Annotated in this window: 714 protein-coding genes, 8 tRNA genes and 4 pseudogenes (1 of these 726 running past the window's edge); 363 read left to right on the plus strand and 363 right to left on the minus strand. The window is 60.0% G+C overall.

Annotated features, from left to right (window positions below; translation table 11 throughout):
* The 3 genes from LF252_RS07635 to LF252_RS07645 form a co-directional block, all read left to right on the plus strand.
* Positions 1–272 carry the 3' portion of a hypothetical protein gene (locus tag LF252_RS07635; protein WP_226268987.1) on the plus strand. Its footprint begins 85 nt before the window's first position, so 272 of the gene's 357 nt are visible here — the last part of the coding sequence; the start codon falls outside the window, past its left edge; the stop codon is at positions 270–272.
* Entirely contained in the window at positions 238–543 is a 306-nt protein-coding gene (locus LF252_RS07640; RefSeq protein ID WP_226268988.1) for a hypothetical protein, read from the plus strand. Before LF252_RS07635 ends, LF252_RS07640 begins: the two co-directional genes overlap by 35 nt.
* 177 nt (positions 544–720) lie before the next feature.
* A complete protein-coding gene (locus LF252_RS07645) occupies positions 721–1,011 on the plus strand; it encodes a hypothetical protein (protein WP_226268989.1) in 291 nt (96 codons plus the stop codon).
* Between the two features lie 23 nt (positions 1,012–1,034).
* Here the strand turns inward: LF252_RS07645 and LF252_RS07650 are convergent, their stop codons facing one another.
* The 3 genes from LF252_RS07650 to LF252_RS07660 are packed head-to-tail and all read right to left on the minus strand — an operon-like array spanning position 1,035 to position 1,940.
* Positions 1,035–1,349 carry a hypothetical protein gene (locus tag LF252_RS07650; protein ID WP_226268990.1) on the minus strand — a complete coding sequence of 105 codons (315 nt, stop codon included), beginning with the start codon at positions 1,347–1,349 and terminating at the stop codon, positions 1,035–1,037.
* Between the two features lie 11 nt (positions 1,350–1,360).
* Entirely contained in the window at positions 1,361–1,651 is a 291-nt protein-coding gene (locus LF252_RS07655; RefSeq protein WP_226268991.1) for a hypothetical protein, read from the minus strand.
* Between the two features lie 31 nt (positions 1,652–1,682).
* Positions 1,683–1,940, minus strand: a complete 258-nt coding sequence (locus LF252_RS07660) for a hypothetical protein (protein WP_226268992.1) — start codon at positions 1,938–1,940, stop codon at positions 1,683–1,685.
* A 51-nt stretch (positions 1,941–1,991) separates the two neighbouring features.
* Between LF252_RS07660 and LF252_RS07665 the strand changes: the two genes are divergently transcribed.
* The 6 genes from LF252_RS07665 (at position 1,992) to LF252_RS07690 (ending at position 6,280) form a co-directional block, all read left to right on the plus strand.
* The gene (locus LF252_RS07665) at positions 1,992–2,267 is read left to right on the plus strand and encodes a hypothetical protein (RefSeq protein ID WP_226268993.1); all 276 of its coding nucleotides are present in this window, start codon (positions 1,992–1,994) and stop codon (positions 2,265–2,267) included.
* A gap of 454 nt (positions 2,268–2,721) precedes the next feature.
* On the plus strand, positions 2,722–3,135 hold the full coding sequence (locus LF252_RS07670) for a hypothetical protein (RefSeq protein WP_226268994.1): 414 nt from the start codon (positions 2,722–2,724) through the stop codon (positions 3,133–3,135).
* Entirely contained in the window at positions 3,135–3,536 is a 402-nt protein-coding gene (locus LF252_RS07675) for a hypothetical protein (protein WP_226268995.1), read from the plus strand. The genes LF252_RS07670 and LF252_RS07675 overlap by 1 nt, the downstream gene beginning before the upstream one ends.
* A gap of 387 nt (positions 3,537–3,923) precedes the next feature.
* Positions 3,924–4,931 (plus strand): potassium channel family protein, encoded by a 1,008-nt coding sequence (locus LF252_RS07680; protein WP_226268996.1) that lies wholly within the window; start codon positions 3,924–3,926, stop codon positions 4,929–4,931.
* Between the two features lie 13 nt (positions 4,932–4,944).
* Positions 4,945–5,205 carry a hypothetical protein gene (locus LF252_RS07685; protein ID WP_226268997.1) on the plus strand — a complete coding sequence of 87 codons (261 nt, stop codon included), beginning with the start codon at positions 4,945–4,947 and terminating at the stop codon, positions 5,203–5,205.
* Positions 5,206–5,905: 700 nt separating this feature from the next.
* Positions 5,906–6,280, plus strand: a complete 375-nt coding sequence (locus tag LF252_RS07690; RefSeq protein ID WP_226268998.1) for a hypothetical protein — start codon at positions 5,906–5,908, stop codon at positions 6,278–6,280.
* Here the strand turns inward: LF252_RS07690 and LF252_RS07695 are convergent.
* Complete coding sequence (locus tag LF252_RS07695) at positions 6,277–6,711, minus strand: very short patch repair endonuclease (protein ID WP_226268999.1); 435 nt, start codon at positions 6,709–6,711, stop codon at positions 6,277–6,279. The genes LF252_RS07690 and LF252_RS07695 overlap by 4 nt on opposite strands.
* A 66-nt stretch (positions 6,712–6,777) precedes the next feature.
* On the opposite strand from LF252_RS07695, the gene LF252_RS07700 reads away from it, so the two are divergent.
* The 3 genes from LF252_RS07700 to LF252_RS07710 are packed head-to-tail and all read left to right on the plus strand — an operon-like array spanning position 6,778 to position 10,586.
* Positions 6,778–8,283 (plus strand): ATP-binding protein, encoded by a 1,506-nt coding sequence (locus LF252_RS07700; protein ID WP_226269000.1) that lies wholly within the window; start codon positions 6,778–6,780, stop codon positions 8,281–8,283.
* A 1-nt stretch (position 8,284) separates the two neighbouring features.
* A complete protein-coding gene (locus LF252_RS07705) occupies positions 8,285–9,298 on the plus strand; it encodes an O-methyltransferase (RefSeq protein ID WP_226269001.1) in 1,014 nt (337 codons plus the stop codon).
* 4 nt (positions 9,299–9,302) lie between these two features.
* Positions 9,303–10,586, plus strand: a complete 1,284-nt coding sequence (locus LF252_RS07710; RefSeq protein WP_226269002.1) for a DNA cytosine methyltransferase — start codon at positions 9,303–9,305, stop codon at positions 10,584–10,586.
* 26 nt (positions 10,587–10,612) lie between these two features.
* On the opposite strand, the gene LF252_RS07715 is transcribed toward LF252_RS07710, so the two are convergent.
* Together LF252_RS07715 and LF252_RS07720 are read right to left on the minus strand one after the other, a co-directional pair.
* A complete protein-coding gene (locus tag LF252_RS07715) occupies positions 10,613–11,911 on the minus strand; it encodes a Y-family DNA polymerase (protein ID WP_226269003.1) in 1,299 nt (432 codons plus the stop codon).
* Positions 11,911–12,336, minus strand: a complete 426-nt coding sequence (locus LF252_RS07720) for a LexA family protein (protein ID WP_226269004.1) — start codon at positions 12,334–12,336, stop codon at positions 11,911–11,913. Before LF252_RS07720 ends, LF252_RS07715 begins: the two co-directional genes overlap by 1 nt.
* A gap of 216 nt (positions 12,337–12,552) precedes the next feature.
* On the opposite strand from LF252_RS07720, the gene LF252_RS07725 reads away from it, so the two are divergent.
* Both LF252_RS07725 and LF252_RS07730 read left to right on the plus strand, forming a co-directional pair.
* Complete coding sequence (locus LF252_RS07725) at positions 12,553–13,887, plus strand: phage integrase SAM-like domain-containing protein (protein WP_226269005.1); 1,335 nt, start codon at positions 12,553–12,555, stop codon at positions 13,885–13,887.
* A 700-nt stretch (positions 13,888–14,587) separates the two neighbouring features.
* The gene (locus tag LF252_RS07730; protein WP_226269006.1) at positions 14,588–15,400 is read left to right on the plus strand and encodes a hypothetical protein; all 813 of its coding nucleotides are present in this window, start codon (positions 14,588–14,590) and stop codon (positions 15,398–15,400) included.
* On the opposite strand, the gene LF252_RS07735 is transcribed toward LF252_RS07730, so the two are convergent.
* From LF252_RS07735 to LF252_RS07995, 53 genes are all read right to left on the minus strand, one after another.
* Positions 15,390–15,995, minus strand: a complete 606-nt coding sequence (locus tag LF252_RS07735; RefSeq protein WP_226269007.1) for a recombinase family protein — start codon at positions 15,993–15,995, stop codon at positions 15,390–15,392. The two genes, LF252_RS07730 and LF252_RS07735, sit on opposite strands and share 11 nt — an antisense overlap.
* On the minus strand, positions 15,992–16,729 hold the full coding sequence (locus tag LF252_RS07740) for a hypothetical protein (RefSeq protein WP_226269008.1): 738 nt from the start codon (positions 16,727–16,729) through the stop codon (positions 15,992–15,994). The genes LF252_RS07735 and LF252_RS07740 overlap by 4 nt, the downstream gene beginning before the upstream one ends.
* A 156-nt stretch (positions 16,730–16,885) precedes the next feature.
* The gene (locus LF252_RS07745) at positions 16,886–20,473 is read right to left on the minus strand and encodes a phage tail tape measure protein (protein ID WP_226269009.1); all 3,588 of its coding nucleotides are present in this window, start codon (positions 20,471–20,473) and stop codon (positions 16,886–16,888) included.
* A 10-nt stretch (positions 20,474–20,483) separates the two neighbouring features.
* On the minus strand, positions 20,484–20,933 hold the full coding sequence (locus LF252_RS07750) for a hypothetical protein (protein ID WP_226269010.1): 450 nt from the start codon (positions 20,931–20,933) through the stop codon (positions 20,484–20,486).
* Positions 20,930–22,405 (minus strand): hypothetical protein, encoded by a 1,476-nt coding sequence (locus tag LF252_RS07755; protein WP_226269011.1) that lies wholly within the window; start codon positions 22,403–22,405, stop codon positions 20,930–20,932. Before LF252_RS07755 ends, LF252_RS07750 begins: the two co-directional genes overlap by 4 nt.
* Complete coding sequence (locus tag LF252_RS07760; RefSeq protein ID WP_226269012.1) at positions 22,402–24,531, minus strand: SprB repeat-containing protein; 2,130 nt, start codon at positions 24,529–24,531, stop codon at positions 22,402–22,404. Before LF252_RS07760 ends, LF252_RS07755 begins: the two co-directional genes overlap by 4 nt.
* Position 24,532: 1 nt before the next feature.
* Positions 24,533–25,075, minus strand: a complete 543-nt coding sequence (locus LF252_RS07765) for a hypothetical protein (protein ID WP_226269013.1) — start codon at positions 25,073–25,075, stop codon at positions 24,533–24,535.
* Complete coding sequence (locus LF252_RS07770) at positions 25,075–25,878, minus strand: hypothetical protein (protein ID WP_226269014.1); 804 nt, start codon at positions 25,876–25,878, stop codon at positions 25,075–25,077. Before LF252_RS07770 ends, LF252_RS07765 begins: the two co-directional genes overlap by 1 nt.
* 192 nt (positions 25,879–26,070) lie before the next feature.
* Positions 26,071–26,304, minus strand: a complete 234-nt coding sequence (locus LF252_RS07775) for a hypothetical protein (RefSeq protein ID WP_226269015.1) — start codon at positions 26,302–26,304, stop codon at positions 26,071–26,073.
* Between the two features lies 1 nt (position 26,305).
* A complete protein-coding gene (locus LF252_RS07780; RefSeq protein WP_226269016.1) occupies positions 26,306–27,289 on the minus strand; it encodes an amidoligase family protein in 984 nt (327 codons plus the stop codon).
* A 196-nt stretch (positions 27,290–27,485) separates the two neighbouring features.
* Positions 27,486–27,635, minus strand: coding sequence for a hypothetical protein (locus LF252_RS07785; protein WP_226269017.1), 150 nt, complete (start codon positions 27,633–27,635; stop codon positions 27,486–27,488).
* A gap of 233 nt (positions 27,636–27,868) precedes the next feature.
* Positions 27,869–28,177 carry a hypothetical protein gene (locus LF252_RS07790; protein ID WP_226269018.1) on the minus strand — a complete coding sequence of 103 codons (309 nt, stop codon included), beginning with the start codon at positions 28,175–28,177 and terminating at the stop codon, positions 27,869–27,871.
* Between the two features lie 203 nt (positions 28,178–28,380).
* Complete coding sequence (locus tag LF252_RS07795; protein WP_226269019.1) at positions 28,381–28,785, minus strand: hypothetical protein; 405 nt, start codon at positions 28,783–28,785, stop codon at positions 28,381–28,383.
* Positions 28,782–29,342 (minus strand): glycoside hydrolase family 19 protein, encoded by a 561-nt coding sequence (locus LF252_RS07800; RefSeq protein WP_226269020.1) that lies wholly within the window; start codon positions 29,340–29,342, stop codon positions 28,782–28,784. The genes LF252_RS07795 and LF252_RS07800 overlap by 4 nt, the downstream gene beginning before the upstream one ends.
* A gap of 10 nt (positions 29,343–29,352) precedes the next feature.
* Complete coding sequence (locus LF252_RS07805) at positions 29,353–29,883, minus strand: phage holin family protein (RefSeq protein ID WP_226269021.1); 531 nt, start codon at positions 29,881–29,883, stop codon at positions 29,353–29,355.
* Positions 29,883–30,899 carry a DUF6712 family protein gene (locus tag LF252_RS07810; protein ID WP_226269022.1) on the minus strand — a complete coding sequence of 339 codons (1,017 nt, stop codon included), beginning with the start codon at positions 30,897–30,899 and terminating at the stop codon, positions 29,883–29,885. Before LF252_RS07810 ends, LF252_RS07805 begins: the two co-directional genes overlap by 1 nt.
* Positions 30,877–32,292: a hypothetical protein gene (locus LF252_RS07815; protein ID WP_226269023.1), complete on the minus strand. Its 1,416-nt coding sequence runs from the start codon at positions 32,290–32,292 to the stop codon at positions 30,877–30,879. Before LF252_RS07815 ends, LF252_RS07810 begins: the two co-directional genes overlap by 23 nt.
* Entirely contained in the window at positions 32,292–32,639 is a 348-nt protein-coding gene (locus LF252_RS07820; RefSeq protein ID WP_226269024.1) for a hypothetical protein, read from the minus strand. Before LF252_RS07820 ends, LF252_RS07815 begins: the two co-directional genes overlap by 1 nt.
* A gap of 334 nt (positions 32,640–32,973) precedes the next feature.
* Entirely contained in the window at positions 32,974–34,647 is a 1,674-nt protein-coding gene (locus tag LF252_RS07825; RefSeq protein WP_226269025.1) for a hypothetical protein, read from the minus strand.
* Positions 34,634–35,323 (minus strand): hypothetical protein, encoded by a 690-nt coding sequence (locus LF252_RS07830; RefSeq protein WP_226269026.1) that lies wholly within the window; start codon positions 35,321–35,323, stop codon positions 34,634–34,636. Before LF252_RS07830 ends, LF252_RS07825 begins: the two co-directional genes overlap by 14 nt.
* Positions 35,301–36,587: a DNA modification methylase gene (locus tag LF252_RS22990; RefSeq protein ID WP_226269027.1), complete on the minus strand. Its 1,287-nt coding sequence runs from the start codon at positions 36,585–36,587 to the stop codon at positions 35,301–35,303. Before LF252_RS22990 ends, LF252_RS07830 begins: the two co-directional genes overlap by 23 nt.
* A complete protein-coding gene (locus tag LF252_RS07840) occupies positions 36,580–37,236 on the minus strand; it encodes a hypothetical protein (protein ID WP_226269028.1) in 657 nt (218 codons plus the stop codon). Before LF252_RS07840 ends, LF252_RS22990 begins: the two co-directional genes overlap by 8 nt.
* The gene (locus LF252_RS07845; RefSeq protein ID WP_226269029.1) at positions 37,233–37,385 is read right to left on the minus strand and encodes a hypothetical protein; all 153 of its coding nucleotides are present in this window, start codon (positions 37,383–37,385) and stop codon (positions 37,233–37,235) included. Before LF252_RS07845 ends, LF252_RS07840 begins: the two co-directional genes overlap by 4 nt.
* Positions 37,386–37,701: 316 nt before the next feature.
* Positions 37,702–37,929, minus strand: a complete 228-nt coding sequence (locus LF252_RS07850; protein WP_226269030.1) for a hypothetical protein — start codon at positions 37,927–37,929, stop codon at positions 37,702–37,704.
* Positions 37,929–38,477: a hypothetical protein gene (locus tag LF252_RS07855; RefSeq protein WP_226269031.1), complete on the minus strand. Its 549-nt coding sequence runs from the start codon at positions 38,475–38,477 to the stop codon at positions 37,929–37,931. Before LF252_RS07855 ends, LF252_RS07850 begins: the two co-directional genes overlap by 1 nt.
* A gap of 51 nt (positions 38,478–38,528) precedes the next feature.
* A complete protein-coding gene (locus LF252_RS07860) occupies positions 38,529–38,870 on the minus strand; it encodes a hypothetical protein (protein WP_226269032.1) in 342 nt (113 codons plus the stop codon).
* Between the two features lie 93 nt (positions 38,871–38,963).
* Positions 38,964–39,923 carry a hypothetical protein gene (locus tag LF252_RS07865; RefSeq protein WP_226269033.1) on the minus strand — a complete coding sequence of 320 codons (960 nt, stop codon included), beginning with the start codon at positions 39,921–39,923 and terminating at the stop codon, positions 38,964–38,966.
* A gap of 51 nt (positions 39,924–39,974) precedes the next feature.
* Positions 39,975–41,318, minus strand: coding sequence for a S49 family peptidase (locus LF252_RS07870; RefSeq protein ID WP_226269034.1), 1,344 nt, complete (start codon positions 41,316–41,318; stop codon positions 39,975–39,977).
* A gap of 158 nt (positions 41,319–41,476) precedes the next feature.
* Positions 41,477–42,160, minus strand: coding sequence for a hypothetical protein (locus LF252_RS07875; RefSeq protein WP_226269035.1), 684 nt, complete (start codon positions 42,158–42,160; stop codon positions 41,477–41,479).
* Complete coding sequence (locus tag LF252_RS07880; RefSeq protein ID WP_226269036.1) at positions 42,161–43,981, minus strand: hypothetical protein; 1,821 nt, start codon at positions 43,979–43,981, stop codon at positions 42,161–42,163. It lies immediately after the preceding gene.
* Positions 43,981–44,634, minus strand: coding sequence for a hypothetical protein (locus LF252_RS07885; RefSeq protein ID WP_226269037.1), 654 nt, complete (start codon positions 44,632–44,634; stop codon positions 43,981–43,983). The genes LF252_RS07880 and LF252_RS07885 overlap by 1 nt, the downstream gene beginning before the upstream one ends.
* Entirely contained in the window at positions 44,615–45,250 is a 636-nt protein-coding gene (locus LF252_RS07890; RefSeq protein ID WP_226269038.1) for a hypothetical protein, read from the minus strand. Before LF252_RS07890 ends, LF252_RS07885 begins: the two co-directional genes overlap by 20 nt.
* A gap of 212 nt (positions 45,251–45,462) precedes the next feature.
* Positions 45,463–45,735: a hypothetical protein gene (locus tag LF252_RS07895; RefSeq protein ID WP_226269039.1), complete on the minus strand. Its 273-nt coding sequence runs from the start codon at positions 45,733–45,735 to the stop codon at positions 45,463–45,465.
* Between the two features lie 331 nt (positions 45,736–46,066).
* Positions 46,067–46,279 (minus strand): hypothetical protein, encoded by a 213-nt coding sequence (locus tag LF252_RS07900; protein WP_226269040.1) that lies wholly within the window; start codon positions 46,277–46,279, stop codon positions 46,067–46,069.
* A gap of 181 nt (positions 46,280–46,460) precedes the next feature.
* Positions 46,461–46,868, minus strand: a complete 408-nt coding sequence (locus tag LF252_RS07905) for a hypothetical protein (protein WP_226269041.1) — start codon at positions 46,866–46,868, stop codon at positions 46,461–46,463.
* A complete protein-coding gene (locus LF252_RS07910; RefSeq protein ID WP_226269042.1) occupies positions 46,865–47,092 on the minus strand; it encodes a hypothetical protein in 228 nt (75 codons plus the stop codon). Before LF252_RS07910 ends, LF252_RS07905 begins: the two co-directional genes overlap by 4 nt.
* The gene (locus tag LF252_RS07915) at positions 47,092–48,360 is read right to left on the minus strand and encodes a toprim domain-containing protein (protein WP_226269043.1); all 1,269 of its coding nucleotides are present in this window, start codon (positions 48,358–48,360) and stop codon (positions 47,092–47,094) included. The genes LF252_RS07910 and LF252_RS07915 overlap by 1 nt, the downstream gene beginning before the upstream one ends.
* 226 nt (positions 48,361–48,586) lie before the next feature.
* Positions 48,587–49,165, minus strand: coding sequence for a hypothetical protein (locus LF252_RS07920; RefSeq protein WP_226269044.1), 579 nt, complete (start codon positions 49,163–49,165; stop codon positions 48,587–48,589).
* A 196-nt stretch (positions 49,166–49,361) separates the two neighbouring features.
* A complete protein-coding gene (locus tag LF252_RS07925) occupies positions 49,362–49,580 on the minus strand; it encodes a hypothetical protein (RefSeq protein WP_226269045.1) in 219 nt (72 codons plus the stop codon).
* 254 nt (positions 49,581–49,834) lie between these two features.
* A complete protein-coding gene (locus tag LF252_RS07930; RefSeq protein ID WP_226269046.1) occupies positions 49,835–50,044 on the minus strand; it encodes a hypothetical protein in 210 nt (69 codons plus the stop codon).
* A 4-nt stretch (positions 50,045–50,048) separates the two neighbouring features.
* A complete protein-coding gene (locus LF252_RS07935; RefSeq protein WP_226269047.1) occupies positions 50,049–50,186 on the minus strand; it encodes a hypothetical protein in 138 nt (45 codons plus the stop codon).
* The gene (locus LF252_RS07940) at positions 50,183–50,593 is read right to left on the minus strand and encodes a hypothetical protein (RefSeq protein WP_226269048.1); all 411 of its coding nucleotides are present in this window, start codon (positions 50,591–50,593) and stop codon (positions 50,183–50,185) included. The genes LF252_RS07935 and LF252_RS07940 overlap by 4 nt, the downstream gene beginning before the upstream one ends.
* The gene (locus LF252_RS07945; protein ID WP_226269049.1) at positions 50,586–51,005 is read right to left on the minus strand and encodes a GNAT family N-acetyltransferase; all 420 of its coding nucleotides are present in this window, start codon (positions 51,003–51,005) and stop codon (positions 50,586–50,588) included. Before LF252_RS07945 ends, LF252_RS07940 begins: the two co-directional genes overlap by 8 nt.
* A gap of 22 nt (positions 51,006–51,027) precedes the next feature.
* Positions 51,028–51,246 carry a hypothetical protein gene (locus tag LF252_RS07950; RefSeq protein ID WP_226269050.1) on the minus strand — a complete coding sequence of 73 codons (219 nt, stop codon included), beginning with the start codon at positions 51,244–51,246 and terminating at the stop codon, positions 51,028–51,030.
* 4 nt (positions 51,247–51,250) lie between these two features.
* Positions 51,251–52,033 carry a hypothetical protein gene (locus LF252_RS07955; RefSeq protein WP_226269051.1) on the minus strand — a complete coding sequence of 261 codons (783 nt, stop codon included), beginning with the start codon at positions 52,031–52,033 and terminating at the stop codon, positions 51,251–51,253.
* Between the two features lie 195 nt (positions 52,034–52,228).
* Positions 52,229–52,891: a hypothetical protein gene (locus tag LF252_RS07960; protein ID WP_226269052.1), complete on the minus strand. Its 663-nt coding sequence runs from the start codon at positions 52,889–52,891 to the stop codon at positions 52,229–52,231.
* Positions 52,888–53,214 carry a hypothetical protein gene (locus LF252_RS07965; protein ID WP_226269053.1) on the minus strand — a complete coding sequence of 109 codons (327 nt, stop codon included), beginning with the start codon at positions 53,212–53,214 and terminating at the stop codon, positions 52,888–52,890. The genes LF252_RS07960 and LF252_RS07965 overlap by 4 nt, the downstream gene beginning before the upstream one ends.
* Complete coding sequence (locus LF252_RS07970; RefSeq protein ID WP_226269054.1) at positions 53,211–53,474, minus strand: hypothetical protein; 264 nt, start codon at positions 53,472–53,474, stop codon at positions 53,211–53,213. The genes LF252_RS07965 and LF252_RS07970 overlap by 4 nt, the downstream gene beginning before the upstream one ends.
* 38 nt (positions 53,475–53,512) lie before the next feature.
* The gene (locus tag LF252_RS07975; protein WP_226269055.1) at positions 53,513–53,896 is read right to left on the minus strand and encodes a helix-turn-helix domain-containing protein; all 384 of its coding nucleotides are present in this window, start codon (positions 53,894–53,896) and stop codon (positions 53,513–53,515) included.
* Positions 53,897–53,901: 5 nt separating this feature from the next.
* Complete coding sequence (locus LF252_RS07980; protein ID WP_226269056.1) at positions 53,902–54,180, minus strand: hypothetical protein; 279 nt, start codon at positions 54,178–54,180, stop codon at positions 53,902–53,904.
* Positions 54,181–54,184: 4 nt separating this feature from the next.
* Positions 54,185–54,406, minus strand: coding sequence for a hypothetical protein (locus LF252_RS07985; protein ID WP_226269057.1), 222 nt, complete (start codon positions 54,404–54,406; stop codon positions 54,185–54,187).
* Positions 54,406–54,750, minus strand: a complete 345-nt coding sequence (locus LF252_RS07990) for a hypothetical protein (RefSeq protein WP_226269058.1) — start codon at positions 54,748–54,750, stop codon at positions 54,406–54,408. Before LF252_RS07990 ends, LF252_RS07985 begins: the two co-directional genes overlap by 1 nt.
* A gap of 29 nt (positions 54,751–54,779) precedes the next feature.
* Positions 54,780–55,004, minus strand: a complete 225-nt coding sequence (locus LF252_RS07995) for a hypothetical protein (RefSeq protein WP_226269059.1) — start codon at positions 55,002–55,004, stop codon at positions 54,780–54,782.
* An 89-nt stretch (positions 55,005–55,093) separates the two neighbouring features.
* Between LF252_RS07995 and LF252_RS08000 the strand changes: the two genes are divergently transcribed.
* The 5 genes from LF252_RS08000 (at position 55,094) to LF252_RS08020 (ending at position 59,288) form a co-directional block, all read left to right on the plus strand.
* Positions 55,094–55,615 carry a helix-turn-helix domain-containing protein gene (locus tag LF252_RS08000; protein ID WP_226269060.1) on the plus strand — a complete coding sequence of 174 codons (522 nt, stop codon included), beginning with the start codon at positions 55,094–55,096 and terminating at the stop codon, positions 55,613–55,615.
* A gap of 24 nt (positions 55,616–55,639) precedes the next feature.
* Positions 55,640–56,569: a DUF2806 domain-containing protein gene (locus tag LF252_RS08005; protein WP_226269061.1), complete on the plus strand. Its 930-nt coding sequence runs from the start codon at positions 55,640–55,642 to the stop codon at positions 56,567–56,569.
* Between the two features lie 290 nt (positions 56,570–56,859).
* Positions 56,860–57,246: a hypothetical protein gene (locus LF252_RS08010; protein ID WP_226269062.1), complete on the plus strand. Its 387-nt coding sequence runs from the start codon at positions 56,860–56,862 to the stop codon at positions 57,244–57,246.
* 14 nt (positions 57,247–57,260) lie between these two features.
* Positions 57,261–57,929: a hypothetical protein gene (locus LF252_RS08015; protein ID WP_226269063.1), complete on the plus strand. Its 669-nt coding sequence runs from the start codon at positions 57,261–57,263 to the stop codon at positions 57,927–57,929.
* A 6-nt stretch (positions 57,930–57,935) separates the two neighbouring features.
* The gene (locus tag LF252_RS08020; protein WP_226269064.1) at positions 57,936–59,288 is read left to right on the plus strand and encodes a phage integrase SAM-like domain-containing protein; all 1,353 of its coding nucleotides are present in this window, start codon (positions 57,936–57,938) and stop codon (positions 59,286–59,288) included.
* Between the two features lie 230 nt (positions 59,289–59,518).
* On the opposite strand, the gene LF252_RS08025 is transcribed toward LF252_RS08020, so the two are convergent.
* Positions 59,519–61,708 carry a glutamine synthetase III family protein gene (locus LF252_RS08025; RefSeq protein WP_226269065.1) on the minus strand — a complete coding sequence of 730 codons (2,190 nt, stop codon included), beginning with the start codon at positions 61,706–61,708 and terminating at the stop codon, positions 59,519–59,521.
* Between the two features lie 333 nt (positions 61,709–62,041).
* Between LF252_RS08025 and LF252_RS22995 the strand changes: the two genes are divergently transcribed.
* Positions 62,042–63,898, plus strand: a complete 1,857-nt coding sequence (locus LF252_RS22995) for an LTA synthase family protein (protein ID WP_226269066.1) — start codon at positions 62,042–62,044, stop codon at positions 63,896–63,898.
* A gap of 5 nt (positions 63,899–63,903) precedes the next feature.
* Here the strand turns inward: LF252_RS22995 and LF252_RS08035 are convergent, their stop codons facing one another.
* On the minus strand, positions 63,904–64,560 hold the full coding sequence (locus tag LF252_RS08035) for a DcrB-related protein (RefSeq protein ID WP_226269067.1): 657 nt from the start codon (positions 64,558–64,560) through the stop codon (positions 63,904–63,906).
* A gap of 126 nt (positions 64,561–64,686) precedes the next feature.
* On the opposite strand from LF252_RS08035, the gene mtaB reads away from it, so the two are divergent.
* Both mtaB and LF252_RS08045 read left to right on the plus strand, forming a co-directional pair.
* Positions 64,687–66,036 carry a tRNA (N(6)-L-threonylcarbamoyladenosine(37)-C(2))-methylthiotransferase MtaB gene (gene mtaB / locus LF252_RS08040; protein ID WP_226269068.1) on the plus strand — a complete coding sequence of 450 codons (1,350 nt, stop codon included), beginning with the start codon at positions 64,687–64,689 and terminating at the stop codon, positions 66,034–66,036.
* Between the two features lie 160 nt (positions 66,037–66,196).
* Positions 66,197–66,643, plus strand: coding sequence for a hypothetical protein (locus LF252_RS08045; RefSeq protein ID WP_226269069.1), 447 nt, complete (start codon positions 66,197–66,199; stop codon positions 66,641–66,643).
* Positions 66,644–66,749: 106 nt separating this feature from the next.
* On the opposite strand, the gene LF252_RS08050 is transcribed toward LF252_RS08045, so the two are convergent.
* The 3 genes from LF252_RS08050 to LF252_RS08060 form a co-directional block, all read right to left on the minus strand.
* Entirely contained in the window at positions 66,750–66,920 is a 171-nt protein-coding gene (locus LF252_RS08050) for a hypothetical protein (protein ID WP_226269070.1), read from the minus strand.
* Between the two features lie 809 nt (positions 66,921–67,729).
* Positions 67,730–68,167 (minus strand): hypothetical protein, encoded by a 438-nt coding sequence (locus LF252_RS08055; RefSeq protein ID WP_226269071.1) that lies wholly within the window; start codon positions 68,165–68,167, stop codon positions 67,730–67,732.
* A gap of 181 nt (positions 68,168–68,348) precedes the next feature.
* Positions 68,349–69,587 carry an ABC transporter permease gene (locus tag LF252_RS08060; protein ID WP_226269072.1) on the minus strand — a complete coding sequence of 413 codons (1,239 nt, stop codon included), beginning with the start codon at positions 69,585–69,587 and terminating at the stop codon, positions 68,349–68,351.
* A gap of 230 nt (positions 69,588–69,817) precedes the next feature.
* Between LF252_RS08060 and LF252_RS08065 the strand changes: the two genes are divergently transcribed.
* Together LF252_RS08065 and LF252_RS08070 are read left to right on the plus strand one after the other, a co-directional pair.
* A complete protein-coding gene (locus LF252_RS08065; RefSeq protein ID WP_226269073.1) occupies positions 69,818–71,095 on the plus strand; it encodes an asparagine synthetase B in 1,278 nt (425 codons plus the stop codon).
* 125 nt (positions 71,096–71,220) lie between these two features.
* The gene (locus LF252_RS08070; RefSeq protein ID WP_226269074.1) at positions 71,221–73,053 is read left to right on the plus strand and encodes a glycoside hydrolase family 2 protein; all 1,833 of its coding nucleotides are present in this window, start codon (positions 71,221–71,223) and stop codon (positions 73,051–73,053) included.
* Between the two features lie 16 nt (positions 73,054–73,069).
* Here LF252_RS08070 and LF252_RS08075 read toward each other — a convergent pair whose 3' ends face one another.
* From LF252_RS08075 to lpxK, 4 genes are all read right to left on the minus strand, one after another.
* Entirely contained in the window at positions 73,070–73,552 is a 483-nt protein-coding gene (locus LF252_RS08075) for a hypothetical protein (protein ID WP_226269075.1), read from the minus strand.
* 95 nt (positions 73,553–73,647) lie between these two features.
* Positions 73,648–74,244, minus strand: coding sequence for a tRNA-(ms[2]io[6]A)-hydroxylase (gene miaE, locus LF252_RS08080; RefSeq protein ID WP_226269076.1), 597 nt, complete (start codon positions 74,242–74,244; stop codon positions 73,648–73,650).
* A gap of 66 nt (positions 74,245–74,310) precedes the next feature.
* Positions 74,311–76,332, minus strand: a complete 2,022-nt coding sequence (locus tag LF252_RS08085; protein WP_226269077.1) for a putative porin — start codon at positions 76,330–76,332, stop codon at positions 74,311–74,313.
* Between the two features lie 28 nt (positions 76,333–76,360).
* Positions 76,361–77,425, minus strand: a complete 1,065-nt coding sequence (gene lpxK, locus LF252_RS08090) for a tetraacyldisaccharide 4'-kinase (RefSeq protein ID WP_226269078.1) — start codon at positions 77,423–77,425, stop codon at positions 76,361–76,363.
* 88 nt (positions 77,426–77,513) lie between these two features.
* Here lpxK and LF252_RS08095 point away from each other — a divergent pair, with 88 nt between their 5' ends.
* The 13 genes from LF252_RS08095 to groL all read left to right on the plus strand — a co-directional run bounded on the left by LF252_RS08095 (position 77,514) and on the right by groL (position 91,447).
* Positions 77,514–78,194, plus strand: a complete 681-nt coding sequence (locus tag LF252_RS08095; RefSeq protein WP_226269079.1) for a uracil-DNA glycosylase family protein — start codon at positions 77,514–77,516, stop codon at positions 78,192–78,194.
* Positions 78,195–78,324: 130 nt separating this feature from the next.
* Positions 78,325–79,425, plus strand: a complete 1,101-nt coding sequence (locus LF252_RS08100) for a Nif3-like dinuclear metal center hexameric protein (RefSeq protein ID WP_226269080.1) — start codon at positions 78,325–78,327, stop codon at positions 79,423–79,425.
* On the plus strand, positions 79,415–80,164 hold the full coding sequence (locus LF252_RS08105; protein ID WP_226269081.1) for a zinc ribbon domain-containing protein: 750 nt from the start codon (positions 79,415–79,417) through the stop codon (positions 80,162–80,164). Before LF252_RS08100 ends, LF252_RS08105 begins: the two co-directional genes overlap by 11 nt.
* Before the next feature lie 62 nt (positions 80,165–80,226).
* Positions 80,227–81,723, plus strand: a complete 1,497-nt coding sequence (locus tag LF252_RS08110) for a tetratricopeptide repeat protein (protein ID WP_226269082.1) — start codon at positions 80,227–80,229, stop codon at positions 81,721–81,723.
* Positions 81,724–81,916: 193 nt separating this feature from the next.
* Positions 81,917–83,188, plus strand: a complete 1,272-nt coding sequence (gene pabB / locus LF252_RS08115; RefSeq protein ID WP_226269083.1) for an aminodeoxychorismate synthase component I — start codon at positions 81,917–81,919, stop codon at positions 83,186–83,188.
* 324 nt (positions 83,189–83,512) lie between these two features.
* Positions 83,513–84,973 carry a tRNA (N6-isopentenyl adenosine(37)-C2)-methylthiotransferase MiaB gene (gene miaB, locus LF252_RS08120; protein WP_226269084.1) on the plus strand — a complete coding sequence of 487 codons (1,461 nt, stop codon included), beginning with the start codon at positions 83,513–83,515 and terminating at the stop codon, positions 84,971–84,973.
* 42 nt (positions 84,974–85,015) lie between these two features.
* Positions 85,016–85,402 (plus strand): four helix bundle protein, encoded by a 387-nt coding sequence (locus tag LF252_RS08125; RefSeq protein ID WP_226269085.1) that lies wholly within the window; start codon positions 85,016–85,018, stop codon positions 85,400–85,402.
* Between the two features lie 50 nt (positions 85,403–85,452).
* Positions 85,453–86,775 (plus strand): sigma-54 interaction domain-containing protein, encoded by a 1,323-nt coding sequence (locus tag LF252_RS08130; RefSeq protein WP_226269086.1) that lies wholly within the window; start codon positions 85,453–85,455, stop codon positions 86,773–86,775.
* Entirely contained in the window at positions 86,756–87,286 is a 531-nt protein-coding gene (locus LF252_RS08135) for an LptE family protein (protein WP_226269087.1), read from the plus strand. The genes LF252_RS08130 and LF252_RS08135 overlap by 20 nt, the downstream gene beginning before the upstream one ends.
* A gap of 148 nt (positions 87,287–87,434) precedes the next feature.
* Positions 87,435–88,784: a hypothetical protein gene (locus LF252_RS08140; protein ID WP_226269088.1), complete on the plus strand. Its 1,350-nt coding sequence runs from the start codon at positions 87,435–87,437 to the stop codon at positions 88,782–88,784.
* Complete coding sequence (gene secG / locus LF252_RS08145; RefSeq protein ID WP_226269089.1) at positions 88,785–89,177, plus strand: preprotein translocase subunit SecG; 393 nt, start codon at positions 88,785–88,787, stop codon at positions 89,175–89,177.
* A gap of 290 nt (positions 89,178–89,467) precedes the next feature.
* Complete coding sequence (gene groES, locus LF252_RS08150) at positions 89,468–89,758, plus strand: co-chaperone GroES (RefSeq protein ID WP_045687497.1); 291 nt, start codon at positions 89,468–89,470, stop codon at positions 89,756–89,758.
* 48 nt (positions 89,759–89,806) lie between these two features.
* Positions 89,807–91,447, plus strand: coding sequence for a chaperonin GroEL (groL, locus tag LF252_RS08155; RefSeq protein WP_226269090.1), 1,641 nt, complete (start codon positions 89,807–89,809; stop codon positions 91,445–91,447).
* Positions 91,448–91,795: 348 nt separating this feature from the next.
* Here groL and LF252_RS08160 read toward each other — a convergent pair whose 3' ends face one another.
* Complete coding sequence (locus tag LF252_RS08160) at positions 91,796–93,217, minus strand: peptide MFS transporter (protein ID WP_226269091.1); 1,422 nt, start codon at positions 93,215–93,217, stop codon at positions 91,796–91,798.
* 267 nt (positions 93,218–93,484) lie between these two features.
* Here LF252_RS08160 and pckA point away from each other — a divergent pair, with 267 nt between their 5' ends.
* Positions 93,485–95,098 carry a phosphoenolpyruvate carboxykinase (ATP) gene (gene pckA / locus LF252_RS08165; RefSeq protein ID WP_226269092.1) on the plus strand — a complete coding sequence of 538 codons (1,614 nt, stop codon included), beginning with the start codon at positions 93,485–93,487 and terminating at the stop codon, positions 95,096–95,098.
* 78 nt (positions 95,099–95,176) lie between these two features.
* Here the strand turns inward: pckA and LF252_RS08170 are convergent, their stop codons facing one another.
* Positions 95,177–95,554 (minus strand): hypothetical protein, encoded by a 378-nt coding sequence (locus LF252_RS08170; protein WP_226269093.1) that lies wholly within the window; start codon positions 95,552–95,554, stop codon positions 95,177–95,179.
* A gap of 80 nt (positions 95,555–95,634) precedes the next feature.
* On the opposite strand from LF252_RS08170, the gene LF252_RS08175 reads away from it, so the two are divergent.
* The 3 genes from LF252_RS08175 to LF252_RS08185 all read left to right on the plus strand — a co-directional run bounded on the left by LF252_RS08175 (position 95,635) and on the right by LF252_RS08185 (position 97,960).
* Positions 95,635–96,417: a S1/P1 nuclease gene (locus LF252_RS08175; RefSeq protein ID WP_226269094.1), complete on the plus strand. Its 783-nt coding sequence runs from the start codon at positions 95,635–95,637 to the stop codon at positions 96,415–96,417.
* A gap of 108 nt (positions 96,418–96,525) precedes the next feature.
* Positions 96,526–97,239, plus strand: a complete 714-nt coding sequence (locus LF252_RS08180; RefSeq protein WP_226269095.1) for a 16S rRNA (uracil(1498)-N(3))-methyltransferase — start codon at positions 96,526–96,528, stop codon at positions 97,237–97,239.
* Positions 97,240–97,291: 52 nt separating this feature from the next.
* Positions 97,292–97,960, plus strand: coding sequence for a DUF4159 domain-containing protein (locus tag LF252_RS08185; protein ID WP_226269687.1), 669 nt, complete (start codon positions 97,292–97,294; stop codon positions 97,958–97,960).
* 53 nt (positions 97,961–98,013) lie between these two features.
* Here LF252_RS08185 and LF252_RS08190 read toward each other — a convergent pair whose 3' ends face one another.
* The 5 genes from LF252_RS08190 to LF252_RS08210 all read right to left on the minus strand — a co-directional run bounded on the left by LF252_RS08190 (position 98,014) and on the right by LF252_RS08210 (position 102,124).
* A complete protein-coding gene (locus LF252_RS08190; RefSeq protein ID WP_226269096.1) occupies positions 98,014–98,550 on the minus strand; it encodes a hypothetical protein in 537 nt (178 codons plus the stop codon).
* Positions 98,551–98,616: 66 nt separating this feature from the next.
* Complete coding sequence (locus tag LF252_RS08195) at positions 98,617–99,186, minus strand: 1-acyl-sn-glycerol-3-phosphate acyltransferase (RefSeq protein WP_226269097.1); 570 nt, start codon at positions 99,184–99,186, stop codon at positions 98,617–98,619.
* Between the two features lie 84 nt (positions 99,187–99,270).
* Entirely contained in the window at positions 99,271–100,110 is an 840-nt protein-coding gene (locus LF252_RS08200; protein WP_226269098.1) for a patatin-like phospholipase family protein, read from the minus strand.
* 66 nt (positions 100,111–100,176) lie between these two features.
* Positions 100,177–101,025 carry an MBL fold metallo-hydrolase gene (locus tag LF252_RS08205; RefSeq protein WP_226269099.1) on the minus strand — a complete coding sequence of 283 codons (849 nt, stop codon included), beginning with the start codon at positions 101,023–101,025 and terminating at the stop codon, positions 100,177–100,179.
* A 145-nt stretch (positions 101,026–101,170) separates the two neighbouring features.
* On the minus strand, positions 101,171–102,124 hold the full coding sequence (locus LF252_RS08210; protein ID WP_226269100.1) for an acetyl-CoA carboxylase carboxyltransferase subunit alpha: 954 nt from the start codon (positions 102,122–102,124) through the stop codon (positions 101,171–101,173).
* 253 nt (positions 102,125–102,377) lie between these two features.
* On the opposite strand from LF252_RS08210, the gene LF252_RS08215 reads away from it, so the two are divergent.
* From LF252_RS08215 to LF252_RS08240, 6 genes are all read left to right on the plus strand, one after another.
* Positions 102,378–102,451: transfer RNA gene (locus LF252_RS08215), tRNA-Asp, on the plus strand.
* Positions 102,452–102,634: 183 nt separating this feature from the next.
* Positions 102,635–104,260 carry a DUF6377 domain-containing protein gene (locus LF252_RS23000; RefSeq protein ID WP_226269101.1) on the plus strand — a complete coding sequence of 542 codons (1,626 nt, stop codon included), beginning with the start codon at positions 102,635–102,637 and terminating at the stop codon, positions 104,258–104,260.
* Between the two features lie 493 nt (positions 104,261–104,753).
* A complete protein-coding gene (locus LF252_RS08225; protein WP_226269102.1) occupies positions 104,754–106,970 on the plus strand; it encodes a T9SS type A sorting domain-containing protein in 2,217 nt (738 codons plus the stop codon).
* A gap of 379 nt (positions 106,971–107,349) precedes the next feature.
* Positions 107,350–109,461 (plus strand): glycoside hydrolase family 97 protein, encoded by a 2,112-nt coding sequence (locus LF252_RS08230; RefSeq protein ID WP_226269103.1) that lies wholly within the window; start codon positions 107,350–107,352, stop codon positions 109,459–109,461.
* 162 nt (positions 109,462–109,623) lie between these two features.
* Entirely contained in the window at positions 109,624–111,045 is a 1,422-nt protein-coding gene (locus LF252_RS08235; RefSeq protein WP_226269104.1) for an alpha-amylase family glycosyl hydrolase, read from the plus strand.
* Positions 111,046–111,237: 192 nt separating this feature from the next.
* Positions 111,238–111,311 (plus strand) — tRNA-Asp (locus LF252_RS08240).
* A gap of 42 nt (positions 111,312–111,353) precedes the next feature.
* Here LF252_RS08240 and LF252_RS08245 read toward each other — a convergent pair.
* Together LF252_RS08245 and LF252_RS08250 are read right to left on the minus strand one after the other, a co-directional pair.
* Entirely contained in the window at positions 111,354–112,307 is a 954-nt protein-coding gene (locus LF252_RS08245) for an ADP-ribosylglycohydrolase family protein (RefSeq protein ID WP_226269105.1), read from the minus strand.
* Positions 112,308–112,547: 240 nt separating this feature from the next.
* Complete coding sequence (locus LF252_RS08250; RefSeq protein ID WP_226269106.1) at positions 112,548–118,757, minus strand: carboxypeptidase-like regulatory domain-containing protein; 6,210 nt, start codon at positions 118,755–118,757, stop codon at positions 112,548–112,550.
* Positions 118,758–118,916: 159 nt separating this feature from the next.
* Between LF252_RS08250 and LF252_RS08255 the strand changes: the two genes are divergently transcribed.
* Positions 118,917–119,195 (plus strand): hypothetical protein, encoded by a 279-nt coding sequence (locus LF252_RS08255; protein WP_226269107.1) that lies wholly within the window; start codon positions 118,917–118,919, stop codon positions 119,193–119,195.
* A gap of 180 nt (positions 119,196–119,375) precedes the next feature.
* Positions 119,376–119,621 (plus strand): hypothetical protein, encoded by a 246-nt coding sequence (locus LF252_RS08260; RefSeq protein WP_226269108.1) that lies wholly within the window; start codon positions 119,376–119,378, stop codon positions 119,619–119,621.
* Between the two features lie 70 nt (positions 119,622–119,691).
* On the opposite strand, the gene LF252_RS08265 is transcribed toward LF252_RS08260, so the two are convergent.
* Positions 119,692–121,929, minus strand: coding sequence for a hypothetical protein (locus tag LF252_RS08265; protein ID WP_226269109.1), 2,238 nt, complete (start codon positions 121,927–121,929; stop codon positions 119,692–119,694).
* 433 nt (positions 121,930–122,362) lie between these two features.
* Positions 122,363–123,445, minus strand: a complete 1,083-nt coding sequence (locus LF252_RS08270) for a DNA polymerase beta superfamily protein (protein WP_226269110.1) — start codon at positions 123,443–123,445, stop codon at positions 122,363–122,365.
* A gap of 31 nt (positions 123,446–123,476) precedes the next feature.
* Here LF252_RS08270 and LF252_RS08275 point away from each other — a divergent pair, with 31 nt between their 5' ends.
* On the plus strand, positions 123,477–123,956 hold the full coding sequence (locus LF252_RS08275; protein WP_226269111.1) for a GNAT family N-acetyltransferase: 480 nt from the start codon (positions 123,477–123,479) through the stop codon (positions 123,954–123,956).
* Between the two features lie 152 nt (positions 123,957–124,108).
* Here LF252_RS08275 and LF252_RS08280 read toward each other — a convergent pair whose 3' ends face one another.
* A complete protein-coding gene (locus LF252_RS08280; RefSeq protein ID WP_226269112.1) occupies positions 124,109–124,864 on the minus strand; it encodes a nucleotidyltransferase domain-containing protein in 756 nt (251 codons plus the stop codon).
* Between the two features lie 144 nt (positions 124,865–125,008).
* Here LF252_RS08280 and LF252_RS08285 point away from each other — a divergent pair, with 144 nt between their 5' ends.
* The 3 genes from LF252_RS08285 (at position 125,009) to LF252_RS08295 (ending at position 129,244) form a co-directional block, all read left to right on the plus strand.
* Positions 125,009–125,812 carry a hypothetical protein gene (locus LF252_RS08285; protein ID WP_226269113.1) on the plus strand — a complete coding sequence of 268 codons (804 nt, stop codon included), beginning with the start codon at positions 125,009–125,011 and terminating at the stop codon, positions 125,810–125,812.
* A gap of 130 nt (positions 125,813–125,942) precedes the next feature.
* The gene (locus LF252_RS08290) at positions 125,943–127,634 is read left to right on the plus strand and encodes a M28 family metallopeptidase (RefSeq protein ID WP_226269114.1); all 1,692 of its coding nucleotides are present in this window, start codon (positions 125,943–125,945) and stop codon (positions 127,632–127,634) included.
* Between the two features lie 146 nt (positions 127,635–127,780).
* Complete coding sequence (locus LF252_RS08295; RefSeq protein WP_226269115.1) at positions 127,781–129,244, plus strand: MBL fold metallo-hydrolase; 1,464 nt, start codon at positions 127,781–127,783, stop codon at positions 129,242–129,244.
* Between the two features lie 147 nt (positions 129,245–129,391).
* Here LF252_RS08295 and LF252_RS08300 read toward each other — a convergent pair whose 3' ends face one another.
* Positions 129,392–132,022 carry a polynucleotide kinase-phosphatase gene (locus LF252_RS08300; RefSeq protein ID WP_226269116.1) on the minus strand — a complete coding sequence of 877 codons (2,631 nt, stop codon included), beginning with the start codon at positions 132,020–132,022 and terminating at the stop codon, positions 129,392–129,394.
* Between the two features lie 89 nt (positions 132,023–132,111).
* Between LF252_RS08300 and LF252_RS08305 the strand changes: the two genes are divergently transcribed.
* Positions 132,112–132,504: a hypothetical protein gene (locus tag LF252_RS08305; RefSeq protein WP_226269117.1), complete on the plus strand. Its 393-nt coding sequence runs from the start codon at positions 132,112–132,114 to the stop codon at positions 132,502–132,504.
* 9 nt (positions 132,505–132,513) lie between these two features.
* Here the strand turns inward: LF252_RS08305 and LF252_RS08310 are convergent, their stop codons facing one another.
* From LF252_RS08310 to LF252_RS08355, 10 genes are all read right to left on the minus strand, one after another.
* Positions 132,514–132,954 (minus strand): DUF5991 domain-containing protein, encoded by a 441-nt coding sequence (locus LF252_RS08310; protein ID WP_226269118.1) that lies wholly within the window; start codon positions 132,952–132,954, stop codon positions 132,514–132,516.
* Positions 132,955–133,034: 80 nt separating this feature from the next.
* Entirely contained in the window at positions 133,035–135,026 is a 1,992-nt protein-coding gene (locus LF252_RS08315) for an OmpA family protein (RefSeq protein ID WP_226269119.1), read from the minus strand.
* 148 nt (positions 135,027–135,174) lie between these two features.
* Positions 135,175–136,605 carry a 3' terminal RNA ribose 2'-O-methyltransferase Hen1 gene (locus LF252_RS08320; RefSeq protein WP_226269120.1) on the minus strand — a complete coding sequence of 477 codons (1,431 nt, stop codon included), beginning with the start codon at positions 136,603–136,605 and terminating at the stop codon, positions 135,175–135,177.
* Between the two features lie 228 nt (positions 136,606–136,833).
* A complete protein-coding gene (locus LF252_RS08325; protein WP_226269121.1) occupies positions 136,834–138,753 on the minus strand; it encodes a cytochrome-c peroxidase in 1,920 nt (639 codons plus the stop codon).
* A gap of 303 nt (positions 138,754–139,056) precedes the next feature.
* The gene (locus tag LF252_RS08330; protein ID WP_226269122.1) at positions 139,057–140,532 is read right to left on the minus strand and encodes a PhoX family protein; all 1,476 of its coding nucleotides are present in this window, start codon (positions 140,530–140,532) and stop codon (positions 139,057–139,059) included.
* A gap of 348 nt (positions 140,533–140,880) precedes the next feature.
* Positions 140,881–143,625, minus strand: a complete 2,745-nt coding sequence (locus tag LF252_RS08335) for a choice-of-anchor I family protein (protein ID WP_226269123.1) — start codon at positions 143,623–143,625, stop codon at positions 140,881–140,883.
* A 59-nt stretch (positions 143,626–143,684) separates the two neighbouring features.
* Positions 143,685–145,121, minus strand: coding sequence for a GH1 family beta-glucosidase (locus LF252_RS08340; RefSeq protein ID WP_226269124.1), 1,437 nt, complete (start codon positions 145,119–145,121; stop codon positions 143,685–143,687).
* Between the two features lie 245 nt (positions 145,122–145,366).
* Complete coding sequence (locus tag LF252_RS08345) at positions 145,367–146,395, minus strand: glycosyltransferase family protein (RefSeq protein WP_226269125.1); 1,029 nt, start codon at positions 146,393–146,395, stop codon at positions 145,367–145,369.
* 26 nt (positions 146,396–146,421) lie between these two features.
* Positions 146,422–147,315 (minus strand): UDP-2,3-diacylglucosamine diphosphatase, encoded by an 894-nt coding sequence (locus tag LF252_RS08350; protein ID WP_226269126.1) that lies wholly within the window; start codon positions 147,313–147,315, stop codon positions 146,422–146,424.
* Positions 147,312–147,539 carry a hypothetical protein gene (locus tag LF252_RS08355; RefSeq protein WP_226269127.1) on the minus strand — a complete coding sequence of 76 codons (228 nt, stop codon included), beginning with the start codon at positions 147,537–147,539 and terminating at the stop codon, positions 147,312–147,314. Before LF252_RS08355 ends, LF252_RS08350 begins: the two co-directional genes overlap by 4 nt.
* 206 nt (positions 147,540–147,745) lie before the next feature.
* Between LF252_RS08355 and LF252_RS08360 the strand changes: the two genes are divergently transcribed.
* From LF252_RS08360 to LF252_RS23145, 4 genes and pseudogenes are all read left to right on the plus strand, one after another.
* Positions 147,746–148,375: an ABC transporter ATP-binding protein gene (locus LF252_RS08360; RefSeq protein ID WP_226269128.1), complete on the plus strand. Its 630-nt coding sequence runs from the start codon at positions 147,746–147,748 to the stop codon at positions 148,373–148,375.
* Entirely contained in the window at positions 148,372–149,493 is a 1,122-nt protein-coding gene (locus LF252_RS08365; RefSeq protein ID WP_226269129.1) for a hypothetical protein, read from the plus strand. The genes LF252_RS08360 and LF252_RS08365 overlap by 4 nt, the downstream gene beginning before the upstream one ends.
* A 187-nt stretch (positions 149,494–149,680) precedes the next feature.
* Positions 149,681–150,241, plus strand: coding sequence for a hypothetical protein (locus LF252_RS08370; RefSeq protein WP_226269130.1), 561 nt, complete (start codon positions 149,681–149,683; stop codon positions 150,239–150,241).
* 19 nt (positions 150,242–150,260) lie between these two features.
* Positions 150,261–150,338, plus strand: a pseudogene (locus LF252_RS23145) (hypothetical protein); the annotation flags it as partial.
* On the opposite strand, the gene LF252_RS08380 reads toward LF252_RS23145, so the two are convergent.
* Positions 150,314–150,838: an NUDIX domain-containing protein gene (locus tag LF252_RS08380; protein ID WP_262904891.1), complete on the minus strand. Its 525-nt coding sequence runs from the start codon at positions 150,836–150,838 to the stop codon at positions 150,314–150,316. The pseudogene LF252_RS23145 and the gene LF252_RS08380 overlap by 25 nt on opposite strands.
* Positions 150,839–151,028: 190 nt before the next feature.
* Between LF252_RS08380 and LF252_RS08385 the strand changes: the two genes are divergently transcribed.
* Positions 151,029–152,462, plus strand: coding sequence for a DEAD/DEAH box helicase (locus LF252_RS08385; protein ID WP_226269132.1), 1,434 nt, complete (start codon positions 151,029–151,031; stop codon positions 152,460–152,462).
* A 162-nt stretch (positions 152,463–152,624) separates the two neighbouring features.
* A complete protein-coding gene (locus tag LF252_RS08390) occupies positions 152,625–153,098 on the plus strand; it encodes a hypothetical protein (RefSeq protein ID WP_226269133.1) in 474 nt (157 codons plus the stop codon).
* A 97-nt stretch (positions 153,099–153,195) separates the two neighbouring features.
* Here the strand turns inward: LF252_RS08390 and LF252_RS08395 are convergent, their stop codons facing one another.
* The 3 genes from LF252_RS08395 to LF252_RS08405 all read right to left on the minus strand — a co-directional run bounded on the left by LF252_RS08395 (position 153,196) and on the right by LF252_RS08405 (position 157,049).
* A complete protein-coding gene (locus LF252_RS08395) occupies positions 153,196–153,366 on the minus strand; it encodes a hypothetical protein (RefSeq protein ID WP_226269134.1) in 171 nt (56 codons plus the stop codon).
* Positions 153,367–154,123: 757 nt separating this feature from the next.
* Positions 154,124–154,756, minus strand: coding sequence for a helix-turn-helix domain-containing protein (locus LF252_RS08400; protein WP_226269135.1), 633 nt, complete (start codon positions 154,754–154,756; stop codon positions 154,124–154,126).
* A gap of 508 nt (positions 154,757–155,264) precedes the next feature.
* Positions 155,265–157,049: a L,D-transpeptidase family protein gene (locus tag LF252_RS08405; RefSeq protein ID WP_226269136.1), complete on the minus strand. Its 1,785-nt coding sequence runs from the start codon at positions 157,047–157,049 to the stop codon at positions 155,265–155,267.
* A gap of 261 nt (positions 157,050–157,310) precedes the next feature.
* Between LF252_RS08405 and LF252_RS08410 the strand changes: the two genes are divergently transcribed.
* Both LF252_RS08410 and LF252_RS08415 read left to right on the plus strand, forming a co-directional pair.
* A complete protein-coding gene (locus LF252_RS08410) occupies positions 157,311–159,113 on the plus strand; it encodes a M1 family metallopeptidase (protein WP_226269137.1) in 1,803 nt (600 codons plus the stop codon).
* A 154-nt stretch (positions 159,114–159,267) separates the two neighbouring features.
* Positions 159,268–160,206 carry a cyanophycinase gene (locus tag LF252_RS08415; RefSeq protein WP_226269138.1) on the plus strand — a complete coding sequence of 313 codons (939 nt, stop codon included), beginning with the start codon at positions 159,268–159,270 and terminating at the stop codon, positions 160,204–160,206.
* A gap of 191 nt (positions 160,207–160,397) precedes the next feature.
* Here LF252_RS08415 and LF252_RS08420 read toward each other — a convergent pair whose 3' ends face one another.
* Complete coding sequence (locus LF252_RS08420) at positions 160,398–161,402, minus strand: isoaspartyl peptidase/L-asparaginase family protein (protein ID WP_226269139.1); 1,005 nt, start codon at positions 161,400–161,402, stop codon at positions 160,398–160,400.
* Positions 161,403–161,550: 148 nt separating this feature from the next.
* Here LF252_RS08420 and LF252_RS08425 point away from each other — a divergent pair, with 148 nt between their 5' ends.
* The 4 genes from LF252_RS08425 to LF252_RS08440 all read left to right on the plus strand — a co-directional run bounded on the left by LF252_RS08425 (position 161,551) and on the right by LF252_RS08440 (position 165,065).
* Positions 161,551–161,970, plus strand: a complete 420-nt coding sequence (locus tag LF252_RS08425; protein WP_226269140.1) for a DUF3127 domain-containing protein — start codon at positions 161,551–161,553, stop codon at positions 161,968–161,970.
* 112 nt (positions 161,971–162,082) lie between these two features.
* The gene (locus LF252_RS08430) at positions 162,083–163,420 is read left to right on the plus strand and encodes a leucine-rich repeat-containing protein kinase family protein (protein WP_226269141.1); all 1,338 of its coding nucleotides are present in this window, start codon (positions 162,083–162,085) and stop codon (positions 163,418–163,420) included.
* A gap of 85 nt (positions 163,421–163,505) precedes the next feature.
* Positions 163,506–164,381 (plus strand): SDR family oxidoreductase, encoded by an 876-nt coding sequence (locus tag LF252_RS08435; protein WP_226269142.1) that lies wholly within the window; start codon positions 163,506–163,508, stop codon positions 164,379–164,381.
* 54 nt (positions 164,382–164,435) lie between these two features.
* Positions 164,436–165,065, plus strand: coding sequence for an AlbA family DNA-binding domain-containing protein (locus LF252_RS08440; RefSeq protein WP_226269143.1), 630 nt, complete (start codon positions 164,436–164,438; stop codon positions 165,063–165,065).
* On the opposite strand, the gene LF252_RS08445 is transcribed toward LF252_RS08440, so the two are convergent.
* Both LF252_RS08445 and LF252_RS08450 read right to left on the minus strand, forming a co-directional pair.
* Complete coding sequence (locus tag LF252_RS08445) at positions 165,053–165,451, minus strand: VOC family protein (RefSeq protein WP_226269144.1); 399 nt, start codon at positions 165,449–165,451, stop codon at positions 165,053–165,055. The two genes, LF252_RS08440 and LF252_RS08445, sit on opposite strands and share 13 nt — an antisense overlap.
* 244 nt (positions 165,452–165,695) lie before the next feature.
* Positions 165,696–166,226: a DinB family protein gene (locus LF252_RS08450; RefSeq protein ID WP_226269145.1), complete on the minus strand. Its 531-nt coding sequence runs from the start codon at positions 166,224–166,226 to the stop codon at positions 165,696–165,698.
* A gap of 394 nt (positions 166,227–166,620) precedes the next feature.
* Between LF252_RS08450 and LF252_RS08455 the strand changes: the two genes are divergently transcribed.
* The 5 genes and pseudogenes from LF252_RS08455 to LF252_RS08475 all read left to right on the plus strand — a co-directional run bounded on the left by LF252_RS08455 (position 166,621) and on the right by LF252_RS08475 (position 172,513).
* Positions 166,621–167,184, plus strand: coding sequence for a YdcF family protein (locus LF252_RS08455; RefSeq protein ID WP_226269146.1), 564 nt, complete (start codon positions 166,621–166,623; stop codon positions 167,182–167,184).
* Positions 167,185–167,501: 317 nt separating this feature from the next.
* Positions 167,502–167,600 (plus strand): annotated as a pseudogene (locus LF252_RS23150) (YkvA family protein); the annotation flags it as partial.
* A 384-nt stretch (positions 167,601–167,984) separates the two neighbouring features.
* Complete coding sequence (locus LF252_RS08465) at positions 167,985–170,246, plus strand: S46 family peptidase (RefSeq protein WP_226269148.1); 2,262 nt, start codon at positions 167,985–167,987, stop codon at positions 170,244–170,246.
* A 124-nt stretch (positions 170,247–170,370) separates the two neighbouring features.
* Positions 170,371–171,198 carry a hypothetical protein gene (locus tag LF252_RS08470; RefSeq protein ID WP_226269149.1) on the plus strand — a complete coding sequence of 276 codons (828 nt, stop codon included), beginning with the start codon at positions 170,371–170,373 and terminating at the stop codon, positions 171,196–171,198.
* Positions 171,199–171,244: 46 nt separating this feature from the next.
* Positions 171,245–172,513: a metal-dependent hydrolase family protein gene (locus LF252_RS08475; protein ID WP_226269150.1), complete on the plus strand. Its 1,269-nt coding sequence runs from the start codon at positions 171,245–171,247 to the stop codon at positions 172,511–172,513.
* Between the two features lie 104 nt (positions 172,514–172,617).
* Here LF252_RS08475 and LF252_RS08480 read toward each other — a convergent pair whose 3' ends face one another.
* Entirely contained in the window at positions 172,618–173,376 is a 759-nt protein-coding gene (locus LF252_RS08480; RefSeq protein WP_226269151.1) for a glycosyltransferase family 2 protein, read from the minus strand.
* Positions 173,377–173,475: 99 nt separating this feature from the next.
* On the opposite strand from LF252_RS08480, the gene LF252_RS08485 reads away from it, so the two are divergent.
* Together LF252_RS08485 and LF252_RS08490 are read left to right on the plus strand one after the other, a co-directional pair.
* Complete coding sequence (locus tag LF252_RS08485) at positions 173,476–173,775, plus strand: hypothetical protein (protein ID WP_226269152.1); 300 nt, start codon at positions 173,476–173,478, stop codon at positions 173,773–173,775.
* A 134-nt stretch (positions 173,776–173,909) separates the two neighbouring features.
* Positions 173,910–174,758 (plus strand): LysM peptidoglycan-binding domain-containing protein, encoded by an 849-nt coding sequence (locus LF252_RS08490; RefSeq protein ID WP_226269153.1) that lies wholly within the window; start codon positions 173,910–173,912, stop codon positions 174,756–174,758.
* Positions 174,759–174,975: 217 nt separating this feature from the next.
* Here the strand turns inward: LF252_RS08490 and LF252_RS08495 are convergent, their stop codons facing one another.
* Both LF252_RS08495 and LF252_RS08500 read right to left on the minus strand, forming a co-directional pair.
* Positions 174,976–175,857: an SDR family oxidoreductase gene (locus tag LF252_RS08495; RefSeq protein ID WP_226269154.1), complete on the minus strand. Its 882-nt coding sequence runs from the start codon at positions 175,855–175,857 to the stop codon at positions 174,976–174,978.
* A 48-nt stretch (positions 175,858–175,905) separates the two neighbouring features.
* Positions 175,906–176,295 carry a hypothetical protein gene (locus tag LF252_RS08500; RefSeq protein WP_226269155.1) on the minus strand — a complete coding sequence of 130 codons (390 nt, stop codon included), beginning with the start codon at positions 176,293–176,295 and terminating at the stop codon, positions 175,906–175,908.
* Positions 176,296–176,396: 101 nt separating this feature from the next.
* On the opposite strand from LF252_RS08500, the gene LF252_RS08505 reads away from it, so the two are divergent.
* Together LF252_RS08505 and LF252_RS08510 are read left to right on the plus strand one after the other, a co-directional pair.
* Positions 176,397–177,242: a Rossmann-fold NAD(P)-binding domain-containing protein gene (locus LF252_RS08505; protein ID WP_226269156.1), complete on the plus strand. Its 846-nt coding sequence runs from the start codon at positions 176,397–176,399 to the stop codon at positions 177,240–177,242.
* A 141-nt stretch (positions 177,243–177,383) separates the two neighbouring features.
* Positions 177,384–178,640, plus strand: a complete 1,257-nt coding sequence (locus LF252_RS08510) for a BaiN/RdsA family NAD(P)/FAD-dependent oxidoreductase (protein WP_226269157.1) — start codon at positions 177,384–177,386, stop codon at positions 178,638–178,640.
* 53 nt (positions 178,641–178,693) lie between these two features.
* Here LF252_RS08510 and LF252_RS08515 read toward each other — a convergent pair whose 3' ends face one another.
* Positions 178,694–179,875, minus strand: a complete 1,182-nt coding sequence (locus LF252_RS08515) for a hypothetical protein (protein WP_226269158.1) — start codon at positions 179,873–179,875, stop codon at positions 178,694–178,696.
* A gap of 1 nt (position 179,876) precedes the next feature.
* Between LF252_RS08515 and LF252_RS08520 the strand changes: the two genes are divergently transcribed.
* Positions 179,877–180,230: a hypothetical protein gene (locus LF252_RS08520; protein ID WP_226269159.1), complete on the plus strand. Its 354-nt coding sequence runs from the start codon at positions 179,877–179,879 to the stop codon at positions 180,228–180,230.
* Between the two features lie 370 nt (positions 180,231–180,600).
* A complete protein-coding gene (locus LF252_RS08525) occupies positions 180,601–181,047 on the plus strand; it encodes a PA2169 family four-helix-bundle protein (protein ID WP_226269160.1) in 447 nt (148 codons plus the stop codon).
* 80 nt (positions 181,048–181,127) lie between these two features.
* Here LF252_RS08525 and LF252_RS08530 read toward each other — a convergent pair whose 3' ends face one another.
* The 3 genes from LF252_RS08530 to LF252_RS08540 all read right to left on the minus strand — a co-directional run bounded on the left by LF252_RS08530 (position 181,128) and on the right by LF252_RS08540 (position 184,764).
* Positions 181,128–183,074 (minus strand): DEAD/DEAH box helicase, encoded by a 1,947-nt coding sequence (locus LF252_RS08530; protein ID WP_226269161.1) that lies wholly within the window; start codon positions 183,072–183,074, stop codon positions 181,128–181,130.
* A gap of 346 nt (positions 183,075–183,420) precedes the next feature.
* Entirely contained in the window at positions 183,421–184,269 is an 849-nt protein-coding gene (locus LF252_RS08535; RefSeq protein ID WP_226269162.1) for a hypothetical protein, read from the minus strand.
* Positions 184,270–184,572: 303 nt separating this feature from the next.
* Positions 184,573–184,764 (minus strand): cold-shock protein, encoded by a 192-nt coding sequence (locus LF252_RS08540; RefSeq protein WP_110980085.1) that lies wholly within the window; start codon positions 184,762–184,764, stop codon positions 184,573–184,575.
* Between the two features lie 249 nt (positions 184,765–185,013).
* Here LF252_RS08540 and LF252_RS08545 point away from each other — a divergent pair, with 249 nt between their 5' ends.
* The 3 genes from LF252_RS08545 (at position 185,014) to LF252_RS08555 (ending at position 190,409) form a co-directional block, all read left to right on the plus strand.
* Entirely contained in the window at positions 185,014–185,436 is a 423-nt protein-coding gene (locus LF252_RS08545; protein WP_226269163.1) for an acyl-CoA thioesterase, read from the plus strand.
* A 62-nt stretch (positions 185,437–185,498) separates the two neighbouring features.
* Positions 185,499–186,224, plus strand: a complete 726-nt coding sequence (locus LF252_RS08550) for a hypothetical protein (RefSeq protein ID WP_226269164.1) — start codon at positions 185,499–185,501, stop codon at positions 186,222–186,224.
* Between the two features lie 726 nt (positions 186,225–186,950).
* Complete coding sequence (locus LF252_RS08555; RefSeq protein WP_226269165.1) at positions 186,951–190,409, plus strand: UvrD-helicase domain-containing protein; 3,459 nt, start codon at positions 186,951–186,953, stop codon at positions 190,407–190,409.
* An 82-nt stretch (positions 190,410–190,491) separates the two neighbouring features.
* On the opposite strand, the gene LF252_RS08560 is transcribed toward LF252_RS08555, so the two are convergent.
* Positions 190,492–192,054 carry a hypothetical protein gene (locus LF252_RS08560; RefSeq protein ID WP_226269166.1) on the minus strand — a complete coding sequence of 521 codons (1,563 nt, stop codon included), beginning with the start codon at positions 192,052–192,054 and terminating at the stop codon, positions 190,492–190,494.
* A 222-nt stretch (positions 192,055–192,276) separates the two neighbouring features.
* Between LF252_RS08560 and LF252_RS08565 the strand changes: the two genes are divergently transcribed.
* Positions 192,277–193,536 (plus strand): TCR/Tet family MFS transporter, encoded by a 1,260-nt coding sequence (locus LF252_RS08565; RefSeq protein ID WP_226269167.1) that lies wholly within the window; start codon positions 192,277–192,279, stop codon positions 193,534–193,536.
* On the opposite strand, the gene LF252_RS08570 is transcribed toward LF252_RS08565, so the two are convergent.
* On the minus strand, positions 193,533–193,991 hold the full coding sequence (locus tag LF252_RS08570; protein ID WP_226269168.1) for a hypothetical protein: 459 nt from the start codon (positions 193,989–193,991) through the stop codon (positions 193,533–193,535). The genes LF252_RS08565 and LF252_RS08570 overlap by 4 nt on opposite strands.
* 338 nt (positions 193,992–194,329) lie before the next feature.
* Here LF252_RS08570 and LF252_RS08575 point away from each other — a divergent pair, with 338 nt between their 5' ends.
* From LF252_RS08575 to LF252_RS08610, 8 genes are all read left to right on the plus strand, one after another.
* Complete coding sequence (locus LF252_RS08575; RefSeq protein ID WP_226269169.1) at positions 194,330–197,383, plus strand: PD-(D/E)XK nuclease family protein; 3,054 nt, start codon at positions 194,330–194,332, stop codon at positions 197,381–197,383.
* A gap of 84 nt (positions 197,384–197,467) precedes the next feature.
* Complete coding sequence (locus LF252_RS08580; RefSeq protein ID WP_226269170.1) at positions 197,468–197,902, plus strand: nucleoside deaminase; 435 nt, start codon at positions 197,468–197,470, stop codon at positions 197,900–197,902.
* Between the two features lie 168 nt (positions 197,903–198,070).
* Complete coding sequence (locus LF252_RS08585; protein ID WP_226269171.1) at positions 198,071–198,388, plus strand: hypothetical protein; 318 nt, start codon at positions 198,071–198,073, stop codon at positions 198,386–198,388.
* The gene (locus tag LF252_RS08590) at positions 198,361–198,780 is read left to right on the plus strand and encodes a hypothetical protein (protein ID WP_226269172.1); all 420 of its coding nucleotides are present in this window, start codon (positions 198,361–198,363) and stop codon (positions 198,778–198,780) included. Before LF252_RS08585 ends, LF252_RS08590 begins: the two co-directional genes overlap by 28 nt.
* A 141-nt stretch (positions 198,781–198,921) precedes the next feature.
* A complete protein-coding gene (locus tag LF252_RS08595; RefSeq protein ID WP_226269173.1) occupies positions 198,922–199,746 on the plus strand; it encodes a mechanosensitive ion channel family protein in 825 nt (274 codons plus the stop codon).
* Between the two features lie 145 nt (positions 199,747–199,891).
* The gene (locus LF252_RS08600; protein WP_226269174.1) at positions 199,892–201,673 is read left to right on the plus strand and encodes a chloride channel protein; all 1,782 of its coding nucleotides are present in this window, start codon (positions 199,892–199,894) and stop codon (positions 201,671–201,673) included.
* A 143-nt stretch (positions 201,674–201,816) separates the two neighbouring features.
* Positions 201,817–202,284 (plus strand): ribonuclease HI, encoded by a 468-nt coding sequence (gene rnhA, locus LF252_RS08605; protein WP_226269175.1) that lies wholly within the window; start codon positions 201,817–201,819, stop codon positions 202,282–202,284.
* 9 nt (positions 202,285–202,293) lie between these two features.
* Positions 202,294–203,016 (plus strand): tRNA1(Val) (adenine(37)-N6)-methyltransferase, encoded by a 723-nt coding sequence (locus LF252_RS08610; RefSeq protein ID WP_226269176.1) that lies wholly within the window; start codon positions 202,294–202,296, stop codon positions 203,014–203,016.
* A gap of 6 nt (positions 203,017–203,022) precedes the next feature.
* Here LF252_RS08610 and LF252_RS08615 read toward each other — a convergent pair whose 3' ends face one another.
* Positions 203,023–204,384, minus strand: a complete 1,362-nt coding sequence (locus LF252_RS08615; RefSeq protein WP_226269177.1) for a saccharopine dehydrogenase C-terminal domain-containing protein — start codon at positions 204,382–204,384, stop codon at positions 203,023–203,025.
* Positions 204,385–204,583: 199 nt separating this feature from the next.
* On the opposite strand from LF252_RS08615, the gene cdd reads away from it, so the two are divergent.
* Entirely contained in the window at positions 204,584–205,078 is a 495-nt protein-coding gene (gene cdd, locus LF252_RS08620; protein WP_226269178.1) for a cytidine deaminase, read from the plus strand.
* Positions 205,079–205,080: 2 nt separating this feature from the next.
* Positions 205,081–205,743, plus strand: a complete 663-nt coding sequence (locus LF252_RS08625) for an alpha/beta hydrolase (protein ID WP_226269179.1) — start codon at positions 205,081–205,083, stop codon at positions 205,741–205,743.
* 49 nt (positions 205,744–205,792) lie between these two features.
* Here LF252_RS08625 and LF252_RS08630 read toward each other — a convergent pair whose 3' ends face one another.
* From LF252_RS08630 to LF252_RS08645, 4 genes are all read right to left on the minus strand, one after another.
* The gene (locus LF252_RS08630; protein ID WP_226269180.1) at positions 205,793–206,539 is read right to left on the minus strand and encodes an SDR family NAD(P)-dependent oxidoreductase; all 747 of its coding nucleotides are present in this window, start codon (positions 206,537–206,539) and stop codon (positions 205,793–205,795) included.
* Between the two features lie 72 nt (positions 206,540–206,611).
* A complete protein-coding gene (gene porT / locus LF252_RS08635) occupies positions 206,612–207,400 on the minus strand; it encodes a type IX secretion/gliding motility protein PorT/SprT (protein WP_226269181.1) in 789 nt (262 codons plus the stop codon).
* Positions 207,400–208,128 carry a bifunctional demethylmenaquinone methyltransferase/2-methoxy-6-polyprenyl-1,4-benzoquinol methylase UbiE gene (gene ubiE / locus LF252_RS08640; protein ID WP_226269182.1) on the minus strand — a complete coding sequence of 243 codons (729 nt, stop codon included), beginning with the start codon at positions 208,126–208,128 and terminating at the stop codon, positions 207,400–207,402. The genes porT and ubiE overlap by 1 nt, the downstream gene beginning before the upstream one ends.
* A 131-nt stretch (positions 208,129–208,259) precedes the next feature.
* Entirely contained in the window at positions 208,260–210,518 is a 2,259-nt protein-coding gene (locus LF252_RS08645; RefSeq protein ID WP_226269183.1) for an OmpA family protein, read from the minus strand.
* Positions 210,519–210,965: 447 nt separating this feature from the next.
* On the opposite strand from LF252_RS08645, the gene yihA reads away from it, so the two are divergent.
* From yihA to LF252_RS08660, 3 genes are all read left to right on the plus strand, one after another.
* Entirely contained in the window at positions 210,966–211,577 is a 612-nt protein-coding gene (yihA, locus tag LF252_RS08650; protein ID WP_226269688.1) for a ribosome biogenesis GTP-binding protein YihA/YsxC, read from the plus strand.
* Positions 211,578–211,659: 82 nt separating this feature from the next.
* Positions 211,660–212,130: an energy transducer TonB gene (locus tag LF252_RS08655; protein ID WP_226269184.1), complete on the plus strand. Its 471-nt coding sequence runs from the start codon at positions 211,660–211,662 to the stop codon at positions 212,128–212,130.
* A 31-nt stretch (positions 212,131–212,161) separates the two neighbouring features.
* Positions 212,162–212,773 (plus strand): DUF5606 family protein, encoded by a 612-nt coding sequence (locus LF252_RS08660; RefSeq protein ID WP_226269185.1) that lies wholly within the window; start codon positions 212,162–212,164, stop codon positions 212,771–212,773.
* 104 nt (positions 212,774–212,877) lie between these two features.
* On the opposite strand, the gene fbp is transcribed toward LF252_RS08660, so the two are convergent.
* Positions 212,878–213,906: a class 1 fructose-bisphosphatase gene (fbp, locus tag LF252_RS08665; protein ID WP_226269186.1), complete on the minus strand. Its 1,029-nt coding sequence runs from the start codon at positions 213,904–213,906 to the stop codon at positions 212,878–212,880.
* A 155-nt stretch (positions 213,907–214,061) separates the two neighbouring features.
* On the opposite strand from fbp, the gene LF252_RS08670 reads away from it, so the two are divergent.
* From LF252_RS08670 to LF252_RS08695, 6 genes are all read left to right on the plus strand, one after another.
* Positions 214,062–215,345, plus strand: coding sequence for an aspartate kinase (locus LF252_RS08670; protein ID WP_226269187.1), 1,284 nt, complete (start codon positions 214,062–214,064; stop codon positions 215,343–215,345).
* Positions 215,346–215,516: 171 nt separating this feature from the next.
* Positions 215,517–215,969 (plus strand): Fur family transcriptional regulator, encoded by a 453-nt coding sequence (locus LF252_RS08675; protein WP_226269188.1) that lies wholly within the window; start codon positions 215,517–215,519, stop codon positions 215,967–215,969.
* A 97-nt stretch (positions 215,970–216,066) separates the two neighbouring features.
* A complete protein-coding gene (locus LF252_RS08680) occupies positions 216,067–216,705 on the plus strand; it encodes a peroxiredoxin (RefSeq protein ID WP_226269189.1) in 639 nt (212 codons plus the stop codon).
* Positions 216,706–216,862: 157 nt separating this feature from the next.
* On the plus strand, positions 216,863–218,113 hold the full coding sequence (locus tag LF252_RS08685; RefSeq protein WP_226269190.1) for a 3-deoxy-D-manno-octulosonic acid transferase: 1,251 nt from the start codon (positions 216,863–216,865) through the stop codon (positions 218,111–218,113).
* 63 nt (positions 218,114–218,176) lie between these two features.
* Positions 218,177–219,100 carry a ribosome small subunit-dependent GTPase A gene (gene rsgA, locus LF252_RS08690; protein ID WP_226269191.1) on the plus strand — a complete coding sequence of 308 codons (924 nt, stop codon included), beginning with the start codon at positions 218,177–218,179 and terminating at the stop codon, positions 219,098–219,100.
* 96 nt (positions 219,101–219,196) lie between these two features.
* Complete coding sequence (locus LF252_RS08695) at positions 219,197–220,081, plus strand: NAD(P)-dependent oxidoreductase (RefSeq protein ID WP_226269192.1); 885 nt, start codon at positions 219,197–219,199, stop codon at positions 220,079–220,081.
* Positions 220,082–220,300: 219 nt separating this feature from the next.
* Here the strand turns inward: LF252_RS08695 and LF252_RS08700 are convergent, their stop codons facing one another.
* Entirely contained in the window at positions 220,301–220,942 is a 642-nt protein-coding gene (locus tag LF252_RS08700; protein WP_226269193.1) for a fasciclin domain-containing protein, read from the minus strand.
* Between the two features lie 197 nt (positions 220,943–221,139).
* Between LF252_RS08700 and LF252_RS08705 the strand changes: the two genes are divergently transcribed.
* The 3 genes from LF252_RS08705 (at position 221,140) to LF252_RS08715 (ending at position 224,783) form a co-directional block, all read left to right on the plus strand.
* Positions 221,140–221,601, plus strand: a complete 462-nt coding sequence (locus LF252_RS08705) for a peptidylprolyl isomerase (protein WP_226269194.1) — start codon at positions 221,140–221,142, stop codon at positions 221,599–221,601.
* 271 nt (positions 221,602–221,872) lie between these two features.
* Positions 221,873–223,549, plus strand: coding sequence for a hypothetical protein (locus tag LF252_RS08710; protein ID WP_226269195.1), 1,677 nt, complete (start codon positions 221,873–221,875; stop codon positions 223,547–223,549).
* 4 nt (positions 223,550–223,553) lie between these two features.
* Positions 223,554–224,783 carry a radical SAM protein gene (locus LF252_RS08715; RefSeq protein ID WP_226269196.1) on the plus strand — a complete coding sequence of 410 codons (1,230 nt, stop codon included), beginning with the start codon at positions 223,554–223,556 and terminating at the stop codon, positions 224,781–224,783.
* Positions 224,784–224,955: 172 nt separating this feature from the next.
* Here the strand turns inward: LF252_RS08715 and LF252_RS08720 are convergent, their stop codons facing one another.
* Both LF252_RS08720 and LF252_RS08725 read right to left on the minus strand, forming a co-directional pair.
* Positions 224,956–225,135, minus strand: coding sequence for a hypothetical protein (locus LF252_RS08720; protein WP_226269197.1), 180 nt, complete (start codon positions 225,133–225,135; stop codon positions 224,956–224,958).
* Positions 225,136–225,391: 256 nt separating this feature from the next.
* Positions 225,392–226,921, minus strand: a complete 1,530-nt coding sequence (locus LF252_RS08725; protein WP_226269198.1) for a sigma 54-interacting transcriptional regulator — start codon at positions 226,919–226,921, stop codon at positions 225,392–225,394.
* Positions 226,922–227,183: 262 nt separating this feature from the next.
* Between LF252_RS08725 and LF252_RS08730 the strand changes: the two genes are divergently transcribed.
* A complete protein-coding gene (locus tag LF252_RS08730; RefSeq protein WP_226269199.1) occupies positions 227,184–227,933 on the plus strand; it encodes a DUF4386 domain-containing protein in 750 nt (249 codons plus the stop codon).
* A gap of 21 nt (positions 227,934–227,954) precedes the next feature.
* Here the strand turns inward: LF252_RS08730 and LF252_RS08735 are convergent, their stop codons facing one another.
* A complete protein-coding gene (locus LF252_RS08735) occupies positions 227,955–229,061 on the minus strand; it encodes a vWA domain-containing protein (RefSeq protein WP_226269200.1) in 1,107 nt (368 codons plus the stop codon).
* A 152-nt stretch (positions 229,062–229,213) separates the two neighbouring features.
* On the opposite strand from LF252_RS08735, the gene LF252_RS08740 reads away from it, so the two are divergent.
* Positions 229,214–229,495 (plus strand): DUF427 domain-containing protein, encoded by a 282-nt coding sequence (locus LF252_RS08740; protein ID WP_226269201.1) that lies wholly within the window; start codon positions 229,214–229,216, stop codon positions 229,493–229,495.
* Positions 229,496–229,684: 189 nt separating this feature from the next.
* Complete coding sequence (locus LF252_RS08745) at positions 229,685–230,305, plus strand: hypothetical protein (protein WP_226269202.1); 621 nt, start codon at positions 229,685–229,687, stop codon at positions 230,303–230,305.
* A gap of 142 nt (positions 230,306–230,447) precedes the next feature.
* Here the strand turns inward: LF252_RS08745 and LF252_RS08750 are convergent, their stop codons facing one another.
* A complete protein-coding gene (locus LF252_RS08750) occupies positions 230,448–231,428 on the minus strand; it encodes an acyl-ACP desaturase (RefSeq protein WP_226269203.1) in 981 nt (326 codons plus the stop codon).
* A gap of 81 nt (positions 231,429–231,509) precedes the next feature.
* Positions 231,510–233,195, minus strand: coding sequence for a hypothetical protein (locus LF252_RS08755; RefSeq protein WP_226269204.1), 1,686 nt, complete (start codon positions 233,193–233,195; stop codon positions 231,510–231,512).
* A gap of 230 nt (positions 233,196–233,425) precedes the next feature.
* On the opposite strand from LF252_RS08755, the gene LF252_RS08760 reads away from it, so the two are divergent.
* Positions 233,426–235,108, plus strand: coding sequence for an ArnT family glycosyltransferase (locus tag LF252_RS08760; RefSeq protein WP_226269205.1), 1,683 nt, complete (start codon positions 233,426–233,428; stop codon positions 235,106–235,108).
* Between the two features lie 30 nt (positions 235,109–235,138).
* Here LF252_RS08760 and LF252_RS08765 read toward each other — a convergent pair whose 3' ends face one another.
* The 3 genes from LF252_RS08765 to LF252_RS08775 all read right to left on the minus strand — a co-directional run bounded on the left by LF252_RS08765 (position 235,139) and on the right by LF252_RS08775 (position 238,450).
* The gene (locus LF252_RS08765) at positions 235,139–236,059 is read right to left on the minus strand and encodes a glycosyltransferase (RefSeq protein WP_226269206.1); all 921 of its coding nucleotides are present in this window, start codon (positions 236,057–236,059) and stop codon (positions 235,139–235,141) included.
* Between the two features lie 74 nt (positions 236,060–236,133).
* Positions 236,134–237,420, minus strand: a complete 1,287-nt coding sequence (locus tag LF252_RS08770; RefSeq protein WP_226269207.1) for an MATE family efflux transporter — start codon at positions 237,418–237,420, stop codon at positions 236,134–236,136.
* A gap of 19 nt (positions 237,421–237,439) precedes the next feature.
* Positions 237,440–238,450, minus strand: coding sequence for a hypothetical protein (locus LF252_RS08775; protein ID WP_226269208.1), 1,011 nt, complete (start codon positions 238,448–238,450; stop codon positions 237,440–237,442).
* A 150-nt stretch (positions 238,451–238,600) separates the two neighbouring features.
* Here LF252_RS08775 and corA point away from each other — a divergent pair, with 150 nt between their 5' ends.
* Complete coding sequence (gene corA, locus LF252_RS08780; RefSeq protein WP_226269209.1) at positions 238,601–239,818, plus strand: magnesium/cobalt transporter CorA; 1,218 nt, start codon at positions 238,601–238,603, stop codon at positions 239,816–239,818.
* A gap of 72 nt (positions 239,819–239,890) precedes the next feature.
* Positions 239,891–241,306 (plus strand): MATE family efflux transporter, encoded by a 1,416-nt coding sequence (locus tag LF252_RS08785; protein WP_226269210.1) that lies wholly within the window; start codon positions 239,891–239,893, stop codon positions 241,304–241,306.
* 71 nt (positions 241,307–241,377) lie between these two features.
* On the opposite strand, the gene LF252_RS08790 is transcribed toward LF252_RS08785, so the two are convergent.
* Positions 241,378–244,107 carry a hypothetical protein gene (locus tag LF252_RS08790; protein WP_226269211.1) on the minus strand — a complete coding sequence of 910 codons (2,730 nt, stop codon included), beginning with the start codon at positions 244,105–244,107 and terminating at the stop codon, positions 241,378–241,380.
* Between the two features lie 136 nt (positions 244,108–244,243).
* Here LF252_RS08790 and LF252_RS08795 point away from each other — a divergent pair, with 136 nt between their 5' ends.
* Positions 244,244–245,728, plus strand: a complete 1,485-nt coding sequence (locus LF252_RS08795; protein WP_226269212.1) for an APC family permease — start codon at positions 244,244–244,246, stop codon at positions 245,726–245,728.
* An 81-nt stretch (positions 245,729–245,809) separates the two neighbouring features.
* On the opposite strand, the gene LF252_RS08800 is transcribed toward LF252_RS08795, so the two are convergent.
* Both LF252_RS08800 and LF252_RS08805 read right to left on the minus strand, forming a co-directional pair.
* Positions 245,810–246,502 carry a carboxypeptidase-like regulatory domain-containing protein gene (locus tag LF252_RS08800; protein ID WP_226269213.1) on the minus strand — a complete coding sequence of 231 codons (693 nt, stop codon included), beginning with the start codon at positions 246,500–246,502 and terminating at the stop codon, positions 245,810–245,812.
* A 268-nt stretch (positions 246,503–246,770) separates the two neighbouring features.
* Positions 246,771–247,160 (minus strand): hypothetical protein, encoded by a 390-nt coding sequence (locus LF252_RS08805; protein WP_226269214.1) that lies wholly within the window; start codon positions 247,158–247,160, stop codon positions 246,771–246,773.
* A 223-nt stretch (positions 247,161–247,383) separates the two neighbouring features.
* Between LF252_RS08805 and LF252_RS08810 the strand changes: the two genes are divergently transcribed.
* On the plus strand, positions 247,384–247,617 hold the full coding sequence (locus LF252_RS08810; protein WP_226269215.1) for a hypothetical protein: 234 nt from the start codon (positions 247,384–247,386) through the stop codon (positions 247,615–247,617).
* 21 nt (positions 247,618–247,638) lie between these two features.
* Here the strand turns inward: LF252_RS08810 and LF252_RS08815 are convergent, their stop codons facing one another.
* From LF252_RS08815 to LF252_RS08840, 6 genes are all read right to left on the minus strand, one after another.
* Positions 247,639–248,640, minus strand: coding sequence for an alpha/beta fold hydrolase (locus tag LF252_RS08815; RefSeq protein WP_226269216.1), 1,002 nt, complete (start codon positions 248,638–248,640; stop codon positions 247,639–247,641).
* Positions 248,641–248,698: 58 nt separating this feature from the next.
* Positions 248,699–249,268, minus strand: coding sequence for a hypothetical protein (locus tag LF252_RS08820; RefSeq protein WP_226269217.1), 570 nt, complete (start codon positions 249,266–249,268; stop codon positions 248,699–248,701).
* 79 nt (positions 249,269–249,347) lie between these two features.
* Positions 249,348–250,277, minus strand: a complete 930-nt coding sequence (locus tag LF252_RS08825) for a hypothetical protein (RefSeq protein ID WP_226269218.1) — start codon at positions 250,275–250,277, stop codon at positions 249,348–249,350.
* An 81-nt stretch (positions 250,278–250,358) separates the two neighbouring features.
* Entirely contained in the window at positions 250,359–250,904 is a 546-nt protein-coding gene (locus LF252_RS08830) for a heme NO-binding domain-containing protein (RefSeq protein ID WP_226269219.1), read from the minus strand.
* 129 nt (positions 250,905–251,033) lie between these two features.
* Positions 251,034–251,942, minus strand: coding sequence for an anti-sigma factor (locus tag LF252_RS08835; RefSeq protein ID WP_226269220.1), 909 nt, complete (start codon positions 251,940–251,942; stop codon positions 251,034–251,036).
* A 2-nt stretch (positions 251,943–251,944) separates the two neighbouring features.
* Complete coding sequence (locus LF252_RS08840) at positions 251,945–252,502, minus strand: RNA polymerase sigma factor (protein WP_226269221.1); 558 nt, start codon at positions 252,500–252,502, stop codon at positions 251,945–251,947.
* Positions 252,503–252,735: 233 nt separating this feature from the next.
* On the opposite strand from LF252_RS08840, the gene LF252_RS08845 reads away from it, so the two are divergent.
* Positions 252,736–254,136: an NAD-dependent succinate-semialdehyde dehydrogenase gene (locus tag LF252_RS08845; protein ID WP_226269222.1), complete on the plus strand. Its 1,401-nt coding sequence runs from the start codon at positions 252,736–252,738 to the stop codon at positions 254,134–254,136.
* Between the two features lie 108 nt (positions 254,137–254,244).
* Here LF252_RS08845 and LF252_RS08850 read toward each other — a convergent pair whose 3' ends face one another.
* Positions 254,245–254,652, minus strand: a complete 408-nt coding sequence (locus LF252_RS08850) for a ribosomal maturation YjgA family protein (RefSeq protein WP_226269223.1) — start codon at positions 254,650–254,652, stop codon at positions 254,245–254,247.
* Positions 254,653–254,764: 112 nt separating this feature from the next.
* Between LF252_RS08850 and LF252_RS08855 the strand changes: the two genes are divergently transcribed.
* Positions 254,765–255,538, plus strand: coding sequence for an oxygenase MpaB family protein (locus LF252_RS08855; RefSeq protein ID WP_226269224.1), 774 nt, complete (start codon positions 254,765–254,767; stop codon positions 255,536–255,538).
* 166 nt (positions 255,539–255,704) lie between these two features.
* On the opposite strand, the gene LF252_RS08860 is transcribed toward LF252_RS08855, so the two are convergent.
* The 4 genes from LF252_RS08860 to LF252_RS08875 all read right to left on the minus strand — a co-directional run bounded on the left by LF252_RS08860 (position 255,705) and on the right by LF252_RS08875 (position 259,720).
* On the minus strand, positions 255,705–256,493 hold the full coding sequence (locus LF252_RS08860; RefSeq protein ID WP_226269225.1) for a YdcF family protein: 789 nt from the start codon (positions 256,491–256,493) through the stop codon (positions 255,705–255,707).
* A gap of 66 nt (positions 256,494–256,559) precedes the next feature.
* Positions 256,560–256,907: a thioredoxin family protein gene (locus LF252_RS08865; RefSeq protein ID WP_226269226.1), complete on the minus strand. Its 348-nt coding sequence runs from the start codon at positions 256,905–256,907 to the stop codon at positions 256,560–256,562.
* 130 nt (positions 256,908–257,037) lie between these two features.
* Entirely contained in the window at positions 257,038–258,819 is a 1,782-nt protein-coding gene (locus tag LF252_RS08870) for a DUF885 domain-containing protein (protein WP_226269227.1), read from the minus strand.
* Positions 258,820–259,111: 292 nt separating this feature from the next.
* Positions 259,112–259,720: an REP-associated tyrosine transposase gene (locus LF252_RS08875; RefSeq protein WP_226269228.1), complete on the minus strand. Its 609-nt coding sequence runs from the start codon at positions 259,718–259,720 to the stop codon at positions 259,112–259,114.
* 226 nt (positions 259,721–259,946) lie between these two features.
* Between LF252_RS08875 and LF252_RS08880 the strand changes: the two genes are divergently transcribed.
* The 6 genes from LF252_RS08880 (at position 259,947) to gpmA (ending at position 266,862) form a co-directional block, all read left to right on the plus strand.
* Entirely contained in the window at positions 259,947–261,140 is a 1,194-nt protein-coding gene (locus LF252_RS08880; protein WP_226269229.1) for a lactonase family protein, read from the plus strand.
* A gap of 192 nt (positions 261,141–261,332) precedes the next feature.
* Positions 261,333–261,872 carry a hypothetical protein gene (locus LF252_RS08885; protein ID WP_226269230.1) on the plus strand — a complete coding sequence of 180 codons (540 nt, stop codon included), beginning with the start codon at positions 261,333–261,335 and terminating at the stop codon, positions 261,870–261,872.
* Positions 261,873–261,999: 127 nt separating this feature from the next.
* Positions 262,000–263,469, plus strand: a complete 1,470-nt coding sequence (locus LF252_RS08890) for a DNA/RNA non-specific endonuclease (RefSeq protein ID WP_226269231.1) — start codon at positions 262,000–262,002, stop codon at positions 263,467–263,469.
* A gap of 229 nt (positions 263,470–263,698) precedes the next feature.
* On the plus strand, positions 263,699–264,859 hold the full coding sequence (locus LF252_RS08895; protein ID WP_226269232.1) for an MFS transporter: 1,161 nt from the start codon (positions 263,699–263,701) through the stop codon (positions 264,857–264,859).
* A 156-nt stretch (positions 264,860–265,015) separates the two neighbouring features.
* Complete coding sequence (locus LF252_RS08900; RefSeq protein ID WP_226269233.1) at positions 265,016–266,089, plus strand: AI-2E family transporter; 1,074 nt, start codon at positions 265,016–265,018, stop codon at positions 266,087–266,089.
* Positions 266,090–266,142: 53 nt separating this feature from the next.
* Positions 266,143–266,862 (plus strand): 2,3-diphosphoglycerate-dependent phosphoglycerate mutase, encoded by a 720-nt coding sequence (gene gpmA, locus LF252_RS08905; protein WP_226269234.1) that lies wholly within the window; start codon positions 266,143–266,145, stop codon positions 266,860–266,862.
* A 118-nt stretch (positions 266,863–266,980) separates the two neighbouring features.
* Here gpmA and LF252_RS23005 read toward each other — a convergent pair whose 3' ends face one another.
* The 4 genes from LF252_RS23005 to rsmA all read right to left on the minus strand — a co-directional run bounded on the left by LF252_RS23005 (position 266,981) and on the right by rsmA (position 270,682).
* Positions 266,981–267,889 (minus strand): nuclease A inhibitor family protein, encoded by a 909-nt coding sequence (locus tag LF252_RS23005; RefSeq protein ID WP_317197845.1) that lies wholly within the window; start codon positions 267,887–267,889, stop codon positions 266,981–266,983.
* 148 nt (positions 267,890–268,037) lie between these two features.
* Positions 268,038–268,511: a transcription elongation factor GreA gene (gene greA / locus LF252_RS08920; RefSeq protein WP_226269235.1), complete on the minus strand. Its 474-nt coding sequence runs from the start codon at positions 268,509–268,511 to the stop codon at positions 268,038–268,040.
* 368 nt (positions 268,512–268,879) lie between these two features.
* Positions 268,880–269,824, minus strand: a complete 945-nt coding sequence (locus LF252_RS08925; protein WP_226269236.1) for an NAD(P)-dependent oxidoreductase — start codon at positions 269,822–269,824, stop codon at positions 268,880–268,882.
* A gap of 69 nt (positions 269,825–269,893) precedes the next feature.
* The gene (rsmA, locus tag LF252_RS08930; RefSeq protein WP_226269237.1) at positions 269,894–270,682 is read right to left on the minus strand and encodes a 16S rRNA (adenine(1518)-N(6)/adenine(1519)-N(6))-dimethyltransferase RsmA; all 789 of its coding nucleotides are present in this window, start codon (positions 270,680–270,682) and stop codon (positions 269,894–269,896) included.
* Between the two features lie 225 nt (positions 270,683–270,907).
* On the opposite strand from rsmA, the gene LF252_RS08935 reads away from it, so the two are divergent.
* From LF252_RS08935 to LF252_RS09005, 14 genes are all read left to right on the plus strand, one after another.
* Entirely contained in the window at positions 270,908–272,359 is a 1,452-nt protein-coding gene (locus LF252_RS08935) for a leucyl aminopeptidase family protein (RefSeq protein WP_226269238.1), read from the plus strand.
* 207 nt (positions 272,360–272,566) lie between these two features.
* Positions 272,567–273,619 (plus strand): 4-hydroxythreonine-4-phosphate dehydrogenase PdxA, encoded by a 1,053-nt coding sequence (gene pdxA, locus LF252_RS08940; protein WP_226269239.1) that lies wholly within the window; start codon positions 272,567–272,569, stop codon positions 273,617–273,619.
* 192 nt (positions 273,620–273,811) lie between these two features.
* Complete coding sequence (locus LF252_RS08945) at positions 273,812–274,180, plus strand: helix-turn-helix domain-containing protein (RefSeq protein ID WP_226269240.1); 369 nt, start codon at positions 273,812–273,814, stop codon at positions 274,178–274,180.
* Between the two features lie 75 nt (positions 274,181–274,255).
* The gene (locus tag LF252_RS08950; RefSeq protein ID WP_226269241.1) at positions 274,256–274,789 is read left to right on the plus strand and encodes a YceD family protein; all 534 of its coding nucleotides are present in this window, start codon (positions 274,256–274,258) and stop codon (positions 274,787–274,789) included.
* Between the two features lie 58 nt (positions 274,790–274,847).
* A complete protein-coding gene (gene rpmF, locus LF252_RS08955; RefSeq protein ID WP_125419020.1) occupies positions 274,848–275,072 on the plus strand; it encodes a 50S ribosomal protein L32 in 225 nt (74 codons plus the stop codon).
* Between the two features lie 140 nt (positions 275,073–275,212).
* Positions 275,213–276,154: a phosphate acyltransferase PlsX gene (plsX, locus tag LF252_RS08960; RefSeq protein ID WP_226269242.1), complete on the plus strand. Its 942-nt coding sequence runs from the start codon at positions 275,213–275,215 to the stop codon at positions 276,152–276,154.
* Positions 276,155–276,219: 65 nt separating this feature from the next.
* Positions 276,220–277,233 (plus strand): beta-ketoacyl-ACP synthase III, encoded by a 1,014-nt coding sequence (locus LF252_RS08965; RefSeq protein WP_226269243.1) that lies wholly within the window; start codon positions 276,220–276,222, stop codon positions 277,231–277,233.
* A gap of 175 nt (positions 277,234–277,408) precedes the next feature.
* Complete coding sequence (gene efp, locus LF252_RS08970) at positions 277,409–277,972, plus strand: elongation factor P (RefSeq protein ID WP_226269244.1); 564 nt, start codon at positions 277,409–277,411, stop codon at positions 277,970–277,972.
* Between the two features lie 28 nt (positions 277,973–278,000).
* Complete coding sequence (accB, locus tag LF252_RS08975; RefSeq protein WP_226269245.1) at positions 278,001–278,492, plus strand: acetyl-CoA carboxylase biotin carboxyl carrier protein; 492 nt, start codon at positions 278,001–278,003, stop codon at positions 278,490–278,492.
* 109 nt (positions 278,493–278,601) lie between these two features.
* A complete protein-coding gene (gene accC, locus LF252_RS08980; RefSeq protein WP_226269246.1) occupies positions 278,602–279,948 on the plus strand; it encodes an acetyl-CoA carboxylase biotin carboxylase subunit in 1,347 nt (448 codons plus the stop codon).
* Between the two features lie 303 nt (positions 279,949–280,251).
* Positions 280,252–281,736: an alpha-amylase gene (locus LF252_RS08985; protein ID WP_226269247.1), complete on the plus strand. Its 1,485-nt coding sequence runs from the start codon at positions 280,252–280,254 to the stop codon at positions 281,734–281,736.
* A gap of 138 nt (positions 281,737–281,874) precedes the next feature.
* On the plus strand, positions 281,875–283,695 hold the full coding sequence (locus tag LF252_RS08990; RefSeq protein WP_317197846.1) for an alpha-amylase: 1,821 nt from the start codon (positions 281,875–281,877) through the stop codon (positions 283,693–283,695).
* Between the two features lie 144 nt (positions 283,696–283,839).
* On the plus strand, positions 283,840–285,036 hold the full coding sequence (locus tag LF252_RS09000; protein WP_226269248.1) for a hypothetical protein: 1,197 nt from the start codon (positions 283,840–283,842) through the stop codon (positions 285,034–285,036).
* A gap of 62 nt (positions 285,037–285,098) precedes the next feature.
* Positions 285,099–285,635, plus strand: a complete 537-nt coding sequence (locus LF252_RS09005; protein ID WP_226269249.1) for a hypothetical protein — start codon at positions 285,099–285,101, stop codon at positions 285,633–285,635.
* On the opposite strand, the gene LF252_RS09010 is transcribed toward LF252_RS09005, so the two are convergent.
* Both LF252_RS09010 and LF252_RS09015 read right to left on the minus strand, forming a co-directional pair.
* Positions 285,632–286,207 carry a DUF3109 family protein gene (locus LF252_RS09010; protein WP_226269250.1) on the minus strand — a complete coding sequence of 192 codons (576 nt, stop codon included), beginning with the start codon at positions 286,205–286,207 and terminating at the stop codon, positions 285,632–285,634. The genes LF252_RS09005 and LF252_RS09010 overlap by 4 nt on opposite strands.
* 122 nt (positions 286,208–286,329) lie before the next feature.
* Positions 286,330–287,481 (minus strand): glycosyltransferase family 4 protein, encoded by a 1,152-nt coding sequence (locus LF252_RS09015; RefSeq protein WP_226269251.1) that lies wholly within the window; start codon positions 287,479–287,481, stop codon positions 286,330–286,332.
* 83 nt (positions 287,482–287,564) lie between these two features.
* Here LF252_RS09015 and LF252_RS23155 point away from each other — a divergent pair, with 83 nt between their 5' ends.
* The 5 genes from LF252_RS23155 to LF252_RS09040 all read left to right on the plus strand — a co-directional run bounded on the left by LF252_RS23155 (position 287,565) and on the right by LF252_RS09040 (position 293,838).
* The gene (locus LF252_RS23155; RefSeq protein ID WP_226269252.1) at positions 287,565–288,134 is read left to right on the plus strand and encodes a DUF6438 domain-containing protein; all 570 of its coding nucleotides are present in this window, start codon (positions 287,565–287,567) and stop codon (positions 288,132–288,134) included.
* Between the two features lie 34 nt (positions 288,135–288,168).
* On the plus strand, positions 288,169–290,430 hold the full coding sequence (locus LF252_RS09025) for an ATP-dependent helicase (RefSeq protein WP_226269253.1): 2,262 nt from the start codon (positions 288,169–288,171) through the stop codon (positions 290,428–290,430).
* 183 nt (positions 290,431–290,613) lie between these two features.
* Positions 290,614–291,330: a DUF4290 domain-containing protein gene (locus LF252_RS09030; protein ID WP_226269254.1), complete on the plus strand. Its 717-nt coding sequence runs from the start codon at positions 290,614–290,616 to the stop codon at positions 291,328–291,330.
* A gap of 140 nt (positions 291,331–291,470) precedes the next feature.
* Complete coding sequence (murA, locus tag LF252_RS09035) at positions 291,471–292,775, plus strand: UDP-N-acetylglucosamine 1-carboxyvinyltransferase (protein WP_226269255.1); 1,305 nt, start codon at positions 291,471–291,473, stop codon at positions 292,773–292,775.
* 160 nt (positions 292,776–292,935) lie between these two features.
* Positions 292,936–293,838, plus strand: coding sequence for a DUF4349 domain-containing protein (locus LF252_RS09040; RefSeq protein ID WP_226269256.1), 903 nt, complete (start codon positions 292,936–292,938; stop codon positions 293,836–293,838).
* Here LF252_RS09040 and LF252_RS09045 read toward each other — a convergent pair.
* Positions 293,791–294,372 (minus strand): GAF domain-containing protein, encoded by a 582-nt coding sequence (locus tag LF252_RS09045; protein ID WP_226269257.1) that lies wholly within the window; start codon positions 294,370–294,372, stop codon positions 293,791–293,793. The genes LF252_RS09040 and LF252_RS09045 overlap by 48 nt on opposite strands.
* Before the next feature lie 165 nt (positions 294,373–294,537).
* Between LF252_RS09045 and LF252_RS09050 the strand changes: the two genes are divergently transcribed.
* Positions 294,538–295,242 carry a DUF4349 domain-containing protein gene (locus LF252_RS09050; RefSeq protein ID WP_226269258.1) on the plus strand — a complete coding sequence of 235 codons (705 nt, stop codon included), beginning with the start codon at positions 294,538–294,540 and terminating at the stop codon, positions 295,240–295,242.
* A gap of 85 nt (positions 295,243–295,327) precedes the next feature.
* Here the strand turns inward: LF252_RS09050 and LF252_RS09055 are convergent, their stop codons facing one another.
* The 8 genes from LF252_RS09055 to LF252_RS09090 all read right to left on the minus strand — a co-directional run bounded on the left by LF252_RS09055 (position 295,328) and on the right by LF252_RS09090 (position 305,917).
* Positions 295,328–295,663, minus strand: a complete 336-nt coding sequence (locus LF252_RS09055; protein ID WP_226269259.1) for a phage holin family protein — start codon at positions 295,661–295,663, stop codon at positions 295,328–295,330.
* Positions 295,664–295,816: 153 nt separating this feature from the next.
* Positions 295,817–296,914 carry an agmatinase gene (speB, locus tag LF252_RS09060; protein ID WP_226269260.1) on the minus strand — a complete coding sequence of 366 codons (1,098 nt, stop codon included), beginning with the start codon at positions 296,912–296,914 and terminating at the stop codon, positions 295,817–295,819.
* A 145-nt stretch (positions 296,915–297,059) separates the two neighbouring features.
* Positions 297,060–297,698: a chemotaxis protein CheC gene (locus LF252_RS09065; RefSeq protein WP_226269261.1), complete on the minus strand. Its 639-nt coding sequence runs from the start codon at positions 297,696–297,698 to the stop codon at positions 297,060–297,062.
* Positions 297,699–297,759: 61 nt separating this feature from the next.
* Positions 297,760–299,394 (minus strand): chemotaxis protein CheA, encoded by a 1,635-nt coding sequence (locus tag LF252_RS09070; RefSeq protein WP_226269262.1) that lies wholly within the window; start codon positions 299,392–299,394, stop codon positions 297,760–297,762.
* A complete protein-coding gene (locus LF252_RS23010; protein ID WP_226269263.1) occupies positions 299,391–300,470 on the minus strand; it encodes a chemotaxis protein CheB in 1,080 nt (359 codons plus the stop codon). The genes LF252_RS09070 and LF252_RS23010 overlap by 4 nt, the downstream gene beginning before the upstream one ends.
* A 56-nt stretch (positions 300,471–300,526) precedes the next feature.
* Positions 300,527–300,913 carry a response regulator gene (locus LF252_RS09080; protein WP_226269264.1) on the minus strand — a complete coding sequence of 129 codons (387 nt, stop codon included), beginning with the start codon at positions 300,911–300,913 and terminating at the stop codon, positions 300,527–300,529.
* 49 nt (positions 300,914–300,962) lie between these two features.
* Positions 300,963–301,490 (minus strand): chemotaxis protein CheW, encoded by a 528-nt coding sequence (locus LF252_RS09085; protein WP_226269265.1) that lies wholly within the window; start codon positions 301,488–301,490, stop codon positions 300,963–300,965.
* A gap of 65 nt (positions 301,491–301,555) precedes the next feature.
* Positions 301,556–305,917, minus strand: coding sequence for a methyl-accepting chemotaxis protein (locus LF252_RS09090; RefSeq protein ID WP_226269266.1), 4,362 nt, complete (start codon positions 305,915–305,917; stop codon positions 301,556–301,558).
* 333 nt (positions 305,918–306,250) lie between these two features.
* On the opposite strand from LF252_RS09090, the gene topA reads away from it, so the two are divergent.
* The 7 genes from topA (at position 306,251) to LF252_RS09125 (ending at position 316,954) form a co-directional block, all read left to right on the plus strand.
* Positions 306,251–308,728 carry a type I DNA topoisomerase gene (gene topA, locus LF252_RS09095; RefSeq protein WP_226269267.1) on the plus strand — a complete coding sequence of 826 codons (2,478 nt, stop codon included), beginning with the start codon at positions 306,251–306,253 and terminating at the stop codon, positions 308,726–308,728.
* 130 nt (positions 308,729–308,858) lie between these two features.
* Entirely contained in the window at positions 308,859–309,731 is an 873-nt protein-coding gene (locus LF252_RS09100; RefSeq protein WP_226269268.1) for a DUF4846 domain-containing protein, read from the plus strand.
* Positions 309,732–309,829: 98 nt separating this feature from the next.
* A complete protein-coding gene (locus LF252_RS09105) occupies positions 309,830–310,525 on the plus strand; it encodes an SIR2 family NAD-dependent protein deacylase (RefSeq protein WP_226269269.1) in 696 nt (231 codons plus the stop codon).
* 41 nt (positions 310,526–310,566) lie between these two features.
* Positions 310,567–311,121, plus strand: coding sequence for a metal-dependent hydrolase (locus LF252_RS09110; protein WP_226269270.1), 555 nt, complete (start codon positions 310,567–310,569; stop codon positions 311,119–311,121).
* Positions 311,122–311,191: 70 nt separating this feature from the next.
* The gene (locus LF252_RS09115; RefSeq protein ID WP_226269271.1) at positions 311,192–314,914 is read left to right on the plus strand and encodes an outer membrane protein assembly factor; all 3,723 of its coding nucleotides are present in this window, start codon (positions 311,192–311,194) and stop codon (positions 314,912–314,914) included.
* 77 nt (positions 314,915–314,991) lie between these two features.
* Complete coding sequence (locus LF252_RS09120) at positions 314,992–315,984, plus strand: Ppx/GppA phosphatase family protein (protein ID WP_226269272.1); 993 nt, start codon at positions 314,992–314,994, stop codon at positions 315,982–315,984.
* A gap of 214 nt (positions 315,985–316,198) precedes the next feature.
* Positions 316,199–316,954: a hypothetical protein gene (locus LF252_RS09125; protein ID WP_226269273.1), complete on the plus strand. Its 756-nt coding sequence runs from the start codon at positions 316,199–316,201 to the stop codon at positions 316,952–316,954.
* 78 nt (positions 316,955–317,032) lie between these two features.
* Here the strand turns inward: LF252_RS09125 and ppk1 are convergent, their stop codons facing one another.
* From ppk1 to LF252_RS09160, 7 genes are all read right to left on the minus strand, one after another.
* Complete coding sequence (gene ppk1 / locus LF252_RS09130; RefSeq protein WP_226269274.1) at positions 317,033–319,312, minus strand: polyphosphate kinase 1; 2,280 nt, start codon at positions 319,310–319,312, stop codon at positions 317,033–317,035.
* A 54-nt stretch (positions 319,313–319,366) separates the two neighbouring features.
* Entirely contained in the window at positions 319,367–319,747 is a 381-nt protein-coding gene (locus tag LF252_RS09135) for a RidA family protein (RefSeq protein WP_226269275.1), read from the minus strand.
* Positions 319,748–319,809: 62 nt separating this feature from the next.
* The gene (gene gyrB / locus LF252_RS09140; protein ID WP_226269276.1) at positions 319,810–321,798 is read right to left on the minus strand and encodes a DNA topoisomerase (ATP-hydrolyzing) subunit B; all 1,989 of its coding nucleotides are present in this window, start codon (positions 321,796–321,798) and stop codon (positions 319,810–319,812) included.
* A 162-nt stretch (positions 321,799–321,960) separates the two neighbouring features.
* On the minus strand, positions 321,961–323,310 hold the full coding sequence (locus LF252_RS09145) for a T9SS type A sorting domain-containing protein (protein WP_226269277.1): 1,350 nt from the start codon (positions 323,308–323,310) through the stop codon (positions 321,961–321,963).
* A gap of 311 nt (positions 323,311–323,621) precedes the next feature.
* Positions 323,622–323,695 (minus strand) — tRNA-Arg (locus LF252_RS09150).
* A gap of 50 nt (positions 323,696–323,745) precedes the next feature.
* Positions 323,746–323,819: transfer RNA gene (locus tag LF252_RS09155), tRNA-Pro, on the minus strand.
* Positions 323,820–323,898: 79 nt separating this feature from the next.
* Positions 323,899–323,986, minus strand: a tRNA-Ser gene (locus LF252_RS09160).
* 230 nt (positions 323,987–324,216) lie between these two features.
* Between LF252_RS09160 and LF252_RS09165 the strand changes: the two genes are divergently transcribed.
* The 5 genes from LF252_RS09165 to LF252_RS09185 all read left to right on the plus strand — a co-directional run bounded on the left by LF252_RS09165 (position 324,217) and on the right by LF252_RS09185 (position 330,824).
* Positions 324,217–325,164 (plus strand): VWA domain-containing protein, encoded by a 948-nt coding sequence (locus LF252_RS09165; RefSeq protein WP_226269278.1) that lies wholly within the window; start codon positions 324,217–324,219, stop codon positions 325,162–325,164.
* Positions 325,161–326,117 (plus strand): hypothetical protein, encoded by a 957-nt coding sequence (locus LF252_RS09170; RefSeq protein ID WP_226269279.1) that lies wholly within the window; start codon positions 325,161–325,163, stop codon positions 326,115–326,117. Before LF252_RS09165 ends, LF252_RS09170 begins: the two co-directional genes overlap by 4 nt.
* Positions 326,118–326,250: 133 nt before the next feature.
* A complete protein-coding gene (locus LF252_RS09175) occupies positions 326,251–327,432 on the plus strand; it encodes an acetyl-CoA C-acyltransferase (protein ID WP_226269280.1) in 1,182 nt (393 codons plus the stop codon).
* Positions 327,433–327,607: 175 nt separating this feature from the next.
* Positions 327,608–329,068: a toxin-antitoxin system YwqK family antitoxin gene (locus tag LF252_RS09180; protein ID WP_226269281.1), complete on the plus strand. Its 1,461-nt coding sequence runs from the start codon at positions 327,608–327,610 to the stop codon at positions 329,066–329,068.
* Positions 329,069–329,159: 91 nt separating this feature from the next.
* Positions 329,160–330,824 (plus strand): T9SS type A sorting domain-containing protein, encoded by a 1,665-nt coding sequence (locus LF252_RS09185; protein ID WP_226269282.1) that lies wholly within the window; start codon positions 329,160–329,162, stop codon positions 330,822–330,824.
* A gap of 61 nt (positions 330,825–330,885) precedes the next feature.
* Here the strand turns inward: LF252_RS09185 and LF252_RS09190 are convergent, their stop codons facing one another.
* The 6 genes from LF252_RS09190 to LF252_RS09215 form a co-directional block, all read right to left on the minus strand.
* On the minus strand, positions 330,886–332,184 hold the full coding sequence (locus LF252_RS09190; protein ID WP_226269283.1) for a sensor histidine kinase: 1,299 nt from the start codon (positions 332,182–332,184) through the stop codon (positions 330,886–330,888).
* Positions 332,185–332,338: 154 nt separating this feature from the next.
* Positions 332,339–333,721, minus strand: coding sequence for a sigma-54-dependent transcriptional regulator (locus LF252_RS09195; protein ID WP_226269284.1), 1,383 nt, complete (start codon positions 333,719–333,721; stop codon positions 332,339–332,341).
* A 414-nt stretch (positions 333,722–334,135) separates the two neighbouring features.
* On the minus strand, positions 334,136–335,329 hold the full coding sequence (locus LF252_RS09200) for an ABC transporter permease (RefSeq protein ID WP_226269285.1): 1,194 nt from the start codon (positions 335,327–335,329) through the stop codon (positions 334,136–334,138).
* Positions 335,330–335,355: 26 nt separating this feature from the next.
* Complete coding sequence (locus tag LF252_RS09205) at positions 335,356–336,606, minus strand: ABC transporter permease (RefSeq protein ID WP_226269286.1); 1,251 nt, start codon at positions 336,604–336,606, stop codon at positions 335,356–335,358.
* Positions 336,596–337,183 carry an RNA polymerase sigma factor gene (locus LF252_RS09210; RefSeq protein ID WP_226269287.1) on the minus strand — a complete coding sequence of 196 codons (588 nt, stop codon included), beginning with the start codon at positions 337,181–337,183 and terminating at the stop codon, positions 336,596–336,598. Before LF252_RS09210 ends, LF252_RS09205 begins: the two co-directional genes overlap by 11 nt.
* Positions 337,184–337,242: 59 nt before the next feature.
* A complete protein-coding gene (locus LF252_RS09215) occupies positions 337,243–337,983 on the minus strand; it encodes an ABC transporter ATP-binding protein (RefSeq protein ID WP_226269288.1) in 741 nt (246 codons plus the stop codon).
* Positions 337,984–338,294: 311 nt separating this feature from the next.
* Here LF252_RS09215 and LF252_RS09220 point away from each other — a divergent pair, with 311 nt between their 5' ends.
* A complete protein-coding gene (locus tag LF252_RS09220) occupies positions 338,295–339,098 on the plus strand; it encodes a DUF4468 domain-containing protein (RefSeq protein WP_226269289.1) in 804 nt (267 codons plus the stop codon).
* Positions 339,099–339,166: 68 nt separating this feature from the next.
* Here LF252_RS09220 and LF252_RS09225 read toward each other — a convergent pair whose 3' ends face one another.
* From LF252_RS09225 to allB, 9 genes are all read right to left on the minus strand, one after another.
* Positions 339,167–340,612 (minus strand): TolC family protein, encoded by a 1,446-nt coding sequence (locus tag LF252_RS09225; RefSeq protein ID WP_226269290.1) that lies wholly within the window; start codon positions 340,610–340,612, stop codon positions 339,167–339,169.
* Positions 340,613–340,617: 5 nt separating this feature from the next.
* Entirely contained in the window at positions 340,618–341,865 is a 1,248-nt protein-coding gene (locus LF252_RS09230) for an efflux RND transporter periplasmic adaptor subunit (RefSeq protein WP_226269291.1), read from the minus strand.
* A 274-nt stretch (positions 341,866–342,139) separates the two neighbouring features.
* A complete protein-coding gene (locus LF252_RS09235) occupies positions 342,140–343,576 on the minus strand; it encodes a DUF6986 family protein (protein WP_226269292.1) in 1,437 nt (478 codons plus the stop codon).
* An 89-nt stretch (positions 343,577–343,665) separates the two neighbouring features.
* The gene (locus LF252_RS09240; protein WP_226269293.1) at positions 343,666–344,223 is read right to left on the minus strand and encodes a DMP19 family protein; all 558 of its coding nucleotides are present in this window, start codon (positions 344,221–344,223) and stop codon (positions 343,666–343,668) included.
* Positions 344,220–344,558: a hydroxyisourate hydrolase gene (uraH, locus tag LF252_RS09245; RefSeq protein WP_226269294.1), complete on the minus strand. Its 339-nt coding sequence runs from the start codon at positions 344,556–344,558 to the stop codon at positions 344,220–344,222. The genes LF252_RS09240 and uraH overlap by 4 nt, the downstream gene beginning before the upstream one ends.
* On the minus strand, positions 344,555–345,061 hold the full coding sequence (gene uraD, locus LF252_RS09250) for a 2-oxo-4-hydroxy-4-carboxy-5-ureidoimidazoline decarboxylase (RefSeq protein WP_226269295.1): 507 nt from the start codon (positions 345,059–345,061) through the stop codon (positions 344,555–344,557). Before uraD ends, uraH begins: the two co-directional genes overlap by 4 nt.
* Positions 345,062–345,250: 189 nt before the next feature.
* On the minus strand, positions 345,251–345,997 hold the full coding sequence (gene allE, locus LF252_RS09255) for a (S)-ureidoglycine aminohydrolase (protein WP_226269296.1): 747 nt from the start codon (positions 345,995–345,997) through the stop codon (positions 345,251–345,253).
* A 172-nt stretch (positions 345,998–346,169) separates the two neighbouring features.
* Complete coding sequence (locus LF252_RS09260) at positions 346,170–347,438, minus strand: allantoate amidohydrolase (protein WP_226269297.1); 1,269 nt, start codon at positions 347,436–347,438, stop codon at positions 346,170–346,172.
* A 5-nt stretch (positions 347,439–347,443) separates the two neighbouring features.
* On the minus strand, positions 347,444–348,778 hold the full coding sequence (gene allB, locus LF252_RS09265) for an allantoinase AllB (protein ID WP_226269298.1): 1,335 nt from the start codon (positions 348,776–348,778) through the stop codon (positions 347,444–347,446).
* 205 nt (positions 348,779–348,983) lie between these two features.
* Between allB and LF252_RS09270 the strand changes: the two genes are divergently transcribed.
* From LF252_RS09270 to LF252_RS09305, 8 genes are all read left to right on the plus strand, one after another.
* Positions 348,984–350,387 (plus strand): urate hydroxylase PuuD, encoded by a 1,404-nt coding sequence (locus LF252_RS09270; protein ID WP_226269299.1) that lies wholly within the window; start codon positions 348,984–348,986, stop codon positions 350,385–350,387.
* 777 nt (positions 350,388–351,164) lie between these two features.
* Entirely contained in the window at positions 351,165–353,627 is a 2,463-nt protein-coding gene (locus LF252_RS09275) for a TonB-dependent receptor domain-containing protein (RefSeq protein WP_226269300.1), read from the plus strand.
* A 726-nt stretch (positions 353,628–354,353) separates the two neighbouring features.
* On the plus strand, positions 354,354–354,821 hold the full coding sequence (locus LF252_RS09280; protein WP_226269301.1) for a carboxypeptidase-like regulatory domain-containing protein: 468 nt from the start codon (positions 354,354–354,356) through the stop codon (positions 354,819–354,821).
* A gap of 135 nt (positions 354,822–354,956) precedes the next feature.
* On the plus strand, positions 354,957–355,607 hold the full coding sequence (locus tag LF252_RS09285; RefSeq protein ID WP_226269302.1) for a TIGR02117 family protein: 651 nt from the start codon (positions 354,957–354,959) through the stop codon (positions 355,605–355,607).
* A gap of 169 nt (positions 355,608–355,776) precedes the next feature.
* Positions 355,777–356,145: an STAS domain-containing protein gene (locus LF252_RS09290; RefSeq protein WP_226269303.1), complete on the plus strand. Its 369-nt coding sequence runs from the start codon at positions 355,777–355,779 to the stop codon at positions 356,143–356,145.
* Between the two features lie 80 nt (positions 356,146–356,225).
* Entirely contained in the window at positions 356,226–357,641 is a 1,416-nt protein-coding gene (gene hisS, locus LF252_RS09295; protein ID WP_226269304.1) for a histidine--tRNA ligase, read from the plus strand.
* Between the two features lie 259 nt (positions 357,642–357,900).
* Positions 357,901–358,395, plus strand: a complete 495-nt coding sequence (locus LF252_RS09300; protein WP_226269305.1) for a YciE/YciF ferroxidase family protein — start codon at positions 357,901–357,903, stop codon at positions 358,393–358,395.
* A 100-nt stretch (positions 358,396–358,495) separates the two neighbouring features.
* A complete protein-coding gene (locus LF252_RS09305) occupies positions 358,496–359,380 on the plus strand; it encodes a cyanophycinase (protein ID WP_226269306.1) in 885 nt (294 codons plus the stop codon).
* A gap of 230 nt (positions 359,381–359,610) precedes the next feature.
* Here LF252_RS09305 and LF252_RS09310 read toward each other — a convergent pair whose 3' ends face one another.
* Positions 359,611–359,946, minus strand: coding sequence for a KGG domain-containing protein (locus tag LF252_RS09310; protein WP_226269307.1), 336 nt, complete (start codon positions 359,944–359,946; stop codon positions 359,611–359,613).
* Between the two features lie 548 nt (positions 359,947–360,494).
* On the opposite strand from LF252_RS09310, the gene LF252_RS09315 reads away from it, so the two are divergent.
* The 3 genes from LF252_RS09315 (at position 360,495) to LF252_RS09325 (ending at position 364,836) form a co-directional block, all read left to right on the plus strand.
* The gene (locus LF252_RS09315; RefSeq protein WP_226269308.1) at positions 360,495–361,457 is read left to right on the plus strand and encodes an MBL fold metallo-hydrolase; all 963 of its coding nucleotides are present in this window, start codon (positions 360,495–360,497) and stop codon (positions 361,455–361,457) included.
* A 205-nt stretch (positions 361,458–361,662) separates the two neighbouring features.
* On the plus strand, positions 361,663–361,965 hold the full coding sequence (locus LF252_RS09320) for a hypothetical protein (protein WP_226269309.1): 303 nt from the start codon (positions 361,663–361,665) through the stop codon (positions 361,963–361,965).
* Between the two features lie 300 nt (positions 361,966–362,265).
* Positions 362,266–364,836 (plus strand): gliding motility-associated C-terminal domain-containing protein, encoded by a 2,571-nt coding sequence (locus LF252_RS09325; protein ID WP_226269310.1) that lies wholly within the window; start codon positions 362,266–362,268, stop codon positions 364,834–364,836.
* 192 nt (positions 364,837–365,028) lie between these two features.
* Here the strand turns inward: LF252_RS09325 and LF252_RS09330 are convergent, their stop codons facing one another.
* A complete protein-coding gene (locus tag LF252_RS09330; RefSeq protein WP_226269311.1) occupies positions 365,029–365,730 on the minus strand; it encodes a nitroreductase family protein in 702 nt (233 codons plus the stop codon).
* A 130-nt stretch (positions 365,731–365,860) separates the two neighbouring features.
* Here LF252_RS09330 and LF252_RS09335 point away from each other — a divergent pair, with 130 nt between their 5' ends.
* Complete coding sequence (locus LF252_RS09335) at positions 365,861–366,226, plus strand: winged helix-turn-helix transcriptional regulator (RefSeq protein WP_226269312.1); 366 nt, start codon at positions 365,861–365,863, stop codon at positions 366,224–366,226.
* A 161-nt stretch (positions 366,227–366,387) separates the two neighbouring features.
* Here LF252_RS09335 and LF252_RS09340 read toward each other — a convergent pair whose 3' ends face one another.
* Positions 366,388–367,020 carry a GNAT family N-acetyltransferase gene (locus LF252_RS09340; RefSeq protein ID WP_226269313.1) on the minus strand — a complete coding sequence of 211 codons (633 nt, stop codon included), beginning with the start codon at positions 367,018–367,020 and terminating at the stop codon, positions 366,388–366,390.
* A 383-nt stretch (positions 367,021–367,403) separates the two neighbouring features.
* Positions 367,404–368,273 carry a right-handed parallel beta-helix repeat-containing protein gene (locus tag LF252_RS09345; RefSeq protein ID WP_226269314.1) on the minus strand — a complete coding sequence of 290 codons (870 nt, stop codon included), beginning with the start codon at positions 368,271–368,273 and terminating at the stop codon, positions 367,404–367,406.
* 368 nt (positions 368,274–368,641) lie between these two features.
* Between LF252_RS09345 and hutH the strand changes: the two genes are divergently transcribed.
* The 4 genes from hutH to LF252_RS09365 all read left to right on the plus strand — a co-directional run bounded on the left by hutH (position 368,642) and on the right by LF252_RS09365 (position 373,781).
* A complete protein-coding gene (gene hutH / locus LF252_RS09350; RefSeq protein ID WP_226269315.1) occupies positions 368,642–370,144 on the plus strand; it encodes a histidine ammonia-lyase in 1,503 nt (500 codons plus the stop codon).
* A 77-nt stretch (positions 370,145–370,221) separates the two neighbouring features.
* On the plus strand, positions 370,222–372,156 hold the full coding sequence (locus LF252_RS09355) for a T9SS type B sorting domain-containing protein (RefSeq protein WP_226269316.1): 1,935 nt from the start codon (positions 370,222–370,224) through the stop codon (positions 372,154–372,156).
* Positions 372,157–372,307: 151 nt separating this feature from the next.
* A complete protein-coding gene (locus LF252_RS09360; RefSeq protein WP_226269317.1) occupies positions 372,308–372,643 on the plus strand; it encodes a YbaB/EbfC family nucleoid-associated protein in 336 nt (111 codons plus the stop codon).
* Positions 372,633–373,781: a glycosyltransferase family 2 protein gene (locus tag LF252_RS09365; protein WP_226269318.1), complete on the plus strand. Its 1,149-nt coding sequence runs from the start codon at positions 372,633–372,635 to the stop codon at positions 373,779–373,781. The genes LF252_RS09360 and LF252_RS09365 overlap by 11 nt, the downstream gene beginning before the upstream one ends.
* A 163-nt stretch (positions 373,782–373,944) precedes the next feature.
* Here the strand turns inward: LF252_RS09365 and LF252_RS09370 are convergent, their stop codons facing one another.
* Complete coding sequence (locus tag LF252_RS09370) at positions 373,945–374,163, minus strand: PspC domain-containing protein (RefSeq protein WP_226269319.1); 219 nt, start codon at positions 374,161–374,163, stop codon at positions 373,945–373,947.
* 163 nt (positions 374,164–374,326) lie between these two features.
* On the opposite strand from LF252_RS09370, the gene LF252_RS09375 reads away from it, so the two are divergent.
* Entirely contained in the window at positions 374,327–376,141 is a 1,815-nt protein-coding gene (locus LF252_RS09375) for a tetratricopeptide repeat protein (RefSeq protein WP_226269320.1), read from the plus strand.
* A 74-nt stretch (positions 376,142–376,215) separates the two neighbouring features.
* Here the strand turns inward: LF252_RS09375 and LF252_RS09380 are convergent, their stop codons facing one another.
* On the minus strand, positions 376,216–376,806 hold the full coding sequence (locus LF252_RS09380; RefSeq protein WP_226269321.1) for a hypothetical protein: 591 nt from the start codon (positions 376,804–376,806) through the stop codon (positions 376,216–376,218).
* Positions 376,807–377,027: 221 nt separating this feature from the next.
* Here LF252_RS09380 and LF252_RS09385 point away from each other — a divergent pair, with 221 nt between their 5' ends.
* The gene (locus LF252_RS09385) at positions 377,028–378,011 is read left to right on the plus strand and encodes a pyruvate dehydrogenase complex E1 component subunit beta (RefSeq protein WP_226269322.1); all 984 of its coding nucleotides are present in this window, start codon (positions 377,028–377,030) and stop codon (positions 378,009–378,011) included.
* Between the two features lie 180 nt (positions 378,012–378,191).
* On the plus strand, positions 378,192–378,728 hold the full coding sequence (locus LF252_RS09390) for a DinB family protein (RefSeq protein WP_226269323.1): 537 nt from the start codon (positions 378,192–378,194) through the stop codon (positions 378,726–378,728).
* 74 nt (positions 378,729–378,802) lie between these two features.
* Here the strand turns inward: LF252_RS09390 and LF252_RS09395 are convergent, their stop codons facing one another.
* On the minus strand, positions 378,803–379,255 hold the full coding sequence (locus tag LF252_RS09395) for an acyl-CoA thioesterase (RefSeq protein WP_226269324.1): 453 nt from the start codon (positions 379,253–379,255) through the stop codon (positions 378,803–378,805).
* A 51-nt stretch (positions 379,256–379,306) separates the two neighbouring features.
* Positions 379,307–380,041, minus strand: a complete 735-nt coding sequence (locus LF252_RS09400; RefSeq protein WP_226269325.1) for a class I SAM-dependent methyltransferase — start codon at positions 380,039–380,041, stop codon at positions 379,307–379,309.
* A gap of 93 nt (positions 380,042–380,134) precedes the next feature.
* Here LF252_RS09400 and LF252_RS09405 point away from each other — a divergent pair, with 93 nt between their 5' ends.
* Together LF252_RS09405 and LF252_RS09410 are read left to right on the plus strand one after the other, a co-directional pair.
* Positions 380,135–380,305, plus strand: coding sequence for a DUF2256 domain-containing protein (locus LF252_RS09405; protein WP_226269326.1), 171 nt, complete (start codon positions 380,135–380,137; stop codon positions 380,303–380,305).
* A gap of 66 nt (positions 380,306–380,371) precedes the next feature.
* A complete protein-coding gene (locus LF252_RS09410; RefSeq protein ID WP_226269327.1) occupies positions 380,372–380,758 on the plus strand; it encodes a hypothetical protein in 387 nt (128 codons plus the stop codon).
* A 15-nt stretch (positions 380,759–380,773) separates the two neighbouring features.
* On the opposite strand, the gene LF252_RS09415 is transcribed toward LF252_RS09410, so the two are convergent.
* Positions 380,774–381,346: a murein L,D-transpeptidase catalytic domain-containing protein gene (locus tag LF252_RS09415; RefSeq protein ID WP_226269328.1), complete on the minus strand. Its 573-nt coding sequence runs from the start codon at positions 381,344–381,346 to the stop codon at positions 380,774–380,776.
* A gap of 349 nt (positions 381,347–381,695) precedes the next feature.
* On the opposite strand from LF252_RS09415, the gene LF252_RS09420 reads away from it, so the two are divergent.
* Positions 381,696–382,172 (plus strand): nucleoside deaminase, encoded by a 477-nt coding sequence (locus LF252_RS09420; protein ID WP_226269329.1) that lies wholly within the window; start codon positions 381,696–381,698, stop codon positions 382,170–382,172.
* 104 nt (positions 382,173–382,276) lie between these two features.
* On the opposite strand, the gene LF252_RS09425 is transcribed toward LF252_RS09420, so the two are convergent.
* Positions 382,277–382,588 (minus strand): DUF6686 family protein, encoded by a 312-nt coding sequence (locus tag LF252_RS09425; protein WP_226269330.1) that lies wholly within the window; start codon positions 382,586–382,588, stop codon positions 382,277–382,279.
* A gap of 201 nt (positions 382,589–382,789) precedes the next feature.
* On the opposite strand from LF252_RS09425, the gene LF252_RS09430 reads away from it, so the two are divergent.
* Entirely contained in the window at positions 382,790–386,035 is a 3,246-nt protein-coding gene (locus tag LF252_RS09430; RefSeq protein ID WP_226269331.1) for an AsmA-like C-terminal region-containing protein, read from the plus strand.
* A gap of 3 nt (positions 386,036–386,038) precedes the next feature.
* On the opposite strand, the gene dgt is transcribed toward LF252_RS09430, so the two are convergent.
* Entirely contained in the window at positions 386,039–387,457 is a 1,419-nt protein-coding gene (dgt, locus tag LF252_RS09435; RefSeq protein ID WP_226269332.1) for a dGTP triphosphohydrolase, read from the minus strand.
* A 145-nt stretch (positions 387,458–387,602) separates the two neighbouring features.
* Positions 387,603–388,298: a DUF1361 domain-containing protein gene (locus LF252_RS09440; RefSeq protein ID WP_226269333.1), complete on the minus strand. Its 696-nt coding sequence runs from the start codon at positions 388,296–388,298 to the stop codon at positions 387,603–387,605.
* Between the two features lie 197 nt (positions 388,299–388,495).
* Between LF252_RS09440 and LF252_RS09445 the strand changes: the two genes are divergently transcribed.
* From LF252_RS09445 to LF252_RS09465, 5 genes are all read left to right on the plus strand, one after another.
* A complete protein-coding gene (locus tag LF252_RS09445) occupies positions 388,496–390,436 on the plus strand; it encodes an ABC transporter substrate-binding protein (protein ID WP_226269334.1) in 1,941 nt (646 codons plus the stop codon).
* Positions 390,437–390,596: 160 nt separating this feature from the next.
* A complete protein-coding gene (gene hemL, locus LF252_RS09450) occupies positions 390,597–391,919 on the plus strand; it encodes a glutamate-1-semialdehyde 2,1-aminomutase (protein WP_226269335.1) in 1,323 nt (440 codons plus the stop codon).
* A 136-nt stretch (positions 391,920–392,055) separates the two neighbouring features.
* Entirely contained in the window at positions 392,056–392,901 is an 846-nt protein-coding gene (locus tag LF252_RS09455) for a hypothetical protein (RefSeq protein WP_226269336.1), read from the plus strand.
* Between the two features lie 112 nt (positions 392,902–393,013).
* Entirely contained in the window at positions 393,014–393,550 is a 537-nt protein-coding gene (gene dcd / locus LF252_RS09460) for a dCTP deaminase (RefSeq protein ID WP_226269337.1), read from the plus strand.
* A 242-nt stretch (positions 393,551–393,792) separates the two neighbouring features.
* On the plus strand, positions 393,793–394,314 hold the full coding sequence (locus LF252_RS09465; RefSeq protein WP_226269338.1) for a hypothetical protein: 522 nt from the start codon (positions 393,793–393,795) through the stop codon (positions 394,312–394,314).
* Between the two features lie 77 nt (positions 394,315–394,391).
* Here LF252_RS09465 and gldC read toward each other — a convergent pair whose 3' ends face one another.
* From gldC to LF252_RS09515, 10 genes are all read right to left on the minus strand, one after another.
* A complete protein-coding gene (gldC, locus tag LF252_RS09470) occupies positions 394,392–394,730 on the minus strand; it encodes a gliding motility protein GldC (protein ID WP_226269339.1) in 339 nt (112 codons plus the stop codon).
* A gap of 81 nt (positions 394,731–394,811) precedes the next feature.
* The gene (gene dnaN / locus LF252_RS09475; protein WP_226269340.1) at positions 394,812–395,936 is read right to left on the minus strand and encodes a DNA polymerase III subunit beta; all 1,125 of its coding nucleotides are present in this window, start codon (positions 395,934–395,936) and stop codon (positions 394,812–394,814) included.
* A gap of 142 nt (positions 395,937–396,078) precedes the next feature.
* Entirely contained in the window at positions 396,079–396,495 is a 417-nt protein-coding gene (locus LF252_RS09480; protein ID WP_226269341.1) for a hypothetical protein, read from the minus strand.
* Positions 396,496–396,737: 242 nt separating this feature from the next.
* Positions 396,738–396,980 (minus strand): hypothetical protein, encoded by a 243-nt coding sequence (locus LF252_RS09485; RefSeq protein WP_226269342.1) that lies wholly within the window; start codon positions 396,978–396,980, stop codon positions 396,738–396,740.
* 5 nt (positions 396,981–396,985) lie between these two features.
* On the minus strand, positions 396,986–397,384 hold the full coding sequence (locus tag LF252_RS09490; protein WP_226269343.1) for a hypothetical protein: 399 nt from the start codon (positions 397,382–397,384) through the stop codon (positions 396,986–396,988).
* Between the two features lie 33 nt (positions 397,385–397,417).
* Positions 397,418–399,139 carry a gliding motility-associated ABC transporter substrate-binding protein GldG gene (gene gldG / locus LF252_RS09495; protein WP_226269344.1) on the minus strand — a complete coding sequence of 574 codons (1,722 nt, stop codon included), beginning with the start codon at positions 399,137–399,139 and terminating at the stop codon, positions 397,418–397,420.
* A 109-nt stretch (positions 399,140–399,248) separates the two neighbouring features.
* Entirely contained in the window at positions 399,249–399,974 is a 726-nt protein-coding gene (gene gldF / locus LF252_RS09500; RefSeq protein ID WP_226269345.1) for a gliding motility-associated ABC transporter permease subunit GldF, read from the minus strand.
* 38 nt (positions 399,975–400,012) lie between these two features.
* Positions 400,013–400,327, minus strand: a complete 315-nt coding sequence (locus LF252_RS09505; RefSeq protein WP_226269346.1) for a hypothetical protein — start codon at positions 400,325–400,327, stop codon at positions 400,013–400,015.
* A gap of 6 nt (positions 400,328–400,333) precedes the next feature.
* Positions 400,334–401,242 carry a gliding motility-associated ABC transporter ATP-binding subunit GldA gene (gene gldA, locus LF252_RS09510; protein ID WP_226269347.1) on the minus strand — a complete coding sequence of 303 codons (909 nt, stop codon included), beginning with the start codon at positions 401,240–401,242 and terminating at the stop codon, positions 400,334–400,336.
* Positions 401,243–401,356: 114 nt separating this feature from the next.
* Entirely contained in the window at positions 401,357–402,049 is a 693-nt protein-coding gene (locus LF252_RS09515; protein ID WP_226269348.1) for an SDR family oxidoreductase, read from the minus strand.
* A gap of 85 nt (positions 402,050–402,134) precedes the next feature.
* Here LF252_RS09515 and LF252_RS09520 point away from each other — a divergent pair, with 85 nt between their 5' ends.
* Positions 402,135–402,839, plus strand: a complete 705-nt coding sequence (locus LF252_RS09520) for a GIN domain-containing protein (protein ID WP_226269349.1) — start codon at positions 402,135–402,137, stop codon at positions 402,837–402,839.
* A 435-nt stretch (positions 402,840–403,274) separates the two neighbouring features.
* Here LF252_RS09520 and LF252_RS09525 read toward each other — a convergent pair whose 3' ends face one another.
* Positions 403,275–403,985 carry an SDR family oxidoreductase gene (locus LF252_RS09525; protein ID WP_226269350.1) on the minus strand — a complete coding sequence of 237 codons (711 nt, stop codon included), beginning with the start codon at positions 403,983–403,985 and terminating at the stop codon, positions 403,275–403,277.
* Between the two features lie 114 nt (positions 403,986–404,099).
* Here LF252_RS09525 and LF252_RS09530 point away from each other — a divergent pair, with 114 nt between their 5' ends.
* Both LF252_RS09530 and LF252_RS09535 read left to right on the plus strand, forming a co-directional pair.
* The gene (locus LF252_RS09530; RefSeq protein WP_226269351.1) at positions 404,100–404,831 is read left to right on the plus strand and encodes an MlaE family ABC transporter permease; all 732 of its coding nucleotides are present in this window, start codon (positions 404,100–404,102) and stop codon (positions 404,829–404,831) included.
* A 93-nt stretch (positions 404,832–404,924) separates the two neighbouring features.
* Complete coding sequence (locus LF252_RS09535; protein ID WP_226269352.1) at positions 404,925–405,734, plus strand: ABC transporter ATP-binding protein; 810 nt, start codon at positions 404,925–404,927, stop codon at positions 405,732–405,734.
* A gap of 87 nt (positions 405,735–405,821) precedes the next feature.
* Here LF252_RS09535 and LF252_RS09540 read toward each other — a convergent pair whose 3' ends face one another.
* The 4 genes from LF252_RS09540 to LF252_RS09555 form a co-directional block, all read right to left on the minus strand.
* Complete coding sequence (locus LF252_RS09540; RefSeq protein WP_226269353.1) at positions 405,822–406,370, minus strand: YfiT family bacillithiol transferase; 549 nt, start codon at positions 406,368–406,370, stop codon at positions 405,822–405,824.
* Positions 406,371–406,467: 97 nt separating this feature from the next.
* Positions 406,468–407,088: a bifunctional nuclease family protein gene (locus LF252_RS09545; protein ID WP_226269354.1), complete on the minus strand. Its 621-nt coding sequence runs from the start codon at positions 407,086–407,088 to the stop codon at positions 406,468–406,470.
* Positions 407,089–407,190: 102 nt separating this feature from the next.
* On the minus strand, positions 407,191–408,168 hold the full coding sequence (locus LF252_RS09550; protein WP_226269355.1) for an electron transfer flavoprotein subunit alpha/FixB family protein: 978 nt from the start codon (positions 408,166–408,168) through the stop codon (positions 407,191–407,193).
* A 118-nt stretch (positions 408,169–408,286) separates the two neighbouring features.
* Positions 408,287–409,027 carry an electron transfer flavoprotein subunit beta/FixA family protein gene (locus tag LF252_RS09555; RefSeq protein ID WP_226269356.1) on the minus strand — a complete coding sequence of 247 codons (741 nt, stop codon included), beginning with the start codon at positions 409,025–409,027 and terminating at the stop codon, positions 408,287–408,289.
* 75 nt (positions 409,028–409,102) lie between these two features.
* Here LF252_RS09555 and LF252_RS09560 point away from each other — a divergent pair, with 75 nt between their 5' ends.
* The 4 genes from LF252_RS09560 (at position 409,103) to LF252_RS09575 (ending at position 413,113) form a co-directional block, all read left to right on the plus strand.
* Complete coding sequence (locus LF252_RS09560; protein ID WP_226269357.1) at positions 409,103–409,444, plus strand: tetratricopeptide repeat protein; 342 nt, start codon at positions 409,103–409,105, stop codon at positions 409,442–409,444.
* Positions 409,445–409,658: 214 nt separating this feature from the next.
* The gene (locus tag LF252_RS09565; protein ID WP_226269358.1) at positions 409,659–410,336 is read left to right on the plus strand and encodes a response regulator; all 678 of its coding nucleotides are present in this window, start codon (positions 409,659–409,661) and stop codon (positions 410,334–410,336) included.
* Positions 410,337–410,493: 157 nt separating this feature from the next.
* Positions 410,494–411,843 carry a HAMP domain-containing sensor histidine kinase gene (locus LF252_RS09570; RefSeq protein ID WP_226269359.1) on the plus strand — a complete coding sequence of 450 codons (1,350 nt, stop codon included), beginning with the start codon at positions 410,494–410,496 and terminating at the stop codon, positions 411,841–411,843.
* A 184-nt stretch (positions 411,844–412,027) separates the two neighbouring features.
* A complete protein-coding gene (locus tag LF252_RS09575) occupies positions 412,028–413,113 on the plus strand; it encodes an efflux RND transporter periplasmic adaptor subunit (protein WP_226269360.1) in 1,086 nt (361 codons plus the stop codon).
* A 48-nt stretch (positions 413,114–413,161) separates the two neighbouring features.
* Here LF252_RS09575 and LF252_RS09580 read toward each other — a convergent pair whose 3' ends face one another.
* The 9 genes from LF252_RS09580 to LF252_RS09620 form a co-directional block, all read right to left on the minus strand.
* Positions 413,162–413,866: a RibD family protein gene (locus LF252_RS09580; protein ID WP_226269361.1), complete on the minus strand. Its 705-nt coding sequence runs from the start codon at positions 413,864–413,866 to the stop codon at positions 413,162–413,164.
* 115 nt (positions 413,867–413,981) lie between these two features.
* Positions 413,982–414,069 (minus strand) — tRNA-Ser (locus tag LF252_RS09585).
* Between the two features lie 69 nt (positions 414,070–414,138).
* Positions 414,139–415,188, minus strand: coding sequence for an asparaginase (locus LF252_RS09590; protein WP_226269362.1), 1,050 nt, complete (start codon positions 415,186–415,188; stop codon positions 414,139–414,141).
* Between the two features lie 149 nt (positions 415,189–415,337).
* The gene (locus tag LF252_RS09595; RefSeq protein ID WP_226269363.1) at positions 415,338–416,123 is read right to left on the minus strand and encodes a TatD family hydrolase; all 786 of its coding nucleotides are present in this window, start codon (positions 416,121–416,123) and stop codon (positions 415,338–415,340) included.
* A 274-nt stretch (positions 416,124–416,397) separates the two neighbouring features.
* The gene (locus LF252_RS09600) at positions 416,398–418,671 is read right to left on the minus strand and encodes a glycoside hydrolase family 3 C-terminal domain-containing protein (protein WP_226269364.1); all 2,274 of its coding nucleotides are present in this window, start codon (positions 418,669–418,671) and stop codon (positions 416,398–416,400) included.
* A gap of 223 nt (positions 418,672–418,894) precedes the next feature.
* A complete protein-coding gene (locus LF252_RS09605) occupies positions 418,895–419,995 on the minus strand; it encodes a glycosyltransferase (protein WP_226269365.1) in 1,101 nt (366 codons plus the stop codon).
* A 4-nt stretch (positions 419,996–419,999) separates the two neighbouring features.
* Positions 420,000–420,611, minus strand: coding sequence for a polysaccharide deacetylase family protein (locus LF252_RS09610; RefSeq protein ID WP_226269366.1), 612 nt, complete (start codon positions 420,609–420,611; stop codon positions 420,000–420,002).
* A 120-nt stretch (positions 420,612–420,731) separates the two neighbouring features.
* Positions 420,732–421,859 carry a glycosyltransferase family 4 protein gene (locus LF252_RS09615; protein WP_226269367.1) on the minus strand — a complete coding sequence of 376 codons (1,128 nt, stop codon included), beginning with the start codon at positions 421,857–421,859 and terminating at the stop codon, positions 420,732–420,734.
* Positions 421,860–421,936: 77 nt separating this feature from the next.
* The gene (locus tag LF252_RS09620; RefSeq protein WP_226269368.1) at positions 421,937–423,421 is read right to left on the minus strand and encodes a lipopolysaccharide biosynthesis protein; all 1,485 of its coding nucleotides are present in this window, start codon (positions 423,419–423,421) and stop codon (positions 421,937–421,939) included.
* 158 nt (positions 423,422–423,579) lie between these two features.
* Here LF252_RS09620 and LF252_RS09625 point away from each other — a divergent pair, with 158 nt between their 5' ends.
* Both LF252_RS09625 and LF252_RS09630 read left to right on the plus strand, forming a co-directional pair.
* Positions 423,580–424,662 (plus strand): GumC domain-containing protein, encoded by a 1,083-nt coding sequence (locus LF252_RS09625; RefSeq protein ID WP_226269369.1) that lies wholly within the window; start codon positions 423,580–423,582, stop codon positions 424,660–424,662.
* The gene (locus LF252_RS09630; RefSeq protein ID WP_226269370.1) at positions 424,659–426,122 is read left to right on the plus strand and encodes an O-antigen ligase family protein; all 1,464 of its coding nucleotides are present in this window, start codon (positions 424,659–424,661) and stop codon (positions 426,120–426,122) included. The genes LF252_RS09625 and LF252_RS09630 overlap by 4 nt, the downstream gene beginning before the upstream one ends.
* A gap of 76 nt (positions 426,123–426,198) precedes the next feature.
* Here the strand turns inward: LF252_RS09630 and LF252_RS09635 are convergent, their stop codons facing one another.
* The 6 genes from LF252_RS09635 to LF252_RS09660 form a co-directional block, all read right to left on the minus strand.
* Positions 426,199–427,431, minus strand: coding sequence for a PP2C family protein-serine/threonine phosphatase (locus LF252_RS09635; RefSeq protein ID WP_226269371.1), 1,233 nt, complete (start codon positions 427,429–427,431; stop codon positions 426,199–426,201).
* Positions 427,432–427,563: 132 nt separating this feature from the next.
* The gene (locus LF252_RS09640) at positions 427,564–428,745 is read right to left on the minus strand and encodes an ABC transporter permease (RefSeq protein WP_226269372.1); all 1,182 of its coding nucleotides are present in this window, start codon (positions 428,743–428,745) and stop codon (positions 427,564–427,566) included.
* Positions 428,745–429,002, minus strand: a complete 258-nt coding sequence (locus tag LF252_RS09645) for a helix-turn-helix domain-containing protein (protein ID WP_226269373.1) — start codon at positions 429,000–429,002, stop codon at positions 428,745–428,747. Before LF252_RS09645 ends, LF252_RS09640 begins: the two co-directional genes overlap by 1 nt.
* Before the next feature lie 52 nt (positions 429,003–429,054).
* Positions 429,055–429,609: a c-type cytochrome gene (locus LF252_RS09650; RefSeq protein WP_226269374.1), complete on the minus strand. Its 555-nt coding sequence runs from the start codon at positions 429,607–429,609 to the stop codon at positions 429,055–429,057.
* Between the two features lie 95 nt (positions 429,610–429,704).
* Positions 429,705–430,889 (minus strand): glycosyltransferase, encoded by a 1,185-nt coding sequence (locus LF252_RS09655; RefSeq protein WP_226269375.1) that lies wholly within the window; start codon positions 430,887–430,889, stop codon positions 429,705–429,707.
* Positions 430,886–431,935: a lysylphosphatidylglycerol synthase transmembrane domain-containing protein gene (locus LF252_RS09660; RefSeq protein WP_226269376.1), complete on the minus strand. Its 1,050-nt coding sequence runs from the start codon at positions 431,933–431,935 to the stop codon at positions 430,886–430,888. Before LF252_RS09660 ends, LF252_RS09655 begins: the two co-directional genes overlap by 4 nt.
* Before the next feature lie 159 nt (positions 431,936–432,094).
* Here LF252_RS09660 and ruvC point away from each other — a divergent pair, with 159 nt between their 5' ends.
* From ruvC to LF252_RS09675, 3 genes are all read left to right on the plus strand, one after another.
* Positions 432,095–432,733, plus strand: coding sequence for a crossover junction endodeoxyribonuclease RuvC (gene ruvC / locus LF252_RS09665; protein ID WP_226269377.1), 639 nt, complete (start codon positions 432,095–432,097; stop codon positions 432,731–432,733).
* A gap of 147 nt (positions 432,734–432,880) precedes the next feature.
* Positions 432,881–434,203 (plus strand): ankyrin repeat domain-containing protein, encoded by a 1,323-nt coding sequence (locus LF252_RS09670; RefSeq protein ID WP_226269378.1) that lies wholly within the window; start codon positions 432,881–432,883, stop codon positions 434,201–434,203.
* 107 nt (positions 434,204–434,310) lie between these two features.
* Positions 434,311–434,529 (plus strand): KTSC domain-containing protein, encoded by a 219-nt coding sequence (locus tag LF252_RS09675; RefSeq protein WP_226269379.1) that lies wholly within the window; start codon positions 434,311–434,313, stop codon positions 434,527–434,529.
* Between the two features lie 11 nt (positions 434,530–434,540).
* Here the strand turns inward: LF252_RS09675 and LF252_RS09680 are convergent, their stop codons facing one another.
* The 8 genes and pseudogenes from LF252_RS09680 to hutI form a co-directional block, all read right to left on the minus strand.
* Positions 434,541–435,611, minus strand: a complete 1,071-nt coding sequence (locus LF252_RS09680; protein WP_226269380.1) for a tetratricopeptide repeat protein — start codon at positions 435,609–435,611, stop codon at positions 434,541–434,543.
* 117 nt (positions 435,612–435,728) lie between these two features.
* On the minus strand, positions 435,729–436,124 hold the full coding sequence (locus LF252_RS09685; protein ID WP_226269691.1) for a hypothetical protein: 396 nt from the start codon (positions 436,122–436,124) through the stop codon (positions 435,729–435,731).
* The gene (locus LF252_RS09690) at positions 436,108–436,866 is read right to left on the minus strand and encodes a class I SAM-dependent methyltransferase (RefSeq protein ID WP_226269381.1); all 759 of its coding nucleotides are present in this window, start codon (positions 436,864–436,866) and stop codon (positions 436,108–436,110) included. The genes LF252_RS09685 and LF252_RS09690 overlap by 17 nt, the downstream gene beginning before the upstream one ends.
* Positions 436,863–437,597, minus strand: a complete 735-nt coding sequence (locus tag LF252_RS09695) for a DUF2071 domain-containing protein (protein ID WP_226269382.1) — start codon at positions 437,595–437,597, stop codon at positions 436,863–436,865. Before LF252_RS09695 ends, LF252_RS09690 begins: the two co-directional genes overlap by 4 nt.
* Positions 437,598–437,634: 37 nt before the next feature.
* Complete coding sequence (locus LF252_RS23160) at positions 437,635–437,766, minus strand: hypothetical protein (RefSeq protein WP_394370403.1); 132 nt, start codon at positions 437,764–437,766, stop codon at positions 437,635–437,637.
* A gap of 9 nt (positions 437,767–437,775) precedes the next feature.
* Positions 437,776–438,018: pseudogene (locus LF252_RS23165) on the minus strand (DoxX-like family protein); the annotation flags it as partial.
* Positions 438,015–438,812 carry a PhzF family phenazine biosynthesis protein gene (locus LF252_RS09705; RefSeq protein ID WP_226269384.1) on the minus strand — a complete coding sequence of 266 codons (798 nt, stop codon included), beginning with the start codon at positions 438,810–438,812 and terminating at the stop codon, positions 438,015–438,017. The pseudogene LF252_RS23165 and the gene LF252_RS09705, both read right to left, overlap by 4 nt.
* 35 nt (positions 438,813–438,847) lie before the next feature.
* Complete coding sequence (gene hutI / locus LF252_RS09710) at positions 438,848–440,113, minus strand: imidazolonepropionase (protein ID WP_226269385.1); 1,266 nt, start codon at positions 440,111–440,113, stop codon at positions 438,848–438,850.
* A 242-nt stretch (positions 440,114–440,355) separates the two neighbouring features.
* Here hutI and LF252_RS09715 point away from each other — a divergent pair, with 242 nt between their 5' ends.
* Entirely contained in the window at positions 440,356–441,924 is a 1,569-nt protein-coding gene (locus LF252_RS09715) for a T9SS type A sorting domain-containing protein (RefSeq protein ID WP_226269386.1), read from the plus strand.
* Between the two features lie 57 nt (positions 441,925–441,981).
* Complete coding sequence (locus LF252_RS09720) at positions 441,982–442,509, plus strand: 2'-5' RNA ligase family protein (protein WP_226269387.1); 528 nt, start codon at positions 441,982–441,984, stop codon at positions 442,507–442,509.
* Between the two features lie 2 nt (positions 442,510–442,511).
* On the opposite strand, the gene LF252_RS09725 is transcribed toward LF252_RS09720, so the two are convergent.
* Positions 442,512–443,426, minus strand: a complete 915-nt coding sequence (locus LF252_RS09725; RefSeq protein ID WP_226269388.1) for a hypothetical protein — start codon at positions 443,424–443,426, stop codon at positions 442,512–442,514.
* 77 nt (positions 443,427–443,503) lie between these two features.
* Positions 443,504–443,950, minus strand: a complete 447-nt coding sequence (locus LF252_RS09730) for a BLUF domain-containing protein (RefSeq protein ID WP_226269389.1) — start codon at positions 443,948–443,950, stop codon at positions 443,504–443,506.
* Positions 443,951–444,097: 147 nt separating this feature from the next.
* Between LF252_RS09730 and pncA the strand changes: the two genes are divergently transcribed.
* Positions 444,098–444,688, plus strand: a complete 591-nt coding sequence (gene pncA, locus LF252_RS09735) for a bifunctional nicotinamidase/pyrazinamidase (RefSeq protein ID WP_226269390.1) — start codon at positions 444,098–444,100, stop codon at positions 444,686–444,688.
* An 18-nt stretch (positions 444,689–444,706) separates the two neighbouring features.
* Here pncA and LF252_RS09740 read toward each other — a convergent pair whose 3' ends face one another.
* Positions 444,707–445,522, minus strand: a complete 816-nt coding sequence (locus LF252_RS09740; protein WP_226269391.1) for a class I SAM-dependent methyltransferase — start codon at positions 445,520–445,522, stop codon at positions 444,707–444,709.
* 118 nt (positions 445,523–445,640) lie between these two features.
* Between LF252_RS09740 and LF252_RS09745 the strand changes: the two genes are divergently transcribed.
* Both LF252_RS09745 and LF252_RS09750 read left to right on the plus strand, forming a co-directional pair.
* On the plus strand, positions 445,641–446,744 hold the full coding sequence (locus tag LF252_RS09745) for a mechanosensitive ion channel family protein (RefSeq protein ID WP_226269392.1): 1,104 nt from the start codon (positions 445,641–445,643) through the stop codon (positions 446,742–446,744).
* Positions 446,745–446,897: 153 nt separating this feature from the next.
* Positions 446,898–447,467: a GNAT family N-acetyltransferase gene (locus LF252_RS09750; RefSeq protein WP_226269393.1), complete on the plus strand. Its 570-nt coding sequence runs from the start codon at positions 446,898–446,900 to the stop codon at positions 447,465–447,467.
* Here the strand turns inward: LF252_RS09750 and LF252_RS09755 are convergent.
* Entirely contained in the window at positions 447,448–447,906 is a 459-nt protein-coding gene (locus tag LF252_RS09755) for a hypothetical protein (protein ID WP_226269394.1), read from the minus strand. The two genes, LF252_RS09750 and LF252_RS09755, sit on opposite strands and share 20 nt — an antisense overlap.
* Positions 447,907–448,091: 185 nt before the next feature.
* Here LF252_RS09755 and LF252_RS09760 point away from each other — a divergent pair, with 185 nt between their 5' ends.
* Positions 448,092–449,609, plus strand: coding sequence for a malate:quinone oxidoreductase (locus LF252_RS09760; protein ID WP_226269395.1), 1,518 nt, complete (start codon positions 448,092–448,094; stop codon positions 449,607–449,609).
* A gap of 59 nt (positions 449,610–449,668) precedes the next feature.
* Here the strand turns inward: LF252_RS09760 and ctlX are convergent, their stop codons facing one another.
* Positions 449,669–450,616, minus strand: coding sequence for a citrulline utilization hydrolase CtlX (gene ctlX / locus LF252_RS09765; protein ID WP_226269396.1), 948 nt, complete (start codon positions 450,614–450,616; stop codon positions 449,669–449,671).
* Between the two features lie 228 nt (positions 450,617–450,844).
* Between ctlX and LF252_RS09770 the strand changes: the two genes are divergently transcribed.
* From LF252_RS09770 to LF252_RS09780, 3 genes are all read left to right on the plus strand, one after another.
* Entirely contained in the window at positions 450,845–452,152 is a 1,308-nt protein-coding gene (locus LF252_RS09770; RefSeq protein ID WP_226269397.1) for a PAS domain-containing protein, read from the plus strand.
* Positions 452,153–452,198: 46 nt separating this feature from the next.
* On the plus strand, positions 452,199–452,552 hold the full coding sequence (locus LF252_RS09775; RefSeq protein WP_226269398.1) for a hypothetical protein: 354 nt from the start codon (positions 452,199–452,201) through the stop codon (positions 452,550–452,552).
* A gap of 113 nt (positions 452,553–452,665) precedes the next feature.
* Entirely contained in the window at positions 452,666–453,730 is a 1,065-nt protein-coding gene (locus LF252_RS09780; protein ID WP_226269399.1) for a TolB family protein, read from the plus strand.
* Between the two features lie 11 nt (positions 453,731–453,741).
* Here LF252_RS09780 and LF252_RS09785 read toward each other — a convergent pair whose 3' ends face one another.
* The gene (locus LF252_RS09785; protein WP_226269400.1) at positions 453,742–454,512 is read right to left on the minus strand and encodes a hypothetical protein; all 771 of its coding nucleotides are present in this window, start codon (positions 454,510–454,512) and stop codon (positions 453,742–453,744) included.
* 234 nt (positions 454,513–454,746) lie between these two features.
* Between LF252_RS09785 and LF252_RS09790 the strand changes: the two genes are divergently transcribed.
* Positions 454,747–455,658: an NmrA family NAD(P)-binding protein gene (locus tag LF252_RS09790; RefSeq protein WP_226269401.1), complete on the plus strand. Its 912-nt coding sequence runs from the start codon at positions 454,747–454,749 to the stop codon at positions 455,656–455,658.
* A 69-nt stretch (positions 455,659–455,727) separates the two neighbouring features.
* Positions 455,728–456,726, plus strand: a complete 999-nt coding sequence (locus LF252_RS09795; RefSeq protein WP_226269402.1) for a glycoside hydrolase family 43 protein — start codon at positions 455,728–455,730, stop codon at positions 456,724–456,726.
* Between the two features lie 10 nt (positions 456,727–456,736).
* Here the strand turns inward: LF252_RS09795 and LF252_RS09800 are convergent, their stop codons facing one another.
* From LF252_RS09800 to hutU, 8 genes are all read right to left on the minus strand, one after another.
* Positions 456,737–457,930, minus strand: coding sequence for a DUF1624 domain-containing protein (locus LF252_RS09800; RefSeq protein ID WP_226269403.1), 1,194 nt, complete (start codon positions 457,928–457,930; stop codon positions 456,737–456,739).
* A gap of 115 nt (positions 457,931–458,045) precedes the next feature.
* A complete protein-coding gene (locus LF252_RS09805; protein WP_226269404.1) occupies positions 458,046–458,366 on the minus strand; it encodes a GNAT family N-acetyltransferase in 321 nt (106 codons plus the stop codon).
* Between the two features lie 82 nt (positions 458,367–458,448).
* Positions 458,449–460,008, minus strand: coding sequence for an FAD-dependent oxidoreductase (locus tag LF252_RS09810; protein ID WP_226269405.1), 1,560 nt, complete (start codon positions 460,006–460,008; stop codon positions 458,449–458,451).
* A 41-nt stretch (positions 460,009–460,049) separates the two neighbouring features.
* Positions 460,050–460,871: a helix-turn-helix domain-containing protein gene (locus LF252_RS09815; RefSeq protein WP_226269406.1), complete on the minus strand. Its 822-nt coding sequence runs from the start codon at positions 460,869–460,871 to the stop codon at positions 460,050–460,052.
* An 89-nt stretch (positions 460,872–460,960) separates the two neighbouring features.
* The gene (locus tag LF252_RS09820; protein WP_226269407.1) at positions 460,961–461,581 is read right to left on the minus strand and encodes a hypothetical protein; all 621 of its coding nucleotides are present in this window, start codon (positions 461,579–461,581) and stop codon (positions 460,961–460,963) included.
* A 279-nt stretch (positions 461,582–461,860) separates the two neighbouring features.
* The gene (locus LF252_RS09825) at positions 461,861–462,589 is read right to left on the minus strand and encodes an NADPH-dependent F420 reductase (protein ID WP_226269408.1); all 729 of its coding nucleotides are present in this window, start codon (positions 462,587–462,589) and stop codon (positions 461,861–461,863) included.
* Between the two features lie 161 nt (positions 462,590–462,750).
* Positions 462,751–464,526: an AIPR family protein gene (locus LF252_RS09830; protein ID WP_226269409.1), complete on the minus strand. Its 1,776-nt coding sequence runs from the start codon at positions 464,524–464,526 to the stop codon at positions 462,751–462,753.
* A gap of 45 nt (positions 464,527–464,571) precedes the next feature.
* Positions 464,572–466,335, minus strand: coding sequence for a urocanate hydratase (gene hutU / locus LF252_RS09835; protein WP_226269410.1), 1,764 nt, complete (start codon positions 466,333–466,335; stop codon positions 464,572–464,574).
* Between the two features lie 153 nt (positions 466,336–466,488).
* On the opposite strand from hutU, the gene LF252_RS09840 reads away from it, so the two are divergent.
* Positions 466,489–466,731: a hypothetical protein gene (locus LF252_RS09840; RefSeq protein ID WP_226269411.1), complete on the plus strand. Its 243-nt coding sequence runs from the start codon at positions 466,489–466,491 to the stop codon at positions 466,729–466,731.
* A gap of 494 nt (positions 466,732–467,225) precedes the next feature.
* On the opposite strand, the gene LF252_RS09845 is transcribed toward LF252_RS09840, so the two are convergent.
* Positions 467,226–467,298: transfer RNA gene (locus LF252_RS09845), tRNA-Lys, on the minus strand.
* Positions 467,299–467,492: 194 nt separating this feature from the next.
* Between LF252_RS09845 and LF252_RS09850 the strand changes: the two genes are divergently transcribed.
* Entirely contained in the window at positions 467,493–468,092 is a 600-nt protein-coding gene (locus LF252_RS09850) for an SH3 domain-containing protein (RefSeq protein WP_226269412.1), read from the plus strand.
* Positions 468,093–468,173: 81 nt separating this feature from the next.
* Here LF252_RS09850 and LF252_RS09855 read toward each other — a convergent pair whose 3' ends face one another.
* Together LF252_RS09855 and LF252_RS09860 are read right to left on the minus strand one after the other, a co-directional pair.
* Entirely contained in the window at positions 468,174–468,929 is a 756-nt protein-coding gene (locus LF252_RS09855; protein WP_226269413.1) for a TerC family protein, read from the minus strand.
* Positions 468,930–468,962: 33 nt separating this feature from the next.
* On the minus strand, positions 468,963–469,769 hold the full coding sequence (locus tag LF252_RS09860) for an SDR family oxidoreductase (RefSeq protein ID WP_226269414.1): 807 nt from the start codon (positions 469,767–469,769) through the stop codon (positions 468,963–468,965).
* Positions 469,770–469,986: 217 nt separating this feature from the next.
* Here LF252_RS09860 and LF252_RS23015 point away from each other — a divergent pair, with 217 nt between their 5' ends.
* The 6 genes from LF252_RS23015 to LF252_RS09900 all read left to right on the plus strand — a co-directional run bounded on the left by LF252_RS23015 (position 469,987) and on the right by LF252_RS09900 (position 481,611).
* Positions 469,987–472,227: a GEVED domain-containing protein gene (locus tag LF252_RS23015; protein ID WP_317197847.1), complete on the plus strand. Its 2,241-nt coding sequence runs from the start codon at positions 469,987–469,989 to the stop codon at positions 472,225–472,227.
* Positions 472,228–472,297: 70 nt separating this feature from the next.
* A complete protein-coding gene (locus LF252_RS09880) occupies positions 472,298–476,908 on the plus strand; it encodes a T9SS type B sorting domain-containing protein (RefSeq protein WP_226269415.1) in 4,611 nt (1,536 codons plus the stop codon).
* 79 nt (positions 476,909–476,987) lie between these two features.
* Entirely contained in the window at positions 476,988–479,315 is a 2,328-nt protein-coding gene (locus LF252_RS09885; protein ID WP_226269416.1) for an erythromycin esterase family protein, read from the plus strand.
* Positions 479,316–479,422: 107 nt separating this feature from the next.
* Positions 479,423–480,838, plus strand: a complete 1,416-nt coding sequence (rlmD, locus tag LF252_RS09890; RefSeq protein ID WP_394370401.1) for a 23S rRNA (uracil(1939)-C(5))-methyltransferase RlmD — start codon at positions 479,423–479,425, stop codon at positions 480,836–480,838.
* 26 nt (positions 480,839–480,864) lie between these two features.
* Positions 480,865–481,224 carry a hypothetical protein gene (locus tag LF252_RS09895; protein WP_226269417.1) on the plus strand — a complete coding sequence of 120 codons (360 nt, stop codon included), beginning with the start codon at positions 480,865–480,867 and terminating at the stop codon, positions 481,222–481,224.
* 12 nt (positions 481,225–481,236) lie between these two features.
* Positions 481,237–481,611: a hypothetical protein gene (locus LF252_RS09900; RefSeq protein ID WP_226269418.1), complete on the plus strand. Its 375-nt coding sequence runs from the start codon at positions 481,237–481,239 to the stop codon at positions 481,609–481,611.
* Between the two features lie 297 nt (positions 481,612–481,908).
* Here the strand turns inward: LF252_RS09900 and thiL are convergent, their stop codons facing one another.
* Together thiL and LF252_RS09910 are read right to left on the minus strand one after the other, a co-directional pair.
* Positions 481,909–482,931, minus strand: a complete 1,023-nt coding sequence (thiL, locus tag LF252_RS09905) for a thiamine-phosphate kinase (RefSeq protein WP_226269419.1) — start codon at positions 482,929–482,931, stop codon at positions 481,909–481,911.
* Between the two features lie 182 nt (positions 482,932–483,113).
* Positions 483,114–484,160, minus strand: a complete 1,047-nt coding sequence (locus LF252_RS09910; RefSeq protein WP_226269420.1) for a T9SS type A sorting domain-containing protein — start codon at positions 484,158–484,160, stop codon at positions 483,114–483,116.
* Positions 484,161–484,527: 367 nt separating this feature from the next.
* On the opposite strand from LF252_RS09910, the gene LF252_RS09915 reads away from it, so the two are divergent.
* Positions 484,528–485,112, plus strand: coding sequence for a hypothetical protein (locus tag LF252_RS09915; protein ID WP_226269421.1), 585 nt, complete (start codon positions 484,528–484,530; stop codon positions 485,110–485,112).
* Here LF252_RS09915 and LF252_RS09920 read toward each other — a convergent pair.
* Positions 485,096–486,142 carry a LacI family DNA-binding transcriptional regulator gene (locus LF252_RS09920; RefSeq protein ID WP_226269422.1) on the minus strand — a complete coding sequence of 349 codons (1,047 nt, stop codon included), beginning with the start codon at positions 486,140–486,142 and terminating at the stop codon, positions 485,096–485,098. The two genes, LF252_RS09915 and LF252_RS09920, sit on opposite strands and share 17 nt — an antisense overlap.
* Positions 486,143–486,515: 373 nt before the next feature.
* Here LF252_RS09920 and LF252_RS09925 point away from each other — a divergent pair, with 373 nt between their 5' ends.
* The 8 genes from LF252_RS09925 to uxuA all read left to right on the plus strand — a co-directional run bounded on the left by LF252_RS09925 (position 486,516) and on the right by uxuA (position 500,809).
* Positions 486,516–489,731 carry a SusC/RagA family TonB-linked outer membrane protein gene (locus LF252_RS09925; RefSeq protein ID WP_226269423.1) on the plus strand — a complete coding sequence of 1,072 codons (3,216 nt, stop codon included), beginning with the start codon at positions 486,516–486,518 and terminating at the stop codon, positions 489,729–489,731.
* A 92-nt stretch (positions 489,732–489,823) separates the two neighbouring features.
* The gene (locus tag LF252_RS09930) at positions 489,824–491,344 is read left to right on the plus strand and encodes a RagB/SusD family nutrient uptake outer membrane protein (RefSeq protein WP_226269424.1); all 1,521 of its coding nucleotides are present in this window, start codon (positions 489,824–489,826) and stop codon (positions 491,342–491,344) included.
* Positions 491,345–491,468: 124 nt separating this feature from the next.
* Positions 491,469–493,337, plus strand: a complete 1,869-nt coding sequence (locus LF252_RS09935) for a glycoside hydrolase family 2 protein (RefSeq protein WP_226269425.1) — start codon at positions 491,469–491,471, stop codon at positions 493,335–493,337.
* A gap of 55 nt (positions 493,338–493,392) precedes the next feature.
* Positions 493,393–494,889, plus strand: a complete 1,497-nt coding sequence (locus LF252_RS09940) for a hypothetical protein (protein WP_226269426.1) — start codon at positions 493,393–493,395, stop codon at positions 494,887–494,889.
* On the plus strand, positions 494,886–495,950 hold the full coding sequence (locus tag LF252_RS09945) for an endo-1,4-beta-xylanase (protein WP_226269427.1): 1,065 nt from the start codon (positions 494,886–494,888) through the stop codon (positions 495,948–495,950). Before LF252_RS09940 ends, LF252_RS09945 begins: the two co-directional genes overlap by 4 nt.
* Before the next feature lie 293 nt (positions 495,951–496,243).
* The gene (gene bglX, locus LF252_RS09950) at positions 496,244–498,544 is read left to right on the plus strand and encodes a beta-glucosidase BglX (protein WP_226269428.1); all 2,301 of its coding nucleotides are present in this window, start codon (positions 496,244–496,246) and stop codon (positions 498,542–498,544) included.
* A gap of 130 nt (positions 498,545–498,674) precedes the next feature.
* The gene (locus LF252_RS09955) at positions 498,675–499,496 is read left to right on the plus strand and encodes an SDR family oxidoreductase (RefSeq protein ID WP_226269429.1); all 822 of its coding nucleotides are present in this window, start codon (positions 498,675–498,677) and stop codon (positions 499,494–499,496) included.
* Positions 499,497–499,645: 149 nt separating this feature from the next.
* Positions 499,646–500,809 carry a mannonate dehydratase gene (gene uxuA / locus LF252_RS09960; RefSeq protein ID WP_226269430.1) on the plus strand — a complete coding sequence of 388 codons (1,164 nt, stop codon included), beginning with the start codon at positions 499,646–499,648 and terminating at the stop codon, positions 500,807–500,809.
* Between the two features lie 140 nt (positions 500,810–500,949).
* Here uxuA and LF252_RS09965 read toward each other — a convergent pair whose 3' ends face one another.
* From LF252_RS09965 to LF252_RS09980, 4 genes are all read right to left on the minus strand, one after another.
* Positions 500,950–503,001, minus strand: a complete 2,052-nt coding sequence (locus LF252_RS09965) for an alpha-L-arabinofuranosidase C-terminal domain-containing protein (RefSeq protein WP_226269431.1) — start codon at positions 502,999–503,001, stop codon at positions 500,950–500,952.
* A 65-nt stretch (positions 503,002–503,066) separates the two neighbouring features.
* A complete protein-coding gene (locus tag LF252_RS09970) occupies positions 503,067–504,767 on the minus strand; it encodes a sodium:solute symporter family transporter (protein WP_226269432.1) in 1,701 nt (566 codons plus the stop codon).
* Between the two features lie 61 nt (positions 504,768–504,828).
* Positions 504,829–506,151, minus strand: coding sequence for a BNR repeat-containing protein (locus tag LF252_RS09975; protein WP_226269433.1), 1,323 nt, complete (start codon positions 506,149–506,151; stop codon positions 504,829–504,831).
* A gap of 238 nt (positions 506,152–506,389) precedes the next feature.
* Complete coding sequence (locus LF252_RS09980; RefSeq protein WP_226269434.1) at positions 506,390–509,572, minus strand: glycoside hydrolase family 2 TIM barrel-domain containing protein; 3,183 nt, start codon at positions 509,570–509,572, stop codon at positions 506,390–506,392.
* A 499-nt stretch (positions 509,573–510,071) separates the two neighbouring features.
* Between LF252_RS09980 and LF252_RS09985 the strand changes: the two genes are divergently transcribed.
* Positions 510,072–511,106, plus strand: a complete 1,035-nt coding sequence (locus LF252_RS09985; protein ID WP_226269435.1) for a glycoside hydrolase family 43 protein — start codon at positions 510,072–510,074, stop codon at positions 511,104–511,106.
* A 104-nt stretch (positions 511,107–511,210) separates the two neighbouring features.
* Here the strand turns inward: LF252_RS09985 and galB are convergent, their stop codons facing one another.
* The 12 genes from galB to LF252_RS10045 all read right to left on the minus strand — a co-directional run bounded on the left by galB (position 511,211) and on the right by LF252_RS10045 (position 535,445).
* Positions 511,211–513,799, minus strand: a complete 2,589-nt coding sequence (gene galB / locus LF252_RS09990) for a beta-galactosidase GalB (RefSeq protein ID WP_226269436.1) — start codon at positions 513,797–513,799, stop codon at positions 511,211–511,213.
* 70 nt (positions 513,800–513,869) lie between these two features.
* Positions 513,870–515,033, minus strand: a complete 1,164-nt coding sequence (locus LF252_RS09995; RefSeq protein WP_226269437.1) for a glycoside hydrolase family 88/105 protein — start codon at positions 515,031–515,033, stop codon at positions 513,870–513,872.
* Between the two features lie 193 nt (positions 515,034–515,226).
* Entirely contained in the window at positions 515,227–517,161 is a 1,935-nt protein-coding gene (locus LF252_RS10000) for a glycoside hydrolase family 97 protein (protein WP_226269438.1), read from the minus strand.
* A 34-nt stretch (positions 517,162–517,195) separates the two neighbouring features.
* Positions 517,196–518,233 (minus strand): glycoside hydrolase family 43 protein, encoded by a 1,038-nt coding sequence (locus LF252_RS10005; protein ID WP_226269439.1) that lies wholly within the window; start codon positions 518,231–518,233, stop codon positions 517,196–517,198.
* 5 nt (positions 518,234–518,238) lie between these two features.
* A complete protein-coding gene (locus tag LF252_RS10010) occupies positions 518,239–520,128 on the minus strand; it encodes an NPCBM/NEW2 domain-containing protein (RefSeq protein ID WP_226269440.1) in 1,890 nt (629 codons plus the stop codon).
* A 78-nt stretch (positions 520,129–520,206) separates the two neighbouring features.
* The gene (locus tag LF252_RS10015) at positions 520,207–522,438 is read right to left on the minus strand and encodes a family 43 glycosylhydrolase (RefSeq protein WP_226269441.1); all 2,232 of its coding nucleotides are present in this window, start codon (positions 522,436–522,438) and stop codon (positions 520,207–520,209) included.
* A gap of 240 nt (positions 522,439–522,678) precedes the next feature.
* A complete protein-coding gene (locus LF252_RS10020) occupies positions 522,679–524,316 on the minus strand; it encodes an alpha-L-fucosidase (RefSeq protein WP_226269442.1) in 1,638 nt (545 codons plus the stop codon).
* 117 nt (positions 524,317–524,433) lie between these two features.
* On the minus strand, positions 524,434–526,497 hold the full coding sequence (locus LF252_RS10025; RefSeq protein ID WP_226269443.1) for a glycoside hydrolase family 127 protein: 2,064 nt from the start codon (positions 526,495–526,497) through the stop codon (positions 524,434–524,436).
* 706 nt (positions 526,498–527,203) lie between these two features.
* Positions 527,204–529,246 carry a DUF2264 domain-containing protein gene (locus tag LF252_RS10030; RefSeq protein ID WP_226269444.1) on the minus strand — a complete coding sequence of 681 codons (2,043 nt, stop codon included), beginning with the start codon at positions 529,244–529,246 and terminating at the stop codon, positions 527,204–527,206.
* A gap of 229 nt (positions 529,247–529,475) precedes the next feature.
* On the minus strand, positions 529,476–531,056 hold the full coding sequence (locus tag LF252_RS10035) for a RagB/SusD family nutrient uptake outer membrane protein (protein WP_226269445.1): 1,581 nt from the start codon (positions 531,054–531,056) through the stop codon (positions 529,476–529,478).
* 30 nt (positions 531,057–531,086) lie between these two features.
* Positions 531,087–534,089 carry a SusC/RagA family TonB-linked outer membrane protein gene (locus tag LF252_RS10040; RefSeq protein WP_226269446.1) on the minus strand — a complete coding sequence of 1,001 codons (3,003 nt, stop codon included), beginning with the start codon at positions 534,087–534,089 and terminating at the stop codon, positions 531,087–531,089.
* Positions 534,090–534,407: 318 nt separating this feature from the next.
* Complete coding sequence (locus tag LF252_RS10045) at positions 534,408–535,445, minus strand: glycoside hydrolase family 43 protein (RefSeq protein WP_226269447.1); 1,038 nt, start codon at positions 535,443–535,445, stop codon at positions 534,408–534,410.
* Positions 535,446–535,797: 352 nt separating this feature from the next.
* Here LF252_RS10045 and LF252_RS10050 point away from each other — a divergent pair, with 352 nt between their 5' ends.
* The gene (locus tag LF252_RS10050; protein ID WP_226269448.1) at positions 535,798–540,075 is read left to right on the plus strand and encodes a hybrid sensor histidine kinase/response regulator transcription factor; all 4,278 of its coding nucleotides are present in this window, start codon (positions 535,798–535,800) and stop codon (positions 540,073–540,075) included.
* A gap of 55 nt (positions 540,076–540,130) precedes the next feature.
* Here the strand turns inward: LF252_RS10050 and LF252_RS10055 are convergent, their stop codons facing one another.
* On the minus strand, positions 540,131–541,102 hold the full coding sequence (locus LF252_RS10055) for an alpha/beta fold hydrolase (RefSeq protein ID WP_226269449.1): 972 nt from the start codon (positions 541,100–541,102) through the stop codon (positions 540,131–540,133).
* A 132-nt stretch (positions 541,103–541,234) separates the two neighbouring features.
* Entirely contained in the window at positions 541,235–542,113 is an 879-nt protein-coding gene (locus LF252_RS10060; RefSeq protein ID WP_226269450.1) for a helix-turn-helix transcriptional regulator, read from the minus strand.
* A 329-nt stretch (positions 542,114–542,442) separates the two neighbouring features.
* On the opposite strand from LF252_RS10060, the gene LF252_RS10065 reads away from it, so the two are divergent.
* Genes LF252_RS10065 through LF252_RS10080 form a run of 4 tightly spaced genes read left to right on the plus strand, consistent with a single transcriptional unit; the run spans position 542,443 to position 547,222 of the window.
* Positions 542,443–543,684: a DUF2264 domain-containing protein gene (locus LF252_RS10065; RefSeq protein WP_226269451.1), complete on the plus strand. Its 1,242-nt coding sequence runs from the start codon at positions 542,443–542,445 to the stop codon at positions 543,682–543,684.
* Between the two features lie 51 nt (positions 543,685–543,735).
* The gene (locus LF252_RS10070) at positions 543,736–544,923 is read left to right on the plus strand and encodes a DUF4861 domain-containing protein (RefSeq protein ID WP_226269452.1); all 1,188 of its coding nucleotides are present in this window, start codon (positions 543,736–543,738) and stop codon (positions 544,921–544,923) included.
* Positions 544,924–544,960: 37 nt separating this feature from the next.
* A complete protein-coding gene (gene galK / locus LF252_RS10075; RefSeq protein ID WP_226269453.1) occupies positions 544,961–546,142 on the plus strand; it encodes a galactokinase in 1,182 nt (393 codons plus the stop codon).
* A 27-nt stretch (positions 546,143–546,169) separates the two neighbouring features.
* Positions 546,170–547,222: a UDP-glucose--hexose-1-phosphate uridylyltransferase gene (locus tag LF252_RS10080; RefSeq protein ID WP_226269454.1), complete on the plus strand. Its 1,053-nt coding sequence runs from the start codon at positions 546,170–546,172 to the stop codon at positions 547,220–547,222.
* 211 nt (positions 547,223–547,433) lie between these two features.
* On the opposite strand, the gene LF252_RS10085 is transcribed toward LF252_RS10080, so the two are convergent.
* The 7 genes from LF252_RS10085 to LF252_RS10115 form a co-directional block, all read right to left on the minus strand.
* Entirely contained in the window at positions 547,434–549,338 is a 1,905-nt protein-coding gene (locus tag LF252_RS10085) for a DUF294 nucleotidyltransferase-like domain-containing protein (RefSeq protein WP_226269455.1), read from the minus strand.
* Positions 549,331–550,035: a 3'-5' exonuclease gene (locus LF252_RS10090; protein WP_226269456.1), complete on the minus strand. Its 705-nt coding sequence runs from the start codon at positions 550,033–550,035 to the stop codon at positions 549,331–549,333. Before LF252_RS10090 ends, LF252_RS10085 begins: the two co-directional genes overlap by 8 nt.
* A gap of 11 nt (positions 550,036–550,046) precedes the next feature.
* Positions 550,047–551,147, minus strand: a complete 1,101-nt coding sequence (locus LF252_RS10095) for a LacI family DNA-binding transcriptional regulator (protein WP_226269457.1) — start codon at positions 551,145–551,147, stop codon at positions 550,047–550,049.
* A gap of 189 nt (positions 551,148–551,336) precedes the next feature.
* Entirely contained in the window at positions 551,337–552,827 is a 1,491-nt protein-coding gene (gene araA, locus LF252_RS10100; protein ID WP_226269458.1) for an L-arabinose isomerase, read from the minus strand.
* A 110-nt stretch (positions 552,828–552,937) separates the two neighbouring features.
* Positions 552,938–553,642 carry an L-ribulose-5-phosphate 4-epimerase gene (locus LF252_RS10105; protein WP_226269459.1) on the minus strand — a complete coding sequence of 235 codons (705 nt, stop codon included), beginning with the start codon at positions 553,640–553,642 and terminating at the stop codon, positions 552,938–552,940.
* Positions 553,639–555,339 (minus strand): ribulokinase, encoded by a 1,701-nt coding sequence (locus LF252_RS10110; RefSeq protein WP_226269460.1) that lies wholly within the window; start codon positions 555,337–555,339, stop codon positions 553,639–553,641. Before LF252_RS10110 ends, LF252_RS10105 begins: the two co-directional genes overlap by 4 nt.
* Positions 555,340–555,424: 85 nt before the next feature.
* Positions 555,425–556,486 (minus strand): aldose epimerase family protein, encoded by a 1,062-nt coding sequence (locus LF252_RS10115; RefSeq protein WP_226269461.1) that lies wholly within the window; start codon positions 556,484–556,486, stop codon positions 555,425–555,427.
* A 663-nt stretch (positions 556,487–557,149) separates the two neighbouring features.
* Here LF252_RS10115 and LF252_RS10120 point away from each other — a divergent pair.
* From LF252_RS10120 to LF252_RS10150, 7 genes are all read left to right on the plus strand, one after another.
* On the plus strand, positions 557,150–557,512 hold the full coding sequence (locus LF252_RS10120; RefSeq protein ID WP_226269462.1) for a hypothetical protein: 363 nt from the start codon (positions 557,150–557,152) through the stop codon (positions 557,510–557,512).
* A gap of 27 nt (positions 557,513–557,539) precedes the next feature.
* Complete coding sequence (locus tag LF252_RS10125; protein ID WP_226269463.1) at positions 557,540–558,523, plus strand: aspartate carbamoyltransferase catalytic subunit; 984 nt, start codon at positions 557,540–557,542, stop codon at positions 558,521–558,523.
* Positions 558,524–558,604: 81 nt separating this feature from the next.
* Positions 558,605–559,903, plus strand: a complete 1,299-nt coding sequence (locus tag LF252_RS10130) for a dihydroorotase (protein ID WP_226269464.1) — start codon at positions 558,605–558,607, stop codon at positions 559,901–559,903.
* 89 nt (positions 559,904–559,992) lie between these two features.
* On the plus strand, positions 559,993–560,262 hold the full coding sequence (locus tag LF252_RS10135; RefSeq protein WP_226269465.1) for a hypothetical protein: 270 nt from the start codon (positions 559,993–559,995) through the stop codon (positions 560,260–560,262).
* 48 nt (positions 560,263–560,310) lie between these two features.
* Positions 560,311–560,832 carry a 5-(carboxyamino)imidazole ribonucleotide mutase gene (gene purE, locus LF252_RS10140; protein WP_262904894.1) on the plus strand — a complete coding sequence of 174 codons (522 nt, stop codon included), beginning with the start codon at positions 560,311–560,313 and terminating at the stop codon, positions 560,830–560,832.
* Positions 560,829–562,070, plus strand: coding sequence for a 5-(carboxyamino)imidazole ribonucleotide synthase (locus LF252_RS10145; RefSeq protein WP_226269466.1), 1,242 nt, complete (start codon positions 560,829–560,831; stop codon positions 562,068–562,070). Before purE ends, LF252_RS10145 begins: the two co-directional genes overlap by 4 nt.
* Positions 562,071–562,259: 189 nt before the next feature.
* Positions 562,260–562,436, plus strand: coding sequence for a hypothetical protein (locus LF252_RS10150; protein ID WP_226269467.1), 177 nt, complete (start codon positions 562,260–562,262; stop codon positions 562,434–562,436).
* 55 nt (positions 562,437–562,491) lie between these two features.
* On the opposite strand, the gene LF252_RS10155 is transcribed toward LF252_RS10150, so the two are convergent.
* The 6 genes from LF252_RS10155 to LF252_RS10180 form a co-directional block, all read right to left on the minus strand.
* Positions 562,492–562,890 (minus strand): hypothetical protein, encoded by a 399-nt coding sequence (locus tag LF252_RS10155; RefSeq protein ID WP_226269468.1) that lies wholly within the window; start codon positions 562,888–562,890, stop codon positions 562,492–562,494.
* Between the two features lie 381 nt (positions 562,891–563,271).
* A complete protein-coding gene (locus tag LF252_RS10160; protein WP_226269469.1) occupies positions 563,272–563,607 on the minus strand; it encodes a hypothetical protein in 336 nt (111 codons plus the stop codon).
* A 48-nt stretch (positions 563,608–563,655) separates the two neighbouring features.
* Positions 563,656–563,931 carry a hypothetical protein gene (locus LF252_RS10165; RefSeq protein ID WP_226269470.1) on the minus strand — a complete coding sequence of 92 codons (276 nt, stop codon included), beginning with the start codon at positions 563,929–563,931 and terminating at the stop codon, positions 563,656–563,658.
* A gap of 106 nt (positions 563,932–564,037) precedes the next feature.
* The gene (locus tag LF252_RS10170) at positions 564,038–564,352 is read right to left on the minus strand and encodes a hypothetical protein (RefSeq protein WP_226269471.1); all 315 of its coding nucleotides are present in this window, start codon (positions 564,350–564,352) and stop codon (positions 564,038–564,040) included.
* A 114-nt stretch (positions 564,353–564,466) separates the two neighbouring features.
* The gene (locus LF252_RS10175) at positions 564,467–564,652 is read right to left on the minus strand and encodes a hypothetical protein (RefSeq protein ID WP_226269472.1); all 186 of its coding nucleotides are present in this window, start codon (positions 564,650–564,652) and stop codon (positions 564,467–564,469) included.
* A 239-nt stretch (positions 564,653–564,891) separates the two neighbouring features.
* A tRNA-Ile gene (locus LF252_RS10180) sits at positions 564,892–564,965 on the minus strand.
* A 138-nt stretch (positions 564,966–565,103) separates the two neighbouring features.
* On the opposite strand from LF252_RS10180, the gene LF252_RS10185 reads away from it, so the two are divergent.
* From LF252_RS10185 to LF252_RS10195, 3 genes are read left to right on the plus strand one after another with little or no spacing between them, the layout of a single operon-like run.
* The gene (locus LF252_RS10185) at positions 565,104–565,757 is read left to right on the plus strand and encodes an HAD family hydrolase (protein ID WP_226269473.1); all 654 of its coding nucleotides are present in this window, start codon (positions 565,104–565,106) and stop codon (positions 565,755–565,757) included.
* Positions 565,714–566,973 (plus strand): site-2 protease family protein, encoded by a 1,260-nt coding sequence (locus LF252_RS10190; protein ID WP_226269474.1) that lies wholly within the window; start codon positions 565,714–565,716, stop codon positions 566,971–566,973. The genes LF252_RS10185 and LF252_RS10190 overlap by 44 nt, the downstream gene beginning before the upstream one ends.
* 46 nt (positions 566,974–567,019) lie before the next feature.
* A complete protein-coding gene (locus LF252_RS10195; protein ID WP_226269475.1) occupies positions 567,020–567,670 on the plus strand; it encodes a hypothetical protein in 651 nt (216 codons plus the stop codon).
* Positions 567,671–567,821: 151 nt separating this feature from the next.
* Here the strand turns inward: LF252_RS10195 and LF252_RS10200 are convergent, their stop codons facing one another.
* Positions 567,822–569,006 carry a phosphoglycerate kinase gene (locus LF252_RS10200; RefSeq protein ID WP_226269476.1) on the minus strand — a complete coding sequence of 395 codons (1,185 nt, stop codon included), beginning with the start codon at positions 569,004–569,006 and terminating at the stop codon, positions 567,822–567,824.
* A 244-nt stretch (positions 569,007–569,250) separates the two neighbouring features.
* On the opposite strand from LF252_RS10200, the gene LF252_RS10205 reads away from it, so the two are divergent.
* The 11 genes from LF252_RS10205 to LF252_RS10255 all read left to right on the plus strand — a co-directional run bounded on the left by LF252_RS10205 (position 569,251) and on the right by LF252_RS10255 (position 581,500).
* Positions 569,251–572,016 carry a D-alanine--D-alanine ligase family protein gene (locus LF252_RS10205; protein WP_226269477.1) on the plus strand — a complete coding sequence of 922 codons (2,766 nt, stop codon included), beginning with the start codon at positions 569,251–569,253 and terminating at the stop codon, positions 572,014–572,016.
* A gap of 188 nt (positions 572,017–572,204) precedes the next feature.
* On the plus strand, positions 572,205–572,990 hold the full coding sequence (locus tag LF252_RS10210) for a PASTA domain-containing protein (protein WP_226269478.1): 786 nt from the start codon (positions 572,205–572,207) through the stop codon (positions 572,988–572,990).
* A gap of 117 nt (positions 572,991–573,107) precedes the next feature.
* The gene (locus tag LF252_RS10215) at positions 573,108–574,973 is read left to right on the plus strand and encodes a T9SS type A sorting domain-containing protein (protein WP_226269479.1); all 1,866 of its coding nucleotides are present in this window, start codon (positions 573,108–573,110) and stop codon (positions 574,971–574,973) included.
* An 89-nt stretch (positions 574,974–575,062) separates the two neighbouring features.
* Entirely contained in the window at positions 575,063–575,362 is a 300-nt protein-coding gene (locus tag LF252_RS10220) for a rhodanese-like domain-containing protein (protein WP_226269480.1), read from the plus strand.
* A gap of 169 nt (positions 575,363–575,531) precedes the next feature.
* A complete protein-coding gene (locus LF252_RS10225) occupies positions 575,532–575,987 on the plus strand; it encodes a MarR family winged helix-turn-helix transcriptional regulator (protein WP_317197848.1) in 456 nt (151 codons plus the stop codon).
* Positions 575,988–576,030: 43 nt separating this feature from the next.
* On the plus strand, positions 576,031–576,468 hold the full coding sequence (locus LF252_RS10230) for an organic hydroperoxide resistance protein (RefSeq protein ID WP_226269481.1): 438 nt from the start codon (positions 576,031–576,033) through the stop codon (positions 576,466–576,468).
* Positions 576,469–576,684: 216 nt separating this feature from the next.
* Positions 576,685–577,680: an NADP-dependent oxidoreductase gene (locus LF252_RS10235; protein ID WP_226269482.1), complete on the plus strand. Its 996-nt coding sequence runs from the start codon at positions 576,685–576,687 to the stop codon at positions 577,678–577,680.
* Between the two features lie 38 nt (positions 577,681–577,718).
* Positions 577,719–578,399 (plus strand): type 1 glutamine amidotransferase domain-containing protein, encoded by a 681-nt coding sequence (locus tag LF252_RS10240; protein WP_226269483.1) that lies wholly within the window; start codon positions 577,719–577,721, stop codon positions 578,397–578,399.
* A gap of 158 nt (positions 578,400–578,557) precedes the next feature.
* Positions 578,558–578,791, plus strand: coding sequence for a hypothetical protein (locus tag LF252_RS10245; RefSeq protein WP_226269484.1), 234 nt, complete (start codon positions 578,558–578,560; stop codon positions 578,789–578,791).
* 154 nt (positions 578,792–578,945) lie between these two features.
* Complete coding sequence (locus LF252_RS10250) at positions 578,946–580,874, plus strand: ABC-F family ATP-binding cassette domain-containing protein (RefSeq protein ID WP_226269485.1); 1,929 nt, start codon at positions 578,946–578,948, stop codon at positions 580,872–580,874.
* A gap of 101 nt (positions 580,875–580,975) precedes the next feature.
* Positions 580,976–581,500 carry a DUF2911 domain-containing protein gene (locus tag LF252_RS10255; protein ID WP_226269486.1) on the plus strand — a complete coding sequence of 175 codons (525 nt, stop codon included), beginning with the start codon at positions 580,976–580,978 and terminating at the stop codon, positions 581,498–581,500.
* A 57-nt stretch (positions 581,501–581,557) separates the two neighbouring features.
* Here LF252_RS10255 and LF252_RS10260 read toward each other — a convergent pair whose 3' ends face one another.
* The 3 genes from LF252_RS10260 to LF252_RS10270 all read right to left on the minus strand — a co-directional run bounded on the left by LF252_RS10260 (position 581,558) and on the right by LF252_RS10270 (position 583,327).
* A complete protein-coding gene (locus LF252_RS10260; protein WP_226269487.1) occupies positions 581,558–582,349 on the minus strand; it encodes a hypothetical protein in 792 nt (263 codons plus the stop codon).
* A gap of 126 nt (positions 582,350–582,475) precedes the next feature.
* Positions 582,476–582,823 carry a DUF952 domain-containing protein gene (locus tag LF252_RS10265; RefSeq protein ID WP_226269488.1) on the minus strand — a complete coding sequence of 116 codons (348 nt, stop codon included), beginning with the start codon at positions 582,821–582,823 and terminating at the stop codon, positions 582,476–582,478.
* Positions 582,824–582,940: 117 nt separating this feature from the next.
* On the minus strand, positions 582,941–583,327 hold the full coding sequence (locus LF252_RS10270; RefSeq protein WP_125430793.1) for a hypothetical protein: 387 nt from the start codon (positions 583,325–583,327) through the stop codon (positions 582,941–582,943).
* Between the two features lie 201 nt (positions 583,328–583,528).
* Here LF252_RS10270 and hppD point away from each other — a divergent pair, with 201 nt between their 5' ends.
* From hppD to LF252_RS23020, 3 genes are all read left to right on the plus strand, one after another.
* The gene (hppD, locus tag LF252_RS10275; RefSeq protein ID WP_226269489.1) at positions 583,529–584,662 is read left to right on the plus strand and encodes a 4-hydroxyphenylpyruvate dioxygenase; all 1,134 of its coding nucleotides are present in this window, start codon (positions 583,529–583,531) and stop codon (positions 584,660–584,662) included.
* A 237-nt stretch (positions 584,663–584,899) separates the two neighbouring features.
* Positions 584,900–586,636, plus strand: a complete 1,737-nt coding sequence (locus tag LF252_RS10280) for a phospho-sugar mutase (RefSeq protein ID WP_226269490.1) — start codon at positions 584,900–584,902, stop codon at positions 586,634–586,636.
* 187 nt (positions 586,637–586,823) lie between these two features.
* On the plus strand, positions 586,824–587,897 hold the full coding sequence (locus tag LF252_RS23020) for a porin family protein (protein WP_226269491.1): 1,074 nt from the start codon (positions 586,824–586,826) through the stop codon (positions 587,895–587,897).
* A 67-nt stretch (positions 587,898–587,964) separates the two neighbouring features.
* On the opposite strand, the gene LF252_RS10290 is transcribed toward LF252_RS23020, so the two are convergent.
* Positions 587,965–589,041 (minus strand): hypothetical protein, encoded by a 1,077-nt coding sequence (locus tag LF252_RS10290; protein ID WP_226269492.1) that lies wholly within the window; start codon positions 589,039–589,041, stop codon positions 587,965–587,967.
* Between the two features lie 272 nt (positions 589,042–589,313).
* Here LF252_RS10290 and LF252_RS10295 point away from each other — a divergent pair, with 272 nt between their 5' ends.
* Positions 589,314–590,462 (plus strand): hypothetical protein, encoded by a 1,149-nt coding sequence (locus LF252_RS10295; RefSeq protein ID WP_226269493.1) that lies wholly within the window; start codon positions 589,314–589,316, stop codon positions 590,460–590,462.
* Positions 590,463–590,467: 5 nt separating this feature from the next.
* Here LF252_RS10295 and LF252_RS10300 read toward each other — a convergent pair whose 3' ends face one another.
* The 7 genes from LF252_RS10300 to LF252_RS10330 all read right to left on the minus strand — a co-directional run bounded on the left by LF252_RS10300 (position 590,468) and on the right by LF252_RS10330 (position 598,338).
* Complete coding sequence (locus LF252_RS10300) at positions 590,468–592,156, minus strand: ABC1 kinase family protein (RefSeq protein WP_226269494.1); 1,689 nt, start codon at positions 592,154–592,156, stop codon at positions 590,468–590,470.
* A gap of 195 nt (positions 592,157–592,351) precedes the next feature.
* Entirely contained in the window at positions 592,352–592,843 is a 492-nt protein-coding gene (locus LF252_RS10305) for a phasin family protein (protein WP_226269495.1), read from the minus strand.
* 207 nt (positions 592,844–593,050) lie between these two features.
* A complete protein-coding gene (locus LF252_RS10310) occupies positions 593,051–593,974 on the minus strand; it encodes an alpha/beta hydrolase (protein WP_226269496.1) in 924 nt (307 codons plus the stop codon).
* A 71-nt stretch (positions 593,975–594,045) separates the two neighbouring features.
* Positions 594,046–595,206 (minus strand): lysophospholipid acyltransferase family protein, encoded by a 1,161-nt coding sequence (locus LF252_RS10315; protein WP_226269497.1) that lies wholly within the window; start codon positions 595,204–595,206, stop codon positions 594,046–594,048.
* A gap of 110 nt (positions 595,207–595,316) precedes the next feature.
* Positions 595,317–596,597: an aspartyl protease family protein gene (locus tag LF252_RS10320; RefSeq protein WP_226269498.1), complete on the minus strand. Its 1,281-nt coding sequence runs from the start codon at positions 596,595–596,597 to the stop codon at positions 595,317–595,319.
* Between the two features lie 289 nt (positions 596,598–596,886).
* A complete protein-coding gene (locus tag LF252_RS10325; protein WP_226269499.1) occupies positions 596,887–597,957 on the minus strand; it encodes an o-succinylbenzoate synthase in 1,071 nt (356 codons plus the stop codon).
* A 147-nt stretch (positions 597,958–598,104) separates the two neighbouring features.
* Positions 598,105–598,338 (minus strand): KGG domain-containing protein, encoded by a 234-nt coding sequence (locus LF252_RS10330; RefSeq protein WP_226269500.1) that lies wholly within the window; start codon positions 598,336–598,338, stop codon positions 598,105–598,107.
* A gap of 271 nt (positions 598,339–598,609) precedes the next feature.
* Here LF252_RS10330 and egtB point away from each other — a divergent pair, with 271 nt between their 5' ends.
* From egtB to LF252_RS10360, 6 genes are all read left to right on the plus strand, one after another.
* Positions 598,610–599,914 (plus strand): ergothioneine biosynthesis protein EgtB, encoded by a 1,305-nt coding sequence (gene egtB, locus LF252_RS10335; RefSeq protein WP_226269501.1) that lies wholly within the window; start codon positions 598,610–598,612, stop codon positions 599,912–599,914.
* Between the two features lie 47 nt (positions 599,915–599,961).
* Entirely contained in the window at positions 599,962–600,984 is a 1,023-nt protein-coding gene (gene egtD / locus LF252_RS10340; RefSeq protein ID WP_226269502.1) for an L-histidine N(alpha)-methyltransferase, read from the plus strand.
* 82 nt (positions 600,985–601,066) lie between these two features.
* Positions 601,067–602,176 (plus strand): pyridoxal phosphate-dependent aminotransferase, encoded by a 1,110-nt coding sequence (locus LF252_RS10345; protein ID WP_226269503.1) that lies wholly within the window; start codon positions 601,067–601,069, stop codon positions 602,174–602,176.
* A gap of 108 nt (positions 602,177–602,284) precedes the next feature.
* A complete protein-coding gene (locus LF252_RS10350) occupies positions 602,285–603,661 on the plus strand; it encodes an MATE family efflux transporter (protein WP_226269504.1) in 1,377 nt (458 codons plus the stop codon).
* Positions 603,662–603,725: 64 nt separating this feature from the next.
* Positions 603,726–604,283, plus strand: coding sequence for a DUF922 domain-containing protein (locus tag LF252_RS10355; protein ID WP_226269505.1), 558 nt, complete (start codon positions 603,726–603,728; stop codon positions 604,281–604,283).
* Positions 604,284–604,396: 113 nt separating this feature from the next.
* Positions 604,397–604,729, plus strand: coding sequence for a tRNA-binding protein (locus LF252_RS10360; protein ID WP_226269506.1), 333 nt, complete (start codon positions 604,397–604,399; stop codon positions 604,727–604,729).
* 16 nt (positions 604,730–604,745) lie between these two features.
* Here the strand turns inward: LF252_RS10360 and LF252_RS10365 are convergent, their stop codons facing one another.
* Positions 604,746–605,132: a DUF4296 domain-containing protein gene (locus LF252_RS10365; RefSeq protein ID WP_226269507.1), complete on the minus strand. Its 387-nt coding sequence runs from the start codon at positions 605,130–605,132 to the stop codon at positions 604,746–604,748.
* An 88-nt stretch (positions 605,133–605,220) separates the two neighbouring features.
* Between LF252_RS10365 and LF252_RS10370 the strand changes: the two genes are divergently transcribed.
* From LF252_RS10370 to LF252_RS10390, 5 genes are all read left to right on the plus strand, one after another.
* Complete coding sequence (locus LF252_RS10370; protein WP_226269508.1) at positions 605,221–606,069, plus strand: DUF58 domain-containing protein; 849 nt, start codon at positions 605,221–605,223, stop codon at positions 606,067–606,069.
* Between the two features lie 46 nt (positions 606,070–606,115).
* Positions 606,116–606,985 (plus strand): hypothetical protein, encoded by an 870-nt coding sequence (locus LF252_RS10375; protein WP_226269509.1) that lies wholly within the window; start codon positions 606,116–606,118, stop codon positions 606,983–606,985.
* Between the two features lie 223 nt (positions 606,986–607,208).
* Positions 607,209–608,252 carry a vWA domain-containing protein gene (locus tag LF252_RS10380; protein ID WP_226269510.1) on the plus strand — a complete coding sequence of 348 codons (1,044 nt, stop codon included), beginning with the start codon at positions 607,209–607,211 and terminating at the stop codon, positions 608,250–608,252.
* 11 nt (positions 608,253–608,263) lie between these two features.
* Complete coding sequence (locus LF252_RS10385) at positions 608,264–608,929, plus strand: YggS family pyridoxal phosphate-dependent enzyme (protein ID WP_226269511.1); 666 nt, start codon at positions 608,264–608,266, stop codon at positions 608,927–608,929.
* A 151-nt stretch (positions 608,930–609,080) separates the two neighbouring features.
* The gene (locus LF252_RS10390) at positions 609,081–609,458 is read left to right on the plus strand and encodes a DUF423 domain-containing protein (protein WP_226269512.1); all 378 of its coding nucleotides are present in this window, start codon (positions 609,081–609,083) and stop codon (positions 609,456–609,458) included.
* Between the two features lie 76 nt (positions 609,459–609,534).
* On the opposite strand, the gene LF252_RS10395 is transcribed toward LF252_RS10390, so the two are convergent.
* The 5 genes from LF252_RS10395 to LF252_RS10415 form a co-directional block, all read right to left on the minus strand.
* Positions 609,535–610,074 (minus strand): DUF1573 domain-containing protein, encoded by a 540-nt coding sequence (locus LF252_RS10395; protein ID WP_226269513.1) that lies wholly within the window; start codon positions 610,072–610,074, stop codon positions 609,535–609,537.
* Between the two features lie 180 nt (positions 610,075–610,254).
* Positions 610,255–611,679, minus strand: coding sequence for an ATP-dependent DNA helicase (locus tag LF252_RS10400; RefSeq protein WP_226269514.1), 1,425 nt, complete (start codon positions 611,677–611,679; stop codon positions 610,255–610,257).
* A 64-nt stretch (positions 611,680–611,743) separates the two neighbouring features.
* On the minus strand, positions 611,744–612,013 hold the full coding sequence (locus LF252_RS10405) for a hypothetical protein (protein WP_226269515.1): 270 nt from the start codon (positions 612,011–612,013) through the stop codon (positions 611,744–611,746).
* Between the two features lie 286 nt (positions 612,014–612,299).
* A complete protein-coding gene (locus LF252_RS10410; RefSeq protein ID WP_226269516.1) occupies positions 612,300–614,516 on the minus strand; it encodes an ATP-binding protein in 2,217 nt (738 codons plus the stop codon).
* Positions 614,517–614,602: 86 nt separating this feature from the next.
* Positions 614,603–615,022 (minus strand): PaaI family thioesterase, encoded by a 420-nt coding sequence (locus LF252_RS10415; RefSeq protein ID WP_226269517.1) that lies wholly within the window; start codon positions 615,020–615,022, stop codon positions 614,603–614,605.
* Between the two features lie 130 nt (positions 615,023–615,152).
* Here LF252_RS10415 and LF252_RS10420 point away from each other — a divergent pair, with 130 nt between their 5' ends.
* From LF252_RS10420 to coaD, 4 genes are all read left to right on the plus strand, one after another.
* The gene (locus LF252_RS10420) at positions 615,153–615,761 is read left to right on the plus strand and encodes a DUF4126 domain-containing protein (RefSeq protein WP_226269518.1); all 609 of its coding nucleotides are present in this window, start codon (positions 615,153–615,155) and stop codon (positions 615,759–615,761) included.
* A 57-nt stretch (positions 615,762–615,818) separates the two neighbouring features.
* Entirely contained in the window at positions 615,819–616,325 is a 507-nt protein-coding gene (locus tag LF252_RS10425; protein ID WP_226269519.1) for an NUDIX domain-containing protein, read from the plus strand.
* A gap of 84 nt (positions 616,326–616,409) precedes the next feature.
* On the plus strand, positions 616,410–617,291 hold the full coding sequence (locus tag LF252_RS10430; RefSeq protein ID WP_226269520.1) for a DUF3822 family protein: 882 nt from the start codon (positions 616,410–616,412) through the stop codon (positions 617,289–617,291).
* Positions 617,292–617,389: 98 nt separating this feature from the next.
* Positions 617,390–617,857: a pantetheine-phosphate adenylyltransferase gene (gene coaD, locus LF252_RS10435; protein WP_226269521.1), complete on the plus strand. Its 468-nt coding sequence runs from the start codon at positions 617,390–617,392 to the stop codon at positions 617,855–617,857.
* A gap of 82 nt (positions 617,858–617,939) precedes the next feature.
* Here coaD and LF252_RS10440 read toward each other — a convergent pair whose 3' ends face one another.
* Both LF252_RS10440 and LF252_RS10445 read right to left on the minus strand, forming a co-directional pair.
* Positions 617,940–618,422 carry a hypothetical protein gene (locus LF252_RS10440; protein WP_226269522.1) on the minus strand — a complete coding sequence of 161 codons (483 nt, stop codon included), beginning with the start codon at positions 618,420–618,422 and terminating at the stop codon, positions 617,940–617,942.
* A 40-nt stretch (positions 618,423–618,462) separates the two neighbouring features.
* On the minus strand, positions 618,463–619,155 hold the full coding sequence (locus tag LF252_RS10445; protein ID WP_226269523.1) for an NUDIX hydrolase: 693 nt from the start codon (positions 619,153–619,155) through the stop codon (positions 618,463–618,465).
* A gap of 182 nt (positions 619,156–619,337) precedes the next feature.
* Between LF252_RS10445 and LF252_RS10450 the strand changes: the two genes are divergently transcribed.
* The gene (locus LF252_RS10450; RefSeq protein WP_226269524.1) at positions 619,338–619,832 is read left to right on the plus strand and encodes a metallophosphoesterase family protein; all 495 of its coding nucleotides are present in this window, start codon (positions 619,338–619,340) and stop codon (positions 619,830–619,832) included.
* Positions 619,833–619,924: 92 nt separating this feature from the next.
* On the opposite strand, the gene LF252_RS10455 is transcribed toward LF252_RS10450, so the two are convergent.
* Complete coding sequence (locus LF252_RS10455) at positions 619,925–620,095, minus strand: hypothetical protein (protein ID WP_226269525.1); 171 nt, start codon at positions 620,093–620,095, stop codon at positions 619,925–619,927.
* Positions 620,096–620,195: 100 nt separating this feature from the next.
* On the opposite strand from LF252_RS10455, the gene LF252_RS10460 reads away from it, so the two are divergent.
* From LF252_RS10460 to LF252_RS10475, 4 genes are all read left to right on the plus strand, one after another.
* Positions 620,196–621,221 carry a threonine aldolase family protein gene (locus tag LF252_RS10460; protein WP_226269526.1) on the plus strand — a complete coding sequence of 342 codons (1,026 nt, stop codon included), beginning with the start codon at positions 620,196–620,198 and terminating at the stop codon, positions 621,219–621,221.
* Between the two features lie 175 nt (positions 621,222–621,396).
* Entirely contained in the window at positions 621,397–622,662 is a 1,266-nt protein-coding gene (locus LF252_RS10465; RefSeq protein WP_226269527.1) for a cation:proton antiporter, read from the plus strand.
* Between the two features lie 28 nt (positions 622,663–622,690).
* Positions 622,691–623,350 (plus strand): metallophosphoesterase family protein, encoded by a 660-nt coding sequence (locus LF252_RS10470; RefSeq protein ID WP_226269528.1) that lies wholly within the window; start codon positions 622,691–622,693, stop codon positions 623,348–623,350.
* Positions 623,351–623,376: 26 nt separating this feature from the next.
* Positions 623,377–624,009 carry a DNA-3-methyladenine glycosylase family protein gene (locus tag LF252_RS10475; protein ID WP_226269529.1) on the plus strand — a complete coding sequence of 211 codons (633 nt, stop codon included), beginning with the start codon at positions 623,377–623,379 and terminating at the stop codon, positions 624,007–624,009.
* Between the two features lie 141 nt (positions 624,010–624,150).
* Here LF252_RS10475 and LF252_RS10480 read toward each other — a convergent pair whose 3' ends face one another.
* Together LF252_RS10480 and LF252_RS10485 are read right to left on the minus strand one after the other, a co-directional pair.
* Complete coding sequence (locus tag LF252_RS10480) at positions 624,151–624,369, minus strand: FixH family protein (protein ID WP_226269530.1); 219 nt, start codon at positions 624,367–624,369, stop codon at positions 624,151–624,153.
* A 41-nt stretch (positions 624,370–624,410) separates the two neighbouring features.
* Positions 624,411–625,334 carry a DUF58 domain-containing protein gene (locus tag LF252_RS10485; RefSeq protein WP_226269531.1) on the minus strand — a complete coding sequence of 308 codons (924 nt, stop codon included), beginning with the start codon at positions 625,332–625,334 and terminating at the stop codon, positions 624,411–624,413.
* A gap of 336 nt (positions 625,335–625,670) precedes the next feature.
* Between LF252_RS10485 and LF252_RS10490 the strand changes: the two genes are divergently transcribed.
* From LF252_RS10490 to LF252_RS10505, 4 genes are all read left to right on the plus strand, one after another.
* Entirely contained in the window at positions 625,671–626,012 is a 342-nt protein-coding gene (locus LF252_RS10490) for a DUF3276 family protein (protein ID WP_226269532.1), read from the plus strand.
* Between the two features lie 235 nt (positions 626,013–626,247).
* Positions 626,248–627,348 carry a redox-regulated ATPase YchF gene (ychF, locus tag LF252_RS10495; protein WP_226269533.1) on the plus strand — a complete coding sequence of 367 codons (1,101 nt, stop codon included), beginning with the start codon at positions 626,248–626,250 and terminating at the stop codon, positions 627,346–627,348.
* A 24-nt stretch (positions 627,349–627,372) separates the two neighbouring features.
* Positions 627,373–627,582: an alkylphosphonate utilization protein gene (locus LF252_RS10500; protein WP_226269534.1), complete on the plus strand. Its 210-nt coding sequence runs from the start codon at positions 627,373–627,375 to the stop codon at positions 627,580–627,582.
* A gap of 80 nt (positions 627,583–627,662) precedes the next feature.
* A complete protein-coding gene (locus tag LF252_RS10505) occupies positions 627,663–628,118 on the plus strand; it encodes a hypothetical protein (protein WP_226269535.1) in 456 nt (151 codons plus the stop codon).
* Positions 628,119–628,142: 24 nt separating this feature from the next.
* Here LF252_RS10505 and LF252_RS10510 read toward each other — a convergent pair whose 3' ends face one another.
* From LF252_RS10510 to LF252_RS10520, 3 genes are all read right to left on the minus strand, one after another.
* Positions 628,143–629,588: a M48 family metalloprotease gene (locus tag LF252_RS10510; RefSeq protein ID WP_226269536.1), complete on the minus strand. Its 1,446-nt coding sequence runs from the start codon at positions 629,586–629,588 to the stop codon at positions 628,143–628,145.
* A gap of 95 nt (positions 629,589–629,683) precedes the next feature.
* On the minus strand, positions 629,684–630,982 hold the full coding sequence (locus LF252_RS10515) for a cation:proton antiporter (protein ID WP_226269537.1): 1,299 nt from the start codon (positions 630,980–630,982) through the stop codon (positions 629,684–629,686).
* A gap of 160 nt (positions 630,983–631,142) precedes the next feature.
* Positions 631,143–632,489 carry a type IX secretion system plug protein gene (locus tag LF252_RS10520; protein WP_226269538.1) on the minus strand — a complete coding sequence of 449 codons (1,347 nt, stop codon included), beginning with the start codon at positions 632,487–632,489 and terminating at the stop codon, positions 631,143–631,145.
* Positions 632,490–632,958: 469 nt separating this feature from the next.
* Here LF252_RS10520 and LF252_RS10525 point away from each other — a divergent pair, with 469 nt between their 5' ends.
* The 5 genes from LF252_RS10525 to LF252_RS23210 all read left to right on the plus strand — a co-directional run bounded on the left by LF252_RS10525 (position 632,959) and on the right by LF252_RS23210 (position 636,114).
* Complete coding sequence (locus tag LF252_RS10525; RefSeq protein WP_226269539.1) at positions 632,959–633,426, plus strand: hypothetical protein; 468 nt, start codon at positions 632,959–632,961, stop codon at positions 633,424–633,426.
* Positions 633,423–633,959 carry a hypothetical protein gene (locus LF252_RS10530; protein WP_226269540.1) on the plus strand — a complete coding sequence of 179 codons (537 nt, stop codon included), beginning with the start codon at positions 633,423–633,425 and terminating at the stop codon, positions 633,957–633,959. Before LF252_RS10525 ends, LF252_RS10530 begins: the two co-directional genes overlap by 4 nt.
* Positions 633,931–634,641 (plus strand): metallophosphoesterase, encoded by a 711-nt coding sequence (locus LF252_RS10535; protein ID WP_226269541.1) that lies wholly within the window; start codon positions 633,931–633,933, stop codon positions 634,639–634,641. Before LF252_RS10530 ends, LF252_RS10535 begins: the two co-directional genes overlap by 29 nt.
* Before the next feature lie 68 nt (positions 634,642–634,709).
* The gene (locus LF252_RS10540) at positions 634,710–635,657 is read left to right on the plus strand and encodes a hypothetical protein (RefSeq protein ID WP_226269542.1); all 948 of its coding nucleotides are present in this window, start codon (positions 634,710–634,712) and stop codon (positions 635,655–635,657) included.
* A 175-nt stretch (positions 635,658–635,832) separates the two neighbouring features.
* Positions 635,833–636,114 (plus strand): Imm32 family immunity protein, encoded by a 282-nt coding sequence (locus LF252_RS23210; RefSeq protein ID WP_449555722.1) that lies wholly within the window; start codon positions 635,833–635,835, stop codon positions 636,112–636,114.
* A 70-nt stretch (positions 636,115–636,184) separates the two neighbouring features.
* On the opposite strand, the gene katG is transcribed toward LF252_RS23210, so the two are convergent.
* Positions 636,185–638,395 (minus strand): catalase/peroxidase HPI, encoded by a 2,211-nt coding sequence (katG, locus tag LF252_RS10545; RefSeq protein WP_226269695.1) that lies wholly within the window; start codon positions 638,393–638,395, stop codon positions 636,185–636,187.
* Positions 638,396–639,044: 649 nt separating this feature from the next.
* Between katG and LF252_RS23170 the strand changes: the two are divergent.
* From LF252_RS23170 to LF252_RS10560, 3 genes and pseudogenes are all read left to right on the plus strand, one after another.
* Positions 639,045–639,431 (plus strand): annotated as a pseudogene (locus LF252_RS23170) (eCIS core domain-containing protein); the annotation flags it as partial.
* Positions 639,432–639,524: 93 nt separating this feature from the next.
* Positions 639,525–640,940 (plus strand): hypothetical protein, encoded by a 1,416-nt coding sequence (locus LF252_RS10555; RefSeq protein ID WP_226269698.1) that lies wholly within the window; start codon positions 639,525–639,527, stop codon positions 640,938–640,940.
* A gap of 226 nt (positions 640,941–641,166) precedes the next feature.
* Positions 641,167–641,823, plus strand: coding sequence for a hypothetical protein (locus LF252_RS10560; protein WP_226269543.1), 657 nt, complete (start codon positions 641,167–641,169; stop codon positions 641,821–641,823).
* Between the two features lie 134 nt (positions 641,824–641,957).
* Here the strand turns inward: LF252_RS10560 and abc-f are convergent, their stop codons facing one another.
* Complete coding sequence (gene abc-f, locus LF252_RS10565) at positions 641,958–643,868, minus strand: ribosomal protection-like ABC-F family protein (RefSeq protein ID WP_226269544.1); 1,911 nt, start codon at positions 643,866–643,868, stop codon at positions 641,958–641,960.
* 121 nt (positions 643,869–643,989) lie between these two features.
* Here abc-f and LF252_RS10570 point away from each other — a divergent pair, with 121 nt between their 5' ends.
* From LF252_RS10570 to LF252_RS10585, 4 genes are all read left to right on the plus strand, one after another.
* A complete protein-coding gene (locus LF252_RS10570; RefSeq protein WP_226269545.1) occupies positions 643,990–644,310 on the plus strand; it encodes a hypothetical protein in 321 nt (106 codons plus the stop codon).
* Positions 644,311–644,415: 105 nt separating this feature from the next.
* On the plus strand, positions 644,416–644,979 hold the full coding sequence (locus LF252_RS10575; RefSeq protein WP_226269546.1) for a hypothetical protein: 564 nt from the start codon (positions 644,416–644,418) through the stop codon (positions 644,977–644,979).
* Positions 644,980–645,153: 174 nt separating this feature from the next.
* Entirely contained in the window at positions 645,154–645,696 is a 543-nt protein-coding gene (locus LF252_RS10580) for a hypothetical protein (RefSeq protein WP_226269547.1), read from the plus strand.
* A 99-nt stretch (positions 645,697–645,795) separates the two neighbouring features.
* Positions 645,796–646,029 (plus strand): hypothetical protein, encoded by a 234-nt coding sequence (locus LF252_RS10585; RefSeq protein WP_226269548.1) that lies wholly within the window; start codon positions 645,796–645,798, stop codon positions 646,027–646,029.
* Positions 646,030–646,154: 125 nt separating this feature from the next.
* On the opposite strand, the gene LF252_RS10590 is transcribed toward LF252_RS10585, so the two are convergent.
* Positions 646,155–647,792 (minus strand): amidase, encoded by a 1,638-nt coding sequence (locus LF252_RS10590; protein ID WP_226269549.1) that lies wholly within the window; start codon positions 647,790–647,792, stop codon positions 646,155–646,157.
* A gap of 227 nt (positions 647,793–648,019) precedes the next feature.
* On the opposite strand from LF252_RS10590, the gene LF252_RS10595 reads away from it, so the two are divergent.
* Positions 648,020–648,430 (plus strand): hypothetical protein, encoded by a 411-nt coding sequence (locus tag LF252_RS10595; RefSeq protein WP_226269550.1) that lies wholly within the window; start codon positions 648,020–648,022, stop codon positions 648,428–648,430.
* Between the two features lie 81 nt (positions 648,431–648,511).
* The gene (locus LF252_RS10600; RefSeq protein WP_226269551.1) at positions 648,512–649,525 is read left to right on the plus strand and encodes a gluconolaconase; all 1,014 of its coding nucleotides are present in this window, start codon (positions 648,512–648,514) and stop codon (positions 649,523–649,525) included.
* 45 nt (positions 649,526–649,570) lie between these two features.
* On the opposite strand, the gene LF252_RS10605 is transcribed toward LF252_RS10600, so the two are convergent.
* Entirely contained in the window at positions 649,571–651,724 is a 2,154-nt protein-coding gene (locus tag LF252_RS10605) for an AsmA family protein (protein ID WP_226269552.1), read from the minus strand.
* A gap of 118 nt (positions 651,725–651,842) precedes the next feature.
* Here LF252_RS10605 and LF252_RS10610 point away from each other — a divergent pair, with 118 nt between their 5' ends.
* The 4 genes from LF252_RS10610 (at position 651,843) to LF252_RS10625 (ending at position 654,191) form a co-directional block, all read left to right on the plus strand.
* Positions 651,843–652,397 (plus strand): DUF1572 family protein, encoded by a 555-nt coding sequence (locus LF252_RS10610; protein WP_226269553.1) that lies wholly within the window; start codon positions 651,843–651,845, stop codon positions 652,395–652,397.
* A 3-nt stretch (positions 652,398–652,400) separates the two neighbouring features.
* Complete coding sequence (locus tag LF252_RS10615; protein ID WP_226269554.1) at positions 652,401–653,000, plus strand: 2'-5' RNA ligase family protein; 600 nt, start codon at positions 652,401–652,403, stop codon at positions 652,998–653,000.
* Positions 653,001–653,108: 108 nt separating this feature from the next.
* Positions 653,109–653,570: a hypothetical protein gene (locus LF252_RS10620; protein ID WP_226269555.1), complete on the plus strand. Its 462-nt coding sequence runs from the start codon at positions 653,109–653,111 to the stop codon at positions 653,568–653,570.
* A 150-nt stretch (positions 653,571–653,720) separates the two neighbouring features.
* A complete protein-coding gene (locus tag LF252_RS10625) occupies positions 653,721–654,191 on the plus strand; it encodes a hypothetical protein (RefSeq protein WP_226269556.1) in 471 nt (156 codons plus the stop codon).
* Positions 654,192–654,275: 84 nt separating this feature from the next.
* Here LF252_RS10625 and LF252_RS10630 read toward each other — a convergent pair whose 3' ends face one another.
* A complete protein-coding gene (locus LF252_RS10630) occupies positions 654,276–655,037 on the minus strand; it encodes an SDR family NAD(P)-dependent oxidoreductase (protein WP_226269557.1) in 762 nt (253 codons plus the stop codon).
* Positions 655,038–655,108: 71 nt separating this feature from the next.
* Positions 655,109–655,528, minus strand: a complete 420-nt coding sequence (locus tag LF252_RS10635) for a helix-turn-helix transcriptional regulator (protein ID WP_226269558.1) — start codon at positions 655,526–655,528, stop codon at positions 655,109–655,111.
* Between the two features lie 136 nt (positions 655,529–655,664).
* On the opposite strand from LF252_RS10635, the gene LF252_RS10640 reads away from it, so the two are divergent.
* From LF252_RS10640 to LF252_RS10655, 4 genes are all read left to right on the plus strand, one after another.
* Positions 655,665–656,567, plus strand: a complete 903-nt coding sequence (locus LF252_RS10640; protein ID WP_226269559.1) for a helix-turn-helix domain-containing protein — start codon at positions 655,665–655,667, stop codon at positions 656,565–656,567.
* 82 nt (positions 656,568–656,649) lie between these two features.
* Entirely contained in the window at positions 656,650–657,489 is an 840-nt protein-coding gene (locus LF252_RS10645; protein WP_226269560.1) for an oxidoreductase, read from the plus strand.
* Between the two features lie 196 nt (positions 657,490–657,685).
* A complete protein-coding gene (locus tag LF252_RS10650) occupies positions 657,686–658,537 on the plus strand; it encodes an SDR family oxidoreductase (RefSeq protein WP_226269561.1) in 852 nt (283 codons plus the stop codon).
* A gap of 195 nt (positions 658,538–658,732) precedes the next feature.
* Positions 658,733–659,791 carry an N-acetylmuramoyl-L-alanine amidase family protein gene (locus LF252_RS10655; protein WP_226269562.1) on the plus strand — a complete coding sequence of 353 codons (1,059 nt, stop codon included), beginning with the start codon at positions 658,733–658,735 and terminating at the stop codon, positions 659,789–659,791.
* Between the two features lie 173 nt (positions 659,792–659,964).
* Here the strand turns inward: LF252_RS10655 and LF252_RS10660 are convergent, their stop codons facing one another.
* Together LF252_RS10660 and LF252_RS10665 are read right to left on the minus strand one after the other, a co-directional pair.
* On the minus strand, positions 659,965–661,275 hold the full coding sequence (locus tag LF252_RS10660; protein WP_226269563.1) for a cryptochrome/photolyase family protein: 1,311 nt from the start codon (positions 661,273–661,275) through the stop codon (positions 659,965–659,967).
* A gap of 213 nt (positions 661,276–661,488) precedes the next feature.
* Complete coding sequence (locus LF252_RS10665) at positions 661,489–661,818, minus strand: hypothetical protein (RefSeq protein WP_226269564.1); 330 nt, start codon at positions 661,816–661,818, stop codon at positions 661,489–661,491.
* Between the two features lie 122 nt (positions 661,819–661,940).
* Between LF252_RS10665 and LF252_RS10670 the strand changes: the two genes are divergently transcribed.
* The 3 genes from LF252_RS10670 (at position 661,941) to LF252_RS10680 (ending at position 664,695) form a co-directional block, all read left to right on the plus strand.
* Complete coding sequence (locus tag LF252_RS10670; RefSeq protein WP_226269565.1) at positions 661,941–663,251, plus strand: cystathionine gamma-synthase family protein; 1,311 nt, start codon at positions 661,941–661,943, stop codon at positions 663,249–663,251.
* A 48-nt stretch (positions 663,252–663,299) separates the two neighbouring features.
* Entirely contained in the window at positions 663,300–663,683 is a 384-nt protein-coding gene (locus LF252_RS10675; protein ID WP_226269566.1) for a hypothetical protein, read from the plus strand.
* Between the two features lie 106 nt (positions 663,684–663,789).
* The gene (locus LF252_RS10680; protein WP_226269567.1) at positions 663,790–664,695 is read left to right on the plus strand and encodes a DUF3667 domain-containing protein; all 906 of its coding nucleotides are present in this window, start codon (positions 663,790–663,792) and stop codon (positions 664,693–664,695) included.
* Positions 664,696–664,779: 84 nt separating this feature from the next.
* On the opposite strand, the gene LF252_RS10685 is transcribed toward LF252_RS10680, so the two are convergent.
* From LF252_RS10685 to LF252_RS10705, 5 genes are all read right to left on the minus strand, one after another.
* Entirely contained in the window at positions 664,780–665,751 is a 972-nt protein-coding gene (locus LF252_RS10685) for a deoxyhypusine synthase family protein (RefSeq protein WP_226269568.1), read from the minus strand.
* A gap of 149 nt (positions 665,752–665,900) precedes the next feature.
* A complete protein-coding gene (locus LF252_RS10690) occupies positions 665,901–666,398 on the minus strand; it encodes an STM3941 family protein (protein ID WP_226269569.1) in 498 nt (165 codons plus the stop codon).
* Positions 666,399–666,414: 16 nt separating this feature from the next.
* Positions 666,415–666,951, minus strand: a complete 537-nt coding sequence (hslV, locus tag LF252_RS10695; protein WP_226269570.1) for an ATP-dependent protease subunit HslV — start codon at positions 666,949–666,951, stop codon at positions 666,415–666,417.
* A gap of 235 nt (positions 666,952–667,186) precedes the next feature.
* The gene (locus LF252_RS10700; RefSeq protein WP_226269571.1) at positions 667,187–669,520 is read right to left on the minus strand and encodes a S9 family peptidase; all 2,334 of its coding nucleotides are present in this window, start codon (positions 669,518–669,520) and stop codon (positions 667,187–667,189) included.
* A 354-nt stretch (positions 669,521–669,874) separates the two neighbouring features.
* Positions 669,875–672,433, minus strand: a complete 2,559-nt coding sequence (locus LF252_RS10705; RefSeq protein WP_226269572.1) for a TonB-dependent receptor — start codon at positions 672,431–672,433, stop codon at positions 669,875–669,877.
* A gap of 299 nt (positions 672,434–672,732) precedes the next feature.
* Between LF252_RS10705 and LF252_RS10710 the strand changes: the two genes are divergently transcribed.
* A complete protein-coding gene (locus LF252_RS10710) occupies positions 672,733–673,341 on the plus strand; it encodes a hypothetical protein (protein ID WP_226269573.1) in 609 nt (202 codons plus the stop codon).
* Between the two features lie 84 nt (positions 673,342–673,425).
* Here LF252_RS10710 and LF252_RS10715 read toward each other — a convergent pair whose 3' ends face one another.
* Together LF252_RS10715 and LF252_RS10720 are read right to left on the minus strand one after the other, a co-directional pair.
* Complete coding sequence (locus LF252_RS10715) at positions 673,426–675,162, minus strand: pyruvate dehydrogenase complex dihydrolipoamide acetyltransferase (RefSeq protein WP_226269574.1); 1,737 nt, start codon at positions 675,160–675,162, stop codon at positions 673,426–673,428.
* A 107-nt stretch (positions 675,163–675,269) separates the two neighbouring features.
* Positions 675,270–675,893, minus strand: a complete 624-nt coding sequence (locus LF252_RS10720; protein ID WP_226269575.1) for a histidine phosphatase family protein — start codon at positions 675,891–675,893, stop codon at positions 675,270–675,272.
* 209 nt (positions 675,894–676,102) lie between these two features.
* Here LF252_RS10720 and LF252_RS10725 point away from each other — a divergent pair, with 209 nt between their 5' ends.
* The 7 genes from LF252_RS10725 to LF252_RS10755 all read left to right on the plus strand — a co-directional run bounded on the left by LF252_RS10725 (position 676,103) and on the right by LF252_RS10755 (position 684,450).
* Entirely contained in the window at positions 676,103–676,534 is a 432-nt protein-coding gene (locus tag LF252_RS10725; RefSeq protein ID WP_226269576.1) for a hotdog fold thioesterase, read from the plus strand.
* Complete coding sequence (locus LF252_RS10730) at positions 676,531–677,751, plus strand: chorismate-binding protein (protein WP_226269577.1); 1,221 nt, start codon at positions 676,531–676,533, stop codon at positions 677,749–677,751. Before LF252_RS10725 ends, LF252_RS10730 begins: the two co-directional genes overlap by 4 nt.
* A 57-nt stretch (positions 677,752–677,808) precedes the next feature.
* The gene (gene menD / locus LF252_RS10735; protein ID WP_226269578.1) at positions 677,809–679,737 is read left to right on the plus strand and encodes a 2-succinyl-5-enolpyruvyl-6-hydroxy-3-cyclohexene-1-carboxylic-acid synthase; all 1,929 of its coding nucleotides are present in this window, start codon (positions 677,809–677,811) and stop codon (positions 679,735–679,737) included.
* 16 nt (positions 679,738–679,753) lie between these two features.
* Positions 679,754–680,578, plus strand: coding sequence for a 1,4-dihydroxy-2-naphthoyl-CoA synthase (menB, locus tag LF252_RS10740; protein ID WP_226269579.1), 825 nt, complete (start codon positions 679,754–679,756; stop codon positions 680,576–680,578).
* Between the two features lie 194 nt (positions 680,579–680,772).
* Positions 680,773–681,285 carry a hypothetical protein gene (locus LF252_RS10745; protein ID WP_226269580.1) on the plus strand — a complete coding sequence of 171 codons (513 nt, stop codon included), beginning with the start codon at positions 680,773–680,775 and terminating at the stop codon, positions 681,283–681,285.
* Between the two features lie 110 nt (positions 681,286–681,395).
* On the plus strand, positions 681,396–681,755 hold the full coding sequence (locus tag LF252_RS10750) for a DUF6370 family protein (RefSeq protein ID WP_226269581.1): 360 nt from the start codon (positions 681,396–681,398) through the stop codon (positions 681,753–681,755).
* 130 nt (positions 681,756–681,885) lie between these two features.
* Positions 681,886–684,450, plus strand: coding sequence for a type 1 glutamine amidotransferase family protein (locus LF252_RS10755; RefSeq protein WP_226269582.1), 2,565 nt, complete (start codon positions 681,886–681,888; stop codon positions 684,448–684,450).
* A gap of 30 nt (positions 684,451–684,480) precedes the next feature.
* On the opposite strand, the gene LF252_RS10760 is transcribed toward LF252_RS10755, so the two are convergent.
* A complete protein-coding gene (locus LF252_RS10760) occupies positions 684,481–684,696 on the minus strand; it encodes a hypothetical protein (protein ID WP_226269583.1) in 216 nt (71 codons plus the stop codon).
* Positions 684,697–684,850: 154 nt separating this feature from the next.
* Between LF252_RS10760 and LF252_RS10765 the strand changes: the two genes are divergently transcribed.
* Entirely contained in the window at positions 684,851–685,966 is a 1,116-nt protein-coding gene (locus tag LF252_RS10765; protein WP_226269584.1) for an AMP-binding protein, read from the plus strand.
* Between the two features lie 3 nt (positions 685,967–685,969).
* Here the strand turns inward: LF252_RS10765 and LF252_RS10770 are convergent, their stop codons facing one another.
* Positions 685,970–686,665, minus strand: coding sequence for a hypothetical protein (locus LF252_RS10770; protein WP_226269585.1), 696 nt, complete (start codon positions 686,663–686,665; stop codon positions 685,970–685,972).
* Positions 686,666–686,818: 153 nt separating this feature from the next.
* Here LF252_RS10770 and LF252_RS10775 point away from each other — a divergent pair, with 153 nt between their 5' ends.
* Positions 686,819–687,268, plus strand: a complete 450-nt coding sequence (locus tag LF252_RS10775) for an ABA4-like family protein (RefSeq protein WP_226269586.1) — start codon at positions 686,819–686,821, stop codon at positions 687,266–687,268.
* An 11-nt stretch (positions 687,269–687,279) separates the two neighbouring features.
* Positions 687,280–688,116 (plus strand): hypothetical protein, encoded by an 837-nt coding sequence (locus tag LF252_RS10780; RefSeq protein WP_226269587.1) that lies wholly within the window; start codon positions 687,280–687,282, stop codon positions 688,114–688,116.
* A gap of 24 nt (positions 688,117–688,140) precedes the next feature.
* Here LF252_RS10780 and LF252_RS10785 read toward each other — a convergent pair whose 3' ends face one another.
* Positions 688,141–689,685 carry a hypothetical protein gene (locus tag LF252_RS10785; RefSeq protein ID WP_226269588.1) on the minus strand — a complete coding sequence of 515 codons (1,545 nt, stop codon included), beginning with the start codon at positions 689,683–689,685 and terminating at the stop codon, positions 688,141–688,143.
* A 171-nt stretch (positions 689,686–689,856) separates the two neighbouring features.
* Here LF252_RS10785 and LF252_RS10790 point away from each other — a divergent pair, with 171 nt between their 5' ends.
* From LF252_RS10790 to ilvA, 7 genes are all read left to right on the plus strand, one after another.
* The gene (locus tag LF252_RS10790; protein WP_226269589.1) at positions 689,857–690,030 is read left to right on the plus strand and encodes a hypothetical protein; all 174 of its coding nucleotides are present in this window, start codon (positions 689,857–689,859) and stop codon (positions 690,028–690,030) included.
* Positions 690,031–690,074: 44 nt separating this feature from the next.
* Positions 690,075–690,977 (plus strand): branched-chain amino acid transaminase, encoded by a 903-nt coding sequence (locus LF252_RS10795; protein WP_226269590.1) that lies wholly within the window; start codon positions 690,075–690,077, stop codon positions 690,975–690,977.
* 273 nt (positions 690,978–691,250) lie between these two features.
* A complete protein-coding gene (ilvD, locus tag LF252_RS10800; protein WP_226269591.1) occupies positions 691,251–692,978 on the plus strand; it encodes a dihydroxy-acid dehydratase in 1,728 nt (575 codons plus the stop codon).
* Complete coding sequence (gene ilvB, locus LF252_RS10805) at positions 692,935–694,680, plus strand: biosynthetic-type acetolactate synthase large subunit (RefSeq protein WP_226269592.1); 1,746 nt, start codon at positions 692,935–692,937, stop codon at positions 694,678–694,680. Before ilvD ends, ilvB begins: the two co-directional genes overlap by 44 nt.
* A gap of 214 nt (positions 694,681–694,894) precedes the next feature.
* Positions 694,895–695,488, plus strand: a complete 594-nt coding sequence (gene ilvN / locus LF252_RS10810) for an acetolactate synthase small subunit (protein ID WP_226269593.1) — start codon at positions 694,895–694,897, stop codon at positions 695,486–695,488.
* Positions 695,489–695,653: 165 nt separating this feature from the next.
* Positions 695,654–696,748 carry a ketol-acid reductoisomerase gene (gene ilvC / locus LF252_RS10815; protein WP_226269594.1) on the plus strand — a complete coding sequence of 365 codons (1,095 nt, stop codon included), beginning with the start codon at positions 695,654–695,656 and terminating at the stop codon, positions 696,746–696,748.
* A 131-nt stretch (positions 696,749–696,879) separates the two neighbouring features.
* On the plus strand, positions 696,880–698,154 hold the full coding sequence (ilvA, locus tag LF252_RS10820; protein ID WP_226269595.1) for a threonine ammonia-lyase IlvA: 1,275 nt from the start codon (positions 696,880–696,882) through the stop codon (positions 698,152–698,154).
* A 25-nt stretch (positions 698,155–698,179) separates the two neighbouring features.
* Here ilvA and LF252_RS10825 read toward each other — a convergent pair whose 3' ends face one another.
* The gene (locus tag LF252_RS10825) at positions 698,180–698,977 is read right to left on the minus strand and encodes a hypothetical protein (RefSeq protein WP_226269596.1); all 798 of its coding nucleotides are present in this window, start codon (positions 698,975–698,977) and stop codon (positions 698,180–698,182) included.
* Between the two features lie 296 nt (positions 698,978–699,273).
* Between LF252_RS10825 and LF252_RS10830 the strand changes: the two genes are divergently transcribed.
* The 7 genes from LF252_RS10830 to LF252_RS10860 all read left to right on the plus strand — a co-directional run bounded on the left by LF252_RS10830 (position 699,274) and on the right by LF252_RS10860 (position 707,166).
* Positions 699,274–700,440, plus strand: a complete 1,167-nt coding sequence (locus tag LF252_RS10830; protein ID WP_226269597.1) for a 2-isopropylmalate synthase — start codon at positions 699,274–699,276, stop codon at positions 700,438–700,440.
* Between the two features lie 162 nt (positions 700,441–700,602).
* On the plus strand, positions 700,603–702,015 hold the full coding sequence (gene leuC / locus LF252_RS10835; RefSeq protein ID WP_226269598.1) for a 3-isopropylmalate dehydratase large subunit: 1,413 nt from the start codon (positions 700,603–700,605) through the stop codon (positions 702,013–702,015).
* Positions 702,016–702,191: 176 nt separating this feature from the next.
* Complete coding sequence (leuD, locus tag LF252_RS10840) at positions 702,192–702,791, plus strand: 3-isopropylmalate dehydratase small subunit (protein WP_226269599.1); 600 nt, start codon at positions 702,192–702,194, stop codon at positions 702,789–702,791.
* Positions 702,779–703,903 carry a 3-isopropylmalate dehydrogenase gene (gene leuB, locus LF252_RS10845; protein WP_226269600.1) on the plus strand — a complete coding sequence of 375 codons (1,125 nt, stop codon included), beginning with the start codon at positions 702,779–702,781 and terminating at the stop codon, positions 703,901–703,903. Before leuD ends, leuB begins: the two co-directional genes overlap by 13 nt.
* Before the next feature lie 253 nt (positions 703,904–704,156).
* On the plus strand, positions 704,157–705,107 hold the full coding sequence (locus tag LF252_RS10850) for an alpha/beta fold hydrolase (RefSeq protein WP_226269601.1): 951 nt from the start codon (positions 704,157–704,159) through the stop codon (positions 705,105–705,107).
* Between the two features lie 6 nt (positions 705,108–705,113).
* Positions 705,114–706,157 (plus strand): sensor histidine kinase, encoded by a 1,044-nt coding sequence (locus LF252_RS10855; RefSeq protein ID WP_226269602.1) that lies wholly within the window; start codon positions 705,114–705,116, stop codon positions 706,155–706,157.
* A gap of 214 nt (positions 706,158–706,371) precedes the next feature.
* Positions 706,372–707,166, plus strand: a complete 795-nt coding sequence (locus LF252_RS10860; protein WP_226269603.1) for a LytR/AlgR family response regulator transcription factor — start codon at positions 706,372–706,374, stop codon at positions 707,164–707,166.
* A gap of 230 nt (positions 707,167–707,396) precedes the next feature.
* Here LF252_RS10860 and aspA read toward each other — a convergent pair whose 3' ends face one another.
* Complete coding sequence (gene aspA / locus LF252_RS10865; RefSeq protein WP_226269604.1) at positions 707,397–708,803, minus strand: aspartate ammonia-lyase; 1,407 nt, start codon at positions 708,801–708,803, stop codon at positions 707,397–707,399.
* A gap of 206 nt (positions 708,804–709,009) precedes the next feature.
* Between aspA and LF252_RS10870 the strand changes: the two genes are divergently transcribed.
* The 9 genes from LF252_RS10870 to LF252_RS10910 all read left to right on the plus strand — a co-directional run bounded on the left by LF252_RS10870 (position 709,010) and on the right by LF252_RS10910 (position 718,526).
* On the plus strand, positions 709,010–709,363 hold the full coding sequence (locus LF252_RS10870) for an S-adenosylmethionine decarboxylase family protein (protein WP_226269605.1): 354 nt from the start codon (positions 709,010–709,012) through the stop codon (positions 709,361–709,363).
* Positions 709,360–710,703, plus strand: a complete 1,344-nt coding sequence (locus LF252_RS10875; RefSeq protein WP_226269606.1) for a DUF4178 domain-containing protein — start codon at positions 709,360–709,362, stop codon at positions 710,701–710,703. The genes LF252_RS10870 and LF252_RS10875 overlap by 4 nt, the downstream gene beginning before the upstream one ends.
* Before the next feature lie 17 nt (positions 710,704–710,720).
* A complete protein-coding gene (locus tag LF252_RS10880; RefSeq protein ID WP_226269607.1) occupies positions 710,721–710,909 on the plus strand; it encodes a hypothetical protein in 189 nt (62 codons plus the stop codon).
* A 94-nt stretch (positions 710,910–711,003) separates the two neighbouring features.
* Positions 711,004–711,219 (plus strand): DUF350 domain-containing protein, encoded by a 216-nt coding sequence (locus tag LF252_RS10885; protein ID WP_226269608.1) that lies wholly within the window; start codon positions 711,004–711,006, stop codon positions 711,217–711,219.
* A complete protein-coding gene (locus tag LF252_RS10890) occupies positions 711,212–712,786 on the plus strand; it encodes a polyamine aminopropyltransferase (RefSeq protein WP_226269609.1) in 1,575 nt (524 codons plus the stop codon). The genes LF252_RS10885 and LF252_RS10890 overlap by 8 nt, the downstream gene beginning before the upstream one ends.
* 196 nt (positions 712,787–712,982) lie before the next feature.
* Complete coding sequence (locus LF252_RS10895) at positions 712,983–714,632, plus strand: NAD(P)-binding protein (protein WP_226269610.1); 1,650 nt, start codon at positions 712,983–712,985, stop codon at positions 714,630–714,632.
* 247 nt (positions 714,633–714,879) lie between these two features.
* Positions 714,880–716,151, plus strand: a complete 1,272-nt coding sequence (locus LF252_RS10900; protein WP_226269611.1) for a M20/M25/M40 family metallo-hydrolase — start codon at positions 714,880–714,882, stop codon at positions 716,149–716,151.
* A 4-nt stretch (positions 716,152–716,155) separates the two neighbouring features.
* A complete protein-coding gene (locus LF252_RS10905; protein WP_226269612.1) occupies positions 716,156–717,427 on the plus strand; it encodes a carboxypeptidase-like regulatory domain-containing protein in 1,272 nt (423 codons plus the stop codon).
* Positions 717,428–717,464: 37 nt separating this feature from the next.
* Positions 717,465–718,526: a hypothetical protein gene (locus LF252_RS10910; RefSeq protein ID WP_226269613.1), complete on the plus strand. Its 1,062-nt coding sequence runs from the start codon at positions 717,465–717,467 to the stop codon at positions 718,524–718,526.
* A 19-nt stretch (positions 718,527–718,545) separates the two neighbouring features.
* Here the strand turns inward: LF252_RS10910 and LF252_RS10915 are convergent, their stop codons facing one another.
* The 7 genes from LF252_RS10915 to LF252_RS10945 form a co-directional block, all read right to left on the minus strand.
* Complete coding sequence (locus LF252_RS10915; RefSeq protein ID WP_226269614.1) at positions 718,546–718,824, minus strand: hypothetical protein; 279 nt, start codon at positions 718,822–718,824, stop codon at positions 718,546–718,548.
* Positions 718,825–718,933: 109 nt separating this feature from the next.
* A complete protein-coding gene (locus tag LF252_RS10920) occupies positions 718,934–719,848 on the minus strand; it encodes a DUF6929 family protein (RefSeq protein WP_226269615.1) in 915 nt (304 codons plus the stop codon).
* A 147-nt stretch (positions 719,849–719,995) separates the two neighbouring features.
* Positions 719,996–722,044, minus strand: coding sequence for an RICIN domain-containing protein (locus tag LF252_RS10925; RefSeq protein WP_226269616.1), 2,049 nt, complete (start codon positions 722,042–722,044; stop codon positions 719,996–719,998).
* Positions 722,045–722,231: 187 nt separating this feature from the next.
* The gene (locus tag LF252_RS10930) at positions 722,232–722,432 is read right to left on the minus strand and encodes a hypothetical protein (RefSeq protein WP_226269617.1); all 201 of its coding nucleotides are present in this window, start codon (positions 722,430–722,432) and stop codon (positions 722,232–722,234) included.
* A 522-nt stretch (positions 722,433–722,954) separates the two neighbouring features.
* Positions 722,955–723,623 carry a response regulator gene (locus LF252_RS10935; protein ID WP_226269618.1) on the minus strand — a complete coding sequence of 223 codons (669 nt, stop codon included), beginning with the start codon at positions 723,621–723,623 and terminating at the stop codon, positions 722,955–722,957.
* Between the two features lie 150 nt (positions 723,624–723,773).
* On the minus strand, positions 723,774–725,609 hold the full coding sequence (locus LF252_RS10940; protein ID WP_226269619.1) for a sensor histidine kinase: 1,836 nt from the start codon (positions 725,607–725,609) through the stop codon (positions 723,774–723,776).
* A 132-nt stretch (positions 725,610–725,741) separates the two neighbouring features.
* A complete protein-coding gene (locus LF252_RS10945; RefSeq protein ID WP_226269620.1) occupies positions 725,742–727,328 on the minus strand; it encodes an amino acid permease in 1,587 nt (528 codons plus the stop codon).
* A 467-nt stretch (positions 727,329–727,795) separates the two neighbouring features.
* Here LF252_RS10945 and LF252_RS10950 point away from each other — a divergent pair, with 467 nt between their 5' ends.
* The 6 genes from LF252_RS10950 (at position 727,796) to kduI (ending at position 733,664) form a co-directional block, all read left to right on the plus strand.
* Positions 727,796–729,178, plus strand: coding sequence for an MBL fold metallo-hydrolase (locus tag LF252_RS10950; protein ID WP_226269621.1), 1,383 nt, complete (start codon positions 727,796–727,798; stop codon positions 729,176–729,178).
* Positions 729,179–729,284: 106 nt separating this feature from the next.
* Positions 729,285–729,641: a DUF6970 domain-containing protein gene (locus LF252_RS10955; RefSeq protein ID WP_226269622.1), complete on the plus strand. Its 357-nt coding sequence runs from the start codon at positions 729,285–729,287 to the stop codon at positions 729,639–729,641.
* Between the two features lie 58 nt (positions 729,642–729,699).
* Positions 729,700–730,932 carry an exonuclease subunit SbcD gene (sbcD, locus tag LF252_RS10960; RefSeq protein ID WP_226269623.1) on the plus strand — a complete coding sequence of 411 codons (1,233 nt, stop codon included), beginning with the start codon at positions 729,700–729,702 and terminating at the stop codon, positions 730,930–730,932.
* Between the two features lie 117 nt (positions 730,933–731,049).
* Complete coding sequence (locus LF252_RS10965; protein WP_226269624.1) at positions 731,050–731,652, plus strand: glutathione peroxidase; 603 nt, start codon at positions 731,050–731,052, stop codon at positions 731,650–731,652.
* 326 nt (positions 731,653–731,978) lie between these two features.
* Positions 731,979–732,743 (plus strand): 2-dehydro-3-deoxy-D-gluconate 5-dehydrogenase KduD, encoded by a 765-nt coding sequence (kduD, locus tag LF252_RS10970; RefSeq protein ID WP_226269625.1) that lies wholly within the window; start codon positions 731,979–731,981, stop codon positions 732,741–732,743.
* Positions 732,744–732,845: 102 nt separating this feature from the next.
* Positions 732,846–733,664, plus strand: coding sequence for a 5-dehydro-4-deoxy-D-glucuronate isomerase (gene kduI, locus LF252_RS10975; protein ID WP_226269626.1), 819 nt, complete (start codon positions 732,846–732,848; stop codon positions 733,662–733,664).
* Between the two features lie 133 nt (positions 733,665–733,797).
* Here kduI and LF252_RS10980 read toward each other — a convergent pair whose 3' ends face one another.
* Complete coding sequence (locus tag LF252_RS10980; protein WP_226269627.1) at positions 733,798–735,075, minus strand: glycoside hydrolase family 2 TIM barrel-domain containing protein; 1,278 nt, start codon at positions 735,073–735,075, stop codon at positions 733,798–733,800.
* A gap of 341 nt (positions 735,076–735,416) precedes the next feature.
* Between LF252_RS10980 and LF252_RS10985 the strand changes: the two genes are divergently transcribed.
* Positions 735,417–736,220 carry an alpha/beta fold hydrolase gene (locus LF252_RS10985; RefSeq protein ID WP_226269628.1) on the plus strand — a complete coding sequence of 268 codons (804 nt, stop codon included), beginning with the start codon at positions 735,417–735,419 and terminating at the stop codon, positions 736,218–736,220.
* 100 nt (positions 736,221–736,320) lie between these two features.
* Entirely contained in the window at positions 736,321–736,548 is a 228-nt protein-coding gene (locus tag LF252_RS10990; protein WP_226269629.1) for a hypothetical protein, read from the plus strand.
* 214 nt (positions 736,549–736,762) lie between these two features.
* Here LF252_RS10990 and LF252_RS10995 read toward each other — a convergent pair whose 3' ends face one another.
* The 7 genes from LF252_RS10995 to LF252_RS11025 all read right to left on the minus strand — a co-directional run bounded on the left by LF252_RS10995 (position 736,763) and on the right by LF252_RS11025 (position 742,854).
* A complete protein-coding gene (locus tag LF252_RS10995; protein ID WP_226269630.1) occupies positions 736,763–737,776 on the minus strand; it encodes a hypothetical protein in 1,014 nt (337 codons plus the stop codon).
* A gap of 263 nt (positions 737,777–738,039) precedes the next feature.
* Positions 738,040–738,456, minus strand: coding sequence for a VOC family protein (locus LF252_RS11000; protein ID WP_226269631.1), 417 nt, complete (start codon positions 738,454–738,456; stop codon positions 738,040–738,042).
* A gap of 61 nt (positions 738,457–738,517) precedes the next feature.
* The gene (locus LF252_RS11005; protein WP_226269632.1) at positions 738,518–739,003 is read right to left on the minus strand and encodes a hypothetical protein; all 486 of its coding nucleotides are present in this window, start codon (positions 739,001–739,003) and stop codon (positions 738,518–738,520) included.
* Between the two features lie 14 nt (positions 739,004–739,017).
* A complete protein-coding gene (locus LF252_RS11010) occupies positions 739,018–741,318 on the minus strand; it encodes a GH92 family glycosyl hydrolase (RefSeq protein WP_226269633.1) in 2,301 nt (766 codons plus the stop codon).
* A gap of 64 nt (positions 741,319–741,382) precedes the next feature.
* On the minus strand, positions 741,383–741,763 hold the full coding sequence (locus tag LF252_RS11015) for a hypothetical protein (protein WP_226269634.1): 381 nt from the start codon (positions 741,761–741,763) through the stop codon (positions 741,383–741,385).
* Positions 741,764–741,866: 103 nt separating this feature from the next.
* The gene (locus LF252_RS11020; RefSeq protein ID WP_226269635.1) at positions 741,867–742,322 is read right to left on the minus strand and encodes a hypothetical protein; all 456 of its coding nucleotides are present in this window, start codon (positions 742,320–742,322) and stop codon (positions 741,867–741,869) included.
* A 40-nt stretch (positions 742,323–742,362) separates the two neighbouring features.
* Positions 742,363–742,854: a nuclear transport factor 2 family protein gene (locus LF252_RS11025; RefSeq protein ID WP_226269636.1), complete on the minus strand. Its 492-nt coding sequence runs from the start codon at positions 742,852–742,854 to the stop codon at positions 742,363–742,365.
* Between the two features lie 618 nt (positions 742,855–743,472).
* On the opposite strand from LF252_RS11025, the gene LF252_RS11030 reads away from it, so the two are divergent.
* Entirely contained in the window at positions 743,473–744,057 is a 585-nt protein-coding gene (locus LF252_RS11030; RefSeq protein WP_226269637.1) for a hypothetical protein, read from the plus strand.
* 146 nt (positions 744,058–744,203) lie between these two features.
* On the opposite strand, the gene LF252_RS11035 is transcribed toward LF252_RS11030, so the two are convergent.
* A complete protein-coding gene (locus LF252_RS11035; RefSeq protein ID WP_226269638.1) occupies positions 744,204–745,151 on the minus strand; it encodes a hypothetical protein in 948 nt (315 codons plus the stop codon).
* A 247-nt stretch (positions 745,152–745,398) separates the two neighbouring features.
* Here LF252_RS11035 and LF252_RS11040 point away from each other — a divergent pair, with 247 nt between their 5' ends.
* The gene (locus LF252_RS11040; protein ID WP_226269639.1) at positions 745,399–748,830 is read left to right on the plus strand and encodes an SbcC/MukB-like Walker B domain-containing protein; all 3,432 of its coding nucleotides are present in this window, start codon (positions 745,399–745,401) and stop codon (positions 748,828–748,830) included.
* A gap of 103 nt (positions 748,831–748,933) precedes the next feature.
* Here LF252_RS11040 and LF252_RS11045 read toward each other — a convergent pair whose 3' ends face one another.
* Both LF252_RS11045 and LF252_RS11050 read right to left on the minus strand, forming a co-directional pair.
* Positions 748,934–750,010 carry a DUF6687 family protein gene (locus tag LF252_RS11045; RefSeq protein ID WP_226269640.1) on the minus strand — a complete coding sequence of 359 codons (1,077 nt, stop codon included), beginning with the start codon at positions 750,008–750,010 and terminating at the stop codon, positions 748,934–748,936.
* A 47-nt stretch (positions 750,011–750,057) separates the two neighbouring features.
* On the minus strand, positions 750,058–750,297 hold the full coding sequence (locus LF252_RS11050) for an HNH endonuclease (RefSeq protein ID WP_226269641.1): 240 nt from the start codon (positions 750,295–750,297) through the stop codon (positions 750,058–750,060).
* A gap of 218 nt (positions 750,298–750,515) precedes the next feature.
* Between LF252_RS11050 and LF252_RS11055 the strand changes: the two genes are divergently transcribed.
* The 5 genes from LF252_RS11055 to LF252_RS11075 all read left to right on the plus strand — a co-directional run bounded on the left by LF252_RS11055 (position 750,516) and on the right by LF252_RS11075 (position 755,374).
* Entirely contained in the window at positions 750,516–751,034 is a 519-nt protein-coding gene (locus tag LF252_RS11055; RefSeq protein ID WP_226269642.1) for a hypothetical protein, read from the plus strand.
* A gap of 162 nt (positions 751,035–751,196) precedes the next feature.
* Positions 751,197–751,505 carry a thioredoxin gene (trxA, locus tag LF252_RS11060; protein ID WP_226269643.1) on the plus strand — a complete coding sequence of 103 codons (309 nt, stop codon included), beginning with the start codon at positions 751,197–751,199 and terminating at the stop codon, positions 751,503–751,505.
* Positions 751,506–751,658: 153 nt separating this feature from the next.
* Positions 751,659–753,959: a TonB-dependent receptor gene (locus LF252_RS11065; RefSeq protein ID WP_226269644.1), complete on the plus strand. Its 2,301-nt coding sequence runs from the start codon at positions 751,659–751,661 to the stop codon at positions 753,957–753,959.
* Positions 753,960–753,968: 9 nt separating this feature from the next.
* A complete protein-coding gene (locus LF252_RS11070; RefSeq protein WP_226269645.1) occupies positions 753,969–754,850 on the plus strand; it encodes a DUF4249 domain-containing protein in 882 nt (293 codons plus the stop codon).
* A 71-nt stretch (positions 754,851–754,921) separates the two neighbouring features.
* On the plus strand, positions 754,922–755,374 hold the full coding sequence (locus tag LF252_RS11075; protein ID WP_226269646.1) for a hypothetical protein: 453 nt from the start codon (positions 754,922–754,924) through the stop codon (positions 755,372–755,374).
* Between the two features lie 86 nt (positions 755,375–755,460).
* Here LF252_RS11075 and LF252_RS11080 read toward each other — a convergent pair whose 3' ends face one another.
* The 3 genes from LF252_RS11080 to LF252_RS11090 form a co-directional block, all read right to left on the minus strand.
* Positions 755,461–756,279, minus strand: a complete 819-nt coding sequence (locus LF252_RS11080; RefSeq protein WP_226269647.1) for a purine-nucleoside phosphorylase — start codon at positions 756,277–756,279, stop codon at positions 755,461–755,463.
* Positions 756,280–756,397: 118 nt separating this feature from the next.
* Entirely contained in the window at positions 756,398–758,158 is a 1,761-nt protein-coding gene (gene sppA, locus LF252_RS11085; RefSeq protein ID WP_226269648.1) for a signal peptide peptidase SppA, read from the minus strand.
* 305 nt (positions 758,159–758,463) lie between these two features.
* Positions 758,464–759,711, minus strand: a complete 1,248-nt coding sequence (locus LF252_RS11090; RefSeq protein ID WP_226269696.1) for a replication-associated recombination protein A — start codon at positions 759,709–759,711, stop codon at positions 758,464–758,466.
* A gap of 242 nt (positions 759,712–759,953) precedes the next feature.
* On the opposite strand from LF252_RS11090, the gene LF252_RS11095 reads away from it, so the two are divergent.
* Together LF252_RS11095 and dinB are read left to right on the plus strand one after the other, a co-directional pair.
* The gene (locus LF252_RS11095) at positions 759,954–760,883 is read left to right on the plus strand and encodes a DMT family transporter (protein WP_226269649.1); all 930 of its coding nucleotides are present in this window, start codon (positions 759,954–759,956) and stop codon (positions 760,881–760,883) included.
* 131 nt (positions 760,884–761,014) lie between these two features.
* A complete protein-coding gene (gene dinB / locus LF252_RS11100) occupies positions 761,015–762,094 on the plus strand; it encodes a DNA polymerase IV (RefSeq protein ID WP_226269650.1) in 1,080 nt (359 codons plus the stop codon).
* A gap of 67 nt (positions 762,095–762,161) precedes the next feature.
* On the opposite strand, the gene LF252_RS11105 is transcribed toward dinB, so the two are convergent.
* From LF252_RS11105 to LF252_RS11135, 7 genes are all read right to left on the minus strand, one after another.
* The gene (locus tag LF252_RS11105) at positions 762,162–762,482 is read right to left on the minus strand and encodes a hypothetical protein (RefSeq protein WP_226269651.1); all 321 of its coding nucleotides are present in this window, start codon (positions 762,480–762,482) and stop codon (positions 762,162–762,164) included.
* A gap of 151 nt (positions 762,483–762,633) precedes the next feature.
* Positions 762,634–763,578, minus strand: a complete 945-nt coding sequence (locus LF252_RS11110) for an N-acetylornithine carbamoyltransferase (RefSeq protein WP_226269652.1) — start codon at positions 763,576–763,578, stop codon at positions 762,634–762,636.
* Between the two features lie 98 nt (positions 763,579–763,676).
* Entirely contained in the window at positions 763,677–764,519 is an 843-nt protein-coding gene (locus tag LF252_RS11115; protein ID WP_226269653.1) for a hypothetical protein, read from the minus strand.
* Between the two features lie 185 nt (positions 764,520–764,704).
* A complete protein-coding gene (locus tag LF252_RS11120) occupies positions 764,705–765,841 on the minus strand; it encodes a CaiB/BaiF CoA transferase family protein (RefSeq protein WP_226269654.1) in 1,137 nt (378 codons plus the stop codon).
* 30 nt (positions 765,842–765,871) lie between these two features.
* Entirely contained in the window at positions 765,872–766,558 is a 687-nt protein-coding gene (locus LF252_RS11125; protein WP_226269655.1) for an ATP-binding cassette domain-containing protein, read from the minus strand.
* A complete protein-coding gene (locus LF252_RS11130; protein ID WP_226269656.1) occupies positions 766,555–766,731 on the minus strand; it encodes a hypothetical protein in 177 nt (58 codons plus the stop codon). The genes LF252_RS11125 and LF252_RS11130 overlap by 4 nt, the downstream gene beginning before the upstream one ends.
* A 189-nt stretch (positions 766,732–766,920) precedes the next feature.
* The gene (locus LF252_RS11135) at positions 766,921–767,661 is read right to left on the minus strand and encodes a class I SAM-dependent methyltransferase (protein WP_226269657.1); all 741 of its coding nucleotides are present in this window, start codon (positions 767,659–767,661) and stop codon (positions 766,921–766,923) included.
* 179 nt (positions 767,662–767,840) lie between these two features.
* Here LF252_RS11135 and LF252_RS11140 point away from each other — a divergent pair, with 179 nt between their 5' ends.
* Positions 767,841–768,869 carry a Gfo/Idh/MocA family oxidoreductase gene (locus tag LF252_RS11140; RefSeq protein WP_226269658.1) on the plus strand — a complete coding sequence of 343 codons (1,029 nt, stop codon included), beginning with the start codon at positions 767,841–767,843 and terminating at the stop codon, positions 768,867–768,869.
* 269 nt (positions 768,870–769,138) lie between these two features.
* Positions 769,139–770,779 carry a DEAD/DEAH box helicase gene (locus LF252_RS11145; RefSeq protein WP_226269697.1) on the plus strand — a complete coding sequence of 547 codons (1,641 nt, stop codon included), beginning with the start codon at positions 769,139–769,141 and terminating at the stop codon, positions 770,777–770,779.
* 101 nt (positions 770,780–770,880) lie between these two features.
* Here LF252_RS11145 and LF252_RS11150 read toward each other — a convergent pair whose 3' ends face one another.
* From LF252_RS11150 to LF252_RS11165, 4 genes are all read right to left on the minus strand, one after another.
* On the minus strand, positions 770,881–771,399 hold the full coding sequence (locus LF252_RS11150; RefSeq protein WP_226269659.1) for a HEAT repeat domain-containing protein: 519 nt from the start codon (positions 771,397–771,399) through the stop codon (positions 770,881–770,883).
* 10 nt (positions 771,400–771,409) lie between these two features.
* On the minus strand, positions 771,410–772,336 hold the full coding sequence (locus LF252_RS11155; RefSeq protein ID WP_226269660.1) for a 1,4-dihydroxy-2-naphthoate polyprenyltransferase: 927 nt from the start codon (positions 772,334–772,336) through the stop codon (positions 771,410–771,412).
* 68 nt (positions 772,337–772,404) lie between these two features.
* On the minus strand, positions 772,405–773,073 hold the full coding sequence (locus LF252_RS11160) for an HAD family hydrolase (protein WP_226269661.1): 669 nt from the start codon (positions 773,071–773,073) through the stop codon (positions 772,405–772,407).
* A 128-nt stretch (positions 773,074–773,201) separates the two neighbouring features.
* Positions 773,202–773,702, minus strand: a complete 501-nt coding sequence (locus LF252_RS11165; protein ID WP_226269662.1) for a glutathione peroxidase — start codon at positions 773,700–773,702, stop codon at positions 773,202–773,204.
* 263 nt (positions 773,703–773,965) lie between these two features.
* On the opposite strand from LF252_RS11165, the gene LF252_RS11170 reads away from it, so the two are divergent.
* Positions 773,966–775,051 carry a 3-oxoacyl-ACP synthase III family protein gene (locus LF252_RS11170; protein ID WP_226269663.1) on the plus strand — a complete coding sequence of 362 codons (1,086 nt, stop codon included), beginning with the start codon at positions 773,966–773,968 and terminating at the stop codon, positions 775,049–775,051.
* Positions 775,052–775,121: 70 nt separating this feature from the next.
* Here LF252_RS11170 and LF252_RS11175 read toward each other — a convergent pair whose 3' ends face one another.
* Positions 775,122–775,703 carry an LOG family protein gene (locus LF252_RS11175; protein ID WP_226269664.1) on the minus strand — a complete coding sequence of 194 codons (582 nt, stop codon included), beginning with the start codon at positions 775,701–775,703 and terminating at the stop codon, positions 775,122–775,124.
* A gap of 193 nt (positions 775,704–775,896) precedes the next feature.
* Complete coding sequence (gene argS, locus LF252_RS11180; protein ID WP_226269665.1) at positions 775,897–777,690, minus strand: arginine--tRNA ligase; 1,794 nt, start codon at positions 777,688–777,690, stop codon at positions 775,897–775,899.
* Positions 777,691–778,076: 386 nt separating this feature from the next.
* Here argS and LF252_RS11185 point away from each other — a divergent pair, with 386 nt between their 5' ends.
* On the plus strand, positions 778,077–778,748 hold the full coding sequence (locus LF252_RS11185) for a hypothetical protein (protein WP_226269666.1): 672 nt from the start codon (positions 778,077–778,079) through the stop codon (positions 778,746–778,748).
* A gap of 55 nt (positions 778,749–778,803) precedes the next feature.
* On the opposite strand, the gene LF252_RS11190 is transcribed toward LF252_RS11185, so the two are convergent.
* Positions 778,804–779,778, minus strand: coding sequence for an arginase (locus tag LF252_RS11190; protein WP_226269667.1), 975 nt, complete (start codon positions 779,776–779,778; stop codon positions 778,804–778,806).
* A gap of 295 nt (positions 779,779–780,073) precedes the next feature.
* On the opposite strand from LF252_RS11190, the gene LF252_RS11195 reads away from it, so the two are divergent.
* The 3 genes from LF252_RS11195 to LF252_RS11205 all read left to right on the plus strand — a co-directional run bounded on the left by LF252_RS11195 (position 780,074) and on the right by LF252_RS11205 (position 782,122).
* Positions 780,074–781,474 (plus strand): type III PLP-dependent enzyme domain-containing protein, encoded by a 1,401-nt coding sequence (locus LF252_RS11195; protein WP_226269668.1) that lies wholly within the window; start codon positions 780,074–780,076, stop codon positions 781,472–781,474.
* A gap of 143 nt (positions 781,475–781,617) precedes the next feature.
* Entirely contained in the window at positions 781,618–781,773 is a 156-nt protein-coding gene (locus LF252_RS11200) for a hypothetical protein (protein ID WP_226269669.1), read from the plus strand.
* A 199-nt stretch (positions 781,774–781,972) separates the two neighbouring features.
* Positions 781,973–782,122, plus strand: a complete 150-nt coding sequence (locus tag LF252_RS11205; protein ID WP_226269670.1) for a hypothetical protein — start codon at positions 781,973–781,975, stop codon at positions 782,120–782,122.
* Between the two features lie 77 nt (positions 782,123–782,199).
* Here LF252_RS11205 and LF252_RS11210 read toward each other — a convergent pair whose 3' ends face one another.
* Positions 782,200–782,706: a D-glycero-alpha-D-manno-heptose-1,7-bisphosphate 7-phosphatase gene (locus LF252_RS11210; RefSeq protein WP_226269671.1), complete on the minus strand. Its 507-nt coding sequence runs from the start codon at positions 782,704–782,706 to the stop codon at positions 782,200–782,202.
* A 191-nt stretch (positions 782,707–782,897) separates the two neighbouring features.
* Here LF252_RS11210 and hemG point away from each other — a divergent pair, with 191 nt between their 5' ends.
* The 3 genes from hemG (at position 782,898) to LF252_RS11225 (ending at position 786,263) form a co-directional block, all read left to right on the plus strand.
* Entirely contained in the window at positions 782,898–784,229 is a 1,332-nt protein-coding gene (hemG, locus tag LF252_RS11215) for a protoporphyrinogen oxidase (RefSeq protein ID WP_226269672.1), read from the plus strand.
* A gap of 199 nt (positions 784,230–784,428) precedes the next feature.
* Positions 784,429–785,220, plus strand: coding sequence for a polyprenol monophosphomannose synthase (locus LF252_RS11220; protein ID WP_226269673.1), 792 nt, complete (start codon positions 784,429–784,431; stop codon positions 785,218–785,220).
* A 125-nt stretch (positions 785,221–785,345) separates the two neighbouring features.
* Positions 785,346–786,263: a TerC family protein gene (locus LF252_RS11225; protein ID WP_226269674.1), complete on the plus strand. Its 918-nt coding sequence runs from the start codon at positions 785,346–785,348 to the stop codon at positions 786,261–786,263.
* Between the two features lie 110 nt (positions 786,264–786,373).
* Here the strand turns inward: LF252_RS11225 and LF252_RS23025 are convergent, their stop codons facing one another.
* Positions 786,374–788,521 (minus strand): transglycosylase domain-containing protein, encoded by a 2,148-nt coding sequence (locus tag LF252_RS23025; RefSeq protein ID WP_226269675.1) that lies wholly within the window; start codon positions 788,519–788,521, stop codon positions 786,374–786,376.
* 170 nt (positions 788,522–788,691) lie between these two features.
* On the opposite strand from LF252_RS23025, the gene purB reads away from it, so the two are divergent.
* Positions 788,692–790,056 carry an adenylosuccinate lyase gene (purB, locus tag LF252_RS11235; RefSeq protein WP_226269676.1) on the plus strand — a complete coding sequence of 455 codons (1,365 nt, stop codon included), beginning with the start codon at positions 788,692–788,694 and terminating at the stop codon, positions 790,054–790,056.
* A gap of 80 nt (positions 790,057–790,136) precedes the next feature.
* Positions 790,137–791,243, plus strand: a complete 1,107-nt coding sequence (locus tag LF252_RS11240; RefSeq protein ID WP_226269677.1) for a glycosyltransferase family 9 protein — start codon at positions 790,137–790,139, stop codon at positions 791,241–791,243.
* Here LF252_RS11240 and LF252_RS11245 read toward each other — a convergent pair.
* The 6 genes from LF252_RS11245 to LF252_RS11270 all read right to left on the minus strand — a co-directional run bounded on the left by LF252_RS11245 (position 791,235) and on the right by LF252_RS11270 (position 797,071).
* Positions 791,235–791,597, minus strand: a complete 363-nt coding sequence (locus LF252_RS11245; protein WP_226269678.1) for a DUF7079 family protein — start codon at positions 791,595–791,597, stop codon at positions 791,235–791,237. The genes LF252_RS11240 and LF252_RS11245 overlap by 9 nt on opposite strands.
* 3 nt (positions 791,598–791,600) lie before the next feature.
* Positions 791,601–792,725 carry a glycosyltransferase gene (locus LF252_RS11250; RefSeq protein ID WP_226269679.1) on the minus strand — a complete coding sequence of 375 codons (1,125 nt, stop codon included), beginning with the start codon at positions 792,723–792,725 and terminating at the stop codon, positions 791,601–791,603.
* A gap of 134 nt (positions 792,726–792,859) precedes the next feature.
* Positions 792,860–793,846 carry a glycosyltransferase family 2 protein gene (locus LF252_RS11255; protein WP_226269680.1) on the minus strand — a complete coding sequence of 329 codons (987 nt, stop codon included), beginning with the start codon at positions 793,844–793,846 and terminating at the stop codon, positions 792,860–792,862.
* Positions 793,839–794,372, minus strand: a complete 534-nt coding sequence (locus LF252_RS11260) for a DUF4199 domain-containing protein (protein ID WP_226269681.1) — start codon at positions 794,370–794,372, stop codon at positions 793,839–793,841. Before LF252_RS11260 ends, LF252_RS11255 begins: the two co-directional genes overlap by 8 nt.
* A gap of 41 nt (positions 794,373–794,413) precedes the next feature.
* Complete coding sequence (locus LF252_RS11265) at positions 794,414–794,935, minus strand: DUF4199 domain-containing protein (RefSeq protein ID WP_226269682.1); 522 nt, start codon at positions 794,933–794,935, stop codon at positions 794,414–794,416.
* Positions 794,936–795,025: 90 nt separating this feature from the next.
* Positions 795,026–797,071 carry a BatA domain-containing protein gene (locus tag LF252_RS11270; protein ID WP_226269683.1) on the minus strand — a complete coding sequence of 682 codons (2,046 nt, stop codon included), beginning with the start codon at positions 797,069–797,071 and terminating at the stop codon, positions 795,026–795,028.
* Between the last annotated feature and the right edge of the window lie 292 nt (positions 797,072–797,363).

Consider the following 797,363-nt stretch of genomic DNA (forward strand, 5'->3'; position numbering starts at 1 on the left):
TCTATGCCATCCGGCGCGAGTTGCTGCGCTACTACCGGCAGATTCCGGTATTCGACCAAAAAACCTGGCCGGCCTCGTTCCAGCGCGGATTCGTGCACGAGCAGGCGCTACTGGCGGCCGCCGTGCCGTTTCCAGCCCCAAGCTTGGAGCAGCAGATTGCCGCCGTGCACCAGTCCCTGCACATGCTGCGCCAGACGCTGCAGTACCCTTCCAATCCACTTTATGCCGCTGCCCGCCATGCCCGTATTGGAGCCCAACCGGCCAGCCGCTGAGCTGCTGCCGCTGCTGGTCGTTGCCCGGCAAGCCTCGCTGGTGGAGCAGATCACCCAAGGCACCCACCTGGAGCAGTTGCTGCTGGGCGTCTACCAGCGCGAGTGGCTGGGCCATGTACGCGAGGCCCGGTACCTGCCCCTGGCCGGCTACGATCAGCCGAAGATTGAGCAGGCACTTGCCCAGCTCGAAATCCTGCGCCGGCAGGCCCACGCGCTCAGTTGGCAGCAGCAGCGAGAGCAGTTGCTGGCCGTAGCTGCCCTGCTGCGCTAGGCGGACCAGGTCTGCTACCCACCCGGGCACACTCGGGCAGTCTGCCCCATCGCAGGCGACCCGGCTAGCAGCCCGTATCGCCGAGAGAAGGGGTGCACCGAACCGATTGCTTCCCTGCTTGTGAAGCTCGACCATATCCTGTATATTCAGCTTGGTCGCTCTTCTGCCTACTCCCCTATGCACCTGCCACACCTGCTGGAGCACTTGCCTCACCTGCAACAGCTGGCGCAGGCTCCCACGCTCACACCCGAGGAATTGCAGTTGCTGGAAAGCAGCCTGCAGCGTGCGCTGGAAAATATGGCCACCTACCGCCTGGTGTCGGCCACTCCCCTGCAACTGCAGGAATATTTTTACCTGCTGGATGCCTACGCTCGGGACATGAGCTGGCAACACATGGGAGCCCGGCAGCGCCTGGCCCAAGATGCCCTGCGGCTGTGCCAGGCCCTGTGTCACCTGCCAGTTAGCTGAGTGGTAATACCGGTGTACCATCCTCAGGCCGCTTTTGGCAACAGCAGCTGAAACTCGCGGCGGCAGTCGGTCCAGTCGATTTCCCGAATGCCGCTGGGCAGCTCGGGCACGAGCAGCACCTCCTGGTGGGTGGTGCCCTCCTGCCGGGCCGTGCGCAGCTCCGGGGGCATGGTGCCGCGCACGTACACGGTGAGGTGGCCCTGCTGGTAGCTGTAGCCCAGAATGGGCTCGGGGGCGGGCACCAGAGCGGCCCCTTCCGGGAGCTGCTGCACGCGCACGCGCTTGCCGGTGCGGGCATCGGTGAGGGAAATCGGCGGAAAGAATAGCTGTTTGGACATGGCCGGGGCAGTTAGGCACGCGTGGCGGATTCGGGAAAGGCGGGGGCCTCGGTGGCCGTGGCCGTGACCAGGCGCAGCTCCCCGCGCAGGGCCGCCCGGCGCTGCTGCTCGTAGCGGCGCACCAGCGGGGTTTCCTCCCGGTACTGGGGGTGCGTGGCGTCAATTTCCTGGCAGCGGCGCTCCAGCTCGTCCAGGGACGTGAGCATGACCACGGCCGGGGGCAAGAGCGTAGTGGTCAGGCGCGCTAAATCGCGCAGGCACGGGCGGCGGGCCGGCTGCCGGGGGTCGGTGTTGAGGTGCATAGCAAGCGAAGGGTATAGAGGGAAAAGTGGACTACTTCTCGAATAAGGTGGCCGGCGCGTGCTCCGGGCGCAGGTGCGCGGGCACGGCAAACTCGGGCAGGGAGTGCTCCACCAGGGCCAGCAGGTCGGGCAGGCAGGCCACTTTGCCCTGCTTGACGTGCGAGAGGCGCGTGGAGGCCGAGGCGTACTGCTGGCCATAGCCGGCGCGGATGGCCCGGTCCACGGCGAAGTGCGGCAGGTCCTCGCAGACCAGCGCCAGGAGGGCATAGTATTTCTGCTTTTCCGTCATGACAATGGGGAAAAAGAGTAGATTTGAAACGCGTATGTATGTCTTTGCCCGATGGCGGTAGCCCCTGCCCTGCTTCTTGAACTCCAAGCCCTGGGGCAACGCCTCATGGAAGCCACGGAGGCCGAGGAAGCAGATGGCCGGGGGCCCCTGGATGCGGCGCAGCGGTTCTTGTTTACCTACCTGCCGCAGGAGCCCGCGGTGCCCCACCGGGCCGACGAGCTGCTGGAGCTGCTGGCTCCCTCGCCCCACGTGCATCACTCGTGGGCGGGGCAGCGGCAGCTGGTACTGGAGGGGCTGACGCTGCTGCACCAGGTGTGGCTGCGCTAGACCGGGCGGCGGCGCGGGCTTCGGCCAGCGGCTCCCAGCTGCCCAGTAAAAAGGCTACATCCACCACATCGCGCACGAGCAGACGGCCCGTGCCGGCCGCATAGGCCCCCTGCTGCGCCCGCAGCTCCAGCGTTTTGCGCCCCGTGCGGGTCTGATGCTGGTAGATAGCCAGAAACACCTGCTGGCCCGGGTTGATCCAGGCCCCCTGCACGCCCACCGAGCCATCGGGGGCGAACAGTTCGGTGCTGACAAAGCCATGTTCCCGGAGCACGGCCTTGACCGGCTGGCTGAACTGGCGGATGGTATCGGGGCAGTACGGGGCAAGGTCTTCCATCGTGTTTGGACGATTTGGCTGCCGGTTGCTTTACTTGGGCAGCGAGTACGTACAAACATACGTGCAATTGTCTAAAAATAGACAATTGTCCAGAGAAATAATTTCCAATTGCTCACAAATATGAGCCAAGAGACTATAAGTCAGCGCCTTTCAATTCTCATCAAGGCTTTAGGTCTGAATCCTAGAAGCTTCAGCGAGAAATTTGGTGTGAATGAGGGCACTACCAGAGGATATACAACTAGAGGTTCTGTCCCCAATGCTGACTACATAGCTACACTTCTCCGAGCAATTGAGCATTTGAACCCAGCTTGGCTCCTACTCGGCCGTGGCGAGATGTTTCTCGATGGATCGGCCGAGGTGCAGGTGGTGGATGCGAAACGCGGGGGTGCGCTGGCGGAGCTGGAGAAGGAACTTGCTACCGTACGCAGGGAGAATGAGCAACTGAAGGCACTCATAGCCGCGAAGGATGACCTGATTGCGGCTAAGGAGGAAGTACTAACGCTGCTGCGTAGCTCCAAAAACTTACGCAGCTGATGGCAACTGTTCAAAAGCACAGATTTGATGTCTGGGCATCCAACCTTCTGTTCCTGGCCTTTGGCCTGAGTGTCCTGATGAACTATCTGCGGCATACGGGTTACTTCGCCCCTACTTTGCAGACCAAGGACTATATCATGCTATACCTGATTTCTCCTGTCCTGCTGGTGGCGTACTACTACATCAGGAAGGGCTTCCGCGAGGCGAAAACGTTAGTCCTTGCCCTCTGCGGTGTTACTCTCCTGAATACTCTCACCAGTTCGCACAACTTCATATCCAGCGAAGACCCACTCAAAACCTTCGATTTCCTTTCGCAACCACTGCTGTACCTAGCTGCCAGCATCCTGCTACTTCTAAGTTTGTGGTCGTTTCGGCGTTCCAGTACTGCACATGAAGCATAGTTTACACTCTCTCCCCAAGCAGCCCAAGGCACTCATAGCCGCGAAGGATGACCTGATTGCGGCGAAGGAGGAGGTGCTGGCGTTGCTCCGTGGGGGGCATAACCGGCCGAACTGATGCGACTGCTGAAAAGAGTCCTAATTGGGCTAGCGGTCCTGCTTGGGCTGCTGCTTCTTCTCAACCAATTCATTCCTGATGTTGATTCCAGCGCTGATATCGACAGAGAAATGGGCAAGATGTAAGTGTCCACGGTAAGAAATACTGCTCCGCGGCCAGGTACAGAATAAGGAACTGATTATTTAACTGCTGCGCGGGCAGCAGAAGTAATTGTATATGAGGCTGCTACTATAAGTTTTCGTATACGCTACAACAATGCACAGTGAATTAATATGGAGCCAAGTGTTAAAACCGAGCCAAGACAGAAGTTAGTTACATTCATCGGGGATTATTTAGACCGAACTTCCTATAAGGTCATTGCATTTATCATAGCCGGCATTATCCTATCCAGCGCCTTTCTATTTTGGGTCTTAGGTGCTGCCAAATTAGCTAGTCAAGCAGATCCTGTATGTTTTCTAGATGCGCTGTACTTCAGCGTTATCACTTTTACCTCCCTAGGCTATGGTGACATAGCACCCATTGGTGCAGGAAAAATAATTGCTGCGCTAGAAGTGCTTAGTGGCCTTGTGTTTATTGCTGTTCTAGTAGGGAAGTTAGCGTCTGAACGGCAAGCAGCACTTCTATTACTCGTCTACACAAGTGAGCAGCAGCACCGCTTATCTGCCTTCTCAAAAGGCATCCAGGCTTATGATATCAAGCTTAATAAGGATGCAAACAATTATGAGCATGAAAAACTAAATAAACATTCCAAAGCGCTTTATAAGTATATAACAGGTCTACAACTCTACCTCGAATTTCAATCAAATGAGGGCCGTCTTGCCTCATTTGGCAATACATCTACACTTACTAAGCTTTATAAGCGTTTTCTCTCCTTATATATAACTACGCTTGACATCCTTTTCACTGCTGGTATAGAGCCGAAGACGTACCGGAAGTTGGAGCGCATACTCAATCGTATGTCAAGAATTAGTTCGGGAATGAAGAAATTTCATAGTGCCGACGAACACGCAACTGCGTTGTTTAATGAACTCGAAAATCAGAGATTACGACTCGTCAAATGGAATAATCTTAGAGCCCAGAATAAGGAAGCTAGTATGTTCTTTGATCGCCCCAACCCAACAAAACGGTTGGTCAAAAAGGTAGAGGCATTGAACCCAATATTTCCCTGGGACAGAGATTTAGACAAATTTATAGCATCGGAACTCCGCATTCCCAGGAGGCTTGCAGGTAGATGTCTTGATATTATTAGGAAGAAAAATAACTACCAGTACCCAGAATAGACTATTATTTACAATGCCCACCTCCCACTCCCTCTTCGACGCCCTACCCTTTGAGCAGCAACTGGCGCTGGTCTGGGAGGAGGGCCGCTTCTTGGCCCGCCGCTGGGAGGAAGAGGACGGCGTGAGCTTGTACCTGATGGACGGGGGCTTTTTCTGCGAGGTGTACCTAGAGCTGGAGCACTACACCGTACTGCGGCTGGAGAGCTTCGCTGATAGCTCCGAGCGGCTGCAGGATTACGCGGCGTATGTGCGGCTGGGAGATTTGCTGGCTTGAGGCACAATGCGTTCTATGCGGCATCAAAACCGCTCGTTCAGGTGCAACTGTCCATTAATGTAGTAAGTCACAATGTGGCCGCTGAAGCGACTCTTGGACAGTCGCTCCGCCTCCTCATGCGCATGCTGCTCCGACGTGGCCAGCACTGTCAGAGACTCCTCAAGGCGCGGTAGTGGCTGAGCGCGAAACTCCGCGGGCAGCGTTGGATTATCCTCTCCTACAATCTGCACCTGATAAATATGGTAGCCAGATGGTAGATCCTGCAACTCCTGCGCTTTTCTATTCCCACACCTCTTACATTGTAACTCAAGCGTCACATGCTTGCTAACTTCAGTGACTACACGACCTGCTCGGTGCGGAGTGATAGTCTGCTCGCGTGAGCAGGTAATATTGAGCACAAGCTGCTTTGTCATAGTAGTTATCAGGCGTGTATTGTGGTCAAATCTAACACTATTCCCTGTTGCAGCTTTAGGCATAGCATATTCATAGCCCTGCTGCATATTCGCGCAATCTGTTACAGTGGGCGAAAAAAGTGTCATAGGAACGTATATACGCACTTGAAAAAGTTTGTAGCTTGCCGAATAGCAGGGTATAACACCTGCTTACTTACCGACCTCTCCTATTGCATATCCTTGTAAGCCCGTAGCACCCAGCGGGGTGTTATGTAAAACCGTAATTACCTTCCCTTACCCCCAGTGCCATGAATTCCTATATTGCCCGAGTAGTACTCCATCGCACGGATGGCAGCGACGACTATGCGGACTTACACGCCGAGATGCTGAAGATTGGATTTCGGCGTGACATTGAGGATCAAGAGAAGGTCAAGTATCGACTGCCATCAGGCACGTACCACTATGACGTAGCCAGGCCTGTTTCTGGTGTTCAACACAGAAGCATTGACGCGGTCTATAACAGCGTTAAGGCAGCAATTGAAAAGGTGATGGAGGATGAGACACTCTACATCAGACAGGCTAATAGGCCGCCATCCATCCTGATTTCGCAGGCGGATGAGACTACTTGGAGCGGCCTTGCCCCCTTACCCACCCCGAAGATACTGCCTAGGAGAAAGAGCTAGGATATCTCTCCAACTAGCCTATCCAGGGTCTCCTGCCTGATAGCAGCCTTCAGTTCACACTCCCAGACAACTAAGACCTTCCAGCCAGCCTCACGAAGGGCCTGCTGATGACGCTGGTCACGAGCTACGTTTCCCTTGAGCTTCGCTTCCCATTTCTCCGGATTCGTGCGCGGCTTACCTGGGCGAATATTACACTGTTCCCCATGCCAGTGCCAAAAGCAGCCTTGTACAAAGATGACAGTCCGACGACTTGGAAATACTATATCAGGCTTTCCTGGAAGCCTAGGATCATGCAGTCTATAGCGGTAACCTAATCCATGAAGATAGTGTCGCACCAACATTTCCGGCTTTGTGTCCTTGCTGCGAATTTTACCCATCAGGTTACTTCGCTCAATAGGTGTAAGATTCGCAAAGGGGGCGTTCGGCTGCATAGAATAAAAACAAAAAAACGAGACTGCTAATTCCCAACTCAGGCCTAACTAAATTAATATAAGCACATGCCCACTACTGATGCCAACGCAAATACCTTGATAAGGGATGCTGAACAAGACCCGAAGAAAATTGATGGCCGGCCGTTCAAGGATTTCTTCATCAACATGCTAATAAGGGACTTACAACTTCATGATGCTATCGCAGATCTGGTTGACAACTCTGTGGATGCGGCACGCGCACTTGTTGCAGAAGATATCGAAGGCCCCACTACTCCCGAACAAAGACTGAGAAGCTTCAGGCTTGACAATTTGGAAGTCAATATCACAACTGCTCCTGATGAGTTTGTAATTCAAGATAACTGCGGTGGGATGGAAGCATCTGTTGCTCGCAACAGAGCATTCAGGTTTGGTAGAGATCCAGAAGCAGAGCATACGCCTGGATCAGTTGGCCGATTTGGCATCGGGATGAAGCGGGCCTTATTCAAAATTGGCCGTAATATCCATGTTAAGTCGGTTGCCGAGCACTCTGACTTCATTTTAAAGATCAATGTGGATAATTGGGCCAGCCCCGATATGCAAAACGATTGGGGATTTGAATTTTCTACTCTGCGTGAAACCAGTGATAGTGCGCCTATCAACAACCCATTAAACAAGCGCGGATTAAAAATTAAAATAACAGATCTTAATCCAGATGTATCACAAAGATTTGGAGACGATTCAGTATCCAGCGAAAATGGAACAACATTCGAATCTGATTTAGGCAATAGACTCAGCTCGCAGAATTTATTTAATATTAACAGAGGCTTGAAAATAAGCATAAATGGCTCAGAATTAAACACTAAACATATGGATATTAAATCCAGCGATGAGTTTAATGCTGGGCAATTTACTACAACTCAAACAGTGAAAAATGAAAATAATGAAGATGTAGAAGTACAGATTCATTTAATAGTTGGCCTCAGCGATGCAGTATTGGAAGAGGGAGGGTGGTATATCTTCTGTAACGACCGTCTTGTTGTCGGGCCAGAGCAATCCTGGCGGACTGGTTGGACAGGTAAAGGTGGTGATGGTTTCGCCAAATATCATGGCCAGTTTTCTAGATTTAGAGGATATGCATTCTTCACAAGCGTTGATGCTTCGGTTCTGCCTTGGACGACTACCAAAACTGATTTGGATATGGACTCACGCCTGTATCTGGCAGTACGTGCTAAAATGATAGAAATGTCCGATCCTGTCATTACATTTTTAAATCAGCTTAAAGCTGAAAGAGAAGGAGGTGAAGATGTTAACCCTTCTTCAAATTGGGTCATGAATCAGAAGGTTGAAGAAGCTCCATCAGTTAGCCTAGTGCAAATTGTGAGTGCTCCTCAAGACACTCGAGATGGGGATTTCAGTGCCCCAACGCCAACGCCAAGAGCTAAGCCAGCCAAAACCGAGCAATCAATTCAGTATTCAATATCCAAGAGCAAAGCCGATAAGGTGAAACGCAAACTCGGCTTGAGCTCCTATAGAGAAGTAGGTCAAATGACCTTCGACTATTACTATCGTTACGAAATAGAAAAAGTAGGATAGTATGCTTAATCATGAGGCTGTTAATTATCGTCTGCGTCCAGCAAAAGGCGCGGAAAGAAAAATGCTATGCGAAATCATGGCACGATTAAGTGTATTTGGTAGATTAGAAGAATACTTGTATATAGGATTTGGATCTATTTATTTCACCGATTACCTTCTATTCCATAGAATATTAGGAATAAATAATATGCATAGCATTGAGCAAGAAATTACTGATGAGCCGGACGAATTCACAGTTAATCGATATGAATTCAATCGTCCTTATTCGTGCGTCAATATACATTTCGGCACAGCCACAGAGCATCTGCCAAGAATGCCATGGCGTACGGGTAAGGCGATAGTATGGCTTGATTATGTTAAGGGCCTAAAAAATGATTTTATACATGATCTTCGCATAGCTACTCAACGAGCACTACCTGGCTCTTTCTTACTAATCACTGTCAATGTAGAAGCAGAGACCTTACCAGGTGCTACTCCTGAACAACAAGAAGCTTACAGGTATAAACAGTTAACGAAGCGGCTCAATGGCAAGTATATTCCCGCGGGCACTGATAAGAAGGCCTTATCAACCCCTGAATTAGTAGAACTGTATCACGGCATTTTAACTGGCGTAATTAATGAGTCGTTGAATGCACGTAACGGGCTTGCAAAAGAGGAAAACAAAATCGTAGCTCATCAAGTGGTAAATATCCAGTACGCCGATGGCCCGACCATGGTGACATTCGGCTGGATACTTGTAAGCAAAAAGGATACTGAAACCTTTGATAAAGCAGGCTTTAAGGACATTGGCTTCTATCGACCTAGCTTCGAGCCGTTTGTCGTGAGTATTCCAAACCTCACTATCAAGGAGCTAGGCTGGCTGGAATCCATGATCCACTCTGTGCGAATAGATGACGATGATAATGTTACCTATGAGAGCATTATTGGGAAGGCACCAGCTCTTGATGCAGCAGATATTAGGATGTATAGGCAGATTTACCGCTATTTTCCGACCTTCGCAGAAGCAATTTTGTGAGTAAATGTTGGAACTCTCTGTAGTAGATGTCTTTGCTGGCGCGGGCGGGTTCAGCGAGGGCTTTCGCCTCGCTGGATACGAGGTTCGCGCCTGCGTAGAAATAGACAAGTGGGCGGCGCAGACGCTGCGCCGCAACTTTCCCAAGGCAACCATAATTGAGGAGGATATCCGGAAGGTATCTACGCGTGAGAAAGTCCGGGCGCTGGTAGGCCAGCGCCCGGACGTCATCATCGGTGGGCCACCCTGCCAGGGGTTTAGCATGGCTGGCCCGGTAAAGAATCCCAACGACCCTCGCAACTCGCTCTTCAATAACTTCGCCAGCTGGGTGGATGCCCTTCGTCCATCCGTGTTCGTGCTGGAGAACGTGTATGGCCTGCTTTACCGAGCCAATGAGAGTGGTGAGCAGGTTATCGACGTGATTCGCCGGACCTTTCAGGACCTGGAGTATCATGTTACGGTCTGGCAGCTGAACGCCGCGCAGTATGGGGTACCACAGCTCAGGCAGCGCGTATTTATCGTTGGCTCGCTGGCCGCGCCCATCGAGCAGCCCCCGCGCCCCACGCACTACCTACCCGTTGCGGAGGGCCAGCTGCGCTTCGACGCGGATCTGCTACCGCCCGTCACCGTGTGGGACGCCCTATCAGACCTGCCTCAGATCAGTGCCGGGGAGGGAGCTGACGTACTGCCTAGCTACGGCATGCGCGCCAGCACTCCCTACCAGCGGTGGGCGCGACGCGGTAGCCGGAAGGTATATAACCATGAGGCCATGAAGCACACCAAGCGCCTGGTGGAGCGCTTCCGGCTGATCCAGAGCGGCACGGCCCTAGCGGAGATGGAGGAACAGTACCGCGTATTCAGGCGCGGCGCTAGCGGGGAGCTCTCCGCTGCCACGTACAGCTCCAATTACCGACACCTGCGACCTGGGATGGTTTCCTATACCATCCCGGCCTCCTTCTACTCCACCTTCATTCATCCTACCCTTCCCCGTAACCTGACGGCCAGGGAGGCTGCGCGCCTGCAGTCATTTCCTGACACCTATGTCTTCTGTGGCAAGCGCACGCAGGTATCCAGCAAGCTGCTCAAGAGCAAGGGGCGAGAGGATGAGAACTACCTGTCCCAGTATAACCAGGTAGGCAACGCCGTGCCCCCACTCCTATCAATGGCTATTGCCCAGCATGTGCAGGCACACATTGAGCAGGTCATGGGCACGACCTGTGAGGTTGAGATGCCCGCTGTCCAGCCCGAGCTGACCCTGGCGGCCAGCGGGCGGGAGGAAATCGCGGCGTAGGGCAGACAGGCAGGGCCTGTCTGCCCTCACCCCCGAATACACAGAATATCCTCCCACACGGTCGTATAGGCCGGGGTCTGAAACTGACTCTGCCCGACCCAGGGCAGCACGTAGGTACCCTTCTGGGGCAGGGCCGCGGCAAAGCGCACGGCCCCGGCCCCGAAGCGCTGGTTGATCTTATCCAGGTCGGCCATGAGCTGGGTGCGGCGCTCGGCCTGCTCATTGGCCTCAAAGAGCAATAGCTGCTGCTGGCCGGCCGTCTCCAGCCCGTCCAGGACTACCCCCGCTTTCTTGTACACCGTGCCCGGCTCCCAGATGCGCTTCAGGCCCGCCCGGGCGTAGCGCAGCAGCTCCCCCGTGTCGCTGCTGGCCGCCGGCAGCGTGAGCACCGCCGAGCGCGTGTGCGGCGGGGGCTCCAGCCCGAAGCGGTTCTTGCTCAAGAACACGGTGAGCACGCTGGCCGCCGAGTTCTGCCGGCGCAGCTTCTCGGCCGCCCGGCTGGTAAAGTGGGCCACGGCGGCCGAGAGGTCGGCAAACTCCTGCAGGGGCTCGCCGAAGCTGCGGGTGCAGGCCAGGCTCTTGCGCGAGAGGCTCCCGTCCTCGCTCGGCAGCAGGCCCTGGCAGGGCGTGCCCTGCAGCTCGCGCACGAGGCGCGCCCCCACTACCCCGCCCAGCTGCTTGCGCGCCCAGCCCTCACTTTGCGCCGCCAGCTGCGCGGCCGTGCGAATGCCCTGCTCCTGCAGCTTGCGCCCGTACTGAAAGCCAATGCCCCACACGTCCTCCACCGGGGTGCGCTCCAGCGCCCACTGCCGCAGTGCCGCACTGTCCAGGCACAGCACGCCCTGCTGCTCGGGCAGCTTCTTGGCGAGGCGATTGGCCACCTTGGCCAGCGTCTTGGTGGGGGCCATGCCGATGCAGACGGGAATGTGGGTGCGCTTGCTGATTTGCTTGCGCCACTCGGCGGCCAGCTTTACGAGCGTGCCGCAGTAGGGCTCCAGCCCGTGCAGGTCCAGAAAGCACTCGTCGATGGAGTAGATTTCAATCTCCGGCACTACCGAGGCCAGGTAGTGCATCACGCGCCTGCTCATATCCCCGTAGAGGGCGTAGTTGCTGGAGCACACCTGCACCCCGTGGCGCACGAGCACGGGCTTGACCTGAAAATAGGGCTCCCCCATTTTCAGGCCCAGGTCCTTGGCCTCCTGCGAGCGGGAGATGATGCAGCCGTCGTTGTTGGACAAGACCACCACGGGCCGGCCCAGCAGCCGGGGCTGAAAGGCCCGCTCGCAGCTCACGTAAAAGTTGTTGCAGTCAACCAGGCCGTACATCAGCTCACGCGCACGTGGGCCGAGAGCCGGCCGCGCCGGGTTTCGGTGAGCACGTGCGTCACCACGCCCCACACGTCAAACAAATCCGGCTCGTCAATGGGAATCTCCGGGAAGCTGGGATTGTCCGGCACCAGAAACCAATGCTCGCCTTGGCGCTTCACGAGGCGCTTGACGGTAAACTGCCCCTCCACCACGGCAATGACCACGTCATCGGGCCGGGCCTCCAGCCGACAGTCCACGGCCAGCAGCGCCCCGTCGCGGATACCGGACTCGCCGCCCGTCATCGAGTCGCCCATTACCCGCACCAGGTAGCTGGAATCGGGGTTGGGCAAGAGCAGCTGGTTTAGGTCCAGCTTCATGCCCTCGTGGTCCTCGGCGGGCGAGGGAAACCCCGCCGGCACGCAGGAATCAAAGAATGTCAACACGAGCGGGCCCCGCACGACGGGGACAAACAATACTTCACACATGGCCTTCAAATGAGTTGGTTAGGTGCAAGTATACGCCCTGCCAAAATAATTAGTTAATTATCTACTAAAATAATTAGTTATTTACGTATTTCCAGCCTGATGCCCGCCGGCCGTGTTTGGTAGCTTTCGGGCGGGGCTTTCTAGTTTCGAGCCTTTACCTTATCGCGCTTATTTATGGAAGTCACGTACCAGCTGCGCACGGAGCGGTTGTCCAAGAAAAAGGGCACCGCCCCTATTCAGATTACCTTCTGGTGGGATAACCGGCGGCTGCGCCTGAGCTCCGGCGAGTACTGCCGGCCGGCTGACTGGAACGGCAAAACGGGCCGGGTGAAGGATAAGCCCGGCGCGTACGCCGACGCCATCAACCAGGTGCTCAGCCGCTGGAACCAGGCCGGCCAGGAAGCCCACCAGGAAGCGCGGCGCAACTGGCTGCGCCTGGATGAGCAGCAGATGGAGGATGCCCTACGCACGCGCTACCAGCAGCTGCTGGCCGAGGCCCGGGGCCTCACGCCGGCGGAGCTGCCAATACCGGTGCGCCGGCACGTGAGCCTGCTGGAGTACATGGACCAGTGGTGCGACTTTATGGAGAGCGTGGTCTCGGAGAAAACCGGCCGCCGGTTCAGCACCGGCTACCTGCGCCAGCTCCGCCACGTGCGCCAGGAGCTGGACAACTTCAGCCAGCAGCAGAAGTACCCGCTCACCTTCCAGAGCATGAATGCGGATTTCTACGCGAAGTTCCTCACCTACCAGGTAGAGGTGCTGGATAACGGCACCAACACGTTTGCCGGCTACATCAAGCGCATGAAGCAGTTTCTGTACTGGTGCGAAGACCGGGAGCTGCCCACCACGCCCAAGTTTCACGACTGGAAGGCCCGCGAAACCTACGTCGGGGCCGATTTTCTCACCGCCGCCGAGCTGCGCCGCTGGGAGCAGGTCGAGCTGGATACCCCGGCCGTGGCGGCCCGCCTGCTGGAGGCCTTCCCCTTGAGCACGGGCACCCACGGCCGGCGCAAGCTCACCCTGCAGGATCACCTGCAGCGCCTGCAGCACGCCCGCGACAAGTTCCTGCTCTGCGCCTATACCGGCCTGCGCATCTCCGACGCCGACAGGCTCGCCCCCGAGCACATTCAGGGTGACCTGATCAAGCTGGAAGCCGGCAAAACCGGCATTCTCTGCTACATCCCCTTCCTGGACGATGAGGTGCTCAAGCCGGTGCAGCTGGTAGAGCAGTACGCCGGCCAGGGCCTGGCCACGTGCCTGCCCGCCACCTACGACCTGGACGAGTACCTGCCCCACATTGCCCAGCTCGCCGGCATCACGCGCCTGCACGTGACCTCGCGCATCGGCCGCAAAACCTTCGTGACCACGCGCATCTACCAGGGCGTGCCGCGCACCCAGGTGATGCTGGCCACCGGCCACCAGACCGAAAAGAGCTTCCTGCGCTACCTGGGCACCAACGAGAAAGAACTGGTCGAAAGCTACCGACGCGTGGCCAAACTGGCCGCCTGAACTGGTGGCGGATTTGGCGGCGGAACTGGTGGCGGATTTTGCCTGCCAAATACCCCAAAACTGGTGGCGGATTTGGTGGCGGCAAAACGCCTAACGCCGCTTACTGCTGCCTAATACCGAAAACAAAAACGCCCTGCTAGATATCAGCAGGGCGTTTTTATTAGTCAGCAAAAAGCAGGGCACAAAAAAAGCCGTCCCCACCCGGACCAATGATGTTAACCAAAATCGGCCTTATCTCCGCCTAATCGGGGTATACTGCGACTATGTGGCAATTTATGTGGCAAACCGGCCCGCTTATCCCCTAGCCTGTAGGTAAAGTGGTACCAGCGGCCATGTACGCGACGCCAGCGCTGATAAAACCGGGGACGTGGTGCAGACACGTCGGTGGTGGGAGCCGCAACTTGGCTCACGCGCACTTGCTCCTGCGTGGGAGCATCAGCCGGGTGCTCTACGGGTGCGCACTTTCGCTCCTGGTAGAAGTAGTCCACCGGTGCCGGCGTCACTGGAGGCGGTGCCGGCCGGCTACAGGCCGTGGCCAGGATGAAGCAAAGGCTGCCGAAGAGCAGAACAATGTAACTTCTCATAAGCTGAGGGTTTGGTTTGGGTATGTGTGAAATGGACCCAAAACTGCCACCCTCTGCCACGGTCAGAAAGGACACAAATTGTTCTCTAACTTGGAACTCACATTCATCTAGTTCAAATGGAGCAAGCGGACATATTATCCAAAGTGTACTACCTGGTCGGTGCTGTAGGAGGAATAGGCGTTATCCTAATAGGAGCATCTGTATTTATCAGCAGCTTAGTACAGCAGAAGCTGATTTATAGACTTCAGAGTCAAAACAATAGAGAGATTGAAGACATCAAGGCCATAATAGCCCAGAACAACACGTTCATATCCAGTCTAAACTCAAACCACAGTGCTGTATATCAAAAGTTACAGGCTAAAAGATTAGAGGTAGTAGATGAATATTGGAAGTGCATATTAAAGTCCAAGAATAGTATACCAGGCTGTGTATATCTAATGCACCGAGTTCTAAATGACAAAGAGCTTACAGACGTTGAGCAAATTGGGCGATCTAAAAGCTGGGGTCGTGATCTATCGTCCCTTTCAACAATAGAAGTGAACCAAATAATATTTGAAGCAACCAACCCTATCGACTATCAAAAACCATTCATCTCTAGCACCCTTTGGACTCTCAAGTATGCTTACGGGTCTATTATTGGAAGAACGACCTATCAGTTGATTGATGGCTATCAAAAGGGAGAGATAAAACCATGGAAGGAGGACAAACTGATAAATCAGTCTATGTCACTAGTTCTATCAGCAGAAGAAATAAATAGCATAAAGGCTATGCCTTATGGTGGGGTCAACTATATGTTGGAATTACTAGAAAATAAAATGGTGGATGAGATCCAGAGATTTATTTCTAATGATGATTTTATAAAAGATAGTGCTGATCAATTTAAAAGAATAACTCAACTCATAGGTCATAATCCGAATATCAATTCTTAGCAGCCATATACTTATGCACAGTGCCCACTGGCACTCCAGTAGCTATGCTGATTTTACGGACGCTCAGGCCCTCGGACTGCAGCTGCTGGATATGCTCGACCAACTCAGGTGCTAGTGCACGACGGCCGTGGACATACACCTCCCCTTTCTCGGCGGCCTTTTGCTTCTTTCTGGCCAGGCCCGCACTCACATTTTCGCTCAGGCGCTGCGAGTAGTAGCCGGCGGCCCAGGATATCATGGCCTTCATCAGCTCCTTCATCGGGCCGGTGGTATTGAGCAGTGGTTCCGAGTAGCTCCAGAAGCTGACGCCGCACTGCTCCAGCAGCGACGTGTGCTCAAACACCTTCTCGATACCCTCGCGGCTGAAGCGACTTAGGTCCCATACGCGCACTAGGTCGAACTTGCGCTTCTGGGCGTCGCGCATCATTTCCTGGAAAGCCCGGCGGTTGCTCTTGCGGCCGGAGTCTTCGTCGACGTACTCTTTATATACAGTGTCGCCTGCTCGTTCAGCCTCACGTCGTAAAACCATCAGCTGATTTTCGGGATCTTGGTCTTTGTCAGCGGTAGAGACGCGTGCGTAAAGGGCAACTCTCATTTCGATGCAGCATTAGACAAGTCCCACGCCTTCTCGTAGATGTTTGCCTTGTCAGATAGAAACTGATTCTTCATCTGCATCATTAACGTGAAGTTTTTAACAGATTCCTCCTCTAGCACGGTTTCTACTGGTTTTATAACCATGATTGATTCTAAAGGCATGATGCATTCGTTGTGATACTTCCTAACTACGAAAAGTTTATATGCTGCAGGAAAATCATCGCTAAACACCTTATTATAGCATAACGACAATAGCATTGCGGCCTCGAATAGCTTTTCATCCTGTATTGCTAAATTTCTATTAGCCTGTGGAGCAAAATCAGATTTGGTCAGGAATCGGTGCGATTGAACTTGTTCGTCAATCCTGCTTATCCCAGAAGCAATGCTTCTGATATCTGCTAACCGTTGCTTTATTTCCCCCCCTGCACTTTCTATAATCTGCTCTGTCGTCTTTACCACTATTTCGCTTGACGTTCTGCCGATTTCGAGTTGCAAGGCTTCATACTGGGTGGTATTTGCATTCAATTGCTCCTGCAAGGAGAAATACACAATGAGCATTCCGGCTAGGTTTAGTAGTGGCCCGGCTATACCGCCGATAGTATCACCCACGGTGCCGAGCGTAGCGAAGTTTGTTTTCGCGGAAGCAGGTAAATAGAAATAGGCCATTGCCACAGCTCCGATTGCCGCGAGAAATCCAACGAAGAAGGTCAGTAATGCCTTAGTAGTAGTTGTCATAGTATGGTTTAGTTAGTTCTCAAAATTACACCGCTGCCTGCTGTTTCGGGTGTTCAAATTACCTATTAAAAAACGCCCCCGAAAAACGGCGTTTTCGGGGGCGTCAGCATGGTATGAAAAAGTGTTCGAAAAAGAGTTCTAATCTGAACGCTTCGGTTACTTGATTTCAGCTTGCTTCCGGGTGGCCTCCCGTTCCTCCAGTATCCGCTCCAGCAGATGCACGTCCAGGTGCACGCCCAGCTCGCGGGCCCACTGCTCCACGTCCTGCAAGCGTAGGTCCAGGCGGCGCAGCACGTCCACCAGCTGCTGGTCGGCCGAGGCCCCGCTGCCGGCGGCCGGCTCTACGTCGCCCGAGGTGGAGCCACCTTGGCGGAAGCCCGGGCCGCCGAGGCGCTTCTGCTCCAGCCATTGCTCGACCTGCACCACCTGCGGGTCGGCACGCATCCACTCCGGAATCACGTACTCATTCTCGTGCACGACGCCGGCAATCGGGAAACCCTCCGGATCCAGGAGCTTACCGCTGCTGCCCACGCTCAGGCCCGAGCCGGTGGCTCCCCCCTTGCGGAAGCCCAGGCCCAGGATTTTGCTGATACCCACGCCGGCGGCCGCGGTGGAGGCAATGTTGGCTCCGATGGTGTAGGCCGTGCCCAGGGCAATCGTAGCCGGCGGCGCCAGGGCCGAAATCTTGGCCCCAGCCTCGGCGTTGGCCGCATACTGCTTGGGCACGCTCATGCCGATTTCGGCAATGGCCAGCGCCTTCTGCGCCGCCACCCCGGCTTTATAGAGGATAGTCTTTTTGTTGGTCATCTCCAGCAGCGCGTTGAATTCATCGGAATTCAGCAGCCGGCGGGCGGCGGTGAGACCCTTCTCGATTTTATAGTACCCCTCATCCATGCCCTTGCGAGAGGCTAGGAAGTCCGCTTGGTTCCGGAGCTTCTCGGCCTGGAGCTTCTTATACTCGGCCGACTCCTCCCCGCCCTTCTGCTTGACCAGTTCCAGCTCCCGCTCCAGGGCCGCCTGCTTCACGGCGTACACTGCATCCTGAAAGGCCCACTCATCCATAACGCCATTGGCCAGCTTTACCTCCAGCTCCGCTAGGCGCTGTTCTTCGTCAGCCTGGGCCCCGGCGATGCGCTTGTCCAGCTCCTCCTGTTTCTTTTTCTCCGACTCGGCATCGAAGGTAGCCTGCAACTCGCGTAGCTTCAGGTCGCGCGCCAGCAGGATATCCTCCACGCGCTGCGAGTAATCATTCTCCAGCCCGGTGAGTTTATCGACCTGCGCGCTGGCGTCCTGGAAGATTTTCTGCCGCTGCTCCTCGCGCCGCAGCTGCTCATCCGTATAGCCTTTCTGGTCCAGCTGGCTGCGCAGGGCGTCGCGGCCGCTGAATACAACTAACTCGTCTTTTACCAGCCGCTTCAGATCATCCAGGTGCTGCTGGTCGGCTTTGTCCTGGGCGGCTTTGGCTTCCTTGCGTGCCTTCTCACGGGCCGCCTGGGCCTCCTTGGCGGCTTTCTCGCGCTGCTCCTTGGTCGTGCCGTCGCCGCCGGCGCCAGGCCGGGTATCGGGCGCATCGCCCCCATCCTGGCTGGTGGCCGCCGCCTCGGCAGGGCGGGCCGCCCGGGTAGCATCAAACGCTTTCAGGTAGGCGCGGCCGGCGGCGCCCCCGATTTTATTGAACTCATCGACGGCACCGCTGATGTCGCCGGCCAGCACCGCTTTCCACGCCCGACCCACCTGGGTGAACGAGGCCCGGGCCGCGGCCGAGAAACCCTCAAAGAACGCCGGCGAGTCGCGCAGCATGTCAAAGAGCAGCCGCAGCGGGGCAATCATCAGGTAGATGACCGCCCGGGCGTCACTGGAGCTTTTCACCCACTCGATGGTGGACTTGGCCATGGCGGCAAACGCCTCGTAGCCCAGCCGCAGGGGCGTGAGCAGCAGGCGCAGTACGGCCCCGATGCCGCTGGCAATATCCTTGACCAGGCTGCCCTCCTTGCTGACCAGGCCCATGCTCTCGCCCAGCTCCAGCAGCTCCTGCCACACCTCCTGCACTGGCGCGTACAGTTCCTTGAACGTGGCCCCGAGCGAGGCCAGCAGCGTGTAGAGGAAGGTCATCGACTCATTGGTGAGAATATCGATGCTGTTGCCGGTGCCCTCAAACTGCTTGGTCAGCTCGTTCTGGGCCTCCGCCAGGTCGCGCTGCGAGCTGAGCAGGGCCTGCTGCTGGCGCACGTAGGGGTTGGTCTGATCGATGAGCGTTTCCACCCCGCCCCCGATGTTCTTCAGCGACTGCAAATACTCCAGGCCGGCATCTTCGCCCGGACCGCCGAACACGTCGGCAATGACGGTTTGCAGCTGCGAAGCCGGAATCTTGGTGTCGTTCATCTGCGTCGACACCAGTTGCAGGGCCTGCACCGACGAAATGGAGCCGTCATTGATGCCCTTGAACAGCTTCTGAGTAAACTCAGTACCGAAGGCCGCCTCCATGGCGTCGCCGGTGGCCTTGGTCTGCTCCCGGATCCGCAGGCCGAACTCCTTTACCACGTCGGCCCCCTTATCGGAAAACACGCCCGAGGTCTGGGACTTGGTGACAATGCCGATGAATTCAGAGGCCGACACGCCGGCGGCCTTGAACTGGGCGGGGTATTCCTTCACCTGGTCGAGGAACTCGCCGTTCACGTCGGCACCGGCCACAAAGCCCTGCTCCAGCAACTTGAGCGCCTCCTTCTGGGAAATACCCATCTGCTTGCTCAGCGCGTTGCTGGCCACCAGCACTTCGTTGTATTCCTTACCGAAGGTTTGCGAGAGGGCGCGCACGCCCACGGTCAGCTCATCCAGCTCGGTGCCAGTGGCGCCGGTGAGCGAGTTGATATCGGCGCGCATCTTGCCGATTTCCTTCGTGGTGTTAATCACCTCGGCACCCAGCTCCTTAATCATGTCCAGGGCGGCCTCGGCTGTGACGGCCACGCCGGCGAAAGCAAGGGCATCCTTGAAGGTCAGGGCCGGCTCAGCAGCCTCACCCAACTCCTTCTTCACGCCCTCAATCCGCTCTTTCAGTTCTTTGTAGTCCTGAATCAGCTTCGCCCGGCCCGGGTCGTTGGCCGCCACTTCGTCCAGTTGCTTCTCCAACTGGGCAGCAGCTGCCTTCATTTGCCCGAAGGTAGCCTCCACTTTCTGGCCATTCAGGATAACCTGGCGGTTTTCCTGGTTCATGCGCTCGGTGGCCTCGGCGAGTTGCCGCTGCTCTTCGGCCAGTTCCTCGGCCGTTTTCTGGTAGGTACGCATTTCCGTACCAGCAGCCTGGATACGCTGCTGAAGTACCTGGTAGTCGCGCAGCAGGGCGGCCCGGCCCGGGTCGTCGGCCGATACCTCTTCCAGCTGCTTGGCCAGAATGCCGGCGGCATCCTTCATCTCACGCATTGATGCCGACGACTGCTGGCCTGTGCGCACGGTCGCCGCCTGAGACTGGGCCAGCTGCTCGGCCTGCTCCGCCAGCTGCTGCTGCTCAGCCGCCAGCTCCTCGGCCGTTTTCACGACGAGGCGCATTTCGGCGCGGGTTTCCTGGATACGTTGGTTCAGGCGGGCATAATCATCCTGCAACTTGGCCCGGCCGGGGTCATCGGCCGCCATTTTGGACAATTGACTATTGAGCACGCCCAAGCCTGCCGCCATCTCTTTGAGACTGGCGTTGGGCTGCTGCGCGTCGACGACAATCTTAACTTTCCGCTCTTCGGGGGTCTCCGCCATGGGGCTTTACTTATAAGTTAATCTGTACTGTTTCAGAGGGTAGCCCCTCGCTTACCGCCGAAATGAGCAGCGTGCCGTGCAAGTCCGACATCAGCTCGGCCAGGCGCTTGGTCTGGTAGCCAATCTCCCGGGCATACCAATTGCGCTTCTTGCGTTTGTAGCGCTTCAGGCTGCCATTGCTGTTGCGGATGCGGTCGTAGCCATCATCGGGTTTGCGGATGCCAGCACCCATACCCCGGCCCACGCCCATGTCGACAAACTTGCCATACAGGGCATAGGAAAGCTGCAGCTGCAGCCGTCCCTCCGCAGAACTCACCACCTGCTTTTTAAAGCTGGCCATGAGCGTGCCGGTGTCCTCAATGCGCAGCTTGCGCATGTTTTCAATAAAGCGCTCAATAGTGATATCAAGCCACTTTTTCGCTACTTCCAGCTCACTTTGTAGCGCGTCCTGATTGCTCATCGTCTGATGGGTCGGTAGGTGAAGCGGGCCTGCTCCAGCCGGCGGGAGGTGCTCACGCTGAAGGCTACTTTTTCCCACAAATACTTGCGCCCCGCCACCAGCTCCTTGCGCTTCGGATCCAGGCTCAGCAGGTCGGCCACCCGAAACTCCATCGTGCGCTCCTCGCGGCCGGCCCGGTCCAGAAAGTCCAGCCAGGGCTGGTAATTCCGGGCGTACAGGCCCTCCAGGCCGGGCCAGCTCAGCGCCGGCAGCATGCCATCGGGACTGGCGCTGGTGGCCATCGGGTAGGTGCTGCCCTGGTAGGTGCCCACGCCCAGGTCGTAGAGCAGGCGCAGGCCGGCCCGGCTGTCCTCACCCGCCTCGAAAGCCGGCGAGGCGCCCTTGGCCAGCACCGCCGGCACCAGGCGCGTTGAGTTGTCGCTCTTGTCCAGGGCCTCGAGCACGTGCAGCGTGCCGGCCTGGGTGTCGATGGTCGTTTTGCCGTTGCCCACCCGCAGCTGGGCCCAGCTCGTGTCGCGGGTTTTGTTCAGGTCGTCACTCTCCAGCCCCAGCTTGAGCAGAAAGCCGCCCCCCTCGGCCACCGCCAGGCGCCCCGGGCCGCCCCGGCGCTCCACGTAGGCGTCGTCGGCCACCACGTCGCGCAGGCGGGTGATGCGGAGCTCCGGCCGCACGGGGTGAAAGTCGAAGCCCAGGCCGAAATACTTCTGCACGCTGACCAGAAACTCGCCCACGCCCTGGTCGGGCACGTGCGCGCTGAGCGCAAACGTGGCCGGCAGCACCGGCACCGTATCGGTGGGCGCAGCCAGCACTTCGGCCGCCCGGTCAGAGTAGCAGATCAGTTGCTCGGCGTCCTGGAGCCACTCGCCCGACACGCGGTACCCCACCGCCCCCAGCACCCGCCGGAGCAACGGCACAACGCGCGGGAACGGCACAATCGGGAATTGCCAGGTGCCGCCGGCGTTGAGCCGGTAGCTGCCGGCGCGGTAGTCGTTGAGCAGGCCCGCCCCGGCTTTAAACGCGTCGTTCTTGTCATAAAACTGCGGATTATAGACGGTGGGCAGGGCATACAGAGCTGCGTCCGGACGCAGCTCCAGGGCTACGGACCCGAGGTCCAGCTGCCGCAGGGTGCGGCCGTTGATACGAGCCTGCAAATCGGCCGCATCCGCGGCGAAGGTGTACTGCCACGTGCGCTTCTGCTCGTCGCACTCCCGGTAGAGCAGGCTGCCCTGCCGCCAGAGTACCCCGTCGATGTAGAAGCCGCAGGCCTCCGGCTCCACCACCTCGCCCTGGGCGGCGCGCACGTGGGGAAAGTTCAGGGCCCGCAGGTTCTGGGGGCTCCAGGGCAGCGAAAACGAGTACGACGTGGTGCCGGGCACGGCATCGAAGCGAAACAGCGGATTCTGGATTTCCAGGCTGATGGTGGTGCCGGCGGCCAGATCCAGGGCGCCGGCACTTGTGACCAATTCAATCATAGCGCACCGGAATCAGGCCCCACGGCTACGGCTGACTGGCCAGCCAGCAGCGGGGGCAGGTACGGGGTAAACTGCCGCTCAGCGGGCAGTACAAAGTCAATTTCCAGCGTGGGTACCGGCCGGCCGTCGTCGAGCACGTTGACCGTTTTGGTCTTCACGTAGCCGGCCAGCCAGCGCCCCGCGTTCCAGAGCAGCGCCCGGCGGGTCAGCAGCAGCTCCTGCAGGCCCAGCTGCCGGACCCGGCCCAGGTGCACGCCCGAGGCCAGCTTGAGCACCGGCCTGAGTTCTCGCTCCAGCACGGCCGTGTCGCCGGCAAGTGGGTCGTAGTCCAGCGGCAGATTCAACTCTACCTGGTCGCCGGTTACTTCGGCATCGAGCTGGGCTTCCCCTTCGGCCACGAACGTGTTCATGCCCCCCAGCGAGTTGGCGTAGAGCACGTAGCGGCGCAGCGGGGCCTGCCGCTGACTCAAGTAGTAGGTGCGCACCTCGCTCACCACAAACCCGTCGTCGTCGGCCACCCACACCCGCCAGCTGCGGATGCGGGCCCGCTGCTCGGCCGGCAGCCGCTCCAGGCGCAGCTGGGCAAAGCCACAGCCGAAACAGAACACCTCGTACCGCTGCACGCCGCCTTCCACTTCGCCCACGTTCAGCTCCTGGGTGGAGTTGTCGTCGAAGGTTAGCTCCACGACCAGGCGCACGCTGGGCGTAGCTGTCAGAGCCTGGTAGTAGAGAAACTCCGGCTGGTCGGCAAACACCTCCTTTTCCCGGGGCTCCCAGGTCAGGAAAGGACGAACTTGCTGCTGGTAGCTGTTGTGCCAGGTGCGGGCCCGGGCCTCGGTAAAGCTCAGCCCCCCGAGCAACACGTAATGCTGCTCGGCCGAGAGGGCTGCCGCCCGCACCGGCGGGGTGCCGTAGACCTGGGCATAGCGCAGGAAAAACCGCTTAAATAGGCTCTCGGCCCGCTCCGCCACCGGGCCCACGGCCGCTGGCACGTGGTACTGAAGGTAGGGCGAGAGCAGCTCCTGCACCTGAAACGCCGTGCGCCCATCCTTATCGGCCGGCTGCTCCAGCTCCGCGCCCACGGCCGTGAACTGATTGCTCAGGTACTGCTCCTCGACCAGCACCTGGCACACGAAGGTGAGGTTGGGCTTCAACGTCGGGTCCTGGCGGTATAAGGCACCGGCGTCGAGGCGCAGCGGAATGGGGTTGCGTACCAGGTAGCAGTTCAACTTGGAATACTCCACCACCACGTCGGCCGTGCAGCCCTTGGCGTCGGTGATGGTACAGGCGTGGGTGCCCTCGCCCAAATCATCCCGGAAGGCATCGGTGCTGCCATCGTCCCACAAAAACGCAAGTGGTGGAGTGCCACCGGAAGCCTGGAGCGTGACGCCAGCCTCGGTTTTCTGCACCACCACATCGATGCGCGCATTCTGGCCCACCACTACGTCACGGTAGAAGCTGGCCTGGTTGGCGTCGGTCAGGGTGACGCGGTAGGTGCCGGCCGGCAGGTTGCTGCGGCTGAGCGTCGTCACATTATCATCCCACTTAACCGAGAGCGGGGCCTGCCCTCCACTCACGGCCAGCTGCACGGCGGCCGTACTGCTACCGTAGCAGGTGGCCACCGTCACGGTGGGCGTGATGGTCAGGGGCAGCAGCGTCGGGTTGCGGCTGATTTCCCGGAAGCGCGGGTAGTCGTTGCCCGGGCTACCGAAACCAAAGTCCACCAGCGGGCCAAGGTCCAGGGCCGCGTCGTAGTAGCGGGCCGTAATGGTAATCTGGCCCTTGTACATGCCGGTGGAGTCCACCGAGGGGTCATCGACGTAGCCGTCGCCATCGGCGTCCTCGGGCGTGGTGGCCGGTAGCAGCTCGTGCACCATCTGGTACTTGTCGCCCAGGCCCCGGCCGGCCAGTACCTGCTCAATGGCATACCGCAGGCTGTCGGCCGTGGTGAGCAACGGATTCGTCGTGCCGGCCTGGGTAGAAACGGTGTACTCGCCAGGCACGGCAGTGTAGCCGTGGCGGGCCGTGAACGTGTGCGCCTGGCCGGCCAGCGTGAGTTGAATCTGCTGACCGTCGCCGGGGAATACAAACTGGAAAATCAGCCGGGAATACCGTTCGCCTGCCATGCTAGTTAAAAACTGAAGGGTTGTAAGCCAGCGCGGCCGTGGCCGGCGTGGTAAAGTCGAAGTCCCAGCGGGTGCCGTACCAGGTGCCGTCGCCGATGGGGCCAATGGTGTCGCTGGTGATGGATTTCTCATCGATGCGCACTTTCACCTGGCCACTGAGCTGGTGCAGCACGGCCGCTAGGATCTGCTCACCGGTCTGCTCTGTGGCGTCAATGGCCTGCTCGATTTGGTCCTGGTTATTTGAATCGGCAATTTTCTGGAACACGTAGAAGGCCCCGGAGCGGCGGCGCTGCTTGTTGTCACCCCCGTTATCTAGGTACTGCGTGTGGCAGCTTTCCACCACCAGCATCTGGTTGGTTGCGCCAGCCTTATAGTAGCGGCCCAGCTGGGTTCGCGCCATTTCGGCCAGATCCACCTGCTTTTGAAACGGGTCGATGCTCACCACCACGCGGGCAAAGCGCGGCTGCGCGGGCGAGTGCTGGATGAGCTGGTGGCGCGTGGCCAGGTCGCGGAACACCGCAACGTATTGGGAGTGTCGTAGCATTAGCGTTTCTGTTTGCGGGCTTCCTTGGCCCGGTCATTCATTTCAGCCAAAATGGTGCGCAGGTGCTGGCCGGCGGTCTGCTCCAGCGGGCCGAAGGCCCCGCCGGAAAGCAGGCGCAGCACGCGGCCCCAGTCGGCTGACTCCTGCCGGCTGCCGGGCGCTGCCTCGGTGGCCACGTCGAATACTTCCGGAAACTCCTGCACCAGTTGCTGCCGGCAGCCGCGGTACCAGGCCAGGATGCAGAGCCGGTCCACGTCGGGCACCTGGTTCAGATAGCGGGCGTAATAGCCCACGTTGTGCTCGTTGAACCGCTCCCGGGTGTCACCAGTCCACTCCGGGTGGCCCGGGCGAATGCCGGGCCCGCGGCGCATCGGGCGGTACAGTGCGGCCAGGAAGTGGTTAAAGGCCGCGGCTGACTTGCGCTTGGCGTACTGGCAGAAGTAGGTATCGGCGAAGATGAACTCGCCGAAGAGCACGCCTTGCAGGGAGTCGCCCGGGCCCAGCAGGCGCAGCGGCTTCGGTGCCGGCACCCGCAGCTCGGGCACCAGCTGGCGCGTGAGGTAGTGCTCCTCCGTGAAAATAAAGTCGGTGAGCGGGTAGAGCTGCTCCACCTGAAACTTCGGCAGCTCAATGAGCTGCTCCAGGGGCGCGCCACTCACAATGCTGAGCAGTCGCAGCTTGGCGGGCCAGAACTGCTCCGGCCCGTAGAGCACCTCGATGACGCCGGCGAGCTGGCCCCGGGTGAGCTCGTCCCAGGTACTGGCCGGCGAGTACTGCTTACCCCAGATTTCTAGTCGTTCCATGGGGCAAAACTGCCGCCGGCTGCCACGGTGAAAAAGGACACAAAAAAGCCCCTCCGCACGGTGCGGAGGGGCTAGTCGATGGGGAGCATGGGCAGGCCGCCCTGGGCATTTCAGTGCGTAGCCGAGCGGCCAAACTACGCACGCCAAACCATCTGCCTGGCCCGAGGGCCGCTCCCCGCTGTCGGGAGTGGTTTATGCGGGGATAAGGAACCCGAACTGCTTCAGGTCGCTGACGAAGTTAGCAATGGAATCGATACGAATGGTGTCGCCGGTTTGGAACTTGGCGCGTTCGGCCATGCCTTCCATAAAATCTTCGATACCGACGCTGGGTAGCCAAGGCTGGGCGTCTTCACGCAGGGCCTGTACAATGCCCAAATCGGTGGAGGCCTTCAGCTGGCCCCCACCGAGTATGTTGTATGTGGTCATTCTAGCGGGTTTGTAGCGCCGTGCGGCGGCGGGTGTAGTAGGTAGCGATGTCGCGCTGGTTAAAGTTAGCAAAGTCCGTTACGCTGTTGGTGGCGGGTACTTCGTGCTGGCGGCTGTACTCTACGAGGTTGAGCAGGAAGCGTACCCAAAAAATTACTTTGTCGGCGTTGGTGCTGCCGCTATGCTGGCGGAATTCGATGGTACCGTGGCGGAAGAAAGCCTGCAAATTTACCTTGTAGTAGCGGCTGGTGCCGTTGATGGCCGTGGCCAGGGCCTGGGTAGTCGTGGCGGCGCGTATGGCCTCCTCGGTGGCGGTTAGGGTACGTCCGCCCTGGATGCTCCGGCAGTAGGTGTTGTTGTTGGCGCGGCGGCTGCTGGGCATCAGCTGGTCGATGGTCCGCTCCAGGCGCAGGTAGTTGAGGCAAATCCGGCGCAGGTGCTCCAGGGTCAGGTCGCGGGCGTCTATGTGCACGTGCAGGCCGCAGGAGTCGTTTACGTTGGCGTTGGTGGTATTCAGGGCCCGGCAGGCCCGGCGTACATCCTCCAGCCCGTCGCAGCCGTTCAGTACGGGGCTTACCAGTTCGAAGGCGTTCTGGCCGCTTACGCTGGCGTCCGATACGATTTTCCAGTGGGGGCGGGTGGTGTGGTTGTAGCCTTCGCCCTGGGCTTCAATACCCTGGGCCTCCAGCTCGCCGAGCAGGGCGGTGCGGGTCGGGCCGAAGGCTTCGATTTCTACGCCGAAGTTGCGGGCTACGGTGCGGGGCGTGAAGGTTGCCCAGGTAGCGGCGGCGGGGGTTGGTACCGGCGTGGCCAGGGCGGCGGTGGCGCGGGTAGTTACCCAGGCGGCGTACACGTTCTGGGCGAAGCCGTAGCCTACGTTCATCATGGTGGCTACTTCGCGGCGGGTGTGGCCCAGGGCGAAGAGGCACTGCATTTTCCAGGTTTTCGTTACTCCGGTGGTGGCGAGGATTTGGGCGGCGGTCATATTCGTAAGGCGTTGTTTGCGTGTCGTTTAGTATGACAAACAACGCATCACTTGGCCCGACGAGTCAAGTCACAAAACCTTATTTCCAGCTCAAAAACGAAGATTCCATGCACGGTGCAACACACCGATTAGGCGTGTGCAATCGTGCGCGCACGTGGCCAGTGCCGCCGGCGTTACCCAGGCAGAAAGAAGGCGTTTATCGGGCGGGCTGCTCGACAGGATTCCCGTTCCAATCCACCCACTTCACCTTCCGGGCGTTGGCTTCCGCAATGAACTCTGCCACGCTCTGGCGGTGGCTAACGCGTTTGCGCTTGGGGGTGGCGGCAGGGGTTGAAGGCTGGCTCATGACGTGGCGTTTTCGTGTGGTAGTGGGACAAACCACGCATCGTTTTTCGGCCGTTCCAAGTCAAAAAACCACTATTTCAGCACGCTGCTGCAGATTCCAGGCACGGTGCCATGGTGTGACTGGAATGGTGCAATCCGGCACAAAAAAAGCCCCGGGCCGTCGCCCAGGGCTTTCGTGTTGCAGTAGGTGTTGCTCTGTGCCGGGCCACACACCTGTAAACCCGGCAGGCAAACTTACTCCGATTCCAGTTCTTCGATGCGTTTTTCCAGACCGGCCACAACCTGAATCAATCCCTGCTCCAGGTTGCTCAGCGGCGTGAGTGGGTACAGGTCGTAGGCACCCAGGATGGCCAGGCCTTCCCCCACACCTACAAACACCGGGGCAGCCTTGGGCTGGCGAGGCGGCGGCTCTGGGGCCGCCTCCTGCTCGGGAGCTGATGCGTCGCCGGGCTGCCAGCGAAATCCGTCGTCGGTACCGTTGGGGTCCGGATCTGGGGGCCGATTGCCGAAGCCAATCGGGCGCTTGGGTGGGGTTTTAGCCATGGTACAGCAGTCGTGGCAAGCCGGGGTAATCGCTGCGAACACCAGTAAACTCTTCCGAGCACCTTAGCATACGGGTCATGCTCCCGCTCTACACCCCGGCCGTATGACGACGGCCGAAGTGCTCGGATTGTGATTTTACTAGTAGTTCGCGTGGCGAAGGTAGGAAACCAAACTGCCCCGGCAGCACGGCCGGGGCAGTTTATTTATTTGCGCCAGGGCTTCAGCCAGCAGACCAGGCTAATAGCACCCAGAACTACCAAGCCAATCGTCAGCTGCTGGCCGGTAATCCCCTCCTGCACAGTACTGGTGGTTTCCGGGTTACCAACATTCTTCAGCTTCACTTTGCGGGCAGCCGGCGCATTCACGTTGGCCAGGGCCTGGGTCTGGGCGGCCACCCACTTCTCCCGCTGCTTCGGCGTGGCCGCCGGCGGCGGCGGCACCAGGTACGCCGGCAGCTGGGCCTGCGTCTGCAGCTGCTCGGGCGTGGGCGCCGCCACCAGGGGCGGCACCTCCCGAGTGGCCGCGCAGCCGGCGGCCAGGTAGAAGATCAGCAGGATGAAAGCAATCAGGGCCCAATCCCGGAATTTGAGTTCTTTTAGTGCATTCATGACGCCGCCGGTTTAGGAACTACACCACCCGGAATGCCCAGGGCCTTGGCGGCCACCAGGAACCGGTTCATTCGGTCCGCATATCCGTTGGTGCCCCCGTTGATGCGCTTGGTGATGGTATCGAAGAAGTTGCCGTCGGCCAGCTCATTGAGGTTGCGGCTGTTCCAGTACCAGCCGGCCGACATGGCGGCATGCAGGGGCTGCTCCAGCAGCAGCGGGTTGGCAATGAAGTCCACGTTGAACGCCTTGCTCAGGGCGAAGTAGTTGGCCCGGCCGGTAATCTGAATCAGACCGCGGCCGCGGAACTTCACCCCGTCCCCTTTGTAGACGTTGCCCAGATCTTTGCGGCCCTCGTAGGCCGCGCCGGAGGCATATTCGCGCACGGCATCCAGGCCGCAGGACTCGTGGCCAATCTGGGCCAGGAAGTGGGCCACGCGCAGGGGCGTGTCAATTTTAAACACCGCCAAGGTGGTGTTGATGGCGCCGAGGAACTTGTCGGCCTCGGCGGCGGTGGTGCCCACCAGGGCAGCCATCAGCAGTTGTTTGGTCAGCTGCATACAGTAAAATTTAACCAATGGAAACGTCTCGAACAGGTGGCTCCGGCAGGGCCGTACTCAGCTCAGCATCCGGCACCGCCAGCAGCTCCTCGGGCGGTATTTTGCTGCGGAACTGGCCGGTTTCTTCCCAGTCCTGCATGCCCTTGCGCAGAAACTTGGGCAGCGGCAGGCCGGCTCCTCCCAGGTTGCGCAGGTTCTCATCGATGCTCTTCGTTTCGATGATCAGGATGAAGAAGTAGATGGCCCCCTTGAAGCCGATGGCCAGGTAGGGCGCCAGGGGCAGCGGCTGGCCATCGACCTGCACCGAGCTGAGCACGTGGGCTACTACCAGGCCCACGGCGTAGTCGCGCAGCTTGGTGAACATCTGACGCATACCCCGGGAGTGGAAGCGCCCCTGCCGGAAGCTGCGCACCATGCCCAGGCTGGTATCGAGCAGAAACAGCACCATCAGAAACACCAGGGCATTCCAGTCGCTGAACACGTATTTTTCAATGAAGCGGGCCCCCATTTCCAGCGCCGGCGGCAGTAGTAAAGTCAGCATCAGATAGCGCGGTAAACCTTGGAGTCGGCGGTATTCAGAGGTACCACCGGTGCCGTGGCCGGCCGATATGGGCCCAGGGAGAAATAAGTGGCGTACCGGCTGGCGGAGGCCCGCTGGTTAAGAAACTGGCGCATCCGCTCCAGCAGGATATCGGCCGAACGCTGGGCCTCGAAGGCCCGGGCCTGGAGCAGTGCGTCCAGGCCGGCATCGGCTTCCTTGGAGTTATCGGTATCGATGCGGGCCACCATCAACTCAATACCGTCGCCGGTCAGGCGCAGGCCCAGCTCGGGCACGGCCCGGGCCAGCGTGAGGCTGGCCAGCGCCGGCCGGATGAACTGCTCCAGCAACTCCTCGTTTTCGGGTGTCAGGCTGCGGGTACGCACCTGGGTGCGCAGCTCATCCAGGAACTCGTAGCCCAGCTGCGGGGCCAGGATAAACAGCTCCTGCTTTTTTATGAGGGGTTTGAGGGCCTCGAACACCGGCCAGGAGTCCTGGATGTTCTCGAAGCGCGAAAACTCCGGCGCGCTGGTCAGCAGTTGCAGCCGCTGGTACTGGCTGGCACCGGTGGCCCAGGCTTGCAACTCGGGCGAGCTGGTGTAATTATCCTCCAGCCACTGGAGCAGCACGTTCAGGTCCAGGTAGCCTTTGCGCGTAAGGGTCTTACGCAGGGCCTCTATTTGCCATTGAAAGGCCGTTTTCTCGGTACCAGTACTCACAATGTGAATGCCGGTGTCGTCGATACTTACCTGGATTTCGTCCAGAGAGCCGGCCACGCTCAGCCGGACCAGCGGGGCCTGCACCAGCCCAAGCAGCTCGCCGGCCAGCGTGTCGTCGCCGGCCGTAGTGCCGGCCGAGTACTGCTCCTCCAGCCACCTGAGCAGCGGGGCCCCAAGCAGGGGCAGCAGCACGGTGCCGCGCAGGTGCTCGGCCTCCCGCTGCACCGCTTCCGGCACGTCGCTGGTATCGATGGTGACGTAGCGGCGCAGCTCGTCTCTAGTTGTCAGTAGGCTCTGCATCGGAAGGGTTGTCAGCTTGGCCGCCAGTGGCCGTGGAAGTGTTGGATTTCGAAACGTCGGCCGTCTGGGCCAATGGGTTGAGGAAGCGGAACTCCAGCTCTGCGGGCCAGCCGTTGTAGTCGCGTACCAGGTACAGCGGCTCCAGAATCAGGTCCTGGTGGAAGCGGTGGGTACTGATGAAGTTGTTGAAGGCAATGCGCTTGTCGGAGCCGGAGCCGGCCCCCATGCCCTTGCCCGGGCTGATGCCCACCAGGGTCGGGTCCACGCTCAGCGCAGTGTAGATGTGCGAGCTGGCCTCCTGCGAGTCCTCGATGTGCAGGCCCGACTTCACTTTGTCGTCGATGGCCGTCACCTTGAAGGCGCTGATGGTTTCCTGGCTGCGCGGATCCACCACGGCCACCGAGAGAATCGACTTGCCTGCGCCGGCGGCGCCGGTCATGGTTTTTTCGAAGTCACTGAGCTCGTCGCCGATAATCTGCCGGCGCTGCTCGGTGGTTTTCGTGTCCCAGTCAGGATATTTCCAGTTCCAGTACCGCTCGTCCGTTTCGATGAGGTACTTGATGCTGAGCTGGTTTTTGAACATGGCCGCCTTGAACTCCGGAATGGCCTGGGCCACGTCCAGCCAGCCCGAGCGGCGGATGCTGTTCCAGCTGGCCAGCTGGTAGAGCGCCTTACCCGGGCTCGGCAGCGCCAAAGGATACACGTATTTAAAGCCCCGAGTATCGGCTTTCAGCGCATCCACCGGCTCATAGTAAGGGTCCAGTACTGGCACACTGGTGGTGTACTCGTCGCCGGGTTTGGCATCGGGCCAGTTGGCGGAGATGTGCACGTAGTCCGGTACCGGCTGATTGGCTTTTGGCACGGAGTAGCGGCAGAAGGCCGTGTCCTGGGTGGTCAGGGTGGTAATCTTCTGCTTATTGAGCGACTGAATCAGCTCCGGGTAGCTCTGCGCGTAGGTGAACAGGTTTTGTAGGCCCTCGTAGGCGTAGCGGGGAATATTGCTGCGGCGGAAAAACGCCTCTACGTCGGGCAGCCGCTCCCGCTTGAAGATTTCATTCCCGTTCTTGTCGAAGTCGGTGACGCGGCCGTACACCACGCCCCCGCCGTACACGGCCCGGGTTTTCCACTCCAGCACGCTGGGCAGAATCGTATTCGACTCCAGCGACTTGAGCACCTGCTGTGGAAAGTCATTGGCCTCACCCCACAGGGCTACGTCGCCGCTCTGGCCCTTTTCTACCGGGGAGCTGGGCGTCGCGCCGTCCTGGGTGGTGCCGCCGCCTGAGCTGCCGGCGGCCGCTGAAAACCCCAGGCCGCGCACGACGGAACCAGCCAGGGCGCCGGTACCGCGCCAGTACGCGGTGCTGCCGGCAGAGCTGAAGAGTAACTGCTGCATTACAGAATGACTTTGCGGCCGGCCACGGCCACGAGTAGATAAATGTGGATTTTGATGATGTCGCCGGTGGCGGTATCCCGCAGGTTGCGCGTGGCGTTGGCGTAGTGGTCCGGGTCGCGGGCGATGCGGGCCACCGTGGCCACGTCGGTTTCGGCGTCGCCGGTCAGCACGGGCGCTGGCGGTTCGGCCTCCGGCTTGCCCGAGCCAATGCGCGCGGCCGCCAGTTCGCGGAACTCGCCGCCAGTGCCGCGGCGCCGGTCACACGTTACCCAGCGCACCGGCAGTGGCGTGCCGCTTTCAAGCAGGGCCAGCGCGTCTTTTAGGCGAATGGTTGCGGGGGTTTCCATGCTGCAAAACTGCCGCCCCCCTGCCTCGGCAAAAAGGACACAAAACCGCCCGTATCAGCCTGAAAACCCACAAAAAGCCAATCTCACAGGGTTTTGCCCTCACGCACTGGAAACGCCGTTTTTGGGCCACTTTGGCGCGTTGCAGTCTCACCAGTCTAGCAGAACGCCCCGGCTTGCACTGTCGTCTACCGGCAGCTGCCGGGGGGTGCCTCGGTGATATCTGTGGGGCGAGTTCATGTGATGGTCATGTGACAGAGGACACAAAAAAGCCCCAAAACAGCACGTTTTGGGGCTTTCGCTATGTGACGGACACGATGTCCGGGCTGTGTCCGACCTATACTACCAGCAGGCCACTGAAGTCCGGGCTGCTGTTGACCACGTCGGTACCGATGTAGTGGAAGTGCAAGTCCACCGTATCGGTGAAGTGGGTGGCGTGCTCCTGCGGGAAGCTGTTGTTCCGCTCACTCGTTTTGATCTTGCTGATGTTACCCTTGGTATCCTGGCCCACCGGGGCCAGCAGCATGGCCTGCACCACGTCGCGGGTGTTGACCTTGTTGAAGCGCACGCGCCACACCTTGGGATACTGCTTCTCCGCCAGCACTTCCTGCCCTACAACATACCGTGTGGGGTGACCAGGTACGCGGCCCAGGTTGGCCCGGGTAACGCGCCAGCCCCGGCTCTGGAGCACCTTGATAAAGGTCTCGTTCAGCGTCCAGGGGCTGTTGGGGTTACGGTTGTTACCCCATTCAGCATCCTCCAGGAAGATCAGCTCCTTGCGCAGGTGGTACTGGTAGTAGTCGCAGAAGGCATGCGCCAGGTCACTCACCAGCTTGGGATGCTTGACGTACAAGCCCTTCAGGATGCGGTACTCCCGCACGTCCTCGTGCTTCTGTCCTACCGTAAGCACCGAAATCTTACCGCCCCAGTCCACCGCTCCCACCAGGGGCAAGTGACTGCGGCAGTCCGAATCCATGCGGCTATCGGGCTTATCCTGGAGTGCCGTGAGCTTTTTGATGTTGTACTCCAGCCCCAGCACGAAATCATCATTGGCGCACTCCTGCACGTGGTGGCCCTGGTTCAATTGCGGATAAAACCCGCCCTCTACCGTCGTGGGCCGCCGATTCATGATTTCAATCATGAAGGTGAAGTCGGTCATGAACCGGCGCTGGTCGAGCAGGTATTGCAGGCCCAGGTTCTGGATGTTATCGAACGCATTGGCCTCCGAGTAGAACGTGCCCCGATTAGCCGAGCTGGGGAAATAGCGTATCTCCAGCATCAGCTTTACGACCTGCTCCCGCCAGATATGCAGCCGCTCCTCGTCCGTTTCGGCGTCGATGAAGCGCACCTGGGCCGCAATCAGCTCGTTTTGCCGCGCTACCAGGTCAACGCCGTCATTTTCGTAGTATTTGCTCTTCTCCAGCAACCAGCGACCCTGGTCGCCCCAGGGCATCGAGCTGAAGAGGAAAACACCGTGGTGCTTCGGGTTTTTACCGAAAACGTGGCCGTTGCCGCGGTTGGTGGCCGACAAGTCGGCATCGAGCTTGTCCTTGTTGAGCAGCAGGGCCTCGTCGCCGATAAAGCCGTCCACGTTCAGGCCCCGGGAGGCCGAACCACCGGCATCCAGGCTCACCAGGTGAAACCCGGTGCCATTCTTGAAGATGATGAAGTGGTCGTACTTCAGCGGGCCCTGGATGGGGCGTTCAAAGAGCTTAGAGGGTGGTGGGTGCCGGCCCACGTAGAAGTCGCGGTCCAGTTTGTAGCCCAGGGCCTCCAAACCGGCAATGGTTGAGGGCAAGGTGCGCGTGAGCACCTGCTTGTAGGTCGAGCCCACAATCACCCAGCAGCTGCGGGGCATGGTGCGCACGATTTCGTGCATGTCCCAGGCAATAACCGTGGACTTGCCCGTACCGCGGCCCCAGATGCTGATGCCCTCCTTTTTGCCCTTGGCCGTGACGTAGCGCAGCTGCGGCTGGTTGAACGTGAGCTTAATCCGATCAATGATTACCATCCCCACTCACCTCCTTTCGCTCCAGCAGCATCTTTTCCATCTGGTCGCCGCCGAACACGTTCTGCTGCACGGCGTCCACGATGAGCTCATAGTCGGCCTCCTCAATGCTATCCGGGTCCATCAAATTGATGGTGCGTGTTTTCGAGGAGCCGGCTACCGTGAGGTTAATCACGTAGCTGGTGTTACCACCACCAGAGCCACCTGCTTCCTCCTGGCCCGAATCGGCGCGCATCAGCCCACCTACTTTGGCCTCAAAGTTCATGGCCGCAATGGCCGCCCGCATGTCGGGCGGGCGCTGGGTGAGGGCCAGTTGCAGAATCTTGCGCGAAAACTCCAACAGGATGGCCTTACGGCCCTCCTTACGCACTTTCTTCAGGTCGCCCATCAGGTTCTGGGCATCAGCCAGGCGCCGGTAGCACGTGGCCCGGCTGATGCCGAACTGCTTCTGGAGCAGCGGCCACGCCTGGTCGAAGGTGTGGTAGTTGCTCAGCAAGGCGTAGGCGGCCTCGATCTGCTGGTTGACCAGCTGGTCGGCCGGCGAGAGCCGCTGTAGCGCGCCCACCTCACCATTGGCCTCGGCGATGCTGGCGGCATAAATACGCTCCACGGCCGTGCTCTTGTGCAGAATCACGTCCTGAGCCCCGGGCAGGTCTTTAGGCAGCAGTTGCGTCGACATACTCGCTCAGTTGGGCCTCGGTGAGTTCCTCGCCGTTGCGGATGATGGTAAAGCGCCGCTGATTATCCCGCATGAACTGCACGAAGCGGCGCACGTGCACGTCGACGTAGCGCGGATCCAGCTCTACCGAGTGGCAGCTGCGCTGGGTCTTTTCGCAGGCAATGAGCAGGCTGCCGGAGCCGCCGAAGCCATCAAACACGATATCATCCTCCTTACTGGAGCATTGCAACAGGTACTCCAGTATTTCCAGCGGCTTCATAGTCGGATGGTCCGCATTGCGGCTCGGTCGGTCAAATTGAAGCACAGTCGACTGCGTGCGGTCTGAGTACCAGGGATGGGCAGCACCCTCCTTCCAGCCGTAGAGGATGGGCTCGTGCTTCCAGTGAAAGTCCTGACGGCCCATTACAAACGACTGCTTTACCCACACCAGGCACTGGCTCAGCTTCAGCCCGGCCTCCTGCAGAGCCAGGCGGAAGTTGGCACCCTCACTATCGGCGTGAAACACGTAGATGGGCGCGCCCGGGGCCGAGTGGGCGTACACGTTGCTGTAGAAATCATACAGAAAGGCCCGAAAATCCCCGTCACTCATATTATCATTCTCGATGGTGAGGGCATCCTTGGTTTTGCCTTCGTAGGCGACGTTATAGGGAGGATCGGTATTGGTAAGGTTGATGAGCTTGCCCTGGAGCAGCGTGGCCAGCACGTCGGCCTCGGTGCTGGATCCACATACCAAGCGGTGCACCAGGCCGCGGCCGATGCTCTGAAACTCGTACACGTCTCCCAGCACGCTGATGGGCGTGGCTGGCGGTGCCGGGTCGAACTCCTGCTCCTCCGCCGGCGGCAGCACTACAGCCGTGAGCTGAGCCAGCTGCTCCAGCACCGGCGCGTCCAGGATGCTGCCCAGGTCCAGGTGGGCGAAGTTTTCCAGCAGGCTTTCGTAGTCCCACTGGCCAGCGCCCACATTGCTCGTCACGTTGTACTCGTCCAGCTCCTCTTTCGTCAGCTGACGATTCGGCACGCGCACGTCGATGAGTTCCTCGCCGCGGCCCAGGTCCACGAGCACGGCCAGGCGCTGGTGGCCGGCCAGCACCACGTTATCGAGGTTGATGGCGGGAATCTCGGCCAGGTTGAATTTGCGGATGCTGCGCGTGAGCCGCTCTCGGCCCTCGTCGGTGAGGGTGCGCGGGTTATAGCTCAGGGGCACCAGCTCGCGCACTCGGCGCTGCTGGGTAGTCCAGGACAAGGGAAGCAGTTCTTCAGTCACGTTGGGGGGTATTGAGTTTGTTTCGGATCAAATCGATTTCAGCCTCCAGGTCCGGCAGCTCACCGGCGCGCTCAGGCCGGCGGCGCACTTTGCTGCGGAGCGCCACTAGGTTGTCTAGGCGTCGGCGCAACTCGCCGGCATCCGTTACCTCCTCAGTGGCCACCTTACCCGGTAGCCGGCCATGCTCCAGCACGTGCTGCTCACTGGCCAGCAGCAGCTGCACCTGCTCAGTGAGGGCACAGATGCGGTGGGCCATCTCGCAGCGGGCCGTTACCCGCAGGCCTGGCGCCGTGAGCTGCGCATGCAGCTGGCTCCGCTCGTCGCGGGCGGCCTTGATCTGGGCCCGCACGTCGGTGAGCAGTGGCGAGTTGGGTTCAGCCGCGGCTGGCGGGGTACTATACACCTCCTGGCGAAAGGCTTGGTCACTGAGCTGCCGGCGCTGTTCCTGTAGGTAGTCCATTGAAAGGCGGGGCATATCCTCCACCGGGCCGGCTAGGCCCTGCAGCTGCTCTACCAGCACTTGGCGGCTGTACCCGGTCTCACCCAGGGCGAAAAGCTGCTGGTACACGGCACTGCCGCCCAGCTGCGCATGTAGGGCCACGCCGGCAGCCCAAGCCCGTGGGCCAGCCAGCCACTCCACCGCACTCATTCGGCCGAATAACTATTGCCCCACGTGTAATGCGTCCAGCGCGTGCGCAGGCGGGTGTAGGTTATCACGTCAGTGTCGTGCGCCACGGCATACCCAGTACTGCCAGTGCTTACCCGGGCAAGGCCCTCCTTGCTGCGCACGATTAGCACGTAGGAAGCAGAATGATAGACCGTATGACACGAGGTATGACCTTTTTTATCAGTGCTGCAACTCGTGGTAGTATAAGGCGGGGTATAGTGGTGCCCCTCTACAATACCAGTCACATGCTCCTTATGGCCACCGAAGCAGTCGGTCAGTAGCAGGCTGCAAGCCAAAATGCCAGCAACCCAGGGACTCCAGTCCCAGATATCTCTCCATTTCATACCCAAAACTGCCGCCGGCTGCCACGGTGAAAAAGGACGCAAAAAAGCCCTGGCCAATTGGCCAGGGCCTTTCCCCTCACTTGCCCGTTCTCTCACCTTCGGGTTACTCGCTTACCGCTGGTGCGGCCTTTCTGCGCTTTTCCTTCTTGCGCACCAGGTAGGTAAACTTGGGGTCCTGAACCAGCTCCTCGGCCTGCTCAAGCGTGAGCTGCGTGAGGTCAATTTTGCGGCCGATACGCTGGAGATGGATAACACAGGGCGTTATGGTGGCTGTGAACTTCTCGGCGACTTCCGGCCGCAGCAGCTGCTGGTTCAGGGATTGCTTGGCCATTACACTACCGGCTTCTCGACTACGTCACCGGTGTAAATGCGCAGGCCGGTGGCATACGCTTCACCTTTCACGATGCTGCCCCGGCGGCCGCTGGAGAGCTTGCCCGAGTCGTAGCTGGGCGCCAGCTCTACAGGCAGGCCCTCAGCGCCCACCTGAATGAGGTTACCATCGGCATCGGGCACCAGCAGGATACCGCCGATATTTTTCACCAGGTTCAGGAATTCCAGGCTCTGGGGCTTGTTGCCGGGGTGGAAACCCTCAAAGGCAATCTTCAGGCCGCGGCCGTCCCGCTCACCCACGATATCGGCTTTGAGCTGGTTGGAGTCGAGCGTGATGTAAATTTTGAGAAAGCCCAGGCCAGCTTTGAAAGCGTGGTTCTCGGTGATGAGCACCGAGTCGCCGGCTTTGGCCTGAGCGGCCGAATACTTCGGCGCTTTGGCAATGGTGGTGAACCACGCCTCCGGAGCGAAGAACACGTAGCCGAGCAGGCCGGGCGTGTTGTCCTCACCGTTGGGGCCCTCTAGCAGGCCCAATTTCGACAGATCCATTGTGTGGTTGTTATCGATTGCGAATGATTGAATGGCTACTGCTAAGCAGGCTTACTCGGCCGAAGCCGCTTCCTTGGTGATGAGCACCAGCAGGCCGCTCTTCGAGTCCACCAGGTGCTTGATGGCCTCCGGATTCTGCTCCAGCTCTTCGGCTTTCACTTCCTGGCCTTTCACCTTGAACTTCTTGCCCAGCACACGGTACTGCTTCTCCTCGTGGGTCACCACGATGGCGTCACTGGCACCCGCTACTGCTTCGGCTTTTTTCAGGGCGGCGGCCTGGCCGGCAATGACGATGTTGGCAGCGTTCAGCTCGCCCTGCAAGCGAATGTTCTCAGCCGTCAGCGACTCAATGGTGGGCTGGCGGTTTTCGGGTTTGTTGGTTTCCTTGGCCATGATGTGGCGGGGATAAAATCGGGGTGTAAACTCTGTTTAGTGGGTGTGAAATAGAGCCGGCCCCATGGCGGGACCGGCTTTACTTCTGCCGGCTTATACCAGCTCCTGGTCGTTGGTGAAGACGATTTCGGGGATGATGAAGCCGATGGCCATGCTGAAGTCGGTGAAGAACTTGAGCAAGCGGTCCACACTCTCTACCTGCACCTTGGTCTGGTTCTGGATGCGCTTGCGCAGCATCACGGCGTTGCCCTTGGGCGTGCACCAGATTTTCTGCGTGTTGCGGTGCGAAGGCAGCGGCTGCAGGGTGATGTTGGTGTTGTTGACCGTCAGGCCAAGGGCACCACCACCAGTGTTCTTGCCATACTTGCGCTCTTGGCCGCGCAGGAACTGGCGGGCCATCGTCTCCGAGCAGCCCAGCATCATGGGGATGTTCCAGTAGTCCTTGTGGATGCCATCCACGAAGGCCTCCACCTGGTCCACCAGGGCCAGCGGGTCGGTCAGCTCCAACGCCCCGGTCACGATGGGCTCGATGCGGCCGGCCGTGATTTGGGTGTTGATGATGTGCTTCAAGCCGTCGAGCGACGTGCCGGCGGCGCCAGGCTGGCCCGGCGTAGGTGCCACGTACTTGCCCTGGAAGATTTCGTTGAACTCGATGTCCTGCTTGATTTGCGGAATCAGGTACACTTCCACGTACCAGCGCACGAAGGGCCAGGTTTTGCGGTCAATGTCCTCGCCGTCGAGGAAACCCAGCCAGCTCGACTCCAGGTCGTCGGGGTACTCCTGGGCGTCAACCTTCATCTTGAACAGCTTAATTTCCAGCGGCGTGAAGGTCACGCCCGACAGGGGCGTAAAGCCGTTTTGGAAGGGCTGCACCACGCGGGTGAACAGGGCCTTGGCGGCACGCCACACGGTCTCATCCGTGTTGATGGGCGTGAACATGCTCTCGGTCGTGGTGGCCGAGCGCAGCAGGGTGTACAGACGCGACAGGTTCTGGCCCTGGTTGAGGTAGTAGGCGCCGAATTGGGCAACTACGTCAGCAATTTGTAAAGCCATCTGAGTGGGCTTAAATAGGTGAAAAACTCGTTTTTAGGCGCGAAGGGCAGCTTAGTCCTCCCCCAGCATTTTGGCGTGCAGCGCGTCCACCGTCTTCTGGTGGTCGGTGGCGCTGGGCTCCTCCACGTCGTTCTTTTCCTTCGACTTGCGGGGGTTGGTCACCTGGGCACCAGGCTGCTCAGCCATCCGCTCCATTTCGGCCACAGCTTCATCTGCGCGCTTGGTTTCGGCTGCCAACGCATCAACAGCCACTTTCTCAGCTGCTTTGGCATCGGTGGCTTCCTTCTGCGCAGTGGCCACCGCAGCTTCCGCTGTGTCGGTGCGGTTGGCTTTGGCCTCCAGCTCGGTGAAGGCTGCCTCGGTAATGAGCAGAGCGCCGGTGATGCCGGCCGTTTCCAGCTCCTGGTTGGCCGCAGTGGCTTCCTCAGCCGACACGGTTTGTTTGCCAACGAGAGCGTGCATGGCAGCGCCCAGCGTCAGCTTTTTTGCAAAAAGCGACATGGTATTGTCAGTTGAATTGGTGGCTTTTTTGCCGGCAGAAGCGCCGGAAACAGGCTTACCAGCGGCCAGGGCGAGGGCCCGCTGCACGGCATCGTCGAACGTGCCCATCACGTCGGCCAACCCGTTCTGCACGTTGGCCTCGCCGATGTACACCATGCCCGAGAGCAGCTCTTCCTCCTGCTCAGGATCGAGCTTGCCGGCGCGGTTCTGGCGCACAGTGTCCAGGAACACTTCATTCAGCGGGTCGAGCAGCTGCTGGCGAATGGGCTTATAATTGCCCTGCACGGCCTGCTCGAAGGCCGCATTCTTGTTGGTGGACTTGGTAGCTGCAATGTCATGATCTTCCACGCCGGCCCGGGCCATGGCTTTGGAGTAGTCGCGGAAGCTGACTTTGGTACCGATGGAGCCAATCATAGCCGTGCGGCCGCCCACGACGATACCCCCATTGGCGCTGGAGCCGGCCCAGTAGCCGGCCGAGCACATCTGCTGGGCATAGCTCACGAAGGGTTTCGTGGTGCTGGCAATGATGCCGGCGAAGTTTTCCAGCCCGCTGGTCGAGCCGCCGGGCGTGTTGAAGCGGCCCACGTGGGCGACAATGTTGTCGCTGGCGTCAGCTTCCCGGATCAGTTGGCCGATGGAGGCCGTGCCCAGCGAAAAGCACGAATCGTGCTCCATCATCACCCCCTCGATGGTGTGCACCGCTACCGAGCCGGCCGGAATGTCGGCCAAGTTATCGTAGCCCATGATGCCCAGTTCGGCCGCGTGGGGCGTAAATACCTGATAGGCGCGCACCGGGTCGTTTACCTCCCCTTCTACCCAGTCCGAGGCGCGGAACTTGCCCTCGCGCATCTGCTCGGCAATCGGCAGATAGGTGTGAATGGCAGATCCTTCCATAAGGAAGAAGCCATTCAGGACAGCCAGGAGTAGGTGGTTAACGCGCATCGGTTTTTCAGTTGAATCGATGCAAAGCTGCCGCGGCCGGCCACGGCCAGAAAGGACACAAAAAAGCCCCGCCGGGTGGGCGGGGCGCATGTAGTGCGGAAAAGAACTGCTTACAGGAAGGAAGTACCGAGCTTGGCGGCGAAATACTGGCGTACCTGTTCAATATCGGCATCTGTATCGTTACCCACCACAAAACCGAAGGCGTACCACGCCCCACGTAGCGCACCGTATAGCCCTCCACCATCGGGTGTACCTCCTAAGTAGAACGGGCTGGTCGCCGTTTTCTGCACCCATTGCCCGCTGGCTTCAATCACGCCGTTTACCAGCAGCGTCGCACCGGCACTGTTGAGGCGCACCACCAGCAGCCGAAGCTGGTCATCGGGCGGCATAATGTAGTTGCTCATGGTCCCACCGCTACTATTGTAGAGCACGGCTCCTTCGCTCACCTGCACAATCCAGCGGTCAGAAAAGCTGTCAATAAACCGGATGCCCGTACCGCTGCTCTTGCGCACGAGTAGATAAATCGTGTAGTCGGAGGGCACGGCCCGCAGGGTGGAGAGTGAAAACAGTTGTGAGCCGTCGGCCACGTAGCAGGCCCGGCCCTGCGCGTCCACCGTCAGGGAGAAGGCCGTGTTGGCCACGGCATCCTTGCCGTGCCCGCTCTGGTCCAGCCACTGGGTGGACGTGTTGCCGGGACTATCCGCTTCCAGAAACGTCGCAAAGCGGGTTTTATCGATCTGGGCCGTAGCCCCCGGAAAGGCGTTCAGGTCGGCCGTGAGAAATTGCAGGTTCATTTACAGCAGGGTTAGGCCCACCGTGGCCGCATCGGCTGCCACGTTCGGAATGGTCTTGACGTAGAGTTTCACGCCGGCCAGCAGCTCGCCCGCGCTCAGGCTGGCCAGCAGCGCGTTGACCTGGGCCAGCGTCTGGTCAGGCGTTCCGTATTGGCGGTTGCCTACCCGCGTGTTCTTATCCAGCTGGTAGGACAGACTGGCCGCGTTCTGGTCCAGCGTTTCGCTCTGAATTTGGAGCACTGTCGGTACTGGAACCTCACGTACCCGCGCGGTGGCGGTGGAGCGAATTTGCAGGTAGGAGGCAAACCGGGTGTTGCTCTCGGATTTTGTGTAGTAGTTGCTCAGGTCCACGTTGCCCGAACCAGTACCTCCACTTTGCACCGGCCGCTCATCGAGCAGCAGCGCAGCCAAGGCCGGAGCTGTCATGTCGGCCCCCGTTTGCAGGTCGGTAAACTCGGCCACCGGCTTGCCACCGCCCGGCGTGATGGTAGTACTGCCCTGCAAGCGGATGGTGTCGGCCTGGTACGCAGCTCCGGAAAAAATCGGCCCGGAGTCACTCTTCAGCGCGCAATCCAGCAACGAGAGCTTACAGACCTGCGCCGGGTTTACGCCGGCCGGGTAGCGGAACAGGCCCGAGCCGCGGCCGGTCACGGTACCCACGCCGGGTTGCGGCTGCGTGTAGGGCACGTAGGCACCCGTATAGTGCATCCGCAGGCCCTCAAACGTCCAGGCGTCATCACCGACACTGTAGTACCGGTGGCCGAAGCCCAGGAAGAAGTCCACCCAGGCATTGGGCCCACCGGTGCAGTTAACGAGGCGGTACGTGCTGGGCCCGGCTCCCTGCACCAGCAGGCATAGGCGCTTGCGCCAGCTCAGACCGTACACCGTGATTTTCTGGCCCTGCACGTCCCCGTTTGGGTAGTAGCCCAGATCCGCGCCCTCCACCACAGCGCCAGTGCAGTAGTAGGTACCCGGGCGGTAGAAGCGCAGAAACGCGTGGTAGCCGCTGATGTAGCAGGCATCCGTTTCCTGCATGCTGTCCAGCGCCTGCTGGGCCGTGGCGTAGCGCGTGAGGTTGCCGGCCGCGTCGATGCGCAGGGCAATCGGCGCGGCCGACAGGCGCACGTCCGTGGCGCCCACGAACTGGCCGCTGTTCTGCACTTCCAGCAGGGCCGTGCCCGCTACGTAGCCGGTGGCGGCCGGGGCCGGCAGCGGGGCAAAGACGGTGTAGTTCACGTCCGTCTGGCCGGTGGGCAGCGGGTTCTGGTAGCTGCGCGGGGCCGGCTCGTTTACCTGGTGCAGCAGTGTACTGCCGTCCGGGTAGGTGAACTGGAACACGTCGCCCGGGTCGTAGAAGTGGTCCTCTTCGATAAACACCGGGTACGAACCCACCTTGTCCTGCTCCGAGCCATCGGTGCGCACCCAGCTGGCTTTCACGCGCTGGGTGGTCGCGGGCAGGCTATTGACGTAGGCCAGCAGCGGCCCGGTCGAGTCCTTGATCAGGCGGAAGCTGGCCGGGCCGGCCTCCACGCCGGCCGCGGCCGAGCCCCCGTCCGTGGCGTTGGCCACGGTGGCCCCCTGCCCCACGGCCAGCACGTTCGGGTCTACCAGGGGCAAATCGTCGAGCGTTTCCAGCAGCAGCGTGTTGCCCCGGATGGAGTTGACCGTGAGCTGGGCCCTGGCCACGAAGGCTTTGGTCATGTCCTCGGCCTGCTCGCGCAGGTCCAGCTCCCGGATCAGGAAGTCGTCGTTGTCTTTGTAACGTAAGCGCCACTTGGCCAGGAAGGCCGCCGGCGTCATCACCTCGGTAGTCGTGGCCATCAGATGATCTGGTAAGAAAGTTTAAAGCCGGATTTGAGGATAATGCTCCGGCCGGCCGGCACGGTGGCCAGTAGCTGGCCCCCAGCGGTGCGCAGCTGCACCGAGCCGCCCACGCCGGGCTGCACGACGATGGGCGCACTCTCCTGCCCCCACTCGGCTACCTGCCAGGTGCCCAGATACGGCCGGGCCCGGCGCAGGGCCTCGCCCGAGAGCGTCCAGTCAAAGCCATTACGCTGGGTTTCCGAGCCGGCGGAGTAGGAGTCGCGCCACTCCAGCGGGTGCTCGGGCGTGCCCACCAGCTGCACTTCCCCGTTCAGGTCGCGGTACAGGGCCACGTAGCGCCCGCCCGCCACCAGCTCCAGGCCGGCGGCCAGCCCGGGTGTGTGCCGGGCCAGGCTGCCCTGCAACTTGGGGCTGAAGCCGCTGCCGTGGCGGCCGTAGTCCTTGGGGGCTTGGGTAAAGCGCACGGAGCCGCGCACCGACACGAGTTGGTACCACACCGCGCCCGGCAGCAGTTGCAGCTGCTCAATGGCCAGCGGCCCAAACTGCGGAAAGCCGACCAGGTTACGGGCCGGCGTGTACCACAGGGCCTCCACCCCGCCCAGGTTCTCGATGCCGGGCTCCTGGCGCAGGTTAACGAACGGAATTTCCATGCAGCAGGTCAATTATGGGAAGCGGCATTGTCGCAACGTGCTGACGCAGAGCGGCCATACGCGCCTGAAGGGACAATTCTGCTGTTTTTAAAGACACTTCTGCTGTTTTAGAGGACAAAAGTGCCGGTGTTTTTTTCGGATCCAGAAGCTGTTTTTTCCGCTTCCGGACGCGCACGCCGGCGTTGCGCTGCACGGCCTTCTTGAGCGTCTGAAGCGGCAGCTCCTCTTCCTGGATGTCGTAGATGGCGCAGAACGACAGGATGGCTTCCGTAATCTGGAGGCGGTGCATCACGCGGCCGCAGTTGGCGCGCACCCAGAAGTACAGCTCCTGGTGGATCAAATCATCCACAAAGCCATTGAATTGCGAAATGGTATAGTCACTGGCTCCCGTTACCCGGAACTGACGTGTGGGGTAGTTGCGCAGGTCGAAGGCAAACTTCTCGGTGCACTTATCCAGCTTACCCACGCCGCGCTGGCCCCGGGGCTGGCGCTGCAACAGGCCACTTAAATACAGGCCAAACCGGTCATTCTTGGATAGCACGTACTCTTCGCCCAGGTGAGCCAGCAGATACTTGCGTACTTGTGGCTTCACCGGCAGATGTAAGACTTTCAGCATAGTGGAGGCTTAGAATAGAACAAAACTATCTTCCACTTGCATCCGACTAAAGGACCAAAGGCCCAGCAAAACCGCTGGGCCTGAGAACGGTAATTTTGTTTTCATAGGGAGGAATTTCAGGGATGTTCGCAGGGGAACAATGTAGCTAATATCCAACCCTATGCCAAAGGTTCAAACGAGTATAACCTTCTGATATTTCAATAAATACCACATTACCTATGAAGTTCAGATTTACGCACACCAGTAGCTATATCTCTTAGCGCGGGCGGCAGCTCGTCCAGGTTCTCGATGCGGCTGGTGAGGCCCTCCCTGCAGAGGTAGAAGGCCATGGCTGCGGCCGTGCGGATGAAGGGGTTGACCTGGCGGCCGTTCTCCAGCACGGCCCAGCCCTCCTCGTCGCTAAGGTGCTCCAGCTGCAGCGGGCCTGAGCTGGTGGGCCCGGCCAGTCTCGCTGGCCGGGCGCCCAGGTTACGGGGCGGTTTCATGGCGCCACTATAGACTTGAGAATGTCAATAATGGCGAGCTGGGCTTCATTATCAGTGCGCATCCCATAACCAGTGCTTTGCACAACCTCCAGCAGTTGTCGGCCGTGCTCTGGCTTCAGTTCGCCTATAACAACGGCTAAATTTTCGACTGACGTAGGTATTAAACAATCTGCTATGGCTATGGCATCCCCCTTTGGAAATCGACCAAATGTCTGTAGCTGTATGCCCGGTACCATACCAGGGCACTCCGGCAGCTTGCATGGGCACTTAAATACACCAATACGGACGAGAAGCTGATGGCCCGCTGTTTCGAATAATTTTGAGTGACGTATCATTTGATGTTGAGTTTTTCGCGTGCTAGTTTTCTGTAATGCTGTTGTGCTTTTCCCGATGCCAGGTAGAAATCATCTCTGATAACACCTTCGATTTTTTGCACTCCAGGGCTTGCAAACCAGAGATTAATGGCCTCCTGTTGCACTAGCTGACTCTCTTGCTTTGTCATTTGATTTTGTGAAAATGCTTGCGTACCAGTGAAAGCGGCCAAGTGCTGTAAACGCGCTGACTTTCTTTGTCTTGTAGCACATAATGGGTTGTATAAGCCACACCTGAGAAAGCACGTCCACTTGACAACACCTGAAAAATTTTACCAGGCGTGAATTGACTTGACTTTGGTTTGACTTCGATTTCTACTGTATCAAGCAGATCTGAATGCTCTAGTCTTCTGGTCATAGTTTGAAGTATTGTGTGAGGTTTTGGGCGGTGCGGTTGATTTCGCCACCGATGTGCCAGAGGTCGAGACGGTGGTCATGCTCTTGCGGCAGAGCCAGCTTGCCATTCGTGTAGAGGCGGTTGAGCAGCAGCAGCTCATCGAAGCTCAAGCGCCACTGGCGCTGCTTGGGTTGGTAGCCTACCAGGCTGCGCCGTTGTGGCCAGCGGCTGGTGAGCATGCGGGTGAGCTGCTGCTGCACCCGGCCCAGGGGCTTCAGCTGCAACGCCTGCTCCAGCGTGAGCTGGCCATCGGCGCTGAGCTGGGCCAAGTGCTCCAGGTGCTGGTCGACCACCAGCTGCAGCGCCCGGGCCTCCGACCTCCACACCGGCACTTGTTGGGAGAGGTGAGTGAGGTCGAGCATCATTTGAAAATGGTGCCCATCTGTTGAAAAACATCTTCCAACTGCTTCTGCGTTGGGTTCAGGCATTTATCAATCACAACCTCGGCTTTTGACTTGATGAACTCCGTCGCCTTTTGCCGGGCCTGGGCCTCATTTTCGGCAGGTACTACCATTCGAATTTGAGCCGTTTTTATAGCCTGCGACTTGGAGGGAAATTCGATGTGCGCGGTGATGGTGAAGTCCTGCATTATGCTGCTTGTGTGGGGGTTGAGAGTTGAGGTGTCGAGTGATATTCGCCGGCCCATTCCAGGATCCGGAACTGGCGGCCCGTAGTTCGCTCACACAGCCGGTAGTACTGGAGCTGGTCGCCGAGTTGGTTGCGGAGGGTGTACAGCTGCTCCAGGCCCTCCTCGTCGTTGCTGTAGCAGTAGAAAGTGCAGCGGCGGTACACATTGTCGGCTACCCGGGAGCCGCGGGCCCGCTCGTTAAACACCACCCAGAGCCAGTACTGCGCGGTTTTGCTTCGTTCACTAGCTGGCGCCCGTCGCGGCGGCAGTGGCTTCGAAGGCGGCGTGTTGGTGAGCCAGTCGTTGAAATCCTTGAAGCCGCGGTACACTTCGTTGTGGGCCTTTACCCGTCCTGGCGGCATGGCCTGGCGCAGCACATGCAGGGCCCGTTCGCCGGCGGCGTCGTTGTCGCCCATCCAGTGTACCTGGTCGAACTCGCGCAGCTTCCCGAGCACGGTGCCCAGCAGGTTCACCGAGTTGAGCACCAGCACTGTGCTGTCCAGCGACGTCTGCTTCCAGTAGGTAAGAGCCGACAGGTAGTCGATGAAGCCCTCGAATACCACCAGCGACGACGAATTCTTACCAGGTATCCAGGTGACGCCCTTGTTGCCGATGGTGCCCTGGAAGTTCTGACTGCGCACTTCCCAACCCCCTTCCGTTTTCCACGCCACCCCGAAGTAGGGCTTCTGGCGGGGCTTGCCGGCTACCTGGTAAAAAATCTGCTGGAGGTGAGCCTGGTTGCGGTTGCTCTGGAGTACCAGGTTCCAGTTGATGCCGCGGCTGGCCAGGTAGTTCGTCAGCACGTTCCAGCTCAGCGGCTCCGTGCGTACATCCTCGAAGGTGGTTTTACCGTCGCTCAGGCTCTGGCCCCGCTTGGCCAGGGGCACGCTGGCCTGCTGCTCGGTAATCATGGCCACTACTTCCGGCAGGTCGGCGGCCCAGCTGACGAGCACTTGCAGGGCCATGGCTTCGTTCAGCTCCGTCAGCCGCATAATCAGCTTCAACACGTCACCACCGTACACTTTCTGGCCGGGCTCAGGCGGCTCGCCGAAATCAGACCAGACGTTTTTGGGCTCTGATACGACAAAGGAGGGCGTTTTTTCCGGCCGGAAGGGCGAGAGGAAGTAGTAGTTCCCGCCGGCAGCCTGCACGACTGGCTGGTGACCCAGCTTGGCCATGATGGCCAGCAGGGGTACTTGTTTACTGTGGAAGAAGGCAGCACGTGGCATAGCCCGTTTTTTTAAAATTTTGGAAATACCTCCCCCTACCCACGGCCGGGCGCCGGCGTGGCTGGGTGGTTGGCGGGCCTTTTTCGGGCCGCGCCCCGTTCTTTTTTTTTCAGCCGGCCTGCGTTATGCCCATCTGGACTGTGGAAAAGTCCGTTTGCAGACCGTCGTTCCTATGCTTCATAGTATTTATGAAGGCTCTTAGTAGGATCCCCTATAAGGCTTGGGATTATGCCCGAGTACTGTTTTTAAAAAAAGCGGGCGGGGGGGTTTGCGAAACCTGGGCGGCCAGGGCCAGCAGCGAGGCAAGGCCCGTTTGAGCCCCCTGCGGGGCCGCTGGTGCTACGTTCGTTGCGGGCTGGGGCTGCGGGGCCATAACGGGCGCAGTAGCGTCAAAAACCACTAAATCGGGGTTGATTAGCAGCTGGATGCCTGAGCGCACATGCACCTTGGCGCGCAGGAAGCCGTGCTCGATGAGCGTGAGGATATGCCGGTAGGCAGTCTTGGGGTCTTTGTTGCCGCAGCGCTTGGCCAGCGACGTGCACGTGGTGCGGATGCCGATGCTGATGGGCTGCTTGGCCGTGCGCCACTCCTTGAGGAAAATGCTCATGATTTGCCACATGGTGTGCTGCACGTTGCCACGCAGCTGGGGCAACTTGAACGAGTAGCTGGCGGTGGCCACACCCACCAGGTGCTCCGGCAATGCGCCCGGGCGAATCCGCTCCGGATTTTTGAACAGCTTGGATAGCAGACCGTTGGTTTTATCCCAATCGATCAGACGCTTCAGGAAGGAATTCGGACGGTGCATAACGGAGGTGAGTAGAGGTGAGAAATTGGGCAAAGAGGTGCCAGGGCACGGTTTTTCCGTGTCTGGAAAGTGCGCCCCCAGCCAGCTCACGCTGGCCCGGTCCCTAGTTCGTTCATCCACCCAGGTGGGAACGGTCGACTTCAGCCTCTGAAGGGCGTCGATGGGGGCGGTGTTGCAGGTAGGTGTGTGGGGTGGATTAAGAGAAAATCACGCGCAGCCCGGTACCAGAGCGCTTTATCAGGCAGTCCACCTTCGTTTCCTCGACCAGTGTCGTCAGCAGCCTCATATCGGTCACTGTCAACTCTGGCAAGGCACCAACGGATAGGCTTTCACCCTCCTCTCTGATGCTTTTATTGGGAAAAATGAGGGTAACGCCGTTGCGCAGGCGGCTTACATTTTGTGCAGTAATAGCCATGGTAATAAGGGTTGAGGTGAGAAAATGAAGCTCCGCGCCCGGCTGCAAAGCCGGCCCTGTCACTCTTCCGCCTTTCCCCAGGGGTATAGGCAGGTGCCCATGTGGGCACGCGGAGGTAAGTCAGGCTGCTGCGGGCCTGCTACTGGATGCTTACACCCTTGATTTGTGCGAATCACAACAAGAGCATCCTGGAGCCGGGAAGCCGGCAGCTGCAGCGGGGCCAGGAGGGCCGCGCTTGTGGTGGTGTGGCCAGCTCATTTGCGGCGCACGGTTAGCAGTAAAAGCCGCACTGCGAAAACCAGCAGTACGACGGCAATACAGAGGACCCACGTGCCCCAAATCGGAATGAGGGCCATCCAGTACGGCATGGTGATGCGGCCGGCGGCCACCAATACGACAAGCACCAGAGTGGTCAACAGGAGCAGGCCGGTGATGCGGTACACAATGGAGGTGGGAGCTGCCATGGAGTTAGCCGTTAGTTTTGGTGAGGTCGAGGAAAAGGGCCCAGGAGAGTGCGGCCGAGCAGGCCGCCCATCGGGTTGTAGCGCGCTGCGCCCGCACCTGCAGGCGCAGCACTATGGAGCGTGGGTATTCTGACTGCTTCATAGCGGTGCCTCTTCGATTTCAGTGGATCCCAGGAAGTCAAAAACCTTCTTTCCGAAGCTCACGCAGTATTTCCGGCTGTGCTCGTCGTACCGCTGGATCCGGCCAAAGGCACCGGCATATTTCCCCTTCAGCACGCGCACCCGGGTCTCGGCCGGTAGTACCAGCTTGGGCGCCGGCGCTGCGGCCTCCAGATGGTGGCCCTTTTGGTAGTGCAGCTTGCACGACGAGCAGGCATCCGCCGGGATTTTCTCGGTACCGGTGTAGGGGTGCAGAGTGCCCTCCTTTCGCTCGTAACTGCACAAGCTCTGGCCGTTCCCATCGTAGTAGTGGTACTTGGTGGTGCCCGGGTTCGTGCTGGCCCAGCTGCTGGCCACCGTGAGCGTGAGCTGAAGGGGTTGCTTAGCCATGCGACACCTCCTCCCCTAGTTTCGGTAGTAAAGCTGCCAGGGCCCGCATCGTATCGAGCGACACCGGTTTATCCAGCCGCCCGTCCCAGGTGGGCCGAATCATCCAGGCGCTACCAGTGTCGCTGAAGCCGCCGTTGAATTCGAAGCCCAACTCGGTGTATAGGGCAATGGCCGCGTCATTATCGGGCCGCACGTGCAGGCAGAGGTCTTTTTCGTTTCGGTCAGCCCAGCTGATGATGGCTTTCATCATGCCGTGGGCTGCGCCGAAACGCCGGTAGCTCTCCGAAACAAACACGTCGCCCACCAGGGGCATCGAGGCATTAGCCTCCACGACTCGGGCGGTACCCACCAGCGTGCTGCCATGCAGCGCTACTACCTGCACGCTGGCGTTACCGTCCACGAGGCAGGGCATCAGGTTTGTTACAAAGCCAGGCTTATTCATCGGCCTGCCCTCCTTTCTGCCGCAAAAGTGCGGCATGGGCTTGGCCCAGGTAGTAATAGTTGATGGCATTGCCGAGGCCGGCATCTAGGGTAAATAGCACTAAGGGGCCTTCTTTGGAAGTAGTTGATTGCTCCTTTACTATCTCAACTAGTTCAGTCGACACTAGCATTTCCCTAAATGCTGGCACATCACCTTGAGGGATGGAAATCATGATACTAGCCATCGGCCTGCCCTCCTTCCTGCACCGATGCTGGCAGCTGCTTGCGCACGTAGGAATAGTGCTTGTCGTAACCCTTCGCCTCGCTGTTCCAAACTCTGTGCACATAAGCGGCCTGTCCTACGGCCACGTGCAGCCGGCGCATCATCGTGAAGGCCACAAATACGTTGGCTCCCTCTGCAATACGCCAGTGCTGAGTGAAGCCCAGCGCCGGGCTCCTTTTCCCCATGTCGAGGTTATCCGCCGTAACACAACGCCAATGCACCGTGCCGGCGGCCGAAATGATTACCTCGTAATCAGCCCCGGCAGTGTCGTCTGTAGGCTCCTGCTGGTCGAAATCATCGGCCGAAAACTGTGAGGTATCCAGCTGGTAGGTAGTCGAGAAGGCTAGGTGCAACTGCTCGTCGCTGGCGCTTTTTACCGTTACCTGGTTCACCCACTCGCCGGAGGCGTAATCGCCGCGCTGGATGAAATTCAGGGCGTGAATTATGGATGCAACGGGTGAGGCATAGTCACGGCCGTCGCCACCGGGCAGGTTGGGCAGATCTGCCAGGCTGTAGAGTACCGGCGTCACTACTAGCGGCGAGTGCATAGCCTGAGCGCCCGCCTTGGCCAGTAGCACGTAGGAGGTGGAGAAATTCACGCCCACCAGGGTGTACTGGTCCGGGCTGTTGCGCAGCTGCATGGTCACCTTGTGTGGGGCATACTCGTTGAGCATGGCCAAGTGGTCCTCGATGTGCAGGAAGGGCTTATTCACCGGCCTGCCCTCCTTCCTGCTCATCCCGTTCTACAGCTTCCTGGATGCCCTGAATTATCTTTGAAAAAACACTCAAGGCTGTGTCGGGTGAAGAGCATCCCATCACGATGTTGATGGTTGTCCCACCTTTAGCCAAGTCAACAGTGACGGTATTCTTTCCACCACTGGCAAGAGTAGCACCCACTAAATGAGGCAGTCCGGGAGTCTGGGCTGGCTTTTTCATGCGGCCTCCCCTCCTTTCACTTCGCTCTGGCGTCGACGAATCTCAGCTGCTACTTTACCCAGTTCACGCGTTTGCTCTTGAGATGGTGAAGTCAGGTTATACAGGTAGGAATAACGCCCACGCAACGTTTCCATACTTGCCTTATCCACGCGAATAAGCGGAACCGCATCACCTTCCTTTACCGGCACTCGCTCAATTGGAGCTGCGTCGCCACCCTCTGCTTGCACGCTTCTGACCGTAGGCCCACCCATGAGGCTCACTGGCTTTATCAGCTCTAAGGCAAACCAGTTACAGCCCTGGGCCTGTATAGCCTCGCCAATAAGCCGGAGGCGTACACTCATTTTTTTAGCAGTGCCGATTGTAGAAGCGATGATAGCCCTAGAGGTGACTGCACTGCTACACAGCAATGCAGGGCTGTTTTCCTGCTTAGCACGTAGCGCAAACCCTTCACGTCCGGGCACGCTGCCAAAAGCGACGTACCAATCTTGTCCTGAACGGCCGAACGTAACTACACTATCAGGCTTCAGAGCATGTTCCTCAGCTATGGCACGATTGAAATTGATTGTGCCGCTCCGCTCAATGCTAATGAAAGCCTGCCCTACAGTATGGGTCTCACTCGGCGTACTACGGTCAAAGAACTCCAGCATCAACTCGCTCATGCGGCCACCCCTCCTTCCTGATTGAGCACCCCATCGATTTCCTGAATGCGGGCTTCGTACTTGCGTGCCTCGGCCTGCAAATCATCCGTTTCCGGGCCCATGCTGGGCACCTGGCTATACAGCGCAATCATATCGCGGCAGGTTTGCAGCTCCCGAGCCAGGTCCTTGCGCTCGGTGCGCAGGCGCTGCAGGTGCATCTTGTCCGGCGGCGGCAGCTGCGACAAGGGCAGCACCTCTACCGGGCCCGACAGGTTCTCGGCCAGCGTTTTGGCGAATGCCTGAGCCGCTGGCTCACTCGACGAATACAGGCGGATGGTGCTCATGCGGCAGCAGCTTCAGTGGTTGCACCATCGGTTTCGGCCGGCAGGTTCAGCAGCTCATTGAGCATTGCAGTGTGTAGCTTGCGCATGCTCTGGGCCACGCGCACCTCATGCTTCATCTGGTCTAGATGGCCATCGGTGAAAGGCTGCTTCAGTTGCCGCTCCAGCTGGTTGATGTGCTGCTGGTAGAGGTAAATGGCCAGCGCGTGCTCAGCGGGCCCGAGGGCCGCGAACTGGTCGCCGGTTAGCTTGTCGATACTCATAGTGGGGAAACTGGAAGAGTGATAGAAAAGCGCTTTTTTTAGCCCACCTTGCGCATAATCGGCGTAGCGGAAACCGCCGCCAGCGGAGAGGCTTTTGCCCCCAGGTTCAGCGTGTCTAAATCGAAATCCAGGCCCTGGCCATAAGCTGCCAGCGCAGCCCACGGAATGCTGGGCTGGTTAGAGCTGAAGTAGTAAGCCTGCAGTGTGATGGTGCTACCGTCGCGCCCGCGTTTGCCCTTATGCAGCCACCGTTGCACGGTATCCAGGCTCACATGGCAGTGCTCAGCCACCTGCTCTTTGCTGAGCAGCTGAGGCAAGCCAGCCACCGCCGGCAGCGCCTGCTGCATAGCTTGCAGTTGGGCCAGCATAGCCTGGAAATGCTCCGAGATGAAACCGGCGGTGGCGAGGTCAGTGGCTTGCATAGTGACTACTTCTGCTTGGTTTTTTTGGCAGCTACAGGCTGTTTCGCGGGGCTCAGCATGCTGAGCATTCCGCGCAGAAAGGGCTGGGCCTCTTCGCGTTTGAAGCCCTCAAACTCCTGGTCTCGCTTCTCGCGGGTATGGTAGGCCCCAGATAGCCGCAGGGTGCGGCCGTAGCGTTTGGCGCGGTACTGGATGCGCCAGGGCTTCTCCACATCGGGGTCATGGTCACGCTTGGTTTTCACGTGCAGCGTGCCGATTTCGAAGGTGAACTTCTTATGCGCCATGTACTTAGCTGGCCACCGCCATGATAGAGCTGCCGGGTACCGGATTGGTGCGCATGAGATAATGCAGCTCTTCGGCCAGGCTGGGGTGCCGATTCTCCAGCGTTTCGTACACCTGGTCGTACTTCTCGGGCTCGTGCAGCTCAATGCAAGCAGCGTCGAGCACCATGGCTGCTACAGGAATTTCGGCCGGATTAACCGGCCCGGCGGGTGCGGGTACGGTCAGCATCAGGCGGCCTGGCTATGGGATGGCACCATTACCCAGAAGTCCTGCCGGCAATCGGTCAGGTCAATTTCCTGGATACCTGAAGGCATGGGGCGCAGCAGCACCTCTTCCTCGGTGAACTGCTCCTCCACGGCCGTGCGCAGCTGCGCGGGCATCGAGCCGGGCACATACACCATAAGGTTGCCGGCGTGGTGGCAGTAGCCGACGATGGGCTGGGGTGCGGCCAGCTCTACTGGCTGGCTGTTGGTGAGGGCGCACACGGCGCTGCCCCGTTCGAACCCGGAAACGCGGATTCGCTTGCCGTTTAAGCCAACAAGGCTCACCGGGCGGCAAAAAGTCTTCTTCATGGGGAAAGGCGAAGAGTGAAAAAATAGATTTAGGCGGCCGGACGCAGGTGCGTCGGAATCTGGTAGTCGGGCATGGACAGCTCCACCATGTTCACGAGTAGCGGGAGGTTCACATTCCGCCCAATTCGTGCGTTGTTGAGTGTGCCGAGAGGGGCTTCAATGCCTGCGCGAATGGCTTTTTCCACTGCATCAGTGGTCAGCTTTTCGCACACTTCTCCCAGTAGCAGGTAGTATTTCTGCCGCTCTGTGTACATCGTGTTTGGACGGTTTCGTGAAACGATTGCTTTCTTGCTTTATCTTGTTCTGGATGGCTGTCCATCCAAGACAAACATACGCAGATTGAATGCGCCAAGTCAAAGCATTCACAAACATTTATCCACATTTGCGCACAAAAATGACGCAAGAAACTACTAGTCAGCGCATTAAAATTTTAATTAAAAAGCTCGGCTTGACTAGCCGAGCCTTCAGTGCGTCCATTGATGTTCCAGATGCTACTACTCGGAACTACATCGACGGCAGATCAAAGCCCAGCGCAGAGTATATAGAGAAGATAATACGCAGATATGCGCACGTAAATCCAACGTGGCTTCTCACCGGAGAAGGGGAGCCTCTACATGATGAGGCTGCCGAGCCGAGGGCTCTTTACCAAAAAAATTCTGGGGGTAATAACATCGGCCATAATGCAGCTGGAGGCCGGGTTACGCAGCATATCGCCCATGCTCATGCAATGCCCGGTCAAAGCAGTGTGCCCTGGACACCTGAGATGCGCGAGGAGTTTTATGAGCAGCAAATCGAACTACTCAAAGGCCAACTCGCCGATAAGGAGCGCATCATTCAACTACTAGAGATGCAGTTGAAGAAGTAATTTCTCAAGTCAAATTATTAAGCAATGAATGCACTAGACTACGCCTTATCAGCCTTAGGGGTCGTTTTATCAAGCAAGCCAGCCGTTACTCTCATTGAGAAAATATCTGAAGCTATGGGCGGCACATTGCGTCCATGGCAAATCAGGAGGATAGCTGCTGCCGAAGCGGATGCGAGTATCATCAAGGCCGAAGCAGATATTAAAATCACTGCTTTACAAGAGCGTGCTCTGAACCGTCAGATAGGTGAAACGATACGGGACCAACAGGCAATTGAGTCTATCACTGTTAAGACCTTGCCTAATCTCAACGAGGATGCCAAACCGGAAGATATAGAGCGGGATTGGTTAACTAATTTCTTCGATAAGGGTCGCCTAATATCTGATGATGAGATGCAAAATCTGTGGGCTCAGATATTGGCTGGAGAAGCTAATAAGCCAGGAACATTCTCACGCAGAACAGTAAATTTTCTATCTACTCTCTCACGCAAAGAAGCGCAGGACTTTCAAAAACTCTGTACCCTTCTATGCACAGCACAAAGAGATGATACGGACTTGAATCTCATTATTGATGTTCATAGGCTAGAAAGCCTACCAGTAGCTTTATCCTATTCAGAATTAGCCCACCTTGATAATATCGGGCTAATTGCAGTCTCTGCGGGTTTCATGCAGGGATATTCTTTCGATTCGAAAAGACTCGAGTTAAATTATAGAGGACAAGTTTTAATAGTTGAAGTCAGAGAAGGTGATGATAGAGACGGTATTGGCAGCGGAAATATCGTGTTAACCCAGTTGGGGAATGAGCTAGCAAGTATTTGTAATGTAGAGATTGATTCAGAGTGCCTCCGAAGCGTGATTGACTACACAACACAATATTTTGTAGGTAACGACTATCAAGTCAGAACTGAACTTCCTGTACCTAAACCAGACCAATTAAAAAGTAAATTCTCAGCTTAAAAACACACTTATGGCGCAGTTTATTGAACTCACTCGGGTATGGAATTCGGGAGGTCATACTACCTCTCTTTTGAACACAGATGAAATAAAAATGATAGAGCCTGGCCAACCAGGCGCTGTCGTTCATGTCTACTCTGACAAGGACTCAGAGAGTGATACTGAAATTTTTGTAGTGCTACAAACCTATAATTCGCTCAGAGAAGCACTGTTGAAATAAAGAAGCAATGGCATGTCGCCCAGCAGACCGCCTGGGCCACTTGCGGACAGTATTGCACCTAAACACGAGCGATATGGCGCTGTTGCTCGACCTGCCCCGGGAGCGAATGAAACGCATCCTGAAGAGCAGGGCCAAACCCAGCGTCACGCTCCTGGCCCGCGTCAGGCGGGCACTGCCCTACGTTAATCCCGATTGGCTCCTCACCGGCGAGGGGCCTGTGTTGCTAACCACACCTCCTGCCGATCCGCTCTACCACCTATTGCCAGTCGCACCTATTGCACCGAGCAACGCCATCCACACCAACAACGGCGTGGCTCACCAGACCCTCAATGTTCTGCATTGCCAGCAGGACCTGCACGTATGCCGCCAACACGTGGGCATGCTGCTCCAACAGCTTCAGGACAAAGAGAAAATCATTCAATTGCTGGAAAACCAGCTAAACCAAACAAATACCCATTAACATTTTAGCTCATCATGAAATTCGTTCGCTGGTTTTTTGGCATCTGCTGCATTATATCTGGCATTGGTAATATGTCAATATCCTCTGCTGTAGGAGGCTTAGCTCTAATCCTAGCAGGGCTGCTAATGCTACCCCCAACCTTCACTTTTATTTCTCAGAAAACTGGTAAAAGCTTCAGCCGGCCAGTTAAATATCTCTCGGTTATTGCGCTGATTATTATCAGCGGAATTTTCGTTACACGCGCTGCCGAAAAACAACAAGCTGCACAAAAAGCGGATGAGTTGGAGAAAAAGAAGCAAGAGCAACTGGCCTACGAGAAACTACCAGCTGCAGTAAAAGACAGCTTGTCCAAGGTGAAAGCTCGTGAGGACAGCATCGTTCAGGTACAGGAAGCTAGAAAGGTCGCTTATGAAGGTAAGAAGAAGCGAAAGGAGGAAATAGAAGCTCAATTCAGCGCCTATGACGGTTCCCACCGGGGTGTTGAACGGCTTATAAAAGAGCGTATGAATGACCCTGATAGCTACGAGCATGTAGCTACGCGCTATGTTGATAAAGGAGACCACCTTGCCGTTTTAACTCAATTCAGAGGTAAGAATGCATTTGGTGCCAAAGTGCTTAATACTGCAACAGCAAAGGTCGATTTATCCGGTAACGTACTGTCGCTTGAAGTACTGAAACTGTAGTAGTTGATGGAGGTCACGTACCAACTGCGCACAACGGCCGTCAACAAAAAGGGCCTCGCTCCTATTCAAATCACTTTTTGCTGGGATTCGAACCGCCTGCGCCTTGGCAGTGGCGAAAAGTGCCGGCCAGCTGACTGGAATGAGAAAACCGGCAAAGTGAAGGATAAGCCAAGCGCCTTCGCCGGCCAAGTCAACCAAGTGCTGGAGCGGTGGGCCACGGCCGGCAGCTCAGCTCACCAGGATGCCCGCCAGGCCGGCGAGTTTTGGGATGCCCCTCGCATGGAAACGGAAATCCGGGTCCGGTACCAGCGGCTGCTCGATGCAGCTGCCGGCCGGCCGGCGGCAACTGTGCTCACCCTCCCGGAAGTAGGCTTTAAGCCGCTCACCTTTTTCCAGCAGATGGAGCGGTGGCTGGAGTACAAGGAGGGCTACATTTCACTGCGTAATGGCAAGCCGCTCAGCCGAAACTACCTCAACCACTTGCGAAAACTGCAGGAAAAGCTGCAGGAGTTTGAACGCAGGCACCGCTTCCCCCTACGCTTTGAAAGTATGGATCCGGTGTTTTACGGCAAATTCCAGAGCTACTGCCTGAGCGAGCTGGGGCACGATGTAAACACCTTCGGCTGCATGGTCAAATACCTGAAAAACTTCCTGTATTGGTGCGCTGAGCATGACGTGCCTGTCAACATGAAGTTTACCAGGTTCGCGGCACCGGACCGCTATGTTGGCGTCGACGCGCTGACCCAGGCTGAAGTATTAGCCTGGGCCAGCGTAGACCTACAAACGCCCGAGGCTCGGGCATACTTGGAAGCCAATATTGACCTGAAGCAACGCAAACCCGGCCAGCGAGGCGGGCGGCCTCCTCTAACCCTGGAGGACCACATGGAGCGAATTGAGCTGGCGCGCGACAAGTTCCTGCAATGCGTGTACACCGGGCTGCGCATTTCCGATGCTGACCGAATGGCCCAGCAGCATATTCACGGGAAGCTGCTAAAAATCGAAGCGGGTAAAACGGGCATCACCTGCTTGATTCCCTTCTTCGATGATGACGTGTTCAAACCAGTTGCTCTGGTAGCGAAATACGCCGGCTGGGCCCTACTCACGTGCTTGCCAGATGTGCCTACGCTGGACGATTACCTTCCACTCATCCAGCACCTAGCCGGCATCCACCGCATCCAGGTAACCACGCGTATCGGCCGCAAGACGTTTGCTACCCTGAAGATTTACCAGGGTGTGCCCCGCACACAAGTGATGCTGGCCACTGGTCACAAAACGGAGAAGAGCTTCCTGCGTTACCTGGGCGTGGACGAGAAAGAGCTGATCGAAATGTATGAGCGTACCGCACGCCAGGTAGCCTGATTTTATGTGGCAAACTCTGTGTCAAAGTATGTGGCACCGGAATACATACCTCTGCATATCTCTGCATACTTTATAAAATAAAAACGCCCTGCTGACACACAGCAGGGCGTTTTTACTATGTACAAATATGCAGGGCCAAAAAAAAGCCGTCCCCACCCGGAAACGGCTTTTCTGAAATCGTGGCGCGGAGAAAATTCCCACCCAACTCCGGCCCGATTCTGACCTCGGACTTAGTGCCGGAACAACAGTTCGCGGTACTTTACCAAGGGCCAGTCCTCATCGGCCACCATCAGCTCCAGCTTATCCACGGAGCGACGAATGGTGTCGAAATGTGCTTTCACGGTGTCGCAGTAGGCCACAGCCCGCTCGCGCGTATCGTCTAGTTTGTTGGCCACTTTGCGGGCGTTGATCATCTCATCTACCTGGGTTTTGATGGTGGTGATGTGGCGCGAAATGGCTTTAATAGTATCCAACGTTACCGACGTATTCTCATCGTCGAGGCCCAGCTCGCGCAGGCCGCGCACGTTGGTAATCAGCTTGGTTTGGTAGGCAACCGCCGTGGGGATGATATGGTTCACAGCCAGGTCGCCCATTACGCGGCTTTCAATCTGGATTTTCTTGATGTAGTCCTCCAGCAGAATCTCGTGGCGGGCGTGCAGCTCCACGTGCGAGAAGATACCGTGCCGCTCGAACAGCGAAGCCGCGTCTTCTTTCACAATGGCATCCAAGGCGTGGGGCGTGGTGGGCACGTTGGAGAGGCCACGGGAAGCGGCTTCATCCTTCCACTCGTCGGAGTAGCCGTTGCCTTCGAAGCGGATGGTCTTGGAGCTGATTACGTACTCGCGGAGCACGTCTACAATGGCTACTTCTTTTTTCTTGCCCTGCTCGATGAGCTTGTCAACCGACTTCTTGAAGTCGATGAGCTGCTCGGCCACGATGGCGTTGAGCGTGGTCATGGCCGACGAGGAGTTGGCCGAGGAACCTACGGCGCGGAACTCGAACTTGTTGCCGGTGAAGGCGAAAGGCGAGGTACGGTTACGGTCGGTGTTGTCGAGCAGGATGGCCGGAATCTTGTCGATGCCCAGCTTCAGGTAGATGTTGTCACCTTTATCCAGCGGCACTTTAGCGGTGCGCTCCAGCTCATCCAGTACCGAGTCTAGCATCGAACCTACGAATACCGACATGATAGCCGGGGGAGCTTCGTTGGCGCCCAGACGGTGGTCGTTAGAGGCCGAGGCAATGCTGGAACGCAGCAAATCGGCGTAGCGGTGCACGGCTTTGATGGTGGTGATGAAGAACGCCAGGAACTGCAGGTTCTCCTTCGGGCGACGACCGGGAGCCAGCAGGTTCACGCCGGTATCGGTGCTCATGGCCCAGTTGTTATGCTTGCCCGAGCCGTTTACGCCGGCGAAGGGCTTCTCGTGCAGCAGCACTTTGAAGTTGTGCTTGTCGGCCACGCGCTCCATGATGTCCATGAGCAACTGGTTGTGGTCGACGGCCAGGTTGGCGTCCTCGAAGGTGGGGGCGCACTCGAACTGGTGCGGGGCCACCTCGTTGTGGCGGGTGCGGAGCGGAATACCCAGCTTGTTGGCTTCTTCCTCGAAGTCCAGCATGTAGGCATGCACGCGGGCCGGAATGGAGCCGAAGTAGTGGTCTTCGAGCTGCTGACCTTTGGCCGGGGCGTGGCCGAACAGCGTACGGCCGGTCATTACCAGGTCGGGGCGGGCGGCGTATAGGGCTTTATCCACCAGGAAATACTCCTGCTCGATGCCCAGCGTGGTATGCACGCGCTGCACGTCTTTGTCGAAGTACTGGCACACATCCACGGCAGCTTTTTCCAGAGCGGCCAGCGACTTCAGCAGCGGGGCTTTGTAGTCGAGGGCTTCGCCGGTGTAGGCTACGAAGATGGTAGGAATGCACAGGGTTTTGGCCCCGGCGGTTTCAATGATGAAGGCGGGCGAAGTGGGGTCCCAAGCGGTGTAGCCGCGGGCCTCGAAGGTGTTGCGGATGCCGCCGTTGGGGAACGACGAGGCATCGGGCTCCTGCTGCACCAGCGCCGAGCCTTTGAAGTTCTCAATCGGCCGACCGTCGGAGTTCAGGTCGAAGAACGAGTCATGCTTCTCGGCGGTAGCACCGGTGAGGGGCTGGAACCAGTGAGTGTAGTGGGTAGCGCCCTTGGCCATAGCCCAGGTTTTCATGGCCGAGGCCACGGCGTCGGCCACGCTACGCTCTACCGGCGAGCCTTGCTTAATGGCAGCTTGCAGCTTCTTGAAATATTCGCCGGGCATGGTGGCCCGCATGGCGTCGAGGTTGAAAACATTCTTACCGAATGTTTCGGAACGACGCTCACCCACAATGGTGACGGCCAGCGGCTGGCGCTGGTCAACTAATTCGAGAGCTTTAAAGCGAAGAATTGCCATGCTAGAGGTAGGCGTGAGAGATAATCAGGGTTATGGGCTCAAAGGTAAGATGATTTTCAGTCTTATCCATGAGAGCAATCTAAAATTAAGGCCCTCTTTTCTAAAATTTGAACCTTTAGTCCAGAAACACCACCTCTTTTACTAGCCATCCAGCCAAAATATACGCCTTTTAATCACTTCACCCCCTAATTTACCAAGCCTCTAACTAAGTAGACTATTATATCACCCGGCTAACGGCAACCAACCGGGTATTTGCAGCCTAGCAGACTCTTTTCGCTTAAAACTGCCGAACTAGGGCTGCAGATGGTTGGCCTGGCCGGTTACCTTTGCAGCGTGAGAAACCGCTTCACGTTTCAGCCCCGGTATTTTCTGTTTTGGCTGGCGTATTTCGTGGCGGCTAAGGCCGTCTTCCTGCTTTACCATGGCACCCACACAGCGGCCCTGTCCGCTAGTACGGTAGCCCGGATTTTTGGCTACGGTCTGCGCCTGGATGCGTCGGCCGCGGCTTACCTGTGCATTTTGCCCTTTGTGCTGCTGAGTTTGGGCAGCCTAGCCCCGCCTCGCTTCCCCCTGAACCGGCTACTGCGCTTTATTACGGCCGTAGCGGGCGTGGTAGTGGCGGTGTTCACCGTGGTCGACCTGGAACTATACCGGGCCTGGGGGTTCCGGCTGGATGCCACGCCCCTGCAGTACCTACGCACCCCCCAGGAGGCCGCAGCCTCGGCTGGCAGTGCCCCAGTGCTGCTGTTGCTAGCTATACTGGCGGGCATGTTGGGGTTGGGCTGGCTACTATATACTAAGGTAGTAGGGCGTCTGCCGGAGCTGCCGTCTGGCTTTGGGCGGGGGCGGGCTGCCTTAGTGGGGCTGCTGTACCTGGCGCTGCTGGTGGTGCCCCTGCGCGGCGGGCTGCAGCAGATTCCGGTAAACCAGAGCGACGTGTACTTTTCCAGCGTGCCCTTCGCCAACCACGCCGCCGTAAACGTGCCCTGGAACGTGGCCAACTCCCTGCTGCTGCAGCAAGGCCAGCGCAACCCCTACCACTTCATGGCCGACTCGGCGGCCCAGCGCCTTGTGCGGCCACTCTACGCCCCCGCACCTGATACCACCACCCTGCTGCGCACCCGCCGGCCCAACGTGCTGTTTATTATCCTGGAAAGCTTCACGGGCAAGCTGGTGGGTCACCTGGGCGGGGAAGCGGGCGTCACGCCTACCCTCGATAGCCTGGCCCGCACGGATGTATCGTTCCGGAACATCTATGCGGCCGGCGACCGGAGCCAGAAGGGCCTGGTGGCGCTGCTCTCGGGCTACCCTAACCAGCCGGCTACCTCTATTATAAAGTATCCGCGCAAGACGGAACGCCTGCCCCACCTGGCCCGGGTGCTGCGCGGCCAGGGCTACAGCACGGCGTATTACCACGGTGGCGAACTGGCCTTTGCCAACATGAAAAGCTACCTGGTAACGGCCGGCTACGAGCAGTTCACGGAACGCGCCGACTTCGCCCGCCAGGACCAGAACTCCAAGTGGGGTGCCCACGACCACGTGCTGCTGCGACGGATGCTGCGGGAGCTGCCCCGGCAACGGCCGCCGTTCTTTGTCACGGCCTTCACCCTCAGCTCCCACGAGCCCTTCGATGTGCCCATGCGCACCCGCTTTGCTGGTACGGATGAGGCCAGCCGCTTCCGCAACTCCGTGTATTACACCGACCACGTGCTCGGCCAATTCCTGGCCCAGGCCCGCCGGCAGCCGTGGTGGCCGAATACACTAGTAGTGCTGGTAGCCGACCACGGCCACCCCCAGCCCGGTGACACGCCCAACCATGCCCCCGCCAAGTTCCGGGTGCCACTGCTGCTCACCGGCGGCGCTCTGCGTCCGGAAGTGGCGGGCCGCAGCATCAGCACCTACGGCAGCCAGACCGACGTAGCCGCCACCCTGCTGCACCAGTTGCAGCTGCCCGCCACCGGCTTCAACTGGAGCCGCGACCTGCTGGCCCCCACTCCAGCCGGCTGGCCCGGCGGCGTGGCCTTCTACTGCTTCACCGATGGCTTCGGCGTAGCCTCGCCAGCAGGAACCGTGACCTATGACAACGTGGCCCGGCAGGTGATTGAGCGGGACGCCGGCGTATCGGATGCGCAGCTCCGGTTTGGGCAGGCGTATGAGCAGTTGTCGTTTGCCGATTTTCTGCGGAAGTGAGTATGCTATTCGGGGCGTATAGAGGTAATAATAGTGTGAAGCAGACGCTGATGGTTTGCATCCGTTGCCTTTGGCTCATTAATGGTTGTAAAACCAAATTGTGCCATACACCCAGATGATTGGACTAAGACAGCTGTTGAGCGCAGACGCAAATTCTGGGTAGTAAATTCATAATCAAGGACAACCATCGGAAGTTGATGAATAATGGTGTCCCGACGGCTGTGTAACGTATAACGCTCAAACTTCTCTCGGAAAGCCTCTTCCATAAGTGTCCCCGTCTCAGTTAACGACACCTCAGGAGTCGGTGTAGTTAACCGAATAACAACATTCTCACAAAACGAGGCTGCCGTATCGCAAGGGGGCTGAAATGCATATAAACCAGCTACACCCTGCCCCGCTTTCGTGGCAGATACGTCCAGTGGCTTCCATGTCGTAGGCAACTCTATTGTAAATGCCCCAACACGGTGACGCGAAAAAGGGACTCTTACATTTAACGGTTCTGAGTTATTTGACGTGCAACTCAACAGGCTGAAAATAATTCCAGTTAACAACATAAAATGCGAAGAATGGGTAGGACGCAAAGCAGTAAAATGTTTATCCGACTTCAAATTTAAGAATAGCTCTGTTTTTCCTGTGTGTAACGAAAGTTGAACAGTACTCACCTTTCAAATCCAAGTAGTACATGATATAGGCTTCTGATATAGGCTTCCGTATTCGGTAAGGCCGCCAAGCCATCTGCCTCGCTGCCGGAAACCTGCAACTTCTGCCGTATCTTTGCCGCCTTGTTTATGGAAATGGAAACCAGAAAAGTTGCCTTTTACACGCTGGGCTGCAAGCTCAATTTCTCCGAAACGTCGGCTATCGGCCGACAGTTTGAGGAGCACGGCTTCGTGAAAGCCGCTTTCGAGGATGCCGCCGACATCTACGTTATCAACACCTGCTCCGTCACGGACCACGCCGACCGCAAGTGCCGGAAGGTGGTGAAGGAGGCCCTGAAGCATAATCCCGAAGCCCTGGTGGCCATTGTGGGCTGCTACGCCCAGCTCAAGCCCCAGGAAATTGCCGAAATTCCGGGGGTACACGCGGTGCTGGGCGCGGCCGAGAAATTCCAGCTGGTTGAAACGCTGGCCGGCTTCCAGAAGCCCGAGAAGGGCCAGCCCGGCCAGGTGTTTGCCTCACCTATTTCCGAAGCCACCGAGTTTCACGCGGCCCACAGCTACGGCGACCGGACGCGCACCTTCCTGAAAGTGCAGGACGGCTGCGACTACAGCTGCTCCTTCTGCACCATTCCGCTGGCCCGGGGCAAGAGCCGCTCGGGCTCGGTGCAAAGTGTGGTGGAACGCGTAGAGAAGCTGGCCGAAACCGGTGTGAAGGAAATCGTGCTGACAGGCGTGAACCTCGGCGACTTTGGCCTGCAGGGTCCCGAACGGGAGCGGAAGGAAACCTTCTTCGACCTAGTGCGGGCCCTGGACGAGGTGGACGGCATCGAGCGGTTCCGCATCAGCAGCTGTGAGCCAAACCTGCTTTCCGACGAGATTATCCGCTTCGTGGCTCAGTCGAAGCGGTTTATGCCCCATTTCCACATTCCGCTACAGTCGGGCTCCAACAAGATTCTGGGCCTGATGCGCCGGCGCTACCGCCGCGAGCTGTACCAGGAGCGCGTGGCCCTCATTAAAGAGGTAATGCCCCACGCCTGCATCGGGGTGGATGTGATTGTGGGCTTTCCCGGCGAAACCGAGGCCGATTTCCTGGAAACCTACCAGTTCCTGAACGACCTAGAGGTAAGCTACCTGCACGTATTCCCGTACTCGGAGCGCGACAACACGCTGGCCCCCACGCTGCCCGGCCGCGTGCAGGACCGCCACCGCCACGAGCGCACAACCCAGCTGCGCAGCCTCTCGGAAAAGAAGAAGCGCTACTTCTACGAGCAGCACCTGGGCGAGGAAGCTACCGTGTTGTTCGAGGACGACGTGACCAACGGCCAGATGGAGGGCTTCACGCCCAACTACATCCGCGTAACGGCCAAATACGACCCGCTGCTGGTAGGTGAGCTGAAGCGCCTGCGCTTAACCCAGGTGAGTCCACAAACCCTGATGGAGGCGGAAGAAGTGGGTGTGGAGGTGTTCCACCATTCCTAAGCACCCGCTGCGAACTACGTTCCTGCTACCTAATGAAAAGACCCTGCAACCGGTGAGTGGCGGGGTCTTTTCATGTAAGCTGGTCACAGTTGAGCGGCCCTGTCGCGTTTGCCTATTAAGTTGCGGAGGCAATCCGATTAACTGACTATTCCGCTGTTGTATGCTATTTGGTAAAAAGCCCCGGCCGAAAGAATTTCGTCTCGCTTCGCTCACGTTTACTGATTATACTACCACTACTCCCCGCATAGTATCGGCTGCCGAGTTACCGGCGCTAAGATCGTTTGAGCTGCAGCTGAATGCGTACGTAACAGATCAGAACCGGGAATATCGGCTTTACACGGTTCGGGTTATTTCCCCCGACCTGTATCTGCCGCGAATGGCGGCCGCGCATGCCGTTTTCACAACGGGGTACTTGCTCATGCAACACCTCAGCCACGAAGCCTTGGTAGGCCGGCTGCAGCAATTACTGGCAGCGTCCAACTCGGCCACTACCTGGCCGCAATTGGATGTGGCAGTCGGGGGTTGTCTGCAGCCCATAGTTTATTCTCCGCATCTGCTCCCCGACCCTGCGGCACCTGTCGGCTACGCGCAAGCTGAACCTGCATAAAAAACGCCTGCCGAATTAAGGCAGGCGTTCTTATATTTCACAGACAATTTTAACCATTTGAATATAAAAAGAGAATATACTCAAATGATTTAAACTCAGTATAACACTAGCGGACCAGTTGCCGCTGCATCAGATCCATCATTTGCTGCATTAGCCGCTGCTGCTCCTGCAGGTGCTGGTTGCGCAGCTCGGCTAAGGCCAGTTGGTGGGCCATCTGCTGCGTGTACAATGCCGACTGCCAGGCTCCTGCATCGGCCACTGGGGGAGCAGAAGCCACGGGAGCAGGTGCGGCAACCAACTCAGCAATTGCAGGCTGAACTACTGACAGCGGCGCAGTTGGCGCGCCTGATACAGGCTCCGAATTGGTTACTGGCGACGTAGTAGTAACTATTGGCTCAGGCGACGGGGCCTGAGCCGCGAAGGTTTGCTGGACAGGCTCAGCGGGTACTTCCAACGCGGGCGTTACTGGAGCAGGAGTTGCAGCAGCCGGCGTGGTTGGCGTAGATGATTCTGGTACTTTAGCAGCGGAGGAAGCAGGCTCAGTGGTTCCCCACATTGGGCCATCCCCCTGCATTAGCCAATCCTTAGAAACATTTGGATATACTTCAAATATTTTGCACAAAAGGTCAAATCCTGGCTTATTCCGCTCTTCAACCAAATGTTGAATTACGGTTGCGGTTTTATCCAGCGAAATAGCAAAAGCATTCTTGCTCAATCCTAGCTGCTGGATGAGCTGTGCAATGCGTTGCCCTACGGTTGATGATTCGGTCATATACTCAAATGGTTATTTACACAAATGTATTAATAAAATAGTAATACCTAGGATTCTCTGCGTTTATTACACCCGCTCTGTTGTGGATAACTCTTCACAAAGGAGGAAATGCTAAAATTCCCACGCTAGAGCATGCTGTTGTGCTTCCCGCCTGGGTCAGTGCGCCTCGTGACGCCTCGCGCATTATCGCCCGGACTACTTACAGATGCGTGCCAACAAAAGGTGGAGTGATCCGCTCGGTATGCTTACTTCCAGAGCAGCTTCATTCTATCCGCTGCCCGGAGCAACCTGAATTTTAAGCTCTCCTTCCCTACCTAACTCTCGAACGCTCCAAAGCGGAGCCCAGACCGGCACCACGCCTCAAAAGCCAGTGTCAGCGCGTCCTCAGATTCAGGCGGTGGTGCCTGCCGGCCAAACCACAGGTATAGCTCCTGTTGCAGCAGGCGCAGCCGTTGCTCGGGAGTGGCGGCTTTGGGCAGTTGGTAGAGCAGGGTGCGGGCTAGCTCCGGATACAGAGGCGAAGCTTCGGCGTCGGCTTCCAGGCCCGCTGGGTCGTGCTGGATCAGCACTTGAACTAACGAATTGAGGTGAGAGCCAAACTCCTGCCGGGCCATATCCAGATTGGGGATGCGGGCGTGCAGCAGCTGCCGGCGCTGATGCGCCAGTAGCTCTTGCCGGAGCTGGTTTTCATCGGCTCGGCTGTGCTGCCGCCGGGAAATCAGGCGGAGCAGGAGACCAAATCCAGGAAACATAGGCGGAAAATACAGACCGTGAGTGGCATACCAACAGTGCCTCTTAGTAAGGCAACCGGCGCATCAAACCAGGGCCGAAGCATGATAGCACAGAGGAGATGTCAACCAAGATTTGAGTACGCTTGCTGCTAAGTGAGTGGCTGCAACGCTTCCCCCAGGCGCACCTCTCTCCTACCGACTACTACTCAAACCGCAACGACTCGATGGGGTCGAGGCCGGCGGCTTTGCTGGCGGGATAATAGCCCGAGGCCAGACCTACGGTTACGCAGATTACCAAGCCAATAAACATCCAGAGCCAAGGCACCACGAAGCCAGCGCTGCCCACCAGCAACGATACGCCGTTGCCCATAGCCACGCCCAGCAGGATGCCCAGCGTGCCACCCATCACGCAGATGACGATGGCCTCGATAAGAAACTGCTGCCGGATTTGCAGGGAAGTTGCGCCCAGCGCCTTCCGAATTCCAATTTCCCGGGTCCGCTCCGTTACTGATACCATCATGATATTCATGAGGGCAATGCTGGCCCCGAGCAGCGTGATGAAGCCCACCAGAAAGCCGCCCATCTTCATATTGCCCGACAGGGAATCCAGCTTGCCGGCCAGGGAGTCGGAACGCTCCAGCTCGAAGCTGTCTTCCTGGCCCAACTGGTCGTGGCGGACGGCGCGCATAATGCGGGTAGCCTCGCCTGTTAGGTAAGTCAGCTGTACGGGGTCGGTAGTGGCGGTTTTCACGTCGAAGGTAAGGGCGCGCTGCCGGGGCAGCTGGTTGCCGGTTTCCAACGGAATCAGCAGGAGTCGGTCGGCCCCTTTGCCACCCATGCTGCTGCCGCTTTTCTCCAGTTCACCAATCACCAAAAACCGACGGCCTAGCATATACACGTACTTGTCAAGCGGGCTTTGGCCAGGGAACAATTTTTCCTTTAGTTCAGCTCCCACAATTACCACGTTAGCCCCGTTGTCGAGTTCGGCCGGGGAGAATACCCGCCCGCTGCTCAGGTTGTAGTTCTGAATCATCAGGTAGTTTTCGTCGCCGGCTACTACCTGCATATTAGGATTGGTTTTGATGCCATTGGCCTTTACTTCCACGGCTCCCGCAATCTGGGCCGACACGCCTACTTTGGCCTCCTCGGCCAGCTGCGTTTTGTACTGCCGGGTCTGCAGGTAGGTAAGGGCCGGGTACTGCTTGCCCTGCACCCCGCCGCGGCGCACCCGGTTGGAGTAGCCTTTGGCCTTGATTTCGAACGAATTAGCTCCCAGGCTGGCAAACGTGGAGTTCAGCGAGGCTTTCATGGCATCAATGGCCGTAAGAATACCCACCAACGACATAATGCCGATGCTCACAATCAGCGCCGTCAGCACGGTGCGCAGCAAATTGCTTTGAATGGAACGAAACGCCTCTTTGATGTTTTCCAGCAAGTGCATAACGCGGCAGCCAACAAGGGAACAAAACCAGCCAACGCCCCCAACTTGCGGGCCGGGACAATGCGGGCTGGTAGCGCAAGGTAACGGGTTTCCGACGAAACTCCCATCCGGATTTGTTACCTTGAATCTCGGATTCTGACGTTTTTTTGAGTTACCCGGATTCCACCGGCCGCAGCCGCTCCCGTTTTGGTCAGCGCACCGGCCATCTGCCTCTTGACTTCCATCTGCCCATGAATTTCTCTCGCCTACTTGCCTTTCTGCTGGTGCTGGCGGCCGCGCTGAGCCAGCCCGTGGCGGCCTGGGCCAACCACATTCTCATCCCGATGGATAATACCCAGAAGGAGCACCTGAAAGCCTACGGCGCGGCGTACTGGCTGCTGGGCAAGCAGGTAGAAGTAGATTGGCTACTGAACTACCGCGGCGGGGCCTTTGCCTGCGACGTGGCCCCCGGGGCCGAAAACGAGCTGGCCGTACGGGGCGTCACGTACCAAGTCATTTCCGAAGCCCAGTATACCAGCATCCTTTCCGAAATAGCCGACCCGAACGCCAACATGGACGTGATGAAGCTGGAGAAGGTGCCCAAAATTGCGGTGTACACGCCCAAAGGCAAGCAGCCCTGGGATGACGCCGTGACGATGGTACTGACCTACGCCGAAATTCCCTATACCCAGATTTACGACGACGAAGTGCTGCGCGGCGACCTACCCAAGTACGACTGGCTACACCTGCACCACGAGGACTTTACGGGCCAGTACGGTAAGTTTTACGCTACCTACCGCTCCCGCCCTTGGTACCAGCAGCAGCAGCGCGACGCCGAAGCCGCCGCCAAACGCAACGGTTTTGGGAAAGTAAGCCAGATGAAGGGGGCCGTAGCCGTGAAAATGCAGGAGTTCATTGCCGGCGGGGGCTTCCTGTTTGCCATGTGCTCCGCCACCGACTCCTATGATATTGCCCTGGCCGGGCTGGGCGTGGATATGGTAGAGAGCATGTACGACGGTGACCCCGCCGACCCTCAGTCCCAGGCTAAGCTCAACTTCAACCGCACGCTGGCCTTCCAGAATTTCCAGCTGCGCATGAACCCCTTCGAGTACGAATACAGCAACATTGATATGGACCCGCGCGAGCGGGGCGTGTACGAGGACAACGACTATTTTCAGCTGTTTAACTTCTCGGCCAAATACGACCCGGTGCCCACTATGCTCACCCAAAATCATGAGCGCACCATTAAAGGCTTCATGGGCCAAACTACGGCCTTCCGCAAGCAGCTGGTGAAACCCGATGTGGTGGTAATGGGCGAGAACAAAGCCTCCGGCGAAGTGCGGTACATGCACGGCACCTTGGGTAAAGGCACCTGGACCTTCTATGGCGGCCACGACCCCGAAGACTACCAGCACTTGGTAGAAGAAGAGCCCACCGACCTCAGCCTGCATCCCAACTCGCCCGGTTACCGGCTGATTCTGAACAACATTCTGTTTCCGGCGGCCAAAAAGAAAAAGCAAAAAACCTGAGTTTAGAGAGCGGCAGCGCTAAGCAAGCAGGGCGCTTTTAGAAGTGAAGGGGCATTTTTTATCTGCTCTGGAGCATCCGGAGCCGGAGTTGCTACGTTGTTAAGCTACCACCTTGCCCTGCTGCTATGTCAACTTCCACGCCTGCTAACTACGGCTATTCCAGCAACCAGCACGATATCCGCACCGCTAACCCCCTGCCCCGCGCCGTGCTGCGCGCCAACAACTATCTGCTGCTGGATGGGGAGTGGAAATTTGCTCTGGATACGAACGACGTAGGTCTGCAGGACTCCTGGTACCTGGCGCATACCTACGACAGCACGGCCAACTGGCCCGGCTCGGTTGAAGAGCACCTGCGCCTGGCCCGCCCCGACTCCCCCGGCTGGCACGATAAGGTAGTGGTGTGGTATGAGCGGCAGTTTGAGCTACCCGAGCAGGACTCGGATGACGCGCACTCCTTATTCCAGCTCACCTTTGGCGCCTGCGGCTACGAAACACAGGTGTGGCTCAATGGCATCCAGCTTTCTACTATTGAGGGCGAAGCCATTCACTACGGCGAGTATACTTCTTTCTCTTTTGAGCTGCGCGAGGAGCATTTGCGCCCCATTAACCGCCTCACGGTACGCATCGTGGATACAATGGACGCCGAAACGCCCCGGGGCAAGCAGGAGTCGCACGTGTATAAGCGGGGGGGCATCTGGTACCAGACTTATACCGGGGCCGTGCGCAGCGTATGGCTGGAAATGGTGGAGCGCAACCGCCTCCGCTCCCGCGTAGGGGTGGATAGCGTGATTGAAGACCAGATGGTGCGCTTCACCCTCACCACCCGCATCCACGACCCTGGCAACTACACGTTGCGCCTACAGGTGTTTGACCCCTTGGTCACTACCGGTCAGCCCCTGGCTGCTGCTGATTTCCCGTTGCGCCTGGAAGTAGGCCAGCGCCAGCAACGAGTGGTAATGGAGCTAGCCGGCGCCCGGCTGTGGGCTCCCGGCCATCCCAATCTGTATAGGCTGGTTGCCCACCTAGTGGACGAAAACGGCTACTCGGCACAAATCGAAACCCATTTCGGCCTGCGCAAGATTGAGTCGCGGGGCACGTACGTATACCTCAATAACGAGCCTACGTATCTGGATGGCATTCTGTATCAGCCTGGTACCGCCACCTACGAGGAGATGCAGCGCCACATGCACGCCATGCAGGAGCTGGGCTGCAACTTAGTGCGTGTGCACATTGCCGGCGTCGACCCGCGCATTTACACCTTGGCCGATGAGTTGGGCCTGATGCTGTGGGTAGAAGTGCCCAGCCCCCACTCCAGCACGCCACGCAGCCGCGAAAACCACCGGGCCGAGCTGCTGCGCATGCTGGCCCTGATGGAATCCCACCCCTCAGTGGTAATCTGGAGTTTGTACAATGAGGATTGGGGCGCGCAGGATATTGCCACCAACCCCGACACCCGCCGCTACATCGTGGATATGTATCATTATCTGCACATCCACTACCCGCAGTTTCTGGTAGTGGATAATGACGGCTGGCAGCACATTTCGCAGGAAGGCCGGCTGAAGTCTGACTTGCTGACGGCCCACATTTATACCCCGGAGCTACCCCGCTGGACGGAGCTACTGGACCGCATGGTGCAGGGTGACTTGAACAACGTGGCGGTGCTTCCGCTGGTTATCGGTGACCCGTTCTTCTACGGCCGCCAGAAGCCCTTGATTGTGAGCGAATGGGGCGGTTTTGGCTTTGCCGACTACGGCGGGCCACAAAGCCCGGAGGACCGGACGGAGCGCATCCGGCAGTTCAAGGAAGAAATGCGCAAGCGCCCCATAGCCGGCGACGTGTATACGCAGGCTACCAACATTGAGGATGAACGCAATGGCCTGATTGACCCGCACACCGGCGAGTTGTCAGTACCGGCAGGGCTGCTGGCCTCCCGCGCGCCAACGCTGCCACCGCAGTAAGCAGCCTATCCCAGAGCTACTTGGATAGTTGCAGGATTTTCTGAACAGTCAGGGGTAAGTCGGCGGTTTTTTCCGGGTCTGTGGGCAGTACCACGTCTACCAATACCGGCTGGCCTTTGGCGGCCCCAAATACAATCAGCTCGTAGGCCATACCTCCCGTTTCGGTCGGGTAGCTTAGTCGGATGCCCTGGGTCATGGGGCCTCCCAGAATGCTGCATTCCAATGGCTGCTTTTCGGTGCCTTTATGCTTTTTCTCCGCCTGCTTGATGAATTGCTGCGGATACGTTTTCATCAGGCTGAAATCCAGGTACATCCAGTTCAACTGGTAGTTACCGCAGTTCAGCGCGTACTTCGACTCAGGCGTGCAGCCACTTTCGACGGGCAGTTCCACCCCGCAGAAGTTCATGGTGGTAGCGGCCACCTCAGCCGGGGCCTGTGCCCAGGAGTTGCGCGACAATCCAAACAGCGCAATAAGTAGCAGAAGTACAGTCTGTTTCATACGAGCAAAGTACAGCAGGAATGACCAAAGTATAAAATTCTATGGATATACTGCAAATTATATTCAAACAATTCTATACTCTGCTACCCTATTCTTTAGTGCATTCGGTCGTCGCGCACCGGGAGGTTAGTAACTATTTCTCCTTCAATTTTCAGGAGTTCCTGCAGGCGGGCATCCACTTCCTGTGGGTTGCAGTATTCCTTGGCTAGATCCACGTAGCTCACGAAGTGGCCGGCCTCGGAGGCCATCAGCTCGTAGTAGAATTGACTTAGCTCAGGGTCCGGAATATGCTTCCACAAGAGCTTGAACCGCTCACAGCTACGTGCCTCTATCAGAGCACTTACCAGCAGCTGATCCATCAGTTGCCGCTCCCGGGCCCCACCCTTACGCACGTGGCTCATCAGCTGCACCACATACTCGTCGCGGCGGGGCCGGCCCAGCTCATGGCCCCGCTTGCGCAGCTCTTGCAGTACCCGTGCAAAGTGCTCCCACTCCTCAGCTACAAGGGCCGTTAGCTCCTCAACCAGCCGGGTTTTCTCGGGATATTTCACAATCAGCGAGATGCCGGTGCTGGCGGCCTTCTGCTCACAATAGGCGTGGTCTACCAAAATATCCACAATGTTCTTGCTGGCAATATCCACCCACCGCGGGTCAGAGTTCAGCTTGAGCTTGAGAATGGTTTTTTCTTTCATGGAAGCGAGGGACTTGGGGACTTGGTTACCGTTCTGCCAAGAGGCATTGAACCGTAACCAAGGCCCTCAGTTAAAGAACTGCCAGCGCAGACCGAACTCGAAGCGGCGGGGCAGCGCGGCGTAATAAGGCGTAGCGAAATAGCCCGGCTGAGGCAGAAACTGGTTCACATAAGCCATTTTCAGGAAAATGCCCACCGTGCGGATGTCGCCGCTCAAGAACACGTCTACCACCGGCGTACTACGGATGGTAAAATGGTCCTGCACGTAGAACTGCTGGGTACTGGGGCTGTAGTCGTAGGCTTTCCAGCGCGACTGGAAATAGCCCTGTACACCCACCTGGCCCAGTAACGCCTTTTTGAACAGGTAACCCTGATAATACACCCGCGACTCGGCCACCACCGCCGGAATACGCAGGCCGGGGTTGTCGGAGCCCGCCCCTACGGTATAGGTTGCTTGGTTATCGGCTACAAACTTGCCCCAGGTAAGGCGGTAGCGGGCCATGAGAGTAGTAAGCTGGCGGGCCGTGCCCAACTGCTGGGGCGCACCAAATTGCCCGCCGGGCGCATTGGCCGTGTAATACACCAGATTCTGAATATTGGCTACGGTGCCCACGGCCTCCACATAGTGAATACCCAACTGCCGGGCCGCACGCACGCGTAACTGCTGTATCTGCGTATTGCTGAAGGGCTGGTCACTGCCCGCAGTATGGTCCCAGCTGTAGTGGTTGCCCTCGAAGCGTTGTTGCGTGAGCGTGGGGGCATAGCTGCTGAGCAGCAGTTCCCCACTCAAGGGGCCTAGCCGGGCAAGGCCTCTCGCCCAATATTCAGTATTGCTAATTGCTGAGAACTTCCCAGGCACAATAAGCTCGCCTGCTGTTTCAATAGCAAACTGCCGATATTGAAAGGCTGCTGTACCACCCAGGAACAGTTGAGCATCATGTACGGCCGGCAGCTTTTTGAGGGCTGGCTGAGCCGGTTGATCAGAGGCGCTGCGGGTATCTAACCCCACGTTGCGCAGGCGAGTATACAGGCGATAATTCACGGCGCGGGTGTTGCCCAATACTCCCAGCGTATTCTCCACCTGTCGGAACTCGGCCCGGTCGTCGGTTTGCACTGTACTGCGCCGGATCAGTGGGTAAAAACGCACTATCCCGTTGGTGCTGACCAGCGCCTGATCAACGTACTTGTTGAACTGGCGGCGGTAGTCGACCACGTGGTAAGCCGTGAGGCCTCGGCCCAGCAGCCGGTAGGTGTGTGCAAGCCGCAACTCGTCTCGGTCCTCATAGTTGATGGCTTTGGTTAGATTGACAACCTCGCGCTGATATTCAAATAGTTGAGAGAGAATTACATCCCCATGCTCATCAAAGTCACTGGGCGCGGCAGGATTGTTTGTCACCAATTGAGGCTGAATTCCCCCCTGCTCCACGGCCTTATGGCGTGAGGTATTGAAGTTGGCCATGGCATGGTAACGACCGTCGGGCGAGTCGTAACGCACGAAGAACAGGAAGTTGCTGTGTTCTACCTGCCCCGTTTTGGTATTGGTAACGGCCACCGCTTTATTGGACCCAAACCGCTCGTACGCGAAGCCCGCGTTGAAGTGCTTTTTCAGGCTGCGGGCATACGACAGCTCGAAAATCTGCTCGTAGGGGTTGCCCTGGTGAAACCGGAAAAACGTGTAGGGCGAGCGGGTATCGTAGTAGGGAATATCGGCCGAATTGCGGGCGTATTTATCAAACACGTTGCGCCCCAGGCGAGCCCCCAGTTCCAGATTCGGCTCCCAAAGCAGCCGCCGTGAGGCCGTGCCGAAGTTGCCTAGGTCCTGCTGAAACGTGGTATCGTGGGCCCAGTAACGCTGCTGCGGCAGGCGGGTGAGGGTCGTGTCAATCACTTGGCCCAGGGTGTCTTCGCGCAGCAAATCCCGCTCCTTCAGAATAAAGGTAGTGTGTGCTCCGTAGCGCACCTTGGTAGAGTCGTCGAGCACCTGGGCCTGGCTGGCGGCCGGCAACAGGCCGGCCCCGAGCAGCGCCACGGGTAACACCCGGCGCACCCGGCAACGCACCCGCCCCGGGCGCTTGGCAGAAGCGGCCACGGCGAAAGAAAAGGAAGTCGGCAGTGAGTCAGACAACAACGTGGGGCGGAAAGTAAGCGGTGAGCAGCTCCGTGAGCCGGGCAGCGCCGTCGGCCAGGAAGTGAACGTCAATAGGAATGTAAAATACGGGCAAATTGCGCACACTTGCAGCCAAATGCGGTTCCAGCAGGCGCGCGGCGTCCTTCTGCGTGGTCAGAACGCACTGACCCGGCTGTAATTGCGCAGCCAACGCCTGCAGGTCGGCCGGCGTGAAGGCGTGGTGGTCGGCGAAGCGGGCGTGGTGCCGGATGCGGTAGCCAGCTTCCGCCAGATACTCCACCAGCGGCCCGGGCTGGGCAATACCCGTCAGCAGCACCACTTCCGGCCCGGGCTGGATACTGGCGCCGGTGCCGGGCACCGCCACCGGCGCTCCGTAAGCATACCCCGAAAACAGCACCGGCACGTCGGGCCGGGCGTAGCGTCGGATGCGCCCAGTAATCTGCTGCTGCTCGGCGGCCCGCAGCTGCAGCGGGCATTTAGTTACAATAATCACATCGGCGCGGCGGGCCCCGGCGCGGCTCTCGCGCAGGCGGCCGGCGGGCAGCACCCAGTCCTCGTAAAATGGCCGCTGCTGCTCGGTGAGCAGAATGTTGCAGGCCGGGCGCACGCGGCGGTGCTGGTAGGCATCGTCGAGCACCACGGCCGTAAGGCCGGGCACCTGGTGCAGCAGCTGCCGGATGCCGGCCACGCGGTCTTCGCACACGGCCACCGGCACCCGCCCGGCAAAGTGCTGATACTGCTGCAGCGGCTCGTCGCCCACGGTAGCGGCCGTGTCGGCGGGGCCGGCGAGGCGGTAGCCGCGGGTGCGGCGGCCGTAACCCCGGCTTAGCAGCGCCGGCCGCTGCCCTTGTTGCCGCAGCCACTGCACCAGCCAGGCCACGTGGGGCGTTTTGCCGGTGCCGCCCACCCGCAGGTTCCCCACGTTCAGCACGGGCACTTCCGGGAAGGCCGTCTGCGGCTTCCAGCCTTGCTCGTACAGCCAGTTGCGCCCGGCCAGTACGGCCGCGTACAGCCAGCTCAGGGGCAGCAGCAGGTAGGAAAGCAGGTGGGGCATAGCACAGGCAAAGGTAACGGTTGACCCGCGCCGAATGGCATGTGCCTGCCACCCCACCCTTCCACCGCCAACTGCCGTAAGGCCGTCTATGCCCTTCGCCGACCGCCTGCTTCGCTTCCTCACCCAGTTTCCGCTGCCGCCCGCGTTGCCCGAGGGCGTGGAGGCCGTTAGTCCGTACCAGCAGCCGGGGCCGCGGGAGCTGCTCACGCAGTTTGCCCGGCTCTACTACCGCGGCGAGCAGCCCCGGGTGGCCTTACTGGGTATCAACCCGGGCCGCCTGGGCAATGGCCGCACCGGCGTGGCCTTCACCGACCCCGCCACCCTCTCCGACTGGGGCATCCCGAACGAGTTGCCGCGCCGCCGGGAGCCCTCCAGCGAGTTTGTGCAGCAGGTCATTCTGGCGTTGGGCGGCCCGGCGGCTTTTTACGAGCGGTTTTTCCTGGGCTCCCTTTACCCGCTGGTGCTCTTGAAGGACGGCCGCAACTATAATTTCTACGACTCGCCAGCGGTAACCGACGCGCTGTGGCCCGGCATCCGGGCGTCGCTGCAACAGCAGGTAACGGAAGTGGGGCTGGCCCGGCAGGCAGTAGTGTGCCTGGGCCGCCGCAACGCCCGGTACCTGCAACGACTGAACGAGGAGCTGCAGCTGTTTAACCAGATTCACGTGCTCGACCATCCGCGGTTTTTGATGCAGTACAAACGCCGAAATCTGGCAGAAAACGTGGCCCGTTACGTGGAAGTGTTAATGGAATGTGAGCGAATGAGTTGAAATGTGAGCAATATGTCCGGAACCGTTGGGAAGCCGCCTGGTGCGCGTTTCTCCGTTTGCCATTCCTATGCATATCCATTCATTTTGCTCACATTTACCCCATTCCCCGGATTTCTCACCTTACCCAAACATGCCCAAGCTCCTTGACCTGATGCGGGTGCTGGAACAGGCTGCCCCGCCGGCCTACCAGGAAAGCTACGACAACGCCGGCCTGCAGTGCGGCGACCCGCAACTGGAAGTGCGCGGCGTGCTTATTGCCCTCGACTGCACCCCCGCCGTGGTGGACGAGGCCCTGCGCCGGGGCTGCAACGTAGTGGTGGCCCATCACCCGCTCATCTTCAAACCCCTAAAGCGCCTCACCGGGGCCAACGAGGTGGAGCAAACCCTGCTCAAAGCCATCCGCCACGACGTGGCCATCTACGCCGCCCACACCAACCTGGATAACGTGCGGCACGGCGTCAACCGCAAGCTGGCCGAGAAGCTGGGCCTGCAGAACCTGCGCATCCTCGACCCCAAGCCCGGGCTGCTGGGCAAGCTCATTACCTACGTGCCCCCCACCCACACTGAGGCCGTGCTGCAGGCCCTGTACTCGGCCGGCGCGGGCCAGATTGGGCAGTATGCGGAGTGCAGCTTCCGCTCGGAGGGCACCTTCACCTTTACCCCGGGCCCGGAAACAAACCCGTTCAGCGGCCAGCGCGGCCAGCCGCACACCGGCTCCGAGGACCGCGTAGAAGTGCTGCTGCCCCTGCACCTGCAGGCCGCCGCCCTGCGCGCCCTGCGCCAGGCCCACCCCTACGAGGAAGTGGCCTACGAGCTGATCAAGCTGGAAAACCTGCACCAGGAGGTGGGCTCCGGTATGGTGGGTGAGCTGCCCGAGCCCCTGATGCCCGCCGAGTTCCGGCAGCGGCTGCGCGCGGCGTTGGGCGTGCCCGTGGTCAAGCACACCGAGTTCGGGGAGCCCATCCGCACGGTGGCGCTGTGCGGCGGGGCAGGCAGCTTTCTGATTGGCAAGGCCCGCGCCGCCGGGGCCCAGGCCTACGTCACCGGCGACCTGAAATACCACGAATACTTCCTGCCCGAAGGCCGCCTGATGCTCTGCGACGTAGGGCATTTTGAGAGCGAGCAGTTCACCGGCGAAATCTTCCGGGATTTGCTTATGGGCAACTTTGGAAGTACTTTTGCGCTCTTGATTGCAGAGACCCTCACCAACCCAGTCCGTTATGATTTCTAATCCGTCCGTGGAAATTCCGGTAGCCAGCAAGCTGGAAGCCCTTCTGAACCTGCAGCGCATCGATTCGCAGCTCGACGAAATCCGGCGCGTGCGCGGCGACCTGCCCGAAGAAGTGCAGGACTTAGAGGACGAAATTGCGGGCTACGAGGTGCGCGTGAGCAAGTTCGACGAAGAAATTGCCGGCCTCAACGACCAGATTAAACAGCGCAAGCAGAACGCCAAGGACGCCGACGGTCTGATTAAGCGCTACGAAGACCAGCAAACCAACGTCCGCAATAACCGCGAGTACGAGGCCATTGCCAAGGAAATTGAGCTCCAGAAGCTGGAAATCCAGATTTCGGAGAAGAAAATCAAAGAAGCTCAGTACCAGATTGAGCTGAAAAACCAGGAAATCAGCGGCACCAAGCAGAAGCTGGACGAGCGGAAGAAAGACCTCGACAACAAGAAGTCGGAGCTGGAAACCATCGTGAGCGAGAGCGAAGCCGATGAGAAAAAGCTGATGGACGAGCGTTCCGAAGCCGTAAAACCAGTAGAGGAGCGCCTGCTGATGGCCTACACCCGGATCCGCGGTAACGTGCGCAACGGGCTGGCCGTGGTAACGGTGAAGCGCGACGCCTGCGGCGGCTGCTTCAACACCGTACCGCCCCAGCGCCAGGCCGACATTATCGCCCACAAAAAAATCATCGTGTGCGAGCACTGCGGCCGCGTACTGGCCGACGTAGAGGCCCGCAACGCCTAAGCTATTTTGCGTCTTTTAATAGAAGAACGGCCTTGTTTCGGGGCCGTTCTTTTTTTGTTCTTATGAGTTTTCTCGCAGTGGTTCGCAGTAGGTGGCGCAGTGGTTCGCAGTGGCTGTTGTGGTTGCTGCTGTGCACCCTTGTGCCCGGCCGTTGCCTGGGCGAGCCCCCACGCGATACGCTCACTCCCACCCAGGCCAAAGCCTACGCCGAAGTGCTGAACATGCGCCCCGCTGCGGCCCGGGCCCTGCTCAACGGCTCCGACGCCGGCACGCTGCTGGTGCAGGACTGCCTCGGCATCACGGAACTGCTGGTGAGCCAGGATGCCAGCCGGTACGCGGCCACCGTGCAGGCCCAGGACCAACGGCTGCAGCAGCTGGAGCAGCAGCCCGCCGGGGCCCTGCCGACCTACACCGCGGCCGAAATTCGGCTGCACCAGGCCGCCGCGCAGGTGGTGTTCGGGCACGAGGTACAGGGGGCTTGGAGTTTGCGCCAGAGCTACCTGGCCATGCAGCAGGTGGTGCGCCGCTACCCGCAGTACCTGCCGGCCCGCAAAACGCTGGGCATGCTGCAGTTTTTCATTGGCTCGTTGCCTGAGTCGTACCGCTGGTTTCTGAAGCTGCTGGGGCTGCCCGGCTCCGTGGAGGCGGGCCTGCACAACCTGCGCCGGGCGGCCGCCGAGCCCAACGACTTCCAGCTGGAAAGCCGGCTGATTCTGGCTTTGCTGGAGGAAACCTACTACAAAAAGCCCGAGGCAGCCCTTACGCTCATGGGCACGCTGCAGCGCCAGCAGCCCCGCAGTCAGCTCCTGAGCTACCTGCTCATCAGCCAGCTCAAGAAGCAGCACCGCACCGACGAGGCCCTGGCCGCCTACCGCGCCCGGCCCACCGGCCCCGAGTACCTGCCACTGCCCTACCTGCACCACATGGCCGCCGACTTGCTGCTGTATCAGGGCCAGTACGCGGCTTCGCAGCGCGAAAACCTGTTGTTTTTGCAGCAGTACCAGGGCCAGCACTACCGCAAGGATGCCTGGTTCAAACTGTATCTGGCGGCGTGGCTGGGCGGCAGCCCGGCTGCGGCCGATAAGTACCGCCGACAGATTGGCGCGGGCGGCCGCACGGTGCTGGAGGAAGACACCTACGCCCAACGGTTTCTGGAGGATAAGCAGCCGCTGAACCCGGTGCTTACCCGGGCCCGTCTGCAGATTGACGGCGGCTACTACCGCCCGGCCCTGGCCACCCTCGACGGCTTCGAGCCCACTGCCGCCACGCCCCTGCGCGACCGGCTGGAGGAGCCCTACCGCCGCGCCCGGGCCCTGCACCTGCTCGGCCGCCCCGACTCGGCCAGGCCCTATTACGCCCGCACCATTGCCCTGGCCGGCACCGCGCCCTACTATTTCGCGCCCCAGTCGGCGCTGCAGCTCGGCTACCTGTACCAGGCCGAGGGCCAGGCCGCCACCGCCCGCGCCTACTTCCGCAAAGCCCTGAGCTACCCCCGCCACGAGTACAAGAACAGCACCGACACCAAAGCCAAACTGGCGCTGAAGGAGCTGGGCGAGTGAGGCTGCTGAGAGCAGGATATAGAACGTCATTCCGAGCGAAGCCGAGGAATCTCGCGTGCTGACGTTGCAATGCTATTCAGACGTCAGCCGAGCGAGATGCTTCGCCTCCGGCTCTGTACGACGGCCTTTCTAGTACGCGGTCCACCGGTCCTCGTCAAAGCAAGTTGGCAGTTCGGTCCCGTACCTTTGCCCTGTGCTTTCCGTTCCGCTTTCGTCCCTCCCGCCCGACTTCCGCGCCCGCGCTTTGCGCTGGGCCGCGCAGTTTCCGCATTGCGCCTATTTGGAATCCAACGACCTGGCCTACCCCGAAGGCCCTTTCCGGCGGCTGCTGGGCGTAGCTGAGGATGCCCTCGCTGCGCCCCGCTCCCTCACTAAGCTGAGTTCCTGGCTAGCAGCTACCGATGGAGCCGCCCCCCGGCTGGGATTTGTCACCTACGACGTTAAAAACGAACTAGAGGACCTGCGCAGCGCCAACCCCTCGGGCCTCGCCTGGCCGGCGCTGCACTTCTTCCAGCCCCACACCTGGCTGCACTGGCGCGCCGACCACCTCGAAATCCACGGCCGCACCGCTGGGGTGCTGGCGGCTATTCTGGCCATGGCGGTGCCGACGCTGCCGCCCCCCGCGGTGCCAATCTTCACCCCACGGATGCCCAAGGCAGAGTACCTGACGGCAGTGCAGGCCGTGCGCGAGGATATTTTGAATGGGGAGGTGTACGAGCTGAACCTATGCCAGGAGTTCTACGCCGAAAACGTGCGGATTAACCCGGTAGACGTGTTTCTGCGGCTGAATGCGGCCTCACCGGCCCCGTTTGCGGGCTTCGTGCGCCACCACCACCACTACCTGCTGTGCGCCTCGCCCGAGCGGTTTCTGGCCCGGCAGCAGGCGCGGCTGGTGTCGCAGCCCATTAAGGGTACCATCCGCCGCGGCGCTACGCCGCCGGAGGACGAGCAGCAGCGCCAGACGCTGCTGCACGACGAAAAGGAACGGGCCGAAAACCTGATGATTGTGGACCTGGTGCGCAACGACCTGGCCCGCGTGGCCCGCACCGGCTCGGTGCAGGTGCCCGAGCTGTTCGGCCTCTACCCGTTCCGCCACGTGTGGCAGATGATTTCGACGGTTACGGCCGAGGCACGCCCGGGAATCGGCCTCGCCGACGTGCTGCGCGCCGCCTTCCCGATGGGCTCGATGACGGGCGCGCCTAAAATCCGGGCCATGCAGCTGATTGAGCACTACGAGCGGGCCCGCCGCGGCCTCTACAGCGGCAGCATCGGCTACGTGGACCCCGACGGCGGCTTCGATTTCAACGTGGTCATCCGCAGCCTGCAGTACCGCCAGGATACCGGCCACCTCAGCTTCCAGGTCGGCTCGGCCATCACCTACGACTCCGACCCCGAGCGCGAGTACGCCGAATGCCTCCTCAAAGCCCGGGCAATCCTGGAAGTGCTAGGCGCGGTGGTGAGGTAGGTGGTTGGGTGGTTAGGATAAGGTCCGTCATTGCGAGGCCGGAGGCCGAAGACATCCTTCCTTTCCCTTTTCTACACGCTGAACCCAAACGAAGCCCCTGGTATAACAGGTTTTAGAATAGGCCGGGGCTTGGCACCCTGAAAAGGACGGATTGCTTCGTCGTGCCTCCTCGCAATGACAGTACCCATCCACCTAACTACCCAACCACCTAACCACTCAACAACCCATCCACCCACTCCTGCCATTCTGTCATTTTCACCCGAAAAAGGCTACCTTTGCCGTTCTCTGAATTGTGATGCCGCTGCCTGTTGCAGGCCCTTTGCCATGTCCCAACCACTGATTACCCTCGATTTCCTCGATACGCCCACCCTGCCCACTCCCACTACGGAGGCCGCCACTCACGCCCATGAACCCTCGGGCGAGGTGCGCGTGAACCCCAGCACCCGCACGGGTAAAAGCCGCAAGCTCTACATTGAGAGCTACGGCTGCCAGATGAACTTCTCCGACTCGGAAATCGTGTCGAGCATCCTCTTCAACGAGGGCTTCGACACCACCGACCAGCTCGATGCTGCCGACTTGGTGCTGCTCAACACCTGTTCCATCCGCGAGAAGGCCGAGCAAACCGTGCGCATGCGCCTCAAGCAGATTAACGGCCACAAAAAGCGCAACCCCGGCCTGCTGGTGGGCGTGCTGGGCTGCATGGCCGAGCGGCTGAAAAGCAAGTTTCTGGAAGAGGAGAAGCTGGTGGACCTGGTAGTGGGCCCCGACGCCTACCGGGACCTGCCCCAGCTGATTCAGCAGGTGGATGGCGGCCAGAAGGCCGTGAACGTGCTGTTGAGCCGCGAGGAAACCTACGCCGACATCACGCCGGTGCGCCTGAACTCGAACGGTATTACGGCCTTCATCAGCATCATGCGCGGCTGCGACAACATGTGCTCCTTCTGCGTGGTGCCCTTCACCCGGGGCCGGGAGCGGAGCCGGGACGCCCACAGCATTGTGCAGGAAGCCCGCGACCTGGTAGCGGCCGGCTATAAGGAAGTGACCCTGCTGGGCCAGAACGTGGACAGCTACAAGTGGGCCTCCGAGGACGGTACCGAGCAGGTGAACTTTGCCCAGCTGCTGGAACAGGTGGCGCTGGTGAGCCCCGAGTTGCGGGTACGCTTCTCCACCTCCCACCCCAAGGACATCACCGACGAGGTGCTGCACACCATGGCCCGGTACGAGAACATCTGCAAATACATTCACCTGCCGGCCCAGAGCGGCAACTCGCGGGTGCTCAAGCTGATGAACCGCACCTACGACCGGCCCTGGTACGAGGAGCGCGTGCGGGCCATCCGCCGCATCCTCGGCGACGACTGCGCCATCAGCACCGACATGATTGCCGGCTTCTGCTCCGAAACCGAGGAGGAGCACCAGGATAGCCTTAGCCTGCTCGATTTCGCCCAGTACGACATGGGCTACAACTTCTTCTATTCAGAGCGCCCCGGCACGTTGGCCGCCCGCAAGCTGGAGGATGATATTCCGCTGGAGGTGAAAAAGCGCCGCCTGCAGGAAATTATCGACCGGCAGCAGCTGCACGCCCGAGCCCGCTACGCCCGCATGGTAGGCCGCGTGCACCGCGTGCTGGTGGAAGGCCCCTCGAAGCGTAGCCAGGAACACCTGAGCGGCCGCAACAGCCAGAACCAGGTGGTCATCTTCCCTAAAGGCACCGCCCAGAAAGGCGACTACGTAGATGTTTTAGCAACTAGCACGACGGGAGCAGCACTGCTGGGCGAGATGGTGTAGAGCCCGTTTTGCGTTATTCGTTTTCTGTTTTTCGGCCGCTGTATGAATTCTGGCTCAGCAGGCAGCACACAATCCTACAAAGACTTGGCTGTCTGGCAGCAAGGCCGCAAGCTGGTCAAGTCGGTTTACATGCTGACTAAAGGTTTCCCGGCCGAAGAACGCTACGATTTGGTAAGCCAGATGCGGCGGGCAGCCGTGTCAATCCCCTCTAATATTGCAGAAGGCTGCGGTAGACAGTACCCAAAGGATACCATTCAGTTTCTGGTAACTGCCCGTGGCTCACTGTACGAACTGGAAACACAAACTTACCTGTCATTCGACCTTGGCTATATCACTGAAGGCCAGCTAATGGCTTCTGTGCAGGAGTTCGAGAAGACCATTCAGCTACTGCAGGGTTTTATTCGCTACTACCGAACTCTTATAAAGTAGTATTCTGCCCTATCCGTCGATAAACAAGAAACAAAAAACGAAAAACGCCTTTGACACCTTCCGAAATACAATCAATCAAGCAACGCTTCGGCATTATCGGCAACGCGCCGGCGCTGAACTACGCCATTCAGGTGGCGGCCCAGGTGGCGCCTACTGACATGACGGTGCTGATTACCGGCGAAAGTGGCTCCGGTAAAGAGTCGTTTTCCAAGATCATCCACGCCCTGTCGCCGCGCAAGCACGGGCAGTTCATTGCTATCAACTGCGGGGCCATTCCGGAAGGCACCATCGACTCGGAGCTGTTTGGGCACGAGAAAGGCTCGTTTACCGGGGCGCAGGAGGCCCGCAAGGGCTACTTTGAGGTAACCAACGGCGGCACCATCTTCCTCGACGAGATTGGCGAGATGCCCCTGGGCACTCAGGCCCGCCTGCTGCGCGTGCTCGAAAACGGCGAGTTTATTCGCGTGGGCTCCTCCAAAGTGCAGAAGACCGACGTGCGCGTGGTGGCCGCTACCAACGTGAATCTGCTGGATGCCGTGCGCGAAGGTCGCTTCCGCGAAGACCTGTACTACCGTCTCAACACGGTGCCCATTACGGTTCCACCACTGCGTGAACGAGGCGACGATATCTACTTACTATTCAGAAAGTTCGCCACGGATTTTGCTGATCGTTACCGGGTAAAGCCCATCAGTCTCACCCCCGATGCGGTGCAGGAGCTGCAGCGCTTCCGCTTCCCCGGCAACATCCGCCAGCTCAAGAACGTGGCCGAGCAGATGTCGGTGCTGGAAACCGACCGGGAAATTGACGCCCGCGGCCTGCGTCGGTACCTGCCCCAGGAACAATCGTCGCAGCTGCCCATGCTGGTGCACGCCGCCGGCAGCGCCACCGACGGGGCCGGTAACGCCTACTCGGAGCGCGACCTGCTGTACAAGGTGCTGTTCGACATGCGCCGCGACATGACGGACCTCAAAAAGCTGGTGCTGGATATGGCCGGCGGGCCTCGCTCGGCGCAGGACGCCCAGGAACTGCTGCGCCAGAACAGCCACCTGTTCACCAACGTGCAGGTTTCCCCCTACGAGGGCCCGGCTGCCCGGTCCCTGCGCCCCGAGGTGGGCCCTTCCGAATTCATCCTGAACCCGCGCGAGCTGGCCGTGGAAGACGCCACCGACTACGAGGAAGAAGCCCAGCGCGTGGAGGATATTTCGCACGAAACCGAGGAAGAAACGCTGAGTTTGGAGGCCAAGGAAAAGGAAATGATTATTAAAGCGTTGAAGAAGCACAACAACAAGCGCAAATACGCCGCGCATGATTTGGGCATCTCAGAACGCACCCTCTATCGGAAACTCAAGCAATATGATCTGGAACAAGCGTAACTGGGCTTTTGGGCTGTATTTGCTACTGCAGCCGCTGTTCAGCGGCTGCGGAATTTACTCGTTCAGCGGCACCAATATTGACCCCACGGTCAAGACGATATCCATTGCCACCTTCGCCAACAACGCCAACAACGGGCCCTCGTTCCTGTCGCCGCGGTTTACGGAAGATTTCAAGGATTACTTCCAGCGCAATACCTCGCTAAAGCTGGTGCCCCGGGACGGCGACTTACAGTTTGAGGGTCAGATCATTGCCTACGATTTTGCACCGGCTGCCATCCAGAGTACCAATGGCCAGGACCAAGCCGGAGCCAACCAGCTCACCATTCAGGTGCGGGTGAAGTTCACTAACACCAAGGACCCCAAGCAGGATTTCGAGCAAACCCTGCAAACCACCCGGCCTTTCCCCGCCACCCGCGACATTACCAGCATCAACAACGACCCCACGGCCCTGCGGGAGTTGTTCCGCAACATCATCACCGACGCCTTCAATAAGTCGGTAGCCAACTGGTAAACGCTGCGCGGCTAGGGTAAATCCTGTAAATTGGCGCATTGTTGCGGCCCTTTGCCCAGGCCGGAGGCTGCAACTTTCTCTTCATTTCCCTTTGTACAGCCTGTTGGCCGTTGCTTCGGCGGCGGGCTGTTTTTAGCGTATTCCCTGCATGACCCGCGCGTCGCTTTTGCACATTCTGGACCACGTGAACGGAATTTCGGATGCCGAAATTCGGGAGCTGGAGCAATTGGCGGCGGCGTTTCCGTATTGCCAGACGGCCCATGTGCTACTGGCCAAAGCCTCCCACGACCGGGGTAGCATGCTGGCCAGCCAGCGCCTACGACGGGCCGCTACCTACGCCGCCGACCGGGAGTTGCTGCGGCAATTACTGGAGCAGCCTGTAGCCCCCCAACCCGTCGTCACCCCCGAGGTTCCAGTGGCTGCATCGGCCTTTGATGAACCAGTTGCGGTAGTAGCGCCAGAGCCGGAGCCTCTTCCGGAGGCTACACCAGTACAGGAATTGCCTGCCACGGAGGATTTACTCACGGCAGAGCCTGCCTCTACTCCAGCCCTTTTGCCGCAGGACGCTGCGGAATCTGTTACGCCAGCAAAGGTTGCAGATGCAGAGCCTATTGCCGAAGAAGTTGAGCCCTCGTCCACTGAAACATCACCGGCGTATGTATCGGATACAGAGCTATTTGAAATACCGCACCCCGATGTTATTACGGCACCAAAAGAGCCAGTAGCCGAATCAAGCTCTCCGGAATCATCTGCCCCTGCAGTGGAGGAACAACCGGCTGAGGTAGCCCTATCTAATACAGCTGAACCTGCGACCACCGAAACAGCGGTTCCTGAGGCCGCAGCAGAGGCGGACGACGATGTACTGCCGGCCGTGGCCCCGCCCATTCGCCCCCCGGCCGACGGCGGCATTTCCCGGTTTGAGTTTGGCCTCAGTCAGCCCGCATTGGCCGAGCCGGTTGGCTATCAACTGCCGGGCTTGGAGGACGAGGAGGACGATGAACTACCAACGCTCAGTTCTCTGACTACGGCCCCGGCCCCGGTAGTAACCGCCCCATTCCGCGCCGATGCCGACCTGGGGTATGCCCTTGGGGCGGGCAGCCGCTTAGGCTATGACTTGCAGGCCCACGATGGTTACACGCTGGATTTGCCTCTGGATGCTTTCTTCGAGCCCGATGCATTGCTACTGGCCCATTTGAAGTCTCACAAGCCCAAGCCGGTGTCGTCATCGCTGGATCTGATTAACCGTTTCCTCAAGACCCAGCCGCGCATCAAAACGCCGGCGGGCCTGCCCCTACCAGCCGAGGAACAGCCCGACTTATCAGTGCGCAGCACCAGTGCGGCCCCGGCCATAGCCTCCGAAAGTCTGGCCAAAATAATGGTACGGCAAGGCAAGAAGGATAAGGCCATTGAAATATATGAACGGCTTATGGCGCGCCAGCCGGAAAAAAAGGCGTATTTTGCCGAGCAAATCCAACAACTGCAACAACCTTCGGAGTAGATGTACTACGTTCTTATTGCCCTGATTCTTCTTGTGTGCTTCCTGCTGGCCGTAGTAGTGCTGGCCCAAAACCCCAAAGGGGGCGGAATTTCCAGCCAGTTTGGCGCTGGCGGTGCGGCCCAACTCATGGGCGTAAAACGCACCGGCGACCTGCTGGAAAAACTCACCTGGGGCTTCGCCATCGGGCTGATGGTCCTGAGTTTGGGCACCCACATGATTGGGGATGCCCCCACTGCAGGCCCGGCCCGCAGCATTAACCAGCAAAAAGCCTTAGAATCCCGCCCGGCTCCTGCCCCGGCTACTCCGGCTCCCGCTATGCCCGGTGCTGCCGCTCCTGGCGCTGCGCCCGCTATGGCTCCGGCCGCTCAGCCTACCCCGGCCCCGGCCCAGTAAGCTGCTCTTCGCATTGCACCTCAAACCGGTGGTTTCCGCGTAGGAAGCCACCGGTTTTTGTTTGCCCCGGTCTGCCTCCGGGATTTTGCCCGAACTTCTGCCGTTCCGCCGCGTACAGCGGCGGGCTGCTCTGCCGATTTTTCTGCCACACCTGACAAGCACCCGAATAATTTGGGCCGGAAAGCCGCCACAGGCGTTCATTCTGTCAGGTTTTGCGGAGCTGGCACAGGAAGTGCAGCACGCCCGGCAACACCCTAGATTTGTGTAACCTTTCAACCAAAACGTACAATATGTCGCTTAGCATCAAACCGCTGGCTGACCGCGTAATCATTGCGCCCGCCGCCGCCGAGGAAAAAACCAAATCGGGCATCATCATCCCCGACACGGCTAAAGAAAAGCCCCAGCGTGGTGAAGTAGTGGCCGTAGGTGAAGGCAAAGTGGCCGACAACGGCACCACCATCAAACCTCAGGTGAAAGCAGGTGACCAGGTACTCTACGGCAAATACGCCGGTACCGAAATTACCGTGGACGGCCAAGACTACCTCATCATGAAGGAGTCGGACATTTTTGCCGTACTGTAAGGTTTCCTTTCTCCCATCCCTCTCTGATTCCAAACACCCGAACCCACGATGGCTAAGAACATCCAATTCGATACCGATGGCCGCGACAAACTGAAGCGCGGCGTAGATAAACTGGCAAACGCCGTGAAGGTAACCCTGGGCCCCAAAGGCCGCAACGTGGTTATCGACAAGAAATTCGGTGCCCCCACCATCACCAAGGACGGTGTATCGGTAGCGAAAGAAATTGAGCTGGCCGACGCCGTAGAAAACATGGGCGCGCAACTGGTGAAAGAAGTAGCCAGCAAAACTGCCGACCAGGCCGGCGACGGTACCACTACCGCTACCGTACTGGCCCAGGCCATTTACACGGCTGGTTCCAAAAACGTAGCTGCTGGTGCCAACCCCATGGACCTGAAGCGCGGCATCGACAAGGCGGTACAAGCCGTAGTTGCCAACCTGAAGTCGCAGTCGAAGAAGATTGAAAACTCGTCGGAAATTGCTCAGGTAGGTGCTATTTCGGCCAACAATGACATGGAAATCGGCAAAATGATTGCCGACGCCATGGACAAAGTAGGCAAGGAAGGCGTGATTACCGTGGAGGAAGCCCGCGGCACCGAAACCGAAGTAAAAACGGTGGAAGGCATGCAGTTTGACCGCGGCTACCTGTCGCCCTACTTCGTGACCAACCCCGAGAAAATGGAGGCGGAGTTCGACAACCCCTTCATCCTCATCTACGACAAAAAGGTGAGCACCATGAAGGAGCTGCTGCCCGTGCTGGAACAGGTGGTACAAACCGGCAAACCGCTGGTCATCATCTCCGAAGACGTGGACGGCGAAGCCCTGGCTACCCTGGTAGTAAACAAACTGCGTGGCTCGCTGAAGATTGCCGCCGTGAAAGCCCCCGGCTTCGGCGACCGTCGCAAGGCCATGCTGGAAGACATTGCCGTGCTGACCGGCGGTACCGTTATCAGCGAAGAGCGTGGCTACAAGCTGGATTCGGCTACCCTGGAGTACCTGGGCACTGCCGAGAAGGTGATTATCGACAAGGATAACACCACCATCGTGAACGGCAAAGGCTCGAAAGACGCCATTACCAGCCGCGTAAACGAAATTAAAGCTCAAATCGGCACCACTACTTCCGACTACGACAAGGAGAAGCTGCAAGAGCGCCTCGCCAAGCTGTCGGGCGGCGTAGCTATCCTCTACATCGGTGCTTCTACCGAAGTAGAAATGAAGGAGAAGAAGGACCGCGTAGACGATGCCCTGCACGCCACCCGCGCCGCCGTTGAAGAAGGCGTAGTGCCCGGCGGTGGTGTGGCCCTGGTGCGCGCCATCGACGCCCTGGAAAACGTGGATACCCTGAACGCCGACGAGAAAACCGGTGTGCAGATTATCCGCACTGCCATTGAGGCTCCCCTGCGCACCATCGTGGCCAACGCCGGTGGCGAAGGCTCGGTAGTCGTACAGAAAGTTCGTGAAGGCAAAGCCGACTTCGGTTACAACGCCCGCGAAGACAAGTACGAAAACCTGATGGCCGCTGGTATCCTCGACCCCACTAAGGTTACGCGTCTGGCCCTGGAAAATGCCGCTTCTATTGCCGGCCTGCTCCTGACCACCGAATGCGTAATCTCGGATGAGCCCGAGGAAGACAAGGGCCACTCGCACGCTGGCGGTGCCCCCGGCATGGGTGGCATGGGCGGCATGATGTAGTAGCCGTTAATTCATAAAAAAGCCCCGCTGGACTTCGGTCCGGCGGGGCTTTTTTATGAGCTATAATTGTCAGTTCCCCTTAAGCAGCCGGGCAAACACAAGCGTGAAAAAGCCCGGCATTCCGAGCGAAGCCGAGGAATCTCGCGTGCTGACGTCAGATGGCAACTCTACTGACGCAATAGCTACTTCAAATGGTTCACCACTACACCTGACGTGATACGCATCCTGTAGCCAGAGTGCTTGCCTGCCAGCAACTGTATTATACCCACGAAAAAGCCCCGCCAGCATTGCTGACGGGGCTTTCAGTATTCCAGAACGAAATCCGACGATTCCGTTTGAAACTATAATCTAGCCGCGGCCGTGCATCATAGCAAACAGTTTTTTCGCAATGGCAATCAGCACCAGACCCGCTAGAATAACGAAACCGGCAATGAGGCCGAATACTTTCAGGGCACCCAGTTCCTCCACGTACGAGGCAATGTAGCCACCCGCAATCTGGGCCACGAAGGGTGCCAAGAACCATACCCCCATCAGCATAGAAGTGAGCGTGGGGGGCGACAAGCGCGACACCATACTCAAACCAATGGGAGACAGCATCAACTCGCCCACAGTGTGGAAGAAATACGTAGCAATCAGCCACCACAGGCCCGCTTTAATGGCCTGGTCCTGTACGTCGCCGCCGCGCTCCATTGCGGCACCTACCATGAACAGGAAGCCTACGCCCAGCAGCACCATACCCAAGCCCATTTTCACGGGTATGCTCAGATCTTTGCCTCTACGGGCCAGGCTCACCCAGAGGGCAGCTACCGGCGCGCCCAGCAACACAATGAAGCCAGCGTTAACGGACTGGAACCAGGAAGTTGGAATTAGGAAGCTGCCTACCTGCCGGTTGATGAATTTATCGGTGTAGAGCGTAAGCGAGGAACCAGCCTGCTCGAAACCGGCCCAGAAGAACACCACAAACAGCGTGATGATGAAAATAACGGCCATGCGGTCCGTTTCTTCCTTGGTCAGCGGAGTCTTTTCAACGACGGCCGATTTGTCGGCTCCCTGGCCCTCGGGGTACATGCCCACGTCGCCGAGGTACTTGCGGCCCAGCAGGTTAAACGCCAGCTGCCCAATGAGCATACCGATACCAGCAGCCATAAAGCCGTAGCGGAAGCCGTAGCTCATAATTTCGCCGGCAGCGTTTTTGGTAGCAAACAGATCTTCGGCCAGGTAACCGCATACCAGCGGCGCGAAGAATGCGCCCGTGTTGATACCCATGTAGAAGATGGTGAAGGCCGAGTCGCGGCGCGGGTCGCCCTGCTCGTAGAGCTTGCCTACAATCGTGGAAATATTGGGTTTGAAGAAGCCGTTACCCAAAATCAGCAGCAACAAACCCAGCAATGTGGGCCAGGGCATACCGAATGCGGCCGCCTGCGTAGACAGGTCCGGCTGCATGAACAGGAAAAACTGCCCAACGGCCATTGTAATGCCCCCAATGAGGATAGCTCGGCGCTGCCCGATGTACTTATCAGCCAGCCAACCACCAATAATGGGCGTGAAGTATACAAAACCGGTGAAATAGCCATACAGCAGCGTGGCACTGGCTTCAGGAATACCTAGGCCGCCCTCAAGAGCCGTTTTGGTGAGATAAAGCACCAGCAGGCCGCGCATGCCGTAGTAGCTGAACCGCTCCCACATTTCGGTGAAGAAGAGTAGGTAGAGGCCCGGCGGGTGGCTTTGCCGCATGGTGGGCTGCTCCTGAACGGCAGTGGTCGTTTGCATGAAAAGGAAAAAGTGAAGTGAAGAAAACCCTGCAGTTGCAACTGCAGGGCAGGTTGGTAAAGCTACAAAAGTTTCGCAACCCAACCGATGCAGGCAGGCTCCAGCTTAGCGGCTACTGACAAACATTTGTAAGTATGAAAAAAACCCAAGCGAAAATTCGCTCTTTTTTCACCTTTCACCGTACAGGGCTCGGGTTTTTGTCTATTTTTGTTCTCGAATTCCCCCATTTCCCACCCAAATCCCCCAACCCGTTTTCGGCCCTTTTTTATGATGGACTCCGCCGCCAACGCTCGCCTCGCACCTCTGGGCATTTCCCACGCCGCCCAGGTGCACCTCAACCTCACCCCCGCCGAGCTGGTAGAACACGCCCTGCGCCGGGGCGAAGGCACCCTCACCGACACTGGTGCCCTGATGGCGGATACCGGCCAGTTTACCGGCCGCTCCCCCAAGGACCGGTTTGTGGTACGCGACGCTGGCACTGCTGAGTCAGTGTGGTGGGGCGACATCAACATTCCGTTTGACGCCGACAAGTTCGACCAGCTGCACCAGAAGATGGTGAAGTACCTGGAAGACAAGGAAGTGTACGTGCGCGACGCCTACGCCGGTGCTAACCCAGATTACGAGTTGAAGCTGCGCGTGGTGAACGAGCTGGCCTGGCACAACCTGTTCTGCTACAACATGTTCCTGCGTCCCGCTGAGGGCGCCGATACCAACTGGACGCCTGATTTCAGCATCATCTGCGCCCCCGGCTTCGAGGCTGACCCGGCCGTGGACGGTACCCGCCAGAAAAACTTCGCCATTCTGAACTTCTCCAAGAAGATGATTCTGATTGGTGGCACGGGCTACGCCGGCGAGATGAAGAAGGGCATCTTCGGAGTACTGAACTACCTGCTGCCCCACCAGCATGATACCCTGAGCATGCACTGCTCGGCCAACGTAGGCAAGGATGGCGACACGGCCATCTTCTTTGGTCTCTCGGGCACGGGCAAAACCACCCTCTCCGCCGACCCCAACCGCGGCCTCATCGGCGACGATGAACACGGCTGGACGCCCGACGCGGGCATCTTCAACTTTGAAGGCGGCTGCTACGCCAAGGTGATTGACCTGAGCCAGGAGAAGGAGCCCGAAATCTGGAATGCCATCAAGTTTGGCTCTATCGTGGAGAACACCCGCTTTGTGCCCGGCACCCACACCGTGGACTATGCCAATAAATCGGTAACGGAAAATACCCGCACGGCCTACCCCATTCACTACATTCCGAATGCCATTGAGCCGTCGGTGGCCGGGGCACCCAAGAATATTTTCTTCCTGACGGCCGACGCCTTCGGGGTACTGCCTCCCATCAGCAAGCTGGATAAGTGCCACGCTATGTACCACTTCATGAGTGGCTACACGGCCAAGGTAGCTGGCACAGAAATGGGCGTTACCGAGCCGCAGACCACTTTCTCGGCCTGCTTCGGCCAGGTGTTCCTGCCCCTGCACCCCACCAAATACGCCGAGATGCTGGGCCAGAAAATGGAGGAGAACGACGTGAACGTGTGGCTGGTGAACACCGGCTGGACGGGCGGCTCCTACGGCGTGGGCTCGCGCATGAAGCTGGGCTACACCCGGGCCATGATTACGGCCGCTCTTAACGGCGAGCTGAACAACGTGGAATTCCACAAGCACCCGGTGTTTGGCGTGGAAGTACCCGCCTCGGTACCCGGCGTGCCCACCGAAATCCTGGATCCGCGCAACACTTGGACCGATAAAGAAGCCTACGACCGCACGGCCGCTGACCTGGCCGAGAAGTTCGTGCAGAACTTCCAGCGGTACGCCGACTATGCCAACGAAGACATCCTCGCTGGCGCGCCTAAAGTAGCCGTGGCCGCCGGCGTATAACGCCCCGCGCCTTCTGCTTTCGGGCATGTAAAAGCCCCTCGAGTTGCAGCTCGAGGGGCTTTTTGCTTAGCTTCTACTTTAGACAGAGCTGGATTGCAGCAGTTTACTGGCGGCTTGTTTTGCCAGAGTACCCTTGACAAGCAGGCCCGCTCCGAACAACACTATTCCTACATACACCACATAGCTCCCACCCAGATACAGCCAGCTCAACAGGGTGAGCACTACGCTACCAGCTACAAACACTGCCCCTATCGTTACCAGCATTTGGGCGGTTTTGAGCTTTTTGCGCGCATCTTCGGTAACCAGCCGCCGCTGCATCTTCTGATATTTTTGGGCTAGCTGCTCGACTTGTCCGGGTAACGCCCCCTCTTCTAACAGCATGGGTACCACTTCCTGGGGTCGGCCGGCGGTGTAGAGTTGGATGGCGCGTTTCTGCGCGTATTTTTCTCGGTACATGATAACGTAGGGATACTGGGAAAGGCGGCAAATCTAGTAAGTTTGTTTTCTGACTCCACTTCTTTCTCTCAGTTACTTGTATGCGTAAGCGCCTATTGCCGCTGCTGCTGGCCCTGCTGTCACCCCTGAGCCTGTGGGCCTGGGGCGCGGAAGGACACCGTACCGTCGGAAAAATTGCCGAACACCACCTGTCCCGCCATGCCCGCCGCGAGGTGAAAAAGCTGTTGGGCACCGAAACCCTCACCTTGGTGAGCACCTGGCCCGATGAAATCCGCTTCTACCCGGAGTTCAAGGACACGGCACCCTGGCATTACGTGAATACGCCCTCCGGCCTGGGCCACGATGCCTACATCCAAGCCGTAAAAACGCAGACCAATGCCAACGCATACTCGGCCTTGGAAACCCAACTGCGCATCCTCGGCGACGAGAGCAAGCCCCAGGCTGAGCGTGCCGCCGCCCTGAAGTACGTGGTGCACATTGTAGGTGACATTCACCAGCCCATGCATACGGGCCACGCCGAAGACAAAGGCGGCAACGACATCAAGCTGAAATACCGCGGCAAGGATACCAACCTGCACAGCCTCTGGGATAGTGGCCTGATTGACTACCAAGGCCTGAGCTACACCGAAATGGCCTGCCAATACGACCGGAAACTGCGCCACAGCCAAGTGCGGGCCTTCCAGAAAAGCACGCCCGAAGAGTGGCTGTGGGAATCGTATTCGGCCAGCGAGAAGCTCTACCAAGAAACTCCCAACGGCACCGACGTGGACTACAAATATTACCCCGCTCATTCCGAGCTGATGAAGCAGCGCATTGTGGAAGCCGGCGTCCGGCTGGCAGGGTTGCTGAACGAGGTACTATAGCCCTTCATTTTCGCTTGTATTCCGCATACGTGCTCCGCCGGCATTAGCCAGCGGAGCACGTGTCGTTTTCAGGGATTGGCCCTGCCGGATTCGTTCTACCTTTGCCTTATGCCGCACACGTTTTTTGCCCCCAACCTGACCACTGCTCCCACCTACACGCTGCCCGAGGACGAAAGCAAGCACGCCGTGCGCGTACTGCGTCTTACCGAGGGCGACGCGGTAGTGCTGGTGAACGGACAAGGCGGTGTGTTTGAGGCGGAAGTAGCCGAGGCCAACCCTAAGCGCTGCCACTTGCGGATAGTACAGCAGCAGCAGGTACCCCGCCGGCCCTACACCGTACATCTGGCCGTGGCTCCCACCAAAAACCTTGACCGCATGGAGTGGCTGGTAGAAAAGGCCACCGAAATTGGCGTAGATCAGATTACGTTTCTGCGCTGTGCCCGCTCAGAGCGCCGGGAGTTGAAGCTGGACCGGTTGGAGAAAATTGCCGTCAGTGCTCTTAAGCAGTCGGGGCAGGCGTGGCTACCACAACTCACGGAGCTGACGGATTTCAGCCGCTTCCTGCCAACCATAGCTCCGGAAACGACCTTTATTGCTCACCTCGAAGACGGGGAGCGGACCCCGCTGGCCCGCGTGGCAGCGTCGGGCACTGGTTGCTGCATCCTGATTGGTCCCGAAGGCGACTTTACCCCGCAGGAGATTGAAGCAGCGTTTGCCCGCGGCATCCGCCCGGTTACGCTGGGCGCATCCCGGCTACGTACCGAAACAGCCGCACTGGCTGCCGTGCACACGGCGCATGTGGCGCGGGAGTTGGCCGACTAGTGAACATCTTCACCAATATTCGCCGTTACGACTTATACTTCCTTTTGCTATGATGGTGAAAAAGCTGCTTCCTTTTCTGACGCTACTACTCCTTCCGCTGCTAGCTGCGGGCCCCGTAGCTCCCAGCTTCCGCATTGCGAAGCTGCACTACGGCGGGGGCGGCGACTGGTACGCTAATAAGACCAGCCTGCCCAACCTTATTCGCTTCTGCAACCAAGCCCTGCGCACCAACATTGACCCCGAGGAAGCCACCGTGGAGCTGGATTCGCCGGAGCTGCTCACCTATCCCTTTGTGCACATGACCGGCCACGGCAACGTTACGTTCACCGACGCGGAGGCCCACAACCTACGCCGCTACCTCATGGGCGGCGGTTTCCTGCACATCGATGATAACTACGGCCTCGACAAATTCATCCGGCCCGAGATAAAGAAGGTATTTCCGGAGCTGGATTTTGTGGAGTTGCCCTTTACCCATCCCATCTATCACCAGAAGTTCCAGTTCCCGGGAGGGCTGCCCAAAGTGCACGAGCACGACGGGAAGCGCCCCCAGGGCTTTGGGCTGCTCTACAAAGGCCGGCTCGTTTGCTTCTACACTTATGAGTGTGATTTGGGCAATGGCTGGGAAGATGTAGGCACGTACCCCGAAGACACGCCGGCCGTGCACGAGGCAGCCCTAAAGATGGGAGCCAACCTAGTGACCTACGCGCTGACGCAGGACTAGACTGACAAAAGGCCGACAGCCAACCTTCCAGACCTTTTGTTTAGGTACGCTGCCTAAAACCGCCGCTGCAGAATCTCGCCTAACACAAAGGCGGAACGCACGCTGGCGGGGTTTCTCAACATTTCACGGATACTAAGCTGGTTATCAGAAGCTGAAGCCGGGCGGGTCCAGTAATCGTCGGGGTTGGGCTGAGCGGCCGCCCGGGGCAAGGTGGCAGCCCGACGGGCTTCCCGGCGCGGCGCTTCCAGTGAACGGGGAGCGGCCGGTTGCTCCAGGGAACGGGCTTCTATCGAAGGCACTTCCAGATTTCGCACGGGCGGCGCCGTTTCGCGGGGTACCGCCCGGCCAGCCGGGGTGGTTGCCGGGCGGGGCTCGGGCGGCGCTGGCTGCAGCGGCCGGGGCTGGTTCTGCGCCTGCATCTGCTTGAGCAACTCATCAAAGCTGCCAGATGGCAAAGGCGGGGCCGTGCGCGTGTTGCGGGGCCGTTGCTGCTGCTCCCGCGCCGTGGTGGCGCGGGCCTTCTGAATCATCTGCCAGATAAATACTGCCAGGCCAATTATTACCCAAATCAAGGCTTTCAATTCCGCCATCAGCTTACAGAATAAACGCGTTGAACAAAGCAAGCGGCAACGCCTTGGCAGGACCGTTGCGCAGATTTACCGTACGCCTTTCTCGGGGAAACGGCCCTTCTTGGTCCGGTAAAAGGCCTTGATTTCCTCCAGGTCCTTTTCGTAGTCGCCGGTGGGCCAGAAAGCAGGGCCCACGCCGGCTTCCTTCTTCTCATAATCCAAGTAGCCCAGCAGAATAGGTACCCCGGCCCCCAGGGCCGCGTGGTAAAAGCCTTTGCGCCACTTGGGTTGGTAAGAGCGGGTGCCCTCCGGCGTGATAAGAATCACCAACTCGTCCCGCTCGTTGAACAGCTGCACCATACCATCTACGAGGCTGTTGTTTTTGCTGCGGTCCACGGCCAGGCCGCCCAGGCTGCGCACCAGTGCACCCAACACCGGAATGGTAGTCCACTCTTTTTTGATGGTGAGCTTCACGTCCACGTCCATCAGGAAGAAAGCCGCCCGCGCAAACATAAAGTCCCAGTTGCTGGTGTGCGGGGCGGCAATCATCATGCTTTTTTTGATGCCGGGGGGCACTTGCGGGCCCAGGTGCCAGCCCGTCATCCAGAACCAGAATTTCGAGAACAGGTACCAAAAAGTAGATGTCTTGCGCGCCATACTATGCAATAGCGGCAGCCGGGTGAGTGGGGAGATGCTGCCGAAGTTCAAAGCTAGGGAAATGTGCCGAAGGGCCCAGCAGCCTCAGGCCAGCAGGGCCGCCAAGTTAGCGGCCTGGCTTAGCGTATGCCGGTAGCCGGCCTCGAAAATATCAGCCGCCCGCAGAAAGCTCATCGTCCGAAACTCGCACAGTTCCGGCGGCTCCAGCAGCAGGTGGCACAGCCGCTTGCTGGGTACCGTGTTGCTGCCGATGGCCAGGTTAAACGTACGCTCCACCACGGCCCGCAGATTATTGACCTGCGCGGCCGGGTTGGGTGGGTTGCAGTGCACGCCCACAATTCGCACACCGGGCGGCGCTTCGTCCACCAGGGCCTCTACCGGCAGGTTGTTGAGCAGGCCACCATCCACCAATTGCCGGCCCTGATACTCAACGGGCCGGTACAGGATGGGCACGGCCGCCGACGCCAGCATTGGCGGGAGCACCGGCCCGCTGGAAAACCGCACCGATTCGCCGGCCAGCAAATCGGTAGCCACTAGCGTTACGGGCAGGCGCAGCTGCTCGAAGGTGAGGCCGGCACCCAAATGCTGTTCCAGCAAGCGGCCGGCCGCGTCCATGGTCAGAAGCCCATAGCGGCTCAGTGCCAGGCGGGCCACGCGGCTGATGCGCAGCTCCTGCAACAGCCGGAGCACCTCGCGGGGCGGCAGGCCCGCCGCGTACAGCACCGCCACAATCCCACCCGACGAAACCCCCGACAGCCGGGCTACCGGTAGCCGCAGCTCATCCAGCGCCGCCAGTACTCCCAGGTGCGCAATACCGCGCGCCCCCCCACCTGAAAGCGCCAGCCCCAGTGCGTTTTTCGTTGTTTGTTGCTCGTTTTTCGGAGCAGGATATTGGGGGAAAGTAGTATGAGTAGTGAGCGGCATGGGCAGTTACGGGAGGTGACCGATACACCAACTACGATAAACGAACCCCGAAAACCGAAGAACGGGCTACAATTCGCTGAGCCGGAACCGCTCGGCCACCCGGATGCCTTTTTCGGTATCCTGCACGGTGATGCATTCGGTTTGGGCATCGTGTTCCAGCACCAGCGCCCAGTTTTCCTGGGACGCCCGGCGCAGCAGCGCGTCTTTTTCGGCCATTGTCATCAGGGGGCGCATGTCATAGCCCATTACGTAGGGCAGCGGCACGTGGGCGGCGCTGGGTATCAAATCCGCCACAAAAGCCAGTGTACGACCTTTGTACTGCAGCACCGGCAGCATCATCTTCTCGGTGTGGCCATCCACCAGCACCAGTTCCTGAAAAGCCGATAGCGCAGCCGGTACTGCCCCGCCCGGCTCAATAAACTGTAGCTGCCCACTCTCCTGAATTGGCAAAATATTCTCTTTCAGGAAGCTGGCCTTTTCGCGCGGATTTGGGTGCACGGCCCAATCCCAGTGGGCCTGGTTGCTCCAGTAGGTAGCATTGGGAAAGGCGGGTAGCAAACGGTCGTCGGGGGTGCGCACCACGGCCCCGCCCACGTGGTCGAAGTGCAGGTGGGTCAGGAGCACATCGGTTACGTCGGAAGACGTGTAGCCCAGCTGGCGGAGGGAGTTTTCCAGTGTATCGTCGCCGTGCAAGTAAAAATGGCTGCGGAATTTGGCGTCCTGCTTGTTGCCGATGCCCGTGTCCACCAAGGTCAGGCGGCCGGCATCTTCCACCAGCAGGCAGCGCAACGCCCAGGTACACATGTTGTTGTCGTCGGCGGGTACCAGCTTCTGCCACAGGCTTTTGGGCACTACGCCAAACATAGCGCCGCCATCCAGTTTAAACAGGCCGGTATCGAGGGTGTGAACGGTCATATAGGGTGGGGTTGAGACAGTAAAGGAATAAAAAAATGTCATCCTGAGCAGAGCGAAGGACCTTATCACGTTGCGCCGATATGTTCGGTTGTGATAGGTCCTTCGCTCCGCTCAGGATGACAAGGAGTTATTAGACAGCTTGCGGTTACTCCAGCACCACGCCCATGTTCGAGAACTTATCAATGCGCTGGCTGATGCGCTCCTCGTGCGGGAGGGCTTCCAACTCGTCGAGGGTTTTGAGGATGGTTTTCTTCAGCGTTTTGATCATCGTGGCCGATTCGCAGTGGGCCCCGCCCAGCGGCTCTTTCACAATACCGTCAATGAGGCCGGCCTTCAGCATATCGGTAGCCGTGAGCTTGAGGGCTTCGGCGGCCTGCTCCTTGTAGTCCCAGCTGCGCCACAGGATGCTGGAGCACGACTCTGGCGAAATCACCGAGTACCAGGTGTTTTCCAGCATCAGCACCCGGTCGCCAATGGCAATACCCAGGGCCCCGCCCGAGGCACCCTCGCCAATGATGATGCAGATAACCGGCACCTTCAGCAGGAACATCTCCTTGAGGTTGCGGGCAATGGCTTCGCCCTGGCCCCGCTCCTCGGCTTCCAGGCCCGGAAACGCGCCGGGCGTATCAATGAGCGTAACAATGGGCTTGTTAAACTTCTCGGCCAGCTTCATCAGGCGCAGGGCCTTGCGGTAGCCCTCGGGGTTAGGCATGCCGAAGTTGCGGAACTGCCGCTGCTTGGTGTTACGCCCTTTCTGCTGCCCGATGAACATTACCGAGCGGCCGTCAATTTCGCCGAAACCGCCCACCATTGCCTTGTCGTCGGCCACGGTCCGGTCGCCGTGCAGCTCAATAAACTTATCGGTCATCCCGTCAATATAGTCGAGGGTGTAGGGCCGGTCGGGGTGGCGCGAGAGCTGCACGCGCTGCCAGCGCGTGAGGTTCTGGTAGGTTTCCTTTTTAAGGGTTTTGATTTTGGCTTCGAGGGCCGTTACCGCTTCCGATACATCTACCTGGCTATCGAGGGCCAGTTGTTGCATTTCGCGGAGCTTGCCTTCGAGAGCGGCAATGGGTTGTTCGAAATCGAGGAGCTGAGCCACGGCTGATTACGCTTTGAAGGTGCGGAGTGGTTGAGTTGACAAGAAAGCAAAGGTAAGCGACGCTCCCGATTTGGCGCACAGACAGCCCGACGGGATTTTGGCAAAAATTTTTCTACCTGACAGCCAGCCGAAAACATTTTTCCACCCTTCTTTTTTCCACCTTTTTTTACCGTGGTATTGCACAGTCCAATTCGGCCCTCTACTTTTGCATCATCAAAACGGAAGGACGCACGGTCTGCCCCAATGATGAAACGGTTCGGTAGTTCAGTCGGTTAGAATGCCGCCCTGTCACGGCGGAGGTCGCGGGTTCGAGTCCCGTCCGGACCGCAAAAAGCCCCAGTATCCTTGGATGCTGGGGCTTTTTCGGCTTTAAGCTAAGCCGCCAGGCCATATTATCCGAGCGGTTACGCTCAGCGCCTTTCAGTGTGTGACCAACGAAAGGCACTTTTCCTTACTGCGAGAATCGCTAGTTTTAGTAGTTATTCCGTTGCCGGAACGCATCTTTGGGTAGTGAAATTCCTTCTGCTTCTCTGCGTACTTCTGCTGAGCGCCGTGCCCCTTGTGGCGGTAGCAGGCACCAGTGAGCAGTTACTAAAGAAATTGCAGGAAGCGCTGGCGAATAAAAAGGACTACGACAACCGACGCTGGACCCGCATTTCGGTGCTCACCGACGCATTCAACTCCAGTACACGCGTCGACGAGGCTAAATTCGACTTGGGCCTGCGCATTTACGAAGAGTACAAGGCCTTCAAGTACGACTCGGCGTTTGTGTACAGCCAGAAAATCACGCAGATAGCCCGGCAACTGGATAGCCCCGAGAAAACGGAGGTAGCCAAGCTGAAACTGGCGTTCATCCTGCTGTCCTCGGGTATGTTCAAGGAAACCTTTGACACCCTGGAAAGCATCCGGCCCGGCTACCTGAGTCAGGCCGACAAGCTGGATTTCTACTTCCTAAAAGCCCGGGCCTACAGCGACTTAGGCGACTTTGATCAAGACCAGGTGTACCGCCCCCGCTACCACGCCCTGGCCCTGGCCTACGCCGATACGGCCCTGCAATTCAACCAGCCCGGCTCCTACGAGCAGCTGTCGATGCAGCAGTTCAAGGCCGTTAAAAACGGCAACTTCCGGGCAGGCCTAGCCCTGTACCAGCAGATTCGGCAGCTGCCACAGCTTTCCGTGCATCAGCTGGCGGTGAGTGCCAGCACGACGGCCTTCATCCATACCTTGCTGAAGGAGGAGGACAAGGCCTTTGAATTGCTGCTGGTGTCGGCAATTGCCGATGTGCAGTCGGCCACGAAGGAAACGGTGGCCATTTTTCAGCTCTCGGATTACTGCTACCGGCGCGGCGACCTGGAAAACGCCTACGCCTTTATCCGGGAAGCCCGGGAGCAGGCTGCCTTCTACAAGGCCCGGCAGCGGCAGATTGAAATCAGCCACATTTCCTCCATTATCGAGGGGCAGAAGATTACCATCATTGAACAGCAGCGCAAGTCGCTGAAGGTGTACGCCGTGGCCGTGACGTTGCTGGCGCTGTTCGTGGTGGGGTTTATCGTTATTATTTTCAAGCAGTTGCGCAAGCTCCAAAAGGCCGGGCGGCTGATTTCGGCTACCAACCAGGAGCTGCGGGGGCGCAACGAAGACCTGCGCCGGCTGAATACGGGCCTGAACGAAGCCAATAAGATTAAGGAGGAGTACATCGGCTATTATTTCCACAATAACTCTCAGCTGATTGACCGGCTGGAATGGCTGAAGAAGTCCCTGGATACGCAACTGGGTAACAAGCAGTACAGCGCCGTGCAGAAGCTGGTAGATGGCATTCACATCAAGCAGCAGCGCAATGAGTTACTCAAGGGTTTCGACACGGTGTTTTTGCGGCTGTTCCCTCATTTCATTGCCCAGTTCAACACCTTGTTCCGGCCCGAAGACCAGTTCCAGCTGCCCGATGACCAGCTGCTGACTACGGAGCTGCGGATTTTCGCGCTGATCCGCCTGGGTATTCACGATAGTGAGCAGATTAGCCGGATGCTGGGCTATTCCATTAATACGATATACACCTACAAAACCCGGGTAAAAAACCGCTCCATTATTCCGAATGAGGAATTTGAGTCCCGGATTCAGGCCATTGAGGCAGTGTGAGCGGGCCTCGGAGCCGGCCCCTGCACGGCCGCAGACTACCGGAAAATCATGTAAATCTCTGCTAGCTTCCGGCGGTGGCGGACGCGCCTGTTCTGCGGCCAGAAGCAGCCCGAGTACTGCCTTGAATTACCGATGTATGCCTGGTGTAGAGGTACCCTTCAAAGCATCAAGTGAGTAATTATCCCAGTGAAAAAAGCTACCAAATGAAGGCTAACGACAAGCCGGTAAGTAGGCAAAAAACGGCCTGGAAGCTGTCATACTTGGGTTATATTTCAGGCATCAAAAATTGTTGTAAATACTTGAATTAAAACACATTACCAATATAAAGCATCTATATTTTCTTGATTGAAGTTTGATAAGTTTTGGTTGAGGCCGGGTGGGCATTCTTTTGCTTTATTCTCAGTGGCCAAGAGGGCGCCGACGTGTATAGGTCTCCTGTTGCCGACGCTGGGAATTGCACCGAGTACCCCTACTTCCCACCATTCCTTTTCCTATGCTCATTTCCTTTACCCCATTGAAAGGTTGGTGCCTGACCGGGCTGGCCGCAGCCCTGCTCGGCCTCAGTACCACGGCCTCGGCCCAAACCCGCGTGCTGTTCGTGGGCAACAGCTTTACCCACGGCCAGTATGCCCCGGCCCTGAACTACAACGCCGCCGCCATTACGGACGTGAACTTTGGCTTACCCTCCACCAACCCCCGGGCCCACGATGCGGGCATGCCGGATGCGTTTGGGGGCGTGCCGGGTATTTTCAAGAAGTTCACCACCCAGGCCGGGCTGAATTACGACGTGCACATTGAGGCCGTGAGCGGCAAGTCCCTGGAGTTCCACCACACCAGCGCGCTGTCGGTTATTGCCCAGCCGGGCTGGGATAAGGTGGTGCTGCAGGAGCAAAGCACCCGGCCCACGCCTACCAACCGTGGGGGTAACCGGCAACTGTTCTACACTTACTCCACACTGCTGGAGCAGGCCATTCACGGGGCCAGCCCGGCCGCGCAGGTGTACCTCTACGGTACCTGGGCCCGGCCCGATTTCACGTACCCGGCCGGCAGCCGTTACGCCGGCCTGCCCATCGATTCGATGGCGCAGGACCTGCAAAAAAGCTTCAGGCAGGCGTTCATCACCAACGGCCATTTTGCCGCAGTGGCCCCGGTGGGCGACGCTTGGATGCGCGCCATTACGAACGGCGTGGCCACGCGCAACCCCTACTCGCCCGACGCCAGCAAAATTAACCTGTGGGCCTCCGACCAGGTGCACGCCAGCAAATGGGGCAGCTACCTCAGCGCCCTGGTGCTGTTTCAGCAGCTCACCAACGTAGACCCCCGCACGCTGGGAGCCAGTGAGCAAGCGGCCGCCGACCTGGGCATTTCGCCCGATAATGCCGTGGCGCTGCAGCAGATTGCCTACCAGCAAGTGGCGGCCCCCACCACCTCTGCCGCCTTCACGCCCGGCAACGTGGCCGTGGTGCGGGTGGGTGATGGCTCGGCTACGCTGACCACCGCCGCCACCGCCGAGTACGTGGATGAGTACACCCTGAGCGGTACGCTGGTGCGCAGCATTGCCCTGCCCACGGCCGACAACGGCAACGTGCGGGCCTTCACCAACAGCGGCACGGCCACTTCCGACAATATTACCCGCTCAGTGGATGGGCGTTACCTGCTGCTGACGGGCTACAACGCCGTACCAGGCACCACCGGCATCGTGACCAGTAACGTGACCACTAACAACCGCCTGGTAGCCCGCATCGGGGCCGATGGCAGCGTGGACACCAATACCCGCATCAACGACGCCTTCTCGGGCACCAACATCCGCACGGCGGTGAGCACCGATGGCAACGCGTTTTACGTGTCGGGGGGCAACAGCGGCATTCGGTACGTGCCGTTTGGCAACACGGGAGCTACTACGGCCCTGAGCACCGGTTCGGTAGTGAATTTCCGTATACTGGGCATCCACGGGGGTAACCTGTATGCTACCTCGGCTACGGGCTCCAACTACGGAGTTAATCAGATTGGCACGGGCCTGCCCACTGCGGCGGGCGCGGCCGTAACGCTGCTGCCGGGCTTCCCTACGGCCAGCGGCTCCAGCCCCTACGGCTTCTACTTCGCCGACCTCAGCCCCACCGTACCGGGCCTGGACGTGGTGTACGTAACGGATGATGCCACGACGGGCGGTATTCAGAAGTGGAGCTTGGTAAGCGGCACCTGGACCTCGAACGGTACCATTGGCGGCAGCACCACGGCCCTGCTGCGCGGCCTTGCGGGCCAGCAAACCGGGACCAACGTGCAGCTGATTGCCAGCGGCGGGGGCGGCCTGTACACCGTGACCGACCAAGCCGGTTACAACGCCGCTCCGAGCCCGGCCGCGCTGCCCGCGCCCTTCGTGCCGCTGCCGGCCAACACCTCTTTCCGGGGCGTAGCCTTCGCGCCGGTAGCCTCGGTAACGACCTCCACCAAGCCAGCCGCTGCGCCCGAAGTGGCAGTATTCCCCAACCCCGCTACCGACCAGTTGACGGTACAGTTGGGCGGGCTGGCCAGCCCGGTTGGCGCTGTGCGGGTTACGCTGCTCAATATGTTGGGCCAGGTTGTAAGCGAGCAACGCGGCTCGGGCAACACGTTCCGAGTTGGGCTGGCGGGCGTGGCACCCGGCGTGTACCTGTTGCGGCTGCAAACGGCCGCCGGCGTAAGCAGCCGCCGCATAGAAGTGCAACGGTAACCTCTGGCCGCTGGGGTGCTGGCAAGCGGCCGGCACCCCAGCGGCCAATACCGAAGGCCATCAGCTGATATTCACTAACCCTGTAACGACTGCCGCTACTCCCCAACCTCCTGCCGCCCTAACCACGGGGCCACCTTCACCAGAGCCAGCGGGCCGGAAAACATACCGCCCCCGGTGAACCTTCGCGCCGGGCTGGGGAGTTACCCGGTGCCAGCCGCACCAAACGGTAGTACCTTATTACAGGCCCTGGATGGCTGGGCAGCACCAGGGCCGGGCGCCGAGCCGCGGCCCCCATCTCACTGCCTAATTTTGCCAACTCAACTCGGGGAGTTCACCCGCTTTCTAACCATAGCAAAACTGCTCCCCGATACTTACCCGAATGAAGAACACTTTCCTGGTTGTGCTGCTGCTGGCAGCCGGCCTGCCCGCCACCGCGCAACAGTCTGCTCCCCTTACTGCCCGCCTCGATAACGTCAGCCTGACGTTTGCCCTGGCTCCGGATGGGCGGCCCACCTACGCCGTGCAGTTCGGCCCGAAATCCGTCATCAACCCGTCGCGCCTGGGCCTGGTGCTGGCCGATGGCAAAGGCTTTGAGGGGCCGCTGGAAGTAACCGGCTCCGAAACCAAAAGCGTGGATGAAAGCTGGAACCCGGTGTGGGGCGAGGTGAAAACCATTCGCAACCACTACCAACAGCTCACGGTGCACCTGCGCCAGCCCCAGCAGCCCGGCCGCCGCCTCGACGTGGTGTTCCGGGTGTTTGCCGACGGCGTGGGCTTCCGCTACGAAGTGCCCCAGCAGCCTGGCCTCTCTTATTTTGTGGTGCAGCAGGAAGCCACCGAGTTCAACCTGCCGGCCAACCACAAGGCCTTCTGGATTCCGGGCGACTACGACTCCAACGAATACACCTACACCACCTCCCGCCTGAGCGAGGTGAACACCACGCCCATTGAGCCCATCCAGCTTAAAGCCGACCCCACCCGGGTGCAGACGCCGCTGATGCTGAAATCGGACGATGGCCTATACGTGAACATTCACGAGGCGGCGCTGGTGAACTACCCGGCCATGATGCTGGACGTGGACACCAAACGCTTTGGCCTGCGCAGCCACCTGGTGCCCGGCGCTACCGGCGCGGCCGCTTACCTGCAGGCCCCCGAGCACACGCCCTGGCGCACCATTGTGGTATCGGACAAAGCGCCCGAAGTACTGACCAGCAAGTTGATTCTGAACCTGAACGAGCCCACCAAATTCCCGACTACCGACTGGATTAAGCCCCAGAAGTTTGTGGGCGTGTGGTGGGAGATGCACGTGAATAAAGCCAGCTGGAACTACGCCGACACCAGCAACATCAAGCTGGCCGGCACCAACTGGAACCGCCTCAAGCCCAACGGCCGCCACGGGGCCAACACCGCCAACGTGAAGCGCTACATCGATTTTGCGGCCCAGCACGGCCTGCAAAGTGTGCTGGTAGAAGGCTGGAACGTGGGCTGGGAAGACTGGGCCAATAACTGGAAGGAAGAGGTGTTCGACTTCGTGACCCCCTACCCCGACTTCAACGTGACGGAGCTGCAGCAGTATGCCCAGAGCAAGGGCGTGCAGCTGATGATGCACCACGAAACCAGCTCCTCCGTTACCAACTACGAGCGGCGCCAGGATGCGGCCTACCGCTTCATGCAAGCGCATAACTACGCGGCCGTGAAAACCGGCTACGTGGGCCGCATCATTCCGCGCGGGGAACACCATGATGGGCAGTGGATGGTGAACCACTTCAACCGCACCGCCGCCCTGCTGGGCCAGAACCAGCTGATGGTGGACATGCACGAATCGGTGCGGCCCACGGGCTTGCACCGCACCTACCCCAACTGGCTGGCCAGTGAGGCGGCCCGGGGCAATGAGTTCAACGCCTGGAGCACCGGCAACCCGCCCGAGCACGAAACCATCCTGCCCTTTACCCGCCTCATGGGCGGCCCTATGGACTATACGCCCGGTATCTTCCGTATTAAGCTGGAAGCCTGGAACCCCGCCCAGAACAAGGGCCGGCAGGTGCACACCACCCTGGCCAAGCAGCTGGCCCTCTACGTGACGCTATACAGCCCCGTGCAGATGGCTGCCGACCTGCCCGAAGCCTACGAGCAGCACCCCGATGCCTTCCAGTTCATTAAGGACGTGGCCGTGGACTGGGACGATACCCGCGTGCTGCTGGCCGAGCCCGGCGAGTATATCACCACCGCCCGCAAAGCCAAGGGCCGCGAGGAGTGGTACGTGGGCAGCATCACTGACGAAAATCCGCGCCAGCAAACCGTCAAGCTGGATTTCCTGACGCCCGGCCGGCAGTACGAAGCCACTATCTACGCTGATGGCAAAGGCGCCAGCTGGGATAAAAACCCCGAGGCCTACCAGATACGCCGGCAGAAAGTCAGCAGTAAGTCTACTCTGAAGCTGCAATTGGCTTCTGGGGGCGGAACCGCCATCAGCATCAAACCAGTTCAGTAGCACGCGTTTTCTGGCCGTCATGCTGAGCGAAGTCGAAACATCTCTACCTCTAGCTACTCAATAGCATTGCCACGAAGCGGTAGTGATGCTTCGACTTCGCTCAGCATGATAGTTCAACAAGTTTCCCGCATATATACTTCCCACCACTTTTCTATTTGCCGAATGTCCTTGTTTTCTACTGCCCGCCGCGCCAGCATGGCACTGTTGATGGTCGCCGGCTTGCTGGGCGCCTGCAAGTCATCGGGCTCCGACGACCCAACGCCCACGCCACCGGCCCCGCCTTCCACGCCCGGCACGCCTACTCCCACCCAATATGGTACCCCCTTCACGGGAGTGCCTAACCGGGAGGATGCGGTGCTGTACCAAGTAAATATGCGGGCGTTCAGCCAGGGCGGCAACTTTGCCGGCGTCACGGCCCGTCTCGACTCCATTCGGGACCTGGGCGTGAACGTGCTGTACCTGATGCCGATTTACCCGATTGGCACCGACAGCCGGTCGGTAAACTCGCCCTACGCTGTGAAAGATTATCGCGCGGTAAACCCGGAGTTTGGCTCTCTCACCGACTTACGCACGTTGGTAGACGGAGCCCACGCCCGGGGCATGGCCGTAATGCTCGACTGGGTAGCCAACCACACCAGCTGGGATAATGCCTGGATAACCCAGCACCCCGATTGGTACCAGAAAAACGCCGCCGGGGTTATCCAGCCGGTTTCCAACAACGGCACCACCTACAACGACGTGGCCCAGCTCAATTTCAGCAACGCCGATATGCGCCTGGAAATGATTTCGGCCCTGAAATCGTGGGTGTACACCGCCAACGTGGATGGGTTCCGCTTCGATTACGCTGACTTTCAGCCTAACGACTTTTGGAAGCAGGCCATTGACACGCTGCGCAACGTGAAGTCGCACAAACTGTTGCTCCTGGCCGAGAGCAGCCGCTCCTCCAACTTCGCCTCCGGTTTTGACTACAACTTCGGGTTCAATTTCTACGGCGGCATCTATCAAGTGTACAAAAATGGGGCCGCCGCTACTGCCTTCGACGGCCTGAACACCACTGAATACAACGGGGCCACCGGCACCCAGCAAGTAGTGCGCTACATCACCAACCACGATGTAAACGGCTCCGATGGCACCCCAGTGGAGCTGTTCGGCGGCAAGGCCGGAGCCATGTCGGCCTTTGTTATTGCCTCGCTTTACAAGGGCGTACCCATGATTTATAATGGCCAGGAAGCCGGCATGAGCCAGCGTATTCCCTTCCCGTTCACCGGCGTGAAAGTGCGCTGGGGCGTAAACTCCGACGTGAAACGGGCCTACAAACAACTGCTGGCCGCCCGGGCTGGTAGTGCGGCCCTGCGGGTGGGCACTCCTGCCGGCTACAGCACCACTGCGGTGTGCGCCTTCACCAAAACGGCCGGCACTGAGCAGGCCTTTGTGCTGGTGAACACGCGCAACAGCCCCCAGACCTACGCCGTACCCGCCGCCCTGGCCAACACCACCTGGACCAACGCCCTGCAGGGCGGCTCCGTAACGGTAGGCACTGAGGTAGCCCTGCCGGCCTACGGGTATCTGGTGCTGAAAAAGTAGCCGATTACATAGGGGTCAAAAAATAGTTGAAATATTTTTTGACCCCTATTCGATTTAGTAACAGAGCAATACACTCCCAAAAAGGCCTGTAACAGCTTCCCAAGGCAGTTTTTTGTTTGCACAGCTAAAATCGGTCTTCTATATTTGCATCATCAAAACGGAAGGACGCACGGTCTGCCCCAATGATGAAACGGTTCGGTAGTTCAGTCGGTTAGAATGCCGCCCTGTCACGGCGGAGGTCGCGGGTTCGAGTCCCGTCCGGACCGCAAAAAGCCCCAGTATCCTTGGATGCTGGGGCTTTTTCGGCTTTAGACCGTGGCGTTAACCAGTTGCCGGGCCAGCTGTTCGATATCAGCGCGGCGAGCCAGCACCTGCAGCCACTCGGGCGGAATGGCGGCCTCGCCGTAGGCTAGCCCGGCCAGGCCACCGGTTACGGCCCCGGTTGTGTCGGTATCGTCGCCGAGGTTGACGGCGGCCAGCACGGTTTCGGCGTACGTTTCGTGGCGCAGCAGGCACCAGAGGCTGGCTTCTATAGTTGCCATCACGTAGCCGCCGCTGTCGATGGCCGTGACGGCCACGTTGGGCAGGCGGCCGCTGAGGATGCGCTCAAACTTATCGGCTTCGTGGGCCGGTATGTTCAGCTCAAGTAGCTGGGCCGGGGCCTGCCGCCGCATATCGTCATAGGCCTGAGCGGGCGTGCGGCCGGCGCGCAGGTGGCGGGCCATTTCCAGGTACAGGAAGCACGCCACGGCCGAGCGAATGTGCCCGTGCGTAATGGCTGACACCTGCCGGATAAGCTCGAAACGCTCGGCCAGCGGCGCGTCTTCCTGGTAAAATGCCAGCGGCAGAATCCGCATCAGGGAGCCGTTGCCGTTGCTGTATTCATCGGTTCGGCCGGCCAGAATCAGGTCGGGGTCGGACTGCAGGCGGCTCAGGGCCTCACGGGTGGTAATGCCGATGTCGAATACCCGGCCGTGGGGCGTCCAGAGGTTTTCGTAGTACCAGCGGCGGCTGTATTCGGCCACCTTGCCCACACTGAAGCCATCGGCAATAGTATGGGCCAGGCAGAAGGTCAGCGAAGCATCATCGGACCAAGTACCAGCGGGTTGCAGGTGAGTGCCGTACTCGCGCATGTGCACCACGGGGTCCTGGCGGCGGGCGGCACGGCTCTGAAATTCCACGGGTACGCCCAGAGCGTCGCCCACGGCCAGGCCCAGCAGAGCAGCGCGGGCCTGGGCCTCGCGGGCAGATCGAATAGTCATAGCAGTTGTGAACAGGATAGCGTGATGCCTGGCAAGGTACGGAGGTGGCGGCGAAGCATACCGTTCCGTTTTTACCTCGAAGCTATTTACATGGTCAAAATCGGTGTCATCCTGAGCGCAGCGAAGGACCTTATCACTGCGCATCGGTTTCGTACTAGCGTAATAAGGTCCTTCGCTGCGCTCAGGATGACAGTCCTGAACTAAACCGAGGCTTTTTAAACAGCTTTCTCATTCCCTCCATCACTCAATAACCGCCTGCTTGCTGGCGGTGCGGCCGAAGCGGGTGGGGAAATACATCAGCTCGGCTTTGGCGGGGTTGAGGGTGTAGCGGCCCCGGTAGCGGGGCTGCAGGGCCACGCGGAAAGTGTGCCGGCCGGCTGGCAACACGTCGATGAAAATGCCCACCTGCTGCCGCAGGTACTCGCGGTGCACCTCCACGGAGTTGGGACGGGCCGGCTCGCCGTAGGAGCAGCCGGCCGGAATGGGCACCTCCAGCAGTACGTAGCGAGCTTCGGCGGGCACGTCCACGGTTACTTCCAGCTCGGCGGGCCGACCGGCGGGCAGCGGCACCCGGCTCCCACTCTGCCCGGCCAGCCGGGTGCTCACCCCGAACGGCGTGGCCACCGCCGCCGGCGCCGGGTTCCAGCGCGACTGATACGCCGTGGCGTACACCGGCAGGCCACCCTGTTTGCGCACCGTGAGGGGCCCCGCCCCGGCCGGCACCGTGGCCTCGAACGGAAATTTGACGACTTCCTCTGCCAATGCGCCGCTCAACTGGGCCCGGGCCGTGAGCCCCCCGCCGCCGGGCACCAGCAAATCGGGCCCAATGGTGGCCAGGATTTGCGCCGACTGATAGGTGCTGGCCCAGTGGCCCGTGGCGTCGCGCTGCTGCAGCAGGTAGGTACGCAGGCGCAGCAGCTCCGGCTCATGCCCACCCTGGGCGCGCAGCAACTGGTAAGCCAGCAGCGTGGTGCCCAGGCGCTCGGGCAGCAGGTAGCGGTAAAAGGTGCCCGGGTGCAGCGTATCGGCGTAGAACGCGCCACCCAGCTCGGTGCGCAGCCGGAAGCGGCGCAGGCTATCCAGCTGATACGGCAGGCCCAGCTGCTGGCGCAGGTGCGCCAGGGCCAGGTACCGGTCGAGGGGCTGGCCGCCGCGGGGCTCCCGCTCCAGGCGCTGAATGAGCGTAGCGAAATCGGGCTGGGCCCCGAGCAGGCGCAGCAGGTGCAGCAGCCGGATTCGGTCGTCGTCGGAGCGGAAATACCGGGCGTCGAGGGATTGGCCGGTGGCCGTGCCATCCAGGGCCCGGCGCACGGCGGCATCGGCAAAGGCCACGTCCAGCTGCGCCAGCAGGTACTGGCGCAGCGGGGCTTTGTCGAGGGGCACTTTGTAGCCCTGCTGCTCGGCGGCCAGCAGCGCCTCCAGCACGTGCAGCGTGGCCCAGGGACTCACCGGCGAGCGGGGCCAGGTGCCCCACAACCCCTCGGGCTGGTGGCGGCCCCGCAGCAGGCGCCGAATCAGCACCTCCACGTCGCGGCTGCCCCGGAAGGGTTGCTGCAGCCCCTGCCGGATGCGCTGCTCCAGCAGCAGGCCCTGCAGCTTGGAGGCGGCCTGCTCGTTGCAGAGGTAAGCGTACCCCTGTAGAAAGCGGATTTCATCGAGCACCACGGGCAGCGGGTCGCTTTCCAGCCGCACCGTTACCGGCCCCAGCCCGGGTTGCACGGGCAGCGTGAGGGTGGTATCGGCGGCCGACAGCACGGCGAAGGTGCCCACCCGCTCGCGGGTGCCAGCCGGCAGCACCGGCAGGTGGCGCAGCTCGCCATCCTGGTAGCCGCCCGCCTGCTCCAGGCTGAACCGCACCGCCACCGAATCGAGGGTGGCGGGGGCCGTGAAGGTGAGCGTATCCAGCACGGCCGTGGCCACCCGGTGGGTCTGCTCGCGCACCGGCCCTTCGCCCACCTGAAAGCGGGTGGTAACGCGGGCGGTGTCGGGCAGGTAGTTGAGGGTTTTGCCGATAACCTGGGGCCGGTCGCCCTGCACCAGGAAGCGCGGGGCGGCCAGCTCGGCCATCAGGGATTTAAAGGAGCGAAGCTTCTGGGTGAACGTGCCGGTGCGGGCGTGGTCGTCGGACGCCAGCACGAAGGTGTTCCAGCCGGTGAGGTCGTCGGGGATGGTGACGGTGGTGCGGGCTTGGCCCTGGTCGTCGGTGACGAGGGTGGGCCGCCACCAGCCCACATCGGAGAAGCGCTGGCGCAGGGCCAGGCGCGGGTCGCGGCCGGGCAGCAGCGGCAGGCCGTCGGGGCCCAGCGCGGCGGGGGTGCCACGCAGGCCCGGGGCCAGCTGGCCGCCCACCCCGTTTTTGGTGGTAATCAGAATAACGCCGTTGGCTGCCCGGGAGCCGTACATGGCCGTTGCAGAGGCTGATTTCAGCGCCTGTATGTTGACAATCTGCTCGGGGTCGAGGCTGCTCAGGTCGCCGCTGAAGGGCAGACCGTCCACGATAATCAGTGCCTGCCCGCCGCCGGGTGTAGTTCGGGCGCCGCGCAGCGTTACGCGGGTACCACCGGCCCCGTCGGGCACCGTCTGGATTTGCAGGCCCGCCACCCGGCCCATCAGCCCAACCGCCGGCGTGGTGCTTTCAATGGTGGCCCCTTTGCTTTTCCCGGAAGAAAATCCGTAGCCTGTCACCACTACTTCATTGAGCTGTTGAGTGCTGGGGGCCATTGAAATCTGCGTAGTCAGGCCATCAATCCGCCATTCCCGGCTCACGTAGCCAATCGAGGAAAACACCAGGATACCGCCCGCCGGCGGCGTAGCCAGGGCAAAGCTACCGTCGGCATTGGTGCTCACGCCGTGGGTGGTTCCCTTCAGCAGCACCGTTACGCCCGGCATTCCCTCCCCGCTCTGGCGCTCCAGCACCCGGCCGCGCACCACCACCCAGTCCGGCTGGGGAATAACGGGCTCAGGCGCGGCCACGGCCGCAGCTGGCGCTACGCGCGGTACCGGAGCGGGGCTGGCCGGCAGGCGGCGCTGGTCAATTTCCCGCAGAAAGCGGCGCTCTACTGGTTCCCAGATGGGGCCCGCCGCGTGGTAGTCGAGGGTATCGAGCTGCACGTAGGTGGTGCCGTTGGCCTGCACCTGCACGGGCGCATCGGGAGCAAACACCGAGCTGTCGGCCAGCAGCAAGGCTACACGGTAGCGGCCGGGCGGCAGGCCGTGGATGGGCACGGGCAGGTAGCGCAGCAGCCGGCTGAATGCCGCTGCGGGTTTACCGGCCGGTTTAGCCGCGGCAGGCTGCCACACCAGCGTGTATAGCACCGGGGGCAGGGCTCCGCGCCGGCTACCGGTTACCGGGGGCAGGCGCACTGCCAGCCGGCCTTGTCCAAGTGGGGTGCTGGTGGGGTTCACGAGCAACGACTCGGGCCGGGGGGCACGGTAGTAGCTGGTGGCGGGCCGGGGGCGCAGGTCGGCTTCGGTGAAGGCGAAGTCAGCAAACGGCAATTGGGTGAACGTGGCGGCTCGGTCCAGGTCGCCGAAGGCATCGGTGGGTACGCTGCGCATCTTCAGCAGCCCGGGCGCAAACGAGTACCGAAACCCGGGCTCCACCAGAAACCGGTGGCGCAGCCCGTCGGAGCGCCGCAGCAGCACCGAATCGGGGCGGAAGGGTCCGGCCCGGAACAGCAGGTCGTCATTAGCGCGGTAGCCGTAGGGCACCTGAGGCCGGCCGGGCAGCAGCGGACGGCCGGTGCCCAGGGCCTGCAGGCGGTTGCCTTGGCGCAGCAGCACCCGCTCGGCGGGGCCGTTGCGCTCCACTAGCAGCAGAAACCGGCTCAGCTCCTGCTCCTCGCGGGGCGTTACCGGGCCCGGCTTTTCCACCGTAAGCTCGTGGCAGGGGTGGTTGGGGTCGATGCTGAGGGTGAGCTTGTGGAGGGGGCGCAGGTACACGTCGCGCAGGGTGATGCGGCGGGTGGGCGTGCGGATGGCCACCGTGTGCCGGCCGCTGTCGGCCACCAGGGCAAAGGGCTCCTCCCCGTTCACGGCCGCCACGTACACCGGCACCCCATCCACCAGCACCGCCACCGTCGGCTGCACCCGGCCCGAATCCACCACGAACGGGGCCAGCTGGGTGAGGCCGCCGGGGGCCGGCCGGTACTCGTGAAACGTCCCAAACTCGGGGTACAGGAACTGGTAGAACCGCAGCGAATCGAGGCCCAGGCGCTGCCGCCACGCGCCCCAGGGCAGCGGCTGCCGGGCCGGCCGGTCGGGGCCGTGGTCGAAGTCCGGCGGCAGCGCAAACCGCCGCAGCGGAATCCGGCCCGTTACCGGGGGCGCAAAATCGGGCACGGCGGGCGGGGCGGGCTGCTCAAACTTGCTGGTGTAGGCGTAGCTGGTGAGGTCGGTGCGGGGCACGGGGCGGCCGGCGGCGTCGCGCACGGTGTAGCGCAGCTCCACCCGCTGGCCGGGGTACACCACCGCGGGCTGCTCGGCTTCAATGCTGAGCCGGTGGCGGTTGAAGGGCACGTTGTACTCGCTGGTGCGCAACTCGCCGCCCCATTGGTAATGCAGGGAAACGTACCAGGTATCGGCCGGTGCCGCGGGCAGATGCAGGGCCAGGGCCGTGGTGTACTGGCGGCGCACCAGCGTGTGGCCGCGGTAGAGGTAGTACCAGAACCCGAGCCGGCGGGGGTTATCCACGGCCAGCTCAATGGAATCGGCGGTACGGTCGGAGCGCAGCACCAGGCCGGCGTTGGTGGGGCCCAGGTCGAGCGTGGCCCGGGTTTCGGTGGCTTCCAGCAGCTGGTAACGCAGCACGCGGGCATCCACCGGCCGCTGCAATGGGAGCTGCACGGCCTCGCGGGTGGTTTGTTCCTGACCGTCGGGGCCGCGGCGGGTGAGCTGCAGCGTGGCGGCGCGGGGCAGAGCGCGGCCGCCTTCCAGGTAGCGGGCCACTACGGAATCCTGGCGCAGGTCCAGCGTCCATTCCCCCGCCGTCAGCCAGTAGCCCACCGTGGCCGACTGCGTGCGGCGCTCCTGGCTGCCGTTCAGGAACACGGCCTGCACCTGGTAGGTGAGGTTGGCGGCGGGCAGGGCGGCCGGGGGCAGGTTGAGGCGGGTTTCGCCGGTGGCATCCAGGGGCTGGCTGTGCACCCACAGCGTATCGGGCACAAACACTTGCCGGCCCGGAAAGCTCAGCACGCCCACCGGCGTCACGCTCAGCCGCACGCGGGCATCCAGCAGGTTCAGCTCGTTGGCATCCTGGCCGCGCAGAAACAGGGCCTGCCCGGTACCGGCCCGGTGAGTGGCCTGGCCGGGGCGCAGGGCGTAGCGGGTGCTGTTCAGCTCGTAGTCTTCGAGGCGGAAGCTGCTTTGGGCCAGCGGCCGGTTGGGGCGGCGGGGCCGTACCAGCTCCACCCGAATGGTCTGGTCGGAGCGCAGCCCCAGGGTATCCAGCAGGGGCAGCTGATATTCGTAGGAGCCGGGGCGCACCGGCCGCAGCACGGCTATGCGCCGGCCCTGGGGGTCCTGCTCGGCGCGCAAGTGCAGGGCCAGCGGCCGGCGGTAGGGCCGACCGTGGCGGCGCAGCACCCGGGCCTTCAGCTGCAGGGTATCGGCGGTAGGTCGGTAGCGGGGTTTGCTCAGGGCCACGTAGGCCTGCCACTTGGGCCCGCGCTGTTCGGCACGCCGCTCCTGGCGCTGGTCGCGCACCTCCTCACTGAAGGGGGCGCGCACCAAGCCAATCAGCCCCGTGCTCACGCCCGCCGGGTAGTGGAGCTGCTGCACCAGAGTGCGCACCGGCCGGCCCAGGTAGCCCAGCGGAAACCCGAACACCACCCGCTGGTACACGCCCCGCCACCCCTCAGGGCGGTAGTAGCGGCGGCGGCCCCGGGGCTGGGGGTAGGTTTGCTGCAGAGCATGAAACGTGGTTCGCCCGCCCTGCTCCACGGCCAGCAGCCCCGGCCGGGCCCGCCGGCCGGGCAGCCGATAGGTTTGCGTCGCGGCATCGAAGGGTACCGCCCGGCCCGAGGGCAGCAGCACCCGGGCATCGGGCAGCAGCCGGCCCACCGAGTCCTGCACCAGCAGCGAGAGGTCCTGCTGATTATCCAGCACCCGGAGCTGGCGACTGGTGCGGGCGTGCAGCCAGTACACCAGCTCCGGCCCATCGGCGTGGGCCACCAGGTAGTAGCCCAGCGGCAGGGCGGCCAGCCGCGCCCGCCCCAGCGAGTCGGCATCCGTCGGAAACGAATCGACTACCTGCGTGAAGAACTCCGGCTGGGCCGCCGCCAGCCCCTGCTGGTACAGGCGGCGGGTGTGGGCATCGGTGAGGCAAAATACTTTGGTGAGGTAGCTCTGCTGGCGGGCAGTTGTCAGCAGCTGCTGAGCCCGCAGGGGGTGGCCGATAGTCAGTAACAGCAGGCTCAGCAGCAGTGAACAGTGACGTAAACGGTAGGGCATAGAGAAAACGGAATAGAATTTCTGCTGGTCAGATGCCGGTTTTGGCGGGATTCCACAATCCGGCGTTGACTTTTTTTGCGTACTACTCGTATTCTGGCCGAATACTTGCCGTGGAGCGTCTTAACTTCGCCCCCCATTTTGCGGCTTACCTACTGTTCTATGCCCCGACTTTTTTTACTTCTCTGGCTGATGCTCATGGTCTTGGTGGACGTGAGCCCGGCATTGGGCCAGGCCGGCCCGGCGGCGCGCGCAAAGATGCGCGGTAAAGTGTACGTGCACCGCCCCAATTACCGTACCTACAAGGGCCGCAGCAGCAAAGTCCGCCGCAAGCGCACCGTGCGCTACCGGCAGAAGTGGTACCAGTTCTGGCGTCGTCGGAAGAAAACCACAACTCCCGCGCCGCAACGCTCCCGCAACCAGACGATTGGCGGGCAGTAGAGCGTAGCCCTCAATGTGAAAAGCCGGTCTTTCCTGGGTAATGCCCTAGGAAAGACCGGCTTTTTCGTGCCTTGCTTTGTGGTGTTTGCAGGAAGCCGACGGAGCCTAAACAAACTCTGGTACAATTTTTACCCGGTGGCGGGAGTTATCAGCCCACACTCCCAACCTGTACTCTGGCCTATGACTCGTTTCCTGCTCCTGGTGCTGGCCCTGCTGATGCTTGGCGGCCCCCTACTTCCCACCGCTGAAGCCGGCCGCCCTACCCGCTACGCCCGGGCCAAGATGCGTGGCCGCAGCTATACGCACCGGCCGTTCTACAAACGCTACAAAGGCAGTAAATCCAGCAAAAAGCGCCTGGGCTTGTTCCGGAAGAAAGCCCGCACCAGCCAGTCTACCTATAAGGTAGGCCGGCACTCCACGCGGTAGGTCTGCTGCAGGAAAACATAACCGCCGGTGTAAGGCGGTTTTGATGAAGGGGTACGCTGCGAAAAACCGGCTAATCGATTAGTAGCTGCGTAACGGCGGCCGGGTTGCGGGCCCACTCCCGGGTGTATGCCTCGTCGGCGGCTTCCGGGGTTTCCACGAGTTGCAGGCTCTGGGCTTCCGCTTTGAGGTGGAGTAAGGCCCCCACGCTGAGCTTGGCTTCGAGCCGCCGCAACAGAGCCTCCACGGCGGCCACATCCAGGTTGCCGGTGAGCTGGCCGGCAAAAGGTATTTCCAGCCAGATGATTTCCCGCCGCTCCACTGCTAGCACGCCGAATACCAGCCCTTTGCTTAGCCCTTGCGTTACGCGCACCTGGTGCTGCACACAGGAAGGGTCGTAGGCCACGCCGCTGCTATCAATGCGCATGGGCTGCTCATTGCTCATCCAGCCCACTACCAGATTGGGGGCCAAGGCACCGTTGGTGTAGGCGTTGCAGGTGAACACCACGTCCCGGGCCCCGGCCTGCATCAGCTTCGGCAGGTCCAGCTCAATGTACTCGGCCGTGCCCACTTGGTTTGGAATATACTGGATGTCGCCGCTGTGCCTGCAGCCAGTGGTGGTGAGCTGGTTGAAGGCGCAGTAGTCCATGCGGTTGTCATAGGCCACTCGGCAGCTCAGGTCCATATCCAAGTGCTGGGCGGGCAGGCCAGTACCCCACTGCAAAAATAGGCGCACGGCGTCGCCTTCCACGGCAAAGCGGGTCCCCATCAAAGCAGAAGGCAAATCCTGCACCGTTTCGCTCCGGTCACCAATAGCCACGGGCAGATAGTGCAGTGTGGGGTCAATGAAGATGGTACGGCCAGACGTGGTCTGAGCCGCAAAACGGCGGCGCATTGCCTCCAGGGCCAACTCAGTTACCTGCTCGCGCATGGCAGCCAGCTGATCGGGCTCATAGAGGCTCAGCAGGTGGTTGGCCGAAATGCGCTTCCCTACCCCGCCCAAGGGCTTCACGACCCGCTGGTGCTGCGGGTCGAAGTAGGTTTCGGCGTACATGTTGAGCGTGAACAGCAGGCGGGCGGGCACTTGGTCAAGCACCTCGGTAAAGGCGGCTACCACCAACTCAGGCCCAAACCAGAGCATATTAGCAAACAAGGAGCGGGCAAACAGGCCCGGCCGCTGCTGCAGCAAGGTTAGCGTGCGGGTAGCATCAGCGCGCAGGCGGGCCTGCTGCACCTGCCCCTGCCACACCGGGTAGTCCTTGCGATAGAAACGGTCAAGGGTTTCGCGCAAGCGGGTGCGCCCTGCGCGCTGACTGTACTCGGCCAGCCGCAGGGCCCGGATAAAGCGCACCCACATGCCCCGCTTGGGATGCATGATTTCGCACTGCTGCACCGGCGACTGGGGCAACGCATTCAGCCAGTCGGCCACCATGGCGGCGTCGCGGCGGCTGTACTTCAGCTTGAGGCTGGCCTGGGCCTGCGCCCCGGCGGCCGCACTCTGGCTCAGAGTGGGGTGCAGGTTGCGGCTGTTTTTCTGCTGCCGCTGCCGAATGGTTTTGGGCTCTACCAGTTGCAGAAATCCGGTGTGCTTAAACCAGAGGTAGCGCAGCACATCGGTGGACGAAGAGAACAGCGGCTGGGCCCGCTCGGGTTGCTGCCGGGCCACATAGCTGTCGATGACGGCCATGCGGGTTTCCTTCATGGCAATGGGCACCTCGGCAGGCAAGGGCAGCACGGCCAGCAGCAGGCGCAGGCTGTCCTGTTGCGTGGCATCGAGGGCTGTTTTGCTGGTGAGCAGACTGCGCAGAAAATTCTCGGCATCGGCCTCGCCCCACAGTTCCAGCACTTTTAGCTTGCTGCTCTGCCCGTGCAGCGCCAGCGGCGCCGACCCAAAGGGCATGCCGCAGAACGGGCAACCGTTGTAGCGTTCCAGCGGAAAGGTATTGGGCGGAATAAGGTGGCCACAGGGCAAGCGCGTGCCTTGGGTCGGAAACAGATTGGCAAACCACGTGAGCAGATGGTCGGCCCACGACTCGCCGGTGGGCACGTCCCAGCCTTTCACCAGCGGCATCCAGCTTTTGCCAACGCCCATTACCTCCCGGAACACCTCCAGCAGCCGGGCCTGAAAGGCCGGCGTAGTACCCTGCAACGCCCGCAGCAGCGGCTCCGGTACGCCGTAGCCTAGCCGGGCCAGGCTGGCCACCAGTCCCGCCGTGGTGGGCGAAACGGTAGCAGAAGTTGGCGTTTGCACCGCAGCCGGCACGTACACGGCCTGCTGGCGCAGACTCACTTTCAGGAGTTCCTCTTGCATAACAGGTAAAGCGGCCGCGTAAAACCAAGCGGCGGCGGGAAAGGATAGGAAAGTGAAGCAGGCCGGACTCGAACCGGCGACCCAAAGATCCTAAGGGAAGTAAGTCCAACTGGTCCCGGCAGGCGGTAAGGGCCGCGCTATTTGGAGTTGAACCAAAACCCCGAAGGGTCTACCGAAGAAGTAAGCGCGGCTTGACCGCCACGGATAATTGTTGAACTGGCTTTTGCTCTACCAACTGAGCTACTGCTTCAATATGGAATTCTAGCCAGCCCAAAGCCCCAAAGGCCGGGTAAGTAAACAGCTATTTTCGTGACAGGAAGTGAAGTAAGCTGTTTTTGACCTGGCTTTTTCGGCTCCGGGCTGGCAGAATATCGATAATTGAGGCAAGATAGGCAGCTTTACCCAACCGCCAGTATCGGTAACTGCTCTTTTCTCAACCAGAATACGCCGCATACCAGGCCCGCCGCACCTGCACCAACAGGGCCTCGGCAGCTGGCCGGTCGGGGGTTTCGGGCAGCACGGAAGTAGCAAAGGCGGCTTCTACTTGCTCTACCAGCGCGTCGGCTTCGGCTACCAGCTGTTCATACTCAAACTCGCCCCGGCGGATTTGCAGCAGGAAGTCCCGGTCGGGGCGGCGCACGTGCAGGCGGCCGGTGCGGGCAATTTCCTCGGCCATGCGCAGCAGCCGGAACACGTGCAGCATGTTCTTGGCGTCGTAGTTTTTGCCGTGCTGCACGGTGTTCTGGTACCGCTCGGGGTTGCGCTTCTGCTCCCACTCCTTATATTCCCTGAATACGCGGCAGTAAGTGCTGTAGCCGTTGCGGTTGAAGCTCAGGTACGCCACCGGTTCCTCCCCTTTCGGCACCGCCGAGAGCAGCACATCCTGAGAGGTTTCCGCGTCGCGCACCAGGCCCCGGTAGCCGTGGCGCTGCTCGGGCGTTTCGTCCACAAACACGGCGTATAGGTCGTTGAGGTGGTTGACGTTGGCCAGGCCGCACTGCGCGGCCGCGTAGCCGCGCCGCTCCAGCCAGGTAGCTACTGGCTGCGCGCCCGCTCCCACCGTCACGTAGCAAAAATCCAGCACCGATTTGCGGCTGGGCGGCTCGGGGTGGTTGATTTTCTTGTTCAGCCCCCGCGCCTTCCGGATCTGGGCTACGGCGTACTCGGCAAAGCTCTGCCGGCACAGTTTGGAGAGGAAATCCTCGGCCCGGAACGCGGCAAACAGCGGGTGCCGGTACACCACGCAATCCTCCGGGGTGCCCAGCAGCTCCAGCACCGTGGGGTTATTCTTGAGTAGCAGCTCCACGAAGCGGCGCAGTTCATAAAACACCTCGTCGTTGGTGTCGTTGGCCACCTGAGGTACGTAGTCGAGGCCGTAGAACTCGGTTTCGGGCAGAATGAATACGCCTTTCAGGTCGGTATCGGAATGGGGCAGGTTGGTGCCGTAGGCACGGCTGCCGCTGATGGCTTCAAACAGGATGAGGCCGCGCTGGCGCAGGTCGGGAATTGTGAGCATATTGTTACAAGCGTATAGCCATAGGTTCAGGATGCAGCATAGCCACGTACAGCTTCGGCCCACCGAGGAAGCCGATTTAGCGCAGTTATTTCGTTTTCAACTGGATGAAGAGGCCTGTCGGCTGGCCGCCTTCATGGCACCGGACCACGCCGACTGGCCGGCCTACCTCGCCAAATACCGCCGCTTCCTCCTCGACCCCACCATTCACATGCAGAGCATCGTGGTAGCCGGGGAGTTGGCCGGTAGTATTGCCAAGTTTGAAATCGAAGGTGAGGCCGAAATTACGTATTGGCTGGACAGGCGCTATTGGGGCCAGGGCGTGGCCACCACCGCATTACGGCAGTTTCTGCAAGTGGAGCCCACCCGTCCCCTGCGCGGGCGGGTGGCTTTCGATAACTTCGGCTCCCGGAAAGTGCTGGAAAACTGCGGATTTGAGAGAGTTGGTACCGATACAGGGTTTGCCCACGCCCGGCAGGCGGAAATTGAGGAGTTTATTTACCAGCTCACGTAAGTTCAGGTAGCAAGTAACAAGCACGTCATGTGGAGGCGGAGCCGAAGCATCCCACGTGCTGATATCAGACTACCATTGTACCATCAGCACGCGAGATTCCCCGGTCACTGGCTTGATGCGCCACCTGCTCGGAATGACGTTCGATTTCAACATTACAGCCACGCCCGAAACACGGCGTCCAGCTCCGGCGTGGGGTTGGGCAGGCGCAGCACGGGCAAGGTGGTGCGGGCGGCCTTGCCAGCGGCGTATTCCTGTTCCAGAAATACCACCAGCTCCACCGGCCGGGGCACGTTGGTTTTCTCGTTGGCGGTGGCCTTTTGGGCCAGCAGTTCGTTTACGATGCCGTCCAGCATCGGTGGCAGCAGCTCCCGCAACTGGCTGAACTCCATGGGCGGCACCTCAGTGGGACGCTGCTGAATCCAGCGGGCGGCCAGGGCCGAGCGCAGGGCGTAGAACAGCCGTTTGAGGCGCACCTGCTCGCCGGTCAGCTCTTCTTCTACCCCGCGGCGCAGCTGGCCCAGGTAGTGGTGCAGCCCGGCCCGCGGGTTCCAGCAGGCGGGCAGCAGCGGCTGCAGCGCCGCCCGAAACCCGGCCGCCTCTCCGTACACCACCGGCGACTGGAGCCACTCCAATAAGGCCGCGTTGGAGCCGCGCAACAGCCGCAGCGCCTTGCGCAGCTCCCAGCCGGCCAGGTCCAGCTCGTCGTCCACGGGGAAATTGAGCGTGTCGGGCCCTTCGTCCAGCGTCAGGTACCAGTCGGCCGGATGGCTGTAGATAAAGCGCACGTCGAAGTCGGAATCCGGAGAGGGAAAGCCCCAGGCCCGGCTGCCCGATTCGCAGGCGTACAGAATGCGGATGCCGTGGGTAACTTGGAGTTGGGTGAGGGCGGTTTGAATACGGGCGTGCATAGGTCAACGGAACACGGGATTATACATAAAGCCCGAAAGGTAATACTGCTAATTTGCTCACACCGTGTCCAGCAATTCGTATTTGGGCACCTGTATATTTGGCCAACTGGCGGAGTATACCGTCGGCTATATTCGGGCTACTCCGTGAATAAAGCACTACTTCCTCTTCTTTTAGCCTTTGGGCTCGGGGCCTGCTCCGCACCCACCGAAAAACCCCTGGAACGGACCGCTGCGGCCCCGACCCCGACAGCACCTGCCCCAGTAGCCGCCCCGCCTACCGATACCCTGGCAACGCTTACCTGGGAAGGCGAATCTTGCCGGTACACCGGACGCTACAATCCGCGGCGGTACACGGCGTCGCAACTTTCCGGTACCTGGGAAGTGCTCGACCATAGCGCCAGCCTACGCTACCATGCCCTTACCTTCGAGCCCGCCGACATTGATAAGCTGAGTCTGGACTCGCTGGAAGCAGATTACCGCACCTTACACCACCACTATCAGCAGCTGCAGGTGGTACCCCAACCTGTGTGGCAGAAACTCAAACAGGCCCGCCTGCAAGAGCTGGAAGCCGAGTATAAAGCCAAGAAACTTTTGGTGCAGGCGTACACCACCCCGGAACTCCTGCTTACTACTTCGTACCCAAACAAGTGCACCCGCTATGTCCGCGGCCTGGCTACGCACAACGACAGCCTCACCCGCATAGAGTGGGAGCAACTGACGCAGGAGCAAGCCCAACGCAACGGCTACCCCCACACCGTGCGGGCCCGCTTTCGGGAGCAGTTGGAAAGCCCCGAATGGTACCGCTACGCGCAAGTGGCACTGCTGAACGACGGCTGGTGGAACTGCGTGAACTGGAGTCTGCCCCAACCCGAACCCACCCAGCGCATGCAGCAGCAATATGAGCAGCTATTCGCCAAGATACAGTCGGAGTGCGATGATGTGGACTAGATCATTTTATATACTGAACCAGTTGCCAGCTCCCCCCCTCGGCGGAGATGGGGAACTGGCAGCTGGCAAATAGAGAAGCCCTCTACGCAACTTTTGCTATTTTACCTCCCTGAGTTAACTCCCTGCCTGCATGTTATTTCCGCGCCTGCTCCCGGCCAGCCTCCTGCTTGGTCTGCTTCTAGCCAGCTGCCAGTCGAAGTCCACCGCCCCCGAAACAGCCGCTACGGCTACTACGGCCGCTACGCCAGATACTACTGCCACCATCAGCGCGGGCAGCATCAGCAAGTACCTGCAGGCGGTTTCCTCGGATGAGATGCTGGGGCGCAAGCCGTTCACGGAGGGCGAGCAGCGCAGCACCCAATATCTGGCCGATGAGTTTAAGCGCCTGGGCCTGCAGCCAGGCCCGAACGGCACCTATTTTCAACCGGTACCGCTGGTGGAAATTACGGGCACGCCGAGTGCTACGCTGCAGATCAAGGGCAACGCTCAGCCACTGAGCTTCCAGTACAAAACGGATTTTGTAGCCTTCACCCAGCGTGAGCAGCCCACGGTGAGTGTGCAGAACTCCCCGCTGGTATTTGCCGGCTACGGGGTGGTAGCCCCCGAATACGGCTGGGACGACTACGTCGGCCTCGACGTGAAGGGCAAAACCGTGGTGGTGCTGGTGAATGACCCCAGCAACGCGGGCACAGACACCACCCTGTTCAAGGGCCGGGCCATGACCTACTACGGCCGCTGGACCTACAAATACGAGGAAGCCGCCCGCCACGGCGCCGCGGGCATCCTCATCGTGCACGATACCAAGCCGGCCGCTTACCCGTGGAGCGTAGTGCTGAGCGGGGCCATCAGCCCCAAGCTGCGCGCCCAAACCGCCAATAAAGGGGCCGATAAGTGCGCCCTAGAAGGCTGGCTGAGCCTGGATGCGGCGAAAAAACTGTTCCAGGCCGCTGGCCAGAACTACGAGCAGCTCTACGCCGCGGCCAACACCAAGGGATTTAAGCCGCGCGCATTGGGTGGGCTCACGCTCACGGGCAGCATCCAGAACAAGCTGCGCCGCCAGACCTCCCGCAACGTGCTGGCCGTGCTACCCGGCTCCACCCGCCCCGGCGAGTACATCATCTACTCCGCCCACTGGGACCATTTCGGCATCGGCAAAGCCATTGCCGGCGACTCCATCTACAACGGGGCCGTGGACGATGGCACCGGTCTGGCCGCCCTGCTGAGCATTGCCAAGGCCTTCCAGAAAGCACCGAAGAAGCCGGAGCGCAGCATCGTGTTTCTGGCCGTGACGGCCGAGGAGCAGGGCCTGCTGGGCTCGGCCTACTACGCCCAGCACCCGCCCTTCCCGCTCAACAAAACCGTAGCCGACCTGAACATGGACATGCTCTGGCCCTACGGCCCGATGAAAGACCTCACCGTCATCGGCTACGGCCAGTCGGAGCTGGAGGACTACGCCCGCGCCGCGGCTAAGGAGCAGGACCGCTACGTGCTGCCCGACCAGACGCCCGAAACCGGCATGTTCTACCGCTCCGACCATTTCAACTTCGCCCACGTGGGTGTGCCTTCCCTCTACGCTTCGGGTGGCTTCGAGAGCCGCAGCGGCGGCAAGGCCAGCATTGCCCAGCAGCGTCAGAACTACACCACCAACATGTACCACAAGCCCGCCGACCAATTCGACCCCAGTTGGGACCTGACCGGTATTGCCCAGGACGCCCAGCTCTACTTCCGCGTGGGCCAGCGCTTGGCCTCGGAAACCACCTTCCCGCAGTGGCGCGCCGGCTCGGAGTTCAAGGGCGCGCGGGATAAGAGCATGGGTAAGTAACAGGCCCTCAACTCATCGAAATACCTCCACGAAACCTCTAATGCAGGTTAAAACTAGCCCTCTACTTATATGAGGAGGGTATCTAGCTTGAGCCTGTAGTCTGAACACTCTATTCTACTATTCACCGATTCTATCTGCGCTAATTCATGCTACTGTGTATCCGGATTATCTTGTGTGTTTGGCTGCTGCTTGGCGTAGCCCTTGTTCCCACTGCGGCCCGCGCTTCGGATGCTTTGGCCCGCTGCTGGCGGCAGCAAGGAGAACGGTTAGGTAGCCGCGCCCTACGCCTGAATTTCACGGAGAAAAGCAATGAGCTGGAACACAGCCAGTACCCGTGGCAGCAAACCAACTACGCCAAACAAGGTATTATAACGGTTAGCCCAACTGCGTTTGTAAAGCAAGATTCGCTGAGCCAGGGCGGCCGTGTATTGCGCGCCACCACCCAGCTCGGCCCTGCCGAGGTATTACGCCTGGATTATGGTGACAAGGACCTTCAGCCGGTCACACCCGCCCTGTACGCCGAGCATCTGCTCGGCACGGCCCGCTACTCGCCGCTGCTGTTGCTGCGGTATTTTGTGGAGCAAGGCGTAGCGCCGGCGGTATCCTCCAACCTCAATGTGGCCCGCTACGAAACTCGCTGGCACGGTGCGGTAGTCCGGCTTTTTATTGATACAAAGCAGAATCTGCTGGAGCGCGTTGAAATCCTGAGCCACGACGACCTGTTTGGGGACGTGCTGACCACTGTGGCGTACGACAACTATACCACGCTGCATAACATCCGTTTTGCCCGGCAGATGCGTATCAGCAAACTAGGGGGCAAGCTTCAGGACGAGGTAACCGTGACAAAAGCGGAATTGGTGGAGCAAGTGCCGACTATCCTCACGCGGCCGGCCGGTTATGCGTTGCAGAAACCCGCTGCCCCCCGGCCGCCGGTGGTACAGCACTACCGTCCCAATATCCATCTGCTAGAACTGGCTCATACCGACGACCGGGTGCTGGTGGTGGAATTTCGGGACTTTCTGGTGGTGGCCGAGGCCCCGCTTAACAGCCGCAACGGCGAAGCCATTCTGGCCGTAGCCCGCGCCATTGCCCCGCGCAAGCCCGTCCGGTACTTTGTAGCGGGCCATTACCACCCGCATTACCTGGGCGGGGTGCGGCCCTTCGTTCGGCAGGGAGCCACTATCCTCTGCGGCCCCGGCACTGCCGATTACATCCGGTACTTGGCCGCGGCCCCGCACGCCCTCCAGCCCGACAGCCTGCACCTGCAACCCCGGGCCGCGCAGGTGGAAGAAGTAACCGGCACGAAGACCATCACCGATGGGAATTTCAGCATGCAAATTCACCACATTGGCAACGCCTCTGCTCACACCAACGACTACCTGATTTATTACTTTCCCAGCGAAAAACTGCTGTTTGAAGACGACTTGGTCTGGGTTAAGCGCGAGGGTGTGCCCCGCAAGCCCAGCGCCCGCCAGGCAGGCCTTTACCAAGCCATTCAGGAACGGAGACTAGCAGTGGAAACAGTCATCCAGTCGTGGCCCGTGGAGGACTATGGCATCAAAACCATCATTCCCTTCACCGATATCGAGCAAGCTATGCGGGTGAAGTAGCCTGTTTATAACTGAAAGAACAGGCTACCAATGTATACATGTGAGCCTGTCGGCTTGAGTCTTGTTTAATTGAAATGGGTGCAACACGATAAAGCCGCGTCATGGCGCGGCTTTATTGTGTTGCACCCATTTCATAATCCTATATATCTACAACCGCGGGTCCACGGCTTCGCTTTCCAGAGCCAGCACGCCGAACACGCACTGGTGCACCTCCCGTAGCGGGGCGCCGGCCACGAACCGTTTCAGTCCTTCGACCCCGAGGGTGAATTCGCGGAGGGCGAGGTTGCGCTTGGATTTTACGTTTCGCTCGCGCAGGCGCTCCAGGTTGCCGGGCAGCAGGTAGTCGGGGCCGTAGATGATGCGCAGGTACTCGCGGCCCCGGCACTTGAGGGCGGGCTGCACCAGGGTTTTCTGGCCCGTGGGGATGAAGTCGTAGGGCTTCACCACCATGCCTTCGCCCCCGGCCGCGGTGAGGTCCAGCCACCACTGGGTGGCGGCTTCCACGTCGGCCACGTCACGCAGATGCACCACGCGGTAGGGCGTGGCGCGGAGCAGGCCTTCGTCCTGGAGGCAGATGGCGCGGAGGGTTTCCATGTGCCAGGCGTGGTCCTTATCGAAGTAGGTGCGGCCCTCAGTGGCGAGCAGGTGGAACGGAGCCAGGCGCAGATCCTCGACGCTTTCCACGGGCCAGCAGTAGCGGCGGTAGGCCTCGGCGTAGTGCTGGGCGGCGATTTGGCGGGCGCTGGTGCGGGCCAGCAGGGCCTCTACCCCATCCAGGCCCCGGCCGGCGGCCTTAGTTAGCGCGGCCATGGCCTCGGGCAGGGCGGCAGTAGCGGCGGCAGCCACGGCGGCGTACTGGTCCTTGATTAGTTGCTGGGCCTTGGCCGACCACGGCAGCAACTCGGCATCCAGGCATACCCACTCGGTATTAAACCGTTCCCAGAAGTTGCTGGCCATGAGGGCGTCCTGCAGGCGAGCAAGGAAGGCGGCTTCCAGGTTGGAATCGGTGAAGAAGTTGCGGCCGGTGCGGGTATACACTTTGCCCGGACCCTCGCCCACCACCCCGAAGCGGCGGCGCGCGGCATCTTCATCTTTGGCCAACACTACTACCACGCGGCTGCCCATGTGCTTTTCCTCGCACACCACCCGCTCCTGCCCTTGGCGGCGGAAGTAGTCGAAGGCTTCGGCCGGGTGCTCCAGCATATCGGGCAGGGCCGAGGTTTCGGAGGGGCTCATAGTCGGCGGTAGATACAGCAGCCACTTCGGGTTGAGGGCAAACCGGCTCATCACCTCCAGCGCCGCCACCGCGTTTTCCTCCCGAATCGTCACCGACGGCAGCAGGCGCGTTGTAATGATCTGCTTGCCGGTCACGTCCCGGATGTCGAGCTGGTCGTCGTGGGCTTGCTGGGCGGAGAGTTGATTGCTGGTTTCTGGTTTTTCGTTGTTGGCTTCGGCCAGGCGGCGCAGGTAGTCGAGCGGGCGCACCGGCTCCGAATACACCTGGGCGGCGGGTACCGAAACCAGTTCCCGCTCGGGGTAGCGCAGGGCGGTGAGGCGGCCGCCAAACACGCAGCCGGTGTCAATGTCGATGGTGTTGTTGAGCCATTCGGGGTCGGGTACGGGCGTGTGACCGTACACCACCATAGCCCGCCCCCGGTACTCAGAGGCCCAGTTGTAGCGCACCGGCAGGCCAAACTCGTCGATTTCGCCGGTGGTTTCGCCGAACAGCGCGAAGGCCCGCACGGCGCCCGAGCCCCGGCCCTGCATTTCCTCGCGCATACCCGCGTGGGCCACCACCAGCTTGCCCCCATCCAGCACGTAGTGGCTCACCAGCCCATCCAGAAACTGCCGCACCTGGCTCTTGAACGTGTCGGACTCGGCGGCCAGCTGCTGCACCGTTTCGGCAAAGCCGTGCTGCTCGTTTACCTGCTTACCGTTGAGGTAGCGCAGCAGTTTGATGTCATGGTTGCCGGGTACGCATAGCCCCTGGCCGCCCTGTACCATGCTCATGACCAACCGCAATACCTGGGGCGAGGCTGGGCCCCGGTCTACCAAATCACCCAAGAACAAGGCGCGGCGGCCGGCCGGGGCCGTTACGCGCACGCTCAGGTCGCGCACGTCCTGCACGGGCTGTTCTTCCACTACGTAGCCCAGCTCCGTGAGCAACTGCACCAGCTCCTGGTAGCAGCCGTGTACGTCGCCGATGATGTCGAAGGGGCCGGTATCCTGCTTGCGGTTGCTGTAGAGCGGGTCGCGCACGATTGTTTGCACGGCGTCCACTTCCTCGGGGCCCCGCAGGTGATAGATGTGGCGGAAGCCCTCCTGTTTGAGCGTTTTGAGGCTGCGACGCAGCTGCTGGTGCTGCTGGGGCACCACGTGCCGGCCCAAGTGCTGGCGCTCGGCGCGCTGGCGGTTACGGTCCTCGGCCACCCGGTCGGGCACGTCGAGGATGATGGCGGTGGGCAGCACGTGGTAGTCGCGGGCCAGCTGCACGAGGGTTTTGCGGGCTTCGGGCTGCACGTTGGTGGCGTCCACCACCGTCAGCAGCCCGCGCTTCAGGCGCAGGCCTACCAGGTAGTGCAGCAGCGCAAACGCATCAGTGGTAGCGGCTTGGTCGTTCTCATCATCCGACACCAGGGCCCGGCATTGGTCCGATGATACAATTTCGGTGGCCTGAAACAGCCGCCGCGCAAACGTGGATTTGCCCGCCCCGGAGGTACCGATGAGCAGGACGAGGGAGAGTTCGGGGAGTTTGAGAGAGGTAATGGATTGGGACATCAGAAAAGGCACTTACATGTGCTGCGGCTACCTATGTTGGCCGGATAAAGTATACTTGTTGGTCTGTCTACTCTTAACTCTCTATTGACATGTTTAATAAGCTACTGATGACCATAGGCATAGTCATCACAAGCCTACTATTCAGCTGTACGGTCACACAAAAGCGCACTCCACCAGTAAATAATCAAAAGCAGCAACGAGCTTCCTCTTCTAGTAGAGCAACTATTCTTGCAGAAACAAAACCGGGCGGTAAGTTAGATTTCTTTACGCCAATAAAAGGTCATGAATATGATGGTGTGCAAATAAAACCGGGCGTTTATAGCACCTTAGGCCATGCTGCATTTTATAAATGGGGTAAAGCTGTACGTGGACTCGGTATCACCGACTTGGAGGAGGCCTACGCAATATTCGCTGAGTTTAAAGGTCAGCCTATTAGTAGCCGCGACAAAGAATATATCAAATCGGGCTTCCTAAACGAGTAAGAGCATCTCCTACTTCCGCATGAAATTCACCTGCCCGTCTTTGTAGGCTTCCGACAGGCGGGGCTGGAGCTTGCCCCAGTAGGTTCGGGTGGTGCCTTTAGAGTCCTTGTGGAGGCGAAACAGCACGTCGCCGGGCTTAAACTGATTGTAGTCGGTGCCATCCACTAGCTGCACGAAGGCAATCCGGACGTCCTGGGCGCTACCTGTGGCCCGCACTTTCAGCTTCATGTACGTTTGCTGACCTTCCACGCTGAGCAAACCGCCCAGGACCTGGTTGTCTTGGGGTTGCAGGCGCAGCTTCCACATCATGCCCATGCTGTAACCGGCCAGCGCCTTCACGGGTGTTTCCTCATACTGGTAAGAGCCCACCCAGCTTTGCAAACCAGTAGCCGCCGGAATGCCAAAAGCCACAACAGACCAAAGCAGGGGGCGCACAAGCAACGTCATCATGAGCAGGGAGCAGGATGGTGAATGTGCTTCTGAAACGGCAACCAGCCAATAACGGTTGGGGTTGGCGGCTCCGCAAAGGCCTACCGCCCGCCCGTTACCCGCACTTCCACGCGGCGGTTGAGGCGGCGGGTTTCTTCCCGCTCGTTGCTGGCGCGGGGCTCGGCGCCGCCCAGTCCCAGGCCCGTAATCCGCTCGGGAGTTACGCCGCGGCTGACCAGGTAGGCTTTGACCACCGCCACGCGCTGCTCGCTGAGCTGCACGTTCAGCTGTGGGTCGCCCTGGTTGTCGGTGTGGCCGCGCAGCTCGATGGTGAGTTGGGGCGTGGCCGTAAGCAGGGCCAGCAGACGGTTGAGGTCGGGCGTGGAGGACGGAAGCAGCACGGCTTTACCTTGCTCAAACTGCACGTTATCGAGGCGCAGGGTGGTGCCGGCCTGCAGGGGCCGCAGCACTATATCGTGGCCCGAGGGCCCGGCCGGGAGGCGGTAGGTGGTATCGGCCGGGAAGTAGCCAGCCAGTTGGGCCTGTAGCTGATACGTTTGGCCGGCCTGGCCCGCCAGCAGAAACTCGCCGGCGGCAGTGGGGGTGCGGCTGCCGGCCGGGGCACCGGGCCCGCTGAATTGCAGCCGGGCCTGCGGGAGTGGCTGCAAGGTGGAGGCATCCAGTACGCGGCCCAGCCACGTAGCGGCAGACGGTGCAGTGGGCGGGGCCGTTGTTTCGGTAGTGGACCGGAACAGGCTGCAGCCGGCCAAATCGGTGTACACGCCGCGGCGCAGGCGCGTGGCCTGGCGCCGCTCCAGGTCTACTTCAAAGATGGATTTGGGCCCGGCCAGCAGCAACCGACGCCGGCCGGCATCATCCTGCTCCACCAGCACGTCGCTGTAGCCGCCCTGCTCGGGCAGACCATCCAGGGGTAGCAATTCAGGACCGGGCCGCTGGCTGGCTAGGTCTACGGTCAGCAGGGCACCGTCGGCGCTGTACACTTCGTAGAGCTTCCCGGTTTCGTCGAGGCCAAAGTTGGCGTGGGTGCCGGCCTTGGAGAAGCCGATGGCCGGGTAGTATGCGGCCTTGCGCAGGGGGTCAGCCTCCCACACCACCACTACCGAATCGGTGGCCGGACTCACGCGCACCAGCAGGTGGGCGTCGCTGGTCTGGAAATACAGGTCGCCGCGCCGGTCGGTGGCGGCGGAAATCCACACGTTGCCGGGGCCCTGGGCGGGCAGCTCCCAGCCGGTGTACTCGCCCTGGCGGGTGGCGGGGTTGTAGCGGTACACCCGCTCGGGCTGGTCGGTGGGGGATTTGGTGACGGAGTACAGGCAGTTATCAAAGCCCTTGGCCAGGGCGTAGGACTGAAACGGCAGCACCTTGCGGTGCACTTTGGGGGCCAGGGCCAGGTTCAGGCCGCTCCACTCGTGGATGGTGCGGCAATCGTCCTCCCAGATACCATCGTGGGCACGTAACGCGGCAATACCGTAGATTTTGTTGTCGCAGCGCTGGTCGGCGTAGCGGCGACTGGGCAGGCCGGGCCCGGCAAATACGAATGAACTCACCAGTTGCCGACCCGCCGCCAGATAATTCGCATCCTGGCTTGTAGCGGCCTGGTATTCTACCTGAAACTCGTAGCCCCCGCGCCAAAGCCGCCGGCCCAGCACCCGACGGCGAGCCGCCGAATCGGCAAAGGTGTACTCGTAACGCACTTCCTGAAACACGCCGGCATCGTGCTGTTCCAGCCGCACCACCTGGGCCTGGGGCAGGGCCGTAAGCGCCTGCCACAACGAATCGAGGTGGCCGACGGCCAAAGGCGGCAGGTTCACGCGCCCGGCCGGCAGCGGCTGCATCGTGAAGCGCACCACGGCCGGGGCCGCGCCCCAGCTGCCACCGGCGTAAAAACTTACGGCCGGAGTCTCCTCGTGTACCTGCCAGCCACGCGGATACGTGAGCTGGTAACCGGTCCGGGCATCGGTGAAGGGTTGTCCCTCGGCCGGCTGCTGCGCCCAGGCCAGCGGCCCGGTAGCGAGTAGCACCAAGAGCAACGTAATCAGCCGTATCAGCAGCCCGTCAGGAATAGGTAACATTCTTCAAAATTACGAAGCCTGTTGCTATTTCCGGGCTACTTTTCAGTACGGCAGCTTTCTATGTGGGTTCTATGATGCTGTCAGCAAATTCTACCTGCCCATAATCCTATAGCAGGCGTCAGCGCCTGATGCGTTTTGACCTGATGACTTACAGCTCAAATACGGCCAGTTGGGAGGGCGCGCCCACCTCGGCGTACTCCGGCCCCAGCGGCTCCAGGCGCACCTGGTAGCCGTGGCGTTGAGCCACACCGGCAGCCCAGGCGGCAAACTGCTCCCGCGTCCACTCAAAACGGTGGTCGGAGTGGCGGAACTCGCCCGCGGAAAGGGTTTCGTAGCGCTGGTTGTAGTCGGCGTTGGGCGTGGTGACGAGCACCGCCCCGGGGCGGGCCCGGGCAAATACCACCTCCTCGAAGGCATCTAGGCGGCTCTCGTCGAGGTGCTCAATTACCTCCACTACGGCGGCGGCATCGTAGCCGGCCAGGCGCGGGTCGTGGTAGAGCAGGGAGCCTTGGGTGAGGGTGAGCCGCTCCCGCTGGCGCGGGGGCATTTCCAGCAGATGCAGGCGCTGCCGGGCCCGCTCCAACTCCCGCCACGACACATCCATGCCTAATACGTGCTCCACCGCAGGGTTTTTCAGCAGGCGGCGTACCAGCTTGCCTTCACCGCAGCCCAAGTCCAGCACCCTCTTGGCCCCCAGCCGCCGGATTTCCTCCGCCACCCGGTCCAGGCGCAGGTCGTGCAGGGATTGAGCTTGAGTTGCCAGTTGCGGGTTGCCAGTTGCCAGGTTGGCGGACTCCTGGGGTTCGGGGGATTCCAGCGGCTCATCGTCGGAGGCTTCGGCGTCTACGGCCAGCAGGCGCGCCAGCGTGGGGTTTACAAACTCAGCGAAGCGCAGGTAGCGGCGCGTGATGAACTCCCGCTCAGGGTGCTGGGGCAGCCAGTCGCCGCCCCGGCGCAGTAGCTTCTCGGCTTCTTCCCGGTTAATCCAGTAGTGCTTGTCGCCGCGGTCCAGCACCGGAATGAGCACGTAGAGGTGGCTGAGCAAATCCTGCAGGCGCAGGGCCGGGTGGCTAAGGCGCAGCGTGTGGTAGCGGCTGGCCCCCCAGTCGGGCATGGTGGGGTCCAGGGGGTACGCTTCGATGCTGATTTCGTAGCCCAGGGGCGCAAACAGCCGGTGCAGCTGCTCGGGGCTGGCGGCGGGCAGGGCAGCCACGGTAGCTTCCAGAGGCAACAGTGCATCGGGCAAATCGGGGCGGTCCTTGCAGGTGCCATTCATAGCCGTATTGAAGGCCTTGGCCAGGGCCGTGCTCAGAAAAGACGAGGCCGCGTAAGGCCGGTCGTTCACGTACTGCTCCAGGGCAAACCCCTCCCCGGCCGGCCCGCGGTGGTTGCGCACCAGCCCAATTGGGTCGATGTCGAGCAGCAAAGCAGCCGTGCAGCGCTCCGCCGTGGCTTCGGGGTAAAACACGTGGGCCTGCCCGTAGGCAATATCAATCGACTGCAGCCGGGCCGGGTTTTTATGGAGCAGGTAGCCCAGGTCGGTGGCGGGCTGGTGGGTAGTGGTAATGGTAAGCAGCATCGACAAACTAGCGCTGATAGAACACGGCACCGCCAAACACGCGGGCAGGCGGCAAGATACAGGGTTTGCTGTTTTCAGTGTATGGAGTCTCTTGCTAGTACTATGGCCGTCATGCAGAGCGCAGCGAAGCATCTCGCGTGTTGATGTCAGGATTAGTTTGGCAACGTCAGCACGCGAGATGCTTCGCTGCGCTCTGCATGACATTCTAATGGCTTACTATTGTTGCTATTACCGCTGGGCAAGCGGCTGTACGGTGGCACGAACAGTTGGAGAACCAGAGGCCGTATCGGTGAGGGCCAGCAGGAAGGCTTTGAGGGCGCGCTGGTCGGCGGCGGTGAGGTGGAGCTTGTCGGGCGGCAGAGTTTGGTTGGGTACACGCAGACCCCGCCCCTGGCCGCCGCCTTCGTTGTAGAAGTCAATGACCTGCTCCAAGGTCTGGTAGGCACCGTTGTGCATGTAGGGCGCCGTGAGAGCCACGTTGCGCACCGTTGGGATTTTGAAGGAGTGGCGCAGCTGCGGCAGTTGCACGTGGACGTAGCGGCCCTGGTCAGCGTCGAGGCGGCGGGAGGCGGGCGCGGCCGGCACGCCCAGCACCTCCGATTCGGCCTCGGTGAAGCCGGGCGGTACCGTGCCGTTGAACAGGGGCGCGAAGTGGCAGGTACCGCACTTGCCCTCGCCCATAAATACGTTGAAGCCCCGAACTTCCTCCTGGCTCAATACCTCCCGCTGCCCCCGCACGTGCTGGTCGAAGCGAGAGTTCAGCCGCACTAGGCTCCGCTCGTAGGCGGCCAGGGCCGTTTGAATCTGTACGGGCGTGATGGTAGACCCCGCCCCTACCTCACTACCGGGAAATGCCTGCCGGAACTGCTGCACGTAGGCGGAGCTGCGCTGCAGGCGGCGGGCGGCCGCTTCCAGGGAGCCGTGCATTTCGTTGGGGTTACCCACCACGTCCACGGCCTGATTTTCGAGGGTGGTAGAGCGTAAATCGTAGAACTGCCCGGCCTGCAGGGCAGCGTTGAGGATGGTGGGCGTATTGCGGCGCACAAGGCCACCGGGCGTGAGGGTGGCATTTTTAGCTACGCCGTCGGTGAAGGCCTTAGCGGGCTGGTGGCAGCTGGCGCAGGAGCGGGTGCCGGTGCCCGACAGCACGGGGTCCTGGAACAGCTGGCGGCCCAGGGCCACACGGGCTTCGGTGCGGTAGTGCTGGGTAGTGGGGGCGTAAAAATCGGGGTTGAAAGCCGCCGAATCGAAGAGCGTAGCCGCATCCGGCCGCAGGGCCCGCACCTCGTCAAACGGCTGGATACCCAGTTGCAGCTGGCAAGCCAGCAGCGCCCGGCCTACTGGGTTGGCGTGGTCTGTAATAAACACTAGGCGGTCAAACGCGGCGAAATCCGGGTGCTGGCGGGCGTAGTGGGCAGCGCCGGCCAGCTTTTGCTGTGCCGCCGCGTAGGCCTGGCGTACCGAATCGGGGGCAGAGGCAGCAGGCTCGTAGGAGGCCAGCACGGGCTGCAGCGCGGCCAGCGCGGCGGCCGTTTCGGGGAAGGTGGCGGTGGGGCTCAAAGGTGTATCAAACCCGGTAATACCCAACGACACCACCCGAAACACCTGCAGGCGCAGCACGTCAAACACGTGGGCATCCGATAGCTCCTGCACCTGCCAGCGGGTGCGGGCGTTGCTGATTTCCCGGTCCAGGGCCCGTACTTCCCGCTCCAGCTCAGCGCGGTTGGCGGGGTCATACTCGGGGTACAGCAGGCCCTCAATTACCTGCAGGCCGCCGGGCTCAAAATCCTTATTTTCGGCCACTTCCACCTCTCCCACGGGCGGGCCGTTGAGCAGGCGGGCCGTGCCCGGCATGTAGTATTCCGTAAACGGCTCCACCCGCTTGTACAGCAGCCGGCAAGCCCGGAAGCGACGCCGCAGGGAGTCAGGAGAAGTACCGCGTCTAGCCAAGGGTAGCAATTGCCGCTGCACCTGTTGCTGCAGGCGGGCTAGTTCCCGGGCCACATGCTGCTGCACGTGGCTGGCAGGCGAGGTCGTAGTGGTAAAAGAGGCGGATTGCGTGCGGGAGCAGGCGCCCGCCAACGCCAGCAAGGCCGCTAGCAACAGCGGAGCGCACGCACGGAGGGCAACGGAAAGAGCAGAGAACATGACAAAAAGCAGACGTCAGGACCAGAGGAGAGGATAGCAATAACCCTCCGCCGATAATCGGCGAAGGGCTGCGTGCGGGATAAGAAATAAGTAGGAATAAAGGCTTAAGGATGCGCCATGCGGAGTATTCCGCGTGCTTCGCTGCACGATTCACTAGCCCAGGGTTTAAACCCTGGGCTACGGAACGGCTGCCGTTGGGTGTGGCAGAACAACATCAGCACGCGAGATTCCTCAAACACTGGCTTGATGCGCCACATGCTCGGAATGACGGTATGGTGCTCAGCATAACGGCTCAGAACCACCCTAGCGCTGCACGCCGCGCACGATGACTACCTGGCCGCCTTCCTTGTTCTTGTTGCGGGTTTCGCTGGAGCCGTCGGCGTTCAGGTACTTGTCGTCCTGCCAGGTGTGGGGGTGCAGGTTGAGCAGGAAGGTGTTGGGCACGCCCACCAGGTCGGAAATGTCCTGCATGGCCCCGTACTCCCAGGTGCTCAGGCGTTGGTCATTGCTCTTGTTGTACTTGGCGTTGAAAGTGGCATCCTGGCGGCGGTGGTTCATTTCCAGCATCGGCTTCAGCTGCTTGCTGCCCATACCATACTGCCACACGCGGCCGTCGTGGCGGTTGTTGGCGTAGAATGAGTCCCCGTCTTCCTGGATGTACACGTACTCCTTGGTCACGCACAGGTTGTCGGGGTTTACGATGCTGTTGCCGGGGGCGGTAGCGCCGTCCACGGCTACTTCCAACTTGCCTTTCAGCACGTTATCGGCCTGCAGGGTGAGCTTGTACACCCGGCCCCACATGGTAAAGCCGGTTACGGGCGTCACCTTATCCGACTGGCTCACGCCGGTGGCGGTGAAATATACCTCCCGGCCCGCACCGTTGCCGCCCTTGCGGTAGTCCACGTCCTCCACGCGGGCAAACTGAATGGCGTTCTTCGCTACCGACTGCGCCGCAATCTGGGCGCCGGTGGAGGTTTTGGCGTTGTCAATTTCCACAAACTCCACGTCGTACTGCTGGCCGGCCACCATGTTGGTTTCCACTGGGTCGGCGCTGGTGCGCTTGAGCATGTAGAGCTTGCCATTGTCCAGGTCGCCCACGGTGTTGCTCACGTAGGCAATCAGCTGGCCGTTGCCGCTGTCTTCGCCAATGAGGATGACGGTTTTGCCGGGGAAGGCATCTTTGGGCAGGGGCACCGCGTTTTCCATAGAGGCGTGGCCCAGGGCCGGCTTCATGCGGCTGCGGTCCTTCTTGTTGGCGGCACCCAGGGGGTCGAGAGCGTGCACCATGCTTTCGCCGTCGGTTTCGCCGGCGGTCAGGAACATGGGGCCGAAGCCATGTTCCTCGGGCGTGGCCAGCGTGGCCGAGCACAGGCGGAAGTTGCCCCCATCCCCGTCCAGCAGGTACTCGCCCTTCACCGGCTTGAAGGTTTTATCCAGGTACACCCGCGACACCGAAAACATAATTTCGTGGTTGTTGATCAGGATGTAGCCCTCCCCGTTGGGGTTTTTCAGCAGCCCCGAGCCGTCGGGCTGGGCCCCGAAGATAAAGTTGGGCGACTCCGGCAGCACGTCGTCGGAGCTGATCAGGGGCATAATTTCCAGGTTCTCGAAGCCACTCAGCGGCTTCACCAGGGCTGGGTTTACCGAATAGGATTTCAGCTGCACTTCGGAGGTCGGCGTCGACTCATTGGTAGAGTCCGAATCGTTGCAGGCGCTCAGCAGAGCCAGCAGCGCCAAGGCCGGCAGCTTGGGCCCGAAGGCGTAGCGGTTGGGGTACATACAGTGGGGAAAGAGGTTGGTAAAAGGATGCCGCAAAGAACTTCACCCGGCATTATTTCAGCTTTACCCACTTGTTACTGTAATGCTACTTTATGCGTCTCAACAATCTGATTTTAATAACATTACCACAATATAAATCAACTATTCCGCTGCCAAGACAATTGCCTGTTTACCCAAATAGCAAAACACCTCAACTGATTCCAGTCGAGGTGTTTTGACCTTTTGCAGATATAGTAATTCAAAGCCGACTTGTTACTCTAACGCCAGAGAATATATAGCCCATAACTGTGGACCGTCATTCCTCGACTTCGCTCGGAATGACGGTCCCAAGGCTACAAGCTATGCGCTTTACCGCACCACCAACTTGGAACTGGCTCCATCCTCGGCGCGCAGCACATACACGCCGGGCGTGAGGCCGGCGGTTTCCAGCTGGGTGGCTTTGCGCAGGGTGCGCACCGGGCGGCCCAAAGCATCATGTAGCGTGCCCGAAACGGGGCGGCTCAGCTGCACCCGCCCCTGCTGGGTGGGGTTGGGATAAAGCTGCAGGGGCGCGGCGTGGTGGGCCGAAGCCGTGGCCGTCACCGGGCCGCGCGTCTGGATGCCGTACACCGAAACCGTGCTGCTGACTTCGTTGGCGAGCAATAGCAAGGGCTGGCCGGTGGGGCTGTTGGAGCCCGAGATGAACACAATACCCTCGGGGCCCTGGTCGCCGGTGCCGCTGGTGAGGCTGCGGTTGTTCACGTACTGCACCAGGCGGGGCTGGGCGGGGTCGTTCACGTTGAACACGGCCACGCCCCCGATGCGCTCCAGCGAGACGAAAGCATACACCGTATCCCGGATTACGCCGGTGGTCACGCCCTCGGGCTCGGAGCCTTTGTCGTCGGAACGGTTCTTGCGGCTGGGGTTGCCGGTGGAGTTGCTGGCGTTGAAGATGGCCCCGTAGGTGGCCTCGGTGCTGGTGAGGCGCTCCAGCAGGTCGCCGCTGTCGTGTACCAGCGCGCCCGAGGTGGCGTTGAAAATGCTGAAGGAGCGCCCCCCGAAGGCGTAGATTTCGTCGAAGTCCCCGTCGCCGTCGGTGTCGCCGAGCTTGTTGGTGACGTTGAGGCGGCCCAGGGCCTGGGTATTTTTCAGCAAGCTGGCCTGCGGGAAGCGGGTGGCATCCAGCGGGTAAGCCGCGTCGCCGAGGCGCACGGCTTCGGTCAGGGCCGAGTACTCGCGGGCGTCACCCTCGTTGGCTGTCAGTAAATACCGTTGGCCGGCTACTTCAAAGGCGGCAATGGCATCGGGCTGGCGCATGCCTTTGATGGGCCAGTTGGCCAGCAGCACCTCCGGGGTCTGGTCGGAAGCATCCAGCGCGAAACCGGCCTGGGTGTGGTCCTGGTAGCCCACCGGCCGCAGGGCCGTGAACTGCTTGGTGGTGAGGTCCAGGGTAGCCATGGCGCTGTTTTCCTGGATGGTCACGTAGGCCGTGCGCGAGTCGCTGGACACAGCCACGTACTCCGGCTCCAGATCCTGGGCCACGGTGCTGGGCGCGGCCGTGGTACCGCCGTAAAGCCGGATACCCTGCTGGCGCAGCGCGGCGGCCTGCCCGTTGTAGCCCATGAAGCCCACGGTGGTTACGCTGGCCTGGGTAACGCCGGCCACGCCCCCGCTGAAGTCAATGACCGACACCGAGCCCTCGGGGTCCACGGAGTAATCCGACTTTGGCTCGCCCTCGTTGGCCGTGAGGATGAGCTGGCCGTTGGGCGAGAAGGTAATCATGTCGGGCATTGCTCCTACCATTACCTGCTTCAGGAAGGTACCGTTCTGGTCAAAGAACACCACCGAGCCATTCTGCTGGGGGTCGGCGTTTTCAATGGCGCAGGCCACCACTCCACCGCGCACGGCCACCGAGTTGATGCCGCCGTAAGGCTTGATATCAATGGAACCCACCGCCACGGGCACGCCCGAAGCCGGTAAGCTCAGAATATCCAGCTTGCCCCCCACCGAGTTGGCCACATACAGGCACTGGGTGCTGGGGTCATGGGCCACAATTTCAGCCGAATTGGTGCCGGCTGTACCGTTCTGGTAAGAAGCCAGCCGGTTAAACGTGAGGTTGCGAGTCCGCGCCGGAGCTACGCCGTCGTTGTCGTTGATATACACCAGCACCTCCGTAGCGCCGGCGGTGAGCGTGGCGTTGGTGGGGTTTTGCAGGCGCAGCGTAAAATACTCGGCCCCTTCGGCCAGGGCGTCCTCCGAAACGGGGATGGTGAGCGTCTGCGAGGCGGTGGCCCCAGCCGGGAAGGTCAGCGTCTGGGTAGCAGCGTAGGTGAAATCCGGGCCGGCCGTAGCGGTGCCCAGGCCGGGTACCAACGCCACCTCCACGGTGGTAGCTCCGGTAGCCGACGGATTGGTGATGCTCACCGGAATACTCACGGTGCCCGCATTTTCGTTGACCACGGCCGTGGCGGCAGCCAGGCGCAGCGAGGGTACCACGGCGGTGGTGGAGCGGCCCAGTTCCACTTCGTCCCAGGCGGCCCAGTCGTCGTTGCCGTTTTGCTTGGCGGCCAGGCGCAGGCGCACGTGGGTGGCGGTGGCTGGAACAGGCACCGTTACCGTCTGGTAAGCGCGGGTATCCTTGCTGAGTTGGGTATAGGTTTTGGTTGCTGGCCAGGTGGTGCCGTTGTCGAATACCACCGTATAGGCCAATGAATCGGCGCTGCTGCCGCTGTCGAAGCCGTTGCTGAAAAACCGGAACGACACTTGGTTGGCCGCCGCGCTGCCGCTCTGGATGGCCACCGGGGCGAAATCCAGGTAGTGCCACGTGGGCTGATCGTTGTTCGTGGGGTTCTGCAAATCCTGCAGGCCCCAAAGCAGTGCGCCAGCCGCCGGCACGGCCTGCACCCCGCTGCTGCCAGTAGTGCCCACATTAGCCACGGGGGCCCAGATATCGGTCAGGCTGGGGAAGTTATAAGTGGCCGGGGTAGCCGTGAAAGTCCAGGTATCGGCGGCGGTGCTTTCAAAGCCCTGGCGGAGCGTCTGGGCCAAAGCCGGGCCATTGAGCAGCAGGCCCAGCACTGACAGGCTCGCCCATTTGGGTAAAGGTTGGTGCATTCCGGGAGAGAATTGGTGAAGGAATGCGCCAAAGCTACCGGGGCACTGTTAGGCCAACTTTACGAGGCAGTTACCGAATCGTGAAGCCCAACGTGCGGGCCGGCGTGCACCTGCTGCCCCGCCAGAAACCGCCCGTACCAGTGGCCCGAGTCCTTGATGGTGCGCCGCTGGGTTTCGTAGTCCACGTGCACCAGCCCGAAACGGGGCCCGTACCCTTCGGCCCATTCAAAGTTGTCGGTAAACGACCAGGCGAAGTAGCCTTCCACGGGCACACCCTCCTGCCGGGCCCGCAGCACCTGCCCAATGCAGGCCTGCAGGTAAGCCTGCCGCGCCGCGTCGGGCACCTGGCCCATCAGGTTGGGGTAATCGGGAAAGGCCGCGCCGTTTTCCGTGATGAGCAGGCGGGGCGCATTGGGGTAGGCCGCAAACTGCTGCAGCATGTGGTACAGACTTTCGGGGTACACTTCCCAGCCCATTTCGGTATACGGTACGCCCCGGACTGCGGCCCCCACCAGCCGGGCCCACAGCAGCGGCACGTAAGGCGCGTGCCGCACCACCTCGCGGGTGTAGTTCTGCACCCCTAGAAAGTCGAAAGCAAACGGCAGCCGGGCTTCGTCGCCGGGCTGGTGGTAGCGGTCCAGCCAGCTAAGTACCGGCAAATCGGCCACGGGGTAGCCCAGGCCCAGGGCCGGCTCCACAAACAGGCGGTTGAGCAAGGCGTCGGCGCGGCGGGTGGCGCGCTCATCCCGGGCCAGACCGGGCCGGCTGGGGGTTACGTAGGAACAGGAAAACGTGGTACCAATCTGGGCTGAGGCCAGCAGGGCCGCGCGCAAGGCCCGCCCGCCCTCGGCCTGGGCCAGCGCCGCGTGGTGGGTAGCGGCCAGAAACGCGCCCAGACTGCGCCGCCCCGGCGCGTGTACGCCCAGCAGGTGGCCGGCCCCGGTAAACACCATGGGCTCGTTCAGCACCATCCAGTGCTGCACCCGGTCACCGAAGCGAGCCGCCAGCAGCTCCACGTAGTCCGTAAACCAGCCTACCACGCTACGATTGGTCCAGCCTCCCAGCCGCTGCAAAGCCAAAGGCAAATCCCAGTGGTAGGCGGTAAGCCAGGGCGTGATGCCCTGCTCCAGTAAGCCGTCAATCAGGCGACTATAAAAGTCTATTCCCTTTTGGTTAATTCCTCCTTTTCCAGCTGGCAAAATACGCGCCCAAGCCGCTGAAATACGGAAATTATCTATACCCATTTGTTTTAACAAATGGGTATCATCGAGCCAGCGGTGGTAGAAATCAGTGGCTACATCGGCCGTTTCACCGCGTTTGATGCGACCCCGGCGGCGCACGAAATCATCCCAAATACTCGGGCCTTTGCCATCCTGATTCCAGGCTCCCTCGGTCTGGTACGCCGCGGCCGATACTCCCCACTGAAAGTTCGGCCCGAAATCGGCGCGGCAGAAAGCAGTGGGGCCGGAAGCCGGGTAGAAAGCGGGAGGCAGCATGGGAAACGGGGAAGTTGTTGAGAATTTTCGGGCAGCGGCAGGCGCTATCGGAACGTCATTCCGAGCGTGTGGATCAGAAGCCCTGAACCGGGGAGTCGCACGTGCTGCCTTCGCAAGGGTAATAGCCGCTTTACGAACGGTGTAGAGACGGGAATACGCATCTCGTCGTTGAACGAACGACAATCGTGGTTCCCGCTCCCACGGTGGAGGCGCAAGTATGCGTTTCTACATGCCCAATACACCGTTTATGATACCCCCAGTTTCACCACTTCACCCCTAACTCCCCTCCCCGCTTCCAGCAGCAGCTTATCCAGTACGGAAGCCGTTTCATCCGGATAATCGACGGAAACGGGGCGCCCGTATTGCAGCCAGTGGTCCAGTACGGCCAGGGACTTGTCCTTGAGGTTCCTGACGACGGGCACGCCCATATCGGCCAGGGCGGCGGCATTGCAGGCCTGCTCGTACTGCTGTTTCATGGGCAGCACCAGCAGCTTTTTGCCCAGGTACAGCGCCTCGGCGGGCGTTTCGAAGCCGGCCCCGCAGAGTACGCCGGCGCTGCGGGCCAGGCTATCGGTGAAGGCCGCCCCGCTCACGGGCCACACCTGCACGTTGCCGTGCTGGGCGGGCTGCTGGCTATGCTTGCTGAATACCTGCCACTGCACCGTGCGGCTGAGGTAGCGCAGGCGGCGCACCAGCGTTTCCTCGTCAAACGCCGGCAGATACACCGTGTAGTGGCCGTCGTTGGCGGGCACCAGCTCCCGCACCTGCCGCCGGATAACGGGCGTGCTGATGTGGGGCTCATAGCGCTGAAAGTGGAAGCCATAGTGGCGCGTGGCCGGCGCGTAGTGGCGCAGCACGGCCCGCCCCACCGGGTCGAAGGAGGCCGGCTGGGGCGCGTATTCGCTCAGCACGGCTGCCTGATGGCTCAGGGCCACGCAGGGCACGCCCTGCTGCTGGCAGGCCCAGGCCGACACCGGTTCAAAGTCGCTTATTACCAAATCGTAAGCAGCCACCGGCAGCTGCCGGATTTCGCGCAGAAAGGCTTTGGAATTAAGCTGCACGAAGGTTTTAACGAAGTTAATTCCCCCTTTCTTGCCAAAAACAAACCCCAGCCCGTGGCAGCGGTAGCGCACCGGAAACGGCAGCGGAATATCGGCAGGCGGTCCGCTGACCAGCACCTCCACCTCTCCCCGCTGCTGCAGCAGCGGTACTATGTCCAGGGCCCGGCTCAGGTGCCCGTTGCCGGTGCCCTGAATGGCGTACAAAATGCGCATGAAGCGAGGTATAATAACGAGAATGACTACCCTACTCCCATTTCGCGCAGCAGACCGGCCAGCAGCTCGGCGGCCGGGGCATCGGCGGCGGCTTCCGCTTCGTCGGGGTGCGCGGGGGCGGGTTGCTGCATGCGGGGGTCGAGGTGGTAGTGGTAGAGCTGCCAGCCGGCCTCGGCGGTGTACTCCAGGGCCGTGAGGTTTTCCACCCAGTCGCCGGAGTTCAGATAGCCCACTTCGCCCTGTGGAGTGGTCAGTGGCTTGATTTCGGGGCAGTGAATGTGGCCGCAGGCGACGTAACGGTAGCCTTTATCGGCGGCAATGGTGGCGGCAGTCTGCTCAAAGTCGCTCACCAAACTCACGGCGCTTTTTACCCGGTTCTTCACCGCCTTCGACAGCGCCACCCGCGGCCGCCCCAGCCGGGCCAACCCCCAGTTCACGAAGCGGTTCAAGAGAATCAGCAGGTCGTAACCTTGTCCGCCCAGGCGGGCCAGCCAGCGCGAGTGGCGCATGGTCACGTCGAACACGTCGCCGTGAAACAGCCAGGTTTTGCCGTGGGGCAGGTCCAGCACCAGCTTATTGTCGATGCTGAGCGCCCCCAGCCGGGTGCCGGCAAACTTGCGCAGCAGCTCGTCGTGGTTGCCGGTAAGGTAGTAAATGCGGGTGCCTTTGGCCGCCAGCCCGGCCAGGTAGCGCACCACCCGCATGTGAGCCGGGGGCCAGTAGTTTTTGCTGAACTGCCAGATGTCCACAATGTCGCCGTTGAGCACCAGGATGCGGGGCCGCACGCTTTTCAGGTAGCGCAGCAGCTCGGGGGCGTGGCAGCCGTAGGTGCCCAGGTGCACATCAGAAATAACGCAGACCTCTAGCCGGCGCCGGGCCGGCTTGCGCGGGGGCTTGGTGGCAATTGTGGCGTCACTCATAAGGCGGGGCGGGCGCTCAGGCCGGTGCGGGGCCGGATGCGCCGTCCGGGGCGAATGGCCGCAGCCGGGCCGTCCTCATCGGCGGCGTGGCTGAAGTGCCAGGGCAGCCGCACAGCGCCCACGGAGCGCAACGCATAGGCCAGCATCAGGGCTAGCTGAAACACAAGGTACGCGGCGGCGCGCACGAGGCGGCGCAGCAACGATAGGGCAATGGGAGTCCGCATGCTTTCTACCCGTTTAATCCACTGCAAAAATCGATAGACAGTATGATGCTGGTGTTACTATCGGGTTACGATTTCGTCACGTTTGGCAGGCGCAATTGCAGCTTCGGGACTCCACAACAATTGCCGAAGGGCGGCGTTACCGCGGTTGAAATTAGCGCCGCAGCCAGACTTTCCGGCATCGGACCCTACGCTCTATTTGCTCCTGCATGCTGGCATTTTACAATTTTCACAAAGCCTACAACGGCCACACCATTCTTCGGCTGGATAATTTCACCATCGACTCCGGGGTGTACTGGATTCGGGGGCATAACGGGTCCGGGAAAAGCACTTTCTTACAGTCGGTGGCCGGCATTCTGTCTTTCGAGGGGGATATTGCGCTGAATAACCTGACCATAAAAAAGCATCCGGCCGCCTATCGTAGCCGGGTCAATTTTGCGGAGGCGGAGCCGGTGTTCCCTGATTTCCTGACGGGCATCGAATTGATCAGAATGTTTACATCGGCCAAAAATGCCCCGGCCCGGCAGGAGGAAAAGTACGTGGAAAGCATGGGCATGACCGCCTACCTGACGGACCCCATCAGTACCTATTCAAGCGGCATGCTGAAGAAGCTGGCGCTGGTGCTGGCGTTCCTGGGCCGGCCCAGCTGCATCCTGCTCGATGAACCGCTGACTACGTTGGACGCCGATTCGCTGCCCATCCTTTTTGGCTGGATCAGGGAGCAGCAACAGACAGGCACCATGTTCCTGCTCTCTTCGCACCAAGAGCTGGAAAACGATCTGCTCCCGAATGTGCGGGAAATTCGGGTGGCCGGGGCTACGCTGCACCACATCACATGAGCCAAGCCCATACCCGCGTGCTGTTGAAAGTGGTTGCCAAGGGATTTTACCAAGTCAACACCGGCTTGCTACTTTCCTTGCTCATCCTGGTTTTCAGCAATTTCTTTTACACTAACGTCTTAAACCAAACCCATCTCACGCCCGACAAAATCATTGAAACAGCTCTGCAGCTAGCCATATCCAGCGTGAGCGAGCCCCAGGGCGTAGTTATTTTTCTGTTGATACTATGGGTCTACAGTGCCAAAACCTGGCAGTACGTGGGCCGACGCCTGCAGGTCCCCGACGCTACGTTTTTGCGTTACAGCCTTAACGCCCTGCGGCCGCGCCAGCAGCTGGGGGCCTGGGCTATAGTGCAACTCGTCATGGCGCTGCCGCTGGTGGTGATGAGTGCGTATGGTATGTTGGTGGGCGTGGTGTATGGTCATTGGGTGGTTCCGCTGCTCCTGCCCGGGTATCTGCTGGTCCTCGTTGGGTACAGCGCCCGACGTTATTACCGCCTGACGAATAATCTGCACCCTGGCCCGGCCACCACAACCAGGCCCCGGTGGCTGCGCGGGTGGCCCAAGCCGCTGTTCAGCCTGTTCCTGTTCGAACTGCTGGGGCGGCAACGTCTGGCCTTCTTCATTACCAAAGTAGCCGCTGCTATTAGCATACTTCTGTTCTTCAGCGTCTTTCCCGACTCCCGGGCTGACGTACGGCTGATTGGACTTATGGCCCTGAGCGTGGCATTAATACACGTGTTGTTGCTTTACCAGTCGAACGAGTTTGAGCTGACGTATGTGCGCTTTGCCCGCAACTTTCCCTATAGCCAATGGCAGCTATACGGCCAGCAAGTGGCCCTATTCGGTATGCTGCTGCTCCCCGAAGCCCTGTGGATTTTCTGGGGTGCCGCTACACCAAAGGCGGTAATTGGGTTTTTAATGATGCTGAGTAGCACCCTGTTGTTTCGGGCCGTACTGTACCAAACCGGCCGGCACATGCAGCAGTACCTACGGGCGGTATTTGGGCTGTTCATGTTTCTGTTGCTGCTCGGGCTGTTCGGGCACACGGAGCTATTGGCGGCCGGCTGTTTTCTTGTTGCCGGGGGCCTGCAGTATCGTCGCCGCTACGCGGAGTAGCGCTATACCCGCAGCTAGTATGCTCTTTTGGCTACTGAGGCTGTAGAAGTCCTCAGCCCGATGTGGGCTGGTACCTACCGCTTTTCGCGGGCTGTTAATCGAAATCTGCGGTAGCGGGCCGGGCTTTATGTATCTTTGTATCCTCCAAAAATCAGCCGCTGTCGTAATCCGCATTTTACCTTCTCAAATGAAGAAAATTCTCCTCCTCGCCGTACTGGTGCTGAGCACGCTGGCCGCCTCGGCCCAGTACATGCCCGGCAAGCCCCGTAAAAAATACACTTTCCCCAAAAAGGACGAGGAAAGCCCCTACGTGCTGAACGTGACCAAAAACACGGACGAGGACGCCGAGGTAGACGCCTGCGTAACCCGCGTGGCCTACCGCCCCTACAGCCTGCTGCTGACGGAAATCAACGAGCTGAAGCGCATGAACAACTGGGCCGACTCGACCTATCAGCGTCGCTTCCAGCAGCTGCCCGCCGGGGGCCAGTTGGTAGTAACCATGTACCGCCGCGGCTCTCAGAACGCCGACCCGGCCTACCTGAGCGTGGTGGGCAAAACCAAGGATGGCAAAGAGGTGCTGAACGTGCCCGGCCTCACCGCCGGCAACGGCCGCTTCTGGAACCGGGACCTGTACATGAGCAAGCGCACTGTACCATTTGTTAAAGTCGATGCACCCCAGGATATCTACCTGACAATCAACGACGCTAAGACCAAACAGAATTTCGAGTATATCATCAAGGCGGAGTAACTTTACCTGATGTTGCCAAATGCAAAACCCCGGCTTTTCCAGGAAAAGCCGGGGTTTTGTGCGTTTCAGCCATCAGGATTTGGCGGCTTTTTGTAGCTGCACCCACTGCACGGCCAGCAGGGTTTTGCCATCCTCAAAGCGGGCTTTTACCAGCTCGTCCCAGGTGAGGCGCACCAGTTCAATCCGCTCGTTTTCCTCGGCCAGCCCGCCCCCGGGGCCCGACTGGTTGCTGACCTCGGCGTAGAACACGGTAATGGTTTCGGCGCTGGTGCCGGGCGAGGGCCACATGCGGGTAATCAGCTCCAGCCGGTCTACGTCGTAGCCCAGCTCCTCCTGAATTTCGCGGCGAATGGCGGCCTTTGGTTCTTCGTCGCCGTCAATCATGCCGGCGGCCAGCTCCACCAGCTCGTCTTCGGGCCCAATGCGGAATTGCTGGGTGAAGATGTAGTGCTGGGTGGCAGTGTCATACACCAGGGCCGCTACGGCCCGGCCCGGCTCAAACCGCTCCCGATTCAGCACGTCGGCCTCGTCCTGCACCCGCAGCTTGCTGAGTTTGTAGTGGCCGTCGTAGGCAATGGTTCGTTCGATAACGTGCATAGCGCAGAGAAAGTAGTGTGCAGCGAAAGTACGGAGCTGCCGTATACGAGGCTCCGCGGCCCGGTGCTGCGTTGGCAGCTACTAGTTTTGCGAGCCGGAAAGCGGCTTCCAATTAAAAACCCGACCTTTGCGGGCTCTTCTATAGCAGTATCATCTCCGCGGCCCCGGCGGCCCGGCTTTTTTCCCCTCGATGTCGTTCGACGAACTCAACCTGATTGAGCCCATCCTGAGTGCTTTGCACGAGGAAGGCTACGTTACCCCCACACCTATTCAGCAGCAGGCTATTCCGCAGGTGCTGGAAGGCCACGACCTGCTGGGCATTGCCCAGACAGGTACCGGCAAAACCGCCGCGTTTACCGTTCCTATCCTGCAGATTCTGCATCAAACCTCCCTGGTGGAGCGCCACGCGCCCGGCCGCATCCGCTGCCTGGTGCTCACCCCCACCCGGGAGCTGGCCATTCAGATTGGTGAAAGTTTCCGGGCTTACGGCCGCCACCTGCCCAAGCTGCGCTCCACGGTTATTTTCGGGGGCGTGGGCCAGCACCCGCAGGTACAGGCGCTCAAGCGCGGCGTAGAGGTACTCATTGCCACGCCCGGCCGCTTACTGGACCTCATGAACCAGGGCTTCATCGACCTTCGCCACCTGGAGGTGTTCGTGCTGGACGAGGCCGACCGGATGCTGGATATGGGCTTTATCCACGATATCAAGCGGATTCTGCCCAAGCTGCCCAAGCAGCGCCAGACGCTGTTCTTCTCGGCCACCATGCCCGGCCAGATTCAGGAGCTGGCCAACAGCATTCTGCGCCCCAACCCGGTGAAAGTGACGGTTACGCCCGTGTCGAGTACGGCCGATACCGTGACCCAGGCCGTGTACATGGTAGAGAAAACCGACAAGCCGGCTCTGCTGGAGCATGTGCTCCAAGATAAAGCTATCCGGCGGGTACTGGTGTTCACGCGCACCAAGCACGGAGCCGACAAAGTGGTTCGGACCCTGGCCAAGGCCAACATTGCCGCCGAGGCCATCCACGGCAACAAAAGCCAAAACCACCGGCAGCGCGCCCTCAGCAACTTCAAGGCCGGCACTACCCGCGTGCTGGTGGCCACCGATATTGCCGCCCGGGGTATTGACGTAGATGAGTTGACCCACGTGGTGAACTACGAAATTCCCAACGAGCCCGAAACCTACGTGCACCGCATCGGCCGCACCGGCCGCGCCGGCGCCGACGGTACGGCCCTGTCCTTCTGCGACGACGAGGAACGGGCGTATCTGCAGGACATCCAGAAGCTGATCCGTCGGCAGGTACCCGTCATCGAAGATCATCCTTATTATTCCTCAGCCGTGGCACCGGTGCCCCTCTCGGGCGGGCCAGCTATTAAGCGTCCGAAAGGTCCGGCGGGCCGGCCACCTCGTCCGGGCCGTGGGCCCCAGGGGGGCGGCGGTGGCGGCCGTCGGGAGGCGAATGGCGCGCCGCGTACGGCTGAACGGCCGGCTTCTGGCGGCAACCGGGAAGGGCAGCGCCCCGCCTCTACCAACGGTGCAACGGCTGGCTCCCGCCCCGAGTCGGGCGCGGCCAACAACGGCCGTAGCGGCCGGCGCCGTTTCCGCGGCAACCGGCAGGGATAAGCTTCCTGTTAATTTCGGCCCAACGCGGCCCGGCTTGTCAGTAAGCCGGGCCGCGTTGTTTTTATCGGGCCCGGAGACTTCGTTGACTATTGCCCGGGATATGAAACAAAAAGCGTCTCAGCCAGCTTCTATAGGTAGCAAACACCATAGTTTCTACTACTTATGGCTCACTCCACTTTCCCGGTTATTGAGGCCCTGCGCACCACGGCGCAGCGGCTAGCGAAGGAGGCTCCGTACGAATGGGGCCATATGGGCAGCTGTAATTGCGGGCACTTGGCCCAAACCGTTACGGCCCTGCCCAAAGGTGAAATCCACGCCCGCGCCATGCAGCGTTACGGCGACTGGGACCAGCAGCTGCGCGACTACTGCCCCACCAGCGGCCTGCCCATCGACGAAACCATTGACGCCATGCTGGCCCTGGGCTTTACCCGCCAAGACTTGGCGCACCTGGAGCGGCTCTCAGACCCGGTTATTCGGGAAGCTATTCCGTTTGAGCGGCGCAACGCCCTCCGCCACAACCAGCGCGACGATGTGGTGCTGTACCTGCGCACCTGGGCCGCCCTGCTGGAAGCACAGCTTCTGGAGAAACTACCACTACCGGAGGTAGCCCCGTTGCCACTGGTTGAAGCGGTATAGCCCGCTACTCAGCCGGGTAACATGCGCAAAAGCCCCGCTGGAACAGATCCAGCGGGGCTTTTGCTATTACTATCCCTTATAACGGAAAAAAGGAAGCTTAGTAGTTCACGTTGCTGCGCTGAGCCTCGCGGTAACCCTCCGGGCGGTGGCTACGCTTGTAGGCAGCATCAGCATTGGGGTCCTTCTCCGCATCGGGAGCCTGTGAGCAGGACGACAGGAACAACGAAGCGCCAGCGGCGAACAGGAAGAGCAGACGAAGTTTTTTCATAGCCCAAAGGTACGCACCACGCCGAAACGGGGCAAGCACTTTGCTGGCAAGTCCACCGGCTGTAATTGGGTGGTTACTATCAGCCCAAGTTAACAATACTGCACCTCCGCCGCCTTCCTGCCGAGAGTAATTATCAAGCAATCACTTGATAACATCTGTAACAGACTCATTATATAACCAGCACGCATATCATATACTTTACAATACTGCACACCCGAGCACCTGCCATTGCTTACAGTGCACACGCATGATTATGTACTGCACACCCATGACCTTGGCTTCTCTGATTTTTGTGTCGCCGATTTATGCTTCTGGTCAAGAACAGAAGTTCAATGCCGCTCTTAAGGCCAGCCCACGCTTATAATAAAAGCGATTTATTCAGCTGACAAATAAGTTAGCATTGAAGCCCTACTTCCTGGTACTAATTTAATCACGTTGCAACCGAAATATTAAATCAATTAGATATAACAAAACCCTTTCTAAACTGCTATAAAGCCAAAATCAATAACTCTAATTCACACTTCATGTCACTATCAACAATTACATGATTTACAACAACTTATATATCTATAACAACCTGTTTTATCAATTCGCTTAGTAAGAACCTGCATATCACGAAAACAATATGAACAGTGCTAATCCGCATTGCACAGCCATCAACCGATAGAAAACCTGTACTCAACCGCTGTACCAGGTTTTTAGCAGCCTGACAAATTGTATTCCTTTAATCCACCAAGATTCGTACCGGGCCGGAAATCTAGCGCCTTGCTGGGGAGGATGGCACCTCCGGCTGATAATCAGCGAATGTGCCGTCCTGGTAGAATATTACAATACGCCGGATTGTCTTTCCCGGTTCAGCTAATGCCTGTGCCCAATCGGCTCCAACTGGCTCATTAGCAGCCGCCTGCTCATTGGATACTACGGTTGCTGATGGGACTACTGCGGCACGGAGTGGAGCTTCTGTTGGCTCAGAAGGAGAAGCTGCCACGGACACATCCGGAATAGAGCTTGGTTTGGCCTGACCAGCGCTTCGGATAGGCTCATCAAGCAAAGTATCCTTCGATTGCGCTACGGATGCCTGCAGGGGCTCTGTTTGTGGCTCTGGGGCTGGCTCTGCTACCGCAGGTTGCGTTTGGGCAACACGGCGCTTGGGCGTAGCAGCATCATGGATGGCCGGGCCTACTGATTTCATGGCACCAGTTCCATTCAACAGCCAAGTAGTAGAGACGTCGGGAAATGCGCTTAGGATCTTCTGCACCACTTCCAGGCTAGGCTTGTTCCGACCGCTCAGAATATGGCTGATAACAGGCCGAGATACCCCAATGGCATCGGCAAACTGCGTGGAGGAAAGCTGGCGGTCGGTCAGCAATTGGCGAATCCGATCAAGCATGAGCAAGTAAATAGGTACGTTTACAAATGTACTTCAAATAACTAGGCCGTATCTATCCCAAATTCACTTGTTACATATGACAACCATTACCATCTTCTGTTTACATTTATAAAATTCTGCTTCATTGTCATTACTTTGTTTACACATGTTAATACAATTGTTATCTATTCACCCACTCCCATTCTCCTGCTAGAGCAAACGGGTTTCTTTAATCACCACTCTGCAGTGCCCGCAATTCTGCTTACCGTATACCTGAGCAGTTCACAAGTCCTCGATTGCCTACTTATAGTATGCGTATCCTCAGGTCACTATGTATAGATGGAATAGGCTGCCGCGTTATATGCATTGTGCTGGCTTCGCAACGCTGGCTTATACTGTGCTGAGCCAGCACAAGCTGCCGCTTCCCCAAGCTTCTGTAATGCCTGTGTAAACGAACAGTCCCCACCCCGGCACATGCCAGAGTGGGGACTGTTTAGCAACCGAGAACAGCTAGAAGCCGCAGGAAAGTTTAGTTGAAATACTCTTTTGCCAGCGCTTTATCGTGGCCGTAAATGTCGTCCCGGAAATGCACCTTGCCGGCTTCATCTACCCAGGTAGTGAAGTACACAAGGTAAACCGGAAGCTTTTCGGGGAGAGTCACGTACTTCTCGCGGCGGCCCGCAATGGTATCCAGGATGGCCGTCCGGTCCCAGCCGGGCTTGTCGCGGAGCAGGTACTCGGCCAGTTTGATGGGCTCGGCCACCCGCACGCAACCGTGGCTGAAGCCGCGCTTGGCCTGGCTGAACAGCTCGTCGTGGGGGGTGTCGTGCAGGTAAATATCGTTGGAGTTGGGGAAGATAAACTTCACGTCGCCGAGGTCGTTCTTAGGACCGGGGCGGCGGCGCAGGGTGTACTTCCACGTCTTTTCCGTGAGGTTTACCCAGTCAATGGTGGAGGGGTCAATGGGTGTCGCCTTGGCGCCCCACCCTTTCACCACCTCCATATCCAGCCGGTCGAGGGTGCCTTGGGGGTCGGCGGCCAGCTTCGAGCGAAGCTCTTTATCGATGATGCTATAGGGCACGTTCCAGTAAGGAGCCAGCACCACGAACTCCATTTTGTCGCTGAAAACGGGAGTTGCGTTCAGCGTTTTGCCCACAATAACCGGCATCGTGAAGGCCTCTTTGCCCTCCTCTACCACGTGCAGAGTGTACTCGGGAATGTTCACCAACAGGTAATCGGGCTCAAACTTTTTCGGAATCCAGCGCCACCGTTCCATGTTCAGCATAATCTGATCGATGCGCTGATTCACCGGAATATTGAGCAGGCGCAGAGTTTCGCCAGCCACAACGCCGTCGGGTTTCAGGCCATTATCAACCTGAAATTCCTTCACGGCTGCTACCAGTTCAGCATCGTATTTCTCGGCCGCTGGTGCGTTGGGAGCTGTGGTCTGACCCGTTTTATTAGATACCGCCACGGCCGGAGTAGTGGTGGTAGAAGCAGTAGCGGAGGCAGTCGATGCGGCCGCGTCTTTACCGAGCAACCGCTGGCGCAAAGTAGCCACGGCCGGTGAGGCGGCACCAGGTTTCAGGCGCGTACCAGCGGGCAGCGTCGGCCACCCGCCGTTGCGCTGGATGGCGCGGTAGTCGGCCAAGGCTTTGCGCAGCCGGTCGTACTCGGGGTGCAGCGGTTCAAAATCATAGTAGCCGTAGGTACTCTCCCGCTCCTTCAGGATGGTCATGAGCGCCTTGTGCAGCTTGATTTTGTTGCGCTTAACGTTCCAGTCAATAGATTTTACCGCTCGGGGGTCAACCGTACCGCGGTAAAAATCAGACGCATAGTTGAAATACGTGCCCGACAGGGCCACATCGATTTCCTTTTCCAGCGCATTGCGGCGGGTAGAGTCGCCCTGAGCCGCCTCTAGGTCACTGAAAAGCTTATCGAAGTTTTTGGTTTTGTATTCTTTAGGATCCAGGCCTTCGTCGGCGGCTTTGTTGATAACGCCGAGCATTGTTTTGGCCTGCGGTACCAGCTCGTGGTTGCGGAACCAGCCGAGGCGGAAGTCCCGCTCCCGGTAAAACTTCTTGGCCCACTCAATCTGGTCTTTGAATTTGGGCTCGGCCGTCATGTACTTTACAATGTACACGCTGTCGAGCTTGGGCTGCGCGCCGCCGGCTTTGGTGATGCCGCCGGGCAACGCCTCTTTCAACTGGGCTTTCTGATCCTGGCTGCACGACACCACGGAGGTGCACAGCAGCAGGCCCAGCAGCCAGCAGCAAAAGGTGGTGAAAAATGAAGGGCGGTGGAATGCAGACATAGGGGAATGAAGAGCGAGAATCAGTAATGAAAACTTCTCTGCTACGAGTTACCCAACGGCAGCTCAGAGCAGACAAGGCGTTGTACTGAATTCGGCACAGTGGAGTTGCCCACCGCGCCGTCTCCGGCTCATTGCGCAAGTTAGGCGTTTGGCTGCACCTTTGGATATCTGTTGGCAGTACTTTTCTCGTACAGCCAAGCTTTCCGTTGCGCATCAAGCAGCCCTGCCCGGCGGGCAGCCGTCGTTTTCCTTTCCGCTCATATGCCCCATTCTGTTCTTACCACCGACCCGCACAGTCACGCCCGCCCTGCCGAGGTAAGCGTGCATCACCTCCAGTTGGAGTTAACCGTTGACTTTGCCGCCCGGGTACTGCGCGGCGCGGCTACCTGGCAGCTCACCCGCTCGGGCACTAAAGCCACCGAGCTCCTGCTTGACACCCGCGACCTGCACATTGAAGCGGTTACGCTGAACGGTGGGCCCGAGCAAGTAGCCTTTGAACAGGAAGCTGCCGATGTCGTGCTGGGCCAGGCGCTACGCATCCCGCTCCGCCCCGACACCACGGCCGTTACCATCCGGTACCAGACCAGCCCGCAGGCGGCGGCGCTGCAGTGGCTCAGCCCCGAGCAAACGGCCGGCCGCCAACAACCCTTCCTGTTCACCCAGTCGCAAGCCATCCTAGCCCGTACCTGGCTGCCGTGTCAGGACTCGCCGGGAGTGCGCTTCACGTATGAGGCCCAGGTGCAGGTGCCGCCGCACCTGCTGGCCCTGATGAGCGCCGAGAACCCGCAGCAGCGTACCACCGACGGGCGCTACCATTTCCGGATGCAGCAGCCTATTCCGGCCTACCTGATGGCTCTGGCCGTGGGTGACGTGGAGTTCCGCCCCCTGAGTCCGCGCACCGGCGTGTACGCCGAGCCTGCTACCCTGCCGGTAGCGGCCAGCGAGTTTGAGGACCTGGAAAACATGGTGACTGCCGCCGAGGACCTCTACGGCCCTTACCGCTGGGAGCGGTACGATTTGCTGGTGCTGCCTCCTTCCTTCCCCTTCGGCGGCATGGAGAATCCGCGGTTAACGTTTGTAACGCCCACCATTCTGGCCGGCGACCGGAGCCTGACCAGCCTGGTGGCTCACGAGCTGGCCCACTCCTGGAGCGGCAACCTGGTAACTAACGCCACCTGGAACGATTTCTGGCTGAACGAGGGCTTCACGGTGTATTTTGAGCGCCGCATTATGGAGCAGCTCTACGGCCAGCCCTACGCCGACATGCTGCAGGTGCTGGGCCACACCTCCCTGCAACACACCGTGCTGGAGCTGGGCCCCTCTAGCCCTGATACCCACCTGCACCTCAACCTGGCCGGCCGTGACCCGGACGAGGGCCTCAACGATATTGCCTACGAGAAAGGCGACTATCTGCTCCTGACCCTGGAGCACCTGGTGGACCGCCCCGCCCTCGACACCTTTATAAAGGAGTATTTCGCGCGGCACAGTTTTCAGAGTATGGACACGGCTTCCTTCGTAGCTTACCTGCGCCGGGAGCTGCTGGACAAGTACCCGGGGCTGGAGCAGCAACTTCATCTGGAAGCCTGGGTGTATGGCCCGGGCATTCCGGAAGGCGCGCCGGCCGTGGCCTCCGAGCGGTTTGCGGCCGTGGAGGCCGCACTGCGTGCCTGGCAGCAGGGCGCTACCGCCGCAGAGCTGGACACGCAGGGCTGGAGCAGCCACGAGTGGGTGCACTTTCTGCACGGCTTACCGCGGGAGGTATCATCGGCCCAGCTCGCAGAGCTGGATGACGCTTTTCATTTTACCAGCTCCGGCAACTCCGAAATTCTGGCAGCCTGGTTTCCGCACACCATTGCGGCGGAGTATGCCCCGGCCCACGATGCCCTGCGCCAGTTCCTGACGCGGGTGGGCCGACGCAAATTTCTCACGCCGCTGTACCGGGCCCTGCTGGCCACCCCCGGCGGCACCGAGCGGGCCCGGCAGCTATACGCTCAGGCCCGGCCCAACTACCACGCCGTGGCTACCAGCACGCTGGATGCGCTGGTGGGTAACCCATCTATTTGAATGTATGTGGCGCCCGGTGGTGCCATGTTCCACTTTGGCGTAAGCTCCACTTTTCCGTATACTCGGTAGCACGTGGCCCGAAGCTTGCTTGCCACTTTTCCCGGGAGTTGGCTTCTTGTTGCTCCTGTTTGTTTTGCTAAAGCTGAATTCGACCTTGAAAAATCAAAAACCGCTCGGTAAGCTCATTGCCATTGGAGGCAACGAGGACAAGGGCACCTACCCCAATCCCCGCACCAAGAAGAAATACTACCTCAACTTTTTCGAGCTCGGTATTCTGAAGCGGGTGGTATTGGAGTCGGGCAAGGAAGACCCGCAAATTGAAGTTATTACCACAGCTTCCATGATTCCGGAGGAAGTGGCCCGTGTGTATTTGTCCTCGTTCACGATGCTGAACTGCAACAACGTGAACATTATGGATATCCGCACCCGCGAAGATGCCTTGCAGCGGCAGTACGTAGAGCGCCTGCGCCGGGCCGACATTGTGATGTTCTCGGGGGGCAATCAGTCGCGCCTCACCGAAATGTTCGATGACACTGACTTTCTGGCTACCCTGAAAAAGCGGTACTACGAAACGCCCAACTTCATTATTGCGGGCACCTCGGCCGGAGCCGTGGCCATGTCGAAAACCATGATAAAGGGCGGCAGCGTGCCGGATGCCCTGATGAAAGGCGCGGTAAAGATGGGCAGCGGCCTGGGCTTCCTGGATAACGTGGTTATCGACTCCCACTTTGTGAAGCGCGGCCGCTTTGGCCGTCTGCTAGAGGCCGTAGCGCTGCACCCCAAACTCATCGGCATTGGTCTGGGTGAGGACACGGGCGTGCTCATCACCGAGGGCAACCAGCTGGAGGCCATCGGCTCCAACCTGGTTATTATCATGGATGGGCACAAGCTGGAGCATAACAACGCCGCCGCTGCCAAAAAGGGTGAAGCCATTTCCATTGAAAACATGCTGCTGCACGTGCTGGTGAAGGGCAACCTCTACGACGTAACGGAGCGGGAATTCTACCCCGACCTAAAGCTGCGTCAGCAGGCCGCCGAGTCGGAGCGGCTCACGGCCGGCAAACCTGCCAATGCTCCGGCACCTGCCGGATAAGCAATGTAACCAAATGTACAAAAAGCCCTTATTCAAGCTGAATAAGGGCTTTTTGCATTTATCCAAATGCTACATAACCCGTGATGAGTGCCAGCAGCTATTAGCCGTGACCACTCCTTATATATATAGCCACCAAAAAGATATATATAGCCACCAAAAAGCTGTGTCGGCCACAACTCCGTAATCAGGGCTCAACCTTTGTAGATGGCAACCCAAGGCTTATCCTCAGCGGAGGTTTGCCAAGCCCGGTACATGCCTTCAGAGTTGAAGGGCAGAGCCACGTTGCCCAGTGCATCCACGGCTACCAGGCCGCCCTCCCCGCCTACGGGAGCCAGCTTGTCGTGCACCACAATGCGGCTGGCTTCGGCCAGGCTCAGCCCCCGGTACTCCATCAGGCAGCTGATATCATGGGCTACCACGGCCCGCAGGAAAAACTCCCCGTGCCCGGTGCAGCTGATGGCGCAGGTGCGGTTGTCGGCGAAGGTGCCGCTGCCGATGATGGGCGAGTCGCCGATGCGGGAGAACTGCTTGTTGGTCATGCCGCCGGTGCTGGTGGCGGCGGCCAGGTTGCCGTGCTGGTCGAGGGCTACAGCGCCCACGGTGCCCATTTTTTTCTTCGGGTCCTCGTGGGTAGGGTTGGAAAAAGCGGCCGGCTCGGCCACGGGGGCAGCCGTTTCGGGGTGTAGGGTTTCGGAGTGGTCGAGGCGCATACGACCTTCCTGCAAGGCTTCCTGAAGCTGGTCGTAGCGCTGCTGGGTGAAAAAATACTCCTGAGGTTGGGTGGGCAGGCCGTGCAGGCGGGCCAGCTCATCGGCCCCGGGCCAGGCCAGCAGCACGTGCTCGGTTTTCTCCATTACCAGGCGGGCCGCCCGAATGGGGTTCTGCACGGTGCGGGCTCCGGCCACCGCGCCGGCGGCGCGGTTACGACCGTCCATAATGGCGGCGTCCATTTCGTGGTGGCCGTCGTGGGTGAACACCGCGCCCCGGCCGGCATTGAATAAAGGGCAGTCTTCGAGGCTGCGCACGGCCTGCTCCACAGCATCCAGCGCGGCCCCACCCTGCCGAAGCACCGCATACCCGGTTTCCAGGGCAGCTTGCAGGGCCTGGCGGTAGGCGTGTTCTTTTTCGGGTGTCATCAGGGCGGGCGAAATGGTGCCGGCCCCGCCGTGCAGGGCCAGAGCGAAGGGAGCACTCATGGGCAAAAAAAGTTGATGGGTGAGCAAAAACGCAAGGTAAAGGTAGTCAGGCTATGGGCCCGAAATGGCCTTACGCGACAGGAACGAACCGCGTTTTTTTTCGTAGGTTTGGTTTACTGTTTTCAACTCCCCAACATATTTCATTCCTATGGCTTACGAAGCTACCGGCCGCCTGCACGAAATTTTCGACGAACAGCAGGTGAGCGAAAAATTCCGCAAGCGCGAGTTCGTGCTGGAGGTCGTAGACGGCCAGTATCCCGAGCATATCAAGTTCCAACTGGTACAGGACAAAACCGCCCTCATCGACTCCTACAAAATTGGGGACGAGGTGAAGGTTTCCTTTAACCTGCGTGGCCGCGGGTTCAACAAGAACGGCCAGATGCTGTACTTCACCAACCTGGAGGCATGGCGCATTGAGTCGGCCGCTGGTGGTGCTTCGGCTCCCCAGGGTGGTGGCTACCAGCAGCAGGCTCCCCGCGCCGCTGCTCCCGCTCAGAACTCCAACCCCAACCTGCGCGCTTCGGCCGCTCCCATTGCTTCGGACGACGACAACGACCTGCCCTTCTAAAGTGGGTCTCTAGCCGCACAACGACTGCCTGATTCGTTTTTTTAAAAGCCGCTTCTGAAATTCAGAAGCGGCTTTTTACTGCGCTGGACTTCCCGGCGTTTTTCACTTGCTTATGCATACGCTGCAACAATTGCGCGCCGGCGCGCTGGCCGGGGCCACCCGCCTGGACCTCCGCGAAGGAATAACCGAATTTCCTCAGGAAATTTTCGAGCTGGTCGACACGCTGGAAATCCTCAACCTCACGGGTAACGCCCTGCGGGAGCTACCAGCCGACTTGCCCCGCCTGCGCAAGCTGCGGATTCTGTTCTGCTCCGAGAATCAGTTTACCGAAGTGCCGGCCGTACTGGGCCAGTGCCTGGAGTTGGAAATGATAGGCTTCAAAGCCAACCAGATTCACACATTACATGGTGAGGCCCTTCCACCTCGGCTGCGTTGGCTGATTCTGACAGATAACCAACTCAAATCTTTGCCCCCGGAAATTGGCCGCTGCCAGCAGTTGCAGAAGCTGATGCTGGCCGGCAACCAGCTGCGGGAATTGCCCCGGGAGTTGGGCCAGTGCCAAAACCTGGAGCTCCTGCGCCTCTCCGCCAACCGGCTCCCCGGGCTGCCCGATTGGCTGCTGCAGTTGCCCCGCCTCACCTGGCTGGCTTATGCCGGCAACCCGTTTGCGGAGGCGGCCGAGGAAGCGGCCCTGGCCCACTCCCCCATCCGGGAAATCAACTGGAATGAAATTGAATTGCAACACGTGCTGGGCGAGGGTGCTTCGGGCGTGATTTCTCAGGCCAGCTGGCAAGGCCGGTCCGTGGCGGTGAAGCTGTTCAAAGGTGCTGTTACCAGCGACGGACTACCGCACAGCGAAATGGTGGCCTGCATCCGGGCCGGGGCCCACCCTAACCTGATTCCGGTACTCGGCAAAGTGGTGGGCCACCCAGCCGGGGCCGAAGGACTGGTACTGGAACTCATCAGCCCGGAGTTTGGCAACCTGGCGGGTCCGCCCAGCTTCAGCACTTGCACCCGCGACGTGTACGCACCGGGCACCACTTTTTCGCTGATGGCGGTGCTGCGTATTGCGCAAGGTATTGCGGCCGCTGCGGCCCACCTGCACGGCCGCGGCATTTTGCACGGCGACTTGTATGCCCACAACATTCTGGTCACTGCCGATGGGCGGAGCCTTCTGGGTGATTTTGGGGCAGCTGGTTTCTTTGACCTACATTCCCCGGCGGCGGAAGCACTGCAGCGCCTGGAGGCGAGGGCCTTCGGCTGCTTGTTGGAGGAACTGCTGGACCTGTGTCCCGAAGCCACGGCTACCACTGCCACGGCTGAGCAGCTGCGGCAGTGGCAACAGCGCTGCCTGCAGCCTGCCATTGCAGCCCGGCCCTTGCTCACAGAAATCAGCCAGGGGCTGCAAAAGCTGGCTGTTTCAGCGGAAGCCGCCCAACCTTCCACGTAAGTGCTACGTCTGTAAGTAGTACGTTACCGGCGCAGTAGCACTTTACGCCGGCATTTCGTTTTTATTCTCTTTCTCCTATTTCTGCATGACAACCGTTTCGGTGCTGCCCCTGGCCGGAAAAACGGCCCTCGTAACCGGAGCTACCAGCGGCATTGGGCTGGTAACCGCCCGGGAGCTGGCCCGACGCGGGGCCCGGGTGGTGCTGGTGGGCCGCGACACGGATAAGGCCGCCCGCGCCCAGCAGGCCATTCAGCTAGCGGCCGGCCCCGAGGCCTTGGTGCACGTGAAATGCTTCGACTTATCACTGCTGCGAAACGTGCATCAATTGGCCGATGAGATGCAGCAGGAGTTTGATAAGCTGGATATACTGGTGAACAACGCCGGTATCATGCCGGGGCACTTTGCCCTTACCGAGGAAGGCCACGAGCTGTGTTGGGCCACCAACCACTTGGCACCGTACGTACTCACCAACCGGCTACTGCCGCTGCTGGATGCCGCTGGCCGGGCCCGGGTAGTTACGGTTTCGTCGCTGATGCACTGGGTGGGCGAGATTGAGCCCGACCGCAACGTGCGCAACTCGCCCGATAACTACAGCTGGCTCACGGCCTACGCCGATTCCAAGCTGGCCAACATTCTGTTCACCAAGGAGCTAGCCCACCGCCTCGACCTCACCGGCATTACCGCCAACTGCCTGCATCCCGGCATGGTAGATACCGGACTGATGCGCCCCGATACCTCCGGCGTAATGAAGGCTCTCTGGTGGATGGCCCGCCCGGCCATGACTTCCCCGGAATTGGGCGCGCAAACCACGCTGTACCTGGCCACCTCACCCGAAGTAGCCAGCCAGAGCGGCCGGTACTTTGCCAACTGCAAACCTGCCCACTGTTCCAGCCGCGCCAATAGCGCCCAGGAGGCCAGCCGCCTCTGGCGCATCTCCGCCGAGGAAACTGGGGTGGAGTGACGTGCGTTGACTAATTAACAATGGAACGTCATTCCGTTGCCAACCCAATACCTTATGACTGAGCTACTGGAACTGATTCGGCAGGGCGAAGGTGAGCGGCTGGAGTTTAAGCAGCGCACTACACACCCCACCCGCATAGCCCGCACGCTGTCGTCGCTGGCGAATACGCACGGGGGGCGGGTACTGGTAGGAGTTGATGATAACGGCCGGGTGCTAGGGGTGCGCGACGTAGAAGAAGAACTGTTTCAGCTCCGGCAGGCCGCCCAGCATTATATCGACCCGCCCATTCGGCTGCGGTTTCAGGAAGTAGAGACCGAAAACGGCCGGGCCGTGCTCATTGTTACCGTACCCGAAAGCACCGAAAAACCCCACCGCGCCCAAGTGGCCGATGGAGAATGGAAAGCCTACGTGCGGGTGCGCGACGAAAGTGTGCTGGCCAGTTCCCTCACCGAGAAAGTGCTGGAGCGTCAGGAGCCCACGCCGCGTTTTGAGCGGCTACCGTTAAATAAAGAGGAACTAGCGGTGCTGGAATATCTGCAGAAGAACCCGCGCATCACGCTGCCCCAGTATATGAAGCTGCTCAACATCGGGCAGCGCCGGGCTTACCGCACCCTCATCAAGCTTACTTTACACGGCTACATCAAGCACCACGACAAGCAGAAAGAAGTGTATTATACGCTCTGAGCGGGCTCCAGTAAATCCCAGAGGTTGCCGTATAAATCGGCGAAAACCAGCACGGTACCATAGGTTTCCACCACCGGAGGCCGAACAATTCGCACTTCCTGCGCCAACAGGCCGGCATAATCCCGAGCGAGGTTATCAGTATAGAGAAACAGGGCCACACGGCCGCCGGTCTGGTTGCCGACAGCGGCTTGCTGAGCAGGTGTAGCCGCCTTAGCCAATAGCAATTCTGCCCCGTTTGAGCCGGGTGGTGCCACCCGCACCCACCGCTTATCGGGGCTCAGCGGCGTATCCTCAACCAGGATAAAGCCGAGTTTTTGCGTGTAAAAGGCAATAGCCTCATCGTAATCGGCTACTACCAGAGTGACGAGGGCTAGCCGCTGAATCATACATCAAAAGACAAAGAGGCTCGTCTATTTGACGAGCCTCTGCTAAATTAATCCTGCTGACGAGCTTTAGCGGCTTTTTTCTCGTCTTTGGCGGCCTTTTTTTCCTTGGCGGATTTGGCCGGCTCTTTCTTTTTCTCTTTGCGGGCGTCTTGTGCTTTAGCCATAGTGCGTGATGAGGAATGAGAGGTGGATTAGGGTATTCTTAACGCAGTGGCCGTAGCCAGTGTTGTGCGGGTTTGCGCAGTTAGCGCAGCCCCGGCAAGTACCGCTCCCGCAACAGGTTGAGGTGATGGGCCTCATGACCGGGCAGGATGTACGCCAAAGCCCGCACGCTCACCGGCTGCCCGCTGGCCGTACCCTGGCGGTTTACAGCTTCCTCCGTGAAGGACTCCAGCAGGCTCAGGGTAGCGGCTCGCACCGCATCATATTCCGCCAGAATATTAGCAAACGAGCGGGCATCGGCGCCGGATACGGGCACGTAGTTATCTTGCTCGAAACCAGGCAGCGGAGTAGCATCTCCCCGCCCGATGCGCAGGGCGCGGTAGGCAAAAATGCGCTCCGTGTCCAGCATGTGCACCAGGTTTTCCTTGATGCTCCACTTGCCCGGAGCGTATCGGAAAGCCCCCTGCTCCTCGGTCAGTCCGACCAACAGCTGCCGTAACTCCTGAGGCTGGCGGCGGAGGGTATCCAGCGGATTACCCGTAATAAGCTTCACGTAGGTATGGTAGTACGGGGCGTACTCCGTAGCAGCGGGTGGTGTGAAAGGGGTGCTCATGGCGGCGAATGTAGCGGAATCCGGATAACTTCGGGGCTGTTGCGAACTGTATCCTCTTCTTCTCCCTGATATCTATGTTATCTGCCTTCCGCCAGCGCCCGGTTCCGGGCTGGCTGCTTTGGGTGCTGATATTGTTGGTGGCAATTCAGCTGTTCGGGTATCTTAATCTGGAAATCAGTTATAAGTAAGAGGTGGACATTGCCGAGACGCTGGTAGAAATCAATCCGCCTACAGCCACAGCAAAGCAACAAGAGAGCAGCAGTACCGCGAAATTCGGGAAGCCCAGTTCCGGTGCTTGTTGTATGCTGCCCTGGCCGCCGGTACTGCTGTGGTTTTGGGCTTGCATAACAGTCGCCTGTCAACAACTACCTCATCCTCTACCGCCATTTCATAAATGCACTTTCCCGTTTGGCTGCGGCTGGCTGGCGGCGTACTACTACTGCTGCTAATCCACGCCGCCGGCATTGCCCTCGATGCCCTCACCGACCGCGCCCAGCCAGCCGACTGCCTGGTAGTGCTTGGCAATACAGTTAACCCCGATGGTAGCCTTTCGCCCCGCCTGAAGGCCCGCCTAGACGAAGCCCTGCGGCTGTACCGGGCAGGGATAAGTCCGCGCATTTTTGTGAGTGGAGGCTTGGGCAAAGAAGGTCACTATGAAGGCTCCGTGATGCGCCGCTACTTAGTACAGCAAGGGGTGCCCAATACGGCAATTTACACCGACAACCAGGGCACGAACACAGTAGCTACTGCGCAGAATTTTGCCCGTGTGGCCCAAGAACAGCACTGGCAGTCGGCGGTAGTGGTGTCACAGTTTTTCCATTTGAGCCGGACCAAACTGCTACTGCGGCAACAGGGAGTTACGGAAGTTTCGGGCTCGGCAGCCCGGTACGTGGAAGCCCGCGACGGGTACGCACTGTTGCGGGAGGTGCCGGCGCTGTATGTGGCTTGGCTGCGCTGATGAGCTGTAACGTCTGGTCGGCCGGAGACGTACATGCTGCACACAACCTCAACCCCTCCCCGATGTCTTCAATTACTGAAAAAGGCCTCTCTATTTCTAAAAACGCGCTGTTCAGCGTGTTCATGAACCGCGCCGGCAAGCTGCTGGGTCGCCCCTTTAAGGTGGTGATGGTGCTGAACGAAGTAGCCAACAAGCTAGCCAGCAAGGACAGCGGCGACAACAAATTCAAGCAACTGTTTGACATTGGAGCCACCGTTATTCGCCTGGTGCGCAACTACGTGAGCGGCGAGTACCGCCAAATTGAAACCAGCACGATTGTATCGGCGCTGGGCGTGTTGCTCTACGTACTCTCGCCCGTAGACTTGGTGCCGGATTTCATTCCCGTAATTGGCTTCCTGGATGATTTGGCCCTGCTGAGCTGGTTTGTAGATAAGTTTCAGGATGAAATTGCCCGCTTCCGGGAGTGGGAGAAAACCCACGCGGCTCAGGAAACCGACGATATTCCGGCGGCTTCAGCTACTCCTAAAGCCTCGAATACGAACAGCCAGAACACGCCTGCCGTAGCCGAGCTGGGCCATTCCTAACCACTGATTTCACGAATTTTTCGCGGATTTCACGGATTTCGTGGACGATTATTGAGCGCAGCGCCCGGCCCATGGTGGCCGGGCGCTTTACGTTTAACGGCCCTGCGTACCACTGCGCCACCCTCTCCGAAACACTGCGAGAAATCCTGCTTGCAAGCAGCCGAAGCCGTACTTTTACGTCTTTCCGACCACCTCCACCCCTTTTACCACATTAGAATGCAACTTCGTACCCGGCTGGCTTTGCTGGCTCTTACGCTCCTTTCGGCGCTGCCCCAGGCCCGCGCCGACGAGGGCATGTGGCTGCCGCTGCTGCTCAAGCAGCTCAACGAGGCCGACATGCAGAAAAAAGGCCTCAAGCTCACCGCCGAGCAGATCTACTCCATCAACCAGGGCAGCCTGAAGGATGCCATTGTGCAGTTTGGGGGCGGCTGCACCGGCGAGATTATTTCGGATCAGGGCCTGTTGCTCACCAACCACCACTGCGGCTACAGCCAGATTCAGAGTCATTCGTCGGTGGAGAAGGACTACCTCACCAACGGCTACTGGGCCATGGACCGCAGCCAGGAACTGCCTAACCAGGGTCTTACGGCCACGTTCATCGTGCGCATGGAGGATGTGACCAGTCAGGTATTGGCCGGCGTGCCCACCACGGGCATTGCCGAAGCTGACCGGGAGAAACTGGTGCAGACCAACTCCCAGCGCGTGGCTCAGGCCTCCGTGCAGGGCACGCACTACCAGGCGTTTGTGCGCCCCATGTTCAATGGCAACGAATATTATTTGTTCGTGACGGAGGTGTTCCAGGACGTGCGCCTGGTGGGGGCTCCGCCGAGCAGCATCGGCAAATTTGGGGGCGACACCGATAACTGGGCCTGGCCCCGCCACACCGGCGACTTCAGCATCTTCCGCATCTACGCCGGCCCCGATAACAAGCCCGCCCCTTACTCGGCCGAGAACAAACCCTTCAAACCCCGCCACCACCTGCCCATTTCCCTGGGCGGTGTGCAACCCGGCGACTTTACCATGGTATTTGGCTTCCCCGGCCGCACCAACGAGTACCTCACCAGCTGGGGCGTAGAGGAAACCTATGCGCTTTCCGACCCGGCCAAAATCCGCATCCGGGAAGCCAAGCTGAAAGTGCTGGACGCCGATATGAAGGCCTCCGACAAAGTGCGCATTCAGTACGCGGCCAAATACGCCAGCATTGCCAACTACTGGAAAAAGTGGATTGGTGAGGTGCGCGGCCTCAAAAAGCTGGACGCCGTGCGCGTGAAGCAGCAGCAAGAGGCCACGTTCCAGAAGTGGGCGGAAAGCGGTGACGCCGCCCGTCGGGCCACCTTCGCCACCCTGCTGCCCGATTTGCAGCGCAACTACGCTACCGCCCGCGACTATACCCTGGCCCGCGACTACGTGACCGAGGCCGCTATGGGCGTGGAGTTGATGACCTACGCAAACAGCTTACTGCCCTTGCTGGAGCTGGTTGATAAAAAAGCCCCCGCCGCTGAGTTGGCCGCCGCCGTGGAGCGCACCAAAAAAGGTACTCCCGGCTTCTTTCGCAATTACAACGCCCCCACCGACCAGAAAGTAGCCGCCCAGTTGCTGCCCCTGTACGCCACCGGTACCCCGGCGGCTCTGCTGCCCGCCTACGTGAAAAACCTGCAGAAGCAGTACGCTACCCAAGGTGGTTGGAGCGCCTACGCGGCCCAGCTGTTCAGCAAGTCGCGCCTCACTTCGCAGGAATCGGCCTTTGCGGTGCTGGATGAAGTAGCCCAAGGTAAAGCCGATGCGCTGCGCCAAGACCCTGCCGTGCAGTTGGCCCAGGCTATCATCAGCAACTACCGCACGGCTATCCTGCCCACTTACACCGCTGCCACCGACCAGATTGCCCTGCTCCAGCGCACTTACGTGGCTGGCCTGCGCCTGCAACAGCCGGAACGCAAGTTCTACCCCGATGCCAACTCTACCCTGCGCGTTGCCTACGGCCAGGTAGCCGGCTACCAACCCGCCGACGGCACGAAGTACGACTTCTATACCACCCTCGATGGCATCATGGAGAAAGCCGACCCCACCAACCCCGAGTTTGAGGTTCCGGCCCGCCTCGCCGAGTTGTACAAAAACAAGGATTTCGGCCCCTACGCCTACAAAGGTACGGTACCGGTAGCCTTCATTGCCACCAACCACACTACCGGCGGCAACAGTGGCTCGCCGGTCATCAACGGCCGCGGGGAGCTGATCGGCACCAACTTCGACCGGAACTGGGAAGGCACCATGTCCGATATCATGTTCGACCCCGACCGGGTGCGCAACATCACCCTGGACGTGCGCTACATGCTCTTCGTGGTGGATAAATTCGCCGGGGCCAGCCACTTGGTTAAGGAAATGACCCTGGTAGGCGGCTCTGCCGACGCTACCCCAGCCGGCAATGGCAAGAAGTTGGAGAAGATCAAAGTGAAGCGCAAGCCGGTCAAGGAAAAGGCATAGCCTGCCTGATTGCCTACGTAAAACGCCCGCCGGAAATGTATCTTCCGGCGGGCGTTTACTTTGCGACCCTTCATTACCAGTATTCAGTATGAGATACGTGTGTTTGCCCCTACTCCTGTGTGGCGTGGCCGTTGCGCCTGCATTAGCACAACGTGCGGCTCTTGACCGGCAACAGCGTGATATTTTGCAGGAGGGTCTGGCCCTTTATGAGTCGGAGCGCGCCTCCTGGGTAGCCACCGATGTGTTGCAGGCTCGGCATGAGGATTTAAGCCAGCTGGGCGGCTACCTTTCCTACACGGAAGGTGACTCGGTTCGGACCATTTTCTTTCGTCGGCCTGGTACCGAACCGGTAGCCGTGCTGTATACCTTTCAGTTTGCCCGCACCTCAATTGAGCCAACTACAGTGCGGGCGTCGGGCGGAAGGCCATTTACGGCGCGCGAGCAGCATCTGCTCACGATGCGCCAGGCGGTGTATGCTGAACTGTATTCGGGAAAAGTATTAGGAACAGCGTACCGGTTTCCAGCTAAAACCAACCCCAATGTGGTAGTGCTGGATCAGGGAGAGCCCCGAGCTTATGTTATCACTGGTCCCAAGGAAGGTCGTTTGCTACCCATAGGCAATGATTTTCGTTTTATACTTTCGAAAACCGGCGAAGTGCGACAAGTAGAACGTCTGCACAATTCATACTTGGCACTGGAAATGCCGGCAGGCAGTGAGCAGATTCAGGCCGGTATGCACTCCCATTTAGAACAGCACCCGTTCATCACGGCCACTGATATATGCTCCTTGTTATTATATAAAGCCATTTTTCCGGCATCTCAGCACTATGTAATGAGTAAGGATTATGTATCCCTCTTTGATGTACCAAAGCAGCAACTGGTTATTTTAACCCGCAAAGCTTTCGACAAAATTGGCAAGGCCCAAACCCCGCCTTCCAACGCATCAGAGTAGTTGCTCTAAGCATTATTCGTTCCTCTTTTGCCTTTCTGCTTTGTCTGTGCGCCCTGCTTTTCTTCTTGCGGCCTTGCTAACCAGCCTTTCTGCAATTAGCCAAACGCCTGCCCCTGCTCCAGCCCTGCTGCTGCGGCCCGCTGCCGTGTTCGACGGAGAATCCCTGCACCAAGGCTGGGCGGTGCTCACCGAGGGTGACAAAATAAAAGCCATCGGCCCGGCTGCCCAGCTTCAGGCCCCAGCCGGCGCCCGCACCCTGGAGCTGCCGGGCCTTACGCTGTTACCCGGCCTTATTGAAGCGCACAGCCACCTGCTGTTGCACCCCTACAACGAAACCACCTGGAACGACCAAGTACTACTGGAATCGGAAGCCCTGCGGGTGGCCCGGGCCACGGCCCACGCCCGCGCAACCCTCGATGCCGGCTTCACCACCGCCCGCGACCTGGGCTCGGAAGGCGCGGGCTACGCCGACGTAGGCCTCAAGCAGGCCATCGACCGGGGCCTGATTCCGGGGCCGCGCCTGCTGGTGGCTACCCGGGCGCTGGTGGCCACCGGCTCCTACGGGCCCAAGCTTTCGGTGGATGTAGAGGTGCCCCAAGGTGCCCAGGAAGCCGATGGTGTCGACGGCATCATCCGGGCCGTGCGGGAGCAGATTGGCAAAGGCGCCGATATTATCAAAGTGTACGCCGACTACCGCTGGGGTGCCAACGAGCCCAGCCGCCCCACATTTTCACAGGACGAGCTAAACCTGATTGTGCAAACCGCCCGCAGCGCTGGCCGCCCGGTGGTAGCCCACGCCAGCACGCCCGAGGGCATGCGCCGCGCTACCCTGGCCGGCGTGCAAACCATTGAGCACGGCGACGGGGGTACGCTGGATGTGTTTCGGCTGATGAAGCAGCGCGGCGTGGCCCTGTGCCCCACCGTGGCCGCCGGCGACGCCGTATCCCGGTATCGGGGCTGGCAACCGGGCACCGGCCCCGAGCCGGAGCGCATACGGCAGAAGCGCGAAACCATGAAACTGGCCCTGCAAAGCGGCGTGGAGCTGGCCGTGGGTGGCGACGTGGGCGTGTTCACCCACGGCGACAATCTGCGCGAAGCCGAGTTGCTGGTGCAGAGCTACGGCCTCACCTCAATGCAGGCCCTACGCGGCCTCACCGCCACCAACGCCCGCCTACTCCAACTCCCCGACCGGGGCCGCCTACAGCCCGGCCTCCTCGCCGACCTCGTAGCCGTTCCCGGCGACCCTACCCAGGACATCAAAACGCTGCGCCAGATTCGGCTGGTGGTGAAGGGCGGAATGGTGGTGAAAGAATAGCTTTAAAACGTGTCATTCCGAGCGAAGCGAGGAATCTGGGTTGCTTGCTAGAAGCAAACTTAGATTCCTCGCTTCGCTCGGAATGACACGTTTTATGATGCGGGTTACGGCCGCTCAATACCCAGTTGCTGCAGCTGCTCGGCGTAGTTATCGTAGATGATGCGCAAGTCCTGGGCGTGGTGGTCGGCATCTACGCCGATGCTCACGTTGCTGGTGTGGAAGCGGTGCAGGTGGCTGACATGGGGGCAGACAACGGGCAGATGGCCAGCCAGCAGAAACCGCACGTACAGGTCCAGGTCTTCGGCCATTTTGATGTTCTCATCGTAGCCGCCTACTTCGTCAAACAAGGCCCGGCTATAGCACACGTTACCCTGAATGAAGTGCTCGGCCCGAAAAATGGCCTGCAGCATCTCGCGGGGCGAGTTGAACTGCCAGGCATAGTAATCTTCATTAGGCAGGTAGCGTCGGTCCTGGTCCACGCGCAGAAAGTCGGCTACCAGCCAGGGCCGGCCAGGGTGGCGCTGTATCTGGTCGGCGTAGTGGAACAGAGTGCGCTGCAGCAATAGGTCGTCGTCGTCGAGAGGTACAATCCAAGTATCGGCGGGGGCCTCCTGCCCAATCAGGCGGTTGCGGGCAGGGCCGGCTTTGAGCAGCGTGGGCTGGGTATGCACGCGCAACGGCACGCCCGGCTGGCCAACGGCTTCTTGTAGCCAGGCGGCGGTGCCGTCGGTGCTGGCGTTTTCGCACACCAGGTGTTCAATGGAGAAGTCGAGGGGAGCCGAGACGCTGGCGCGCACGCTGGCCACGGCCTCCGGCAGGTAGTCGAGCCGGTTGTGGGTTGGGGTAATAACAGTAAAATGCATAGTTCCCTATTCTGCTAGCCGACAAAAAAAGTTACGGCCGAGCTTGCAGCTCAACCCTCCGGCCACCCGGCGCGTTATCACCACGAAGCTGTTGCATCCATGGCCAAATTTGTGGTTACCCTGCGCTTGCCCGATGTGTTTGACGAAGCCTTTATGGCTCTCATTCCGCGGCACCGCGCCTTTATTGACCGGTTAATCGAGGACGACATTATTGAGACCTACGCCATCAGCGCCGACCGCACCCGGGGCTGGGTAACCATGAACGGCCACAACGCCGAGGCCGTGCGGGCCGTGGTGGAGCAATTTCCGCTGTTTCGGTTTCTGCTGGGCATTGAGGTGGATGAGCTCTTTGTGTTCGACAGCAAAGCCAACCGGTTTCCGGCTATCAGCCTCAATTAAGCCGCTCACTACCCTTCTGGTCCCGGCATCTTGGCACATTTCCTGCCAATGCTCACCCTGTCGACGTTGCCTTGGTTGGCATCCGCCGGCTTTCCCCTATCTTCCCAACCTACCCTCCCTTTTTGCTTCGTTACATGATTCGTTATTACCGGCTGCTGGCCGTTGCTATGCTGGGTTTTTCGGGGCTGGCCGCCGCTCCTACCGCCCCCGCCATTACTACCGACCAACTTATCAGCCGCCTCAGCGGTGCCATCCAAGGACTCAAAACGCTGCGTTGCAATGTGCGCGCCCAGGAGCGCATTGATGGCGGCTACCAGCAGGCCCGCACCCTCATGAAAATGAGCTTCAACCCCTACAAGGTGTACCTGAAAAACCAGAAGGGCATTGAGGTGCTGTACGTGACGGGCCAGAACAACGGCGACGCCTGGGTATACCCCAACAGTTTTCCGTACGTGACTTTGAGCCTGGACCCGAACGGCTCGGTAATGCGCAAAAATCAGCACCACAGTACCCTAGATGCCGGCTACGGTACCATTGCCGAGCTGCTGCACGGCTCCAGCCAGCGCCTCGACCGCACGTTCGAGAAGAGCTTTCGTTACACCGGCGACACCACCGTGCTGGGCCACGCTGCCTACGTACTCCGCGCCGACTATCCGCAGTTTCGGTACGTGAGCTACAAGCCCGCTAAAAGCGAGAGCATCAGCACCATTGCCGATAAGTTTGGGTGTGGCGAGTACCGTATTATGGAGCGCAACGACCTAAGCCCCGGAGCCGTGGTGCCCGCCGGCAAAACCGTGCAGGTACCCAACGCCTACGGCCGCCGCATTGTGCTCTGCGTGGACCAAAAGCTGTCTTTGCCCTTGGTAGTGCAGGTAAACGACGACAAGGGCTTGTTCGAGAAATTCGAGTTTTCTGACGTGGTAGCCAACCAGCCCATCCCGGCCCAGGAGTTCACCAAGGACTTCAAAGGCTACAAACTATAATCACTGATTGCACGTCTTTTGGAACACGCATTTCGCAGATTTTGTGAACGATTGAGCAAGTACGTTTCTAGCGTATAGAGTGCTAAGATAAAATAGACCATTGCATCCTACGCACAAAAAAGGCTTGCTGTAGAGCAAGCCTTTTTTGTCGAAATCTAAAAACGAATCGTCCACAAAATCCGTGTAATCCGCGGCAGAATCCGTGGAATCAGTGGTTCTAGCGGCGCATGGTTTTTTCAATCTGGTCCCACATGTCGGAGGTCAGCAGCTCCAGCTTGTTGAACTCACCGGCCCCGTTCAGCCACTCGCCGCCGTCGAGGGTTACTACCTCGCCGTTCATGTAGGCCGAGAAGTCCGATACCATATAGGCGGCCAGGTTGGCCAGCTCCTGGTGGTTACCCACGCGCTTCAGCGGCACCGAAGCAGCCGGGTCGAGCTTGGAGGCCAAGGGCTCGGGGAACAGGCGGCTCCAGGCACCTTCCGTAGGGAACGGGCCGGGGGCAATGGCGTTGGAGCGGATGCCGTATTTGGCCCACTCCACGGCCAGGGACCGGGTCATGGCCAGTACGCCGGCCTTAGCCGCCGCCGAGGGTACCACAAAGGCCGACCCCACCGAAGCGTAGGTAGTCACAATGTTCAGGATGGTACCGGGGCGCTTATCGGCAATCCACCGCTTGCCAAAGGCCAGCGTGCAATTGTAAGAGCCCTTCAGCACGATGTCCACAATCACATCGAAGGCCTTGTGACTGAGGCGTTCCGTGGGGCTGATGAAGTTGCCGGCGGCGTTGTTCAGCAGCACATCTACGCCCCCGTAGGTATCAATGGTTTGCTGCAAAAGCTTCTCCACTTCGTCGTACTTGCGCACGTCGCACTGCACGGCCAGCACGTTCTGGTTGCCGGTTTGCTCGCGCAGCTCGGCGGCGGTTTTTTCCAGCACGTCCAGTTTACGGGAGCTGATAACCACGTTGGCACCCAGCTGCAGAAAATAGGTGGTCATGGCCCGGCCAAGGCCAGTACCGCCGCCCGTTACTACAATAGTTTTGCCCTGCAGGGCATTGTCGCGGAGCATGGGCTGGGCGTAGGGGTGCGCAAGTGACATAGGGTGAGAAACGTTGAAGTGGGAAAATGGTAGTCGGAAGAATCGGCGCTACGGCCGGGGTTCAAATAAACTCAGTATGCGGGTAACGGTGCCTTCTGCTACAGCTCGGCTGCCTTCGCAACAATAGAAACCGGTGCCGGCTCGGATTCTGGTCTGGTGCACGGCCCGCATGTGCTCCGAGAACACACTAATGCGCACGTGTAGCCATTCATCAGCCGGCAGTGGCAGTTCCCGCCAGGAATTACCAGTTTCCGGGTCGAAAAAATCCGGGTACAACCACATAAATAGCAGGCGCGGCTTGTCTTGGGCATACGCAAAATCCCACCGGATACCATTATAGGCCATGCTATTCCGTCCGCCTTCGTCAGCCCGCAGAATTCGCACACGGGCCTCAAAGTCGATTGGAAACTCAGGATACAGGCGGTCCGGGGAGCTCATAAATAGTATGCTTGCATACTGGTTTGGGCGCAAGGTAACAGTTTCCCAATTCCGGGGCGGCTTCTTGCTTGGGAAAGATTTTTTGCCACCTTTACCGCTGCATGAACAACTCCGCTGCTTCTGCTTCGCTCCCCACTGTGGCCGTGCTGGGCTGCGGCTGGCTGGGCCTGCCACTGGCCCGCGCCCTAGTAACGGCCGGCTACCGGGTGCACGGATCTACTACCACGCCCGGCCAACTTCTCACCCTGCGCGACGCCGGCATCCGGCCATTTTTGCTGCGGCTCGCCCCCAACCTTTCTCCCACCGATGCTGATACCCTCCAGGCTTTATTGCGCGGGGTTGAGGTGCTCGTATTAAACGTGCCGCCGTCCCGGTCCGCCGGCAACCCCGAAGCGTACCCGGCGCTGCTCAGCCAGGTTACGGAATCCGCCGAAACGGCTGGCGTGCAGCACACCCTGCTGATTAGCTCCACCGGCGTGTACCCCGATGACCCGCACCTGATGCGGGAAGCCGATGCCGTAGCCGATGACTTAGCCCCGCAACCGTTGCTTCGGGCAGAGGCATTGGTACAACAGCCGCGGCATACCGTGGTGCGGCTGGCGGGCCTGATGGGCCCCGGCCGGGCCCCCGGCCGTTTTTTGGCGGGCCGCACGGGCGTGGCCCACGGAGAAGGCCCGGTCAATATGATCCATTTGCAGGACTGCGTGGGGCTTTTGCAGTGCATTTTGGACCGGCAGTTGTGGGGCTATACGTTTAATGCCTGCGCGGCCACGCATCCCTCCCGCCGCACTTTCTACACCGAGGCTGCCACCCGCCTGGGCCTGCAACCGCCTACGTTTCAGGAGGCCACTACCAGCAGCAAGCAAATTGACTCCAGCCTGATTCGGGAGAAAACCGGCTACCAGTTTCGCCACGACGATGTTATAGCTGCCCTGGCATTCTGCTAGCTCCCACAGCTACAATACCTCTTGGCTTAAGGTCACGCTCAAATATTTTTGGCTGAGCAGGAACCGTATGAATTCCACATCAGGCTTCAGAACTTATTCGATACGTGCGAGGTGCCTGATCTGTGAAGTATCTTTGCCGCTGTGAATACTGAGCGTGATACGGTTGTGGTGCTGGGCGGCGGCGCGGCTGGCTTTTTTGGGGCTATTGCCTGCGCCGAGGCTAACCCGGCCCTACGGGTGGTCCTGGTAGAGAAGACGGGCAAGCTGCTTAGCAAAGTGCGGATATCCGGTGGAGGGCGCTGCAATGTGACCCACGCCGCCGACACGGCCGCGCAGTTGGTGCAGCATTACCCGCGCGGGGCCCGCCAGCTTAAGGAGCCGTTTAAGCAGTTCGGGGCGCTGGATACGGTACGGTGGTTTAAAGACCGGGGCGTACACCTCAAGACCGAGCCCGACGGCCGCATGTTTCCGACCACCGACTCCTCGGAAACCATTGCCCGGTGCCTGCTGGATGCGGCCCAGCGCGCTGGGGTAGAAATCCTGACCCACACGATGGCTGAGCACATTCAGCCCCTGCCCAACGGCGGTTTTCAGCTCACGCTTACCGGTGCAGCCGCTCAGACGCTTGCCGCTAAGCGGCTGCTCATAGCCACGGGCGGCGCGCCAAAGTCGGAGCAATATGAGTGGCTGCGGCAGTTGGGCCATTCCGTGCAGGAGCCCGTACCCAGCCTGTTTACCTTCAACGTGCCCAACTCCCCACTGCAGGAGTTGCCGGGCGTGAGCGTGCCCCGCGCCCGCGTGCGGGTGGCCGGCCAAAAGTTGGAATACGCGGGACCGGTGATGGTAACGCACTGGGGCGTGAGCGGGCCAGCCGTACTAAAACTTTCGGCCTGGGGAGCCCGCCGCCTCCACGAGCTGCAGTACCGCAGCACCGCGCTTATTAACTGGATTCCGGAGTTTACGGAGGATACCTTACGGCCTCACCTGCAGCAGTATCGGGAGCTGCACGGCAAAAAAACAGTGGTCAGCAACCCGCTGTTCGGCTTGCCGCAACGGCTATGGCGTACGTTGGCTGAGCAGGCGGGCATTGGGGCGGAATTACGCTGGCAGGATACCCCGCTTAAGCTTCTCAACCGCTTTATTGAGGCGTTGCTACGCACTGCTTTGCCAGTGCAGGGCAAAACCACCTACAAAGACGAATTTGTAACCTGCGGAGGCATTTCGCTCAGCGAAATCAACATGAGCCGAATGGAAAGCCGCTTGGTGCCGGGACTGCACTTTGCAGGGGAAGTGCTTGATGTCGACGGCATCACAGGAGGATTTAACTTTCAGGCGGCCTGGACAACGGGCTACCTGGCCGGTCGGGCCATGGCAGGTAACCAGCCCACTTTAAGATAATAAAGGCTCCCAACGCTTGTTGGGAGCCTTTATTATCTTACGATATTATCGGTTTAGTACCGGTCATCATCGTCGTCGCGGCGGCGGCTGTAGCGGCCCGACGAACCGTAGTTCATGTCGTCATCGTTCTGGTTGCGGTTCTGCCCCGATTGACCATATCCGCGGTTCTGGTTGCGGTTGTTATCCTGGTCGTGGCCGTAGCTACCGCGCATCGAACGGTTTCGGTCCATCGACGAATAATCGTCATTGGAATTGCCACGCGAATTATTCCAATCCTGCTGACCATAGCCGCCGCGGCCCTGGTTTTGCTGGTAGCCACCGCCGAAGTTACCGCTGCCGTAGCTGCTCTGCGAAGAGTTTGTCTGGTCGTAGTCATTACGGCCGCCGCCCATGCGGTTGTAGCTGTCCTGGTTGTAGCGGCCCTGTTGGTTCGAGCGGTAATCGTCTTGGCGCATATTGCTACTCTGCCCCAAGGAACGACGGTCTTGGTCGTAGCGGCCTTGATTGCCACTTTGGCCGTAGCCTGACGAGCGGTAGTCGTCATCGTGGCGGGAGTTCATACGGCCGTAGTTGTCGTTGTTGCCATAGCCACGGTCTGAGCGCACGTCGTAGTCGTTGCGGCCGTAATTATTATCGTGGCGCATATTGCTATTAGAGCCGTTCCAGCGCTGTTCGTCCTGGTTCCACTGGTTGGAACGTGAGTCGTTGCTGTTACCGTAGCGCTGGTCGCCCTGGCTGCCGTAGCGGTTCTGGCTCTGGTAGTTACTACCCGAGTTCATCCAACCGCCGCGGCTGTCGTTGTTGCCGTAGCTATTGTGGCCGGAGTTGCTCCAGTCATTCTGGTTTTGGCCTGAGCGGCCATAGCTATCCTGCGACGAGGAATAATCGTTGCGGCTGTTGTAGCTGCCTTGGTTATTGCCGTAGCTGCCGTAGTTCTGGTCGTTGTCGCGGTACTGGTTGCCGTAGCCGCCCTGGCCGTAGTTGCCTTGATTATGACCCTGGTTATAGCCTTGATTACCTTGATTATAATTCCCCTGGTTGTAATTGCTCTGGCCGTAGGAATTCTGATTGTGTTGATCCGAATTGCCGTAACCGGAGTTGCCATAGCCTGAGTCTTGCCGGCCCATGCTATTCATATTCTGTTGGTTCATATCGGAGTTATGGTCGTACTGGCCGCCCTGCATCGAACCGCCGTAGTTGCCCGACTGCTGGTTTTGGTTTTCGGACTGGTTCATCTTGCCTTTCGATTTCTGGGTGGAAGAAGTGCTAGAGGACGAAGTTGAAGCGGAAGGAGTTGAGGACTTCTTGCTGGCCGAGCTAGTGCTGCTCGATTTGGCTGTGGGCGTGGAAGACTTAGAGGCCGTCGAAGTTGCTTTCTTGGCCTCGGGCTTCAGACTGCTCGGGCTGGCAGCCTTGTTGGCCTGCGTCTGGCTGCCTAGCCCGCCTTGGCCGGCACTCATTTCAGAAGAAGCCAGTGACTGGCTGGAAGTAGTGCCGCTGGTGGGTGACGACGAAGTTGAATTCTGGCCGCTGTTCATGCCGCTCGTCGTGTTCATGCCCGACGTGGTGGAGTTCGACATGTTAGATTGAGCCTGGTTCTTTTGATCGTTTTCCATTACTGGGTGGGAATAAAAGTGAAAGAACAGATTGTCGACCTTCATACGCGGCCATTTCAGGCGCGGCCCAGAAATCAGCGTGTAAATTCTTGTTATTTGACAATTACCGCCTTTCTTTTCAGCCTCTTTCCGCTTGCCAGTTTATCCCCCGTAGTACGCATAGTATCAATCACCCACTACCAAAATGCCCTTACTTGGCTGCCTGTTACCTGGCTCTTCCCGCCGTATACTCAGGCGCTACTGGCTTCTACCAACTCAACCGTTCCCAACAACCCTTTGCAGGCTTTTGCAGTAAAGAGGCTCATCTACTCTTTTTCCTAAACACCCCCAAACGACCCTTTCTCATGGACTCGAAAGTATTGCAAGCCGGTCTGAACGAGCTGATTGAAACGCTGAAAGACGGCCAAAAAGGCTATGCCGAAGCGCTGACCGACGTGGAAGATGCTGATCTGAAAGAGATTTTCAAGAAATACGCCGCCCAGCGCGCCGAGTACATCACGGAGCTGGAAGACCAAATGTTCAAGCTGAACCTGAAGCCCGACGAAGAATCGTCAATTACCGGCACCATCCACCGCGCCTTTATCAACCTGAAAGGCCTGGTAACCAGCAAAGACCGTCACAGCATCCTGGCCGAGTGTGAGCGGGGCGAAGACTACGCCAAAGCCGCCTACGAGAAAGCCACCAAAATTGAAGGCGTACCCGCCGAGTTGAAGGCCCTCGTGGAAAAGCAGGCCGCCGGCATCAAACAAGGCCACGACGAAATCCGCAACCTGCGCGACGCTTCCAAGTAAGCAACAGGCTTTTTAAGTAAAGCAAAAAAGGCCCGCTACGTGTGTAGCGGGCCTTTTTTATTCTGGATTATTAGCGCCGACTATTCGTCGAAGCCGCCATTGTCGCGGCGGCCTTTGTAGCCGCCACCGTAGTTGCCGCCTTCGCGCCGGTCACCGCCGAAGTTACCCCGGTTGCCACCGTAGGAGCCGCCGTCACGGTTGCCTTTGTAGCCACCGCCGTAGCTGCCGCCACCCCGGTTGCCGCCGAAGCCACCCTCGCGCCGGTCCCGGTCGCCGTAGCGGTTACCGCCACCGTAGCTGCCGCCACCCCGGTTACCACCGAAGCCACCTTCGCGCCGGTCGCCACCGAAGCCGCCGGTGCGGCGCGGACGGTCACCGAAACCGCCGCGGTTGCCGCCTTCCTGCTGCGCGTCACCTTCTTGGCGGGGCGTAGCAATGTTGAAGGCTACCGGCCGGCCCTGAATGGTACTGCGGCCCAGTTGGCTTACTACTTCTTCCACAAACTCATTCGGCACTTCCACGAAGCTGAACTTGTCGTAGAGGGCAATATCACCCACTTTACCGGCCGTCAGGCTGGTATTTTCTGCAATCAGGTCCACGATGTCGCGGGGGTGCAGACGGTCTTTTTTACCCATCGTTACGAACAGGCGCGTGAAGCCGGGACGGGCAGCACCCTGGGTGCGGCTGGCATCGAGGCTTTCCTGGGCGCGCTTGTCTTCCTTCATCGTCATTTTGAGCAGGGCAGCGGCCACGTCCAGCGACGTCACTCCTTCTTCCTGGTCTTGGTCGATGAGGCGCTGCACGCGGGCAATGTATTTGTCGAGGTTGCCCTTCTCAATTACCTCCTTGATGGAGCCCAGCATCAGCGTGGTCTTCACCTCCGACACATCTTCAAACGAGGGTACACGCTCCTGCTTGATGGTGGCTTTGGTGTAGCGCATGATGTCGCGCAGCTTGTAAATGTCGCGGCCGCTCACGAAGGTGAAGGCTTTACCCTGCTTGCCGGCGCGGCCGGTGCGGCCGATGCGGTGCACGTAATACTCCTCGTCGGCGGGCAGGTCGTAGTTTACTACTACTTCCACATTGTCCACGTCGATACCGCGGGCGGCCACGTCGGTAGCTACCAGAATTTCGAGGGTGCCTTTGCGGAATTTATCCAGCGTGTTCTGGCGCTGCTGCTGACCCATGTCGCCGTGCAGACCTTCGGCGAAATAGCCTTTGGCTTGCAGGTCGCCCACAATCTCGTCGACCATGCGCTTCGTGTTGGCGAAGACGATGCCCGACTTGATGTTGTACATGTCGATGAGGCGGGTCAGCACGTCCTTTTTCTGGGGACCACGCACCTCGAAGTAACTTTGCTCGATGTTGGTAACCGTCATTTCCTGATGGTTGACCTTCACAATCTGCGGCTCCGTCTGGTAGCGCTTGGTCATCTCCATGATGGGCTTGCTCATGGTAGCCGAGAAGAATACCGTCTGGCGGTCTTCGGGCATTTGCTTGAGCACCGTTTCGATGTCGTCGCGGAAGCCCATGTCGAGCATTTCGTCGGCTTCATCCAGGATGATCACCTTGCAGGCCTCCAGTTTCAGAGTGCCCCGCTCAATGTGGTCCATTACGCGGCCGGGCGTGCCAATTACAATCTGCACGCCGCGCTCCAAGGCGCGGAACTGCCGGTCGTAAGAGCTACCGCCATAAATCGGCACTACCGACAGACCGCGTTTGTATTTGCCCAGCTTCTGGATTTCGCCGGAAACCTGCACGGCCAACTCGCGGGTGGGGCAGAGCACAATGGCTTGCACCTCACGGGAGTTGGTGTCGATGCGCTCGATGGTGGGAATGGAGAAGGCGGCGGTTTTGCCGGTACCCGTCTGGGCCTGGCCGATTACGTCGCGGCCCTGCAGCAATACGGGAATAGCGTTGGCCTGAATCGGCGAGGCTTCTTCGTAGCCAACCTCGCTGATGGCGCGCTGCATTTCTTCAGAGAGGGTCAGCTCGCTGAATTTGGTCTTTACAGTTTCGTTTTCCATGTCAGTTGAATGGAGTGGAGTGAATAGCTCTGAAAACAGCGGATTCAGCGACGCTCTTCTCTCCCACTCAACACAACGACAAGTGACGGAAGCAACGGACGGAAGACAAAGCCGGCCCAACAAGTTTCTTTTAAAGGCAGCTCACAAGCTGCGCGGAACGTGGCCGTTCTCAAATGCGGGTGCAAAGGTATGAATTTTTTAATTGTAAAATTAACTACACGGTACTGAATGCACTTTTGCTATTGTCTTTTCAGTAGCAGGCCGGCCTGATGCGAGGCCGTGGGCGCACAACAAAACGGGCCCGGAAAAATTCCCGGGCCCGTTATATAGAGTTTAGTAGCAGGCCTTAGCGGCGGTTGCCGCGGCGGTCATCGTCGTAGCTGGAAGATGACCAGTTGCTGCGGCCGTGGCCGGAGGTATACCGGCCCCGCGAGTCACGGTCTTGGTCGTCGTCATCGTGGCGGCGGTTGCTACCGTAGCTGTTGGAGTTGCCGCGGCCTTCGTACAGGTCGGAGCGGTAGCCTTGACCCATGCCTGCGCCGGGATGTTCCCGCTCGTAGCTAGACCCGTAGTTTGAGTTGGAGCTATAATCGGAGCGGCGGCCATAGCTACCGGAATAGCCCATGTCGTCATCGTCGCGGCGGCGGTTGCTGCCGTAGCTGGAATTGCTGTTTTGGCTGCTGCCGTACATGTCGGAGCGGCGGTTCATGCCGTAGCCGGAGTTTTCGCGGCCGTAGCTGGAATCAGAGCCATAATCGGCACGGCGGCCGTAGCTGCCGCGCCGGTCGTTGTCGTAATCGGATCGGTGGCTGGAACTGCCATAGCTGCTACCATACTGGTTGCGGCTGCCGCGGCCGTAATCCTGGTCGTCATTATCGTTGTAGCGGCCGTAGCTGTTGCCCGAAGAGTACGAGCCCGAGGAGCCGTACGAGGAGCGCATGTCGTCATCATTGTTGTAACGACCGTAGCCGTCCTGGCTCATGCCGCTTGAGCTATTGCGGTTCATAGATGAGGAGCCGTAAGAAGAGCCGCTGCCGTATTGGTTGCGGCCGCTACGGTAGTCCATATCATCATCGTCGCTGTTGGAGCGGTACTGGTTGGAGTATTGCCCCGAGTACTGGTTCTGATTGCGGCGGTTGTTGTTGTCGAAATAGTCGTTGCGGTCATCGTCCCGCGAATACTGATTACGTGCCATTGTGGTGGGGTTTTAGGTGGGGGTGAACTATGCTGAATTCTACCCCTCCCCCAGCAGATGGGTTGCAGAAAACCAACGTTTTACACGTTGACCATCGAGCCCGGCAAAAACAATGCAAATTTCACAAACTTAACATTACCAATAACTTACATCAACACATAGCAATTACTAACACCGAAATTATGTAAACTCCTCATTGCTGGTTAGTTACTAAGTAGTGAACCGACCATTTTTCGCAAAAAGCAAAAAAGCAGGTCCCGGTTACGGAACCTGCTTTTCTAGCAAGCGAAAGGAATCCGGGCACTAGGCCAGTTTCACTTTCACGGCGTTCGGGCCTTTGCGACCCTGAGCAATTTCAAACTCCACTTTGTCTTTGTCGCGGATTTCGTCGATGCACTCGGTTACGTGAACGAAAACGTCTTCGCCGGTTTCGTCAACTTTGATAAAGCCGAAACCTTTGGTTTCGTTGAAGAATTTTACAGTTCCTGTCTGCATGGTACTTGTGATGATGGATGATTCTGTAAGGAAAGCAGTACTCAACTCTGCTTTCCCCTCCTCACGGACGTACTCAACAGGCGGTGTAACCGCGTTTCTTAACTTGCCCAAAGATACAGGGATATTTTAGATATGGAATAGTTAGTGCAAGGAAGCCGATAGTTCTTTGGCCAGATACCCGGATTTCTCGTGGCCGTATCCGGCAAGTGCGGGCCTAAGTCGTAGCGCGTACTCTACCTTTGCTCCATCATGGAAACTCCCGCCACTCCCTTCCGCTTTGCCCGGCTCCTCACGGTACAGCCCGACGATATTGATGAGCTCAACCACGTGAATAACGTGCGCTACGTGCAGTGGGTGCAGGATACGGCCGCCGCGCACTGGCATGCCGCCGCCCCACCCGAGGCCCAGCAGCGCTACGTGTGGGTGGTGCGGGAACACCATATCCGCTACCTATACCCGGCCCTACTGGGCGAAGAAATTCGTTGCACTACTTGGGTGAGCAGCATGGAGGGCGTTACCTCGCACCGCCACGTGCGCATTGAGCGGGCTGCGGATAATAAACTGCTCTGCGAAGCCGAAACGCACTGGATTCTGCTGGACCCTACCACAATGCGCCCCCAGCGCATCCCTTTAGACATGGCCCGGTGGGTGCAGGAGCCGGTTGGGTTGTAGCCCGGTGGGAGCTGGCTATCTTGGCCGCCGGTTTATTATATCACAGAGTATTTTCTGACTGTATGCGCATTGCATTAGTATTTCTGCTGGCGGCGGCCGGCCTTAGCGGGTGTAGCAACTATGCCAAATCCAACCAGCAGGTGGTGGTATCCGACGACTGCGGCAAGAGCTGGGAGCTTATTCCGGCGGGTGAGGCCGTGCCTAAGGGCACCATCAACCCGTGCTACATGAAGGTGGTAATTCCCAACTTCCCAATGCAGGGCGACAGTCGCTTCGTGACCAACCTGAAGGACCGGGTGCGGGCCGCCGTGCATATCGACTACGACTATTCCATTATCGACCCGCTGGCCTTTATCCGGCAGGCTAAGTTTCTGGGTAAAGCCAATACCGATGCCGACAGTGAGGAAGCCCTAAACCCGCGGGCCTTCGAGGGGGCTGAGAACATCGTCATCGATAAGCGCATTCGGGACGTGAGCAAGGCCCTGTTTATCCACGAGGATATTGTGGAGCTGGACCAGGCCGACATCGAAAATAACCTGCTGGTGCAGTCGAATAAAGTGCTGGAGCCGCTGGGCGTGCACCTGAACTTCATTACCCTCACCTTCGACCTAGACGAGCAGACCCGGCAGGCCATTGATGTATCGACGGCAATGAAAATCTACGAGAGCCGCAACCTGGCCGACGTAGGCCGGCAGGTAATGGTAGCCCGCGCCGGCGCGGCCAAAGTAGCGGTGGAATCCCCCGCTACGGCGTCAGCCGCTCAGCCGGCTGAAGAAGAGAAACAGTAGCTTTCGACAAGCGCGGGCAATAGATCAATCGGCGAGCCTGAGCTACCCATCGGCTCCGTTTGCTATGCAGCACCAGCGGTGAATCCCATCCGTTACCAAAACTATCCTCACTAGCTTGATATCTATTTACCATGAAGCAGTGGTTTATCTTTGTCCTCATCTTGCTTTCTGGCAGTCAGGCCTTACAAGCACAGGACCAGCATCAGGCCTTCATTAAGCGCATAACCGACACAATTGCCCATATAGGGGTAGTGAAGTGTGAATTGGTAAGCCGCATTGGTTACAGGCCACGCCAGTATACTCGCTTCGATTCGCTGCGCCGCTTTTGTAGTACCGCAGAGTTGCAGACGTTGCTGAAGTATAAGTCGCCGGCTGTGCGTGGGTACGCTTTTTGGGCGTTGTCGGAACGGCCAGAGGTTGATTTGTACCCGTTGCTACTCCGGCATCAGCGGGATAGGGCAGAGACAGCACAGATGTGTGGATGTTTCGGCTCCGTAATAACCGTAGCCAGTTCAATGCTCAATAACTATGAAGAAAGCCCACAGTATGCTCTTGATTCGCTAGATCCTGAGCGACGCAGAGGATACCTAGTGCTACGTGAGGAAGCCAAAGCTCGATGGCGCAAGAAAAGTCAGCGCCAAGAAAAGATGACGTCTAGAGCGCGACACCGCGCGAAACGTCGTGACGATAAGCTCTGGGCTCACGACGACTTTTAAACTTCCACCAATGCCCCCCTCCTTCCGCATTTACTCCTCCTCGGCCGGCTCCGGCAAAACATACCAGCTCACCAAGGAATACCTGAAGCTGGCCCTGGCCACCGACGACGCAGCGTACTTCAAAACCATTCTGGCCATTACGTTCACCAACGACGCGGCCGGCGAGATGAAGGAGCGGATTCTGGGGGCGTTGCGGCGGTTTGCCCGGCTGCCGGTGGGAGTTACTGATGGGCTGCTGACGGAAATTGCCGACGAGCTGGCTCAGGAAGGCCCCTTGGCCCATCTGGAAACGCCCGAGGAGCGGCAGCAGGTGCTGCAGCAGCGGGCGGCGGCCACCTTCCGGCTGGCGCTATACCACTACGCCGATTTTGCCGTGAGCACCATCGACTCCTTCGTGCAGCGCATTGTAACGGCGTTTACGCGGGAGTTGGGGCTGCCCGCCACGTTTGAGGTGGAGCTGGACAGCACCACCGTGCTGCAAAGCGCCGTGGCCCTGCTGCTGGACAAGGTGAACCGGGACCCGAATTCCGCGCTGCTGTCCAAAACAATTTCTGACTTTGCCCTGAATAAGGCCGAGGAGGGCCGCAGCTGGAATAATCTGCCCGAGGAGCTGGTGCAGTTTGGCCAGTTTTTGCTGAGCGAACCGGTGCACGAGGCCGTAGAGCAGCTGCAGCAGCTGAGTCTGCAGGATTACCGCCGCCTCTACGACAAACTGCGCCAGCGCAAGCAGGAAATTGAAATACTGGTGCAGCAAACCGCCGCTGTAGCCTTGGAAACCCTGGAGCAGCATGGGCTGGAAGCCGAGCACCTCAACGGGGGCACGAACGGCGTGTACGGGCATTTCAGCAACTGGCACCGCTGGCTGGAATTGCCGGCTACGGGCGGTCAGTTTCCCACGGCTACGGCTTTGAAACCTTTGGAATCAGGGGCGTGGTACAGTGCCAAGGCCAAGGCCGGTGCGTTGCGCGAAGCCGTGGATGCGGCCGCGCCGCTACTCGAGCAGACGTTTCGACAGCTGCTGCAGCTACGGGAGCGGCTGCTGCCCGACTACCTAGTGGCCGCGGGCATGCTGCCCTACGTGTTTCAGGTGAGTTTGCTGAGCGAGTTGAGTAAGGCTGTGGACCAGCTCAGCCGGGACCGGGGCGTGGTACTCATTGCCGAATTCAACCGCCGCATTGCCCAGATTGTACTGCGCGAGCCGGTGCCGTTTCTGTACGAACGGCTCGGTGACCGGTACCAGCACCTGCTCATCGACGAGTTTCAGGATACCTCCGTGCTGCAGTGGAACAACCTGCTGCCCTTGGTAGAAAACGCCCTGGGTCACGGCAACCTCAGCTTGGCCGTGGGCGACGCCAAGCAGTCGATTTACCGGTGGCGGGGCGGGGAAATGGAGCAGATTCTGCGCCTCTACCAGAACCAGACCGAGCACCTATACCAGCGCGTGGCCGATGCGGAGCTGCGCCAGATTCTGACGGAGCGGTACCGTACTATCGACCAAGCGCTGGAAGCGCGTAACCTGAGCACTAACTACCGCTCGGGCGCGGCTATCATCCAGTTCAATAACGAGCTGTTTCGGTTTATCAGCGCCACCCACCCGTCTTTGCCCCTAGTAAAGGGCATTTACGACGCTGATTTTGTGCAGCAGGCCCCGGCCAACGCCCCCGCCAACGCCCACGTGGAGTTGCTATTTACCGATAACGACGCCCCCGCCTGCCGCTACGATGCCGCCCTGGGCACTTACACGCCCGAAATCTTGCCCGGCTACCTAGTGGGCCAGACGCTGGATTACGACGAAAGCACCCTGTACTTGACGTTGCAACTGGTGGAAAAGGCCGTGGCCGATGGGTTTGCGCTGCAGGATGTGGCCGTACTCTGCCGCACCCGCCAGACCAGCCGGCGCACGGCCAAATTCCTGAAGGAGCGGGGCTACGATATTATTTCGGCTGACTCGTTGTCGTTGGAGTTTGCCGAGGTGGTGAACCTGCTGGTGGTGCTGTTCCGGGTGCTCAACCAACCCGCCGATACCCTGGCCCGGGCCGAAGCCCTGCTGCTGGTGGACCGGGTAGTGCGCGGCCTCGACCCCTCACCTGAGCGGGCCCGCCACCACGCCGAGCTGGCCAACGCCGAGAGCGTGCAGCCCTTCTGGGACGAGCTGCGCGCCCTGGGCTACGATGTGCAGGAGCGGGAAACCGGCAACCTGGGCCTGTATGAGCTGACGGAGCGGCTGGTAGGCTTGTTTGGGCTGCTGGGCCGGGTGGCTGAGCGGGAGTACCTGTTCCGGTTCCTGGATTTGACGCTGGAGTACAGCCTGCGCTTCGGCAACAACCTTAACAACTTCCTGGCTTATTGGGACCAGAAGAAGAGTACGCTCAGCATCAACGCTCCGGCCGGGCGCAATGCCATTACCATCACCACGGTGCACAAGGCCAAGGGCTTGGCGTACGGGGTGGTGCTTGTACCGTTTGCCGACTGGACGCTGCGCCCGCACATGAACACGCTGCTGTGGGGCCGCCTGCCCACCGAGGCCGACCGGCCCGTGGCCGAAATGCCCGGCGTGGCCGTGGTTGGGCTCAAACAGGATTTGCTGCACACTCCTTTAGCCGACCAGTACACCGAGGAAGTTGAAAAAACCTTCTTGGAAGGTCTGAATACGCTGTACGTGGCCCTCACCCGGCCGCGCTACCGCCTCTACCTGATCAGCCGCCAGCCTAAGCCCACCAAAACCAGCAAGGACGAAACGCCCTCCGATAAACCGGCCGCTACCGTAGCGGAGCTGCTACACCGCTTTTTGGTGAGCACCGGTCAGTGGCACGACGAGCAGATGGCCTATGTGCTGGCCGACGCCCAGGGCCAGTTGCCGTTTGCGCAGCCTTCACCTACGAATACAGAAGCCAATAACGAACAACCGATAACGAATAACGAACTCGCCCTTACCAACCTCACGAGTACGCCCTGGGAACAGCGCCTGCGCCTGAAGCAGCATGCCAACGCCGTATTCGACTTCGACGACCAGCAAGAGCAGCGCGAATGGAACCGCCGGCTGCACTACGCCCTGCGCCGGGTGAAGCAGGCCGATGATGTGGAGCGGGTAGCGGGCCAGCTCGTAGCGGAAGGTATCATCAGTACCCGGGAGCGGGCCGGCTTGTTGGAGCGTCTGCAGGAAGTGGTGCGCAACCCGCGCATGGCCCACTACTTCAGCCCTCAGGTGGCCGCCGAAGCCGAGCGGGAAATTCTGGTGGGCGGCACCCGCAAACAGGACTACAAACCCGACCGGATTGTGTTTGAAGCCCTGCCCGGCGGCCAGGGGCGACGCGTTACTATCCTCGATTTCAAGCTTCCTCCGCCCCACCCCGGCCACCGCCAGGCCCTGCAGCGCTACGCCACGCTGTTTCGGGAGCTGCGGTTTGAGCAGGTGTGCTGCGTACTGTATTACTTCGACACGCAGGAGGTGCAGGAGTGGGAGGCGTAAGTAGCCAGTAGTTCCACCAAACAAGAAAGCCAGTGCCGATAAATGGCGCTGGCTTTCTTGTTTGGTGTGGGCCCCGAAGCCACTAGTTCATGCTGGCAATGCGTTTGAGTTCGGGGTTAGTAGGCTCATAAGTCAGGCCTTTGCGGGCATAGGCGCGGGCCCCGGCTAGGTCGTTGGCTTTGCCAGAGGCAATACTGGCTGCTAAGTACACGGTGGCTACTTGTTCAACATCAATCGTGGCATCCTTACGGGCATACGCCTGCTCAAAAGCAGTCAGGTATTTCTTTCCTTCAACGCGCTTACTGCCCATAAAGGCATCGTAGGCGGCACGGGCGTAGCTGTAGAGGTATGCCTGGCGCATGGGTGGTGAATTCCGCAGAAAAGGATACGTGGCGCTGTACTTATCGAGGCGCTGCAACAGCCCCACCGAGTTGCGGTGCACGTTGATTTCATCTTGCACTACTGCGCTTATCAACCCCTGTAGTTCAGGGCTGAGCCGGTTGTAACGGAAAGCCTGCAACAGCAACGGGAAGGCTTGCTCGGTGTGCTGCTGCATGGCCAGCATACGGCCGCGCTGCATAAAGTACACGTATGACAGTGAGTTACGGGTGCTGGTATCGGCTACGCTGTTGAGAAACGTACCGTACATGGTGCGATACGTGGCCGTGTCGCCGCGCTCCAGCAGAAACTTTTGGGTGATGGACCTGAAGGCATTCACGCATTCGTCGCGGTACTTGGTGGCCGGCTGCCGGGCGTAAAACTCCGTCAGCAGTTGCACATCTTCCAGCTTGTTGTAGTCGTTGCCCTGCAGGCGCGAGGCTAGACTTTGCGTGAGCAAGTATTTAGTTTCGGTGGCCGGAAACAGCTTCTCCGCCTTGCGCAGTACATGGTAGGCCTTCTCATCTTCGTCAGCCTGCAAGGCCAGCACGCCCTGGTTATAATACTGTAGCGAAATCAGTTGCGGCAGGGAAATGGTTTTGTCGGCCTGAAACTTCTGCTTGAAGATTTCTTCTATGCCCTGCTGCTGCACCTCGCTCTGGCTTACCAGCTTGCTCTCCACCAGATACTCCACGTACGCCTTTTTGAACTTGGCGTCGGGTAGAAAGTACCCAAAAGTGGGCGCGGTGGTCTCTACGGTAATGTTGCTGGCTTGCGGATCAGCCACCAAGTACACGTGAGTAGGCTTCTGGCGGATAGCATACGGAATGTGGTAATGCTCAAAAATCAGCGCGTACAGGGCCGAGGCGCTAACGCAGTTGTACACCCCGCTTTGCACCGTACGGTCGAAGGTGGCGGCATCCTCATACTTGGTCAGGAAGCGCTGGTGGGCCAGCTCGAAGATACTGCGCACCTGCCGGGCCAGTGGTTTTGTGGCAAGTTTTTCCTTATCAAGTTGAGCGTAGAAATCTGCCAGGCGAGTCTCGGCTTGTTGTAGCGAAGCGTCGGTGCTAGCTGGGTTTACGGCCAGTAGTTGGGCCAGATACTCTCGCTCGGTATGGGGCGTTTCGGGCGTTAGCGCCTGTTTCTCAAATGCCGAGGCATACGTCAGTTCAGTGGCATAACCGGCCGGCAAATTTTGCGCGAATACCGGCTCAGCCGTTAATAGCGCCAAAGCCAGCGCCGAGTAGCGTAGCAATGTTTTCATAGAATAATTGAAGTAAAGATGGGGCTACCCTTAGCCCCTAAATCCTCGCAAGTTACTATCCGGCATCGATGTATTAGTGACGAACTTCCGGAAAACATTTTTAGCATCATCTATTCATCCTGCCGAATATAAAACTAATTTTTTTAGCAAAAACATGTAATTAAGTATCACCAAAGCACTGGCTTCGCGCTACCTTTACGGCCCCTCCTTTCCTTCTGCTCTATGGCTGCTCCTCGTAAGGCCGCGCTTGGCTTCATCTTTTTCACGCTGCTGCTGGACGTAACGGGCATCGGCATTATTATCCCGGTAATTCCCACGCTCATCCGCCACCTCACGGGCGGCACCGTGAGCGACGCGGCCCGGATTGGGGGTTGGCTGGTATTTGCCTTCGCCCTGATGCAGTTTTTGTTTTCGCCGGTGATGGGCAACCTCTCCGACCGGTACGGGCGGCGACCGGTACTGCTACTGTCCCTGCTGGGCTTCACCTTCGATTATATTCTGCTGGCCTTCGCGCCCACTATCGGCTGGCTGTTTGTGGGCCGGCTGATTGCGGGCGTGATGGGCGCTAGCTTTACTACGGCCTCCGCCTATATTGCCGACATCAGTACGCCCGAAACCCGGGCTCAAAATTTTGGCATGATCGGGGCCGCCTTCGGGCTGGGCTTTATTATTGGCCCCCTGCTAGGTAGCCAATTAGTTGGGTTCGGGCCTAAAGTGCCCTTTCTGACGGCGGCGGGGCTAACGTTTCTGAATCTACTATATGGGTATTTCGTGCTGCCCGAATCCTTGCCCCAAGAGCGGCGGCGGGCGTTTGAGTGGAAGCGGGCTAACCCTGTCGGCTCCTTGCGGCTGCTGGGCCGCTACCCGGTTATAACGGGACTGGTGTCGTCGTTGCTGTGCATTTACATTGCCGCTCACGCCACCCAAAGTAACTGGACGTACTACGTGCTGGAGAAATTTCACTGGAGCAACGATGAAGTAGGCTATTCTCTATCTGCCATTGGGCTGCTGGTGGCTATTGTGCAGGGCTTGCTGATTCGGCGCATCAACCCGGCGCTGGGGGCCAAACGGTCGGTATTTCTAGGCATGGCGCTGTACGCGCTGGGCTTTCTGCTGTTTGCCTTTGCCACCAAAGGCTGGATGATGTATGTATTCTTGGTGCCATACTGCCTGGCGGGCATTTCGGGGCCGGCGCTGCAGGGTATTATCTCGGGGCAGGTACCCGGTAATCAGCAGGGCGAGTTGCAGGGGGCCCTTACCAGCCTGATGAGCCTCACCTCTATCGTGGGCCCGCCCCTGATGACCAACCTATTCTCCTATTTCACCGGCCCCAAAGCGCCCGTATACTTCCCCGGCGCCCCCTTCCTGCTTGGCACCGTGCTGATTTTGGTGAGCTTACTGCTGGCGGTCCGCTCGTTGGCCAGCTACGTGGAGCCCGCTAAAGCCGAGGTACCGGCCGAAGCGGCGGTGCCGGGACATTAGGATACTGGTTGGGTGGGGTACGCCTGCACCTCCAATCGGCTGCCCCCAGCCTGAATACCACTGAACTGGTAAGACTCTCCGACGGCATCTGGCAGAAGATAAAAACCACCGGTTTCCGCCACGCGCTGCCACTGTCGGGTGGCAAATTCCAAGTACACCAGCCAAGAGGTACCGGCCAGCTGCTGATTTGGCCGGGGCTCCAGCAATTGCAGAAATACTCCCGCGGCATCGAGTCGGCATAAGTCAGAAACCAGTTGCTGGTGAAGGCCCGGAATTTCCGGCTCGGTGTGCAAGCGGAACAGGCCGGGGTACCGGCCGAACTCGTGTTCCAGCTCTCCCCATAGGTCAAGCCAGTCTCTGAATTCCTTACCCTGCGTTTCCCAGTCCTCCTCAGTAGTCAGCAGGCGCAGCTGGGGAGTACAGAATATTTCTCTGGGTTCCGGTTTTATCGACATGGCCGGCAGCGGCGGTTGACACCCAAACAGTTGCCCCACTGCCAGCAGAAGTTTCCGACCGGCTTCTTTAAGCAGATACCAGCCCCCCGCCACTAAGCTAGCTACCAGCAGCAACGCGGCTACCGGAATAACGGCAACTAGCAGCAGTAAGATATTCTGCCATTGTTCCGCCCACGGAGTAGGGCGCGGAGGTGGCGGGAGCTGAATGGATTGCTGAACCCTGAAAACAGGGGGCATACGGCACGTCTATCCTGGCAAACAGGCTATAACTACTCGCAAAATACTTACCCGGAATTGACAAATCATTCCACCATCAACCCACCGTATCTTTACCCTCTATGCTTACCGCTTCCTCCATCCCCGCCCCGCTTTCCCCCGTGCTGCCTGCGCCCGATGCCACGCCGTTTCTCAGGCGTATGGCCCGGGAGCTGGTAGCCCGGTACGGGGCCTCGGGCGAGCTATCGGACCTAGTAGTGGTGGTGCCTACGCGGCGGGCGGTGGTGTACCTGCAGAACGAGCTGAGCCTAGCCGCCGAGGCCGGGCAGGCGCTGTGGAGCCCCCGCATTGCGGCCATGGAAGACTATATGGTGGAGCTGGCCGGCGTGCAGGTGGAGGAGCCCATTGCCCTGCAGCTGCTGCTGTTCGAAATCATGCGCGGCATTGACCAACGGCTGGAATTCGACCAGTTCGTGGGCTGGTCGGCGCTGCTGCTGCAGGATTTTTCGAGCCTCGACCAGAACCTGGCCTCGCCTCGCAAGGTGTTCGAGTACCTGAGTCAGGCAAAGGCCCTGGAACGGTGGGATTTAGGGGCCGAGTATTCGCCCCAAAGCACTACTACAGCCTACTTCCGCTTCTGGGATGACCTGGAGCGGGTGTACTACCGCCTGCAAAAGCGCATGCGCCAGGACCGGTTGGCCTACCCCGGCCTGGCCTACCGCCTGGCCCAACGCCGCGTGCGGGAGCGGCTGGAGGCTGGCGAAACCCTGCCCCGCCATGTGTTTATTGGGCTGGGCTTTCTTTCGAAGGCGGAGGAGCGGCTGATTCGGCGGCTGCGCAAGGTGGGGCTGGCCGAAGTGTACTTTGATGGGGATGCGTTTTATCTGGAAAAAGGCTCGCCCAACCGCGCTGGCCAGCACCTGAAGCAATACCAGGACCGGCTGGATTTGCCCTGGGACAACTTCGGGGGGCCGGCCGAGCTGTTGCGCCAGCTGCCGCGCACGGTACGGCTGGTGGGCATGGCCAATTCCTCCATACAGGGCAAAGTGGCCGGGCAGCTGCTAGCCGAAGCCCGTCGGCAACATCCCACCGGCACCGTGGCCGTGGTACTGCCCGACGAAACCCTGCTGCTGCCGGTGCTGCACGGGCTGCCGCCCAAGGAGGTGCCCGAGTATAACGTGACCATGGGCCTCAACTTCCAGAGCACGCCCCTGTTCAACCTGGTGGATTTGCTGTTTGAGGTGCACCTTACCGGCGTACGGGAAGGCTCGCAGGAAACCGGCTACGGCGTGCCCCGCTACCACCACTTGGCCGTCAGCAAGCTGCTGCAGCACCCATTTCTGCGCCGCTACCAGCAGTGGCTGGACAAGCAACCCGAGGCTGAGCACCCCGGCTTGCTCGACCGGGTGTGCCGCACCATCATCAAGCGCCACGCCGTGCTGCTCACGGCCGAGGAGCTGGTAGAAATGGGCCAGGATCACCCGCTGCTCACGGCCCTGTTTGCCACCTGGAACAACTGCGACGACATCATCCGGGCCTGCTACACGCTCATCGACCTACTCAAAAAGGCCTATCAGGACCAGCACTCGGCTATTGAGGCGGAGTACCTGTACCTGTTTTTCACGCTGGTGAAGCGGCTGGAATCGGTGTTCGACTGCCGGGAACAGCGGCTGTCGGTGCGCTCCTTCCGGCGGTTTCTCTACGAGCAGATGAAGAACACCCGCTTGCCCTTCAGCGGGGAGCCCATTGCCGATGTGCAGGTGATGGGCCTGTTGGAAACACGGGCCCTGGACTTCGACCACGTTATCATCCTGAGCTGCAACGAGAACGTGCTACCGGCCCCCAAGCGCCACAGCTCCCTGTTCCCCTACGACGTGCTCACCACCTTCGGGCTGCCCACCTACGCCGACCACGAAGCTGCCACGGCCCACCAGTTCTGGCGGCTGCTGCAGCGCGCCCGGCAGGTGGACTTGCTGCACATCCTGCCCGGAGCCGAGGGCGTGCGCACCGGGGAGCGGAGCCGCTTTTTGCTGCAGATTGAAAACGACCTGGCCCTGCAAAACCCCGCGCTGGAACTGCTGGATCTGACAGTTACTTCGGCTGACAGCCTGGAGCTATTAGCTGATAGCTCAATGGAAGAAGAAGCTAACAGCCAACAGCCAGCAGCTAACAGCCAGAAAGAAGCTACTGACCTCGTGCTGGAAAAAGATGCGGGCATGCTGCTGGCCTTGCGGGAGTTGCTAGACCGGGGCCTCTCGCCCACGGCCCTCAACCAATACCTGAGCTGCTCCCTGCAGTTCTATTTCCAGCGGGTGGCGCGGTTCCGGGAGAACGACGAAGTAGAAGAAGCGCTGGGCCCTGATGGCTTCGGCACGGTGGTGCACGAGGCCTTGGAGGAGCTGCTGACACCCTTCGCTCAAACCATCCGCCGCAACGCGGTGAACCTGCGGGCTCCACTGCTCACCGCCGATGACGTTGCGGGTTTGGTGAAGCTGGCCCCGATTATGGTGGCCAAGGCCCTGCGCAAGGAGGAAGCCGGCCGCCACGCCCGCGCCGATGAGGGCCTGAACCACGTACTGGGCCAGGTGGCCAGCCAGCTGGTGCGCCGCTACCTCGAAAGCCTGCTGGAACAGCCCGAGGCCCTGCCCCTGCAGATTCAGGGCTTGGAGGAGGAGTTGCACGCCACCGTATTCGTGCCCCTGCCCGAAACCGGCGAGAAGCTGCCCGTGCGCCTGCTGGGCAAAGCCGACCGGGTAGACCAGTTTCCGGATGGCCGCCTGCGGGTGGTGGACTACAAAACCGGCCTGGTACAGGCCCACGAGCTGCGCCTGCAGAAAAGCAAGGAATCGGCAGCCGATGCCGTGGCGCGCCTGCTCACCGATACTTCTTCCGCCGCCGATAAAGTGCGGCAGCTGTGGCTGTACCGCTTTCTGCTGGCTCAGCAGGGCCGCCCCGCCGCCGATGCCGCCATTATTTCCCTGCGCAACCTCGGGGCCGGGGCTATGTCGGCGGATATGAGTTTCCTAACGGCCGAAGGGCAGGACTTTGTGCAGCACAGCGAGGAGCTGCTGGGTCAGCTGGTGCGCCGCATGCTGGACCCCGCCGAGCCCATCCGCAAAACCGACGACCTGGATAAGTGCCAGTACTGCCCCTACCGTGGCATCTGTGCCCGTTAAAATAAGTTTCTGGTTGCCAGTTTGGGTTTCATTGCCCACTTTCAACCAGAAACCAGAAACTAGCAACCAGAAACTTTAATAGACATGGACGAATTCATGCAGGCCGCCATCGACGAAGCGCGGCAAGGACGACAGGAAGGCGGTATTCCGATTGGCTCGGTGCTGGTGCGCAACGGCAAGATTGTGGCCCGGGGCCGCAACAAGCGCGTACAGGAAGACAACCCCATCAAGCACGGCGAAATGGATTGCCTGTTCAACGCCGGCCGCCAGCGCAACTACCGGGATACGGTCATTTACACCACCCTCATGCCCTGCTACATGTGCGCCGGCACCATCGTGCAGTTCAAAATTCCGAAGGTGATGGTGGGCGAGTCGCGCACGTTTGGCGAGTCGCGGGCGTTTCTGGAAAGCCACGGTGTAGAAGTAGTGGACCTCAACCTGGACGAATGCGTGCAGATGATGGAGGAGTTCATCGAGGCCGAGCCCACGCTCTGGAACGAGGACATCATGGAGTTGTAAGCACAAGTACATGGCACGTCATTCCGAGCTTGCCGAGGAATCTCGCGTGCTGACGTTGCAGTAGTAACTCAAATGAAGCGGTAGAGATGCTTCGACTTCGCTCTGCATGACGATTAGTATGGCAACGTCAGCACGCGAGATGCTTCGCTTCGCTCTGCATGACGCGCTGTGACCATTCACACTTTCCCCACTCCCTTGGAAGCCACGAAGAAATGTCCAGCCTGCGGGTATTGGAGTAACTGGCAGCAGTTGGCTACTGACCGGTGTGAGCGGTGCGGGCAGCTGCTGGACCCGCAGCGCTTACGCAGCGAACAGCAGCGGGAGCGGCTGGCCCAGGAGCCGGTGTCGCCCATCATGCTCATCGAAATCAAACCCGATGACAAACCGTGGGTGCGCTTTCTGAAATACATTATTCGGGGCGGGCAGCTGGCGTTTGGGGCACTTATGGCATTTATCCTATGGCTGATAACACTGCTAGCCGGTTGAGGCTACCCGCCGAGCTACGGCACCCGCTGTTTCTGGTGGGCACAGTACTGTACTTCATTACCGTGCTACACAAGTACGGCGGGCCACTGTCGCCGCACTGGCCCCTGCCCGGTGTGGTCCGCTCCCACTTGGCCGATTTTCTGTCTCTGCCCCTGGAGCTTACACTGGTGCTCTGCGTAATGCGGCGCCTGTATTTTCGGCAGCCTTCATTTGTGCTGCCCACTTCCTGGATTTTCAGCACCTGGCTGGTGTTTTCCGTGTGGTTTGAGCTAGTGCCCTTGTTGCAATCTTCGTCAGTAGTACGCAACACGCCCGACCCTTGGGACGTGGTGGCCTATGCGCTGGGCGGCCTGGTGTTCTGGCGCTGGATGAACCGGCCAGCCCTGGCCTGAGGCGGTGCAAGCCAACCCCAACACGCAGTATCTACGTATAGCAACACTTACCATGGCCCCGCTGGCACACGCCCGCGGGGCTTTGCTTTGGCCGGTTTGCTATGAAACCGGCTGCTATTCTCCGCCCTAATGCTTTTGTCTATGCTCCAGGATTTGCACCGTGTCCTTTCTGCCTACTGGCAACAGTTCCTGTATGTGTTACCCAAGCTGCTGATTGCCTTGGTACTGCTGGTAGTGGCCATATTTATTGCCAACCGCGTCAGTGCCCTGTTAGGCGGGCGGTTACGCAAACGTTCCACTGACCCTCTGCTGGCCGATTTTCTGGCTAGTATTGGCAAGTGGGTGATGGTAGGCCTGGGCCTGATGCTGGCGCTCAATATCCTGGGGTTTTCGGGCATTGTGGGCAGCTTGGTGGGGGCAGCGGGCGTATCGGCGTTTATCGTGGGCTTTGCCTTCAAGGATATTGCCGAGAACTTTCTGGCCGGCGTTATTCTGGCTTTCAACCGGCCTTTCCACATCAACGATACGGTAGAAATTAAAGGGCTGATTGGTCACGTGGAAGCCCTGAACCTGCGCATCACGCTTATCCGCACTTTCGATGGCAAGCACATCTACCTACCCAACTCACTGGTCCTGAAGGAGCCGCTCATCAACTACACCCGCGACGGCAACCTGCGGCAGGAGTTTTTGGTGAGCGTAGACCTGGGCCAGGACGCCACGCCCGACGTGGCAACCAACGTCATTCTCAACTATCTGCGCACCGTGGCCGATGTGCAACAGGCTCCCCGCGCCCCGTACATCAACCTGGAGAAGGCCACTGCTACCACCGCCGACCTGCGCGTGTACTTCTGGGCCGACTCCGAAGACTACCGTCGGGGCGTGCTGCAGCTTAAAAGCCGCCTGATGCAGGAGGTGAAGCAGGAGCTGCTGGGCGCGGGCCTGGGGGTGCCGGCTCTTTCGAGCTAGTTGCTGGTTATTCGTTGCTGGTTGATAAAAGCATTCTTCATGCGGTTAGTAGTTGACAGCGAGTAACGGACAACTAATAACTCAAAGAAGTTTTCGTTAGGTTAGCGGCTACACCCGTTGGCTGCCACCCACCCCCTGCGCGCCCATGCCCCAGAATACCATCCATCGGCTACTTCGTCCGTTGCTCGTGTGGCGCGTGCGCCACGTCAGCGACCGGGTGTACCTGATTGTGGTGAGTATGCTGGTGGGCTTGCTGGCAGGCTTGGCGGCGGTACTGCTCAAGACGATGGTCCACGACTCGCAGAAAATGCTGAATGCGTGGGTACCCGGCGAATATCAAGTGTTTGCCAGCTCGCTTTACCCTATTATCGGTATTGCCCTTACGGTGCTGTTTACCCGGTATTTCCTGGATGGCAACCTGGGCCGGGGCATTGGGCCTATTATCTATAACATTGCCCGGCAGGGTAGCATTGTGCCCCGTAGTAAGCTGTACTCGCAGCTGGTTTCGTCGTTTCTGACGGTTACGTTCGGGGGCTCGGCGGGTCTGGAAGCCCCTATTTCCGTTACGGGTTCGGCTATTGGGTCCAACACGTCCCGCATTTTGCGGATTGGGCGGCGCGAAAGGCGGCTGCTCACGGGCTGCGGAGCCGCCGCGGGCGTAGCGGCCATTTTCAACTCGCCCATTGCGGGGGTACTGTTTGCCGTTGAAGTTATTCTGTCAGAGTTGTCGGCGGCGTATTTCGTGCCTTTGCTGATTGCCTCAGCTACTGCCACGGTGGTATCGAAGGCCCTGTACGCGGGTCAGCCCTTCGTTCTTATTACCACTTCCTGGCCCGTAGATGCCGTGCCGCTGTACCTGATGCTGGCCGTGTTTACGGCCCTGCTGTCGGTGTACATGATCCGGGTGTACTTCTGGGCCGATAAGTACTTTGAGCAGCTGCACGGCACGCTGCGGAAAGTACTGCTGGGCGGCTTGGCCCTGGGGGGGCTGGTATTCCTGTTCCCCCCGCTGTACGGGGAAGGCTACAATATTGTGCAGCTCCTACTAGGTGGCCACGCCGATCAGCTGATTGATGGCTCTTTGTTTGATGTCTTCCACGATGAGAGCGTGTGGCTGGTGCTGCTGGTAGCGGCCGGCAGTATGCTGTTGAAAGTGGTTGCTACTACTATTACCATTGGCTCGGGCGGCAACGGGGGCATGTTTGGCTCCTCACTGTTTGCGGGGGCCCTATGTGGCTTTGTGTTTGCCCGCCTTATCAATCTGAGCGGCCTCTACCCCATTTCAGAAGTACACTTTATTGTGCTGGGAATGGCCGGCACCCTGGCGGGCGTAGTGCATGCCCCGCTTACCGGCATCTTCCTCATTGCCGAAATTACGGGCGGTTATGCGCTGTTCGTCCCGTTGATGGTGGTTACCTCCGGCTCCTACCTTATCACCCGCTACTTCGAGCCGTACTCGGTGTACACCCGCAAGTTGGTGCAGAAAGGCGTGTACGTAAACCAGGACCGGGACCGGGGCCTACTGGCGCAGCTGGATGTGCGTACCCTGATTCAGACGGACTTTCTGCCCGTTCATCCCGAAGACACGCTGGGCGAGTTGGTTACCGCCTTCCGGCACGCTTCCCGCAACCTGTTTCCGGTGGTGGATAATGCGGGGTACCTGCACGGCGTAGTAAGCCTGGATACCGTGCGCGACGCCCTCTTCGACGACGAGCACTACACCACCACCCGCGTGCAGGATCTGATGACGGACCCACCTGCCATAGTGCGCCCCGATGATACCCTGCTGGATACTTTACGCTGCATGGAACAGCTCGGGGCCTGGGCCCTCCCCGTCCTCGACCTAAACGACCATTATCTGGGGTTTCTGCTGAAATCCACTATCCTGGCTAATTACCGTCGGCAGCTGATCAAGGAAAGTGAGTAGTTGGATGGGAGAATGGTTGAACTGATGAATGGTTGAATTGTCGGATTAAGCCAATAAGTACTAATCACCCATCCAGCCATTCACCCATCCAACAATTCTCACTTCGTACCTTGCGGGGGTTTTCTGCATTTACCGCTTTTCGCTTGATTTACCTGTATACTGATGGCTCCTCGCGGGGCAATCCGGGCCCCGGAGGCTACGGCGCCATTCTGCGCTTCGGCCAGCATGAGAAGGAACTCACCCAGGGCTTCCGCCTCACCACCAACAACCGCATGGAGCTGCTGGCCGTCATCATCGGGCTGGAGGCCATTACCCGTCCCGAGCTGCCGATTACCGTCGTCACCGACTCCCGCTACGTGGTGGATGCCGTAGAGAAAAAGTGGGTATTCGGCTGGCTGAACAAGCCGGACTTCGGCAAAAAGGCCAATGAGGACCTGTGGCGCCGCTTTGTGAAAGTGTACCGCCAGCGCAATGTGCAGTTCCGATGGGTGCGCGGCCACAACGGCCACCCCGAAAACGAGCGGTGCGACCAACTGGCCGTGTGGAGTGCCACCAAAGGGCCACTGCTGGTGGATGAAGGCTACGAGCTGATTGAGGCGAAACGCGGCTAACTCCGGGGCGTGGCGAATTCCTATTTTCAGTTCAAACAGTTCCGCATCGAGCAGAACGCCTGCGCCATGAAGGTGTGCACCGATGCCTGCGTGCTGGGAGCGGTGGCACCCGTAGCCGGGGCCCGGCGCATCCTCGACGTGGGTACCGGCACCGGCTTGCTGGCCCTGATGGCTGCCCAGCGCAACCCCACGGCCTACCTGGAGGCCGTGGAGCTGGACGAAGCCGCCGCGGCCCAGGCCGCCGCCAACTTTGCAGCCAGCCAATGGGCTGAGCGGCTGGTGTTGCATCCGGTTCCGCTGGCGGCTTTAGCAGCCACTCACCCCCAACCCTTCGACCTGATTCTCTGCAACCCACCCTTTTTCCGTAACTCCCTCCGCTCCCCCAGCGCCCAGCGCACTACGGCCCGCCACACCGCCGCCGATACTCTGACGTTCGGGGAGCTAGCTGGTTTTGCCGCCCGGTTTTTAATGCCCGGTGGCCAGCTGACGGTATTGCTGCCGCCACCTGAGATGAAGCAGTTTGAGCAGGAAGCCGCGGCTGTTGGTCTGCATCCCGTTTTCCGCTTAATCCTGTATCACCGGCCCGGCAGTAAACCACTGCGCCATATTACCACGTTCAGCCGGCAGCCGGGCCTCGTGCAGCAGCAGGAGTTACCGCTGCACGAAGCCACCTCCGAGGACTATTCTGCGTGGTTTCGGGAGGCATTGGGGCCGTTTTATCTGGCCATTTAGAGCACGTCAATCCGCCACTATAGATGACGTTAAAGCGTACGATTCCTCCACGAACCGAATTCCGTATTCCTGGGCCAGCTCCGTTAGAATGGGCTCGTACAACTCCGACTCGGTTGGGATAACCACGCCGCGCTGTTGCAGTTGGCCCTGCGTGAGCCGGCGCACGGCCATTGCCAGGGGCAGACCCACCGTTTTGGCCATGGCCGTGTGCACGGCATCATCGCCCAGCACCACCAACGACGACGTGTGGCCGTGCCGCTCCCCGTTCAACTCGTACTCAAACAGGTGCTGCATTACAATCATGTCCCGGTCGCGGGGCTGCAGGGCCCATTTTTCGGTGAGCAGGCGCTCCAGCAGCTGGGCGGGCGTGGCATTAGCCAAGCCTACGGGCCGCTCCGAAAACAGCTCCAACCACGCAAGACGCTGCATAATGTCATCTTCTGGCGTCAGCCCCAGATAGTCGGCCACCCGGGCGGCGGTGTTGCCGGAGCCGGTGGGCAGATAGGCTTCCACCAGCTCCCGCCACGTGAGGGTGGCGGGGTTGTCGAGGTGCACGGCATCATCGGTGAGGCCCAGGCGCACCAGCGCGTGCCACGCCGCGCAGTAGCCCGGCCGGCGCAGGGTGCCGCGCAGCATTGTGGGGATATTCTGTAGACCGTAAGGCGCGCGGTAACTCAGCGAGTCCCGGTTGGCGTACCCCTCGAACTCACCAAAGCCGGACACGGCCAGGGTTTCGGTACGGGCAAACATCTGCTGGTACGTAATGAAACGGGGGCGGCCGTTTTCCAGGAATTTAGCCGTACTCTGGCCAGCCAGCACCACGTTGCGCGGGTTCCAGGTAAACTTATACTTCCACGGGTTGTCGCCCTCGGCCTCGGGAGCCAACAGCCCCCCGCAGTATGATTTGAACGACGTAACTACACCGCCCCGGGCCCGGATATCGGTCAGTACCTGCATGGCCGACATGTGGTCGAGGCCGGGGTCAAGGCCGCATTCCATCAGAATGGCAATACCTGCTTCCCTGGCTTCGGTATCCAACGCCCGGATTTCCTCGCTCACGTAGCTGGCCGTGGCCAGGTGCCGCCGGTGCCGCACGCAGGCGCGGGCCACCGGAGCATGAAACAGAGCCGGCAGCATCGAAATAACCACGTCGGCCCGGGGCACCAGTTCTTCCAGCCTGGCTTCGTCGTGTACATCAAACGGTACCGCCCGGGCATACTCGGAGTGGGCAGCCAGCACGGGGGCCAGGTGCGCGGGCTGCACGTCGGCCACCGTCAGCTGCCACCCTTCCGTGGGGGCATGCAGCAACAGGTACTGAATCAGGGAAGTGGCCGAGCGGCCGGCGCCAAGCAGCAGAATAAGGGTCATGTGGGGTGGGTGGTGGGCTAGAACTCAGCCGCCAATATCGGATAAATGCCCGAGCCCGGCAGGCCTGCACCGTTCCTACTCTTGTTTGACAGCAGCAATTTGTTGTGCCGATCTGGAAGTCTGCAAAAAAGTTGTACATTCACCGCCCCTTTTCACTACCCGGGGCCGCCAGCCGGTGCCGGGCCGTTCTTTGCCTCCAATGGCCCAACCCCTTCACCTGACCATCACCGTTGAGGTGGTGGCATCCGAAGCTGACCTCTCTGCCGCCGAAGCCGCCACCTGGCAGGCGGCCCGCGCCGCCACCGACCACGCGTACGCGCCCTACTCCCACTTTCACGTTGGCACGGCGCTGCTACTCGATGATGGCACCATCTTTCGCGGCACCAATCAGGAAAATGCGGCTTACCCCTCCGGCCTGTGTGCCGAGCGCACGGCCTTGTTCGGGCTAGCTGCTACCCAGCCCAATCGGCGTATTATGGGCATGGCTGTGGCGGCCCGGCCCGCCAACGGGGAGTTTGTACCGGTGACTTCCTGCGGAGCCTGCCGCCAGGTAATGGCCGAGTATGAGCACCGCCAGAAACAGGCTATTCCGCTGCTGTTGCCCGGCCCCAACGGCAGCATCTACCGGTTCAATTCGCTGTCCGACCTGCTGCCCTTCGGCTTCTCGGCCGATGATTTGCCCAAGGCGCAATAAGCATGCAGGCCCGCGAGCAGCACATTGCCGTTACTCGGTCGGCCCGGTATTACCAGCTCGGTGAATTATCGAAGGCTACGCGGCGCGTGTGGTTTGTGGTGCACGGCTATGGGCAGTTGGCGGCTTATTTCATCCGTCATTTCGTCCACCTCACCACCGATGATCCGGCCTTAGTAGTTATTGCCCCCGAAGGATTGTCGCGCTTTTACCTGCAAGGTACCTCCGGCCGTGTAGGCGCTACCTGGATGACCCGCGACGACCGGCTAGCGGAAATTGCCGACTACGTCGCTTATCTTAACCAGCTTGCCTCCAACTTACTAATCCAGGCTGCACCAGAAGTAGAAATTACGGTGCTGGGCTTTTCGCAGGGGGCCGCCACTGTTAGCCGTTGGCTGGCCCAGGCTATTTTCCGGCCCAGCCATCTAGTACTCTGGGCCGGAGGTTTTCCGCCCGACATGGAACTGCCCACCGCCGCGCAGTTGCTCAGCCAAGTACCCGTAACGCTGGTTTGCGGCACCGAGGACGAGTTTGTTGCCGAAGACCAGCTGCAGCAACAGCGGCAGTTCTTGGAGCAACTGGGCGCCGCGCCCCGCCTTATCCGTTTCTCTGGCCGGCACACGCTGGATGCGGCCACGCTTACTCAACTGGCCCGCTCTGGTTCATAAAAAAAGGCTTCACCTGTTAGTGGGTGAAACCTTTTTTGGTTAATGGCTGCTAGGTGCGCCGGATGGTGGTAGCGGCTCCCTGCGCCGTGGGCAGCAGCAGCACCTCAGCCACATTCACGTGGGGCGGGCGCGTTACCATAAACCGGATAACGTCGGCCACGTCCTCGGCCTTCAAGGGCTCAAAGCCTTCGTACACCTTGGCGGCCCGCGCCGTGTCACCTTTGAAGCGCACCTCCGAAAACTCGGTTTCCACAGCTCCGGGGTTTACCTCGGCCACCCGAATGTTGTGGGGCAGCAAATCCAGGCGCATGCACTTGGTGAGTGAGGCCACGGCGGCTTTAGAAGCGCAGTACACATTACCGTTGGCGTAGGCCTCGTAGCCGGCTATTGAGCCGATGTTGATGATATGGCCCACGTTGCGGCGCGTCATGGCGGGCAGCACGGCCCGGCTCACGTACAGCAGCCCTTTCACGTTGCCATCCAGCATATCGTCCCAGTCTTGCGGGTTACCGTCCTGAATGGGCGCTAAACCATGGGCGTTGCCAGCGTTATTAATAAGCACGTCCACGTCCTGAAATTCGGCGGGCAAGCTCTGCACGGCGGCCTCCACGGCGGCCCGGTCGCGCACGTCAAACGTGAGCAGGTGGGTGGGCGTGTCGGCCAGTTGCCGGGCCAGTTCTTCCAGCCGCTCCCGGCGGCGGCCCGCCAGCACCAGCCGGAAACCGGCCTCGGCCAAGGCTACGGCCGTAGCCCGCCCAATCCCCGACGAAGCGCCGGTTACAAATGCAGTTTTCATTGTTCAATAGCTTGTAAGCACCTGCCCTGCGGGCAGTGCCCGATTGATCAGCCGGTTGCGAAACCTTCACACCTACCGGCCCGACCAGATGTTCAGGTACAGAGTAACGGTGTTGCTCTTCATGCTCTGCAGGCTGCGGCTGTACACATCGGTGTTGCCGGGCACGTACAGGTTGGTCAGGCCGTGAGAAAAGCGCAGTTCGGGCGAAAACTTGAAGAACGGATAGAACAGGTCCATTCCTACCCCGTACTCCAGCGCCACGTCGGAGCGGCCGGCTGTCAGCAGCGTCTGCTCACTCTCTTTCTTTCGGCCTCCAATAGTGAAACTCGGCTTCACGCCCCCAATCAGGTAAACTCGGGAGTTGCGCCGCCGCTGCGACTTCAGCTTGAACAGCAGCGGAAAATCCAGTTGCGTTGCGCTGATTTCCTGGTCCTCAATTTCCTTGGGGTCGTTGGGGTACTGGGCAGTATTCTGTGAGTACCCGTAGGGCTTAAACTCGATGCGCCGCGTCAGAAAGCTTACGCCAGGAGCAAAGTTGAAAGCCCCATAGTCCCCAATCCGCACATCGGCCAGAAAACCCACTGAACCGCCGGGGCTTACCACCGAGTTGGCCGAGACACCTGTGTAATTCGAGGCTGTTGGGTAAGCCGCTGCCGACTGCTCAATCTTGTAGCGCGAAAAGTTGGGGGCCACGTACATGCCCAGGTGCAGCCACCGACTGTCGTAGCCCGGCAGGTTGTTCACCGTCACCGATTTCACCCGACCGTTTTTTCCCCTACTTGCGCCGGTCAGGCTTTTTTTCTGGGCCAGGACCGATAGGGGCAGCAAACCCGCCACCGCCGCTACCGCGAGCAGCCGCACTATTTTTGAGCTGTGTAAATGGAGCTGATACCGAACGTGAGGGGTTGCCATGCAGGAGAGGTAAAGCCTACTTTACGCAGAATGGCCAGAAAATCCTGCCCATCCGGGAATGCCTGCACCGACTCGGGCAGGTACGTGTAAGCGGCGCGGTCTTTGGAAATCAACTTGCCGAATACCGGCAGAATGTTTTTGAAGTAGAAGTTGTAGGCCTGCTTCATGGGGAAGGCCGTGGGTTTGCTGAATTCCAGCACCACCATTTTGCCGCCCGGCCGCAATACCCGGTACATTTCGGCCAACCCTTTCTCCAGGTTTTCGAAGTTGCGCACCCCAAATGAAGCCGTTACGGCATCGAAATGGTTGTCCGGGAATGGCAGCGCCTCCGAGTCGCCGAGTTCCAGCCGGATGCGGTGGCTCAGCCCTTTCTGCTGCAGCTTGCGCCGGCCCACCTCCAGCATACCCTCCGAAATATCCACGCCCGTAATCTGGGCGTCCGGGGCTGCTGTGCGCAGGGTTTCGATGGCAAAATCGGCGGTACCGGTGGCTATATCCAGCACCCGGGCCGGCCGCAGCTGCTTCAACTCGTCCACGGCCTTGCGGCGCCAGTAGATGTCCGTGCCCACACTCAAAAAGTGGTTCAGGAAGTCATACTTGCCAGCAATGCTGTTGAACATCTGGGCCACCTGCGACTTTTTGCCGGCGGCGTCATCTTTGTAGGGAACTACGGACATACTTCTCAGGGCGAAGAACGAGAAAACTCGGGCAAAATTGCCCAATTACAACGGCCCGTCTACCATTATGTTAAAAAAAAAGCGGGCCGGGCTGCTGGCCCGACCCGCTTGCGCTTCTCAAAAACCGCGGCTTAGTCGTTGTCCGTCTTCACTTTGGTCTTCTCACCGTTGGCATCCTTCGCCTTCGAGTCAATGGTACCGTCTTTGGTTACGGTCTTGCTCTTCTCGTCGTTGGGGCCTTTGGTTTTCACTTTCACTTTGTCGCTGTCCTCGTCCACTTTGGTTTTCACCTTCGTGCCGTCGGGCAGCTTAGCCTTGCTTTTGCCGGGCTGTAGCGGAGCCGTGGTAGTCGTGGTCGAAGACGACGAACCAGTCGAGTTAGCGCCCGAGTTCGGCGTGGGGTTGTTCAGCACCGGAGCAGCTTCACCCTCCTTGGTAATCACGCGGAAATCGGTGCGGCGGTTCAGCTGCATGTTCTCCGGCGAATCGTTCGGGGCCACCGGACGACGCTCACCGTAGCTTACCGTTACCATGCGCGTTTCCGACACGCCTGATTTCTTCAGGTAGTTGTACGCCACGTCAGCCCGGTTCTGGCCAAGTACCATGTTGTACTCGTCGGTGTTGCGCGAGTCGCAGTTACCTTCAATCGAAATGTTGATGCCGGGGTTAGCCTTCAGCACTGCGCTGATTTTGTCCAGCTCCGTAATCGACTCCGGCCGCAGCTTGTACTTGTCGGTATCGAAGTAAATCGGCTTCATTGTAGCGTATACCCCCGAGGTGGTATCAACATACGGCACATAGAAGTCCTTGGTAATCGTGGTCGAGTCGTTGGTCGAAATCGGCACGGCAAACTCCTGCGTTTCGATATTCTTACCATCCTTCGACACGGCTACCTGGTAGGTACGGCCCGAAAGCACGCTCACTTGATAGTCGCCAGTTACCGGCTTGGTGATGTCACGGTAGCTCAGGGCCGTTTTATCGGCCTGAGTGCCACTGAACACCAGCTCCACGCCCGGAATTACCGTGCTGTCGCGCTGGCTCAGCACGCGGCCGCGGATAATGGCGTTTTTTATGTAGTTGATGGTGTAGATGTCCTTCTCACCGTAGCCACCAATGCGGTACGACGACAGGTAAGCGTACGAACCATCCGGCGACAGACGATAGTAAGTATCATCATCAGGCGTGTTGATGGGGTAGCCCATGTTCTCGGCGCGACCCCACTTGCGGCCCACTGAGTCCCACTCCGATTTGAAGATGTCGTAGCCGCCCATCGTGTTATGACCACGTGAAGAGAAGTACAGCGTCTTGCCGTCGCGGCTCAGGTACGGGCTGTCGTCGTCGTAGGGCGTGTTGATAGCCGAACCAATGCTTTTGGCCGGGCCCCAGTCGCCGCCAGGCTGACGGGTAGAGTAATAGATATCCAGCGTGTTATCCTCCGAATACTTGCTGGTTGAGAAGTAGATGGTTAGGCCATCGGGAGTGATATAAGCGTCCGACTCGAAAGCCGATGAGTTGATGTTCTTGTTGAGCTTTTTGGGCTCCGTCCAGTCAGCGCCCGATTTCTCCGAGTACAGGATGTCCCCATTCTCATCGTTGCGGTACATGAGCAGCTTGGTGTCGTTATCGAACACCTGAATAGAAGCATCGTGGCCTTTGCCGTTGAGCACGCCGCTCAGGGAGCGGGGCTTTTCCCAGTTCTCATCGTCGATGCGCTTGGCTTCGTAGATGTTCTCGTAGTACTGGCCGTCGGCGGCAATCTTGTTCTTATCCTTCACGGTGCCATCGGCCGATACAGCCGGGGCGTTGCTCATATCATCCGAGCGGGAAGTGAACAGCAGGATTTTGTCATCGTTGGAAATTACCGGGCTGTGCTCCGACCATTGCGTGTTGATGGTGGGGCCTAGGTTTTTCACGAAGATATCCTTGGGGCTGTTGAACTGCACCTTGGCGTTCTTGCTATGCTGAATCAGCTGAGCCAGTTCCTTTTTGCGGGTATCCTTGGACTTCAGCGTGGCGTTATACGTCTGGAAGTGGCCAATTGCCTCGTCGAAGTTGTAGTTCAGGTGGTCAACCCGGCCCAGCCAGTACTCCACATCCTTCGATACGTTCTTCTTCAGGCGCTGCGCTTTATAGATATAGTCGCTGGCTTTTTCCTTATCAAAAGACATATAGGCAATACCCGCCCGGAACAGCGCTTGGGCGTTGTTGGGCTCTTTAGCCAGTACCTGCTCGTAAAACGGCAACGAAGCCCGGTAGTTCTCTTGCGCGAAGTACTTGTTGGCCGTCTTCAGTTGCTTTCGTGTGCTCTGGGCCAGGGCAGGCTGAGCCACAGCAGCCGTTAGCGCGAAGGCGCACGAGGCGTTGAATAACCTTCTGACTAAGTTGTCCATTTGGGAGAATGTTAGGAAAATAAGGAGTTGCAAAAGGGGAGTGAAACCCGGCACGCCGACTGCGCGGAGTTGGGTTTTCAAGAGTTGCCTCTTATACTGAAAACCTGCCTCAGGGTTGAGGGAATCCTCGGAAAAAAAGTAAAGCCACCAACTAACTGGGTGATTTTGCTTTTTCAATCTGTATAATCTTCCCCGAAACCGGAGAATGAGCGGCCAAAGATAGAACTTTTATTATACGGCCTTGACCGTAACTAATGCGGTAAAATGCCTGATACTGAACCAGTAGAGAGCAGTAGTTTTTGTACTTAAAGCCTCTTCTGTAAGCATTACCAGTCGCACAAATATAGGCCGACTACTTAAATTACAATGTTTTTCCCCAAAAAATTATGCAATCCGCTGCCACTTATTGAATATGTACCTTTGCGCTTAGTATCATCCGCCAAACTGATGAATATTCAGACCGCTGCCTTTCTGATGAGTAATTCCCGGGTGGAAGATTGCCCGGCACCCACCCTACCGGAGTACGCCTTCATTGGCCGCTCCAACGTGGGCAAATCGTCATTAATCAACATGCTGACGAACCACAAGGGCTTGGCTAAGACATCTTCCCTGCCCGGCAAAACTCAGCTAATCAATCATTTTATTATTAATAATAATTGGTATTTGGTCGATTTGCCGGGCTACGGCTACGCACGCGTCAGTAAAGACTCACGGCAGAAATGGGGCCGCATGATTAATTATTATTTGCGCAAGCGGGAAAATTTGCTGTGCGTTTTTGTATTGATTGACTCGCGCCACGCGCCGCAGGCCGTAGACCTGGAATTTATTGAGCAGTTGGGCGAGGAAGGAATTCCGTTTGTGCTGGTATTTACAAAAGCTGATAAACAATCGGGCAGCCGCACGCAGCAAAACGTGACGGAGTACCTGCAGAAACTACAGGAAACGTGGGATGAGCTTCCGCGCCATTTTGTTACCTCGGCCGAGGACAAAACCGGGCGCGAGGAGCTGCTTGCCTTCATTGGAGAAGTGAACCGCCAGTTCGCCGAAAGCAGCCAATAATGCGTAAATTGGCCTCGTAATTGCCCGGCCTGGGCGAAGGCCTTTCTTCCGCTGTTCTGTGCGTTTTCTTGCTTATCTCCCCATGAAAAAAATTGCGTTCCTGCTGGGCATTGGTCTGCTAGCCTGCTCGGCTCCGGCTCTGGCCCAAAAAACCAAAGTGAAGGTAAAAACGGATGGTCCCGTGCCCGCCACTACGGAAACCACGGAAGCTGCACCGGCCGCGCCGGCCCATGCTCCCAAGGCCATTCCGGTGGCCGAGTATTACGAGGGTGGCCAGGAGGCTATGTATGCCTTTATTGAAAAGGAGCTGAAATACCCCATTATGGCCCGGCGCAACCGCATTCAGGGCACCTGCATTGTGAGCTTCACCCTGAATACCGACGGCACCATGTCGGGCATTAAGCTGGTGAAGAACATTGGCGGCGGCTGCGGTGAGGAAGCTCTGCGCGTGGTGCGGCTGCTCAAGTTCAACAAGCCGGATTATGCCATCCTGACCAGCCTACCCGTCACGTTTAAACTGCCGGCTCCCGGTCAGGCCGCCGCTTCTGAGTAACTTCGCACTTTCAACAACCGCTACTTAACATATGCCCTACGACCTGAAGGAAATTGCCGCTATCAGCGGAATGCCCGGTCTGTACCGCCTGGTAAAGCCCACCCGCGCCGGCGTTATCATTGAAGCCCTCGACGAGAAAGGCACCCGCTCCGTGGCCTCGGCACGCAACAAAGTATCGTTGCTGCAGGAAATTTCCATGTATACTCAGGATTACGACCAGACGGTGCCCCTGACGGAGGTGTTTGACCGCATCCATCAGAAGCACGGCAAGGGCCTGGCCGTAACCAACAAATCGGACGACCGGGACCTGTCGGCTTTCATGGCTGAAATCATGCCTGACTACGACCGGGAGCGGGTATACATGTCCGACATCAAGAAGCTGGTGCAGTGGTACCACGTGGTGAGCAAAAACCTGGAGTACCAAGCTCCGGCCGAAGAAGAAACAGCCTCTACCGATGCTCCAGCCTCTGAGGAAAAGCCCAAAGCCAAGAAGAAAGCGGCCAAGCAAGATGAGGCTGCCGCTGACGAAGCCCTGAGCACGGCCGGTGTTATTCCGGCTGCTGAGGAAACCAACGCGGCCGGCAACCCCGAGGCTGGAGAAGCCAAGCCTGCTAAAAAGACCACAAAAAAGAAGGCGGAGTAACCCTTGCTCCTCTTTACGCAAAAAGGCCACCCGAAATCGGGTGGCCTTTTTGGTTTTTGCCGCTTATCCAGACTGACTACAATGTCCAGCCTGTTTACACGGGCTTACGCTTTCAACACGGCGTCGTGAGCGAATTCCGGGGCCAGGAACTCCTCCGCCTTGGCTACCAGCTCCGGCGAGCCAATAAAGAGCGGGCACCGCTCATGCAGGTCGCGGGGCTCAATTTCCAGGGTCCGACGGCGGCCATTACTGGAGCGGCCACCTGCCTGCTCCACAATGAAAGCCAGCGGGTTGCACTCGTACATCAGGCGCAGCTTTCCGTTGGGTGCTTTGCGCGACGACGGGTACATGTAAATTCCGCCTTTTAGTAGGTTACGGTGGAAATCGGCTACTAGGGAGCCAATGTAGCGGGCCGAGTAGCTCTGCTCTTTGCAGTGAGCCACAAAGGCCTTCATGCCCTCGGAGAATGAATCGGACACGCCTTCATTGATGGAGTAGATGGCGCCCGATTTGGGAGTCTGGATGTTCGGGTGCGAGAGGAAAAACTCACCCAGGCTGGGCTCGTAGGTGAAGCCGTTGACGCCGTTGCCGGTGGTGTACACCAGCATGGTGCTGGACCCGTAAATCACGTAGCCGGCGGCTACCTGGTGAGTGCCGGTTTGCAGGCAGTCCTGGGTGGTGCCATCCATACCGGTGGGCGACACGCGGCGGTAAATGCTGAAAATGGTCCCGATGCTGACGTTCACGTCGATGTTTGACGAGCCGTCCAGGGGGTCGATGGCCACCACGTATTTGCCCTGGGTGTTGCCGGTCTGAATCATTTCGTCGTCTTCCTCCGAAATGATGGTGCACACCTCACCCCCGTTGCGCAACGCCCTGATAAAGCGAATGTTGGCAATTACGTCGAGCTTCTGCTGGTCTTCGCCCTGCACGTTGCGGTTACCGTATGCCCCAGCAATATCTATCAGGCCGGAGCGGTTGATTTCGCGGTTGACGATTTTGGCCGCCAGGGCAATATCGCGCAGTAGCTGAGAAAGTTCCCCGGTGGCGTACGGAAAATCCTCCTGCTTGCGCATAATAAAGCGGTCCAGGGTGGTGCCTACGGGCAGGGCCAGCTTGTCGTGGTTGGTCATGGGTGAGTGAGCGAAAGATGCGGGTGGGAAAGGTCAAAAGTAAGAAATTCCGCCGGAGCTCCAGCGAAATTTCGCTCCGGGTGCAGAACGTGGCTAAGGCTACCTGCCCAGCCGGCCAATAGGTGTAAGCCGGGGCTTCCTCCTACATTTGGGCCATGCAGTACGCTTCTCCCCTCCGGATTTTCAAGTTTGGCGGTGCCTCCGTGAAGGACGCCGTTGCTATTCGCAACTTGGTTGCCATTGTGCAGGCTCATGGGCAGGGTGGCCAGCTGCTAGTGGTGGTGTCGGCCATGGGCAAGACGACCAACGCTCTGGAAGAACTATTTCAGCTCGCCCACGCCGGTCAGGACTATACCGAGCCGCTGAACCGCCTGCGGGAATTTCATTTGCAGGTAGCCGCCGAGCTGGGCGTAACCGACAGCACGGTGGGCACCCCAGCCTTGGGGGAGCTGTTGGAACAGCTGCAAGACCGCCTTTCTACCCTGCAGCCCGGTGATTTTGATAAGCAGTACGACCAGATCGTCAGCTTTGGCGAGCTGCTGGCCACGCGCATTGTGGCTCGGGCGCTGCAGGCCCAGTGGCTGGATTGCCGCTCCCTCATCCGCACCGACCATACCTGGCGGGAAGGCCGCGTGGCCTGGGCTACCACGGAGCGGCAGCTCCGGGCGGTACTGCCCGAGCAGCTGGCTCACGGGCCGGTAGTCACGCAAGGCTTTTTGGGTGGCACTTCCAGCGGTCAGACTACCACCCTGGGCCGGGAGGGCTCCGACTACACCGCCGCCATTTTTGCCTATTGCCTGGAAGCGGAGTCCGTGACCATCTGGAAGGATGTGGCGGGCCTGCTCAACGCCGACCCCAAGATTTTCCCGGACACAGTACGCTACCCAGAAATCAGCTACCAGGAAACCATTGAAATGGCGTACTACGGGGCCTCGGTCATCCACCCCAAAACCATTAAACCATTGGCTGTAAAGCACATTCCACTGCTGGTAAAGTCGTTTGTGGACCCTACGGCCGAGGGTACCATCATTCACGACTGCCGGCACGGGCTGCTGGTGCCGGCTTTCATTCGCAAAACGGGGCAATGCTTGGTATCCTTTGAGTCCAAGGACCTGACGTTTATTTCGGAGGAAAACCTGGAGGTGATTTTTGGGGCGCTGGCCCAAGTGCGGCTTAAAATTCATCTGATGCAAAATTCCGCCATCAGTTTCTCCGTGTGCACCGATTTTTCGGCTTACCGTCTCGATAAGCTGCTGGGCCTGCTGCGCGACCAGTTTACCATCCACTACAACACGGGCCTGGAGCTGTATACCATCAAAAACTACGACGCCGCCAGCATTCAGCGTCTGACGGAGAACCGGGAGCTGCTGCTGGAACAGCGCACCCGCCAGACCTTCCAGTTTGTGTGCCGGGGCGAAGTGAATGAGTTTGTGAAGTAAGCTTATTGAGCTACCGGGCCGCAAGCCAGCGGCGTACCCCGAAGGCGCAATGTAATAGCCCGCTTTCTACCGGAAAGAGGTTTATGGTGGCTGGAAGAGCTGGAGCCGGATGAAACATTTTTTCCCGGCCTTGGCTTATAGCCCTATCTTTGCGGAGAATTTTTCTTACCTGTGAGCTTTTCCTCTGATCATTCGCACTCACACCCGACGCCGCAGCAACTGCGCGAACGGCTGGCTGCGGCCGGGCTACGGGCCACCCAGCAGCGCCTCCTGATTCTGGAGAGCTTGGTGGTGCTGCCCGGCCACCCCACCGCCGAGCAGGTGCACCGTCGCGTAACGGAGCAGGCTCCTTCCCTGTCGCTGGGCACGGTGTATAAAACGCTGGATTCGTTTGTGGCGGCGGGCCTCACCAAGCGGGTGGCCTCCGCCGAGGGCTCCTCACGCCGCTACGATGCCGACTGCACTGAGCACCACCACCTGTTCTGCACCGATACGCAGGAAATCATTGACTACTGCGACCCGCAGCTGGACGCCATCATTCGGGAGTTTTTTGCCACCAAGGGCCTGACGGGGTTTCAGCCCCATTCCTTTTCCCTGCACATCACGGGCAGCAAAGTTGGGTAAATCCCAGGGCTACCTGCGCCAAGCGTAGCGTGCGAGCCGACTTCTTCCCGGCCTGTTGATTCCATTCCTTTCATTCTATCACCTTTTTCACAAACTCATGGCAGTTCTTGTAGGTAAACGTGCTCCTTCTTTCAAAGCTACCGCCGTTATCGACGGCGAATTCGAGGAGGATTTCTCCCTCGACCGGTACTTGGGCAAGAAGCACGTTATCTTCTATTTCTACCCCGCCGACTTCACCTTCGTGTGCCCCACCGAAATCATTGCTTTCCAGGAGCGCCTAGCTGATTTCGAGGCCAAAGGTGTAGCCATCGTGGGCTGCTCCACGGATACGCACTTCTCGCACTTTGCCTGGTTACAAACCCCGCGCGACAACGGTGGTATTCAGGGCGTAACCTACCCGCTGGTGGCCGATGCTACCAAAACTATTGCGGCCAACTACGACGTGCTGGGCGGCCACTACGACTACAACGAGGCTGGCGAAATGACCTTCGTAGGCTCGCCCCTGGCCTATCGCGGCCTGTTCCTTATTGACAAAGACGGCATTGTGCGTCACCAAGTGGTAAACGACGGTCCGCTGGGCCGCAGCATCGACGAAGCCATGCGCATGGTGGACGCGCTGCAGTACTTTGAAGTAAAAGGCGAAGTATGCCCCGCCAACTGGGAAGAAGGCAAAGAGGCCATGTCGGCCACCCGCGAAGGCGTTGCCAATTACCTCGGTAAGCACGCTGCTCACTAGTAGTAGCACATTGCACGTGTAAAAAGGCTCCGTCGGTTTTCGGCGGGGCCTTTTTAGTTGGCTGCGGGCAAAACGCCTATTTTTGCGGTTTGCTACTGTTTCTTTGACCGTGGGCCTGCCTCCGGCAGGTTACGCGCCACAACCTAAGCATCACCTCTTGCGCTTTCTATATTCCGTAGGCCTATACCTGTACGCACTGCTGCTGCGGCTGGTAGCGCCGTTTGTGCCCAAAGCCGCCCAGTGGACGGCCGGGCGCCGCGGCCTACTGGAGCACATTCGGGCCGCTGTGCGCGCAGAAACGGCCCCGTTGGTGTGGTTCCATTGTGCTTCGCTGGGCGAGTTTGAGCAGGGCCGGCCACTCATGGAGGCCTACGCGGCCCGCTACCCTAAGCACAAAATCGTACTCACGTTTTTTTCGCCCTCCGGCTACGAGGTGCGCAAAAACTGGCCGGGAGCGGCGTACGTGTTTTACCTGCCGCTGGATACTGCAACCAACGCCCGCGTTTTTCTGGATGCCGTGCGGCCCCAGCTGGCGGTGTTTGTGAAGTATGAGTTTTGGTACTACTTCCTCACCGAGCTGCAGCGCCGCAGCATTCCCACCATTTGCGTATCGGCTATTTTCCGGCCCGAACAGATGTTTTTTCAGCCCTGGGGCGGATTTTTTCGCCGCATCCTGGGCCGCTTCACCCACATCTTCACCCAGAATACCGAGTCGGTGGCGCTGCTGCAACAGGCGGGCATTGCGCAGGCCAGCGTAGCCGGCGACACCCGCTTCGATACGGTGGTGCGCACGGCCACAGCCCCGCCCCGCTCCCTGCCGCTGGTAGATGCCTTCACCGACGACTGGGCTCCAGTCCTCATCATTGGCAGCAGCTGGCCCGAGGATATTGCTGTGTTGACGCCGTTGCTGCAGCAGTACCTGCAGGAATTGCGCTTCATGGTGGCCCCCCACGAAATCGGGGAAGCCAACCTACGGCAGGTGGAAGCGGCGCTGCCCGGCCAGGTAGTGCGCTACTCTCAGGCCGACGCGGCTACCGTGGCAAAGGCGCGGGTGCTGCTCATCGACAATGTGGGCTTGTTGAGCCAATTGTACCGCTTTGGGCACTTTGCCTACATCGGGGGGGCGTTTGGTAAGGGACTGCACAACACGCTGGAAGCTGCCGCTTTCGGCCTGCCGCTGTTCTTTGGCCCCACATACCACAAGTTCCAGGAGGCCCGTGACCTGGTGGAGCTGGGCTGCGCTTTTCCGGTTACCTCAGCCGATGAGCTCCTGACGGCCTTTGGCCCCCTGTATCACCGCGAAGAGGCCCGCCTGCACGTGCAGGACCTGAGCCTTGACTACGTACACGACCACAGCGGCGCCACCGACAAGATTATGCACTGGATTGGTGAAGTTGTGAAATGGTGAATTTATCGTTCAACCTGCCTAAGCGGCAAACTCACAACTTCACCATATCACAACTTCAGCTCCATGACTGGCATCATTGTTAAATCAACCGGCTCCTGGTACGTGGTGCGCGACGCGGCAGGGCAGCTGCACCGCTGCCGGCTGCGGGGTAAGTTCAAGCACAAGGGCCTGAAGGTGAGCAACCCCTTAGCCGTGGGCGACCAGGTGGATTTTACGGTGGAAGAACAGGCCGAAGGCGCCGGCGTGATTCATTATATCGAGCCGCGGCGCAACTACATCATCCGCCGCTCGGTGCACAAGAGTGAGCACGCCCACATTGTGGCCGCCAACCTCGACCAAGCCCTGTTGGTGGTTACGCTAGCCTCGCCGGCCACGTCGTTCGGGTTCATCGACCGGTTTCTGGTGACGGCCGAAGCGTACAGCATCCCGGTGACGCTGCTGTTCAACAAAACCGACCTGTACGACGAAGATCTGGCCGATTATCAGGAGCAGATTCTGAAAATGTACGCCCGCGTGGGCTACCCTGGTTTGCGCTGTTCGGCCCATACCGGCGAGGGCGTGGCAGCCATTGATGCACTGCTGGATGGCAAAGTATCCTTGCTCTCGGGCCACTCCGGGGTAGGCAAAAGTACCCTTATCAACGCCTTGGTGCCGGACCTGGACCTGAAAACAGCTGAAATCAGCGAATTTTCGGACAAAGGCGTGCACACTACCACCTTCGCCGAAATGCTGGAGGTGCGGCCCGGTACATTTCTGATTGATACGCCGGGCATCAAGGAGTTGGGGTTGGTGGATATGAAGCCCGGTGAGTTGGCGCACTACTTCCCCGAGATGCGCGCCTTGCTCAACCAGTGCCGCTACCACAACTGCCAGCACCTGCACGAACCGGGCTGCGCCGTGCGCGAAGCCGTGGACAAAGGCCGTATTGCCCTGCCCCGCTACGACAGCTACGTGAGTATGCTGGAAGCCGACGACAACCGGAAGTAGCATTGTGCGTTTGCCCATGTTAGTTATTCGTTGCTCTTTGTCAGTATCGAAAAACGGATAACGAACATCGACAAACGCACAACTAATACTTTTCTCTTGACACCACATAACGTAGCCTTCCTTGGCCTGGGAAACATGGGCGAGGCCATGGCCGAAAACCTGCTGAAAGCCGGCCACCGGCTCACCGTGTACAACCGCACGGCCCGCAAAGCCGCCGGCCTCAAAAAGTTGGGGGCCACCGTGGCGGCTACCCCCGCTGAAGCTGTGGCAGGTGCCGCCTTCGTGTTTACGATGGTAACCGACGATGCCGCCCTGGAAGCCCTCTGCCTAGGCCCCGATGGCCTACTGCCGGCCCTGCCGGTCGGGGCTGTGCACGCCTCCTGCAGCACCGTGGCCCCTGATACTAACCGCCGCCTCGCCGAAGCTCACGCCCGCCACGGCAGCGCCCTGGTAGCCACGCCCGTTTTCGGTAAGCCCGACGTGGCCGCCGCCGCCAAGCTGTGGCTAGCCATTTCGGGGGAGCCTGCCGCCCGGCGCAAGGTTACGCCCCTGCTCAACGCCCTCGGCCAGGGTACCCACGACTTCGGCGACGACCCGGGGGCAGCCAACATAGTAAAGCTCTGCGGCAATTTTATGCTGGGCGCGGCCATTGAAGCCATGGCCGAAGCCTTTACCCTGGCGCAGAAAAGCGGCCTGGAGCGGCAGCAGGTGTACGAGTTTTTCACCTCTACCCTGTTCAACACGCCCATTTACAAAAGCTACGGCAAGCTGGTGGCCGAACGGCATTACCTGCCCGTGGGCGCGGCCCCAGCCATCATCCGCAAAGACATGCGCCTGGTGCTGGATGAATCCCGCGCCCAGCTCGTGCCCATGCCCTTCGCCAATATCCTCCATGACCACCTCTCCACTACCGTTGCCAAGGGCGAGAAGGTAGACTGGGCCGGCTTCGCCGAGCGGGTAGCTCAGGACGCCGGGTTGTAGTGTTTACATGATATGAACCGGCACATCCTGCATAGGCGCGCAGCCGAAGCATCTCTACCGCTTCGCCTGCACTAGTTCAACGAAGCGGTAGAGATGCTTCGACAAGCTCAGCATGACGTGCTGTTTCAGCATTTGCCGCCTCCACGCTACCCTGACGCCACAAAAAAGCCCGGCTGAAGCAGCCGGGCCTTTTTAACCAATCAGGAAAAGTCAATTGTGTTACTGAGGCAAAGGCAGCAGCACACCGTCAATAACGTGCGTCACGCCGTTGCTGGAAATGACGTCGGGAGTCAGGATGTTGACGGGAGCATCTTTGCCGTTGCTTACCATGATTTTGCCGTCTTTCACCGATACTTTCAGTTTCTCGCCGTTCATGGTGGTCAGCTCCTGACCGTCTTTCAGGTCCTGGGCTACCAAGCGGCCCTGAATAACATGGTAGGTGAGCACGCCTTTCAGCTTCTCCTTACTTTCGGGCTTCAGCAGACCAGCCAGCGCCCCATTGGGCAGCTTGTCGAAGGCGGCATTGGTGGGCGCAAACACCGTGAACGGGCCGGGGCCGCTGAAGGCTCCATCAAGGCCAGCGGCCTGCACGGCTTTCACCAGCGTGCTCACGCTGGGCGCCATTACGGCATTCTGCACAATGGTTTTATCGGGCGTCATGGCCACGCCGTCCACCATTACACCGTCGGTTTTGCCCATACGGGCTGAGTCCGAGAGCATGGCGGTAGAATCGACGGTGGTTTCCATCGAGTCGGTGCGGGTAGTCGTGGTATCGGCCGTTTTGTTGTCGCCGCAGCTGCTGAGGCCGAGTACGGAGGCAGAGAACAGAGAAAGAGTAGCGAAACGCAGCACGTGGTTCATACGGAGGCGTGGCGAAGGGTTAGGGTGGTAGGACAGAACAGCGGGCCGGGGCCGCGCGGGCGGTATGCTTACGGAGCTCGGCCTTGGTTGGTTGGGCCGACCGGCAGTGGGCATTTTGGGCTACCTTTGTGCCCGGCGGTACCCGCCAGCGGCTCCTTATGCGTATAAGGGGCCGTTCCACCCTAGTTTCAACCCCAATGAAAACTGCTGAAATCCACACCAATAAGGGCGTAATGAAAGTTGAGTTCTACGAGCAGGACGCCCCCAACACCGTAAAAAACTTCACCGACTTGGCCCAGAAAGGCTACTACGACGGCCTGAAGTTCCACCGCGTTATTCCCAACTTCGTGATTCAGGGTGGCTGCCCCAACACCCGAGAGGGTGCGAAAGGCACGCCCGGCACCGGCGGCCCCGGCTACAAAATTGATTGCGAGCTGAACGGCGGCAACCAGCGCCACGACCGGGGTGTGCTGAGCATGGCTCACGCTGGCCGCAACACCGGTGGCTCGCAGTTCTTCATCTGCCACTCCCGCGACAACACCGCCCACCTCGACCGCAACCACACCTGCTTCGGTAAAGTGGTAGAGGGCCTCGACATCATCGACCAGATCAAAGCCAACGACTCCATCGAGAAAATTGTGGTAAGCGAGCAAGCCTAAGCAGCTACTTCCTTCCACGTAACAGGCCCGCCGGTACTACACCGGCGGGCCTGTTGCATTATCACGTTTGAAAGTCCGACTTGTGTATACATAAACATTTATTATTCAACATCATACATTATTCAAATATTCTAGCCGAAAGTCCTATGCTTAAAAAGAATGGTCAGGCGACGTGAGGCGGGCGGGCTATGTTCGGGACGGTAGCCTTTGGGGCCGTTGCGGTGCTGCGCCGCCGCTCCACTAGCCATTAGCCAACCATTCATACCCGACTATGCCTACTCGTTTATCTGTTTCTACCCACCTGCTGGCCGCGCTTCGCCGACGGGGGCCAGCCGCCGGGTTTGGCTGGCTATTGTTGCTGGCTCACCTTGTATTGATTACGGGGTGTAACTACTACCACACCCGACAGGAGCCCGTAGCCCCGGCGGGCCTCAGCAAACTGGCCGACGCCAAGCTATTTCTCATTCATGAGGGTGAAAGCGTGTGGCAGTTACGGAATCCACAGCTGCAGGGCGAGGTATTGGTAGGCCAGAAGGCTGAGCTCGCGCCGGATCAGCGCCTGTACGCCTCACCTGAGCCCCAGAAGTCGCCCCGCTACAAAGGCCGTGATAAGCAAACGGTGCTCAACCTGGTACACGTGCACGTGACGGCCGTGCAACCCAGTGAGGGTACTGAGGTACGCATTCCGCTGGCTGCCATGCAGCGCCTGGATGTGGTGGAGGAAGACACGGGCAAAACCATCCTGTCGTACGTCCTCGGCTCTGTGGGTATTGCGGTGGGCGTGTGTGTGCTGGTAGGCATCATTATTCTCCTGACCAAAAGCTCCTGCCCGTTCGTGTACGCCTATGATGGATCCAGCTACCGGTTTGTGGGCGAGGCGTACGGCGGGGCCATTTTTGCGCCGGCAGAGCGCGACGATTACATGCCCCTGCCCCTGATTCGGCCCGTTGACCAGGAATACCGCCTGACCATCACCAACGAGCTTCGGGAGCGGCAGTACACCAACGTGGCCGAGCTCTGGCTGGCCCACCACGCCGCCGACGTGCGCGTGTTGGTAGACCAGACGGGCAACGTGCACACCATTGCGCAGCCCCAGCTGCCCACCCGAGCCGTTTCGCAGGCCGGCCACAACTACCGCCAGCAGCTGGCCGCCCCCGACCACTCGGCCATTCTGTTCAACGAAAGCACCCCCGGCACCGCGCGCAACAGCGTGGAGCTCACGTTTGCCAACCCCACGCGGGCCCGCGCCGGCAAGCTGGTACTACAGGCCCAGAACTCGCTGTGGCTGGATTACCTGTATGGCGAGTTCACCAAGAAATTCGGGAGCTATTACCCGCAGTGGGCCCGCACGCAGCACGATGTACCAGCCCGAGAGCTGCGGGAGTGGTCGGAGCAGCAGGGCATTCCGCTGGAGGTGTTCGTGGAAACGCCCGCGGGCTGGCAGTCGGTGGCCCGGATACCACCCGTTGGCCCGCTGGCGGCCCGCGAGCTGGTGGTACCGTTTCAGCTGCCCGCCACGGCAGCAGCCGGGCCCGTGCGCCTGAAGCTGGAAACCGGGTTTATGTTCTGGGAGCTGGACTATGCCGCCGTTGATTTCAGCCCCAACCAACCCGTGCAGCTGGAAAAGCTGACGCCCACCACCGCCCGCGACGAAGCCGGCCGCGACCAGCGCGCCGCCCTCCGCCGCACCGACGGGCAGTACCTGGCCCAGCTTCGGGCCGGCACCGAGGTAGCCCTCACCTACCGGCCAACGGCGGCTTCCGCCCGGCCGCGTACCACGGCGTTTCTGCATACCCGCGGCTACTACGAGCACATCCGCCAGTACGAAGGCCTGCCCAACCTCCCAGAGCTGTACTCCTTCCGGCAGCCGGGCCGCTTCATCGAATTTTCGAAGGAACGCTACCAGCAATCTGCCCAGGCCCTCACGCTCACCGCTGCTAACCAGTAATCTGATGCCCGCTACCCTCATCCCCGACCTCGCTTTTCTGGATATGCCGGCCACGCCGCCGTACCCGGTGCCCACGCTGGCCCCTACCGTGGTGGCCTCCCCGTTGCGGCGCCGGTTGCTCAACCAGGCGCTGGTAGTGCTGGAAAACGGCCTTTCCCTGCGCCTGCTGCGGTGGCCCGGGCGCTTGGGCCGGGCGCACACTCTGGTGCAGCAGTTGCGCCGGCAGTACTACGGGCCACTGCAGGTGCACAAAGTAGCCAAGGTAGCCGAGCGGTATTACCGGGAGTTTCAGGTGCCCGGGTGGCCCTCGGCGGCGCACACCCGCCACGTGGGCACCACCCTGCACCGGCTGGTGCCATTTCTGCCGCAGCCGCGCACCTTGCAGATGGCCTTCGTGGCCGTAACCAAGAAATGCCCGCTGGCCTGCGCCCACTGTTTCGAGTGGGACGCCCTCAACCAGCCCGAGAAGCTCACTCTGTCCGATTTACGGCAGCTGGTAGCCGATTTGCAGGGCCGGCACACCTCGCAGATTTTCTTTAGCGGCGGGGAGCCCATGCTGCGCGTGCCGGTTCTGCTGGACCTGCTCCGCTCGGCCCGGCCCGGCACCGATTTCTGGGTGTTTACTTCGGGCTTCCACTTCACCCTGGAGAATGCCCGCCAGCTGAAGGCCGCCGGCCTCACGGGCGTGTCCATCAGCCTCGACCACCACGATGCGGCCCGGCACAATGCGTTCCGGGGCTCCCCCGAGGCATTTCAGCGGGCCATTCAGGCGGCCGTGTACGCCCATCAGGTGGGGTTGGTGGTTGCCCTCACCGTGTGCGCCACCCGCGAGTTTACCACCGCCGAAAACCTGCTGGCCTACGCCCGCCTGGCCCGGCAATTGGGCGTCACGTTCATTCACGTGCTGGAACCCCGTGAGGTGGGTCATTTTGCCGGCCAAGCAGTAGATCTTAGTCCCGCGCAGCTGCAATTGCTGGAGGATTTCTACCAGCGGCTCACGTACAGCCCCGAGTACGCTGACTGGCCTATTGTGCACTACTACGGCTACCACCAGCGGCGCATGGGGTGCAGCGGAGCCGCCGACCGGTTTCTGTACGTGGATACCGACGGTGACGTGCACGCCTGCCCCTTCTGTCAGCACAAAACCGGCAGTGCTCTGCACGGCTCCCTCGATGCGGCCGTGGAAGCGGCGTGCAGCGGTGGCTGCCACGCGTTCCGGGCTGCCCCCATGTGAGCCGCTGCCGCCCTGCATTTCAACCAACCGAGCCGCATGCAGCAACTACTTTTGGCTGCCCCCGAACAAAGCAGGCCCCGCGTACCAAACGGTGCGCGGGGCCTGCGGTGTGCAATAGGTAGTGCAGAAAAAAATGAACCGGGAAGGCGGCCCGCGCGGCGGGGGCTGCGGCCTAGCGCTTCTGGAAGATCCAGCGGCAGCCGGGCTGATATTTCTTGTACACGGGTCGGTGCAGGCCGCCTTTATAGAAACGAGTATTACCCACGCGGTTGGCCGAGGCAGGAAGGCTGGGCAGCAAAAGGGCTACAACCAAGGCGAGGCAGGCGAAACGGGCGGCGAGTACAGCTTTCATATTTGGGAGCAATGAGGAGTGTCAGAAGGAGAGTTCTGCGGGGTCTTGCCCGCCGGGAACACTACAAAGGAACACCACGTCTTCGGCCCCAATCGGACTCCTTCGCTGGGCCTAGACGCTTCCTCTCTGAACCAGTCGGTTTTCTATCTGAAGCGGGGAACTAGGGTTATCCTTCTCACGGCAGCGCCTCAAATGCAAATAGCCCACTCACAGCCTGTACAGCTGAAAGTGGGCTATTTCGATGAATGCCTGTTACCTACCGGCGCTTGCGCTTTTTCGACGACAGGTATTCCTCGTCGTCGTCATCGTCGTCGCCGAAGTTGGGCATGGTGAACATGCTGCTGAGCAGGTCCTTGAACTGGGCGCCGGCCGTGAGGCGGTTGCGCGAAATCAGGCTGTGCTCGGCCATGCCGTGCAGGGCAAACTCCATCCAGAAGTGCAGGTTTTCCTTGCTCAACTCGGCGGGTACGCTCTGCTGCACCATGTCCTTAAGGCCCGGCACTATATCCAGCACCTTGCGGTAGTCCTCGTCGGAGGCATCGTGCAGCAGGTCGATGGTGCGGGTACCGAACCAGTCCTGCACGGGCTTGTAGGGGTTGGGCTTATCCTTCTGCTTCTTGGTTTTCTCGGGGTCGGGAAAGTATTGCAGAAACTGGGTGCGCAGGGCCTTGCCCATCAGCTTCTCGGCCACGATACCCGCGCCTTCCTGCTCGCCTTCGTACACCAGCTCCACCTTGCCCGTTACGGCCGGCACGGCCCCCAGGAAGTCGGCAATGCGCACGTAGGTGTGGTTTTCGCCATTAAGCAGGGCCCGGCGCTCGGCGGCGGCAATTACCTGCTCGTAGGCCGAAATGGTGAGGCGGGCCGACACGCCCGATTTGGCATCCACAAACTCGGAGCCGCGGGCCTCAATGGCCACCTGCTCCACCAGGTCGTGCACCACGTCGTTGGTGGTTACCAGGCCACGCTGCTCCTCCCGGATGCGGGCCTCCTGCTTGGTGATGCGCTTGCCGATTTCGATGCTCTTGGGATAGTGCGTGATAATCTGCGCGTCGATGCGGTCTTTCAGCGGCGTTACGATGGAGCCCCGATTGGTGTAGTCCTCGGGGTTAGCTGTGAATACGAACTGGATATCCAGCGGCAGCCGCACCTTAAAGCCGCGAATCTGGATGTCGCCTTCCTGCAGAATGTTGAACAGGGACACCTGAATCCGGGCCTGCAGGTCGGGCAGTTCGTTAATGACGAAGATGCCCCGGTGGGCCCGCGGAATCAGCCCGAAGTGAATTACCCGCTCGTCGGAGTACGGCAGCTTGAGGGTAGCGGCCTTGATGGGGTCGGCGTCGCCGATGAGGTCGGCTACCGATACATCGGGGGTAGCCAGCTTCTCGGTGTAGCGCTCGTCGCGGTGCAGCCAGCTGATGGGCGTGTCGTCGCCCTGCTCGGCAATGAGGTTGCGGGCAAACACGCTCAGGGGCTGCAGCGGGTCGTCGTTCAGCTCGGAGCCGGCCACCACGGGCACGTACTCGTCCAGCAGGCCCACCAGCAAGCGGGCAATGCGGGTTTTGGCTTGGCCCCGCAGGCCCAGCAGGTTGATGTGGTGCCCGGCCAGAATAGCACGCTGCAGTTCCGGAATAACGGTTTCCTCGTAGCCGTAGATGCCAGGAAACACTTCCTGCTTCGATTTCAGGCGTTGGATCAGATTGTCGCGCAGCTCTTGTTTTACGGAACGGGGCTGATAGCCGCTGGCGCGCAGTTGGCCCAGCGTATGGATAGTTTCGTGGTTCATGCGGAGTGGTAAAGGAAAACTGGATTCCCAGCTTGGTTAACTGCTAAAGGTAGGCGGAGGTTCAGGATGTAATTACGCGAAGGGGCACCGGGGCATAATCAGTGGAGAAATAGCAAGGGTCGTAGCGCCGGAAACCTGCACTACCGGCCCGCGTGGTAACGCAAAAATTCCCCAGGCAACGCTTATTCAGCACTACGCATCTGCCAGCTGTCCGGCAGGTACCCGCTGCTGCTTCCACGCTTTCCCCCTCACTCTCCTCGCTATGATTACTCGTTCCATTTACGCTTCGCCCCGCGTGTATGCCCGCCTTGGCGGGGCACTGTATCTGCTGATCATCCTGTTCGGAGCTTTTGCCGAAGGGTTCGTGACCGATAAGCTGGTGGTTCCGGGCAACGCGGCGGCCACCGCCCAACACATTCTGGCCGCCCCGGGGCTTTGGCAAAGCAGCGTCCTAGGCAACCTGCTGGTAGTGGTAAGTGCCGTGCCGCTGATGTGGATTGAATATATACTGCTACGCCCCGTAAGCAAACCCGTGGCGCTGCTGGCCTTGCTACTCAACACCACCTCGCTGGCCGTTGAAGCCGTCAGCAAAGTGTTTTTGCTGCTGGTACTGCCAACGCTGACTACCCCCGAGTACGGCCAGGCCCTCGGGGCGCAGGGGCCGGCGGTGCTGGCCAGTCTGGCGCTAAAATCGCACGACGTCGCGTTTAATATTGCCCTCATCTTCTTTGGCGCTACCTGCCTGTTGAATGGCTACCTGATTTTCCGGTCGGGCTTTCTGCCGAAGCTGCTGGGCGTTTTGCTCCAGCTAGCGGGTGGCTGCTACCTCGTGGCCTGCTTCGCGGCCCTTTTTGCTCCCGCGCTGGCTAAGCAGCTTCTGCCGGGCATTCTGCTGCCTTGCCTGATCGGCGAAACGGCATTGTGCCTCTGGTTGTTAGCCAAAGGCGTGAACCGCGCCCAATGGCAGAGTTGCGCCCGTCACGCTCAGCAGCCAACGCTGGTACCTGCCTAGCATAGCTGCCAGAGCCAACGGCTACAACGACTTGCGCCGGTTCTGTTTGTAGTCCTCAAAAATCAGGTGGCCCAGGCCTTTGAGGGAGCTGTAGTAGGCCTTACCCTGATTTACTTCCGTGAATTCCTGCACGAAGCGCCGCAGATACGGGTCGTCGGCAATCATAAACGTGGTGATAGGCACTTTCAGCCGGCGGGCGGCGGCGGCCAGGTTCAGCGTGCGGTTCACCACCTTACGGTCAAGGCCGAACGAATTTTTGTAATACCCGCCGGGCTCCTTCAGGCAGGTGGGCTTGCCGTCGGTAATCATGAAAATCTGCTTGTTGGCGGTTTTGCGCTTGCGCAGCAGATCCAGGGCCAGCTCCAGGCCAGCTACCGTGTTGGTGTGGTAGGGGCCCACCTGCAGATACGGCAGCTCCTTTACCTCAATCTGCCAGGCATCGTTGCCGAACACAATAACGTCGAGGAAATCCTTAGGGTACTTTTGCTTCACCAGCTCGGCCAGGGCCATAGCTACTTTTTTGGCGGGCGTGATGCGGTCCTCGCCGTACAGAATCATGGAGTGCGAGATGTCAATCATCAGCACGGTGCTAGTCTGGCTTTTGTGCTCGTTTTCGCGCACTTCCAGGTCACCTTCCGTGAGCATAAAGCCCCCGTCGCCGAGGCCGTGGTTAAGCTGGGCGTTGCGGATGGACTCCGTCATCTGAATCTGCTCCAGCGAGTCGCCGAAGCGGAACTCGCGCATATCGGTGCTCAGCTCATCGCCCTGCCCGGTGTGGGGCGTGCGGTGGTTGCCGGTGCCCGATTTCTTGAGTTTGCCGAAGATTTCTTCCAGGGCCGAGCGGCGGATGTTCTGCTCGCTTTTGGCCGTGATGTTGAACGCGCCCGGCTCCTGCTCATTCTCATCGATGTAGCCTTTCTTCTTCAGGTCCTCGATGAAGTCGCCCATGCCGTACTCATCGTTGGTGAGGCCGTACTGCTTATCCAGCTCGTTGAGCCACTGCAGGGCCTCGCCCACGTCGCCGCTGGTGATGGTAACCAGCTGCATAAATATTTTCAAAAGGGAGTCGAAGCCCGTATTACCCGACTCCTCGGGCACGAAGTCCCGGAAACGAAAGCCTGCCGACATAATAAAAGGGGGAGTGAGTATCTAGAACAACAAGCCGGTAGAGTTAGTTTTTCGTTTGTCGTTTTGGTTTTGCGGGTGTCGCCTGCTCCGTTCATCCGAAACTTCTTCAACCAATACGAGCAGTGGAAAACGATTAACTGAAAACAAACAATATGAAAGCCATCTGGAACGATACCGTCGTGGCCGAAAGCAACGACACGGTAGTGGTAGAAAACAACCACTATTTCCCGGCCGACTCCATCCGGCGCGAGTTTTTTGAAGACAGTATTGCCGGCACCACCTGCCCTTGGAAAGGCCGGGCCAGCTACTACTCTTTGCGCGTGAACGGGGAGCTGAACAAGGATGCAGCCTGGTATTACCCCGAGCCCAAGGAGGCCGCAGCTGCTATTAGAGGCCGGGTGGCATTCTGGAAAGGCGTACAGGTAATGCCATAGCACGCCTATCATTTACCGGAATACTGCAACCGAATATAAACTACCGACTATTTAATCAATACATAATAGAAAAAATACAACTCAAACCTTCTACATTGCGTACCAAATTGCCAACCTCTCCCGGTTAGATAGTTGGCGGTAGCTAAACTACCGCCGCATTTTCAGCCTCTTCCCTAATTTCCATACACCATGCGTATTTCCTCTTTACCTCGTTTGCTGCTGGCTACCGGCGTGGTAGCGGCCACGCTGTCGGCCTGTGACTCTACACGACAGGTAACCAGCGAGGCATCCTCCGACACCGTTCCAGCGGCTCCGACCGTGGACGAAGGCGACGTGAGCTTCAACCGTGAAGTAACCCAGGGCGACTACCGCTTCACCGTGAAAACCTTCGGTTCGCAGGAGCCCAGGGTGGTAAGCATCCGCTCTTACCGGGGCTCAGCCCAAACCATTGACCCACTGCGGGCCGAGGTAATGGGTGCCGTAACCAACATTGCCGCCGCCGACCTGAACGGCAATGGCAAACCCGAGCTGTACATCATGACCGACAACAAGAAGGCCAACGGTGGACTGTACGCTTATGAATTTGCTGAGCGTGGCTATGCTCCCATTACCTTCCCTGGTACGCCCACGGGCCAAGCCGGCATGGGCTACTCGGGTCAGGATACTTACCAAATCAGCGGCAACAAGCTGGTGCGCACTTTCCCGGTAACGCCCGCCGATGCTTCGCAGGCAGCTACCACCCGCACCGTGGAGTACACGCTGGACCCCAGCGGCAAGCTGGTAATGGGCCAGATGATGGACGCCAAATAGAGCTTAGAGCTTAGAGCTTAGAGCTTAGAGCTTAGAGCTTAGAGTGTATGAAAGAGGCCCCGCCGTGGTTACGGCGGGGCCTCTTTTTTGGTCTTTGTTGGTCAGGTGCTAGGCACTGTGCACCAAGCGCCACTGACTCCAACTATTCAATCCATTTGAATTTGTATTCCAGCTTGGGTACGGGCATGCGGTCGGCTACGCGGCGCAGGCGGTTGGGCAGGGCCATGATGTACTCGCGGGCTTTCTCGGCGGCTCCATTGAGGCCGGTAATCTGGTCGATTTTCCAGTCGGCAATCAGCGTGTCCAGGATTTCGGTGTAGTCGTGGCTGGTATACACGCCCAGGCGCTGGGCGGCGTCGGTGAAGTGGCCGAAAGTTTTGCCGATATCCACGCCCATTTCGCGCATGTAGTGAGCGGGCATCACAATCTTCTTACGCATCATGTCCTCGAAGGCCAGCATCATTTCGGAAGGGTCGACCTCGAAAATCTTCTCCACGAATGTTTTGTAGACGCGGGCGTGGCGGGTTTCGTCGCCGGCAATCATCCCGCAGATTTTGCTGAGCTGGTCTTCGCCCACTTTGCGGGCCAGCGTGCCCACGCGGCGGTGCGAGAGGTTGGTGGCCGTTTCCTGGTACGAGGTGTACACGAAGGCCCGGTAGGGGTCGTGGGCCGTGCCCAGGTCAAAGCCATCGGCAATGAGGTACTGAGTGCTGACCTCAAACTCGCGCATGTTCACGCGGCCACAGAGGTACAGGTAGCGGTTGAGCAGGTCGCCATGGCGGTTTTCTTCGGCCGTCCAGCCCCGGATCCACTGGGCCCAGCCGTTGTCCGGGTCCCGATTCAGGTCGTCAAGCTCATGAAACCAGGCTTCGTAGTTGGGCAGCGCCTCCTCGGTAATGGTGTCGCCGATGAGCACGGCCAGCAAATCGTAGCTGAGCTCCTTGGCCCGCTCGCGCAACAGTTTTACTTCATCAAAGAACGAATCGAGGCGTGAATCGGGCAGGAAGTCAGCAGGCTGCCAGCTGCTTTCCACGCTTTTAAGGAAGGAGCCGAGGTTTTCTTTCACGAAGCCTTCCATATACTGGAGGACTTCGGAGCGCGAGGTGACGGAAGCGGTAATCATGGTGACGGGAGAAAAAGGTACTAGCGACTTCAAAGGTACAGTACCCCTACCCCCGCATAGCCGAAATAAGTCCTGGATGGACTACAAAATTTTGGCTTTCGAAGATGAATGCGGGAATTTTGCACGAAAAAGGTATGCATGCATAGCATTTTTCCGAGCTCGACGATTAATAGATGCCTGCACCAACTGCAGCATAGGCTGCCCGCCCGGCCGGCGTAAAGCCAGATGGCGGTTGAGTAGGTCCGCGCCTTCCGGGGAAAGCAACCAGACCACATCGGAGCGTTGACCTAGCCGCTGCAAAGCCCCGGTGAAGTCGCGGGAGCCGGTGAGTTGCTGCCGGAGCGCGGGCTGCGAAGGGTGCAGGGTTTGCCAGCCCACAATGGACAGCCGCAAGGGGAATTCTGTCAGCTTGCTTCGGCCGCTGACGGCCGAGGGCAACACCTCATCCTGTAGCGGAGAGGCCGCCTTGTACGTACTCTCCCACAGGTCTGTCACCACCACGCGGGCACCGCGGGCCAGCTCTGCCAGTTGTTCCCGCCTCTGGTTGTTACGCAACCGCTCCGCAGCCAGCACTTCGCTGCGGTGCCAGGTTTTGTAGCCGTATGGCACTGCAGCTACTACCAAAACCGCCAGCAGCAGCGGCAGGGCCAGCCGGCGCGGCACCACGCCCCGCCCGAATACGCACACCAGATTACCCAGCAGCCAGAAATTCAGCAGCGGCAGGGCCAGCCGGGGCGGCAGCTTCATCACGATGCCAAGGCCCAGCATCAACCCTGCATAGCCCAGCTGCACCAGCCCAAACCACCGGTTGCCGGGTTGCCGGCCTACCAGTGCCCAGGTAGCGGCCAGCAGCAGCAACAGCGGAAAATAGTCGTGTGGGAGCTGTTGTAGCAGGTGTAAGAATTTGGCTGGGGCCGTTTCCCACAGGAAATAGTCTGGCTGAAACGGCGCGGTGCGGGCAAACAGTTGCTCATTTACCAGCGTGGAATCGGGGAACATCCACGCGCGGGCTTCCACCAAACCCAGGCTGTCGGCCGATGAAAGGGGTTGTGCGGGCGGGGCAGCCAGCTGGAAGTCGTTAAGGTTGGATTTGAGCACATCGAGGCGGCGAAAGGTGACGGCGGCGGGCGGCCATGTGAGGTGTAGCCAAAGCGCCCCGGCTATGCTCCAGGCGGCGGCACCAGCCAGTACGGGCACCCCGCGCCGGCCCGCCAGCCACCATGCGCCGGGGGTAGCGGCCACGGCTCCCAGCACGGCAGCACTGGGTCGGATCAGCCAGCTTAACCCGAAAGCGAGGACTCCAACGGCCAGGGCCCAGCGTGCCGGGGCCCGTTGGGCGGCAAATAGTACGCCCGCCCCGGCCAGCAGCAGCGGCACCCGCATGTAGTTGAACCATAGGCTATGCTCCAGCCAGGCCACACTCCAGAAGAGTACCAGCCCCGCTACAACCACCCAACGGCCGGCGTGGGGCCGCAGCAACCGCCACAGCACAGCAAAAACCAACACAGTGGCCACGTACAGCAGCCCGTAGAGAGTGAAACCGTACCAGGAAACCAGCGGTGCCTGGGCGTACAGCCAGCTCCAGCCCCAGGCGAAGCCGTGGAAGTACAGGTATAAGTTGGACACCGGCGCGGCAGCCGTTTCGCCGCGCAGCAGGGCCACAATGGTCAGGTCGTCGTTGGTTTCAAAGTAGCAGCCCAGCACTGTACCGCCTAGCAGCAGCAACAGCAGCGGAAGCAGCAGCAGAAATACACGTCGACGCATCATATCCCGCAAGATAGTGAGGAGGTGACAGGAGACAGGCTAGTACGCCATTTCGAGCTTGCCGAGAAATCTCGCGTGCTGAGGTGGTGGAAGTAATCCTGACGTGTCGACACGCTAGATTCCTCGAACACTGGCTTGATGCTCCACATGCTCGGAATGACGTACCAACCTGTCCCCTCATCCCCTATCACTTCATCACCTGTTACCTGTCACCTCATTGCTATCTTGCCCCAGTGAACCGATTTGTACTTCGTTTGCCGGACTGGACGCTGCTGCTTGTGGTGGCTGTAACGCTGGCGTATTTCTTTCTGACCCATGAAGGACTCTATGCCCTCGATGATTATTACTACTCGCGCTACGCCCATCAGCTGCTAAGCGGCACTTTCCGGCTGGAGCCAGATCCGCAGGGGCAGTTGCACGATCCGCTGAAGGAGCGGTATCTGATTTTCGGGCCGGTGGCGGTGTTTTTTCAGCTTTTTGGGCTGAATATCATTAGTGCCACCCTTTGGCCGCTACTGGCTACGCTGGGTTGCGCGGGGCTGATCTGGGGGCTGTACCGGCGGCGGGAGCAGGTGGTGGCCAGTGGGGCCATGTTGCTGCTGGGGCTGCACTATTTCACGCTCAACCTCACTAACTACCTCTATCCCGATAATATCCTGATGTTCTGGTGCCTGGCCAGCGCCGTCGTGCTGCTACGGGGCCGGGAGCCGGGCCTCCGGGCCGGGTGGTGGGGTGCAGGTTTTGCGCTGCTTAACTTTGCAGCCTTGCTCAGCAAAGAGACTATTGCCTACTACCTGCCTTTTTATCTGGGAGTATTGGGATTCGATGCCTGGCACCGCCGCCACGGCAGGTTTTGGCTGGCTGCATTAGGCTTGGGCGCACTGTTGTTGCTCGGGTACCTGGGAGTGTATTGGCACTACACTAGCGATGCACTGTACCGGATTCACCTGATTGAGCATACCAACGAATACCTCAAAGAGGGTAATTTTCTGGTAGGCAACCGGGCGGCTTTGCTGGCCCGCATTACGTGGCAGCCACTTAGCTTTTTTGTGGGGGCTGGCCTGGGGCTGATGCTGGTACTGGCGGCCGGAGCGTTGGGTCGCCAGGCGTCGGGTGACAGCACCCCCGACCGGCGGTTTTGGTTGGTATTGGCCGGAAGTACGCTGCTCCTATACTGGGTGGGCAGTACCTCACTGAGTAGCTATAACCCTATTACCCTCCTGCCCCGCATGACAACGCCACTGCTGCCGCCGCTGGCCCTGGCGGCGGGTTTTGGCTTGCGACGGGCAGTACAGGAAGGCGGCTGGCGACTGTGGGCAGCCGGGTTGCTGCTGCTGGCCCTGGCGGGCTGGCTGCACAATGCCGTGGCCATCCTGTATGCGCTACCGGGTGTGTGGCTGCTGGCAGCGGCGGGCGGCAGCACACTGCGGCAGTGGCCCACCTGGATTCGGCGCGCAACTCCCGGGTTTGCGGCAGCCACAGTGGCGGTATTAGCTCTGGCACTAGCTATCCGACCGGTATATTTCATGCGGAAGCCATCCGTATCCGAGCACTTTGCGCAGGACCGGACTATCCGGCGGCATCTGCAGAGCCCGGCCCGGGGCACGGTGTTGGTAGATGACTACCTGATTGGCAATTACGACTTCTACTACGGCTTTCAAATGCCCGCGGGGCTGCAGTACCGCCGCTACTGGGCCCGCGACTCTGTGCAGTCAGCTCCCGACGAACACGCTTGGCTGCTCCTCAACCGCGCCACTCTCAGCAACGACGAACTAACCCGTAAGCTCATCCGCTACTCCCCCGATTCGGTGCTCAGCTGGTACCCGCGTCGGCGACTGGTGGCCCAGGATGGCCGCGTGGAGCTATATGAGGTGGAACTAGAACGCGGGGCGAAGAGCGGCAACGTTAGTCAGTAGCCCTAGGCTTAGTAGGGGAATAATACTCCGTTACTTTTTCCAACTCGCCGCTAATCCCAGCAGCCAATCCAGCGGGCGCACGGCACGCAGCTCCTGGAGCAGTTGATACAGGTCGCGGGCTTCGGGCAGGTTGCGGTAGCGCACGGCCTGGCGCAGCTCCCAACGCACCCGCACGGCCAGGGCGGCCCGCTCGGCGGGGGTGCGGCACAGGGCTTGCGCTTTGCGGCATACCCGGATGGTGGAGCGCAAATAAGGGTCGTGGGGGCGGTAGCCTTTGCTGGACATGGACTGCGGGTGCAGCCGTTTCTGGGTGGTTACCTTATCTAGGAACTGAAACTCCCACTCACGACTGGCCCGCACCCAGAAGTCAAAATCCTCGTAGGCCAGCGTTTCATCATAGCCGCCGAGCTGCTCCAAGGTAGCCCGCCGCATGAGCATGGTGGGCGCGCTGATAAAGTACCGGGCCAGCACCTCGGCAAACACTAGGCCGCTGGCCGGGCGCGGGTGCAGCTGCCCCTGCGCATCACGCCGGAAATGGTAGCGCACAAATCGGCCCGCTTCGTCAATCAATTCGGCATCGGAATACACCATGCCGCAACGGGGGCCGGCGGCGGCAAAGGCAGCAACCTGCTGGGCCACTCGCTCGGGCAGTAGCACGTCGTCGGTGGCAAAATCAATGATGAACTCGCCCCGGGCTTCGCGCAAGGCCGAGTTGAACGCCTGGCAGTTGCCCACGTTGCGGGGCAGCAGCCGCAGGTGCCAACTGGGGTGCGCGGCAGCGTAGCGGCGCAGGATTACGGCGCTGTCGTCGGTGCTAGCATCGTCTACCAAGAACACCTCCAGGTTCGAATACGTCTGGGCCAGAACTGAATCCAGGGCCGTTTCCAGGAACCGGGCGTGGTTGTGGCACAGGGCCACAATAGTAACGAGGGGCAATTCAGAAGCAGACATCGGGGGGCAAGATACTACCTGTGGGAGCGTGCCCGAAAAAACGCGGCTTCTGCATCAGGTGCTTGCTCTCCAAACTACCCGGCGCGCATGTCCCGCCGGAAATACCACAGGCACCAGAGCAGCAGCACGCCGTAGCGCGCCGCCTGCGCCAGTGGGGCTCCCAGCAACCCATACCGCGGCAGCAGCACGGCCAGCAGTAGAGCCAGCACCACTGCCGACGCAGCCTGAACTGCTACGTAGCGCCCTACCCGGGCCTGGGCCGTGAGCAGGAACAGCAATACCCAGGTCAGAAATTTGGCCCAGTCGGCCAGGAGCTGCGGGGCCAGCAGAAACTCGGCGGCGGCAAACCGGGGCTCAAACAGCAACGGCAACAGCCAGCCCCGCAGCAGCCACAGCCCCCCCAGCCCCACTGCCACCACCGGAGCCAGCAGGGCCAGCACCGTGCGCACCAATCGGGCCCGCTCCAACGGCCGGGCACTCAGCGCCGCCAACCTAGGATAGTACACGCTGCTCATCAGGGCCGAGAATACCATAGTGTAGTTGTCGGAGAGCTTGGCCACGGCCTGCCATAAGTCGGTGGTGGCGAGGCCGAACTGCCGGATGAGCACTTCGCGTAGGCTGAAATCAACGACCTTAGAAAAGAACACGATACTCAGGGCCATCAGCAGAAACCGCCCCAGGCCCCGCAAGGCTACTCGACTGACGCGCCCCCGCAACCGGGGCAATAGCCCCGCGCGGCCTGCCAGCCACACCGCCGGCACCAGCGTGAGGCCCTGCGCCAGCAAATACGCCAGCAGCGCCGTGGGTACTGAGCCCCACCCGGCCAGCACCGCCGCCACGGCCAGGGGCCCGGTGGCACTCAGCAGCACCGTCAGCAGCACATAGGCGCTTAGCTTGCCCTGGGCCAGCAACACCGTCACCACAAACGCGTGGCCCACCAGCAGCAAGAGCCCGAGCCCGAACAACGCCAACCAGCCGCCACCCTGCCCAAATACGCCCACCAGCGGGCCGGGCCATGCCAGCAGCAGCATTGCGCTTACTATCAGCGCCAACAAGTTCAGCGCCACTCCCGCACCTAGCCACGCCCGGTACCGCCCCGAGCCCGGGCGCAGCGGCGCCAGGTATTTTACCATGCCCACGTGCACCCCGTCGTTGGGCAGGGTGGTGAACAGGGCCATCAGGTTCTGGAAATGAGCCAGCAACGTCAGCCCTCCGCTGCCTCCGTATACGGCCAGGAGCTTGTTGAGCACCAGCGCCCCGGCCGTGCGGGCCGCCACCGCCACCCCCGAGCCCGCTGTGCCCCGCAACAGCCGGCCCAGTACGGCGGCGCGGGTTTCGGGCGGAGGTGAGGCATGAGGCATGGCGGCAGCTGTGAGGGCGCTAAGCCAGGTTTTTGGTCAGCGTCAGCTTGAGGCTGGGCACCCCGCCCAGGTGGCGCTTGAATTGCAGCAACGAGTGGTTGAGGCCTTCGGGCAGCGTGGAGGTGCCCAAATCGAGCAGGCGCATACCGCTGGCTTGCCCGAAGGCATGGAGGCCGGCATTCAGCAACACCACCGGGCTCAGCGTATTGTAGGCCAGCGGACTAGCCGGGTAGAAATTGTACAGCACGTCCTGGCGCACCTGAATGGCTATGGTGAGGGCAGCCCACTCGCCGGTGGCCGTGCGCACCGAAAACAGCAGCACCTGCCGGGGCAGCGCCTGAAATAGCGCCTGTAACTGCTCCAGCGTCATGGACAGCTGCTGGCCCTTCTCCTGTCGGCAGCGGCTCAAAAACTCGTAGGCCAGCGGCAGCAACAGGGGCGGTTCCTGCTCAAAGCGCAGCCCGTGCCGCTCACACTTCAGCAGCCGCCGCCGCTCGGAGGGGTGCAAGCGGCTACGGAAGTCCTGGTGCAGCGGGAGGTGGTTGTTGATTTCGGCCAAAGCGGTGTTGTAGCCCAGCTGGCGTAGCGCCTCAGTTAGCCGGGGTACGCCAATGGCCTCGTAGGCAAAAGCGGGTAGCCGGAGCGTGAATTGCCGGGTGCCCCGCTGGCGCAATTCGGCCTCTACCACCGCCAGCATAGCCCGCAGCACCGCTACCGGCAGCTCCGGCACCTGCTGCACGGCCCCGAAGGGCGCTTGCCAGGGGCTGCGGGCCTCCTTACCATCCGCACTCTGAGAAACGGCCAATTGCGCTACGGTGCGGTGACGGGCGGGCTCTTCCAGCCAGAAAAACAACGGCTCATTGGGGCTGGCCTGCAGCGCCAGATGAGCGGGTGTGTGGTACAGCCACGGCACGTACGCCACCGGCAGCGTGGGCTCGGCTGCTTCCGTCAGGCGCAACACGTACTGCTCCGCAAAACCAGGCAGTGGAAACAGGAGCGTAGAAGCAGCGGCGGGCAGGGGCACAGGCAAACGGCAAAGAAGGGCGAAAGTACGAGGATTTCCTGCCTGCCGCTGTACGTGCTAGCTTCGGGCCGCGTTTTCTGCTTGCCGGCGCTGCGGCTCAGCTTTTCGGCCGCAATACCGTACACTAGTGCTCTGCCCCGCTTTTCCGTATTCTGCATGACCCCTCCGGAAACTTCTGCTACTCCCCTCCCAGCCCAACCGGCTCCGGCCGGTTTCCCGCTCGATGATGACGACGAAACGCCCCTGCGCACCTCCATTACCGGCGACCGGGACGCTACCCGCCAAGCCCGCCAGCAGACGGTGGGCCAGCGCCCCGGCACGCTCATCGTGCGCGAGGATGCCCTGAAGCCGCGCCTGTTCCTGATTTCCTACGACGACACGTTTTTTGAGGAGCGGGAGTACCAGCAGTACGACGAGCTGCTGGCATATTTCAAGCAGCATCCCGAGCTAAAACACTGGGTAGATGTGCGCGGCTACGACGACCTGTTTCTGATGCAGCGCCTGCAGGAAGATTTCCATATTCACCCCTTGCAAATGGAGGACGTGCTCAACGACTACCAGCGGGCCAAGGTGGAGGAAACTGAGCACGGCCTGTTTCTGGTGTCGAGGATGACGGAGTTTACCCAACTGCTGGACATCGACGACGACCAGCTCAGCATTTTCACCGGGCCCAACTACGTGCTCAGCTTTCAGGACGACTACGAGGACTGCCTGGAGGCCGTGCGCCTACGCCTGCGCACTGGGCGCAGTAACATCCGGCGCCGCTCCCCGCTGTATCTGGCCTATGCCCTCACCGACGTGGTGCTCGACCACTACTACCCCACCATGGCCGCCATTGGCGACTACCTGGAAACCCTGGAGGAGCGCATTTTCCAGGGTCGGCCCGACCGGCGGGTGCTCAACCGCATCCTGCACATCAAAAAGGATATTGTACGCTTCCGGCGGCTGGTATATCCCGAGCGGGAGAAAATTGCAGAAATCCTGCGCATGCCCGACGAGGAAATTCCCGAAGACATTAAAGTATTCTTCAAGGACTGCTACGACCACGCCATTCAGGCCCTGGACCTGGCCGAAAGCTACCGGGAAACGGTGAGCAGCTTGGTGGAGCTGTACATGTCGGACCAAGCTAACCGGGCCAATGAGGTAATGAAAGTGCTGACTATCATCAGCAGCATCTTTATTCCGCTGAGCTTCGTGGTGGGTTTGTACGGCATGAATTTCCAGCGCGAAGGGCCCGACGGCCGCATCAACTACCTGAATATGCCCGAGCTGTACAGCCCTTGGGGGTACCCCGTGCTGCTGATGGTGCTGGCGCTTATTGTCGTTTTCCAGCTGGCGTATTTCTACCGTAAAGGCTGGCTCACAAACCGGTAAAGAGCCTCGCTGCCTACGCAGGCACTGGACCTGCGCGCAACGACCGGTCCGGCCGGGCCGTTAGCTGGCACTATGTCTGCTCCTACTACCGCTGCTGCTCTAACCCTCACCGAAGGTCCTATTCTGCGCGCCCTGCTCACGCTGGCGGTACCCATTGTACTGGCCAACCTGCTCCAAACGGGTTACCAACTGGTGGATGCGTATTGGGTGGGTAGATTGGGGGCTAACGCCGTGGCAACCGTGGCCGTGAGCTTTCCCATCAACTTTCTGCTGGTGGCGCTGGGCTCGGGGTTTTCGGTGGCGGGCTCGGTGCTGGTGGCCCGGGCTTTCGGGGCCCGCGACCTGGCCACCGTCAACCACGTAGCGGCCCAAACACTGGTACTGGAAACGGTATTAGCGCTGCTGCTGGCCGTGGGGGCGTACTTTGCCTCGCCCCTCCTCTTAGGCCTGATAGGCGTGGGCCCGGAAATTTTCACCGAAGCTAATCAGTTTCAGCGGGTGCTGTTTCTGGGCTTGCCCCTGAACTTTGGTTTTATCATGTTTCAGGCCCTGATGCGGGGCGTGGGCCAGGTCCGGATTCCGCTCTACATCAACCTGCTGGCCCTGGGCCTCAACTTCCTGCTCGACCCGCTTTTCATTTATGGCTACGGCTCGGTGCCGGGGCTGGGCGTGGCCGGGGCAGCCCTAGCTACTGTCAGCACCCAGGCCCTGTCGATGGTGCTGGGCTTGGTGGTGATGCTGCGCGGCACGGCCGGCCTAAAGCTCAGTTTCCGCGGTTTCCGGCCCGATACGGAACTGATGCTGCGGGCCTTCCGCCTCGGGGCCCCGTCCTCCGTCGATTTGTCGGCCAGGGCCCTGGGGTTATCGGTGATGACGACGCTAGCTGCCGGGTTTGGCACTACTGTACTGGCCACCTACGGTATTGGCTCGCGGCTGCTGGCGCTGGGCATTATCCCGGCCCTGGGTATTTCGCTGGCCTGCTCTACGCTGGTGGCCCAGAACCTGGGAGCCCGCCGCCCCGACCGGGCCCGGCAAACCGCCCGCTATGCCATAACCACCAGCTTTCTAGGGTTGCTGCTGGTAGGGCTGGCAATCTACTTGGCGGCCCGGCCGCTGGTGCAGTTTTTCCTCTCCGGCGACGAAGCCGTGGCGGCCGATGCCGTGGAATTTGTACGTATTGCCGCCGCCAGCCTGTGCTTTACCGGCGTGCAGCAGTCGGTTTCGGGGGCGCTGCGGGGGGCGGGCAACACGCTGGGTGCCATGCTGCTCACCATCATCAGTACCTGGGTGTTGCAGTTTCCTATTGCCTGGTACCTCTCCAGCCATACCACCCTGGGTTTCCGCGGGCTTTGGTGGAGCTTCGTGGCTAGCAACATATTGGCCGCCACCCTGGCCCTGCTCTGGTTTGTGCGCAGCAGCTGGCAGCAGGCTGATGTACTCCAGCCCGAAGTAGACGCCCGGACGGGCGCGGCGCAGGATGCGGGCTAAAACTTGCAACTGCGAGGAGAGTAAGCAGTACTTATTATCACTCACTTTAGTACCACACCATCAGAAAGACGCTACAGTTTCACGTCGGTGCGGCGCAGCTCGTTGCCGGCCACCCGGAACAAGTGGTAGGTATCGGTGGCGGGGTCGAAGGTGAGGGCCACGCGGGGGGCGGTGCTGGGGAAGGGCTGCCCCCCCACCAGCCGGGCGCGGGCATCGTAGAGGTAGAGGTTGCCCGGGCCGGTTTCGGTGAGGGCATACAGTTGCCGGCCCGCTCCAAAATTGAAATATTGCACGGAGCGCGGGGCCGAGGTAACAAACTGCTGGCGCAGCAGCTGCCGGCCGGCAGCATCAAACACGGCACACTGCCCGCCCTCCTCGCGCACCACCACAAAGGAGTGCTGCACCTGGTCGGGCACGAGGCGGAAGCGGCTGGTGCGGCTCCAGGTAGCCACCCGGCGGCGGCTCACAATATCCCCGCTCAGCGTGAAGCTGATGAGTTCCCCGTGCTGGTTTACCACCGTAAGACGGCTGCGGCTGAGCGTGGCCCCGGTTTCGGCCAGTACGCCCTCCGTCAACCGCCCACCCATGCTGATGGGAAAGCCTGGATAGGTGCCGCCGGCCTGGTCGAAGGCGTACACATAGCCGTTTTCGAGCAGCACCACCAGCACGTCGCGCCCCGCCACGGTGAGGTACTGCGGCGGCCCGGCCAGCCGGAACTCCAGCTGCTTGGGCTGCCACCCCGGGAATGTGCGGCCCTGGGTATCATACAAGAACAGGTTGCCGCTGCCCCCCGCCACCAGCAGCCGCCGCACCCCGCCCCCGGCCGGCGATACGCTCAAGGCCGTGGTCCGCACGGTATCGGGGAGGTTGAGCGGGAAGTTGGGCTGCACCTGCCCCCGGTTGTTGTACTGAAACAGCTGGCCGGGCGTGGCCAGCAGGAACCCACTGGCCCCCGGCAGCCGGTACGTGGCACCCACCAGCGGCCCCGGTAGCGTATCCGACCAGGCTACCACGTTATCGGGGGTAACGTAGTGCAGCACATGGGCCGTGTCCTGCACCAGCACGCCCGGCAGCTTGGCCCCGCTGATTAGTATGGCTTCGGGAGAGCTGCTCAGGGGCGTTTTGAAAGCCAGCACGCTGCCTGTGCCGTTCTGATTTTGGGGGCGGGCCTCGGCCGGGCCAACTACCGGATGACGCAGCACTACCTGCGTGAAATACTGTGCCCCGGCTTCCCGCTCATCGGCGGCGGGCACCCATTGCAGGCCCACCTGTGGGAAGCGCTTGAACAAGGTTTCGTTGCGCAGCAGCCCGGCCCGGCGTTCCTCCTGCAACCCACGCAGCAGCAAATTCCAGCAGTTGCGGGTATCCAGCAGTACCCGCAGCCGGGCCAGCGGCTGAGTTTCCTGCAGAAAGGCTACCTGCGTGGGCGAGCGGCTCCACACTTCCCCGGCTGCTACGTCGGTCAGCCACTGGCGCAGGGCGGCTTCGTCATCCCCGAAGGCCACGTAGTTGCCCACCTGCGCTACTACCGGCTGCGCAAACCCTTGGAACATGGTGCCCAGCAATTGCCGGGGCAGTTCGGGTACGCCCGTGTGGTAAAACTGGTAAGGGCCCACACGCTCAAACGCCGGGCTGGCGCCCACGGCGCGCCGCAGCTGGCCCAACAGTACGCCCACCTTACCCGGGTTGGCGGTGTAGGCCACAGCCAGCTTGCCCGGTCGGGCCCGGGCCGAGGGCGTACCCAGATAACACAAGGCCACTTCCTGGCTGAGTTGGGCAGTGAGGCTGTCTAGCAGCCCACCTGCCTGCGTTGCCACTGTATCGGTGGGGCTGGCGGTGGGGCGCGGGCCACGCAGGGCCGCAGCGGGCCCCAGGCCTACATGCACTACCAGGGCCGCGCGGAGCGGCAACACCTCCGCCATACGCAAGCGTTGCGCGGGTTGGCCCAGCAAGCGTTGGTGCAGCCCGTCGTGGATAGTTTCGGGGTTAGCAAAGCCGGTAAACACCACTTTATTGCCGGCCAGCTTCATCTCCGTGAGGCTGTTGCGGGCCAGGCTAGCCACAGTGGCCATTTCGGCGGTCAGCTCCTGCCGGAAAAATACCCCCAATAGCTGCGGCAGCCGCCGTTGGTTAAGCAGCAGGGTAGCATCCACGTCGCGCAGCTGGAAGAAATCGGTATTCTGAAAATCGGCAGCTACGGTAGGGGTATCGGGGTTTTCGAGGCGGCGGGCTACGGCCTCCACCAGCGCAGGACTGGCACTCACCAGTAGGTGGTTGCGGTAGTTCATCAGGGTAAGCCCCTCCCGGCTACCCCGGGGCCGTACATCAGTCAGCAACTGGCCCTCGTACTTGCGGTCCGTTACCTGAAAGTGCGAATCCCGCCCCAGCCCTTCCAGCAGGCTACGCACCTGCCGATATTCCCGCACGCTGCCAATCGGAATCTGAAACAGCACATCAAACCGGCCCGGCCCCGTTACGTGCAGCGAGGTAAACACCCGCTTGCGGCCCAGAAACCGCAGCACCACATTGCGCCCCCCGGTGAGGCTGTCGGCCAAGGTAAGCTGATCTTCTACCTGCTGAAAGTAGCGCACGGCCGAGAGATTGTCCCACAGCTGGGTTTCCTTTAGATGACGCACCAGCGTGGGGTGGTCCCGGGTAACAGCCACCAGCACGGCATCATCGGGCACCAGGGCCCAGGGGTCCACGGGAATGCGCGCCAGCGTACGGCGGTAATACACGTAGGAGCCCAGCGCCGTGAGCAATAGGAAAGCCGTTAAGAAAACCAGTACGCGGTTCGACATGCGGGAAACCCAGGAGGTGGGGCCGGCAAAAATAGCAGTTCGGCGCGGAGTGCACGGTTGCTACGGCCCAGCAGGTAGCGAGGTTTGCAGGGCAGTTTTCTATCTTCCGGCTCGAAACGTTTACTCCCTCCCCTTTATGTCAGAAAAACAAGGCCAGTTTCAGCGGGCCATTACGCTGTTTGATGCCGTTATGATTGTGACCGGCAGCATGATTGGCTCCGGTATCTTCATCGTCAGCACCGACATCAGCCGCAAGGTGGGCTCCGCCGGGTGGCTGCTGGTGGTGTGGCTGCTCACGGGCGTGATTACGCTGGCCGGGGCCGTGAGCTACGGCGAGCTTTCCTCCATGTTCCCGAAAGTGGGCGGCCAGTACGTGTACCTGCGCGAGGCCTACAACAAGCTAGTGGCCTTCCTGTATGGCTGGACGCTGTTTTTGGTTATCCAGACCGGCGTTATTGCGGCCGTAGCCGTAGCGTTTGCCCGCTTCACCGGTGTGCTGCTGCCCTGGTTTTCCGAAACCCACGTACTGTTTCAGCTGGATAATGTGCCGCTGCTGGGCACCTTCACCTTCAGCACGGTGCAGTTGCTGGCTATTGGGCTGCTGGTATTTCTCACCTTCATCAACTCGCGGGGCGTACGCTCGGGCAAGCTTATTTCTAACATCTTCGGCAGCACCAAGCTGGTGGCCCTGGGCCTGCTCATCCTGTTCGGCCTCACGCTGGGCGTGAACGGGCAGGCCGTGAGCCAGAACTTCCAGCACGTGTGGCAGGCCATGAGCTTTGATGCCGCCGGGCAAGGCACGCCCCTCACGGTAGCGGCCTTAGTATCGGCTATTGGCCTGGCCATGACGGGTTCCTTGTTCAGCTCCGACGCCTGGAACAACATCGGCTTTTCAGGTGATGAAATTGTCCGGCCCGAGCGCACCATTGTGCTCAGTATGGCTATGGGTACCGGCATTGTAACTGCCCTGTATATCCTCATCAACGTGGTGTACCTGCTGGTGCTGCCCCTGCACGGCGACCCCACGGCTACCGATGTGTTGGGCCGGGGCATCATGTACGCCGCCAATGAGCGGGTGGGCACCGCCGCCGCCGAGGCCATTCTGGGTGCACCCGGTGCCTACGTAATGGCCGTACTTATCATGATCAGCACGTTTAGCGCCGACAACAGCATTCTGCTGTCGGGGGCGCGGGCCTACTACGCCATGGCCAAAGACGGCGTATTTTTCCCCGGCATGGCCAAACTCAACAAGGCCGGCGTCCCGAGCGTGGCGCTGTGGGGCCAGTGCCTATGGGCCTGCTTGCTGTGCCTGTCGGGCTCCTACGGCGAGCTGCTCAACTACGTGATGTTCTCGGTGATTCTGTTCTACGTCATCACCATCATCGGCATTTTCGTGCTGCGCCGTACCCGTCCCGACGCTCCGCGCCCCTACCGGGCCTGGGGCTACCCGGTGGTGCCGCTGCTGTACGTGGTGCTGGCTTCCACCTTCTGCTTTATCCTGCTCACCGACCCGGCCAACTCTAAGTTTGCCCAGCGCGGGCTGCTGCTGGTAGCTGTGGGCGTGCCAGTGTATTTCCTGTTCGGAAAACGCTTCGCACCTAAGCAGGTGACTGAAGAATAATCAATTCTACCTAAAACAAAAAGCCCCGTTCCAGCGTGCTGAAACGGGGCTTTTTGCTGATAACGCGTTGGAGTCGGTTGCCTAGCGGCGCTTCCGGCGGGCACCCTCCCGGGGCAGCAGCGTCACGTTTTGCGGCTGGCTGCTACGCGTCCGGATTTCCTGGTCCTCGTAGCCGCCGTAGCCGTATACCAGCGTGTTTTCGCCGGCAGGTACTTCAATGGAATAGTTGCCATTGGCATCAGTGCCCACCACTTTTTTGGAGCTGCGCACCATTACGGTAGCGCCGGCCATCGGGCGGCCATTTTCATCCAGAATGCGGCCCGTCATGGTAGTTGTAGCGGGAGCCACTTCGGCAACGGCCGGGGCAGCGGGCACTGGCTCTACGGCTACGGGCTCATCGGCGGGAGCTGCCGTGGGTGCCTCCGCTACGGGAGCAGCCTCTGCGGCCTTCGTGGCGGTGGTAGTGGCCTTGGCGGTGGTGGCAGCCGGTTTAGCGGCGGCGGCTTCGTCAGTGGCTTCAGCCTCGGGCTTGGTTTCGTCGGTGGGCCGCGAGGCCGTCACGGTAGCTTCGCCGAGCTCCATAATAGGCATGGCATTGGCAATGCGGCGCGTAGCCTGGGCGGGCATCAGCATGTAGCCCAGCACCAACAAAGCCAGAATGCTACCCACGATAATAGCCAGCTTCCGGTTACCCGACGAAAAATCTTCCTCCTCGTGGTTTAGGTCGGAAGCAATTTCTTCGGTTTCAGCAGGAGTAGATGTGTTGGCATCCATAAAAGGGGAAAAATGAAAGTGGGAGTTGTGTAGGCAAAAGAAGTTATTGCGGCCGGCGTGGGTGTTCAAAAGGCATACCCGACACAAACGGCTGTTAAAGATAAATCTTTTGCGGGCGCTCCTCCTAGCATATTTCCAATTTTTGGATTGATTAACCAGCTGCATTTCACAAAAACACCCATTTTGCTGCCACATTCCAAACAGAACCGGCTGCCTCCCATACTGGGAAGCAGCCGGTTCTCCAATTGTGCTCTTAGGGCTTAACTTGCTAGTCGTGAGCGGGGCGAGCGGGGCCGCTGGGTGCGCTTTCCCCGAAATTCTGGTCCTTGGTACGGATGGAGTTTCCCATTTCGTAGCTACCCTCCACTTCAAAACCGGGGCCGCTGGCTTGCTCACCGGCGTCGTGGTGTTCGTTCCCGCCCTGGGGCTGACCTTCGCCGCCTCCGATATGGAGGTTTTCAAGCTGGTCTTTTTGGTCGGAGCGTTGGGTGTAGCCGCCGGCTCCGGTGTTGCGGTGCGCCGAGGGGTCGTCGGCCGCTTTGCCATTGCTCATGTCCTGCTTGAGTTCTTTTTCTTTTTCAAGCTGCTCATTCTGCGGAATGGCCTGGTTGTCGTTATGAATGATCTGCTTATTGGAAGTTTCGTTATCGGAAGCCATGGTTGTGGGGATGATGAGTGGAAATTACTATAGTGGCAGTACGCGCCCGGTGGCAGCAGGGTTGGTGTGCCGTCTTCGGTGCTGTTAGCTTGGCGGCTCCGTTAACCGGTCTGCGGGGCTCACCTCCGGGCTTTGGTTCTTGTACGTACTTTTGCCGGTGACTTACGTTGGCCTTTGATTTGGCCACACAAGCGCTGGCACCTCCTACTTGCTGCTTACCCTCATGGATTTTTCAAAACTCTACCGGCCCAGCGCCCTCAACAGCTTTCAGTACATTGCCGTGGTAGGTGCCATCATGAGTGGGGCTGCCCAGCTGATTATCCGGTGGCTGGGCCACGCGCAACCAACGGGCTACAACTACCTGTACCTATGCTGGTTGGGCCTCTACATTTTCGGCTCCCTGCTCAACCTGTTCGGCAAGCCCCACGACGAGCACGGACATCATCACCACCACTAATAACGCCCTGAGCAAGACGCACTACTTCAGAAATGCCAGCAGTACGCCGTGGAAAGAAGCAGTGGCCTCAAGATGCGGAATGTGCCCCACTCCTTTTAGCGGCACCAGCCGGCTCCCTTTGATGAGAGCGGCCGTGCGCTGACCCAAGGCCGGGTACTGACCCATCCGCGCCAGTACGGCGGGGTCTTTTATCAGCCCTTTACCCACCACCGTCCTATCATCCTGCCCAATGATGAGTAAGGTAGGCACTTGCAGCAACCCAAACTCGTAGCACACCGGCTGCTGATAAATCATATCGAAGGTGAGGGCATTGGCCCGCGCTACCTGCGGAAAATCGGGGTGACGGGTTTGGGCTACCAACGGCAGCAGCCACTCATTGTGGGCACTGGGGTAGCCGTGCGGGTAATAGGTAGCGTGATACTTACGGATGCTTTGCTCCGTGCTTTTGCGCTCGGTTGCTTCTGCCTGATCAATCGTCTGGAATGGCACCCCAACTCGGTAATCCTCCAGACCAATTGGGTTTTCCAGTACCAATTGAGCCGTTTGCGCCGGATACATCAGCGCAAAGCGAGTGGCCAGCATCCCGCCCATACTGTGCCCCACCACTACGGCTTTTCTCACGCCCAGCGTGTCCAGCAGCCGATGCGTATTCTGGGCCAATTGATGAAATGAGTAATGCACATCCGGCTTAACGGATTTGCCGAAGCCAATCTGGTCCGGCACAATAACCCGGAAACCGTGCCCGGCCAGAACCCCAATTGTTTCGCGCCAGTACGCCCCAAAGAAGTTTTTGCCGTGCAGTAGCACCACGGTGCGCCCGTTAGGAGTGGCCGTGGCCGGCACATCCATGTAGGCCATGCGCAGGCGCTGGCCTTCCAGCACCACGGGGAAATACCGCACTGGGTAAGGATACCCAACACCATCCAACGTAGCATTGAGAGCCGCCGGGGTTTGTTGGGCCACTACCGGAACCGCCAACCACAGCAGGTTACAGAGCAACAGCAGAAAACAGGTACGCGCCATACGCATCGGATTAATCAACGATGCTTCGTAAACTGCTTGCTGCGCTACTAAGTTACGCTTAGCCCTGGGATGTGCCCCGCTGCTTCAGGCGCAACTCCAGCACCCGGCTATCCTCATTGCTCCAGATGAAGTTCCGCACCTCCTCTACCCGAAATACCACTACGCCATCGGACAGGCCGTACTCGGTGTAGCATTCCATCAGCACCTGCTCGGCGGTGAGCTGGCGCACGTAGCCGTAGTAATCCATACCCAAGTGGGTGTACACGTTCACAAGCTGGCCCATCTGCTGGGCGCGCTCCAGCAGTAGCGGCACCGTGAGGTATTCCTGCTCCAGAAACGGTGGAGACTTAATCCCGGCGTATACCTTATCCAGGTTATCAGCCTTGAATTCCACGTGCCGGATGTACTGGTCGTCGTAATCCAGCTGAAATATTTCGGGGAGGTTGAAGGACTGGATAGCCGTGGGCATCCCGTCACGGTTGATGATGCGCAACACTACCACCTCATCGGAATAGCTCAGCACATACCCCACCGAAAAGCGGCCCGGGTCGCTCTGGCTAGTGCGCACACCTACCAGTCGTTTTTCCTGACGGGCCCGCTCAAAAATTTCCTGAAACAAACCAGGCATAATACTGACATATATAAGCTGAACAGTAAAGCTACAGCATTTTCTACTGCTCAGCAGCCAGTGCAGGCATCAGCAGCACTTACTCCGCCACGGTAGCGGCCGAATCGGCGGGCGGTGTGGTGGTGCTGAGCGGCACCCGGCGGAGCTGTTTCAGCCATTGCCGACGGCCGTCCCAAGTGGCGGCGCGCAGCAGCTCGTGAGGGTAAGCCTTTGCAAACCAATACATATTCTGACGCGTGTCATTCAGCCGCACGCGCACTTGCCAAGCATTTTGCAGCGAGTCGGCGGCCGGGGCTTCCTCCACCTGAATTCGGGCCTGGTACAGTACGGGCGGCTTAGCCGAGCTGGTTTGCTGCTGTCCGTAGATGCTGGCCCGAAAAGTCGGCAAGGCTGCAAAATCGAGGCTGCGCAGCGTGTACGGCAGCGCATCCTCAAACAGAGCCTGGTGCAGCAAGGTGCGCTGCCCCAGGCCTTCTTCGTCCCGGTATGAGTTGTACTGCTGCTGGTACTGCAGGCCATCATCCATGAAGGACTTGAAGCTGCTACCCGCCCACTCCTGCACCGAAACCGTGAGCTTATGAAGCTGTACGGGCTGGTCGCGCCGGAAAACCAGGCACACCTGCACGTTGCTCGGGTAGGCAGCCGTGGGCAGGGTATACTGCTGGGTTACCTGTAATACCGGAAAAACATCATTGCGGCCCGGTTGGGTGGTGCTCACGTTGTACTGCTGGTTGAACTCCCGCTTGGCAGTAGCCTGGGTGATGGTAAACCGGTGCGGTTCCCCGTCTACCTGCTGCTCGGCATCATACACGGCTATTTCCGCGCGGCCATCTTCCCACAACGGGTTCATTGCCCAGTCCAGTTGAAAGGGGCCACCATGCCGCGTCAGCGGATTATCCACCGGCACGGGCAAGGCCGCTGGGGGCTTCGGTTTGCCCGAATCAGAGGAGCAGGATAGCAGGCCCGTGCTCAGCCACAGACCTATCCAGAGTACAAAAACACGCTGCATACGCAAATCAACAACTCGAAACTGGACCTATTACGCACACACCCGGGCTAAATGTTGGCCCAGCTCTAATAACCGGGTGCGCTATACCGGCTGGCGCAGCACCCGAATGCGCACATGCTCCCCGTTTTCGGAAGTAGTGGGCTCTACGGTAATCTGGTCGGCCTCGTCGTAATATTTTGCTACGCCCCGCACAATGCCTACGGCCAGCGCCCCCATCCGGCGCGTTGATACATAATCAATAAACAGCTCATCCGGCGACACCCGCGTGACGTTGAGCACGGGCGGGGCATTATCCACGTGTTCCCGCCGTACCTGCCGGTGCATGGTGCCCTCCGTGTGCTCCAGCATATCCAGCGTGGTCCAGTGGGGCTGCAGCAAGCGCTGGTACATGTACATCAGGTCGGGCACCAGATACTCCCCAAATTTCTCGTGCAGTTCGTCCGCTGATAGGCCCGTCATGATGGCGGCTTCGCCTACCAGTCGATACATGTGCTCATCGGGGTACACGTGTTTGTGGTCGAAATCAGCGGCCGTGAGGCCCGATACTTCCAGTAGCCGTATCCAGGTGCTGTGGTCGTACTGAGTTTGAACGTAGCGCTTCAGCAGGGTAAAGATGGTTCCGTGCACGGGGTTCAGCTAAAAACTTCAAAGTGGCAAGCTAGAAAAACTCTGCGCAATGCTGCTGTACCGGCCCAAAACGCAGCAAGGAGCAGGCTGCTTGCGCAACCTGCTCCTTGCCTGTACTACCGAGCTGGCTTATAGGTTACCGATTACCGTCATGGTGCTCAGTGTGGGTGAGGCTACCCCGCCAGCGTCTTCCACCGTCATGGCGAAGGCCTGAGCACTGGCAATATCCTTCATCTGCTGAATACTGTCGCCGGATGCGGTGGTAGAGGCCAACACCCCAGCATCCACGGGCTTCCCATTGTCGAGAGCCCACAACTGGTATTGCTTGCCGCTGGGCGGAGCCGGCAGGTTGCGCACATCCACGTACACGGCCTTGGTTTTGGGGTTGTAGTATACCCGGGCCAGGGCTTCGGGCGCTTTGGGCGTGCCTTTCAGCTCCACGGAGCGGAAGTCGGCGCTGCGCAGCACGGCTAGTTCCTGGTCACGCTCCTTGAGGGCCGCCTGTTGGGTAGCCGCGTAGCGCGACTGCTCCGACTGGGCCACTTCCAAGTTAGCTTCCGTTTCCTGCAGCCGGTTGTAGAGCAGGTAATTGCCCAATCCACTCAGCAGCAACAGGGCCACGGAGGCGGCAATCAGCCACTTCAGGCGACTGGGCTCCGGGGCGGGCATCTGCCGAACCACTGCCTCCTCAGGCGCCTGGGGCGGCGTGGGTACGCCGTTGGCCTGCGGCGTTACCGAAGCCGTCATGAATGGAGCAGCCGCGGGAGTACCGGCGGTTTGGATCTGTTTTTCCTGCTCAGCGGTGTTGCGGATGGCTTGCTGCCAGCCCTGCAGTACTCGGTCCCGCATGTCGGCGGGGGGCGTTACGGCGTGGGCTTCGGCATAGGCGTCCAGCCCCCGAATCACCTGTTGCAGTTCCCGGCCTACTTCCGGGTATTCCTCGGCTACGCGCTCCACTTCGGCGCGCTCCGCCGCGTCGAGTACGCCCAGGGCGTACTCTTCCAGGATGCCTGATTCGATATATTCCTGAATATTCACGATTACCGAATCAATTTAGAGAGTACTTTAATAGCCGCCCGGGCCCGGGTTTTCACCGTACCAAGGGGCAGGTTCAATTCTTCTGCCACTTCGCTTTGCGTAAATCCGCCGAAATAAAGCAGGTCCACGATTTGCCGCTGTTCCGGATTCAGCTGGTTAGTCATTTCCTGCAAGCCAATGTGCTCAGGCCGGAACGAGGGCTCGGCGGCCTGCCGCAGCGCTGCACTTTCTTCGATGGGCTGCGTACGGCTACCTACGCGGTACTGTCGGGAGCGGATTTTATCGATGGCTAAATTTCGGCAAACATTCATCACCCACGTAAATAACCGGCCTTTTTCGGCGTCGTAGGAGGGAAATGAGTGCCAGATTTTAACCATGGCTTCCTGCAACACATCCTCGGCTATTTCTTCCTTCTTCACGATGCGCAGAATAACGCCATAAAGAGCCGCGGAGTATTTGTCGTAGAAGATGGTCATGGCCCCTTCGTCCCGGTCGCGCAGGCGCTGCACAAGCAGGTTTTCCGTTTCGAGGGCTACTGACTCAGGAGTGGTGGCAGACACGGGCAGCAACTAAGATAAACAGGGTGGCGTAGCACCGCCAGTCCCCGCAGATGGAACGAAAGTAAGGATATACCTGCAAAAGTGGTACGGTAGCATCAGAAAGTGCGACCATGTTCTTTAACTCCGCTGCTACGCGTAAAGCAAGTGGGCAGTTATAGCTCAGCTCCAACATAGCTTTGCCCCAATTGTTAGGCACGTGTACCTTTCTCCGCTCTACTTCTCTTTCCACTCCCATGCCCATTGAATCTCTGAACCCCCACACCGGCCGCGTGGTGCGGCGCTTTCGCCCTTTCGGCTGGGCCAAAACCGAGCAGATTGTAACCCAGGCCCACCGCGCGTTTGGCGAGTGGCGCACCACTACTTTCGGCCACCGGGCCACGCTAATGCGCCGCGCCGCTAAGCTGCTGCGGGAGCGGCAGCAGGAGCTAGCCGAGCTGATGGCCCTGGAAATGGGCAAACCCGTAACCGATGGCCGGGCCGAGGCCGTGAAGTGCGCCCTCTGCTGCGACTATTACGCCGAACACGCCGAGCAATTTCTGGCCGATGAGGAAATCAAAACCGAGGCCCAGCGCAGCTTTATTGCCTACGAGCCCATTGGGATTGTGCTGGCCGTCATGCCCTGGAATTTCCCGTTCTGGCAGGTGGTGCGGTTTGCCGCCCCGGCCCTGATGGCCGGCAACGTGGGGTTGCTCAAACACGCCTCCAACGTACCGCAGTGCGCCCTGGCCCTGGAAAAGATATTTCATGATGCCGGCTTCCCCCCTGCCACCTTCCGCACGCTGCTGGTGGGCTCCGATGTAGTAGAAAAACTGATTGAGGACGACCGGGTGCGGGCCGTGACCCTCACCGGCTCGGAGCCGGCCGGAGCCGCCGTGGCCGCCGCTGCGGGCCGTCAAATTAAGAAAACGGTGCTGGAATTGGGTGGTTCTGATGCATTTATCGTGCTGGCCGATGCCGACGTGGCCCTGGCGGCCAAAACCGCCGCCCAGGCCCGCATGATTAACGCCGGCCAGAGCTGCATTGCCGCCAAGCGTTTTATCGTGGAGAAGCCGGTGCTGAAGGACTTTATCAGCCAGATGAAAACCCACCTGCTGGCTTTCCGGGCCGGCGACCCGCTGGACCCGGCCACCCAATACGGCCCCCTCGCCCGCGCCGACCTGGCCGATGAGTTGACGCAGCAAGTGGAAGACTCCGTGAAACAAGGCGCCAAAGTGGAATTGTACGGGGGCCAAAGCAAGCCCGGCACCGCCCTGTTCCGGCCCATGATGCTCAGCAATGTGAAACCCGGGCAGCGGGCTTACTCCGAAGAGTTTTTCGGGCCGGTAGCCATTATCCTGGAGGCCAAAGATGCCGATGATGCTATCCGCCTCGCCAACGACTCCCGGTTTGGTTTAGGCGGTTCCGTATGGACACGCAACGTGGCGCGGGGCCAGGAGCTGGCGCGGCGCGTGGAAGCCGGGGCCGTTTTCGTGAACAGCCTCGTGAAGTCGTCGCCGGAAATGCCGTTCGGGGGCGTAAAGAAATCAGGTTACGGACGCGAATTGTCGCACCTGGGCATTCGGGAATTCGTCAACCAGAAATCTATTTGGGTGGCCCCAGAGGTGAAGCCCGAACCGGCGAAAAAGGTAGAGTAACACTGACGCACAAGCCAGCAGTGTTCCTACCCACAACTTTACATTCCAGAATAGCAGTTTCCCAAAGCCCACCTTACCAAGTACGATCTGGCAAGGTGGGCTTTGGCCTTAGCAGTATGCCGTATTGGTTGTGCGCCGCAGCCACCGTTCCAGCAGCAGCCCCAGCCCTACCCCAGCGGCGTAACAAACCAAGTCGCTCCAGAGGAAGCCGTGCCCCAGCACCAGCCCACCAAGGGCGGTATGCCGCACCGCTAGCAGCCACGGCGCGCGGCAGAGCTGGCTGATTTCAACGGCGTAGGCAAAGCCCAATGCCCCGGCAGCCGCTTTGGCGGGTGCCCATTGGGGCCAAATCCAGCGTACTACCCAAAACACCAGCAGATCCCAAAGCGCATCGCCGGCATACAGGACTACCCAACCGGGTAGTTGTGCTCCAAAGCGCCGGGAGCCAAGGCCCAGGATGGCCGTCAGCACCATCAGCAGCACGTAGGTAGTGCGCCGGCTCCAGCAAAAATTCATGGGTTGATGGAATGAATTTCAGCAAAAGTAATATTTACTTTGCAATGCAAAGTATTTTGAAAAATATTGACATTCTATAGCCTCTGCCTGGCAGGGACTTGACGCTGTACTGATGGAGTATTTCGTAGCGCCCGGCTCGGTGGTGCGCCGTATTTGGGGCAAGGCCGATACCGTGTTATTCATTTTCGCGGGAGCGGCCGCCGAGTTTGCCGTGAACAAGGCCGTAGACTGGCTCTACTTCACCGGCCGCCTGCCCGCCGACCCATTGGCCCGGCTGTTCTCGACGGTGGAATATGCCCGCCGCATTGTGTTTGCCAACCGGGCCGGGGCCGAGCAGGCCATTGATACTATTACGGCCATTCACAGCGCGGTGGAAGCCAAGCGCGGCCAGCAGATTCCGGCCTGGGCTTACCGTGACGTGCTGTATATGCTCGTTGATTACTCCATCCGAGCGTTCGAGCTGCTGGAGCGGCCACTCACGGAGGCCGAGCGGGCCGAGGTGTTTGCGGTTTTCGGCCGGGTGGGCCAGCGCATGGGTATTCCGGATCTGCCGGCTACCTACGCCGCCTGGCTTACCGACCGGGAGCAGCACCTGGCGCAAAACATCCTGCACAGCGCATTCACCACCGATTTATACCACCAGTACCGCCGCCATTTGGGACCGGTGCGCTACCAGTTGCTGTTGCAGGGCCAGCGCTTGGTGGTGCCTCCGCAGGTACGGGAGTTGCTGCGGCTGCACGGACCGGCGTGGCTGCGCCCGGTGGTGCCACTGTACCGCGCCACGTGTCACCTGCGCCTCAGTCAGTGGGTAAAAAACAGCCTGTTGCCCCTGGATTATCGGGCCCAGATTGCCGCATTGGATATAGTTACCCATGCTGCGGACTAGAGCTAAGGGCTAGTTCCCCTCCTTGGAAAGGAGGAGGTATGGGTGGTTGACTTCGCGTCAGAACGTCAGTTTAGAAATTAATTCTAGCAGTCGTTCAACGAATCAACCACCACTAACCCCTCCTTTCCAAGGAGGGGAACTAGCTTCTAGCTCTAGCCCGCATGACTTAGCTCGCGTAGCCCAACACCCGGTATACGGCGTAGCCGGCCATTTCGTGGAGCAGGATGCTCCAGAGGGCCAGCGGCTGGTCGCCGGGGAGCAGCCAGTAGGATAGCGTGGGTTTCCGGTCCGAGGAGTAGAAACCGGCCGGGAAGGGCGCGGGGTGCAGGCCAACTTTGGCAAAGCAGCCGATGGCCCGGCGTTGGTGGAAGGCCGAGGTAATGAGCACCGTGGAGTTGATTTCGGGGTGCTGGGCCAGTAGTTCTTTGGTGAACAGGGCATTTTCGCGAGTGTTGCGGCTGCGGGTTTCCAGCAGAATATCCTGCTTGGGCACCCCGGCCAGGCGCAACAGCACCTGTAGCTCCTCGGCTTCGGTGCGTGGCATCTCTCCTTTGCTTATCATGGGCTGTATTAAAGCCCCGGAACCGCCCGAAATAATGATGCGCCGGATACGGCCAGCCCGGTACAGCCACAGCGTGTGCAGCAGCCGGTCGGCTCCCGGGCCCACGTACACCCGGTCGTGGGGCGACTTCTGGCCCTCCGTAATGCCGGTGAGCAAGATGCCCGCATCGTGGCGACCGAGCTGGCGCAGCGTAACGGGCGGTTTCTCCCAGGCTAGCAGCGCCTCGTTTATTAGGGCTGGGTTAGTGAAGATGAGCAGGCCAATGGCTGCGGCCCACAGCAGGTGCTTGCGCCAGCGGGCAGGGCGGCCCAGCGCCGCCAGCACTACCAACCCCACCAGCCACACGGCCGGCGACAACACGAAATCCAGAAGCTTAGACAGGATAAAAAACATGGCCGCGAAGCTACGGCAGGAAATGCTGCCTTTGCTTCGCGGCCAATAAGTAGGGCGTGGGCCGGACTAAGCGTGTTGCGGGGCTACATCAGTGCAGCGCTGCAGGTTCTGCAGCATTTCCTGCACTTCGGCTTCGGTACGCAGCGTGTCGCACTCCATGAGCACACCCCGGCAATACGACACAAAGAACGGGGCCACTTTGGTGTCCATCATCTTGCGAGCTACCGGGTTTTCGTCGGCATCCAGCCGCAGGAAAGCCGTGTTCCGAAACCGCTCCTCCAAGGACAGTTTCTCGAAGGGCGGGGCCAGCAGACTGCAAATGTCGCAGTTTTCGGAGGTGAACTTGGCAATTACCCGGGGGTAGTCGTGAATGAGGGTACGCAAACCCTCGTCGTTCGTATCAATTACTTTCATGCAGAGACTGATTGGTTGAAGGGAACGAGCCCGCCGCACACCGGGACGGACCAGATTACCACAGCAGACAAAAAACCAGCTCCGGAAAATTCCTTCCCAGAGCGGTTTTTTTCAGTCCTAAAACGGGAAATTAGTTTTGCTTGTTGCCGGCCAGCATCATCTGCCGGATGTACTTTACGGGGGCGCTGCCGTAGCTCAGGAACTGCTCATGAAAGGCCTTGAGGTCGAACTTGCTGCCCTGCTGGCGCTTCAACTCCTCGCGCAGGTCGTAGATTTCGGTGGAGCCGGTGAAGTAGCTGCTGAGTTGCACCTGGCTGAGGGTAGCGCGCAGCCACTTGTTGCGGGCCTCCGCCTCTTCCTGAAACCCGTCGCGGCGGAGCATGGCCACGGCGGCGGCTTCGGTGATGTTGCCGGCTTGCACCTCGTGGTCGAGGATGGCGTTGAGCGTCACGCGCATGTTCCACTTATCCCACATCAGCCAGATTTCGTCGGTGTTACCACCGTAGCCACTTTCCAGCATCATGCGCTCCGTGTACACGGCCCAGCCCTCAATCATGGCCCCGTTGCCGAAGATGGATTTGATGAGCGAGGGGCTGCGGTTGGCGTACACCAGCTGGGTGTAGTGGCCCGGAATGGCCTCGTGGATGTTCAGGATTTGCAGGGTGTACTGGTTGTACTCGCGCAGGTAGCTTTCGGCGCGGTCGGCGGGCCAGCCGGTGAGGGGCTCCACGTTATAGTAGGTGTTGGCGGCCTTATCGTAGGGGCCGGGGGCCGAAATGCTGGCCCCGGCCCCGCTGCCCCGCATATACAGCGGCGTTTCGCGCACCACCAGGGGCTTGGTGGGGTCTTGGGTGAGCAGTTGGTGGTCGTCCACCCACTTCACCAGCGTGGGCATTTGGTCCTTTACGGCCTGCACGAAGCCGGCGGGCGTGGCGTGCTGCTGCGAAAGGCGGCCGATAACCTGCTGCACCGCGGCCAATGAATCGGTGGGCTGGGGCTGGCCGGGGAAATACTTGGGGTAGAGCCGCGCGGCCCGCTTTTTCATGTCGCGCAGCAGCTCCTGCTTGTGCTGCAGGGCCTTGCGGTACACCTCGTCGGCGGAGTACGTGGACTGAATGTCCAGCGCGAACTTGCGGGCGAACAGGTCTTTGCCGATGCGGAACGAGCGGAATTGCCCGGCGGGCAGCACTTCCTGCTGCAGAAAGCGCACGTAGCCTTCCATGCTCAGGCGGGTGGTGGCCACGCGGGCCAGCAAGTCCTGCTTCTCCCGCGCCGACAGGCCCGATTTGGCTACCGAATCCTCCAGCGCTTTCCCGAATACTTCCAGCCCGCCTTGGTTTTGGCGAATGGCTAGGTCGGTATGCGCGCGGGTGGGCTGCTTGATGTTTTCCTTGGCGGCCTCGTAGTAATCGGTGGCGCGGCTGAGCTTGTGGCTGATGGCGCGCAGGCGCCGGTCGAGGGGCCAGTAGCGGCCGTTGAGGATTTCGGCCACCGAACCGCCCAGATTGTAATTGGCCGGGTTCCACTGCCAGTCGCGCAGGGTATCGGCGTAGAAGCGGGCCGACTCCAGATAGTTCTGCATCAGCCGGAAGTCCGTCTGGTTATTCACCGACAGGTCTTCGAGCTTAAACGTTTTCATTTCCTCCCGCCGGCGGGCCAGGGCGGCAGCTTCCGTCTGTCGGCGGCCGGCGGTGGGCACCACCAGCAGCGAATCGTAGCGGTGGTAACCGGCCCCGCTGGCCCACTCGGGGTTGTAGTACCACAGCGAGTCGATGAAGCGCTGCTTGTACCGGTCAAAGTCGGCATTCACGGTTTCGGGCGTGCCGGAGGTGGGCTTGCTGCCGGAATTGCAGGCCGCCAGCGCCAGCAGGCCGGCCAGGGGCAAAGTACGAGTGAGGGAGCGGTGGGGCATGTACAGTTGAGTTTACAGCGCAAGGTAGCGCCGAAAGGACGCGGGTTGCTACACGACGTTGCGGCAGTAGCGCGTAGCTCCGCTTTGCGCACGAGCGGAGCGAGTTCCTACGCGGATGGTGCGGAACCGGATACTCGCCCTGCTCATGCGCGCAGCTTTGCGGCGCGCTATGCCGGTCCGTCCACCCAGTAGCGCGCAGCTCCGCTTCGCGCACGAGCCGCATGTGAGTATCCCGGTTCCGCACCATCCGCGTAGGAACTCGCTCCGCTCGCATGCGAAGCGGAACTGCGCGCTACTGGACCAGGTAATGATAAGGCCACTGCTGCCAATCCGTTACCAAACCCGCTTTCACAGGGTTTTCAAGAATATATCGGATAATATTTTCAAGCTCCTTTAAGTTACGCACCACGTGGTCGTAGCTCTCCCGCTGCCAGAATTGCCCGGTACGGCCCAGCAGCTTATTGGCTTGCGTAGCGGTGTAGCTCTTGAACGCCTGCAACGTCCGGACTAAGGGCGGGGCGTTTTCCGGCAGCAACAGCAGCACATGCACATGGTTGGGCATGATGCAGTAGCACACCAGCTGGTAATGCCGGTCCGTGTAATACTGCAGCGCCGTTTGCACCAGTGTGGCAATGGCGGGCTGCCGGAGCCAAGTAGGGCCGTATGCATGCCCATCCAGCAGTTGATCAAACCGCCCGAAATAGCGCTTCTGCCGGACATACGAATCTTCCGGCAATTCCTCCGGCGTACTCTCCCGCTGCCACTGTTCCCGCAGCTGCTCCACCACCGCCCCCGGCAAAGATCCCGCCAGCCGGATTGTGATAAAGATGTGCTCCTGCGCCGGCAATATATGCGGTAGGTTGCGCTGGTAATTATTAAGATCAGCCGGGTTAGAAGCCATACCTTCAAGTAACGCACAACCAGTAACTCCACCAAAGCCACCCACCCAGTAGCGCGCAGCTCCGCTTCGCGCACGAGCGAAGCGAGTATCAGGCGTATGAATCTACCGCGTAGGAACTCGCTCCGCTCGTGCGCGAAGCGGAGCTGCGCGTACCCCAAGCACAACCACGTGCTACTTCCCGGCTACGCGCTACATTTGGCGCTGCTCCACCTGCATCTGCTCTCCCATGTCGCATTCTGTTTCCCGCCGCCGCTTTCTCTATACCCTCAGCCTCAGCGCGGCCGGCACCGCCCTGCTGCCCGCCTGTTTGCGCGCTGGGGCCGGCTCTACCGCAGATTCCTACCTAGTGTACGTGGGCAGCTACGGCCCCGCGGAGCAGGACAACATCTGGCTCTACCGGCTCAACTCCACTACCGGCGCGCTTACCCGCGTGGCCGGGGCCCGGGGCGGGGCGGCCCCCTCCTTCCTTACCGTAGATGCCCGCCACCGCCGCCTCTACGCCGTGAATGAGATAGATAACTACCAAAACACGCCCAACGGCGGCGTCAGCGCCTTTGCCATTGCCCCCGGCACCGGCGGCCTTACCCTGCTCAACCAGCAGGCCTCGGGCGGCACTATTCCCTGCTACATCAGCCTCGACAAAGCCGGCCGCCACGCCTTCGTGGCCAACTACGGCACCGGCACCGTGGCCGCTTTGCCCCTCACCGCCGAGGGCCAGCTCCAGCCCGCCGCCTCCGTGGACCAGCACACCGGCCACGGCCCCCACAAAAACCAAAGCAACGCCCGCGCCCACTGCATCCTGCCGGACCCCGCCGGCAAGTTCTTTTTCGCCGTGGATCTGGGCAACGATACCGTGTACGGCTACACCCTCAGCTCCACCGGCCAACTGGTGCGCCAGGCCGCGCCGGCCTTCCAGGCCAAGCCGGGGGCCGGGCCGCGCATCCTCACCTTCCACCCCAGCCGCCCGTTGGCCTTCCTCATCAACGAGCTGGACTCCACCCTTACCGCCCTGGCCTACGATGCCCGCCAGGGTACCCTTCGCGAAATCCAGACCGTTCCCTGTCTCCCGCCCGATTTTACCGGCTGGAACGCCTGCGCCGATGTACACGTGTCGCCCAACGGCCGCTTTGTAGTGGGCTCCAACCGGGGCCACGACAGTTTAGTGGTGTTTTCCCTCGATGAAGCCTCCGGCCGCCTCACCTTGGTGGAGCACGTGAAGCTGCCCGGCAAAACCCCGCGTAGCTTCACTTTCGACCCCAGCGGCCAAACGGTGCTGGTGGCCCATCAGCAAAGCAACACCATCGTGAGCTACCGCGCCGACGCCCGCACCGGCCGCCTCACCCCCACCGGCACCAGCGTGGAATTGCCTTCCCCCGTCTGCCTCCAGGTGTATCCCGATTTCCTGGCCGGCCGGGGGTAGGCCCGGCAACCCAGCCCGTCATTCCATTGACCCATCATTCCGAGTGAAGCCGAGGAATGGCGTTCTTGTAGGCCCCTGTTGTCTGATGACGTGGCCGGCGCTATTTCCCGCAAAAACCGCGGCTTTCCGGACACGTTTTTGCGGGCCCTCACGTTAGCGCCAAGCGGGTCCGTCGCCCGCCTGATTCTGCGTATGCGCCTCCTTCTACCCCTGTTTCAAGTGAAAGCCCGGCACCTGCTGCCAGTGCTGTTTCTGGTGCTGCCCCTGGCGTTGCGCGCCCAGCAGGGCTCCGTGCGCCGCCTCGATGAAAGCAACGGCTTCCGGGGCCTGCGCTTCGGCTCCCCGCTCACGGAAAGCCTGCACCTGAAACTATTGCAGGACAAAGGCGACGAGAAGATTTACGAGCGGGAAGACGAGGACCTGCGTGTGGGGCAGTTTTCGGCCGCCCGCATCCACTACAAGTTCTACAAGGGCCAGTTTGCCACTGTCACCATCATCGTGCGCGGCCCCGAAAATGCGCAGAAAGTGCTGCCCATGTTCGAGGCTCTTTATGGCCCCGGCCGCCCGGACGGCTTCAGCTACAAATGGCACGGCAGCTTAGCCGCCCTCTCCTGCGCCTCCCTCCCCAACGACCAGATCATTCTGGCCATGAGCAGCTTACCTCTGACTGCGCAGATGCAACAAGCCAAAGCTCCCTCCAACACCACCAAGCTCAAAATCAAACAGAAGTAAGCTTCTATCAAGGGTAGCACGAACTACAAAGCTCAGGCTGTCCCTGCCCGACGGCCGCAGCAAGCCAGCCGCACTTCGCGAAGCCAACGCTTCGCGTTACATTCGCCGGATAGAATTTCTTTCCGTTATGCGCTGCTTCTCCCCGCTTCTGCTTCCCAGCTTGTTGCTTAGCCTTTCGGCATCAGCCTGCTCACCCAACCAGCCCGAAACCACCCGCACCGCACCGCCAGCCGACGCTCCTCCTGCTATTCCGGTACAAACGCCCGTTGCGCAGGCCTCCGGTCGATTTCCCGAAACGTTTGAGCAAGGCGGTAAAGGCGCTTACTCGGAGGGCGACGAGCAACTAGGCTCCGGCTCCTGGCACTTTACTGAGGCTCTTATCGGCTCCTCCGACCAGGACCACAAGCGCGGGGAGCACGCCGCCCGCTTGCGCGCCCGGGGCCGGCTGCGCATGAACTTCGACGCGCCCAGCGGAGTGCGCACCATTCGGATTAGCTCAGCTGCCTACGGGCAGGATGCCGCCAGCACCTGGGAGCTGTGGGGCAGCCTGGATGGGGGGCGCACGTTCCGCCGCATTGGCAACCCGGTGCAGGCCAAGGGCCCGCGCCTGCTCACCACTACCTTCCAGGGCACTACCCCCGGCCCGCTGCGGCTGGAAATCCGCAAGACGGACGGTGGCTCCGGCCGACTGAATATTGACGACATCGAGCTGGAAACGGGCCGCGGCGCGCCCGTAGCGGGCGGCAGTACGGCTTCGGTGCCGGCTCCTGCGCCCCGCCCAGCCGCTCCAGCTCCTACGTCGCCGGGTGGGCAGGCTCCCGGTCAGGGTATTTCTACCGACAACGACAACCTGGGCTTGGGCAACCCCAGCGGGGCTACAGCCAACGTGAGCACGCCCACCAACTACCTGCTGGTGAAGCCGCAGTTTACTATTGGCTACAACGCCCTGCGTGGTACGCCCACCTGGGTGAGCTGGCACCTCTCGCGCACGGATATGGGCTCGGCCCCGCGTCAGGATGATTTCCGGCCCGACCCAGCCCTGCCCCGGGAGTTTTATCAGGTCACGCGCAACTCCTACTCCGGCTCCGGCTTCGATAAGGGCCACAACTGCCCCTCCGCCGACCGCACCCGGGAGCTGGATGATAACTCGGCCACCTTCCTGATGACCAACATGATTCCGCAGGCCGGCAACAATAACCAGCGCACTTGGAGCAGCCTGGAGGAATGGACGCGCGGGCAGGTACAGCGGGGTCAGGAGGTGTACATCATCATGGGCAGCTACGGCAAAGGCGGCACCGGTTCAGCCGGCTTCAAAACTACCATCGACAATGGTCACGTAACCGTGCCGGCCCGCGTCTGGAAGGTGCTGGTAATTCTGCCCGAGGGCTCCAACGACATCCAGCGCGTTGCCGCCGGCCAGGCCCGCCTGCTGGCCGTGGATACCCCCAATGAGCAAACCGTCAGCCCCGACTGGAGCCAGTACCGCACCAGCATCGACGCCATCGAAGCCGCTACCGGCCTGGATTTGCTCAGCAAGCTCCCCCTCGCCGCTCAGGACCGGCTGGAGGCCCAGGTAGATACCGCCCCCACGCGGTAGCCATCTGTAGGTGGGAGTACGCCCGGATTAAACCAGAACGGTGAATGCAGGAACTGGACGGCCAATCCACGTTCCTACATAGATGAAGGAACTATTCCGGTTTCGGGCGCGTACCTTTGCCCTGACGCGTCCCACCGCCTCATCGTTTTTTCCTTGAGACTTCCCCGCCCATTCTGCCCTTCCCTTGGGGTGGAATGGGCGTTTTTTTGGGCCTCCAGCCGCTTGCCACATGCTGACTCAATCAATTTCCTCACCCGCCTTGCGCCCCCGCCACACCTACCGGCTGGCGGTGGGCAGCACTTTCCTGCTACAGGGCCTGTGCTTTTCCACCTGGGCAGCCCGCATTCCCACGGTGCAACAGCAAATGGGCCTCACCGACACGGAGTTGGGGGGCGTGCTGCTGGCCGTGCCGCTGGGGCTGGTGACTTCGCTGCCGCTCACGGGCTGGCTGGTGGCCCGCTTCGGGAGCCGGCTGATGGCCGTGCTGGGCGTGATGCTCTACGCGCTGGGTTTGCCGCTGCTGGCCCTGGCGGCCTCGGTGCCGCAGTTGCTGGCGGCGCTGGTGCTGTTTGGGGTGGCCAGCAACATGGCCAACATCAGCGTGAACACGCAGGCCGTGGGCGTGGAGGGCCTGTACGGGCGCTCAATCATGGCCAAGTTTCACGGGGTCTGGAGTCTGGCCGGTTTTGCCGGTTCGGCTATCGGAGCATTCATGATTGCCCACCACGTGGCGCTGCTGCCCCACTTCCTGCTGATGTCCGGCATTGTGCTGCTGGGGCTGCTGGTGGCCCGGCCGTTCCTGCTACCCCAGGATGCGCCCCGCGAAGCCGACGCCCCCATCTTCGTATTGCCCGATAAATCGTTGCTGCTGCTGGGGGTGTTGGCGTTCTGCTCCCTGCTCTGCGAGGGCACGATGTTCGATTGGAGCGGGGTGTATTTCCGCAAAGTGGTGCAGGCCCCCACGGCGCAGGTAGGCGTGGGCTTTGCCGCCTTCATGAGCACTATGGCCGCCGGCCGCTTCATAGCCGACTGGTTTACGGACCGGTTCGGGCGCACCCGCACGCTCATGCTGAGCGGTTTTTTGGAAGCGGCTGGTTTGCTGCTGGCCGTGGCGTTTCCCGGGTTTGTTACGGCTACCATCGGGTTTATGCTGGTGGGCCTGGGCGTTTCGTCGGTAGTGCCACTGGTGTACGGGGCGGCCGGGCGGTCTAAAACGATGTCGGCGGGCGTGGCGCTGGCGGCAGTATCCACGGTGGGGTTTGCCGGGTTCCTGCTGGGGCCGCCGGTTATTGGGCTGGTAGCTGGTGCTACCAGCTTGCGTGTCTCATTCACCCTTATTGCGGTGATGGGCCTGGTAGTAGCCCTGCTGGCCCGCCGCGTAGAAGAATAACCGCTGACAGAATAGAACCCGCAGTACCAGCCCAGCTGGCAGCACCTCAGGTGTTGCCAGCTGGGCTGGTGCTTTTTGCTCACTCACCTCGGCACCCTCAGTTTTTCGGTACGCGGGTAATGCCGTTCTTTGGGCACTCTACTTGTTTTTGCTCCCATGCCCGAAGCCTCCTCCGAGAACATCTATACTCAGCGTCAGCAATACGTATTGCTGATTGTGTGCCTCTTAGGCCTAGCCACGCTGATTCTGGTGGGTCTGGGCAGCTACATAACGGCTTTCCTGGGCGCGGGGATTCTGTATGTGGTGTTTCGGCCGTGGTTTCAGGCGCTGGTGCACCGCCGCGGCTGGAACCGGCAGCTGGTAACAGTTGGGTTGCTCACGTTTGCCTTCGTGGTAATTATCCTGCCCTTCACGGCCCTCACCCTGATGCTGGTGGACCGCATCCGCGACTACGCCCAGGATACCACCCAGATTATGGCCGTGCTGCACAAAATTGAGCAGAAAACCGGCTACCGCTTCACCACCGAGCAGAACGTGCGCGGCCTGGTGCAGCAAAGCGTGAGCTGGCTTAGCGCCCGGATTCCCTCCCTGGCCAGCGGGCTGCTGCATTTCCTGGTCATCATCGGGCTGATGCTGTTTACCATGTATTTCATGTTCACGCAGGAAGAGGGTTTCCTGCGGGGGCTGCGGCGTTACCTACCTTTCCGCTCCAATACCCTCCGTGAGCTGGGCGAATCTTTGCGCAACACGGTAAACGCTAATGTGCTCGGCCAGGCCCTCATTGCGTTGGTGCAGGCGGTGCTCACGGGCTTCACGCTCCAGATATTCGGCGTATCCGATGCCGTTTTCTGGGGTACAGTGGCCTTTTTCATGGCGTTTATTCCGGTGCTGGGCACACCCTTGGTATGGGGCCCGGCGGCCTTACTCAAATTTACCCAGGGCCACACCGGCCAGGGCGTGGGCATTCTGCTGGTGGGCGTTATCGTCATCATCAACATCGACAACCTGCTGCGCATTTTCCTGGCCCGGCGCATGGGCAATATTCACCCCCTCATCACGCTGGCCGGCGTGGTGCTGGGCGTTGAAATCTTCGGGATTCTGGGCCTAGTGCTGGGGCCGTTGCTACTCTCCTACTTCATTGTGCTGATGGGGGTGTTTGAGCGGGAAAACCGCCTGCACCGCCGCAGCCGCTCGGGCCAGTTGCCGGCGGCCAACAATCCAGCAGAATAACCCAAGAAGCCAGGTCACCGTTGTGCTTACCAGTAAATTCTGACGGTAAGCTTATGCTAAAACTTGTGCTGCTTCGTCACGGCGAGAGTGTCTGGAACTTGGAAAACCGGTTTACGGGCTGGACGGACGTGGATTTATCGGAAGAAGGATCACGCCAAGCCTGGCATGCCGGCGACGTGCTCCGCCAGCACGGCTACACATTTGATGTGGGCTTTACCTCGGTGCTGAAGCGTTCCATCAAAACCATGCACTTGGTCCTCGAAGCCATGGACTTGCTCTGGATTCCGGTGCAGAAATCGTGGCGGCTAAACGAACGGTTTTATGGGGCGCTGCAGGGCCTCAACAAAGCCGAAACCATTGCCCAATACGGTGCCGAGCAGGTGCAGCGCTGGCGCCGCGACCCGCACGAACTGCCCCCCGCCATCACTCCCGACGACCCACGCTTCCCCCGCCACGATGCCCGCTACCGCCACCTCACATCCCGGGAGTTGCCCCTTACCGAAAACCTCAGCCAGACCATCGACCGGGCCTTGCCTTTCTGGACGGAGGCCATTGTGCCGGCCCTGCGCAACCATCAGAAAGTGCTGGTGTGCGCCCACGGCAACAGCCTGCGGGCCCTGGTGCAATACATCGACCACCTCTCCGACGCCGAAGTGGCTGAACTGGACATCCCCACCGGCACGCCCCTGGTGCTGGAACTGGATGACAACCTGAACCGCCTCAACCAATACTACCTAGAGCCGCCCACACAGCCTACTCCTAAGCAGGACTAAGTGGCAGTAAAACGAGTACCCCGAAGCTGTGCTCCGGCCTGCGCCAGGGGGTAATTACCTTCCATGCGCGAGGCCGGAGCACAGCCTAGGGGTACAGCTTCCATGGGGTGTTTCCGGCTTAGGTTTCCGTCAGCACGGTTTTGAAACCTTGTAGCTTGCCTCCTTCGGCCTCGCCTAATACCAGCGCGGTAATCTGTGGGCCGGTGCCCAGGCGGTATACCTGCGTGCCGCTCAGTTCCTGCTTCAGGTACATCTGCAGGGCTTTGTAGCGGTTGGCTTGCTCGGGGTTGCCCAGCACGCCGTTGTCGGCGGTGTGGTTGCGCAGGAAGTAGGTTAGCTCCTGCTTTTCCACTTTGGTATCGGCGGGTAGGCCGGCTAGTTTGGCCACGGCGGCATCGGTAAGGCCCCCTTCGGGCGCGGCAAAGCTCACCGGCTCCAGCGGGGCCTCGCCCTCACTCATGTATACCAAGCCCTTGGTCGTGTCGCGCAACTGCGCCAGCGTGGGGTCGTCGGACGTGGCGGGCTTCGCAGCCTTGTCGTGCTTGGCCTGGGGCTCTGCTTCTTCAATGGTTTCGCGGCCACCTTTGGTGTCGCGCGGGTCAGCGGGGGCGGCGGGCGTGCCGGTTACCTGGGCCGGTACTTGGGACCCAATGGCGGCAGCCAACTGGTTCATGCGCTGCTCGGCCACCTTGATTTTGGGGTTGGCGAAGTTCATATCCGCCACATTATTCATCGGAATCAGGTGAATATGAGCGTGGGGTACTTCCAGCCCAATAATGGCCACCCCTACCCGCTTGCAGGGCACCGCAGCCTTCACGCCTTTGGCCACGCGCTGGGCAAACAGGTGCAGAGCCGCCAGCTCGGCCGGGGGCAGGTCGAAGATGTAGTCTACTTCCCGCTTCGGAATAACCAACGTGTGGCCTTCCACCAGCGGGGTGATGTCGAGAAAGGCCAGATGGTGTTCGTCTTCGGCGACTTTGTACGCCGGCAACTCGCCGGACACAATACGGGAGAAAATGGAAGGCATGGGTGAGGTTGTGAAGGGTGAAGTTGTCAGGAACAACAAGCAGAGCTCAGCCAAAGTACGGGGCAAAACGCAAAAGGGCGAAGCCAGTGGCTTCGCCCTTTTATGGAGCCGGTGAAATTCACCAACTCACAACTTCACTATTTCACCGTTAGCGGCTGATTTCCAGAATCTCGAACTGCAGCTTGCCAGCCGGCACGGTAATTTCGGCGGTGTCGCCGGCCGATTTGCCCAGCAGGCCTTTGCCGATGGGCGACTTCACGGAGATTTTACCAGCGGCCAGGTTAGCTTCCTCCTCGGCTACCAGCGTGTAGTCGAGCACCATGTTATTTTTCAGGTTTTTCAGCTTCACTTTACTCATAATGAGCACCTTGCTGGTATCGAGGTTGCTCTCGTCGAGCAGGCGGGCGTTACCCACAATTTCTTCCAGCTTGGCAATCTTCAGCTCCAGCAGGCCTTGGGCTTCCTTGGCAGCGTCGTACTCGGCGTTTTCGCTCAGGTCGCCTTTGTCACGAGCTTCGCGCAGGTCCTCGGCCGCCTTGGCCCGGCCGCGAATTTTGAGGTCCTGGAGCTCATCTTTCAGCTTCTGAAGACCTTCGGGAGTATAATAGTTGATGGTAGCCATGGTGGGGTGATGTAAGCTCAAAAAACAAGGAGAACGGCCAGCGCGGCTGGCCGTTCTCCCCGGAACAGGTTTAGGCAAATATACGAAACGTTGGGGAAAGAGGCTACGGGTGGCAGGTGAATGGTCGAGGGGTGACATTCCGGAACGTCATTGCGAGGCATGTGGCGCGTTAAGCTAATGTTCGAGGAATCTCATGCACTAATGTTGGCGTGGTAACCCCAACGAAGCGGCAGAGAATCCTCGGTCACTGGCTTGATGCGCCACATGCTCAGCATGACGGTTACCACTGCAACCTCAGCACGCGAAATGCTTCGGCTGCGCCTCTACATGACATTCCCACCTGTCACCTGTCACTATTTATTCACTTGTCACCGCCCATTCAAAAACACCCGCAGCTTATCGGCCAGCACCCGGTTGATGCGCTCGTAGCTCTGGAAGCTCCAGCCGCCAATATGGGGCGAGAGGACAACGTTGGGGGCGGTGCGCAGGTAGTCGTAGCGCGCCTGCTGCTCGGGGGTGAGGGTGGTAAGCTTTTCGTTTTCGAGCACATCCAGCGCTGCGCCGCGCAGCTGGCCGGTTTGCAGGCGCTGCACCACGGCGGCGTGGTCGAGCACCTCGCCCCGGGCCGTGTTCAGCAGCCACAGCGGGTTGCGGAAACCGGCCAGCAATTCCTCGTTCACGAAATGATGATTTGCCGCCGAGTACGGAATATGCAGACTCAATACCTCGGCCCGTTCCTGCAGTTCGGCCAGAGTTACCAGCGTAGCATGGTGGTTGTGCTCCACCCGCGGGTCTTGGTCATAAGCCAGCACGGTGCAGTCGAAGGCTTGGAGGCGCTTGGCAAATGCCTTGCCCATGTGCCCATAGCCCAACAGCCCGATGGTTTTGCCCCCGATTTCCTCGCCCCGGTTGGCCTCCCGCCGCCACTGCCCCTGGCGTACTTCGTGGTCGGCGCGGGCAATGTTGCGCAGCAGCGCCAGCAGCAGGCCCACCGCGTACTCGCCTACCGCGTCCCGGTTGCCCTCGGGGGCGTTGAGCAGGGTTACGCTGGCTTCGGCCAGGGCCGCTTCGTCAATGTTGTCGACCCCGGCTCCGGCCCGGCCCACGTAGCGCAGGTGCGGGCCGTGGGCCAGCAGTTCCCGCGTCACGCGCAGCTTGGAGCGCACCACGAGGCCGTCGTAGGGGTGCGCAGCCAGCGCGACGGGCACTTCGGCCGCCTTTAAATCGGGGCGGTAGTGCAGCATCACGCCCAGCGGCTCCAGGTACTCAGGGAGACTGGGGTGCATTTCGTCGATGACGAGGCAGAGGGACATTTTCAACCAGAAATTGAGAAATAAAAACTACCGTCGTGATGTCTTGTAAATAGCATCCGCGCCACTGCCTTAATCCACCTTATGCGCCTCCACCCGCTGCGTCAGGCCCACGAAGTCGGCTACGCTGAGCTGCTCGGCGCGCTTGTCGAAGATGGGGTCGGTGGTAGCCTCAGCGGGCATGCCGAAGGGCTTGAGGGCGTTGCGCAGGGTTTTGCGCCGCGTCTGGAAGGCCTGCTTCACCACTTTGAAAAACAGCTTTTCGTCGCAGGCTAGCTGTTCGGTGTTGTTGCGGGTGAGGCGGATAACGGCCGACTGCACCTTGGGCGGGGGGCTGAACACGTGCGGAGGCACCGTGAACAGGTAGTCGATGTCGTAAAACGCCTGCAGCAGCACGCTCAGGATACCGTAGGTTTTGGAGCCCGGGCCCTCGGCGAGGCGGTCGGCTACTTCCTTCTGAATCATGCCCACGCACTCCCGCACCTGCTGGCGGTGGGCCAGCACCTGGAAGTAAATCTGGGAGCTGATGTTGTAGGGAAAGTTGCCGATGATACTGATGGGCTGGCCGTTATACAGCTTAGCCAGGTCCATTTTCAGGAAATCCTGGGAATAGATGCGGCCTTCCAGCACCGGGTAGTGCCGGCCCAGGTATTCCACTGATTCTCGGTCAATTTCCACTACCGAGGTGCGGTACTCGGGGTGCTGCAGCAGCGTTTGGGTGAGCACGCCCATGCCGGGGCCAATTTCCAGCACCTCCTGTACGCCGTCGGGCAGGCGCAGGGCTTCCACAATGTTGCGGGCAATGTTGGGGTCGTTGAGGAAGTGCTGCCCGAGGTGCTTTTTGGCTTTAACGGAATCCATGCTGTGCGCTGAAATAAGTGCGGGGAGTAAAGCGGGGCTCTGCGTGAACCTCGACCGGAAGCAAGTCCGAAGCGTACCCGTCAGAACACAGTCTAACTTCTCGCCTCTCTGTACTCACTTCTATAAATCGGCTACCTTCACGGCCAAAGATACGCCAGTCCCGGCCGTTTCTTCCTGCCCCGGGCCGGAGGAGCGCCCTGGCTTCCTCCTTATTTGCCTCCACTCATGCCCCTAGCCCTCGCCTACTCCGCCGATTTTCCCGCCATTGCCGATACCGTGTTCATTCTGCCGGCTGGCACCCAGGAGCTGCCCGTAACGGCCGCCGCTGACCTGCCCGAGCCCGCCCGCCAGTACGTGGCCGCCCGCCTGCAGGCCGATGACAAACTCATCAGCGTGAACCAGTACACCCACCACCATTACTACGTGGTGGCCGAGGACAAGAAAACGGCCGACCTCAGCACCGAAGCCCTGCGCAAAGCCGGCCATAAGCTGCACGCCCAGCTCAAGGCCGATGATGTGGCTGAGCTCTACGTCTGCAACCTCACTGCCCCCGGCGGGGCCCTGGCTCTGGCCGAGGGCCTGGCCCTCACGGCCTACCAGTTTGAAGGCTACAAAACCGACGAAAAATCGAAGAAGCCCGCCGTACTCCAGCAGCTCACCCTGGTAGGTCCCGACCTCTCCGCCGAGCAAGTGCAGGAGCTGGATGGCGTGCTGCAGGGCGTGTACCTGGCCCGCGACCTGGTAAACATGCCCTACTCCCACCTCAACGCCACCCAACTGGCCCAGCAGTTTGAGCAGGCCGGCGAAGCAGCTGGTTTCCACGTAGAGGTGCTGGATTTGGTGCGTATCGAAGCTCTGCGCATGGGCGGCCTGCTGGCCGTGAACCAGGGCAGCCCCGAGCCGCCCACCTTCACCATTATGGAGTACAAGCCTGAAGGTGCCACCAACGCCAAGCCCATTGTGCTGGTAGGCAAAGGCGTAGTGTACGATACCGGCGGACTCAGCCTCAAGCCCACGCCCAACAGCATGGATTTGATGAAGTGCGACATGGCCGGCTCGGCCGTGGTAGTGGGCGTCCTCACCGCCCTGGCTAAGAACGACGTACCCCTGCACGTCATCGGCTTGGTGCCCGCCACCGACAACCGCCCTGGCGGCCCCGCCCTGGCTCCCGGCGACGTGATTACCATGTATAGCGGCCTCACGGTGGAAGTCATGAACACCGATGCTGAAGGCCGCCTGATTCTGGCCGACGCTTTGGCCTTCGCCAAGAAGTACGAGCCCCAACTGGTGATGGACTACGCCACGCTCACCGGCTCGGCCGTGCGCGCCATCGGCATTGAAGGCACCGTGTATATGGGCACCGCCGACGAGGACACCATGCTGGCCCTCAAAAAAGCTGGCAACGCTACCCACGAGCGGCTGGTAGAGTTTCCGCTCTGGGATGAGTACGCCGACCACATCAAGAGCCCCATTGCCGACATCAGCAACCTGGGCAAGGCCGAAGCCGGCGCTATTTCCGCCGGTAAATTCCTGGAGCGCTTCACCGAGGGCTACCCCTGGGTGCACTTCGATATTGCCGGTCCCGCCTTCCTCACCGCCCCCGATTCCTACCGCGGCAAAGGCGGCACCGGCACCGCCATCCGCTCCACCTATGCGTTTTTGAAGGGCTTGGTTTAACTAGTAAGGACGTCATTCCGAGCTTGTCGAGGAATTTCGCGTGCTGATGTTGTAGAAGTAATTGTCATGCTGAGCTTGTCGAAGCATCTCTACCTCTGGCTAACTCAATTATGCAGACGAAGCAATAGAGATGCTTCGACAAGCTCAGCATGACGTTTTTCCTGTCACCATTTACCTCATTACCCCATCACCTCATTACTTCCCAGAATGCTTCCACGCATCGGTATATCTGTCGGCGACCTGGCCGGCATTGGCCCGGAAATCATCTATAAAACCTTCCTCGATAAGCGCCTGCTCAAGTTCTGCACGCCGGTAGTGTATGGCACTGCTGCCGTGCTGTTTGATGATTTCCCCCAGGACCCCGACCACGAGCCCCTTACCTTCCGCCAGGTGCGCGAGGCGGCCGATATTGCCCCCGGCAAGCACAACGCCGTGACGTGCTGGGAAGAGGACTACCACCTCACGCCTGGCCAGCCCAGCCAGGCCAGTGGCACCGCCGCCCGCCTGAGCCTGCAAGCCGCCGCCCGCGACCTGAAAGCCGGTCTGCTCGATGCCCTCGTAACGGCCCCCATCAGCAAGGAAAATACCCAGTCGGATGACTTCCGCTACCCTGGCCACACCGAGTTTCTCACCAGCTTCTTCGAGGCCAAGGAAAGCCTGATGCTGTTGGCGGCCGACGACCTGCGCGTGGCCACCGTAACCGGCCACATTCCGCTCAAGGACGTGCCCACCCGCGTTACCAAGGAGCTGCTGACCACTAAGCTGCGCATCCTGCTCAACTCCCTCAAAAACGACTTCGGCATTGCTAAACCCCGCGTGGCGGTGTTGGGTCTGAATCCCCATGCCGGCGAAAATGGCCTGCTGGGCACCGAGGAAGCCGATGTGGTAACGCCCGTGCTGCGCCAGCTGCAGGAAGAAGGCCACCTTGCCTACGGTCCCTTCCCCGCCGACGGCTACTTCGGCACCCGCCAATTCAAGCAGTTCGACGCCACCCTCTCGCTCTACCACGACCAAGGCCTGATTCCGTTCAAAACGCTGGCGTTCGAGCGGGGGGTAAACTTCACGGCCGGTCTGCCCGTCATTCGCACTTCCCCCGACCACGGCACGGCCTACGGCCTGGCCGGTAAGTTCCAGGCCGACCCGACCTCCTTCCGGGAAGCGCTGTACATGGCCTGTGAGTTGGTGCGCTACCGCAAGTCGGAGTCTGAAATCAAACCCATTACGCCTGGCCCGCCACTGCGTAGCGCCCGTCACGACTAAGATTGTAAGGGCAAGCGCATTATTGAGTTCTAACAACTGCTCCGGCGCGTTCCGGAGCAGTTGTTTTTTACTCCACAACGAAATTTTCTTTCCAAAAACGAAATTTACTTTGCGGTTTTAAAACCGTGCCGTACATTTGCATCAGTAATCAGCGGAACCGTTGTGGTTCCGTTTTGCTTTTTACCCGCTTTCATGACCCTGACCACCCCTACTGATTACCGTACTGCCCTGCGCCGCCTCGATGCGCTGGTAGCCGCGGGCGTGGAGGGCAACGCGGCCCTGGAAGCAGAATTCCGGGAGTTGATTACGGCCCTGGATGCCTATGAAAGCAAGCTGGGTTTGCTGCCGATTCCCAATCTGCCGACCTCCCTGGCCGAAATGATTGAGCTGAAGCGCCAGCAGATGCGGCTTAAGCAGAAAGAATTGGCCGAACTGCTGGAAGTACCCGCCGGCCGCCTCTCCCAGATTCTGAGTGGCAAACGGCGCGTTACCCTCGATTTGGCCAAGCGCCTATATGAGCGGCTCGGCATTCCGTCGGACTTTATTTTGAAGAACGCCTAAGCCACCTCAACTCAACTGCCGCTTTTACCAACCGGGGGAAACTTCCTACTTTTGCCCCCTTGCAACTGACTACCCGTGAAGAAGGATTCGCAATACGACATCAACATTGCCCGGCTGGCCGATAAAACGCACCATTTCGCGTTTGACCTGGACCGCTCCTTCTTTGAGCAGTTCGACCAGCAGCTCATTCCCGATGGCAACGTGCATGCCGATGTGACGCTGACCAAAACCGACCGGCTCATTACCGTAGATTTTGACCTGCACGGCACCGTGCGCCAGATCTGCGACCGGAGCCTGGATGAATACGACCAGGAAGTAGAGGCCCAGGAGCAACTGCTGGTGCGCTTCGGCGACCAGGCGCAGGAACTGGACGACAACGTGCTGCAAATCACGCCCGATACCCAGACGCTCCCCCTGGCCCAGCACCTCTTCGACTACATCGGGCTGGCCCTGCCGATGAAGAAGCTGCACCCGCGCTTCCAAAACGAGCCCGACGAAAACCCTGATGCCGACGCCAAGCTCATCTTCACCACCCGCCAGGAAGGCGACGATGACGACGAGGATGACGACATCGATCCGCGCTGGAATGCGCTCAAAAACCTGAATTAGGCTGTGTCTGGCTTAATTTTCCTCCTTTAACTTTTACCTTTTTAACCCTTTTTCAACCATGGCACATCCTAAGCGCCGGACCTCCTCCGCTACCCGTGATAAGCGTCGTAGCCACTACAAACTGACCCCGAAAGCTGTTACCGTATGCTCGAACACAGGTGAACTGCACCTGCGTCACAAAGCCTACGTAGTAGACGGCGACCTGTACCTGAACGGTAAAGTGGCTATCAAAGACTACGCTCCCGTAGCCGCTCCGGCCGCTACCGACAACGACGAAGAATAGTCGCACGTTAGCTGCTTATTGCCTCGCGGCTCCGCAGCCTTTTTCACCGCCCGGCCCCAGCCGGCTGATATAGCCTGGCTAGCCGGGCGGTGAGCTGCTGCCCGAGGTTTCTCTCCCGGACCTCTTTGATTCTGACGTTCATGAAGATAGCCCTGGACGCAATGGGGGGCGATTTTGCCCCTCAGGCCGCCGTCGATGGGGCCGTGCTGGCCGCCCAAGCGCTGGCCGGTAAAGCCCAGATAGTGCTTATTGGCCAGGAAGATGCCGTTCGTCCGCTGCTGGAGCAGCATGGCGCGGCCGCTGCCGAACTCACGCTTGTGCCGGCTTCCCAAATCATTGAGATGGGTGAGCACCCGGCGAAAGCCTATCAGCAAAAACAAGACTCTAGTATTGCCGTGGGGTATAAAATGCTGGCTGCCGGTGAGGTAGAGGCGTTTTGCTCGGCCGGTAATACCGGCGCTATGCTGGTAGGAGCTATGTTCAGCGTAAAAGCCGTACCCGGCGTGATGCGCCCGGCCATTGCCAACTTCGTTCCGAAGCTGCACGGCGGTATGGGTATCATGCTGGACGTGGGTGCCAACGCCGAGTGCAAACCCGAAATGCTGGAGCAATTCGGGGAGCTAGGCTCCTTGTACGCGCAGTACGTACTGGGTATTGAGAAGCCCAAAGTGGGCCTCATGAACCTGGGCGAAGAGGAAGGGAAAGGTACCGCCATTACTCAGGCCGCTCACCAGCTGCTGAAAGTGAATCCCCATATTCACTTCATCGGCAATATCGAAGGCCGCGACCTGTTCAATGATAAAGCCGACGTAATTGTGTGCGACGGATTTACGGGCAACGTGGTGCTGAAAATGGCGGAGTCGGTGTACGATGTTATTGCCGAGCGCAACATTCACGACCCCTTCCTCGACAAGTTCAACTACGAGGCCGTGGGTGGCTCCCCCATCCTGGGCATCAACGACAACGCTATCATCGGCCACGGCGTGAGCACGCCTACTGCCATCTGCAACATGCTGCTGCAAGGCTACCAAATGGCCAGCTCCGGCATTGCCGACCAAATAAAAAACACCTTCAAGTCGTAATCAGGACTTGCCAAGTCCGGCCCCTTGCGCCGGACTTTTCCTTTGCCGTCCCCTCTTTTTTGCTGATGAAGATTACCGCTGCCATTACCGGAGTTGGTGCCTACGTGCCCGACTACGTGCTTACCAACCAAGAGCTCGAAACCCTGGTGGACACCACCGACGAGTGGATTATGAGCCGAACCGGAATTCAGGAGCGACACATTCTGAAGGGCGAGAACCAGGGAACCTCGGTGATGGGCATCAAGGCCGTGGAGCAGCTGCTGGCCAAAACCGGTAACCGGGCCGAAGACATCGACCTGCTTATCTGCGCCACCACTACCCCCGACCTGGTATTCCCGGCCACGGCCAATATTATTTCGGCCGCTGTGGGGGCTACCAAGGCTTTCAGCTTCGATATGCAGGCGGCCTGCTCGGGCTTTATGTATGCGCTGGCAACCGGTTCACAGTTCATTGCCACCGGTGCCTACAAAAAAGTGATTGTGGTAGGGGCCGACAAGATGTCGAGCATCATCGACTACACCGACCGCGCCACCTGCATCATCTTCGGCGACGGTGCCGGGGCCGTGCTGCTGGAACCCAACACCGAGGGTCTGGGCCTGCTCGACCAGGAGCTGCACTCCGATGGTACCGGCGAGCAGTACCTGCACCAGAAAGCCGGGGGTTCTCGCCGCCCGCCGTCCCAGGAAACCGTTGCCAACCGGGAGCATTACGTGTACCAGGAAGGCTCGGCGGTGTTCAAATTTGCCGTGAAAAATATGGCCGACGTGGCCGCCCAGGTAGCCGAGCGCAACGGCCTCAACGCCGAAACCATCGACTGGCTGGTGCCGCACCAGGCTAACAAGCGCATCATTGATGCCACAGCCAACCGCGTAGGCATCGGGCCCGAGAAAGTGATGCTCAACATTCACAAGTACGGCAACACTACCAACGGTACCATTCCGCTGTGCCTCTCCGATTACGAGCAGCAGCTCCGGAAGGGCGACAACCTCATTATTGCCGCGTTTGGCGGGGGCTTCACCTGGGGCTCCCTTTACCTGAAATGGGCCTACGACCCCAAACCCGACCCCTCCGCAGCATAAGCTCAGGCGGCGCGAAAACGGAAAACCTCCTATACTTGCACTCCCGACGTGCCGCCCCCGCCATCAGTCTGGGGCGGCACGTCGCGTTTCCACCCTAGTAACTCATCTTCTGATTGTTGAAGTACCCGCGTACTCTACCGAGTTTCCGGGGCTTCTTTCTCTCAATTCCCTCTCCATGGCCACCACCGCAGATTTTCGCAACGGGCTAGTTCTCAATTACAACAACGAGCTGCACGTCATCACCGAGTTTCAACACGTGAAGCCCGGCAAAGGCCCGGCTTTCGTGCGCACCAAAATGCGCAACATCAAAACCGGCCGCACCATCGACAACACCTTCAACGCGGGGGTGAAAGTGGAAACGGCCCGCGTGGAGCAGCGTCCTCACCAGTATTTGTACAAGGACGACTACGGCTACACGTTCATGGACAACAGCACCTTTGAGCAAGTAGTGCTGCCCGAGGCCATGGTACCCTTTGCCGACCTGATGAAGGAAGGCCAGGAAGTTTCCATCCTGTTCCACGCCGAAACCGAACAGCCCCTCACCGCTGAACTGCCCACCACCGTGGACCTGGTGGTAACCTACACCGAGCCCGGCCTGCGCGGCGACACCGCCACCAACACCCTCAAGCCGGCCATCGTGGAAACGGGCGCGCGCATTCAGGTGCCGCTGTTCATTGATACCGACACCAAAATCCGCATCAAGACCAGCGACTATTCCTATGTCGAAAGAGTCAAATAAGCAGCCCACCAAGCCCTCTCCCGCGCCCATGAAAGCCAAAGAACTGCAGGACCTGATCGACTTCATTGCCAAGTCGGGTCTGAACAAAGTAAACATCGAGACTGAGGAGTTTAAAATCTCCGTGCAGCGCGAGCCTTCCACGAAAGTGGTAAGCGCCGGTATTGCCGCCGCTCCGGCTCCCGTAGCCGCGGCCCCCGCTCCGGTTGCCGCTCCCACCCCGGCCGCTGCTCCGGCTCCCGCCGCTGCTGCCGCCCCGGCTGCCGAAGCCGCCAGCGCCAACCACGTAGCCCTGAAGGCTCCCATGATTGGTACCTTCTACCGTAGCAGCAGCCCCGATACCCCGGCTTTCGTGCAAGTTGGCGACCTAGTAGAAAAGGGTCAGGTAATCTGCATCATCGAAGCCATGAAGCTCTTCAACGAAATTGAGGCCGAGCAATCGGGCCGCGTAGTGAAAGCTATGGTCGAAAATGCTTCCCCCGTGGAGTACGACCAGCCGCTGTTCCTGATTGAGCCCATGTAATTTTAGAGCTTAGAGTTGAGAGCTTAGAACCTAGAATCCGTGAGCTGGCCCAGCACCCCCACGAGTCTAAGTTCTAAGCTCTCAGTTCTCACATCTAACCCTGAGAGCTGTGTTCAAAAAAATACTGATTGCCAACCGGGGCGAAATTGCGCTGCGCGTGATTCGGACCTGCAAGGAAATGGGCATCAAGACGGTAGCCGTATATTCTACCGCCGATAAGGAGAGCCTGCACGTGCGCTTCGCCGATGAGGCCGTGTGCATCGGGCCGCCCCCCTCGCGGGAGAGCTATCTGAGCATTCCGACGCTGATTGCCGCTGCCGAAATTACCAACGCCGACGCCATTCATCCCGGCTACGGCTTCTTGAGCGAAAACGCCGAATTCTCGCGCGTGTGCCAGGAAAACGGCATCAAGTTCATCGGGGCCTCGCCCGAGATGATCAACAAGATGGGCGACAAGGCTTCGGCCAAAGCTACCATGATTGCCGCCGGCGTACCCTGCATTCCGGGTTCGGTAGGCCTGCTCGACTCAATAGAGCAGGGCAAGAAGGTAGCCGCCAAAATCAAGTACCCGGTTATTCTGAAAGCTACGGCCGGTGGCGGTGGGCGCGGCATGCGCATCATCAACTCCGAGGACGAGTTTGAGAAAGCCTGGAACGATGCCCGCACCGAGGCCAAAGCCGCTTTCGGCAACGACGGCGTATACCTGGAGAAATTTGTGGAGGAACCCCGCCACATCGAAATTCAGGTGTGCGGCGACCAGCACGGCCACGTGTGCCACCTCTCGGAGCGGGACTGCTCCATTCAGCGCCGCCACCAGAAACTGGTGGAGGAAGCTCCCTCGCCCTTCATGACGGAGGAGCTGCGGGAGCGGATGGGTGCCGCTGCCATTGCCGGGGCCGCCGCCATCGGTTATGAGGGCGTGGGTACCATTGAGTTCCTGGTAGACAAAAACCGGGACTTCTACTTCATGGAGATGAACACCCGCATTCAGGTGGAGCACCCCGTGACGGAAGAAGTTATCAACTACGACCTGATCAAGGAGCAGATTAAAGTTGCGGCCGGTATTCCGATTTCGGGTAACAACTACGGCCCGAAGCTGCACGCCATGGAGTGCCGCATCAATGCTGAGGACCCCAGCAACGGTTTCCGCCCCTCACCGGGCAAGATTACCGTGCTGCACATTCCCGGCGGCCACGGGGTGCGCGTGGATACCCACGTGTACGCCGGCTACCAGATTCCGCCGAACTACGACTCCATGATTGCCAAGCTCATCACCGTGGCCCAGACCCGGGAGGAGTGCATCGTGAAGATGAAGCGCGCCCTGAGCGAGTTTGTGGTAGAAGGTGTGAAGACGACTATTCCCTTCCACCTGAAGCTGATGGACAACGACGACTTCAAAGCAGGTAACTTCACCACGAAATTCCTCGAAACCAGCTTCGACTTTTCGAATCTGTAAGCTCCTTCGGCTTTAGCTGTTCAACGGCCCGGTTCTCGGTAGAGAGCCGGGCCGTTTTGCATAGGACAAAATTTTATAACCTGAGCTGTAGTCAACACAGAACGCATACTAGCTAATAGAACATTATCCAGAATGCCATTTTGAATAATTGCACTCATGTGGGCAACACAGTATCAAAACGTAGCTAATACACCACAATTTACAAGTTAGTGATTACTCACTTAATTTACTCATCAATTGTACCTAGCCGGTGAGTGACTACTATATTTGCCTCGTTCTTTCTTACCAACCAAAACACCCACTATGACTACCAAACTTACCGCCGCCCTGGCCGGGCTGTTGGCGGCCGGCACCGCCTTGTCGTCGTGCAGCAAAGAGGAGCTGCAGCCGGTTACCCGAGCCGCTGCTCCGGCTGCCACCGCCCAAAACGCTGTTGCCGTGAACGGCGTGATGCTGCAAGGCTTCTATTGGGACGTACCCATCAGCAATACCCAGGGCACTTGGTGGCAGGTGCTGGGCTCCCGGGCCACCGAATTCAAGAATGTGGGCTTCACAGCCGTGTGGCTGCCACCAGCTTATAAGGGGGGAAGCCAGAGTGACGTGGGCTACGGCGTGTATGACCGGTACGACCTGGGCGAGTTCAACCAAAAGGGCACCGTGGCTACCCGCTACGGAACCATCGGGCAGCTGCAGAGCTGCATTACCGCCCTGCACGGACAAGGCATTCAGGTGTATGAGGACATGGTAATGAACCACTTGGCCTGGGCCGACGCGCAGGAAACGGTGAATGGTAACACCGTGTACACCAAGTTCACCTACCCCGGCCGCGGCAACACCTACAGCAGCTACAAATGGCAGTACTATAACTTCAACGGGACGCAGCAGGGGCCCAACAACTCCTGGATTCAGTGGAACCCGTGGGATTTCAGCCCCTATGCCAACGGCGACGCCTACGACAACCTGTTAGGCTGCGAAATTCGCTACGCCGACGTGAATCAGCGTACCGAAACCAAGAACTGGGGCAACTGGATTACCACCAAACTGGGCCTGGATGGTTACCGCCTCGACGCCACCAAGCATATCCAGACCTCATTTGTAAACGAATGGCTGGATGCCGTGAAAATCAACGGCCGTTTTGCCGTGTCGGAGGCCTGGTTCCGGAACCTGCAGGACCTGAAGAATTACGCTTCGGCCACGGGCGGGCGCACCAGTCTGTTTGACGTGCCGCTGCACTACACTTTCCAGGATATGAGCAACGGCAACGGCAGCTGGGACATGCGCGGGCTGCAGTTTGCCGGTTTCACCGAAAGCAACCCGACCCTTTCTGTGAGCTTCGTGGACAACCACGACACTGACCAGCAGGGCGGCGGACTGTACTCGCCGGTCGTGAACCTGAAAATGCTGGCCTACGCTTACATCCTCACCCGGGCTAACGGCTACCCCTGCGTGTACTATAAGGATTATTACAACTACGGCTTAGGCTCGCAAATCAGTAAGCTAATGGCCATCCGCAAAGCCAATGCCTATGGTTCGGGCTTTGAGTACACCAGCGTAAACGACGCCGACGTGTACGTGTATTCCCGCTCCGGCGACTCGACGCACAAGGGCCTGCTCATGCTGCTGAATGATGGTAGCACTGCCCGCACCAAAGGCATCACCACGCCCTTCAAAAACGCCACCCTTACCGACAAAACCGGTAACCGCACGGGCACCGTCACGACCGATGCCAACGGCTTCGGCAACTTCCCGGTGAATGCCCGCAGCTACTCAACCTGGGTGCCCAACTAAGCTTCGCTGACTTTTCTACCGCACGGATTGCCGGCCGGTGTGCCCACCGGGCTGCCGGCTGGCAATCCGTGCGCTTTTCGGAGCAAGTGCCCGCGCTACAACGGGGCCAGCTCTTCCCATAACCTACCCCCTTTTTTTATGAAAACTCTCTCCGTAAAAGCCTCTCTGGTGGGGTTGCTGGCAGCCAGCACTGTCTTGTCGTCGTGTAGCAAAGAGGAGTTGCAGCCGGTTAGCCGGACGGCCATCCCCGCTGCCACCGCCCAAAACGCCACCGTGGTGAACGGTGTAATGATGCAGGGCTTCTACTGGAACGTGCCCCAATCGACGCCGGCCGGCACGTGGTGGCAAAACCTGGGCAGCAAAGCCGCTGAGCTGAAAGCAGCCGGTATTACGGCCATGTGGCTGCCCCCAGCCTATAAGGGCGGCAGCGCCTCCGATGTGGGCTACGGCGTGTACGACCGGTACGACCTGGGCGAGTTCAGCCAGAAAGGTACTGTGGCTACTCGCTACGGCACCATTGGGCAGCTGCAGTCGGCCATTACCGCTTTGCACGGGCAGGGTATTGATGTGTACGAGGATATGGTGATGAACCACCTGACCTGGGCCGATGCGCAGGAAACGGTGAACGGCAACACCGTGTACACCAAGTTCAACTACCCCGGCCGCGGCAATACCTATAGCACCTACCGCTGGAGCTCGGCCAACTTTACGGGTACGCAGCAGGCTCCCAATAACGGCTGGTACCAGTGGAAAAGCTGGGACTTCCAGCCCTACGCCAACGGCGACGCCTACGACAACCTGCTGGGCTCGGAGGTGCAGTATAATGGCAACACCAGCAACCAGAACGAAACCATTGCCTGGGGCAACTGGATTACCACCAAACTGGGGCTGGATGGCTACCGCCTCGACGCCACCAAGCACATTTACACGCCCTTCGTAAACCAGTGGCTGGATGCGGTGAAAGGCAGCAGTGGCCGCTTTGCCGTGTCGGAGGCTTGGTTCCGGAACCTGCAGGACCTGAAGAATTACGCTTCGGCTACGGGCGGACGCACCAGCCTGTTTGACGTGCCCTTGCACTACACCTTCCAGGACATGAGCAACGGCAACGGCAGCTGGGACATGCGCGGCCTGCAGTTTGCCGGCTTCACCGAAAGCAACCCCACCTTGTCGGTATCCTTCGTGGATAACCACGACACCGACGACCAGACCGGGGCGCTGTACTCGCCGGTTTCGAACCTGAAAATGCTGGCCTACGCCTACATCCTCACCCGGGCCAACGGTTACCCCTGCGTATTCTACCGGGACTACTACGAATACGGCCTGGGTGGCCAGATTAAGACGCTGATTGGCATTCGCCAAGCCAACGGCTACGGCGCGGGCATCGAGTACACCAGCGTAAACGACGCCGACGTGTATGCCTACTCCCGCGCCGGCGACTCCTCCCACCCCGGCTTGCTGATGCTGCTGAATGATGGGAGCTCAGCCCGCACCAAAACCATCACCACGCCCTTCAAAAGCGCCACCCTCACCGACAAAACCGGCAACAGCGGCGGCACCGTAACCACCGACGCCAACGGTACCGGCGTATTCCCGGTGAATGCCCGCAGCTACTCGGTATGGGTACCCGGCAGCACCGGCGGCACCACGCCTCCTCCTACCTCGGGCACCACTGCCGTATCATTCAACGTGACCTACAGCAACACGGTATCGGGCCAGGATGTGTACGTGGTGGGCAGCACGGCCCAGCTCGGCAGCTGGAATACGGCCAGTGCCATTAAGCTCAGCGGCGCCAGCTACCCCGTGTGGAAGGGCACCGTGAACCTGACCAGCGGCACCAGCGTGCAGTACAAATACATTCGCAAAGACGCGGCCGGCAACGTGCTGTGGGAAGGCGGCACCAACCGCACCTTCACGCCCAGCGGCACCAGCCTCACCCGCACCGATACCTGGCAGAACTAACCGCCAACCTTCTCACATGTGAGTGAATCCCGAAAAGGGGCCGGCCGCTTGGTCGGCCCTTTTTTGTGCGGCGCAGCGGTTGTGAGGGCCATGCTTGAATGAAAGCCCGACAGTAGATATATTGGTTTTTATATCCTTGCGCCTATGCTGCCTCCAGCTTCTCTCCCGCCCCGGTCTGCGCCCACTGGCTGGCACTTGCTGAATACTATTGTGTGTACTGTAGCGCTGAGCGTGGTGCTGGCACCGCTGTGGTACTGGCTGCTCACTGCTACCGGGTTGCTTACGTCCTTACCCGACGTGCGGACCAGCTGCGGCGACTCGGCGCTGGAGTGGCTGGGGTTGCGGCTGGGCCTGTACTGGGGGCTGGCGGTAGGGGTAACCCTGGCCGGCGCACAAGTCCTGCGTCGCACGGCCTGGCCCGCACTGCCCGCTGTGCTGCTGGATATCATTGCCCTGTACCTGAGCCTGACGCTGTTTAGTTACGGGTTCAGCAAAGTGTTTGCCTCCCAGTTTCCGCACCTGTGGGCCAACCAGGATACCCCGCCGGGCGAACTGACGCCTATGCGCGTGGCCTGGCAATTTTTCGGGTACTCCCGGGCGTATCAGCAGTTTCTGGGCTGGGGCGAAGTGCTGCCGGCGATGCTGCTGCTGTGGCGACGCACCCGCACGCTGGGTGCCTTAGTGGCCGCCATTGTCATGCTCAATGTCTTCGTGATAAACCTGTGCTTTGATGTGTGCGTGAAGATTGGCTCCGGCACCTACCTGGTCTTGGCGTTGGTATTGCTGGCCCAGGATACCGACCGGCTTTGGCAGTTTCTGGTGCTGCACCGGCCCGCAGCGTTGCGCTCCTTGCCCGCTACAGCCGGGCGTTTTTCGAAGCGGGGGCGCATTGTGTACCGCGTACTGGGTGGGGTGCTCACGTTGGCCATGCTGTACTTCACCTGGGACTCGATGCAGCAAGCCCAAGCCTACGCCACTTCCCAAGAGAAAGTACTGCCGGTAACGGGCGTGTGGGAAACCACCCGGGCCGCGCGTTGGACCGATGGGAGCTGGCAGAGCATCACTCCCGCCGATTCCAGCTTCCCAACCCGCGTGTATTTTCAGGCGGCCCAAGCCGTCCTGCGCAACGCCATTCGCCGTGACCGGTTTATGGCCGCTCCCGACTCCGCCCACCCCGACGCAGCAGTGCAACTCACGGCCCGCAACGAAAACAACGACTTCGCCCCACCCCTCACCTGGCAGTTCCGGCGCTTCCCCTCCGATTCGTTGCAGCTCCAGGGCCGCTGGCACCGTGACTCGCTACGCCTGACCCTGCGGCTGCGCCGGGAGCTGATGCGGTGAAAAAATTAATTGAGTAATCAGGCTCCTGCGGTAATTTTCCGTGCCTTATAAATTCTGGGTATATGTTTATCGGATTCCTACTCGCCTGGCTCCTGGCCCTGCTTCTGCACAACTACCAGCAGGATGCTGGCCAGCACCGCACGGCAAAGCTGCTGTATGCTGCTCTACTTGTAATGCTTATGTCCTTTTATGGCAGCAGCTTGAAGTTCCTTATCAACCTGCCCTTTCACTACGACGATATGGCCGCCCGATACGCTGACCCCGTTGGCAGTATTAACAGCAATACGTACTGGGCGCTGGCCATATTGCACGTGGTACTCTCGGCGGCTTTCACCTACCAGCTTTTCCAGATGGCCCGCCGGCAGCCGAAGGCACTTGAAAAAACCAGCTATGTGCTTGTGCTGCTGCTCTTGACGGAGGCATTCAACTTTCACCGTGGGTGGTTGCGCGAGGACCCTCTGTCTTCGCAGGCCCTGGCGTTTGGAGCAGGCGTTTTGTGTTACGGACTGTTGGCCGGGGCTGGATTGTGGTTCTATCGACGCCCCTTCATGCCGCGTTTCTACCAGGCACCTGTGCCGGTTTCAATCAACGAGGCTTAACTGCCCTGCTCTTCTTTCTCAATTTCCGTCACCAATTCCTGGTACCACGTCTCGCCGTACTTGCGGATGAGGGGGTCTTTCAAAAACTGGTACACGCGCACACCCAGGTTGGCCCCGAAAGAGCAGGCGGGCGAGCAAATGCTCCACCGGTCGTAGTTCAGGGCCTCGAAGCCGTCGTATTTGGTCACGCGGATGGGGTAAAGGTGGCAGCTAATGGGCTTTTTGAATGAGGTGGCCCCGGCCCGCCAGGCATCTTCAATACCGCACTTCAGAATACCCTTCTCGTCGTAGAGGGCGTAGGCACACTCCCGGTCGTTGATGGTGGTGGTACTGTAGTCACCTTCCCAGTCTTTGATATAGAGACCTTGCTGCTCGATGGCCTGGCGGCCGGCTTCGGTGAGGAAGGGCTTGATGGCCTCGTACTCGTTCTGCAGAATCTGCAGTTCCTCTTCCTCCAGCGGCGCGCCCAGGTCGCCTTCCACGCAGCAGGCACCTTTGCAGGCTTCGAGGTTACAAACGAAGAAATTGTCCCGAACGTCGTCGGAAATGATGGTGTGCTGGATCTGAATCATGGCGTTTTCTCTCGCAGTGTCTCGGGGTGGGGTACGCAGGGTTTCGCGGTGGCCGTTCACTGCGAGACACTGCGCCTTCCACTGCGTACCACTGCGCGAAACCTAACCGCAAAGATACCGAATTACCTCAGGGCCCGGAGAATCTGCTCCGTCAATTCACACTGCCGGTGGTGCGAGTACGTGGCCAGTGCCTCGGCTTGCCCCGCCTTCCCCAGCCGCCCGCCCAAGCCCGGTTCGGTAAGCAGCCGCTCAATGCAGCTGGAAAACGAATCCAGGTTGCGCAGCTCGAACAGCAGCCCGGTGCGGTTATCGTCGAGCAGTTCCCGGGTACCACCAGCCGCCGCCCCCACCACCGGCCGGCCTGCTGCCAGCGCCTCTATGGTTACCATGCCGTAGGTTTCATTTATGGAGGCCGTCACCGAAATATCCAGGGCGCGGTAGGCTACTTCGGGCCGGGGCGTGAAACCGCGCAGGTGCACTACCTCGCGCAGGTCCAGCGCCTCGATACGCTGCAGCAGGTTGTCGTAGTAGGCAGTGCCTTCGTTGCGAGTGGGCTCGCCCAGCAGCAGCAGGTGCAACTGCGGAAACCGGGGCCGCAGCCGGGCCAGGGCTTCCACCACAAAGTCCTGTCCCTTACCCTCATCAAACCGCCCAATTACGCCCAGCAATACCGTTTCGGTGGGTAGTTCCAGATTTAGTTGGCGGCGGGCTTCGGCGGTGGTCAGGCCCTCATCCGTGAACTTCTCCAACTCCACGCCCAGCGGTACCACGTGCAGTTTTTCGGGAGCCAGCCGGGTTTTCTCCAGCACCTGCCGGGCCAGGCCGGGCAGCGGCGACAGCCAAGCGGCCAGGGCGTTGTAGCGCAGCGTGTGTACCAATCCACGCTTGGCTAGGCCCAACTGCATGTGCTGCTGGTACACGAGCGGTATGCTGGGGCTGAATAGCCGCTTAGCCAGCACCGCCACGCCCAAATCGGCGTTGCGGGTGATGAGTACGGCACCAGTGCCAAGCTGCTGCCAATGCCGGGCCAGGCGGCGGGCGGCGGGCACGTCCAGGGCTTTCCAGCGGTTCTCGAAGGGTACCACCGTTAGGCCCATTTCCTGGGCCCGCTGGGCCAGCGGAGAGCCAAGCCGCACCAGCAGCTGCACCGGCCAGCCCCGCGCCTGCATCCAGTCGGCAAACCGGGCTGTGTTCAGCTCCAGCCCACCCCAGCTATCCGAGAGGCACAGAATGGACAGCGGAAATACGGCGGCGGGCGAGGTGGCAGGGTTCATGGCGCGAAGATACGGGGCGTATGATGCGCGACTTTCTATCTTCACAACCCGCCCCCAGCTATTGCCAATACTTATTCCTGCTTATGCATATTCGTTTGCAGCTCCTATTCACTATTGTCGGCGTTTTGTGCTCGACCTGTCAGTCCCGTCCCGCATCGGCTCCTAATAGGTACGGACTCTACCGCTTAGTCGTGGCCGGCAGTACATGCTACGGGCCCTGCCCTGAGTTTGCCCTCGATATGGACAGCTCCTTGTTCTGTACCTACTATGGGGGTGAATTTGCCCGGCACCGAGATAATTACCGGGGCAAGGTCACGGAGCAATTTTGGATGGAAGCAGTAAATCAGATCAATCAACTCCATCTAGGCTCCTTACCCGACACTTACGCCCAGATGGAGGATGCTGCCCAGGTTCAGTTCATCCTATATACCTCCAAAGGAAAAAAGCACTTCCTAGGCTCCGATGGCGCTTTACCCGAACCATTATTTAAAATTTACACTTGGGTGATACGGAAGGATTCGGTACTGGCCCTACGTCCAGTGCCTGACAGCATTAGCTCTGACACTTTTGTGCAACGTCCATTGCCTCCACCGTCGGCAAACCATCGGCGTAATTTCCATCCCCCACCCCAAAGCCGTACCTTTGCTAACTAGCCAAAAAGCTTAGTTTCCGATTCTGACTGATTGCATGGGACTCGATTATCATTCGCTCTTGAACCCCTCGCAGGCGGCGGCCGTGCTCCACACCGAAGGCCCCTGCATGATTATAGCCGGTGCGGGCTCGGGCAAAACCCGGGTGCTCACCTACCGCATTGCCCACCTGCTGGAAAAAGGCGTGGACCCGCACCACATTCTGGCCCTCACCTTTACCAACAAGGCTGCCCGCGAAATGCGCGCCCGCATCGAGAAGGTAGTAGGTCCGGATGCTAAAAATCTGTGGATGGGCACCTTCCACAGCATTTTCGCCCGCATTCTGCGTTCCGAGGCCGACAAAATCGGCTTCCCCCGCTCCTTTACCATCTACGATACCCAGGACAGCAAAACGCTCATTGGGCAGATTCTGAAGGAGCTGGAGCTGGACGATAAGCTCTACAAGCCCAACATGGTGCTGGGCCGGATTTCGGCGGCCAAGAACAAGCTGATTTCGGTGCAGCAGTACCTCAACGACCCGGTAATTCGGCAGGACGATGAGGCGGCGCTGCGGCCCAAGCTGGGCGTGATTTACCAGCAGTACGCCACCCGCTGCTTCAAGGCCGGGGCCATGGACTTCGACGACTTGCTGTACCAAACCAACGTGCTGTTCAAGGACCACCCCGATGTGCTGAACAAGTACCAGCACGTGTTCCGCTACGTGATGGTGGACGAGTACCAGGACACTAACTACTCCCAGTACCTGATTGCCCGCAAGCTGGCCGCCAAGGACCGGAACATTTGCGTGGTGGGCGACGACGCGCAGAGCATTTACGCCTTCCGGGGTGCCGATATTCAGAACATCCTCAACTTCGAAAAGGACTACCCGGAGCTGCAGGTGTTCAAGCTGGAGCAGAACTACCGCTCCACCAAAACCATTGTGAAGGCGGCCAACTCCGTCATCAAAAACAACCAGGCCCAGCTACGCAAGGACGTTTTCTCCGACAACGAGGAAGGTCCGCTGATTGAGGTATTTAAGGCCGCCTCCGACAACGAAGAGGGCAAGCTGGTGGCCAACAGCATCTACGAGGACAAGATGAACCACCACTTGTCGTACGATGACTTTGCCATCCTGTACCGCACCAACGCCCAGAGCCGGGCCATGGAAGAAGCCCTGCGCAAGCTCAACATCAAGTACAAGATTGTGGGCGGCCTGAGCTTTTACCAGCGCAAGGAAATCAAGGATTTGGTGGCCTACCTGCGCCTCACCGTCAACCCCAACGACGAGCAGGCCCTGCGCCGGGTAATCAACTACCCCAAGCGCGGCATCGGCGACACCACCATTGCCAAGCTGGTAGAGGCGGCCGAGCATTACAATGAGAACCTCTGGGACGTGGTGGCCAACGCCGACAAGTTCCTGCCCACCCGCGTGGCCAACCCGGTGGTAGGTTTCGCCGAAAAAATCAAGGAGTACACCCAACTGGCGGCCGTAAACGACGCCTTCGAGGCGGCCAAGCAGATTGCCAAGCAGTCGGGCATGATTGAGGAGCTGTACGCCGACAAGAGCATTGAGGGCCTGAGCCGCTACGAGAACATTCAGGAATTGCTGAACGGCATCAAGGCCTTCGTGGAGGACCCCGAGCGGGACGAGAAAAGCCTGGGCGCGTTTCTGCAGGACATTGCTTTGGTGACGGACGCCGACACCAAGGACGGGCAGCAGGAAGGCGAGCAGGTGACCCTGATGACTATTCACTCGGCCAAGGGCCTGGAATTCCGCAACGTGTACATCGTGGGCATGGAGGAAAACCTCTTCCCCTCGCAGATGATGATTACCTCCCGGGCCGATTTGGAGGAGGAACGCCGCCTGTTTTACGTGGCCATTACCCGCGCCGAGAAGAAGCTGACCCTGAGCTACGCCACCTCCCGCTACCAGTGGGGCAACCTGCGCAGCTGCGAGAAAAGCCGCTTCCTCGACGAAATCGACCCGCAGTTTGTGGACTTCAAGTACTCGGCCGGCCCCGGTCCCGACCGCGCGGGTCCGGGCGAGTCGCCGTTTGGGCATGTGTTTGAGCGCCGCAGCAACCTGGTGCCCCCGGCCCCGCGCAAAACGGCCGCCACCAAGTACGTTGCCCCTTCGGATTTCAAGCCCTCCGATACCAGCAACCTGCAAACCGGCCAGCGCGTGGAGCACCCCAAGTTCGGGTTTGGCACCGTGAGCAAGCTCGAAACCGTGCAGGGCTCTACCAAGGCTATTATTCAGTTTGAGGAAGTGGGTGAAAAAACCCTGCTGCTGAGTTTTGCCAAACTGCGGGTGCATTAAGCCGTAAGGGAAACCGGAGCGCCTCGCTTCCTCCGGCTTTTCCCGTACTTTTAGAAGAGCCGCTGCCGTGCGTGCAGTGCCCTATTTTTCTTTTCCGAACCTTGCCCGGCTGGGTCTTGTCCAAAACAAGATGCTAACGGGGCAAGGTTTGGCGTATATTTGACCCTTCGAATACCATTCCCGATGACTTTACCTTCTCTTCATAAACACGAGCTGCTCCAGCGTGAATACGGCCAAAGCACCTTTCAGCTGGTGCAGCAGCTGCGCGAGGTGGAAGACCGCGCCGAGCGGACCCGCCGCGCCCAGCAAATCGTGCAGATGATTTTCCGAATTCAGCCCAGCCTGCGCGACCAGCCCGACGGCCAGCAGAAAGTGTGGAACCACCTCTACGAAATGGCCGATGGCGAGCTGGATGTGGACTCTCCCTTCCCGCTGGTAGCCCAAGCCCACATGAAAGCCCCGGCCCGCGTAGCCTACCCCAGCAAAGGCCCCAAGTTCCGGGCCTACGGCCGGGCCGTGGAGGAGTTGGTGGCTAAAGCCCTGACCCTGGAAGACGCTGCTGAACGGGAGCAGGCCACCATCATCATTGGCCGCACCATGAAGTTCCTGTACCGCTCCCACAACAAGGAAAACGCCAAGGATGTCACCATCTTGAAGCACCTGAAGGAGTTGTCGGGCGGGCAGCTGACCCTGGACCCGGCGCAGGTGGATGCACAAAGCCTGTTTGAGTTCACCAGCAACGGGCGCCCCACTCCCTTCATCGTGCCGCAGCCGCGCCAGGAGCGGGAAGGCCGCTCGGAGCGCAGCGGCTCCGACCGTCGGGGCAACAATAACCGCCGCGACAAGCAGCGCCGGGGTGGCAAGAAAAACCGCCAGGAACCCCAGCAACCCCCGCAATAGTAGTTTTGGGCTGTTAGCTAATGGCTGTTAGCTATTAGCTTTCCGCGCTAGGCAGTCAGGAACTCTGCGCTCTTGACTTCTTTCCCTTTAGAACATAAAAGCTAATAGCTAACAGCCATTAGCTAACAGCTACTCAACAAATGGCCTCTTTTGAAGTAATTGGCGGTAAGCCGCTGAAAGGTGAAATCGTGCCCCAGGGCGCTAAAAACGAAGCCCTGCAGATTCTGTGCGCCGTGCTGGCCACCGATGAGCCCGTAACGATTTCTAACATCCCCGACATCCGGGATGTGAACAAGCTCATTGAGCTGCTGCGCGACATGGGGGTAAAAGTGGGCAAGCTGGCCTCCGATACCTACCGGTTCCAGGCCGACGCCGTGAACCTCGACTACCTCGATACGCCCGAGTTCATTGCCCAGGCCGGCGCCCTACGCGGTTCGGTGATGATTCTGGGTCCGATGCTGGGCCGCTTCGGGCGTTGCCAGCTGCCCAAGCCGGGCGGCGACAAAATCGGCCGCCGGCCGATGGATACGCACTTCCTGGGCCTGGAAAAGCTAGGTGGCAAGCTCACGCTGGAGGGTACCGACTTCTACCGCATCAAGGCTGAAAATGGCCTGACCGGCACCTACATGATGCTGGATGAGGCCTCGGTAACAGGCACGGCTAACATCGTCATGGCTGCCGTATTTGCCAAAGGCACCACCACCATCTATAACGCCGCCTGCGAGCCGTACCTGCAGCAGCTATGCAAGATGCTGGTGCGCATGGGCGCGAAAATCAATGGCATCGGCTCCAACCTGCTCACCATTGAAGGCGTGGAGCGCCTGGGTGGAACCGAGCATCGCATGCTGCCCGATATGATTGAAATTGGCTCGTTCATTGGCCTGGCGGCCATGACGGGTTCGGAAATCACCATTAAAGACTGCCAGATTCCGGAACTGGGCATCATCCCCGATACGTTCCGCAAGCTGGGCATTCAGATGGAGTTCCGCGGCGACGACATCCACATTCCGGCCCAGGAGCACTACGAAATTGCCACCTACCTCGACGGCTCCATCCTCACCATCTCCGACCACACTTGGCCTGGCTTCACGCCCGACCTGCTGAGCATTGTGCTGGTGGTAGCCACCCAGGCCAAAGGCACGGTGCTGATTCACCAGAAGATGTTTGAGTCGCGGCTGTTCTTCGTAGACAAGCTCATCGACATGGGCGCGCAGGTGATTCTCTGCGACCCGCACCGCGCCACCGTTATCGGCCTCGACCAGCGCACCCGCCTGCGCGGCATCACCATGACCTCCCCCGACATCCGGGCCGGCGTGGCCCTGCTCATTGCTGCCCTCTCGGCCGACGGCCGCAGCGTGATTGAAAACGTGGAGCAGATTGACCGCGGCTACCAGAACATCGACAAGCGCCTCACGGCCCTGGGCGCACAGATTCGCCGGTTGTAATCGACCCTCAATTACCCTTATGCCCCGACCCGGTTGCCCAATGTGGCGGCCGGGTCGGCGTGTTTATAGGCTTGGCCCTATACTTCTGAGAATACACTAAGCGTTAGGAAGTAGTGTAGTAGGGTGAGGCGTATTGGATAACTCTTTATTCTATTAGTCTATGCGTATCACCCACCGTATTTCTCTGCTAGCCCTCAGCCTTATGATGGCCTGCAGTCAATCCGAACCTGCCAGACAGGATAGTGTAGAAAGCGCTGCCGAAGAGATACACGTCAACAACTACGAGGCCGCTCCGCCACCCCCACCAGAAGCGCCTGATGTATCAGATGCAGTGGCAGATGTACTACCTCCTTCATCTGCTACTGCGGAGCCGGTTACGGCACAGCCGCCCGCCAGCCGCAAGCTGGTGTATCATGCGGAGGTGAAGATGAAAGTAGCCGACGTACCCCGCACCAACGCCCGCATGGATAGCCTGACCAAGGCACTGGGGGCTTTCGTGCAGGAAGCCTCGGAAACCCGGGAAGACGAAGAATGGCGGCACCGCATGAAAATCCGGGTAATGCCAACCCGGTTCCAGGCGCTTCTTCAGGGCTTAGGCCGCCTGGGTACCGTGGAGCATCAGGAACTCAGTACCGACGATGTGACGGCCCAACACGCCGATATTTCGGCGCGGCTGCGCTCCAAGCGGGCCTTGGAGCAACGGTACGTAGCGCTGCTAGGTAAGGCCAGTAAGGTAGCCGACATCCTCGAAATTGAGGAGAATATGGGCGAAATCCGGGAGGATATTGAGGCGACTGAAAGCCGCTTGCGTGCTCTCAACGACGAGGTTGGTTTTTCCACTATCACCCTCATCTATTATCAGCCCCTTACCCGCCCTACCCCCGACCAGCCAGTCATTTCTTTCAGCAGTCGGTTGGTAGAATCCTTCTACAGCGGCTGGCAACTGCTGATTGACCTGGTATTGGGGCTGATATCCGTTTGGCCGTTGCTGCTGGGGCTGCTGGCTGGGATTGGACTAGTGCGTTGGTGGTGGCGTCGGCGCCGGGCCCGGCGCATGGCCTGAGGCAGCCTGTCCGGCTCCCACGCGCATGTACTGCTGAATAACCGGCAACAGCAGGGGCAGCACGCTTTCCACGGCATCGTGCTCGGCGGGCGTCCAGGGCCGGGGCAGCCCAAACAGGCAGGGCTGCAGGATGCCCCAGAGCTGTCCGTGCTCGGTAATGTGCGCGTGAATCAGGGCCCGGTGGCCGAAGGTTTCATGCTCGAAGGCGCGGTTGAGCACGGTGGGCGGCGCGGTTTCCACGTCCTCTACGTACACTGAGGGTTGGGCCGCCAGCGCCGCCCGAAACAGTGGGTCCTGCTTCGGTAAATCGGTCGTATCATCCTGCCAGTCGTGGCGCGGGTCGGGAACGGCCGGGGTGCGGCGCCAGCAGAAGGCAATACGGCCCCGCCCCACGGCGGGGTCGCGCACATACAGGAAGCACCGGTCGGCGTGCAAAAACTCACCCACCAGCCGTAGCGTCTCAGTAAAGCCCGTTTCCGGCGTAGTGGCCTCGGCAAAGGCAGCCTGCACGGCGGGGTGTAAGGAATCAGCCATATTCTCGGTTGAGAAACCCGCGGGGTTGCGGGCATCCGGCGGGTGTACGGTCCTGGGGCCTACCGGTTCACTGTTCCAGTAGTGGGTTACGTTTTGGCTGTAGGTCGTATCAACCTGCAGAAGCTGCGCAGCTTTTTCATCAACATTCTTTCCACATGTATCCCGATGAAAAAACTATGGCAACTGCTCCCGCTGCTGGGGCTGTTGCTGGGTAGTTGCGCCCAGCACAAAGAAGAGGCCACTGTGGCCGAAGAAACACCCCAACAGCTCGTTGTACCACCCGCCGCCAACCTGCCGGGCGTACCACTGGGCCGCCTGTGGCAAACGCACCGCCCCGTTATCTACCAAGCCGATATGCGGATGCGGGTCACGGATTTTGAAGCGGCTACCGTGCAGCTGGATACTCTGCTGTACCAGCACGGCGCGTACTTGGCCGAAGCCCACGAAGCCTCTGACGACGGCCGCCACTCGCAACACCTGACCATCCGGGTACCCTCGGCGCGGTTTCTGCCCCTCACTTTCGCACTAGGCCGCTTGGGCTACGTTGAGCGCAAAGACATCAGCTCCCGCGACCTGACCTCCGAGCAACTGCAGGTACGCACGCAGGATACCGTTACCAGCGTGTTATCGGCCCACGATAAGTTGCTGGCGGAAGAAGCCACCATGGGCACGCTCAACCTCGCTTACTATCAGCCCGTACCGGCCGAAATGGGGCCGCAGCCCCTACTGGCGCCCCGCCTGCAGGCTGGCTTACGCTTTGGGTGGCATTTGCTGGGGGAGTTTGTGGTGGCCCTCACCTACCTCTGGCCACTCACACTGGTACTGGCCGGCTGGCTGACCTACCGCCGCTGGCGCCGGCTACCAGCCTAACTGCAGCTAGCTAGCCTTAACACCAACGCGCCCCGCCTGTCTCAAAGGACCAGCGGGGCGCGTTGGGTTAGCTGCAGAAAAGTGGCTAGTCTACAATCATATCCACCACTGAGGTAACCAGCGAGAGGACAATACTGAAAATCAGCGCGGAGAAGAAGCCGTCCACTTCAAAGCCCGACAGCAGGTAGCTGGCCAGCATTACAATCAGGGCGTTGATGACGAACAGGAACAGGCCCAGCGTAAGGACCGTAATTGGGAAGCCGATGATTTTCAGAATGGGCTTCACCACCGCGTTCAGAATGGCCAGCACAATTACCAGGATAACGGCGTCGCCGAAACCACCAATCTGTGAACCGGGCAGGTACTTGGCCAGCACGTACGTGATGATGGCCGACAACAAAAACTTGAGAATGAAGCCCATACGAGCACAAGGGGTTAGGTGAGAAAAGTACAGTATTCGGGGAGTTGCATACTGTACGTAGCCGGCACAAAAAAGTAGCAGCTGCCGGCCAAGCTCAGCCGTAAAGGCCTGCTTTTTCTGGCAGCTGCTTAGCTTCTGGGTTGCTTTTGTGGCCTATTTCTCTGCGTCGCGGGCCTTCAGGCGGCCTTGCGACACGCCCATCCAGTTGGCCATGTGAAACAGTAGGCGGGCACCCACAATGGCATTCCATTCAGTGTCGCCGGGGGCCACTTCGTTCAGGTCGCAGCCGATAATGGTACGGCCCGAACGAACTACCATCCGGATCAGATACACGGCCTGCTCAAACTCCAGGCCGCCGGGTACGGGCGTGCCGGTGCCGGGGCACAGCTTGGGGTCCAGGCCGTCGATATCAAAGCTCAGGTACACTTTCTGGGGAAGCTGCGCCACAATCTTCTTGCACTCCTTTTTCCAGGATTTACCGCCCAGCATCTCATTCTGCAAAAACCGGTCGGTGAACATGGTAACGCGGCCGTTGCTTTGAGCGGCGTATTCGGCCTCCTGCTGGCAATAGTCCCGAATGCCTACCTGCACCAGCTTTTTCACCTGGGGCAGTTTTAGGGCATTGTACATGATGGAAGCGTGCGAAAACTCGAACCCCTCGTAGGCGGGCCGCAGGTCGCAGTGGGCATCAATCTGCAGAATACCGAACTCCTCGTGGCGCTCAGCCAGTGCGTGCATGTACCCCAGGGGCGTGCTATGGTCCCCGCCCAGCACTACCACGCCTTTACCAGCGTCCAGCAGCGCGCCGGTTTTCTGCTTCAGCCACTCCAGCAGAGCCTGGCCACGCTGGTTGATGCGGGTGGGCACATCCACAAACGAGGCGTGGGTTTCCTCCGGCTCGCCATCTTCCAGCCAGCCAATATATTCTTCGGCCAAGGGGCGCAGGCTGTGGCTTTCAGCCGCAATTTTTTCGTCGGGTTCCTCCATGGCCAGGCCCATACGCCAGGCGTCGGGCAGGTCTGGGTCGTAGAGGTCAACTTGCAAAGAAGCGGTGGCTATGGCCTCGGGGCCGGCAGCCGTACCGGCGCGGTACGATACAGTTACCTCCCAGGGCACGGGCACTACCACTACCTGCGCTTCCTCAGGCGTGAAGGGCAGGCCATATAAACCGCCCGCCGTATCACCCAGCGCATTAGGGTCGAAGCTGGCCAGTTTGCGTTCCAGAGCAGATGCAGAATCAGCCTTAGACATAGAAATGAGGGAATGAAAAAGTGAGTAAATCAGCCGAAAGCAGCAATGGCCCCGGTCCGCCAGTGCCGGTGCCGTAACGGCACGGCTCCGGCATCGGAGGCCATTTCGCCAATGTAAGGCCCCGTCGGCGCTGGGGCTTGTGTGGTTAGGAAGTAGCTTGTTGCCCGCCCATAAAATCGTAGGTGCGGATAATTTCCAGAATCTTTTCGAACGTGTCCCGATCAAAGAAAATCATCAGGGGCAGCTCCACCGAATTTTCTTTGTCGGAGAATTGGGTTACCACCGAGAAAATCAGGGGCTGCACCATCGGCCGGTCTACCAGCAGATTGCGCAGAGAAGCTGCCATGTCGCCGCGCGGGTGCGCGGGCGGCGCACCGTAGATGTGCGCTTTCAGGATGTTGGCCAGCTGCGTGACCAAGGCTCCGGTGATGATGTTGCTGATTTCCAGCAGCAGCGACTCCTGCATCTCGTCAATCTGCACGGAATCAGAGGTGTTCATGCGCAGGCACACGCGCGACAACCGCTGCACATGCTGCCCGGAGAAGAACATGAGGGTAGTCCCGTTAAAGTCGCCCCGGATATCCGACTGAATAACCACGTGGCCAGTTTGTAGGTCTCCTACTTTATCCAGCACGCTTTTACCTGAGACAATATCCAGATTGGGTACTTCCAACAGCACCTTTTCCTGGGCGATAACCGCGAATGAATCGGCCGCCCGAGCAAGGCCGATATTCAGGATTTCGCGGATAATGTCCCGCTCCAGCTCCGTCATGTGCAAATCCATAGATATCAGTTGAAGAAACAAACAGCCGTAACCGGTTGCTTCAGGTCTGCAATTACGAAAATTATGGCCGTTTGGCTAAAAACAGTCGAGTTAACGCGGGCACATCAAGCACCAGGCATACCTGCCCGCTGCCCAACAGCGTAACGCCGCCAAACAAGTCAATGGTATCCAGCGGTTTACTCATGGGTTTCACCACGATATCCTGCTGGCGCAAAAACCGGTCGACGATAAGGCCGAGCCGGCGGTTGTTGTAGTTGACAATGATAATATCCTGGCGGCCCTGCACGTCGGCTTTCACGGCGGGCGGCAAAGGCCCGTCGCCGTTGTGCAGTAGCTTGCGCAGAGATACTACCGGTACATTTTCTTCCTGAATGCGCGTGATGAGTACGCCGCCCACCACGTTGAAGCTCTCCGGCAGCAGAGAAACCACCGAATCGGTATGCATGAGCGGAATGGCGTAGTTGCGCTGGTCCAGTTGGAACAGCAGCGCGCCTTTCACGGCAATGGACGTAGGCAGCACCAGCGTAAACGTAGTACCCTGGCCCAACACCGACTCCACGCGTAGCTGGCCGCCCAGTGAGTCGATGGCCAGCTTTACCACGTCGAGGCCCACCCCGCGGCCCGAAATTTCGGTTACCTCTTTGGCCATGGAAAAGCCTGGCTCGAACAGGAAGGCCCGAACAGCATCGTCGTCGAGGGTAGCGGCCACGTTGGCGGCTACCAGTCCCCGCTCCACGGCTTTGCGCCGCACGCTTTCCACGTTGATGCCCCGGCCGTCATCCTGCACCTGAATCAGCACATCGTCCCGCTCGGTGCGGGCCATCAGGGTAAGGTGGCCTTGGGCGGATTTACCGGCGGCTTCCCGCTCGGCGGGCGTTTCAAGGCCGTGGCCGATGGCATTGCGCACCAAGTGCAGCAGCGAGTCGGTGATGATCTGCAGAATGTTACGGTCAATCTGGATGTCTTCCCCCACCATAGTGAGCTCCACATCCTTCTTCTCGGCCGTGGCCACGTCGCGCACCACCCGCGGAAACTTACTGAACAAAGAGCCTACGCCTACCAAGCGGGCGTCCATCACACTGTACTGCAGCTCATCGGCAATACGTGAGAGGTGGGTAGCGGCGGCCAGCAAGGCCGGGTTGCCAATTTCCTGGCTGAGCGTAAGCACCCGGTCCCGGTCAATAATCAACTCGCCCACCAAGTTCATCAGGTGGTCAAGCTTTTTGATCTGGATGTATACTAAGTCGGACAGCTCCAGTTTGCGGCTGGCATCCTCTTCATCTTCCTCCTCTTCCGCCTCCAGAATGGGTTCCTCTCCCTGCACCAGCCGGTCCAGGTTGTCCATGAGGCGGTCCACGGTGGGCATATCCTCGTTGGCCCCTACAGCCCGAATCATCTCGCCGATGGTATCGATGCCGCTAAACAGCACGGGCACCAGTGAGCCGGTGAAGGACCGCTCCTTGCTGCGAATCAGCCCGAAGATGGTTTCCATGTGGTGGGCCAGCTCGCCAATGGCGTTGTAGCCCATAGCCCGGGAGTTGGACTTGAGGTTGTGCATGAGCCGGAACAGCTCATTCAGGGCCGCTTCATCACCGGGGTTACGCTCCAGCTCACTGATGTGGCGGCTCATGGCGTCGTAGTACTCCAACGCCTCCGCCATGAAAATTTCCCGGTATTCCTGTTCCCGTGACTTCATTGGGCGCTGGCTGGTTGAAGGCGGGAACTAAACCGGGTGGCGGGAACGGGCCGGGGCTGCACGTACCGTAGCACGGTAGTGGCCATGTCTGATAAGGGTACTATTTCTGAAGCCAACCCCGCCTGAATAACCGATTTGGGCATGCTGAACACGGCGGAGGAAGCCTCATCCTGCACCAGCACAGTACCGCCGGCCTGCCGAATGGCGCGGGCCCCGGCCGTACCATCGTGGCCCAGCCCGGTGAGTACTACCCCTACCACATTGCGCCCTACCAGCCGGGCAGCCGACTGCATTAGAATGTCAATGGATGGTACATCTAGGCTGGCTTCACTCACAAAATTCGTTTGCCACCCCAGCCACGGGCTGCCAGTCATGGGTTGTACTACCGTATTGTGCCCACCGGGTGCTACCAGCACTCGGCCAGCCTGCAGACGGGTACCAGAACCGGCAGCCTCCACCGGTAGCACGCACGACCGACGCAGCCGTTCCACCAAGAAATCGGTGAAATGTGCCGGCAGATGCACGGCTACCAGGATAGCCCACGGAAAATGCGCTGGCACTGAGCGTAGTAATGTTTCTACTGCCGGTGCGCCGCCCGTAGAACCACCCAGCACAACAATTCCCTGCGGAGGCAGCGGAATAGCCTGCGTACGGATGCGCATGCTTGCAGGTGCCATTCCGTTGAGGCGAGGTCGGGCCGCCAGCAACTTACGCACTACCAACCGGTGCCACTCAGCCAACTCCGGGGTTGAAGCGGGGGGCGAGGTAATCCAGTCGTACACTCCCAAACGCGCGGCTTCGCGCAGCATACCCGGTAAGGGTGGCTGTGCACAGCACAGCAGCACCGGCACCGGATACTGGCGCTGCAACTGCTCCAGATCCGACAAACCATCTTCAGCCACCAGTACCACACCAGGCCGCAGCCGGCGGGCTAGCACGGGTAGTTGCCCGGCGGATATAGCCGTACCCACCACCTCCAGCTCGGAAATAGCGGGCAGCAAACGGCCTAGCGCCGTGCGAACGGCGGTAGGCAGATTACCAAGCAACAGGGTGAAGGGAGGAACGAACGTAGACACGGAGTAGGAAACACCAACGCGGCCGGGCTACGGTAGCCGGCCGGACAAACCGGAACTTAGGCCTGATCGGCGGAAGAAGACTCTTGCAGGGCGCTGCCCACAATTTCCAGCACTTTCTCCTCGGAGAAGGGCTTCACGATATAAGCAGTAGCGCCGCTTTCGAGGGCCTCGTTTACAATTACCTCCTGGCCTACGGCCGAGCACATTACCACTTTCACGTCGGGCTGCTCCTGCCGGATGCCTTTGAGCACGTCCAGGCCAGTGTTATCTGGCAGAATTACGTCAAGGGTAATCAAGTCAGGCTTAGTTTCAGTGGCCATTTCCAGGGCCTGCTGGCCATTGGCGGCCTCGCCTACTACCTCATAGCCAGCGTCGGTGAGCATATTCTTGAGCATCGTACGCATGTAAAAGGAGTCGTCGACGATGAGGATGCGGTTTTTCATGGGAAGTGCGAAAAGCAGAATGAGGAAAAAGCTGGACAGTCGGAAAAAACTACGCCTTTGTACGGCTGCCCGAACCGGAAGATTCCGCTTTGGGCTGCAGCTGCATAATTTCCGACGGGGTCAACAGCTTCAGCATATCGAGCACCACAATGATGCGGTCCTCGATTTTGGCGATGCCCTCGATGTATTTGTCGTGAATGTTAATATCCTGGATGAACTCGGGCGCTTTCTCGATGACGGATTGCTGAATAGACAGCGGCTGAGGTACCTCGCGCACCATGATGCCAATGGTGTACTCCTTGGCTTCGATGGCCATGGTGTACGATACGGCGGGCATATCCTGGCCGGCAGGCCGCAGCCGAAACCGCTCTTCCAGGTCGATAATGGCAATGATGTCGCCGCGCAGGTTGGCAATACCCTTCACAAAGGGAGGGGTTTTGGGCATGCGGGCAATTTCCGGAGTAATGGTTACCTCCTTTACCTGCTCAATGCGAATCCCGTATTCTTCCTCCCCCAGCCGAAATACAATCAGCTGAATGATGGGGTCTTGTTTGGCGTTTTTTTCAGAATCAGGCATGCCTGAGAGGGTAGCGTTAACCGAAATACTTGGGCAGCATTCCGGTAAACGAGGATGACGTCAGCTTATTTGGTTTTGCGCTTGGAAGCCCGGGCTTTTGGGGCGGCCGTTTCGGCCGGAGCCTCAGTTGCCGCGGCCGCTTTAGCGTTCCGGCGGGAGCCTGCTTTGCGGCCGGTTTCGGGAGCTTTATCCGTAGCAGCGGCTACTGGTGCTGCGGCCGGAGTGGCTGTGGTAGCAGCTCGGCGGTGGGGACGCTTCCGCTCGGTAGCAGGAGCCGGCGTTTCCACGGTGGCGGTGCGGCGGGTAGCGGCTGGAGTTGCCGGAGCGGCCGTTGCTGGCTGGGGGCTGGTGCGCCGCAGCAGCGACCGGCGCCGGATGGGCTCGGGTTCCGGCTCGGGTTCCGGTTCCACGTCTTCCATCAGCTGGAAGGCCGAGAGGCCCAGCTGCAGGTCGTCGGCAATATCCGTGAGCCTCTGGCTGCTGGTAGTCAGCTCCTGCATGCTTGTGGAGAGCTGTTTAGCGGTGCTGGCTACTTGCTGCGTACCCGAGGCCGTTTGCTCGGCAATGGCTACTACTTCTTCCACGTACTTCACCACGTCGCCAATCGAGGTTTTCTGTACCTCGGTAGCCGTAAGAATGTCGCGGGAAGTGCGCAGGGTTTCACCCGAGGAGGTGGCAATGTTCTTAAAGGCCGAGCTGGCCTCGAAGGTGGCATTTTTTCCTTTGAGTACCCGGCCTTCCATGGTGCTGATAGCGGAGGCAGCCGACGTAGTGTCCTTCTTCACGTCCTCTACCAGCGTGGCAATTTCGCCGGCCGATTTGCGGGAGCCTTCGGCCAGTTTCCGGATTTCCTCGGCTACTACGGCAAAACCACGGCCGGCTTCCCCGGCACGGGCGGCCTCAATGGCAGCGTTCAGGGCCAGCAGGTTGGTTTGGGCGGCAATGTCGGTGATTACGCCCAGCGACTTGCTGATTTCACCCGAGCGGGTGCTGAGTACTTCGATGGTCTTGGAGGTCTGGGCAGCAGCGTTGCTGATTTCCTCCATGTTTTTTACCACTTCAGCCACCGTTTTCAGACCCAGCTGCGAGGTTTGCTCACCCAGAATAGCCGCCTTGATACCCACATCGGCTTTACCGGCTGTTTCTTTGGTAGCCTGCATGATTTCTTCAATCAGCTTGAAGGCCTGGTCGGTTTTTAGAGCCTGGTTCTGAGCGCCTTCGGCCATCTGTTGCATAGCCAGGGCCACGTCAACGGTTACGCGGCTCATCTCCTGCCCTTTCACTACCATGTCCTCCGACGATTCGCCCACAATCTGCGACGATTCGTTGATTTCGCCCAGCAGCTCGTTGAGGTTGTCAACGGCTAAGTTGAGGGCGTCGGCCATGGCGCGGATGTCGCCGGTGGTTTCAATTTCCACCTGCTGGGTCAGGTCGCCTTCCGAAATGGCCCGCACTACGCGCGACACTTCCAGTACCGGCGAGGCAATGCTTTCGATGAGAGCGTTCAGCGTGTCCACCAGTTCTTTCCAGGAGCCCGATACGTCGGTTACCGTGGCGCGTTCCGTCAGCTTGCCCTCGCCCCCGGCTACGCGGGCCACGCGGCTTACTTCCGAAGCCAGACGGTTCAGGTCGTCCACCATGCGGTTGATGGTTTCGGCCAGGTCGGCCACCTCACCCTTGGCGTCCAGGGTCAGCTTCTGGGTCAAGTCACCTTGCGATACGGCCGTTACTACCTTCACAATGCCCCGCACCTGGGTGGTGAGGTTAGCGGCCATGGTGTTTACGTTGTCGGTCAGGTCCTTCCAAACGCCCGATACGTTGGGCACATCGGCCTGGCCACCGAGGCGGCCATCAGTACCTACTTCCAAGGCCACACGGGTTACTTCGCCGGCAAACACGTTGAGCGAGTCCACCATCTGGTTGATGTTGTCCTTCAGGTCGAGCAGTTCGCCTTTTACGTCAACGGATACTTTCTGCGACAGGTCGCCGCGGGCTACGGCGGAGGTTACGTTGGCAATGTCGCGCACCTGGCTGGTGAGCGAGGCGGCCATGAAGTTTACGTTGTCGGTGAGGTCCTTCCAGGTACCACGCACGTTGGGCACCACGGCCTGTCCGCCAAGGCGACCTTCCGTGCCTACTTCGCGGGCCACGCGGGTTACTTCGTCGCCGAAGGTGTTGAGCGAGTCCACCATCTGGTTGAGGTTTTCCTTCAGCTGCAACAGTTCGCCGCGCACGTTTACCGTCACCTTCTGGCTCAAGTCGCCGCGGGCTACGGCGGTAGCCACGTTGGCAATGTCCCGCACCTGACTCGTCAAGTTCGAGGCCATCGTGTTTACGTTGTCCGTCAGGTCTTTCCAGGTACCGGAAACGCTCGGCACGTTGGCCTGCCCCCCGAGGATACCTTCCGTACCCACCTCACGCGCCACGCGGGTTACCTCGCCGGCGAAGATGTTCAGGGAGTCCACCATCTGATTGAGGATGTTCTTCAGGTCGAGAATCTCGCCTTTCACATCCACCGTCATCTTCTGGGTCAGGTCGCCTTTTGCTACGGCGGTAGCCACGTTGGCAATGTCGCGCACCTGAGAGGTAAGGTTGCTGGCCATCGTGTTTACGTTGTCCGTCAGCTCCTTCCAGGTACCACCAACGCGGGGCACCGAGGCCTGGCCGCCGAGGCGACCTTCGGTGCCTACTTCGCGGGCTACGCGGGTTACTTCGTCACCGAAGATGTTGAGCGAGTCCACCATCTGGTTGAGGATGTTCTTCAGCTCCAGGATTTCTCCTTTCACATCCACGGTCATCTTCTGGCTCAAGTCGCCGCGGGCTACGGCGGTAGCCACGTTAGCAATGTCTCGTACCTGCAGGGTCAGGTTCGAGGCCATGTTGTTTACGTTATCCGTCAGCTCTTTCCACACGCCGGCCACATTCGGTACTGAGGCCTGGCCACCCAGTTTACCATCGGTACCTACCTCAAGCGCCACGCGGGTTACTTCGCCGGCGAAGAGGTTGAGCGAGTCCACCATCTGGTTCAGGTTCTGCTTCAGCTGCAGCAGCTCGCCTTTCACGTCTACCGTAATCTTCTGCGTCAGGTCGCCCTTTGCTACGGCCGTGGCTACGTTGGCAATATCCCGCACCTGCAGCGTCAGGTTCGAGGCCATGTAGTTCACATTATCCGTCAGGTCTTTCCACACGCCGCCTACGTTGGGCACTGAGGCCTGACCGCCGAGGCGGCCTTCGGTACCTACTTCCTGGGCCACGCGGGTTACCTCGCCGGCGAAGAGGTTCAGGGAGTCCACCATCTGGTTGAGGTTCTGCTTCAGCTGCAGCAGCTCGCCCTTCACGTCTACCGTAATCTTCTGCGTCAGGTCGCCCTTGGCTACGGCCGTGGCTACGTTGGCAATGTCCCGCACCTGCAAGGTCAGGTTGCTGGCCATCGTGTTTACGTTGTCCGTCAGCTGTTTCCACACGCCGCCCACATTCGGCACGCTAGCCTGGCCACCCAGTTTACCCTCCGTACCTACTTCCTGGGCCACGCGGGTTACCTCGCCGGCGAAGAGGTTCAGGGAGTCCACCATCTGGTTGAGGTTCTGCTTCAGCTGCAGCAGCTCGCCCTTCACGTCTACCGTAATCTTCTGCGTCAGGTCGCCCTTGGCTACGGCCGTGGCTACGTTGGCAATGTCCCGCACCTGCGAAGTCAGGTTGCTGGCCATCGTGTTTACGTTGTCGGTCAGGTCTTTCCACACGCCGCCTACGTTGGGCACCGAGGCCTGGCCACCCAGTTTACCCTCCGTACCTACTTCCTGGGCCACGCGGGTTACCTCGCCGGCAAACAGGTTCAGGTTATCGATGGTCTTGTTGATGGTTTCGGCCATCACCTTAAAGTCACCTGACACTGGAATCTGGAAGGTTTCATCCAGATTGCCTTTGCTGATGTTCTTGAGCACCTTGCCTACCTCCAACACCGGCACGGCAATGCTATCCACCAAGCCGTTGATGTTGTTGATCATGTCGCGCCAGAAGCCGGCGGCGTTTTCGCCGTTGGCCCGTGCTTTCAGGTTGCCTTCCACCCCGGCCACCTTCGAAATGCGCGACACTTCCCCGCCTACCCCGCCAATCATCTCCACCATGGAGTTGTAGGCCTCGGCTATTTCGGCAAAGATGTCGTCGTTCTGCTTGGTAAGGCGCACCGATACGTCGCCTTTCTTGAAGGCGTCGAGGGCGTAGAGCACCCGGTTCAGCTGATCGTTGATGTAGTCCGGGCTTTGGGAAGCATACACCCCAATATCCTGTCCTCTTTTGCGGGTCAGGTTACCGTTGGATAGCTCTTTTGGTGTTGGACTACCATTGGTTTTGGTAGTGACTGCATCGGGGGCGGCGGGGGCAGCCGAAGCCGGACGGGTGGTGGGTTTGGGCGTCTTAGCGGAAGCCATACACTAATAGAGGGTGACGGGGCCTGAGGAAGGAAGGCGGTGCACAAACGGAGCCCTTCGGGGTAGGGTTCCAGAACAGGCAAAGGTAGCAGATAAGCCCATTTGGCAGCTATGCAGCGCAAAATCTTATATCCGCACCATAACTCCCGGAAACTGAACCTCTTGTCTGTCACCGGCGTTGGAGCAACACTTCTCGCATACCTATAGTAGCACGCGGATATTTCGCGGCCCCGGCATCAGGGCCGGATTATTCCAGCATCTTTGCGGCAAAATTCAACTTTTGCACGGTGCCCCCCGTTTCCTACCGAAACCGCCTCGTGTATTCCCACCCCTATGGTCAAAAATCTAGTCATCGTCGAATCACCAGCCAAGGCCAAAACCATTGAAGGTTACCTGGGCAAGGACTTCGTGGTCAAGTCGTCGTTCGGCCACGTGCGCGACCTGCCTAAGGACAATAACGCTATTGATATTGCCAACGGCTTCCGGCCCACCTACGTGGTATCGGCCGACAAGCGTGAGGTAATCAGTCAACTAAAAAAGCTGGCCAAGGAAGCGGAAACCGTATGGTTGGCCAGTGACGATGACCGGGAGGGCGAGGCTATTAGCTGGCACCTGGCGGAAACGCTGAACCTGAACGATCAGAAGACGCGGCGCATCGTGTTCCGCGAAATCACCAAGAACGCCATTCTCAACGCCATCGACAACCCTCGGGAAATCGACCTGAACTTGGTGAATGCCCAGCAGGCCCGCCGGGTGCTGGACCGCCTGGTGGGTTTTGAGCTGAGCCCAGTGTTGTGGAAAAAGGTAAAAGCGGGTCTATCGGCGGGCCGGGTGCAGAGCGTGGCCGTGCGCCTGGTGGTGGAACGTGAGCGGGAAATCAACCAGTTCAAAACTTCCTCAGCGTACCGTGTAGTGGCCCGCTTTGATGCCGGCCGGGGCGCGGTGCTGGAAGCCGAGTTGCCCACCCGCTTCAAAACCCGCGAGGAAGCCGAAGCCTTCCTGACCCGCTGCGTGGGCGCTACTTACCGCATCGAGAATCTGGAGAAAAAGCCGGGCAAGCGCAGCCCCGCGCCGCCATTTACTACGTCTACCCTGCAACAGGAAGCCTCGCGCAAGCTGGGTTTCTCGGTGGCCCAAACTATGAGCGTGGCCCAGAAGCTGTACGAGGCCGGCCGCATCAGCTACATGCGTACCGACTCGGTGAACCTGTCGCAGGATGCGCTGGAGGCTGCTAAGCACGCCATTACGGCTGCTTACGGTGCCGAATACGCCCACACCCGCCAGTTCAAGACCAAAGCGGCTTCGGCTCAGGAGGCGCACGAAGCCATTCGTCCCACTGACTTCAACTTGCTAAAAGCGGGGGAAGATTCCCAGGAGCAGCGCCTCTACGACCTGATTCGGAAGCGGGCTTTGGCCTCGCAGATGGCCGATGCGGTGATTGAGCGCACAGTGGCTACCATTGGCATCAGCACTCAGCCTGGCACCATGCTCACGGCTACCGGCGAGGTTATCACTTTTGAGGGCTTCCTGAAGGCGTATACGGAGAGCAAGGATGAGGATGAGCAGGACGGCGAGTCGTCGTTTTCGCGCGGACTGCCACCGCTGAATGTGGGCCAGGATTTGCCGTTGCAGCAGCTGCGGGCTACCGAGCGGTATGCCGCTCCCCCGGCCCGCTATACGGAAGCTTCTTTGGTGAAAAAGCTGGAAGAAATGGGCATTGGCCGTCCCTCCACCTACGCGCCTACCATCAGCACTATTCAAAAGCGGGGCTACGTGGAAAAGGACTCCCGCGAGGGCAAGGAGCGTAAATTCCACGTGCTGACTTTGGACGGTGACGCGGTGAAAACCGAGGTTAAAACTGAAACCTACGGGGCCGACAAAGCCAAAATGTTCCCTACCGATACGGCCATGGTGGTTAATGACTTCCTGGTAGAGCATTTCCCGGTGATTGTGGACTACCAGTTCACGGCCAAGGTGGAGGACGAGTTTGACCGCATTGCCGACGGCCAGGAAGAGTGGACCGACATGCTGGCGGGCTTCTATGGCACTTTCCACGAAACCGTGGAGCGGGGCCAGAACATTGAGCGTAACACGCTGGGTAGCAACCGGGAAATCGGCATTCACCCCGAAACCGGCCAGAAGCTGACCGCCCGCTTAGGCCGCTTCGGGCCGTACGTGCAGATTGAGCCGCTGGAAGGTGCCCCCGAGGGGGAAAAGGCCGTGTACGCCAGCCTGCGCAAAGGTCAGTTCATTGAGAACATCACCCTGGAAGAAGCGCTGGAACTGTTTAAGCTGCCGCGTATTGTAGGCGCTTTCGAGGATAAGGACATGACGGCTGCCCTGGGCCGATTCGGGCCGTATATCCGCCATGACGGTAAGTTCTACTCACTTACCAAGGAGCAGGACCCTCACACCATCACGGCCCAGGAAGCCATTGACCTCATCGAAGCCAAGCGCAAAGCCGACTCCGAGCGGCTGATCAAGAGCTTCCCCGAGAATCCGGATATTCAGGTGCTGAATGGTCGCTTCGGCCCTTATATAGTGGCGGGCAAGAAGAACGTGAAGATTCCGAAGGGCGAAGACCCGGCGGGCCTCACGCTAGAGCGTTGCCAGGAACTGGCCGACGCCACGCCCGACAAGCCCGCCAAAGGTGGTCGTTTCGGCAAAAAAGCCGCTCCGGCTGTGGATAAAGAAGAAAAGGCCGACACGCCCACCAAGAAAACCGTCGCCAAAAAGCCGGCTGCCAAGAAGCCCGCGGCGAAGAAAGCGGCTGGTACCACGGCAAAAAAAACCACTGGCAAAGCGAAGTAGCAAACTGCTAGTACCACACAGAAAAGCCCCAACCAGCCGTTGGGGCTTTTTTGTGCCCACTTGGGTAAAATAGCGAGGTCTAAAATTCGTTATTGCGCGGCTGTTCACCGCTACTCTTCCATCCTCCGGAATGCACTACGCTCTACTGTTCCTGAATCTGTTGCTAAGCGGCGCTGCTACCCTGACTGAAACCATCTCAGTTACGCCGGAAACCGAGCCCCAACCGGCCGCCTATGCCTGGCTGGCGGCTGGCCGCTACAACCCGCGCCAGACGGTGCAGGCCCGGTTTGCGCCGCCCGCCGGCTACCAGCGCGTGCCCGTGGCAGCCGGCTCGTTCGGGGAGTGGCTGCGCTACCTGCCTCTGCTGCCCGCCGGTACGCCCGTGAAGCTCTACAATGGCCAGCTAAAGGGCCGGCAGGATGTGCACGCCGCCGTGTTGAACTTGGATGTGGGGCCGCGGGATTTGCAGCAGTGCGCAGATGCGGTGATTCGGTTGCGGGCCGAGTACCAGTTCAGCCAGCAGCCCGACCAGATACACTTCCACCTGACCAGCGGCGACGATATCCGATTTCAGGATTGGTACAGTGGCACGGGGTTCCGGGTGGTGGGCAACGCCGTGCGGCCGGCCCCGCGCCCATCCGAAGCACCCACCCACGCCAGCCTGCGCCGCTACCTCGACCAGATTTTCACCTATGCCGGCACCCTGTCGCTGAGCAAGGAGTTGCGGCCGATGCTTCTGGCCCAGGTGCGGCCCGGCGACGTGCTCATTCAGGGTGGCTTACCGGGTCACGCGGTGCTGGTGCTGGATGTAGCTGTACAGCCCAATACGGGCCGCCGGGTGGCCCTGCTGGCCCAGAGCTACATGCCCGCCCAGCAGATGCACGTGCTCAAAGCCGGGCCGCGGGCCAGTGCGGGCGCCTGGTTTACTCTCGATCCGCAAGAGCCGCGGGTGATTACGCCGGAATGGACGTTTGAAAACTCCGAGCTGAGCCGCTTCAAATAGGAAACGTATCGGGGTTGCCAGGCCAGCTACCCTTATGCACGGTGCACCGGATGTTAGCCTTGGTTCGTATTAGCCTTTTCACAACCAACAAGTGTGCTATGACGAAGAAAAAGTTAGTGGCCCTGACCGGAGCCGGAATTTCAGCGGAAAGTGGGCTGGCTACCTTCCGGGCCTCCGATGGGTTGTGGGAAAACCACCGCATTGAGGAGGTGGCTACGCCGGAAGGGTGGGTCCGGAATCCGGGCTTGGTACTGGAGTTTTACAACCAGCGCCGCGCTGCTGCCCGCGCGGCCCAGCCTAACATCGGCCACCGTGCCTTGGCCGAGCTGGAACAGGACTTTGAGGTAGTAGTGGTAACGCAGAACGTGGACAACCTGCACGAGCGGGCCGGTTCCTCCCGGGTAATTCACCTGCATGGGCAGTTATTCCAGAGCCGCAGTTCCCACTTCGACCACTTGGTGTACCCGATGGAGAATGAGCGCATTGACCTAGGCGACCTGTGCGAGAAAGGCCACCAGCTACGACCCAACATTGTGTGGTTTGGGGAGGCCGTACCCCTGCTGGAACAGGCGGCGCACGAAGCCGCCACGGCCGATGTGTTTCTAGTAGTCGGCACTTCCCTGCAGGTATACCCGGCCGCCGGGCTGGTTGATTATGTGCGCCGTGGTACCCCAGTCTACATCATCGACCCCAGCCGCCCGCCCATCAGCCACCGGCCCAACCTACACTTCATCACCGAGCCCGCCACCGTGGGTGTGCCACAAGTGGCGGCCCAGTTGCGTCAGCAGGCTTAGTCTTCTGTCCGGTTTTTTCACCCTACATTTTTCTTCTATCCGTGGCTTCAATTATTGGCCATTGCGCCTTGGGCGCAACGCTGGGAAAACTGCTTTTACCGGAGCGGCGCTACTGGCCCTACTGGGTGCTGGCCGCTGCCTGCGCCTTCCTTCCCGATGCGGATGTTATCGGGTTCAAGTTTCATGTGCCTTACGCCAGCCTATGGGGCCATCGGGGGTTGAGCCACTCCCTGCTAGCGGCTGTAGTGGTAGCTACGCTGGCAGTTGGCATCTGCCGGGTGCGCCGCACCGCCGCCACTCCTCCGCAGGCCCGGCTGTGGCTACTGTTGTTTCTGGCCACGGCCTCGCACGGCGTATTGGATGCCATGACGACGGGCGGAGAAGGTGTGGCTTTTTTCAGCCCGTTTGATACGGAACGGTATTTCTTCGGCTTGCGGCCCATTGCCGTTTCGCCCATCGGCGTGAAGAAATTTGTGGGCGAATGGGCCGCCCGCGTGCTGCGCAGTGAAGTGCAGTGGGTGTTGCTGCCCTGTGCCTTGGTGCTACTGATGCAGTATGCCACGCGTCGGCTGTTGCAGCCGGCTCTGGCCCGATAACCAGAAAGTAATGTCGAGGTAAATCGGAATGACGGGTTTTGCGTAGAAGAGCCTTCTACACTCCCCTTCTATGTCCGTTCGTTACTCGCGCATGCTGCTGGCTGGTCTGGGCTTGGCAGCTTCAGTTCCGGTTTTTGCCCAGTCGGCCGCCCCGGCTCACACGGTGTTTTTCTTGGGCAATACGGCTACGGCCGAGCTGCCTACCAGCCACCTGCAGGCCCTGCGCCGCACGCTGGAGCAGCAAACCGGCCCGTTTACCGTAGTTCACCTCGGTGATATTGTAGGCAATGAAGGCCTAGGCTCGGCTAAAGATTCCAGCCAGGCCGGCCAGACGGCCCGCGCCGATGCCCTGATTGCGCTGGTGCAGGGCCTGCCGAACGGCAAAATCTATTTCCTGCCCGGCGATAAGGACTGGGCCAACTCCGGCCCCGATGGCCTTAAGCGGGTGCGCCGGCTGGAAAAGTACATTGAGGACAAACTGCCTAATCAGAATGCCTTTATCCCGACTGGAGGCTGCCCCGGTCCGGAAGTCGTAGACATAGCCCCTTTGGTGCGGCTGGTGGCTATCAACTCGCCTTGGTGGACGCACCCCTTCGACCGGCCCGAAGCTCCCGATACCGACTGCAAAACCCTCACGGTGGAGGAGTTTCGGGAGCAGCTGCAGGATGTGCTGGATGAAACCAAGGGCCGCAACGTGCTGCTAGTGGGCCACCAGCCGGTGCTTAGCAACGGCGTATACGGCGGCCACATGCCCCTGAGCCGCCACCTGCTACCGCCCGTGGCCGGCACCGTGTACGCCGCCTACCGCCAGAATGTGGGCTCCCCCCGCGACTTGGCCAACCCCGCCTACCAGCAATTCCAAAAGGAAATGCTGAATACCCTGCGTGACCACCCAGGGGCCGTGTACGCCGCCGCCCACGACTATAGCCTGCAGCTCACCGAGCAGCAGGGCAGCTACCACTTGGTATCAGGCTCCTTCGCCCAAAAACAACATGTAGGGGCCAACAGCAAGTCGCAGTTCAACGAAGCTGAGGAAGGCTTCTCCCGCCTCGATTACTACCCCGATGGCACCGTAAAAACGGCGTTTTACACCTTTGAAGGCGGAAATACGGCTCGGGAGGCGTATGCAGCTACTCTGTTCCGCTCGGCCTGCGGGCCGGAGCAGGCTGGGGTACCCGTCAACTCGTTTATTCCGGAATGCCCATCGGCTCCGATGGGCGTGGCTCAGGTGAAGCCTGATGTGCCCTTTGAAGCTACTCAGACGCTGGCCGCCGGCAAACAGTACACCGGCACGGGCGGCTCCCGGTTCTGGCTGGGCAAGCTGTACCGCACTTCCTGGACCCAGCCGGTGCAGGTACGCACCCTTAACCTAGCTACTGAAAAAGGCGGCCTGCGCCCCTTCGGGCCTGGTGGGGGCCGCCAGACCACCTCGCTCAAGCTGATTGCCGCCGACTCCTCGGAGTACGTTTTTCGCTCGGTAGATAAGGATGTGACCCGGATTCTGCCCCCGGAGCTGCGCGAGTCGGTGGCCGCCAACGTGCTGCGCGACATCACGCCCACGGCTCACCCCTATTCGGCGCTGGTAACGGGTTCGTTGCTGGACAAAACCGACATTCTACACGCTCGGCCCCGGCTGTTCGTGCTACCCGACAACAACCAGTTGGGCCCCTACCGGGAGCAGTTTGCCGGCCTGTTTGGCACCCTGGAAGACCGCCCCGTGGACCCCAAGCCCAACCTGCCCGGCTTTGGTGGGGCCGACGAGGTGCGCCGCTCCTTTAGCTTCTTCCGCCAACTCTATAAGGACAACGACAACCGTATTGATGCCGTGGCGCTGGGCCGGGCGCGGGCGTTTGATATGCTGGTGGCCGACTTTGGCAAGCACGAAGACAACTGGAAGTGGGCGGGCTTTAAAGACGGCAAGAAAACCGTGTACAAACCCATCCCGCGCGACCGGGACCAGTCGTTCACGCTCTGGAACGGGGTGCTCACCTACTTGGCTAACCGGGAATGGGCCATACCCAGCATTGAAGGGTTTCAGGCCGAATTTGGTGACATGAAAAGCCTGAACTGGCCCGCCCGTCACTTAGACAGGTTTCTGCTGCAGAGCCTGAGCCGGGAGCAGTGGCAGGATATTGCCCGTTACATGCAGGAGCGTATTACCCCCGCCGCCATCGACGAGGCCACCGGTGCCCTGCCCCCCGAGCTAAAAAACCTCTCCACCGACGAACTGAACCGCAAGCTGAAGGCCCGCATTCAGGAGCTACCGAAGGCCCTGGACAAGTATTACCTGCTGCTGGCTAAGCGCGTGGACGTGGTAGGCTCCAATAAAGCCGAGGTATTCCGGGTAGACCGGCAGGCCGACGGCCGCGTGCGGGTGCAGATGTTTGACAAATCCAAAGACGGTGACGAACCCAACGGCCCGGCCCTGTTCGACCGCACCTTCTCGCCCAAGGAGACCGAGGAAGTGAGCCTCTATGGCCTCGATGGCAAAGACGTTTTCACGGTAACCGGCTCGTCCAACAAGAGTGTGCTGGTACGCATCATCGGGGGCGACGGCAAAGACCAAATTTCCGACGATTCCCGTGTGAGCGGCCTGCGTACCCTTACCAAGGTGTACGATGTGCCCGATACCGACCTCAAATTAGGCCCGGAATCTGACAACCGCACTTCTACCCGGCCCGATGTGAACCGCTACGACCGGGAGCAATTTGAGTTTAATGGGTATAAGCCTCGGGCTACGGTTATCGTGAATGCCAACGACGGGCTGGGCGTGGGTGCTGGCGTGGATTTCGTGCGCCAGGGCTTCCGCAAGCCGGGATTCAAAAACCTGTACTCATTTGACGTACGCGGCTCCAGCGGCGGCAACTTCCAGGTATCGTTGGCTACGCGGCACCGCTACGCGTTTGGCAAGTGGGACGTAGGCGCCCGCACCGAATACGGCAACTTCTTCCCGTTCTACAATTTCTTCGGCCTGGGCAATGACACCCAGAAAGATCAGGGCCTGTACGACGATAAATATTACAAAGCCCGCTACAAAGGCTTCACCCTGAATGCCTTTACCGAGCGGGTATTCTGGCAGCGCAGCCTGTTCCGCATTGGGCCCACCTACGAGCAATACACCTCCAGTTACGCTGCCGACAGCTACCTAGGCGAGTTAGAAAATCGGGTAATAGAGGTTCCGAAGGATCGGATTCCGAATACCGACTTTCAGCGCCTCATTGGCCTGAACGCCCTATTGGACGTGGATTTGCGGGACCGGCAGAGCTTTGCCCGGCGCGGGGTGCGCCTGCGGGCCCAGCACGACACCTACCACCAGCTCAACGGCAATAAGGGCAACTTCGGCCTTACCCAGGGTTTTGCGGAGTACTACGGCACGGCCCGCCTGGGCATTCCGGTAACGCTGGTCGTGAAAGGCGGCGGGGCTAAAAACTACGGCAACGACGACGACATTCCCTTCTACAAATTCGCCAATATTGGTCTGCGGGAAGGGCTGCGCGGCTACTACCGCACCCGCTTCACCGGCGACGCCAGCCTGTATTTGAACACTGAATTGCGGCTGGCGCTGGGCCGGGTGCAAACCTCCTTTCTGCCCTTCTCCTACGGCGTGTTTGGTTTTTACGACCGGGGCCGAGTGTATTTCAAAGGCTACTCCCCGGGCGGCTGGCACGAGGGCTACGGGGCCGGTTTCTACATTGCCCCCGTTTCCGACCAGCTGGCTCTGTCAGTGTCCTACCAGAAATCGGTCGAAAATGGCCTGATTCAGTTTGGGCTGGGTTTCCGGATTGATAACTAGTCGGCACGCCGACTACTTTGCAGCCGCTATGAAATCTTATATTTGCCGCAGACTTCTTTTGCTCCACACCTTTCTGCATGGAATATCCGCTTCTGAAACTGGCCGCCATTGACATTGGATCCAACGCTGTACGGTGCCAGATTTCGGCAGTTTTGCACTACGGCGACCGGTACCGCCTCAAGCGCGTGGAGTACGTGCGCTACCCTCTGCGCTTGGGTGAGGACGTATTTGCCACCGGCCGCATTTCGGAGAAGAAGCAGCAGAAGTTCATCAAGTTTCTGCACGCCCTGCGGCTGCTGATGGAGGTGCACGATGTGGCCCCTAACCACTACCTGGTATGTGCCACCTCGGCCATGCGTACCGCCGAAAATGGCCAAGAGGTAGCTGCCCGCATTCAGCAGGAGTTGGGCATGACGGTGCAGGTAATTGACGGGCAAGCCGAAGCCGCCTACATCAACCGCGTCATCGAAAACTTGCTGGAAGACAAGAAGCACTATCTGCACATTGACGTGGGCGGCGGCAGCACCGAGTTCAACATCTACCACAACCGGCGCAAGGTGGCGTCTCAGTCATTTGAGGTGGGCAGCATCCGGCGCATGCAGCAGGAAGAGGCCGGCCTAAGCACCGAGGCCATGCGCGAAACCTGGCAGCGGATGGAAGAATGGGTGACCGAAAATGCCCGCCGCTACCACGTGTCCCGGGCCATTGGTACGGGGGGCAACATCAATAAGCTGTACAGCCTTTCTCAGCCTCAGCTAGATAAGCCCGTGACGCGCAAGCGCATTGCCACTGTCCTCGACCACCTCACCAGCATGAGTATGGATGAGCGGGTGAACGTGGCCCTGCTTAACCCCGACCGCGCCGACGTTATCGTGCCCGCCGGCCATATCTACCTTTCCGCTATGGAGTGGGCCGATGTGCACCAGATGATTGTGCCCGACATTGGGCTGAAAGATGGCATGCTACAGGCGCTGTTTGAGGACCATTTCGAGGAAATCCGGGCATCCGGTGACCACCGGCCCGGCCACCCGAAACCCACCGTGCAGCCCCGCCCCACCGAAGTAGAGTAAGCATCTGCGGCTTTCTGAAAAGTCAAAAAAACGAAGCTCCAACCAGCTATTTAACAGCTGGTTGGAGCTTCGTTTTTGCGCTAGGCCAGCTCTAAAATACTATCCTCTACGGTTGACAAGCTTGGTACGGATTCGGTAGGTTCGTACCACATTCCATTCAGGTATTATGAAACATCATCCATTATTCTTTTCTGGGTTACCGCTACTATCTGCTTTGGCGTCCTGCTCTGCCTATCGTCCCATTGCTCCGCATTTACCCACTGTGCACGCCAAGCACGAAGCTGAAGTTTCCGCCGGCGTTGATGGCAACCACTTTGCCGGTGTTCAGGCGGCCTACTCCCCGGCTAATCATGTACTGCTAACCACCACGGTTGGTGGCAGCCTAGAACGCCCAGGTAAGGTCAGCAAGCAGGATCAATCAACTCAGCGCCATGCCCGCGTAGGGCTGGGCTTCTACATCCCCCTCGATTCCACCTCTTGGCTGACGGTAATGGGCGGCGGGGGCATAGCCCGCAGTTTCCAGAGCGCACTCGGCGGGCCCTACTCAGATGAGTTCAGAACCGTTGACAGCCGACAACTATACGGCTTGGTAGGGCTACAGAAACAACTTTCCAGCCGGTACATTCTTGGCTCAATCGGGCTTTCCTACGAAGCCTCATTGCTGAACTACCGGCGCTATTCCATTCTTACCACCCGGCAAACTGAAACCGGCGAAACGTACCAGCGCGACAACGTACAATACCCGGTGCCTACCCTGCTGCGCCATGCCGTATGGGGGCAGTTGGAGCTAGGTTCCAAAAACTTCCCAGCGCTCCAGTTTCGCCTCAACGGGGGCTTCTCCACTGCCTCAGGTCCATCGGCCGCAACTACCACGGCGTTGCGTGGCGTTATCTGGCACGAGAAGAACAACGAGTTTCTGGGGCAGGCCAGTTTGGTATTTTATCCGCACTTGCTCAAAAAGAAGCGTTAGACGATCTACCCGCACACACTACGGCCCCGGTAAGCCTTTTGGTCAGGGCTTACTGGGGCCGTAGTGTTCTGTTGCAAACTAGGCTAAATCGGCTTCTGTTTCAGGGTTTTCCTCCGCTACTTCGGCGGCTACGCTTTCGGCCCCCTCCTCGGGCAGCACTCCTCCATCCGTGGATATAACTGCTTCGGCCGTGTCGGCGGGGGCGTCGCTCCGGATAGCAGCGCAGGATAGCCACTCTTCGTACAGGGCCGTTTCCGCTACCAATCCAAAGTTCTTGTTATAGAACTCTTTGTGCACATTGAACACGGGCTCATCAGCAGCCGGTAGCCGGCGGATATAAGCTCCGTCCTCGCGCATCACGTACGTATTCTGGTTGTCCTTCAGGTTGAAATACAACACGTTGATGGCCTCGCGCTTAAGCTGTGGGTTCACAATGAGGAACAGGGCCTCGATGCGCCGGTCGAAGCTGCGCACCATCAGGTCGGCGGAGCCGGCGTACACTTTGGGGTGGCCTGCCTGGTGGAAGTAGAACAAGCGGGAGTGTTCTAGGTAGTCGCCCACAATGCTGCGCACCTCAATATTTTCGCTCAGGCCCACGCGGCCCGGCCGCAGGCAGCAAATGCCGCGCACAATAAACCGGATGGGCACGCCGGCCTTGCTGGCCTTATAGAATTCGTCAATCATCTCCTTGTCCTCCAAGGAGTTCATTTTCATCACAATCCCACTGGGTAAGCCCTTCTTGGCGTTGCGGCTTTCCTCCCGAATCAAGGAAATCAGCTGCTGCCGCATATCCTTGGGGGCCGTAATCAGGTACTCGTAATCGTCGGGCTGCGAGTGGCCGGTAATTACGTTGAAGAATTCCGACACATCGTGGCCGTACACGTCGTTGGTGGTCAGCAGGCTTACATCGGTATAGATGCGGGAAGTTTGCTCGTTATAGTTGCCCGAGCCGATGTGCACGTAGCGCGTCACCTTCTCCCCTTCCTTCCGGATAATCATCATCATTTTGGTGTGCGTCTTGTACTTGCTCACCCCATAGATGACGAAGCAGCCGGCCTTTTCCAGCTTGGCTCCCTCCCGGATATTGCGTTCCTCGTCGAAGCGGGCCTTCACCTCAAACAGTACCGAAACGTGCTTGCCGTTTTCGGCGGCTTTCAGCAGGGCAGCCGTTACGCGCGAGTCGTCGGCCAGGCGGTAGATGGTTTGCTTGATACCCAGCACGTGCGGGTCCTCAGCGGCCTGCTCCAGCAGCCGCACCACGGGGTCGATGTTGTTATACGGGTGGTGCAGCAGCACATCATGGTGCTTGAGGTACTCAAACAAGTTATCCTCAGCTCCTTCCGGCAAGCTCAGCGGCGTGACGGCCGCTGGCTGCTTAAAGCCTTTGCCCCGGAAGTTTGGGTGCTTCAAAATCTGCAGCAGCCCTTTCAGGTCGATGAGCGAGTTGATGACAAACACGTTGCCGTTGTCAATCTTCCACCGCTCCTTCAGCACATTCATCAGCAGCTGCGAGGCATTGGGCTCCACCTCCAGGCGTACTACGCGGCCTTTCTTGCGGGTTTTCAGCCCCAGCTGAATTTCCTTAATGAAGTCCACATCAATATCGTCCGACTCCTCCAGGGTGAAGTCGCCGTTGCGGGTGATGCGGAACAAATCGGCCGATACAATTTCGACGTTGCGGAACAGCTTGGGCAGGTTTTCGCGCACAATCTCCTCGATGGGTACGAAGATGACCTTGTCCTTGCGCGTGAGCTCAAAGAAGCGCGAGAGGTTCTGCGGAATCTGCACGAACGTGAGGCGTTCCTGGCCCCGCTCGGCCTCGGCATCCAACCCGCCCCCAGCCCGCGTGACCACCCCGAAGATGAGCATCTGGTTCATCATCAGCGGGAAGCCGTGGTACGAGTCGTATACCATAGGCGTGAGCAGTGGGAAGATGGTGTTTTTGAAGTACCCATCGGCCTTCTTCAACTCCAGCTCCGTGAGCTCCTCCATTCTCAATACGTTGAAGCCGTTCTTCTCGAACAGTGGCTTCAGCTCGTTCAGATACGTGAGCGACTGGTCGTTGACGAAGCGGTGGGCAAAATCCAGCAGCTTGCGCCGGAACGGCAGCTCCCGCAACCCCGAGTAATCTACCCGCTCCTTGCCATAGTCGATGTAGTTGTAGAGCGAGCCCACCCGAATCATAAAAAACTCGTCGAGGTTACTGCTGGTAATGGCAATAAAGCGGAGCCTATCGAACAGGGAGCGGCTGGCATCCCGGGCCTGATCAAGCACCCGGTAGTTAAAGCGCAGCCAGCTCAGGTCCCGGCTGATGTATTTGCTTTTGCGGATGAGGTCGGCAGACTTGAAGAGTTTCATACGAGGCAGTGAACGGCCGGGCAAAATACGAGCAAACGGCCCTCCGGTGTACGTTTATTCAGGAATAATAGCCGTGGCTTCTATTTCAACCAGCAATTCGGGGGCAATCAGGGCCGCAACCTGCAGCATGGTGCTGGCCGGCCGGATGTGGCCGAACACCTCCCCGTGCGCCCGCCCCACGGCCTCCCAGTCCTGGATGTTGGTGAGGTAAATACGGGTGCGCACCACGTGCTCATGCGCAGCGCCGGCTTCGGCCAGGGCCGCTGTTATTTTCTGCAGCACGCGCACGGCCTGGGCATACGCATCGGTGCCCGTTATCGAGTCACCATCCTGGGCAGTGGTACCGGCTACTTCTACCACGTTGCCCACGCGCACGGCTCGGGAGTAGCCTACTATGGCCTCCCAGGGCGCTCCGGAAGAAATGTTCTGGCGCATACAAATAAGTGAAAGCACAAAAAAAGGGCCCGCTTTGCAGCGGGCCCTTCTTGACAGGCTGGTTACACGTCCAGCTTGGCGTATTTGGCGTTTTTCTCGATGAAGTCACGACGGGGAGCTACCTCGTCGCCCATCAGCATGGAGAACAGGTGGTCAGCCTCGGCGGCCGACTCCACGGTTACCTGCTTGAGCGAACGGCTGGCTGGCTGCATAGTAGTTTCCCAGAGTTGCTCGGCGTTCATCTCGCCCAGCCCTTTGTAGCGCTGCACGTTCACCGTTTCGGGTTTGCCGCGGCCGAGTTCTTCCTGCGCCTGGGCACGTTCCTCCTCGGTCCAGCAGTAGCGTTCCTCCTTGCCACGCTTCACCAGATACAGCGGCGGCAGGGCAATGTAGATGTAGCCTCGATCCACCAGCTCGCGCATGTAGCGGAAGAAGAAGGTCAGAATCAGGGTACGGATGTGCGAACCATCGATATCAGCATCCGTCATGATGATGATTTTGTGGTAGCGCAGCTTGGCCGTGTTCAGCGCCTTGGCATCGGCCTCAATGCCCTTCTCAGGGTCAGCAGGTACCCCGAACGTGACGCCGAGGGCCGTAATCATGTTCCGGATTTCCTCGTTCTCCAGGATACGGTGCTCCTGGGCCTTCTCCACGTTCAGGATTTTACCCCGCAGCGGCAGAATGGCCTGGAAGGCGCGGTTGCGGCCCTGCTTGGCAGTACCACCGGCCGAGTCACCTTCTACTAGGTAAATCTCGCAGATTTCGGGGTCCGATTCAGAGCAGTCGGCCAGCTTGCCGGGCAGCGAGGTAGAGCCCAGCACGGTTTTGCGCTGCACCATCTCGCGGGCTTTACGGGCAGCAATGCGAGCTTTGGCGGCCAGAATTACCTTCTCCACGATTATGCCGGCTTCTTTGGGGTTTTCCTCCAGGTACTGCGCCAGAATTTCGCCTACTACGGTGTTTACCGCACCGCTCACCTCGCTGTTGCCCAGCTTGGTTTTGGTCTGCCCCTCAAACTGGGGCTCGGCTACCTTCACTGAAATAACAGCCGTGAGGCCTTCGCGGAAGTCTTCACCCGAAATTTCCACCTTCGCCTTCTCCAGCTTACCCGATTTATCGGCGTAGGCCTTGAGGGTACGCGTAAGTGCGGCCCGGAAGCCGGCCACGTGCGTGCCGCCCTCGTGGGTGTTGATGTTGTTTACGTACGAGAAGATATTCTCCTGGTACGAGTCGTTGTATTGCAGGGCCACTTCCACGGGCGTGTTGCCCTTCTCACTCACCACGTGGATGGGCGTGGGCATCAGGGCGTGGCGCTCCGAGCCGTCGAGGTACTGCACAAATTCGGCCAGGCCACCTTCCGAGTAGAAGGTCTCGTTCAGGAACTCCGCACCGTCCTCGCCCTTCTCGCGACGGTCGGTGAGGATGATGGTAATGCCCTTGTTGAGGTAGGCCAGCTCGCGCAGACGCGAGGCAATGGTGGCGTACTTGTACACCGACTCGGTGAAGATGGTATCGTCGGGCAGGAACTCTACCTGGGTGCCGTGCTCGTCGGTTTCGCCGATTTCGCGTACCGGGTACTGGGGAGCCCCAATCTTGTATTCCTGCTCGTAGATTTTGCCGTTGCGGCGTACGGTTACTTTAAGGTCCTGGCTGAGGGCATTCACGCAGCTCACGCCTACGCCGTGCAATCCGCCCGATACTTTGTAGGTGTCCTTATCGAACTTACCGCCGGCGTGCAGCACGGTCATTACCACCTCCAGGGCCGAACGGCCTTCCTTCTGGTGGAAATCTACGGGGATACCACGTCCGTTGTCACGGACGGTGATAGAGTTGTTTTCGTTGATGGTAACGTGAATGGTGTCACAGTATCCGGCCAGGGCTTCGTCGATGGAGTTATCCACTACTTCCCACACCAGATGGTGCAGGCCCTTGATACCAATATCACCGATATACATAGCCGGGCGTTTGCGCACGGCTTCCAGCCCTTCGAGTACCTGAATACTATTCGCGGAATACTCAGCAGGGGCTTTCTTTTCTTTGGTTTCGCTCATGTTGCGGTTGGGTTCAGCGCTTAGTGCGTAAGTAGGCAAAGATACCGAAAAAATCCGGTTTTTACCAGCCCCAAGCCCTTTTCAACTTAGCAAAAGACTATAAAAAACGCCCCCGTTTTCCGAAGAAAACGGGGGCGTTTTGTGGGTAGTATAATCTGCTATTCAGAGTACCTGAGCCCGGAGGTGGCTTACGCCCGCATCGGAGGTCAATTTCACCTGGTACAACCCGGCTTTCTCGTGGCTTAAATCTAGCGTAGCCTCGCCAGTGCGGGTGTTCTCCAGCGTACGGCGCAGCACTTCCCGGCCTACGGCGTCCGTCACCGTTAGCGTAAGTACTCCTTTGTGTGCAACGACGGGCCACTGCACCCGAAACACGCCACCTACGCTGGGGTTAGGGGCCAAGCTACCGCCCAGAACAGCCGTTGCCTCGCGGGTTGGCAGCACCGTACTGGTGAGTTTGCCCGCCCCTAGCCCCACCGGGTCTCCGGCCGCGTTAAGCCCAATGGCACCCGTCCACACGGCCGTGGCGGAGGCGGCATCTATATTGAAATGGTTGAAACTGGTTTCGATGCTGGTCCAGGTCTGACCATTGTCGCGGCTGTAGGAAGAGCCGGCATCATTATTTCCAAAGTTTATGCCTACCGAAATGAAATTGCCGGTACCAGGCACATTGTCCAGCGCAAACCCGCGCAGTTGCCCGGTATAGTTCAGTTGGCTCCACGTAACGCCCCCATCGGTTGAACGATAAAGCAGGTGGTTGGTAGAATTTTGGTCACTGATCAACGCAAGGCCGTTTTGTGTATCCCGGAAAGCCAGCGTTTCGATTTCAGTGGATGCTACCTTCCGAGAAACCGTCCAAGTGACACCTTTATCCGTGGAGCGGAAAATGTCGCCCTTGTTATTCGGAATCCAGATGGAATTGCCCGCCACTGCCGGCAGTGCTATCGTACCAAACTCGTTGGCCGTACCTACCGGCACATTGGCAGCGCGTGTCCAAGTGGTGCCGCCGTTAGAAGTGTAGTAGATTTCCATGGCCTGCCCGGTCTCGGCCGGGTCGCCCATTACTACGCCATCATTGGAGTTGAAGAAGTGAATAGCGTTTGGGTAGCTGCGGTTGCCCTGGAACATAGTGGAGGTACTCTGCACCGTCCACGTGCTGCCGCCGTTTGTTGTTTTCAGCACCCGGCCGCCCAGTACATCGCTCAGGGTAGCCACCCACGCCGTAGTAGCGCTTACGGCCGAAAGGCACTCAATGCTTTCGGTAGCAGTATCTACCTGGGCAACCGTCAGCACCGTCCAGTTTTGCCCTCCATCAAAAGTACGCGCTACCTGGTTAGTATACTCACCCGTGAAATAGGGGTCTGATAAGGCCCAGGCCGTGTTATCATCCACGGCATCTATCTGCGCCAGGTTGCCGTCGGGGGCAAAGGAGAAGGGCTGTAGCACCCATTGCGCCTGGGCAGCCATGCTCACTGACAATGCAGCCGTGAGCGTGAGTAAGAGTTTTTTCATCTGGAAAAGGAATTGGCAAGACCAAAATTGCAGGAAGGTACACGGATAGCTGTAAGGAAAAAAGCCCAACTACCGGCGACTAGCCCCATTGTATCCACAAACACGCCGCTTACTATAGCTAACGGAGAGTTACCTGGCAAGGGTTGTCTAAACCCTACGTAATCTGCTTTCCGAGCTGGCTCACTGGGCTAAACTACCTGGCCACAAGCTGAAGCCGGTGGCACCAAGAAAAGGCCAAACAACTTGCATCCTGCCGAAACCGCCAACAAAAAAGCCACTTAGCAACGAAACTAAGTGGCTGATTAACAGTGTACCCCCGGCACGATTCGAACGTGCGACCGGCTGCTTAGAAGGCAGCTGCTCTATCCAGCTGAGCTACGGGAGCAGAAACACAAAAGCCGTCCACCCAAGTGGTGGGCAAACGGCTTCTTTGCGTCGGGGTGGCAGGATTCGAACCTGCGGCCTCCTGCTCCCAAAGCAGGCGCGATACCGGGCTACGCTACACCCCGAAAAAAAATCTGAGTTATGAACTGCGAACTATGAATAGCTGATTCATACTTCAACATTCATAACTCAGAATAATAAATGCGGAGAGGGGGGGATTCGAACCCCCGGAAAACTTTAGGTCTTCGGCAGTTTAGCAAACTACTGGTTTAAGCCACTCACCCACCTCTCCAGATGGCATCCTTTCCGGCTGAAAGGTGTGCAAATATACAAGTAGAATGGAGAAACAACTCTTTTCAGAAAAAAATATCTTCCATCTTGCCGTTGCAAATCCCGCTCTGTGACTTGCCTGAGCCCTTCAAACAGGTTTAGCTGACCGGCCTTAACAACGGGTTGCATTTTGATCATGAAGAAGTTACCCTCGTGCTAAATTGGGCATATCAGCCAACCTGGTTTGAGGGTGTGGCCGCCTTACTTTTTTTTCTGCTATACCTCGGATACGGCCTGCGTACCCGCCGGTTGGCCGCGCCGCTGCACCAAACGGGGTGGCCACTGGGCTGGAAACTGCTGCTGCGGCTGCTGTATCTGGGGTTGCTGGGCGTAGCTCTATGGGGCCCTGCCTATGGCCTCACCGAAACACCCGTGCGCACGGCCGGCAAGGATGTGTGGCTGCTGGTCGATTTGTCGCGTTCCATGGATGCGCCCGATGTGGCCCCAACCCGGCTGCAAAAAGTACAGGCAGAGTTGACCACCCTAATCAGCCGCTTCCCGGCCGACCGCCTGGGCCTGATTGTGTTTGCGGGCGAAGCCTACGTGCAGTGCCCCCTCACCTACGACCAAGCCGCCCTACAGCTGTTTGTGAGCACCCTGAAAACGTCGTTGGTGCCGCCGGGCAGTACTGATTTGGTACCGCCGCTTGAATTGGCGCTTACCCGCCTAGCTACTATTTCGACCACCACGGGGGCCACTACCCCACCCCGCACCACCGCTATTGTACTAGTAACGGACGGGGAGGATTTTGGCGAGAACCTGGAGCCCACGGTGCGGGTGCTGGCCCGCTCGGGGGCACGGGTATTCACCGTGGGAGTTGGCACCACTGAAGGCAGCCGGATTCCGCAGTCGGGGGGGCGCGGCTACGTGCGGGACTCCCGGGGCCGGGATGCGGTAACCAAACTGGTAACCCCACCCCTGCGGCAGTTGGCCGAGCAAACCGGGGGGCAGTTTTTTGAGTTATCGGATCAGCGCAATGAGTTTCCGCTGCTGCTGAACGCCCTGAACCGGGTAGAAGGCCTGATGCAGCAGGTGCGCACGGTATCGGTGGCGGACAACCGGTACCGGTATCCGCTGCTGCTGGCCCTGCTGCTGCTGGCGTTGGATGTAGTACTTACTGTCAAAGTCATTCGGCCATGAAAAATGTGGCGCTGCTGGGTGCGTTGCTGCTGGGCGCGGGGCAAGGCTTGTTTCGGATTCACGACCGGAATGAGGCGGTACAGCGCGGGGCTGCCGCCTATGCCCGCCAGCACTGGAGCGAGGCCGCCGCTGCCTACCGAACTGCCGCGCAAATGGATCGGGAGCCGGAGTCTGATATTTTGCTTAACCTGGCCCACGCCACGCTCCGGGCCGGCCGCCCCGCCGAGGCGCGCGGCTACTACAGTCGCCTTACCACAAATAGCGCCGGGAGCATCCGCAGTGTGGCGTTCCAGCAACTGGCCGTTATTGCCGCCGCCAAAGCCGACTACGCCCAAGCCGCCGGCCTCTGCCGGCAAGCCTTGGTGGCCAACCCAACCAATACTGCCGCCCGGTACAACTATGAACTGCTGCGCGGCTTGCTGCGGCAGCCCCAGCTACCGCCCCCTCCCCCACCGGGCACCGATGGAAACCCCAACCAGCCTGCCTCGTCAGACGGGGGCAGCAAAGCTGGCTCTACTTCACCGGGCCAGAGTAGCGCGCCGCAACCAGCCTCTCAGGCTGCGGCGGCAAGCCAGCCCAAAGCTACCGGGCAAACTGACCCAAACCAGCCCTCGAACCAGCCAGGCCAGGCCGCGCAGGGCGGATTCCGGCTTGGCGCTGGAGCGTCCCGCTCCGTGGCTCGCGGCACCGAGCCAGGTAATACGCTGGGCCTGAGCGACGCCGAGACCGGACCCGAGGCTACGGGCGGCACCAGCCGACGCGGGGGCACCGAGGCGGCCTCCAACGCGGAAGCGAACCTGCAAACGCAGCAGGCCCGCCTGCAGCAAATGAATCTGAGTACCGGCCAAGCCCGGCAGCTGCTGGAGGCCCTGCAAGCCACTGAGCAGCAATACCTGCAGCAACTGCCGCGCAAAGCCAGCAAACCAGCTTCAAAAGACCGCCCCGGCTGGTAGCGGAGCTTCTGTGCGCGTCGTTTACCAAGAAAGTTACGGCACTAGCTTTACAGGTTTTCGGCTTCCCAAGGCCATCCCCCTAAACCTTTTTACCTTTACTCCCCGATTTCACTCATTCCCACCCAACCAACTCATGCAGATTAAAGAAGTAGTAATTGTGGCCGCCGTGCGCACGCCCATCGGTTCGTTTGGCGGCAGCCTGTCGTCGTTGTCGGCCACGGAACTGGGTGCTATTGCCCTGAAAGGTGCGCTGGAAAAGGCCGGTGTTGACGGCAAAGAGGTGCAGCAGGTGATTATGGGCAACGTAATTTCCGCTAACCTGGGCCAAGCCCCAGCCCGCCAGGCCGCCAAAAAAGCTGGCCTGCCCGATACGGTGGAGTGCACCACGGTGAATAAAGTGTGCGCTTCGGGCACCAAGGCTATCATGTTCGGCGCGCAGGCCATCATGCTGGGCCAGGCCGACGTGGTGCTGGCCGGTGGGATGGAGAGCATGTCGAACGTGCCATATTACCTCGATAAAGCCCGTTTCGGGGCCAAGTACGGCCACGGCCAAATGATTGACGGCCTGATGAAGGACGGCCTCTGGGACCCGTACCACGACTTTGCCATGGGCGTAGCGGCTGACCGCACGGCCACGCACTACGGCATCACCCGCGAGGAGCAGGACGCTTTTGCTCAGCAGAGCTACGAGCGGAGTGCCGCCGCAGCCCAAGCTGGTAAGAAGAAGGACGAAATTGTGCCCGTGACAATTTCGGTGCGCGGCAAGGAAACCGTTATCAGCGACGACGAGGAGTACACGAAGGCTGACTTTGCCAAGTTTGCTGGCCTTAAGCCTGCCTTCGGCAAGGAAGGCACTGTAACTGCGGCCAATGCCTCTACCCTCAACGATGGCGCCGCTGCCGTGCTGCTGATGAGCCGCGAGAAGGCCGAGGAGCTGGGCGTAAAGCCGCTGGCCCGCATCCGCGGCTTTGCGGATGCCGAGCAGGCTCCCGAGTGGTTCACCACTACTCCTTCGCTGGCTATTCCGAAGGCCTTGAAAAACGCTGGTGTAGAAGCTTCGGAAGTGGATTTCTACGAAATCAACGAGGCTTTCTCAGTAGTATCGTTGGCTAACAACAAGCTGCTAAACCTGGAAGGCGATAAGGTGAACGTGTACGGCGGCGCTGTGAGCCTGGGTCACCCGCTGGGTGCTTCCGGGGCCCGCATCGTAACCACGCTGGTAAACGTGCTGCAGAATGAAGGTGGCAAAATTGGCGTTACCGGCATCTGCAACGGTGGCGGCGGCGCTAGCTCGCTGGTAGTTGAGAAGCTATAATTCCGGCACGCACACCGCACTGTTTAAAAGCCCTGCCGCACTGGATGCGGCAGGGCTTTTGCTTGCACAGGACGCAGGTTTCGCGGCGGTGGCCAGGCGCATTTACCTAACCCGATGCTCTCGGCTTCGCTCCCCCGCGAAATACTACTTCCTGAATTAGCCCGTTCTTGCACCTATGAAACGAATGATGTTGGCCTTGCTGCTGCTATCGGCGGCCACGGCCCAAGCGCAGAAGCTGCGACGCTTCACCACGTATTACGACTCTACCAACGCGCAACGGCGCGAAATCTATTCGGCGCTGGTGGGGGCCGACACCGTGATGCAGGGCACCTACAAGCGGTTTTACCGCTCGGGCAAGCTGGAGTCGCAAACCAGCTTCCGAGACGGCAAGCGGGACTCAGCTTACGTGGAATTTCACCCCAACGGTGGCCGACGGCTGGAGGTGACCTACCAAGATGGTCAGCGCCAGGGCCCGTTCAAAACCTACTACGACAACGGCAAGCTGGCGCAGGAGGGCACCTACGACAACGACCAGCCCACCGGCACGCTGCGCTACTACCACCCCAACGGCGAAATCAAGCTGGAAACCACGCTCAGCAACGGGCAGCCGGCCGGCGTTATCCGGGAGCTGTATCCCTCGGGAAAGCCCCGCGCGGAAATCACTTATCAGAATGGGCAGGCCACCGGACCGGTAAAAACCTACTTCGAAAACGGCCAGCTGCAGAGCGAAGGCACTTTCAGCAAAGGGTTGTTGGCCGGCCCCTACAAAACGTACTACGACAACGGCCAGTTGGAAACCGACGTGCAGGCTGATAAGAGCGGCAAAGGAAGCTACCGCAGCTACTACCGCTCGGGCAAGCTGCGCACCGAAGGCACCTACGCACCGGCTACTTTGGTAGGCCGGGCCGTGAAGAATCCGCTGGCTGACGACCTCACCAAGCAGGCCAAAAGCCTGGCCGGCGGCACTAGCAACCTTGATGGGCCAGCCAAATCCTACTACGAAAGCGGGGCCGTGAAAAGCACCCAGACGTACCGTCAGGGTGTACTGGTGGGCACGCAGCAAGATTATTACGAGTCGGGCAAGTCGGAGCAGAAGATTGAGTACGCCAACCAGGGCCGGGACCGGAAGATTACCCAGTACTATGAGGATGGTACTGCCAAGGCCGAGCAGCAGTTTAAAAATGGGGTGCCCGTGGGCCAATGGCGCACCTTTCATCCGGGCGGTAAGCAGGTAGCTTCGCAGGAAACCTACACCAACGGTAAGCTGGCCGGCGAAAAACTCAGCTACTACCCTACCGGCACGGTGCAAAGCAAGCTGCTGTACGAGGCGGGCAAACCCACCGGGCTGGGTCAGGAGTTTTACCCTTCAGGCAAGCTCAATAAGGAAACGACCTATGTGAAAGGCCTGAAAACCGGCGCCTACCGGGAGCTGCGCGAAGATGGTACGCTGGCCATCAGCGGCTTCTTCCGCAACGGCAAAGAATCGGGCGTGTGGAGCTACTTTGGGCCCGATGGCAAAACAGTGCAGGAGAAGAAAACCTACCGCAACGGCCAGATTGTGAGCGACGGAGCCGCGCCTACCAACCGGCCAGCCCCGGCCCGGCAGCCCGGTAAAGCCCCGGTTAAACGAAAATAGCACGATTTTAGCAGCCTCGGAGCCGGCGCCACCAGTGCGTCGGCTCTTTGCTTTTTAGTCTCTCTTATTTCTCTTCTCTATTCACTGTTGCATGCAAAAAACCTTACGCTACTGTGGTTCTCTGTTGATTATGCTGCTGGCTACCAGCGGCTCGCTCCGGGCGCAGGTACCGGGTTTCAACTGGGCGGTTACCGGCCCGCAGCCCGTCACTTCCACCGATCAGGCGCAGGCGCTACATGCTGTTACGGATGCTAATGGCAACACCTACGTGACCGGCAGCTTTCGGGGCACGCTCACGCTGGGGCCCTCCACGCTTACTTCGGTTACAAGCTCCGACGATATTTTTGTAGCGAAACTTGCGCCCGACGGTTCTTATGCGTGGGCCGTGCAAGCCGGTGGCCCCGGTGATGACGTTAGCATGGCCATTGCCCGCGACGCCAGTGGCCGTCTGTACATCACGGGGCACACGGCAAGCTACACTGCCACCTTCGGTGCCCTACCCTACCAAAACAGCAGCAACGGGCCCAGTCTGTTTCTAGCCCGCCTTAATGCCGATGGCCGTTTTGAGCGCGTTTCGGCGGCTGGCGGCACCGCAAGCAACTTTGTATACCCCCGCGCCTTAACCGTAGATGCGGCGGGCAATGCTTACGTTACGGGCAGCATGCTGGGCAGTAGCATTGCGTTTGGCTATCATCCCCTCCGCAGCTTCAACTACAACGCCTTCGTGGCCAAGCTGGACGCTGCTGGTGAATGGCAGTGGGCCCGGGTGGTGAACGACCAGTACGGGTACGACTTCGGTAATGCTGTGGGGCTGGATGCCGCGGGCAATGTGTATGTGGCTGGCACCTTCAACGGCGAAGCGCCCCACTTCGACCAAATTGCCCTACAAGGCGGTGGCAGCATGGACCGACTGTTTGTGGCGCGGCTGGATGGCCGGTACGGCCGGTGGGATTGGGCGGTGCGCAGCGGCAATGGGGCATCCGGCTGCCAGGGTTTGGTGGTAAATGCTGCGGGTGCCTGTTACCTAACGGGCAGTATCCGGGGGCAGCAGGCCTCTATCGGCCCCATCTCGCTGCCATCTGCTTCTACCGGCACCGATGCCCTGGTAGGCAAGCTTTCCTCCGAGGGCGTTTGGCAATGGGCCCGCCGCTTCACCGGCACCGGCACCGATACCGGGCTGGACCTGGCCCTGGACTCGAATGGTGGCCTCACGGTAACCGGCAGCTTTACTAGTCCGCAGCTGGGCGCAGGCTCCTTGCCCACGCTGCGAAACCGGGGAAAGGCCGATGTGTTTGTGGCGCAGCTGGACACCACCGGGCAATGGCGCTGGGCGCTGAACGGCGGTGGCTCCGGCGACGATTTTCCCTTTGCCGTTACTACGGCTCCCAACGGTGACCTGCGCGTGGCCGGCTATTTCCAGGGCCCCGAGCTGAAACTTGGCCCGACGGTGCTGCCCGGTGGCGGGGTGTACGTGCGGGAGTACTACGCCAGCCGATTGTTCGTAGCCAACATCCACGATGCCGCCCAAAACTCGGCGGGTAATTTCACCATCTGGCCCAATCCCAGCCAAGGCACCGTGTGGGCCACTGGCCTCCCCGCCAATGCCCCGGTGCAGGTGTTTGATGCGCTGGGCCGTTTAGTAGTGCCCAACGCCCGGCCCACGTACGAGGCAGCAGGGCTGCAACTACCTATCCTACCCGCCGGAATGTATTTCGTGCGCTGCGGCAAGGAAACGCGCCGGCTAGAGCTGTTGTAAGACAACTCACCCACACAAAAAGGCCTGACTGCTCACTGCAGTCGGGCCTTTTTGTGTGGTGCTACAACCAAATAGTGAAGGCGGTGCGGCCGTTTTCCTGGGTTGCCAACTGAAACCGGAAATTATGTTGCAGCAGAATGTCGCGGATGAGGGTGAGGCCGATACCCTGGCCGTCGCGCTTGGTGCTGAAGAAAGGTGTAAACAGCCGCTGCTGCACTTCAGGCTCGATGCTGGGGCCATCGTTTTCGATACAGATGCTGGGCGGGTTGAGGCTGGTATGCACCCATAGATTGCCATCCTCATGAATGGCTTCCTGGGCATTTTTACAGATGTTCAGCAATGCCTGCTCCAACTGTAGAGGGTCGAGAGTTGCCACCAACGGCTCGGGGGCTAGGTGCCAGTGCCACCGAATGCGGCGGCGCTCCGCCTGCACGTGCAGCAACCGCTCGGTGGCGCGCAGCAGCTCGTGCACGTTGGTAAGCTGGGGCTGCGGGGGCGGCAGGCGCACCAAATTGGCGAAACCCGCCGTGAAGTTGGCCAGGTGGGTGTTGCGGTTGATAGCCACGTCCAGCGCCTCCCGGAAATCGGGCTGGTCGTCGGGGGTAAGCTGGGGAGCATAGTAATGGAAGCTCTGCAGCAGCGAGTTGATGGCCCCAATGGAGTTGTTCACCTCGTGCGACATCATCCGGATCAGCTTTTCATACGCCTTTTTCTCCTGTCGAATCAGCTCCTGGGTCAGCTCCTCCAGCACAATAAACCGCCGCTGAAAGCCCCGGTCAATAAACCGGGAGCAACTGGCCCGGTAGGTTTGCAGCCCCGAGAGCTGCACTACGCGCGGCTCCTCATCCGTGAGCGTAACCAGAGCCGGCCCCCAGTGGCCCGGCACCTCAACCGGTTGCCGGCCCAGCAACTCAGCCGAAGATTGGGCCAAAATACGCTCAGCAGCCGGGTTTACGCCCTCAATGCGGCCATCAAAGGAGAGCAGCAGCACCCCCGCCGGTGAGGCCTGAATCAGGCTTTCAAGCAGGTAGCTTTTCTCGTGCTGCGTAACGCGCTCCTTGCGCAGCTCGTCAATCATGTGGTTGTACACCCCAATGAGCTGGTCCATTTCGTGCTGGCCCACGGGCACGAATTTCATGGAGAAGTCCCGAGCCCGAATGGCCTCCGTGCCCGCCGCTATCAGCTGAAACGGCCGCACAAAGCCCCGGTATAGCTGCACCGTTAGCCAGATGCTGCCCAGCAGCAGCACTTCCAACCCCACAAACAGCGGCGCATTCGTGCGCATCACCTGCCCCGCCAGCACAATCAGCACGGCATGAATAATGACGACAAACAGCAGAAACTTGGTGCGCAGGGTCATGTATTTTGAGGCGTTAGGGGCTATAAGTAGCAAGCAAAAGAACGTCATACAGAGCGGAGCGACGCATCTCACGTACTGCTGGTGCAGAGCTATTTCTGACATCAGCACGCGGGATGCGTCGCTCCGCTCTGTATGACGGGCAAGTATCTATTTCCTACTCTGCATCAAATGGAATGGCGTATTTCTCCAGCCTCCGGTACAACGCTCCCCGGCTCAGGCCCAGGGCTTTGGCCACGCGGCTGATGTTGCCGTTGTAATGCTCCAGGGTTCGCTTAATCATCTGGGCTTCCAGCTCATCGAGGGTGATGGTGCCAGGCTCGGGCAGCTCGCCGGCTTCGGCGGGGCGCGGAGCCTGGCGCTGGAACTGGGCCTGGAAGTCGTCGGGACCCAACTCATCCTTACCCGATACCAGCACGGCCCGCTCCACCAGGTTTTTCAACTCCCGAATGTTGCCGGGCAAGGGTTGCTCCTGTAGCCAGTGCATAGCCCGGGTGTTCACCTTCAGGGCGGGGCGGTTGTAGGTGGCGCGCAGCCCATCCACGAAGTGCTGCACCAGCAGCGGAATATCCTGGGGCCGCTCCCGCAGGGCGGGCAGGCGCACGGTTATCAGGTTGATGCGGTAAAACAAATCCTCGCGGAAGCGGCCCTGCTGCACCATTTCGGCCAGGTTGCGGTTGGTGGCGCAGATAACGCGGATATCCAGGCGGCGCGGCTTACTATCACCCAGCACCTCGTAGGTGCGGTCCTGCAGCACCCGCAGCAGCTTCACCTGGCTACTCAGGTCCAACTCCCCGATTTCATCCAGGAAGATGGTGCCGCCGTTGGCCAGCTCGAAGCGGCCCACCCGGTCGGTTTTGGCATCGGTGAAAGCCCCGCGCCGGTGCCCAAACATCTCACTCTCAAACAAGGAAGCAGAAATGCCGCCCAGGTTCACCTTCACGAAGGGCTGGCGGCGGCGCTGGCTGTTCTGGTGCACAGCCTCGGCAATCAGCTCCTTGCCCGTCCCCGATTCGCCCTCAATGAGCACCGAGGCATCGGTGGCCGCCACCTGCCCCACGTTGCGCAGCACCTGCAGCAGGCGGGCATCCTGGCCCACAATGTTGCGCAGCTCGTACTGCTTGTCCAGCTGCCGGCGCGAGAGGGCAGCGGGGTCGGTTTCGGCCTCGGGCTCCCGCAGGGCCAGAATGGTGCGGATGGTTTGCAGCAGGGAGTCGTTCTGCCAGGGCTTGGTGATGAACTCGGCGGCCCCGGCCTTCATGCCCTCCACGGCCAGGGCAATGCTGCCCCAGCCGGTTATCAGGATGACGGGCACGGCCGGGGCCAGGCGCTTCACCTGGGCCAGCAGCCGCAGGCCGTCGCGGCCGGAGGTATCCAGCTCGTAGTTCATATCCATGAGCATCAGCTCGGGCGGGGTGGCCGTTACCACCTGCAAAGCCGCTTCCGGCGTGGCTACCGCCTCGGTGGCGTAGCCGTGTTGCTTGAGCAGCAGCCGCAGCGAAGTGCGCACGGCTACATCATCGTCGATAATCAGAATCATAAGGCGAGGCGAAGGACGGAAATTTCAACGGTATCCGACGGAGGCCCCGGTCCGTCAGGCCGGTTGACGTACGCTGACACCCGAACGACAATACCCGAACGACGACGCGCGCCACCGCAGCAGCCAAGCCACCGCCCGCAGCAACATCAGCGGGCTTCAACCGGCCCGACGGGCTGCGCCCGCCGGACCGGAGCCACCGCAAGCCTGTCCGTTGGCCCTTTTAGGCAACTGGTTTGACTCAGCTGCCAACCAGTTCGTTTTTGTCGCGAATCAGTTCATTCCTGACCTGAACCAGTTCGTTTTTTTGGTTAACCAGTTCGGGGCCGCCCCGAACTGGTTCGCATTTTTGGCCAACCAGTTCGGGTCGGCCCCGAACTGGTTAGCCTTTTTAGATAACTGATTCGGTCAGCCAGGCTACTCCTCCCGCAGGGCCACAGCCGGGCGGATCTGGGCGGCCAACATGCTTGGGTAAAGGGCGCAAATGGCCGTCAGCACGTAAATAAGCACGGTAGCCAGGGCCATGCTGGTCAGGTACACCGGCAGCCGGATGCCCATCACGCCCAGCAGCGGAAACTGCGCCGCAATGGCCAGCCCCAGCACCAGCCCGAAGGTGGTGACCACCAGGATTTCGCCCAGAAACTGCCCACTGATGCGGCGGCCGGTGGCCCCGATAGCGCGGCGCAGCCCAATTTCGGCGCGGCGCTGGCTGATGTTGTACCACAGCACCCCGAACAGCCCCAGGGCCACGTTGAAAATCAGGAAGCCGCACACCAGCACCATGCCGCCCATAGGAGCCAGCGCAAACTTCATGCGGGTAGTACGCTGTTCGGGCAGGGTAGTCACGGTGGCTTTCCAGCCGCCCGTAACGGCCGCAACTTCCTTGGTGAGGCGCTGCTCCAGCTCGGCGGTGGCGGTAGGCTGCACCCGGATTAGCAGCCGGGGCTGGTCGAAATTGGCCGAGTCGTTGGGGTCTACCAGACTTTCGCTGCGTCGGAAGATGGCCGGCGCCAGCTCCTGAAACTCGCCCCGGCCGCGGTACGACGACGCGAGTACCCCAATCACCTGAAACTCCTTGTCATCCATGCCCCGCACGATTTGGCCCACGGCCGGCCCGTCGGCAAACAGGGCCTGGCGAGCTTCTTGGGAGATGACCAGGGGCGGATGCGCGGCCGCTTCGTCGCGGCGGGTAAACCAGCGACCTTCCGCCAGCTCCAGGCTCAGCACGTCCTGCAGTTCGTCGCCGCCGCTGTAAATGTCGCTGTTGGTGGTGCGGGAGCCGGCTTTGAAGTCGGTGCTGCTGTCGCTGAACGAGAAGGGCGTATTGGAGCGGGTAGCCGCTACGCTGCGCACGCCGGGCAGGGTTTTCAGGTGCTGAATCAGGCGCTGAAACGTGGCGTCCTGCCGGCTGATGGGCTGGCCGTTGGGGTCCATATCCACCTGCCACACGTGCTCGTAGCTGTAGCCCAGCGGGGCGGTGTATTTGCGGTAGTTATCCACCAGCAGGCTGCCCAGCACAAACAGCACCACGAAGGCAAAGAAGATTTCGGCAACCAGCAGGAAATTCGCCCGCTTGCGGTTCCAGATCAGGGTGAACAGATGGCGTATCATAGGGGTACAGAGCAGAAGGGAAGGAATTAGTTACGGCCGCCTTTCAGGGCCTGCACCGTGTGCAGCTTCGACATTTTGTAGGCCGGATACACACCCGACAGCAACCCGAACAGCAAACTCAGCAGCAGCCCGCCCGCGAAAATGCGGGGGTTGAGCTTGAGCGTAGTGTAGGGAATAAAGCCGCTGCTATCAATAATGTGCAGCACCACGCTGGCCAGCACCAGGCCCAGCACCCCGCCCAGCAGGGTCAGAAACACGTTTTCGACCAGAAACTGCCGGATAAGCGTACCCGAAGTGGCTCCAAAGGCCTTCCGCACCCCGATTTCGGAGGAGCGCTCCAGAATGCGGCTCACGTTGACGTTGATGAGGTTGAGGGCCGGCAGCAGCATGAACAGCAGGGTCACGAGGGCCACTTTCCCCATGAGTTCGGCCACGCCGTCGTCGGGCTTGCTGTTGTTGTCGAACCAGCGCACCGTGGACGACAGCAGGGTGCCGGCGTACACGAGGACCTTCTCTTCATTCCTGGGGTTGGGCACGGGTACCTGGGCCATCACCCGGTTAAACTCGTCCTGCACGGCGGCTACGTCGGCGGGCGTGCGGGCCAGCACAATGGCCATGCAGTTGCCGAAGTAGTTGGGGTCTTTGGCGTCCTGGGTGCTGGTACTGATGGGGGCCCACATATCGGCGTAGGAGTTGAAGCGCATGCCGGGCACGTCCTGCACCACCCCAATCACCTGGTAGCGCACCCGGTCGGTTTCGATGGTTTTGCCCAGCACGTCACGCGTGGTACCAAAATACGCCCGGCAGGTCCGCTCGTTGATGACGGCCACGTGAGCCCCGCTCTGCACTTCCTGCATGGTGTAGGGCCGGCCCGCCACGAAGTTGAAATCCAGCACCTGCCAGAACTGGCCATCAGTGTACTTCAGGTCCACGTCCAGCTTCTGGTTGCCCACGTACGCGGCCGTAGAGCCGAAATACGTGCTGATGGAAACCCTCTCCGGGGTGCGCAACGGCCGCACGTAGCGCTCCAGAAAGCTGTAACTGATGGTGCCGTTGTTGGTGCCGTTGTCGTTTTTGAGGAGGATGGTGGCGCGGTTGATGAACAGCAGGCGGTCTACCTTTTTTTCGGGCGTGTGCGGCCCCACGGTGTGGTCGTACAACGCGTACACCACCAGCAGAATCATGAGCGTGAAGCTGATGCCGAACAGGCTGATGAAGGTAAAAAACTTGCGGCGCAGCAGCACCTTCCAGGCAATTTTGAGGTGGCTAAGCAACATGAGCGTAGGAATAGGAAGTGGGGAGAGAAGAATGCAGCGCCGCTACCTGCCGCTGCAGCAGGGCGCGGGCCTTGCTCAGCTGCGACTTGCTGGTGCCTTCCGAAATGCCCAGCAGCGCGGCCACTTCGGGGTGGGTGTAGCCCTCCAGGGCGCAGAGGTTGAACACGGTGCGGTAGCCGGCGGGCAGCTGCTGCACCAGCCAGAGCAGGTCGGCGGCCTGGAGTTCCACATCGGCGGAAGGTTGCTCCGTGGCCAAATGGCCGGTGTAGCAATCCTCCAGGCTAAGCGTAAGGCTCTCGCGGCGGCGGAGGTGGCTCAGGCACTCGTGCACCAGTATGCGGCGCACCCACCCGGCCAGGCTGCCGGTGCCCGCATACTGCTCCAGCCCCCGAAATACCTTCACAAAGCCCCGGGCCAGCACATCTTCGGCATCAAACTCGTGGCGCAAATACCGCAGGCACAAGGCCAGCATGCGGGGCGCGAACCGCTGGTACAATTGTTCCTGGGCAGCGGCATTCCCCTGGCGGCAGGCAGCTACCAAATCAGTATCAGAAAGTGGAAAGGCAAGCGTTTTCATAGCAGAAGGAAAATCCTGAACAGACTGGCAACTCGAAACTGGTAACTGGTAACTCAAGCCTAGCTGACCTGGCTACCGTCGAAGAAGCGGATGAGGCGCTGCGTTTTGTGGGCCTGCTGCTCATCGTGGGTTACCATCACAATGGTGGTGCCCTCCTGGCGGTTAAGGTTAAGCAGCAGCGCCATGATCTCCTCCCCCATTACCGAGTCGAGGTTGCCGGTGGGTTCGTCGGCCAGGATAATTTCGGGGCGGCCGGCCAGAGCCCGGGCAATGGCCACGCGCTGGCGCTGCCCGCCCGAGAGCTGGCTGGGGAAGTGGCCGGTGCGGGCGCTCAGGCCTACTTTATCGAGGGCGGCGTAGGCCCGCTGCCGGCGCTCCTTGCCGCCTACTCCGGGCCGGTACAGCAGGGGCAGCTCCACGTTATCCAGTACCGAGAGGTCGTTGATGAGGTGGTAGCTCTGGAAGACAAACCCGATTTTGTGGTTGCGTAATGAGGCCAGCTCCTTATCGGAGTAGGACTGCACCGGGCGGCCATCCAGCTCAATTACCCCGGCAGTGGGCTCATCCAGCAGCCCCATAATGCTGAGCAGCGTGGATTTTCCGCAGCCCGAGGGCCCCATAATCGACACAAACTCGCCCTTGTTGACAGTCAGGTTAACGCGGTTGAGGGCAACCGTTTCAATGGTTTTGGTCTGGTAGATTTTCTCAATGTCGCGCAGCTGAATAACCGGCTGAGCGGTGGCTACTGCGGCACCGTTGGCGTGTGGCCGGGCCACGGTTGGGGTCAGAATGTTTTCCATTATATGGCGGAGAAGAGAGTGTGGAAGGCTAGTGGAAGAAGGTGTGTCCGGTTTTGGGCAGCCTGCTATGGGTAGTACAAGGGTATAGCCAAGCGACGTGCCATTTTCACAAACGACTATGTTTCATATATTTACATACAATCACTGCGCTATCATTCTCACAAAAATTGTCCGCTTTCGGACAGTGTGTTCGGAATTGCCAGCACTACTGTCCACTTGTATTTCCGCGCGCATATGCAGTAGATTTACTGGGATTATGCTGGTCCGGAAAAATCCCTTCCAGCGCTCAATTTCTTTCTCACTTTTCTCACGTGCGCACACTCTACTGTTTTATCGGGCTGGCATTCGCCTCCATTCACGTTAGCCAGGCTCAACAGCCTAAAGCTGCTCATGCTCCCCGCACCTATTTAGTTGGCGGACAGCCGCTCGCCCTGCATTTTTACCTCACCGATACCGCTCAGGCTACTACCATTACCTTACCGGCTGGCAGCAACGCAACGGTAGTTGGCTCTCAGGGGCGCAACTGGGCCATTGTGAAGAAGGAGCAATTCCTGTATTATGCCCCGGCCACCGGCCTGCTCGATTTCAAGCCCCTCACGTACGAAGCAGCGGAGCAAGCCGCCGTTGGCCCCTTTCCTATCGACGCTACCACGCAGCACATCACCTATCAGGGCGTAGTAGAAGTGCCCGGGGTTACCAAGGATGAGCTATATACCCGCGCCTACGAATGGATGGCCAAAAACTACCGGTCGGCTAATGCGGTGATTCAGATGCACGATAAGGAAGCCGGCCGATTGGTGGGCAAAGGTGCCACGGTTATGGAAACGCAACGCCTCAGTGGTCTGCCCAGCTACGTGCGCCACACCTTATCCATCTACGTGAAAGATAACCGCTACAAGTATGTACTCACCGATTTTGAATATGTGTCCGGTGTCACTACGCTTAACGGGATGGTAAAAACGGGCCCACTGGAACAGGAAAACCTGGATATAGCGGGTGGCACTAAGCGCTGGGAGAAAGTACGAAGCGAAACTAAACGCGACTCGTACATGCTCACCACCAGTTTGCAAGAGGCCATGATGCCAAGCAAAGGCAAGGATACGAGTGACTTTTAATAAACAAGCTGCCCAACCAGACAGCCACGCATTCACGTGCGTTATGGCAATCTGGTTGGGCAGTTTGTTTATCGGGACACCAAGGGTTGTTGCCGCTCAAAATTGTAGAGGGTGAGGGCTCGGAGGCGGTAGTGGGCCACCCAGGCGGCCCGCAGAGCCTGGATGTAGGCGCGGCGGGCCTGGTCTTTTTCGGCCAAGGCAATGGTGAGGTCGGTGAGGCTGATGCGGCCCACTTTGTAGGTGGCCTGGGCAATAGCGTAGCGCTGCTGGGCCAGGGAGTCGGCGCGGGCGCTAAGGTCCAGCTGCTCGCTTAAGGTGGCCAGCTGGGTAGCCTGCACCTGCACATTCAGCTCGAAGCTGGTTTCTTCCTGGGCCACGTCCGTCTGCACTTGGCGGCGGGTCAGTTCGGCGGTTTTCACAATGGACTTCTGCCGGCCCCAGTCGAGTAGCGGCATGGCAAACGTGAGCTGCACCTGCTGCTGGTTCTGCAGGGCCTGGTAGGTAGCCCAAAGGTTGCCGGCCTGGTTTACGTAGCCCAGGTTGGCCGACAGCACGGCCTGCAGCCCGGTGGTACCGCGGGCCAGGGCCACTTCCCGCTCGGCCTGCAACAGCCGCCGCCGGAAGGCCAGCACCACGCTCCGGTTCTGGCGGGCCTGCACCAGGGCCTGCTCAGCGGATACCACCAACCGCGGCGTGGGAGCCGGCACGGCCAGGCGCAGGGCTTCGGCCCGCAGCCCGGTATAGCTCTGCAAACTCACGGCGGCGTTCTGGGCGTCCAGCTGGCCCTGAGCCCGGGCCTGGCGGGCATTCAGCAGGTTGAGCTCCAGCCGTAGCAGGTCGCTTTGGGAGAGGCGGCCGAGCTGGTACCGCTCTTTGCCGATGCGCAGCAGCTCCTCGTTGGCCTGCACGTTCTGGCCGGCCACTTCGGCGTTTACTTGCTGCTGCAGCACGTCAAAATACAGCTCTGTGATGCGCTGGGCAATGGTTTCGCGTTCCTCCGTGTACTGGCGCTGGCTTTCCTCGTAGCGCAGGGGCTCAATCTTTCGGTCCCATTTCAGGCTGTTGAATTTGCCAATGGGCTGGGTGAGGCCAATGGATACGGGCTGGTTGTTGTAGCGCTTCAACCGGCCGTTGAAATCATCGAAGCGCTGCACCTCCGAGGCCACAAACAGCTGCCCGCCCGTGAGGCCGATGTTCTGGCTGACGGTGAGGGCCAGGTTGGAGTTGTTGATGCGCACGGCCCGGAAGTCGGTGGTGCCATCGGGCTGCACCACGGGCGTGATGACGCGACTGAACCCCGGCACCGTGCCCTGCAGCCCCAGCTGGGGCCGGTAGTTGGCCTGGTAGGTCCGCCACTGCCAGTAGCTTTTGTCGCGGATGGTTTGGGTTTGCTTGGCCGCCGCCGACTGCGTGAGGGCCAGTTCAATTACCTCGGGCAGCGTGAGCGGGGCCGGCTGTTGTTGGGCCGCCACGGGGCCACCCAACAGCAACAGAAAAGGTAGAATGCGTTTCATGGCCGTTAGTCGTTGAGGGTGAGTTCGGGCGTATCCACGTAGTCCTTCATATCCGACACCACAATTTCCTCCCCTACTCCCAGGCCGCCGGTTACCTGCACAAAATCGAAGTTGCTGTCCCCGAACTGCACGGTGCGGCGCACGGCCTTCCCGTCCTTCACCACAAACACCGGCTGCTCCTTGCCGCCCTGGTAGAAAGGGCCGTTTTTCACGCGCACCACGTTGTGGTGGGCTTTGGTTACCACAAACACATCGGCCCGCAGGTTGGCGCGCAGAGCCGGGTGGTGGTCCTGCTGCAGCGCGGCATAGAAGGTCACCACGCCCTTTTCCACGGCCGGACTGATGGTGCTAATGGTGCCGCGCAAATCGGTGCCGTTGATGCGGATAACTACCGGGTCCTGCAGGTGCAGGGCGTCGGCGTAGGCATCGGAAATGGTGGCCCGCACCCGGAAGCGGCTCAGGTCGGCTACGCGGGCCAGCGGGTCGCCGGCCTGCACGGTAGTACCCAGGTCCTCGTTTACCCAGGTAAGCACGCCGGCTTGCTGGCTGCTGATGTTGGCCTGCTGCAGCTTGCCAGCCAGCTCTCGGATGCTGCGGTCCTGAATCTGCATGGTGAAGCCCAGCTCCCGCACATCGGCGGCGTTGGCAGCCCGCTGGTTCCGGATTTGCTCGCCCAGCCGTTGCAGTTCCAGTTGGGCCACCCGCAGGTTTAGCTCGGCCTGGCGCACACTCTCAGCAGTACCGCCGCCAATCTTTAGCAGGTACTGCTCGTCGCGCAGGGCCGACTGCAGGCTGCGCACTTTCACCTGCTGCACCTGCTCCTGGGAGCGAAGGTCGTTGAGGGCTTTTTCGAGGCTGAGCTGCAGCTGGCCGTTTTTGTTGCGGTTCTGCTGCTGCTCGTCCTGCAGCTTGGCCAGGGCCGTATTGGTCAGCTCCCGGTCCAGTTCCAGAATCGTCTGGCCCGGCTGCACCTTGCTGCCCACGGGCACGGCCACCCGCCGGATGGTGCTCGGGATGGGGCTGGTAATGACGGCTTCGTGGGCCGGAATAATTACGCCGGCCGCCGTGAGGGCCGCTTCTACGTCGCCGGTTTCGGTGCGGGCCGTCAAGATGCTACTCCGGTCAAGGCTAGGCTTCAGTACATTGCGGAACGCCAGAAGGCCGGCCGCCAGCACCAGCAGTATGCCCGCACCCAGCAACCAACGGCGGCGCTGGCGGCGGGTTTGGGTGGCGGAGGATATTGCTCTGTCCATTTTCGTACAGGTTGGAAAGGGTTTCCCTACCTGTCAGCCAATGGGCATGCCATTTTTATAAGTTATTGGCTATATGGCAATTGATACAAATATTACTCTCCTGTAAAAACGAAAACCTGTCCATTACTGGACAGATTGTTCGGTACTGATGCTTTGATAAAACGTCATTCCGAGCGAAGTCGAGGAATCTCGCGTGCTGACGTTGCAATACTATTCAGGCGTCAGCACGCGAGATTCCTCGACTTCGCTCGGAATGACGTTCTTTTTATTTACGTTACTGCTTCCCAGCGCGGCGGCCTTCTAGAATGCGGAAAAAAGAACGGGTTTGGATTTCGGCGGTGGTAAGGCCGGTGGCGCTGATTTCCTCCTCCGTAATGGCTCCGCAGTTCAGGGCTTTCAGGAAGAAGTTGAGCAGTCCCTGGCCGGTAGCGGCATCGTCGAAAATGTCGCCGGTGAGGGTGCTGATGGCGGCCCGCTCCACGAAGGTTTTAAGCCGGTGTACAGCGTCGTCGTAGCTGCTCAGGAAGAAGTGGTAGGTAGCCGCGTAGCGCATGGGCAGTTGAGCCGGGTTCAGGTCCCAGCCCTGGTAGAGGCCGTTGATGAGGGAGTGCGTGGTATGATGGAACCCCTGCCGCCAGGCGTTGTGCACCGATTCCCGGTTTTCGCGCAGCTGCTCAAACGTCAGGTTCTCACCCCGGTGTGGGCCAATGGGCATGACGTTGGTGGCCCCGTCAGAGAGGAAAATACCGCTACCGCCCAAGGCTACCTTGGTCATGTGGTGGGCAAAGTCGCAGACGGGGTGGGCCATGGTTTGGTAGCGTGCCGTAATGCCAGCCGAGGCAGTGTAATCATAGGTACCGAAGTGGGCCGCCACGCACCGCCCCTCACTGGCCCGGATGATGCGCATGAGCGGGTTACGCCCTTCCTCATCCATGATGATTTGGGTGGCCTCCACCATGGTTTCCATGCGCAGCGTGCCGGGCGCGAGGCCGTTGGCCTGCTCCAGCAGCTCAAACAGGCGCACCATGGTACTCATCTGCTCCGGAATGGTCACTTTGGGCAGCATTACCACGAAGTTGTCGGGCAGCTTTCCGCCGGTTTCCTGTAGCAGCGTGGTCAGGAAAATATCCAGGGTACGTACGCCCCGGTCCTTCAAATCCTCGGTGAAGGGCTTGATGCGGATGCCGATAAAGGGCGAAATGGTGCCCTGGCGCATGCCTTGGGCCAACTCTTTGGCAGCCTGCACGGCGGTGGCATCCTCCTCGTCGTTGGGGCGGTTGCCGAAGCCATCCTCAAAGTCGATGCGAAAATCCTCTACCGCTTCGGTTTGAAGCTTGCGCACCACTTTTTGGTAGATGGAATACGGCAGCCAGCCGGGCTCCTGCTTGCGGTCCTCAGGGCGCAGGTTCTGCAGGCGGTGCGTGAGGGCCTCAATATCTGCCTGCAGCGTGGGCAGATGTTCGTGGCCATCCAGCTTCAGCACGCGGGCCAGCTCCACAAAGTTGGGCGCGTAGGTGCGCAGGTTATTCAGAGCTATGTCGCCCATGCGCATGCAGGTATCGGCCTTGAACAGGTTAGCCCCGCCGTACACGGTGTGCACCGGCTGGCGGTCGGGCTTGTCGCCGGGGTAGGTTTGCTGGAAGCGGCGGTTGGCTTTGCCGAGCTGCTCCAGGAGCTGCGTTTTTTCGGAAGCGGGCAGGCTGAGTTTCATTGATGTAATTCCACTTTTCTTGCTTTGGCCTCTGCTGAGGCCTTGGCAAACCGAGTGGACTTAAATGGTGGGAAATGAGAAGAGAGCAATTAAACGATATGAGCAAACTGGCTGCGGTGCTGTTCGACGTACTTGCGAATAACAGTTGTTTGTTCATCCATCACCTCATAGAATCTGGATTCTAACGCCTCGAAATGGGGAAACTCACTATACAGAGCGGAGAATTGATCAAGCGTCCGTTTACGCTCCAGGAAGCTTTTATGCGATTGGTAAATAGCACCTGCTTCCCGGATGATATCAGCAACTCTTGAGGCGCCCCAACGCTCCAGATCATCCGCAAGCGGGCTGCCAAACACGAACTTGCCGTACCGGTTATGTATCAGTTGGACAAAGCCTCCATTGGTCACTTGCCCATGTAGTTCGCTGTAAAGAATAAGCGTGCAGGCAGCGTGCGGAAAAGTAATCAGTCGGTCTACGGGAATATCTGGTCGGGCCTGTCGATTGTAGGCTTCAACGAATACAAACAAATACTCCCAATCATCAGATTTCGCCTGGTCAAGTTCGGCCGCGGACACTGGTGGAAGCGTTGGCTCCTTAAGCTTGGTTACCCTTAGTGCCAATTCTTTGAGGTAAGAGAAAAAATTCACGAGCCGCGGTACGTGGAGTAGCCAAATGGATTGAGCAGCAGCGGCACGTGGTAATGCTCGGCTGACGTCACGAAAAACACGATTTCCACGAAGGGATAGAACGAGGCAGTGCCCAGCGTATCAAAATACTCCTGCACCAGGAAGCGCAGCTGGTACACGCCCGCGAGCAGCGTCTGGCCCTGGGGTAGCAGGTCAGGGATGCGGCCGTCGGCGTTGGTGGTGCCGCGGGCCAGTTCCTGCCAGCCGCCTGGGTGCTGCCCGGAGAGGATGATGGACACGCCCGCCGCGGGACGGCCCCGGGTGGTATCCAGAATGTGGGTGGTAATCTGACTCATGCGGCAAATAGTTTTTCCAAACGGATGCGGGTGATTTTGTCCTGCTCGGCGGCGGCTACGCGGATTTCTGCTTCGGGCGGATTGGCCAGTCGGGCCTGCAGCAGCGCCAGCATCTCGGCAGCCGATTTGCCAGTGGCACACACGATAAAGATGTAGCCAAACCGCTGCTCGTAGGCTTCGTTGCCGGCGGCCAGGGCCTGCAGGGTTTCCTCCGAAGCCTGCCGTACAGCGCCCTGCTCCCCTTCGGCCCAGGTGCTGGTACTGGCAAACTTCTCCCGCAGCGCGCCCACATCCCCGATTTTCGGATGATGCGTAAATGCCTCCCGCCAATCAGCTTCGCTCAGGCTGTTCCAAATGTGCGTAGCCGCTTTATAGAGCGTTTCAGCGTCTTCGAAAGGGAATAGTTGGTTCAGCGCCGCCACCCAGGCCGAGGAGCCGCAGCAGCGGCGCAGTTCCCCGGCGCGGGCCGGGGCGGGTAAGTTATTGAGGTCGGGAAGCGTCATAGGAAACAGGGAGGTATCTAGATAACGGACGTCATTTAGAGCGAAGTCGAGGAATCTCGCGTGCTGATGTTGTAGTAATTTAACCAAGCGGTAGAGATGCTTCGACTCCGCTCAGCATGACGGTTGGTATGGCAACGTCAGCACGCGAGATTCCTCGGCTTCGCTCGGAATAACGTTCTAATTAGTGCGCTAAACTACCGTCGGGAAGCGGTTGACGTTTTTGTAGTAGATGTACACGGAGGGCTCTTTGCCTACTGAGGTGGCCCACTGCTGGCAGTAGGGTGCCATCCAGATGGAGTCGCCCTTCTGCACGTGGTACCACTCCTGGTCGAGCACATAAATGGCCTGGCCGGCGAGGTAAAGCAAGCCGTGCTCCATGATGTGGGTTTCGACCATGGGCAGGTGGCCGCCCCGGTCGTAGGTGAAGATGTTCACGGCCATATCGAAGCCCAGCTCATTCGGCAGCAGCTCCTGGATGCGCAGAGCCTCATCGTTCATGTAGATAGGGGCTTTGCTGTCGTCCTTTTCGCCCCATACTACCCCAGGCGCGGTGTGACCGGCCAGCGGCTCGTACACTTTGTGGAAGGTGAGCAGCTGCGTACCCTCGGTGGGGCCGTGGAAGCCATACTCCTGCCCGGCCGGCACATACACAAACTGGCCCTGGGTCAGCTGCCGGGATTCGCCACCCGCCGTGGCCCGCACGGCCCCTTCCACTACGTAAAAGAAAATTTGCGAAGCCTCGGTGCGGCCTTCCAGCTTGCCGTCCGGGCGAAGCGTAACGATGGTCTGGCACAGGCGCGCGCCCATCTGCTCGTTGATAATGACGTTGACGGTGCAACCCGTCCAGCCCGGCACATTGCTGTTGATGTACCCATCGGGGGCAATGATGGCGTGGTTGCGCCGAACAACGGAGCGGGTAAACGAGGAAGGATTCATGCGTAATAAGGCGGGTTATGGGGCGAATGGAGAAGCTAAAGCTAGCTCCCCTCCTCAGATGAGGAGGGGCTGGGGGTGGTTGAAAAACTAGCGTTAGCAGCTAGAACTAGTAGCTCGTTCAACGATTGGTCAACCACCCCCAGCCCCTCCTTTCCAAGGAGGGGAGCTAGACCTAGCTTCCGGTTCTGATTTTCGAGGTGAGTAGCAAAGAAAGAAAACGCTCCGAGACTTCCACGGCGGCGGCCAAATCGGGCTGCTCCACGTTTTCCAGGGGGTTGTGGCTGATGCCTTTGAAGCAGCGCACGAACAGCATAGTAGCCGGGGCCACCTGCGAAACCGGCACCGCATCGTGCCCGGCCCCGCTTACCAGCGGCACCACCGGGTGGCCGGCCTCGGTAATGGCCTGGGCCAGCAGCTCGTTCAGGCCCGCGTGGCAGCTGACGGGGGCCGTGTATTGCACCAGATTCCAGGTGAGGCGGAGGTAACGGCGGGCGGCAATAGTTTCGGCCAGAGCCTGCAACTCCGCGTAGGCCGAGGCCAGGCGGGCGGCATCGGCGCTGCGCAAATCAAGGCTGCAGATGACCTCGCCGGGGATGACGTTGCTGGCGGCATGGCGCACGTCCAGCTTGCCCACGGTGGCTACCAGCTCGTGCGCGTGGGCTAGGCCGAACTGCTCGGCAGCCAGCACAAACTCGGCGGCTCCGGCTAGGGCATCCTGCCGCATGTGCATGGGCACGGTGCCGGCGTGCCCGGCCATGCCGCGCCACGTCAGCTCTACGCGCTGTTGCCCGGCAATGGCCGTTACCAGCGCCACCGGAATATTCCGCTCCCAGAGCACCGGGCCCTGCTCAATGTGCACCTCAAAATAGCCCAGCCAGTCGGGGGCCGGAATAGCATCCTGGGCGAGTTGAGCCGCGTTGCCGCCCATATCGGCAATGGCCTGGGCCAGCGTAATACCGTCGGCATCAGAGCGAGTCAGTAGCTCCGGCTCGAAAGCTCCGGTTACTACTTTGCTGCCCAGGTAGGTGGTGTGAAACCGCACTCCTTCCTCGTCGCTGAAGGCAATAAGCTCCAGGTGAAACGGCAGTGCTACGCCCTGAGCCGCCAGGTTTTCCAGCAGATCCAGCCCCAGCAGCACGCCCAGCGGCCCGTCAAATTTACCGGCATTGACTACCGTATCAATGTGCGAAGCCAGCACGAAGGTTTTGGCCCCGGGCACCGGGCTTTCCAGCCGGCCCCGCACGTTGCCAATGCCATCAAGGCGGGTGTGCAGGCCGGCGGCTTCCATCCAGGCGCGCACCAGCTGCTGGCCCTCTATGAAGGCGGGCGTACCGAAGCGGCGGGTTACGCCCTCGGCATCTTCGCTGATGGCGGCCAGCTGCTGAATGCGCTGCATGATGCGGGCGGCACGGGCCGAATAGGATGTAGGGAGAGTTTCCAACCGGCTTATCGGGTTAGGATGGTGCCTTGTTTAAGATGCCGGAACGCCGGCCGGTCGTAGGCCAGCTCACCGGCCAGGTAGGTTTGCTGCACCACGCCGCGCAGCTCCCGGCCCAGGTACGGCGACACTTTGTGGCGGTGATGCAACAGCTCCTCCGTCACGGTAAACGAAGCCTCGGCATCCAGCACCAGCAAATCAGCGTCGTAGCCGGGGGCAATGCGGCCTTTGCGGTGTTGCTGCCCGGCCAGCCGGGCGGGATTGGTGCTGAGCCAGCGGGCCACGTCCGAGAGAGAAGCGCCGCGGGCCTGGGCGGCCGTCCAGAGTACGGGCAGGGCCAGCTGCAGGGAGGCAATGCCGCCCCAGGCCGTAGTGAAGTCGCCAGTGGTGAGCTGCTTAAGGTCGGGCGGCGCGGGCGAGTGGTCGGTGGCCACAAAGTTAATCAGGCCCGACTCCAGCGCCTGCCAGAGCTGGTCGTTGTTGGCCCGCTCCCGGATGGGCGGGGCGCACTTGTAGGCGGTTTCCCCGTCGGGAATATCCTCGGCGCTGAAAAACAGGTAATGCTGTCCCGTTTCAACGGTTAGCGGCAGGCCCTGGGCTTTAGCGGCGGCAATGGCCGGCAGAGAATTGGCCGACGACAAGTGCACGATATGTACCGGGCAGCCCGTTTCGGCGCACAGCCGAATCATGAGGGCCACGGCCTCATCTTCCCAGTTCTTGGGGCGCGAAGCGAGGTAGTTCTGGTAGGATTGCCGGTCGCCCTGCTTCCAGGCGTCATCGTCCTGGCTCAGCTCGCAATGTACCAGCAAGGGCAGGCGGTGCCGGGCCAGCAGGGGCATTACCTGGCGCAGGTCGGCTTCGGTAGCGTTGGGAAAATCATCGATACCGGAGTGCGTGAGAAAGGCTTTGAACCCCAGCACGCCCGCTTCGATGAGAGCCTGCACCTCGGCCGCATTGCCCGGCACAATACCGCCCCAGAAGCCGCAATTCACGTGCATCTGCCCACGGGCTGCCGCCAGCTTCTGCTCCAGGTTTGCCACCGAGGTAGTTACCGGAGCCGAGTTCAGGGGCATGTCCACCAGCGTGGTAAGGCCGCCGGCCAGCGCGGACCGGGTGGCTGTGTCGAAGCCCTCCCACTCGGTGCGGCCGGGCTCGTTTATGTGCACGTGCGGATCGACGAGCCCGGGCAGGATGGCGTGGCGGCCTACGTCGTGCACTGGTACAGATACCACAGCATCCGCGGGCAGCACCTCGGCAATCAGCCCATTACGCACTACCACATAGCCCGGCGCTTCGCCGGACGGTGTTATTATTTTTTCACTTTTTAATACGTATTCGGCCATGAATTTTATCAAACAGACATCCAAAATGATAATATTTCAATTAACAAGCGGTATTCTAGCAAACTTTTCAACTCTCATTTTATCCTCTTTGGAGGTTTGTTTCTTAAGTGTGAAGGGTAGTAGGCTCATTCTCTGCTAGCTAACCAGCGGCAGCAGATGCGGCCACAGCTACTAGCCCGACCACACAGCAAGTGCTTTTTTACCGATGACGCAGTTTTTACTTCTGGGAATGGTAGCGGCCGTGGTGGGGTTGCTGGTAGCGGGCAGTTGGGTGCTGCACCGGGTGGCGCGCACGCACCGGGGCGGCGAGTTGGGCACGCAGGGCTTTACTATGCAAGGGTTTGCTTACGCCCTCACGGTGTTGGCTGTGGTATTTGTGCTGGCGGTGGGCTACCAGTTTGCGCAGGGCACGGCCTGGGAAGGGCACCTGATGGAGTGGCTCAATATTGTGGTGCGCCTGATGCACATCACCTTCGGCATTGCCTGGATTGGGGCCTCCTTCTACTTCGTGTTCCTGGAAAATGCCCTGAACCGCACCGATAACGTGCGCGAGGAGCTGGCCGGTAACCTCTGGGCCGTGCACGGCGGGGGCTTTTACTACCTTGAAAAGTATAAGCTGGCCCCCAAGGAAATACCCAAAGCCCTGCACTGGTTTAAGTATGAGGCCTATTTTACCTGGCTTACGGGTATGAGCCTGCTGTTTGTGGTGTACTACTTCAACGCCGGCAGCATGCTCATCGACCCCAAGGTGCTGGATCTGGGCCCGCTGACGGGTGTGGCTATCGGGTTGGGCTCGTTTGCCGTGGCCTGGCTGCTCTACCACATGCTGTGCCGTACCCCGCTGGTAAAAAACAACCTGGCTATGGCGGTGCTGGGCGTGCTGATTTGCACGGCCTTCGCCTGGTTTTACTGCCAGGTGTTCAGCGCCCGGGCGGCCTACATTCACTTCGGGGCCATGCTGGGCACGCTGATGGTAGGCAACGTGTACTTCATCATCATTCCGGCTCAGAAAGCTATGGTGAAAGCCGCCACCGAAGGGTTGCCGCTGGACCCCGAGCTGGGCAAGCACGCCGGGCTCCGGTCGTTGCACAACAACTACTTCACGCTGCCGGTGCTGTTTGTGATGGTGAGCAACCATTTCCCCAGCACCTTCGGGCACAGTTACCCCTGGGCGGTACTGGCGGCTATTGCCCTGGGCACGGCCGGCGTGAAACACTGGCTGAACCTGCGCGAAAAACACCAGGCTACCGGGCTGGTATTACCGCTGGCGGCCGGGCTGCTGCTGGCCGTGGCCTTCGTTACGGCTCCCCGCACGGAGGCTACCAGCGCCGCTGCGTGCACGCCCAACGTGACGATGGCGCAGGTGCAGGCCGTGGTACAGCAGCGCTGCGTAGGGTGCCACTCGGCTACGCCCACCGATGAAGTGTTCAAAACTGCCCCCAACGGTGCGGTATATGACACACCCGAGGACATCATCCGCCTCAAGGATAAGATTATGCAGCGCGTGGTCATCACCAAAACGATGCCCCAGAACAACAAAACCCAAATGACTCAGGAGGAGCGGGACTTAATCCGCTGCTGGATTGAGCAAGGGGCGCTGAACAAGTAATAGAGGCTACTGAGGCCACTTTAAATATAGAACGTCATTCCGAGCATGTGGCGTATCAAGCCAGTGTCCGAGGAATCTCGCGTGCTGACGTTGGGATAGTTATTCAACGAAGCGGTAGAGATGCTTCGACTTCGCTCAGCATGACGGATAGTTTGGCAACGTCAACACGCGAGATTCCTCGGACACTGGCTTGATACGCCACATGCTCGGAATGACGTGCTGCTATCATCGTCAATGTATTCCCCTCACCTGCGGCCCTGCACTTGCGTGTGGGGTCGCAGCATTTTCAGGCAGTAAGCAAAGAAATATAGTAAACCGGGCAACGCTTTCCAGGGGGATAACATCTGCCTGTATATCGGCCGATTTTACGAACCCTGCGGCCTAATACATTCCCCTACTAACCCAGCAAAACCCAACGTTTTCCAGGAAACGAAAAAATAATTTACCCAGTACCTTGCGTTGCATAGTACCTTTAACTACCTTTGAAACGTTGATTAGATACACTTTCTGCCGGGCCCCTCACTAACGGGAGCCGCCCGGCAGAATCCCGGACACCACCACGCGCCAATCGGGCCGGGTGAGCGGAGCCCCAGCCAGAAACCTGTGTTTCTCCCTGCTGCTCTGTTGTGTTCCGGCGCTTCGGTACCGGCTGCCCGTGCAGTTTGTGCCCCTGCTTTTCACGTTCGAATTTCTGGCAACCATGCTTCTCCCGGCGGAACCGCGGCCCCGGGACCCGGCCTCTCCTTGCCCGAATTTTTCTCCAACACCTCCCTTCCTATGAACGCCTCTTCCACTTCCGGCCGGGCCCTGCGGGGCCTGGGGTTCCTTGCTATGCTCTTTCCGCTGGCCGCCGCAGCTCAGCAGCAACCCGCCGGCGCCGTCCGCGGCACCCTGCTCGACCAAGCCAACGGTCAGCCTCTCCCCTTTTCTAACGTAGTAGTGCTGCGGGCCCAGGATTCCAGCTTCGTGGCCGGGGCCGAAACCCTGGAAAACGGCACGTTTGTGCTGGAGCACCTGGGGCTGGGCAACTACCTCCTGAAGGCTTCCTCCGTTGGCTACCAGGGCCTGCGCCGGTCGGTGCAGCTTACTGCCGCCAACCCTACTCTGCAGCTGGGCGCGCTGAAGCTCGCGCCCACGGCCCAGCAGTTGAAGGGCGTGACGGTAACCGGGGAGCGGGCCGCCGTGCAGGAAAGCCTCGATAAGAAGGTAATTAACGTGGAAAAGGACCTGAGCAGCGTGGGCGGTACGGCCGTAAACGTGCTCCAGAACGTGCCCTCCGTAACGGTGGCCCCCGATGGCACCGTGAGCATGCGGGGCTCCTCCAACATCACCATTCTCATTGATGGCAAGCCCAGCAACTCGGCCAACAGCGGCGCGGGTGGCAACCGCCTGGAGCAGATTCCGGCCAGCGCCATTGAGCGGGTGGAAGTGGTAACCAACCCCTCGGCCCGCTACGATGCGGCCGGGGCCGGCGGGGTGCTGAATATCATCCTAAAAAAGCAGAAAAAAGACGGCTGGAACGGCCAGACCACCCTCAACGTGGGTACTCAGGACAAGTATAACGGTAGCCTGAGCCTGAACCGCCGCGCCGGCAAAATCAACCTGTTTGGCTCCCTGGACCTGCGCGACGACCGGTACCGCAGCCGCTCCTGGCTGGACCAGTACACCACCCTCGAAAACCAGGAGCTGCGCACGTATCAGCAGGGCTCCAACATCCGGCACAACCAGAACTACAGCGGCCGTCTGGGCTTCGATTATACCCTGCCGGCTAACCAGACCATCACCTTCACGGTGGAGCCCAACATGAACCGGGGGCTGAACACCGGCACCCAGCTGGCTACGCTCAGCGGGGCCACCAATGCCCGCATCGGTAGCACCTTTGGCGTAACCGAAAACGTGGACAACGTGGATGGCTCGGTGGACTACCGCCACACCTGGGATGCCCACAAGGGCCGGGAGCTGACCGGTAACGTGAACTATACTTACCTGAACGCCGACGTGGTGGTGGGCCAGCGCAATACCGAAGGCACCGCCGACCTGCGCGAGTGGAAGCAGGACCTGGACGTGAGCCTGCACGCCGTGGGCGGCCAGGTAGATTACGTGCACCCGCTGGGCGACAAGGCCCGATTGGAAGCCGGCGCGAAAACCCAGTACCAGGCCAACCAGGGCACCGACGACTTCCTGCGTCAGCAGCTGGATGGCCCCGGCTTCGACCGGCTGGCGGACCGCTCCTACCAGTACACCTTCCGCGACTTTGTGCAGGCTGGCTACACTACCTACCAGCAGGAATTTGGCAAGTGGCGCGCCCAGGCTGGTTTGCGGGCCGAATACACCCGCACCCACGGCGAGGTGCTAAACGGCCAGGGGCCTTTCCGGCTGAGCTACCTCAACCTGTTCCCCTCAGCCACCGTGGAGCGCACCCTGCCCACCGCCGACCAGCGCGTGAAACTCAGCTACTCGCGTCGCCTCAACCGCCCCGGCTTTATGCAGCTGCTGGCCTTCCCGCTCTATCAGGACCAGCGTAGCTACCGCATCGGTAACCCCGCCCTGCGCCCCGAGTATATCAATGCTTTCGAGCTGGGCCACCAGATTACCATGGGCCAGGCTTCGCTGACCTCCACCCTGTTCTACCGCCACACTGACAACGCCATTCAGCGCCTGGTGCGCGTGGATACTACGGCCACCCGCCTGTATGGAGCCGGGGCGGTAATTACGGCCCAGTACGCGGCCAACTTCGGGCAGGCTACCAGCTACGGGGCCGAGGTTTCGCTGAACCAGCCGTTGGCCAAATGGTGGCGTGTAACGGCCAGCGGCTCCCTGTTCCAGAACATTGTGACGGCCGCCACGGGCAACGAGGCCAACCGCCGGGTAGTATCAGGTACAGCCCGTCTGATGAACTCCTTCACCCCCACGCCCAAGCTGGACATTCAGCTGACGGGCAACTACCGCGCCGCCGCCGTTACGGCCCAGGGCCGGGTGCTGCCGGTGGGCTCCGTGGATGTGGCCCTGCGCCAGCGCCTGTTCAACGACCGGGCGGCCCTTACCCTGCGGGTGTCCGATGTGCTGAACACCCAGCGCAACCGCTCCCTCTCGGCCACCGACAACTTCCGGGCGGAGAACTACAACAAATGGGAGTCGCGGGTAGGGTACCTGGGCTTTAGCTGGTACATGGGTTCCAACAAGCCGCCCAAACGCATTGAGAACCAACCGCAGGGTGGCGGCGGTGGCTTTGGTGGCTAGAACGTGCTGCACCTGGCCACCAATTTCGGACCTCACGCTTCTGGCCCGAGCCAGGGCGTGGGGTCTTTTTTGTTAGAGCATGACGTCTCTACTACGTTGATGGGTACATATAGACCGTCATGCAGAGCATTCTGCGGATGGAGCAGAGACGAAGCACCTTGCGTGCTGACATTATGAATCAGGCGGTAGTCATGCTGAGCTTGCCGAAGCATCTCAACTGTTTCGTTCTCTCAACTGAGTTAGTCAGAGGTAGAGATGCTTCGGCAAGCTCAGCATGACGGTCTAAAAAGCCTCTCTACCTCTAGCAGATTCATTTTCAATATTTTTTATTCCTCTCAGGCATCCCTTAAGAGCTATATAGCATCTATCCTATCAGAAGCGGCTGACAAGCCAATCTGTGCTGAGCACTGGTATTGATTACCTCCTCCCATACTTCTAGGTGAATGATTTAAACCTGAAATATATTTACACAGTACCTTGCTTTACATAGTACCTTTTATTATCTTCATTCTGTACTTCAGCACCGGCTCAACAACGCACTGCTAGCCGAAGCTGCCCGGCCTCGAGCCGGGACATTGCCCCACCTGGCGCCCGGCCTGGCCGCCCGCCTCTTGGGCTCGACAACACCACTTCTTGCCCTGACTTTCCTTGCCTTTCCCGAGAACGGAGCCGCGGCCGTTCCGGCAGCCTGAAAGTCACCGCCCCTACTTTCTTCTGTCTACTGCCATGAAAACCTCCTTTGCTTCCGCCGCCCTGCTGGGCATTTCCCTCCTCGCCACTGCCGCCGCTCAGCCCACCCTGGCCGCCGGACCTACCGCCGCTACAGGCACCGTATCGGGCCGCCTGTACGATGGCCAAACTCAGGAGCCCATTCCGCACTCCTATGTGGTGGTGCTGCGGGCTTCGGATGGGCGCTTCGTAAAATCGGTTGAAACGGATGCCAGCGGCCATTTCCGGGCTACCGGGCTGCCCCTGGGCCGCTACGTGGTGCACACCACGGTGCTGGGCTACCACGCCATTCGGCCGGCCGTGGCGCTGCACTCGGGCAAAACCCAACACGCGCTGGGTACCGTGGTGATGGTACCGCTGAACATGCCCTTGGTAGCCCGCGCCGACAAGCAAGCCTGGGCCAAACGCACCACGCCAGTAGCCGCTGTGGAGTCCCGCCGTCCCGTGTTGCGCACCCGCTCCTAGCGTTTCCTATCCCCGCTAACAAGTACGGCCCGGACGTTTCTACCTGAAAGCGTCCGGGCCGTACTTGTTAGCCATTGGCTGGTTCCTACATCCGCGGTGGGCGTGCGTATCTTCGCAGCAATTCGGAAATTGAGTATGAATGTTATGGTTGCTTTTGTGCTGTTGCTGATGACGGGAACATTGGTACCCCGCAACCGCCATTTCCGGCAAACGCCCGGCGGCGTGCAGATTTACGTGGTATCCAACGGCTTTCATACCGATGTGGTGCTGCCGATGCAGGAACCGCAAACCGGTCACAACTGGCTGCAGGCGCTTCATCAGCCAGCCCTTACGGCGCGGTTTGGGCGCTACCGGTACGCCGCGTTTGGCTGGGGCAATGAGGGCTTTTACCTGGGTTCCATGAATGGGCGCTTCCCGGGTCCCAAAGCCATTGCCGGGGCCGTTTTTCCTTCGAAAACCCTGATGCACGTGGATTTTTACCGTGCCGCCCCCGACTCGGGCCGCCACGTGGTGCCCCTGCGCATTTCTGCCGAGCAGTACCGCCGCCTCACCGCCTACGTGCAGCAGGGCTTCCGGACCGACAGCCTGGGCCAGCCGCAGCTGCGGCAGCCGACGGGCTACTCGCCGGAAGACTTTTTCTTTCTGGGAACCGGCCGCTACCACGCCCTGCGCACCTGCAACGACTGGACCAACCGGGGCCTGCACCGGGCCGGGCTGCGCGCGGCTCTCAAGGCTCCGCTGGCGGCTCCGGTGTTGTACCAGGTGCGGCGGGCTTTCACACGTTAGAGACGAAGCTGTTATTATAGCCGCAACCCTATTTATAATATCCTAACACAAACTTGTAGGCGTTTAATAAAATAGAGCTGCGCCCCGCCAAATTGCTATTCAGGCGCAACCCTGCCCTGGGTAATTACTGTATTATTTCCACCGCTCTATCCGTCTAACAAGTGAAAACATGCTCGATGTCCATCGTGAAGTGCTTCCGAACGGCTTTTTATTAATCCTCTCTCCCGATGCTGCTTCTACCGATGAGGTGAAACTTACCCGGGCCTTGCACCGGGCCAGCCGCAGCGACAAACACACGATTCTGGTAGACTTGAGCCTGATTGAGTCGCTGACCAGTGAGGCTATTGACCTGCTGCTGGCCTACGCTTTTCTGCTGCACGCCCAGGGCCGGCGGCTGATTTTGTGCCACGTGCCCCAGTCCGACCAGCATCATTTTCTGTACCTGGATGTAGCCTCGCAGCCGCTGCTGGTGCCTTCGCTGATGGATGCCATGCAGGAAATAGACTTTACCACCAGCGCGAATCAGGCCGCTGACTAGCTTACTACAGACCACTGCGCCGAAGTTCCGCCGGAAACTCCGACTTTTGCGGCCGTATTACCGCATCTGTTTTCCATCTGATGAGCATCCGCAAACCCAGCATCCCGCAAGGCACCCGCGACTTTGGCCCGGCCGTGGTGGCCCGCCGTAACTATATTTTTGGCATTATCCGCCGTGTGTTTGAAAAATTCGGCTACGCCCCGCTGGAAACGCCCACGCTAGAAAATCTGTCCGTATTGATGGGTAAGTACGGTGAAGAAGGGAATCAACTGCTCTTCAAGGTGCTTAATTCGGGTAACTTTCTGAAAAAACAAAAAGGTGACGTTGTAAAGGAGGAAGTTACGCCCGAAGACCTTGTAGCCGGCACCAAGTCAGTGTTGCCCAAAATTGCCGAAAAAGGCCTGCGTTACGACCTCACGGTACCCTTTGCCCGCTACGTGGTGATGAATCATAATACGCTCATTTTCCCATTCAAGCGTTATCAAATTCAGCCCGTATGGCGCGCAGATCGACCAGCGCGTGGGCGCTACCGGGAGTTCTACCAGTGCGACGCCGACGTGGTGGGCACCAACTCCCTGCTGTGCGAAGCCGAAATTGTGCTGATGATGTCGGAGGTGCTGACCACGCTGGGTCTGACGGAGCACACTATCAAAATTAACCACCGTGGGGTGCTGGGGGCCTTCTACAAAGCCCTGGGCGGCGAAGGCACCGAGGTAGACCTGTTCACGGCCATAGACAAGCTCGACAAGATTGGGCGCGAGGGTGTGGAGAAGGAGCTGCTAGAGCGGGGCTTCTCGGCGGCGGCTACCGAGCGGCTGTTCGACCTGCTGAGCGTGGGCGGCGACTTTGAGGAGAAGCTGGACCGGCTGTTGGCGGCCTTCGCCACGGCCGGCGTGGAGCCCGACAACGCCGACGGGTACCGGGGCCTGCAGGATTTGCAGCAGGTGCTGAACTACCTGCGCGGCTTTGGCTTCGAGCAGTGGCAGAACCTGGAGTTCGACGTGACGCTGGCCCGCGGGCTGAGCTACTACACGGGCTGCATTTTTGAAATCAAAATCAACAACGTGAACATGGGCAGCGTGTCGGGCGGGGGCCGCTACGACAACCTCACCGGGGCCTTCGGGCTGCCGGGTGTGTCGGGCGTGGGCTTCTCGTTTGGCGTCGACCGGCTGTATGACTGCCTGGAGGAGCTGCAGCTGTTCCCGGAGGCCGTGGCTACTACCACGCGCTGCCTGCTGGCCAACTTCGACGCCGAGAGCGAAGTAGCCGTGCTGCCCGTGCTGCGCCAGCTGCGCGAAGCCGGCATTGCTAGTGAGCTGTATCCCGAGCCCGGCAAGCTGGGCCGGCAGTTCAAGTACGCCGACGGCAAAGGCATTCCCTACGTGCTGATTCAGGGCTCGGAAGAGCGGGCCGCCGGCCAGTTCAAGCTCAAGACGCTGGCCACTGGCGCAGAACAAACGGTGACGTTGGCCGAAGCCCTACAGCTGCTGGCGTAACCAGCTTCTGCAACCTGATTTTCTACTGCGTGAACTGCGGATTTTCGGTCCGTAGTTCACGCAGTTTTCGTTTTGGGGCCGCGCCACTGGTTAGCAAAGGATGCTTTCTGCTGGTGGCCTACCCGGTTTCTACGGGGAGAATGGAAGGCGGGTAAGGTTGAGCTGGGCGTAAACTCGGCCTTAACGAGGTGCCAGTGGGGTGCGTATGTCTCGGAGGCTCACGCTGAGCCATTGTTCCATCACCTCACCTACTACCGCTATGTTCGACAAACTGGAGACCCTCGACGACCTGCTGGAGATGCAGCTCAAAGACCTATACAGCGCCGAGAAGCAACTCGTGAAAGCGCTGCCCAAAATGGCCAGCAGAGCCAAAGACCCGCAGTTACGCCAGGGCTTTGAGCTGCACCTGCAGGAAACCGAAAACCACATGGCCCGCCTGGAACAGATTGGCCAGGACCTGGGCGTGAAGCTGGGCGGCCACACCTGCCAGGCCATGGAAGGCCTGATTGCCGAAGGGCAGGAAACCATGTCGGAACGGGCTACTGATGAAGTAATGGACGCCGCCCTGATTGCCGCCGCCCAGCGCGTGGAGCACTACGAAATATCGGGCTACGGCACGGCCGCCCACTACGCCGAGCGCCTGGGCCACACCGATGCCGCCGCCGTGCTCCGTCAGACCCTGCAGGAAGAGCAGAATACCGACACCAAGCTCAACACCTTGGCCAAGGGCTACATCAACGCCCGGGCCCTGTAAGCCTGTTGGCCCGTGCGCGGGCTTATGTTCTGTTCCCCAAAAGCGCCCGGCAAACCACCCGGGCGCTTTTGGCGGTTTGCTCCTTTGATATCCTGTTCTCATGGCCTCTAAGAAATTTGCACCCTCCTCTTCCTGTCCAATTCCGCAAGGCAAGCTGCTGCTCATTGGCGGGCACGAAAGCAAGGGCGATGCGCCCGACACGGACGATGCGCAGGCCGCCTTCAACGTCAATTTTGCCCCCGAAACCATCCTGCGCCGCCTCAGCGACGAAATCGGTTCCCGGGGGCCGCTGGTAGTTATTCCTACGGCCTCGGGTGAGCCGGAAGCCGCCGTGCAGGACTACGTGGATGCTTTCCGCAAGATTGACGGCCCCGAGGTACTGAGCTTGGACATCCGCACCCGCGCCGATGCCCAGCAGGAAGACCATCTGCGTATGCTCGACAAAGCGGGGGGCGTGCTGTTTACGGGCGGCGACCAGCTGCGCCTAACGGCCCTGCTGGGCGGCACGCCCATTCAGCGCCGCCTGTACGAGCGGTACAGCCAGGGGCAGTTTATCATTGCCGGCACCAGCGCCGGGGCCACGGCCATGAGCACGCCCATGATATTTCAGGGCCGCAACGACGCGGGCATGCTCAAAGGGGAAATTCACATAACCACCGGCCTGGAGTTTCTGCACGATGTGGCCGTGGATACTCACTTTGTGGCCCGGGGCCGCATTGTGCGCATGGCCCAGATTTTGGCCACTAACCCGGCCTGCGTGGGGCTGGGCCTGGAAGAAGACACGGCCGTGCTGGTAACCGGAGGTCGGGAGATAGAAGTGCTGGGTAGCGGGCTGGCGCTGGTGCTGGATGCGCGCGAGTCAGGGGCCACCAACATTCACGAAATAGCCCCCAACACTCCCTTTTCCCTCCGCGACTTACGCCTGCACCTGCTGGCCAGCGGGGAGCGGTACACGCTGCCCATCCAGCCGCGGCTGTACGCCTAAGCGTGCCTAAAGAGCGCCGGAGCCTGAACGCAGCAAAAAAGTCCTGGAGCAATACTCCAGGACTTTTACATAAGTTTTGGTCCGGTTGGCGAGGACTATTTTGCTGTGGGTAGTACGGCGAAACGCCGGGTTAACCTTCGGAAAAGATGAGGGAGAACATAGTGGCTTGCATTGGGCGCAACGTATACGGCCTGCCGTACGCTGGTCAGGAGCAGCCGTAAGCAGGGCGGTTATCGGCCGCCGCCGCCATTGCCGCCACCGCCATTACCGCCGCCACCGCCGCCGCTATTTCCGCCGCCGCGGCTGGCCTGGCCACCTTTGCGGCCGGCTTCGCTGGCCTCTTCCGAGTTCCATTCGTGGCCGCGGCCGCTCTCGTGCGAGGCCCGGCCACCTTCGCTGGCTATGCGACGTTGCTCCTCGGGGTCCATGCCGGCAAAGCCCCGGCCCTGGCCGCTGCCCTGCGTTTGTTTGCCCTGGCCGCCGTGGCTGGCCTCACCGCCTTTGCGGCCGGCTTGGGCGTGCTGCTCTGAACTACCGCCGCGCTGGTTTTTTTGATTCTCTGCCATGATTGAAAGGAATTAAGGGTGGTGAAAAAGCTATGCTCCCTTAACGTGGCCGAGATAACCGCTTGTTGTCTTTTATCCCTTAAAAACACTTGAATTACAGATAATTACCATTAATCACGGAGCCTCCTATCCGGGTCTGTAACAGATGACCCGAATAAATCCCTACTCACTAAAAAATACGGATTGAGTGCCCAACTCCGGTAACCAGGCAGGGCCGAGTAGGGTATGGCCGCCGGGGTAGCGCCGGCCAAAAGCCAACGGCCGGAACCGGCCCGGAGCACTGAGGGAGCAGCAGCAAAATCCGTATTCACCACTCCGTTTTTGTTCGGCAAAATCAGTAGTAATCCGGACCGTAAACGACTGGTGAGGCGCGTATTACAAGAGGCTCCAATGCCTGAAAAGCAGCGGACCGCTGCACCTACCGCTCTTACTACTGTGCGCCGCGCCGCGCAGCCGTTCCTTACTTTCTAAGCTATGAAAACCGCTTTGGTGCAGCGGCCCGCCTGCTTTTCAGCTTAGTTACCGCTTTCTGCCCAAACACTGTCCGCATGCGTATCTCCACCATTCCACCCTCGCCCACGGCAACGCGCGCTACCACCACGGGCGTTTTCGAGGTAGCCCCCGATGTGTGGGGCGTGCGCAATGTATTCGTGAATTTTTACTTGGTGCAGGCCCCGGCACCGGCCACTGGTTGGGTGTTGGTAGATGCCGGCTTGCCGGGGGCTGGCCCATTGGTGGAGCGCACCGCCGCTTTCCTGTTCGGGCCCGATGTACCGCCCCGGGCCATCGTACTCACCCACGGCCACTTCGACCACGTGGGGGCCCTGCCGTATCTGCTGGAACGGTGGCCGCACGTGCCAGTATACGCGCACCCGCTGGAGCTGCCCTATCTCACGGGGCGCTCCAGCTACCCGCCCCCCGACCCCTCCGTAGGCGGGGGAGCCATGGCGGCCCTCTCGTTTCTGTACCCCAAAGAGCCCCTGGACCTGCACGACCAGGTATATGCCCTACCCCCCGCCGGTACTGTACCGGGCCTGCCGGGCTGGCGCTGGCTGGCTACTCCTGGCCACTCGCCGGGCCACGTATCCATATTCCGGGACCAGGACGAGCTGCTGTTGGCCGGCGACGCCTTTGTGACGGTGAAGGCCGAATCGGGCACGGCAACGCTGCTGCAGCGGCAGGAGGTGCACGGGCCACCCGCCTACTTCACCCCCGACTGGCCTCAGGCGCACCGTTCCGTGACTTTACTGGCGGCGCTGCGGCCCCGGGTGGCGGCCACGGGCCACGGTATTCCGATGCGCGGACGGGTGCTTACCCGGGCACTCAACCGCCTTGCTCTGGAGTTTGAGCAACTGGCCGTGCCCGCGCACGGGCGCTACGTGCAGCAACCGGCCCAGGCCTCGGCTGAGGGCGTAACCTACGTGCCGCCGGCCCCTACCCGGCCGCTGTGGCTGCTGGGCACTGGCATCGTGCTGCTGGCTACGGCTTTCTGGCTGCAGCGCCGAGGGTGATATTCCGGTAATTTCTCAAAACCTGCCCCGTCTTTCCAATACACAACTTCACAGCTCAACCTATTAACAATCAAGCTCATCCATAGAAAAAATATCCAAATTTTATCTATCAAATAAGTGTGTTTTTTCTGGCTACTCCGTATAGCCATCAACCTGGCAAGCAGCCAACCATTACTGACCATCATTCACCTAATCCTTTCACCTCATGACTACCTCCCGCACGTTTGCCTGGGCAGCTGGCCTGCTTCTGATGGCTGCCACGCTTGGCTCCTGTGAACAAAAACGCGACATGGACTCCGGCAATGGCCCCGATTCCAGCAGCACTACCGATATGAGCACCGATAACTCGTCTACCGGCACCAACGACAACAGCTCGGGTGCTATGTCGGGCGATACAACTGGCATGGGCTCTGATACTGGAACTGGTACCGGCACGGGTACTGGTACAGGAACCGGTACGGGTACCAACAACAATAACGGAAATGGCTCTGGCACCATGAACCAGTAGCCGGATCTTACCGAAGTGTACCGAAAAGGGCTGGGAGTGTATATTACCAGCCCTTTTTGATGTATTCGCAGTATGATGCACTAACGTAACAAGAGCACGACCGAGTACTAGTATCTTTGACGAGCTATATCCGTCATTCTTTCAATCGTGTTGCGTTCCGCTTAACTCTATTCCCGTTTTCTAGCACTCATTTCTTGGTTTTCTCGTGGCAAGGCTCTCTGGCTCGTGCGGGGCTTGTTGCTTGTTGGATGCAGTCTGTTCAGTAAGCAAGCCCGGGCGCAGGCTCCTGGTCCGGCACCTTTGCCGGAAATTCACTGGAACCGAACGTTTGGTACGATTGGAGACAACGACCTGATTCGCATCCGGCCGGCCGCTGACGGCGGCTACTGGCTGGGTGGCTTTACGGATGAGTTCGGGGGCGGCGACCGAACAGAACCCACGCGGGGCGGTGATGATTACTGGATCATGAAGCTTGACGCGGCCGGCAACAAGCAATGGGACCGTACTTTGGGAGGTCCTGGCTGGGATTATTTGCAGGACATATGCCCAACGGCGGACGGCGGGGCAATTCTCGGAGGCCGGTCCTGGTCGGGACAGGGCGGCGATAAGACGCAACCCTCCCAGGGTCAGGTCGACTGGTGGATTGTGAAGGTGGACGCGCAGGGGCGCAAGCAGTGGGACCGCACGCTGGGCGGCAGCCGCAACGACCACCTGTGGAGTCTGAAGCAAACGCCGGACGGCGGCTATGTCCTGGCGGGCAATTCCGACTCCCCGACTTCCGGCGATGTGACCACGCACCCCGATGGCATCGGCGGCTATTGGGTAGTTAAGCTGGATGCATCCGGCAATAAGCAGTGGGACCGGGTTTTCCGGGGCAATGGGTTTGAGTTGCCAACTGTAGTATTACTAACCCCGGATGGCGGCTATCTGGTGGGAGGCACATCCCAGTCGGGAATTTCCGCCGACAAGTCTGAGCCCGCCTTCGGCAGAAACGACCAGTGGATTATCAAGCTGGATGCCAATGGCCGGAAGCAGTGGGACCGGACATTCGGCGGCTACCAGGATGAGGACTTATTGGCTATGCTCGCTACCCCGGACGGGGGCTATTTACTGGGGGGATCTTCCTCGTCGGGAATTTCCAGCACCAAGACTCAGCCCAACTACGCCAACTCCGGGGACTACTGGCTGGTGAAAATTGATGCCCAAGGTCGGCAGCAGTGGGACCGGACCTATGGTGGTACCGGGTTTGACCAGCTCACGGACCTGCAGCTCACCGCCGACAAGGGATACTTAGTTGGGGGCTGGACCTTTTCCGGCATTTCCGGTGATAAAACCAGCCTTTCCCGGGGCGAGGAGGATGGCTGGGTACTTAAACTGAATGCCAACGGCGCATTACAGTGGGACCAGTCGTTCGGGGCTGCCGGCCATGATGCTATCAACAGCCTGCTACTCACAGCTGACCAGAAATTCATTGGGGCCGGCGTGACAAACTCGGCGGCCTTCGTGCCCCCGAAACCGGCGGGGTACGAGAAGAGGATAGACTGGTGGGTGTTCATGGCAGACCCTACTCCGCCTTCTTTGCGTATCACCGGCGATACGCTCCTGTGCGCGGGCGGGCAGGTAACTCTCACAGCCATTGCGGGGCCGGGTGCGGCCTCCTACCGTTGGAGCACGGGGGCCACCACCGCCGCCATTGAGGTCCGGCAAGCCGGTAGCTACCAGGTTACGGCCACCTTCGCTGATGGGCAGGTGCGCACGGCCCGCCGGGTTGTGTTCCCCTTTACCCCCACGTTGGTGCTGCAGGGCGATACGCTGCTCTGCCCGGGCCAGAGCATCCGGCTGGCGGCGGGCGGAACCCCGGCGGATTCCTACCGGTGGAGCACGGGGGCTAGTACACCCGCCATCCAAGTTACCCAGCCCGGGCTGTACACACTCACGGCCCGCTACCCTTCCGGGTGCGAAGTGACGCAGCAGCTCGTGGTACGAGCTCCGGTGCTTCGGCTGTTGGGCGCCCCGCTGCTATGCTCTGGCAGCGGAAGTCAAACTACACTGGAAGCCCAGGCACCAGGGGCCGTGGCCTACCGCTGGAATACGGGAGCAACCACGCCTACCCTGCGCATTACCAGCCCCGGTACGTACTCAGTGGCAGCAACCTTCAGCAACGGCTGCACGCTCACGGCCACCGAGCAGGTAACAGTACCGCAGCTCTCCATCCTCGGCGACTCTCTGCTGTGCCCGGGCCAGACGGTGCAGCTGGCAGCCGGGGGGCTCCCAGCTGTGTCCTACCGCTGGAACAATGGGGCCACGTCGGCCTCCATCCGGGTACAGCAGCCGGGCTCCTATTCGCTCACTGCCACCTACGCCAACGGCTGCAGCCGCACGGCCACAATCCGCGTGCTGGCGGGGGCCTCACTTCCCAGTCTTCCCTGGGTCAATGATACCACGCTGTGTGCAGGTAGTTCGCTGCTGCTCCGGGCCCCGCTCAGCTCTCAACCTTTAATGTACCGCTGGTCCGATGGCTCTACCACTCCCACGCTGCTGGTAAACACGGCCGGTACATATACCCTGACTGTCACCAGCCCCTGCGAGCAGCGCACGTACAGCCGCCGCATCAATCTGAAAAGCTGCGTATTTCTACCCAACATTGTTACGGCCAACGGGGATGGCCTGAACGACTATTTTGTGCCCACCGGCCTGGCGGGTGGCAACTGGCAGTTAACCATCTTCAACCGCTGGGGCCGGCAGGTGTACGAAGCTGCTTCGTATGCCAATAACTGGGGCCCGGAGGCCGCTCCGGGCACCTATTTCTACCTCCTGCAGCAGGCTACTACCGGTATCCGCTACAAAGGAACAATTGAGGTGGTGCGCTGATTGGAACGGCTGAAGACCCGACGGATTGCAATCCAGTTGCACCCGCTCGGTTCTCCTCCAGGGATTAAGAGCCGCCTTAACTGCCACGCTGGGGGTATCCTCTCCCTAAACACACCTGTGCCCCGTAATCGACTGCCGGCCAGCGAAGCTGGGCAGTTGATTACGGGGCACTTGCACTTTCGGTCGGCGCTATTACTCCGACTGGTTTGCCAGGGCCGGCGTACTGGTTTGAGGCTGATCCTTGGCGGTAGCTACGTCGGCCAGCGTCAACTCACTAACAAACTCCTCCATTGGGGTACGCACCTTTTTCATGTTCACCAGCCAGTCCTCTGCCTCCTGCCGGTACCCGAGCGGCAACAGTACCGTGCTGCGGTAGCCGCTACCCTTCAGCTGCAGCAGGGTATCCAGCTGGTCGGCGTTGAAGCCTTCGATGGGCGTCGCGTCCACCCGCTGTTCCGCCGCTGCCGTAATGGCCATGGCAAAGGCAATATAGCTTTGCTTGGCCGCGTGATGGGCCTGCCACTCGGTACCCAGCGGCTCGTACATAGCCAGCAGGTTCTGCTTGTACTCCGCCATGGTCTGGTACGGCAGGCCCCGCTGGTCCATAGTGTAGTTGAAGACGCGCGAAATGCGCTCTTCACTGTAGCCATCCCAGGCCGCAAACACCAGCAGGTGGGAGCAGTCCGTAATCTGGCTCTGGTTGAAGGCGACTTCTCGTACTTTCGCCAGCAGTGCGGGGTCGGAGATAACCAGGATTTTGTAGGGCTGCAACCCGGAGGAGGAAGGGGCCAGCCGGGCCGCTTCCAGAATGTAGGCCAATTTGTCGGCGGGGACGCGCGCTCCGCTCATTTTTTTGGTGGCGTAGCGCCACGTCAGATCCTCAAGTAAGGGCATGTTCAACAGGGTTGGAAAGAAAATATCCGGGGCAAAGGTAGAGCCCTGCACTGGCAAAGTGTACCTTTGTGACAAAAAGTAACCGTGACATGCGCGGCCCTTTGGTGACGTACAGGTAACCACTATCCTCATGGAGAAAACTTCGGCAAACCCGTCCTTCAGCAGTGCCTGTGCCCGGCGCATGCGCGCTATCGATGACACGCTCGACATCCTGAGCGGCAAGTGGAAGCTCGCCATTATTGCCCGCCTATGCCACCAGCCGATGCGCTATTCGGCCCTGCTGCGGGACGTAACAGGCATCTCCGGCAAGGTGCTGAGCCGCGAGCTGCAGGATCTGGAAACTAATGGGCTGATTGTGCGCCACGTGGCCCTGAGCAAACCCCTGACCGTCACCTACAGCATTTCCGACACCGGCCGCTCGCTCACAGCCCTGACCGATAGCCTGGCAGATTGGGGGCTGGCCCACCGCGCCCGTATGATGCAGGCCACCGAGTAGTTTTTTCCACTTGGCGCAAGGTTCTAGCAGTGGTGCGGCACTCGTCAACTGGTGCTGCCCGCAGCACCAGTTGACATCCGGAACTATCTGCTCGGAGCCAATAAAGGCTTAACGTCATAGCTGCTTCCATGCCGGAGAGGCAAGTACGGAGTTATCCCAAGCTAGCGGAGTGATATGGCCGTGGAATAGGGCGCAACAACCTGCCAGCCCAGGCTCAGATACAGCGCGCGGCCGTCCTCCGTTGCCACCAGCAAACGCTCTTTCACGCCGGCTTCCACGGCCAGGGCGTCGAGGCCGCGCATTAAGTAGGTGGCCAGCCCTTTGCGCCGATGCGCTTCCAGGGTTTTAACTCGGTCGAAAACCGCCGTTCCCTGGTGCAGCACAATCCGCCCGGTTGCTGCCGTTTGGCCGGTTTCATCCAGTACGCTGAGTACCGTGGCTCCCAATTCGGCGGTTAGCTGCGCGCGGTATCCGGTGAGTAAGCAGTTGGGGCCGGCCATAGCCCCAGAGCAAGACATCAAGTAGCGGGGACTTTCCAGCTGCCAGACGGCGGACAGAGCGCGCCGCAGCTGCGCCGGCTCAACCGTGGCCTTCAGGTGCACAAACGGCTCCCGGATGCCGGCGGCGCAGGCCTTCAGGGCTTGCCCAGCATCCGTGAATACATAGCGTCGCACCTGCTCGGGCCAGCCAACTTTTACCATCAATCCGCCCTGATAAGGTTGAGGCAGCGGCAAGCCCCGCGACATACTCCACCCAATTAACCAGCGCTCCAGTACATCCAAGTCTACGTTCATAGCATCATGCAATAGCGCAAAACAAACATATGTGAGGTTTGCAGCAGCATGTTGCTCAGGGCAGACTGCGCGCCATTGGGCTGGCCTGCCCGGCGTAGTCCGGCACCTCGTTGCGTACTTTCCGGCGTTCCTCAAAAACGTTGCCTTCACTGACGCAGAGTTTGATTCGGCTGCATTTGCCTCCAGCGCCAGTCCGCTGGTTGCGCCGGACATCCTGCGCACCGCCCTTGTTGATTGGTAGCTGCCCGGCGTACAACATGCCCTGACTCACCGGTTTGGAGCTGTTGTCTAGTGGGGTTTGAAGTAACGTCGATTATCTGCTCAAGCCAACAAATGGGCCGGAAGCTTACGCTGCCGGCCTATTTGTTGGCTGTTAAGCCACGCTAGTAAATTCGGTAGAACAGGGTTTTGCCGTTGCCGGTGCCTCCGCTGCCCGTGGTGGTAATATGGCCGGTGTTGCCGTTGCCATCGTAGCCGCTGGCTTTGTTGTAGCTGCTGGTGCAGCCCGTAACGGTGTGGGCAATGGTTTGGCCGGCGCTGCCCAGCTTGAAGCCGTTGCCGTCGCCGTTGCCCCCGAAACCGTTGTTGGTGGCCATGCAGTTGGTGATGGTTACGGTGTAGGGCTGGCCGTACAGGTCCCAGCCGTCATCGGAGTTGTGGTTAGCCGTGCAGTTGTCGAACTTGTTGTTGCGGCCCGCCGAGAGCTTACAGGCGAAACCATCGGCGTTTTCGCCCCCGTTGGCCGTGTCGTAGTTCTCGGTAGAAGTGCAGTAGCTGATGAGGTTATCGTGGGCGCCGTTGTACACCTGCAGGCCCGAGTCTTTGTTGGCCGTGGTGGTTACCTTGTATACGTAGTTGTAGCCGCCCTGCTGAAACACCAGTCCGCAGTCGGGGGCGTTTTTGATGACCATATTGGTGATGTTCCAGTAGCTGCCGTTCACCTTCACGCCCCAGCCCGAGCTGATGCCGGAGCAATCCAGCGTGCCGCCGGTGAAGTTGATTTTGGCGCTGCTGGTGCCGCTATTCAGCAGCTGCAGGGTGCTGGTAAGCCGGATGGTGCCGCTGATGGTGATAATGTCGCCGGGCCGGGCGTTGCTGATGGCCGTACGCAACGCCGCTTCGGAGGTAACCGTGGTGTTCACATTGGCCGACTGGGCCGTGGCCGAGGGGGTAGTAGGCAGGGAGGGGTCCTGCTGCTTGCTGCACGCGGCCGTAGCCAACGCCAGCAAAGCCAGCTTTGCAAGTGTTTTCATGTGGGAGTTGGTGGGTTGTGGAAAAGATGTAAGCGCTTGACTAGTCGGGGATAAAGCTATTGTTCGGCTTCCCGTTCGGTTCCGGCCGCGGCCGATAAAAATGCGCACACGTTGCCGGCATCGTTCACGGCAACGTGTGCAGACACCGGGTGCGGTTTTTGCGGCTTCTCGCAACAAGCCAGGCAGTTACCCGTGCAGCACTGGTTCATTCGGCAATTTCTCGGCCCCTTATTTTCGGGATTACCCAGGGAAATCTACTGGCCCGCTACCGCGCGCATGCTACCGGCGCCCTGCCATCCACCCGATTTGAACTGCTAACTTGGGGCCCCAAAGTCGGCTTCGCACCCACCGCCGCCTCGTTCTGCTTCATGTCCAGCCCGTTTCAGCTTACTCCCTCCCACCCGCTCACCCTGGCCACGCTGGCCGATGTACTGCGCCACCGCCGCCCCGTGCAGCTTTCCGATGAGGCCCGCCAGCAGGTGGACGCCTGCTACCACTACCTGCACGACCGGCTGGAGCGCACCCCCGAGGCGGTTATCTACGGCATCAACACCGGCTTTGGCTCCCTCTGCGACAAAGCCATTCCAGCCAGCCAGCGCCAGCAGCTCCAGCAGAACCTGATGATGTCGCACGCCTGCGGCACGGGCGAGGAAGTGCCGGCCGAGCTGGTGCGGCTGATGCTGCTACTCAAAGCCCAAAGCCTGAGCTACGGCCACAGCGGCGTGCAGGTGAGCACCGTGCAGCGCCTGCTTGATTTCTACAACCGAGGCATGCTGCCGGTGGTGTACCAGCAAGGCTCCCTGGGGGCCAGCGGCGACCTGGCGCCGCTGGCCCACCTGTGCCTACCCTTGCTGGGCTTGGGCGAGGTGCACTACGAAGGCTACCGCCTGGCCGCCGCCGATGCCATGAGTTTGTTCAGCTGGCAGCCCCTCACCCTGGAAGCCAAGGAAGGCTTGGCTCTGCTTAATGGCACCCAGTTTATGCTGTCCTACGCCGTGCATGGGCTGCTGCGGGCCCAGCACTTGCTGCGCGCCGCCGACTACATCGGAACCCTGTCGTTGGAGGCATTTGATGGGCGCAATGAGCCGTTTGATGAGCGTTTGCACCGCATCCGGCCTCATGCGGGCCAGCTGGCCGTGGCCGGGCGCATTCGGGAACTGCTGGCGGGCTCGGAGCTACAGGCCCAGCCCAAAGTAGCCGTGCAGGACCCCTACTCGTTCCGGTGCATGCCCCAGGTGCACGGCGCTTCCCACGATGCCCTGGCGTACGTGCAGCAGGTAGTGGAAACCGAGTGCAACGCCGTGACGGACAACCCCAATATCTTCCCCGATGATGACGCCATTCTGAGCGGGGGCAACTTCCACGGGCAGCCGTTGGCATTGGCCCTGGATATGCTGGCCATTGCCACGGCCGAGCTGGGCAGTATCTCCCAGCAGCGTACTACCCAGCTCATCGGCGGGCAGCGGGGCCTGCCGCCCTTCCTGGTGGCCGAGCCGGGCCTGAACTCGGGCCTCATGATTCCGCAGTACACCGCCGCCGGTATTGTCAGCCAGAACAAGCAGCTGTGCACTCCCGCCTCAGTGGATAGCGTGGTGAGCAGCAACGGTCAGGAAGACCACGTGAGCATGGGGGCCAACGCCGCTACCAAAGCCCTGCGGGTGGTGCAGAACGTGGAGCAGCTGCTGGGCATTGAGCTGCTGAACGCGGCCCAGGCTTTGGAATTCCGCCGCCCCGCCCGCACCTCCGAGCCGTTGGAAGCCCTGCTGACTGCTTTCCGAGAGAAGGTGCCCTTTGTGAACCAGGACCGGGTGCTCTACCCCGATTTGCACGCCGCCGCGGCATTTGTGCGGGACTACAGTTTCGGGTTATAGCGTACCCCAACGCCTCATTTCGTTACTTTAGCCCCGCCCGGACACGCAATCGGGCGGGTGCTTCGTTTATGGGCCGGATGAACCGACTGTTGTTGCTGGTAGTATTGCTGCTTGGCCTGGCCACCACCGGGTGGGCCCAGGGGTGCGTGCCCACGCCCAACTCGGGGGCGTGCTTTAAGACCTATGATGCCGCTACTGGTCAGGAATTGCCCTTCTATCTGTGCGTGGGCCGCGCCGTGCGCCTGCGCGACTGTAGTGGCAAAAACCTCAATCCCGCCCAGATTTACTACCGCCAAGCCAGCACCATTGTGTGCTCCGGCTTCACCGATACCACCACCACCTTCACGCCCACGGCGCCGGGCGTGCTGGTGATTACCCAGAATACCCAAGGCCCACAGGGCGGCAGCCAGGGCATTATCTTCTCCCGCAATTTCGAGGTCAAGAGCACTCCCCAGCCCACCTTTACGGTAACTACCTGCACGCCTGGCTTCGTGCAGGTAACCGTGACGGATGCTACTTACGACCAGTATTTCGTGCAGGTGGGCAATGATGCCCCACAGCCAGCCCCACGCAATGTTGCCGTTACGTACCCGGCCACCAACGGCCCGACTTCGGTAACGGTCATTGGGCGCTATACCCAGACGGGCATTTGCACCGGGGCGGCTACCCGCAGCTTCACGCCCCTGCCCCCACCCCAGCGGCCCGCACTGCGCAACCTGGCCGTGCAGGGCAGCACGGTGCAGCTCCAGTTTGGGGCCCTGCAACCCGAGTACCAGTACAGCCTGCAGGTGACTGATGCCGCCGCGCCGGGCGGCTACCGCACGGTGGCGGCGGTGCCTAGTAACTTAACCAGCTTCACGCTCAACAATGCGCCTTTGCCCGGCTGCTACCGGCTGCTGTTGGAGGATAAGTGCCAACCGGCAGTGGTCAGCTCCTCGTCGTTTGTACTTTGCTCGGTGGCGCTGACAGGCACCACCCAAAACGGCCGCAACCAGCTCAGCTGGACCTCCGGCGGCACCGGCGGCTATACCCTCACCCGCACCGATGCGGCCGGCGCTACCCTCACCCTGCCCGTACCCGCCGGCACTACTCAGTACACCGATACGGCCGTTACCTGCGGCAGCGTGTACCGGTACCGTCTCACGCAAACGATGGGCACCACTACTTCCACCTCCGATGAAGTAGCCATTACCACTAGTTCCGGCGCGGCCCCGGCGGCCCCACGGCTGCAGGCCACCTTCAACCTGCGCAACCAAGTGGAGCTGACGGCCACGCTGGCCCGCAGCCCCAGTGGCGGCCAACTCACGTATCTGCGCAACGGCGAGGAATTACGCACGACATCTGCACGCACCCTGCGCGACTCGCTGCTGACGCCTAGTCTGGCTGACCCGCTGTGCTACGCCGTGCGCTTTCAGGATGCTTGTGGCAACCGCTCCGCCGACAGTGCCCCCGTGTGCCCGGTGCTGCTGGAAGCCCGCGCCGCCAACGATGAAGGCACCACCATCCGGCTGACCTGGACGGCCCTGCGCGGCCTCGATGCCACTACGCCCGTCAGCTACCGGGTGCTGACCCTTTCGCCCACCAACGCCGTGCTGCGCAGCGTCTCCGTCGCCACCGGCCTCACCTACCTCGATCTGCAGCCGCCCCAGGATCAGCAGGTGGTACGCTACCGGGTAGAGGCTACCGGCGGCGGGCTGACGGCAGCCAGCTACTCCAACGTAGCCTCAGTGTCCCGGCAGGTCAAGCTGTTCGTACCTACAGCCTTTACCCCCAATGGGGATGGCCTGAACGATGTACTGGAGCTGAAGGGCCGGTTCCTCGATAATTTCCGCTTTACCATTATTGACCGCAACGGCCAGCAGGTGTTTCAGGCCACCAACCGCGCCCAAACCTGGGACGGCCGCATTGGCAGCGCCCCGCCAGTGCCGGGGGCCTACGCGTGGCGTTTTGAAGCCGTTGACCAATCCGGCAAACGCACCGTCCAGAGCGGCTCCATTACCATTATCCGGTAGCGCGTCAGCGTATCAGGCATAGCTCCAAATCTGCCACCAATGCGCAACAGACCCATCCGGCCTCTGTACGGCGTCCAAAATGGCAGCATCCGGCTTGTGGCCTGAAGCTTGTAGCTTGCGCCATCTTTACCACCCTAACTACTGCATTCCGATGTTTGATATCATGGGCATGATGGGCAAAATGAAAGAGCTTCAGGAGAAAATGAAGCAGGCCCAGGACCAACTCCAATACATTACCACCACCGCCGAGTCGGGCGGCGGGCTGGTGCGCGCCACGGCCAACGGCCAGCGCCGCCTGCTAAAGCTGGAAATCGACGAAAGCCTGCTGCAGCCCCAGGACCGGGACATGCTGGCCGATCTGGTGGTGGCCGCCGTGAACAAGGTGATGGAGGAAGCCGGCGAGAAGGCCAAGGAAGAAATCAAGAGCAAAACCTCGGGCCTCCTTCCCAACATTCCCGGCCTCGACCTCGGCGGTTTTGGTCTCTAACCCCGCTGCTGGCTCCTGCGCCGATGTGGCGGTGGTAATCCTGAACTGGAACGGCCGCGCCTTTTTGCAGCAGTTCCTGCCCGGCGTACTGGCTCATTCCGACGGGGCCACCGTATTCGTGGCCGACAACGCCTCCACCGACGACTCGGTGGCCCTGGTGCAGCAGCAGTTTCCGGCGGTACGCATCATTCAGTTAGCGTATAACCTCGGCTTTTGCAAAGGCTATAACGCGGCTCTGGATGATGTACGGTGGGAAGGGCCGGCAGCTACGAAGCCTCAACGCGTTAGAACGCCAACTGAACGTGGTCGGGATTGGACAGATGTATTCGGGTTCCGGTACTACGTGCTGCTGAACTCCGATGTGGAGGTGACATCCGGCTGGCTGCGTCCTCAGCGGGAGCTGCTGGAAAGCAACCCATGCATTGCGGCTTGCCAGCCCAAAATCCGGCAGTTCGGCTCCACTATAGCCGAGCAGCAGCAATTTGAGTATGCCGGGGCCGCTGGGGGCTACCTCGACCGGTTGGGCTACCCCTTCTGCCGCGGCCGCCTCTTCGATACCCTCGAAACCGACCACGGCCAGTACGACGACCCGCGCCCCATTGCCTGGGCTACCGGTGCGTGTATGCTGGTGCGGGCCGAAGCCTGGCATGCGCTGGGCGGACTGGAATCAGCCTTTTTTGCCCACATGGAGGAAATTGACCTGTGCTGGCGGCTGCAGAATGCCGGCTGGCAGGTGTGGTACCACGGCGGCTGCACGGTGTTTCACGTGGGCGGCGGCACGCTGCACAAATCCAACCCGCGCAAAACCTACCTCAACTTTCACAACGGCCTGGCTCTGGTGTACAAGAATACCCACCCCGCCGAGTTGCCCTGGGTGCTCACGGTGCGGGTGGTGCTGGATTGGGTGGCCGCCGTGCGCCTGTTCCTGCAAAACCAGCGCGCCGATTACCGGGCCGTATTCCGGGCCCACGCCGACTTCTTTTTCCGCCGCGCCTACTGGCGGCAGCGCCGGCAGGCCCAGCCCCAGAAGCTGCGCAGCCGGGAGCGGCCGGGCGTGTACCAGGGCAGCATTGTGTGGGCGTATTTCGGGCGCAGCCAGCGGAAATTCTCGGAGTTGGACGCCCGGGAGTTGACATAACCACCTTACTCTCTTCTCCCGGAGAAAGGGGGAGCCGAAGGATTCAGGACTGCGCCGCCGTGGCTCCCCCTCTCTCCCGGAGAGGGGGCCGGGGGGTGAGGCAACGGGCACAAAAAAGCCTGCTTCCGGGAAGCAGGCCTGGCACAAGCTAAAGCATGTGCTACTACAAATCCCACACAGTGCGGCGCTGCTGGCGCAGGGCTCGGCGCGCATTCATCCAGAACGCCAGGGCGAAGTACAGCACAATGGGCGAGCCAAAGGTGAAGAAGGAGGCGTACACAAACGAGAGGCGCACGCTGCCGGAAGAGAAGCCAACCCGTTTGCCAATGGCTTCACACACGCCGAAGCTCTGCTTTTCGATAAAGTCGGTTAGTCGTTTCATACCATCTGAGTATTCAGCTGCCGGGAGTGGCTAACCTGATCCAAAATACGATAATTGGTGGCGGTAGTCAAGCACTTACGTACCAAAGCCGCAACAAGATACGTCGGTTGCGAAGGTTTTTCCGTTTGTTGTCTGAATTTAGCGTCTCGCTCGCCTGTTGCTCATGCCCATTTCTGCTTCCCGCTACTTTTCCGGAATTGCCCTAGCCGGAACCGTCACTTACTTGTCGGGCTGCTCGCCGCTGGCCAGCGTACTGAAGCAGGCCCAGGCCGGGCAGGCGCTGACGGTGCAGCCCACCGTGCTGGAAAGCAACGGCGAAAACGTGCTGTTTGAGGTAACGGCCAAGGTGCCCGCCAGTCACCTGCGCAAGGGCGCGGCCTACAACCTGGGGCTGAGCTACCGCTACCAGAACGGCCTGCGCCAGGACACCGTGGGCCGCCTCACGTTCATCTCGGGCGAGTACACCTACGATGAGCAGAAAAAGGACCAGTTGGTTATCCGGAAGCAGTTTTCCTTCCCTTACGCCCCGCAGAAAAGCCCCGGCGAGCTGGTAGCCCTGCCCGATGCCCGCGAAACCAAGCTCAACGGCAAGAGCGTGAAGGGGAAAGAGCTAGTAGTAGCCCGCGGCATCGTAACCACCAGCCGCCTAGTGGTGCGCCAGGATACAGCCATTACCCTGCTGCCCGAAACGGCCGACAACAACATGAGCGGCACCCGGGTGCTGCCCTTCTTCTTTGATGCCGGCAAGGCTGAAATCCGCAACTACCTGGGCACCAACGTGGCGGCGCTGGAAGATTTCATCGAAGCCAACCAGCACACCGAGAAGGTGATGATTGTGGCCGGCCACTCGCCCGACTCCCTGGACCGCCACGACCCGCGCCTGGCCGATAAGCGCGTGCAGGCCTTGCTGAAGTACTACAAAAACCGCGTCGATACTGACTCCTACCTGAACAAGGTCAGCCAGATTGACTTCGAAACCGAGGCCTACCACCGCCGCTGGGACCTGTTCCTGAACAAAGTGCAGCAGTCGGCCCTGAAACCGGCCCAGATTGACTCGGTGGTGCTGCTCATCAACGATACGCCCGGCACCTATGCCCAGAAGGAAGCCGGCCTGCGCCGCCTAAGCTTCTACGACTACCTCGACCAATACATTTACCCGGTGATGCGCTTCGGCACGGTGGCCGTGCGCTACTCGGCCCCCAAGCGCTACGACTCGGAAATTTACCTGCTCTCCAAAAAGATTGTGGAGAAGCAGACCGAGGCCGACGCTCTAACGCCCGAGGAGCTGCGCTACTCGGCCAACCTCACGCCCCTGCTGGCCGAAAAGCAGCGCATCTACGAAACGGCCGTGGCCACCACCGGCCTCTGGCAGGCCTACCATAACCTGGCCGTGGTGCTGCTGCTGCGCTCCGAAAAAGAGGTGAACCCTAAGGTGCAGAAGGCCTACCTGCGCCGGGCCGCCGTGAACTTCACGCTGGCCGCCCACCGCAACCCCACCGCCGAGCTGTTCTACCGCGTGGGCAGCGCCTACCACCGCGCCGGCGACAAGCTGGAGGCCCTGCAGAATTACGACTACGCCATCAAGCTAGGTGGCCCCCGAGCCGTGCTCAGCAAGGTGTTTGCCGATAAGGCGGCCCTGGAAATTGAGGTGGGCCAGCTGGATGATGCCCTGCGCAGCCTGAGCTACAGCTCCAAAACCTACCAGAACATCATGAACCGGGCCCTCATCTACGTGCTGAAGGGCAACTACCAAGGCGCGGCCGATATTTATGCGTTGGCCATCGGCTTGCGCCCTCAGGACCCACTGCTCTACTATTGCCTGGCCGTAGTAGCCGCCCGCCAGCAGAACGAGCCCGCCATGGCCATGCACCTGCGCCGCGCCGTGCAGCTGGACCGTACCTTCGCCAACCGCGCCGTGGAAGACCTGGAGTTCCGGGACTTCGCCAAGGGTAAGCAGTTTATGGAGTCGCTGCGGTAGCAAGAGTTTCCACTGCCTGCCTTTACTATTCACACATGTGCGTTTGAATACTACTGCTCTTCTACCGCAGGAGCTTAATTAGTAATCCATTTTAGTGAATGAATCACTTTTCGAAACAGCCTACGCTTCTCTAAATTCTCCTGAGTCGAACCTCTTCGCGCCATACTTATAATTGAGACAAATACCCCTTTCCTGTAGAAGCCCCCATAGGTGCATATTTGGTTAAGGTTTTGTGCTACAATCGTATTATCATAATCGACGAGAACAAGCCCACCATCCGCAAAAACGGAGTCTTGGAAGGAGAGCATCTTCACTTTGTTTTGCCCATGTACTTCCATGTTTTCGACGAAGCTGTCCTGTAAGCGCTTAAGATTAGGCTTCCCTTCTTTTCTCTTGATGGTGACCAGAATTGCATCCCCAAGAAGACTGTCCTTTTGGTGGTAGGGACCTATAAAGACGTATGGTTCCTCTGCACTCTCTGAATTTGGTTCATAGTCTTTCTTTTGCCAAGACGAGGGAATCAGGATTGTGGCTAGCTCAATAGTATAGGGAATAAACGACTCCTCTCTATGTTCAGGAACACGTTGTCGGTCCTGAGTGCAATTGCTACACAAAAAAAGCAAGAGCAAAAATCCGACGTAAGCTTTTTTGACTGACACATTCATTGGGCAATGATATGGTTTCCGACCATATCATTGCCCAATGAACAATGACTTATCCAGCCCCATCTGAGCAAAATGAAAGCCTAACTGAACAAATAGCTTTTTCATTTTATCCGGGTAGTTGCTGCTGGCTTGCCCGTCCCGGCTAGTCGTTGTAGCTTTACGGGCCGGACTTGCGCCGGCTTTTTGTTTCTGAGTTGACTTTTTGAATTTCCTCTGTGATTATGCGGACCATCCAATTCCGGGAAGCCCTGCGTGAAGCCATGTCTGAAGAAATGCGCCGCGACCCGCGCGTGTTTCTGATGGGCGAAGAAGTAGCCGAGTATAACGGTGCCTACAAAGTGAGCCAGGGCATGCTCGACGAATTCGGCCCGGAGCGCGTGATTGACACGCCCATTGCCGAGCTGGGCTTTGCCGGTATCGGCGTGGGTGCGGCCATTAACGGCCTGTTGCCCATCATCGAGTTCATGACCTTCAACTTCTCGTTGGTGGCCATCGACCAGGTGATTAACTCGGCCGCCAAAATCTACTCCATGTCAGGCGGGCAGTACAGCTGCCCCATCGTGTTCCGCGGCCCTACCGGCAACGCCGGTATGCTCTCCTCGCAGCACTCCCAGAACTTTGAGAACTGGTACGCCAACACGCCCGGCCTGAAAGTAGTGGTTCCTTCGAACCCCTACGACGCCAAAGGCCTGCTGAAATCCGCTATCCGCGACGCCGACCCGGTGATTTTCATGGAGTCGGAGCTGATGTACGGCGACAAAGGCGAGGTGCCCGAGGAAGAATACCTGATTCCGATTGGCAAAGCCAACGTGGTGCGCCAAGGCGAGTCAGTAACCATCGTGAGCTTCGGTAAAATGATGAAGGTAGCCCTAGCTGCCGCCGACGAGCTGGCCAAGGAAGGCATCAACGCCGAGGTAATCGACCTGCGCTCCGTACGCCCCATCGATTACGATACGCTGGTTGAATCGGTGAAGAAAACCAACCGCATGGTGGTAGTAGAAGAAGCCTGGCCCTTGGCCAGCATCAGCTCGGAGCTGTCGTACATGGTGCAGCGCCGCGCCTTCGACTACCTCGATGCTCCCGTGCTGCGCATTACCTGCCAGGACGTGCCCCTACCCTACGCGCCTACCCTCATTGAGGCCTCGCTGCCCAACGTAGAGCGCACCGTGAAGGCCGTGAAGGAAGTGCTGTACGTGAACAAGTAAGCGCCAGCGGCTTTCATCCCATAACCGGCCCCGTTCCTGCACAGGAGCGGGGCCGGTGTGCGTTTGTTGCGGCACTGCACTGCAATAAAATGTGCCCAGCCAGCACGACTGGCCTGATCTTGGCAGGTGATTTTGCGTACCTTTTGCTCAACCGTATTTCTCCTACTTCCCCCTCTGCACATGAATCACCGGTTGCATCTTCGTTTTGAGCAGCTTGAGTTGGCCACTACCCACCTGCTGGATACCGTAGCGGCCCTGGGGCCGCGGGCTACCCAGTCGCCGGGTCCGGGGCAATGGTCGGCGGTGCAGGTGGTGCAGCACTTGGTGATATCGGAGACTGGTATTGGCCAATACATGGAAAAGAAGCTGCTGCAGGCCGAATCCTTGGAGAAATCCGGCATTGGGGCGTTTCTAAAGTCCCGGCTGCTGCGGGTGTTGCTGCGGCTGCCGTTCACGCGTTTCAAGGCACCTTCCTACTTGGAGAGGATGACACCCACCGAAATTCCGCCGCTACCCGAACTGCAGGCCGAATGGGCAGCAGTGCGCCGGCGGTTGGAGCGCCTGCTCAATGAGTTTCCCAGCAACCTGCTCAACCGGTCCATCTTCAAGCACCCGCGCTCCGGCATGCTCACTATTTACCAAACCCTGGATTTCATGATTGACCACGTGCTGCACCACCAAAAACAGGTGGAACGCATTGCGCTGGCCGTTAAGTAACCGGATAGTTTTTCAATAAAAATGCCCGTTGCACGACTAAGTGCAACGGGCATTTTTATGTACTAAAAGGACGTTCAGGCCTTCGGCTCACGCACAATATCTTGGTAAGAAGCGTGGCGAGGCAACTCGCGCATCAGGGCGGCAATTTCGGCGGGCGGTACGGTGAGCTTTCGGGCGCGCAAATCCAGCCAGGCACCTTCCACGGCCACTGTGGCGGCGGGGCGGCCATCGGGCTTGTACAGGGTGTGGATGATGTTCCAGCGGGAGCCATCCTCGCTCAGACCCGACAGCTCACCGGTAACGCGCAGTTGCTCGTTGATATGCAGCTCTTTCAGGAAGCGGGTATCCTCGCGGAACAAGATGGGCCCCAGCCCAGTCTTGGCAAAGAATGGTAGGGTAAAGCCGTGTCCTGAGAGGTACTCGATGCGGTGCTGGGCGGCGTAATCGGCGTAGGCGGAGTGGCGCATGTGGCCGTTAGGGTCCATATCGGCCCAACGTACGGTGTAGGTTCTTTCGAAAGCGGACATACAAAAGGAAGAATGAGCACCCATAACCGCGGCAACGGTGGCAGGTTTGGTTTAGGGCAGCGTGAGGCGCACCAGGTATTGTTGCTGGTCGTCTTCCTCCAGGAATTCCACGGCGTAGCCAGCAGCCTCCGCGTAGTCCTGCAGCAGCGTGGGGTCGGCAAAAATCCAGTGAAAAGCGGCGCCGGTCTGGTGAGCGTACTGCATGGTGTACTCAACCTCCCCGTAGTAGGGGCCGTTCAGGTCGAACACCAGAGCCCCGTCCTCGTCTTCGTACAGGTAGCTGATATCGGAGGAAGTAGCCAGAATTTGTCCGCCAGGGGCCAGCAGGGCTTTAGCGTGTTCCAGAAACCGCTCCAGGCCGGCCAGTGTACCAGCCAGCCCGATGCCGTTCATGAGCATGAGCAACGTATCAAACTTTTCGCCCTGGGCCAGCGCCGCATCGAAAATATCGTGGCAGGCTACCTCCTTCACGCCGCGCTCCTGCATCACCTCCACGGCCCCCGGCGAAATATCCACGGCCTTCACGCTGAAACCCCGCTGCTGCAGCTCCAGGGCGTGGCAGCCGGCACCGGCGCCCAAATCTAGCACCCGGCCCCGGCATTCTTCCAGAGCGGTGCGCTCTAGCTCCGGCATTTCCCACAGCGAACGGAAGAAGTACGACGCGGGCAGCACTTCCTCATCGGCTACGGAGCTGTGCACGGCCAGAGTGGCACTTAAATGGCCGCGCTGGTAAGCCAGCAGGGCTTGGCCCAGGGCATCGGGGGCGGCAGAAACAGATGTTGACATGCCGCAAAGATACGGCGAGCGGCGGTAGCCAGCGGCCCAACACAACCCCGGGTCAGCAGAACGGGTAAAAGATAGCAAGCTCCTCTATGGCGTATGAAACCTGTTTCCCGACTTGTTAAAGGCAACCTGCCTACCAAAATCTGCCTCACGTGCGGGCGGCCGTTTGAGTACCGCAAGAAGTGGCGCAACTGCTGGGACGAAGTGAAATATTGTGGGGAGAAGTGCCAGCGCAACAAGCCCAAAGCGCAGGCTACCGCGCAGTAGCGTATCCTTCCGGGCCGGTTTTGCGTTTGGCCCAGCATCTCCCCCGTTCCTTAAATTTCTGTCCGTATGGCCAGCAACCTCGATTACCTTGACCCCGCTCTGCTGCCGCTTGAAGAAGTTGTGCAGACGTATTTGAAAACGGAAAAAGAGCTGGCTCAGGCGGAAATAGCCGCCACCATGTTCACCCAGGCTCCGGACCCCTCAACTGAAGGCTTTGAACAGCGCCCGGCTACCGGCAGCTACCCGCAGCACCTGGAAGAAACCCAGCAGAATCTGCAAAACCTGCGCGACGACCTCACCCGCTTACGTCAGCACATCATCCAGCAACTTCCCGTGCGCGACGAATGGGTGAAAATCAACCTGGGCTACGGCCCCAGCCGCATTGGGGCGTTTCGGATTGGAACCCCGTCGAAAGCCGCTACTGAAGAGTACGAGTTGCGCGTGGTAATCTGAATCTGCCTGGATCCGCTAGTTGGTATACAGCAAAATAGGCTTGTGGCTGTGGTCGATGTAGGTGCTGAGCACTCGCAAAAACGCCGGATTCACCGTGGGACAGCCCTGGCTGCGGCAAATGGCGCGGCGTTGCGGCTGAGCCGGCACGCAGTCATGGGAGTGCAATACGATAAACCGCTCGAATATTCGGCTATTGGTTTTCTGCAGCCCAACCAGCTTGTACGCCCGCCCGAATTTGCCCGTGTAGGCATACGACACCTGCGCCAGCCCATGGGAACTGCAGTTGGAGTCGGGCGTGTTGGAGTAGCGTACCCGGCCCTGTGCATCGGTACGGCCACTGCAACACAGTCCCGCCGCCAGTACCTGCTTGCGACGCAAATCCAGCACAAAAAAACGAGGCTGCCCTGATGGACGCCTCAGGTCAAGATAGAACCCGATGCGCTGGTTATAACGTGCAGTGGCGTGTTGTTTCAGTGTGCGCACGTACCCTGGTACCTGTTGAGCAACCGGGGAGGAGGCCCGTTTTTCGTAGCAGCCACATAGCAGTAGCAGGCTTACCCAATAGGCTAACTGGAGATATAAGCGCATAGCCACGAAGTATAAGTCGGAGAACTGGCAATAAAAAAAGGCGGCCCACTGGACCGCCCCTTTTCCACAACCAAAACACCTAAAAAACTATTCTTTCAGATTACCTCTGAGCAAGTATTGGGCCAAAGTGAACCAAACATGCCGAGCATCTCAGAAAGAACGCCTCTATAGTGTCTACACAATATAGAGTCACGCAAGTGGGTGAAGGGTTGCATCCGGTTGCAAAAAAAGATGTCAGGTATTTGCGCCGCTTGCACGTTCAACACTCTTAAAAGCACGACAAAAGCTGTATTTTGCGCAGTTTATGGGCCGGCAAGGCCTTTTTTGCTGTTTCATTCAGTTCTTCCCCATGGATACTCCTAACCCTGAATTTATGCGCGAAGCCATTCGCCTGTCAATTGAAAAAATGCAGGCCGGCTACGGCGGACCCTTCGGCGCAGTCATCGTAAAAGATGGCCAAATCATTGCCCGGGGTTTCAATCAGGTAACCAGCACCAACGACCCAACTTGCCACGCCGAGGTAGATGCCATCCGGAAGGCCTGCGCTACGCTGGGTACGTTTCAGCTGGAAGGCTGCGACCTGTATACCAGCTGTGAGCCCTGCCCGATGTGCCTAGGGGCCATCTACTGGGCCCGGCCGCAGCGGGTGTTTTACGGCAACACCAAGCAGGATGCCGCCGCAATTGGCTTCGACGACCAGTTTATCTACGAAGAGTTGGACCTGCCCTTGGCCGAGCGCCATATCCCAATGGTAGAGCTACTGCGCGACGAGGCTATTGCTGGCTTCCGGGCTTGGGAGCAGAAGGAAGGCCGAACGGACTATTAATGTCGGTTAGCCCATCTGTCTTGATGTGCCCGCGCTGTCATGTACAGCGCGGGCACGTTGTTTTATGCCTCAGCCCGATACGTGGTTGCCAAACCTCTTGGACCTTATTGCAGCAGCATTTCCACTTCCAGCAGCAGAGCGGTGTTTTCCAGAATATCGCGCAGCAACGTCAGCTCCGTCAGTGAGAACACCAAGGCCATCCGCGCAACTGGGGTGCGCAGAGCAATGTTGCGGGCTTCGGGGTCGGGGGTAGTCAGGCAGTGATGCTGCCAAGTGGCGTTTACATACTGCCGGAACTCCTGAAACTCATCGGTGGTGGCGGCCAGGGCCAGATTGCCAAAGCACACGTGCAAATGCTGCGTGCGGGGGCACCGGGCGCAGTAGCCGTATTCATTGTGGTGAAAAAACTGAGCCATAGAACTACAGACAGGGTGAATTGCTGCAAGTATAATTATTTAGAATTAGTATAAATAATAATTCTAGCGTTGAGCTTTCCTCAAATGATCTATTCCAGCGAGCTTTAACAATAGGTAGCCTATGCCTAGTACCCTGCGGCTTGGCCGCCGTGCTGTTATTTGCGTAGAATCCGGCAACCCTGCTACCGTCCTGCCTGCCTCATGAAATTTGCTACTTTTCGCCGTGTGCTTGCCCTGGGGGTACTGGGGCTTCTGCTGGCGGTAGTGGCGGGCATATGGTTACTGGGTACCCACTGGGGGCGGCAGCAGCTGGAGCGTATTATTCGGGAGCGGGTGGCCCAGCAGTCCGATTTGGTGCTGGGCCCGATGGACATTGATTTTTCGCTGTGGCGGGACTTTCCGCATCTCACGGCTTCCGTAGAAAATCTGGCCCTTACGGACACGTCTTTCCGTAGGAGTGTGCCCGTGCTGCGCGTGGGCCGGGCCGATATCCGGTTGGAGCTGCGCCAGATATGGCGGGGAGAGTTTCGGGTGCGGCACCTGACCCTGCGCGACGCGGAGTTCCGGCAACTGACCGACTCGCTGGGACGTGACTGGGGCCTGCGCGGCAAAGGCCCGCGCAAGCGCCGCCCCTCCGCCCCTCCCGATTTCGACCTTGACTCGCTGGTGCTGCTGAACGTGCGCGTAACTGACCGCAACGACCTGCACCACAGCGGCTTTTCGACCCACGTGCAGCAAGGCCGCCTGATTGTGCGCACCCGCAGCGGCCGGGCCCAGGTGCGGGGGCGGCTGCAGGGCCAACTCGAATACTTGCGCAGCAGCCGCGGCAACCTGTTCGAGCAGGAGCCCATTGTAGCGCGCATCCGCTACCAGTATGATTTCCGGCAGCGGCAGGGCACTTTCCGGCGCACATTAGCTACCCTCAACGGCGACACGGTGCAGATTGGCGGCACGCACCGCGCGGCCAGCCCCGGGGAGCCCCGCGGTACGCACCTCAACCTCACATTCGAGGGTAACCAGCCGTTGCTAGAGATTCTGCACACGGCCTTGCCACCGGGCCTGGAGCGGTACCTGCGCGGGGCCCGCAGCCCCAGCCATGCGCATATTCATTATTCCATCCGGGGGTTGAGCGGGCCCACCACCCGGCCCCGCACGGTGCTGCAGTTTGCCATGCGCAACGCCCAACTGCAGTGGGCCGATTCCAGCCGGCGCATCAAACGCTGGGATGCCCGTGGGGTGTTCGACAACGGCCCGGAGCACGACTCGCGCACCACGTATCTGCGGTTTGAGCAATGCCGCCTATATTCCGATGCGGGCCAGCTGGACGCCGCCATTACCGTGCGCGACTTTACCCATCCACATCTGTTAGGCCGGCTACGAGGCCGTACTGAGCTGCAAACCCTGGCGTCGGTGGTGGTGCCCACGCTGTGGCAGGCCCGGGGTGGGCGGGCCGCCATTGATCTACGTTTAAACGGCACCATCCCTAATATCCCGGACCGGGCTGCGCGCCGCAGTGCGGTGGCCGATACCATCCTCCCCCCTATTTCGGCCCGGGGAACCGTGCAGCTGGAGCAGGCCGCCTTTGATATTCCGAGCCGCCGCGCGCGCATGACCGGGCTCAACGTGCGCGTGCGGATGCTGGACAGTGAATGGCGCCTTGAAAACCTGACCGGCCGCCTCAACGGCATGCGAGTGCAGGCCAATGCCACCACGCACTATCTGCTGGCCTACTTCAGCGGCCAACACCCCACTACTTCGGTGGCAGGCACATTTGCGGTGGATGAATTGCGGCTACCCGAGCTACAACGGCTGTTGGCGGCTCCGGGTACTTCGCGCCGCCCGGCAGCGCGCCCTGTGCGGCGAGGCTACACCCGCAACCAGGCCTTGGCCAGCCGGGTGCTGAACGTGCTACCGCCGGGCCTGCGGCTGCAGGTGCAATTGCGCTGTGGCCGCTTGGTTATAGCTACTGACACATTACAGCAGTTAGCCGCTACTGTGCTACACGATGGTCGCCACGTGGAGCTCCGCAACCTGCAAGCCCGACTGTGGGGAGGCCAGTTGCGGGGTGGAGTCAGCTGGCTTACCGATACGCTGAACCTGCAACCCGTCACAGCACAACTATCCGCGCATTTCCCGGTGCTCAGCTACCAGTTGCTATTGCGGCGCATTACCCGGCCAACACCTCGTACTACGCCCCGCCGACAACCCAACCCTACCTTGCGGGACGTACTACTGGCCGCCAACGGCGAAGCTACCGTCACCATTGACCGGTTGGTGCTGCCGGCAAATGATGAGCTGACCAAGCTCCGGCTGCAACTAAAAAAAACGGCTACCCGCTTTCAGATTCCGGCTTTCACGTTCCAGACTGGCATGGGTGGGCAGGGCCGCATCAGCGCCGAAGCCCGCCTGAACCGCTCCCGGCTGGAGCGAGCCACCGGCCAGCTTGATTTGCAGTACCAGGACCTGAACGTGCAAAGCCTGTTGCAGCTACTGGCAGCCTTGAGCACGATGCCAGCACCCGAATCCAACAGAAAAGCTGCGGCCCGGGCAGCCCGTCGGGAAGCCGGGCAAGTGTCGCCGTTTCTGGATGGCACCATCACCGGCCGCGTGCACGTAACGGCTGCCAACATGCGGTACGGGGCCCTCAGAGGGCACAAACTTGAACTGCTTAGCTACCTCACTGGTGGTCAAGCCAAAGTGGAACGTTGCTCCCTCGATGCATTTGGCGGGCACGTAGAGCTACGCGGGGTATTGCGCACCGACTCCGGCGCTACCTACCACCCGTTGCACGCTCAGCTACAGGTGCAGCAGGTGCAGCTGCCGGAGGTGTTTGCCCTGGCTCAGCAGCTGGGGTTTGACGTTCTGGGACCCGACAACATCAGGGGAACCATGCAGGCGGAAGTGGAAATGAAAACGGCCCTAGGTCCTACTTTTCTGCCCGAGCTTGACCAAACCCAAGCCCTGCTCCGCACCGACCTGCACGAGCTGGAGTTGGTGGATGTGGAGGCCCTGATGCAGGCCCTGCGCATACTGAGTCCCCGACGCACCGGGCATCTGTACTTTGAGCCCGTGCAACCCCGGTTTATGCTGGACCGGGGCCGCCTGCTGATACCGGGCCTGAACCTGAGCAGCAACCTGACCGACATGCAGGTGAGCGGTGAATACTACCTCGATGGGCGCGCTAACCTGTACGTGGGCCTGAGCCCTTTGCAGGCATTGCTGGGCAACAACCAAAAGCGCATTGCCCGCATCCAGAGCGGTGAGGCCAGCCGCCGGGCCAGCCGGGGGCTGGTGTTTGTGAACCTGACCCGGGCACCGGGCACCCGCTACAAAGTGCGGCTATTCAAGAAAAAGGAACAGCAGGAGCAACAGGCCCGTCTGCTGCGGGAATACCAGCAACAGCTCCGCCGGCAGCTAGCTGATACGTCGTCGTTTTTGCTACAGTAGCGGCTAGCGGCTGGCTGGCAGCTCAATACCCCGCACCGAGCGGAACAGGCTCAGCGCGTTCTGATCCGTGAGACCTCCGATATAGTCCGTTAGCAGAATAATCTGCTCGTAGGCAGTGGCCTCCTGCTGCGGTCCGGCAGCCCGAAATTGTGCAGGCAGTAACTGTTGCAGCTTCCGCGAATTGGCGCTGCCCTGCGGGTCGAAAGTAGCGTGCAGAAAGGCATCCAGCAGGCCCGCCAGCACCTCAAAGCCAGCCGCCTCCGTTTCCAGCACGGGCCGGCTCTGGTAGAGATACTCCGACGTCAGCCGGTTCATTTCAGCTAGTTGCGGCCAACTTTCCAGCTGTTGTACTAACGGCTCATCGTAGCGTCCCAGCAGCAGTTGAGGGGCCCGGTCGGCGAACAGGCGGGCGGTTTGCTGTACCAGCCGGTTGATCAGGCGGGCCCGCAGGTAACCCAACTCCTCGCGCCAGTCGCGCCACTCCACCGAAGCTTGGCGGCCGGGCGCGTCGCTGAGCAACTCCCGGAGCAGCGCCAGGCCTTCGCCTGAGGGAATAAGGCCCAGCTTGAGGCCATCCTCAAAATCAATGATGCGGTAGCACAGGTCGTCGGCCGCTTCCACCAAAAAGGCCAACGGATGACGGTAATACGCCCCACTTTCCTCCTCACTCTCCGCCTTGTGTAGCAGCCCTAGCTCCCGCGCTACTTCCTGAAAGCGCGGGGCCTCCGTCTGGAAATAGCCAAATTTCTTCTCGCTAATCCCAATACCCCGCCCCGACTCCGCTACCAAGGACGGGCGCGGATACTTGCTGAACGCCCCCAGCGTGGCATAGGTGAGACCCAGCCCCGCCGAGCCGCTGCTGTGGGCCGCGTAGGTGTGCGTGAGCAGCCGAAACCCGGCGGCGTTGCCCTCAAACTGCTGCAAATCGGCGCGCTGGGCTGGCGTGAGCATGCGCACAAACGGCTCGGCCGCCGCCGAGCGGAAATAGGCCGAAATGGCGTCTTCGCCGGCGTGCCCAAAGGGCGGGTTACCAATATCGTGGGCCAGACAAGCGGCGGCCACAATGTCGCCGAAGTCGGCATCAAGGTGGGGCAGCTCCTTGGCTAAGCTCTCCGACTCTTCCAACAGCAGCCGCCCGCCCAACCGCCCCAGTGAGCGGCCCACGCAGGCCGTTTCCAAGGAATGCGTGAGGCGGGTGTGCACGAAATCGGTTTCGGGCAGCGGCATAATCTGGGTTTTGCGCTGTAGCCGCCGAAACGAGGAGCTGAACACCACCCGGTCGTAATCCTGCACAAAGGCCCCGCGCACGGGCGGCGCATCCGTTACTACGTGCAGCTGGGGTTGCTCGGGGTAGCGGCGGCGGCTTAGCAGGCGGGACCAGCTCATGGTCGGCTGATTTTGGTCGGGAGTGAGGTGGAGCATAGCGGCGGCAAGGTACTAGGTGCCTCCTTATTCGGCCAATGCTGCTGAGTGGTTATATGAGCGGCTAGTCAGTTGGGCCTGGGCGGTTGGAGTACGCATAAGTCAAGCCCAATTCTTGGCTCCGGATGATGTATTATGGCCTCGCTTACCCTAACTCCTGGTTTTCCTCCATCCGGCCCAGCAGGCGCACGGTGGCATAACCCAGCAGCAAAAACACGCCGTACAGAATGGTGACGCCCCAGGTGCCGCGGTGGCTGGCGGGGTGCAGCAGGCGGGTAACAATATCGTAAAACAGGCTAGCCGGGTTAGTAAGGATATCCCAGCTGTTGAAGCGCAGGTAGCGGCCCAGGTACACGCCGAAGCTGCTGAGCAGCAGGGCCACCGTGGCAAATGCCCAACCGGCCAGCCAACCCAGCCGGCGGGCCACCAAGTGCTGCATATCTATCAGGGAAGCGTAGCCCAGCATCAGCCCGTTCCAGGCGCAGCTCAGAATCAAGGCCAAATCGTACCAGTAGGGCACACCGGTGCGGGGCTCTAGGTGAAAGAGGTCGGTGAGGATGTAGGGCGCATTCGGGAAGAACAGCAGCCACACCGCCCCCACCGGCAGCAGCACGCGTGCCTTGAGCCGCCCGGCCGATAAACCCAGCATGGTGCTCAACCCAAACGGAATAAGAGCCAGAAACAGGTTCCAGAGCAGGAATACAAACGTAATCTTGTGCACCAGAAACACCCGAAACACAATCAGCACCACGCTCAGCGCCAGGGAAGCTCCCAAAAGCAGCAGCAGATGCAGGCGCTGCCGCAGTTGCGGCACGGTAACGGTAGTCAGGGATAAAGCCATAGGAGTAAGTACGGGAATTTCGCGGCGGCAATAACGCTGGCATGGCTATTCTGGTATATAGCGCCCCGGTATTAATTCAGAGTATGGCCCCGATATTGGCATATATCTTCCCGGCGGCAACTGCGTACCTTTGCGCGCCAGGCCACCTTATTGGCGGCTCTGTGTAGTTTCTTCTGCCTTCAATTGTTATCTGGTGTATGAGGTTTTCTGCTTTGCTGCCTGCTGCGGTGTTGTGTGTTGGATTGACTACCCCGCGGCCCGGCGTGGCTCAGCAAACCCCTGTTAAAAAGCCCGCCACCCCGGCCGCTGCCACTAAGTCCGCCCCGGCTAAACAGGCTGCTGTTACCCCGGCCAAACCCGCAACTGCGGCTCCGGCAAAAACCAGCGCTACTCCGGTTACGGCCAAACCGGCTACCAGCACACCCGCCAAACCCACCACCAGTACCGTCCCGGCTCCCAAACCGGCCGCGACCAAGCCCACCGGTCCGCCCCTGCCCGCCAACCTCGGCTCCGCGGACCCGAACGTGCGCTACCGCAACGGCAAAACCCTCATCGACCAGACCCGCTACGACCTGGCCATGCAGGAGTTGGAGCCGCTGACCGCCCCTACCGGCAAGTTCGGCAAGGCCCCTGAGGCCGCGTACCTGTACGCCGTGGCGGCCAGCCGGGCCAAAAAGTGGGCCGAGGCCGAGCAGATGCTCAACCTGCTGCGCAACGAGTATCCGCAGTGGCCCAACCTGCCCGAAGCCTTTTTCCTGCAGGGCCAGCTCTCCTTTGAGCAGGGCGACTTCGACAATGCCCTGCGCGTGCTGGCCCAGATTCCGGCCGGCCGCCTCACCACCGAGCAGGCCAACATGAAGGCCCAGTACCTGCCCCGCATCAAGGACAAGGCTACCTTTCAGAACCTGCTCAAAACCTACCCCCAGGAGCCCGCTCTCGGCCGCGCCTACGCCGATAAGCTGGCCAACGGCGGCTGGTACACCGACGCCGATAAAGACCAATTGGCCCAGCTGGTGCAGCAGTTTCAGCTCGACCCTGCCCGCTACACGCCCCGCCCCCGCCCGGCCCGCAAAAGCACCTACAACATTGGTGTGCTCCTACCCTTCGAGTTTGACGATACCAGCTGGGAGAAGCGCCGCAAAAACCAGTTCGTAACCGACCTGTATGCCGGCTTACGGCTGGCCCAGGACTCTCTGCAGCGGGAAGGCCACCCGGTGCAGCTGTTTGCCTACGATACCGGGGCCGATACGCTGCAATTGAAACAGGTGCTGGCGCTGCCCGAAGTAGCCGGCCTGGACCTGATCATTGGGCCGGTGTATAAGTCGGGCTCCAAGATTCTGGCCCGCTACGCCCAGCAGCACCAGATTGCCGTGGTGAACCCCCTCTCGCAGGATGGCGACCTGGTGCTCGACAACCCCTGGCACTACCTGTTCGAGCCCAGCACCGCCACCCAGGCCCGGCAGGCCGCGCAGTTCGCCTACACCCGCCTGGGTGGCCCCCGCACGGCCGTGGTACTTTACGAGGATACTAAGGATGAAGCCGCTTTCGGCCAAGCCTACAAACAAGCTTACGAGGCGCTGGGGGGCAAGGTGCTGCAGCTGCGCCGCATCAACTCCGATGTGCAGGAAAGCCTGTCGGCCGCCCTGGGCGACGTGGATTTGAAATCCATCGGTCATCTGGTGGTAGCTTCTGATGGCAAAGGCGCGGGCCCCTACGTGTTCAGCGCCCTGAAGCTGCAGGCCGCCCGCACCCCGCTCATTACCTACGCTTCCTGGCTGGATAACAACCGCATCGGGCTGGGCCAGCTGGATGCGCGCGACGTGTATTTCGTGCATCCTAAGTTCCTCGACAAAACCAACCCCGGCGTGCGCCGCTTTAAGCAATTATACACCCAGCGCCAGAACCTGCCGCCCTCGGTGTTTGCCTTCACCGGTTTCGAGTTGCTGTACTACTTCGGCAACGTGCTGCACCAGAACGGGGCAGCCTTCCAGCAGCAGCTGGCCAACGGCGGCCCCGTGTCGGGCGCGGTATTCCAGGGCATCGGCTACCCCGGTGGCACCCACGACAACCAGTACGTGCCCCTCACCAAGCTGGAGCACCTGGAAGTGGAAGTGCTGAACCCGGTCGGCATCCGGTAGGTTATGTCATGGGTTGCGGGGCTGAAACCCTGGGCCATGTAAGGCTCGATATGTTCCGCTGACTAGCCCAGGGCTGCAGCCCTGGGAAGACTGGCAGGCTATACCACCCCGATTTTTTTAACACCGCGAAGCCCGCTGCTTCGCGCTACCACCTTTTTCCATGTCCTCATCCTCCTCTGCCCACGACCTGAACCTCTCCACCTCCGACGCCCTGTTCACGCGGGCCAAAGACCACATTCCGGGCGGGGTGAACTCGCCGGTGCGGGCCTTCCGGGCCGTGGGTGGCCACCCGGTGTTCATGCAGTCGGCCAAGGGTGCCTGGCTAACGGATGTAGATGGCAACCGCTACCTGGATTTCATTAACTCCTGGGGCCCCATGATTCTGGGCCACGCCCCCGATGTGGTGCTGGACGCCGTGCAGCAGGCCATTGGCAATTCTTTGTCGTTTGGCGCGCCCACGCGCCGCGAGGTCGAAATGGCCGAGCTCATCAAGCAGATGGTACCCAGCATTGAAAAGGTGCGGTTGGTAAACTCCGGCACCGAAGCTACTATGTCGGCCATTCGGGTGGCACGGGGCTACACCGGCCGCAACAAAATCGTGAAGTTTGAGGGCTGCTACCACGGCCACGGCGACTCCTTCCTGATTGCCGCCGGCTCGGGGGCCCTCACCCTTGGCGCCCCCGACTCGCCGGGCGTAACCGAAGGCGTGGCCCAGGATACCCTCACCGTGCCCTACAACAACCTATCTGCGCTGGAGGAAGTGCTGACGGCCAACGAAGGCCAGGTTGCCGCGCTTATTCTGGAGCCGGTGGTGGGTAATATGGGGCTGGTGGCTCCCGCCGAAGGCTACCTGCAGGGCCTGCGCGAGCTGTGCACCCGCCACGGCATCGTGCTCATCTTTGATGAGGTGATGACCGGCTTCCGGCTGGCCCGGGGCGGCGCGCAGGAGCTTTACGGCATCACGCCCGACATGACCACGCTGGGGAAAATCATCGGGGGCGGTATGCCGGTGGGCGCGTACGGTGGCCGTCAGGAAATTATGGACAACGTGGCCCCGGCCGGCAAAGTGTACCAGGCGGGCACGCTCTCGGGTAATCCCATTGCCACTGCCGCCGGTATTGCCCAGCTCACCTACCTGCAACAACACCCCGAGCTGTACGACGAGCTGAACCGCATTACCACCCGCATTGCCGATGGTACCCGCCAGATTTGCCAGGAGCTGGGCTTGAACTACACGGTCAACCAGGTGGGCTCCATGTTCAGCGTCTTCTTCACCGATAAGCCCGTGACGGACCTGGAATCGGCCAAAGCCTCCGATACCGAAGCCTTCGGCCGCTACTTCCGGGCCATGCTGCACCGCGGCATCTACCTGGCCCCGGCCCAGTACGAGGCCCTGTTCGTGAGCACCGCCATTACCGACGACCTCGTGGACCACTACCTCACGGCCTGCCGCGAGTCGATGAAGGAAGCCCACGGGCTGTAAAGGAGTCTCTTGTTGTTGGTTTCTAGTTGCTGGTTTTGATTTACCACCCGTATTCTGATCTGAACGAGTAACCAGAAACCAGCGACAAGAAACTAGAAACCATTTCCGACCTTTGCGGCAACCATTCGTTGCTTCTATGTCCCGATTTCGCCGGCTGCTGCCGTTGTTGATGCTGTTGTGGTGCGTGGCGGCCGGGCCGCTGTGGGCCCAAACCGATGCACCAGCGGCGGCCAACAAGCAGCTCTTCGACAATACCATCGACGAGCTGAACTTCCGCACCATGGAAACCGTGTACGACAAGTCTTTTGCCCGGGGCAAGTTCCCGGCTTCGCTACGCACGACCAAAGCCCGACGCGAGTTCGATAACTTTCCCGGCCGCGACGATTTAAAGAAGCTGTTTCAGAACTATAACGGCATTTCCGACCGGTACAAAGGCCGTTTTGGCAAGGGCCGTACCGACTTGGTGGAGTTTGAGAAGCAGTTGAACTCCGTGCTGGTGGACCGCAACTTCGAGTTCTTTATCCGGGTGCTGCCCCGCGACGAGCGGGTAGCGTTGGTGCACAGCCTGCAACGGGTAATCAAGCAGGGCGCGGCCCGCTTCAACGCTTCCGAGGACCCCGCCCCCGAAGACCTGGCCGCCGACGGTGCCGCCGTGCCGCCCGCCGATGTGGATGCGCCCGCCGCAACCCCAGCCAAAACGACCATCGAAGACCCGCAGCCCCAGCCGGAAGCGGCGGCGACCGTTCAGCCCGAGTACACAGCCCCTCGTTCGCTGGATGTGGCCCCGCGCCACGACTGGATGGACTACCTGAGCCTGATGTTGTCCGCTGGCTCGTTCCTGCTGCTGCTCTACCTCATCACCAGCGTACTACCCGATTTGCGCCAGCGCCTCGACGCCCTTGGCGACGCCGAGGAGCAGCCCGCCCCCCAGCCCCGCCGCCGCGCTGCACTGCCCGAGGATAGCTACGAAGACGAGGAGTAACCCAGAAATTATAAGGTATGAGAGCTGAATGATGAATTTACGTGTGGCCCGGCCAGCACTACTTCATCATTCAGCTCTCATACCTTAACTCTCATCACTCAACACACTTTTCATGATTCTCACCGACCAGCAGATTCTCGCCGAAATGGAGCGGGGCACCATTGTCATCGAGCCATACGACCGAACCTGCCTGGGTACCAACTCCTACGACGTACATCTGGGCCGCTACCTGGCTACCTACCGCGACGCCGTGCTGGACGCCCGCAAACACAACGAAATCGACGTTTTTGAGATACCCGAGGAAGGCTTCGTGCTGCAGCCGGGCACTTTGTATCTGGGCGTAACCGAGGAGTACACCGAAACCCACGCCCACGTACCGTTCCTGGAAGGCAAAAGCAGCGTCGGCCGGCTGGGAATTGACATTCACGCCACCGCCGGCAAGGGCGACATCGGCTTCTGCAACACCTGGACGCTGGAAATCAGCGTGTCCATGCCCGTGCGGGTGTACCACCTAATGCCCGTGGGCCAGCTCATCTACTTCTCCGTGCAGGGCGACGTTGAGAACTTCTACAACCGCAAACCCAACGCCAAGTACAACGAGCGGACCACAAAGCCGGTGGAGTCGATGATGTGGAAGAATAAGTTTTAGGGGGTTGACGGTATCCCAGAACTGATTTTCGGCCCGATGAAGGTGTGCCCCGGAGCAGTATTCCGGCTTGGTGCCAGGAGGCTTTATCCTCCCGCGCACGGGCCGCGGCACTGCTCTGGGGCACTCGTTTTTATCTGACAGTAAACTACCTGGCACAGTTTTTCGTTAGGATATACCTGCCAGCGGTTTTTCGTGTGATGAAAAGCTGCCGGTTTTCTCTGAACTGAACCGCTTCTGATACCATGACCAAGAAACTTGCCGCTGCGGCCGCTTTGCTCGTTGCTTCGCTTGGCGCTCATGCCCAGCAGAAGCCTGCCCTAGCCCCGCAGGATAAAACCCAGCCCTCCCCGCGCCTGAACCCGGTGCAGCAGCACGCCCGCCAGCTCTCCGACCAGATGGCCCGCGACCTGCGCCTGAACGGCTACCAGAAAACCCGCCTGCAAGCCATCAACGAGGATAAGCAGGCCAAAATCGTAGCCATCAACCAGAAAAACGCCGGCAACACTAAGCTCATCAAAGAGCAGTGTGATGCTGTGTGTAAGGAGCGTGATAAGGAGTTGCAGGCCGTGCTCAGCACCGACCAGTACAGCAACTACTACGATTCGCGCCGCACATACAACACGTTCAGCATGGATTACGGCTCTAAAGCCGCCAATGCCATCTTCGTAAATTCGGTGCAAAACCCGTTACCAGCAAGCAGCAACGGCGCCACCATTGGGCCGGCTCGTACCACGGCAGCACCTGCTACCCGCACCCGGCAGTAGCAAACGCTCTACACGCCAACAAAAAGGCCCCGACAATATACTGTCGGGGCCTTTTTGTTGGCGTGTAGAGTAGAAATTTAGCTCTGTTTGCCTTTCTCTTCCTCGATGTGGTCCGAGAGTTGACGACATAGGTCGCGCATTTTGGTGGCCATTACCACGTCATTGGTAGCCGTCATGATGGTTTCGGCCATGGAGCCGATGGTGTCCACTACGAAATACTTCATGGCATCCACGGGCATATCCTTGGTCCAGAGGTCGATTTTCATGGTACCATCTTGGTCTCGGTCCCAAATGGATACGTTGATGGCCTTGGCAAAGTGAATATCGGAGCCCGCATCGGTAGCCGTCCAGCTGATGGCCTCCGGTACCTTTTGGTCGTCGAGGGCAATGCTGAAGCGGATTTCAGATTTTTTCATGATTCAAAAAGAGTGAAAAAGAACGTCATGCCAAGCCGGAGCCGAGCATGACGTTCTCGTAAGTTTTCGGGTAAACCGCCGTTACACGTAGTTGTTCAGCATCACTGGCATTACCAGCATCAGGATGCTTTCGTTGTCGTCGGCCAAAGTAGGCATGAGCAGGCCGGCGCGGTTGGGGGTGCTCAGCTCCAGGGTGATTTCCTCGGAATCGATGTTACTGAGCATTTCCTGCAGGAATTTGGCGTTGAAGCCAATTTCCATGTCCTCGCCATCGTACTGGCAGGCCAGTTTCTCGTTAGCCTCGTTCGAGAAATCCAAGTCCTCAGCCGAAACTGTTAGCTCCGAACCCGCCAAGCGCAGGCGCACCTGGTGAGTAGTTTTGTTAGAGTAGATGCTGATACGCTTCACCGAGTTCAGGAACTCCTGGCGGCTGATGATGAGCTTGTTGGGGTTGCTTACCGGAATTACGTTCTCGTAGTCGGGATACCGCTCATCGATCAGGCGGCACACCAGGCGCATCTGGTTGAACGAGAAGAAAGCGTTGGAGCTGTTGAACTCCACGCGCACCGGCGTAGCCTCGGAGGGCAGCGCACCTTTCAGCAGGTTGAAGGCTTTACGCGGGATGATGAGGTTGGCCGTTTGGCCGGCCCCCACGTCGGAGCGGCGGTAGCGCAGCAGGCGGTGGCCGTCGGTAGCCACAAAGGTTACCTGATTATCGGCCAGCTGCACCAGAATACCCGTCATGGCCGGGCGCAGCTCGTCGGTGCTAACGGCGAAGATGGTTTTGTTGATGGCCCGGCTCAACGAGGACGACGGAATTTCCAGCGGAGCCGAGCCTTTCACCACCGGCACGCGGGGAAAGTCGGTAGCGTTTTCGCCGGCCAGCTTGTAGCGGCCGTTGCTGCTGGCAATTTCGATAGTATAGGTTTCCTCATCCAGCGTGAAGGTCACGGGCTGGTCGGGCAGGTTTTTCAGGGTATCAAGCAGGATGCGGGCGGGCGCGGCAATGCGGCCACTTTCACGAGCCTCCACGGGCAGCTCCGTCATCATGCTGGTCTCCAGGTCGGAGGCGGTAATCGTCAGCTTGCCGTCCTCAATTTCAAAGAGAAAGTTCTCCAGAATCGGCACCACGGGGTTGTTCGTAACCACGCCGTTGATGCTCTGAAGCTGCTTGAGCAGGGCGGAAGACGAGACGATAAATTTCATACGGAAGAGTCGTTTCGGGCTTGGTTGGGTAGATGGCAAAGATACACAACGGCCGTGGGGTTTTCTAGCAGTGCTAAGGGTTAGCACCTCAGGTTTCTTGCTTTCCCCGGTTCAACTCAGCAGCTTTTTGTTGGGTCCTATCTTAGGGCTGAAAGTAGGCTGGTTTCAACCGGCGCTGCAGCTTAACCGGTAAAGTGCCCGCCTGCAGCGCCTGCACCGCGCGCTCCTCCTGCCGACGATTGTACTGTCGGTGATACAGCCAGCTACCGAAGGGCAGCGCGGCACCCAGGGGTACGCCAAACATATACCCCAGTCCACGGCCCAATGGGTCGGTTTCTCGGCTGGCGGCTACCCCAGCAGAAACTGGTGCGGCCAGCAGCCCCACCGTCACAAGCGCCCCCACCTGCCGCTTGTGCTGAAAGTAGTGCCGCAACGCTGCCACGGAGTCCGCTTGGGTGTGAGCAGCGGGCGTAATTGGGTTGGAGGATGGAGCAGGTTGCTGAGCCAGCGTGGCAGAAGCAGACAGCAACAGGGCTAGCATAGCGCAATACGTACGCATAGTAATGAGAGGGTAAGGGCTGCCGAACCGGCGGCGTGAATGATTGGAGTAAAAGTCAGCCCTTCTTCACACTTCCACAACTCACGTTTCCCGCACAAAATACCTGATAATTAAAAATACAATACACTGACAATCAATGCTTAATTTACCAATACAACCAGTTTCAAAAGTCCAGTGAAGCTGCGTTTATTTCCTGAGCACAGCACCGGCTTCGGCATTATCTGCGCATTGCACAGTGTATATTATCTCTTTAGCCATGCGTGCAACGGCACTATCAGCAACATGCCCAGCAACGCCAGAATCAGCACTGCGGCCACTGTATTCAACGCTACTACTCTTCCCACGTTGGCGTATTCGTTCTCATATTCCTGCGCCAGCACCTGTCGGCGCTTGGCGCTGCCACGGTACCGGATGAACAGGTATAGTGCGCCAATTGGTGCGAACAACAGCCAGGCTAATAAGTCCCCTATTAAATCATCTAGCATTCTTTTTAATATTTATAGAAAATCGGCATTTTAGGAAGTGAGCTATCGGCTTCGCATTCAAAATCAAACCTAGTTTTACTAAGCACACTTTTTATAATAAACCTATTTGACCCTATCTCTTTCAAAAATGTATCCCCAACTGCAACATGTCTTTTCACAAATACAAACCACTTAGTACCTGAATCAAATGCGTATGGTTTGCGAGTATTTAAATCCACACCATAGAACTTGATTGCTGCTGTCGATGAATCTATTCTAGTTATTTTCATATTAGCATACATCTGACTAACATAGACATAGTCACGACTACACGATTTATTATCTACACTAGGAAAATCCCATAACAACCAGAAAATTGCTAAGAATAGTATTAACGTTATTTTAACAAAATCCTCTTTTTGCATATTTCAGAATAGCTTAATTCAGCCCTGCTATTTTTAAAACCGCGCGTACCGGCGCTTGCGCCGCCAGGCGCGCACGGCCCCGAACAGGGCCAGTAGCACCAGCGGCGCACCCAGGTTCAGCAGCTGCCAGCGGCGGCGCTCCTCGGCCACGCGTAGTTCGTCGAGGGGGCGCAGGGTGATTTGCTTGCCGCGCACGGCAATCAGGCCGGTTTCGTCGAGCATGTAGTCTACGGCGTTGAGCACCAGCTCCCGGTTGGCAAACTCGGTGTTAGCCAGCCTATCAAAGCCCAGGCGGAAGGGGCGGCCGGTTTTAGGGTCCACGTCGTTGCGCACGAAGTCGCCATCGGACACCACCAGCACTTTGGCGGGCTTGGCTCCGGCGGGCATGGCGGGCTGGAAGTTGGTAGTGCCGGGCTCGGCGCGGTTGGCGTACAGGGAGCTGAACTGGCCTTCGAGCAGGTAGCCGACGGGCTTGAACTGGGCGGTGTAGAGCTTGGGGTTGGGCTCCAGGCGGGCGTCGTTGAGGTTGATGGGCACGGGAGCCGGCAGCACCCGGGTGTAGCGCGAAGTAAACAGCAGCGGCGTTTTGCGGATGCCCACGGCCTTCACCGTATCAATGCTGCTCACGAACTTGGTGTACACCGCATCGAGGTTGCGGGTGATGGGGTGAGGGCTGAACTTGTTGATGAGCGGGTAAAACTGCCAGGGCATGGGCTCCACCTTAGGCTTGTTGCCCGTCATGCCGGTTACCAGCGGAATTACACCGGAGTTCAGGTCGAGCAGCAGATCAGGGTTCACGCGCACCCCGTACTTGAACAGCTGGTCCTCCAGGTTCAGGGCCAGCGGAAACGAGAGCATGCCACCGCGGTTGGCGCTATCCAAGTTCACGCGCATGGCATCCACGAAGAACAGTGCGTTGCCGCCCCGGGTGATGAACTGGTCGAGCTTGAACTTCTCGGGCTCGGTGTAGGCCGTGGCGGGCTTGGTCACAATAATGGCGCTGAGCGTTTGCAGGGCCTCGGGGCGCGACTGGGCCAGGTTCACCCGGAATACGTCGTAGTACTGGCTCAGGGAGCCAATCAGGTCGCCGGCTTCGGCGTTGCTCAGCTCGCCGTGGCCTTCCACCACGCCAATACGCTTGCGCTGGCCGGGGTTGAGCTTGCGAATGGCCGAGGCCAGCTCATACTCCAGCCCTTCGATGCTCTGGTTCAGGCGCACATCCGAGGGGGCGGCCTGGTTGCCACGCAGCAGCAGCACCCGCTGCTCCTTGCCTCCCGCCGACACGACGGCCCAGGGGAAGATGATTTTCTCCACGCGCTTGCCGTTCTCGTTGGCTCCCAGGTTGGTGGGTGCGAGGCCCTTCTTGAACAGCGTCTGGTAATACTGGTTGCGGGCCTGCTCAGTGCCGGCCGCCGAGGGGTCCACGAACACGTAGTGCAGGTTGGAGCCGCTGTACACCTGCATTTCGTTCAGGGTTTCGCGCACCGACTGCTGCAGGCGGCGGAAGGCCGGCGGAAAGTCGCCGTCGAGGTACACGGTTACCGTCACGGGCTGCTTCAGGTTCTGCAGCAGCGTTTTGGTGGCCCCCGACATAGTGTAGCGCTTCTCCTCCGTCAAATCGAGCCGGAAAAAGAACAGGCTGCCGAGGAAGTTCAGCAGCAGCAGCCCCAGCAGTATCGCCCCAAAGCGCGTCAGGTCGCGTTTTTTGGCTGTTAGCTGATGGCTGTTAGCTGATGGCTGTTGTTCTGTACTCACTTGAGAAGGTCAGTTGATTTCTGAGGTTGACTTCTACATTAAGAAGCCAGTCGCTAATTTTTTTCAAAAGCCAACAGCTAACAGCTAACAGCCATCAGCTAAAAAAGCCTTACCAGTTGCGGCTTTGCAGCACCAGGCGAGTAGCCAGCAGGCAGCCGGCAATCAGGCTCAGGAAGTACAGCATGTCGCGGGAGTCGATGAGGCCCTTGGCCAGGTCACGGTAATGGGCCGCAATGCCCAGCTGGCCGATGTAGTAGGCCAGACCACCATCGAATACCGAAGCCAGCGAATCGAAGCCGGTGTACACCAGAAAACAGCCCACCACCGCCGCCAGGAACGCCACAATCTGGTCGCGGGTGAGGGCTGAGGCGAAGATGCCGATGGCCGCAAACACCGCCGCCAGCAGCACCAGCCCCAGGTAGGAGCCCACCGTGGCGGCCGAGTCGATGTTACCCACGGGGTTACCCAACTGGTACACCGAGTAATAGTACAGCAGCGTGGGCACTAGCGCCAGCAACGCCAGCAGCAGGCAGGCCAGGTACTTGCCCCCGATAATCTGGCCATCGGTGAGCGGGCGTGTAAGCAGCAGCTCCATGGTGCCGGCCTTCTTCTCCTCGGCAAACGTGCGCATGGTGAGGGCCGGAATCAGGAACAGGAAAATCCAGGGGGCGGTGCTGAACAGGGTCTGCAAATCGGCAAACCCGTAATCCAGTACCGAGCTGTCGGGGAACACCCACACGAACAGCCCGGTAGCCACCAAAAACACCCCCAGCACCACGTAGGCTACGGGCGAGTTCAGGAAGCTGTTAAATTCTTTGCGAAGTATTGCTAGCATGTTGGCAACCGTGGTAATTGTCTTGAAAAGGCAAATGCTTAGTCGAGTGCTGGATTGAACATTTTTTGCCCCTTAATGGGAGCTAATTCAGCAAACTTGAATGGACTCAGCATATTAATCAAGTTCACAAGATCTCTAAATGATGTAACTCTGATTACCCCTTCTATATCATAATAATCAAGGTCAATCTTCTTGGCCTCATTAGCCTTGAATAAGTAGAGCTTGTATTCATTATCCCATTTCTGTACCCCTATTGACAATAAATATCTCTCGTTCCCTTCGTTGAAATAATCAGATTTTCCAACCTGTTTTCCAGCTTCTATCCACTCCTTTACTCTATCGAAACTTTCCATGAAAGATTACTTCGTCAGCTCCTGAAACACCTGTTCCAGCCGCTGCTCTTCCTGGCGCAAGCCCAGCAGCACCCAGCCCTGGGCGGCGGCCAGACGCGAAATGGCCCCGCGCTGGTCGGTGCCGGGGCGGGCCTGGATGCGGTAGGTACTGCCGGTTTCGGCCTCCACGCCCAGCACCCCGGGCAGGGCCCGCAACGGGGCCGGGTCGATGGGCAACTCAAACTCGGCGCGGATGATGGTTTGGCCGGCGGCGCGGGCCCGCAGCTCCGACACGGGCGAATCGGCCACGAGGCGGCCCCGGTTGATGATGACGGCCCGGCTGCACAGGGCTTCCACCTCGGGCAGAATGTGGGTGCTGAAAATGACCGTTTTATCCTCACCCAACTCCTGAATAAGGCTGCGGATTTCGCCAATCTGGTTGGGGTCGAGGCCGGTGGTGGGCTCATCGAGGATGAGCACGCCGGGGTCATGCAATAGCGCCTGGGCCAGGCCCACCCGCTGACGGTAGCCTTTCGAGAGGGCGCCGAGCTGCTTGTTCTGCTCGCGCCCCAACCCTACCCTATCCACCAACTGCCGCACCCGCTGGCGCAGCGTGCTGCCGCCCAACCCGTGCACCGAGCCAATGAATTCGAGGTACTCGTGCACGTACATATCCAAGTACAGCGGGTTGTGCTCGGGCAGGTAGCCCACCCGGCGGCGCACCTCCAGCGGGTCGGTCTGCACATCGAAGCCTTCCACTACTACCGTGCCCGCCGAAGGCGGCAGGTAGCCGGTGGCAATCTTCATGGTGGTGGACTTACCGGCCCCGTTCGGCCCCAGAAACCCCAGAATTTCGCCCTTCCCAACCGAGAAGCTGATGCCATCCACGGCAGTCTGCGGACCGAAGGTTTTGGTGAGGTTGGTTATTTCTACCATATACTATATTTCCAACCTGTCATCCTGAGCGGAGCGAAGGACCTTATCACGTAGGCCTAAATTACTGTAACGTGATAAGGTCCTTCGCTCCGCTCAGGATGACAGTCGTGTTTTTTACTTTACCAGCGTGGGCCGCATCTGCAGCTCCGACACCATAACGGTTTGCGGGGCTTCCAGCGCGTGCACAATGGCGGCGGCAATATCTTCGGGCTGCATTTTGTGTGGGTCGGGTTCCTGGCCGGGCTCGTTACCGTTGAAGTTGGTTTCTACCGAGCCGGGCATTACGCAGGTTACGCGTACGCCCTGGGGGCGTACTTCCTTGAATAGGGCATCGGAGAAGCCGCGCACGGCATACTTAGTAGCGCAGTAGCCGGCCAGGTTGGCGGTGCCCGCCGTGCCGGCCAGAGAGGCCACGTTGATGATGTGGCCCAGCTTCTGCTTTTTCATCTGCGGCAGCACGGCGCGGGTGCAGTAGAACAGCCCGTGCACGTTGGTATCGAACATCTGATGCCACTGCTCCGACGAAAACCCGTCAACGGGCCCGAAATTGCCCAGGCCGGCGTTGTTCACTAGCACATGGATTTCCTCGCCCGCAGCCTTCACAGTGGCCTCGTAGGCCTTCTGCACGTCGGCTTCCTTACGGATGTCGCACTTGATAAAGTGGAAGCGCGGGTGCTTGAAGTCGTCGGGGGCGGTGCGGCCCCAGCCAGCCACCTGCATCCCCTTTGCCAGCAGCAACTCGGCGGTAGCCCGCCCAATGCCTTTGCTGACGCCTGTGATAATGGCTACCTTGCCGCTGAGGTCCATAGTGCCGAGTTATATGGTGTGGTCAGATTTGAAGATGCAAGTTAGCGGGCCGGGCCGGGTTTTGCGCGCCCTAGCCCTATGCGGCTTGGTTACTTGCCTGTTGCCGGGTTGCAGCAAGGAAAACGAAGCCGGCTGTTTCACCAGCACTGGCAGCATCATTACGGAGCGCCGCAGCCTGCCGCCGTTCCGGGTACTGACTACCTACGACAACGTGCAGGTAACGGTGGTACAGGATACGGACACCTACGCCGAAGTACGGGCCGGCAAAAACCTGCAGGACGATATTCGGCTGGAAGTAAAAGGCGACGAGCTGATTATCCGCAACACCAGCCGCTGCAATTGGGTGCGCCGCTACGACACTCCGCGCGAGGTGACGCTGCACACGCCTCATATCACCAGCACCTTCCTGCGCGGCCAAGCCGATGTTCGTACCGAGGGCACTTTCAGCCAGGACACCATCTTCTTCCACCTCATCGGCTCCGGCGACTATCACCTGAACCTGCGCAGCCAATACGTATGGATCAGCCAGTACGAGTTGGGCGACTTGTACCTGAGTGGCACTTCGCAGGAGTTGCACCACACGCTGGGCGGCAACGGCAGCCTGTACGCGGCTGATTTTTCCATTGCGGACGCCTACCTCTATACCAACTTCGACAGCAACGGTAATCAGCACGTGCGAGCTGCCCAACGCTTGGTGGGTACGCACGCGGGCACGGGTACCGTCTTTTATACCCTCCACCCTCAGATAAACCTGAAAGTTACGGGCAAGGGTAAACTCCAACCCGAATAGGTGCGCTCTGATGCTTTCTGCTTCGTTTCTGCTTCCGGCCCTAGCCTACGGCCTTCTTCTGCTGGTGATCTACAAAGGCCAGTTGAGCATTTCCGGTTTTTTTGTACCAGTGCTTGTGGCCGTATGTGGAATGGGGCTAGGCTTTTTGTTCAAGCTTCAACACTGGAACGGAGCCTCTCACCTACTGATAGGAAGTGGCCTACTACTCGTTGGAATATATGGGGTATGGTGGAGCCGTAAACGGCAGCGCCAACGGCTGGATTGGCTGAAGCTAGGGTATGTGGTAGCAGTAGGCCTTTTCAGTATTTCAACGGGGTGGGGGTGGCGGCCGGCGTTGCCCTGGCTTGGAAGTGTGGTGCAGGCCACCTTATGGGCAGTAGTGCTTGACTTCTTGTACATCGCCTACATCCGCCGCCCCACCCCTCCACCGGCTGCCTAAATATCCCCCAGTTGTGGCCGAATCAGCAGTTCCTCCACCACAGCCTGCGACGATAGGGAAAAGGCTCCGAAAATAGCTTCAGCGACATCCTCAGCCCGGATGAACCGCTCGGCAGGCAAGTTTACCCCTTCCCAGCTAGCCGTGAGCGTGGCCCCCGGCAGCACGGCCGTTACCCGAATGCCAGCTTCTTTAAGCTCCTCGCGCAGGTTGCGGGTGAAGCCCAGCAGCGCGTGCTTGGCAATACCATACGAGCCGCCGTTGGGGTAAGCCGTAATGCTGGCCGTGGAACAGATATTGAAAATGTAGCCACTACGCTGGGCCAATAGCCCCGGCAGTAAGGCCTGTGTTACATCGTAGGCGCTGAGCAGGTTTACGTCAAGCATCCGGCGCAGTTGGGAGCCGTCCAGAGGTTCATCCTGCAACCGGCCGGGGACAAAGGAGCCCGTGTTGTTGATGAGTACCTGCACCGGTCCCTGTTGCTGCACAAACTCTGTGAAGCGAACAGTATCGGCACGCCTGCTGAGGTCGGCGGCGAAGGTGTGCAGCACGGCTCCGGGAATCAGCTCGGCGGCAACGGCTTGCATAGCTTCCAAGTCGGACTGAGAACGGGCACAGGTAACTACCGGACAGCCGGCCCGCAGAAACCGAAACACCAATGCCCGCCCGATTCCTTTGGTGCCTCCCGTGACAACGATATTTTTTTGCATTCCTTTGATTGCGGAAATGGTTTTTACGTAAGCACAGCGGCAGCCCGCCCCAACGGCTGGCCGGCCTCTGCGTAACCGCTGCAAGTTTCGCTTTTCCTTTTGTTTTTCGTTTGTATGGTCAAAGCCTTCGGTGAATTTCTGCTCTTTATTCAGAGCATGCTCACGCGGAAAGAACGCCTAGCGGTGCTGTGGCAACGCACCCTAGATGAGTGTATTATCATCGGTATCAACTCCATTTTCATTGTGGCCATTGTATCGGCCTTTATTGGAGCCGTAACCTGCGTGCAGATTGCCTACAACCTCACCAACCCGCTTATTCCCAAAAGTACCATTGGGTACATGGTGCGTGAGATGACTATTTTGGAGCTGGCCCCCACCATCACCAGCATTGTGCTGGCTGGTAAGGTAGGCTCCAGTATTGCGGGCGGTCTGGGTACCATGCGCATCACCGAGCAGGTATCGGCGCTAGAGGTAATGGGTATTAACTCGGCCTCTTACCTGGTGTTTCCGCGCATTCTGGCCTCCATGCTCATGTTCCCACTGTTGGTGGTGCTGGCCATGGCGTTGTCTATCATCGGCGGCTACCTGGCGGGGTCCCTCACCGGGGCGTTATCGGCTCAAGAGTACATTGAAGGCATTCGCACCGATTTCATCCCCTACAACATCGTGTTTGCCCTCATCAAATCGGTGGTATTTGCCTTTTTGGTATCGGCCATTTCGTCCTTTAAGGGCTTTTTCACCCAGGGCGGCGCACTGGAAGTTGGTAACGCCAGCACCACGGCTGTAAATAACTCCATCATCGCCATTCTCATTGCCGACTTCGTACTAGCGGCGGTGCTTCTGTAAGTTTCTAGTTGCTGGTTGCTGGTTTCTAGTTGTTTTTCAACGCCATACTCCAACCGCAACCAGAAACTAGAAACCAGCAATTAGAAACTTAAAATGATTGAAGTTCATAACGTCCAGAAATCCTTTGATGGTAACCAGGTGCTGAAAGGCATTACCTGCACCTTCGAAACGGGCAAGTGCAACCTGCTGCTCGGCGGGTCGGGTACCGGCAAATCGGTGCTGTTGCAGTGTATTGTGGGCCTGATGAAGCCTGACCTGGGCAGCATCACCTTCGATGGCACGGTGTTTACCAACAACAAGGTCCAGATCCGCCAGGAAATCCGCCGCAAAATTGGCATGCTGTTCCAGGGCTCGGCGCTGTTCGACTCCATGACGGTGCAAGAAAACGTGGAGTTTCCCCTGAAGATGCTGGCGCCGGAAATGGGTCGGGAAGAGCGGCGCGACCGGGTAGAGTTCTGCCTGAAGCGCGTGGGCCTAGAAAACGCGGGCCAGAAAATGCCTTCCGAAATTTCGGGCGGCATGAAGAAGCGCGTGGGCATTGCCCGCGCCATTGCGCCCAACTGTACCTACCTGTTCTGCGACGAGCCCAACTCCGGCCTCGACCCGCTCACCAGCATCAAAATCGACGAGCTCATCCACGAAATCACCCACGAGTACAACATTACCACCGTGGTTGTAACCCACGACATGAACTCCGTGGTGGAAATCGGCGACCATATCATCTTCCTCTACAAAGGCCTCAAGCTGTGGGATGGCAACAAGGATGAAATCCTGAACGCCCAGGTTCCCGAGCTCAAGGAGTTCATCTTCAGCAGCAGCCTGGTACGCGCCGCCAAAAAAGTGGACGATGAAACCGAAGGCGGCCTCGCCGCCGCCACCACCGACGAAGCCATCAATATTTAGGCCCCAAAGCGAAAAGAAAAAGCGCTTACAGAACCTTGTGCGGGGCCTGTAAGCGCTTCTTCTTTTCGCTTCGACTTCTTCTCTACCCTATCGTCTCCAGCCTTCCCGGCGTACCAACTCAGCAATGTGCCCGAGATGGTGCCGGCCGTGCCAGGCATACAAGACCAATACCTGATCCAGGGTAAAGGTGCGCTTTGATTCCGGGTGGAAGTAGGTGCGTTGCCACTGCATTTCATCCATGCCGCGCAACAGCTTTACCCAGCGAATGTGCAGGGCTTCCAGCAGCGCCAACGATACGGCGGGCGGCGTGGTAGCCACGTCCGGCAGCTCAGCCCAGGCCGCTTCGTCGTAAGGACGGATGGTAGGGTTATCCTCGGTGAGGGCCAGCCGGAAGCGCGTGTACGCGTTGAGGTGCGAATCGGGCAGGTGATGTAGGACTTGGCGCACCGTCCAGCCGCCGGGGCGGTACGGGGTATCCAGCTGCTCGGAGCTGAAACCCGCTATAGCCGCCCGCACTTGGTCGGGCAGGGTGGCTATCTGGGCCATATAGGCAGTGCGGGCGCCCCGGTCCAGGGGCTCGTCGGGTAGCACGGGGTGGCCAATGGGGTAGCGCAAATCAGGAGTAGATGCTTCCATGAGGGGGAGGAAAGAGGTGAAGGCTGACAGCCGCTGCAAACCAAAAGCCCCGAACAGCCAAGTAGGTGTTCGGGGCTTATAGCAAACAGACAGCGGCTTAGCCGTTGTTACGCTTATTCAATTCGTCGCGAATTTTGGCGGCTTTTTCGTAATCCTCGCGCTCCAGGGCCTGCGCCAGCATTTTCGTCAGCTCATCCAACGACACCTGCCCGCTGGGCTCTTTCGGCTCCGCAGGCTTAGGCGTGGGCCGGTCGTTGTCGTCATCCTCGTCCGTATCGTCGTCGTCCTCATCGGCGTTTTCGTCGAGGTCCGACAGAATGATACCGGCTTCACTGAGTACGCTCTCCACCGTAAAGATGGGCACTCCAAACCGCAGACCAATGGCAATGGCATCGGAAGGGCGGGAGTCCAGCTCAAAGGTGGTAGCTCCGTCGGAGCACACAATTTTGGAGTAGAACACGCCTTCTTTCAAGTCCGAAATCAACACCTCCAGCACCGTTACGTGCACCTGCTCGGCAAACGACTTGAACAAGTCGTGGGTGAGCGGACGGTTGGGATTGATTTTCTCGATTTGAATGGCAATGCTCTGCGCCTCAAACATGCCGATGATGATGGGCAGACGCCGGTTGCCGGTCTTCTCACCCAGAATCAGGGCAAAGGAGCCCGACTGTGACTGGCTGGAGGATAGGCCCAGAATTTCGAGCGGTATTTTTTTCACAAGTAGAGTCTTGGAGAATGTGCTGGTGTGAAGAATGCAAAAATGTGCGAAACCCGGGACTCGCCGCAGCGAATTTCCCGCATTTCGCACATTTACTTCACATTAGTTCAGTTCTTTTACCGCTTGCGTGAGCTTGGGCAGCACGTCAAACACGTCACCCACGATGCCGTAGTCAGCCGCCTTGAAGAACGGCGCCTCGGGGTCTTTGTTGATGACCACAATGACCTTCGAGGAGTTTACGCCGGCCAGGTGCTGGATAGCCCCCGAAATGCCGCAGGCAATGTACAGGTTCGGCGACACGGTGATGCCCGTCTGGCCTACGTGCTCGTGGTGAGGGCGCCAGTCAACGTCTGATACGGGCTTGGAGCAGGCCGTAGCCGCACCCAGAGCCTTGGCCAGATCTTCAATGAGGTGCCAGTTCTCGGGACCTTTCATGCCACGACCACCCGAAACTACTTTGTCAGCCTCGGGCAGCAGAATACCGCCGGCCTGGTCCTGCATCACTACCTGCTTGGGAGCATCCGCAAAGTCAGCATCCGACAGCTGAGCCGAGAAAGCCTCCACCTGAGCGGTTTTGCCAGCCTCGTGCAGGGCTTCGATGGAGTTCTTTTTAACGGCAATGATTTTCCGGTCACCTTCCAGCTTCACGTCGGCAAAGGCTTTGCCCGAGAAGGCACCGCGCTTCACCGTGAACGAGCCACCGTCGGTTTTGGGCAGCTCCACTACGTTGGTAGCCAGCGAAGCCTGCAGACGGATGGAGAGGCGCGAACCTACGGCAGCGCCGATGTTGGAGTTAGCCAGTACAATCACCTTGGCATCCTCTTTCTGAGCGGCGGCGGCAATCAGCTTGGTATAAGCACCGTTCACGAAATCTTTCAGGCGGGGCTCAGCGTCGTGCAGCACCTTGGTGATGCCCTGCTCGCCCAGCTTGGCCAGGTTAGCCTCGGTGGCTTCGCCCACGGCTACGGCCGTGGCCGTGGTGCCGAGCAGCTGCGCTACCTGGCTGCCATACGAAGCCACTTCCAGCGAAGACTTCTTTACTTCGCCGCCGTCACATTCAACAACTACTAATACAGACATTTCTTTCTTTAGAACTTAGACAGTGAGAACTTAGAGCCTAGTTTTGATCAGAGGCGAACGAACTTGACTGTTTGAAATTGCAGCTAAGTTCTGGACTCTAATCTCTAAGCTCTCCCAACTAGATAACCTTGGCTTCGTTGCGGAGCAGTTTGATGAGCTCACCGGCGTTTTCGGCGGGGATGAGCTTTACACCTTGCTTAGCCGGGGGCAGTGCGTAGGTCGAAACTTCGGTGCGGGCGGCGTCGCCGGTGGGCTCCACCACTTTCAGGGGCTTGGTACGGGCCGTCATGATGCCGCGCATGTTGGGAATGCGGGGCTCACACATCGGCTGCTGGCAGGAAGCCACGAAGGGCGTGTTTACCTCTACAATTTCCTTACCGCCTTCGATTTCACGCTCCAGCGTGGCGGTGTTGCCGCTCATGTCCAGCTTCATGGCCGGGGCCACCGTGGGAATGCCGAGCAGTTCGCCCACCATGCCGTGCACCTGGAAACCGTTGTAGTCGATGCTTTCCTTACCCATCAGAATCACGTCGTAACCGCCGTCTTTGGCGATGTTGGCAATCTGCTGGGCTACGAAGAAAGCGTCTTTGGGGTGGGCATTTACGCGGATGGCGTCGTCGGCCCCGATGGCCAGGGCTTTGCGGATATTGGGCTCGGTATCAGCCTCGCCTACGTTCAGCACCGTAACGGAGCCGCCACCCTGGGCTTCCTTGAGCTCAATAGCGCGAGTGAGTGCATACTCATCCCACGGATTAATCACGAATTGAACGCCAGCCTTGTTAAACTCTTTGTTATCAGGCGTAAAGGTGATTTTGGTAGTCGTGTCGGGCACGTTGCTGATGCAAACGAGAAACTTCATCTACGGCTGCTTATGGGGTAGAAACTAGGAGAAAGTGCCAAATTTGGGGGCGAAGATACTTAAAACTCACGCCCCATGGAAACCGCACCGAGCCGCCTGCAACAACTCCTGGCCTTTTACCAGGACGACCCCACCGATGCCTTTACGATTTATGCACTGGCTACGGAGTACCGGACTACGGAGCCGGAGCGGGCCATGGACTATTATCAGAAGCTGCTCGATGAGCATCCGGAGTACGTGGGTACGTATTACCACGCCGGGAAGATGCTCCAGCAGCTAGGAAAGCCCGAAGAGGCCGAAAAAGTTTACCGCAAAGGCCTCACCGTAGCCCGCAAAGCCGGCCAGATGCACGCGGCCAGCGAAATTCAGCAAGCCCTCAACCAGTTGCTGGGCCTGGATTATGAGGACGAGGATTAGAAATGAAGTGTTGGATAGGTGGACTGTTAAATGGCTGAATGGGTAGACGGGTGAATGATTATACTGTCATCCTGAGCATAGCGAAGGACCTCACCACGTATGCGTTCCGTCACTAGCCGTTCTGCTATTATAAGGTCCTTCGTTGCACTCAGGATGACAGTATAACCGTTCAACAGTTCATCCATTCAACCATTTACCCGTTCACCCATTCCCTATGAAAATCCTGCTGGTTGAAGACGAGCCGAAAGTATCTGCCTTTATCAAGCGGGGGCTGGAGGAAGAAGGGTTTGAGGTGGAAGTGGCCTACGATGGCCGTTTCGGGCGGCAGCTGGCCCTATCCCATTCCTACGAGCTGATTATTCTGGACGTGATTCTGCCCTACTTCAGCGGGTTGGAAGTGCTGGAGGCCATCCGGGCGCAGGACCAGCAGACGCCGGTACTCATGCTCACGGCCCTCGGCACCACCCAGGACAAGCTGCACGGCTTCGATGGCGGCGCGGACGACTATTTGGTGAAGCCCTTCGACTTTCCGGAACTGGTGGCCCGGGTGCGGGCCCTCACCCGCCGTCGGGGCCAGCAGGCCAAAGGCTCCACCCTCACCTTCGAGGACCTGACGCTGGACACGGCCGCCAAAACCGTGACGCGGGCGGGCCAACCCATCAAGCTCACCGCCCGGGAGTTTGGCCTCCTGGAACTACTGCTGCGCCACCCCGGTCGGGTACTAAGCCGGGCCGAACTGGCTGCCGACGTGTGGGAAGATTCCTTTGATGCCGGCTCCAACGTGGTGGACGTGTACGTGAACTACCTGCGCAACAAAGTGGATAAAGGCTTCTCGCAGAAGCTAATTCATACGGTGGTGGGCATGGGCTACGTGCTGCGCGTGCAGGAATAGCCTGAAGCAAAATGAAGAGAGTAGCATACTATTAAAATGTCATGCTGAGCTTGGCAACCTCAGCACGCGAGATTCCTTGGCAAGCTCGGAATGACGGTCACGTATAGCCTGTGCGTAGCGTTTCTATTTCCCCTCTCCCTATTTTCCTCTTTGCCGCATGACCATCCGTAACCGACTGACGTGGCTGTTTCTGGGCGTAGTGGCCGTAATCCTGCTGGCGGTAATGACCACTATTTACGTGCTGCAGGCCGATTACACCCACGAAGAGTTTCACCAACGCCTGCGCGACCGGGCCGAGGTGACGGGCTACGTGTTTCTGGAGCAGGATGAGCTACGGGCCGAAGCCTTCCGGGAGTTTCAGCGCCGCTACTTGCGCACCCTCACCGGCGAGGTACTGCAGATTTATAACAGCAAGCTGGAACCCCGCTTTATTGCCGAGGACGTTCGGATTCAGATTCCGGAGAATATTCTGGCCCGCATCCTTACCGAAAAAGAGGTCTACTTTGATTTGGGCCCGCGCCAGGCTGTCGGCATCTTTTACAGTGACAACCAGGGGCAGTTTATCATTGTAGCCGCTGCCCAAAACCGTTCCGGGGCGGCCCGCCTGGAACACCTAATTCTGATTCTGACGGGCATTTTTGTGGTAAGCCTCGTGGTAATTTACGTGGCCGGCCGCGTGTTTGCCGGTAAGGCCCTGGCTCCCATTGCCCGCGTAAACGACCAGGTAGACCGCATCACCACTCAGGATCTGCACCTGCGCGTGGATGAAGGCATCAGCCATGAGCAGGACGAAATAACCCGTCTGGCCCGCACCTTCAACCGGATGCTGGAGCGCCTGGAGGAAGGCTTTGAAACCCAGCGCACCTTTGTGAGTAACGCCTCCCACGAGCTGCGCACCCCACTCACGGCTACCATTGGCGAGCTGCAAGTGCTGCTGAACCGGGAGCGGGACCCCGCCGCCTACCGGGAAGGCGTGGCATCGGTACTGCACGAGCTGCAGCAGCTCAAGCTGCTCATCAACAACCTACTGGACCTCACCCAAACCAATACCGGCGCTACCGACGACATTCGGCTGGATGAGTTGCTGTGGGAGGCCCGCGAGGCTGTGCTACCGGAGCAGCGCCGCCGGGTGCAGATTACCCTGGGCGAATTACCCGAAGATGCGGAGCAGCTGGAGCTTCAGGGAAACCGCCAGTTGCTTAGCCGGGCGCTGACCAACCTTCTGGATAACGCCCTCAAGTACTCTCCCACTGACAAACCGGTGGAAGTGCGGTTGGATTACCGGGCAGGCCGCCGCTACATCCGGGTTCAGGACCACGGTATCGGCATTAGCGAAAAGGCGCTGCCGCAAATTTTTCAGCCCTTTTTCCGGGCTGATAACGCCCGCAATGTAGTGGGCCACGGCGTGGGCCTGCCCCTGGCCCGCAAAATCATTCAGCTACACGGCGGGGACCTTCTCGTCCGCTCAAAAGCAGGCGAAGGAACGGTAGCAGAGGTAGTTCTGTAGCGCCGACTTGCTACTGCTGCTGGCAATAAGCCGAGTTACCAGGAGTATAATGAAACCCATTTACACTTATTTTTTACTGTGAATATTCACCTAAAATTCACTTTCTAATCCGTTTCTAATCTACCTCTAACCCTGCCCTAATACCAGCGGCGTAGGCTTGCATTCCATTCCAAGTGCATTGCTTATGAACCGCTTATTTCATTTTACCAGCTTAGTTCTGTTACCCTCCAGCCTGGGGCTGATTGGCTGCACTGAGGAAGTAGCGGAAATAGTGCAGCCCGTTGCTACTCAGTCGCCGCTTGCGGCGCAGCTCGCTACTGACTCGGTGCGGATGGCTCCCGTACAAACCCAACTGCGCCTGACAGGGCAGATAGCCGCCAACACCGACCAGCTAACGGAAGTGTATGCCCTGGCGGGCGGAGTAGTAGAGCAGGTGCCCGTATCGTTGGGCGACCAAGTTGCGAAGGGCCAGACACTGGCAGTAGTGCGCAGTGCGCGGGTAGCCACGCTGGAACAGGAAGCCACCGATGCTGCCGTTTCGCTGGCAACGGCCCGGCAGCAGCTGGCCGCAACGAAATCGATGCACGCCGATGGCCTAGTTTCGGAGCGGGAGCTGGCCCAGGCCCAGGCCGCGTTGCGCACGGCCCAGGCCGAAACTAATCGGGTACAGCAGCAGCAAGCCGTTTTCACTACGGCCCAAAACCGATACGTGGTGCGGGCACCTCAGGCGGGCACCATTACCGCCCAGCGCATCAGCGCCGGCGCCCAGTTCACCCCCGACCAGGTTGGACCACTATTTACCCTCGCCAACCTGGATGAGGTGTGGGTGTTAGCCGACGTGTTTCAGGCCGATATCAACCGGGTGAAAGTTGGGCTGCCAGCCGAAATCCGAACGCTGGCCTACCCCAAGCAGGTATTCACCGGCCAGGTAGACAAGGTGTTCAACCTACTCCGGGCCGAAGGCCGCAGCCTGCAAGTTCGGATACGCCTGACAAACCCCGGCCATCTGCTCAAGCCCGGCATGTATGCCCAAGTACAGCTTACCAACACCACTCCGGAGCAGCTGCCCACCGTGCCCGCCGGCAGCCTGATTTTTGCCAACGGGCGGCGCTACGCCATGGTGAAGCAACCCAATGGCCAGCTTGCTACCCGGGAAGTAGTGCCGGGCCATACCGTAGGCAACGTCAGCTACGTGCGTAGCGGCCTTGCTCCCGGCGAACAGGTAGTAACTACTAATCCCCTGCTGGTTTATAAGGAGTTGAACGACTAGAGGACCAATGGCTGGAGTTACCAAGCCTTTGGCCCTGCATGGTCCGAATTATGCAGCCCTAAACCGGTATTTCAGCCACACCACATCGTTATCCAGCTGTTGCACCTGCGTTAGGTGCAGGCGCGTGGCGGGCCCTTTTTTCAGGTAGTCACTGACCTCAAATGTGGTGGGCGACTTCAGGGTGCCATCGGCAATTGGGAGGATCAGAAGGCTCAGCTCATCAATGAGGCCGGCATTGAGCAGGGACCCGTTGAGGTGGCCGCCGCCCTCCAGCATCAGCGTTTCAATGGGAAACAGCTCGGCCAACTGCTCCAACACTGAGGCAAAGTCAATTTCGTTCTTGCCCGCAAACAGGTAAGAGATACGCTGGCGCTGCAGATAGTACAAATACTCGTCGCTGACCTGCTCCGTCAGTACCTCCACGATATGGTCGCCACCGGTGGCGTTGCTGTTCCAGCCCAGCTTACCGTGCGCATCCACAGCCACGGCAAAGGACGTGGCGTTGGGGTCGCCAATGAACGGCTTTCGGGCAATGGGATGAGGAGCGGGCTGCAGGTCGGGCTTGGCACCTTTTGAAAAGTCACGCTCCATTGTGACGCGGCCGCACATCCAGGCTTGGCTGGTGAAGGTATCGTGGTACTTCTCGAAGTAGCCGGAATAGGTATCGGTGAGCTGTTGGTCCTGCCAATTGGCGGCCAGAATTTTGCCGTCCACCGTGGACATCATGTGGCAGATTACGTGGGGTCGTTTCATAGTAGGCCTTCAACGGAAAAGTAGCCCGTTGGATGGCCAGCACCGGCCGGGAATTTAAAAGGCAGCAAACCGTGAAACAAAAAGCCCGTTTGCAGCGTGCAAACGGGCTTTTATGCAGAGAGGATGGGATTCGAACCCACGATGAGCTTTAGACCCATACACACTTTCCAGGCGTGCTCCTTCAACCACTCGGACACCTCTCTGGGTATTGCGGGAAGTGGCGCAAAATAACACCCGATTTTCGGGATACGCAAGCAGGCTGGTGCTTTTGGCTACAGTATTGTGATTTCGCCGCGCAGGTCCTGGGTAAGTAGCTGGCGGGTAAGGGCGGGTTTCTCATTGAGGCCCAGCACAAACATGAGCTTGGTTATGGCGGCTTCCACCGTAATATCGGCCCCACCAAGTATACCCATTTCGGTGAGGTAGGCGCTGGTTTCGTAGCGGCCCTGCATCACGCGGCCTTCCTCGCACTGGCTCACGTTCAGGAGCAGCACGCCCCGCTCGGTGGCGGCGCGCAGGGCCTGCAAAAACCACGGGGCCGTGGGGGCGTTGCCAGCTCCATACGTAAGCAGCACCGCTCCGCGCAGCCCAGATGCCTCCAGCTGGGCCCGGAGCATGGTTTCAGTAAGGCCGGGAAACAGGTGGATGATGGCAACGTTTTCTTCCAGCTGCTGATGCACCTGCAATGGCGCAGCGGGCAGTGGCCGGATCTGCTTGTCGTTGAACTCCAGCTCTATACCCGCTTCGGCCAGGGGCGGGTAATTTTCGGAGCGGAAGGCATTATACTGCTGGCTTTCCACCTTCTTGGCCCGGTTACCCCGAATGAGCTGGTCGTTGAAAAACAGGCACACCTCCGGTACGCGCACGGTGCCGGCCTCGGGGTGGCGGGCGGCGGCCATTTCTAGGGCAGTTATCAGGTTGCGGCGCGCATCGGTGCGGATGCGGCCCACGGGCACCTGGGCCCCGGTAAATACGACCGTTTTGCCCAGGTTTTCGAGCAGGAAGCTGAGCGCCGCCGCCGAGTAGGCCATGGTATCGGTGCCGTGCAGCACCACGAAGCCGTCGTACTGGTCGTATTTCTCCCCGATGAGGGCGGCCAGCCGCAGCCAGTCCTGGGCGGTTACGTTGCTGGAGTCGATGGGGTCACCGAGGTTGGTAACATCCACCTGCATGTTCAGCTGGCGCAGCTCGGGCATCTTCTTCCGGATCTGCTCGAAATTCATCGGCACCAGCTCGCCGCGCTTATTGTAGGCCATCCCGACGGTGCCGCCGGTGTAGATGATGAGAATGGAGGTTTGGGGGTGGGTTTCAGCAGCTGACACTAGCAGGTGGTTGGGTGGAGCGGCAAGTTAGCAACCGAAACAGAACGTCATTCCGCGCGGCGTGAGGAATCTCGCGTGCTGAGGTTGCAGAGTAATTCTGACCTCAGCACGCGAGATGCTTCGGCTGCGCCTCTGCATGACAGCCGAATTTACTGCTTCAACCGGCTGGCTTCCCCGAATAGCTCCAACGTGTTGCGGGTGGTGGCGGCGGCCACTTCGGCGCCGGTCAGGCCCATGATTTCGGCTACGCGGTAGGCCACCAGCGGAATGTAGGCGGGCTCGTTGCGCTTGCCGCGGTGGGATGTGGGGGCCAGATAGGGTGCGTCGGTTTCCAGCAGCAAATGTTCCAGCCCAATACCGGGCAGCACCTTGTCGAGGCCACCGTTTTTGAAGGTAGCCACTCCCCCAATACCCAGCTTGAAGCCCAGGCGGATAACTTCCTCAGCTTCGGCCTTCGTACCGGAGAAGCAGTGAAACACGCCCCGTAGCGTACCATCCTGGGCGGCCGTGATGATGTCGGCGGCTTCGCGGAAGGCCTCGCGGGTGTGCAGTACCAGGGGCAGGTTGTGCTTTTTGGCCAGGGCTACCTGGATGCGCAGGGCTTCCTGCTGCTCGGCCAGCATGGTTTTATCCCAGTACAAATCAATGCCGCACTCTCCTACTGCCGCGAAAGGCCGGCGGTTAAGCCAGGTTTCCACCTCGTACAGCTCCTTTTCAAACTGCCGGGTTACGTGGCAGGGGTGCAGGCCCATTTGGGCAAAGCAGTGGTTGGGGTATTTTGCCTCCACCTCCAGCATGGCATCAATGCTGGTGTGGTCGATGTTGGGCATGAAAATAGAGTCTACTCCGGCTTCAAAAGCCCGCTGCAGCATATCGTCCTGGTCGGGCCGGAACTGCTCAGCGTAAATGTGCGCGTGCGAATCAGAGAATTGCATGGCGCAAAGGTAAGGCAGCGGGAAGTGGTGAGGTTGTGAAATTATGATGTGGTGAAGTGGTGAAACGTAATTGCGAGGCATGTGGCGCATCAAGCCAGTGTCCGAAGCAATTCGTCCTTTTCAGCGCGCAATGCCTTATCATAGAAAAGCCCCTGACGACCGGGTTGGCATCAGGGGCTTTGGAATAGGTCAAAGTTGGGAGCTTGGGGAAGGACAGATTGCTTCGGCTCTGCCCCGCAATGACGACTGCCTTACCACTTCACAACTTGACCGCTTACAGCTTCACCGTGGCGGTTTGGTGGATGGTGCGGGAGGAGCTACCGGCTTGCAGGGTGAAGGTGCCGGGCTCCAGCACCCACTGCTTCCGGGCTTCATCGTAGAAGCGGAAGGCATCGGGGCCGAGGGTGAGGGTGACGGTTTTCGACTCGCCGGGCTTCAGGAATACTTTCTCGAAGGCTTTCAGCTCCTTTTCGGGGCGCTTCACGCTGGCCTGGTCGTCGTGCACGTAGAGCTGCACTACTTCGGCGCCGGCTACTTTACCGGTGTTGCGCACCGTGAGCGTGGCCGTGGCTCCCTGGCCCGAGGGCTTTACGGTGAGCTTGCCGTACTCGAAAGTGGTGTAGCTCAGGCCGTGGCCGAAAGCGTACTGGGGCGTTACGTTATAGGTATCGAAGTAGCGGTAGCCCACAAACACGTCCTCTTTATAGGTTTGCTTCAGCTCGTTGCCGGGGGTGCTGGGGTATTCACCCAGCTTGTGGGCCGGGGAGTCTTCGAGCTTCACGGGCCAGGTCATAGGCAGCTTGCCGGAGGGGTTCACATCCCCGAACAGCACGTGGGCAATGGCGTTGCCGCCTTCCATTCCGGGGTACCAGGCCTCCACAATGCCCTTCACCTGCCCCTGCCACGCCGATACGTCCATCATGCCACCGCCCAGCAGCACTACCACGGTGTTGGGGTTGGCAGCTACTACGGCCTTAATCAGCTCATCCTGCCCGAAGGGCATTTTCATGTCGGGCTTGTCGAAGCCCTCGGCGTCGTAGGCGTTGTCGCCCCACTTGCTGTAGTCGTAGCCATGGGTGGAGCCGCCCACCACAATGGCCACGTCGGCAGCCTTGGCGGCGGCCACGGCCTGGGCAATCAGCTGAGGGTCGGCCTGCTGGCCCCGGGCAATTTTGTAGCCTTGGGCATACGTAACGGTAGCCCCGGAGCCCAGGGCTTTCTGCAGACCCTGCAGAGGCGTTACCTCATACTTGGCTTTCACCTGGGAGCTGCCGCCGCCCATGGCGTTTTCGCGGGTAGCGTTTTCGCCGATGACGGCGAAGGTTTTGGTGGTCTTCTTGAGGGGCAGAAAGTTGTTGTCGTTTTTGAGCAGCACGATGCCTTCCTCGGCCACTTTCAGGGCCGTGGCATAGTGCTCGGGGGTGTTGTAGGCACCGGGTTTGCGCTTGGCTCCGTCCAGCATGCTGATTTTGTACATCACGCGCAGGATGCGGCGCACTTTATCGTCCACCAGCGGCTCCAGGCTCTTGTCCTTCTTCACCGCCTCCAGGGCGGCATCAGCCAGGAAAAACCGGTCGTAGAGGCTGCGGGTGGCTTGCGCGCCGGTGGCGGTCTGGTCCACGTTGCCGTACATCAACGAGAGGTCAGTGCCCATTTCCAGGTCGGTACCGTTGCGCAGGGCCTTTTGGGTGTCGTGCACCGAGCCCCAGTCGCTAATTACCAGGCCTTTAAAGCCCCACTCTCCCTTCAGAATGTCGTTCATCAGGTATGCGTTTTCGGTGGCGTAGGTGCCCCGAAACTTGTTGTAGGAGCCCATGAGCGTGTACACGCCGGCCTCTTGCACGGCAGCCTTAAAGCCCGGCAGGTAAATCTCACGCAGGGCCCGCTCGCTCATTTCCACGTCGATGTCGTTGCGGTGGGCCTCCTGGTTGTTGGCCGCGTAGTGCTTCACGCAGGCCGATACGCCCTGGTCCTGTACGCCCTTGATGTAGCCCACTACCATTTTGGTGATGAGGTAAGGGTCTTCGCTCAGGTACTCGAAGTTGCGGCCATTGAGGGGCGTGCGGATGATGTTGATACCGGGGCCGAGGATGATGTCTTTGCCCCGGGCGGCGGCCTCACTGCCCATTACGGTGCCGAAAGCATAGCCCAACGCGGGATTCCAGGTGGAGGCCAGGGCGTTGCCTACGGGCAGGTAAGTGCCGGCGTCGTTGGCGTTTTTCACGCCTTTCCAGTCCCGGCCCTGCTCGGGGCGCACCCCGTGGGGGCCGTCGGAGGTCATGATTTCCGGGATATTCAGCCGCTTGATGCCCCCGGCCGCGAAGGCGGAGTTGGCGTGCAGCATGGCAATCTTTTCTTCCAGCGTCAGCTTTTTCAGCAGGGCCTCAATCTTGGCTTCGTTGCCCAGCAGCTCCTGCTGGCGGTTGGCTGAGGCAGCCGGCTTTTTGCTGACGGATGAAGATGCAGTTTGCGCAGTTGATACGAGCGGAGCCGCGCAGAACAAAGCTGCCGCCAGCAAAGACGCACGGTGGGATGGGAAACGAAACATGGACTGTTAGATGGGGAATGAAGACGGGCAAATCTGCAGCCCGGCGGGTAACCAAATGTAAAGCCCAAATTCCCCTAAATCCAGCCAAAAAAAGGCTTTTCACTTACCTCACCACCCGCGTTAATCAGCAGCAATACGCTTACATCACACGCAACCGCGCCCCGCTTAGTGGCAGACTTATCCCAACTCGCACGTAGCACGCGGATAAAAAACAATCCTTTTTTTACCGGTACTGCCGGCCTTTCCACTCGAACCGTAGGGGTAGTAGCCGGAATACCACCAGGCTGCCGGTCAGGGCTAGTGTGTAGAGTTCGAACAGGAGGAGCAGCTCAAGTGGCGGCCGACGACCCACCCGCCGGAAGCACTTGGCCGCCAGCCAGCCCTGCAGGCCTATCTTCGCTGCCCATACTCCTGCTGCCCAATGCCAGCCCGCCACCACCGCCAACACGGCCAGCAACGGGTAAAACGAGCCGTATAGGGCCAGGCAGGCCTGCAGCCAGCCGGGCAGTTGCTCTACCCCACGCAGCCACCGCCGCCGCTGGTGCAACAGGCCGCGCCAAGTGTACATGGGCAACGACTCGGCCAGTACTTCGGGTTGGAACAGGTTGCGGTAGCCGTAGCCCTGGCGCAGAATGGCCTTGAACAACTCGAAATCTTCGGTGACGGAAAACGGCAGCGCCTCGTAGCCGCCGGTAGACTCGTAGGCAGCACGGGTAACCAGCATATTGTTGCCCATGGCCGTTACGGGCCGGCCCAAATCGGTAACTACCTGCACCAACCCCAACGAAATCAGCCAGTCGAGGCCTTGCAGACGGTGGAACAGCCGGGGCCCGGTTACCAGCGTGAGGCCCGTAACGCTGCCGATGCCGGGCCCGGTGTGGGCCAGCAGCCCAGTTAGCCAGGTAGGTGGCACGGCAATATCCGCGTCGGTGATACAGAAGTACTCCGTGGTGGCGGCCCGGGCTAGATGGGCCAGCACGTTGGCTTTGCCCCGGGCCGTGCCCAGGGTTCCGGTGATGGGTAGAATCCGGAACGAGCCGGCGTACCCCAGCATAGCAGCCTCAGCTACACGGGCAGTAGCATCAGTAGAACCATCATTACCGAGCAGCACTTCTACCAGCGTGGGCGGGTACTGCAGTTCCCGGATGGCTTGCAGGCAGCGGCCGATGGCGGCTTCCTCGTTGCGGGCGGCAATGAGGATGCTCACGCGGGGCAGCGGCTGCGGGGGTGGTGGCGTAGTGGGTTTATCGCGCCCAAATAACACCGTAGCTGTGAGCAGCAGACCAAACCAGCCCAGAAAATACAGCGTGAGGAAAACCAGCATTCGGCTACAGTTTATCGAAGCGGTAGCCGAGGGCGGCGAAGTGTGCCAAGTAACGGGGCAGCACGTAGCGCAGGTTGCGGCGGGCCTTCAGGCTGTCGTGAAATACCACGATGGAGCCGGGCCGGGTGAGGAGAATGGCAGTAGCTAGGCACTGCTCCGGCGCAAAATTTGGGTCGTAGTCGCAAGTAAGTACGTCCCACATCACTACCTGATGGGTTTGGTGCAGTTGCCGGGCCAGGCCGGGGGTGATGCGGCCGTAGGGGGGGCGGAGCAGCGGCCGGGTCTCGGGCTGCACGTCTGCCAGCACCAGGCGGCACTGCTCCACGTCGGCCAGGTACTCGGGCCGGGAGTGACTCCAGCCACTGATATGATGATATGTGTGGTTGGCCAGCCGGTGCCCACCCGCCAGCACCTGCCGGGCTACCGCCGGGTGGCGGCGCACGTTTTCGCCCACGCAGAAAAACGTGGCCTGGGCCCCAAACTGCGCCAATTGTTCCAGCACAAACGGCGTTTCCTCCGGAATCGGGCCGTCATCAAAGGTCAGGTAGATGACCCGCTCCGTGGCCGGCATCGTCCAGAGGCACTCCGGAAACAGCCGTTGCACCAGGCCAGGCATTCGGTGTAAGTGCATCTTCGCTTTTCGGTGTTCGTTTGCTGTTTTCTGGTGTTCGTTTTGGTTGTCGATTGGTTGTTATCAGTTGCGAGTGGTCTTTTCCCAATAACTGATAACTAAAGACTACCTCCTCACGGCCCGCTCCACTTCGGCCCAAAGATGCCGGGCACTTTCGTCCCAACTGAAGCGCTGCAGGTTGCGCTGCCCCAGTTCCACCAACTGCTGCCGATACTCTTCGGATTCCCACACGCGCTGCAGGCCCGCTGCAATGGAATCCGGCGAAAATGGGTCGACGAGGCAGGCGGCGCCGGCCACTTCGGGCAGGGAGCTGCAGTTAGAGGTAACAACCGGCGAGTGACAGGCCTGGGCTTCGATGATGGGAATGCCGAAGCCCTCGAAATACGGCACGTAGCAGGTGGCCAGGGCGGCAGCGTACAACTCTACCAGCTCCGCGTCGGTTACACGGCCGGTCAGGTGCACGTCGTGGCGGTGCTGAAGCTGCTGGTATACTTCGAAAATGGGGCCGGCTTTCCAGGCCGTGCGGCCCACCACCAGCAGCTTGACGGGGGCACCGGTGGCGGTTTTGAACGCATCAAACGCCCGCAGCAGGTTCACCAGGTTTTTGCGGGGCTGCAAGGCTCCCACAAACAGAAAGTAATCCTTTCCGGCTGCAAACCGCTCCCGGGTGGCCTGCTGCACGGCGGGTGCCTGGGGCTGAAAATGCGCATCAGCGGCATTGTATACCACGCTGATTTTGTCGGCCGGCACCCCATACGTCTGCACGATGTCTTGGCGGGTAGCTTCTGATACCGCCACCAGCCGCTCGGAGGCCTGTGCAAAGCGGGGCGTGAAATATTGGTAGTAGCGTCGCACCAGCCGGTCTACATCCTGCGGAAAGTGCTCGAATGCCAAGTCGTGCAGCACCGTTACGCGCGGCACGCGGGTACGCAGTGTAGTATAGCCGTCGGTGCTCAGGAATACGGCCGGGCGGTGGCGGCGCAGCCAGCGGGCCACGGCTCCTTCAAACCAGGCCACCCACAACAATGGGTGCCGGGCCGGGGGGCGGAGCACGTGCGGCACCACGTTGGGGCCAAACAGGTACCGCTCATCAAACGGCCGGTCGAAAAGAAAATGAAACGTGTGCTCGGGATGCTGCTGCACCATGCGCCGGAGCGTTTCGAACGTGAACCGCCCAATACCCTCCAGCTGGTTGCCGGGCAACAGAAAGCGGACGTTGACGGCTATATCCATGCGAGGAATGGGGTATAGGGCAAGGGGCAAAACAGAATTCGCACAGCTTGTAAAAGCCAGTGGGTATACCGTTGGGTTTACTCCGTGGCGGTTTCCGGCTTCTTGCGCAGGGCTCGTACTTCAGAGACCCGCACGATGCCCAGGGCAAATATCAACACCAGCAGCCAGATACCCGCCGCGGCCGTTTCCAGCCACCACGGCAGCCCGGCATAGGTACGCAGTGCATACCAGCCCCCGCACAGCCCGCCAAACGCCGCAGCCAGCCGGAGCAACGTAGCCCAGGGCGGGCGCACCCCGGTGCGGCGCGGCACCAGCCACACGTAGCCAACGGACACAAATACGGCGCACAGCAGCGTATTGGCCGCCCCAGCCAAGGCCCCGTAACGCGGCATCAACAGAAAGTTGAGGCCGGTGTTGAGCACAATGCTGCCCGTTACCAGCCAGGAAACCGGTTTTTCGTGGTCGGTGCTGGTGAGCAGGGTGCTGTAGATGGCGAAGAAGGCGTGCACCAGTACGTTCAGGAACAGCACCTGCAGGCACTGCGTCATGCGCAGCAGCTCGGCGGGGGTGCTGTGCTTGAACTGGAAGAACAGCAGCTCGCCCCTAAACAGCCCGAAGCCGACTACCAGCAGCAGCGGCACCGTAACTACCCGCTGCCCAAACCACAACAGCTCCTGCTGCTCGGGGCGGCGGCCCGTGGCGTGGGCGAAGCGGGCGAAGAATAGCGGCAGCACCGTCCAGAGGTACATCATCACGGCATCTACCCAGCGGTAGGCGGCGGCGTAGTAGCTGGCTTCTTTGGCCGATACCAGCCGCTCCAGCATCAGCATGTCTATCCGCTCATTGAGGCCATACACCAGCGTAATAAAGGCCAGCGGCAGACTTTCCAGCAGCACCTGCCGGGCCTGCTGCCACCGGGGCCGCAGCGCCACCCGCCCATACAACCGCCGAATCAGGCCAGCCAGCAGCAAAAAAGTAAACAGCACTGCCACCGTGCGCACGCCCACGTACCGGTCTAGGTTCAGGCCCAGCGGCAGCAGCGCCAGCACTAGGCCCAGCAGCAGCAGCCGCTCCAGCACCGACAGCACCGCATCGGTATTGAAGCGCTGGTGGGCCTGCAGCACCCCGCGCAAAAACAGTGTGTATTGGGTGAGCAGCAGCCCGGCCGCCGTGAGGGCCAGCAGTACCAGCCAGTGGCCCCGGTAGCCCAGCACCCAGCCCGCCCCCACCGTAAGCAGCAGAAAACCCAGGCCCAGCCCGGCCCGCAGGGGCAGCAGCGTGGGAAAGAAATCGGCGAAGAAGCTGGGCGTGGCCGCCAGCCGCTTAGTGGTCAGCTGCGTGGTGCCTAGGTCGGAAATGCCGGCCACAATGGTAGCCAGGGTAAGCAGGGCCGTGAAAGTGCCAAACTGCTCGTGGCCGATGCGGTCCTGCACCACGTTTTCCAGCACCACCCAACCGGGTTTCACCAGCAGGTTCAGCAGCACTACAAAGCTGATATTTCCGAGGAAGCGTTTGATAAGCGGAGTGCGTGAGCGAAAAACAAATTGCCCTGAATCGGACACTAATCCAATTGGTAACTGCGGCAGGAAGACGCAAAACTACGCAAAACCCGCCGCCTAGCCCGACAAGAACCGGCACCGGCTGAGGGCCTTTTTCCTCTATATTTGCCTGCCGCCTACGGCTACCCCTTCACTTTCAGCCGCGCAGCCTTCTATTTCGCATGTCGGAGTCGTCTTATTCCCTCCTGGGCCTGTGGCCTATCATCAACCGCTGGAAAAAACTTGTAGGCGCAGCCCTACTCATGGCCCTGATAGTGAGTATGGTGGTGGCCCTGCTGCTGCCCAACGTGTACAAGTCAACGGCTGTTTTCTTCCCTACCAACCCCCAAACCACTGACCCTGACCGCATTGCCACCGAGGGCAGCAAGCTGGAGCTAGGCGGCCGCACCGAAGACCTGGACCGGGTTATTACCATTGGGGAGTCGCAGCCGGTAGCGGAGCTGATCATCAACCGCTTCAACCTGCACCAGCACTACAACACGGGCGCGGCCGGCGACGATGCCGCTGATGATGCCGCCCTGCGCAAATTCAGCTCCAACCTGGATATCGTGCACAACGAGCGGGACGCCATTGAGCTCACCTTTTTTGATGAGGACAAACAGCTGGCCGCGCAGATAGCCAATGCCTTGGTGCAGGTAATTGACTCGGTAAACCAGCAGCTGACCCTGGAAAACCGCCGCAACGTGCTGGGCCTGTACCAGCAGCGGTACCAGTTTCTGAACAAGGAGTTCGAAACCTCCCGTCAGAAGCTCATTCAGGCCCGCCGCCGCTACGGCATTTACGGGCTGGAGCAACAGTCGCGCTATCTGGCCCGCGAGATTATTGAGGTAGAATCCAAGCTGCGGCAGGCCGAGGGTGAGGGCGACGGGGAAAAAGCCGCCGGTTTGCGCCGGGCTCTGCGGGGCCTTACCCAATCCGAAGCCGGCAACGTCATCAACCTAGAAGACTACACCCAGGGCGTAGACTCGCTGAACCTATTTACGGCCCGCATGACCGACCTGCAGGCGCGGCTGGTAAAAGCTCGCGGCGACTACGAAACGGCCGACGTGGCACTGAAGGGCAAACTTTCCTCGCTATACGTGGTGCAGAAGGCGTACCCGGCCACCAAGAAAAGCAAGCCCATCCGCTGGCTGATTGTGGCCGGTTCCGTATTCCTGACGCTGGCCCTCTCCATTGTGGTGATTACGCTGCTGGAGCTGTGGCGGCGAACCACCCGCCGGCCAGCCAGTGCACCCGTGCTGTGAACCAGCGCCTAACCTCCTTTCTGCCCCAGGACCCGGCCCAACGCATTTTCGTGGGCTTTGTGGTGGTGTTGTTGCTGGGCGGAGCCACCGCGTTGTTGCTGAGCACGCCGCTGGCGCTGCTGCCGGTAGCCCTGGCCGTGGGGGTGTTGGTGGTGTTCACGGAGTGGCGGCTGCTCTATTACCTGCTGTTTCTGACGCTGGCCTTCTCCCGGGAATTGCCCCTACCCGGCGGGCTGAGCATGGACGTACCCTCGGAGCCGCTACTGCTGGTGCTCACGGGCTGCATTCTGGCCACGGTGCTGATGCGCCGCACGTTTATCCCGCGCCGGGAGCTGCTGCACCCGCTGGTTATTATCCTGCTCCTAATGCTGCTGTGGTCGGCCGTGTCGGCCGTGTTTTCGGTGGATACTACCAAATCCATCAAGTACCTGCTGGCCAAAACCTGGTATCTGGTACCGTTTGGGCTGGGTACGCTGCTGCTGGTGCGGCGCCCGGCCGATATCTGGCGGGTGGCGGGGCTGTACGCCATCAGTGCCTCACTCACGGTATTGATTACGGCTGCCAAGCACGCCACGCACGGCTTCAGCTTTGAGTCGGTAAACGAGGCGGTGCAGCCGTTTTACCGCAACCACGTTATCTACGCCACGGTGCTGGCGCTGCTGCTGCCGTTTGCGCTGTACAGCATCCGGAGTACCCGCGGGGCCACCAAAACGGCTTGGTGGGTGGGTTTGGGTATTCTGCTGTTTGGCCTGATTACGTCCTACACCCGGGCTTCGGTGCTGTCGTTGCCGGTAGCGGGGCTGTTTTATGGCGTTATTCGGCTGCGCCAGACGCGCCTGCTGCTGGTGGCGGTTTTGGTGGCGGTTTTCTCGGGGGCGCTCTACTTCCTGAGCCAGAACAACTATATGCTGTACGCGCCCAACTTCGAGAAGACGGTGTTCAACGGCCAGAACTTCGAGAAGCACCTGGAGGCCACTTACAAGCTGCAGGACGTATCGGGCATGGAGCGGGTGTACCGCTGGGTGGCGGCGGGCCGAATGGCGGCCGCGCACCCCATGGTGGGCAGCGGCCCCAGCACCTTCTACCCCGAATACAAGCGCTATACAGTACGCAGCTTCCGTACCTATGTGAGTGAGAATCCCGAGAAATCAACCACCCACAACTACTTTCTGCTGGTACTGGCTGAGCAGGGTTTCCCGGGCGTGGTGCTGTTCATGATTCTGCTGGGCGGAACGCTGATTACCATTGAAACGCTCTATCACCGCACCCAACCCAGCAGCCAGCCCCGCTACGTGCTGCTGGCCTGCGGCATGAGCTTCGTCATCATCGTATTTCACCTGCTGCTGAATGAGCTGGTCGAAGTTGACAAAATCGGCTCCTTCTTTTTCATCAACCTGTTCATGCTTATCCGGGTAGGCACTTGGGTGCGGGAGGGTGATAAGCCCTTAATAACGGAATAACCACGCGAACAACAGGCAATAGAAAAGCGCCACAGGCTAACCTGTGGCGCTTTTCTATTGCCTGTTGTTCGCGTGGTTATTTAAACCGGCAGCTGAGGATGGTTACATCATCGGCGAAGCGGGAGCCGTTGGTGTTGAATGCTTCAATTTCGCGGAGTAGCTCCCGGTGCACGGTGCCGAGCGGGGCGTACCGGTTGTGGCGCAGCACACGCAACACGCCTTCCTCCCCAAACTCCTCGTGGTCAGCATCGAATACCTCGGTGAGGCCATCAGTGTAGGTGAGCAGCAGGGCGCGGGGCGGCACCTCCAGGCGGCCCACTTTCAACATCGGCAACTCGTCCATCACCCCCAGCATGATGGAGCCTTCCTTGAGCAACAGCACGGGGCCGGCATCGGGAATGAGCAGCGGGTCGTTGTGGCCGGCGTTTACGTATTCCAGCACCCGGGTGCGCCGGTTGTAGAGGCCAAAAAATACGGTGATGAACTTGTCGCCGCCGGCGTTGCGGAAAATCAGGTTGTTGAGTTCCTGGGCCACGGTGGCCAAATCAGCCTGCTGGCGCATGAGGGTGCGCAGCCCCGCCTGGAAGTTGGACATCAGCAACGACGCGGCCACACCCTTACCCGATACGTCGGCCACGCAGAACAGAAACCGGTCGGCGTCAAGGTCCACCACGTCGTAGTAGTCGCCGCCCACGGCGGTGTGGGGCACGTAGCTGGCGTGCACGGCCACGGCGGCATCGTTGGGCAGCGTGCGCGGGAAGAGCATGGTTTGCACTTCCTGGGCAATTTCAATTTCCTTGCGGATGGCCGCATCAGCTACGCGTTGCCGGGCCAGGCGGCGGTTCTGGATAGCGCCCAGCAGAATATTGCTCAGCGTCTGCAGAAACTTGGTGGCCTCCTCGGTGGCGTAGTCTTCGTTAAGGTTACCGATGAAGACGTAGGCCAGCACCGCCCCTTTTTCAACCACCGGAATGCTGGTTTCCAAGTATTGCCACTCAGGTCCCAGACCAGGGAAATCCTTGAGCGGGCACGGCTGGCCGGCGCAGTGGTTCAGGATGGCCGCCGGCATGGGCACTTTGCGGAAATCAACCAGCCCGGCCCCAAACGACACCATGCATACCCACTGGTTATCCTCCTTCACATACAGCACCAGCCGCCGAATGTTGAGCTGGCCGAGCAGGGTAAACTGGAATATTTTGTAGAGGGCTGCCTCCGTCGAGTCCTGGTTGATTACCTGCGTGATATCCAGCAGCGCATTCAGTTCCCGCTCTTTCAGAAACAGGCGCTTTTCAAGAATACTGGTAGGCATATGCGGGGTTGGGTGAATGACGAAAGATAGTGAAGGAGGCCGGTTGGGCACCAAGATAGCACCACTAGAGCCCGTTTACGCAGAATCGGCCGGTAAAGCCACCGTGTAGCGCAGGCCGCGCGGCCTTGCCAGCTACCCCAGCGGGGTTTTGGGGTCGTAGGCGTCGCGCAGGCCGTTGCCCAGCAGGTTAAAGCTCAGCACCAGCAGGCTAATGGCCAGCCCGGGCAGCAAGGTAAGCCATAAGCCCGCTTCGGTGCCCAGCAATTGGAACCCTTCGTTCACCATTAGCCCCCACGAGGGAGCCGGCGGCTGTACGCCCAAGCCCAGGAAGCTCAGGCCCGCTTCCAGTAGAATAGCCGACGCAAAATTACTGGTGGCCAGCACAATGAGCGGACCCGTCATGTTGGGCAGCAAGTGCCGCCAGATTAGCCGGTGCTGGGGCAGGCCGAGCACCCGGCCCGCCTCCACGAAGGTTTTCTCGCGCAGGCTCAGCATCTGGCCGCGTACTACCCGGGCCACATCTACCCACATGGTGAGGCCCACGGCCACAAACGACGTCCAGACGCCCTTGCTGTCCAAGGCCAGCGAAATGGCAATTACCAGCATGATGCCCGGGATGCTCCATACCACCGTCATCAGCCCCAGCAGCACCGAATCGACCCAGCCACCCACGTAGCCGGCTACGGCCCCAATGAGCATACCCAGCACCACCGAAATAAGCACGGCCACTAGCCCAATACCCAAACTTACGCGGGTACCCAGCAACAGGCGGCTCAGTTCGTCGCGGCCGGCTTTGTCGGTGCCCAGCCAGTAGGTGCGGTGCTCAATGTGCTCCTCGGCCACTTCTTGGGCCAGTTCAGCGGCCGGGCCGGCATGGCCTACCACCGCCGCGAGTGGGTACGCCTGGGGCTTATCGGCCAGGGCCGAGTGATTTTGGTACGGTTGGGTATAGAGCGAATCGCCCTGAATGCGGTAGCTGGCAATGGGCACTTCCTGGAACCGGGCGGGCCGCCCCTGCCACCATGTACCGAGCCAGCTAGTACTTTGGTGGGCAGTATCGGCGGCGGGCAGGCGCAGGATGGTGGCGCTAAACCCTGGGGCTTCTTTTTGAAGCTGCACCAAGCCGTTGTTGGCGTTGGGCGAGTTATCGGGCAGCACCCAATAGCCCAGCAGGGCCACCAGCGTGCAGACTACAATAAAGCCCAGCCCCAGCATGGCCGGCGTGTTGCGCAGCAGCCGTTGCCGCACATAGTAGCCGGGCGGCCGGGCCGGCGCCGGGGGCGCCACGGGTGAAACGGCAGTTACAACGGCCATTAGCGGGTATTGTGCTGCAGCAGGCCTTCCTTGGAAGCCAGAAAGAAACAGTCGCGCACGATGGCCCCGAACGAGCTTTCCTCGAAGGCCAGCTCCGTGTCGGGGTCGGGCCAGAAGCTGCGGATGAGGCCCTGCTCCAGCAGCTGCCGAAGGTGGCTTTCCAGGGCAGCGGGTGCCAGCCCGGTTTTCTGACTCAGGTCGGAGAAGGAAGTGACGAAGTACAGCTCGTCGAGAATATCAAATTCGGCGTCGGTCACGGAAAGCAGAGGTTTGGAACAAAGGTAGCACTCCAGGCGGGTTCCTAGGAGGCTATCGGTAGCTTACGATTGTGCCGGGCGCATAAGCTACCGCATCGGTGCCAGCTTGTGCCACGCCTTCCTGGGAGTCGATGTAGGATACAATCTGCTGAATCTCCTTTTCCGACAGCTGGAAGCTGGGCATCTGCTGCTTTTGGTACTGCTCAAAGATTTTCACGGCGTAGTCGTCGCCGCTAGCCACCAGCTTGCTGGAGTTCTTTACCCACGAAGTAATCCAACTCATGGGCCGCCGCTTGGTGATGCCCGCCAGAGCGGGACCTACTATCACTTCGTTTACAGCATGGCACTGGGCGCAGTTGCCTTTGAACAGGGCGTCGCCGGCGGCTACGGCAGCCGCATCGACGCCGGGGGGCAGAGGCCGGTCTGCAGGGACTGAATCGGTAAACGAGGCCATTGCGACGGCTTCGTTACCGCAAACCAGAGGTTCATCCTGGCTAAAATCCTGCGTTCCAGTCAACTGCTCGCCCAGCATTACTGAACATAGAACAATAGCCCCAGCTACCACCGTCAGGCTAGCGGGCATGATGATTTCCAACAGATTTTTCATACCGATACGACAAATGAATTACCTATTGAAATACGCCCCGGATGCCCGTAAAAGCAAGCAAAATCGTTGTTGATTTGCCGACGAAAGGGCAATAATTACGGCTGCACTTGCCGGCCCTTCCACTCGTAGCTGCCGCGCAGGCCAGCCAGACCGGTCAGCAGGGCATATGGGGCGTAGGCCAGCTGCAACACCGGTATCCACCACAACCACCGAGGCCGCCCCAGAAACCGGAGCACCGGGCGCAGCAGCAGCGCGTCGCCCAGGAGCTTACCGGCCCAGCTGAGCAGCACTGCCCAAGCCGGCACCGTACCGAGTAGCCACAGCCCCGCCCCCACCGGAAACAGCAGGTTGGCCAGCAGCACCAGCACCGCCAGCCGCTGCGGAGCCCGGGTTTGGTAATGCCGCCACTTGCTGGCCCAGCGCACCCGTTGCCGCAGCAACTGCCGTAGCGTGGGTTGGGCCGGGGTGCTTATCAGGGCGGCCGGATCGGCCAGGAACCGGATACTGCCGGGAAAGGCGGCGTGTAGCTTGTGCAGCAGAAACTCGTCGTCGCCGCTGGCCACCTGTTCGTTCCCCTGAAAACCCTGCACGGCAAAGAAATCGGCGCGGCGGTAGGCAAGGTTAGCTCCGTTGCACATGGTGGGCTGCTGCCGGGCAATGCCGGCGGCCCCGGCTCCCACCAGCCCAGCCAGCTCCAACCCCTGCAAAGTAGCCAGCGCCCCAGCGCCAGTGAGCAGCACCGGGCCACTGATAAACCGGGTTTCGGGGTGGCGGGCCACGGCCTGGGCGTAGGCCCGCACCCAACCGGCCGGCACCCGGCAGTCGGCATCGGTGAGCAGCAGCCAGGGCGCTTGGGCAGCTTGCACGGCCGCCTGTACGGCGGCTTTTTTGCCCGTGGGCGCATCGGGCTGCTTTGCCAGCTGTAGCAACCGCACCGGAAACGGAGCCGTGGCCGCAGCCTGTTGCACAACGCGGGCCGTGTCGTCTTCGGAATGGTCATCCACTATCAATACCTCAAACCCGCCCGGTACCGGCTGCTGTTGCTGTAGGTCAGCCAGAAGATGCGGCAGATTATGCGCCTCATTGCGGGCGGCCACCAGTACAGAGAAGGCCGGGGCAGCGGTGGATGCGCTAACTGCCGTATGCTCCGGCTGCGGCCTAGAGCTTGACTCGGCCACCTGCTGCCGCCACGCCCGCCCGAACCGGGCCATCTGCCGAAGATACACGCTGCTCACCAGCAATAGCCCGGCCGCTCCCAACCACGTTACCGCGTGCATCATGCTTCAGGAGCCAAGGCCGGCGCTGAGCGACGCTTGCGCAGCACCTTTAGCCGGAGCACGAAAACCAAGCCGATGGCGCTGGGCACGGCAATATTGAGTACCCACAAGCTCAGGCTGGCACTCAGCACCGGCAGCACCGGCTGGCCCAGCATCCCAAACAAGTGCGTGGCCGACAGCTCGCGCACGCCCACATCGGCCAGCGCATTCAGCGAGGGCACCAATGATTTCAGCAGGAATGTGCCCGCAATAGCCGCCAGGGCCGGGCCAGCCGCCGCCTGCACGCCGTAGGCCCACAGCAACGCGCCAAACTGCAGGCAGAACACCAAGTACCGCAGCCCCGAAATCAGGAGCACGCGCGTAAGTAGCCGGGCCGGGTAGGTAGGCATAACTGCCAGGTAGCAGCTGAAACGCCGCAGGGGTTTTACAGCCTGCACGGCCGCCACCAGCAGCTCGGAATGGTACAACGGCAGCAGAATACCCACATTAATCAGCAACGTGAGAACCACTACGCCCAGTTGAGCTGCTGGGTAGCCTGGCAAATAAAACCGCAGCAGAAAATACAGTAGCCCCACCGTACCGGCCGCTACCGTGGCTACCAGCTGGCAGTAGCGCCCCAAAAACACGGCTCCTAAGGCATCGAGCCGGCGGCCTTTCAGCTCCATGATGCGGCCAGCGTAGTCGCCCACGCGGTTGGGGGTTACGAAGCCCAACGTGAGGCCCACCAGCACCGCCCGGAAGCTGCGCCGGAACGACACCGGCTCCAGGTGCAGGGCCAGCCGCCACCATTTCCAGGCCTCCAGTCCCCAGTTTACGGGCATCAGCAGCAAGGCCGCCAGCACCCCGCCCCGCCCCTGCCCGCCCAGGGTGCGCGCCAGCAAGCCGCGCCAGGCCGCCGCGGTATCTGCATCGGCTACCACCGAGTGCCACAGCAGGCCCAGCGTCAGGAGCGTAATTCCCAGCTTGCCCGCCACAATCCAGCCTTTGTGCCGGACTGGGGCCGGTGGTTCGGCGGTTTGGGCGTAGCTTTGTAGTCGGGATGAAGGCAAAACGGCGGCGGTTGCGTAACTTTTGCAAGTTAGCGGGTTGTGCGCAGGCGGTGGCTGTTTGCCGCCAACTTGTGGCGGACAGCCGACGCGCACATACCCAAAGTTTCCCTTTATCCATCGTTAGCTTGTAGCTAACTGCCACAGCTAACCGCCTGCGTTATGATTCTGCCCCTGGCCTCTTCCTCCGAGCTACTGCCCAAAGTAATTATGGGCGTTGACCCCGGCACCAACCTGATGGGGTACGCCGTAATTGAGGTGCAGGGTCAGCAGGTGCGTCTGTTGGAATACGATGTTATTGATATGCGCAAGCTGGGTACCAACCACGCCCTCAAGCTCAAGCGCATTTTTGAGCGCATGACGGAGCTAATTGACGAGCACCTGCCCGATGAGCTGGCCATTGAAGCGCCGTTTTTTGGGGTGAACGTACAGAGCATGCTCAAGCTGGGTCGGGCCCAGGGCGTGGCCATTGCCGCCTGCCTGGCCCGCCAGATTCCGTACGTCGAGTACGCACCCACCAAGGTAAAGCAGAGCGTAACCGGTTCCGGCAACGCCAGCAAGGAACAAGTGGCCCACATGCTCCGCCAGACGCTGAAGCTGCCGCCCATTGAGGAGGCCCCCAAGTTCCTCGACGCTACCGATGCCCTGGCCGTGGCCATGTGCCACCACTACCAGAAGGGCAACAACGTGAAGGCCGGCGGCAAAAGCTGGGGCAAGTTCCTGGCCGACAACCCCGGCAAGCTGGCCGCCCCCGTTGCCGGCAAAAAGGCTCCGGCCGCGCGGAAGAAGCCGGCGGCGTGAGGAGAGTTGTTTAACGTAAACCGCCTTATCAGACAGCGAAAAACACACTAAAATCACCTTTAGTCGCAGTAATTGAGCATCTGCCGATGGCCGCTTAAATTCTATTTAAAACGCAGTGGCTGCTCAAGTAACTGTTTAAGTATATCGATGGCCAAGATAGTGAGAATGAGAAACGCCCTAACCACACTTACTATTTGGTTACTACTCTTCTGTCTTCATTCCTGTGGCCCGCAAGAAAGTGAAGTGCATGAGGCAGCATATAATGGCGACCTTAATAAGGTAAGAGAGTATGTGGAATCGGGATGCAAATTAGATACACTCGACCCATGGGAACGGACCATTATTGGAAATGCCTTGGCAGGTGGGCAGGTGGAGGTGATACGATACCTGATATCCAAAGGCATTGATGAAAATGGACGGGAAGATGGCCGCGCTTTCATTCACCGAGCTGTTACCAGTAAGAACGTGGATGCCGTACGGTTCTTGGTGGAGCGAGGGGCCGATATAAATAGTAGAACACTCGGTGACTCCGTGCTAGGGGATGGAGGACAGACCCCCTTGTTACTGGCGTCACAAGAGCTTGACTATCCGATGGCTATGTACCTAATTAGCAAGGGCGCGCAGGTAAATATCCAGGATGAGTATAGCAATACTCCTCTGATAACGGCCATTTTCCTCTCTCAGAGTACAAACTCTAGTCCGGCAAAAATCTTCCAATTTGTAAGGCTACTGGTCGAGCATGGAGCTGATGTAAACCAGGCAGACAAAAAAGGCTCAACCCCGCTTGCGCTAGCTGCGCTAACCGGACACAAAGAAGTGGTTGACTATTTAGTGCATAGGGGAGCTGACATTAATAGAAGAGGAGAAAATGGAGAAACTGCCTTCTCATATGCAGCTGGAGCAGCTAATAAATCTCTTTGTGAGTATTTTATACGATTGGGAGCGCACCCAAATGATCGTCTCGATGATGGCAGCACTGTGTTGATGCAGGCGCTTCGAAGCGATGATATTGTGTTTTTGCGCTGGCTTATTCCTACATATAAGTACAACATCCAAGATAGAGATACGAGTGGCCAGACGCTACTGATGTATGCTGTAAACAAAAGCTTGACAGCCACTCAGTTCGTGGTAAACGAATTGAGAATGGATGTCAATGCCAGTGATGCTTCCGGCGTAACGCCCCTTATGCTCGCTGCTAAGAACCTTGAGCTTGATCAAATCAAGTTTTTAGTAGAAAAGGGAAGCCGAGTAAATGTCCAAGATAAGAAAGGCCTTACGCCTATCATGTATATAGCGCAGGCAGCGCAGGTCAACGATTCAGCCCCACCTAATGATGAGGCTTGTCGTAATGCTATCAAATACTTAATAGAGCATGGTAGCCGCATAGATATAAAAGATCAATCGGGACAGTCAGCTGTTGATTACGTAAAAGACAAACCTTTTCCTGAGCTTATTGCTCTTTTAAAATAGGGAAGAGTATACAAGTGGAGCCACACAAAAAAACTTAGAAAGATCCTATTTCATTTTCTAGACACAGATTCATATATTTTGCAAACTTTACACAATCAATTTCCAATATGCAGCGCCGCCCCGTTCGTTCTACTTCCCTGAAAGCCGTGGGCTACGAGGCCGCCACGCAGACGCTGGAAATTGAGTACCGTCACGGCGGGTTGGTGCGCTACGCGGGCGTGCCGGCCGCCATTCACGCGGCGCTGTTGCAACTGCCCAACAAGCTCCTGTTCGTGGAGCAGGTGCTGGAACGCAACGGCTACGTGCGGGAACAGCTGCGCGGGTAGCGGCCCCGCCCCTACTTCGGCCACGCGTACGCCGCCGACCAGGTGCGGAACTCCTCCACGGTGGCGGTGTGGTTGGCCAGCCAGGTATGCACTTCAGGCGTGCGGGCCGCCCTCGATTCCTGCACCGCGTACGCCAAAGCCGGCAGGTAGCCCTGCTTCTTCAGCTCCACGAAATAGGGCACGACGTACTGCCAGGTAAAACCCTCCTGCTTTTCGGGGTGCAGTTCGTCCAGCACGCTGATCAACGCGTCCAGCTTGCGGATGAGCTGCTCGGTGGGCGTTTTGTCCTTATTTTCCTCGCTGAAATCCATGGCCCCGCTCATGCTCAGCAGCATATCGGCCTGCCCGAAATTGTCGGGGCGGCCCTTTTTGCCGGCGTTTTTCAGGGTTTCCGGGGAGATGTTGGTGGTCACGGCCTTTGCGCCGGTCTTCTCCACGCCCTGCCCCAGCAGCGCATCGAAGCGGGCCAAAGCGGCCTCGGCGCGTAGGCCGATGGGCTCCACCTGCAACAGCCGCAGCCGGACCAGCAGCGCCGGCACGCGGTTGCCTTCCTGCTGCAGCAGCAGGCTCAGCGCATTCAGCGAGCTGGCGTGCCCCGGCCGGTACCGCACCGACTGCTGCATGCTGCCAATGGCCTCTGCCGGCTGCCCCAGCGCCGTGGCCTGCGTAACGCCCAGGTTGAAGTGCAGCCCCCCGTCGTTGGGGTAGCGCTTTAGCCCTTCCTGGTAGATTTTGGCGGCTTCTTTGGGTTGTTGAAGGCCGTCGAGGGCGTTTCCGTAGGTGCTGTAGAATCCCGCACTGGGAGTGTAATTCTGCTTTAGAAGCTGCTTGCACAGCTCTACGGCTTCCTCGTTGCGGCCCAGGACGTTGCAGGTCAGGGCCAGCTCGTAGCGGGCCGTGGTATTGGCGGGGTCCTGCTTCAGGGCCTCTTTGTAGCGCAGCACGGCCTCGTCATACTTGCCCTGGTCGTGGAGCGCCACGCCCTGCTGCACCAGCTCCTGGCTGCTGGTTGTTTGGGCCTGGGCGGATAGTGTAGCCAGCAGCAGCAGCGCAACAAAAGAAACTTTCCAATGAACAGGCATATGATTTTGGGAACGATAGAGAAAGTAAGGAATAGGGTGACAGTTCGAGTATCCAACGTTACAGGCCACGTAGCCGCAACGGTTTTCTGAGCAATGTACTACTCATTGAATCGGATTTCACTGCCAGTACACCAGCAGAAAAACACTCGTCAGGTAAAGCCAGAATAGGGAAAACACGATGTGTACGGCAGTTTCGAACACCTTGCCGCGCCAGAGCGCCGGTGAATAAACGACAAATTGTACCACCAGCCGCATCAGCCAGAAAACGCCCATTCCTAGGCATACGACGCGCCCCAGATGCGTCTGCACCAATTCGGGCGCGAAGTTCAGGCACAGTAATCCGGAAAGCAGTACCAGCAGCGCGATGAACAGCGTGTGCACGTACATCATCTGCCGGTTAATCAGGCTGAGCGGCTTGAACTCAGTCGCCCAATTGAAATAGCTCGGAAAGCCGGCGTGTAGAAAGGCCAGCCCAATCAGCAATGCGCCGATAATTTTAAGATGTACTTCCATCAGTAGCACAAAGGGTAAAAGCGGAAATAAAGCGCGTCAGCTTCTGCTCCCCTTCCAACCGCAATCCGCCCGCCTGAAAAGCGGCCAGCCAGGTAGCCCGCGAATAGAAATGCAGAAACCCAGCGGTGTAGGCCATGAAATTGGCCGTATCCCGCAGATGCTCCACCACTACAGCCCGACCATCTGGAGCCAGCACCCGCCCTATTTCGCGCAGAAACGCCACCCGTTGGGCTGGTTGCCGGATTTCGTGGGCCGCCAGCATCACCACTACTAAATCGGCGGAAGCAGTAGTAAGAGGCAACTGGTCCGGACGCACGGCTTCGGCGCCGGAGTACGGTGCTACGGCGGCCCGGGCCCGCCGAATGGAAATTTCCGTGTGCTCAGCGGGGTCGTAAAAATCCAGCACCCGCAACGTAGCTTCCGGAAACTGTTGGCGCAGCAGGGCGCTGGTTTCGTCGAAGCCCGCGTGAATATTTACCACCCGTTGCGGCACCGCCGCATGTGGCAGCCACCGGAACTCGTACAGTCCCGAAACATCGTACACGTACCAGGATACGAGCAGGGAAACCACGGTGGGCAGCAGCACGGCCAGCAGCAAAAGCCACAACCCTAAGCGCCAGGTAGGATAGCTGCTGGCCGCGTCAACGCCCACAGCCAGCAACAGGGCCGCCAGCCCGGCTCCGGCGTAGAAATGCCAGTTGAAGCGTACGATATTCCAGACACCCTCGGCCCGCTTTCTCATCCGGCCCACGTTTCAATCCGGCCCTTTTTCCACCGGTAGGGAATGTTGTGCATAGTAAAAGCACTGGCCAGCCGGACTTCGCTGAGTCCGAGGCTGCGGATGAAGGCTACCTCGGCCGCTACCACGCGCACCGGCTGGGGCCGCCACTCTTTCCGCTCGCCTTCCACAATTACCACTTGTCTAGTAGCCGGGCTCCACGAAAAGGTAAAAGGCAAGGGGCCGGCAAACCGCCGGGCCTGCTGCCAGTTCCGAAATGGCGAACCAGCCGGCAATTCCGGCTCATCAGCCAAAGTTGCCACCTCGATGTGCAGTCCTGCCTGCCTGGAAAGGATAGTATGGCTGTTGGCAGCAGTCGTCTGGTGTATATCCACAGTCCGGTAGTGGTAAGAGGTAAGTAGGTTACCCAGCCACTGCATATGACGCTTGTCGGTTTCTGACCCCAGAATGTATAAACCGCGCAGCCGCTTACCGGCCGCCGTGGTGTAGCGCACGAATACCCGGTACCCAATCAGAAAGAAACTGTGCCCTAACCAGGCCGGCAGGCCCTGCGGGCGCAACTGCTGCGTTTGCACCAGCGCTACCGCCACAAAGCCCCAGGTACCATCCAGCGTATCAAGGGTCAGGCAAGGCGGCAGCAGGCGTTGCAGTTCAGCCGCCGGGGCGGCAAACGTCAGCACCGTGGTACGGCTCAGCAGCGCCTCTATACCAAAGGGATGATGCGCAATAGTCATAGGTTGGTAGAATAGTTATCGGACACAGCGGTGCAGATTATTCGCTTTTCACTACAAACCCCTGATAATATACCAGCGCCGCAAACGCCGCCGCGAAGCCCAGGTTCAGCCGGCCCCACAGCAACAGGTCAGGGGCCAGCCAAAACTCCAGCACGTTCATCGTCAGCACCAAGACTATCTGAAGGGCAGCCGTTAGCCTAATATGTCTGCCACTGAGTATCCACAAGCCCAGCGCTATTTCGGCTACTCCAATGCACTGCGTGAGTATACCGGCATGGGTTGGCCCCAGAATCCGGGCTACAATGGCCTCATGGCGCGGCACCAGGTGCAGTACTTTGCATAGCAACCCGTTTATCAGCCACACTGCCGCTATACAGCCGCGTAGTAGCCGCGCCCAGACCCAGGAGCGGCGGCCCCTCATCCGGCTACTTTAATTTCCCCTTTCAGGTACGTTACGGCGTGGCCGCTCATGCGCACCCGCTCGCCACGCAGCTCGCACCATAGGTCGCCGCTACGGGCCGATACTTGGCGGGCGTGCAGGTGAGTTTTGCCCAGGCGGTTGGCCCAATACGGTACTAAGGTAGTGTGGGCTGAGCCGGTTACGGGGTCTTCGGGCACGCCCACGCGGGGCCCAAAAAACCGGGACACAAAATCGATGCCGTCGGTACCGGGAGCCGTGGCAATAATGCCCCGGTACTCCACGGTGGCCAGCTGGCCCATGTCCGGGCGCAGAGCCCGCACCTCAGCTTCGGTTTCAAATACACACACCAGATCAGGGCCGGCCCATAGCTGCCGGGGCGTGGCGCCGAGGCCGCCCACCAGGCCAGCCGGTGTTTCCGGGAGCTGCCGGGGCGGGCGGGCCGGGAAATCCAGCGTCAGCAGGCCGTTTTCTACCTGGCTTACGTGTAAGGGGCCACTTTTGGAATGGAAGATGATGACCGGCTCCTGAAAATTCAGGTGGCGGTAGAGTACGTGCGCCGAGGCCAGCGTAGCGTGCCCGCACAGCTCCACTTCCACAGCCGGCGTAAACCACCGGATTTCATATTCGGCCCCGGCACGCGGCACGAAAAAAGCCGTTTCAGCTAAGTTGTTTTCGGCCGCAATAGCCTGCATCATTTCGGCGGGCAGCCACTCCGTGAGCGGGCACACAGCGGCGGGGTTGCCGGCAAACGGCCGGTCCGAAAACGCATCAATCTGATAGATGGGCAGAAGCATATGCAGCAGGCAAGAAAGTAAAGCGAAAAAACAGGTTAGGCAGTCCCTACTTTCCCACCAATGATAACCTGCTGCACCGGGTTTTCGCCCAGCCAGTAGGGTATTTCTTCCAGGGTAGGCACGTTCAATATCAGTATATCGGCGCGCTTGCCGGGCTCCAGGCTGCCGCACTCCTGCTGCTGCCCTATGGCCCAGGCGGCATTCAGCGTTACGGCCGCAACAGCTTCGGCGGGCGTGAGGCCCATCTTGAGGCAGGCCACTTGCAGCGCCAGCCACAGGTTTTTGCTAGGGCAGGAACCGGGGTTGAAGTCAGTGCTGACAGCTACGGGCAGGCCAGCATCAATGAATGCCCGACCGGGCGCGTACCGCTCCTGCCGCAGAAACAGGGGCACCAGCGGCAGCAGCACCGCCACGGTGCGCCCGTCAGCTTGGGTGGCAATGCGGGCAGCGGCGGCCGGCGTGAGGTAGTCGGCATGGTCGACGCTCACGGCACCCAGCGCGGCAGCCATTTCGCAACCGCCCAAATCGTGGATCTGCTCGGCGTGAATTTTCAGCTGGAACCCCATGGCCCGGGCCTGCTCCAGGTACCAGCGTGAATCGGGTACGGAGAAAGCCCCTTCTTCGCAGAAAATATCCACGAAAGGCACCGCAGCCGGCGAAATGCGCGGCAGCACGTCCTGCACCAGCATGTGCAGATACTCCAGCGGTCGGCCCCGAAATTCCGGCCCGGGCACGTGCGCCCCCAGAAACGTGGGCACCACCCGCACCGGTTGGCGGCGGCCCGCTTCCTGCGCTACCGCCAGCAGCCGCAGCTCCGTTTCCGCATCAAGCCCGTAGCCGCTTTTGGCTTCCAGAGTGGTAATGCCGTAGCGCCGGAAACACTCGAGGTGCTGTAACGCCTGCCGGAGCAGGTCGGCATCGGAAGTGGCGCGGGTGGCGCGTACGGTGCTCAGGATACCGCCTCCGCTGGCCAGAATATCCAGGTAGGTTTCGCCCTGCAGCTTGCGCTGAAACTCATGGGCACGGTTGCCGCCAAATACTAGGTGCGTGTGACACTCCACCAAGCCCGGCATGACTACCCGTCCCGCAGCCTCCACCACTTGGGTAGTAGCCGTTACCAAAGAGGCGTCAAGTTCGTGCATGGGGCCCACGGCCACTATCCGCTCCTGCTCACACGCCACGTAACCGTTCGGGATAATGCGCCAGCCGCCTTGCGCCGGGCCGGCTAAGGGCCTGTTGGTAGCGGAACTGCTGAGCGTTAGAAGGTGGCCGCAGTTGCGAATGAGCAGCGAGTATGCCATGGTGCTGAGCGTGGGACCAGCAAAGATGTGGATTGCCAGCAATATGCACAGTTTAGCTCGGTACAAAACTCGTCAAACAATAGTAAAATCCTATATAATGATGTAAAAATCAAACTGATACAACGCATCCATTTTTGAGAAACTACAGTTTAATGGCCCGAAGTTCGTACCTTACTACTCGCAGTAAATACTGTTTTCAGAGGTGGTTACGACTTTGTTTTTCTGCAAACTGGCTTCCCAAAATGAAAAAGTTACTACTCGCCGTTTTCCTGTTAGCCACTGGCTCAGCTTGGGCTCAGCTTCCTACCAGCAGCTATGCCGTATCGGCCGCTTGCCCGGCGTCGGCGCGTAACCCGTCCCAGCTATACCAGGTGTTGCAAGATGGTTCCATGCAAGGCATCGGCACTATTCGCAGCACGGCCAATGGCAACAACCTCATCATTAACGCACTGGGTTACGAGCAGAGCAACCAGTCGGTGCTATACGGCATGCGCGTAGAGCAGCAGAATCTGAACAATTTCACCACGTTCATTCCCCAGCTGTACCGCATCAACCTGAGTACAGCCCAGGCCGACTCAGTTGGTCCCATGACGCCCCCGGAAACGCCCCCGGCTGGCGAGCTGACTCAGCCCGGTAATGGCCAAACAACCTCCGACGTGCGCCAGACGCTGAACTTTGTGGCCGACAGCGGCCCCGATGGCACGTATTACATTGGCGGGGCTACTTTCCGGATTATTTTCAGCACCTTCTTCGGTTTTCCGCTGCCAAATACGGCCCAGGTGACCGATGTGCGCCTGTACGTGGGTACGGTGAACCTAGCCGCCGTTTCGGCTCCTACCTGGCGCCGGCTCGATACCTCTGACCCCGCTACTGCAGCCGTGGTAGAGAGCTTCCGTAGCCAAACCCAGGCTTACATCCGCTCCAACGGCTCCGGCCCCACTCCCGAAGGCGGGATTCAGGACTGGGTATTCGACAAGGAAACCGGCAATCTGGTCAGCTACCTGGGCCTCACCGACCAATATCTGACGGTGCGCAACCCCGCCACGGCCCCTGAGGGCATTACCACCACGGTAGCTACTCCCATCCCCCCCACCACGGCTTCCGACAAAAACATCGGGGCTATGTTCTCGGATAAATTTAACAATGTGTACGCCGTGCGGGCCGCCACTGGTGATATTTACCGCGTTGATAATCAAACCGGCAATTACACCGGCCGCTCGTACGGGGCGGCGCTGGGCTGCACCCGCGGCGACGCCGTGAGCTTCCGCGACGCGCTGCCTTTGCCAGTGAAACTGGTGCGCTTCACGGCCGCCGCTACTTCCGGGGCCACCCGCCTGAGCTGGGTTACCGCCAGTGAGCAGGATGCCGACTATTTTGAGGTGGAACGCAGCACCACCGCCACCCAGTGGCAACCCGTGACGCGCGTACCCGCCGCTAATGCCGCCGCTGGCAAAAGCTACTCGGTGCTGGATGCCCGCCCAGCCAGCGGTACGGTGTACTACCGCCTAGCCATGCACGACCGGTCCGGCGATGTAGCGTACTCATCAGTACAATTGGTTACAGCCAGCCCTGAACTGCAGGTGTACCCGAACCCGGCTACTACTTCCCTAAATGTGCAGGTGCCCGCTACTGAAATGACCACCGTGCTGGAGCTGCGCGATGCGCGCGGCCGTTTGGTGCGGCAGCAGCAACTAGCCCAAGGCATTACCAACACAGAGCTTCCCACGGCTGACCTGCCGGGCGGAATGTATTTGCTGCGGGTGCAGCAAGGGGCAGCGGCCCGCACCACCCGGGTACTGCTGGCCCATTAAGCGGGTCGTGTATCGGCCGAGGGCGGAGCTTCGTACAACCGGAATTTTCGGCCACGTATGACGCCTTCTTCCGAGGTTGCCCCGCTTATTCTCACGCTTACTCTTGAGGCGGAGGCGCATCAGCATTTCACCCGCCTGCGCCAGCAATACTTCCCTCCGGAGCGCAACTACCTAGAGGCGCACGTTACGTTATTTCACCATTTACCGGGGTTGGAGCAGGCGGCTGTGCTGGCGCAGCTCCGGCAGGTAGCCGCCACTACCCCGCCGCTGGAGCTGCTAGTGAGCGGTGTACGGTTTCTGGGCCGTGGGGTAGCCTATACCCTCGAAAGCAGCGCTTTGCAGCACCTCCACCGGCAGCTGCAGCACGATTGGGCTAATTGGCTAACGCCCCAGGACCGTCAGCCGCTCCGGCCGCACATCACCGTACAAAACAAGGTGGCCCCCGAAGCCGCCCGGGCCGTGCATGCGCAGCTACAGGCCACATTTGCCCCAGCCACAGTCCAAGGTACTGGCTTTACACTGTGGACCTACTGCGGCGGCCCCTGGCAGGAAATCCAACAAATTCCGTTTGTGAGTAGCGTATAGGTTTACCGCTTGCGGGCCGTAATGGTGTGCGTGAGGCTCTTGAACTGCCCGAGCGCCTGTTCCATCTCCTGCTGAGCAATGCCCAGCATGGCCACCGCCGTGCTGCCCACCACCGATACTTGTTGATACACGAGCACCCGCTTGCCATTGAGCTGCGCAAAACCCTCGGTTTCATACGTAATCAGGTCGTTGATTCTGCCGGAGGTCTGCTTGCGGGGTGTATAGCCGCTCAGGCCGGCTTGCTGCTGCAACGCCTGCCGGCTGATATCGGCGGCCGTAAGGGACGCGTTGATGGGAAACGAGATGATGGTAACCAGCGGCTCGGTGCCGTAGCTGGCCTTGCGCTGCCCTCCAACCGAATACACCAAGCGGTTCCGGTCCGTTTCGGCCAGCGCAAAGGGCGACTTTTTTTCGTCCAGCACAAAGGGAGCAGCCGATAATCCGGCGGGGACGGCTTGTTGGTAGGTGGCACTGAGCAGGCTGCGGCGCAGGGCCGTGCCTAAGGCTGTATCGGCGGCCGGGTAGCGGGCATCCAGCAACACGGCGTAGGTTGAGTCGCCGAACAACAGCTGCGACGATTCCTGCACCGGTGACAACCGCACCCGCACCAACCGGGCGGCATAAGGCCTGCCGGTAATATCCTGCTGCTGCAATACAGTCCCTCCTTTCGCTTCGAAACGAGCTTTGGTAAAGCCGCTTACCTGCCGGAAGTAGTTGCCGCCTTTCAGCTCAACTACCTGCAAAATGGCATCTCCCCGGCGCAACCCGGTAAAACCGGTGGCTGGCTGAAAGCCCGGTGGCGTTTCCAGCCATACCTGGGTACCGGCCACGGCGCGGCCAACGGTTTGCGCCCGGCCCGTAGTAGCCGCACACACGAGTAATACCGCACCAACCCACCCCGCAACAATACCTCTCATCATTGTTCACTGCTGTGCTCCGGCACCAAACCCGGAGCTGACCGCCCACAAGGTAAGGATTGCAGCCACAGATAGTGCTACGGACGCGGCGCTACTGCCAGCTGGTTGTGCCGCATGTGGTTGGCATACCGCTGAAAATCACTGAGCAACATACATAAAGCCGCGTCGGTGATGGTCAGCATCGTAGGCTGTAAGTCGTCGAAGGCTACGTTGGGGCAGTCGATGAACGTAACCAACCCCATCTGCCACCGTTCAAACTGGCGTTGCGCAACTGGCCCATCGGCCAGCACCAGCACCTCCGTATGGCGGCAGTCTTGCCGGATACGGGCAAATACTGCCGACACAGCTTCTGACGGGCCTTCCAATACCTGCAAGAAGCGGCTTCCGTCGTAGAGCAGCATGCCGGTAATGTCGGCGGCCTCGTTATGGCGGCGCGACTGGTTCAGCAAACGCTTTAGTTCAGCGCTGGAGAGCGGCGTGACGGCCTTACTCTGGTAAATGAGATGGTGTAGCGCTGGCATCATGAACAAAGATAGATTCGTGCGAAATCTTAACTTAACCGGTAAAAAATACGACAATATCTATATAAAGGATACTAGTAAGCTCAACCTATTTTGATTCCCATACTTCCCAATTTGCAACCTCGTTCTCCACTGCTACCATAGCCTGCCATGACCGCGCTGTTACTCATTGATATTCAGAATGATTTCCTTCCAGGCGGCTCATTGGCCGTACCCGGCGGCGACGAAATTCTGCCATTGGTGAACTCCCTGCAAGCCCATTACGACCTAGTAGTGGCCACCCAGGACTGGCACCCGGCCGCCCACCAGAGCTTTGCCAGCCAGCACCCGGGGCACCCCGTTTTCTCGCAGATTGACTTGCACGGCCTGCCCCAAACTCTCTGGCCCGACCACTGCGTGCAGGGTACGCCGGGGGCCGAGTTCAGTTCCCTGCTAGACCAGCACCGCATTGAAGCCATTTTTCGCAAGGGCACCTCGCCCGAAATTGATTCGTACAGCGGGTTCTTCGACAATGGGCACCGCAAAAGTACCGGCCTGGCCGATTACCTGCGGGGTCGAGGCGTGCAGGAAGTACACTTATGCGGGCTGGCCGCCGACTACTGCGTGTTTTTCTCGGCGCTGGATGCGTTGCGGGAAGGGTTTCGGGTGGTGTTTCTGGAAGATGCCACCCGGGCTATTTCGGCGGAAGGCTACCAGCAGGCCCGCCAGCAACTGGAGCAGCAGGGCGCCCAGGTGCAGTAAGGTACGGCTGAACAGGCTTTATCGGGGCTTGCGGGCCACCACCGAGTACATCAGGGGTAGCTTGCCGGGCAGGGCGCGCAGCTGATACTGCCGCTCGGCCCGGGCCTCCATGTCCAGGAAGCAGTTGTGGGGCGAGTAATCGTACTCGGCAAACTGCTCCAGCTGCAGCTCATACCGCAGCAGTGCCCCCAGCACTTCGTCCAGGCTATGATTCCAGGACACCGAGGTGATTTCGATGGGCGCGCTCCGGTCGGCGTAGGTGCCGGTTTCGGTTTCGACAATGGTTTGGCGGTTGAAGTACGAGTACTCCACTTCTCTGAATTTGGCGTCGAACATCCAAACTACTGGATGAAACTCTACCAGCACCAACCGGCCACCCGGCTTGAGAAAATGAGCTACTACCGCGGCCCAGCGGTCCATATCGGGTAGCCAGCCCAGCACTCCGAACGAGGTAAATACCACGTCGAACTGCTGCTGCAGGTGCTGGGGAAGCTCGTACACATCGGCGCAGAGGAAGCGGGTATCCAATTGCAGTTGCTGCGCCAGCTCCCGCGCCTTCGCAATGGCCTTTTCCGCCAAATCAACCCCCGTGGCCTGGGCCCCCAGCCGGCTCAACGACAGAGTATCCAGCCCAAAATGGCATTGCAGGTGCAGCACCTGCTGACCGACTATCGGCCCGAGCAACTCCTGCTCTACTGCGCTGAGCGAGAGTTGCCCGGCTAGAAAACCAGGCACATCATAAAACGCTGACTGCACATGGTACTCGGTTTTGGCATTCCAGAGCTGACGGTTCAGTGCCAGGTAATTGTCGGGGGCATTGGGGGTAGCGGACATTGCGCGGACGGTAGCTGGGCTTCGCCTGCAAGGTGCGGAAAAACCGTCGTTTTAGCCCGGCTGATAACCTTTGCGCGCTGGGGCCGGTAAGTAGCTGGTTGAAACTACTGCGCTGCCCATGCCCTTTCAGCTACCCGAGGAGGTGTTACCCGACCAGCTAGAGCTTTTTCTGCGCGCGGCCGGGGTGGTGGTGGGCAGTGCCGCCGTAGGCTGGGTGCTCAACTGGCTGTTTTTTGCGGCGCTGGCCCGCTATGCACGGCGCGAGCACGCCCGGTTGGCGCAGTCGGTGGTGCGGCACCTGCGCCGGCCGGCCAGCTGGTTTTTGCCGGTGCTGGCCATTTCCTTCACGCTGCCGCTCACGCTGCTGCAGGCCCAAGGGCTGGAAGTAGCGCGCCGGCTGGTAGAAACGGTCCTACTCACTACGTTTGCCTGGTGCCTGGTGAAAGCCGTGGATGTGGTACAGGACTTGGTGCAGCGCCATTACCGCATCACCGACGCCGACAACCTGCGGGTGCGCAAGCTGCTCACCCAGTTGCAGTTCGTCAAGAAGCTGGTCGTTTCGCTCATCATCTTTGTGACGGTGGCACTGGTGTTGATGGGCTTTGCCACGGTGCGGAAAATCGGGACGGGGCTGCTGACCTCGGCGGGCATTGCCTCCGTCATCGTGGGTTTTGCGGCGCAGCGCTCCATTAGCAACTTACTGGCCGGTTTCCAGATTGCCTTTACGCAGCCCATCCGGCTGGATGACGTGCTGGTGGTGGAGGGCGAATGGGGCCGGGTGGAGGAAATTACGTTCACCTACGTGGTGCTGCGCATCTGGGACGAGCGGCGGCTGGTGCTGCCCCTTAATTACTTCATCGAAAAGCCCTTCCAGAACTGGACGCGCACTACCTCGCAGCTGCTGGGCACCGTGTTTCTGTACACCGATTACACTATTCCGGTGGACGCGGTGCGCCAGGAGCTGCAGCGCGTTGTAGCGGCCCACCCACTTTGGGACCGGCGCGTGTGCGTGCTGCAGGTTACCGATTCCAAAGAGCGCACCCTGGAGCTGCGCTGCCTAGTAAGTGCCAGCAACTCCAGCCAGGCCTTCGACCTGCGCTGCGACGTGCGGGAGAAGATGGTGCGCTTTATTCAGGAGCATTACCCCGAAAGCCTGCCCAAAACCCGCACCCTCACCGACCCGCCCGGCTCCTCGCTGGCGGCCGCCAGCCTTGAGGGTTAACTCTCCCGGCTGCTCGTCAGAGTTTTGGTTGAAAGCCCAACGGCTTTATTTCTGGCAAGCGTGGAAACCTATTTAGCCGGCCGTACCTTCGTTGGTTACAACCTACCCCGAACGGCCCCAGTTGGGGCTTTTTCGGGAGGTTTTTTCCGCTGCATGATTCGTCTGGACTACTTCACCCCCGAAGATTTCTCCCAACTCATTACCTGGATTGATTCGCCCCACTTGCTCATGAACTGGGCCGGGCCGATGTTCAACTTTCCCCTCACCCCCGATAAGCTGGAATGGTACCTGCAGGACACCAATCTGTTGGGCGAGTCGGACGTATTTATTTTTAAGGGCGTGGATACCGTCACGGAGGCCGTAGTGGGACATATTTCTCTGGGCAGCCTTAGCCAGAAGAACAACTCCGCCCGCATCAGCCGGGTGTTTGTGGCCCCCGAGCAGCGGGGCCGGGGCCTGGCCACTCAGATGCTCACGGAAGTGCTGCGCTTTGGGTTTGAGCAACTGCACCTGCACCGCATCGATTTGGGTGTGTACGATTTCAACGTGGCGGCTATTCGGGCCTACACCCGGGCCGGTATGCACGCCGAGGGCCGCTCCCGCGACATTCTGCGCTACGAGGGCGAGTACTGGAGCCTGATTGAGATGAGCATGCTGGAGCACGAATGGCAGGCCCGGCAAGCACCGGCGGCCCAACCGCTGGCTACTCCGCCGAACCAGTAGCCAGCCGCTGCTGCCCTTCGGCCGAGAGGGCGCGGGTGCGGCTGAGCTGCTTTATGAACGTGGTGCGCCGGAAGCGCAGCGCCGACCAATCGGCATCAATGGCCACCATGCGCACCGGCTCAAAGCCTAACTCGCCCAGCATGGCCCAGCCGGTGTCCCGGTTGAAGTTGCAACGGTATTTTTTGGAGCTGCCTTTCGGGTAGACAAACCACAACACGGCGTCGCCGGGGGCTTGGGCCGCTAGCTTCGGGGCCGTGGCGTTGATTTCCTGCTGGGTGGTGGCAAACACCAGGGCGGCGTCCACGGGCTGATCCAAGGTTTCCGTAACGGTAGCCAGGGCGCGTAAATCGGCCAGCAGCTCGGGCAAATCAGCCGGGAAGTTTTGCACGAATACCGTGGTACCTTCTTTGAGGTTAAGCTTTTTCAGAGTGGGGTTCATGCGGCGCGAAACAGGAGCAATAAGGGGAATGAAGCGCGTAACTGACAGCAAATGACGGCACGGAAGCAGCCCACGAAGCTAGCAGATTTGAGGGTCGGCGCTACCTCAACCGCAGATTTCTTCAAAACCCAAAGCCACCTTTTTCGCTTTCTGCCGTACTTCGTAAGTCCTATTCTGAACTACGCATGAGCACGACCGACAGCGCTGCTCCTCTCACCGCCGATGTGGTGCTGATTGGAGCTGGAATCATGAGTGCAACCCTGGGCCTGATGCTCAAGGAGTTGCAACCCGACCTCACCATTGCCATTTTTGAGCGGCTCGATGTGGCCGCCGCCGAAAGCTCCGACGCCTGGAACAATGCCGGTACCGGCCACTCCGCGTTCTGTGAGCTGAACTACACCCCCGAGCAGCCCGACGGCAGTATCGACATCAGCAAGGCTATCAAAATTGCCGAGCAGTTTGAGCAGTCGAAGCAGTTTTGGGCGTACCTGGTGGAGAAATACCAGGTAACGGGCGTTACGCGCTTCATTAACCACATTCCGCACCTGAGCTTTGTGTGGGGCCCAAAAAACGTGGAATTCCTGCGTAAGCGCCACGCCGCCCTCACCCAGTCGCCGCTGTTTAAGGGCATGGAGTTCAGCCAGGACCGCGCCGAGCTGGAGCAATGGATACCCTTGGTAATGGACGGCCGCGACCCGCAGCAGCCCGTGGCCGCCACCCGCATGGACTTGGGCACCGACGTAAACTTTGGCTCGCTTACTCGCGGCATGTTCACGCTGCTGCAGGAGAAGCCCGGCGTGTCGTTCTACTTCCACCACGATGTGGACAGCCTCAAGCGGAAGGAGGACGGCAGCTGGCGCGTGAAAGCCAAGGACCTGACCACCGGCGAGAAAAAGAAAATCCGGGCTCCGTTCGTGTTTATCGGGGCCGGTGGGGGCTCGTTGCCGCTGCTCATCAAATCGGGTATTCCAGAGGGGTCGGGCTTTGGTGGCTTCCCCGTGAGTGGGCAGTGGCTGAAGTGTATCAACCCCGAGGTAATTGCCCGCCACCACACCAAAGTGTACGGCAAGGCCGCCGTGGGCTCCCCGCCCATGTCGGTGCCGCACCTGGATACCCGCGTGATCAACGGGCAGCAGGAGCTGCTGTTCGGGCCCTACGCCGGTTTCAGCACCAAGTTCCTTAAGCAGGGCTCCTACCTGGACTTGCCCCTGTCGGTGAAGCTGAGCAACATGCGCCCCATGATTATTGCCGGCCTCAAGAACATTCCGCTCACCAAATACCTCATCAACCAGGTGCGGCAGTCGCCTGAGGACCGGTTGGCGGCCCTGCGCGAGTACCTGCCCGAAGCCCGGGCCGAGGACTGGAAGCTGGAGACGGCCGGCCAGCGGGTGCAGGTTATCAAAAAAGACGCCAAGGAGGGCGGGGTACTGGAGTTTGGCACCGAAGTGGTAGCCGCCGCCGATGGCTCCATTGCCGCGCTGCTGGGTGCCTCGCCCGGGGCTTCCACGGCCGTGAGCATCATGGTGGGCCTTATTCGGCGGTGCTTCTCCGATAGTGCCCGCACGCCTAGCTGGCAGGCCAAAATGCGGGAGATGATTCCGTCGTTCGGCAAAAGCCTCAACGACGATGCCCAACTGCTGGAGCAGCAGCGGGCCCGCACCAGCGCCGTACTGGGCCTTACCGAGACGGCCCCGGCCAGCTAATCACCCCACACGTTAACCTATTGCAACGGCCCCGCCTCCACTGGCGGGGCCGTTATTTTTCACGCGGCCGGCTCAGCTTCCACCACTTCCCGGGCTGGCAGGAACACCTCGGCCAGCATGCAGCGGGCACTGCCGCCCCCGATTGTTTCGATGGTGGGAATGGCGCAGGGCAGCAGGGTGGCATAATGGCTGAGGCGGAACCGCTGCGCGGGCGTGAGGACATCATACGCACTCTGTGACATCACCAGCAGCTCGGGGCCGGTGGCCGGGCGCAGCGTAAGCATATTGCCCGCAAACCGGCTCACCTGCGCCAAGCTGATGGCTATAATTCCGTGGCCGGTGCTGGTGAGTGAATCTACCACGGCGGCCCGTTCGGCTTCGCTGCGGATACTTTCCAAGCACACTACCGCAAAGCCCGTGCCCACGCACATCATCACGTTGGTATGGTAGATTTCCTGTCCCTGCGCATCGTAGGCCCGGAAAGGCACGGGCCGGTAGCCTAGGGCGGCGCACACCTCGGCCAGCAGTTCGGGAGCCGTACGCGCCGACAGTCCGGCGTACGCAACACGGTGCACGTGGTCGAACACAATGCTGCCGGTGCCTTCCAGAAATTGTCCGGCCTGCTCCCGGTCGGAATAATCCAGAATTTTCTGTATAGTGAACTGCCGGCCCAGCGCAGCCAGTACATCGGGCCGGCGCTCGGCGCGGCGGTTGGGGGCGCACATGGGATAGAGCAGCACCCGGCCGTCGGGGTGAAAAGAGCCCCAGTTGTTGGGAAACACGGCGTCGGGGGTATGCGGCTCGGGCGTGTCCTCAAACACTAGTACCTGCACCCCCTGCCCACGCAACCGGGCTACCATGCTGTCAAACTCGGCAAAGGCCCGGGCCTGAATAGCGGCGTCATCGGCTCCCGGCACAAACCCCTGAAAGTGGTTGGACAGGGCCGTTTCGGGGTTGAACGTGAACCGGGTGGGCCGCATCATGAATACGGTGGAGGTGGACTGCATACTGCAAAGCGTGGGTGGAGGCGCAAAGAAAGCAACCACCCGCCAAATAATCTGACTCCCGACGGCTGATTTGCAATTAGTTAAAGCTCGTTCATAGACAAGCTACGGACGAGCTCATTTTGGGAGAATCTTTGGGATGGGTTCCGCCGAAAACTCGCCCTTTGGCCGTACCTTTGCCTACTTGCTTATATCCTGTGCCCGGCTTGCTCCGGTAATCTGGCCTTTTCTATGCAACCCCAACTACCTACTGCTACCGAGTACTTCGACCTGTTCCGGGCGTTGCCCGACAAATATCTGCTCCTGTCGCCCGAGGGCGTGGTGCTGGATTTGAACGACGCCCACGCGGCGGCCTCCCTGCCCCAGCGCCGGCGCGAAGATGTGGTGGGTCAGGATTTCTTTGCCGTGTGGCCACCCAATTCGGATACTGAGGGCGACGTGGTGCGCCGCTCCCACGAGCACGTGCGCCAGCACCACACGGCCGATACCATGCCCCTTATCCGCTACGACCTACCACTCCCGGCCGAAGCGGGTGGTGGGTTTGAGCAGCGCTACTGGGAAGCCACGCATTTTCCGGTACTCACGCCGGAGGGCCACCTGCGGTTTATTCTGCAGAAAACCGAGGACGTAACCGAGCAGCAGCTGGCCGCCCAACGCCACGCCCAAGTACAGCGCGAGCTGGACGAGCAGCAGCAGCGCACCCGCTTTATCCTGGAATCGTTGCCCGTAATGGTGTGGACGGCCACGCCCGACGGCAATTGTGACGGCTCCAACCTGCGGCTGCAGCAGTTTACCGGCTGGACAGCCGAGCAGCTGCTGGGGCGCACCTGGCACGAGCTGATCCACCCCGCCGACCGGCCCAACTCTGAGCAGGCGTGGCAGCAGGCCGTGGCTACCACCTCCGATTTTCAGGTGGAGTACCGCATGCGCCGCCACGATGGGCAGTACCGCTGGCTGCTGGTGCGCGGCACGCCTCGGCTAACGGCCACCGGGGCTATCCAGATGTGGATTGGCAGCTGCACGGATATTCACGAGCAGAAGCAAATGGTGCAGGAGTTGCTAGAAGCCAACGAGCAGCAGGCCCTGCTCTCCGACCAAGCCTACGCCGCCTCCCAGGCCGCTACCAACCAGCGCGACGCCCTCTATGGCTTGCTGGAAGCGGCCCCAGCCATGTTTGCCATTCTGCGCGGCCCCGAGTACCGCTACGAGTACGTGAACCCCGGTTACAAGGCGCTGTTTGCGGGCCGCACCTTGGTGGGCCGCACCGTGGCAGAAGTAGTTCCGGAGGCTACCAGCCAGGGCTTTACTGCTCTCCTCGACCAAGTATATGAAACCGGTGTGCCTTTCTCAGCTACCGAAGCCCCGTTCTCGCTGGTTGGCTCTGATGGGCAGCTTCGGCAGGTGTACCTGAATTTCTCTTACCAGCCCTTCCGTGAGAATGGGCGCATTGTGGGGCTTTCGGCTTTCGCCTACGACGTGACCGACCTAGTATCGGCCCGCCGCACCCTCGACCAATTAGGCAATCAGCCGCGCGGCTAATCTCCTCTCTTTTCGCTTTTTACCCGAGAGGTCTACTCTCGCCTATATGGAACTTACCAGCCTGGACTTTCAGCAGGCCCGCATCAAACAGGTGCTCTTTAAGTCGCGCCTGCGCTCCGTGCTGTACGGAGTGCGGGAGGCGGACGAGGCCCTGTTTTCGGCGCGCGACAACCCGCTGGGTCAGTGGATTGAAACGGTCATCAAGCCACAGTCGGGCTCCACGCCAGCCGTGCGGGAATTGGAGCGCCTGCTCCACGACATGCTGCAAACCGGCCGGCAACTGGTAGCCATGCACCAGCGGGGCCAACTGGAGGAAGCCCGCAAGGGCCTGGAGCAAATTGAAACCTACGGCACCAAAATGGAAGACGTGCTCCGCAGAATGGAGCAGGAGCTGGTGTAGCCCGCTCGACTGACTTCCCCACGCTTATTCGAAGCCCCGCCCAACCGGCGGGGCTTCGTTGTATAAAATGGGTAGAGTTGACAGGAAGATACCAAGCCTGCTATATTCCGAGCATGAAACCCCGTACTCTTCTCCCCTCTCTACTGTTAGCCGGCACCGCCCTACTCCCCCTAAGCTTGCAGGCCCAAACGAAAGCGCGCCCGGTGGCCAAGCCTGCTGCCCGGCCCGTAGCGGCCCCGGCGTGGGCGGGGCGGCTGGTACACGCCTACTCCGGCGACCTGAACACGTATTCGTTTGCAGCTAAAACCGATCAGCTGCTGCTTCAGAATGCCGGTCAACCCTTTGTGGCGGCCGATGGCGACGTGTACTACGTGCACACCGGTTTCCCGAAGGCCAACGTGCTCATCAAGAAAAGCAACCCCACGGCCACCCAGTTTCGCAATGTGCTGGATATGTCCAGCGACAACCCCGACTACAAGCAGGCTCTTGAAGAGTACAGCGTTATCAGGGGGACGGGTATTTCGGCGGTGCTCAGCAGCCTGCACGACCCGCGCGTATCGCCAGATGGCAAGTATCTGTCGGTTACAATAATGGGCTACCCCGGGCAGGCTTTTGCGGCGAACTGCGTAGCAGTGTTTGACCGGGCCACCGGCAAGCTCGTCACCAAGTTTGATAACCGGTACTACGGCACCTGGCTGCCCGATGGCCGGCTGCTGATGTGCGGGGCGCACAAATCGGGCAGCGTGAATGGCAATGAGTACGCCCCCAAAGAGCCTGGCATCTTCCTCACTGATGCCAGCTTGGCTAATCCTAAGCGCATTGACCCGGGCCTGGACGAGCCGGCCCCCTACCATGCTCAGCCCAGCCCCGATGGTAAACAGGTGGCCTTTGTGCTCAACAACCACGTATGGGCCATGAACCTCGACGGCAGCAACCTGCGCCAGCTCACGGCCGCCGCCAACGACAACATCGAAACTTACCCTACCTGGTCGCCGGATGGCAAGTACGTGGCGTGCTGGGCCTACAAGAGCTTTGAGCGGAGCTTCTACACGGCCATTGCCGTGGTGCCGGCCGCTACGCCCACGCCCGTGTCGCTCACCGACGCCGCCCCCGTGTGGCCCCGCGACGGCCGCAACTACCGTATCAGTGGCGGCAGCGGGCAGTTCTCGTGGCGGTGAAGCGGGTGGTGCTACTGCCGCTTGTAGGCTACACTTTGAAAGTAGAATCGCACCACTTTCCCAGCTTTATCCATCTCAAACGGGAAAGCCACGCCCTGGCTGGTACCGCCCTGCGGATTGGTAAGCCGCAACTGCCAGCCCGTAAGCTGCCAGCGCCCGGCCCCGTTGCTGGTACCGCCCGTGGAAGCCGTGCTTTGATTAGAGGACACCTGGCTGCTTAGCACCCCCGATTGGGTGTAGGTGCCATCGGGCTGGAAAGTGTAGGTGTTGGAGGCCGCCGTGGTGCCCCCGCTAAAGCTAACGGAGTTGCCGCCCTCAAAGGTACCGACCAGCTGCTGCGGGCTGCTGAATGGCTTCACGCCCACAAAAATGCCCATGTCCCAGTTGAAGGCATCGGCGTGCACATCCTCCAGGGTACTGCTGCTTTTGCTTTTATCGGCCCAGGTAATGGTCATGTCGGCACTCTTTACGGTGAAGGTGCCCCGCTGGCCGGCCGGAAGGGCTGCCAGCTCAGCCGGGCCTAGTCCGGTAGGGTTTTGGTAGGCGTGGCCGTCGGCGGTGAAGTAGTAGCACGATTTCTCCAAGGAGCGAGTGGCAATCCAGTAGCGCGTCATAAAAAACAGACCCTGCGGCTTGCCACCCACTATTTTACCGGCCAGGCTCACCCCGGCCGCGCTACCCTCGGCGCTGGTATCGGAACAGGCCGACACCCAGAATAACAGAGCCCAGGCCAGGGCCAGCCGCCCAAACCGGCGCGGCAGCGTGCGTAAAAAGCTATGCATAACAATGTGGGGCGGTCTTATAGCGGGCCGGAGTCTGGTTCCCGGCCCGATGACCAACCACGGATAATGTATTAGCATGCCTACCGTGGAGCTAGCCAAGTCGAGTAAGCGGCCCAAAAAGTCTACTAAGTGTGCCCGGCAGCTGTTGAGTTCTAACCTTCGGGCAGCCGAAGCAGTACGTACTGGCGGGGAGCTACGGCGGCTTCCGTTACCGCTTCTTCGCTGCTTTTTGCTATGACCGTTTCTGAAAACTTCTTCGTTGTATTGGCTGGTGCTACCGGCGAACTGGGCCTGCTCATTGCCCACCACCTGCGCCAGCGCGGGGCCGCCGTGCGCGCCTTGGTACGGCCGCAGTCGGCCAATTCGGCCGAGGCCGAATCGTTGCGGCTGCAGGGCGTGGAGGTAGTGCCGGTTGACTTCAATAGCGTGCCCGAGCTGACCAAGGCCTGCGCCGGAGCCAGCTGCGTGGTATCGGCGCTGTCGGGGCTGCGCGACATCATCGTGGAAACGCAGGCTCGGTTACTCGATGCGGCTGTGGCGGCCGGGGTGCCGCGCTTTATCCCGTCGGATTTCTCGGCCGATTTTACCCGTCTGCCCGAAGGCGCTAACCGCAACTTTGACCTGCGCCGGGAGTTTCAGCGGCGGCTGGCCCAGGCCCCTATTCAGGCTACCAGCATCCTCAACGGCATGTTTATGGATTTGCTCACTGGGCAGGCGCCGCTGGTGCAACCGGGAATTGGGCGCATTGTGTACTGGGGAGATGCCCATCAGCCCCTCGATTTTACTACCATGCGCAACACCGCCGAGTACACCGCCGCCGCCGCTCTCGATGCTACCACCCCGCGCTATCTGCGCATTGCCGGGCAGGTGGCCAGCATTGAGCAGCTCCGCAAAGAAGCCGGCGCGGCGCTGGGCCGGGAGTTTAAGCTGCTCCGGGTGGGCAGCCTGGGTGTGCTGCAGGGTTTGATTGCCGTTACCCGCACGCTGGCCCCGGCCCCAACTGAGCCTTTCCCAGCTTGGCAGGGCATGCAGTACATGCACAACATGCTCAGCGGTCAGGCCAAGCTGCCGGAGCCCCTCGACAACGACCGGTACCCCGGCATCCGCTGGACACCCATCCAGGAGGTGCTGACCCAATTACGCTAGCCCCTGCGTGAACCCGCTGAAATATGGAAGCCGGGTTGCTATTTGCCTGCTTTTTAGTTTCTTCAGCCTATGATGAAGCTACTGCTCAGCGGGCTTGTGGGCCTGCTGCTTCCCTGCCTTGCTTTGGCGCAGCAAACTCCCGCCGCTACACCAGCGGCCCGCACCGCGCAATCCGGCAACCCGATCTTCCCCGGGTGGTACGCCGACCCGGAGGCGGTTATTTTCGGGAAGCAGTACTGGGTGTATCCTACTTACTCGGCGCCCTACAATCAGCAGGTGTTCATGGATGCCTTTTCCTCGCCCGACCTGGTGCACTGGACCAAGCACCCACGCATCATTGATACGGCCAGTGTGAAGTGGGCCCGCCGCGCCATGTGGGCCCCGGCCGTGGTGCAGAAAGACCAGAAGTACTTTCTGTTTTTTGGGGCTAATGATGTGCACGAAGGCGAAACCGGCGGGATTGGGGTAGCCGTGGCTGACCGACCAGAGGGCCCTTTCCGGGACTATCTGGGCAAGCCGCTTATCGGCAACATCCATAACGGTGCCCAGCCCATCGACCAGTTTGTATTTAAGGACACGGATGGGCAGTATTACATTGTGTACGGCGGCTGGTCGCACTGCAACATTGCCCGCCTCAAGCCCGATTTTACCGGATTTCTGCCCTTCCCGGATGGCACCGTTTACAAGGAAATCACCCCGCAGCAGTATGTGGAAGGCCCCATCATGTTCCGGCGCGGGGGCAAATACTACTTCATGTGGAGTGAAGGTGGTTGGACTGGCCCGAATTACTCGGTGGCTTATGCCGTAGCCGATTCGCCGCTGGGGCCCTGGCAGCGAGTGGGCCGGGTGTTGCAGCAGGACCCGGCCGTGGCTACCGGGGCGGGCCACCACTCGGTAATTCAGGTGCCCGGTACCGATGAGTGGTACATTGTGTATCACCGCCGCCCCCTCTCCGAAACCGACCAGAACCACCGCGTTACCTGCATCGACCGGCTGTATTTCGACCAGCAGGGCCGCATTCAGCCCGTTAAGATTACCCAAACCGGCGTGGCGGCCCGCAAGCTGTAGTCCGTGGCCCTTACAAGTAAGACAGCCACCAGTAGGTGTGCCGGCGTTTAAAGTTCCGGTACCAGCGGCAGGGCCAGTACAGCGCCAGCACCACCACGACCCACACGGCGTAGGCCCGCCACAAGCTGGGAGCGTAGGCAGCGGGCCAGGTGGGCGGCGCGGCAAACGATAGGTTGATGGCCGAGCCAAATGCCAACTGGGTCCAGACCCAAGCCCCGGCGCTGATGAGCAGCAGGTGCAGCACAAAATAGAAGAACGGCACCTGCCCGTACGTGCGCAGCCACCGCGCCGGGCGGTTGTCCGGGGTTTCCAGTTGGCTCAGCAGCAACAGGGATACGCCCAGCGTCAGGCTCAAGAACAGCAGGGAGGGCGGATATTTGCTCACATTCAGAAACGACAGTGCCGTAAACAGTCCGCCGCGGGGCTGCACGCTCCAGGGCGCGGAGTCACCGTACCAGTTGGTGGCCCGCAGCCCCGCAAACAGCATCAGCAAACCCGCTCCGGCCAGCCGCAGCAGCAGGTTCCGCTCGGGCAGCGGCTTGGCAAACCACGGCCCCACCACGTAGCCCGCCAGCATTACGCCCAGCCAGGGCCCCACAGAATACGCCACCAGCACCGCCGGCACCGATGAACTCAGCGGCACTACAAAAGGTGTATTGTGCAGCAGCGCCCACCCCAGATTGTGCTCCGTAACGGGCTGAATGAACGGCAGCGCATCATGCCCCAGCAGGATACCGGCCGCCAATACCGCCAGCACAGGCCGCGGCAGCCACAGCAGCCCCGCCAGCAGCACCATACCGCCCCCAATGGCCCAGATGACCTCCAGCACCAGCAAGTTGTAGCTCCATTCCAGCAAGAAGGTAATAACCAGCACCTCCACCACAATCAGCCACAAACCGCGCGTTAGTAAAAACCGGCTGGTAGCGCCCTTGCTTCCCTTCTTCTGCAAAAGCAGCCAGATGCTCACCCCTGACAGAAAAACGAAGGTAGGCGCACAGAAATGCGTAATCCAGCGCGTAAAGAACAGCCCGACGGAGGCTTTCGTAACGTCCTCCGGCCGGAACACCGTGGGGCTCCACAGTTCCCGCACGTGGTCCAGCGCCATGATAACCATCACCAGCCCGCGCACCGCATCCACGGCCCGTACCCGGGAGCTTTCAGAGCGGTTTAAGACAGTGGCGGGCAACTCGGCAGCTGATTGCATAAAATGAGGGGAAGGTTACAAGGAAACATGTGCCTGGCGGCACTAAACTGGCAGCGTCGGCACCAAGGCCCACCAACCGCTCGGCAGTGGCTACCGGGTAGCTGACCTACTATCCTTACTCTTCTCGAAGCCAGCGCTGGTAGGCCGGGGCTACCAGCCGCTGCCATTCCGGGTGCCGCTTCAGGTAGCTCGTCACAAAAGGGCACAGCGGAATCATCAGCTTGTGCCGCCGCTCCATTTCCAGCAGAACCTTCTCCACAATAGCCGTACCTACCCCCTGCCCCTCCAGCTGCGCCGGCACCTCGGTGTGGAACAGCGCCAGATTCCCATCCCGCTCCCCGTACTCCATGAAGGCAATGCTGTGGTTCACGGTCAGCTCGAAGCGGTGGCTGCCGTTGTTGTCAATGAGAGGCAGGTCTTGCAGTTCGGGTTTCATAGCGGGGAAGTAGCAGGATGCGTGAAGAAGACGGGCGGCGCGGGTTGCCAGCTAAATGTAGCACGGAAAGCGTATGCCACGCTTAGCTTTGGCCCCCAAACCACCGGGCCGCCGCTTGCCGCAGAGCTTGCACGTCCGGCTCCTCACTTGCCGCCCAGGCTACAAAGCCATCTGGCCGAACCAGCAGGGCCTGCAACCCTAGCTGCTGCTGCGCCTGGGCAGCCACGTACTTGAGCTGGCTGCCGTATTCACTTGCCAGCGCGGGCAGGAAGTTGTGGTTCCCGAAATCCAGCAGCATGCCCCGGCCGTCGTGCAGTAGCTCGTTGCTAGTTGTACCATCAAGGAAAGCGAAATGTGGCGCGCTGCGACCAACCAGTGGGTGGCTCTCGCCCAACTCATACTGCGTGGACAAGCCCCAGATACGGCCGGCAAAATAAGTGGCCCCGTCGCGGGTGTGGAGCAAATCCTGCAGAATACTGCGCAAGGCCTGGCTTTCCGGCGTGGGCTTCATTACGGCCACCTGGGCCCTTGACCAATCCAGCACCTGCGCACCCACGGGGTAACGCTCGGCGTAGTAGCTGTCCAGCAGGTCGGCGGAGGCGGTGCCCTGGATGGTGGCGGCCAGCTTCCAGCCCAGATTCAGGGCGTCGCCCATGCCCAGGTTTAGCCCCTGCCCGCCCAGCGGGGAATGGATGTGGGCGGCGTCGCCGGCCAGCAGCACGCGGTCGTGACGGTACTGGGTGGCCTGCCGGGCCCGGTCGGTCCAGGCAGTGGCGAGGTGCAGGGCCGTAACGGTTACGTCGGTGCCGGAAATGCGGCGGATCAGGGCCTGCACGTACGGTAGCGTGAGGGGCTGCCCAGCTTTGTGAAATGCGCCCCCGTCGAACTCCTGCAAAATCAGATAGCCGGGCTGGGACTGCCAGTACATACCCGCGGGGGTAAGCGTGCGGCCCGGGCGGAGCTTTTCAGGGCCGGCTAGGTCTACCTGCACGGAGTAACCGGTAAACTCGGGCTCAGTGCCGGCAAAGTCGAAGCCGCCTTGCTTGCGCACCACGCTACGGCTACCGTCGCAGCCCACCAGCCAACGGGCGTGCAGCACTTGGCTACCAGCTTGCACGGTTACCGCGTCGTCGGTCTGCTGAAAACCGGTAATCCCCAGCCCGCGCCGGATGGTGACGCCCAACGCTTCAGCGCGGCGGGCCAGCACCGCTTCTAGTTCCTGCAGCTCCGACATCAGCAGCGTCTCAGTGGAGCCGGGCAGGCGGTACGGCCACTGGGCGGCGTCCACCTGATCGAGCGGAAACTGCAGGCCGGCGAAGTGCCCGCCCGGTTTGGGCCGGGCCCCGGGGCTGCCCGCCGGGGCCGCTGGCAGCAACGTGAAGCGTTTGTGCAGCTCCAACTCCTGCAGCAGCCCGCGCCGGTCCAGCGCCTCCGTCGACAGTGCATTGAGCCCGCGCAGCCCAAACGGCAGTTGTTTCAGGGGCGACTCAGGTTGCTCGGCTTTTTCCAGTACCAGCACCGTGCATTGGCGCAGGGCCAGCTCGGCGGCCAGAAACAGTCCTACCGGCCCCGCACCGGCAATAACTACATCGTAAACGCCCGGTACTGAGGTAGCGGGCAGATTTTGTGGTGTCTCGCTCATACGTGAATGATTGAGCCACAAAATTCCGGCAGGCGTCGGCCTTAGGCTTGTAAAAACGCGACAAAAGCGTCGCTGAATACCTGCTGCCCCTGCCGGGCGTTGCGGGCGAAGGCCGCGGGCGAGGTACCGCTGTAGCGCTTAAACTCCCGGTTCAGGTGAGCCTGGTCGGAGTAGCCCAGCTCGTGAGCCAGCGCCGCCAGGTTGGCCTCGGGGTGCAGCCACAGGTGGTTGCGCACCTGCTCAAAGCGCAGCAGCCCCGACACATCTTTCACCGTGCGGCCCGCCGCCTGTTTAAACTTCCGCTCCAGGGTGCGCACCGTGGCGTGGGCCGCTTCCGCCACCTGGCTGACGGGCAACGTACCGCCCGCCGCCCGCATGGCTTCACCGGCTTTGGCCAGCGTGCTGTCGGGAGCCACGCCTTGCCGGGCTTGCACAAAGTATTCCTGCGTCAGGGCCAGCGCGGCCTCTATGCGGCCAGCTTCTACCAGTTTCGTCAGGAGCGGTTGTAGTCCCGCTATTGGGTGCGCAAACGTGCGCACGCCGCCCCCACCAGCGGGCAGGCCCAGCAAATCGAACACCGTCCAGGGAAAGCACTTCACCCCGATGATATGCAGCAGCCCCTCCCCGTGTAAGCGCACCGGCTGACTAAGCAGCCCCATCAGAAACGGCGACGGCAACGCTTGCGCGTGGCCCCCGGGAGCTGCAATGCGGCACGGCTGCCCGAAGTGAAAGATGATTTCCGCCGAGCCATCCGGCACAATCTCAAAGCCTGCCGGAAACGCCGCAAAGTCGATGCAGGTGTACCAGAAGCCCTGAATGGCATCCTGTAGCGCGGCCGGAGCGGTAATTGCCTGGTGGTGCATGAAGAAAGCTAGGGTAACGCATTCAAGGCCTACAGGCTAACGCCTGTCTGTATCGATGCTACTGCCCGACACTGCTGCTACTTCTCGCTTTAGCACGGGAAAAAGAACTCCACTTCCTGCAAGCGCCCGTTTCGGAACAACAAGCTCAAGGACGAATCGGTCATCTCGCCCTGATACCCGAACGGCAGGCTGACTACTTGCTCGGCGCGGCCATCGGTTGATTCTTCGGCTTGCTTGACGGCCAGGGGGTAGTAGCGCCGCAGGTCCTCCAGGGTGGTGCTTTGATTGAGGGTGACTTTGCCCAGCTTACCGCTGAACTTGCCCGTAGTTACGTCGAAGCTGTGCAGAAGGGCGTGGGAGCCGTTCACCTCGTACATGGTCTTGCCATAGAACCACCAGTCGCCTTCCGGGGCATCAGCGGGTAGGTCTAGCTGACTGCCGCACTCTACGGCACCTTTTTCTATGCGGTCAGGGCGGCCGAGCTGACGTTGCAGCGCCTGCGTGGTCAGTTCCCGGTGCAACTGCCCATTCACCGTAACCGAACTATCCTGTATGGCCTCGGAAGCAGGGGCCGCTAGGTTACTCTCCGGGGCTGGCTGCGGCTTAGGTGGCTCCGGCGCGGCCGTTTCTTGTGCAGCTGGGGGTGTTGGGTTACTCTGGCAAGCGGCCAGCAACATCAGCCATGCCGAGAGAAGTACAGTTGATTTCATAGAAGCAGATTAGCACGAACCACACTGGCGGCAAGAGCAGCACCGAGGTACCCAGTGGGCTTTCTTAGAGCGCAAGATAGGCTGACGAAATGACCGTGCGGTGGCGCTGAGCAAATCACCCACATAAAAACGTCATGCTGCGCGTAGCAAAGCACCTCTACTGCTTCCCCGGGCCAGTTGAGTAGCCAGAGGTAGAGATGCTTCGCTACGCTCAGCATGACGTGCTATACGTTGCCAGCAAGCTCAAGCTGCTTGCCAGCGGATGCTTTCGGCAGGCCCTTACTTCAGCTTGATGCCCTGGTCGGCCATAGCCTGCTCGGTTTTGGCGTGGTTGGCTAGGAACTCCTTGTGCTGCTCCTCGGTGCGCTCAGTGCCCAGGCTCTGCAGATGCTCGCGCAGCTTGTCGGCGGGCATATCGGCGCCGTAGGAAGGCGTGCCGGGCTGCTGCCGCCACGACTGGTGCAAAGTGCCGGCGTCCACGGCATCGAAGCCCAGTTCCTCCACCACGGCCATTACTTTCTGCTTGGCGGCGGCATCGTCGGAAGCTACGGGCAGGGCAATGCGGCCGGGCGTGCCCTTGGGCTGACCCTTATCCACAATGTGCTGGGCGTAGATGTTGTTGAACACCTTCACCACGGGGCGGCCCAGGTGCTGCTGCACCCACTCGCTCTCGGTGAGGCTGCCGGTTTCCAGCTCCGCAATCTTGCCGTCGCGCAGCATGGGGTAGTAGTTGCTGGTATCGATAATGGGCGTCTCGCGGGGCACGCCGGCCAGCAGGTCCTTGGGCAGGTCGGGAATGTTTTTGAGCGGGATGGTTACCACCACCAGGTCGGTGCCGTGCTGGGCGGCTTCCTCGGCCGTTACGGCTTTGGCGCCGGTTTTCTGCGCTACGTCTTTCAGGGTTTCGGGCCCGCGGGAGTTGGCAATGTATACCTGGTGGCCAAGGCTCGTCAGCCGCACGGCGAGGGCGCTGCCGATGTGGCCGGCGCCGATGATTCCGATGTTCATAGTTCAGTTGTTTGGTTCGTGCGCCGGTGATGTGCCGGTGCAGGGAGGTAAACAACGGAAGTGGGCGTTTTGCTTTTTTCTCGTTAGAGTGGGGCTAGAACGAACAACGCCGCCGGAGCGGGGCTCCGGCGGCGTTGAAAAGGACTATCACTCATGAACTATTAAGACCCTTTCTTTCTATTATTCCTTACGCTCTTTGTAACCGTTTTAGGCGTATATGACGGAGCGTATTGCTTCTTCATATATTCACTAATAAGTGAAGAAAAAGCTTTGTTTTTGCCTATATTCAGAATATTATCTTTCGGAAATTGCCTTTGATATTCGTTAAGTATTTTGATAAATATTTTAACTGATTTATCGAATTTATTTTTAGTATATTTCTTTAAATCCATATCCGCAACATCTTTTGCCTTATATCCACCCTTTCCTAATACAACTGAAGTAACTACTCTTGCAAGATGAAGTTTGAAATTCAATGTTTTTTCTTTATCGACACTTTCATCCATTTCCAACCAGTTGTCGAATGTTTTTTGAACAATCAAACATGAATTTAAATAGGCATTAAAATCAACATTTTTATCAAATATTTTTCTATATCTAGTTGTTTCTTTTGTTAATGCATTAGGCCTAGACTTAGCATTATGCGCACCTTCTAGCAATATAGATTCAATACTTTGAGCAGTATATTGAATACTAAATATTCTTTTTGATGGTTTACCAATATTACTATAGAAATTACGTCTTCTATCATAGAAATATCCTTTATTCAAAAAATACATTTCTATCTCTCTTTGAATTTGCTCAGTGGCGCGCAGTAAATCAGGAGAGACAGGATTTTGACTGTTCGTAGAAGCTATGATCTTATCAATAGTTTCCTTATCTTGACTAACTATAATTTTCACCAGCACAGAACGAGGGTCAATACCTATTTTATAAAATCTGCCTATTGTGTATGAAGTTTGCAATCCATTAACTATTTGCACATTCACTAAATGAAGGTCTTTCTCAACTTGGTTGACTTTATCCGCAATAATTGTTATTCCATTATTGAGCCACCAAAAATCTCTGTCCAACTCAGAATCTAAACTTTCTTTAATCCTGTTGTTAACATCTACTTCACCTCTATAGTGCCTGATATTACTTTCAAACAATTCCTCTCTAATCATCTTATTATCGTCAGTTATAAACTTGTAATAATCTTCAAGTTTAACAATTCCAACATATCCAACGCCACCATTTTTATCATATTTCGTAGACGCAGGTTGCTCTTTAAAGGTAAGAGGCAACAAAACTGATTTCTTTTTCTGAAAAAGATCAAGAAGCGCTTGAGCATCAATCAATTTAAATTCAACGTAACTACTTTTAGTTTTCAACTTAGTAACTTCAACTAGCTGTTCTATTTTTCTATAAAAAGCCTTGTTTATTTTTATCTCATCAGCAACTGATGCATAGCTATAATGAAATTTTATTTCACCACCATTTGCGATAGTTTTCTTCCATAACTCTCTTATTATTAATATTTTATCAACAAGATCAGCATTGAATCTCTCCAAAAGATATGACTGATCTTTGTCGAGTTCAAACACTATTGGCATAGTAGTTATTAGCTTATCTAAAGCACCTTCCTTAAAAGAATTCTCTTTTTTATATTGCGCTATATACACATCTAGCACACCATTACCTTGAAATTTAATACTCGCTATTTCATCAAATGATCTAACATATTCACCGTTAACAAATGAAGCAAAGCAATCTACGCCTCCATCAGATCCGCTGCCAACTATTGTACTAACTATTTCATCGTATGATAAATTATAAATTTTAAGAGTTTGGGCTGAAGAAAAGACCTCAAATATATTTACAGAGCTAAGCTCTATCTCATTATCATGCTTGTATTGCTCGATACAACCTTCCAAGATGATTTTTGTGTTGCTCATTTTATACTTTGTATTATGTGATTAGAATTTAAAATTACTGCGCTATTACTCCTGCCCTGGAATCTTCGCGCCGCGCTCCTGGGCTACCTGCTGAGCCAGCTCGTAGCCGGCGTCGGCGTGGCGGAAGACGCCCATGCCGGGGTCGGTGGTGAGCACGCGGCGCAGGCGCTCGGCCTTTTCGGGGGTACCGGTGGCCACGATGACCATGCCGGAGTGCGTGCTGTTGCCGATGCCCACGCCGCCGCCGTTGTGCAGGCTCACCCAGTCGGCACCGGAGGCGCAGTTAGCCAGGGCGTTGAGCAGGGGCCAGTCGGCTACGGCGTCGGAGCCGTCCTTCATGCCCTCGGTTTCGCGGTTGGGCGAGGCCACGGAGCCGCAGTCGAGGTGGTCCCGGCCGATGACGATGGGGGCCGACACTTCGCCGCGGGCCACCAGGTCGTTGATGACCAGGCCGAACGTTGACCGCTCGCCGTAGCCCAGCCAGCACACGCGGGCGGGCAGGCCGATGAAGGGCACCTTGGCCTGGGCCTTCTCGATCCAGCGGCGCAGCATCTTGTTGTCGGGGAAGGTTTCGAGCAGGGCGCGGTCGATGCGCAGGATGTCCTGCGGGTCGCCGCTGAGGGCGGCCCAGCGGAAGGGGCCTTTGCCCTCGCAGAACAGCGGGCGGATGTAGCCGGGCACGAAGCCGGGGTAGAGGAACTGCCCGTTCTCGTCGCGCACCTTGAGGCCGCCTTTTTCGGCCTGCCCGCGCAGATTATTTCCGTAATCGAGGGCCACGGCCCCGCCGGCCTGCATGTCGATGATGGCCTGGCAGTGCTTCACGATGGACTGCAGAGCCTGGCGCTTGAACTCCTCGGGGTTGTCCTTGCGCAGCTGCAGCACGGCGTCGATGTCGCCCTCGGGGATGTAGTCCATCAAGTCGTGGGCAGAGGTCTGGTCGGTTACCACGTCGGCCTTGAAGCCGCGCTGTAGCAGCTCTGGCAGCACGGTGGCGGCGTTGCCGGTCAGGCCGATGCTCCAGCCTTTGCGCTCGGCCTTGTACCGGGCCATCAGCTCCAGGGCATGGTTCAGGTCGCGGGCCTGCTCATCCACGTAGCCTTCGCGCACCTTCTGCTTCACGCGGGCGTCGATGGGCTCAATGACCAGGCACACGCCGTCGTTCATGCTCACGGCCAGCGGCTGGGCGCCCGACATGCCGCCCAGGCCGGCCGTAACGGTGACGGTGCCGGCCAGCGTACCGCCGAAGTGCTTATCGGCCACGGCGGCCAGGGTTTCGTAGGTGCCCTGCAGGATGCCTTGGGTGGCAATGTAAATCCAGGAGCCAGCCGTCATCTGCCCGTACATCATCAGGCCCAGGCGGTCCAGCTCGTCGAAATATTCCTGGGTGCTCCAGGCGGGCACGAGGTTCGAGTTGGCAATGAGCACGCGCGGGGCGTGGGCCCAGGTACGCAGCACGCCCACGGCCTTGCCCGACTGCACCAGCAGGGTTTCGTCGGCTTCCAGCTCTTTCAGGCTCTTGACGATGGTCTGAAACTCCTTCCAGTTGCGGGCCGCGCGGCCGGTGCCCCCGTACACGATTAGCTCGTCATAAACGAGAGAAACGGCCGGGTCGAGGTTGTTTTCGAGCATGCGCAGGGCCGCTTCGGCTTCCCAGGTTTTGCAGCGTAGCTCGGGGCCGTGCTTGGCCCGCACGGTTTCGGCGGGCTTGTACTCGTAGTACATGGGCCGCTGGGCGGGCTGGCCGGTAGTCGAGGATTTGCTGGTGGCTTCGAGGTTGAGTTCGGGCGTTTCGAGGGCGGAGTGCGACATGGGAATCGGGTGGAATTTGGGAGCTGGAAGATATTGCTTTTTTACTCGGCCCAACTGCCCTACCCTACTGCTTTCTGCTACCATTTACCCTACCGGTCCGCGGTTGGAATAGCCGGTTGATAGGCAGAAAGCCCTGGTTCATCTAATAATAATATGGCATTCCTATACCTGATGCCAGCTTTGCCGTATGAGTCGGCAACTGTGCTTCGAACAGTCCTTTCCGCCGACCTTTCCACTCTTGTTATGCAGCGTTTTTCCACTCTTCTCCGCTTCTTGGTTTTGTTTGCCTTGCTCATCGTAGGTGCTGCTAACCGCCCGCACAAGCAGCAAAACCCTTCGAGTATCCCGGCCACTGTTTCTCTGCTGCTCCAAAGCGTGCCGCCTATTAAAGGCTAGCTGGCAGTACCCAGTATTGCGCTCAGTGGGCTCATTTCTTACCAACTGCTGTGACACGGCGCATCACTCACATTTGGCCATACGGCCACTCGTCAGTAACCAATATTCCGATTTTCATATAACAGGTTTTGTTTGCATATTGCCTTGGCAAATAGGGACTACCTGTTATGAGCGAACTACTGCAACTTCTGAAAGACGGATTACACTGGTTGGGCGACGTGCTGCTGGATGGCCTGCTGGCTGATTTTTTCGCCTGGCTCAGCGACTGGCTGACCTCCTAGGCAGCCAACCACTACTTCTTCTTTTGACCTTCGGGCATGTTGCGCTACGCGCGACACGCCCGTTTCTTTTTTACGCATTGCTCAATTTGCGGCGCCCTGATAGGTACGGGCGTACACACCGGCTTGCACGGCATTCTGCATGAAGCGAAGCCCTTTTCCGAAAACGACCATAAAAAAAGCCCCGCTTGCGTGATGCAAGCGGGGCTTTTTAAGTGATTCCGCTGGGATTCGAACCCAGGACCCATACATTAAAAGTGTATTGCTCTACCAGCTGAGCTACAGAATCAGTTTCTTTGTACCAGCGGGCGTTTCTCGCTGATTGTGGCACAAAAGTAGAGGGCCAAACCTAACTACGCAACTGTTTTGCTGAAAAAAGCGCATCTTTTTTTCCTGTTCCTGGCGGTTTTTTCTCAATCCGTTCAGGCCCAAAAAGTTAGTTCAACCCTTTTAAAGGCAGATTCTTTGTACCAGGCGGGCCGCGTGGAGCAGGCCTACCCGCTCTATCGGCAAGCCCGGGAGCAGGATCAGCAGCAGTCGGTGCGGCAGCTGCTGCGCATGGCGTATGTGCAGGAGGAAGTGGGCCACTACCCGGCGGCTTTGTATTACCTCAGCGTAGCGCAGGCCTGGCAGCCTCGCCAAGCAACCTGGCGCAAAATGGTAACGCTGGCCCAGGAGCATCGGCTGACGGGTTACCCCGATACGTGGCGGCAAAACTTATTGATTACAATACAGCGCTACTACTACCGACTGCTGCAGGGGCTGCTTATTCTGGCGGTGGCGGGTGGCACGCTGCTACTCATCCGCCGGCGTACCGCCGACCGGGCCTGGTGGGCGGTGTACGTAGTATATCTGGGCGTAACGGGGGCCTTCCTGAACATCCTGGCACCGGGCCGGGTGGGGTTGGTGGCTCGTTCCAGCGCCCCACTTATGGCCGGGCCCAGTGCGGGTTCCACCTGGCTGACCACGGCCGCTGCCGGCGACCGGTTTGAGGTGCAGGGTCAGCAGGATATCTGGTTTCGGGTGCGGTGGCAGGGCCGCGACGCCTACATTCGCCGCCCCGATTTGCTGCTGGTAGATTAGAAATGCATTGGCGGCTATTCCTCTCGTTTTGGTTAAAAACTGAGAGAAAACAGCCGCCAATGGTGTGTACGCTGCTACAGTTTATGAATTAGCCAGGCGCTTGCGCAGCCAGGCCAGGGCCAAAGGCACGGCAAATACTGCTACTGTTAGGATGGTAAGGCCTGCCTCGGCCGTTTCGCTGGCCAGGAACTGGCTGAAGGGGTGAGCGGGCGCGAAATGCTCCACCAACGAAAGCAGCAGCTTGAGCCCCAGAATGCCAATAACCACGAAAGCGGCCGTTTCCAGAAACGGGTAGCGGCCCATGAGCACCACGAAGGCCTGGGCCACCAGCCGCATGGCCAGAATACCGATAAACACCCCCAGGCACACCAGAATGAGGTTGTCGGTGAAAGCTACCACGGCAAACACGTTGTCGATGGAGAAGGCCAGGTCCATCAACTCAATAAGAGCCACCGTGGCCCAGAACTGCCCAAAGGCCCCCAGAGTGCGACGGTAAATCCAGCTTTTCTCCTTGTCGGGCGCTTCTTCTTCGTTGCCGCCTTTCGGACGGAAATAGCTCAGGGCCAGGTACAGCAAGTACAGCCCGCCCAACGGCTTCAGAAACCAGATATTGACCAGGTAGGCGGCGAATACGATGCAGATGCCCCGGAACACGTAGGCCCCAATGATGCCGTAGCGTAGCGCCTTCTGGCGCTGCTCCCGGGGTAGGTCGCCCACCATGGTGGCCAGCACCGCCGCGTTATCAACGGAGAGCAAACTCTCGATGATAATCAGGTTGCCCACCACGGCCAGCGCGGCCAGGGGGTTGTCCAGAATTTGCTGCAGATGCTGGTTCATGCGCGAAAAGCCGTGAAAAGGCAGTGAGTCGGGTTAGAGTACGAAATCGGGCTCCTCTTTACGGAAATGGTTAAGCACCAGCTTATCGGCCAACCCGGGCAGCCACTTGTTCAGGAACACAGTAAGCTTGCCCTGGCTGGTGAGCACCAGGTCACGGCGGCGCTGGCGCACGGCTTCCAGCAGGTGCTGAGCTACTTCTTCGCTGCTCATCATTTTCTGCTCGTCCCGGGGCGACTCTCCTTGCTTGGAGCCGTCGGCGGCTAGGGCCACGTTGCGGATGTTGGACGCCGTGAAGCCCGGGCAGGCCAGCAGCACGTGTACGCCCTGGGGCATCAGCTCGGTGCGTAGCGCCTCCAGAAAACCGTGCATGGCAAACTTAGAGGCCGAGTAGCCCGTGCGGCCCGGCAGCCCCCGATAGCCGGCAATGCTGCTGATGCCTACAATGGAGCCTTTGGCCTGGGTGATGTAAGGCAGCGCGTACTTGGTGGCGTATACCGTACCGAAAAAGTTGGTTTGCATCAGCTGCCGGATGACGTCCAGGCTGGCGTCGCGGAACAGGGCCCGCATGCTGATACCGGCGTTGTTAATGAGCACATCCAGGCGGCCGAAAGCGGCAATAGTTTCGCGCACGGCCCGCTCCGAGTCGGCCTCCACGCCCACATCGGCCCGCACGGTGCGGTGCTGCACGCCCAGGCGGGCCAACTCGTGGCTGGTTTCCTGCAGACGGGCTTCGTCGCGGCCGGTGATGACTACGCGGGCACCAGCCCGGCCAAACTCCAGGGCCGTAGCCCGACCAATGCCGGAGGTACCGCCCGTTATCAGAACAACTTTATCTTTCATTTTGCAGTGCAGAAGGCGTTGCCAGCCCGGCAACGACGGCGGCAAAACTACGGGTATTTTCGGCAGGCCATCGGCGGGAAGCCGGCTTTTACCGAATTTCAACTGGGCAATTAACCGGTAACTGATATATTGAATTCGCAGCCGGAAAAATTGTATTTTGCTCCCCTTTCGGCGGCTTTTCAGTTCGCACTACTCTCTACTTTTCACCCCGTTTTATATGATGCAACCCTTACGCGCGCTGGCGGGTGAAAAGGTCCGGTATGCCGCTGGTATACTGGTGCTGCTTTTGCCATTTCTAGCTCTGCAGGCCCACGCCCAAACCTGCCCACCGGCCCCCAGCGCCTGCACGCCGGGCAGTGCCCCGGCCAGCAACTACACCTACGGCATGGGGATTCTGAATGTGAAGCTGGGCAGCATCAACAACTCCAGCGGGGGCGTGCAGGAAGGGTATCGGGACTACGCCTGCAGCCTTGGCGCGGCCACCCTCACCCTTGGGGTAGATGCGCCCATCTCCATTCAGACGAATAACAACGCCGACGAGAACGTGCGCGTGTGGGCTGACCTGAACAACGACGGCAGCTTCAATCCAACAACTGAACTGGTGTTCAGCTCCAACGCCAAGCGCCTACACACTGGCAACGTGCGGCTGCCGGCCGGCACCGTTACGGGCGTGAAGCTGCGCCTGCGCGTGGCGGCCGACTACGTGAACTCGCCCATTCCGACGCCCTGCTCCACGCCGCAGTACTCTCAGACGGAGGATTACGCCATTACAGCCGCCGGCAGTACGGTAGCGCCCACCGCCGATTTTGTGGTTGACCAGACGCGCACCTGCTCCGGCACCGTGCAGTTTACCGACCAAACCCAGAACGGCCCTACCAGGTGGCTCTGGGACTTCGGCGACGGCACCACCAGCACCCAGCAAAACCCCAGCCACCGCTACACCACGCCCGGCACGTACACGGTGGCCCTGACAGCCAGCAACGCCGTGGGCAGCACTACCAAAACCCGCACCAGCTACGTCACCTACGACAACGTGGTACCCGTGGCGGCCAGCTGCATTCCGGTTACGGCCGGCTACTGCTGCGGATACGGTATCACGCAGCTCAGCCTGGGTGGGTTCACCAAATCGTCGGCCGATGGGCAGGTGGGCTACGAGGATTTCACCTGCTCCAGCAAGCTGGAGCTGACGGCTGGCAACCGCTACAACCTGAGCGTGCTGACCGGGGCCGGCAACCCGCACGATATCCGCGTGTGGCTTGACCTCAATGGCAACGGCTCATTTGAGAATAGTGAGGTGGTTTTCCTGGCCCTGAATGCGAATAACCCCACCGGGAGCTACCTAGTACCCACCACTGCCCTGCTCAACCAGCCCCTGCGCCTGCGCGTGGCGGCCGATTTTGTGGGTTCTTCCTTTACATCTTGCAGCGGTATTCAATATGGGCAGGCGGAGGACTACACGGTAATTCTGCGCCAGAATACGCAACCCCCACTGGCCAGCTTCAGCTCGAATTACCTGGCGGGCACCTGCCAAACCACGGTGCAGTTTACCGATGCCAGCCAGAACGCGCCCACCAGCTGGCTCTGGAACTTCGGCGACGGCACCACCAGCACCCTGCAAAACCCCAGCCATACCTACCTCACGGCGGGCACCTATACGGTTACGCTGAAAGCGACCAACGCATACGGCTCCACTACCGCCACCCAGGCCAATGCTATTTCGGTGGTGTTGCCGTGCGTGCAGTATTGCGCTATATCGGGCGGCAATACTAACTTTTGGATCAACAATGTGTCGTTGACCTCTCCGCAAAGCACGTTTTCCAACGCATCCGGCGCCGACCCGAACGGCTACGGCAACTACACCAGCAAGGTGATAACCCTGCGCCTGGGTCAAACGGCTACGCTGTCGGTTTCCACCAACCAAACGGTGCAGCGCGTGACTACCGTGTGGATTGACTGGAACCGGGACGGCGCGTTTTCCACCTCGGAGCTGGTGGCAAACCAAATCAGCTTCAACCCGTCGCTGGTGACCATAAACGTTCCGACGCAGCAGAGCATCGTGGGCCAGACCCGGATGCGCGTCATTGCCCGGCTCAACAATAACCTGACCTACTCCTGCTCATCCACGCCGCAGCCGAACACGGAGGCCGAAGACTACACGTTGCAGATTGTACCGGCCACCGGTACGCTGGAAGCCAAGGCCTTTGCGGCCCTCACCGTGGCACCCAACCCCACCGCCACCGGCGAGGTTACCCTGTATCTTTCCGATGCCAGTGCGGCGGGCAGCTACGCGGCCGAAGTGACCAACGCCGTGGGTGCCTGCGTGTACCGCGCCAATCTGCGCCTCACGTCCACTGCCGGTACCACACTCAACCTTAGCCAGCTGCCCCAGGGTCTGTACCTGCTTCGTCTGCGGAATGCCCAGGGGCAAACGGCCACCCGCCGCCTGATTCGGGACTAACAGCATCTGCCTTCTCGGGGCCGGCAGCAGTGCGGCCGGCCCTCAGCTATTTCCCCTCTTTATTGCTTCTATGCACACAACTTTACTGCGCACGTGTCTGCTCCTGCTCGTGGCCTGGCTGGCAACCGTCTGCCCGGCGGCGGCCACTCACTTGCTGGGCGGCGAAATGAACTACAAGTACCTGGATGCCAATGGCCCGGCCACGGCCCCGTTTCGCTATCAGGTAACGGTAACGGTGTACCTGAACAAGGAGGCCGGCTCCGTAGCTCCGGACGGGCGGCCCTCGGTAGATATTTCGTTCTTCAATAAGTCGCAGGGCGGGGCCCGGATTTCGACCATTACGGTTCCCCGCACCAGCTTTATTGAGATTACGCCGCCTTCGCCCGGCGGCTGCACATTGCCCAACAGCCAGCCCCCCCGCGTGACGCTGGCTAAGTACATCACCATCGTCAACCTGCCCCTGTCGTTTGACGGCTATTATGCCGTGTACACTGATGTGGCCCGCAACACCGATGTAACAAACCTGCAGAACCCCGGCGGCACCAACATGACGCTGTACACGGAAATGGCCCCGCCGCTGTTGCCGAACACGTCGCCGGTTTTCTCGGATACGGCCGTGGCTGTTATCTGCCAGGGTGATACCAGCATCCTGCTCAACAACGCCTACGACGCCGACGGGGACCGGCTGATTTACTCTTTTGGGACGCCGTACCAGGGCGGGGTACCGTTTGGCAGTTTCACACCGCCCCCACCTTCTGTCAATTATGCTCAGGGATACAGCGTAACGCGGCCATTTGGCACAACACCGGGCAACTACGCGGCCCTGAATGCCAGTACCGGTCTGAGCTACTACGCGGCTCCTAACCAAGGGAAATACGTGGTGGCCGTGGATGTGAAGGAGTACCGTACCATCAACGGCCGGGAAATTCTGGTGGGTACCACCCGGCGGGATATTCAGTTGGTGGCGAGGCCCTGCCAGCCCAATAAGCCCCCGGTGTTTACGCCTCCTTCGGTGGCCGTGAAGGAGTTTTCGGTGGAGGAAGGGCGCATCCTCTCGTTTGCCGTCACCTCTACCGACCCGGAAGGCAAATCCTTAACTATGAAGGTCAACAGTCCGCTGCTGGATGGGAGCGGACCGTTCGATTTCAGCGTGAACGGCAACCAGGGCACAGTGCTGCCGGGCAGCCCCACGGGCAGCGCCTCCGTAACCGCTGTGGCCACGGTAACCGGCAATTTTGCCTTCAATACCCGCTGCGGCAATGCCCGCGCCACTCCGTACGATGTGGTGGTATCGGTGAGTGATAATACCTGCGGCAGCAAGACCATTTCGGAAATTTACCGCATTACCGTGACGCGGGCCGCCGGCCCCAACCGGATTCTGGGTGATACCGTGGTGTGCGACCGGACGCAACCGCTCACCTACATTGCGGCTGGTCCCTCGGCTAACTCGTACCGCTGGACGGTGCGGGGCGGTACCATTCAGGGCGACGGTACCGGCAGCTCGGTGCAGGTGCTGTGGGGAGCAGCGGGCACGGGTACCCTCACGCTGCGAGGGGTTTCGGCTCTGGGCTGCCCTACCGATTCGGTGCAGCGAACCATTGAGGTGCGGCCGGCCTCTACCCTAGCCGTTAGCCCCAACGTGAGCGTTTGTCCGGGCACCCCGGCTACCCTCACGGCCAGCGGCGGGCAGAACTATACCTGGACCAGCAGCAGTGGTCAAACCTTCTCGGGCAGCGCCATTACCGTGACACCGCTGCAGACGACGACCTACACCGTGACCTCAACCGAAGGCGTGTGTAAAACCACCCGGCAGGTAACCGTAACGGTAAACCCGGCAGCGGTGGCTAATGCCGGTCAGGCCCAAACCACCTGCTCGGGTGTACCCGCTACGCTGGGCAGCCCTGCGCAAGCTGGTTATACGTATCAATGGTTCCCCGCCACGGGCCTGAGCAGCACTACGGTGGCGCAGCCGGTATTCACGCTGGCCAACACCGGCACCGCACCCCAAACCTACACGTACACGCTCACCGCTACCACGGCCCAGGGCTGCTCGGCTACCAGCACCGTCACCATCACCGTAAACCAAGCGGCCGTAGCCAATGCCGGACCTGATCAGGCCGTGTGCTCGGGCACCCCAGTTTTGTTGGGCAGTGCGCCGGTAGCGGGGCAATCCTATCAATGGAGCCCGGCCACAGGCCTGAGCAGCGCCACCTCGGCCCAGCCGACGCTCACGCTTACCAACACTACCGGAAACATTCAGGTATTCAGCTACGTGGTAACGGCCACCACAGCCCAGGGCTGCGTAGCCCGCGACACGGTGCGGGTGACCATCAATCCGGCCGCCGTGGCAAACGCCGGCAACAACCGCACCGTGTGCTCCGCCGAATCTACCGTACTGGGCAGCCCGGCATTGCCTGGGTACACGTACCAGTGGAACCCGGCCACCGGCCTGAGCAGCGCTACTCTGGCCCAGCCTACTTTCAGCCTGCCCAATACCGGTAACAGCCCCCAAACTTACACGTACACGCTCACGGCTACTACGGCCCAGGGCTGCGTAGCTACCAGCACGGTAACCATCACCGTAAACCCGGCAGCGGTGGCTAATGCCGGCCCCGACCAAGCCCTGTGTGACAAAAAACAGGTGACCATTGGTACGGCGGCGCTGCCCGGCTACACCTACCAGTGGAGCCCTGCCGCTAACCTGAATAGCGCCACCACGGACCGGCCCGTATTCACGGCGCACAATACCACCCAGTCGCCGCTGGTGCTCACCTACGTGGTAACGGCTACTACCGGCCTGGGCTGCTCCGCCCGCGACACGGTGCGCATTACGGTGAACCCCCGGCCATTGCCCGACAGCATCCAGGGCTCGACCTCCGTGTGCCCCACGGTACAAGGCGTGCAGTACAGCATCCGGAACCCGCGCAATGCCGCTTACCAATGGCAGGTAACGGGCGGCACCATTGCCAGCGGCCAAGGCACGCCCAGCATTACCGTTAACTGGGGCAGTGCTACCAGCTCGGCATCCGTTAAGGCTTTTCAGTTCAACTCGTTTGGCTGCTCCTCTGATACCGTGATATTGCCGGTGCGCATCAACCAGGTGCTGGCCACGCCGCGGCCTACGGGCCCCGTGCAAGTGTGCTTGGCCGATGGTCCTTTCACCTACCAGACGCAGTACACCAATGGCTCCCTCTATGGCTGGCAGATTGTGGGAGGCACGCAGGTAAGCACCAACTTGGCCTCAGTGCAAGTGCGCTTCACGCGCACGGGCCTGGCAAAGCTGGTAGTTACTGAATCGAGCAACCCGGCTGGCGGCATTTGCCGTGGCCAGAGTGACACGCTGTATGTGAACGTGCTGCCGTCCCCGGCCAGTAACCTTGCCATCAGCGGCCCCAGCCGAGTGTGCGCGGGCTCCGGCAACGTAGTTTTCTCGCTGCCAGGCGCAGCCAACTCTACCTACGCCTTTACGCTGAACGGGGCCACGGTAGCCGGCTCTGGCAACACTCTGACGCTGCCCGTACCGGCCGCCAGCACCATACCGTACACCGTGACCATTCGGGAAACCAATGCCAGCGGATGCGTGGGCCAACCCTACACTAAAACCTTCCTGGTAGTACCACCGCTGGCTATTACCGGTCCGGCCAGCTACTGCCCCGAAGCCCGTACTGGCCTCACATATTCAACGGCTGCACTCACTGGTGGTGTATATCAGTGGACGATTACGGGAGGCACCATTACTAGCGGACAGGGCACCAACACCATTACTATTGATGTACCCGCCGGTTCGGCCAACGCCACGCTCAGCGTAACCGAAACCACCAGCCAGAGCTGCGGGGCCACGTTTACCATCCGGCCCGACAATGCTAGTGTGCAGCTGAGCACGGCCTCGGTAGATGCCGCCAGCCAGGACCGCAGCATCACGCTGGCCCTGCAAGTGCCCAACAACACGGGCAACGGCAACCGGGTGCAGATTCTGCGCCGCGACGCCGGCAGCACCGGGGCCTACACCCCGGTGGGCAACGTGGCCAACACCGCTACTTCTTTTACCGATAACACGGTGGATGCCGACAGCAAAGCCTACCAGTACCAGCTCAACCTGACCAACGCCTGCGGCACCGTGCTGAGCAGCCAGACCCACACCACCATCCTCACCACCACCACCGCTACCCAAAGCACTGGGGGGCGCAACGTGGGCCAGGCCCAGGTGACGTGGACGGCCTACCAGGGCTTTCCGGTGCAGCAGTACCGCGTGAGCCGCGTGGCCGACAACGGCTCGGCCGAGCTGGTGGCCACAGTAAGCGGCAGCACGTTGAGCCTGGCGCTGCCCAGCAGCACGGCCGGGTTTAACCAATGTTTCCGGGTGCAGGCAGTGAGTACCGATGCTACGGCCCGCATTTCCGCCTCCAACGATGCCTGCGTCAGCTTCGACAATAAGCTGGGCTTTTACAACATCATCACCCCCAACGGCGACGGCAAGAACGACGTGCTCTACATCGACAACGTGCTGCTCTACCCGCGCAACACGCTCACCATCTTCAACCGCTGGGGCAAGCAGGTGTACGAAACCCGCAACTACCGCAACGACTACGACGGCCGCGAGCAGGCGCAGGGCATGTACTATTACTTCTTCCAGCTGGAGGATGGCACCCGTTACAAAGGCTGGTTTGAGATTGTCCGCTAGCACACACTAACCACCGGCGAAAGGCCGTTCGGAATGCATCCGGGCGGCCTTTTTCGTTTATCCTTAGTTTATTTTGTTGATGCGGCATCTGTATCTGCTTCTGTTACTGGCCTGGCTACCGCTCAGCGGCTCCGCACAGGCCAGGCTCAATCTGAATTTTGAACCCGATGCCAACCACCATCAGCCGCTGTTGCTGTGGCAGGCTCGCCTGCCTCCCCAGCCCAACCCGCTACTTCGGCTTGATTCTCTGACCAGCGCCGCCAGCGGCCGGGGCAGCCTGCTGGTGGATATGAGTACGGCCGAGGAACCCGTGGGTGGGGCCGTGTACACCAGCATTCTGTCTCTCGATTCGTTGCGGGGCCAGACCGTTACCATCAGCGGGCAGCTGCGCACCCGGCAGTTCCGCGGCAAGGCCTTCCTGTACGCCCACGCCCAATCAAACACCGCGGGCGAGAACCTAGCTAGTAACGATGACTTCAATTCGCCCGCCCTGCCCCTGAATTCGGATTGGCACCGCGTCCAGATTCAGCTGCCCGTACCGGCTGGGGCCGCCAGCTTGCTGCTGGGCCTGCGCTTTTATGGTCAGGGCCGGGTGTGGCTGGATGATGTGCGCGTAGAACGGGGACCCGGCCAGCACTACCACGATGCGCCGCTGCCGGGCACCGAGCCATTGCTGCTAAGCGCCGCCGCCCGTCAGGCCAATTGGGATTTTGAGCGCCCCCCGGTCCGGCTGGCTACCCCGGGGTACCGCCTGGAGTCAGACCCCACCAACCCCGCCCACGGCCGCGCCAGCTGGCGCGTGGAGCCTACCGCACCGGCCGCAGCTGCTTACGCCTATCTGGGCCAGGTGCCGTTGGATTCTACTGTGCGGGGCAAGTTGTTGGTGGTGCAAGGCCAGCTTCGCTACGCGGCTCCTACGCCTGCCCCAGCGCTATACTACACGCTGCTGGCCGAATCGGGTGGGGCGGAAGGCCGACGCGGTGCCCGAGGACCGTTGCGGGAAGTACCACTGCCGGCCAGCAACGGCACGCCTGCTACCTGGCGGCTATTCCGGGTAGAATTACCCACCACCTGGAACGACTATTACACCCAGCTGGTGCTGGGCCTGCACCTGCAGGGAGCGGGCCCGGTAGGCATTGATAACCTGCAGATTCTGGTGGATGGTAAAGCCTACGTGCCGCCGCCCGACCCCGCCGCGCCGCCCGTGCCTACCCCCGCCGAATTGGCCTGGCTCCGGCAAGCTGCCACTCCGCTGCGCACCGCCCTGCCCGACGGCGGTGATACCAAAGACCTGGCCGCTATAGGCACCCTGACAAGCAAGGCGCAGGTTATTGGGCTGGGTGAAACCACCTACGGCTCCCGGGAAATTGCCCAGCTCCGGGCCCGACTTTGCCGGTACCTGGTGGAGCAGAAAGGCGTGCGCACGTTGGTGCTCGAAACCGATGCCGCCACTTGCTTGGCTCTGAACTCCTACCTGCAACTGGGCGAGGGTGACCCGCGTCAGCTGGTGCAAGCCCTGGGCTCCTATAATTCCTCCGAAACGCTGGCCCTGGTGCAATGGCTCCGCGCCTACAATGTCCGCTCAACCGCTCCGGTGCAGGTGTGGGGCTTGGAATGCCAACAGCCTACGGCCTTGGCGACGATGCTGCAGGAGCTGTTACCGGAGCACGCCACCGGTTTGCGCACGCAATTGCGGGACCTGGGTCAGCAGGTGCAGCAGCTCTCCACGGCTGGTATCCGCCTGAATCCGTTCACGGAGCCCGGCGCCAACGATGCCCGCCTGACGGCCGTCCGCGCAGCTTTGCAACAGCTGCGCACGGTGCTGGATGAGCACAACCGCCTGCGCAGCCCCCTTCTGCTACCCGACGACGCCCTGTTGCGCCACGGGCTGCAGTTTCTGGAGCAGTTTGCTGAGTACACCACCCTCGACCCTGAGCTGGCCGACCGGTACCGCGCGAACCTTCGCGCCGAAAATGTGTACTGGCTGCAGCAACAAGCCCCCGGCCAGCGCCTCGTGCTACTGGCCCACAACAACGTGCTGGCAGCTACGGAGGGTACCGGCCAGCGGCTGCGGGCCACCTATGGTCCGGCGTATGTAGGCATCGGCACAGCGTTTGGAGCGGGTAGCTTCCGTGCTGGTACTACTGGAAGCAGCCCACAAACCGTGGCAGCCACTCCCGCTACACCGGGCAGCTACGAGGCCTATTTTCAGACGGCCGGGCTGCCCCTCTCCTTCCTGAACCTGCGCCCGGTAACGCTGACGGCGGGCACGCAGTGGCTGCACCAGAACCTGTTACTGCGCGACGTGGGAGTTTCCGCTTCTCCAACTCAGTTTCTGCGCCACGACCTCCGACGCGAGTTCGATGCTGTACTGTATCTGCCCACTTCCTCCCCTACCGTCCCGTAGCGTCTGCAGCACTTGTACCCCGGAGCTGTGCTCCGGGGTACAACTTCGGGAGGAACGAATCGGCACAAGCTGAGTAATCCGCCTAATCTCTGATTACCTTTGCCGCCGTGAGTAAAGCAGCTAAAAAACTTCCGGCGGAGGCGCTCCGCAATATTGAGATTCAGGACATGGTGGCCGAGGGCAAATGCATCGTCCGCCACGAGAACCTGGTAATTTTTGTGACGCAGGTGGCCCCCGGCGACGTGGTGGACCTGCGCATCACCCGCAGCAAAAAGAACTTCCTGGAAGCCGTGCCCACGCACTTCCACAAGTACTCGGAGCTGCGCGTGCAGCCCTTCTGCGAGCATTTCGGCGTGTGCGGGGGCTGCAAGTGGCAGCACATCGGCTACGAAACCCAGCTTCGCTTTAAGCAGCAGCAGGTAGAAGACACCTTGCAGCGCATTGGCAAGGTGGAAATTCCCCAGGTGCTGCCCATCCAGGGCTCGCCCCAGCAAACCTACTACCGCAACAAGCTGGAGTACACCTTCAGCTTCATGGGCTGGCTGACGGAAGAACAGATCAAGGACGACACCACGCAGTACGACCGGCGCGTGCTGGGCTTCCACACGCCCGCCCGCTTCGATAAAATCATCGACGTAAACCACTGCTGGCTGCAGCCCGACCCCAGCAACCAGATTCGCCTGGCCATCCGGGACTACGCCCGCGAGAACATGCTGCGCTTCGGCAACATCATCAAGCAAACCGGGCTGCTGCGCAACCTCATCATCCGTACGGCCGCCAGCACCGGCGAGCTGATGGTGATTCTGCAGTGCTACCGCCAGCACCAGGCCATTGAGCCCCTGCTGGACTACATCTACGAGCGGTTCCCACAGATTACCTCCCTCAACTACGTGCTCAACGACAAGGGCAACGAAACCTTCCACGACCTGGAGGTGGTGTGCTACAAAGGCAAGCCCTACATCGAGGAGGAAATGGAAGGTCTGCGCTTCCGCGTGGGGCCCAAGTCGTTCTACCAGACCAACTCCGAAGGAGCCTACAACCTCTACAAAATCACCCGCGACTTTGCCCAGCTGACGGGCACCGAGTTGGTGTACGACCTCTACACCGGGGCCGGCACCATTGCCAACTTCGTGTCGCGGCAGGCGCGCCACGTGGTGGGCGTGGAGTACGTGGAGCAGGCCGTGGCCGATGCCCGCGTGAACTCCGAAATCAACGGCACCACCAACACCGAGTTCTACGCCGGTGATATGAAGGACGTGCTCAACGCTGAGTTCATTGAGAAGCACGGCCGCCCCGACGTGGTCATCACCGACCCGCCCCGCGCCGGCATGCACGAAGACGTGGTGCAGCGCCTCCTGGAAATGCGCGCCCCCCGCATCGTGTACGTGAGCTGCAACCCCGCCACCCAAGCCCGCGACTTGGAACTGCTGGACACTGCCTATAAGGTGGTGAAAGTGCAACCCGTGGACATGTTCCCCCACACCCACCACGTGGAGAATGTGGTGCTGCTGGAGTTGAAGTAATACTGACTGTGGCTGCCCATGAGCTGATGTCTATTATCTGGCAGAACCAAGAAATTGGTGTTCTGCGGAACGTGGTGCCGGATATGTGGTATCTGGAAGGCGTTTGGGCTGGCAACAACAGTCCGGCGGCAAATTCCTTCGAAGCAGTAGCCAGGGCGTTGAACGCAAAGGCGATTTACAAAAACTTAGACAACGGAATAGAAGTGTGGTTACAGGATGATGAAGGCACCCTAACTGGCGCCGTTGTTCTTTCCTTGACTGAACCAAATATTCTATTTCTGCGAAGAATAACTAGCAGTTTACCTAATGGCCCCGCTAATCCAGCCATAAGTATTTTCAGTTCAATTCTTCAAAAAATCACTGCTTTACTAACCCAACTGCGGTAAAAAGCTGACTACATGGACTACACCAACGACCCTGAACTGAACGGCAAATACTTGGGCACCATCACCAAGGATTTTGCCACGGTATCGGATACGCTCAAGGAGGCCTCTTACCAAATTCGGAAGCGGGACATTTCCAAGTATCCCATCTTCATCTTTGCCCGGCAGGAGGTGCCGCTGGGCGGCCTGCTGGTGAATGCCGACGAACTGAATCTGGAGTGGCACGTGTTTGCCAGCTACCTCGAAATGCTGGTGCAACAGCGCGTCATCGGGCTGGAGAAGGTGGAGGACTTCCAGCAGACCTACAAAGACGCCGACGAGTACTGCTGCCTGTTCGTGCTGGATGAGGAGTTCACCAACTTTGTGTACGTGCCCTACCCGGAGGATTAATGTATAGAATAGCTGTCTACGCGCTACTGTTATTCGCTGTAGTCTCATTAGTTACAGCTCGTTTGGATGGGGCAGCAGACGGCTATAATCTAATCGGGTTTCCTTTCCGATTTTATTCCAACACCAGCGGCAAATGCTACACCTGTAACAATTGGTTTCGGTTTGATCTAGTTCTTCTTGATTTAGCCTGTTGTATTCTAATTGTTCTGTTGATAGGCATCCTCATCAAGCTGATTGCTGATTCCAAAAAAGAACGGCGCTGATAATATATCAGCGCCGTTCTTTCTTACTCTCTTGCTACCCAAAATGCTGAAAGCCCTGGGCGCGCAACGGGATGGGCTGGCCGGTTTTGGTGATGAGGTTGGCACCCTCACCCTTGTCCACCATGTGGCCGATGATGGTGATGTCTGGGTGGTTTTTGATTTTGGCGTGGTCGGCGAGGGGTACGGTGAAGAGCAGCTCGTAGTCTTCGCCCCCGTTGAGCATGCACATGATGGGGTCGAGGTTGAACTCGTTGGCCACTTCTAGGCTGGGGTTGGCAATAGGCAGGTTTTCGGTGAACACGCGCGCCCCGGTGCCGCTGGCCTGGCAGAGGTGCAGCACCTCGGAGGCCAGCCCGTCGGAAATGTCAATCATGCTGGTGGGCACCACGCCCAGGTCGCGCAGCTCATGCACTACGTCCATGCGGGCCTCGGGCCGAAGCTGGCGCTGCAGTACGTAGGGGTATTTGCCGAGTTCGGGTTGGGTTTCGGGGTCAGCTTGCCAGGCCTGCTTTTCGCGCTCCAGCACCTGCAGGCCCAGGTAGGCTCCGCCCAGGTCGCCGGTTACGCAGAGCAGGTCGTTGGCTCCGGCTCCGCTGCGTCGCACGGCTTTGCCGGCTTCGGCCAGCCCCAGGGCCGTAATGCTGATGGTAAGGCCGGAGCGGCTGCCGGTGGTGTCGCCGCCTACCAAATCCACGTTGTAGGCCTCGCAGGCCAAACGAATTCCTTCATATAATTCCTCCACGGCCTCCACCGAGAACCGGGCGGGCACGCTCACGGCCACTACAATCTGGGAGGGCGTGGCGTTCATAGCGGCCACATCCGATACGTTTACGGCCACGGCTTTGTAGCCCAGGTGTTTGAGGGGGCAGAACGTGAGGTCGAAGTGCACGCCTTCCACCAGCAAATCGGTGCTGATAACCATTTCCTGCCCGGCCGGCGGGGCCAGAATGGCGGCGTCGTCGCCGATGCCCAGCACGGTGCTGGGCTGGGTGAGCTGCACGGTTTCCTGAATCCGGCGAATCAGGCCAAACTCTCCTACTTTATCCAGAGGTGTCATAATAACTACAAATTGAGCGGATGCGAGCCGAATGGTGATGCAGAAACCACTATACGGTGTTGCCGAGGCGCAAAGGTACAAAACCAGTAGAGTGGGATGCGGGAGCTACCGGCAAACAAAAACCGCCGCTCCGTATCCCGGAGCGGCGGTTGAGTGATGTGCCGTAAGGCTGCGCAGTGAAATTATTTCACCATCAGCTCTTTGTACACTTTCAGCTGACCATCCTGCGAGATGAACTGCACGAAGTACAGACCGGGCGTGAGGCGCGAAATGTCCAGCGTTACGTTTTCTTCGCTCAGGCCGCGGGGCGTAGCCGAAATGTTCTGGCCCAAGCCGTTGATTACGGCCACCGAACCTACTTTAGCGCCTTTGATTTGTACGAACGCCTGGCCCGAAGCCGGATTCGGGAACACGCTAATGGCCGAGTTGAATTTCTCCAGTGTTTTCAGCGGGGCGTAGGAGCCGAAGGGGCCGGTGTAGTCGGTGTGCTCACCCAGGCGGGCGTAGCTCTGCTTCTCCGGCTTCGTCGATACGGGCGTGGTCGACAAATCGTAGGCCGAAGAATAGGCTTCCCACTCGGTAGCGGGCGTCCAGTTGCTGCCAACGGCCGGGCTGGTGCGCACGCCGGTAGATACCGTAGCCTTGCGCTTCAGCGACATGTTGGCCGAGTACACGGTGGAGTTGCTGCCCCAGCCAGTCAGCGGCTGCTCGCCGATAACACCGAAAATGTCAATCAGGATAGGCGTACCCTGACCCGCTACGGCACCCGTCCAGCGTACCAGCGCCACGGCGTCGTCGCCGTTGAAGTAGCCTACGCCACCGGTTTTGATAGTGTTCGGGCCGGGAGTTTGGTACTTGGCACCCAGCTGGTCGGCGTTGGTCAGAATCTGGGGAAGCGTAGCTTCACCGTTGGCGTACACGAATACATCGGTGGGGCTCAGTGTGTTAGAGCCGGTAGCGCGCTGCAGTTTCTCCTCTTCCGTAACGGTGGTAGAGCCGTTGGAATAGCGACGCACCGAGTACGGGTCCAGGTTCACGGCTGTGGTGGTGGGGTTGAAGATTTCGAGGCAACGCTCGTTACCGGTAGAGTTGGCGGCTCCACCGTAGTTAACGCCCGACTGGTGGGCACCCTCAATGTATTCGGAAAGGAACAGCTCGGTGCCTTGGCCAAACGAGGTAGTAGCCGCAGCAAATACTAAGGCCGAAGCCAGCATGTAGCTCTTTTTCATGCGCTTAATTTCGGAAAAGGTGTGGATGAACTGATGGCAAAGATAGGGCAATTACGCTGGGACTGGACAACGCCAAGACAGTAAAAAACCAGCTTACGCCATTTATTTACTGTTCAGCCTGTAAGCCAACTATCAATTTAACAATAAGTTAGCAACAACAAGCTGAAAAAATTCTCTACTCAGGCTATCCTCTCTCCTGCCCCTAACCATGCCGCCACGGCCGGAGTAGCGCACACAGTGACACTTCATTGAGCCAGTGCGGCTGCCTGACCAGTTGGAGCGGAGGCGCACAACTCTGCTCTATTTTTGATTGATTTTGGATTGTTTTTCGTTGAGCGGTTATCCTTGTTTCCGTACTGCATTTTCTATGTCCCGCGCTTCTGCCTACTTCTTGTCGTTAGTTCTGTTGGTCTCCCTCGGCTGCAACCGTTCATCCAAGCCCATCGACCCCGCTTCGGCGCAGGCGGTGAAGGTGCAGCTCAACATTTTGCAGGACAGCGTGGATGCCCGCTGGACCGAAATGCTGGCCTCCGACGATGCCAAGTTGCGCGACACGCGCCAGCTCCTGCGGGAGCTTACGGCCCAGCCCACCGCCAACCGCCAGCAACTGGCGCAGCTACAATACGCCAACGACCGGCTACCGCGCCTGCGCTACACGCGCCAGTCGATGGCCGAATCGGCGCGGATTGATGCCTACGATACCGCCCAGGACTCGTTGCTGCGGGTGGTGTACGGGCTGGTACCCAACCAGCCGGCACCCGGCTCGGTGCTGGAGCAGCTCACGGCCCGCATTCAGACGGCCGACACCGATTTAGTGACCTTCCGGGTGCGCTACGACGAGGCCGCTACCCGGTTCAACAACTACCTGCAGGTGCACGCGGCGGAACTGGAGCAGCTGGGCGGCAAGTATGCCCGCCTGAAGCCGCTGCCGCTATTTACTCTGCCAAACTAGCTGCCCCCGGCTTGGCCTTGGCTGCCGTGGATTGGCGCGCTACCAGCTCCGACTTCAGCACGCGGCTCTGACTGGGTAGCACGGCCTTTTTGCGCTCAATGGCCCGCAGCAGAATGCGGGCGGCCTCCTGCCCAATCTCGTAGGCGGGCTGCCGGATGGTGGTGAGTGGTGGGGCCAGTAGAGCCGCCACGCCCAAATTGGAAAACCCGATGATACGTACTTCGTCAGGAATGATGCGGCCCAGCTGCTGGCAGGCCAGGTAGCTACTGATAGCCAGCCGCTCCACGGAGGCAAAAATTCCGTCTATCTCGGGCCGGGCCGCCAGCAGGTCGGTAATCAGGCCGGTGTTGTGGTCGTCGTCACCGTCGCCGGTGAGCACCAGGGTTTCATCGAAGGGAATGCCGGCTTCGTGTAAAGCAGCTTGATAGCCCTGCAGCCGCATCCGCCCAATGGACAGGCTATTGGACAGGGACAAATGGGCAATGTGGCGGCAACCGGCTTCCAGCAGGTGGCGGGTGGCCTGGTGGCCGCTTTCGTAGTCGTTGGTGGTAACGGAAGCCGTGCCCAGTCCTTCGTATACCCGATCAAAAAATACCAGGGCAGGCTTGCTGGCGTACAGCTTTTCTAGGTGCGAAAAGTCGTGGCTGCCACTGGCTACCGACATCAGCAGCCCATCGGCGCGGCCACCGGTGAGGTACTGCGTAATGGCCACCTCCCGCTCGTAGTCGTCGTGGGTGAGGTAGATGAGGACGTGGTAATCATTCTGGCGGGCTACTTCCTCAATGCCGTTGATGGCTAGGGAGAAGAAGTGGTTATCGACTTCCGGAATAACCACCCCAATGGTTTTGCTGATGTTGCCGCGTAGGCTGCTGGCGTAGGCGTTGGGCTGATAGCCCAACGAATCGGCCAGGGCGCGCACCCGCTCCTTGGTTTTGGCGGATACCTCATGACTATCCTGCAGGGCTCTGGAAACTGTGGCAATGGACAGGTTCAGCTCCTGCGCAAGCCGCTTCAGATTAACCGGGGGCATTGAAAAACACGACTAAGTACTAGGGCTAAAACTAGCGGATTTTGGTCAGCCAAGGAAGTGGCTGCCCCATCCCAGCATCCGCAGACTGCAAGTAATGGTTCACTCACCCAAGAGTCATTTGCGGGCTTACTGTTGAGTTTTCGAGCCGAATTTCCGCAAACGGTTACGTAGATAAACTCGGGCAGAGGTGTTCCAACCAAGGTCGGTTGCTATGTACTTAGCAGTGTAGAAACACCCCCTAAGGCCGCGTTTTTACTACGGGCAGCGTCCTCCCAAACCGGGGGTTATCAAGCACTCACCTACTAGCTGGTGAAGAAGGATAGCTTCCTGCTGAAACGCTGCCGGTATTGCCAATCACCAATTCCCACACCCTATGACCCGTTTACTACCCCCCTTTCCGTTCCGCCGCGCCGCCGCCCCACTGGCGCTGCTGCCGACGCTGGGCGCGGGCCTGGCCCCGGCGGCGCAGGCTGCCCCGGTTAGCCTGCACGCCCCCACTCCCGCCCGCCTCGCCGATGTTACCGTGAAGGGGCGCGTAGTGGACGAAAAAGGCCAGGGCCTGCCCGGCGTGAATGTAGTAGTAAAAGGCACCAGCAACGGCACCCAAACCGACCCCAACGGTCGTTACTCCCTCAAAGTGGCCGACAACGCCACGCTGGTGTTCAGCTTTATCGGCTACCTGCCCCAGGAAGTGGCCGTGAACGGCCGGGACGCGGTGAACATTACGCTGGCCCCCGACAACAAAACGCTGAGCGAGGTAGTGGTTGTGGGCTATGGGGTGCAGGAGAAAAAGCTGCTGGCCACGTCGGTAGCCTCTATATCGGCCAAGCAGGTGGAGCTGATTCCGGTGGCCTCGCCCTCCGAGGCGCTGGTGGGCCTGGTGGCGGGCGCGCAGATTACCGAGCCCTCCGGGGAGCCGGGCGCGGGCGCCGTAATTCGGGTGCGGGGGCTGGGCTCCATTACGGCCGGCAATAACCCGCTGTACGTGGTGGATGGCTACCCCCTGAACTCGCCCGACAGCTACTACCAGATTCCGCCCGGCGACATCCAGAGCATCCAGATTCTGAAGGACGCGGCGGCCAGCGCCATTTACGGCTCGCGCGGGGGCAACGGCATTGTGATTGTGACCACCAAGCGGGGCCGTGCCGATGGCAAAACTCGTTTCAACTTTACGGCCAACACCGGCATTCAGCAGGTGGCCAAGCGCGTGGACCTGATGGACCGGGACGAGTTTCTGGACTACCTCCGCGACTCTTTCACTAACGGCAACAAAGCCATTCCGGCCAACCTGCAGCCCGGTGCCCCCGAGCTGCCCAACACCAACTGGCAGGATGAGATTTTCCGGACCGGGGTGCAGCAGCAGTACCAGCTGTCGGCCTCGGGCGGCACGGATAAGTCGCGCTTTTACATATCGGGCGGCTACTTCAAGCAAACCGGCACGCTGAAAGGCTCGGGCTTCGAGCGGTTTTCGCTGCGCGCTAACTATGACGCCCAGCTGAGCCCCAAGCTGAAACTGGGCCTGAGCTTAGCGCCCAACTTCTCGCGCACGGATGTGGTACCCGCCTCGGGCAGCTACAACGGCGGCAACATTACGGGTGGTGGCCCCGGCGGCGAAACCGGCGCCATAACGGCCGCCTTCATTATGCCCTCCATTGTGCCCGTTCGCCTGCCCAACGGCGACTACGCTGGCCTGAAAACCGGCACCAACAACGCCCTCACCAACCCCGGCGACCTGCTGAGCCCCGTGGCTCCGCTGGATTTGTACCAGGACCGCAACAACACAATTCGGGCCCTGGGCAGCACCTTCCTGGATTTCGAGGTAATTAAGGGCCTGAACCTGCGCACCAACTTTGGGGCGGAGCTGCTGAATTCGCGTCGGGGCATTTACGTGCCCGCCACGCTGGGCACGGCCGGCAACCAATCGGCCAACCTCTCCAACCCAGTGCTGAACAACGTGGATGCCCGACGCATCAACGGCACCAACATGAACTGGGTGTGGGAAAACACGGCCACCTACAACCGCACCTTCGGCACCAGCCACAACCTCACGCTGCTGGCGGGCTACGCGGCCCAGTACAATACTTCGGAAGGTAATACCGTAGTGGGCCAGACCGGCACCTACACCAACACCGATATTCAGTACCCCACCGCCGCTGGGCAGGTGCTGGGCACGAACCTCTACAACAACGAAAACGCGCTGACCTCGGTGTTCGGCCGGGTTGATTACGCCTTTAAGGAGCGGTACATCCTCACGGCTGCCCTGCGTTCCGATGGTAGCTCCCGCTTCGGACCCGATAACCGCTACGCTATGTTCCCCTCAGTGGCGCTGGCGTGGCGCGTGGCCGAGGAAAGCTTCATCAAGCAGTTCCCCACCATTTCGGAGTTGAAGCTGCGGGCTTCCTACGGGGTAACCGGCAACAACAACATCGGCGACTACAACTACCAGAGCTACCAGGAGCCGGCCAACTATGTGTTTGGCACCGGCAACGGCACCCGCGCCTATGGCTTCTCGCCCAACGGCGTGGCCCTGCGTAACTTGGGTTGGGAAACCAATACGCAGTTTGATGCCGGCTTTGACCTGGGCTTGTTCCAGGACCGCATCTACCTGACGGCCGCCGCCTACCAGCGCAACACCACCGATCTGCTGCTCAACCGCAACATCCCGGCTATTCTGGGCTTCTCGTCGCGGGCTTTGGCCAACGTGGGCGAGGTGCGCAACCGAGGCCTGGAGTTTCAGCTGAACACGGCCAACGTGGTGAAGGGCAACTTTACCTGGAGCACGTCGGCCAACCTCACCTTCAACCGCAACGAAGTACTGGCCCTGGCCGGGGCTAATGAGCAAATCACGTTTGATGCGGTGTTTGGCTACACCAGCTCTATCCGGGTGGTGCCGGGCCAGCCGCTGGGCGTGTTTTACGGCTACACCCAGGAGGGCGTGTACCGGGACCAGGCCGATATTGATGGCAGCCCCAAATGGACGGCCAGCAACACCAAAGTGGTGCCCGGCGACCTGAAGTTCAAGGACATCAACGGCGACGGGCAGATCAACTCCCAGGATATTGGGGTGATTGGCAACCCCTTTCCCAACTTCACCTACGGCCTGCAGAACACGTTTGGGTACAAAGCCTTCTCGCTGGCCGTTACGCTGCAGGGCTCCCAGGGCAACGACGTGCTGAACGGCACCGACCGGTACACCATCAACGGGGGCGGCGGCACCAACGGGCGCAAAGAGTGGGTAAACCGCTGGCGCAGTCCCGACAACCCCGGCGACGGCAAAACGCCGCTGGCTACCTCGGCCGGCTCGCTGCGCACCCAGTTCAACTCCTACTTCGTGCACGACGCCTCCTTCCTGCGCATCCGCAACGTGACCCTGCGCTACAACGTGCCCACCGACTGGGCCCAGAAAGCCAAGCTGCAGAGCGCCAGCATCTACACCAGCATTCAGAACCTGTACACGTTCACGAAGTACTTCGGCTACAACCCCGAGGCCAACAACTACGGCAACTCCACTACCCCCACGTACGGCGTGGACCAGGGTGCCTACCCCATGGCCCGCACCCTCACCCTGGGCGTTCAATTAGGTTTCTAGTTTCTGGTTTTGGGTTTCTAGTTGATTGCTGCCCGTAGCTCAAAAACCAGCAACCAGAAACAAGCAACTAGAAACTCACTTTCCTTCCCACCATGACATTCGACTACAAACAGATAGTTACTGGAGCGGGCGTAGCGGCGCTGCTAGGCCTGGCCGCCCTGGGTACCACCTCCTGCAGCAAGGACTTCATTGACCTGAACGACCCTACCCGCCTGCCCACCTCGGAGGGCTACACCGATTCCCTGAGCCTAGTGACGGGCGTAACGGCTGCTTACGCCTCCTTGCAGGACGTGTACGGCAAGGCCGCCGCCAACAACCGGGGCCTGTTCGTGTTCGGCGAGCTGCCCTCCGACAACAGCTACGCCCTCACCTCGGGCGAGCGGCTCAACGAGTTCAACGACTTCACCGTCATCAGCGACAATCCGCGCCTGCAGAGCCAGTGGCTGGTAACCTACCGCACCATTGCCCGCTGCAACATTGTCCTGAGCCGGGGCGGCGACATTAAACTTACCGAGGCTACCCGCAACCGGCTGTTTGCCGAGGTGCGCTTCATTCGGGCGCTAGCGTACTTTAACGCCGTACGGATTTGGGGCGACGTGCCGCTGGTCACCCGCGAAATTGCCTCCATTTCGGATGCCTATGAGTTTGGCCGCACGCCGCAAGCGCAGGTGTACGCCCAAATTGAGGAAGACCTCGCCTTCGCCGAAACTAACCTACCCACCGCGCAAACCGGCGTGAACCTGGGCCGGGCCACCAAAGGCGCTGCGCAGGGCTTGCTAGGCAAGGTGCTGCTTACCCAGAAGAAATACGCCGAGGCCGCTGCCAAGCTCAAGCAGGTTATCGACGCCAATACCTACACCCTGCAGGCCACCTACGCCAACATCTTCGCCACCACAAATGAGATGAACAGCGAGATTCTGTTTGCGGTGCGCTACTCCAAAGGTGGTTTGGGTATTGGCAGTGGCTTCACCACGTGGTTTATGCCGGCTTATACTACTGCTCAAACCACCTCCCTGATTGGCGCGGCCTTTACCGGCCAGCAGTTCAACACCGTGGATGCTGACCTGGTAGCGGCCTTCCAGGCCAGTGGCACTTCCGACGTACGCGCGGCCACCTCCTACGTGCTGCCGGCCGGCGCGGCCACTACTCTGGGTTACTATACCAAGAAGTACATTGACACGCCCACCAGCTCCACCGACGCCGAAAATGACTGGATTGTGCTGCGCTACGCCGATGTGCTACTGCTGTACGTTGAGGCTGTGAACGAGGCCGCCGGCCCGAGCGCCCCGGCCCTAAGCGCCGTAAACCAGGTAATCCGTCGCTCGCGCAACCTGCCGGCAAACACCGCCAACGCCACCGTGGACCTGCCCGCCAGCACCACCCGCGAGGCCCTGCGCAGCCGCTTGGAACTGGAACGCCGCCTGGAGCTGAGCATGGAAGGCCACCGCTGGTTTGACCTCGTGCGCACCGACCGCGCCATCCCGGTGATGAACGCCTTCTTCACCAAAACCAACTCCACCACCCGCGTCGACCAGAACGACCTGCTGTTCCCGATTCCGCTGCAGGAAATCCAGACCAACCCGAAACTGACTCAGAACCCGGGCTATAACTAAGTGGTGAATGAGCGAATGAGTGATGGAGTGAGTTTGACACCTGGCCAGCGCGGTATTGCTCAAATAGACTCCTCAGATTCCACTTAATTACCCATTCGCTCATCCACTCATTCACTGCTTGTACATGACTTTCCCCACCTCGCTGAAGACGCTGGCCACGGCCGCCCTGCTGCTGGCCGGCGCTTTCATCACCCAGCCGCTGCTGGCCCAGTCCACGCTGATTCAGAACGCGCCCGGCCGCCGGGTGCTGAGCCTGAACGGCCGCTGGAACTACATCATCGACCCCTACGAAAACGGCTTCTACGACTACCGCCGCGAGGCCTTCGACCAGTCGAAAAGCGGCAAGGGCGGCTACTACGACAACCAGAAGCCCAGCTCCCGGCAGGAGACCGAGCTGATTGAGTACGACTTCGACCACGCCGACGCCCTGCAGGTGCCCGGCGACTGGAACTCCCAGCGGCCGGAGCTGCTGTACTACGAGGGCACCATCTGGTACAAGAAAAGCTTCCAGCTGAAGCCCGCCCCCGGCAAGCGCTACCACCTGTATTTCGGGGCCATCAACTACGAGGCGCACGTGTACCTGAACGGCAAGAAGCTCGGCATGCACAAGGGCGGCTTCACCCCGATTCAGTACGACATTACCGACCGGCTGAATCCGGACGGGGAAAACTTCGTGGTGGTGAAGGCCGACAACACCCGCCGCCCCGACGAGGTGCCGACCATCAACACCGACTGGTGGAACTACGGCGGCATGACCCGCGACGTGTTCGTGGCCGAAACCCCGCAGACCTTCATTAGCGACTACAAAGTGCAGCTGGCCAAGGGCAACATGGGCCAGATCAGCGGCTTCGTGCAGCTGACGGGGGATGCCAAAGCGGGCCAGACGGTGACGCTGAGCATTCCGGAAGCCAAGCTGACGCAGCAGGTGAAAACCGACGACGAGGGCCGCGCTACCTTCTCGGTGCCGGCCAGGAAGCTCACGCTTTGGTCGCCGCAGACGCCCAAGCTGTACGCGGTGACGCTCAGCACCGGCGCCGACCAGGTGCAGGACCGCATCGGCTTCCGCACCATCGAAACCAAGGGCGCGGACATTTTGCTGAACGGCAAGAGCATCTTCATGCGCGGCATTTCGATGCACGACGAGAACCCGCTGATTCCGGGCCGGGCCCGGGGTGAGGGGGATTTGCGCATGCTGCTGACCTGGGCCAAGGAACTAGGCTGCAACTACGTGCGCCTGGCCCACTACCCGCACAACGAAACCATGCTCAAGCTGGCCGACGAAATGGGCCTGCTGGTGTGGGCCGAGGTGCCGGTGTACTGGACTATTGCCTGGCAGAACCCCGCCACCTACCAGAACGCCGAGCAGCAGCTTACGGACCTGATGGCTATGGGGAAAAACCGCGCCAGCATCGTCGTCTGGTCGGTAGGCAACGAGACGCCGCTGAGCGAGCCGCGCCTGCAGTTCATGACCAACCTGGTGAAGAAAGCCCGCTCGCTGGACGACACCCGCCTGCTCTCGGCCGCCCTGGAACTGCACCGCACCCCCGACAACGTCATCCACGTGGACGACCCGCTGGGCGAGTTTCTCGACCTGACCAGCATCAACGAGTACGCCGGCTGGTACTGGGGCGGCAAGCCCGGTGAAATCACCAAGTACACCTTCGACATCAAGTACAACAAGCCCGTCACCATCAGTGAGTTTGGCGGCGACGCGCTGGCCGGCTACCACGCCGACGCCGACACGCGCTGGAGCGAGGAGTATCAGGAGGCGCTGTACGTGAACCAGCTCAAGATGCTGGGCACCATCAAGAACCTGCGCGGCATGACGCCGTGGATTCTGGCCGACTTCCGCGCCACCCGCCGGCAGCACCCGGTGTACCAGCAGGGCTTCAACCGCAAAGGCCTGATTTCGAGCACCGGCACGAAGAAAAAGGCCTTCTACGTGCTGCAGGAGTACTACCGCCAGATGGCCCAGAAATACGACGGTCGTTAACCCCACCCCCGGCCCCTCCCCTCCGGGAGAGGGGTGCGTTCTGACGTCAAACCAAATGAATAAATCCACTTGCTGCTTTGCTAGTCGTCTGGCCCCCCTCTCCCGGAGGGGAGGGGCCGGGGGTGGGGTCCTGCTAGCCCTGCTCCTGCTCACCTTCGCCGCCCAGGCCCAGCAGCTCGACACCACCGAGTACACCCTGCGCGTCGACGCGAAGAAGACGCTCAACAACTCCCAGACCAACGGTACGGCCTCGTTTTCGCCCTACAAGAGCTACGCCACGCGCAACATCGGGCAGCTCAAAAACTTCAAGCCGGGCAAGACGAAGCTGAGCAAGTACGGCGGGCGGCTCGATAAGCGTACCACGGCCACGGGCTTCTACTACGTGAAGAAGGTGGACGGGCGCTGGTGGGCCGTGGACCCGGACGGCTACTTTTTCCTGCACAACGCCCAGAATAACCTGCAGCCCAACGGCTCGGAGCGCAACCAAAAGGCGCTGAAGGCGAAGTTCGGCGACAAGGCGGGCTGGATGACGCGGACCCGCAAGCTGCTGCTCGACAACGGCTTCAACGGCGCGGGCGCGTGGTCGGCCAACGAGGAAATCCGGGCGGAAAACGCCAAGGCCGACCGGCCCCTGGCCTACACCGTGAACCTGGACTTCATGAGCAAGTACGGGGAAAAGCGCGGCGGCACCTACCAGCAGCCCGGCCACAAGGGCTACCCCAACGACGTCATCTTCGCCTTCGACCCGGGCTTTGCCGAGTTCTGCGAGGAGTACGCCCGGCAGCTCAGCAAGTACAAGGACGACCGGAACCTGTTCGGCTACTTCTCCGACAACGAGATGCCGCTGCTGCGCAAAAACCTCGACGGCTACCTCAAGCTGCCCCAAACCGAGCCCGGCTACCAGGCCGCCAAACAGTGGGCCGACGCGCGCAACATCACCCTGGAAACCATAACCGACCAGAACCGCCAGGATTTCCTGGCCTTCGTGGCAGAGCGTTACTTCAGCACGGTGGCCAAGGCGCTGAAGAAGAACGACCCCAACCACATGTACCTCGGCTGCCGCTTCCACGGCGCCCAGCGCTACTACCCCGAGCTGATCCAGGTGACCGGCAAGTACGTGGACGTGGTCAGCATCAACTACTACAATAACTGGACTCCCGAGCCCCGGTGGGTAAGCGAATGGGAAAAGCTGGCCCAGAAGCCCTTCATGGTGACCGAATGGTACGTGAAAGGCGAAGACGCGCCCGGCCTGGCCAACACCGCCGGCGCCGGCTGGGTCGTCCGCACTCAGGCCGACCGGGGCCGCTTCTACCAGAACTTCACGCTGGGCTTGCTGGAATCGAAGAATTGCGTGGGCTGGCACTGGTTTAAGTACCAGGACAACGACCCGCAGGAACCCAACGCCGAGCCCTCCAACACCAACGCCAACAAGGGCATCGTGGACATCGAGTTCCAGCCCTACCAGCCGCTGGTGGACCAGATGCGCGAGCTGAATCAGCAGATGTACCGCCTTGCTGACTATTTCGACCACCGCCAACGCCCGCAGCCGTGAACAAACCCGTCGTTTTCGCTTTGAGCGCGGCCCTGTTGCTGCTGGCCCAGTGCGGCAGCAAGAACACCGCCACCGACCCAGCACCCACCCCGGCTCCGTCGCTGGGCAGCCTGCGCGAAGCCGCGTTTCCCTTCGGGGCAGCGGTGAATGTGAGTCTGCTCCGCAGCAACGCCGCCTACCGCGCTCTGGTGGTGCGCGAGTACCGCAGCGTGACGGGCGAAAACGCCATGAAATTTCGCAGCCTGCACCCCGACCAGAACACTTACACCTGGCCCGACGCTGACTACCTGATGCAGTTTGCGCAGCAGAACAACGCCCGCGTGCACGGTCACACCCTCATCTGGCACAACTCGCTGCCCAGCTGGGTGACCAACTTCCAGGGTGACTCCACAGCTTGGGAAAACCTGATGAAGACCCACATCCAGACCGTGGTGGGCCACTTCCGCGGGCAGGTAGTTTCCTGGGACGTGGTGAACGAAGCCATAGCCGAAGACGGCACCCTGCGCCCCAGCGTGTGGCGCCAGCACCTCGGCCCCGACTACATTGCCCGCGCCTTCCAGTACGCCCGCCAGGCCGACCCCGACGCCAAGCTGTTTTACAACGACTACGGCCACGAGTACGGTCCTACCAAGCGCACGGCCATTCTGAACCTGGTCACCGGCCTCAAAAGCCGCGGCATTCCCATCGATGGCATCGGCTTGCAAATGCACACCAACAGCAACCGCGCCGACGCCAACCTGGCCACCGCCATTACCTCGGCCGCCCAAACGGGGCTGCTGGTGCACATTTCGGAGCTGGACGTGGCCATGAACCCTGGCAAAACCGCCGGCCTCACCTGGACCAGCACCCTGGCCGACGCTCAGAAAGCCAAGTACAGACTCATCGTGCAGACCTACAACGCCCTGCCCGCCGCCCAGCGCTTCGGCCTCACCACCTGGAACGTCACCGACGCCGACTCCTGGGTGCGCGCCGACTGCAACTGCCCCGACTGGCCCCTGCCCTTCGACGACCAGTACCAGAAAAAGCCCGCCTACGACGGCATCGTGGAGGCGCTGAAATAACCCCACCCCCGGCCCCTCCCCTCCGGGAGAGGGGTGCCAGACGACTTCAGCGTCAGAACGCACCCCTCTCCCGGAGGGGAGGGGCCGGGGGTGGGGTCCTATCTTGTTGACTCACCTGGCGGCTGCCGGCCGCATTGGGGAATGGGAAAAGCAGCTGTTTCGCAGGGAACAGGGGCCGCGCACCTTAGTGAGTGGGGTGCCGGCGCCGATGAAGCAGTTGTAGCCAGCAGCCGCCAGTGAGTTCAACAACCCGTTTTTTTGCCGTCTCACCACGGCTCTTACCCCCGACACAAATGCCCGCCTACCGTCCGTCCCACCTCTTGCTCCTCGGCCTGCTGCTGGCCGCCTCGCCCGCCGCGCTGGCCCAGAAAACCAAGGTGAAGGTCAAGAAAACCACCACTTCAGCCACGCCGGCCGCCTCGACCGTCCCGACGATTTCCGCCGCCGACATCGAAAAGCGCATCGACGCGCTGCTGGCGCAGATGACGCTGGAGGAAAAAATCGGCCAGCTCAACCAGTACTCCGGCCGCGAAGTGACCGGCCCGGCCAGCAACCGCAAAAACGACCTGCTCAACAGCATCCGCTCGGGCCAGGTCGGGTCGATGCTGAACGTGAAGGGCGTGGCCGACACCCGCCTCATCCAGGCCGAGGCGCTGAAGTCGCGGCTCAAGATTCCGCTGCTCTTCTCCCTCGACGTTATCCACGGCTACCAGACGGTCTTCCCGATTCCGCTGGCCGAAGCCGCCAGCTGGGACCTGGCCGCCATCCGGCAGTCGGCCCACGTAGCGGCCCGCGAAGCCGCCGCCTCGGGCATCCACTGGACCTTCGCGCCGATGGTGGACGTGGGCCGCGACCCGCGCTGGGGCCGCGTGATGGAAGGCGCCGGCGAAGACACCTACCTCGGTTCCCAGATTGCCCGCGCCCGGGTGCTGGGCTTCCAGGGCGAGAAGCTCGGCGGCACCGACGCCGTCATGGCCTGCGCCAAGCACTTCGCGGCCTACGGCGCCGCCATTGCCGGCCGCGAGTACAATGCCGTCGACCTGAGCGAGCAGCAGCTCTGGCAAACCTACCTGCCGCCCTTCCGGGCCGCCGCCGACGCGGGCGCGGCCACTTTCATGAACTCCTTCAACACGCTCAACGGCATCCCGGCCACCGGCAACGCCTACTTGCAGCGCGACATTCTGAAGGGCCAGTGGAAATACCCCGGCTTCGTGGTGTCGGACTGGGGCAGCATCGGCGAGATGGTGAACTGGGGCTACGCCCAGGACAAGGCCGACGCCGCCCGCAAAGCCCTGGCCGCCGGCTCCGACATGGACATGGAAAGCGACTCCTACCACACCACGCTGGCCCAGTCCATCCAGGCCGGCACGGCCGATAAGGCCCTGCTCGACGACGCCGTGCGCCGCATCCTGCGCAAGAAGTTCGAGCTGGGTTTGTTTGATGACCCCTACCGTTTCTCGGACGAGCAGCGCGAAAAGCAGGTGCTCAGCGACCCGCAGCACCGCGCAGCCGCCCGCGACATCGCCCGCAAGGCTATGGTGCTGCTGAAGAACGAGAACAGCACGCTGCCGCTGGCCCAGCCGCGCAGCATTGCCCTCATCGGCCCGCTGGCCAAGGCCAAGCGCGACCTGGCCGGCAGCTGGGTGGTGCTGGCCGATACCGCCCAGATTACCTCGGTGCACGAGGGCCTGACCCGCCGCGCCGGCAAAAACGCCACCGTACGCTACGCCAAGGGCTGCGAGGTGCAGGGCGACTCCCGCACCGGCTTCGCCCAGGCCGTCGAAGCCGCCAAGGCCTCCGACGTGGTGGTGCTCTGCGTGGGCGAAACCTGGGACATGAGCGGCGAGGCCAAGTCGCGCACCGACATCGGCCTACCCGGCGTGCAGAACGAGCTGTTCCACGCCCTGAAAGCCACCGGCAAGCCCGTGGTGGTGGTGCTGATGGCCGGCCGCCCGCTGGTGTTCAACCAGATTGCCGACCAGGCCGACGCCATTGTGTACGCCTGGTGGCCCGGCGCAGAGGGCGGCAATGCCTTGGCCGACGTGCTCTTCGGCGACTACAACCCCAGCGGGAAGCTGCCGAGCACCTTCCCCCGCTCGGTGGGCCAGATTCCGATCAGCTACCAGCTCTACAACACCGGCCGCCCCGTCACCAAGCCCGGCGACATCCGCTACAAGTCGGCCTACATCGACTCGCCCAACACCCCGCGCTACGCCTTCGGCCACGGCCTGAGCTACACCTCGTTCAAGTACGACGGCCTGAAGCTCAGCCAGCCCACCATGACCGCCGGCCAAACGGTGACGCTGCAGTGCACCGTGACCAACACCGGCAAAGTGGCCGGCGAAGAAGTAGTGCAGCTCTACCTGCGCGACCTGGTGGCCTCGGTAACGCGGCCGCTCAAGGAGCTGATTGATTTCCAGAAAATCAGCCTCAAGCCCGGCGAAACTAAAACCGTCACCTTCACCATCAACCAGGACAAGCTGGCTTTCTATAACAGCAAGCTGCAGTGGCAGGCCGAGCCCGGCGACTTCCAGCTCATGCTGGGCTCCGCCTCCGACGACATCCGCCTGGAAAGCAAGCTGACGCTGCAGTAACGCCGGCCTAGCCGGCGCCATGCGCGTGCTGGTTGGCCTTTTAGTGGTATTTCGGCACGAAACTACCCCTCTCTTCCCGTTAATTTCCGTAATCATGAGCCTTCTTCCTGATACTCCCCCTGCCCCCGCTATGTCTGCCCTCAGTCAGTTCTCCCTTGAAGGGAAAGTCATTGTGATGACCGGAGCTACCGGGGTGCTGGGTGAAGCTCTTTCACTGGCCGTAGCCGAAGCTGGCGCCAAAGTGGTTATTCTGGGCCGGAATGCGGAGCGCGCCAACGCCCGCGTGGCGGCCATCGAAGCCATTGGCGGCGAGGCCATGCCACTGCTCGCCGATGTACTGGATGAGGCCCAAATGCAGGCCGCCTGCGACGACATTGTTCGGACCTGGGGCACCATTGATGGGCTGGTAAATGCCGCCGGCGGCAACATGCCCGGCGCCACGGTAGCCCCCGACCAAGACCTGTTCGACCTCAACATCGAGCACACCCGCCGCGCCGTGGACCTCAACTTATTCGGTACCATCATCCCCACCAACGTGTTTGGTCGGGTGATGGCCGAGAAGGGCAAGGGCAGTATTGTGAACGTGTCGAGCCTGACGGCGCAACGGCCTCTTACGCGGGTGCTGGGCTACACTCTCGGCAAAAAAGCCATTGAAGCCTACACCCAGTGGATGGCCGTGGAGCTGGGTCTGCGGTACGGCGGGGGTCTGCGCATGAACGCCATTGCGCCCGGCGTATTCCTGACGGAGCAAAACCGCAGCCTGCTCGTCAACCCCGATGGTACGCCCACGGCCCGGGCCCGGCAGTTCATTGCCGGTACGCCCTACCAGCGCTTCGGCCAGCCGGAGGAGCTGACCGGCACACTCATCTACCTGCTCAGCGACGCTTCCCGCTTTGTGAACGGCGAAACGGTGATTGTCGATGGTGGCTTCAACGCCTACAGCGGGGTGTAATTTGCCAGCCAAAATTTCTAGAACGTCATGCTGAGCTTGCCGAAGCATCTGCGCTGCTTCGTTGCAGGCTATCTAACGAAGCAGCGCAGATGCTTTATCAAACGGATGCCAGATGCAGCATGACGCCCATTCGTAACCCTCTTTCTCAAATGCCCATTATTCAAAGCTGGCGCTGGTACGGCCCGAACGACCCCGTCAGCCTCGCCGATATCCGCCAGGCCGGCGCTACCGATGTGGTAACGGCCCTGCATCACGTCCCGAACGGCCAGGTCTGGACCGTGGAGGAAATTCAGAAGCGTCAGCAGGCAGTAGCCGCCGCGGGCCTCACGTGGAGCGTGGTGGAAAGCGTACCCGTGCACGAGCAGATCAAGACGCGCACCGGCGAGTACCAGCAGCACATCGAGAACTACAAGCTGAGCCTGCGTAACCTGGCGGCCTGCGGCATCCGCACCGTCACCTACAACTTTATGCCGGTGCTCGACTGGACGCGCACCGACCTGAGCTACGAGGTGGAAGACGGCTCCAAAGCCCTGCGCTTCGAGCGGGCGGCTTTCATTGCCTTCGACGTGCTGCTGCTTCAACGCCCCGGCGCCCGCGCGGAATACTCAACCGAGGAACTGGCCGCCGCCGAAGCTCGCCTCAATGGCATGAGCGAGGCGGAGCGGCAGTTGCTGGTGCGCAACCTCATTGCCGGTCTGCCCGGCTCGGAGGAAAGCTTCACGCTGCAGCAGTTTCAGCAGGCCCTCGATACCTACCAGGGCATTGATGCGGCCAAGCTACGCCAGCACCTCATTTTGTTTCTGCAGGAAATTGTGCCGGTAGCGGAGGAAGTGGGCGTGGTGCTGGCCATTCACCCCGACGACCCGCCCTACCCCATCCTGGGCCTGCCCCGCGTGGTGAGCACTGCCGCCGACGTACAGGCACTAGCCGAAGCCGTGCCTTCGCTGAGCAACGGCCTGTGCTTCTGCACCGGCTCCTTTGGCGTGCGCCCGGATAACGACCTGCCCGCCATGGTGCGCCAGTTCGCCGACCGCATCCACTTCATCCACCTGCGCAGCACTCAGCGCAACGACGCCGGCGACTTCTACGAGGCCAGTCACCTGGAAGGCGACGTGGACATGTACAGCGTAATGCGCGAACTAGTGCTGACTATGCAGCACCGCCAGCAGAGCCTGCCCATGCGCCCCGACCACGGCCACCAGATGCTCGACGACCTGCACAAGAAAACCAACCCCGGCTACTCCGCCATCGGCCGCCTGCGCGGCCTAGCCGAGCTGCGCGGCTTGGAGCTGGGCATCACGCGCAGCTTGTAAGCAGTTTATTCCTTAATTCCGGTTAGCCCATCACTTAACAAAACAAAGACGGCGGCCCCAAGGATTTCTTGAGGCCGCCGTCTTTGTTTTGTTAAGTACTTACCCTGCTTCTACACACGTTTTTATAACGTATGTAACCACTATTTACGGGCTGGAACGCGCAGTACAGTGAGGGAGTACGGTGGCAGCGTATAGCTCACTTGCTGGCCCAAAACGGTTACCGGCTGGGTTACGGGGGCCAGTTTCTGGGGCTGCTGGAGGCTGTTCTCGGTTTGCAGGTCGGCGGCGGCCAGCACTTGGGCCTGGGCGGTTTTGGCGACGCGTTTGAGGCCGCTGAGGGTCAGCTGCACCGGGCGCGGGGTGGCGGCGTAGTTCACCAGCTTCACCACCACATCGGCCTTGTCGGCCACGGCACTGACGTAGAGGTTATCCTGGCCGTTTTTGGCCCCGGCGGGCAGCTGCACGGGCAGGATTTGGGTGCCTTTGTTCAGGGAGAACAGCTTCTGCACGTAGTAGCTGGGCGTGCCGTAGGCCTGCAGGTTGTCAAACCAGATCAGGTCGGGGGCCCACTGCCAGGCATCCACGTGGGCGAATAGCGGGGCGTAGGAAGCCATCTGCACGATATCGGCGTTGCGCTCCAGGCCGGTCATGAAGGCTGCTTCGGAAATGGCCGCGTCCCAGGTGTTGCGGTTCTTGCTGTTGCCAATGCCCTCGGGGTGGGCGGCGTACTCGCCGGCGAAGATTTTGGGGCCAGTGCGGGGGTAGTTGTCGTAGCGGCCGGCGTTCTGGCGGAACCACTCGGGCTTGGCGTAGTAATGCTCATCAATGAGGCCGACCAGACCGGTGGGCAGCTCGCGCAGAAACCTGGTAGCCAGGTCGAAGTTGGCACCGTCGGGGCTGGGACCGGCGCTGCTCACCAGTTGCACCTGCGGGTATTTGGCCTTTACGGCCCGGGCGAAGGGCTCGTACCGCTCCAGGTACTGGGGGCCCCACTGCTCGTTGCCCACGCCAATGTACTTCAGGTTGAAGGGAGCCGGGTGGCCCATAGCTACCCGCTTAGCGCCCCAAGGCGAGGAGGCCGGGCCGTTGGCGAATTCCAGCAAATCCAGCGCATCCTGAATAAACACCTCCAGCGAGGGGTCGTCCTGGGCGTGGTCGTGGGGAGCGGGGGCGCTGGGGCCGGGTGCGGCGGCGTGGCTCATCGGGGCCAGCTCGGCGGAGTTATACTGGCAGGCCATGCCCACGTTCAGAATCGGCAACGGCTCGGCCCCAATATCCTCCGACAGCTGGAAATACTCGAAGAAGCCCAGCCCAAACGACTGGTAGTAATCGGGCGTGAAGCGGTGGGCGAATTCTGTGTTCCAGCGGTTGATGATGGGTTGACGGCTGGCCACGTCGCCAATGGTTTCTTTCCACTGGTAGCGGTTAGACAGGGTGCGCCCTTCCACAATGCAGCCGCCAGGAAACCGCAGAAAACCGGGTTGCAGGTCCTTAAGTAGCTGCACCAAATCGGGGCGCAGGCCGTTGGGGCGGTTCTGCCAGGTGGCTTTCGGATAGAGTGATATGGCATCCAGGTCCACAGTGCCGGCCCCGTCCAGCACCAGCCGCAGGCGAGCTTTGGCAAAGGTAGCCGTGGGCCGGAGCGTGAGCATGAGTGGCTGCCAGCCAGCGCCAGTGGGCAGCGCCAAGTCCGATTCGGCCAGAGTGGCCCCTTTGTCGCCTTCCAGCACCACGCGCAGGTGTTGCACCGGGCCGGCCACGCGGCGGGCCAGCAGCGTGAGCGTGTAGTCCTCGCCCTGCTTCACTCCCATTCCACGGAAGCCTTCGTTGCTGATACCGGCATCGGGCGAGGCGGCTTTGGCCGTGAGGCGCAGGTAGTGCGGGCTGGCCGGGCTGGCGGCCCCTTCGGTGCGCACCTGGTAGGTTTCCAGCGCCGCGCCGCCCTTAATGGCGTGCCAGCCCAGTAGGGGCTCGGGCAGCTCAAACGACTTATTCTTCACCAGCTCGGGGTACAGCCCACCGTCGGCGGCGAAGTTGATGTCCTCAAAGAACAGCCCGAACAGCGTTTTGGGTACGGCCGCGCCGGGTTTATCGGCCTGCACGGTAATGCGGGTGGGAGCCGCCGACTGCGCCTGGGCGGCTAATGGGCCCGCCGCCAGCAGCAGGCCCAGCAGGGAAATGGTTGCGCGCATACGAAGGATGAATGGGCAGTGCATCCGCGGAGCCGCCTCAACGTTGAGACGGCCCCGCGGATGCTTTACCAGAATTTAATGTACAGAGCCGAAATCAGCAGCAGCGTTACCACAATGAGCGTGAGCGTCTGGCTGCTGACGCGGAACAGGCGGGCGTCGATGTGCAGGGCGCGGGCATTCACCACCGGGCCGGCCAGGCTTATGGCTATCATCAGCACAAAGGTGAAGGCAAACGAGAGGCCCATGCAGATGAGGAAGGGAATTTCGTAACCGCCTTTGCCATTGGGGAAGGCCGTGTAAAACAGCGTTTCGTGGCCGAATACGCTGGGGGCGTAGTTGTTGAAGAACACCGACAGCAGGAAACCCGCCAGAATACCGGCAATGGCGGCCGGCGCGGTGGTGCGCTTCCAGAACATGCCCAGCACGAACACCGCCACGATACCGGGCGAGATGAAGCCGGTGTACTTCTGGATGTAGGTGAAGCCGCCTGCGCTGCCGATGCCCAGCAAATCTTCCCAGGTGAGGGCTACACCCAGTAGCATGGCCACAAATACCGTCACGCGGCCAATCCACACCAGCTTTGCCTCGGGGGCTTCTTTGTTGAGGTAGCGCTTGTAGATATCGAGGGTGAAGATGGTGGAGATGGAGTTGACTTTACCGGCCAGGGAGGCCACAATGGCCGCCGTGAGGGCTGCCAGGCTCAGGCCCTTCAGGCCGTTGGGCAGGAAGGTGAGAATGGCCGAGTAGGCGTTATCGGGGTTGAAAGCACCGCCGGAGCTCATTTCAGTTTGCAAACCGCCGTTCTTGTAGAGCACGTAGGCCGCAATGCCGGGCAGCATCACAATTACCGGCATGATGAGCTTAAGCAGGCCGGCAAACAGGATGCCGGTGCGGGCCGTTTTGAGGTCGGCCCCGAGGGCGCGTTGCGTAATGTACTGGTTGCAGCCCCAGTAGTTCAGGTTCACAATCCATTGGCCGGCGGCGTACATGGCCAGGCCCGGCAGCATCAGGTACTTGTCCACGTCGACCTGCGCCGCGTTGGGCCCGGGCTTGTCGAACATCAAATGGAAGTGGTCGTTGGCGTCGGTCATCATGGCGTTGAAGCCGGCCAGGATGTTGTTGCCCAGCCCGAAGTGCTGGCTGACCATGGTGAGGGCAATGTAGGTAGTCAGCAACCCGCCCAGCAGCAGCACCAGCACCTGAATCACGTCGGTGTAGCCCACCACCTTCATGCCGCCCAGCGTAATGAGCAGGGCAAACACGGCCAGGGCCACAATGATGGCGTGGAAGTTGCCGCCGCCGGTGAGGTTGTTGATGGCCAGCGCGCCCAGATACAGAATGGCCGTGAGGTTTACCAGCACGTACAGAAACAGCCAGAAAATACTCATTACCAGGCTCAGCGTAGCGTTGTAGCGCTGCTCCAGAAACTGCGGCATCGTGTAGATGTGCTGCTTCAGGTACACCGGCATAAAGAATACGGCCACAATGATGAGCACAATGGCGGCCACCCACTCATAGGCGGCCACGGCCACGCCCACCGTGAAGCCATTACCCGACATGCCAATAAACTGCTCAGCCGAAATATTGGAGGCAATCATCGAGGCCCCAATGGCCCACCACGTGAGCGAGCCTTCGGCCAGAAAGTAGTCTTTGGTATCGAGCTGGGTTTTCTGCTTGCTGCGGTACACGTAGTACCCGTAGGCACCCACGCCCACCAGGTACACAAAGAACACCGCTAAATCGAGGGCGGTAAGATGCTGGGGCATATGCTAAAAAAGAAGGAGAGAATGAACAGGTGAAAGGCGCCTGGCGAGCTGGCGCGGCAGTTTACGGCTGGGTGGTGGCGTCCTTGGTCGGTTGCCACTCCTGGATGTACACGGGCTGGGCCGGCAGATTTTCCAGCCGCTCCCCGTCGCCCTGGCCGGTGCGCTGCACGAAGAGGCTCAGCACCCCGTCGCGCCGCCACCGCTCGGTGTCGTAGCTCGGCTCCCAGTTGCCCACGCTGGTGGTGGTCAGGTCCGTCACGCGCCACTGCGGCTGGCGCAGGTCGGCGCAGGCGGCCACCGAGGCCCGGTCCTGGCGCTCGGCGTCGCGGAAGATGAGGTAGGCGGCGGGGCGGCCTTTCTGGCTCGTTACCAGCAGCTGGGGGCGGGCAATGGGAATCTTTTTGGTACCGGCCCCGCTCAGGCTGAACGGCGTGGTGCGCTGGGAAATCTGCGTGGTTTTCCAGCTTCGGCCGTCGAGGTAAATCAGCTGGTACTGCGGCACCTGCGTGCCCGCGGGCCGCCAGTAAGTGGCTATGTAGGGCTGCCCGGCCGCGTCGGCGGTGATGCTGGTCTGGTTGATCAGCTCACTGTTCTGCGGAATGCGGGCGGCGTACTCGGCCGAGGCGGCGGTGATAGGCAGCTGGTAGGCCTCGCCGGTGCTGCGCTGCCAACTGCGGCCACCATCCTGGGAGCGGGCGTAGGCCATATCGTGGTTGGAGGCCACATCGGGCGACTCCCGCCACACCCATGACACGTGGATGGTACCCCGCGCATCGATGCAGGCCTGCCAGTAGGCGTTGCGCTGGCCTTCGCCGTCAATCAGCACGTCGTGCAGGCGCGTCCAGCGGCGGGTTTTCAGCTCGTAGCGGTTCAGCACCAAGTTGCCATTGCCGCTGCCCCCGTCGCGGTACAGGAACAGCAGGTCGCCGCTGGGGAAGCGGTGAAATTCGGGGTAAGTCACTTTTTGCTCGCGGGTGCCGAGCATGGGCTCCAGCGGGCCCATTTCCAGGGAGCCGGCGGCCTTGCCCCGGCAGTAGCGCAGCGGGTTGTTGTGGTGGTCGAAGGAAAGGTGCACGAAGCCGGCCCCATCCACCATCAGGCTGATGACGTTGTGGGCATCCTTGATATTGCCCTGATACGCCGTGCGTTGCGTCTGCCAGGGCCCGGCGGGCAGGCGGCGCTTGGCCAGCACCACGTAGCCCAGCGAATCATAATAGGCCGTGTACTGCTCCCGCTTGTGCGTCACTACCGAGTTCTTGCGGAAAACGGCCCCGTTCACGTTGTTCTTCGCCCAGCCCAGGCCAACCGGCGTTTGGGCCGCAGCCGCTACTGTCAGCAGACAGATCGTGAGCAGAGCAAGCAGCAGGCGGGCGGGGTGATTCATGGGGTGGGAAGTTGCCTCACCCCCCGGCCCCCTCTCCAAGGGGAGAGGGGGAGCCAGAGGTCAGCAACGATGCGGATGTGGAACGGGCTGTTTGACAGTTTGATATGGATGGTCCGGCACTACAGTTGAGGCAGAAATCCGGCAGTCGTGGGCTGCGGAGGCCCAAGCCGCTGCAATGTGCCCCGGTGCTGACTCCTGGCTCCCCCTCTCCTCCTGGAGAGGGGGCCGGGGTGAGGCCTTACCGGCGGCCGACGCTCGGGCTGGGTTTCGGGGCGTCGAGCAGGCGCAGGGTGTAGCTGTAGCGGTACTGCTTGGCGGTGAGGCGGTAGGCATCATGGGGCAGGGCACCCCAGCTGTTGTCGCCGCCCACGCCACGCTGGGCCAGGTCGATGTGCAGGGTGGTATGGTCGCGCAGCTTGATGTCAGTGGGGTGCTGCTGCTTTTTGCTCAGGCCGGGGTCCAGGTCCTCGGTACGCACGGGCAGGGCGCTGAAGCTCAGAGGCTGGCCGGCCGCTTCCACGCGCAGGCCGCGGCCGGCCGCATCCGTCAGGGTAAGCCAGCGCATATCGGTATGGTAGCCGTATTCCTGGGGACGGATGTAGTTGCTGGTGAGCGTGCGGGCCACCGAATCCTGGTACACGCCCAGGAAAGTAGTGGTGTTGCGGTCGGCGTAGTTTTCCCAAGGCCCGCGGCCGTAGTATTGCACCCGGCCAAACTGTTGGGGCACCTCCAGGCGCATCCCGAAGCGGGGCAGCTCGGGCAGCTCCCGGCCGGCCAGGTCAATGGCCGCCGTCACCTGAATGGCACCATCGGGGCCAATGAGGTAATCCACGGTGTAGGGCACGTTGATGTCGGTAAGCTGGTACTCCACCTTGATGGGCAGGCCAGCGGCCGACTGCTCCCCTACCGTCACGCGCTGCACTTTGCGGGCGGCGTGGGCCGAGCGCCAGGCACTCAGGTTCTGGGGCATGCTACTGCCGAAGTCGTTATCGGTGGGGGCGCGCCAGAAATACGGTTCAGGGTAGCCCCCGATAACCCACTGATTTTCCAGGCGGTAATCCGTCAGGCGGCCCTGCCGGGTGTTGAACTCGCCGCGCACGTCGCCGGCCGTGAAGGTCAGCTTGTCACCCTCGCGCTTCACTTCCAGGGTACCAACGGCCGGAGCCGGGGCGGCGGCGAAGTACGTGGCGGCGGGCGTGAGGCGGAACTGCTCCCGGGCTACCTCGTGGCCGGCGGGCAGCAAAGGCTGGGCCGTTTTGGTGGTGGCAAATACGTTGAGCACGTACTCGGCGCCGGGCTCGGCTTTCAGGGCGGGCAGCGGCAGGGCCACTTCCTTCTGCTGGCCGGCGGCCAGCTTCTTCACCTCAAAGTTGCCCGTTTTGCTTACTGCTCCGTTGCGCAGCAGCTCCCAGCGGAAGTTGTAGCCGTCGAGGTTGCGGAAGGTGAAGCCGTTGCGCACCGTCAGGCGGCCCGAGGCGGGCTGGGCGGCGCTGAAGCGGATATCCTGGTACACCTTCTTCACCTCGTAGAGGCCGGGGTGTGGGGTGCGGTCGGCGGCCACGAGGCCGTTGGCGCAGAAGTTCTCGTCGTTCTGGCGGTAGTAGCCGCCCAGGTCGCCGCCGTAGGCGTAGAACGAGCGGCCGTCGGTGGTCTGGGTCAGCAGGCCCTGGTCAACCCAGTCCCAGATAAAGCCACCCTGCATGTGGGGCTTGCTCCGGATCAGGTCCCAGTACTCCTGGAAGTTGCCCGAGCTGTTGCCCATAGCGTGTGAGTACTCGCACATGATGTAGGGCCGGGTTTTGTCGGTGGCCTCGGCGTACTTGCGCATCGAGCCCATGCCGGGGTACATGGGGCACACGATGTCGGTGTTTTCGTTTTCGCCGGCCTGCTCAAACTGCACCGGGCGCGAGGGGTCGCGCTGCTTCAGCCATTTATAGGCGTCGTGAAACACCGGGCCGTTGCCGCATTCGTTGCCCAGACTCCAGATAATAACCGAAGGGTGGTTTTTGTCCCGCTCCATCAGCCGCTCGATGCGGTCCAGATGAGCGGCGGCCCATTCGGGGCGGTAGGCCGGGTGCTGGGTTTTATCGAACCAGCCCTGCAGCTCGGCCCCGTAGCCGTGGGTTTCAATGTTGGCCTCATCCACTAGGTAGAAGCCCAGCTCGTCGCAGAGCTGGTAGAACCGTTCGTCGTTGGGGTAGTGCGCGGTGCGGACAGCGTTGATGTTGAACTGGCGCATCACTTCCAGGTCGCGGCGCATGCCGGCTTCCGTTACTACGCGGCCGGTGGTGGGCTCCAGCTCGTGGCGGTTTACGCCGTGCACCTCAATGGGCCGGCCGTTCACCAGCAGCTGGGCATTTTTGATTTCGACTTTGCGGAAACCAACGCGCGTGCCCGTCTGGGCCAGCGTCTTACCGCTGGCGTCCTGCAGGGTGAAGCGGCACTGGTAGAGCGTGGGCGTTTCGCCCGACCACGGCCGCACGTTCTTGATGCTGCCGCCGCTGAACTTCACCGTCTGCAGCCCGGCCCCCGAGGCGGCGGGTACCGGCTGCTGCTGGCGTATCACCGTTTTACCGGCCGGGTCCAGCACTTCCACCAGCAACTTGGCCGGCGCGGCCGAGCCCTGGAACTGGCGCACCGTCACGTCGGCCGCGAACTGGCCGTGCTGGTAGCTGGGGTCGAGGTCGGCGTGGGTGAAGACGTCCCAGATGGTTTGCTGGGGCAGGGAGGTCAGGTACACGTCCCGGTCGATGCCGGAGAGGCGCCAGAAGTCCTGATCTTCGAGGTAGCTGCCGTCGTGCCAGCGCAGCACCTGCACGGCCAGCTGGTTGTCGCCGGGCTGCAGGTACCGGGTAATGTCAAACTCGGCCGGCGACTTGGCCACCTTGCTCATGCCCACGCGCTGCCCGTTCACATACACCACCGCGTAGCCCGAAATGGAGCCGAAGTGCAGCAGCACCTCGCGCCCGGCCCAGCCGGCCGGCACCGTAAACGAGCGGCGGTAGGTGCCCACTGGGTTGTCGCGCCCGTCGATGAAGGGTGCGTTGCGCGGGAACGGGTAGGTGATGTTGGTGTAGATGGGGGTGCCGAAGCCCTGCACCTCCCAGCTCGAGGGCACCGGAATGGTCTTCCAGCTGGCATCGTTGAAGCTGGCCGGGGCGAAGTCGGTGGGCCGCTCGGCAGGGCGCGGGGCGTAGTGGAATTTCCAGGTGCCGTTCAGGCTCTGGAAGTAGCTGGAGCGGGCGTAGTCGTTGGCAGCTACATCAGCCGCCTTGTCAAAGAGCATGAAGGAGGCGCGGGGCTTTTCCTTGTGCTCCTCAATGAGCTGCGGATTTTCCCATTCGTTGGGGGCGGCGGTCTGGGCGGAAGCCAGGCCACTGCCCAGGACGAGAAGGGCGGTCAGGAAGCGGGAATGGAGCATAGCAAACGGGTGGAGAAGCGGAGGAAGCGGGCCGAAACCAGATGCTCGGCCGGAGCACAAAAACCCCTCAGCAATACTAGCGGACGAGCCGCCCCCGGCGCGGGGGTAATTCCGCAGAAAGCGGGGGGCAGATTCGTCAGGCCCGTCAGCTTCAGCGGCTTTCCCGGCATACCCGCAACCCTGGGAGGCCGGTGGTTTTGGGTATTGGGCTAGCTACCTGGGGTGTCGGGAGGCTTTTGGCGGCTGGGCTGATGGTGGCTGAAACAACCATAAACTGTCATCCTGAGCAGCGCGAAGGACCTTACCTCATCAGCACAAATCGTTGCAACGGGGTAAGATCCTGCGCGCTGCTCAGGATGACAGACGAGGTGCAGTAAGCTGTTCCCTCAGAAAGGCACCGCCGATTCTGCCCCGCGCAGTTGACCAACTCCCCCACCCTGGTCTGGCGGCGGGCCGGCGTACTTTGGGCTGCTTCTCTTCCACCTCCTGCTTCTTTCTTATGCAACTCCCACTTCCCCGGCTGGGCATCCTCCTCGGCAGCCTGCTGGCCGGCACCGCCGCGCTGGCCCAAGCTCCAACCGTCGGCAACCCCGACCAGCCGATAAACGTGACCCAGCCCACCCCGCTGCCCGTGTTCGGTAACCCCATCATCCGGGACAAGTACACCGCCGACCCGGCCGCGTTGGTGGTGGGCAACACGGTGTACCTCTACACCGGCCACGACAACCCGCCGCCCGGCAAGGAGTGGTACTACATGAAGCAGTGGCTGTGCTACTCCTCCACCGATATGCTGCACTGGACCGAGCACCCCTCGCCCCTGAACGTGCAGGCCTTCAGTTGGGCCAAGGCCGATGCCTGGGCCTCGCAGGTGGTGGAGCGGGACGGCAAATACTACTGGTACGCGGCCGTGGAGCACGGCAGCATCAACGGTAAAGCCATCGGGGTGGCCGTGGCCGACAGCCCTACCGGCCCCTTCCGGGACGCCCGCGGCTCGGCCCTCATTACCAACGATATGACCCGGGACACCAACATCACCTGGGACGATATCGACCCCACGGTGTTTGTTGATGATAAGGGCCAGGCTTACCTATACTGGGGCAATACGGTGTGCTACTGGGCCAAGCTGAAGCCGAATATGACGGAGCTGGACGGGCCCATCCACGCCATTACCACGCTGCCGCAGTTCACGGAGGCGCCCTGGCTGCACTACCGCAAGGGCTGGTACTACCTGAGCTACGCCACCGGCTTCCCCGAGAAGATTGCCTACGCCATGAGCCGCAGCCTGGAAGGGCCTTGGGAATACAAAGGCATCCTCAACGAAGTGGCCGGCAACTCCAACACTAACCACCAGTCCATTATCGAGTTCCGGGGCGAGTGGTATTTCATCTACCATAACGGCAGCCTCAACACGCACGGCAGCAGCTTCCACCGCTCCGTGTGCATCGACCGGCTGCGCTACAATAAGGACGGCACCCTGCAGCGCGTGCAAATGACCTCGGAAGGCCTGACTGTTCCGGCTGGCAAACGTCGTTAACCATACTTGTGCAGCAAAGCGAAGGACCTTATCATGCCAGAACAAGTCGTTCCAGCGTGATAAGGTCCTTCGCTTTGCCTAGGATGACAGGAGAATTTGCCCCGCTACTTCGCCGCAACGGCTGCCGACTGCAGCTGTACGGTAGCTGGCTTCAGCCCTTTGCCGGAAACCTTCAGCGTCAGCGGGCCGGCTTTACCGGTGGTTTGGACGGTGGCGACGAGCTGGCCGTGGAAGGCGTGCATGTGGGGCTGGTGGAACAGCTCCAGGCTGGTGGCGTCGCCGTTGGCTACGGCCCGGAAGCGGCCGGCCCCCTTCACCTCCATCTGCAGCTCGTTGGTGGCGTCGGGGCAGAGGTTGCCCTGAGCGTCCTCCACGCGGGCCGTCACGTAGGCCAGGTCCTGGCCGTCGGCGGTGAGGGCGGTGCGGTCGGCTACCAGGCGGACGTGGTGGGGCTGGCCGGCGGTGCGCACTTCCTCCTCGGCCACGGCTTTGCCAGCGGCGTCGTAGGCCACTACTTTGATGGAGCCGGGCTGGTACCTCACCTCGTTCCACATCAGGCGGTAGCGCGTCTGAGGTTGGGCGGAGGTGGCTTTGGTCTGCCGGCCCTGGCTTACGCCGTTCACGAACAGCTCGGCCGAGGGGTAGTTGGTGTAGGCGTACACGGGCGTGGTCTGACCTTCGCGGCCGGGCCAGGTCCAGTGCGGCAGCAGGTGCAGCGTGGGCGCAGCCGTGTTCCACTTGGCGCGGTACAGGTAGAACCGGTCCTTGGGCAGGCCGGCCAGGTCCAGAATACCGAAGTAGGAACTGTGCGAGGGCCACACCTCATCATAAGGAGTCGGCTCCCCGAGGTAGTCGAAGCCCGTCCACACGAACTCGCCGATAACGTAGGGCAAATCGTCCTGCTGCACAAATTCCTCGTCCGGCGTCTGCGACCAGACGCAGGCTTCCAGGTCGTACGACGACGACTGGTTGTCGGGATATTTCTTCTGCTTGGCCTTTTCTACCGGGAATTTGTACACGCCCCGGCTGCTCACCGTGGAGGCCGTTTCGGAGCCCAGAATGAAGCCCTGCGGGAGCTTTTCGTTGGCTTGGGCGTAGCGGTGGGGCTTGTAGTTGAAGCCCGCAATGTCGAGCACCGCCGCAAAGTTGTTCTTGAGGGCGTCGTCGATGCGGTCCATGCCCATGGTCACGGGGCGGGTGGGGTCCTCACGGTGCACCACGTCCTGCAGGCGCTTGAGCAGTTTGCCGCCGCCGGGCATGCTTTGGTCGGGCACCTCGTTGCCGATGCTCCACATAATCACCGAGGGGTTGTTGCGGTAGTGGCGCACCAGGTTCACCAAGTCCTTCTCGGCCCACTCGTCAAACAGGCGGTTGTAGCCGTTCTTCACCTTGGGCGTTTTCCACTCGTCAAAGGATTCCAGCATGAGCATGATGCCCATTTCGTCGCAGAGCTGCACCAGCTCCGGAGCGGGCATGTTGTGCGAGGTGCGGATGGCGTCGCAGCCCATGTCCTTGAGCAGTACAATCTGCCGGCGCAAAGCAGCCACGTTGATGGCCGTGCCCAATGGGCCCAGGTCGTGGTGGTTGCACACGCCCTTGAACTTGCGCGGCTGCCCGTTCAGGGAGAAGCCCTTCCCCGCCTCGAATTTGAAGGAGCGGATACCGAAGGGCGTGCGGTACTCATCGGCCAGCCGGTAGGTGGTGTCGGCCTCCGCCTCTTTCACGTAGAGCCGCGAAACGGCCGTGTAGAGCGTGGGCGTTTCCGGGCTCCAGAGCCGGGGTTGTACCACGGTGAAGGCCTGCTCGCAGGTGGGCAGGCCGCTTTCCAGCGGGGTGCTACTGCTGGCTACCACCCGGCCGCTGGCGTCCTGCAACTCGGTGTCGAGGCGCAGGAACAGGGCGTTGCGCAGGGCGCCCCGGCCAATGTGCTCATCCCGGCTGCCTCTTACGCTGATTTTGGCGCCTTCGCGACCAACTACACGGCCGTCGGGCACGGCAATTTCGGTGGTGAGTTTTACCCGGGCGTAATCGGCCGTCACGTCGGGGGTAGTGAGGTAGGTGCCCCACACCGGAATGTGTACCTCGGGCGTCACAATGAGGTGCACGTTGCGGTACAGGCCCGCGCCGGGGTACCAGCGCGACTGTTCCGGCAAGTTCTGCAGGCGCACGGCCAGTATGTTGTCCTTGCCGGGTTGGATGGCTTCGGTGATGTCGACGCTGAAGGAGTTGTAGCCGTAGGCCCAGGTAGCCACTTCCTTGCCGTTCATGAACACGTGGGCGTCACTCATGGCCCCATCGAACACCAGCACCGCCCGCTGCCCGGCCCCGAAGCCCGGCACCTCCAGCTTGCGTCGGTACCAGCCCGTGCCGATGAATGGCAGCCCGCCCGTGCGCCCCGATTTCTGGGTGGCCTGCTTCTCCTGGTTCTGCTCAATCTGCACCGTTTGCAGGTCGTTGTTGCCATCGAAGGGGCCGTAAATGGCCCAGTCGTGGGGCACCTGCACGCGCTGCCACCTAGCATCATTGAACTTGGGATTGGCCGCGTCGGGCTGGTCGCCTTTGCTGAAGCGCCAGTCGGTGGTGAGCAGGTATTCGCGGCGGGTTTGGGCCTGGGCGGCGGGGCCGCTGGTCAGCAGCAGGCCGGTGCCCAGGGTCAGGCCCAGCAGGGCGCGGTAAGAAGAGGTAGAAAACACAGTGCGGAGAGAAGAAAAAACCACGGAAAAAGGAGCTAACAGCAGCAGCTTAGTTGCGCCGACGGACAATTTACTTATCGGCGAAGCGGGCCATTTCGCTGGCGGCCAGCAGGAAAGCGCCCACGCCGAAGTTGGAAGTGGAGTTCTGGTTGACGACCTGGCCGGGAATGGCCTTCTCGCCGATGGGCTGCACGTAGCCAATGGCGCCGTCGGGCTGCAGGGCGGTGGTGGTGAGGTACTGCCAGCCCTTCATAGCCGTGGGCAGGTACTCCTTCTTGCTCAGCACGCCATTATTGATGCCCCAGAGGTAGGCGAAGGTATTGAAGGCGGTGCCGCTGGTTTCGGGGCCGGGGGCATGGGCGGGGTCGAGCAGGCTGCGCGTCCAGTAGCCTTCGGGCTGTTGGGCGGCTTTGAGGGCGGCAGCCAGGCCCCGGAACTTGCTCAGGTATTCGGCGCGGTGCGGGTCGTTCTGGGGAAGGTCCTGCAGCACGCGGGCCAAGCCGGCAAACACCCACCCGTCGCCGCGGGCCCAGAAGTCCTTCTTGCCATTCACCGATTTGTGCTGGGGGTACACGTACTTGGCGTCGCGGTAGTACAGGCCGGTTTCGGCATCGAAGATGAGGCCGTTGGTGTAGCTGAAGTACTCGTGCAGCTTCTGCAGGTACAGCGGGTTGCCGGTGGCTTTGTGCAGCTTGGTCATCACCGGCATTACCATGTAGAGGCCGTCCACCCACCACCAGTAGTCGTTCTTGTCGGTGCTCATCTGGTACTCCATCACCTCGCGGGCCCGGGCAATGCGCTGGGGCTCGGGCTTAAGGGCGTAGAGGTCGGCGTAGGTCTGGAAGCAGATTTGCCAGTCGCCGAACAGCACGAACTCGGGGGCCTCGCCGTAGGGCTTGTACTGCCAGCGGGCCCTGTCGTCGGAGGTGGCGCCCTTCCACTGGTTGTGCACGGCCCAGTCCTCGGAGTACTGGCGGTACTTCTCGTTTTTGGTGGCAGTGTAGGCGGCCATGTTGCCGGTGTGGTAGGCGGCCACGTCCCAGAACGCCCGTTCCTGCGGCGGGTGCGCGGCCTGCCAGTGGTCATTCACCTTGGTAATCAGGGCCAGCACGTCGGCTTTCCTGGGCTGGGATGCGGTGGCGCTGGAAGCCGCCGCAGTTTTCGAGGACGCGCAGCCGGTGGGCAGCGTCAGCAGCAGGGCGGCACCGAGCAGATAGGCGGAGAAACGGGTCATAGAACGGGTAGTTGGGGCCTCACCCCCCGGCCCCCTCTCCAGGGGAGAGGGGGAGCCACGGCGGCGCGGTTCGGGTTTCGTTAAGTTTCTGTTTATCAGCAAGTGGCACCGTCTGTGCACTCTGCCAACTTTCTGCATTTAATAACGTCAGGCTCCCCCTCTCCCCCTGGAGAGGGGGCCGGGGGGTGAGGCACTACGGTTGCACCACGAAGCCACCCCGGGCCGGCACGGTCAGGCGCAGCGTGGGGCCGCTGAGGGAGCGGGAGGCAAATTGGCGGTTGGTTTCACCATCGAGGATGAGCGTACCGGCTTTCAGACCCAGCTTTGCGAGGTCGAGGGTTAGCTCGCGGGGTTGGTCGGTGGCGTTGATGCCGGCCACGTACCAGCGGCCGTCGGGGGCCTGGCGGGCCAGCACGGCGTACTCGCCGGGGAAGCCGTCGAGCAGCTTCACGTCGGCCCAGCCGTTAGGCAGCTGGCGCAGGAAGTTCTGCACGTAGGCCGGCTGCCGGGCCATGCCCTCGTCGGTTTCGGCGTAGTGCTGAATGCCCGACTGGAACAGCACCGACAGGGCCAGCTCGAAGGCATTGGAGGTGCGGCGCTGCTTGCCCGGGATTTCCGAGAAGCACACCGGCGTGAAGTCCATCGGGCCCACGGCGTTGCGGGTGAAGGGCAGCGTGGCGCAGTGGGTAGCTTCCTGGTCGGTATTCGGCTGGTCGAAGGTCAGGAACTCGAAGCCACGCACGGCCTCCATCGTCATCAGGTTGGGGTAGGTGCGCTGCCAGCCGCGCGGGATGGTGGTGCCGTGAAAATTCACCAGCAGCCCGGCCGCGGCAGCATCGGTCAGCAGGTCCTGGTAGTAGTTCATAAACGACTGCCCATCCCCGCCGAAAAAGTCGATTTTGACCCCGGCAATGCCCATCTGCCTGATGCGGGCAAACTCCCGGCGGCGCGTTTCGGGGTCGAAGAGGATGTTCTTGGGCGTCTGCGGGGCTTCGTTCCAGCTGCCGTTGGAGTTGTACCACACCAGCAGGCCCACGTTCTTGCTGCGGGCGTACTGGGCCAGCTCCTGCATCTTGTCGTAGCCGATCTGGGTGTCCCACAACGCATCCACCAGGCAATAGCGCCAGCCCATGCCCGCGGCGTAGTCGATAAAGCGGCGCTGCACCTCGTAGGTGGTGTTCTTATCCCCCAGCAGCACCCACGACCATGAGGCCTTGCCCCCTTCGGCCAGCTTGGCCGCAGCCGATGCCGGAGCGCTCAGGTCCGTGGTCAGGGTCGATTCGACGATGGGCGCCAGCGAGTTGCCCAGCACGATAACCCGCCAAGGCGTGCGCCAGGGCAGGCGGCCTTCGGGCGTTACGGCCGCCTCGGACGTGGTGCGCTCGGTGGGCTGGGCAAAGGCCACGGCGTACTCCCCGTTGGGCGCTTCGTGGGCCAGGTGGGAGCCGCAGTAGTTGCGGCCCATGCCGGCCTCGGTGAGCAGCAGCCAGTGTCCGTTGGCCTGAAACAGCGCCGGAAACGACCACCCCTGCCCCAGCGGCGACGCGGTGCCGGCGGCTATTCCTTTCTGGTAGTATTCCTCGTACGAGGGCTGCGTGTTGGCCCAACCCGTCTGGGCTTTGGCGTGGGGGTGCAGCCAGCCTCTGGCCCCGGCTGGTAGCCGGAACGTGGTAGCCTCCCGCGTGATGCGCTGCACATCCTTGGCCGGACCTTCGAGCAGGTACTGAAACGCCACGCCATCATCGGAAACCTGGAACACCACGCTCAGCTGCGGGCCGCCTTTGCTCTGAAAGCGCACCACACGGCGGTTGGCGCGGTAGCGGCAATGGGCCCGCTTGTCGGTGCTGAGTTGGTAGTCGTCCGTAACAGCTTCCACTTTTTCGGCCTTGTGCAGCGTGAGGCCTTGGCTGAGGTCGGCACCGGCCAGTACCAAGCCCAGGCGCGAGGTGGATAGCACCTCGGCGCGGCCGTAGCGCACGGCGTAGGTGGGCCGGCCCTGGGAATCCACGGCTATGGTGACCTGCACCGCACCGTTGGGACTGCCCACACGCACGGGTGTGGGCGCGGCTGGGCGGGCCAGCACGGCGGCCGTCAGCAAACTCAGCCCCAGGGTAAACAGCAGACGCATTGGTAACGCGGTAGTAAGTTGGAAACGGACTTGGCTAGGGTCGGTACGGTTTACCCAGCACCAATTTGTCGCCCACGGTGCTCACTTCAAACAGGTGCGGCACGCGGTGGTAGTCCCCGTTAATGTCCTTATGGCTGTGCAACGACATCAGCAGCTTGCCATCAAAGGTGCGGAACAGCATGCCGTGGCCGTAGTTGGGCGGGGTAATGGGCTCCGCTTCCTGTGTCCAGGGGCCATCCAAGGTACCGCTTTGGGAATAGGCTACGCCCTGCGTGTATTGGTCGTACACCCAGCTGGTCCAAATCATGCCCAGCCGGCCAGTACCGGTGCGAAACAGGTAGGGACCGTCGGTAACCTTGTTGGGCCGCACCGGGCCGGTGCGCGGGTTTTCCCGGCTCCAGGGGGCTTCGCTGGCCCGAAACAGCACTTTCCCCTTACCCACGGTACCGCTCAGGTCGGGCTTCAGCGCAATCTTCTCCACGGTGCCGTTCTGGTTCTGCAGCCACTCGTGACAGTACACCAAGTAGGGCTTCTGGTCCTTATCCACCCACAGCGTCGCGTCGAGGGTAGGCATGGTGGCGGGCAGGTAAGTGGCGTCGCGCATCGGCACAAACGGACCATCGGGCCGGTTGCCGACCAGCACGTGGCAGGCCCGGCGCTCAATCACCTGGCCCTGCACCGTGTCAATTTTGATGGCCGGGTTGGTGAAGGTAGCGAAGTAGTAATACTTGCCTTTGTAGGGGTGAATTTCGGCCGCCCAAATCATCGGCTTCGGCCCCATCCAGGACGCAGGGTCGGGTTTAGCTACGGTATACGGGCCGCTCCAGCGCTTCAGGTCGGGGCTTTTCCAGAGCAGGCCGCCGGTACCCGTCATATAATACTGGTGGGTTTTCTGGTCGGCCAGGATAAACGGGTCGCTCAGCCGGATAGAATCCAGCGGCAGGTTCTGGCGAACAACCGGCGGTTTGGCCTGCTGGGCCCAGGCCTCGGCCGGAGCCAGCAGGACGGCCAGCACCAGCCATTTCGCACCATTTCGCGTTATACTTCCTCGTTGATATACGGTGTGTATCATCTTCCTTACAGCTTGGCTCCGGTGACTGGCGTTTTCCGGGATGCACCTTTGGGCGCACTCAGGCGGTACAATACCGCGCCGTGCCGCCGCACGTAGGGGGCCAGTTCCCCGCCTTTCACTACCACGCTTTGGCCGCTCCACAAATCCGTGGCCGTGGTGCCGGCGGGCAGACCCAACTCCTTCAGGGCTACCGGTATGCGCACCGAATCGGCGGGTGGGGGTAGCATGGGTTTTTGGGTGAACACGAGGGCCTGGAAAGTACCACCGGTGTTCTGCCCGGCGGCGGCGCGGTCGAGGCCCACGGTGGCCGTGAAACGGGTGCAGCCGGCCGGCACGTCGTACTCGATGATGGAGTTAGCGTGGGTGCCGATGCCGTCGGGGTAGGTCTGCTCCCCTACCCGCAACGCCCCACCCGATACGCTTTTGCCCTGACTGACTTTGCCCCAGCCGGCGGTGGCCTGTAGCCAGGTCAGGCTGCGGAGTGGCAGGGCTTCGGTGCCGCGGTGCAGTTGGGGGTTCAGCCAGTCGGCGTGGTCCCAGGCCGAGCCGTCGCCCCCGTCGCGCACTACCAGGTAGAGTTTATTGGCCCCGTTCAGCTCCACACTCACTTCCTGCTGGGGGTGTTGGCGGGTGATAAGCTCACTACGCCAGGCGGCGGCGTTGGCCGGGGCGGGCTGCTGGTCCTCGGCGTTGAACAGGGCCAGGTACTGGTCGCCGGTGGCGGGGTCGTTGGCGGTCCAGGCTATCAGGTCGCCGCGGCGGAACAGTTGGCGGCCACCGGTGCTGCGCTGGTTTACCTGTAGCACGGCCCGGTTGGTGAGCAGGCTGAGGGTAAACGGGTCGTTGCTGGGCAGGTCGCCGCCAAACATGAGCGGGGAGCGGGCCATGCTCCAGAGCGTCAGCAGGGTGCGTTGCTCGTCGCGGGTGAAGCGGGTCATCCGGTCGTCGCCCCGCTCGGCCCGGATGCCCAGGCGGCCCAGCGGCAGCATGTCGGCGTCGGGCCAGTTGCCGGGGCGACTGTAGGGAGCCCAGCGGTTACACACGTCGAAGTGCTCCTTGAGCTGGTCCCAGCTGTCCCAGAAGTCGCCCACGGTGCGCCACATGTTGGCGTGCTGCTGGGCGTGCGGGGCGTTGGCAATGGGCGTTTCGCCCGGCGACATGCTCAGCACGATGGGGCGGCCGGTGCGGTCAATGGCTTTGCGAATCAGCTCGATTTCACCCGCGTGGTAAGGTTCCGAGAGGTCATCGACCTTCACGAAATCCAGCCCCCAGCCAGCGTACAGCTCAAACAGGGAGTTGTAGTACTCCTGCGCGCCGGGGCGGTCGGCCACCACCGTGTACATGTCGCGCAGCCAGCTGCACTGGCCTTCTTTCGAGTAAATATCGGCGGCCGTGAGCTGGGTGCCTTTGATGGGCAGTTTGCGCAGAACCGCCTGCACCGGCACCCCGCGCATGATGTGGATGCCGAACTTCAGCCCCTTACTATGCAGATAATCAGCCAGGGGCTTGAAACCCTGCCCGCCGGCGGCCGAGGGAAACCGGTTGGGCGCCGGCACGAAGCGGCCGTACGCATCCAGGTTCCAGTCGGGGTTTTGCTCGTTGTAGCCGTGAGCCGTGTCGTTGCCCACGTACCAGCGGATGTCCACCACCACGTACTCCCAGCCGAAGGGCCGCAGGTAGCGGGCCATGTAGTCGGCGTTGGCCTTGGTTTCGGCTTCCGTCACGGTGGGGCCGTAGCAGTCCCAGCTGTTCCAGCCCAGCGGCGGCGTGGCGGCCCAGGTACGGAAGGCGGGTGGCAGGGCTGTTGGCTTGGCCCGTTGCTGGGCGGCAGCCGGGGCCCCGAGCAGCAGGCCGCCCGCCAGCGCGGCAACAAGTGAGGTGGAACGGAAAGGCATGCGGTGGTGGGAGGCGTGGAGAATCGAACAGAGAAAAGGATAAGGCAAGCCGGCAGTTGCAGCGGCAGAAACGACCGGCTATTTCATCTTTACCGGCTGGATACCGGCGTGCGTGGGCACCACTTGCTTGATGCTACCGTCGGGGTTGAACTCCAGTTTGTCGATGCAGACCTCCCGGTTGTAGCCGGCGGCGTCGCCCATGGTAATGCCGTTGGGGAAGGCGAAGCGGTGATACACCAGATACCACTCGTCGCGGCCGGGGATTTGGATGGTGCTGTTGTGGCCGGTACCGTAGATGCCGCTGGCCGCGTCCTTGCTCACTACCAAGTTGTTGGCCGGCACGGTGATGGGGCCGAGCGGCGTGGTGGCCGTGCCGTAGCGCACCCGGTAGTTGGGGCTGCGGGTGTCGTCCTCGCTCCACATGAAGTAGTAGGTGCCGTTGCGGAACAGTACGTGGGCGCCCTCGCGGAAGGTATTGTCGGGCGTGAGCACGCGGGTGGTGCCGGGCTTGAGGCTCATCAGGTCGTCGCCCAGCTCGGCGCCGGCCATATAGCCGTTGCCCCAGTACAGGTAGTTTTTGCCGCTCTGCGGGTCGTGAAATACGGCCGGGTCAATCTGCTGGCCGCCCTTCACGCCCTCGGGCAGCTTGTCGAGCAGGGGCCGGCCGGAGTCCTTGAACGGACCGGTGGGGCTGTCCGAAAACGCCACCCCGATTTTCTGGGCGGCGCAGAAAAAGTAGGCGTAGCGGTAGCCGGTGGCGGTTTTCTGCTCCAGCATGCACGGGGCCCAGGCGTTCTTTTTGGCCCAGCTCACGTCCTTGGGCAAGTCCAGAATCACGCCTTCGTCTTTCCAGTTCACTAAGTCCGAAGAGGAAAACGCCTTGAAGTAGGTGCCCGACCAGCCCGTAAATCCGTCGGAGGTCGGATAGAGGTAGAAACGGCCGGTTTTCTCGGCGTAGATGATAGCCGGATCAGCAAAGTAGCCGCCCAGGGCGGGGTTGTGGGTTTCAGTGGCCGATACGGTGATGGTTTCGGCGGGCCGCTCCCCTACCCGCACGGTGTAGCGCACGGGACCTTTCGAGAAATCTTGCGGGCCGCTAGGCGTGAGCTGCGTGCCGGGAATGGGCCGGAACTGCGGGTCGAGGGCTTTGAGGTTGGTGCCCGGCTTCACGAGGAAGCGCACCTGACGGGCGGCGCTATCTACGGCGGTGTTGTTGGGCCGGATGGCGGGGTTCTGAGCCGTCAGCAGGGGCTCGGTGGCGGGCAGCCAGCGAGCAGCCAGGCGGGCGGCCTCCTGCTCGGTGATGGGCAGCACGGTGCCGTGGCGGGGGTGGAAGTTCATGCTCACCTCGCCATCCACCACCTTAAACGTGCGCAGGTCACTGGTGCGGGTAAACTGGTACTGGCCGCTCATGTACCGGTCGTACATCAGGATGTAGTCGGCGGAGCCGTTGAGCCGGAACGTGCCGGCACCCTCCACCGCATCCTTGGTTTGTTGCACGTACTCGTCGCGCAGCACGTAGCCGCTGGTCAGCTTATCCGACACGGCTACTTTGATGCCGTTGCCCTGGCCCTCGGTTTTGAAGAACAGGTAAAACTTGCCATCCTTGGCTACAATGTCGCCATCAATGCAGGAGCCGTTGGTGGGCGAAAAGAACAGCTGTTTCGGCTCGCCTTCCAGGTCAGTAAAATCCTTATTGGCATAGGCATAGTAGATTTTGTCGGGCTCGTCGCCGTGCTTCAGGGAGAAGTACACCAGGTACTTTCCGGCCTTCGCATCGTAAATGGTTTGCGGAGCCCACACGCGCTGCAGGTTTTCCTGGCCCTTGTAGCGCCGCTGGAAGTTGATGGCGCTGTGCGTCCAGTTCACCAAATCCTTGGACTTGAGCAGCACCATGCCCCGGTTGGAACTCCAGCCCTTGGCCGATACCATGTCGGTAGCCACCAGGTAGAACTGCCCATCGGGTCCGCGCAGAATGTGGGGGTCCCGCACGCCGCCGGTTTCGCTGATGGCGGCCGAGCTGATGACGGGCCGGTTGCCGTTGAGGGCGCGGTAGTGGTAGCCGTCGGGACTGAGGGCAAAGCGGATGGCCTCCTCCTTCTTCTCGTTGCCGGTGAAGTACACAAACAGGTAGGCCGTGGTTTTGGGCGGTTTGGGAACCTTGGCAAAGCCGGGCCCAACCGTTGCCACCCCAAGCAGCAACAGCAGCGCCGCAAGAGCAGTCCGGCGCAGCCAGCCACTGACCGGGGCAGCAAACGGGTTGGAACGAGTACCCCAATGGGCAACGGCAGAAACTAGAGGAGGCAACATGGCGGGTGGAAAATCGGCGGGAAGGAAGCTCCACGAAAAACTGGTTTTTCCAGCCAAAATCCACAACTACGCAACTCGCTGGCGAATTTCTTCCCCTACTTTGACCATTTCGGAGCCGTTAGCTCATACCTTTTTAAACCGTCAAGCTGCGCTTGTCGAAATATCTCTACCGCTTCGTTGTTCGGTAGAGATGCTTCGATAAGCGCAGCATGACGGTCTTCCTCCTTCGCTAGCTCAACCCTACCCCATGATTTTGAAGGCGTACGCCAGCCCGGCCGCCGGGGCCTGGGCAGGCAGCTGCACACGCAAGCCCTGGGCCGTTTGCTCGAAGCTCAGCGGCTGTCTGGCTTGCCCCAGCAACTTCACGCGGCGCACCGGCTGCGGGCGGAGCGAGTTGCCGGTGGCCAGGGAGGTGATGAGCAGCTGCCCATCGGTGGGCCAGCCCAGGGCGGTGGCGTACAGCACGTCGCCCTTGGTGGCGAAGCGGATATCCTGCGCCCCAAAGGCTTTCCCTTTACCCTCGTTGAAGCCCTGGGCGCTGAGGGCTACTGCCTGCGCCTGGGCGGGACCTTCCCCGAATACGCCCCAGGGCCGGGTGCCGTAGATACTTTCCCCATTCACCTGCATCCAGCGCCCGATTTCGGCCACAATGGCCCGCTCCTGCTCGTCGATGGTGCCGTTGCCGCGCACGGGCACGCTCAGCAGCAGATTGCCGTTTTTGCTCACCACGTCTACCAGCGTCTGCACCACGGTTTGGGCGCTTTTGTAGCCGTGCCGGTCGTATACGCCGCGGTTGTAGTGCCACTCGCCCAGGCAGGTGCAGGTTTGCCAGGGCAGCGGCTCGGTCTGCTGGCTTTGGCCCCGCTCAATATCCCACACCAGGCAGCGGCGCTGCGCCTCGGTGAGAATTTTGCCGGTGATGACGGCCTCATTGCGCCCCCGGTGCCGGCGGATGCTGGTGTTGTACTGGTAGGCCGCCAGCCGCAGCCCCACGTCACTGACGGGCCAGAGCGGCAGGGCGGTATCGTCGTAGTACACCAGGTCGGGCTCGTATTTGTCGAGTAGCTCGGCGGTGCGCCGGTAGAACTTCTCGCAGTAGGCCGCGTCGGGTTTGCTCGCCCCGTCGCCCCAGTCCCACTGCTGATGGATGGAGCCGGGGCCGCTGGGCGCGTGATTTTGGGCGTAGAGAGCCTGCGGGTCGAGGCCCTCCCACCACTGGCCTTTGCCCTCGGCGGCGGTGAGGCGGCCATCGTAGGGCACCCCGGCCAATGGGCCGGTTTTATCGGCTTGCCGGGCGGTGTCGTACCAGTTCCAGGCGTGGGCGGCGTGCACGCTTACCCCGAAGCGCAGGCCGTGCTTTTTGGCCGCCTTGGCCCAACCGTCCACCAGGTCCTTTTTCGGGCCGAGGCGGGTGGAGTTCCAAGGCTGGTGGCGGCTGTCGTAGAGGTCGAAGTTGTCGTGGTGGTTGGCCAGGGCCACGAAGTACTGCGCGCCAGCCTGCCGGTAAAAGCCCACCAGCTCCTCGGGGTTCCAGGATTCGGCCTTCCACTCCCGAATAATGTCTTTGAAGCCGACTTTCGACGGGTGGCCGTAGTGCTCCAGGTGCGACTTATACTGCCAGCCGCCCTGCTCGTACATGCCCCGGGCGTACCAGTCGCCCGACTCGGGCTGGCACTGCGGGCCCCAGTGCGCCCACAGCCCAAACTTGGCATCCCGAAACCAATCAGGCACCTGATATTGGGCCAGGGACTCCCAGGTAGGCTCAAAGCGCGGGGCCGTGGCGGCAGCAGCCGGCCGGCTCTGGCCCAGCAGGACACCGGGGAAATAAGCAGCCGGAGCAGCCAGCGCCAGGCTTTTCAGTAGTTCACGACGATTCATGGAAGGAGGGAAAATGGATCGGTGGTGGATATTTGAGCAGCAGCTAGAAGCCTGTCATGCTTCGACTTCGCTCAGCATGACATTGTTTGACAAAGACCAGTAGCAGGCAGTGCGGTGTTACTTCTTCTCTTCTTTCTGCACAGCCGGCTGCGTCACCAGGTCCACGTCCACTACTTTGGCCGGGAACCACACCGTCATTTCACCCTTGCCACGGTTAGCCCAAGCGTAGTACGGAATGGCCGTCAGCGTCTGCGGCACCGTCTGGATGGAGTTGGTGGCCTCATTGACCTGCACGGCAGGCACGGTGGCAGTGAGGGTGGTGACGCCGTTGAGCAGCTCGGGCTGGTAGGTGGCCGTGAACTGCGCCGTGGGCGGCACGATGAGGTTGCTGGCGCGGCCCTGGTTGTCGGTCCACTCGGCGCAGTACATCAGGGGTCCGCGCTGTAGCGCCACTTTGCCCAGGTCATCCTGCACGTGGGGGTTGGCTACCACGCGGCGCACTTCCATGGGCAGCGTCACGGTCACCACGTCGCCCTTGCGCCATTTGCGGGGCAGCACGGCGTAGCCGTTGCGCAGCTGGTATTGCACGGGATGGCCGTTTACTTTCACTTCCACCTTGGCGGCCGAGGGCTGGGCGAAAGTGTAGAGGTTGGTGGGCAGGGCCTCGCCCCGGGCCCAGCCGGGAATGCGGACGAGCAGGTTGAAGTCGGTGGCGCGGGCGGGGTTGACGGTGAACTGCAGGCCGCCGTCCCAGGGGTAGTTATTCTGCTGCACCAACTGCACCCGGTCCTTACCCACTTGCAGGTCGGCGGTGCTGCTCACGAACAGGTTCACAAACACGTCGCGGCCCTGCTGGCCGTACACGTACCCGGGCAAGGCCGGAAACAGGCGGGCCAGGTTGGTGGGGCAGCAGGAGCAGTCGAACCAGCCGGAGCGTTGCGCCTCGGGGTGGGCGTGGTCGGCGGCATTCTTCACCTGCATGGCGTTGGAGTAGAAGAACGATTTGCCATCCAGCCCCACGCCCGAAATCAGGCCGTTATAGAGCACTTTTTCCAGCACGTCGGCGTACTTGGCGTCGCCGTGGAGCTGCCACATGCGCTGCTGCCAGTACACGTCGGCCACGGAGGCGCAGGTTTCGTTGTAGGCCGTGGCGTTGGGCAGCTCGTAGTTCTTGCCGAACCGCTCCCCGTCGGAGGCCGCGCCAGTGCCGCCGGTTACGTACAGCTTCTTACCCACCATGTTCTGCCAAATGGTATCCACGGCCACCAGCAGCGGTTTGTCACCGGTAAGGGCGGCCACGTCGGCCATGGCGGAATACAGGTATTCGGCGCGCACGGCGTGGCCGCTGGCCTCCTTCTGGGCTACCACCGGCTGATGGTCCTGCCAGTAGGCGCCGTTCTTCCACACGTCCTGGCTTTTGGCATCGTAGCCCTTGTACTGACCGCGCTGGTCCAGGAAGAATTTGGCGGTGGCGAGATACTTGGGCTGACCGGTGGCGCGGTAGAGCTTCACCAGGCCCATTTCCACGATTTCGTGGCCGGGGGCTACGGCCCGCTTGCCGGGGCCGAAGGTGGCGCACACCAAATCGGCGTTTTTCAGGGCAATGTTCAGCAGGTTGCGCTTGCCGGTGGCCTCGTAGTGCGCTACGGCGGCCTCATAGAGATGCCCAGCATTGTAGAGCTCATGGCTCAGCTCCCGCTCCTTTTCCCACCGCTCCTCCCCGGCCCAGGCGTGCGGGTGCGCGGGGTCGATGGTACGAGCGGTGTAGAGGTAACCGTCGGGCTCCTGCGCCGCCGCTACTTTCTTAATCAGCTCATCCACGTAGGTATCCAACTTGGCGTCGGGCTCCAGCTGCATCGAGTACGAAGCGCCCTCGATGGTCTTGTAGATGTCGGTGTCGTCGAAGGGGAAGGTGGTGGCAAACTTGCCCGATTTGGCGGCGGCCATTTCGAAGTTTTTCACCCGGTTGGTGGCCTCGCAACGCTGAAACGAGGCCGGAATGGTCACGTCGGTGTTGGTTTTGAGTCGGGGCAGCCAGAAGTTATCGGCCAGCTTCACTTTAGTGAACGACACGGCCTGAATGGGGTAGTCGGCTTTCTGCTGGGCCAGGGAGGCAGAGGCGAGGCTCAGGCCCAGGGCTGTGAGCAGCAAGGGTTTCAGGGGGATGCGGGTAGCAGACATGGGAAGGGCTGATATACCGGATGTGGGGCAAGAACGAAGCAGGTTGATCTGGGCCAGATGCGCAAAAACCGCTCCCCGACCGGCACCCGCCGGCCAGGGTAGGTTCCCACTCCTACCCGACCGGCTGCGGCAGCTGTTTCTTTGTTCGGCGGGGAGCTAGTTTGCAGACCAGTGCCCCGTTGCTGCCGGCGGCGCCGCGCAGTGCGCGGTTTTCTCACCTTTAAATGTAGCCAATGGTCTGCCAACGGCAGACCACGCAAAAATGTAGCAGGCCACAAACCCGCGGCACCCGGCCGGCGATACTATTCCCACACAGTATCGCCGACGCTCGGATAACGACCTGCTTCTCTCAAAGCAAACGGGTCCCCTTCACCCTGGTCGTGCTGATGCAGCGCACCCAAGGCGCCGCGTGGTTTGTGGCCTGCTGAAAGCCGTTGGCAAAGTGGTTAACGGCACTTCGTATCCCGCTCTGCCTATGGCAAAGTTCAGCGCCCTCGGGGCAAAACAGGCGGGACAAATTGAGCGTTTAGCCGGCGCTTTTTCGTCAGCTGGTTGTTTTTCAGCAGATTTTGTAAAGGAACGTCATGCTGAGCGAAGCCGAAGCATCTCTACCTCCTCGTCCGAATCGTTGCAGCGAAGCGGTAGAGATGCTTCGGCTTCGCTCAGCATGACAGGCTAGATTATATGACTAGTCTGCAGATCAGTCCTACTCCCCAAACCGTACCACTTGCTTGCTGCCATCAGCCATTTGCACGGTAATGCTGCGGTAGTCCGAGCTACTCAGGCTGCGCACAGGCAACAGCTCAGCCTTGGTCCACTTCTCACCCGAGCGTTTCCAGAGCAGCAGCGTAGCTAGTAGTGGCCGGCTCGGAGCCGAAGTGCCCACCGCATTGAGCACCGTACTCTGGTTGCTGACGGGGTGCAGGCCGGTGGCGTCCACGGCTTCCACAGAGTCCCAGCCTTGCAGCGGCACCAGGGCCAGCTGGTAGGTACCGTTGTCGAGGAGGTGCACGGTGCGGCCCTGCACGCGGCGGGTGCTGCGGCGCACAGTACCGGTGAGGTTGGGCAGGGCGTAGTGGCCCAGGCGTAGGGGCAGCGTTTCGGTGCTCTGGTTGACATCGAGGCGCAGGATACCGTTGGGCAGGGGCACGTCGGCCAGGCGCAGCTTCACGTTGGGGTTGGTTTCCAGCACGGCGTCGCGGTAGTACACGCCTTCCTCGAAGCGGCGGAAGGTGTACAGGCGCAGCGGCTCCCATTGCCCTTTCTGATTTTTGAACACGTAGTTCATGGCCACCTCGCCGTTGGGGCCGTCGGCCTGCCAGGGGAAGGCCGAGTTGTAGCTCAGGCGGTTGTAGTTCTCGTCGCCGCGGTAGGGGTCGGAGCTGGGCTGGTGGCAGGGGGCGCGCAGCTCGGCCGCACCGGTGTTGGGGTAGTCGGTTACCAGAATGTTGGGGCCGGCCTCGAACTTGTTGAACACCGTGCCGCTGGCCAGGGCCGGCGTGGCCCAGGCACCTTCGTTCTCGGGAGCGGTCCAGAAGGGTGAGTCGGCGGGCACTAGCAGGCCTAGGAAGGCTTTGGCCAGCCAGTACACGCTGCCCCGGCAGCTGTAGGGCTGCACGGCCGGCTCAAAGGCCCCGTAAAAACCCAGCGTGGGCACATTGTCCTGCAGAAAATCGGGGTTCTGCAGAAACTGCAGCATAGCCCCCGAGGCAATGCGCCGCATCCAGCCGAAGTTGGTATCGGCGGCGGGGCGCAGGCCCATCAGCGGGAAGGGCACCACCGCCGCAAACCGGTACGTGATGCTGCGCCCCCACATAATCATGTGCCCGTCGCGCCCGAACTGGTAGGGGTATGTGTCTTTGAGCGGGGCAAAGTTCTCGTCGAGCTGCCGGGCAACCTCGGAGTAGCGCTGCCGGCCGTAGTACTCACTCCACAGCCGACCGTACATCTGAAACGCCCACATGCTGTAATAGTCATAGGTGGGCGCGTCGTTGTACCAGCCCTGGCCGTCGTAGTGGGTCAGCTGCTTTTGCAGGTACTCCTCCAGCAGCTTTTTATTAACCGGGTAGCCCCGGGTATCGAAAAAGCTGAGGATGAAAATGTTGAAGTAACGCCAGTTTTGCGGCACTGTTGGTCCGTCGCCGTAGCTGAGCATGGTGGCGGCCAGCGCGTCTTTGGTGGCCTGGGGCAACGGGTCCCACAGGATTTCGGGCGCGGCAAACAGGGCCACGCCCAGTCCCCCAAACTCCACCAGAACCTGACTGGGGCCGCCATCTTTAGCCCGGGGTTTAATAAAACTGGGGCTGGCGGGGTTCACCAGCTGGCTGAGCTGGTGGCGATAGTAATCGGCTACTTTGATGCCGTTGAGCGTGAGGCCCGGTTCTTCGCGCAGCAGGGGCGCGGCCATAAACAGCGTGCGACACAGACCCTCCAACTTTTCGGTGGGCAACTGGCTGGGGGTGCGGGAGTAGCTTTTGCCCGGCTGCTTCGGAAACTGCATCGGGTCGTCGAGCTTATGCGCGTAGCTGAACGCGCCGCTGAGTAGGTAGCGGGCCGCGTCCTGCCAGTGGCGGCGCGTCATGCCGGTAAACGGGCTCAGCTGCGTATCGGGCTGGTTGATTTCGAACGGGGGCAACTTCTCGGCGGCGGGCGGCACCGAGGGCATGCCCGCGTTGGTGGGCCCGGCCTGTTGGGCCCGGCCCGCCAGCGTCAGGAGCAGCAGCGCGGCGGTGAGGATGGGTTTGAGCACGGAGCGGTGGAAGGAGAATGGATGAGCTGATAAAACCGGCTGTCATCCTGAGCATGTCGCGCATCAAGCGAGGACGAAGGACCTTACCACGTCTGAACGAGTATCGTTGCAACGTAAAAGGTCCTTCGTCCTCGCTTGGTGCGCGACATGCTCAGGATGACAGAAAAGATGGAGACAGACAAAGCAAAACCGACGGCCGAAGCAGGGCTCCAACCGTCGGTTCAATTTCTTAATAACCGGGGTTCTGGCTCAGATTGGCGCTGATGTTCCGGTCCCGCTCGGCCTGCGGAATGGGCAGCAGCAGGTTTTTCTGGGTGAGGCCGGTGACGAAGGCGCCGTTGAGGCGGGTGGCACGCTCAATGAGCGTGCCGGTGCGCACCAGCGTAATGCGGCGCTGCTCCTCCCCAATCAGCTCCCGGGCCCGCTCATCCAGAATGAAGTTCAGGTCAATCTGGCTGGCGGTTACCTGGGCAGCCTGGGCCCGGGTGCGCAGCACGTTGATGCTGGTAGCCGCATCCGCGAGCTTGCCCTGCTTGAACTGCGCCTCGGCCAGCAGCAGGTAGGTTTCGCCCAGGCGCATCATCGGCAGGTCCTTGATGGTACCAAAGCCGAAGGTGTCGGTGGGGTCAAACTGGTTCCACTTGGTGGTGTAGGGCGTGATGTAGAAGATGGTATCCGAGCCCTTGAGGCCGGTTACCGGCTTGCCGAACGTGGCCGGACGCGAGGCATCATTGTAGTAAAACTTGCGCTTGAGGTTGTACTTGGAGTTGCGCATATCCGGGCCCGAGTTGTAGAGGCGGTAATCCACCCAGTTGCTCAGGCGCAGGCGGGCCAGCCCCCGGCCGCCCAGGGAGTCGGCCAGGGCCATGCCGGGCACGTTGTAGTAGGCCGGTACCCACACGCGGCGCTGCTGGGCGCTGGTAGTGCCGCCCGGAATCAGCAGCTGCTGCTCAATGCCCCAGATCAGCTCGGTGTTGCCCTGGCTGCGGCGCTGGTTGCCCACAATGAACATGTCGGAGAAGTAGTCACCGGGCTGGCTCGACTTCACCCCGTAGCGGGCCCGGATGAGCTGGTACACGTTGCTGTTGATCAGGTCCCGCAGCACCTGCTCGGCCAGGGCCGGCTTGTTGTCGCGCAGGTACACTTCCCCCAGCAGCTGCTGGGCAGCGCCCCGCGAAATCCGCCCCGAAATAACCCGGTTGCCGGGCAGCATGCTCGGAATGGCCGTGGTCAGATCATTGATGATGAAGGCGTTGATATCGGCTACCGGCGTACGCGTGAAGTCCGTGCGGGGCGAGGTAACGGGCTTGTCCACCAGGGGCACGTCGCCCCACAGCGTAGCCAGAAAGTTATAGGCGTAGGCGCGGAAGAAACGGGCCTCGGCGCTGATGCGGTTCTTGTAGCCCTGGCGCACCGTGGAAGGGGCCGTGGCCGCGCCGTCAATAATCTGGTTGGCGTTGTTGATGGTGCGGTAGGCCCAGCTCCAGAAAATTTCCGAGCCCCGGTCCTGGGCCGTAAGCTGGTTGTAGTTGTAGTAAGGCACTTCCACGCCCTGCACCTGCCCGGGCATGGCCACGTCGGTGCCCAGCTGCATGATGCTGATCAGCCCCTGCTGGTCGGAGTGGGTGTACTGCTCCCGCACCACCGACTGCAGGCCGGCCATGGCCGCCTCAAAACCCAGGGAGTCGGTAAGGACGGTTTGCGGGGTGTACAGGGACTTGGGGGTTTCGTCGAGGTATTCTTTGTCGCAGGAGCTAAGCACCTGAGCCAGGCCCAGCAAGCTGGCAGTGGCTAGTAAAATGCGTTTCATCGGTCGTCAGAGGGAATGCAAGGGTGGGAATTAGCGCAGGGTCACGTTCAGACCCAGCACGTAGCTGGCCGAGTTGGGGAAGTTGGGCGTACCGCCGTCCACGTTGCCCGTGCCGTTGCCCAGGGTGTAGTTCTGCTCGGGGTCGTAGCCAACCCACTTGGTCCAGGTGTAGAGGTTGCGGCCCGAGGCGTAGGCCGACACGCCGCCCAGCTTGAGACGCTCGGTGAGGCCGGCCGGCAGCGTGTAGCTCAGCGTCACGTCCTTGAGGCGGGTGAAGCTGGCGTTGCTGGGGTAGCCGTAGCCGCGGGGGTTGTAGTAGTTCAGGCCGGGGCGGTCCTGGCGGGCGTTATCAGGGGTCCAGTAGCCCACTTCCCGCGGGGTGTTCAGGCGGCCGCCCAAGTCCACCAGGTTCAGGGTGGGGTTGTTCTTGAGCACGCCCTGCACCGTTTGCAGGAACACGCGCAGACTCAGGCCCTTCCAGGTGAAGGTGTTGGTGAGGCCCGCCGTGTATTTGGGCTGCGTAGAGCCCTGGTACTGCCGGTCGAGGGAGGTGATTTTGCCGTCCCCGTCGAGGTCCGCAAACTTCAGGTCGCCGGGCTTGGCGCCGGGGTCCAGGGAGGCAGCATCCTCCCCTACCTGCCACACGCCCACCATGCGGTAGTCGTAGATGGCACCCAGGGGCTTGCCAATGAAGCGGCGGTTGCCAATATCATCGGTGCCGTTGCCGTACAGCTCCAGCACTTTGTTGCGAATCACCGACAGGTTACCGTTGGATTCCCAGGTGAAGTTGGCGGCCCGCACGTTGGTGGTGGCCAGCGTCAGCTCCACGCCTTTGTTCTGCACCCGCCCAATGTTGTCGAGAATGGTGCCGTAGCCGGTGATAATCGGAATTTGACGGGCCAGCAGCAGGTCCTTGGTTTTGGCATCGAAGTACTCCACCGTACCCGTGATGCGGTTATTCAGGACACCGAAGTCCACCGCGTAGTTGGTGCTGGTGGTTTGCTCCCACTTCAGGTTGGTGTTACCGATGTTGTTGGCCCGCAGCCCCACGGCCGTTACGCCGCCGTAGGCGTACTGCAGCAGGGCGTTGCCGGTGATAGTGCCGTAGGGCCCGATGCCTTCGTTACCGGTAGTACCGTAGCTAAAGCGCAGCTTCAGCTGGTTCAGCATCGAGTTACCGCGCAGGAAACCTTCGTTGGCCACGTTCCAGCCCAGAGCTACCGAGGGGAAAACGGCGTATTTATCGGCATTGGCCCCGAACACCGACGAACCGTCGCGGCGGGCCGTGGCCGTAAACAGGTAGCGCGAGTCGTAGGAGTAGTTCAGGCGGCCCATCTGCGACACCAGGGCCCGCCGCTCACTGTAGGAGCTGATGGTGGGCGGGTTGGAACCCGAGCCGATGCTGTTGAACCCGATCTGGTCGTTGATGAAGCCCGACGCGTTTTCGGTGGTCGTGAAGTAGGTGTTCTGCTGAGCGCTGTACAGAGCCGTCACATCGAAGTGGTGCTTGTCGATGTCGTGGTTGTAAATCAGCAGGTTTTCAATCGTGTAGTTGTGCCGCTCGTCGTTGGTCATGGTGGCCCCGCCGCGCAGGTTACCAAACTGCCGACCCTCGTAGTAAGCGTAGCGGTACGGCCGGTACGAGTACGTGCCGTTGATGCGGTATTTCAACCCTTTCAGGAAGGTGGGCTGCACCTCGGCGTAGGCCGTGCCGGTGAGCTGGTTCACGCGGCTTTCCCGGGTGGTAGTCAGGCCGCCCAACGGGTTTTTGATGAGCTGTTCCGGGGGCTGCGGGAAGATGGTGTAGGTGCCATCGGCGTTGTACACGTTGCCGTAGGGGCTGGCTACCTGGGCCAGGCCCAGGTCCACGCGGCCGCCGTCGTCGTTGTTGCGCGAGAAGAACGAGGAGGTACCCACCGTCAGCCAGGGCGTCAGGTTGGCGTCGACGTTGGTGCGCAGGCTCACGCGGCCAAACTGGTAGCCGCGCAGCACCCCGCGCTGCTTGAAGTAATCCGCCGACACGAAGTACTTGATGTCGTTGGTACCACCCGAGAAGGACAGGTTGTGGTCCTGCAGGTAGCCCTGCTGGCTTACCAGGTCCATCCAGTCCACGGTGCGGTTGTTGTTGTAGTTGTCCAGTTCGCCGGTGTTGGGCACGGGCGTCACGTTGATGCCGCGCTGCCGGGCAAACTCCTGGTATTTAGCCGAGTAGGCCGGCCCATCGAGCGGGTGCAGGCGGGTCACCAGATTCTCGAAGCCCGCGTAGCCGTTGTAGCGAATCTGGGGCTTACCGGTTTTGCCCCGCTTGGTGGTGATGAGAATAACCCCGTTGGAGCCCCGCGTACCGTAGATGGCCGTGGAGGAAGCATCCTTCAGAATCTCAATGGAGGCAATGTCGTTGGGGTTGATGTCGTTGAAGTTGCCCGGGAACGGCAGACCGTCCACCACCAGATACGGGTCGGTGTTGGCCGTAATGGAGCGCACCCCCCGAATCTGAATGCGCGGCTGGGCACCGGGCAGGTTGGAGCCCCCCGTGATGGTCACGCCCGCCACCGCGCCCTGCAGGGCCTGGGCCACGTTGGCCACCGGCAGCTTCTCCAGGCGGTCCTGAGGCACCGACACCACGGAACCGGTTACGTCAGAGCGTTTCTGGGTACCGTAGCCCACTACTACTACCTCGTCGAGAGCTTTGGCATCGGGCTGCAGGCGGATGCTCAGGCTGCTGCGGCCGTTCACCGGAATTTCCTGGGCCGCAAACCCGATGGACGACACCAGCAGCACCGCGTTGCCGTCGGGCAGGCGCAGGCTGAATTTGCCATCGGCATCAGTGCTGGCCCCGGTGGCAGTGCCTTTCACCACCACGGTAGCACCGGGCAGCGGCTGGCCGTTATTATCAGTCACGGTACCCGTTACCGTAACTTCTGGCGCTGGCTCGCGGGTGGGCAGCGCGGCGGCCGACCCGGGGGCGGCAACGGCCAGAGCGGCGGGGAGGGGAGCCAGGGCGCCGTACAGGAGTAAATGTTTTACCCTCATAGATGCATGGGTTGTGGGGGCCGGTGGGCCGAGTGGGAAAAAGGTGTGTAGAAGGCGAGTGAAGTCGGCGGAAGGCCAGGGCGGGCGGTGTGGGAACACTAGCCCCGGCAAGCCCCGCTGATACTGCTGAAAATCAGTTGATCAGCTGTCAAATGTATTGGGCTTAGTATCCGAACTGCGGGCGTTTTCTAGGCAATAAGCGGGGCCTAATTCGCCGGCTGCTGGTTCCTTAAGTGGTTTCTCAGGATTTCGTAAGTAAGGCCTTACTTCTTTGAGCACAAGGACCCTGCGCTGACACCTGAACCAGCGCCTACGCCCCTATTGCCCCGCCGACTTAGCGCCGAGTTGGGCGAAGAAGTCCAGGTTCCAGCGGTCCAGCCACTCAATGGTGGGCTGCCCCTGCCGGAACTGAACCGGCAGCCACAAGTAGCGGCTATCCTTCAGGTCCTTGGGGTTCCACCGGTCGGCCAGGAAGATGAATGAGCCCGGCCGCCCCGGGGCCGGCAGCACGTAGGTTGACTGCCCCCCAAAGGTTTTCTGGGCATTGGGCCCGCGCATGGGGTCGCCCAGTTCCTGCCAGGGCCCGAACAGGGTATCGGCGACGTGCAGCGTGGCCTGGTTGGGGTCCCAGCCGGTGCAGCCGCTGGTGATGAGGTAATACTTGCCGCCGGTTTTGAACACGGCCGGAGCCTCGCGGTGGTTGCTGAACAGCAGGGTATCCTGCTTAGTGGCGGTCAGAAAATCATCCGAGAGCCGGGCAATGCGCAGGTCGTAGTTTTCCCGGGCCGAGTAGATATGGTAGGCCCGGCCGTCATCGTCGAGGTACAGGCTCATGTCGCGCGACATGTGGCCGTTGGGCCGGAAGCTGCTCACGTAGCGGAAGGGGCCGGTGGGTTTGTCGGCCACGGCTACCCCGGCGCGGGCGGCACTGTAGCCCTTGCCCTTTAGCTCCAGGTGAAACCACATCACATACTTACCGGTCTTCTTATTGAAGAGTACCTTGGGCCGCTCCATCAGGCAGCCCTGCTCAATGTCGTGGCCGGGCTGGGTGCTGGGCTGCAGGGCCACGCCCTCGTAGCGCCAGTTGTAGAGGTCCCGGGAAGAGTACACCGTCACGCCTTCTTCCTGCTGCTGGGCGCGCTTCTCCCCGTACCAGTAGTACGTTTTGCCTACCCGCAGCACGCCGCCGCCGTGGGCGTTGATGAGGTTGCCGTCGGTATCGTGCCACTGCTCGCCGGGGCGAAAGGCCGTGTGTTTCACGTTGGCGCCGACAGCAACGGCGGGAGCAGCCGGAGCCTGGGCCAGGGCTACGCCGCTCCATAAACTCAGGCAAACGGCGGCTAGGTGGGTACGCATGGTGGCAGGGAGTAGTAAAACGCCAAACTCCTGTAGCAAAGAGCTATGCAGGCCGGCAGAACAAGTAGGCAGTTCGAGACTCTGGGAGCACCTGAGCCGCCTTGCTACCCTAAAAGTAGCCGGCCGCTTCCCCCGCGAATGGGGGGGATTTTAGGCGAATTAGGGGGGTGTATTTTGGCGTAGGCGCTTTCGGCCGCCGGGAGCTTCCTGGGCTGGTTGGCAGGGGGGAGTAATTCGCGGACAGAATGTTATTTTCGTAGCCACAGCTCCTCCGCAGGGCTTGTGCATTGGTCCGGACCGACTGCTTTGCTCTGGTTCCTTATTTCTTCTGCCGCCCCACCCCCACTCATTCGTGACGTTCCCGCTTCCCACCAAATGGCCCCTTGCCGGCCCGCTACTTTGTCTGCTACTGCTCCTGCTGCCCGCGGCGGTATGGGCCCAGAACACGGCCCCGGAAGACTTCCGCTTTGAGCACCTCACCGTCGACCAGGGACTGTCGCACAGCGACGCCATGGCCGTGGCCCAGGACCGGTCGGGCTTTATTTGGGTGGGCACCAACCGGGGCCTCGACCGGTACGACGGCTACAACCTAAAGCAGTACGTGCTGCCCGTAAACCCGCGCAAAGGCGTTACGGCCAACCGCATCCAGGTGCTGCACGTGGCCCCCGATGGCCGGCTGTGGGCCGGTACCGAGCGGGCCGGCCTCAGCCGCTACGATGCCGCCGCCGACCAGCTGCTGAACCTCGACGAAACCACTGGCCCCGAGCGGCTGCGGCCCCTGCTGCAGAAGCTTGCCCGCGTCAGCGTTTCGGCGCTGGCCTCCGATAAGCGCGGCCGGCTGTGGATAGGCACTCAGAACGACGGGGTATTTGTGCTGACCTTCGACAAGCAGGGCGCCCTTACCGACCTTACCCAACTGGCTCCGCTCACGCCCTCGGCCCAGGACCAGCTGCAGGTAACCAGCCTGGCCGCCGACGTGGAGGGCAAGCTGTGGATTGGCACCCTGAACGGCGGCCTGCGGGTGGTGCGCCCGGAAAGCACCCGCCTCACGGCCGAAGCTACCGAGCTGACGGCCCCCGTACGGGCCCTGCACCTGGACCGCCGCGGCGACTTATGGGTGGGCACCGGTCAGCAGGTGTACTGGGTAGCCGCGGCCAACCGCCGCACCGTGCGCCGCCTCACCGAGCATCCCCAGAACCTCACGTATCCGCAGCTCCAGTCCTTGCTACTGGATTCGTTCGGGCGGCTGTGGGTGGGCACCATCTACGGGCTATATATCTGGGAGGCCGGGGCCGTTACGGGCACTACCCCGCCCCTGCGCCCGGCTCCGCCTACCCTGCTGCTACCCGAGGACGGGGAGCCGTTCAAGATCAACTCAGAGCGCGTCCACCAGATTTTTGAGGACCGCAACCAGATTGTATGGCTGTGCGCCTCGGCGGGCGGCCTCAATAAAGTGGACCTGCGGCAGAAGCCCTTCGGGCGGTTGCGGCGGCAGTTGGGCGGGCAGTCATCGTTGTCCAATAACTACGTAAACACGCTGTATAAGGAAGAGGCGCGGAATATCCTCTGGTTTGGCACCCGCAACGGCGTAGCCGCCTACGACCTGACCCGGCGCACGTTCCGCAACTACCTCAACCAGGAGAAAAACAGCACCACCCGCGGGGTCGATGTGGCCAATATTTTCCAGAGCAGCAACGGCACGCTCTGGTTTGGCACCCGGGGCTACGGCCTGGCCAGCCTAGTGCGGCGGGGCGGCCAAGATAAGCTCACCACCATGCGCCTGCTACCCAACGGCACCGACCTGGGCCGGGCCGGGGTGGAAAGCATGGCCGAGGACCGGTTTGGCACGCTGTGGGTGGGCACGTTCACCTCGGGCCTGGTGCGCCTCACCCCCGAGGGTAAAGTACTGAGCACCTACCGCGCCGGCAAAACCGGCCTGCCCACCAACCACTTCACCTATCTGCTCTACGACCGGCAGCGCGACGTGCTGTGGGCCAGCACCACCGATGCGGGCCTGCTGAAGCTGCGCCCCACCGCCGACTCGCTGCAGGTGCTGCGCCAGTTCCGCACCGACCCCACCGGCCGTACCAAGGGCCTCACCGTAAACTACGTGTGGCCGCTGCTGCTCGACCGGGAAGAAAACCTGTGGATGGGCACCATCGGTGGGGGTCTGCACCGCCTCAGCACCGATGCTCAAGGCCGAGAAACCGTGCAGAGCTACCGCAAATACCTGCCCGAAACCGACGTAGAGAGCATTCTGGCTGATGACGAGGGCCACCTCTGGATTGGGGGCACCGGCCTGTACCGCTTCACGCCCGGCACCCGCCAGTACCTGCGCTACGACGTGGCGGATGGTCTACAGAGCAACGCCTTCAAGATTGGCTCGGCGGCCCGGTCCCAGGATGGCACTTTGTATTTCGGCGGTGTCAACGGCATCAGCTACTTCCAGCCCCACACTATTCAACCCAACCCCTACCCGCCCGTGGTGCAGATTACGGGCCTGCGCATTGCCAACCAGCCGGTGGCTGTGGGCCAGGAGTTCAACGGCCGCGTGGTGCTGCAGCAGCCGCTTTCCAAGCCGCAAACCGTCACCATCAAGGCCTCGGAAAACGACTTTTCGGTGGAGTTTGTGGGACTGAACTACGCCAACCCCCAGAAAAACCGCTACGCTTACCGGCTGGTGGGTTACAACCAGAACTGGGTGTACCCCGTCAGCGGGCAGCGTACGGCTTCCTTTGCCAACCTGCCGGCCGGGCACTACACCTTCGAGGTGAAAGCCAGCAACGGGGAGGGCGTGTGGTCGAAACAGGTGGCGGCTATGCAGTTTGATGTGCGCGCGCCCTGGTACAAAACTTGGTGGGCCTACGTGCTCTATGGGGTAGTTGTAGTGGGCGGCGTGCTGCTGTACCGTCGCAACGAGATGGCCCAGCAGGAGCTGCAGAACCGCCTGGCGCTGGAGCAGTTCCAGAAGCAGAAGGAGAAAGAAGTAACCGACCTGAAGCTGGGCTTCTTCACCAACGTCTCGCACGAGCTACGCACCCCGCTCACGCTCATTCTGGGGCCCATGGAGGAGATTATGCGCAGCACCGGCCCGGTGCAGGACTTGCGCGGCAAGGTGAACCTGATGCACCAGCAGGCCCGCAAGCTGCTGGAACTGGTGAATCAGCTGCTGGACTTCCGCAAGGTGGAAACCGGCAACGTGCCCCTGCGCGCCGTGCCCGGCGACGTTACCCGCTTCCTGACCGACATCTACGCCATTTTCCGGCTGAAAGCCCAGGAGCGGGCCGTGCAGTACGTGCTGGACGTGCCCAGTGAGCCGGTGCAGCTGTACTTCGACCGAAGCAAGCTGGAAATCATCCTCACCAACCTGCTGGCCAACGCCTTCAAGTACACCCGCGACAAAGGCCGGGTGGAGCTGTCGGCCACCATCATTGGCAGCCCCGGCGGGGAGGCCGTGTACACCGGCGAGCAGCTCACGGGCAACTACCTCAAAATCAACGTCAGCGACACGGGCGTGGGCATCAAGGCCAATGAGCTGGAGCGCATCTTCGACCCCTACTACCAGGCCTCGCACACCAACACCCTGCGCATGACGGGTACCGGCATTGGCCTCTCGCTGGCCCGGCAGTTTGCCGAGCGCCACGGCGGGCAGCTCACTGTGGCCAGCACCGTAGATGTGGGCACGTCCTTCGAGCTGCGCCTGCCGTTTGGCCAGCAGCACCTGCGCCCCGAGGATATTCAGCCCGATACCGACGAGGCCACGCCCGTGCAAATCGACGAGGAGCAGCTGCTCACGCCGCTGGAAGAAACCGACCTGCCGGCCTCGGCCCCGGTGCATGCGGGCCCGCCCCGCCTGCTGGTGGTGGAAGACAACGACGAGGTACGACAGTATCTGCAGCAGCTGTTCGAGGGTGACTATATAGTGAGCACCGCCGAGGACGGCCTAGTGGGCTGGGACAAAGCCTTGCACCAGCTGCCCGACCTGATTATCTCGGACGTGATGATGCCTCGCAGCGACGGGTTGGAGCTGTGCCAGCGCGTGAAGCAGCACCCCAAAACGGCCCACATTCCGGTGCTGCTGCTCACGGCCCGCACCGCCGAAACCCACCAGTTGGAGGGCTTAGGCATGGGGGCCGATGATTACATGAACAAGCCCTTCAACCCCACGCTATTGCAGGCCAAGGCTGAAACTATGCTCCGCAACCGTCGCAAGCTGCACGAGTTCTACCAGCGGCAGATTTTGCTGGAGCCCACCGAAATTGTGGTGGCCGATGCCGACCGGGAGTTCCTGGAATCAGCTATGGCCATTGTAGAGCAGAACCTGGAAAACCCGGAGTTCAGCGTGCAGGTGCTGGTGCGCGAAATTGGCATGAGTCAATCGGTGCTATACCGGCGCATCAAGAGCATCACGGGCCAAACGGTTATCGAGTTTATCCGGGACGTGCGCATGAAGCGAGCTGCCCAGCTGCTGGCCCACACCCAGATGCGCGTGTCGGAAGTGGCCTTCCAGGTGGGCATCGAGAATGCCAAGTACTTCCGCACCACCTTCCAGAAGATTTTCGGCGTGGCCCCGTCGGAGTACGCCAAGCAGCACCGCCAGCGCCGCGAACCAGCCTCTCCCACCGAGTAGTATACACAAGGAGTTTCTACTCGGCGGGGAAGGCTGGTTTGCGGTTAGTTAGCGTTTACTTTGCAGAAGCCTCGGCGGGTATGGATTGGGGTTGGGCGGCGGGTTGCTGCAGGAAACTCAGCACCAGTTCCAGCACCTTGGCCGGCTTCTCCTCAAACATATAGTGCCCACTATCAAGAATCCCAACTACCTCTACATTCTCCGCCATGTATGGCAGGCTCATGCGCAGGTAGCCGTACGATACGCAGCTCCCGATGCCCAGCACCGGCATGGTGAGGCGGCTGTACGTGGCGGCATCGGCAATATCCTGGTTGAAGGCCTGGTACCAAGCGTTGGCCGCGCGGATGCTCTCGGGCTGGTCGTAGTGGGCGGCGTACACCGCCCGCTCGAACTCCGACATGTGGCTGTCGTCGAGCATCACGTAGGGGAACAGGTAGTCCAGCAGGTAGCGGAACCGCCCGGTCAGCAGCTGCTCCGGCAAGTGCTTCACCTGGTTCAGAGCCATCCACCACGCGTACGGCTGCTGCCCGTCCATTTTCTCCCCGAACGCGCCGGGGCTAGGCAGCAACGGCATTTGTCGCATCCCTTCGCTGGGGTGAGCCCCATCGGCCAGAATTAATTTCTCAGTAGCCTCCGGGTAATTGAACCCGAAGCTGGCGGCCACCATGCCGCCAATATCGTGGCCTAGCAGCGAGGCCCTGGTAATGCCTAGGTGGCGTAGCAGCCCGTGCACGTCCTGGGCCATCGTTTTTTTATCGTAGCCGGTGGCCGGCTTGTCTGAGCTGCCCATGCCCCGGATATCAAGGATGATGACGCGGTGGTGCCGGGCCAGCTCGGCGGCAACGGGGTGGTAGGAATACCAGGTTTGGGGCCAGCCCGGCAGGCATACCAGCACCGGGCCCTGGCCGCCCTCCACGTAGTGCAGCCGCACCCCGTTCACGGTGGCGTAGTGGTTGGTGAAGCCGGGTAGTTGTTTGATCAGTTCCTCATCGGAGTAGGCCGCGGGAATGGCAGAAAGCGTGTGCATGTACTTGTATATGAGGGTGAATCCGCTGCCAACCGGAGGCAGCCGGAACTACCCCAAAGGTCAGCGGCGGCCCCGCGGCACCACGCCCAATTCTTGCGCACTACTTGTCGATTCTTGCTCTTTTAGATTGCTCTACCCCCGCTGGTACGCCCGGGGGCTCTGGCCCACGGCCCGCTTGAAGGCCGCCGCAAAGTGCGCCGGCGAGGCAAAGCCCAGCGCATCGCCAATGGCCGCTACCGGCAGCGCGCCGGCCCGCAGCAACTCCCGGGCCCGCCGGATTTTCCACTCCAGCACGTATTGGTAGGGCGAGCGGCCGGTGGTGTGCTTGAAGCGCCGGGCGAAGTGAAACACGCTCAGGTTGGCCAGTTCCGCCAGCACCTCCAGCCGAACGGGTTGCTCGGCGTGGGCTTCCAGGTAGTCGTCCAGCCGGGCCAGCACCGCGGCGGGCAGCCCAGTCACGGCTTTGCCAGCCAGCTGCCGCTCAAACGAAGCGTAGTGCTGGATAAGATGGTAGCTGAAAGCGGTTATCAGCGACTCGGCGTAGAGCTGCCCCAGCGCGTGCGGTTGGCTGGCCGCCGTCAGCAAACTCACGCCCACCTGGGCCAGCAATCCATCCTCGCACCGAAACCGCTCGTGCAGGGAAAAATACCGGAGGTCCAGGTCGCGGCGGGCCCGGGTTTCCAAGGCGGCGGCATCCAGATTCACCTGCACAATGTCCACCGGTCCGTCCCAGCCGAAAGCCCCGTATTCGCCACCCGGGTAGATGCCCACATCCCCGCTCCGAAACTGGTCGACCTCTAACCGGGGTCCGGTCTGGCGGCTGTTGATGATGGGCTCGTTGCCCTGGTGTATCAGCACGAGGTGCTGCTCGTGGGCGTGGGCCGGCAGCGTCATGGCCTCCAGCTGAAACCGCTCCACCCGCACTCCCGGCCAGGCCAGCTCCGCACTGTTGACCAGCGCCGGGCGCTCATATAGCTCTGAGGTGTAGGTGTAGCGAGATGGTGCCTGCATGATGCAAGTAACGGCGAAAGGCTGAAAATGATGGGGCGAAAGTCAGCCACTGGAAGCAGGCGCTACTTCAACGTCCGACTAACCCATGAGCTGCCCCAGCCACTGTATGTTCCTTCGCAATCTGTATTCACCGGCTCGTGCCGGCCTGATAAACTGACGATTACCTGTAACGGCGTGCTCTTGCAGGAAAAGGGCTTACAGGCTACCGACGAATCTACCCCTGCACTTTCCTTAAAAAAGCCCCCGGTTCCGGGGGCTGCGTCTGCTACTATTGCTAGTGAATTTGTGGGTTCTTTGGATCAAGTAGTCCACTGACCGATTAACTGGGTATGCAACGACGTTCTTTCCTCACGGGTCTGGGAGCCGGAGTCTCGGTGCTGGCATTGCCGACGGCCGTTGCCGCTGCCGCTACCCTGTCCCCCGCCCCCAAACCCACCGACCGGGACTACTGGGTAGCTACGCTGCTGCGGGTGGCCGAACCGGTACTGACGGCCACCGCCCAGAACCAGCTGCGGGCCACCATGCCCGTGGAAACCGCCCCCGGTCATGAAGCCGGCCGCCGCCAGGTAACGCACCTGGAAGCCCTGGGCCGTACCCTGGCCGGCCTGGCCCCTTGGCTGGAGCTGGCCGACGTGCCCGCTGCGGAACGAGCCCAACAGCAGCGCTGCGCCGAGCTGGCCCGCCAGGCCGTTGCCAACGCCGTGAACCCGCAGGCTGCTGATTTCATGAACTTCACCCAGGGCGGACAGCCGGTGGTAGATGCCGCCTTTCTGGCCCACGCCCTGCTGCGGGCCCCTACCCAACTCTGGGAAAAGCTGCCCGAAACCACCAGGCAACAGCTCACGGCAGCCCTCCAGAGCACCCGTGTTATCAAGCCTTACTACAGCAATTGGCTCCTGTTCAGCGCCATAATTGAGGCCGCGCTGCTCCGTTTTACCGGCACCGGCGACCTGATGCGCATGGATTACGCCATCAAAGAGCACCAAACCTGGTACAAGGGTGACGGTACCTACGGCGACGGGCCCGACTACCACTGGGACTACTACAACAGCTACGTGATTCAGCCCATGCTGCTGGACGTGGTAGGCACGCTGGTGGCCGCGGGCAAGGAGAACAAGGAGCTGCTGGAGAAGCTGCAGGCCCGGGCCCGGCGCTATGCCGCCGTGCAGGAGCGCCTCATTGCCCCCGATGGCTCGTTTGCCGCCTTCGGCCGCTCCCTGGCTTACCGCTGCGGGGCTTTCCAACATTTGGCGCAGGCCTCGTTGCAGAAGCTGCTGCCCGAGGAGTTGCCGGCCGGGCAGGTGCGCAACGCCCTCACGGCCGTTATCCGCCGCACCCTGGAGGCCAAAGGTACTTTTGATGCGAAGGGCTGGCTGCAGATTGGGCTGTGCGGGCACCAGCCCGGTATCGGGGAGCAGTACATTTCCACGGGCAGCCTCTACCTCTGCACCACGGCGTTTCTGCCCCTGGGCCTGCCCGCCACCGATGCCTTCTGGAGCAGCCCGGCCCAACCCTGGACGGCCCAGCGCATCTGGTCGGGGCAGGACGTCAAAACCGACCACGCCTCCTAACGCCCACCTTTGGCTGTCTACCCGGCAGCCGAACCTAATCTGCTTTTCCCGATGAATATATCCGCCCTGTTGCTTCCTTTTACCGCCCTGTTGCTGGGTGCCCGCCCGGCTCCGGTGCAGCAAACCGTAACGGTGCGCAACCGCCTGCCGGTGGCCCGCGCTCAGGAAACCGTGAGCTTGCCGGTAAGCCAGCTCTCGAAGGCCATGCAGCAGCTGGGCCCCAACGGGCTGGTGGTGAAGGACGCGCAGAGCGGCGCGGTACTGGTCAGCCAATGGCTGGATTTGAACGCCGACGGCCGGCCCGAGGAGCTGCTATTCCAGACCGACGTGCCGGCCAAGGGCACCCGCCGGTTTGTGCTTACGGCCGGCACGCCCCCAGCGGCCTCGCCTACCCTCACCACCTTCGCCCGTTTCGTACCCGAGCGTACCGATGACTTTGCCTGGGAAAACGACCGGGTGGCCTTCCGCACCTACGGCCCCAACGCCCAGGAGCTCTTTGACCGCAAAGACCCCAACGGCACCCTCAGCAGCGGCATGGACTGCTGGCTGAAGCGCGTGCCCTACCCGATCATTGACAAGTGGTACGGCCGCCACGTGCACGATAAGCCCTTTGCCTACCACACTGATACCGGCGAGGGCTACGACCCCTACCACGTGGGCAGCAGCCGCGGCACCGGCGGCACCGGCGTGCTCGACGGGGATAAGCTGTACACCTCGCGGAACTTCACGGGCTACAAAGTGCTGGCCATGGGGCCCATCCGGACGGTGTTTGAGCTGACGTATGCCCCCTGGGATGCCAACGGCCGCCGCGTAACCGAAACTAAGCGCATCAGCCTGGACCTGGGCTCCAACCTCACCCGCTACGAGGAGCACGTATCGGCCAATAAGCCGTTGCCTAACCTCACCGTGGGCCTCACCCTGCACGAGCAGAAAGGCCAGGTGCAGGCCAACCCCAAAGCCGGCTGGGCCCGCTACTGGGAGAAAATCGACGAATCATACCTGGGCACCGGCGTGGTGGTAGCTCCCGGCTACCTCACCGATTACCAGGACCACCGCTCCACCCAGAAAGACCAGAGCCAGCTCTACCTCATCACTCGTCCCAGAGCCGACCAGGTAGTGTTTTACGCCGGGTTTGGCTGGCAGAAAAGCGGGCAGTTTGCCTCGCCCGAAGCCTGGGACGCCTACCTCTCCCATTTTGCAACCTGCCTGACCTCGCCCCTTACGGTTTCCGTAAAATAAACTGCCGCGCAGATTTTTCTCTTTTTCCCCTTCTCTTATGCAAGCCCTCGTTCACGCCATTGCCAGCGCCTTCACCGATGCTTTCGGCCACGATGCCGCCCTGCTGGTGCGCGCCCCCGGCCGCGTTAACCTCATCGGTGAGCACACTGATTACAATGGTGGTTTTGTGCTGCCCGCCGCCATCAACAAGGAAATTTTCTTCGCCGTGGCCCCCAACGACCTGGGCCGCATCCGGCTGGTTTCCTACGACAAGCAGGAGCGCCACGAGGTGGAGCTGACCGGCGAGCAGCTCACGCCCGGTCCGGTGCAGTGGGCCAACTACCTGCTGGGCGTAGCGGCGCAGTTTCAGAAGCGCGGCCTGGCCGTCCAGGGTTTCGACTGCGTGTTCGGCGGCACCATTCCAATGGGCGCGGGCCTGTCGTCGTCGGCGGCCGTGGAGTGCGGTTTGGCCTTTGCCCTGAACCAGCTGAACAACTACGGGCTGAACTCGCTGCAGCTGGCCCAGCTGGCCCAGAAGGCTGAGCACGAGTTTGCCGGCGTGCTGTGCGGGCTCATGGACCAGTTTGCCAGCATCATGAGCCGGGCCGGCCAGGTGGTGCGCCTCGACTGCCGCTCCCTGGAGTACGTGTACTTCCCCTTCGATACCCAGGCCGCCCAGGTGGTGCTGTGCAACTCCGGCGTGAAGCACAACCTCGCCGACTCGGAGTATAACGTGCGCCGCAGCCAGTGCGAGCGGGGCGTGGCGGTGCTGCGCCAGTACTACCCCACCATCCAAACCCTGCGCGACGTAACCCTGGCTCAGCTACAAAAGCACCAAGCCGAACTGGACGAGCTGACGTACCGCCGCTGCCGCTACGTAATCGAGGAAAACGAGCGGGTGCTGCGTGCCTGCGACTACCTCACGGCCGGCGACCTTACCTCCTTCGGCCAGCAGATGTACGCCTCCCACGCCGGCCTGCGCGACGACTACGAGGTGAGCTGCCCTGAGCTGGACGTACTGGTAGAAGCCGCCCGCGACCTGCCCGGCGTGTTTGGCTCCCGCATGATGGGCGGCGGCTTTGGCGGCTGCACCATCAACCTAGTGGCTCCCGAGCACGTGGAGGATTTCGTGACTGAAGTATCCCGGCGCTTCACCGCCCAGTATGGCCGTCCGCTGGAAACCTACCACGCCCACATTGTGGCGGGCGTGAGTGCCGTGCCCGCAACCGTTGGCGCTTAATTTCTGACTTGCTTTTTCTCTTTCGCTGTGGCTGAATTTGATCTGACCGAACACCCGCACCGCCGCTACAATCCGCTCACCGGCGAGTGGCTGCTGGTTTCCCCGCACCGCTCCAAGCGCCCTTGGCAGGGCCAGCAGGAGGCCACCGACGAGGCCGCCCGCCCCGCCCACGACCCCACCTGCTACCTCTGCCCCGGCAACGTGCGCGCCAACGGGGAGGTGAACCCCGACTACACCGGCACCTTCGTCTTCGACAACGACTTTGCCGCCCTGCTGGCCGATACACCCGTGGGCGAGGTCAACATTGGTGGGCTTTTGCGGGCCGAGGCCGAGTCGGGCGTAGGCCGGGTTATCTGCTTCTCCCCCCGCCACGATTTGACCTTGCCGGAAATGAGCCAGGAGGCTATCCGCGGGGTGGTGGACGTGTGGACCGCGCAGTTCCAGGAGCTGGGTGCCCGGCCGGATATCAACTACGTGCAAATCTTCGAGAACAAGGGCCAGGTAATGGGCTGCTCCAACCCCCACCCCCACGGCCAGATCTGGGCCCAGCGCACCGTGCCCGGCGAGCCGGCCAAGGAAACCCAGCAGCAAGCGGCCTATTTCCAGGAGCACGGCCGCAGCCTGCTTGCCGATTATCTGGCCCTGGAGCTGGAGCAGCAGCAGCGCGTGGTGCTGGAAAACGCGCACTGGGTAACGGTAGTGCCCTACTGGGCCATTTGGCCCTTCGAGACGCTGGTGCTGCCCCGCCGCCACGTGCAGGACCTGACCCAGCTCACCAACGAGGAGAAAGACGCCTTAGCGGATATGGTCCGCCAGCTCACCATCCGCTACGACAACCTGTTCCAAACCTCCTTCCCCTACTCCGCCGGCCTGCACCAGCGCCCCACCGACGGGCAGGAGCACCCAGAGTGGCACTTGCATATGCATTTCTACCCGCCGCTGCTGCGCTCAGCCACCGTACGCAAGTTCATGGTGGGCTACGAGCTGCTCGGCAACGCCCAGCGCGACATCACCCCCGAAGCCGCCGCCCAGCGCCTGCGCGAGCTGCCTAGCGTGCACTACAAAGCCGCCCGCCAGTAGCTCATCTGACTATCAGTAAAGTAAAAGGGAGCCGGAAATGAATTTCCGGCTCCCTTTTATTTCTACCCAATTACGCCTGCACGTCATTCCGAGCGGAGCCGAGGAATCTCGCGTGCTGACGCCTGAATACTCTGGCAACGTCAGCACGCGAGATTCCTCGGCTTCGCTCGGAATGACGTTCTTTTCGGGACTAGATAATGCTTCGGCAGTTCTAGAACGACTTGGTGAAATTGACTTTGATTTTCACCTGGAAGTCGCTGATGACCTTGAAGATTTCCTTGAGCGTGACCTGCTCTACCTGGGTGAGCTTTTTGGGGTCTAGGTAGTTGGTGGGGGCGGCGTGGTCGTTGATGAGCTGGCGGGCCTGTTTCTGCAGGCGCATGCCCATGAGGTAGTAGTAGGCCTGCAGCAGCTCCTGGTACTCCTGCTCCCGGAACACGCCCAACTCCCGCAGCCGGGCCAGCCGCTCGCCGGTATTGGTGAGGAACACCCGGTTTTGCAGGGCGTACACGCGCACCAGGTCCACGATGGGGGCCATGGCTTTTTTCAGATCGAACACCTGCTGCCCGTCCTGGGCGAAGGTGCGGAAGCCGCGGAAGAAGGTGAGCGGGGGCTCGTACTGCAGGGCGTTTTTGGCCATGTAGAACAGAAACCGCTCCAGGGGCTGGGCCAGCTCCTCGCGCAGAAAGCCCTGCAGCTCGTCAATCAGCGTGAAGTCGCCGTACAGGCCCCGGCAGTCAAAGAAAGTAGCCATCTGCATCACCGTTTCGGGGTTCGATTCGCTCATCCACTGCCGATAGTAGCCCTTCCAGTACGAGAGGGAGTGCGTCCACTTGGAATTTTTGGCCATGAAACCGCCCGTGCAGTAGTGCAGCCCAATGTGGTTCAGCTCATCCGACACGCGGGTGGCAAACCGCAGGAAATAGTCGCGCACCATGGTGCGCTGCTCGTTGGCCTTGTCCTCGTAGATGATGGCGTTGTCTTGGTCGGTGGCCAGGGTTTGCTCCTTGCGGCCCTCACTGCCCAGCACCATAAACACGAAGCGGGCCGGGGCCGGCCCCAGCTCGTCCAGGGCCTGTTCAATCACCTTCAGGGCAATGGTATCGGCCACGGTGGTGATTACCTGGTTCACGATGTCGGCCTTCACGCCCCGGCTCAGCAGTTGGTTCACAATGTCGGGCACCATCTCCCAGCGGCGCTTCAGCTCCCGGGTGCTCTGGGCCAGCTTCACGGCCTGAATGAACATAAACGGTGACTGGGCCAAATCCGCCAGCAGCTTATTGCGACTCAGAAAGCCCACGTACTCACCCAGGTTTTCCACCAGCAGGTAGCGGGTTTTGGTCTGGAACATCCGCAGCACGGCCTCGTACACAAAGGCATCCTGATTGATGCTCACCAGCGGGGTGGCGGCCACCTCGCCCACCGGCCCGCGGGCGTCGCGGCACTGGGCTAGTACGGCGTCGCGCAGGGTAATATCGGTGCAGTACCCGATGATGGGCCCGCCCGGCTCCTGCTCCACAAACAGGCAGCTCACCTTAGCGGCAGCCATGCGGCGGGCGGCTTCAAAAATAGGTTCCTGGCTGGCACAACGCACCAGCTCCCGCACTTCCAGGGTGCTGATACGGCGCGAAAACAGCTGGTCGGCCACCAGGAAATTCTGCTGGGGCGGCGAGTCGGGCTTCACGAAGTGGGCATACTCCTCATTGAGCATCCGCTCCCCGTACCGGGCCGTGAAGTAGGTAAAAAACGGCTCGTAGGCCAGGCACAGGGCCCGGAAGTCGCGGCGGGGCAGCTGCAGCACCCGCGTACCCTTCTGCACTACCACCGTGCGCAAGGAGCGTTTCTTGTTGAGCAGAATGGACATGCCCCCGTAGCAGGTACCCGGGCCGTACAGCTCGGGCAGGCGCTTGTGCTGCTCACTATCGAAGAAAAACGTTTCGTAGCCGCCTTCCACGATAATATCGAGGTGGCGCAGCTTAGTCACGTCCTGCTGGTACAGCAGCGTTTCGCGGGGGTGCTGCACTTCCGTCAACAACTCTCCCAGCCCACTCAGCACTTCCTCGGGCAGCAGGTTAAAGGGCGCAACGGTACGCAAAAAAGCGAGGCGGTTATCCATGCCAAAACAGGTAAAGCAGTACAAGCGCGCCCACTAGGCCCAGCACCCAGGGCCAGAGCGAAAAGCGCGGAGTGGTATCGGTCGGCTCCGTGAGCAGCGGCTGGCCATTAAGCACCGCATCCGGAATCAGCTGGCGGCGGCGCAGCTCAAAGAAGCACCGGGCCGTGGCTTCCGCATCCAGGCGCGCGTCGTGCAGGCGGGCCATGGGCTCCCGAAACAGCAGCTCGTGCAGCTCGCCCAACCGGAGCGGACGCCCGCCCGGGTGCAGGCCGGGGGCGGCGCTAAGCTGCATGGTGCAAAACTGCGGCAGGGCTGGCAGCGGGTTGGGCAAAGCCGCACGCCGCAGCGCAGCCCCCAGCACGTGAAAATCCAGCCGCAGAAAATGCCCTATCACCCGGGGCTGATAGCGGCGCAAATCGGCCAAAAAGGTATTAAGCACCTGGATGGGCTCTTGCCCGTGAGCGGCCAGAAAATCGGCCGTAAGCCCATGAATGGCCACCGACTGGGCGGGTAGCTCAGCTGCCGATATCGGCAGATACGCTTCAAATGCCTTCACCAGCTCGCCCGCTTCGGTGTACACCTGCCAGGCCACCTGCACTACCCGCGGCCACTCCCACTCCTCGCTGTAGGGGCGGTGCCAACGGGCGGGCAGGCCGGTGGTTTCGGTATCCACGAAGAGCAGGTACTTGCTGGTCATTGCAGAAGTTACTAACGGGCCGCAGCGTTGGCCTGCCTGCCCGAAACCGGTGGAGCCGCTGCTTCCCGCTGCGAAGATTCGCGGATGAGCAACTGGGGCGGCAACACCGTTTGGCGGGGCGTGAAGGGGGTGCCGGCGGCCTCAATCAGCTCCAGCAGCAGCTGTACCGCAGCCTGGCCCATCTCATTGCAGCGCTGGTCGACGGTGGTGAGAGTGGGCTGCGTGATAAGCGTGAAGGCCTCGTTGCTGAACCCGGCCACCGCTATTTCCTCGGGCACCCGGCAGCCCTGGGCCTGCGCCTCCTGCAGAGTCCCCAGCGCGGCATAGTCGCCGGCGGCGAATACGGCATCGGGCGGCTGCGGCAGGGCCAGCCAGCCGCGCATGGCCTGGGCAGCTTCCGCCTGAGTCATGTCGGAAAAGCAAATCAGCTCGGCGTCAGGTTCCAGACCGGCTTCGCGCAGCGCGGCCACGTAGCCCTGGTGGCGCTGCCGATAGATGCTCAGGTGCTGGGGCCCGGCCAAATGGGCAATGCGCCGGCAGCCCTGGGCCAGCAGGTGGCGGGTCGACTGGTACGCGCCCTCGTAATCGTTGAGGACTACGGCATTAACAGCAGCGCCCTCGGGGCTCCGGTCGAAAAACACCAGCGGCAGCCCCCGGGCCTGCACCTTGTCAAAGTGCGTGAGCTCCCGGGTGGTGCGCGACAACGACACCAGAATACCGGCCACCTGGGCGCTCAGCAAGGCCTCCACGTTGCGCTGCTCCTGCGCGGCATCCTCGTGCGACTGGCAGATGATGACGTTGTAGCCGGCCCGGCTGGCGGCCGTTTCAATGCCGTGTACCACCGAGGGAAAAAACCGGCCCTCAATGTAAGGCACGATGATGCCCAGCAGCTTGCTGCGGCCCTTGCGCAGGGCCGAGGCCACGCGGTTGGGTTGGTAGTTGTACTTCTTGGCCAGCTTCTGCACCTTCCGCTTCATCTCCGGCCCAATGCTGTGATGGTCGCTCAGAGCCCGCGAAATGGTGGTCATGGACACGCCCAGTTCCCGGGCCAGGTCGGCCATGGAAACGGGTGTATGAGGCGCGGCGTCGGTGTTTTTTTTACGAGGAGGCATAGCCGGTTGTCAGTTCAGGGCGCGGAAGCTGTTTGGCACTCGGGCAACCCGTCAGGCAGAGTGGCTTCAAACACAAAGGTAGGAGGAATGAAAGCTGACCACTTAAAACAAAAGCGTCATGCGGAGTTGATAAAAGCTGCTACTAGTGGTGTAGCCATAATCAACTCCGCATGACGCCCTAATCAGCTTCTAGCGCCCGCCAAAGGCCACCTCGTTGTAGCGCAGCTCGTTCTTGAAGGTGCGCAGCCTGGTCGCTTCGTCAATCACCAGGCACTCGATACCGGCCATTTCGGCAAAGTCCTCGAGGTACTCAGTGGTGAGGTTCTGGCTGTAGCCAGTGTGGTGGGCACCGCCGGCCAGAATCCAGGCGGCGGCTCCGGTAGCCAGGTCGGGCTGCACTTTCCACAGCACCCGCGCCACGGGCAGCTTAGGCAACTCCTGCTCGGGCGCCACGGCCTCTACCTCATTCACCACCAGCCGGAAGCGGTGGCCCAAATCCACGATGGTGGCGTTGAGGGCCGGGCCTGCCGGGCAGTTGAACACCAGGCGGGCGGGGTCGGCCTTGCCACCGATGCCCAGTGGGTGCACCTCTACCTTGGCCTGGCCCTCAGCAATGCTGGGGCAGATTTCCAGCATGTGCGAGCCCAACACCAGCTCGTTGCCGGGCTGAAAGTGGTAGGTGTAGTCTTCCATGAAGGAGTTGCCGCCGGGCAGGCCCGCACCCATCACCTTCATGGCCCGCACCAGGGCCGCGGTTTTCCAGTCACCCTCGCCGCCGAAGCCGTAGCCCTCGGCCATCAGGCGCTGGGTGGCAATGCCAGGCAGCTGGGCCATGCCGTGCAAATCCTCGAAGGTATCGGTGAAGCCAATGGCCTTTTTCTCCTGCAGAAACTGGCGCATGCCGGCCTCGATGCGGGCGGCCTCGCGCAGGCTTTCCCGCTGGCTGCCGCCGGCCCGCAGGCTTTCACCCAGCTCGTACTGCTGCTCGTAGGTAGCCAGCAGCTCGTTTACCTGCTCCTCGCTCACGGCGTTGATGACGGCCACCAAATCTCCGATGCCGTAGGTATTCACCTCGTAGCCGAACTGCAGCTCGGCCTCTACTTTATCGCCTTCGGTTACGGCCACATAGCGCATGTTGTCGCCGAAGCGCACGATGCGGCCACCCTGCCAGTCGGCCCAGGCGCAGGCGGCGCGGGCCCAGATGCTCAGCCGCTCGTGCACCCCGGCGCTCTGCCAGTGGCCCACTACCACCTTGCGCTTCAGCCGCATGCGGGCCCCGATGAACCCAAACTCCCGGTCGCCGTGCGCCGACTGGTTGGTGTTCATGAAGTCCATGTCAATGTCCTGCCAGGGAATGTCCCGGTTGAACTGGGTGTGCAGGTGGGCCAGCGGCTTCTGCAGAATCTTCAGGCCGTTGATCCACATTTTGGCCGGCGAGAAGGTGTGCATCCAGGCAATCAGGCCCACGCAGCCGGGCGTGGTGTTGGCCTGCTGCATCAGCTGGTAGATTTCCTGGGGGCCGGTGAGCACCGGCTTGTACACCACTTTCACGGGCAGCGCGGAGCCCAGGGCCTCGGCAATCTGCCGGGAGTGCCGGGCTACCTGCTCCAGGGTTTCGGGGCCGTAGAGGTGCTGGCTACCGGTGATAAACCAGGCTTCGTACTGCGAAAGGTCAAGCATGGAAGAAGGGCCGGCTGTTGTTGCGCAGGCGACCAAGCTGGCCTCTGGCATAAGCCGACGTATGAAGTGAAGGATTAAATTATCGATTGTGTAAAACGAGCAAAAAAACATCAGCAGGATTGCCCGTAGTAGGAGTTGGCGCCATGCTTTCGCTCGTAGTGCTTCTGCACAAGGGCTTCTTTCAGGCGGGGCACCTCCGGGCGCAGGGTGCAGCTCAGGTAGGCCATGCGGGCTACTTCCTCCAGTACGGCACTGTTGTACACGGCTTTGTCCACCGTTTTGCCCCAGGTGAAGGGCGCGTGGTTGCCCACCAACACCATTTCTACCTCCGTAGGCGTGAGGCCCCGGCGCTGAAACTCGTTGATGATTTGCCACCCGGTTTGGTGCTCGTAGTCGCCCCGGATAAGCTCGTCACTCATCGGTGGGGCGCAGGGCACGTCCACGGTGAGGTGGTCGGCGTGGGTGGTACCTAGGATAGGAATGTCCAACTGCGTTTGGGCCCAGGCCGTGGCGTAGGTGCTGTGCGTGTGCACAATGCCGCCAATTTCTTCCCAGTGCGAATAAAGCACGGCGTGGGTTTTGGTATCCGAAGAAGGCCGCTTCCCCCCTTCCACTACCTGGCCTGCAAAGTCCACAATCACCATGTCCTCGGGGCGCAGCGTCTCGTAGGGCACGCCGCTGGGCTTGATGGCAAACACACGGTTCTGGCGGTCCACCACCGAGGCGTTGCCGAACGTGAAGAGCACCAGCCCGAGCCTGGGCAGCTGCATGTTGGCCTCGTAGCAGGCCTGTTTGATGTCCTGGTACTGGCTCATGCGGGTTGGGTTTGGGCCGGTTCAACAACTTCAGCGGGGCGCTGGGCAGTGGCGTGCTCCACAAACTGCCCGAAGGCCAAGTACTGCTGGTAGCGCACCTCGTAGTCGGTCACGCGGGCGGGGTTGGGCGCGTAGGTGTCGGCAAAGCCGTTACCCATGGCCTGCTGGGCAGCTTCCACGCTGGGGTGCAGGCCGGCGGCCACGGCGGCGTACATGGCCGCGCCCAGGGCCGGGGCCTGGTCCGATTCGGCCACCTTGATGGGGCGGTTGAGCACATCGGCCAGGGTCTGCATCATAAAGGCCGATTTTTTGGCCACGCCACCCAGGCCAATCACCTGCTTGATGGGTACGCCCTGCTCCTCGAAGCGCTCCACAATGCGGCGTGAGCCATAGCAGATGCTCTCCACCAAGGCCCGGAAAATCTGCGGGGCGTCGGTGCCCATGGAGAGATTCAGCAGGGCGCCCTTCAGGGCCTGGTTGGCATCGGGCGTACGGCGGCCGTTCACCCAATCCAGGGCCAGCACCTGGGATTCTTCGGGCTTCACAGCCGCGGCGGCGCGGCTCAGCTCTACCAGCATCGTGTCGCTGAGCTCCTGGCGCAGGGCCTGTTGCTGCTCGGCGGTCAGCACCTTGGAGTGCGGCAGTACGGCCCGCAGCGGCCACTCCAGCATCTGCCGGTACCAGGCCAGTAGGTCGCCCACGGCCGACTGGCCGGCTTCCAGGCCCAGCATGCCGGGAATTACGGAGCCATCCACCTGCCCGCAGATGCCGAGCACGAGCTGCTGGCCCACCTCGTCCATGGGGGCCACCACAATGTCGCAGGTGGAGGTACCCATCACTTTCACCATGGAGTAGGCCTCGATTTCGCCCGCTACGGCACCGGCGTGGGCATCGAAGGTGCCCACGGCTACCACTGTGTCGGTGGTCAGCCCCAGGCGCTCGGCCCATTCCTCGGACAGGTGGCCGGCTACCTGGTCGGCGGTGTAGGTGTCGTTGAACAGGCGGGCACGCAGGCCAGTGAGTTTGGGCTCCAGGTGCTGCAGGAATTCCTCCGAAGGCAGGCCGCCCCAGCTCTCGTGCCACATGGCCTTGTGACCGGCGGCGCAGCGGCTGCGCTTGAAGCTGCGCAGGTCCTGACCGGTGAGCAGCAAGGTCAGCCAGTCGCAGTGCTCCATCCAGGAGTAGGCGGCCTGAGCCACGGCGGCATCGGCGCGGGTCACGTGCATGATTTTCGCCCAGAACCACTCCGAGGAATAGATGCCGCCCTCAAACTTCGTGTACTCAACGCCGCCCCAGGTACGGGCTTTGTCGTTGATTTCGGCGGCTTCGGCCAAGGCCGTGTGGTCTTTCCAGAGCACGAACATGGCGTTGGGGTTTTCCTCGAAGCCCGGCGTGAGGGCCAGGGCCACGCCCTGCTCGTTCACGGGGCCCGGCGTGGAGCCGGTAGTATCCACGGCCAGGCCCACAATCTGCTCGCGGGGCACCTTGCCGGCCACGGCCCGCACGGTGGCTTCCAAGCCCTCCAGGTGGTCGAGCGGGTGCTGGCGAAACTGGTTCTGGGCGGCGTTGCAGTAGCGCTGCTGCGCCCAGCGTGCAAACGGATGCACGGCCTGGGCCACTTCGGTGCCGGTGCGGGCATCCACCAGCAGCGCCCGCACGGAGTCGGTTCCGTAGTCAATGCCGATAACGTATTTCATCAAGGGTGAAGTTGAGGAGTTGCTGAATGGTGCGTTTGGGAGCCGTGAAGCCTGAATTTGGCGTTTCACGACTTCACCACCTCACTTATTTGCGCACGCCGAAGGTGTAGCTGGTGGTGGAGCGCAGCGTCTGGCCGGGCTGCAGGATGGTGCTGGGGAAGGCGGGCTGGTTGGGCGAATCGGGGAAGTGCTGGGTTTCCAGGCAGAAGCCCGCGTGCTTCCCGTACACCTTGCCGCCCTTGCCCTTCAGGCTGCCATCCAGGAAGTTGCCGGTGTAGAACTGCAGGCCCGGCTCGGTGGTGCGCACCGTCAGGGTGCGGCCCGTGGTGGGCTCGTACACCGTGGCCGCCTCGTGCAGGCCGTCGGTCTGGTTGAGTACCCAGTTGTGGTCGTAGCCGCCGGGCACCTGCCCAATCCGCTCCCCAATGGCGTGGGCTGAGGTGAAGTCAAAGGGCGTGCCCTTTACCGGGCGCAGCTCCCCGGTCGGAATCAGACTGGCATCTACTACCGTATAGCGGTCCGCGGGCAGGGTGACCTCGTGGCCCAGCACATCTTTGCCCCCGCCCAGGTTGAAGTAGCTGTGATTGGTCAGGTTGACGGGCGTGGCCTTATCGGTAGTGGCCGCGTAGTCAATCTGCAGCGCGTCGTCCGGGGTCAGCGTGTAGACCACCGTCACCTGCAGGGTGCCGGGGTAGCCCTCTTCGCCGTCCTTGCTCCGGTAGGTGAGCGTGAGCGTCTGCCCTTGCGCCGAGTGGCCGGGCTGGGCCTGCCACACTACTTTGTCAAACCCTTTCAGGCCCCCGTGCAGGTGGTTGGCGCCGTTGTTGGTGGCCAGCGTGTACTGCTGGCCATTGAGGGTGAACTTGCCCTTCGCAATGCGGTTGCCGTAGCGCCCAATCAGCGCCCCGAAATAAGGTCCGGCTTTCACGTACTCAGGGCTTTGGTAGCCGGCCAGGCTGTCGAAGCCCAGCACCACGTCGCCGAGCTGCCCTGCTTTATCAGGCACCAGCAGCTTGGTCACGGTGCCCCCGTAATTCGTGATGCTGACTTGCACGCCGTGGGCGTTGCGCAGGGTGTAGAGCTGGGCCTCGGTGCCATCGGCCAGGCGGCCGAAGGAGGAGGCGGTTGGGGATTCAGATAATTCCATTGTAGTAGCGGAGTTGCTGGAGGTAGTTGCAGAAGTGCTGTCGGCTCGTTCCGATGGGTTGCAGCCTGCTACTGCTAACGCAGCTATCAGTACTCCGGTGAGGCAGATTTTGTGCATGGTACAGACTGAAGTATTAAAGCTATGACTACTACCACTTTTCGATGTTATGAGCGAGCAGAATGGCCTACCATGGAGGTGGCGCTACCAGCCTGGGTACACGCACACTGTGGTTACCAGCTCGCTTCAGACTAAAAAGCACCGTAAAGTAAACTGCTGTTTTTGTTTACACAATCGTTTGTGTAAAAAATAAGTGTTTCAGATAGGTATCCATCTATGAAAAGTCTCTCCTGAAGACGTGGTCAGCTGTCTGCTACATGCGTAGCCTACGCGTCTGCACCGACCGTTTTACTTGGTGGGTTATCTATGATGCTCGGCCACAAACCGGGCACATGGTCTTACATCCGAGTGCTTAGGGATAATTCCACCTTTCCACCTATCTGCTTCACTTCCGGCTTCAATTAATATGCCGTGCGTTTTGGGAAGTAGACAGCTGGCAAACCTTGCTTGATCTATTGTCAGTGAACACGGCATTAGAAAAGGCTGCGCGAAAAAATTACCCACCCTTATGTGGTATCGGGCGTAACAATGCCGTAGTTTTGCATCGTGCTTCAACTCAAAAACCTGTTGATGGAGCGCGGAACCCTGCTCGGCAAGGAACCGCGAGAAGGCCGGAAGGTCTTGGCCACCATTGGTTTTTTTGATTTTGTCGCCGCTGTTTCTGTTGTTTTTTCTGGGTGTTGCCCCGCCGCCGTTTCGGATTCCGAAACGGTTTTTTTGTGCCCCGCCAGTTCGTTGGCCGCAGCCTTAAGGCCAGTAACAAGGGGCAACGATACACTTGCCCCGCGGCACATTCCTCACCTCCCCGCCTCTGCTGGGGCTGCAACTCTTGGCCTTTCAAGTCACATTGGCTGCCCGTTGCCTCGTCAGGAGCAGCATGTAAGCCTTCATATTGTTCGTTTAAGCTAAACGGCCTCATTTTTCCTCCCTTCCGGTATGGCACGTAAAGACCTCCTTGACATTGCATCCCTTCACCGCGAGGAAATCGAGTTTCTGCTCGACCGCACCACGAGCTGCAAGGACCAGTTCACCCACTCCGTCAGGAAGACGACTGCCCTGAAGGGTAAATCGGTGCTGATGCTTTTCTACGAGCCTAGCACTCGTACGCACACGTCGTTTGAAGTGGCGGCCAAGCGCCTCTCGGCCGAAGTAACCAACTTCAACGTGGCGCAGTCCTCCATCACCAAGGGCGAGTCGATTCGGGAGACGATTGAGACGCTGCAGGCCATGCATACCGACTATATTGTGGTACGCCACGGCCGCTCGGGTCTGCCCGGCATGATTGCCCGCCAGACCAAGGCCTCAGTTATCAACGCCGGCGACGGAGCCCACGCGCACCCCACCCAGGCCCTGCTCGACGCCTTTACCATCAAGGAGAAATTTCCCGACCCCACGGGCAAGAAAGTCCTCATCATCGGCGACATTCTGCACTCCCGCGTAGCCCGCTCCACCAGCACGGTGCTCAAAAAGCTGGGTGTGGAAGTGGCCTACCTGGGTCCCGGCACGCTGGTGCCCAAGCAGGGTCCGGAAAATATCCGGCTGTTCACCAATTATGATGAGGCCATGGCCTGGGGGCCCGACTTCGTGTACCTGCTGCGCGTGCAGATGGAGCGCCAGGACGTGCAGTTCTTCCCCAGCCTGCGCGAGTACCACCGCATTTACGGCATCACCAGCGCCCGGCTGGAGGACATCCGCCAGCGTGGACTCTACATCATGCACCCCGGCCCCGTGAACCGCGGCGTGGAACTCTGCGACGCCGTGATGGACTACGAACGGAGCCTGATGAACAACCAGGTGGAAAACGGCATTGCCGTGCGCATGGCCGTGCTCGACTGGCTCACCCCGGGCGGCGACTACCCCCGGCCCGAATCCACCTACGCCAGCCACCTCAACACGGGCTCCACGCTGGTAATGCCCTAGTTTTGGGTGACGAAAGCCGTTTCTGAGCCCTAACTCAGTAGTTTTTTACCTCTCTTGCCTCTTCATTTCCCTTCTCCACCCATGCTCCTGATTCAAAACGCCCGCATTGCCTCCGAACATTCGCCCGAACTCACGGAAGGTGATGTGCTGCTAGTCGACGGAATCATTCAGCAGATTGGCCCGGGCCTGGCCGTGCCGGAGGGCGCCCGCGTACTCGACGCCCGCGGCCGGGTGCTCATGCCGGCCATGTTCGACGCCCACGTGCATTTCCGCGCCCCGGGCTTCGAAAACAAGGAAACCATAACCACTGGCAGCGAGGCGGCCATCAACGGCGGCGTTACCGGGGTGGTGATGATGCCCAACACCCAGCCGGCCATCGACTCGGCGGCGGTGGTGTCGGCGGTGCTGGAGAGTGCCGCCAGCAAGGCCCGCATTCCGGTGTACACCTCCGGCTGCGTGACCAAAAACCGCGCGGGCAAGGAGCTGGCCGAAATTGACGGCATGCGCCTGCTGGGCGTGAAGATGCTCACCGACGACGGCGACACTACCAACGACCCGGCCGTGCTGCTGCGGGCCATGCAGTACGCAACCGAGTTCGGCATGTTCTTCGCCAGCCACTGCGAGGTGCCGGAGCTGGCCGGCCCCCGCGCCCTGAACGAGGGTGTAATGAGCTACCGCCTGGGCATCAAAGGCTCGCCGGCCTGCGCCGAGGAAATCATCATCGACCGGGACATCCGGCTGGCCCGGGCAGCCGGCGCACACATCCACATCCAGCACGTATCCAGCAAGCTGGGCATGGAAACCATTAAGTGGTGGAAGTCGCGCGGCGACGTGAAGGTGACGGCCGAGGTGGCACCCCACCACCTGCTGTTCACCGACGAGCACATCGGCGACTACGACACGAACTACAAGATGAACCCGCCCCTGCGTACCCAGGCCGACTGCGACGCGCTGCTGGAAGGGCTCAAGGAAGGCGTGTTCGACCTGATTGCCACCGACCACGCCCCCCACACGCCCTTCGAAAAAGCCCAGGACTTCATCAGTGCCCCTAACGGCATTACCGGCCTGGAAACGGCGCTGGTGTCGCTCTACCATTTCTTCGTGCGGCCCGAGAAGTTTGGGTGGGACTTGGTGGTGAAGCGCTACTCGGCTGAGCCCCGCCGCCTGATGGGCCTGCCGGTACCTACCATTGAAGTGGGCCAGCAAGCCGAGTTTCTGCTGTTTGACACCGAGGCCGAAACCACGTTTACCAAGGAGTTCATGAAGTCCAAATCCCAGAACACGCCCTTCATCAACCAGACCCTGCAGGGCCGGGTGGACCTGGTGGTGCTGGGCACCGAAATCCTGCTGGAACGCGAAGCCACGGTGGCCGTTGGCTAACTAGTCGCAACATAGACCGTCATGCTGAGCGTAGCCGAAGCATTTCTACCGCTTCGTAACAGTATCAGTATTTTCAATAATTGACTCTGATGCGTCACGCAGATTTACCTGAGCGCTGGAAAGCCAAAGTCCGTGAACATCTGACTGCCAATGGGGAAACTAAGTATGATACTCTTAGCAGCTGTCATTTTCCGTTGAACAGGCTGGTCAGAATCAATTTTGAAGATGGCTCCACGGTTGAGTTTAAGCATGCTTTCATAATGAAAGCTCCCGAATGGCAGGAGGTAGCCGTTTTTACAGAACACTGTGGCTACCACTTGTTTCAGTTGTATGACGAGCTTGACTTAGTAGTCTACTGAAGCGGTAGAGATGCTTCGACAAGCTCCGCATGACACAAACCCTTTTAGATGAGCAACCCTTCCACTTCCAATATTTCCACTTCCGATAAGCCCCTGATTGGGGTGGTTATGGGTTCCAGTAGCGACTGGGACACCATGCAGCACGCCGTGCAGATTCTCACGGATTTCGGCGTGGCCCACGAGGCCCGGGTGGTGTCGGCTCACCGCATGCCCGACGACCTGTTTGCCTATGCTGAGCAGGCCGGGCCCCGGGGGCTGCAGGCCATTATTGCCGGGGCGGGCGGCGCGGCCCACCTGCCGGGCATGCTGGCCGCCAAAACCACCGTGCCGGTACTTGGCGTGCCGGTAGCCAGCCGCCACCTGCAGGGCGTCGATTCGCTGCACAGCATCGTGCAGATGCCCAAGGGCGTGCCGGTAGCCACATTTGCTATTGGTACAGCCGGCGCGGCTAACGCGGCGCTGTTTGCGGTAAGCCAACTCGCGCTGCACGATGCCAGCCTGGCTGCCAAGTTGCAGGCGTTCCGCGCTGCCCAAACCGAAGCCGCCCGCGCCATGACGCTGCCGCTATGAGCCAGGAAGCCCTTAAAACTACTATGACGCCCATTTTTCCAGGCAGCACGGATGCCACTGGCCGGCCAGCCACGCTGGGCGTGCTGGGCGGGGGGCAGCTGGGCCGTATGTTTGTGCACGCCGCCCAACGCCTGGGGTATTTCACGGCCGTGCTGGAACCCGACGCGCAAAGCCCGGCCGGGCTGGTAAGTCACCACCACATCCAAACCCGCTACGACGACCCAGCCGGGCTAGCGCAACTCGCTCAGTTGTGCCAAGCCATTACTACTGAATTCGAAAACGTACCGGCTCAGGCGCTGCATACACTGGCCCGGACTCGCCCCGTAGCCCCCGGCGCGGCCGTGGTAGGTATTGCGCAAAACCGCATTGAGGAAAAAGCGCACTTCACGGCCTGTGCCGACGTATCGGGGGTAACCTGCGCACCCTATGCCGTAATTGAAACGCCGGAGCAGCTACAGACTGTACCGGCTGATTTGCTGCCCGGTATCCTGAAAACTGCCCGCATGGGCTACGACGGCAAGGGCCAGATGCGCGTGAAAACCACCGGGGAATTAGCAGCTGCCTGGGCGGAGTTGGTCGGCGTGGCCTGCGTGTTGGAAAAAATGTTGCCGCTCATGGCCGAGTGCTCGGTACTGGTGGCCCGCGGCTGGGACGGACAGGTAGTGAGCTTCGCCCCGCAACGCAACGTGCACGTTGATGGTATTCTGGCCGTGACTTACGCCTACGAAGGGAGCATGCCGCCCGCTCTGGCCGATAGAGCCCGCGCTGCCGCTGTGGCTATTGCCCAGCACCTGAGCTACGTGGGTGTGCTGTGCGTAGAGTTTTTTGTGGTGGATGATGGAACCGAACACGGCGGCCTGGTGGTCAACGAAATGGCCCCGCGCCCGCACAACAGCGGCCACTATACCATAGATGCCTGTGATGCGTCGCAGTTTGATTTGCAGGTGCACGCCATGGCCGGCCTGCCTTTGCCGCAGCCCCGCCAGCATTCCCCGGCCATCATGCTCAACCTGCTGGGCGACGTATGGTTTGACGCCAACGGGCAGCTGCGGGAGCCGGATTGGCAGGCGGTACTGAGCCTGCCCGGCACGCACCTGCACCTGTACGGTAAGGTGCAGGCGCGCGTAGGCCGCAAGATGGGGCACCTGACCATCACCGGCCCGGATATAGATAGTGTGCGGGATGCTGCGCGCCGGGCCGCTGATGTGCTTGGCTTGCCGGGACTGGATGCTAGGTAGCGGCCATTGCAGCTGTTCGGGAAGTGATGAACCATCATGCTTCATCTATCGTCCACTGGTCGAGGAATCTCGCGTGCTGACGTTGTAATGCTATCCAAGCGTCAGCACGCGAGATGCTTCGATTTCGCTCAGTATGACATTCTTGTGGCCAGGCATGGCCCCAGCTTTGCCTAACTAAGCGACTGAGCAGTGTATCAGGCAATTGAAATGGCCGCCCTGAAGCTGCGCAGCATACCCCTGCGCAAAAACGACAAGACCGCGCTACAGCAGCCCACCACCCCGGTACTGGCCGTTGTGGGCGGCGACGGCAGCCCCGCCCCTGAAGCCCCCTGTCGTGCGGCGGGTGTCCCAGAGGCCGGTAAGTAAGGGAGTACAAAAGCGGGCAAAAAAAGGCCCGCCGGTGGGGCGGGCCTGCCAAGTATCAGCCTCCTACATATGGTGGCTGTTCAATAGGACCTCCGCCCCCGCCACTGCCTCCGCAGAAGGGTTGCAGATTGTAGCCCTCGGCTAGTCCGTCGTAGTAGCCGCTCCAGTATTCGTAGGCCTCCACGTCGCCGGACTGACCGGCCTCGTCGCGGTAATAGGCCGCGTACGAGCGCCAGCTGTAATACCAGTCGTTGTAGCCTGCTTCGCTTCCTCGGAAGCTGCACTTGGCATCCCGGGCATCGTTCGAGCCCGAACTGTAGCCCGAGAGGTAGTCAGCCGTCGTTTGCTTGTGCGTCTGCGTTTTGGTTACCGACGTGGCCCGAGCCATCTGCACAGTGGGTACGGCCCAGCAACTCAGCAGACTTACGCCCAGAATCAGGAGTTTCTTTTTCATATGTCAGAATACGGAGGGGTGGTGATGGATACCCAAAGCAACGCTTCTGTTCAACTTCCCACAAGGGCAGTTCCCTCCTATTTGTGACTGTCATTAATTCAATAAAATCCTTCACAATGTATATGCATACTGCCTCCCGCGCGGCTGCTAGCCAGCCGGGAGTCGTTGGTGCCCTCCGGGGTACCAACGGCTTCGGGTGGCACGTGCACGCGCAAGAACTGCTTTTAGCTGTGCGTTGGCTACTGGGGCCACGTCTTCAACCGGGAAATCAAAGACTTCAGCAAGCGCCAGTTCGCTGAGGGCGAAGCGCTGCTCCAGCCCCGATGGCGGGGCTCCCCTACCACGTCGTGGAGACGACGGTAGAGGAAGCCCTGCGCATGGTTACGACTTTGGTACTCTAACGAAGAGCATGCTCCGGCTGCGGAAAGTGCTCCCTAAGGCGGACTCCCCAATCGTCTTCTGCAGCTGATAGCCCTCCGCACAGAGCCGGGCCATTACACGTTGATAGCCGGAAGTCACCTGCAGGGCACCTTTGCCAGTCACGATGCTGTCAAGCTCAATCAGCCCGGGCTCTGCACCACCACGCGCAATGGAAATATGCACTTTGTAAATTGACTCAACAACGCGCACTACGGCCACTTGGGAAGCACTTTGCGCCAGCGCCGGCGCGCTGCTCAGGGCCAGTAGGCAGCCCACCAAGAAGAAGCGCTTTCGCATACGGATTATTGCTTGGGGGACTTCACGAATAAGAGAGTTGTCGTCGCCTTAGTGGCTTGCATCGGCCCCTGCAACACATACCCCCTCTTGATACAGCTGCTTGGCCACCCGGTGATACACCGTCGTGACGTCGGCTACATTCTTATTGCTGATACCCAGCGGCAAGTCCAGTTCCTCGATGTTGCCCTCGCCCCGGTTGATGACCACTTTACTGCGGCCTTGTATTTCGATGATTTTCACAATTACCACTTCCGGGTCGGCTGCCAGCACCGGGAATACAACCAGCATCCATAAGTACGCACCTACAAAGAATAGTTTTTTCATGCCGTAGGAGAAAGAAACCCTCACGCCTGCCACAACCGCCTACCGGCCCGATACCCACAAAAAAGCCCGCCAAGAGGGCCGGCTTTCCGGGTATCAATGCCGACGATCAGGCGAAGGCCAGCCCATCGTAGTAGCCCTGGTAGTAGTCCTGTTGGTCAGGGTCCGGGGTTTCTGCCATACGCTGCAGGGCCGCTTGCCGCATCCCCCAAATGGCCTCGTCGTACTGGTCGCGGGTGATGGTGCCGCTCTGCAGCATTTGCTGGTGGTAGGCCACGTCGCCTTGGCCGACGTTGAAACCAAACTGGTAATCCTGGAACGAGGTGGTTTGCTCCGCGGCGGCAGTACTGGGAGCCGCCTGCACGGCTACGGCACCACTGGCCAGCAACAGGCCCAATACGGCGGGAAACAACTGAATACGCATAATAAGAGTGGGGTTGGATGAAAGAATGATCTGGCTAAGTACCGGCTTCTTTCTCCTCCATGCCAGGACAATCCGCATGGTTTTGTGACCCGCTATTCCGGCTCCCCCTGGCTGTCAGGCACCCGGTTCTGCCGGCTGCTCAGTAGCGGGCTGGTCCTTGTCCAGTTCATCCAACTGCTCCAGCTCTACCACAATCATTTCCGGATTAAACAACCCGGTTGCGGCGGCTAAATCCTCCAGAAAATGATCCTGCTGGGGAGTGTTTTCCGGTAATTCGGGGGTAGGGTTTTGCTCTGTCATGCCCCGCTTACGCAACCTGTCCTGCTACCGTTACTCCGGCTCTCCGATGCCAGTTACTGCTACTGTTCACCTCTGCCTGTTTATGGCTACAACCAGCACCTACCTACGCCGGTCTTCTGGCCGGGCATCACCACCTGAGAGCTTTTGTCAAAAATCAAACAGATACTGGCTGCTCACTTCCCTAGCCTGTTGGCAGCAAATAAAAAACCCGCTCTACGGGGCCGTAAAGCGGATTTTTGTGGGCCCAGCTGGAATCGAACCAGCGACCTACTGATTATGAGTCAGTTGCTCTAACCGATTGAGCTATAGGCCCTTGGCTGCAACTTCCCGCTTCGCAGTTGGTTTCAGCTGTGCAAACTTCGACTTTTGCGAGCGAATTTGCAATTACGCCTAGCAGGAAATACACTGCTTTTCCTGCTCAAGTCCAGCCACCGCACCCATGCCGCACCGTTTGCCGAACCTCCTCTTTGACTTTGGAGGCGTACTCATCAACATTGACTACGGCCTGACCGTGGAAGCCATGCGCCGATACGGCAGCGCTATTGAATTCACCCAGGCGACCCAGGCCGAGCTGTTCGACCAGATGGAAACCGGCCAGCTCAATCCCGCGCAGTTCCGAACGGGGTTGCGGCAGCATTACGGCCTACAGGCTACCGATGCCGAGCTGGACGCAGCCTGGAACGCTATGCTGCTGGATGTGCCGGCTGAGCGCCTCGCCCTCATTGCCGAGCTGCGGGCCCAAGGCTACCAGACGGCCCTGCTTTCTAACACTAACCAGATTCACATCGAAGAAATAAACCGCCGGCTCAAGCAGCAGTACGGCCTGGAGCACGGCATTGCCGACTGCCTGGACCGGGTATTTTACTCCCAGCAAGTGGGCCTGCGCAAGCCGGGGGAGGAAATTTTCCATCACGCGCTACGGGAGATGAACTGGAAGGCCGAGGAGACGTTGTTTATTGAAGACAGCCCCCAACACATTGCTACGGCCCAGCGCCTGGGGCTGCACACGCTCTTCCTTACTCCGCCGCTCACGCTGCTCGACGCTTTGCCCCCTGCCCTCCGTGCCTTTCCCAACCGAGAATCCACCACTTCTCCCGCTGCCTGAATCTTCGGGACCCGTTTTATCCTCAACTGCCGCCGCTCAGGATGCCCAGGCCGCTTTCCGGCGCTACGAGCGGCCACCCTGGCCCCGGCCTCTGCGCTGCGTTCAGCATCTGGGCCTGTTTCTGCTCACGGCCTTGACTACCACGCTGGCCGGGGTGCAGCTGATGCACAACCAGTTTCTAACGGAGTTGGGGCTGCCGTTTGAGCTACTGCTGCAGCCGGGAAAACAGGCCTGGTCGGCGCTGAAAGCCGGTTTGTGGTATTCGGTGCCGTTTCTGGGTATGCTCACGGTACATGAGTTCGGGCACTATTTCACGGCCCGCTACTACCGTATCCGGGCCACGCTGCCGTTCTTTATTCCGGTGCCGCTAGGTATTGGCACCTTCGGGGCAATTATCCGCATCAAGGACCGGATATTTTCCCGACAGGAGTTTTTTGATGTGGGCTTGGCCGGGCCGCTGGCCGGGTTTGTGGTGGCTGTAGGCGTGCTGGCCTACGGCCTGACGCATCTGCCGCCACTGGAGTATCTGTATGGTTTCCACCCCAAATACCGGCCATTTGGTGCTGAATACGCTCAGTACGTGTATCAGCATTTGAAACCGGGAAATAGCTTGGCACTCGCCCAGCCGCTGCTGTTTAAATGGATGGCGGCGTGGCTGGCCGACCCAGCCCGAATGCCGCACCCCAATGAACTGGTGCATTACCCCATGCTGGTGGCGGGGGTGCTGGCGCTGTTTTTTACGGCGCTGAATCTGCTACCCATCGGGCAGCTGGATGGCGGGCATATCGTGTACGGGCTGCTGGGGCCGCGCCGGGCGGCACGGGTATCGGTGGTGCTGTTCACGGCCTTTATCTTCTACGCGGGCCTGGGTCTGTTCACCTTGCAGTCGGATGCTGATATGTGGCTGTATGGAGCCGTACCCTATGCTCTGTACCTGTGGCTGGTGTTCCGGCGGGCGGTACCTACGGCCAGGCGGGCCGCGCTGCTGGCCGGGGCCGTGTGGCTGGGCCAGGTGGCCCTGGCCTCGGCGGTGCCGGGGTTGGAGGGCATGCCGGGCTGGTTGTTATTTGGGTTGCTGCTGGCCCGTGTGACGGGTATTTTCCATCCGGTAGCTCCACGGGAGCAACCCTTATCGGCCGGGCGCCGACTACTGGGGTGGCTGATGCTGCTTATTTTTGTGCTGTGTTTTACGCCCTCCCCTATTCTGATTCGTTGATAGTTTCTGCCCGTTTCCGGGAGTATCCGGCGGCTGGCATTTGTGCATGACTGTTCCCCAATTCACCCAAACCCGATTGTTTCGCGGGACTACCCGCATGCTGCTACGGCCCCACGGGCTGTACGTGAGCCAGGGCACCCAGCGCGGGGCTACCTGGCTGGAAACCGAAATTCCCTACGAAGAGCTGCTGCCTATTGGGCTCGAATACCACAAACCCGCGCCGCTGCGGGTGCCGGCAGCGGGCGTGTGGGTGGCGTGCTGGCTGGTGCTGCAGGGCCTGAGCCGTTTCCTGAAAAGTGAAACCACCTTCCCCACTGAGCTGTGGGTGGCGTGCTGCGGCTTCCTGCTGGGGCTATTGGCGGTGCTGCTGATCCGGCGATACGCGGGCCGGCGCGTGGTGCTTACTACCAACCGTATTCACCTCACTTTCCGGGATACACCCCGCCACCGCGCTGCTCTTGACACGTTTGCCGAGGCCCTGCGCCTACGGGCGCACGCTTATCTTCGTGAGGAATATGCCAGTGTGAATCCATTGGGCCACATTGAGCTGCAACTCCACCGGCTGCACTGGCTGCACCAGCTGCAGGTGCTCTCGGAGCAGGAATACCGTACCCTGAGCACCCGCCTCACCGGCCGCATCTCCCTGGATACAGTGAAGCTAATGGGCCAGGACCTGGAAACGCCGTACTTGAATTGAGAGCCTAGAACTAAGGCATTTAGAACCTAGAACCAACGAGGTGCCCAACGCAAAAGAGCGGTGCTTATCGTTCTGGCAATGTGCCAGTGGACGATAAGCACCGCTCTTTTCTTGGCTCTAACTTCTCAGCTTTAAGCTCTCATTTCTACACCTAGCCCAGCGCCGCTACGCCGGGCAGCTCTTTGCCTTCCATGTACTCCAGCAGCGCGCCGCCGCCGGTGCTGATGTAGCTTACCTGCTCCGAGAAGCCGAGCTGATTAACCGCCGCCGCCGAGTCGCCGCCGCCAATGAGGCTGAAGGCGCCCTGCTGGGTGGCATCGGCAATGGCCTGGGCCACGGCTTCGGTGCCTTTGGCGAAGTTGCTCATTTCGAACACGCCCATGGGGCCGTTCCAGAGGATGGTTTTGGAGTTGCGCACCACCTCGCTGAACGCCTTGATGGATTCGGGGCCGAGGTCGAGGCCCATCCAGCCTTCCGGAATCTGGTTGTTAGGGGCCACTTTGGTTTCGGCGTCGTTGGCGAATTTATCGGCAATGAGGCTATCGGTTGGCAGCACCAGGTTCACACCCTTCGCTTTGGCCTTCTCAATGAGCTCCAGGGCGAGGTCCATTTTGTCGGCTTCCAGCAGAGAGTTGCCGATTTGGCCGCCCTGGGCTTTGGCAAAGGTGTAGGCCATACCGCCCCCAATGAGCAGGTTGTCTACCTTATCGAGCAGCTTCTCGATGATGAGGATTTTGTCGGAAATCTTGGCTCCGCCCATGATGGCGGTGAAGGGGCGCTCGGCTTGTTCCAGCACTTTCCTGGCGTTGTCCAGCTCACCCTGCAGCAGGTAGCCGCCCACGCGGTCCTCGGGCGCGAAGGAGTCGGCAATAACGGCGGTGGAGGCGTGTTTGCGGTGGGCCGCGCCAAAGGCGTCGTTCACGTACACGTTGCCCAGCTTGGCCAGCTTGGCGGCAAATTCGGCGTTGCCCTTCTCTTCCTCGGCGTAGAAGCGCACGTTTTCTACCAGCAGAATCTGGCCGGGCTGCAGGGCCTGGGTTTTTGCCTCGGCTTGCAGAGCGTCATCGGCAAACTGTACTTCCTGGCCGTATTCCTGGCTCAGGCGGGACACAATGTGCTTGAGTGAGTATTTATCCTCGGGGCCACCTTTGGGCCGGCCCAGGTGAGATAGCAGCACCACGGAGCCGCCATCCTGCAGAATTTTCTTGATAGTGGGCGTGGCGGCCCGAATGCGGGTATCGTCGGTAATGGCGAAGCTTTTATCGAGCGGCACGTTGAAATCGACGCGCACCACGGCGCGCTTGCCGGCGAAGTTGTACTGATCAAGAGTTTTCATGGAACAGGAAATGGGTTTGGCTGGGGCGAAGATAGGTAATGGACACTGAGAGCATGAACGATTAGCTAGCGGTACGTGTAGAACGTCATTCCGAGCGAAGTCGAGGAATCTCGCGTGCTGACGTCTGAATAGCATTACAACGTCAGCACGCGAGATTCCTCGACTTCGCTCGGAATGACGGGCCTGTTTTCATCCGATGCCCTATTCCCTCCTCACCTCTTGAAATACTACCTTTGCAGTTGATATGAAAATTGGCATCTTCTTCGGTGGCCCGTCGCGTGAGCGGGAAATCAGCTTCGCGGGCGGCCGCACCGTGTACGATAATCTGGATAAGTCCCTGTTTGAGGCCGTGCCCGTGTTCGTGGACAGCCGGGGCAACTTCATTCTGCTGAACTGGGAGTATATCTACAAAGGCACCATCCGGGACTTTTACCCGCCCGTATCGGCGCTGCCGCGCACGGAGCTGCCGGTGCAGATGTACTTCGAAAGCCTGGGCGAGCTGAGCCGGGAGGAGCAGGACCGCATCATTTCGGAGGTGGGCCGCCGCGTGGAGCCTCAGGAACTAGCTAGCCTCATCGACTTTGCCTTCCTGGCCCTGCACGGTCCGGCCGGCGAGGACGGAGCAATTCAGGGCCTGCTGGAGTGGTACGGCATTCCGTATTCGGGCTCCGGTATTCTGCCCTCAGCTTTCGGCATTGACAAGATTGCCCAGAAGAAGCTCCTCAAAGCCCTCAACCGCCCCACGCCCGACTTCCGCCTCATCACGGCCGAAGAATGGGACGCCGCCGACGCACAGGCTACCCTCGACTACCTGGTACGGGAGTTGGGCCTGCCGCTGGTGTTTAAGGCCCCACGCCAGGGCAGCAGCATCGGCATCAGCATCCTGCGCGAAGCCGACGTAACCAAGTTCGCCGCCGCCGTGGAGCGCAGCCTGTTCCGCAAAACCGTGACCCAAACGGAGTGGCAGGCCCTGTCCGACACACAGAAAACCGTGTGGCTGCAGCAACTGGTGGACATCCGGGACGGTATTGGCCTGCCGGTAGTCCTTGAGTTACCCGCTGCCGGTTCTGAGTTGCCGGTTTCAAACGAGCCAGCCACTGTCCCTAACGGGCAACGGACAACAGGCAACTCGCAACTGATTTATCAGCCCGAGGAACTGTTGCGCGCCCTGGATACGCACCTGGCCACGGCCGAAGCTGTGCGCCTGACCAGCGTGGAAGGCGAAACCCAGGTGTTGGTGGAAAGCTTCGTGCAAGGCCGCGAGTTTTCCTGCATTGTGGTGGAAGATGCCAACGGCCAGCCACTGGCCCTGCCGCCCACGGAGATTGTGAAAGGCGAGGAAATGTTCGATTACCGCTCGAAATACCTACCCGGCCTCTCCCGCAAAGTCACGCCTATCGATTTACCAGAAGCCGATATTCAGCGCATCCGGGAAGCCTGCGAGGAAATGTTCCGCACCTTCGGCTTCCAAGTGTACGCCCGCCTCGACGGGTTTATCGGCCCCGATGGCAAGCTGTTCCTCAACGACCCGAATACGACGTCGGGCATGCTGCCGGCTTCGTTCTTCTTCCACCAGGCGGCCGAAATCGGCCTGAATCCTTCGCAATTCCTCACCTTCCTGATTCGCACCTCTTTGGCGGCCCGGCGGCGCAGTGGGCTACGGCCGGTGAAGCTGGCCGGTCTGCTGGCCCAGCTGGATGCCGCCGTAGCGGCCCGGGCTTCGGAGGAGCGCACTCGCACCAAAGTGGCCGTGATTATGGGCGGCTACTCCTCGGAGCGGCACATTTCGGTGGAAAGCGGCCGGAACATCTTCGAGAAGCTCAGCTCCTCGGTGAAGTACGAGCCGGTGCCTGTGTTCCTAACCGGCAACAGCCAAGAGTTCCGCCTGTACGTGCTGCCTATTAACGTGATGCTGAAGGACAACGCCGACGACATCCGCGAGAAAGTGGAGTACATGGAGGCCGGCCACGGCCTGCACCCCATTCTGGAGCGCATCCGCCGCGAGGCCCACGGCATCACCAGCACCTACGCCGGTCAGCCCACGGCTCAGCCCCAACGCGTGTCGTTTGAGGAGCTGGCGGGCATGGTAGACGAGGTGTTTATTGCCCTGCACGGACGCCCCGGCGAGGATGGCGCCCTGCAGCGGGAGCTGGAAAAGTACGGGCTGCCCTATAACGGTTCGGGCGTGGAAAGCTCCAGCATCACCATCAATAAGTTCGAAACCAACAAGCGCCTGCGCGAAGCCGGGCTGCGCGTGGCCGAGCACCGCATGGCCAACCGCCTGGAGTGGGACGCGGATGCCGAAAGCTTCTACCGCAGCCTCGAAACTCAGTTCCCCTACCCCTTCATTGCCAAGCCCGCCGACGACGGCTGTTCCTCGGCCGTGAAGAAAATTAAGAACCGCCAGGAGCTGGAGGCCTTCACCCGCCTCATTTTCCGTAGCCAGGAAGACCTCATGCCCGCCGACGCCACCACGCTCAGCCTGGGCTTCAAGGAGGAATTCCCGCAGAAAGACGCCTTCCTGGTAGAAACCCTGATTGACCGGGACGGCGCGGCCCACTTCCTGGAAGTAACCGGCGGCCTACTCACCCACTGGGACGAGAATGGGCAGCTGAAAATCGAGGTATTCGAGGCTTCCGAAGCCCTGGCTACTGGCGAGGTGTTGAGCCTGGAGGAGAAATTCCTGGCCGGCGAAGGCCAGAACATCACCCCGGCCCGCTACGCCGCCGAGCCGCAGGAGCGGCAACGAGTATCGGAGGAGGTGAAAAAGGAGCTGCGCCGGGTGGCCGAAATCCTGAATATCCAGGGCTACGCCCGTATCGACGCCTTTGTGCGGGTGCGCCAGAACGGAGCCGTGGAGGTGATTATCATTGAGGTAAACTCCCTGCCCGGCATGACGCCCGCCACTTGCATCTTCCACCAAACCGCCCTGGCCGGCTACACGCCCTACGACTTCATCGACCGGATTCTGGAGTTCGGCAAGCAGCGCACGGAAAAGGCCACAGTGTGAGTTGAACTGTCATTCCGAGCGAAGTCGAGGAATCTAGCGTGCTGAGGTTGCAGGAGTAATCCAACCTCAGCACGCTAGATTCCTCGACTTCGCTCGGAATGACGTTCTGCCGTTTAGGTTCTTTGCCCTCCAATTCTAATTTCTAGCTTTGTCGGCCCCTACCGACTTTTACTTTCTAGCCTCTCCCCATGTCCTTTTTTCGCTCCGATACGCCGGCCGACCTGCTCAAGCACGTGGTGATTATTCTGGCGGCCACGGCGGCCCTGGTGTTCGGGTTTTTCTTCGTGTATCTGCCCGTAACCACCAACCACGGCGAAACCATTGTGGTGCCCAAGATTACCGGCATGAACCAGTCCGACTTGGAAGACTACCTCGACGAGCGGGACCTGGCCTACTTCGTGGATGACAGCACCTATGACGCCAGCATCCGGCCCGGCACGGTGCTCACCCAAGAGCCCAAAGCTGGCGAGAAGGTGAAGGAAGGCCGCAAGATTTACGTGTCGGTGGCTATGAAAAACCCGCCCGTTATCAAGATGCCCAAGCTGACGGACGGCTCGGTGAAAAACGCCCAGATGATTCTGAAAAGCTACGACCTAGTGGTGGGCCAGCTGAAATTCGTGCCCAACATTCAGAAGGATGCGGTGCTGAAACAGCTGGTGAACGGCAAGGAAATAGCCCCCGGCGCCTCCATCACCAAAGGCACCCGCGTGGATCTGGAAGTGGGCGACGGCCTGGGCAACCAGGAATTCCCGGTGCCTAACCTGGTGAATATGCCCGCCGATGAAGCCACGACGCTACTGGTGGGCCAGGGCCTGCAGGTGGGTGAAATTTTCTACCAGGAGCCCCAGAACGGCGAAACGGAAGGCACCGTGGTGAAGCAGCGCCCGGCCGCCACCCCCGGCTCGACCATTCGCATGGGCCAGCTGGTTGACCTCTGGGTGGCGGGCAAGGAGCCGGTAAAAGCAGTGGAGTAAAACTCCGTCTTGAAATACAAGCAGCAAAAGGTTCGTTGACGTACAACGAACCTTTTGTGCGTTTTGCGCGTGCCCTAAGCGGGGCGCGCCCTGTAGTTACTTTCTTACCTTGCCTTCATGATTTCATCGTTACGCTCTTTACTGGGGGTAGTGGCGCTGCTGGGGCTGGCCCCGGTGGTGGGCCGAGCCCAGGTGGTGCAGCCACTGGGAGCCGAGCCGCCCCACGAGCAGCCTTTCCGCACTGCCACGGCCCTGCGCCCCACCGCCCTGACCATTCCCTTCCTGGATGATTTTTCGCGGCAGAAAGAAGGTACCCCCGACGTTCAGCGTTGGGAAACGGCCGGCGGCACGCTTATCAACAACCGGTTTCCACGCCGGCCCATCAGCCGTAACGTGGCTACGCTCGATGGGCTGGATGCCCAGGGCAAGCCCCGGGGTGGCATTTCCCAAATCGGCGACGCCGACGTGCTCACCTCCCAGCCCATCGACCTGAGCGGACTCACGGCGGGTAGCAATGCATTTCTGAGCTTTTTCTGGCAGGCCGGTACGGTGGCCGGGCCGCCGGCTACCAGCGGCACCCGGCCGGTGGCGCTCTATGTAGATTTCAAAGACTCCGGCAACCAATGGCAGCAGGTGTGGCAGCTGAACAGTCCCGGCGACACCACTAATTTTCGCTTCAAGGCCCTGCCCGTTAATCAGGCGGCGTTCCTGCACGCTGGTTTCCAGTTCCGCTTCCGTACCAGCGGCTACCTCTACAACGCCCGCGACGCCTGGAGCTTGGACTACGTGCGCCTCGACCAGAACCGCACCGCCACCGACTCGGCTTACCGGGATATTACGCTCAGCAAGCCGCTTCCCAGCGCGCTCAAGCGTTTCTCGGCTATGCCCGTGGTGCAGTTTAACCTGAATGCCACGCAGGAGCTGAACGACCGAACCGCCACCAGCATGAATAACCTGGACGTCGGCCCCGCACCAACGCCCATTTCCTGGGAAGGCTACCTGGATGTGGTGGGCGGCGGTAGCACCCGCTTTCTGCAGGGCAACCGCTCCCTCGATGCGGGCCTGCGCCAGCAGCCAATTATCGGCAATCCGCGCCTGGCAACCGTGCCTACTACTCCGGCGGCCAAGCAGCTGCGCCAGCGCATTGTGCTGCTCAGCAACGAAACCAACCCACTCACCCTGCCCAACGACACCATTACGCGGGTAACCGACCTCACCGACTACTACGCCTACGACGATGGTACCGCCGAGGCCACCCTGAGCCTGCCACCGGCCTCCACTGGGCCGGCTAGCTACCATGCTTTACGCTTTGACCTGAACCGCCCCGACCAGATTCGGGCTATTCGGCTGGCACCGGCACTTATTACAGCGGCGGGCCGGCTGATTACCGTGAACATCTGGGACGACAACGGTAGCGGGCAGCCCACTTCTACGCCCAAGGCCACCAAAAGCTACACCATTCCGGCCACGCTCCCGGCAGGTCAGACGTTCATCGAAATTCCCTTCGATAGCCCGGTACCGGTGAGCGGCCGGTTCTACGCAGGCTACGGGCACGCGCCTTCGCCGCAGTTCATCCAGTTTCAGGTGGATTTGAACAACGCTCCGCCTGCCAACACGTTTTTCCGCAGTGAATTCGGGACTTGGAGCGCGGCCTCCACAGCCTCGGCCTACACTCCCGCCGGCTCCCTGATGCTGCGGCCGGTGACCACCGGTGTAATAACCGCCTCCGCCGCCCCGGCCGAAGTGGCAGCACAGTATCAACTCTACCCCAATCCTACTAGTACCGGAGAGGTGCAGGTGCAGGGCCGTTACGCCCGGGCCGTTGTGCTGGATGCGGTGGGCCGCGTGGTATGGGAGCAGCCCGCCTCCGAGGCGGGCCGGCCCACGCTGCAACTGCCGCTGCCCGCAGGGGTGTACATGGTGCGCCTCACGCTGGCCGATGGGCAAACGGTTACCAAACGTCTGGCCGTAGCCCAACACTAACCCAGTTACTTTGTTGGTTTCTTAGTAACCTTACATACTCCGGGCCGATTCGGGCCGATTTGCCACCCCTCACTTTTGCACCTGTCATTATGAACGACATCACCTCCGCCGAGCTGAAAGAGCGCCAAGCCAACGGTACTGCCCCCATCATCATTGATGTGCGCGAGCCCTGGGAAAACGAAGAAAGCCGCATCGAAGGCAGCCGCCTGATTCCGCTGGGCGAACTGCCCGGCAAGCTCGACGAGCTGGAAGACCTCAAGCATCAGGAAGTGGTGGTGCATTGCAAAGGCGGCGGCCGCTCGGCCTCGGCCAAGGCGTTCCTGGTGCAGCACGGCTTCGACCACGTGCGTAACCTGATTGGCGGAATGCAGGGCTACCAACAAGCGTAAATCAGTATTTGCCCTTTGTAGAGAGGCCGAGTTGCTCAGTGCAGCCCGGCCTTTTTCTATGCATAACCATCAATAAAATAGCGCGTAACGAGCATCATTCTACAGAGACAATAAAATTTAATTGCTCGCAATTGAATTTTATTCAACCAAATACCATTCCTTTGTCCATATGAAAGCGCCATCTGCTTCGGCACCATCTGTGAATCCGATTCAGCAACTGGAAAACCAGCTGTGCTTTCCGCTCTATGCCGCCTCGCGCATGATTACCAAAGCGTACCAACCCCTGCTGGATAAGTTCGACCTGACGTACCCGCAGTACCTAGTGCTGCTGCTGCTGTGGGAATACCAGGAGCGCACGGTAAAAGAGCTGGGCGACCATCTGGCCCTTGACTCCGGCACGCTCACGCCGCTACTGAAGCGCCTGGAGCAGCGCCAGCTCATCAGTCGCCGCCGCGACCCGCGCGACGAGCGGTCTGTTATCATCGGGCTGCTACCGGCGGGGGCGGCGCTGCAGCAACCGGCTTGTAAGATTCCGGCGCAGCTTTTCGAAAAAATGGGCATGCCCCAGGCCGAGTTCGAAGCCCTGCGCGACCAGCTTACCCAATTGCTTACCCGGCTGAGATAAATCAGCCTTTCTACTTCAGTTTCATTCTTTCTTCTCCCTTCTCATGAAAATCGAGAAAGTATTTACCGCCCAGGCCAAAGCCAAAGGTGGCCGCGACGGTGCCATCAGCACCAACAACGACGTGCTGAACCTCACCCTGAGCACCCCGAAAGAAATGGGCGGCCCCGGCAAAGCCGGCGCTACCAACCCCGAGCAACTGTTTGCCGCTGGCTACGCTGCCTGCTTCGAAGGTGCGCTGGGCGTTGCGGCCCGTCAGGCTGGTGTGAAGCTGCAGGACGTAACGGTAGAAGCCCTCATCGGCTTCGGTAAGGCGGAAGATGGTGGCTACGGCATTTCGGCCGACCTGCACGTGAATATCCCGGGCGTGGAGCAGGGCCAGGCCGAGCAACTGGTAGAAGCCGCCCACGGCATCTGCCCCTACTCGCGCGCTACCCGCGGCAACATTGAGGTGAACCTCACGACTACTACCAACGCCGTCTAGTTGGGTAAACTTCTCGTTGGGGGCTGAATACGGGTTGCTGCGGGGTACCGCGCTGCACGTATTCAGCCCTCAATCCTTTTTACTGCTGTTAGCTGTTAGCTGTTAGCTGTTAGCTGTTAGCTGTTAGCTGTTAGCGTGTATGCCGATTTCTGAACTGGGTTACAGCAAAACGAAAAAGCTAACAGCCAGTAGCTAACAGCTCAAAAACCCATTTCCATGAAAACTAACACCATTCTGCTGGCCAGCCGGCCCCAGGGCACACCCACGGCGGCCCAGTTTCAGTTTGAAACCCGCGAGCTGCCCGCACCCAAAGCCGGCGAGGTACTGCTCAAAACCCGCTACGTGAGCGTGGACCCCTACATGCGCGGCCGCATGAGTGCCGCCAAATCGTACATAGCGCCGTTTGAGGTGGGCCAGCCCATTGTCGGCGGCGTAGTAGCTGAGGTAGTAGAAAGCCAGGCTGAGAACCTGCCGGTGGGCAGCATTGTGGTAGGCAACCTGCCCTGGCAGGAATACAGCGTGGCCCCGGTCGCCAGCCTGAACCGCGTACCGGCCGACAAAGCCCCCATCAGCTACTTCCTGGGCCTGCTGGGTATGCCCGGCCTCACGGCTTACTTCGGGCTCCTGGATATCTGCCAGCCCAAGCCGGGCGAAACGGTGGTGGTATCGGGGGCGGCCGGGGCCGTGGGTATGGTGGTGGGCCAGCTAGCCAAAATTGTGGGTGCCCGCGTGATTGGCACCGCCGGCTCCGATGAGAAGGTGGCCTACCTGAAGCAGTTGGGGTTCGATGAGGCCATCAACTACAAAACCGCCGACGTTCCGGCTGCCTTGGCCGCCGCTGCGCCCAACGGCGTGGACTGCTACTTTGATAACGTGGGCGGACCCATCACCGATGCAGTGTACGACCTGCTCAACAAGCACGCCCGCATTGCGCTCTGCGGCCAGATTTCGACCTACAACGAAACCGAAGCACCCGTGGGCCCGCGCCCCGAGGGCAAGCTGCTCAAAACCAGTACCAAGCTGCAGGGCTTTATTGTGAGCGACTACCTGCCCCGCTGGCCCGAAGGCGTGAAGCAGCTCACGGAATGGTACAGCCAGGGCAAGCTGCAGTTCGAGGAAACCATTACCGAGGGCTTCGAGCAGATTCCGGCCGCCTTCCTGGGCCTGTTCAAGGGCGACAACACCGGTAAGGCCATTGTGAAAGTCGCCTAGCGTAACCATCTTTTTTTCACCCCCTAATACCCTTTCCCATGAAAATTCTAATGGTGCTCACCTCGCACGACCAACTGGGCAATACCGGCCACAAAACCGGCTTCTGGCTGGAAGAATTTGCCGCGCCGTACTACGTGTTCAAAGATGCCGGTGCCGAGCTGACCCTGGCCTCGCCCAAAGGCGGCCAGCCTCCCCTCGACCCCAAGAGCGACGACCCCAGCGCCCAGACAGACGCCACCAAGCGCTTCAAAGCCGATGCGGCCGCCCAACAAGCCCTGGCTAACACCGTGAAGCTCGACTCCGTGTCGGCTGCTGACTATGACGCCGTGTTTTATCCCGGCGGCCACGGCCCCCTGTGGGACTTGGCCGAGGACAAAAAGTCGATTGAGCTGATTGAAACCCTGTATGCCGCCGGTAAGCCCGTAGCCGCCGTGTGCCACGCCCCCGGCGTGCTACGCCACGTGAAAAGCGCCAACGGCGAGCCACTGGTAAAAGGCAAATCGGTAACCGGCTTCACCAACACCGAGGAAGAAGCCGTGCAGCTAACCAACGTGGTGCCCTTCCTGGTGGAGGACATGCTGAAAGAAAACGGCGGCAATTACTCGAAAGGCGCTGACTGGGCCCCCTACGTTACCCAAACCGGCAACCTGATTACGGGCCAGAACCCGGCTTCCTCGGAGCCGGCCGCCGAAGCCCTGCTGAAACTGCTGAAGAAGTAGTCTTACCACTAAGCACTTGCAAAGGCCCCGGCGGCTCCTGCTATGGAGCGGCCGGGGCCTTTTGGCATTACAGGTTGCTGTAGATACAGCAATGAGAAGCCGCAAAATCCAAACAACTTTTTATATTTCTGCACTTACCCCGTTCTAGCTCCCGCGTTATGAGTAAAATTCTGGAAGAAATTGACCAGGCCCTGGCCACCTTCAACTCCAGCCAAGGCCGCCCAGTTGCCATTGAGCTAGGGGAGCGGAAATACAACCAGCTGATTCTCGACGTAGCGCACCTGCACGCCGACGGCGGCGACCTGACCCACAACACCGGCCGCCCCCTCGCCTACCGCGGCCTCGAAATCCTGCGCGACGACACCAACCGGGACCGGGTGCGGGTGATATAACGGAAGGAGCTAGTAGCTGGGAGTTAGGAGACAGGAGCTAGAGCGCCAGAACGTCATGCAGAGCCGGAGGCGAAGCATCTCGAAATGACGGGCTGCTTGTATCACATCGATGATTCCCTCCTAGCTTCTAACTCCTAGCTCCTACCTTTGTAGCATGAATTTGCTATCTGCCGAGAACCTCGGAAAAAATTACGCCGACCGTTGGCTGTTTAAGGACCTGAACTTTGGGTTGCAGCAGGGCCAGCGCGTGGCCTTTGTGGGCATCAACGGTACCGGTAAAACCACCCTGATGAAGGTGCTGGCCGGCATTGAGCCGCCCGATACCGGCGAGGTGAGCGTGCGTAAGGGCATTCGGGTGACCTACCTGGGCCAGAACCCCGATTTCGACGAAACGCTGACGGTGGAGGAAACCATCTTCGCCAGCCAGAACGATACGCTCAAGGCCATCAAGGAGTACGAGCACGTAGTAAACGACCCCAACCACAACCCCGACGACCTGCAGCGCGTGATGGAGCGCATGGACGCCCTCAGCGCCTGGGATTACGAGGCGCAGGTGCAGCAGATTCTGGGCCGGCTGGGCATTCTGGGTGAGCTGCTGAATCGCAACGTGGGCAAGCTCTCGGGCGGTCAGCGTAAGCGCGTGGCCCTGGCCCGCGTGCTCATTGAGGAGCCCGATGTGCTGCTGCTAGACGAACCTACCAACCACCTGGACCTGGCCACCATTGAATGGCTGGAAAACCGGTTGTCGTCGCCCACGCTCACGCTGCTGATGGTAACTCACGACCGGTACTTCCTCGACAAAGTGGCCAACGAAATTGTAGAACTGGACAAGGGCCAGATGTACCGCTACCAGGGCAACTACGCCTACTTCGTGGAGAAGAAAGCCGACCGGGAGACGCGCGAAGCCGTGGAAGTGGAGAAGGCCCGCCAGCTGTTCAAGAAGGAGCTGGAGTGGATGCGCCGCATGCCTCAGGCCCGTGGCACCAAGCAAAAGGCCCGCATCGACGCCTTCTACGTGACCAAGGAGAAGGCCGCCACCAACCTAAGCAAGCAGCAGGTGGAGCTGAGCGTGAAAACCACCCGCCAGGGCGGCAAAATCATCGAGGCCAGCCACCTCAATAAGCGCTTCGGCGACAACGTGGTGCTGGATGATTTCAGCTACGTGTTCAAGAAGAAGGACCGCATTGGCTTGGTGGGCCCCAACGGTGCGGGCAAATCCACCCTGCTGAACATGCTCACTGGCAAGCTCCAGCCCGACTCGGGCACCGTGGACGTGGGCCAGACCACCGTGTTCGGCTACTACACCCAAACGGAGCTGGAATTCGACCCCTCGCAGCGCGTAATTGACATTGTGAAGGAAGTGGCCGAAGTGGTTGAGCTGGCCAACGGCGACGTGCTTACGGCCAGCCAGTTTCTGAGCCTGTTCCTGTTTCCGCCGGCCCAGCAGTACACGCTGGTCAGCAAGCTGAGCGGGGGTGAGAAGCGCCGGTTGCAGCTGCTGCGGGTGCTCATCAAGAACCCCAACTTCCTGATTCTCGACGAGCCGACCAATGACCTGGACATCGGTACGCTGAATATCTTGGAGGACTTCCTGCTGCACTTCTCGGGCTGCCTGCTCATCGTCAGCCACGACCGGTACTTCCTCGACCAGCTGGCCGAGCACCTGTTTGTGCTGGAGCCCGGCGGGCAGGTGCTTAACTTCCCCGGCAACTACACCGATTACCGCGAGTACCTGGCCGAGCGGGAAACCGAAGCCGCCCTGGAAGCGGCCGAGAAGGAAGCCAAAGCCGCCCGCGCCGCCGCCAAGGCCGTAGCCGCCGCGCCGGCTCCGGCCCCGGTAGCTGCCCCTGTGGCGGCGGCCCCGCCCAAGCGCAAAGCCACCTTCGCCGAGAAAAAGGAATACGAAACCCTGGAAAAGGAAATCGGGCAGCTGGAAGCTCGCAAAGAAGAGCTGATTGAGAAACTCAATTCCGGCACCGGCTCCCACCAGGAGCTGGCCGACTGGGCCGCTGAGCTGAAACGCACCGAAACTGCCCTCGACGACAAGGGCCTGCGCTGGCTGGAGCTGGCCGACTTCGTGTAGCCGCTGGTGGGCCACTAAAACCAATTGGTGCCGACTTTGTAATTTACCCAGCCTCTGCCAAGGGGCTGGGTATTTTTTTCACCACTCTCCTTCCCCCACCAATGAAAAATCTTCGTCTTTTCCGCATGCTGCTGCTGTTGCTGGTTGGTATTCTTTGGGCCGGCCACAGTCAGGCCCAGGATGCCCCCAAAGAAAAGCCCAGCCCGGCCGCTACGGCCACCGGCAAAATCGGCAAAGCCACCGTAACAGTAGCCTACAGCAGCCCCGCCGTGAAGGGCCGCGCCATTTGGGGCGGGCTGGTTCCGTACGGCCAGGTATGGCGGGCCGGGGCCAACGAAGCCACCACCTTCACCACCGACCAACCCCTGATGGTAGAAGGCAAAGCCCTGCCCGCCGGTACCTACGCGCTGTTTGTCATCCCAACGGAGAAACAATGGACGGTAATCTTCAACAAAACGGCCAAGCAGTGGGGCGCTTTCAAGTACGATGAAAAGCAGGACGCCCTCCGCGTAACGACCATCCCGCGCAAAGCCCCCAGCATGGCCGAGCGGCTGGTGTATGAGGTAACGCCCCAGGGCCTGATTCTGCGCTGGGAAAACCAGGAAGTGCTGGTTGCGCTGAAATAGCACTTGCACTTTACTTCCAGAAAAAGCCAGCGGATGCTTCCGCTGGCTTTTTCTGTGTCAACGAGGTTCTGTTTGCGCTACAGCGGCGGGAGCAGGCTGGTATTGCCGGGTGCTCCGCAATGCCTGGGTGAAGGTAAACTGCACCGGCCGCTCATCGAAGAACACTACTAGGCGTAGCTTCCGCGCCACATCCAGGCGCGGAAAGAACACCTGCCCGCGCAGGCCCTGACCGGGAGCCAGCGTGTTCTTGCGTAGCACTACGGCTTCCAGCGCTGTGGTCTGCGAGTACAGCTGCTGTGCCTGTTCGGCGTGGTCGAGGCGTTGGTTATCGAAAAAGGCCTGGTTATCCTGGTGGCGGGCTTCGCGCTCCGCAACTTGCTGGTCTGTTTCCTTTTTCTTGATGCTGGACACGTCCTCGGCTAAGTCGGTCACGGTGGTCAGGATTTCAAACCAGCTCACGTTAGTGGCTTTGCGCTCCTGCTCCTTCAATCTGGCCTGTAGCTGAACCAGCCGCACTTCTGGGTCGGCGGCCAGGCGGCGGGCTTCGAAGAACTGGGCCGGTACGCGGGTGCTGTCGGCCAGGGTATCGGGCACAGCCATGTAGTAGAACGTTTCGGGCGCAATGAGAATAGGCTTATCAGAGTAGTTCAGGTAGGCCACTTCAAATACCAGTTCGTTGTCGTCGGCTCGAAGGAAGCCTGCGCGCACATACACACTATCGGGGTGGCTAACTACGCTGGTGGGGTGCCCATTCACCCAGGGACCATTGGAATTAGCTGGCTCCACGGCCAGGAAGGTGCTGGCCCCGCAGGCGGATAATAGCAGGGCCAGCCCTCCGGCTGATAGCATAGAAAACAGACGGGTAACAGTAAGCATCGGCGTTGAATAAAAGAATCAGACGATAACAAAAAACGGCCGGACCAGCAGGTGGTCCGGCCGCTGATAGCGTCGTTGCAAGAATAGTTCCAGTTTTGTCTAATTTATTTCAACGGGCAGGTGGGCTGCACCATCGTGGGCCACCGGAAACGGCCAGGAACGCCGCACCGCCGCCAGCGGAATGCGCCCGAATACGTGCGGGAAATACGCCTGACGTCGCTCGGCCCACTCCCGCTCCACCCGAATGCCTGCCGCTTCCAGCGCGGCTTCATCCACTTCCAGCAGTACTGACCCGGGGCTGGCCCGGTAGTACAGTCGGGCCGTTTCCAGCACCTGCCCTAGCTCGGAAGCATGAATGAAGCCCTCGGCCGCTAAATCGGCGCTTTCAAAAAAGCCGGTTTCCTGCGCCCGGTGCCAGTCGGCGGGCTGTGCAATGCGGTAGAGCATGGAGAGTTGAGTGTTGAATGATGAGTTATGAATGATGAATTAGCCGTTCAGACAGCCTACCAGCTTATGTAAGCTGAAAATTCATCATTCATAATTCAACACTCATCATTAAAAACCTTACGCTTTCCACACTTCCTGCTGCACCGTTTTGCCTACCGTAATAAGTAGGCGCGTGGGGTTGGGCACCAGCGTGAGGCGGGCCTCTTTGCCCGAGTACTTTTCGGAGTCAATCCAGACGCCTTCCTTGGGCGTGGGCGTACCGCTGGTGTTGGCCGGCAGGTAGGCCGTGGGCAGCAGCACGTCGGTGTCGGAGCCCAGGTCGTTGTGTACTTTTTCCAGAGCAGCTTCCAGGAAAGCGCCGTATTCGTCGTTGAAATCGTCCTCGAGGTCGTGTAGCTCTTCCTCTACGTCGTCGTAGCGGGCATCGTCATAGGTGAGCTTGTGCAGCTCGGCTTTCTTCTCGATGAGGGCCACCAGGGCGCGGTTCAGCTCTTCCGAATTCATACTAGGTAAGGTAGTAGGTGAAGGTGCAAAGGTGGGGAGGAATCAGCAGTTTCCCGCGCTTCCGGCCCCGGCCTACATACGTTTCCGCGCGGGTTTAGGCTTGCCTTTCCTGAATCGTTGACCTTCAACGGGAATCATTTAGACCAAACCAGTATTTTTACCCCAACCAACACTTCCACCCGCCACCCAAGCTGTTTCTCTATGGAAACCATGACCTCACCGGCCGTGCAGGCCCACCCCGCCCACGACTTCCTGCCCCTCAACGGCACTGATTATCTGGAGTTTTACGTGGGCAACGCCAAGCAGTCGGCCTACTTTTATCAGGCCGCCTTTGGCTTTGAGCTGGTGGCCTACGCCGGCCCCGAAACCGGCCAGCGCGACCGGGCCAGCTACGTGCTGCAGCAGAACAAAATCCGGCTGGTGCTCACCACTTCCCTCCTGCCCGACTCCGACATCACCCGCCACGTGGCCCAGCACGGCGACGGCGTGAAGGTAATGGCCCTGTGGGTGGACGACGCCCGCAAATCCTTCGAGGAAACCACCAAGCGCGGTGCCAGGCCCGCCTTTGAGCCCTACACCGTATCGGATGAGCACGGCGAGGTGACTATGGCCGGCATTTACACCTACGGCGAAACCATCCACACTTTCGTGGAGCGCAGCAAGTACAACGGGCCTTTCCTGCCCGGCTTCGTGGCTAAAACCAGCGGCATTCCGCAGGGCGCCCCCGTGGGCCTGCAGTACGTGGACCACTGCGTGGGTAACGTGGGCTGGGGCGAAATGAACCAGTGGGTGAAGTTTTACGAGGACGTAATGGGCTTCAAGCTGCTCATCACCTTCGACGACGACGACATCAGCACCGAGTATTCGGCCCTGATGAGCAAAGTGGTCAGTAACGGCAACGGCTACGTAAAATTCCCCATCAACGAGCCCGCCGAAGGCAAGAAAAAAAGCCAGATTGAGGAGTACCTCGACTTCTACCACGGGGCCGGCGTACAGCATATGGCCCTGCTCACCCACGACATCCGGGCAACCGTAACGGAACTGCGCCGCCGCGGCGTGGAGTTCCTGCAGGTGCCCAACACCTACTATGAGGACCTGCTGGACCGCGTAGGCCACATCGACGAGGACCTGGACAGCATCCGTGACCTGAACCTGCTGGTGGACCGGGACGAGGAAGGCTACCTGCTGCAAATCTTCACGAAGCCCGTGGAAGACCGCCCCACCGTGTTTTACGAAATCATCCAGCGCAAAGGCGCCAAATCGTTCGGTAAAGGCAACTTCAAGGCTCTGTTCGAAGCCATTGAGCGGGAGCAGGCCCTGCGCGGCAACCTGTAACCCACCGTCATTGCGAGGACGCAGGACGAAGCAATCCTTCCTTCACGCAGTCAGAAGTTCTGACCTAATGAAAAGCCCCTGACGCCAGCACGGCTGTCAGGGGCTTTTCATTTTTCGGGGCTTCGGGCACTGAAAAGGACGGATTGCTTTGTCCTGCGTCCTCGCAATGACGGGAAAACCTCTTTTCTTTACTCCCGTTCTCTGAACTCCTCTTTATCCCCCCAAAAGCACTTTCGTATGGCCCTTACGCCCGAAATCCACGCCAAAATCAACAACTGGCTCACGCCTAGCTACGACCATCAAACGCAAGCCGAAATCCGCGAGCTGCTGGCCGCTAATCAGGATGATTTCCTGTCGGATGCGTTTTACCGGAATCTGGAATTTGGCACGGGTGGGCTGCGCGGCATCATGGGGGCGGGCTCCAACCGCATGAACCGCTACACGCTGGGTATGGCGGCCCAGGGCCTGAGCAATTACCTCGTGCAGTCGTTCCCGGGCCAGGAAATTAAGGTAGCCGTGGCCCACGACTCGCGCAACAACAGCCGGCTGTTTGCCGAGCTGGTGTCGGCTATTTTCTCGGCCAACGGCATTACGGTGTACTTATTTGAAGCTCTGCGGCCCACGCCCGAGCTGTCGTTTGCCATCCGCCACCTGAGCTGCCAGAGCGGCTGCGTAGTGACGGCCTCGCACAACCCCAAGGAGTACAACGGTTTCAAAGTGTACTGGAACGATGGCGCCCAGGTAGTAGCCCCGCACGATAAGAACATCATCCGGGAAGTAGAGGCCATTCAGTCGGTAGGCGACGTCCGGTTTGAGGCTGATAACTCGCGCATTCACCTGATTGGCGAGGAGCTGGATGCCGCTTACCTGGCTCAAGTGAAGGCGCTAAGCATCAACCCCGCCGCCATTCAGCGCCAGCAAGACCTCAAGATTGTGTACACCCCGCTGCACGGCACCGGCATTACCATGGTGCCCCAGGCACTGGCGCAGCTGGGCTTCACCAACGTGCACATCGTGGAGGCCCAGGCCACGCCCGACGGCAACTTTCCCACGGTACAGTCGCCTAACCCGGAGGAAAAAGTAGCCATGCAGATGGCCCTCGACCAAGCCAAAGCCCTCGACGCCGACCTGGTGCTGGCCACTGACCCCGACTCGGACCGCGTAGGCATTGCCGTGAAAAACAACCACGGCGAGTGGGTGCTGGTAAACGGCAACCAAACCGCTGCCCTGCTCACGCACTACCTGCTCTCGGCCCGCAGCCAGGCCGGCAAAACCACCGACCAGGACTTCATCGTGTACACCATCGTCACCAGTGACGTGCTAGGCGACATTGCCCGCCACCAAGGCGTGAAAGCCTACCAGACGCTCACCGGCTTCAAGTACATTGCCGGCATCATCCGCGACTTGGAAGGCCAGCAGAACTACATTGGCGGCGGCGAGGAAAGCTACGGCTACATGATTGGCGACTTCGTGCGCGACAAGGACGCTATTTCGGCCTGCGCTTTGCTGGCCGAAATGGCCGCCGCCGCCAAAGACCAGGGCCGTACGCTGTACCAGGAAATGGTGCAGATGTACTGCACTTACGGCTTTTATAAGGAGCACCTGATTTCGCTCACCAAAAAAGGCCAGCGCGGAGCCGAGGAAATTCAGGAAATGATGGCCGAGCTACGGGCCAACCCGCCCCGCACCATTGCCGGCCTGCCCGTGGTGGAGCTGCGCGACTACAAAACCGGCCGCATCCGCGACCTGCGCACCAACCTCGAAACTGAAACCGGCCTGGAAAGATCCAACGTGCTCCAGTTCATTCTGGAAGACGGCAGCAAAATCTCGGCTCGCCCCAGCGGCACCGAGCCCAAAATCAAGTTCTACTTCAGCGTGCGGCAACCCCTGAAATCCGCCGTGGATTTTGACCTGGCCGACAAACTGGCCGGCGAGAAAATCCAGCGCATCATTGATGATATGCAGCTGAAATAACCGTTGAGTTAGTGTAATTTTCGGCCTTGTTTATTTATCGTCCGGCGGCTGCCTGATCTGCAGCAGCCGGACGTTCGTTTTTACACGTAACTATATAACTGAATTGAAACAGTTTGTACTACCAATTTTGGGCTTAACGGTCCTACTTCCATCCGCTATACAGGCTCAGCACCGCCCTACTGACTACGTGGTAAAGGCTAACGGCGACACCCTACGTGGACGCGTTTTATTCCACAACAGAGCCGTCCAAACGGTTCATTTGCGCAATGCGAAAGGGGCAGTTTATGATTTTGAGGCAGCCGAAGTCCGGACCATTGGTACACCACTAGGCGTACAGGCTGAATCTCGAGTGGTAGGCCCCAATGGCTCTATTCGGCTCTTGCAACCATTGTTGCGGGGACCTATCAGCTTGCTCAGCGGCACCAATGACCAAGGAGAGAAGCGTTTTTTCCTTCAGCAGCAAGACTCTGCTTATGTAATAGAGGTGTTGTCCTGCGCTCCACGTTTGGCCTATCTACGGGTAATGCCCGGCTGCCCCGAGCTGGATTTTTCCTCGATTCTGATTGAAACTAAGTATACTTATAACTATCCCAGTTTAATGCAGCTGGTAACGCGCTACAACAAGTGCCGCTACCCGCAACAGACAATCCAACCAGTGGCTGACCCTGGTGGTATTCACAGCTATGTGGGCGTGAAGGCAGGCCTACGCAATACCAGCATAATGCCCGATGTGACGGGTAACGCACCTCGCACCTCAAACTCGCTTGATTGGCATGCCGGCGTTTTCGTCAATGCATTGCTCACGCGTCACATTGCGCTGCAGGTAGAGGCTGTGTATTCTGCCGTTGCCGATACCTACGGAAATCAGGAAGTATATAACGGAGGGGCCTACTACAAGACTGTCATGTCTTACAATGTGGCTTATAAGCAGGTACAACTGCCCATACTGCTGCGCTACCAGTTTGGCAGTGGAAAAGTGCGTCCTTTTCTGAATATTGGGCCACAATACACACAGTTGTTCGGGCGCAAGCTGGAGCGAATTGTTCAAGATCAGAATGGTACCCCCGCACGTGTTTCCAGCTTCAACATGCGGGGGTACAATGTAGGCGCTGCCAGCGGGGTGGGCGTATTGTGGCAACAGCCCAACCGCCCGCAGTACTCCCTAGAACTGCGCCTAGACCATAACCTTCGCGACGACAAGCCCTCTGCTATTGCGCCTTACTTGGCTGATATTCGGCTTGACCTAGGCATTGCTTTCTGATTTTTTTCGCTAGATAAATCACCACTGTCAGTACCCGAGTATACTGCTTGAGTACTGACAGTGGTGGTCAGAACACGAAGTTGAACGACGCCTGCCCCAGTAACCCGCGCAGGTCGCGGCTGCGGCTGTTGAGGGGCACGAAGTAGCTGGCTTTCGTATCTAGCAGAATGTGGCGGGTTTTGACGAGTTCCACGCCTAGGCCTAAGTTCAGGTTCGGAATGAAGTCATTGGCCTTATCGTCGTTGCGGTTCAGGATGAAGCCGCCCACCTGATAGCTGGTGTACAGGTTGAGGTAGCGCCGCCGTCCCCGGCCAAAATTGCGCGGGTAAAAGTCTTGCCCAAAATTGATAACGAACAGCTCATTCACGAAAGCTGAATCGGTTTTGTTGGTTGTGGTAGGCTTATATACGCCTAGGTTGAAGTAGCTTTTGCCCCGCGTGAACAGGTATTTGATGGCGTAGCCTTGGTACGCCTGGCTGGTGAGGCCTACCTTCGGGTTATCGAGGCGCAGATAGGCGTACTCCACGCCAGGCATATTCACGAAGCTTACGCGCCGGTTGCCCGTGGGGAAGCTGATTTCATCAAATAGCCGGAGCGACACGTAGGCCTGTCCTTGACGGCTATTGAGCAACTGCTGCTGCTGCTGAAGTTGCCGCAGGCGCGCCTCCCGCTGCACTACTTCGTTCTGCAGCGAAGCCCGCTCTTCCGCGGGCAGTTTTTCCTCCCGTATCCGGGCTTGCGTGGCAGCTAGCCGGGCAGTTTCGGCCTGCTCATCAGCCTTGAGCTCTTGCAGGCGCGAGGTGAGGTTGTGGGTGTTCAGGTTATTTTCCAGGACGTACCCCAATCCTGCCACCAACGAATCCAGCCGGGGTAAGTCGGCGTTGGTCAGGCTGAACTCAGCGGTGAGTTGCTCGGGCGTTTCCTCCTGCTTCTGCACCCGCACTGCCCGCCGTCGGATAAAGCCGGTGAGGGCCACTCGCGCTTCCGCGTATTTGGTTACCCCTACGCTCAGGCGCTTCTGGGTTTCGTAGGTATCCTGGTCGGTACCGGTTTGGGCGTGAGCGGCACCTGCTAGGCCAACCAGCCAGCAGGTAGCGGCAAGCAAAAAACCAGTCTTTCGAGAGCGTACAGATAGAAAAGGCATGGCAGTGACGTGTGTGTTGAACCGCCGGCAAATTGGACACCCAGCCCGAGGAATACAGTCCGCAATTTTATCAAATCAGACTTTTCAAGTACCTCTCACAAAGTAGCAACAGGCATTCAAAACCATACTAACAAGCCATTACATTACACCCTTACAAAACGTTATCAGACTTTTAGCTCCCTGCCAGTTTACTAACGCTAGGCCGATAGGTGAACCGCTTGATGGTTTTCCTGGTGCCGCACTGTAGTTTAGTGGCTCATAAATTCATCTGAGTGGCGCTTATTCCGGTTACACTATTCCATATTATGCGTTTGGTATGTTGGTTGCTGCTCCTGTTGGGCAGTGCAGTTGCAAGCAAAGCACAAGGCTTGCCCGGTTATGTACTCACCCTGCATGGCGACTCACTCCAAGGGACCATCCGAGAGAAAAACGATTACCAGCTAATCGAACTCACCAATCAGCAAGGCGGCGGGAAACAGCTTTTTCGACCAGATGAGGTGCGAGGCTACGGGTTGGGCAACTTGCCTCCGGTGCAGAGCAAGCTAGTAAAGCGGGCTGCTTCCGCCGCACTGACCCCTGCTTTTGTAGTATCCAGGCAGCTAGGCACTGCCAACCTGTACACATTTGCCAACGAAACTGGCTTGCTTTTGCAGCCGCCGGCCACTGATACTCTGTTCGAGTTAACTCCGCAAAACTGGCATTTGCTGTTTATCAAGCGGCTGGCGGGCTGCCCATCCTCGCAATGGGCAGGTTCCTATTTTCTGGACCTGCCGTTCAGTGATAAGTATGTATTGCGCGAACTAGCGTCTTACAACACGTGCCGCAACCCGGCATGGCAAAACCAGCGGCACCAACAGTCGCACTTTTGGGTAAGCAGCCTGGGGGTGCAGGCTTCGTACGGGCGGGTAAAGGATGGAAAATCACCTGAGCCTTACCAACAGCTAGGGTTACAATGGCAACTGGTTCGGGCCAGTGGGGTTCAACTAACCGTTTCAGCGGGTTATCTGCGGCTTAACCATCACAAGGACCTTGTACCTTATTCCTATTCACCCAACGGCAACCAGTGGTACTCCACACCTTTCCGGAACAACATTTTTCATGGGCAGATACTGTTCGGACGACGTTTCAGCGTAGCTCCGCATCTTAACCTGCTTACCGGCCTTGGCATGGGGGCCGACTACGTACTCTCCAGCACTACCTACTACTATGAACAGAACTCAGCAGGGGCCTTGCTGCTAACTGCCAAAGTGCGGAACCCAGACGGCTGGCTAACCACTCATTTGCTGGGCAGCCTGGGCGTGAGCATTCCGGTTGGGCGCCGACAGGAACTCCAAATGCTCACACAATACCAGTGGGATATTTACTACGGCTTAAAAGGCCCTGCCGTGTGCCTAGCCTATTTGTTTCAAACCGGCCGCTGATAGCACTACTCCCGCCGCTTGTCTCTTCGCCCATCCAAAAGCAACAGCACCAACACCAAAAACGCCGCCACCGATAGGCTCCACCACGTAACGGCGGGCAACCCGCTGTAGTACGGCATGGCGGGCGAATAGCGCCCCAGCAAACTCAGGCCCGCAAACAGGATAACGGCCACCGTAATGGCCGCCAGAATGCTACGGCTCACCAGTTGGTCGGCTTTGCGCAGGAGCAGCTGATAGCCGCTGAGCTCTACCCGCACGCGTAAATCCCCGCGCGAAATTTTGCGCATAATCTGCCGGACGTCGCCGGGCAGGGTTTGCAACAGAGCCAGCAATTGGGTGCCGGTGTACAGCGCCTCGCTCTGGATATTCTCCATGGAGTACTGCTCCCCGATGATACGCGCGCCGTAGGGCCGCACAAACTCGAAGGTGTTGAAGCGCGGGTGCAACACCTTGCCAATACCTTCCAGAATCACCAAGGCCCGCAGAATCAGGAACACGGCCCCGGGCACCTGCAGCTTGTAGCGGTAGATAATACTTTGTAGTGCATCGGCCAGGTCCGACATACTCATCTCCTTCACGTCGAGCAAGGCAAAATCCTCAATCAGTTGGCTGAGGTCGGCCTCGAAGGCGCGCATGTCGGGTATTTCGGAAGTAATGGCCAGGCGGCGAAAGTTAAGGGCCATGCTGCGGGCATCCTGCCGGGCCATGCCGATGAACACGCCCGCAAAGGCATATTTCTGCTGGCGAGTAAGGCGGCCCACCATCCCAAAATCGATGAGCACCAGCGTGCCATCGGGGCGTACCAGCACGTTGCCGGGGTGCGGGTCGGCGTGGAAGGCTCCAAACTCAAAAATCTGGGTCAAGTAGATATCCATGCCGGTTTCGGCCACCTGTTCCGGGCTCAGGCCCCACTCCAGCAGTTGCGGCTTATCGGTGATTTTACAGCCGCTCACGTACTCAATCACCAGAATGCGGTTGGTGCTCAGCTCCCGGTACGGCTTGGGAATATAGAAGCTGGTATAGTCCTCGTAGAGCTTACGGAATTGCTCCATACTACGGGCCTCGGAGGTGTAGTCCAGCTCCTTCATCATGCTCCGCTCGAAGGCGTCCACAATATCCTGGGGGTTGCTCAGGCCCTGGCGGCGCAGGAAGTTGGCGGTGAGGCGCACCAGTTCGTGCAGCAAACTCAGGTCGGTGCGCACTTTTTCCTGCACATCGGGGCGCTGCACTTTCACCACTACTTTCTCGCCCGTCAGCAGCCGGGCCCCGTGTACCTGCCCAATGCTGGCTGAGCCCAGCGGCACTTCATCAAACTCCGAGAATACCTCCTCCAGCGGCCGGCCCAGCTCCTGCTCGATAATGCGGCGGGCCAGCTCCACCGAAAACGGCGGCACGTTGCTCTGCAGCTTCTCAAACTCGTCAATCAGGGCCTCGGGCAGCAAATCGGCGCGGTTGCTCAGGGCCTGGGCCAGCTTGATGAACGTGGGACCCAGCTCCTCGATAATCATCCGGATGCGCTGCCAGCGGGTGGTTTCGAACACCGCCTGCTCCCCTTCCTGCCAGGAGCGGCGCCGGCTCTGGGGCACCAGCCGCCGCAGGGCCGTACTCGTCACCACATCCTCAAACCCGTAGCGAATCAGCACCTCGGCTACCTGCCGGATGCGCGTAAGGTTGGAAATGGTGTTTTTAAACATGTAGCACGGATTTAGACGGATTAAGCAGATTTCACGGATTCCAGAGGCGTGTACTTTGCCAGGTAGCAGTGCTACACCGCTGGTTCAGTGTGGCCGGGGCCTACGGGCGAAATCTTTCCCAATCTGCGAAATAAGCGCATAAAAAAGCTCCGTCCGCTAGGCCACGGACGGAGCTTTTCAACGCAATACTATCAACTAAGCGTTGCTTTCCGAAGAAGCCGCGCCGGAGTTTTCCTTTTTGGCAGCACCGGCTTTAGCGGCGGCCGATTTTTGCGTTTTGCCGGCAGCGGCGCTGGTAGCGTCAGCTGCTTTTTTTACGGCGCCAGCGGCTTTGCTGGTAGCGCTGGAAGCGGGTTTAGCAGCCGACTTGGGAGCGGCAGCTTTCTTGGGGGCTGATGCGGGAGTGGCTTTGCCACCTTTCACGGTGCGCTTCAGCTCCTCTACCTCCGAGTTGGGCGCTACGCCTACCGTTTTCAGCAGGCGAGCAGCCAGGCCCTGGGCTTGTTTTTCCAGCTCCTTGCGCTTGGCGTCGGTGTTTTTCTTCAAGTCGTCCATTATTTTGGCGCCTTCCTGCTCCGACAATTTGCTTTCTTTCACCAGCGCGTCGATGCTTTTCTGCACCCGGTCACTGGTCAGGGATGCGAAGCCAACGCCGGCGTTGATGAACTTCTTAAACAGATCTTCCATACGGCTGAAGTGTTAAAAGTAAAGGGGGTGAGAATGGAATAATGCGCTACGCAGGTGGGCACCTGACCAGCAAAGTAGTATGCAAGCCTACTACTTTCGACAAACCTACGAAAACACCGCTATATAGTTGAAGGTGAGAGCAATTTTTTGTTGCCGCATCCCTTTGGTGTTTGTCTGGATGATGGGTTTTCTTATAAAAGGCGGGCTTTAAGCAGCTTTGGCGGAGGATTGGCCCCAGATTTCAGCGGTGAATATGGCTACTTGGTCAAGGGCGGTGCGGGCCTCAGGCAGGAAGCGCCAGAACAGGTGCCACCAGTGTACCAAGCCATCGAACACCTGTAGCGTAACGGGCGTACCGGCGGCCCGGGCTTTCTCAGCAAACCGCTGCACATCATCGCCCAGCACCTCGGCGTTGGAAATCTGGATGAGCAGGGGCGGCAAACCGTGTAAGCGGGCATGTACCGGCGACACCAGCGGATGCGTGAGAGAGGTTGAAGAAGCGTACAATGGCCCCCACCCCCGGATTTCAAGCGCTTCCAGCACCTGGCTTTCTTCCTGGCACACCCGGCGCATCAGTCCCGAAGGCAGCATCAGGTCGGTCCAGGGAGAAAGGCCGATGGCAGCCGCCGGCAATGCTTCGCCCCCATCCCGTAGGGCCACCAGCAACGCCAGGGCCAGCCCTCCCCCGGCCGAGTCGCCGGCCACCATGATGTTGGTGGGCGCGTAGCCCTGGGCCAGCAGCCAGCGGTAAGCCAGCAAGGCATCTTCGAGGGCTGCCGGAAACGGGTACTCGGGGGCTTTGCGGTAGTTGATGGCCAGGGCCGAAACGCCGCAACGCTGGGCCAAGGTGCCTACCAGCGCCCGGTGCGTATTCAAAGAGCCCAGCACATAGCCGCCCCCATGCAGATACAGGATTACCCGGCTGGTATCGGCGCCGGCGGGGCGCACCCATTCGGCTGGCATTTCCTCCACCGATGCATCCTCCATAAATACATTCCAGGGCATTAGCTGCCCGAATGAAAGCAGCTCAAACGCTAGTCGCATGGCAGGCAGGCGGGGCCGCCGCCGGGCCAGTGGGCCGGTAGCAGCAGTTAGTAACTGCTTTAAAAGCAGATGTTGGGTGGAGGGCATTGTGGGAATTAACAGCGGACGGGAGTGCGGGCGGAAAACATCAGCAAAGCCTGTGGCGGTGCTGCACGCAGTTACTTTTTGTTGTTGCCAAGCCGATGGCCTTTGTAGCCCCGGATAGCAATGGGAATCCAGCCTAATACGGGAATAAAGAACGTGAGGGTGAACGGGTTGCGCCACAGCATGCGCCAGTACGCGCCGGGGCTGCGCAAATCCAGGTCGAAGTCGCGCTGGCCATGGCGCAGGTACTGGCGCTCAAACTCTTGAAACAGCGCCGGCCAAGCCCAGGGCAGAAAGAACGGGAAGTAGCGCCAGTTGGCTTTGATGCGCTGCCATAGCTCCCGCCAGCGGTACGGGTGCTGCCCGTGCTGCTGCACGGCGGCGTCCAGTTCCTGCTGCATGCGGCCGCGCACCTCGTTGGCCAGGGCCTCGTATTCGGGGCGAGTCAGCTCATCGGTGGTTTTGGTTGTCAGCTCGTAGGGCTTGATGCGGGTGCCCAGCACGAAGGTGAGCTTGGCCGGAAACGCCATGTAGAAAAACCAGGGCTGCAGCAGCACCAGCAGGATAACCGGACCCATCGGAATAAACGGAATACCGATTTTCTTGCTCAGTCGGTTCACCCAGGCCCAGCTATAGGTGTAGGGATTCAGGTACTCCCCGTTGATAGTGTAGAACGGGATGATATCGGTGCGGTGCTGGATGCCCAGACGCACGATGCTGGTAGCTAGCCGCTGCAGCCGGTACTTGTTGTTGAACCCTTTGCCAATGCCGGGCACCCCCTCAGGGTACAGCATCAGGTTGTGGTCGTTGTAGAACATCATGGTTTCAAAGTTCAGGGTGGTGGCATCCACGCACCCGGCCCGCTTCCAGAAGTCCTTCACCAAAAACGGGTTCATCAGCACCGACTGGGAGAGCATGGGCGCCGACAGCGGCCGGGGCAGGTCGCGCAGGTCGGGCAGCACGCGCCACAGATGCGAGAGGGCCACAATAGCATCCCAGGGAAAGGCCATGCCCGAGTGGTTGGAGGCGAAAATGAGGGGTCGTTCGGGGTTGTTGCGCTCCGGGTACTCCTCAAACCCAACTAGCTCCGAGCGAAACCACACCCGGTCCAGCAGTTGGAGCACGTTGCGGTCAAGGGTTTCTACAAAATGCTCATCGAAGTAATCGGAATAGATATGCTGATTGGCCAGAACGGCGGGCGGCGGCTGGGGTAGAGCAGCAGGAGGATAGGCCATACGCAGACAATATGCGGGGCAGCTGCCAGGGCAGCCAAGGGATGGGAGGAGTTTCTAAGGTACTGATTTTGGGTAGTTGCAGGTTACAAGCTCCGCCCTACTCACACAAATCAAATCTGCCGCTTCAGCCGCACGGTGGTAGTAAATAGCTCGCCATCAGCGCGGCGCACCACGAATAGCAACTGCCGCCCATCCTCGGAGTGCAGCATGCGGCTGAACTGGTTGAGGGTAAAGAACTCGGCCGGAATCAGGTTGATGGACAAAAACTCATCGCCCGGCTTCAGGCCCGCGCGGGCAGCCGGGCTGTCGGGCTCAATACGCGTGATTTTGAACTGCCGGTACGCGGGCCCGGTGGCCAGGAGCTCCACGCCGCTCATGTCGTGCTCAAACGGCTCCCGATACGCATTGTTGGGCCGCAGCATAAGCCGGTTATGCGTGTAATCAATAATTACCTTGAACCGCTTGAGTAGCTCAAAGCCTAGGTTACCGTTGCGTGGCGTTTCGGCCCGGTGCGCAACGTCGGCGGCATCCGGGAAGGAGGTAATCAGTGACGGCATCCGGTAGCGCCCCAGTTGCAGCGCCGCTACCCGGCCCAGATACCCGTTGATATTGCCGCTCAGCCCCCGGCCCAGTGGCGTGCGCAACCGATTGGCTGGCAGACGCAACCGCGCATCAGAGGTGGTTTCGATAGACAGGGCATGGCCGGCTCCGGTATCCAACACCAGCTTCAGGGGCATGGAGAGCGAATCGTTGAGCTGCACCGGCACGGTCAGATAGGCTTTGCGGCCTTCCATATCCAGCGGCACCCGCGCCCAGCGCCGCCCACGCGGAGCCTCAAACCGTGCCGGGTCGCGCAGAACAACCATCTGCCGCTCGGGGTCAACCTCTACTACAAAGCTGCGGAACACATCGGAACCCAACAAGCCGTGAATGGGCATACCCACGTAGCCGGACAGGTTCAACACATCTTCGGAGAGGGTCAGAAAGGACAATGAGGGCGCTTCTACTTCATCAACCAGCCGCACGGCTACACCCGACGTCTGAAAAGCCTCCAACGGTCGTTCTTCACCGGCACCGGCTACCAAAAACCGCTGCTGCAGCGAAATATTCAACTTTTGCGCTACGGCGGGGTCCGTGATAAGCGAAGTACCTATGCCGGTATCCAACAGGAAGTTGTAAGGCCCCTGGTTGTTAAGCCACGTTTCAATCACAATCAGGTTACGCTGCAGCACAAACGGAATCCGCGCCTGCCGAGTGTGCGTGTGCTTAAAGTGAAAAGCCGCCGGCTGCGCCCCCGTGCAACCCGGATTTGCCAGCCACAGGCACAGCACGAGCCCCGCCACCCGGCCCCAGCCCGTAGTCAGCAATAGGGTACAGATTCGGAACACCATAACCTGAATGTGAGAGTTCAGGTAAGTTACTGAAAAAACCCAACTATTGCACAAGGCACCAATGCCGCTTCACTGTTGAGCTTACAGAGGCTTGTGCCGCTTATGCCAAGCAAGCGGCGCAGGCTGCTAACTTCTCAACACTGTTGTTACAGCGCACTTAGTGGCTCTGCTGCAAAACTCAGCGGCTATATTGAGCAGCACAGCCTTCTCTTTTTTAAGCTCCCTCGTCACGCGCTAGCTTCCTGAATAGTACAATAGCTCTTCATGCCTATTCTAAGTTGCTTTTCCATTATTCAGTAGGCTCCCAGCTTCCGGAAGCATCGTAAAACAGCAGCCCGTGGTCAATGCGCAAGGGCGAGGCCACGTTGTTGTGGTATAGCTGCCCGGTGCCCAACCCTTGCGGAAAATCGGGCGTGGCTGTAGCCGCCGCCAACTGGCTGATGGCGTTAAGCCCCACGTTCGACTCCAGGGCGGAAGTTAGCCACCACCCGATACCGGCCGTTTCGGCCAGCTGCATCCAGTGCTGGCTGGCCTGCAGCCCACCCAGCAGCGTGGGCTTCAAGATGATGTAAGCGGGCTTGGTGCACTCTAACAACTCCCGCTGCTGTTCGGGCGCGGTTAGGCCAATCAACTCCTCATCCAGCGCTACCGGTACCGGTGACTGGCGGCATACTTCCGCCAGCGCAGCCCACTGACCGGCTTTGATAGGCTGCTCGATGGAGTGAAGGTGAAACCGCGCCAGCTGTTCCAGTTTCGGCAGGGCCTCGGCCGGGGCAAAGGCACCGTTGGCATCCACCCGCAGCGTGAGAACTTCGGGACCCGCTATGGCTCGTATTTCGGCCAAAATAGCGAGTTCGGTGGCGAAATCCAGGCCCCCAATTTTCAGCTTCAGGCAGGAATAGCCGTCCGTCAGCTTTTTTTCGATTTGCTGCCGCATAAAGGCCGCGTCGCCCATCCAAACTAGGCCGTTGATGGGAATACCGGCTTCGCCGCGGCTAAAGGGGGTGTCAAACAACTGCCGCCGCCCGCCCTGCTGCCAATCGAGCAGTGCCGTTTCGAGGGCAAAGCGCAGGGCGGGCCACTCAGGCCCAATTAGGTCCAGCGCTTCGGTGGGGTGCAGCTCTTCCAGCTGGCGGCGGTTGAACTCGCGCACAAAACCATTCAGAGTAGCTTCAAAATCGGGCCGGTGGTCGGGGCTGAGCCCGGCAAGGGGTGCCGCCTCCCCTACGCCTACCCGCTGGGGCTGCTGGCTATCCGTGAGGTGCAGATAGTGGGCGGTATGCTCGTTGAGAGCACCCCGAGAGGTGCGAGCCGGAAAATTGAAGCGCAAATCGCGCCGGGTGGTGCGCAGTTGGAGCATGAACAGGGCAGAAACAGTGAGTGAGGAGCAATATACGGGCCGCCCGGAAACGCAACCGTCCCCGGCTGGTAACAACCAACCGGGGACGGCATCGTACAGGCGACAAAGGCGGCAGCACCGCCTTCGTCGTCATCCTCAGAATAGGCGTTACTCTGCGGCGTTGCCCTGTGTGCCGCGGCCACGACTAGCCTGGCCCCCCTTTCGGCCGGCTGCGCGGGCTTCTTCTGAGGTAAAGCGGTGGCCACGGCCGCTCAGGTGCGAGGCGCGGCCGCCTTCACTGGCAATGCGGCGCTGCGTGGCGGCGTCCATGGCGGCAAAACCACGAGGACGCTTTGCTACGGGAGTTTCGGGAGTGGTGCGGTTGGCTTGCTTGGTGTTCATAATCGGTACCTGGTGAATGGAAAGGAAGGAAAATACCGTCGAAAGGTCGTTGTGATACGCTCTAAAGTTGCCTTTTGTCTTGGTTTTATCGGCTTAATACTAGCTTTTACCGAGCAAAATACCGCTTTGTACTGATGAGCTCCTCCGTATTACTACGGACGAGTACGTACCTCCACATTAACCACTGCCGATACTGGGCTTAGCGGCGAAAACTACTGCCCTACTTTGCCGTTATGCTGTTATACTTGTCCGTCTCGTCCGTTATCCGCTCATGTCCTCTACCCTATCGGCACCCACTCAGGCTCCACTTGCCGCTACGCTACCCGCCGATGCGGTAGCCCGCTACGCCACTATTCGCCAGCAAACGGAAAGCCTGTGCCGGCCCCTGCTACCCGAAGACACGGTGGTACAGCCCACCCTGGACGTGAGCCCCCCCAAGTGGCATCTGGCGCATACCACCTGGTTCTGGGAAACCTTCCTGCTGCGGCCCTACCTGCCCGATTACGCCATTTATCACCCCGACTACGCGTTTCTGTTCAACTCCTACTACAACTCCCTGGGCTCCCGCGTGAACCGAGCCGACCGGGGCACCCTCTCCCGTCCAGCCCTGCACGAGGTGTACCAGTACCGCGCTTACGTAGACGAGCACATGCAGCGGCTGCTGGCCTCACCGGACCTCTTACCGGCCGCTGCCCAGGAGGTATTTGAGCTGGGTTTGCAGCACGAGCAGCAGCACCAGGAACTGCTGGTAACCGACATCAAGTACATTTTGAGCACCAGCCCCCTGGCCCCGGCCTATCAGCCCGCCCGCGAGGCGGCCCAGAGTGGCGAGGTTCCTCCGGCCAACTGGCTGCCGGTGCCGGGCGGGGTGTACCACATTGGGTTTGAAGAAGAAGGGTTTTGCTTTGACAATGAGTTGGCTCCGCACGATACCTATGTGGCCGACTTTGAGCTGCAGAACCGATTGGTGACTAATGCTGAATACCAGAAATTTATTGAGGCGGGCGGCTACCGGGACTTCCGGTATTGGCTGGGCGAGGGGTGGGATTTGGTGCAGCAACACGGTTGGGAAGCACCCTTGTACTGGGTGCTGCACAATGGCCAGTGGCACCGCTTCACGCACAGTGGCCTGCAGCCGGTGCAACCCAACGCCCCGGTTACGCACATCAGCTTTTACGAGGCCGATGCCTATGCTCACTGGCGGGGCCACCGCTTGCCCACCGAGCAGGAGTGGGAAATTGCGGCCCGCCAGTTTCAGCCCTGCACGGCCGCGGGTACTTTCCTGGAAAGCCAGCGGTACGACCCGCAACCTCTGCCGCCCGACGCCGACCCCACGCAATGCCACCAGTTGCTGGGTGACGCGTGGGAGTGGACGTATTCAGCCTACCACCCCTACCCCGGCTACCAACGGGCGGCCGGCGCCCTGGGCGAGTACAACGGCAAATTCATGATCAACCAGTTGGTGCTGCGGGGTGGGTCCTGCGCTACCCCCGAGAGCCATATCCGCATCACGTACCGCAACTTCTTCCAGGCCGATAAACGCTGGCAGTTTACGGGCATCCGCCTGGCCCGCTAAGGGCTAGTGCTGACCCTATGTTGACCTTCTCCCCTGAATTATTTCTCATGCCTCCTTCCCGCACAGCCGCTTCATCGGCCCTTGGCAACTCTCTATCAGCAGACACCCAGCATCCAGCTTCTGATTCTCCCTTAGCCCAGCACGTGCGGGCAGGGCTAAGCAAGCCGTTCAAAACCTTGTCGTCTATGTATTTTTACGATGATGAGGGCAGTCGGCTGTTTCAGCAGATTATGGCGCTGCCGGAATATTATCCTACCCGTACCGAGTTTGCGCTGCTGACCCGCCACCAGGCTGCTATTGGTCAGGCCCTGCGCCCTCAGAACCCCGCTGAGCATTTTTTCCTGCTGGAGTTAGGCGCCGGTGATGGACTGAAAACTAAGATTCTGCTGCGGCAGCTGCTGGATACGGAGGCCCGGTTTACCTATGTGCCGGTAGATATTTCGGAAGCCGCCCTGGACGGGCTGACGGCCAGCCTCCGGACCGAGTTGCCCAACCTGCGCGTGGAGCCCGTAGTAGCCGATTACGCCGATGCCTTGCGCCTCATGGCGGCCCGCCCCGGGCGCAAAGCCGTGCTGTTTCTGGGCTCCAACATCGGTAACTTTTTGCCCGACGACCGACTCCGGTTTCTGCAAAACCTGGCCCGGCCGCTCACCCCCGACGACCGGCTACTGGTGGGGTTTGACTTGCAGAAAGACCCGCGCCAAATTCGGGCGGCGTACGACGACAGCCAGGGCGTAACGGCGGCGTTCAACTTCAACCTGCTGCACCGCCTCAACCGGGAGCTGGGTGCTGATTTCGACCTGGGTTTCTGGCAACACTACACCGACTACGACCCCTTGAGCGGGGCCGTGCGCTCGTTTTTGGTGAGCACCCGCCCGCAAACCGTGCATTTTGCGGCGCTTGGCTGGCAGGTTGAGTTTGCGGCCTGGGAGATGATCCACACCGAAAACTCCTACAAGTTTACTGCTACCGGCATTGCCGCAATAGCTGCGCAAGCCGGTTTAGCAGTGCAGGGGCTGTTCACCGATGAACAGAATTACTTTGCCGATGTGCTGCTGCATACGGCCTAGGTAGGGTTCGGTATTCAGTACGCTTCTCCCACTTTCCCCGGCCGGCTGCGTTTTCGTGTACGCAGTTGGCATAGTATTTCCCATGGCTGACGTTCTCAACCTGGCATCCGGCTACGGCACCTTCCTGACGCCGGCCGTAGCGGCCGAAGCCGCCATTCGTAGTATTGAAGCCGGCCAGCTGCCGGTGGTACCAGCCGCGGGCTTACCGGCATTGCAAGAGGCCATTGCCCGCCGGTACCAACAGCTGGAAGGTACCCAAGTGGAGCCGCAGCAGGTGGTAGTTACGCCGGGGGCTAAAGCAGCTTTGTCGGCGTTACTTACCGTTCTGCTGCGCCCGGGTGATGAGGTATTGCTGCCTACGCCCAACTGGTTTGGGTTTGGGGAATTGATAACCCGGGCAGGCGGCATAGTACGGACGCTGCCCCTCAGCCCCGATGATAATTATGCGCTGCACCCCGAGCAGTTGCGGGCCGCTATTACCACGCGCACCCGGGTTTTGCTGTTTTCGAACCCCAACAACCCTACGGGCCGGGTGTACCACCGCGAGGAACTGGCGGCCATGCTGGCCGTCACGCAGGATTTCCCGGAACTGTACGTGCTCAGCGACGAGATATACGACCTGCTGAGTTTCGCCGCCAAGCCCACTCCCTCCCTGCTGGAATTTCCGGATTCGCACGGCCGCCATTTAGTTGTGAACGGATTCAGCAAGTCGCTGGCTCTTATTGGGTGGGGAATCGGCTACCTGATAGCACCGGCGGAAATTGCCCAGCAGTCCGCGGCGTATCAGCACGCTACCGGCGGCTCGGTGGCGGTACCAGCTCAGCACGCTGCGCAAGCCGTTATGCAGGCAGCTTTCAGCATTGCCAGCGGCCTGGTAAGCCAGCTTCACCGCAACCGCCGTTTGATGCTCGCCCACTTGGCCAGTTTGCCCAACGTGCCTCTTACCACACCCGAAGCCACATACTACGCCTTTCCCGATTTGCGGGCGTATCTGCCGCCGGCCGCCAGTTCAGCGGAAGCATCCCGGCTGCTGGTGGCCCAGCTGCGGGAGTCGGGTGTAGAGGTAGTGGACGGCAGCACCTGCGGAGCGCCGGGCTTTGTGCGGATTTCGTACGCCGTGCCCGAGCCGGTGCTGCAGGAAGCGCTCAACCGGCTTTCCGGGGCGTTGCGCCTGCTAGAGCCTGTTTCTTAGCCCGCTGGACCAGCTGGCTTTTTCAGAGTACCAGCGCTTTTCCGGCGGATTGCAGGGCGTTACCCGGCGCCGGGCGTCGTACCTTTGCGGCAGATTCACTGTTGCCGTATGTCCCGCTCCCATTCCTTCCGTTCCCATCTGCTGCCCACCCTCGACCTGGCCTACCCCGTAATGCTCAGCCAGCTGGGCCACGTGCTGGTGAACGTGTGCGACAGCATGGTGGTGGGCCAGACGGGCAAGATTCCGCTGGCCGCCGTGTCATTGAGCGTGAATGTGAGTACGGTGGTGATGATGCTGGGTCTGGGTACTACCATGGGCATCACGCCACTGGTAGCTGCCGCCGATGGCCGCCGCGACGTGCCGGGCCTGGGCCGCCTGCTGGTAAACGGCGTGTGGCTGAGCATGAGTGCGGGCGTGCTCCTGGCCTGCCTGGGGCTATTGGTGCCGCTGCTGCTGCCCTACCTGGGCCAGCCGGCCGCGGTAGTGGCTCTGGCTACGCCCTGGGTGCGGGTACTGTTCCTGTCGTTTTTGCCCCTAATGGTGTTTCAGGGATTCAAGCAATTCGCCGAAGGCCTTGGCCTTACCCGGCAGGCCATGCTGCTGTCGGTGCAAGCCAACGTGCTCAATGCGGTGCTCTGCTATGGGCTGGTATTCGGAAAGCTGGGCCTGCCCGAAATGGGCATGATGGGCGCGGCCTGGGCTACCCTGATTGCCCGCGTGCTGATGGCCATACTCATGGCGGCCTACGTGCTGCTGGCCGTGCGCCTACGTCCCTACCGCCAAGCCGCTGCTCAACAGCTCCTGCCCGATGCCGCCGGTTTGCGCCGCTTGGTAGGCCTGGGTGCTCCCATTGGCGTGCAGATGACGTTTGAGATGGGCGCGTTCAGCTTTGCGGGCCTGATGATGGGCTGGCTGGGCATTACGCAGCAGGCCGCCCACCAGATTGCCATCAATGTCGCGTCCGTTACCTACATGGCGGCCAGCGGTATTGCGGCGGCGGCCACCGTGCGGGTGGGCAAATACTTTGGCATGCACGATGGCCTTGGAGCCCGGCAGGCCGGCCTGATGGCCTATCTGCTCACCTTCCTGTTCATGACGCTGATGGGCTTGGTTCTTATCCTGGCCCGCCATCATATTCCGCAGTACTACAACCACGACCCTGCCGTGCTCAGCCAGGCGGCCACGCTTTTGCTTATTGCCGCCGCTTTTCAGATTTCGGATGGACTGCAGGTAGTGGGGCTGGGCGTGCTGCGCGGGCTGGAAGATGTGAAGGTTCCCTCGGTGGTGGCGTTGCTGGCTTATTGGGCCGTTGCGCTGCCGCTGGGCTATGTGCTGGGGTTCCGGTTGGGCTGGGGCGCGCCTGGCATCTGGGCCGGGTTGCTGCTGGGCCTCACCTTGGTGGCCGGGGTGCTGCTGGTACGCTTCCGTAGCCGCCCGGTGCTGCTGCAAACTCCAATGAACGAACCGGCCCTTACTGTGCGTTAAGCTGCCACCAGTGCCCCTGAGTGTTGGTTGCTGGCCCTATTCTTCGCTTACTCTACCGAGCTACATGCTGTTCTCGTTTGCTCCGCTCTGGCTGCTTAGCCTGGTTCCCACCGTTTCTCCGCAACCTGCCGCGCAGGTACCCGCCAAGCCGCCCGTGCTGGCCTGGAGCGCCAACCGTCCGCTTGCCTGGGACGACTTTAAAGGCCGCTCCACTACCGACCGGCTGGAGGCGCTGACATCTTCCACCATCGACGCCAAAGTAGGGTGCGTGGACTACCAGTTCTCGGCGCAGGTGAAGGCCGTATTCACGCCGTCCGAGTCGTGGGTGCGCAACGCGTCCCGGGCCACCCCGGCCCTGCTCCGCCACGAGCAGCTGCACTTCGATTTGACGGAGATACATGCCCGCTTGCTGCGCCAGAAGTTGAGCCAAGTAAAGCTGGATTGTGAGCATCTGCAGCCGGCCTTCAACAACATCACCAAAATGGCTTTCCTGACGTGGCAGCGCGAAGAAGCTCGCTACGACCAGGAAACCAACCACGGCCTCAATGCCACCCGCCAGCAAGCCTGGGACCAGCAGATTCAGCAGCGGCTGGTGCAGTTGGAGGCCTTTGCGGTGAAGTAGAAACCGGGCACGAAAAACAACGTCATTCCGAGCAAAGCCGGGCAACATTGCGTGGCTTTGCTCGGAATGACGTTGTTTTACCTCCTCTTACTTCCTACTCTCACCGCTACACTATGCTTACCTGGGCCGAATTCGAACAAGTTGATATCCGTGCTGGCACCATCCTGGAAGCACGGGAGTTTCCGGAAGCCCGGCGGCCGGCGTATCAGCTCCTGATTGACCTAGGGCCGGAAATCGGCCAGAAGAAATCCAGCGCCCAGATTACCCACCACTACACGCCCGCCGAGTTGGTGGGCCGGCAAGTGCTGTGCGTGGTCAACTTTCCGCCCAAACAAATCGGGCCGTTCCGCTCCGAAGTGCTGGTAACGGGCCTCGCCGACGCGGAGGGTCACATTGTACTCACCGCCATAGCTGGCCCCGTACCCAACGGCAGCCGGCTGATATAGCGCCGTTCTTTTTGCCTTACGGATGCGGGGGCGGGCTACCGGGCGTGGTGAGCTTGGCTTCGCGCAGGGCCAAGCTATCTACCACGGCGGAGTAGATGGCGTCGAGGTCTTTGTCGTGCACGGCGTAGTAGCGGTAGCTCTGCACGAAGGTTGAGTCGTCGATTTCGTAGCGCCAGTACACGGCCTTCTGCGCCTGCCGGAACAGGGCCCGGGCCGAATCCTGGGGTAGCGCAGCAGCTTCCGTGCGGGCTTCCAGCAGGTGCATATCAATCAGCACGCTTACCATCTTATCCCGCGGGATTAGCTTGTCGGGCACGGGTACATCTTCGGGTTTCTGACATGCCGTAACCAACAGAGCCAGCGCACATAAGCCGCTTACCAAGCGCAGAGAATATCGTTTCACGGTAGCAAAGTTAGGAGGAAGCCGTAGTTTAGAGGAGATGAAACCCGCCGATTCACCATTCCAGCTCCTTGTACGCAAGCTTCGCCAGATGGAAATCCGCATCCTGAAAACCGTGGATGCGCAACTGCAGGGCGACTTTCACTCGGTGTTCAAAGGCACCGGCCTGGAGTTCGATGACGTGCGCCTGTACCAGTACGGCGACGAGGTGCGGGCCATTGACTGGGCCGTTTCGAGCAAGGGACACGGCACCTTTGTGAAGACCTACAAGGAAGAGCGGGAGCAGCAGGTGGTGCTGTTGCTGGATGTAAGTGCCTCACAGCAAGTGGGGGCCGAAGGCCGGCGCAAGCTGGATGTGGGCCGCGAAATTTGTGGGGTGCTGGCCCTGGCCGCGGCCCGGCAGGATGCCCAGCTCGGCATTCTGGCCTTTTCTGACCAAAAGGAACTGTACCTGGCTCCGGGCAAAGGCACCCACCACGCGTACAGCCTCATCAAGCGGCTGTTTGCCCTGGAGCCGCGCAGCCGCCAAACGGCCGTGGCAGCCGGCATCAAGCAGGCCCTGGGCCTGCTGAAGCGCCGCACCATTGTCCTGTTGATTTCTGATTTCATTGATACGGATTACGAGCGGGAGCTAACCATGCTGGCCCGCAAGCACGATTTAGTGGTGTTGCAGCTGCTGGATAAGCGGGAGCGGGAATTTCCGCCCCTGGGCATTATCCCGCTCCACGACCAAGAATCGGGCCGCACAGTGTGGGTGAATACCTCTTCGGCCGCCTTCCGGGACCGGTACCGGGCCACCTACGAGCAAAACCGGGAGCAGATTGGCCAGATCTGCCGCCGCCACCGCACCGAATACCTCTCTATTGCCACCGATACCGACTTTGTTCCCCAACTGGTGGGCCTGTTTCGGCGACGTAACCAGCGCGGCGGCCGTGGCTAACCTTCGCACGAGAACAAGCCTACTGCTGTGGTTACTGGCGGGGGTGTTGCCCGGCTTGACCCTGGCCCAAGCTCCCGACAGCCTGCCGCAAGGCCGGTTTCAGCGGCCGGGCGTGCGCGTGGGTGAGGTGCTGGAGTATGAGCTGACGTACCGTCACGCGCCCAGTCTGGCCGTTATTTTTCCGGATTCGGCCGCCGACTTTGCGCCGTTCGAGTACGTGGGCCGCCGCTACTATCCTACCCGTACCCGGCAGGGCCGCAGCCTCGACCGGGCCATTTACCGCTTGCGCACCTTCAGCCTCGATTCGGTGCAGACGCTGACGCTGCGCGTCACCCTGTTGCGCGGCCGCGACACCGTGCTGCTCCCGGCCCAACCGGCGCAAGTACGCCTGCTGCGTACCGTGCCGCCGGCTGCCGCGGTGGCCCGCCCGCCGGTACTACGCCAAAACCTGCAGTTGCAGCCCATAGAGCCGCAGTTCAACTATCCCTACTGGCTGGCGGGCCTGGTAGGTATGCTACTGCTAGCGGGCGGGTTGGTGCTGGGCTTCCGGCGAAGCTTACGGCGGCGCTACCGTCGCTACCGGCTGCGCAAAAACCACGCGTATTTCCTCGCGCAATACGCCCGCCATGTGGAGCGCTTCACCTTATCCCGCTCCCTCACCAACATGGAGCGGGCCATCACACTCTGGAAAAATTACCTCTCCACGCTGGAAGACAACAACATCAGCAGCCTGACTACTCGCGAAATAGTGGCCCATTACCAGAACGACGCCGATGTGGGCCTGGCCCTGCGGCTGGCCGACCGGGTGATTTATGGCAACCAGGAGGCCGAGGATGACTCGGAAACCGACCTGGCGTTTGTGCTGCTCCGCACGTTTGCCGAGCGGCAATTTCAGAGGGTATACGCTGCAAGCTAACGGCGCAACCGGTTGAGTAGCGCGCAGCTCCGCTTTGCGCACGAGCCGCAGGCGAGTAGCCCGATATTACACCATTCGCGTAGAAACTCGCTCCGCTCGTGCGCGAAGCAGAGTTGCGCGCTACTTGTCGTACCGGCTACTCACGTTGTTCGCATAAAGCGGAGCAGCGCGCTACAACCCGGGTTTCCTACGTACTTTTGACCGTCTTCCTTCCCCCTGTTGCATGGTGTGGCCTCCTGCCCTGACTTCCTTCTTGGATAGTGTGCGCTACAGCACCCTGGCCAGCTACAGTTGGGAGCAGCCGCGCCTGTTGCTGCTGGTGCCACTGGTACCACTGCTGTTTGTGCTGCGCTGGGTGCTGGCCCGACGCCGCCGCTCCCAGCTGGGTGTGGCCTTCGTGGCCGGGCAGCTCCCCCGCGACTGGAGCACCGTGCTGCGCTTCGTGCCCGATGTGCTGCTGGCCCTGAGTTTGAGCTTTGGCATTGTGGCCCTGGCCCGCCCCCAGCGCACCGATGAGCGGGTGGTGCAGACCGGTGAGGGTATTGATATTCTGCTGGTATTGGACGTTTCAAGCTCCATGGAGCTGCAGGACCTGCGCCCCAACCGCCTCGAAGCAGCCAAGCGCGTGGCCCGGCAGTTTGTGGATGGCCGCCAGGGCGACCGGATTGGCTTGGTGGTATTCGCTGGCGACGCTTACTCGCTGGCCCCGCTGACCACCGACTACGACCTGCTGCGCGACGACCTGCAAAGCCTGCGCCTGGGCATGATTCCGAACGACGGCACGGCCATTGGCACGGCGCTGGGCGTGGCTACCAACCGCCTCCGCGACTCCCGTTCCCGCACCAAAGTGTGCATCCTGATTTCGGACGGAGAAAACACGGCGGGCTCCCTCGACCCACTCACCTCGGCCCAGCTAGCCCACGCCTACGGGCTGAAAATCTACACTATTGGGTTAGGCCAAGATGGAACCGTGCCCTACGGCACCGACGAACGGGGCCGCCCGCGCTACGTGGAAACCCGCCTCGACGAAACCACCATGCGCCAGATTGCCCAGGCCGGCGAAGGCCGCTTTTTCCGGGCTACCGACAACGCCGGCCTGCGCGAGATTTTCAGCCAGATTAACCGCTACGAGAAGTCCGAAATCAAGCAGACGCGCTACCGCAACACCCAAGACTATTACCGTGTGTATTTGTTCTGGTGCCTGGCACTGTGGCTTGTGTGGCTGGCCCTCAAGAACACCTTCCTCACCAATGCGCTGGAAGATTAACTCCGTTTCCAATGTCAATTGTCGATAACCTGCACCGAATTCAGGACCAACTCAAGGGCACCAATGCCCGGCTGGTAGTAGTCACCAAAACGCACCCCGTGGAGCGCCTGCGCGAGGCTTACAATGCCGGGGCCCGCATTTTTGGCGAAAACCGGGTGCAGGAAATGACAGCCAAGCACCCCGAGCTACCAGCCGACGTGGAGTGGCACCTTATTGGACATTTGCAAACTAACAAGGTCAAATACATTGCCCCCTTCGTGCACACCATCCAGAGCATCGACAGTCTGAAGCTGCTGCTGGAAATTGAGCGGCAGGCCGCCAAGCACAACCGGGTTATTGAAGGTCTGCTCCAATTCCACATTGCCGACGAGGAAACCAAAACCGGCCTCACCTTACCCGAAGCCGAAGAAATTCTACGCTCCAACGAGTACCGCACTATGCAGCACGTGCGCCTCACCGGTGTGATGGGCGTGGCCACCTTCACCGACAACGAAGACCAGCTCCGCTGGGAGTTCCGCACCCTGCGCGGCTACTTCGACAAGCTCAAGGCCCTGTATTTCGCCGATGACGAAGCATTCCGGGAGGTTTCCATGGGCATGAGTTCCGACTTTCCGCTGGCCCTGCGTGAGGGCAGCACCCTGGTGCGGGTGGGCAGCGCTATTTTCGGGGCCCGGTAACTCGTTTTCCGGAATTCGTTTTTGGTTGTTCGTTTTCAGATGTGGCAGAAATAGTATACCTCCACCTCTTCAGGAACAAGCAACGGCACTCCCTAACAAATGATGACAAACGAGTATCTACAAACGAACAACGATTAACGAATTACGAACCATGACCGCACGACTTATTATTCAACTGGCGGCGCTGCTGGGCGCGCTTAGCGTAGGCATTGGCGCCTTTGCTGCCCACGGACTGCGCAAAACTCTGGAGGCAGCCGGGCGCTTCGAAACCTTTGAAACGGCCGTGCGCTACCAGTTTTTCCATACCCTGGCCCTGCTGGCCGTGGGGGTGCTGTGGTACCTGAAACCGGAGTTGCGCAGCCTGGGCACGGTGGCCTGGCTGTGGCTAGGCGGTATCCTCATTTTCAGCGGCTCCCTGTACGTACTCTGCCTCACGGGCATCACCAAGCTGGGTGCCGTTACGCCCATCGGCGGGGTGCTGTTTATTGCCGGCTGGATTGTGTTGCTACTGGCGGCCCGGCAGTTGTAGTCTGCGACCCGTATTCAGAATAAAAAAGGCTTGCCAGTACTGGCAAGCCTTTTTTGCAATTATTGAGAAGCCCTGTTTACGAAGCTTTCTTCTTGGCCTTGATTTTGTTGTCGCCGGCTTTCACCTTCTGCTTGGCGTCCTTCACATCCGCGGGAGCCGAAACATCGGTAGTAGCGGGAGCGGCCGATACGGTGGCACCGGCCTCGGCTACGTTACCCACCAGCGAAACCATGGCATTGCCGGCCGCTGAATTCGACTCCACGGTCAGCACTTTGTTTTGCATACCGAATTTGCCGGCCGAGTTGAACTTGGCGGTAACGGTACCAGACTTGCCGGGCATTACCGGCTCATTGGTCCAATTAGGCGTAGTGCAGCCGCAACTCACCTGAATGTTAGAAATGATGAGCGGCTGGGTGCCTACGTTCTTGAATTTGAAGGTGTGCTCCACCACGTCGCCGGTCCGGATGGTGCCGAAGTCGTATTTCATTTCCTCGAACTGGATTTGCGGGCCAGCTACTTTGGTTTGGGCATTAGCCGGTTGAACGGCAGCCGTCTGGGCCTGAGCCGCGAGGCCCATCACCGACAACGACAGAGCCAAGAAGAGTGCTTTTTTCATGAGATGCGTGCGTGAGTGCAGTTGGAAAGTAAGCAAAAGTAGATGTTTCGGCCGCCCAGCCAAGTTGCGTGCCAGTTTTCACCAGTTGAGGTGAAGCCCGCATGAAGTGTAACGAAGAACCCGCCAATTTTGGTTCTGCTACGGGCTGGTTGTCAGGCCAGGTAAGGCGCAGAATACCAGCTAGTCCTCGGGTTGGTCGCCGATGAGGTTTTTGTTGAAATTGAGCAGAAACAACTTTTCGGAAGAGCGGGTGACGGCCGTGTACAGCCAACGGGCAAACTCCGAGTTTACCATGTCTTCCTTCAGGTAGCCATGGTCCACAAATACGGCCTGCCACTGTCCGCCCTGGGCCTTGTGGCAGGTAAGGGCGTAGGCAAATTTCACCTGCAGCGCGTTCAGGAATGGGTCTTTGCGCAGGGCGGCGGTGCGCTCCTTCTTGGTTTCAAGGTGGGCGTAATCTTCGCTGATGGCGTCGTAGAGGGCCTTGTTGCGGTCGGCGGGCAGGGCCGGGCTTTCGGTGTGCAGCGTATCCAGCAGCAGCTTCACCTCCAGGTCGGGCTCGTCGGGGTAGTCTACCAGCCGCACGCGGGCATCCGCGAAGCGGAAGCCGAACTCCTCGGTGCGCCGGATGATTTTAACCACCTGCACAAAGTCGCCGTTGGCCAGGAAGCCGATGTCGGAGTCGCGCGGGAGCCAGTAGTAGTTGTTGCGTACCACCATCAGATAGTCGCCCGATTCAATTTCATCCTCGGCCTCAAACAGAATGCGGCGGATGTACTGGTTGTACTGGTTGGCGTTCTTGTTAGAACGGCAGATGATGGTGCTGTTTTCGTGGCCGAAGTTCTTGTAGGCCCAGCGCAAACCGTCCTCCAGTTTGTCGCCCTGCATCGAAAAGATATCGGGGTAGCCTTTGGTGAAGAACTGGATGTGGGGCTGCTCCTCACGCAACTCTTCCCGCAGCACGGTGGCGTTCATCAGTATTCCCGACGACTCGGCTTGGCGCATCACCTGGCGCAGCTCTACCGAGGCCACATCGGCCCGGAAGCGGTGGCGCAGCAGCTCGGCATCGAGGGCGGGGCTGAGCAGCTGGCCCACGGGCGGTAGCTGGGCCGTGTCGCCGATGAGCAGCAGGCGGTTGGATGGCTTCTCGAACACGTAGTTCATCAGGTCATCGAGCAGGCCATTTTCCCCGAAAGCCTTTTCATCGGAAATCATGGACGCCTCATCCACAATGAACAGGGTATCCTGGGCGCGGTTGGGCTGGCGCTGAAAGGCTAGGCCCTGAGCCGGACTGCCGCTGGTCTGGCGGTAGATTTTCTTGTGGATGGTGCTGGCGGCCACCCCCGAGTAGGTGCTCATTACCTTGGCGGCCCGGCCAGTGGGGGCCATCAGCACGTATTTGCGCCCCATCTGGTGCAGCCACTGCACCAAGGCGCTGATGACGGTGGTTTTGCCGGTACCCGCGTAGCCGCGCAGCACAAATGCCTTGCGCCCCGGCAGCGCATCGCCCAGAAACTTATCCAGCTGCTGAAACAGCGTGGCTTGGTCCTGGGTGGGCTCGTAGGGAAAATGGTCGCGGACGGAGGGAGTTCTGACAGAAAGCATATGCGGGGTATTCGGCAAGAACAAAGCTAAGCCGGTTTAGGCTCCCAGGAAGTCGGGAGTGTTTTTATTCCGCAGTTGCCGGAACGGCATACGTGTATTTCTGCCACAACCGAAACCCTTGCAGCAGAATCCGCCGCAGCACCTTTAGCTCCTGCCGACGCCATAGAGGCCTCCACTGGTGCGTATGCGGGCCTCGAAACTCCATCTTCCCCTTAGGGTTGAGCTGAATTATACCGTCGTTAAAGTACAGCTTGTCAAACAGCCGGTTTCGGATGGTACCTTTCTTGTTGCCCAAAAATGGCTTGCCAATGCCGCTGCTCAAGTCATCGAACATATTTCATACTGCCAGTGCCTCTTTCGGCGGATTCTTTGCCGGGTGGCTTAGCCAATAAAGGATGGAGTCAAGGTTCTGTAATGATGGCTCTTCCGCCACTAACTGCACACCTAAGGCATCAGCCAACTGCCGCACTACATCCGGCGAAGAATATAGCGGCACACAACCGGCGTCGTCAGCCCACAGTCCATCGGCTTCCGCGGCAGTCCACCACAACGAGTAATAGTTACAGTCCTGCCACTGATACCAGCTGATAAAATAAGTTGCGTCGGAGGGTGGCAGCATGTTACGCTACCGGCAGCGTAATGACAAACTCAGTCCCCTGCCCTTCGGCCGACTCGACGCTAATGGTGCCGCCGTGGCCCTTGACTATATCATGCGACAGGGACAAACCCAGGCCGGTGCCTTCACCCAGGGGCTTCGTGGTGAAAAACGCTTCGAACACTTTGCGGCGCACCTCATCGGGCATACCGGTACCGTTATCGGACACGCGTACCTGCACGGCTCCGGGCAGCAGGCGGCTATCCACGCGCACCTGGGGCTCGTAGCCGGCCTCGCCAGCCTGGTGGCGTTGCGTTACGGCGTAAAACGCGTTGGTAAACAGGTTCAGCAGTACCCGGCCCATATCGGGGGGAACCACGGGCACGGCGGGCAAATCGGGGGCGAGGTTGGTTTCTACGCCTACCACCGCCGCCGATTCCTGAAACTCCTGGCTTTGGCGGGCCAGCTGTAGGTACTCCAGCACCAGTGCGTTCAAATCGGTGGAGGTGCGCTGACCGGTGCCGGCGCGGGCGTGCTCCAGCATATCCTTAATGATGGCCGAAGCCCGCATGCCGTGCTGGCTGATTTCCTGCAGGTTGCGGCGCAACCCCAGCAGAATTTCGTGTTCCAGCCCTGGCTTGTCGGCCTGGTGATCCATGTTATCGACCAGCGAAGTACTCACTTCCGCAAACCGCTTCATGAAGTTGAGCGGATTTTGCAGCTCGTGCGCAATGCCGGCCGATACCTCGCCCACAAACGCCCATTTCTCGGACTGCACCAGCTGGTTTTGGGTTTGGCGCAGCTGAGCCAGCGTGCGGCGGTTGGTTTGCAGCTGCCGGTACACCATCACGCCCAGCCCCGAAATCAGCGCCAGGGCCAGCAGGCTTACCAGCAGCAGCTGGTTGCGCTGGCGCAGGCGCAGGGCCTGCAACGCCTTTTCCTGCCGTAACCGGGCAATCTGGTCCTGCTGGGCGTTTTCTACCCGCTCACCCTCGTACTGGGCCAGCAGGTTGTGGCCCTGCATGCGGTTGAGCGTGTCCTGTAAGCTTAGATAAGCCAGGCTATACTGCTGGGCTTTGGCTGGCGTGCCGTGCGCCGCCTCAAAGCGCACCAGCTCCCGCAGGTATTTGGGCCGGAGCATCTGAAAATTGGCGGCGGTGGCCATGGCATACGCTTTCTGCAGGTGCTTTTCGGCGGCGGGGTAGTTACCCTGGGCCACGTAGTAGCGGGCCCAGGTAGCATCCAGCGCAAACTCGCCGGGACGGCCGGTAATGTCCATCTGCAACGAATCGGAAAGGTGTTGGGCGCGCGTAAGCAGCGGCAGGGCCGCAGCGGCCTGCCCCCGCTCTACCAGCAGCTGGCTTTTCAGCAGCAGCGCATACGCCGTATACACGCCCCGGTTCAGGGCATCGTTTTGAGCAGTCTGCAGGGCTTTAACAATGTACTTCTCGGCCGCTCCTAGGTTGTTCAGCTGCAAATACAGGATGGCCACCGCATGCTCAGAATAGAACCGTTGCAGGCCGGCTATCTGGGATTTATCATTCCACTGGGCGGCCTGTTGCAAGTAGTATAAGGCCCGCTGCGGGTTGCCCCACTCGGCGTAGGTGCTGCCCGCCACCATCAGCTCGTTGCTGTACAGCCGGCGGTTGAACAAGCGCAGTAAATCGGCGGCGTGCAGGTAGTGGCTGATGGCTTGGTTATAGTCGCCGCGGTGTCGGTACGTGCCGCCTAGCACGAGGTAGCAAGCCGCTTCGTTCTCAATGGGACCATGCACCCGATACTGCCGCAGTTTGCGCTGAAAGTAGGCAAAGCGGGTATCCGACTGGCGCATTTTATTGTAAATCGGCGCCAAGTCGCTCAGCAGAAACGGCACGGGCTGCCCGGCTTCATCGAACAGCTCAATGGCCTGTTGCATGGCCCGCAGAGCCCCGGCATACTGCTCGCGCTGCCACAGCCGCAGCCCGGCCTGCAGCTCCTGGTAGGGCGCGGCCGTCGGGAGCTGGTTGGTTCGGGCGTTGAGGCGCAGCAGCTCGGCTACTAACTCAGCGGCTTGCTTTCGCCGCGCGGGCTCAGAGAGTTCCGTGATGCGCAGCAGATGCGCCAGCCGCGGTACGCGGGCGGTATCGGTGGTTTGCTGCGCCAGTACTTGGTACAACGAGTCGTAATTAGCATTCCAGTATTGCCGCTGAGCCAGCACCGGACTACCAAGCAGTACCAGCAATAGTACGCCAATCCACTTCATAAGAAATTGAACTCGGGGCTGTAGCCACATATCAATAGGGCCCGAAGGTCAGAATTATTTGGCATAATCCGACACTGCCCCACTGTTCAGCTTGCCGACGGCTCCACTACGGCCATGGTGGCGGTAGCCTTGGCAATCAGCAGCTCATCGCACCATACTTCGGCTTCGCAGAAATGCAGGCGGCGGCCCGCTTTCAGCACCCAGCCTACGGCCCGCAGGCGCTGCCCAATGCCGGGGTGCAGGTAGCTGGTTTTTAGCTCGGCGGTTACCACGCCGGTTCCTTCGGGTACCAGCGTTACGGCGGCAAAGCCGGCTACCAGGTCGGCCATAGTGGCTACTAACCCACCGTGCGCAAAACCCACGTGCTGGGTATGCTGCTGCTGCAAAGTCAGCTCCGCTTCTACCCGTCCTTTCTCAATCAGGGTCAGGTCGGCCCCGATGTGGTGCATGAAATGCTGACGGGTAAGCTTGCGGCGGATGCGGGTTTCCAGGGAGTCAGTTGTCATAGGGCCGCAAAGGTAGAGCCCCGAAGCCAGCCGCGCACCGGTCTGGCAGCCGGCAGAACGCCGGGCCTATCCTAAAATTCTTTACCTTCTCAGCGTCTGACGTCTACCCCACCTTCTCCCATTTTCACTAATGCCACACCTCGATTTTTTGCTGGCCGGTGCCCTGGGGCTGGCGCTGGCCGCCTGCAGCGGTTTTCGGGTTTTTGTGCCCTTGCTGGCGGCCTCCCTGGCGTACCGTACCGGCTACCTCGCGCCGGCTCCGGGGTTTGCCTGGTTGGGTAGCTGGCCCGCCGTAGCCGCCCTGGGCACGGCCACGGTGGCCGAAATTCTGGGGTATTACATTCCGGTGGTTGACCATGTGCTGGACACGATAACCGGGCCAGCCTCGGTAATAGCCGGGGCCATCCTGATGACGTCGGCTCTCCCCGATTTGCCGCCGATGCTGCGCTGGGGCTTGGGCATTCTGGTGGGAGGCGGAGCTGCCGGTATCATCCAAACGGGCACTACCCTGCTACGGGCCGGCTCCACGGTTACCACGGCGGGCCTGGGCAACCCGGTGCTGGCTACCCTGGAAAACCTGCTGGCCATTGTAGGCACGGTGCTGGGGCTGCTGATGCCGCTGGCAGTGGCCGCCGGGGCCGTGGTACTGATTGTATGGGTGCTGAGCCGCCTGCGGCGCTGGCGGCGGCGCCGGGCCGCACTCCGGGCTGCCCACCTGGCCAGCCTGCGTACTATGTGAGGCGAATGTGCGTTTAGGCGGAAGCTCGTAGCTTTGGGCCTTCAATTCATGCCTCGTATGCCCCTTTCCAGTACGCCTGCCCCCGATTCGTTGCTGCAAGCCTACACGGGCGTGGCCCGGGTGCGGGTGTGCGGCTTGCTGGTGCAGAATGATGCGCTGCTGCTCACGGCTCATCGGGGGCTATTGCCCAATAATTTGCCGTTCTGGTCGCCGCCGGGTGGGGGGTGGCAGTTCGGCGAAACCCTGCAGCAATGCCTGGCCCGGGAGTTTCAGGAAGAAACCGGGGTGCAGGTGCAGGTGGGCCGCTTTTTACACCTGCACGAGTTCAGCAGCCCTGGCTTGCAGGCGCTGGAGCTGTTTTTTGCCGTGGAGCCCCTGAATTCCGGCGCGGTTCCCCGCCTGGGCCACGACCCGGAACACGGCCCCGATGCGCAGCTGCTCACCCACGTAGAGTTTGTGACGCCCCGGCAGCTAGGCCAGCTGCTGCCTACGCAGGTGCACCCGGTTTTGCGGGATATTATCAGCCCCGACGACGTGTTCATTCCGCAGGTACGGTTTCAGTAGGCAGGCTTTTGTACCTTTAGCGGCCGGAATGGCAGCGGTGCTGCTGCTCCGCACTTTCATCTTCTGTTTGCCCGCCTGCTGCCTATGTCCACTGCTACTGTCCCGATGCCCCCGGCTGCTTTGCACCGCCTGCGCGACGAAACACTGGACCTGGATACTCCCGCTGCCTACAACCTTTACCTCACTGCCGGCACGGCCGGCCTGCGCCTGGGCGTGGCCGATGCCCGTCGGAACAAGTTTGTGGCTCTGGATGAATACGCCGCGCCCGAAGCCGGAGTAACCCTGGCTCAGCAGCTGCAAGCCCTCAGCGCCGACCACGACCTGCTAGGCATTACGGGCTGGAACCGCGTGCGACTGGCCGTGCAGAACCGCGCCTTCACGCTGCTGCCGGCGCCGCTGTTCCGGCCCGGCGACGAAACGGCCTATCTAAAGCTGCACCACGCCTTCAGCCCCCAGCACGAATCGGTGCACTACTACACCCACGCCGGCCTCGATATCAGCAGTTTGTTTGCCGCCGATGCGCGCCTTACCTCCTGGTTTGAGCGTCAGTACCCCGCCGGCCGCCTCGTGCATCATACCAGCGCGCTGCTGGAAGGTGTTGCGCACCAAAGCGAGCAGGGTGCCGGCCGCCGCATCTACCTGAGCATCGGCCACCAGGAAGTCACTATCTTGGCCCTGCGGGGTAAGCAGCCGGAATTTCTGAACGTATTCCCTTTCAGTACGCCCGAAGACCTGATTTACTACACTATTCTGGTGATGCAGGAGCTGCAGCTCAACCCCGACCAGGACCTGGTGATGGTGTGGGGTGACTTGATGCACGACTCAGAGCTGTTTACCATCCTGCGCAAGTACATCCGTAACCTGCGCTTCGGCAACCGCCCTTTTGATTTAAGTTACAGCTACCGCCTCAACGACCTGTTCGAATACCGGTATTTTGAGCTGTATGCTTTGCACCTGTGTGAATAGCCAGGAATGAAAGCAGGTTGAAATGAACGCCAGTTTTTTCAGCCTGCTTTCTGTTATCAGTTCAGCCCCCTACAGTATTCTCCTATAGCCCCTGGCCTATGCGCGTTGCCTTGTTCCCTGGCTCCTTCGACCCCTTCACCAACGGCCATTTGGATGTGGTGCGGCGCGGTACCGCGTTGTTCGACCAAGTAATTATTGCCATTGGCAACAACAGCAGCAAGCAGCGCTACCTGCCTGTGGAGCAGATGGTGCACATGATTGAGCAGGTGTTTCAGGATGAGCCCCGGGTTTCGGTGCAAGCATACAAAGGCCTCACCGCCGATTTTGCCCGCGAAGTAGGGGCCAAATTCCTGCTGCGTGGCCTGCGCAATACCACCGATTTTGAGTACGAAAACACCATTGCCCAGGCTAACCGCCACGTAAACCCGGAGTTGGAAACGGTGTTTTTGATTACGTCGCCCGCGTTGGCCGCCATCAGCAGCACCATCATCCGCGAAATCCACCGCTTTGGCGGCAACGTGGATGACTTCGTACCATTTGCCTTGCCAGCTCCAGCGCAGCAGTAAACCAGCATTTCACGCGCAAGCCCCGCGTTTCCGCCAGCCAATGAGGTGACAGAAACGCGGGGCTTGCGCGTGAAGAACCGTGTTATTTCCGGGCTACTACCCGCATACCCACAATGGCGCGGTCGTTCTGGGGGTCAGCCACGGGCAGCACCATGTAATTGGGAGCGGTCAGGCTCAGGTTGGCGTTGCGCAGCAGCTCGTCTTCGTCCGTGCCTATTACCATCAGGTCGCGCACTTTGCGGGTGCGGGCGTTGAATGTGGCCACAATGGTAGTACCGTTGCGCTCAAACGTATTAATCCAGTCTTCCCCGCGCGTGCTCTTCATTTGCTCGGCGGTTGGCTCCAGCCCAAACTTCTGCGTTTTGGTTTCGCGGGGCGGGCCCAGCGTCCGGCGTACCTGGTCGATGTTACGGCCCACCAGTTCCGGCAGGTCTATGGCAGCGGTGCGGGCTGCGGCGGCACTGCCCGTAGCCGGCACCGACGACTCGGATACCGATTGTGAACCGCTACACGCGGCCAACCCAGATAGCAATAACAAAGCAATGGCGTACTGAAGCTGGCGCATAGACGGAGAAGCTGAAAAGCTGAAAAACTGAAAAAAGTACCTATTCCTGATTAGCCGGGGCCTGCCCGGCAATTTCGCGCAGGTAGTGCCGCACTACCAGGGCAATGCTGGCGTACGACTCATCGAGCACCTTAAGGGCCTCCTGCGGCGACATCCAGCGCACTTCCTCGATATATTCTTCGGCCTGGGGCTTCATGAGCGTGTCATCGAGGCAGCGCATGATATACCAGTTCGTTTTTTTCAGAATTTTGTTGCCGTTGTAGGCGTAAGAGTGCCAGGTGCTGGGCAGTTTGTCGCCTAGCTCTACCTGAATGTTGCACTCCTCTTCCACTTCGCGCAGGGCACCCAGGGCCGGGTCTTCCTCTTTCTTGAGCTTGCCCTTCGGCAAATCCCACTTACCCAAGCGGTAAATCATCAGCACCTGCCCGTCCTTCACCACGAGGCCGCCAGCGGCTTTCACAATCTTAAACTGGTCTTTGAGGTGCAGGATGAGCCGCTTTTTTTTGCGGGCCAGCAGCGTGAGCGACGTGAGTTTTTTGAGTTTTTTTACCTCCATCAGGCGCAACAGCCGGTCCACAAACACGTCTGTCACGTCGCGCACCAGCACGTCGCCCACCAAATCCTTGGAGATAAACTCGTCCTCCGGATTCAGAATCAGGTCGTACTTGTGCTTGTAAATCTTTTCGCTGTTCTTCTTAATAATCAGCGGAATATCGTTGATGAAAACGTTCATCGCGGGGTAATCTGGAGGGGCAAAACGGGACTACAGGCGGGTTGCTGCAAAACACAGCATATTTCCCCGGAAACCAAAGCACCGGGGGCCGGGCAAGATACGGGATGTACGTGGTTCAGTTGTGGAATGACGAATGATTGCCGCCGGGTTTACCAATCATCCATCTCCCCTACCTTCACCGAATGAAAAAAATCGGTTTGCTTTCCGATACCCATAGCTACCTCGATGAGCGGATTCTGCATCACCTGCGCGGCTGCGACGAAATCTGGCATGCCGGCGACTTTGGCACGGCTGAGGTAATTGAGACACTGGAAACCGTGGCCCCATTGCGGGGCGTGTACGGCAACGTTGACGGCCGCGACGTGCGCCTCACTCAGCCGCTGGTGCAGGACTTTGAGCTGGAAGGCCTACACGTGCTCATGACGCACATTGGGGGCTACCCGGGCCATTACAGCCCCGCCGGGCGCGCTCTAGTGCAGGAGCAGCGGCCGGGTTTGTTCATCAGCGGCCATTCTCACATCCTGAAGGTAGTGCCCGACCCGCGCTTAGGCCTGCTGCATCTCAACCCCGGCGCGGCCGGCCGCCACGGCTTCCATAAGGTGCGCACCCTGCTGCGCTTTGAGGTGGCCGACGGCCGCGTGCAGAATCTGCAGGCGGTGGAGCTGGGGCCGAAATAAAAAACGCCTTTCCTGGGGATAGGAAAGGCGTTTGGAAGTTTCTGACTTAGGACCCACCGACACCGGGACGGGCAAGTCAGCAGGAAGTGTGCTTAGGCAGCAGCCTCCGTTTTAGCTTCGCTCTTGGTGAAGCGCGACTTCAGCTCATCGAGGTCCACGTTTTTCAGAACGGGGGTGAGGAGCAGTTGCTTGATGATGCGCTGCTTGTTGTTGGCGCGGGCAATGTTCTTGCGGTGCTTCCGCTTCAGACGGGTAGTGCTCATTTTTTCCGGGTCGGTTAAAGTCTTTCTGTAAACGAGGGGCAAAAGTAACGACTAAATTTGAAATCGGGAAACCTTTCCCGCCTTTCCCTTTCCAAACTCTATGACTCACTCAATAATTGACCTTCGCTCCGATACCGTAACGCGCCCCACCCTGGCCATGCTGGAGGCCATGTTTCAGGCCCGCGTGGGCGACGACGTGTACGAGGAAGACCCTACCGTGCAGGCCCTGGAGCAGGAAGCCGCCGACCGGTTTGGGCAGGAAGCCGGCCTATTCTGCCCCAGCGGCACCATGACCAACCAGATTGCCATTAAGGCCCACACCGAGCCACTGAGCGAGGTTATCTGCGAGCAGACCTCGCACATTTACCTGTGGGAAGTAGGCGGTATTGCGTTTCACTCGGGGGCCTCGGTGGCGCTGCTGCCCGGTAACCGGGGCCGCCTCACGGCCGCGCAGGTAGAGGCGGCTATTCGGCCCGTGAACGTGCATTACCCCACCACCAGCCTCATCAGCCTGGAAAATACCCACAACCGTGGCGGCGGCAGTTGCTACGAGCTAGCTGAAATAGCCGCCATTGCCGAAGTAGCCCAGCGCCACCGTATTCCACTGCACCTGGATGGAGCCCGAGTATTCAATGCCTTGGTAGCCACCGGCCAGGATGCCCGCGAGTACGGCCGCCTCTTCGACACTATTTCGGTGTGCCTGAGTAAGGGTTTGGGCGCGCCCGTAGGCTCGGTATTGCTGGGCAGCCGGGCATTTATTCAGAAAACCAAGCGCATCCGGAAGGTGATGGGGGGCGGAATGCGGCAGGCGGGCTACCTGGCGGCGGCGGGCCTGTATGCCCTGCACCACAACGTGGAGCGGTTGGCTGATGACCACCGCCGGGCCCAGCGGTTGGGCACGGCCCTGGCCGCGCAGCCCTACGTGGCCGAAGTACTGCCCGTGGAAACCAACCTGGTGATTTTCCGGCTGCACGATGCCACTCCTGCCGAGCAATTCCTGGCTCACCTGGAGCAGCACGGCATCAAGGCATCTTCCTTTGGCCCCCAGATGATCCGCTTCGTTACGCACCTGGATGTGGATGACGCTATGGTAGCCCGCGTGGAGGCAGCGTTGAGCGCACTGTAATGTTGGCTTTACCCGGCGTTTAAACCCCATCGTGGCCAACGCTGCGGTGGGGTTTTGCGTCTAGCTTCAACCGGGTAGCCTGTAGGGCATAGTCTGACCTTGTTCCAAGAAGCCGGCCCCCGACCGGTTCGCTTGCTGGTGCTGCAAACCCGGCTTTCCCTATTTCCTTGCCAGAATGGAGCTATACAATACGCTTTCCTTGCTACTGGTGCTGGCGGCCCTGTTTGGCTACCTGAATTTCCGGTTTTTGCGGCTGCCTACCACTATTGGGCTGATGGTGCTGGCCTTGGTATCTTCCTTGTTGGCCCTGTTATTGGGCCAGTTGGGCGTACCCTGGGTGCTCACCGCCAGCCGCCTGATTGCCGGCATCGACTTTCACACGGTGCTGATGCAGGTGATGCTGAGCTTTTTGCTGTTTGCGGGTGCCATTCACGTGGATGTGCGGGCCTTGGGCCGGGAGCAGGGCGCGGTGGCGGCCTTGGCCACCGTGGGCACATTGCTTTCGACTGGCCTGGTAGCGCTGGCGGTGTATGCGGCCCTGCCGCTGCTGGGGCTGCACCTCGATTTTATCTACTGTCTGCTATTCGGGGCCCTTATCTCCCCCACCGACCCAATTGCGGTACTAGGCATCTTGAAGGAGGCGCGCATCAGCAAAATGCTGGAGATTAGAATTGTAGGCGAATCCTTGTTCAACGACGGCATTGCGGTAGTGGTGTTCGTCAGCCTGTTTCAGATTGCCGTGTTTGGGGCAGAACGGGCCACTCCGGCCGTTATCGGTGAGTTGTTTTTACGGGAGGCCGTGGGCGGTATTGGGCTGGGGCTGGCGCTGGGGTACGCCGCCTTCTGGGCCCTACGCACCATCGACCACTATCAGGTGGAAGTGCTGATTACTCTGGCCTTGGTAATGGGCGGCACGGCGCTGGCTGCGGCCCTGCATACTTCAGGCCCTTTGGCTATTGTAGTGGCCGGGCTGATTGTGGGGCACCGGGGCCGGGCCGAGGGCATGTCAGACATCACTCGCGAATACCTGGACAAGTTTTGGGAAATTCTGGATGAGATTCTGAACGCCGTGCTGTTCGTGCTTATTGGGCTGGAAATGCTGGTGCTGGACTTCTCCCGCACCATTCTGCTGGGCGGGGCGCTGGCCATTGTGATTACACTACTGGCCCGCTTGGTTTCGGTGGGGTTGCCTTTGAGCATTCTGCGGCGCTACTACCGGTTCGACCGCCCTACCTTGCGCGTGCTCACCTGGGGTGGACTGCGCGGGGGCATTTCGGTGGCCCTGGCGCTTTCTCTGCCCGACACCATGCCCCGCGACCTGCTGGTGGGCATTACCTATGTGGTAGTAGTTTTCAGTATAATCGTGCAGGGACTTACCATTGGCCCTTTAGTGAAGCGCCTGGGCCTGAGCCAGCCTGCCTCTACTGCCGACTCCCACTAATCTGCGTGCTGCTTATTGCCTGAAGCCCATGAATCTGTTTGTTGTTGGGGATGTGCACGGCTGCTACCACACGCTGCGGGAAGTGCTGCTGCAGTGGCAGCCCGCCGATGAGTTGCTGATTCAAGTAGGCGACCTGGTAGACCGGGGCCGCTTCGCGCCGGAGTGTGTGCAGTTGGCGCAGGAGTTGGAGGCCGCCCACCCCGGCCGCACTGTATTTCTGCGGGGCAACCACGAGCAGGAAATGCTGAAGCATTTCGGGCCGCAGGGCCCCAATCCGCCGTGGCTAGAATGGGGCGGCCGGGCCACGGTGCAGCAGTACCAGGGACGCCCCGAGCTGCTGCGCGAGCATCTGGCATGGCTGCAGCAGCGGCCCTTGCTGTGGGAAAACCAACAGGTAGTGGTGAGCCACGCCGGCTTGGCCGACACACCCACTCCGCTTGACCCCGAAAACCCGCAGAGCGTGCTGTGGCGGCGCGGGCCGCTGCACTCCATAGGCCGGCGGCAGGTGGTGGGCCACACGCCTACCCCCAACGGGTTGACCACGTACGATGCTGCTTCTGACGCGCTGTACATTGATACGGGCGCTTACATGGGCCTGTACCTGACGGCGGTGCGCCTCTCGCCCACCGGTGAACTGCTAGCTGAGTTTCCGGTGCCCACCTCCCGGCTGGATATTGCGCCGCTGTAGCCTATTTCTCTCTTTTGCCTACCTGTATGTCCAATTCTCCTGATTCCGCAGCCCTCCGCCACTTAGCGGCCGCCGACCCGGTATTGGCCCGGCTGATTGCCCAGGGCCGGCCCATTCAGCCTGCTACCCACGAGGACCTGTATCTGGCGCTACTGCGGGCCATAGTGGGGCAGCAGATTTCTACGAAAGCCGCTGCTTCAATCTGGCGCAAGGTGCAGGCCCTGTTTCCGCCTGATGGCTACCCCGAGCCGGCCGCCCTACTGTTGCTCACGGATGAGGACTTGCGCGCGGCAGGTATTTCGCGGCAGAAAGCGGGCTATCTGCGGGCCATTGCCGATTTTGCCCAGCGCGACCAGCTCGACCACGCCCACCTCAGCCAGCTCACCGACGACGAGTTTACCCGCCACCTCACTCAGATAAAAGGCGTGGGTCGCTGGACCGCTCAGATGCTCCAAATGTTCCCGCTGGACCAGCCTGATGTGTTTCCGGAGGGCGACCTGGGCATTCAGAACGCCATGCGCCGCCACTACGGGCTAGAGGCAACCGGCCGGGCCCTGCTGCGCCGCATAACGGAGCTGGCCGAGCCCTGGCGCCCCTACCGCAGCCTCGCCAGCAAGTACCTCTGGCAGTCGTTGGACAACTCCCCTACGGTGGAGTAAAAGCAATTCACTGTCATCCTGAGCATTCCGCGAATCAAGCGGCGACGAAGGACCTTATCCCGTTTGAACGATTCATGTTAACGGGATGAGGTCCTTCGTCGCCGCTTGATTCGCGGAATGCTCAGGATGACAACAGGATTTTCATATACCGTCGCCGTTGCGGCGGGCGTCGCGCATGGCCAAGCCGATGGCAATGAACGTGGACAGCAAAGGCACGAAAAACCCGAACAGCAGCCACGGCCAAAACCGCCGCCCGTACATGTGAGCAATGTACACGGTAATGAGGGCCGACAGTGGGCAGATTAACAGAACGGGAAAAAGAATATCGGCCAGCTGCATACTGAAAACAACGAAATACAAACGGAACGCCGCAAGAGCCGGTGCGGCGGCACGAAGGTAGCCTACCCGCGCACTTTGCCCCGCTTCACTAAGTAGGCGTACAGCACCCGGTCGAACGGCTCCCGGATATCAACCGGCACAAAGTCGATTTTGTATTGGCCGCAGCGCAGAGCCAGCTCCTGCTCGTACTGGCGCATGGTGGCCTGGTACTGCTCCCGCACCTGGCTGGGCTGCAGCTTCACCGTCTGGCCCGTTTCCAAGTCCTCAAATAAATAAGGCCGGTCCTGAAACTCGAAATTGGCTTCGGTGGCCCGGTCCATCACGTGAAACAGCAGCACTTCGTGGTGCTGGTGGCGCAGGTGCTGCAGGGCCGCCAAGGCTTCGGTCTGCTCCTGCGGGCCGCGGCCCAGCATGTCCGAAAACAGCACCACCAACGAGCGTTTCGGGATTTGCTGGGCAATGGTATGAATGACGCCGGCTACATTGGTACGGGCCTGCTGCGGGGGCGCGGGCCGCTCCAGTAGCTGCTGCATGGTGAGCAGCAGCGTGTGGCGGTGGGTACTGGTGGAGCGTACCGGCGTTTGCAGCTCTACCTGCTCAGCAAACGTAACGAGGCCTACTGCGTCGCGCTGCTTTTGCAGCAGCGTGGCTATGGCCGCCGCGCACAGCACCGAAAACCGCAGCTTATCGTGGCTGGGGGCCGGATAGTACATGCTGGGGCTCACATCCAGTAGCAGGTGGCAGCGCAGGTTGGTTTCCTCCTCGTAGCGCTTCACAAACAGCTTATCGGTGCGGGCCAGCACCTTCCAGTCGAGGTGGCGGGTGCTCTCGCCGGGGTTGTAGAGGCGGTGCTCCGAAAACTCCACCGAAAACCCGTGGTACGGCGACTGGTGCAGCCCCGTAATAAAGCCTTCCACCAGTTGTCGGGCCAGGAACTCCAGGTTTTCAAACGAGCGGACAGCAGCCAGATCTAGGGGTTGGGGCATACGAGGGGAAGGCAAATATCTTCTCCAAGATACAACGGAAATACAGCCGGGCCAGTACGGTGGAGCTTGCTTCAATATCAAGCGCACCTGCTTTTTCCTATTTATTCAAAAATCACTATCTATCATCCAGTATATATAATCTCCCCTAAATACCATCCCTTACAGTCCCATATATTGCTTAGATCTTGACTTAAAACAGGCATTCGCTACACTATTTCGGCCTTCGTCCCGGAATAGGAAAATACAGTCCTTCAAATTTTTATATCATCCTTAAATCACCTATTTTGCGCTGAACTTAACGCATCTTGGAATAACAAAACTTTACCAGAAGGAACTGTGGAAGACCGTCACGACCAGGAAGAAATTTACTCCCAGCGCATTAAAGCGGGCAAGCGCACGTATTTTTTCGACGTGAAAGCTACCCGTGGCCAGGACTATTATCTGACCATCACAGAGAGCAAACGTCGCCTGCGCGACGACGATACCTTCTCCTACGAGAAGCACAAGATTTTCCTGTACAAAGAAGACTTCCTCAAGTTTGTGGATGCCCTGCAGGACGCCGTGGATTACGTGCGCGAGGAGCTGCTGACGCCCGAAGAAGTGGCCGAGCTGGACCGCCCCCGCCCCGCCTACGAAGAGCGGGAAAACAACTTCAACCGCGCCGATGACAATTATTAACCCCTAACCCCGGAAGTCTACCGAAACACGTTTTACATACTTCTGCTTTCTTGCACTTCCCCACCGCACGGCGCGCCCGGCTTCGGCCCGGCGCGCCGTCGTGCGTTCGGAGCTACCACAGTTGCGCGTTGCGCTAGTACACCGTGCTTTCCCCGAAAAAGCCCCGTACCTTTGCGCCACGAATTGCCCCCTTGGGGCAGCTCACCATCTTACTACCTCACTCAATCACCGTTATATGGGTCTCCGCTGCGGTATCGTGGGCCTGCCCAATGTGGGCAAATCCACGCTTTTCAACGCTCTTTCTAATGCCAAGGCCGAGTCGGCCAACTACCCGTTCTGCACCATCGAGCCGAACGTGGGCGTAATTACCGTGCCCGACCCGCGCCTCACCATTCTGGAAGAAATTGTGAAGCCGGAGCGCGTGGTGCCCACCATCATTGAGTTCGTGGACATTGCCGGTCTGGTGAAGGGTGCTTCAAAGGGCGAAGGCCTGGGCAACAAGTTCCTGGCCAACATCCGCGAGGTGGACGCCATCATTCACGTGGTCCGCTGCTTCGACGACCCCAACATTGTGCACGTGGCTGGCGGCGTCGACCCCGTGTTCGACAAGGACGTAATTGACACGGAATTGCAGCTCAAAGACCTGGAAAGCGTTGACAAGAAGCTGCAGAAGTCGGAGCGCTCGGCCAAAAGCGGCGACGCTGCCGCTAAAAAGGAAGTAGCTGCCCTCACCCGCTACAAACAACACCTAGAAGCCGGCCACAACGCCCGCTCCCTCGACGCGACTGACGAAGAGAAAGAAGCCGTAGCCGACCTGCAGCTGCTCACCATCAAGCCCGTAATTTACGTGGCCAACGTGGACGAGGCCAGCATCCCGACGGACGGCAACGCCTACGTAGAAGCCCTGCGTGAGCACGTGAAATCGGAAAACGCCCAGGTGGTGATTGTGTCGGCTGCCATTGAGTCACAGATTGCCGAGATGGAAGACCCCGAGGAAAAGGCTATGTTCCTGGGCGAGTACGGCCTCACCGAATCGGGCCTGAACAAGCTCATCCGCGCTTCCTACGAGTTGCTGAACCTGATTACCTACTTCACCGCCGGTGTGAAGGAAGTGCGGGCCTGGACGGTACACCGCGGCGACAAAGCTCCCGCTGCCGCCGGCGTTATCCACTCCGACTTCGAAAAAGGCTTTATCCGGGCTGAGGTGATTAAGCTGGCCGACTACGAGCAGTACCGCTCGGAAGCCAAAATCAAGGAAGCCGGCAAAATGGCCGTGGAAGGCAAGGAATACGTGGTGCAGGACGGCGACATCATGCACTTCCGCTTCAACGTGTAACCTCGCCTTCTTACTCCCCTACTCATGGACGTAAAAGACAGCAACGGCAACCTGCTCACGGAAGGTGACTCGGTAACCATCACCAAAGACCTCAAGGTGAAAGGCATGTCGCAGGCTCTGAAGCGGGGCACTGTGGTGAAGAACATTCGTCTTACCAACTCTCCCGCCGAAATTGAAGGCCGGGCTGGTGGCAGCATGCTCGTCATCAAAACCGAGTTTGTAAAGAAAGCCTAGCGCCGCATCTGCAGTTGCGTAGTACCTTAAGCGCCCCGGTCGAATGTTCGGCCGGGGCGTTTTGTTATATACACTTGATTATGGGGTTCAACGTGACTGTTCTCAGGGCAATTAATTCAGAATATGAAGACAGTGGCGTCTTCATAAATAGATCATATTACAACTTCGTCGCCAGCTATGATTTATTCGGGGAAAAGTCCGTGATTATAAGTGTTGGAAACTACTTAGGACTTGACCTACATCCTTTGGTTAAGCTAACCTATCTGGATAATCTTGAAGGAGAATCTCAGGAAGAAGAAATTATTAAACAAAACGTAGATGAACTGCTGACTCTTGTTAAGACTTTTGCCGAAAAGGTGCAAAGTCAACCGAACATGCTCAAGGAAGTCACCTACCAGGCGAAGCCCTTTCAATATGGCATGTGGGCAGATTATTTCAAGTCAGGACAAATAATAGAAGATCTTGATGCTATTATTGAAAGTCTTATTCATCATAAGAAAGCCGGAGCAACCGATGTATTATTCGGAGCTTTTTAACTGTCTTTTACAGCAATTTACACTCTACTTCCCTACCACTTTAAACAGCTGACCGCTCGTGAGCTTGTCGGTGGTTTTCATGCCGTTGAGGATGGCTAGCTCCTCGTAACGCTTACTGGAGATGCCATTGGCGGCCAGGGCCGAGGCCAGCGTTTGGCCGGCTTTGGCGGTGCGGATGCGGACCCGTTCAGGCTGCTTGTTGAGCTTAGTGGCATCGGTGAGGCGCTTGTAGCCCTGGGCCGTGCGCTGGAACTGCGGGGCGTAGGTATCGAAGGCCGACGGTGAGGTGAGCCCTACGAAGGCGTAGATGCTCTGGCCATCCTGAATGAGGTAGGAGAGCGTGCGGGCGGTAATGCCCTGCTGACCGGTTTGCTGATCCTGTCCCACTTGGTCGCCCTGTATGGCAATGGCCGGGAAGCCGTTGATGGTGGTTTTCTGGGCTTGGGGGCTCTGCAGGTTAAGCTGCTGCGCCAGGGCCTGAGCGGTTTCTTCGAGGCCCTTATTGCCGCCGGGCAGCAGGATAATGGCGGCTTTCCCGTTGGGCTCGGCCATTTGGAACTGGCTGGGCGAGTTCTGGCTCTGCCAGCCCTGCGGAATCGGGAATTGAAATTTCAGGTCGGGGTGGTAGAAATAGCCATTCTCCACGTAGCCTTCCCGGGGGTTGTCGCCGTAGGGCAGCCCGTCGATGAGGCGCAGGTATTGGTCACGATTCACGGACAGCTGGCGGCCGGCCTGCTGCTCGGCCGTAACGGCCAGCTTTTTCACGCGCTGGTACCGGTCGGCGGAGTTGGGGTGAGTGCTCAGGAACGTAGGCAGGCCCGCCGCGCCGCTTTGCTGCTCGGTGCGCTGCAGCGTCAGGAAGAAGTCGGCCATGTGGGCCGGGTCGTAGCCGATTTTGCTGGAGTATTTTACACCCAGCACGTCGGCCTCGTTTTCAGCGTCGCGGCCGTATTTGAGCAGGCCCAGGCCTACGCCCTGCTGCACCACCCCGCCTACCGACTGCATCACGCGCGGGGCCAGCACCGAGCCCAGAATCATACCGATGCCGGCAATGGTGGAGCGCGTCTGCTGTTTCTGGCCGTGGCGGGCCGTAATGTGCCCTATTTCGTGGCCCAGCACACCCGAGAACTGCGCCTCGTCATTGAAATACGCCAGAATCCCCCGCGTGAAATACACGTGCCCATCGGGCGTAGCAAAGGCGTTGATAATGGGCGAATCGACGATGGTGAAGCCTTTTACATCGGCGGGCCGGTCGGATACGCGGCCCATCTGCATGCCCTTTTGGTCGATGTAGCTTTGGAGCTTGGCGTTATCGAGCAAGCCAAACTGAGCAATTACCTGCGGGTCGGGCTGGGCGCCCTGCACGGGTAGCACCGGGCGGGCCGGAGCAGCGGACGGGGTATTGGGGAGCGGCAGTAACAGTGCCAGCGCGGTGCCGGCGCCGAGCATGGAGGAAACGAGAAGTTGCATGGCGGGAATAGTGAGAGACTAATGGAGGGAGATACAGGCCTGCAACGAACCTGCTCCGTGAAAAGGTTACAACCGCCCGCTTTCCGGCTTGCCTTTTACCGCTGCGGTTGCTCCGCAGCGGCTTCCTGCAACTGCTGCTGTTCCTCCAACTCGGCCGTGGTGGGCCGCCCGTGCTTCCGATCCAGCCAATCCATTACGGGGGTGGCCAGCACGCCGTGCATCACCACCGAGGTAATAACCGTGAAGCCGGTAATGGCCCATATCAGTCGGGCATCGGCGAAATGCGCTTCGTGGAAGGCATAGCCCAGGTAAAAAAACGACCCGATGCCCCGAATGCCGAAAAACGAAATAACCAGCCGCTCGGGCCAGGTAACGCGGCTGCGGCCCAGCGTAAGGATACCGCCCAGGGGCCGCAGTATCAGCAGTAAAAACAGCCCCAGCGCAGCTCCCTGCCAGGTAAGGGGTGCCAACAGCCCCCGCACCAGCGCTCCGCCAAACAGAATCAGAATGACCACAATCAGCAGGCGCTCCAGCTGATCGGTGAATTCGTGCATCTCGGTGTGGTACTCGTGGCTCCGCTCGTGGGTACGGAGCGTAACGGAGGCCACAAACACGGCCAGAAACCCGTAGCCGTGCAGCAGCTCAGTAAGCCCGTAGGCCGTGAGCGTGACGGCCAGGGCCACAAAGCCATAGGCCTCGGGATTAATACTAACACGGCGCGGCAGGTCAAAAATCAGAAACGACAGCACCTTGCCGGCCAGCCACCCCGCCAGCACGCCCATCCCTGTGCGGTATAGTACATCAAACACGGCCCAGTGCTGCAGTTCCGGCTCAATGTGCACCGACGTGGCTGCCAGCAGCACCAGTGCCAAGTGCACAAACGGGAAGGCCAGCCCATCGTTGAGGCCAGCCTCGCCGGTGAGGGCAAATCGCACATTATCCTCCCGCCCCTCCCCGGGCTTGCCCACCTGCACGTCGCCGGCCAGTACGGGGTCGGTGGGGGCCAAGGTAGCGGCCAGCAGCACCGCCGAGGCCAGCGGCAGCCCGCCCAGCTTCCAACTCACCACGCTGAAAATGCCGATGGTGATGACCATGAGCACCAGCACCAGCTGCAACGGGGCGCGCCACCGCCACAGGGAAAACTTGCGGTCAATTTTCAACCCCGTACCCGTCAGGGCCACCGTCACGCAGATTTCGGTGAGGTGCATGGTAGCGGTGGGGTTTTCCAACGGGTCCGGGTTTGGTAAACCCAGCGGCAACCCAAATACCAGCATCCCCAGCACAATAAACAGAATGGGATACGACAACGGGTATTTTTTGAGCAGGGAGGGCAGCCAGGCCACTGCCAGAATAGCCACGCCCAACACCACCAGAATCAGGTTGTAATGCATCATGGTGTGAGGTAGTTTGGGAGAAGAACAGCTTCTTAGTACGCAGCCTAAGGAACCACGGATATCTTACTGTTGAGCTACGTTTAGCCGCTGATACGCGAAAAAGCCATCATGCGCAGCTCTCTGCGACATGATGGCCCTGTATAAACTACATGGCGTGTGGCTAGGGCTGGCGCTGGTTCATATCCAAGCGCTGGTAGCCGATAAGCAAATCCGTGCGGGTGCCGGGCGGACGGTAGTACACCAGCAGATCGTACTGATTTTCGGTTTCTTGGTGACTACCTTCCCACAGCACGCTATTGGGCCCTTGAGTGGTTTGGGTGGCGTAGAGGTAGTTGTAGTAGCCCTGCTTCAGCAGAGCGTGGCCGGTGTATAGCTGGTTTTGAGCGTCATAGGTGAGCTTATATTCGTCCTTGAGCTTCCAGTCGGTGAGGGCACCCAGCACGTACACGGGGCCGGGAGCGGGCTGCTCACTGCGAAGCTGGAAGGTCACGTCCAGGTACTCGCCGTACGTGTCGCCATTGCCGTATTCGCGGCTTTCAATCACGCGCTGCCCGTTGATGTCGTCGTACTGCGAGTAGCGCTGACCGTCGCGCGTAGTTTCGGGCTGTAGTACGGCGGTGCGGGGCGAGGCTTCGGCATCAATGCGCGCCACCCCAATGCCTAGGGAGCGGAAGGTGCGCAGGTCGAAGAACCGGAACTCACTGAGGCCCGGGAAGGCGTTTTCGAAGTTGAAATACTGGTAATCCAACTGCTGCTCGGCGTCGCGCACGAAGGTGGGGCGCAGGTTGTAATGGGCGTTGTCCCAACGGAAATTCTGGCGCAGCACCACCTTCACCTCCTGGGCCGGATTCACGATGTTCATGTTGTAGCGAATTCCGAAATCAACCTGCTGCAGCGTGTAGCGCTCCTGCCCTGCCACCGGAATTCCCTGCTTCATGGCAATCTGCAGGGTACCTTCCTCATATACCAGCACCCGGCGGCTGAGCAAAGGCGTGCCGCCCGGTCCCTGCACCACCCACAGGTAGTTACCGGAGAGCTTCACCCGCGGCATTTGTACCTGGTAATGGAAATACGGCACCTTGGTGTTGATGGAAGCCCGGTAGTTGGTGATATTCTGCTCGTTGATTTCCGACAGAAACTGCATGTCGGTGAGCATGGAGGGCTGCCAGTTCAGGTCGCAGTGCAGGAGCTTGGCCGTGAGGCGCTGCCCCTGCCCGCCCAGCACGTCGAACTCCAGCACCGGCGGCTGTCCCTGGCTCAGCGGCACTACGGGCGGGTTGAACACCTCGTTGGCTTGGCCGGTGGGCACGTAGCACTGCACCGTCTGCACGTTGGGGTCGTAGATGGCGTCCTCGGGGCGCAGGGTTTTATCGGCGTAGTACTCGGTGGGGCGCTGGCCGGGCGTGGAGGTAGCGGGCCGGCGGGCGGCGTTGGGGTCGGTGATGGGCGTACCCAGCGGCACGCAGGCCGTAGCCAGCAGCAACAGAAGCGGAGAGTAACGAGGCATAAGGGCGAATGTAGCGGGAAGCATTGGCTTCATGTTTCGTTGGACGGTAAACAGCCGAAATCTGCTGCTCTTCTCTACTCAGCGCCGTGGCACTACTATGTTCCGGCTTGATGCCGGGTTGCCACCTACCGCGCAGATGCAGGGACGCAGTTTTTGTTGATTTCTGAATTCACTACCACTATGAGAGGCAACAGCCAACAATCTACACTTTGCCTTCGGTAGCTACCATAACCGTGGATAATGCGTTGCGCCGGTCAACGTCTGTTTTTCAATAATCCGCTTGGCAGTTACACAAAAACACATTTACTTTGAAAAACAAAGTTCTTTTTAAAGAAGCTAAACCCGCCGTTAAACACAAACCCCAACTGCGCCTTCGCCGGATATCCAACGCCCATATCACTCCCAAATCCGCGTAATCTCTTAAAGAATGCTCTCCCTTAAGCCCTATCGAACCTACGTCTCCCTAGTCTTGCTTTTTGTTCCGCCTGTTCTGTTTGGACTCTTATTGCTGGTATTTCAGGGCAACGACAAGCTGGGGCTCACCCGGGAGCTGCCTTACCTGCCGTGGCAATTTCTCCTGATGGGTATTGCGGGGGTGGTTGCCACGGCCGGCGGCGTGCTGGACTGGCGCTACCACCGCAACCCGCTCAACCTGAAAATTCCGAAGAAAGAACGGGATGCCGAAGCGGCGGCGCTGGGACTGGGCGGCGTACCCATGTTCGGGCTAATGTGGCTGGCCATGATGCATCCGAGGCCCGCCATCTGGCTGATTCCTATCCTGCTGGTGCTGATTTACACCGTAGTAGCTATCAGCTACGATGAGTTCGTTTTTCACATCAAGCGTTGCGGTCCACTGGAAACCACTTACCACCGGATGCTGGTATTTGGGAACGGCATTGCCTGGCTGGCGTGGTTTCATTTCATCTTCTGCCGATGACGGTCTGGCGCTTACTTCAAGAAAGCGAAAGGCAGTTCAACGAACGGCCTGGGCAAGTACAGCCGGTTTTCCGCGGCAACCTTTTTGCCACGGGTGCCCACTGGATGTTCAGGAAGCTACACGAAAATGAGCTGGAAGCTGCCCCGGTGTTTGATGCTGCTACCGATTACAGGTACTACGGCTACTTAAAATACGCCAGTAGCTTACTTGCCTTCCTGACTGCTGGCGTCCTCCTCGCGAAGCTGCATTGGTTGCTGGTGCCGCTGGCGGTACTGGCCTTTTACGCGGTTGAAGTTCACTTCCTGTTTCTGTTTCCCTTGTTACTTGACCAAGTCAAAAACCCGCTGCACACCAGCGTCAGACAAACTTACCGAATCGGTTTCGACAGAGCCCTGCTGTGGGTATTGGTCATAGCCGTTTACATGTTGTCAGGACTGCTCAAACTTCGCAATCCGTGGCGCCGCTGGCATATCGGCTGCTTATCAATTATTCTCTGGTATAAGCATGAAGTTAGAGATAGGGTACAATCATGACTTCGAGGTGCGGGCAGAAACCTACCTGACTGCCAACGGGCCCAACTTCACCGTGCTCTACCTCTCCGACCTGCACCTGACGCGTTGGAGCGGCCCCACCATCCGCAAGCTCGAACAGACTATCATCCGCCTAAACCCGCGCATCCTGCTATTAGGCGGCGACTACGTGGATTGCGCGCAAGGCCTCCGGCATTTTACCCGGTTCCTGGAGTTCTTAGCTAACCGGGAGTTTGTCTTCGCGGTGGCAGGAAATCATGATGTGTTCTTTGGCGTGGAGCGGCTGAGGCCACTGATCGAACGCAACAACGTGGTATGGCTGACGGATACGGCAACTGATATAACGCTCGATGGTCATCGGGTCCGGATTTCATCCAGCCCCGATGCTGTGCAGACTAGCGGTGTGGATATTCACATTCTGTGCCTGCACAAGCCCCTTGACATCAACACGGTGCGCTATCTGCCCGACCTGGTATTTGCCGGCCACTTACACGGCAGCCAGTTTGTGTTTTGGCAATCTGCCAAGGGCCTGTTCCCTGGCCGACTCTTCTACCGATGGAATATGCTAAAAACGACGATCGGCCACTGCCTCTACCTCATCAGCAAAGGCTTGGGCGATACGCTGCCGATACGGTACAACTGCCGGAAGGACGTGGTTTTCGTGACCGTCAGGCGCCAGGCCTAAATCAATCAGCCCTCAGTCAGAACCTATCCGGCAAGCAGTTAAACCCTCTCACGCTTATTTAAAAGCCTATGAAATTCTTGTTTGCTATTGCCCTGGCCGCCGTGCATGGGTTATTGCTTCGGCTGATGTTTGGCTCCGCCAATGGCCTGCTGGAAATTATGAGTGTTACGTTCCTGTTTTTTACACCGTCGCTCATTGGGTTTTTGACGGTTATTTTGATGCCGGCCAGAAAAGTAACCACTGGCACGGCGGCCTTCTTCACGCCTTGGCTTACCAGCCTGGTGCTACTGGTAGTCACCATACTACTGAACATGGAGGGGACTATCTGCTGGCTGATGGCTTTCCCCATTTTTGCGGTGGCGGCCGGCGTTGGGGGGCTGATGGCCCATTGGCTGCGAAAGCCTAAAGCCGAAAACACAGGCAACTGGCAAAAGCCGAACACCTTAAATGTATCATTGGTGTTTGTTGTACCACTGGTCCTGGGTGCTGTGGAAGGAGAAAGAGCATCAGCACCTAAGCAACTAGTGATTGAGCGGGTTGTAGTACTGAACGCGCCGGCGGCGGACGTGTGGAAAAAGCTAATCAGCAACAAGCAGATAGGCCACCAGACAAGCAAAACGTCCTTCTCAACGCTGCTCGGCTTCCCCAAACACGTGAGTACCACCCTGGATACGCTGCGGGTCGGCGGCACCCGCATGGCATACTACGAGAAAGGCCTGTATTTCAAGGAAACCGTAACCAACTACCAGCCCGAGCGCCTGCTGGTGCTACGCGTCGATGCAAACCCCGCCACCACTCCGGCCGCTGTCATGGACGAGCACATTCTGATTGGAGGCAAGCACCTGGACATTCTGGAAGATGTGTATGAGCTGCGCACTTTACCCGGGGGCCGCACCCGGCTGGCACTTTCCAGCCGGTTCTACATCAACACGCCTTTCAACTGGTATGCTGGTATCTGGGCCCACTACTTGATGACTGATATTCTGGATAGTGAGCTGGAGCTGATTACGGAATAAGCACCCACTACCTTACAAGCAAGATGCAGCCATTGTGCGAAGCAAACGCTTCGTGCTACAGAAACCAGCTGACTCCTTGGTTTGCACTTCACCAACTCTCACACAATAGTTATAACTCTGCTGACGCCCGGAATAACAATGAATCACAAACGAAAGGCCACGAATAGAAGGTGATTTGGATATTTTCATCTATCATAACGAAGAGTCGACAGAGAAATGGAATGAAGTTTTAATCCATGGTAGTCCCGAGGGACTTAAATCTTTGGCCAGGCTACTTATGGAAATAGCGGAGCTTGACCAAGAAAAAACAGATAACACCTACTTACCGCCAGAAGCCAGAGAGCATTATTGCCTGAGGCCCGGCCTCGAATTGTCACGCAGTTCGGTATCCGTACTTATCGGCCGGCTTGATGCTAAAGGAACGGGAGAATTCTACGACCGATACGTACCTAAATAACAAACCGCCCCGCCCAAAGCGTATAGCTTCGAGCGGGGCGGTTGGCTATTTATCTACCTGTTCGCCGGTTCTAGCGGTGCAGGTCGAAGCGGTCCAGGTTCATCACTTTGGTCCAGGCGGCCACGAAGTCACGCAGGAACTTCTCACCCGCGTCGTGGGTGCCGTAGACTTCGGCAATGGCGCGCAGCTCCGAGTTCGAGCCGAAGATGAGGTCCACGCGGGTGCCGGTCCACTTCACTTCGCGGGTTTTGCGGTCCAGACCCTCGAACAGCTCGTCAGCCTCGGAGGTGGCGCGCCAGGTGGTGCCCATATCCAGCAGGTTCACGAAGTAGTCGTTGGTGAGCTGGCCGGGACGGGTGGTGAACACGCCGTGACGCGAGCCATCGTAGTTGGCGTCGAGCACGCGCAGGCCGCCTACCAGCACCGTCATTTCGGGGGCCGTGAGCGTCAGCAGCTGGGCCCGGTCGATGAGCATGGCTTCGGCCACAGCCTCGTGGTGCAGGGCCAGGTAGTTGCGGAAGCCGTCGGCGCGGGGCTCCAGGGCCTCAAACGACTGCACGTCGGTCTGCTCCTGGGTAGCGTCCGTACGGCCGGGGGCGAAGGGCACTTCTACCGCGTGGCCGGCCGCGCGGGCCGCCAGCTCGATGCCCACGCCACCGCCCAGCACAATCAGGTCGGCCAGGGACACCTGCTTGCCGCCGGTCTGGCCGGCGTTGAACTGCTGCTGAATGGCCGTGAGCTTATCCAGCACTTTGCCCAGCTCGGCGGGGTTATTGGCCGTCCAGTACTTCTGAGGCACCAGGCGGATGCGGGACCCATTGGCGCCGCCGCGCTTATCGGAGCCGCGGAACGTGGAGGCCGAGGCCCAGGCCGTGCGCACCAGCTCGGCCACCGTCAGGCCCGAGTTGGCCAGCGCGTCTTTCAGCGCAGCCACGTCGGCCTCGTCAATCGGGGCGTAGTCGGCTTTGGGCAGCGGGTCCTGCCAGATCAGTTCCTCAGCGGGCACCTCGGGACCTACGTAGCGCGAAATGGGACCCATGTCGCGGTGGGTGAGCTTAAACCAGGCGCGGCTGAAGGCATCGGCAAACTCCTCGGGGTTTTCGAGGAAGCGGCGCGAAATCTTTTCGTAGATGGGGTCTACGCGCAGGGCCAGGTCGGAGGTGAGCATGAACGGCGCGTGCTTCTTCTCAGGATCGTGGGCGTCCGGAATCAGGCCTTCGCCGGCGTTGTTTTTGGGCTTCCACTGGTGGGCACCGGCGGGGCTCTTGGTCAACTCCCACTCATACTCGAAGAGGTACTTGAAGTAGTCGTGGCTCCACTGCGCGGGCGTAGACGTCCAGGCACCTTCCAGGCCGCTGGTGATGGTGTCGGCGCCGTGGCCGGTGCCGTAGGAGTTCAGCCAGCCCAGGCCCTGCTCGGCAATACCGGCGGCGGCGGGCTCGTGCCGCACGTACTTGGCGGGGTCGGCGGCGCCGTGGGTTTTGCCGAAGGTGTGGCCGCCGGCAATCAGGGCCACGGTTTCCTCGTCGTTCATGGCCATGCGGCCGAAGGTTTCGCGGATGTCGCGGGCCGAGCCCATAGGGTCGGGGTTGCCGTTGGGGCCCTCGGGGTTCACGTAGATGAGGCCCATCTGCACAGCCGCCAGCGGGCTTTCCAGCTGCCGGTCGCCGGAGTAGCGCAGGTCGCCGCCCAGCCACTCTTTCTCCGAGCCCCAGTATATTTCATCCAGCGGCTCCCACACGTCGGCGCGGCCACCGGAGTAGCCGAACGGCTTGAAGCCCATCGACTCCAGGGCACAGTTGCCGGCCAGAATCATGAGGTCGGCCCAGGAAATCTGGCGGCCGTATTTCTGCTTGATGGGCCACAGCAGCAGGCGGGCCTTGTCGAGGTTGGCGTTATCGGGCCAGCTATTGAGGGGAGCGAAGCGTTGCATGCCCGAGCCGGCACCGCCGCGGCCGTCGGCAATGCGGTAGGTGCCGGCCGAGTGCCAGGCCATGCGGATAAAGAACGGGCCGTAGTGGCCGTAGTCGGCGGGCCACCAGTCCTGCGAGGTGGTCATCAGCTCGTACAGGTCCTGCTTCACCGCGTTCAGGTCGAGCTTCTTGAACTCCTCCACGTAGTCGAAGCCGGGGTCCATCGGGTCCGACAGCGTGGAGTGCTGCCGCAGGATGTTGAGCCGGAGCTGATTGGGCCACCAGTCGCGGTTGCGGGTGCCGCTGCCGGCCACCTGCTTCAGCTCCCCGTTCAGGAACGGGCACTTCGCCACGGAGGTGTCGTTCATGAAGTACTCGGTGGTGTTGTTTTCGGGGGCATGCCCCTTTTGTTCGTGCGCCATGGGTTGGGTTAGGATGGTTTTGAACGTACTGCGAAGAAGAATCCGAGTTTCCGCCAACGGCCATCGGCGGAAGATTTGACTAGCTTGGCAAGAAGCAGTTCATTGTCGGGCTCAAAAATACAGAACGGCTCCCAGATAAGAATCATTCTTATCTGGAAAGACAAAATATCGTGGTGAACGGTATTGCCGACTGGGCAAAAGACCACTAGATCTGGTCAGTGTTTCTTATGATGCGGCCTTTTGCCCGCCGCTTCGCGTCGTCTGGTGTAATCTGTTCACCAAAGCAGATTTACCCAAGCAGCAAAGGCGTTTCGACCATACAGAAGCAGAAGGCTCTGTTAGCTGCTATATCTCCGTCATTCAGTTGCCGACAGTATTTCTCAGCCGTTGTTGGGTGAAATAAACGCCTTGCGAGGCTGCTGACAGTTTAAAAGCCCGGTTTTTCTCAAGCTTAGATAGCACCAATACTCGCCGTGTTTTATTCGTCACCGGAATACAGAATCCGAGCTTTTACAATAAGCTACTATGGATAACTCGCTATATTACTGCCGGTTCTACAGCCAACAATTTCTAACCTTATACACTTGCTCTATCTATGCGCGCAGACCATCTACCGGAAGAAACCAGCCATCTTACCCAAATACCCGCGCAAGCGCAAAGAGGCGGCCAAGTGGATAACCGCCCAGGTGCCGCGGCTCAGCGACAATTGCAGGCATCGCTCAACCAGAGCCCCCAGGTGCACCAGCAGGCTACCTTACAGCAGAATATCCAGAATAGCCTAAGTCCCGCTGCTCCGCTCCAGTCCCCTACCTCACCGGTACAACGCCAGCGAAACAATACCGGCTTACCCGACCACTTGAAAGCCGGAATAGAGAGCCTGTCTGGCTACTCCCTCGACGATGTACGGGTACACTACAATTCCGCTCAGCCAGCACAACTCCAAGCCCACGCCTTCGCCCAGGGTACCCACATTCACGTGGCTCCGGGCCAGCAGCAGCACCTCCCCCACGAGGCCTGGCACGTGGTACAGCAAAAGCAGGGCCGGGTACGGCCGACACGGCAGCTCAAGGGCAAAGTGAACGTGAATGATGATGCGGGACTGGAAAAAGAGGCGGATGTAATGGGCGCCAAGGCTATTGGACCTGGAGCGGCGGTGCAAATGAAGATGGAGCGGAAGGGTGGAATAAATGCTAGCAAAACCAGCCAACTGCGCCAATCGTCAGCTTCCTCAAGCAGCATTGTTCAGTGTTACGGACAAATCCGTTTTGCTAATCTCAGTAACGACACAAAATATCAGACAAAAGGAGCCGCTATTATAGCGGCGTTGCAGGCAACGCCGAGTATTCATGGTTTCCTGGCCAACAAAAATGCAGTGATTACGCTGGAAAGCGACCCACAACTGGCATCGGTTCGCGTAGTGGACGACCAAGTGCAAATCACGCTTTCCCCATGGTTTTTTGAACAACAAAGCCGAGGCAGGATTCTCGGTATGCTGGCGCACGAATTTGGGGTCCATCCGCTTGCTGATGAAGCGTTATCGGTCCCGCAGAGAAATCAAGAAACGCAGGATATAGCGAATAATACCGTGTTTCCTACCGGTCTTGTCGGCCACTCAGTTACCCCAGGAGCGGCGGGGCAGACAGACCACATCTTTGCTGCCGTGGCCGGTCAGCCACGCTTTATTTCCTATCAACAAACGGCCTATCAGATGGCCAATGCTATGTACCTGCGCTCTGTAGGTAATGCGCCCGACGTGACCGGCGCCCACGTCACCGACCTGATTATGACCTACTTATCCGATATTGCCATGATCTTGGCGACCAATGACCATCGAGGGCAGATTATTGCTGAGCCTCAAAGAACGGCAGATGCATTTAACCACGTGCGGACAGCGTGGCGGTTATTCATCGCCACCCAACCAAATGGACCCGCCCTATTGGCTCTCACTCCCGGAACGAAGACTAAGAGCAATGTACTAGGGGAAGTGGCAAGCATTGCGGGCAAATTTGTTTTATCAATTGGTACTGGCAGTAAGGATACTAGTAAGATCGAACAGACTAAAACGGGCATGTTCAGTCCTACCTATGCTGAGGTTACCAATGCACAAGCAGGAGTCTTGGCCGATCATAACCTCAATTTACAGCCTCAAAATCTGGGAGCACCATTACCTTCCTTTCTGAATGCGCTTGATGATGCCACTGGCCATGCGGCTGGCCACAACCGGTTGCAGGCGCGCGTGGATATTTCTACGCACCGACCTGATCCTGATGCGGCAATAGATGCGGCCCTTGACCAGCTGTATACAAAACTGACGAACAACACGTTGGAAAGTCCTATATCATCCAACAGTCTGCACTACCTTGCTGCTTTCCTCGGCGTTAAGATCCGCATCGTAAAACCAAACGGCCAGATGCTGGTCAGAGGAAATGGCGTACGGCACACCTTGCTGGAAGTAGATAAGCCCGCATTCCATTACCGCTTTGCCACCTGATACCGGCGAGGCGTAACGCAATACTCTTCTACTACCTAAAACACTCAGTTGTTCCCGATGGCTACAGTAACTCTCACTGGGGCTTGATTTGGGCGGCCAGCTATTTTTCTCTTACTCGAATTTGAGCATTGTGGCCCAAAAATGGGCGGCGGATTCGGTTAGCAGAAGGGGTGTACGGAAAGCGCATATTACAAACGTATGGACGCCTGGGATACTATAGCACGAGATGAAAAAGAGTACGACTACCTTAATCACCGCAACAGCCGTATTTTTTTCCTGCACCCAAAGTAACGACTCGCCCCAGAAAGCGGCTGGCGGCAAAACGCCCAATCCAGCAAAGCACGCGGCTAGCCGCCCCACAAGACGCTTCAGCTCACGGCATGAATACGCGGAGACGAACGGAGCCCGTATCCTAATCCAAAATAGCTTTCCCAAGAGCCGAATACACTACACCGACCCAACCGGCAGAAAACATATTTACGCGGTATTCTGGACCCAGATAATCAACCAAACACCTAATCCGCTTGCACTTGCAATTGACTTCCCCGCCGATTCATTCGAGCTTCCGGCTTCCTCGGGCAACTACATGAAGCTCCTGCTCCCACCCGATACCCTTACTCCCGATAAAGAGCCATTATCAGACTACGGACTGGCTGTAAAACCGTTTTTAGATCAGAACTTGCGCAAACCAACCTCCATAAGGAGAACTATCCGTCCCGCCGACTCCAGTGCTTTCTACGTCGTTACGCTCTCAAACCATGGCGTGGGCGGCACCTTGCGAACCGGACTCAGCCTGGAACACCCAAACCTCGTGTATAGAGTCAACGAAAAAGCAATTCCGGGCGGGAAGGTTGATTTAAAACAGCTGATGTTCCCGAAATAAGCAGGGAGGCGGTTCCTAAACAGCTTCAATATCGACCATCAGCCTACACCTGCTTCAACGTTACCGACAAACAAGAAGCCCCGCCAGATGCTGAAGCGTCTGACGGGGCTTTTTACGTCAGGAAATCCGCCGGCTTACATCTCGGCCAGCATTTCCCACCGGTCGTTGAGTTGGGCCAGTTCCTTCTTCACCTGCTCAAATTTGAGGGTGGCATCTTTGAGCTGGGCGGCGTTCTGGTAAATCTGAGGGTCGGCGAGCTGGGCTTCGTACTGGGCCAGCTCCTTTTCCCGCTCGTCAATCTTTTTTTCCACCTCAGCCAGCTCCTTCAAGGCTTTCTTCTGGTCGGGCGAAGGGGTTTTGGCGGGGGAAGCGTCTATTTTCTTTTCCTCCTTGGGCAGGGGTTTGGGAGCCGACGGGCTGGGCAAGCCAGCTTTTTTGGCGGCCTTTTCCCGGTCTTCCTGCCACTGCTCGTACTCGTTGTAGGTGCCGGGGTACTCCTTCAGCTGGTAGTCCTCAATGTACCAGATTTTGTTGGCCACATTCTCCACGAAGAAACGGTCGTGGCTGATGACGATGTACGTGCCTTGATACTGGTCGAGGGCCTGAATCAGGATGTTCACCGACTGCATGTCCAGGTGGTTGGTCGGTTCGTCGAGGAGCAGGAAGTTGGCCTCCGAAATCAGGGTTTTGGCCAGGGCCACCCGGCTTTTCTCGCCCCCGCTCAGCACCTTGATTTTCTTGTACACGTCGTCGCCGGTGAACAGGAAGGAACCCAGCACCGTGCGCAGTTCCATTTCGGTGCGCTTGGAGCCAGCCTCTACCATCTCCTGCAGAATCTCATTCTCGATGCGCAGGCTCTCCAGCTGGTGCTGAGCGTAGAACGACATGATGACGTTGTGGCCCAATTGGTGGTTGCCGGTGGTGGGTGCCTCGGAGCCAGCCACCAGGCGCATCAGCGTGGATTTGCCCTTACCGTTGGCCCCGATGAGGGCAATCTTGTCGCCCCGCTCGATGTGCACGTGGGTGTCGCGGAAGATGAGCTTCTCGCCGTACTTCTTGCCCACGTGTTCCATGCGCAGGATGTGGCGGCCGGGCGTGACGGTGAAGTTGAACTTAATGTTCACGCGGGCGTCGTCCTGGGCCACATCGTCAATGCGCTCCAGCTTATCCAGCATCTTCACGCGGCTCTGGGCCTGCTTGGCTTTGCTGGCCTTGGCCTTAAACCGCTCAATAAACCGCTCCGCCTGCCGAATCTGGGCCTGTTGGTTTTCGAAAGCGCCTTTCTGAATGGCGTTGCGCTCCTCCTTCTCTTCGAGGTAGAACGAGTAGTTGCCGGCGTAGGGCACCAGCTTGCCACCGGTTACCTCCACGGTAGTATTGGTGGTACGGTCCAGGAATTCCCGGTCGTGGCTCACGATGATAACGGCACCTTCGTAACCAGCCAGGTAGTTTTCAATCCACTTGATGGAGGGCAAGTCCAAGTGGTTGGTAGGTTCGTCGAGGAGCAGCAAAGATGGCTGCTGGAGCAGGATTTTGGCCAGCATCACGCGCATGCGCCAACCCCCCGAGAACAGCTTCAGGGGGCGCTGCAGCTCCTCGGTGGTAAAGCCTAGGCCCTCCAGGATTTCCTCGGCGCGGGCCTGCATGGTGTAGCCGCCCAGGGCCTCAAACCGCTCCTGCAGCGTGGCCAGCTTCTCCACCAAATCATCGGTGTAGTTGGTTTCAAACTCCAGCAGCACCTCGTCAATCTTCTTCTGAATATCCAGCGCCTCGGCAAAGGCCTGCATGGCTACCACCAGAATGGACTCGTGCGAATCGTAGGAGAGCAAATCCTGGTTCAAAAATCCCAGGCTCACGTCCTTGCTCATCGAAATCGAGCCACCATCCGGCTTGTACTCGCCCACCAGAATACGCAGTAGCGTGGATTTACCCCGGCCGTTCAGCCCAATCAGGCCAATTTTATCCTTGGGTTTGATGTGCAGGTTGGCCTTGTCGTAGAGCGTACGGGAGCCGAAGTGAAAGTCGAGGTCGGTAATGGAAATCATCCTACTTTGCGGGGTCTGAAGCCGCAAAGGTACGAGGTTTAAGCAGGTGAAACCGAACGGTTACGTAGGCTACCCCTCGGCTCCGGCTTCGGCCGTGTATTTGCTATTAATTTCTATTACAATGGATTTGCTAGAAGCATTACTTGAACTCCTATCAGCTGCCAACTCATTACCGGCCAATAATATCTCCGGCGTAGGCGTTATAAGCAGCTTACTCGTCGTGCCAGGAATGATTTTTCTGGGGGTTTCGGCCGTGCAGCATCCCATTTCTCTGCTGCGTTTCGGCTTAGGTTTCTTAGCTGCTCTTTTATTAGGGTTCGGCGTGGCTTATGGCTTATTCCGGGCGAATATTACGGGCAGCTACAGGCCCGGCGCATTTGTGTTGTTCGTTACGACTATGGCCATGTGGTTTATGGGCGGGGCGCTGTGGTTTGTCAGGTAGGTGCCCACTGAGTTAATCATTCTTCCTCCCCATTCTTTTGTAATAGAAGGTGGGGCTTATCTTCCGCACCGCTTTTACCTGTTCGATTCGCTCGACTCTGTTTCTATGAGATACATTCTGCTGATATTGACCGCCGGCCTGCTTTTTGGTTGTGATTCGGAAGTTAAGAAGTACAAGAGAACCGCTATTCGATTACCCGCAAGCAGGGAAGTGTACACGTCTGGTGAAGCCGTCGATACGGTAGCCAGCCCACTGGATTCAGTTAGTGACTATCTACCCCGTGATATCACTCAACAACTTGAATCTATTCTAGCCAGCCACGCGGGCGGCGATATTAAACGCGTCTATACATTTAAGGAGAAAACATACCCGTTCGGTGATGAGGCCACAGCGTTTGTGGCCAGTGCAGTCCTCATCACCCCCCGGAAAAATGTGGATTTCATTGGTGTATACAGAAACGACAATGTCGATTTTTTCACTGTAATCCGCGCGTTCAAGGACAGCACCATCACCGATACCAGGACAGACATCACGAAGCTGGAACAAGTTGGCAAAGACTATAAAATCACGTACGTCACCCGATTGGAGGACATAAAAACGCATAGTCGGATAAGCTTCCGTGACACGGTGGCTCAGCTCCGGTGGTATAAGCTCGAAGCAGGCCGGTAGCCCGGCGTTTCGCTTCAGTAACCTATCTTCTTCTCTCACCCCGCTCTGCCCCACCTGCTGCTCCGGCAACGTGACTACCGGAAGCAGGCCGGGCATACACAACTTGCCGCATAACTGGTAGCCGCCGGTTCGCCCTGTATCTTGCGGGCTAAACCTCTCCCCTACTCCTGCCGCATGAACCGCCGCCTGCTTCCCGTTGCCTTGCTTCTTACTTTCGCCGCCTGCCGCTCCACGGAGCAGGAAGGCTCCGTGGCCGAATCCCGCGACCAGAACCTGACAGAGCTGGAGGGCGAGCAGTCGACCACCGAGAAAGTGGGCAACACGGGCCGGGGCCACGCCTATGTGCGGCGCTTCTACGAGCAGAAAGGCCGCTACTACGCCGTGGTAGATTACGTGCAGTTTCTGAAGGGTCCCGATGCCGTGGCCGCCGCCCAGCGCCGCGGCGACGCCATTGCGGAGGTGCAGAACGGCGACACGGTGTACTCGGTGCCCAATGACTACTACATCGTCAACGATACGAAGAAGGAACGCACGTTGCCGCTGCGCAGCGGTGCTACGTTCCGGTTCTGGCAGAACGGCGGCAACGGCCTGGCGCAACGGCCCTTGTCGGCAGAGCAGGTACTGGCTGCCCCGCCAGCCTCGTTGCAGTACGCGCCGTTTGTGGTGGTAACGCAGCAGGGCGAAATTGTGAGCCTGACGGAACAGTACGTGCCGTAGGTCAGCAGCGTCGGGGCAGTTTATTCCGAAAAAGCTGACTCCCGACGGTCTGGCAGCCGTATAGCAGGTATCTGTTCACTGAAACTTACCTTTCCTGCTATGGCCACTACCCCGCCCTCTGTAACTCCTGATGAAACCAACGACCGTTCGGCCGATGCGGCCCAAGGCCGCCAGGCCGGTAGCGCCGTAGGCCAAACGGCCGGCCGCCCCACCTACGGTAGCGGCGGCTACGAACTGAACCTTGACGCCGAAGCAGGCGACGAGGGTGGTTCGGGCAGCGCCTCTTCCTCCAACGAGCGGACCAACCGGACGGAACCGCGCGACGACGAGTAACCAGCCGCCTGCGCCGAATAAATGGCGTAGCTTATCTAAAGCCCAAACCCACAGCGGCCCGGTAGTGAGTACTACCGGGCCGCTGTGGGTTTATTAGAAGTACGAAACCGGATGCAAACGAAGCCTTACCCCACGAATGGCGCTTTAAACTCCGGGGCTTTGCGCTTTTTGGAAGCCTGTTCATACGCGTAAGCCAAGGCCAGCAACGGCCCCTCCTGGTAGGCCCCGCCCACAAACGACAGCCCCACCGGCAGGCCATGCGCCTGCCCCATGGGTACGGTGATGTGCGGGTAGCCCGCCATAGCCGCCGGCGAGGAAAAACCGGGCCCGCCGCCCCCGTCGCCATTAATCAGGTCGATGCAACGGGCGGGGGCATTGGTGATGGCCACAATGCCATCAAGCTTCTGCTGGCGCAGTACACCGTCGAGGGCGGCTTTGGCCCCCTCGTGCGACTTGCGCAGCGCAGCTTGGTATTTAGGGCTGCTGAGGCCTTCCAGCTTATCGGAAGATTCCAGGATTTCCTGCTGGAAGAAGGGCATGGCCTTCGCCTTATTTTCGGTGTTGAAACGGATGACGTCGGTGAGCGTTTTGACCCCGGCCCCGGCCGTAGCGAGGTAGTTGTTTACGCCATCCTTGAATTCGTAGAGGAGCACATCGTACTCCGCCTCGCCCAAAGGGTCGGTCAGCTTTTCCACCTCTACTTCTACCAGCGTAGCCCCTTGCGCTTTTAGCACTTCCAGCGCTTCTTTGAATAGCGCAATGGCGTCGGAGGAGCCTTTCAGGTGGTTTTTCTCCACACCCAGCCGCTTGCCTTTCAGGCCGTCCGGTTTGAGGAAGGTAGTGTAGTCAGCTTGTCCTTTACCAACGCTTTCTTTGGTTACGGCATCCTGCCCATCCTCGCCGGCCAGCGCGCCCAGCAACATGGCCGCGTCGCGGACGGTGCGGGTCATGGGGCCGGCCGTGTCCTGGGTAGCGGAAATAGGAATGATACCCGAGCGGCTCCACAGGCCCACGGTGGGCTTCAGCCCAACCAGCCCGCAGCACGAAGCCGGCGACACGATAGAACCATCGGTTTCGGTGCCAATGGCCAGCGCGCACAGGTTGGCGGCTGCTGCGGCCCCCGAGCCGGAACTGCTGCCGCTGGGGGTACGGTCGAGGATGTAGGGGTTTTTGGTTTGACCACCTACGCTGCTCCAGCCGCTGGTGCTGCGCGTGGAGCGGAAGTTGGCCCACTCGCTCAGGTTGGTTTTACCGAGCACAATGGCACCGGCGGCGCGTAGCTTCTGCACGATAAAGGCGTCTTGCTGGGCCCGGTGGCCAGCCAGTGCCAACGAGCCCGCCGTGGTGGGCTGCTGGTCGGCGGTGTTGATGTTGTCCTTCACCAGCACCGGAATGCCGTGCAGGGGGCCGCGCACTTTGCCGTTTTTGCGCTCCTCGTCCAGCTGGTCGGCCAGTTTCAGGGCCTCGGGGTTGGTGAGCAGCACGGCGTGCAGGCGGGGGCCGGCTTTATCGAGCTTGTCAATCTGCTGCAGATATAGCTCGGTGATGCGGCGGGCGGTGAGCTGCCCGCTTTTCATTTTCTCCTGCAGGTCGGCCACGGTAGCTTCGTGCAGTTCAAAGCTGGAATCGGGGCCCGGGGCAGCGTCCGGCGCGCCGGTATCAGTGGCAGCTTTGTCGGGGCTCCCGGAACAGGCAGAGAGCGAAACGGTGGAAAAGGCAAGGCCGGCGAGGGAGCCGGTGCGCAAAAAGAAACGGCGGTTCATAGAAGCAGGAATTTGGTCTTTCAAGGTACTGGAGAAAGTACTGCCGTAAAAACCCGCTACCTGGAAAGCGCCATCCGCCAAACCATGTTGCTACGCTGTTCTCAGCATTTTTTAGCATATTTATGAGATGACGGAGCTACCCTACGCGCATTCTGCTGTCTTTCATTTCCTGATTACAACAGCTTTTTACCCGTTTTTCCCGCTCTGCCGCCTATATCCACCCATCTATGCAACTTGAACTTATCTTAGAAAATCCGGGAATTACAATAAGTTACGACCATGATATGCAGTGGCAGTACGTGAACTGGCACGGAGTGCACGACATTGCTTCATCAAGGCAGTGCTGCCTGCTGATGCTGGAGGCCATGCGGCTACGGCCCTCGGCCAAAATCCTGAATGATAACTCCAACATTATCCGCACTTCGGTGCATCTCACTGAATGGTCGCTGCAGTGGCTGGCCTCCATGCACGAGGCCGGCCTGCACTATCTGGCCTGGGTGTACGCGGCCGAGTTTCCGGAGAGGCAGTCTACTGAGGCCATTGTGAAGTACATGGCCCGGCCCACGGTGGCTTCGTTTGATGATGTGGCCACGGCTTACAACTGGCTGCTCCGGCAGCACGTGTCCCCGCGGCCCTAGCCAGCCGGCGCCTAATTATGTACAAACCTGAGCAGTAGATGCGTCCGTATCCGTGGGGTACGCTCTTATCACCACCTGCTCATGCATTCAGTTATTCCAAAGGCCGTAACGGGCCGTTTTGTGGCCACGGCCCTGTGCGCGGCGCTACTTTCCACCAGCTGCTCCGACGACGACGAGACGACCAACACCACGCCCGCCTTACCCGACACGGTGGCCTTTACCCAGGCGGGCTTGTACCCCGAGGGGGTGCAGTACGATGCCACCGGCCGCCGCTTTCTGGTGAGCTCCCAAACCCGCGGAGCCGTGGGCCAAGTGAAGGATGATGGCACTTATAGCCAGTTTGCCGATGACCCCGTGCTGGTATCCACCATTGGCATGCGCGTGGACGAGGCCCGGCAGCGGCTATTGGTGGCCGTGTCGGACCCCGGCTACAACACCGCCCGCACCAGCACGGCTACCCAACGCAAACTAGCCGGACTGGCTGCTTTCAACCTGACTACGGGGGCGCGGCTGGCTTACACGGATTTGGGGGCGCTACGGCCGGGCCAGAACCACTTCGCCAACGACATTGCCGTGGATGGGCAGGGCAACAGCTACGTTACGGACAGCTTCTCGCCGCTTATCTACAAGGTGGATGCGCAGGGTACTGCCTCCGTGCTGCTGGAAAACGCCCAGTTGGCTGCTCCCGCCGGTGCTTTCGGCCTCAACGGCATCGTGTACCACCCGGATGGCTATTTACTGGTAGCCAAGTCCAATGAAGGGGCCATCTTCAAGATTCCGCTCAGCAACCCTTCCGCTTTCACCAAAGTAACGCTGCCGCAAGCTCTTACCGGGGCCGATGGAATGCTGCTCCAGGATAACAATACGCTGCAGGTGGTTACCAACGCCCAGGCCAAAGTGTACCGGCTAAGCTCTACCGACGGTTGGACGACGGCCACCGTTACGGGCACCTTCAGCACCCCGCCCCAGTACCCCACCACGCTGGCCCGCCGGGAGGGTGCCGACAGCTACGTGCTCTACTCCAATCTGAACGCGCTGCAGGCCAACCAGAATCCGCCGGTTTCGGTGTTCACCATTGCCCGGGTGAAGTTCTAGCCTGACAAGGTTACGTGGTTAAAAAACTCAGCGAGGCCGGGGGTATCACTCGGCCTCGCTGAGTTTTTTGGCAATACCGGCCGGCACGCCGGCGCTGTTCAGTAAGCCGCTCACCAAGCCCTGCCGCCACAGCGAAAACACGGAGTAGCGCAGCTCCCGGGCCGAGTTAATTTTTCCGGGCTTCAACGCCTTACCCGGCCGGCGGGGGTTGTTGTCCCGAATAACCAGGCCGTTGATGAGCGTGGTTTCTATGCGGTGCAGCACGCCGGGGCGGTTTTGACGGTTCAGGCGCTGCAGCTTCAGGTCGGTGTACCGGCCCCACATGGTGCCCCGGGCAGCCTGCCGGTCCAGCGTCATCTGAAACCGGATTTGCTCTACCTGCCCACTCCGGAAACTGAGCCCCCGGGTAGGTACCGTCATGGAGTTCAGGATAGCCAATGGAGCTGCGCCGAAGGTACCTGCTACCGTATGGCGGCCAGCTGGGTCCAGCAAATTGGCGCGCAGCGTGAGCCGGGCCACGCACTGGTTTTGCAGCCGGCCGGTGGCCTCACCGGTTAGCGGGTTGTTGGGGCCCATACGGCGTGGGTCGTTGCTCGCGTTGCGCAGCGTGCCGCCAAAGCGGGTAATCTGCATGGTGCCGGGGGTGGCCTCACGCGGGGCGCGGTAAATCATGGTGATGGTGGTTTGCGCAATCCGCAGGCGGTTGAGAGCAAACCGGAAGGGTAGCTTGCCTAGAGCTTCGGGCGTTACTACGGAGCGGCGCGGGTTGATGGGGAAGCGCCCATCAGAACGGGTGGTTACGCGCGCACCCCGAATAGCCAGCTCCGTGGCCCGCAGTTCCGCCCGGTTTACCGCCGCTCGGGCATCAAAGCCGCTTAGCTGCAGCACCGGCAGCCGGGCCGTTACGTGAGCCGCCTGGTGGCCCTTCCGGCGCGCCAGCTCCACCACTGACATCATGGGCAGGACCAGCACATCGGTCAGGCGCAGTAGCCCTGCTCGGGTGTCGGCCCGCAAACCCTGCCACGCTACGCCGTAGTACGGGGAGTTGAGGGCGGCCGTGGTAGCACCGGTTTGCAGCTGCCAGCGTTGGGCGTAGTACAAATCGGTAGGCCGCTGGGGGCGCGGCAGCACCTGCAGCCGGAAGCCCGTGAGCTGGATGGCAGCCACCACCGGCGCCAATTCGGTACCGGCTACCCGCAGGTTACCATTCGCAACTACCAGCGCTTGCAGCTGGCACACACGCAGGTACGGAGCCAGCATGGTATGGAGGCTGGGCGGTTTCTGGGCGGGGAGCGTAACGGCCAGGCGCGGCGCAGTGAGGCGCAGCGAATCGGCCCGGAACTGCCGCCGCACCAGCTGCGGCAGCCGGAGCCCCGTGAGCTGCAGCCGGGGTAATGCCAAGCTAGCCCGGATGGTAGCGGTGCGTTGCGGGCTGATAGGCCGGGTCGGATGCAGCACCAGTGAATCGAGCAGCAGCTGCCGGGTGCGGGAGGAAATCTGCAGCCGCCGCAGCTGCAGGGTGTGGCCCGGCAGCTGCACCGCCAGCCCCCTAACCTGAGCTGCCACCTGCGCCGCGTAGCCAATGCGGGCCGAGTCGGCGGCCCCAGCAGCACTCAGGCGCACATCGTGCAGCAGCAGCGTAGTAGCCCCAGTAGCCACCGTGGGCCGGGCCGCCGGGCCGTAGGCGCCGTGCAAATGCCGGATAGTCAGTTTTCCCAGTCGAATCCCGTCCACGGGCAAGCGGGTGTAAAGCGGGGCTTGCTGCTTGGTTTGCGGCAGCTCCTGCAGGCGTACGGCCACAGAGTCCAGCGTCAGGCTATCCACGGGCACCTCGGCGCGGCGCAAAAGGGCCAGCCAGCTCACGCCCCGCACTTGGCCACGCCCCAGTGCCACCTCCAGCCGGGGCAGCCCGGCTGAATCGGGCCCGGCCCCCACAGTACGCAGGCGCACGGCGCGCACCGTGGCACCCAAGGGCCACAGCTGCGTACGAAGCTGCCCAATGTGCAACCGGTAACGGCCCCGGCTGGCGGCATACACCCGCTGCTCGGCCTGGCGCTGCAGCCATGGGTCGAGCCAGAAGGTGAGCAGCGCCCAACTACCCAGCCCCACCAGCAACAAAATACCTACCAGCCACCGCCCCCAGTGGAGCCGCCGCTGAACCGGTGACGCAGAAGGAGCGGAAGTAGCAATGGTGGGCACGGCAGGGCTTACGCAAGAGCCGCTATGCAGGGTTGTGCCCCCAGGGCCGCGCGGCAGAATCCGGCCGGATCTTCTACCTTCGCCGTTGTCAGTTGGTTATCCGGTATTTGACTTTGCCATGCACACTTCTCCTTCCCCCGATGCGCTGGCCCCGGCCGTGCTGGCCTCTTTTAGCCATACGTTCCGCAGCTACAAAACCCTGGCCGACCGCGCCCTGGCCCAGCTTACACCCACCGACTGGCTGTACGTACCGGGCCCGGAGAGCAACAGCATTGCCGTTATTGTGCAGCACGTAACGGGCAACCTTCGCTCCCGCTTCTCCGATTTTCTGACCACCGACGGCGAGAAGCCCACCCGCAACCGGGACCAGGAGTTTGAGCAGCCCGCTACCGTGGGCACTTTGCCCCAGGCTTGGGAAGAAGGCTGGCAGATTCTGTTCGACGTGCTGGACACCCTGCAGCCCACCGATTTGCTCCGAACCGTGTACATCCGGGGCGAGGCGCACACGGTGCTGGCGGCGCTGCAGCGCCAAGTGGCGCACTATGCCTCGCACGTGGGCCAGATTGTGCAACTGGCCAAGCAGTTGCGGGGCACGGAGTGGCAAACCCTGAGTATTGCCCGCAACCAGAGTGCTGCTTTCAATGCGGCTATGCAAACGCGCGCTAACCAATAGGTAATGCTTCCCGTTAATCGTTCGATGCTGGCTATTACTTCCCTTTTGAACAACCAGAACGCCGACCGGATCAACCGGCTCATCAAGAGCCTGGAAACGGAGTTCGGCCTGGATGACGTGCAGGCCACGCCTGACCCCCATATTACCTATCAACTAGCGGGCGTACGCAAACTTTCGGCCCTCAAGCAGGTCCTCCGCGACGTAGCCCGCCACACCCAGCCCTTCGTGGCTCACACCACCGGCCTGGGCGTATTTCCGGGCCCTAATCCGGTTATTTACATTCCGGTGCTGCGCTCCGATGCACTTAACCACCTCCACAAGCGCATTTTGCGTGCTACCGCACCTCTGTGCCTGCGCACCGATAAATTCAGCGGGCCCGACTGCTGGCTACCCCACATTTCCCTGGCCCTGCACGACACCACGCCCGAGCTGCTGGGCCCCGTGATGCAGTACCTCAACCAGCAAACCTTCAACCTCAAGCTCTCCATTAACAACCTAGCTATTCTGCGGCAGGAGGAAGAGCAGTTTGTTCCAGAGAAGGTGTTCACGTTTGAAGGCCACAAACACGAGCCCATCCCCTCGTTGTTTGAGAAGGCTGGCTAAGAGAGGCTTGGGCACGAGCAGCGGATTGGTGCCAGCGCGTTACCCGGCAATACTGCCCGTTCCCTGATACCTTTACCGTATTACTACACTTTCAGCCCTTTTCCACTCATGTACCAAACCGTACTGTTGCTGCACTCCTGGACGCGCTGGCTCGTCCTCATTTTTGGCCTTATTGCCCTGTTCCGGGCCTTTGCCGGCTGGCAGGGCCGCAAGCCCTATACCGGAGCCGATAATGGCATGGGGGCCGCGTTTGTGGGCTCCATGCACCTGCAGCTGTTGCTGGGTATCATTCTGTACTTCATCAGCCCTTATGGTGCCAAGGCATTCGAAACGATGGGTGGCGCCGTGATGAAAGATGCCACCGGCCGCTTCTTTGCCGTGGAGCACTTGGTGGGCATGCTGCTGGCCGTGGTGGCAGCGCAAGTGGGCCGCACGCTGTCCAAAAAAGCTTCCGACGCTACCATCAAGCACAAAAAAGCCTTTACTTGGTTTTTAATTGCACTAATCTTGGTTTTGGTAATGATTCCGTGGGGCATCTGGAACCCGGCCCGGCCGATTTTCCACGTGTAAATCGGTTTACAGGCCCGTTTTTGGCCTTATAATGCCCGGAAGGAGGTTTGCCGCTCGGCAAACCTCCTTTTTTATTTTTCCGCGACGCGCTTCTCTGATAAACTCCTATATTGCCGATACGCAGTATTCCCTTCCTCCAACCATCTACACATGAAACAACTTTTTCCCCTCGCCCTGTTGCTGCTAGTTGGCTGCGAGCAGGCTGCCCTGCCCACGCAGGCGCCCGCTCCCCAGGTGGCCGCTGCCAACGCCGCTGCGCCTGCCAGTTCCACTGATTCGTACATGCGGGGCTTTTCCAAGTTCGACCAATGCATCTGGGGTACTGGTATTTGTGCTGTAGCCGCCTCTCCCGATATGGAAACCGGCCGTAGCGGCCCGGCTCTGCGCACCCCCCGCGTCCGACTCACGCTGCGCGGCCAGCGCCTGGATGTGGAGTTCCTCACCCCATTTGACCCGGCAGTACGCATCCTCACCATCCGCCCTCGGGAGGAGTTCTTTGTAGCCCAGCCCGAAACCGATGCCCTCGGTGCCAATGCCATCAAAGTGCTGCGCGGCAGTTACCCCATTGACCAGCGTGTGGGCGAGTACGGCGGCCTGCACTTCAACGTGCAGGTATACTAGCCGTTTGGACACACAGAATCCGGCCCGGCTGACGCCCATTGGGGAATGTCAGCCGGGCCGGATTCGTTTTACCGGGTTGGGTGGTTAGATACTTTGCCCGCCCGAAACCTCAATGCGCTGGGCGTTGATCCAGCCTGCCTCGTCGGTGCACAGGAAGGCCACTACCGGGCCAATATCGGTGGGCAGGCCCACGCGGCCCAGGGCCGTAAGCGAGGCAATGTGCGCATTCACCTCCTTATTGTCGCGGGTGCGGCCACCGCCAAAATCGGTTTCAATAGCGCCCGGAGCCACCACGTTCACCCGAATTCGGCGGCCTGCTAACTCCTTGGCCTGATAGCGGGTAAGTGTTTCCACGGCTGCCTTCATGCTGGCGTAGGTGGCGGAGTTGGGAATGACGATGCGCGTCAGGCCCGACGAAATGTTGATGATTCCCCCGCTGTCGTTCAGTAGCGGTAGTGCCTGCTGCGTCAGGAAAAACGGCCCTTTGAAGTGGATGTTCAGCATGGCATCAAACTGCTGCTCCGCCACCTGCTCGTAGGGCTGGTAGAGGCCCGTGCCGGCATTGTTAATGAGGAAATCAAACCGCTCGGCTCCGAAGGTAGTGTGCAGGGTAGCTTTTACCTGCTCAAAGAATGCCGGGAAGCTGGCGGTGTGGGCGGTGTCCAGCTGCAAAGCAGCCGCTTTTCGGCCATGGGCTTGCAGCTCCGCTACTACAGCCTCGGCTTCGGCCTGCTTGGTATGGTAGGTGATGATGACGTCCAGGCCTTTTTGGGCCAGATGCTGGGCCATGTTTTTGCCGAGGCCGCGGCTACCGCCCGTTACCAGGGCTATTTTGGTGGTGCTCATGCGCTGTGGAGGTTAGTTGACAAGGCAAAGTTCGGCCAGCCCGGCGGCTGGCTTCTGGTGAGTAGTTCAGATTAATTGGTGACAGTTTCCGAAGTTTCGGCCCGCTGCTGGGCCCATAACTCCTCCCGGTACTGCCGGGGCGTGATGCCCACAAAGCGCTTAAAGAACTTGGTGAAGTTGGAGTGGTCGTAGGTGAGGCGGGCCGCCACTTCGGCCACTGTCTGCCGCGGGTCACTGAGTAGCTCCTTGGATACCGCCACCAGCTTACGCTCATAAATGGCGCAGGGAGCCTCGCCGGTGGTCAGCCTAAGCGTGTTGCTGAGGTGAGTGGGGTGAATGCACAGCTGCCCGGCAAAATCCCGAATTTCCAGTGCCTCCGTGGCCCGGCCGGCCACCAGATCATCCACGTGAGCGTGGACCAGACGGGTAAAATCGGCGGTTATTTCGTGCTGGCGGGCCAGAATTTTCTTCGGAATGATTACAGTTGGCATCGTATCAGAGGGGAAGCGAAGGAGTGCTAACGGGTTGACGCACGAGGAGGCTATATATTGGATAATGGCTGCTATGCTACCGTCGTCTTTAAAACATCTGCTCAGCTGAATGGTTTGATTTACGTAATTGCGCGTCATGATCAAGCCCACCACCCTCGAAGATTTCTACCGGCAGAAGATCCATTGGCTGCCCGACAACCTGCAACAGGATATCGGACATTTCAACGTGTTCCGGCTCGACGACTTTGTGGGGCCGAATGCCTGCCACTTACCCTACAGCCGCAAGGACTTCTACAAAATCACACTGGTAAGGGGCCGCAGCAATTACCACTTCGCCGATAAGACGGTGGAAATACGGGGCAACGCCCTGCTGTTTGCTAACCCGCTGGTGCCCTACGACTGGGAGCCGCTGGATGATGACCAATCGGGGTATTTCTGCATTTTCACGGAGGCATTTCTGCAGCGTACGCAAGGCGCGGGGGCACTGGAGCTACCCATGTTTAAGCCGGGTGGGCAGCCGCTTTATTCCCTCACCGATGCGCAGCTGGCCAGTGCGACGCAGCTTTTCGAGAAGATGGCCACTGAACTGGATTCAGACTACGCCTTCAAATACGACCTGTTGCGCAACTACGTGTTTGAGCTGGTGCACAGCGCCCTGAAGCTGCAGCCCGCCACCACGCTCTACCAGGAAAGCAACGCCGCCACCCGCATTGCCTCCCTGTTCACGGAGCTATTGGAGCGTCAGTTTCCCATTGAAACGCCGGGCCAGCAAGTGCGTCTGCGTAATGCGCACGCCTTTGCCGGGCAGTTGGCCGTGCACGTCAATCACCTCAACCGGGCCCTGAAGGAGGTAACCGGCAAAACCACCACCCAGCTCATTGCCGACCGTTTGGTGCAGGAAGCCCACGCGCTGCTCAAGCATACGGCCTGGAACGTGGCGGAAATCAGCTACTGCCTGGGCTTTGAGGAGCCGGCCCACTTTACCAACTTCTTCCGCAAACGGGCCGGCACTACCCCTACCGCCGTGCGCGCTGTTTGATTTTTGCAAGCATCCGTTTGAAACGGGCAAGCCGCTGGCCTCTGCCCTGCTCTAGTTTTGCAGTGTACTAACACACACGACTATGAGCACATCTCAAACCTGGTTTGTCACCGGGGCGTCGCAAGGGCTGGGGCTGGCGCTGGTCCGGCAGCTGCTGGCCGCCGGGCACCGCGTGGCTGCTACCTCCCGTCGGCTCAGCAGCCTTACCCAACTCCTCGGCGACGCCTCCGCCTCGTTCCTTCCGCTCGAAACCGACCTCACTACCGAGTCCAGTGTGGCGCAGGCCGTTTCGCAGGCCACCAGCACTTTTGGCCGCCTGGATGTGGTGGTCAACAATGCCGGCTACGGCATTGGCGGCAGCGTGGAGGAGCTTTCTGATGCCGAAACCCGCCAAGCCTTCGACGTGAATGTGTTTGGAATGCTGAATGTGATACGGCAGGCACTGCCGCACATGCGCACTGCCGGGTCCGGACACATTATCAATATTTCGTCCATTGCGGGTATTTCCGGCAACGTAGGCTGGGCCATTTACGCGGCTACTAAGTATGCCGTGGAGGGTGTGTCAGAGGTGTTGGCGCAGGATCTGGCGCCGCTGGGTATTAAAGTGACGGTAGTAGCCCCGGGCGCGTTTCGCACCAACTTCCTCACGCCCGAGTCGCTGGTACTGGCCCGGCAGCCGATTGAGGCGTACCAAGCGGTGCGGGCTTCGCACGAAAAGTACCTCGCCATGAATGGCACCCAGGCCGGCGACCCGGAAAAAGCCGCGGGGGCTATCATGCAGCTGGCTGCGGCAGCCCACCCGCCCGTGCATTTGCTACTCGGACAAGATGCCTACAAGCGGGCTACGCTTAAGCTCGAAACCTTCCGCCAGGAACTGGAAGCCTGGCACCCCCTTACCGTTTCAACGGGCTTCGCGGAATAGCGGCAGCCAGGACCGGCGGGGAGCAGGGTTACCATATTACGATTTGGTTTCTTTTCACTTACAGCTGCAATAAAACGGGGGCCTGCGCGTCTGCCTATGTAGCTACTCCACTTTCTAACCGCTTTTCCTATGCTGTATCAATTCGCAAGCCTCGCCCTGAGCGATTCGCTGACCTATCACGAAACTGAACAACTCCATGACTACCCACAACATCTGGTTTGTGACCGGCGCCTCGAAAGGCCTGGGCCTGACCTTGGTACGCCACCTGCTGGCCCACGGCTACACGGTAGCAGCCACCTCCCGCAACCTGCAGGAGCTCCAACAAGCCGTGCCGCCTAGCAACGGCCGTTTCCTGCCCCTGCACATGGACCTCGGCAACGAGGACAGTGTGCGGCAGGCCATTGAAACCACCGTCAGCACGCTGGGCGGGCTGCACGTAGTGGTGAATAATGCCGGCTTTGGCCAGGTGGGCGCGCTGGAAGAACTGACCGACGCGGAAGCGCGCCGCAATTTTGACGTGAACGTATTTGGGTTGCTGCACGTGCTGCGGCACGCCACCCCCCACCTGCGGCGACAGGGTGCCGGCCGGGTGTTCAATATTTCCTCGGTGGGCGGGTTCACGGGCAACTTTCCGGGTTGGGGCATCTACTGCGCCACCAAGTTTGCGGTGGCGGGCCTCACCGAATCGTACGCGGCGGAAGTGCAGGAATTTGGGGTGCAAGCCAGCGTGGTGTACCCTGGCTACTTCCGCACCAACTTCCTGACCAGCGGCTCTCTGGGCACTCCGCAGCAGCCGCTGGCAGCCTACCAGGCTGTGCGCGACTCGCAGGAGGCCCACGAGCAGCAAATAAACGGCAACCAGCCCGGCGACCCGGAAAAAGCTGCCGCCGCCTTGCTGCAACTTAGCGAAACCGAACACCAACCTCTACACGTGTTTCTGGGCGCTGACGCCTACGACATGGCCGAGCAAAAAATAGCCCTGGTGCAGCAACAGATGCAGCAGTGGCAGGAATTAGTTACCAATACTAGTTTGGTACCGGCGCACTAACATCGTATTTATAGCATATAAAAAAGGTCCGTGGCATAGCTGCGGGCCTTTTTTGTTCGTAATCCGAAGATTTACTGCCTTTTTTGCATTCTGGTACCACCCGCAGGGTGAGCCACCAGCCCGATTCGGAACCTTCTTTTTCTGGGGTAATCCGGCTCGGGCTTCCGTTTCGCCCATCCTCTTACGCCTTTGTCATTGCGCACTGCTGCCCTTCTTGTTCTGCTTTTTCTGATTTCCGGCGGTGCTTTCGGCCAGACCAAGACGCGCAAAGCGGTGGCCCGCCGCGGCGACGGAGTGCAGGTACTGCTCCAGCGCTACGGCCTGAACACCCGCCAGCAGCAACGGCAGTTCAAGCAGCTCAACCAAGGCCGTTTTACCCCAACCGGCGGCTTGGTGGTAGGCCGACACTACGTATTGCCGGCTGCCGCCCCCAGAGCCAAAATTACCGCCGCAAAGTCGAAAGCTAGCGGCAGCCTGAAAGCCAGCAACCCCACCTCGCACGGTAAAAGCACCCAGCCGCTGCTTCCGGCAGCTTTGTTCGGGCCCAATTACAGCCCGGTACCGGTGCGTGACCGAGCCCTGCGCGGCGCCGTGTATTACCTCTCGCCCGGCCACGGCGGCCCCGACCCCGGTGCCATTGGTAAATATGGCTCCTACAAGCTGGCCGAGGATGAATACGCCTATGATGTGACGGCCCGCCTAGCCCGGGTGCTGATGGAGCACGGCGCTACCGTGTACCTGATGGTGCAGGACCCCAACGACGGCATCCGGGACCAGAACGTGCTGCCCATGGACTACGATGAGCTAACCTATCCGCGCCAAGTGATTCCGCTGAGCCAATTGGGCCGTTTGCGCCAGCGCATTACGCAGGTTAACAAGCTCTACGTCCGGCACAAAGGAGCCTACCAGCGCCTGCTGAGTCTGCACGTGGACAGCCGCAGCGAGGGGCAGAACATCGACGTGTTCTTTTACCACCACGCCAACAGCCAGGCCGGGCTGCGGCTGGCCAAGAACATCCACAAGGTATTCACCAACCGCTACAAGCGCGCCCAGCCCAACCGACCATATTCCGGCAACGTGTCGGAGCGCGGAAGCTTGTATGAGGTGCGCACCAGCCACGCCCCGGCCGTTTTTATGGAGCTGGGCAATATCCGCAACGCCAAAGACCAGCGCCGCTTCGTGGTGGCCGACAACCGCCAAGCCTTGGCCAACTGGATTTATGAGGGCCTGCTGGCAGACTATACCGGCCGGTAAGGCAACGGATACATAGCACAACTATCCGTCATCCCGAGCGAAGTCGAGGAATCTCGCGTGCTGGTGTTGCAAGGTAATCTTAACATCAACACGCGAGATTCCTCGGCTTCGCTCGGAATGACGGATAGTTGGGTTTGGCAGATCGGACTAGATTCCAACCCGCAATACACAGCCTACTTCCGGCCTTTGCGGATGGCTTCGATAGCCCGGTCCCGGCCTTCTTTCAGGTCTATGAGTGGCTTGGGGTACTTGTCGGTGCCGTATTCGGGCACCCATTTCTTGATGTAGGCCAAGTCGGGGTCGTATTGCTTTTGCTGGGTTTCGGGGTTGTACACGCGAAACCAAGGCGCGGCTACTGCCCCGGTGCCGGCCATCCACTGCCAGTTGCCCACGTTGTTGCTCATATCGTAGTCGAGCAGCTTCTCGGAGAAGTAATGCTCCCCCAGCGTCCAATCCATAAACAAGTGCTTCACCAAATAGCCGGCCGCCACAATGCGCGCCCGGTTATGGATGTAGCCGGTTTCGTTGAGCTGGCGCATACCCGCATCCACAAAGGGCTGGCCGGTGTGGCCCTCGCACCAGGCCTTGTACTCCTTAGGCGCGTCGCGGTAGGGTAAGTGGCGCATTTTGGGGTCGTAGGCTTCGGTGGCAGTGTTGGGGAAGTGCCAGAGCAGCATCATGAAGAAGTCGCGCCAAATCATCTCATTCAGCAGCTTCTCGTTGAGTTTATCGGCCTGCTGCATGAGGCTGCGGATGCTGACCGTGCCAAAGCGCAGGTGCACCGACATGCGGGTGGTGCCCCGCTCCAGAGCGGGCGTGTCGCGGGTTTTATCGTAGTTCTTCACTACCTCAGCCGGGGGTAGCTTGGCGGGCACTGTGTACTGCTCGTGGCGCTTGAAACCCATTTTTTGCAGGGTGGGCCGGGTTTTATCGGCGGCCAGGGGCTGGGCCAGGTTTTCCTTTTTCAGGAGCCGGGCCGAAGGGTGAGGTTTGAAGTCCTCGGGCTTCATCTGGGCCTGCCAGGCTTTGGAGTACGCCCCGAATACCTTGTGCGGCTTGCCGTTTTTGGTCAGCACCTCGTCCTTGGCGAAGATGACCTGATCCTTGAAGCTGCGCAGCTCCGCGCCGTGCTTCTGCAGCAGCGCGGCCACGGCGGCGTCGCGCTCCGTGGCGTAGGGCTCGTAGTCCTCATTGGTGTACACGGCGGCCACGTCATAGTCCTTCAGCAGCTGCCGAAATACGTCCAGCACTTTGCCGTAGCGGGCCACCAAGCCGCCACCGGCCGCGTGGGCCTCATCAGACAACCGCTCCACCTGATCGAAAATAAAGGTAAGACGGGCATCCTCGGGCTTCAGCTTATCGAGGATGGTTTTGTCGTAGATGAACAAGGGCAGTACGGGCTCCTCGGCTTGCAGAGCCGCCGCCAGGCCCGCGTTGTCCTCGAAGCGCAGGTCGCGGCGGTGCCAGAAAAGATTGATTTTCATAAATACGCTAGCAGTGAAACGGCCAAGTGGCGGGCCGTTGGGTACTGCTAACGGCGGAGTTTATAGTTGAGTTAGCCCACGCGCTGTATTGTCATCCTGAGCAGAGCGAAGGACCTTATGACGTTGAATCGGACTGGTGCAACGTCATAAGGTCCTTCGCTCTGCTCAGGATGACAGGGGATTATTTAGCAGCCGGATTTACGAGCAACTGCATTACGGATTCATCAGCAGGTACAGCAGGTTGTGGTACAGAATCCCCTGCTCGCCGTCGTGGATGCCGTCGAGGCCGGCGTCCTCCAGGAGGGCTTCCACTTCCTCGTAGTCCTGCAGAAAGTCGATTTCCACTTCTTCACTGTCAGGCTGCTGGGTGTGGATGAGGTAGCGGCGCTTGGGCTCCAGGGTGATGTAGAGCTTGCGGTAGCGCGTCTGGGCTATCAGCAGGGCATCGTAGGCGGCTATTTCGTCCTCATCGAGGTGCACGTACACGGTGGTTTTCTCACTCTCGGGGGTGTGGTGCAGGAAGCTGGCAAGGTCGATGGGCATGGCGGCGGGCTGAGGGTGGAACGGGGCGAAGGTACGGCCCGGCGGTGGCCGGGCTTTAGGTCTGGCAGAAAAGTTACCTTCGCAGCACCCATTTTTCCCATCCACCCCACTCCCACCCTGTTATGCTGAATCAGCAAGACCACGCCCACATCGGCGGGCAGCCGCTGCGCCCCGAAAGCCTCATGATGAGCTACGGCTACACGCCGGCCTGGAGCGAAGGCGCCATCAAACCGCCCATTTTCCAGACGTCCACTTTCGTGTTTAAGAACGCCGAGGAGGGCAAAGCCTTCTTCGAACTGGCCTACGGTCTGCGCCAACAGGGCCCCGACGAGGAAATGGGCCTGATTTACTCCCGCCTCAATAACCCCAGCCTCGAAATCCTGGAAAACCGTCTCTGCCTCTGGGACGGGGCCGAGGAAGCCGCCTCCTTCGCCTCAGGCATGGCCGCCATCAGCACCACCCTGCTGGCCCTCTTGCAGCCCGGCGACGTAGTGCTGCACTCCGAGCCGGTGTACGGCGGCTCCGATTTCTTCCTAAAAAACGTGCTCCGCAAGTTCGGCATCGAGGCCGTGGGCTTCCGCCCCACCGCTACGCCCCAGGAAATGGAGGCTCTGGCCGCCAGCCTAGCGCCCGGCCGCCTAGCCATGGTGTTCGTGGAAACGCCTGCCAACCCCACAAACCACCTCGTGGACCTGGAAGCCTGCGCCTCCCTGGCCCGCCGCCACAGCACCCCCGAGAAGCCCGTGCGCCTGGTGGTGGATAATACCTTCCTGGGCCCGGTGTTCCAGCACCCGCTCCGGCACGGTGCCGACGTGGTGCTGTACTCGGCCACCAAGTTCCTGGGCGGCCACTCCGACCTGATTGCCGGCGCGGCCCTCAGCAACCGCGCCCTGATGAAGGAAATCAAGGCCATGCGCACCTTCATGGGCACCATGTGCGACCCCAACACCGGCTGGATGCTCATGCGCAGCCTCGAAACCCTGAAGCTGCGCATGGAGCGCGCCGCCACCTCGGCCCAACTCATTGCCGACTGGCTGCGGCAGCATCCGCAGGTGGCCCGCACCTACTACCTCACCCACCTAGAGCACTGCCCCGTGCAGCAGGACATCTACCAGCGTCACTGCCTATCGCCGGGCGCCATGATTTCGTTCGACATCCGGGGCGGCGAGGCCGAGGTTTTCCGCTTCCTCAACGCCCTGCGCCTCATCAAGCTGGCCGTGAGCCTGGGCGGCACCGAAAGCCTGGCCGAGCACCCCGCCACCATGACGCACTCCGACATCACCCCCGTCGAGCAGCACGAAATGGGCATCTCCCCCCAGATGATCCGCCTCAGCATCGGCGTAGAAGACCCGCAGGACCTGATGCTGGATTTGAGTCAGGCGTTTGAGGCGGTGGGCCTGTCGCAAACGGTGCGGGAGGTAGCGGAGGTGTAGCAGACCACCCAAAGACGATAACATTCAATAATCTCCCTAGAACTGATAATGCCTCGAGGTTATACTCTAATTGAAATTGATATTCCGCAGGAATGGGATTTCGATTTAATAGTCAAGTGTCACGAGATAGTCAGACAGGCCTTTCCCGAAATCCTGCCCGAAGGAGCGCCAACACTTGAGTATGATTTGATTGCAGTATCTAGTCCTCATAATCCCGGACTAGGCCCGCATTATCCCGCCATCGGCATTTACTGTCCCGATAAACTGGCGCAGGATTCTATAGCATCAATTCCTTTTTTTGATATCTATGATCGAGCCGACGCTTGGATATCCCAACTTGGCTTGGAAGAACTTAAAGCTCGTGCTTCTCGTGTAGAAGCGGTTAGTTGGGAGTGGCTAAAAGTAAATAAGGTATATCCTGTTCGAAACTAGCACATAAAAAAGCCCGCCGCTAAACGTCAGCGGCGGGCTTTTTATATAGTATTCACTATAATTAATTCTTCAATTATCCAGCCATCTGTTCTCTGCCTGCCGCAGTATGTCCTCCGTTTCTCTTTCCCCTGAGCCTGTTGCCGTTCATCCTGCCCCCGCTTCCTCTAATGACCACCCTGCCCAGGCCTGCCTGAACTGCGGGCAGCCGGTGGCCATCCGGTTTTGCGGGCAGTGCGGGCAGGATGCCCACCACACCCACCGGTTCACCATGACCGATATGCTCCACGACATTCCGCACTCCGTGTGGCACGTGGATAAGGGCATCATTTATTCCCTGCGCACCATAATTACCCGCCCCGGCCCTACTATCCGTGCTTACTTGGCCGGGCAGCGCGTCGACCACTTCCGGCCCCTGTCACTGCTGCTGGTCGTAACGGGCACGTTTGCCTTCGTCTCTTCCCTTCTTCACATCGACATCGTACCGCCCCGTGACCCAACGGTGTCAGTGGAACTATACCAGGCCCAGAAATCGGCGGCTGAATTTATGGCCAAGTACATGAATTGGGTGTACGTGGCGCTGATACCGGTTATTGCCGGATTTGCCCGCCTCTTCCTGCGCCGTGGGGGGTACAACTACGCCGAGTGCCTGGTTATTGCCGCCTTCATTACGGCCGTTTGCAATGCCATAACGCTGTTTTCTTTGCCGTTGATGTATTTCTACTCCGGCACGCCTGCCATTCAAAAAATAAGTTTTGGCGTTAGTATGGTATCGTTTGGGTATGCCACCTGGGCGTATAGCTCCTTGCTGAAACACACCGGAATGAGCCTGGCAGGACGGATACTCCGGGGCTTTTTCCCGTTTGTGTTAGGCATTACTATCCCTAGCTTTCTGGGCGGCATTTTGTTGGTTGCGCTACAATGGAACACGTTGAAGGAGGGCATGAAGCACAAGCAGCACGGGCAGCAGGTTGAGCTGGCCCCCAAACCAGCTATAACGCCCAATCAGCACTAGTTAGCCATCATCTGAATAGCCCATAATAAAGCCCGCCGCTGATATTCAGCGGCGGGCTTTTTACTAGCTGGGTTATAGGGCAAACTACTGACCCAGCACCATGGCAAACACCAGCGGGGCTACGATGGTAGCGTCCGACTCGATGATGAACTTGGGCGTATCCTGGCCCAGCTTGCCCCAGGTGATTTTCTCGTTGGGCACGGCACCGGAGTAGGAGCCGTACGAGGTGGTGGAGTCCGAAATCTGGCAGAAGTAGCCCCACAGCGGCACCGAGGTGCGCTGCAAGTCCTGGTGCAGCATGGGCACCACGCAGATGGGGAAGTCGCCGGCAATGCCGCCACCAATCTGGAAGAAGCCTACTTTGCTTTCCTCGGTGGCTTGGGTGGTGTACCAGTCGGCCAGGTAAATCATGTACTCAATGCCCGTGCGTACGGTGTGCACGTTCTTAATGTCGCCCGAAATAACGTGGCCGGCGAAGATGTTACCCAGCGTGCTGTCTTCCCAACCGGGGCAGATGATGGGCAGGTTTTTCTCGGCGGCGGCCAGCATCCAGCTGTCCTTGGGGTCAATCTGGTAGTACTGCTCCAGCTCACCCGATTTCAGGATCTGGTAGAAGAACTCGTGGGGAAAGTACCGCTCACCGGCTTTGTCAGCCTTTTCCCAGAACTTCAGCACCGAGTGCTCGAGGCGGCGCATAGCTTCTTCCTCGGGAATGCAGGTGTCGGTTACGCGGTTCATGTGGCGCTCCAGCAGGGCCTGCTCGTCGGCGGGCGTCAGGTCGCGGTAGTTGGGTACCCGCTCGTAGAAGTCGTGGGCTACCAGGTTGAAGATATCCTCTTCCAGGTTGGCACCGGTGCAGCTAATGATTTGCACCTTGTCCTGACGAATCAGCTCGGCCAGCTGAATGCCCATTTCGGCGGTGCTCATAGCGCCGGCCAGGGTAATCATCATCTTCCCGCCTTCGGCCAGGTGCTTGTTGTAGCCTTCGGCGGCATCAATCAGGGCAGCGGCGTTGAAGTGGCGGTAGTGGTGCTTGAGGAAGTTGGTTACGTTCATCAGATCGTAGGTTCAGTAAATGGGTGTCGGTGTTCTATCAAAAAAAGGCCCGGAATCGTTCAATACGAAAAGCGTATATCGAAGATTCTGAATAGTGTGCTATTGGGGCTGGGTTGCTCACCATAGCACGGTTTGGGCGGGTGGTTGTGCTAGGATTGGTGCATCTGCGCGGCGGCGCTCTGCTTCAGGATGTATTCCAGCAGCTGTTCGGGGTTCAGGTCCACGCCGCTCAGGTTCACGGACAGCATGGTGAAGCCCAGCGCGGCGTTGGCGCTGGCCAGCTTGCGCTTCAGCGGCGGCAGGCGCTGCAGGTACTCTTCCTCGTTGTGCAGCACCAAGCAGATGAAATTCTCCTGGTTGATGGAGTGCACGTAGGCATCGTCAATGTCGACCCAGGGAATGAGGCCCACGCCCAGGGTGCGGTCCAGAATGCCCTCATCGGTGATTTGCAGGCGGGGGCGGCTATCCAGCAGCTGCCGGATACCCACCAGCACGCCGGTACCGAAAAAGGCAATGGATATCAGCCCCAAGCCCCACTTGCCTTCGGTTACAATCATGAAAACGCCCATGGCCACAAACACCAATCCGCCCAACGTGAGCAGGGCGTAGCGCCAGCGCGAGTTATGGTAGATGAGGTTTTCGGTCATGGTGCTGAATGAGGCCTTAGCTGGGCTCCTCAATCATGAGGTTGTGGTTGGTGTAGATGCAGATATCGGCGGCAATGTGCAGGGCCTCCTCCACCATCTGGCGGGCCGTGAGGTGGGGCGCATGCTTTTTGAGGGCTAAGGCGGCGGCCTGGGCGTACATGGCCCCGGAGCCGATGGCCGCTACGTCGGAGTCGGGCTCCAGCACGTCGCCGGTACCGGCAATGATGAGCAGCTCGTCCTTATCGGCTACCACCATCATGGCTTCCAGCTTGCGCAGGTACTGGTCTTTGCGCCACTCTTTGGCCAGCTCAATGGCCGCGCGGCGCAGCTGCCCGCCGTAGCCGCCCAGCTTCTCCTCAAACTTATCGAGTAGCATGAAGGCATCGGCGGTGGAGCCGGCAAACCCGGTTACCACTTTGCCATCGTGGAGCTTGCGCACCTTGCGCACGTTGCTCTTGGCCACGTGCTTATCCATGGTGGCCTGGCCGTCGGCGCCGAGGGCAATCTGGCCGTTGTGGCGCACGCCCAGCACGGTAGTGGAACGGATTCTCATGGCGAAATCAGGAAGAATACGGGTGGTCTTTCAATAGGAAGCCGCAAAGCTACAGGAATCCGGCGGCAACGCCCAGTCGGAGCTTCCCAAACGGCTTCTCCTAAGAACGTCATTCCGAGCGAAGCCGAGGAATCTTGCGTGCTGACGTTGTGGGAGTAATCCTGACATCAGCACGCGAGATTCCTCGGCTCCGCTCGGAATGACGTTCTGTTAAGTGGCTCTCAGCCGGAGCCCATTACTGCACCGCAGTGCGGGGGTCGGGCACGGGCTTCATTTCGTAGTTCTGCGGGGGCTCGGCTCCGGCCAAGTGTTGCACGAAGTAGTCCCAGCGGCGGCGCATCATGTAGGACGAGTATGCCCCGAAGCCGTGGCGGGCCTGCGGAAACACGACCAGGTCGTAGCTTTTGTTGGCTTTGGTGAGGGCATCTACTACCAGCCAGGTGTTGTAGGGCGGCACGTTGTCGTCCATCAGGCCGTGGGCCAGCATGAGCTTGCCCTGCAGGTTTTTGGCGTAGGGTGCGTTGGCCTGGTTGTCGTAGTTGGTAGTACCGTCGGCGTTGGTTTTCAGCAAGCCGATGTAGCGCTCCGCCCAGTCGTCCTCGTAGTTGCGGTTCTCGTGATTACCCGATTCCGAAATGCCCACTTTGAAAAACTCCGGGTAGCGGAACATGGCAGCGGCCGTAGCGTAGCCCCCACCCGAGTGACCCCAGATGCCTACCCGGTTCACATCCATATACGGGTGCTTCTGAGCCAGCTGCTTGATGCCAGAAATCTGGTCCGACAGCGTGTTTTCGGCCATGTTCCCGTAGCAGCCGTCGTGGTAGCTCTTGGAGCGCAGCGGGTTGCAGCTACCTTCAATTACTACCACTACAAAGCCCAGCTCGGCCAGGGCCTGGTTGTCGTTGCGGGCGGCGCTGAAGGCCCAGCTACCCACGCCCCCACCCTGCGGGCCGGGGTAGATATAGTCGATAACCGGGTACTTCTTGCTGGCGTCCAGGTTGGTGGGCGTGAACATCAAGCCGTACAGGTCGGTCTGGCCGTCGGCGGCTTTTACGGTAATGGCCGTGGGGGCTTTCCAGCCGGTGGCGGTGAGGCGGGAAATATCGGTTTTTTCGAGCGTGGATACCAGCTTGCCGTCGGCGGCGCGCAGCACGGTTTGGCCGGGCTTATCGGGCTGGGAGTAGGTATCGATGAAGTACTGACCCGAGGGCGAGAGGGTAACTTGGTGGTTGCCGGGCTCGGGCGTGAGCAGCTTCAGGTTTTTGCCATCCAGCCCGATGCGGTAGAGGTGGGTGAAGTAGGGGTTGCCCGGCTCCCGCCCATCGGCTAGGAAATACAGCTCCCGCTTCTGCTCATCCACGCGCAGCAGCTTGGTCACTACCCAGTTGCCCTTGGTAATCTGCCGCTTCACCTTACCGGTGCCGGCGTCATACAGGTACAGGTGGCCCCAGTTGTCGCGCTCCGAGTACCAGATGATTTCCTTGCTCTTGGGCAAATAGCGCCAGTTGATAGCACCCTGGCCCGACTCATACTGTGTAGCCACGGTTTCGGTGAACACCTCGCGCACGGTGCCGGTGGTGGCATCGGCAATGCGGAGTTTCTCCTCTTTATGGTCACGGGAAGTCGAAACGAAAGCCAGCTCCCGGGTGTCGAGGCCCCAGTCCACGTCGTCGAAGGTGCCGCTGCTGGAGATGTCGTCGGAAAGGGTGCCGCGGTGCGGGTCGGGAGCCATCTGGAAGCGCACCACTTTCGCGGGATTTACCTCGATGACAACCCGCTCAATCATGGCAATATCCTTGTCGCCGGGCAGCGGGTATTTCCAGCTGTCCAGCTTCGGGTGGCCGATGTTGGTGCTCACCAGGTACATGCTGCCCACATTGCGCTGGTCCTGGCGGAAGGTGGCAATCTTACGGGAGTCGGGCGACCAGCGCAGTACCGGAGCGTCGCTGTGCGTCCAGCCCGCGTTGTCGGTGGCGTAACCGTAGTCCTTGGTGCCGTCGGTAGTGAGTTGGGTGAGCTGGTTGGTGTTGGTGTCACGCACCCACAGGTTGTCGTCCTTGATGAACGCCGCCAGCTTCCCATCGGGCGAAGTCACCTCGTTGCCTGGGTTGGCGTAGGGTTTCGCTGGGGCAGTGTCGGGCGTCAGCTGCCCGCTCAGCACATCATATTTCCAAGCCTTGCCAGCGGCGGCAAAGGCAATGTTCTTTTCGTCGGGTGAGTACGTGAGGCTGCGGATGGGCAGGCGGCTCGCCTCGTAGGTTTTACCGCTAGCCGAGGACAGGGCGGCCGCCAGCTTGGCCTGGTCGAAAGCCACGGAGCGGGTTTTGCGGGCGGGGTCTACCAGCACATACTCGCTGCCTTTGGGCGTGAGCACCCGGTACCAGAACCGGTCGTTGCTGAGCCAGTTGGGCTGGCCGGCGCTGCCGTCAATCAGGGCCGAGGTGTTGTAGCCGAGAAAACGCTCGGCCCGGGCGTAATCCTGGGCCGTGAGAACGGGCCGCTGCTGGGCCGAGGCCGCGGCCGGAGCCAGCACTGCCGCGGCCGAAAGGGCCAGTAGATACTTGTGCATAAAGTTTACAGAAGGGTGGTACAGCCGCCGGTTTCCGGCGGGAGCGGAAGGTAGCACACATTCGGCGTACCGCCTATTGGTCGGGTTTATGCACACAAGGCTGCATCCAAGTCGGCCCCTACAAGTATTCAGCCCGTCATGCCGACCAAGGCCGGAGCATAACGGGCTGAATACTTGTAAGAGCTGAAAACTCCAAAACGGTCACGCTGAGCGAAGTCGAAGCATCTATACCGCTTCGCCTGAGCAGTTCAACGAAGAAGTAGAGGTGCTTCGCCTTCGGCTCTGCATGACGTTCAACGAGGTGAATATGACTTTTCAGACCCAACTCAATCTAGGAAAGTATTCTGCTACCTATCAGAAGCGGGCCTGCAGCTTGGCAAAGTAGAAGCGGCCGTTAGCACCCATCTGCACCGGGTCCCAGGCCCCGCCGGTTTCTGTGAGCTGAGGGTCGAAGAGCGTGGGGTACTGGTTGAACAGGTTGGCGCTGCCCACAATCAGCTGCAGGTGGTTGGTGAGGGCGTAGTTCAGCGTCAGGTCGGTGGTGATGCGCGAATCGTACTTCATTGGGTCGCCGTTCCAGTCGATGAGCGTAATCTTATCAAAGCGCACGAACCGCACCAGCGCCCCGAAGCGGCCCAGCTGATAGTCGAAGGTGAGGTTGATTTTGGACGGCGGAGCTGAGGCTTTCACGAAGGCCTGCTCCCGGGCCCCGAAGAACTCCTCCTCCCGCCCCGTAAGGCGGCCCGAGGTCCGCACCCGATCAATTTTGAGGTGATTGAAGTTGGCGGCCACCGTCGAGTTCAACCGTCCCTCGCCCAGCGTAGCAGTGTGGTTCAGCACCACGTCCAGGCCCAGGGAGCGGGTGTCGGCGGCGTTGGCGAAGAACTGGGCCTGGTCCACGTTCAGGGCCTGCAGGTCGGCCCCGATAACCGGGTCGTCAGAGGAGAACTGGCTGGTGAGCACCACCCGGTCCTTCACCTTGATGTAGTACCCATCCAAAGTCAGGCTAAGCGAGGAGCCGATGCGGCTGGTAAGGCCCACGTTGGCGCTGCTGGAGGTTTCCTGCTTCAGGCTCGGAATACCCAGTTTCTGGGTTACGGCGCTGTTGTTGCGGGCCAGCAGCACTTCCACCGGCGTACCATTCACGAAGTTGGTGAAGGTGGAGTTGAAGTTCACCTGAGCCAGCGAGGGAGCCCGGAACCCGGTGCTGTACGTGCCGCGCAGCGTCAGAAACTCGGTGAGGTTGTAACGGGTGGCGGCTTTGTAGTTGAGGGTGCTGCCGAAGTCGGAGTAATGCTCGTAGCGCAGTGCCCCAGCCAGCAGCCAGCGTTGGGTTACGCTCAACTCGGCATCGGCGTAAGCGGCCACATTGTCCCGGTGGGCCTTGATGGCATCCGTGGGTTGGAAACCAGGGAAGCCCTGGGAGCCGCTGGCCGCTCCCGACTGCGGGTTGTAGTTGCGGTAGGAGGCTTCCTCTCCGGCAAACAACGAATACCACTCGCGCCGGCCCTCCGCGCCCACGGCCAGGTTCAGGCCCTGCAGCACGGTTTTGTAGTTGCGCGTGAGGCCCAGGTTCACCACGTCCTGCTGCAGTTGGAAGCCGCCGGCGTAGAACTTGGTGGGCGAGCTGGCGCCCAACGAAGCATTCAGCGTGTTCTTCACGCCGTACTCAAAGCGGTTGGAGCCAAAGTTGTTGCTCACATCCAGCTCCCAGCCGCCCAGCTGGGTGCGCAGCCCCACTACCCCGGAGGCGTCCCAGATGTCACTGGTAATAATGGGGTCGAAGCCGTTGGGGTAAATAGCGGGTACGTTCCGGTCGTCATCGGCAAAGCGCGTCCAGGCATAGGCGTCGCCCTTGCGCTTGTTACCGCCCCCAAACACGTACACGTATGACTTCTCGCTGAGGGCAAACCGGGAGTTCAGGTACGCCGAGAGGTTCCGGATTTGCGGGTCGCCGTACTCACGGCGGGCCAGGCCGTCGGGATTGGGCACATTGGCCCGCTGGGTGTGCTGGCGCTGGTTGAAGTCGAGGGTGGCATTCACGAAGCTACCCTTGCTACCTAGGCCCACGCCGTAGTTCACGTTGGCGTTGAAGTTGCCCCCGTCGAATTTCTGGTCGTCGAAGCGGTATTTGGCGTCGTAGGCCCCGTAGTTCACGTTGGTCGTCAGCTCCTTCACCGAGCTTTTCAGCACGATGTTAATCACGCCGGCAATGGCATCGGAGCCGTACTGGGCCGCCGCCCCGTCGCGCAGAATCTCAATCCGCTCGATGCTGGCGGCGGGAATTACGTTCAGGTCGGTGCCGGTGTTGCCCCGGCCCCGGGTACCAAACAGGTTCACCAGGGCCGACTGGTGCTGGCGCTTGCCGTTCACGAGTACCAGCGTCTGGTCGGGGCCGAGGCCGCGCAGGGTAGCGGGGTCCACGTGGTCGGCCCCGTCGGAACCGGTCTGGCGGTTGGAGTTGAACGAGGGCGCCACAAACTGCAGCAGCTGGTTCACGTCGAGCTGGCCGGTTTTGGTGGTCACCTCGCGCAGGTCAATCACATCCACCGGCGAAGGTGAATCCGTAACGGAGCGGTTCTGGCTACGGGAGCCCACCACCTGCACCTCACCCAGGCCAGTGGAAGCATCGGCCAGGTTCACGCTGATTTCGCCGCCGCTGGCCGTCACTTCCTGGGAGGCGTACCCGATGGAGCTGATTTGCAGGCGTGGGCTGGCCGTGCGGGCTTTGAGGGTAAAGCGGCCGTCGTTGCCGGTGGCGGTGCCGTTGTTGGTGCCTTTTTCCACTACAGTAGCCCCAATTACGGGTTTACCGGCGGCATCCAGCACCTGCCCAGTTAGCGTTTGGCCCTGGGCAAGGGCCATAGAAGTACTCACGGCGCAGAGCGCCAGGGCCAGTAACGGCTGTTTCATATATCTGCTGATTGGTGAAGGGGACACTAACCGCAGAGTTGCCGGCGCAGCCTCCGCTGCCGGTAAGTATAGGCGTTTTCAGATACACTTCAGCACCGGCCAGTCTCAGAGCGCTGAAAGTTGCCGGCACATGCTTCCCTGAGGCTACTTCTGCCATATTCGCCACTATCTGTAGCTTTACCGCCGAGTTCTGCAACGGGCTCCGGTATTCTAATAGGTTATCTCTTTTTACCCGGTTGATTTATCGGCAGTCTACGGCGGACGCCAGCACTTCCATCTTTCCCATTCCTAGTATTGCTATGAAGCACACATTATCCACTGTACTCATTGGCGGCCTGGCGCTGTTAGCCAGCTGCACCTCCGACGAACCCATTCCTAAACAAACCCAGGCGTGGCTACACGATACTGACGGCATGGTCCTGACGTTTAAAAACACCACCACCGGCGCGTCGGAGCCCGTAGCGGTGCACGTCCGCAACGAAAGCCAGCGCGTCGGTTCCGGCCGGTTTACCATCCGCCACACCCGGGTTCATCAGGCCTTTCTGTACTACCAAATCAACCCGCAGCCAACCCCACCCCTTTATGGCTTGGAGTTTGAGTTTGCTGATGAAACTGTAACGGTTGCTCCAGACCCAAACTATTGGACTGATAGCCGGATTTTCCTGCGAACTTCATCCGATGCGAATCAGGAAACGGCAACGGCCGAACCAGAAGCCAGCGTTACGTTAAGCGGCAGCATGTCTATAAATGGCCAAGCCTATGGACGGTGCCTTCGGGGGAAATTTACTCTGGCCAAGGGCAACCAGCCGACCACTGTCGACAACATAGAAGAATTCTTTTACACCAAAGACCAAGGCTTAGTAGCATATACCAAAGCCAATGGCCAGATGTGGCTACGGGTGCAGTAAGCACTATCTATTCTCGCTAAATCAAACGGCCCGCTCTGCAGATGCAGAACGGGCCGTTTTTGGCTTATACAATCTTCGTCAGGCTCAGATGAGCATGCGCATGGGGTCTTCCAGCAGGGCCTTCAGCGTTTGGAGGAAGGCAGCACCGGTAGCGCCGTCCACCACGCGGTGGTCGCAGCTCAGGGTCACCTTCATCACGTTGCCGATAGCCAGCTGACCGTCTTTTACCACGGCCGTTTGCTTGATGCCGCCCACGGCCAGGATGCAGGCATCCGGGGGATTGATGATGGCCGTGAATTCCTCAATGCCAAACATGCCCAGGTTGCTGATGGTGAAGGTGCTGCCCTCCCACTCGGCGGGCTGCAGCTTCTTGCTCTTGGCTTTGCCGGCCAGCTCTTTCACCTCGGTGGCAATGCTGCTGAGGCCTTTGCCGTCGGCGTTGCGCACTACGGGTACCAGCAGACCTTCGTCCACGGCTACGGCCACGCCAATGTTCACCACCTTGTTCACCCGGATTTTGTCGCCCAGCCACGAGGAGTTCACGGCGGGGTGCTGCTTCAGAGCTACGGCGGCGGCTTTGATTACCATGTCGTTGAAGCTGAGCTTCACCGGCGACAGGGTGTTGAGCTGGGTGCGCACTTCCATGGCCCGGTCCATCAGGATTTCCATGGTCAGGTAGAAGTGCGGGGCCGTGAACAGGCTTTCCGAGAGACGACGGGCAATAACCTTGCGCATCTGCGACACCGGAGTATCGGTGTAGGTGCCGTCGGCGGGTTGCGCGGCCGGGGCCGGCTGAGCGGCGGGAGCAGCCGCCGGAGCGGGGGCAGCAGCCGGAGCGGCCTGCGGGGCCGGAGCGGCGGGTTGAGCAGCAGGAGTAGCGGCCGCCGGAGCGCCAGCGGGAGCAGCTTCCAGGTCGCGGGATACGATACGGCCGTTTTCGCCCGAGCCTTTGATGGTGCTCAGGTCAATGCCTTTATCTTTGGCAATGCTCTTGGCCAGCGGGGAGGCGAAGATGCGGCCACCGTTTTGCGCAGGAGCAGCGGCTTCGGCCGGTGCGGGAGCCGAGGTGGTAGCAGCAGCCGGAGCAGCCTCAGCGGCGGCCGGAGCCGGGGCAGCACTACCGCCCGATTGACCACCGAGCAGGGCCTGCACGTCGGCACCTTCTTCGCCAATGATGGCCAGCACGCCGTCTACCGGAATAGCTTCGCCTTCTTTGGGGCCGATATAGAGCAGGGTGCCATCCTCGTAGTTATCCAGCTCCATGGTAGCCTTGTCGGTTTCCACTTCCGCCAGGATGTCGCCGGATTTTACTTTGTCGCCTACTTTCTTGAGCCAGGCGGCAATGGTGCCTTCCGTCATCGTGTCGCTCATTTTGGGCATCCGGATGATGGTGGCTTTTTTGCCGTTACCAGCGGGCGCGGCCGGAGCAGCGGGAGCCGGGGCGGGGGCTGCCTTGGGAGCTTCGGGTGCCGGGGCCGGAGCGGGCGCCGGAGCAGCTTCGGCTTTGGGGGCCTCAGCGGGAGCCGGAGCGGCCGGGGCGGGGGCTGCGCCACCACCGTTGAGCAGGGCCGAAATGTCTTCGCCTTCCTTGCCTACAATAGCCAGCAGGCCATCTACGGGCACAGCGTCACCTTCCTTCGGGCCGATATGAAGCAGGGTGCCGTCCTCGTAGTTTTCGAGTTCCATCGTGGCTTTGTCGGTTTCCACCTCGGCCAGAATATCCCCGGATTTTACTTTGTCGCCTACTTTTTTGAGCCACGAGGCAATGACCCCTTCGGTCATTGTGTCGCTCATTTTGGGCATTTTTATGAGTTCGGCCATCTGCGTCGTCGTTGGGTTGAGTGGGTCAAAATTAGCCCGAAATTTCGGGGCTGCAAACCAAACCTGTGGTTGATAAAACCAGCCGCCGGTAGCGAATTTTCGCCTGTTTACACGGCCTCTTGCAAATGCCGCACATCCAGGAAGCTGCGCACGGTAAACAGGGAGCCGGTGAAGTCGAGCTGGTACAGGCACAGGTTATGGTGCTCGAAGCTGTCCATCTGGCTCAGGGGGTAGCCCAGGAGCTGGCACAGCAGTATGCGCATGGCCCGGCCGTGCATGCACACCAGCACAGTTTCCTCCTCGGGCCGGGAGGTGAGCAGGTTGATAACCGGGCGCTGCCGGGCCGCTACATCTTCGGGGCTTTCTCCACCCTGCAGGCGGGCACTGGTGCGGCCCGCCCGCCAATCCTGCAACACGGTGTGGTACTCCTCATCTTCTTCCGGAGTGATGCGGGTGCCCTCGCGCGTGCCCCAGCTAATTTCGTTGAGGCCGCCGTGCTGCTCATGAGGCAATCCCAATTCCAGAAACCCCTGCACCGATTGGTGGGTACGCTGCAGCAGCGACGTGTACACTTTGTCGAAGGGCACGTGGCGGTAGGCCGCAAAAAAGCGGGCCGCCTGCCGGTGGCCAGCCTCGTTCAGCGAAGAATCGACGCCGCTGCCCTGTACAATGCCGCGCACGTTGAAATCCGTCTGACCGTGGCGAATGAGGTAGATTTTTTTGACGCTCATTTCCCGCTGATTTTGCTGTGGTTGCCTGTAAAGTACGGCCTTTTTAGGTACTGAGATGCGCTACCGTTCAGCCTCCGCAACCACAACCTGCCCAACGAACCGTACCTTTTCGCCGGAAACTGGTTATGTAGTGCAGTTTCTCATGCATCCTCTGAGCTTGACCAGCGGGCTTCCCTCCCTTGGTCATTTCTACCGTTCTTTCCGCCCCCATGACGCTGGAGCAAATTAAACACTGGGTTGGCACCCGCCCCACCCTGGCCGACGCCCTCGGCATTGAACTTACGGCCCTCACCGATGACTACCTGGAAGGCCGCATGCCCGTGGATGGCCGCACCCATCAGCCCATGGGCTTGCTGCACGGCGGCGCTTCGGTGGCCCTGGCCGAAACCCTGGGCAGCGTAGGCGCTGCCACCAAAATTGACCCCACCCGCCAGGCGTGCGTGGGCCTCGAAATCAACGCCAATCACCTGAAAGGCGTGCGGGATGGCCACGTAATTGGGCGAGCCACGCCATTACACATTGGCCGCAGCACGCAGGTGTGGGAAATCCGGATAACGCACGAGGAAACCGGCGCGCTGGTGTGCATCAGCCGCATTACTATGGCGGTAATTGACCTGCCGCAAACCAAGCCGCAGGCATGAGTTCCTTGCAGCGCATAGCCTGGCAGCCCGATTTAGCCGTGCCTGACCGGCTACGGCGACTGGTGGCGCTGGCTCTTACCAGCGGCCGGCCCGTGGCCCTGTGGCGGCTGCCCAACGCCCAGCACGCCCGCTTGTGCCTGTGCCTGAAAACGGAATCGGCCTACGCCGGGCTGCCCCCGGCGCTGGAGGCCACAGCCCCGGCCGGCTTTGCCTTTTTTCCCTTCTGGGACTCCGACCACAACCCGCCGCTTTTCCTGCCCGCCGACTTGTTTTTTGACTTGGCTAAGCCCGAGGAAATTCAGGTAAGCCCGGCGGCCGCGGCCCGGCTCCCGGAGCTACGCCAGCGCTTCGCCACCCTCCCAAACACTGCCAATCTACCGTGGCACGTGAGCCGGCAGCCGGTGCCGGCCACGGCCTCGCGGGAGGACTATGAGGCCCTGGTAGCTGCGGGCGTAGCCGCCATTGAGGCGGGCACAGTGCGCAAGGTGGTATCCAGCCGGGCCGTGCGGCGGCCCCTGCCAGCCGGGTTTGATGCCTTGGCAGCATTTGAGCAGCTACAGGCGCGCTACCCCAATGCGTTTATCTCCTTGGTGAGTGCGCCGGGTGTGGGCACCTGGCTGGGAGCTACGCCGGAGGTGCTGGCGGAGGTGGATGAGCAGCACGTGTTCCGGACGATGGCGCTGGCCGGCACCCAGCCCCTGCTGCCCGGCATGAAGCCCGCCACCGCCCGCTGGGCCGGCAAAGACCTAGAGGAACACGCCATGGTGGCCCGTTACATCGTGAACTGCTTCAAGCAGCTGCGTCTGCGTGAGTACGACGAGCAGGGTCCCCGCGCCGTTACGGCCGGGCAGCTCCTGCACCTGCGCACGGATTTTGCCGTGCAGCTCGATGAAGTCCCCTTCCCCACCCTGGGCACCGATATGCTCCGGCTGCTACACCCCACCCCGGCCGTGGCCGGGGTACCCAAGCAGCCGGCCCTGGAGTTTCTGCGCCGGCATGAGGGCTACGACCGGGCTTACTACGCCGGATTTCTGGGCCCGGTAAACCTGCCCGAAACTGGCCAAGCCCGCCTCTACGTGAACCTGCGCTGCCTGCAGTTGCGCCCCCAGGAAGCCATCCTCTATGCCGGTACCGGACTGACCATTGACTCGGAGCCGGCCCGGGAGTGGCAGGAAACCGAGCTGAAGCTGCGTACCGTAGGAGCCATTTTAGAATAATTTTTCGCTTACAGCCTGGGGCCCCGGCGCTCCGCCCCAGGTTCACGTATTCCGCCTATGTCTTCCCTGCAAGCCGTTCATAATATCCCCGAAATCTGTGCCCGGCTGGGTGTTACCGACGTGGTGTTGTCGCCGGGCAGCCGGTGTGCGCCCCTCACTATTGCCTTTGCCCGCCATCCGGAAATACAGGTGCGTACGGTGCCCGATGAGCGGGCCGCCGCTTTCATCGGGCTAGGGCTGGCCCAGGCTCAGCGGCGGGCGGTGGCCTTGGTGTGTACCTCTGGCACGGCGGGCCTGAACTACGCTCCGGCCGTGGCGGAGGCCTATTTCCAGCAGATTCCGCTGCTAATATTCACCGCCGACCGCCCCCCGGAGTGGATTGACCAGCTCGACGGGCAGACTATTCGCCAAGCCGACTTGTATGGAGCCCACGCCAAAGGCTCGTTCACTTTCCCCGCTGACACTACCCATCCGGATGCCCACTGGCACGCTGCCCGCATTGTGAGCGAAGCCGTGGGGTTGGCAGAACAGTTTCCGGCCGGCCCGGTGCAAATCAACGTACCGCTGCGGGAGCCTTTCTACCCAAAACAGGGCGAAGAGCTACGCTTCGAACCCGTGCGCGTAACGCGGGAGCTACCGGGTCGCCCGGTGCTGCCAACGGCGCAGCTCCAGGAGTTGCGCGAGGCCATCCGCAGTGCCAGCCGCGTGCTGGTGGTAGCGGGCCAGCACCGGTACGATGCCGATTTGCTGCTAGCGGTGCGGCAATTTGCGGCCACCTATCAAGTGCCAGTGGTGGGTGATTTGATTGCCAACCTGCACCTGCCCGCTGCCGCTGGCTACGACCAACGCAACAGCCCCTTGGGCCGCCAGGACGTGTTTATGGCCGTGCCGGAGGCTGGTTTGAAAGAGGCGCTGAAACCGGAATTGCTCATCACCTTCGGTCAGTCGTTGATTTCCAAAGCCCTGAAGCTGTACCTCCGCAACGCCAAACCGGCACAGCACTGGCACATCCAACCCGCCGGGGCCGTTGCCGACACCTTCCAGTCGCTGACCAACATTGTGCGAATGGAGCCGGCTGATTTCTTCGCGGCGTTACGTTCTGGCTCATCTATCACCCCTGAACAAGAACAAGTTGCTGGCTCGATTCCAGTTAGTCCCACCGATTCGGTGAATCTGCGGGGATTCGAACCCAATCGGGGCCACGCCACCGCGCAAGATGCTACCCGCGTAGCCCCCCGCCCGCAACCGCTCGGAGAACCGGTGCGCCTGACGTGGGCCGCTGCTGATGCGGATGCTACGACCAAGGCCGCTTACCTCCGGCCCTGGCAGGCGGCCGAGAACTGGGCTACCGGCTTTCTACGGGAGTTTATGCAGCAGCCGAATCAGCCTTTCAATGAGTTTACGGCAATTTACCGGGCCCTGCAGCAGTTACCGGACCGCACAGCCCTGCACCTTGCCAACAGCATGGCCGTGCGCTACGCTAATATCCTGGGGGTACCCGCGGGCCGGATGGTAGAAGTGTTTGCTAACCGGGGCACCAGCGGTATTGATGGCTGCACCAGCACGGCCGTGGGCGCGGCCCTGGCCCAACCCAACCGCCCGGTAGTCCTGCTCACCGGCGACGTGGCGTTTTTCTACGACCGGAACGCCTTCTGGCACAACTACCCCACGCCCAACCTGCGCGTAATTCTACTCAACAACCACGCGGGCGGCATTTTCCGGCTGATTGATGGCCCCCGGCAGCAGCCGGAGCTGGAGGAGTTTTTCGAGACCCGCCAGCCACTCACGGCCGAGAATACCGCCCGGGATTTTAACCTGCGCTACCTCACGGCCCGGAGCTTCACGGAGCTAGAGTCGGCGCTACCCGTTTTCTTTGCACCCGAATCCGGCGCGAGTCTGCTCGAAATAACCACCAGCAGCCCCACCAACGCCGAGTTCTTTGAACAGTACCGCGCGGCGGTACGCACGTCTTTCTCCAACTTATAAGGTAACTGCCCCTCTCATGGCCGAACAACTTACCTGGACCCCGATTAAGGAGTTCCGCGAAATTCTCTTCACGCAGGCTGGCGGCATCGCCAAAATCAGCATCAACCGTCCACAGGTGCACAACGCCTTCACGCCCCTCACGGTGCAGGAGATGATTGAAGCCATGGACATCTGCCGCAACCGCACCGACATCGGCGTGATTATCCTGACCGGCGAGGGTGGCAAGGCCTTCTGCTCGGGCGGCGACCAGAGCGTGCGGGGCCACGGCGGCTACGTAGGCGAGGACACGGTGCCCCGCCTGAACGTGCTGGACCTGCAAAAAATGATTCGCTCCATCCCGAAGCCCGTAATTGCCATGGTGGCCGGCTGGGCCATCGGGGGTGGCCACGTACTGCACGTGGTGTGCGACCTGACCATTGCCGCCGAAAACGCCCGCTTCGGCCAGACCGGCCCCAAAGTAGGCTCGTTCGATGGTGGCTTCGGGGCTTCGTATCTGGCGCGCATTGTGGGTCAGAAGAAGGCCCGAGAAATCTGGTTCCTCTGCGACCAGTACGACGCCCAGGAGGCCCTCGACATGGGTCTGGTAAACAAAGTGGTGCCGCTGGATAAGCTGGAGGAAACCACCGTGGCCTGGTGCCACAAAATTCTGGAGAAAAGCCCTCTGGCCCTGCGCATGCTCAAATCGTCGTTCAACGCTGAGCTGGACGGGCAGGCTGGTATTCAGGAGCTGGCCGGCAACGCCACGCTACTATACTACCTCTCGGAGGAAGCCAAAGAAGGCAAAAACGCCTTCATCGAGAAGCGGAAGCCCGATTTCGATAAGTATCCGAAGTTCCCGTAGCCCCGGCGTTACGCAGTATGCAGCGGCCCGCTCCTTCGTAGAGCGGGCCGTTTTATGTTAAGACAGCACCGACTGCGGCCTTACTCCTGCGCGGCCATCCACTATATTGACCCCATTGTCTGCCGGAGTCAACAAAACTAGGTTTCGGGGCCGGCACACAGTTAGCTTTTCGTTCACTATTCAGGCAGTTAAGAATGGCCGAATACCGGGTTCAATCAACTGACAAGCGCACCTTTGCCCTGCTTACTGACGGGACTATGTTGGGCCAGCTGTGTTACGCGGAGTGGTTTTCCTTTAAGGCAACACTAACCATGCCCGATGGCACCAGCCTGCGCGCCGAGCCCCGCGGGTTTTGGGGCACCACCATAGAAGTGAAGGAACACGACGCCGTGCGCCTCAGTTTTAAAATGCACTGGAACGGCAGTATTGTGCTAAAGTCCCGGCTCGGTGAAGAAGGCCGGGTATTCGTGCTGAAAAACCGCTCGGTGCTGAAAAACGATTACGTGCTACTGAGCAAGGAGGGCCAGGAGCTGCTGCATCTGCAGCCGAATTTCAAGTGGCGAACCGGCAACTACGAGTATGCCATCAGCAGTGCGGCGGAGTTTGAGCAGTTGGCGGCCAAACATATGCTGCTGCTCTGTGCTACCCACTGCACCAACTATTACTTGGCCATGCTGACCTCTTCGGTGCTGCTGGCAGCTACTTGATGCGCTGGGTCCATTTATACAATCCACTCCGTTTGTGCGGTACAGGGCAGACGTGCCGGTTGGATAGCACGTATCTTCGCGTATTCGTCCGTCTTTTCAAGCGCTCCACTATGAAATCCTTTTTGTTGCTAGTGCTGCTTACTGGGGCAGCACCCGCGTTGCGTGCTCAGTCGACTACTTCTCCGCCTCAAACCGCTTCTGCCACGCCTACTCAAATAGTGGAAGCCTCCTGCGGACAGTGTCGCCTGGGCCTGCCGGGTAAAGGCTGCGACCTGGCTGTGCGCATTGATGGCAAAGCCTACTTTGTGGACGGGACGAACATCGACTCCCACGGCGACGCCCACGCCAAGGATGGCTTTTGCCAGGCTATCCGCAAAGCTGAAGTTCAGGGCACGGTCGTGAACAACCGCTTCGTGGCTACCTCCTTTCGCCTGCTGCCTGAGCCGACGGCGGCAAAACCTGCTCCTTAATTCTGTAAGCATCCGGCTTCGCACAGCATCAGCACGTAACGGCTGATGCTTTTTTGTGCTATGCGCGTTGTCTCGTCGTTCCTGCGCGGGGGCAGCCCCAGGCTTTTTCTGACTTTTCTTTCGTTGTTGTATGCGTGTTTTCCTGGCCGGGATATTCTTCCTGCTTAGTAACCTGCTCCTGCCGGTGCCGCTGGCCGCGGCTCCTGCCGCCAAGGATGTGCCTGATTACCGGGTGCGGGTGCGTATTCTTCGCGTGCAAGGCAAAGCGCCGGCCGCGGCCCAATCATTCAGCCTGTCACTAACGGGCAATACCCAGGTTGTCAGCTTTCGGGGAACGGCCTGGAGCGGATGGGTTGCCTCCACCCGAGCCGGTATTGAGCAGGTATTGGCATCGTACAACAACGCCAACAACGCATTCTGGCAGGTTGCCACCAATGCCCGCGTTACGCCCACCGGTGCAGCTCCGTTCCCTACGCTCAAGGCGCAGGTGCAATGCGTTATCGTTGGCGGCGAAACCAGCACCACGGAGGCCGAGCTGTTCGGCTCTAATCTGGGCCTCATTCTGTGGAAGGGCGCTGACCAGAAAATTCACATGGATACCTACGCTGGCCACGGCCGCCGGGTGTACGACCAAGCATTGAAAGCGGCCTTTCTGCCGGAGCCGGAAAGGCCCAAAAAAATCCTGTTCGGGGAGCGGTACATTGGAGCTGATGACGACTACCTGAGTTGGCGAGAAGGGGTGCGGCGTTTGTGTGGTTTGGGTTTTAACGCGCTGCATCCGGTACCGGCCCATCTGACTGCTACGGTGAAGGCAGCTGGTATCCGCAAAATCTGGGGGGCAGTGTATAACCCACCGGGATATGCGTTCAACTTTAATCCGCAACGCCAGGCTGAGTTTGTCAAATTTGCGCAGGACCAGATTGCGCCTTCACTAGCAGCCGGCTGGCAGAAGGATGAGATTGGTTTTTGGGTAACCAGCGACGAGCCGGGGTGGTATTACCCGGCCCGCTACCAGGAGTTCAACCAAGACCCCAATGCCTTGGCCGTATTCCACGCGTACCTGCAAGAGCGGGGGCTGACGCCGGCCAGCCTAGGCAAACCAGCCTGGAGCCAAGTACAGCTCATTGGCCGGCAGGAGTACCACGACCTTCCGTCCCGGCGGCTGTTTTACTGGTCCAACCGGTTTGTGCCGTGGGCTTCCGCGCGCTTCTTTGGGGAAGTTGCCCACGCTTATGAAGCAGCAATTCGTCCGCAGGTACCAGTGCTGGTCAATTTTAACAATTTCATGGGCTTGGCGTATCAACCCGGACCTATCGGCAACAACGACCAGGGCAATAACCCCAATGCCGCTATGGGCCAGCACGACTGGCTGGAATTCGGGCGGGAACGGGGCTCCACCGCCATTGCCACCGAAGACTGGTTTGGCGATGATATGGCGCCGCAATGGTCGTTCTACGCCTCTCGGCTAAGGGCTGCCGCTGAGCTGGGCCAGGTAAGCATGGCCTCGTTGGTTATTCCGCGGGTTTCGGGGCAGCGGCCGGGGGGCATGTCCCAGAAGCTGCTGGCCTTGGTGGGGCATGGCGCTAAAACCATCCAGTTTTTCACGTTTGGCCCCGAGTACAATTTTCCCGGCAATTGTTACTCCGAGAACCTACCGGTATTTAAGCCGCTGGCACAGGGCATGCGGCTGGTGGCAAAAGCAGAGGACTTACTCTACCCAGGCCAGGCGAAAACCTCTCCGGTTGCTATTCTCACGCCCCAAACCTCCCCGCTCTGGGACTTAGAGGAGTTTGTACGTCCACCCCGCATCATCGACGCCACCAACCCGTATCTGGATGCTGGCCGGATGGGCTATATGGTGGATATGCACGGGGTTTTTCTGGCGTTGCAGCACAGTGCCGTACCGGTTCGGTTTGTGGATGAGCAGAAGCTGGCGGAGCCCGATTTCCAGCAAACCAAAGTGCTGTACGTAACTGCCCCCGATTTACCTGCGGAGGCCACGGATGCCGTGCTGCGCTGGGTACGCGCCGGAGGCACCCTGGTAACTACTGCGGGCAGTATGGAGTTTGACCGGTACCACCAGCCTACCAGCCTGTTTCTGCAAGCGGCCAGCGTGACTCCTGCCGCAGCGCTGCGCCTGCAAGCACTGCAGTATGCCGATGCTAAACCAGTAGGACAAGTATCGACAGCGGGCGGAGCCCTTACCGTATTTGGCGAGCGAGAAAAACTATCCGTAAAGCCCGATGCCCAGGTAATTGAGCAGTTTGAGGACGGTACGCCGGCCGTCACAGAACGCCGCCTGGGCAGTGGCCGGATTATCCGGTTTGCCTGCTATCCGGGGCTTTCCTACCGGCACTCGGCTACTACTTATACCGGCGGGTTACCCAGCGGTTTTGATGCAGGTTGGCGCTACCTGCTGGTGAAGCCCGTGCTGGATGCCCACCCCGATTTGCCGGTGCAGCTGGATAAGCCCCTGGTAGAAGCACCGGCACTGTATAGCGCCGCCGGCGTAGCTGTAACGCTGCTTAACTGGAGCGGTACGCCGCAGGAAGTACAGGTAACCGTTGCCACCGACAAACCCGTGCGCCGTGCAGTATCGGGGCAGCGGGGGGCGCTGCGCTTTCGGCAAACAGGCTCTCGTGTGACTGTACGCCTGCCAGTGGCCGACGTGGATGTGTTGCAGCTATACTACTGATGTCTGATGTCAAGGGTCTGGAGCACGCCGCTAAAATATCGAACCATAGGCCTCGCAGCCGGCGCACCACCCGAAGAAGTTGCGCAGCCGCTCGTGTTTCGCTTGTTTCTTCAGCCGTTTGCGGGCCTGCCGGGCCGCCTCAGCAGCCTCCGAGGACGGAGCCGTAACGGCGTTGCGCAGCGTGATGTAGCGACGAAATACGAACGTGCGGGCCAGGACAAACGGGCTTGGGGCGGTGACATGCATGGCAACGGACGATTGGTGACTTACCTAAGATATTGATTTAAACCGCTTGTAGTCAAGCCAGAGCACCCTTTATTTCGTTGCCGATGGGATAAAGCAGCCCGCTGATAGTTATATCTGCAGTTATCTTGTCCCTTCTTTCCCGCTACTCTCCTCTATGGCTGCCAACACCGACCTACTACCCGACTCCCTGCTCCTCAACGGCCGCGAATTTCGCTATCAGGATATTCAGCAGTACCCTGCCCGCGCCCCGCAGGACCTGAACGGCTACGAGGCCCGGGTACTGGATTTTGTGCGGCAGTGGCTGAACGGCGCGCAGGAATTTGGCCTACGCACTTCGGGCTCCACGGGGCAGCCCCAACTGATTCAGCTGAAGCGGCGGCAGCTGGAAGCCTCCGCCCGCCGCACCGGCGACTACTTCGACCTGGGCCCCGGCGACCGGATGCTGGTGTGCCTGAACTGCGAGTTTGTGGGCGGGCTGATGATGCTGGTGCGGGGCCTAGAGCGGCGCATGCACCTCACCATTGTAGAGCCCCATGCCGACCCACTGGCCCTGGTACCCGCCACGGTGGACTTCGACTTTACCTCCTTTGTGCCCTTACAGCTGCGGGCCGTGCTGGCGGCCGGGCACGCGTCGCACCTCAACCGCCTGAAGGGTATTCTGGTGGGTGGGGCCGCCGTGGAGAAAAGCTTGGAGAAGGAGATTCAGCAGCTGCGGGTACCCGTGTACGTTACCTACGGCATGACGGAAACGGCTTCCCACATTGCCCTGCGCCGCCTCAACGGCCCCGATGTGCAGCCAGTGTACCGCGTGTTGCCCGGTATTGAAGTCGGCCAGGATGCCCGCGGCTGCCTCACGGTGCGCGCCGACGTGACGGAAAACCACCTCATCACCACCAACGACCGAATTGCACTGGCTCCCAACGGAAAGTCGTTTGAATGGCTGGGCCGGGCCGATTTTGTCATCAACACCGGCGGCGTGAAGGTGCAGGCCGAGAAGATTGAGCAAGTGCTGGAAGTAGCCCTCACGGAGCTGAATCTGAGCCGCCGCGCCTTCGTGGCCGGCCGCCCCGATAAGCGGCTAGGCGAGCAGGTAACGGCTTTTCTGGAAGGCCCGAAGCTCACGGCCCCGCAGCAGGACCTTCTCTTGAACTTGTTGCGCCAGCGCCTGGATAAATACGAAGTACCCCGCGAGGTTGTGGCTGTGCCGGAATTCCGCACCACGGCCTCCGGTAAGCTGGACCGCCTAAGCACGCTACGGGCAGCTAAATAGCGGCTACTCCTCCCGCAGGCCCTGTTGCGAAAATAGCCGCTCGTGGCCGCGCACTACTTTCAAAAAGTCGCCGAGGAAGAGCTTGGCCCGCCCGAAAAAGATGTAGCCGCTAATCTGATCTTCAGGCTGCTTGCCGGAAGCAAATACCTGCCGGTAGCCGGTGCCGGCTCCTACCCCAATCCACCGGAATACCCGAAAATGCGCCGCTACAGAGGGCTCTACTAAGTACAGCACTTGCTTGTTGGTGCGCAGTACGCCTCCGTCGGGGAAGTAATACTTAGTATAGTAGCTGCCCGCCCCCATTTGCAGCGGAGCGCTTAGCTCCCAGCGCCTGTTCCCAATGAACACGTACTCGCCGTAGGCGGCCAGGTAGCGGAACCGCACTTCATCATGGGTACCGGCTGGAAATTCCACCGGCTGCGGTATCCGCGTGGGCACCCCGCCTGACAGGCGGTACACGCCTACCCCGGCCCGCCAGCGCCCCCGCCACTCAATACCGCCTTTGAGGCCATTGATGCCCACCACTTTACCGTTGAGGATGGAAAACCGCTGGTCGAACTGAAATACGGCTCGGCGGTGGGCCTGCCGCACAAACGTACTGTCGTCGGGCGGGGCCAGGGTGGCGCGGGGAGCCGCCGCAGCCGGGCCGGCCAGCAGCCCCGCTCCTACCAATACCCAACGCAAATAGGCAGTTTCCACGGGCCGAAGGTACGGCCTCTTTCGGCGGAGGTTGCCGGCTGGGCCCGGAGTTTCGCTGGTTCACCCGGTTGGTTTGTCCGCTTCAACCTGAATCAGCCGGCTTTTCTGGCGGTATTCGTGCATGTTTACAGCCTCACGCAGCCGCTGCCAACTATGTCGCTCACTCCCGAATTTCTGTTTTCCCTGGCCAACCCGCTGGCTATGCTGGGCTGGGCGTTGTTGGTGCTGGCTCCACGCTGGCGCTTCACCCACAGGCTGGTACTCAGCGGGGCATTGCCGCTGGTGCTGGCTGGTAGCTACGCGGTGCTTATCATCAGCCATTACCTGGGTGCTCATGGGCAGGAAGGCGGCTTCAGTACGCTGGCCGACGTGGCCGCACTGTTCCGCAACCCTTGGGCGCTGCTGGCGGGCTGGGTGCATTACCTGTGCTTTGATCTGTGCCTGGGCATCTGGGAAAGTCTGGATGCGCGGCGGCGCGGCGTACCGCATTGGGCGCTGGTGCCCTGCCTGCTGCTCACGTTTCTGTTTGGACCGGTGGGCCTGCTGTTGTACGCGGCAGCGCGGCGCTTTTGGGACCGTCCGGAATCAGTTTCTCACGCCTAATTACTTCGGCTATGTCTGCTACTCTACCTCTGCCTACAGCCGCGCTGACGGCTTTTGGGCCCGTTGCTACCTGGCTGCGCGTGCTGCACCGCGCCAACCCCGTGCTGGCCTGGAGCGGCTGGCTGAACGTGGCACTGCTGCTGCTGGCCCTGGCGCTTCTCACCTTCGACCACCGCCTTATTACCGGCCTGCCCGCGTGGGTGAAGCCGGCCAAATTCGCCCTGTCCGGCCTGCTTTACCTCTGGACGCTGGGCTGGCTGCTGGCCGATTTGCCCGCGCCGGCCAGCGGAGCCGTCCGCCTCATTAGCATAGCAGCGGCATTGAGTATGGTGGTAGAAATGGGCTGCATCTTTCTGCAGGCGGCCCGGGGCACTACTTCGCACTACAACACCGCTTCTGCCTTCGATGGGCTGATTTTCGGACTGATGGGTACGTTTATTCTGGTAAACACCCTGGCTACCATCTGGGCCGTGTACCTAGTGTGGCACTACCAGCCCCACGGCCCGGCGGGCTACGTGTGGGGCGTGCGGCTGGGGCTACTGGTATTTCTGGTGGGTTCCGTGCTGGGCGGCGTCATGATTCGCCTGGGTCAGCACACGGTGGGAGCCCCCGACGGCGGCCCCGGCCTGCCCGGCCTCGGCTGGAGCACCCGCGCCGGCGACCTGCGCCTGGCCCACTTTCTGGGTATGCACGCGTTGCAGGCCCTGCCGCTGCTAGGCTGGGCCCTCAGCCACTGGCAGCCCCGCCACGCCGGTGCGCTTACGTGGTTGGGCACCGCTGTGTATGTGGCCGCCGTGGCTATGCTGTTCATCCAGGCCATGCGTGGGGTGCCGCTAGTGAAGTGGTAAGGTACTTTTCACTTCATCATCTCATCATTTCAACCCAGCGAATTTTCGGCGGATGATATCCTGCACGGGCACGTTTTCAATTTTGCTTTCCAGCCAGGAAATAATGTCCAGGTACAGGAAAGGCCGCCTCTCGTAGGGGTCTTCAGCAATAATAGTCAGCTCATTTTTGAGCTTCAGGAAAGCATCTTTTAGCTGTGAGGGGGCCACGTTGCCCAGGTTGCGCAAAAACCGGAAGATAGCCTCCTGCATCTGCTGCTGGTCGTTCATTTTGCCCAGAAAGCGGTACACGGAGCGCACCTGATACTCCAGGGCCTCGTCGCGGCCGGCTTCGTAGTGAGCAATCAGGTTCAGGATGCGGGCAAAGCACTGGATGTCCTCGCGTAGGCTGGCCTCTTTGAAATAGATTACCTTTTCGAGGTACTCAATGGCCTTGGTGGGCTGCCCGCTGCCGAAGTACAGGCTGGCAATTTTGTAGTAGAACACCAGTCGCCGGTGCGAATCCAGCTGCATGCGGTACCGCTCTAGGTTCTCGAGCAGTTCCGGCACTATCTGCAGGCCGGCCGTAAACTCGCCGCGCATGAAGTAGCCGTTGAGCCGGTTGGTGTAGATGTACAGGAACAGCAGCGCATCAATGTTAGGGTTGCTGCGCCGGTCGGGGTCGGCGGCGTAGGTTTCCAATTGAGCCAACACCTCCTCAAACCGACTGTAGTACAACATATTGTACGTGGTGATGAGCACATTGTGCACGCCCTTGATGTAGAGCATCGGCTGCTGTTCGCGCATCAGTTGGTTATGCTCGTACAGGTCTACCCACTTCTGCGCGTACCGGTAGCACTGCCGGAAATTCTGCGTGATGGTATAGTACCATACATGCGCCTGGTAGAAGTATAACTGCTCGAAGAAGCTAGCCTCCCGGGGTTCCAGTGTAGGTAGCCCTTCCCGGAAGTAAGCAGTGATATTCTCGTAGTCCTGCTGGTTGCGGGTGTGGCCGATTTTGAGGTAGCGCCCATACATGCGCAGTGCCAGGTTCGACAGCTCATGCTCGCGCCCAATGTGCTGTACCGTGTCGGTGGCTTCGTCGGAAAGCTGCCGGGCCCGCCCCTGAATACTCCGGGTAATGTATTGACCCTCAATCAGCTTCTCAAAATCCAGCGCCAGCAACACAATGTGGCGCAGCTCGGCCTGCTGGGCCGTGGCTTTTACTTTTTCCAGCATGCGCAGGCTGTGCTGGTACAGGCCCCGGTTGTAGAGCACCCGGGCAAAATCCAGTTGCTCGTGCAGCTGAATATCGAGGTTGTGGCCAGCGTGGTACATACGCAGACTGGAGAGCAGCTGCTTGTAGAGGTTGGCCTTGAGGTTGGCCATTTGCACTTTTTTGATGACCGGCACCTGTTGCAGTACCCGTTCCTCATCGTACCGCTCCTGCCCGTCCAGGGCATCAAATAACTGCAGAAACTTCAGGCCTTCGGCGGAGCCCTGGCGGTTGGCAAACAACCGGAAGTGACGCTTTTCGGTGCGGGTCAGCGACTTTATGAGCTGAAAAACCGGGTCAGTACTTTCGTTGGGCATTGTACAAAGTCAAAAATTAACCTTTTGATTTTATGATACTTATACAACAAAAGTGATTTTCTAGAAATAGTAGGGCTATTGGAAAGAAGTTTTCAGCCGCTGAACCTCTGCGGGTACTTAGCAGCAGAATATCAGCCCAAAGATGCTATGTCAGCTCACTTCTCCACCTCTTTGTCCGCACTATTTTCTGCATTTGCCGGAGCTGGCTGGCGGGCCACCATTCTTACGGCTACGCCTAACGGCCAAACCATAGCCGGCTCCTACGCCCTGCTCCGAATAGAATCAAACCAAGGCTCGTCGGTTGTGCGGCCTGCTTCGCCCGCATTTCCCTTCCTGCTCCGCTAAGCGGCACGCGGGCGGTTCCTCCGTTTGTCAGTTGTACCACGCTCATGTATTACTCTCCTGATACCGTCGCCTTTCTGGATGGCGAGTTCGTACCGGCCGCGCAAGCTACCTGCGGTGTGTATGCCCAATCGTTGCACTACGGCTATGCCGTGTTTGAGGGCATTCGGGCCTACGCTACGCCGGCCGGCACCCGCATTTTCAAGGCCGGGGAGCATTATGAGCGCCTGCATTATTCCTGCAAGGCTATTGGCCTACCGCTGCCGTACTCGGTGGAAGAACTGACGCGCATCAGCTACGAGGTGCTGGAACGCAACGGCCTGACCGACGCCTACATCCGCCCGCTGGTATTTGCCGGCACGCCCAACATGAGTCTGAAGGCGGCTACCACCAGCAACGTGCTGGTGGCCGTGTGGGAATGGGGCAAGTACCTCGGCGACCAAAGCCTGCGCCTCACCGTGTCGCCCTACGAGCGGCCCAACCCTAAGGCCGTGCCCATTGAGGCCAAGGTGGCGGGACATTACGTCAACTCCATCATTGCCAGCACCGAGGCTAAAAGCCGAGGCTACGATGAGGCCCTGCTGCTGGACATGCACGGCAACGTGGCCGAAGGTCCCGGGGCCAACTTCTTCTTCGAGCGCAACGGCGAACTGGTTACCCCTCCGGCCGGCAGCATTCTGCGCGGCATCACCCGCAACACCATCATCGACCTGGCCCGCGAAGCCGGCATCACCGTCACGGAACAGTTTTTCGGCCCCGAGGAGCTGCGCACCGCCGAGGCCGCCTTCATGACGGGCACCGCCGCCGAGGTTATCGGCATTGCCTCGGTGGACGACGTGGTGTTTGAGCGGCCCTTCCAGCAAACCATTGGTGGCATGCTGGCCCAGCACTACCACGCACTGGTGACGGGGCAGTCGGTTAGAACGGAGAGGTTAGAGGTGAGAGCTTAGAACTGAGAGTTTTTGAAAGACGGGCAACTGACCGTCCTACTTCGCCCCAACCTCAGCAACGACGAGACGCGAAGTGTCGCGTCTCTACAACCACTAACCCCAGCGGCCTTCCCTACCAATCGGCAGGCTCCCCCTCTCCCCCTGGAGAGGGGGCCGGGGGGTGAGGCAATCCGCCAGAACGAAGCGGTAGAGATGCTTCGCCAAGCTCAGCATGACGTTCTTTTTTCTGCCTGCATACTACACACTAAGCACCAGGCACTAAGCACTACAATCATGGCCCTCAACAAATACAGCCGCATCTACACCCAGGACGACAGCTTGCCGGCCTCGCAGGCCATGCTGATTGGCTCCGGCATTGCGGAGGCCGATTTGCGCAAGCCGTTCGTGGGCATTTGCTCCACAGGCTTCGAGGGCAACACCTGCAACATGCACCTCAACCAGTTGGCCGACGCGGTGAAGCAGGGCGTGCAGGAGCAGGATTTGGTGGGACTGCGCTTCAACACCATCGGCATCAGTGACGGCATCACCAACGGCACGCCGGGGATGCGCTACTCGCTGGTGTCCCGGGAAATTATTGCCGATTCCATTGAAGCCATGGCCGGGGCCCACAACTACGACGCCCTGGCCTGCGTGGTGGGTTGCGACAAAAACATGCCCGGGGCCCTCATTGCCATGGCCCGCCTCAACCGCCCCAGCCTGATGGTGTACGGCGGCACTATCCGGGGCGGCACATTTAAGGGGCAGCAGCTCAACATTGTGTCGTGCTTTGAGGCCTACGGGCAGAAACTGCAGGGCCAGATTTCGGACGAGGACTACCGCGGCATTATCCGCAATGCCTGTCCGGGACCGGGAGCCTGCGGGGGCATGTACACGGCCAACACCTTGGCCGCCGCCATCGAAACGCTGGGTCTGAGCGTGCCCTACTCCTCGTCGGCCCCGGCCGAAAGCGCCGAGAAGCAGCAGGAATGCCGCAGCACCGGCGCGTACCTGCGCCGCCTGCTGGAGCTGGACCTCAAACCCCGCGACATTCTGGTGCGCGAAGCCTTCGAAAATGCCATGGTGGTAACCACTGTGCTAGGCGGCTCCACCAACGCCGTGCTCCACCTCATTGCCATTGCCCACGCCGCCGGCGTACGGCTTACGCTCGAAGACTTCCAGGCCGTGAGCGACCGGACGCCGGTGCTGGCCGACCTCAAGCCCAGCGGCAAGTACCTGATGGAAGACCTCTCGGCCCGGGGCGGGGTACCGGCTGTGCTCAAAACCCTGCTCAACGCCGGCCTGCTCCATGGGGATTTGCTGACCGTAACGGGCCGCACCCTGGCCGAAAACCTGGCCGATGTGGCCCCGTTGGGCCCGGAGCAGGACATTCTGCGCCCCACCAGCAACCCTATCAAGCCCGACGGCCACATTCAGATTCTGTACGGCAACCTGGCCCCCCGGGGCGCGGTGGCCAAGATTACCGGCAAGGAAGGCACCCGCTTTGCCGGCCCGGCCATCGTGTTCGACTCGGAAGAGGAGCTGAACGAGGGCATTGTGCAGGGCCTGATTCAGCCGGGCCACGTCGTCGTGATTCGGTACGTGGGGCCCAAGGGCGGGCCGGGCATGCCCGAGATGCTCAAGCCCACGTCGGCCATCATTGGGGCCGGGCTGGGTGATAAGGTGGCCCTGCTAACCGACGGTCGATTTTCGGGTGGCACCCACGGCTTCGTTATCGGCCACGTGAGCCCCGAGGCTTACAACGGCGGCCCGCTGGCCCTGGTGGAAAACGACGACTGGATTACGCTGGACGCCGCCGCCAACACCATGGACGTGGCCCTGAGCGACGAGCAGCTGGCCCTGCGCCGCCAGCAATGGCAGCAGCCCGCGCCCCCGGTCAGCCAGGGCGTGCTGCTGAAATACATCCGCACCGTGAGCGACGCCAGCCACGGCTGCATCACCGACTTAGCCGACGACAGCCATGTTCCCGAACCCGCAGCTTCAGTCCGCGCCAGCCTCGCCTGAGACCCTGGCCGCCCCGCAGGTATCCGGGGCCGTGGCCCTGTTGCAGGGCCTGGTGGCCGAGGGCGTGGACACGATTTTTGGCTACCCCGGCGGGGCCATCATCCCCATTTACGATGCCCTGTATGATTTTCAGGAGCAGCTGAACCACGTGCTGGTGCGCCACGAGCAGGGCGGCATTCACGCCGCCCAGGGCTACGCCCGCGCCTCGGGACGGGTGGGCGTGGTGTTTGCCACCAGCGGCCCCGGCGCCACCAACCTGGTCACCGGTCTGGCCGATGCTCAGATTGACAGCACCCCGCTGGTGTGCATCACGGGGCAGGTGTTTGCGCATCTGCTGGGCACCGACGCCTTTCAGGAAACCGACATTCTGAATATCACCACGCCCGTTACCAAGTGGAACCACCAGATAACGGACGCCCGGGATATTCCGGCGGCGCTGGCCAAGGCCTTCTACATTGCCCGTAGCGGCCGGCCCGGCCCGGTCCTGCTCGACATCACCAAAAACGCCCAGCTGCAGCTGTTCGAGCACGCCGGCTACGAGCCCTGCACTCACATCCGCAGCTACCGGCCCCGGCCCGTGGTGCGCCCCGAGTACGTGCAGCGCGCCGCTGAACTGATAAACCGGGCCCAGCGCCCGTTGGTGCTCTGGGGCCAGGGCGTGCTGCTGGGCCAGGCCGAAGCCGAGTTCCGGGAATTCATCGAGAAAAGCGGCATTCCGGCGGCTTGGACGATTCTCGGGGCCGGGGCGCTGCCCACCGGCCACCCGCTGAACGTGGGCATGCTGGGCATGCACGGCAACTACGGCCCCAACGTCCTCACCAACGAGTGCGACGTGCTCGTGGCCATCGGCATGCGCTTCGACGACCGGGTAACGGGCCGCCTCGACAAATATGCCCGCCAGGCCCAGGTCATCCACCTCGACATCGACCCCACCGAAATCGACAAGAACGTGACGGCCACCGTGCCGGTGTGGGGCGACTGCAAGGAAACCCTGCCCCTGCTCACGCAGCTGGTAGCCGCCCGCCAGCACCCGGAGTGGCGGCAGCGTTTCCGCGACCATGATGCCGAGGAAGTGGCCGCCGTGATTCAGGACGAGCTGTTCCCAACCCAGGACGAGCTGACCATGGGCGAGGTGATTCACCAGCTCAACGAGCTGACCCAGGGCGAGGCCATCATTGTGACGGACGTGGGCCAGCACCAGATGGTGGCCTGCCGCTACGCCCGCCTCAACCACCCGCGCCTGAGCATTACCAGCGGCGGCCTGGGCACCATGGGCTTCGCGCTACCGGCCGCCATTGGGGCCCGCTACGGCGCGCCGCACCGCACGGTGGTAGCCGTTATCGGCGACGGGGGCATTCAGATGACGATTCAGGAGCTGGGCACCATCATGCAGACCGGCATCGAGGTGAAGATTCTGCTGCTCAACAACCAGTTTCTGGGCATGGTGCGGCAGTGGCAGGAGCTGTTCCACGAGCGGCGCTACTCCGCCGTAGAAATTGCCAGCCCCGATTACGTGACGGTAGCCAACGGCTACGGCATTGCCGCCCGCCGCGTGGAGCACCGCCCCGACCTGGAGCCCGCCCTGCGCCAGCTGCTGGACCACTCCGGCTCCTTCCTGCTGGAAGTGCGCGTCACCCGCGAAAACAACATCTTCCCGATGGTACCCCAGGGCTGCGGCGTGGGCGAAATCCGGTTGAAGTAACGTGTCATTGCGAGGACGAAGGACGAAGTAATCCTTCCTTATCAAAGCGCAAATCCCTGGAGAACTGACAAGCCCTGACCGAAGCTACCAATAAAAGGCTTTGGAATAGGTTAGGGCTTTTGCCGCTGATAAGGAAGGATTGCTTCGCTCCGCTCGCAATGACGGGGCGTTGGCTGCCACGCCGCTCGTCTCACCTCTCATGTCTCACCGTCTCATGTCTCACAAGCAAGAATACAACATCACGGCGTACACCGAGAACCAAGTGGGACTGCTTAACCGGCTGGCCATCATCTTCTCGCGGCGCAAAATCAACATCGAGAGCCTGAACACCTCACCCTCGGAGATTGAGGGGATTCACCGCTTCAACATCGTGGTGCACGAGTCGGAGGAGGTGGTGCGCAAGATTGCCCGCCAGATGGAGAAGCAGGTGGAGGTACTGAAGGTGTACTTCAACCCCAACGAGGAAGTCATCTGGCAGGAAATGGCCCTCTACAAAGTACCCACCGACATCATTGCCGAGCGGGCCATTGTGGAGCGGCTGCTGCGGGAGCACGGGGCCCGGGCCGTGGTAATCCGCAAGGACTACACCGTGTTTGAAACCACCGGCCACCGCGAGGAAACCGACAAGCTGCTGGAGGTGCTGCACCCCTACGGCCTCATCGAGTTTGTGCGCTCGGCCCGCATTGCCATCATCAAAGACAGCCAGGGCTTCCACCACAAGCTGCGCGAGTTCGAGCACCAGCAGCCCGGCGAGGAAGTGAGCGAAAACGAGTTCCTCGACCGCCGCGACAAGGTGTTTTCGATGTGACCCCAGAACGTCATTCCGAGCGTAGCCGGAGGCGAAGTCGAGGAATCTCGCATGCTGATGTTGTGGGAGTAACTCAAACGTCAGCACGCGAGATTCCTCGGCTACGCTCGGAATGACGAGCTTTTAACAACTGACAACTTAACCAACCATAAACCCAACTCCATTATGGCAACCATCAACTTTGGCGGCGTAGAAGAGCACGTAGTAACCCGCGAGGAATTTCCGCTGGAAAAAGCCCGCGCCATTCTGCAGAACGAAACCATTGCCGTGCTGGGCTACGGCGTGCAAGGCCCCGGCCAGGCGCTGAACCTGCGCGACAATGGCTTCAACGTCATCATCGGGCAGCGGCCGGATTCGGCTTCCTGGAGCAAGGCGGAGGCCGATGGCTGGGTGGCCGGAGAAACGCTGTTCAGCCTGGAAGAAGCGGCCGAGCGGGGCACCATCCTGGCCAATCTGCTCTCCGATGCCGGGCAGATTGCCGTGTGGCCCACGCTCAAGCCCCACCTCACGGCCGGCAAAACACTGTACTTCTCCCACGGCTTCGGCATCACCTTCAACGACCAGACGGGCATCATCCCGCCCGCCGATGTGGACGTGGTGCTGGTAGCGCCCAAGGGCAGCGGCACCAGCCTGCGCCGGCTGTTTGTGGCCGGGGGCGGGCTGAACTCGTCGTTTGCCGTGTACCAGGATGCCACCGGCCACGCCTACGAGAAGGCCGTGGCCCTGGGCATCGGGGTGGGCTCGGGCTACCTGTTCGAAACCGATTTCCGCAAGGAAGTGTACTCCGACCTCACTGGCGAGCGGGGTGTGCTGATGGGCGCGCTGGCTGGCATCATTGAGGCCCAGTACCAAGTGCTACGCCAGCGCGGCCACTCGCCCTCTGAGGCCTTCAACGAAACCGTGGAGGAACTCACCCAGAGTCTGGTGCCGCTGGTGGGCGAAAACGGCATGGACTGGATGTTCAGCAACTGCTCCGTAACGGCACAGCGCGGCGCCCTCGACTGGAAAGGCCGCTTCCGCGAAGCCACCCTGCCCGTGCTCAACGAGCTGTACGACAGCGTGGCCTCGGGCCAGGAAGCCGCCCGCACCATCCAGCGCGGCTCCACGCCCGGCTACCGCCAGGAGTTGGAAGCCGAGTTGAAGGAAGTGCGCGACTCGGAGCTGTGGCAAACCGGTGCTACCGTGCGCGAGCTACGCTCCAGAGCCACCGAAAAAGCAGAACAGCAAGAATCCTACGCCCTAACGGCTGACAGTAACTAAGCAAAACCCAGTAGCGCGCAGCTCCGCTTCGCGCACGAGCGAAGCGAGTATCCCAGTACCGCTCCATCTGCGGGGGACTCACCTGCGGCTCGTGCGCGAAACGGAGCTGCGCGCTACTTTTCTCTACCACCATGCATCCTTCCCAACCTGCCACCCTCACCCCCGCCCTGCCGCTGCCACTGGTGGAGCAGGCGGCCCGCACGCTGCAGGGCGTCATCAGTCCCACGCTGCTGCAGCACAATTTGGGGCTTTCGGCGGCCTACGGGGCCACTATTTACCTGAAGCGGGAGGATTTGCAGGTGGTGCGCTCCTACAAGATCCGGGGGGCGTACAACAAAATGGCGGGGCTACCGGCCGATGAGGCCACCCGGCCGGTGGTATGCGCCTCGGCCGGCAACCACGCCCAGGGCGTAGCTTACGCCTGCCAGCTGCTGGGCCGTCGGGGCTACATCTTCATGCCCGCTGCCACCCCCGCCCAGAAGGTGGACAAAGTGCGCCTGTTCGGGCGCGACCAGGTGGAAATTGTGCTGACCGGGGCTACGTTCGATGATTCGTCGAGGGCGGCGCAGGAGTTTTGCCAGCAGCGCCAGGGCGTGTACGTGCACCCGTTCGACGATGCGGCCGTGGTGGCCGGGCAGGCCACCGTGGGCCTGGAAATCCTGCGCGACGCGCCCGCGCCCATTGATTTCGTGTTCATGCCCATCGGGGGCGGCGGACTAGCGGCGGGCGTGAGCAGCGTGTTCCGGCAGCTCAGCCCCGCCACCCGGCTGGTGGGCGTGCAGCCCCTGGGCGCGCCCTCCATGCACCGCGCCATCCAGACGGGGCAGCGGCAGCCGCTGGAGCACATCGAGAGCTTCGTGGACGGGGCGGCGGTGAAGTGCCCGGGCGAACTGACGTTTGCCATCTGCCGGGAGCTGCTGGACGAGGTGGCGCTGGTGCCCGAGGGCCAGGTGTGCGAGGATTTGCTGAAGATGTACAATGAGGAAGGCCTGGTGCTGGAGCCGGCCGGCACGCTCAGCCTCTCGGTGCTGCACCAGTACGCCGCCCAAATCCGGGGCAAAACGGTGGTGTGCGTCCTCAGCGGCTCCAACAACGACATCACCCGCATGGAGGACATCAAGGAGCGGGCGTTGCGCCACCAGGGCCGCAAGCACTATTTCCTGGTCACCTTCAACCAGAAGCCCGGGGCCCTGCGCCGCTTCGTGAACCACGTGCTGCGCGAGGACGACGACATCATCCAGTTTCAGTACATCAAGAAGAACAACAAGGAAAAAGGGCCCGTTTTCTTCGGCCTGGAAGTGCAGCGCCCCCACGACATTGCCGAAATCCAGCAGCGCATGGTAGCCGAGGGGTTTTCGTACGAGTATCTAAACGGGAAGCAGGATTTTCTGAGTTTACTGGTGTGAAACAAAGCAAATTTAACTCTTTCCACTACCTATATTCTTCCGGTTTCAGCATAACATTGAATCCTCTATCTTTTTTAGGATCATAAAAAGACACGCCAATATCCTTCAACAGCTTTTTATTTATTCCTTTAGCCTTCGACTTCGCCTTATCTATATAGCCATTTTCAACTATATACTTAGCAAACTTAACTGCTACCTTTTTAACCTCTTTTTCTTTATTACTAGTATCTTCAGGCATATTCATTTCAACCTGAATAGCTAAAAGGGCCTTTTCCTTTTCGAAGTGGACAATATTTATTCCTCTTACTTTGTAGGCAATACCATCTATCGAAATAGTGGATTCACCTTCCAGTATAGTTTCCTGCCCTGCAGTGGTAGAAGCTTTCGAGTTATTAATTGGTATATTTTGTATAGAAACTAGTTTCATAGGGCTTACTCCCGCTACCAGATTTGAATTTTCAAAAAATAATACATCTACATACACATCACTACCAGCTTCCGAAATTCTTGAAATTCCTTTGAACTTGTAAAAATTCACCTTTTTATTTTCTATAACCTTTACTCCACTCATTGATAACTCATACGAGTTAGCAGTTGACAGAATATCGCTCAACTGTCCGAAGGCTGCATTGAATTGTTCTTCCGAAATATTGGACACATTCTTCTTATCAAAGAGCTGCCACGCATCTTGATTTTTACGCTCAGAGACAAGCGTTATAAATTTCCTGCCAATTGCTACCTGCTCATTATCAACCTGCTGGCCAAATGCCATATCAACAATTAGCAACAGGCTTAGGATTAGAACTATTTTAAAATTTTTCATGGGTTTGGCTGATCGGTATAGCGTTGTGTATTCTGGTACCCGAAGGTAGTATCTCGAACCAATACTCTGCGAGTTGGCGCAGTAGCGCAACTCCTATTTTATTAAAGCAGGATATCAGAAGCAAATCTTAGACAGATTTGCCCTTGTACACAACAAACATATTAACATCTATCAATCAGCAACTTACAACCACATCAGCAACTTTTTGAAATAGTAGGCGTGCCGAAAAGCGGTTTCGGGGGGCCGGGGCTGGGGGTGTACTTGGGGCTTTCCTTCTGTCACGAAGTCATTGCCCCATGTCAACCGAGAAAGTCCACATCTTCGATACTACCCTGCGCGACGGGGAGCAAGTGCCCGGCTGCAAACTGAACCGGGACGAGAAACTGCTCATTGCCCGGCAGCTGGAGCTACTCGGCGTGGACGTAATTGAGGCCGGCTTCCCGGTTTCCAGCCCCGGCGACTTTGCGGCCGTGGCGGCCATTGCGGCCCAGACGCGCGAGGCCACCGTCTGCGGCCTCTCCCGGGCCGTGGAAAACGACATTCGCACGGCGGCCGAGGCCCTGAAATCGGCCCGATACCCGCGCATTCACACGGGTATTGGCACTTCGGAGTCGCACATTAGGTACAAGCTGTTGAGCACGCCCGAGCAGGTGCTGGAGCGGGCGGTGGCGGCCGTGAAGCTGGCCAAGTCGTTTGTGGAGGACGTGGAGTTTTACGCCGAGGACGCCGGCCGCACCGACAACGAGTTTCTGGCCCGCGTGTGCGAGGCCGCCATCCGGGCCGGGGCCACCGTGCTCAACATCCCCGACACCACCGGCTACTGCCTCCCGGCCGAGTACGGTGCCAAAATCAAGTACCTCACGGACAACGTGCGCGGCATTGAGCGGGTGCGCCTCTCCACCCACTGCCATAACGATTTGGGCATGGCCACGGCCAACTCCATTGCGGGCGTGCTGGGCGGGGCCCGGCAGGTGGAGTGCACCATCAACGGCGTAGGCGAGCGGGCCGGCAACACGGCCCTCGAAGAAGCCGTGATGGTGCTCCGCCAGCACCCCTACCTCAACTTCAGCACCGGCATCAACACCAGGCTGCTGGCCGAAACCTCGGCCATGGTGTCGCACCTGATGAGCATGCCGGTGCAGCCCAACAAGGCCATTGTGGGGGCCAACGCCTTTGCCCACTCCAGCGGCATTCACCAGGATGGTGTGATTAAGCACCGCGAAACCTACGAAATCATCGACCCGCGCGAGGTGGGCATGCCCGATTCCAGCATTGTGCTCACCGCCCGCTCGGGCCGCGCTGCTTTGGCCTACCGCCTCCAGAAAATCGGCTACGACTTTGACCGCGTGGCCCTCAACAAAGCCTACACCCATTTCCTCGTCCTGGCCGACCGTCAAAAGGAGGTCGTGGACGAGGATTTGCACATCATGGTGGAGCAGCAACAGCTGGTAACGGCAGGGTAAAGCCTCACCCCCCGGCCCCCTCTCCAGGGGGAGAGGGGGTGCCAAACGGCTCACGACATCCATTTTCTATTTCCTACTCCGTCTCTCACCCGCTTCATTCGTCTGGCTCCCCCTCTCCCCCTGGAGAGGGGGCCGGGGGGTGAGGCCCCCCACCCCTCTCTCATGTCCAAAACGTTATTTGATAAAATCTGGGATGCGCACGTGGTGCGCGAGGTAGCCGGCGGATTGTCGGTGTTTTACATTGACCGGCACCTGATTCATGAGGTAACCAGCCCCCAGGCCTTCGACGAGCTGACGGCCCGGGGCCTGACGCTGCGCCGCCCCGAGCAGATTCTGGCTACCGCCGACCACAACGTGCCCACCCGCCACCAGGACCAGCCGATTCAGGACCCGCTCAGTCGCTCCCAGGTGGACAAGCTCACCGAAAACTGCGCCCGGCACGGCGTGGAACTGTACGGGCTGGGCCATCCCTACCAGGGCATTGTGCACGTAATTGGGCCCGAGCTGGGCGTGACCCAACCGGGCCTGACCATTGTGTGCGGCGACTCTCACACCTCCACCCACGGTGCATTCGGGGCCATTGCGTTTGGCATCGGGACCAGCCAGGTGGCGCAGGTAATGGCCTCGCAGTGTTTGCTGCTTGATAAGCCCAAGCGTATGCGCATTACCGTGGATGGGGAGCTGCAGCCGGGCGTATCGGCCAAGGATGTGATTCTGCACGTAATTGCCCAGCTGGGCACGGGTGGGGCCACTGGTTACTTCGTGGAGTACGCCGGCAGCGCCATTCGGAGCCTGAGCATGGAAGGCCGCATGACGGTGTGCAACATGAGCATCGAAATGGGAGCCCGCGGCGGCCTCATTGCCCCCGACGCCACCACCTTTGAGTACCTGCAGGGCCGCCCCTTCGCACCCCAGGGTACCGCCTGGGACCGGGCCGTGGCGCACTGGCAAACCCTGTTTTCGGACGAGGACGCGCAGTTCGACGCCGAGCACCACTTTGAAGCGGCGGCTATTCGGCCCATGATAACCTACGGCACCAACCCCGGCATGGGCATGCCCTTGGCCGCTAGTATTCCAGAACCGGCCGCGGCGGCCGAAGCGCCGAGTTTCGAGAAGTCGTTGCGGTATATGGGTTTTGAGGCCGGCGAGTCGCTGCTAGGCAAGGAAATCAGCCACGTGTTTATCGGCAGCTGCACCAACTCCCGCATCGAGGATTTGCGCACGGTAGCCGCCTACGTACGGGGCAAGCGCAAAGCGCCCCACGTGGAGGCCATCATCGTGCCCGGCTCCAAGCAGGTAGAGCAGCAGGCCATTGCCGAAGGCCTCGACCAGGTGCTGGCCGCCGCCGGATTTGAATTGCGCGAGCCGGGCTGCAGCGCCTGCCTGGCCATGAACGAGGACAAGATTCCGGCCGGCGCCTACTGCGTGTCTACCTCCAACCGCAACTTCGAGGGCCGCCAGGGCCCCGGGGCCCGCACCTTGCTGGCCTCCCCCCTGGTCGCCGCCATTACCGCCGTGGAAGGCCGGCTGGTAGATGTGGCGGAGTACGTGCTTGAGTACGCGAACCAAGACTAGTGCTAAAGCTTGCTCCCCTCCTTAGAAAATGTCGCGCATCAAGCGAGTGTGGGTTGGGGGTGGTTGATCCGCTCCTGAACGACAACTACTTCTACTTCTTAGCTCTAAAAAATCAACCACCCCCAGCCCCTCCTTTCCAAGGAGGGGAGCTAGTTCTAACATCACCCCACCCCCACATGGAAAAATTCACCATCCTGCGTACCGGTGTGGTTCCGCTGCCCATCGAAAACGTGGACACCGACCAGATTATCCCGGCGCGCTTTCTGAAAGCTACCACCCGCGAAGGGTTCGGGCAGAACCTGTTTGCCGACTGGCGCTACGCCGCCGACGGTCAGCCCAAGCTGGATTTCGTGCTCAATGATGCCCGCTACCAGGGCCACCAAATCCTACTGGCGGGCCAGAACTTCGGGTGTGGTTCCAGCCGGGAGCACGCCGCCTGGGCCCTGTATGACGCCGGGTTTCAGGTGGTTATCAGCAGCTACTTCGCCGATATTTTCCGGGGCAACGCGCTCAACACCGGGCTGCTGCCGCTGCAGGTGACGGCCGCAGAGTTGCAGGAGCTGTTTGCCCTGGTAGAGCAAGACGCGCAGGTGGAGCTGACGGTGGACCTGCCCAGCCAGACGCTGCAGGTACCGGGCCGTACCGAGCCGATTCGCTTCGAGCTGGACGCCTACAAGAAGGAATGCCTCATTAACGGCTACGACGACATTGATTTCCTGCTCAGCCAGGAGGACGCAATTACCGCTTTTGAACAACAACGGACATGGGTATTTTAAGCAAACGCATTGTGGTATTGCCCGGCGACGGAATCGGGCCGGAGGTATGTGGGGAAGCCGTGCGCGTGCTGCGGGCCGTGGCCGACCGATTCGGACACGAGTTTCAGTTTGACTATCAACTGATGGGAGCCTGCGCCATTGACGCCACCAGCTCGCCCCTGCCCGAGCTTACCCTGGACGCCTGCCACCAGGCCGACGCCGTGCTGCTGGGGGCCATCGGCGACCCTAAATACGACAACGACCCCACCGCCCCGGTGCGCCCCGAGCAGGGCCTGCTGCGCCTGCGCAAGGAGCTGGGCCTCTACGCCAACATCCGCCCCATTACGGCCTACCACCAACTGCTGGAGCATTCCCCGTTGAAAGCCGAGCGGATTCAGGGAGCCGATATTCTGATTTTCCGGGAGCTGACGGGCGGGGTATACTTCGGGGAAAAAGGGCGCTTCAACGACGGGCACTCGGCCTACGACAACTGCACCTACTCCCGGGAGGAAATCCTGCGAATTGCGCACCGCGCCTTCCGGGCCGCCGAAACCCGCCGCCACAAGCTCACGCTGGTGGATAAGGCCAACGTGCTGGAAACCTCCCGCCTCTGGCGCGAAACTGTGCAGAGCATTGCCCCCGAGTACCCCAGCGTGGCCCTCGACTACCTGTTCGTGGACAACGCCGCCATGCAGATTATCCTCAACCCCAAGCAGTTCGATGTGATTCTGACCGAGAATATGTTCGGGGACATCATTTCCGATGAGGCCTCGGTTATTGCCGGCTCGCTGGGGCTGCTGCCCTCGGCCTCGGTGGGGGATACGGCGGCCTTGTTCGAGCCCATCCACGGTTCCTACCCGCAGGCCAAGGGCAAGGGTATAGCCAACCCCATTGCCACTATTCTGTCGGCGGCCATGCTGCTGGACCACTTCGGCCTCACCGAAGAGGCCGACACGGTGCGCGACGCCGTGGAGCATGCTCTGGACCAGCAGGTGGTAACGCCCGAGCTGAACCCCGGCACGCGCTACACCACCGAGCAGGTGGGCAGCTTCATTGCCTACGCCGTGCTGGATATTGCCGATTGTGAGATGCACCGCAACAACATCAAACTCGGGATGAGCACTATCATCTAACCCGCCCCGCGCGGGTACTGCCTTGCACCGGAGAGGGGTGCCTAAGGCCCGGAATGCTGACAGCTGCTGTCGGCGTCCGGGCCTTTTTTAATGCTTGTTGCCAACGGTTCACCCAACATGTTTGTGCACTTCACCCGGGGCTCTGAGCGGTTCGCCCCGTTTGTGCCCGTGGTTATGCCCAAGGATGCGGATGTTTGAACCAGTTAACCGCTTAGCAACTGGCTTACCTCTCCCATTCTCTACCCCTACTACGATGTTCCGTTTCTCCGCCTCCGCCCTTCGTTCTCGGTTTCTGTTACTGCTGATGCTTGTGGTAGTGGGCACCGCCGCGCAGGCGCAGAAGCAGCCCGCGCTGCCCGCCGGCTCCCGCACCGTGCTGACTTCCGATTCAGTGAAACTGTTTGTGCAGGTAGCAGGCAAGGGCACGCCCTGCGTGTTTGTGCACGGCGGGCCGGGCGCAGGTAGCTACTCTTTTGAGAAGCTAGGCGGCAACCAACTGGAAGACAAGCTGCAGATGGTGTACCTGGACCAGCGCGGCAGTGGGCGCTCGGGCAGCTCCCGCACCAAAAACTACTCCATGGCCCGCATGGTGCAGGATTTGGAGGAAGTGCGCCAACAGTTGGGCTTGCAGAAATGGGTGGTCATGGCCCACTCCTTCGGTGGTACCATTGCCACGGCTTACGCCCAGAAGTACCCCCAGCGGGTGCAGGCGCTGGTGCTTACCAATGCCGTGCTGAACCCGGTAGCCTCCCTGGATAGCATGCTGACCTACGGCACCAGCCTGTTGCCCACTGCGGCCCGCCCCGCCGCCAGTCTGCCCCAGATGCAACGGTTTGGCATGGTGATGGGCGCCCTGCAGCAGCAGAAACTAGCTGGCCAGCTGCAGTTCTCCCACGATTCGCTGGCCGCCCGCGCCATGCGGGCCAGCCGCGCGGTACCCGGCAACTCCGACTTCGCCCAGCAGGTATTCAGCGGCCGGCTGGCTGATTACGGCCAGAACTACGCCCCCGCCACTGCCAAGCTCACCGTGCCCACGCTGGTAATCCTGGGCAAAGACGACCGGACGACGGGTGCCACGGCCGCTACGTACCAGTTCCCGCGCAAACAGGTGGTTACGCTGGCCGGCAAGCACAACTCTTTCCTGGAGCAGCCCACGCAGTTCCGCCAGGCAGTCGTTAGCTTCGTGCAGCAGCTTCCCCGCTAATTCTCCATGTCAGCTACTTCCCCGCGCCCGGCCCCGGTTTACCTCAACGACAAATGGTTTTTGTTGCTGGGTATTCCGGTGCTGGGCGCGCTGGTATTGCTGCCCCGCGGGGCATTGCAGGTACGCTCCCTACCTGCTTTTCTGGTGGCTTGGTTTTGCTCCATCATCATCACCGCCATTTTCTGGCTGCTGGGCCGCTCGTTGTGGCGTTACTTGTTCCGGCGGTTTCCCCGGGTGGAACAAACCCGGCAGCGGCTGTGGTGGCTGGCGTTCAGCAATACCAGCATTGCGGCGCTTACTACCCTAGGCATTGGGCAAATAGCTGCCCGTTTGCAGCATGGGCACCTTACCTGGGCGGCGTTCTGGTTTGAGTTTGGGCTGAATATGGTGCCCACGGTTGTAATTCAGCTGATATATGAAAGCTGGAATTTTTTCCGACAGTGGGCCGACAACCTGCGCCGCGCCGAGCAGCTGCAGAGTGCCAGCACCCGCAGCCAGCTGGAAGCCCTGCAAAGCCAGCTCGACCCGCACTTCCTGTTTAACTCGCTCAACACCCTCTCGGCCCTCATCGAGCCCGACAACGAGCCCGCCCAGGATTTCGTGGAGCAGCTTTCCGACGTGTACCGCTACGTGCTGCTGGCCCGCGACCAACCCACCGTGCCGCTGAGCGAGGAACTGGCCTTCGTGGAAACCTACCTGGCCCTGCACAAAGCCCGCTTCCGCGACAACCTGCGGGTGCGCTGGCAGGTGCCGGCCGCCGCCCACGCGGCCCGGGTAGCGCCCCTGAGCGTGCAGCTGCTGGTGGAAAACGCCCTGAAGCACAACGTAGCCTCCCGGGAACACCCGCTGGAGCTGGAACTCTCGGCCGACCCGGCCACCGGCTACTTCACCGTGCGCAACACCCTGCGCCCCCGCACTGCTGGCCTCGCCCCCGGCACCGGGACCGGCCTGCGCAACGTGCGCCACCGCTACGAGCTGTTGCAGGCCCCGCACCCCGTAGCCATAACGCAGGAAGCCGGCTGGTTTCAGGTGCAATTGCCGCTGCTGTGAGGAGTTAGGAGTAGAAACGTCATTCTGAGCATGTGGCGCATCAAGCCAGGGACCGGAGGCGTAGTCGAAAAATCTCTACCGCTTTATTTGGTTACCATGATAGGTTTGTGGCTGCAACGTCAGTACGCGAGATTCTTCGGCTTCGCTCAGAATGACGTTTCTACTTCTGCCCTCCACTCTATTTTCCTAACTACTTACTCCTAGCTACTCTATAATGAACGTCCTCCTACTCGAAGACGAGTACCCGGCTGCCGAGCGGCTGCAACGGCTGCTGCGCCAAGCCGCGCCTGAAGCGCAGGTACTGGCCGTTTTGGATAGCGTAGCCGGGGCGCTGCAGTGGCTAGACAACAACCCTGCTCCGGACCTGATTCTCTCGGATATTCAACTGGCCGATGGGTTAAGCTTGGAGGTATTTGAGCAGACGGTGGTGCGCAGCCCGGTTATTTTTACGACGGCCTATGACGCCTACGCCATCCGGGCTTTCAAAGCCAACAGCGTAGATTATCTGCTGAAACCAGTGAAGCTGGCCGAGCTGACAGCTGCCCTCACTAAGCTACACGAGTGGCGCACTCCGGCCACGCCAACTGCGCCACCGGCTGCTCCAACCGCCGATGAAACCGCTCAGCGCTTGGAACGGCTGCTTGATGCGTTACCCCGGCCGGAACGGCAGTTTAAAACCCGGTTTCTAGTGCGTAGCGGCGAGCAACTGCTGCCCTTAGCCGCCACCCAGGCTGCATGGTTTCAGAGCCGCCACGAAACTACCACCCTCTGTACCCTCGACGGCCGCCGCTTCGTGGTGGAATACACCCTGGAGCAGCTTGAGAGCTTGCTCGACCCTGCGCAATTCTTCCGCCTCAACCGCCAGCTTCTGGCCCAACTCCCCGCCGTGCAGCGCCTGCACCCGCACTTCAACGGCAAGCTACTGGTAGATTTGCATCCCGCCCCGAGCGAGGAAGTACTAGTGAGTCGCGAAAAGGCTGGGGCGGTGAAGAACTGGCTGGAGGGGTAGTTGGGCGGTCAGGTGGTTGAAAACGCCTGTCATCCTGAGCTTGCGAAGGACCTTCTTACGCCCGAACGTCATTCAGAGGCGCACTACGTCCCGGCCTGACGAGCTGCTACCTGCTTTGAAAAAAACGAAGGACCTCATTACCCCTAAACCAGTCGTTCAGGCGTGACAAGGTCCTTCGCAAGCTCAGGATGACAGGCGTATTCAACCACCCAACCACCTAACCACCCACCCTACTGCACAAAGCTGGGGCGGATGAGGTTTTCGAAGGTGAAGATTTCATCCCACTTGGCCTGGGTGAGCAGCTGCCGCTCGGTTACGGCAATGTCGTGCACCGATTTGCCGGTTTTGAGGGCTTCGCGGGCAATATCGGCGGAGGTTTCGTAGCCCAGTACCGGGTTCAGCTGCGTTACAATGCCGATGCTATTGCGCACTAAGGCGGCGGCGTGCTCGGCGTTGGCCGTAATGCCCACCACGCACTTCTCACGCAGGGTACGGCAGGCGTTGGTCATGTAGCTGATGCTGGTGAACAGGGCGAAGCTGATAACGGGCTCCATCACGTTCAGCTGCAGCTGCCCGCCCTCGGCGGCCATGGTTACCGTCAGGTCGGCCCCGATAACGTAGAAGGCCGTCTGGTTCACCACTTCCGGCACCACGGGGTTTACCTTGCCGGGCATGATGCTGGAGCCGGGTTGCAGCGGGGGCAGGTTGATTTCGTTGATACCGCAGCGCGGGCCCGACGACAGCAGGCGCAAATCGTTGCAGATTTTGCTCAGCTTCACGGCCGTGCGCTTCAGCACGCCCGAGAGCTGCACGTAGGCCCCGGTGTCATAGGTGGCCTCAATCAGGTCGCCCGCTAGGCTCAGGTCGAGGCCGGTGACCTCGCGCAGGTACTTGGTTACCAGGTCGGCGTAGCCCTGGGGGGCGTTTACGCCGGTACCAATGGCCGTGGCGCCCATGTTGATTTCGCTAATGAGGCGGCGCGAATCCTCAATGCGCAGCAGCTCCTCGCGCAGGTTGGTAGCAAAGGCCTTGAACTCGTCGCCCATGCTCATGGGCACGGCGTCCTGCAGCTGGGTGCGGCCCATTTTCAGCACGTTGCGGAACTCCTCACCCTTGGCGGCAAAGGCGTCGGCCAGCTCGCCCAGCACCTGGCTGTAGCCCACCAGCTTGTTGCTGAGGGCAATACGGAAGGCCGTGGGGTAAGCGTCGTTGGTGCTCTGGGAGCAGTTGACGTGGTTGTTGGGGTGGCAGAACTGGTACTCGCCTTTCTGGTGGCCCATCAGCTCCAGGGCCACGTTGGCAATTACCTCGTTGGCGTTCATGTTCACCGAGGTGCCGGCCCCGCCCTGAATCATATCGGTCAGGAACTGGCCGTCGAATTCGCCGGCGGCTACCCGGTCGCAGGCCCGGGCAATGGCGTCGGCAATTTCCGGCTTCAGCACGCCCAGGTCGCGGTTGGCCAGGGCGGCGGCTTTTTTCACGTAGGCCAGCGCCTGCACAAACAGCGGCTCCACCCGCAGCGGAATGCCTGTGATGTGGAAGTTCTCAAGAGCCCGCAGCGTCTGGATGCCGTAGTACACATCAGCGGGAATTTCACGCTCGCCCAGGAAATCGTGCTCAAGCCGGGAAATAGTCATCAGAAAGGAAAGGTCAGAGGTGGGATAGTGTTCAACAGAGGGGAAAAACGGGGCGAAGGTACGGGCTGCCCGCAAACCACCGGCGGCCCGCCCCGGCCAGGTCTCTGTACTGCCCCACCACCGCGGAGGTTTTGATACGTGGCCGGGGCTGCGTAGTATTGTTAGCCGACCGCCGCCGACCTTCGGCCGCCGGCATATCCTACCTGATGAATTCCTACGCTCCCGGGCTCCATATCCTCGCTACGTTTCAGGCCCCGGTCCCGGCTTTGCTGGACATGCCCGCCTGCCAGGCTTTTTTTGAGCAGCAGATTGCCGCCCTGGGCCTCACGGCGGTGGGCGCCGCCTACCACGCCTTCCCGGAGGGCGGCTTCACGGCCGTGGTGGCCCTCACTGAGTCGCACCTGAGCATTCATACCTGGCCCGAGCACGGCCTGGCTACCTTCGACGTGTTCCTGAGCAACTTCCGCCGCGACAACGCCGACCGGGCCCGGGCGCTGTACGCCACCACCCTGGCGTTCTTCGGGGCCACCGAAACCAGCAAAACCGAAGTGCGCCGATGAGCCAGCCCCAGGGAGTGGCCCCGGCGGCCGTGAAATGCCCCAACTGCAGCCACGAGGTGCGGTACTATGACGCCATCCACAGCGCGTTTTTCGGTTGCGGGCGGTGTTGGACGTTTTTTGAATACCCGGAAACCGGCGCGCCCAAGAAGCTGCGCAAGTTCAAGGAGATACCTAATCATTCGCCCGTTCTAGCCATCGGTAGCACAGGACAACTAGAGGGCAGAACTTACCGCGTAACCGGCTACATGTGGCGCTGCGAGGTGAAGGCACCCTGGTACCGATGGGAAGAATTTCAGCTGCGCAATGAGGCTACCGGCGCGTATCAGCAACTGGCCGTCTTTCAAGGCCACTGGCTGCTACTTACGCCCACCGAAACCCAGTACCGCGTAAGCCTAGGTGGCGTAATAGAAACGGCAGAAACTGATTATGCGCTCTACAATCGTTACTCACCTCGTATCCTGTACGCCGAGGGGGAGTTCGATTGGAACGTGCTGGCCGATGAGAGCCTAACGATTTCTGAGTATATCAGTCCGCCTCTGATGCTGGTGCGGGAGCGAAAAAACCAGAACCATAACCACTGGTTTTGGGCCCGCCACCTGGAGCCCCAGGAGGTGGCCGAAGCCTTTGGCCTGACACCCGGGCAGCTACCGGAGCGCAACGGCGTAGGGGCTGCCCAGCCCGCGCCCAACGAGGCCATCTGGCCCCAGCTGCGCACCTTTTCGCTGGTGGCGGCGCTGTTGGTGGTGTTTACGCACCTGTACCTGATGCTGTGGGGCAATGAGCGGGTGTTCAGCCAGCAGTTCACCAGCGAAATACCCATCACTACCACTACCGATTCGGCCCGGGCTACCACTTTTCTGCCCAGCAGCGTGCAGGAGCGGCCGCCTTTGGTATCGCCTGCATTTGAGGTGCCCGGCACGGGGGCACTCACTGTGAAGCTGTACAGTGAGGTCAACAACACCTGGGTGGAGGTGCCCTTTACGCTCGTGAATGAGCAAACCGGCCAGCAGTTTGCCGGCACCGGCAGCATGGAGTTTTACTCCGGGGTGGAAGATGGGGAGAGTTGGAGCGAGGGAGAGAAAAACCAGAATTTGCTCCTCAATGCCGTACCGGCGGGCCGCTACCACCTCAATTTCTATCCGGTCACGGACCAGAACAATGTGTCGGGCGTGCAGTTCCGGGCCACGGTGGAGGCGCGGGCCACGGCCGGTTCCAACGCCGCAGTGGCTCTGGTGTTGCTACTGTTGTACCCCGGCTGGGTGTGGCTGCGCCGCCGCTTTCACGAACAGTCGCGCTGGAAAAACAGTGACTTCAATCCCTACGCCTCCTCCGATTCCTGATTCTTTTCCTAGCTGCTATGGATTGGCTTCGCTCCCTCTGGAAAATTCGCTTTTACGCGCTGTTTGCGGCCCTCGTGTACGGCGGCTTCGTGTGGGCCGGCCTCTCAGGCATTCGCCTGCTCGGCGACGACAACGAGGCTGAGCAGAACCTAAACGGCACCCGTACCCACGGCTCCAGCGGGCGGGCCTCCTATTTTCATAAATGAGTTGCCGGTTAGTTGTCGGTTGAATGACGCTTAACTACCGAAGCACTGACGACTAACAACGAGCAACAAACAACCAGCACCTAACCATCAACCCATGGAATACCTCAACTTTAAGCTGATTGCGGCTTCGGTAATTTACTCGGTGCTGGGCATCACTATTCTGGTTATCAGCTTCGTGGTGATTGAAAAGCTCACGCCCCGCACGCTCTGGAAGGAAATTATCGAGGAGCACAACACGGCCCTGGCCATTATGGCCGCGGCGTTTATGCTGGCCGTGGCCCTGATTATCAGTTCCGCCATTCATGGATAAAGTACCCGTGCGCCGGGCGCGGCGCGTGGCCCCCGGGCCCGCCGCCACCGCCCCGGCCGATTACCGCCCGGCCCTGCTGCTGGGTTCGGTGTTTGTTATTGCCACCTGCGGGCTGGTGTACGAGCTGATTGCGGGCACGCTGGCCTCCTACCTGCTCGGCGACTCGGTGATGCAGTTTTCCACCATCATCGGGGTGTACCTGTTTTCGATGGGCATTGGCTCGTGGCTGTCGCGCTACCTGGGGGGCTCGTTGCTGCGGTGGTTTATCCGGCTCGAAATTCTGGTGGGGTTGGTGGGCGGCTTTTCGGCCCCGCTGCTGTTTGTGCTGTTCGAATACGTGGTGTCGTTCCGGCTGATTCTGTACGCGCTGGTGGGCCTCACGGGAGTGCTGGTGGGCCTGGAAATTCCGCTGCTGATGCGGATTCTGGAAAACCGCTTCGAGTTCAAGGACCTGGTTTCCCGCGTGTTCACCTTCGACTACATTGGGGCGCTGCTGGCCTCGCTGGTGTTCCCGCTGGTGCTCATGCCGCAGCTGGGGCTTATCCGGACTTCGCTGCTGTGCGGGGCCCTGAACGTGGCCGTGGCGGGCGTGGCCCTGTACCGCTTCCCCGAAACCCGGCCCTTCCGGCGCAGCCTCACCGGGGCGCTGGTAGCCTCACTGGTGGCGCTGGCCGTGGGCTTCGGCTACGCCGAGCGCATCCAGACCTACACCGAAGGCCTGGCATTTCAGGACCAGGTGATTTACTCCAAGAGCACCACCTACCAGCGCATCATCCTCACCAAAAACCAGCGGGAGCTGCGCCTGTTTCTCAACGGCAACCTGCAGTTCAGCTCCCTCGACGAGTACCGCTACCACGAGGCGCTGGTGCACCCGGCCATGCAGGCGCTGCCCCGGGCCCGGCAGGTGCTGGTGCTGGGCGGCGGCGACGGGCTGGCTGTGCGCGAGCTGCTGAAATACCCCCAGCTGCAGCACATCCGGCTGGTCGACCTCGACGCGGGTATGACGCGCCTGTTTCAAAATAATGAGATGCTGCGCGAGCTGAACCGGGGGGCACTACTGCATTCCAAAGTGGAAGTTATCAACGGTGACGCTTACCAGTGGGTGCGCCAGGATACTACCCGCTACCAGTGCATCGTAGTGGATTTTCCCGACCCCGGCAACTACTCCATCGGCAAGCTGTATTCGGTGGCGTTTTACCGGGAGCTGGAAAAGCGGCTGGCCCCCGGCGGCTGGGTGGTGGTGCAGAGCACCTCGCCCTACGTGGCGCGCCGCTCGTTCTGGTGCGTGGCCCACACGTTGCAGGCGGCCGGTTTCACCACCCTGCCTTACCATTGCTACGTGCCGTCGTTTGGGGAGTGGGGCTTTGTGCTGGCCGGCCGCAACCAGCATTGGCGGCCCGATGCCGGCCCCCTCCCCGCCGGCCTGCGCTACGTGTCGCCCGCCACCATCCGCGACATGCGCTTCTTCCCGCCCGACATGAGCGAAATCCCCACCGACATCAACCAGCTCAACAACCAGGCCCTGGTCCGCTATTTCGAGGATGACTGGGGGCCGTATGTGCATTAGGTGGTTGGCTACTGTCCGTTCTCAATCGTTGTCATCCTGAGCTTGCGAAGGATCTAATAACGTCAGCAAGGTCATCTGATTACTACTTGTTCCTCTGTGATAAGGTCTTTCGCTCTGCTCAGGATGACAGAACTCACAGAAGTCCCCAACCAGCATCAGCAACGAATAACTAAAAGCCAGCAACGAGAAACGCCCAATGTCCACCCGCCGTCATTTTCTGCAACAGGCCGCGTTAGGTGGCGCGGGGCTGCTGCTGGCTCCGCTGGTAGGGCTGGAGTCGTGCGCGCCGGGCACCAGCCGCAGCCATATCCGCGGAAGTCTGCACGGGGCCAACCACGCCACCGGTCATCTGCTGCGCAACGTGGCGGCGCTACCGGCCCCGCAGCGCACCCAGCAGGTAGATGTGCTGATTGTGGGCGGCGGGGTAAGCGGCCTCGCGGCACGGCGGGAGCTGGAGCGCCGGGGCGTAAACCCGCAACATATTGCGCTGGTAGAGCTGGACGAGCAGGTGGGCGGTAACTCCCGGGCCGGCGAAAATGCTGTATCCGCGTATCCCTGGGGCGCACACTACTTACCGGTGCCCGACGCCCGTAACTCCGAGCTGCTCGGGTTTCTGGCGCAGGCCGGCGTAATTACCGGCACCGACGCTACCTCCGGGCTACCGATTTACAACGAGTACCACCTCTGCCACGACCCTGAGGAACGCCTGTACATCCAGGGCCATTGGCAAGGCGGATTGGTACCCGAGTTGGGGGTACCCGCGGCTGAACAAGCCCAGATAGCCCGCTTCTTCCGGCTGATTGAGCAGCTGCGCCAGGCCGTAGGTTCCGACGGCCGCGACGCCTTCCGGATTCCGGTGCAGGAGTCGTCCCAGGACGAGCAGTACCGGCAGCTGGATGCCGTACCTTTTGCCCAATACCTGACGGAGCAGGGTTTCACCAGCCCGCACCTGCTCTGGTACCTCGACTACTGCTGCCGCGACGACTACGGGGCTACCCCAACGCAGGTGTCGGCGTGGGCGGGGCTGCACTACTTTGCGGCCCGCAAAGGTCGGGCCCACAACGCCACCGGCGCCGATGTGCTCACCTGGCCTCAGGGCAACGGATTTCTGATAGAACAGCTGCGCCGGCAGGCCACTTCCCCCATCCACCCCGACACCGTAGCTTACGCACTGCACAATACGCTCGGCGGCCTGGCCGTAGACTGCTACCACGTACCCACCCGCCAAACCACCCGCTTCCAGGCCCGGCAGGTTATTCTGGCTACTCCGCTGTTTATCACCCAGCGGCTGCTGAGCAACCTGCCGCCCGAAGCCCACCGCGCCCTGCCCTGCCACCGCGCCCCGTGGGTGATTGTGAACCTGACGGTGGAGTATTTGCCCCAGGGCCCGGGCCAGCCGCTGAGCTGGGATAATGTGCTGTACGGTAGCCCGTCGGTGGGCTACGTGCACGCCAACCATCAGAGCCTGAGCTTGAACGCGGACAGCCCGCGCGTCATCACGTATTACCTTCCCCTGGCAGCTCCCGATCCGGCTGAGGCCCGCCGCATGGCCTACCAAACCAGCTACGATGAGTGGGTGCGCCGGGCGTTGCAGGAGCTGGAAACGGCCCACCCTGGCATCACGGCCTTGGTGCAACGCGCCGACGTATGGGTGTGGGGCCACGGCATGGTGGCTCCTACGCCGGGCTTCGTGTGGGGCCCGGCCCGGCAACAAGCCGCTAAGCCTTGGGCCGACAAGCTGTTTTTTGCCCACACCGACCTGAGCGGCATCTCCATTTTTGAAGAAGGATTTTACCAGGGCACCCGAGCCGCACGTGAGGCTGTAGCGGCTCAGTCTCTCGCTTAGTTCCCTTAAAATAGCATCATGCCACTAGGCTGCGTGCGGCCAGTTTCATCTTGATTATCGGGCAAGAGCCTAGCCAGATCAACTCTTCCACCGCATAACCCCTTGTTGATGTCTGATGCCGGGAGATTATATCTGTAGTTCTGCCTGATACCGATTTACGAATTATTCGTAATATTACGATACAATCGTAATTAACATGCTCAAGGCTACTCACTCTTGCATCGTTTTCATCCTTTTATGCCTAAACGTGCTGGTTTTTCTACCAGCCTCGGCTCAATCGGTGGTTTCTGAGCGGGCGTTGCGCCGGGTGGTGGGTGAACTGGCTGGTGATGCCATGCGCGGGCGCGGCGTGGGCGACGGCTCAGTGCTGGCGGCCCGCTACCTGGAAAAGGAGTTTCAACGGGCGGGCTTGCAGCCGTTGCCCGGCGCGCCATCCTCTGCGCAAGAATTTACGGTATACCAGAGTCGTAGCCAGGGGCTTACCGTTTCGCTCAACGGACAGCCTATCGACCACAGCCGCTCGGTACTGTTGCCGGGCCAGCCAGCCTTTTCCTGGACTGCCACGCAGGCGCGGCCGCCGCGGCTGCTCATAGTCCCGGCCGGTGTATCGCTGAGGCCGTATGTCGATTCGGTTTTCAAGGCTAAGCAGGACTTGTTGGTGCTGGTGCACCCGGATCATAGCCGCTGGTTTAATTCACTGGTGGCGCACTATTGGAGCAACAGCCAATTCAGCCTTACGCCACCGGACCCGTTCTCGGTGGTCTTGCTGCTCACCACTGATACACAGGCTACTTCATTCAGCGTCAGCGGCCGCACCAGTGTCCGGACCGTGCGATTGCGCAACGTGGTGGGCGTGCTTCCGGGCCGCGACCCAGCCCACCAAAATGAGCAGGTAATTTTCTCCGCGCATTACGACCACCTGGGTATCCGGCCCGCCGTGCAGGGCGACTCCATTGCCAATGGGGCCGATGATGATGCCAGCGGCACGGCCGCCGTGGTGGCGCTGGCCCGCTACTATCACAAGCGCCACGATAATGCCCGCACCCTAGTGTTTGTGGCCTTCACGGCCGAAGAGGTTGGCGGCTTTGGGGTGGAATACTTCAGCCGGCAGTTGCAGCCCAGCCAGGTAGCAGCCATGCTCAACATTGAAATGATTGGTACGCCGGCGAAGTTCGGACTCCGCTCGGCTTTCGTGACGGGCTTCGAGAAGTCGGATCTGGGGGCAATTCTGCAGCGCCAGGTACCCGCTACCACTTTCCGCTTCGAGCCCGACCCGTATCCTGACCAATACTTATTTTACCGCTCAGATAACTACAAGCTGGCGCGGCTTGGTATTCCGGCCCATACCATCAGCACCGTGCAGTTGCCCAGCGCCACGTATTACCACACGGTAGACGACGAAATAGCCAACCTTAACTTCAGCAATATGCGCGCGGTAGTGCAGGGCATTGCGGCCGGCGCCGCCTCCCTCGTCAGCGGACAGGATACGCCCACCCGCCTTGCGCCCGGCACCCCTTAGCAGCATGCAATTGTCTTCCTCCGTTGTTCGCTCCCAATTGCTACGCGCCGTTTTACTCTGGGGCGTGCTGTGGCTGGGGCAGCTTAGCCCGGCCCTGGGGCAGGCCCGCCTGAGTGGCGTGGTGCTCGATTCCGTGACGCGGCAGCCGCTGCCATTTGGTACCGTGTTTCTGGCCAATACCACGCTGGGCGTAACTACCGATGATGCCGGGCGGTTTACCTTTCCCCGGGTGCCGGCTGGTACGTACGAGGTAGTGGCCTCCTACCTGGGCTATCAACTGCGCCAGCAGGTGGTGACGGTGGCCGCTCAGCCGCAAGAGCTGATGTTTCGGCTGCCTCCCACGGCCAATGCGCTGCGGGAGGTGGTCATTCGGCCCCACCAGAATAACCCCAATGACTACCAGAAATTTGCCAGCACCTTCCTGGGTAGCACCACATTTTCGCAGCAGTGCCGCATCCGAAACCCCAACGCGGTGCGCGTGGATTACGACCAGGAGCGTAACGAACTGATAGCTACTTGCTCCGACTTTCTGACGGTGGAAAACCGGGCCCTGGGCTACCGCATCAAGTACTACGGCCTCGATTTTCGCCTGAATTTCCGGGAGCAGTGGATGTCGTTCTACGGCTATCCGGTGTTTGAGCTGCTGAAGGCCCGCTCCCAAAAAGAGCAGCGGCGCTGGGCGGCTAACCGTCAGCAGGCGTACACCGGTTCACTCACCCATTTTCTGCGTAGCGTACTGGAAAACCAGGTGGCGGAGGCCGGATTTCAGGTGCGGCGGCTACGGCGCGTGGATAATCCCGCCCGCCCCCGCGCCGACAGTCTGCTGGCCCTGATGCGGGCCCAGGCCGCAACGCTACGCCCCCTCAACCCGCGTGAGTTCGATGATTCGCTTAGTCACTTGATAAAAGTGCCCCGACAGTTCACGTACTTGTTCACCCAGCCGCTGCCCACCACTCAGTTCCGGGAAATGCTCCCTACCGGTGCCATCGCCCTGCGCTTTCCCGACCAACTGCAGGTGACCTTTGATCGGGAGCCCGCCGACCCGGCGTACGTGGCCTACACCGCCCGGAATGCCTCTGCCGAGCAGCCCCTGCCCGCCGGGCTCAGCACTCAGGTATCGGTATTGAATTTACTGGAGCCGCGGGTGGAGCTGCAAGCCAATGGTCAGCCCCGCAACCCGCTGGCCCTGCTAACGGAAGGCTACTGGGGGTTTGAGAAGATGGGGGAATTTATGCCCGTGGATTATACGCCTCCTCCCGCTGCAACCCAGCCGTAGGGTTGTATTTTCGGGGGCCACATGCTGCCCTTCCCATATGCCCCGTCTTGCACCTTCGCCCACGGCCACCCGCTTCCGCCAGCCTTGGATTCGCTCGGCTGGGTTTGATGGGTTTTGGATTCTGGCTCCGCCTTTTGTGGCTTTGCTGGTGGTGGCCGGATTGCCCGCGGAGTTTCGCACCACGGCCCGCATGCCCGTGTGGGCGTGGGTAGCGCTGGTAGTGCTCATTGATGTGGCCCACGTGTACAGCACCCTGTTTCGCACCTACTTTGATGGCCAGCGGCGGCGGCAGCTACGCACGCTGCTGTGGGCAGTGCCACTGGGGTGCTACCTGCTGGGCGTGGCCCTGCACTGGGCCGGAGGGCTTTGGTTTTGGCGGGTGCTGGCCTACGCGGCAGTTTTCCACTTTATCCGGCAGCAATACGGATTTTTGCGCCTTTACAGCCGTACGGACGCCACTTCCAGTTACAGTAAGCAGCTTGATACGCTCCTTATCTACAGCGCTACGCTGTACCCGCTGCTGTGGTGGCACCTCTCCAGGCCCCGCAACTTTTCGTGGTTCGTAACCGGTGATTTTGTGCAGTACAACTGGCCGCTGGGCCGCCAGCTCCTAACCGGGGCGTACTGCCTGCTGCTACTCGCGTACGTGTGGAAAGAGTGCCGATACTGGCAGCAAACTAGACATTTCAACCTTCCCCGCAATCTGCTGCTGCTGGGCACGGCCGCATCGTGGTACGTGGGCATCGTGCTGCTCAACGGCGACCTGGCTTTTACGCTGCTGAACGTAGTTGCCCACGGCATTCCGTATCTGGCCCTGATCTGGACTAGTAGCCGCCCCAACACTACGGCTCCCCGCCCCTGGTGGCACGGGCGTTACGGCCTGGGCCTGTTTGTGGCGGTGGTGGTTGGGTTGGCGTTCTTGGAAGAGGGCCTCTGGGACGGGCTGGTGTGGCGGGAGCACGCCCTCGTATTCGGGTGGTTTCAGCAACTGCCAGCCGTGGCCTCGCCTGCCCTGTTGATATGGCTGGTACCGCTGCTGGCCTTGCCCCAGGCTACCCATTACGTGCTGGACGGCTTCATCTGGCGGCGCAACTCCTAAACACAATAATCCCGGGCGGCTATGCAGCCCGGGCCGCCGCCGTAGCCACCTGCGCGTCCAGAATTTCGACGACGAAGCCCTGCTCCGGCGAGTAGGACTTGCGGTAAAACACCGTAACCTGCCGGCCCCGCACCGAGGTAACGGTGGTAGCGCACACTTCGCCATAGGCCTTTTCCTGCTCCAGAAAGGGCCGCAGCAACTCGATAGTAGGCAAAAACTCGGCGGGCAGAATACCCTGCTGCTCCTGCAGCTTCACGGCACTTACCGGGTATAGAAAACGGGTGTTGAACAGTATCATAAACAGACTGATGCGTTTGAAAAGCCTCCCCTGCAGAAGCCCCTCGAAAACAGTCAGTCCGTCACTTAAATTCCTTTGCTGCGGCCTTCTTCGGTAGTATTAGTGGGCGCTACAAGCTCAGCTCTACTACTACGGCGGTTGAGCCGCCGGCATCATCGTCGGTTACCAGTAAAAGCTCCACTTGATTGGCCTGCAGCTGCCGGAATACGGCCACGCCTTCTACTTTGCTGCGGTAGGGCCGGCCGTCGGGCCAGCGGAGCGGGGCCAGTTTCAAGGGCAACACCCGGGTTTCGCTCGGGGGCAGTAGCGCCAGCTCTCCTACAAACGAGCCCAGTACTGCTCCGTCCTGCACGGCGTCAACGGTATCCTCTACCGAAGCCGTAACTAGTAGCCGGCCGTTCTGCCAGCTCGCACCCGAGAAACCGGCCGGCTTGCCTTCCACCGTTGGCAACTCAAACAACTGCTTGCTGATGGCAGGAAATTGCGTGGTTTGGCGCTGCAGGTATGCCCAAATAGCCCCTAGCGGCATCCGGAACAGCAAATTGCCGGTGCTCACTCCTACCGTACGCTGAAACAGCAGTAGCTCATTGGGGGTGGCCGCGGCGGCCTCCAGGTTGAGCGTGATATCGCCGGGCAATAGCTCCCGCAGGGCGGCGTACAGTCCGCTGAGGCTCACTGGAAATACTGCCTCCACCTTACCCGCCTGCAAAGGCACCCAAAACCCCTGCTCCCGGGCGGCGGTGGCCCCGGAGCCCAGCACCAGCAGGCCAGTTGCGCCACCGGGCACCGTTAGAGCCGTGAGGCATTCCAGGTCCTGTTTGATATCCTTCGGGATGCGCCCAGTGCTGAAATGGGCGGTTTCAAACAGCGTGGTACGGGCCCCGGCCGCCAAGGTAGCGGCGTTGAGCTGGTACAGAAACGGGGCATCGTCGCCGATGATGTAGGCGGTTTCACCTACTATTTCCACCCCCGAGGCGGAGGGCAAATTAGGCAGCACAACTTCCCGACGAACCAGAGCCTGCATAGTACATAGAACTTAAACAGTTGCTGTAATGAGCTGTACGACAGTAGCGCGCAGTTCCGCTTCGCGCACAAGCCGCGGGTGAGTACCCCCATATTGCACCATTCGCGTAGGAACTCGCTCCGCTCATGCGCGAAGCTCCGCTTTGCGCTACTTCACAATGGTGAATTCTACGCGGCGGTTGAGCTTGCGGGTTTCTTCCCGCTCGTTGCTGGCGCGGGGCTTGCTGCCGCCATAGCCCACGGTGCTGATGCGGGTTGCGGCCACGCCCCGGGTTACCAGGTACCGTTTCACTTCTGCCACCCGGTCTTCGGAGAGTTTCACGTTCAGGTCGGCGCGGCCCTGGTTGTCCGTGTGGCCTTCTAGCCGGATGTTTACGGTAGGGTTATCCTGCAGCGTGCGAGCCAAGCGGTTCAGTTCTGTGTAGGAAGCGGGCAACAGTGTGTATTTACCCTGGGCAAAAATCAGGGTGGGCAGCTCCAGGCTGGAGCCCACGGCGGCCGGCACCAGGGCCAGCTCCAGGCTGCGCGAGCCGGTGATGGTAATGGTATCGGTAGCGGTGAGGTAGCCCACCCGAGTGGCTTGCAACCGGTAGCGGCCGGCCGGTAAAGAAAGCTGGTAATTGCCCCCTGCCACATCGGTGCGGGCAGTGGCGTTGAAGATGATGTTGGCATCCAGGCGCACGGCTTTTACTTCCGTGGCCAACGGCTGACGAGTTTTGGCATCAATCGTTCGGCCCGACAGCAACGTACGGGCAGCTACCGCGGGCGGCGTGGCCGCTACTGGAGCTGGCTGCACCGAATCGGCCACGGGCATTACCCCGGTGGCCGTCCGAAACAAATCGGCGGGGCCGTTGGCCGTGCTCGAGGAGGCATAGTAGGCCTGCTTTTCATCAGCGGTTAGGCTTAGGTAGGCATCGAACCCGGGGCCGTTGAGCGGGGCGCCCAAGTTGCGCGGCTCCGTCCAGCGGGTCCAAGAGTCATCCAGCCGGGTGGTCACAAAAATATCGGCGCTGCCGTAGCCAGCGTGGCCGTAGGAACTGAAATAAAGGGTTTTGCCATCGGCAGCCAGCCAGGGCGCAAACTCAAAGCCCGGCGAGTTCACCACGCCGCCCAGATTAAAAGGCTCCGTCCAGCCACCATCAGCGGTGGGACGGCTCACGTACAGGTCGTTAGCGCCCTGCGAATCGCCCCGTTCCAGGCTCAGCAGCAGAATCTGGGCATCAGGCGTCATGAAAAACGAGGTAGCCGGCCCGGCCGAATAATAGTTGGCAATTTCTAGGGCCTGCGGCAGGTTTTTCTTGCTGGTGCCATCACGCTCCGCGAAGCTCGCGCCCTCGTCCCGGAATGTGCCGTCGCGCTGGTAGTCGCCGCGCACCAGCAGCTGCTTACCATCACGCACCACGGCCATCACGCCGTTGTTTTGGGTCGTGTTCAGCACATCGAGGCGGGTGGCCGGGGCCCAGGTACGGCCGTTGTTAGCCGAGGTGCTCATCCAGATGTCGCCCGATTCGGTTACGCCCTCCTTATTGCCCTGGTAGCGGGTTCGGGTGAAATACAGCGTACTGCCGTCGGGCGTGAGCACCGGCTGCAGCTCGTTGCCGGTAGTGGTATTCAGGCTCAGCAGAGGCTCCGGACGGCCAAAGCCTGGTTGGTTCGGGTCTACGTTCAGGTGTAGTTTAAACAGCTTCCATTGCTGGGTGGAGCGGTTTTGCACGCGCTGCCCCACCACGGGTGTACTGTTAAACTTATCGGCCGCGGCCAGCGAAGCACATTTGTCGTTGCCGCGGCTAATTAGCATGAAGCTACCCAACGGGCCCGAGGGCACCAGCTTCCATTGCTGGTAGAAGCTTCCCGTCCAGGGCCGCTGCACAATGGCGGCGTTATCGTCGGGCTTTTCCAGGGTGAGGCATTTTCCGCTGTGCCGGGCCTCAATCCGGTAAAAGTCGCTGCCTTTGGCTGCTGGCACAAAGCGCCACTGCTGGCTGTTGGCGTGCGTGAATTCCCACTGCACTGTGGGCGCACCGGCTTCCGCCGAGGCATTCGTCACGTCGAGGGAGCGGCCACTGCTCCGGGCAATGATGCCATACCAGGCATTTTCATCGGGAGCGAAGGTAGTTTGGGCATGCCCAGGCAGCGCCACCAGCATACAACAAAGCGCTACCCACAGCGCCGAAGCGCGAACCTGCAAATCAATCATGCACACAAAACGGATGGACCGGGGCGCAAGTTAGCCGAAATGCCGGGCTGTACTGCCCACCACGCAACAGGCGCTGCCTTTCCTAACGAAAGCGCAGCGCCTGCTGGTATACTGAGGAGTTGGAGTCCGCTACTTCCGCACGGATGCGGCCGCCAGCCGGTGCTGCGCGGAAGCGTCAGGAATGCCCCTAGTTGTTGTTGATGTACTTGAAGCGTACAAACCGGTCATTCTCATAAATGGCGGTGAAGTGTCCGCCCGCCGATTTTGCTTCGGCTTTGCGCTCGGTGGTTTTGGGGGTGTGGTTGCTGGTGGTGGTAGGTACGGCGGGGTAAGCACCGGGAGCCATGCCGGGAACGTGGCAGATAAAGGAGAGAATCTTTGATGGCATGGTCTGCTTTGCGTTAGGAGTTAGACGTTTAGACACGGGCTGCAGGTGAAGAAGGTGAACAATTCGAAAAGAGCTTTCTGAGGCAAGACGAACAAATCAGCAGATCTAATATAAATATATTTTCATTTGATTGAACGATGCTAAGGTATATTTTTTCACCTATACAAGTAAATCAGTGTCAGCCCTGATTTTTGTCTCCGTACTAGCACGGATATCTACCTTCACCGCCTTGTCCTACCAGTCTGTCAATTTTTAGGCCTCTATTACCTTATACCAGGCCTCTTTACGATCAAAACCCACATTACCAAAGCGTTATCATCAACACATTCACATCACCGCAGTAATCCCTATTAATTAATCTCCCAGCCACGCCGAAACTACCGCCGCAGCCAACGTAGGGTAATATCTGCTTTATTGAATTTTACCGGACCCGAATTTTGACCTTCTGAAATGCCTAAAGCCCGGCCAATACTGGCCGGGCTATTTAGCAAACTATGCTTTTAAAAGGCCGCTTTTCTTGCGCTACTCAATCAGCTTATGGCGCAGCGCATACTGGATCAGGCCCACTACCGACTTGGAATTGGTTTTGGTAAATAGGTTGCGGCGGTGCGTTTCTACAGTCCGCTCACTGATGAACAGTTCCTCGGCTATAGCTTGGTTGGAATATTCCCGGGCAATCAGCTGCAGAATTTCCTGCTCCCGGGCCGTAAGTTCCACCGGCCTGTTGGCCTGCAGAGCCGCCGGAATCTGCAGGTTTTGCAGCAGCGTGTGGGCTACATCCTGGCTGAAATAATTTTGCCCGGCGGCCACCTGCCGAATGGCTTCACTGAGCTCCGCCCGACTTGCCGTTTTCAGAATATACCCGGAGCCGCCCGCTTCCAGCACCTCGGCCACCGTGGCATGATCATGAAACATGCTCAATATTAGCACCTTAACAGCAGGCCACGTGGTGCGAATTGCGCGGGCCAGCTCTACCCCACTCATTTCGGGCATATTTAGGTCGAGCACGGCCACGCGCACTTCCGGGTGCTGGGCCAGCAGCCGCAGCGCATCGGCCCCGCTGTGTGCCTGTAGTACCACCCGCAAATCAGTTTCCGGGCGTAGCATCGTTTTGATTCCCTCCACAATCACCGGATGATCATCGACCAGCAGTACCGTAATAATCTCGTGCTCAGCTAGATGGTGTGTCATGGGGCGGGGGAAAAGCAGATGGAACGGCGGTACTGCGGCCCGGTATGGCTCAGGGTGAGTGGCACGGCTTTTATCTTCGATATGAAATATATAGAAATCGGATATAGCAGCGCGCTTCCTGGCTGAGTGGGTCCAGGCAGTGGGGCAAAGCTACGCGGAAACCTGGGTAGAGCCCGCCCGCAGCGGAATATTCAGGGTAGTAGTGGTGCCCTCGCCGCTGCCGGAATGAATGGTAAGGGTACCGTGCAGGTAGGCTACCCGGCTTTCCACATTGCGTAACCCGATGCCGGTGTTCTCCTTCTGCCGGGCTGGGTCGAACCCGATACCGTTGTCTTCGAGCGTGACGGTTAATTGCTGGGCCTGGCACACCAGCTGCACGCGTAGCTTGGTAGCCCGGGCATGCTTGGTTACGTTATGAATCAGCTCCTGCAAAATCCGGAACACAATATTCTCCAGCGTGGAGTCCAGCTGATGATCTGCTAAGTTGCTCACGCGGAGCTCCACGTGCAGTTTGTGGGGCTCCAGCGCCAGCCGGTCTAGCAGGCTGCGCACGGCCTGCACCAGCCCGTGCTTGGTAAATGTGGTAGGCACCAGATTGTGGGAGATGCTGCGTACTTCCCGCACGGCCTCGTCCAGCATATGCAGCGAGCTTCCGAATAGCTCCTCCTGGCTGGCATCGGTGAGTTGGAGCCGGTGCCGCAGGGCGCCCAGCGTAATTTTGGTAGCGCTGAGTAGCTGGCCCACACTATCGTGCAGGTCGGCCCCTACCCGACGCCGCTCGTTCTGCTCGGCGTCCAGGATTGCTTTGGAATGCAGCCGCTCCATGCGCTGGCGCTCCTGCACAAACTCCACCTCCCGCCGCAGGTGCCGGCGGCTGATCAGCAGATACCCCACCACGCCCGCGGCCACTGCCCCGGCCAGCGCCACCATCAGCACAATCTGCCACCGACGGGCGGCGGCCTGCTCACCTTCCTCGGCCAACTCCTGCTGGTGCAGCTCTTCGCTAAAACTCAGGGCCTGCACCTGCGCCATGCGCGACTGGCTGAACATACTGTCGCGGGTGGCAGCGGCGGCCCGGAGGTAACGGTAGGCTTCGGCGCTATTGCCGCCGTCGGCGTACAAATCGGCCAAGTAGTCGCTGGCCTCAAATGCTCCCTTGGCATACCGCCCAGCCAGGCCCGCAGCCAGTGCCTGGCGGGCGTAGCGCAACGCAACGGCGGGCTGCTGCCTGCGCATCAACCGGGCCAGCCCCAGGTATGAGCGGCTCAGGGCGTACGACACCGGCATACCAACGGCCCGGCTGATTGCCCTGCGGTAGTAGAACTGTGCCGTATTGGCCCGCCCCTGTTGCGCGGCAATGTCGCCGAGGATGGATAAATCCCCGATTTCGCTGTGCCGGTCGCGCTGCTGCACGTCCAGTTGGTAGCCGCGCCAGGTGTAGGCCCAGGCAGAATCTGGCTGATTCAGCTCCAGGTAGGCCCGCCCAATGTTACCCAGAATCGGAGTCAGCAGCACAATATCATGGTAGCGGCGGGCATTGCGCACAGCTCGTCGGAAATAGCGCAGGGCCAGCAAGGGGTTGCGCTGCTCCAGATGCGCGTACCCCACCGCATTGTCGGCGTGAATCAGCCCCCCGGCATAGTGCAGGGACTCGGCCAGCCGCCGGGCTTTCACCTGGGTTTGGATGGCCGTAGCATAGTTGCCGGTGCGCATAAAGGCCCAGCCCAGCATCAGCAGCAGGCGGCACTCCCCGGCCCGGAAATGAAGCTGCCGGGCCAGCCGCAACCCCTGCTGCCCGCACGCCACGCCTCGCAAGGGGCTTTCGTCGGTACGCTCCCAGGCCAGCTGCACCAGCAGGTTTACCCGAGCCGTATCCGGTTTTGACCGGGCCAGTAGCCGCTCCAGGCTATCTACCCGGGTGCTGGAGGACGCTACCGCCACCTGCACCACACTCCAGCAACATAGAGCCAGTAGAAGTCGAAGCATAAAGGGCCAGGATGGTTCAGCCTCTAAAACTAGGAGGTTTCGATACGCCGCACAACCAGCTTTTACCGCGGCCACAAAAAAGCCCCGCCGATATATCGGCGGGGCTTTCTGATTAGGTAGCCTTATATTGATTTAGGCGTTTTTGTGGTCAGGCTCAATGAAGGCCTGCTCCTCCAGCTCGGTGGGCACCACTACAATGCCTTGCTGCAGCTTGGAGTTGTTGCGGCCGTAGATGAAGTACACCACGAAGCCCAGCAACATCCAACCCAGGGCCAGTTTCAGTGTGGTACCATCCAAAGCGGCAATCATGGCCAAGCAAATGATGGCGCCCAGGAAGGGTACCAGCGGGAACGAGGCCGTCGACAGCGGCGAGCGGAACGGACGTGGCTGCTCAGGGTTGGAGCGACGCATGATCCAAACGCCGATAGATACCAGCACGAAGGCCAGCAGGGTACCGAATGAGGTCAGGTCGCCGGCCAACGAACCGGGTACAAAGGCGGCAAATGCGCCCACGAACAGCATCAGCATCAGGTTCGACTTGTAGGGCGTATGGAACTTGGGGTGCAGCTCCGAGAAAGCCTTGGGCATCAGGCCATCTTTGGCCATAGAGAAGAACACCCGGCTCTGGCCCATCAACATCACCAGAATTACGGAGGTGAAACCGAACAGGATAGCCCCGGTAACAGCCGTGCTCAGCCATTCGAAACCGGGCATGTGCTCCTTAATAGCGTAGGCCACCGAAGCCTCGCCGCCCTTAGCGGGGTCGGCAAACTCGCGCCAGTTGGCAACGCCCGTCAGCACGTGGCCGAACAGGATATAGAGTACGGTGCACACGGCCAGGGAACCGAGGATACCGATGGGCATGTCGCGCTTGGGGTTCTTGGCTTCCTGAGCAGCCGTCGAAACGGCATCAAAGCCGATGAAAGCGAAGAACACGATGGCCGCGCCCCCGAGGATACCACCCATACCGTGCTTGTTCCACTGGGTGTACTCGCGCACCACTTTACCGGCGGCATCCGTCACGGGCGGAGCATTTTCCGGAATCAGGTAGGGCGTATGGTTGGCCGGGTTGATGAACTTCCAGCCCACGGCAATGAATACCAGTACCACCGCCACCTTCAGCACTACCAGGAAGGAGTTCAGCGTAGCCGACTCCTGGGTACCTTTGATGAGCAGCAGGCTCAGGATTACAATGATGAACAGGGCCGGCAGGTTGATGGTACCGGTGTGCAGCACCCCATCAATCGTGGCGCTTTCGAAGGGCGAGTGGCTCAGCTCGTAGGATATGGGCGCCATATGCAGCGCCTCCAGGAGCTTGTTCAGGTACTCGCTCCAGGCAATGGACACGGTGGCCGCGCCCAGGGCATACTCCATAATCAGGGCCCAGCCGATAACCCAGGCCACAAATTCGCCCATGGTGGTGTAGGCGTAGGTGTAGGCCGAGCCGGCAATCGGAATCATGGCGGCAAACTCGGCGTAGCACAGGCCGGCAAAGGCGCAGCCAATGGCCGCAACAATGAAGGCTAGCGTAACGCCCGGCCCGGAGGCCTGCGCGGCGGCCGCAGCCGTGCGCACAAACAGGCCGGCCCCAATAATGGCGCCCACGCCCAGCGCGACGAGGCTAGCCGCTCCCAGCGTACGCTTCAGCGCGCCTTCGCCTGAGGCGTTGGCTTCACCGAGCAGTACGGCCAGCGGTTTTTTGGCGAAAATATTTGCCATACAGGTTGTTGAGAGAAAAGAGGAAAAGGTGAGATGTGAATTGAAAAATTGGCAATAAAAGCCGCCTGCAAGCAGCTACGTGGCCCGAATATAGGCGTTTTGGCTGATTGCCGCAGGCTGCGCAACTTCACAAAGCTGGTTTTCACGGACGTTATGTTCCATGGTCCGGCTTTCTGGCTGATCAGCGGCTCCACCTCACAGACTCTGCTCCCGGCGAAAAGATGCTTGTCCGCCTCGCCAAGCGTAGTCATATACAACTGTTTTTGGCTTGCCCGGCGCAACCCCGGCATAGTGTGAGTTGACCTGCAGATCGGTAGCAACTGATTTTGTGGCTGCGCGCCCGGCCAGATATTTTCTTTTCGGCCGCTGCCCGGCTTGCCTCATCGGCATCTTGCCTATATTTGAAAACTATGCGCCCGCGCCCAGGTTAACCAGGGCCGGAAGGCATTCACCACATCCTTCACCCCATGAGCCCTCTGCCCAGTAGTACCGGCTCGGTACAAATTCAGCAGTTTTACGACAAAGGCTTGGCCCACGCGAGCTACGCCATCCGCAGCGGCCGCCAAGTGGCCATCATCGACCCGGCCCGCGACCCGCAGCAGTACTACGACTTCGCCGACGAGCACGACGCGCAAATTGTAGCGGTTATCGAAACCCACCCCCACGCCGATTTTGTGAGCAGCCACCTGGAAATTGCCCAGGAAACCGGTGCCACCATCTACGTGAGCAAGCTGGTGAAGGCCAGCTACCCCCACCAACCCTTCGACGACGGCCAGCGCATCAGCCTGGGAACCGTGGAGCTCCACGCCCTCAACACCCCCGGTCACTCGCCCGACTCCATCAGCATCCTGCTCATGGATGAGCTGGGCCAGACCCGGGCGGTATTCACCGGCGACACTCTGTTTGTGGGTGACGTGGGCCGGCCCGACCTGCGTGAGGCCGATATTGTAGGTGGCCACAGCCGCGAAGCCTTGGCCGCTCAGCTCTACCAAAGCACCCGCCAGAAGCTGATGACCCTGCCGGCTACCACCAAAGTGTACCCGGCCCACGGCCCCGGCTCCCTCTGCGGCAAAACCACCTCCCCCGACCTCGACAGCACCATTGGCAAGGAGGTGAAAACCAACTATGCCCTGCAGCCCATGTCGGAAGACGAGTTTGTGCGGGTGCTGCTGGAAGACCAGCCCTTCATGCCCAAGTATTTCGGCCACGATGTAGTGCTGAACAAGCAAGGCGCCTTGCCTTTTGAGGACAGCGTGCGGGCCGTACCCCGCTTGCAACCCGGCACGGCTCTGGCTTCCGGCGTGGTAGTTATTGATACCCGGCCCGCGGCCCAGTTCCGTCAAGGGCATTTGCCCGGAGCCATTAACCTCATGGACGGGGGCAAGTTTGAAACCTGGCTGGGCTCGGTAGTGGGCCCCACGGAGCCGTTCTACCTCATTGCCGACTCGCAGATTGCCCTGGATACGGTGATTCGGAAAGCGGCCAAAATTGGTTACGAGGGCAACATCAAAGGGGCCATGCTCACGCCCAAAGACCTAACGGCTACCTCCCCCACTGTAGATGTGGAGCACGTACGCCACCAGCCCCAGGATTTTACCATCGTGGATATCCGCAACCACGCCGAGGCCCGGCAGCCCGTTTTCGAGAATGCCCTGGTGATTCCATTGCCGGAGCTGCGCGAGCGGGTGCAGGAAATTCCGACCGACAAACCCGTGCTGATTCACTGCGCGGGCGGCTACCGCTCGGCGGCTGGAGCCAGTATTGTGCAGGCGGCCGTGCCCGCCGAGGTGCCGGTGTACGATTTGGGCGAGGCCATTTCTACGTTCCAGCCTCAGTCGGCGCACGCATAAATTATCCCACCAAAGCGGTGCAACCTTTCGGGGGTACGCCCGCTCCTACTAAGACCAGAGCCCGTAGTGGGTTCTGGTCTTTTTGGTTTTTACTTACCTCTACGCTATGAAACGAACTATTTACTCCTTGCTACTGGTGACGGCCGGCCTTACCGCCTGCGACGAAGTTGACGTTGCGAAAGACACACCTACCTGTGTGCGGACCAAAGTAGAAGAACTGGCTCAACAAGCTCCCTGCAAGACCGACGCTAACACCATCGGAGCCAGTGTGAAGGAGTACTGGTTTCAGAACCAGACGGTATATGTATTAGACTACGGCAGTTGCATTGCCGACGGTAGCGCCACGGTAATCAGTGAAAACTGCCAGAAACTGGGCTTTCTGGGAGGTTTTGGGGGCAATACTACCGTTAATGGCGAGCCGTTTGCCAACGCTGAGTATAAACGTACTATCTGGCAGCAGTAGCCTCCCCTAAGCTCGCCGAATTTCCGGTTTGCCCCGGCTCGGTTGTATCTTCGTGGTGATGCGCGTACTACACACCGCCGACTGGCACCTGGGCCAGCGGTTTATTCAGGGCCACGAGCGAACCGAGGAACACCGCCACTTTCTGGACTGGCTGGTACAAACCGTGCGTGAGCAGCAGGTGGAAGTGCTGATAGTGGCCGGCGACGTCTTTGATACCGGCTCACCCTCCAACCAAGCCCTGGAGCTGTACTACAGCTTCCTGCTAAATCTGCGCACCACCGGCTGCCGCGACGTGGTGATTGTGGGCGGCAACCACGACTCCCCGGCCACCCTGAACGCCCCGGCCCGACTGCTGCGCCACCTGCGGGTGCACGTGGTAGGCTGCGTGCCGGAGTGCTTTGAGGAGCAGGTGCTGGTGCTGGACAATGCCCAGGGCCGGCCGGGGCTGGTGGTGTGCGCCGTGCCCTTCCTGCGCGACCGGGACGTACGCCTATCCGTGCCCGGCGAAACGGCCGAGGAGCGTGAGGCCCGCATCAAGCAGGGCATTGCCGACCACTATGCCCGCGTGGCCGAGGTGGAGCAGGTGTGGCAGCTAAAGGACCTGGGCCTGCCCGTGCTGGCTACCGGCCACCTCTACGCCGCCGGGGCCGCCCCCTCCGACTCGGAGCGCACCATTCACGTGGGCAACCTGGGCCAGGTCACCGCCGACCACTTTCCGGCTGTGTTCGACTACGTGGCCCTGGGCCACCTGCACCGTCCCCAGCGCGTGGGCGGCCGGGAGCATATCCGCTACAGCGGCTCGCCCATTGCCCTGTCCTTCTCCGAAATCGACCACCCAAAAGAAGTGCTGGTGCTGAACTTTGCCGAAGGGCAGTTGCGGGAAATCAGTAGCCTGCCCGTGCCGGGCGTGCGGCGGCTGGTGCGCTTCCATGGCACCCTGGATGAGGTGACGCAAGCCCTGACTGCCTACGATAACACCGGCTTCTCTCTGCCAGCCTGGGCCGATGTGCAGGTTCACTCCGAGCTGACCCAGTTGGAAGTAGCGGAAGCCCTGCTAAAGGTAATTGCGGAACTGGACCGCCACCAGTTAGAAGTGCTGGCCCGCCGCCACTTCCGCCTTATTGCGCTTCGGGCGCTGGGAGCCGCCGAGGAAGATGCCGAAGCCCCGCTCACCCGTAGCCTCCACGATTTTACGGCGCGGGAAGTGTTTGAGCAGCGCCTGGAAGCCGAGCCCGAGGACACTCGCACTGAGTTGCTGCGTACCTTCGATGAACTGTTGGAAAGCCTGTAGCTTGTCGAAAGGGCGCACGGTGGCCTGAGCCACTCCTTCACAATAGGCTAAAACAACTTCGCCCCGGCGTTGGTACTTGCCCGTATCAACTACCCGTTTGCTTAACTCCCGTTACCCATGTCCACGTTTCGCCAGAAGCTGCTGAAGTCCCTCTATCCGCTCATCATGCGCTTGACCAAGGGCGGCAGCCGGGGCAAGGTACTCAGCAGCCCTGCCCCCAAGGCTGCCCCTGTTCCGTTCTACAACTTGGCCAGCCAGCTCAACACCGGCCAGGAGCTTCCCTTCAATCAATTGCAGGGCAAGAAGGTGCTACTGGTGAATACGGCCTCCAACTGCGGCTACACCAACCAGTACGAGGAGCTGCAGCAGCTGGCCGAGCAGTTTCCGCAGGAGCTGGTGGTGCTGGGCTTCCCAGCCAACGACTTCCGGGAGCAGGAACAAGCCGACGACCACACCATCAGCCAGTTTTGTCAGGTGAATTTCGGCGTGTCGTTTCCCTTGATGAAGAAGAGCGTGGTGGTGAAGCAGCCCCAGCAAAACCCGGTGTACCAGTGGCTGACCGATGCCCGCCGCAACGGCTGGAACAACCAGGCCCCCGACTGGAATTTCTCGAAGTACTTGGTGGGCGAAGATGGCCGCCTGCTCAACTACTTCGGCCCCGCCGTGTCGCCACTCAGCGACACGGTGGTGTCCAGCATCCGGGCTACCCCCAAGCGCTAGACCAAAGCAACACCCATCAGCCCGCGCCGGGGTTACTCAGCTTGTGTTGAGTGGCCCCGGCGCGGTTGTTTTCGGGCCAGGCACTTTACAAGTGGCTGAGTAACGGGCATGCTGAGCTATTTACTACGGGCCTCCCTCCTCTCGCGTGGTCGATTTGGAGCGGCAACGTTCCCGGTGGCGGGGCCGGATGAAATGAGCAATGAAAATTGCGAATTAGCTACTCAATCGATTGTGTTGCTGGCGAGAATGTACCAACTTGCCCGACCAACCCCGCTTGCCGTCATGGCTGTGCGGGTGCATTTCCCACCTTCACCCCCCGCTGACCCGTGACTTCACTGTTTGACCTGACTGGAAAAATTGCCCTGGTAACGGGCTGTAACAAGGGCATTGGCCAGGGCATGGCGCTGGGCTTGGCCGAAGCCGGGGCCGACATCATCGGCGTATCAGCCTCCATGCCGTTGCAGGGCTCCGAAACTGAGCAGCAAGTCCAGGCTCTGGGCCGCAAGTTTACCGCCTACCAGTGTGATTTCAGCCAGCGCGCCGCTACCGATGCTTTCGTGGCGCAGGTAATGGCCGACTTTCCCCAGATTGACATTCTGGTAAACAATGCCGGTACCATCAAACGGGCCCCCGCCGCCGAGCACGCCGACGAGTTGTGGGATGAGGTATTGCGTATCAATCTGGATGCCCCCTTCCGCGTGGCCCGGGCCATTGGCGGGCGCATGGTGCAGCAGGGCAGCGGCAAAATCATCTTTACGGCCTCCCTGCTCACGTTTCAGGGCGGCATCAACGTGCCGGGCTACGCGGCCAGCAAGGGCGCTATTGGCTCGGTGGTGAAAGCCCTGGCCAACGAGTGGGCCGGCCGCGGCGTAAACGTGAATGCCATTGCCCCCGGCTACATTGCCACCGACAACACCGAGGCCCTCCGCCAGGACCCCGACCGGAGCCAGAGCATCCTGGGCCGCATTCCGGCCGGCCGCTGGGGCACCCCCGCCGACTTCAAAGGCCCCACCGTATTCCTGGCCTCCGAGGCCGGCAGCTACGTGCACGGCACCATCCTGACCGTGGACGGCGGCTGGATGGGCAGATAAATGTGAATGAGTGATTGAGTGGATAGGTGAAGTGCCTAAGAGGCCTCGCACATTCTACACAATCCCTCATCCACTCAATCACGCATTTACTCATTGTATTATATGGAACAACGCTTTGCCGTGAGTCCGCGCGAAACCGCCGGCATGCAGACCGCCGAGCTGCGGGAGCATTTTTTGATTGAGCAGCTGTTCGTGGCCGGTGAAATCACCTTGGTATACACGCACTACGACCGGATGATTGTGGGCGGTGTGGTGCCCGTCGGTGCTCCCGTGGCCCTGCCCAATCCCGAGGAGCTGAAGGCCAACTTCTTTCTGGAGCGGCGCGAGCTGGGCATTCTCAACATCGGTAGCGCAGGCCAGGTAACCGTGGATGGTTACACCTACGAGCTGGGCCCGCAGGATTGCCTGTACGTAGGCCGCGGCTCAAAGGACGTGCGGTTCAGCGGCGAGGGCGCGAAGTACTATTTGCTGTCGGCGCCGGCGCACAAGGAATACCCCACCACCCGCCGCACCCAGGCCGAGGCCACGCCGGTAGAAATGGGCACCCTAGAAACTGCCAACCAACGCACCATCTACAAGTACATCTATAACGAAGGCATTGCCAGCTGCCAACTGGTGATGGGCCTTACGCAGCTCAAGTCAGGCTCGGTGTGGAACACCATGCCCTCGCACACGCACACCCGGCGTATGGAGGCCTACCTCTACTTCAACCTGCCCGAAAACCAGCGCGTGCTGCACCTAATGGGTCAGCCCAACGAAACCCGCCCCCTGTGGGTGAGCAACGAGCAGGCCATCCTGTCGCCGCCGTGGTCTATCCACACGGGTTGCGGCACCTCGGCCTACGCCTTCATCTGGGGTATGGCCGGCGAAAACCTGGAATACACCGACATGGACGCCGTGGGCATCTTCGACCTGCGGTAACGACCGTTCTCATCTGTCATTCCGAGCGCAGCCGAGGAATCTCCCGTGCTGATGTCAGGATTACTCCCACAACGTCCGCACGCGAGATTCCTCGGCTGCGCTCAGAATGACGAATAGGATTGTTGTTGCTAGCCTACTTGCCGCGCACGTAGAACGGGATGTTCGCTACGGCCACGTTATCGTGCCCATCGTAGGTGTACACAAACAGGCGGTAGGCTCCTTCTTTGGTGGGAGCGGTGAGGGTAGTGCTGGCCCCGGCTTTGGCGGGCAGGCGGCCCGGAATGGCGGCGGGTCGGCTTTCCCGGTCGCCGCCGCTTTTCAGGTCAGTGCTTTCGGGTAACAGTTCGTAGCGGTAGGTCAGTTGGTCCTTGTCGGGGTCCGATACGGCGGCGGCCACGGGGTAGCGCTGACCGGGCAGCAGGTACACGTTGTCGGTGGCTTTTTTACCATCCAGGGTGAAGCCGGCCAGATGCGGGGCACGGTTGGCGGGCCACTTACCGCTCCACAGGTACTGCATCACATCCACCACTTCCGACTCCTTACCATCCTCGGTGAAGATGCCGTACCAAGTGGGCGTGCGCTCCTGTTTCTGACCCCACAAAAACACGTACGTGCCCAGGCATTGGGTAGTGTCTTTCTGCACGGAGGCCTCGTAGCGGCTCTGGTACACAGCGGCTTTCTGGCTGCTGGTTTCCTCTACCGAGGCTTTCCAGGGCGTTACGGGGCTTTCCCAGTGGCCGGTGGGGCCCCATTCGGCCACCACGTAGGGCCCGGCCCAGCCGGCAGTGCGCACCTGCTGCGGAATGGCCGCCAACCCGGCGTAGGTATTAATGCTGAGAATATCCACCGAGGAGCACCGCTGCTTGATGAAGGCCACTTCCGGCGGGTTGCAGCCAGCCAGCACGGTGCTGGTAGGGTGGTTGGGGTCTACCTCATGAATCATGCGGGCAATATGCTCCACGGCGTCCCACACCTTGGGGTTCTTATACTCCAGATTCAGCTCGTTGCCGATGCCCCAGAACAGCACAGCCGGGTCATCCTTATACTTGAGTACCTCCGCGCGGATTTTCTGGAGCTGGGTGGCCACGGCCTGGGGGTCGTCGTAGTTGAAGCCGTGCCGCTCCCGGGCTACATCCAGGCCCAGCATCACCGTCAGGCCATTTTTGCGGGCCTCCGCGAGGGTTTTATCAGCGCCATCGGTGCTCCAGGTACGGATGGAGTTGCCGCCGTAGGCTTTGATGCGCTCGGGGAACTGGCCACCGCCCGCTCCTTTAATGAAGTAGGGCTTGCCGGCGCGCAGTAGCTGGTAGCGCCCGCCGGTTTGCTTTACTTCTACTTTCACGGGGCCCGATTGGGCCTGCGCTGTGCCGCTAAGCACCACGCAGATCAGGAGCAACAAGCAGGTTTTCATTAGGTCAATGGGAATTTAGCGAGTTGGAAATAGCCGCCCGGCGTACCAGCAGAGCTGGTTGCGGGCATTTTTTTTCTGCAAGCTAATGAACCAGCAAATTCTGCGTGAACTGCTGCCCTTTCAGTTGGCTACCCTTTTGCACTACCCTTGAGCTTGACCCCGCTCCAAAGCCCTGCGCACTGCATCCGCCTCTGCTTCATTCCGGGAAAAGCAGAACTATTTTGAGAAAACCCATGGTGCAGGTTGCCTTTTACAGCCCCTACAACGCATCATTGCAAATAGGCCGCATAATTGCTACGGGGTGTAGTTTCACTGCTTTACCTGCTGCCATGGTGTCTGCTATGAGTATTCTTCACCGCCATCATGTATCCTGCTATGGTTCAGGGGCCAGCCCACTGGTATTTGCTCACGGGTTCGGCACCGACCAACGCGTGTGGCAGTACGTGGCCCCGGCTTTTGCCAGCCGTCACCAGATTATCCTGTTTGATTTGATGGGGGCCGGCCACTCCGATAGGGCCGCGTATGATTTCGCCCGCTACCAGACCCTCGATGGATACGCCGATGATCTGGTGAACCTGTTGCGGGCGCTGCAGCTACCGCCAGTGGTGTACGTGGGCCATTCGGTAAGCGGTATGATTGGCGTGCTGGCCGCTATTCGGGCCCCGGAGTTATTTGGGCGGCTGGTGCTGCTGGCCGCCTCGCCATGCTACATCAACGACGGCGACTACCCCGGGGGCTTTGACGAGCTGGAAATGGAGGAGCAGCTCAGCTTCCTCGAACATGATTACCGGGCCTGGACGGACGCTATGGTACCGAACCTGGTAGGCGGTGATATGCGCGCCGACCTCGTGAACGAGGTACTGAACAGCTTTAGCCGCGTCGACCCGGCTATTGCCCGGCAGTTTGCCCGTGCCACCTTCCTCTCCGATTACCGGGCCGTACTGCCACAGCTGCTGGTACCGGCGCTGGTGGTGCAGTGCGCCCAGGATTCCGTAGCGCCCCCGGAAGTGGGCCGTTACCTCCATGCCCACCTGCCGTACAGCACCTTGCACATCCTCAACACCACCGGCCACTACCCCCACCTGAATGCGCCGGTAGCCACCATTGCCTCTCTGGAAAGCTACCTGCACCCGAAGGCCGCTTAACTGTGCCGCCCAGTAGCTTGCTGGCCGATGCCCGTATTTGGTACATAACCACCGCTTTGTCCGTTACGTTAAAGAAGCTCCACCATTTACTTTGTCAATCATGAGCATCTTTGGTTCTGATAGCCCAAGCGGTACGATGGGCGGCTTACTCTCTGGTCTGTTTAAAGGCTGGGGCGGCCAGCGCACCTCCACCGATACTGTACGCCCCAAGGGGGGCTTTAACCGCAAACTAGTGGGCGGCGCTTTACTGGCCGCTGGTGCCGCTTACCTCTACAACCGTAACAGGAACCGGAGCATCAGCACTCCCAGCTTCACCGGTAACGAGTAAGCAACCGCGCCTTATATACGAAAGCCCCACGCCTACCTCAGGCGCGGGGCTTTTTATTGTTCCCGATATCGTAGACGTCCAGCTTGTCGGCTACAGGAGTACAATAACAGAGTGAAGCATCTAAATGCCTGAACCGCAAACCGGGTCAACCAGAGTGTACTGGTTGGCCCGGTTTGCGGTTCAGGCAGTAATACTGCCGACGTATTCAGGTAGGCTAGTACGTAGCGGCCGGCACTACTGCGTCTTTCGGGGTAGACTGGCGGCCACCGAAGGCGGCGGCAGCAGCGCCCAGCACCAACCCAAAGAAGGCGAAAATGGCAGCTTTCGACAGGCCAGCGGCGGCTTTGTCACCGGCTTCGCGGGCTTTTACTTCGGCTTGCTGCTTGGCTTCCTGGAATTTCACTTGGGCCTGCTTGGCCGTGGTAATCCAGTTGTCCACAATCTGCTCCGACTCGGCGCGGCTCTTGCCGGTGCGGCGCATTACCACGTTCACGGCGGCGTCCCGGTCGGCGGCGTTGCCGATGTTTTCGGCCTTGCTGGTCAGGCGGTCAATTACATCGTCCAGGTTATCGTCGGCTTCCTGGGGGGTGGCGGCGCTTTGCTTGGCTTCAGCCTTGGCGTCGCGGCCGGCGGCGCGGGCTTCCCGCTCCAGGTTTTCGGGCTGCAGTTCCTCCTTACCGGTCTGGCGAAGCAGCAGGCGGGCTTCCCGCTTCAGGTCCGATACATCGATGCCACGCTCTTTCAGCTCGCCCTTGATGGCCTCGCCGGCTTCGGGAGCTACGGCAGCCACGCCCCGGCCCGCTACCGACAAAGCCCGGCCCGCTACGCCCGTTGCTCCGCTAATGATGCGGCCCGCGGCAGTACTCAGCATATAAAACGTGAGAAGCGTAACCAGGGCCCAGGTTACCAAGCCGTGCAGCATGCCATCGGTACGGCGGGGAAGGCCAGCCAGGCGGCCGGCTACCAGCCCGCCCAGGTAGAGAGCTGCCAAGGTGCTCAGGCCCCACCAAACGGCGGCCCCGGTGCCGAAGCCGCTCATGGGGTTTTGCTCCTCCAGTGGGTCAACGGAACTCAGGCCAATGCCCAGACCCAGCAGGCCCAGCGTTAGTTGCGTAACCAGTGCCAATAGAGCTCCGGCTATTACCGCCCCCCAGGAAATGCGCTTTAGCACAGGGGTGGCGGATACCGCCAGCGGTGCGTTGGTAGTGGTTGCGGAAAAGGTGTTCATGTGAGGGTTGGTTGGGTAAAGAACTACCTGGCTCAACGGCCAAGCTCAACAGTAACCTCAAATACCTTATATCCCCTATAAAAGATACAAGCACTGCCAAAACCTGTACACTCCTGCCCTGCCACCGCCAACACGTACCGCTGCCGGCAATACGCAAACATGGGGCACGTTTTCCTTGCCCATTTACCAGCAAAAAGCGCCGCCCGGACTACTCCGGGCGGCGCACTTCGATTACGCAACTTTAGATGATCAAGCAGCGGCTGTTACGCCGGTTCCCACAGCTCCACCTTGTTGCCATCGGCGTCCAGAATGTGCACAAACTTGCCGTAGTCGTAGCTGGCAATATCATCCAGCACCGTTACGCCGTTGGCTTTTAGCTGCGCCACCAGCCCTTCAATATTCTGTACCCGGTAGTTAATCATGAAGCCTTTGGTGGAAGGCGCGAAATAGTCGCTGCCGGTTTGGAACGGGCTCCATTGCAGCGAGTTTACCTCCTCCGGTTTGTCCACACTCCGGGATTCAAACGTCGAGCCCCAGTCGTTGACCTCTAATCCTAGGTTTTTGGCGTACCACTCCCGCGTTTCCTTCGGGTTGCCGGAGAAGAAGAAAATGCCGCCAATGCCTGTCACTTTGGGGGTGGCAGAAGGTTGGTTTTGGGTTTCGTTTTGTGGCTCGTCCATTTTCTAATTTTTGATCTTGCTCTATATTTAAATATTACGCTAGTCAGAGGGAAAGGATGAATTAGGTTTCATGCTCATATACCTGTACAACCTTTCCGTTCTTGAAGTACACATCTATGGCATCAGGATCTAAATCCGCACCAAGCGTTGGTTTATCGCCAATGTAGTATTGCCAACAATCCAAACCGTCTTTAGTCCATTCAAGTCGTCGTTCATCACCCAATAGCTCACTAACTTCCTCCTTCGTCTTTCCTATCAACATTTTACTTTCTATCATATCAGTTGTCATTTCATATCTTTTTTCTGGATTTTTCAACCATCCCCTGCTATCAAAACCATATTTATAATAATAAACCGAGGAAAAAAGACATAAATACAAAACAACAAAAAACACTACAGGAGAAGTGCAAATAACCATAAAAATGGAAAACGCATTTTTATGAATACTATTATTATTAGGTATCTTACTTACTAACCAGCGCCAAACAAAAAACGAAAGTACACTTAGTACCAGCGTTGCGAATACAGTAAATACAATAAGATCCATCTGCTTTTGAATTATTAGTGGTTTCCCGTCATCGTAAACACCAACTCCCCGCCCTTCACCACATCGGCATACTGTAGAAACGGGCGGGTGAGTTTCTGGCCGTTGAGGCGGGCTTCCTTTACGTAGACGTTTTTGTCGCTCTGATTTTTGACGGTGATGCGGAAGGTATTGCCATTTTCCAAGTTAATGGTGGCGCCGTATACAGCGGGGCTGCCGAGGGCGTACTCCGGGGAGCCGGGGGCCACGGGGTAGAAGCCTAGGGCCGAGAAGATGTACCAGGCCGACATCTGCCCGCAGTCGTCGTTGCCGCCGAGGCCGTCGGGGGTGGGGCGGTACATCTTGGGCAGAATCATCCGGACGCGGGCCTGGGTTTTGTAAGGCTGACTGGTCCAGTTGTAGAGGTAGGCCACGTGGTGGGCGGGCTCGTTGCCGTGCACGTAGTTGCCGATGATACCGTCGCGGGTGATGTCCTCGGTTTCGGCGAAGAACTTATCCGGCAGGTGCATCGTGAACAACGAATCCAGGTGGGGCAGAAACTTCTTTTCGCCGCCCATTTTGGCAATGAGGGCGGCGGGGTCCTGGGGCACGTAGAGGCTGTAGTTCCAGGCGTTGCCCTCGATGAAGCCCTGGTCGTGGGTGCTCAGCACGTCGAAGCGGGGGCGGAACGAGCCGTCGGCGAGGCGGGGGCGCATGAAGTTGATGCGGCTGTCGTACACGTTCTGCCAGTTCTGGGCGCGCTTGCTGAACTCGGCTTCGATGTCCGACTTGCCCAGCTTCTTGGCCAGTTGGGCAATGCACCAGTCGTCGTAGGCGTATTCCAGGGTTTTAGATACCGAAGAGCCGCTTTTGTCCTCGGGCACGTAGCCGAGCTGCTCGTAGTAGCTGATGCCGTCGAAGCGCGGCTGGTGGGCGGTGGCTACGCAAGCATCAAGGGCGCGCTGGGCCTGGTCGGCGGGCACCACGCCTTTCAGCACGGCATCCACTACCACCGGCACCGAGTGGTAGCCAATCATGCACCAGTTTTCGTTGGCGTAGTGGCTCCAGATGGGCAGCATGTGCAGGGTGCTCTGGTCGTAGTGGGCCAGCATGCTCTGCACCATATCGGCGTTGCGCCGGGGCTGCAACAGGTTGTAGAGCGGGTGCAGGGCGCGGTAGGTGTCCCAGAGCGAGAAGGTGGTGTAGTTGGTGAAGCCCTCGGCCCGGTGAATGTTCTGGTCGAGGCCCCGGTACTGCCCGTCCACGTCCATGTAGGTGGTGGGGCTGAGGGCGGCGTGGTACATGGCCGTGTAGAAGTTCTCCTTGTCGGCCCGCTTCGGCGACTCAATTACCACTTTGCCTAGCTCCTGCTGCCACTGCGCCTGCCCGGCCCGCTTCACCGCCTCAAAATCCCAGCCCGGAATTTCGGCTCGCATGTTGCGCAGCGCCCCCTCGGTGCTCACCCCCGACAAGGCCATTTTCACCTTCACCTTCTCCCCCGCCATGGTCTTGAAATCGAAGAACAGGCGCAGCTGCTCGCCGGCCAGCTCGGGGAAGTTCTTGCTTTGGTCGAAGCGGCCCCAGAAGCCCCGGTACACCTGTTTCTTGGAGAGGTTGCGGCTGCCGTAGCTCACGAAGGGCTTCGAGAACGACATGGCGAAGTACTGGGTGCGGGTGCGGGCCCAGCCGTTGGTTTGGCGGTAGCCGGTTACCAGCGTGTCGTTTTCCACCCGCACAAACGTCCACACGTTTTTATCGGGGTAGTTGTAGATGCCGGCCGTGAGGTCGAGGATAATATGCGCCTGCTCCGACTGCGGAAACGTGTACTGGTGCATGCCCACCCGGTTGGAGGCCGTCAGCTCGGCCAGAATGTTGTGGTCGTCGAGTTTGACGCGGTAGTAGGCGGGCTCGGCCACCTCGTTTTGGTGCGAGAAGCGGGAGCGGAAACCCCGCTCGGGTTGGTCGGCGGTGCCGGGGTTAAGCTGGAGCGGACCGGTGGTGGGCATCACCAGAAAGTCGCCCAAATCGGAGTGGCCGGTGCCGCTGAAGTGGGTGTGCGAGAAGCCCACGATGGTTTTATCGGCGTACTGGTAGCCGGCGCAGTACTCGTACACGCGGGGGTTGTACTTCCCGTTCAGCTCGTAGCCGATGGTGTCGGTATCGGGCGAGAGCTGCACCATACCGAAGGGCACCGTAGCCCCCGGGTAGGTGTGCCCCATCCGAGCCGTGCCCACCAGCGGCTTGGCATACTGCACCAGGTTTTCGGTGGTTTTGGCTTTCTGGGCGAAGGTGGGAACGGCTGCCAGCAGCAGAGCGGCAAGGAAGGAAAGGCGGGGCATCAGCTTCAGGAGGTGGCGTTGAAGCTGGTAAGGTAGGAAACAGAAATAAGCCGCTGATAAAATGCTACTCAATCACTTTGAAAGGTGGATGCCCCATTTCCTGATACAGCAACTCCCGAAACTTTCGGAAACGCATACTGACCAGCAGTTCAATTATCCCATCCTCCCGCAATCTTACGTGTATCCATAGCGGAAACCGGTCATTTGCCCCGGTAAATAATTCTATTACCTCATCACTACTAAATATTCGATTTTCGAAATCCTTATTTCGAAAAACCGTCAAGCGCATTAAATCATCAAATGAATTGCAGTGCTTACCTGGCTCTTGCTCAGGTTTTACAATAAATTTAACTCGCTCATAAGATATTTGAGCGTCAGCTATACGCTCTACTACTTTCCGGAGATTATTCGCAAACTCCTTCTGGTGAACAGTATATTTTGACATACGTGTTACACTCATTGCTTACAAGCAACGCTCTTTACCGACGCTGCCTTGAAAGAATGAAGGCATGGGCTTTATACAGAAGCAACCTAGCAGAAGCCCAAATCTACACTTCAAAATATGGCTCGTAAATCTTCGCCGTTTTGGAGCTGAAACAGCTAGGCAACAGACCTGATTGAAACTTGAACTGACCAATCATAATGCTGTCGATGCTATGAATAAAAGACAGTATTGTTCTTTGGCCTTTATACTCAGCATGGATTACGCTAGTAAAAATCATTTCAATAAGCTCTTCAAAACGACCTGCATTTTCTTTAATCATATCATAGCTCACATCTGGCATCTCCCGCGTTTTATCAATCCAGAAGGTAGCACCGCTGGAAGTAAGTTCAAAGCTTACTTCTACTCTATTTGGTTTTGGCACAGAGTAAACCCGCATAAAGTAGGATGATACTGATTGGTTATCAACAACAAATTCCGTATTTCCTATAAGTGGTGCTTGACCAATTTTATCAAATGCTTTATTAAATACAGCCGTAATTTCTTCTAACCGAGTGTCCATAAAAGAGGATTTGTCAGACAGTTTAAGATATTCTACTACTTCAATGCCCATAACTCACCACCCGCGTCACCTGCCACCGCCCGTCGCGTAGGCGCCACACCATCATGTTCTTAAAGGTGCCGCAGTCGTCGCGGCCGTTTTCTACGTGGCAGAAGCGGTGCTGGTAGGTTTCAACGGCCCCGTAGTCGCTGATGGGGTACACCTCCAGGGTGCCGGGCACGAGTTGGCGGTTGAGGCCGGTGGTTTTGTTCTGGTCGAATAAGCGCTGGAAGCCCTGCATGGTTTGCTGGAAGTTGGCCAGGCCGCCTTTGTCGTGGTAGAACTCCAGGTCTTCGGCGAAGAACGTTTGCAGCTTGGCTACATCGTGCTGGTTGAAGGCCACGAACATCAGGCTGTCCTGCCGGGCAATGGTGCGGTACAGCTCCGGCGACGCGGGCGGCTGGGCCGTACTGGCAACGGTTATGGCGGGGCGCACCGGCGCGCAAGCTTCGGTGAGCAGTAGGAGCAGCGCGGCCAGCGGCAGGAGTTTCATTAGTTTTAAAAGGTGGCGTTGAAGTTGGTAGGGTTTGGCTTCATCTCATTGTACATATTATTATCTGATTCTGACATATTTTCTCCTATCCAACATACAGCCACTATTAACTGGTCGTACAGGTCTGACTGAGTTTTTACTAATCCGCCACACCGTCAAACTCATATCGGGATAAACAGGACGCAAACGACTAGTATCGATCAAACTATTCTGGAACTCTTTGTTATTAACCAGGTACAACTTATTCCCTTCTATTCGCCACCGACCTACAATTTCGACCTGACAACCACTTACTCCGGCCGAATAGATAAAGACGCCTTCTGATTTAAGAGTAATTCTCGAATGTTTCTCAAATCTATTCCCAACAGAGTAATACGTTCCTACAAGTCTTCGATCAGCTTGAGGTATGGACGCTAACACGTGAAGGACTAATAGGGCGTGTGTCATACTTACATATCAGGATGTGTAGGTGTAGGTGTAGGCTTGGAATCTGTCGTAGCAGACAAGGCGGAGAAAAACAAAGCTAATTAGTGCTCATGTGCAAGCTAACCTAATTGATAGAAGCCCGTCTGTGGCAGTAGCACGTATACGAGAGGGCCCCACCAACCAGCACCGCACATGAAAAAGCTGTTTGCCTCTCTTACTGCGCTGCTCACCGGCTGTATCACCTGCCAACCGGTGGCCCTGCTGCCCGAGGAACGCGCCTGGCTGGGTTCCTACACCGAGGGCCAGCAGATTACCTTCCGCAGCAACCGGGGCCACACCAATACGGCCACGGTCCTGAAGCCCCAGGAGTGGCACACCAACACCGATTGTAACTGGATGGAATCGGGCCGCTACCAGCCTATTTTCTCTCAGATTGTGCTGCGGCCCAGCACCGTGTACAATGAGAAAAACCGGGAATTTGCGGTGAATCTGCGCAAAAACACTCCCGACCGTCCGGCCGATCTGGAGTTCAGCGTGGCCGGCCTGGAATGCCGGACTGCTTCTAAGGAGGGCCAGGTTACGTCCAAGCTACAGCAACAGGCTTGTACCCTCAGCACCACCGGCAAAACCTACCCGGCCGCCTACGTTTTCCGCCAGGGCCAGAATGCCACCATCTACGGCGGCGGGCAGTTACAGGCATTTTTTTGGGACAAGCAGGACGGACTGATTCGCTACGAGCTAACCGACGGGGAAGTATTTGAACTGGTGAGCCGGTAGCTGGTGTGGCAGCCCCTTACAGTAGATACCGGTGAGCAGACAAGAGTAGTACGGCCGCGGCGGCCGTTTTTTCCGGCAACGGTATGCGCGGCGCTAGCTTAGAAAAGTTACCCCGAGCAACCTATCTGCAAAGGGACTGAAGCTGCTTACTTTTTCTTACGCTTAAACGTCCGCGCAATGGCTTTAAAGCTGGCCAGACGGGTATCAAACTGGGTTTCCGTTATGCCTACTACCGCGTAGTATTTGTTGGTCGAGCCATCAAACAGCGTGAGTTGATACATCAGCTCCGGCACCTGTTTGTCGTTTTGCCCATCGGCTACTATTTCGTATCCGCTCAGGCCGTCAATGGTGACGGGCGAGATGGTCCGGACCCGGTTGTGCTTGCCCTCGGGCAACTGCTGCAAATGCTGGATGCTAAAGGCCTGTTGCTCGCTTGGGCCCACCTCAACAGGGTTCAGAGAACCCGCTACGATTATCACGGCTTTATCGGGGCCCTTAGGGGTCGGCTGCCCATCGGTGGTATAGAGCAGGCTACCTGCCAGGTTTTTGGCAAACCGCAGCCCGGTGCCGGCCACGTCTACTTCAAACTCCGCCGCCGGTGTATTGTCAGACAGGCGCGGGTTGTAGTGGGCCGTTAGCAGGGCCCGCCGGATGCTGGCTTCCACCGTTTTGCCGCCATCGGGGTAGGTACCCACCACCAGTACGGTATGGGTGGCATCCCCGAACAGGAGCATCTGCTTACGATACGCCAGCCCGTTGGCTGACTGGGTAACGTGCAGGATAGTAGCCGGCGCGCCGTTGAGAGTTACCGGTTCCGTGCGCAACAGCTTCATACCCCGAGTGGCCAGCGCGGCCGGCGTCATGGCCGCCTTCATTTGCTTTATGGGCCCTGGTATATCGGATATCATAATGGAGGCGGCGGCATCGGGCTGTTCAAAGCCGCTGAAGCTGCTGGCCGCCGTGAAACCGGCGGGCGGAATCAGGCTGATTTTGGTACCGGACACTACTACGTGTTCCGGGGTTTGTGCCGAAGCAGCTACGGATACCAGTAATAGGATTAGAAACAGAAGTTTCGCGCGTACATACAGGGGCATACAGCGAGGAGATTCGCAAAAGACCTTTTGCTGGAATTGAGTTTGTAACAGAGATACTACCAGGAGCCGGCGAGCCAGCTTCCATAGGGCGCACAAAGAACGGGAACTTCCTCCTACCCTTGCTACCAAACTGGGCGGCTATTTCCACGCAAATGAGCCGGGGCGTGGTTATCTTTGTAGATACCGCCGCGCCGGTTTTTGAAGTTGGGGCGGGTTGTTGTTTCCGCTTTGGTGCCCTGGTTTCCGCATGAAAATTCTTCGCGTCCGTTTTTTTAACCTCAATTCCCTGCGCGGGGAGCATGCCGTTGATTTCAGCCAGACTCCCCTCTCCGATGCCGGCCTGTTTGCCATAACCGGCCCCACCGGCGCAGGCAAAACCACCATTCTGGATGCCATTACCCTGGCCCTCTACGGGCAGGTGCCCCGGCACGAGAGCAGCGGCCCCGAGCACGTGATGAGTCACGGCACCGGGGAGAGTTGGGCTGAGGTGGAGTTTGAGGTGAATGGGCAGCAGTACCGCAGCAAGTGGGGCCAGTACCGGGCCCGCAAACAGCCCGGCGGCAAGCTCCAGGACCCTAAAATGGAGCTGAGCGAGCGGAAAACGGCCGAGGACGGCACCGAAACCTGGCCGTTTCTGGAAACCTACAAATCGAAAGTACCGCCGCGCATTGCCGAGCTGAGCGGCCTGGAATACAAGCAATTCCTGCGCAGCGTGCTGCTGGCCCAGGGCGACTTCACCCGGTTTCTGAAAGCCCCGGCCGGGGAACGGGCTCAGCTGCTGGAAAAGATTACCGATACCCGCAAGTACTCCGATATTTCCCGGGCCGCGTTTGAGCGGGCCAAGCAGGAAAACCTGCTGGTGGAGCAGCTTCGCCAGGGCCTGGAGGGCGTCACGTTATTGTCGCCGGAGGAAGTAGCACACTTGCAAACCGAGCTGCAGAACCTCAACGCTCAACTCGCCAAAGCTACTGCCACGCAGGAACAATGGCGCGAGGCCCGGCAGTGGCACCTGCGCCTGCAGGAGCTGCGCGAGAAGCTGCGCACCACTCAGCAGCGGCAGCAGGAACTCACTGCCCAGGCCGAAACCCTGGCCCCCCTGCGCCAGCGGCTGGCCCTGCACCAGCAGGCTGCGCCCTTCGCCACCGACCATGCCCTGCTGCTCCAGACAGAGCGGCAGTTGAGTACGCTGCAGCAGGAAACGGCTACGCTTCAAAGCCAGCTGCCCCAACTGCAACAGGCTACTGCCGCCGCCGAAACGGCCAGCACGGCCGCCACGCAGGCGCACGAGCAGGCTGCGGCCACCCTGCGCATCCAGGAGCCCCGCCTCCGGGAAGCCGAACTGCTGGACCACCAACTCCGGGAAAAGCAGCAGCAGCTGGAGCAGGGTAAACAGGAATACCAGGAGCAAAATCAGCTCTGGAAGCAGCAAAACCAGGAAGCCACCACCGCCGACCAGCAAAGCAAGCTGCAGCGCCAGCAGGCCCGGGAGCTGCGCGAGTGGCTGCTGCCGCGCACGGTGCTCAGTACCGTGGCGGAAGCCCTGCCGCCCCTGAGCGGCTACCTCCAGGACTGGCAGTACAACCGGACGGAGCTAACCGAGTTGAGCCGCAACCTGCAGATGCGCCAGCAGCAGCTGGCCGCGGCCACCGCTACCGAGCAGGCTAGCTCCGAGCTACTGCGCACGGCCCAAACCCAGCTGGCTACTGCCACCGAGCAGCAAACCACCGCCTCCGCTACCCGCCTCGACTGGCGCCACCAGCTCAGCCACCACGTAGCCCGCCTGCACCGCGAGGAAACAACCCTGGAAACCAGCCTGCAGGACTTGCGCCGCCTCATGCACGCCCACCAGCTGATTCTGACCCACGAAGAAGCCCGCCAGCAGCTGCAGGCCGGGGAGCCGTGCCCGTTGTGCGGGGCCCTGGAGCACCCCTATGCCGCGGGCGTGCTGGGGGTGAGCGAGGACTCGGTGCAGCGCGACCGGGAGCGGGAACAGGCGCTAACCCAGCAGATAGTAACGCTGAAAGGCCGCATCAACCGGCTGGTGAGCATCAGCGGGTTGCTGGAAACTGATACGCTGCCCGCTGCGCCGGAAAGCACCGTGCTGCGCTGGCTCTCGGAGGAAGAGGAAACCACGGTGCCCGCCATTGTGCGCGGGTTGGTGCAGGAGCTGCGCACCCTGGAGCAGCAGCAGCAGGAAGCGCGCCTGGCCCAAACCAAAGCCGAGGCCGACCAGCACAACGCCCGCCAACAGCAACAGCAGCTCCAAACGGAACTGCAGCAGCTTACCCTCCGCCTGCAGGATGCCCAGGAGCAGGCTCCCAAAATTAAGGAAATCATCAGCAGCCTGCTCAAAACCTTCGGGCTGGAATTTTCGGGTGAGAACGGGCCGGAACTGGTGCGCCGCCTGGAGCAGGCCAGCGCTACCTACCGCCAGAAGCTGCAGGAAGCTGAAAAGCTGGAACGGGAACTGGAGCTAACCCAGGAGCGCGCCAACGCTGCTCAGCAACGCCGCCAGGAACTGCAGCAGTGGCTGGACAAGCGCAAAGCCGAGTTGCAGGCCAGTCACGCCGAATTGCAGCAGCTGCAACAGCGCCGCCAGGAGTTGCTCCCCGATGCCGATGTGGCCCAAGCCCGGCAGCAGCTGGAAACCGCCCTGCTCCACGCCGACCAGCACCGCCAGCGCCTCGACCAGCAGCTACAACAGCACCGCACTGCCTTATCCGTAGCGGCGGATAAGCTTCAGCAGCGCGAGCAGGCCGTAAGCCAGCAGCAACGGGAGCTGCAGGAGCGCCGTGCAGCCCTCGTTCAGGCTCTCACTGCCGCCGGCCTCAGCTCTGACCCGGCTACTCTGCCGGCACTACTGTTGCCCCACGCCGAGGCTACCACCGTGCAAGCCGAATTACAGCGCTACGAGCAGGCTGTGCACGCCGCCAGTCAAACCGCTGAGGAAACCACGCAGCAGCTAACCACTGAGGAGAACCGCCGCCTCACCACCGAGCCCTTGGAAGCAGTAAGTCACTATCTGGCAGCCGCTGGCGAGCAGTTGGCCGGCCTGCACCAGCAGGTTGGGCAGCGACAGGAGCGCCTGAATGCCCACCAGGCCGGCCAGCAGCGCCACGCCGCTCTGGCCGCTCAACTGGAAAAACAGCAACAGGAAGCCCGCCGCTGGCGGCAGCTGGCCGAAGTCATCGGCTCGGCCGATGGCAAGAAGTTCAGCGAGTTTGCCCAGGGCCTCACCCTGGCCCGGTTGGTAGACCTAGCCAACCGCCACCTGCACCGCTTCACCGACCGATACCGCATCCTGCGCAACACGGAGCAACACCTCGACTTATTGATTCAGGACGAGTACCAGGCCGGGGCCGTGCGCACCATGAATTCGTTGTCGGGTGGGGAGAGTTTTCTGGTGAGCTTGGCCTTGGCCCTGGGCCTCTCAGAGCTGGCCGGCCGCCGCACCCAGATTGACACGCTGTTTATCGACGAAGGCTTCGGCACCCTCGACCCCGACACCCTGGACGTGGCTCTCTCGGCCCTGGAGCTGCTGCAGGGCACCGGCAAAACCATCGGCATTATCTCCCACGTCGAGGGCCTGAAAGAGCGTATCAGCACGCAAATCAGCGTAAAAAAAGGCGCCGGAGGCATCAGCTCTTTGCAGGTGCTAGGATTTGGGCAGGAGGTGTAAACGCTGCTCCTACATTGTCATTTCGAGCAAAGCGAGGAATCTGGGTTTTGTTCTTAAACCAACCCGGATTCCTCGCTTTGCTCGAAATGGCAGTTCAAGTGGTTCAACGTACTTCCGCCTGGCCCGCCTCCCGGATTTCGGTCCAGGTCCAGTAGCGTTTTGGCTCAATGCCTGCGTAGCCTGCCCGAAAAAACGCTACTACTTCCTGTTCCAGCTGCTCCGCTGTGATGGAGGAAGTATAGATGGGTCGCTGGTCGGGGTCGGCGTAGCGCTGCACTTTGGTGAGGCTTTTACCACCCAGCCGCAGCAGCGGCCCGGTATCGGTAATGCCGTCGAAGGTCCAGCGGCGCGGGGTAGTTTCCAGTTGATTCAGGCGGGCCGTGAGGGCATCCAGGGGCAGGCGGGGCAGTGTGGGGCGGCTTTCCAAATCAACCCAGGTGGTGTACTTGTACTCGAACTCGTAGCGCTGCCCATCATACAGGCTCAGCACCATATCCGTACCCGCAGTAGCCCCAAACAGGGCATAATACGGCAGCGGCTCCGGCGTGCGGACCACCGTCAACCCAGTTTCTGGGTAACGCCGCAATGTGGTGGCCGGGCTCTGCATACTTGCTACACCTTGTAGTACCCGGGTGTACTCCGGCTCCCAGGCCGCGCGGCCAACTTCTGGATTTTCCAGTACCTCCGCGAACCGGGGCAGAAACCAGGCGAACTTCTCGGCCGAGGCTTCATCCTCGCGCCGACGCCGGGCCGGGGCCCCAAAGGGTTCATAAAAGCGCGCCTTTTCCTCGGCATTCAGCCAGCAAACCAGCTGCAGGGCGTGGTTGGCTAAGGGGTCCTGCCAGTTGATTTCCCGAAAGTCGCCGAGCGTGGTTACTAACCGTAGTAGGTGCTCGTGGCGCAGGGCTAGCTCCGGATGCAGCAATGCCCATACGCCCACAAACCCATCAATATCAAAGTGGTTGGCCGTTACGGCTCCGGCTTCCAGCCCCGGTGTGGCAGGCTGGTGCAAAGCCCGTAGTACCGAGCCGGCACTGGTATCATCCCGCAACAGCTCGGGGGTGGCGGCCCCGCGCCAATGGGCCAGCGTGAGCACCGCTCCCAGACCGGTACTATCTACTACAATGGTAGGCTGCTGCCGCAGTTGCCGGAAGGGCACGAAATACTTAGGTGAAAACATGCGAAATACGCTCGGTGGGCCGAGCAAAGGTACACGCCTCAGCCGGCCTAGCGCCGGGCCCTGCGGTTGCTGATTCGCTCCACCCGGCTGCGCCGCACCCAGTACAGGTATTTCTGTAATTCTTCGGCTGCCCGCAGGCGCTCTACCGTGTTATAGCGCTGGGCCAGCATCTTATTATCCAGTAGCAGATGCACGGTGCTATGGCAGGGCTGGCATAGCTCCACGGTGGGGCCATAGCGGCCGCCCTCTTCCCGCGGCACCAAATGGTGCCGAGAAGTTTGCTGCACTTCCCGCTCACACAAGCCGCACCGGGGGCCGCCGCATCCGGCGTAGTTAGTGGGGGGCCGAGTCCTCTTTTTTTGCGCATACGCCAAGCTGCTTTATACGACGTATTGAACCTGAGCGGTTTGACCACGGCCGGAAAAATTTCTCGAAACAATAACAAAATCTTATTGTGGTTGTCGGATATCATTTATATTTGATTGCGCCTCAGCTGTATGCTCCCGTGAAGTTTGTGCTTGTAGGGGTTGCAGCAGTTCTTGCGCGACGCTGTTTTGCTTTTTCACACTCTTATTGTTTTTCTATGCGCGTTTCTACTCCAACACTCTCTGTTCGCCGTCTGCTGCAAACCGCTGGCCTACTGCTGGCCCTGGTAGTGTTTGCGCCCAAGCAGGCCAAGGCCCAAACCTGGATGGTTTCGACGGAGGCCTATGTAAAAATTGGGGTGATGGATAAATTCGGCCAGCTGGGCGGATACACTGCCAAATTTATTGTGGTCAACCAAGACAATGGGAAAGAATACACCCTGGTGAAGCAAGTGCCCAAGGGCCAGAATGGCGTAGATGTCGTATTTCCATCAGAAGCAACTGAGGCGGATTATTTCAAGACGGACCGCGGCGAAGCCGGCAAATCGACCCCCGGCCGCTACACCTGGGAATGCCAGGTAGGTGGAAAAAGAGTAGTTGGCGGGCGCTTCGGCTTTTCTGAAGTCGCAAATGATGTTACCTTGGTGGGCAAGAAATAGCCTCCCCCTTTTCACCCACACTCACCCACAACCCGAAAGCCCAGTGTTGCAGCACTGGGCTTTTTTGTGTTGTGGGTCCAGCCGGCCCCGTACCAATTCCGGCAGCACAGCCGTATAGAGCCTGCTGGCCGGCACACAGCCGACGAGTATTTTTTGCCTGTTATGCCTAAAAAGTCGTTTTCTGAGCTGATTAATAGCCCCGGTATGCCCGTGTTGGTTGATTTTTACGCCGACTGGTGCGGCCCTTGCAAAACCATGGCCCCCATTCTAGAGCAGGTAGCCAGTCAGCACCAAGGCAAGCTCAAAGTCATCAAGATTGACGTGGACCGCAACCAGGCAGCGGCCCAGCAATTCCGGGTGCAAAGCATTCCCACCCTGATTTTATTTCACAAAGGCCAGCCAGTATGGCGGCAGGCAGGCGTGGTGCCGGCGGCCCAGATCAGCCAGGTAGTGCAGGGTGTGCTGCAGTAGGCCCAGCTATTTCACCAACGATGCAGCATGCAACTTTCCGGCTGATGGTGAGTTGTTCAGCCATTTACACCGCCCGTCCGTATTTTTGGGCTCACGGCTAGAGAGGCTTGCATGAGGTTTTGGTTTATACTTACCGTTTTGTGGGTGGCTGGCATGGTCTGCCCAAATCTGAGCTGGGCTCAGGCCCAATATACTCTTAGCGGCACAGTACGGGCCAGCAACACCGCCGAGGTGCTGCCGGGAGCTACCGTGGCGGTACCGGCCCTTGCCCTGGGCGCTACCGCCGACGAGCAGGGCGCATACTCGCTGCGCCTGCCGGAGGGCCGTCATCAAGTGGTCGTATCCTTTATTGGGTATAACACCCAAACCTTTACCATCAACCTCACCCGCAACCAACGCCAATCGTTTCAGTTGAGCGGCGGCGGCAACCAACTGGGCGAGGTAGTAGTGGAAGGTAACGGCTCTTTGGAGCAGAAGCTGCAAACCACCCAGATGAGCGTGGACCGCCTCACGGTCAAGGAAGCCAAACTGCTGCCGGCTCTGTTTGGGGAGGTGGATATTCTGAAAACGCTGCAGTTGAAGCCGGGGGTGCAGAACGGTGGCGAAGGCACCTCGGGCCTGTTTGTGCGCGGGGGCTCGGCCGACCAGAACCTGGTGCTGGTAGACGATGCGCTGGTGTACAACCCCAGCCACTTATTTGGGCTGTTTTCTGTGTTCAACCCCGATGCTGTGCAGTCGGTGGATTTGTACAAGGGTGGATTTCCGGCCCAGTACGGGGGGCGCTTGTCGTCGGTGGTGGATGTGAAGATGCGGCCCGGCAACTCGGAGAAGCTGGGCGTGAGCGGGGGCATTGGGCTGATTTCATCCCGCCTCACGGTGGAAGGCCCCATCAAAAAGGGTAAAGGTGCGTTTCTGGTTTCGGGGCGGCGTACGTATTTCGATGTGTTTACCCGCCAGATCAACAAGCTCAACGAAGATCAGGACGATTACAACCCCATCCCTGACTACTACTTCTACGACTTCAACGCCAAGGCGAATTACAAGCTGGGCAGTAAGGACGAGCTGTTTCTATCAGGGTATCTGGGCAACGACAAGTTCGGGTTCAATTCCCAGAACGGCTTTGATTTCAGCTTTAACTGGGGCAATACCGTGGGGGCCATGCGCTGGAACCACGTATTCAACCCGCGCCTATTTTTGAATACCACGGCCTCCGTAACGCGCTACAAATATCAGATCAGCAACCAGCTGGACCAGTTCGCCTTCAACCTGTCATCGAACATCCGGGACCTGACGCTGCGCTCCGACCTGGATTATTTGCCCAACAATAAACACGCGCTGAAATTCGGCCTGACCGCCACCCATCACCGCTTTGGCACGGGCAGCCTGCAAGCGGGTTCCGCCGACGGCCGCTTGGCCCTAGGCTCCAATATTACCTACCCTGGTGCCGAAGTGGCCCTCTACGCCTCTGATACCTACAAGCCAACTGAGAAATGGCAGCTGGAATATGGCCTGCGGCTGTCGGGCTTCCAGTCAGGCTCCGACCAGTACGGCGGCCTGGAACCCCGGGCAGCGGTGCGCTACTCGCTCACGCCTACCGTGTCGCTCAAGAGCAGCTACGCCCTCATGTACCAATACGTGCACTTGGTTACCAACTCCGGGGCTTCGCTGCCTACGGATATTTGGTACCCCTCGCGTAAATCGGTGCGGCCCCAGCGGAGCCAGCAGGTAGCCGCCGGTATCAGTTGGCTGCTGGGCGACGGGCGCTACCTCATCACCAACGAGGTGTACTACAAGTGGGCTCAGCGGCAGATTGACTTCAAGGATGGCGCCCAGCTGTTCGTGAACCCCGACCTGGACTCGGAATTCCTGTTTGGCAAGGGCTGGGCCTACGGCAACGAGGTGTATCTGGAGAAAAAGCAGGGCCGTACCACCGGCTGGATCGGCTACACCCTGGCCTGGACGAAGCGGCGCTTCCCACCCCAGCGCGGCACCACCGGCATCAATAACGGTAACACCTTCTACCCCACTTACGACCGGCGCCACAACCTGACGGCCGTGGTTATCTATAACCTCTCGGACCGGGTGCAGCTTACCGGCTCGTTTGTGTTTAGCTCGGGGCAGGCCACTACCCTGCCGCTGGGCCGCTTTGTGTTTCAGGATTTGTACGGCGAAAAAGCCTCGGCCGTACCCATCTACCCCCAGCGCAACACCTACCGACTGGCCCCCTACAACCGCCTGGACCTGGGTGTGGTCTGGAAAATGCGCCCCACCCGCTGGATTCCGGAGGCCGACTTAACGTTCAGCATCTACAACGCCTACAACCGGCGCAACCCCTACTTCGTGTATTTCGACCAGGTGAAGGACGAGCAGACCAAGGAGGTGGTGAATTTCCGGGCCCGGCAGGTGTCGTTGTTCCCGGTCATTCCATCGGTGACGTATAACTTCAAATTCTGAGTGCGGAGTATGCATATTTCTCGGATTACGCGGATGTGGGTTACTGCTGCCGGGCGCAGCGGACAACCGGGTGGCCGGTGGGCGCTGAGGCTGCTGGCGGGCGGGCTGGCTCTGCTGAGCAGTTGCGGCCTGCAGAAGGATATTGACGTGGAGCTGCCAGCCTATCCCCCGCAGCTAGTGGTGGAAGGCTACCTCGAAAACGGCCAGATTCCGCGCATTGCTGTTACCGAATCGGGGCCGTATCTCTCGGCTCCCACCCCGCAGGTGCCCACCGATGTAAAGGCGTTTGTGACGCTGCCCAATGGCCAACGGCAGGAGCTGTTGTTTGCCCCCGGCAGCGACCGGCGCACGGGCAAGCTCTACACCCATTCCGGTACGCGCCGCCTCACCATTCAGCCCGGCCAGACGTTCGGGCTGGAGCTGACCGATTCCCAAGGCCGCCGCGTAACGGGCTCGGCCACCATGCCCGCGCTGGTACCCATTGATACGGTAGAGTGGAAATTCAACGATAAGCAGGGCGAGTTCCGCAAGGCCTACGTGCTTACTCGCTTCCGGGACCCCGCCGCTACCATAGACTTCTACCGCCTTCAGATTCACAAGAGTCGGCTGGCCACCTCACCTACGGTTGACTACACGCCGGAGGACCGACTCAACAACGGCCAGGAATTCACGCTGGGCACCAGCTACGAGTTTGCGGCCGACGATACGCTGTTTGTTACGCTCTACCACCTGGATCAGCCGTATTACCGGTTTCTGCAGTCGGTGCAGGATGCGCGCAATGCCAACGGCAACCCCTTTGGGCAGCCCGCGGCTATTAAAAGCACCGTGGAAGGCGGTATTGGGGTGTTTACGGTGCTCAGCTACCAGCGCCGCCGCATCATCGTGAAATAAGTGTGCGGCAGATGCAACGCCTGAGCAGCGGATGGTATCTTCGGAGCATTCACCTATCTCAACTTATTCTGATGCGTAATCTTTTTACCCGAAATGCACTCTTTGCGCTGCTTTTGGCCGGGCCCGCTACCCTTACCAGCTGCGAGAAAGAACCCTATTGCGGCTGTACTCCGCCTCCGGTTGAGCCAGTTACCTCTGCTTCCCTTACCCGCGTAAATACGTGGTGGCTGAACGAGCTCAGCAGCGGCAGCCAAATCAGCCGCTCTACCGACATCAAGGACCGGTTTTCCCTGCAGTTTCAGCCCGACGGCAGCTACACCCAAACCCTGCTGGCCGATGGCACCACCTTCAACGGCACGTGGATGTTGATGGGCGCTAACAACCGCACCCTGCACTTCACCGACCATAAAGGCGACGCGCAGGAATACACCATAGAAGGCGCGGGCACGGAAACTATGGTATACTCCCGCAAGGGCAAGGATGGCCAGACAATTGTGTACGCCTTCGGTGCTACCCGCAAGTAAGCAATTGGTACGCCCATAGCTACCTAAAAAAGAAGGGCCACCCCGCACGGGGTGGCCCTTCCTGGTAAGTTCACGGGTAAGCAGAACTACAGCTTCTCCAGAACCCGCCGGAATAAAGCCGTGAGGCGGGGTTCGGCCACGGCGGCGGTGCGCAGAATATCGGCTAGCGACACCTTTTTGAGCTTGCCGGGGGCGCAGAGGTCGGTTATAACCGACACGGCCAGCACCGGCAGGTTCATGTGTACAGCGGCAATAACCTCGGGCACGGTACTCATGCCCACCGCATCAGCCCCGATAGTGCGCAGGTAGCGGTACTCGGCGGGGGTTTCCAGCATGGGGCCGGGCAGGCTGGCGTACACGCCCCGGCGCAGGTACTGTGTCAGGTTCAGTTCCCGGGCCGCTTCTTCGGCCAGTCGCAGCAGGGCGGGGCTGTAGGGCTCCAGCATATCGGGGAAGCGGGGGCCCAGCTCATCGAGGTTTTTGCCGATGAGTGGGTTGGTCGGCTGCAGGTTGATGTGGTCTTCCAGCAGCATGAGGTCGGAGTAGGCGTAGTCAGGGTTGAGGCCGCCGCTGGCGTTGCTGACGAGCAGGTGCTCAATGCCCAGCAATTTCATCACCCGCACCGGAAACACCACCTGCTCCATGGTGTAGCCCTCGTAAAAGTGGAAGCGGCCGCGCATCACCAGCACCCGTTTGCCGGCCAGGGTGCCAGCCAGCAGCTCGCCGGCGTGGCTTTCTACCGTGGATATCGGGAAGTGCGGAATATCGGCGTAGCTGAAGCGGTGCTGTACCTCCAGCTCTTGGGCCAGGGCGCCCAGGCCCGTGCCCAGAATAATACCGGCCTGAGGTTTGAACTCCCGCAACGCATGGCGGAGGTAGGTAGCGGCTTCGTTCAGTTCTTTCATTGTTGATTTTTGGTGCAAGGTACAGGCAGCGCTACCCGGAAACCAGTTCTCAGGTGGCCACGCCCAAAACAAAAAAGCCACCGACTTGCGCCGGTGGCTTTTTACCTACGTGTCCGCGCTACTGCACGTTCACTTCAAAAGGCATCCGCATTTGGGCACCTTTCATTTCGGAGAGCTTCTTGTACTGCTGGTACATGGGGTACATCGGGCCCATTTCCTCCTTCACCATGCGCAGCTTGGCTTCCTCGGAGAACGAGCTCAGCAGGTTTTCAGCAAACGACTTTTGGCGGGGCAGCTTCTGAATGCGGTAGTCGCCTTCCTTCAGCTTAGCGCGGCGGGCAGCAATGCGCAGGGCATCATCCATAGAGCCCAGCACGTCCACGAGGCCGCGGGCTTTGGCTTCCGTGCCCGACCATACCCGGCCTGAGGCAAAGCGGCGCAGACGCTCCACCGGCATGTTGCGGCCAGCGGCGGCTTTGGTGGTGAAGTCGGCGTAGATGCGGTTGATTTCGGATTGGAATTGCTGCTGTTCAAACGGCGTGAGGGCCCGCGTTACGGTGGGGAAGTCGGAGAACTTGCCGGTAGTTACCCGGTCGGTGGTGATGCCGATTTTGTCGCGCAGGAAGGGCTCCACGTTGGGCAGCACCCCGAATACGCCGATGCTGCCGGTAATGGTGGTAGGATGCGCCACAATAGTGTCGCAGCCCATGGCAATGAAGTACCCGCCCGAGGCCGCCACATCGGACATGGAGCAGATGATGGGCTTCACTTTCTTCGTCAGCATCACCTCGCGGTAGATGATATCAGAAGCTAGCGACGAACCACCGGGCGAGTTCACGCGCAGTACTACAGCCTTCACACCTTTGTCGAGGCGGGCTTTGCGGATAGCCTCGGCAAAGCGGGTGCTGCCGATGCTTTCGTTGCCGCCTTTGCCCGTTACAATGTCGCCCTCGGCGTACACCACGGCAATGCGGTTGCCGCTGGTGCTGCCCTCGTCGTCCTTCGCCGACTTCTTGTAATCCGACAAATCAATCAGGCTCAGCTTGTCGTCCTTTTCCACGCCCAGCTTGCCTTTGATGTAGTCAGTGGCTTGGTCGTAGTAGCCCAGGTCGGTAACCAGCCCGAGGCGCTTGGCGTCATCGGCGTTGTGCACCAGCATGGAGTCACTGATAACCTTGAGGCGGGCCGGGGCAATTTTGCGGGCCGCAGCCACCTCCGCCAGCATCGAGCCGTTCAGGGAGTTCAGGAACGAAGCCGTTTGCAGGCGGGCCGAGTCCGACATATTGGTGCGGAAGAACGGCTCCACGGCGCTCTTAAACGAGCCCACGCGGAAAATTTGCGCCTGCACGCCCAGCTTGTCGAACAGGTTTTTGTAGTACATCGTCTCCGACGACAGGCCATTGAACTCCAGCGTGCCCTGGGGGTTTAGGTACAGCTTATCGGCCACCGAAGCCAGGTAGTAGCTTTTCTCCGACTGCGCATCGGTGTAGCTCACCACGAACTTGCCGGCCTTCTTAAAGTCGAGCAGATCCTGGCGCACTTCCTCCAAAGAGGCCATGCCGCCCTGCACCAGTTCCAGGTTCAGGAAAATGCCTTTGATGTCGTCGTCATTTTTGGCGCGGCGGATGGCGTTTTTCAACTCATCCAGGCCAATGGTGCTGCTCTGCCCACCCGTGAAGCCCGAGAAGGGGTTAGTGAATTCCCGCTCCCCAATGGGTTTGTCGAGGGTGAGCTCCAGCACCGAGTTGCGGGCCACGGTTACTTCCTTATCGGAGGAAGCGGCGGCCACAATGAAGCCCACCAGCAACACCACGCCCAGCAAGGAAAATAGCACGAGGCCGGTGAAGGTGGCCAGCACGTACTTAAAAAATTGTCTCATGGAAGTAGCAGATTAAGTATCGGAAGCAAAAGTAGCCGCTTTCCGCCCCCACCGCCGGGTATTCAACCAACGGCCCGGTTTGGAGCCGGAACGGACGTTGGTAGGTGGTCAGGTGGTTGGGGCAGTTTGACAAAAACCGTCATTGCGAGGCGGAGCCGAAGCAATCTTTCCTTTTCAGCGCACCCAGCTTCGAGCTATTACCAAACCCTTGACAGCGAAATATAGTATCGGGGGCTTGCTGCTAGTCAAAGTGGAGGGCTGTGGAAAGGAAGGATTGCTTCAGTTCCGCCTCGCAATGGCTACTATCAATACCCGTACTTCTCGCCCCAGAGCTGGCGCAGGCGTTCCTGGGCTTTGGCCTCGGATGGGTTGTGGCCGGGGCGGTAGAACACGGTGCCGCTGAGGGCGTCGGGCAGGAACTCCTGGTAGGCGAAGTTGCCTTCGTAGTCGTGGGAGTAGAGGTACTGGTTGCCGTAGCCCAGCTCAGCCATGAGCTTAGTGGGCGCGTTGCGCAGCGGAATGGGCACCGGCTGCACGCCCTGCTGGCGCACCAACGCCCGTGCTTCCCGTATGGCTTTGTAGCTGGCATTGCTCTTGGGCGAAGTGGCCAGGTACACCACCGTCTGCCCCAGAATAATATCCGACTCGGGCATGCCGATAACCGTCACGGCCTGAAAGCAGCTTTGGGCCAGCATGAGGGCGTTGGGGTTGGCCAAGCCCACATCCTCGGAAGCCAGAATGAGTAGGCGGCGGGCAATAAACTTCACGTCTTCGCCACCTTCCAGCATCACAGCCAGGTAGTACAGGGCCGCGTTAGGGTCGGAGCCGCGGATGCTCTTGATGAAGGCCGAAATGACGTCGTAGTGCATTTCGCCGCCTTTGTCGTAGCGGGCCAGGTGTTGCTGGGCCAGTTGCTGCACGGCCTCATCGGTAATGACGATTTCGCCGGTTTTGGCGTGGGGGCGGCTGGCTTCCACCACAATTTCCAGCAGGTTCAGCAGCTTGCGCGCGTCGCCGCCCGAAATGGTAAGCAGGGCCCCGTACTCCTGCACCCGCACTTTTTTCTGCTTCAGCACCCCGTCTTCGGCCAGGGCTTTATCCACGAGGCCGGTGAGCACGTCTTTGCCCAATGGCTCCAGCACGTACACCTGCGCCCGGCTCAGCACGGCCGGAATCACCTCAAACGAGGGATTTTCGGTGGTGGCCCCGATGAGCGTAACCACGCCTTGCTCCACGGCCCCCAGCAGGGCATCCTGCTGGCTTTTGCTGAAGCGGTGAATTTCATCAATGAATAGCACCGTGCCGCGCTGCTTTTTGGCCCGCTCAATCACGTCGCGCACGTCCTTCACCCCGGCGTTAATGGCCGACAGCGCCGCAAACGGCCGGCCTAGCTCCTGGGCCAACAGGTTGGCCAGGGTGGTTTTGCCCACGCCGGGCGGCCCCCACAGGATAATACTGGGCAGGCGGCCGGCATCGAGGTAGCGGCGCAGCACGCCCTCGGGCCCGATGAGGTGCTGCTGCCCGGCGTACTCGCCCAGGGTGCGGGGCCGCATCCGCTCGGCCAGCGGGGCCCCGGGCCGGGGCGTGTGCCCGGCCGGCGAAGGAGCGTCGGCGGCGGAGTCGGTATCGAACAGGGAGCCAGTGGCCATAGCGTAAACGGAAGCAGGTGGAAAGGCCGAGCCGGTGGCCCTGCGGTGCAGGGGCGGTTTCCGGCGGGCAGAAACTACAAAGATACCTACGGCATTTTGCGGCGCGGCGCTGCCTGGCGGCTATTCAGCCGTACCTTCGTGGTAGCATGAAAAACTCCGTGAAGGTGCACAGCGCCTTGTTTGTGGTGGCCCTGATTTACGCCGCCAACTACAGCATTTCCAAGGATGTGATGCCGCGCTACATGGGCCCGTTTGGGCTAGTGCTGCTGCGCATTGTGGGGGCGGCCGTGTGCTTCGGCATCCTCAGCCGCCTGGTGGCCCCGCAGGACCGCATCACCGGCCGCGCCGACCAGCTGCGGGCCATTGCCTGCGGTATTCTGGGCATCGGGCTGAACCAGCTGCTGTTCTTCTCGGGCCTCAACCTCACCTCTCCCATCAACGCCTCACTTATCCAGACCATTGCGCCGGTGGTTACGGTGCTGGCCTCGGTGGTGCTGCTGGGCGAGCGGCTCACGCTGCCGCGGCTGCTGGGGATTGGGCTGGCGGGCGTGGGGGCGGCCAGTATTATCCTGAGCCGGGGCCCAGTAGCGGCCGGGGGCCAGGATGGGCTGCTGGGCAACGTATTTATTCTGCTCAACGCCACGGCGTTCGGGGTGTACCTGGTGCTAGTGATGCCACTGATGCGCAAGTACCACCCGTTTACGGTACTTGCCCGCATCTTTCTGGTGGGGGCGTTTCTGGCGGTGCCGGCCGGCTGGCAGCAAGTGCAGCAGCCCGATTACGCCAGCTTCCCGGCCAGCATCTGGGCGGCCATTGCCTATATGGTCATCTGCCTCACTATTCTGGCCTACCTGCTCAACAACTGGGCTCTGAAATATGCCTCGCCGGCCCTGTTGGGCGCCTATATCTACTTGCAGCCAGCCCTGGCGGTGCTCATTGCCGTGGCCACGGGCAAGGATACCCTTACGCTCACCAAAGCCCTACAGGCCCTGCTGATTTTCGGGGGGGTATTCCTGGTGAGCCAGAAACCCAAAACCACGCCAGAACCGGTGCCGCTGGAACCCGTGCAGGATTAAGCTGGCCAGAGCCGAAGCCCTGGGCTACGCAGAGCGCCAGGAATGCTACATGGCCCAGGGCTTTAGCCCTGGGGCAACCGTACGGTTTTACGGGCAGGCCTGCCGAACTTTGGGGCCGAACTTTTCCCGCCGTGGACCCCGCCGAAACCCGCAAAATCATTCACCTCGACATGGATGCGTTTTACGCCTCCGTGGAGCAACGCGACAACCCCGTGCTGCGCGGCAAGCCCGTGGCCGTGGGCGGGGCCCGGCAGCGGGGCGTGGTGGCGGCGGCCTCCTACGAGGCCCGGCAGTTTGGGGTGCGCTCGGCCATGTCATCGGCGGTGGCGGCGCGCAAGTGCCCGGAGCTGGTGTTTGTGAAGCCCCGCTTTGAGGTGTACAAGGAAGTGTCGCGACAGATTCGGGGAATCTTTGCCGAGTACACCCCGCTTATTGAGCCGTTGTCCTTAGATGAGGCTTACCTCGACGTAACCGAGAACCTGAAGGGCATAGCCTCGGCCACGCGCATTGCTGAGCAAATCCGGGCCGAAATCCTGCAGAAAACCCAGCTTACGGCCTCGGCGGGCATCAGCTACAACAAGTTTCTGGCTAAGCTGGCCTCCGATTACCGCAAGCCCAACGGGCAGTTCGTTATCAAACCCAGCCAGGGCTTGGCGTTTGTGGCGGAGCTGGCGGTGGGGCAATTTCACGGCATCGGGCCAGCCACGGCGGCGCGGCTCAACCAGTTGGGCATCTTCACGGGCCTCGATTTGCGGCAGCAGACGGAGGCCTTTCTGCGCCAGCATTTCGGCAAGGCCGGCACGCACTATTACCACATTGCCCGCGCCCAGGACCACCGCCCCGTGGTACCCGACCGCCTACGCAAATCCATCGGCTCCGAAACCACCTTTGAGCAGGACTTACTCACGCGCGAAGAGCTACTGGCGGGCCTGGCCCCCTGCCTGAACTCGGTATGGAACCACTGCCAGCGCACCGGCCTGCGGGGCCGCACCGTTACGCTCAAAGTCAAGTACGCCGACTTTCAGCAGATTACCCGCAGCCGCTCTTTATTTGGTATGCTCCCCACATTAACTGCCTTCGAGCAGGTGGCCCACGAGCTACTCGCGGTACTGCTGCCACTGCCCAAAGGGGTGCGGCTGCTTGGTGTATCCCTGTCTAATTTGGAATCACCCGAGGATACGGTGGGCAAACAGCTGGCCTTCTTGCTATAAGAGACAAAAAAGGCTCCCAGCAGTATTTGCCGGGAGCCTTTTTCACTCTAGAAGAATCGAATTAAGACTAGTTATCAGCCTTCATTTTCGATTTTCTTTTTTTGTCTTTCGCTTTCACGTCGGCGCCTGTAGTAGTGGGGCTGTAAGTGCCGTTAGTGGTCGAGCGGGTTTCTACCGTGGTGGTCGAAGCGGGCATCGGCGTAGTTACGGGCGTCGTGGTGGTTGTAGTCTGGTTAATAGTGCCTTGACTCTGCATTGGCTGACCTTGCATCGGTACCGTAGTAGCCGGCTGCGTGGTCGTGGTAGTCGTGTTTGTGGTGCTGGTTTGGGCATTAGCAGCCGAAACACCCGTTACGAGTAAGGCGGCAATGGCAAGAAACTTTTTCATAGCAGGTCAAATGAGTAAGGTGAAACATCGGACGGCTCCGCTCAACGGCGAGCCTGTCGACTAAGCCTTTAACGTCAGTGCCCGAGCTTCAGACGAAAATGCCCATATTTTGTAACCCGTTCATTGCCAGTTTCTCACCAGCTTAACCAGCTTATTTCAGCAGTTCGTGCAGTACGGTTTGCATGGAGAACACCCGGTTGCCAGCCTCCTGAATCACCAGAGAATTAGGCGAATCCAGCACCGCATCCGATACTTCCACGTTGCGGCGCACGGGCAGGCAGTGCAGGAATTTGGCGTCGTTGGTGAGGGCCATGTGCTCAGGGGTGAGCATCCAGGCGGGGTCGTTCTGCAGCACCTGCCCGTACTGCTGGTAGCTGCTCCAGTTTTTGGCCTGCACAAAATCCGCGCCTTCCAGGGCCTTTTTCTGGTCGTACTCAATACGGGCACCTTTGGTAAATTTAGGGTCCAGCTCGTAGCCCTCGGGGTGGGTAATTACAAAGTCCACCCAGTCAATTTCCGAAAACCAATCGGCAAACGAGTTGGGTACGCACTGGGGCAGGGCACGCACGTGCGGGGCCCAGGTGAGCACCACTTTCACCCGCTCCTTCTTTTTGGTTTCGGCCACCGTAATCAGGTCGGCAAAGCTTTGCAGCGGGTGCAGCGTGGCGCTTTCCAGGCTGATAACCGGCACCGTGGCGTATTGCAGAATTTTGTTGAAGACTTCCTCGCTGTAATCGGCTTCCCGGTTTGTGAGCGTGGGGAAGGTGCGCACACCCAGCACGTCGCAGTACTGGCTCATCACGGCAATGGCTTCCTTGATGTGCTCCTGCGTGCCACCATTCATCACTGCGCCATCGGCCATTTCCAAAGTCCACGAGTCGGCACCGGCGTTGAGCACCCAGGCCTGCGCGCCCAGGTTGTAGGCCGCTTTTACCGAACTAAGCCGGGTGCGCAGGCTGGGGTTGAAGAAAATCAGCCCCACGGTTTTGTTGCGCCCCACGTGCTGGTAGCCAAAGGGATTGGCTTTAATTTCCAGCGCCTGTTGCAGCAGGGCCTTATAGTCGCCCGCATCGGCGAAGGAAGTGAAGTTTTTCATGGCAAATACAAAAACGAAGGCGCAAAGAACGGCAAACCCGGCGGATTGCGCTGCAACTCGCCGGGTTTGTCAACTGCTGCTTTCCGCCTACAACGGCGCTAGTACGGCAGCCCGTCGATGCTGGGATGGCGCTGCTCGTGGTAGAAGCTGAAGCCTACTTTGCTGCCCCGGCTCACCTGCTGGTTTTCCAGCTTCTGCTTCACCGAAATCTTCTGAATGTCGCTCAGGGGCGGGGCAATCAGGTCGTTGTTCACGGCGGCAATCATGGCGCTTTCCACGAACAGCTTGAGGCTGTCCTCCGTCACGGGGTTGTCCGACATATCGTTGTCGGGCAGTTCCAGCTGCTGCACCCCTTCCAGAAAGTAGTGGTTATCGATGTTGATGAGCAGGCGCCCTACTAAGTAGCCAGGGTCGTTCATGCGCTGGTATTTGATACTGTCGGCCATAAAGTTATAGGCCATGATGTGGCCGAAAAACCGCCGCCGGAAATCATTCTCCACGTAGCGCGTGGCCATGGGGCCGTAGTCGTCAGGGAAGGTAACAATGTTGGAGTGCAGCACGAATACCAGCAGGTCGCCGCTGAAGCGGATGTGAAATTCCATGTCGTTCACCGGCCGGTACTCAATAATTACCGTGGAATCGACGGGCGTGATGCGGCGGCTCAGCTCCACTACCAGCTCCTGCGACACTTTCCGCAGCAAGTCAAAGGTGGCCAGCGTGTTGCGATAAATTGCCTGTTTAGCCGAAGACTTCTGTTTCAGGCCGTCAAAAATCAGGTCCAGGCGGTCCTCGGGTGAGGGCTCGGGCTCTCCGGGCGCATTGGGGGCCTGGTTATCGGTGTTGGGCGTGCTAGCGGTGGCAGCAGGGCCGGTAGCGGGCAGCGGGGCACCGGGCGTACCGTCGTCGGTTTGGGGTAGAGTAGCGGGCGAGGTGTGCGGCATTACTATTCGAGTAAGTGAGCCAGGTCTGAAACACAGAAACAAGCCCAGATTCAACAACCAACTGCGCCGGGGCACAGTCTCGGAATCTGGTACCTACGCAAACTAACCGGCTCTGAGTTTCGATTTTACCGCTTTCGACCAACCAGCTTTCCAGCCAGATTACCGCCGACTGCTGCCCGGTCAACCTACTTTTCGGCCTGGCCGGGCAGCGGCGGCGGGGCCGGAAGCTGCCCGGCAACCGGCCAGGTGTTACTGCGAAACGCCACCGTACGCAGCCCCTGATACGAGACACCAGGCGCAACGGGCAGCAGCATCGGCTGGGCCAACGGGTGTGCCAGGGCCTCGCCTACGGTACGTACCGCGCCAGCCGGCACGGCCAAGCCTTCCAGAGCTGCCAGCAGCTCCGAGCCGTTTACCTCGGCAATACGTCCGGCCAGCAATGCCTCCAGTTCCTGTCGGTGCGCTACCCGGCTGGGGTTCCGGTGAAAACGCTCATCCGCCGCCCACGCCGGCCGTTGCAGTACGGTGCACAGCTGCTGAAACTGCTTATCTGAGCCCACGGCCAGCAGCAGGCGCGTGCCATCCTGGCCAGTGTACACGGTACCGTATGGCACGATGCTGGGGTGGCCGGAGCCCATTGGCTTGGGGTCGTGGCCGGTTACCAGCCAAGTAGCGGCCTGGTTGGCCAAAGAGGCCAGCGCGCTATCCAGCAAACTCACCTGCACCAATGCTCCCTTTCCAGTTCGCTCACGCTGGTACAGGGCCGTGAGCAGACCTTCCTTAAGCTGATGGGCCGTGAGCAGGTCGATGAGGGCCACGGGCATTTTTTGGGGCTCATGGCCGGGGCCGGTGGCGTTCAGGTGCATAAAGCCGGTTTCGGCCTGCAACACGGCGTCGTAGCCGGCGCGGATTTCGTGGGGGCCGTAGCCGGTGATGTGGCCGTAAATCAAGCGTGGGTTGTGCACTGAGAGCGTGACGTAGTCGGCCCCGAGCTTTTCCGCGTCGCCGGGCTTGTAGGAAGTCAGCACGATGTCGGCGTGGGCAGCTAGCTGCTGCAATGTGGCGCGGCCGGCTTCGGTAGTCAGGTCGAGGATCTGGCTGCGCTTGCCCCAGTTGGCGCTGCTGAAGTAGGCCGTTACGGTAGTGGCGGGGTCTTCGGCGGCGGTGCGCCAGGTGCGGGTTACGTCGCCGGCCGGGGCTTCCAGCTTAAGCACGTCGGCTCCTAGCTCGGCTAAAAACTGGCCTACCTGCGGCCCGGCCAGCACCGACGCCAGTTCCAGCACCCGCAGTCCGGCCAGGGGTAGTTCAGAGGCAGTATTCATGGGGCCGAAGGTAGGAGCCTGGGCGCACACTCAGGATGCCAGGTAGCCCCGGTCGCGCAATTCGGTCCAGGGGTCCTGCAGCTTCTCCAGGCGGCCACCGTGCAGCAGGTACACCACATCAGCTAAAGCCAGCACTTCGGCGTAGCGGTGGTCGGTAATGAGCAGGCCGGTACGCTGCTTGGCCGTTTGCATCAGGTGGCCCAGTTGCTCCACGTGTACCGGCATAATTCCCGAAAAGGGCTCATCCAGGAGTAAAAACCGATGGTTGCGCGCCAGCAACAGCAGTACCTGCAATAGCCGCGCCCCGCCCCCGGATAGCTCCTGCAACCGGCAGCCAGCCCGCACCTGCTCTTGAAACTCCGGAAAACCAGCCAGGGCAGCCACCGCATCAACGCCCAGCAGGCGCGCGGCCTGCTGAATGGTAAGGCTACCGGGCAGCAGGGACGCTTGCGGCAGGTAGCTCAGCAGGCCGGCTTGCTGATACGCAGGCACCACCCGCTGTCCATTTACCCGCACGGAAGCATCGGGCACGGAGCGGGAGCCGAAAACGGTTTGGAGCAAGGTAGATTTCCCGCTGCCGTTGCGCCCCAACAGCGCCACAAGTTGCCCGGTTTGCACCCGCAGATACACGTCCGACAAAATCGTCCGCTGCCCAAAGGATAGCTGAATACCATCGGCCTCCAATACCCATGGGCTTGGTTCTGTAGAAGGCATCATGGAATCAGCAACCGGGCGGCCTCTACGAGAAGAACAAACACTACTCCGTCGAGCACCAAAGCACCACCCCACAGCTGCCGGGGCGAAAGGTGGAGGTTGCTGTAAAACCAATATTGGTGAGGCCGGAATTGGCTCAGCAGGTAGATAACGAGCGGAAAAGTGACTAGCTTCATCAGCAATAAGGGCCCCAGCCGGGGCGGCCAATTACCAAACATTGGGAGTAAAGATGAGCCGATAATCAGCCCGGATACGGCCAGCGTGTACCCCAAAACGGAGCGGTAAAATAAGGCTAGCGCCTTCAACTGATTGAGCATAGATAAGACTAAACCGGAATACGCCGGGCTAACGTGCCGGCCGCCCGTTTAGTCTTTACGCCCCGCCCGCGCAAACACTGGAAACACCACCTCCCGCTCGCCCGGTCCCCACAGCCGCGTCAGACCGTCGGCAATTTGCAGCACGGGGTCTTGCTGATGCTGCTGCTGGTAGTTAGCCACGCTCGACCACGTGCGCAGGTAGTTCAGCAGCCACTCCGCCGACCACTGCCGGCGCACCGCGAAACGGGCAGTTTGTACCCCGGCAAACGGGAATGGCAGCCGAGCATACTCATCCACAATGTGCCAGCGGTTATCATCCCAATACGGCCGCATAGCGTCGTCGTGGAAATGCCGCACCAGTGGGTCTAGTTCAGGGCTGATGGAGAGCAGGTTGTAGCCCCACTCAGCAATTATACCACCCGGCCGCAGCACGCGGCGTACCTCGGCATTGAAGGCCTCCATGTCAAACCAATGCACGGCCTGAGCTACGGTTATCAGGTCGAAGCTATCCGCGGCAAACGGCGTGTGCTCGGCTTTGGACGGCTGGTAACGGATGGTGGGCCGTTGCGGGGCCTGGCTCAACTGGGCGGTGCTGATATCAGTGGCCTCTATCTGAGCAAAATGCTCAGCTAACTTAGCCGCTACCTGCCCGTTGCCGGTAGCACAGTCCCAGGCGTGGGCGCGGCCCGAAACCTGCGGGAGCAGCCACTGGTAAAGCTCCGCCGGGTAGTCGATGCGGTAGCGGGCGTACAAATCAGCTTGGGTGGAAAATCGGTCGAGCGTGGCCATGGTTTGGGTTGATTGTTTGCTGAAAGACAGCCCGTCATTCCGAGCTTGCCGAGGATTCTCACGTACTGACCTCTGGTTTACTGCCACAACATCAGCACGCGAGATTCCTCGGCAAGCTCGGAATGACGTTCTTGACTACTTATTCTAACGTTCGTTTGCCTAGTAACAGCTAAAAAGCCATGTCCTCTCCTATTCAAACCGGCCTGCTGGCTTTCGGCATGTCGGGCCGCATTTTCCACGCGCCGTTTGTGCAGGCGCACGCTGGCTTTCAGCTGCGGGCCGTGGTGGAGCGCAGCCGCAAGCAGGCCCAGCAGCATTATCCTACCGTTACGAGCTACGACAGCGTGGCCGAACTGCTGGCCGACCCAGCACTGGAACTGGTCATCATCAACACGCCCAACGACACCCATTTTGCCCTCGCCCGGCAGGCCTTGCAGGCTGGCAAACACGTGCTCATCGAAAAGCCGGTAGCCACCACCGTAGCCGAACTGGATGAGCTACTGGCTTTGGCCGCCGCCCAAAACCGGCACGTGCTGGCCTACCAAAACCGCCGTTGGGACTCCGATTTTCAGCTTGTCCGCCAGGTAGTGGAAAGCGGGCAGTTGGGCAAATTGACGGAGGTGCATTTCCGCTTCGATAGGTATAAAGTCGCCCTCAATACCAAGACGTTTAAGGAAGACCCCGCCGTGCCGGGCAGCGGCCTCAGCTTCGACCTGGGCCCGCACGTGCTGGATCAGGCCCTGAGTCTGTTCGGCCGCCCTGAACAAACGCGCTTCACCCAAGCCAGCCACCGCCCCGGCTCCCGCGTGGACGACTATTTCCATGCCCATCTGCAGTATCCGCAGGGCCTAAACGTGTTTGTGACCGGCAGCCTGCTCACGGCCGCGCCGGTGCCCGCCTACGTGCTGCACGGTACCCTCGGCTCCTTCCAGAAAAGTCGCGCCGACGTGCAGGAAACCCAGCTTGACCAAGGCTTACTACCCACCGCGCCCGAGTACGGCCTGGAACCGACTGCCGCCACTGGCACGCTAACAGTAGTGCCGGCTCCCGGTCAAACCCAGGTAACCAGCCTGCCCGCCCCCACTGGCAATTACCTGGGGTTATTTGAGGCCGTGTTTCAGACGATACGCAAGGGGCAGCCCTACCCTATTCGGGCGCAGGAACTGCGCTGGCAGCTGGAAATTCTGGAAGGCGTAGCGGTGAAGTAGTAAAAAACTGTCATCCTGCGTCCTCGCTTGATGCGCGACATGCTCCGAATGATGGCTGAATTATTACTGCGTCATTTCATTGCCTGACCAGTTTGCCAATAACTGTCTAATCTCAACGGCACGCAAATCCCTCTATCTTTGTTGCAATTCACACAGCGGTTTGCTGACCGAAAAGCAGGGTCAGCCATCAATCAATCTAAAAACACAGCTGCACCTTGACGTTTCACGAGTTTAACCTGCACGATGACCTGCTGGCGGGCATCGATGCCATGAATTACCTGAATGCCACCCCTATTCAGGAGCAAGCCATTCCGCGCATTCTGGAAGGCAAAGATTTGATTGCCTGCGCCCAAACCGGCACCGGCAAAACGGCGGCCTACCTGCTGCCCCTCATCGACAAGATTTCCCACGCCAAGCACGGCACCACTTCTACTCTCATTCTGGTACCCACCCGCGAGCTGGCCACCCAGATTGATGAGCAGGTAACCGGCTTCGGCTACTTTGTGGAAGCCAGTTCCATTGCTATTTACGGCGGGGGCAAATCAGAGGGCTGGGAGCAGCAGAAGCGCGCCCTTACCTCCGGGGCCGACATCATCATTGCCACGCCTGGCCGCCTCATTGCCCACATGCAGATGGGCTACGTGAAGTTTGAGGACCTGAAATACCTGGTGCTCGATGAGGCCGACAAGATGATGGACATGGGTTTCTCCGATGACATCCTCAGCATCGTGCGCCAGCTGCCCAAGGAGCGCCAGACGCTGCTGTTCTCGGCCACCATGCCCAACAAAATCCGGGAGTTCTCGCAGCAGATTCTCAATCAGCCCGAGGAAATCCGCCTGGCCGTATCCAAGCCCGCTGCCGGCATCGACCAGCAGTTCTACATGGCCTTCGACCGCCAGAAGATTTACCTGCTGGAACACATCATCAAAACCCAGGATGTGCAGAGCATGGTGCTGTTTACAAGCCAGAAAGCGGCCGTGGGTGGCATTGTGCGGGCCATTAATAAGCTCGGCATTGAAGCCCGGGGCATCTCCTCCGACCGCACCCAGGAGGAGCGGGAGGAAATCATGCGGGCCTTCAAAAACAAGCAGTTCCCCATCTTGGTAGCCACCGACGTGCTCAGCCGCGGCATCGACATTGACAGCCTCAGCCACGTGGTGAACTACGACATTCCCCGCGCCGCCGAGGACTACGTGCACCGCATTGGTCGCACGGCCCGCGCCGCCACCAAAGGCACGGCCATCACCTTTATCAGTGACCAGGACCAGGACCGGGTGGTGAAGATTGAGAAGCTGATTGAGCGGGAAGTAGAAAAGCAGCGCATCACCGAGGCAATGGGCCTGGGCGAAGCGCCCGAGTTCGACCCCAAACGTTTCAGTGGCCTGCGCGGCAAAATTGGTGGCCGCCCCGAGCGCGGCGGCCGGAGCGGCGGCTCCGGCGGTGGTGGGGGCCGTGACCGTGGCCCCCGCTCCGAAGGAGGCGGCCGCAGCGGCGGTGGCCGCGACGGAGCCCGCCCCAACCGCGGCGACGGTAAACCCGACGCCGACCAGCAGGCCCGCATTGCCCGCGCCGCCGCCGCCCTGGCCGCCCTGGATGCCGGCCAAGCCCCCGCTCAGCCCTACCAGCGCCCCCCGCGCGAAGACCGGCCCGAGGGCAGCGAAAGCCGCCCCCGCCGCGAGCCACGGGAGCCCCGTGCCCCCCGCCCGGAAGGCGAAGCCCGCCCGCCCCGGGAGCCCCGCGTTCCGCGTCCGGAAGGCGAAGCCACTGCCCCCCGGGCCGAAGGCGACAAGCCGGAAGGCCAGCGCCGCCGCAAGCGCGGGGGCCGCAACCGCTCAGGCCGTGGCCCTCGCCCCGAGGGCGGCGCACCGGAAGCGGCAACTACTGCACCGGCTGCCCCCAGCGCGGAGTAAATTGCAAGCATAGAAAAGCCCCCGTTACGTAGCGTAACGGGGGCTTTTCTATGTTTTTTCTGTACGTTAAGCAAATGTAAGATTATGCTACTGTGGCAGGATTACTCTGTCAGATAGGCCATAAATCCTTCTACGAAATAGTCAATGTTTTCGTGATTTTCCTCGAACCTGTAGCATAGCTCCGGTTGCGCTTTGCAGGCGTTCCATTGCCGTTGAATACTGAGTAAATCTTCCGTTGTGAATTCAAACTCCTGCTCCTCTAACACCTGCATAGCCATCTGCTTGGCTTCGTACCCCTGATAGAACAGAATTTCAAACAACTCTTTCAGGTGGTGCCGACAGTCCAGGGTTTGCAGGGCGTACACCAGCGTACCGTTATAGCCTCTGGTACTAGGGGTACGAATAGCAGCAAGCAACGGCTCAATGGCTCGATTATCGGCCCGGCCGCGCAGAGCTAAGGCCGCTGCGTTTCGGGTACGCGGATTTGTGTCGGATAACAGACTGAGTAGCGCATCCAATCCCTGGTTTCCAGGTAAGTTGGCTAGTTGGTTGCATGCGGCATTAGCCTTCTGCCAATCATTGGATGTCGCTTCCTGCTTCAGCTGTTCAACCTCGCTCATATACTTACGTTTACAGCACCTGCCCTAGCCCAAACAGCAAGGTAAATACCAGCGTGGTCAGCGCCATTTGCTTCAGCAGCGGGTCCAGTTGCATACTGTCCTGGCGCTGCCACATGGCGGCGGCATTGCGGGCCAGTAGCGGGGCCGCCAGCAGGAACAGCCACTGCCAGGGCGAGTGGTAGGTGAGCACCACGTAGAGCACGGCGCACACCAGCCCGGCCGTGAGTAGCACCACGTGGTACACGCGGGCCCGCTGGGGGCCCAGCCGCACCGGAATGGTGATTTTACCAGCCAGCTCATCGGAGCGAATGTCGCGGATGTTGTTCACGTTGAGTACGGCCGTGGCGAAGCAGCCCAGCGCCGCGGCGGGCAGCAGCACGGGCAGCGGCAGGTTGCCGGCCTGCAGAAAATACGTGCCGCACACGCCCACCAGTCCGAAGAAGATAAACACCGACACGTCGCCGAGGCCGGCGTAGCCGTAGGGTTTGGAGCCAGCCGTGTAGTTCACCGCCGCCCAGATAGCTGACAGGCCCAGCACGAAAAACGCGGCCGTGACCCACACGGCCGCCGCACCCAGCGCCACCCATAATAGCGTCACCCCGCTCACCAATGACGATACTCCGAACACCAGCATACCCCGCTTCATCTGCTCGGGGCTGATGGCGCCGCTTTGCACGGCCCTCTGCGGCCCTTCCCGGTGCACACTATCGGCTCCGTTTTGAGAGTCGCCGTAGTCGTTGGCCAGGTTGCTCAGAATTTGCAGTAGAATGGTGGTAAGGGCCGCTAAGGCTACCACCGAGCCCCGAAACTGCCCGTTGCTAGCCGCTAGGAAGCCCCCCGCCATAATGCTGGCTAGTGCCAGCGGCAACGTGCGCGGCCTGAAGGCCGAAATCCAGGCTTTAGCGGGACTAGCGGGAGCAGAAACGGAAGAGGACATGATAGGAAATTAAACTGTGGCAACGTATTATCTGCGTCAGCCAATTAGAATGGTGTAGTAGCTGTTGCTTACCCAACCGATGGTTCCAGAGCGGCAATCCGCTCCGCCGTTAGCTCCCGGAAATGCCCGACTACCAGATCAGCGTGGCTTAGGTCCTGCAGTGGGGAATGCTCACTGCTGTAGCCAATACAGTAGATACCCGCCGCCTTGGCCGCCGATACGCCGTTACTGGAATCCTCAATTACCACGCATTGGTTTTTGGGAGCTTCCGACAAGCTGGCAGCGTGCTCGAAAATAGCGGGGTCGGGTTTGGAGCGAGGGAAGTCCTCTCCGCTTACCAAGTGCGAGAAATACGGCCCTAGCGCAAAGCGCCGCATTACCCGGTCAATGGTTGATTTGGAAGCCGACGAGGCCAGAATCAACTGCATCTGGTGCTGGTGCAGGTCTTCGATGAGGTGGCGCACCCCGTCTAGCAGGTCCAGGTCGGGCTTTTCATCAAAGGCGCGGTTGAAGAACTCTCGCTTCATCAGTACCAACTCTTCAACGTCCAGCGTCAGCCCGTGCTTATCCTTGAGGTACTGGTACACGTTCTTGGTAGAGCGGCCCGTAAAGGTGGCGTACTCGGCATCCGATACCTCAATAGTCAGCTCCGCAAAATGCCGGTAATAGGCGTAGCGGTGAACGGGCTCAGTATCGACGATAACGCCGTCCATGTCGAAGATTACGGTGCGGACCATACGGGCGGATGTGGGCTTTCGGGGCGAAGGTAGCGCCCCAACGCAAGAATAGCGCGCAACTCCGGGCTGCGCGCTATTCTGAATAACAGTAGGTGTAAGCTAGCCCCGTTGAGCCAGCCCACAGGTGTTTACTTCATGATGGCAGCCACCAGTTCTTCGCTCATGGGCTTCACCTTGGAGGGGTAAAATGCTACTACATGGCCTTTTTCATCCACCAAGTATTTGCAGAAGTTCCAGGTGGGGGCGTCACCCACTGCGCCATTTTTCGATTTGTCAGCCAGGAACTTATACAGGGGTACGGCATCATCACCCTTCACCGAGACTTTGCTGAACAGCGGGAAAGTTACGCCGTAGTTTTTCTCGCAAAACAGGGAAATCTGCTCGTTGGTGCCTGGCTCCTGCCCACCGAAGTTGTTCGCTGGGAAGCCCAGTACCGTCACTTTGTCGCCGTGCTTTTTGTAGAGTTCCTCCAACTCCTTGTACTGGGGCGTGTAGCCGCACTCCGAAGCTGTATTTACAATCAGCAGCTTCTTGCCTTTATACTGACTCAGCTTCACCGGCTTACCGTTGATGTCGTTAACGGTGTAATCGTACACCGTGCCGGTAGCAGCAGTGGTTTCGGAGGTCATGGCCGGAAGGGTTGAGTGAGTGGGAAACGAGGCGTAGCCGGTAGCAACCAGCGCACCTAAGAGCACAAAAGCTTTCATATTCAGCAAGCGTATGAGGGGAAATTCAGTGGAAAACCGCCAGACCTACGCAATGTTCGCGCCAGCAGTTTTGGTGGTGTTAAGGTACTACCAGCAGGCTTCACTGTGGCGCTATGCAGTTTGCCAATGCCAAAAATCTGTACATTTGGCGTTAGCCGCGTCCGTATTCCGCGGTTACTCTGCTCATGCGTAAGACTCTCAATTCGGTCATTATCGGAACGGGCAGTTACCTTCCTTCACAAATTGTCAAAAACGAAGCCTTTACTACATCTTCATTTTTTGATGCAGCCGGCAACCGGCTTACGAAGTCGGGTGCTGACATCGTTCAGCAATTTGCCAGCATCACGGACATTCAGGAGCGGCGCTACGCCGAGGACAACCAGGTAGCTTCCGATTTAGCATTTCTGGCCGCGCAGGATGCGCTGCAGTCTAGCCACACTGACCCCGAGACCCTGGACTATATTCTGGTGGCCCATAACTTCGGCGACGTAGCCCTGGACAACCGCCGCTCCGACTTTGTGCCTACCCTGGCGGCCCGCGTTAAGCATAAGCTCGGCATCGAAAACCCTAACTGCGTAGCTTACGACCTTCCATTTGGCTGCCCCGGCTGGCTGCAGGGCGTCATTCAGGCCGATTATTACCTACGCTCCGGGGATGCCAAACGGGTGCTGGTCATCGGGGCCGAAACCTTGTCCCGCGTGTGCGACCCCCATGACCGGGACAGCATGATTTACGCCGACGGCGCCGGCGCTATGCTATTACAAGCCAAAGAGAGCGAGGAGCCGGTAGGTATTCTGGCCCACGGTACCCGCTCCGATACCATTCATGCGGCCCACCTGCTGCGCATGGACAAGTCGTTCAACCCGGCGTATGAGGGCACCGAGCTGTTCCTGAAAATGGAGGGCCGTAAGCTGTATGAGTACGCGCTGAAAACCGTCCCACAGGCCATCAAAGACACGCTTGATAAAGCTGGCCTACCCATTACGGCTATGCGCAAGCTGCTCATCCACCAGGCCAACGGCAAGATGGATGAGGCCATTCTGAAGCGGTTGTACGCGCTGTATGACTTGAATACAGTACCCGCTGGTGTGATGCCCATGACCATTTCCTGGCTGGGTAATTCCTCTGTAGCTACCCTGCCTACCCTGCTGGACCTAATGCTGAAAGGCCAGCTACCCGACAACGACCTGCACCCCGGCGACGTCATCGTGTTTGCCTCCGTAGGTGCCGGCATGAACTGCAACGCTGTGATATATCAAATGCCTCAATAAGTTTGAGATCTGTTATACAAAAAGCCCCGGCTACGTTGGTAGCCGGGGCTTTTTGTATAACCCGGAAAGCTTACGTGGTGCGAGGCGTAAGCCATTTCTCCAGGCTCACAGGCTCATAAGCCAGCATAGCGTCGAGGATACCGTGGGGCTCGGGGTGGCTGAGGAGCTGGTTGCGGTTTTCGCGGCGGAGCAACCCTTCGTCAGCCATGTGGTCGAGGGCGCGGAGCAGGTGGTCGTAGTAGCCGGCCACGTTGAGCACACCGATGGGTTTGCGGTGCAGCCCTAGCTGGCCCCAGGTAAGTACCTCAAACAGCTCTTCCAGGGTGCCGTAGCCGCCGGGCATGGCCACGAAGCCTTCGGCCAAGTCGGCCATCATGAGCTTCCGCTCGTGCATGGTTTTTACTACGTGCAGCTCGGTGAGGCCCACGTGCGCCAGCTCCTTATCAGCTAGAAAATCAGGAATAACGCCAATGGCTTTGCCCCCGTGCTGCATCACGGCATCGGCCACGGCCCCCATGAGACCTACGCGGCCCCCGCCGTACACCAGCGTAAAATTCTGCTCGGCCAGGGCCTTGCCCATTGCCTGCGCCTGCAGGGTGAATGATTCGTTGGTGCCACTGCTGGCACCGCAATACACGGCTACACTTTTCATACGCAAAATCCGGATGCGGCTTGGCCTGCTCCGGAACTAGGTGACAAAAGAAAAAACAGCAGCAACGCCAACTGCCGACGTTGCTGCTGCATTACAAACAATGTAGGGAGAGGGGCTTGTACCCGCCCCGTCATTGCCGGATTACTACTGGCTTCGTTCAATGAAGGGCGGGGGCAGCCCCGCTCCCCACCGGCTACATCCGGTCGGGCACCTGAATGCCCAACAGGCCCATGCTGGCTTTAATAATGCGACCCGTTTGGGCTGACAGAGCGACGCGGAAGGCACGTTTAGACTCATTCGGCTCTCCAAAGATTCGAACCTCGGTAAAGAATCTGTTATACGCTTTGGCCATGTCATAGGCATACTGCGCCACCACGGCCGGCGACTGGGTGCGGGCGGCCTCGGCAACCACCGCGGCGTAGCGGCCCAGCTCCTGAATCAGGTCCCGCTCGGTGTCGTGCAGCTCCGTCAGGCCGCCCAGGGGAGCGTCGGCGACGACGCCTTGCTCGGCGGCTTTTCGCAGGATGCTGCTGATACGGGCGTGGCTGTACTGAATAAACGGGCCCGTGTGGCCTTCCAGCTGCACCGACTCTTCGGGGTTGAAGAGCATGCGCTTCTTGGGGTCCACTTTCAGCAGGTAGTATTTCAAGGCGCCCAGGCCCAGCATGTGGTACAAGGCTTCGGCTTCCTGCTCGGTGAGGCCTTCGGTTTTGCCTTTCTCGAGGGTAGCGGCTTTAGCGGCTTCCACTACTTCGCGCACCAGCTCATCAGCATCTACCACGGTACCTTCCCGGGTTTTCATTTTACCGGTGGGCAGGTCCACCATGCCGTAGCTGAGGTGGTAGATAGCATCGGCATAGGGCTTTTCGAGCTTTTGCAAAGTAGCCTTCAACACCTGCATGTGGTAGTTCTGCTCATCGGCAATAACGTACACGCTCAGGTCGTAATGGAAATCCTGGTATTTCAGTTCGGCCGTGCCCAGGTCCTGGGTTACGTACACACTGGTACCATCGGAGCGGAGCAGGATTTTCTGGTCAAGCCCCTCGGCCGTGAGGTCTACCCACGTAGAGCCGTCGTCTTTGCGGAAGAATACGCCTTTCTGCAAGCCTTCCTCCACGCGCTCCTTGCCTAGCAGGTAGGTATCCGACTCGTAATAAAACTTGTCGAAATCAACCCCGATAGCAGCGTAGGTGGCGTTGTGCCCCTCGTACACCCAGCCATTCATTTGCCGCCACAGACTCACCACTTCTTCGTCGCCGGCTTCCCACTTTTGCAGCATGTCGCGGGCTTCCAGCATCAAGGGCGCCTGAGCCTTGGCTACGTCCTTATCCACACCCTCGGCCACCAGTTGGGCAATCTGCTCCTGGTAGTGGCGCTCAAACAGCACGTAATACTTGCCAATGAGGTGGTCACCCTTCATACCGGCCTCGGCGGGCGTTTCCTGGTGGCCAAACCGCTGGTAGCCCAGCATGGATTTGCAGATGTGAATGCCCCGGTCGTTTACCAGGTTTACCTTGTGCACGTTGGCGCCGGTAGCTTTCAGAATTTCAGCCACTGAGTAGCCTAGGAAGTTGTTGCGCAGGTGGCCCAGGTGCAGGGGCTTGTTGGTGTTGGGCGAGGAGTATTCCACTACCACGTTGCGCGGCCCTTCGGTAGTAACGGGTGCCCCGGCCGGCTGCTGGCGAAGCTGCTCAAACAGGCCCAGCCAGGCTGAATCGGCAATTTCCAGGTTCAGAAAACCCTTCACCACGTTGTAGCCGGTTACCAGCGGCGCATTGGCTACCAGCCACTCGCCCAGGGCTTGGCCAATCTGCTCGGGACCTTTGCCCAGGGTTTTGGTGAACGGAAACGTAACGAGCGTGAAGGAGCCGGCAAACTCCTTGCGGGTGGGCTGCAGCGTGAGTTGGGTAGCAGGCACCTCCGTGCCGAATACTTGCTGAATAGCCGCCCCCAGGGCGGTTTTGAGGTCTTGTTCGAGGTGTTGCACGAGCGGGGGTAGTCAGTAGAAGGGAAAGGCCGGCCGTGGGCGGGCGTTTCCCCGCAAAGGTAAGCGGATTGGCGGCTAGGCCCTAGCATGTGGCCGGCCGAGTTGCGGGGCGCTGCTTTACCCGTTCCGCAACCGGCACCCGCTGCCGGCATTACCACCCGAGCCCCTCACCTTACCAGCTCCGCTGGAACGGGCGGTTTCTGCGCTTTTTTTCACGTCTGGCATTGTACATGAGGGGGGAATATACTTTTGCCCGCGTTAGCGTTTTCTATTCTATTTCTACTTGCTGAATACGCAAGCCTGTATTTCTGGCGCTGACCCTGCTGGGTGGCGCGGCCCTGTGGACCAGCTGTGAGCGACACCACCCCGCCGACCCGGAGCCCGACGTGTGCCGCGAGGCCCTGGCCAATCCGCTGCCCTTTCGCTTCCTGGAAAACTACGGCACGCCCACCCCCGATACGGCCTACTCCAAGCAGGACATCACCTTCGAGGGGCCCGGCGCGCCCTACACCAGCTACGAATGGCAGATTGCCAACGATACGCGCCGGTTCACTCAACAGAAGTTTTCGCTCTACTTCTACGAAAACAATGTGGGCAATTTCCCGGTGCTCCTCATTGCCCGTCGCCCGCCCAACACCAGGTGCTTTCCGAAGGATGACGGCGTGGACACGCTCACGCGAGTGCTGACACTGCTGCCTCGCTCCTACCGCAAAGGCCCCATCTACGGCAAGTTCCAGGGCAGTAACCTCGATGCGCCCAAGGATACCTTCACCATCCGCGTGTTTCAGGGCCTGGACCCCTATAACTACGGCAGCCCCATTCCCTACGACTTTTTGCGCAACCTGGGCCGCGGCTGCCAGTCGCCCTACTTTACCATTGGTCTGACGTGGCGGGGCATCAATTTTAACTATGGCGGAGACGACTTTGGCTGCCGCACCGAATCCGGGACGGGCTACCTGACTACCCGCGACTCCATCCGCATCGATTACAGCCGCTTTGCCTCACTCACTGGGGTAGTTCGCACCAACCACGTATTCCTGGGCCGGCGCATCCGGTAGTTATGCACAGCAACCCGGGCCTGCTGCCACTCGTGGCGGCAGGCCCGGGTTGGTTTTACCGGCTCACCACTTCTTCCAGGCGCAGGCGGCGCTGGATGGCGTCGGTGGATGCCTCCAGAATGTCGAAGGCGTTGGTGGCCATGGTATTCATGTTATCGAGGGTGGGGTTGATTTCCACCATCTCAAAGCACACCACCCGGTCGTTGTCCAAAAGGGCGCGGCACAGGCTGATGGCTTCCTCCACGTTCAGGCCATCTACCACGGGCGTGCCGGTGCCCTTGCTGAAGCGCGAATCCAGGGAATCCACGTCGAACGATACGTACACTAGGTCGCAGAAGCGCAGGCGCTCATACACCTCGCGGGCTACCTGGCGGGTGCCTTTATCGCGCACTTCGTCAATCTTGTAGTTTTTGATGCCGAGCCGCTCGATGATGGCATCTTCTTCGTGCTCGGTGTCGCGCACGGCAATGTAAACCAGGTGCTCGGGGGCCACTTTGGGGCCCGGCTCGCCCAGGTTTTTGAGCTTCTGCCAGAAGAACTCCGTTTCGGGCTCGGGCTGGTTGCGCTGGCAGGGGCGGTTATCATCGCCCAGCGAAATGGCCAGCGGCATGCCATGCACGTTGCCCGAGGGCGTGGTGTAGGGCGAGTGAATGTCGGCGTGCGCATCTACCCATACTACGCCCAGCGTTTTGTGCGGATAGGCTGCCTTAATACCTGCAATGGTAGCCGAGGCGTTGCTATGGTCGCCGGCCAGTACCAGGGGAAACTCCCCAAAGCGCAGGGTTTGCTCCACGGTGCTGGCAATGCCCTTCTGCACCGTGTAAATAGAATCGATGTGCTTGGCCTTCGGAAAGTGGTTTTTGTCGAAGAGCACGTGGTTCAGGTCCGGTACGGTAACCGAGTTGAACCGGCGGAAGTAGTCGGAGCCCTTATTCAGGCAGGCTACTTTGAGGGCATCTACGCCCAGGCTGGCGCCACGGGTGCCGGCTCCGAGTTCGGAGCGGACCTCCAGAAGCTTGATGCGTCGCATATTACATTGGCAGAAAAGAGGTTAGGTGGTTCTGATGCTTGCCGATTACCAGGGGTGGGACCGGGTTAGGCTTGACGCGCGCGGACCTTCCGGCGCAACCAACGAACAAAGCACAACCAAAACCCCCGGGAGGGGGTATCTTTGCACTGCAATTTAGTGCATAGTTGGCAGTGCTGCCATGCGTAGTGTGGAGTTTCCGCTGCGCACCAAATCAGCCAAACCGCTACGCCTTGCGTAACCCCGTTTTTCCGTTTCCATCCCCAAGCACTAGGCACCAGGCACTGGCCACTACCACATGGATACCTACCACTCCCTGATTTCCCAGACGTTCGACTTTCCCACCGACGAATTTCACGTTGAAAACGACGAGTTGCGCTTCCACGACATCGACCTGATGGCGCTGGTGGAAAAGCACGGCACTCCGCTGCGCATTGCCTACCTGCCCAAAATCAGCACCCAGATTCAGCGGGCCAAAGAGTGGTTCCGGCAGGGCATTGAGCAAACCGGCTATCAGGGTCGCTACTCCTACGCCTACTGCACCAAGGCCTCGCACTTCAGCTTTGTGGTAGAGGAGGCCCTCAAAAACGGCGTCCACATCGAAACTTCGTCGTGGTTTGATACCAACATCATCCGGGCCATGCACGCCAAGGGCCGGGTGCAGAAGGACACGTTTATCATCTGCAACGGCTTTAAAACCGAGGAATACAAGTACGAAATCACGCGCCTCATCAACGATGGCTTCGTGAACTGCATGCCCATCCTCGACTCGCCCAACGAGGTGGATTACTACCACGACAACGTGCGCGAGAAGTGCAACGTGGGCATGCGCCTGGCCTCCGACGAGGAGCCCCGCTTCCAGTTCTACACCTCCCGCCTGGGCATCCGCTACGCCGATGCTATTCCGCTCTACGAGCAGAAAATTAAGAACGACCCGCGCTTCGAGTTGACGATGCTGCACTACTTCATCAACACCGGCATCAAGGACACCAGCTACTACTGGTCGGAGCTGAGCCGGTTTGTGCACAAGTACTGCGAGTTACGTAAGGTGTGTCCCACCCTAACCACCATCGACATCGGCGGCGGCCTGCCCATTCAAACCAGCATTCAGAAGGAATACGATTACCCCTACATGATTGCCGAGGTGCTGCGTACCATTAAGCGCATCTGCGCCGAGGAAGGCGTGCCGGAGCCGGACATCTTCACCGAGTTCGGCATTTTCACGGTGGGCGAATCGGGGGCAACCATCTACAGCATTCTGGACGAAAAGCTGCAGAACGATAAGGAACTGTGGTACATGATTGACGGCTCGTTCATCACTAATCTGCCCGATACTTGGGCCCTGAACCAGCGCTTTATCATGCTGGCCCTCAACAACTGGAACCGCAGCTACAAGAAAATTCAGCTAGGTGGCCTCACCTGCGACTCCCAGGATTACTACAACGCCGAAAAGCACATCTACCAGGTATTCCTGCCGGAGCGCAAGCCCCAGGATGCCAAGCCCCTGTACGTGGGCTTCTTCCACACCGGCGCTTACCAGGAAAGCCTCTCGGGCTATGGTGGCGTGAAGCACTGCCTCATTCCGGCCCCCAAAATGGTCATCCTGGACCGGGCGGAGGATGGCACCCTCACCGACCGGGTATTTGCCGAGGAGCAAACCGCCGACTCGATGATGCGTATCCTGGGCTATCAGGCCTAATACTCAGGCAGAACGAGCTTCCTGATGCACTGCCTCGGGGGGCTCGTTCTTTTGCCAGTGGGTTGCACGCGGCCGGGAGTTCCCGTACCTTTACCCACAGACCCCCAAACAGCCGGGCCCGGCCCGCTCACATCTTACTCTGCATGAAAAAAGTACTACTCCTGGCGTGTGTGGCCGGCCTTGGGCTGAGCTCCTGCAACAAAAAATCTCAATGCCCCGCTTACTCCAGCACCAAAGATGCGGCGCGCATATCGTCTACCATTGTAGCCCAGCACGGCACCGCCACTGAGCGTCAATAGGTATATTCTGCGGGGCTGCTAGAGTCAGTCCCTTAGCAAACGGCCCTTTCTCGCGCGAGAAAGGGCCGTTTGCATTTATCCACTACCGAATAATTATGTAAGTGCAACAATTTGCGAAGAGAGGAATCGTTAGAGGGCAAACGGGGCTGTTGCTGAAGAACTTGTGCTTGAAGGCCAGCCATATTTTTTATCTTTTACCATGAAAAAACTTTTTCTATGGGGTGGTCTGCTGTTGGCAGGTGCCACCTCCTGCCGCAACCAATGCCCGGCTTATTCGGCTACCAAATCGGCTGAGCGAGTGGCCGTGCCGGCAACGGCCAGCGTGGCTCCTGTGGTGGAGCGTCAGTAGCGCACTTTTTATTCACTACGTACAACACCGGCGCGGTTTCTCTGCTAGAGGAACCGCGCCGGTGGCATCATGGCCCCCTATTCGGCCAGAATAAGATTGGTGGCGGCCCGCAGGTCTGCTACGTGGGGTTGGTAGCCGGCCTGTTCCTCGGGGCCCACCAGAATGCCCCGAATGCCCACGCGCTGCCCGGCCTGCATGTCGCGCAGCCGGTCGCCCACCATCCAGCAGCGGGCCGCATCCAGCTTGAACCGGGCCATTGCTTTTTCCAGCATCAAAGAGCCCGGCTTGCGCGACAAAGACTCGGAAATCTGCGGATGGCCCGGCGCAAAGTAGAAGGCATCAATAAGCCCCCCGGCTGCATCCTGCAGTTTCTGGTGGCAAGCGTGTACGTGGGCGGCCGTATACAGGCCCTTGGCAATACCCGCCTGGTTGGTTACAACAATCAAATAATAGCCAGCGGCCTTCAGCCGAGCCAGGCTTTCCGGTACGCCTTCGGATACCACAAATTTTTCCAGCTCCCACACGTACTCGCCAATTTCGTTGTTGAGTACGCCGTCACGGTCCAGGAATACGGCCTTGTTCATACTAGCAGGAATGCGGTGATAAGGCTGCAAAGGTAGGGCTTGTTGTAGTGCGCGTGTTTGCTTCCGCTGCACGACCGGCTTTAATGCTGTAGCAGCAGCCCCACGCACTACGCCCGGATTCAGCCGGATGCGTGTGCCGGGTACAGCATGACAGGCCGTATCTTTGCGCCCTCATCACTTCAGCACACAAAATGGCCATTGCTATTCTGGGCGGCGGTATTTCGGGCCTCACGCTGGCCTGGTACCTGCAGCGCGCCGGCGTCGACTACGACCTGTTTGAAGCCAGCCCCCGGCCCGGTGGCACCATCCGCTCGGAGCAGCACGACGGCTATTTGGTAGAAACCGGCCCCAACTCGCTGCAGCTTTCCGATGAGTTGCGGGAGTTGCTGGATGGGCTAGGGCTGGCGGGCCAGGTGCAGGACGCAGCCGCCGTCAGTCAGAACCGCTACGTGCTGCGCCAGGGGCGTTACCAGAAACTGCCGGCCTCTCCCCCGGCCTTACTCACCAGCCCATTCTTCAGCCTGAAAACCCGCCTGAACTTGGTGCGGGAGCTGTTCCGGCCGGCCCAACCAGCTAATCCGCAGGAGACGCTGGCCCAGTTTTTCACCCGGCGGTTTGGGGCGGAAGTGGTTGATTATGCCCTGAATCCCTTTATTTCCGGCATTTACGCCGGTGACCCGTCCCGGCTACTGCTGCACAAAACCTTTCCGCAGCTGGCGGCTCTGGAGCAGCAGTATGGCTCGGTGGTACGCGGGCTGATGAAAACGAAAAACCCGGCGGGTCGCCGCCGCATCATTTCACTGGCCGGGGGCCTGCAAACCCTCACTTCCACACTAGCCAGTAAGCTGCGGCGGGCTCACTTCGGGCAGGCAGCAACCCACCTACACCGCCGCGCCGATGACGGGCGTTGGGAACTGGAAACCACGGCCGGCCCGGCTCCCCGCCTCTACCAGCACGTGGTGCTGGCCTTGCCAACGTACGCGGCGGCTCCGCTGCTGCAGGAACAATTCCCGGCCGAAGCGGCGGCCCTCACGCAGGTGCAGCACCCACCTATGACAGCCATTTACACGGCCTACCAGCGCGCCGACGTGGAGCACCCTCTGGATGGGTTCGGCGCCCTTAACCCCAAAGTAGAACAGCCCTACGCGGCCGGCAGCATCTGGACCAGCTCCGTCTTCCCCGACCGGGCCCCCGCCGGGCAGGTGTTGTTTACCACCTTTGTAGGCGGTAGCCAGTATGCTGAACAGGCCCGCCAGCCCGAGGTCGAGCAGAAAGCGGCCGTGCACCAGGAGTTAAGCCACCTCTACGGGGTGCGGGCCGGGGCCGAGCCGGTTTGGCAGTACCGCTACTACTGGGATAAAGCCATTCCGCAGTTTGATGAGCACATAGTGCCGGCCCATGTCGCGGCCGATGCGCTGGCCGCTCAGGGCCTGTATGTGGCCGCCAACTGGCGCGCCGGTGTAGGTGTGCCTGACTGTGTGCGGCACGCCCGGCAACTGGCCGCCATGCTGGCTGCACGGTAATTAACCAACGCGTATCGTCACAGTTATTTAATCAGGGGCAGAAAACTCAAACCCTGGCGGCGCATGTTATCTGAGTGCATAGCATTGGGCGCGGCAACCTCGCGCTTTGTTTCGGCATCTTATTCGGGAGGCCGCTCCGGGCTATACTCCACGCGGCCGAATGCTTCGGCACACCGAACAAACTTCTACCTTTGCGGCAATGACAGACGGGCTTGTCCTGATACCGACCTACAACGAGAAAGAAAATGCGGAACTCATCATCCGCAAGGTCTTCTCTCTGCCGCAACCGTTCCACGTGCTCATCATTGACGATGGCTCGCCGGACGGGACGGCTGCCATTGTGCGCGGGCTGATGCAGGAGTTTCCGGACCGGCTGTTTCTGGAGGAACGGGTGGGCAAGCTGGGGTTGGGCACGGCGTACATCCACGGCTTCCGCTGGGCCCTGGAGCGTGGCTACGAATACGTGTTTGAGATGGACGCCGACTTCTCGCACAACCCCGAGGACCTGATGCGGCTGTACGATGCCTGCGCCCACCAGAACTACGACTTGGCTATTGGCTCACGCTACATTCAGGGCGTAAACGTGGTGAACTGGCCCATGGACCGGGTGCTGATGTCGTATTTCGCCTCGGCCTACGTGCGCTTCGTGACGGGTATGCCCATTAGGGATGCCACGGCGGGCTTTAAGTGCTACACGGCTAGGGTGCTGCGCGCTATTTTGCAGAACCGCATCCGGTTTGTAGGCTACGCCTTCCAGATTGAGATGAAGTGGCTGGCCTATAAGTACGGCTTCCGCATCAAGGAAGTACCCATCATCTTCACCGACCGGACCCGGGGCGCCTCCAAAATGAGCAAGGGTATTGTGCAGGAGGCCTTTTTTGGGGTGTTGCAGATGAAGATTGCCAGTTGGTTCCGGCGCTTCGACCGCATCCCGGCAACTGCAGCCGATGCATCTGTTTCGGCATTTCCAGCCACCCCCGAGGTGCGCTGAGTCGCTTTTATTGTAATTTCTATACTACCCGCTGCGGCTCCTTCTGGGGTTGGGGCGGGTAGTTGCGTGTAGCGGTACCAGGGCTTGGCAACCGCATATCGGGGCAGGCGCGTATCTTACGCCTGATGGAAATTTCCCCGCTCTTCTGGGTTGGCTTTAACGCGTTTGTGCTGGCCCTGTTGCTGCTCGATTTGCTGGTATTTAACCGCCGCGAGCATGTGGTGCGCATGCGGGAGGCCCTGGGCTGGAGTGCCTTCTGGATTTGCCTGTCGTTGGGGTTTAACCTGCTAGTATACCGCTGGCTAGGCAAGCAGGCCGCCCTGGAATTCCTTACCGGCTACCTCATTGAGAAGTCGCTGAGCGTGGACAACTTGTTCGTGTTCCTGCTCATTTTCAGCTATTTTAAAGTACCGGCGCAGTACCAGCACAAAATCCTCTTTTGGGGCATCATTGGGGCACTGGTGTTGCGGGCCGCTTTTATTCTAGCTGGAGCAGCACTGCTCGCCAAGTTTCACATTCTGCTGTATGTATTGGGGGCGTTTCTGATATACACTGGCGTAAAAATGGCTACCAGCGGCGGCGAGCCGGAAATTGACCCCGACAGCAACCCGGTAGTCAAGTTTCTAAGCCGGCACCTGCCCATTACCAATCGCCTGCACGGGGGCAAATTCTTCGTGCGCCAAGATGAGTTACTGTTCGCCACACCGTTGTTGGTAGTGCTGGTAATGGTAGAAACCACCGATGTGGTGTTTGCCGCCGACTCCATCCCGGCCATCCTGGCCGTTTCGCGCGACACATTTATCGTGTACACCAGCAACGTGTTTGCTCTCCTTGGGCTGCGGGCTCTGTATTTCGCACTGGAAAGCCTGATGCGGCTATTTCACTACCTGCACTACGGCCTAGCCCTTATCCTAGTGTTCATCGGGGGCAAGCTGCTGGCGGCTGATGTAGTCCACATTCCAATGGGTATTTCCCTCGGCGTCGTCGGCCTGATTCTGGCCGGCTCTATTGGCTTGTCGCTGCTATTTCCGAAGAAGGAATAGATATAAGAGGTAAAGCGTGACAGGTAAAAGGTTAGAAGAGGTGTGTCGCGAATTGTCGTTGGCACCTCTTCTAACCTTTTACCTGTCACGCTTTACCTTTCACCTTCGCCTTAATTCCCTTGCGGCGGGTTGGCCGGCGGGGCCTGCTGATTAGTGTTTACGCCGGCGTCGGGAGCAGTGTCGCCGCCCAGCAGGTCGATCAGGTTGAGGGGCTCGTACTGGGAAGAGTCGGCGGCTATTACGGTACGCACCGTGTCGCGGGTGGCCCGCACGATGTACTGCCGGGCCCGCCCCTGGAAGTTCACCGAGTTGCTGAGGCTCTCGTACTCATTTTCCGAGATGTAGCCTTTCCGGGCCATCAACTGGGCAATCAGCCGGTGGAAGTAGCGGGCCGAACCGCGCATCTCCCCGTACTGGTTGAAGCCGTTGCGGTAGTACTTAGGCCGCGGAATGATGCTGGCCAGAAATAGGCTTTCGGAGAGGTTCAGGTTGGCTGGGCGCTTGGCAAAGTAGAATTCGGCGGCTTCGTGCACCCCATAAATCTTCGGGCCCCACTCAATGATGTTCAGGTACACTTCCAGCATGCGCTCCTTACTGGCCAGGCGGGTGTTTTCGATGATCCACACAATCAAGGCTTCCTCGGCCTTGCGCACCAGGGTTTTCTTGCGGGTCAGGAACACGTTTTTCACCAGCTGCATGCTGATGGTACTGCCGCCCCGAGCAAAGCGCCGCTCCTTGATGTTCTGAATAGCCGACTTCACAAACGCCTTTTCCATGAAGCCCCGGTGCGTCATAAAACGCGGGTCTTCGGCCGTCATGATGGCGTATTTCAGGTAGTCAGCCACCTCGTTGTAAGGTGTGTACTCGGGGTTGGAGGGTCCTACCAGGAAAGTTTTCACGGTGTCGCCCTTGTCGTTGTAAGCCGTATACAGGAACTCCTCGTTGAGCTTGTTCAGGTTTTCGCGCCCGAAGCGGGTGATGCGGAACTTGGTGGCCCGCAGCCCCGAATCGAACTTGAGGCTGTCGAGCTTATTCATGTCCAGGTCGGCCATCAGGTGGTACTGCACCATGCCCTCGGCCTGGGTGCCTTCCAGCGTCTCGAACATGCCCTCCGGCAGGGAAGCGAAAAAGTCGTTGGCTTTGGTTTCTGCCGACTCCACGTTCAGCTTCATCTGCAGGCCGGCCAGCAGCTGGTTGCGGTTGGTAAGGCCGTTGATTTCCTTCCCAATCACGCGCTCCGGCACCGGCAAGCGACGCACGCTCAACTCCGGAAACAGCTCCATTTTGTTGAGTAGCACCCGCGTACCCTTTTCCAGGGCAAACGAGGCTTGGCCCAGCTTCATCACGAAATCAATGCCGCCGCGCGGAAAACGCACGTCACTATCCGACAGCTTCGGGTGGTTCACAATGAAATTGGCGGCCGAAGCAGTGCCTTTCAGCGTCAGCTCATCGTCGCCGCTCATATCCTTATCTGAGAGGCTTACGCGCACCGAGTCGAACTGCACCCGGGCCCCGTAGCGGCTCTGCACGTAAGGCAGCACTACGGGCCGCTTATCCAGCCCGAAAATATTGGCATCCACCTCGTAGTCGCCGGCATCAATGTGGCCCTGCACACCCACGCGGTTTTCCACCGAGTCGATGTTGGCGGTGAGTTGGCCGGTAATGTCGCCATCCTCAATAGCCAGGCGGGGCATCACCAACCGGGCCTGGTGGCGGGGGCTCTGGTAGGTCAGCAGAAACTCCCGGAAGTCGGCCTCATCGGGAATATTATCGAAGGTGGCTTCCAGCAGCTGATTGGCCAGCAGGCCGTAGTTGGTGCCCTTGGAGGTATCAACGGGCGTTACGGGCTGGTTTTTCTTCTTTTTGTAGAGGAAGGAATAGTTATCCTGACCAGCCCGCGTTTGGCGGGCCGTGAGGCGGGCCGTATCTATTTCGAGGTTGCTAAACACTGGCCGGCCCGCAAACAGGCTGCGCACGCTCAGCGAAGCCCGCACCTTGCGGGCCGTAAACAGCGTGTCGGGCAGCGTAGTGGGCACCAGGCTCACCCCATCCAGCTGCACCGTGTTCAGGTCGGTGAAGCGGGCCGGGCCCAGCGTCAGGGTTACCGGGTATTTGGTTTCAACCTTGGTCTTTACTTTCCGCAGGGCCAGATCCAGTAATTCCTGCCGTTTCACCAGGAAAATACCTAACCCACTAAGGAGGAGCACCACCAGGATGCCCAAACCGATGCCTATTTTTTTCTTGGTAGCTGGAGTCACGCGTGCCAGTTCGGAGGAGAAAGGAAGTAGCAGCCGGACCGAGCCAGATTCGTGCCGAACCCGCCGCCGCTTAGGTAACAAAGGTAACGAAAAAGGCCCGCGCCCCGATTGGCCCACGCCCGTGCTTGCGCTACCTTTGGCCCGTCCCAGGCCTTTTTCCTCTTCTACGTATGTCCGCCGCACTCGACTATACCGTGCTTACGCCCCTTACCGCCGTTTCGCCCCTCGATGGCCGCTACCGTCGCCAAACGGCGCCGCTGGCCGCTTACTTCTCGGAACTGGCTCTTATCCGGTACCGGGTGCTGGTGGAAGTGGAGTATTTCATTGCCCTCTGCGAGCTGCCCCTGCCCCAGCTGCAGAACGTGAACCCGGAAGTATTCGGCCCGCTGCGCGCTATCTACACCCAGTTCAGCACGGCCGATGCCGACGCCGTGAAGGCCCACGAGCGGGTGACGAACCACGACGTGAAGGCCGTGGAGTATTTCCTGCGGGACCGGTTTACGGCCCTGGGCCTGGGCCAGTATCTGGAGTTTATCCACTTCGGCCTCACGTCCCAGGACATCAACAACACCGCCATTCCGCTCAGCCTCCAGCACGCCCTCATCCATACGCTGCTGCCGGCCTACGCGCAGGTGCGCAACCAGCTTGCCACCCGCGCCCAAAGCTGGGCCGCCGTGCCCATGCTGGCCCGCACCCACGGCCAGCCGGCCTCCCCTACCCGCATGGGCAAGGAAGTAGAGGTGTTTGTGGCCCGCCTCGATGCCCAGGTGGAACTGCTGGGCCAGGTACCGTTTGGGGCGAAGTTTGGGGGAGCCACCGGCAACTTCAACGCTCACCACGTGGCCTACCCCGCCACCGACTGGCACCAGTTTGCTCAGCAGTTTGTAGAAGGCCGCCTGGGCCTCAAGCGCAGCCACCCCACCACCCAGATTGAGCACTACGACCACCTGGCCGCCCTCTGCGACGGGCTCAAGCGCCTCAACACCATCCTCATTGATTTGGCGCGTGACGTATGGCAGTACATTTCGCTGGGCTACTTCCGCCAGACGGTGAAGGCCGGCGAGGTGGGTTCCTCGGCCATGCCCCATAAGGTGAATCCTATTGACTTCGAAAACGCCGAGGGCAACCTGGGTCTGGCCAACGCCGTGCTGGAACACCTTTCGGCCAAGCTGCCCATCAGTCGCCTCCAGCGCGACCTGACCGACTCCACCGTGCTGCGTAACCTGGGCGTGCCGCTGGGCCACACGCTCATTGCCCTTACCGCCCTGCAGCGCGGCCTCGATAAGCTGGCCCTCGACGAAGCCGTCCTTCGCCGCGACCTGGACGACAACTGGGCCGTGGTAGCCGAGGCCCTGCAAACCATCCTGCGCCGCGAAAACTACCCCGATCCTTACAACGCCCTCAAGGCCCTCACCCGCACCGGCTCGGCCATCAGCCAGGCCACCATCAGCGAGTTTGTGGATGGGCTAGATGTGAGCGACGCCGTGAAGCAGGAGCTGCGCGCCATTACGCCCAGCAACTACGTCGGCGCGTAGATTCTCTATTTTTGTGCTGCTGCACTTCTGCATCTCATGCGGAGGCACAGCAGCACAGCTTTTATTACCGCTTTTCCCCAATGCCCCAGCTCAACGGCGTGACCGTTCATCCTGACTGCCGCCATTTCCGCGGTGATATTCCCTGCCGCCCGAACAAGGAGCACGGCTACCAGTGCACCGGCTGCCCGGCCTACGCGCCCACGCAGCAGCGCATTCTCATCATCAAGCTCGGGGCCATTGGGGACGTTATCCGCACGACGCCATTGCTGCGGCGGCTGCGCCAGGAGTACCCGAATGCCCGCATTACCTGGCTCACCCTCACCCCCGCCATCTTGCCCCAAGGTGGTGGCTGGATTGACGAGGTGCTGAAGCTGGAGCTGACCAGTGTATTGCACCTGCAGCAGCGGGAGTTTGATATTCTCTTCAACCTCGACAAGGACAAGGAAGCCTGCGCGTTGCTGGGCAGCATTCGGGCCAAGCGAAAATTTGGTTACCAACTGCACCCCGAGTACGGCGTGGCCTGGCCCGCCAGTGAGCTGGCCAACCACAAGTACCTCACCGGCGTGTTCGATGAGTTAAGCCAGCAGAACCAGAAGCCCTACGTGCAGGAAATCTTCGAGCTGTGCGGCTACGAGTTCCGGCACGAGGAATACGTGTTCGACACCCACGAGGACAAGGGCTACGACTGGAGCCAGCTGCCCCAGGGCCGCCCCCGTATCGGCCTCAACACCGGCTGCGGCGACCGGTGGACGACCCGCCTGTGGTCGGACGAAAAATGGATTACCCTCATCAACCAGCTGCAGCAGGCCGGCTACGCGCCCGTGCTGCTGGGCGGTGAGGCCGAGGATGAGCGCAACCGCCGCCTCCACGCCGCCACCGGCGCGGCTTACCTGGGCACCTTCTCCCTGCCCCAGTTCATCAACCTGATGCACCAGATGGATGGCATCGTGACGCAGGTAACCATGGCCATGCACATCAGCATTGCCCTGCGCAAGCCCACCATCCTGATGAACAACATCTTCAACCCCTACGAATTCGACCTCTACGGCCGCGGCCAGCTCGTGCAGCCGGATAAGCAGTGCGTCTGCTTCTACCGCGGCTCGTGCAAGCTAGGCACCAGTTGCATGGAAGATTTATCGGCGGAAAAAGTGTTTGAGGCTGTGCAGGCGAGCGTGCCTTTAGCGTAAGTAAGCAGCTATACGGGCCAATGCTTTCCGCGTAAAAAAGTCGACTCTTTTCTGCCACAACCTTGTAGAGCCAAACCATTTACGTGGTGCGGGCCGGTAGCACTGTTGGATATGCGTTGTGAGCCATTCCTCATTCCAGCCAGCCCATGCACCTGCAATATCTTGCACATTAAACCACAACGCTGGTGCTACCTCATTGTAGTTGATAAGCTGGATTTCAGCCCATGAAAAACCACTCTCCGCGCATACAGTAGCAATACGATGAAAGTCGTGCTCCTTCAACTCAGTATCTAAATACAAGTCGGCTAATGCTACCCACACTAGCCGCCGACGTTCTTCATCGGGGATGCTCATAGGTCAGCCGGCCACTTCCTTTAGCGCCTTTACCATTACGTCCCAGGAAAATTCCTTTTTCTTAGCCCACACGCCGGCGGTGAATTCCTGCTCGCGCTGGTGCGCGTAGAAATCCACCAGCGCATCGGCAATAGCCTGGGGCGTGGGTGGTACCACGTAGCCGACTTCTCCGTTCGGAATCAGCTCGGCCAGCCCGCCCACGTCGGTTACCAGCATGGGGCGGCTGAAGTGGTAGGCAATCTGCGAGACGCCGCTTTGGGTGGCGTTTTTGTAGGGCTGCACTACTATATCGGCGGCGCAGAAGTAGTCCACCACCCGCTCGTTCGGGATGAAGTCGGTGGCGCGCACGAGGCGGCTTTCCAGGTTGTGCTGCCGGATGAGGGCTTCGTAGGGGGCGGCGTCTTCGTAGTACTCGCCGGCAATAATCAGCTTCACCGGCAGCTGGGCCAGCCGGGCATCGGCAAAGGCTTCCAGCAGAATATCCAACCCCTTATAGGCCCGAATGAACCCGAAGAACAGCAGGTAGCCAAACGCGGGGTCGAGGCCAAGGGCGGCCAGGGCCTCGGCTTTGGGCTTGAGCGGGCCGAAGTTGTCGTAGAGCGGATGCGGGCGGTAGAGGGCGGGCTGCCGGAAGTGCAGGCGGCGCAGGTCAGCCAGCACCGAGCGGCTCATCGTTACGAAGCCGTGGCAGGCCGAGAGGAAATAACGCGTGAGCGGCCGGTCGCCGGGCCGCTTCTCGTGCGGGATTACGTTGTCGGTAATGGCCACCACGCGGGTGTGGCGGTTGCGCCGGATGAGGCGGGCCACCGTGCCCAGCGCCGGCCCCATAAATGGCAGCCAGAACCGGAAAATCACCAAGTCGGGCCGCTCCCGGCGTAGGCGGTTGCCCACCCGGTACCAGCTCAGCGGATTCACCGAGTTCAGGCTCACCTCAATATTCAGGTCGGTAGGGCCCGGTTCGGTACTAAACTGCGTCTGGCCCGGAAACAGGAAATCGGGATACTGCAGCGAGAAGGTAACCAGGCGCACCTCGTCGCCGGCTTCGCGGAAGGCCCGCGCCAGCCGCTCGTTGTAGGTGGCCAGCCCGCCCCGCAGCGGGTACGCCGGCCCGATGATGACTACGTTCATAGGGTAGAAACGCGTGAAACAAGAACGTCATGCTGAGCTTGCCGAAGCATCTCTACCGCCATGCTAACTATCTGATTAGCCTCGGTAGAGATGCTTCGGCAAGCTCAGCATGACGTTCTGCTATTGTGATGTGTCTACTTCAGGTTCAGCCGCTCCTTTACCAGGTAATCGTTGCGGTTGGAGCCGTTGAGCTGCACCATTTCGGCCAGAAATCCGGCCAGAAACAACTGCACCCCAATCACCACGGCCACCAGGGCCAGGAAGAACAGCGGCTGGGCCGTTACGTCGCGGGAGAGGTGGTTATGCCACGATAGCCACACCTTCTCCCCTACCAGCCACAGCGTAATCAGCATCCCAATCAGGAACGATATGGTGCCCAGTGCCCCGAAGAAGTGCATAGGCCGCCGCCGGAACCGGCTCACAAACGTGATGCTCATCAAATCGAGGAAGCCGTACACAAACCGCTCCAGCCCGAATTTGGTGGTGCCGTACTTACGCTCCTGGTGCTGCACCACCTTCTCGCCGATGCGCCGGAACCCGGCCCATTTGGCAATAACGGGAATATAGCGGTGCATTTCGCCGTATACCTCAATGCTTTTCACCACCCGGCTGTCGTAGGCTTTCAGGCCGCAGTTGAAATCGTGCAGCCGAATGCCCGAAATCCAGCGCGTCACGCCATTGAACAGCTTAGTGGGAATGGTTTTGTTGAGCGGATCGAAGCGTTTTTTCTTCCAGCCGCTTACCAAATCGAGGCCGTCCTGGGTAATCATGCGGTACAGTTCCGGCAGCTCTTCCGGCGAGTCCTGCAAATCGGCATCCATGGTACACACCACCCGGCCGGTGGTTTCTTTGAAGCCCACGTTCAGGGCCGCCGACTTGCCGTAGTTGCGGTTGAAGCGGATGCCGCGCAGATGCACGTCGGTGGCGGCCAGCTGCTCAATCACCTCCCAGGAGTCGTCCGTTGAGCCGTCATCAATCAGTAGGACCTCGTAGGTAAGGCCATGCTGGGTGAGCACCTGGTTAATCCAGCGGGTGAGTTCCGGCAACGACTCGGCTTCGTTGAGCAAAGGGATGACGATGGACAGCTCAACCGGAAAATGCTGCGAAAGACGCTTACTCAAACTCAGGACGGGTGTTTTTGGTGAAGGCGGAGATAATCAGCGAAAACAGAAAGCCGAAAAATGCCGTGGCAAGAATGGCCCATACAATGCTGAGCGGCCCGGTGGGCATCATTTTTTCGGTCCACTGCATGGCTTGGTCTATCTGCTCATCACTGATATTGCCGTCAGACTCCAGTTTCGCACGAGCGGCTTCCAGGGCCCGCTGAATATACTGTGGGTCAATGAAGTTGACGTAGATGTATTGAAAAATTCCGCTTAGGGCCCCAATCAGGGCGCCGGCTACGGTGGCTATGCCCAAGCCTTGCCCGTAGCTCATGAAGCCGCCATTTTGCGCCTTAAAGTACCGGTGAGCCACTACAATGCCCCCAATAAGAATGGCAAAGGTCAGCAGCCCCATCATCGGCTTCTGCTCAAGGTTGGCAACTTTCAGAATAAAAGAATAGATAATCGTGACAATCCCGATTATCAATCCATACCGGATACCAACGGAGGTGGGCGTAACAGTGGGGGTAGCAGTGCGTTCCATAGCAAAGTGCAGGGTTAGGTGAACAGATGCGGGAAGGTAGATTATTTCCGCAAAAAGACCCCACCGGGAATGGCTAATAGCAGCCCGATTACCAGCTTCTTCGTGAATTCATCCTGGGCCAGCCCCACCGCGTTGGTCGCCAAGTTGCGCAGAATAGCCTGGTACTGCTGCAGGCCATTGGCTTCCTTCAGATAGATAGCCTTGGTTGATTCGAGCATTTGTCGGGTTTCCGTTACATGCTGAGCTATTAGTTCCGGGCCCGTCAGCCGCGCAAAGGCATACAGCCCTACGGCCGCAACCAGCGCCGTCACCAAAGCCGTCAGTGCCCCCGCTCCCACCGATTTTCGCAGGCCAGGGCCGTCAGGCTCATAGTAGCGACGTAGCAGAAACTGGCTGATTACCGCGGCAATTGGCACAAAAAACGACGATAGCATCCGCTTGGGGCCGTATGGGTCGTTTCCCGATGAATACAGAAAAAGGAACCAGGCAATACAAAGCGCGCCGGTTACTACTCCGCAGAGCGTAGCCGTGCGCAATACAGGGTGAGAGGTGGTTGGTTTCAACGGCAACAGAGATTGGACCGGCAAGATACGTCTCCTTGCGCGCATTCTCTGATGGGTGGTTGACTTACCAGCCTGCGCCGTAATGGCTCGCTAAACAGGAGCGGCGACGGGTGTGGCCCGGCGCTGCGGCAACCGCAGCAGCAGTACTTCCACCAGCAAAAAGGTCAGTATTCCCCATACACAATACTGCCACAGCGGCGTGCCCACGCGGGTAGCTTTGTAGCGAGCTGCCGCCGTTTGCCCCGCCCCAGTCTCATACACTTGCACGTTCGGATACTTACTGGCTAGTTGGCGCAGCTCGGCCGCCGTGTAGCTCCGCAAATCTGACTCTCGTTTGTCTACGTTAAAAGCTAGCGTCGTCAATGTTTCTCCAGCCCGCTCCAGCCGGTAGAAACCAGGCTGCCGGATAGTAGCCGGCAAATCAAGCCGCAATGTGCCTGCCTGCTCCTGCTGTCCTGGAATGAGGCGGAGGCTATCCTGCACCAGTTGATATACTGCCTCAGTCCGGGAATTCCGAGTTACTCGGGGCACTTGTAGCCGCACCGACGTCTGGCTCAGGCGATAAGCGGGCCGCTGCTCCTGACGGTAACTTTGCATAGCCAGCCGGTAGAGTACTGGCACAAACAACGGGTGCTGCGCAAAATCGGAGTACGGCGCACTAAACGGCGCAGCAAATAAGTAGGTGCTCCCGGCTCCATTCGCAAACTCGGATAAGTAGTTATCACCATCCCGCATCCGTAGTACATCCGTCCCTGAGCGGGACCACCGAAGTATGGGTGCGGCCTTCGGCATTCCAGCCCGAGTATTTAACCCCGCAAAAACATCCCTGAAAAACGGATTTTGTGCACTGGGAGCCGCCACCTCCTGCAATGCCGGACCACCCTGAGAAACAGGCTGCCACTGTACCGGTCCCACGCCCAGTTCCCGAAATAGCTGTGCGTAGTCCGCTTGCCCAGCTGCGCCAATCGGGGGGACTACTACCAGTGTAGCGCCGCGTTGTACCGCCTGCCGCAAATTGTCTCGCAGCCCCGCTGATACCCGCGGAACTTCCCGTAAAATCAGCAAACTGGCCGCATTCAGCGCCTGATAGTTCGTTGCAGTAGGGCTAATATGCTGGTAAATGAACAAGGGCTCATTACCGTACAAGCGCGCCAGCTCGCCCTCAGTGCTTATCTCCGTAACCCGTATTTGCGCCGCCGGTTGTAGCGTAAAATAGTAGGTATTGTCGAAATCAACCGGGTAGTCATCTAGTTCTACCCGAGCTTCCTGTACCCCACCTTCTGGCACTCTTATTTTGAGTTGAGTTGCAGCTGTTTGGCCAGCTGGAACTGTTAGCTGGAATGCGGCCAACTGCTGCGGCCCCATGAATACTTTGGCACCACAGTTAGGGGATGGTTCTTGTCCGCCATTGCGCAACCGTACGTGCAACACGGCATCGGCTCCCGCCCTAATAAAGGCGTCCTCCACCCATACACTATCCACAAACACATTAGGCTGCTGTTTACCGGCCAAAGGAACTAGAAATACCTGTTGACTCGAATCTAGGGCGGCTAACGCAGCTTCCGAAAACGTGTTTTTTTGAAAATCCGAAAGCAGAAAAACAGGACCTTGTACACTACTCCGTAGCGCCTGACGCAGCAAGGCCCCAACTGGCTCCGTTTGCCCGCTGGGTTGAATTTGTTCGACAGCCGCTCGATAAGCAGCCGTTGTCAGTGGCTCTTGCCCTCCGGGCCATACATGATAGCGTGTGCCCGAAGCAAAAGCCAGCGGCAAGCCCACTGCTTGTTGAATAGATTGCTCTAATAGTGACTGATCATTTACGCCCAACTGCTGCATGCTAGGCGAATTATCAACAACTACACGCACCGCCGAAACTGCACCACTATTTTGCTCAGGGGCCGGAATAAAAGGCTGCGCAAAAAGCAATACCAAACAACAGATGGCAGCTATCCGACAAGCCAGAATAAGCAAGTGTTTGAGTTTACGCTGCCGCGCTGTAACCAGCTTTACCTGCTGGATAAATTCCACGTTCGAGAACAGTACCCGCTGTGGCCGCCGAAGCTCAAATAGATGTAAAATGATCGGAATACTAATAGCTAGTAATCCTAGTAAGAACCAAGGGTGTACGAATGCCATGCAGAGTGCTTAGTCAGTGAAGATAAACACAAATCCGCTGGCACTGGTTGCGTAGCCTATTCTATATAGAATTTGATGCACGCATTAGACTAGTTAACATTTAGTAGCATTACCGTAGTATTAAAACGTAAAGGCATGCATACAACCAGCAATTCTAGTTATATGCATGCCTTAATTATTATCCCCCTCCCCTTAGCGCTCTGTTGGCAGGGGGGTATAAACGGCTATTGCCCCGCGTCAGCTGCAGCCCGGGAAGGGCCAGCAGTGCGCGGGGCAATAGATGTGCTAAAAG

Origin of the sequence: Hymenobacter pini, assembly GCF_020421205.1 — a bacterium.
Taxonomy (GTDB): Bacteria; Bacteroidota; Bacteroidia; order Cytophagales; family Hymenobacteraceae; genus Hymenobacter; species Hymenobacter pini.

Coding starts and splice junctions, on each gene's coding strand:
- LF252_RS07640 (WP_226268988.1), top strand. CDS start 238: ATGCCCGTATTGGAGCCCAACCGGCCAGCCGCTGAGCTGCTGCCGCTG.
- LF252_RS07645 (WP_226268989.1), top strand. CDS start 721: ATGCACCTGCCACACCTGCTGGAGCACTTGCCTCACCTGCAACAGCTG.
- LF252_RS07650 (WP_226268990.1), bottom strand. CDS start 1,349: ATGTCCAAACAGCTATTCTTTCCGCCGATTTCCCTCACCGATGCCCGC.
- LF252_RS07655 (WP_226268991.1), bottom strand. CDS start 1,651: ATGCACCTCAACACCGACCCCCGGCAGCCGGCCCGCCGCCCGTGCCTG.
- LF252_RS07660 (WP_226268992.1), bottom strand. CDS start 1,940: ATGACGGAAAAGCAGAAATACTATGCCCTCCTGGCGCTGGTCTGCGAG.
- LF252_RS07665 (WP_226268993.1), top strand. CDS start 1,992: ATGGCGGTAGCCCCTGCCCTGCTTCTTGAACTCCAAGCCCTGGGGCAA.
- LF252_RS07670 (WP_226268994.1), top strand. CDS start 2,722: ATGAGCCAAGAGACTATAAGTCAGCGCCTTTCAATTCTCATCAAGGCT.
- LF252_RS07675 (WP_226268995.1), top strand. CDS start 3,135: ATGGCAACTGTTCAAAAGCACAGATTTGATGTCTGGGCATCCAACCTT.
- LF252_RS07680 (WP_226268996.1), top strand. CDS start 3,924: ATGGAGCCAAGTGTTAAAACCGAGCCAAGACAGAAGTTAGTTACATTC.
- LF252_RS07685 (WP_226268997.1), top strand. CDS start 4,945: ATGCCCACCTCCCACTCCCTCTTCGACGCCCTACCCTTTGAGCAGCAA.
- LF252_RS07690 (WP_226268998.1), top strand. CDS start 5,906: ATGAATTCCTATATTGCCCGAGTAGTACTCCATCGCACGGATGGCAGC.
- LF252_RS07695 (WP_226268999.1), bottom strand. CDS start 6,711: ATGCAGCCGAACGCCCCCTTTGCGAATCTTACACCTATTGAGCGAAGT.
- LF252_RS07700 (WP_226269000.1), top strand. CDS start 6,778: ATGCCCACTACTGATGCCAACGCAAATACCTTGATAAGGGATGCTGAA.
- LF252_RS07705 (WP_226269001.1), top strand. CDS start 8,285: ATGCTTAATCATGAGGCTGTTAATTATCGTCTGCGTCCAGCAAAAGGC.
- LF252_RS07710 (WP_226269002.1), top strand. CDS start 9,303: ATGTTGGAACTCTCTGTAGTAGATGTCTTTGCTGGCGCGGGCGGGTTC.
- LF252_RS07715 (WP_226269003.1), bottom strand. CDS start 11,911: ATGTACGGCCTGGTTGACTGCAACAACTTTTACGTGAGCTGCGAGCGG.
- LF252_RS07725 (WP_226269005.1), top strand. CDS start 12,553: ATGGAAGTCACGTACCAGCTGCGCACGGAGCGGTTGTCCAAGAAAAAG.
- LF252_RS07730 (WP_226269006.1), top strand. CDS start 14,588: ATGGAGCAAGCGGACATATTATCCAAAGTGTACTACCTGGTCGGTGCT.
- LF252_RS07735 (WP_226269007.1), bottom strand. CDS start 15,995: ATGAGAGTTGCCCTTTACGCACGCGTCTCTACCGCTGACAAAGACCAA.
- LF252_RS07740 (WP_226269008.1), bottom strand. CDS start 16,729: ATGACAACTACTACTAAGGCATTACTGACCTTCTTCGTTGGATTTCTC.
- LF252_RS07745 (WP_226269009.1), bottom strand. CDS start 20,473: ATGGCGGAGACCCCCGAAGAGCGGAAAGTTAAGATTGTCGTCGACGCG.
- LF252_RS07750 (WP_226269010.1), bottom strand. CDS start 20,933: ATGAGCAATCAGGACGCGCTACAAAGTGAGCTGGAAGTAGCGAAAAAG.
- LF252_RS07755 (WP_226269011.1), bottom strand. CDS start 22,405: ATGATTGAATTGGTCACAAGTGCCGGCGCCCTGGATCTGGCCGCCGGC.
- LF252_RS07760 (WP_226269012.1), bottom strand. CDS start 24,531: ATGGCAGGCGAACGGTATTCCCGGCTGATTTTCCAGTTTGTATTCCCC.
- LF252_RS07765 (WP_226269013.1), bottom strand. CDS start 25,075: ATGCTACGACACTCCCAATACGTTGCGGTGTTCCGCGACCTGGCCACG.
- LF252_RS07770 (WP_226269014.1), bottom strand. CDS start 25,878: ATGGAACGACTAGAAATCTGGGGTAAGCAGTACTCGCCGGCCAGTACC.
- LF252_RS07775 (WP_226269015.1), bottom strand. CDS start 26,304: ATGACCACATACAACATACTCGGTGGGGGCCAGCTGAAGGCCTCCACC.
- LF252_RS07780 (WP_226269016.1), bottom strand. CDS start 27,289: ATGACCGCCGCCCAAATCCTCGCCACCACCGGAGTAACGAAAACCTGG.
- LF252_RS07785 (WP_226269017.1), bottom strand. CDS start 27,635: ATGAGCCAGCCTTCAACCCCTGCCGCCACCCCCAAGCGCAAACGCGTT.
- LF252_RS07790 (WP_226269018.1), bottom strand. CDS start 28,177: ATGGCTAAAACCCCACCCAAGCGCCCGATTGGCTTCGGCAATCGGCCC.
- LF252_RS07795 (WP_226269019.1), bottom strand. CDS start 28,785: ATGAATGCACTAAAAGAACTCAAATTCCGGGATTGGGCCCTGATTGCT.
- LF252_RS07800 (WP_226269020.1), bottom strand. CDS start 29,342: ATGCAGCTGACCAAACAACTGCTGATGGCTGCCCTGGTGGGCACCACC.
- LF252_RS07805 (WP_226269021.1), bottom strand. CDS start 29,883: ATGCTGACTTTACTACTGCCGCCGGCGCTGGAAATGGGGGCCCGCTTC.
- LF252_RS07810 (WP_226269022.1), bottom strand. CDS start 30,899: ATGCAGAGCCTACTGACAACTAGAGACGAGCTGCGCCGCTACGTCACC.
- LF252_RS07815 (WP_226269023.1), bottom strand. CDS start 32,292: ATGCAGCAGTTACTCTTCAGCTCTGCCGGCAGCACCGCGTACTGGCGC.
- LF252_RS07820 (WP_226269024.1), bottom strand. CDS start 32,639: ATGGAAACCCCCGCAACCATTCGCCTAAAAGACGCGCTGGCCCTGCTT.
- LF252_RS07825 (WP_226269025.1), bottom strand. CDS start 34,647: ATGGTAATCATTGATCGGATTAAGCTCACGTTCAACCAGCCGCAGCTG.
- LF252_RS07830 (WP_226269026.1), bottom strand. CDS start 35,323: ATGTCGACGCAACTGCTGCCTAAAGACCTGCCCGGGGCTCAGGACGTG.
- LF252_RS07840 (WP_226269028.1), bottom strand. CDS start 37,236: ATGAGTGCGGTGGAGTGGCTGGCTGGCCCACGGGCTTGGGCTGCCGGC.
- LF252_RS07850 (WP_226269030.1), bottom strand. CDS start 37,929: ATGGCCAAGCAATCCCTGAACCAGCAGCTGCTGCGGCCGGAAGTCGCC.
- LF252_RS07855 (WP_226269031.1), bottom strand. CDS start 38,477: ATGGATCTGTCGAAATTGGGCCTGCTAGAGGGCCCCAACGGTGAGGAC.
- LF252_RS07860 (WP_226269032.1), bottom strand. CDS start 38,870: ATGGCCAAGGAAACCAACAAACCCGAAAACCGCCAGCCCACCATTGAG.
- LF252_RS07865 (WP_226269033.1), bottom strand. CDS start 39,923: ATGGCTTTACAAATTGCTGACGTAGTTGCCCAATTCGGCGCCTACTAC.
- LF252_RS07870 (WP_226269034.1), bottom strand. CDS start 41,318: ATGGAAGGATCTGCCATTCACACCTATCTGCCGATTGCCGAGCAGATG.
- LF252_RS07875 (WP_226269035.1), bottom strand. CDS start 42,160: ATGAACCTGCAATTTCTCACGGCCGACCTGAACGCCTTTCCGGGGGCT.
- LF252_RS07880 (WP_226269036.1), bottom strand. CDS start 43,981: ATGGCCACGACTACCGAGGTGATGACGCCGGCGGCCTTCCTGGCCAAG.
- LF252_RS07885 (WP_226269037.1), bottom strand. CDS start 44,634: ATGGAAATTCCGTTCGTTAACCTGCGCCAGGAGCCCGGCATCGAGAAC.
- LF252_RS07890 (WP_226269038.1), bottom strand. CDS start 45,250: ATGCTGAAAGTCTTACATCTGCCGGTGAAGCCACAAGTACGCAAGTAT.
- LF252_RS07895 (WP_226269039.1), bottom strand. CDS start 45,735: ATGAAACCGCCCCGTAACCTGGGCGCCCGGCCAGCGAGACTGGCCGGG.
- LF252_RS07905 (WP_226269041.1), bottom strand. CDS start 46,868: ATGATGCTCGACCTCACTCACCTCTCCCAACAAGTGCCGGTGTGGAGG.
- LF252_RS07910 (WP_226269042.1), bottom strand. CDS start 47,092: ATGCAGGACTTCACCATCACCGCGCACATCGAATTTCCCTCCAAGTCG.
- LF252_RS07915 (WP_226269043.1), bottom strand. CDS start 48,360: ATGCCACGTGCTGCCTTCTTCCACAGTAAACAAGTACCCCTGCTGGCC.
- LF252_RS07920 (WP_226269044.1), bottom strand. CDS start 49,165: ATGCACCGTCCGAATTCCTTCCTGAAGCGTCTGATCGATTGGGATAAA.
- LF252_RS07925 (WP_226269045.1), bottom strand. CDS start 49,580: ATGGCTATTACTGCACAAAATGTAAGCCGCCTGCGCAACGGCGTTACC.
- LF252_RS07930 (WP_226269046.1), bottom strand. CDS start 50,044: ATGGCAGCTCCCACCTCCATTGTGTACCGCATCACCGGCCTGCTCCTG.
- LF252_RS07935 (WP_226269047.1), bottom strand. CDS start 50,186: ATGAAGCAGTCAGAATACCCACGCTCCATAGTGCTGCGCCTGCAGGTG.
- LF252_RS07940 (WP_226269048.1), bottom strand. CDS start 50,593: ATGGCTAAGCAACCCCTTCAGCTCACGCTCACGGTGGCCAGCAGCTGG.
- LF252_RS07945 (WP_226269049.1), bottom strand. CDS start 51,005: ATGCCCTGCCTCGTGGACGGTAACGCCAGCGTGCAGGTAGTAGCGCTG.
- LF252_RS07950 (WP_226269050.1), bottom strand. CDS start 51,246: ATGATTTCCATCCCTCAAGGTGATGTGCCAGCATTTAGGGAAATGCTA.
- LF252_RS07955 (WP_226269051.1), bottom strand. CDS start 52,033: ATGAGCAGGAAGGAGGGCAGGCCGGTGAATAAGCCCTTCCTGCACATC.
- LF252_RS07960 (WP_226269052.1), bottom strand. CDS start 52,891: ATGAGCGAGTTGATGCTGGAGTTCTTTGACCGTAGTACGCCGAGTGAG.
- LF252_RS07965 (WP_226269053.1), bottom strand. CDS start 53,214: ATGAGCACCATCCGCCTGTATTCGTCGAGTGAGCCAGCGGCTCAGGCA.
- LF252_RS07970 (WP_226269054.1), bottom strand. CDS start 53,474: ATGAGTATCGACAAGCTAACCGGCGACCAGTTCGCGGCCCTCGGGCCC.
- LF252_RS07975 (WP_226269055.1), bottom strand. CDS start 53,896: ATGCAAGCCACTGACCTCGCCACCGCCGGTTTCATCTCGGAGCATTTC.
- LF252_RS07980 (WP_226269056.1), bottom strand. CDS start 54,180: ATGGCGCATAAGAAGTTCACCTTCGAAATCGGCACGCTGCACGTGAAA.
- LF252_RS07985 (WP_226269057.1), bottom strand. CDS start 54,406: ATGCTGACCGTACCCGCACCCGCCGGGCCGGTTAATCCGGCCGAAATT.
- LF252_RS07990 (WP_226269058.1), bottom strand. CDS start 54,750: ATGAAGAAGACTTTTTGCCGCCCGGTGAGCCTTGTTGGCTTAAACGGC.
- LF252_RS07995 (WP_226269059.1), bottom strand. CDS start 55,004: ATGTACACAGAGCGGCAGAAATACTACCTGCTACTGGGAGAAGTGTGC.
- LF252_RS08000 (WP_226269060.1), top strand. CDS start 55,094: ATGCGCCAAGTCAAAGCATTCACAAACATTTATCCACATTTGCGCACA.
- LF252_RS08005 (WP_226269061.1), top strand. CDS start 55,640: ATGAATGCACTAGACTACGCCTTATCAGCCTTAGGGGTCGTTTTATCA.
- LF252_RS08010 (WP_226269062.1), top strand. CDS start 56,860: ATGGCGCTGTTGCTCGACCTGCCCCGGGAGCGAATGAAACGCATCCTG.
- LF252_RS08015 (WP_226269063.1), top strand. CDS start 57,261: ATGAAATTCGTTCGCTGGTTTTTTGGCATCTGCTGCATTATATCTGGC.
- LF252_RS08020 (WP_226269064.1), top strand. CDS start 57,936: ATGGAGGTCACGTACCAACTGCGCACAACGGCCGTCAACAAAAAGGGC.
- LF252_RS08025 (WP_226269065.1), bottom strand. CDS start 61,708: ATGGCAATTCTTCGCTTTAAAGCTCTCGAATTAGTTGACCAGCGCCAG.
- mtaB (WP_226269068.1), top strand. CDS start 64,687: ATGGAAATGGAAACCAGAAAAGTTGCCTTTTACACGCTGGGCTGCAAG.
- LF252_RS08045 (WP_226269069.1), top strand. CDS start 66,197: ATGCTATTTGGTAAAAAGCCCCGGCCGAAAGAATTTCGTCTCGCTTCG.
- LF252_RS08055 (WP_226269071.1), bottom strand. CDS start 68,167: ATGTTTCCTGGATTTGGTCTCCTGCTCCGCCTGATTTCCCGGCGGCAG.
- LF252_RS08060 (WP_226269072.1), bottom strand. CDS start 69,587: ATGCACTTGCTGGAAAACATCAAAGAGGCGTTTCGTTCCATTCAAAGC.
- LF252_RS08065 (WP_226269073.1), top strand. CDS start 69,818: ATGAATTTCTCTCGCCTACTTGCCTTTCTGCTGGTGCTGGCGGCCGCG.
- LF252_RS08070 (WP_226269074.1), top strand. CDS start 71,221: ATGTCAACTTCCACGCCTGCTAACTACGGCTATTCCAGCAACCAGCAC.
- LF252_RS08075 (WP_226269075.1), bottom strand. CDS start 73,552: ATGAAACAGACTGTACTTCTGCTACTTATTGCGCTGTTTGGATTGTCG.
- miaE (WP_226269076.1), bottom strand. CDS start 74,244: ATGAAAGAAAAAACCATTCTCAAGCTCAAGCTGAACTCTGACCCGCGG.
- lpxK (WP_226269078.1), bottom strand. CDS start 77,425: ATGCCCCACCTGCTTTCCTACCTGCTGCTGCCCCTGAGCTGGCTGTAC.
- LF252_RS08095 (WP_226269079.1), top strand. CDS start 77,514: ATGCCCTTCGCCGACCGCCTGCTTCGCTTCCTCACCCAGTTTCCGCTG.
- LF252_RS08100 (WP_226269080.1), top strand. CDS start 78,325: ATGCCCAAGCTCCTTGACCTGATGCGGGTGCTGGAACAGGCTGCCCCG.
- LF252_RS08105 (WP_226269081.1), top strand. CDS start 79,415: ATGATTTCTAATCCGTCCGTGGAAATTCCGGTAGCCAGCAAGCTGGAA.
- LF252_RS08110 (WP_226269082.1), top strand. CDS start 80,227: ATGAGTTTTCTCGCAGTGGTTCGCAGTAGGTGGCGCAGTGGTTCGCAG.
- miaB (WP_226269084.1), top strand. CDS start 83,513: ATGTCCCAACCACTGATTACCCTCGATTTCCTCGATACGCCCACCCTG.
- LF252_RS08125 (WP_226269085.1), top strand. CDS start 85,016: ATGAATTCTGGCTCAGCAGGCAGCACACAATCCTACAAAGACTTGGCT.
- LF252_RS08135 (WP_226269087.1), top strand. CDS start 86,756: ATGATCTGGAACAAGCGTAACTGGGCTTTTGGGCTGTATTTGCTACTG.
- LF252_RS08140 (WP_226269088.1), top strand. CDS start 87,435: ATGACCCGCGCGTCGCTTTTGCACATTCTGGACCACGTGAACGGAATT.
- secG (WP_226269089.1), top strand. CDS start 88,785: ATGTACTACGTTCTTATTGCCCTGATTCTTCTTGTGTGCTTCCTGCTG.
- groES (WP_045687497.1), top strand. CDS start 89,468: ATGTCGCTTAGCATCAAACCGCTGGCTGACCGCGTAATCATTGCGCCC.
- groL (WP_226269090.1), top strand. CDS start 89,807: ATGGCTAAGAACATCCAATTCGATACCGATGGCCGCGACAAACTGAAG.
- LF252_RS08160 (WP_226269091.1), bottom strand. CDS start 93,217: ATGCAAACGACCACTGCCGTTCAGGAGCAGCCCACCATGCGGCAAAGC.
- pckA (WP_226269092.1), top strand. CDS start 93,485: ATGATGGACTCCGCCGCCAACGCTCGCCTCGCACCTCTGGGCATTTCC.
- LF252_RS08170 (WP_226269093.1), bottom strand. CDS start 95,554: ATGTACCGAGAAAAATACGCGCAGAAACGCGCCATCCAACTCTACACC.
- LF252_RS08175 (WP_226269094.1), top strand. CDS start 95,635: ATGCGTAAGCGCCTATTGCCGCTGCTGCTGGCCCTGCTGTCACCCCTG.
- LF252_RS08180 (WP_226269095.1), top strand. CDS start 96,526: ATGCCGCACACGTTTTTTGCCCCCAACCTGACCACTGCTCCCACCTAC.
- LF252_RS08185 (WP_226269687.1), top strand. CDS start 97,292: ATGGTGAAAAAGCTGCTTCCTTTTCTGACGCTACTACTCCTTCCGCTG.
- LF252_RS08190 (WP_226269096.1), bottom strand. CDS start 98,550: ATGGCGGAATTGAAAGCCTTGATTTGGGTAATAATTGGCCTGGCAGTA.
- LF252_RS08195 (WP_226269097.1), bottom strand. CDS start 99,186: ATGGCGCGCAAGACATCTACTTTTTGGTACCTGTTCTCGAAATTCTGG.
- LF252_RS08200 (WP_226269098.1), bottom strand. CDS start 100,110: ATGCCGCTCACTACTCATACTACTTTCCCCCAATATCCTGCTCCGAAA.
- LF252_RS08205 (WP_226269099.1), bottom strand. CDS start 101,025: ATGACCGTTCACACCCTCGATACCGGCCTGTTTAAACTGGATGGCGGC.
- LF252_RS08225 (WP_226269102.1), top strand. CDS start 104,754: ATGCTCATTTCCTTTACCCCATTGAAAGGTTGGTGCCTGACCGGGCTG.
- LF252_RS08230 (WP_226269103.1), top strand. CDS start 107,350: ATGAAGAACACTTTCCTGGTTGTGCTGCTGCTGGCAGCCGGCCTGCCC.
- LF252_RS08235 (WP_226269104.1), top strand. CDS start 109,624: ATGTCCTTGTTTTCTACTGCCCGCCGCGCCAGCATGGCACTGTTGATG.
- LF252_RS08245 (WP_226269105.1), bottom strand. CDS start 112,307: ATGACTATTCGATCTGCCCGCGAGGCCCAGGCCCGCGCTGCTCTGCTG.
- LF252_RS08250 (WP_226269106.1), bottom strand. CDS start 118,757: ATGCCCTACCGTTTACGTCACTGTTCACTGCTGCTGAGCCTGCTGTTA.
- LF252_RS08255 (WP_226269107.1), top strand. CDS start 118,917: ATGCCCCGACTTTTTTTACTTCTCTGGCTGATGCTCATGGTCTTGGTG.
- LF252_RS08260 (WP_226269108.1), top strand. CDS start 119,376: ATGACTCGTTTCCTGCTCCTGGTGCTGGCCCTGCTGATGCTTGGCGGC.
- LF252_RS08265 (WP_226269109.1), bottom strand. CDS start 121,929: ATGCAAGAGGAACTCCTGAAAGTGAGTCTGCGCCAGCAGGCCGTGTAC.
- LF252_RS08270 (WP_226269110.1), bottom strand. CDS start 123,445: ATGCTCACAATTCCCGACCTGCGCCAGCGCGGCCTCATCCTGTTTGAA.
- LF252_RS08275 (WP_226269111.1), top strand. CDS start 123,477: ATGCAGCATAGCCACGTACAGCTTCGGCCCACCGAGGAAGCCGATTTA.
- LF252_RS08280 (WP_226269112.1), bottom strand. CDS start 124,864: ATGCACGCCCGTATTCAAACCGCCCTCACCCAACTCCAAGTTACCCAC.
- LF252_RS08290 (WP_226269114.1), top strand. CDS start 125,943: ATGTTATTTCCGCGCCTGCTCCCGGCCAGCCTCCTGCTTGGTCTGCTT.
- LF252_RS08295 (WP_226269115.1), top strand. CDS start 127,781: ATGCTACTGTGTATCCGGATTATCTTGTGTGTTTGGCTGCTGCTTGGC.
- LF252_RS08300 (WP_226269116.1), bottom strand. CDS start 132,022: ATGTCCCAATCCATTACCTCTCTCAAACTCCCCGAACTCTCCCTCGTC.
- LF252_RS08305 (WP_226269117.1), top strand. CDS start 132,112: ATGTTTAATAAGCTACTGATGACCATAGGCATAGTCATCACAAGCCTA.
- LF252_RS08310 (WP_226269118.1), bottom strand. CDS start 132,954: ATGATGACGTTGCTTGTGCGCCCCCTGCTTTGGTCTGTTGTGGCTTTT.
- LF252_RS08315 (WP_226269119.1), bottom strand. CDS start 135,026: ATGTTACCTATTCCTGACGGGCTGCTGATACGGCTGATTACGTTGCTC.
- LF252_RS08320 (WP_226269120.1), bottom strand. CDS start 136,605: ATGCTGCTTACCATTACCACTACCCACCAGCCCGCCACCGACCTGGGC.
- LF252_RS08325 (WP_226269121.1), bottom strand. CDS start 138,753: ATGTTCTCTGCTCTTTCCGTTGCCCTCCGTGCGTGCGCTCCGCTGTTG.
- LF252_RS08330 (WP_226269122.1), bottom strand. CDS start 140,532: ATGTACCCCAACCGCTACGCCTTCGGGCCCAAGCTGCCGGCCTTGGCG.
- LF252_RS08335 (WP_226269123.1), bottom strand. CDS start 143,625: ATGCACCAACCTTTACCCAAATGGGCGAGCCTGTCAGTGCTGGGCCTG.
- LF252_RS08340 (WP_226269124.1), bottom strand. CDS start 145,121: ATGCTGCCTCCCGCTTTCTACCCGGCTTCCGGCCCCACTGCTTTCTGC.
- LF252_RS08345 (WP_226269125.1), bottom strand. CDS start 146,395: ATGCGCATTTTGTACGCCATTCAGGGCACCGGCAACGGGCACCTGAGC.
- LF252_RS08350 (WP_226269126.1), bottom strand. CDS start 147,315: ATGAGTGACGCCACAATTGCCACCAAGCCCCCGCGCAAGCCGGCCCGG.
- LF252_RS08355 (WP_226269127.1), bottom strand. CDS start 147,539: ATGCGGACTCCCATTGCCCTATCGTTGCTGCGCCGCCTCGTGCGCGCC.
- LF252_RS08360 (WP_226269128.1), top strand. CDS start 147,746: ATGCTGGCATTTTACAATTTTCACAAAGCCTACAACGGCCACACCATT.
- LF252_RS08365 (WP_226269129.1), top strand. CDS start 148,372: ATGAGCCAAGCCCATACCCGCGTGCTGTTGAAAGTGGTTGCCAAGGGA.
- LF252_RS08370 (WP_226269130.1), top strand. CDS start 149,681: ATGAAGAAAATTCTCCTCCTCGCCGTACTGGTGCTGAGCACGCTGGCC.
- LF252_RS08380 (WP_262904891.1), bottom strand. CDS start 150,838: ATGCACGTTATCGAACGAACCATTGCCTACGACGGCCACTACAAACTC.
- LF252_RS08385 (WP_226269132.1), top strand. CDS start 151,029: ATGTCGTTCGACGAACTCAACCTGATTGAGCCCATCCTGAGTGCTTTG.
- LF252_RS08390 (WP_226269133.1), top strand. CDS start 152,625: ATGGCTCACTCCACTTTCCCGGTTATTGAGGCCCTGCGCACCACGGCG.
- LF252_RS08395 (WP_226269134.1), bottom strand. CDS start 153,366: ATGAAAAAACTTCGTCTGCTCTTCCTGTTCGCCGCTGGCGCTTCGTTG.
- LF252_RS08400 (WP_226269135.1), bottom strand. CDS start 154,756: ATGCTTGATCGGATTCGCCAATTGCTGACCGACCGCCAGCTTTCCTCC.
- LF252_RS08405 (WP_226269136.1), bottom strand. CDS start 157,049: ATGTCTGCATTCCACCGCCCTTCATTTTTCACCACCTTTTGCTGCTGG.
- LF252_RS08410 (WP_226269137.1), top strand. CDS start 157,311: ATGCCCCATTCTGTTCTTACCACCGACCCGCACAGTCACGCCCGCCCT.
- LF252_RS08420 (WP_226269139.1), bottom strand. CDS start 161,402: ATGAGTGCTCCCTTCGCTCTGGCCCTGCACGGCGGGGCCGGCACCATT.
- LF252_RS08425 (WP_226269140.1), top strand. CDS start 161,551: ATGGCTTACGAAGCTACCGGCCGCCTGCACGAAATTTTCGACGAACAG.
- LF252_RS08430 (WP_226269141.1), top strand. CDS start 162,083: ATGCATACGCTGCAACAATTGCGCGCCGGCGCGCTGGCCGGGGCCACC.
- LF252_RS08435 (WP_226269142.1), top strand. CDS start 163,506: ATGACAACCGTTTCGGTGCTGCCCCTGGCCGGAAAAACGGCCCTCGTA.
- LF252_RS08440 (WP_226269143.1), top strand. CDS start 164,436: ATGACTGAGCTACTGGAACTGATTCGGCAGGGCGAAGGTGAGCGGCTG.
- LF252_RS08445 (WP_226269144.1), bottom strand. CDS start 165,451: ATGATTCAGCGGCTAGCCCTCGTCACTCTGGTAGTAGCCGATTACGAT.
- LF252_RS08450 (WP_226269145.1), bottom strand. CDS start 166,226: ATGAGCACCCCTTTCACACCACCCGCTGCTACGGAGTACGCCCCGTAC.
- LF252_RS08455 (WP_226269146.1), top strand. CDS start 166,621: ATGCACTTTCCCGTTTGGCTGCGGCTGGCTGGCGGCGTACTACTACTG.
- LF252_RS08465 (WP_226269148.1), top strand. CDS start 167,985: ATGCAACTTCGTACCCGGCTGGCTTTGCTGGCTCTTACGCTCCTTTCG.
- LF252_RS08480 (WP_226269151.1), bottom strand. CDS start 173,376: ATGCATTTTACTGTTATTACCCCAACCCACAACCGGCTCGACTACCTG.
- LF252_RS08485 (WP_226269152.1), top strand. CDS start 173,476: ATGGCCAAATTTGTGGTTACCCTGCGCTTGCCCGATGTGTTTGACGAA.
- LF252_RS08490 (WP_226269153.1), top strand. CDS start 173,910: ATGATTCGTTATTACCGGCTGCTGGCCGTTGCTATGCTGGGTTTTTCG.
- LF252_RS08495 (WP_226269154.1), bottom strand. CDS start 175,857: ATGTCACTTGCGCACCCCTACGCCCAGCCCATGCTCCGCGACAATGCC.
- LF252_RS08500 (WP_226269155.1), bottom strand. CDS start 176,295: ATGAGCTCCCCGGACCGCCTGTATCCTGAGTTTCCAATCGACTTTGAG.
- LF252_RS08505 (WP_226269156.1), top strand. CDS start 176,397: ATGAACAACTCCGCTGCTTCTGCTTCGCTCCCCACTGTGGCCGTGCTG.
- LF252_RS08515 (WP_226269158.1), bottom strand. CDS start 179,875: ATGAACCAGTCCGAAAACCAAAACCAGCAGTCGGGCAACTACGGCGGT.
- LF252_RS08525 (WP_226269160.1), top strand. CDS start 180,601: ATGGACTCGAAAGTATTGCAAGCCGGTCTGAACGAGCTGATTGAAACG.
- LF252_RS08530 (WP_226269161.1), bottom strand. CDS start 183,074: ATGGAAAACGAAACTGTAAAGACCAAATTCAGCGAGCTGACCCTCTCT.
- LF252_RS08535 (WP_226269162.1), bottom strand. CDS start 184,269: ATGGCACGTAATCAGTATTCGCGGGACGATGACCGCAACGACTATTTC.
- LF252_RS08540 (WP_110980085.1), bottom strand. CDS start 184,764: ATGCAGACAGGAACTGTAAAATTCTTCAACGAAACCAAAGGTTTCGGC.
- LF252_RS08545 (WP_226269163.1), top strand. CDS start 185,014: ATGGAAACTCCCGCCACTCCCTTCCGCTTTGCCCGGCTCCTCACGGTA.
- LF252_RS08550 (WP_226269164.1), top strand. CDS start 185,499: ATGCGCATTGCATTAGTATTTCTGCTGGCGGCGGCCGGCCTTAGCGGG.
- LF252_RS08555 (WP_226269165.1), top strand. CDS start 186,951: ATGCCCCCCTCCTTCCGCATTTACTCCTCCTCGGCCGGCTCCGGCAAA.
- LF252_RS08560 (WP_226269166.1), bottom strand. CDS start 192,054: ATGAAAACATTGCTACGCTACTCGGCGCTGGCTTTGGCGCTATTAACG.
- LF252_RS08565 (WP_226269167.1), top strand. CDS start 192,277: ATGGCTGCTCCTCGTAAGGCCGCGCTTGGCTTCATCTTTTTCACGCTG.
- LF252_RS08570 (WP_226269168.1), bottom strand. CDS start 193,991: ATGTCGATAAAACCGGAACCCAGAGAAATATTCTGTACTCCCCAGCTG.
- LF252_RS08575 (WP_226269169.1), top strand. CDS start 194,330: ATGCTTACCGCTTCCTCCATCCCCGCCCCGCTTTCCCCCGTGCTGCCT.
- LF252_RS08580 (WP_226269170.1), top strand. CDS start 197,468: ATGGACGAATTCATGCAGGCCGCCATCGACGAAGCGCGGCAAGGACGA.
- LF252_RS08590 (WP_226269172.1), top strand. CDS start 198,361: ATGGCTGATAACACTGCTAGCCGGTTGAGGCTACCCGCCGAGCTACGG.
- LF252_RS08595 (WP_226269173.1), top strand. CDS start 198,922: ATGCTCCAGGATTTGCACCGTGTCCTTTCTGCCTACTGGCAACAGTTC.
- LF252_RS08600 (WP_226269174.1), top strand. CDS start 199,892: ATGCCCCAGAATACCATCCATCGGCTACTTCGTCCGTTGCTCGTGTGG.
- LF252_RS08615 (WP_226269177.1), bottom strand. CDS start 204,384: ATGACCCTTATTCTGCTGCTTGGCGCCGGCCGCTCGGCCACTTCCCTG.
- cdd (WP_226269178.1), top strand. CDS start 204,584: ATGGCCCAACCCCTTCACCTGACCATCACCGTTGAGGTGGTGGCATCC.
- LF252_RS08625 (WP_226269179.1), top strand. CDS start 205,081: ATGCAGGCCCGCGAGCAGCACATTGCCGTTACTCGGTCGGCCCGGTAT.
- LF252_RS08630 (WP_226269180.1), bottom strand. CDS start 206,539: ATGAAAACTGCATTTGTAACCGGCGCTTCGTCGGGGATTGGGCGGGCT.
- ubiE (WP_226269182.1), bottom strand. CDS start 208,128: ATGTCCGTAGTTCCCTACAAAGATGACGCCGCCGGCAAAAAGTCGCAG.
- LF252_RS08645 (WP_226269183.1), bottom strand. CDS start 210,518: ATGGACAACTTAGTCAGAAGGTTATTCAACGCCTCGTGCGCCTTCGCG.
- yihA (WP_226269688.1), top strand. CDS start 210,966: ATGAATATTCAGACCGCTGCCTTTCTGATGAGTAATTCCCGGGTGGAA.
- LF252_RS08655 (WP_226269184.1), top strand. CDS start 211,660: ATGAAAAAAATTGCGTTCCTGCTGGGCATTGGTCTGCTAGCCTGCTCG.
- LF252_RS08660 (WP_226269185.1), top strand. CDS start 212,162: ATGCCCTACGACCTGAAGGAAATTGCCGCTATCAGCGGAATGCCCGGT.
- fbp (WP_226269186.1), bottom strand. CDS start 213,906: ATGACCAACCACGACAAGCTGGCCCTGCCCGTAGGCACCACCCTGGAC.
- LF252_RS08670 (WP_226269187.1), top strand. CDS start 214,062: ATGCAGTACGCTTCTCCCCTCCGGATTTTCAAGTTTGGCGGTGCCTCC.
- LF252_RS08680 (WP_226269189.1), top strand. CDS start 216,067: ATGGCAGTTCTTGTAGGTAAACGTGCTCCTTCTTTCAAAGCTACCGCC.
- rsgA (WP_226269191.1), top strand. CDS start 218,177: ATGACTGGCATCATTGTTAAATCAACCGGCTCCTGGTACGTGGTGCGC.
- LF252_RS08700 (WP_226269193.1), bottom strand. CDS start 220,942: ATGAACCACGTGCTGCGTTTCGCTACTCTTTCTCTGTTCTCTGCCTCC.
- LF252_RS08705 (WP_226269194.1), top strand. CDS start 221,140: ATGAAAACTGCTGAAATCCACACCAATAAGGGCGTAATGAAAGTTGAG.
- LF252_RS08710 (WP_226269195.1), top strand. CDS start 221,873: ATGCCTACTCGTTTATCTGTTTCTACCCACCTGCTGGCCGCGCTTCGC.
- LF252_RS08715 (WP_226269196.1), top strand. CDS start 223,554: ATGCCCGCTACCCTCATCCCCGACCTCGCTTTTCTGGATATGCCGGCC.
- LF252_RS08720 (WP_226269197.1), bottom strand. CDS start 225,135: ATGAAAGCTGTACTCGCCGCCCGTTTCGCCTGCCTCGCCTTGGTTGTA.
- LF252_RS08725 (WP_226269198.1), bottom strand. CDS start 226,921: ATGAACCACGAAACTATCCATACGCTGGGCCAACTGCGCGCCAGCGGC.
- LF252_RS08730 (WP_226269199.1), top strand. CDS start 227,184: ATGATTACTCGTTCCATTTACGCTTCGCCCCGCGTGTATGCCCGCCTT.
- LF252_RS08735 (WP_226269200.1), bottom strand. CDS start 229,061: ATGTCGGCAGGCTTTCGTTTCCGGGACTTCGTGCCCGAGGAGTCGGGT.
- LF252_RS08740 (WP_226269201.1), top strand. CDS start 229,214: ATGAAAGCCATCTGGAACGATACCGTCGTGGCCGAAAGCAACGACACG.
- LF252_RS08745 (WP_226269202.1), top strand. CDS start 229,685: ATGCGTATTTCCTCTTTACCTCGTTTGCTGCTGGCTACCGGCGTGGTA.
- LF252_RS08750 (WP_226269203.1), bottom strand. CDS start 231,428: ATGATTACCGCTTCCGTCACCTCGCGCTCCGAAGTCCTCCAGTATATG.
- LF252_RS08755 (WP_226269204.1), bottom strand. CDS start 233,195: ATGATGCGTCGACGTGTATTTCTGCTGCTGCTTCCGCTGCTGTTGCTG.
- LF252_RS08765 (WP_226269206.1), bottom strand. CDS start 236,059: ATGTCTGCTTCTGAATTGCCCCTCGTTACTATTGTGGCCCTGTGCCAC.
- LF252_RS08770 (WP_226269207.1), bottom strand. CDS start 237,420: ATGCCTCATGCCTCACCTCCGCCCGAAACCCGCGCCGCCGTACTGGGC.
- corA (WP_226269209.1), top strand. CDS start 238,601: ATGACCCCTCCGGAAACTTCTGCTACTCCCCTCCCAGCCCAACCGGCT.
- LF252_RS08785 (WP_226269210.1), top strand. CDS start 239,891: ATGTCTGCTCCTACTACCGCTGCTGCTCTAACCCTCACCGAAGGTCCT.
- LF252_RS08790 (WP_226269211.1), bottom strand. CDS start 244,107: ATGTCGAACCGCGTACTGGTTTTCTTAACGGCTTTCCTATTGCTCACG.
- LF252_RS08795 (WP_226269212.1), top strand. CDS start 244,244: ATGTCAGAAAAACAAGGCCAGTTTCAGCGGGCCATTACGCTGTTTGAT.
- LF252_RS08800 (WP_226269213.1), bottom strand. CDS start 246,502: ATGGATGCCAACACATCTACTCCTGCTGAAACCGAAGAAATTGCTTCC.
- LF252_RS08805 (WP_226269214.1), bottom strand. CDS start 247,160: ATGGCTTCCGATAACGAAACTTCCAATAAGCAGATCATTCATAACGAC.
- LF252_RS08810 (WP_226269215.1), top strand. CDS start 247,384: ATGGATTTTTCAAAACTCTACCGGCCCAGCGCCCTCAACAGCTTTCAG.
- LF252_RS08815 (WP_226269216.1), bottom strand. CDS start 248,640: ATGGCGCGTACCTGTTTTCTGCTGTTGCTCTGTAACCTGCTGTGGTTG.
- LF252_RS08820 (WP_226269217.1), bottom strand. CDS start 249,268: ATGCCTGGTTTGTTTCAGGAAATTTTTGAGCGGGCCCGTCAGGAAAAA.
- LF252_RS08825 (WP_226269218.1), bottom strand. CDS start 250,277: ATGCAGCGTGTTTTTGTACTCTGGATAGGTCTGTGGCTGAGCACGGGC.
- LF252_RS08845 (WP_226269222.1), top strand. CDS start 252,736: ATGCCCATTGAATCTCTGAACCCCCACACCGGCCGCGTGGTGCGGCGC.
- LF252_RS08850 (WP_226269223.1), bottom strand. CDS start 254,652: ATGAATTTTTGCTGGAGCCGGCGCACTACCTACGTGCTGCTGATGGTG.
- LF252_RS08855 (WP_226269224.1), top strand. CDS start 254,765: ATGGAGTATTTCGTAGCGCCCGGCTCGGTGGTGCGCCGTATTTGGGGC.
- LF252_RS08860 (WP_226269225.1), bottom strand. CDS start 256,493: ATGTTTTTTATCCTGTCTAAGCTTCTGGATTTCGTGTTGTCGCCGGCC.
- LF252_RS08865 (WP_226269226.1), bottom strand. CDS start 256,907: ATGAAAGTAATTGATACGAACGACGAGGGTTTGCGTACCCTCATTCAC.
- LF252_RS08870 (WP_226269227.1), bottom strand. CDS start 258,819: ATGCCCCACCGCTCCCTCACTCGTACTTTGCCCCTGGCCGGCCTGCTG.
- LF252_RS08875 (WP_226269228.1), bottom strand. CDS start 259,720: ATGGCTTCTAACCCGGCTGATCTTAATAATTACCAGCGCAACCTACCG.
- LF252_RS08880 (WP_226269229.1), top strand. CDS start 259,947: ATGTCGCATTCTGTTTCCCGCCGCCGCTTTCTCTATACCCTCAGCCTC.
- LF252_RS08885 (WP_226269230.1), top strand. CDS start 261,333: ATGCGCCTCCTTCTACCCCTGTTTCAAGTGAAAGCCCGGCACCTGCTG.
- LF252_RS08890 (WP_226269231.1), top strand. CDS start 262,000: ATGCGCTGCTTCTCCCCGCTTCTGCTTCCCAGCTTGTTGCTTAGCCTT.
- LF252_RS08895 (WP_226269232.1), top strand. CDS start 263,699: ATGCTGACTCAATCAATTTCCTCACCCGCCTTGCGCCCCCGCCACACC.
- LF252_RS08900 (WP_226269233.1), top strand. CDS start 265,016: ATGCCCGAAGCCTCCTCCGAGAACATCTATACTCAGCGTCAGCAATAC.
- gpmA (WP_226269234.1), top strand. CDS start 266,143: ATGCTAAAACTTGTGCTGCTTCGTCACGGCGAGAGTGTCTGGAACTTG.
- LF252_RS23005 (WP_317197845.1), bottom strand. CDS start 267,889: ATGCCTTCCATTTTCTCCCGTATTGTGTCCGGCGAGTTGCCGGCGTAC.
- greA (WP_226269235.1), bottom strand. CDS start 268,511: ATGGCTACCATCAACTATTATACTCCCGAAGGTCTTCAGAAGCTGAAA.
- LF252_RS08925 (WP_226269236.1), bottom strand. CDS start 269,824: ATGTCCCTCTGCCTCGTCATCGACGAAATGCACCCCAGTCTCCCTGAG.
- rsmA (WP_226269237.1), bottom strand. CDS start 270,682: ATGGATTCCGTTAAAGCCAAAAAGCACCTCGGGCAGCACTTCCTCAAC.
- LF252_RS08935 (WP_226269238.1), top strand. CDS start 270,908: ATGCCCCTAGCCCTCGCCTACTCCGCCGATTTTCCCGCCATTGCCGAT.
- pdxA (WP_226269239.1), top strand. CDS start 272,567: ATGCTTCCACGCATCGGTATATCTGTCGGCGACCTGGCCGGCATTGGC.
- LF252_RS08945 (WP_226269240.1), top strand. CDS start 273,812: ATGACCCTGACCACCCCTACTGATTACCGTACTGCCCTGCGCCGCCTC.
- rpmF (WP_125419020.1), top strand. CDS start 274,848: ATGGCACATCCTAAGCGCCGGACCTCCTCCGCTACCCGTGATAAGCGT.
- plsX (WP_226269242.1), top strand. CDS start 275,213: ATGAAGATAGCCCTGGACGCAATGGGGGGCGATTTTGCCCCTCAGGCC.
- LF252_RS08965 (WP_226269243.1), top strand. CDS start 276,220: ATGAAGATTACCGCTGCCATTACCGGAGTTGGTGCCTACGTGCCCGAC.
- efp (WP_226269244.1), top strand. CDS start 277,409: ATGGCCACCACCGCAGATTTTCGCAACGGGCTAGTTCTCAATTACAAC.
- accB (WP_226269245.1), top strand. CDS start 278,001: ATGAAAGCCAAAGAACTGCAGGACCTGATCGACTTCATTGCCAAGTCG.
- LF252_RS08985 (WP_226269247.1), top strand. CDS start 280,252: ATGACTACCAAACTTACCGCCGCCCTGGCCGGGCTGTTGGCGGCCGGC.
- LF252_RS08990 (WP_317197846.1), top strand. CDS start 281,875: ATGAAAACTCTCTCCGTAAAAGCCTCTCTGGTGGGGTTGCTGGCAGCC.
- LF252_RS09000 (WP_226269248.1), top strand. CDS start 283,840: ATGCTGCCTCCAGCTTCTCTCCCGCCCCGGTCTGCGCCCACTGGCTGG.
- LF252_RS09005 (WP_226269249.1), top strand. CDS start 285,099: ATGTTTATCGGATTCCTACTCGCCTGGCTCCTGGCCCTGCTTCTGCAC.
- LF252_RS09010 (WP_226269250.1), bottom strand. CDS start 286,207: ATGATTCAGATCCAGCACACCATCATTTCCGACGACGTTCGGGACAAT.
- LF252_RS09015 (WP_226269251.1), bottom strand. CDS start 287,481: ATGAACCCTGCCACCTCGCCCGCCGCCGTATTTCCGCTGTCCATTCTG.
- LF252_RS23155 (WP_226269252.1), top strand. CDS start 287,565: ATGCATATTCGTTTGCAGCTCCTATTCACTATTGTCGGCGTTTTGTGC.
- LF252_RS09025 (WP_226269253.1), top strand. CDS start 288,169: ATGGGACTCGATTATCATTCGCTCTTGAACCCCTCGCAGGCGGCGGCC.
- LF252_RS09030 (WP_226269254.1), top strand. CDS start 290,614: ATGACTTTACCTTCTCTTCATAAACACGAGCTGCTCCAGCGTGAATAC.
- murA (WP_226269255.1), top strand. CDS start 291,471: ATGGCCTCTTTTGAAGTAATTGGCGGTAAGCCGCTGAAAGGTGAAATC.
- LF252_RS09040 (WP_226269256.1), top strand. CDS start 292,936: ATGCGTATCACCCACCGTATTTCTCTGCTAGCCCTCAGCCTTATGATG.
- LF252_RS09045 (WP_226269257.1), bottom strand. CDS start 294,372: ATGGCTGATTCCTTACACCCCGCCGTGCAGGCTGCCTTTGCCGAGGCC.
- LF252_RS09050 (WP_226269258.1), top strand. CDS start 294,538: ATGAAAAAACTATGGCAACTGCTCCCGCTGCTGGGGCTGTTGCTGGGT.
- LF252_RS09055 (WP_226269259.1), bottom strand. CDS start 295,663: ATGGGCTTCATTCTCAAGTTTTTGTTGTCGGCCATCATCACGTACGTG.
- speB (WP_226269260.1), bottom strand. CDS start 296,914: ATGTCTAAGGCTGATTCTGCATCTGCTCTGGAACGCAAACTGGCCAGC.
- LF252_RS09065 (WP_226269261.1), bottom strand. CDS start 297,698: ATGGATTTGCACATGACGGAGCTGGAGCGGGACATTATCCGCGAAATC.
- LF252_RS09070 (WP_226269262.1), bottom strand. CDS start 299,394: ATGAAGTCACGGGAACAGGAATACCGGGAAATTTTCATGGCGGAGGCG.
- LF252_RS09080 (WP_226269264.1), bottom strand. CDS start 300,913: ATGAAAAACCGCATCCTCATCGTCGACGACTCCTTTTACATGCGTACG.
- LF252_RS09085 (WP_226269265.1), bottom strand. CDS start 301,490: ATGCCTGATTCTGAAAAAAACGCCAAACAAGACCCCATCATTCAGCTG.
- LF252_RS09090 (WP_226269266.1), bottom strand. CDS start 305,917: ATGGCTTCCGCTAAGACGCCCAAACCCACCACCCGTCCGGCTTCGGCT.
- topA (WP_226269267.1), top strand. CDS start 306,251: ATGGTCAAAAATCTAGTCATCGTCGAATCACCAGCCAAGGCCAAAACC.
- LF252_RS09100 (WP_226269268.1), top strand. CDS start 308,859: ATGCACTACGCTCTACTGTTCCTGAATCTGTTGCTAAGCGGCGCTGCT.
- LF252_RS09105 (WP_226269269.1), top strand. CDS start 309,830: ATGACGAAGAAAAAGTTAGTGGCCCTGACCGGAGCCGGAATTTCAGCG.
- LF252_RS09115 (WP_226269271.1), top strand. CDS start 311,192: ATGTCCGTTCGTTACTCGCGCATGCTGCTGGCTGGTCTGGGCTTGGCA.
- LF252_RS09120 (WP_226269272.1), top strand. CDS start 314,992: ATGGAATATCCGCTTCTGAAACTGGCCGCCATTGACATTGGATCCAAC.
- ppk1 (WP_226269274.1), bottom strand. CDS start 319,312: ATGAAACTCTTCAAGTCTGCCGACCTCATCCGCAAAAGCAAATACATC.
- LF252_RS09135 (WP_226269275.1), bottom strand. CDS start 319,747: ATGCGCCAGAACATTTCTTCCGGAGCGCCCTGGGAGGCCATAGTAGGC.
- gyrB (WP_226269276.1), bottom strand. CDS start 321,798: ATGAGCGAAACCAAAGAAAAGAAAGCCCCTGCTGAGTATTCCGCGAAT.
- LF252_RS09145 (WP_226269277.1), bottom strand. CDS start 323,310: ATGAAAAAACTCTTACTCACGCTCACGGCTGCATTGTCAGTGAGCATG.
- LF252_RS09170 (WP_226269279.1), top strand. CDS start 325,161: ATGAAAAATGTGGCGCTGCTGGGTGCGTTGCTGCTGGGCGCGGGGCAA.
- LF252_RS09175 (WP_226269280.1), top strand. CDS start 326,251: ATGCAGATTAAAGAAGTAGTAATTGTGGCCGCCGTGCGCACGCCCATC.
- LF252_RS09180 (WP_226269281.1), top strand. CDS start 327,608: ATGAAACGAATGATGTTGGCCTTGCTGCTGCTATCGGCGGCCACGGCC.
- LF252_RS09185 (WP_226269282.1), top strand. CDS start 329,160: ATGCAAAAAACCTTACGCTACTGTGGTTCTCTGTTGATTATGCTGCTG.
- LF252_RS09190 (WP_226269283.1), bottom strand. CDS start 332,184: ATGACCCTGCGCACCAAGTTTCTGCTGTTTGTCGTCATTATTCATGCC.
- LF252_RS09195 (WP_226269284.1), bottom strand. CDS start 333,721: ATGATTCTGATTATCGACGATGATGTAGCCGTGCGCACTTCGCTGCGG.
- LF252_RS09200 (WP_226269285.1), bottom strand. CDS start 335,329: ATGATACGCCATCTGTTCACCCTGATCTGGAACCGCAAGCGGGCGAAT.
- LF252_RS09205 (WP_226269286.1), bottom strand. CDS start 336,606: ATGTTGCTTAGCCACCTCAAAATTGCCTGGAAGGTGCTGCTGCGCCGC.
- LF252_RS09210 (WP_226269287.1), bottom strand. CDS start 337,183: ATGAAAACGCTTGCCTTTCCACTTTCTGATACTGATTTGGTAGCTGCC.
- LF252_RS09215 (WP_226269288.1), bottom strand. CDS start 337,983: ATGGAAAACATTCTGACCCCAACCGTGGCCCGGCCACACGCCAACGGT.
- LF252_RS09225 (WP_226269290.1), bottom strand. CDS start 340,612: ATGAAACGCATTCTACCTTTTCTGTTGCTGTTGGGTGGCCCCGTGGCG.
- LF252_RS09230 (WP_226269291.1), bottom strand. CDS start 341,865: ATGGACAGAGCAATATCCTCCGCCACCCAAACCCGCCGCCAGCGCCGC.
- LF252_RS09235 (WP_226269292.1), bottom strand. CDS start 343,576: ATGAAACTCAGCCTGCCCGCTTCCGAAAAAACGCAGCTCCTGGAGCAG.
- uraH (WP_226269294.1), bottom strand. CDS start 344,558: ATGAGTCAGATTACCACCCACATTCTGGATACCACCCGGGGCCGTCCC.
- uraD (WP_226269295.1), bottom strand. CDS start 345,061: ATGACGCTTCCCGACCTCAATAACTTACCCGCCCCGGCCCGCGCCGGG.
- allE (WP_226269296.1), bottom strand. CDS start 345,997: ATGAATCCTTCCTCGTTTACCCGCTCCGTTGTTCGGCGCAACCACGCC.
- allB (WP_226269298.1), bottom strand. CDS start 348,778: ATGGCCGAATACGTATTAAAAAGTGAAAAAATAATAACACCGTCCGGC.
- LF252_RS09270 (WP_226269299.1), top strand. CDS start 348,984: ATGACGCAGTTTTTACTTCTGGGAATGGTAGCGGCCGTGGTGGGGTTG.
- LF252_RS09275 (WP_226269300.1), top strand. CDS start 351,165: ATGAACGCCTCTTCCACTTCCGGCCGGGCCCTGCGGGGCCTGGGGTTC.
- LF252_RS09280 (WP_226269301.1), top strand. CDS start 354,354: ATGAAAACCTCCTTTGCTTCCGCCGCCCTGCTGGGCATTTCCCTCCTC.
- LF252_RS09285 (WP_226269302.1), top strand. CDS start 354,957: ATGAATGTTATGGTTGCTTTTGTGCTGTTGCTGATGACGGGAACATTG.
- LF252_RS09290 (WP_226269303.1), top strand. CDS start 355,777: ATGCTCGATGTCCATCGTGAAGTGCTTCCGAACGGCTTTTTATTAATC.
- hisS (WP_226269304.1), top strand. CDS start 356,226: ATGAGCATCCGCAAACCCAGCATCCCGCAAGGCACCCGCGACTTTGGC.
- LF252_RS09300 (WP_226269305.1), top strand. CDS start 357,901: ATGTTCGACAAACTGGAGACCCTCGACGACCTGCTGGAGATGCAGCTC.
- LF252_RS09305 (WP_226269306.1), top strand. CDS start 358,496: ATGGCCTCTAAGAAATTTGCACCCTCCTCTTCCTGTCCAATTCCGCAA.
- LF252_RS09310 (WP_226269307.1), bottom strand. CDS start 359,946: ATGGCAGAGAATCAAAAAAACCAGCGCGGCGGTAGTTCAGAGCAGCAC.
- LF252_RS09315 (WP_226269308.1), top strand. CDS start 360,495: ATGCGTATCTCCACCATTCCACCCTCGCCCACGGCAACGCGCGCTACC.
- LF252_RS09320 (WP_226269309.1), top strand. CDS start 361,663: ATGACTACCTCCCGCACGTTTGCCTGGGCAGCTGGCCTGCTTCTGATG.
- LF252_RS09330 (WP_226269311.1), bottom strand. CDS start 365,730: ATGCCCTTACTTGAGGATCTGACGTGGCGCTACGCCACCAAAAAAATG.
- LF252_RS09335 (WP_226269312.1), top strand. CDS start 365,861: ATGGAGAAAACTTCGGCAAACCCGTCCTTCAGCAGTGCCTGTGCCCGG.
- LF252_RS09340 (WP_226269313.1), bottom strand. CDS start 367,020: ATGAACGTAGACTTGGATGTACTGGAGCGCTGGTTAATTGGGTGGAGT.
- LF252_RS09345 (WP_226269314.1), bottom strand. CDS start 368,273: ATGAAAACACTTGCAAAGCTGGCTTTGCTGGCGTTGGCTACGGCCGCG.
- hutH (WP_226269315.1), top strand. CDS start 368,642: ATGTCCAGCCCGTTTCAGCTTACTCCCTCCCACCCGCTCACCCTGGCC.
- LF252_RS09355 (WP_226269316.1), top strand. CDS start 370,222: ATGAACCGACTGTTGTTGCTGGTAGTATTGCTGCTTGGCCTGGCCACC.
- LF252_RS09360 (WP_226269317.1), top strand. CDS start 372,308: ATGTTTGATATCATGGGCATGATGGGCAAAATGAAAGAGCTTCAGGAG.
- LF252_RS09370 (WP_226269319.1), bottom strand. CDS start 374,163: ATGAAACGACTAACCGACTTTATCGAAAAGCAGAGCTTCGGCGTGTGT.
- LF252_RS09375 (WP_226269320.1), top strand. CDS start 374,327: ATGCCCATTTCTGCTTCCCGCTACTTTTCCGGAATTGCCCTAGCCGGA.
- LF252_RS09380 (WP_226269321.1), bottom strand. CDS start 376,806: ATGAATGTGTCAGTCAAAAAAGCTTACGTCGGATTTTTGCTCTTGCTT.
- LF252_RS09385 (WP_226269322.1), top strand. CDS start 377,028: ATGCGGACCATCCAATTCCGGGAAGCCCTGCGTGAAGCCATGTCTGAA.
- LF252_RS09390 (WP_226269323.1), top strand. CDS start 378,192: ATGAATCACCGGTTGCATCTTCGTTTTGAGCAGCTTGAGTTGGCCACT.
- LF252_RS09395 (WP_226269324.1), bottom strand. CDS start 379,255: ATGTCCGCTTTCGAAAGAACCTACACCGTACGTTGGGCCGATATGGAC.
- LF252_RS09400 (WP_226269325.1), bottom strand. CDS start 380,041: ATGTCAACATCTGTTTCTGCCGCCCCCGATGCCCTGGGCCAAGCCCTG.
- LF252_RS09405 (WP_226269326.1), top strand. CDS start 380,135: ATGAAACCTGTTTCCCGACTTGTTAAAGGCAACCTGCCTACCAAAATC.
- LF252_RS09410 (WP_226269327.1), top strand. CDS start 380,372: ATGGCCAGCAACCTCGATTACCTTGACCCCGCTCTGCTGCCGCTTGAA.
- LF252_RS09415 (WP_226269328.1), bottom strand. CDS start 381,346: ATGCGCTTATATCTCCAGTTAGCCTATTGGGTAAGCCTGCTACTGCTA.
- LF252_RS09420 (WP_226269329.1), top strand. CDS start 381,696: ATGGATACTCCTAACCCTGAATTTATGCGCGAAGCCATTCGCCTGTCA.
- LF252_RS09425 (WP_226269330.1), bottom strand. CDS start 382,588: ATGGCTCAGTTTTTTCACCACAATGAATACGGCTACTGCGCCCGGTGC.
- LF252_RS09430 (WP_226269331.1), top strand. CDS start 382,790: ATGAAATTTGCTACTTTTCGCCGTGTGCTTGCCCTGGGGGTACTGGGG.
- dgt (WP_226269332.1), bottom strand. CDS start 387,457: ATGCTCCACCTCACTCCCGACCAAAATCAGCCGACCATGAGCTGGTCC.
- LF252_RS09440 (WP_226269333.1), bottom strand. CDS start 388,298: ATGGCTTTATCCCTGACTACCGTTACCGTGCCGCAACTGCGGCAGCGC.
- LF252_RS09445 (WP_226269334.1), top strand. CDS start 388,496: ATGAGGTTTTCTGCTTTGCTGCCTGCTGCGGTGTTGTGTGTTGGATTG.
- hemL (WP_226269335.1), top strand. CDS start 390,597: ATGTCCTCATCCTCCTCTGCCCACGACCTGAACCTCTCCACCTCCGAC.
- LF252_RS09455 (WP_226269336.1), top strand. CDS start 392,056: ATGTCCCGATTTCGCCGGCTGCTGCCGTTGTTGATGCTGTTGTGGTGC.
- dcd (WP_226269337.1), top strand. CDS start 393,014: ATGATTCTCACCGACCAGCAGATTCTCGCCGAAATGGAGCGGGGCACC.
- LF252_RS09465 (WP_226269338.1), top strand. CDS start 393,793: ATGACCAAGAAACTTGCCGCTGCGGCCGCTTTGCTCGTTGCTTCGCTT.
- gldC (WP_226269339.1), bottom strand. CDS start 394,730: ATGAAAAAATCTGAAATCCGCTTCAGCATTGCCCTCGACGACCAAAAG.
- dnaN (WP_226269340.1), bottom strand. CDS start 395,936: ATGAAATTTATCGTCTCGTCTTCCGCCCTGCTCAAGCAGCTTCAGAGC.
- LF252_RS09480 (WP_226269341.1), bottom strand. CDS start 396,495: ATGCGTACGTATTGCGCTATGCTAGCCCTGTTGCTGTCTGCTTCTGCC.
- LF252_RS09485 (WP_226269342.1), bottom strand. CDS start 396,980: ATGCTAGATGATTTAATAGGGGACTTATTAGCCTGGCTGTTGTTCGCA.
- LF252_RS09490 (WP_226269343.1), bottom strand. CDS start 397,384: ATGCAAAAAGAGGATTTTGTTAAAATAACGTTAATACTATTCTTAGCA.
- gldF (WP_226269345.1), bottom strand. CDS start 399,974: ATGCTAGCAATACTTCGCAAAGAATTTAACAGCTTCCTGAACTCGCCC.
- LF252_RS09505 (WP_226269346.1), bottom strand. CDS start 400,327: ATGGAAAGTTTCGATAGAGTAAAGGAGTGGATAGAAGCTGGAAAACAG.
- gldA (WP_226269347.1), bottom strand. CDS start 401,242: ATGGTAGAAATAACCAACCTCACCAAAACCTTCGGTCCGCAGACTGCC.
- LF252_RS09515 (WP_226269348.1), bottom strand. CDS start 402,049: ATGGACCTCAGCGGCAAGGTAGCCATTATCACAGGCGTCAGCAAAGGC.
- LF252_RS09525 (WP_226269350.1), bottom strand. CDS start 403,985: ATGCAAAAAAATATCGTTGTCACGGGAGGCACCAAAGGAATCGGGCGG.
- LF252_RS09530 (WP_226269351.1), top strand. CDS start 404,100: ATGGTCAAAGCCTTCGGTGAATTTCTGCTCTTTATTCAGAGCATGCTC.
- LF252_RS09535 (WP_226269352.1), top strand. CDS start 404,925: ATGATTGAAGTTCATAACGTCCAGAAATCCTTTGATGGTAACCAGGTG.
- LF252_RS09540 (WP_226269353.1), bottom strand. CDS start 406,370: ATGGAAGCATCTACTCCTGATTTGCGCTACCCCATTGGCCACCCCGTG.
- LF252_RS09550 (WP_226269355.1), bottom strand. CDS start 408,168: ATGTCTGTATTAGTAGTTGTTGAATGTGACGGCGGCGAAGTAAAGAAG.
- LF252_RS09555 (WP_226269356.1), bottom strand. CDS start 409,027: ATGAAGTTTCTCGTTTGCATCAGCAACGTGCCCGACACGACTACCAAA.
- LF252_RS09560 (WP_226269357.1), top strand. CDS start 409,103: ATGGAAACCGCACCGAGCCGCCTGCAACAACTCCTGGCCTTTTACCAG.
- LF252_RS09565 (WP_226269358.1), top strand. CDS start 409,659: ATGAAAATCCTGCTGGTTGAAGACGAGCCGAAAGTATCTGCCTTTATC.
- LF252_RS09570 (WP_226269359.1), top strand. CDS start 410,494: ATGACCATCCGTAACCGACTGACGTGGCTGTTTCTGGGCGTAGTGGCC.
- LF252_RS09575 (WP_226269360.1), top strand. CDS start 412,028: ATGAACCGCTTATTTCATTTTACCAGCTTAGTTCTGTTACCCTCCAGC.
- LF252_RS09580 (WP_226269361.1), bottom strand. CDS start 413,866: ATGAAACGACCCCACGTAATCTGCCACATGATGTCCACGGTGGACGGC.
- LF252_RS09595 (WP_226269363.1), bottom strand. CDS start 416,123: ATGCAATTCTCTGATTCGCACGCGCACATTTACGCTGAGCAGTTCCGG.
- LF252_RS09600 (WP_226269364.1), bottom strand. CDS start 418,671: ATGTTTCGTTTCCCATCCCACCGTGCGTCTTTGCTGGCGGCAGCTTTG.
- LF252_RS09605 (WP_226269365.1), bottom strand. CDS start 419,995: ATGCTGGTTTTCCTCACGCTGTATTTTCTGGGCTGGTTTGGTCTGCTG.
- LF252_RS09610 (WP_226269366.1), bottom strand. CDS start 420,611: ATGCCTGGCCTGGTGCAACGGCTGTTTCCGGAGTGCCTCTGGACGATG.
- LF252_RS09615 (WP_226269367.1), bottom strand. CDS start 421,859: ATGGATATAGCCGTCAACGTCCGCTTTCTGTTGCCCGGCAACCAGCTG.
- LF252_RS09625 (WP_226269369.1), top strand. CDS start 423,580: ATGTCGGAGTCGTCTTATTCCCTCCTGGGCCTGTGGCCTATCATCAAC.
- LF252_RS09635 (WP_226269371.1), bottom strand. CDS start 427,431: ATGCCTACCAGTATTCTTGAAAAGCGCCTGTTTCTGAAAGAGCGGGAA.
- LF252_RS09640 (WP_226269372.1), bottom strand. CDS start 428,745: ATGGCCGTTGTAACTGCCGTTTCACCCGTGGCGCCCCCGGCGCCGGCC.
- LF252_RS09650 (WP_226269374.1), bottom strand. CDS start 429,609: ATGAAAAATCTGTTGGAAATCATCATGCCCGCTAGCCTGACGGTGGTA.
- LF252_RS09655 (WP_226269375.1), bottom strand. CDS start 430,889: ATGATGCACGCGGTAACGTGGTTGGGAGCGGCCGGGCTATTGCTGGTG.
- ruvC (WP_226269377.1), top strand. CDS start 432,095: ATGATTCTGCCCCTGGCCTCTTCCTCCGAGCTACTGCCCAAAGTAATT.
- LF252_RS09670 (WP_226269378.1), top strand. CDS start 432,881: ATGGCCAAGATAGTGAGAATGAGAAACGCCCTAACCACACTTACTATT.
- LF252_RS09675 (WP_226269379.1), top strand. CDS start 434,311: ATGCAGCGCCGCCCCGTTCGTTCTACTTCCCTGAAAGCCGTGGGCTAC.
- LF252_RS09680 (WP_226269380.1), bottom strand. CDS start 435,611: ATGCCTGTTCATTGGAAAGTTTCTTTTGTTGCGCTGCTGCTGCTGGCT.
- LF252_RS09685 (WP_226269691.1), bottom strand. CDS start 436,124: ATGGAAGTACATCTTAAAATTATCGGCGCATTGCTGATTGGGCTGGCC.
- LF252_RS09690 (WP_226269381.1), bottom strand. CDS start 436,866: ATGAGAAAGCGGGCCGAGGGTGTCTGGAATATCGTACGCTTCAACTGG.
- LF252_RS09695 (WP_226269382.1), bottom strand. CDS start 437,597: ATGACTATTGCGCATCATCCCTTTGGTATAGAGGCGCTGCTGAGCCGT.
- LF252_RS09705 (WP_226269384.1), bottom strand. CDS start 438,812: ATGCTTCTGCCCATCTATCAGATTGATGCGTTTTCGGACCGGCCGTTT.
- hutI (WP_226269385.1), bottom strand. CDS start 440,113: ATGGCATACTCGCTGCTCATTCGCAACTGCGGCCACCTTCTAACGCTC.
- LF252_RS09715 (WP_226269386.1), top strand. CDS start 440,356: ATGAAAAAGTTACTACTCGCCGTTTTCCTGTTAGCCACTGGCTCAGCT.
- LF252_RS09720 (WP_226269387.1), top strand. CDS start 441,982: ATGACGCCTTCTTCCGAGGTTGCCCCGCTTATTCTCACGCTTACTCTT.
- LF252_RS09725 (WP_226269388.1), bottom strand. CDS start 443,426: ATGAGAGGTATTGTTGCGGGGTGGGTTGGTGCGGTATTACTCGTGTGT.
- LF252_RS09730 (WP_226269389.1), bottom strand. CDS start 443,950: ATGATGCCAGCGCTACACCATCTCATTTACCAGAGTAAGGCCGTCACG.
- pncA (WP_226269390.1), top strand. CDS start 444,098: ATGACCGCGCTGTTACTCATTGATATTCAGAATGATTTCCTTCCAGGC.
- LF252_RS09740 (WP_226269391.1), bottom strand. CDS start 445,522: ATGTCCGCTACCCCCAATGCCCCCGACAATTACCTGGCACTGAACCGT.
- LF252_RS09745 (WP_226269392.1), top strand. CDS start 445,641: ATGCCCTTTCAGCTACCCGAGGAGGTGTTACCCGACCAGCTAGAGCTT.
- LF252_RS09750 (WP_226269393.1), top strand. CDS start 446,898: ATGATTCGTCTGGACTACTTCACCCCCGAAGATTTCTCCCAACTCATT.
- LF252_RS09755 (WP_226269394.1), bottom strand. CDS start 447,906: ATGAACCCCACTCTGAAAAAGCTTAACCTCAAAGAAGGTACCACGGTA.
- LF252_RS09760 (WP_226269395.1), top strand. CDS start 448,092: ATGAGCACGACCGACAGCGCTGCTCCTCTCACCGCCGATGTGGTGCTG.
- ctlX (WP_226269396.1), bottom strand. CDS start 450,616: ATGCAGTCCACCTCCACCGTATTCATGATGCGGCCCACCCGGTTCACG.
- LF252_RS09770 (WP_226269397.1), top strand. CDS start 450,845: ATGCAACCCCAACTACCTACTGCTACCGAGTACTTCGACCTGTTCCGG.
- LF252_RS09775 (WP_226269398.1), top strand. CDS start 452,199: ATGGAACTTACCAGCCTGGACTTTCAGCAGGCCCGCATCAAACAGGTG.
- LF252_RS09780 (WP_226269399.1), top strand. CDS start 452,666: ATGAAACCCCGTACTCTTCTCCCCTCTCTACTGTTAGCCGGCACCGCC.
- LF252_RS09785 (WP_226269400.1), bottom strand. CDS start 454,512: ATGCATAGCTTTTTACGCACGCTGCCGCGCCGGTTTGGGCGGCTGGCC.
- LF252_RS09790 (WP_226269401.1), top strand. CDS start 454,747: ATGACCGTTTCTGAAAACTTCTTCGTTGTATTGGCTGGTGCTACCGGC.
- LF252_RS09795 (WP_226269402.1), top strand. CDS start 455,728: ATGATGAAGCTACTGCTCAGCGGGCTTGTGGGCCTGCTGCTTCCCTGC.
- LF252_RS09800 (WP_226269403.1), bottom strand. CDS start 457,930: ATGCAATCAGCTGCCGAGTTGCCCGCCACTGTCTTAAACCGCTCTGAA.
- LF252_RS09805 (WP_226269404.1), bottom strand. CDS start 458,366: ATGAAACCCGAACTGCAAGACCTGCCTCTCATTGACAACAACGGCAGC.
- LF252_RS09810 (WP_226269405.1), bottom strand. CDS start 460,008: ATGAGCGAGACACCACAAAATCTGCCCGCTACCTCAGTACCGGGCGTT.
- LF252_RS09815 (WP_226269406.1), bottom strand. CDS start 460,871: ATGCACCACCAGGCAATTACCGCTCCGGCCGCGCTACAGGATGCCATT.
- LF252_RS09820 (WP_226269407.1), bottom strand. CDS start 461,581: ATGAAATCAACTGTACTTCTCTCGGCATGGCTGATGTTGCTGGCCGCT.
- LF252_RS09825 (WP_226269408.1), bottom strand. CDS start 462,589: ATGAACATCGGAATCATCGGCGCCGGCCACATCGGCAGCGCCCTCGCC.
- LF252_RS09830 (WP_226269409.1), bottom strand. CDS start 464,526: ATGAGCAACACAAAAATCATCTTGGAAGGTTGTATCGAGCAATACAAG.
- hutU (WP_226269410.1), bottom strand. CDS start 466,335: ATGTCGCACTCCGCCCTCGAAACGCCCGAACTCAACCTCGAAGCCACC.
- LF252_RS09840 (WP_226269411.1), top strand. CDS start 466,489: ATGGCATTCCTATACCTGATGCCAGCTTTGCCGTATGAGTCGGCAACT.
- LF252_RS09855 (WP_226269413.1), bottom strand. CDS start 468,929: ATGAACCAGCATCTGCAGCAAATTCTGGACAACCCCCTGGCCGCGCTG.
- LF252_RS09860 (WP_226269414.1), bottom strand. CDS start 469,769: ATGAAAGATAAAGTTGTTCTGATAACGGGCGGTACCTCCGGCATTGGT.
- LF252_RS23015 (WP_317197847.1), top strand. CDS start 469,987: ATGATGCAACCCTTACGCGCGCTGGCGGGTGAAAAGGTCCGGTATGCC.
- LF252_RS09880 (WP_226269415.1), top strand. CDS start 472,298: ATGCACACAACTTTACTGCGCACGTGTCTGCTCCTGCTCGTGGCCTGG.
- LF252_RS09885 (WP_226269416.1), top strand. CDS start 476,988: ATGCGGCATCTGTATCTGCTTCTGTTACTGGCCTGGCTACCGCTCAGC.
- LF252_RS09895 (WP_226269417.1), top strand. CDS start 480,865: ATGTCTATTATCTGGCAGAACCAAGAAATTGGTGTTCTGCGGAACGTG.
- LF252_RS09900 (WP_226269418.1), top strand. CDS start 481,237: ATGGACTACACCAACGACCCTGAACTGAACGGCAAATACTTGGGCACC.
- thiL (WP_226269419.1), bottom strand. CDS start 482,931: ATGACACCTCTGGATAAAGTAGGAGAGTTTGGCCTGATTCGCCGGATT.
- LF252_RS09910 (WP_226269420.1), bottom strand. CDS start 484,160: ATGAAAAAGAGCTACATGCTGGCTTCGGCCTTAGTATTTGCTGCGGCT.
- LF252_RS09915 (WP_226269421.1), top strand. CDS start 484,528: ATGTCCCGCGCTTCTGCCTACTTCTTGTCGTTAGTTCTGTTGGTCTCC.
- LF252_RS09920 (WP_226269422.1), bottom strand. CDS start 486,142: ATGCCCCCGGTTAATCTGAAGCGGCTTGCGCAGGAGCTGAACCTGTCC.
- LF252_RS09925 (WP_226269423.1), top strand. CDS start 486,516: ATGACCCGTTTACTACCCCCCTTTCCGTTCCGCCGCGCCGCCGCCCCA.
- LF252_RS09930 (WP_226269424.1), top strand. CDS start 489,824: ATGACATTCGACTACAAACAGATAGTTACTGGAGCGGGCGTAGCGGCG.
- LF252_RS09935 (WP_226269425.1), top strand. CDS start 491,469: ATGACTTTCCCCACCTCGCTGAAGACGCTGGCCACGGCCGCCCTGCTG.
- LF252_RS09940 (WP_226269426.1), top strand. CDS start 493,393: ATGAATAAATCCACTTGCTGCTTTGCTAGTCGTCTGGCCCCCCTCTCC.
- bglX (WP_226269428.1), top strand. CDS start 496,244: ATGCCCGCCTACCGTCCGTCCCACCTCTTGCTCCTCGGCCTGCTGCTG.
- LF252_RS09955 (WP_226269429.1), top strand. CDS start 498,675: ATGTCTGCCCTCAGTCAGTTCTCCCTTGAAGGGAAAGTCATTGTGATG.
- uxuA (WP_226269430.1), top strand. CDS start 499,646: ATGCCCATTATTCAAAGCTGGCGCTGGTACGGCCCGAACGACCCCGTC.
- LF252_RS09965 (WP_226269431.1), bottom strand. CDS start 503,001: ATGCGCGCAACCATTTCCCTGCTGGGCCTGCTGCTGGCGGCGGGCCCA.
- LF252_RS09970 (WP_226269432.1), bottom strand. CDS start 504,767: ATGCCCCAGCATCTTACCGCCCTCGATTTAGCGGTGTTCTTTGTGTAC.
- LF252_RS09975 (WP_226269433.1), bottom strand. CDS start 506,151: ATGAATCACCCCGCCCGCCTGCTGCTTGCTCTGCTCACGATCTGTCTG.
- LF252_RS09980 (WP_226269434.1), bottom strand. CDS start 509,572: ATGCTCCATTCCCGCTTCCTGACCGCCCTTCTCGTCCTGGGCAGTGGC.
- LF252_RS09985 (WP_226269435.1), top strand. CDS start 510,072: ATGCAACTCCCACTTCCCCGGCTGGGCATCCTCCTCGGCAGCCTGCTG.
- LF252_RS09995 (WP_226269437.1), bottom strand. CDS start 515,033: ATGACCCGTTTCTCCGCCTATCTGCTCGGTGCCGCCCTGCTGCTGACG.
- LF252_RS10000 (WP_226269438.1), bottom strand. CDS start 517,161: ATGCGTCTGCTGTTTACCCTGGGGCTGAGTTTGCTGACGGCCGCCGTG.
- LF252_RS10005 (WP_226269439.1), bottom strand. CDS start 518,233: ATGATACACACCGTATATCAACGAGGAAGTATAACGCGAAATGGTGCG.
- LF252_RS10010 (WP_226269440.1), bottom strand. CDS start 520,128: ATGCCTTTCCGTTCCACCTCACTTGTTGCCGCGCTGGCGGGCGGCCTG.
- LF252_RS10015 (WP_226269441.1), bottom strand. CDS start 522,438: ATGTTGCCTCCTCTAGTTTCTGCCGTTGCCCATTGGGGTACTCGTTCC.
- LF252_RS10020 (WP_226269442.1), bottom strand. CDS start 524,316: ATGAATCGTCGTGAACTACTGAAAAGCCTGGCGCTGGCTGCTCCGGCT.
- LF252_RS10025 (WP_226269443.1), bottom strand. CDS start 526,497: ATGTCTGCTACCCGCATCCCCCTGAAACCCTTGCTGCTCACAGCCCTG.
- LF252_RS10035 (WP_226269445.1), bottom strand. CDS start 531,056: ATGAAACGCATTTTACTAGCCACTGCCAGCTTGCTGGGCCTGGCTCAG.
- LF252_RS10040 (WP_226269446.1), bottom strand. CDS start 534,089: ATGAGGGTAAAACATTTACTCCTGTACGGCGCCCTGGCTCCCCTCCCC.
- LF252_RS10045 (WP_226269447.1), bottom strand. CDS start 535,445: ATGCGTACCCACCTAGCCGCCGTTTGCCTGAGTTTATGGAGCGGCGTA.
- LF252_RS10055 (WP_226269449.1), bottom strand. CDS start 541,102: ATGCACACGCTTTCTGCCATTCCCGCGGCCTACTCCGATGAGGAACTG.
- LF252_RS10060 (WP_226269450.1), bottom strand. CDS start 542,113: ATGCAGGCACCATCTCGCTACACCTACACCTCAGAGCTATATGAGCGC.
- LF252_RS10065 (WP_226269451.1), top strand. CDS start 542,443: ATGCAACGACGTTCTTTCCTCACGGGTCTGGGAGCCGGAGTCTCGGTG.
- LF252_RS10070 (WP_226269452.1), top strand. CDS start 543,736: ATGAATATATCCGCCCTGTTGCTTCCTTTTACCGCCCTGTTGCTGGGT.
- galK (WP_226269453.1), top strand. CDS start 544,961: ATGCAAGCCCTCGTTCACGCCATTGCCAGCGCCTTCACCGATGCTTTC.
- LF252_RS10085 (WP_226269455.1), bottom strand. CDS start 549,338: ATGGATAACCGCCTCGCTTTTTTGCGTACCGTTGCGCCCTTTAACCTG.
- LF252_RS10090 (WP_226269456.1), bottom strand. CDS start 550,035: ATGACCAGCAAGTACCTGCTCTTCGTGGATACCGAAACCACCGGCCTG.
- LF252_RS10095 (WP_226269457.1), bottom strand. CDS start 551,147: ATGCCTCCTCGTAAAAAAAACACCGACGCCGCGCCTCATACACCCGTT.
- araA (WP_226269458.1), bottom strand. CDS start 552,827: ATGCTTGACCTTTCGCAGTACGAAGCCTGGTTTATCACCGGTAGCCAG.
- LF252_RS10105 (WP_226269459.1), bottom strand. CDS start 553,642: ATGAGCCAGTACCAGGACATCAAACAGGCCTGCTACGAGGCCAACATG.
- LF252_RS10110 (WP_226269460.1), bottom strand. CDS start 555,339: ATGAAATACGTTATCGGCATTGACTACGGAACCGACTCCGTGCGGGCG.
- LF252_RS10115 (WP_226269461.1), bottom strand. CDS start 556,486: ATGGAATTATCTGAATCCCCAACCGCCTCCTCCTTCGGCCGCCTGGCC.
- LF252_RS10125 (WP_226269463.1), top strand. CDS start 557,540: ATGGCACGTAAAGACCTCCTTGACATTGCATCCCTTCACCGCGAGGAA.
- LF252_RS10130 (WP_226269464.1), top strand. CDS start 558,605: ATGCTCCTGATTCAAAACGCCCGCATTGCCTCCGAACATTCGCCCGAA.
- LF252_RS10135 (WP_226269465.1), top strand. CDS start 559,993: ATGCGTCACGCAGATTTACCTGAGCGCTGGAAAGCCAAAGTCCGTGAA.
- purE (WP_262904894.1), top strand. CDS start 560,311: ATGAGCAACCCTTCCACTTCCAATATTTCCACTTCCGATAAGCCCCTG.
- LF252_RS10145 (WP_226269466.1), top strand. CDS start 560,829: ATGAGCCAGGAAGCCCTTAAAACTACTATGACGCCCATTTTTCCAGGC.
- LF252_RS10155 (WP_226269468.1), bottom strand. CDS start 562,890: ATGAAAAAGAAACTCCTGATTCTGGGCGTAAGTCTGCTGAGTTGCTGG.
- LF252_RS10160 (WP_226269469.1), bottom strand. CDS start 563,607: ATGCGAAAGCGCTTCTTCTTGGTGGGCTGCCTACTGGCCCTGAGCAGC.
- LF252_RS10165 (WP_226269470.1), bottom strand. CDS start 563,931: ATGAAAAAACTATTCTTTGTAGGTGCGTACTTATGGATGCTGGTTGTA.
- LF252_RS10170 (WP_226269471.1), bottom strand. CDS start 564,352: ATGCGTATTCAGTTGTTTCCCGCCGTATTGGGCCTGTTGCTGGCCAGT.
- LF252_RS10175 (WP_226269472.1), bottom strand. CDS start 564,652: ATGACAGAGCAAAACCCTACCCCCGAATTACCGGAAAACACTCCCCAG.
- LF252_RS10195 (WP_226269475.1), top strand. CDS start 567,020: ATGACTGTTCCCCAATTCACCCAAACCCGATTGTTTCGCGGGACTACC.
- LF252_RS10200 (WP_226269476.1), bottom strand. CDS start 569,006: ATGAAAACTCTTGATCAGTACAACTTCGCCGGCAAGCGCGCCGTGGTG.
- LF252_RS10205 (WP_226269477.1), top strand. CDS start 569,251: ATGAAAATTGGCATCTTCTTCGGTGGCCCGTCGCGTGAGCGGGAAATC.
- LF252_RS10210 (WP_226269478.1), top strand. CDS start 572,205: ATGTCCTTTTTTCGCTCCGATACGCCGGCCGACCTGCTCAAGCACGTG.
- LF252_RS10215 (WP_226269479.1), top strand. CDS start 573,108: ATGATTTCATCGTTACGCTCTTTACTGGGGGTAGTGGCGCTGCTGGGG.
- LF252_RS10220 (WP_226269480.1), top strand. CDS start 575,063: ATGAACGACATCACCTCCGCCGAGCTGAAAGAGCGCCAAGCCAACGGT.
- LF252_RS10225 (WP_317197848.1), top strand. CDS start 575,532: ATGAAAGCGCCATCTGCTTCGGCACCATCTGTGAATCCGATTCAGCAA.
- LF252_RS10230 (WP_226269481.1), top strand. CDS start 576,031: ATGAAAATCGAGAAAGTATTTACCGCCCAGGCCAAAGCCAAAGGTGGC.
- LF252_RS10235 (WP_226269482.1), top strand. CDS start 576,685: ATGAAAACTAACACCATTCTGCTGGCCAGCCGGCCCCAGGGCACACCC.
- LF252_RS10240 (WP_226269483.1), top strand. CDS start 577,719: ATGAAAATTCTAATGGTGCTCACCTCGCACGACCAACTGGGCAATACC.
- LF252_RS10245 (WP_226269484.1), top strand. CDS start 578,558: ATGAGTAAAATTCTGGAAGAAATTGACCAGGCCCTGGCCACCTTCAAC.
- LF252_RS10250 (WP_226269485.1), top strand. CDS start 578,946: ATGAATTTGCTATCTGCCGAGAACCTCGGAAAAAATTACGCCGACCGT.
- LF252_RS10255 (WP_226269486.1), top strand. CDS start 580,976: ATGAAAAATCTTCGTCTTTTCCGCATGCTGCTGCTGTTGCTGGTTGGT.
- LF252_RS10260 (WP_226269487.1), bottom strand. CDS start 582,349: ATGCTATCAGCCGGAGGGCTGGCCCTGCTATTATCCGCCTGCGGGGCC.
- LF252_RS10265 (WP_226269488.1), bottom strand. CDS start 582,823: ATGCTCTACCGCATTGCACAGCCCGCCGACTGGCACCGGGCGCAGGAA.
- LF252_RS10270 (WP_125430793.1), bottom strand. CDS start 583,327: ATGAATTCGGAAGAGCTGAACCGCGCCCTGGTGGCCCTCATCGAGAAG.
- hppD (WP_226269489.1), top strand. CDS start 583,529: ATGGAAACCATGACCTCACCGGCCGTGCAGGCCCACCCCGCCCACGAC.
- LF252_RS10280 (WP_226269490.1), top strand. CDS start 584,900: ATGGCCCTTACGCCCGAAATCCACGCCAAAATCAACAACTGGCTCACG.
- LF252_RS10290 (WP_226269492.1), bottom strand. CDS start 589,041: ATGCCTTTTCTATCTGTACGCTCTCGAAAGACTGGTTTTTTGCTTGCC.
- LF252_RS10300 (WP_226269494.1), bottom strand. CDS start 592,156: ATGTTTAAAAACACCATTTCCAACCTTACGCGCATCCGGCAGGTAGCC.
- LF252_RS10305 (WP_226269495.1), bottom strand. CDS start 592,843: ATGGAAGATCTGTTTAAGAAGTTCATCAACGCCGGCGTTGGCTTCGCA.
- LF252_RS10310 (WP_226269496.1), bottom strand. CDS start 593,974: ATGCCCTCCACCCAACATCTGCTTTTAAAGCAGTTACTAACTGCTGCT.
- LF252_RS10315 (WP_226269497.1), bottom strand. CDS start 595,206: ATGGCCTATCCTCCTGCTGCTCTACCCCAGCCGCCGCCCGCCGTTCTG.
- LF252_RS10320 (WP_226269498.1), bottom strand. CDS start 596,597: ATGGTGTTCCGAATCTGTACCCTATTGCTGACTACGGGCTGGGGCCGG.
- LF252_RS10325 (WP_226269499.1), bottom strand. CDS start 597,957: ATGCTCCAACTGCGCACCACCCGGCGCGATTTGCGCTTCAATTTTCCG.
- LF252_RS10330 (WP_226269500.1), bottom strand. CDS start 598,338: ATGAACACCAAGCAAGCCAACCGCACCACTCCCGAAACTCCCGTAGCA.
- egtB (WP_226269501.1), top strand. CDS start 598,610: ATGTCCTCTACCCTATCGGCACCCACTCAGGCTCCACTTGCCGCTACG.
- egtD (WP_226269502.1), top strand. CDS start 599,962: ATGCCTCCTTCCCGCACAGCCGCTTCATCGGCCCTTGGCAACTCTCTA.
- LF252_RS10345 (WP_226269503.1), top strand. CDS start 601,067: ATGGCTGACGTTCTCAACCTGGCATCCGGCTACGGCACCTTCCTGACG.
- LF252_RS10350 (WP_226269504.1), top strand. CDS start 602,285: ATGTCCCGCTCCCATTCCTTCCGTTCCCATCTGCTGCCCACCCTCGAC.
- LF252_RS10355 (WP_226269505.1), top strand. CDS start 603,726: ATGCTGTTCTCGTTTGCTCCGCTCTGGCTGCTTAGCCTGGTTCCCACC.
- LF252_RS10360 (WP_226269506.1), top strand. CDS start 604,397: ATGCTTACCTGGGCCGAATTCGAACAAGTTGATATCCGTGCTGGCACC.
- LF252_RS10370 (WP_226269508.1), top strand. CDS start 605,221: ATGGAAATCCGCATCCTGAAAACCGTGGATGCGCAACTGCAGGGCGAC.
- LF252_RS10380 (WP_226269510.1), top strand. CDS start 607,209: ATGGTGTGGCCTCCTGCCCTGACTTCCTTCTTGGATAGTGTGCGCTAC.
- LF252_RS10385 (WP_226269511.1), top strand. CDS start 608,264: ATGTCAATTGTCGATAACCTGCACCGAATTCAGGACCAACTCAAGGGC.
- LF252_RS10390 (WP_226269512.1), top strand. CDS start 609,081: ATGACCGCACGACTTATTATTCAACTGGCGGCGCTGCTGGGCGCGCTT.
- LF252_RS10395 (WP_226269513.1), bottom strand. CDS start 610,074: ATGAAAAAAGCACTCTTCTTGGCTCTGTCGTTGTCGGTGATGGGCCTC.
- LF252_RS10400 (WP_226269514.1), bottom strand. CDS start 611,679: ATGCTTTCTGTCAGAACTCCCTCCGTCCGCGACCATTTTCCCTACGAG.
- LF252_RS10405 (WP_226269515.1), bottom strand. CDS start 612,013: ATGTTCGATGACTTGAGCAGCGGCATTGGCAAGCCATTTTTGGGCAAC.
- LF252_RS10410 (WP_226269516.1), bottom strand. CDS start 614,516: ATGAAGTGGATTGGCGTACTATTGCTGGTACTGCTTGGTAGTCCGGTG.
- LF252_RS10415 (WP_226269517.1), bottom strand. CDS start 615,022: ATGACAACTGACTCCCTGGAAACCCGCATCCGCCGCAAGCTTACCCGT.
- LF252_RS10420 (WP_226269518.1), top strand. CDS start 615,153: ATGCCACACCTCGATTTTTTGCTGGCCGGTGCCCTGGGGCTGGCGCTG.
- LF252_RS10425 (WP_226269519.1), top strand. CDS start 615,819: ATGCCCCTTTCCAGTACGCCTGCCCCCGATTCGTTGCTGCAAGCCTAC.
- LF252_RS10430 (WP_226269520.1), top strand. CDS start 616,410: ATGTCCACTGCTACTGTCCCGATGCCCCCGGCTGCTTTGCACCGCCTG.
- coaD (WP_226269521.1), top strand. CDS start 617,390: ATGCGCGTTGCCTTGTTCCCTGGCTCCTTCGACCCCTTCACCAACGGC.
- LF252_RS10440 (WP_226269522.1), bottom strand. CDS start 618,422: ATGCGCCAGCTTCAGTACGCCATTGCTTTGTTATTGCTATCTGGGTTG.
- LF252_RS10445 (WP_226269523.1), bottom strand. CDS start 619,155: ATGAACGTTTTCATCAACGATATTCCGCTGATTATTAAGAAGAACAGC.
- LF252_RS10450 (WP_226269524.1), top strand. CDS start 619,338: ATGAAAAAAATCGGTTTGCTTTCCGATACCCATAGCTACCTCGATGAG.
- LF252_RS10455 (WP_226269525.1), bottom strand. CDS start 620,095: ATGAGCACTACCCGTCTGAAGCGGAAGCACCGCAAGAACATTGCCCGC.
- LF252_RS10460 (WP_226269526.1), top strand. CDS start 620,196: ATGACTCACTCAATAATTGACCTTCGCTCCGATACCGTAACGCGCCCC.
- LF252_RS10465 (WP_226269527.1), top strand. CDS start 621,397: ATGGAGCTATACAATACGCTTTCCTTGCTACTGGTGCTGGCGGCCCTG.
- LF252_RS10470 (WP_226269528.1), top strand. CDS start 622,691: ATGAATCTGTTTGTTGTTGGGGATGTGCACGGCTGCTACCACACGCTG.
- LF252_RS10475 (WP_226269529.1), top strand. CDS start 623,377: ATGTCCAATTCTCCTGATTCCGCAGCCCTCCGCCACTTAGCGGCCGCC.
- LF252_RS10485 (WP_226269531.1), bottom strand. CDS start 625,334: ATGCCCCAACCCCTAGATCTGGCTGCTGTCCGCTCGTTTGAAAACCTG.
- ychF (WP_226269533.1), top strand. CDS start 626,248: ATGGGTCTCCGCTGCGGTATCGTGGGCCTGCCCAATGTGGGCAAATCC.
- LF252_RS10500 (WP_226269534.1), top strand. CDS start 627,373: ATGGACGTAAAAGACAGCAACGGCAACCTGCTCACGGAAGGTGACTCG.
- LF252_RS10505 (WP_226269535.1), top strand. CDS start 627,663: ATGGGGTTCAACGTGACTGTTCTCAGGGCAATTAATTCAGAATATGAA.
- LF252_RS10510 (WP_226269536.1), bottom strand. CDS start 629,588: ATGCAACTTCTCGTTTCCTCCATGCTCGGCGCCGGCACCGCGCTGGCA.
- LF252_RS10515 (WP_226269537.1), bottom strand. CDS start 630,982: ATGATGCATTACAACCTGATTCTGGTGGTGTTGGGCGTGGCTATTCTG.
- LF252_RS10520 (WP_226269538.1), bottom strand. CDS start 632,489: ATGCCTCGTTACTCTCCGCTTCTGTTGCTGCTGGCTACGGCCTGCGTG.
- LF252_RS10530 (WP_226269540.1), top strand. CDS start 633,423: ATGACGGTCTGGCGCTTACTTCAAGAAAGCGAAAGGCAGTTCAACGAA.
- LF252_RS10535 (WP_226269541.1), top strand. CDS start 633,931: ATGAAGTTAGAGATAGGGTACAATCATGACTTCGAGGTGCGGGCAGAA.
- LF252_RS10540 (WP_226269542.1), top strand. CDS start 634,710: ATGAAATTCTTGTTTGCTATTGCCCTGGCCGCCGTGCATGGGTTATTG.
- katG (WP_226269695.1), bottom strand. CDS start 638,395: ATGAACGACACCTCCGTGGCGAAGTGCCCGTTCCTGAACGGGGAGCTG.
- LF252_RS10560 (WP_226269543.1), top strand. CDS start 641,167: ATGAAAAAGAGTACGACTACCTTAATCACCGCAACAGCCGTATTTTTT.
- abc-f (WP_226269544.1), bottom strand. CDS start 643,868: ATGATTTCCATTACCGACCTCGACTTTCACTTCGGCTCCCGTACGCTC.
- LF252_RS10570 (WP_226269545.1), top strand. CDS start 643,990: ATGGATTTGCTAGAAGCATTACTTGAACTCCTATCAGCTGCCAACTCA.
- LF252_RS10575 (WP_226269546.1), top strand. CDS start 644,416: ATGAGATACATTCTGCTGATATTGACCGCCGGCCTGCTTTTTGGTTGT.
- LF252_RS10580 (WP_226269547.1), top strand. CDS start 645,154: ATGAACCGCCGCCTGCTTCCCGTTGCCTTGCTTCTTACTTTCGCCGCC.
- LF252_RS10585 (WP_226269548.1), top strand. CDS start 645,796: ATGGCCACTACCCCGCCCTCTGTAACTCCTGATGAAACCAACGACCGT.
- LF252_RS10590 (WP_226269549.1), bottom strand. CDS start 647,792: ATGAACCGCCGTTTCTTTTTGCGCACCGGCTCCCTCGCCGGCCTTGCC.
- LF252_RS10595 (WP_226269550.1), top strand. CDS start 648,020: ATGCAACTTGAACTTATCTTAGAAAATCCGGGAATTACAATAAGTTAC.
- LF252_RS10600 (WP_226269551.1), top strand. CDS start 648,512: ATGCATTCAGTTATTCCAAAGGCCGTAACGGGCCGTTTTGTGGCCACG.
- LF252_RS10610 (WP_226269553.1), top strand. CDS start 651,843: ATGCACACTTCTCCTTCCCCCGATGCGCTGGCCCCGGCCGTGCTGGCC.
- LF252_RS10615 (WP_226269554.1), top strand. CDS start 652,401: ATGCTTCCCGTTAATCGTTCGATGCTGGCTATTACTTCCCTTTTGAAC.
- LF252_RS10620 (WP_226269555.1), top strand. CDS start 653,109: ATGTACCAAACCGTACTGTTGCTGCACTCCTGGACGCGCTGGCTCGTC.
- LF252_RS10625 (WP_226269556.1), top strand. CDS start 653,721: ATGAAACAACTTTTTCCCCTCGCCCTGTTGCTGCTAGTTGGCTGCGAG.
- LF252_RS10630 (WP_226269557.1), bottom strand. CDS start 655,037: ATGAGCACCACCAAAATAGCCCTGGTAACGGGCGGTAGCCGCGGCCTC.
- LF252_RS10635 (WP_226269558.1), bottom strand. CDS start 655,528: ATGCCAACTGTAATCATTCCGAAGAAAATTCTGGCCCGCCAGCACGAA.
- LF252_RS10640 (WP_226269559.1), top strand. CDS start 655,665: ATGATCAAGCCCACCACCCTCGAAGATTTCTACCGGCAGAAGATCCAT.
- LF252_RS10645 (WP_226269560.1), top strand. CDS start 656,650: ATGAGCACATCTCAAACCTGGTTTGTCACCGGGGCGTCGCAAGGGCTG.
- LF252_RS10650 (WP_226269561.1), top strand. CDS start 657,686: ATGACTACCCACAACATCTGGTTTGTGACCGGCGCCTCGAAAGGCCTG.
- LF252_RS10660 (WP_226269563.1), bottom strand. CDS start 661,275: ATGAAAATCAATCTTTTCTGGCACCGCCGCGACCTGCGCTTCGAGGAC.
- LF252_RS10665 (WP_226269564.1), bottom strand. CDS start 661,818: ATGCCCATCGACCTTGCCAGCTTCCTGCACCACACCCCCGAGAGTGAG.
- LF252_RS10670 (WP_226269565.1), top strand. CDS start 661,941: ATGCTGAATCAGCAAGACCACGCCCACATCGGCGGGCAGCCGCTGCGC.
- LF252_RS10675 (WP_226269566.1), top strand. CDS start 663,300: ATGCCTCGAGGTTATACTCTAATTGAAATTGATATTCCGCAGGAATGG.
- LF252_RS10680 (WP_226269567.1), top strand. CDS start 663,790: ATGTCCTCCGTTTCTCTTTCCCCTGAGCCTGTTGCCGTTCATCCTGCC.
- LF252_RS10685 (WP_226269568.1), bottom strand. CDS start 665,751: ATGAACGTAACCAACTTCCTCAAGCACCACTACCGCCACTTCAACGCC.
- LF252_RS10690 (WP_226269569.1), bottom strand. CDS start 666,398: ATGACCGAAAACCTCATCTACCATAACTCGCGCTGGCGCTACGCCCTG.
- hslV (WP_226269570.1), bottom strand. CDS start 666,951: ATGAGAATCCGTTCCACTACCGTGCTGGGCGTGCGCCACAACGGCCAG.
- LF252_RS10700 (WP_226269571.1), bottom strand. CDS start 669,520: ATGCACAAGTATCTACTGGCCCTTTCGGCCGCGGCAGTGCTGGCTCCG.
- LF252_RS10705 (WP_226269572.1), bottom strand. CDS start 672,433: ATGAAACAGCCGTTACTGGCCCTGGCGCTCTGCGCCGTGAGTACTTCT.
- LF252_RS10710 (WP_226269573.1), top strand. CDS start 672,733: ATGAAGCACACATTATCCACTGTACTCATTGGCGGCCTGGCGCTGTTA.
- LF252_RS10715 (WP_226269574.1), bottom strand. CDS start 675,162: ATGGCCGAACTCATAAAAATGCCCAAAATGAGCGACACAATGACCGAA.
- LF252_RS10720 (WP_226269575.1), bottom strand. CDS start 675,893: ATGAGCGTCAAAAAAATCTACCTCATTCGCCACGGTCAGACGGATTTC.
- LF252_RS10725 (WP_226269576.1), top strand. CDS start 676,103: ATGACGCTGGAGCAAATTAAACACTGGGTTGGCACCCGCCCCACCCTG.
- LF252_RS10730 (WP_226269577.1), top strand. CDS start 676,531: ATGAGTTCCTTGCAGCGCATAGCCTGGCAGCCCGATTTAGCCGTGCCT.
- menD (WP_226269578.1), top strand. CDS start 677,809: ATGTCTTCCCTGCAAGCCGTTCATAATATCCCCGAAATCTGTGCCCGG.
- menB (WP_226269579.1), top strand. CDS start 679,754: ATGGCCGAACAACTTACCTGGACCCCGATTAAGGAGTTCCGCGAAATT.
- LF252_RS10745 (WP_226269580.1), top strand. CDS start 680,773: ATGGCCGAATACCGGGTTCAATCAACTGACAAGCGCACCTTTGCCCTG.
- LF252_RS10750 (WP_226269581.1), top strand. CDS start 681,396: ATGAAATCCTTTTTGTTGCTAGTGCTGCTTACTGGGGCAGCACCCGCG.
- LF252_RS10755 (WP_226269582.1), top strand. CDS start 681,886: ATGCGTGTTTTCCTGGCCGGGATATTCTTCCTGCTTAGTAACCTGCTC.
- LF252_RS10760 (WP_226269583.1), bottom strand. CDS start 684,696: ATGCATGTCACCGCCCCAAGCCCGTTTGTCCTGGCCCGCACGTTCGTA.
- LF252_RS10765 (WP_226269584.1), top strand. CDS start 684,851: ATGGCTGCCAACACCGACCTACTACCCGACTCCCTGCTCCTCAACGGC.
- LF252_RS10775 (WP_226269586.1), top strand. CDS start 686,819: ATGTCGCTCACTCCCGAATTTCTGTTTTCCCTGGCCAACCCGCTGGCT.
- LF252_RS10780 (WP_226269587.1), top strand. CDS start 687,280: ATGTCTGCTACTCTACCTCTGCCTACAGCCGCGCTGACGGCTTTTGGG.
- LF252_RS10785 (WP_226269588.1), bottom strand. CDS start 689,685: ATGCCCAACGAAAGTACTGACCCGGTTTTTCAGCTCATAAAGTCGCTG.
- LF252_RS10795 (WP_226269590.1), top strand. CDS start 690,075: ATGTATTACTCTCCTGATACCGTCGCCTTTCTGGATGGCGAGTTCGTA.
- ilvD (WP_226269591.1), top strand. CDS start 691,251: ATGGCCCTCAACAAATACAGCCGCATCTACACCCAGGACGACAGCTTG.
- ilvB (WP_226269592.1), top strand. CDS start 692,935: ATGTTCCCGAACCCGCAGCTTCAGTCCGCGCCAGCCTCGCCTGAGACC.
- ilvN (WP_226269593.1), top strand. CDS start 694,895: ATGTCTCACAAGCAAGAATACAACATCACGGCGTACACCGAGAACCAA.
- ilvC (WP_226269594.1), top strand. CDS start 695,654: ATGGCAACCATCAACTTTGGCGGCGTAGAAGAGCACGTAGTAACCCGC.
- ilvA (WP_226269595.1), top strand. CDS start 696,880: ATGCATCCTTCCCAACCTGCCACCCTCACCCCCGCCCTGCCGCTGCCA.
- LF252_RS10825 (WP_226269596.1), bottom strand. CDS start 698,977: ATGAAAAATTTTAAAATAGTTCTAATCCTAAGCCTGTTGCTAATTGTT.
- LF252_RS10830 (WP_226269597.1), top strand. CDS start 699,274: ATGTCAACCGAGAAAGTCCACATCTTCGATACTACCCTGCGCGACGGG.
- leuC (WP_226269598.1), top strand. CDS start 700,603: ATGTCCAAAACGTTATTTGATAAAATCTGGGATGCGCACGTGGTGCGC.
- leuD (WP_226269599.1), top strand. CDS start 702,192: ATGGAAAAATTCACCATCCTGCGTACCGGTGTGGTTCCGCTGCCCATC.
- leuB (WP_226269600.1), top strand. CDS start 702,779: ATGGGTATTTTAAGCAAACGCATTGTGGTATTGCCCGGCGACGGAATC.
- LF252_RS10850 (WP_226269601.1), top strand. CDS start 704,157: ATGTTCCGTTTCTCCGCCTCCGCCCTTCGTTCTCGGTTTCTGTTACTG.
- LF252_RS10855 (WP_226269602.1), top strand. CDS start 705,114: ATGTCAGCTACTTCCCCGCGCCCGGCCCCGGTTTACCTCAACGACAAA.
- LF252_RS10860 (WP_226269603.1), top strand. CDS start 706,372: ATGAACGTCCTCCTACTCGAAGACGAGTACCCGGCTGCCGAGCGGCTG.
- aspA (WP_226269604.1), bottom strand. CDS start 708,803: ATGACTATTTCCCGGCTTGAGCACGATTTCCTGGGCGAGCGTGAAATT.
- LF252_RS10870 (WP_226269605.1), top strand. CDS start 709,010: ATGAATTCCTACGCTCCCGGGCTCCATATCCTCGCTACGTTTCAGGCC.
- LF252_RS10875 (WP_226269606.1), top strand. CDS start 709,360: ATGAGCCAGCCCCAGGGAGTGGCCCCGGCGGCCGTGAAATGCCCCAAC.
- LF252_RS10880 (WP_226269607.1), top strand. CDS start 710,721: ATGGATTGGCTTCGCTCCCTCTGGAAAATTCGCTTTTACGCGCTGTTT.
- LF252_RS10885 (WP_226269608.1), top strand. CDS start 711,004: ATGGAATACCTCAACTTTAAGCTGATTGCGGCTTCGGTAATTTACTCG.
- LF252_RS10890 (WP_226269609.1), top strand. CDS start 711,212: ATGGATAAAGTACCCGTGCGCCGGGCGCGGCGCGTGGCCCCCGGGCCC.
- LF252_RS10895 (WP_226269610.1), top strand. CDS start 712,983: ATGTCCACCCGCCGTCATTTTCTGCAACAGGCCGCGTTAGGTGGCGCG.
- LF252_RS10905 (WP_226269612.1), top strand. CDS start 716,156: ATGCAATTGTCTTCCTCCGTTGTTCGCTCCCAATTGCTACGCGCCGTT.
- LF252_RS10910 (WP_226269613.1), top strand. CDS start 717,465: ATGCCCCGTCTTGCACCTTCGCCCACGGCCACCCGCTTCCGCCAGCCT.
- LF252_RS10915 (WP_226269614.1), bottom strand. CDS start 718,824: ATGATACTGTTCAACACCCGTTTTCTATACCCGGTAAGTGCCGTGAAG.
- LF252_RS10920 (WP_226269615.1), bottom strand. CDS start 719,848: ATGCAGGCTCTGGTTCGTCGGGAAGTTGTGCTGCCTAATTTGCCCTCC.
- LF252_RS10925 (WP_226269616.1), bottom strand. CDS start 722,044: ATGATTGATTTGCAGGTTCGCGCTTCGGCGCTGTGGGTAGCGCTTTGT.
- LF252_RS10930 (WP_226269617.1), bottom strand. CDS start 722,432: ATGCCATCAAAGATTCTCTCCTTTATCTGCCACGTTCCCGGCATGGCT.
- LF252_RS10935 (WP_226269618.1), bottom strand. CDS start 723,623: ATGACACACCATCTAGCTGAGCACGAGATTATTACGGTACTGCTGGTC.
- LF252_RS10940 (WP_226269619.1), bottom strand. CDS start 725,609: ATGCTTCGACTTCTACTGGCTCTATGTTGCTGGAGTGTGGTGCAGGTG.
- LF252_RS10945 (WP_226269620.1), bottom strand. CDS start 727,328: ATGGCAAATATTTTCGCCAAAAAACCGCTGGCCGTACTGCTCGGTGAA.
- LF252_RS10950 (WP_226269621.1), top strand. CDS start 727,796: ATGAGCCCTCTGCCCAGTAGTACCGGCTCGGTACAAATTCAGCAGTTT.
- LF252_RS10955 (WP_226269622.1), top strand. CDS start 729,285: ATGAAACGAACTATTTACTCCTTGCTACTGGTGACGGCCGGCCTTACC.
- sbcD (WP_226269623.1), top strand. CDS start 729,700: ATGCGCGTACTACACACCGCCGACTGGCACCTGGGCCAGCGGTTTATT.
- LF252_RS10965 (WP_226269624.1), top strand. CDS start 731,050: ATGTCCACGTTTCGCCAGAAGCTGCTGAAGTCCCTCTATCCGCTCATC.
- kduI (WP_226269626.1), top strand. CDS start 732,846: ATGGAACAACGCTTTGCCGTGAGTCCGCGCGAAACCGCCGGCATGCAG.
- LF252_RS10980 (WP_226269627.1), bottom strand. CDS start 735,075: ATGAAAACCTGCTTGTTGCTCCTGATCTGCGTGGTGCTTAGCGGCACA.
- LF252_RS10985 (WP_226269628.1), top strand. CDS start 735,417: ATGAGTATTCTTCACCGCCATCATGTATCCTGCTATGGTTCAGGGGCC.
- LF252_RS10990 (WP_226269629.1), top strand. CDS start 736,321: ATGAGCATCTTTGGTTCTGATAGCCCAAGCGGTACGATGGGCGGCTTA.
- LF252_RS10995 (WP_226269630.1), bottom strand. CDS start 737,776: ATGAACACCTTTTCCGCAACCACTACCAACGCACCGCTGGCGGTATCC.
- LF252_RS11000 (WP_226269631.1), bottom strand. CDS start 738,456: ATGGACGAGCCACAAAACGAAACCCAAAACCAACCTTCTGCCACCCCC.
- LF252_RS11005 (WP_226269632.1), bottom strand. CDS start 739,003: ATGGATCTTATTGTATTTACTGTATTCGCAACGCTGGTACTAAGTGTA.
- LF252_RS11010 (WP_226269633.1), bottom strand. CDS start 741,318: ATGCCCCGCCTTTCCTTCCTTGCCGCTCTGCTGCTGGCAGCCGTTCCC.
- LF252_RS11015 (WP_226269634.1), bottom strand. CDS start 741,763: ATGTCAAAATATACTGTTCACCAGAAGGAGTTTGCGAATAATCTCCGG.
- LF252_RS11020 (WP_226269635.1), bottom strand. CDS start 742,322: ATGGACACTCGGTTAGAAGAAATTACGGCTGTATTTAATAAAGCATTT.
- LF252_RS11025 (WP_226269636.1), bottom strand. CDS start 742,854: ATGAAACTCCTGCCGCTGGCCGCGCTGCTCCTACTGCTCACCGAAGCT.
- LF252_RS11030 (WP_226269637.1), top strand. CDS start 743,473: ATGAAAAAGCTGTTTGCCTCTCTTACTGCGCTGCTCACCGGCTGTATC.
- LF252_RS11035 (WP_226269638.1), bottom strand. CDS start 745,151: ATGCCCCTGTATGTACGCGCGAAACTTCTGTTTCTAATCCTATTACTG.
- LF252_RS11040 (WP_226269639.1), top strand. CDS start 745,399: ATGAAAATTCTTCGCGTCCGTTTTTTTAACCTCAATTCCCTGCGCGGG.
- LF252_RS11045 (WP_226269640.1), bottom strand. CDS start 750,010: ATGTTTTCACCTAAGTATTTCGTGCCCTTCCGGCAACTGCGGCAGCAG.
- trxA (WP_226269643.1), top strand. CDS start 751,197: ATGCCTAAAAAGTCGTTTTCTGAGCTGATTAATAGCCCCGGTATGCCC.
- LF252_RS11065 (WP_226269644.1), top strand. CDS start 751,659: ATGGTCTGCCCAAATCTGAGCTGGGCTCAGGCCCAATATACTCTTAGC.
- LF252_RS11070 (WP_226269645.1), top strand. CDS start 753,969: ATGCATATTTCTCGGATTACGCGGATGTGGGTTACTGCTGCCGGGCGC.
- LF252_RS11075 (WP_226269646.1), top strand. CDS start 754,922: ATGCGTAATCTTTTTACCCGAAATGCACTCTTTGCGCTGCTTTTGGCC.
- LF252_RS11080 (WP_226269647.1), bottom strand. CDS start 756,279: ATGAAAGAACTGAACGAAGCCGCTACCTACCTCCGCCATGCGTTGCGG.
- sppA (WP_226269648.1), bottom strand. CDS start 758,158: ATGAGACAATTTTTTAAGTACGTGCTGGCCACCTTCACCGGCCTCGTG.
- LF252_RS11090 (WP_226269696.1), bottom strand. CDS start 759,711: ATGCGGCCCCGCACCCTGGGCGAGTACGCCGGGCAGCAGCACCTCATC.
- LF252_RS11095 (WP_226269649.1), top strand. CDS start 759,954: ATGAAAAACTCCGTGAAGGTGCACAGCGCCTTGTTTGTGGTGGCCCTG.
- LF252_RS11105 (WP_226269651.1), bottom strand. CDS start 762,482: ATGAAAAAGTTTCTTGCCATTGCCGCCTTACTCGTAACGGGTGTTTCG.
- LF252_RS11110 (WP_226269652.1), bottom strand. CDS start 763,578: ATGAAAAACTTCACTTCCTTCGCCGATGCGGGCGACTATAAGGCCCTG.
- LF252_RS11115 (WP_226269653.1), bottom strand. CDS start 764,519: ATGCCGCACACCTCGCCCGCTACTCTACCCCAAACCGACGACGGTACG.
- LF252_RS11120 (WP_226269654.1), bottom strand. CDS start 765,841: ATGAATACTGCCTCTGAACTACCCCTGGCCGGACTGCGGGTGCTGGAA.
- LF252_RS11125 (WP_226269655.1), bottom strand. CDS start 766,558: ATGATGCCTTCTACAGAACCAAGCCCATGGGTATTGGAGGCCGATGGT.
- LF252_RS11130 (WP_226269656.1), bottom strand. CDS start 766,731: ATGAAGCTAGTCACTTTTCCGCTCGTTATCTACCTGCTGAGCCAATTC.
- LF252_RS11135 (WP_226269657.1), bottom strand. CDS start 767,661: ATGGCCACGCTCGACCGATTTTCCACCCAAGCTGATTTGTACGCCCGC.
- LF252_RS11140 (WP_226269658.1), top strand. CDS start 767,841: ATGTCCTCTCCTATTCAAACCGGCCTGCTGGCTTTCGGCATGTCGGGC.
- LF252_RS11145 (WP_226269697.1), top strand. CDS start 769,139: ATGAATTACCTGAATGCCACCCCTATTCAGGAGCAAGCCATTCCGCGC.
- LF252_RS11150 (WP_226269659.1), bottom strand. CDS start 771,399: ATGAGCGAGGTTGAACAGCTGAAGCAGGAAGCGACATCCAATGATTGG.
- LF252_RS11155 (WP_226269660.1), bottom strand. CDS start 772,336: ATGTCCTCTTCCGTTTCTGCTCCCGCTAGTCCCGCTAAAGCCTGGATT.
- LF252_RS11160 (WP_226269661.1), bottom strand. CDS start 773,073: ATGGTCCGCACCGTAATCTTCGACATGGACGGCGTTATCGTCGATACT.
- LF252_RS11165 (WP_226269662.1), bottom strand. CDS start 773,702: ATGACCTCCGAAACCACTGCTGCTACCGGCACGGTGTACGATTACACC.
- LF252_RS11170 (WP_226269663.1), top strand. CDS start 773,966: ATGCGTAAGACTCTCAATTCGGTCATTATCGGAACGGGCAGTTACCTT.
- LF252_RS11175 (WP_226269664.1), bottom strand. CDS start 775,703: ATGAAAAGTGTAGCCGTGTATTGCGGTGCCAGCAGTGGCACCAACGAA.
- LF252_RS11190 (WP_226269667.1), bottom strand. CDS start 779,778: ATGCGACGCATCAAGCTTCTGGAGGTCCGCTCCGAACTCGGAGCCGGC.
- LF252_RS11195 (WP_226269668.1), top strand. CDS start 780,074: ATGGATACCTACCACTCCCTGATTTCCCAGACGTTCGACTTTCCCACC.
- LF252_RS11200 (WP_226269669.1), top strand. CDS start 781,618: ATGAAAAAAGTACTACTCCTGGCGTGTGTGGCCGGCCTTGGGCTGAGC.
- LF252_RS11205 (WP_226269670.1), top strand. CDS start 781,973: ATGAAAAAACTTTTTCTATGGGGTGGTCTGCTGTTGGCAGGTGCCACC.
- LF252_RS11210 (WP_226269671.1), bottom strand. CDS start 782,706: ATGAACAAGGCCGTATTCCTGGACCGTGACGGCGTACTCAACAACGAA.
- hemG (WP_226269672.1), top strand. CDS start 782,898: ATGGCCATTGCTATTCTGGGCGGCGGTATTTCGGGCCTCACGCTGGCC.
- LF252_RS11220 (WP_226269673.1), top strand. CDS start 784,429: ATGACAGACGGGCTTGTCCTGATACCGACCTACAACGAGAAAGAAAAT.
- LF252_RS11225 (WP_226269674.1), top strand. CDS start 785,346: ATGGAAATTTCCCCGCTCTTCTGGGTTGGCTTTAACGCGTTTGTGCTG.
- purB (WP_226269676.1), top strand. CDS start 788,692: ATGTCCGCCGCACTCGACTATACCGTGCTTACGCCCCTTACCGCCGTT.
- LF252_RS11240 (WP_226269677.1), top strand. CDS start 790,137: ATGCCCCAGCTCAACGGCGTGACCGTTCATCCTGACTGCCGCCATTTC.
- LF252_RS11245 (WP_226269678.1), bottom strand. CDS start 791,597: ATGAGCATCCCCGATGAAGAACGTCGGCGGCTAGTGTGGGTAGCATTA.
- LF252_RS11250 (WP_226269679.1), bottom strand. CDS start 792,725: ATGAACGTAGTCATCATCGGGCCGGCGTACCCGCTGCGGGGCGGGCTG.
- LF252_RS11260 (WP_226269681.1), bottom strand. CDS start 794,372: ATGGAACGCACTGCTACCCCCACTGTTACGCCCACCTCCGTTGGTATC.
- LF252_RS11270 (WP_226269683.1), bottom strand. CDS start 797,071: ATGGCATTCGTACACCCTTGGTTCTTACTAGGATTACTAGCTATTAGT.